953 protein-coding genes, 1 tRNA gene, 2 other RNA genes, 10 pseudogenes, 5 riboswitches and 2 other annotated features (2 of these 973 running past the window's edge) are annotated in these 922,746 nt (G+C 41.1%); of the genes and pseudogenes, 532 read left to right on the top strand and 434 right to left on the bottom strand.

Annotation, left to right across the window (positions count from 1 at the left end; all coding sequences use genetic code 11):
- The 4 genes in view from MKX52_RS11780 to MKX52_RS11765 are tightly spaced (at most 12 nt apart) and all read right to left on the bottom strand, a layout consistent with a single transcriptional unit that may run on beyond the window.
- A protein-coding gene (locus tag MKX52_RS11780) for an amino acid ABC transporter permease (protein WP_342490747.1) crosses the window boundary here: on the bottom strand, nt 1–173 show its 5' end (the start). Its footprint begins 541 nt before the window's first position; only the first 173 of its 714 coding nucleotides appear in the window; it begins with the start codon at nt 171–173; the stop codon falls past the left edge of the window.
- A 12-nt stretch (nt 174–185) separates the two neighbouring features.
- Entirely contained in the window at nt 186–884 is a 699-nt protein-coding gene (locus MKX52_RS11775; protein WP_342490746.1) for an amino acid ABC transporter permease, read from the bottom strand.
- On the bottom strand, nt 881–1,741 hold the full coding sequence (locus tag MKX52_RS11770; RefSeq protein WP_342490745.1) for an amino acid ABC transporter substrate-binding protein: 861 nt from the start codon (nt 1,739–1,741) through the stop codon (nt 881–883). Before MKX52_RS11770 ends, MKX52_RS11775 begins: the two co-directional genes overlap by 4 nt.
- Nucleotides 1,738–2,526, bottom strand: a complete 789-nt coding sequence (locus tag MKX52_RS11765) for an amino acid ABC transporter ATP-binding protein (protein ID WP_342490744.1) — start codon at nt 2,524–2,526, stop codon at nt 1,738–1,740. Before MKX52_RS11765 ends, MKX52_RS11770 begins: the two co-directional genes overlap by 4 nt.
- 120 nt (nt 2,527–2,646) lie before the next feature.
- Between MKX52_RS11765 and MKX52_RS11760 the strand changes: the two genes are divergently transcribed.
- The 10 genes from MKX52_RS11760 to MKX52_RS11715 all read left to right on the top strand — a co-directional run bounded on the left by MKX52_RS11760 (nt 2,647) and on the right by MKX52_RS11715 (nt 16,878).
- Nucleotides 2,647–3,810: an acyl-CoA dehydrogenase family protein gene (locus tag MKX52_RS11760; RefSeq protein WP_342490743.1), complete on the top strand. Its 1,164-nt coding sequence runs from the start codon at nt 2,647–2,649 to the stop codon at nt 3,808–3,810.
- 126 nt (nt 3,811–3,936) lie between these two features.
- A complete protein-coding gene (gene blaBPU / locus MKX52_RS11755; protein ID WP_342490742.1) occupies nt 3,937–4,725 on the top strand; it encodes a BPU family class D beta-lactamase in 789 nt (262 codons plus the stop codon).
- A 168-nt stretch (nt 4,726–4,893) separates the two neighbouring features.
- Nucleotides 4,894–11,892: a DNRLRE domain-containing protein gene (locus MKX52_RS11750; protein ID WP_342490741.1), complete on the top strand. Its 6,999-nt coding sequence runs from the start codon at nt 4,894–4,896 to the stop codon at nt 11,890–11,892.
- Nucleotides 11,893–11,914: 22 nt separating this feature from the next.
- On the top strand, nt 11,915–12,331 hold the full coding sequence (locus tag MKX52_RS11745) for a hypothetical protein (RefSeq protein WP_342490740.1): 417 nt from the start codon (nt 11,915–11,917) through the stop codon (nt 12,329–12,331).
- 511 nt (nt 12,332–12,842) lie between these two features.
- Nucleotides 12,843–13,220 (top strand): hypothetical protein, encoded by a 378-nt coding sequence (locus MKX52_RS11740; RefSeq protein WP_342490739.1) that lies wholly within the window; start codon nt 12,843–12,845, stop codon nt 13,218–13,220.
- Nucleotides 13,221–13,273: 53 nt separating this feature from the next.
- Nucleotides 13,274–14,143: an alpha/beta hydrolase gene (locus MKX52_RS11735; RefSeq protein WP_342490738.1), complete on the top strand. Its 870-nt coding sequence runs from the start codon at nt 13,274–13,276 to the stop codon at nt 14,141–14,143.
- 93 nt (nt 14,144–14,236) lie between these two features.
- Entirely contained in the window at nt 14,237–14,575 is a 339-nt protein-coding gene (locus MKX52_RS11730) for a winged helix-turn-helix transcriptional regulator (RefSeq protein ID WP_034646559.1), read from the top strand.
- A gap of 249 nt (nt 14,576–14,824) precedes the next feature.
- A complete protein-coding gene (hxlA, locus tag MKX52_RS11725; protein ID WP_342490737.1) occupies nt 14,825–15,457 on the top strand; it encodes a 3-hexulose-6-phosphate synthase in 633 nt (210 codons plus the stop codon).
- A complete protein-coding gene (hxlB, locus tag MKX52_RS11720) occupies nt 15,454–16,011 on the top strand; it encodes a 6-phospho-3-hexuloisomerase (protein ID WP_342490736.1) in 558 nt (185 codons plus the stop codon). The genes hxlA and hxlB overlap by 4 nt, the downstream gene beginning before the upstream one ends.
- 141 nt (nt 16,012–16,152) lie before the next feature.
- The gene (locus MKX52_RS11715; RefSeq protein ID WP_342490735.1) at nt 16,153–16,878 is read left to right on the top strand and encodes a DsbA family oxidoreductase; all 726 of its coding nucleotides are present in this window, start codon (nt 16,153–16,155) and stop codon (nt 16,876–16,878) included.
- Nucleotides 16,879–17,125: 247 nt separating this feature from the next.
- Here MKX52_RS11715 and MKX52_RS11710 read toward each other — a convergent pair whose 3' ends face one another.
- Complete coding sequence (locus MKX52_RS11710; protein WP_342490734.1) at nt 17,126–18,226, bottom strand: GntR family transcriptional regulator; 1,101 nt, start codon at nt 18,224–18,226, stop codon at nt 17,126–17,128.
- Nucleotides 18,227–18,499: 273 nt separating this feature from the next.
- On the opposite strand from MKX52_RS11710, the gene MKX52_RS11705 reads away from it, so the two are divergent.
- From MKX52_RS11705 to MKX52_RS11690, 4 genes are all read left to right on the top strand, one after another.
- Nucleotides 18,500–20,125 (top strand): FGGY-family carbohydrate kinase, encoded by a 1,626-nt coding sequence (locus MKX52_RS11705; RefSeq protein ID WP_144504859.1) that lies wholly within the window; start codon nt 18,500–18,502, stop codon nt 20,123–20,125.
- Nucleotides 20,119–20,823, top strand: a complete 705-nt coding sequence (locus tag MKX52_RS11700) for an L-ribulose-5-phosphate 4-epimerase (RefSeq protein WP_342490733.1) — start codon at nt 20,119–20,121, stop codon at nt 20,821–20,823. Before MKX52_RS11705 ends, MKX52_RS11700 begins: the two co-directional genes overlap by 7 nt.
- 17 nt (nt 20,824–20,840) lie before the next feature.
- Nucleotides 20,841–22,262 (top strand): L-arabinose isomerase, encoded by a 1,422-nt coding sequence (araA, locus tag MKX52_RS11695; protein ID WP_217015084.1) that lies wholly within the window; start codon nt 20,841–20,843, stop codon nt 22,260–22,262.
- 81 nt (nt 22,263–22,343) lie between these two features.
- Nucleotides 22,344–23,684: a sugar porter family MFS transporter gene (locus MKX52_RS11690; RefSeq protein ID WP_151019949.1), complete on the top strand. Its 1,341-nt coding sequence runs from the start codon at nt 22,344–22,346 to the stop codon at nt 23,682–23,684.
- A gap of 241 nt (nt 23,685–23,925) precedes the next feature.
- Here MKX52_RS11690 and MKX52_RS11685 read toward each other — a convergent pair whose 3' ends face one another.
- Nucleotides 23,926–24,138, bottom strand: coding sequence for a hypothetical protein (locus tag MKX52_RS11685; RefSeq protein ID WP_342490732.1), 213 nt, complete (start codon nt 24,136–24,138; stop codon nt 23,926–23,928).
- A 223-nt stretch (nt 24,139–24,361) separates the two neighbouring features.
- Here MKX52_RS11685 and MKX52_RS11680 point away from each other — a divergent pair, with 223 nt between their 5' ends.
- The 5 genes from MKX52_RS11680 (at nt 24,362) to MKX52_RS11660 (ending at nt 27,711) form a co-directional block, all read left to right on the top strand.
- Nucleotides 24,362–24,649, top strand: a complete 288-nt coding sequence (locus MKX52_RS11680) for a spore coat protein (RefSeq protein ID WP_088000454.1) — start codon at nt 24,362–24,364, stop codon at nt 24,647–24,649.
- 126 nt (nt 24,650–24,775) lie between these two features.
- Entirely contained in the window at nt 24,776–25,270 is a 495-nt protein-coding gene (locus tag MKX52_RS11675; RefSeq protein WP_217015085.1) for a GNAT family N-acetyltransferase, read from the top strand.
- Nucleotides 25,271–25,286: 16 nt separating this feature from the next.
- Nucleotides 25,287–25,841, top strand: coding sequence for a delta-aminolevulinic acid dehydratase (locus MKX52_RS11670; protein WP_342490731.1), 555 nt, complete (start codon nt 25,287–25,289; stop codon nt 25,839–25,841).
- Nucleotides 25,842–26,009: 168 nt separating this feature from the next.
- Complete coding sequence (locus tag MKX52_RS11665) at nt 26,010–27,413, top strand: polysaccharide deacetylase family protein (protein ID WP_217015087.1); 1,404 nt, start codon at nt 26,010–26,012, stop codon at nt 27,411–27,413.
- 106 nt (nt 27,414–27,519) lie between these two features.
- The gene (locus MKX52_RS11660) at nt 27,520–27,711 is read left to right on the top strand and encodes a hypothetical protein (protein ID WP_217015089.1); all 192 of its coding nucleotides are present in this window, start codon (nt 27,520–27,522) and stop codon (nt 27,709–27,711) included.
- A 44-nt stretch (nt 27,712–27,755) separates the two neighbouring features.
- On the opposite strand, the gene MKX52_RS11655 is transcribed toward MKX52_RS11660, so the two are convergent.
- On the bottom strand, nt 27,756–27,887 hold the full coding sequence (locus MKX52_RS11655; RefSeq protein WP_260851454.1) for a hypothetical protein: 132 nt from the start codon (nt 27,885–27,887) through the stop codon (nt 27,756–27,758).
- Nucleotides 27,888–28,038: 151 nt separating this feature from the next.
- On the opposite strand from MKX52_RS11655, the gene MKX52_RS11650 reads away from it, so the two are divergent.
- The 3 genes from MKX52_RS11650 to MKX52_RS11640 all read left to right on the top strand — a co-directional run bounded on the left by MKX52_RS11650 (nt 28,039) and on the right by MKX52_RS11640 (nt 29,049).
- Nucleotides 28,039–28,242, top strand: a complete 204-nt coding sequence (locus MKX52_RS11650) for an NUDIX domain-containing protein (RefSeq protein WP_342490730.1) — start codon at nt 28,039–28,041, stop codon at nt 28,240–28,242.
- An 84-nt stretch (nt 28,243–28,326) separates the two neighbouring features.
- On the top strand, nt 28,327–28,743 hold the full coding sequence (locus MKX52_RS11645; RefSeq protein ID WP_342491890.1) for a hypothetical protein: 417 nt from the start codon (nt 28,327–28,329) through the stop codon (nt 28,741–28,743).
- A 9-nt stretch (nt 28,744–28,752) separates the two neighbouring features.
- Nucleotides 28,753–29,049, top strand: coding sequence for a DUF3986 family protein (locus MKX52_RS11640; RefSeq protein ID WP_254113683.1), 297 nt, complete (start codon nt 28,753–28,755; stop codon nt 29,047–29,049).
- Between the two features lie 110 nt (nt 29,050–29,159).
- Here the strand turns inward: MKX52_RS11640 and MKX52_RS11635 are convergent.
- Nucleotides 29,160–29,552: pseudogene (locus MKX52_RS11635) on the bottom strand (sigma factor-like helix-turn-helix DNA-binding protein); the annotation flags it as partial.
- 99 nt (nt 29,553–29,651) lie between these two features.
- Nucleotides 29,652–30,278, bottom strand: coding sequence for a DUF4352 domain-containing protein (locus MKX52_RS11630; RefSeq protein WP_144458682.1), 627 nt, complete (start codon nt 30,276–30,278; stop codon nt 29,652–29,654).
- A 760-nt stretch (nt 30,279–31,038) separates the two neighbouring features.
- Here MKX52_RS11630 and MKX52_RS11625 point away from each other — a divergent pair.
- Nucleotides 31,039–31,554: an Imm6 family immunity protein gene (locus tag MKX52_RS11625; protein ID WP_012010655.1), complete on the top strand. Its 516-nt coding sequence runs from the start codon at nt 31,039–31,041 to the stop codon at nt 31,552–31,554.
- A gap of 126 nt (nt 31,555–31,680) precedes the next feature.
- Here the strand turns inward: MKX52_RS11625 and sigK are convergent, their stop codons facing one another.
- Nucleotides 31,681–32,409 carry an RNA polymerase sporulation sigma factor SigK gene (sigK, locus tag MKX52_RS11620; protein ID WP_034738387.1) on the bottom strand — a complete coding sequence of 243 codons (729 nt, stop codon included), beginning with the start codon at nt 32,407–32,409 and terminating at the stop codon, nt 31,681–31,683.
- 231 nt (nt 32,410–32,640) lie between these two features.
- On the opposite strand from sigK, the gene MKX52_RS11615 reads away from it, so the two are divergent.
- From MKX52_RS11615 to MKX52_RS11600, 4 genes are all read left to right on the top strand, one after another.
- Nucleotides 32,641–33,762, top strand: coding sequence for an aspartate phosphatase (locus tag MKX52_RS11615; protein ID WP_216889128.1), 1,122 nt, complete (start codon nt 32,641–32,643; stop codon nt 33,760–33,762).
- Nucleotides 33,763–33,938: 176 nt separating this feature from the next.
- On the top strand, nt 33,939–34,679 hold the full coding sequence (locus MKX52_RS11610) for a polysaccharide deacetylase family protein (protein ID WP_041815757.1): 741 nt from the start codon (nt 33,939–33,941) through the stop codon (nt 34,677–34,679).
- Nucleotides 34,680–34,761: 82 nt separating this feature from the next.
- Nucleotides 34,762–35,490, top strand: coding sequence for a GDSL-type esterase/lipase family protein (locus MKX52_RS11605; RefSeq protein WP_342490729.1), 729 nt, complete (start codon nt 34,762–34,764; stop codon nt 35,488–35,490).
- Nucleotides 35,491–35,568: 78 nt separating this feature from the next.
- Nucleotides 35,569–35,718 (top strand): hypothetical protein, encoded by a 150-nt coding sequence (locus tag MKX52_RS11600; protein ID WP_003217499.1) that lies wholly within the window; start codon nt 35,569–35,571, stop codon nt 35,716–35,718.
- A 135-nt stretch (nt 35,719–35,853) separates the two neighbouring features.
- On the opposite strand, the gene MKX52_RS11595 is transcribed toward MKX52_RS11600, so the two are convergent.
- Complete coding sequence (locus tag MKX52_RS11595; RefSeq protein WP_003217327.1) at nt 35,854–35,994, bottom strand: sporulation histidine kinase inhibitor Sda; 141 nt, start codon at nt 35,992–35,994, stop codon at nt 35,854–35,856.
- Nucleotides 35,995–36,356: 362 nt separating this feature from the next.
- Between MKX52_RS11595 and MKX52_RS11590 the strand changes: the two genes are divergently transcribed.
- The 8 genes from MKX52_RS11590 to MKX52_RS11555 are packed head-to-tail and all read left to right on the top strand — an operon-like array spanning nt 36,357 to nt 41,374.
- Nucleotides 36,357–36,878 carry a YqeG family HAD IIIA-type phosphatase gene (locus MKX52_RS11590; RefSeq protein WP_034662006.1) on the top strand — a complete coding sequence of 174 codons (522 nt, stop codon included), beginning with the start codon at nt 36,357–36,359 and terminating at the stop codon, nt 36,876–36,878.
- Between the two features lie 2 nt (nt 36,879–36,880).
- Nucleotides 36,881–37,981, top strand: a complete 1,101-nt coding sequence (yqeH, locus tag MKX52_RS11585) for a ribosome biogenesis GTPase YqeH (RefSeq protein WP_119125147.1) — start codon at nt 36,881–36,883, stop codon at nt 37,979–37,981.
- A 21-nt stretch (nt 37,982–38,002) separates the two neighbouring features.
- Nucleotides 38,003–38,845: a shikimate dehydrogenase gene (gene aroE, locus MKX52_RS11580; protein ID WP_012010647.1), complete on the top strand. Its 843-nt coding sequence runs from the start codon at nt 38,003–38,005 to the stop codon at nt 38,843–38,845.
- Entirely contained in the window at nt 38,839–39,129 is a 291-nt protein-coding gene (yhbY, locus tag MKX52_RS11575) for a ribosome assembly RNA-binding protein YhbY (protein WP_012010646.1), read from the top strand. The genes aroE and yhbY overlap by 7 nt, the downstream gene beginning before the upstream one ends.
- Before the next feature lie 13 nt (nt 39,130–39,142).
- Nucleotides 39,143–39,712 (top strand): nicotinate-nucleotide adenylyltransferase, encoded by a 570-nt coding sequence (locus tag MKX52_RS11570; protein ID WP_012010645.1) that lies wholly within the window; start codon nt 39,143–39,145, stop codon nt 39,710–39,712.
- Nucleotides 39,702–40,265: a bis(5'-nucleosyl)-tetraphosphatase (symmetrical) YqeK gene (gene yqeK / locus MKX52_RS11565; protein WP_012010644.1), complete on the top strand. Its 564-nt coding sequence runs from the start codon at nt 39,702–39,704 to the stop codon at nt 40,263–40,265. Before MKX52_RS11570 ends, yqeK begins: the two co-directional genes overlap by 11 nt.
- 12 nt (nt 40,266–40,277) lie before the next feature.
- Nucleotides 40,278–40,634, top strand: a complete 357-nt coding sequence (rsfS, locus tag MKX52_RS11560) for a ribosome silencing factor (protein ID WP_003217467.1) — start codon at nt 40,278–40,280, stop codon at nt 40,632–40,634.
- The gene (locus MKX52_RS11555; RefSeq protein WP_144481954.1) at nt 40,631–41,374 is read left to right on the top strand and encodes a class I SAM-dependent methyltransferase; all 744 of its coding nucleotides are present in this window, start codon (nt 40,631–40,633) and stop codon (nt 41,372–41,374) included. Before rsfS ends, MKX52_RS11555 begins: the two co-directional genes overlap by 4 nt.
- 47 nt (nt 41,375–41,421) lie before the next feature.
- Here the strand turns inward: MKX52_RS11555 and comER are convergent, their stop codons facing one another.
- Nucleotides 41,422–42,270 (bottom strand): late competence protein ComER, encoded by an 849-nt coding sequence (gene comER, locus MKX52_RS11550; protein WP_144481953.1) that lies wholly within the window; start codon nt 42,268–42,270, stop codon nt 41,422–41,424.
- A gap of 90 nt (nt 42,271–42,360) precedes the next feature.
- On the opposite strand from comER, the gene MKX52_RS11545 reads away from it, so the two are divergent.
- From MKX52_RS11545 to MKX52_RS11535, 3 genes are all read left to right on the top strand, one after another.
- Nucleotides 42,361–42,990: a helix-hairpin-helix domain-containing protein gene (locus MKX52_RS11545; RefSeq protein WP_119125144.1), complete on the top strand. Its 630-nt coding sequence runs from the start codon at nt 42,361–42,363 to the stop codon at nt 42,988–42,990.
- Between the two features lie 65 nt (nt 42,991–43,055).
- The gene (locus MKX52_RS11540) at nt 43,056–43,625 is read left to right on the top strand and encodes a ComE operon protein 2 (RefSeq protein WP_012010640.1); all 570 of its coding nucleotides are present in this window, start codon (nt 43,056–43,058) and stop codon (nt 43,623–43,625) included.
- Complete coding sequence (locus tag MKX52_RS11535; RefSeq protein WP_342491889.1) at nt 43,618–45,945, top strand: DNA internalization-related competence protein ComEC/Rec2; 2,328 nt, start codon at nt 43,618–43,620, stop codon at nt 45,943–45,945. The genes MKX52_RS11540 and MKX52_RS11535 overlap by 8 nt, the downstream gene beginning before the upstream one ends.
- Nucleotides 45,946–45,983: 38 nt before the next feature.
- Here MKX52_RS11535 and MKX52_RS11530 read toward each other — a convergent pair whose 3' ends face one another.
- Nucleotides 45,984–46,118 (bottom strand): YqzM family protein, encoded by a 135-nt coding sequence (locus tag MKX52_RS11530; protein ID WP_012010638.1) that lies wholly within the window; start codon nt 46,116–46,118, stop codon nt 45,984–45,986.
- 236 nt (nt 46,119–46,354) lie between these two features.
- Here MKX52_RS11530 and holA point away from each other — a divergent pair, with 236 nt between their 5' ends.
- Entirely contained in the window at nt 46,355–47,374 is a 1,020-nt protein-coding gene (gene holA, locus MKX52_RS11525) for a DNA polymerase III subunit delta (protein ID WP_088000428.1), read from the top strand.
- A gap of 135 nt (nt 47,375–47,509) precedes the next feature.
- Here holA and rpsT read toward each other — a convergent pair whose 3' ends face one another.
- Complete coding sequence (rpsT, locus tag MKX52_RS11520; RefSeq protein ID WP_003217506.1) at nt 47,510–47,776, bottom strand: 30S ribosomal protein S20; 267 nt, start codon at nt 47,774–47,776, stop codon at nt 47,510–47,512.
- A gap of 198 nt (nt 47,777–47,974) precedes the next feature.
- On the opposite strand from rpsT, the gene gpr reads away from it, so the two are divergent.
- The 12 genes from gpr (at nt 47,975) to mtaB (ending at nt 61,948) form a co-directional block, all read left to right on the top strand.
- Nucleotides 47,975–49,090 carry a GPR endopeptidase gene (gpr, locus tag MKX52_RS11515; protein WP_342490728.1) on the top strand — a complete coding sequence of 372 codons (1,116 nt, stop codon included), beginning with the start codon at nt 47,975–47,977 and terminating at the stop codon, nt 49,088–49,090.
- A 66-nt stretch (nt 49,091–49,156) separates the two neighbouring features.
- Complete coding sequence (locus MKX52_RS11510) at nt 49,157–50,365, top strand: stage II sporulation protein P (RefSeq protein ID WP_012010635.1); 1,209 nt, start codon at nt 49,157–49,159, stop codon at nt 50,363–50,365.
- Nucleotides 50,366–50,379: 14 nt separating this feature from the next.
- The gene (locus MKX52_RS11505) at nt 50,380–50,712 is read left to right on the top strand and encodes a YqxA family protein (protein ID WP_044139432.1); all 333 of its coding nucleotides are present in this window, start codon (nt 50,380–50,382) and stop codon (nt 50,710–50,712) included.
- A gap of 131 nt (nt 50,713–50,843) precedes the next feature.
- Nucleotides 50,844–52,682: a translation elongation factor 4 gene (gene lepA / locus MKX52_RS11500; RefSeq protein ID WP_342490727.1), complete on the top strand. Its 1,839-nt coding sequence runs from the start codon at nt 50,844–50,846 to the stop codon at nt 52,680–52,682.
- A gap of 117 nt (nt 52,683–52,799) precedes the next feature.
- Nucleotides 52,800–53,939, top strand: a complete 1,140-nt coding sequence (gene hemW / locus MKX52_RS11495) for a radical SAM family heme chaperone HemW (protein ID WP_342490726.1) — start codon at nt 52,800–52,802, stop codon at nt 53,937–53,939.
- An 81-nt stretch (nt 53,940–54,020) separates the two neighbouring features.
- Entirely contained in the window at nt 54,021–55,052 is a 1,032-nt protein-coding gene (gene hrcA, locus MKX52_RS11490) for a heat-inducible transcriptional repressor HrcA (protein WP_003217350.1), read from the top strand.
- A 63-nt stretch (nt 55,053–55,115) separates the two neighbouring features.
- Entirely contained in the window at nt 55,116–55,673 is a 558-nt protein-coding gene (grpE, locus tag MKX52_RS11485; RefSeq protein ID WP_144455845.1) for a nucleotide exchange factor GrpE, read from the top strand.
- A 24-nt stretch (nt 55,674–55,697) separates the two neighbouring features.
- Complete coding sequence (gene dnaK, locus MKX52_RS11480; protein ID WP_012010629.1) at nt 55,698–57,539, top strand: molecular chaperone DnaK; 1,842 nt, start codon at nt 55,698–55,700, stop codon at nt 57,537–57,539.
- A gap of 165 nt (nt 57,540–57,704) precedes the next feature.
- The gene (dnaJ, locus tag MKX52_RS11475) at nt 57,705–58,838 is read left to right on the top strand and encodes a molecular chaperone DnaJ (RefSeq protein WP_119125137.1); all 1,134 of its coding nucleotides are present in this window, start codon (nt 57,705–57,707) and stop codon (nt 58,836–58,838) included.
- 22 nt (nt 58,839–58,860) lie between these two features.
- Nucleotides 58,861–59,796: a 50S ribosomal protein L11 methyltransferase gene (gene prmA, locus MKX52_RS11470; RefSeq protein WP_012010627.1), complete on the top strand. Its 936-nt coding sequence runs from the start codon at nt 58,861–58,863 to the stop codon at nt 59,794–59,796.
- 23 nt (nt 59,797–59,819) lie between these two features.
- Complete coding sequence (locus MKX52_RS11465) at nt 59,820–60,590, top strand: 16S rRNA (uracil(1498)-N(3))-methyltransferase (protein WP_342490725.1); 771 nt, start codon at nt 59,820–59,822, stop codon at nt 60,588–60,590.
- Nucleotides 60,590–61,948 carry a tRNA (N(6)-L-threonylcarbamoyladenosine(37)-C(2))-methylthiotransferase MtaB gene (mtaB, locus tag MKX52_RS11460; RefSeq protein WP_041815749.1) on the top strand — a complete coding sequence of 453 codons (1,359 nt, stop codon included), beginning with the start codon at nt 60,590–60,592 and terminating at the stop codon, nt 61,946–61,948. The genes MKX52_RS11465 and mtaB overlap by 1 nt, the downstream gene beginning before the upstream one ends.
- Before the next feature lie 40 nt (nt 61,949–61,988).
- Here mtaB and MKX52_RS11455 read toward each other — a convergent pair whose 3' ends face one another.
- Complete coding sequence (locus MKX52_RS11455) at nt 61,989–62,918, bottom strand: Na/Pi symporter (RefSeq protein ID WP_144498608.1); 930 nt, start codon at nt 62,916–62,918, stop codon at nt 61,989–61,991.
- A gap of 182 nt (nt 62,919–63,100) precedes the next feature.
- Between MKX52_RS11455 and rpsU the strand changes: the two genes are divergently transcribed.
- The 25 genes from rpsU (at nt 63,101) to MKX52_RS11330 (ending at nt 86,429) form a co-directional block, all read left to right on the top strand.
- Nucleotides 63,101–63,274, top strand: a complete 174-nt coding sequence (gene rpsU, locus MKX52_RS11450; protein ID WP_003152957.1) for a 30S ribosomal protein S21 — start codon at nt 63,101–63,103, stop codon at nt 63,272–63,274.
- Between the two features lie 14 nt (nt 63,275–63,288).
- Complete coding sequence (locus tag MKX52_RS11445) at nt 63,289–63,738, top strand: GatB/YqeY domain-containing protein (RefSeq protein ID WP_041086254.1); 450 nt, start codon at nt 63,289–63,291, stop codon at nt 63,736–63,738.
- A gap of 141 nt (nt 63,739–63,879) precedes the next feature.
- On the top strand, nt 63,880–65,193 hold the full coding sequence (locus MKX52_RS11440) for a nodulation protein NfeD (RefSeq protein ID WP_012010622.1): 1,314 nt from the start codon (nt 63,880–63,882) through the stop codon (nt 65,191–65,193).
- A gap of 27 nt (nt 65,194–65,220) precedes the next feature.
- Nucleotides 65,221–66,213 (top strand): flotillin-like protein FloA, encoded by a 993-nt coding sequence (floA, locus tag MKX52_RS11435; RefSeq protein ID WP_012010621.1) that lies wholly within the window; start codon nt 65,221–65,223, stop codon nt 66,211–66,213.
- A 31-nt stretch (nt 66,214–66,244) separates the two neighbouring features.
- A complete protein-coding gene (locus MKX52_RS11430; protein WP_342490724.1) occupies nt 66,245–66,730 on the top strand; it encodes a hypothetical protein in 486 nt (161 codons plus the stop codon).
- Between the two features lie 208 nt (nt 66,731–66,938).
- Nucleotides 66,939–67,220 (top strand): sporulation protein YqfC, encoded by a 282-nt coding sequence (gene yqfC / locus MKX52_RS11425; RefSeq protein ID WP_012010618.1) that lies wholly within the window; start codon nt 66,939–66,941, stop codon nt 67,218–67,220.
- An 18-nt stretch (nt 67,221–67,238) separates the two neighbouring features.
- Nucleotides 67,239–68,429, top strand: a complete 1,191-nt coding sequence (gene yqfD, locus MKX52_RS11420; protein ID WP_216889363.1) for a sporulation protein YqfD — start codon at nt 67,239–67,241, stop codon at nt 68,427–68,429.
- 3 nt (nt 68,430–68,432) lie between these two features.
- On the top strand, nt 68,433–69,392 hold the full coding sequence (locus MKX52_RS11415) for a PhoH family protein (RefSeq protein ID WP_224925909.1): 960 nt from the start codon (nt 68,433–68,435) through the stop codon (nt 69,390–69,392).
- 138 nt (nt 69,393–69,530) lie between these two features.
- Nucleotides 69,531–71,618 (top strand): HD family phosphohydrolase, encoded by a 2,088-nt coding sequence (locus tag MKX52_RS11410; RefSeq protein ID WP_049754949.1) that lies wholly within the window; start codon nt 69,531–69,533, stop codon nt 71,616–71,618.
- The gene (gene ybeY / locus MKX52_RS11405) at nt 71,619–72,098 is read left to right on the top strand and encodes an rRNA maturation RNase YbeY (protein WP_342490723.1); all 480 of its coding nucleotides are present in this window, start codon (nt 71,619–71,621) and stop codon (nt 72,096–72,098) included. It begins immediately after the preceding gene.
- Complete coding sequence (locus MKX52_RS11400) at nt 72,076–72,462, top strand: diacylglycerol kinase family protein (protein ID WP_041815743.1); 387 nt, start codon at nt 72,076–72,078, stop codon at nt 72,460–72,462. Before ybeY ends, MKX52_RS11400 begins: the two co-directional genes overlap by 23 nt.
- A 113-nt stretch (nt 72,463–72,575) precedes the next feature.
- Nucleotides 72,576–72,974, top strand: coding sequence for a cytidine deaminase (locus tag MKX52_RS11395; RefSeq protein ID WP_342490722.1), 399 nt, complete (start codon nt 72,576–72,578; stop codon nt 72,972–72,974).
- On the top strand, nt 72,967–73,872 hold the full coding sequence (gene era / locus MKX52_RS11390; protein ID WP_012010613.1) for a GTPase Era: 906 nt from the start codon (nt 72,967–72,969) through the stop codon (nt 73,870–73,872). Before MKX52_RS11395 ends, era begins: the two co-directional genes overlap by 8 nt.
- Nucleotides 73,873–74,020: 148 nt before the next feature.
- Nucleotides 74,021–74,164: a YqzL family protein gene (locus MKX52_RS11385; protein ID WP_003217288.1), complete on the top strand. Its 144-nt coding sequence runs from the start codon at nt 74,021–74,023 to the stop codon at nt 74,162–74,164.
- Nucleotides 74,165–74,199: 35 nt separating this feature from the next.
- On the top strand, nt 74,200–74,970 hold the full coding sequence (gene recO / locus MKX52_RS11380) for a DNA repair protein RecO (protein ID WP_012010612.1): 771 nt from the start codon (nt 74,200–74,202) through the stop codon (nt 74,968–74,970).
- 329 nt (nt 74,971–75,299) lie between these two features.
- Nucleotides 75,300–76,187, top strand: a complete 888-nt coding sequence (glyQ, locus tag MKX52_RS11375; protein WP_012010611.1) for a glycine--tRNA ligase subunit alpha — start codon at nt 75,300–75,302, stop codon at nt 76,185–76,187.
- Entirely contained in the window at nt 76,180–78,225 is a 2,046-nt protein-coding gene (glyS, locus tag MKX52_RS11370; RefSeq protein ID WP_342490721.1) for a glycine--tRNA ligase subunit beta, read from the top strand. Before glyQ ends, glyS begins: the two co-directional genes overlap by 8 nt.
- Nucleotides 78,226–78,391: 166 nt before the next feature.
- Nucleotides 78,392–79,030 carry a helix-turn-helix transcriptional regulator gene (locus MKX52_RS11365; protein WP_024423017.1) on the top strand — a complete coding sequence of 213 codons (639 nt, stop codon included), beginning with the start codon at nt 78,392–78,394 and terminating at the stop codon, nt 79,028–79,030.
- A 25-nt stretch (nt 79,031–79,055) separates the two neighbouring features.
- A complete protein-coding gene (locus MKX52_RS11360) occupies nt 79,056–79,877 on the top strand; it encodes a pyruvate, water dikinase regulatory protein (RefSeq protein WP_008342399.1) in 822 nt (273 codons plus the stop codon).
- A gap of 261 nt (nt 79,878–80,138) precedes the next feature.
- Nucleotides 80,139–80,639, top strand: coding sequence for a YaiI/YqxD family protein (locus MKX52_RS11355; protein ID WP_012010608.1), 501 nt, complete (start codon nt 80,139–80,141; stop codon nt 80,637–80,639).
- A 33-nt stretch (nt 80,640–80,672) separates the two neighbouring features.
- Nucleotides 80,673–82,502 carry a DNA primase gene (dnaG, locus tag MKX52_RS11350; RefSeq protein ID WP_144504087.1) on the top strand — a complete coding sequence of 610 codons (1,830 nt, stop codon included), beginning with the start codon at nt 80,673–80,675 and terminating at the stop codon, nt 82,500–82,502.
- Between the two features lie 201 nt (nt 82,503–82,703).
- Nucleotides 82,704–83,825: an RNA polymerase sigma factor RpoD gene (gene rpoD / locus MKX52_RS11345; RefSeq protein ID WP_008342392.1), complete on the top strand. Its 1,122-nt coding sequence runs from the start codon at nt 82,704–82,706 to the stop codon at nt 83,823–83,825.
- Between the two features lie 303 nt (nt 83,826–84,128).
- Nucleotides 84,129–84,488: a cytochrome c550 gene (gene cccA / locus MKX52_RS11340; protein WP_041815739.1), complete on the top strand. Its 360-nt coding sequence runs from the start codon at nt 84,129–84,131 to the stop codon at nt 84,486–84,488.
- Between the two features lie 110 nt (nt 84,489–84,598).
- Nucleotides 84,599–85,315, top strand: coding sequence for a tRNA (adenine(22)-N(1))-methyltransferase TrmK (locus MKX52_RS11335; protein WP_342490720.1), 717 nt, complete (start codon nt 84,599–84,601; stop codon nt 85,313–85,315).
- Nucleotides 85,308–86,429 carry a Nif3-like dinuclear metal center hexameric protein gene (locus MKX52_RS11330; protein ID WP_342490719.1) on the top strand — a complete coding sequence of 374 codons (1,122 nt, stop codon included), beginning with the start codon at nt 85,308–85,310 and terminating at the stop codon, nt 86,427–86,429. The genes MKX52_RS11335 and MKX52_RS11330 overlap by 8 nt, the downstream gene beginning before the upstream one ends.
- 38 nt (nt 86,430–86,467) lie before the next feature.
- On the opposite strand, the gene MKX52_RS11325 is transcribed toward MKX52_RS11330, so the two are convergent.
- Both MKX52_RS11325 and vrrA read right to left on the bottom strand, forming a co-directional pair.
- Complete coding sequence (locus MKX52_RS11325) at nt 86,468–87,412, bottom strand: 4-hydroxy-3-methylbut-2-enyl diphosphate reductase (RefSeq protein WP_012010603.1); 945 nt, start codon at nt 87,410–87,412, stop codon at nt 86,468–86,470.
- Between the two features lie 157 nt (nt 87,413–87,569).
- Complete coding sequence (vrrA, locus tag MKX52_RS11320; protein ID WP_342490718.1) at nt 87,570–88,271, bottom strand: VrrA/YqfQ family protein; 702 nt, start codon at nt 88,269–88,271, stop codon at nt 87,570–87,572.
- A 155-nt stretch (nt 88,272–88,426) separates the two neighbouring features.
- Between vrrA and MKX52_RS11315 the strand changes: the two genes are divergently transcribed.
- Both MKX52_RS11315 and MKX52_RS11310 read left to right on the top strand, forming a co-directional pair.
- Nucleotides 88,427–89,746, top strand: coding sequence for a DEAD/DEAH box helicase (locus MKX52_RS11315; protein ID WP_012010601.1), 1,320 nt, complete (start codon nt 88,427–88,429; stop codon nt 89,744–89,746).
- A gap of 9 nt (nt 89,747–89,755) precedes the next feature.
- The gene (locus MKX52_RS11310; protein WP_044139400.1) at nt 89,756–90,649 is read left to right on the top strand and encodes a deoxyribonuclease IV; all 894 of its coding nucleotides are present in this window, start codon (nt 89,756–89,758) and stop codon (nt 90,647–90,649) included.
- A gap of 48 nt (nt 90,650–90,697) precedes the next feature.
- Here MKX52_RS11310 and MKX52_RS11305 read toward each other — a convergent pair whose 3' ends face one another.
- Nucleotides 90,698–90,952 (bottom strand): DUF2624 domain-containing protein, encoded by a 255-nt coding sequence (locus MKX52_RS11305; protein WP_012010599.1) that lies wholly within the window; start codon nt 90,950–90,952, stop codon nt 90,698–90,700.
- A gap of 139 nt (nt 90,953–91,091) precedes the next feature.
- Here MKX52_RS11305 and MKX52_RS11300 point away from each other — a divergent pair, with 139 nt between their 5' ends.
- From MKX52_RS11300 to MKX52_RS11275, 6 genes and pseudogenes are all read left to right on the top strand, one after another.
- Nucleotides 91,092–91,970 (top strand): YitT family protein, encoded by an 879-nt coding sequence (locus tag MKX52_RS11300; protein ID WP_012010598.1) that lies wholly within the window; start codon nt 91,092–91,094, stop codon nt 91,968–91,970.
- 135 nt (nt 91,971–92,105) lie between these two features.
- Complete coding sequence (locus MKX52_RS11295; protein ID WP_144455868.1) at nt 92,106–92,882, top strand: metal ABC transporter ATP-binding protein; 777 nt, start codon at nt 92,106–92,108, stop codon at nt 92,880–92,882.
- Complete coding sequence (locus MKX52_RS11290) at nt 92,882–93,742, top strand: metal ABC transporter permease (protein WP_012010596.1); 861 nt, start codon at nt 92,882–92,884, stop codon at nt 93,740–93,742. The genes MKX52_RS11295 and MKX52_RS11290 overlap by 1 nt, the downstream gene beginning before the upstream one ends.
- Complete coding sequence (locus MKX52_RS11285; protein ID WP_342490717.1) at nt 93,720–94,148, top strand: Fur family transcriptional regulator; 429 nt, start codon at nt 93,720–93,722, stop codon at nt 94,146–94,148. The genes MKX52_RS11290 and MKX52_RS11285 overlap by 23 nt, the downstream gene beginning before the upstream one ends.
- 238 nt (nt 94,149–94,386) lie before the next feature.
- A pseudogene (locus tag MKX52_RS11280) lies at nt 94,387–95,198 on the top strand (leucine-rich repeat domain-containing protein).
- A gap of 220 nt (nt 95,199–95,418) precedes the next feature.
- Nucleotides 95,419–96,336: an ROK family protein gene (locus MKX52_RS11275; protein WP_342490716.1), complete on the top strand. Its 918-nt coding sequence runs from the start codon at nt 95,419–95,421 to the stop codon at nt 96,334–96,336.
- 18 nt (nt 96,337–96,354) lie between these two features.
- On the opposite strand, the gene MKX52_RS11270 is transcribed toward MKX52_RS11275, so the two are convergent.
- Complete coding sequence (locus tag MKX52_RS11270) at nt 96,355–96,933, bottom strand: hypothetical protein (protein ID WP_342490715.1); 579 nt, start codon at nt 96,931–96,933, stop codon at nt 96,355–96,357.
- Nucleotides 96,934–97,072: 139 nt separating this feature from the next.
- Between MKX52_RS11270 and MKX52_RS11265 the strand changes: the two genes are divergently transcribed.
- Complete coding sequence (locus MKX52_RS11265) at nt 97,073–97,435, top strand: DUF308 domain-containing protein (RefSeq protein WP_003217474.1); 363 nt, start codon at nt 97,073–97,075, stop codon at nt 97,433–97,435.
- 46 nt (nt 97,436–97,481) lie between these two features.
- Here the strand turns inward: MKX52_RS11265 and ispG are convergent, their stop codons facing one another.
- The gene (gene ispG / locus MKX52_RS11260; protein ID WP_003217392.1) at nt 97,482–98,594 is read right to left on the bottom strand and encodes a flavodoxin-dependent (E)-4-hydroxy-3-methylbut-2-enyl-diphosphate synthase; all 1,113 of its coding nucleotides are present in this window, start codon (nt 98,592–98,594) and stop codon (nt 97,482–97,484) included.
- A gap of 105 nt (nt 98,595–98,699) precedes the next feature.
- Nucleotides 98,700–99,002 (bottom strand): hypothetical protein, encoded by a 303-nt coding sequence (locus MKX52_RS11255; RefSeq protein ID WP_012010590.1) that lies wholly within the window; start codon nt 99,000–99,002, stop codon nt 98,700–98,702.
- Nucleotides 99,003–99,190: 188 nt separating this feature from the next.
- Between MKX52_RS11255 and MKX52_RS11250 the strand changes: the two genes are divergently transcribed.
- Nucleotides 99,191–99,736 carry a GNAT family protein gene (locus MKX52_RS11250; protein ID WP_342490714.1) on the top strand — a complete coding sequence of 182 codons (546 nt, stop codon included), beginning with the start codon at nt 99,191–99,193 and terminating at the stop codon, nt 99,734–99,736.
- 55 nt (nt 99,737–99,791) lie between these two features.
- Here MKX52_RS11250 and MKX52_RS11245 read toward each other — a convergent pair whose 3' ends face one another.
- The gene (locus MKX52_RS11245; RefSeq protein ID WP_342490713.1) at nt 99,792–100,562 is read right to left on the bottom strand and encodes a DUF1189 domain-containing protein; all 771 of its coding nucleotides are present in this window, start codon (nt 100,560–100,562) and stop codon (nt 99,792–99,794) included.
- 143 nt (nt 100,563–100,705) lie between these two features.
- On the opposite strand from MKX52_RS11245, the gene MKX52_RS11240 reads away from it, so the two are divergent.
- The 9 genes from MKX52_RS11240 to pstB (MKX52_RS11200) all read left to right on the top strand — a co-directional run bounded on the left by MKX52_RS11240 (nt 100,706) and on the right by pstB (MKX52_RS11200) (nt 110,308).
- Complete coding sequence (locus MKX52_RS11240; RefSeq protein WP_012010587.1) at nt 100,706–101,191, top strand: DUF456 domain-containing protein; 486 nt, start codon at nt 100,706–100,708, stop codon at nt 101,189–101,191.
- Between the two features lie 186 nt (nt 101,192–101,377).
- Nucleotides 101,378–101,986, top strand: a complete 609-nt coding sequence (gene sodA / locus MKX52_RS11235) for a superoxide dismutase SodA (protein WP_007501264.1) — start codon at nt 101,378–101,380, stop codon at nt 101,984–101,986.
- A gap of 122 nt (nt 101,987–102,108) precedes the next feature.
- Nucleotides 102,109–103,395 carry an MFS transporter gene (locus tag MKX52_RS11230; RefSeq protein ID WP_144470783.1) on the top strand — a complete coding sequence of 429 codons (1,287 nt, stop codon included), beginning with the start codon at nt 102,109–102,111 and terminating at the stop codon, nt 103,393–103,395.
- Between the two features lie 122 nt (nt 103,396–103,517).
- Nucleotides 103,518–105,653: a penicillin-binding protein 2 gene (locus MKX52_RS11225; RefSeq protein ID WP_342490712.1), complete on the top strand. Its 2,136-nt coding sequence runs from the start codon at nt 103,518–103,520 to the stop codon at nt 105,651–105,653.
- Nucleotides 105,654–105,867: 214 nt separating this feature from the next.
- Nucleotides 105,868–106,785: a phosphate ABC transporter substrate-binding protein gene (locus MKX52_RS11220; RefSeq protein WP_088000381.1), complete on the top strand. Its 918-nt coding sequence runs from the start codon at nt 105,868–105,870 to the stop codon at nt 106,783–106,785.
- A gap of 79 nt (nt 106,786–106,864) precedes the next feature.
- The gene (pstC, locus tag MKX52_RS11215; RefSeq protein ID WP_012010583.1) at nt 106,865–107,791 is read left to right on the top strand and encodes a phosphate ABC transporter permease subunit PstC; all 927 of its coding nucleotides are present in this window, start codon (nt 106,865–106,867) and stop codon (nt 107,789–107,791) included.
- Nucleotides 107,791–108,675 carry a phosphate ABC transporter permease PstA gene (pstA, locus tag MKX52_RS11210; protein WP_003217489.1) on the top strand — a complete coding sequence of 295 codons (885 nt, stop codon included), beginning with the start codon at nt 107,791–107,793 and terminating at the stop codon, nt 108,673–108,675. Before pstC ends, pstA begins: the two co-directional genes overlap by 1 nt.
- 32 nt (nt 108,676–108,707) lie before the next feature.
- On the top strand, nt 108,708–109,511 hold the full coding sequence (gene pstB / locus MKX52_RS11205) for a phosphate ABC transporter ATP-binding protein PstB (protein WP_176372627.1): 804 nt from the start codon (nt 108,708–108,710) through the stop codon (nt 109,509–109,511).
- A gap of 14 nt (nt 109,512–109,525) precedes the next feature.
- A complete protein-coding gene (gene pstB / locus MKX52_RS11200) occupies nt 109,526–110,308 on the top strand; it encodes a phosphate ABC transporter ATP-binding protein PstB (RefSeq protein WP_034661307.1) in 783 nt (260 codons plus the stop codon).
- Between the two features lie 43 nt (nt 110,309–110,351).
- On the opposite strand, the gene MKX52_RS11195 is transcribed toward pstB (MKX52_RS11200), so the two are convergent.
- Together MKX52_RS11195 and MKX52_RS11190 are read right to left on the bottom strand one after the other, a co-directional pair.
- Entirely contained in the window at nt 110,352–110,852 is a 501-nt protein-coding gene (locus tag MKX52_RS11195) for an endolytic transglycosylase MltG (protein ID WP_342490711.1), read from the bottom strand.
- Nucleotides 110,849–111,196 carry a hypothetical protein gene (locus tag MKX52_RS11190; RefSeq protein WP_058014670.1) on the bottom strand — a complete coding sequence of 116 codons (348 nt, stop codon included), beginning with the start codon at nt 111,194–111,196 and terminating at the stop codon, nt 110,849–110,851. The genes MKX52_RS11195 and MKX52_RS11190 overlap by 4 nt, the downstream gene beginning before the upstream one ends.
- Before the next feature lie 420 nt (nt 111,197–111,616).
- Between MKX52_RS11190 and rpmG the strand changes: the two genes are divergently transcribed.
- The 10 genes from rpmG (at nt 111,617) to MKX52_RS11140 (ending at nt 120,800) form a co-directional block, all read left to right on the top strand.
- Nucleotides 111,617–111,766: a 50S ribosomal protein L33 gene (gene rpmG / locus MKX52_RS11185; protein WP_012010579.1), complete on the top strand. Its 150-nt coding sequence runs from the start codon at nt 111,617–111,619 to the stop codon at nt 111,764–111,766.
- Between the two features lie 48 nt (nt 111,767–111,814).
- Complete coding sequence (locus MKX52_RS11180; RefSeq protein ID WP_342490710.1) at nt 111,815–112,375, top strand: 5-formyltetrahydrofolate cyclo-ligase; 561 nt, start codon at nt 111,815–111,817, stop codon at nt 112,373–112,375.
- A gap of 236 nt (nt 112,376–112,611) precedes the next feature.
- A complete protein-coding gene (locus MKX52_RS11175; RefSeq protein WP_017367602.1) occupies nt 112,612–112,785 on the top strand; it encodes a hypothetical protein in 174 nt (57 codons plus the stop codon).
- Nucleotides 112,786–112,871: 86 nt separating this feature from the next.
- Nucleotides 112,872–114,410, top strand: coding sequence for a rhomboid family intramembrane serine protease (locus tag MKX52_RS11170; protein ID WP_342490709.1), 1,539 nt, complete (start codon nt 112,872–112,874; stop codon nt 114,408–114,410).
- Nucleotides 114,411–114,480: 70 nt separating this feature from the next.
- Nucleotides 114,481–114,684: a YqgQ family protein gene (locus tag MKX52_RS11165; protein ID WP_041815728.1), complete on the top strand. Its 204-nt coding sequence runs from the start codon at nt 114,481–114,483 to the stop codon at nt 114,682–114,684.
- Nucleotides 114,685–114,697: 13 nt separating this feature from the next.
- Nucleotides 114,698–115,651: an ROK family glucokinase gene (locus tag MKX52_RS11160; protein WP_342490708.1), complete on the top strand. Its 954-nt coding sequence runs from the start codon at nt 114,698–114,700 to the stop codon at nt 115,649–115,651.
- 213 nt (nt 115,652–115,864) lie between these two features.
- Nucleotides 115,865–117,784 carry an LTA synthase family protein gene (locus MKX52_RS11155; RefSeq protein ID WP_217015116.1) on the top strand — a complete coding sequence of 640 codons (1,920 nt, stop codon included), beginning with the start codon at nt 115,865–115,867 and terminating at the stop codon, nt 117,782–117,784.
- A gap of 86 nt (nt 117,785–117,870) precedes the next feature.
- On the top strand, nt 117,871–118,995 hold the full coding sequence (locus MKX52_RS11150; RefSeq protein ID WP_151020013.1) for a M14 family metallocarboxypeptidase: 1,125 nt from the start codon (nt 117,871–117,873) through the stop codon (nt 118,993–118,995).
- 158 nt (nt 118,996–119,153) lie between these two features.
- Entirely contained in the window at nt 119,154–120,407 is a 1,254-nt protein-coding gene (locus tag MKX52_RS11145) for an MFS transporter (protein ID WP_342490707.1), read from the top strand.
- A 78-nt stretch (nt 120,408–120,485) separates the two neighbouring features.
- The gene (locus MKX52_RS11140) at nt 120,486–120,800 is read left to right on the top strand and encodes an MTH1187 family thiamine-binding protein (protein WP_088000368.1); all 315 of its coding nucleotides are present in this window, start codon (nt 120,486–120,488) and stop codon (nt 120,798–120,800) included.
- A gap of 224 nt (nt 120,801–121,024) precedes the next feature.
- On the opposite strand, the gene MKX52_RS11135 is transcribed toward MKX52_RS11140, so the two are convergent.
- Nucleotides 121,025–121,198 (bottom strand): DUF2759 domain-containing protein, encoded by a 174-nt coding sequence (locus tag MKX52_RS11135; protein WP_003217333.1) that lies wholly within the window; start codon nt 121,196–121,198, stop codon nt 121,025–121,027.
- Between the two features lie 157 nt (nt 121,199–121,355).
- Here MKX52_RS11135 and MKX52_RS11130 point away from each other — a divergent pair, with 157 nt between their 5' ends.
- Nucleotides 121,356–121,994 carry an MBL fold metallo-hydrolase gene (locus MKX52_RS11130; RefSeq protein WP_251184271.1) on the top strand — a complete coding sequence of 213 codons (639 nt, stop codon included), beginning with the start codon at nt 121,356–121,358 and terminating at the stop codon, nt 121,992–121,994.
- 242 nt (nt 121,995–122,236) lie between these two features.
- Here the strand turns inward: MKX52_RS11130 and MKX52_RS11125 are convergent, their stop codons facing one another.
- Entirely contained in the window at nt 122,237–122,479 is a 243-nt protein-coding gene (locus tag MKX52_RS11125; RefSeq protein ID WP_003217440.1) for a DUF2626 domain-containing protein, read from the bottom strand.
- 213 nt (nt 122,480–122,692) lie between these two features.
- On the opposite strand from MKX52_RS11125, the gene MKX52_RS11120 reads away from it, so the two are divergent.
- Nucleotides 122,693–123,073: a Spx/MgsR family RNA polymerase-binding regulatory protein gene (locus MKX52_RS11120; RefSeq protein WP_003217382.1), complete on the top strand. Its 381-nt coding sequence runs from the start codon at nt 122,693–122,695 to the stop codon at nt 123,071–123,073.
- Nucleotides 123,074–123,126: 53 nt separating this feature from the next.
- Here MKX52_RS11120 and MKX52_RS11115 read toward each other — a convergent pair.
- Nucleotides 123,127–123,197 (bottom strand) — tRNA-Gln (locus MKX52_RS11115).
- Between the two features lie 98 nt (nt 123,198–123,295).
- On the opposite strand from MKX52_RS11115, the gene MKX52_RS11110 reads away from it, so the two are divergent.
- The 9 genes from MKX52_RS11110 (at nt 123,296) to MKX52_RS11070 (ending at nt 128,560) form a co-directional block, all read left to right on the top strand.
- Nucleotides 123,296–124,168, top strand: a complete 873-nt coding sequence (locus tag MKX52_RS11110) for an STAS domain-containing protein (RefSeq protein WP_342490706.1) — start codon at nt 123,296–123,298, stop codon at nt 124,166–124,168.
- Nucleotides 124,169–124,345: 177 nt separating this feature from the next.
- On the top strand, nt 124,346–125,416 hold the full coding sequence (gene comGA, locus MKX52_RS11105) for a competence type IV pilus ATPase ComGA (RefSeq protein WP_088000364.1): 1,071 nt from the start codon (nt 124,346–124,348) through the stop codon (nt 125,414–125,416).
- On the top strand, nt 125,358–126,437 hold the full coding sequence (gene comGB, locus MKX52_RS11100; protein ID WP_342490705.1) for a competence type IV pilus assembly protein ComGB: 1,080 nt from the start codon (nt 125,358–125,360) through the stop codon (nt 126,435–126,437). The genes comGA and comGB overlap by 59 nt, the downstream gene beginning before the upstream one ends.
- Before the next feature lie 16 nt (nt 126,438–126,453).
- The gene (comGC, locus tag MKX52_RS11095; protein ID WP_012010565.1) at nt 126,454–126,747 is read left to right on the top strand and encodes a competence type IV pilus major pilin ComGC; all 294 of its coding nucleotides are present in this window, start codon (nt 126,454–126,456) and stop codon (nt 126,745–126,747) included.
- Nucleotides 126,740–127,186: a competence type IV pilus minor pilin ComGD gene (comGD, locus tag MKX52_RS11090; protein WP_342490704.1), complete on the top strand. Its 447-nt coding sequence runs from the start codon at nt 126,740–126,742 to the stop codon at nt 127,184–127,186. Before comGC ends, comGD begins: the two co-directional genes overlap by 8 nt.
- Nucleotides 127,170–127,487: a competence type IV pilus minor pilin ComGE gene (gene comGE, locus MKX52_RS11085; protein ID WP_012010563.1), complete on the top strand. Its 318-nt coding sequence runs from the start codon at nt 127,170–127,172 to the stop codon at nt 127,485–127,487. The genes comGD and comGE overlap by 17 nt, the downstream gene beginning before the upstream one ends.
- Nucleotides 127,426–127,926, top strand: coding sequence for a competence type IV pilus minor pilin ComGF (gene comGF, locus MKX52_RS11080; RefSeq protein ID WP_342490703.1), 501 nt, complete (start codon nt 127,426–127,428; stop codon nt 127,924–127,926). The genes comGE and comGF overlap by 62 nt, the downstream gene beginning before the upstream one ends.
- The gene (gene comGG, locus MKX52_RS11075) at nt 127,923–128,306 is read left to right on the top strand and encodes a competence type IV pilus minor pilin ComGG (protein ID WP_342490702.1); all 384 of its coding nucleotides are present in this window, start codon (nt 127,923–127,925) and stop codon (nt 128,304–128,306) included. Before comGF ends, comGG begins: the two co-directional genes overlap by 4 nt.
- A 59-nt stretch (nt 128,307–128,365) precedes the next feature.
- Complete coding sequence (locus MKX52_RS11070; protein WP_012010560.1) at nt 128,366–128,560, top strand: YqzE family protein; 195 nt, start codon at nt 128,366–128,368, stop codon at nt 128,558–128,560.
- 33 nt (nt 128,561–128,593) lie between these two features.
- Here MKX52_RS11070 and MKX52_RS11065 read toward each other — a convergent pair whose 3' ends face one another.
- Nucleotides 128,594–128,872, bottom strand: coding sequence for a DUF3889 domain-containing protein (locus MKX52_RS11065; protein ID WP_061827416.1), 279 nt, complete (start codon nt 128,870–128,872; stop codon nt 128,594–128,596).
- Between the two features lie 299 nt (nt 128,873–129,171).
- Between MKX52_RS11065 and tapA the strand changes: the two genes are divergently transcribed.
- Genes tapA through MKX52_RS11050 form a run of 3 tightly spaced genes read left to right on the top strand, consistent with a single transcriptional unit; the run spans nt 129,172 to nt 131,181 of the window.
- Nucleotides 129,172–129,699: an amyloid fiber anchoring/assembly protein TapA gene (tapA, locus tag MKX52_RS11060; RefSeq protein ID WP_342490701.1), complete on the top strand. Its 528-nt coding sequence runs from the start codon at nt 129,172–129,174 to the stop codon at nt 129,697–129,699.
- 51 nt (nt 129,700–129,750) lie between these two features.
- Nucleotides 129,751–130,323 carry a signal peptidase I gene (locus MKX52_RS11055; RefSeq protein WP_342490700.1) on the top strand — a complete coding sequence of 191 codons (573 nt, stop codon included), beginning with the start codon at nt 129,751–129,753 and terminating at the stop codon, nt 130,321–130,323.
- A 57-nt stretch (nt 130,324–130,380) separates the two neighbouring features.
- A complete protein-coding gene (locus tag MKX52_RS11050; protein ID WP_119125106.1) occupies nt 130,381–131,181 on the top strand; it encodes a TasA family protein in 801 nt (266 codons plus the stop codon).
- A gap of 67 nt (nt 131,182–131,248) precedes the next feature.
- On the opposite strand, the gene sinR is transcribed toward MKX52_RS11050, so the two are convergent.
- The 4 genes from sinR to MKX52_RS11030 form a co-directional block, all read right to left on the bottom strand.
- Nucleotides 131,249–131,584, bottom strand: a complete 336-nt coding sequence (gene sinR, locus MKX52_RS11045) for a transcriptional regulator SinR (protein WP_012010555.1) — start codon at nt 131,582–131,584, stop codon at nt 131,249–131,251.
- Nucleotides 131,585–131,617: 33 nt separating this feature from the next.
- Nucleotides 131,618–131,782 carry an anti-repressor SinI family protein gene (locus MKX52_RS11040; protein WP_003217357.1) on the bottom strand — a complete coding sequence of 55 codons (165 nt, stop codon included), beginning with the start codon at nt 131,780–131,782 and terminating at the stop codon, nt 131,618–131,620.
- 181 nt (nt 131,783–131,963) lie between these two features.
- Nucleotides 131,964–132,761, bottom strand: a complete 798-nt coding sequence (locus MKX52_RS11035; protein WP_151020941.1) for a YqhG family protein — start codon at nt 132,759–132,761, stop codon at nt 131,964–131,966.
- A 14-nt stretch (nt 132,762–132,775) separates the two neighbouring features.
- Complete coding sequence (locus MKX52_RS11030) at nt 132,776–134,446, bottom strand: SNF2-related protein (protein ID WP_342490699.1); 1,671 nt, start codon at nt 134,444–134,446, stop codon at nt 132,776–132,778.
- A gap of 250 nt (nt 134,447–134,696) precedes the next feature.
- Nucleotides 134,697–134,804, top strand: a riboswitch (glycine riboswitch).
- Nucleotides 134,805–135,007: 203 nt separating this feature from the next.
- Here MKX52_RS11030 and gcvT point away from each other — a divergent pair.
- From gcvT to gcvPB, 3 genes are read left to right on the top strand one after another with little or no spacing between them, the layout of a single operon-like run.
- Nucleotides 135,008–136,105 (top strand): glycine cleavage system aminomethyltransferase GcvT, encoded by a 1,098-nt coding sequence (gcvT, locus tag MKX52_RS11025; protein ID WP_342490698.1) that lies wholly within the window; start codon nt 135,008–135,010, stop codon nt 136,103–136,105.
- A 16-nt stretch (nt 136,106–136,121) separates the two neighbouring features.
- On the top strand, nt 136,122–137,468 hold the full coding sequence (gene gcvPA, locus MKX52_RS11020; protein WP_144470757.1) for an aminomethyl-transferring glycine dehydrogenase subunit GcvPA: 1,347 nt from the start codon (nt 136,122–136,124) through the stop codon (nt 137,466–137,468).
- A complete protein-coding gene (gcvPB, locus tag MKX52_RS11015) occupies nt 137,461–138,918 on the top strand; it encodes an aminomethyl-transferring glycine dehydrogenase subunit GcvPB (protein WP_342490697.1) in 1,458 nt (485 codons plus the stop codon). The genes gcvPA and gcvPB overlap by 8 nt, the downstream gene beginning before the upstream one ends.
- Nucleotides 138,919–138,961: 43 nt before the next feature.
- On the opposite strand, the gene MKX52_RS11010 is transcribed toward gcvPB, so the two are convergent.
- Nucleotides 138,962–139,342, bottom strand: a complete 381-nt coding sequence (locus MKX52_RS11010) for a rhodanese-like domain-containing protein (RefSeq protein WP_088000528.1) — start codon at nt 139,340–139,342, stop codon at nt 138,962–138,964.
- Between the two features lie 220 nt (nt 139,343–139,562).
- Here MKX52_RS11010 and MKX52_RS11005 point away from each other — a divergent pair, with 220 nt between their 5' ends.
- The 3 genes from MKX52_RS11005 (at nt 139,563) to MKX52_RS10995 (ending at nt 141,898) form a co-directional block, all read left to right on the top strand.
- On the top strand, nt 139,563–140,399 hold the full coding sequence (locus MKX52_RS11005) for a biotin/lipoate A/B protein ligase family protein (protein WP_003216009.1): 837 nt from the start codon (nt 139,563–139,565) through the stop codon (nt 140,397–140,399).
- Nucleotides 140,400–140,485: 86 nt separating this feature from the next.
- Nucleotides 140,486–140,920, top strand: coding sequence for a transcriptional regulator MntR (gene mntR, locus MKX52_RS11000; RefSeq protein WP_012010548.1), 435 nt, complete (start codon nt 140,486–140,488; stop codon nt 140,918–140,920).
- Nucleotides 140,921–141,022: 102 nt separating this feature from the next.
- On the top strand, nt 141,023–141,898 hold the full coding sequence (locus tag MKX52_RS10995; protein WP_342490696.1) for a patatin-like phospholipase family protein: 876 nt from the start codon (nt 141,023–141,025) through the stop codon (nt 141,896–141,898).
- Here the strand turns inward: MKX52_RS10995 and MKX52_RS10990 are convergent.
- Nucleotides 141,895–142,290, bottom strand: coding sequence for an SA1362 family protein (locus MKX52_RS10990; RefSeq protein WP_012010546.1), 396 nt, complete (start codon nt 142,288–142,290; stop codon nt 141,895–141,897). The genes MKX52_RS10995 and MKX52_RS10990 overlap by 4 nt on opposite strands.
- A 38-nt stretch (nt 142,291–142,328) precedes the next feature.
- The gene (locus MKX52_RS10985) at nt 142,329–143,285 is read right to left on the bottom strand and encodes a DUF1385 domain-containing protein (protein WP_342490695.1); all 957 of its coding nucleotides are present in this window, start codon (nt 143,283–143,285) and stop codon (nt 142,329–142,331) included.
- Between the two features lie 222 nt (nt 143,286–143,507).
- On the opposite strand from MKX52_RS10985, the gene MKX52_RS10980 reads away from it, so the two are divergent.
- From MKX52_RS10980 to MKX52_RS10835, 30 genes are all read left to right on the top strand, one after another.
- A complete protein-coding gene (locus MKX52_RS10980; protein WP_088000341.1) occupies nt 143,508–144,035 on the top strand; it encodes a YqhR family membrane protein in 528 nt (175 codons plus the stop codon).
- A gap of 108 nt (nt 144,036–144,143) precedes the next feature.
- On the top strand, nt 144,144–144,587 hold the full coding sequence (gene aroQ / locus MKX52_RS10975) for a type II 3-dehydroquinate dehydratase (protein WP_012010543.1): 444 nt from the start codon (nt 144,144–144,146) through the stop codon (nt 144,585–144,587).
- The gene (locus tag MKX52_RS10970) at nt 144,584–145,645 is read left to right on the top strand and encodes a Xaa-Pro peptidase family protein (protein WP_254113577.1); all 1,062 of its coding nucleotides are present in this window, start codon (nt 144,584–144,586) and stop codon (nt 145,643–145,645) included. The genes aroQ and MKX52_RS10970 overlap by 4 nt, the downstream gene beginning before the upstream one ends.
- Before the next feature lie 25 nt (nt 145,646–145,670).
- Entirely contained in the window at nt 145,671–146,228 is a 558-nt protein-coding gene (efp, locus tag MKX52_RS10965; RefSeq protein WP_012010541.1) for an elongation factor P, read from the top strand.
- A gap of 177 nt (nt 146,229–146,405) precedes the next feature.
- The gene (locus MKX52_RS10960) at nt 146,406–146,687 is read left to right on the top strand and encodes a YqhV family protein (protein ID WP_144504040.1); all 282 of its coding nucleotides are present in this window, start codon (nt 146,406–146,408) and stop codon (nt 146,685–146,687) included.
- A gap of 66 nt (nt 146,688–146,753) precedes the next feature.
- Nucleotides 146,754–147,677 (top strand): stage III sporulation protein AA, encoded by a 924-nt coding sequence (spoIIIAA, locus tag MKX52_RS10955; protein ID WP_217014431.1) that lies wholly within the window; start codon nt 146,754–146,756, stop codon nt 147,675–147,677.
- Nucleotides 147,671–148,186: a stage III sporulation protein SpoIIIAB gene (spoIIIAB, locus tag MKX52_RS10950; protein ID WP_106037976.1), complete on the top strand. Its 516-nt coding sequence runs from the start codon at nt 147,671–147,673 to the stop codon at nt 148,184–148,186. The genes spoIIIAA and spoIIIAB overlap by 7 nt, the downstream gene beginning before the upstream one ends.
- Before the next feature lie 19 nt (nt 148,187–148,205).
- The gene (spoIIIAC, locus tag MKX52_RS10945) at nt 148,206–148,412 is read left to right on the top strand and encodes a stage III sporulation protein AC (RefSeq protein ID WP_003153142.1); all 207 of its coding nucleotides are present in this window, start codon (nt 148,206–148,208) and stop codon (nt 148,410–148,412) included.
- Entirely contained in the window at nt 148,409–148,822 is a 414-nt protein-coding gene (gene spoIIIAD, locus MKX52_RS10940) for a stage III sporulation protein AD (RefSeq protein ID WP_087978339.1), read from the top strand. Before spoIIIAC ends, spoIIIAD begins: the two co-directional genes overlap by 4 nt.
- Nucleotides 148,823–148,841: 19 nt before the next feature.
- Nucleotides 148,842–150,035, top strand: coding sequence for a stage III sporulation protein AE (spoIIIAE, locus tag MKX52_RS10935; protein ID WP_342490694.1), 1,194 nt, complete (start codon nt 148,842–148,844; stop codon nt 150,033–150,035).
- Nucleotides 150,036–150,049: 14 nt separating this feature from the next.
- A complete protein-coding gene (gene spoIIIAF / locus MKX52_RS10930) occupies nt 150,050–150,682 on the top strand; it encodes a stage III sporulation protein AF (protein WP_119125100.1) in 633 nt (210 codons plus the stop codon).
- Nucleotides 150,675–151,346 (top strand): stage III sporulation protein AG, encoded by a 672-nt coding sequence (spoIIIAG, locus tag MKX52_RS10925; RefSeq protein WP_012010535.1) that lies wholly within the window; start codon nt 150,675–150,677, stop codon nt 151,344–151,346. The genes spoIIIAF and spoIIIAG overlap by 8 nt, the downstream gene beginning before the upstream one ends.
- Nucleotides 151,346–151,978, top strand: a complete 633-nt coding sequence (locus MKX52_RS10920; protein WP_216889075.1) for a SpoIIIAH-like family protein — start codon at nt 151,346–151,348, stop codon at nt 151,976–151,978. The genes spoIIIAG and MKX52_RS10920 overlap by 1 nt, the downstream gene beginning before the upstream one ends.
- A gap of 196 nt (nt 151,979–152,174) precedes the next feature.
- Complete coding sequence (gene accB, locus MKX52_RS10915; protein WP_012010533.1) at nt 152,175–152,657, top strand: acetyl-CoA carboxylase biotin carboxyl carrier protein; 483 nt, start codon at nt 152,175–152,177, stop codon at nt 152,655–152,657.
- An 11-nt stretch (nt 152,658–152,668) separates the two neighbouring features.
- Nucleotides 152,669–154,018, top strand: coding sequence for an acetyl-CoA carboxylase biotin carboxylase subunit (accC, locus tag MKX52_RS10910; protein WP_144473698.1), 1,350 nt, complete (start codon nt 152,669–152,671; stop codon nt 154,016–154,018).
- A gap of 25 nt (nt 154,019–154,043) precedes the next feature.
- Nucleotides 154,044–154,451 (top strand): Asp23/Gls24 family envelope stress response protein, encoded by a 408-nt coding sequence (locus MKX52_RS10905; protein ID WP_012010531.1) that lies wholly within the window; start codon nt 154,044–154,046, stop codon nt 154,449–154,451.
- Between the two features lie 210 nt (nt 154,452–154,661).
- Nucleotides 154,662–155,057 carry a transcription antitermination factor NusB gene (gene nusB / locus MKX52_RS10900; protein ID WP_012010530.1) on the top strand — a complete coding sequence of 132 codons (396 nt, stop codon included), beginning with the start codon at nt 154,662–154,664 and terminating at the stop codon, nt 155,055–155,057.
- A gap of 11 nt (nt 155,058–155,068) precedes the next feature.
- Nucleotides 155,069–155,920, top strand: a complete 852-nt coding sequence (folD, locus tag MKX52_RS10895; RefSeq protein ID WP_342490693.1) for a bifunctional methylenetetrahydrofolate dehydrogenase/methenyltetrahydrofolate cyclohydrolase FolD — start codon at nt 155,069–155,071, stop codon at nt 155,918–155,920.
- Nucleotides 155,921–155,990: 70 nt separating this feature from the next.
- Nucleotides 155,991–157,337: an exodeoxyribonuclease VII large subunit gene (gene xseA / locus MKX52_RS10890; protein WP_342490692.1), complete on the top strand. Its 1,347-nt coding sequence runs from the start codon at nt 155,991–155,993 to the stop codon at nt 157,335–157,337.
- Nucleotides 157,334–157,594: an exodeoxyribonuclease VII small subunit gene (locus MKX52_RS10885; RefSeq protein WP_342490691.1), complete on the top strand. Its 261-nt coding sequence runs from the start codon at nt 157,334–157,336 to the stop codon at nt 157,592–157,594. The genes xseA and MKX52_RS10885 overlap by 4 nt, the downstream gene beginning before the upstream one ends.
- Nucleotides 157,584–158,474 carry a polyprenyl synthetase family protein gene (locus tag MKX52_RS10880; protein WP_342490690.1) on the top strand — a complete coding sequence of 297 codons (891 nt, stop codon included), beginning with the start codon at nt 157,584–157,586 and terminating at the stop codon, nt 158,472–158,474. Before MKX52_RS10885 ends, MKX52_RS10880 begins: the two co-directional genes overlap by 11 nt.
- Before the next feature lie 150 nt (nt 158,475–158,624).
- The gene (gene dxs, locus MKX52_RS10875) at nt 158,625–160,526 is read left to right on the top strand and encodes a 1-deoxy-D-xylulose-5-phosphate synthase (protein WP_342490689.1); all 1,902 of its coding nucleotides are present in this window, start codon (nt 158,625–158,627) and stop codon (nt 160,524–160,526) included.
- Entirely contained in the window at nt 160,523–161,377 is an 855-nt protein-coding gene (locus MKX52_RS10870) for a TlyA family RNA methyltransferase (RefSeq protein ID WP_342490688.1), read from the top strand. Before dxs ends, MKX52_RS10870 begins: the two co-directional genes overlap by 4 nt.
- Before the next feature lie 160 nt (nt 161,378–161,537).
- Nucleotides 161,538–161,987, top strand: coding sequence for a transcriptional regulator ArgR (gene argR, locus MKX52_RS10865; protein WP_012010523.1), 450 nt, complete (start codon nt 161,538–161,540; stop codon nt 161,985–161,987).
- Between the two features lie 33 nt (nt 161,988–162,020).
- Nucleotides 162,021–163,757 (top strand): DNA repair protein RecN, encoded by a 1,737-nt coding sequence (recN, locus tag MKX52_RS10860; protein ID WP_144504026.1) that lies wholly within the window; start codon nt 162,021–162,023, stop codon nt 163,755–163,757.
- 198 nt (nt 163,758–163,955) lie between these two features.
- Nucleotides 163,956–165,233: a SpoIVB peptidase gene (gene spoIVB, locus MKX52_RS10855; RefSeq protein WP_342490687.1), complete on the top strand. Its 1,278-nt coding sequence runs from the start codon at nt 163,956–163,958 to the stop codon at nt 165,231–165,233.
- 285 nt (nt 165,234–165,518) lie between these two features.
- Nucleotides 165,519–166,322 carry a sporulation transcription factor Spo0A gene (gene spo0A, locus MKX52_RS10850; protein WP_012010520.1) on the top strand — a complete coding sequence of 268 codons (804 nt, stop codon included), beginning with the start codon at nt 165,519–165,521 and terminating at the stop codon, nt 166,320–166,322.
- Nucleotides 166,323–166,593: 271 nt separating this feature from the next.
- Nucleotides 166,594–166,791, top strand: coding sequence for a hypothetical protein (locus MKX52_RS10845; RefSeq protein WP_041815709.1), 198 nt, complete (start codon nt 166,594–166,596; stop codon nt 166,789–166,791).
- Nucleotides 166,779–167,879: a Rap family tetratricopeptide repeat protein gene (locus MKX52_RS10840; RefSeq protein ID WP_251184289.1), complete on the top strand. Its 1,101-nt coding sequence runs from the start codon at nt 166,779–166,781 to the stop codon at nt 167,877–167,879. The genes MKX52_RS10845 and MKX52_RS10840 overlap by 13 nt, the downstream gene beginning before the upstream one ends.
- A gap of 229 nt (nt 167,880–168,108) precedes the next feature.
- On the top strand, nt 168,109–168,846 hold the full coding sequence (locus MKX52_RS10835; RefSeq protein WP_251184290.1) for a glycerophosphodiester phosphodiesterase: 738 nt from the start codon (nt 168,109–168,111) through the stop codon (nt 168,844–168,846).
- 35 nt (nt 168,847–168,881) lie between these two features.
- Here MKX52_RS10835 and MKX52_RS10830 read toward each other — a convergent pair whose 3' ends face one another.
- On the bottom strand, nt 168,882–169,118 hold the full coding sequence (locus MKX52_RS10830) for a DUF2627 domain-containing protein (RefSeq protein ID WP_012010516.1): 237 nt from the start codon (nt 169,116–169,118) through the stop codon (nt 168,882–168,884).
- Nucleotides 169,119–169,267: 149 nt separating this feature from the next.
- Here MKX52_RS10830 and MKX52_RS10825 point away from each other — a divergent pair, with 149 nt between their 5' ends.
- The 9 genes from MKX52_RS10825 to MKX52_RS10785 all read left to right on the top strand — a co-directional run bounded on the left by MKX52_RS10825 (nt 169,268) and on the right by MKX52_RS10785 (nt 179,689).
- Complete coding sequence (locus MKX52_RS10825; protein WP_342490686.1) at nt 169,268–171,340, top strand: sigma-54-dependent Fis family transcriptional regulator; 2,073 nt, start codon at nt 169,268–169,270, stop codon at nt 171,338–171,340.
- A 42-nt stretch (nt 171,341–171,382) separates the two neighbouring features.
- Nucleotides 171,383–172,360 carry a phosphate butyryltransferase gene (gene yqiS / locus MKX52_RS10820; RefSeq protein WP_225970030.1) on the top strand — a complete coding sequence of 326 codons (978 nt, stop codon included), beginning with the start codon at nt 171,383–171,385 and terminating at the stop codon, nt 172,358–172,360.
- Between the two features lie 25 nt (nt 172,361–172,385).
- The gene (gene bcd / locus MKX52_RS10815) at nt 172,386–173,480 is read left to right on the top strand and encodes a branched-chain amino acid dehydrogenase (RefSeq protein WP_003215658.1); all 1,095 of its coding nucleotides are present in this window, start codon (nt 172,386–172,388) and stop codon (nt 173,478–173,480) included.
- Nucleotides 173,481–173,513: 33 nt separating this feature from the next.
- The gene (gene buk, locus MKX52_RS10810) at nt 173,514–174,635 is read left to right on the top strand and encodes a butyrate kinase (protein ID WP_012010512.1); all 1,122 of its coding nucleotides are present in this window, start codon (nt 173,514–173,516) and stop codon (nt 174,633–174,635) included.
- A complete protein-coding gene (lpdA, locus tag MKX52_RS10805; RefSeq protein ID WP_342490685.1) occupies nt 174,625–176,049 on the top strand; it encodes a dihydrolipoyl dehydrogenase in 1,425 nt (474 codons plus the stop codon). Before buk ends, lpdA begins: the two co-directional genes overlap by 11 nt.
- 17 nt (nt 176,050–176,066) lie before the next feature.
- Nucleotides 176,067–177,059 carry a thiamine pyrophosphate-dependent dehydrogenase E1 component subunit alpha gene (locus MKX52_RS10800; protein ID WP_012010510.1) on the top strand — a complete coding sequence of 331 codons (993 nt, stop codon included), beginning with the start codon at nt 176,067–176,069 and terminating at the stop codon, nt 177,057–177,059.
- Nucleotides 177,060–177,071: 12 nt separating this feature from the next.
- Nucleotides 177,072–178,055, top strand: a complete 984-nt coding sequence (locus tag MKX52_RS10795) for an alpha-ketoacid dehydrogenase subunit beta (protein WP_003215848.1) — start codon at nt 177,072–177,074, stop codon at nt 178,053–178,055.
- 18 nt (nt 178,056–178,073) lie between these two features.
- On the top strand, nt 178,074–179,330 hold the full coding sequence (locus MKX52_RS10790; RefSeq protein ID WP_342490684.1) for a dihydrolipoamide acetyltransferase family protein: 1,257 nt from the start codon (nt 178,074–178,076) through the stop codon (nt 179,328–179,330).
- A gap of 65 nt (nt 179,331–179,395) precedes the next feature.
- The gene (locus MKX52_RS10785) at nt 179,396–179,689 is read left to right on the top strand and encodes a YesK-like family protein (protein WP_088000297.1); all 294 of its coding nucleotides are present in this window, start codon (nt 179,396–179,398) and stop codon (nt 179,687–179,689) included.
- 15 nt (nt 179,690–179,704) lie between these two features.
- Here the strand turns inward: MKX52_RS10785 and MKX52_RS10780 are convergent, their stop codons facing one another.
- Nucleotides 179,705–180,598 carry a YegS/Rv2252/BmrU family lipid kinase gene (locus MKX52_RS10780; protein WP_342490683.1) on the bottom strand — a complete coding sequence of 298 codons (894 nt, stop codon included), beginning with the start codon at nt 180,596–180,598 and terminating at the stop codon, nt 179,705–179,707.
- A gap of 170 nt (nt 180,599–180,768) precedes the next feature.
- Here MKX52_RS10780 and MKX52_RS10775 point away from each other — a divergent pair, with 170 nt between their 5' ends.
- The 6 genes from MKX52_RS10775 (at nt 180,769) to MKX52_RS10750 (ending at nt 185,301) form a co-directional block, all read left to right on the top strand.
- A complete protein-coding gene (locus MKX52_RS10775) occupies nt 180,769–181,206 on the top strand; it encodes a BrxA/BrxB family bacilliredoxin (RefSeq protein WP_012010506.1) in 438 nt (145 codons plus the stop codon).
- A 195-nt stretch (nt 181,207–181,401) separates the two neighbouring features.
- Nucleotides 181,402–182,166 carry a transporter substrate-binding domain-containing protein gene (locus MKX52_RS10770; RefSeq protein WP_012010505.1) on the top strand — a complete coding sequence of 255 codons (765 nt, stop codon included), beginning with the start codon at nt 181,402–181,404 and terminating at the stop codon, nt 182,164–182,166.
- A gap of 126 nt (nt 182,167–182,292) precedes the next feature.
- Nucleotides 182,293–182,949 (top strand): amino acid ABC transporter permease, encoded by a 657-nt coding sequence (locus tag MKX52_RS10765; protein WP_342490682.1) that lies wholly within the window; start codon nt 182,293–182,295, stop codon nt 182,947–182,949.
- Nucleotides 182,942–183,664, top strand: a complete 723-nt coding sequence (locus tag MKX52_RS10760; RefSeq protein WP_003215712.1) for an amino acid ABC transporter ATP-binding protein — start codon at nt 182,942–182,944, stop codon at nt 183,662–183,664. The genes MKX52_RS10765 and MKX52_RS10760 overlap by 8 nt, the downstream gene beginning before the upstream one ends.
- A 121-nt stretch (nt 183,665–183,785) precedes the next feature.
- Nucleotides 183,786–184,739 (top strand): aromatic acid exporter family protein, encoded by a 954-nt coding sequence (locus MKX52_RS10755; protein ID WP_061408485.1) that lies wholly within the window; start codon nt 183,786–183,788, stop codon nt 184,737–184,739.
- Nucleotides 184,740–184,791: 52 nt separating this feature from the next.
- Nucleotides 184,792–185,301, top strand: a complete 510-nt coding sequence (locus MKX52_RS10750; RefSeq protein WP_003215693.1) for a L,D-transpeptidase — start codon at nt 184,792–184,794, stop codon at nt 185,299–185,301.
- A gap of 38 nt (nt 185,302–185,339) precedes the next feature.
- Here MKX52_RS10750 and prli42 read toward each other — a convergent pair whose 3' ends face one another.
- On the bottom strand, nt 185,340–185,432 hold the full coding sequence (prli42, locus tag MKX52_RS10745; protein WP_017357951.1) for a stressosome-associated protein Prli42: 93 nt from the start codon (nt 185,430–185,432) through the stop codon (nt 185,340–185,342).
- Nucleotides 185,433–185,534: 102 nt separating this feature from the next.
- On the opposite strand from prli42, the gene MKX52_RS10740 reads away from it, so the two are divergent.
- From MKX52_RS10740 to MKX52_RS10725, 4 genes are read left to right on the top strand one after another with little or no spacing between them, the layout of a single operon-like run.
- Nucleotides 185,535–185,957: a VOC family protein gene (locus MKX52_RS10740; RefSeq protein ID WP_342490681.1), complete on the top strand. Its 423-nt coding sequence runs from the start codon at nt 185,535–185,537 to the stop codon at nt 185,955–185,957.
- Nucleotides 185,944–187,413, top strand: coding sequence for an acyl-CoA carboxylase subunit beta (locus MKX52_RS10735; protein WP_012010499.1), 1,470 nt, complete (start codon nt 185,944–185,946; stop codon nt 187,411–187,413). The genes MKX52_RS10740 and MKX52_RS10735 overlap by 14 nt, the downstream gene beginning before the upstream one ends.
- Before the next feature lie 16 nt (nt 187,414–187,429).
- Complete coding sequence (locus MKX52_RS10730; protein ID WP_144457742.1) at nt 187,430–188,551, top strand: M20/M25/M40 family metallo-hydrolase; 1,122 nt, start codon at nt 187,430–187,432, stop codon at nt 188,549–188,551.
- 14 nt (nt 188,552–188,565) lie between these two features.
- Nucleotides 188,566–189,030: a chemotaxis protein CheW gene (locus tag MKX52_RS10725; protein WP_088000287.1), complete on the top strand. Its 465-nt coding sequence runs from the start codon at nt 188,566–188,568 to the stop codon at nt 189,028–189,030.
- 240 nt (nt 189,031–189,270) lie between these two features.
- Here MKX52_RS10725 and MKX52_RS10720 read toward each other — a convergent pair whose 3' ends face one another.
- Together MKX52_RS10720 and MKX52_RS10715 are read right to left on the bottom strand one after the other, a co-directional pair.
- Entirely contained in the window at nt 189,271–190,050 is a 780-nt protein-coding gene (locus MKX52_RS10720; RefSeq protein ID WP_251184307.1) for a membrane protein insertase YidC, read from the bottom strand.
- Nucleotides 190,051–190,116: 66 nt separating this feature from the next.
- Nucleotides 190,117–190,398 (bottom strand): hypothetical protein, encoded by a 282-nt coding sequence (locus MKX52_RS10715; RefSeq protein WP_012010495.1) that lies wholly within the window; start codon nt 190,396–190,398, stop codon nt 190,117–190,119.
- Between the two features lie 180 nt (nt 190,399–190,578).
- Here MKX52_RS10715 and MKX52_RS10710 point away from each other — a divergent pair, with 180 nt between their 5' ends.
- From MKX52_RS10710 to MKX52_RS10665, 10 genes are all read left to right on the top strand, one after another.
- Nucleotides 190,579–191,571, top strand: a complete 993-nt coding sequence (locus MKX52_RS10710; RefSeq protein WP_342490680.1) for a carbon-nitrogen hydrolase family protein — start codon at nt 190,579–190,581, stop codon at nt 191,569–191,571.
- 145 nt (nt 191,572–191,716) lie between these two features.
- Nucleotides 191,717–192,961, top strand: coding sequence for a DNA polymerase IV (locus tag MKX52_RS10705; RefSeq protein WP_342490679.1), 1,245 nt, complete (start codon nt 191,717–191,719; stop codon nt 192,959–192,961).
- 98 nt (nt 192,962–193,059) lie between these two features.
- Entirely contained in the window at nt 193,060–194,469 is a 1,410-nt protein-coding gene (gndA, locus tag MKX52_RS10700; RefSeq protein WP_012010492.1) for an NADP-dependent phosphogluconate dehydrogenase, read from the top strand.
- Between the two features lie 117 nt (nt 194,470–194,586).
- Nucleotides 194,587–195,435, top strand: a complete 849-nt coding sequence (locus tag MKX52_RS10695; RefSeq protein ID WP_012010491.1) for a GRP family sugar transporter — start codon at nt 194,587–194,589, stop codon at nt 195,433–195,435.
- A gap of 12 nt (nt 195,436–195,447) precedes the next feature.
- The gene (locus tag MKX52_RS10690) at nt 195,448–196,233 is read left to right on the top strand and encodes an SDR family oxidoreductase (protein ID WP_216885935.1); all 786 of its coding nucleotides are present in this window, start codon (nt 195,448–195,450) and stop codon (nt 196,231–196,233) included.
- A 141-nt stretch (nt 196,234–196,374) separates the two neighbouring features.
- The gene (locus MKX52_RS10685) at nt 196,375–196,686 is read left to right on the top strand and encodes a PTS sugar transporter subunit IIB (RefSeq protein ID WP_012010489.1); all 312 of its coding nucleotides are present in this window, start codon (nt 196,375–196,377) and stop codon (nt 196,684–196,686) included.
- Nucleotides 196,687–196,689: 3 nt separating this feature from the next.
- Nucleotides 196,690–197,022, top strand: coding sequence for a PTS lactose/cellobiose transporter subunit IIA (locus tag MKX52_RS10680; RefSeq protein WP_342490678.1), 333 nt, complete (start codon nt 196,690–196,692; stop codon nt 197,020–197,022).
- 25 nt (nt 197,023–197,047) lie between these two features.
- Nucleotides 197,048–198,394: a PTS cellobiose transporter subunit IIC gene (gene celB / locus MKX52_RS10675; protein WP_342490677.1), complete on the top strand. Its 1,347-nt coding sequence runs from the start codon at nt 197,048–197,050 to the stop codon at nt 198,392–198,394.
- The gene (locus MKX52_RS10670; protein ID WP_342490676.1) at nt 198,378–199,784 is read left to right on the top strand and encodes a glycoside hydrolase family 1 protein; all 1,407 of its coding nucleotides are present in this window, start codon (nt 198,378–198,380) and stop codon (nt 199,782–199,784) included. Before celB ends, MKX52_RS10670 begins: the two co-directional genes overlap by 17 nt.
- 153 nt (nt 199,785–199,937) lie before the next feature.
- Nucleotides 199,938–200,660, top strand: coding sequence for a GntR family transcriptional regulator (locus MKX52_RS10665; RefSeq protein WP_024422902.1), 723 nt, complete (start codon nt 199,938–199,940; stop codon nt 200,658–200,660).
- A gap of 47 nt (nt 200,661–200,707) precedes the next feature.
- Here MKX52_RS10665 and zwf read toward each other — a convergent pair whose 3' ends face one another.
- The gene (zwf, locus tag MKX52_RS10660) at nt 200,708–202,183 is read right to left on the bottom strand and encodes a glucose-6-phosphate dehydrogenase (RefSeq protein WP_342490675.1); all 1,476 of its coding nucleotides are present in this window, start codon (nt 202,181–202,183) and stop codon (nt 200,708–200,710) included.
- Between the two features lie 220 nt (nt 202,184–202,403).
- On the opposite strand from zwf, the gene rnz reads away from it, so the two are divergent.
- Together rnz and MKX52_RS10650 are read left to right on the top strand one after the other, a co-directional pair.
- On the top strand, nt 202,404–203,333 hold the full coding sequence (gene rnz, locus MKX52_RS10655; protein WP_342490674.1) for a ribonuclease Z: 930 nt from the start codon (nt 202,404–202,406) through the stop codon (nt 203,331–203,333).
- Nucleotides 203,334–203,472: 139 nt separating this feature from the next.
- On the top strand, nt 203,473–204,780 hold the full coding sequence (locus MKX52_RS10650) for an aminotransferase class I/II-fold pyridoxal phosphate-dependent enzyme (protein WP_342490673.1): 1,308 nt from the start codon (nt 203,473–203,475) through the stop codon (nt 204,778–204,780).
- Between the two features lie 45 nt (nt 204,781–204,825).
- Here MKX52_RS10650 and MKX52_RS10645 read toward each other — a convergent pair whose 3' ends face one another.
- Together MKX52_RS10645 and namA are read right to left on the bottom strand one after the other, a co-directional pair.
- Nucleotides 204,826–205,590 (bottom strand): alpha/beta hydrolase, encoded by a 765-nt coding sequence (locus MKX52_RS10645; protein ID WP_216889484.1) that lies wholly within the window; start codon nt 205,588–205,590, stop codon nt 204,826–204,828.
- A gap of 120 nt (nt 205,591–205,710) precedes the next feature.
- On the bottom strand, nt 205,711–206,727 hold the full coding sequence (gene namA, locus MKX52_RS10640; RefSeq protein ID WP_342490672.1) for an NADPH dehydrogenase NamA: 1,017 nt from the start codon (nt 206,725–206,727) through the stop codon (nt 205,711–205,713).
- Between the two features lie 139 nt (nt 206,728–206,866).
- Here namA and MKX52_RS10635 point away from each other — a divergent pair, with 139 nt between their 5' ends.
- Nucleotides 206,867–208,480 (top strand): M20/M25/M40 family metallo-hydrolase, encoded by a 1,614-nt coding sequence (locus MKX52_RS10635; protein WP_342490671.1) that lies wholly within the window; start codon nt 206,867–206,869, stop codon nt 208,478–208,480.
- A 146-nt stretch (nt 208,481–208,626) separates the two neighbouring features.
- Here MKX52_RS10635 and MKX52_RS10630 read toward each other — a convergent pair whose 3' ends face one another.
- Together MKX52_RS10630 and proC (MKX52_RS10625) are read right to left on the bottom strand one after the other, a co-directional pair.
- The gene (locus MKX52_RS10630; RefSeq protein ID WP_012010478.1) at nt 208,627–208,899 is read right to left on the bottom strand and encodes an antimicrobial peptide LCI; all 273 of its coding nucleotides are present in this window, start codon (nt 208,897–208,899) and stop codon (nt 208,627–208,629) included.
- Nucleotides 208,900–209,052: 153 nt separating this feature from the next.
- A complete protein-coding gene (gene proC / locus MKX52_RS10625) occupies nt 209,053–209,880 on the bottom strand; it encodes a pyrroline-5-carboxylate reductase (RefSeq protein WP_088000265.1) in 828 nt (275 codons plus the stop codon).
- Nucleotides 209,881–209,921: 41 nt separating this feature from the next.
- Nucleotides 209,922–210,133 (bottom strand) — a binding site (T-box leader).
- A 169-nt stretch (nt 210,134–210,302) separates the two neighbouring features.
- On the opposite strand from proC (MKX52_RS10625), the gene MKX52_RS10620 reads away from it, so the two are divergent.
- On the top strand, nt 210,303–211,253 hold the full coding sequence (locus tag MKX52_RS10620; protein WP_342490670.1) for an MBL fold metallo-hydrolase: 951 nt from the start codon (nt 210,303–210,305) through the stop codon (nt 211,251–211,253).
- 12 nt (nt 211,254–211,265) lie between these two features.
- A complete protein-coding gene (locus MKX52_RS10615; RefSeq protein ID WP_342490669.1) occupies nt 211,266–212,042 on the top strand; it encodes an SDR family oxidoreductase in 777 nt (258 codons plus the stop codon).
- 65 nt (nt 212,043–212,107) lie between these two features.
- On the opposite strand, the gene MKX52_RS10610 is transcribed toward MKX52_RS10615, so the two are convergent.
- The gene (locus tag MKX52_RS10610) at nt 212,108–213,436 is read right to left on the bottom strand and encodes a CoA-disulfide reductase (RefSeq protein ID WP_144470711.1); all 1,329 of its coding nucleotides are present in this window, start codon (nt 213,434–213,436) and stop codon (nt 212,108–212,110) included.
- 186 nt (nt 213,437–213,622) lie between these two features.
- On the opposite strand from MKX52_RS10610, the gene coaA reads away from it, so the two are divergent.
- Complete coding sequence (gene coaA / locus MKX52_RS10605; protein ID WP_041815698.1) at nt 213,623–214,582, top strand: type I pantothenate kinase; 960 nt, start codon at nt 213,623–213,625, stop codon at nt 214,580–214,582.
- A 120-nt stretch (nt 214,583–214,702) separates the two neighbouring features.
- Here the strand turns inward: coaA and MKX52_RS10600 are convergent, their stop codons facing one another.
- The 5 genes from MKX52_RS10600 to MKX52_RS10580 form a co-directional block, all read right to left on the bottom strand.
- Nucleotides 214,703–216,055 carry an IS1182 family transposase gene (locus MKX52_RS10600; protein ID WP_253602410.1) on the bottom strand — a complete coding sequence of 451 codons (1,353 nt, stop codon included), beginning with the start codon at nt 216,053–216,055 and terminating at the stop codon, nt 214,703–214,705.
- A gap of 126 nt (nt 216,056–216,181) precedes the next feature.
- On the bottom strand, nt 216,182–217,417 hold the full coding sequence (locus MKX52_RS10595) for an MFS transporter (protein WP_012010472.1): 1,236 nt from the start codon (nt 217,415–217,417) through the stop codon (nt 216,182–216,184).
- Between the two features lie 187 nt (nt 217,418–217,604).
- The gene (locus tag MKX52_RS10590) at nt 217,605–217,949 is read right to left on the bottom strand and encodes a YolD-like family protein (RefSeq protein WP_342490668.1); all 345 of its coding nucleotides are present in this window, start codon (nt 217,947–217,949) and stop codon (nt 217,605–217,607) included.
- A 15-nt stretch (nt 217,950–217,964) separates the two neighbouring features.
- Complete coding sequence (locus tag MKX52_RS10585) at nt 217,965–219,197, bottom strand: DNA polymerase IV (protein ID WP_088000257.1); 1,233 nt, start codon at nt 219,195–219,197, stop codon at nt 217,965–217,967.
- A gap of 149 nt (nt 219,198–219,346) precedes the next feature.
- Complete coding sequence (locus MKX52_RS10580; protein WP_012010469.1) at nt 219,347–219,796, bottom strand: YfmQ family protein; 450 nt, start codon at nt 219,794–219,796, stop codon at nt 219,347–219,349.
- 274 nt (nt 219,797–220,070) lie between these two features.
- On the opposite strand from MKX52_RS10580, the gene MKX52_RS10575 reads away from it, so the two are divergent.
- The 6 genes from MKX52_RS10575 (at nt 220,071) to MKX52_RS10550 (ending at nt 225,354) form a co-directional block, all read left to right on the top strand.
- Nucleotides 220,071–220,550 carry a GNAT family N-acetyltransferase gene (locus MKX52_RS10575; RefSeq protein ID WP_088000256.1) on the top strand — a complete coding sequence of 160 codons (480 nt, stop codon included), beginning with the start codon at nt 220,071–220,073 and terminating at the stop codon, nt 220,548–220,550.
- A complete protein-coding gene (locus MKX52_RS10570) occupies nt 220,547–221,524 on the top strand; it encodes a GNAT family N-acetyltransferase (RefSeq protein ID WP_342490667.1) in 978 nt (325 codons plus the stop codon). Before MKX52_RS10575 ends, MKX52_RS10570 begins: the two co-directional genes overlap by 4 nt.
- A gap of 114 nt (nt 221,525–221,638) precedes the next feature.
- Nucleotides 221,639–221,965 carry an iron-sulfur cluster biosynthesis family protein gene (locus tag MKX52_RS10565; RefSeq protein ID WP_088000252.1) on the top strand — a complete coding sequence of 109 codons (327 nt, stop codon included), beginning with the start codon at nt 221,639–221,641 and terminating at the stop codon, nt 221,963–221,965.
- Nucleotides 221,966–221,977: 12 nt separating this feature from the next.
- The gene (locus MKX52_RS10560) at nt 221,978–222,217 is read left to right on the top strand and encodes a YqkC family protein (protein ID WP_012010465.1); all 240 of its coding nucleotides are present in this window, start codon (nt 221,978–221,980) and stop codon (nt 222,215–222,217) included.
- Nucleotides 222,218–222,341: 124 nt separating this feature from the next.
- Nucleotides 222,342–223,694, top strand: a complete 1,353-nt coding sequence (locus tag MKX52_RS10555) for an IS1182 family transposase (RefSeq protein WP_253602410.1) — start codon at nt 222,342–222,344, stop codon at nt 223,692–223,694.
- Nucleotides 223,695–224,091: 397 nt separating this feature from the next.
- Nucleotides 224,092–225,354: a tetratricopeptide repeat protein gene (locus MKX52_RS10550; protein ID WP_012010464.1), complete on the top strand. Its 1,263-nt coding sequence runs from the start codon at nt 224,092–224,094 to the stop codon at nt 225,352–225,354.
- A 26-nt stretch (nt 225,355–225,380) separates the two neighbouring features.
- On the opposite strand, the gene MKX52_RS10545 is transcribed toward MKX52_RS10550, so the two are convergent.
- Nucleotides 225,381–226,313 (bottom strand): alpha/beta fold hydrolase, encoded by a 933-nt coding sequence (locus MKX52_RS10545; protein ID WP_251184638.1) that lies wholly within the window; start codon nt 226,311–226,313, stop codon nt 225,381–225,383.
- A gap of 125 nt (nt 226,314–226,438) precedes the next feature.
- Between MKX52_RS10545 and MKX52_RS10540 the strand changes: the two genes are divergently transcribed.
- The gene (locus MKX52_RS10540) at nt 226,439–226,660 is read left to right on the top strand and encodes a YqkE family protein (protein WP_044141056.1); all 222 of its coding nucleotides are present in this window, start codon (nt 226,439–226,441) and stop codon (nt 226,658–226,660) included.
- Between the two features lie 281 nt (nt 226,661–226,941).
- A complete protein-coding gene (locus MKX52_RS10535) occupies nt 226,942–227,223 on the top strand; it encodes an LCI fold-containing protein (protein WP_119125706.1) in 282 nt (93 codons plus the stop codon).
- Between the two features lie 157 nt (nt 227,224–227,380).
- Here the strand turns inward: MKX52_RS10535 and MKX52_RS10530 are convergent, their stop codons facing one another.
- Nucleotides 227,381–228,304 (bottom strand): aldo/keto reductase, encoded by a 924-nt coding sequence (locus tag MKX52_RS10530; protein WP_342491888.1) that lies wholly within the window; start codon nt 228,302–228,304, stop codon nt 227,381–227,383.
- 167 nt (nt 228,305–228,471) lie between these two features.
- Between MKX52_RS10530 and MKX52_RS10525 the strand changes: the two genes are divergently transcribed.
- The 23 genes from MKX52_RS10525 to lysA all read left to right on the top strand — a co-directional run bounded on the left by MKX52_RS10525 (nt 228,472) and on the right by lysA (nt 246,431).
- Nucleotides 228,472–229,029: an NUDIX hydrolase gene (locus MKX52_RS10525; RefSeq protein WP_012010458.1), complete on the top strand. Its 558-nt coding sequence runs from the start codon at nt 228,472–228,474 to the stop codon at nt 229,027–229,029.
- Complete coding sequence (locus MKX52_RS10520; protein ID WP_119125072.1) at nt 229,026–230,207, top strand: TIGR00375 family protein; 1,182 nt, start codon at nt 229,026–229,028, stop codon at nt 230,205–230,207. The genes MKX52_RS10525 and MKX52_RS10520 overlap by 4 nt, the downstream gene beginning before the upstream one ends.
- Nucleotides 230,194–230,646 carry a GNAT family N-acetyltransferase gene (locus tag MKX52_RS10515; protein WP_088000910.1) on the top strand — a complete coding sequence of 151 codons (453 nt, stop codon included), beginning with the start codon at nt 230,194–230,196 and terminating at the stop codon, nt 230,644–230,646. Before MKX52_RS10520 ends, MKX52_RS10515 begins: the two co-directional genes overlap by 14 nt.
- A 68-nt stretch (nt 230,647–230,714) precedes the next feature.
- Complete coding sequence (locus MKX52_RS10510; protein ID WP_012010455.1) at nt 230,715–230,936, top strand: hypothetical protein; 222 nt, start codon at nt 230,715–230,717, stop codon at nt 230,934–230,936.
- Between the two features lie 108 nt (nt 230,937–231,044).
- Nucleotides 231,045–232,175 (top strand): S8 family peptidase, encoded by a 1,131-nt coding sequence (locus MKX52_RS10505; RefSeq protein WP_144457899.1) that lies wholly within the window; start codon nt 231,045–231,047, stop codon nt 232,173–232,175.
- 116 nt (nt 232,176–232,291) lie between these two features.
- Nucleotides 232,292–232,939 carry a stage II sporulation protein M gene (gene spoIIM / locus MKX52_RS10500; protein ID WP_144503984.1) on the top strand — a complete coding sequence of 216 codons (648 nt, stop codon included), beginning with the start codon at nt 232,292–232,294 and terminating at the stop codon, nt 232,937–232,939.
- A gap of 118 nt (nt 232,940–233,057) precedes the next feature.
- Complete coding sequence (gene fur / locus MKX52_RS10495) at nt 233,058–233,510, top strand: ferric iron uptake transcriptional regulator (RefSeq protein WP_003215577.1); 453 nt, start codon at nt 233,058–233,060, stop codon at nt 233,508–233,510.
- 117 nt (nt 233,511–233,627) lie between these two features.
- Entirely contained in the window at nt 233,628–233,855 is a 228-nt protein-coding gene (locus MKX52_RS10490; protein ID WP_041816269.1) for a YqzK family protein, read from the top strand.
- Between the two features lie 6 nt (nt 233,856–233,861).
- Entirely contained in the window at nt 233,862–234,752 is an 891-nt protein-coding gene (gene xerD / locus MKX52_RS10485) for a site-specific tyrosine recombinase XerD (protein WP_088000918.1), read from the top strand.
- A gap of 151 nt (nt 234,753–234,903) precedes the next feature.
- A complete protein-coding gene (gene deoB, locus MKX52_RS10480; RefSeq protein WP_342490666.1) occupies nt 234,904–236,088 on the top strand; it encodes a phosphopentomutase in 1,185 nt (394 codons plus the stop codon).
- Nucleotides 236,089–236,099: 11 nt separating this feature from the next.
- Nucleotides 236,100–236,912: a purine-nucleoside phosphorylase gene (locus MKX52_RS10475; RefSeq protein WP_012010450.1), complete on the top strand. Its 813-nt coding sequence runs from the start codon at nt 236,100–236,102 to the stop codon at nt 236,910–236,912.
- 109 nt (nt 236,913–237,021) lie between these two features.
- Nucleotides 237,022–238,224: a D-alanyl-D-alanine carboxypeptidase family protein gene (locus tag MKX52_RS10470; protein WP_012010449.1), complete on the top strand. Its 1,203-nt coding sequence runs from the start codon at nt 237,022–237,024 to the stop codon at nt 238,222–238,224.
- Between the two features lie 161 nt (nt 238,225–238,385).
- Nucleotides 238,386–238,739 carry an anti-sigma F factor antagonist gene (spoIIAA, locus tag MKX52_RS10465; RefSeq protein ID WP_012010448.1) on the top strand — a complete coding sequence of 118 codons (354 nt, stop codon included), beginning with the start codon at nt 238,386–238,388 and terminating at the stop codon, nt 238,737–238,739.
- Nucleotides 238,736–239,176, top strand: a complete 441-nt coding sequence (gene spoIIAB, locus MKX52_RS10460) for an anti-sigma F factor (RefSeq protein ID WP_012010447.1) — start codon at nt 238,736–238,738, stop codon at nt 239,174–239,176. Before spoIIAA ends, spoIIAB begins: the two co-directional genes overlap by 4 nt.
- A 13-nt stretch (nt 239,177–239,189) precedes the next feature.
- Nucleotides 239,190–239,957, top strand: a complete 768-nt coding sequence (sigF, locus tag MKX52_RS10455) for an RNA polymerase sporulation sigma factor SigF (RefSeq protein WP_342490665.1) — start codon at nt 239,190–239,192, stop codon at nt 239,955–239,957.
- A gap of 114 nt (nt 239,958–240,071) precedes the next feature.
- Nucleotides 240,072–240,692, top strand: coding sequence for a stage V sporulation protein AA (locus MKX52_RS10450; protein ID WP_088000923.1), 621 nt, complete (start codon nt 240,072–240,074; stop codon nt 240,690–240,692).
- Nucleotides 240,682–241,098 carry a stage V sporulation protein AB gene (locus MKX52_RS10445; protein ID WP_342490664.1) on the top strand — a complete coding sequence of 139 codons (417 nt, stop codon included), beginning with the start codon at nt 240,682–240,684 and terminating at the stop codon, nt 241,096–241,098. The genes MKX52_RS10450 and MKX52_RS10445 overlap by 11 nt, the downstream gene beginning before the upstream one ends.
- A 19-nt stretch (nt 241,099–241,117) precedes the next feature.
- On the top strand, nt 241,118–241,570 hold the full coding sequence (gene spoVAC / locus MKX52_RS10440; protein WP_012010444.1) for a stage V sporulation protein AC: 453 nt from the start codon (nt 241,118–241,120) through the stop codon (nt 241,568–241,570).
- A gap of 12 nt (nt 241,571–241,582) precedes the next feature.
- Nucleotides 241,583–242,599 (top strand): stage V sporulation protein AD, encoded by a 1,017-nt coding sequence (gene spoVAD, locus MKX52_RS10435; protein WP_012010443.1) that lies wholly within the window; start codon nt 241,583–241,585, stop codon nt 242,597–242,599.
- On the top strand, nt 242,599–242,949 hold the full coding sequence (gene spoVAE, locus MKX52_RS10430; RefSeq protein WP_007501045.1) for a stage V sporulation protein AE: 351 nt from the start codon (nt 242,599–242,601) through the stop codon (nt 242,947–242,949). Before spoVAD ends, spoVAE begins: the two co-directional genes overlap by 1 nt.
- Nucleotides 242,950–242,955: 6 nt before the next feature.
- Complete coding sequence (locus MKX52_RS10425; RefSeq protein WP_088000926.1) at nt 242,956–243,564, top strand: stage V sporulation protein AE; 609 nt, start codon at nt 242,956–242,958, stop codon at nt 243,562–243,564.
- Nucleotides 243,518–244,990 (top strand): spore germination protein, encoded by a 1,473-nt coding sequence (locus tag MKX52_RS10420; protein WP_003215696.1) that lies wholly within the window; start codon nt 243,518–243,520, stop codon nt 244,988–244,990. The genes MKX52_RS10425 and MKX52_RS10420 overlap by 47 nt, the downstream gene beginning before the upstream one ends.
- A gap of 115 nt (nt 244,991–245,105) precedes the next feature.
- The gene (gene lysA, locus MKX52_RS10415) at nt 245,106–246,431 is read left to right on the top strand and encodes a diaminopimelate decarboxylase (RefSeq protein ID WP_342491887.1); all 1,326 of its coding nucleotides are present in this window, start codon (nt 245,106–245,108) and stop codon (nt 246,429–246,431) included.
- A gap of 39 nt (nt 246,432–246,470) precedes the next feature.
- Here lysA and MKX52_RS10410 read toward each other — a convergent pair whose 3' ends face one another.
- Nucleotides 246,471–247,355 carry a DUF1002 domain-containing protein gene (locus MKX52_RS10410; protein WP_342490663.1) on the bottom strand — a complete coding sequence of 295 codons (885 nt, stop codon included), beginning with the start codon at nt 247,353–247,355 and terminating at the stop codon, nt 246,471–246,473.
- A 320-nt stretch (nt 247,356–247,675) separates the two neighbouring features.
- On the opposite strand from MKX52_RS10410, the gene MKX52_RS10405 reads away from it, so the two are divergent.
- Nucleotides 247,676–248,113, top strand: a complete 438-nt coding sequence (locus tag MKX52_RS10405) for a peptidylprolyl isomerase (RefSeq protein WP_003215505.1) — start codon at nt 247,676–247,678, stop codon at nt 248,111–248,113.
- A gap of 42 nt (nt 248,114–248,155) precedes the next feature.
- Here the strand turns inward: MKX52_RS10405 and MKX52_RS10400 are convergent, their stop codons facing one another.
- Complete coding sequence (locus tag MKX52_RS10400) at nt 248,156–249,412, bottom strand: MFS transporter (RefSeq protein WP_342490662.1); 1,257 nt, start codon at nt 249,410–249,412, stop codon at nt 248,156–248,158.
- Nucleotides 249,413–249,656: 244 nt separating this feature from the next.
- Here MKX52_RS10400 and MKX52_RS10395 point away from each other — a divergent pair, with 244 nt between their 5' ends.
- From MKX52_RS10395 to MKX52_RS10365, 7 genes and pseudogenes are all read left to right on the top strand, one after another.
- Nucleotides 249,657–250,238 carry a TetR/AcrR family transcriptional regulator gene (locus MKX52_RS10395; protein ID WP_342490661.1) on the top strand — a complete coding sequence of 194 codons (582 nt, stop codon included), beginning with the start codon at nt 249,657–249,659 and terminating at the stop codon, nt 250,236–250,238.
- Between the two features lie 212 nt (nt 250,239–250,450).
- Nucleotides 250,451–250,684, top strand: coding sequence for a DUF2164 family protein (locus MKX52_RS10390; protein WP_342490660.1), 234 nt, complete (start codon nt 250,451–250,453; stop codon nt 250,682–250,684).
- Nucleotides 250,685–250,908: 224 nt separating this feature from the next.
- Nucleotides 250,909–251,253 carry a hypothetical protein gene (locus MKX52_RS10385; RefSeq protein WP_151021582.1) on the top strand — a complete coding sequence of 115 codons (345 nt, stop codon included), beginning with the start codon at nt 250,909–250,911 and terminating at the stop codon, nt 251,251–251,253.
- 105 nt (nt 251,254–251,358) lie between these two features.
- Nucleotides 251,359–251,501, top strand: a riboswitch (FMN riboswitch).
- Nucleotides 251,502–251,755: 254 nt separating this feature from the next.
- Nucleotides 251,756–252,406 (top strand): riboflavin synthase, encoded by a 651-nt coding sequence (ribE, locus tag MKX52_RS10380; RefSeq protein ID WP_342490659.1) that lies wholly within the window; start codon nt 251,756–251,758, stop codon nt 252,404–252,406.
- An 11-nt stretch (nt 252,407–252,417) separates the two neighbouring features.
- Nucleotides 252,418–253,014 (top strand): annotated as a pseudogene (gene ribB / locus MKX52_RS10375) (3,4-dihydroxy-2-butanone-4-phosphate synthase); the annotation flags it as partial.
- Nucleotides 253,015–253,070: 56 nt separating this feature from the next.
- Nucleotides 253,071–253,535, top strand: a complete 465-nt coding sequence (gene ribE, locus MKX52_RS10370; RefSeq protein WP_012010433.1) for a 6,7-dimethyl-8-ribityllumazine synthase — start codon at nt 253,071–253,073, stop codon at nt 253,533–253,535.
- 113 nt (nt 253,536–253,648) lie between these two features.
- The gene (locus MKX52_RS10365) at nt 253,649–254,002 is read left to right on the top strand and encodes a GNAT family N-acetyltransferase (protein WP_088000942.1); all 354 of its coding nucleotides are present in this window, start codon (nt 253,649–253,651) and stop codon (nt 254,000–254,002) included.
- 24 nt (nt 254,003–254,026) lie between these two features.
- Here MKX52_RS10365 and MKX52_RS10360 read toward each other — a convergent pair whose 3' ends face one another.
- Nucleotides 254,027–254,551, bottom strand: a complete 525-nt coding sequence (locus MKX52_RS10360) for a DUF309 domain-containing protein (protein WP_342490658.1) — start codon at nt 254,549–254,551, stop codon at nt 254,027–254,029.
- An 87-nt stretch (nt 254,552–254,638) separates the two neighbouring features.
- Nucleotides 254,639–254,731 carry a YjcZ family sporulation protein gene (locus MKX52_RS10355; RefSeq protein WP_012010430.1) on the bottom strand — a complete coding sequence of 31 codons (93 nt, stop codon included), beginning with the start codon at nt 254,729–254,731 and terminating at the stop codon, nt 254,639–254,641.
- Between the two features lie 208 nt (nt 254,732–254,939).
- Here MKX52_RS10355 and MKX52_RS10350 point away from each other — a divergent pair, with 208 nt between their 5' ends.
- The 15 genes from MKX52_RS10350 (at nt 254,940) to MKX52_RS10280 (ending at nt 268,955) form a co-directional block, all read left to right on the top strand.
- Nucleotides 254,940–255,698, top strand: coding sequence for a segregation/condensation protein A (locus MKX52_RS10350; protein ID WP_342490657.1), 759 nt, complete (start codon nt 254,940–254,942; stop codon nt 255,696–255,698).
- Nucleotides 255,688–256,281 (top strand): SMC-Scp complex subunit ScpB, encoded by a 594-nt coding sequence (gene scpB, locus MKX52_RS10345; protein ID WP_012010428.1) that lies wholly within the window; start codon nt 255,688–255,690, stop codon nt 256,279–256,281. Before MKX52_RS10350 ends, scpB begins: the two co-directional genes overlap by 11 nt.
- 113 nt (nt 256,282–256,394) lie before the next feature.
- A complete protein-coding gene (locus MKX52_RS10340; RefSeq protein WP_119125063.1) occupies nt 256,395–256,874 on the top strand; it encodes a YpuI family protein in 480 nt (159 codons plus the stop codon).
- Nucleotides 256,875–257,187: 313 nt separating this feature from the next.
- Complete coding sequence (locus tag MKX52_RS10335; RefSeq protein WP_144500224.1) at nt 257,188–258,339, top strand: D-alanyl-D-alanine carboxypeptidase family protein; 1,152 nt, start codon at nt 257,188–257,190, stop codon at nt 258,337–258,339.
- The gene (locus tag MKX52_RS10330) at nt 258,327–258,914 is read left to right on the top strand and encodes a nucleoside recognition domain-containing protein (RefSeq protein WP_012010425.1); all 588 of its coding nucleotides are present in this window, start codon (nt 258,327–258,329) and stop codon (nt 258,912–258,914) included. Before MKX52_RS10335 ends, MKX52_RS10330 begins: the two co-directional genes overlap by 13 nt.
- Nucleotides 258,915–258,918: 4 nt before the next feature.
- Nucleotides 258,919–259,455 (top strand): spore maturation protein, encoded by a 537-nt coding sequence (locus MKX52_RS10325; RefSeq protein ID WP_003216139.1) that lies wholly within the window; start codon nt 258,919–258,921, stop codon nt 259,453–259,455.
- Nucleotides 259,456–259,592: 137 nt separating this feature from the next.
- Nucleotides 259,593–260,327 carry a 23S rRNA pseudouridine(2605) synthase RluB gene (rluB, locus tag MKX52_RS10320; protein WP_144457884.1) on the top strand — a complete coding sequence of 245 codons (735 nt, stop codon included), beginning with the start codon at nt 259,593–259,595 and terminating at the stop codon, nt 260,325–260,327.
- Between the two features lie 90 nt (nt 260,328–260,417).
- Entirely contained in the window at nt 260,418–260,948 is a 531-nt protein-coding gene (locus tag MKX52_RS10315; RefSeq protein WP_012010423.1) for a thiol-disulfide oxidoreductase ResA, read from the top strand.
- 1 nt (nt 260,949) lies between these two features.
- Nucleotides 260,950–262,629 carry a cytochrome c biogenesis protein ResB gene (locus tag MKX52_RS10310; protein ID WP_342490656.1) on the top strand — a complete coding sequence of 560 codons (1,680 nt, stop codon included), beginning with the start codon at nt 260,950–260,952 and terminating at the stop codon, nt 262,627–262,629.
- A complete protein-coding gene (ccsB, locus tag MKX52_RS10305) occupies nt 262,613–263,791 on the top strand; it encodes a c-type cytochrome biogenesis protein CcsB (protein ID WP_050943828.1) in 1,179 nt (392 codons plus the stop codon). Before MKX52_RS10310 ends, ccsB begins: the two co-directional genes overlap by 17 nt.
- Before the next feature lie 87 nt (nt 263,792–263,878).
- On the top strand, nt 263,879–264,601 hold the full coding sequence (locus MKX52_RS10300; RefSeq protein WP_012010420.1) for a response regulator transcription factor: 723 nt from the start codon (nt 263,879–263,881) through the stop codon (nt 264,599–264,601).
- Entirely contained in the window at nt 264,598–266,379 is a 1,782-nt protein-coding gene (locus MKX52_RS10295) for an ATP-binding protein (protein WP_088000956.1), read from the top strand. Before MKX52_RS10300 ends, MKX52_RS10295 begins: the two co-directional genes overlap by 4 nt.
- Nucleotides 266,380–266,580: 201 nt before the next feature.
- Nucleotides 266,581–267,189 carry an RNA polymerase sigma factor SigX gene (gene sigX, locus MKX52_RS10290; protein WP_003215976.1) on the top strand — a complete coding sequence of 203 codons (609 nt, stop codon included), beginning with the start codon at nt 266,581–266,583 and terminating at the stop codon, nt 267,187–267,189.
- Nucleotides 267,101–268,210: a sigma X negative regulator gene (locus MKX52_RS10285; RefSeq protein WP_151021589.1), complete on the top strand. Its 1,110-nt coding sequence runs from the start codon at nt 267,101–267,103 to the stop codon at nt 268,208–268,210. The genes sigX and MKX52_RS10285 overlap by 89 nt, the downstream gene beginning before the upstream one ends.
- Nucleotides 268,211–268,310: 100 nt before the next feature.
- Entirely contained in the window at nt 268,311–268,955 is a 645-nt protein-coding gene (locus MKX52_RS10280) for a M23 family metallopeptidase (protein ID WP_088000960.1), read from the top strand.
- 35 nt (nt 268,956–268,990) lie between these two features.
- Here MKX52_RS10280 and serA read toward each other — a convergent pair whose 3' ends face one another.
- A complete protein-coding gene (gene serA / locus MKX52_RS10275) occupies nt 268,991–270,565 on the bottom strand; it encodes a phosphoglycerate dehydrogenase (RefSeq protein ID WP_012010415.1) in 1,575 nt (524 codons plus the stop codon).
- A gap of 287 nt (nt 270,566–270,852) precedes the next feature.
- Nucleotides 270,853–270,984: riboswitch (FMN riboswitch) on the top strand.
- Nucleotides 270,985–271,128: 144 nt separating this feature from the next.
- Here serA and MKX52_RS10270 point away from each other — a divergent pair.
- Nucleotides 271,129–271,710 (top strand): ECF transporter S component, encoded by a 582-nt coding sequence (locus tag MKX52_RS10270; protein ID WP_012010414.1) that lies wholly within the window; start codon nt 271,129–271,131, stop codon nt 271,708–271,710.
- Nucleotides 271,711–271,744: 34 nt separating this feature from the next.
- Here the strand turns inward: MKX52_RS10270 and MKX52_RS10265 are convergent, their stop codons facing one another.
- A complete protein-coding gene (locus MKX52_RS10265) occupies nt 271,745–271,993 on the bottom strand; it encodes a ferredoxin (protein WP_003215700.1) in 249 nt (82 codons plus the stop codon).
- A gap of 267 nt (nt 271,994–272,260) precedes the next feature.
- Here MKX52_RS10265 and MKX52_RS10260 point away from each other — a divergent pair, with 267 nt between their 5' ends.
- The 17 genes from MKX52_RS10260 (at nt 272,261) to fni (ending at nt 288,280) form a co-directional block, all read left to right on the top strand.
- Nucleotides 272,261–273,313: a helix-turn-helix domain-containing protein gene (locus MKX52_RS10260; RefSeq protein WP_342490655.1), complete on the top strand. Its 1,053-nt coding sequence runs from the start codon at nt 272,261–272,263 to the stop codon at nt 273,311–273,313.
- On the top strand, nt 273,306–274,814 hold the full coding sequence (locus tag MKX52_RS10255) for an ATP-dependent DNA helicase RecQ (protein ID WP_342490654.1): 1,509 nt from the start codon (nt 273,306–273,308) through the stop codon (nt 274,812–274,814). The genes MKX52_RS10260 and MKX52_RS10255 overlap by 8 nt, the downstream gene beginning before the upstream one ends.
- Nucleotides 274,811–275,452: a CPBP family intramembrane glutamic endopeptidase gene (locus MKX52_RS10250; RefSeq protein ID WP_151021592.1), complete on the top strand. Its 642-nt coding sequence runs from the start codon at nt 274,811–274,813 to the stop codon at nt 275,450–275,452. Before MKX52_RS10255 ends, MKX52_RS10250 begins: the two co-directional genes overlap by 4 nt.
- Nucleotides 275,397–276,158, top strand: a complete 762-nt coding sequence (locus MKX52_RS10245; RefSeq protein WP_342490653.1) for a LysM peptidoglycan-binding domain-containing protein — start codon at nt 275,397–275,399, stop codon at nt 276,156–276,158. Before MKX52_RS10250 ends, MKX52_RS10245 begins: the two co-directional genes overlap by 56 nt.
- 64 nt (nt 276,159–276,222) lie before the next feature.
- Nucleotides 276,223–276,675, top strand: coding sequence for a DUF2663 family protein (locus MKX52_RS10240; protein ID WP_144486415.1), 453 nt, complete (start codon nt 276,223–276,225; stop codon nt 276,673–276,675).
- 87 nt (nt 276,676–276,762) lie between these two features.
- A complete protein-coding gene (locus MKX52_RS10235; RefSeq protein ID WP_342490652.1) occupies nt 276,763–277,551 on the top strand; it encodes a metallophosphoesterase in 789 nt (262 codons plus the stop codon).
- 165 nt (nt 277,552–277,716) lie between these two features.
- The gene (locus tag MKX52_RS10230; protein WP_003215601.1) at nt 277,717–278,298 is read left to right on the top strand and encodes a genetic competence negative regulator; all 582 of its coding nucleotides are present in this window, start codon (nt 277,717–277,719) and stop codon (nt 278,296–278,298) included.
- A gap of 195 nt (nt 278,299–278,493) precedes the next feature.
- On the top strand, nt 278,494–279,768 hold the full coding sequence (locus tag MKX52_RS10225; protein WP_012010406.1) for a Glu/Leu/Phe/Val dehydrogenase: 1,275 nt from the start codon (nt 278,494–278,496) through the stop codon (nt 279,766–279,768).
- A 122-nt stretch (nt 279,769–279,890) separates the two neighbouring features.
- Entirely contained in the window at nt 279,891–280,862 is a 972-nt protein-coding gene (locus tag MKX52_RS10220) for a YpdA family putative bacillithiol disulfide reductase (RefSeq protein ID WP_342490651.1), read from the top strand.
- A 154-nt stretch (nt 280,863–281,016) separates the two neighbouring features.
- Nucleotides 281,017–281,673 carry a glutamic-type intramembrane protease PrsW gene (prsW, locus tag MKX52_RS10215; protein ID WP_151020645.1) on the top strand — a complete coding sequence of 219 codons (657 nt, stop codon included), beginning with the start codon at nt 281,017–281,019 and terminating at the stop codon, nt 281,671–281,673.
- A gap of 128 nt (nt 281,674–281,801) precedes the next feature.
- Nucleotides 281,802–282,713, top strand: coding sequence for a spore cortex-lytic enzyme (gene sleB, locus MKX52_RS10210; protein WP_144471847.1), 912 nt, complete (start codon nt 281,802–281,804; stop codon nt 282,711–282,713).
- 16 nt (nt 282,714–282,729) lie between these two features.
- Complete coding sequence (gene ypeB / locus MKX52_RS10205) at nt 282,730–284,079, top strand: germination protein YpeB (RefSeq protein ID WP_342490650.1); 1,350 nt, start codon at nt 282,730–282,732, stop codon at nt 284,077–284,079.
- A 101-nt stretch (nt 284,080–284,180) separates the two neighbouring features.
- Nucleotides 284,181–284,828: a flagellar brake domain-containing protein gene (locus MKX52_RS10200; RefSeq protein WP_088000975.1), complete on the top strand. Its 648-nt coding sequence runs from the start codon at nt 284,181–284,183 to the stop codon at nt 284,826–284,828.
- A 63-nt stretch (nt 284,829–284,891) separates the two neighbouring features.
- Nucleotides 284,892–285,074, top strand: coding sequence for a DUF5359 family protein (locus tag MKX52_RS10195; RefSeq protein WP_003215744.1), 183 nt, complete (start codon nt 284,892–284,894; stop codon nt 285,072–285,074).
- A gap of 71 nt (nt 285,075–285,145) precedes the next feature.
- Nucleotides 285,146–285,823 (top strand): (d)CMP kinase, encoded by a 678-nt coding sequence (cmk, locus tag MKX52_RS10190; RefSeq protein WP_342490649.1) that lies wholly within the window; start codon nt 285,146–285,148, stop codon nt 285,821–285,823.
- A gap of 223 nt (nt 285,824–286,046) precedes the next feature.
- Nucleotides 286,047–287,198, top strand: coding sequence for a 30S ribosomal protein S1 (gene rpsA, locus MKX52_RS10185; RefSeq protein ID WP_003215529.1), 1,152 nt, complete (start codon nt 286,047–286,049; stop codon nt 287,196–287,198).
- Between the two features lie 14 nt (nt 287,199–287,212).
- A complete protein-coding gene (gene fni / locus MKX52_RS10180; RefSeq protein ID WP_342490648.1) occupies nt 287,213–288,280 on the top strand; it encodes a type 2 isopentenyl-diphosphate Delta-isomerase in 1,068 nt (355 codons plus the stop codon).
- A 51-nt stretch (nt 288,281–288,331) separates the two neighbouring features.
- On the opposite strand, the gene MKX52_RS10175 is transcribed toward fni, so the two are convergent.
- A complete protein-coding gene (locus tag MKX52_RS10175; protein ID WP_081112329.1) occupies nt 288,332–288,463 on the bottom strand; it encodes a YpzI family protein in 132 nt (43 codons plus the stop codon).
- A gap of 120 nt (nt 288,464–288,583) precedes the next feature.
- Between MKX52_RS10175 and MKX52_RS10170 the strand changes: the two genes are divergently transcribed.
- From MKX52_RS10170 to ypjB, 36 genes are all read left to right on the top strand, one after another.
- A complete protein-coding gene (locus MKX52_RS10170; protein ID WP_012010395.1) occupies nt 288,584–289,186 on the top strand; it encodes a hypothetical protein in 603 nt (200 codons plus the stop codon).
- A complete protein-coding gene (locus tag MKX52_RS10165) occupies nt 289,183–290,067 on the top strand; it encodes a YIEGIA family protein (RefSeq protein WP_012010394.1) in 885 nt (294 codons plus the stop codon). The genes MKX52_RS10170 and MKX52_RS10165 overlap by 4 nt, the downstream gene beginning before the upstream one ends.
- A gap of 6 nt (nt 290,068–290,073) precedes the next feature.
- The gene (locus MKX52_RS10160) at nt 290,074–290,268 is read left to right on the top strand and encodes a hypothetical protein (protein ID WP_003215794.1); all 195 of its coding nucleotides are present in this window, start codon (nt 290,074–290,076) and stop codon (nt 290,266–290,268) included.
- Nucleotides 290,269–290,427: 159 nt separating this feature from the next.
- Nucleotides 290,428–291,738 carry a ribosome biogenesis GTPase Der gene (der, locus tag MKX52_RS10155; protein WP_144504663.1) on the top strand — a complete coding sequence of 437 codons (1,311 nt, stop codon included), beginning with the start codon at nt 290,428–290,430 and terminating at the stop codon, nt 291,736–291,738.
- A 14-nt stretch (nt 291,739–291,752) separates the two neighbouring features.
- A complete protein-coding gene (locus MKX52_RS10150) occupies nt 291,753–292,790 on the top strand; it encodes an NAD(P)H-dependent glycerol-3-phosphate dehydrogenase (RefSeq protein WP_342490647.1) in 1,038 nt (345 codons plus the stop codon).
- Nucleotides 292,791–293,055: 265 nt separating this feature from the next.
- Complete coding sequence (locus MKX52_RS10145) at nt 293,056–293,259, top strand: DUF2768 domain-containing protein (RefSeq protein WP_034318888.1); 204 nt, start codon at nt 293,056–293,058, stop codon at nt 293,257–293,259.
- 17 nt (nt 293,260–293,276) lie between these two features.
- Nucleotides 293,277–294,002 carry a hypothetical protein gene (locus MKX52_RS10140; RefSeq protein ID WP_342490646.1) on the top strand — a complete coding sequence of 242 codons (726 nt, stop codon included), beginning with the start codon at nt 293,277–293,279 and terminating at the stop codon, nt 294,000–294,002.
- A 204-nt stretch (nt 294,003–294,206) separates the two neighbouring features.
- Entirely contained in the window at nt 294,207–295,685 is a 1,479-nt protein-coding gene (gene spoIVA / locus MKX52_RS10135; protein WP_008344534.1) for a stage IV sporulation protein A, read from the top strand.
- A gap of 374 nt (nt 295,686–296,059) precedes the next feature.
- Nucleotides 296,060–296,338, top strand: a complete 279-nt coding sequence (gene hbs / locus MKX52_RS10130; RefSeq protein WP_003215863.1) for a non-specific DNA-binding protein Hbs — start codon at nt 296,060–296,062, stop codon at nt 296,336–296,338.
- Nucleotides 296,339–296,528: 190 nt separating this feature from the next.
- The gene (folE, locus tag MKX52_RS10125) at nt 296,529–297,098 is read left to right on the top strand and encodes a GTP cyclohydrolase I FolE (RefSeq protein WP_003215789.1); all 570 of its coding nucleotides are present in this window, start codon (nt 296,529–296,531) and stop codon (nt 297,096–297,098) included.
- Nucleotides 297,099–297,122: 24 nt separating this feature from the next.
- Nucleotides 297,123–297,353 carry a trp RNA-binding attenuation protein MtrB gene (gene mtrB, locus MKX52_RS10120; protein ID WP_003216082.1) on the top strand — a complete coding sequence of 77 codons (231 nt, stop codon included), beginning with the start codon at nt 297,123–297,125 and terminating at the stop codon, nt 297,351–297,353.
- Between the two features lie 114 nt (nt 297,354–297,467).
- A complete protein-coding gene (locus tag MKX52_RS10115) occupies nt 297,468–298,235 on the top strand; it encodes a heptaprenyl diphosphate synthase component 1 (protein ID WP_012010388.1) in 768 nt (255 codons plus the stop codon).
- A 3-nt stretch (nt 298,236–298,238) separates the two neighbouring features.
- Nucleotides 298,239–298,943: a demethylmenaquinone methyltransferase gene (locus MKX52_RS10110; RefSeq protein WP_003215527.1), complete on the top strand. Its 705-nt coding sequence runs from the start codon at nt 298,239–298,241 to the stop codon at nt 298,941–298,943.
- Nucleotides 298,944–298,967: 24 nt separating this feature from the next.
- Complete coding sequence (gene hepT / locus MKX52_RS10105; protein ID WP_012010386.1) at nt 298,968–299,930, top strand: heptaprenyl diphosphate synthase component II; 963 nt, start codon at nt 298,968–298,970, stop codon at nt 299,928–299,930.
- Between the two features lie 130 nt (nt 299,931–300,060).
- Entirely contained in the window at nt 300,061–300,507 is a 447-nt protein-coding gene (gene ndk / locus MKX52_RS10100) for a nucleoside-diphosphate kinase (RefSeq protein ID WP_003216015.1), read from the top strand.
- Between the two features lie 144 nt (nt 300,508–300,651).
- On the top strand, nt 300,652–301,431 hold the full coding sequence (locus MKX52_RS10095; protein ID WP_342490645.1) for a protein-glutamate O-methyltransferase CheR: 780 nt from the start codon (nt 300,652–300,654) through the stop codon (nt 301,429–301,431).
- 73 nt (nt 301,432–301,504) lie between these two features.
- Nucleotides 301,505–302,677 (top strand): chorismate synthase, encoded by a 1,173-nt coding sequence (gene aroC, locus MKX52_RS10090; RefSeq protein ID WP_088000992.1) that lies wholly within the window; start codon nt 301,505–301,507, stop codon nt 302,675–302,677.
- Nucleotides 302,677–303,768: a 3-dehydroquinate synthase gene (gene aroB / locus MKX52_RS10085; protein ID WP_342490644.1), complete on the top strand. Its 1,092-nt coding sequence runs from the start codon at nt 302,677–302,679 to the stop codon at nt 303,766–303,768. The genes aroC and aroB overlap by 1 nt, the downstream gene beginning before the upstream one ends.
- The gene (gene aroH / locus MKX52_RS10080; protein ID WP_012010381.1) at nt 303,765–304,148 is read left to right on the top strand and encodes a chorismate mutase; all 384 of its coding nucleotides are present in this window, start codon (nt 303,765–303,767) and stop codon (nt 304,146–304,148) included. The genes aroB and aroH overlap by 4 nt, the downstream gene beginning before the upstream one ends.
- A 232-nt stretch (nt 304,149–304,380) precedes the next feature.
- On the top strand, nt 304,381–305,928 hold the full coding sequence (gene trpE, locus MKX52_RS10075; protein WP_151020631.1) for an anthranilate synthase component I: 1,548 nt from the start codon (nt 304,381–304,383) through the stop codon (nt 305,926–305,928).
- Complete coding sequence (gene trpD, locus MKX52_RS10070; protein WP_342490643.1) at nt 305,900–306,922, top strand: anthranilate phosphoribosyltransferase; 1,023 nt, start codon at nt 305,900–305,902, stop codon at nt 306,920–306,922. Before trpE ends, trpD begins: the two co-directional genes overlap by 29 nt.
- On the top strand, nt 306,915–307,667 hold the full coding sequence (trpC, locus tag MKX52_RS10065; RefSeq protein WP_012010378.1) for an indole-3-glycerol phosphate synthase TrpC: 753 nt from the start codon (nt 306,915–306,917) through the stop codon (nt 307,665–307,667). Before trpD ends, trpC begins: the two co-directional genes overlap by 8 nt.
- Nucleotides 307,668–307,672: 5 nt before the next feature.
- Nucleotides 307,673–308,332, top strand: a complete 660-nt coding sequence (locus MKX52_RS10060; protein ID WP_012010377.1) for a phosphoribosylanthranilate isomerase — start codon at nt 307,673–307,675, stop codon at nt 308,330–308,332.
- Nucleotides 308,313–309,512 (top strand): tryptophan synthase subunit beta, encoded by a 1,200-nt coding sequence (gene trpB, locus MKX52_RS10055; RefSeq protein WP_144471865.1) that lies wholly within the window; start codon nt 308,313–308,315, stop codon nt 309,510–309,512. The genes MKX52_RS10060 and trpB overlap by 20 nt, the downstream gene beginning before the upstream one ends.
- On the top strand, nt 309,509–310,312 hold the full coding sequence (trpA, locus tag MKX52_RS10050) for a tryptophan synthase subunit alpha (protein WP_012010375.1): 804 nt from the start codon (nt 309,509–309,511) through the stop codon (nt 310,310–310,312). Before trpB ends, trpA begins: the two co-directional genes overlap by 4 nt.
- 10 nt (nt 310,313–310,322) lie before the next feature.
- Nucleotides 310,323–311,420 (top strand): histidinol-phosphate transaminase, encoded by a 1,098-nt coding sequence (hisC, locus tag MKX52_RS10045; protein WP_216887915.1) that lies wholly within the window; start codon nt 310,323–310,325, stop codon nt 311,418–311,420.
- 113 nt (nt 311,421–311,533) lie between these two features.
- Nucleotides 311,534–312,649 (top strand): prephenate dehydrogenase, encoded by a 1,116-nt coding sequence (locus tag MKX52_RS10040; protein ID WP_251184673.1) that lies wholly within the window; start codon nt 311,534–311,536, stop codon nt 312,647–312,649.
- A gap of 10 nt (nt 312,650–312,659) precedes the next feature.
- On the top strand, nt 312,660–313,946 hold the full coding sequence (gene aroA / locus MKX52_RS10035; protein WP_144493428.1) for a 3-phosphoshikimate 1-carboxyvinyltransferase: 1,287 nt from the start codon (nt 312,660–312,662) through the stop codon (nt 313,944–313,946).
- 291 nt (nt 313,947–314,237) lie between these two features.
- Nucleotides 314,238–315,509: a tetratricopeptide repeat protein gene (locus tag MKX52_RS10030; RefSeq protein WP_342490642.1), complete on the top strand. Its 1,272-nt coding sequence runs from the start codon at nt 314,238–314,240 to the stop codon at nt 315,507–315,509.
- A gap of 75 nt (nt 315,510–315,584) precedes the next feature.
- Nucleotides 315,585–316,124 (top strand): ReoY family proteolytic degradation factor, encoded by a 540-nt coding sequence (locus MKX52_RS10025; RefSeq protein WP_003215573.1) that lies wholly within the window; start codon nt 315,585–315,587, stop codon nt 316,122–316,124.
- A 61-nt stretch (nt 316,125–316,185) separates the two neighbouring features.
- A complete protein-coding gene (locus MKX52_RS10020) occupies nt 316,186–316,632 on the top strand; it encodes a YpiF family protein (RefSeq protein WP_342490641.1) in 447 nt (148 codons plus the stop codon).
- Nucleotides 316,633–316,776: 144 nt separating this feature from the next.
- Nucleotides 316,777–317,283 (top strand): ubiquinol-cytochrome c reductase iron-sulfur subunit, encoded by a 507-nt coding sequence (locus MKX52_RS10015; RefSeq protein WP_007500911.1) that lies wholly within the window; start codon nt 316,777–316,779, stop codon nt 317,281–317,283.
- A 2-nt stretch (nt 317,284–317,285) separates the two neighbouring features.
- Nucleotides 317,286–317,960 (top strand): menaquinol-cytochrome c reductase cytochrome b subunit, encoded by a 675-nt coding sequence (qcrB, locus tag MKX52_RS10010; RefSeq protein WP_003215804.1) that lies wholly within the window; start codon nt 317,286–317,288, stop codon nt 317,958–317,960.
- A 42-nt stretch (nt 317,961–318,002) separates the two neighbouring features.
- Nucleotides 318,003–318,770, top strand: a complete 768-nt coding sequence (locus MKX52_RS10005; protein WP_012010369.1) for a menaquinol-cytochrome c reductase cytochrome b/c subunit — start codon at nt 318,003–318,005, stop codon at nt 318,768–318,770.
- 100 nt (nt 318,771–318,870) lie between these two features.
- Nucleotides 318,871–319,464 carry a DUF1405 domain-containing protein gene (locus tag MKX52_RS10000; protein ID WP_342490640.1) on the top strand — a complete coding sequence of 198 codons (594 nt, stop codon included), beginning with the start codon at nt 318,871–318,873 and terminating at the stop codon, nt 319,462–319,464.
- Between the two features lie 65 nt (nt 319,465–319,529).
- Nucleotides 319,530–320,333: a sporulation protein YpjB gene (gene ypjB, locus MKX52_RS09995; protein WP_119125043.1), complete on the top strand. Its 804-nt coding sequence runs from the start codon at nt 319,530–319,532 to the stop codon at nt 320,331–320,333.
- 30 nt (nt 320,334–320,363) lie between these two features.
- On the opposite strand, the gene MKX52_RS09990 is transcribed toward ypjB, so the two are convergent.
- Nucleotides 320,364–321,236, bottom strand: a complete 873-nt coding sequence (locus MKX52_RS09990; RefSeq protein ID WP_012010366.1) for a YitT family protein — start codon at nt 321,234–321,236, stop codon at nt 320,364–320,366.
- A 137-nt stretch (nt 321,237–321,373) separates the two neighbouring features.
- Between MKX52_RS09990 and MKX52_RS09985 the strand changes: the two genes are divergently transcribed.
- The 17 genes from MKX52_RS09985 (at nt 321,374) to MKX52_RS09905 (ending at nt 336,324) form a co-directional block, all read left to right on the top strand.
- Nucleotides 321,374–321,709, top strand: a complete 336-nt coding sequence (locus MKX52_RS09985) for a nucleotide pyrophosphohydrolase (RefSeq protein WP_012010365.1) — start codon at nt 321,374–321,376, stop codon at nt 321,707–321,709.
- A gap of 5 nt (nt 321,710–321,714) precedes the next feature.
- Complete coding sequence (gene dapB, locus MKX52_RS09980) at nt 321,715–322,518, top strand: 4-hydroxy-tetrahydrodipicolinate reductase (protein WP_342490639.1); 804 nt, start codon at nt 321,715–321,717, stop codon at nt 322,516–322,518.
- Between the two features lie 17 nt (nt 322,519–322,535).
- Nucleotides 322,536–322,955, top strand: coding sequence for a methylglyoxal synthase (gene mgsA, locus MKX52_RS09975; protein WP_012010363.1), 420 nt, complete (start codon nt 322,536–322,538; stop codon nt 322,953–322,955).
- Nucleotides 322,942–323,646, top strand: coding sequence for a bacillithiol biosynthesis deacetylase BshB1 (gene bshB1, locus MKX52_RS09970; protein WP_012010362.1), 705 nt, complete (start codon nt 322,942–322,944; stop codon nt 323,644–323,646). The genes mgsA and bshB1 overlap by 14 nt, the downstream gene beginning before the upstream one ends.
- A gap of 2 nt (nt 323,647–323,648) precedes the next feature.
- Nucleotides 323,649–324,794: an N-acetyl-alpha-D-glucosaminyl L-malate synthase BshA gene (bshA, locus tag MKX52_RS09965; protein ID WP_012010361.1), complete on the top strand. Its 1,146-nt coding sequence runs from the start codon at nt 323,649–323,651 to the stop codon at nt 324,792–324,794.
- On the top strand, nt 324,787–325,989 hold the full coding sequence (locus MKX52_RS09960; protein ID WP_342490638.1) for a CCA tRNA nucleotidyltransferase: 1,203 nt from the start codon (nt 324,787–324,789) through the stop codon (nt 325,987–325,989). Before bshA ends, MKX52_RS09960 begins: the two co-directional genes overlap by 8 nt.
- Nucleotides 325,962–326,945, top strand: a complete 984-nt coding sequence (locus MKX52_RS09955) for a biotin--[acetyl-CoA-carboxylase] ligase (protein ID WP_342490637.1) — start codon at nt 325,962–325,964, stop codon at nt 326,943–326,945. Before MKX52_RS09960 ends, MKX52_RS09955 begins: the two co-directional genes overlap by 28 nt.
- A gap of 197 nt (nt 326,946–327,142) precedes the next feature.
- Nucleotides 327,143–327,982, top strand: a complete 840-nt coding sequence (panB, locus tag MKX52_RS09950) for a 3-methyl-2-oxobutanoate hydroxymethyltransferase (protein ID WP_144521266.1) — start codon at nt 327,143–327,145, stop codon at nt 327,980–327,982.
- Entirely contained in the window at nt 327,979–328,845 is an 867-nt protein-coding gene (panC, locus tag MKX52_RS09945) for a pantoate--beta-alanine ligase (protein WP_342490636.1), read from the top strand. Before panB ends, panC begins: the two co-directional genes overlap by 4 nt.
- A complete protein-coding gene (gene panD, locus MKX52_RS09940; RefSeq protein ID WP_034620444.1) occupies nt 328,838–329,221 on the top strand; it encodes an aspartate 1-decarboxylase in 384 nt (127 codons plus the stop codon). The genes panC and panD overlap by 8 nt, the downstream gene beginning before the upstream one ends.
- Nucleotides 329,222–329,334: 113 nt before the next feature.
- Nucleotides 329,335–332,127, top strand: coding sequence for an ATP-dependent DNA helicase DinG (gene dinG / locus MKX52_RS09935; RefSeq protein ID WP_342490635.1), 2,793 nt, complete (start codon nt 329,335–329,337; stop codon nt 332,125–332,127).
- 132 nt (nt 332,128–332,259) lie between these two features.
- Complete coding sequence (locus MKX52_RS09930) at nt 332,260–332,430, top strand: YpmA family protein (RefSeq protein ID WP_003215469.1); 171 nt, start codon at nt 332,260–332,262, stop codon at nt 332,428–332,430.
- A gap of 12 nt (nt 332,431–332,442) precedes the next feature.
- The gene (gene tseB, locus MKX52_RS09925; RefSeq protein ID WP_012010354.1) at nt 332,443–332,928 is read left to right on the top strand and encodes a cell wall elongation/penicillin-binding protein regulator TseB; all 486 of its coding nucleotides are present in this window, start codon (nt 332,443–332,445) and stop codon (nt 332,926–332,928) included.
- A 115-nt stretch (nt 332,929–333,043) separates the two neighbouring features.
- Nucleotides 333,044–334,336, top strand: a complete 1,293-nt coding sequence (gene asnS, locus MKX52_RS09920; protein WP_088001079.1) for an asparagine--tRNA ligase — start codon at nt 333,044–333,046, stop codon at nt 334,334–334,336.
- Nucleotides 334,337–334,433: 97 nt separating this feature from the next.
- Nucleotides 334,434–335,138, top strand: a complete 705-nt coding sequence (locus tag MKX52_RS09915; protein WP_342490634.1) for a DnaD domain-containing protein — start codon at nt 334,434–334,436, stop codon at nt 335,136–335,138.
- 17 nt (nt 335,139–335,155) lie between these two features.
- Entirely contained in the window at nt 335,156–335,818 is a 663-nt protein-coding gene (gene nth, locus MKX52_RS09910) for an endonuclease III (RefSeq protein WP_012010351.1), read from the top strand.
- Nucleotides 335,815–336,324, top strand: a complete 510-nt coding sequence (locus MKX52_RS09905; RefSeq protein ID WP_144504629.1) for a YpoC family protein — start codon at nt 335,815–335,817, stop codon at nt 336,322–336,324. The genes nth and MKX52_RS09905 overlap by 4 nt, the downstream gene beginning before the upstream one ends.
- A 35-nt stretch (nt 336,325–336,359) precedes the next feature.
- On the opposite strand, the gene MKX52_RS09900 is transcribed toward MKX52_RS09905, so the two are convergent.
- On the bottom strand, nt 336,360–339,074 hold the full coding sequence (locus MKX52_RS09900; protein WP_342490633.1) for a PBP1A family penicillin-binding protein: 2,715 nt from the start codon (nt 339,072–339,074) through the stop codon (nt 336,360–336,362).
- Nucleotides 339,075–339,111: 37 nt separating this feature from the next.
- A complete protein-coding gene (gene recU / locus MKX52_RS09895) occupies nt 339,112–339,729 on the bottom strand; it encodes a Holliday junction resolvase RecU (protein ID WP_251184688.1) in 618 nt (205 codons plus the stop codon).
- Between the two features lie 46 nt (nt 339,730–339,775).
- On the opposite strand from recU, the gene MKX52_RS09890 reads away from it, so the two are divergent.
- Nucleotides 339,776–340,732, top strand: a complete 957-nt coding sequence (locus MKX52_RS09890; RefSeq protein WP_342490632.1) for a DUF2515 domain-containing protein — start codon at nt 339,776–339,778, stop codon at nt 340,730–340,732.
- Nucleotides 340,733–340,754: 22 nt separating this feature from the next.
- Here the strand turns inward: MKX52_RS09890 and sspM are convergent, their stop codons facing one another.
- On the bottom strand, nt 340,755–340,859 hold the full coding sequence (gene sspM, locus MKX52_RS09885) for an acid-soluble spore protein SspM (protein WP_012010346.1): 105 nt from the start codon (nt 340,857–340,859) through the stop codon (nt 340,755–340,757).
- A gap of 196 nt (nt 340,860–341,055) precedes the next feature.
- Here sspM and MKX52_RS09880 point away from each other — a divergent pair, with 196 nt between their 5' ends.
- The 3 genes from MKX52_RS09880 (at nt 341,056) to MKX52_RS09870 (ending at nt 342,277) form a co-directional block, all read left to right on the top strand.
- Nucleotides 341,056–341,289, top strand: coding sequence for a DUF5446 family protein (locus tag MKX52_RS09880; protein ID WP_342490631.1), 234 nt, complete (start codon nt 341,056–341,058; stop codon nt 341,287–341,289).
- A gap of 57 nt (nt 341,290–341,346) precedes the next feature.
- Complete coding sequence (locus MKX52_RS09875; RefSeq protein ID WP_216887937.1) at nt 341,347–341,718, top strand: YppE family protein; 372 nt, start codon at nt 341,347–341,349, stop codon at nt 341,716–341,718.
- A 106-nt stretch (nt 341,719–341,824) separates the two neighbouring features.
- On the top strand, nt 341,825–342,277 hold the full coding sequence (locus MKX52_RS09870) for a YppG family protein (RefSeq protein WP_088001033.1): 453 nt from the start codon (nt 341,825–341,827) through the stop codon (nt 342,275–342,277).
- A gap of 20 nt (nt 342,278–342,297) precedes the next feature.
- On the opposite strand, the gene MKX52_RS09865 is transcribed toward MKX52_RS09870, so the two are convergent.
- A complete protein-coding gene (locus MKX52_RS09865; RefSeq protein WP_012010342.1) occupies nt 342,298–342,717 on the bottom strand; it encodes an Hsp20/alpha crystallin family protein in 420 nt (139 codons plus the stop codon).
- A 168-nt stretch (nt 342,718–342,885) separates the two neighbouring features.
- Here MKX52_RS09865 and MKX52_RS09860 point away from each other — a divergent pair, with 168 nt between their 5' ends.
- Nucleotides 342,886–343,392: a PTS glucose transporter subunit IIA gene (locus MKX52_RS09860; RefSeq protein ID WP_012010341.1), complete on the top strand. Its 507-nt coding sequence runs from the start codon at nt 342,886–342,888 to the stop codon at nt 343,390–343,392.
- A gap of 48 nt (nt 343,393–343,440) precedes the next feature.
- On the opposite strand, the gene MKX52_RS09855 is transcribed toward MKX52_RS09860, so the two are convergent.
- Nucleotides 343,441–344,559 carry an NADH-dependent flavin oxidoreductase gene (locus tag MKX52_RS09855; RefSeq protein WP_342491886.1) on the bottom strand — a complete coding sequence of 373 codons (1,119 nt, stop codon included), beginning with the start codon at nt 344,557–344,559 and terminating at the stop codon, nt 343,441–343,443.
- Nucleotides 344,560–344,719: 160 nt separating this feature from the next.
- Here MKX52_RS09855 and MKX52_RS09850 point away from each other — a divergent pair, with 160 nt between their 5' ends.
- The 12 genes from MKX52_RS09850 (at nt 344,720) to pbuX (ending at nt 357,674) form a co-directional block, all read left to right on the top strand.
- Nucleotides 344,720–346,966 carry a DEAD/DEAH box helicase gene (locus tag MKX52_RS09850; protein ID WP_342490630.1) on the top strand — a complete coding sequence of 749 codons (2,247 nt, stop codon included), beginning with the start codon at nt 344,720–344,722 and terminating at the stop codon, nt 346,964–346,966.
- 23 nt (nt 346,967–346,989) lie between these two features.
- Nucleotides 346,990–348,237, top strand: a complete 1,248-nt coding sequence (locus MKX52_RS09845) for a ribonuclease H-like domain-containing protein (RefSeq protein ID WP_342490629.1) — start codon at nt 346,990–346,992, stop codon at nt 348,235–348,237.
- Nucleotides 348,238–348,552: 315 nt separating this feature from the next.
- A complete protein-coding gene (gene cotD / locus MKX52_RS09840; RefSeq protein ID WP_144457580.1) occupies nt 348,553–348,789 on the top strand; it encodes a spore coat protein CotD in 237 nt (78 codons plus the stop codon).
- 49 nt (nt 348,790–348,838) lie between these two features.
- A complete protein-coding gene (locus MKX52_RS09835) occupies nt 348,839–349,399 on the top strand; it encodes a DUF1273 domain-containing protein (RefSeq protein WP_254113781.1) in 561 nt (186 codons plus the stop codon).
- A 57-nt stretch (nt 349,400–349,456) separates the two neighbouring features.
- Complete coding sequence (gpsB, locus tag MKX52_RS09830; protein WP_012010336.1) at nt 349,457–349,762, top strand: cell division regulator GpsB; 306 nt, start codon at nt 349,457–349,459, stop codon at nt 349,760–349,762.
- 60 nt (nt 349,763–349,822) lie between these two features.
- An RNA gene (gene rnpB / locus MKX52_RS09825) (RNase P RNA component class B) lies at nt 349,823–350,206 on the top strand.
- Between the two features lie 110 nt (nt 350,207–350,316).
- Nucleotides 350,317–351,456 (top strand): class I SAM-dependent RNA methyltransferase, encoded by a 1,140-nt coding sequence (locus MKX52_RS09820; protein WP_216887956.1) that lies wholly within the window; start codon nt 350,317–350,319, stop codon nt 351,454–351,456.
- A gap of 121 nt (nt 351,457–351,577) precedes the next feature.
- The gene (locus MKX52_RS09815) at nt 351,578–351,775 is read left to right on the top strand and encodes a hypothetical protein (protein WP_088001047.1); all 198 of its coding nucleotides are present in this window, start codon (nt 351,578–351,580) and stop codon (nt 351,773–351,775) included.
- A gap of 74 nt (nt 351,776–351,849) precedes the next feature.
- On the top strand, nt 351,850–353,787 hold the full coding sequence (locus MKX52_RS09810) for an ATP-dependent DNA helicase (RefSeq protein WP_088001049.1): 1,938 nt from the start codon (nt 351,850–351,852) through the stop codon (nt 353,785–353,787).
- Nucleotides 353,788–353,914: 127 nt separating this feature from the next.
- Complete coding sequence (locus MKX52_RS09805; protein WP_012010331.1) at nt 353,915–355,420, top strand: carboxypeptidase M32; 1,506 nt, start codon at nt 353,915–353,917, stop codon at nt 355,418–355,420.
- A 136-nt stretch (nt 355,421–355,556) separates the two neighbouring features.
- Nucleotides 355,557–355,656: riboswitch (purine riboswitch) on the top strand.
- A gap of 117 nt (nt 355,657–355,773) precedes the next feature.
- A complete protein-coding gene (xpt, locus tag MKX52_RS09800) occupies nt 355,774–356,358 on the top strand; it encodes a xanthine phosphoribosyltransferase (RefSeq protein WP_003215672.1) in 585 nt (194 codons plus the stop codon).
- Nucleotides 356,355–357,674 (top strand): xanthine permease PbuX, encoded by a 1,320-nt coding sequence (pbuX, locus tag MKX52_RS09795; protein ID WP_342490628.1) that lies wholly within the window; start codon nt 356,355–356,357, stop codon nt 357,672–357,674. The genes xpt and pbuX overlap by 4 nt, the downstream gene beginning before the upstream one ends.
- A gap of 184 nt (nt 357,675–357,858) precedes the next feature.
- Here pbuX and MKX52_RS09790 read toward each other — a convergent pair whose 3' ends face one another.
- Nucleotides 357,859–358,662, bottom strand: a complete 804-nt coding sequence (locus MKX52_RS09790; RefSeq protein ID WP_342490627.1) for a polysaccharide deacetylase family protein — start codon at nt 358,660–358,662, stop codon at nt 357,859–357,861.
- A gap of 567 nt (nt 358,663–359,229) precedes the next feature.
- Here MKX52_RS09790 and MKX52_RS09785 point away from each other — a divergent pair.
- The 6 genes from MKX52_RS09785 to MKX52_RS09760 all read left to right on the top strand — a co-directional run bounded on the left by MKX52_RS09785 (nt 359,230) and on the right by MKX52_RS09760 (nt 366,208).
- A complete protein-coding gene (locus MKX52_RS09785) occupies nt 359,230–360,330 on the top strand; it encodes a 3-oxoacyl-[acyl-carrier-protein] synthase III C-terminal domain-containing protein (protein ID WP_342490626.1) in 1,101 nt (366 codons plus the stop codon).
- Nucleotides 360,327–360,836 carry an isoprenylcysteine carboxyl methyltransferase family protein gene (locus MKX52_RS09780; RefSeq protein ID WP_144473310.1) on the top strand — a complete coding sequence of 170 codons (510 nt, stop codon included), beginning with the start codon at nt 360,327–360,329 and terminating at the stop codon, nt 360,834–360,836. Before MKX52_RS09785 ends, MKX52_RS09780 begins: the two co-directional genes overlap by 4 nt.
- A 64-nt stretch (nt 360,837–360,900) precedes the next feature.
- Nucleotides 360,901–361,008: a Fur-regulated basic protein FbpC gene (gene fbpC / locus MKX52_RS09775; protein ID WP_306172627.1), complete on the top strand. Its 108-nt coding sequence runs from the start codon at nt 360,901–360,903 to the stop codon at nt 361,006–361,008.
- A gap of 132 nt (nt 361,009–361,140) precedes the next feature.
- Nucleotides 361,141–364,740: a dynamin family protein gene (locus MKX52_RS09770; protein WP_342490625.1), complete on the top strand. Its 3,600-nt coding sequence runs from the start codon at nt 361,141–361,143 to the stop codon at nt 364,738–364,740.
- Between the two features lie 42 nt (nt 364,741–364,782).
- Entirely contained in the window at nt 364,783–365,046 is a 264-nt protein-coding gene (locus tag MKX52_RS09765) for a YpbS family protein (protein ID WP_012010324.1), read from the top strand.
- Nucleotides 365,047–365,320: 274 nt separating this feature from the next.
- Nucleotides 365,321–366,208: a 5'-3' exonuclease gene (locus MKX52_RS09760; RefSeq protein WP_151020575.1), complete on the top strand. Its 888-nt coding sequence runs from the start codon at nt 365,321–365,323 to the stop codon at nt 366,206–366,208.
- A 16-nt stretch (nt 366,209–366,224) separates the two neighbouring features.
- Here MKX52_RS09760 and MKX52_RS09755 read toward each other — a convergent pair whose 3' ends face one another.
- Genes MKX52_RS09755 through MKX52_RS09745 form a run of 3 tightly spaced genes read right to left on the bottom strand, consistent with a single transcriptional unit; the run spans nt 366,225 to nt 367,481 of the window.
- Nucleotides 366,225–366,350: a hypothetical protein gene (locus MKX52_RS09755; protein WP_012010322.1), complete on the bottom strand. Its 126-nt coding sequence runs from the start codon at nt 366,348–366,350 to the stop codon at nt 366,225–366,227.
- Between the two features lie 44 nt (nt 366,351–366,394).
- Nucleotides 366,395–366,790 (bottom strand): reverse transcriptase-like protein, encoded by a 396-nt coding sequence (locus tag MKX52_RS09750; RefSeq protein ID WP_012010321.1) that lies wholly within the window; start codon nt 366,788–366,790, stop codon nt 366,395–366,397.
- A gap of 1 nt (nt 366,791) precedes the next feature.
- Nucleotides 366,792–367,481, bottom strand: coding sequence for a queuosine precursor transporter (locus tag MKX52_RS09745; protein WP_012010320.1), 690 nt, complete (start codon nt 367,479–367,481; stop codon nt 366,792–366,794).
- Between the two features lie 94 nt (nt 367,482–367,575).
- On the opposite strand from MKX52_RS09745, the gene MKX52_RS09740 reads away from it, so the two are divergent.
- The 3 genes from MKX52_RS09740 (at nt 367,576) to MKX52_RS09730 (ending at nt 368,783) form a co-directional block, all read left to right on the top strand.
- Complete coding sequence (locus MKX52_RS09740; RefSeq protein ID WP_342490624.1) at nt 367,576–368,247, top strand: ribonuclease H family protein; 672 nt, start codon at nt 367,576–367,578, stop codon at nt 368,245–368,247.
- A 1-nt stretch (nt 368,248) separates the two neighbouring features.
- Nucleotides 368,249–368,431 carry a zinc-finger domain-containing protein gene (locus tag MKX52_RS09735; RefSeq protein WP_003215998.1) on the top strand — a complete coding sequence of 61 codons (183 nt, stop codon included), beginning with the start codon at nt 368,249–368,251 and terminating at the stop codon, nt 368,429–368,431.
- A 169-nt stretch (nt 368,432–368,600) separates the two neighbouring features.
- Entirely contained in the window at nt 368,601–368,783 is a 183-nt protein-coding gene (locus MKX52_RS09730) for a hypothetical protein (RefSeq protein ID WP_003215507.1), read from the top strand.
- A gap of 45 nt (nt 368,784–368,828) precedes the next feature.
- On the opposite strand, the gene cspD is transcribed toward MKX52_RS09730, so the two are convergent.
- Nucleotides 368,829–369,029, bottom strand: a complete 201-nt coding sequence (gene cspD, locus MKX52_RS09725) for a cold-shock protein CspD (RefSeq protein WP_003215784.1) — start codon at nt 369,027–369,029, stop codon at nt 368,829–368,831.
- A 258-nt stretch (nt 369,030–369,287) separates the two neighbouring features.
- Here cspD and MKX52_RS09720 point away from each other — a divergent pair, with 258 nt between their 5' ends.
- Entirely contained in the window at nt 369,288–369,989 is a 702-nt protein-coding gene (locus tag MKX52_RS09720) for an AIM24 family protein (RefSeq protein WP_144457554.1), read from the top strand.
- Between the two features lie 33 nt (nt 369,990–370,022).
- On the opposite strand, the gene MKX52_RS09715 is transcribed toward MKX52_RS09720, so the two are convergent.
- Complete coding sequence (locus MKX52_RS09715) at nt 370,023–371,174, bottom strand: diglucosyl diacylglycerol synthase (protein WP_088001069.1); 1,152 nt, start codon at nt 371,172–371,174, stop codon at nt 370,023–370,025.
- A gap of 228 nt (nt 371,175–371,402) precedes the next feature.
- Nucleotides 371,403–372,311, bottom strand: coding sequence for a homoserine O-succinyltransferase (metA, locus tag MKX52_RS09710; RefSeq protein WP_088001070.1), 909 nt, complete (start codon nt 372,309–372,311; stop codon nt 371,403–371,405).
- A gap of 138 nt (nt 372,312–372,449) precedes the next feature.
- Between metA and MKX52_RS09705 the strand changes: the two genes are divergently transcribed.
- From MKX52_RS09705 to MKX52_RS09650, 12 genes are all read left to right on the top strand, one after another.
- Nucleotides 372,450–374,132 (top strand): formate--tetrahydrofolate ligase, encoded by a 1,683-nt coding sequence (locus tag MKX52_RS09705; RefSeq protein ID WP_342490623.1) that lies wholly within the window; start codon nt 372,450–372,452, stop codon nt 374,130–374,132.
- Nucleotides 374,133–374,206: 74 nt separating this feature from the next.
- Nucleotides 374,207–374,689, top strand: a complete 483-nt coding sequence (locus tag MKX52_RS09700; RefSeq protein ID WP_216887969.1) for a glutathione peroxidase — start codon at nt 374,207–374,209, stop codon at nt 374,687–374,689.
- Between the two features lie 13 nt (nt 374,690–374,702).
- The gene (locus tag MKX52_RS09695; protein ID WP_088001073.1) at nt 374,703–375,314 is read left to right on the top strand and encodes an HD domain-containing protein; all 612 of its coding nucleotides are present in this window, start codon (nt 374,703–374,705) and stop codon (nt 375,312–375,314) included.
- A 30-nt stretch (nt 375,315–375,344) separates the two neighbouring features.
- Nucleotides 375,345–376,481: a conserved virulence factor C family protein gene (locus tag MKX52_RS09690; protein ID WP_342490622.1), complete on the top strand. Its 1,137-nt coding sequence runs from the start codon at nt 375,345–375,347 to the stop codon at nt 376,479–376,481.
- A 307-nt stretch (nt 376,482–376,788) separates the two neighbouring features.
- On the top strand, nt 376,789–378,465 hold the full coding sequence (gene ilvD, locus MKX52_RS09685; RefSeq protein WP_342490621.1) for a dihydroxy-acid dehydratase: 1,677 nt from the start codon (nt 376,789–376,791) through the stop codon (nt 378,463–378,465).
- Nucleotides 378,466–378,546: 81 nt separating this feature from the next.
- Nucleotides 378,547–378,981: a BrxA/BrxB family bacilliredoxin gene (locus MKX52_RS09680; RefSeq protein ID WP_003215999.1), complete on the top strand. Its 435-nt coding sequence runs from the start codon at nt 378,547–378,549 to the stop codon at nt 378,979–378,981.
- Between the two features lie 66 nt (nt 378,982–379,047).
- The gene (locus tag MKX52_RS09675; protein WP_342490620.1) at nt 379,048–379,836 is read left to right on the top strand and encodes a class I SAM-dependent methyltransferase; all 789 of its coding nucleotides are present in this window, start codon (nt 379,048–379,050) and stop codon (nt 379,834–379,836) included.
- A 432-nt stretch (nt 379,837–380,268) separates the two neighbouring features.
- Nucleotides 380,269–380,886 carry a YpjP family protein gene (locus MKX52_RS09670; protein WP_012010308.1) on the top strand — a complete coding sequence of 206 codons (618 nt, stop codon included), beginning with the start codon at nt 380,269–380,271 and terminating at the stop codon, nt 380,884–380,886.
- Nucleotides 380,887–380,904: 18 nt separating this feature from the next.
- Nucleotides 380,905–381,432 carry a phosphatidylglycerophosphatase A gene (locus MKX52_RS09665; protein WP_342490619.1) on the top strand — a complete coding sequence of 176 codons (528 nt, stop codon included), beginning with the start codon at nt 380,905–380,907 and terminating at the stop codon, nt 381,430–381,432.
- Between the two features lie 103 nt (nt 381,433–381,535).
- Nucleotides 381,536–382,330, top strand: coding sequence for a thymidylate synthase (locus MKX52_RS09660; protein ID WP_012010306.1), 795 nt, complete (start codon nt 381,536–381,538; stop codon nt 382,328–382,330).
- On the top strand, nt 382,327–382,815 hold the full coding sequence (locus MKX52_RS09655) for a dihydrofolate reductase (protein ID WP_144504669.1): 489 nt from the start codon (nt 382,327–382,329) through the stop codon (nt 382,813–382,815). Before MKX52_RS09660 ends, MKX52_RS09655 begins: the two co-directional genes overlap by 4 nt.
- 15 nt (nt 382,816–382,830) lie before the next feature.
- Complete coding sequence (locus MKX52_RS09650) at nt 382,831–383,454, top strand: 1-acyl-sn-glycerol-3-phosphate acyltransferase (protein WP_342490618.1); 624 nt, start codon at nt 382,831–382,833, stop codon at nt 383,452–383,454.
- 34 nt (nt 383,455–383,488) lie between these two features.
- Here MKX52_RS09650 and MKX52_RS09645 read toward each other — a convergent pair whose 3' ends face one another.
- Both MKX52_RS09645 and MKX52_RS09640 read right to left on the bottom strand, forming a co-directional pair.
- Nucleotides 383,489–384,127, bottom strand: a complete 639-nt coding sequence (locus MKX52_RS09645; protein WP_012010303.1) for a hemolysin III family protein — start codon at nt 384,125–384,127, stop codon at nt 383,489–383,491.
- A 14-nt stretch (nt 384,128–384,141) separates the two neighbouring features.
- Nucleotides 384,142–385,110, bottom strand: coding sequence for a sigma 54-interacting transcriptional regulator (locus tag MKX52_RS09640; protein ID WP_342490617.1), 969 nt, complete (start codon nt 385,108–385,110; stop codon nt 384,142–384,144).
- Nucleotides 385,111–385,291: 181 nt separating this feature from the next.
- Here MKX52_RS09640 and ilvA point away from each other — a divergent pair, with 181 nt between their 5' ends.
- From ilvA to ypmT, 7 genes are all read left to right on the top strand, one after another.
- A complete protein-coding gene (ilvA, locus tag MKX52_RS09635; RefSeq protein ID WP_012010301.1) occupies nt 385,292–386,560 on the top strand; it encodes a threonine ammonia-lyase IlvA in 1,269 nt (422 codons plus the stop codon).
- Nucleotides 386,561–386,596: 36 nt separating this feature from the next.
- Nucleotides 386,597–386,848 carry a YpmP family protein gene (locus MKX52_RS09630; protein ID WP_012010300.1) on the top strand — a complete coding sequence of 84 codons (252 nt, stop codon included), beginning with the start codon at nt 386,597–386,599 and terminating at the stop codon, nt 386,846–386,848.
- A 187-nt stretch (nt 386,849–387,035) separates the two neighbouring features.
- Nucleotides 387,036–387,878 (top strand): DegV family protein, encoded by an 843-nt coding sequence (locus MKX52_RS09625; protein WP_342490616.1) that lies wholly within the window; start codon nt 387,036–387,038, stop codon nt 387,876–387,878.
- Between the two features lie 24 nt (nt 387,879–387,902).
- Nucleotides 387,903–388,493, top strand: coding sequence for an SCO family protein (locus MKX52_RS09620; protein WP_088001637.1), 591 nt, complete (start codon nt 387,903–387,905; stop codon nt 388,491–388,493).
- 69 nt (nt 388,494–388,562) lie between these two features.
- Nucleotides 388,563–389,324 (top strand): SGNH/GDSL hydrolase family protein, encoded by a 762-nt coding sequence (locus MKX52_RS09615; RefSeq protein ID WP_012010297.1) that lies wholly within the window; start codon nt 388,563–388,565, stop codon nt 389,322–389,324.
- 9 nt (nt 389,325–389,333) lie between these two features.
- On the top strand, nt 389,334–389,900 hold the full coding sequence (locus tag MKX52_RS09610) for a YpmS family protein (RefSeq protein ID WP_144472162.1): 567 nt from the start codon (nt 389,334–389,336) through the stop codon (nt 389,898–389,900).
- Between the two features lie 22 nt (nt 389,901–389,922).
- The gene (ypmT, locus tag MKX52_RS09605) at nt 389,923–390,120 is read left to right on the top strand and encodes a protein YpmT (protein ID WP_012010295.1); all 198 of its coding nucleotides are present in this window, start codon (nt 389,923–389,925) and stop codon (nt 390,118–390,120) included.
- Between the two features lie 32 nt (nt 390,121–390,152).
- Here ypmT and MKX52_RS09600 read toward each other — a convergent pair whose 3' ends face one another.
- The 3 genes from MKX52_RS09600 to MKX52_RS09590 all read right to left on the bottom strand — a co-directional run bounded on the left by MKX52_RS09600 (nt 390,153) and on the right by MKX52_RS09590 (nt 391,685).
- Entirely contained in the window at nt 390,153–390,818 is a 666-nt protein-coding gene (locus tag MKX52_RS09600; protein ID WP_342490615.1) for a DUF4397 domain-containing protein, read from the bottom strand.
- A gap of 120 nt (nt 390,819–390,938) precedes the next feature.
- A complete protein-coding gene (locus MKX52_RS09595; RefSeq protein WP_012010293.1) occupies nt 390,939–391,199 on the bottom strand; it encodes a hypothetical protein in 261 nt (86 codons plus the stop codon).
- A 54-nt stretch (nt 391,200–391,253) separates the two neighbouring features.
- Nucleotides 391,254–391,685, bottom strand: a complete 432-nt coding sequence (locus MKX52_RS09590; RefSeq protein ID WP_012010292.1) for a MarR family transcriptional regulator — start codon at nt 391,683–391,685, stop codon at nt 391,254–391,256.
- A 137-nt stretch (nt 391,686–391,822) separates the two neighbouring features.
- Here MKX52_RS09590 and msrA point away from each other — a divergent pair, with 137 nt between their 5' ends.
- A complete protein-coding gene (gene msrA, locus MKX52_RS09585; RefSeq protein WP_050943900.1) occupies nt 391,823–392,359 on the top strand; it encodes a peptide-methionine (S)-S-oxide reductase MsrA in 537 nt (178 codons plus the stop codon).
- Complete coding sequence (gene msrB / locus MKX52_RS09580; RefSeq protein ID WP_012010290.1) at nt 392,356–392,787, top strand: peptide-methionine (R)-S-oxide reductase MsrB; 432 nt, start codon at nt 392,356–392,358, stop codon at nt 392,785–392,787. The genes msrA and msrB overlap by 4 nt, the downstream gene beginning before the upstream one ends.
- A gap of 51 nt (nt 392,788–392,838) precedes the next feature.
- On the opposite strand, the gene MKX52_RS09575 is transcribed toward msrB, so the two are convergent.
- Nucleotides 392,839–393,867: an SDR family NAD(P)-dependent oxidoreductase gene (locus MKX52_RS09575; RefSeq protein WP_342490614.1), complete on the bottom strand. Its 1,029-nt coding sequence runs from the start codon at nt 393,865–393,867 to the stop codon at nt 392,839–392,841.
- A 243-nt stretch (nt 393,868–394,110) separates the two neighbouring features.
- On the opposite strand from MKX52_RS09575, the gene MKX52_RS09570 reads away from it, so the two are divergent.
- The gene (locus tag MKX52_RS09570) at nt 394,111–394,827 is read left to right on the top strand and encodes an acylneuraminate cytidylyltransferase (RefSeq protein WP_342490613.1); all 717 of its coding nucleotides are present in this window, start codon (nt 394,111–394,113) and stop codon (nt 394,825–394,827) included.
- A 34-nt stretch (nt 394,828–394,861) separates the two neighbouring features.
- Here the strand turns inward: MKX52_RS09570 and MKX52_RS09565 are convergent, their stop codons facing one another.
- Nucleotides 394,862–395,824, bottom strand: a complete 963-nt coding sequence (locus MKX52_RS09565) for a DUF3880 domain-containing protein (RefSeq protein ID WP_216887997.1) — start codon at nt 395,822–395,824, stop codon at nt 394,862–394,864.
- A gap of 15 nt (nt 395,825–395,839) precedes the next feature.
- A complete protein-coding gene (locus tag MKX52_RS09560) occupies nt 395,840–396,241 on the bottom strand; it encodes a hypothetical protein (RefSeq protein WP_012010286.1) in 402 nt (133 codons plus the stop codon).
- A 207-nt stretch (nt 396,242–396,448) separates the two neighbouring features.
- Here MKX52_RS09560 and cgeC point away from each other — a divergent pair, with 207 nt between their 5' ends.
- From cgeC to MKX52_RS09500, 12 genes are all read left to right on the top strand, one after another.
- Nucleotides 396,449–396,769, top strand: a complete 321-nt coding sequence (cgeC, locus tag MKX52_RS09555) for a spore maturation protein CgeC (protein WP_144457540.1) — start codon at nt 396,449–396,451, stop codon at nt 396,767–396,769.
- 17 nt (nt 396,770–396,786) lie between these two features.
- Nucleotides 396,787–398,082, top strand: coding sequence for a glycosyltransferase family 2 protein (locus MKX52_RS09550; RefSeq protein ID WP_342490612.1), 1,296 nt, complete (start codon nt 396,787–396,789; stop codon nt 398,080–398,082).
- Between the two features lie 158 nt (nt 398,083–398,240).
- A complete protein-coding gene (locus MKX52_RS09545; RefSeq protein WP_342490611.1) occupies nt 398,241–399,617 on the top strand; it encodes a sigma 54-interacting transcriptional regulator in 1,377 nt (458 codons plus the stop codon).
- Nucleotides 399,618–399,734: 117 nt separating this feature from the next.
- Nucleotides 399,735–401,135: a lysine 2,3-aminomutase gene (gene ablA, locus MKX52_RS09540; protein ID WP_012010282.1), complete on the top strand. Its 1,401-nt coding sequence runs from the start codon at nt 399,735–399,737 to the stop codon at nt 401,133–401,135.
- Between the two features lie 2 nt (nt 401,136–401,137).
- Entirely contained in the window at nt 401,138–401,419 is a 282-nt protein-coding gene (locus tag MKX52_RS09535; RefSeq protein WP_012010281.1) for a YokU family protein, read from the top strand.
- Nucleotides 401,420–401,497: 78 nt separating this feature from the next.
- Nucleotides 401,498–401,722 carry a YozE family protein gene (locus MKX52_RS09530; RefSeq protein ID WP_342490610.1) on the top strand — a complete coding sequence of 75 codons (225 nt, stop codon included), beginning with the start codon at nt 401,498–401,500 and terminating at the stop codon, nt 401,720–401,722.
- Nucleotides 401,723–401,866: 144 nt separating this feature from the next.
- Nucleotides 401,867–402,547: a hypothetical protein gene (locus MKX52_RS09525; RefSeq protein ID WP_012010279.1), complete on the top strand. Its 681-nt coding sequence runs from the start codon at nt 401,867–401,869 to the stop codon at nt 402,545–402,547.
- A 250-nt stretch (nt 402,548–402,797) separates the two neighbouring features.
- A complete protein-coding gene (locus MKX52_RS09520; RefSeq protein WP_012010277.1) occupies nt 402,798–402,968 on the top strand; it encodes a YozD family protein in 171 nt (56 codons plus the stop codon).
- Nucleotides 402,969–403,016: 48 nt separating this feature from the next.
- The gene (locus tag MKX52_RS09515; RefSeq protein ID WP_342490609.1) at nt 403,017–403,625 is read left to right on the top strand and encodes a phosphatase PAP2 family protein; all 609 of its coding nucleotides are present in this window, start codon (nt 403,017–403,019) and stop codon (nt 403,623–403,625) included.
- A 54-nt stretch (nt 403,626–403,679) separates the two neighbouring features.
- Complete coding sequence (locus tag MKX52_RS09510) at nt 403,680–403,997, top strand: YodL domain-containing protein (RefSeq protein WP_144472174.1); 318 nt, start codon at nt 403,680–403,682, stop codon at nt 403,995–403,997.
- Between the two features lie 113 nt (nt 403,998–404,110).
- The gene (deoD, locus tag MKX52_RS09505; protein WP_012010274.1) at nt 404,111–404,806 is read left to right on the top strand and encodes a purine-nucleoside phosphorylase; all 696 of its coding nucleotides are present in this window, start codon (nt 404,111–404,113) and stop codon (nt 404,804–404,806) included.
- Nucleotides 404,807–404,874: 68 nt separating this feature from the next.
- The gene (locus tag MKX52_RS09500; protein WP_342490608.1) at nt 404,875–405,705 is read left to right on the top strand and encodes a M15 family metallopeptidase; all 831 of its coding nucleotides are present in this window, start codon (nt 404,875–404,877) and stop codon (nt 405,703–405,705) included.
- Between the two features lie 50 nt (nt 405,706–405,755).
- Here the strand turns inward: MKX52_RS09500 and MKX52_RS09495 are convergent, their stop codons facing one another.
- On the bottom strand, nt 405,756–406,007 hold the full coding sequence (locus tag MKX52_RS09495; protein ID WP_003216113.1) for a hypothetical protein: 252 nt from the start codon (nt 406,005–406,007) through the stop codon (nt 405,756–405,758).
- Between the two features lie 92 nt (nt 406,008–406,099).
- Nucleotides 406,100–406,798 (bottom strand): methyltransferase domain-containing protein, encoded by a 699-nt coding sequence (locus MKX52_RS09490; protein ID WP_342490607.1) that lies wholly within the window; start codon nt 406,796–406,798, stop codon nt 406,100–406,102.
- Between the two features lie 151 nt (nt 406,799–406,949).
- Between MKX52_RS09490 and MKX52_RS09485 the strand changes: the two genes are divergently transcribed.
- Nucleotides 406,950–408,335, top strand: coding sequence for a S41 family peptidase (locus tag MKX52_RS09485; protein ID WP_088001617.1), 1,386 nt, complete (start codon nt 406,950–406,952; stop codon nt 408,333–408,335).
- A 40-nt stretch (nt 408,336–408,375) separates the two neighbouring features.
- Here the strand turns inward: MKX52_RS09485 and MKX52_RS09480 are convergent, their stop codons facing one another.
- The 3 genes from MKX52_RS09480 to MKX52_RS09470 form a co-directional block, all read right to left on the bottom strand.
- Entirely contained in the window at nt 408,376–409,869 is a 1,494-nt protein-coding gene (locus MKX52_RS09480) for a sodium:solute symporter (RefSeq protein WP_342490606.1), read from the bottom strand.
- Nucleotides 409,869–410,072, bottom strand: coding sequence for a DUF3311 domain-containing protein (locus MKX52_RS09475; protein WP_342490605.1), 204 nt, complete (start codon nt 410,070–410,072; stop codon nt 409,869–409,871). Before MKX52_RS09475 ends, MKX52_RS09480 begins: the two co-directional genes overlap by 1 nt.
- A gap of 236 nt (nt 410,073–410,308) precedes the next feature.
- Nucleotides 410,309–410,926, bottom strand: coding sequence for a nitroreductase family protein (locus tag MKX52_RS09470; protein WP_058014891.1), 618 nt, complete (start codon nt 410,924–410,926; stop codon nt 410,309–410,311).
- Nucleotides 410,927–411,065: 139 nt separating this feature from the next.
- On the opposite strand from MKX52_RS09470, the gene MKX52_RS09465 reads away from it, so the two are divergent.
- Together MKX52_RS09465 and MKX52_RS09460 are read left to right on the top strand one after the other, a co-directional pair.
- Nucleotides 411,066–411,398, top strand: a complete 333-nt coding sequence (locus MKX52_RS09465) for a winged helix-turn-helix transcriptional regulator (protein ID WP_088003465.1) — start codon at nt 411,066–411,068, stop codon at nt 411,396–411,398.
- Between the two features lie 75 nt (nt 411,399–411,473).
- Nucleotides 411,474–411,692, top strand: a complete 219-nt coding sequence (locus MKX52_RS09460) for a hypothetical protein (RefSeq protein WP_003215921.1) — start codon at nt 411,474–411,476, stop codon at nt 411,690–411,692.
- A 40-nt stretch (nt 411,693–411,732) separates the two neighbouring features.
- On the opposite strand, the gene MKX52_RS09455 is transcribed toward MKX52_RS09460, so the two are convergent.
- Nucleotides 411,733–412,206, bottom strand: coding sequence for a hypothetical protein (locus tag MKX52_RS09455; protein WP_060596556.1), 474 nt, complete (start codon nt 412,204–412,206; stop codon nt 411,733–411,735).
- Nucleotides 412,207–412,292: 86 nt separating this feature from the next.
- Between MKX52_RS09455 and rarD the strand changes: the two genes are divergently transcribed.
- The 4 genes from rarD to bshB2 all read left to right on the top strand — a co-directional run bounded on the left by rarD (nt 412,293) and on the right by bshB2 (nt 414,598).
- Nucleotides 412,293–413,207 carry an EamA family transporter RarD gene (rarD, locus tag MKX52_RS09450; protein ID WP_049754910.1) on the top strand — a complete coding sequence of 305 codons (915 nt, stop codon included), beginning with the start codon at nt 412,293–412,295 and terminating at the stop codon, nt 413,205–413,207.
- Between the two features lie 78 nt (nt 413,208–413,285).
- A complete protein-coding gene (locus tag MKX52_RS09445) occupies nt 413,286–413,567 on the top strand; it encodes a hypothetical protein (protein ID WP_012010263.1) in 282 nt (93 codons plus the stop codon).
- Nucleotides 413,564–413,914 (top strand): YojF family protein, encoded by a 351-nt coding sequence (locus MKX52_RS09440; RefSeq protein WP_012010262.1) that lies wholly within the window; start codon nt 413,564–413,566, stop codon nt 413,912–413,914. The genes MKX52_RS09445 and MKX52_RS09440 overlap by 4 nt, the downstream gene beginning before the upstream one ends.
- An 18-nt stretch (nt 413,915–413,932) precedes the next feature.
- A complete protein-coding gene (bshB2, locus tag MKX52_RS09435; protein ID WP_012010261.1) occupies nt 413,933–414,598 on the top strand; it encodes a bacillithiol biosynthesis deacetylase BshB2 in 666 nt (221 codons plus the stop codon).
- Nucleotides 414,599–414,643: 45 nt separating this feature from the next.
- On the opposite strand, the gene MKX52_RS09430 is transcribed toward bshB2, so the two are convergent.
- Together MKX52_RS09430 and MKX52_RS09425 are read right to left on the bottom strand one after the other, a co-directional pair.
- Nucleotides 414,644–416,005, bottom strand: coding sequence for an MATE family efflux transporter (locus tag MKX52_RS09430; protein ID WP_144504695.1), 1,362 nt, complete (start codon nt 416,003–416,005; stop codon nt 414,644–414,646).
- 58 nt (nt 416,006–416,063) lie between these two features.
- Nucleotides 416,064–416,189 (bottom strand): hypothetical protein, encoded by a 126-nt coding sequence (locus MKX52_RS09425; protein WP_342490604.1) that lies wholly within the window; start codon nt 416,187–416,189, stop codon nt 416,064–416,066.
- Between the two features lie 79 nt (nt 416,190–416,268).
- Here MKX52_RS09425 and cdaS point away from each other — a divergent pair, with 79 nt between their 5' ends.
- From cdaS to odhB, 7 genes are all read left to right on the top strand, one after another.
- Nucleotides 416,269–416,895: a sporulation-specific diadenylate cyclase CdaS gene (gene cdaS, locus MKX52_RS09420; protein WP_342490603.1), complete on the top strand. Its 627-nt coding sequence runs from the start codon at nt 416,269–416,271 to the stop codon at nt 416,893–416,895.
- Between the two features lie 405 nt (nt 416,896–417,300).
- The gene (locus MKX52_RS09415) at nt 417,301–418,626 is read left to right on the top strand and encodes a LysM peptidoglycan-binding domain-containing protein (protein WP_342490602.1); all 1,326 of its coding nucleotides are present in this window, start codon (nt 417,301–417,303) and stop codon (nt 418,624–418,626) included.
- A gap of 75 nt (nt 418,627–418,701) precedes the next feature.
- Complete coding sequence (locus tag MKX52_RS09410) at nt 418,702–419,280, top strand: superoxide dismutase family protein (protein ID WP_342490601.1); 579 nt, start codon at nt 418,702–418,704, stop codon at nt 419,278–419,280.
- Nucleotides 419,281–419,369: 89 nt separating this feature from the next.
- Complete coding sequence (locus MKX52_RS09405) at nt 419,370–420,248, top strand: MoxR family ATPase (protein ID WP_003215912.1); 879 nt, start codon at nt 419,370–419,372, stop codon at nt 420,246–420,248.
- Between the two features lie 11 nt (nt 420,249–420,259).
- Entirely contained in the window at nt 420,260–422,176 is a 1,917-nt protein-coding gene (locus MKX52_RS09400; RefSeq protein WP_342490600.1) for a VWA domain-containing protein, read from the top strand.
- Nucleotides 422,177–422,401: 225 nt separating this feature from the next.
- Nucleotides 422,402–425,236, top strand: a complete 2,835-nt coding sequence (sucA, locus tag MKX52_RS09395) for a 2-oxoglutarate dehydrogenase E1 component (protein ID WP_088003481.1) — start codon at nt 422,402–422,404, stop codon at nt 425,234–425,236.
- 14 nt (nt 425,237–425,250) lie between these two features.
- Entirely contained in the window at nt 425,251–426,507 is a 1,257-nt protein-coding gene (gene odhB / locus MKX52_RS09390) for a 2-oxoglutarate dehydrogenase complex dihydrolipoyllysine-residue succinyltransferase (protein ID WP_088003484.1), read from the top strand.
- 34 nt (nt 426,508–426,541) lie between these two features.
- Here odhB and MKX52_RS09385 read toward each other — a convergent pair whose 3' ends face one another.
- The 4 genes and pseudogenes from MKX52_RS09385 to MKX52_RS09370 all read right to left on the bottom strand — a co-directional run bounded on the left by MKX52_RS09385 (nt 426,542) and on the right by MKX52_RS09370 (nt 431,917).
- Nucleotides 426,542–427,492, bottom strand: a complete 951-nt coding sequence (locus MKX52_RS09385) for a bile acid:sodium symporter family protein (RefSeq protein WP_342490599.1) — start codon at nt 427,490–427,492, stop codon at nt 426,542–426,544.
- 150 nt (nt 427,493–427,642) lie between these two features.
- The gene (locus MKX52_RS09380; protein WP_342490598.1) at nt 427,643–428,464 is read right to left on the bottom strand and encodes a superoxide dismutase; all 822 of its coding nucleotides are present in this window, start codon (nt 428,462–428,464) and stop codon (nt 427,643–427,645) included.
- Nucleotides 428,457–430,330: pseudogene (locus MKX52_RS09375) on the bottom strand (prenyltransferase/squalene oxidase repeat-containing protein). The gene MKX52_RS09380 and the pseudogene MKX52_RS09375 overlap by 8 nt, the downstream one beginning before the upstream one ends.
- Before the next feature lie 102 nt (nt 430,331–430,432).
- Nucleotides 430,433–431,917 (bottom strand): aldehyde dehydrogenase family protein, encoded by a 1,485-nt coding sequence (locus MKX52_RS09370; RefSeq protein ID WP_342490597.1) that lies wholly within the window; start codon nt 431,915–431,917, stop codon nt 430,433–430,435.
- A 213-nt stretch (nt 431,918–432,130) separates the two neighbouring features.
- Between MKX52_RS09370 and MKX52_RS09365 the strand changes: the two genes are divergently transcribed.
- The 8 genes from MKX52_RS09365 to MKX52_RS09330 all read left to right on the top strand — a co-directional run bounded on the left by MKX52_RS09365 (nt 432,131) and on the right by MKX52_RS09330 (nt 437,845).
- Nucleotides 432,131–432,343: a DUF6501 family protein gene (locus MKX52_RS09365; RefSeq protein WP_012010250.1), complete on the top strand. Its 213-nt coding sequence runs from the start codon at nt 432,131–432,133 to the stop codon at nt 432,341–432,343.
- A gap of 49 nt (nt 432,344–432,392) precedes the next feature.
- Complete coding sequence (locus MKX52_RS09360; RefSeq protein ID WP_223250615.1) at nt 432,393–432,530, top strand: DUF4025 domain-containing protein; 138 nt, start codon at nt 432,393–432,395, stop codon at nt 432,528–432,530.
- Nucleotides 432,531–432,808: 278 nt separating this feature from the next.
- Nucleotides 432,809–433,147: a PH domain-containing protein gene (locus MKX52_RS09355; protein WP_012010249.1), complete on the top strand. Its 339-nt coding sequence runs from the start codon at nt 432,809–432,811 to the stop codon at nt 433,145–433,147.
- A gap of 177 nt (nt 433,148–433,324) precedes the next feature.
- On the top strand, nt 433,325–433,972 hold the full coding sequence (locus MKX52_RS09350; protein ID WP_342490596.1) for an SDR family oxidoreductase: 648 nt from the start codon (nt 433,325–433,327) through the stop codon (nt 433,970–433,972).
- Nucleotides 433,973–434,063: 91 nt separating this feature from the next.
- Nucleotides 434,064–434,564 carry a TraR/DksA family transcriptional regulator gene (locus tag MKX52_RS09345; RefSeq protein ID WP_342490595.1) on the top strand — a complete coding sequence of 167 codons (501 nt, stop codon included), beginning with the start codon at nt 434,064–434,066 and terminating at the stop codon, nt 434,562–434,564.
- 132 nt (nt 434,565–434,696) lie between these two features.
- A non-coding RNA gene (gene ssrS, locus MKX52_RS09340) (6S RNA) lies at nt 434,697–434,882 on the top strand.
- Nucleotides 434,883–435,015: 133 nt separating this feature from the next.
- Nucleotides 435,016–436,797: a DNA helicase RecQ gene (recQ, locus tag MKX52_RS09335; protein ID WP_342490594.1), complete on the top strand. Its 1,782-nt coding sequence runs from the start codon at nt 435,016–435,018 to the stop codon at nt 436,795–436,797.
- Between the two features lie 256 nt (nt 436,798–437,053).
- A complete protein-coding gene (locus MKX52_RS09330; protein WP_012010245.1) occupies nt 437,054–437,845 on the top strand; it encodes a 3D domain-containing protein in 792 nt (263 codons plus the stop codon).
- Nucleotides 437,846–437,998: 153 nt separating this feature from the next.
- On the opposite strand, the gene MKX52_RS09325 is transcribed toward MKX52_RS09330, so the two are convergent.
- A complete protein-coding gene (locus tag MKX52_RS09325) occupies nt 437,999–438,511 on the bottom strand; it encodes a hypothetical protein (protein WP_342490593.1) in 513 nt (170 codons plus the stop codon).
- A gap of 198 nt (nt 438,512–438,709) precedes the next feature.
- Between MKX52_RS09325 and MKX52_RS09320 the strand changes: the two genes are divergently transcribed.
- From MKX52_RS09320 to prpB, 4 genes are all read left to right on the top strand, one after another.
- Nucleotides 438,710–439,249 (top strand): DUF420 domain-containing protein, encoded by a 540-nt coding sequence (locus MKX52_RS09320; protein WP_012010243.1) that lies wholly within the window; start codon nt 438,710–438,712, stop codon nt 439,247–439,249.
- Nucleotides 439,250–439,417: 168 nt separating this feature from the next.
- On the top strand, nt 439,418–440,560 hold the full coding sequence (gene mmgD, locus MKX52_RS09315) for a citrate synthase (RefSeq protein ID WP_088003502.1): 1,143 nt from the start codon (nt 439,418–439,420) through the stop codon (nt 440,558–440,560).
- 2 nt (nt 440,561–440,562) lie between these two features.
- Nucleotides 440,563–441,999 carry a bifunctional 2-methylcitrate dehydratase/aconitate hydratase gene (locus MKX52_RS09310; protein ID WP_088003504.1) on the top strand — a complete coding sequence of 479 codons (1,437 nt, stop codon included), beginning with the start codon at nt 440,563–440,565 and terminating at the stop codon, nt 441,997–441,999.
- Between the two features lie 12 nt (nt 442,000–442,011).
- The gene (gene prpB / locus MKX52_RS09305) at nt 442,012–442,929 is read left to right on the top strand and encodes a methylisocitrate lyase (protein WP_012010240.1); all 918 of its coding nucleotides are present in this window, start codon (nt 442,012–442,014) and stop codon (nt 442,927–442,929) included.
- Nucleotides 442,930–443,162: 233 nt separating this feature from the next.
- Here the strand turns inward: prpB and MKX52_RS09300 are convergent, their stop codons facing one another.
- A complete protein-coding gene (locus tag MKX52_RS09300; protein ID WP_012010239.1) occupies nt 443,163–443,825 on the bottom strand; it encodes a lysozyme family protein in 663 nt (220 codons plus the stop codon).
- Between the two features lie 97 nt (nt 443,826–443,922).
- Nucleotides 443,923–445,248 carry an APC family permease gene (locus MKX52_RS09295; RefSeq protein ID WP_012010238.1) on the bottom strand — a complete coding sequence of 442 codons (1,326 nt, stop codon included), beginning with the start codon at nt 445,246–445,248 and terminating at the stop codon, nt 443,923–443,925.
- Nucleotides 445,249–445,434: 186 nt separating this feature from the next.
- Between MKX52_RS09295 and czrA the strand changes: the two genes are divergently transcribed.
- A complete protein-coding gene (gene czrA / locus MKX52_RS09290; protein ID WP_007500691.1) occupies nt 445,435–445,764 on the top strand; it encodes a Zn(II)-responsive metalloregulatory transcriptional repressor CzrA in 330 nt (109 codons plus the stop codon).
- A 32-nt stretch (nt 445,765–445,796) separates the two neighbouring features.
- Here the strand turns inward: czrA and MKX52_RS09285 are convergent, their stop codons facing one another.
- The gene (locus MKX52_RS09285) at nt 445,797–446,321 is read right to left on the bottom strand and encodes a mother cell-specific membrane sporulation protein (protein WP_342490592.1); all 525 of its coding nucleotides are present in this window, start codon (nt 446,319–446,321) and stop codon (nt 445,797–445,799) included.
- A gap of 118 nt (nt 446,322–446,439) precedes the next feature.
- On the opposite strand from MKX52_RS09285, the gene MKX52_RS09280 reads away from it, so the two are divergent.
- From MKX52_RS09280 to MKX52_RS09250, 7 genes are all read left to right on the top strand, one after another.
- Nucleotides 446,440–447,372, top strand: coding sequence for a YafY family protein (locus MKX52_RS09280; protein ID WP_012010236.1), 933 nt, complete (start codon nt 446,440–446,442; stop codon nt 447,370–447,372).
- A gap of 54 nt (nt 447,373–447,426) precedes the next feature.
- Nucleotides 447,427–447,900 (top strand): GyrI-like domain-containing protein, encoded by a 474-nt coding sequence (locus MKX52_RS09275; RefSeq protein WP_342490591.1) that lies wholly within the window; start codon nt 447,427–447,429, stop codon nt 447,898–447,900.
- 37 nt (nt 447,901–447,937) lie between these two features.
- Nucleotides 447,938–448,657 carry an MBL fold metallo-hydrolase gene (locus MKX52_RS09270; protein WP_342490590.1) on the top strand — a complete coding sequence of 240 codons (720 nt, stop codon included), beginning with the start codon at nt 447,938–447,940 and terminating at the stop codon, nt 448,655–448,657.
- A 3-nt stretch (nt 448,658–448,660) separates the two neighbouring features.
- Nucleotides 448,661–449,233, top strand: coding sequence for a TetR/AcrR family transcriptional regulator (locus MKX52_RS09265; protein ID WP_216888047.1), 573 nt, complete (start codon nt 448,661–448,663; stop codon nt 449,231–449,233).
- A gap of 148 nt (nt 449,234–449,381) precedes the next feature.
- A complete protein-coding gene (locus MKX52_RS09260) occupies nt 449,382–450,263 on the top strand; it encodes a hypothetical protein (RefSeq protein WP_342490589.1) in 882 nt (293 codons plus the stop codon).
- Complete coding sequence (locus tag MKX52_RS09255) at nt 450,226–450,831, top strand: DUF4166 domain-containing protein (protein ID WP_151020795.1); 606 nt, start codon at nt 450,226–450,228, stop codon at nt 450,829–450,831. Before MKX52_RS09260 ends, MKX52_RS09255 begins: the two co-directional genes overlap by 38 nt.
- Entirely contained in the window at nt 450,824–452,455 is a 1,632-nt protein-coding gene (locus MKX52_RS09250; protein WP_342490588.1) for a YndJ family protein, read from the top strand. Before MKX52_RS09255 ends, MKX52_RS09250 begins: the two co-directional genes overlap by 8 nt.
- Here MKX52_RS09250 and MKX52_RS09245 read toward each other — a convergent pair.
- Nucleotides 452,445–452,924, bottom strand: a complete 480-nt coding sequence (locus tag MKX52_RS09245) for a site-2 protease family protein (protein WP_012010229.1) — start codon at nt 452,922–452,924, stop codon at nt 452,445–452,447. The genes MKX52_RS09250 and MKX52_RS09245 overlap by 11 nt on opposite strands.
- A 230-nt stretch (nt 452,925–453,154) precedes the next feature.
- On the opposite strand from MKX52_RS09245, the gene csaA reads away from it, so the two are divergent.
- From csaA to MKX52_RS09230, 3 genes are all read left to right on the top strand, one after another.
- Nucleotides 453,155–453,487 carry a chaperone CsaA gene (gene csaA, locus MKX52_RS09240; RefSeq protein ID WP_251184591.1) on the top strand — a complete coding sequence of 111 codons (333 nt, stop codon included), beginning with the start codon at nt 453,155–453,157 and terminating at the stop codon, nt 453,485–453,487.
- Nucleotides 453,488–454,217: 730 nt separating this feature from the next.
- Nucleotides 454,218–455,609 carry an MFS transporter gene (locus MKX52_RS09235; RefSeq protein ID WP_012010228.1) on the top strand — a complete coding sequence of 464 codons (1,392 nt, stop codon included), beginning with the start codon at nt 454,218–454,220 and terminating at the stop codon, nt 455,607–455,609.
- 23 nt (nt 455,610–455,632) lie between these two features.
- Entirely contained in the window at nt 455,633–457,237 is a 1,605-nt protein-coding gene (locus MKX52_RS09230; RefSeq protein WP_342490587.1) for a glycoside hydrolase family 43 protein, read from the top strand.
- A gap of 49 nt (nt 457,238–457,286) precedes the next feature.
- Here the strand turns inward: MKX52_RS09230 and MKX52_RS09225 are convergent, their stop codons facing one another.
- Nucleotides 457,287–458,447 carry an ROK family transcriptional regulator gene (locus tag MKX52_RS09225; RefSeq protein WP_342490586.1) on the bottom strand — a complete coding sequence of 387 codons (1,161 nt, stop codon included), beginning with the start codon at nt 458,445–458,447 and terminating at the stop codon, nt 457,287–457,289.
- Nucleotides 458,448–458,660: 213 nt separating this feature from the next.
- On the opposite strand from MKX52_RS09225, the gene xylA reads away from it, so the two are divergent.
- The 3 genes from xylA to MKX52_RS09210 all read left to right on the top strand — a co-directional run bounded on the left by xylA (nt 458,661) and on the right by MKX52_RS09210 (nt 462,310).
- The gene (gene xylA, locus MKX52_RS09220) at nt 458,661–459,998 is read left to right on the top strand and encodes a xylose isomerase (RefSeq protein ID WP_342490585.1); all 1,338 of its coding nucleotides are present in this window, start codon (nt 458,661–458,663) and stop codon (nt 459,996–459,998) included.
- A gap of 35 nt (nt 459,999–460,033) precedes the next feature.
- Nucleotides 460,034–461,533 (top strand): xylulokinase, encoded by a 1,500-nt coding sequence (xylB, locus tag MKX52_RS09215; RefSeq protein WP_342490584.1) that lies wholly within the window; start codon nt 460,034–460,036, stop codon nt 461,531–461,533.
- A 90-nt stretch (nt 461,534–461,623) separates the two neighbouring features.
- Nucleotides 461,624–462,310 carry a glycoside hydrolase family 11 protein gene (locus tag MKX52_RS09210; protein WP_012010223.1) on the top strand — a complete coding sequence of 229 codons (687 nt, stop codon included), beginning with the start codon at nt 461,624–461,626 and terminating at the stop codon, nt 462,308–462,310.
- 245 nt (nt 462,311–462,555) lie between these two features.
- On the opposite strand, the gene MKX52_RS09205 is transcribed toward MKX52_RS09210, so the two are convergent.
- Nucleotides 462,556–464,598, bottom strand: coding sequence for a molybdopterin oxidoreductase family protein (locus MKX52_RS09205; protein WP_342490583.1), 2,043 nt, complete (start codon nt 464,596–464,598; stop codon nt 462,556–462,558).
- A gap of 121 nt (nt 464,599–464,719) precedes the next feature.
- Nucleotides 464,720–465,916, bottom strand: coding sequence for a cytochrome P450 (locus tag MKX52_RS09200; protein WP_342490582.1), 1,197 nt, complete (start codon nt 465,914–465,916; stop codon nt 464,720–464,722).
- A 423-nt stretch (nt 465,917–466,339) separates the two neighbouring features.
- On the opposite strand from MKX52_RS09200, the gene proC (MKX52_RS09195) reads away from it, so the two are divergent.
- From proC (MKX52_RS09195) to MKX52_RS09180, 4 genes are all read left to right on the top strand, one after another.
- Nucleotides 466,340–467,185 (top strand): pyrroline-5-carboxylate reductase, encoded by an 846-nt coding sequence (proC, locus tag MKX52_RS09195; protein ID WP_342491885.1) that lies wholly within the window; start codon nt 466,340–466,342, stop codon nt 467,183–467,185.
- A 27-nt stretch (nt 467,186–467,212) separates the two neighbouring features.
- Complete coding sequence (gene proB / locus MKX52_RS09190) at nt 467,213–468,331, top strand: glutamate 5-kinase (RefSeq protein ID WP_144456443.1); 1,119 nt, start codon at nt 467,213–467,215, stop codon at nt 468,329–468,331.
- Between the two features lie 13 nt (nt 468,332–468,344).
- The gene (locus MKX52_RS09185) at nt 468,345–469,613 is read left to right on the top strand and encodes a glutamate-5-semialdehyde dehydrogenase (RefSeq protein ID WP_144472231.1); all 1,269 of its coding nucleotides are present in this window, start codon (nt 468,345–468,347) and stop codon (nt 469,611–469,613) included.
- Between the two features lie 84 nt (nt 469,614–469,697).
- On the top strand, nt 469,698–470,258 hold the full coding sequence (locus MKX52_RS09180; RefSeq protein ID WP_012010217.1) for a GNAT family protein: 561 nt from the start codon (nt 469,698–469,700) through the stop codon (nt 470,256–470,258).
- A gap of 44 nt (nt 470,259–470,302) precedes the next feature.
- Here the strand turns inward: MKX52_RS09180 and MKX52_RS09175 are convergent, their stop codons facing one another.
- The gene (locus MKX52_RS09175) at nt 470,303–470,872 is read right to left on the bottom strand and encodes a GNAT family N-acetyltransferase (RefSeq protein ID WP_119125699.1); all 570 of its coding nucleotides are present in this window, start codon (nt 470,870–470,872) and stop codon (nt 470,303–470,305) included.
- An 86-nt stretch (nt 470,873–470,958) separates the two neighbouring features.
- Between MKX52_RS09175 and MKX52_RS09170 the strand changes: the two genes are divergently transcribed.
- A complete protein-coding gene (locus MKX52_RS09170) occupies nt 470,959–471,780 on the top strand; it encodes a MerR family transcriptional regulator (protein WP_342490581.1) in 822 nt (273 codons plus the stop codon).
- A gap of 46 nt (nt 471,781–471,826) precedes the next feature.
- Here MKX52_RS09170 and MKX52_RS09165 read toward each other — a convergent pair whose 3' ends face one another.
- From MKX52_RS09165 to MKX52_RS09155, 3 genes are all read right to left on the bottom strand, one after another.
- Nucleotides 471,827–473,656, bottom strand: coding sequence for an ABC transporter ATP-binding protein (locus MKX52_RS09165; RefSeq protein WP_342490580.1), 1,830 nt, complete (start codon nt 473,654–473,656; stop codon nt 471,827–471,829).
- Nucleotides 473,653–475,386 (bottom strand): ABC transporter ATP-binding protein, encoded by a 1,734-nt coding sequence (locus tag MKX52_RS09160; RefSeq protein ID WP_088000654.1) that lies wholly within the window; start codon nt 475,384–475,386, stop codon nt 473,653–473,655. The genes MKX52_RS09165 and MKX52_RS09160 overlap by 4 nt, the downstream gene beginning before the upstream one ends.
- A 94-nt stretch (nt 475,387–475,480) precedes the next feature.
- Entirely contained in the window at nt 475,481–476,383 is a 903-nt protein-coding gene (locus MKX52_RS09155) for a LysR family transcriptional regulator (RefSeq protein ID WP_012010212.1), read from the bottom strand.
- A 153-nt stretch (nt 476,384–476,536) separates the two neighbouring features.
- On the opposite strand from MKX52_RS09155, the gene gltB reads away from it, so the two are divergent.
- From gltB to MKX52_RS09110, 9 genes are all read left to right on the top strand, one after another.
- A complete protein-coding gene (gene gltB / locus MKX52_RS09150) occupies nt 476,537–481,108 on the top strand; it encodes a glutamate synthase large subunit (protein WP_342490579.1) in 4,572 nt (1,523 codons plus the stop codon).
- Between the two features lie 16 nt (nt 481,109–481,124).
- Nucleotides 481,125–482,609, top strand: a complete 1,485-nt coding sequence (gene gltD, locus MKX52_RS09145; protein ID WP_342491861.1) for a glutamate synthase small subunit — start codon at nt 481,125–481,127, stop codon at nt 482,607–482,609.
- Nucleotides 482,610–483,080: 471 nt separating this feature from the next.
- Nucleotides 483,081–485,501 carry a nitrite reductase large subunit NirB gene (nirB, locus tag MKX52_RS09140; RefSeq protein ID WP_342491860.1) on the top strand — a complete coding sequence of 807 codons (2,421 nt, stop codon included), beginning with the start codon at nt 483,081–483,083 and terminating at the stop codon, nt 485,499–485,501.
- Nucleotides 485,502–485,515: 14 nt separating this feature from the next.
- Nucleotides 485,516–485,839 carry a nitrite reductase small subunit NirD gene (gene nirD, locus MKX52_RS09135; RefSeq protein WP_144523273.1) on the top strand — a complete coding sequence of 108 codons (324 nt, stop codon included), beginning with the start codon at nt 485,516–485,518 and terminating at the stop codon, nt 485,837–485,839.
- A 66-nt stretch (nt 485,840–485,905) separates the two neighbouring features.
- A complete protein-coding gene (locus MKX52_RS09130; RefSeq protein ID WP_342491859.1) occupies nt 485,906–486,601 on the top strand; it encodes a DUF421 domain-containing protein in 696 nt (231 codons plus the stop codon).
- 97 nt (nt 486,602–486,698) lie between these two features.
- Nucleotides 486,699–487,679 carry a pectinesterase family protein gene (locus MKX52_RS09125; RefSeq protein ID WP_342491858.1) on the top strand — a complete coding sequence of 327 codons (981 nt, stop codon included), beginning with the start codon at nt 486,699–486,701 and terminating at the stop codon, nt 487,677–487,679.
- A gap of 127 nt (nt 487,680–487,806) precedes the next feature.
- Nucleotides 487,807–489,291, top strand: a complete 1,485-nt coding sequence (gene dacB, locus MKX52_RS09120; RefSeq protein WP_342491857.1) for a D-alanyl-D-alanine carboxypeptidase/D-alanyl-D-alanine-endopeptidase — start codon at nt 487,807–487,809, stop codon at nt 489,289–489,291.
- Nucleotides 489,292–489,310: 19 nt separating this feature from the next.
- Nucleotides 489,311–490,678, top strand: a complete 1,368-nt coding sequence (locus MKX52_RS09115) for an MATE family efflux transporter (protein ID WP_012010204.1) — start codon at nt 489,311–489,313, stop codon at nt 490,676–490,678.
- Nucleotides 490,679–490,742: 64 nt separating this feature from the next.
- Complete coding sequence (locus tag MKX52_RS09110) at nt 490,743–491,303, top strand: CatB-related O-acetyltransferase (RefSeq protein ID WP_012010203.1); 561 nt, start codon at nt 490,743–490,745, stop codon at nt 491,301–491,303.
- Nucleotides 491,304–491,322: 19 nt separating this feature from the next.
- Here MKX52_RS09110 and MKX52_RS09105 read toward each other — a convergent pair.
- A pseudogene (locus tag MKX52_RS09105) lies at nt 491,323–492,831 on the bottom strand (hypothetical protein); the annotation flags it as partial.
- Between the two features lie 96 nt (nt 492,832–492,927).
- Here MKX52_RS09105 and MKX52_RS09100 point away from each other — a divergent pair.
- Nucleotides 492,928–493,296 carry a hypothetical protein gene (locus MKX52_RS09100; RefSeq protein WP_342491884.1) on the top strand — a complete coding sequence of 123 codons (369 nt, stop codon included), beginning with the start codon at nt 492,928–492,930 and terminating at the stop codon, nt 493,294–493,296.
- Between the two features lie 18 nt (nt 493,297–493,314).
- Here the strand turns inward: MKX52_RS09100 and MKX52_RS09095 are convergent, their stop codons facing one another.
- A complete protein-coding gene (locus tag MKX52_RS09095) occupies nt 493,315–493,644 on the bottom strand; it encodes a hypothetical protein (protein ID WP_342491856.1) in 330 nt (109 codons plus the stop codon).
- 23 nt (nt 493,645–493,667) lie between these two features.
- A complete protein-coding gene (locus MKX52_RS09090) occupies nt 493,668–496,736 on the bottom strand; it encodes a hypothetical protein (protein WP_342491855.1) in 3,069 nt (1,022 codons plus the stop codon).
- Between the two features lie 183 nt (nt 496,737–496,919).
- On the opposite strand from MKX52_RS09090, the gene MKX52_RS09085 reads away from it, so the two are divergent.
- A complete protein-coding gene (locus MKX52_RS09085) occupies nt 496,920–497,939 on the top strand; it encodes an LLM class flavin-dependent oxidoreductase (RefSeq protein WP_342491854.1) in 1,020 nt (339 codons plus the stop codon).
- Nucleotides 497,940–497,977: 38 nt separating this feature from the next.
- Here MKX52_RS09085 and MKX52_RS09080 read toward each other — a convergent pair whose 3' ends face one another.
- Nucleotides 497,978–498,598 (bottom strand): GPR1/FUN34/YaaH family transporter, encoded by a 621-nt coding sequence (locus MKX52_RS09080; protein ID WP_012010200.1) that lies wholly within the window; start codon nt 498,596–498,598, stop codon nt 497,978–497,980.
- Between the two features lie 143 nt (nt 498,599–498,741).
- Between MKX52_RS09080 and MKX52_RS09075 the strand changes: the two genes are divergently transcribed.
- Nucleotides 498,742–499,563 carry a uroporphyrinogen-III synthase gene (locus MKX52_RS09075; RefSeq protein WP_342491853.1) on the top strand — a complete coding sequence of 274 codons (822 nt, stop codon included), beginning with the start codon at nt 498,742–498,744 and terminating at the stop codon, nt 499,561–499,563.
- 40 nt (nt 499,564–499,603) lie between these two features.
- Here MKX52_RS09075 and MKX52_RS09070 read toward each other — a convergent pair whose 3' ends face one another.
- On the bottom strand, nt 499,604–500,206 hold the full coding sequence (locus MKX52_RS09070; protein ID WP_012010198.1) for a DedA family protein: 603 nt from the start codon (nt 500,204–500,206) through the stop codon (nt 499,604–499,606).
- A gap of 283 nt (nt 500,207–500,489) precedes the next feature.
- Here MKX52_RS09070 and MKX52_RS09065 point away from each other — a divergent pair, with 283 nt between their 5' ends.
- From MKX52_RS09065 to MKX52_RS09055, 3 genes are read left to right on the top strand one after another with little or no spacing between them, the layout of a single operon-like run.
- A complete protein-coding gene (locus MKX52_RS09065) occupies nt 500,490–500,720 on the top strand; it encodes an excisionase family DNA-binding protein (protein WP_012010197.1) in 231 nt (76 codons plus the stop codon).
- A 15-nt stretch (nt 500,721–500,735) separates the two neighbouring features.
- Nucleotides 500,736–501,089: a hypothetical protein gene (locus tag MKX52_RS09060; protein ID WP_342491852.1), complete on the top strand. Its 354-nt coding sequence runs from the start codon at nt 500,736–500,738 to the stop codon at nt 501,087–501,089.
- Nucleotides 501,067–501,327, top strand: coding sequence for a hypothetical protein (locus MKX52_RS09055; protein ID WP_342491851.1), 261 nt, complete (start codon nt 501,067–501,069; stop codon nt 501,325–501,327). The genes MKX52_RS09060 and MKX52_RS09055 overlap by 23 nt, the downstream gene beginning before the upstream one ends.
- A gap of 12 nt (nt 501,328–501,339) precedes the next feature.
- On the opposite strand, the gene MKX52_RS09050 is transcribed toward MKX52_RS09055, so the two are convergent.
- The 6 genes from MKX52_RS09050 to MKX52_RS09025 all read right to left on the bottom strand — a co-directional run bounded on the left by MKX52_RS09050 (nt 501,340) and on the right by MKX52_RS09025 (nt 509,068).
- Entirely contained in the window at nt 501,340–502,440 is a 1,101-nt protein-coding gene (locus MKX52_RS09050; RefSeq protein WP_151020369.1) for a Ger(x)C family spore germination protein, read from the bottom strand.
- On the bottom strand, nt 502,437–503,537 hold the full coding sequence (locus MKX52_RS09045; RefSeq protein WP_342491850.1) for a GerAB/ArcD/ProY family transporter: 1,101 nt from the start codon (nt 503,535–503,537) through the stop codon (nt 502,437–502,439). The genes MKX52_RS09050 and MKX52_RS09045 overlap by 4 nt, the downstream gene beginning before the upstream one ends.
- A 12-nt stretch (nt 503,538–503,549) precedes the next feature.
- The gene (locus tag MKX52_RS09040) at nt 503,550–505,034 is read right to left on the bottom strand and encodes a spore germination protein (RefSeq protein WP_217014952.1); all 1,485 of its coding nucleotides are present in this window, start codon (nt 505,032–505,034) and stop codon (nt 503,550–503,552) included.
- Nucleotides 505,035–505,107: 73 nt separating this feature from the next.
- Nucleotides 505,108–506,451, bottom strand: a complete 1,344-nt coding sequence (locus MKX52_RS09035; RefSeq protein WP_342491849.1) for a (Fe-S)-binding protein — start codon at nt 506,449–506,451, stop codon at nt 505,108–505,110.
- Entirely contained in the window at nt 506,448–507,857 is a 1,410-nt protein-coding gene (gene glcD, locus MKX52_RS09030) for a glycolate oxidase subunit GlcD (RefSeq protein WP_342491848.1), read from the bottom strand. Before glcD ends, MKX52_RS09035 begins: the two co-directional genes overlap by 4 nt.
- 77 nt (nt 507,858–507,934) lie before the next feature.
- A complete protein-coding gene (locus MKX52_RS09025; RefSeq protein ID WP_342491847.1) occupies nt 507,935–509,068 on the bottom strand; it encodes a sugar diacid recognition domain-containing protein in 1,134 nt (377 codons plus the stop codon).
- 125 nt (nt 509,069–509,193) lie between these two features.
- Here MKX52_RS09025 and MKX52_RS09020 point away from each other — a divergent pair, with 125 nt between their 5' ends.
- A complete protein-coding gene (locus tag MKX52_RS09020; protein ID WP_342491846.1) occupies nt 509,194–509,772 on the top strand; it encodes a branched-chain amino acid aminotransferase in 579 nt (192 codons plus the stop codon).
- Nucleotides 509,773–509,791: 19 nt separating this feature from the next.
- Here the strand turns inward: MKX52_RS09020 and MKX52_RS09015 are convergent, their stop codons facing one another.
- Nucleotides 509,792–510,556 carry a DeoR/GlpR family DNA-binding transcription regulator gene (locus MKX52_RS09015; protein ID WP_342491845.1) on the bottom strand — a complete coding sequence of 255 codons (765 nt, stop codon included), beginning with the start codon at nt 510,554–510,556 and terminating at the stop codon, nt 509,792–509,794.
- A gap of 122 nt (nt 510,557–510,678) precedes the next feature.
- Between MKX52_RS09015 and MKX52_RS09010 the strand changes: the two genes are divergently transcribed.
- From MKX52_RS09010 to MKX52_RS08965, 10 genes are all read left to right on the top strand, one after another.
- Nucleotides 510,679–511,485 (top strand): tyrosine-protein phosphatase, encoded by an 807-nt coding sequence (locus MKX52_RS09010; RefSeq protein ID WP_342491844.1) that lies wholly within the window; start codon nt 510,679–510,681, stop codon nt 511,483–511,485.
- 24 nt (nt 511,486–511,509) lie between these two features.
- Nucleotides 511,510–513,048, top strand: a complete 1,539-nt coding sequence (locus tag MKX52_RS09005; protein WP_342491843.1) for a family 10 glycosylhydrolase — start codon at nt 511,510–511,512, stop codon at nt 513,046–513,048.
- A gap of 142 nt (nt 513,049–513,190) precedes the next feature.
- Nucleotides 513,191–514,333, top strand: coding sequence for an acyl-CoA dehydrogenase family protein (locus MKX52_RS09000; protein ID WP_012010185.1), 1,143 nt, complete (start codon nt 513,191–513,193; stop codon nt 514,331–514,333).
- Between the two features lie 45 nt (nt 514,334–514,378).
- Nucleotides 514,379–516,013 (top strand): AMP-binding protein, encoded by a 1,635-nt coding sequence (locus MKX52_RS08995; RefSeq protein WP_342491842.1) that lies wholly within the window; start codon nt 514,379–514,381, stop codon nt 516,011–516,013.
- A gap of 8 nt (nt 516,014–516,021) precedes the next feature.
- Nucleotides 516,022–517,371: an acetyl-CoA carboxylase biotin carboxylase subunit gene (locus MKX52_RS08990; RefSeq protein WP_342491841.1), complete on the top strand. Its 1,350-nt coding sequence runs from the start codon at nt 516,022–516,024 to the stop codon at nt 517,369–517,371.
- Nucleotides 517,368–517,583: an acetyl-CoA carboxylase biotin carboxyl carrier protein subunit gene (locus MKX52_RS08985; RefSeq protein WP_012010182.1), complete on the top strand. Its 216-nt coding sequence runs from the start codon at nt 517,368–517,370 to the stop codon at nt 517,581–517,583. The genes MKX52_RS08990 and MKX52_RS08985 overlap by 4 nt, the downstream gene beginning before the upstream one ends.
- 11 nt (nt 517,584–517,594) lie before the next feature.
- A complete protein-coding gene (locus MKX52_RS08980; protein ID WP_088002380.1) occupies nt 517,595–518,503 on the top strand; it encodes a hydroxymethylglutaryl-CoA lyase in 909 nt (302 codons plus the stop codon).
- 14 nt (nt 518,504–518,517) lie between these two features.
- On the top strand, nt 518,518–519,300 hold the full coding sequence (locus MKX52_RS08975; RefSeq protein WP_151020351.1) for an enoyl-CoA hydratase: 783 nt from the start codon (nt 518,518–518,520) through the stop codon (nt 519,298–519,300).
- 18 nt (nt 519,301–519,318) lie between these two features.
- Nucleotides 519,319–520,842 (top strand): acyl-CoA carboxylase subunit beta, encoded by a 1,524-nt coding sequence (locus tag MKX52_RS08970; protein WP_144487666.1) that lies wholly within the window; start codon nt 519,319–519,321, stop codon nt 520,840–520,842.
- Nucleotides 520,843–520,856: 14 nt separating this feature from the next.
- Nucleotides 520,857–522,791, top strand: coding sequence for an AMP-binding protein (locus MKX52_RS08965; protein WP_342491840.1), 1,935 nt, complete (start codon nt 520,857–520,859; stop codon nt 522,789–522,791).
- Nucleotides 522,792–522,820: 29 nt separating this feature from the next.
- Here MKX52_RS08965 and cysI read toward each other — a convergent pair whose 3' ends face one another.
- On the bottom strand, nt 522,821–524,539 hold the full coding sequence (cysI, locus tag MKX52_RS08960; protein WP_342491839.1) for an assimilatory sulfite reductase (NADPH) hemoprotein subunit: 1,719 nt from the start codon (nt 524,537–524,539) through the stop codon (nt 522,821–522,823).
- Nucleotides 524,540–524,576: 37 nt separating this feature from the next.
- Complete coding sequence (locus tag MKX52_RS08955) at nt 524,577–526,394, bottom strand: assimilatory sulfite reductase (NADPH) flavoprotein subunit (RefSeq protein ID WP_342491838.1); 1,818 nt, start codon at nt 526,392–526,394, stop codon at nt 524,577–524,579.
- A gap of 304 nt (nt 526,395–526,698) precedes the next feature.
- Here MKX52_RS08955 and MKX52_RS08950 point away from each other — a divergent pair, with 304 nt between their 5' ends.
- Nucleotides 526,699–527,076, top strand: coding sequence for a DUF3221 domain-containing protein (locus tag MKX52_RS08950; protein ID WP_144468539.1), 378 nt, complete (start codon nt 526,699–526,701; stop codon nt 527,074–527,076).
- Nucleotides 527,077–527,138: 62 nt separating this feature from the next.
- Nucleotides 527,139–528,116, top strand: coding sequence for a trypsin-like serine protease (locus MKX52_RS08945; protein ID WP_342491837.1), 978 nt, complete (start codon nt 527,139–527,141; stop codon nt 528,114–528,116).
- A gap of 70 nt (nt 528,117–528,186) precedes the next feature.
- Here the strand turns inward: MKX52_RS08945 and MKX52_RS08940 are convergent, their stop codons facing one another.
- A complete protein-coding gene (locus MKX52_RS08940) occupies nt 528,187–529,614 on the bottom strand; it encodes an aldehyde dehydrogenase family protein (RefSeq protein ID WP_342491836.1) in 1,428 nt (475 codons plus the stop codon).
- A 211-nt stretch (nt 529,615–529,825) separates the two neighbouring features.
- On the opposite strand from MKX52_RS08940, the gene MKX52_RS08935 reads away from it, so the two are divergent.
- Genes MKX52_RS08935 through MKX52_RS08925 form a run of 3 tightly spaced genes read left to right on the top strand, consistent with a single transcriptional unit; the run spans nt 529,826 to nt 531,452 of the window.
- Complete coding sequence (locus MKX52_RS08935; protein WP_342491883.1) at nt 529,826–530,251, top strand: DMT family transporter; 426 nt, start codon at nt 529,826–529,828, stop codon at nt 530,249–530,251.
- Nucleotides 530,252–530,264: 13 nt separating this feature from the next.
- On the top strand, nt 530,265–530,945 hold the full coding sequence (locus MKX52_RS08930; protein WP_342491835.1) for a cyclic nucleotide-binding domain-containing protein: 681 nt from the start codon (nt 530,265–530,267) through the stop codon (nt 530,943–530,945).
- Between the two features lie 21 nt (nt 530,946–530,966).
- Entirely contained in the window at nt 530,967–531,452 is a 486-nt protein-coding gene (locus MKX52_RS08925; protein WP_342491834.1) for a DMT family transporter, read from the top strand.
- Nucleotides 531,453–531,462: 10 nt separating this feature from the next.
- On the opposite strand, the gene MKX52_RS08920 is transcribed toward MKX52_RS08925, so the two are convergent.
- Nucleotides 531,463–532,869, bottom strand: a complete 1,407-nt coding sequence (locus MKX52_RS08920) for a phospholipase D family protein (protein ID WP_041815589.1) — start codon at nt 532,867–532,869, stop codon at nt 531,463–531,465.
- A gap of 159 nt (nt 532,870–533,028) precedes the next feature.
- Between MKX52_RS08920 and MKX52_RS08915 the strand changes: the two genes are divergently transcribed.
- The 5 genes from MKX52_RS08915 to MKX52_RS08895 all read left to right on the top strand — a co-directional run bounded on the left by MKX52_RS08915 (nt 533,029) and on the right by MKX52_RS08895 (nt 537,627).
- Entirely contained in the window at nt 533,029–533,805 is a 777-nt protein-coding gene (locus MKX52_RS08915) for a MurR/RpiR family transcriptional regulator (RefSeq protein ID WP_012010170.1), read from the top strand.
- Nucleotides 533,806–533,935: 130 nt separating this feature from the next.
- Complete coding sequence (gene pfkB, locus MKX52_RS08910; RefSeq protein WP_342491833.1) at nt 533,936–534,853, top strand: 1-phosphofructokinase; 918 nt, start codon at nt 533,936–533,938, stop codon at nt 534,851–534,853.
- 12 nt (nt 534,854–534,865) lie between these two features.
- A complete protein-coding gene (locus MKX52_RS08905) occupies nt 534,866–536,281 on the top strand; it encodes a PTS fructose transporter subunit IIBC (RefSeq protein ID WP_342491832.1) in 1,416 nt (471 codons plus the stop codon).
- A gap of 15 nt (nt 536,282–536,296) precedes the next feature.
- Entirely contained in the window at nt 536,297–536,755 is a 459-nt protein-coding gene (locus MKX52_RS08900) for a fructose PTS transporter subunit IIA (protein ID WP_251183472.1), read from the top strand.
- A 2-nt stretch (nt 536,756–536,757) separates the two neighbouring features.
- Nucleotides 536,758–537,627, top strand: coding sequence for a class II fructose-bisphosphate aldolase (locus MKX52_RS08895; RefSeq protein ID WP_342491831.1), 870 nt, complete (start codon nt 536,758–536,760; stop codon nt 537,625–537,627).
- 39 nt (nt 537,628–537,666) lie between these two features.
- On the opposite strand, the gene MKX52_RS08890 is transcribed toward MKX52_RS08895, so the two are convergent.
- Nucleotides 537,667–539,187, bottom strand: a complete 1,521-nt coding sequence (locus tag MKX52_RS08890; protein WP_342491830.1) for an MDR family MFS transporter — start codon at nt 539,185–539,187, stop codon at nt 537,667–537,669.
- 169 nt (nt 539,188–539,356) lie between these two features.
- Here MKX52_RS08890 and MKX52_RS08885 point away from each other — a divergent pair, with 169 nt between their 5' ends.
- The 21 genes from MKX52_RS08885 to MKX52_RS08785 all read left to right on the top strand — a co-directional run bounded on the left by MKX52_RS08885 (nt 539,357) and on the right by MKX52_RS08785 (nt 561,892).
- Nucleotides 539,357–539,776 carry a MarR family transcriptional regulator gene (locus MKX52_RS08885; RefSeq protein ID WP_342491882.1) on the top strand — a complete coding sequence of 140 codons (420 nt, stop codon included), beginning with the start codon at nt 539,357–539,359 and terminating at the stop codon, nt 539,774–539,776.
- A gap of 166 nt (nt 539,777–539,942) precedes the next feature.
- Entirely contained in the window at nt 539,943–541,610 is a 1,668-nt protein-coding gene (locus MKX52_RS08880) for a T7SS effector LXG polymorphic toxin (RefSeq protein ID WP_342491881.1), read from the top strand.
- Nucleotides 541,611–541,629: 19 nt separating this feature from the next.
- Nucleotides 541,630–541,989 (top strand): ribonuclease toxin immunity protein CdiI, encoded by a 360-nt coding sequence (gene cdiI / locus MKX52_RS08875; protein WP_342491829.1) that lies wholly within the window; start codon nt 541,630–541,632, stop codon nt 541,987–541,989.
- A 150-nt stretch (nt 541,990–542,139) separates the two neighbouring features.
- Nucleotides 542,140–542,502, top strand: coding sequence for a hypothetical protein (locus MKX52_RS08870; protein WP_217014990.1), 363 nt, complete (start codon nt 542,140–542,142; stop codon nt 542,500–542,502).
- A gap of 195 nt (nt 542,503–542,697) precedes the next feature.
- Nucleotides 542,698–543,048 carry a hypothetical protein gene (locus tag MKX52_RS08865; protein WP_342491828.1) on the top strand — a complete coding sequence of 117 codons (351 nt, stop codon included), beginning with the start codon at nt 542,698–542,700 and terminating at the stop codon, nt 543,046–543,048.
- 415 nt (nt 543,049–543,463) lie between these two features.
- A complete protein-coding gene (locus tag MKX52_RS08860) occupies nt 543,464–543,562 on the top strand; it encodes a GNAT family N-acetyltransferase (RefSeq protein WP_342491827.1) in 99 nt (32 codons plus the stop codon).
- Nucleotides 543,563–543,852: 290 nt separating this feature from the next.
- Nucleotides 543,853–544,293 (top strand): rhs-associated protein, encoded by a 441-nt coding sequence (locus MKX52_RS08855; RefSeq protein ID WP_144456515.1) that lies wholly within the window; start codon nt 543,853–543,855, stop codon nt 544,291–544,293.
- A gap of 306 nt (nt 544,294–544,599) precedes the next feature.
- Nucleotides 544,600–546,645, top strand: coding sequence for a BglG family transcription antiterminator (locus MKX52_RS08850; protein ID WP_342491826.1), 2,046 nt, complete (start codon nt 544,600–544,602; stop codon nt 546,643–546,645).
- 15 nt (nt 546,646–546,660) lie between these two features.
- Nucleotides 546,661–546,927, top strand: a complete 267-nt coding sequence (locus MKX52_RS08845; RefSeq protein WP_012010156.1) for a PTS sugar transporter subunit IIB — start codon at nt 546,661–546,663, stop codon at nt 546,925–546,927.
- 25 nt (nt 546,928–546,952) lie between these two features.
- Nucleotides 546,953–548,215 carry a PTS ascorbate transporter subunit IIC gene (locus MKX52_RS08840; RefSeq protein WP_088002724.1) on the top strand — a complete coding sequence of 421 codons (1,263 nt, stop codon included), beginning with the start codon at nt 546,953–546,955 and terminating at the stop codon, nt 548,213–548,215.
- Between the two features lie 17 nt (nt 548,216–548,232).
- Complete coding sequence (gene alsE, locus MKX52_RS08835; RefSeq protein WP_342491825.1) at nt 548,233–548,925, top strand: D-allulose 6-phosphate 3-epimerase; 693 nt, start codon at nt 548,233–548,235, stop codon at nt 548,923–548,925.
- A gap of 183 nt (nt 548,926–549,108) precedes the next feature.
- Complete coding sequence (locus MKX52_RS08830; protein ID WP_342491824.1) at nt 549,109–550,149, top strand: LacI family DNA-binding transcriptional regulator; 1,041 nt, start codon at nt 549,109–549,111, stop codon at nt 550,147–550,149.
- Nucleotides 550,150–550,367: 218 nt separating this feature from the next.
- Nucleotides 550,368–551,624 carry an ABC transporter substrate-binding protein gene (locus MKX52_RS08825; RefSeq protein WP_342491823.1) on the top strand — a complete coding sequence of 419 codons (1,257 nt, stop codon included), beginning with the start codon at nt 550,368–550,370 and terminating at the stop codon, nt 551,622–551,624.
- A 30-nt stretch (nt 551,625–551,654) separates the two neighbouring features.
- Nucleotides 551,655–552,587: a sugar ABC transporter permease gene (locus tag MKX52_RS08820; protein WP_342491822.1), complete on the top strand. Its 933-nt coding sequence runs from the start codon at nt 551,655–551,657 to the stop codon at nt 552,585–552,587.
- Nucleotides 552,587–553,417 (top strand): carbohydrate ABC transporter permease, encoded by an 831-nt coding sequence (locus tag MKX52_RS08815; protein WP_012010150.1) that lies wholly within the window; start codon nt 552,587–552,589, stop codon nt 553,415–553,417. Before MKX52_RS08820 ends, MKX52_RS08815 begins: the two co-directional genes overlap by 1 nt.
- A gap of 33 nt (nt 553,418–553,450) precedes the next feature.
- On the top strand, nt 553,451–554,791 hold the full coding sequence (locus MKX52_RS08810; protein WP_342491821.1) for an alpha-glucosidase/alpha-galactosidase: 1,341 nt from the start codon (nt 553,451–553,453) through the stop codon (nt 554,789–554,791).
- Between the two features lie 338 nt (nt 554,792–555,129).
- Nucleotides 555,130–556,590, top strand: a complete 1,461-nt coding sequence (locus MKX52_RS08805; RefSeq protein WP_342491820.1) for a CoA-acylating methylmalonate-semialdehyde dehydrogenase — start codon at nt 555,130–555,132, stop codon at nt 556,588–556,590.
- Nucleotides 556,591–556,812: 222 nt separating this feature from the next.
- Nucleotides 556,813–558,348 carry a glycoside hydrolase family 43 protein gene (locus MKX52_RS08800; RefSeq protein ID WP_342491819.1) on the top strand — a complete coding sequence of 512 codons (1,536 nt, stop codon included), beginning with the start codon at nt 556,813–556,815 and terminating at the stop codon, nt 558,346–558,348.
- Nucleotides 558,349–558,379: 31 nt separating this feature from the next.
- Nucleotides 558,380–559,648, top strand: a complete 1,269-nt coding sequence (locus MKX52_RS08795) for a glucuronoxylanase (RefSeq protein ID WP_144471091.1) — start codon at nt 558,380–558,382, stop codon at nt 559,646–559,648.
- 130 nt (nt 559,649–559,778) lie between these two features.
- On the top strand, nt 559,779–560,486 hold the full coding sequence (locus MKX52_RS08790) for a response regulator transcription factor (RefSeq protein WP_342491818.1): 708 nt from the start codon (nt 559,779–559,781) through the stop codon (nt 560,484–560,486).
- A gap of 2 nt (nt 560,487–560,488) precedes the next feature.
- The gene (locus MKX52_RS08785) at nt 560,489–561,892 is read left to right on the top strand and encodes a HAMP domain-containing sensor histidine kinase (RefSeq protein WP_342491817.1); all 1,404 of its coding nucleotides are present in this window, start codon (nt 560,489–560,491) and stop codon (nt 561,890–561,892) included.
- A gap of 55 nt (nt 561,893–561,947) precedes the next feature.
- Here MKX52_RS08785 and MKX52_RS08780 read toward each other — a convergent pair whose 3' ends face one another.
- The gene (locus MKX52_RS08780; protein WP_058015632.1) at nt 561,948–562,256 is read right to left on the bottom strand and encodes a DUF4870 domain-containing protein; all 309 of its coding nucleotides are present in this window, start codon (nt 562,254–562,256) and stop codon (nt 561,948–561,950) included.
- A gap of 374 nt (nt 562,257–562,630) precedes the next feature.
- Here MKX52_RS08780 and MKX52_RS08775 point away from each other — a divergent pair, with 374 nt between their 5' ends.
- The 7 genes from MKX52_RS08775 (at nt 562,631) to MKX52_RS08745 (ending at nt 569,570) form a co-directional block, all read left to right on the top strand.
- Entirely contained in the window at nt 562,631–563,473 is an 843-nt protein-coding gene (locus MKX52_RS08775) for a PRD domain-containing protein (protein ID WP_342491816.1), read from the top strand.
- A 119-nt stretch (nt 563,474–563,592) separates the two neighbouring features.
- A complete protein-coding gene (locus tag MKX52_RS08770; RefSeq protein ID WP_342491815.1) occupies nt 563,593–565,485 on the top strand; it encodes a beta-glucoside-specific PTS transporter subunit IIABC in 1,893 nt (630 codons plus the stop codon).
- 14 nt (nt 565,486–565,499) lie between these two features.
- Nucleotides 565,500–566,975: a family 1 glycosylhydrolase gene (locus MKX52_RS08765; protein WP_285855744.1), complete on the top strand. Its 1,476-nt coding sequence runs from the start codon at nt 565,500–565,502 to the stop codon at nt 566,973–566,975.
- A 227-nt stretch (nt 566,976–567,202) separates the two neighbouring features.
- Nucleotides 567,203–567,601 (top strand): MerR family transcriptional regulator, encoded by a 399-nt coding sequence (locus tag MKX52_RS08760; RefSeq protein ID WP_144503201.1) that lies wholly within the window; start codon nt 567,203–567,205, stop codon nt 567,599–567,601.
- Nucleotides 567,602–567,631: 30 nt separating this feature from the next.
- A complete protein-coding gene (locus MKX52_RS08755; RefSeq protein WP_342491814.1) occupies nt 567,632–568,558 on the top strand; it encodes an alpha/beta hydrolase in 927 nt (308 codons plus the stop codon).
- A gap of 198 nt (nt 568,559–568,756) precedes the next feature.
- Nucleotides 568,757–569,029: a DUF2651 family protein gene (locus MKX52_RS08750; RefSeq protein ID WP_012010137.1), complete on the top strand. Its 273-nt coding sequence runs from the start codon at nt 568,757–568,759 to the stop codon at nt 569,027–569,029.
- 118 nt (nt 569,030–569,147) lie between these two features.
- Nucleotides 569,148–569,570, top strand: coding sequence for a cytidine deaminase (locus MKX52_RS08745; RefSeq protein WP_216886852.1), 423 nt, complete (start codon nt 569,148–569,150; stop codon nt 569,568–569,570).
- Between the two features lie 43 nt (nt 569,571–569,613).
- On the opposite strand, the gene MKX52_RS08740 is transcribed toward MKX52_RS08745, so the two are convergent.
- The gene (locus MKX52_RS08740; protein WP_342491813.1) at nt 569,614–570,381 is read right to left on the bottom strand and encodes a pentapeptide repeat-containing protein; all 768 of its coding nucleotides are present in this window, start codon (nt 570,379–570,381) and stop codon (nt 569,614–569,616) included.
- Between the two features lie 205 nt (nt 570,382–570,586).
- Here MKX52_RS08740 and MKX52_RS08735 point away from each other — a divergent pair.
- Nucleotides 570,587–571,057: pseudogene (locus MKX52_RS08735) on the top strand (choline esterase); the annotation flags it as partial.
- Between the two features lie 103 nt (nt 571,058–571,160).
- On the opposite strand, the gene MKX52_RS08730 reads toward MKX52_RS08735, so the two are convergent.
- From MKX52_RS08730 to MKX52_RS08715, 4 genes are read right to left on the bottom strand one after another with little or no spacing between them, the layout of a single operon-like run.
- Nucleotides 571,161–571,478: a monooxygenase gene (locus MKX52_RS08730; protein ID WP_012010133.1), complete on the bottom strand. Its 318-nt coding sequence runs from the start codon at nt 571,476–571,478 to the stop codon at nt 571,161–571,163.
- Between the two features lie 11 nt (nt 571,479–571,489).
- A complete protein-coding gene (locus tag MKX52_RS08725; protein WP_342491812.1) occupies nt 571,490–572,416 on the bottom strand; it encodes a DsbA family protein in 927 nt (308 codons plus the stop codon).
- A 26-nt stretch (nt 572,417–572,442) separates the two neighbouring features.
- On the bottom strand, nt 572,443–573,003 hold the full coding sequence (locus MKX52_RS08720) for an NAD(P)H-dependent oxidoreductase (protein ID WP_342491811.1): 561 nt from the start codon (nt 573,001–573,003) through the stop codon (nt 572,443–572,445).
- Nucleotides 572,996–573,145: a hypothetical protein gene (locus MKX52_RS08715; protein WP_186319919.1), complete on the bottom strand. Its 150-nt coding sequence runs from the start codon at nt 573,143–573,145 to the stop codon at nt 572,996–572,998. Before MKX52_RS08715 ends, MKX52_RS08720 begins: the two co-directional genes overlap by 8 nt.
- 38 nt (nt 573,146–573,183) lie before the next feature.
- On the opposite strand from MKX52_RS08715, the gene MKX52_RS08710 reads away from it, so the two are divergent.
- From MKX52_RS08710 to MKX52_RS08700, 3 genes are all read left to right on the top strand, one after another.
- Nucleotides 573,184–573,753, top strand: a complete 570-nt coding sequence (locus tag MKX52_RS08710) for a TetR/AcrR family transcriptional regulator (protein WP_088002772.1) — start codon at nt 573,184–573,186, stop codon at nt 573,751–573,753.
- 72 nt (nt 573,754–573,825) lie between these two features.
- Nucleotides 573,826–574,251 carry a MarR family transcriptional regulator gene (locus MKX52_RS08705; protein WP_342491810.1) on the top strand — a complete coding sequence of 142 codons (426 nt, stop codon included), beginning with the start codon at nt 573,826–573,828 and terminating at the stop codon, nt 574,249–574,251.
- A 78-nt stretch (nt 574,252–574,329) separates the two neighbouring features.
- Nucleotides 574,330–574,677, top strand: a complete 348-nt coding sequence (locus MKX52_RS08700) for a DoxX family protein (RefSeq protein ID WP_342491809.1) — start codon at nt 574,330–574,332, stop codon at nt 574,675–574,677.
- A gap of 71 nt (nt 574,678–574,748) precedes the next feature.
- On the opposite strand, the gene MKX52_RS08695 is transcribed toward MKX52_RS08700, so the two are convergent.
- Nucleotides 574,749–574,937: a hypothetical protein gene (locus tag MKX52_RS08695; protein WP_012010127.1), complete on the bottom strand. Its 189-nt coding sequence runs from the start codon at nt 574,935–574,937 to the stop codon at nt 574,749–574,751.
- Nucleotides 574,938–575,149: 212 nt separating this feature from the next.
- Between MKX52_RS08695 and MKX52_RS08690 the strand changes: the two genes are divergently transcribed.
- The 5 genes from MKX52_RS08690 to MKX52_RS08670 all read left to right on the top strand — a co-directional run bounded on the left by MKX52_RS08690 (nt 575,150) and on the right by MKX52_RS08670 (nt 579,417).
- The gene (locus MKX52_RS08690) at nt 575,150–576,319 is read left to right on the top strand and encodes an NAD(P)/FAD-dependent oxidoreductase (RefSeq protein WP_342491808.1); all 1,170 of its coding nucleotides are present in this window, start codon (nt 575,150–575,152) and stop codon (nt 576,317–576,319) included.
- A gap of 42 nt (nt 576,320–576,361) precedes the next feature.
- On the top strand, nt 576,362–577,042 hold the full coding sequence (locus tag MKX52_RS08685) for a TetR/AcrR family transcriptional regulator (RefSeq protein WP_342491807.1): 681 nt from the start codon (nt 576,362–576,364) through the stop codon (nt 577,040–577,042).
- Nucleotides 577,043–577,205: 163 nt separating this feature from the next.
- A complete protein-coding gene (locus MKX52_RS08680; RefSeq protein WP_012010126.1) occupies nt 577,206–577,856 on the top strand; it encodes a PAS domain-containing protein in 651 nt (216 codons plus the stop codon).
- 11 nt (nt 577,857–577,867) lie between these two features.
- Nucleotides 577,868–578,242, top strand: coding sequence for a RidA family protein (locus MKX52_RS08675; protein WP_144459820.1), 375 nt, complete (start codon nt 577,868–577,870; stop codon nt 578,240–578,242).
- A gap of 71 nt (nt 578,243–578,313) precedes the next feature.
- Nucleotides 578,314–579,417: a threonine synthase gene (locus MKX52_RS08670; RefSeq protein ID WP_342491806.1), complete on the top strand. Its 1,104-nt coding sequence runs from the start codon at nt 578,314–578,316 to the stop codon at nt 579,415–579,417.
- 152 nt (nt 579,418–579,569) lie between these two features.
- Here MKX52_RS08670 and MKX52_RS08665 read toward each other — a convergent pair whose 3' ends face one another.
- Entirely contained in the window at nt 579,570–579,914 is a 345-nt protein-coding gene (locus MKX52_RS08665) for a helix-turn-helix domain-containing protein (RefSeq protein ID WP_342491805.1), read from the bottom strand.
- 122 nt (nt 579,915–580,036) lie between these two features.
- Between MKX52_RS08665 and MKX52_RS08660 the strand changes: the two genes are divergently transcribed.
- Nucleotides 580,037–580,618, top strand: coding sequence for an NAD(P)H-dependent oxidoreductase (locus tag MKX52_RS08660; protein ID WP_342491804.1), 582 nt, complete (start codon nt 580,037–580,039; stop codon nt 580,616–580,618).
- 127 nt (nt 580,619–580,745) lie between these two features.
- Here MKX52_RS08660 and MKX52_RS08655 read toward each other — a convergent pair.
- Both MKX52_RS08655 and MKX52_RS08650 read right to left on the bottom strand, forming a co-directional pair.
- Nucleotides 580,746–581,064: pseudogene (locus MKX52_RS08655) on the bottom strand (AzlD domain-containing protein).
- 85 nt (nt 581,065–581,149) lie between these two features.
- Nucleotides 581,150–581,767, bottom strand: a pseudogene (locus tag MKX52_RS08650) (AzlC family ABC transporter permease); the annotation flags it as partial.
- Between the two features lie 638 nt (nt 581,768–582,405).
- Here MKX52_RS08650 and MKX52_RS08645 point away from each other — a divergent pair.
- The 3 genes from MKX52_RS08645 to MKX52_RS08635 all read left to right on the top strand — a co-directional run bounded on the left by MKX52_RS08645 (nt 582,406) and on the right by MKX52_RS08635 (nt 584,582).
- Nucleotides 582,406–582,669: a zinc-binding dehydrogenase gene (locus MKX52_RS08645; RefSeq protein WP_342491803.1), complete on the top strand. Its 264-nt coding sequence runs from the start codon at nt 582,406–582,408 to the stop codon at nt 582,667–582,669.
- A 327-nt stretch (nt 582,670–582,996) separates the two neighbouring features.
- On the top strand, nt 582,997–583,428 hold the full coding sequence (locus MKX52_RS08640) for a MarR family transcriptional regulator (protein ID WP_342491802.1): 432 nt from the start codon (nt 582,997–582,999) through the stop codon (nt 583,426–583,428).
- A gap of 119 nt (nt 583,429–583,547) precedes the next feature.
- Entirely contained in the window at nt 583,548–584,582 is a 1,035-nt protein-coding gene (locus MKX52_RS08635) for an NADH:flavin oxidoreductase/NADH oxidase (protein ID WP_342491801.1), read from the top strand.
- Between the two features lie 308 nt (nt 584,583–584,890).
- Here MKX52_RS08635 and MKX52_RS08630 read toward each other — a convergent pair whose 3' ends face one another.
- Nucleotides 584,891–585,403: a sugar O-acetyltransferase gene (locus tag MKX52_RS08630; protein ID WP_342491800.1), complete on the bottom strand. Its 513-nt coding sequence runs from the start codon at nt 585,401–585,403 to the stop codon at nt 584,891–584,893.
- Nucleotides 585,404–585,605: 202 nt separating this feature from the next.
- On the opposite strand from MKX52_RS08630, the gene MKX52_RS08625 reads away from it, so the two are divergent.
- The 3 genes from MKX52_RS08625 (at nt 585,606) to MKX52_RS08615 (ending at nt 587,483) form a co-directional block, all read left to right on the top strand.
- Nucleotides 585,606–586,784 carry an MFS transporter gene (locus MKX52_RS08625; RefSeq protein WP_342491799.1) on the top strand — a complete coding sequence of 393 codons (1,179 nt, stop codon included), beginning with the start codon at nt 585,606–585,608 and terminating at the stop codon, nt 586,782–586,784.
- 194 nt (nt 586,785–586,978) lie between these two features.
- A complete protein-coding gene (locus tag MKX52_RS08620) occupies nt 586,979–587,314 on the top strand; it encodes a hypothetical protein (RefSeq protein ID WP_003210975.1) in 336 nt (111 codons plus the stop codon).
- 43 nt (nt 587,315–587,357) lie between these two features.
- Nucleotides 587,358–587,483, top strand: coding sequence for a hypothetical protein (locus tag MKX52_RS08615; protein WP_342491798.1), 126 nt, complete (start codon nt 587,358–587,360; stop codon nt 587,481–587,483).
- A gap of 51 nt (nt 587,484–587,534) precedes the next feature.
- Here the strand turns inward: MKX52_RS08615 and parC are convergent, their stop codons facing one another.
- From parC to MKX52_RS08600, 3 genes are all read right to left on the bottom strand, one after another.
- Nucleotides 587,535–589,973: a DNA topoisomerase IV subunit A gene (parC, locus tag MKX52_RS08610; RefSeq protein WP_342491797.1), complete on the bottom strand. Its 2,439-nt coding sequence runs from the start codon at nt 589,971–589,973 to the stop codon at nt 587,535–587,537.
- 2 nt (nt 589,974–589,975) lie between these two features.
- Nucleotides 589,976–591,943 carry a DNA topoisomerase IV subunit B gene (gene parE / locus MKX52_RS08605; RefSeq protein ID WP_012010116.1) on the bottom strand — a complete coding sequence of 656 codons (1,968 nt, stop codon included), beginning with the start codon at nt 591,941–591,943 and terminating at the stop codon, nt 589,976–589,978.
- A gap of 413 nt (nt 591,944–592,356) precedes the next feature.
- Nucleotides 592,357–592,770: a CoA-binding protein gene (locus MKX52_RS08600; RefSeq protein ID WP_144471117.1), complete on the bottom strand. Its 414-nt coding sequence runs from the start codon at nt 592,768–592,770 to the stop codon at nt 592,357–592,359.
- A gap of 154 nt (nt 592,771–592,924) precedes the next feature.
- Between MKX52_RS08600 and plsY the strand changes: the two genes are divergently transcribed.
- Nucleotides 592,925–593,506, top strand: coding sequence for a glycerol-3-phosphate 1-O-acyltransferase PlsY (plsY, locus tag MKX52_RS08595; RefSeq protein ID WP_058015656.1), 582 nt, complete (start codon nt 592,925–592,927; stop codon nt 593,504–593,506).
- Nucleotides 593,507–593,607: 101 nt separating this feature from the next.
- Nucleotides 593,608–593,895, top strand: coding sequence for a HesB/YadR/YfhF family protein (locus MKX52_RS08590; RefSeq protein ID WP_012010113.1), 288 nt, complete (start codon nt 593,608–593,610; stop codon nt 593,893–593,895).
- A gap of 39 nt (nt 593,896–593,934) precedes the next feature.
- Here MKX52_RS08590 and MKX52_RS08585 read toward each other — a convergent pair whose 3' ends face one another.
- The 7 genes from MKX52_RS08585 to acnA all read right to left on the bottom strand — a co-directional run bounded on the left by MKX52_RS08585 (nt 593,935) and on the right by acnA (nt 598,729).
- Nucleotides 593,935–594,246 (bottom strand): hypothetical protein, encoded by a 312-nt coding sequence (locus MKX52_RS08585; RefSeq protein ID WP_342491796.1) that lies wholly within the window; start codon nt 594,244–594,246, stop codon nt 593,935–593,937.
- A 3-nt stretch (nt 594,247–594,249) separates the two neighbouring features.
- Nucleotides 594,250–594,672 (bottom strand): thioesterase family protein, encoded by a 423-nt coding sequence (locus tag MKX52_RS08580; protein WP_088002823.1) that lies wholly within the window; start codon nt 594,670–594,672, stop codon nt 594,250–594,252.
- Nucleotides 594,673–594,775: 103 nt separating this feature from the next.
- On the bottom strand, nt 594,776–595,018 hold the full coding sequence (gene tlp, locus MKX52_RS08575) for a small acid-soluble spore protein Tlp (RefSeq protein ID WP_012010110.1): 243 nt from the start codon (nt 595,016–595,018) through the stop codon (nt 594,776–594,778).
- Between the two features lie 13 nt (nt 595,019–595,031).
- Entirely contained in the window at nt 595,032–595,175 is a 144-nt protein-coding gene (locus MKX52_RS08570; protein WP_008357830.1) for an acid-soluble spore protein N, read from the bottom strand.
- A 51-nt stretch (nt 595,176–595,226) separates the two neighbouring features.
- A complete protein-coding gene (locus MKX52_RS08565) occupies nt 595,227–595,352 on the bottom strand; it encodes an FbpB family small basic protein (RefSeq protein WP_003211002.1) in 126 nt (41 codons plus the stop codon).
- 71 nt (nt 595,353–595,423) lie between these two features.
- Nucleotides 595,424–595,927, bottom strand: coding sequence for a TlpA disulfide reductase family protein (locus MKX52_RS08560; RefSeq protein ID WP_144503235.1), 504 nt, complete (start codon nt 595,925–595,927; stop codon nt 595,424–595,426).
- Between the two features lie 72 nt (nt 595,928–595,999).
- On the bottom strand, nt 596,000–598,729 hold the full coding sequence (gene acnA, locus MKX52_RS08555) for an aconitate hydratase AcnA (RefSeq protein WP_012010107.1): 2,730 nt from the start codon (nt 598,727–598,729) through the stop codon (nt 596,000–596,002).
- Between the two features lie 220 nt (nt 598,730–598,949).
- Here acnA and sspO point away from each other — a divergent pair, with 220 nt between their 5' ends.
- From sspO to MKX52_RS08535, 4 genes are all read left to right on the top strand, one after another.
- Nucleotides 598,950–599,096 carry a small acid-soluble spore protein O gene (sspO, locus tag MKX52_RS08550; protein ID WP_058015660.1) on the top strand — a complete coding sequence of 49 codons (147 nt, stop codon included), beginning with the start codon at nt 598,950–598,952 and terminating at the stop codon, nt 599,094–599,096.
- A 16-nt stretch (nt 599,097–599,112) separates the two neighbouring features.
- Complete coding sequence (locus MKX52_RS08545) at nt 599,113–599,259, top strand: small acid-soluble spore protein P (protein ID WP_012010105.1); 147 nt, start codon at nt 599,113–599,115, stop codon at nt 599,257–599,259.
- Nucleotides 599,260–599,361: 102 nt separating this feature from the next.
- Nucleotides 599,362–599,763 (top strand): Hsp20/alpha crystallin family protein, encoded by a 402-nt coding sequence (locus MKX52_RS08540; protein WP_041815561.1) that lies wholly within the window; start codon nt 599,362–599,364, stop codon nt 599,761–599,763.
- 260 nt (nt 599,764–600,023) lie between these two features.
- Complete coding sequence (locus MKX52_RS08535; RefSeq protein ID WP_044141405.1) at nt 600,024–600,452, top strand: DUF2621 domain-containing protein; 429 nt, start codon at nt 600,024–600,026, stop codon at nt 600,450–600,452.
- A gap of 19 nt (nt 600,453–600,471) precedes the next feature.
- On the opposite strand, the gene MKX52_RS08530 is transcribed toward MKX52_RS08535, so the two are convergent.
- Nucleotides 600,472–600,954 carry a CcdC protein domain-containing protein gene (locus MKX52_RS08530; protein WP_012010103.1) on the bottom strand — a complete coding sequence of 161 codons (483 nt, stop codon included), beginning with the start codon at nt 600,952–600,954 and terminating at the stop codon, nt 600,472–600,474.
- A 94-nt stretch (nt 600,955–601,048) separates the two neighbouring features.
- Nucleotides 601,049–601,756, bottom strand: a complete 708-nt coding sequence (locus MKX52_RS08525) for a cytochrome c biogenesis protein CcdA (RefSeq protein WP_217015034.1) — start codon at nt 601,754–601,756, stop codon at nt 601,049–601,051.
- Between the two features lie 214 nt (nt 601,757–601,970).
- On the opposite strand from MKX52_RS08525, the gene MKX52_RS08520 reads away from it, so the two are divergent.
- Nucleotides 601,971–602,138, top strand: a complete 168-nt coding sequence (locus tag MKX52_RS08520) for an aspartyl-phosphate phosphatase Spo0E family protein (protein ID WP_008343814.1) — start codon at nt 601,971–601,973, stop codon at nt 602,136–602,138.
- A gap of 264 nt (nt 602,139–602,402) precedes the next feature.
- Here MKX52_RS08520 and MKX52_RS08515 read toward each other — a convergent pair whose 3' ends face one another.
- The 6 genes from MKX52_RS08515 to yneA form a co-directional block, all read right to left on the bottom strand.
- Entirely contained in the window at nt 602,403–602,621 is a 219-nt protein-coding gene (locus tag MKX52_RS08515) for a YneF family protein (RefSeq protein WP_003212379.1), read from the bottom strand.
- A gap of 84 nt (nt 602,622–602,705) precedes the next feature.
- A complete protein-coding gene (gene sirA / locus MKX52_RS08510) occupies nt 602,706–603,152 on the bottom strand; it encodes a sporulation inhibitor of replication protein SirA (RefSeq protein WP_012010100.1) in 447 nt (148 codons plus the stop codon).
- A gap of 197 nt (nt 603,153–603,349) precedes the next feature.
- Nucleotides 603,350–605,353: a transketolase gene (gene tkt / locus MKX52_RS08505; protein WP_342491795.1), complete on the bottom strand. Its 2,004-nt coding sequence runs from the start codon at nt 605,351–605,353 to the stop codon at nt 603,350–603,352.
- Nucleotides 605,354–605,540: 187 nt separating this feature from the next.
- A complete protein-coding gene (locus MKX52_RS08500; RefSeq protein WP_003211509.1) occupies nt 605,541–605,771 on the bottom strand; it encodes a DUF896 domain-containing protein in 231 nt (76 codons plus the stop codon).
- 69 nt (nt 605,772–605,840) lie between these two features.
- The gene (locus MKX52_RS08495; protein WP_012010098.1) at nt 605,841–606,488 is read right to left on the bottom strand and encodes a recombinase family protein; all 648 of its coding nucleotides are present in this window, start codon (nt 606,486–606,488) and stop codon (nt 605,841–605,843) included.
- Nucleotides 606,489–606,505: 17 nt separating this feature from the next.
- A complete protein-coding gene (gene yneA / locus MKX52_RS08490) occupies nt 606,506–606,817 on the bottom strand; it encodes a cell division suppressor protein YneA (protein WP_003211955.1) in 312 nt (103 codons plus the stop codon).
- A gap of 159 nt (nt 606,818–606,976) precedes the next feature.
- On the opposite strand from yneA, the gene lexA reads away from it, so the two are divergent.
- A complete protein-coding gene (gene lexA, locus MKX52_RS08485; RefSeq protein WP_144503240.1) occupies nt 606,977–607,597 on the top strand; it encodes a transcriptional repressor LexA in 621 nt (206 codons plus the stop codon).
- 45 nt (nt 607,598–607,642) lie between these two features.
- Here the strand turns inward: lexA and MKX52_RS08480 are convergent, their stop codons facing one another.
- Nucleotides 607,643–608,077 carry a hypothetical protein gene (locus MKX52_RS08480; RefSeq protein ID WP_144503242.1) on the bottom strand — a complete coding sequence of 145 codons (435 nt, stop codon included), beginning with the start codon at nt 608,075–608,077 and terminating at the stop codon, nt 607,643–607,645.
- 294 nt (nt 608,078–608,371) lie between these two features.
- Here MKX52_RS08480 and MKX52_RS08475 point away from each other — a divergent pair, with 294 nt between their 5' ends.
- Nucleotides 608,372–608,914: an IseA DL-endopeptidase inhibitor family protein gene (locus MKX52_RS08475; RefSeq protein ID WP_144468527.1), complete on the top strand. Its 543-nt coding sequence runs from the start codon at nt 608,372–608,374 to the stop codon at nt 608,912–608,914.
- A gap of 32 nt (nt 608,915–608,946) precedes the next feature.
- Here MKX52_RS08475 and MKX52_RS08470 read toward each other — a convergent pair whose 3' ends face one another.
- From MKX52_RS08470 to MKX52_RS08440, 7 genes and pseudogenes are all read right to left on the bottom strand, one after another.
- Nucleotides 608,947–609,795 carry an STAS domain-containing protein gene (locus MKX52_RS08470; protein ID WP_012010093.1) on the bottom strand — a complete coding sequence of 283 codons (849 nt, stop codon included), beginning with the start codon at nt 609,793–609,795 and terminating at the stop codon, nt 608,947–608,949.
- 138 nt (nt 609,796–609,933) lie between these two features.
- Nucleotides 609,934–610,314: a NucA/NucB deoxyribonuclease domain-containing protein gene (locus MKX52_RS08465; RefSeq protein ID WP_224925450.1), complete on the bottom strand. Its 381-nt coding sequence runs from the start codon at nt 610,312–610,314 to the stop codon at nt 609,934–609,936.
- 262 nt (nt 610,315–610,576) lie between these two features.
- Nucleotides 610,577–611,485 carry a trypsin-like serine protease gene (locus MKX52_RS08460; RefSeq protein WP_342491794.1) on the bottom strand — a complete coding sequence of 303 codons (909 nt, stop codon included), beginning with the start codon at nt 611,483–611,485 and terminating at the stop codon, nt 610,577–610,579.
- A gap of 194 nt (nt 611,486–611,679) precedes the next feature.
- Nucleotides 611,680–614,823 (bottom strand): bifunctional cytochrome P450/NADPH--P450 reductase, encoded by a 3,144-nt coding sequence (locus MKX52_RS08455; protein WP_342491793.1) that lies wholly within the window; start codon nt 614,821–614,823, stop codon nt 611,680–611,682.
- Nucleotides 614,824–614,844: 21 nt separating this feature from the next.
- The gene (locus MKX52_RS08450; RefSeq protein ID WP_012010089.1) at nt 614,845–615,423 is read right to left on the bottom strand and encodes a TetR/AcrR family transcriptional regulator; all 579 of its coding nucleotides are present in this window, start codon (nt 615,421–615,423) and stop codon (nt 614,845–614,847) included.
- Nucleotides 615,424–615,647: 224 nt separating this feature from the next.
- Nucleotides 615,648–616,136: pseudogene (locus MKX52_RS08445) on the bottom strand (DUF421 domain-containing protein).
- A 65-nt stretch (nt 616,137–616,201) separates the two neighbouring features.
- A complete protein-coding gene (locus tag MKX52_RS08440) occupies nt 616,202–618,418 on the bottom strand; it encodes an RNA ligase (protein WP_342491792.1) in 2,217 nt (738 codons plus the stop codon).
- 110 nt (nt 618,419–618,528) lie between these two features.
- Here MKX52_RS08440 and MKX52_RS08435 point away from each other — a divergent pair, with 110 nt between their 5' ends.
- Complete coding sequence (locus MKX52_RS08435) at nt 618,529–618,720, top strand: hypothetical protein (protein ID WP_088002860.1); 192 nt, start codon at nt 618,529–618,531, stop codon at nt 618,718–618,720.
- Between the two features lie 12 nt (nt 618,721–618,732).
- Here MKX52_RS08435 and MKX52_RS08430 read toward each other — a convergent pair whose 3' ends face one another.
- The 7 genes from MKX52_RS08430 to MKX52_RS08400 all read right to left on the bottom strand — a co-directional run bounded on the left by MKX52_RS08430 (nt 618,733) and on the right by MKX52_RS08400 (nt 624,724).
- Nucleotides 618,733–619,641 carry a DMT family transporter gene (locus tag MKX52_RS08430; protein WP_144471142.1) on the bottom strand — a complete coding sequence of 303 codons (909 nt, stop codon included), beginning with the start codon at nt 619,639–619,641 and terminating at the stop codon, nt 618,733–618,735.
- 146 nt (nt 619,642–619,787) lie between these two features.
- Entirely contained in the window at nt 619,788–620,510 is a 723-nt protein-coding gene (locus MKX52_RS08425; RefSeq protein WP_342491791.1) for a lactate utilization protein C, read from the bottom strand.
- Nucleotides 620,510–621,931, bottom strand: coding sequence for a LutB/LldF family L-lactate oxidation iron-sulfur protein (locus MKX52_RS08420; protein WP_342491790.1), 1,422 nt, complete (start codon nt 621,929–621,931; stop codon nt 620,510–620,512). Before MKX52_RS08420 ends, MKX52_RS08425 begins: the two co-directional genes overlap by 1 nt.
- Nucleotides 621,932–621,952: 21 nt before the next feature.
- Nucleotides 621,953–622,669 carry a (Fe-S)-binding protein gene (locus MKX52_RS08415; RefSeq protein WP_342491880.1) on the bottom strand — a complete coding sequence of 239 codons (717 nt, stop codon included), beginning with the start codon at nt 622,667–622,669 and terminating at the stop codon, nt 621,953–621,955.
- Nucleotides 622,670–622,835: 166 nt separating this feature from the next.
- Entirely contained in the window at nt 622,836–623,687 is an 852-nt protein-coding gene (locus MKX52_RS08410) for an SDR family oxidoreductase (RefSeq protein WP_342491789.1), read from the bottom strand.
- Nucleotides 623,688–623,788: 101 nt separating this feature from the next.
- Entirely contained in the window at nt 623,789–624,202 is a 414-nt protein-coding gene (locus MKX52_RS08405) for an Rrf2 family transcriptional regulator (protein WP_151021193.1), read from the bottom strand.
- Nucleotides 624,203–624,250: 48 nt separating this feature from the next.
- Entirely contained in the window at nt 624,251–624,724 is a 474-nt protein-coding gene (locus MKX52_RS08400) for a VOC family protein (RefSeq protein ID WP_144471152.1), read from the bottom strand.
- Nucleotides 624,725–624,884: 160 nt separating this feature from the next.
- On the opposite strand from MKX52_RS08400, the gene MKX52_RS08395 reads away from it, so the two are divergent.
- Nucleotides 624,885–625,328, top strand: coding sequence for a DUF2188 domain-containing protein (locus tag MKX52_RS08395; RefSeq protein ID WP_342491788.1), 444 nt, complete (start codon nt 624,885–624,887; stop codon nt 625,326–625,328).
- Between the two features lie 23 nt (nt 625,329–625,351).
- Here the strand turns inward: MKX52_RS08395 and MKX52_RS08390 are convergent, their stop codons facing one another.
- Nucleotides 625,352–626,200: a Ku protein gene (locus tag MKX52_RS08390; protein WP_012010078.1), complete on the bottom strand. Its 849-nt coding sequence runs from the start codon at nt 626,198–626,200 to the stop codon at nt 625,352–625,354.
- A 116-nt stretch (nt 626,201–626,316) separates the two neighbouring features.
- On the opposite strand from MKX52_RS08390, the gene MKX52_RS08385 reads away from it, so the two are divergent.
- Complete coding sequence (locus tag MKX52_RS08385) at nt 626,317–628,182, top strand: DNA ligase D (protein WP_342491787.1); 1,866 nt, start codon at nt 626,317–626,319, stop codon at nt 628,180–628,182.
- 34 nt (nt 628,183–628,216) lie between these two features.
- The gene (locus tag MKX52_RS08380; protein ID WP_151021187.1) at nt 628,217–628,912 is read left to right on the top strand and encodes a YoaK family protein; all 696 of its coding nucleotides are present in this window, start codon (nt 628,217–628,219) and stop codon (nt 628,910–628,912) included.
- Nucleotides 628,913–628,958: 46 nt separating this feature from the next.
- Here MKX52_RS08380 and MKX52_RS08375 read toward each other — a convergent pair whose 3' ends face one another.
- The 5 genes from MKX52_RS08375 to MKX52_RS08355 form a co-directional block, all read right to left on the bottom strand.
- Nucleotides 628,959–629,192, bottom strand: a complete 234-nt coding sequence (locus MKX52_RS08375) for a hypothetical protein (RefSeq protein WP_342491786.1) — start codon at nt 629,190–629,192, stop codon at nt 628,959–628,961.
- Between the two features lie 459 nt (nt 629,193–629,651).
- Nucleotides 629,652–630,764, bottom strand: coding sequence for a tetratricopeptide repeat protein (locus MKX52_RS08370; protein ID WP_144456615.1), 1,113 nt, complete (start codon nt 630,762–630,764; stop codon nt 629,652–629,654).
- Nucleotides 630,765–631,020: 256 nt separating this feature from the next.
- Nucleotides 631,021–632,004, bottom strand: a complete 984-nt coding sequence (locus MKX52_RS08365; protein ID WP_342491879.1) for a collagen-like protein — start codon at nt 632,002–632,004, stop codon at nt 631,021–631,023.
- 44 nt (nt 632,005–632,048) lie between these two features.
- On the bottom strand, nt 632,049–632,393 hold the full coding sequence (locus tag MKX52_RS08360; protein WP_012010072.1) for an S-Ena type endospore appendage: 345 nt from the start codon (nt 632,391–632,393) through the stop codon (nt 632,049–632,051).
- A gap of 74 nt (nt 632,394–632,467) precedes the next feature.
- Entirely contained in the window at nt 632,468–633,121 is a 654-nt protein-coding gene (locus MKX52_RS08355; protein WP_342491785.1) for a CotZ-related putative spore coat protein, read from the bottom strand.
- Nucleotides 633,122–633,528: 407 nt separating this feature from the next.
- Between MKX52_RS08355 and MKX52_RS08350 the strand changes: the two genes are divergently transcribed.
- A complete protein-coding gene (locus tag MKX52_RS08350; RefSeq protein WP_012010070.1) occupies nt 633,529–633,900 on the top strand; it encodes an iron chaperone in 372 nt (123 codons plus the stop codon).
- A gap of 52 nt (nt 633,901–633,952) precedes the next feature.
- Here MKX52_RS08350 and MKX52_RS08345 read toward each other — a convergent pair whose 3' ends face one another.
- Together MKX52_RS08345 and MKX52_RS08340 are read right to left on the bottom strand one after the other, a co-directional pair.
- The gene (locus MKX52_RS08345) at nt 633,953–634,534 is read right to left on the bottom strand and encodes an undecaprenyl-diphosphatase (RefSeq protein WP_342491784.1); all 582 of its coding nucleotides are present in this window, start codon (nt 634,532–634,534) and stop codon (nt 633,953–633,955) included.
- Nucleotides 634,535–634,674: 140 nt separating this feature from the next.
- Complete coding sequence (locus MKX52_RS08340) at nt 634,675–635,217, bottom strand: GNAT family N-acetyltransferase (RefSeq protein ID WP_342491783.1); 543 nt, start codon at nt 635,215–635,217, stop codon at nt 634,675–634,677.
- A 200-nt stretch (nt 635,218–635,417) separates the two neighbouring features.
- Between MKX52_RS08340 and MKX52_RS08335 the strand changes: the two genes are divergently transcribed.
- The gene (locus MKX52_RS08335; RefSeq protein WP_342491782.1) at nt 635,418–635,879 is read left to right on the top strand and encodes a macro domain-containing protein; all 462 of its coding nucleotides are present in this window, start codon (nt 635,418–635,420) and stop codon (nt 635,877–635,879) included.
- A 264-nt stretch (nt 635,880–636,143) separates the two neighbouring features.
- Here MKX52_RS08335 and MKX52_RS08330 read toward each other — a convergent pair whose 3' ends face one another.
- From MKX52_RS08330 to spoVK, 16 genes and pseudogenes are all read right to left on the bottom strand, one after another.
- Nucleotides 636,144–636,617 (bottom strand): antitoxin YezG family protein, encoded by a 474-nt coding sequence (locus MKX52_RS08330; protein ID WP_012010066.1) that lies wholly within the window; start codon nt 636,615–636,617, stop codon nt 636,144–636,146.
- A pseudogene (locus tag MKX52_RS08325) lies at nt 636,617–637,342 on the bottom strand (DNA/RNA non-specific endonuclease); the annotation flags it as partial. The gene MKX52_RS08330 and the pseudogene MKX52_RS08325, both read right to left, overlap by 1 nt.
- 191 nt (nt 637,343–637,533) lie before the next feature.
- The gene (locus MKX52_RS08320) at nt 637,534–637,995 is read right to left on the bottom strand and encodes an antitoxin YezG family protein (RefSeq protein WP_342491781.1); all 462 of its coding nucleotides are present in this window, start codon (nt 637,993–637,995) and stop codon (nt 637,534–637,536) included.
- Between the two features lie 5 nt (nt 637,996–638,000).
- Nucleotides 638,001–638,837 (bottom strand): DNA/RNA non-specific endonuclease, encoded by an 837-nt coding sequence (locus tag MKX52_RS08315; RefSeq protein ID WP_342491780.1) that lies wholly within the window; start codon nt 638,835–638,837, stop codon nt 638,001–638,003.
- A 138-nt stretch (nt 638,838–638,975) separates the two neighbouring features.
- Nucleotides 638,976–639,449 (bottom strand): immunity protein YezG family protein, encoded by a 474-nt coding sequence (locus MKX52_RS08310; protein ID WP_236832164.1) that lies wholly within the window; start codon nt 639,447–639,449, stop codon nt 638,976–638,978.
- A 4-nt stretch (nt 639,450–639,453) separates the two neighbouring features.
- Nucleotides 639,454–641,379, bottom strand: a complete 1,926-nt coding sequence (locus tag MKX52_RS08305) for a T7SS effector LXG polymorphic toxin (protein ID WP_342491779.1) — start codon at nt 641,377–641,379, stop codon at nt 639,454–639,456.
- A gap of 168 nt (nt 641,380–641,547) precedes the next feature.
- Nucleotides 641,548–641,715, bottom strand: coding sequence for a hypothetical protein (locus MKX52_RS08300; protein WP_186325066.1), 168 nt, complete (start codon nt 641,713–641,715; stop codon nt 641,548–641,550).
- A gap of 164 nt (nt 641,716–641,879) precedes the next feature.
- Complete coding sequence (locus MKX52_RS08295; RefSeq protein ID WP_342491778.1) at nt 641,880–642,530, bottom strand: response regulator transcription factor; 651 nt, start codon at nt 642,528–642,530, stop codon at nt 641,880–641,882.
- Nucleotides 642,531–642,535: 5 nt separating this feature from the next.
- The gene (locus MKX52_RS08290; RefSeq protein ID WP_216886824.1) at nt 642,536–643,720 is read right to left on the bottom strand and encodes a sensor histidine kinase; all 1,185 of its coding nucleotides are present in this window, start codon (nt 643,718–643,720) and stop codon (nt 642,536–642,538) included.
- Nucleotides 643,721–643,824: 104 nt separating this feature from the next.
- The gene (locus MKX52_RS08285; RefSeq protein ID WP_224925399.1) at nt 643,825–645,981 is read right to left on the bottom strand and encodes an MMPL family transporter; all 2,157 of its coding nucleotides are present in this window, start codon (nt 645,979–645,981) and stop codon (nt 643,825–643,827) included.
- A gap of 146 nt (nt 645,982–646,127) precedes the next feature.
- The gene (locus MKX52_RS08280) at nt 646,128–647,159 is read right to left on the bottom strand and encodes an acyltransferase family protein (RefSeq protein ID WP_224925398.1); all 1,032 of its coding nucleotides are present in this window, start codon (nt 647,157–647,159) and stop codon (nt 646,128–646,130) included.
- Between the two features lie 448 nt (nt 647,160–647,607).
- The gene (glnA, locus tag MKX52_RS08275) at nt 647,608–648,942 is read right to left on the bottom strand and encodes a type I glutamate--ammonia ligase (protein WP_012010051.1); all 1,335 of its coding nucleotides are present in this window, start codon (nt 648,940–648,942) and stop codon (nt 647,608–647,610) included.
- A 59-nt stretch (nt 648,943–649,001) separates the two neighbouring features.
- Nucleotides 649,002–649,412, bottom strand: coding sequence for a MerR family transcriptional regulator (locus tag MKX52_RS08270; protein ID WP_012010050.1), 411 nt, complete (start codon nt 649,410–649,412; stop codon nt 649,002–649,004).
- Nucleotides 649,413–649,502: 90 nt separating this feature from the next.
- Entirely contained in the window at nt 649,503–650,783 is a 1,281-nt protein-coding gene (locus MKX52_RS08265; RefSeq protein ID WP_119124871.1) for an aminotransferase class I/II-fold pyridoxal phosphate-dependent enzyme, read from the bottom strand.
- 18 nt (nt 650,784–650,801) lie between these two features.
- Nucleotides 650,802–652,064, bottom strand: coding sequence for a GTPase HflX (gene hflX / locus MKX52_RS08260; RefSeq protein ID WP_088001351.1), 1,263 nt, complete (start codon nt 652,062–652,064; stop codon nt 650,802–650,804).
- Between the two features lie 121 nt (nt 652,065–652,185).
- The gene (gene spoVK, locus MKX52_RS08255) at nt 652,186–653,145 is read right to left on the bottom strand and encodes a stage V sporulation protein K (protein ID WP_003211912.1); all 960 of its coding nucleotides are present in this window, start codon (nt 653,143–653,145) and stop codon (nt 652,186–652,188) included.
- A 320-nt stretch (nt 653,146–653,465) separates the two neighbouring features.
- Between spoVK and MKX52_RS08250 the strand changes: the two genes are divergently transcribed.
- The gene (locus MKX52_RS08250) at nt 653,466–654,224 is read left to right on the top strand and encodes an N-acetylmuramoyl-L-alanine amidase (RefSeq protein WP_342491777.1); all 759 of its coding nucleotides are present in this window, start codon (nt 653,466–653,468) and stop codon (nt 654,222–654,224) included.
- Between the two features lie 66 nt (nt 654,225–654,290).
- Here MKX52_RS08250 and MKX52_RS08245 read toward each other — a convergent pair whose 3' ends face one another.
- From MKX52_RS08245 to MKX52_RS08205, 9 genes are all read right to left on the bottom strand, one after another.
- Entirely contained in the window at nt 654,291–654,908 is a 618-nt protein-coding gene (locus tag MKX52_RS08245; protein WP_342491776.1) for a hypothetical protein, read from the bottom strand.
- A gap of 84 nt (nt 654,909–654,992) precedes the next feature.
- A complete protein-coding gene (gene nrdF, locus MKX52_RS08240; RefSeq protein WP_003212452.1) occupies nt 654,993–655,973 on the bottom strand; it encodes a class 1b ribonucleoside-diphosphate reductase subunit beta in 981 nt (326 codons plus the stop codon).
- Between the two features lie 23 nt (nt 655,974–655,996).
- Nucleotides 655,997–658,099: a class 1b ribonucleoside-diphosphate reductase subunit alpha gene (gene nrdE, locus MKX52_RS08235; protein WP_342491775.1), complete on the bottom strand. Its 2,103-nt coding sequence runs from the start codon at nt 658,097–658,099 to the stop codon at nt 655,997–655,999.
- Nucleotides 658,059–658,451 (bottom strand): class Ib ribonucleoside-diphosphate reductase assembly flavoprotein NrdI, encoded by a 393-nt coding sequence (gene nrdI, locus MKX52_RS08230; RefSeq protein WP_041816236.1) that lies wholly within the window; start codon nt 658,449–658,451, stop codon nt 658,059–658,061. Before nrdI ends, nrdE begins: the two co-directional genes overlap by 41 nt.
- A gap of 265 nt (nt 658,452–658,716) precedes the next feature.
- Nucleotides 658,717–658,929 (bottom strand): hypothetical protein, encoded by a 213-nt coding sequence (locus tag MKX52_RS08225; protein ID WP_003212415.1) that lies wholly within the window; start codon nt 658,927–658,929, stop codon nt 658,717–658,719.
- A gap of 79 nt (nt 658,930–659,008) precedes the next feature.
- Nucleotides 659,009–659,338 carry a YmzC family protein gene (locus MKX52_RS08220; RefSeq protein WP_012010043.1) on the bottom strand — a complete coding sequence of 110 codons (330 nt, stop codon included), beginning with the start codon at nt 659,336–659,338 and terminating at the stop codon, nt 659,009–659,011.
- Between the two features lie 160 nt (nt 659,339–659,498).
- Nucleotides 659,499–659,720, bottom strand: a complete 222-nt coding sequence (gene hfq / locus MKX52_RS08215) for an RNA chaperone Hfq (protein WP_003211269.1) — start codon at nt 659,718–659,720, stop codon at nt 659,499–659,501.
- Between the two features lie 25 nt (nt 659,721–659,745).
- Entirely contained in the window at nt 659,746–660,702 is a 957-nt protein-coding gene (gene miaA / locus MKX52_RS08210) for a tRNA (adenosine(37)-N6)-dimethylallyltransferase MiaA (RefSeq protein ID WP_342491774.1), read from the bottom strand.
- Nucleotides 660,703–660,771: 69 nt separating this feature from the next.
- Nucleotides 660,772–661,173 carry a YmaF family protein gene (locus MKX52_RS08205; protein WP_012010041.1) on the bottom strand — a complete coding sequence of 134 codons (402 nt, stop codon included), beginning with the start codon at nt 661,171–661,173 and terminating at the stop codon, nt 660,772–660,774.
- Between the two features lie 104 nt (nt 661,174–661,277).
- On the opposite strand from MKX52_RS08205, the gene MKX52_RS08200 reads away from it, so the two are divergent.
- The 4 genes from MKX52_RS08200 (at nt 661,278) to MKX52_RS08185 (ending at nt 662,886) form a co-directional block, all read left to right on the top strand.
- Nucleotides 661,278–661,529: a hypothetical protein gene (locus tag MKX52_RS08200; protein WP_012010040.1), complete on the top strand. Its 252-nt coding sequence runs from the start codon at nt 661,278–661,280 to the stop codon at nt 661,527–661,529.
- Between the two features lie 112 nt (nt 661,530–661,641).
- A complete protein-coding gene (locus MKX52_RS08195; protein ID WP_012010039.1) occupies nt 661,642–662,187 on the top strand; it encodes a TetR/AcrR family transcriptional regulator in 546 nt (181 codons plus the stop codon).
- The gene (locus tag MKX52_RS08190) at nt 662,187–662,504 is read left to right on the top strand and encodes a multidrug efflux SMR transporter (protein WP_012010038.1); all 318 of its coding nucleotides are present in this window, start codon (nt 662,187–662,189) and stop codon (nt 662,502–662,504) included. The genes MKX52_RS08195 and MKX52_RS08190 overlap by 1 nt, the downstream gene beginning before the upstream one ends.
- Nucleotides 662,505–662,517: 13 nt before the next feature.
- On the top strand, nt 662,518–662,886 hold the full coding sequence (locus MKX52_RS08185) for a multidrug efflux SMR transporter (protein ID WP_012010037.1): 369 nt from the start codon (nt 662,518–662,520) through the stop codon (nt 662,884–662,886).
- A gap of 46 nt (nt 662,887–662,932) precedes the next feature.
- On the opposite strand, the gene MKX52_RS08180 is transcribed toward MKX52_RS08185, so the two are convergent.
- Both MKX52_RS08180 and MKX52_RS08175 read right to left on the bottom strand, forming a co-directional pair.
- Nucleotides 662,933–663,382 carry an OsmC family protein gene (locus MKX52_RS08180; protein WP_012010036.1) on the bottom strand — a complete coding sequence of 150 codons (450 nt, stop codon included), beginning with the start codon at nt 663,380–663,382 and terminating at the stop codon, nt 662,933–662,935.
- A 77-nt stretch (nt 663,383–663,459) separates the two neighbouring features.
- Entirely contained in the window at nt 663,460–664,194 is a 735-nt protein-coding gene (locus MKX52_RS08175; RefSeq protein ID WP_012010035.1) for a poly-gamma-glutamate hydrolase family protein, read from the bottom strand.
- Nucleotides 664,195–664,779: 585 nt separating this feature from the next.
- Between MKX52_RS08175 and MKX52_RS08170 the strand changes: the two genes are divergently transcribed.
- Nucleotides 664,780–666,105, top strand: coding sequence for a S8 family peptidase (locus tag MKX52_RS08170; protein ID WP_342491773.1), 1,326 nt, complete (start codon nt 664,780–664,782; stop codon nt 666,103–666,105).
- 92 nt (nt 666,106–666,197) lie between these two features.
- Here MKX52_RS08170 and MKX52_RS08165 read toward each other — a convergent pair whose 3' ends face one another.
- The 3 genes from MKX52_RS08165 to MKX52_RS08155 all read right to left on the bottom strand — a co-directional run bounded on the left by MKX52_RS08165 (nt 666,198) and on the right by MKX52_RS08155 (nt 669,048).
- Nucleotides 666,198–667,346 (bottom strand): Rap family tetratricopeptide repeat protein, encoded by a 1,149-nt coding sequence (locus tag MKX52_RS08165; RefSeq protein WP_119124866.1) that lies wholly within the window; start codon nt 667,344–667,346, stop codon nt 666,198–666,200.
- 165 nt (nt 667,347–667,511) lie between these two features.
- Complete coding sequence (locus tag MKX52_RS08160) at nt 667,512–668,261, bottom strand: poly-gamma-glutamate hydrolase family protein (RefSeq protein WP_342491772.1); 750 nt, start codon at nt 668,259–668,261, stop codon at nt 667,512–667,514.
- 313 nt (nt 668,262–668,574) lie between these two features.
- On the bottom strand, nt 668,575–669,048 hold the full coding sequence (locus MKX52_RS08155) for a CarD family transcriptional regulator (protein ID WP_034662177.1): 474 nt from the start codon (nt 669,046–669,048) through the stop codon (nt 668,575–668,577).
- 568 nt (nt 669,049–669,616) lie between these two features.
- Between MKX52_RS08155 and MKX52_RS08150 the strand changes: the two genes are divergently transcribed.
- Together MKX52_RS08150 and bslA are read left to right on the top strand one after the other, a co-directional pair.
- On the top strand, nt 669,617–670,015 hold the full coding sequence (locus MKX52_RS08150; RefSeq protein ID WP_342491771.1) for a hypothetical protein: 399 nt from the start codon (nt 669,617–669,619) through the stop codon (nt 670,013–670,015).
- 125 nt (nt 670,016–670,140) lie between these two features.
- Entirely contained in the window at nt 670,141–670,674 is a 534-nt protein-coding gene (gene bslA / locus MKX52_RS08145) for a biofilm surface layer hydrophobin BslA (RefSeq protein ID WP_003211006.1), read from the top strand.
- A gap of 75 nt (nt 670,675–670,749) precedes the next feature.
- Here the strand turns inward: bslA and mutL are convergent, their stop codons facing one another.
- The 129 genes from mutL to sdaAB all read right to left on the bottom strand — a co-directional run bounded on the left by mutL (nt 670,750) and on the right by sdaAB (nt 811,347).
- Nucleotides 670,750–672,651 (bottom strand): DNA mismatch repair endonuclease MutL, encoded by a 1,902-nt coding sequence (gene mutL / locus MKX52_RS08140; protein WP_342491770.1) that lies wholly within the window; start codon nt 672,649–672,651, stop codon nt 670,750–670,752.
- A gap of 20 nt (nt 672,652–672,671) precedes the next feature.
- The gene (gene mutS, locus MKX52_RS08135; RefSeq protein WP_342491769.1) at nt 672,672–675,248 is read right to left on the bottom strand and encodes a DNA mismatch repair protein MutS; all 2,577 of its coding nucleotides are present in this window, start codon (nt 675,246–675,248) and stop codon (nt 672,672–672,674) included.
- 124 nt (nt 675,249–675,372) lie between these two features.
- Nucleotides 675,373–675,918 (bottom strand): outer spore coat protein CotE, encoded by a 546-nt coding sequence (gene cotE, locus MKX52_RS08130; protein WP_003212450.1) that lies wholly within the window; start codon nt 675,916–675,918, stop codon nt 675,373–675,375.
- A 451-nt stretch (nt 675,919–676,369) separates the two neighbouring features.
- Nucleotides 676,370–676,804 (bottom strand): RicAFT regulatory complex protein RicA family protein, encoded by a 435-nt coding sequence (locus tag MKX52_RS08125; RefSeq protein WP_003211238.1) that lies wholly within the window; start codon nt 676,802–676,804, stop codon nt 676,370–676,372.
- A 1-nt stretch (nt 676,805) separates the two neighbouring features.
- The gene (gene miaB / locus MKX52_RS08120) at nt 676,806–678,332 is read right to left on the bottom strand and encodes a tRNA (N6-isopentenyl adenosine(37)-C2)-methylthiotransferase MiaB (protein ID WP_012010025.1); all 1,527 of its coding nucleotides are present in this window, start codon (nt 678,330–678,332) and stop codon (nt 676,806–676,808) included.
- 90 nt (nt 678,333–678,422) lie between these two features.
- Nucleotides 678,423–679,529, bottom strand: coding sequence for a DUF3578 domain-containing protein (locus MKX52_RS08115; RefSeq protein WP_342491768.1), 1,107 nt, complete (start codon nt 679,527–679,529; stop codon nt 678,423–678,425).
- A 110-nt stretch (nt 679,530–679,639) separates the two neighbouring features.
- Nucleotides 679,640–680,818, bottom strand: coding sequence for a glycine C-acetyltransferase (locus MKX52_RS08110; protein WP_216886812.1), 1,179 nt, complete (start codon nt 680,816–680,818; stop codon nt 679,640–679,642).
- A complete protein-coding gene (gene tdh, locus MKX52_RS08105; protein ID WP_342491767.1) occupies nt 680,818–681,882 on the bottom strand; it encodes an L-threonine 3-dehydrogenase in 1,065 nt (354 codons plus the stop codon). The genes MKX52_RS08110 and tdh overlap by 1 nt, the downstream gene beginning before the upstream one ends.
- A 199-nt stretch (nt 681,883–682,081) precedes the next feature.
- Entirely contained in the window at nt 682,082–682,951 is an 870-nt protein-coding gene (locus tag MKX52_RS08100; RefSeq protein WP_088001373.1) for an alpha/beta hydrolase, read from the bottom strand.
- A gap of 181 nt (nt 682,952–683,132) precedes the next feature.
- Complete coding sequence (locus MKX52_RS08095; protein WP_342491766.1) at nt 683,133–686,177, bottom strand: efflux RND transporter permease subunit; 3,045 nt, start codon at nt 686,175–686,177, stop codon at nt 683,133–683,135.
- A 202-nt stretch (nt 686,178–686,379) separates the two neighbouring features.
- The gene (spoVS, locus tag MKX52_RS08090; protein ID WP_003211281.1) at nt 686,380–686,640 is read right to left on the bottom strand and encodes a stage V sporulation protein SpoVS; all 261 of its coding nucleotides are present in this window, start codon (nt 686,638–686,640) and stop codon (nt 686,380–686,382) included.
- 201 nt (nt 686,641–686,841) lie between these two features.
- Nucleotides 686,842–687,636 carry a TIGR00282 family metallophosphoesterase gene (locus MKX52_RS08085; protein WP_012010021.1) on the bottom strand — a complete coding sequence of 265 codons (795 nt, stop codon included), beginning with the start codon at nt 687,634–687,636 and terminating at the stop codon, nt 686,842–686,844.
- Nucleotides 687,637–687,724: 88 nt separating this feature from the next.
- Nucleotides 687,725–689,287 (bottom strand): ribonuclease Y, encoded by a 1,563-nt coding sequence (gene rny / locus MKX52_RS08080; protein WP_003211958.1) that lies wholly within the window; start codon nt 689,285–689,287, stop codon nt 687,725–687,727.
- A 499-nt stretch (nt 689,288–689,786) separates the two neighbouring features.
- Nucleotides 689,787–690,827, bottom strand: coding sequence for a recombinase RecA (gene recA, locus MKX52_RS08075; RefSeq protein WP_144503276.1), 1,041 nt, complete (start codon nt 690,825–690,827; stop codon nt 689,787–689,789).
- Nucleotides 690,828–691,003: 176 nt separating this feature from the next.
- Complete coding sequence (locus MKX52_RS08070) at nt 691,004–692,254, bottom strand: competence/damage-inducible protein A (RefSeq protein ID WP_012010019.1); 1,251 nt, start codon at nt 692,252–692,254, stop codon at nt 691,004–691,006.
- Between the two features lie 16 nt (nt 692,255–692,270).
- The gene (gene pgsA, locus MKX52_RS08065) at nt 692,271–692,852 is read right to left on the bottom strand and encodes a CDP-diacylglycerol--glycerol-3-phosphate 3-phosphatidyltransferase (RefSeq protein ID WP_012010018.1); all 582 of its coding nucleotides are present in this window, start codon (nt 692,850–692,852) and stop codon (nt 692,271–692,273) included.
- A 74-nt stretch (nt 692,853–692,926) separates the two neighbouring features.
- A complete protein-coding gene (locus tag MKX52_RS08060) occupies nt 692,927–693,838 on the bottom strand; it encodes a helix-turn-helix domain-containing protein (RefSeq protein ID WP_285855756.1) in 912 nt (303 codons plus the stop codon).
- A gap of 23 nt (nt 693,839–693,861) precedes the next feature.
- The gene (locus tag MKX52_RS08055; RefSeq protein WP_003211480.1) at nt 693,862–694,653 is read right to left on the bottom strand and encodes a DUF3388 domain-containing protein; all 792 of its coding nucleotides are present in this window, start codon (nt 694,651–694,653) and stop codon (nt 693,862–693,864) included.
- A 131-nt stretch (nt 694,654–694,784) separates the two neighbouring features.
- Nucleotides 694,785–695,042, bottom strand: a complete 258-nt coding sequence (locus tag MKX52_RS08050; RefSeq protein ID WP_003211590.1) for a DUF3243 domain-containing protein — start codon at nt 695,040–695,042, stop codon at nt 694,785–694,787.
- A 73-nt stretch (nt 695,043–695,115) separates the two neighbouring features.
- Nucleotides 695,116–695,844 carry an SDR family oxidoreductase gene (locus MKX52_RS08045; RefSeq protein ID WP_342491765.1) on the bottom strand — a complete coding sequence of 243 codons (729 nt, stop codon included), beginning with the start codon at nt 695,842–695,844 and terminating at the stop codon, nt 695,116–695,118.
- A gap of 31 nt (nt 695,845–695,875) precedes the next feature.
- On the bottom strand, nt 695,876–698,995 hold the full coding sequence (locus tag MKX52_RS08040; protein WP_342491764.1) for an MMPL family transporter: 3,120 nt from the start codon (nt 698,993–698,995) through the stop codon (nt 695,876–695,878).
- Nucleotides 698,973–699,449, bottom strand: a complete 477-nt coding sequence (locus MKX52_RS08035; protein ID WP_044330511.1) for a MarR family transcriptional regulator — start codon at nt 699,447–699,449, stop codon at nt 698,973–698,975. The genes MKX52_RS08040 and MKX52_RS08035 overlap by 23 nt, the downstream gene beginning before the upstream one ends.
- A 150-nt stretch (nt 699,450–699,599) precedes the next feature.
- On the bottom strand, nt 699,600–700,892 hold the full coding sequence (locus MKX52_RS08030) for a pitrilysin family protein (RefSeq protein ID WP_119124859.1): 1,293 nt from the start codon (nt 700,890–700,892) through the stop codon (nt 699,600–699,602).
- Nucleotides 700,889–702,169 carry a pitrilysin family protein gene (locus tag MKX52_RS08025; protein ID WP_342491763.1) on the bottom strand — a complete coding sequence of 427 codons (1,281 nt, stop codon included), beginning with the start codon at nt 702,167–702,169 and terminating at the stop codon, nt 700,889–700,891. Before MKX52_RS08025 ends, MKX52_RS08030 begins: the two co-directional genes overlap by 4 nt.
- Before the next feature lie 145 nt (nt 702,170–702,314).
- Nucleotides 702,315–705,431 carry an MMPL family transporter gene (locus MKX52_RS08020; protein WP_342491762.1) on the bottom strand — a complete coding sequence of 1,039 codons (3,117 nt, stop codon included), beginning with the start codon at nt 705,429–705,431 and terminating at the stop codon, nt 702,315–702,317.
- Between the two features lie 317 nt (nt 705,432–705,748).
- Nucleotides 705,749–706,981 carry an MFS transporter gene (locus MKX52_RS08015; RefSeq protein WP_176372651.1) on the bottom strand — a complete coding sequence of 411 codons (1,233 nt, stop codon included), beginning with the start codon at nt 706,979–706,981 and terminating at the stop codon, nt 705,749–705,751.
- A gap of 99 nt (nt 706,982–707,080) precedes the next feature.
- A complete protein-coding gene (locus tag MKX52_RS08010; protein ID WP_342491761.1) occupies nt 707,081–707,806 on the bottom strand; it encodes a GntR family transcriptional regulator in 726 nt (241 codons plus the stop codon).
- Between the two features lie 165 nt (nt 707,807–707,971).
- The gene (locus MKX52_RS08005; protein ID WP_342491760.1) at nt 707,972–710,344 is read right to left on the bottom strand and encodes a DNA translocase FtsK; all 2,373 of its coding nucleotides are present in this window, start codon (nt 710,342–710,344) and stop codon (nt 707,972–707,974) included.
- Nucleotides 710,345–710,454: 110 nt separating this feature from the next.
- Nucleotides 710,455–710,691 carry a YlzJ-like family protein gene (locus MKX52_RS08000; protein WP_003211099.1) on the bottom strand — a complete coding sequence of 79 codons (237 nt, stop codon included), beginning with the start codon at nt 710,689–710,691 and terminating at the stop codon, nt 710,455–710,457.
- Entirely contained in the window at nt 710,688–711,416 is a 729-nt protein-coding gene (locus tag MKX52_RS07995; RefSeq protein WP_003212436.1) for a ClpP family protease, read from the bottom strand. Before MKX52_RS07995 ends, MKX52_RS08000 begins: the two co-directional genes overlap by 4 nt.
- 124 nt (nt 711,417–711,540) lie before the next feature.
- A complete protein-coding gene (gene rnjB / locus MKX52_RS07990) occupies nt 711,541–713,208 on the bottom strand; it encodes a ribonuclease J2 (RefSeq protein ID WP_012010007.1) in 1,668 nt (555 codons plus the stop codon).
- A gap of 171 nt (nt 713,209–713,379) precedes the next feature.
- The gene (gene dapA, locus MKX52_RS07985; protein WP_012010006.1) at nt 713,380–714,246 is read right to left on the bottom strand and encodes a 4-hydroxy-tetrahydrodipicolinate synthase; all 867 of its coding nucleotides are present in this window, start codon (nt 714,244–714,246) and stop codon (nt 713,380–713,382) included.
- Between the two features lie 30 nt (nt 714,247–714,276).
- Complete coding sequence (gene dapG, locus MKX52_RS07980) at nt 714,277–715,491, bottom strand: aspartate kinase (RefSeq protein WP_012010005.1); 1,215 nt, start codon at nt 715,489–715,491, stop codon at nt 714,277–714,279.
- A gap of 92 nt (nt 715,492–715,583) precedes the next feature.
- Nucleotides 715,584–716,603 (bottom strand): aspartate-semialdehyde dehydrogenase, encoded by a 1,020-nt coding sequence (gene asd / locus MKX52_RS07975; protein ID WP_012010004.1) that lies wholly within the window; start codon nt 716,601–716,603, stop codon nt 715,584–715,586.
- A 139-nt stretch (nt 716,604–716,742) separates the two neighbouring features.
- Nucleotides 716,743–717,336, bottom strand: coding sequence for a dipicolinate synthase subunit B (gene dpaB / locus MKX52_RS07970; RefSeq protein WP_012010003.1), 594 nt, complete (start codon nt 717,334–717,336; stop codon nt 716,743–716,745).
- On the bottom strand, nt 717,333–718,235 hold the full coding sequence (gene dpaA / locus MKX52_RS07965) for a dipicolinic acid synthetase subunit A (protein WP_216886800.1): 903 nt from the start codon (nt 718,233–718,235) through the stop codon (nt 717,333–717,335). Before dpaA ends, dpaB begins: the two co-directional genes overlap by 4 nt.
- A 123-nt stretch (nt 718,236–718,358) precedes the next feature.
- Nucleotides 718,359–718,631: a YlmC/YmxH family sporulation protein gene (locus tag MKX52_RS07960; RefSeq protein ID WP_012010001.1), complete on the bottom strand. Its 273-nt coding sequence runs from the start codon at nt 718,629–718,631 to the stop codon at nt 718,359–718,361.
- A gap of 70 nt (nt 718,632–718,701) precedes the next feature.
- On the bottom strand, nt 718,702–719,625 hold the full coding sequence (locus MKX52_RS07955) for an aminoglycoside phosphotransferase family protein (protein WP_342491759.1): 924 nt from the start codon (nt 719,623–719,625) through the stop codon (nt 718,702–718,704).
- 73 nt (nt 719,626–719,698) lie between these two features.
- The gene (locus MKX52_RS07950) at nt 719,699–720,928 is read right to left on the bottom strand and encodes a pitrilysin family protein (protein ID WP_003212188.1); all 1,230 of its coding nucleotides are present in this window, start codon (nt 720,926–720,928) and stop codon (nt 719,699–719,701) included.
- 33 nt (nt 720,929–720,961) lie between these two features.
- On the bottom strand, nt 720,962–721,855 hold the full coding sequence (locus MKX52_RS07945) for a polysaccharide deacetylase family protein (RefSeq protein ID WP_224925448.1): 894 nt from the start codon (nt 721,853–721,855) through the stop codon (nt 720,962–720,964).
- 174 nt (nt 721,856–722,029) lie between these two features.
- Entirely contained in the window at nt 722,030–724,147 is a 2,118-nt protein-coding gene (gene pnp / locus MKX52_RS07940; RefSeq protein WP_012009998.1) for a polyribonucleotide nucleotidyltransferase, read from the bottom strand.
- 181 nt (nt 724,148–724,328) lie between these two features.
- Nucleotides 724,329–724,598, bottom strand: a complete 270-nt coding sequence (gene rpsO, locus MKX52_RS07935; protein WP_012009997.1) for a 30S ribosomal protein S15 — start codon at nt 724,596–724,598, stop codon at nt 724,329–724,331.
- A gap of 140 nt (nt 724,599–724,738) precedes the next feature.
- Nucleotides 724,739–725,704 carry a bifunctional riboflavin kinase/FAD synthetase gene (ribF, locus tag MKX52_RS07930; RefSeq protein WP_216885885.1) on the bottom strand — a complete coding sequence of 322 codons (966 nt, stop codon included), beginning with the start codon at nt 725,702–725,704 and terminating at the stop codon, nt 724,739–724,741.
- A gap of 18 nt (nt 725,705–725,722) precedes the next feature.
- On the bottom strand, nt 725,723–726,652 hold the full coding sequence (truB, locus tag MKX52_RS07925; protein WP_342491758.1) for a tRNA pseudouridine(55) synthase TruB: 930 nt from the start codon (nt 726,650–726,652) through the stop codon (nt 725,723–725,725).
- A 68-nt stretch (nt 726,653–726,720) separates the two neighbouring features.
- On the bottom strand, nt 726,721–727,071 hold the full coding sequence (gene rbfA, locus MKX52_RS07920) for a 30S ribosome-binding factor RbfA (protein WP_007499525.1): 351 nt from the start codon (nt 727,069–727,071) through the stop codon (nt 726,721–726,723).
- A gap of 17 nt (nt 727,072–727,088) precedes the next feature.
- Nucleotides 727,089–727,367: a DUF503 domain-containing protein gene (locus tag MKX52_RS07915; protein ID WP_012009994.1), complete on the bottom strand. Its 279-nt coding sequence runs from the start codon at nt 727,365–727,367 to the stop codon at nt 727,089–727,091.
- Nucleotides 727,364–729,484 carry a translation initiation factor IF-2 gene (gene infB, locus MKX52_RS07910; RefSeq protein WP_216886797.1) on the bottom strand — a complete coding sequence of 707 codons (2,121 nt, stop codon included), beginning with the start codon at nt 729,482–729,484 and terminating at the stop codon, nt 727,364–727,366. The genes MKX52_RS07915 and infB overlap by 4 nt, the downstream gene beginning before the upstream one ends.
- Nucleotides 729,485–729,503: 19 nt before the next feature.
- The gene (locus MKX52_RS07905) at nt 729,504–729,806 is read right to left on the bottom strand and encodes a YlxQ family RNA-binding protein (protein ID WP_012009992.1); all 303 of its coding nucleotides are present in this window, start codon (nt 729,804–729,806) and stop codon (nt 729,504–729,506) included.
- On the bottom strand, nt 729,793–730,083 hold the full coding sequence (locus MKX52_RS07900; protein ID WP_041815520.1) for a YlxR family protein: 291 nt from the start codon (nt 730,081–730,083) through the stop codon (nt 729,793–729,795). The genes MKX52_RS07905 and MKX52_RS07900 overlap by 14 nt, the downstream gene beginning before the upstream one ends.
- A gap of 15 nt (nt 730,084–730,098) precedes the next feature.
- Nucleotides 730,099–731,214, bottom strand: coding sequence for a transcription termination factor NusA (gene nusA, locus MKX52_RS07895; protein WP_007499530.1), 1,116 nt, complete (start codon nt 731,212–731,214; stop codon nt 730,099–730,101).
- A gap of 32 nt (nt 731,215–731,246) precedes the next feature.
- A complete protein-coding gene (rimP, locus tag MKX52_RS07890) occupies nt 731,247–731,720 on the bottom strand; it encodes a ribosome maturation factor RimP (RefSeq protein ID WP_003211398.1) in 474 nt (157 codons plus the stop codon).
- Nucleotides 731,721–731,958: 238 nt separating this feature from the next.
- The gene (locus tag MKX52_RS07885; RefSeq protein ID WP_342491757.1) at nt 731,959–733,092 is read right to left on the bottom strand and encodes a cellulase family glycosylhydrolase; all 1,134 of its coding nucleotides are present in this window, start codon (nt 733,090–733,092) and stop codon (nt 731,959–731,961) included.
- An 18-nt stretch (nt 733,093–733,110) separates the two neighbouring features.
- Nucleotides 733,111–734,340: an endo-1,4-beta-xylanase gene (locus tag MKX52_RS07880; RefSeq protein WP_342491756.1), complete on the bottom strand. Its 1,230-nt coding sequence runs from the start codon at nt 734,338–734,340 to the stop codon at nt 733,111–733,113.
- 84 nt (nt 734,341–734,424) lie between these two features.
- Nucleotides 734,425–736,530 (bottom strand): glycoside hydrolase family 48 protein, encoded by a 2,106-nt coding sequence (locus MKX52_RS07875; RefSeq protein WP_216886795.1) that lies wholly within the window; start codon nt 736,528–736,530, stop codon nt 734,425–734,427.
- A gap of 29 nt (nt 736,531–736,559) precedes the next feature.
- The gene (locus MKX52_RS07870) at nt 736,560–738,410 is read right to left on the bottom strand and encodes a glycoside hydrolase family 9 protein (RefSeq protein WP_342491755.1); all 1,851 of its coding nucleotides are present in this window, start codon (nt 738,408–738,410) and stop codon (nt 736,560–736,562) included.
- Between the two features lie 419 nt (nt 738,411–738,829).
- Nucleotides 738,830–743,083, bottom strand: a complete 4,254-nt coding sequence (locus tag MKX52_RS07865; protein ID WP_251183697.1) for a PolC-type DNA polymerase III — start codon at nt 743,081–743,083, stop codon at nt 738,830–738,832.
- A 135-nt stretch (nt 743,084–743,218) separates the two neighbouring features.
- Nucleotides 743,219–744,916 (bottom strand): proline--tRNA ligase, encoded by a 1,698-nt coding sequence (locus MKX52_RS07860; RefSeq protein ID WP_012009985.1) that lies wholly within the window; start codon nt 744,914–744,916, stop codon nt 743,219–743,221.
- Nucleotides 744,917–744,995: 79 nt separating this feature from the next.
- The gene (gene rseP, locus MKX52_RS07855; protein WP_144469847.1) at nt 744,996–746,261 is read right to left on the bottom strand and encodes an RIP metalloprotease RseP; all 1,266 of its coding nucleotides are present in this window, start codon (nt 746,259–746,261) and stop codon (nt 744,996–744,998) included.
- Nucleotides 746,262–746,267: 6 nt separating this feature from the next.
- Nucleotides 746,268–747,419 carry a 1-deoxy-D-xylulose-5-phosphate reductoisomerase gene (dxr, locus tag MKX52_RS07850; protein ID WP_012009983.1) on the bottom strand — a complete coding sequence of 384 codons (1,152 nt, stop codon included), beginning with the start codon at nt 747,417–747,419 and terminating at the stop codon, nt 746,268–746,270.
- A gap of 38 nt (nt 747,420–747,457) precedes the next feature.
- Nucleotides 747,458–748,252: a phosphatidate cytidylyltransferase gene (locus MKX52_RS07845; protein WP_041815514.1), complete on the bottom strand. Its 795-nt coding sequence runs from the start codon at nt 748,250–748,252 to the stop codon at nt 747,458–747,460.
- A gap of 12 nt (nt 748,253–748,264) precedes the next feature.
- The gene (locus MKX52_RS07840) at nt 748,265–749,047 is read right to left on the bottom strand and encodes an isoprenyl transferase (RefSeq protein ID WP_012009981.1); all 783 of its coding nucleotides are present in this window, start codon (nt 749,045–749,047) and stop codon (nt 748,265–748,267) included.
- 129 nt (nt 749,048–749,176) lie between these two features.
- Nucleotides 749,177–749,734 carry a ribosome recycling factor gene (gene frr, locus MKX52_RS07835; protein WP_012009980.1) on the bottom strand — a complete coding sequence of 186 codons (558 nt, stop codon included), beginning with the start codon at nt 749,732–749,734 and terminating at the stop codon, nt 749,177–749,179.
- A 1-nt stretch (nt 749,735) separates the two neighbouring features.
- A complete protein-coding gene (gene pyrH, locus MKX52_RS07830) occupies nt 749,736–750,458 on the bottom strand; it encodes a UMP kinase (protein WP_003210919.1) in 723 nt (240 codons plus the stop codon).
- A gap of 134 nt (nt 750,459–750,592) precedes the next feature.
- Nucleotides 750,593–751,474: a translation elongation factor Ts gene (tsf, locus tag MKX52_RS07825; protein ID WP_012009978.1), complete on the bottom strand. Its 882-nt coding sequence runs from the start codon at nt 751,472–751,474 to the stop codon at nt 750,593–750,595.
- A gap of 92 nt (nt 751,475–751,566) precedes the next feature.
- The gene (gene rpsB / locus MKX52_RS07820) at nt 751,567–752,301 is read right to left on the bottom strand and encodes a 30S ribosomal protein S2 (RefSeq protein WP_003212093.1); all 735 of its coding nucleotides are present in this window, start codon (nt 752,299–752,301) and stop codon (nt 751,567–751,569) included.
- A gap of 155 nt (nt 752,302–752,456) precedes the next feature.
- The gene (locus tag MKX52_RS07815; protein WP_012009977.1) at nt 752,457–752,996 is read right to left on the bottom strand and encodes a hypothetical protein; all 540 of its coding nucleotides are present in this window, start codon (nt 752,994–752,996) and stop codon (nt 752,457–752,459) included.
- Between the two features lie 21 nt (nt 752,997–753,017).
- Entirely contained in the window at nt 753,018–753,785 is a 768-nt protein-coding gene (locus MKX52_RS07810; protein ID WP_012009976.1) for a FliA/WhiG family RNA polymerase sigma factor, read from the bottom strand.
- Nucleotides 753,786–753,809: 24 nt separating this feature from the next.
- Nucleotides 753,810–754,310, bottom strand: a complete 501-nt coding sequence (locus tag MKX52_RS07805; RefSeq protein ID WP_003212153.1) for a chemotaxis protein CheD — start codon at nt 754,308–754,310, stop codon at nt 753,810–753,812.
- Nucleotides 754,310–754,936: a chemotaxis protein CheC gene (locus MKX52_RS07800; RefSeq protein ID WP_088001443.1), complete on the bottom strand. Its 627-nt coding sequence runs from the start codon at nt 754,934–754,936 to the stop codon at nt 754,310–754,312. Before MKX52_RS07800 ends, MKX52_RS07805 begins: the two co-directional genes overlap by 1 nt.
- Before the next feature lie 12 nt (nt 754,937–754,948).
- Nucleotides 754,949–755,410, bottom strand: coding sequence for a chemotaxis protein CheW (locus tag MKX52_RS07795; RefSeq protein ID WP_144469850.1), 462 nt, complete (start codon nt 755,408–755,410; stop codon nt 754,949–754,951).
- A gap of 24 nt (nt 755,411–755,434) precedes the next feature.
- A complete protein-coding gene (locus MKX52_RS07790; protein ID WP_144469851.1) occupies nt 755,435–757,465 on the bottom strand; it encodes a chemotaxis protein CheA in 2,031 nt (676 codons plus the stop codon).
- A gap of 5 nt (nt 757,466–757,470) precedes the next feature.
- Nucleotides 757,471–758,544 (bottom strand): chemotaxis response regulator protein-glutamate methylesterase, encoded by a 1,074-nt coding sequence (locus MKX52_RS07785; protein WP_342491754.1) that lies wholly within the window; start codon nt 758,542–758,544, stop codon nt 757,471–757,473.
- The gene (locus MKX52_RS07780; RefSeq protein ID WP_342491753.1) at nt 758,541–759,446 is read right to left on the bottom strand and encodes a MinD/ParA family protein; all 906 of its coding nucleotides are present in this window, start codon (nt 759,444–759,446) and stop codon (nt 758,541–758,543) included. The genes MKX52_RS07785 and MKX52_RS07780 overlap by 4 nt, the downstream gene beginning before the upstream one ends.
- A complete protein-coding gene (flhF, locus tag MKX52_RS07775) occupies nt 759,443–760,558 on the bottom strand; it encodes a flagellar biosynthesis protein FlhF (RefSeq protein WP_144503294.1) in 1,116 nt (371 codons plus the stop codon). Before flhF ends, MKX52_RS07780 begins: the two co-directional genes overlap by 4 nt.
- Nucleotides 760,558–762,591, bottom strand: coding sequence for a flagellar biosynthesis protein FlhA (gene flhA, locus MKX52_RS07770; protein ID WP_012009969.1), 2,034 nt, complete (start codon nt 762,589–762,591; stop codon nt 760,558–760,560). The genes flhF and flhA overlap by 1 nt, the downstream gene beginning before the upstream one ends.
- 29 nt (nt 762,592–762,620) lie before the next feature.
- On the bottom strand, nt 762,621–763,709 hold the full coding sequence (gene flhB / locus MKX52_RS07765) for a flagellar biosynthesis protein FlhB (RefSeq protein WP_144469854.1): 1,089 nt from the start codon (nt 763,707–763,709) through the stop codon (nt 762,621–762,623).
- Nucleotides 763,706–764,485 (bottom strand): flagellar biosynthetic protein FliR, encoded by a 780-nt coding sequence (fliR, locus tag MKX52_RS07760; protein WP_012009967.1) that lies wholly within the window; start codon nt 764,483–764,485, stop codon nt 763,706–763,708. Before fliR ends, flhB begins: the two co-directional genes overlap by 4 nt.
- Before the next feature lie 6 nt (nt 764,486–764,491).
- Nucleotides 764,492–764,761: a flagellar biosynthesis protein FliQ gene (fliQ, locus tag MKX52_RS07755; protein WP_003211206.1), complete on the bottom strand. Its 270-nt coding sequence runs from the start codon at nt 764,759–764,761 to the stop codon at nt 764,492–764,494.
- 16 nt (nt 764,762–764,777) lie between these two features.
- Entirely contained in the window at nt 764,778–765,443 is a 666-nt protein-coding gene (fliP, locus tag MKX52_RS07750) for a flagellar type III secretion system pore protein FliP (RefSeq protein WP_007499580.1), read from the bottom strand.
- Nucleotides 765,436–766,095 (bottom strand): flagella biosynthesis regulatory protein FliZ, encoded by a 660-nt coding sequence (gene fliZ / locus MKX52_RS07745; RefSeq protein ID WP_342491752.1) that lies wholly within the window; start codon nt 766,093–766,095, stop codon nt 765,436–765,438. The genes fliP and fliZ overlap by 8 nt, the downstream gene beginning before the upstream one ends.
- Before the next feature lie 18 nt (nt 766,096–766,113).
- Entirely contained in the window at nt 766,114–766,476 is a 363-nt protein-coding gene (locus MKX52_RS07740) for a response regulator (protein ID WP_007499584.1), read from the bottom strand.
- A 27-nt stretch (nt 766,477–766,503) separates the two neighbouring features.
- Nucleotides 766,504–767,628, bottom strand: a complete 1,125-nt coding sequence (gene fliY, locus MKX52_RS07735) for a flagellar motor switch phosphatase FliY (RefSeq protein ID WP_342491751.1) — start codon at nt 767,626–767,628, stop codon at nt 766,504–766,506.
- Nucleotides 767,618–768,616, bottom strand: a complete 999-nt coding sequence (gene fliM / locus MKX52_RS07730) for a flagellar motor switch protein FliM (RefSeq protein WP_003212239.1) — start codon at nt 768,614–768,616, stop codon at nt 767,618–767,620. The genes fliY and fliM overlap by 11 nt, the downstream gene beginning before the upstream one ends.
- 32 nt (nt 768,617–768,648) lie before the next feature.
- Nucleotides 768,649–769,077 (bottom strand): flagellar basal body-associated protein FliL, encoded by a 429-nt coding sequence (gene fliL, locus MKX52_RS07725; protein ID WP_012009964.1) that lies wholly within the window; start codon nt 769,075–769,077, stop codon nt 768,649–768,651.
- The gene (locus tag MKX52_RS07720; protein WP_012009963.1) at nt 769,074–769,289 is read right to left on the bottom strand and encodes a flagellar FlbD family protein; all 216 of its coding nucleotides are present in this window, start codon (nt 769,287–769,289) and stop codon (nt 769,074–769,076) included. Before MKX52_RS07720 ends, fliL begins: the two co-directional genes overlap by 4 nt.
- Before the next feature lie 37 nt (nt 769,290–769,326).
- Nucleotides 769,327–770,118 (bottom strand): flagellar basal body rod protein FlgG, encoded by a 792-nt coding sequence (gene flgG / locus MKX52_RS07715; RefSeq protein ID WP_012009962.1) that lies wholly within the window; start codon nt 770,116–770,118, stop codon nt 769,327–769,329.
- Between the two features lie 17 nt (nt 770,119–770,135).
- Nucleotides 770,136–770,582, bottom strand: a complete 447-nt coding sequence (gene flgD, locus MKX52_RS07710) for a flagellar hook assembly protein FlgD (RefSeq protein WP_003211424.1) — start codon at nt 770,580–770,582, stop codon at nt 770,136–770,138.
- Nucleotides 770,582–771,913: a flagellar hook-length control protein FliK gene (locus tag MKX52_RS07705; protein ID WP_342491750.1), complete on the bottom strand. Its 1,332-nt coding sequence runs from the start codon at nt 771,911–771,913 to the stop codon at nt 770,582–770,584. Before MKX52_RS07705 ends, flgD begins: the two co-directional genes overlap by 1 nt.
- Entirely contained in the window at nt 771,914–772,612 is a 699-nt protein-coding gene (locus MKX52_RS07700; RefSeq protein ID WP_088001455.1) for a MotE family protein, read from the bottom strand.
- Nucleotides 772,613–772,624: 12 nt separating this feature from the next.
- Nucleotides 772,625–773,068: a flagellar export protein FliJ gene (gene fliJ, locus MKX52_RS07695; protein ID WP_342491749.1), complete on the bottom strand. Its 444-nt coding sequence runs from the start codon at nt 773,066–773,068 to the stop codon at nt 772,625–772,627.
- Between the two features lie 8 nt (nt 773,069–773,076).
- On the bottom strand, nt 773,077–774,393 hold the full coding sequence (gene fliI / locus MKX52_RS07690) for a flagellar protein export ATPase FliI (RefSeq protein ID WP_342491748.1): 1,317 nt from the start codon (nt 774,391–774,393) through the stop codon (nt 773,077–773,079).
- Nucleotides 774,390–775,154 (bottom strand): flagellar assembly protein FliH, encoded by a 765-nt coding sequence (fliH, locus tag MKX52_RS07685; protein WP_342491747.1) that lies wholly within the window; start codon nt 775,152–775,154, stop codon nt 774,390–774,392. The genes fliI and fliH overlap by 4 nt, the downstream gene beginning before the upstream one ends.
- Entirely contained in the window at nt 775,147–776,163 is a 1,017-nt protein-coding gene (gene fliG, locus MKX52_RS07680) for a flagellar motor switch protein FliG (RefSeq protein WP_012009955.1), read from the bottom strand. Before fliG ends, fliH begins: the two co-directional genes overlap by 8 nt.
- An 11-nt stretch (nt 776,164–776,174) precedes the next feature.
- Entirely contained in the window at nt 776,175–777,767 is a 1,593-nt protein-coding gene (gene fliF / locus MKX52_RS07675) for a flagellar basal-body MS-ring/collar protein FliF (protein ID WP_342491746.1), read from the bottom strand.
- Nucleotides 777,768–777,816: 49 nt separating this feature from the next.
- Nucleotides 777,817–778,134, bottom strand: coding sequence for a flagellar hook-basal body complex protein FliE (gene fliE / locus MKX52_RS07670; protein WP_003212183.1), 318 nt, complete (start codon nt 778,132–778,134; stop codon nt 777,817–777,819).
- 11 nt (nt 778,135–778,145) lie between these two features.
- Nucleotides 778,146–778,598: a flagellar basal body rod protein FlgC gene (gene flgC, locus MKX52_RS07665; protein WP_012009953.1), complete on the bottom strand. Its 453-nt coding sequence runs from the start codon at nt 778,596–778,598 to the stop codon at nt 778,146–778,148.
- Nucleotides 778,598–778,987 (bottom strand): flagellar basal body rod protein FlgB, encoded by a 390-nt coding sequence (flgB, locus tag MKX52_RS07660; protein WP_012009952.1) that lies wholly within the window; start codon nt 778,985–778,987, stop codon nt 778,598–778,600. Before flgB ends, flgC begins: the two co-directional genes overlap by 1 nt.
- Before the next feature lie 286 nt (nt 778,988–779,273).
- Nucleotides 779,274–780,053 carry a GTP-sensing pleiotropic transcriptional regulator CodY gene (gene codY / locus MKX52_RS07655; RefSeq protein WP_012009951.1) on the bottom strand — a complete coding sequence of 260 codons (780 nt, stop codon included), beginning with the start codon at nt 780,051–780,053 and terminating at the stop codon, nt 779,274–779,276.
- 34 nt (nt 780,054–780,087) lie between these two features.
- Nucleotides 780,088–781,488 carry an HslU--HslV peptidase ATPase subunit gene (gene hslU / locus MKX52_RS07650; protein WP_012009950.1) on the bottom strand — a complete coding sequence of 467 codons (1,401 nt, stop codon included), beginning with the start codon at nt 781,486–781,488 and terminating at the stop codon, nt 780,088–780,090.
- Nucleotides 781,489–781,504: 16 nt separating this feature from the next.
- A complete protein-coding gene (gene hslV / locus MKX52_RS07645) occupies nt 781,505–782,050 on the bottom strand; it encodes an ATP-dependent protease subunit HslV (RefSeq protein ID WP_003211247.1) in 546 nt (181 codons plus the stop codon).
- A gap of 14 nt (nt 782,051–782,064) precedes the next feature.
- Nucleotides 782,065–782,982 (bottom strand): tyrosine recombinase XerC, encoded by a 918-nt coding sequence (gene xerC / locus MKX52_RS07640; RefSeq protein WP_012009949.1) that lies wholly within the window; start codon nt 782,980–782,982, stop codon nt 782,065–782,067.
- Between the two features lie 62 nt (nt 782,983–783,044).
- Nucleotides 783,045–784,349, bottom strand: a complete 1,305-nt coding sequence (gene trmFO, locus MKX52_RS07635) for an FADH(2)-oxidizing methylenetetrahydrofolate--tRNA-(uracil(54)-C(5))-methyltransferase TrmFO (protein WP_034662383.1) — start codon at nt 784,347–784,349, stop codon at nt 783,045–783,047.
- Nucleotides 784,350–784,419: 70 nt separating this feature from the next.
- Nucleotides 784,420–786,495 (bottom strand): type I DNA topoisomerase, encoded by a 2,076-nt coding sequence (gene topA, locus MKX52_RS07630; protein WP_058014000.1) that lies wholly within the window; start codon nt 786,493–786,495, stop codon nt 784,420–784,422.
- 193 nt (nt 786,496–786,688) lie between these two features.
- Nucleotides 786,689–787,591 carry a DNA-processing protein DprA gene (dprA, locus tag MKX52_RS07625; RefSeq protein ID WP_342491745.1) on the bottom strand — a complete coding sequence of 301 codons (903 nt, stop codon included), beginning with the start codon at nt 787,589–787,591 and terminating at the stop codon, nt 786,689–786,691.
- 63 nt (nt 787,592–787,654) lie between these two features.
- Nucleotides 787,655–788,557 carry a succinate--CoA ligase subunit alpha gene (gene sucD / locus MKX52_RS07620; RefSeq protein WP_003212080.1) on the bottom strand — a complete coding sequence of 301 codons (903 nt, stop codon included), beginning with the start codon at nt 788,555–788,557 and terminating at the stop codon, nt 787,655–787,657.
- Nucleotides 788,558–788,579: 22 nt separating this feature from the next.
- Entirely contained in the window at nt 788,580–789,740 is a 1,161-nt protein-coding gene (gene sucC, locus MKX52_RS07615) for an ADP-forming succinate--CoA ligase subunit beta (RefSeq protein ID WP_012009945.1), read from the bottom strand.
- Between the two features lie 176 nt (nt 789,741–789,916).
- Nucleotides 789,917–790,192, bottom strand: coding sequence for a FlhB-like flagellar biosynthesis protein (locus MKX52_RS07610; protein WP_012009944.1), 276 nt, complete (start codon nt 790,190–790,192; stop codon nt 789,917–789,919).
- The gene (locus MKX52_RS07605; RefSeq protein WP_342491744.1) at nt 790,189–791,925 is read right to left on the bottom strand and encodes a glycosyltransferase; all 1,737 of its coding nucleotides are present in this window, start codon (nt 791,923–791,925) and stop codon (nt 790,189–790,191) included. Before MKX52_RS07605 ends, MKX52_RS07610 begins: the two co-directional genes overlap by 4 nt.
- Before the next feature lie 27 nt (nt 791,926–791,952).
- On the bottom strand, nt 791,953–792,717 hold the full coding sequence (locus MKX52_RS07600) for a ribonuclease HII (protein ID WP_088001463.1): 765 nt from the start codon (nt 792,715–792,717) through the stop codon (nt 791,953–791,955).
- A 76-nt stretch (nt 792,718–792,793) separates the two neighbouring features.
- Nucleotides 792,794–793,642 (bottom strand): ribosome biogenesis GTPase YlqF, encoded by an 849-nt coding sequence (gene ylqF, locus MKX52_RS07595; protein ID WP_088001465.1) that lies wholly within the window; start codon nt 793,640–793,642, stop codon nt 792,794–792,796.
- An 88-nt stretch (nt 793,643–793,730) separates the two neighbouring features.
- Nucleotides 793,731–794,078 (bottom strand): 50S ribosomal protein L19, encoded by a 348-nt coding sequence (rplS, locus tag MKX52_RS07590; RefSeq protein WP_012009940.1) that lies wholly within the window; start codon nt 794,076–794,078, stop codon nt 793,731–793,733.
- Nucleotides 794,079–794,215: 137 nt separating this feature from the next.
- Nucleotides 794,216–794,950 carry a tRNA (guanosine(37)-N1)-methyltransferase TrmD gene (trmD, locus tag MKX52_RS07585; RefSeq protein ID WP_012009939.1) on the bottom strand — a complete coding sequence of 245 codons (735 nt, stop codon included), beginning with the start codon at nt 794,948–794,950 and terminating at the stop codon, nt 794,216–794,218.
- Entirely contained in the window at nt 794,947–795,471 is a 525-nt protein-coding gene (gene rimM / locus MKX52_RS07580) for a ribosome maturation factor RimM (RefSeq protein WP_012009938.1), read from the bottom strand. The genes trmD and rimM overlap by 4 nt, the downstream gene beginning before the upstream one ends.
- An 8-nt stretch (nt 795,472–795,479) precedes the next feature.
- Nucleotides 795,480–795,866 carry a YlqD family protein gene (locus MKX52_RS07575; protein WP_003211186.1) on the bottom strand — a complete coding sequence of 129 codons (387 nt, stop codon included), beginning with the start codon at nt 795,864–795,866 and terminating at the stop codon, nt 795,480–795,482.
- 103 nt (nt 795,867–795,969) lie between these two features.
- The gene (locus tag MKX52_RS07570) at nt 795,970–796,215 is read right to left on the bottom strand and encodes a KH domain-containing protein (RefSeq protein ID WP_012009937.1); all 246 of its coding nucleotides are present in this window, start codon (nt 796,213–796,215) and stop codon (nt 795,970–795,972) included.
- Nucleotides 796,215–796,487: a 30S ribosomal protein S16 gene (gene rpsP, locus MKX52_RS07565; RefSeq protein ID WP_003212139.1), complete on the bottom strand. Its 273-nt coding sequence runs from the start codon at nt 796,485–796,487 to the stop codon at nt 796,215–796,217. Before rpsP ends, MKX52_RS07570 begins: the two co-directional genes overlap by 1 nt.
- A 105-nt stretch (nt 796,488–796,592) precedes the next feature.
- Complete coding sequence (ffh, locus tag MKX52_RS07560) at nt 796,593–797,933, bottom strand: signal recognition particle protein (RefSeq protein ID WP_041117374.1); 1,341 nt, start codon at nt 797,931–797,933, stop codon at nt 796,593–796,595.
- Nucleotides 797,934–797,946: 13 nt separating this feature from the next.
- Entirely contained in the window at nt 797,947–798,279 is a 333-nt protein-coding gene (locus MKX52_RS07555; RefSeq protein ID WP_012009935.1) for a putative DNA-binding protein, read from the bottom strand.
- A gap of 142 nt (nt 798,280–798,421) precedes the next feature.
- Nucleotides 798,422–799,408: a signal recognition particle-docking protein FtsY gene (gene ftsY, locus MKX52_RS07550; protein WP_342491743.1), complete on the bottom strand. Its 987-nt coding sequence runs from the start codon at nt 799,406–799,408 to the stop codon at nt 798,422–798,424.
- A 22-nt stretch (nt 799,409–799,430) separates the two neighbouring features.
- The gene (gene smc, locus MKX52_RS07545) at nt 799,431–802,991 is read right to left on the bottom strand and encodes a chromosome segregation protein SMC (protein WP_342491742.1); all 3,561 of its coding nucleotides are present in this window, start codon (nt 802,989–802,991) and stop codon (nt 799,431–799,433) included.
- A 105-nt stretch (nt 802,992–803,096) separates the two neighbouring features.
- Nucleotides 803,097–803,840 carry a ribonuclease III gene (rnc, locus tag MKX52_RS07540; RefSeq protein WP_012009932.1) on the bottom strand — a complete coding sequence of 248 codons (744 nt, stop codon included), beginning with the start codon at nt 803,838–803,840 and terminating at the stop codon, nt 803,097–803,099.
- 184 nt (nt 803,841–804,024) lie between these two features.
- A complete protein-coding gene (gene acpP / locus MKX52_RS07535; RefSeq protein ID WP_012009931.1) occupies nt 804,025–804,258 on the bottom strand; it encodes an acyl carrier protein in 234 nt (77 codons plus the stop codon).
- An 81-nt stretch (nt 804,259–804,339) separates the two neighbouring features.
- Nucleotides 804,340–805,083 carry a 3-oxoacyl-[acyl-carrier-protein] reductase gene (gene fabG, locus MKX52_RS07530; RefSeq protein ID WP_342491741.1) on the bottom strand — a complete coding sequence of 248 codons (744 nt, stop codon included), beginning with the start codon at nt 805,081–805,083 and terminating at the stop codon, nt 804,340–804,342.
- A complete protein-coding gene (gene fabD / locus MKX52_RS07525) occupies nt 805,083–806,027 on the bottom strand; it encodes an ACP S-malonyltransferase (RefSeq protein WP_119124838.1) in 945 nt (314 codons plus the stop codon). The genes fabG and fabD overlap by 1 nt, the downstream gene beginning before the upstream one ends.
- Nucleotides 806,028–806,042: 15 nt before the next feature.
- Nucleotides 806,043–807,041, bottom strand: coding sequence for a phosphate acyltransferase PlsX (gene plsX, locus MKX52_RS07520; RefSeq protein ID WP_058014010.1), 999 nt, complete (start codon nt 807,039–807,041; stop codon nt 806,043–806,045).
- 15 nt (nt 807,042–807,056) lie between these two features.
- Nucleotides 807,057–807,623 (bottom strand): transcription factor FapR, encoded by a 567-nt coding sequence (fapR, locus tag MKX52_RS07515; RefSeq protein WP_012009927.1) that lies wholly within the window; start codon nt 807,621–807,623, stop codon nt 807,057–807,059.
- A gap of 112 nt (nt 807,624–807,735) precedes the next feature.
- On the bottom strand, nt 807,736–809,784 hold the full coding sequence (recG, locus tag MKX52_RS07510; RefSeq protein WP_342491740.1) for an ATP-dependent DNA helicase RecG: 2,049 nt from the start codon (nt 809,782–809,784) through the stop codon (nt 807,736–807,738).
- Entirely contained in the window at nt 809,762–810,664 is a 903-nt protein-coding gene (sdaAA, locus tag MKX52_RS07505) for an L-serine ammonia-lyase, iron-sulfur-dependent, subunit alpha (RefSeq protein WP_012009925.1), read from the bottom strand. Before sdaAA ends, recG begins: the two co-directional genes overlap by 23 nt.
- A gap of 20 nt (nt 810,665–810,684) precedes the next feature.
- A complete protein-coding gene (gene sdaAB / locus MKX52_RS07500; protein WP_342491739.1) occupies nt 810,685–811,347 on the bottom strand; it encodes an L-serine ammonia-lyase, iron-sulfur-dependent subunit beta in 663 nt (220 codons plus the stop codon).
- A gap of 247 nt (nt 811,348–811,594) precedes the next feature.
- On the opposite strand from sdaAB, the gene MKX52_RS07495 reads away from it, so the two are divergent.
- A complete protein-coding gene (locus MKX52_RS07495; protein ID WP_253602410.1) occupies nt 811,595–812,947 on the top strand; it encodes an IS1182 family transposase in 1,353 nt (450 codons plus the stop codon).
- Nucleotides 812,948–813,068: 121 nt separating this feature from the next.
- On the opposite strand, the gene MKX52_RS07490 is transcribed toward MKX52_RS07495, so the two are convergent.
- Both MKX52_RS07490 and MKX52_RS07485 read right to left on the bottom strand, forming a co-directional pair.
- Nucleotides 813,069–814,748: a DAK2 domain-containing protein gene (locus MKX52_RS07490; RefSeq protein ID WP_144456003.1), complete on the bottom strand. Its 1,680-nt coding sequence runs from the start codon at nt 814,746–814,748 to the stop codon at nt 813,069–813,071.
- Nucleotides 814,749–814,763: 15 nt separating this feature from the next.
- A complete protein-coding gene (locus tag MKX52_RS07485; protein ID WP_003211680.1) occupies nt 814,764–815,126 on the bottom strand; it encodes an Asp23/Gls24 family envelope stress response protein in 363 nt (120 codons plus the stop codon).
- 271 nt (nt 815,127–815,397) lie between these two features.
- Here MKX52_RS07485 and rpmB point away from each other — a divergent pair, with 271 nt between their 5' ends.
- Nucleotides 815,398–815,586, top strand: a complete 189-nt coding sequence (gene rpmB, locus MKX52_RS07480) for a 50S ribosomal protein L28 (RefSeq protein WP_003212514.1) — start codon at nt 815,398–815,400, stop codon at nt 815,584–815,586.
- Between the two features lie 69 nt (nt 815,587–815,655).
- On the opposite strand, the gene spoVM is transcribed toward rpmB, so the two are convergent.
- The 17 genes from spoVM to MKX52_RS07395 all read right to left on the bottom strand — a co-directional run bounded on the left by spoVM (nt 815,656) and on the right by MKX52_RS07395 (nt 833,223).
- Nucleotides 815,656–815,736 carry a stage V sporulation protein SpoVM gene (spoVM, locus tag MKX52_RS07475; protein ID WP_008354550.1) on the bottom strand — a complete coding sequence of 27 codons (81 nt, stop codon included), beginning with the start codon at nt 815,734–815,736 and terminating at the stop codon, nt 815,656–815,658.
- A 71-nt stretch (nt 815,737–815,807) separates the two neighbouring features.
- Nucleotides 815,808–816,452: a thiamine diphosphokinase gene (locus MKX52_RS07470; protein WP_012009922.1), complete on the bottom strand. Its 645-nt coding sequence runs from the start codon at nt 816,450–816,452 to the stop codon at nt 815,808–815,810.
- Between the two features lie 60 nt (nt 816,453–816,512).
- Nucleotides 816,513–817,163 carry a ribulose-phosphate 3-epimerase gene (rpe, locus tag MKX52_RS07465; protein ID WP_342491738.1) on the bottom strand — a complete coding sequence of 217 codons (651 nt, stop codon included), beginning with the start codon at nt 817,161–817,163 and terminating at the stop codon, nt 816,513–816,515.
- A 3-nt stretch (nt 817,164–817,166) separates the two neighbouring features.
- Nucleotides 817,167–818,063 (bottom strand): ribosome small subunit-dependent GTPase A, encoded by an 897-nt coding sequence (gene rsgA / locus MKX52_RS07460; RefSeq protein WP_217014223.1) that lies wholly within the window; start codon nt 818,061–818,063, stop codon nt 817,167–817,169.
- Between the two features lie 12 nt (nt 818,064–818,075).
- The gene (pknB, locus tag MKX52_RS07455) at nt 818,076–820,031 is read right to left on the bottom strand and encodes a Stk1 family PASTA domain-containing Ser/Thr kinase (protein WP_088001485.1); all 1,956 of its coding nucleotides are present in this window, start codon (nt 820,029–820,031) and stop codon (nt 818,076–818,078) included.
- Nucleotides 820,025–820,795 carry a Stp1/IreP family PP2C-type Ser/Thr phosphatase gene (locus MKX52_RS07450; RefSeq protein ID WP_012009918.1) on the bottom strand — a complete coding sequence of 257 codons (771 nt, stop codon included), beginning with the start codon at nt 820,793–820,795 and terminating at the stop codon, nt 820,025–820,027. The genes pknB and MKX52_RS07450 overlap by 7 nt, the downstream gene beginning before the upstream one ends.
- 3 nt (nt 820,796–820,798) lie before the next feature.
- Nucleotides 820,799–821,881: a 23S rRNA (adenine(2503)-C(2))-methyltransferase RlmN gene (gene rlmN / locus MKX52_RS07445; protein WP_012009917.1), complete on the bottom strand. Its 1,083-nt coding sequence runs from the start codon at nt 821,879–821,881 to the stop codon at nt 820,799–820,801.
- Nucleotides 821,882–821,884: 3 nt separating this feature from the next.
- On the bottom strand, nt 821,885–823,228 hold the full coding sequence (gene rsmB / locus MKX52_RS07440) for a 16S rRNA (cytosine(967)-C(5))-methyltransferase RsmB (protein ID WP_144469876.1): 1,344 nt from the start codon (nt 823,226–823,228) through the stop codon (nt 821,885–821,887).
- Nucleotides 823,215–824,168: a methionyl-tRNA formyltransferase gene (gene fmt / locus MKX52_RS07435; RefSeq protein WP_217014225.1), complete on the bottom strand. Its 954-nt coding sequence runs from the start codon at nt 824,166–824,168 to the stop codon at nt 823,215–823,217. Before fmt ends, rsmB begins: the two co-directional genes overlap by 14 nt.
- Nucleotides 824,169–824,173: 5 nt before the next feature.
- Entirely contained in the window at nt 824,174–824,656 is a 483-nt protein-coding gene (gene def / locus MKX52_RS07430) for a peptide deformylase (protein ID WP_012009914.1), read from the bottom strand.
- A 15-nt stretch (nt 824,657–824,671) separates the two neighbouring features.
- Nucleotides 824,672–827,080 carry a primosomal protein N' gene (gene priA / locus MKX52_RS07425; RefSeq protein WP_342491737.1) on the bottom strand — a complete coding sequence of 803 codons (2,409 nt, stop codon included), beginning with the start codon at nt 827,078–827,080 and terminating at the stop codon, nt 824,672–824,674.
- Entirely contained in the window at nt 827,077–828,294 is a 1,218-nt protein-coding gene (gene coaBC, locus MKX52_RS07420) for a bifunctional phosphopantothenoylcysteine decarboxylase/phosphopantothenate--cysteine ligase CoaBC (RefSeq protein WP_342491736.1), read from the bottom strand. Before coaBC ends, priA begins: the two co-directional genes overlap by 4 nt.
- A 117-nt stretch (nt 828,295–828,411) precedes the next feature.
- Complete coding sequence (gene rpoZ / locus MKX52_RS07415; RefSeq protein WP_003211647.1) at nt 828,412–828,615, bottom strand: DNA-directed RNA polymerase subunit omega; 204 nt, start codon at nt 828,613–828,615, stop codon at nt 828,412–828,414.
- Nucleotides 828,616–828,618: 3 nt separating this feature from the next.
- Complete coding sequence (gene gmk, locus MKX52_RS07410) at nt 828,619–829,233, bottom strand: guanylate kinase (protein ID WP_003212381.1); 615 nt, start codon at nt 829,231–829,233, stop codon at nt 828,619–828,621.
- A gap of 9 nt (nt 829,234–829,242) precedes the next feature.
- Nucleotides 829,243–829,512: an extracellular matrix/biofilm regulator RemA gene (gene remA / locus MKX52_RS07405; protein ID WP_008344898.1), complete on the bottom strand. Its 270-nt coding sequence runs from the start codon at nt 829,510–829,512 to the stop codon at nt 829,243–829,245.
- Nucleotides 829,513–829,588: 76 nt separating this feature from the next.
- Nucleotides 829,589–830,464: a YicC/YloC family endoribonuclease gene (locus MKX52_RS07400; protein ID WP_342491735.1), complete on the bottom strand. Its 876-nt coding sequence runs from the start codon at nt 830,462–830,464 to the stop codon at nt 829,589–829,591.
- 83 nt (nt 830,465–830,547) lie between these two features.
- The gene (locus tag MKX52_RS07395; RefSeq protein ID WP_119124830.1) at nt 830,548–833,223 is read right to left on the bottom strand and encodes a calcium-translocating P-type ATPase, SERCA-type; all 2,676 of its coding nucleotides are present in this window, start codon (nt 833,221–833,223) and stop codon (nt 830,548–830,550) included.
- A gap of 164 nt (nt 833,224–833,387) precedes the next feature.
- Here MKX52_RS07395 and MKX52_RS07390 point away from each other — a divergent pair, with 164 nt between their 5' ends.
- A complete protein-coding gene (locus tag MKX52_RS07390; protein ID WP_342491734.1) occupies nt 833,388–835,097 on the top strand; it encodes an NFACT RNA binding domain-containing protein in 1,710 nt (569 codons plus the stop codon).
- A gap of 30 nt (nt 835,098–835,127) precedes the next feature.
- On the opposite strand, the gene MKX52_RS07385 is transcribed toward MKX52_RS07390, so the two are convergent.
- The 59 genes from MKX52_RS07385 to MKX52_RS07095 all read right to left on the bottom strand — a co-directional run bounded on the left by MKX52_RS07385 (nt 835,128) and on the right by MKX52_RS07095 (nt 896,633).
- The gene (locus MKX52_RS07385; RefSeq protein WP_012009908.1) at nt 835,128–835,631 is read right to left on the bottom strand and encodes a bifunctional precorrin-2 dehydrogenase/sirohydrochlorin ferrochelatase; all 504 of its coding nucleotides are present in this window, start codon (nt 835,629–835,631) and stop codon (nt 835,128–835,130) included.
- On the bottom strand, nt 835,612–836,397 hold the full coding sequence (locus MKX52_RS07380; protein ID WP_088001503.1) for a sirohydrochlorin chelatase: 786 nt from the start codon (nt 836,395–836,397) through the stop codon (nt 835,612–835,614). The genes MKX52_RS07385 and MKX52_RS07380 overlap by 20 nt, the downstream gene beginning before the upstream one ends.
- Nucleotides 836,398–836,472: 75 nt before the next feature.
- Nucleotides 836,473–837,228 carry a uroporphyrinogen-III C-methyltransferase gene (gene cobA, locus MKX52_RS07375; protein ID WP_119124826.1) on the bottom strand — a complete coding sequence of 252 codons (756 nt, stop codon included), beginning with the start codon at nt 837,226–837,228 and terminating at the stop codon, nt 836,473–836,475.
- Between the two features lie 29 nt (nt 837,229–837,257).
- Nucleotides 837,258–837,851: an adenylyl-sulfate kinase gene (gene cysC / locus MKX52_RS07370; RefSeq protein WP_012009905.1), complete on the bottom strand. Its 594-nt coding sequence runs from the start codon at nt 837,849–837,851 to the stop codon at nt 837,258–837,260.
- 14 nt (nt 837,852–837,865) lie between these two features.
- Nucleotides 837,866–839,002, bottom strand: a complete 1,137-nt coding sequence (gene sat / locus MKX52_RS07365) for a sulfate adenylyltransferase (protein WP_012009904.1) — start codon at nt 839,000–839,002, stop codon at nt 837,866–837,868.
- Between the two features lie 55 nt (nt 839,003–839,057).
- Nucleotides 839,058–840,122 carry an inorganic phosphate transporter gene (locus MKX52_RS07360; RefSeq protein ID WP_144473551.1) on the bottom strand — a complete coding sequence of 355 codons (1,065 nt, stop codon included), beginning with the start codon at nt 840,120–840,122 and terminating at the stop codon, nt 839,058–839,060.
- Between the two features lie 13 nt (nt 840,123–840,135).
- Complete coding sequence (locus MKX52_RS07355; protein WP_144521327.1) at nt 840,136–840,837, bottom strand: phosphoadenylyl-sulfate reductase; 702 nt, start codon at nt 840,835–840,837, stop codon at nt 840,136–840,138.
- A gap of 36 nt (nt 840,838–840,873) precedes the next feature.
- Complete coding sequence (locus MKX52_RS07350; RefSeq protein ID WP_342491878.1) at nt 840,874–840,987, bottom strand: DUF2292 domain-containing protein; 114 nt, start codon at nt 840,985–840,987, stop codon at nt 840,874–840,876.
- A gap of 96 nt (nt 840,988–841,083) precedes the next feature.
- Nucleotides 841,084–841,186: riboswitch (SAM riboswitch) on the bottom strand.
- Nucleotides 841,187–841,325: 139 nt separating this feature from the next.
- Entirely contained in the window at nt 841,326–841,964 is a 639-nt protein-coding gene (gene pyrE, locus MKX52_RS07345) for an orotate phosphoribosyltransferase (RefSeq protein WP_217014239.1), read from the bottom strand.
- A gap of 7 nt (nt 841,965–841,971) precedes the next feature.
- The gene (gene pyrF, locus MKX52_RS07340) at nt 841,972–842,676 is read right to left on the bottom strand and encodes an orotidine-5'-phosphate decarboxylase (RefSeq protein ID WP_216886772.1); all 705 of its coding nucleotides are present in this window, start codon (nt 842,674–842,676) and stop codon (nt 841,972–841,974) included.
- Nucleotides 842,648–843,580, bottom strand: a complete 933-nt coding sequence (locus MKX52_RS07335; RefSeq protein ID WP_342491733.1) for a dihydroorotate dehydrogenase — start codon at nt 843,578–843,580, stop codon at nt 842,648–842,650. The genes pyrF and MKX52_RS07335 overlap by 29 nt, the downstream gene beginning before the upstream one ends.
- Nucleotides 843,574–844,350, bottom strand: coding sequence for a dihydroorotate dehydrogenase electron transfer subunit (locus tag MKX52_RS07330; RefSeq protein WP_119124821.1), 777 nt, complete (start codon nt 844,348–844,350; stop codon nt 843,574–843,576). The genes MKX52_RS07335 and MKX52_RS07330 overlap by 7 nt, the downstream gene beginning before the upstream one ends.
- Nucleotides 844,347–847,562: a carbamoyl-phosphate synthase (glutamine-hydrolyzing) large subunit gene (gene carB, locus MKX52_RS07325; RefSeq protein WP_224925358.1), complete on the bottom strand. Its 3,216-nt coding sequence runs from the start codon at nt 847,560–847,562 to the stop codon at nt 844,347–844,349. Before carB ends, MKX52_RS07330 begins: the two co-directional genes overlap by 4 nt.
- The gene (locus MKX52_RS07320) at nt 847,547–848,641 is read right to left on the bottom strand and encodes a carbamoyl phosphate synthase small subunit (RefSeq protein ID WP_144469887.1); all 1,095 of its coding nucleotides are present in this window, start codon (nt 848,639–848,641) and stop codon (nt 847,547–847,549) included. Before MKX52_RS07320 ends, carB begins: the two co-directional genes overlap by 16 nt.
- Nucleotides 848,638–849,924: a dihydroorotase gene (locus MKX52_RS07315; protein ID WP_342491732.1), complete on the bottom strand. Its 1,287-nt coding sequence runs from the start codon at nt 849,922–849,924 to the stop codon at nt 848,638–848,640. The genes MKX52_RS07320 and MKX52_RS07315 overlap by 4 nt, the downstream gene beginning before the upstream one ends.
- Entirely contained in the window at nt 849,908–850,831 is a 924-nt protein-coding gene (locus MKX52_RS07310; protein ID WP_342491731.1) for an aspartate carbamoyltransferase catalytic subunit, read from the bottom strand. The genes MKX52_RS07315 and MKX52_RS07310 overlap by 17 nt, the downstream gene beginning before the upstream one ends.
- Nucleotides 850,832–850,960: 129 nt before the next feature.
- Nucleotides 850,961–852,289, bottom strand: a complete 1,329-nt coding sequence (locus MKX52_RS07305; protein WP_012009893.1) for a solute carrier family 23 protein — start codon at nt 852,287–852,289, stop codon at nt 850,961–850,963.
- 154 nt (nt 852,290–852,443) lie between these two features.
- Nucleotides 852,444–852,986 (bottom strand): bifunctional pyr operon transcriptional regulator/uracil phosphoribosyltransferase PyrR, encoded by a 543-nt coding sequence (gene pyrR / locus MKX52_RS07300; protein ID WP_012009892.1) that lies wholly within the window; start codon nt 852,984–852,986, stop codon nt 852,444–852,446.
- A gap of 170 nt (nt 852,987–853,156) precedes the next feature.
- Nucleotides 853,157–854,071 (bottom strand): RluA family pseudouridine synthase, encoded by a 915-nt coding sequence (locus tag MKX52_RS07295; RefSeq protein ID WP_119124816.1) that lies wholly within the window; start codon nt 854,069–854,071, stop codon nt 853,157–853,159.
- Nucleotides 854,068–854,535 carry a signal peptidase II gene (gene lspA, locus MKX52_RS07290; RefSeq protein WP_058014041.1) on the bottom strand — a complete coding sequence of 156 codons (468 nt, stop codon included), beginning with the start codon at nt 854,533–854,535 and terminating at the stop codon, nt 854,068–854,070. The genes MKX52_RS07295 and lspA overlap by 4 nt, the downstream gene beginning before the upstream one ends.
- Nucleotides 854,536–854,629: 94 nt before the next feature.
- Entirely contained in the window at nt 854,630–855,004 is a 375-nt protein-coding gene (locus tag MKX52_RS07285; RefSeq protein ID WP_012009889.1) for a hypothetical protein, read from the bottom strand.
- Nucleotides 855,005–855,164: 160 nt separating this feature from the next.
- Complete coding sequence (gene ileS, locus MKX52_RS07280; protein WP_342491730.1) at nt 855,165–857,930, bottom strand: isoleucine--tRNA ligase; 2,766 nt, start codon at nt 857,928–857,930, stop codon at nt 855,165–855,167.
- Nucleotides 857,931–857,989: 59 nt separating this feature from the next.
- Nucleotides 857,990–858,219, bottom strand: a binding site (T-box leader).
- Between the two features lie 61 nt (nt 858,220–858,280).
- Nucleotides 858,281–858,775, bottom strand: coding sequence for a DivIVA domain-containing protein (locus MKX52_RS07275; RefSeq protein ID WP_003211323.1), 495 nt, complete (start codon nt 858,773–858,775; stop codon nt 858,281–858,283).
- A gap of 26 nt (nt 858,776–858,801) precedes the next feature.
- Nucleotides 858,802–859,578: an RNA-binding protein gene (locus MKX52_RS07270; RefSeq protein ID WP_342491729.1), complete on the bottom strand. Its 777-nt coding sequence runs from the start codon at nt 859,576–859,578 to the stop codon at nt 858,802–858,804.
- A 53-nt stretch (nt 859,579–859,631) separates the two neighbouring features.
- Complete coding sequence (locus MKX52_RS07265) at nt 859,632–859,913, bottom strand: YggT family protein (RefSeq protein WP_119124812.1); 282 nt, start codon at nt 859,911–859,913, stop codon at nt 859,632–859,634.
- 6 nt (nt 859,914–859,919) lie between these two features.
- On the bottom strand, nt 859,920–860,378 hold the full coding sequence (gene sepF, locus MKX52_RS07260; protein ID WP_342491728.1) for a cell division protein SepF: 459 nt from the start codon (nt 860,376–860,378) through the stop codon (nt 859,920–859,922).
- A gap of 1 nt (nt 860,379) precedes the next feature.
- The gene (locus MKX52_RS07255; RefSeq protein ID WP_144455967.1) at nt 860,380–861,069 is read right to left on the bottom strand and encodes a YggS family pyridoxal phosphate-dependent enzyme; all 690 of its coding nucleotides are present in this window, start codon (nt 861,067–861,069) and stop codon (nt 860,380–860,382) included.
- 6 nt (nt 861,070–861,075) lie between these two features.
- Nucleotides 861,076–861,939 carry a peptidoglycan editing factor PgeF gene (gene pgeF / locus MKX52_RS07250; RefSeq protein WP_144455965.1) on the bottom strand — a complete coding sequence of 288 codons (864 nt, stop codon included), beginning with the start codon at nt 861,937–861,939 and terminating at the stop codon, nt 861,076–861,078.
- 212 nt (nt 861,940–862,151) lie between these two features.
- Nucleotides 862,152–862,388 carry a YlmC/YmxH family sporulation protein gene (locus MKX52_RS07245; RefSeq protein WP_008344958.1) on the bottom strand — a complete coding sequence of 79 codons (237 nt, stop codon included), beginning with the start codon at nt 862,386–862,388 and terminating at the stop codon, nt 862,152–862,154.
- 79 nt (nt 862,389–862,467) lie between these two features.
- On the bottom strand, nt 862,468–863,244 hold the full coding sequence (locus tag MKX52_RS07240; RefSeq protein ID WP_342491727.1) for an ABC transporter ATP-binding protein: 777 nt from the start codon (nt 863,242–863,244) through the stop codon (nt 862,468–862,470).
- Between the two features lie 129 nt (nt 863,245–863,373).
- A complete protein-coding gene (locus tag MKX52_RS07235) occupies nt 863,374–863,730 on the bottom strand; it encodes a PTS glucitol/sorbitol transporter subunit IIA (protein WP_007499733.1) in 357 nt (118 codons plus the stop codon).
- 26 nt (nt 863,731–863,756) lie between these two features.
- Entirely contained in the window at nt 863,757–864,767 is a 1,011-nt protein-coding gene (locus MKX52_RS07230; RefSeq protein ID WP_012009881.1) for a PTS glucitol/sorbitol transporter subunit IIB, read from the bottom strand.
- 13 nt (nt 864,768–864,780) lie between these two features.
- Nucleotides 864,781–865,311, bottom strand: a complete 531-nt coding sequence (locus MKX52_RS07225; RefSeq protein WP_003210918.1) for a PTS glucitol/sorbitol transporter subunit IIC — start codon at nt 865,309–865,311, stop codon at nt 864,781–864,783.
- A gap of 18 nt (nt 865,312–865,329) precedes the next feature.
- A complete protein-coding gene (locus MKX52_RS07220; RefSeq protein WP_144469894.1) occupies nt 865,330–865,761 on the bottom strand; it encodes a transcriptional regulator GutM in 432 nt (143 codons plus the stop codon).
- 12 nt (nt 865,762–865,773) lie between these two features.
- Nucleotides 865,774–867,018 (bottom strand): SAF domain-containing protein, encoded by a 1,245-nt coding sequence (locus MKX52_RS07215; protein ID WP_012009880.1) that lies wholly within the window; start codon nt 867,016–867,018, stop codon nt 865,774–865,776.
- Between the two features lie 244 nt (nt 867,019–867,262).
- On the bottom strand, nt 867,263–868,201 hold the full coding sequence (locus MKX52_RS07210; RefSeq protein WP_342491726.1) for a sugar-binding transcriptional regulator: 939 nt from the start codon (nt 868,199–868,201) through the stop codon (nt 867,263–867,265).
- 151 nt (nt 868,202–868,352) lie between these two features.
- Nucleotides 868,353–869,132: an RNA polymerase sporulation sigma factor SigG gene (gene sigG / locus MKX52_RS07205; protein WP_003211879.1), complete on the bottom strand. Its 780-nt coding sequence runs from the start codon at nt 869,130–869,132 to the stop codon at nt 868,353–868,355.
- Between the two features lie 143 nt (nt 869,133–869,275).
- Nucleotides 869,276–869,995: an RNA polymerase sporulation sigma factor SigE gene (gene sigE / locus MKX52_RS07200; RefSeq protein WP_012009878.1), complete on the bottom strand. Its 720-nt coding sequence runs from the start codon at nt 869,993–869,995 to the stop codon at nt 869,276–869,278.
- 58 nt (nt 869,996–870,053) lie between these two features.
- Nucleotides 870,054–870,983 (bottom strand): sigma-E processing peptidase SpoIIGA, encoded by a 930-nt coding sequence (gene spoIIGA / locus MKX52_RS07195; protein ID WP_224925357.1) that lies wholly within the window; start codon nt 870,981–870,983, stop codon nt 870,054–870,056.
- 233 nt (nt 870,984–871,216) lie between these two features.
- Nucleotides 871,217–874,693 carry a S8 family serine peptidase gene (locus MKX52_RS07190; RefSeq protein WP_342491725.1) on the bottom strand — a complete coding sequence of 1,159 codons (3,477 nt, stop codon included), beginning with the start codon at nt 874,691–874,693 and terminating at the stop codon, nt 871,217–871,219.
- Between the two features lie 291 nt (nt 874,694–874,984).
- Nucleotides 874,985–876,130: a cell division protein FtsZ gene (gene ftsZ, locus MKX52_RS07185; protein WP_003211613.1), complete on the bottom strand. Its 1,146-nt coding sequence runs from the start codon at nt 876,128–876,130 to the stop codon at nt 874,985–874,987.
- A 33-nt stretch (nt 876,131–876,163) separates the two neighbouring features.
- Complete coding sequence (ftsA, locus tag MKX52_RS07180; RefSeq protein WP_012009874.1) at nt 876,164–877,486, bottom strand: cell division protein FtsA; 1,323 nt, start codon at nt 877,484–877,486, stop codon at nt 876,164–876,166.
- A 159-nt stretch (nt 877,487–877,645) separates the two neighbouring features.
- A complete protein-coding gene (locus MKX52_RS07175; protein WP_003210988.1) occupies nt 877,646–878,014 on the bottom strand; it encodes a small basic family protein in 369 nt (122 codons plus the stop codon).
- Nucleotides 878,014–878,739, bottom strand: a complete 726-nt coding sequence (locus tag MKX52_RS07170) for a DUF881 domain-containing protein (protein ID WP_144455961.1) — start codon at nt 878,737–878,739, stop codon at nt 878,014–878,016. Before MKX52_RS07170 ends, MKX52_RS07175 begins: the two co-directional genes overlap by 1 nt.
- 20 nt (nt 878,740–878,759) lie before the next feature.
- Nucleotides 878,760–879,449 (bottom strand): DUF881 domain-containing protein, encoded by a 690-nt coding sequence (locus MKX52_RS07165; RefSeq protein WP_342491724.1) that lies wholly within the window; start codon nt 879,447–879,449, stop codon nt 878,760–878,762.
- The gene (locus tag MKX52_RS07160; RefSeq protein WP_342491723.1) at nt 879,446–880,225 is read right to left on the bottom strand and encodes a cell division protein FtsQ/DivIB; all 780 of its coding nucleotides are present in this window, start codon (nt 880,223–880,225) and stop codon (nt 879,446–879,448) included. The genes MKX52_RS07165 and MKX52_RS07160 overlap by 4 nt, the downstream gene beginning before the upstream one ends.
- Nucleotides 880,226–880,352: 127 nt before the next feature.
- Nucleotides 880,353–881,264, bottom strand: coding sequence for a UDP-N-acetylmuramate dehydrogenase (gene murB, locus MKX52_RS07155; RefSeq protein WP_151021474.1), 912 nt, complete (start codon nt 881,262–881,264; stop codon nt 880,353–880,355).
- 31 nt (nt 881,265–881,295) lie between these two features.
- Nucleotides 881,296–882,390, bottom strand: coding sequence for an undecaprenyldiphospho-muramoylpentapeptide beta-N-acetylglucosaminyltransferase (gene murG, locus MKX52_RS07150; RefSeq protein WP_119124807.1), 1,095 nt, complete (start codon nt 882,388–882,390; stop codon nt 881,296–881,298).
- Nucleotides 882,391–882,587: 197 nt separating this feature from the next.
- The gene (spoVE, locus tag MKX52_RS07145; protein WP_003212197.1) at nt 882,588–883,688 is read right to left on the bottom strand and encodes a stage V sporulation protein E; all 1,101 of its coding nucleotides are present in this window, start codon (nt 883,686–883,688) and stop codon (nt 882,588–882,590) included.
- A gap of 59 nt (nt 883,689–883,747) precedes the next feature.
- Nucleotides 883,748–885,103 carry a UDP-N-acetylmuramoyl-L-alanine--D-glutamate ligase gene (murD, locus tag MKX52_RS07140; RefSeq protein ID WP_088001559.1) on the bottom strand — a complete coding sequence of 452 codons (1,356 nt, stop codon included), beginning with the start codon at nt 885,101–885,103 and terminating at the stop codon, nt 883,748–883,750.
- Nucleotides 885,104–886,078 carry a phospho-N-acetylmuramoyl-pentapeptide-transferase gene (gene mraY / locus MKX52_RS07135; protein ID WP_003211854.1) on the bottom strand — a complete coding sequence of 325 codons (975 nt, stop codon included), beginning with the start codon at nt 886,076–886,078 and terminating at the stop codon, nt 885,104–885,106.
- A 135-nt stretch (nt 886,079–886,213) separates the two neighbouring features.
- Nucleotides 886,214–887,689, bottom strand: a complete 1,476-nt coding sequence (locus MKX52_RS07130; RefSeq protein ID WP_342491877.1) for a UDP-N-acetylmuramoyl-L-alanyl-D-glutamate--2,6-diaminopimelate ligase — start codon at nt 887,687–887,689, stop codon at nt 886,214–886,216.
- Between the two features lie 212 nt (nt 887,690–887,901).
- Nucleotides 887,902–889,821, bottom strand: coding sequence for a stage V sporulation protein D (locus tag MKX52_RS07125; protein WP_012009866.1), 1,920 nt, complete (start codon nt 889,819–889,821; stop codon nt 887,902–887,904).
- A 126-nt stretch (nt 889,822–889,947) separates the two neighbouring features.
- On the bottom strand, nt 889,948–892,098 hold the full coding sequence (locus MKX52_RS07120) for a penicillin-binding protein (RefSeq protein WP_342491876.1): 2,151 nt from the start codon (nt 892,096–892,098) through the stop codon (nt 889,948–889,950).
- Between the two features lie 7 nt (nt 892,099–892,105).
- On the bottom strand, nt 892,106–892,453 hold the full coding sequence (ftsL, locus tag MKX52_RS07115; RefSeq protein ID WP_012009864.1) for a cell division protein FtsL: 348 nt from the start codon (nt 892,451–892,453) through the stop codon (nt 892,106–892,108).
- Nucleotides 892,454–892,490: 37 nt separating this feature from the next.
- Nucleotides 892,491–893,423, bottom strand: a complete 933-nt coding sequence (rsmH, locus tag MKX52_RS07110) for a 16S rRNA (cytosine(1402)-N(4))-methyltransferase RsmH (RefSeq protein WP_012009863.1) — start codon at nt 893,421–893,423, stop codon at nt 892,491–892,493.
- Between the two features lie 66 nt (nt 893,424–893,489).
- Entirely contained in the window at nt 893,490–893,921 is a 432-nt protein-coding gene (gene mraZ / locus MKX52_RS07105; RefSeq protein ID WP_003211163.1) for a division/cell wall cluster transcriptional repressor MraZ, read from the bottom strand.
- 128 nt (nt 893,922–894,049) lie between these two features.
- Nucleotides 894,050–895,669 carry a bacillithiol biosynthesis cysteine-adding enzyme BshC gene (gene bshC, locus MKX52_RS07100; RefSeq protein WP_342491722.1) on the bottom strand — a complete coding sequence of 540 codons (1,620 nt, stop codon included), beginning with the start codon at nt 895,667–895,669 and terminating at the stop codon, nt 894,050–894,052.
- 64 nt (nt 895,670–895,733) lie between these two features.
- Complete coding sequence (locus MKX52_RS07095) at nt 895,734–896,633, bottom strand: 2-dehydropantoate 2-reductase (RefSeq protein WP_342491721.1); 900 nt, start codon at nt 896,631–896,633, stop codon at nt 895,734–895,736.
- A gap of 209 nt (nt 896,634–896,842) precedes the next feature.
- On the opposite strand from MKX52_RS07095, the gene MKX52_RS07090 reads away from it, so the two are divergent.
- A complete protein-coding gene (locus tag MKX52_RS07090) occupies nt 896,843–897,322 on the top strand; it encodes an N-acetyltransferase (RefSeq protein WP_003211702.1) in 480 nt (159 codons plus the stop codon).
- 46 nt (nt 897,323–897,368) lie between these two features.
- On the opposite strand, the gene gerR is transcribed toward MKX52_RS07090, so the two are convergent.
- From gerR to MKX52_RS07075, 3 genes are all read right to left on the bottom strand, one after another.
- On the bottom strand, nt 897,369–897,908 hold the full coding sequence (gene gerR / locus MKX52_RS07085; RefSeq protein WP_012009858.1) for a sporulation-specific transcriptional regulator GerR: 540 nt from the start codon (nt 897,906–897,908) through the stop codon (nt 897,369–897,371).
- 138 nt (nt 897,909–898,046) lie between these two features.
- Nucleotides 898,047–898,220 (bottom strand): 50S ribosomal protein L32, encoded by a 174-nt coding sequence (gene rpmF / locus MKX52_RS07080; RefSeq protein WP_008354700.1) that lies wholly within the window; start codon nt 898,218–898,220, stop codon nt 898,047–898,049.
- Between the two features lie 21 nt (nt 898,221–898,241).
- The gene (locus MKX52_RS07075) at nt 898,242–898,760 is read right to left on the bottom strand and encodes a DUF177 domain-containing protein (protein WP_342491720.1); all 519 of its coding nucleotides are present in this window, start codon (nt 898,758–898,760) and stop codon (nt 898,242–898,244) included.
- A 206-nt stretch (nt 898,761–898,966) separates the two neighbouring features.
- Here MKX52_RS07075 and MKX52_RS07070 point away from each other — a divergent pair, with 206 nt between their 5' ends.
- Complete coding sequence (locus tag MKX52_RS07070) at nt 898,967–900,211, top strand: nucleotidyltransferase (protein WP_342491719.1); 1,245 nt, start codon at nt 898,967–898,969, stop codon at nt 900,209–900,211.
- Between the two features lie 38 nt (nt 900,212–900,249).
- Here the strand turns inward: MKX52_RS07070 and MKX52_RS07065 are convergent, their stop codons facing one another.
- Nucleotides 900,250–901,278, bottom strand: coding sequence for a SepM family pheromone-processing serine protease (locus MKX52_RS07065; protein WP_088001568.1), 1,029 nt, complete (start codon nt 901,276–901,278; stop codon nt 900,250–900,252).
- Between the two features lie 4 nt (nt 901,279–901,282).
- Nucleotides 901,283–902,062, bottom strand: a complete 780-nt coding sequence (locus tag MKX52_RS07060; RefSeq protein ID WP_012009855.1) for a patatin-like phospholipase family protein — start codon at nt 902,060–902,062, stop codon at nt 901,283–901,285.
- A 158-nt stretch (nt 902,063–902,220) separates the two neighbouring features.
- Between MKX52_RS07060 and ylbJ the strand changes: the two genes are divergently transcribed.
- Complete coding sequence (ylbJ, locus tag MKX52_RS07055) at nt 902,221–903,429, top strand: sporulation integral membrane protein YlbJ (RefSeq protein ID WP_012009854.1); 1,209 nt, start codon at nt 902,221–902,223, stop codon at nt 903,427–903,429.
- A 13-nt stretch (nt 903,430–903,442) separates the two neighbouring features.
- Here ylbJ and coaD read toward each other — a convergent pair whose 3' ends face one another.
- The 9 genes from coaD to MKX52_RS07010 form a co-directional block, all read right to left on the bottom strand.
- Nucleotides 903,443–903,925 carry a pantetheine-phosphate adenylyltransferase gene (coaD, locus tag MKX52_RS07050; protein WP_012009853.1) on the bottom strand — a complete coding sequence of 161 codons (483 nt, stop codon included), beginning with the start codon at nt 903,923–903,925 and terminating at the stop codon, nt 903,443–903,445.
- 3 nt (nt 903,926–903,928) lie between these two features.
- Nucleotides 903,929–904,516 carry a 16S rRNA (guanine(966)-N(2))-methyltransferase RsmD gene (rsmD, locus tag MKX52_RS07045; protein WP_260856438.1) on the bottom strand — a complete coding sequence of 196 codons (588 nt, stop codon included), beginning with the start codon at nt 904,514–904,516 and terminating at the stop codon, nt 903,929–903,931.
- A gap of 281 nt (nt 904,517–904,797) precedes the next feature.
- On the bottom strand, nt 904,798–905,070 hold the full coding sequence (locus tag MKX52_RS07040) for a YlbG family protein (protein WP_003212137.1): 273 nt from the start codon (nt 905,068–905,070) through the stop codon (nt 904,798–904,800).
- 66 nt (nt 905,071–905,136) lie between these two features.
- Complete coding sequence (locus MKX52_RS07035) at nt 905,137–905,586, bottom strand: YlbF family regulator (RefSeq protein WP_309173265.1); 450 nt, start codon at nt 905,584–905,586, stop codon at nt 905,137–905,139.
- Nucleotides 905,587–905,643: 57 nt separating this feature from the next.
- Entirely contained in the window at nt 905,644–906,054 is a 411-nt protein-coding gene (locus MKX52_RS07030; protein WP_225970065.1) for a hypothetical protein, read from the bottom strand.
- A 69-nt stretch (nt 906,055–906,123) separates the two neighbouring features.
- Nucleotides 906,124–906,372 (bottom strand): YlbE-like family protein, encoded by a 249-nt coding sequence (locus MKX52_RS07025; protein WP_012009850.1) that lies wholly within the window; start codon nt 906,370–906,372, stop codon nt 906,124–906,126.
- A gap of 19 nt (nt 906,373–906,391) precedes the next feature.
- Nucleotides 906,392–906,805: a YlbD family protein gene (locus MKX52_RS07020; RefSeq protein WP_012009849.1), complete on the bottom strand. Its 414-nt coding sequence runs from the start codon at nt 906,803–906,805 to the stop codon at nt 906,392–906,394.
- A 108-nt stretch (nt 906,806–906,913) separates the two neighbouring features.
- Nucleotides 906,914–907,957, bottom strand: a complete 1,044-nt coding sequence (locus tag MKX52_RS07015; RefSeq protein ID WP_342491718.1) for a CAP-associated domain-containing protein — start codon at nt 907,955–907,957, stop codon at nt 906,914–906,916.
- Nucleotides 907,958–908,081: 124 nt separating this feature from the next.
- Nucleotides 908,082–908,504: a CBS domain-containing protein gene (locus MKX52_RS07010; RefSeq protein ID WP_342491875.1), complete on the bottom strand. Its 423-nt coding sequence runs from the start codon at nt 908,502–908,504 to the stop codon at nt 908,082–908,084.
- Nucleotides 908,505–908,665: 161 nt separating this feature from the next.
- Between MKX52_RS07010 and MKX52_RS07005 the strand changes: the two genes are divergently transcribed.
- Nucleotides 908,666–909,031 (top strand): YugN family protein, encoded by a 366-nt coding sequence (locus MKX52_RS07005; protein ID WP_012009846.1) that lies wholly within the window; start codon nt 908,666–908,668, stop codon nt 909,029–909,031.
- Between the two features lie 31 nt (nt 909,032–909,062).
- Here the strand turns inward: MKX52_RS07005 and ctaG are convergent, their stop codons facing one another.
- The 6 genes from ctaG to cyoE form a co-directional block, all read right to left on the bottom strand.
- Nucleotides 909,063–909,941 carry a cytochrome c oxidase assembly factor CtaG gene (ctaG, locus tag MKX52_RS07000; protein ID WP_342491717.1) on the bottom strand — a complete coding sequence of 293 codons (879 nt, stop codon included), beginning with the start codon at nt 909,939–909,941 and terminating at the stop codon, nt 909,063–909,065.
- A gap of 30 nt (nt 909,942–909,971) precedes the next feature.
- Nucleotides 909,972–910,301 carry a cytochrome c oxidase subunit IVB gene (gene ctaF / locus MKX52_RS06995; protein WP_003211520.1) on the bottom strand — a complete coding sequence of 110 codons (330 nt, stop codon included), beginning with the start codon at nt 910,299–910,301 and terminating at the stop codon, nt 909,972–909,974.
- Between the two features lie 2 nt (nt 910,302–910,303).
- The gene (gene ctaE / locus MKX52_RS06990; RefSeq protein ID WP_088001578.1) at nt 910,304–910,927 is read right to left on the bottom strand and encodes a cytochrome c oxidase subunit III; all 624 of its coding nucleotides are present in this window, start codon (nt 910,925–910,927) and stop codon (nt 910,304–910,306) included.
- On the bottom strand, nt 910,924–912,795 hold the full coding sequence (ctaD, locus tag MKX52_RS06985; protein ID WP_144503339.1) for a cytochrome c oxidase subunit I: 1,872 nt from the start codon (nt 912,793–912,795) through the stop codon (nt 910,924–910,926). Before ctaD ends, ctaE begins: the two co-directional genes overlap by 4 nt.
- Nucleotides 912,796–912,966: 171 nt before the next feature.
- Entirely contained in the window at nt 912,967–914,034 is a 1,068-nt protein-coding gene (gene coxB, locus MKX52_RS06980) for a cytochrome c oxidase subunit II (RefSeq protein WP_003212202.1), read from the bottom strand.
- A 278-nt stretch (nt 914,035–914,312) separates the two neighbouring features.
- Nucleotides 914,313–915,230 (bottom strand): heme o synthase, encoded by a 918-nt coding sequence (gene cyoE, locus MKX52_RS06975; protein WP_047201764.1) that lies wholly within the window; start codon nt 915,228–915,230, stop codon nt 914,313–914,315.
- Between the two features lie 393 nt (nt 915,231–915,623).
- On the opposite strand from cyoE, the gene MKX52_RS06970 reads away from it, so the two are divergent.
- A complete protein-coding gene (locus MKX52_RS06970; protein ID WP_003210766.1) occupies nt 915,624–916,547 on the top strand; it encodes a heme A synthase in 924 nt (307 codons plus the stop codon).
- A 40-nt stretch (nt 916,548–916,587) separates the two neighbouring features.
- On the opposite strand, the gene MKX52_RS06965 is transcribed toward MKX52_RS06970, so the two are convergent.
- From MKX52_RS06965 to ftsW, 3 genes are all read right to left on the bottom strand, one after another.
- Entirely contained in the window at nt 916,588–918,021 is a 1,434-nt protein-coding gene (locus MKX52_RS06965) for a deoxyribodipyrimidine photo-lyase (RefSeq protein WP_342491716.1), read from the bottom strand.
- Nucleotides 918,022–918,120: 99 nt separating this feature from the next.
- Nucleotides 918,121–921,567 (bottom strand): pyruvate carboxylase, encoded by a 3,447-nt coding sequence (pyc, locus tag MKX52_RS06960; RefSeq protein ID WP_342491715.1) that lies wholly within the window; start codon nt 921,565–921,567, stop codon nt 918,121–918,123.
- Nucleotides 921,568–921,647: 80 nt separating this feature from the next.
- On the bottom strand, nt 921,648–922,746 hold the 3' portion of the coding sequence (gene ftsW / locus MKX52_RS06955) for a putative lipid II flippase FtsW (protein WP_342491714.1). Its footprint extends 113 nt past the window's final position; 1,099 of the gene's 1,212 nt are visible here — the last part of the coding sequence; its start codon lies off the right edge, out of view; its stop codon occupies nt 921,648–921,650.

The following is a 922,746-nucleotide window of genomic DNA, read 5'->3' as shown; positions in this document are numbered from 1 at the left end:
AGCGTCACAAGCTGCCTGAGTACAGGAATGCGAAAGAGACGAATGAAAGCAAAAACAGATCCAATTATCAGGCTCACAGCCATGGAAACGAGTGCAATCAATAAGGTGAAAGGAACGCCTTTTAAAATATGAGGTACTTGGTCAATCGCAAATTGAATATCAATCGTTTGCATCAAATCGCCTCCTTAACGTGACAGGCTGGTGCGGCCTTTTACAAATTTTCTTTCAAGCAGCATGGTGATCAGTTCAATACTCATGCAAATAAGCCAATACACAATCGCAATGATCACATACACCTCAAACATACCGATTCCGTAGTTATTTCCTAAAATGATCTTTACCTGTCCCATCATATCAATGAGTCCGATTGTAAAGGCAATCGCTGTGTCTTTCACGAGATCAATGGTGTAATTTCCGAGGTTCGGCAGTGCAATGAGAAAAGCCTGCGGGATAATGATCCTGATCAATGCCTGAGTATCTGTCATCCCAACAATGTAGGCGGCCTCCAGCTGATCCTTCCCGACAGATGAATATGCACTGCGAAAGACTTCAGATAAATAAGCGCCCGTATGTAAAGAAAATGTCATCATCACAAATAACATACGATCCCAATGATTGATTTGAATCCCTGCTACAAGTAAAAGCTGAGGCAGGCCAAAATAAATCAAGAAAAGCTGAACAATTAAAGGCGTACTCCGTGTAAAAGATAAATAAACAATCGCCAGTTGCTTTAACACTGGGATTTGTTTAATACGGATACATGCAAATAGCAAGCCGATGATGATAGCAAAAAACAATGACACGATCATAATGAAAAAAGTGAGTGGCAGGCGTTCAAGCACCTGTAAAAAGATGCCTAGCCAATCTCCAGCTGTAAACGTCATGACGCTTCCTTCCTTTCTTCATTTTGGTCGTCCTGCTCTGTAATGTCATCAATATCTTGAAAGAAATCAATCCCAAACCACTTTTTCGCTAGCTTCGGCAGTGTTCCATCATCAATCATCTCTTGTGTGATCCGGTCCAAATCTTCTGCAAGTTGCTTCTCGCTTGGCTGTAAGACAAGATAGATAGGCTCCTTTGACACAATGCCGCCAACTTTGACCTTTAAGTTCAAATGCTTTTGAATGGTATCAAAGGTTGAAATGTTCATAAATGCTGCATCGGACCGTCCGCTTTCAACACGCTTTAAGTTGAGTTCATTTGAAGGACTCTCAATAGTCGTCAGCGAAATATCTGGGTCATGTTCTTGATTATATTGATTTAAAATTGAACGCAAGCCCCCGCTAGGGCTGACAGGAGCCAGCTTTTTAGATGTCATATCATCAAGCGATCGAATCTCCTTGTCTGATTCATTCACAATTAAACCTGTCATCGAATAACCGTACGGGACCTTAGGGTAAAGGAAACGCTTTTCACGTTCAGGGTTACTAAAAAACCAATTAGCCGCCATTTCAAACTTCCCTGCGCCTACACCAATTAAATTCGATTCTTCCTCGCCAAAAATGTAATCAAAATGTACGTGAGGGAGCCTCTTTTCCACTTCATTTAAATAATCAATGTTATAGCCAATCGGTTCATTTCGGTCATTTGTGGCTAAAAAGGGTGGATTGACCTCTGCACTCAGTGCGACTTTTACAATTTTTCTACCATCTTCTGTCGTGGTTTTCACACTGCTACAGCCCATCAGAGAAAGAAATAACAGAAGGACACCGGACATCATGAATGCTGTCTTTTGCTTCATTTGTCTTTCTCCGATTCTTGCCACATGCCGCGATGAATTCTTGATAAAAATTGTTTCGTTCGTTCATGCTGTGGCTTCAATAGGACGTCTTCTGGTGAACCTTTTTCAACGATTTCGCCATCTGCCATAAAGATCACCGTATCCGCCACGTCCTTTGCAAAAGAAATTTCATGCGTCACAATGACCATTGTCATCCCTTGGCTCGCAATATCTTTGATCATTTCAAGAATTTCTCCTACCATCTCTGGGTCTAGAGCCGACGTAGGTTCATCAAACAAGAGAACTGAAGGGTTCATCGCAAGTGCGCGGGCTATGCCAATTCGCTGCTGCTGACCGCCAGATAATTCACTCGGAAACGCATCTTTTTTATGAAGCAGGCCAATCCGCGTTAAAAATTGCTCTCCGACCTTTTCAGCTTCTTTTTTAGACATGTTTTGAGACACGATCAATCCTTCTGTAATATTTTCAAGTGCTCGTTTATTCTGAAACAAGTGATAATGCTGAAACACCATGGAAGATTGCTGCCTGAGTTTCAGCAGATCTTTTTTATGATATCGTTCAAAATGAATCGTGGTTTCACCAACTGTCAGCTCTCCTTTGTCTGGAATATCGAGGCTGTTTAAGCTGCGAAGAAGTGTGGTTTTTCCTGATCCGCTCGGTCCAATAATGGCAACCACTTCACCTTCCTGTACGGTGAAATCAATGCCTTTTAACACATGGGTCTGCCCATAAGATTTATGTAGATTAGTAGCTGAAATCATAAAAGCATCACGTTCCTTTGACATATGTACTTAATATTGATAAAATTTAACACATTAAATCCTATAAGTAAAGTGTGTTTTGTTTATTCCTATTGGAAAAATCAGATATGATAGATTGTGAGAAACAGAGGAGTTGGATACGTTTTGTCTAAAGCATTATTTGTCGATACCGATTTTCAAAAAACATGGCTTCATCAACTAGAATCTCTTCGTGAAACGATCGAACAAACAGCAAAAGAACATGATGAAGGCGCTTATTTTCCTGAAAAAAATATTGAATCATTAATAGAGATGGGCTATACAACATTGTCTCTTCCTGCTGAATACGGAGGAGGCGGTCAATCTGTGAAGGATATGGTTCTGTTTCAAGAGACACTCGGCAGTATGGACGGAGCAACTGCCTTATCAATCGGCTGGCACCAAGGGGTTGTAGGCGAGATCTACGAAAAGAAACAATGGAATGAGCAGCAGCTGCAATTCTTTGCGGAAGAAGTGAAGAAGGGCGCCCTTGTCAATCGTGCCGTGAGCGAGGCACAGACAGGTAGTCCAACAAGAGGCGGGAAGCCTGGGACAACAGCTACTAGATCAGGTAATGAGTGGATCATCAATGGACGTAAAATTTTCACAACGATGTCACCAGCGCTTACATACTTTTTAGTCGGCGTATGGATTGAAGAAAAAGAGGCTATGGGCTTCTTCTTAATTCATCGTGAGACAGAAGGTGTTTCAATAGAAGAAACGTGGAACGTTGTGGGCATGAGAGGAACTGAAAGTCATGATTTAATTTTAGATCAGGTGAAGGTTTCAGATGATATGCTTGTTGAGGTGCAAAAAGGGCCACGCGGTGGTACGCTAAATCCTTGGATTGCACATATTCCGTCCTGCTATTTAGGGATTGCACAAGCAGCAAGGGATTATGCTGTTCAATATGCCATCACCCATTCACCGAACAGCATCAACGGCACAATTAGTGACCTGCCAAATGTCCAAACACTGATTGGCGAAATCGACTTACTATTAAAGCAAGCACGCCACGTCATCTACTCAACGACCACATTGTATGAAAAGCCAGAAAAAAGAGAGCTGTTAATCAATGAATTTGGTGCTGTGAAGCATACTGTCGTTAATCATAGTTTGCAAGTTGTCGATAAAGCTATGCGTTTAGTCGGTGCGAAAAGCTTAAGCCTAGACTGTCCACTGCAGCGCTACTATCGAGATATTCGTGCCGGGCTCCATAACCCGCCAATGGACGATATGACGATATCAAAAATGGCGAAACAGGCCATTCAAGAGAAAAAAGAGAGCTAATATACAGCAAAAAGCCGGATATAAACCGGCTTTTTTTATTTGAAAGAAAAGAGGACAAGCGTACCTTATGTCCCATCGCTTCAGCATGCTACAATCATGTAAATCATGAGAAAAGGAGTGATTGTTTTGAAGAAAAAGTATATAAAAAGGCTGTTTTCTTGCATCATGCTGATGGCATTTTGTATCAGCCAGCCATCATCAACTGAAGCAAGATCAATAGCGTGGTCTGTAGATGAATTCTTTAAAAATCGGGAAGGCACGTTTGTGATTCAAGAAGTAAAAGAAAAGACCCCATGGGTGTATAACAAAAAAAGAGCGAAAGAGCGCTTTGCACCTCAATCGACATTTAAGGTAGCAAATGCCTTAATCGGACTCCAAACAGGCGCAGTGAGAGATGAATACGACATCAAATATTGGGATGGCGTAAAAAGAGAGATTGACAATTGGAATAGAGATCATACATTAGGATCTGGCATGAGAGATTCAGTCGTCTGGTACTATCAAGCCATGGCACGTGACATTGGAGAAGAACGCATGAATCATTGGGTGAAAGCCATTCATTATGGGAACATAGACATATCTGGCGGAATCGATCAATTTTGGTTAAGCAGTACCCTGCGAATTTCTCCTATCGAACAAGTTCGTTTCCTCAAACAGCTATATGAAGAGACTCTTCCATTTGACCTAAAGAACATGAGAACAGTCAAACGAATGATGGTACAAGAAGAAGAGAAACACGCCACCCTATACGGAAAAACAGGCTCCGGATCAGACATCGGCTGGTACGTAGGTTTTATCAAACATGAACACAAAACCTACATCTTCGCCACAAATATCAAAGGCACCGGCATAGAAGCAAAAGACATTACCTATCGCATTTTGAAAAAATATCATTTGATGGAAGCATCCGTTTAGGGTGCTTTTTTATATGTGAAAAAGGGGATATATTGATAAGTTGATGATATATGGGTTAGTTTGAAAGGATGATATATTTATAGAAATATATTGAAGTATCATTTCAAATGTATTATTATATATGGCGTAATGTTACAAATGTTACAAATATATGATAAGGAGATTAATATGAACCTAAAAAGAAAAGTAAAATGGAAAAGGAATATCGCGGCACTACTAGCCTTTGTGATGCTTTTATCAATGTTACCTTCTGATATTTTTGCAGAAGAACATGACAAAAATACAAAATCAAGTCATAACAGCTTAGAAGAGTTTGATGATTCAAAAGCCCTGGAATTGGCAGGCGTTGACGAAGATGAAATTGGAAAAGACGGAGAAGTTCTTTCAGAAAGAACAGAAAACAGCAAACTTTTTTATGAAGGAGAGGGTGTATTTACACAAGAGGTTTATCCTGATCCTATTCATATTAAAGAGGCTCCAGATGCTGAATGGGAGGACATCTCTCCAGAATTAAAGACGATCTCGAAAAAAGAAATAGAAACAGAAAATGCGAAATTAGAAACTACTTTTCAAAAGCAAATGAAACAAGGACTTTATGCGACATTTGAACACAAGAAGCATCAAATTGAATTTTCAATTTTAAAAGCTTCAGGGAAAAATAAATCAGAAATCAATTCCAAAGATACCTCTGCACAATTTAAAGAGAACACCAACGAGCTTACATATGAAGAGGTATTTCCAAATATAGATTTACGATCATTCACCTTTAATGAAAACATCAAGGAAGATATTGTACTCAATCAATATGATGGCTACAATTCATTTACATTTAAAATAAAGACAGATCTAACTGGGGAAATTGAGGAAGACGGTTCTATTACATTTTACGATCAGAAAAAACGGACCATTTTTCAAGTCCCAAAACCGTTTATGACGGATTCTAATTTAGATGAAAAGTCAGGTGAAGTGGCTCGCTCAGAAGATGTGAGCTTTAAATTAGAAAAAGAAGACGATGGCTATTTACTTCGTGTGACAGCAGATGAAAAATGGCTTAAAGATCCTGAACGAGTTTATCCTGTGTCTATTGATCCTTCGACTTCTTTATCTGTATCAGCAGACACATTTATCATGAGTAAGTACCCAACAACAAATTATTCATCCTCTACGCAAAAATGGGACGCTAAACTTAAAAGTTATGTACTCAAAACAGGTTATTACGATAAAACGACTGGTACAAACTATGCGTTCATGAAGTTTAACTCATTCAAACCGATTCAAAATATGAATGTAACGAAAGCGACGCTCAAAACATATGTTGCTCATTCATATTACGGGACGAAGGCTACTGGCCTTTGGCTGGATACAGTGAATGCCAACTATGATCATACAAAACTAACGTGGAACAATAAACCAAGCTCTAAAAACATCGGCAAAGCCAATGTATATAAAGGACAATGGGCGAGCTATGATGTGACATCAACCATCAAAGCTTGGAATAGCGGAACAGCTAACTATGGTTTTAAATTACATGCAAATGGAAATGGGCAAGACCATTGGAAAAAAATAATCTCATCAACAAACTCTACCAATAAACCAGTCATTGAAGTAACGTATACCATTCCACAAGCAAATGCACCAACTGTAAAAGGTTTTAGTAATGGAAATGGTACAGGCTACTTCAATTTAAGTTGGAAAAAGGTAGCTGGTGCAAAAGGCTACAAAGTGTGGTTATACAACGGAAAAGAGTATGAAGCCATTTCAGTTGGAAATGTGGCATCATGGAGTACAAAAGGAAAGAATATATGGCCAACAGCAAGCGAGATTGCTGCTAAAAAATATAAACTTCATTTAGACGGAAAAGGTGGAACTGAATTAGCAGTTGATCCTTCCCCAGTTTACAAAAACTCAGGTGGCAATTATGCGACAAGTAAAAATTATTGGGTAGCTGTAAGTGCGATTTTTGACCAAGGTGAAGGCGCAATGTCAGCAAAAGTAAAACCTGTCGTGCCGAATGTGGCTAGAGCGAAGGCACCTAGTACAAAAGGATTCAATAATAATAATGCAACAGGTTACTTTGATCTTTCTTGGAATTCAGTTTCCGGTGCGACCGGTTATAAAATACAAATGTTTAATGGGAAAAGCTATGAGACATTGGATCTCGGGAATCAAACATCATGGTCAACAAAAGGGAAAAAAGTATGGCCGACAGCTGCTGAGATCAAAGCAGGTAAATATGCATTGCACCTCCAAGATGGAAAAGGGGCGGAGCTTCCAATTCATCCTGGTGCGACTTACAAAAATGCTGGAGGAAATGCGGCTCAAAAACATTATTCCTTCAGAGTGATCGCTTATAACAAAGATGGAGAAACCATTGCTTCACCGCCAGCTGGACCAACTTTACCTGATTTATCTAGACCGAAAGCTTTATCTGGATATGCTTATACCAATACAAAAGAGAGCCAAACAGGTTATATCAATTTACATTGGGACAAAGTGAAAAATGCAAAAGGGTATAAAATTAACATCTATAATGGTAAGGCATATCAATCATTTGATGTTGGTGATGTCGATCATTGGACAACACAAAACAAGAATATTTGGCCAACTCCAGCTGAAATTAAAAGTGGGAAATATGTGCTTCATACAGATGGAAAGGGCGGAGAATTAGCGCTAGACCCATCACCAGTATATGAAAATGCAAATGGAAATTATAAAGGACGCAAGAACTACTCCTTTACCCTTTCCGCCTACGATGCAAATGGAGAAACCATTCCGACACCAGCCTTTAACCCGACATTCCATGAAGGGGCCGAATTCCTTGGAACAGAGGATTACTGGTCGATTATTGATATACCAGACGGACAGCTTAATGGTGCAACTGGGAATGTGATTGTCAGTGAAGAAGAAATGTCGATTGATGGAAGAGGACCAGGACTTGGAATGGGTCGAACGTACAATAGTTTAGATGCAGCTGACCATCTGTTTGGTCAAGGATGGTACGCAGATGTAGAAACGAGTATCACGCCAACAAAAGAAGGTGCTATCTATCTTGATGAGGATGCCACAACTCATGTTTTTACAAAAAAAGCAGATGGTACGTATCAACCACCAACAGGTATTTTCCTTGAATTAACGGAATCAAAAGATGAATACATGTTAAAAACGAAGGATCAAACCTTTGCGCACTTTAGTAAAAACGGTGGGAAGATTACCAAGGTTGTAGATGGACATAAAAATACAACGACATACAAATATAATGAAAACAATCAGCTCACTTCAATGGAAGATGCATCTGGCCGAAAAATAATAATGGATTATGATGAAGATGGTCATATCATTTCGGTTCAAGGACCAAAAGGTAAAAAGCTTTCATATGAGTATGATGCAGGTTTACTAACGAAAGTCATAGATTCAGATGGAACAAGTATCTCATATGAATACGATAAAGAAGGCAGATTGATTAAACAATTCTCTCAAAACAGTACAAAAGATCAGCCTGTTTTTACAGAATATCAATATGAAAATCATCGTTTAGTCAAGGCAATCAATGCAAAAAAAGAAACCTTTGAGTATGCATATGATTTATCTAAAAAGACACTCATGCTAACGCAGCCAAACGGGCGAAAAATACAGTATACGTATAACGAAGCAGCCAATCCAATTCAAGTTGTAGATGATGCGGAAGGGCTTAAGATCACCACTAAAACCAAATATGAAGGCAACCAAATCGTAGAAGAAACTGACCCAAATGATGTAGAGAAAGGAAAAGCTACAGAAAGCTATGCGTATGACAAAAATGGCAACGTCATTCAGGCGAAAGATGCTTACGGGACAGAAACCTACGAATATAACAAAAATAATGATGTCACTAAAGTGAAAGATACAGAAGGAGATATTACAGATATCGCCTACGATGGATTAGATGCTGTATCTGAAACGGATCAAAGTGGAAATATGTCTTCAGCAAGTATTTATGATTCGTACGGGAATTTGGTACAAACGAGTAAAGAACTTGCTGCAGGTGCGAGTATATTAAAAAATGGCAGTTTTGAAGATACGCTAACAGGCTGGAAGCTTACAGCATCTAAGGATGACGGGAAATTAGCGCAGACAGCTGGAAAAAGTGGTCCGTTATCTGGCGGCAGAGTATTAGAGGTCAGTTCACAGTCGACAACTGAAGGAACAGAACTTGGCTATTCTTCTGCTACTCAAGAAGTAATACTAGAGCCAAATACGACGTATACACTGAGTGGAAAAATCAAGACAGAGCTAACGAAAGCAAGAGCATTTTTTAACATTGATTTAAGAGATACAAACAATAAACGAATTCAATGGATCAGTAACGGTTACAGTACATTATCAGGCAAAAACGATTGGACAAAACGCCAAGTCACGTTTACGACGCCATCTCATGCAGGCAAAGCTGTGATCTATATGGAAGTGGATCATCGTGATAAGGCTGGAAAAGGAAAAGCCTGGTTCGATGAGATTCAGCTAGAAAAAGGCGAAGTTTCATCAAGTTATAATCCAGTCAAAAATAATTCCTTTACGGATAAAACAACAAGCTGGAGCGGAACAGGTGGTTCATTAGATAATGAAGAAGGCTTTAACGATGACGTTTCGTTAAAAATGACAAGAACCTCTTCAACTCAAGCGAATGTCATCTATAAACAATCTGTACCAATTGAACAAAGTGCAAATGATCAATCTGTGTATGTCACATTGACTGGGATGTCTAAGGCTGGAAATGTCAAAGCCTCAAATGAAAATGACTACTCACTTCAAGCGTCCGTTACGTATACAGATGGCACAACAGGAACGTTTAATGCGAAATTCCCAACCGGTACACAGGAGTGGAACCGAGCGGCGGTTGTCATACCAAAAACAAAACCATTGAAAAAAGTCGACGTACAGATCGTTTTCCAAAAAAGCGCGACTGGAACGGTTTGGTTTGATGATATCCGTCTAGTAGAAGGAAGTCTGTTAACGAAAACCACATACGACGTAAAAGGGAACTATGCAGTTAAAGAAGAGGATGAGCTTGGTTACTCATCTCAATCTGCCTACGACGAAACAGGCAAAAAACTTTCTGAAACAGATGCGAAAGGCGAAAAAACAACATTCGAATATGACCAGGCTGATCAGCTGAAGAAGATCACTTTATCTAACGGAACATCCATTGTGAGAACCTACGATAAAGAGGGCAATGAACAGTCGAAAACCATTCGTGCAGAGTCAGATCAGACGTATCAATTCGAATACGACCTAATGGGCAAATTGACAAAAACCATTGATCCATTAGGGAATGTGTTGAAAAGTGAATATGATGCGAATAGCAACTTAATCAAAACCATTTCTGCAAATGGACATGAAGTGTCTCTCACGTATGATGGAACAGACCGAGTGAAATCCAAGTCATACAATGGAACAGAAAAATATCACTTTAGCTATGATAAAAACGGAAACGAAACAACGGTTGTTAACAAAGAACAAAACACAACCAAAAACAGAACGTTCGACCAACAAAACCGCATCACAAAGTTAACAGAGCGTGGCAGCAGCCAAACTTGGACGTATCCAGCCAATTCAGATAAACTGAAATCCTTTGAGTGGACACACGGAAATCAAAAAGGAACGAACCAATTCAGTTACAATAAGCTTGATCAAATGACGCAGATGAAGGATTCGAGTTCTACGTATTCGTTTGATTATGATGAAAATGGAAATGTTCAGTCCTTTATTACAGGTAACGGCAGTGGTGCTAGCTTTGCTTATGATGAGCGCAACTTAATCAATGATTTGCACATTGGAACAAGCCAAGGGGTAACGATCTTAAACGAAGCTTACGAATATGATCAAAATGGAAACAGAATAACGGTTGATCAAGGAAGCAACGGGAAGATTCGTTATGAATATGGAAAATTAGATCAATTGATCAAAGAAAGTCATCCAGATGGCACGGTCATTGGGTACACATATGATGGGTTTGGAAACAGAAAAACAGTTACGACTGAAAAAAATGGTACTAAAAAAACAATCAACGCATCATTCAACATCATGAACCAACTGACAAAGGTAAATGATGAGACTTTAACTTATGACAAAAATGGCAACCGGACGTCTGACGGACAATTCCTTTATGAATGGGATGCAGAAGATAACATAACGGCCATCACGAAAAAAGGGGAAGACAAGCCATTTGTCACTTACAAATATGATGAGCGTGGATACAGAATTCAAAAAACAATGAATGGAAAAGTCACCAATTACTTTTATGACGGCGACAGCCTGAATGTTTTATACGAAACAGATGGAGACAACGAAGTCACAAAAGCATACACATACGGTGACAGTGGACAACTCCTTGCATTCACGCAAAATGGAAACAAATATTTCTATCACTACAATGCACACGGTGATGTCATAGCCATCACAAATAGTGCAGGAAAAATCGTTGCTGAGTACGAATACGATACATGGGGCGTCCCAACAAAGGTAAAAGAAGATGAAGAAGTAAAAGGAAACCCATATCGCTATGCTGGTTACCGCTTCGATGAAGAAACAGGACTTTACTATTTAATCGCCCGCTACTATGAACCGAGAAACGGCGTATTCCTATCACTTGACCCAGACCCAGGAAGCGATGGAGATTCACTAGATCAAAACGGATATACCTATGGAAACAACAACCCAGTCATGAATGTGGACCCAGACGGCCATTGGGTATGGTTTGTTGTCAATGCAGGATTTGCGGTATATGATGGATACAAAGCTTATAAATCGGGTAAGGGCTGGAAAGGCGCAGCTTTAGCAGCAGCTTCGAACTTTGGACCTGGGAAGATATTTAAGGGTGCGAAAAGAATTTATGGTTTTGCAGCTAAAACGATTAAAATTAAAGGGCATACAAAACATGGTCTTAATCAGTCAGTAGGTAGAAATGGAGGGCGTGGAGTTAGTGCGAAAGCAAAACTAGACGCTATTCGTAACCCTAAGAAAAAAATTGATCAAGGAAATGGAACTATAAAGTATGTTGGTAAAAAAGCTACAGTAGTTTTAAATAAAAAAGGGCAAGTTGTTACTGCTTTTGGTAGTTCACGAGCAAAAGGAGATAAGAATAGATTTCACACGCATGGAAAAGGGAACAAGTCCAAAAAGAGAAGAAGATAAAAACTATTTAAGGGGGGATTAGATGGCGCTAATTACGGATGACTTTATTGAAGTCGAGTTAAAACCTAGGACGTATCAAGAAGATGGAAACGATCCATTTGTTTTATCTATCTTTGAGTTGTCTGAAAGTAAAAAGGTGATAGTTCGAGATTTTTCTGCAGTGTTATTAAAAAGTGAGTATGAAAAGTTAGTCTCAGAAATTGAAGATCTAATGAATAATAAGTTGAAAAATTTTTATTTTGAAACTATTGAGCCACTGTTTATTTTAAGAATGAATAAAGTAATTGAAAAATATGTAATTGAAATCGAAGTGTTTATTAATGATGAAATACAGTCAAAACAATATGAGATAAAACTTGATGAGGAACATGTAAAATGCTTTTTAAAAGATTTGAAATATGATATCGAAAATATAAAAAAACCTCCGAAACTTCCTTAATTATCATTAGTGTCTAACTAAACTAAACTAACCCCTCCTTCTTAGTATTATGAAGGAGGGGTTAGTATGAAACAGAATAAGGTCATAATAAATTTAAAATTATAAGAAAACGAAATGATGAAGTGAATTTATTAAGAAATCTTTCTTTTTAAGAAATAATCCTAGATGTATTGAAAGATATCTAAGCCCACTACCACTGGTAAAAAGGGTTTGAGGTGTTATTTAAATAATAGAACGATTAATAAATAATTTAACGAAAGCTATTGAAGAGCTGTGTATTTGACACGTACATTTGGCGCATCTTTATCAAACTTAGCAGTAAAAGCTGCTTAAATGTAGTCAGTTTACAGTGTGAAGTAAGTTTGAGAAAACCTTATTTAGAGATGGTGTAATTAATGGACGAACCAAAAATGCTAGACTGTTTAAATAAAATACGAAAAGTTTTAAAGAGGACGATCAAACAAGAAAACGAATCATTGCACTTATACTATAACCTCTTGGAGGACACACAATGACATGGTTTTTAAATGAAAAAATCCAGAAACAAATCCCTGATTTCGATATCAGCCATCTAAAGCAAATCAATGAATTTCACTACTTTAAAGAGTATAATGAACATTACGACTTGATCAACTGTATTCATCTACACATCCCATACGAATCTGCAACCCATAAAGCAGACATTCATCTGAAATTTACCAATGTCTCTTCTGTTCAAATCAAAGATTTGGAGTTAACAAACGATGACCATATTATATTGAACATTCAACTTTTGGATAGAGGCTGGGAATATTTGAATTACTTTGTCGAAGATGATGAAGAACAGTATTTTTCTTTTTATTGTGAAACGGTTCAAGTCATACAAGTCGTATCAAAGGAATCAGGCTAGTCTCTCTACATATGTGCGAATGATGCTTCCCCATCCCAACATAGAAAGGTGCAATGACATTGAATCGAATGATGAAATGGCTTTTATTTGCAGCAGTCATCGCTGGCTTATTGGTATGCGCATTCTTTGTGTTCCGCTTCAACCAGCCTAAGCCGACGACAAACATCCATTATGCAGACACACAAAACAAACAGCAAACACTCGATATGTACATGCCAAAGGGCAAAGATGAAGACAAAAAGAAGAAGCATCCAGTCATGATCTATCTCCATGGCGGCGGCTGGACAGGCGGCGATAAGAATAGAGTCGCTTCAAAGGCTGATTATTTTACCGGTCAAGGGTATGTGTTTGTTTCAATGAATTACAGGCTTCATCCTGATGCCAACTACGAGCAGATGGCAGATGATACGGCAAACGCCATTAAATGGGTGAAGGATCATGCGGATGAATATCAAATCGATTCATCAAAAATCAATGTCATGGGTCACTCAGCGGGCGGTCATTTGACGGCGCTGGTTGCCACAGATTCGACCTACTTAAAACGTGTGGGGCTGTCGCCAAAAACAATCAATTCCATTGTTGTTCTAGACGGACCGTTAAACCTCAATCAATTTATTCAAGCCATCCCATCGTACAAAAAAGTCTTTGGCAAACAAGAGGAGAATTGGACAAAGGCATCACCTGTCACTTATATGAATCAAAAGAATGTACCTCCTGTCTATTTGGTGACAGGCTGGGAAAATCCTGAAGTGTACCGTTTTGCAGAAAAACTGAATCATGATAAAGGCTCTCGGTTTGTTTTTCGGGTCCATTCGCTGAGCCACAGTGACTTGAATAAATGGTTTGGATCAGACAGAGCGCCAAAAGAAGCACAAAAAATGACAGAGGCTGTGATGGCTTTTGTTAAAAAACAAAATCAATAACGAAGACCATATGTTCGACAATCCATTTTGTTGCAGTTATGATAAAACCTAAGTGGTTTGTTATTAAAGGAGTGTATGTCGTTGTCATCACGTATGGAAAATAAAGTGTTCAACTGCGAAAAGGAGCTGACGCTGAATATTATCGGCGGTAAGTGGAAAATGCTGATTTTATGGCACCTTGGCAGAGAAGGGACAAAACGGTTTGGTGAGTTAAAGTCGTTAATGCCTGGGATTACGCAAAGAATGCTTGTCAATCAGCTAAGAGAATTAGAGGAAGATCACATTGTGCATCGGGAGGTTTATCCTGTCGTTCCGCCAAAGGTTGAGTATTCCTTGACAGAACTAGGAGAAAGCTTAATGCCGATTTTAGAGGCGATGTATGATTGGGGAAAACAATATCTCGATAGCAATTTTTTAAAGGATGATAAATAGAAAGACGATAGATGTAGACAAAGGGTTAAAATTACTTTATTTTAGCCCTTTGTCTTCTTTTCAATCACGCTGAGATATTGGCCGAAAAGACAGTGTCTTTTTTGTAACCATATGCGAAAAAGTATAGTATGTAAAAAAAAAGTGCGTACTTGGAATGCTTCCATCCTGTTGTTATACTCATTTCATCGTGCAAGAAGCACTATCCACGGAGCTCTTGAAGATGAGATGAAAAAATGGGAGTGAACATTCATGAAATTACAATTAGCATTAGATTTAGTGAATATACCAGAAGCGATTGAGCTGATCAAAGAAGTAGAAGGATCGATCGATGTAGTCGAAATTGGAACACCTGTTGTGATCAACGAAGGCTTGCGTGCCGTCAAAGAAGTCAAACAGGCATTTCCAAACTTACGTGTACTCGCCGATCTGAAAATTATGGATGCGGCCGGTTATGAAGTGCAGCAGGCATCTGAAGCTGGAGCAGATATCGTGACCATTCTTGCAGCGGCAGAAGATATGTCCATTCAAGGAGCGGTGAAAGAAGCGAAAGCAAGAGGGAAACAGATTTTAGTGGATATGATTGGGATCAAAGATATCGCTGACCGAGCAAAAGAGCTGGATGAACTTGGAGTCGATTATATTTGTGTGCACACTGGCTATGATCTGCAAGCGGTTGGTCAAAACTCATTTGCTGACCTTCTGACCATTAAACAAGTCGTCAAACAAGCGAAAACAGCGATTGCAGGCGGAATTAAGCTTGATACGTTACCTCAAGTCGTGAAATTAAATCCTGATTTGATCATTGTCGGCGGTGGTATCGCAAGTCAGGATAATAAAGCAGAAGTAGCCGCACAAATGAAGCAGCTGATCGCACAATCATGAAGACCAGTGACTATGTGAAAGCCATTTTAAATGAGCTTTCTGAGCACTCGCCGGATATTCAAGACGAACAAGCAGAGCGGCTTGTCTCAAGCATTTTCACTGCAAGAAAGGTCTTTGTGTCAGGGGCTGGCAGGTCTGGTTTGATGGGAAAATCATTTGCCATGAGACTCACACATATTGGCGTCAAGGCATTTGTGATCGGTGAAACCAATACACCTTCCTTTACAGAAGAAGATCTCTTGATTGTTGGGAGCGGATCTGGCCAAACAGAGACCTTGCTTGTCCTTGCAAAAAAAGCAAAAGCAATTGGTGGAAAAGTGGCAGCTTTCACGCTTTCTGCTCAGTCACCTTTAGCTGATCTATCGGATGAAGTCATCTTACTGTCAGGTGCGCCGAAGGATCAACAGGGGGGAAGCCATGATACCATTCAGCCAATGGGTTCGCTATTTGAGCAGTCGCTTCTTCTGACATACGATGCGGTCATTTTACGGCTAATGGAAATGAAAGAGCTCGACACACATACAATGTACGGTCACCATGCAAATTTAGAATAGTAAATGTTTAACGCCTTTCCTTTCTTAGAAGGAGGGGCTTTTTCATTTCCATCAAGCTCAGAATCTTGACATAACCGATCTGTTGTAACTATAATTGTTACATCGTTAAAGAAAAAGCGTAAACACGGAAGGAAGATGAACATGAAAGTACAAATCTGGTCAGATATCGCCTGTCCTTTTTGTTATATAGGAAAAAAACAACTAGAAACAGCGCTTGAACAATTCCCTCAAAAAGAACAGGTGGAAATCGAGTTTAAAAGCTTTGAGCTTGATCCACATGCACCTGCTGATGTCGATTTTGATGTCCATGATATGCTCGTCAAAAAATATGGGATGAACCGCAGCCAGGCTATGGCGATGAATGAGCAGGTGAAACAGGCGGGCAAAGAGAAAGGAATCGATTTTCAATTTGATCCACTTGTGTTGACTAACACCTTTGATGCTCATCGATTGGCGCAATATGCTGGTCAAATGGGGAAAGGCGATTTCGTTATGGGAGAGCTGTTTCAAGCATATTTTACAGATGGAAAGCATGTTGGCGATCGTCAAACCCTTTTAGACATTGCAGAAAAAGCAGGTCTTGATTTGCAGGAAGTACAGCAAATGTTAGGCGGCGAAGAGTTTGCTGATCATGTCCGAAAAGACGAACAAGAAGCGAGAGAGCTTGGTATCAATGCTGTTCCGTTTTTCTTGATCAATGACAAGTATTCAGTTGCAGGTGCACAGCCAGCTGATACGTTCCTGCGTGCACTTGAAACGGCTTGGACAGAAGAAGCAGCTCAAGCTGAGAAAGCGGCTGCTAATTCGTTTGAAGCGGCATGTGCAGATGGCGTATGTGCAGTGCCTACTCCTAAAGAAGAAGCGTAATAGGCAAGTTCCCTATCTTTCTAAAAGATGGGGATTTTTTTATTGATTAATTATGGATGAAGGGTGATAACACTTAAATAAGAAGTTCAGTAAATCGTTTATTCTTATACGGAAAAAAGAAACAAACATTGCTTGTGATTGATCTCATTCATCAGGGAAAACATATGTCTTTCATGTCGAGAAACATACCATTCACAAGTAGATGTGGTCGAATTCTAAAATAAAATGAGCCTCTTGCGGCAAGGGCTCATTTTTTTCTTGCATTCATTTGTTTGATCGTTTCACCTGGAACCAATTCAGGTTCATAAAAGGTTTGATGAGGGAGATTCTTTTTCCCTTGCACTTTTTTTATCATCCAGTCTGCTGCATCCCTGCCCATTTGCTCCTGAGGGTGGGTCAAAGTTGTTAGCTTCACATTGGCATTTTTCTGGGCAATATACGAATTGTCCTGTCCAATAATGGAGAGGTCCTCTGGAATGGAGAGTCCGATGTCACTACATACATTGGCAACCTCTAATCCGACCTCATCGTTATAGCAAACAAGGGCAGTCAGCTCATGCTGATGCTTTAATAAGAAAGTTTTAATATCATCCCCCAAATGCTGCTTCGATTCTGTATCGAAAAAGAGGACATGCTCAGGCAGAAAATTAAGCTTCGCTTCACCGAGCGCTTGAATATAGCCTTTCATTCGGTACTTTCCTTGTAAATCATCTGTTTTTGAAATGAGCCCAATTTGCTGATGTCCTGAGGTGATCAGCTCTTTTGTGGCTAAATAGCTGGACTTCACATCATCCAAACAGAGAAAAGGAACCTCTAACTGCTCATAATAGGCATTAATCATAATGAGCGGTACATCCTGTTCTTTAAAAGATAAGTAGTACGAGATGTTTGGGTTATATAAATTGCTTTTCGTCGGCTCGACAATGAGTCCGTCCACACCAAAGGACAGCATCATTTCGAGCGCTTTTTTCTCCTGTTCTACATCATTATTTGTACTCGCCAGTAACAACGAATAGTTCTCTTCGTTTAATCGGCTTTCAATGCCTCGAATGATGGAAGGGAATATGTAATCGGATATGTATGTCGTGATCACCCCAATTGTTCTCATATGCGCATGTCCCGCAGGCTTTGTTTGATATTGATTGGTCACAAATGTGCCTGAACCTTTTTCACTTCGCAAAAAACCTTCGCTCGACAATTCTAAGATGGCCTTTCGTACCGTATGCCTACTCACTTCATACATCTCTTGCAGGCTTGATTCAGTTGGAATACGTTCCCCGATCCGGTAATCTCCTGTAAGTATTTTGCTTTTTATATCATCGATAATGATCTGGTACTTCTTTTTCATCGTTTCACTTCTTTCACAGTTGATCATCTACTCGGATTGAGAAGAAATTGTATGGACATATTTTAACATGGTTGTCGAATCAAAAACAGGCGCCTTCCCATTCTGACATCCCAGCTTTAGAAAAGTGCAGGTTTTTGTCGCATTATGTATGTACAACTATATTTATTATTGACATATGTACGTACAAATATTATATTGTGAATGTGCACAGAGAATCAATGAATCTAGAAAATTAAAATTGAAACCGCTATCAATCATGGAGGTGAACGTAGAATGAATCATGAAGAGACGACCAAAGCTTTAAAAGAAGGACGGACATCTTTAGGGATTGAATTTGGTTCAACACGAATTAAAGCGATCTTAATAGATGAAGCGTTTCAGCCAATTGCCCAAGGTGCATTTGAGTGGGAAAGTTCTCTCCAGAAAGGAATTTGGACGTACAACTTAATTGATATCATTACAGGTCTTCAAGTAGCATACCGAGAGATGAAAGAGCAAGTTGAGCAAAGGTATGACGTAACCATTCAAACCATTGGCTCCATTGGGGTATCAGCGATGATGCATGGCTATGTGGCATGTGATCATACAGGGGAGGTCCTCGTTCCGTTTCGCACATGGCGGAATGCCACAACCATTGAGGCGAGTCAAAAACTGACGGATGTTTTCCAATTTCATATTCCAGAAAGATGGAGCATTGCCCATTTGTATCAAGCCATATTAGAAGAGGAAAAACATCTTTCCCGTTTAGAATATATGACCACCCTATCAGGATACATTCACTGGCTGTTAACAGGAAAGCAGGCCATTGGTATCGGGGATGCGTCAGGTATGTTCCCAATTGATGAACAAACGAAGGATTACAATGAAGAAATGCTCCATCAATTTGAAGACTTGATCGAAGAAAAGGGCTATCCGTGGAAGCTCCGTCACCTTCTGCCGCGTGTTTATTTAGCAGGCGAGGAGGCTGGCGTGTTAACAGCAGCAGGAGCAGCCATTTTAGATCAGGGCAAACATTTGCAGCCAGGGATTCCATTTTGCCCCCCAGAAGGTGACGCGGGAACGGGAATGGTGGCAACAAATAGTGTGGAAAAACGGACAGGGAACATATCAGTTGGGACGTCTGTTTTTGCCATGATTGTGCTAGAACAGGAGCTAAAGGGTGTGTATCCAGAAGTGGATATGGTCACAACGCCGGACGGACTACCAGTCGCAATGGTTCATGCGAACAACTGTACAAGTGACTTAAATGCTTGGATGAATATCTTCAGAGAGGCATTCGACGCACTAGGTGTGCAAGTGTCGTCAGAAAAGGTATATGCAGCCTTATTGCAGCAGGCGTTAGAAGCAGATCGAGATGGCGGAGGACTCTTAAGCTATGGCTATTATTCTGGTGAAAATATTACAAGACTGCCAGAAGGAAGACCTCTTTTTGTCAGATCAGCTGAAAGCCGCTTTAATCTGGCTAACTTCATGCGTACCCATCTTTTTTCTGCTTTTGGCGCAATGAAAATAGGGATGGATCGGTTAAAAGAACAAGAACATGTTGTAATAGATCGTTTGTTAGCACATGGAGGCTTATTTAAAACACCGCTCGTTGGTCAAAAAATGGTGGCGGCAGCGCTTGATACACCTGTATCAGTCGTTTCCACTGCGGGAGAAGGCGGTGCGTTTGGAATGGCTGTCCTCGCTTCCTATATGGCCCATCATCAAAAACAGACATTGGCTGAATTTCTCACGCATCAAGTGTTTGCTCATACATCAGAAGAACTGATAGAACCCGATCCGCTTGATGTCAAAGGCTTTAGTGAATTTTTAAAGCGCTATCAAGACGGCCTTCCGATTGAAGAGGCGGCAGTAGCACATCTGATGCCAAAGAAAGGAGTGACAACTGTATGCTAGAACGCTTAAAAGAAGAAGTATTCGAAGCCAATTTAGATTTACCGAAATACGGACTTGTGAAATTCACTTGGGGCAATGTCAGTGCGTGTGATCGTGACAGCGGTCTATTTGTTATTAAGCCTAGCGGTATAGCGTATGACCAATTATCAGCGAAAGATATGGTTGTAGTCGACTTTGACGGTGAAGTAGTGGAAGGGGAATACAGCCCTTCATCAGATACAGCAACACACGCTGTCCTTTACAAACACTTTGAGGAAATTGGCGGTATTTCACATAGCCATTCCATGTGGGCAACCGTTTGGGCGCAGGCAGGTCTCGATTTACAGGCAATGGGTACAACACATGCTGATACATTTTACGGTGCTGTTCCATGTGCTCGATTTCTGACAGAAGAAGAAGTCAATCGCGGTTATGAGGTAGAAACGGGCCGGCTGATCATCGAAACGTTTGAGAAAAGAAACCTAGATGTGATGGCAGTGCCAGGTGTATTGCTTCAAGGCCACGGTCCATTTACGTGGGGGAAAGATGCAAAAAGTGCGGTCACAAACAGTGTGATTTTAGAAGAAGTCGCCAAAATGAATTTATTCGCAAAGCAATTAAATGAATACGCGGAGCCTCTTCCGCAGCGAATTTTAGATAAACATTACTTAAGAAAACATGGCGAACATGCGTATTACGGACAAAAACCTTCAACATAAAGAAAAGAGGGATACCTATGTTAACAAGTCAACATAAAGAATGCTGGTTTATTGTCGGATCACAGCATTTATACGGAGATGAAGCACTACAGAAAGTAAAAGCAGATGCACAAAAAATGACGGATGCCTTAAATGAGAGCGGTTTACTTCCTTATCCAGTGATCTTGCAGGAGTTAGCTGTCAGCGCAGATCAAATCACAAAGCTGATGAAAGAGGTCAATTATCGCGATGAGGTTGTCGGCGTCATGACGTGGATGCATACATTTTCACCGGCAAAAATGTGGATACGCGGGACCAATCTTTTGCAGAAGCCTCTTTTACATCTTGTCACACAGTATTATGAAAAAATTCCGTGGGACACGATCGACATGGACTATATGAATCTTCATCAATCGGCACATGGAGACAGAGAATATGGCTATATCAATGCACGATTAAATAAACAAAATCAAATTGTTGCAGGGCACTGGTCTAAGCCGGAGGTGCAGCAGCAAATCGCTGATTGGATGGATGTGGCAGCCGCCTATCATGAAAGCTTTCAGATTAAAGTGGCAAGGTTTGGTGACAACATGCGCCATGTGGCTGTCACAGAAGGTGATAAAATCGAAGCCCAGATTCAGTTAGGGTGGACTGTTGATTACTTTGGGATAGGCGATCTCGTTGAATATGTGAATGCAGTAGAAGAAGCAGAGGTAGATGCATTATTTGCGGAGTATTTATTGCAGTATGATGTAGAGTATGGAACGTATTCAGTTGAAGATTGGGAAAAAAGTGTCAAGGAGCAAGCACGGTATGAGATTGCCATCCAACGCTTTTTAGATGAAGGCGGCTACAATGCTTTTACGACGAACTTTGAAGATTTACATGGAATGAAGCAACTGCCAGGACTTGCGGTACAGCGGCTGATGGCAAAGGGATATGGCTTTGCCGGGGAAGGCGATTGGAAAACGGCTGCGCTGGACCGATTATTAAAGGTGATGAGCCATCATCAATCCACTGGTTTTATGGAGGACTATACGTATGAAATGACGTCTGGACAGGAAGCAGTGCTGCAATCTCATATGTTAGAAGTAGATCCGGCGCTTGCCCATACGAAACCTGTCATTGTCGTATCTCCGCTTGGAATCGGAAACAGGGAAGATCCAGCTCGCCTTGTGTTTGATGGAAAAGCTGGGGAAGGTGTTGTCGTTTCTATTGCTGATTTTGGGACTCATTTCAAATGGCTTATACAAGAAGTTGAAGCCTTTGAGCCGGAGGAAGCAGCACCTCATTTACCGGTGGCACGTGTGCTCTGGAAAATCAAGCCGAATTTTCAGGACGGCGTCAAAGCATGGATTAAGCAAGGCGGGGGGCATCATACAGTCGTATCCCTCAATTTATCGGTTGATCAAATTGTTCATTTTGCAAAGCTTGTGAGTGCAGAGTACGTCGTTTTATAGAAGGGTGAAAGGTCTTCTACTGCATGCAGTAGAAGTACGGGATGAAATGAAAGCGGTTAATTAAGTGAGGGGGTCATCCACTTGGAGAAAAAAGTGTCAAGCAAATTTATCTTCTTTTTCGGGTCCTTTGCAGGCATCTTATTCGGATATGATATTGGAATTATTGCAGGGGCAGAAGGACATATTCAGCAAGAATTTCAGCTCAGCCCATTATGGCTTGGAATTGTCGTCTCTTCATTAATGGGCGGGGCGATTATCGGCTCCATTTTAAGCGGTCTGTTAGGGGATAAATTTGGCCGGAGAAAGCTTATTTTGGTCTCATCCGTTATCTTTTTTGTCGGAGCGATCGGATCAGCTATTGCACCAGAAGAGATTTCATTAACCATTGCACGTATCTTTTTAGGAACAGCCGTTGGTACAGCTTCATCTTTGGTGCCGGCATACATGTCTGAAATTGCTCCTGCTAAAATTCGCGGGAAATTGTCTGGGCTCAATCAGCTCATGATCGTGAGCGGATTATTGCTAAGCTATATCGTTGCATTTGTGTTTGAACCTATTCCAGACAGCTGGCGCTGGATGCTCGGTAGCGCTGCTTTATTTGCTATCGTGCTTTATATTGGAATGCTGAAGCTTCCTGAATCTCCGAGATATTTAATTAAACACGGAATGGCGCATAAAGCACGGGAAGTATTAGGATCACTGCGCTCTTCTAATGAGGAAATTGAAGCAGAGATGCAGGAAATTTTAGAAGTCGCAAAAGAAGAACGCTCTGGTATTCGCGAATTGTTCCAAAAGAAATTCAGAATGGCTCTTTTCATAGGGGTTGGGATGGCGACCCTTCAGCAAATTCAAGGGGCGAACTCCATTGTGTACTATGCAACAAGTATTGCTCGAAATGTAGGGCTTGCACCTCAAGTTGCCGCAGGTTTTACAGTGATTGTCGGTGTCATTTTTGTCGTCACCACCGTGATCTTTTTACAATTTGTCGACCGATTCGACCGTCGAACGATTCTCACCGTAGGGGGAACGGGCATGGCCCTTTCTTTCTTTGCACCAGCTGCATTAGGTGCACTTGGCGTTAGTGAAGGTATTTTAAACTGGGTGACCTTAATTTCACTTTGCTGCTTTATCTTGTGCTACGCCTTCTCATGGGCACCGATCACGTGGATCATCATCGGCGAAATTTTTCCGCTTTCTGTCAGAGGTATCGGCGCAGGTATTTCATCTGCCTTTAACTGGACGGGATCGTTAGCTGTTGGACTCGTGTTCCCTATCCTGGCAGACAAATTCAGCTTCGGGGTCATTTTCTCCTCGTTTGGTGTCATCTGCTTAATCGGACTATTATTCACCCGCTTTGTGCTAGTTGAAACAAAAGGAAGAAGCTTAGAACAAATCGAAACCGATATGGCAGCACGAGTATAAAGAAAACCTTCTATCCCATGTGGATAGAGGGTTCAGCGTGTAGACAAACCCTCGCATTCGGTGTCAGTCCTGCGTGCTGGTGCTCACGAATGACAAATTCGCTCCGCTCCAGTACTCGTCCTTCCTAGGGCTGCAAAGATTTTCTATCACGCTGAAAAGAAGACAAAGGGCTAAAATAAAGATCATTTTAGCCCTTTGTCAACAATCTGAAACCCTCTATCCCATAAGGATAGAGGGTCTTTTACTCAAGCATCTGTTTTAGCTCATCCGGCAATAAATCAATCAATTGATCATAAGAAGACAGGTCCAGCACTTCAAGCAGTGCATAATATTTCGCATAAACCTCACTCAGCTGATCAGGATGATTCGTTTCATATCGATTCAAATGTAATTGAGTCAATTCAAGTGCAATGTCTAGCTTGTTTCGTTCGATTGGTTGTGTCGTATTGATCATATCGTTCACCTCGTGTTTGATGATGAGTGGGAGGGTTATGGCGTCCTATTTCTGCTACCATAATATATCATTTGTATAATATGTTAAAGTTGCCCTTTTGTAAAGAAAGAGAAAACGAGATAAAGAGTGGATTTTTTTAAAAATAGACAAGCATCTAATCACAAATGACGTCTCTTACATACGATACAGTGTAAGTGAAAGACAAATTGAAGGGGTGCTTGAGATGAGCCGATTAGATGATTTTTTCTTTGGACCTCGCAGAGGAAACCAAGGAAGAGATGAAACGGTTGTTTTCCCCACACGTCAAATTGTCAACACAAGAACGAATGAACAGACTATCAGAAAAATTCATCCAACGCATATCACAAACGTCAATAAAAACATCAAACGAATTGAAAACTACTATCCTGTCACGGAGTCGACTCATAACGAGTATATTGTGAAAGAATACGATTGTGGCAGTGATATCAATAACCCTTGCTGCCGTCCAGTGAAACGCTGCAAGTGGTAATGAAGGGGGGCATCCTGTTATGGGATGCCTTTTTATTTTCAGGAGAAACATTTTGATCAAAAGCTCCTTTCAAGATAAAATTGGAAGTATCAATCTTCTATTGGAGGCGATGTTCTGAATATTCGATTGTTAACACCAGATGATGCTGAAGAATATGCCGCGTTGAGACTAGAAGCACTACGATTACATCCAGAGGGCTTTGCGATGAGTTATGAAGAAGAGCAGATCGGTACAATAGAAAAATACGCAGCCCGTTTTGCTTCTGTACAATCTATGTGGACTTTTGGCGCTTTTGATCAAGGGAAGCTTGTGGGCATGGTCACGCTCATCCAAGAAAACTTACAGAAATTAAAGCACCGAGCGAATGTAGTAGCGATGTATGTTACAGCGGGTGCCCGCGGGAAAGGTGTAGGCAAGGCCTTGATAACGGAAGTTCTTTCCTTTGCGAGAGATCAACAGGACATCGAGCAAATGTATTTATCAGTCGTGACAACCAATCACTCAGCGAAATGCTTATACCGCTCTGTTGGATTTGAGTCATACGCGCTTGAAGAAAAAGCACTAAAATGGCCAGATCATACATATGCAGATGAGGAAAAAATGGTTTTATTTTTATCATAGTCTGGAGGAGATAAAAGTGAATCAACAGGCCATGCGCATCATGTTAGCAGCAGGACCAAATAGTGAGCTGGAATCTTTTGCGCTGCGTGCAGCACTTGAAAACTTCGGCGTGAAAGTCGATATGCGATGGATCGGAAGACCAAATGACCTGATCAATGTGTTATCTGGAAAAAATAGAGGAGAAATCGATTATATTCTTCTATCATTTCATGGGGAAGAAGGAGCATTTCTCATGCCGGAATTAGGGGAAGATGTATACGAAGATGGGGAGCCTAGAAGCGCTGCTTTTGGAGCGGATGACATCAGGCAGTATGCTTCATTAAAAGGAGTTCACGTCATTTCTACAGGCTGCACACTAGGTGAGAAAAAACTAGCAGATGCCTTTTTAGAAGCAGGTGCCATGTCCTATGTAGCGCCGGATGATTACATTGATGGAAATGCAGCATTTATCTTTGTATTGACCATGCTTTATGAGCGCATGAACAATACAAAGACGGTCAGAGCGGCTTTTGATCGAGCGAGTTCGATTGATGAAGAAACGAGATTATTTCAACTATATATGCAAAAATAATGAGAGGGCTGAGAAATCAAGCCCTTTTTTCTATTCCTCTTTCAAAATGTGTCTAAAATGTGACGATTATGTTTTTTCAAAACTAAATGCGGTTCGCGCAAAGTCTATCCTACAAATACACGTCATTAAGGCATGACGCCATCACGCCATCACGAGAGGGGAATTATTGTGTCAAAGAAATGGAAGATTAGTCTCGTCCTATGCGTACTTGCAATCATCATCGGAATTACTGCGTTTTATCATAATCAGCAGGCAAGCGGGACAGAGAGGAAGAAAGTAGAACAAGATGCGAGCTATAAAGAAGTGGAAATAGTCACCCTCGTGAATGACGGGAGATACATGAGATATGCTGTCAACTATCCGGTGTTTCATCAAGAAAAGCTAGATCAAGAGATGAAAAGATTTGCAGAAACAGCGCTAGACAGATTCAAAACATCATTTAGCCAAGCAAGCGATGTCGATGAAGATCATCGATATGAATTAAACATAGATTATGAGATTACTCATTATGCCAAACAGACTGCTGCGATCAAATTCAATACATATGAATTGAAAGGCGGAGTAAAAGGCGCACATCAAACGAAGTTATTCAATTTTGATTTCAAGAAACAGCATTTTTTATCAATAGATGATTTGTTTTTATCAAAGAAAGAAGATCTACAAAAACTGTCACATATGACATTTGATGAATTAAAAAAAGATCGCTCTCTTGCTGAAAATGAGCATTTGCTCAAGCAAGGAACGTCTCCTGCTGCAGAGCATTATCAGTATTTTGCCATCAAAGATCGTTTTATTGAATTCTACTTCCCAGCAGGACAAATCGCACCAAGCGAACAAGGTCCTCAAGTGCTGGCGATTAAAAAAACACTGCTTAAAGGAATGTTAAAGCCTGAATACATTCATAAAGAAAAGAACAAAAATGAGAAAAAAGAACCAATCTCACAAAGAAAGCTTGTCAAACTGCCAAAACAGGCAACATTCAACCCAAATCAAAAAGCCATTGCCCTGACATTTGACGATGGACCAAATCCATCCACGACCTCAAAAATTTTAAAAGCCTTAAAAGAAAACAAAGGACATGCGACATTTTTTGTATTAGGAAACAGGGTACAATATTACCCTGATATGCTAGGTGAAATCAGAAAGGGTGGGAATGAAATCGGAAATCATTCCTATAGCCATCCTTTACTCACAAGACTGCCATTAAAACAAGCCGTCAAACAAGTGGAAGAAACCCAGCAAATCATTGAAAAAGCGGGCGGGTTCACCCCAACTCACTTTAGACCGCCATATGGAGGAACAAACGGGCAAATCAACGCGGCTGTTAACATGAAAGTCACGCTTTGGGACGTAGATCCTGAAGACTGGAAATATCGAAACAGCGAGTACGTTGCCAACTACATTCTCACACATGCGTCTAGCGGAGAAACCGTCTTAATGCACGACATCTATGACACCTCAGCAAACGCAGCTGTCACGATTATCAAGGAATTAACCAAACAAGGATATCAATTATTAACAGTTTCAGAGCTTGAGCAGTGGAAGGAAGCGCGGGCGAAAAAGGTAAATTGAATACGTAAAAAGAAGCGAGTCTTAATGGATTCGCTTCTTTTTTAAAGCCAATTATGAAAGGGAAGGGAAAATATGTTAAAGTGAGTGTATAAAGGGAGGGCTTCGGATGGTATTGATGAGGTTGATCAGCCTCTATATGCTGACAGCGTTTTGTTTAGGTTTTATCGTGAACTACGCACCGGGTTTGATGCTGCCCATCTATATTCTTGCGATGATCGGGCTTATTTTATGTCTCGCTCATATTGCGCTGCATTATATTCGTCGAATCAGATATATGTTGTTTGATGAAAAACGGTAAGATTTTTCCTGTGGAAAAAACCTCCTGCTAGTAGCGTGAGGTTTTTATTTTTTCGGTTTTTGATGTTCTAATAGTTGGATAATTTTTTCATTTGATGCTTTGATTTGTCTCAAAAGAGAAACGATATTCCCAGTAAACCCAATGAGGACAATCAGTAAAATGATGATAATCCACATGCTGTAGCCTCCAATCTGCTCACGAATGCTGTTTTGCTTCCTTATCCAGTATCTTGTATCAAGGATACCGTATAATGAATGTATTGAAATGAACTGTTCGTGCTATATATTCGACAATTGAAGAGAAAAGAGAATATTGAGGGGGATTTGTTTGAAATCAGTAAACGTAGTATCAGCGATTATGAATGATGAAGCAGAAAATATTTTAATGGTTAAAAACGTAAAGGGATATTGGGAACTTCCAGGTGGTGCTGTAGAAAAAGGCGAAAACCTGCATCAAGCCGTGATCCGCGAGGTGAAAGAAGAGACAGGGTTTGTTTGCAAAGTAAAGGAACTTTCAAAAGCTAAACCCTAAGCTATATCACTTGCTAAAATTAAACGAAGAACCACAAGCTTTTTATCAATTTGAAGGTGATATAGGCATGAAGGAGCGATATTGATGTTTTTATATTACGGCCCCACAGGAGCTCCAGTAGAAAATCCGGGAGAAGAATTCATGAAAAAGATTTTCTTTCAGGAGGGTGAAGAGTATTGGACACAAGGTAATGGGGAATCTTCCATTGAGATAGAGGAAGATTGGGAAAGTGAAAGTCTAGTTTTCTTTTATACGGAACCTTACGGGTTCTTCATCATGAGGTATCCAAATTTTTTGGTCCCTTTTAAAAAGGGAGAAAGGATTGAAACCATCGAGCATTTCGTCGCAGGAGCCCCATTGTATGTGCCGTCTTGCAGCTATGTCGATCGTTATAAAGCGTATCAAATCGTTCACCATTTTTTGACGACAAAAACAGTTCCTGACCTTGTTGAATGGGTTGAGTTGAGGGATATTGATTTTCAGAAGGATATGAAAAGTTAGGAGCGCAAGATGAAGTTGAGTACAGAAGAAAAATTACATAGAATAGACGATACTATGCATTTACATGTAGGGTATTATGAACATGGTTTTGATTATGAAGGCGTGTTTTTTAAGAGTTTAGAGACCGGAAGATGGTTATTGTTTTTTGATCATAAAAGTTATGGGTTAACACTTTTGAAGGAATATGAGGAGTGGGATGATCTCGGGCTATTGATTGGAGATTATCTGATTGAAGATGATTTAATTGAGGAGGAAGGTCATAAGCATTTTAAGCGTTTCTTAAAAGAAAATAACATAGTGAAATAAATGAGGATAAAACATGACATAGTTTTTTGTGTATGTCAGCTCTATTGTGATGTTCAAAAAAACAGACCCAACAAGGTCTGTTTTTTATTAGTAGTTGGAAGGAATTATTTTCACTTCCCCTTCTCCCGCTTCCGTTTCTCCTTCTCCGCCCGGTAAAACTCATGAAACATCTTCATCAGCGCACGCTTCTCAATATGTGATACATAAGTCCGCGATATCCCGAGCTCCTTGGTTATTTCCCGCTGAGTTTTTTCTTTCTTTAAATCAAGTCCGAACCGGCCGACGATCACTTCTTTTTCCCGACCGTTGAGAATGTCAATATACTCCTTTACTTTTTCAAGCTCCATGTTGAGCTGAATCGTATCAATCACATCTTCATTTTCGGATTTTAAGACATCAATTAATGAAATTTCATTGCCTTCTTTATCCTGACCAATGGGGTCATGCAAGGAGACATCCTTTTTTGTCTTTTTGAGCGCGCGTAAATGCATCAGGATTTCATTATTAATGTCAAGAGGGGGGTGCTTTTATATATGTAGTTTTATTGGAAAACATACGTTCTGTTTTGTTTGGAAAAAGAAAAGCCCGAAAAGGGCCTTCAACTATTTTGTTTTAAAGAATAGTTTGCCTGAAGTAGACATGCTTTTATAAGCTATTAAAAAATCATCGTCTTTTTTTACTTGATTCACTATATAACCTTCAAGTGAACCACCTTTATATACTTCCCCTTCAAATTTTTTGGTCACAACAATACCAAGTTCCTGAGAATAAGGAGAACCATCACTACTAAAAAAGTCAAAGTTAAGAATTGGGCTGAATAGTATAGGCTCATCATCTGTTTCAGAATCTGTCATCTTCACGTTAACTTTTACAAGTGCATATTCATACCCTTTATTAGGCTTAGAATTACTGCTATTCGTTTTATATAAGATATCAAATGCTTTATCGCCTCGAATAACTTCTTTTACAATCATCTCTAATGTAGCTGTATATTCTTTATTCTGTGTCATTATATAATCTTCAAACAATAATGGTTCTTTTAGAGGAATAGGTGCTGATCTTGTTCCATCGGCTTTTTTCTTACTTTCCTGTTTTGAAGACGATTCACTTGAAGCGTTGGTATCTTGTTTTCCTTTTTCTTCTTCTTTGGTGTTAGAGCTTTGTGCGTTACAAGCTGATAAAGCTACTGTTAACAAAAGAACTACAAATAAAGTTAATTTTCTTTTCAAGATTTTTTCTCCTTTTATTCTTTTTAGTTGTGGTTATTTATTGAATCTGTTGGAATGGGATTGATACATCATCCTATATACATAATTTAGAAACACAGACAATATTATAAAGGAAAAAATTTTTAATTGTTGATTTTCGACAAAATTAGACAAAATAATTATGACATATGGCATGGTTTTAAAGTCACGAAACGTTCGATAGCGAATTCATATGTAACATTGAAAAGAGATGCTATTTCATTTATGAAATTATTATACGGTTGAATAGCTTTTATTTTTCTAAGCATAAATGTCGGATTACAAAACTTATATGCAAAACGCTTCGCCTGCATTTCCTGTAGCTCTCTAAACAGTGGGGCATGATTAATTGATTTTCTTCATGTCTTAGCGCATGACAAAGTTCATGACCAAAATCTTGCCACTGTTCTTGAGGACTGAGGCGATTATCAATGATAATAGTTCCAGCATAGTAGCGGCTGCTAATGTTTAAGAATTCGACTTTTAAATTGGAGCGGTAGGCGATGTCTAATAGATCAAGTTCGGATGGGTTTGTTATGTTTGATGTTAGAATGCTTCGATCCAGTCATCTAAGTGCGTTGTGTTTTTTGGTAAAATACATTCCAACTAAAGCAACTCCTTTAAAAAAGATTGTAAGTTCTGCTTGTGGGTGAAAAATAAATACTCTTAATGAGCATTTATTTTAAATCAACTGTTAATTTTTTTGTTTCGGCAAATAAAAAAATAGAAAAGAGGCTATAGAATGGATTTTATAAATGACCTTAGTGAAGAAGCCAAAGTTGCACTAGGCTTAGCAATAGCCGAAAAAATGTATGTATTCATAGATAAAGAAGATGATGGTTACCACGTAGGAGAAAAAGCTTTAGAAGATTGCTGGAAATGGCTTTCTGGCAAAGAGTTAAGTGCAGATGATTTATGTAACTACATAGATAGTGAAGATTATATGGATGTAGCCGAGTTCGCTAATAAACAAAAAGATGAACAAAAACAATATGGCTGGTATTCAGTATTAGATGCAGTTTCTTACACAGCGTATCAAGCGTATAGAAGAGAGAATAAAAAATTTGTTCCTCAAGTGCTAGAAGTAATAGACGATGAAACATTAATTGTAATGTGGGAAAATGCAATAGAGTCAAAAATGATTGAAATGGATGAATTAAATACCTTGAGAGAATATTTAATTGACCATTATCCTAAAAAAGATCATGATAATAACCATTTATTTTTCATTAACAAGAAGGATATCGCAATCATTTAAATTGGATTTATAGGCGGTATGAATAAAGGGCAGCTATTATGAAAAGGAATGCAGAGAAACAGTATCTTAGTGCCGAAATAAAAACAGACCCAACAAGGTCTGTTTTTATTAGTATTAGGAAAAAGTTCACTTCCCCTTCTCTCGCTTCCGTTTCTCCTTCTCCGCCCGGTAAAACTCATGAAACATCTTCATCAGCGCTCGCTTCTCAATACGTGACACATAGCTCCGCGATATCCCGAGCTCCTTGGCTATTTCCCGCTGCGTTTTTTCTTTCTTTAAATCAAGACCGAACCGGCCGACGATCACTTCTTTTTCCCGGCCGTCGAGAATGTCGATATACTCCTTTACTTTTTCAAGCTCCATGTTGAGCTGAATCGTATCAATCACATCTTCATTTTCGGATTTTAAGACATCAATTAATGAAATTTCGTTGCCTTCTTTATCCTGACCAATGGGGTCATGCAAGGAGACATCTTTTTTTGTCTTTTTGAGCGCGCGTAAATGCATCAGGATTTCATTTTCAATACACCGCGCAGCATACGTTGCCAGCTTTGTTCCTTTTCCAGAGGAATAGCTTTCGATGGCTTTAATGAGTCCGATCGTCCCGATGGAGATGAGGTCTTCTGCGTCTTCCCCGGTATTTTCAAATTTCTTGACAATATGGGCGACGAGCCGAAGGTTATGTTCAATCAGCATATTTCTCGCGTGTTCATCGCCCTGTGCCATAAGGGCTAAGTATTTTTTTTCATCATCTCCCGAAAGGGGCTGTGGAAAGGCATTGTTTTTGACATAGGACACTAAGAACACCAATTCTTTGACCATCAATCCCATCGCTGTAAATACTCCTGCCACGATTTTCACCTCCACCATGTTTAGGCCACTGCCTATATCCTCAAATGTATGTGAAGGGGGGATTGTCTGTGTCTGTACGATGAAAAAATCATCTTTTTCGAAAAAAACGGGCTTCTGTTCGTCTGTTTTTGCTGCCCTTTTCATATGTTTGCGGTTTCTTTGCGGTGCTTGGCGGTCAAGAAGCGTGCTAAAATATGTAATATTAGACCGAAAAGGAAGGGGTTTTTTCGGAACATGGGGAAGGTTCTTTCTTCACATGTAGGTATGAAAATTAATGAATGGTATCGAATGATACGGCAGTTCAGTGTTCCAGATGCGGAAATCCTGAAAGCAGAAGTAGAAGCGGAAATTGAACGGATGGAAGAGGACCAGCATTTACTGATTTATTATCAGCTCATGTGTTTTCGGCACCAGATCATGCTTGACTATATACACCCTTCAAAATATCAACCTTTCTCAGTATCTAATCTTGTCGATAAAATCGAAAACTCCAATCATGAGTTATCTGATATGCTGCATTATTACCATGCATTTTTTCGTGGCATGCATGAGTTTAGTCAAAAAGAATATTTAGAAGCCGTCAAATATTACCGAGTGGCAGAAAAACAACTGTCCATGGTATTTGATGATATTGAGCAGGCTGAGTTTCATTTTAAAGTAGCAGAAGCCTACTATATTATGAAGCAAACGCATGTCTCGATGCATCATATTTTAAAGGCGCTGGAAATATACGATCAGCATGATGCTTATTCAATTCGCATCATTCAGTGCCTGTTTGTGATCTCAGGAAACTATCAAGATTTAAAACGAAAAGACCGGGCACTGCCTCATTTAAAAAAGGCAAAACAGCTCGCATCACAAATTGACCATCCGCGGATATACAGTTCAGCGCTTTATAATTTAGGGAAATGTTATGGGGAACTGGGCTACCTTGTGGAAGCAGAACGCTATTTAACGGAATCGGCTGATATTGCCTGTAAAGAGCAACTTCCCACGCTTCCACATACGCTCTATACGCTGGCAAAACTGCTTTTTAGACAAAATGAACAAGTAGCAGCATGCCGCATATTAGAAGATGGAAAATTAGCTGCAAAGAAGCATGAAGACCAGCTGTTCTGTCATATGTTTGAGTATCTCGATGCTTTATATGTTCAAGAAATGAATGAAGAACAACTGCAAAAAACCATTGATTATTTGGAAAAACTTAGCCTATACTCTTATATAGAGGATATCTCACTAGAAATTGCGACAGCCTTAGAAGCCTCTCAACAATACCAGAAGTCCAACCAGTATTATCAGAAATTATTATGGGCTCAAAATCAAATCCAAGAAGGAGAGTGTCTGTATGAATTCTAAGCAACGTTCGACAGTTGAAGAGAGAAACCAAACGTGAAACAAAAAGCGGGCCTGATGGCCAGCTTTTTTTTATGTAAAAAAAGAAGTCAGAGATGCGGATCGTGACCACGAATGCTGAATGATTCATCAAAAAGCGGGCAATTTAATCTGTAAGAATGTTCTGTGGAGGCGGTCAAATGAGAGGGTTGCATGTCTTGCTGTGTATATTACTGCTATGCACGTTTGTTCCTAATAAAATAGAAGCTCGAACATTAAAAAGAATCGACCTAGAAAAAACAGGACGAGCTTTTTGGGACATGAGACAGGAACGAAAAAAGATTGCACTGACCTTTGATGATGGACCTCATCCAGTATACACGAATCAAGTATTAGACGTGCTGAAGGAACATCAAGTGAATGCCAGCTTTTTTGCTATAGGCAGCCGGATTCATACATATCCAGAGATTGCGAAACGAATCGTAGGCGAAGGAAATGAACTTGGCAACCACACGATGAATCATACGTATTTTGACCTGTTATCATCAAAGGAGATCAAGCAGGAGCTAAAAGAATCAGCGGCTCATATCGCTTCACTTCAGCCTGGCGGACCCTTGTTATTTCGTCCTCCTGGTGGCCGCTTGACGATGAAATCTTTCCGCATTTTGTCAAAACAAGGATATGATGTGGTCATGTGGTCCTTTACGCAAGATCCGAAGGACTGGTCAAGACCAGGTGCACACAAAATTGCGAGCCGGATTATTGATCATATTCAAGGCGGCGATATTATTCTTTTGCATGATGGCGGGGGGAACCGAAAGCAGACGGTCGAAGCTCTGAAACAAGTGATACCTGAATTAAAGGATCGAGGCTATGAATTTGTCAAAGTGAGCGAACTACTGCATCATGACAATGCCTATGTACCTGTTCAACTGCAATAGGAATTTCGTCAAAAACAGTCATTCATTGAAACCAAAAGTCTTGTCGTTTACTATATGAAGAGGGCTTTTGGAGGTGAATGTTGTGAAGAAATATGTTGTCCTTTTCATCCTGATTTGTGTCGCTGCTGGGTGCTCAAAGCCAGAACAAGAAAGTGTCATTGCATTTGGCGATAGCAATACAAAGGGATCAAACTGGGACTTTCGAGATTATCCAACATCTGAAAAATGGGTGAATCTCATGAAAAACGTCGAGCGCGGTCAAATTCAAGTGAAGAACGCAGGAATTGGCGGGCAGACGACTGAAGATGCGAAGCTGCGCTTTGAGCAGGATATTTTAAAGCAGAAACCAACTTACGTCCTCATCATGTTCGGGACGAATGATGCGGCGATTTTAGACGGGAAACATCCCCGAGTGACGAAAAAAAGATTTAAAGAAAACATAACCTACTTCATTTCTGAGAGTAGAAAAGCAGGCATTACCCCGATTCTCATGACCTGTGTACCTGTTGTAGAAGGCGGAAAAAAGGGCTTGTATTATTACTCTAGGTATAAGTCATCTTATTTTGCTGAGAGAGGCGGGGCAAGAGCTTGGCAAAATTCCTATAATGACATCACGAGAGAAATAGCCAAGGATCAGCAAGTACCGTTTGTCGACAACTGGAAAGCGTTCATCCGAGAAGCTGGTGAAGATAGTGATAATGCGCTGATTCAGTCAGGTTTGATCGACCCTTCTGGCAATCATATGACGCCAAAAGGGGCAAGAATTATTTATAACGAAATCAAAGAACGTGATGTCATTAAACATTTTTAAATGATGGCCATCTGCCTAAACAAGACCATCCATTCAGCATAGTCTAATAGTATATCTTCCTAGAAGGAGGTAACTGATATGTGGGGATGCCCTTATCCTTACCCTGCGTGTTCACCTTATCCAGCTCAAGGAGCAGGAATCGGTTACGCTTTTCTTGTTGTGTTCCTTGTGGTCATTTTGGTCGTAGGCGGAGGGTTATGGTTTTGGAATGAACAGCCTTGCAAATAAGACACCTCTTCTTTGTTGAGAAGGGGTGTTTTTTACGGAAAATAGTAGTAAGCCTATAGCGCAAGTGATATAATATCAGTCACCTGAGTTTAAAAAAGGAGAGTGCTCGGGAGGCATGGTTCTTGTGATATGGAATTAAGAGGAAACAGAGAGCATGTGCCCGAGCGAACGTCTTTTCATTTCTGTCTCAATTAATTCAATGAAGTCGCGATTTAAGTTCATTTCATTTGCTTTATAGTACGATTCTATAAGTAAATCATCTGACAGCTTTTTCATACTAGAAACCCATATGATGGGAAAAACACCTCCCCTGAAAAAGTTGGCATAAAACTTGAGGAAAAGACATATCATCATAGGTTGATCGAATGTCTCTGAAGTACCTTTAATCTACCATGAATGGGAAACAAGAACAATCGTTCTGTTATCCACATGGTGAAGTGGATAACTTGTGGGTAGAGTGTTTATAATTGAATGAAAGCGTGATGAAATATAGGTGGATAATGTGTGTAAAATTATCCACACCTGTTGAAGGTCCTCATCATATGTCGAAAACTTTTTCAATGTATTCGATAGACAGACAAATTGTGATTTGATTCGACACAATCGCTGAAAAACCAATGGAAGAAAGGGTGCAAATTGTGCTAAAGAAGTATTTCTTACCGGATGAATTTGTGAAAAGCATTTTCCACATTTCACCGCAAAAACTAAAAGAACGAAATGTAAAAGGAATTATTACCGATTTAGATAACACACTAGTAGAATGGGATCGTCCAAGTGCGACGCCCCGCTTAATTGAATGGTTTCAAGAAATGAAGGATCACGGGATACAAGTGACGATTGTATCGAACAATAATGAAAAAAGGGTCAAGCTTTTTTCTGAACCAGTTCATATCCCGTTTATTTATAAAGCGAAAAAACCGATGGGAAGAGCTTTTAATAAGGCTGTCTCCGATATGCAATTGAAAAAAGAAGATGTGGTGGTGATTGGGGATCAGCTCATGACCGATGTTCTAGGCGGGAACCGTCACGGCTTCCATACGATTTTGGTTGTCCCTGTTGCTGCTTCAGATGGATTTTTCACTAAGTTTAACAGGCAGATTGAACGCAGAATTTTAGGAGCCTTAAAGCGTAAGGGCCACATTCAGTGGGAGGAAGAGTAATAATGGAAAAGGTTGTTTGTATTGGCTGCGGTGTAGCCATTCAGACGGAAGATAAAGATCAATTAGGATATGCGCCGGCAGCATCTCTATTGAAAGAAGATGTAATCTGTCAGCGCTGTTTTAGGTTAAAGAACTACAATGAAATACAAGATGTTTCTTTAACAGAAGACGACTTTTTAAATATATTGCACAGCATCGGAGAGACAGATTCTCTGATTGTCAAGGTCGTTGATATTTTTGACTTTAACGGAAGCTGGATTAATGGGCTGAGTCGTATTGTCGGTGGTAACCCGATTTTACTTGTCGGCAACAAAGTAGATATTTTACCGAAATCCGTGAAAAAAGATCGTTTGGTTCATTGGATGAAACGGGAAGCGAAAGAAAACGGATTGAACCCGATCGATGTGTTCTTAATCAGTGCAAGCAGAGGTCAAGGCGTACCTGAGGTGATGGAAGCGATCGATCATTACCGCGAAGGAAGAAATGTCTATGTCGTCGGCTGTACGAATGTTGGGAAATCCACATTTATCAATCGAATCATCAAAGAAGTATCTGGCGAAGAGAACGTGATCACCACATCCCAATATCCAGGTACAACACTTGATGCCATTGAGATTCCGCTTGATGATGGATCTGCTCTATTTGATACACCAGGCATTATCAACCGTCATCAGATGGCGCATTATGTCAGCAAAAATGACTTGAAGATCTTAACGCCGAAAAAAGAATTAAAACCGAGAACGTTCCAATTAAACGAAGCACAAACGCTTTATTTTGGCGGGCTTGCTCGATTTGATTATGTAAAAGGCGGCAGAACATCATTTGTCTGCTATATGCCAAATGAGCTGAACATACACAGAACAAAGTTAGAAAACGCAGATGATTTATATGAAAAACATGCAGGGGAATTGCTATCACCGCCATCAAAAGAGGGGATGGAAGATTTTCCACCACTCGTTCCGCATACCTTTACCATAGATCAGCCGAAAATGGATATCGTTTTCTCAGGCTTAGGATGGATCACGGCAAATGATGCAGGTAAGCAAATCAAAGTCTATGCGCCAAAAGGCGTGCATGTGTTTATGAGACGTTCGTTAATTTAATTGTTCAGAGGGGGAGAGACTTTGAAACCATTATACGGAGTAATCGGTAACCCTGTTGGCCATTCAATGTCTCCGGATATTCATAATGCAGCATTAAAGGATGCTGGAATTGATGGACATTATCACGGCTTTCAAGTAGAAAATGATGACCTGAAAGATGCGATTAACGGTATGAAAGCCTTAGGGATCAGCGGCTTTAACGTCACTGTTCCGCACAAGGTAGACATCATGCAGTATCTGGACAAAATTGATGTCACAGCTGAACGCCTGCGTGCCGTCAATACGGTGCGGCTTGAAGAAGGTCAACTCGTTGGGTACAACACAGATGGAGAGGGCTTTCTTCATTCATTGCTCGAAGCCTTGGATCAGCCATTAACAGAGCTTTCATTTCTCTTAATTGGTGCTGGAGGAGCGGCAAGAGCCATCTATACGACAATCGCTGACTATGCACCGAAAAGCTTTGATATTACCAACCGCACCATTGAAAAAGCTGAGGCTTTAATTAAAAGTGCAGATGGGAACATCACTTCTAGTGCCATTACATTAAAGACGGCGGAAGAGCAGCTTGGGGAATATGATGTCATCATCCATACGACCTCAATCGGTATGCACCCGAATGTTGAAGAAACCCCGATTTCTTTAGCAAACGCAAAAAAAACAGCGGTTGTTTGTGATATTGTGTATAATCCAATAGAAACAAAGCTGCTCAGAGAAGCAGCCGGGTTAGGTTTGAAAACAGTAGATGGTGTCGGCATGTTTGTTGGACAAGCAGCTAGAGCCTTTGAACTGTGGACAGGCATCACGCCTGACGTAAGAAAAATGAAGTCAATTGTCATACAGAAATTAGGAGGAACACCATGTTAAAAGGGAAACAAAAACGTTTTTTACGTGCAAAAGCACATCATTTATCACCTATTTTTCAAGTAGGAAAAGGCGGGGTAAATGACAATATGACCAAGCAGATTTCCGAGGCGCTTGAAGTAAGAGAATTATTAAAGGTCAGCATATTACAAAACTGCGACGAGGACAAAACGGAAGTTGCGAAAGCACTTGTCAAAGGTACAAAAGCTGAACTTGTTCAAACGATCGGAAATGTGATTGTCCTTTATAAAGAATCGAAGGAAAACAAACAAATTAAGCTGCCGTAAAGGTGGATATGATATGAAAAAAATAGGATTGTTCGGCGGTACATTTGATCCTCCTCATAATGGGCATTTATTGATGGCAAATGAGGTGCGTTTTCAAGTAGGGCTTGATGAAATTTGGTTTATTCCTAATCACAAGCCCCCTCATAAAACAGACCGGAAGCGAGCAGATAGTCGTCACCGGGTGAAAATGGTGGAAGCGGCGATTGAGTCAAATCCACATTTTCGGCTGGAGCTCATTGAAATGGAGCGGGAGGGTCCATCTTATACAGTAGATACGGTGGAGCTTTTGAAGAAGCGTCATCCTGAAGATGAGTTCTTTTTTATGATTGGAGCGGACATGGTCGAATATTTGCCAAAATGGCATCGGATTGATGATTTGCTTCAGATGATTACTTTTATTGGGATGAAAAGACCGGGTTATACCGGAAGTACGACATATTCTCTTTTGTTTGCAGATGTTCCAGCTTTTGATGTATCATCGACATTGATTAGGCAGCGAATCATGCAGGAAAAGCCTGTCGATTATTTGTTACCGAAAGCTGTTGAGCGTTATATAAAGGAGCATCACTTATATGAATCGTGAAGAAGCATTGAACTGTGTCAAAGAGCAGTTAACAGAGCATAGATATACACATACACTTGGAGTTATGGAGACAGCCATTTCATTAGCGGAACGTTTCGGTGCAGATGTGAAAAAAGCAGAGATCGCCGCTATTTTTCATGATTATGCGAAATTTAGACCAAAGGATGAGATGAAGGGGATTATTCAGCAGGAACAGATGAACCCTCTATTGCTGGAATATTCGCCCGAGCTTTGGCATGCCCCGGTCGGTGCCTATTTGGTTAAAAAGGAAGCAGCTATTAACGACCAAGACATTTTAACGGCTATTGAATTTCATACATCAGGCAGACCAAACATGACATTACTTGAAAAGGTCATTTATGTCGCTGATTATATCGAACCAGGACGTCATTTTCCTGGTGTTGAAGAAGTAAGAGAGTTAGCAGAGCAAGATTTGGATAGCGCATTGATTCAGTCACTGAAAAACACGATCAGCTTTTTGCTGAAAAAGAATCAGCCAGTCTTTCCAGATACGCTCGCAACTTACAACTCACTTGTGCATAAGAACAATTAAGGAGGAATTTGGATGGATTCATCATCAATTTTAAACGTCGCAGCAGGAGCATGCGATGATAAACGGGCTGAGGATATTATTGCCCTTAATATGCAAGGGATCTCACTTGTTGCCGATTATTTTCTCATTTGTCACGGGAACTCTGATAAACAAGTGCAGGCCATAGCAAGAGAAGTAAAACATCTTGCAGAGGAAAGTGGAATTGAAGTGAAGAAGATGGAGGGCTTTGATGAAGCAAGATGGGTATTGATTGATCTTGGTGATGTCATTGCTCACGTGTTCCACAAAGAAGAAAGAGGATACTATAACCTAGAGAAGCTATGGGGAGATGCGCCGAGAGAAACGCTTTCACTTGGCATTAACTCATGATTTATCAAGGGTTTGCAGGTGTGTATGACGAGCTCATGACACATGCACCTTATGATGAATGGGTTCAGTGGATCCAGCAGAATGTCAAACCGAATGCTGCTATTATTGATGTTGGCTGTGGAACTGGAGAGATTTCTCTTCGGTTAGCTGAAAAAGGTCACGCAGTCACAGGAATTGACCTCAGTGAAGAAATGCTGGCTTTCGCGCAGCAAAAAGCACAGGCGAAAAAGCAGTCCATTCAATTTTTACATCAAGATATGAGAGAGCTGACGGGTTTTGAGCAAGTCTTTCAAGCAGCGGTTATATGCTGTGATTCCTTGAATTACTTAAAAAACGAAAATGACGTCAAAAAAACCTTTAAAAACATGTTTCAGCTTTTAGAGGCAGATGGCGTTTTACTCTTTGATGTTCATACTCCTTATAAAATGGAAGAGATATTCCCAGGTTCGACTTATGCCGATCAAGATGAAGAGATCAGCTATATTTGGCAGAGTGATAAAGGGGATGACATGTATTCAGTCATTCACGATTTAAGCTTTTTTGTAAAGGACGGAGATGTGTATCAGCGTTATGATGAGACACATGAACAGCGTACATTTCCATTTGAGACCTATGCGGCGTTCCTTGCGTCCGCTGGCTTTGAACAAATAGCAGTGACCGCTGATTTTACAAATGAAGCGCCCGGGGAATTCGCCGAAAGATATTTCATTTCAGCTAAGAAACCAAAAACCATCGTTTAATGGACGATGGTTTTTTAAAACCCTTTTTTCGCTTGTTGCAGAGTGGATTAATTTCTGCGATCATCAGTAAACACACTTGGCGGGTATTGTTGCGCAACCGCTTCAAGATCTTCATCAAATTTTTCATGGGTGTTTTGAAAGAGGCGATGAAACATATCTTGAACACCTGCTTCAAGTGCTTTAATCCCTTCACCCGTGACGCCGCCTTTTACACAGACTTTGTCTTGCAGTGTCGGAAGAGTATACAGTCTTTTTTCAATTAAACGGCCAAGCCCTACTAGCATATCTTCTGATAAGGTGGTGGCTTCTTCTTTAGAAATATCTGTTTCTTCGACGGCTGCTTCAATCATTTCCTGAACGAGGAAGCTGATAAAGGCAGGACCGCAGCTGACGATATCTGACGCCGCTCTTGTAATCGAATGATGAATTTCAATAGGTGTTGAAATGCAGGAAGCTAATTGTCTTAACGCTGTTTTCGTCGTGACACTGCATGACGATCCGAATGTTAAAAGTGACGCACCTGATAAAGCGCGGTTCGTAATGCTTGGAATCAGCCTGGCTGTTTGACAAGAAACGATCTCCTGAAGCTGTTCAGGATGAACCGGGCTTGTAATGATGACAATGGTTTGTTGCTCTGTTAAAAGAGGGCTCAGCTCTTTTAAAAGGGGATAAATATCAAGCGGCTTGACACAAACAAAAATGAAATCCTTATTCATGACAGCTCCTGTAAGCTGTTTCGTAACTTCAAGCTCTGGGTGGTTCTTTTTTATATTGAACGCTTTTTCTATGGTCCGGTTTGTGATGGTGATGGATGAGGGATTGACTGCCTTTGATTCAATAAATGCCTCAGTAAGTATGGTACCCATGTTTCCTGTACCGATTATCCCGATATTCAAACGTTCTCCCTCCTTAGGCGCATAGGATCTGTTATCTTCTAAACAGTATGTTGTGCAATAGAAAAATATGATTGAAAGAAGCGTGAACACGTGAAGCGACTCATTCCATTGAGAAAATACAGTCTTTATATCGGTGCTGGGCTTATAAGCGCGATCATCATCACTTTCTTCCTTTTGGCAGGAAATAAGGGGAGCACCAGAGAGCCAAGTGTATTGAAGGGCGATCAAGACAAACATGTCACATTAGAAGACAAAACAGAAAAGCCCGATAATGACTCATCCTCCATTTTTGTGGAGGTCAAAGGAGCTGTGAAAAAGCCGGGTGTTTATACGTTTCAATCTGATGCACGTGTAGAAGAAGCGATTCGAAGAGCAGGAGGTTTTACTAGTAAAGCAGACACAATTGAAATTAATCAAGCAGCAAAATTAGAAGATAGTATGATGATTTATGTCCGGAAGCAGGGAGAAGCAGAGAGGCAGACACAAACAGCAGGTGCAGACGCTCCATCAGGTAATGAAAAGAGTCAAAGTGTCAACGTGAATCAGGCTGATGCAGCAGAATTGCAAACCATTAATGGAATAGGGCCAGCTAAAGCAGAAGCCATCATTACGTACAGAGAGGAACACGGAGAATTTCAACAAATTGAAGATTTACGGAACATTTCAGGTTTTGGGGAGAAGACCATTGAACGGCTGAAAAATGAATTGACCGTTAAGTAGAATTGACGGTATAGAAGGAAGGCATGTACACTTAATACCAACCATCATTCTGGAGGGATCAGCTCGTGGAAAGAATTTCATGGAATCAATATTTTATGGCACAAAGCCATTTACTTGCTTTACGAAGCACCTGTGAGCGGTTAGCTGTTGGGGCGACCATCGTCAGAGACAAGCGTATCATTGCAGGGGGATATAATGGCTCAATTGCTGGTGATGTCCATTGTGCAGATGTGGGATGCTATGTCATTGATCATCACTGCGTTCGCACCATCCATGCGGAAATGAACGCTATTTTACAATGTGCCAAATTTGGTGCACCTACAGCCGATGCTGAAATATATGTCACGCATTTTCCTTGTTTGCAGTGCTGTAAAGCTATTATCCAAGCAGGCATTCGAACCGTATACTATGCAAAGGATTATAAAAATCACCCCTACGCCATTGATTTATTTGAGCAGGCAGGTGTTCAAACGGAACAAGTCGAACTCGATGAAATGATCATCGACTTGAAAAATCAAGAAAAATTAGCCTTTGTTGCAGATTTAATTGGTAAGCTAAGTGAATCAGGACTTAATGAAAAAGAAATTCGCGATATGCACGAGAAGGCGAACCAATTATTTACGTCCTATGTTTAATTATTTGCCGTTTGGGGCAATTTCAGCAGCTGTTGGAATTGCTCTAGCTGCATATCATCTTCATATGTATTTCCTTCTCTTTCTTCTCATTATCTTACTTCTCAGCCTACTAAAAAAAATCCCCAAACTCTTTCTCGTGGTCAGCCTATGTGGAGCTGTCTATACCCTTATTTTTATGGTTCATGAGTTTTTTGAAACAGATCAACCTGTTCAAGAAAAATTCTTTTCCGGCTCCGTTGTGATTGAAAGTATTCCGAAAACAGATGGCAATCGATTTTCAGCAACTGTGTCAACAGAAGATGAACGACTAGCGGCTTTCTATACCATTCAAACAGAGCGTGAAAAAAAGGCGCTAAAAGACGTAGAGCCAGGTATGAGCTGTCATATGACAGGTGAAGTTCGGCCGCCTAAACACGCAACCATTCCTAACGGGTTTCATTATGATCAATTTCTAAAATCAAAAGGCATTCACGCTATTTTCTTACCACAGTCAATCAAAGGCTGTACAAAAAATGAACGTCCTTCGTATTATCTTCAAAAGATGAGGCAAAAGGGTTTAAGATTCTTAGAAGATCATGTGCCGAAAAACTCTGTAGGGATTGTACAGGCTCTCATTTTTGGAGAGCGTGACTTAATTGATCCTGACACGCTAAGAGACTATCAAATGCTCGGCATTATTCATCTGTTAGCGATCTCAGGACTGCATGTGCAAACGCTTCTTGCTTGTTTATTTTGGTGTCTCCTTCGTGCCGGTGTGACAAGAGAGACAGCGCGTATTCTTCTAATGTGCTTTCTCCCTGTTTATGCTTGTTTGACAGGTGCTGCACCATCAGTTTTAAGAGCTTGCCTCATGGCAGGAATCTATTTAGTGATGACAAGTCTGCCAAAAGAAATGAAACAGCCTTCTGCTGTCGTATTAAGCGCAACGTTTTTATTCTTATTAGCGATTCATCCTCTATATCTATTCGATATCGGATTTCAGCTTTCATTCGTGGTAACGTTTTTTATTTTGTTATCAACCAGTATCTTATCACAAGCGAAAAGTGCAGTGATGCAGTTATTCCTGATCTCATTTGTTGCGCAGCTTGCTTCGCTCCCTGTTCTTTTATATCATTTTCAGCAATTTTCTTTACTGAGCATCCCATTGAATATGATATTTGTCCCTTTTTATACAACAGTTGTCCTGCCTCTGTCCTTACTCTTTTTTCTTTTGTCTATCATTTATCTTCCGCTTGGACAAATGTTGTTCCAACTGCTTGATTCGGTCATCCAGCTAGGTCATCAGTTGTCAGCACATATGGCAGTTTTTGATGGGTTCAATTTGATTTTTATGAAATCGACTTGGTGGCATATTCTTCTTGAAGTGAGCGCCATTGTTTTTCTGCTATTTATGGTGGAGTGCAATAGTTCCATGAAATCTTATATCGTGCCGATTCTGTTACTTATTGGTGTCTTGAGTGTGCACTATTTCACCCCGAATTTTCTTCAAAAAGGGGAGGTCACGATGCTGGATGTAGGACAAGGGGATAGTTTGTTTATTCAGCTCCCTTACCGAAAGGGACATCTACTTGTGGACACAGGTGGCAAACTTTCTTTTGATGATGAACCATGGAAAAAAAGGCGTAAAGTGTCTACGATCGGTGATCAAACGCTAATTCCGTTTTTGCATTCAAAAGGTATAGCGAAACTTGATGTGCTGATTCTCACGCATGCAGACCAAGACCACATGGGAGAAGCGATTCGTTTAATCAAGCGAAAGAAAGTAAAGCGGCTGGCTATACCAAAAGGTTTTGCCCGAAATCCAGAGGATGAAAAACTGCTAAAAGAAGCAGCTGAAAAAGGGATCATGATTGATGAATTAGAAAGAGGAGACCAGCTCCAAGTTGGAGAGCACATATTTGAGGTTCTTCACCCTTCGCAAGACATGGTGACAAGTAAGAACAATGATTCACTTGTTCTATCATTTACTCTTGGCGGGAAACGGTTCCTATTCACTGGAGATCTTGAACATGAAGGAGAACGAGACATTATAGAAGCTTATCCTCACCTGCGAGCAGATGTCTTAAAGGTTGGGCATCATGGGAGCAAAGGGTCAACAAGTGATGAGTGGCTTCAGCATCTGAAGCCGTCGATCGCGCTCATTTCGGCTGGTGAACGGAATCGTTATCAGCATCCTCATCAGGATGTCTTGAAAAAACTAAAGGATCATCTAACGAAGGTATATCGCACAGACCGAGACGGGAGTGTGACCTTTGAATTTATTGAACAGAAAGGAACGTTTTACACACATCCTCCATATGATATCTTACAAAATCAATAAAAAAACTGCCAAAAAGGCAGTCATGAGCATTCATGAAGTTAAGATCCAACGAGGTGTATAATAGTTGCCAAAATAAACATTGAGGCGAAAAATCCGAATGTGACGATAAAACCAACGGCTGAGTCGGTCACATCATTCCGCTTGCTTTGAACATTTTTTTCAAATTCATTCATTTTCATCCCTCCTGGCTAATTTTAGTATACTTGAACTCATTTGGAATTGCTAGAAGGTAAAGTAACCGTTTTCCATTTTCATGATCATTTTATGAATATCGTCTGAAGTAAGCTGACCCGGGAGCTTGCACCAGACGTTTACTATAAATGAGGAGGCGGTACTTTCAGCTTCCTCTTTACTAATGTCTTCACACACTTTAGGATAGAGGAGGAAGTGAAAGAGAGGGATTCAATTTATGGTCTTTGAGGTTTGGAACAATTTAAAAAGAGGGGATATCCATCCCGTTTATTGCTTATATGGAAAAGAAACGTATTTACTGCAAGAAACAGCAGCTAAATTAAGACAAGCTGTAGTAGATGAGGAGACAAAGGATTTTAATTACTCCGTTTTTGATATGGAGGAGGTACCGCTGGAACAGGCTGTGACAGATGCAGAAACCTTTCCGTTCATGGGAGAAAGGCGTCTCGTTGTGATCAAGAACCCTTATTTTCTTACAGCGGAAAAGAAAAAGGAGAAGATCGAGCATGAGCTTTCTCTGTTAGAAGCATATTTAGAAAAGCCGGCGCCTTATACCATTCTTGTCTTATTAGCACCATATGAAAAGCTGGATGAACGGAAGAAAATCACTAAATTGCTAAAAAAGAAAGCGGCTATGGTTGAGGCAAAAGAGTTAAACCCAAAAGAAACAACGGATTTCACCATTACACTGGTGAAAACAGAAGGAAAGTCGATTTTCTCTGAAGCGGCTGAGCAACTTGTCATGCTGTGTGGCGGAAGTCTATCTTCGTTGTTTCAAGAGGTCAGGAAGCTGAGTACATATATCGGAGAGCGAGAAGAAATTGAATTAGCGGATGTCAATCAGCTCGTTGCAAGAAGTTTAGAGCAGAATATTTTTGAATTAATTAACCAAATTGTCAACAGACGCCGCTCACAGGCCATGCAGATGTTTTATGACTTGCTGAAACAAAATGAGGAACCCATTAAAATATTGGCACTCATATCTACTCAATTTCGTTTGATTTTGCAGACGAAGTATTTCGCTCAGCAAGGATATGGACAAAAACAAATTGCTTCAAATCTAAAAGTCCACCCATTCCGCGTTAAACTTGCTATGGATCAGGCAAGACTGTTTTCAGAAGAAGAGCTCAAGCAGATTGTCAAAGAGCTATCAACGATCGATTATGAAATGAAAACCGGTAAAAAGGACAAGCAGCTATTGCTAGAATTGTTTCTGCTTCGCCTATTAGGCGCTTGAACATAAAAAAACGACCTTCTGAAAAAGAAGGTCGTTTTTGTTTAGATGTATAATTGCCAGTCTGTCCTAATGGCTGGGCCGGTCAGGACGGACGTACAGTTAAACAATTGCCTCATTACTGAGGCGTTGCAAGCATTATGCAGAAAGTCCGTTTACTTGTTTAGCAAGTCTTGACTTGTAACGCGCAGCTGCGTTTTTGTGTACAAGACCAGTTTTAACGGCTTTGTCAATGCGTTTTGCAGCAGAAGAAAGAGCAGCTTTTGCTTGCTCAGCATCGTTGTTAGCTACAGAAACTTCAACTTGTTTAATCGCAGTACGCATCGCAGACTTGATTGTCACGTTGTGTGCACGGCGTTCGTTATTCGTTTTTGTACGTTTGATCGCTGATTTAATATTTGGCATGTGTTTCACCTCCTAAGATACAACCTAAACACAATTGTCTTAAGGTTAAATCTTCACAATAGAACAAGTTGTATTCTATCAAACACACCTTTAGATTGCAATATAAATGTAAAGTATTTTTCATTGATGAAGCGCTCGAATGTTTCTTTCAAGAGATGGAAAGACTACTGTTAATTACTTGGTGGAAGGAGTCTTTTTATGGAGAAACAGAAACTTGATTTAAGTGCTTATCAAATTCGGACAGACTTGGCTGTTGAGACAAAAGAGATACTAGAACAAGAGAACGATCCGAATGTCATTACAAAGGATGGAATTCAAGGGATTGTCGAAAAGGAAAAAGAGGAGCACGGCATTCGTATACGCACGGTGGAGATCACGAAAGAAGGGGAGGCGCTGATCAGCAAAAAGGCGGGAACATACTTAACACTTGAGGCTCAGGGTATTCGGGAGAAAGATTCTGAGATGCAGGAAAAAGTGGTCGAAGTTTTTGCCCATCATTTTGCTCAGTTTTTAAAAGATCGAGGCATTCAGACTGATGCAAGCTGTCTTGTAGTAGGGCTAGGAAACTGGAATGTCACGCCAGATGCGCTAGGTCCGCTCACAGTTGAAAGTCTGCTTGTGACCCGGCATCTTTTTGAATTGCAGCCGGAAAATGTACAGGAAGGCTACCGCCCAGTGTCCTCTTTATCACCGGGAGTGATGGGACTGACCGGCATTGAAACAAGCGACATAATTCAAGGTGTCATCGAGAGGTCCAAACCCGATTTTGTCATTGCAATCGATGCCCTTGCTGCTCGTGCAGTAGAAAGAGTGAATACGACGATTCAAATCTCTGACACAGGGATCCATCCTGGTTCAGGTGTAGGGAATAAGCGAAAAGAATTAAGCAAAGAAACGTTGGGTATTCCAGTGATTGCGATTGGTGTTCCGACAGTCGTAGACGCAGTCACCATTGCAAGTGACACAATTGATTATGTCTTAAAGCATTTTGGTAGAGAACTGAAAGATGACCGGCCATCCCGCTCTCTTGTGCCGGCAGGTTTGACGTTTGGGAAGAAAAAAGTGCTAAACGAAGAAGATTTACCAGATGAGGAAACGCGTCAATCATTCTTAGGTATCGTAGGAACTCTTCCAGAAGAAGAGAAACGACAGCTGATTCATGAAGTGCTTGCGCCACTAGGGCAAAACCTCATGGTCACACCTAAGGAAGTGGATACATTCATTGATGATATGGCAAACGTGCTCGCCAATGGTTTAAACACAGCGCTTCATCAAAAAATCTCTCAAGATAACATGGGTTCTTATAATCATTAATCAGTTCTACTTTCTCTAGCTCGCTCATAGTGTAATTACTAGAAAGCGTGCTGGAGGGAGTAAATCATGAAAAAAAGACCCCGCCGTCCTCGACAGTTGGTCGTTGCGATTAATGGAACAAAAGTAGTCAAAAGTATTTTCTTATTTATAGCTTCGCTTGTTGTAGTGTTTGTGATGTCAGGGGCGTTGACATCTTTAAAGCCGGAGCTAAGACCACAAGCCTCTCTATATGGTGTAGCAGATGAGCTTTCCGGGGCGTTTTTCGCCACATTAATGGGCATGGAAAACCAATATTTTGCCTCAGCCGTCCCGAAAGATCAAAAGGGGTTTCATTTCTCTGGACTGTCACTGAAGCTTGCGACTAGTATCAATTTAGAAGACCCGCGTAGTTTTCTAGGGAGAGAACTCCCAGGCTTTGAACATTTTGATACAAAAATTATCTTAGCGGGTGAAGGAACAGATTATACCAACATGCCAATGGAATCGCCGCCGCCAAGTGAAGTCATCCAAGATGAAAAAGAAGCAAACTTGGCAGAACTGGACAAGCTCGACAAAGATGTGCCGAAAAAGCCTGCGAAAGAGCCGGATCGGTCGACAGGAAAACGAAAAGCTGTGTACATTTACCACACACATAATACGGAATCATATTTACCATTTTTAAAAGGAGAAACGAATCCAAACAATGCACGGCACTCTAAAGTGAATGTCACCCTTGTCGGCGACATGTTCGGAAAGGCGCTTGATCAGCAAGGTATCGGGAATACGGTCGACAAAACAGAAGTTGAAAAACGGCTTCTGCAAAAAGGGTTAAAGTATCCCCAGTCTTATAATGAATCAAGACTGGTCGTAAAAGAAGCCTTAGCGAAAAATGATGACCTCGAATATTTAATCGATATCCACCGTGATTCGAGAAGAAAGAAGGACACTACTGCCGAGATCAAAGGGAAAAAATATGCGAGAATTGCGTTTGTTGTGGGAAAGAAGAATCAAAGCTATGAGAAAAACCTCAAGCTTGCGACGGAGTTTCACCATTTGATGGAGAAAAAATATAAAGGACTCAGTGTCGGTGTGTTTGCCAAAGGCGAAATTGGTGATAATGGAATTTATAATCAAGATTTATCCGACAAAGCCCTTCTTTTAGAATTTGGCGGAGTGGATAATAATATGGAAGAATTGAAAAATGCATCCAATGCAGCAGCTGATGTCTTCAGCGACATTTTCTGGGATGCGGAAAAAGTAAACGGCAAATCAAAGGATGAGAAAAAACGCTCTTAAGGTGGTGACGGTGCATGGGATCATTTATTGGAAAGACCATTATTTTAGGACTAGTCTTGCTATTTGGCGTCTTTTTAGGAATGCAGCAAGCAAATAATGGCATGTTGCAAATGAAGGGTTACCATGACCCGCAATTAAAAGGCGCTTTCTCCATCCAAATGAACGACGAAGAAGAACGAGAAGCCTCTATTTTAGGAACAGCTGTTACAGAAAAGGATCTTGCCGAAAAACAAAAGCAACTTGAGGAAATAGAGAGCTTTAATGCCTTCTCCAAGGCAGGTAAGGCGTTGTCTGATGGCATGACACATGCAGCTCGTTCTCTTTACGATTGGGTAAATGGGAAATAAACAAATCAACACCGTATGACTAAAGCCGCTAATCAATGAGCGGCTTTTCTTGATTTCGATTGAATCTTTACAGCCCTATTGATATAATCTAACCTAGCGCAACCCGCGTTTTATAGTAGGAGTGATAGATTGTGACAGATAAAGAAAAACGATTAGAACGGCAATCAAGAATTCGAAATTTCTCCATTATCGCCCATATTGACCACGGGAAATCAACATTGGCCGACCGTATTTTAGAAAAAACAGCGGCGATTACACAGCGAGAAATGAAGGAACAATTACTTGATTCCATGGACTTAGAGCGTGAACGCGGCATAACGATTAAATTAAACTCTGTCCAGCTGAAATATAAGGCGAAGGATGGAGAAGAATATATTATGCACCTGATTGATACACCAGGGCATGTCGACTTCACCTATGAGGTTTCTCGAAGCCTTGCTGCCTGTGAAGGTGCAATTCTCGTAGTAGATGCAGCACAAGGAATTGAAGCACAGACACTTGCAAACGTTTATTTAGCTCTTGATAATAACTTAGAAATTCTTCCGATTATCAATAAAATCGATCTGCCAAGTGCAGAGCCTGAGCGTGTAAGAGGAGAAATTGAAGATGTCATCGGGTTGGATGCGTCTGAAGCTGTTCTCACCTCGGCTAAGGCGGGTATTGGGATCGAAGATATTTTAGAACAAATCGTCGAAAAGGTACCAGCACCTGCTGGAGACCCAGAAGCACCGCTTCAAGCTCTTATATTTGATTCTCTTTACGATGCGTATCGCGGCGTTATTGCGTACATACGAATTGTGGAAGGAACCGTCAAACCAGGTCAGAAAATCAAAATGATGGCGACGGGGAAAGAATTTGAAGTACTTGAAGTCGGCGTATTCACACCAAAAGCCATGCCGACAGACGAACTCACTGTTGGAGATGTTGGCTACTTAACAGCAGCAATTAAAAATGTCGGCGATACACGTGTGGGGGATACGATCACAAGTGCGGTGAACCCAGCACAAGAAGCACTGCCAGGATACAGAAAGCTGAATCCGATGGTTTACTGCGGTCTTTATCCGATTGACACAGCGAAATATAACGACTTACGTGAAGCGCTAGAAAAGCTTGAATTAAATGATTCTTCACTTCAATATGAGGCAGAGACATCCCAAGCACTTGGCTTCGGTTTCCGCTGCGGCTTTCTTGGAATGCTTCATATGGAAATCATCCAAGAACGGATTGAACGTGAATTTAAAATCGATCTCATTACGACAGCACCAAGTGTTATTTACGATGTGTATATGACAGACGGAGAAAAAATCATCGTCGATAACCCGTCCAATCTGCCTGATCCGCAAAAGATTGAACGAATTGAAGAACCATACGTGAAAGCAACAATGATGGTACCGAATGATTATGTAGGTTCTGTCATGGAGCTTTGCCAAGGAAAGCGCGGACATTTCATTGATATGCAATATCTTGATGCAAACCGAGTGAGCATTGTGTACGAAATTCCTTTGGCGGAGATCGTGTATGAATTCTTTGATATGCTCAAATCCAATACAAAAGGCTATGCGTCCTTTGACTATGAGCTGATTGGCTATCGTCCATCTACTCTAGTGAAAATGGACATCATGCTGAATGGTGAGAAAATCGATGCCCTTTCCTTTATTGTTCACCGCGATTACGCCTATGAACGAGGCAAGATCATCGTAGATAAGCTAAAAGAACTCATTCCACGCCAGCACTTTGAAGTACCAATTCAAGCGGCGATTGGACAAAAAATCGTGGCTCGCTCTACCATTAAAGCGATGCGTAAAAACGTACTTGCTAAATGTTATGGCGGAGACATTTCCCGAAAAAGAAAGCTTCTTGAGAAGCAAAAAGAAGGGAAAAAGCGCATGAAACAAGTGGGCTCTGTTGAAGTCCCGCAAGAAGCATTTATGGCTGTGCTGAAGATGGACGACAGCACACCGAAAAAATAACATCCTCATCAAGGCAACCTGCTTTACAATGTCAGCCTTGGCGTTTATAGTCGAAAACAAACAAAGGTGCCGCAGCGATAAACTGCGGCTCTTTACCTGTAAAGAAGGTGTCATCAAATGAAAGCAGCATACATTCACATTCCATTTTGTGAGCACATTTGCCACTATTGTGATTTCAATAAATTTTTCATTAAAACGCAGCCAGTCGATGAATACTTAGCGGCTCTTGAAAAAGAGATGCAGCACACAATCGATCAAAAGGGTGAGCAGGAACTAAAGACGATCTTTATTGGCGGGGGGACTCCGACATCATTGACCGTCAGCCAACTAGATCAGCTCATGAACAGCATCCACCGTGTGTTAAAACCGTCAAAAAACCTGGTTGAATTTGCAGTGGAAGCAAACCCAGATGAATTATCACTCGAGAAGTTGCATGTGTTAAAAGAAGCCGGTGTCAATCGGTTAAGCTTTGGCGTCCAAACCTTTGAAGATGATTTACTCAAAAAAATCGGACGAGTTCATCAAAAGAAAGATGTTCTCGTTTCTTTTGAGCGAGCAAGAGATGTCGGATTTGACAACATTAGCCTTGACCTCATGTTTGGCTTGCCGCACCAAGAAAAGCATCATGTCATGAATTCACTTGAGACAGCTTTCTCATTAGGAGCAGAGCATTATTCTGTCTACTCACTGATTGTGGAGCCGAAAACGGTGTTTTACAACTTAATGCAAAAAGGAAAACTACATTTACCGCCGCAAGAACGTGAGGCTGAAATGTATGAGCTTGTGATGGATGAAATGGAGCGCCACGGATTACATCAATACGAAATCAGCAACTACGCCAAACCCGGCTTTGAAAGCCAGCATAACCTGACCTATTGGAGCAATGAAGACTACTTCGGTTTTGGTGCAGGGGCACACGGGTATGTAAATGGCATCCGAAATGTGAATGCAGGACCAGTAAAGCATTACTTGGAACTGATTGAGCAAACTGGGTTCCCACATAAAGAAACTCATCAAGTCACAAAAGCAGAACAGATAGAAGAAGAAATGTTTTTAGGCCTTCGAAAAATTGAAGGGGTGAAAAGTGCCGGCTTCCAAGCCAAATATGGTGCTTCACCAGAGGCTCTTTTTCCCTCGGTTCTTGAAGAATTAGAAGAAAAAGGTCTCATTGTAAAAGATGATATTGGCATTCGTTTAACAAGAAAAGGAAAATTGTTAGGAAATGAAGTATTTCAAGCGTTTCTCGGTGAGTTATAATTGACATTTTAATTTGAGTTTGGTAATTTTGTTTATACAATTAGCACTCGTTGAAAGAGAGTGCTAACAGGGGTGATGATGATGTTAACAAATCGTCAGCTTTTGATTCTGCAAGTCATCATTAATGACTTTATTCGTTCGGCGCAGCCAGTTGGGTCAAGGACTCTTTCCAAAAAAGAGGACATCACATTCAGCTCTGCGACGATTAGAAACGAAATGGCTGATTTGGAGGAACTTGGTTTTATCGAAAAGACCCATTCTTCATCAGGAAGAATTCCTTCAGAAAAAGGATATCGTTATTATGTAGATCATTTGCTCTCTCCGCGAAAACTGTCGTCTAAAGAGCTTGTGCTGATTCAGTCGGCTTTTCAGGAGAAAATTTTTGAGCTGGAAAAAACAGTTCAAAAATCGGCGGAAATTTTATCAGATCTCACAAACTATACATCGATCGTGCTTGGTCCAAAGCTGAGTGAAAATCGATTAAAGCAAATTCAGCTTGTCCCCGTTCAGCCAAACAAAGCAGTCGCGATCATGATTACAGACAGCGGACATGTTGAAAACAAAACCATTACCTTCTCTGAGCATCTCGATGTCTCCGATATTGAGAAGCTGATGAATATTTTGAATAGCCGCTTAGCTGGCGTTCCAATGGACCAGTTGAAGGACAGGATGTATAAAGAAGTGGTCATGCTTTTGCGCACACATTTAAAAGATTATGATCACATTTTAGATGCGCTCGGCAACACATTTACATCAACACAAAATGAATCAAAACTTTTCTTTGGCGGGAAGATTAATATGTTGAATCAGCCTGAATTTCATGACATCGACCGTATTCGCTCACTCATGATGCTGATTGAGCAAAAGAATGATGTCATGCAGCTGTTTCATCCAAATCAGCAAGGTATCACCATTAAAATCGGTTCAGAAAACAACTTGGAAGCAATGGAGAACTGCAGTTTGATCACAGCGACTTATTCGATTGATCAAAAATCACTCGGCTCCATTGCCGTCATCGGACCAACCCGCATGGATTACGGGCGAGTCGTTAGTCTTTTGCATCATGTATCAAAAGACTTGTCAAACGCACTTTCCAATTTGTATGATGAGTAGGGTGATAAAAGATTGGGGCTCAGCCCCTTCGTATTCTTGAATCTTTTGAGGGAGGTGAACACAATGTCAGAAGAAAAACAAACACCTGAGCAAGAAGCAGAGGTTGAAGCACAAGAAGAAGCAGTTCAAGCAGAAACTGAGGAAGTAAAGCACGATGAACAGTCTGCCTTCCAAGAGAAGATTGATGAATTGCAGCAGCTTCTAGATGAAAAAGAAAACAAAATTCTGCGTGTTCAAGCAGATTTTGAAAACTATAAACGCCGTGCTCGAACTGAAGTGGAGACCGTGCAAAAATATCGTTCTCAACATGTTGTCAGCGATCTTCTCCCAGCTCTTGACAACTTTGAAAGAGCGCTTGGAATTGATCCAGACAATGAGCAGGCGAAAAGTTTATTAGAAGGAATGCAAATGGTTTACCGCCAGCTGGTAGAAGCGTTGAAAAATGAAGGCGTTGAACCAATTGAAGCTGTCGGCAAAGAGTTCGATCCAAACCTTCATCAAGCCGTCATGCAAGTTGAAGATGAAAACTTCGATTCAAATATCGTCGTAGAAGAATTGCAAAAGGGCTATAAACTCAAAGACCGAGTTATTCGTCCATCAATGGTAAAAGTAAATCAATAACTACATAATGGGAGGTCATCGATTATGAGTAAAATCATTGGGATTGACTTAGGAACAACAAACTCATGTGTTGCAGTACTTGAAGGCGGAGAGCCAAAAGTCATTGCAAACGCTGAAGGAGCACGTACAACACCATCTGTTGTCGCTTTTAAAAATGGAGAGCGCCAAGTTGGTGAAGTAGCGAAACGCCAATCAATTACAAACCCGAACACAATCATGTCTGTTAAAAGACATATGGGTACAGATTATAAAGTAGAAGTTGAAGGCAAGAACTACACGCCGCAGGAAATCTCTGCAATCATTCTTCAACATCTTAAATCATACGCTGAAGGCTACCTTGGCGAAGAAGTAACAAAAGCTGTTATCACAGTTCCAGCTTACTTCAACGATGCAGAACGTCAAGCGACAAAAGATGCTGGTAAAATTGCTGGTCTTGAAGTAGAACGTATCATCAACGAACCAACAGCAGCTGCGCTTGCTTATGGTTTAGATAAAACAGATGAAGATCAAACGATCCTTGTATACGACCTTGGTGGCGGTACATTTGACGTATCAGTCCTTGAGCTTGGAGACGGCGTCTTTGAAGTACGCTCAACTGCTGGGGACAACCGTCTAGGTGGAGACGATTTTGACCAAGTGATCATTGATCACCTAGTGGCTGAATTCAAAAAAGAAAATGGCATTGACCTTTCAAAAGATAAAATGGCGCTTCAGCGTTTAAAAGATGCTGCTGAAAAAGCGAAAAAAGATCTTTCTGGTGTATCTTCTACACAAATCTCATTGCCGTTTATCACAGCTGGAGATGCAGGTCCTCTTCATCTTGAATTAACGCTAACGCGTGCTAAATTCGAAGAGCTTTCTGCAGACCTTGTAGAGCGTACAATGACACCTGTACGTCAATCATTAAAAGATGCTGGTTTATCTGCTAGCGAGATTGATAAAGTCATCCTTGTTGGTGGATCAACTCGTATTCCTGCAGTACAAGAAGCAATCAAAAAAGAAACAGGCAAAGAGCCTCATAAAGGTGTAAACCCTGATGAAGTGGTTGCTCTTGGTGCGGCGATCCAAGGTGGAGTCATCACAGGAGATGTCAAAGACGTTGTTCTACTTGACGTAACACCACTTTCTTTAGGAATTGAAACAATGGGCGGCGTATTCACAAAGCTGATTGAACGTAATACAACAATTCCAACAAGTAAATCTCAAGTATTCTCAACAGCTGCTGACAACCAAACAGCGGTAGACATCCATGTCCTGCAAGGTGAACGCCCAATGGCAGCAGACAACAAAACATTAGGTCGTTTCCAATTGACTGACATTCCGCCAGCACCACGCGGCGTACCACAAATCGAAGTATCTTTTGATATCGATAAAAACGGTATTGTCAACGTACGTGCGAAAGATATGGGTACAGGCAAAGAGCAAAACATCACAATCAAATCTTCTTCAGGTCTTTCTGATGATGAGATCGAAAAAATGGTTAAAGAAGCAGAAGAAAATGCTGAAGCAGATGCGAAGAAAAAAGAAGAAATCGAAGTGCGCAATGAAGCAGATCAATTAGTGTTTACAACTGAAAAAACATTAAAAGATCTAGAAGGCAAAATCGATGAAGAGCAAGTGAAAAAAGCAAACGACGCGAAAGATGCCCTAAAAGCTGCGATCGAAAAAGGCGAGCTTGAAGACATCAAAGCGAAAAAAGATGAGCTGCAAACAATCGTTCAAGAACTAACGACAAAGCTCTATGAAGAAGCTGCAAAACAAGCACAAGCTCAGCAAGAAGGCGGCGCTGAAGGTGCTCAAAAAGCAGATGACAATGTAGTGGATGCAGAATACGAAGAAGTAAACGACGATCAAGAGAAAAAATAATCACCTTTACTTTTGAAAAAGACTGCTGAAACGTACTCGTCAGAAAGTCAAAGTCAGGATCTCTTGGCTTTGACTTTTTTTCTTTCCAACGATGAAAGCAATTGAAAAAGGTCAAATCAAAATGATACAATCGTATTTATGTGAGAAAATCGGGAGTGTGAAGAGATGAGTAAGCGTGATTACTATGAAGTGCTTGGCGTGAGTAAGAGCGCCTCAAAAGACGAGATCAAAAAAGCATACCGCAAGCTTTCAAAAAAGTATCACCCTGATATTAATAAAGAAGCTGGCTCAGATGAGAAATTCAAAGAAGTAAAAGAAGCCTATGAAATCCTTTCTGACGATCAAAAACGTTCGCAGTATGACCAGTTCGGTCATACCGATCCAAACCAAGGCTTTGGTGGCGGCGGTTTTGGCGGAGGTGGAGACTTTGGCGGCTTCGGTGGCTTTGATGACATCTTCTCTAGTATTTTTGGCGGTGGAGCCAGAAGAAGAGATCCAAATGCACCTCGTCAAGGAGCAGACTTGCAATATACAATGACGCTTTCATTTGAAGAAGCAGCATTTGGGAAAGAAGCAACGATTGAAATCCCTCGTGAGGAATCATGTGAAACATGCCATGGATCAGGGGCAAAGCCTGGGACAGATGCGAAGACATGTTCACATTGCGGCGGCTCCGGTCAATTAAATGTTGAGCAATCAACTCCGTTTGGTAAAGTGGTCAATCGCAGAGTATGTAACTACTGTAGCGGAACAGGAAAACAAATCGATCACAAATGTTCTACATGTGGCGGCTCTGGTAAAGTGCGTAAGCGTAAGAAAATCAATGTGACGATCCCAGCTGGTGTTGACGATGGTCAGCAGCTCAGAGTGTCTGGTCAAGGGGAGCCAGGTGTAAATGGAGGGCCTCCAGGCGATTTATTTGTTGTGTTCCATGTGCGCTCGCATGAATTCTTTGAGCGTGACGGAGATGACATTTACTGCGAAATGCCGTTAACCTTTGCACAAGCTGCATTAGGTGACGAAATTGAAGTGCCGACATTACACGGTAAAGTAAAATTGAAAGTCCCTGCTGGTACACAAACTGGCACGAAATTTAGACTTAAAGGAAAAGGTGTGAAAAATGTACGCGGCTATGGTCAAGGCGATCAGCATATCGTTGTACGAGTCGTCACACCAACAAATTTAACGGACAATCAAAAAGATATCATTAGAAAATTTGCTGAAGTGAGCGGAAATAAACCGGACGAACAAGAAATGAGCTTCTTCGATAAGGTAAAACGCGCATTTAAAGGCGAGTAAGACGGATAAGGAGTTGGTAGTATTGAAGTGGTCAGAAATTAGCGTCCATACAACAAATGAAGCGGTGGAACCAATCACCAATATTTTGCATGAAGCAGGTGCGAGTGGTGTCGTGATTGAGGACCCGCTTGATTTAGTCAAGGAACGTGAAAATGTATACGGTGAGATCTACCAGCTCGATCCGAATGACTATCCTGAAGAAGGGGTCATCGTCAAAGCCTATCTTCCAATGAATAGCTTTTTAATGGAAACGGTAGATGAGATCAAAGAAGCCATCAACAATCTTCTTCTATACGATATTGATCTTGGGCGAAATACGCTGTCCATTTGTGAAGTAAATGAAGAAGAATGGGCCACCGCATGGAAGAAATACTATCATCCTGTGAAAATCTCTGAAAAATTCACCATCGTTCCAACGTGGGAAGAATATACGCCGGTTCATTCTGATGAACTGATTATTGAAATGGACCCAGGAATGGCATTTGGAACAGGGACACACCCAACAACGGTTCTTTGTATTCAGGCGCTTGAGCGCTATGTGAAGGAAAACGATACGGTAATTGATGTTGGAACAGGCTCTGGGATTTTAAGTGTGGCAGCAGCGATGGTTGGTGCAAAGGACATTCAAGCCTTTGATCTCGACACCGTTGCGGTTGAAAGTGCGAAGCAAAACATCGAGCTAAATGGTGTAAGTGAACAAGTAACGGTCAAGCAAAATAACTTACTTGATGGGATTTCAGGTGAACATGATGTTATCGTCGCCAACATTCTCGCAGAAGTGATTTTGCGCTTTACAGATCAAGCCTATGACTTATTGAAGAAAGATGGCTATTTCATTACTTCAGGCATCATTGGACAAAAGAAATTACAAGTCAAAACAGCATTAGAAGAAGCAGGTTTTGACATTGTTGAAGTGCTATCAATGGAAGATTGGGTCAGCATTATAGCGAAAAAATAAAGCGAGTAGGTGTCAGGACACGTATGCAACGATATTTTATCGACCTCACGAAAGAAGAAGTGATCGCAAAGGAAGCTATCGTCATCAAAGGTAAAGATGTACATCACCTTTCCAACGTCATGCGCATGAAAGCAGGGCAGGAAATCCTTTGTTTAACGACAGACGGCTTTGAAGCGCTCAGTAAAATTGATACAATAACAAAGGAAGAAGTCCTTTGTCACCTTGAAGGCTGGACAAATCAGGACAGAGAACTTCCTGTAAGGGTCACAATTGCGAGTGGTCTCCCAAAAGGAGATAAGCTTGAGCTAATTATCCAAAAAGGCACAGAGCTTGGCGCGAGTGCATTTATCCCTTTTCAAGCGGCTCGTTCTATTACAAAGCTTGACCAAAAGAAGTCACATAAAAAACGAGATCGCTGGGAGAAAATTGCGAAAGAAGCAGCTGAGCAATCCTACCGGAATATCATTCCTCATGTTTATCCAGTATCAACGTTTAAAGAGCTGACTCAATTAGCTAGTGAATTCGATAAATGTGTCGTTGCATACGAAGAATCATCGAAAGAAGGAGAGCAAAGCCGCTTTCAAACTGTGCTCCAACAAATGAAAGGCGGACAAACCTTGCTAGTTGTTTTTGGTCCTGAAGGCGGTTTGGCAGAAAAGGAGATTGAAGCGCTTGAAACGCTTGGTGCAGTCATTTGCGGGCTCGGACCACGCATTTTAAGAACAGAAACAGCTCCTCTTTACGCGCTTTCTGCTATATCTTATCAAACAGAGTTATTAAGAGGTGAATCATGATGGGAACAGTAGCGTTCCATACACTTGGCTGTAAGGTCAATCACTATGAAACAGAAGCGATCTGGCAGCTGTTTAAAGAAGCAGGCTATGAAAGAAAAGAGTACGAATCAAAAGCAGACGTATATGTCATTAACACATGTACGGTCACGAATACAGGCGATAAAAAAAGCCGTCAAGTCATTAGAAGAGCCATTCGTCATAACCCGGATGGTGTCATTTGTGTAACAGGTTGTTATGCGCAAACATCTCCAGCAGAAATCATGGCGATTCCTGGTGTTGATATTGTCGTGGGAACACAAGACAGACATAAATTACTCGGTTACATTGAAGAATTTCGCAGAGAAAGACAGCCGATTAATGGGGTTGGCAATATCATGAAAGCACGTGTGTTTGAAGAACTCGATGTTCCTGCCTTTACAGACAGAACACGTGCGTCATTAAAAATCCAAGAAGGCTGTAACAACTTCTGTACATTCTGCATTATTCCTTGGGCTCGCGGACTTCTTCGTTCTCGAGATCCAGAAGAGGTCATCAACCAAGCGCAGCAGCTTGTAGATGCCGGCTATAAAGAAATTGTATTAACAGGTATTCACACAGGCGGATACGGTGAAGACTTAAAGGATTATAACTTTGCAAAGCTTCTGAAAGAATTAGATGAACGTGTCAACGGTTTAAAACGAATTCGTATTTCATCTATCGAAGCAAGCCAAATTACAGATGAAGTGATCGAAGTGCTTGATCAGTCAGATAAAATTGTTAGACATCTGCACATCCCGCTTCAATCTGGCTCTAACACAGTGCTGAAAAGAATGCGCCGTAAATATACGATGGAATTCTTTGCAGAGCGTTTAACAAAGCTGAAAAAAGCATTGCCAGGTCTTGCTGTCACTTCTGATGTGATTGTTGGGTTCCCTGGAGAAACAGAAGAAGAATTTTTGGAAACATATAATTTTGTCAAAGACCATCAATTCTCTGAACTGCACGTATTCCCTTACAGTAAACGTACAGGTACGCCAGCTGCAAGAATGGAAGATCAAGTGGATGAAAATGTGAAAAACGAACGTGTCCACCGCTTGATCGCTCTTTCTGACCAGCTTGCGAAAGAATATGCTTCAGCTTATGAAGGGGATGTCCTAGAGATTATTCCAGAAGAATCCTTCAAAGAACAAGAAGGAAAGCACAATCTTTATGTGGGCTATACAGATAACTATATGAAGGTTGTTTTTGAAGGAACAGAGGACATGATCGGTCGTTTGGTCAAAGTGAAAATCACGAAAGCGGGTTATCCTTATAACGAAGGACAATTCGTTCGTATAAGCGATGAAGTACAAACAGACAAAGTGAGAATGACCTCATAATCAATAAAACACCGACTGCCAAAAAGGCAAGCTGGTGTTTTTATTTTGATTGATTCGGTAAAAGACATAAAATCAATGTGTGAAATGGACGGATGAATGGGAAGAAAAGCAAAGAGCTTGCCACATTAAACAGCAGGCTAAAATGTGCAATTTGCTGGGCTGGAGCATTTGCAAGAAGGGCGACGAATTCAGTCATCGTGGCGAGAAACGGGAGACATAAAAGCACTCCGAGCACATTAAACAAAACGTGTGCATAAGCTGTTTGTCGTGCTGCATAGCCGCCAGATATGGCAGCCATTACGGCTGTAATACATGTCCCGATATTGGACCCTAATACAAAGCTGATGCCTTCCTGAAGCCCAACTGTTCCTTCATTCATAAACCCCATTAAAATACCGATACAAACGGAGCTCGAATGAACAATCGCTGTAAAAATAGTGCCAGATAGCAGTGCCGTCCAGTCAGAATGCTGCATCATTTCAAGAAAGCGCAATGTCTCAGGCTGACTTGTCATCATACCTGCAATTTTAGAAAAGCCTTGAATGCAGAAAAAGATCATCCCGAGCCCAAATATACTTTTTCCTGCATGCCTAAAGGATTTCCTGCCTAACATCATGCATATCAGACCAACTAGGATCAAGACCCACATGAAAACATCCATTTTAATGGCGATAAATTCTGTTGTAAACGTAGAGCCAATATTCGTACCAAGAATCATTGGAATGGACTTTTTAAAAGAGAGAATGCCTGTACTGACAAAGCCGATCACGATGACCATAAACGCTGAACTGCTTTGAAGAATTCCTGTAAATATAATACTGACTAAGAATGCCTTTACTGGGTGATCTGTAAAGAGAAGAAGTGATTTCTCAATACGAGACGACGCAAGCGCCATTAATCCTTTTCTCAGCAAACCCATTGACCATAAAAAAATGAAAATAAGTGCACAGAAATAAATGATCGCCATCATAGAAAAGTCCTCCTCTTACCAATGAATATATGGACTTGTCTACCTGCTCATGACGAAAATATATTTCCAAATCACTTAGTTGACCTCACACTAGGCTTATATTATAATGTCTAGGTACATGTTTTGCATGTATATCTTTTTTTAATGCAGTCGATTGGTGTATTCGGAGGGAGGGAAAGAGAATGTCAAAAACGGTCGTTAGAAAAAACGAATCGCTTGAAGATGCTCTTCGTCGCTTTAAACGCAGTGTATCCAAAACTGGAACATTGCAAGAAGCAAGAAAGCGTGAATTTTATGAAAAGCCTAGCGTAAAGCGCAAGAAAAAGTCTGAAGCTGCTAGAAAACGTAAATTCTAAAGAGGGTGGATTTTATGAGTCTTCTTGAGCAATTAAATTCTGATATGAAGCTTATGATGAAAAACCGTGAGAAAGACAAGCTTGTTGTCATTCGGATGGTAAAGGCTTCGCTCCAAAATGAAGCAATTAAGCTTAAGAAAGACAGTTTGACCGGCGATGAGGAACTAACCGTCCTTTCCCGCGAGATTAAGCAACGTAAAGACTCCCTCCATGAATTTTCGAAAGCTAATCGCTTAGATTTAGTAGATAAAGTTCAAAAAGAGATTGACATCTTAGACGTTTATTTACCTGAACAGCTTTCTGAAGAAGAACTGCAAACGATCGTGAAAGAGACGATCGCTGAAACAGGTGCTTCATCGAAAGCTGATATGGGTAAAGTCATGAGCGCTATTATGCCAAAAGTAAAAGGTAAAGCTGATGGAGCTGTCATTAACAGACTTGTCAGCGAGCAGTTGTCTCAATAAAAAAGTATCCTTCTATTGTTAGAAGGGTACTTTTTTTATGCCCTCGTGATTCTGTCATATAAAAATGAAACCTATGATACATTTGTAACGTATGTAAAGGAACAGTAAAATGGAAGATAGAGAGGAGGGATCACCAAATAGATGAAAAAAATAAAAATTTCTATTGCTCTCTTCAGTTGTTTTATAATATGCTTATTATTAGGGGTTCAATTGACCGCGAAATCAGTAGATCAGAAAGTTCATGTTATCCCAATTGAAGATACAGTAGAAAAAGGACTTTCTAAATTTATTGAACGATCATTTGAGCATGCCAAGTCCGAACGAGCGAAACATATCATTCTAGACATCAATACGCCCGGTGGTGCAGTCGATGCCGCGCTTGAGATTGCAGATACTATTCGTGCGTCTGATATTCCTGTGACAGCGTTTGTGAATCATAGAGCGCTTTCAGCCGGGGCATTCCTTGCACTAAATGCCGATCAAATTTATATGACCCCAAATGGAAAGATGGGGGCTGCTGCGATCATTGACGGTGAAGGTAATGCTGCCGATCAAAAATCTGAGTCTCTATGGCTTGCTGAAATGAGCGATGCTGCCGAAAAGCAGGGACGTGATCCGAAATATGCGCTTGCGATGGCTGATCCAGACATAGATGCGAAAGATGCCGGTGCACCAAAAGGAGAACTGCTCACCTTTAATACGGATCGAGCGCTTCAATTCGGTTACGCAGAAGGTGAAGCGAAAAATTTAGATGACTTGCTTCAAAAACTGAAGTTAGCAAATGCTTCAGTTCAATATGATGAAGTAAGCTTTGCTGAAAAGGTTGCGCGCTTTCTTACGCATCCAATCGTCATTCCAATCCTTTTATCCATTGCAAGCTTAGGGTTAATCGTTGAACTCTATTCACCCGGATTCGGTGTTCCAGGCACCATGGGAGTGACAGCGCTTCTTCTATTCTTTTATGGTCATCTCGTGGCAGGCTTTGCAGGATATGAGACGTTGTTCCTGTTTTTAGCAGGGTTATTGCTCTTAATCCTGGAATTGTTTTTGCCGGGGGGAATCGTAGGTGTCATTGGACTGATCTGTGTGGTTGTCAGCTTATTTTTAGCAGCTGGAAGCTTTACAGAAATGGCGATTTCCATCTTGATTGCCACTGCTGTTTCAATCATAGCAGTTATATTATTGACAAAGGTGTTGGGGAAACGTATGAAATTTTTTAAAAAATTCATTTTAACCGATTCAACCAATAAAGAAAGCGGTTATGTCTCAAATGAAACAAGAGAGGATCTTGTTGGACAGATCGCTGTTACATTAACAGCGCTTCGCCCGTCTGGGACGGCTGTACTCGGAGATGAACGCATTGATGTTGTATCAGAAGGTGCGTTTATTGACAAGGATGAACAGGTTAAAATCGTCAAAGCGGAAGGCTCACGCATTGTCGTGAGGAAAGTATAGATATACTGAATTTATAGGAGGAATAAAATGGATCCGTCTACTTTATTATTATTTGTGATTATCGCAGCAGGTTTGATCGTTCTATCGATCTTCTTCACCTTTGTACCGGTGATGCTGTGGATTTCTGCCCTAGCGGCTGGCGTAAGAGTGAGCATTTTTACACTTGTAGGAATGAGACTTCGCCGAGTCATTCCAAACCGAGTGGTCAATCCGCTCATCAAAGCACATAAAGCAGGTCTTGATGTGACGATTAACCAACTAGAAAGTCATTACCTTGCAGGTGGTAACGTTGACCGAGTTGTAAATGCATTAATCGCGGCTCAACGTGCGAATATTGAATTGAACTTTGCACGCTGTGCAGCAATCGACCTAGCAGGCCGTGACGTACTTGAAGCTGTACAAATGAGTGTAAACCCTAAAGTCATTGAAACACCATTTATCTCTGGTGTGGCAATGGACGGGATTGAAGTAAAAGCAAAAGCACGTATCACAGTTCGTGCAAACATCGAACGACTTGTCGGTGGTGCTGGGGAAGAAACAATTATTGCTCGTGTAGGTGAAGGGATTGTCTCTACAATCGGTTCGTCAAATAATCATAAAAGGGTTCTAGAAAACCCAGATATGATTTCTCAAACGGTTCTTGGTAAAGGATTAGATTCAGGTACTGCATTTGAAATTCTCTCGATTGATATCGCAGATGTGGACATCGGTAAGAACATCGGGGCAATTCTGCAAACAGACCAAGCAGAAGCAGATAAAAACATTGCACAGGCAAAAGCTGAAGAACGCCGCGCAATGGCTGTTGCCCAGGAGCAAGAAATGCGTGCGAAAGTTGAAGAAATGCGCGCGAAAGTCGTAGAAGCCGAGGCGGAAGTACCACTTGCCATGGCTGAAGCGTTACGTGAAGGGAATATTGGAGTCATGGACTACATGAATATTAAGAATATCGATGCTGATACGGATATGAGAGATTCATTTGGTAAAATGACAAAAGGTCCATCTGATAATGAAAACAAATAAGCATCCTCTCACGCTTTAAGGAGGGAGCCCAATGGACATTCTATTTGAAAATCCGTTACTAATTGCGATTATCATCGGTATTATCTCTGCTGTATTTGGGAAAATCGGCAAACAAGAGGAGAAGGAACAAGACAACCGGCAACATAAGCCGGCTCCTCAGAATAAGCCTATGCCTCAAAAGAAAGCAGAAAACCCGGTCTCAACAGACCAGTTGGACGATTTTGGCGATGTGCATGATCATGGCGGGATGAAGAAACAAGGTTCACAGTCCTTACAGGATCGTTATACCGCTACACTAGCTGAAATGAAAGAAAGAAAAAGCGAGCTGAATAAAGAGTTCAAATCTCTTGAAAGGCAGCTGACCAAGCCGAAAGCTTCTGCTGCGGAAATGAAGCCGCACGTCATTGACAAGCTTAATCAAAATACTGTTGTTCAAGGCATGCTTCTTGGAGAAGTATTTGGAGAGCCGCGCGCGAAAAAGCCGCACAGAACGATGAACCGGCCATATAAAAGATGAACAAGAAAGTCCCTTTATATAAAGGGGCTTTTTATGTTTGTCCTGATAGAGACCTCTCGCAGTGAATAATGATGAAATGGCTGTTTTGCGGGATTCATTAGCATGATCTGAACCACTAAGGAATAAGATGATATAGAGGCTTTCTCAGCGGTCTCACCATCTTTCAGTTTGATCTCATACACATGAGGTGGGAAGGGGTTCTTATTGAATGGGAAAAAGAAAAAATCGACTTAAAGCATGGCTGACAAGAACACTTGAAATCCCTCCAGACGTCATGATGGATCTTCCCCGTATTACGATGGTTGGCAGACTCCACATTTACATAGAGAACCATAAAGGGCTTTTGCTTTTCAGTGATCAAGAAGTAAGGCTAATGCTCAAGCAAGGACAATGCATTATTTCAGGGAAAGATTTTGTGATTAAAACGATTTTGCCAGAAGAGATCTTATTAGAAGGGAAAATCGATGAGGTCCGTTATATTGATTCTTAACTGACGGAGGGGAGAAGTGTGAAGAATAAATGGTTCGCCTATTTTATTGGCAGAGTGGAAGTGGAGATCAAGGGAAACGGCATTGAGCGGCTTATCAATGAGTGCACGAGACAGGGGATCACAATGTTTCAAGTGATCCGCCGTCAAGACAGCGTGCGCTTATTTATTCGCTTATCAGATGTACATGCTTTCAGAAAAGTACAAAGACATCATGAGGTATCATGTTCATTTCATCAAAAGAAGGGATTTCCGTTCCTTCTCCTATGGTCAAGGAAGAATATTGGGTTTACCCTTGGGATTGTGTTTTTTCTAGCGACGATATTGGCGCTTTCGAACATGGTGTGGAAAATTGATATTAAAGGAGCCAATCCAGAAACTGAACATCAGATGAGAAAGCATTTAGACGAGATTGGGGTACAAAAAGGCCGTTTTCAGTTTCTAATGGGAACACCTGAAAAAATCCAAAAATCACTGACCGCCAATATTCAAAGCATTACATGGGTTGGCGTTGAACTTAACGGTACAACATTTCAAATGAAAGTTGTGGAAAAAAATGAGCCGGAAAAAGAAAAATATACAAGCCCACAGCATATTGTGGCCAAGAAGAAGGCGGTCATCACGAGAATGTATGTGGAAAAAGGAGAGCCGCTTGCCGCAGTTGATGAACATGTGAAGAAAGGACAAATGCTCGTCTCTGGCCTCATCGGCAGCGAAGACCAGCAAAAAACGGTCGGTGCTAAAGCGAAAATTTATGGAGAAACGTGGTACCGTTCTGAAGTTTCTGTCCCTCTTCAAACATCTTTTGATGTCTTTACGGGTAAAATGAAGACAAAGCACAAGCTCTCCGCATTTGGAGGTTCAGTGCCTTTTTGGGGCTTTTCCTTTAAAAAGGATGATTTTAAGCAGCCGAAAACAGAAACAGAAGTTCACCCACTCCATTTCTTAAATTTCCAGCTCCCATTTTCCTATGAAAAAGAAACGACACGCGAAAGTGAAATAATGAACCGAACATACACAAATAAAGAAGCAGTTCAAGCAGGGATTAAAATGGGTAAAAAAGAATTAGAAGAGAAGCTAGGTCAAACAGGAGAGGTGAAAAGTGAAAAAGTTTTGCACGAGACAACAGGGAATGGTAAAGTTAAGTTAATCATCCTTTACCAAGTAATAGAAGATATTGTTCAACCAACACCTATTGTTCAGGGAGACTAGAGAATGACAGAACATTTACTTGAAATTCAACAAAAATTAGATAGCCCAAACGAAGCGATTGCTTTATTTGGTAATCAAGATGCTTATCTGAAACTGATGGAAAACGAGCTGAATGTCTCCATTATTACACGCGGAGAAAAAGTGTATGTTTCTGGTCAGGAAGCATCAAGAGAAACAGTGAGCCGTCTGATGACATCTCTCTTACATCTTATTCGAAAAGGAATTGAGATTTCTGAACGGGATGTCGTATATGCCATTAAAATGGCGCAAAAAGATAAGCTCAATTATTTTGAAAATATGTATGAAGATGAAATTACGAAAAATGCTAAAGGAAAGTCAATCAGGGTAAAAACCATTGGCCAGCGGGAATATGCTGCGGCAATGAAAAAAGATGACCTTGTCTTTGGAATTGGACCAGCTGGAACAGGGAAGACGTATTTGGCAGTCGTCAACGCCGTACATGCACTGAAAAATGGACATGTGAAACGAATTATCCTGACAAGACCAGCTGTAGAAGCAGGAGAGAGTCTTGGCTTTTTACCAGGTGATCTAAAGGAAAAAGTAGATCCTTATTTAAGACCACTATATGATGCCTTGCATGATGTGCTTGGCAGTGATCATACGGAACGTTTAATCGAGCGTGGTGTGATTGAAATAGCGCCTCTTGCCTACATGAGAGGGCGGACACTTGATGACGCATTTGTTATTTTAGATGAAGCGCAAAATACAACGCCTGCCCAAATGAAAATGTTTTTGACGAGACTTGGGTTTGGCTCTAAAATGGTCATTACAGGAGATATTACACAGATTGACTTGCCGAAGGGCATGCAGTCTGGCCTTGCAGCTGCAAAGGACATGCTTGCAGAGATCAAGGGCATCTCATTTATTGAGCTAGACCAAACAGATGTGGTCAGACACCCGCTTGTGGCAAAGATCATCGGAGCATACGAAAAGCAAAAGTGACCTTAATGACCCGATCGTCTTCATCGGGTCATTTTGTTTCGATCGTGGTTTAAAGTAAAAAAGGAGGTACTTTCCTTGAGAAAGAATCAGAAAGACAGTAACCGTAAAAGACTGCTGTCTAAAAAAGAACCTCAGAAAATGGAGCGCTCACGCTATTTAAATGTTTTGCTATACGCTGGTTTAGCAGCCATTCTATTCGTGGTGCTCTTCTTCCATGTAAAGCCTGAATCGCTCGACTTAGATTTATTTTCGGTGAGCGAACAGACCATCTATTCTCCATCAACCGTCGATGATCAAGAAGCGACAGAAGAAAAGAAACAAGAAGCAACAGATCAAGTAGAGGATCAATATACACTCAAAAAAGCGTATTCTGACAATCGAGTTGATCTCATCTCCTCCCTTTTCGAAGCTATAAAAGAAGAGAAAAAAGCAGCTGATGAAAAAGAGAATCCGCCATCGGATAAAGAAATGGTCAAGCGTGTGAAAGAAAAACTGACCTCAGATATGCAGGAGGCTGTTTCAGACCAATCCATCAAAGCGCTGCTTCAAGCAAGTGACGAAAATCTCTCTTTTACCAAGGATTCTATCATCACAGTGGTGAATTCACTGATGAGTAAAGAAATCACAGCAGCGAAATTGCAAGAAGAGAAAAAACAAGTGAAAACAGAGCTTGAAAACAACTCAATTCCATCAAAATACTTAAATGCTGCGAAAGAAATTGGTGAATTTGCGATCATTCCAAACTATGTATTTGATCCAGTGGCAACAGAGAAGAAAAGACAAGAAGCCGCAGATAATATTCAGCCGGTTCAGATTAAGCAAGGGCAAATCTTAGTCGAAGAAGGAGAGCTTATCGACCGAGAAGTGTATCGTAAATTAGAACTGACAGGGCTCTTAAACAGCTCCAATTTGATTAAGCCTGTAAGCGGTCTTATGATCTTAATTGGACTGTTTTTAGCAGCGATTATTCATTCACTTGAATCGAGGAAAAAATCGCTTGTTCATAAGAATAAGTCGTTGCTACTCTATTCGCTCATTTTCACGATTATTTTAGTCATCATGGAAGTATTCAGTCTCTTCCAGGAAACGAAATATACGACAATAGGATATGTGGTGCCAGTGGCACTTGGCACAATGCTGATCAAGCTACTTATCAATGAGCGGCTAGCGATTTTCTCTGGTCTAGTATTTGCTCTTTGCGGCAGTATGATGTTTAATCAAGGTGTAACCGGCGTCTTTAACTATGTGATCTGCGCTTATTACCTTGTGAGCGGGATGGCGGGCATTTTATTTTTGAGAAAGCATAATGCACGTTCAAAAATATTACAGGCAGGGCTTTGGGTCGCTTTGGTGAATGTCCTTGTGGTTCTATCCATTACGCTCATCCAAAACTCCTCACCATCAGGGCTTGAAATCGGTGTAAACCTTATGATGGCAATTGTGTCAGGGTTTGCATCATCTATTTTGGTCATTGGGCTAATGCCTGTGTTTGAGAGTATGTTTGGCATTCTTTCAACAATGAAGCTGATTGAACTATCAAATCCAAATCATCCGCTGCTTAAAAAGATTTTAACAGAGACACCAGGTACATATCATCATAGTGTCATGGTGGCAAATTTAGCGGATGCGGCATGTGAAGCAGTCGGAGCAAACGGTCTTTTAGCAAGGGTTGGCGCTTATTATCATGACATTGGCAAAACGAAAAGACCCCAATACTTTATCGAAAACCAAATGAACATTGATAATCCGCATGACAAGCTTTCTCCTCAGCTAAGTAAAAATATCATTATTGCTCATACGACAGATGGAGCTGATATGCTGAGAGAAAAGAAGTTTCCTGAAGAGCTTGTCGATATTGCCGAACAGCATCACGGGAAGTCACTGTTAAAGTTCTTTTACTATAAGGCAAAAGAGCGTGATGATCAGGTGACAGAAGAAGAATTCCGTTATCCTGGTCCAAAACCGCAATCAAAAGAAGCGGCAATTATTTCTGTAGCGGATAGCGTGGAAGCAGCGGTACGATCGATGCATAATCCAAATCCAGAACGGATCGAAAAGCTCGTCAAAGGCATTATTTCCGATAAAATGCAGGATGGGCAATTCAGTGAATGTGATCTGACATTTAAAGAGTTAAATATTATTAGTCAAACGATTTGTACAACATTAAAGGGGATATTCCATTCTCGGATTGAATATCCGGATGCCCCGAAGCAGAAGGTGAAGTAAATGACATTGTTAATTGATTTAATAGATGAAACAGGACAAGTATCAAAAGAGCAGCTTGAAGAAGTGGAAAAGCTTCTTCTTTTCGCTGCTGATGCCCTTGAGGTTAAAGATCAAGCGGAGGTATCAGTGACGATCGTCTCGAATGAAGAGATTCATCAAATCAATAAAGAATACCGCGGAAAAGACGCACCAACGGATGTGATCTCCTTTGCACTTGAGGAAGAAGGAGAAGGGGAAATTGAAATCATTGGTGCTGATGATATTCCGCCAGTACTTGGCGACATCATCATTAGTGTGGACCGTACGAAAGAGCAGGCAGAGGAATATGGACATTCCTTTATGAGAGAGCTTGGATTCCTCACCATTCATGGATTTCTACATTTGCTCGGGTTTGATCATATGACAGAGGAAGATGAAAAAGAAATGTTCGCCAAACAGACAAAGATCTTGGATGATTATGGCCTTTCAAGATCTTCGTAAGAAAAGAAGGCCGCTTGCCCGTTTTTTTCGGAGTTTTTATTATGCATTTAGAGGAATATGGCGAACTTTCTTGAATGAACGGAATTTTCGATTTCACACAGTCGCAGCCATCATCGTGATGATCTGCGGCTTTTGGTTTCACATTGAACCATTTGAATGGATGATCGTTTTGCTTTTATGCGGGGGGATGTTTGCGCTTGAACTTGTCAATACAGCCATTGAACATACAGTGGACCTGATGACAGAAGAGAGGCACCCGCTTGCTGAGAAAGCGAAAGACGCTGCAGCAGGCGCTGTTTGCGTTTACGCCGCGATTTCGGTTATGATTGGATTGATCATCTTCTTACCGAAGATCATGCAATAGAACAATATTACTATTTATTAACATTTTTAGAAATGGGCGTGAAAATGTCACGTGAATTATGTAAAATATAAATGTGACAGTGGTACCATTTCTTCTGAAAGTGGGAACTAGGAATGAACAAACAAGAGTTGATTTCAGAAGCAATTAAAGCAAGGGACTTTGCATATGTACCCTATTCAAAATTCAAAGTCGGTGCAGCATTACTGTCGAATGATGGAACAGTGTATGGCGGCTGCAACATTGAAAATGCAGCATATGGTATGTGTAATTGTGCAGAAAGAACAGCACTTTTTAAAGCCTATTCAGAAGGCAACACATCGTTTCAAATGCTAGCAGTAGTGGCTGATACAGACCGTCCTGTTTCGCCGTGCGGGGCATGCAGACAGGTCATTTCAGAGCTATGTGCACCTGACATGCCAGTGATTCTAACGAACTTAAAAGGACAAATATACGAAACAACAGTAAATGAACTATTGCCAGGCGCATTTTCACCGGAGGATTTAAATGACTAACGAAAGCTTCAAATCAGGATTTGTATCAATTATTGGAAGACCAAATGTAGGAAAATCAACCTTTCTTAATCGTGTTATTGGACAAAAGATTGCTATCATGAGTGATAAGCCCCAAACGACACGAAATAAAGTGCAAGGTGTCTTAACAACAAACTCGTCACAAACGATCTTTATCGATACACCAGGTATTCATAAACCTAAGCATAAGCTTGGTGATTTTATGATGAAAGTGGCTCAAAATACACTGAAGGAAGTCGACCTGATCTTGTTTATGATCAATGCAAAGGAAGGCTATGGCAAGGGTGATGAATTCATCATTGAACGACTCAAGCAAACATCTACACCAGTATTTCTAGTCGTCAATAAAATCGACCAAATTCACCCAGATGAGCTGTTCCTTTTAATTGATGAATACCGCACACGTTATCCATTTAAGGAAATTGTGCCAATTTCAGCTCTTGAAGGAAACAACATTGATACGCTTCTTCAGCAGGTTGAAGGTTATCTTCCTGAGGGCCCGCAATTTTACCCAGCAGATCAAGTAACAGACCATCCAGAGCGATTTATTATTTCTGAATTAATTCGTGAAAAAGTGCTGCATTTAACGAGAGAAGAGATTCCGCATAGCATTGCAGTTGCGATCGAATCCATTAAGCCAGATGAAAATGGCAAGATCCATGTGGCGGCGACCATTGTCGTAGAACGTGATTCGCAAAAAGGGATTGTGATTGGGAAACGAGGCAGCTTATTAAAAGAAGTGGGACAAAAAGCGCGCAGAGATATCGAAGCACTTCTCGGTTCAAAAGTGTATCTGGAGCTTTGGGTAAAGGTTCAGAAGGACTGGCGTAATAAGTCCACTCACCTTCGTGACTTCGGATTTAGAGAAGACGAATATTAAAAAAACGTTGCTGTTGTCATAAAATCTGACAATGGTGCGGTTCGATTAGTAAAAATTGTTTATCATGAAATGGAGGTAGCCTGGTCAAGATAAAATTAATATGTTGGATGTAGCGTTGCTGCTTCTAATAAAGAAAGGTGGGGTTTTTATGTTGAATTTTACATGGAACGTATTTTCACAAACAGGAAGCGTTGACACGTATCTGCTTTTCAAAGAGTTAGAAAAGGAGAACCTGGAAAGACCCGATGTACTTGAAGAAGAGATAGCACGATTTGATTTTCCAATCTTATAATTCTTGACCCCCTCCAATGCTCGGAGTGTAGACAAATGCTCATTAAAAGTGAAGGAATCGTCCTTAGAACAACAGATTATGGCGAAACAAACAAAATTGTCACGCTGCTCACTAGAGAACATGGGAAAATTGGTGTGATGGCAAGAGGCGCAAAAAAATCAAACAGCCGCCTGTCAGCCATAAGCCAGCCGTTTTTATACGGAACCTTCCTGATCCAATCATCAACAGGACTTGGAACGCTCCAGCAAGGTGAAATGATTGAAAGTATGCGGACCATTCGGGAAGATTTATTTTTGACCGCATATGCCGCATACATGACAGAATTACTCGATAAAGGCACAGAAGAAAAAAAGCCAAACCCTTATTTGTTTGAGCTCTTGCTTCAATCTCTGCGTCATCTGAATGAAGGCACAGATGCTGATATTATCTTATTTATCGTAGAGGTTAAAATGTTATCAGTGATGGGGATGAAGCCCGAACTTGATCAATGTGTTCATTGTGGTCAAAAAGAAGGGCAGTTTCATTTCTCAATTAGAGATAACGGCTTCATTTGCCAAAATTGCTTTTCTAAAGATCCGTATAAACTGCCCTTATCCCCAGCAGCTGCAAGGCTGCTCCGTTTATTTCATTATTTTGATTTATCAAGGCTCGGTCAGGTTGATGTGAAACCGCAAACGAAACAAGAAATTCGTCAAGTGCTCGACCACTACTATGACGAGTATTCAGGCCTTTATTTGAAATCAAAAAAATTCATGAATCAAATGGAATCCATGAAAAAGCTCATGGGCGGGGAAAACAAAAGTTGACATCTTCCATGACTTTTTGTAAGATCATCTAAGATCAAATATGTTGCATTGACAGAAAGAAGTACTTGCGCAGAATCCATAAAAGCGACCTTAGGGCGGTGTGAGCTAAGGATGGAGGCGTAACGAAAGGCATTCTTGAGCAACGTAAAACAAAGCGGCTGGTTGCTACGATACCAGCAAATAGGGTGGAACCGCGGGAAAAACTCTCGTCCCTATGTTTGCAAGGAGCCTTGCGAGCATAGAGACGGGAGTTTTTGTGTTCTTTTGCGGGGTTCTAGACCCACCCGCTGTACATAGTGGATGGTGTAGAAAAGATGGAGGTGCGATCATTGAATATTCAAGACATGATTTTGACGCTGCAAAAGCATTGGTCAAATGAAGGCTGCGTATTAATGCAGGCGTATGACACAGAAAAAGGTGCCGGAACGATGAGTCCATACACGTTCCTCAGAAGCATTGGCCCAGAGCCGTGGAAGGTAGCGTATGTTGAGCCTTCAAGACGCCCAGCTGATGGCAGATATGGAGAAAACCCAAATAGATTGTATCAGCATCATCAATTCCAAGTGATCATTAAGCCGTCACCTGACAATATTCAAGAACTGTATCTTGAATCATTGAAAGCGCTTGGTATTGACCCGCTGAAACATGATATTCGTTTTGTCGAAGACAACTGGGAAAACCCATCTCTTGGCTGTGCAGGACTTGGCTGGGAAGTATGGCTTGATGGAATGGAAATCACCCAATTCACATATTTCCAGCAAGTCGGCGGTTTGGAATGTAAGCCTGTTTCCGTTGAAATCACATACGGTATTGAACGTCTTGCTTCCTACATTCAGGACAAAGAAAATGTCTTCGATCTTGAATGGACTGACGGATTCACGGTCAGAGATTTATTCCTAATGGCTGAATATGAGCACTCTGTTTATACATTTGAAACATCTAATACTGACATGTTGTTTGAGCTATTTACGACCTATGAGAAGGAAGCGCATAGCCAAATGGACAAAGGACTTGTTCACCCAGCATACGATTATGTGCTCAAATGCTCTCATACGTTTAACCTGCTCGATGCAAAGGGCGCAATTTCTGTTACTGAGCGAACTGGATATATCGGAAGAGTGCGCCAGTTAGCAAGAAAAGTAGCCAAAACCTATTATGAAGAACGAGAAAAATTGGGATTCCCTATGCTAAAAGAGGAGGCGGCTTCTCATGAATAAACAAGATGTATTACTCGAAATCGGCTTAGAAGAGATGCCGGCTCGTTTCATGTCAGAAAGCACAAAGCAGCTAGGCGAAAAAGTAAAAGCGTGGTTTGAAACGCAAAACATTTCATTTGAAGATGTTACTCTATTTAACTCACCAAGACGTCTTGCTGTACTTGTGACAGGTGTCGCAGAAAAACAAGAAGACATCAAAGAAGAAGCAAAAGGTCCGGCTAAAAAGATTGCGCAAGATGCGGAAGGCAACTGGACAAAAGCAGCGGAAGGTTTTGCCCGCGGACAAGGTGCTTCAACAGATGATCTCTATTTTAAAGAGATCAAAGGAGTGGATTATGTCCATGTGCAGAAGTTTGAAGAAGGAAAACAAGTTAAAGACCTTCTGCCAGCATTAGGTGAGATCGCCACTTCATTAAGTTTTCCAAAGAACATGAGATGGGGAAGCAAAGATTTACGCTACATCCGTCCGATTAAATGGATTGTTTGTTTATTTGGAGAGGAGATTGTACCTGTTGACATTGCTGGGGTGAAAAGCGGCCGTGAGACAAGAGGCCACCGTTTCCTTGGTAAGGCAGCGATCATCGACTCACCTGCTTCTTATGAGCAAACATTGCGCGACCAATTTGTCATTGCAGATTCAGATAAAAGAAAACAAGCCATTACCGAGCAGCTAAATGCTCTAGCTTCAGAAAAAGGATGGGTGATTCCTGTTGATCCTGAGCTTCTAGAAGAGGTCAACAATCTTGTAGAATACCCAACGGTGCTATCGGGTTCCTTTGAAGAAGAATTCCTTGCATTGCCGGAAGAAGTATTGGTAACGACAATGAAAGAGCATCAGCGTTATTTCCCCGTGAAAAATGAGCAAGGGGAATTATTGCCGCACTTTATTACGGTGAGAAATGGAAACAGTGAAGCGCTTGAAAATGTCGCAAGAGGGAACGAAAAAGTACTTCGTGCACGTTTATCAGATGCTGCCTTCTTCTATAAAGAAGACGAAAAACTAGTCATTGAAGACAATATTAAGAAGCTTGATAAGGTCGTATTCCATGAGAAACTTGGCACAATTGGCGACAAGCTAAAGAGAGTGACTGACATTGCGACGCGTTTAGCAGCACATGTCGGTGCGGATGAGGAAACGACAGAGCGTGTGGCAAGAGCGGCAAGTATTTCGAAATTTGACCTTGTGACTCAAATGGTCTATGAATTCCCAGAATTACAAGGAATCATGGGCGAGAAATATGCAAAAGCACTTGGCGAACATGAAGAAGTGGCTAAAAGCATCAACGAGCACTATATGCCGCGCTTTGCCGGTGATGAGGCGCCTTCCACTTTGATTGGTGCAATTGTGGCAATAGCCGATAAGCTGGATTCGATTTGTTCCTTCTTCTCAATTGATGTCATTCCAACCGGCTCTCAAGATCCTTATGGACTAAGAAGACAAGCGAGCGGTATCGTTCAAATTCTGCTTGATCGTCATTGGAATATTTCATTCAAAGAGCTTTTGGCACTTGCTCAAGTAGAAGCAGCACACGAAACTGCTCTCATTGAATTTTTAACACATCGTTTAAAATATGTCCTCCAAGCAGAGCATATTCGTCATGATGTTGTCGATGCAGTGCTAGATGTTGAAGATATTGAACCTTATGCAGTTGTGAAAAAAGCAGCTGTTCTTGAAGAGAGCGTGAAACAAGAAAGCTTCAAAGAAACAGCAGAAGCATTAGGACGCGTCATTTCAATCAGTAAAAAAGGTGAAGACGCAGAGATTCAGCCTGAGCTGTTTGAAAATGAGCATGAGCAAAAGCTATATGAGGCGTATCAACAAGTAGAGACAGCCGTCAAGGAACATGTAGCAGCAGGGCAATACAGCGCAGCACTTGAGGCACTTGATACGTTAAAAACACCGATTGTTCATTATTTCGATCACACAATGGTTCATGCAGATGATGAAAAGCTGAAGCGAAATCGTTTGGCACAAATGGTCAAACTAGCTAAAGTCATTCAATCATTTGCGAATATGAACAATTTAATTGTAAAATAAATACCTAAGAACGGTTGCCTTTTTTGAAGGGCAATCGTTTTTTACTCATTTAATTCACGGTTTTTGAGTGGATTTTTGTTTCATTCGGACAAAGATGCGCTATAATATGATGAGTTATGAAAATGATATACATAAAGTAAAGATTCGCTCTCTCTATTTAAAGGTGGTGAGTACAATCGAGTTAAATAAACGGCAAGAGCAGATTTTACAGATTGTCAAAGAGAATGGTCCGATCACTGGAGAGCATATCGCCGATCGGCTGAACTTAACGAGGGCGACCCTCAGACCGGATTTAGCCATATTAACGATGTCAGGCTTTTTAGAAGCAAGACCAAGGGTCGGTTACTTTTTCACAGGAAAAACAGGCACGCAGCTTTTAGCAGATAAGCTGAAAAAACTTCAAGTGAAAGATTTTCAATCCATTCCAGTGGTCATACATGAGAATGTTTCGGTTTATGATGCGATTTGTACGATGTTTTTAGAGGATGTGGGCACATTATTCGTTGTGGACGATCACTCTATTTTAACAGGCGTGTTGTCAAGGAAGGACCTTCTTCGCGCAAGTATTGGAAAACAGGAGCTTCCATCAATCCCTGTCCATATTATTATGACAAGAATGCCGAACATCACCGTTTGCCGCAAGGAAGATTTCATTATGGATGTGGCGAAGCACTTGATTGAAAAGCAGATAGATGCACTTCCTGTTATAAAAGATACGGATAAAGGCTTTGAAGTGGTCGGCAGAATTACAAAAACAAACATGACGAAAATACTTGTTAGCTTATCAGAGAACGAAATAATCTAATTACAGAAGACTGCGAGGGGATGTTATGAGTAATCGCGTAATTTTTGTGGTATCAGATTCAGTAGGAGAAACGGCAGAGCTCGTAGTCAAAGCGGCACTTAGCCAATTTGATGGCGGCTCATCAGACCATTCAAATATTAGAAGAATCCCGTATGTAGAGGATGTCGGTACGATTAAAGAAGTCATTTCACTGGCGAAAGCAGATAACGGAATCGTCTGCTTTACTCTTGTTGTGCCAGAAATGCGCCAATTTTTAATTGAAGAGGCAGAAGCAAACGGAGTCGTTTATTATGACATCATCGGACCACTAATCGACAAGATGGAGACTGCTTATGGAAATGAAGCGAAACATGAGCCGGGGCGTGTACGTCAATTAGATGAGGACTATTTTAAAAAGGTTGAAGCCATTGAGTTCGCAGTGAAGTATGATGACGGCAGAGATCCAAGAGGCATTCTAAAGGCTGATATTGTGCTCATCGGTGTATCACGTACATCTAAGACACCACTATCTCAATACTTGGCGCATAAAAGGCTGAAGGTAGCGAACGTTCCAATTGTTCCTGAAGTAGATCCGCCAGAGGAGTTATTTTCAGTTGATCCAAAGAAATGCATCGGTCTGAAAATCAGTCCAGACAAACTCAATCATATTCGTAAAGAGCGTTTGAAATCTCTAGGTTTAAATGATCGCGCAATTTATGCGAACATTGAACGGATTAAAGAAGAGCTAGAGTATTTTGAAAAAGTGGTGGACCGCATTAACTGTCAAGTCGTTGATGTATCGAATAAAGCAGTTGAAGAAACGGCAAATGTCATTCATCAAATGCTGACCAAAAGAGGTTCCGAATAAACTCAGGATGCTCCTCCTGGGTTTTTCCTATGGTGGGAAACGGGTAAACAAAAACAATGGCATATTTGCTGCATTTGTATTATAATAAAAAATTGTGATAAAATGATTGATTTTAGGTTTAAGTTAAGTCAAGAACGAATAAACTAATATTGGCAGAAGTCAAGTGATTCTGAACATAACTTTTCGACAAAATGAGTTTTACTGTTGTTTGCTATATGGGGGAAAAGTATGGTCTTTTTGCTTCTTTAAAGCAGGAATAAGGTGGAGGGATGGAGAATTAGTCACCTGAATGAACATAAACATGAGAGGACGATTTATGTCGATGCAGATGCTTGTCCTGTAAAAGACGAAATCCTTTCTGTCGCATCTCAATTTCAAATACCAGTGACATTCATTGCTTCATATGAACATTTTCAAACCAAAAGATCTCCACTTGAAGATTGGCGGTTTGTAGATACACATAAGGAAGCAGCGGATTTAGTCATTGCGAACTCAGTTGCCGCACATGATATTGTCGTCACCCAAGACATTGGTCTTGCCTCCTTACTACTTCCAAGACAGGTCATTGTCCTGTCTGAAAGAGGACGGATGTACACGAACGAAACAATTGATTTTGATTTGGAACGCAGGCATGTTTCCAGTAAACAGCGAAGAAAAGGTGTATACGGAAAAGGTCCCAAAAAGCTTTTAGAAGAGGATAAAAAGCGATTTATTGCGCAACTACAAAAAATCCTGTCGAATCATGAAGGATTTTTGAATTAAAAGGCGAATAATGTACGACGGAGTGTTATTAGGATGAGCAAACGTATACCAGATGAACTTTTGGAGCAAATCCAAAAAAACGCAGACATTGTCGAAGTGATTGGAGAATACGTACAGCTTAGAAAGCAAGGTCGAAATTACTTCGGTCTTTGTCCATTCCATGGTGAAAATACTCCTTCATTCTCTGTTTCAGCAGATAAGCAAATCTTCCATTGTTTTGGCTGTGGTGCAGGAGGTAATGTATTTTCGTTCCTCAGACAAATGGAAGGCTACTCATTTATTGAAGCCGTTTCACATGTTGCTGATAAGTACCATATTGATTTGCCTGATCATGTAGCAAATGCTCAGATCAGCTCCTCACAACAAGAGGATACAGCAGATCATAAAATGATTGAAGCGCATGAGCTTCTTAAGAAATTTTACCACCATTTGCTGGTAAATACAAAGGAAGGTCAAAACGCACTCGATTATTTACGGGCGAGAGGCTTTACAGATGAAACAATTGCCAAGTTTGAGATCGGATATGCTCTTGACTCTTGGGATTTCGTGACCAAGTTTTTAGAAAAACGAGGGTTTGATCCTGCGATGATGGAAAAGGCCGGTCTTTTGATTCAACGTGAAAACGGAACAGGCTTTTTTGACCGCTTTAGGGATCGTGTGATGTTTCCCATTCATGATCATCATGGGACAGTCGTCGCTTTTTCCGGAAGATCACTTGGTGATCAGCAGCCAAAGTATATGAATAGTCCTGAAACGCCACTTTTTCATAAAAGTAAGCTGCTTTATCACTTTCATGACGCGCGTATGCATATTCGAAAACGCGAACGTGCGGTTCTTTTCGAAGGATTTGCTGACGTCATCTCAGCTGTCACATCAGGTGTCGGCGAAAGTGTTGCAACAATGGGTACGTCTCTAACAGAAGAGCACGTGAAACTTCTCAGACGGAACGTAGAAGAGATTATTCTTTGCTATGACTCTGACACGGCCGGTTATGAAGCCACCATGAAAGCATCAGATTTGCTTGGAAAAAGAGGATGTAAAGTTCGCGTTGCCATGATACCAGATGGACTTGATCCAGATGATTACATTCGTAAATATGGCGGCGAGAAATTTAGGAATGACATCATAGATGCAAGTGTGACATTAATGACTTTTAAGATGAACTTTTTCCGAAGGGGAAAGAATTTATCTGATGAAGGGGACCGGCTTTCTTATATGAAGCAGGTACTCCGAGAAATTAGCCGGTTAAACGGTTCCTTGGAACAAGAGATTTACATGAAACAGCTTGCTGGAGAGTTCTCGATCTCACTTGATTCATTAAAGGAACAACTGGAGCTGTTTGAAAAACAGCAGCGTCAAGAGTCCAAAAGCACGCAGGAAGAAAGCGGGCTTGAAAAACGGCGTGCACATCTGTCAACACAAGTACGAAGAAAACGTCTGCGCCCAGCATATGAAAATGCAGAGCGAATGCTGCTTGCTCATATGTTAAAAAGCGATGACGTGATCCGTAAAGTACTGGACAGAGTAGGGATTGAATTTAATATAGATTCTCACAGGGCGCTTGCCACATACATTTACGCTTTGTATGAAGAAGGCAAAGAACCAACGCCGCAACACCTGATGAACCGTATAGAAGATGATGTCATCAATCAGCTTCTGACAGATATATTCATGATTCAAGTTGGAGACGAACTGAGTGAAGCTGAATTAAGTGATTATGTAAAAAAAGTGTTGAATCATCGGAATTTGTCAATGATAAAGGAAAAAGAACTAGAACGTGCAGAAGCGGAGAGGCAAAAAGATTTCTTCAAAGCGGCAACACTTGCAAAAGAAATTATTCAGTTGAACCGTTCGCTGAAGTAATACGTCTAATATTTATGACAAGACTTACGGCTGGCAATGAATCCTTTATGGGAGGAGCATAAGACCGCAAGCATCTTGCCTTCATCATTATTTATTTTATTCCTATTTGCTCATCTGTTTGATAAAGAGAGAAAAGCAGGGCGGAAGCAAATCGCAAGTTACTTTAGAATTCGTTGCAAGCTTTGGAAGGAGGGATCCATAATGGCTGATAAACAAGCCCACGAAACCGAAACTGAATTGACCTTTGAACAGGTGAGAGATAAGCTCACTGAAACGGGTAAAAAACGGGGCGTTTTAACATACGAAGAAATTGCAGAGCGTATGTCTAGCTTTGAAATTGAATCAGACCAAATGGATGAATACTATGAATACTTAGGCGAACAGGGTGTAGAGCTCATTAGTGAAAACGAAGAGACAGAAGACCCTAATGTTCAGCAGCTGGCTAAAGCGGAAGAAGAATTTGACCTGAATGATTTAAGCGTACCACCAGGTGTCAAAATTAATGATCCTGTTCGTATGTACTTAAAAGAAATCGGACGCGTCAATTTGTTATCTGCTAAAGAAGAAATTACGTATGCACAAAAGATCGAAGAAGGCGATGAGGAATCAAAAAGAAGATTAGCGGAAGCAAACCTTCGTCTCGTTGTCAGCATCGCGAAACGCTACGTCGGTCGTGGTATGCTGTTCCTTGACTTGATTCAAGAAGGAAACATGGGTCTTATGAAGGCAGTTGAGAAGTTTGATTACCGCAAAGGATACAAATTCTCAACATATGCGACTTGGTGGATTAGACAGGCGATCACGCGTGCGATTGCCGATCAGGCAAGAACAATCAGGATCCCGGTTCATATGGTGGAAACCATTAATAAATTGATCCGTGTTCAAAGACAGCTTCTGCAAGACCTAGGCAGAGAACCAACGCCAGAGGAAATTGCTGAAGACATGGATCTAACGCCAGAAAAGGTTAGAGAAATTCTTAAAATTGCACAAGAGCCAGTATCTTTAGAAACACCTATTGGTGAAGAAGATGACTCGCACCTTGGTGATTTTATTGAAGACCAAGAGGCGACATCTCCATCTGACCATGCTGCATACGAATTGTTAAAAGAGCAGCTTGAAGATGTATTAGACACGCTGACGGACCGTGAAGAAAATGTACTGAGACTACGTTTCGGACTAGATGACGGAAGAACACGTACGTTAGAAGAGGTTGGAAAGGTGTTCGGCGTCACAAGAGAGCGTATCCGCCAAATTGAAGCGAAAGCTCTTCGTAAATTAAGACACCCAAGCAGAAGTAAACGATTAAAAGACTTCTTAGAGTAGAAACTGGACGGATCTTGAAAGAGATCCGTTCTTTCTTCATCAAAAATGAAAACGCTTTTTTCAATCTGATTATATTTTACTGAATAAATAATGAATTTGCAACGTTCTTAGAGAAAAGATGTATAAAAAATACATCAAAATGTGCTGAAGGCTTCATTTCTCATCTTTGCATCATTTTTGTCTAATCTGTGAACTTGACCAAAGTTTTGTATCATAATTCGTTTACTTTTTGTAAAATTAAAGTAGAATTAGAATTGTTTGTATAGTCTTAAAGGGGTTTTCACAAAGGGGAGGATGAAAGAAATGAAACGGAATCCACTTATACCATTTTTATTGATTGCCATTTTAGGTATTGGACTCACTTTTTTCTTATCAATGAAGGGGTTGAAAGATGAAGACAAAATCGCCTCTGGAGGCGAGGAGCAAAAGCAAGAAGAAACAGCAAATGCGACGCCGGAAGAATTGTATAAACAGAACTGTCTAAGCTGTCACGGGGAAAACTATGAAGGCGGTGCAGGTCCTGCATTAAAAGGTGTTGGAGACAAGCTTGAAGTAGCAGACATTAAGAAGAAAATTCAAGAAGGCGGCAACGGGATGCCAGCCGGGCTAATCCCGAATGAAAAGCTCGATGAAATGTCAGAATGGGTATCCAAAATTAAATAATGTTACGCAAAAAGCTCTTTTTGATCAGAAGAGCTTTTTTTCATTTGAAAACGACTTTTAATTTATATAAGATAGACAAGAATGAACATTAAAGAAAAGTAGTGATACGTATGAATGAAATGAATTTATCAAAACGATTAAAAAGAGTCGCAGACTTTTTACCACATGAGGCTGTCTTTGCTGATATCGGCTCAGATCATGCCTATTTGCCATGCTATGCGATCCTGCATCATAAAGCAGTAAAAGCGATTGCTGGTGAAATAACAGAAGGACCGCTTCAATCAGCGAAGCAGCAAGTACATAGACTAGAATTAGATGACCAGATCTCGGTCAGAAAAGGAAATGGCCTTCAAGTCATTGAAAAGGGTGAAGTGAATGCAGTCACGATTGCAGGTATGGGCGGAGCACTCATCGCAAGCATTTTAAATGACGGCAAGCATAAGCTCACAGGGCATGAAAGGCTCATTCTTCAGCCGAATATCCATGCTCACCACATTCGTTTATGGCTCTATCAAGAGGGGTATGAATTGATGGGTGAAGTCATTTTAGAAGAGGATGGCAAAATATACGAAATCATCATCGCCGAAAAAGGCGACAAAGATAAAGCCTATGAAGGGATGTCAATTGAAACCGGCATGCTAGTTGGTCCGTTTCTTGCGAAAGAGCAAAATGATGTCTTCCGGCGTAAGTGGATGCAAGAACTTCAGCATATGGAGAAGATAGAAAGTCAAATCCAGCAGGCAGCACGAACAGAAGAGAACAAGGATCGCCTTGAAGAGCTACATGTGAAAATAAAGATTTTAAAGGAGGTTTTGACTGTTGGCTAAAACAGTAAACGGACATGAAATCATCCAATTATTTGAACAGTTTTCACCAAAAGCATATGCCATGGAAGGTGACAAAATCGGTCTCCAAATTGGAACGTTAAATAAAAAGGTAAACAATGTCATGATCACCTTAGATGTATTAGAGAATGTGGTAGATGAGGCAATTGAAAAAAATGTGGATCTCATTATTGCTCACCATCCACCGATCTTCCGTCCGTTAAAACATGTAGCGACAGATCAGCCAGCTGGACGGATCATTGAGAAATGCATCAAACATGATATTGCAGTATATGTGGCACATACGAATTTAGATGTGGCTGATGGAGGAGTCAACGACTTGCTTGCGGAGGCTTTAGAACTTCAAGAAACAAGTGTGTTAGTCCCAACATATGAAGATCAAATCAAACAGCTTGCCCTTTATGTCCCGCAGGAATTTGAAGAAGCCATCCGTACAGCTTTAGGAAATGCGGGTGCCGGCCATATTGGCAACTACAGCCATTGTGCGTTTTCAAATGAAGGGACAGGCAGCTTTTTGCCATCAGAAGATGCAGACCCGTTCATTGGTGAATCCGGTCAATTGGAATTTGTGAAAGAAGTGCGGATTGAAACCATTTTCCCGGCAAGTATTGAAAAACAAGTCATTCGAGAAATGATCAAAGCACATCCTTATGAAGAAGTCGCTTATAGTGTACACACAACAGATCTTCCACCTATTCAAAAAGGGCTTGGCCGTATAGGAGAGCTAAGAGAACCAATGACCCTTGGAGACTTTACACAATTTGTGAAGACAAAGCTGGATGTAAATGGTGCTCGCTTTGTAGGTAATCAGGACGTTGCTGTGAAAAAAGTAGCTGTGCTTGGCGGAGACGGAAATAAATATATTCATCAAGCAAAAAGAATGGGTGCTGATGTGTATGTGACAGGAGATCTTTATTTCCACATCGCCCATGATGCCATGATGCTCGGGCTGAACGTAGTAGACCCAGGGCATTATGCTGAAAAGATTATGAAAGAGGGCGTAAAGGCGAAACTTCAATCGTTATGTTCAGATAAAAAGTATGATGTACAACTGTTTGTTTCTGAATCCAACACAAATCCATTTCAATTTATGTAAACAAAAAAACGTCAGAGCCTCTATGCTCTGACGTTCTTTTATTTCTTTGTTTTCACGCGTGGCAGTATTTTCGAAAGAGGAACCGACCGTTCGATCTTCCAAGTTGATTCATCATCCGGCTCGTAGTTTTCTAAGAAACGGATCACCTCTTTTGTAATAGGTGTTGGTGTAGAAGCGCCAGCAGTAATGGCAACGGTATTTACGCCTTGCAGCCACTCCAGCTTGAGCTCACTTAGGTCACCAATACGGTAAGCCTGCGTTCCCGCAATCTCCATTGACACTTGTGCCAGACGATTGGAGTTATTACTTTTTGGATCGCCAACAACAATGGTAAGATCGGCTTGGCCAGCTTGCTCAGATACAGCTTCCTGACGTACTTGCGTTGCAAGACAAATTTCTTGATGGTATTCAACGTGAGGATATTTCTCTTTTATGAGCTCCATCAGATCGTGGACATCCCACTGAGACATCGTCGTCTGGTTGGTAATGAGCAGTTTATCTGATGTTAAATCGAGCGCCTCAATGTCGGCTTCTGATTCGACAAGATGCACCTTGTCAGGGGCTACTCCGACAGCTCCCTCTGGCTCAGGATGACCTTTTTTCCCGATATAAATAATATCATATCCATCGGCTGTTTTCTCTGAAATGAGTTCATGTGTTTTCGTAACATCGGGACAGGTTGCATCAATGGCGACAAGACCTTTTTCTTCTGCAATTTGACGAACCTCAGGTGAAACGCCATGGGCAGTGAAAATGACTGTTCCGCTTTCAACCTGCTTTAAAATGTCCAAGCGGTTTGGTCCGTCTAGTGTGTAAATCCCATCTTCTTCGAAAGCATCTGTCACGTGTTTGTTGTGCACAATCATACCTAATATATAAATTGGGCGTGGCAAGTTTTTATCAAGTGCGGCATTTTTAGCAATGACCATTGCATCTACAACGCCATAGCAATAGCCACGCGGCGAAATTTTAATTACATTCATTTATTCGTCCTCCTGTAGGGAAGTGCTGCTAGAGAAGAACAATATAAAAAGCCGTGAAAAACGGCTTTTTATCATTCTCTAGCTTCCATTATAGCCAAAGTAAGCGTATATATCAAAGATTGTTATACGCAGGGGACACTTCGCCGTTAAAAGAACACTAGACATATAGTTTTGGAACAGAGCTGCCAGGTCTTTTTTTCGGTTTTGCTTCAGGAGCAGGTGATGTGAGAGGGGCTGCTTTTTTGATAAGAATATCCTCTGGTTCTTCTTCGTTTTCTTCTATTTCATCATCTTGTGCTGCTTCCTCTTTTGGCACTTCAGTTTCCTCGCCGATTTCTTTAGGTTCTTCATCTGTGCTTGTTTCATCATCATCCGCACTGCCAAGCTGGCTGTACAGCTTAATCATCGCAGGCAGGTTTCTGACTAAAGGACCGTATTGCTGAATCATTGGTGTAAATTGCTGCGCCATACCGAGCACTTTTTGAACATTTCCTAACATGCTTGAGAGCGTTGCAGGATTTGCGAAGCTCTGGATTCCTTGTAATCCCGCACCACCTCCAGAGACCCCTGCTCCCCCTGCGCCAGGAAGAAATTTAGCGAGCATGCCTTTCATTCCTGCTCCGCCGCCTAGTGCACGGCTTTCGCCCCCTGGAATTCCGCCCATTCCGCGAACACCGCCTCCCTGTACAGACGGGGAGCGAGGCATCATTTGCTGAAATTGATTGCCTTGCCCTTGAAAAGGCTGTTCGATAGGAGCTTGCTGCCTCCTTTGAAAAATTCCGGGCTGTCCGCCATTTCCAAGATGCCGGCGTGAGGGACGGTGCGGCTGAAAATCGCCCATAGGCCTTTGCCCTAACATACTTGTACCTCCCTTACTGCATTCTCTTTCTCTTCATAGGTTATGCAAGGAAGCATCAATTGGTTTCCTGTAAGAAAAGCGGACATGGTTTTTTTGCTGAAAATCAGCTATAATGAGGAGATGAGCAAAAAGGCATTTCCTTAAGGAGTGAAAACATGAACGAAACAAAATTTACGACATATGAATTAAAGTCTTTTATTATAGATGCTATTCATGAACTGGGCTTTTATGAGCCAACTGATATTCAAAAAAGAATCATCCCTGCTGTGTTAAAAGGAGAAAGCGTGATTGGTCAATCACAAACAGGAACAGGAAAAACCCACGCGTACTTATTGCCGCTGATTCATTCAATTGACCCAAGCAAAGAGCACGTACAAGTCGTGATTACTGCACCTACAAGAGAATTAGCCAATCAAATTTTCAAAGAAGCCCAAACGATTTTAAAAAATGCTTCTCCAGAAGAAGAGATTAAAGCAAAGCTTTACATTGGCGGAACGGACAAGCAGAAATCCATTCAAAAGCTAAAAAACCAGCCGCATTTGGTTGTTGGTACACCTGGACGTATTGCTGACCTCATTCATGAGCAGGCGCTGAACGTTTACAAAGCGACATCTCTTGTCATTGATGAAGCGGATTTAATGCTGGATATGGGATTTTTAGAAGATGTGGACCGTATTGGCTCACAAATGCCAGAACAGCTACAAATGCTTGTGTTCTCAGCAACGATTCCAGAAAAACTAAAACCGTTCCTGAAAAAATATATGGACAATCCCAAATATGCCCATGTTGAACCAAAACGAATTACAGCTGAAAACATTCAGCATATTTTAGTCCCATCTAAACAACGTGACAAGCTAAAATTGCTTCATGAAATGGTGACGAATGTACAGCCTTATTTAGGCATCATTTTTGCCAATACAAAAACAACCGTTGATGAAATCGCATCATTCCTACAAGAAAAAGGAATGAAGGTTGGGGTGCTACATGGCGGATTAACGCCGCGCGAACGTAAAAAAGTGATGAAGCAAATTGATGATTTAGAGTTCACTTATATTGTGGCATCTGATCTTGCAGCCCGCGGAATTGATATTAAAGGCGTCAGCCATGTGATCAACTATGAACTTCCATCTGATCTTGATTTTTATGTTCACCGTGTTGGTCGAACAGCTCGAGCTGGTTCATCTGGAATTGCAATGACCATTTATGAGCTTGCTGATGAGGATGCACTCATTCAAATCGAGAAAATGGGCGTTGTGTTTGAAAATAAAACCATTGTACATGGCGAATGGCGAGATGCAGATGACCGCTTGAAGCGTCAAAGACGTAAAAAAGCACCTAATGAAATTGAAGAAAAAGCAAAGCGTCTTGTGAGAAAACCGAAAGCCGTCAAACCTGGATATAAAAAGAAAATGACACGTGAGATGGACAAAATCAAAAGACAGGAACGTAGAAAGTCAAAGCGTAATGGAAAGTAGGGGGAAACATTGTTGAAGATTGGTTCACATGTATCCATGAGCGGAAAACATATGCTTCTTGCAGCGAGTCAAGAAGCTGCCTCTTATGGTTCGAATACGTTTATGATTTATACAGGTGCACCGCAAAATACGCGCCGCAAGAAAATTGAAGACCTTAATATTGAAGCTGGACAAGCGCATATGAAAGAGCATGGTATGACAGATATCGTCGTCCATGCACCATATATTATTAATATTGGGAACACCGTCAATCCTGCGACTTTTGAGCTTGGCGTGGACTTCCTTCGTTCTGAAATTGAACGTACAGAAGCGCTAGGTGCGAGGCAAATTGTTCTTCATCCGGGTGCACATGTCGGAGCAGGACCAGAAGCGGGAATCCAAAAAATCATTGAGGGCTTAAACGAAGTCATCGTAAAAGGGCAAAAGGTTCAAATTGCACTTGAGACAATGGCTGGCAAAGGATCAGAATGCGGAAGAAGCTTTGAAGAGCTTGCCCAAATTATCGACGGAGTGACACATAACGAAGCACTTTCTGTCTGCTTTGATACGTGTCACACACACGATGCTGGTTATCCGATTGTGACTGACTTTGATGGGGTGTTAGAAGAATTTGATCGAATCGTCGGAATTGATCGAATCAAGGTTCTTCATATTAATGATAGTAAAAACGTACAAGGCGCAAGAAAAGACCGACATGAAAATATCGGCTTTGGTGAAATTGGCTTCGATGCACTGAACAATATTGTGCATCATCCGCAGCTTCAAGATGTGCCAAAAATCTTAGAAACGCCTTATGTAGGTGAAGATAAAAAGAACAAAAAACCACCTTACAAATTCGAAATTGCGATGCTAAAAGAAAAGCAATTTGACGAAGGCTTACTAGATAAAATTAAAGATCAGTAAAAAAGCATACAACAACATGAGGTGCCGCTAAATGCGGCCCTTTTTTGCTTAACTTGTAAACTGGTTAAACAGATCATTGACAGTCTGAGCTGTCTGTTTAGACGTAATGGCTTCCACCTGCTTAAGAAGCCGGTTACGCTCTGCATCATTAAAAATATTGATGTTTTTCCCATTCATCAGTTTGGCCACCTCGGCAGCTTGGTTTGACGTTAAGCTGACACCATACTGCTTCGCATACCTTAACAGATCATTTGCTGTGATCTGATTGAGCCGCTGCAGGACAATTTTTTGGATTAAAATCAATTCCATTCCTCCCCTCTGTAACAATGTATGGGCGAAAACGGAAAATGTGCAAAAAATTTTATTTTACCCTGTGAAATGATAAAATAGTAAAGTGAATAAATGTTCATTGAAAATTTAACAGGTGTAGAGGGGAGAACGTATGGCAAATAAACAGCATAGAAAGGAATCAGTGCCTCATTTTATTTTGAGAATTTTTCTGATTCTAGTAGGAGCTACATGCGCAGCGGTTAGCATTGAATTATTTTTAGTGCCAAACAATATTATTGATGGAGGCATCATCGGCATTTCGCTTATTTTGGATTATCTCTTTACAGATAACCCATTCATCAATTTTGCGACGATTGTTGTCATTTTAAATATTCCATTTATGATATCAGGATACAAACATATTGGGAAAACGTTTCTTATTTCCACTGTGATTGGAATTGTCAGCTTAGCCGTCATAGAATCTTCACTCCATCATGTGGAGGCATTTACCACTCAGCCGATCTTAGCTACTGTATTTGGCGGGCTATTACTTGGTTTTGGTGTTGGACTTGTCATCCGTAATGGAGGCTCAATGGATGGAACGGAGATCTTAGGCATTCTGCTAACGAAAAAAATTCCTTTTTCCGTCGGTGAGTTTGTCATGATCGTCAATGTGTTCATTTTTATTTGGGCAGGCTTTGTCTTCGGACCAGAGCAGGCTATGTATTCTGTCATGACATATTATTTGGCAATGAAAACAATTGATGCTGTCATTCAAGGACTTGATGAAACAAAAGCTGTCATTATCGTATCAGATTATTATGATGAAATTTCAGATGCGATTCTTCATCGACTTGGTAGGGGAACGACAAAGTTGAGAGGGAAAGGCGGTTATACAGATGAAGAAAAGGATGTCATCTACGCCGTTGTCACAAGACTTGAAATCACAAAGCTAAAATCCATTGTATTTGAAATTGATAGTCAAGCATTTATTACAATTATGGATACGCATGAAACAAAAGGCGGTAAGTTCAAAACAGCCATTCATTAGCTTTTATTTTACTTTTTAATCTTTCTTTTATATAATGAAGTGTATGTATGGACAGAGAAAATGGCAAAAGCCATTTTCTTTTTGTTGTATAAATCGTAATCATTCTTTTTATATTGATTGAAGGTGGAAAGATTCATGGCAAAGCCAATTATTGAAATGAAGGACATTTCGTACTCGTATGGACAGAGAAATGTCATAGATCACATTCATTTAACAGTAGAGGAAGGGAACTTTCTAGCACTTGTTGGACCGAATGGATCTGGTAAAACAACCTTATTAAAATGCTTGCTTGGGCTCATTAAACCACAGCAAGGCGAATTAAAACTATTTGGCACGCCTGCTTCTAAATTTAGAGACTGGGACCAAATTGGATTTGTTTCTCAAAAGGCGAATAGTTTTAATACAGGTTTTCCTGCTTCTGTTTACGAAGTCGTCGCAAGTGGATTGACGGCGAAAATAGGATTATTTAAACGAATGAGCAAGCAGGACAAATGGCAAGTTGAGGATGCCATTCGCTCAGTTGGGATACAAGATTTGAAGCATCAAAACATTGGGGAACTTTCAGGCGGTCAACAGCAGCGTACCTTTATTGCCCGTGCGCTTGTCAGTCAGCCCAAGCTGCTTATCTTAGATGAACCAACGGTTGGGGTAGACCAGCGGACAGTAGAAGGCTTTTATCAGCTGCTAGAAACATTAAACAAAGAAAAAGGAATGTCTTTAATTCTCGTCACACACGACGTGGGCACTGTTTCTGATAAAGTCACCCATGTGGCTTGCTTAAATCAGACACTTCATTTCCACGGAGATGCAGAAACGTTTGATTCAATGGATGATCAAGCGCTATCCCAATTTTACGGACATGACATTCAAGTGATTCATCACGATCATCACCATCATGGGGGACATGAATAATGCTATTTCCATTTTTTCATTATGAATTCTTACAAAATGCGTTTATCGCAGGAATGCTGATCGGCTTTATTGCGCCCTTGCTTGGTGTATTTATCGTCGTGAGAAGGCTTTCGCTGATTGCAGACGCCCTCAGTCACGTATCACTTGCCGGTATTGCAGCAAGTTTATTCCTTGATAAAAAGTTCGGCCTCTTGACAGGGGTGAGCCCGTTATACTTAGGGATGGCGTTTTCTGTTGCAGGTTCTTTATTTATTGAACGCCTGCGATCTGTGTATAAGCATTATCAGGAACTGGCAATCCCTATTATTTTATCAGGTGGTATTGGGATTTCCGTCATCTTCATTTCATTAGCGAATGGCTTTAATACAGATTTGTTTAGTTATTTGTTCGGAAGTGTCAGTGCGGTGTCGAGATTAGATCTTTGGATTGTTGTTGGGATCTCACTCATTGTGGTGTTAGTTGTCGTGCTTTTATATAAAGAATTATTTTTACTTTCTTTTGATGAAGAGCATGCAAAGGCTTCTGGTATTTCAGCGAAATGGATTCATTTCATTTTTATCTTAGTTGTCGCACTTGTCATTGCTGCATCGATGCGTATCGTAGGTACACTGCTTGTCTCGGCGCTCATGACACTTCCTGTTGCGGCAAGTATCCGCATTGCCAAAGGCTTCAAACAGGCGATCTTCCTTTCGATCTTGTTCGGTGAATTGTCTGTATTGGCAGGGTTGATCTTAAGCTATTATCTAGATTTAGCGCCAGGCGGAACCATTGTGATGCTGTCCATTTTGATTTTAATCGGATGTATTTTTATTGGAAAATTCAAAAGGGGGAATCATCATGAACGTACAAGAAGCGCTTGATTTATTAAAAGAAAAAGGCTACAAGTATACAAGCAAACGTGAAGACATGCTTCAACTGTTTTCTGATTCTGATAAATATTTGACTGCTAAAAATGTGCTGACGGCACTAAGTGAAGACTACCCAGGTCTTAGCTTTGATACGATTTATCGAAACCTGTCACTATATGAAGACTTAGGTATATTAGAAACAACGGAATTGTCAGGAGAGAAGCTTTTTCGTTTTAAATGCTCCTTTTCTCATCACCATCATCATTTTATATGTCTCGCATGTGGTAAAACAAAGGAGATTGATGCCTGCCCTATGGACAAGTTAGACGCCGATCTAGAGGATTATCACATTAGCGGACATAAATTCGAAATATACGGAACGTGTCCTTCCTGCGAACCGAAGGAAATTCATTCATAAAACAGCCAACCGCAGTGTAACGGGTTCGGATTTAAGGTAGAAAAAAATAGATCAGTCATTTAATGAGGACTCCAATTCATATTTGAATTGGAGTTCTTTTATTTGAGTCATTTTACTAACTCCCCTTGTTTTTTCGGAAGAAATATCGACAGGAGCTAACGATGTTGATGTTTTGACAGCAACATTCTGATAAAATTAATGTAGAAATTCCGTCATTCGTAGATGTGGAGGTAAAAGAATGCTAAAAGAACACTCACAATATATTTTTCATCTGGATGAACGACCAGAAGTTGTTCGTGATTTAGCCGATGTAGATGAAGATTCCACTGAATTGTTAATTACAGGAAAAACAAAAAAATTGACAAGTTGAAATCTTTTTCTAACTTGACGAAATTGTGGATTTACAAAGTGCACCAAAAGGAATTCGATACGATCTTGAGCTTAGTTAATCCCAAAATGCTCTTTGTACATGAAATGAGAGTAGAAGATTTATCAATCATTAGTTCTCTTAAGGATGTTGAAATATTGGCACTTGAATGGAATACAAAGGCACAAAGTTTATGGGATTTATCAAAAAACACTTGTTTAAAATCTTTATCAATAACAGATTTTTCAAAGTTAAATGACATAGCCCCTTTGCAAAAAAACACTGGTTTAGAATTGTTACAATTGTCAGGCGGGGTTTGGAATGCATTAAATTTACATACTCTTCAACCATTAAGATACCTTAAGAATTTAACATATCTGTGCTTATCTAATATAAAAGTGAAGGACGAGTCTTTAGAGCCAATATCGGAATTAGAGGGACTCAAGGAACTTGAAATTTCGAATCAGTTCCCGACAGAAGAATATGCTAGGTTATCTGTAACCCTTCCAAATACGAAGTGTGATCGTTTTGCGCCATACATTTTTTTAGCAAGTCCTATTGTTGATAAAGATGTGATGGTTATTGGAAAGCGAAAACCGAAATTAAATTCAAAAGTTGATGGGAAAAAATTAAAAAAGTACGAAGAACAATTTAAGGCGTACCAAGAAAAGTATATCAATTAACTTGAAAAGCAATGGCAAATCAATTCCATTGCTTTTTCTATTGTTCATCCAATAATGGTGTTCTATTGATATTTTCTACTTCAAAACCAAAACCGTTAGCCGCAGAGCTGCGTTTTCTCTTGTCTTTTTGAAAACGTTTTACAAAGGGCGGCTGTTTCATTAAAATGAGAACAAGGTACTGAAGAAATTTGTGTCTTTTGGAGTAAAGGGAGGGTCAAAAGTGGCGTATTATGTCGTGTTTGATGTAGGCGGAACGAGAACAAAACATGGATTAATGGATCAGGAGGGGGAGCTGGTCACGAGCGGTGACTATGAAACGAACTGTCGTCAGCTTGAACCGTTTTTAGAAACGATGGCGGATGTGGTCAAGCAATATCAGAAAACGTCAGATGTCAGCGGAATCGCGATTAGTCTTCCGGGCTTTGTGGAAAGTGAAACAGGTTATACAGAATTTGCAGGAGCCATCATTGCCTTAAATGGTCAAAATCTAAAAACTCTTTTAGAAGAGAAAACCTCTCTTCGTGTTGAAGTCGAAAATGATGCGAACTGTGCAGCTCTTGCAGAAAGATATAGTGGCCATGCGAAAGAGTGTGACAGTTTTATTTGTATGACGCTTGGCACAGGTGTTGGAGGTGGTATTTTCGCTGGTGGTCAACTTGTGCGCGGAGCTTCCTTCCGCGGCGGTGAATTTGGCATGATGCTGACAGAAACAGACAATGGACAATTTACAACACTCAACAGCAGTGCTTCAACGGCGGGTTTAATTCGCAGCTATAAAGAAAAACAAGGCATTCCCCAAAGTACTCAAATAGATGGTCAAGACATTTTTGAAAAGGCAAAGCATAATCCGTCCATTGAAAAACTAGTGGATCAGTGGTACAAGCGAATCGCCATTGGCATTTACAACGTAGCAACCGTCCTTAATCCAGAGAAAATCCTCATTGGCGGCGGTGTAAGTGCAAGACCAGATTTGCTATCAAACATTGAGAAACATTTACATACTCTGCCTGCGTGGAAAAACATTCAAGTAAAGGTGGAAACATGCTATTACTTGAATCAGGCAGGCATGAAGGGAGCGCTATACCATTTTCTCATGACAGAAGGGCAGCTTGTTTCATCAAAAAAGCCGATACATTAGAGTATCGGCTTTTCTGTATTAATAAGCAGTTTCCAAACGCTGCTCGTATTGTTTGATCCATTGAGATGCTTCCTGCCAGTTGTTGACGCGTATAATCCTGTCATCAATGGGCATTTGATTATATGGGGAGTTAAAAAGAATAACCGGAATGTCAGCCTCTTTTGCAATCATTGTGGCATTCCCATGATGATCCTCGAAAAACACATCAATCTCGTGCTTCTGGACAGCTTCGAGCTTATGATGACCGCCAACCAGCTCAATGTCATCATAGTGCACGTGATGTTTGTGGAACCACTCATAGGTGATATCCGCATGATGCTGCCTTCTTGCTGTAATATAGATCAGCCTATGCTGATGTTTCATTTGATCAAGAATCTCTTTTGCGTCCTTAGCAGGCTTTGCCTGTTTATATATAAGAGGCTCATGCTGATTCATCCAGCCCCAAAACTCTTCTTGTGAAATATCTAAAAGCTTCGTCAAATCATATTCTGTCATATCATCTAGTGTCATGGCACATTGGAACGACTCATTTAAATAGGGAACAAAGGTGTCCTGCGCCGTCACTGTGCCATCAATATCAATTCCTAAACGTAACATGCCCACACTCCTCATTTTTATACTCTTAAAGTGTAACATAATCAATTCACAATTCCAGCAAGTTTTAGCAAACATGAAACAGACATTTTTGCTCATACTAAAAAAGCTCCTTTCTATTAACCAAAAGGGGGAATTGATCATGGAAAGAGACGAAGATTTCAGAAGAAATGATCGTGAAATCGACACACACTTTAGTAATGATGATGGCTATCTAGAGGAAACAGCTGCTGAAATTGCAGAGCCATATCAGGCTTCAAGAGATCGAGTAGATAGACGAGAACGTGACCAAGTAGGTGACGATTCAGGCAGTAAGGGGATAGGCTATACAGCCCTCGCGATTGCGATTATCTCGTTATTTGTCTTGCCGGTGCTATTAGGAGTAGCGGCAATCGTCGTTGGTTATATTGCAAGAAGAAAAGGAGCACATGCGCTTGGCGCATGGTCAATCGGGATCGGAATTGTTTCCGTCATCCTAGGCATATTTATCACCCCGTTCTTTTAACAAGAACAACAGAAAAACGCCTGACAGTGACGTCAGGCGTTTTTTGTTATGCGTTGGCTTTTGCTTTTTCAGCTTCCATTTTTGCATAGTGCTCTTCAGCAATTTTATCGATTTCTTTTTTCAGTTCTTCAACCATCGTTTCTTCTGGTACTTTACGAACAATTTCACCTTTACGGAACAATAGGCCTTCGCCTCTAGCGCCGGCAATTCCGATGTCAGCTTCACGCGCTTCCCCTGGACCATTTACAGCACAGCCAAGAACAGCTACTTTAATCGGTGCTTTAATCGTGGAGATATATTCTTCGACTTCATTTGCAATGCTAATGAGGTCAATTTCGATTCGTCCACAAGTTGGGCAAGAGATCAGTGTTGCTGCATTTGCTGCAAGACCAAATGATTTCAACAGTTCTCGTGCTACTTTTACTTCTTCAACTGGATCAGCACTTAATGAGATGCGGAGTGTGTTCCCAATCCCCATGTTCAAGATAGCGCCGAGACCAGCTGCACTTTTGACTGTACCTGCAAATAATGTACCTGATTCTGTAATCCCAAGGTGAAGAGGGTAGTCAAATGCTTTTGCTGCTTTTTCATACGCCTCAATCGCTAGGTTGACATCAGATGCTTTCATGCTGACGATGATATCATGAAAATCTAGATCTTCAAGAATTTTAATGTGGTGCAGTGCACTTTCGACCATACCATCTGCTGTTGGGTAACCGTATTTATCAAGAATTTTTTTCTCTAATGAACCAGCGTTTACCCCAATACGGATTGGAATGCCTTTTTCTTTTGCTGCTTTCACAACTGCTTCGACTTTTTCTCGTCTTCCGATGTTCCCTGGATTGATTCGAATTTTGTCTGCACCTGCTTCAATCGCTTTCAGTGCAAGCTTGTAGTCAAAATGAATATCGACAACAAGCGGGATGTTGATTTGTTTTTTTATGTCTGCAATCGCATTTGCTGCACGCTCGTCTGGGCATGCGACACGCACGATTTGACAGCCTGCTTCTTCAAGACGCTTAATTTCAGCTACTGTCGCTTCGACATCATGTGTTTTGGTTGTTGCCATACTTTGAATGACAACCTCATTATTTCCACCTATAGTTAAAGGTCCCACTTTGACGGGACGCGTTTTAGTACGATGTGTGACTTCACTCACTTGTCAATCGCTCCTTAGTGTACAAGCAATCATTTGCTATGTACGTCTTGTTTTACAGTTCATATTGTAACAGTCTCTTTGTATGAATGACAAGGAATTAACGTTTTATCTCTTATATACCGGAAACTTATATGTGCTGCCTGCCCGAATTTCGTTTGCTTTGACGCCTTGATTCAGCTCTTCGAAATCCTCAATGACTTCATCAAGTGGCTTACTTGTATGAACGATAGAGACGACGGTTTCACCTTGTTTCACCGTGACCTTCTTATATGCTTTTTTCTCAGCTGTTTGAAAGGCATTTGCAGGGACTGCTGGACCTTCTTCAACGGGGATGGTGCCATTTTTCAAATCAAAAAAGATAATAAAGAGGACAAACAAACTGATTAGCAAAAAAATAATACGCCGCATTTCACTCACCGCTTTTAAGAGTTTACTTCAGTCTATGCATGTGCTGAAATGATAGAACCAACATGAGAAGAAAAGCTGGAAAGGAAGGTTCTAGTTCGTTCTAGTGTGTCTTGTAATGAATTTACGTTCGGCGGTGCTTTATCAAGCATCTATCACGATTATGATAAAATAAGAACAGGGGGAGAGTTATGAAGAAAATCGGTCAGCATATATACGTGAGAGCGCTAACAGAAAAAGATGCACAATCACTACTTACACTTGAGCTTGAGAATCGCTCCTATTTTCAGCAATTTACACCTTTGGTGAAAGACGATTTTTTCACGTTGTCTCGTCAAATTGAACGAATTCAGCGCAGTGTGGAAAGATGCGCGCAGGATGAAGCCTATATGCATGGTATTTTCTTAAATGAAACAGATGGCTTAATTGGGACAATCTCTTTAAGTTCTGTCGTAAGAGGTCCGATAGAGGGAGCTTGGCTAGGGTATGTACTTGATGAAAAGCATGGCGGGAAAGGGTATATGACAGAAGCCATTCGTCTAATCATCGATTATGCTTTTGATGAGCTACACCTGCATCGTATTGAAGCTGGAGTAAAGCCGAGTAATATAGGTTCCATTCGTGTGCTGGAAAAGTCAGGTTTTGAAAATGAGGGACTGAATCGTAAAAAAGTAAAGATTAATGACGTATGGGAAGATCATTATTTGTTTGCGATGATTCATCCGGATGAATCATAGAGCACGCACATACATAAAAAGCTCCTCCGAGTTGGGGGAGCTTTCATATACTTAATTAATTTTTAACAAGTGGTTTATGTTTAGCGGGTATTTCCTTTATAACAAGGTATAAGAAGATAAAGTTAATGACCCAATTTAATAAAAATGAATTCGCAACAGGTGTGTTTAATGCGCTCATGATGGCGAAAAAGACTGTTGTTAATGTGAGTGAGTAAGCAGAGAGTTTCCACAGCATTTGGAAGGAAAGCTCTTTTTGCTGCATGCGTTTAATAAATGTACCAAGCATCGCAAGGAAAGTTGCGCTAATGAACATGAGAGCCGCAGTTGATAGATATAGCAGCACACAGATGACTGGGATAATAATCGCTTGATTCTGATTTGTCACGCGTGCAAGTTCGTCTTTTGTCAGCGTTCCACCAAGCAGCTGATACGGGATATCTGTCATTTGCCCATCGATGGCAATCACTGCTTTTTCTTTTAATAATGCGATGGCCGTTTGCTTTGATTCAAGCTCACTTGCTTTTATTTTTTCAGCAGGATCAAAAAAGATCGCAATGCCGTTTTCTTCTTTTTCTATCGGTTCACTTTGATTCGCTTGAAGCTTTCCTTTTTCGATTGAGAAATCAGGTAAATCTTTTTTGATCACATGCTGAAATCCTGACATCGCATTTGAGATCTCTTGGCTCATATGATAACCCTGAGGAACTGCTGCGATGAGCGAAAGGATAAAAATGAATAAAATCGCTTTTCCAATCCCTGTAAACCGTGCTTTAGCAATATCTTTTGGTGAATAAATGCCTTTTAACAATAATTTAAATACGTTCAATCAATTCACTTCCTACATTCTTTTCTATTTCTCATATTGTATCAATGTCTATCTAACAAGTACAAGTATGGCCTTCATTGCTGGTTAAGATAGAAGGAATGAGGCATAATGAATACAGCAAATAAAAAGGAGGCGGCTGTGACTTGGACGTGCTGTATTGGATTCTCATTATTTGTGCATTTATCATTGCATTTGTTGGACTTGTTTATCCAATTATCCCTAGCGTGGTTTTTATCGTTCTCGGATTTATTCTATATGGTTTCTTTTTCAGCTTCGAGCCGCTGACACTGACGTTTTGGCTCATTCAAGCCGTGTTTACCGCAGTATTATTTGCGGCAGATTATGTCTCAAATCTTATTGGGGTCAAGCGGTTTGGTGGTAGCCGTGCAGCTATTTGGGGAAGCACCATCGGGTTATTAGTCGGTCCCTTTGTCATTCCGATTGCAGGAATTATCATCGGTCCATTTATCGGAAGTGTTATTGCAGAGCTCCTTGTTCATCAAAAAGATGTGAAGACAAGTGTGAAAGTAGGATTAGGCTCATTAATCGGATTTATATCAGGGGTATTTGCCAAAGGATTGATCCAAGCGCTGATGCTGGGCATCTTTTTATTTTATGTCCTTCGATAAATAGAAAAAAGGAGTTTAAAACTTTTTCCAAAGGGCTAAATACAAAATAAACACTGAAATGTTTCAGATCATGAGCAATAACGTTGAAACAAGCCAATTCTTTTGATACTCTTTGAGTAGGGTGAATTGCTTGCTTACACCTAAGGAAGCATTTCAGTACATACATTTCTAAGGAGGAATTTAACCATGGCTTTTAAACTTCCAGAATTACCATATGCTTACGATGCATTAGAACCACATATCGACAAGGAAACAATGACGATTCACCACACAAAACACCACAACACATACGTAACAAACTTAAACAAAGCAATCGAAGGTGTATCAGCTCTTGAAGATCAATCAATCGAAGAGCTAGTGGCTAACCTAAACTCTGTGCCTGAGAACATCCGTACAGCTGTACGTAACAATGGCGGAGGACATGCTAACCACTCATTATTCTGGACGCTTCTTTCACCAAACGGTGGCGGCGCACCAACTGGTGAACTTGCAGATGCAATCGAAAAAGAATTAGGCGGATTTGAAAAATTCAAATCTGATTTCGCTGCAGCAGCTGCAGGACGCTTTGGTTCTGGTTGGGCATGGCTTGTTGTGAACAATGGCAAACTTGAAATCACAAGCACGCCAAACCAAGATTCTCCTTTAACTGAAGGAAAAACACCAATTCTAGGACTTGACGTTTGGGAGCATGCTTACTACCTAAACTACCAAAACCGTCGTCCTGATTACATTTCAGCATTCTGGAATGTTGTGAACTGGGATGAAGTGGCTCGCCTTTACAGTGAAGCTAAATAAATCATTTGATTTGAAAAGACCTGCTCTTTAGAGAAGCAGGTCTTTTTATATTTTCCCTCCTTTTTTTACATATCTGCCTTTTGATGAGACAGACTATTGTGTAGAAAAGGAGAATGAAATATATGAGCAGATTAAAGAAAATGTTCGGGGACATGGATGTGACAAGAGATTTAATGCTCCTCCTCACGATTGGCGGATTATATGCACTTGCCATTGCGCTTTCTAATACGTTTGTAAACGTGTATTTATGGAAACAGTCTGGGAAATTCACCGATCTTGCGATTTACAATCTGGCTATTGTTGTGCTACAGCCCATTACATTTTTATTCGCAGGCAAGCTCGCTAAAAAAATAGACCGGGCGTTTGTCCTTCGTTTCGGCGTTATCTTCTTAGCTGCTTTTTACTTAATTGTCTTAATAGCAGGAGAGCACGCAGCAGCGCGGCTTGTTTTATTAGGGAGTGTCCTTGGGATCGGCTATGGCTTTTACTGGCTTGCTTTTAACGTACTTACCTTTGAGATCACCGAGCCTGAAACAAGAGATTTCTTTAATGGATTTCTCGGCGTGCTGTCATCTACAGCTGGCATGATCGGTCCTCTTATTGCAGGAATTGTCATATCTCAATTAACAGATGATACAGGCTATACGGTCATTTTCACGTTATCGCTTTTTTTGTTTTCACTCGCGGTTGTGATGAGCTTTTTCCTCAAGAGAAGGCAGTCCAAAGGGAAATTTATCATCAAGCAAATATGGAAAGAACGCCATGCCGACGAGAATTGGCGTAGGATTACAACAGCTCACTTTTTTCAAGGGCTTCGTGAAGGGGTCTTTGTCTTCTTAATCAGTGTCTTTGTGTTTATCGCAACAAACAGTGAACTCGCTCTTGGGACATTTGGTTTGGTGAACTCAGGTGTTGCCTTTTTCGCTTATTTCTTCGCTACGCGTTTGATTAAGAAAAAGTGGCGTAAGAAAGCCATCATGCTTGGCGGCCTGATTTTATACGGTGCCTTGTTCTTAATCGTCTTTCACTTGTCCTATGTATCACTTCTCATGTATGCGGTAGCCATTGCGATAGGATATCCGCTTCTACTTGTTCCATATGTATCCTTAACATACGATGTCATCGGTCATGCAAGGTATGCAAGGAAAGCCCGAATTGAATATATTGTGGTCAGAGAGCTGTTTTTAAATGCTGGCCGTATTTGTTCTATTGTGTTGTTTCTTTTGTCTGTCACTTTACTTGGTGATGAGCTCGGGATACCTGCATCTCTCGTTGTGCTTGGAGCGGGACATACCCTCATTTATTTCTTTGTAAAAGATATTCATTTGAAAGAAAAAACTGCTGATATGAAAGAGGCAGACGGTCAAAAGCCAGTTTCTCAGACGAACCTTATTAAGGGAGAAAGGTAAAATTTCTTACCAATGGAACATCAAATTTCTAGATAAATAATAGAAAAACCGCTAAAATGATGATGGCACCTTTTATACACAAAAAGGGGTGCCATTTCTTTCTTGATAGAAAAGGTGATGTGATGAGAAACAAGAAAAACAAAAAAGACGCGAAGGAAGGGCGCAAAACACTTCCACTCCGGCTGAATTTATTATTTTTAGCTGCGTTTATTATTTTTACTGGTGTTGTTGTAAGACTCGGATTTGTACAAATTGTCAATGGAGAAGATTATAAAAAGCAGGCAGAAAAACAAGAGGATGTAAATGTCAGCTCAGCTGCTCCGCGCGGAAAAATTTACGATCGAAATTATAATACGATTGTCAGCAATAAAGCGCTAAATGCCATTACATATACGAGAACCTCGACGACTTCACAAGAAGAGCGGCTCAAAGTGGCTACAAAATTAGCGGATATGATACATGTGAGTACGAAAAAAATCACAGATCGTGACAAAAAAGATTTCTGGATTTTAACGCATCCGAACGAAGCGAAAGAGCTTGTTCAAAAGGAATCAGAATTAAAGGGTGACGATAAGGTCGCTGATGATAAATTATATGAGCTTCAGCTGAAACGCATCACGGACAAGGAATTAAATCAATTGACGAAAAAAGACTTACAAGTGCTTGCGATTAAAAGACAAATGGATGCAGGGTATGCACTTACGCCTCAATTCATTAAAAATGATGATGTAAAGCCAAGCGAAATTGCTTACGTCTCTGAGCATTTGGACGAGTTGCCAGGTGTGGATGTCACAACAGATTGGTCACGCAGCTATCCGTATAAAGGACTGCTCCGCAGTATGCTCGGCAGTGTGTCCTCAAGTGATGAAGGACTTCCGCAGTCACTACTTGAACATTATTTATCGCTCGGCTACAGCCGAAATGATCGTGTAGGAAAAAGCTATTTAGAATATCAATATGAAGATGTCCTGCAAGGACAGAAGGAAAAAGAGCAGAGCACAACTGATAAAGAGGGCAATGTAACAAGCTCTAAAGTGCTAACAGAAGGAAAGAGCGGGAAAGACCTTGTGCTTACCATTGATATTCAACTACAAAAGGCAGTTGAAAAGATCATTGAAAAGAACTTAAAAAGTGCGAAACAAAGAGGCGGGACAGAGCTTCTTGATCGTGCGTTTGTTGTCATGATGGACCCTAGAAATGGAGAAGTTCTCTCCGTTGCTGGGAAACAGATTTCAAACAAAAACGGAAAATACAAATTTGATGACTACGCATTAGGAACAATGACATCATCCTATGCGATGGGCTCAGCCGTAAAAGGAGCCACTGTACTGACTGGCTATAAAACAGGTGTGATTCATATTGGAAGTACCCAGTACGATGAACCTCTGTACATCGCGCAGTCACCACCTAAGAAATCCTATCAAAATATGGGACTCATTAATGATTTAACGGCACTCGAGCGTTCATCTAACGTGTATATGTTTAAAACAGCGATTGCTGTTGGAAAAGGGGAGTATCGTAAGAACCAACCGCTCCCAATCGATCCGAAAGCTTTTGATACATTCCGTTACAATTTCAGTAAATTTGGTCTTGGGGTCAAAACAGGAATTGACCTGCCAAACGAAGCGACAGGCTACCGAGGAATGTCTACACAATCTGGACTCCTGCTTGACTATGCAATTGGACAGTATGATACGTTTACACCGCTGCAAATGGCGCAATACGTTTCAACGGTTGCCAATGGCGGATATCGTTTACGTCCGCAGCTTGTGAAAGAAGTGAGAGAGCCAGATCCGCAGCGCGGCATTGGTGCTGTAACAGAATCCGTCAAACCAGACGTATTGAATAAACTAGACATGACAAGTGATCAGATCAAGCGTGTTCAGCAAGGGTTCAAGCTTGTCATGCAGAACCCAAGAGGGACAGCCTACTCGAACTTTGGCAACAAAAAGTATAACCCAGCTGGCAAGACAGGAACCGCTCAATCATTCTATGACGGCCCAATTAAAAGCAAACGCGGCACACCAACATACAACACGACACTTGTGGCGTATGCGCCTGCTGATAACCCCGAAGTGGCCATTTCCGTCGTTGTACCATGGGTGTATCAGGACTACAATCAGCGCTATCCAATTACAAATGATATCGGTGAACAAGTATTAGACAAATACTTTGAGCTAAAATCAAAACAGGAAAGCAATGATACACAAGCGAAGAACAAAAATAAAATTGAAAATGAAGCAGAAACAAATGACTAGACCTTTTCTAGGTAAAAACGCTCACTTTTTGTGGGCGTTTTTTTACGTTTTCTTCAAAAATTCCGAGATAAATTGACAAAATACATAAAAAACATCGCAAGATCTCTACAAAACTTCGACATTTACAAAACCTTAACATTCCATTTAAACGAAATTAATAAAGAACCTTTAATGTATAACTCGTAGGACAAATTATTCAGGGGGTATTCTTGAAATGAAAAAGAACAAATTATGGCTGCTTACTTTCCTTACAATCGCGTTGTTAGCATTCGTTACAGCATGCGGAAACAGCAGCTCAAGCGGAGATTCAAAAGACAGTAAAGGAAATGCTTCAAACAAAGATGAGGCATCAGGTTCCATTACCATCTCAGGATCATCTGCGATGCAGCCTTTAGTTCTTGCGGCAGCAGAAAAATTCATGGATAAACATCCAAAAGCCGATATTCAAGTACAAGCCGGCGGTTCAGGAACAGGACTTTCTCAAGTGTCAGAAGGATCTGTACAAATTGGTAACTCAGATGTATTCGCAGAAGAGAAAGACGGAATCGACGCAAAAGCTTTAACAGACCACAAAGTAGCAGTTGTTGGAATGGCCGCAGCTGTAAACCCTGAAGTGGGTGTCAAAGACATCACAAAGGACGAATTGAAAAAAATCTTCACTGGTAAAATCAAAAACTGGAAAGAGCTTGGCGGGAAAGACCAAAAAATCACTCTTGTGAACAGACCTGACTCTTCAGGAACTCGTGCAACATTTGTGAAGTATGCACTTGATGGTGCAACACCTGCAGAAGGAATCACAGAAGATTCTTCAAACACAGTGAAAAAATTGATTGCAGAAACACCAGGTGCGATTGGATACCTAGCATTCTCTTATTTAACAGATGACAAAATTACACCGCTTAGCATTGATGGTGTGAAACCGGAAGAAAGCAATGTAGAAAGCGGTAAATATAAAATTTGGGCTTACGAGCATTCTTATACAAAAGGTGAGCCGGATGGTCTAGCAAAACAATTCTTAGATTACCTCATGAGTGATGAAGTACAAAAAGAAATCGTCAAAGATCAAGGCTATATCTCAGTTTCTAATATGAAAGTAGAAAGAGACGCAACAGGCAAACAAACAGATAAGTAAGAGGTCTTGAATTGCTGATGAAGGAAAAGTGGAGCTTTTCACTTTTCCTTTTATGACATTCATAGGAGTGTAGAAAAAGATGAAGCAGATAGAACATACAGAAGCGAGCGATCGACTGATTCGCTCGAAGAAAAATAGGCAAATGGATGAAGTAAGAGGAAGTATTTTGGTGAGATTCTGCGCATTTTTAATGATCGCTGTATCGATCGCCATCACCATCTTCCTTGGCATTAAGGGTTTACAATCTTTCATCGTAAATGGTGTAAGCCCAATTGAGTTCTTAACCAGTATCAATTGGAACCCAACAGCAGAAAACCCGCAGTACGGCGCATTTCCTTTTATTTTCGGATCAATTGCCGTCACGCTCCTATCGGCACTCATTGCAGCGCCACTAGGCATTGCAGGCGCAATCTTTATGACAGAAATTGCACCTGCTTGGGGACGTAAAATCCTCCAGCCAGTCATCGAATTGCTTGTAGGGATTCCATCCGTTGTTTACGGATTCATAGGTCTTACAGTATTAGTGCCGTTTATCGGTCACTTCAAGTCAAGCGGGTCAGGGCATAGCGTGCTAGCAGGAACGATTGTCCTGTCTATTATGATTCTGCCAACCGTTACATCTATTGCGACTGATGCAATGGGTTCACTACCAAAAAGTTTACGTGAGGGATCGTACGCATTAGGTGCAACAAGATGGCAAACGATTAGACGTGTGCTTGTACCAGCAGCTCTGCCAACATTAATGACAGCGGTCGTTCTTGGCATGGCTAGAGCATTCGGCGAAGCCCTTGCTGTACAGATGGTCATTGGAAACACGCGTAATTTACCAGAGAGCATTATGGATACAGCTGGTACATTAACAACCATTATTACTTTAAACATGGGTCACACAACGTATGGAAGTGTTGAGAACAATACACTTTGGTCAATGGGGCTTGTCCTTCTAGTTGTATCATTTATGTTCATACTCATTATCAGATACTTGTCGTCTAGGAGGAAGATTTAATGAATAGCAAAATGACCGATCGTTTTGCCACATTTATATTTGGATTATGTGCTGCCATTATTACGGCGATTCTCGTTGGTTTGTTTTCTTATATCATTTTCAACGGTGCAAAAGAATTAAATTTCGACTTTTTAACAACCCGCTCAAGTGCGATTGGCTCTGGCGGCGGTATCAGGGATCAGCTCTTTAACTCGTTTTATATTTTGTTTATTACGATGCTGATCACAGTACCGCTTGGCGTCGGCGGTGGCGTGTATATGGCAGAGTACGCGCCTCAAAACAAAGTCACAGATTTTATTCGTACATGTATCGAAGTGCTGTCTTCGCTTCCATCTATCGTCATTGGTATGTTTGGTTTACTCATGTTTGTGAATTTAACAGGCTGGGGCTATACGATCATTGGGGGAGCTCTTGCACTCACTGTATTTAACCTGCCGGTGATGGTCAGGGTCACAGAAGATGCGCTGCGCTCTGTACCGAAGGATCAAAAGGAAGCATCACTTGCGCTTGGTGTAACGAAGTGGCACACAGTCAAAACAGTTCTTATTCCAGGTGCGCTTCCATCTATTATCACGGGTGCGATTTTAGCATCAGGAAGAGTCTTTGGTGAGGCGGCAGCCCTTCTTTTTACAGCAGGTCTCTCCACACCGCGCCTCGATTTCACAAACTGGAGTCCTTTTTCTGATACGTCACCGCTGAATGTATTTAGACCGGCAGAAACATTAGCCGTTCATATATGGAACGTCAATACACAAGGAATCATTCCAGATGCAGAGGCCATTGCAAATGGTGCATCAGCTGTACTTGTGCTTTCAGTCTTATTGTTCAACTTAGCAGCTAGATGGCTTGGTTCATTTATTCATAAAAAGCTTACGTCAAAATAATGTGAGAGAGGTGTGAAGGGGATATGGTTCAAATGCTAGCAGAAAAAAAAGAGATTGCAGCGAAAAAGGCTCCACTTCAAGCGGAACAGATTTTACATGTGCAGGATTTAAGTATTTATTATGGTGAGAAAAGAGCGGTCAATCACATTTCATTCGAGATTGAGAAGAATGCGATCACCGCATTAATCGGCCCATCCGGCTGCGGGAAGTCTACCTTTTTACGTAGCATTAACCGCATGAACGATTTAATTCCAGGTGCGAAAAGTGAAGGGGCGATCATGTACGAAGGATTAAATATTTTGGATGACCGTATTAATGTCGTGAATTTAAGAAGAGAAATCGGGATGGTCTTCCAAAAACCAAATCCTTTTCCTAAATCGATCTACAATAACATCACCCATGCGTTAAAGTATGCTGGGGAAAAAAGAAAATCTGTGCTTGATGATGCGGTTGAAGAAAGCTTAACAAAGGCGGCGTTATGGGATGAGGTCAAAGATCGTTTGCACCGATCCGCTTTGTCATTGTCAGGCGGTCAGCAGCAGCGTCTTTGTATTGCCCGTACACTTGCGATGAAACCAAGTGTCTTGCTATTAGATGAACCTGCTTCTGCTCTAGACCCTATCTCAAATGCGAAAATTGAAGAGCTATTAGGTGAATTGAAAAATGATTATTCAATCGTCATTGTGACACACAACATGCAGCAAGCGCTCCGTGTATCTGATCGTACGGCCTTTTTCTTAAACGGAGATCTAGTAGAATATGATGCCACAGAACGTATCTTTACACGTCCTGCGCAGCAAAAAACAGAAGACTATATCAATGGTCGATTTGGATAAGGCGGGTGGATTTGATGAATGCAGTAGCAACTGAAACAGCAAAAAAAGAAGTGTTTCGTGTGAATGATATGAACCTTTGGTATGGACAGCATCATGCATTGAAGCATATTGACTTAGCGATTAGAGAGCATGAAGTCACAGCGATTATCGGCCCGTCTGGCTGCGGAAAGTCAACGTTTATTAAAACGTTAAATCTTATGGTCAAAACAGTGCCAGGTGTGAAAATCACCGGGGATATGATGTATAAAGATGACAACATTTTAAAAGGTCGTGTCGATTTAGTCGAGCTGCGTAAAAATGTCGGTATGGTGTTTCAAAAAGGGAATCCATTCCCTCAGTCAATTTTTGATAATGTCGTATACGGACCAAGAATTCATGGAGTTAAGAGCAAGCAGCAATTGAAAGAAATCGCGGAAAAAGCGCTTCGAGATGTTGCCCTTTGGGATGAAGTGAAAGATCGATTAAGTGCTCCCGCTCTTGGCCTTTCTGGTGGTCAGCAGCAGCGTCTTTGTATCGCAAGAGCCATTGCTACAAGCCCAGACATTTTATTAATGGATGAACCAACATCAGCACTTGATCCTGTTTCAACATTAAAGATTGAAGAATTGATTATGAAATTGAAAGAGAAATATACGATTGCCATTGTGACGCATAACATGCAGCAAGCGGCTCGGGTATCAGACCGAACGGCCTTCTTCTTAATGGGGGAGCTTGTTGAAGTCAATGATACGAATGTGATGTTTTCTGAGCCAAACGATCAAAGAACGAATGATTATATATCTGGTCGATTTGGATAAGAAAAACCCCCTGGAGGCCAGTGCCGCCAGGGGGTTTTTGTTGTTATTTTGTTAAGGCTTTGACAATCTGTTTAAACGTCATTCCTGTTTTTAAATTGAATTTGCCTGCACGAATTTCTTTATGGTAGCCGGCGTCAATCACGTAATCATTGAAATCTTTAGACGAGTTGATGATGCCTTCCTTTTCAAGCATGTCTGAAACATCACTTGTACTCATACCGTTTTTAATCACAAATTTGATTGATTTGCCTTTAGGCTTATCCTCTTTTTGTTGATCCTTCTTAGAATCGCCGTCTTCATTTGCCTTCAGCGCTTTTTCCTTATAGTCAAGAAGCTGCTGGTACGTTTCACGGCTGACAGTGACTTCTTTTTTGGAGTCTAAATAGTTTTTCACGTCAGTGTCAGTTACTTTCTGTGCGAGGGTTTCTTTTGTTGTTGTATCAGCTGCTGCCTCATCTTTTTCAGTGAGGAAAAAAACGATCGCAAGAACCCCAGTTGCAAGAATCATACCTGCTGCAAACGTTTGGATGCTTTTTTTCGTCATACAAGCACCCTCTCGTTGTCTTTAATGATCATATTGACATCTTCTACAGATACATGCTCAGCGCGCGCAATGGCTTCAGGAGACATGCCATTTTGATGCTTTGAAATGATCTGTCTTGCAATGGAAGGATCAATTTCAGAATGTTGGCGAACGACGATGTTTGTTTCAAGTAATTCTTCTTCAAGCACTTTCATTTTCTTTTTCAGTTTATAGATTTCTTGCATTGCAGATAGTTGAAGTGTTTCAAGTTCCTGCTCGACTTCTTTAATCGGCTCTCTTTGAAAATATGAGAATGCGATCAGTACAATACTGACAACAAGCAATCCGATAATTGCAATTTCCATGTTTCATCACCTTTTATTCATATTTTAATGCTGAAAGCCATAAAAGGCTTTCAAGATTGTTTCAGACAGTTTTCGACCCTTCTTTTTTATACCATAAAAAAACTAGTTTCAAAAGGAATTGCTGAAGAAAATCACCTTTTTTTCATCTTTTTTCTTTTTATATGTAAAACGGGTATGAAAACCTTGCTTCGCTGTCAAAATAAATGAAAGCGGCGAGGAGAAGAGGGGTCTCATGTATACAGTACGACAAAGGATCAGGTTTTATAGGGGAGCATATGATTTTTCATGACATAAGCAAGCGATATGTCAGTGAATGCACTCAAAATGAAATTGGTGAAAAAACATTCTAGCATTCCTAAGCTAGAAGTGGTATTATAGTTAGGTCTGAATGTGAATTGATTTTAGTTTGGAGGGAAAAATATGCGCGTAAATATTACTCTAGCTTGCACTGAATGCGGTGAGCGTAACTATATTACTAAAAAGAATAAGCGAAACAATCCAGATCGCGTTGAATTCAAAAAGTATTGCTCACGTGATAAAAAACAAACTGTACATCGTGAAACAAAGTAAGCAGCAGGGAATTTTCCTGCTGTTTTTTTATGATGGGAGATGATCTGTATGAAAAAGGAGCTTCGCCTTCAAACATTAGCCAAGCTTGATCAGATAAGCGCGGAAGAATTTGAGCGCAGTACCGCTTTACTTCATGAGCACTTATTGCAGCTGCCAGCATGGAAACAGGCAAAAACGATTGCTTTGACAATGTCTAGAGGAAAAGAGATTCCGACATTGCCTCTGATTAAAAAAGCGTGGGAAGAAGGAAAAACAGTATGTATCCCTACCTGCTTTCCGAAAACAAAAGAGATGACCTTTTATGAATATACAACCGCAACAAAGATGACATCCAGCTACTTTGGACTATTGGAGCCCGATCCTCTTGAGTCTACAGTTGTACATAAAGAAGCCATCGATTTGATCATTGTCCCTGGGGTGTGCTTCGATCAACGTGGTTACCGGATTGGATTTGGTGGCGGCTATTATGATCGCTACTTAGCGGACTATCACGGAGTAACGATTGCCCTCTGTTTGTCTTTACAGCAAATCAAGCATGTGCCCTCAGAAGCACACGACATACCGGTATCTATGATGGTCAGTGAAAAAGGCACGTTCTATCAAAGGTAAAAGTCCGCTCATTGTCCAAAGAACGGGCTTTTTTGTGTTTCATCGGAATTGTAAGCTGCCTCATACGTTCAAGGATTTAATCCACCATCATCAAAGTGTGAAGAGGTCTATTATATTCAATCAAAAGAACAAGGGATTAGATTGTAAAAGCAGAAAGCATTGTAAGCGATAAAAATAATGGTTCATGCATAAACAAATCCTATTTAAGCCACGATACGAACATAGGAGGGAATATGATGAATAAAATGATTTGGAGCATTGTGTTCACATTGTTTGCATTCGTTCTCGTGCAAAATCGTTATCGGCTCATGAATTTGATTTTAGGTCAAAATCAAGTGCGTCACTTTTTTATTAAGTGGCTGATGAAAATCCCATATTTTCGGACGAAATTTATTCGCCAAGCATTCTAATCCCGCAAACGCCGGGATTTTTTTGTTCAGAAATGCGGATTAGAACGATTCTTGTTATAATAATGTAAAAAATGGAGCGCGAATGAATGAATGTCATAGATAGTTTATTTTGGCGAGTTGTTGATGAATTAAGACAAAAAGGGTACGAGATGGTTCAAAGTCCGTATCCAGAAGATGAAATATTTTTCGAAGCACCACGAAACTCAGGATATGATCTTATCCGTCTATATAGAAAAGATGTGAATTTTAGACAGGAGATCGTTCGAGATATTGAAGAGCAGACGTATCGGATGAATCAACTGAGAGAGGCCATGCGTAAACGGTCTCTTCATCTCTTACAGCTCCAATTTACAGCTGACCACCCTGTAGATGATTGGCAGGACCTAAACGTTCAGCCGCAAAAACATGAAAAGGTGACCGTTACACCTGTATTACTGAATGCAGATACTCTTCAACACGACGTGAACGAGCTGCAAAAATGGCTCAATACATCGCTGAAAGTGGATGTAGAAGAGGCAAAAAGAGACGCAGCCGAAGATGTCATCCAGCTTAAAGTGAACGTACTTCAAGCATTTGATGATCAGGAAAAGCAGCGTGAACGAGAACGGGCCGTTTTTCAAAATGGCAGACCGATTTTTACCTACCTGCTCATCGCTGTTCAAGTGGTGATGTTTCTTTTACTTGAACTATTTGGCGGAAGTACCAATACGGCAACTTTAACAGCGTTTGGTGCTAAAAATAATGGGCTGATCTTAGAGGGAGAATGGTGGCGCCTGATGACACCAATGTTTTTGCACATTGGCTTGACACACTTACTCTTTAATACATTTGCTCTTTGGTCTGTAGGAGCGGCTGTGGAGAGAATTTATGGCTCATGGCGATTTTTGCTTATCTATTTCATTTCCGGCATTTTCGGTTCAATTGCGAGTTTTGTCTTTAATACCGCCATCGCAGCCGGTGCATCAGGTGCGATCTTTGGATGCTTAGGTGCACTATTATATTTGACAATCTCTAACCGCAAGCTCTTCTTTCGGACGATGGGGACAAATATTATTGTGATTATCCTCATCAATTTAGGAATCGGCTTTACCGTATCAGGTATTGATAACGCGGGGCACCTTGGCGGTCTGGTTGGCGGTTTTTTAGCTGCTTTAGCTGTCCGTCTCCCTAAACAGGTGCAGCCTGTCAAGATGTTTCTTGCTAGTATTGTACTACTGCTGATTGGTGGTTTTGGATTGTATACAGGGTTTCATTCAGACGATCAAAAGGAAGCAGCGGCAGTAAATGAGGCAGCAAGTCTATTTGACGATAAGAACTATAGCGAAGCAAGTAAGCGTCTAGAGGAATATGTACATCAAAAAGATGCATCAGCCGAGACTCTCCATATATATGCACTATCGGAAGCGCAGCTCGGACACCTTGACAAAGCGATTGGCTTTTTACAAAGGTCACTTAAAAAAGATCCAGATGATCCAAATAAACTGTATCATTTATCGTTGTTGTACGTAGAAAAAGGGGAGACAGCGAAAGCAGAAGATCTAATAGAAAAAGGATTAGACCAAGATCCAAAAAATGATCAATTGTTAAAGCTGAAACAATATATTGAAAACACGCAAACACATTGAATGACTTGACTGAAAGCGCATTTATGAATACGCTTATCCTATCTGTTGATGAAAAGAAATGGTGGAAACAATGAAAACGTTATATGATGTACAGCAGCTACTCATGAGATTTGGAAATTATGTGTATTTCGGAGATCGTGAACTGGAATTAGAATTTATGGCAGATGAACTAAAGGAAATGTATACATCGGGCATTATTGACCGAACCGAATGGTCAAACGCAATGACGATTCTTCAAATGGAACTAGCCAAATTAAATCGAAAAACAATGTGAAGGTGGAGGGCATATGATAGGGGATTGGTTTGTAGGGGTTGATCTTGGCGGTACGACAATTAAGCTTGCGTTCATTAATCTATATGGTGAAATTCAGCATAAGTGGGAGATTCCTACGGATAAATCAGGGCAGACGATCACAGTCGATATTGCCAAATCAATAGACCACAAATTGGTCGAAATCAGTATGCCCAAATCAGCACTGATTGGGATTGGAATGGGTGCACCTGGGCCTGTAGATAAAGTATCTGGGATTGTCTATAAAACAACGAATCTAGGCTGGACAAACTATCCACTCAAAGATCACCTAGAGGCAGAGACAGGACTTCCATCTGTCATCGAAAATGATGCGAATATTGCTGCGCTCGGCGAAATGTGGAAGGGTGCAGGCGATGGGGCAAAAAATATCCTAATGGTCACACTTGGTACAGGTGTTGGCGGCGGCATTATTGTAAATGGTGAAGTTGTTCAAGGTGAAACAGGGGCTGGCGGAGAAATTGGTCATATTTGTGCCGTTCCATTCCAAGGAGCACCATGTAACTGCGGAAGAACGGGCTGTATTGAAACGATTGCATCTGCGACTGGCATCGTCCGGCTTGCAAAGGATCAATTAGTCACAGAGCAGCATACCTCTTCACTTCGTACAGTCACGTCACTGACTGCAAAGGATGTGTTTCAGGCAGCTGAAAGTGGAGATGACCTTGCCATGCGTGTCGTAGAAGAAGTGACGACTCATCTTGGTCTTGTCTTAGCGAATCTTGCCAGTGCGTTAAACCCAACAAAAATTGTGATTGGCGGCGGTGTTTCAAAAGCAGGTGAGCTTCTTCGTAGTAAAGTAGAGAACGTTGTTAAATATCACGCATTTCCGCCTTGCGCTGATGATGTCGAAGTTGTGATTGCCTCACTTGGTAACGATGCAGGTGTCATCGGCGGTGCATGGATGGCAAAAAACAAATGGTTGTCTTAAACAAAAAAGTCATCATGATGTCATTTTTATTAAAATAAGCGATAGATGGGCATGAAATGAAATGTTTAGCATATTCATAAGTTTGTCATGAGGAAAAAGACATTGATTTTCCAGCACATACAGGATAAGATATAGTTTAGTTATTTTTGAAGAAGCACCAATAATTAGGGTGTATCCCTAGCTTGAGTGCTCGCTTAGCATAAGGAGGTTACAATGCGAAAGAAAAGATTAAAGGCGATTTCATTTTTACTGATTGCGACTTTGCTCATGTGGGTCAAAACCTATGTTATCTATAAATCTAGCTTCAATATTAAAATAGAAAATTTCATGCAGGAGTTTATCCTGTTTATTAACCCGCTTAGCTTTCTCTTGTTTATCTTCGGTATCGGTTTATTTATGAAAGAAAAAAATCGCAATCGATATATCATCGTCATGAGCTTTATTTTGACATTCATTTTGTTAGCTAACATTGTGTTTTATCGATTCTATAGTGATTTTCTAACCATCCCCGTCCTATTTCAAACAAACAATATGGGTGACCTCGGGTCAAGTATTACCTCTTTAATTGAACCAGTCGATTTATTGATGTTCGTGGATATCATCATTTTAATGTGGCTCTATAAAAAACAGCCTTCCTTTAGAACGGATATCACCATTTCACGAAAAGAACGAGCAGCGTATTATTTATTTGTGGCAGCCACTTTCTTCTTTAACCTAGGTTTGGCTGAAACAGAAAGACCGGAACTGCTCACCCGCTCATTTGACCGTGAGATGCTGGTGAAAAATATTAGCTTATATAATTTCCATATTTATGATGGCGTGTTGCAATCAAAGCAATCTGCTCAACGAGCCCTTGCTGACAGCAATAGCTTAACGGAAATAGAAAACTATGTAAGCGCAAATCAAACCGATCGTAATGAAAAGACGTTTGGTCAAGCTAAAGGACGAAATGTCATCCTTGTCTCACTTGAGTCTACTCAGAGCTTTGTGGTCAATGAAAAATTAAATGGGAAAGAAATTACCCCATTTCTAAACAAACTAATCAAGAAAAGTTACAACTTTACTAATTTCTATCATCAAACAGGTCAAGGAAAAACATCAGACTCGGAGTTTATTGTTGATAACTCTCTCTACCCACTTGGAAGAGGGGCTGTGTTCTTCACAAACCCAAGTAATGAATATACAGCGACACCTGAGCTGTTAAAGGATGAAGGGTACCATTCTTCTGTTATTCATGCGAATAACAAAAGTTTCTGGAACCGTGACCTCATCTACGATAGCTTTGGCTACGACAAGTTTTTTGATATTAAATCATTTGATGTGAATGAAGAGAACTCAGTTGGCTGGGGCTTGAAAGATGTTCCATTCTTTGAACAGTCAGCGGAATTGATGAAATCGATCCCGCAGCCGTTCTATACGAGATTGATTACATTAACGAATCACTTTCCATTTGATTTAGATGAAGAAGATAAGCTTATTGATGAATATGATTCTAAGAGCAAAACGTTAAACAAGTTCTTTCCGACAGTGCGATATCAAGATGAGGCGCTGAAGATTTTCTTTGAAAAAATGAAGGAAACAGGTTTGTACGAAAACTCCATCTTTGTTTTATATGGGGATCACTATGGAATTTCAGAAAACCATAACGAAGCAATGGGACAATTTTTAAATAAAGAGATTACGCCATTTGAAGAAGTACAGCTTCAAAAAGTGCCATTTGTTGTACACATTCCAGGGATCACAGATCAACATCCAAAAGAAATTGATACGGTAGGCGGACAAATTGATATTCGTCCAACTATACTCAATCTTTTAGGAGTCGATACAAGTAAACAAATTCAATTTGGCCATGATCTTTTATCAAAAGATAAGAATGATTTAACAGTGCTTCGTGATGGCAGCTTTATTACGAAGGACAGTGTTTTCACAGATGGTGTTTGCTACAATAAAAAAACGGGTGAGCCAAGAGATGATGAGACTGTTTGTCAATCTTATGAAGAGAAGGCAAAGCAAGAGCTCCAATTCTCTGATCAGATTATCTACGGGGATCTCCTTAGATTTTATGACCGGAACAACCCGGACCATTCTCCATCCAAAAAAGAAGATGAAACGAAGCTGAAAAAGGCGTCCTAACATATGAGAAAACCTCTGTTATTTTTACATGCAGAGGTTTTCTTTTTTTGTCTGGCAGTTCATATAGTATGGGAGGAGGGATGTAAATGAAGACAACATCGTTTGGGAAAATTGAATGGCAGCTGGATGAAGAGGAAAAGGATCATGTGGCAAAGCAGCTAGGGATAGGGAATGCGGCTTTCCATTTATCCAATCAAATAAGCACTGAGTATCTCCTTTTACCAGGATATCGACTTCCGGAAGGCATCCATTCATTTTCTTCCATAGGTGAGCTGCAGAAATTTATTGCGCCTTACAGGCTGCAGCAATCGGATGAATGGATCAATGGAACCTTTGAATATGATAGTGCTCAATTAGAAGAAGAGCTAAGCCGGTTGAAAGCCGCATTTCCTTTTCTTCAAATCAGTGTCATAGGTCATTCAGTACTTGATACACCTATTTATGAAATCCGAACAGAGCCTGTTCAGCATTTACATTCTATTCATTTGAATGCCTCTTTTCATGCAAATGAGTGGATCACGACGTCAGTTTTAATAAAATGGATGAAATCGCTTTGTTTAGCTGCATCTGACCCGGTACAAGCAAGACATCATGAAGCGATTCATATTTTGCGAACCACGGCTCTCTCCATCGTACCCATGGTCAATCCAGATGGTGTGGACCTCGTACGGAATGGTCCAGAGTCACTAGGTCTCAGCAGTGAAGAATTTACACCGCTACTTGGAAGATATGCTGATTACCAAGAATGGAAAGCAAATATAAGAGGGGTGGATTTGAACAATCAATTTCCTGCTTATTGGGAGATCGAATACTACCGCCATGAGACGAAGGCTCCGTCTAATCGAGGTTTTCCTGGATATCAGCCGCTAACAGAGCCAGAAGCGAAAGCGATGGCAAATCTAGCGTTACGAAAACGCTTTGACCGGCTTGTTGCTCTCCATACACAAGGAGAAGAGATATACTGGGGCTTTCTTGGTCATGAACCAGCCATCTCAAAAGAAACGGTCAAACGATTCGAGCAAGTAAGCGGCTATAAACCAGTTCAATATCTTGATAGCTATGCAGGCTATCGCGATTGGTTTATTTATCAATGTCACAATGAGGGCTATACAGTCGAGCTTGGCTTAGGAAAAAATCCTCTTTCCATGAATCAATTCGACACCATTTATGAGAAAACAAAGCGGTTGTTATGGGAAGCATGTAAGTGTTAAAAAAGCACCTGTCAGGTGCTTTTTTACATTTGAACATAAAGCAATTTCTTATTGTCAATAAAAATAATGATAGGGTAATTGACGAAGGCCACCTTGTGAGCTATTGTGAAAGGTGTGGATGTAAAAAAAAGGATATGTTTTTAGGGAGATGTCGATTATTGAGTGCTCAAAGCCTGTGGAAAAGGAATTTCACTTACTTATTTATGTCTAAAATGTGCAAAATAACAGCTGATAGTTTATCTTTCAACACCATCTTGTGGCTTTTAGTACTAGGCGGAAAAGGGGCAATTGGAACAGCCTTTTTTATTGCGGTCAGCTTTGTTCCGCAAGCAATTGTTGGGCCGCTAATTACCCCAATGATGAAGCCACATCAACTGAAATTTTGGATGTGTTTTGCTGATTTAACTAGAGGAGCAATCATTCTTGTGATCGTCATCAGTTACTTTTATGGTTTTACGCCATTAGCACTTGTTATTGGCTGTATGCTGCTTCATTCGGCAACTGGTGGCTCCTATGAACCGGCCTCTGTATCCATTATTCCAAAGCTTGTCCATGAGGACCTCATACAAAAAGCGAATGCAACCATCCAATCAGCAAGTCATGTAGTCAGGCTTGTGACGGTTACGGTTTGTGGGGTCATGATTGCGTTTGTAGGAGTAGGATATACAATGCTCGTGATCATTCCTCTTTATCTCTTGTCCGCTTTACTCGTAGTCATCATTACATATGAAACAGAAATCATCATCGATCAAGCCAAAAAAGGGCTATCATACGGAAAAAGATTGATTCGAGGATTTTCACTTGTGAGAAAACATCATATTTTGTTTCCATTGGCGTTTTTTTGTGTTTGTTCGAACTTTGCTGCCGCACCATGGGAAGCATTGTCTGTTATTTATTTAACAGAGGATTTACATAGTGGACCCGTGATCTATTCATTGATTAAAGTCACAACGGCACTAGGTGCATTCTTGATGGGGTTTGTTTTGACAAAGGTAAAAGTGAACCGGTATGGGCTGCTGTTTATAGGTGCCGGGATTGTTGACGGAATTTCGTTCTTTATCACAGGCATGAACGCATTTTTACCACTTGTATTTATATCAGCTTTTGCATTAGGTGCCGCCATCAGTGCAGTCAACGTGCCTGAACATACAATGATTCAATTGTCAGTAAAAGCAGAGGATCAGCCGCAAGTGTATGCAATTATCAATATGATTTCCTTCTTCATGATCCCATTAGGCGCTCTCATTGGCGGCTATATGGCAACACAATTTGGGTCTGGCTATGTTATAGCGGCTGGCGGCATCATTGAAGCTGTGTCAGGGATATGCCTGCTGCTATTCACAAAGATTGGGAAGATAGAGAGGTCGGATTTGACGATAGAACGAGACAAACCTTCTTTAAATGCAACGTGAGCGTGGCATGATGGATTGTGAATAGGTTACAATGAGGACGAGAAAACATGAGGAATTCAATAGAAAGGGGCAATAAACATGGCCATAGCAGATGTCACGATCATTCCAATTGGTACTGAAACACCAAGTGTCAGTGCTTATGTAGCAGATGTACAAAGAATTTTAGAAGGTTTTCAAAAAGAAGGGAAAATCAATTATCAATTAACACCAATGAATACGTTAATTGAAGGTGAGCTACCCGTTTTATTTGAAGTCATTCAGCGCATTCATGAAGCACCTTTTGAAAAGGGATTGCACCGCGTAGCGACCAATATTCGCATAGATGACAGGCGGGATCAAACCACAACGCTTACAAGCAAAATAGAAAGCGTGAATAAGCATTTGAATCAATAAAAAAAGCCTGCTCTATGCAGGCTTTCAGCATGTAGATAAACCCTCGCATTCTTTGTCAGGTCTGCGCTCCGATGCTCACGAATGTCAAATTCGCTCCGCTTTGGTACTCGCCCTTTCTAGACTGCAAAGGTTTTCATATCACGCTGAAAAGAAGACAAAGAGCTAAAATAAAAACCATTTTAGCCCTTTGTCAATCATTTAAAAAGCCTGCAAATAGCAGGCTTTTAATGTGCAGTTGGATAACCGCTATAGATGATGGTCATGACAGTAAACCAGCCAAAAACCAAAAATGTTGCGCCAGCAAAAGCGATGGCAAGTACATTCACTTTTTTTAGTGAACGATAGATCCCGAGTGCAGCTAAAATCGTGACTAGACCAAAAATAATGACGAGCATCATGTGAAAGTCCCCCTTTGTCATCAATCCCCTTGATTTCCTTTCTTTTCATTTTAACCGTTTTCATAAAGCTTGTCGAGTAGATTCCAGTTGACGATTGTTTGAATTTTTATTGTGTAGCCTTCATAATAAAAAAGAATGAATAAAGTAGGTGATGAAAATGAATTGGAGAAGAATGCCACTAGGCTATGTACAAGCGAATGCGTATATTTGGAAAAATGAGCACGGAGAATGCTTAATCTTTGATCCAGGCGGTGAAGCACAAAAGCTGATTTCATATGTAAAACAGAAACAGCTCACACCGCTTGCTGTCTTACTGACACATGCTCATTTTGATCATATCGGTGCAGCGGATGAGGTGCGCGCAGAGTGGGGAGTACCACTTTATGTACACGAGAATGAAAAAGAATGGCTCACGAACGCTGAATTAAACGGTTCAGCTCGATTGATTGGGAATGGAATAACGGTTAAAGAAGCTGAAAAATTAATTACGTCAGAAGGAACTCTTCAAATTGGATCGTTTACATTAGAGATGTTCCACACTCCTGGGCATTCGCCAGGCAGTGTATCTTACTATTCGGCGGAAGAAGGATTTGTGATTTCTGGTGACACGCTATTTGAAGGCGGCATCGGGAGAACAGATTTAGTAGGGGGCAGTCAAGAAGTGCTGCTTCAATCAATTCATAACAAATTATTGTCATTACCAGAATCAACTCTTGTTTTAAGTGGACATGGCGGTGAAACGACTGTACTCACGGAGCAGGAACAAAATCCATTTATCAATGGTTTTTCTCTTTAAATGTATGAAAAAAAGCATCTCTTTTATAGAGATGCTCAGCGTGTAGACAAACCCTCGCATTCTTTGTCAGTCCTGCGCGCTGGTGCTCACGAATGTCAAATTCACTCCGCGCCAGTGCTCGTCCTTCCTAGACTTCAAAGGTTTTCTATCACGCTGAAAAGAAGACAAAGGGCTAAAATAAAGTTCATTTTAGCCCTTTGTCAACAATCTGAGCATCTCTTTTATAGAGATGCTTTTTTCAATTAATGTCCGGTACCGGGAACCATGATGAAAATCGAATAATATGTAAATCCGGCAAAGAAAATCGTCAAGTACGCTCCGAAAATGTAAATATACATTCTTTCGGATAAATTCAAGTAGGATAAAAATACAAAAAGAACGGTTTGACCGAAGAACAGCAACGATGCATCTTTCATATGCCCTAAATAGAACATGACAGCAAAAATACCCGTCCAAAAGCCAAGCACGCGGAACATGCGATTCATTTCTTTCCCTCCCCTTAAAAAAACCCCTTTGATTCATATTATAGCTGATCACCACTTGTTATGTAAACATTTACATTTTTGACAACGTGTGAACATTTATTTTACAAGTAGAAAAAATTTTTTTGAAAAAGTGATCAAAACGTGTTTATGCTGAAATACATGAGGGTACTTACTCCATAAGAGAAAAGGTTAACGACCTAAGGAGGAAGACTAATGAGTGACATTACTTTTTATTCATACCCGAGCTGCACGTCTTGCCGTAAAACAAAACATTGGCTAAAGGCGAATCAAATTGATTTTAAAGAGCGTCACCTTTTCAGAGAAACGCCAACCCTAGAAGAATTAAAAAAGATCCTTTCCTTAACAACAGAAGGAATGGATGAAATTTTAGCCACACGAAGCCAGGCTTTTAAAAGCTTAAATTTAAATATTAATGATTTAAAAGTAAACGAGGTTCTTCAACTTCTCATTGAAAAACCAAAACTGCTTCGAAGACCAATTATCATTGATGGAAATAAATTGGTAGTAGGGTATAATCCCGGAGAACTCATGAAATTATCAAAAAAGAAAGCGATTCATCAATCAGTTTCCTAATAAAAACGAAGATCAGCTGAAACATTGTTCAGCCGTCTTCGTTTTTGTGCTGACTGGGCTAGCTGGGTTCGAACCAACGATCACGGAGTCAAAGTCCATTGCCTTACCACTTGGCTATAGCCCAATATCAAATGTGTAATGATATTGTTCACCATCTACGGTCATTTATACATAAAAGTTGTATGTCACGAGTTTTAAGTGAAAAAGGAGCGGAAGAAGTAAATGAAGAATGAAAAATCTAAGCAATTATATGAATTTATCCTAAAAGAAGCCCCTGTCATGACCGAAGAATGGCTAAAGACAAGAACAGAAGAAGGCTCATTATATTCTAAGCATGCTTCAGAGGAAACGGAAAAGAGGCTGAAGGAACAGAACACAGCATTTATTCAAACCATTGCAGCAACACTTGTGACGCTGTCAGATAAAGTAGAAAACCATTTGAAAAAGTGGTCTGTTGATATCGCCCGTGATCGAGCAGTGCATGAGGTGCCGTTATATGAAATCATTGGACAATTTAAGATCTTCCGCCACATTTTCTGTTCGAGAATCGAGACATTCACCCAAGAAACAGAGCTTGAAGTGACCTTGCAAGACGTGTGTCAGTGGAATCAGCACTTTCACGCCACATTTGATGATATGATTGAGCGTTTATCAGAAGAATATGACCGCGTGACACTCAGTCAGCTGAATGCACAAAGAGAGATGATTCAAGAGCTGAGTGCTCCTGTTATTCCAGTATCAAAGGAAATCGGGATTTTGCCACTGATCGGAGAAATCGATACGTACCGGGCCAAAATCATTCTGGAATCCGTGCTAGAACAGGCTTCAAGACTTCGTCTAACGCATTTATTTATTGACATATCTGGCGTACCGATCGTTGATACGATGGTTGCTTATCAGCTGTTTAAAGTGGTGGATAGCGCGAAGTTACTTGGAATTGAGACGATTATATCAGGGATTCGCCCAGAGATCGCTCAAACTGTAGTGAAACTCGGCATTGATTTCTCAAAAGTAAATACTGAACACAGCCTTGCAAAAGCGTTAGAAAAAAGAGGATTTCGTATCTTTGAAGAGCAGCAACAAGAAGCAACATGATCAAAAAACCTGTACTTGTAAAAGTCAGGTTTTTTTATATGCACTTTTTTTAAAAACCACGTTTTCCATCGCAAGCTGATGATTTTTTCGTTTGATTAGGCGTTAAAAAGTAAAATTGCACTTTTGTCAGACAGATTCCTCCGACTTACAATATGGTCAGAGAAGGGAGTGAACCATTTGTATGGGATTGAATATTTAGGACAAGAGCTGCTAGAAGAAGCATGCCGAATGAGAGCATCTGATGTGCACATTGTTCCAAAGGAAAAGGAAGCGTCGGTATCTTTCCGCGTAGACTCAGACTTAATTCAGCAAAGAACTATTGATAAAAAAAGCGGCGAGCGACTCATTGCTCATTTTAAATTTGTATCTTCTATGGATATTGGGGAAAAAAGGAGACCTCAAAATGGATCACTAGCTGTGATGCTAAGAAGCGGCCAGGTGTTTATTCGAATGTCTACCTTACCAACTGTAAATGATGAGAGTTTAGTGATTAGAATATTGCCACAGGATCATGTTCCGAAAATAAAACATCTGTCACTATTTCCGAAAGCCTCCACCAGATTATTATCGTTTTTGAATCATTCGCATGGGCTGATTTTATTTACCGGTCCAACCAATTCAGGGAAAACAACAACCCTCTATTCATTGATCCAGTTTGCAAAAAAGAATTTCAATCGAAATATTATTACACTTGAAGATCCAGTAGAAACAAGAAATGAAGAAGTGTTACAGGTTCAAGTAAATGAAAAAGCCGGCATCACATATGCCGCAGGATTACGTGCTATTTTAAGGCATGATCCAGATATGATTGTGCTAGGAGAAATAAGAGATGCTGAAACGGCCCGAACGGCAATTAGAGCAGCGCTGACAGGCCATTTAGTGATGAGTACACTCCATGCAAAAAATGCAAAAGGAGCTCTTTATCGTATGCTTGAATTTGGTGTCACAATGAATGAACTTGAACAAACAATGGTGGCGATTGCTGCGCAGCGATTAATTGATCTCACCTGTCCTTTTTGCGGAGAAACATGTCAGCTTTACTGTAAATTAAATCGACCGGTCAGACGAACAAATGTATTTGAACTGCTGTTCGGAAAAGAGCTTGGTGAGTGTATTAAGGAGGCAAAAGGAGAATATGCTCACTCGTCATATGAAACACTGCAAAGATTAATTCGTAAAGGAGTGGCACTTGGCTATTTATCGAAAAACACCTATCATCGCTGGGTTTATGAAGAAGCAAGCCTCTAAAGCGTGGTCTAAAAAGGATCAAGCGGAATGTCTATCAAAACTTTCTCAATTGATTCAGGCTGGATATACATTGATTGAGGCATTAACAATGGTGAATATTCAGTTGTCGAATAAACAGCAGCAACAATTAACACAGGGCATTCAGTGGTTGCTCGAAGGGGAGCCTTTTTATATTGTGCTAGAAAAACTCCAATTTCAGCGGGAAGTCATCGCCATTTTAAGTTTTTCCGAAAAGCATGGCAGTCTAGCAACAGCACTTGAACAAAGCGCACGGTTTTTAGAGAAAAAAATCAAACAGACAGACATGTTTAAACGCATGTTACGTTACCCGATTTTCCTCATCTTTACGGTTTTGATCGTGCTCATTCTTGTTCAGCAAATGATCATTCCTCAATTTTCTCTCTTGTACTCCTCGATGGACACCCGAATGTCATGGTTGATTCAAGGTATGTTTGGACTTTTCCAATTGTTGCATGTATCTCTCCTTCTCATCGGCTGTGCGTGTATTTGTCTGACTGGATACTATACGTTCTTTTTTAGGAAAAAATCCACCCTTGAGAAGCTGAGAGTACTCAGCAGATTTCCTTTTTTATATAAAGGAATGCGGCTCATGCATACGTACCTTTTCTCTCTACAGTTAAGCGGACTGCTTCAGGCTGGATTATCGATGTACGAGAGCTTGCTAGCTTTTAAGCAGCAAAGCTACTTACCCTTTCTTCAAGAAATATCAGTACAGATGATTGAAGAGTTAAGAAAAGGAGAGAGCATGGCATATCAAGTGAGCATTTCTCCATTTTTTGAAAAACATTTTGCAGCTGTCATCGAGCATGGTGAAGCGAGCGGAATGCTTGCAAGAGAAATGTACACGTACAGCCAATTTCTATTAGAGAATGCAGAGCTAAAAATTGAAAAATGGGTGTCGTGGCTACAGCCGGTTATCTATGGACTGACGGCAATTCTAATACTCATTGTGTATTTATCTATTCTTTTACCAATGTATCAACTGATGGAGCAAGTGTAAGAAGGAGGACAAAGACATGAATGATAAAGGATTTACTCTGTTAGAAATGTTAATTGTCATGCTTGTGATTTCAATTCTTTTACTTATTACCATTCCGAATATCACTCGTCATCATCAAACGATTCAAGCAAAGGGCTGTGAAGGGCTTAAATCAATGGTAAGCACACAGGTGATGGCATATGAATTAGAGCACGATGGCAGAACACCATCTTTAGCTGAATTAGAAAAAGAAGGCTATGTCAAAAAGGGATTAACGTGTCCTAATGGAAAAGCGATTGTCATTCAAAACGGCCATGTGAAGCATGAATAAATTAATTTTTCATGAGAAGGGTTTTACCCTCATAGAACAGCTAATGATCGTACTGGTTTTATCGATTCTAATGTTGATCATTGGAGTGAAAATCCCAAATGTAATAGAAGGCGCTGAAGCGAAAAGACAAGTGAACATCATGAAACAGGATTTTCAATTGGCTGCTTATACTGCATTTGTCAAAAAAACACGTGTGTATGTGGAATTCTATCTGCCACATGTATCGTATCAAGTAATCGATCAAAAGGATGGTGAAGTCATTGCTTCTTTTCAGCATCAAAAAGGAAGCATTAAGGCTTCTACATTTCCACAAGGTATCTATTTTAATGTTAACGGACATCCAAGCAGCGGCGGGTCTCTTATCATTCAATTTGGCAGTCAAACGTATAAGCTCACGATCTATTTAGGAAGCGGGCGAATCCATGTTCAAAAGAAATAGAGGGTTTAGTACGATTGAAACGCTGTTTGCTTGTCATATTTTCCTATTTGTAGCCATTGTGCTCATGCCAGCCTATGAAAAAATCATGTTAGGGAAAAAGGAAGTAAGAGCCAAACTTGAAGCTTACCAAATTTTGCATGAACAGATGAATGAATCGTTCATAGATGGTACAAAATCTTCTGTCAAAAAGAAGCGAGGCGACATCACATATGTATTCAATTGGGGTAAAGAGAAGGGATGTGTATCATACAACTTACACAAAAAGCAGACCATATGCTTTCATCAGGCTGATGAACGGTGAACAAGGTTTTACGCTTGTCCAGGCTCTATGGCAATTGCAGCTATTTTTGTTCCTTTCTTTTGGCTGTGTCCTGCTCTTTTCAACAGCTACGAAAGCTCATCCTTTTGAAGAGATGAACCGATTTTCACAAATGGAGTGGAAACAGACTGTCCTGCAATTAGATGAAGAATTAAGCCGAGCAACGGCTATTCGATCGGTGCAAGGAGGTAAAGCGTTAGAATATGTATCTGATCAAGGGCGAGTCGTAACGATTGAGCCATATCAAGAGATGCTTCGAAAGCGAATGGATCAGGCAGGCCATCTTCCTTTATTACAAAAGGTGAAAGAATGTCGCGTGAGGACTAATCAGCATAGGGCTATTCTTAAAGTTACAGATGAATCTGGTAAGGTGTATGAAGCCATTTTTTTCATATATAAAGGAGTGGTTCCTACATTATGAAAAGGGAAGGAGGATTTATTTATCCGCAAGTACTGGCTGCGATTCTATTTTTTCTTTTGATCCTAGGGGCGATGACGATTGGGTTTCAAAAAGAGTTGAGAAGTGCAGAGCTGACGATTTCGTTTTATAAAAAACAGCAGCTTTTCAGGGTGGGGGTGAGTGAAGCTGTCCGTACATTACATCATTTGTGTGAAAAGCAGCATACCCCTATTGACACTGAAGAAGGCCGAGTGACATTAAAGCAGGTGACATGTGATCAAAAGAAAAATCGTATCAGCATGTTAGTTAGTGTGAAAACAAAAGATGGTTTATCAGATGAACGGGAACTCGTGCTGGATGGGCAGACCGGTGAAATCATGAGATGGGCAAACCGTGAATAGTCAGTGTATAAAATGATCCTCTTCCTGGTAACACTTGAAGAAAGAAGAGGTGAATGTGCTTGAAAACCAATGACTATGTAAAATATATGACGCAGGAAATCATTAAATATATGAATACACCGCGAGACGAACGGAAGGAACATAAACAAGAGAAATTGCAAACGAAACCGCCATTTTCACAGCGTTTATTTGGGGTTCTGCCGTTTGGATTTTCAATGATGCTAAAAAAACGTAAACGACATCGTCAAAAGTAAAAAGCCGCCAGCAGGCGGTTTTTTTATGCCTCTTTAGCTATATTCTTCTACAACAATCACTTTATTGACCTTGTTTGAGTAAGGGTTATAAGAAATAGTGACATATACCCCAAATTCTTTGGTGTGGTCTTTTAACGTAATATGATACTGTTTCACAGATTCCTTCTCACGATGACGGTCCCATACTTTTTGTTTGAATAAGACTTGCGTTAGCGGATATCGTTTCTTTGCTTCTTTGACTGCCCGTGTTTCCCATTGATCTGCTGCGGCAAGGAAACCTCTCGCATCCGCAGGATTGGCGTCTAGTATCATAGGACCAAATAGTAAACTGAGCATGATTATCAGCTTTCCATATTTCACTTCACATCACCTCATCTACTATTATTGTGACCAAATGCTGCACTTTTATGTAAATTTTTAAGAAGTACAAATGTCACACAAAAAAATATTGAATACGGCGAAAGAATGAGAAAATGGAAGAAATTTCTCGTAATCATTCTTGTTTAAGAACAAAATGGACTAATTTGACGTTTTGGATTTTATAGGTATTTCCTTATACTGTATGTAATCGTTCTTTTTAAAGAACAATCGTTCAAGGAGTTGGAGAATGAATGAAACAGTCGCTCTTTGTACTCTTTTGTGCCATTTTTTTGATCTTCACGTCTCTCTTGATCTCAACAACGAACGCTTCTTTTAACGATGTTGAGTACTCAAACTTTGTCATGAAAACATGTGAAAATTTTGAACAAACGGATCAGCATTGTCAGCCTATCAAATGGGATAGAAGTGATTTGGAATTCATCGATCAAACAATGATCAAAGGAACAGTCTGCGCACCTCAAAGCTTGAGCATCACATTAAAAAATAGTGGACAACCTATTGCACACTCTGAATGGAATTGGGAATTACATAAAGTGAAAAGTGAGCAGAAGCCGTTACAAGATGGTCATATTCTTGAAAAAGGCTCTATACAGTCCCTTCTTTCACAAGAAACAACCACTGTCACGACAGATAAAGCAAAAACGAATGGAATTTATGCGTTTAAAATCTATTATCCTAAAGGTTTTGAAGGATCTGAAGAGGCATTTATATGGTCTAAAACTATGCAGCTCGCAAAGTGTCCAGAAAAGGTATCTTAAATGGAGCTGTCTTTGAAATGAAATAATGATAGGTAAAGGGGAGAAGAGGTCATGAAAAAATGGATGAAGATGTCAGGAAGTATTCTTTATGTGGTGGTATTCACGGTGATGATTGCATGTATTATTGTCGTATTGTCATCAAGAACGACAGGAGGAGATCCTCAAATTTTCGGTTATCAATTCAAGCAAGTATTATCTGGCTCAATGGAACCGGAATTTTCGACTGGCTCACTCATTGTCGTAAAAGAAGTGACTTCACCGGAGTCGCTTAAAAAAGGAGATATTATCACGTTTCAAACGAAGCAGGACCAGTCATATGTGACCCACCGAATTGTTGGGGTGAAAGGCAAGGGATTAAATAAAGCCTTTGAGACGAAAGGTGATCAGAATATGTATCAGGACGGCACACTAGTAAAAGCGGATCAGGTGAGTGCGCAGTATACGGGTGTGAACATTCCTTATGCAGGAAAGCTTCTTTCGTATGCAGGAACTTCGGCTGGAACCGCGTTGCTGCTCATTATACCAGGTGTGATGCTGCTCGTTTATTCAACTCTTCATTTTGTGGGAGCTGCAAAACATCGAAGACACACGGCTGATTTACAGATGTCAGAGGAACAAGCTTAAATTTTCGTTTGTAACCTAATTAGGTTTCAATAAAACAATTTATTAGGGGGTTCATTCATGGCAAAGAAAAGGTCAATTCGTTTAGGTGTATTATCAGGGGCTTTAGGCCTGGCATTAATCGGTGGGGGGACATGGGCGGCGTTTAATGATATAGAAACGGCAAATGCGGTCTACTCCACAGGAGAGCTAGATTTATCTGCAAAAGAGAACTCCGGCGCCATCAACCTTTCAAACTTAAAACCTGGTGATCGCATCAAGAAGGAATTTAATTTTGAAAATAAAGGATCACTTGCGATCAATCAAGTGCTGATGAGTCTTGATTACAGCCAGTATCAGGATGGAGCTTCCGCGAAAAATGGCGGTAAGAATACAGCTGAAGAATTTCTTAGTCAGTTTCAGGTGAGTGTTCTAACGGTTGGAGCCGAAGGTGGAAATGGTTATCCGAAAAATATTATCTTAGACGCTGCAAACCTGCTTGATTTGCATCAACTAACGGCAAAACAGGATCAGACCGCATTTGAAAAGCTTCGTCATGCCGTTGATGAGAAGTTTTTACATGAAAGTGGGAAGATTAATGTAGCAACTGTTGATGGAACAGTGGCTCCAGAGTATGACGGTATTCCAAAGAACCCGTTTGATTACGATAAAATGGAAATGATCATTGAATTTGTCAATGACCAGACGAAGGATAAAGATGGTCACTATATCCAAAATAAATACCAAGGCGATGCGATTCAAATTGATCTTTCCTTCGAAGCGACTCAGTGGAATGGTTTAACGATCAATCCCAAAAAGCATACGGATGAAAAAGGCTACGTGAAAGAAAACGAAAAAGCACACAGCGAAGATAAAAAATAAAGCCAGTCTTTAGGCTGATATCAAGTTCTGCATAGCAATTGGAGGAGTATGCGCTAAAATGTGCGCTTTACTCCTCTTCTTGCTTTTTTCTCCAGATTTGATAATCTAAAAATTCACGAAATTGCTTTTTCGAAACCCCTGATGTCATTGCATCTCGAACTAGTTTTTCCCATTCACTATCTAATTGACCATCGTATTCGGTTTCATCTTTTTCGTGTAACAGTGTATGAACCGAGACGTCCAGAACAGCGGAGACTTTTTCAAGAAATTGAATGGAGGGGTTTGTTTGCAAGTTTCTTTCTATTGAGCTTAAATAAGACTTCGCTACCCCAGCCTTTTCGGCCAGTTCTGATAGTGAGTAGCCTTTTTCATTGCGGTATTGTTTAATACGCTGGCCAATCAATGTCATCACCTTCCTTTCGATATTATAGCACATTCAGAAAGGTTTGATAGAATGACTTCTTACCAGAGGGTGAGACTCAGAGGACTTTTCACTTGATTTGAGGAATTGACGGACTTCTTCAACTGTTAGCCCTGCTTTACGAGCTTCAAGTAATAATTGAACCCATTCACTGTCTAATATGTTCGTTTTCTTTTCCATACAAATACCCTCCTAAAATACTGAATCATGTATTTCAGGCACTTAACGCATGAAATGGAAAGACACAGGTGGTAAGACCTCATAGTTTGCTTGCGTCATTTTTCCGCCCAATACAAACAGACAAACGTTGCTTTTGGCTGATCGAAAATTGTACGTCACATGAAAGGAGGGGACCTATAGGTCAGCCTCCTCTTTTTTGCTGTAAGTAAAAAAGTCCGCCATTTTCAATCGTAAGACTGATTTTTGGTTCATATAAAGTTTTGAGTGCTTGTCTTTCTATTTCATATTCTACAGACGTGTCTGAAGTCCCTTCATAAAATTGGTTTAAAAGTTCAGTGTCTTCTTTCCATTTTTGAACAGCTCTTACCGCCCAATCATCTGGTTCTTCATGGGCGTAATGCTCCATTAAACTGTAGAGCCGTTTGACTCCGCTTTCTGGCTTAATCATCGTACTCATCGTAAAGCAATAATCGGGAATTTGAGATGACAGCTCACGGGTTTCCAGCTTTTCTTGAAATTGTTCAACAACTTCTCCGCGTATTAGATGAAGTCCTAGTGACAAAAGCTTATCCTTCTTTCGATCTGCGAGATAAGAAATTTTCACATTGAGACCAAGCCAAGGCTCGAGTGCAATCTGGTTCTTCATGAGCGGAGTAACTCGTTCATAGAGACGGATAAATCGGCCTTGCTGTTTGACAGCTTCAAAAATCTGAAATAAACGAGGGGAGCCGAAGTGGATAAATTCACCCTCAATCGTATCGCCCACTTTTTTTTGATCGGTGATGAGGGTCAATTGCCGCGGCTCTGGAACACCACCAGTTTTTTCGAGCCAGTGCCAATAAAAAGGGCGGTTCATAATCAATTTATCCATATCGACGGTCAGCTGTACGGTCATATGTCCTGCACTTTCTTCTAGTATGTCGCACTGATTTGCCTGAAAGAAACGAAGAAGAAAGGTATGTATGTCACGCTGCTCCATTGGTCAACTCTCCTTTATGAGCCTTGCTGTCTTTTTTCTAAAAGGGGTGTTTTGGCTTCTGTTAAATAGGAAGCAAACTGGGTTAATTTCTTTTTCATGTCACCGTCTGATTCGTGCTGAAAAAGAATCTGATGCAGCTTTGTTTCGGCATCTTTGATATCGATTCGCGTTAAAATATCATCTAGATCGCCAATGACGTTTTCGAACAGTTGAATTTTTTCGTATAAAAGTTTTAAGACGTGTTCCTCAACGGTACCGTTTGTTGCCATGTTGTAAATATGGACATCCCGTTCTTGTCCAAGGCGGTGGATACGCCCAATCCGCTGTTCTAGACGCATCGGGTTCCACGGAAGATCGTAGTTGATGATTTGATTACAAAACTGAAGATTGATTCCTTCGCCGCCTGCTTCTGTAGCAATTAACACTTGTGCCCGTTCTCTAAATAAATCTTTCATCCAATCCTTTTTGCCCCGTTTAAAGCCGCCACGAAAAGGAACGGAGCTTATGCCATTTTGCTGAAGAAACCATTGTAAATAAATTTGTGTCGCGCGGTATTCGGTGAAAATAATGACCTTTTCATTTAACTGCTGAATAAGCTTGACGACTTCAAGTGCCTTTGTGTTTTGCTGCACTTCATTGATTTTCTCCATAATTTGCGCTATTGCAGAGGATCCAAGAATATGTGTTTCATCTTCCTGCATTTTTTTAATTGTCATATAGACCGCCTCGCGGCTTGAACAGCATTCTCGTTCCAAAGTCATGATGGAAAACATGTGTTTAGTATAGGACGGGTTCTCTTTCAGCTTACAGATTTCATCATATAATGCTTGTTCCGTTGGAGAGAAATCAATGGAAATCGTTTTGACATGCCGTTTTGTCCACTCGATGCCTGTGTCTTGTCTTCGGTTACGAATCATCACTTTATTCACTAGCTGTTTTAAACGGTCATGGTCTTCTAGCTGTAAATCCTTTTTGGCAAAGACATCTTTAAACTGATGTTCATTCCCTAGGTGACCTGGCTTCAGAAGGGAGACAAGATTAAATATTTCTCCAATACGGTTTTGGATAGGCGTCGCTGTCAGCAACAAACAAAATTTCTTATTTAGATTTCTTACAAATTCATAGTTTTTCGTTTTATTGTTTTTCAGTTTGTGTGCTTCATCAATAATGACCATATCGTAGGCAATGGATAAAATAGTGTCTCGGTGCGGCTGTCTTTTGGCTGTATCAATGGAGGAAACCACGACGTCACACTGCTCCCACACGTAGCTCTTTTTTTGTTCGACAGCATCAATATAAAATTTTGTCCGCAGCTCCTGTACCCATTGAGATACGAGAGAGGCGGGGACGAGTATGAGAATTTTCTTGGCAAGTCCACGAATCATATATTCTTTGATAATCAGTCCTGCTTCTACGGTTTTTCCAAGTCCCACTTCATCTGCTAAAATGGCTTTTCCGTTCATCTCTTCTACGACTCTTCTGGCTACTTCAAGCTGATGTTTTAAAGGCGTGAATGCAGGTAGATGGGCAGGAGCTTGCAGTCCTTCAAATGAATCAATGGCTGTGACTTTTTGGATCTGCGCCGCTAAACGGTACATTTCCCAGTTTGCCCAGGGGCCGTCTGCTGCTAGCCGCTGCTGAAATTCACTTGCCCAATCCTGATCAAAAATCGTTTGAATATTCAATGTGGTCGCCTGCCTTTCTAGTAGGTTGAGGATAAAATTGTTCTGTATTTAAACGCTTCATTTTTTAAGAGGTCTTGAAAAGACTAGATATTTGAATAAAAGCGAACGATAATGAATGGTTTTTTAAGAAATGTTAATGATTTTTTTATTGCTCTTCATCCGTTTCTAATGGTAGGATGTTGGTAAGTGATCTAGAAAATAAGTCACCCATTTTGATAGTATGTCCAATAAATGTGAAGAATATGAGCGGATGATGGTATGGGGAGAGACTTGGCGGTTATTTAGCACTGGCAGGCGCCGAAGGAGCAAGCTGAATCGTTTCAGTGAATCTCTCAGGCAAAAGTACTCTTACCGGACGCAACTCTGGAGAGTGTTTGCTCATCGTTTTTTAGCAAACCACCAAAGGGGAAAACGCACAATGATGTTGTGCTGTAAACTTTCAGGTGCAAGGACAGAGACTTCTTTTTGATAAAAGGGAGCGCTCTGTCCTTTTTTGCTGTAATTTTTTTCTGAAAATTCAGCTTGTGATCTGCACTGAAAGAAAAAAGGGGGAAACGATTGATGTTGAAACGAACACCGCTTTTTCATGCGTATGAAACGTTTGGCGCAAAAACCATTGACTTCGGGGGCTGGGAATTACCTGTCCAATTTTCTTCCATTAAAGAAGAGCACGAAGCTGTTCGAACAAAGGCAGGGCTTTTTGATGTGTCTCACATGGGTGAGGTGGAAATCAAAGGTCGAGACGCCCTTCCTTTTTTACAAAGGTTATTAACCAATGATGTGTCTAAGCTGACAGACGGTAAGGCACTATATACAGCCATGTGCTATGAAGATGGCGGGACAGTGGATGATCTGCTCGTCTACCAAAAAGAAGAGAACGATTATTTGCTTGTTATTAATGCATCTAATATCGAAAAAGATGTGGAATGGCTGCTTCAGCACCAAGGTGAGAACGACGTATTGATTCAGAATGTCTCGGATGAAATCGCCTTGCTTGCCCTTCAAGGACCTATTGCCGCTGACATCATGAAAGATGTAGCGGATGAAGAAGTGACATCGCTCAAGCCATTTACATTTTTCTCAAAAGCTGAAGTTGCTCAAAAAGAGGTGCTTGTTTCAAGAACGGGCTACACTGGAGAAGACGGCTTTGAAATTTACTGTCAGTCAGAAGATGCGGTCCACATTTGGTCGGCTTTATTAAAAGTTGGCGCACCAAAAGGGTTAATACCGTGTGGGCTTGGTGCACGAGACACCTTGAGATTTGAAGCAAGACTTCCGCTTTATGGCCAGGAGCTAACAAAAGATATCTCTCCATTAGAAGGCGGGATTGGCTTTGCGGTCAAAACGGATAAAGAAGCCAATTTTATTGGCAAAGAAGCGCTCAAGAAGCAAAAAGAAGAAGGGCCGAAGCGAAAGCTTGTCGGCATTGAAATGATAGATAAAGGGATTCCGCGCACAGACTATCCGGTCTTTTCAGGAGAAAAGCAGATTGGCGTAGTCACAACGGGCACACAATCCCCAACATTAAAGAAAAATGTCGGGATTGCTATAATCGAATCTTCTCAGGCGCAGCTTGGAACAGTGGTAGAAGTACAAGTTCGCAAAAAACGTCTAAAAGCGAAAATCGTCGCAACACCATTTTATAAAAGAGCCAAATAACGAGGGGGAATAGAGGATGAAGCATAGGTATTTGCCGCAAACCGAGCAAGATCAAAAAGAAATGCTGGATGTCATCGGCGTTCAGTCGATTGATGAGCTTTTTTCAGATATCCCAGAAAAAGTGAGATTTAAAGGAGCATATAACATTAAACCAGCCGCATCTGAAACAGAGCTTGTAAGGGAATTATCCCAACTAGCTGCAAAGAATAAAGATACGGTTTCCTATGCATCGTTTCTTGGTGCCGGTGTATATGATCATTACCAGCCTGTCATTGTGGATCATGTCATCTCACGTTCTGAATTTTATACAGCATACACACCTTATCAGCCGGAGATCTCGCAAGGTGAATTACAAGCCATTTTTGAATTTCAAACAATGATTGCTGAGCTGACGGGTATGGACCTTGCTAACTCCTCGATGTACGATGGCGGGACAGCATTAGCTGAAGCGGCGATGCTAGCTGCTGGACATACAAAAAAGAAAAAAGTCGTTGTTTCTGAAACGGTTCATCCTGAAGCAAGAGCCGTGCTAAAAACATACGCCAAAGGACAGCACATAGAAGTTGTTGAAGTGCCTGCGAAAAAAGGACAGACGGACTTAGCGGCATTAGAAAAAGCTGTCTGCGACGAGACAGCAGCCGTTCTTGTGCAATATCCAAACTTTTTTGGTGTCGTCGAACCGTTAAAAGACATCGAACCTATTGCACATAAAGGAAAAAGTCTGTTCGTTGTCTCTAGTAATCCGCTTGCACTCGGGTTACTGACGCCTCCAGGAAAACTTGGAGCAGACATTGTTGTTGGTGATGCACAGCCATTTGGCATTCCAGCAGCGTTTGGCGGGCCACATTGCGGATATTTTGCTGTGACGAAAAAGTTGATGCGCAAAGTGCCAGGTCGTTTAGTCGGGCAGACAGAAGACGAAAATGGTGTTCGTGGGTTTGTATTAACCCTTCAAGCGCGTGAGCAGCATATTCGAAGAGATAAAGCGACGTCTAATATTTGTTCGAATCAGGCATTAAATGCATTAGCCGCTTCTGTTGCCATGACAGCACTCGGAAAAACAGGCATCAAAGACATTGCCTATCAAAATGTACAAAAAGCCCACTATGCGAAGACGCAGGCAGAAGCATATGGACTGCTTGCTGATGTAGAAGGGGCCCATTTCAATGAATTTGTCATCAAATTACAAGAACCGGTACAAGAAGCCAATAAACGATTACTTGAAAAAGGAATCATCGGCGGCTACGACTTAGGGAGAGACTACCCAGAGCTTCAACATCACATGCTTGTCGCCGTGACAGAGCTAAGAACAAAAGAAGAAATTGATACGTTCATTAAGGAATTGGGGGATCGCCATGAATAAACAAGATCAGCCGCTTATTTTTGAATTATCCAAAGAAGGAAGAATTGGTTATAGCCTGCCTGATTTAGATGTACCTGAACAGGAGATCCCGTCCTTATTTGATGAGACGTACATCCGTCATGAGGATGCTGAGCTTCCTGAAGTATCTGAGCTTGATATTATGCGTCATTATACAGCATTATCAAGACGTAATCATGGGGTCGATTCCGGATTTTATCCTCTTGGCTCTTGTACAATGAAATATAATCCAAAGATTAATGAAAAGGTTGCACGCCTTGCAGGCTTCGCGCAAGTCCATCCACTACAAGAGGCAGACACTGTGCAGGGAGCATTAGAATTGCTATATGACCTAGGTGATCATCTGGAAGAAATCACGGGGATGGATGCTGTGACATTACAGCCAGCGGCAGGAGCACACGGTGAATGGACAGGACTCATGATGATCCGTGCGTACCATGAAGCAAGAGGGGACGATAAGCGAACAAAAGTCATTGTGCCAGATTCTGCCCATGGAACAAACCCAGCATCTGCGACAGTGGCTGGATTTGAAACCATTACCGTTGCATCTGATGAGAATGGGCTTGTGGATTTAGAGGACCTGCGCCGTGTTGTTAACGAAGAAACTGCTGCTTTAATGCTGACGAATCCGAATACACTCGGCCTATTTGAAGAAAATATTTTAGAAATGGCTGAAATCGTTCATGGAGCTGGCGGCAAGCTTTATTATGACGGAGCCAACTTGAATGCTGTTTTGAGCAGAGCAAGACCGGGGGATATGGGCTTTGACGTTGTTCATTTAAATCTTCATAAAACCTTTACAGGTCCGCATGGAGGCGGAGGTCCTGGTTCAGGTCCTGTAGGCGTAAAAAAGGATTTAATTCCGTACTTGCCAAAGCCAGTGCTTGTGAAGAAAGAAGGTCGCTTTTATTTCGATGATGATCGACCAAAATCAATTGGCCGCGTGAAGCCGTTCTATGGTAACTTCGGCATTAACGTCAGAGCATATGCGTATATTCGCTCTATGGGTCCAGATGGCTTAAAGGCTGTAACTGATAATGCTGTGTTAAATGCGAACTATATGATGCGCCGCTTAAGCACTCATTTTGATTTGCCATTTGACCGGCACTGTAAGCATGAATTTGTCCTTTCAGGTAAACGTCAGAAAAAATTAGGTGTGCGCACACTCGATATTGCCAAACGATTGCTTGATTTTGGCTATCATCCACCAACGATCTACTTCCCGCTCAATGTAGAGGAATGCATCATGATTGAACCAACTGAAACAGAATCAAAAGAAACTCTTGATGCCTTCATCGAAGCGATGATTCAGATTGCCAAAGAAGTAGAAGAGAATCCAGAAGTGGTGCAGGAAGCGCCGCATACGACGGTCGTCAAACGAATGGACGAAACAAAGGCCGCGCGAAATCCAGTTCTCGTTTTTGAAAGATAAAGAAAAAAGACTCATGGGGATCATGCTCCCAGAGTCTTTTTTGTTAGTTCTTCGTTTTGATACGGCCGCCCCATTTTTTAAAGCCGCCTTTTAAATTATAAATCTCACGACAGCCGTTTTTACGTAAAGTTTGCGCTGCTTTTCCGCTTCTCAAATTGTTTTGGCAATAGAGATAAACAGGCTTGTCAGGACGAATTTCATTTTTGCGCTGTTTTAGCTGGGAAAGGGGGATGTTTCTTGCCCCTAAAATATGTCCGCCATCAAACTCATTTGGCTCTCTCACATCAATGAGTTGAGCTTTGCGGTAACCTTTAATAAATTCTGCTTCCGTCAGCGTTTTCATAATACGCTGCTGATAAATGTAGCTGCCGACAGAATAAAGAACGAAAAGTCCACAAAGTGCGAGGACGATATAGTTGAACATTGACAATACAACTCGACTCCTTCTTGAGCATCAGCACAGTGGCCTGTCTGATGGTACGTTTTAGACAAATACTATTATAGTAAAGCAAAAGAAACTTGTCATCATAAATGGTAAGAATTATTTTCAATTCGTTCCCTATTTGATAGACTGATGAAGAGAGAAAATCGGTGGCCATCACCATCATCTAACATTGACTACGTAAAAGAGAAGGGATTTTTATATGCAAAAAGAGAAATGGTGTTTCATTGATACAGGAAATCAAGACCCTGCCTTTAACATGGCAATGGATGAAGCCTTGCTTTATTGGCATAGTGAGAAGTTGATCCCGCCTGTTATCCGTTTTTATGGATGGAATCCGGCGACATTGTCTGTTGGGTATTTTCAGCATGTTGAAAAAGAAATCAACATGGAAGCAGTCGAGCGCTATGGTCTTGGATTTGTCCGCAGACCGACTGGAGGGCGGGGGGTTCTTCATGATCAGGAGCTGACCTATAGCGTGATTGTATCAGAGGAACATCCAGAAATGCCAGCGACAGTGACAGAGGCATACCGCGTCATTTCAGAAGGCATTTTAGAAGGCTTTAAAGAACTGGGACTCGATGCGTATTTTGCCATTCCTCGTACAGATAAAGAAAAAGAAAGCTTAAAAAATCCAAGATCGTCTGTATGCTTTGATGCCCCTTCATGGTACGAGCTTGTCGTAGAAGGTAGAAAGGTAGCGGGCAGTGCCCAAACAAGACAAAAAGGAGTGATCCTCCAGCACGGCTCCATCTTAATTGACCTTGATGAGGACAAACTGTTCGATTTATTTCTTTATCCAAACGACCGTGTGAGAGAGCGGATGCAGAGAAGCTTTAAAAACAAAGCGGTCGCCATCAATGAAATCTCAGACCGAACTTGTACAATAGACGATGCGCGTGTGGCGTTTAAACGAGGATTTGAAAAAGGATTAAATATTGAGCTTGTGCCTTATGAGCTCACAGATGAAGAATTAGCATTTGTCCATCATCTTGCCAAAACGAAATATGCCTCAGACGAGTGGAATTACAAGCGTTAAAGACAAAGGACACTCCTTGTTTTTTAATGGGCGATGGTGTAGAATTGTTATGATTATTAAGTAAAGGTGCATTATGGAGGGGTTTTATGACTACACCTAGTATGGAAGATTACATTGAACAAATATATATGCTGATAGAAGAAAAAGGATATGCTAGAGTCTCTGATATTGCAGAAGCACTCGCTGTCCATCCCTCCTCTGTAACAAAAATGGTTCAGAAGCTAGATAAAGATGAATACCTCATTTATGAGAAGTATCGTGGTCTAATTTTAACCCCGAAAGGCAAAAAAATTGGAAAACGTCTCGTATACAGACATGAACTGCTAGAGCAATTTTTAAGAATCATTGGTGTAGATGAAGAGAAAATCTATGATGATGTAGAAGGCATTGAACATCATCTTAGCTGGAACAGCATTGACCGCATCGGCGATCTCGTTCAATTCTTTGAAGAAAGTGACGAGCGTTCTGTTCAGCTGAAAGCGATTCAAAAGAAAAACGAACAAACAAATCAAGAATCTTAAAAAAAGGACACCCTCAGCATGGGTGTCCTTTTTGATTAAAGTTCTAATTGAAAGCATATGCTCTTACACTATTAATAGCGTGATATCAAAGGGGGCTCCTTGATGAAGATAGATGGTGTGTTCTCAGGTGGAGGCATTAAAGGGGCAGCACTTGCGGGTGCCTATGAAGCGCTTGAAGCGAGAGGATATCAGTTTGTCCGCCTTGCTGGTACAAGTGCTGGAGCGATCATCGCTTCACTCATCGCAGCAGGCTTTTCAAGTCAGGAGATTCGGGAGCTGTTAGATGAGATGGATGAACATCACTTGCTTGATAGGAGATGTCAATTCATTCCGTTTAAAATGCTCCGGTGGATATCCATTTACTGGCGCCTCGGTCTTTACAAAGGGGACCGGCTGGAAAAATGGCTGACGGATGTGTTGAAACGAAAGGGGGTCACCGTATTTGGGGATCTCAAAAAAGATTCACTGAAAATTGTTGCCTCTGATTTAACAAATGGGAAAATCCTCGTTTTGCCAGACGACCTTCCTTCATACGGCTTAAATCCAGAGCGTTTCTCTGTTGCCAGGTCAATCCGGATGAGTTGCAGTTTGCCGTATTTTTTCGAGCCTGTCAAACTAAAGTCATCAAAAGGCATTTGTACCATTGTGGATGGAGGCGTGCTGAGCAACTTTCCAATTTGGTTGTTTGCCGAAGAGAAAAAAAGACCATTCGTCGGTGTCACATTAACCCCAAACGAAAAAGAACGCCCTCAACACTCCATCCGCAATGCGTTTGAACTGTTTGGCGCTCTTTTTGAAACGATGCGTGGTGCTCATGACGAAAGGCATATTGCCACAAAACACGAACGTCATGTTATTTTTATTCCTGTAGAACACGTCATTGCCACTGATTTTCAGCTAATGGCAGAAAAGAAAAAGGCGCTCGTCGATCTAGGCAGACAGAAGGCCGAGCAATTTTTAAAAAGCTGGACATTTTAAAACAAGGCGCGATTCTTCTTTTTGTTTTTCTTGCCTTCAATCACAGTTAACTGTGTTTGGCTTTTCTTTTTGAGAAGGACGGGCTTAGACTTGTGGTCAGTCGGCACGCTTCGCAAATGAGTGACCCGATTTTTCATCTGGCTTTTCGTTTTTGGTTTAGGCTGCTGGTAGCGACGTTTTGATTGTTTGACTGCTTTACGATAAAGATTGCCCTCTGTTCCAGTTCTTCGATTCATCAGCCATCTAAATAGGAAAAACACAATCGCTCCAATGATCACAACTGATAGCAGCATTGTAAAAAGTCTGCCTGGATTCGTTGTGAGTAAATACACAAATCCCAAAACGCCTAAAGCGAAAATAATGGTAAAAGCAGGATGTACTCGGCGATTCATAACTGTCCACCTCCGAAGGAATTTACCGGATTTATAAGTTAGATCACTTGATGAGCAGAATCTGACGCTTGTTTTAGAGACGCTTCCTCTAAACGAAGAAGTTCATTAAAACTTGCAATGGCTACCTCGACTTGATCGTCAGAAGGTTCTTTTGTTGTGAGCAATTGCAGCCAAAGGCCAGGATAGCCAAGCACTTTCAGCACAGGCACTTTTCGGAGTTTGTTCGTAAGCTGAAGCACTTCAAATGAAATGCCTAGAACAACTGGAATGAGCGCCAAGCGATTCAGAACTCTCACCCATAAAGGATCTGTCGGTACGAGTAAATAGACGAACATTCCGACAATGACAGTGAATAAAATAAAGCTGCTACCGCATCGATAATGAAGGCGTGATTGTTTTTGGACATTTTCCACTGTGATGTCAAGATTCTGTTCATAGCAGTTTATGACTTTATGTTCTGCGCCATGATATTGAAATACCCTTTTAATTAAAGGGGTCATGGAAATAAAGTAAATATAGCCTAATAATAAGACCAGTTTAAAGAATGTTTCCACTGCGATTTGTGCAAAATTCCCTGAAAAGACGGGCCGCACAAGTTCGGCTAAAAAGACAGGTACTAGGGTAAAGACAAATTTACTAAAGAGAAGAGAGAGAACTCCGATCACAGCAATGCCGAAAATCATGGATAATTTCGAGCTTTTTTGTTCTTTTTCAAGAGTATGATCTTCTGAAGGATCTAAGTCATAGCGCTCGCTGGAGAAGTTCAAGTGCTTGCTGCCATTTGCGCTTGCTTCAACAAGTGCAGCAACACCCCTTACAAAAGGGATTTTCTTGAGAAAGGCGGTTCGTTTATTGGAAGTCCGGGGAAGCTTTAAAAACTCAATGGACTGATCCTTACGCCGAATCGCTGTCACATAGTTCTTTTTACCTCCAAACATGACACCTTCGACAACTGCTTGCCCTCCATATGCTGGAGGTTTTGTTTGATTGGACATATTTCATCAACCTGCCTGTTTCCTGTAATTTACATGCATTTCCTTATACCTTTATTGTACAGGAAATGAGGGGAAATCACTAGCTCACAGGTCGATTATCTACTAGAATTCTATCTACCTCTTTTTAGCCAGTATACCCTCTTATAAAAATTTTACACTCACGTATGGAAATCCTTTTTTTTATCACATTTTGGACATACTACTTGCTGGAGGTGTTCACAAATGAAACGTGATGAAAAGAAAAACCAAGAAGAGAAAAATCAGTCTGTACAAACATCATCGCTAGTTGCAAGAGCAGCTGCGACAGGCTTTGTTGGTGGTGTTTTTTGGGGCTTTATCGGGTTTCTGACCCATATGTTTCATTTCTCAGAGGTGAGTCCCAATATGCTTCTTCAGCCTTTTGTGCTCGGAGAGTGGAAAAAGGGCGGACTTGGTACTTTTATCAGCATTGTGCTTTTAGGGGTTTTATCGATTGGAGCTGCCTTTATTTATTATGGGCTTTTGAAACGAATCAAAGGTTATTGGATGGGGCTAATATATGGCGCGATTTTATGGCTGCTCGTTTTTTACGTATTTAATCCGATTTTCCCAGATGTAAAGCAAGTCCAAGACTTACAGCAAAGCACCGTTGTCACGACATTTTGCCTATATATTTTATACGGTATGTTTATCGGGTACAGTATTTCGTTTGAATATAATGAATTAACGAGCCAAAAGCTTGCGAGGGCACTCGGGAAAAAGACCGAATAAAGTGTAAATCACTTATTCATATGATAAAATATTTTTGGAAACGAAAGGTTTCTAAGGAAAAAGAAACAGATCTCGATATAGATTGAATTAGGGTGAAGGAGTGGTTGTATGCCTCATTTTCTTGTACTGAATGGGCCCAATTTAAATAGGCTTGGCAAAAGAGAGCCGGCTGTTTACGGAAGTAAGACGCTGACAGATTTAGAGACAGATTTGTTCCAGTTTGCAGAAAGAGCCAATATCCAGTTAACGTTCTTTCAATCGAATCATGAAGGAGATTTGATTGATGCACTCCACGAGGCAGAAGAACAGTACGATGGAGTCGTGTTTAACCCGGGGGCTTTTACACACTACAGCTATGCCCTAAGGGATGCTATTGCAAGTATTTCTTTATCCGTCGTTGAAGTACATATCTCAAACGTTCATAAGAGAGAGGAATTCCGCCATCATTCTGTACTTGCTCCAGTATGCCAAGGGCAAATCGTTGGTCTTGGTTTAGAAGGGTATAAATTGGCGATTCGTTATTTAGTGAGTGAAGGGGGAGCAGTATCATGAAACTTGAAAAATTAAGAACGCTTTTATCTGATTTAGACATCGATGGTCTAGTCATTACGAGTAGCTTTAATTTACAGTACATGACCAGCTTTACTGGTTCAGCCGGTCTCGCCGTTGTTTCAAAGGACCGGGCAGCTTTTGTCACGGACTTCCGTTATACAGAGCAAGCGAAGGACCAAGTAAAAGGCTTCGACATTATTGAACATAAAGGAAACATCGCAGAAACCGCAGCTCAAACAGCAAAGGAATTTGGGATCAAACGTCTTGGGTTTGAACAAAACCATATGACATTTGCCACGTACCAGCAGTATGCAGCTAAAGCAGGCGATATAGAGCTTGTTCCGGTCTCAGAATCAGTTGAAAAGTTGCGCTTGATTAAGTCTAGTGAAGAGATTAAGATATTAGAGGAAGCTGCGAAGATTGCAGATCACGCCTTTGATCATATTCTCACTTACATCAAGCCGGGCCTGACGGAAATTGCTGTCATGAACGAGCTTGAATTTTTCATGAGAAAAGAAGGCGCTGAAGGATCTTCATTCGATATGATTGTCGCCTCAGGTGTTCGCTCAAGCTTGCCGCACGGAAGAGCGAGTGAAAAGGTGATTGAATCTGGTGATTTAGTCACACTCGATTTCGGTGCTTACTATAAAGGGTATTGTTCTGATATGACAAGAACGATTGCTGTTGGCACACCGAGCGATAAGCTAAAGGAAATTTATCATATCGTATTAGAAGCAGAAAACGCTGGTGTGGATAGAATCAAGCCAGGCTTAACAGGAAAAGAAGCTGATCGCATCACGCGTGACATCATTGAAAAGTATGGCTATGGTCAATACTTCGGGCACTCAACTGGCCACGGGCTAGGGATGGAAGTACATGAAGCGCCAGGTCTTTCCTCACGATCAGAGGTCGTTTTAGAAGAGGGAATGGTCGTCACAGTTGAGCCGGGAATTTACTTGCCGGATGTCGGCGGCGTGAGAATTGAGGATGATATAGTCCTGACAGCTGACGGCAATAAACGATTGACCCACTCACCGAAAGAACTTATCATATTATGATGGTGAAATGTAGGAGGATGACAAAATGATTTCAGTAAACGATTTTCGTACAGGCCTGACAATTGAAGTGGACGGCGGTATTTGGCGTGTAGTGGATTTCCAACACGTAAAGCCAGGGAAAGGCGCAGCGTTTGTTCGTTCGAAACTGCGTAACCTACGTACTGGTGCTATTCAAGAAAAAACATTCCGTGCAGGCGAAAAAGTAGCGAAAGCTCAAATCGAAACAAAAACAATGCAATACTTGTATGCAAATGGCGACCAGCATGTCTTCATGGATACAAGTTCTTATGAGCAGCTTGAACTAAGTGAAACACAAATTAAAGATGAGCTGAAATATTTACTAGAAAATATGTCAGTTCAAATTGTAATGTACGGTGCTGAAACACTTGGAGTAGAACTACCAAACACGGTAGAACTAGAAGTAGTAGAAACAGAGCCTGGTATAAAAGGTGACACGACATCAGGCGGATCAAAACCTGCAAAAACAGAAACTGGTTTAATCGTCAACGTTCCTTTCTTTGTGAACCAAGGAGATAAACTAGTCATTAATACATCAGACGGTTCATACGTGTCAAGAGCGTAATGAACGAAGAAAGACTGTAAACCTTGTGTTTACAGTCTTTTTTTATTGTAAAACATATAAGACTCCCCAAAAGATTAACCTTCTCTCAATTCTCTCATTCATCTTTTTTCCTTCCCGAAAAACAAGACTACTTCCAGCTAGACAAGCATATAGTGTAAAAAAAGCTGGAGGTTCTATATGAAACAATTTCTCCCGGGCATCCATCCATCAGTCGCTGCGATGGCAGGCATGAGGTTTTTATCAGCAGCGATTGAACTGACGGCCGCCATTCTCATTTTAGTCACAAATGACGTTCGAAAAGCGGTTGTCATCAATAGTATATTGGCGATCATTGGGCCGCTCATTTTTATTATCACAATGACGATTGGAATCTATCAAATCGCAGGGCAGTTATCCTATGCCAAGCTCCTCTTTATTTTCATTGGTGTCGTCTTTATTCTTGTTGGGATTTATAAGTGAAACGGCTTGGCATAATTAACATCTCACATCATACATTTTAGAGAAGAAAAAAAGGAGGGGAATTCGTTGCGGAGTTTATTGGATATTCTCCCGCACGCGATTGGACAAGAACTTAGACTGCTAAAAGAAGCAGAATGGGATCAAATAGAAGAAATCCGCATTCGCACGGATCGTCCTATTGAATTAATGCAAAGAGGAAAGCCGCGCTTTCTTTCTTATCACACAACAGGAGAAGATGCGTCTCAGCTATTAGGCAGGCTGAGTAATTACAGCATGTACACACTTGAAGAGGAGCTAAAGCAAGGCTACATCACCATTTCAGGCGGACATCGGGTAGGACTTGCAGGCAAGGTGATCGTTGAACACGGCATTGTTAAAGGATTGAGAGATATCTCTTCATTTAATATCCGCATCGCAAAAGAAAAAGTCGGGATTGCGCTCCCCTTTCTTCCCTATTTATATAACGAGCACTGGTGCAATTCACTGATCATCGGTCCACCGCAAACAGGAAAAACGACATTATTGCGGGATATAGCAAGACTTGCTAGTACGGGTACAAAAGCCATTCCTCCTAAAAAAACAGGCATTATAGATGAGCGTTCAGAAATCGCTGGGTGCATAAGAGGCGTGCCGCAGCACCAGTTTGGACACCGGGTGGATGTGCTCGATGCATGTCCAAAAGCTGAGGGCTTGATGATGATGATTCGGTCTATGAGTCCAGAGGTCATGATTGTCGATGAGATCGGAAAAAGCGAGGATGTGCAGGCACTTTTAGAAGCGATTCATGCTGGGGTCAGCATTATCGTTTCCGTTCATGGCTACTCACTAGAAGATGTGTATAAACGTCCATCATTGAAGCCATTATGGGAGCTTCGCGTGTTTGAACGTTATGTTGAATTAAATCGTAAGGACGGTCCCGGCACGATCGGGCGGATATATGATCAAGACGGACAAGAGATGAAATGGAGGCGGGGAGTGGACGTATGTTAAAGCTCATTGGCGCTATCTTGATTGTCGCGGCTACGACTTGGGGAGGGTTCGAGTTTGCCAAACGATATAGTGACCGGCCGAAACAAATTCGGCAGCTCCGGTTTGCGCTTCAATCTCTTGAAGCTGAAATTATGTATGGTCAAACACCTCTAGCGCGTGCTGCAGAGCAAATTGCGTCGCAAGTAGGTCCTCCTGTGAATCGGTTATTCGAACAATTTGCAGAAAAGCTGAAAGTCGGAACTTTTTCTGCACGGCATGCATGGAATGAAAGTCTTGAGGATGTTTGGAAAAAAACCGTTTTAAAAAAAGGCGAATATGAGGCACTGAAGCACTTTGGAGAAACACTTGGCCAGCATGATGTCGCGTCTCAGCAAAAATATATCAAGCTTGCTTTAGGTCATTTGGAATCAGAGGAGAAAGAAGCTGAAATCGCCCAAGCCAAAAATGAAAAAATGGTCAGAAGCCTCGGATTTTTAAGCGGATTACTACTGATTCTTTTATTGATGTGAGAGGAAGGGAGTCGAGAGCATGGGCGTTGATGTAAACGTCATTTTTCAAATTGCGGGAGTAGGCATCGTTGTGGCATTCCTCCATACGATTTTAGATCAAATGGGGAAAAAGGAGTACGCTCAGTGGGTCACGCTGCTTGGGTTTATCTACATTTTGTTTATGGTAGCAACCATTGTAGATGATTTGTTTAAAAAGATTAAAGCCGTATTTCTATTTCAAGGATAGGGGAGGGCTTACAAATCGAAATCATACAAATTGTTGGACTTGGTTTAATTGCTACTTTTTTAGCATTAATCGTCAAAGAACAAAAGCCGACCTTCGCCTTTATGCTTGTTGTATTTACAGGGTGTGTGATCTTTCTCTATTTAATAGATCAAATTTATGCCATTATCTCGATGATAGAAAAAATTGCGGCAAGTGCCGGTGTCAATATGAAGTATGTTGAAACCATTTTAAAAATTATTGGTATTGCCTATATTGCGGAATTCGGCGCCCAGCTGACAAAAGATGCTGGACAAGGCGCCATTGCATCAAAAATAGAGCTTGGCGGCAAAATTCTCATCTTGGTCATGGCAGTCCCCATTTTAACAGTCATCATTGAGACCATCTTAGGTATGATCCCGTCCATGACGTAATTGAAAAGAGGTGATGACAATGAAACGGGTGACAGCTGTTTTGGGACTGATGCTTTTCTTCTGGCTGATCGCTCCTCACGCAGGGGCAGAAGAAAAAGAGCCATTATCCAATGAAGCACCAGCAGCAGAAGAATTGGCGGATGGACAGGCTGATGCACTTGAGCTTCACTCCATTAGTGACTTTTGGGAAACCATATTGGACCAGTATGGCGGCTTTCTGCCAGAAAGCCAAAAAGGAACAGTGAAGGAAATGATTGACGGCGATAAAGAGCTTTCTCCCCAGACATGGCTGAAAGCCTTTGTTCATTATCTGTTTCACGAGGTCATCGCAAACGGAAAGCTCCTTGGTACACTGATTTTACTCACCATCTTCTGTTCGCTTTTGCAGCTATTGCAGAATGCATTTGAACAAAGCACTGTCAGTAAAGTCGCATACGCACTTGTTTATATGGTGCTAATCATTATTGCACTCAACAGCTTTCATGTGGCGATTTCTTATGCAACGGAAGCCATTCAAACGATGACCAGTTTTATTCTTGCTCTTATTCCTCTGTTATTAGCACTGATTGCTTCATCAGGCGGTCTTGTCTCAGCCGGATTCTTTCATCCCGTTATCTTATTTTTGATGAATACGAGCGGCGTTTTTATTCAATATGTCGTTCTTCCGCTTATTTTTTTATCAGCGATATTGAGCATTGTCAGTACGCTGACCGAACAATACAAGGTCACCCAGCTTGCCCAGCTGTTAAGAAATGTGGCGATAGGTGGGTTAGCCGTTTTTTTAACTGTCTTTCTTGGCGTCATTTCTGTGCAAGGTGCATCTGCTGCGGTTACGGATGGTATCGCACTTCGTACAGCCAAATTTATTACCGGAAATTTTATCCCCGTCCTTGGCAGAATGTTTACAGATGCGACGGATACCGTCATCAGTGCCTCTGTCTTACTTAAAAATACGGTCGGACTTGTTGGCGTCGCTATTCTCATATCAATTGCCGCTTTCCCTGCGATCAAAGTGCTCTCTTTAGCCCTTATTTATAAGCTTGCCGCAGCCATTCTTCAGCCATTAGGAGGCGGTCCAATTATCAGCTGCCTAGATGTCATTTCAAAAAGTGTGCTTTATATCTTTGCTGCACTTGCTGTCGTATCGCTCATGTTCTTTTTAAGCATTACCGTCATTATCACTGCTGGCAACCTGACCATGATGATGAAGTAAGGAGGGGACACCATTTGAGTTTTCTCACGGAATGGATCACAAGTATTATTCTCTTTATCTTATTTGCGATTGTCATTGATCTTCTGCTTCCTAATTCAAGCATGCAAAAATATGCCAAAATGGTCGTCAGCCTCCTGTTGATTGTGGTGATGCTCAATCCGATTTTTGCTTTATTTCGGGCAGACCCTGACCAAATTTTCTCAGAATTGATGAAGGGGAAGGAAGAAGCACAGTCAGAAGAAATAAAAAATCAGATGAATTTAGAAAAAAAAGAAATACAAGCCTCTCAGCGTGCATATATTTTAAAGCAAATGGCTGTCCAACTAGAAAAAAGCGCAAAGGAGCCACTGGAGAAGGAGAGCTACGAAATGAAACACGTAGAAGTGTTGGCAGATGAAGAGCACCTGGATCAGAATATGGAGGCGGATCAATTTCGCATCAAAGCAGTTCTTTCCCCGCTCACAGGTGATGCTGTAGAAACGGTGGCAAAGGTGGACATTGATCTCTCCAGGCAAAAGGAGGAAAGCGCTGAATCTTCTAGCAAAGAGATCAAGAGGGTGAAAGAGACGCTTGCGAATGTTTGGAATACGAGTCCTGAGCACATTGCGCTGAACATTGAGGGAGGTGACGCAGCAGATCATGAATAACAAGGACTGGAAACAAAAGCTGAAATCATTCTTGCAACCGCCTGAAAAAGGTGAAGGGAAACCAAAATTAACGAAGCACCATTACTTGCTGCTTGTATTCATCATCGGCGTATCTTTCATGTTAGTCAGTCAGATCTTGTCACCGCCATCAAGCAAAGAACAAGCTGCTGTTCCTGCTTCTAAAAAAACAACCTCACAAGAGCAGGAGGTATTCAAGCCGGCATCGTCAAGTAAATCAAAGAATTCGATTGAAGATGTGGAGCAAGAATACGAAAATCAGCTGAAAGAAATTTTAGAAACCATTATTGGCGTTGAGGATGTATCGATTGTGGTCAATGTAGACGCAACTTCTTTAAAAGTGTTTGAAAAAAACAAATCCAATAAAAGCACAACGACCGAAGAAACAGATAAAGAAGGCGGCGTGCGAAGTGTCACCGATCAAACAAAAGAAGAAGAAATCGTCATCATCAAAAATGGCAATGAAGAAACGCCAGTCGTCGTGCAAACGAAAAAACCAGATATTCGAGGTGTTCTCGTTGTTGCTCAAGGAGTAGACAACGTTCAAATAAAGAAAACCATCATTGAAGCGGTTACACGAGTGCTTGATGTACCGAGCCATAGAGTGGCTGTTGCCCCTAAAAAAATCAAGGAGGATTCGGAATGATGTTAAAAAAACAAACGGTTTGGCTATTAACGATGCTAAGTTTAGTTGTCGTCTTAAGTGTGTACTATATTATGTCTCCACAAGGTGAAAATGCAGTGACAGTAGAAGAGATGAAATCAAAAGGAACGGAAGAGAAAAAGACTGAACCAGAAAAAGGAATGGACAAAGGAACTGAAAAAGGCGCTGATGAGAAGTCCACTGACAAAGAAACAAATGGTAAACAAGAGGATATCGAAACAAGCGGTGAAGAAGGAAAGGCTGTATCAGAGCAAACAGACGATGAGCTTTTTACAACTTACAGATTAGAGCTTGAAGATAAACGAAGCAAGCAGCGTGAAGAGTTCAACGAAATTGTATCTAGTGATGATGCAACAGCACAAGAAAAAAGCGAAGCGTATGACCAAATGACAGCGCTTAGTGAAGCAGAAGGAACGGAGCGTCAACTTGAAACCTTAATTAAAACAAAAGGTTATAAAGATGCGCTAGTGAGTGCAGAGGGAGATAAAGTGAGCATCACAGTTCGTTCTGACAAAAAATCAAAGGCTCAAGCGGCCGACATTATTGATATGGTCACAAAAGAAATGAGAGGTCTTGATAATGTAGCAGTCACTTTTGAGCCCTCTAACGAATAAAAAATGAACAGGCGCCCTTTGCCGAAAAGGGCGTTTTTTCATGCGGTTTGACGCCCTCTACAAGGTGCTCTCGCAAAGTGCTTCGCCACAATAGTAGTTGAATTCAATGAAATCCTCCTGTAAGATGGTTATAGTATGTACTTTTAGTACTAGCCTATAAAGAAAAAGATAAATCCATACATAGGGGTGCAAATCCATGTTAAAAATCGAAGAAATTCATGAACTGATTAAATTAATTGATGAATCAACAATTGATGAATTTACGTACGAAAACGAAGGTGCAAAAATCAAACTGAAGAAAAATAAAGAAGTCGTTCAGCAAGTTGCGGCACAAGCATCTGTGGCTCCTGTCCAAGCAGCTCCAGCTCAACAAGCTCCTAAAGCACAAGCTCCAGCTCAGACCGAAGCCCCTGCACAAGAGGCAGCTGCGTCTGACAATCTGCATAAAATTACATCCCCAATGGTTGGCACATTTTATGCTTCATCTTCACCAGAAGCAGGTCCTTACGTGACAACAGGTTCTAAGGTGAACGAAAACACAGTTGTGTGCATCGTAGAAGCGATGAAACTGTTTAATGAAATCGAAGCAGAAGTAAAAGGTGAAATCGTCGAAGTATTAGCTGAGAACGGTCAGCTTGTAGAATTCGGACAACCCCTCTTTCTAGTGAAAGCAGAGTAAGGAGTACGATCATGATTAAAAAGCTATTAATTGCAAACAGAGGAGAAATCGCAGTTAGAATTATCCGCGCTTGTAAAGAGCTTGGAATTGAAACAGTTGCGGTATTTTCTGAAGCGGATCGCGATGCGCTTCATGTTCAAATGGCTGATGAAGCATATTGCATCGGACCGACTGCTTCAAAAGATAGTTATTTAAATGTCACGAATATTGTCAGTGTAGCAAAATTAACAGGAACAGATGCCATTCATCCAGGATACGGCTTCCTTGCTGAAAATGCAGACTTTGCAGAGCTTTGCGAGGAATGCAACGTTATCTTTGTTGGACCAACTCCGTCAGCGATTTCCAAAATGGGAACAAAAGATGTCGCAAGGGAAACAATGAAGGACGCTGGCGTTCCGATTGTTCCTGGTTCTCAAGGAATTGTAAAAGATCTTGATGATGCTGTTTCAACAGCAGCAAGTATTGGGTATCCTGTGATTATAAAAGCAACTGCCGGCGGCGGTGGTAAAGGAATCCGTGTCGCTCGTAACGAAGAAGAGCTCATTAACGGTGTCACCATCACGCAGCAGGAAGCAGCGCAAAACTTTGGTAACCCTGGCGTCTATTTAGAAAAATTCATTGAAGACTTTAGACACGTGGAAATCCAAGTGCTTGCAGATCAGCATGGTCATACCATTCATTTAGGAGAGCGTGATTGCTCAATCCAAAGAAGAATGCAAAAGCTTCTTGAAGAAACGCCATCACCAGCTCTAAATGCAGACATCCGTGAACAAATGGGTGAAGCGGCTGTAAAAGCTGCAGAAGCTGTTGAATATACTGGTGCTGGAACAGTCGAATTCATTTATGATTATAATGAAGAGAAGTTCTACTTCATGGAAATGAATACCCGTATTCAAGTAGAGCATCCTGTAACAGAAATGGTCACAGGTGTTGATTTGATCAAAGAACAAATTAAAGTGGCATCAGGTGAGGAGCTTTCTCTTACACAAGAGGATGTCGTATATGAAGGATGGGCAATCGAATGCCGTATTAATGCAGAGAACCCAGAGAAAAACTTTATGCCATCAGCTGGTGAAATTAAAATGTATCTTCCGCCAGGCGGCCTAGGAGTTCGTGTTGATTCTGCCGCTTATCCGGGTTATGTGATTCCGCCATATTACGATAGTATGATTGCAAAGGTGATCACATATGGTAAGACGAGAGAAGAAGCGATTGCGAGAATGAAACGCGCGCTTCAAGAATTCGTCATTGAAGGAGTCTACACAACGATCCCATTCCATCTAAGATTGCTTGAGCATGAAACATTTGTGAGCGGTAATTTTAATACGAAGTTTTTAGAAACATACCAAATCATGAAATAATCACAGCTTTCGGAGGTGAATGATCGTGTCAGAAAACAATTTGCTTGAAATGAACCTTGATGAAGATCAATTAGGAAAAGTGCAAATTGCACCAGAAGTGATTGAAGTCATTGCTGGGATCGCCGCTTCAGAAGTCGAAGGCATTGCCGAAATGCGCGGCAATTTCGCTGCTGATGTAGCAGAACGTTTTGGTAAAAAAAATCACCGTAAAGGTGTGAAAGTAGATGTCTCTGATGAAGGCATCACAATCGATGTATATTGTGTGATTGAATTTGGCCTATCCATTCCAAAGGTATCCACTGCTGTACAAGAAAATATTCGTCAAACTCTTTTGAACATGACTGCCTTAACGATTAATGAAATCAATATTCATGTCGTTGGTATTCAATTTGATACAAAGTCAGCTGAGGCTGAAGTAGATCAAGAAATGTAAAAAAGAGTTCAAGTGAAACCAAGGAGGCATCGCCTCTTTGGTTTTTTAAAGCCCATTTTTGGGCCATTTCCGAATCATAATGACCTCATACTTGGATTGATTCGTTTTTCGTGACAGCTCGCATGGATCTTGGTGCGACCACGGTCAAAATATGTTATGATCTCTGTATGGCTTAACGACAAGCGGATAAAGTGGTTAAAGGAGTAAATAATGAAAAGAAGAACTGCAAGAGAAAAGGCGCTACAAACATTATTTCAAATTGATGTGAGTAATATTGATCCGAAAGAGGCCATTACACATGCACTGGATGAACAAGAATCAGATCCTTTTTTCGAGGAGCTGGTTTTCGGTGTGCTTGAACAAAAGGACAAGCTCGATGACATGATTTCACAGCATTTAGTGAATTGGAAACTCGATCGTATTGCAAACGTAGATAGAGCCATTTTAAGGCTGTCTGTTTACGAGATGGTGTATCAAGAAGATATCCCGGTTAGTGTCTCAATGAATGAAGCGATTGAACTGGCCAAATTATTCGGTGATGATAAAGCGCCGAAATTTGTAAATGGAGTACTTTCAAACATTAAAAACGACCTAAAGCAGCAATAGGAGGATTCGACATGACAGCAACAATCATCGATGGGAAAGAAACAGCAAAAGAAAAGCGTGAGCAATTAGCAAAAGAAGTAGAAGAGCTAAAACAAAAAGGTGTCACACCTGGTCTTGCCGTTATTCTAATCGGTGATGATCCGGCTTCACTTTCTTACGTACGCGGAAAGAAAAAAGCAGCAGAAGCAATGGGGATGCATTTCCAGCTAGATCATTTAGATGCTTCTTTAACAGAAGAAGAATTGCTTCAGCTCATTGATCAGTACAATGTGAACGATCAATTCCACGGGATTCTTGTTCAGCTTCCGCTGCCAAAACATATTTCTGAAAAAGCCGTGATTGAACGTATTTCACCTGAAAAAGATGTTGATGGTTTCCATCCTCTGAATATCGGGAAAATGCTTCTTGGGGAAGACACATTCCTTCCATGCACACCAGCAGGGATTGTTGAATTACTCAACAAAACGGGTGTCAATCTTTCTGGAAAAGAAGTCGTTGTTGTCGGACGAAGCAATATTGTCGGTAAACCGGTAGGACAATTGCTGTTAAACGAAAACGCAACGGTTACTTATTGTCATTCAAGAACAGCGAATATTTCAGAACATACGTTGAAAGCGGATATTTTAGTTGTTGCCGTCGGTCGAGCAAACTTTATTAAAGCTGACCAAATTAAAGAAGGCGCTATTGTGATTGATGTAGGAGTCAATCGTCTAGATACCGGGAAGCTTGTTGGAGATGTTGATTTTGAAGAGGCAAAAGAAAAAGCTTCTTATATCACACCAGTCCCTGGCGGAGTCGGTCCAATGACGATTACGATGCTTGCACATAATACGGTTAAATCAGCAAAACGTACATTAGCATAAGCTTTATCCATTCATCCACCTGCATGCTGCTGGTGGATGAATGTGCGTTTTTGAAGAGGAGGAATACGTCATGAGTGAAAAAGCCTTTGTGACGGTCACAGCCCTTACAAAATACATAAAAAGAAAATTTGATGTTGATCCGCATTTGGAAGATATTTGGATCAAAGGTGAGTTATCCAATGTCAAGATTCATTCAAGAGGGCATGTGTACTTTACCTTAAAAGACGAAAACGCACGCATGCAAGCTGTCATGTTCCAGCGCTCTGCGGCGAAGCTGCCTTTTTCACCTAAGAGTGGAATGAAAGTATTTGTACGCGGCGGAATTCAAGTCTATGAACCAAGCGGCAATTATCAGTTATATGCGAAAGAAATGCAGCCTGATGGTGTTGGTGCTCTTCATCTTGCTTATGAAGAGCTAAAGAAAAAGCTAGCAAGTGAAGGCTTATTTGATGCGCGCTATAAAAAGCCAATCCCTGAATATCCAGAGGTTGTTGGTGTCATTACGTCTCCAACAGGAGCGGCTGTTCGAGATGTCATTACGACCATCAATAGGCGCTATCAGCAGGCGAAAATCATTGTGCTTCCGGCGCTCGTCCAAGGTGAGCATGCGACCCGTTCCATCGTAGAGCGGATCAAGGAAGCGAATGAAAAACAACTCTGTGATGTCTTGATTGTCGGAAGAGGAGGCGGTTCGATTGAAGAGCTTTGGGCTTTTAATGAAGAAGCTGTCGCAAGGGCGATCTTCGCATCAGACATTCCAATCATATCTGCAGTTGGGCACGAAACAGACTTTACGATCAGTGATTTTACTGCAGATATGAGAGCACCCACACCAACAGGAGCAGCCGAACTTGCTGTTCCTAGCACGACGGATTTAATAGAGCGAATCAAATCAATTGATATACGGCTAACAAGAGCTGTGAAGAATCAAACCTCACAAGCAAAAGACCGCCTTTTGGCGCTACAGTCCTCTTATGCCTTCCGTTTCCCAAAGCGATTACAGGAGCAAAAAGAGCAGCAATTCGATTTGGTATTTGACGGTTTTCAAAAACAGCTGACAAGACAAATTGAGCAAAAACGCAGTCAGCTAGACCGTCAGACATATAGGCTGAAGCCACTTCATCCTAAAGAGCAGCTGCTTCAAGCGAAAAAACGTCACGCCAATGAAACAGAACAGCTCATTCGTAGTATGAATGTGCGAATGAAAACAATTCATTCGCAGTTCCAATCGGTTCTTGGTAAACTAAATGCATTAAATCCACTTCAAGTGATGGAAAGAGGCTACAGCTTAGCCTATAAAGAAGATGAATTAATAAAAAGTGTGAACCAAGTAGAGACGAAGGATCAGCTGACTATCACGATGAAGGATGGACGTCTCATTTGTGAGGTTATTGAGAAGGAGGGGCAATCATCATGACAGAATCCAATAAACAAAAAGAAGTACAAATGACATTTGAAGAGGCGATGAAAGGTCTTGAGGAGATTGTGGGAAAGCTCGAAGAAGGAGATGTACCACTTGAGCAGGCCATTCATTATTTTCAAGAAGGCATGACCCTTTCGAAGCTTTGTCATGAAAAATTACAACATGTTGAAAAACAAATGGATTTCATTTTAAAAGAGGACGGTGAGCTGGCTCCTTTCTCGGTGAAGGAGGCAGATGCTGGTGACAAGTAATTTAAATGAATTTTTAACAACACGAAAACAGACCATCGAAGATTATTTATTTACATATGTTCAGGAATTGACGATTCCAGAAGACCTGAAATCTTCTATGCTCTATTCACTTAAAGCGGGCGGGAAAAGGCTTCGACCTGTTCTCGTTCTTGCTCTTCTAAATGCCTACGGTAAAAATGAAGAAGACGGTATACCTGTCGGCTGTGCGGTGGAGATGATTCATACGTATTCATTGATACATGACGACCTTCCTTGTATGGACGATGATGACCTTCGTAGAGGAAAACCGACGAATCATAAAGTGTACGGAGAAGCAACAGCGGTTCTCGCAGGTGATGCCCTTTTAACAGAGAGCTTCCGTCTGATTACATCTCAGCTGTCTAACAGCGTTTCTGCTGACAAAAAACTCAGAATTGTAGATGAGCTTGTAAAGTCAGCAGGTGCGCTAGGAATGGTTGGCGGTCAATTTGATGACATGGAAGCAGAGCAAAAACAAGTATCGCTTGCTGAACTAGAATCCATTCACGCCCGTAAAACAGGAAAGCTTCTCACATTCAGCGTCGCAGCTGGTGCAATGCTGGCAGGAGCATCAGATGACGATATCGAAAAGCTAAGGGAATTCAGCTATCATATTGGCATTGCGTTTCAAATCCGTGATGATATTTTAGATCTCGAAGGAAGCGAAGAGAAAATCGGAAAACGGGTCGGCTCTGATACAGCAAATGAAAAGTCGACATATCCTTCTTTATTAACGCTTTCAGGAGCAAAAGAAAAACTGGATGAGCACATCACGCGTGCAAAAGAAATCGTCTCAAATCTCCAATTAGAGCAGCAATTGCTGCATGGTTTATGTGATCTAATTGCCTCAAGAGATCATTAAAAACAGCCTAGATTTGAGGGTCCTCGAGCAATTGTGGTAAACTGTAAACAGTTTATTATGATGAGACAACTCTTATTCCCTACTGGTTTTCAAAGGAATAAGGCATTATAGATGTATATAGAAATTTTGTTGAAAGCGAGTTGATCCTAATTGGATCTTTTATCAATAAAAAATCCAACGTTTCTAAAAGGAATGTCAAATGCAGAATTAGAAGAGCTTAGCGCTGACATTCGCATGTTTTTAATTGAATCCTTAGCTAACTCTGGTGGGCATATCGGTCCGAACCTCGGAGTCGTTGAGCTGACTGTTGCGCTTCATAAAGTATTTGACAGCCCAAAAGACAAATTCCTCTGGGATGTTGGACATCAGTCTTACGTTCATAAGCTGTTAACGGGAAGAGGATCGGAGTTTGATACACTTCGCCAATATAAAGGGCTTTGCGGTTTCCCTAAACGAAATGAAAGCGAACATGACGTTTGGGAGACAGGTCACAGTTCAACCTCGTTATCTGGTGCGATGGGTATGGCAGCAGCGCGTGATATCAAAGGGACAGATGAATATATCCTGCCGATTATCGGAGACGGCGCACTAACCGGAGGTATGGCGCTGGAAGCTTTGAATCATATCGGTGATGAAAAGAAAGATATGATTGTGATCTTAAACGACAATGAAATGAGCATTGCGCCAAACGTCGGTGCGATTCACACAATGCTTGGCAGATTGCGTACAGCTGGCAAATACCAATGGGTAAAGGATGAGCTCGAATATTTATTCAAGCGCATTCCAGCTGTAGGCGGAAAGCTTGCTGCCACAGCAGAACGTATTAAAGACAGCCTTAAATATTTACTTGTATCTGGCATGTTCTTTGAGGAAATGGGGTTTACCTACTTAGGTCCTGTTGACGGACATTCATATGAAGATCTATTTGAGAATCTTGAATATGCAAAGAAAACAAAAGGTCCTGTTCTTCTGCATGTCATCACGAAAAAAGGAAAAGGCTATCAGCCAGCAGAATCCGATAAAATCGGGACTTGGCACGGTACGGGCCCATACAAAATTGATACAGGTGATTTTGTAAAACCGGCAGCAGCAGCTCCGTCTTGGAGTGGTCTTGTCAGTGAAACAGTCAGAAAGCTGGCACGGGAAGATGAGCGGATTGTTGCGATCACGCCTGCGATGCCTGTTGGTTCAAAGCTTGAAGGCTTTGCAAAGGAATTTCCAGAGCGGATGTTTGATGTAGGAATTGCCGAGCAGCATGCAGCCACAATGGCAGCTGGGCTTGCGACGCAGAACATGAAGCCATTTTTAGCGATTTATTCAACGTTCTTGCAAAGAGCCTATGACCAAGTGCTACACGATATTTGCCGCCAGAACCTTAACGTATTTATTGGTATTGATCGAGCTGGACTTGTCGGTGCCGATGGAGAAACCCATCAAGGTGTGTTTGATATTGCCTTTATGCGTCATATGCCGAATATGGTACTAATGATGCCAAAAGATGAAAATGAAGGACAGCACATGGTCAATACAGCTATTCAGTATGATGACGGTCCTATTGCTATGCGCTTCCCGCGCGGTAACGGGCTAGGTGTCAAAATGGATGAACAGCTGAAAACCATTCCAATTGGGTCCTGGGAGGTTCTTCGCCCAGGGAAGGATGCTGTGATTTTAACATTTGGTACGACGATTAAAATGGCGCTTCAAGCAGCAGAAGAACTTCAAAAAGAAGGGAAATCGGTTCGTGTGGTCAACGCTCGTTTTATTAAGCCTCTTGATGAAGCGATGTTAAATGACATTCTTTCTGAAGGTATTCCAATTTTAACGATTGAAGAAGCTGTGCTCCAAGGCGGATTTGGCAGCAGCGTCTTAGAATATATACACGATAAAAAAGCACCTCATATTAAAGTAGAACGTATGGGCATTCCAGATGAATTTATTGAGCATGGGAGTGTTGATGCCCTGCTTGAAGAAATTGGTTTGACGAAGGTACAGGTTGCTGACACTTTACGTGACATGCTTCCCGTAGCACCAAGAAAAGGAATTGGATCATGACATCAAAGAAAGAACGACTTGACGTTTTATTAGTCGAACAAGGACTAATGGAAACGAGAGAGAAAGCAAAGCGTGCCATTATGGCAGGGATCGTTTACTCAAATGAAAACCGTTTGGATAAACCAGGAGAGAAAATCGCTCGTGATACACCGCTTACTGTGAAAGGGAACCCTTTGAAATATGTGAGCCGCGGCGGATTAAAGCTAGAAAAAGCGCTAAAAGAATTCGACTTAACCGTTGAAGGGAAATTACTAATTGATATTGGTTCATCAACAGGTGGATTTACAGATTGTGCTCTTCAAAACGGAGCAGTCAAATCATATGCTGTTGATGTTGGCTACAATCAGCTTGCGTGGAAATTAAGGCAGGATGGCAGGGTCATTGTCATGGAGCGCACCAACTTCCGTCATTCCGTCCCAGCAGATTTTACTGAAGGATTGCCAGAAGTGGCGTCAATTGATGTCTCTTTTATTTCACTTAAACTCATTCTGCCGGCTTTAAAGCACATTCTTGTCCCAGGCGGAGACTGTATTGCACTCGTCAAGCCTCAATTTGAAGCAGGCAGAGAGCTTGTTGGTAAAAAAGGCATCGTACGAGAACCGTCTGTCCACCTTGGTGTACTGGAAGAGATGAATGAATTTGCTGCAAAAGAAGGCTATGATGTGAAGGATGTCTCATTTTCGCCTATTACTGGCGGTGACGGGAATATTGAGTTCCTGCTCCATTTAAAGCTTCATCCCGATCAAGAAGAGAATGCGGCACTTCCGGTTTCAGAACTTGAAAAGATCGTCAAGGAAGCCCATTCTGTATTGAAAGAAAAGAAAAACAGTCCTGAGCCGGCTGACACATGAGGTTGAAACAAAAGGAATAATAGCTCGCTATTATTCCTTTTTACATGGTCAAAAGATGAGAATTGGCCGTTTCTCACGTAACGCTTGTTTTTTGAACTGTGGTTCATATAACATAGAACGTAAAGACAAACTGAGATCAAACGCCTAGGGGGGTCAAAAAATGACTAAAGGTCAAAGGCATATTAAGATTAGAGAAATCATCGCGAGCCAAGAAATTGAAACACAAGATGAACTAGTTGATATTTTAAAAGCCGATGGATATAACATTACACAAGCGACCGTATCAAGAGATATTAAAGAATTGCATTTAGTGAAAGTGCCAACGAACAATGGAACGTATAAATACAGCCTTCCTGCGGATCAGCGGTTTAATCCGCTGTCTAAACTGAAGCGATCCTTAATGGATGCATTTATTAAAATGGATGCTGCCAGTCATTTAATCGTCCTCAAAACCATGCCGGGTAATGCTCAAGCGATTGGGGCTTTAATGGATAATTTAGATTGGGAAGAAATCATGGGAACTATTTGCGGAGATGATACCATTTTGATCATTTGCCGCACACCAGATGATACGGAAACAGTTTCAAGCAAAATTTTAGAGCTTCTATAAAGAATCAGGTTTACAAAAAGAGGTGTCAAATGAGTGTTAGCAGAACTAACCATTAAAAACTTTGCAATCATTGAAGAGTTAACGGTTTCATTTGAAAAAGGACTCACGGTCCTAACGGGGGAAACAGGTGCAGGGAAATCCATCATGATCGATGCTGTCTCACTTCTTGTGGGAGGTAGAGGGTCGTCTGAATTTGTTCGTTATGGTGAGAAAAAAGCTGAGCTGGAGGGACTTTTTCTTGTACCAGCAGCCGATCACCCTGTATTTGCTTTATGCGAGGAGCAAGGAATTGACGCATCGGATGAAATGATGATTCTTCGCCGTGATATTAACAATAACGGGAAAAGCATCTGCCGCATCAATGGCAAGCTCGTCACAATCTCACTTTTACGCGAAGTAGGACGCCTTTTGCTCGATATACATGGACAACATGATAACCAATTATTGATGGAGGATGAAAATCATCTGCATTTGCTCGATCAATTTGGTGCAGAAGAAATTGCACCTGCTTTGTCGCAGTATCAAGAAGCATATGAGCAATATACAAAGACAGCCCAAAAGCTAAAACAGCTCTCTGAAAATGAGCAAGAAATGGTGCACCGGTTAGATTTATTGCAATTTCAGCTAGAAGAGATTGAAGCGGCACAATTAGAGCCGGGAGAAGACGAGAAGCTTCAAGAAGAGCGTCATCAGATCAGCAACTACGAAAAGATCTTTTCCTCACTCCAAAACGCCTATAATGCCTTGCGCAATGAACAGGGGGGACTTGATTGGGTTGGCATGTCATCAAGCGAGCTCGATCAGGTTTCTGAAATCAACGATGATCTGAAAAAACTATCCGAACAAGTGTCGAACTCTTACTATTTATTAGAGGATTCGACGTTCCAAATGCGAAGCATGCTGGATCAATTAGAGTTCGACCCTGCACGTCTTGATTTTATTGAGTCTAGGCTGAATGAAATGAAGCAGTTAAAACGAAAGTACGGGACGACGGTTGAGGAAATTTTGGAGTATGCGGCGAAGATTGAAGAAGAAATCGATCAAATTCAAAATCGAGACACTCATCTGCAGACGCTTAAAAACAAACTGGATGCAATGAGCCGTGACGCACTGCTTGAAGCACTTAACGTTTCAGAGCTTCGTAAAAAATGGGCCAAAAAACTAGCGAAGCAAATTCAAACAGAACTAAAGGATTTGTATATGGAGAAGTCAACGTTTGATACATCCTTTTCTATTCGGTATGCGCCTTTTAGCAGCACAGATAATCCGCTCCTAGATGGAAAGCCCGTCCAGCTCGGAAAAAACGGAATTGACCAAGCTCAATTTGTGATTTCTACTAATCCTGGCGAACCGATGAAATCTTTATCAAAAGTTGCGTCTGGTGGAGAAATTTCACGTGTGATGCTCGCTGTGAAAAGTATCTTCTCAGCCAAACAAGAAGTCACTTCCATTATTTTCGATGAGGTCGATACGGGTGTAAGTGGCAGAGTTGCACAGGCGATTGCCGAAAAAATTTACAAAGTGGCGGCTGGCTCACAAGTGCTCTGCATTACGCACCTCCCGCAAGTAGCAGCAATGGCTGACACGCACCTCTTCATTTCAAAACGCTCTAAAGCTGGTAGAACACTGACAAGTGTCAAACCATTAAGTCATGAAGAAAAAGTGAGTGAAATTGGCAGGATGATTGCGGGTGTGGAAGTCACTGAGCTGACAAAACAGCACGCAAAAGAATTGCTCCACCAAGCAAATGATGTCAAAACAACAGGGTAGCTGAAAAACCAGCTACCTTTTTTATATTGTGTCAAAATCGCTGTATATACCCACGAAATCGCCTTTTTCTTTTATCAATTTATCCAATCATTTTCTAAAGCTGCCGGTTATAAATCAAAGCGAAGAAGGCAAAAGTAAAGATGTAGCCAAAACATGAGTGTTCTGGTGTGGGTAAGGAGCGAGGAGAGTGAAAAATGAATGCCCGAAAAGATGAGAAAAGCCATTGGTGTGATTCTCCTTGTTTCTTTAATAAGTACAGGGTTTATGAGCATAGTGAAGGAATACATCAGCATTCCAACAAATGTTGCTGTATTTGAAAAACAGAAGCACGCAATTGACACATCAATAGAAGCGTCAGCCAATGCTTCTTCACAAGCCTTTAGTCTTTCAGAGAAAAAGAATCAGCTTGAAGTAACAGGACAAAAGGCAGGAAAAGCCGAAATTGTTTATGATTTTAAAGGATTTCCTATTAAGAAAACAAAAGTCGACGTTCTCCCTGAATTAAAAGTCGTTCCTGGAGGACAATCCATTGGCGTCAAGCTCCATTCTGTAGGAGTTCTCGTTGTAGGTTTTCATCAAATCACAACAGCAGACGGCAAAAAATCACCAGGCGAAGCCGCAGGCATTCAATCAGGGGATATGATCATTGAAATTAATGGTCAAAAGATGGAGAAAATGAACGACCTCACCCCATTTATCCAGAAAGCAGGAAAAACAGGTGAAACGCTTCGTTTACTCATAAAAAGAGACCATAAAACCTTTCAAACAACATTAACACCCGCAAAAGATGCAAGTGAAGGCACGTATCGAATTGGTCTTTACATTCGAGATTCCGCAGCAGGAATCGGCACAATGACCTTCTATGAACCATCTTCTAAAAAATATGGTGCCCTTGGGCATGTGATTTCCGACATGGATACGAAAAAACCAATTGTTGTCGACAATGGTGAAATTGTCAGATCAACCGTAACATCGATTGAAAAAGGCACAGGAGGCAATCCTGGAGAAAAATTGGCAAGATTCTCTTCCGAACGAAAAACGATAGGGGATATCTCCCGCAACAGTCCATTCGGTATCTTTGGTACGTTAACCGAAAGTCTTGAAAATCATGTATCAGACAAACCGCTTCCAGTTGCCTTATCAAATGAAGTGAAAGAAGGTCCAGCAGAAATTTTAACTGTTGTCGATCATGATAAAGTGGAGAAGTTTGATATTAAGATCGTCAGCACGACTCCGCAAAAATTTCCGGCAACAAAAGGGATGGTACTAAAGGTAACAGATGAGCGTCTTCTAAGTAAAACGGGCGGTATCATCCAAGGCATGAGCGGAAGCCCGATCATCCAAAACGGAAAAGTCATCGGGGCGGTCACACACGTATTTGTCAATGACCCGACCAGCGGCTACGGCGTACACATTGAATGGATGCTGTCAGAAGCAGGCATCGATCTTTATCAAAAAAACAAAAAAGCAAGCTGATCATCAAACTGCCGCGAATTTTCCGGCAGTTTTTTTCTCCTCTTTCTTTCTCTGCCATCATGTTATAAAATAAGGAAAAAGAGATTTTTCGACAAAATGGAAAAAGATATGTTGTCAAATTGCAATAATCGTCGATTCGTTAAGAAAAACGTAGAAAAAGCTAGATAATGCTCTATTATTCGGAAAATTAAAGTTTTTTAAAGGGGATAGCATGGTTTTGTCGAATTGAACACTCAGAAGAGAAATGCAAAAGACTAAAGGAATCGACATTGGGGAGGAAAGAACGTGGAGAAAATTAAAGTGTGTGTAGCTGATGACAATCGAGAGCTTGTTGGCCTTTTGACAGAGTATATTGAGGGACAGGAAGATATGGAAGTACTTGGCGTGGCGTATAATGGTCAGGAATGTCTGACATTATTTAAAGATAAAGAGCCCGACGTTCTCCTCTTAGATATTATCATGCCTCATTTAGATGGCCTTGCTGTACTGGAACGCCTCCGTGAAAACAATGACATGACCAAACAGCCAAGTGTGATTATGCTAACAGCGTTTGGACAAGAAGATGTGACGAAAAAAGCAGTTGATTTGGGCGCATCTTATTTCATCTTAAAGCCATTTGATATGGAAAACCTAGTCGGTCATATTCGTCAAGTCAGTGGAAACGGCACACAAGTCACCCATCGATCTTCATCTATCCAAAACAGTGTTCTTCGAAATAAACCTGAACCAAAACGTAAAAACTTAGATGCGAGCATTACGACGATTATTCATGAGATTGGCGTACCCGCTCATATTAAAGGTTACTTATACTTAAGAGAAGCCATCTCAATGGTGTACAATGACATCGAGCTTCTCGGAAGCATCACAAAAGTGTTGTATCCAGATATCGCGAAGAAATTTAACACGACCGCTAGCAGAGTAGAACGAGCAATTCGTCATGCGATTGAAGTGGCTTGGAGCAGAGGAAACATCGATTCCATTTCCTCACTCTTTGGTTATACAGTCAGCATGTCTAAAGCAAAACCAACCAATTCTGAATTTATCGCAATGGTGGCTGATCGTCTACGCTTGGAGCATAGAGCTAGCTAGTTCATTTTCATAAAAAAACGTTTCTTCAAAGAGGCGTTTTTTTATTTTGGGAAGTATTGTTAAAAATTGTTTGTGTTGATACACTCATCTTATTGTCTCATTTGGACAATACAGCTTGATTTATTTTCAGAATAAAATGAAAAATAGAGCATGAATGAAATGGGTATGACATAAATTAGTGGTAATCAGCTACGCCAATCAATTGTTTGGTCTTCAAAATAGAAGAAGGAAACGCTCATTCGTAAGGAAAAGGATGAGAGGAAAAGGTCTGATGGATTTGGTAAATAAAGCAAATGAGATCGAAAGTTCTATTGCTATTGACCTGATTGGTTGGCGTTTTAAAGTCACTGGCTTCTTAGAGATTGTGCCATTTGAACTGAATATTCCCATTGTCGAATTTAATAATTTTCACATTCTTTTACTATGCTATAATAATGAAAAGAAGAGGGTGAGGTTATGGGAAAGCTGAAAATCCACTCTGCTGAGGTAGCGAACGAAATTAGCAAGTGGACGAGGGTCATTTCTCAAAATGACCTAGAAAAATCTGCTATCTATAAAGAGAAAATTCAGAATTTGCTAAAAAATACAGATGAAGACCGTGAAGTTCTCCTGTATTATCAGCTTGTTAATGGCAGACATGAAATGTTACTTGGCAATATTGAAAAAGCCAATCATATTATGAAGAGTGTCGGAACACTTGATGAGAAAGCAGATGACATTATTAATTTTTATTTTTACTTTTACAAAGGCCAATATGCAGCATATGTGAAAAAGTATGATGAAGCCATCAGCTTTTACAAAATTGCAGAACAGCGTCTAAAACGTGTGAATGAAGACCTTGAAGTAGGGACTTTTCATCATAAGGTTGCTTCAATCTATTACGAACTGAAACAAAATTTCATATCCATAAATCATATAAAAAAAGCCATCGATACGTTCAAAGCGCATGAAGAGTATACAGCGCAGGCGATTGATAGCTTGATTTTACATGCGAGTAATTGTATCGATTTGATCCAATTTGACGAAGCGGAAGAAAAATACCAAGAAGCACTTGAGAAAAGTAAACGCATTAACAATGAAGTGCTGATTGGGAAATGCTATCACAATTTAGCCGTTCTTTATTATGCGAAGCATGATTACGAAAAAAGCGCACAATATGCCAAAAAAGGGATGGGCATTCAAATGCACCGTGACAATAGCCATTATTACATCCAATCTTTATATGTTCTGGCTAATGCCTTGGTTCATCTAGGAGATCAAGAGGCGAAGGAATATATTAAAGAGGGCATACATTATAGTTGCGATATCCAAAATAATGAATATATAGTAAAATTTGAAATTTTAGATTTGATGTGCGAAAATAGTGGAGCAGCAGACGTATTCTCTGAAAAATTAGACTACATAGAAAAAAATAGATTATATGTGGAGCTTGAGGATTTGTCTGAACAAATATCGAAATACTTCAAGGAACGAAATGATTATCAAAATGCCATTCGTTTTCTTGAAAAGAAATTCGATGCACAAATACTTCAAAAGAAAGTGGAGGTTATCTTATGAAAAAGTTGTTGTTAGGTTTAACCATCGTTACAGCAGTCGCAGTTGTTTCTTCCCTTTTTGCTCTTGACGCCGAGACGACAGAGCAAGCCATCAGAGCGATTACGTGATCGAATTTATACAGAACCTCTTCGTACTCATCAGAAGAGGTTTTTTATGTGCTCAAACTGGAAAAACGAAAAGAGAGACGTCATAATGAAATGAAAGAAAGCATCATAACTAGAGGTGGCATATGACGAAAATTTTTGCACACAGAGGTTTTAAAGGAATCTATCCTGAAAATACGATGATAGCCTTTGAGCACGCACTTCATTCAGGAGCTGACGGGATTGAGCTGGATGTCCAGCTGACGAAAGATGGCAGGCTTGCTGTCATTCACGATGAGAAGCTGAACAGAACAACGAATATGACAGGCTTAGTGAAAGACCATACATATGAAGAGTTAAAAGCAGGAGATGCGAGTCATTCTTTTTATGAAGAAACCGGTGCTGTATCTATTCCTCTTTTGGAGGAAGTATTGGAGCTCGTGACCGAGCAATCATCACTCATTATGAATATTGAACTGAAAAACTCCATTTATCGATATCCAGGTATTGAAGAGAAGGTAAAGGAGCAAATTGAACACTTTCAAATAGAAGATCGTGTACTTGTCTCATCGTTTCATCACGGCAGTTTAGCTCTTTTTCACAAGCTAATGCCGCATGTTGAGCTTGCTGTTCTCACAATGGATGTGATTCATCAGCCAGAAATGTATATAAAAACAGTACCTGCAAGAGGGTATCACCCGAATATAAAGGGTGCAGGGGTAACAAAAGAAGTCGTATCGGCTCTCCATGCTGACCAGCAAGTCATTAGGCCATTTACAGTCAACAGTGAAAAGCAAATGAAAAGCATGTTTTCCTTAGGTGTCGACGGAATCTTCACAGATTTTCCTGATAGAGCCGTCAAAATAAGAGAAGAAATGAAATAAAGACCTGCGATCAATAGCGGGTCTTTTTTTCATGTTTATCTCTGTTTAAAGCGGGTGGTTACTTTATTTCGTTTGCGGTCTCTATATAAAATAAAGCCAGCAACTACGTAAAGACCTCCTCCTAAAAAAACCAATCCTGCAATTCCTTGCAGCCATAAAAATGGAAACGGTGCAATGATGATACCGAAAACAGTGTCGCGTAACAGCTTAATCCCAAGTGCAGCAAACGCGCCAGGTATTAAAATAATCACTAATGCAAGTATTCTCCCCATCAAATGTCCCCTTAAACGTCATTTACTTCCATTGTCTAATTCAAAAAATATTTTGTCAAGAAAGGAAAACGTGGTAATATAAGAGTTGTGCAATTTTTTGCAACGGAAAAATATGGTGTGCAAATTTTTTCATATAAAGGGGTAACGGGATGCAGAGAGTCTTGATTGTCGGTGCAGGACAGGGTGGATCAGCATCACTTGAAACATTGCTTAAAACAAATATGATTCAAATCGTTGCAATCGCCGACCTTGATCTTGGGGCACCGGGGATGGTAGAAGCGAAAAAGAATGGAATTGATACGACAACGGATTGGAAAGAATACATAAAAGATGACATTGATATCATCATCGAAACAACGGGCAGTTCAGCTGTTCTTAAAGAACTGATGGAAGAAAAAACAGAGCAGTCTGTCATTGTTCCAAGTTCGATGGCTTACGTCATATCAGAATTAATGTCAGAAAAGCATCAGCTCATTCAAATATTAAAAGAACAAACCTATAAACATGACCGCATTTTTAATGCAACGAACGATGGCATGATTTTTATCAATATGGATGAAGAAGTCGTTCTGTTTAATCGATCGGCTGCCAAAATGGTTGGACGTTCGCAAAAAGATGCGATTGGCCGGCACATACGTGAAGTGATCCCTAATACAAAACTCCCCGATATTTTAAGGTCGAGGGAGCCAGAATTTCATCAAAAACAATTTCTGAATCAGCAAATACAAATTGTTACAACGCGTTTGCCGATAATTGATGATGCAGGAAGAATGCTAGGCGCTCTATCCATTTTTAAAGATATTACAGATGCAGTGGAACTTGCAGAAGAAGTCACAAACCTCAAAGAAGTGCGCACGATGCTCGAGGCTATCATTCAATCATCAGATGAAGCGATATCCGTCGTAGATGAGCAGGGGAAAGGGATTTTAATCAACCGAGCTTATACGAAAATGACGGGATTAACAGACAAAGAGGTTGTGGGCAAACCTGCGGGTGCGGATATTTCTGAAGGGGAAAGTATGCATTTGAAGGTGCTTGAAACAAGAAGACCAGTTCGAGGCGTCAGAATGAAAGTCGGACCTAATAAGAAGGATGTGATCGTCAACGTAGCACCAGTGATCGTTGATGGCATTTTAAAAGGCAGTGTAGGCGTCATTCATGACGTATCAGAAATTCAATCACTCACCAATGAATTAAATAAAGCAAGGCAGCTCATCCGAACACTTGAGGCTAAGTACACTTTTGAAGACATTATTGGAGAAAGTGAGCAAATGCTTGTTGCGCTTGAGCAGGCAAAACTAGGGGCAAAAACACCAGCCACCATTTTACTCAGAGGAGAATCAGGTACTGGGAAAGAGCTATTTGCGCACGCTATACACAATGAAAGTGACCGAAAATATAATCGTTTTGTGAGAGTCAACTGTGCTGCCTTATCAGAAACACTTTTAGAGTCAGAGCTTTTTGGCTACGAGGAAGGTGCATTTTCTGGTGCGAGGCGAGGCGGGAAGAAAGGGCTGTTTGAAGAAGCGAATCATGGCAGTATCTTTTTAGATGAGATTGGTGAAATGACGCCAAGTACACAAGCGAAATTATTACGCGTCATGCAGGAGAAAGAAATTGTGAGAGTAGGCGGAACAAAAGCGATACCAGTTGATGTGCGTGTGATTACTGCAACAAATGTCAATATTGAAAAAGCGATGGCGGAAGGGAAGTTCAGAGAGGACTTATATTACCGGATGAACAGATATCCGATCTCTATTCCGCCTCTAAGGCAGCGCCTTGAAGACATTGACTCCTTAAGTAAACGTCTCATTCAGAAAATCAATTTAGACTATGGTCGAAATGTGAGCGGCTTAACAGAAGGTGCGCTCGATAGACTTCGATCCTACAGCTGGCCAGGGAACGTAAGAGAACTGGAAAATGTTCTTGGACGAGCCATGATCTTTTTGAATCCGCAAGAAGAATGGATCGACGAAGATCATATTTCCTTTATGGAGTCAGAAGAGCATGAAGAAAAAGAGCAACAGGAACTGGCTGTCAGTCAATTCGAGGGAGAGACTCTTTCGGATGCTGTTGAAGCGTTTGAAGCGCAGTTGATTAAACAAACCCTTGAAAAGCATCAATTCAACCGCACGAAAACAGCGAAAACGTTAGGGATTAGCATTCGAAATCTTTACTATAAAATGGATAAATATCAACTTGCAAAAGATAGCATGCAATAAAATGCATATATTCTGCAAAAAGTTGCGCGTATTTCATGCGAAATGACTAATTTCGCTGCGTTTCAAGCTGGCATAGAACTTGCATATAAAAACCATGAACCCGAGCATAAGGAAAGGTGGGCATATATGAAGCTTGACGATCTGATTATGAAAGCTGCCCAGCTGCAGAATAAAACTGCTGCTGTGGCTCATGCAGAAGACGAAGAAGTGCTTCATGCCATCAAGATGGCAATTGAACGCAAAGTCGCTCGCTTCCTGCTGGTTGGGAACAAACGCAACCTGAAGGAGCTGGTGAAACAGCATGAGATCAATGAAGACTGGATAGATATTATTCATTCGGATTCTCCTGAAGAATCAGCCAAAATTGCCGTGCAGGCAGTGAGTGAGAAGCATGCAGATATATTGATGAAGGGGCATGTCACGACAGCCGTTCTTTTAAAAGCGGTACTGAATAAAGAGTACGGGCTGCGGACAGCGAGTGTTCTATCACATGTCGCGGCATTCGAAGTGCCGGGCTTTGATCGGTTTATTTATGTCACAGATTCTGCGATGAACATCGCGCCTGATCTAAACATGTTCAAAGAGATCACGATCAATGCTGTTCAAGTAGCGCAAGCTGTCGGAAACGACATGCCAAAGGTTGCTGTTTTATCTGCTGTAGAGGTTGTGAACCCGGCAATGGATTCCACATTGACAGCGGCAAGCCTGGCGCAAATGAATAAGCGAGGGCAAATTTCTGGCTGCCTCATTGACGGACCACTTGCTTTAGACAATGCCATTTCTCAAACAGCCGCGTCTCATAAAAATATTACGAGTGATGTCGCCGGTCATGCAGATATTTTGCTTGTGCCAACGATTGAAGCAGGGAACATTCTTTATAAATCTCTCATCTACTTTGCACATGCAAAGGTTGGGGCTGTGGTGGCAGGAGCGAAGGCGCCGATTGCTTTAACAAGCCGGTCGGATACAGCCGAAAGTAAGCTTTATTCAATTGCGCTTGCCATCTGTACATCAAATTAAGCGAAAGTCATAGGAGGAATAAACAATGGAACTTTTTAAATATATGGAACGATACGATTATGAGCAGCTTGTATTTTGTCAGGATGAACAATCTGGCTTAAAAGCGATTATTGCCATTCATGATACAACACTTGGGCCAGCACTAGGCGGGACAAGAATGTGGACGTATGAAAACGAAGAAGCAGCCATCGAAGATGCACTTCGTCTAGCAAGAGGGATGACTTATAAAAACGCAGCAGCAGGCCTGAATCTTGGCGGCGGGAAAACAGTTATCATCGGTGACCCAAGAAAAGATAAAAATGAAGAAATGTTCCGTGCGTTTGGACGCTACATACAAGGATTAAATGGTCGCTATATCACAGCAGAGGATGTCGGCACAACGGTAGAAGATATGGATTTGATTCATGAAGAAACAGACTTTGTGACAGGTATATCTCCTGCATTTGGTTCTTCAGGAAATCCGTCTCCTGTTACGGCTTACGGTGTATATAAAGGGATGAAAGCTGCTGCCAAAGCTGCATTCGGTACCGATTCATTAGAAGGAAAAACGATTGCAGTCCAAGGTGTTGGGAATGTCGCGTACAATTTGTGTAAACATCTGCACGAAGAAGGTGCGCAGCTAATTGTCACAGATATCAACAAAGACTCTGTAAAACGAGCTGTAGAAGACTTTGGCGCAAAAGCAGTAGACCCTGACGACATTTATGATCAAGCATGTGATATCTATGCACCTTGTGCACTTGGTGCAACGATTAATGATGTAACGATTCCCAAGCTGAAAGCAAAGGTTATCGCAGGTGCAGCGAATAACCAGCTGAGAGAAACGCATCATGGCGATCTGATTCATGAAATGGGCATTGTGTATGCACCTGATTATGTAATCAATGCAGGCGGCGTCATTAACGTTGCTGATGAACTGTATGGCTATAATGCAGATCGTGCGATGAAAAAGGTAGAAGGTATTTACCAAAACATTGAACGCGTCATTGAAATTTCAAACCGTGATGCCATTCCAACTTATAAAGCGGCAGACCGATTGGCGGAGGAGCGAATTGAAAGAATGCGCAAATCAAGAAGTCAATTCCTGCAAAATGGCCAACATATTTTAAGTCGTCGCTAATTTGAAGAATGAGTTGAAACGGAGGTTTTCTTTTTGCTGACAAAAGAATGGCGTATTCTCACAATTAATCCTGGCTCTACTTCAACAAAAATCGGTGTGTTTCACAATGAACGATCTATTTTTGAAACGACACTGAGACATACAGATGAGGAATTAAAGCAATTCCCTCATATTATTGATCAGTTTTCATTTCGTAAAGAAACCATCCTGAAGACGCTGCATGAACAAGGGATGAACATCTCAAAGTTTGATGCAGTTTGTGCGCGCGGCGGTCTTCTTCGTCCGATTGAAGGTGGCACATATGAAGTCAATGAGCAAATGGTGCAAGACCTGAAAGAAGGATATGCTGGCCAGCATGCATCTAATCTGGGCGGTATCATCGCACGAGAAATTGCACTTGGCTTGAACATCCCAGCTTTTATTGTCGATCCAGTTGTAGTGGATGAGCTAAAACCAATTGCTCGTATTTCAGGTCTGCCAACGATTGAAAGAAAAAGTATCTTCCATGCATTAAATCAAAAAGCAGTCGCAAGAAAAACAGCTGCATCTTTTGGGAAGCGCTACGAAGATTTGAACATGATTATTACACATATGGGCGGCGGCATCACGATTGGTGTCCATGAAAAAGGGAAAGTCATTGACGTCAATAATGGACTGCATGGCGAAGGCCCTTTCAGCCCGGAGCGAGCGGGGACCTTGCCAACTGGTGACCTTGTCAACCTTTGCTTTTCTGGTGAGTACAGCCAAGAGGAAATGCTGAAGCGCATTATTGGTGAAGGTGGTCTTGCGGGCTACCTTGGTACGACAGATGCTGTGAAAGTAGAGCGGATGATTGAAGCAGGCGATGAACGAGCAGCGCTGATTTATGAGGCGATGTGCTATCAAATTGCCAAGGAAATCGGTGCGGCTAGTGCTGTCTTAAAAGGCGCAGTTGACGTCATTGTTCTAACAGGCGGACTTGCGTATAGCAAACAAATTACATCAAGTATTAGAGGTCACATTGACTGGATTTCAGATGTAGTCGTGTATCCAGGTGAAAATGAACTGCAATCCTTAGCAGAAGGTGCACTTCGTATTTTAAAAGAAGAAGAATCTCCGAAAGAATACCCAAATGATCAACAGATGAAGAAAGGAGTGACAAGTCATGGCAACTGAATATGACCTCGTCATTCTTGGTGGAGGCACAGGCGGCTATGTAGCGGCCATTCGTGCCTCACAGCTTGGATTGAAAACAGCAGTTGTAGAAAAAGAAAAGCTTGGCGGAACATGTCTCCATAAAGGATGCATTCCGTCTAAGGCGCTGCTTAGAAGTGCTGAAGTTTATCAAACCGTCAAACGTGCTGCTGATTTTGGCGTTGAGGCAAATGGCATTGCCTTGCAGTTTGCCAATGTGCAGAAAAGAAAAGCAGAGATTGTAGAGAAACTAGCAGGCGGCGTTAAACATTTAATGAAACAAGGGAAAATTGATGTTTATGAAGGGATCGGCCGCATTCTTGGTCCATCTATCTTTTCACCAATGCCAGGAACCATCTCCGTAGAAATGGCAAATGGAGATGAAAATGAAATGCTCATTCCAAAGCAGGTCATCATTGCGACAGGTTCAAGACCACGTGTTCTGCCTGGGCTTGAAGCAGATGGGACGCACATTCTTACATCAGATGATGCACTAGAACTGTCAGAGCTTCCGAAGTCGATGCTCATTGTCGGCGGCGGGGTGATCGGAATCGAGTGGGCTTCTATGCTCAATGATTTTGGTGTGAAAGTGACGGTCATTGAATTTGCAGATCGCATATTGCCGACAGAGGATCATGACATTTCTAAAGAAATGGAAAAGCTTTTATCTAAAAAAGGCATCACCTTTGTGACAAATGCGAAAGTACTGCCAGATACCGTCAAAAAGCAGGAGAACCTCGTGACGATTCAAGCAGAAAAGGATGGAGACATTCAGACGTTTGAAGCGGAAAAACTTCTTCTATCAGTCGGCAGAGTACCAAATATTGAAGGCATTGGTCTTGAAAACACAGACATCCAAACAGAAAAACAAGGCATTGTCGTGAATGAACATTATCAAACGAAAGAATCACATATTTATGCAATAGGAGATGTCATTGGTGGGCTTCAGCTGGCACATGTGGCTTCACACGAAGGCATGATTGCTGTGGAGCATATGGCTGGTCAAAATCCAAAGCCGCTCGATGAAACGCTCGTTTCTAAATGTGTTTACTCTCACCCGGAAACCGCTAGTGTTGGACTCACTGAACAGGCGGCAAAAGAGCAAGGCTTTGAAGTCAAAATGGGGAAATTCCCATTTATGGCGATCGGAAAAGCACTTGTATACGGGGAGTCAGATGGATTTGTCAAAATCATTGCTGATCAAAAGACAGATGATATTTTAGGGATTCATATGATTGGTCCTCATGTCACAGATATGATATCTGAAGCTGGATTAGCTAAAGTACTTGATGCAACGCCGTGGGAAGTCGGGCTAACAATTCACCCGCACCCAACCTTATCAGAGGCGATTGGCGAGGCAGCCCTTGCTGTTGACGGGAAAGCGATCCATTTTTAATCAAGGAGGGAAATAAGATGAGTAACATGCGTCATCATGAATTAGGATTATCTGATGAACAAGCAATTGATATATATAGAACAATGCTTCTGGCAAGAAAAATTGATGAACGGATGTGGCTTTTAAACCGTTCAGGTAAAATTCCATTCGTTATATCTTGTCAAGGGCAGGAAGCGCAGCAAGTTGGTGCTGCTTTCGCTCTCAATAGAGAAGAGGATTACGTCTTACCTTACTACCGTGATATGGGGGTTGTCCTTGCATTTGGAATGACAGCAAAAGATTTAATGATGTCAGGTTTTGCAAAACAAGACGATCCAAACTCAGGTGGCAGACAGATGCCAGGACATTTTGGACAGAAATCCAATCGAATTGTGACAGGATCTTCACCTGTTACAACGCAGGTTCCTCATGCAGTGGGAATCGCACTTGCTGGACGGCTAGATCAGAAAAACTTTGTCAGCTTTGTCACGTTCGGTGAAGGCTCTTCAAACCAAGGTGATTTCCACGAAGGGGCTAACTTCGCTGCTGTGCATAAGCTGCCTGTTATTTTCATGTGTGAAAACAATAAGTATGCAATTTCCGTGCCGTACGACAAACAAGTAGCTTGTGAACGCATTTCAGATCGTGCGATTGGGTACGGAATGCCTGGCGTAACCGTTGATGGCAATGATCCGCTTGAAGTATATGCCGCTGTCAAAGAAGCGAGAGACCGCGCGGCAAGAGGCGAAGGACCAACGTTGATTGAAACGATCTCTTACCGTTTAACTGCGCATTCAAGTGATGACGATGATTCAAGCTATCGAGAAAAAGAAGAAGTGCTCGAAGCGAGAAAGAAAGATCCGCTCATCAAATATGAAACGTATTTAACCGAAGGAAACGTCATGACTTCAGAAATGAAAGAAGAGATGACAAAAGAAATCATGCAAATCGTAAACGAAGCCACTGATGAAGCGGAAAACGCTGCTTATGCTGATGCTGAAAGCGCACTTCGTTACGTGTATGCGGAGTAAGGGGGAAGAAAAATGCCTGTTATGTCATATATAGACGCCATTACACTGGCAATGAAAGAAGAAATGGAGCGAGATCCGAAAGTGTTTGTGCTCGGAGAGGATGTCGGGAAAAAGGGCGGTGTATTTAAAGCGACAGCGGGTCTCTATGAGCAATTCGGAGAAGCGCGCGTCATGGATACACCTCTTGCAGAATCAGCCATTGCTGGAGTTGGGATTGGGGCAGCGATGTATGGAATGCGCCCAATTGCAGAGATGCAATTTGCGGATTTTATCATGCCAGCCATTAACCAAATCATTTCAGAGGCGGCGAAAATTAGATACCGCTCAAATAACGATTGGAGCTGTCCGATGGTCATCCGCGCACCTTATGGGGGCGGAGTTCACGGGGCGCTTTATCATTCACAATCAGTTGAAGCGATTTTTGCCAACCAGCCTGGTTTGAAGATTGTCATGCCTTCTACGCCTTATGATGTAAAAGGTCTTTTAAAAGCTGCGGTACGAGATCCAGATCCTGTATTGTTCTTTGAACACAAACGTGCCTACCGTCTCATTAAAGGAGAAGTACCTGAAGAGGATTACACACTTCCTATTGGAAAAGCAGATGTGAAACGTGAAGGCGATGATATCACGGTCATTACATATGGCCTCTGCGTCCATTTTGCGCTGCAAGCAGCAGACCGCCTTGCGAAAGATGGCATTTCTGCGCATATTCTCGATTTGAGAACAGTGTACCCGCTTGATCAGGAAGCCATTATTGAAGCGGCATCAAAAACAGGCAAAGTGCTTCTTCTAACGGAAGATACAAAAGAGGGCAGCATCATGAGTGAGGTAGCGGCGATCATATCAGAGCATTGCTTATTTGATTTAGACGCACCAATCAAACGTCTAGCCGGACCAGAAATTCCAGCAATGCCTTATGCACCGACGATGGAAAAATTCTTTATGGTCAACCCAGATAAGGTAGAAGCTGAAATGAGAGAGCTAGCGGCGTTTTAAGAAAGAGGAGGGTTTCAAGTGGCAACTGAACAAATGAAAATGCCTCAGTTAGGTGAAAGTGTAACAGAAGGAACCATCAGCAAATGGCTCGTTTCACCTGGCGATCATGTGAATAAATACGATCCAATTGCAGAAGTCATGACGGATAAAGTGAACGCAGAAGTCCCGTCATCTTTTACAGGAACCATTACAAAGCTATCAGCTGAAGAAGGCGATACACTTCAAGTAGGAGAAGTGTTCTGTGAAATTGAAGTGGAAGGCAGCTCACAGCAAAGTGCAGAAGAAGAAGCGGCACCTGAGCAAAGTGAAGCACCTGAAGCAGATCAAACAAAAGAGGATCAAAGTCAAAAGAAACGCTACTCTCCAGCGGTCCTTCGTTTAGCAGATGAGCACAGCATTGATTTAGCGGCAGTGCAAGGAACGGGAGCAGGTGGAAGAATCACAAGAAAAGATTTACTTCAGCTGATTGAAAGCGGCGGCATGCAAGAGAAGACAGCACCTGTGAATGAACAGGCAATCAAGCCAGAGCCTGTGCAGTCATCAAAACCAAAAGCAGCGCCTTCCATCTCTACAATGCCTGGTGATGTTGAACTGCCAGTCACGCCAATCAGGCAGGCGATTGCGGCAAATATGCTGAGAAGCAAACATGAAATTCCGCATGCATGGACAATGATGGAAGTTGATGTGACAAACCTTGTGACTAGAAGAAATCAGCTCAAGGACCAATTTAAAGCAAAAGAAGGCTTTAATTTGACGTTCTTTGCGTTCTTTGTCAAAGCAGTGGCACAGAGCTTAAAGGAATTCCCAGAAATGAACAGCATGTGGGCTGGAGATAAAATTGTGCAAAAGAAAGCGATCAATGTCTCGATTGCTGTTGCAACTGATGACGCTCTTTTTGTTCCAGTCATTAAGGATGCAGATGAAAAAACGGTTAAAGGCATCGCTAAGGAAATTCATGAGCTTGCTTCCAAGGTGAGACAAGGTACGCTGAAGCAAAGTGACATGGAAGGCGGCACCTTTACTGTAAACAACACGGGATCATTTGGTTCTGTACAATCTATGGGAATCATTAATTATCCGCAAGCGGCGATTTTACAAGTAGAATCGATCGTGAAGCGTCCGGTGATTGTAAATGGTATGATTGCAGCGAGAGACATGGTTAACCTTTGTCTCTCATTAGACCACAGAGTTCTCGATGGTCTTGTATGCGGCAGATTCCTTCAACGGATTAAACAAATTCTTGAAGGCATTGACGAGCAGACATCTGTTTACTAAAACAAGAATGTCCCCCTCCCGCTATGGAGAGGGGGATTTCCCCATGATGAGAAAGGAGCGATGATATGTCTGGACTAGACTTTTTTGCATTTTTAACAATTGGACTCATGTTTATCACAGCAATTGCGTTCGCATTTCTTCGATATATTTCTAAATCACGCAATCATCCTGAAAGATTACTACTGATCATATCAATCGTTTCGATTATTCAAGTTTTGTATTGCTTGCTGCTTGTCGGTGGATTTAAAGGGGCAGCGAATAGCCTTTTAGGAATTTCTCTTCTTATCGGAACGCTGCTCGGATATGCACTTGAATATTTATACAGACGCTATATCAAAAAAACGCCCGAAAAAGAATGATCTCGGGCGTTTTCTTTATTCTGCTGGAACAATAAAGGTCAAATGCTGTTTTAACACTTCTAAAGAAGCAGGTGCTGTCATGTACACTTCGCCATCTGTATCAGCATCCATTTCCTCTTTTGTGTGGATATGAATACTGGATGCTTGAATGAGAGAGAGGTCGCCGGTGAAGTCTTCCAGCTCTTCCCGGTTCATAGAAAAGATCTCTTTTAGAGCAGAGAAGCTCGTATTTCTGCAAATTAAGATTTCTGCTTTCCCATCATCAATTGCTGCACTCGGCAAATCAATTTTATTTGTCCCGATAAAATGTCCATTCATGACAAGAACGATGACAGCTTCTTCTTCCCAGCTTTCCTCCTCTGTTTCGACTCGTACGTGAAAGGGCTCTGTTTGCTGCAAGGTGCGCAGGGCACTTGTGAAATAGCTGATTTTGCCGAGTACCGCTTTTTCCTTGTCATTAATATTGTTGGACGTGTCTGCAATGAGCCCAATTCCCCAAAAGTTTAACAAGTATCGATCTTCTGCCTTGATTAAGTCGACCTTTTTTTCTACGCCATCTATTATCATTTGAGCGGCTTTTTGCATTTGTTGCGGGATACCAAGGGTTCTAGAAAAGTCATTGCATGTCCCGCCTGGTAAAAGCGCTACAGCCGGCCTTTTTTCTAACCCGCCGATGCCATTCATACATTCATGCACGGTTCCATCTCCGCCTAATATGATCAGCAATTCTATTGTCTCATCAATTGTACGACAGAATTGATAAGCATCATTTGGCTGCTTTGTTGGTTTAAGAATGAGTTCATCAATATGTAGAGAAAGAAGAGGTACTGTTTGACCGAGAACTTTTTCCATGTTTTTTTGTCCAGCATTTCCATTATAAATGAGCATCGCTTTTTTGAATTGTGCCATCACGCAGTTCTCCCTTACATCTCTTTATCATCACTTTTCCCCAATTTCGCGGCGTATAAACGATGTTCAGAAAAAGTGGGGAATGAAAAGACAACACATTTGCTCGCAGGCGTTTTCCTTGATATGATGTTGTTAAAATGGTTTTGGCATGCTAAAGGAGTGGACGGACAATGAATATTGATTTTAATTTATTTATGAATGATATTGTGAAACAAGCGAGAGAAGAGATCAAACAGGCTGGCTATACTGAGCTTACATCATCTGAAGAAGTAGATGAAGCACTGTCTAAAAAAGGCACGGCACTTGTGATGGTGAATTCGGTATGCGGATGTGCTGGAGGTATTGCAAGACCAGCTGCAGGCTATTCTGTTCATTACGATAAGCGACCAGATCAATTGCTGACAGTGTTTGCTGGACAAGACAAAGAGGCAACAGCAAGAGCCCGTGAATACTTTGAAGGCTTCCCACCATCTTCACCATCCTTTGCATTGTTAAAAGATGGAAAGATCATAAAAATGGTCGAACGCCATGAAATTGAAGGACACGAGCCAATGGAAGTCGTGTCAAAGCTCCAAGCTGCGTTCGATGAGCATTGCGAAGAAATGTAACGTGTGACGTTTGAATGATGACATATAAAGCAGTCCGGTCTTTAGATCGGTCTGCTTTTTGTTTTATAAGACCATTGAATCAAAATAATTTTAGCAAAATACTATTGCATCTTAAAAAGAAAGTGTTTAAAATACATTATAGTGAATAAATATTCAAAACAATACATGATTTTAAATACTAGGAGGCATTATCTTATGAAAAAGTGGTTATTATTACTTATGACAGCTGGTCTTGCAGCTGCACTCGCAGCTTGTGGAACTTCTTCTAATAATTCAAACGCATCAGGAGATGACAAAACACTCGTTATGGCGACATCAGCAGATTATCCGCCATTTGAATCAAAAGACGGAGATAAAATTGTCGGTTTTGATGTTGATCTTGCAACAGCACTAGCGAAAAAGAACGGCTACAAGCTAGAAATTCAAGATATGGATTTTGCAAGTCTTGTATCAGCGCTTAAAACAAATAAAGCTGATATTGTCCTTGCAGGCATGACTCCTACAGAAAAACGTAAAAAACAATTAGATTTCTCTGATGTTTATTACAATGCTAAAAACTTAGTTGTCTCAAAGAAATCTAGCGGAATGAAAACAGAGAAAGACTTAAAAGATAAAACAGTCGGCGTTCAATTAGGTTCAATCCAGCAGGATGAAGCAAACGGTTTGCAAAAGAAATATAACTTAAAAGTGGAAGACCGCAATAAAATCTCTGATATCATTCAAGAAATCAAAGCAGGTCGTTTTGATGCAGCCATTATTGAAGATAAAGTAGCTGCTGGTTATTTGAAAAAAGAAAAAGACTTCCAAGCCTTTGGATTGAATAGTTCAAACGAAGGTTCAGCTATTGCATTCAAGAAAAATAGCGACTTAACAGCTAAATTTAATAAATCATTAAAAGAAATGCAAGACAATGGTGAACTTGATAAATTGATTAAAAAATGGTTTGCTGATGAAAAATAAGTCAGGAAAAGGATCAGCGTCATTTGCGAAAATTCAGTAGAAAGCGCTGAAAAGTTCAACTCATGTTGAACTTTTTTCCTGTTTTATTTTTTGATTTTGTATGAAGGCATAAAAAAGGAGACTGTCATGTTAGATTTTAAAGATGTAATACCTCAGATGCCCTTTATTTTAGAAGGGCTTAAGGTCACACTTTCTATTGTAGTGGTATCACTTTTTCTTGGATTTATCTTAGGAATTTTATTAACGCTTTGCAAAATTAGCGTATTTAAGCCGCTCATTTGGCTTGCAGATTTTTATACGTCCATCTTCCGAGGCACACCGCTTGTGCTTCAATTGCTCATTATTTATTTTGGCATGCCTCAGCTTCTCGGGTTTCAAATCGATCAATACTGGGCTGCTGTAGCCGCATTTACACTAAACTCTGCGGCATACGTATCTGAAATTATTCGTGCTGGTATTAATGCCATTGATAAAGGTCAAAAAGAAGCAGCCGTTGCTTTAGGTATTCCTTATGCTAAAATGATGAAGGACTTATTGCTTCCGCAAGCATTTAAAAATATTTCACCTGCACTTGTGAACGAAACGATTACACTGACAAAAGAATCAGCTATTGTGACAGTCATTGGATTAGGCGATGTCATGAGACGAGCCTATCAAGCAGGTGCCGTCACGTATAATTATCTTGAACCGCTTATTTTTGCCGGTCTCATTTATTATGTCATCGTGCTTGTTCTCACCTTTGTCGGCAAATCGGTGGAAAGGAAGTTAAAATCAAATGATTAACATAGAGAAACTCACAAAATCTTTTGGTAAAAATGAAGTATTAAAAGGGATCGACACCACTATTAAAGAAGGGGAAGTTGTCGCAGTCATTGGACCATCTGGTTCAGGGAAATCGACGTTTCTTCGCTGCATCAACTTGCTTGAAAAGCCGACTTCTGGTGTTATTACGATTCAGGATACTGAAATCACAAACCCAAAAACCAATGCACTCAAAGTGCGTGAGAACATCGGAATGGTATTTCAACATTTTCACCTATTCCCGCATAAAACAGTGCTGGAGAATATCACATATGCGCCAATGAATGTGAAGAATCAATCGAAGGAAGACAGCATCAAACAAGCTGAAGATCTACTGAAAAAAGTAGGCCTTTTAGAGAAAAAAGATGATTTTCCGAACCGCTTGTCAGGGGGTCAAAAGCAGCGTGTTGCAATTGCACGTGCGCTTGCAATGACACCAGACATCATGCTGTTTGACGAACCAACTTCTGCCTTAGATCCAGAAATGGTCAAGGAAGTACTAGAGGTCATGAAAGAGCTGGCTCAATCTGGAATGACACTTGTGATCGTCACTCATGAAATGGGCTTTGCAAAAGAAGTGGCTGACCGCGTGATCTTTATGGATGATGGGAAAATTGTAGAGGATGCAAACCCTGTGCAATTTTTTGAATCACCGTCGTCACAGCGCGCGAAAGACTTCTTACAAAAAATATTATAAAGAAAAAAGAGAAGGAGACTTAACATCTCCTTCTTTTTTTGATTATAATGGGGAAAGTAAAAAAAGTTCATCATTTCACAATGAGTGAATAGAAACAAGACAGAAAAGAGTGACTCACATCATGTTTAAAATCGGCTACCGAACGCTGAAAACAGCATTAGGAACAGCGATCGCCATTTATATTGCGCAACTACTTGGCCTTCAAAATTATTCCGCTGCCGGAATTATTACGATCCTGTGTATTCAGGTGACAAAGAAACGGTCGCTTCTCGCATCAGGCGCCCGTTTTGCCGCATGCAGTCTTGCCATTTTATTTTCTTATTTATTTTTCGATCTGATTGGGTATCATCCTTTTGTGATTGGTCTGATGCTGCTTGTCTTTATTCCGACAACCGTATTGCTCCGCATTAAAGAAGGGATTGTCACAAGTTCAGTCATCATCCTCCATTTATACATGTCCGGCGGGATTACCCTTCACCTTATCTGGAATGAGCTATTGCTCATTACGATTGGTGTTGGTGTGGCGCTAATCATGAACCTGTATATGCCAAGTGTCGATAAAAAGCTCAAACGCTACAGCGAACAGATTGAAGCCAATTTTGCAAAAATCTTTGAGGAAATCGAACAATATTTAATGACAGGGAAACAAGACTGGACAGGCAAAGAAATACCAGAGACACATCAATTGATCAAAGAAGCGAAAGCTCTTGCATATCGTGATGTTGAGAACCATGTCTTAAGACATGAAAACCTGTATTATCATTATTTCAATATGAGGCAAAAGCAATTCGAAATCATCGAGCGTGTACTTCCGAAGATTACGTCCATTTCCATTACAACAGAACATGGACAAATCATTGCAGAATACATTAGAGACTTACGCGAACATATTCACCCAGGGAACACGGCGCATAAGTTCTTAAGACGCCTCATTGATATGAAAGAAGAGTTTGATAAGCTACCGCTGCCGCAAACAAGAGAAGAGTTTGAGGCAAGAGCTGCACTGTTTCATTTCCTCGGAGAAATGGAACAATATTTAGTACTGAAAAGCTATTTTAAAGGGATGAAAGAATAGAGACGCATGAGTTTCTCCTTCATTGGTCAATCTAATGAAAAAGGAGGAGCCTATGCGTCTTTTATTTTATACCGTATTGACTATGTCCCTTTCACCTATCTGGCCGCTCGGACAAAACCCGCTTCCAGGAGACCCATATGTCATTATTAATAAACAAACAAATGAACTTGCCTATATTGATCAAGGTCAAATTCAAAAAATATATCCTGCTTCTACAGGGAAAACGTCAGATTTAACGCCAGAAGGGGAATTCACCATTATGATCAAAGCGAAAGATCCGTATTACAGAAAAAAGAATATCGAAGGCGGTGCGAAGAATAACCCTCTTGGCAGAAGATGGATTGGATTTGATGCGCGAGGAACAGATGGCAGAACATATGGAATTCATGGGACGAGTGATGAAACATCGATAGGGAAATTTATTACGGCAGGCTGTGTGAGACTTCATAATCAAGATGTAGAGCTTCTATTTGACCAGCTTCCGGTTGGAACAAAAGTATGGATTACAACATCGACCGATTCATTTGAAAAGCTTGCCAAAGACAAACAGGCCATTCGTTGATTGAACGAATCACCTGCTTGTCTGCTTTTATTAAAACCTTATAAAAAGGCTGCGGCTCCTGCTAAAAGTGAAGAAATGAGCAGCAGGCTAATCATGAGCAATACCATGAACTTCATGAATTTCTGAGACATATTGCACCCCTGTAATCGAAGATTTTTTGCGACGAACGCACCTTTCTTTATTCTAGCTCGTTTTTTCAAATGCGACAAGTGATCAACAAAGGAAGTGAACGGATGAATCAAATCGATCATATTGCCATTGCGGTCTTTTCTATAAAAAACACATCTCGCATTCTCCAACGGCTGTTTAACTGGTATTTTTCAGACATACAAGAGATTCCTGAGCAGGAGATTAAAGCGTCCCTCGCGTCACTTGATCATGTGCACATTGAATTAATTGAACCGATGTCCGTTAGCAGCAAACTACATACTTTTTTAACAAAAAGAGGAGAGGGCCTCCATCATATTGCGTTAAAGTCAGGTGACATACAGGCGGACCTAAATCATCTTGATCATCTTGGCGTGGAGCTTCTTCAACAATCAGCACAGATAGGCGCATGCGGGAAGCAAATTGCATTTATTTCACCAAAAGAAACGTCCGGTGTGTTATTCGAATTGTGCGAGCACTTAAAAGGAGAGGAACATGGCAATGAATGAATCGTTCAATGACTTGGCGAAATGGCGTGAAAAAGCATTCATGGGCGGTGGCGAGAAACGTGCAGCTGCGCACCGGAACAAAGGTAAACTATCGGTTCGTGAGCGGCTGCATGAACTTCTTGACGGAGGCAGTTTCATGGAAATTCAAGCATTTGCAACAGGCTGCATGTCAGAACATGTCGGTGATGGTGTCGTCACTGGAACTGGACTCATTCATGGAAGGCCGGTATGTGTTTATGCACAAGATGCAACCGTGCATGGGGGTTCTTTAGGCGAAATACATGCCAAAAAAATTGTTTCTTTAATGGATCTAGCAGCTAAAAATCAGATACCGATCATCGGTCTGAAAGACTCAGGTGGTGCGAGAATTCAAGAGGGTGTGGTATCATTAGAAGGATACGGACAGATTTTTAAACGAAATGTGCTGTATTCTGGTCAAATCCCGCAAATATCCGTTATTTTAGGATCTTGTGCTGGAGGAGCAGTCTATTCTCCTGCCTTGACTGATTTTGTGTTCATGACAGAGCAGACAGCTCACATGTTTTTAACAGGTCCGAAAGTCATAGAAAAGGCAACAGGAGAAACAGTCTGTCCTGACCGTCTTGGCGGTGCAAGTGTTCAGCACCAGACAAGCGGGAATGTGCACTATACGGGGAAAGATGAGAAAGACGTGTTAAAAGCAGTTCGAACACTTTTAACGTACATACCAACGAAACAACAGACTGTCACGGATGCCGAAACGAGTAAGCGAGACGCAGATGATCCAGGCAACATCCTGCCGAAGAATCCATCACGCACCTATGATGTCAAACAAGTGGTGACAGCCATCATCGATTCAGACTCATTCTTTGAAACGCAGCCTTGTTTCTCAAAAAATATCGTTACAGGATTTGCCAGATTACAAGGGGCTTCAATTGGTGTAGTAGCCAATCAGCCTAAGGTGCTGGCAGGAAGCCTTGATCTTGATGCTGCTGATAAAGCGGCTAGGTTTATTCGATTTTGCGATGCGTTTCACATTCCGATCTTAACGCTTGTAGACGTCCCTGGTTTTTTACCAGGTGAGAAAGCCGAACATGCGGGAATTATCCGTCACGGTGCAAAGCTTTTATATGCGTACGCTGAAGCGACCGTTCCAAAAATCACCGTGATTTTAAGAAAGGCGTTTGGCGGTGCGTATGTCGCAATGAATAGTAAAGGTTTAGGCGCTGATTTTGTCTATGCATGGCCAGCGGCAGAAATTGATGTCATGGGGAAAACTTTTGCAGACGAAATCGTTCATCCTGCTTCGCGTGAGGTTGAGACGGAGCCAAGTGTATTAAAAGCGGCTCAGGCAGGGCTGATAGACGATATTTTCATGCCGTCTGAAACGAGAGAGCGATTAATTCGCTCATTTGATTTGCTTCGCAGGAAGGAAGAAGATAGACCGTTAAAAAAGCATGGCAACATGCCGCTATAAGAGGAGGAGCATCATCATGATCAATGAAAAACGTTTACTAGACGAATTTTTAGAACTAGTTCAGATTGATTCGGAAACAAAACACGAAGAGAAAATTGTGGAAGTCTTAAAAGAAAAATTCTCGCAGCTTGGACTAAAAGTGGTGGAAGACGACTCAAAAGCAAAAACAGGCCACGGTGCAGGCAACCTGATCTGTACACTGGAAGGCACTCAAGAGGCTGATACCATCTATTTCACTTCTCATATGGACACAGTGGTTCCAGGTAATGGCGTAAAGCCAGTCATTGAAGACGGCTATGTGAAAACAGATGGAACAACCATTCTTGGTGCTGACGATAAAACAGGACTTGCCGCAATGTTTGAAGCAATCCGTGTACTGAAAGAGAAGAATGTACCACATGGAACGATTGAATTTGTCATCACAGCTGGTGAGGAATCAGGACTTGTCGGAGCAAAAGCGTTAGATCCGAAGTTGATGACAGCCGCATATGGCTATGCTCTTGATTCAGATGGCAAGGTGGGAACCATTATCGTTGCAGCGCCAACACAGGCGAAAGTACGCGCAACGATTTACGGGAAAACAGCTCACGCAGGTGTCGCGCCTGAAAAAGGTGTGTCTGCAATTACCATTGCATCAAAAGCCATTGCTAGTATGCCGCTTGGCCGAATTGATGAAGAAACAACGGCGAATATCGGTCGTTTTGAAGGCGGAACGCAAACGAATATTGTGTGTGATCAAGTCGATATCCTTGCTGAAGCACGCTCTTTAGAACCTGCAAAAATGGAAGCGCAAGTAGCGAAGATGAAAGAAGCCTTTGAAAAAACCGCTAAAGAAATGGGCGGAAGTGCCGATGTACACATTGACATCATGTATCCAGGCTTCAAATTCTCTCACGGCGATCAAGTCGTAGAAGTGGCAAAAAAAGCGGCTGCGAAAATTGGCCGTCCATCAGAACTACAGACGAGTGGCGGAGGCAGTGATGCAAACGTCATTGCAGGAAACGGCGTCCCAACTGTCAACCTAGCTGTTGGATATGAAGATATTCATACGAAAAATGAGAAAATGCCGATTGAAGAATTAGTCAAAACAGCTGAAATGGTTCTCGCCATTATAGAAGAAACGACAAATCCATCGTAAAGGCAGGAGACTCTGTGAGCACGCAAAAGATCATTATTTTCCAAGTAGGGCAAGAGGATTTTGGCATCAGTGTAGAACATATTCGTTCGATTGAGAAGGTCCCTTATTTACAAGAAGTATCGAACCTTCCAAAAGAAATAAAAGGACTCATGTCTTTAAGAGGAGAGGTCATACCTGTCAGTGACACAGGCGTGATGCTTCACGGAAAGCCTCTTGATGTGAACGAACAGTCCAAGGTATTGCTATTTGAATTAAACGAACAAATGGTAGGCTGTCTTGTCTCAGATGCAAAAGATATTATTGATATCGAGCTAAGTGAGATCAAGCCATTTCATATGAACACAAAAGCCTCTGAATATTTCTTCGGCGTTGTAGAGAGAGAAAACAAGATGATTTTACAAGTGGACCCGAATAAGTTCCTTGGGAGAATTGAGGATCTCGATCAATTGCCAGCTCGGTTAAAAGAAGAATTGGCATAAAGAAAATCCCCTTATCAAATGATAAGGGGATTCAGCGTGTAGACAAACCCTCGCATTCGGTGTCAGGTCTGCGCTTCGGTGCTCACGAATGTTAAATTCGCTCCGCTCCGATGCTCGTCCTTCCTAGACTTCAAAGGTTTTCTATCACGCTGAAAAGAAGACAAAGTGCTAAAATAAAGATCATTTTAGCACTTTGTCCACAATCTATAACCCCCTTATCAAATGATAAGGGGGTTATTTTTATTCAGCAGCTGGGCTCGCTTGGTCGTTTGCCTCAGCTTTTGATTTTGATTTTTGGTACATGACATTCAAAATAATTGTTTGGACTGTGAGTAATAATCCGCTTGTCATCCAGTATAAAGGAAGGGCAGCGGGTGCATTGATTGAAATAAACAGCATCATGATTGGAAAAATCATACCCATTACTTTTGCTTGCTTTAGCGCAGCATCTGTCTGGGTGCCTGATTGCTTTGCAAATCTTTGCGTAACATAAAATTGCAAGAAATACATAGCACCTGCAAAGATCGCGACCAATAGATCGGTTTGTCCTAAGTTAAACCATAGGAACGAATGTGTTGCAATCTCAGGTGTAGAGCGGATCGCTGAGTAAAAGCCAAGAACAATTGGAATTTGAATTAGCATAGGCAGACAGCCCATTGCTAGTGGGTTCACATTGTTCTCTTTGTATACTTTCATCATTTCCATTTGTAGTTCTTTTTGTTTTTCAGGTTCTTTCGTTTTCTTCAATTTGCTTTGAATGTCGTCAATTTGAGGTTTCACCAGTGCCATCTTCTCCTGCATCACTCTTTGCTTTTTAAATTGGTTCGCAAAAAGAGGGAAGATCAGCAGACGGACGATCAAAGTCACGAACATAATCGATAAACCATAATCATCATGGAAGAAGTTCGCAAGCCAAATAATTAGCTCCGAAAAAGGCTGGACAAAATAATGATGGAAAAACCCATCAGAGCTCGCATTCGTTTGCCCACTTGCTGCAAAAGCAGGTGAGGCAATCATCATTAAACATAAAGTCGTACAAATCGTTAATAAACGTTTCAATTCGTTTCCTCCTCATTTTTAAAAAAATTAATTAGAGAGAGGAAGCAAATGGTCTTCATCATCGTTTGATGATCGTTTCATTCGAATGACTTTACTAATCCAAGTTGTAATGCGATCATATATGATAAACAGAAAGTCTGTTCGATTCAATAAAGATGCGTCCAACTCTTCCAAACGATGTCCACCGAGGTGTTCGTTCATACGACAGTCTTTTAATAAAAAAGCAATGCCGATGGCCGTCAGCGCTGGAAGAATAATCGTAAAGAATTCAACAAGGAAAAAGACTTCATTGAATGTATCAATAATCATGATTATCACATCCATTTCATTACTCACAGTGTACTATACACATTGTGAAATGTCTAACAGGACCACGTGTTTTCTCTACTGAGTGAAGATCCTTATTTTGTATAAAAAGGTATTTGTCATCCAAACTTCACCATTCCTATTTTATAATGAGGGGGAATAGAAGAAATGGAGGTTTTGAATATGACAAGTATTTACCCGAAGTTTCGAGCAGCTGCGGTACAAGCAGCACCTATCTACTTAAATTTGGAGGCAACGGTTCAGAAATCATGTGAACTGATCGACGAGGCGGCTTCAAATGGTGCAAAACTTGTGGCATTCCCAGAAGCATTTTTACCTGGTTATCCTTGGTTTGCTTTTATTGGTCATCCAGAATATACAAGAAAGTTCTATCACGAATTATATAAAAATGCAGTCGAAATCCCTAGCTTAGCTATCCAAAAAATAAGTGAGGCAGCAAAAAGGAATGAAACGTACGTTTGTATATCATGCAGTGAAAAAGATGGCGGCTCTCTCTATTTAGCTCAACTTTGGTTTTCTCCAAAGGGGGATTTAATAGGAAAGCATCGGAAAATGAGAGCTTCTGTAGCAGAAAGACTGATTTGGGGAGATGGAAGTGGAAGCATGATGCCAGTTTTTCAAACTGAAATTGGTAACCTTGGTGGATTGATGTGCTGGGAGCATCAAGTGCCACTAGATTTGATGGCGATGAATGCTCAAAATGAACAGGTGCATGTAGCATCTTGGCCTGGTTATTTTGATGATGAAATTTCAAGCAGATATTATGCCATCGCGACACAAACTTTTGTGCTGATGACTTCTTCTATCTATACAGAAGAAATGAAAGAGATGATTTGTTTAACGCAGGAGCAAAGAGATTACTTTGACACATTTAAGAGTGGGCATACGTGCATTTACGGACCAGATGGAGAACCGATCAGTGATATGGTTCCAGCTGAAACAGAGGGAATTGCTTACGCAGACATTGATGTGGAAAGAGTCATTGATTACAAGTATTATATTGATCCAGCTGGCCACTACTCCAATCAAAGCTTGAGTATGAATTTTAATCAGCAGCCTACTCCGGTTGTAAAACATTTGAATGACAATAAAAATGAAGTGTTAACATACGAGGCAATACAATATCAAAATGGGTTGCTTGAAGAAAAAGTGTAATTTGTGAAACCTTCTCTTTTTTAGAGAAGGTTTTTTTGAGGAAAGATGATATAAATCAATGTATAATTGACCATAAAAGAGATTCATCATGTTTGGTTGATTCGAAACTTTTGATCAACATATAGGGATTGAAGAAAATGGGGTTATGCCAATGTCAAATATTATTTTTCATATAGACATGAATGCGTTTTATGCCAATGTAGAAATGGCGTATGATCCTTCTTTGAGAGGGAAACCTTTAGCCATTAGCGGAAATGCGAAAGAGCGTAAAGGAATTGTGGTGACGTGCAGCTATGAGGCAAGAGCGCTAGGTGTAAAGCCTCCGATGCCTTTATGGGAAGCGAAGCGGCTTTGTCCGGGACTGATTGTCCGTACACCAAATTTTGACCGGTACCGAAGCTCCTCACAAGAAATGTTTACGATACTAAGAGAATACAGCGATTTAGTCGAACCCGTATCTATAGACGAGGGCTATATTGACTTAACGCATACGCCATATGCCGAGCACGCGGTGAAAACGGCTCATGATATTCAAACGAGGCTTGTAGAGGAGCTTATGCTTCCTTCAAGTATTGGCATTGCACCGAATAAATTTTTAGCGAAAATGGCGTCTAATTGGAAAAAACCAATGGGCATCACCATTTTGCGTAAACGAGATGTCCCCCAAATGCTATGGCCGCTGCCAGCGGGTGACATGCACGGAGTGGGACAAAAAACGGCAGAAAAAATGAAAACGATTGGCATTCATACCATTGAAGACTTAGCGAAAGCAAATGAGTATACACTAAAGGAATTACTGGGCATCAATGGACCGAGATTAAAGCAAAAGGCCAATGGTGAACATGACGGCATTGTGGACCCAGAAAGAATATACGAATTTAAATCTGTCGGGAATTCGTCAACTCTCCCTCATGATTCTGACGATCCAGATGAACTTGTCGCGTTAATTGACAAGCTGTCACAATCTGTGAGTGCAAGGTTAAGGAGAAAAGAAGTCATGGCAAATCGGCTCCTTATTATGATTCGGTACGCAAGCTGGAAAAATATCACGCGAAGTGTCACCCTCACGAATCCGACGGATCGGAAGGAAGACTTATATGAGGCAGCAAGGCAGTTATTCCTTAAACATTGGAATGACCAGCCTGTGAGGCTCTTAGGTGTGACGGGCACAGATCTTGTAGAACGAAAAGCAGCCGTTAAACAGCTTGATTTATTCTCCTATACAGAAGATGCAAAAGAAGAGCCTCTCCAAACCATTTTAGAAGGATTGAAAGAAAAGTATGGGAAATCACTCGTCCAAAGAGGGATGACCATCAAGGAAAAAGAGAGCAAAACAAGTGGAACAAGTTTTAATAAAGATTTTTTTCAGGACGAAAGAAGAAATGACTAGCCTGAAAACTTGATAAAAGAGGTGATGTTGTGGTAATTTCAAAGGGTACATCATTTCAGCAGTAATCAATATAGTGTGTTAGAAGGGACGTCAGAATTATGTCAAAACAACAAATCGGTGTGGTTGGACTAGCCGTTATGGGTAAAAACCTTGCCCTTAATATTGAAAGCCGCGGGTTCTCCGTGTCCGTTTATAACAGATCTAGCAGCAAAACAGAAGAGTTTCTCGAAGAATCAAATGGGAAAAATGTTGTAGGCACATATAGCATCGAAGAATTTGTTCAGTCGCTTGAAACACCGCGTAAAATTCTTTTAATGGTAAAAGCTGGTGCAGCAACGGATGCAACCATTCAATCATTACTTCCTCACCTAGAGAAAGGTGACATCTTAATTGATGGTGGAAATACATATTACAAGGATACGCAAAGACGTAATCAAGAGCTTGCGGAAAGTGGTATTCACTTCATTGGTACAGGTGTTTCCGGCGGTGAAGAAGGTGCACTAAAAGGTCCATCGATCATGCCAGGCGGTCAAAAAGAAGCGCATGAGCTAGTGAAACCAATTCTAGAAGCGATTTCTGCGAAAGTAGATGGCGAGCCATGTACAACGTATATCGGCCCAGATGGAGCAGGACATTATGTCAAAATGGTCCATAACGGCATCGAGTACGGAGACATGCAATTGATTTCTGAATCATACTTTATCTTGAAGCATGTGGCAGGATTGTCAGCAGAGGAGCTTCATGAAGTATTCTCAGAATGGAATAAAGGCGAGCTTGACAGCTATTTAATTGAAATTACAGCTGATATTTTCACAAAAGTGGATGAAGAAACAAATCAGCCGCTTGTGGATGTGATCTTAGATAAAGCTGGACAAAAAGGAACTGGAAAATGGACGAGCCAAAGTTCTCTTGATCTAGGTGTTCCGCTTCCAATCATTACTGAATCTGTTTTCGCGCGCTACATTTCAGCAATGAAAGATGAGCGTGTTGAAGCAAGTCAATTAATCGAAGGTCCTAAGCCAGCGCAATCAGCAGAGAATAAACAAGAGCTGATCGAAGCGGTTAGAAAAGCTCTATTCATGAGTAAAATCTGCTCATATGCACAAGGTTTTGCGCAAATGAAAGCAGCATCTGACGAGTATAACTGGGATTTAAAATACGGTGAAATTGCAATGATCTTCCGTGGTGGATGTATCATTCGTGCAGCCTTCTTACAACAAATTAAAGAAGCATATGACCGTAACCCAGAACTAAAAAACTTATTGCTTGATCCTTACTTTAAGGATATTGCTCAAAGCTATCAATCATCTCTTCGTAAAGTCATTTCACTTGCAGTGGAGCAAGGAGTTCCTGTTCCTTCATTCTCAAGTGCACTTGCTTACTTTGATAGCTATCGCACAGCTGTCTTGCCAGCGAACTTAATTCAAGCACAGCGTGACTATTTCGGTGCACATACGTATGAGCGCACAGATAAAGAAGGCATCTTCCATACAGAATGGATGAAATAAACATAGAACGACTGAAAAACCTTACCCTTCGGTAAGGTTTTTTTGTTTGCATCTTTTCGGCTAAAAATGCGAAAAAGAGGGATGCTATGTAAAAAAGAAAAGAAAGTAGGGATCGAAGTGGGCATTTTATATGCACTTCTCCCAGCGATATTTTGGGGGAGTATTGTTCTCATCAGTGTCAAACTTGGCGGGAATGCATACCAACAAACCCTCGGTATAACGCTTGGCGCATTTATCTTTTCAATTGCAGCCTTCTTTATCAAAATGCCAGAGCTGACACCATTTATTTTTGCGGTTTCTGTCATTTCAGGCATCTTTTGGAGCATTGGACAAATGAATCAGCTTTCAAGCGTTGCGTTTCTCGGAGTCTCGAAGGCGGTTCCTTTGTCAACAGGTATGCAGCTTGTGAGCACGACTTTATTTGGCGTCATGGTCTTCAAAGAATGGCAAACGATGACGGTCATACTTATTGGTTCTTGTGCCATTTTACTGATTATTGCAGGTGTTGTGCTGACATCGCTCGGTCAAAAAAAGAATGGCGGTGGGAACGATGGAGGCAATTTTAAAAAAGGGATCGTCATTCTTCTTATTTCAACGGTTGGCTACGTTGGATATGTCGTCATTTTAAGGTGGTTTCATATTGATGGTTGGTCTGCTCTCGTTCCGCAATCAGTCGGCATGCTGCTTTCATCCTTGGCGATTAGTCTCAAGCAGAATCCGTTTAGTAAATATACGTTTAAAAATATCATTGCCGGTCTTGTTTGGTCGACAGGAAATCTCGGACTTCTTTTGGCCATCCCGCTCATTGGTGTCGCCGTAAGTTTTTCGATGTCACAGACAGGGATTGTTATCTCAACATTAGGCGGGATTTATTTATTAAAAGAGAAAGCATCCAGAACAAGCTTTGTCATTGCAGGCTGTTTGATGATCATTGCAGGCGGCGTGCTGCTAGGCTTTACAAAATAGGAGGTTAAACGAATGTATCCAGATTTAGAAGGAAAAACAGTCCTGATTACAGGAGCTGGTACAGGAATAGGTCAAGCGATGGCGCGTCGGTTTGGACAAGAAAAAGCCAATGTGGTGATCAATTATTTCTCAGATCAAGAAAATCCAGATGACACCATTGCAGATATTCAAAAAAATGGCGGACAGGCTGTGAAAATCAAGGCAGATGTCTCGAAGGAAGAGGATATGAGGGCAATGATTGATAAAGCTGTTGATACATTTGGCAGTCTTGATGTCATGATCAATAACGCAGGTATTGAAAACGAAGTGCCTTCTACCGAAATGACGCTGGATAATTGGAACAAAGTCATGTCGACGAATTTGACAGGTATGTTTCTCGGCTGCCGTGATGCACTCAAGTATATGACAGATCACGGAATAGAAGGGGCAATCATCAATATGTCGTCGGTTCACCAGCAAATCCCTTGGCCACATTTCGTGCATTATGCAGCAAGTAAAGGGGGCGCCAAGCTGCTGACAGAAACGCTAGCACTAGAATATGCCCCTAAAAAAATCCGTGTTAACAGTATTGCACCGGGCGCTATCGATACCCCGATTAATGCGGAAAAATTCGATGATCCCGCATTGAAAAAAGGTGTGATTGAACTGATCCCCATTGGTTATATTGGAAAACCTGAAGAAGTGGCAGCATGTGCTGTGTGGCTGGCGTCAAAAGAGGCAAGCTACGTGACAGGCTTGACGCTCTATGTGGACGGCGGCATGACAAAGTATCCTGGCTTTCAAGCAGGAAAAGGATAAGAAGAAAAAAAAGAGCGTACACACATACGCTCTTTTTTTATATAAAATACAGACAAATGATTCTAAATGTCTAGACATTTAGAAATAAAAATATATAATATTAACTGGAAGCGCTTTTATTACAACAATGGGGTGAGAGAAATGAAACGTATTTTATTAGCATGCAGTTCAGGAATGTCTACAAGTTTACTAGTTACAAAGATGAAGGCTCATGCCGACTCTATAGGGGACGAGGCAGACATTTGGGCAGTCGGGCAAGATCAAGCAAGAAAAGAAATGGCGAATGCGGATGTTGTGTTAATTGGACCGCAAATGAGCTTTTTAAAAGGGGATCTTCAAAAAGAAGCAACAAAATACGGAATTGCAGTGGAGGTCATCGATATGCAGGCGTACGGGCTTGCCGATGGGCAAAAAGCGTATGAACAAGCTGTTTCATTGATGGAGGAATCGTAAAGAATGGAAAAGAAAACACTCGAAGGGCTCACGGAGGAACAAGTCAGTTTTCAATTGATCTTACACAGCGGAAATGCCCGCAGCAAATTGCTTCAATCTCTTAAACAATTTCGAGAAGGTCAAGAAGATGAGGCATTTGGTCTAATGAAAGAAGCAGAAGAAGATTTACGTCGTGCACATGGCATCCATTTTCAACTCGTACAGCAAGAGGCAGGCGGGGAGAAAACGCCTTTCTCCTTATTGCTCATGCATGCAGAAGATCACTTAATGTCGACTATGACGATCAAGGAGCTTGTGGGAGAGCTTCTACCGATTTTCCAATCGCTTAAACAATAAAGGGTGTAAACAAGGGGGGAAACCAATGTTTGATAAAATAAGTGCTATTTTGGTTCCGATTGCTGGGAGACTGAACAACAACCGCTATTTAGGTGTATTACGGGATGCCTTTATGCTTGCGTTCCCGCTTACTATTTTTGGTTCCATTATGGTTGTGCTAATGAATTTGCCATTTTTAGATAAAATCATGAGTCAAACCGCACTGGAAGGCGTCCAGTCTGCACTGAATATCGCGCCAAGTGCGACCATCAGCATTATGAGTGTGTTTGTTGTATTTGGGATTGGCTACTATTTATCGAAAAGCTATGATGTGGAAGCTGTATTTGGCGGCGTGATTGCATTAGCCTCTTTCCTACTTCTGACACCATTTTTACTAGAACAAGAAGGTGGTGCATCTATTGCAGGCGTAATTCCAGTCGATCGTTTAGGAGCAAAGGGGATGTTCCTTGGAATGATCACAGGCTTTTTGTCTGCTGAAATTTATCGTTATTTTGTCCATAAGAAATTTGTCATCAATATGCCGCAAGGAGTTCCGCCAGCTGTTTCAAAGTCTTTTGCTGCACTCATCCCGGCTACTTTGACACTCACAACCTTTTTACTGATCAATATCATCATTACACAAGGCTTCAAAACAAATATGCATGACCTGATTTATCATGCGATTCAGGCACCGCTTGTCGGTCTTGGAAGCGGTATCATTCCGACCTTAATCGCTGTTTTCTTTATACAAATTCTTTGGTTCTTTGGGCTTCACGGACAAATTATTATCAACTCTGTCATGGACCCCATTTGGAATACGTTGTCCATTCAAAACCTTGAAAGCTATACAAAAACGGGTGAGGTTCCGAATATCATCAGTAAGCAGTTTATCGAAATTTATACGGTTGGTATGGGCGGAACCGGTATGACGCTAGCCGTTGTGTTTACGATTTTAATTTTCCTGAAAAGTAAGCAATTAAAACAAGTAGCAAAGCTTGGCTTAGGACCAGGATTATTTAACGTCAATGAACCGATTATTTTCGGTTTACCGATTGTCATGAACCCGCTTATTCTCATTCCATGGATTTTGGCACCAATGGTTATTACATGTATTTCTTATTTTGCGATGGCATCAGGCATTGTACCGCCGCCGACGGGCGTAAATATTCCTTGGACAGTGCCGATCTTTATAAGTGGAATAATGGCAACCAATTCACTAGCGGGTGGTCTGCTTCAGCTGTTTAACCTGATGATCGTGTTTGTTATTTGGTTCCCATTCCTGAAGTTTATTGACCGTATGAATGTGAAAAATGAAAAAATAACCACAACGGAAAAAACAAAGACAACCAACATCAAAGGTGAAGGAGACTCAATACATGTTGATGGAAAATAACAAACAATCATATACATTTCCAGAAGGTTTCTGGTGGGGATCTTCTGCCTCTGCTACGCAAACAGAAGGTAGCGTCCCTGGTGATGGAAAAGGGCCGAATATTTGGGATCATTGGTTTGAGCAAGAGCCGACTCGTTTTTTTGATGGTGTAGGACCGAACGTGACATCCCAATTTTACAGAAAATATAAAGAGGATATTCGTTTGATGAAAGAAATTGGGCACAATTCATTCCGATTGTCCATTTCATGGTCACGTCTCTTACCTGAAGGGACAGGTGCGGTAAATGAAGAAGCAGTATCTTTTTACAATGATGTGATCAATGAACTGATTGCACATGATATTGAACCGTTTGTGAACCTGTACCATTTCGATATGCCGATGGCGCTGCAGGAAAAAGGCGGCTGGGTCAATAGACAAGTGGTAGATGATTATGTGAGCTATGCGGAATTGTGCTTTCAATTATTTGGCGACCGGGTGAAAAAATGGTTTACTCATAATGAACCGATCGTTCCTGTAGAGGGCGGATATATGTATAGCTTTCATTATCCGAACGAAGTCGATTTCCAAAAAGCTGTACAGGTCGGTTATCATGAACTTTTATCAAATGCGAAGGCGATAGCGGCTTATAAAAAGCTGAAGCAAGACGGTAAGATTGGCATCATCCTCAATCTTACCCCATCTTATCCGAGGAGCCAGAATCCGCGCGACGTAGAAGCAGCTGAGATGGCGGATGCTTTCTTTAACCGGTCCTTCCTAGATCCTGCGGTGAAGGGACATTTCCCAGAAAAACTAGTAGAGGTCTTAAAGAAGGAAGGCTTTATGCCAAGTATGCAAGAAGGAGATCTTGAGCTCATTCAAGAGAATACCGTCGACCTCCTTGGGATCAACTATTATCAACCAAGAAGAGTGAAAGCGAAAGAGCATATGCCGCATCCAAATGCACCATTTATGCCAAATCATTATTTTGATGCGTTTGACATGCCGGGAAGAAAAATGAATGTGTACCGTGGCTGGGAAATCTATGAAAAAGGCATTTATGATATATTGAAAAAAGTCCAAACAGACTATGATAATATTGAATGCTTTATTTCTGAAAATGGAATGGGTGTCGAAGGAGAAGAGCGGTTTAAGGATGAAGAAGGAATGATTCATGACGATTACCGTATTGATTTTATTGCTGAGCATCTTAAATGGGTTCATCAAGCCATTCAAGAAGGAAGTAATATAAAAGGTTATCATCTGTGGACGTTTATGGATAACTGGTCATGGTCGAATGCCTATAAGAATCGCTATGGGTTTGTCTCAGTTGATCTTCAAGAAGACGGAAAACGTACCATTAAGAAAAGCGGATACTGGTTTCAATCGGTATCAAAAAATAACGGTTTTTAATCAAAATACTTGCTCTTTCCTTGAAAAGGGCAAGTATTTTTCTTATGTGACGGTAAGTGGATGAAACAAAAGTGGCTGGTACCTTTTAAGCTCACTAGGCTTAGTGTAGAATGAGAGGAAGCTATGAAAAAACAAGTCAGTTGGTGGTGTGAGATGAAAAAGTATGAACTCATTTCAGAAGAAATCAGAAAACGAATAGGAACAGCATATTATCCAGAAGATCAACCCATTCCAGATGAAAACTCGCTTGCCGCTGAATTTCAATGCAGCCGAATGACGATGAAGCGTGCGCTCGATCTTCTCGTAGCAGAAGGTCTGCTCTTTAGAAAAAGAGGACACGGTACATTTATTGTGAAGGCAGCGCTCAATCAAGGGGCTATTAATGTGTCAGGACATGAAAATAAAGGATTTACAAAAGTCATGGCGGATAAAAACGTCACGACTCAAATCATTCATTTTGATGTCCATTTTCCAAGCGAAGAGGTGGCAGCCCATCTATCTATTGACTCAACCACACCTGTTTATGATATCATCCGGCTCCGTCTTGTGGATGAAGAGCCTTATGTATTAGAAAAAACGTTTATGCCTGTCAATCTCATTAAGGGCATAGATGAAGAAGTTCTGCTGGGTTCTATCTATGGCTACATTTCAAATCAGCTTCATTTAAAAATAGCAGGAGCGCACAAGAAAATTAGAGCGGCTAAATCAGATCAGCTGGATCAGCAGTATTTAGGGTGTGACCCAACAGATCCTGTGCTTGAAGTCGAGCAGGTTGCTTATTTAAACGCAGGGCAGCCTTTTGAATATTCATTTAGCCATCATCGCTATGATAAATTTGACTTTTCAACGGTTGAAATCACGAAAACAGGACGTTAAAAAAAGAGCAGAACCCCCAAGGGAGACTGCTCTTTTTTCATTTGATTTTATATGTTCCACCAATGGTATCCATCTTTTTCTAGAAGCTCATCAGCTTCTTTCGGTCCCATGGAACCAGCAGGATAGTTTGGTTTTAATGTTTTGCTTTCTGCCCATTTCTCAGAAATCGGATCAACGAAGTTCCAAGAAAGTGCCACTTCGTCCCAGTGAGCAAAGTTTGTCGCATCGCCTAGCAAGCAGTCATGAATCAGCTTTTCATAGGCTTCTGGTGTATTCATGATGTCGTTATAGTTTGTTTGGTAGTCGAGCTTAATCGGCTTTGCAAATGTACCGCCATCAAGCTTACGCGCGTTCAGGTGAAGGGTAATACCTTCATCTGGCTGAATATGAATGACGAGTAAGTTCGGATGCATGGAATTTCCGTTCCCATAGTACAAGTTCATTGGAATGTCTTTAAATTGAACAACAATCTGAGTAGATTTATTTTCTAAACGTTTTCCAGTACGAATGTAAAATGGCACGCCTGCCCATCTAAAGTTATCAATGAGCAGCTTCCCGGCAACGAATGTTTCCGTATTTGAGTTCGGGTCAACATTTTGCTCTTCAAGATAGGAAGGAACCATACCACCATCAACTGTACCAGCATCATACTGTCCGCGGACAAAGAATTGATCAACCTCATCTTTTGAGAAAGGACGAAGAGCGCGTAATGCTTTCCGTTTTTCACTGCGGATTTCCTCGGTATTCAGCTTAATTGGCGGCTCCATTGCTAAAAGTGCAACCATTTGAAGCATATGGTTTTGAACCATATCTCTTAGTGCACCTGAACTTTCGTAATAGCGGGCCCGGTCTTCAACCCCTAATGATTCACTAGATGTAATTTGAATGTTTGAGATATATCGGTTTGTCCAAAGTGGTTCAAAGATGGCATTTGCAAAACGGATGACCTCAATGTTTTGCACCATTTGTTTACCAAGGTAGTGGTCAATACGATAAATTTGATCTTCAGAGAATGCATCCCGAATTTCTTCATTTAACTTTTTCGCACTTGGCAAGTCATGGCCAAATGGTTTTTCAATGACAAGTCTTGACCAGCCAGTTGTTTTTGATACGCCTTCACTTTTTAGGAACTTTGCAATCGTTCCGAAGAATTCCGGTGCCATCGCTAAATAGAACATCCGGTTGTTTGGGATACTGTACGTATCTTCAAGGCCTGCTAGAAGTGTGTTAAGCGATTGATAGGAAGCAGGGTTAGATACGTCAAAATCGTGATAATAAAAATGTGAACTGAATTCCTCTATTTTCGCTTCTGCATCATCAGAAGAAACAGATTCTTTCACCACAGCTCGTAGGTCCTCATGAGACCACGGACGGCGTCCAACACCGACCACGGCGAATTGATCGCCAAGTTTTCCGCTATGATAAAGTCTATGTATAGAAGGGTAGAGCTTGCGTTTGGCAAGGTCTCCTGTTGCGCCAAAAATGACAATGACTGCTTTTGGATTGTTAGTTTCTGTATTCACGAAAAGTACCTCACTTTATTCGTAGCATTGTTGTAAAAACCGAGAATGTATGTACATTTTCTTTATTTTAAAGGTTCATTGTTCGTAAAGCAAACATTTGATTCGAATTTTATGCTCCCGTTTCACTTTTTTCAAAAATTCCGCTGAATTCACATTTACCCTGTCTTCATGTATTCTATATGAATGAAGATATTGTATACCGGCTTTAGGAGGAAAAGTAATGGAACTGCTCTTTTTAGGAACTGGTGCAGGCATTCCTGCGAAAACTAGAAACGTCACTTGCACTGCGCTAAAGCTTTTAGAAGAAAGAAAAGCAGTCTGGCTTTTTGATTGCGGAGAAGCGACGCAGCATCAAATATTACATACAACGATTAAACCGAGAAAGATTGAGAAAATATTTATCACTCATATGCATGGTGATCATGTATACGGTCTCCCAGGACTGCTTGGCAGCAGATCCTTTCAAGGCGGAGAGGATGAACTAACAATCTATGGACCTAAGGGCATCAAAGCGTTTGTGAACGCAACACTTTCAGCTACACAAACGCATTTGACATATCCGCTGCATATCATAGAGATAGATGAAGGGGTCGTATTTGAAGATGATACCTTTCAAGTAGAAGCAAGACGAGTATCTCACGGTATTCCAGCTTACGGCTATCGGGTAGTCGAAAAAGATGTACCTGGTGCATTAAAAGCCGAAGACCTAAAAGAAATCGGTGTAAAACCTGGACCTTTGTATCAGAAGTTAAAAAATGGGGATACCGTGACGCTCGAAGATGGAAGAATCATTGATGGAATCGATTATTTGGAACCCCCTAAAAAAGGGAGAATCGTTGCATTTTCAGGAGATACCCGTTTATGCGAGAATATAACAAGGCTTGCCAAGGATGCGGATGTGTTAGTCCATGAAGCAACATTCGGTAAAGAAGATGCTGATCTAGCCTACAATTATTATCACAGCACGACAGAACAAGCAGCGAAAACAGCGCAGGAAGCAGGCGCAAAAAGATTAATTTTGACCCATATTAGTGCACGTTATCAAGGAGAAGAGGCACTAAACCAATTATTGAAAGAAGCCCGCGATATATTCCCGCTGACAGAAGCTGCGCAGGATTTCTCTTCTTTTTCAATTGACCGCACCCTGTAAAAATTGGATGAATCGTCAAAAAAAGTTGTGCGATTTTTTTGATATTTATAATGACTCTCTTTTTCAGGTAGTGGTAAAATGGTGAAGAAAAAACAAATGACGAATGAAACTATGAAGAATACGGGAGGCACAATCAAAGATGAGCGGTTTTACAGCGTTAAGTGAAGCAGAATTAAATGACCTATATGCAGCACTACAAGATGAGTACGAAACGTATAAAAGTAAAAACTTACACTTAGACATGTCTAGAGGAAAACCTTCACCAAAACAGCTCGATTTGTCTATGGGCATGCTCGATGTTGTCACATCAAAGGATGCGATGACGGCTGAAGATGGCACAGATGTGCGTAACTATGGCGGTTTGACAGGGCTTTCTGAAACGAAGACATTTTTTGCAGATGTGCTCAATCTAAAGCCAGAACAAATCATCATCGGCGGTAATTCCAGCCTGAATATGATGCACGATACCATTGCCCGTGCCATGACCCACGGCGTATATGATAGCAAAACACCTTGGGGGAAGCTGCCAAAGGTAAAATTCCTTGCACCAAGCCCAGGATATGACCGTCACTTTTCCATTTGTGAGCTATTTAACATAGAGATGATCACGGTAGATATGAAAGCTGATGGACCTGATATGGATCAGGTCGAAAAATTGGTTGCAGAGGATGAAGCGATTAAAGGTATTTGGTGTGTACCAAAATATAGCAACCCAGATGGCATTACGTATTCAGATGAGGTGGTTGATCGCCTTGCTTCAATGAAAACAAAAGCAGACGACTTCCGCATTTTTTGGGATGATGCATACGCAGTCCATCACTTAACGGATACGCCTGATACGTTAAAAGATATTTTTCAAGCAGTAGAGGAAGCAGGGCACCCTCATCGTGTGTTTATGTTTGCGTCTACTTCTAAAATTACATTCCCAGGCTCTGGTATTGCACTCATGGCATCTAGCCCGGATAATGTAAGCTTCACTCAAAAACAATTATCGATTCAAACGATCGGACCAGACAAAATCAATCAATTAAGACACCTTCGTTTCTTTAAGAATCCAGAAGGCTTGAAGGAACATATGAGAAAACATGCAGCGATCATTAAGCCAAAGTTTGACCTAGTTCTTTCCATTCTTGATGAAACACTTGGCGGAAAAGACATTGCAGAATGGCACAAGCCAAATGGCGGATATTTTATTAGTTTAAATACGCTCGATCATTGTGCAAAAGCTGTTGTGCAAAAGGCAAAAGAAGCAGGTGTGACCATGACAGGTGCAGGCGCGACTTATCCTTATGGAAAAGATCCGCTTGATCGTAACATTCGCATTGCGCCAACGTTCCCATCACTTGAAGAGCTAGAGCAAGCGATTGACATCTTTACTTTATGTGTTCAGCTTGTCAGCATTGAAAAGCTGCTGTCTAAAAAAAGCCAATCAGCTCCAACGGTATAAAGAAAAAAACTCCTTGACGCGTCACTAGTCAAGGAGTTTTTGTTTTTAATTGGCTGTTTGATAATAGGAAACAGGTTGTTTGGCTGCGCACCATACATCATAGATCGCAAGCTGTACAATATGCGGTTCATCATGATGAATATAGTGCGAGCTGTTCTGCGCTTGAATCCATCCACTTTGGGAAGACAAAGACAGCATCCGTTTATGAAGTCTGAGCCAAGCCTCGTGCGCTGGATGAAACAACCGGTTCTTACCTGATGAAATGACAAGGAGCGGCATCATTCCATAATGGGTTTGTTCCTCTTTCATTGTGCTTAGCATTTGCTGAAAGTCCTCATGCGTACATTCTGCTGTAAATTGCGCCATGTATGAGGTGCGTTCTTCCTTAGATAAAAGCGGGAGGATGACCTGTTCTTGCTCCTCACTTGCTGGGTCTAACAGCACCATTCCAATGACGTCATCTCCTCTGCGGCTTGCCCATAACCGGCTGACAAGTGAGCCAAATGAGTGAGCTACAATGAGAAAGGGCGGCTGAATATTGGCTTCTTCTAGTAGCGCATCTAAATCATCTGCTAGATCATGTAATGTTCTTCCTTCACTGCTGTCACTGCTTTTTCCATTTCCTAACCGATCATATAAGAAAACCCCAAGCTCAGGATCAATATCACGGGCCATATTCGACCACGTATCACCGGAAATGCCGTAGCCTGCTTCAAAGATAATGGTGGCTTGCCTTTTACCTTGACGATGTTTTGTATAAAAATGGTGTCCATCTATATGATACATTCTTTCAATCATTGCCGAGTTCATTATTCCATCTCCTCTAAAGTGGTTCTTTAGCTAAAAGACGGCACACAAGGCAGAGATGTTTCTCTTAAAAATAAAAAAGATGCCTATTTCAAAAAATAGACACCTTTTTCCTATGCATTTTTACCAAGCGCGGTCATATTGACGCGGGCCTTCGATGGATGTACGAAGCTCTTCAGCAGCTGTTTTTGGAAAGTATGGATCCCGTAAAAATTCTCTGCCGATAAAAATTAAGTCTGCACGCTGATTTCGTAAAATCTCCTCTGCCTGTACACCAGATGTGATCAGTCCGACAGCACCTGTTTGAATACCGGCACCTTCTTTGATTTTTTCTGCGAAGGTCACTTGGTAGCCAGGGAATGTGCTGATTCTCGCCTGTACGACAGCGCCTGAGCTGACATCGATTAAGTCGACACCTTGTTCCTTCAGCCATGTCGCAATGCCAATGTAATCGGCAATGTCAAGTCCTTTTGTCGTGTAGTCAGAAGCCGACACACGGACAAATAATGGTCCGTCCCATACTTCATTGACTGCATCGACAACTTCTCTTAAGAAACGGTAACGGTTCTCTGGTGAACCGCCATAATCATCTGTTCGATGATTTGCTAGCGGTGAAAGAAACTCATTAATCAAATATCCATGTGCCCCATGAATTTCAATGATGTCAAAGCCGGCCTTTTTTGCCCGGACAGCTGCATCCTGAAACGCCTGAACGGTATCTTTGATTTGATCGACAGACATTTGGACAGGGATTTTAGACTGTTCATCAAATGGAATGCTGGATGGTGCCAGGATGTCACCATCTAGTTCAGCTTTACGTCCTGCATGAGCCAGCTGGATGGCTGTCTTAGTTCCGTATGCTTTGATTTGTTCGTTTAATGAAGCGAAGCCTTCAATGTGCTCATCACTCCAAATCCCGAGATCTTGATCACTAATTCTTCCCTCGGGTGAAACGGCACTTGCCTCCACCATGATCAGGCCAGCTTGACCTTGGGCACGGGAAATATAATGTGTAAAGTGGAAAGGCTGTAATTTCCCATCACGATCATAGGATGAATACATACACATCGGGGACATCACGATGCGATTTTTCAGCGTCACACCTTTTAATGTCCAAGGTGAAAAGAGTTTTGTTTCCAAATACCTTCGCCTCCTCATAGAATTGTATAGCCGATTATAACAGCCATTCAAACTTTCGTCATAAAAGGTGCTCAAAGAATATAGCTTTTATACACGTTTTTGTATAATGGAGAAAATAGAAAGCAAAGGGGGAGAACGGATGAAATGGCAAACAGAGAGTGAACGAAAGGAACTGCTCACAGCTCTTATGCAGTATGAAAGCATATCGGGTAAAACTGGAGAAGTGGCATTAGCTGAATATTTATATTATTTATTGAGGGAGCGGCCTTATTACAAGCAGAACCCTGATCATTTGGCTTTGCATCCGATGAAAGATGGCCGATATTATTTAACGGCGCTTGTAAAGCGTAGTTCTCTTTCTCGTACCGTTTTGCTGCTTAGTCATTTCGATGTCGTCGATACAGAAGATTACGGTGAATTTCAAAACATGGCATGCAAGCCAGAGGAGTTAATGGCGTCATTTTCTCAAAAAAGTGCGCTTCTCCCAAAAAGAGCAAGGGAAGATCTAGCTTCAGGTGACTGGTTGTTTGGAAGAGGTGCCATGGATATGAAGGCAGGTCTTACTGTGCAGCTGTCTATGCTGGAAAGAGCGATGGCAGAGACATTTGATGGAAATGTCCTACTCGTCACAGTCCCAGATGAAGAAGTGAATTCTCAAGGAATGCTTGAAGCTGTTCCAAAACTAAAGGAGCTTAAAGAAGAGCATAATCTTGATTATACCGCATGCTTAAACAGTGAACCTATGTTTGAAAAATATCCTGGTGATGAACATTATTATATGTATACAGGCAGTATAGGGAAGGTGCTGGCCGGGTTTTTCTGTAAAGGAATTGAAACACATGTAGGAGAGCCGTTCTCAGGCTTAAATGCGAATTTTATGGTCTCTGAATTAAATCGGCTGTTAGAGCTGAATAGTGATTACTGTGAGGAAGTAGACGGTGAAGTCACGCCACCTCCAACCAATTTAATGCAAAAGGATTTAAAAGAAGCCTATTCCGTTCAAACACCTCACACCGCTGTTTCTTTATTTAATGTGCTGATGATGAATCGTTCAAGTGAAGAACTGCACGGGCTTCTTTATGACACAGCGAAACAAGCAGCAGACCAAATCGAAGCTGATCTCAAACAAAAAACAGCAGAATTTCAGCGCTTTAAACCTTTTACACCGATTGATACAAGGATTACCGTTCTCACGTATCAAGAGCTGTATCAAAAAGCTGCTGAACGCTCAGGTAAACAAGAGGTTGAACGCATTGTGAACTATGCGTTTGCCAATCGAGGTGAGCTTGGAGATCGTGATTTTTCAACCAAAATCGTTTCTGAGCTGACGACGCTTTGTAAGGAAGAAGGGCCGCTTATTGTTCTATTTTATAGTCCGCCATTTTATCCAGCGGTTTCCTCAACGGAAGATCCGCATATCCAAGCAACCTTAAAGAGGATTCAAACAGAGGCAAAGAAGAGTTATGGACTTGAAATAGAAGAAGTGAAATATTTTCCAGGATTGTCTGATTTGAGTTATTTACAGCTCGAAAAACAGAACGTAGGGCATTATACGACCAATATGCCGCTTTACCAAAAAGGTTATTCTTTACCGGAAGGAGAAAAGGGAGCACTTTACGTTCCAGTCATCAACGTGGGTCCATTAGGAAAGGACCCGCACAAATGGACGGAGCGCCTGCACATTCCGTTCTCATTCGGCATTTTGCCAGAATTACTAGAATCAGCGATTCATGCTTTGTTAGAGAAAAAGTAAGTCTTGTTTATGTACGAGGTTTCAGAGTCTTTGAAGCTTTTGTGTGGAAGATGTAGAGTAAATGAAGGTTAATGAGAAAAGAAGAAGGGAGGAGAATGTTTTATTACTTTAAAATAGTAAGGGGAGCCGTAGGCTCCCAGTTAGAATTATACTCGTCTACCCTCATAATGAGCTGTCCAAGTTCCATCAGAATTTTTAGTGATGCCCTTTATATACCACTTAATCCCATCTTGTTCAAACGAATTGGCAAAAATACCAGTAGAGTTGGTAATATCCCATGTGTAAAGTTGAGCTTTAAAATCACTTGTAACACGGACATCCTCTGCATTAGAATGTGCACTTGTAGCAAATGCCGGTGCTGCGGAAAAAAGTAAAGCGAGTGACAATGCGGATCCAGTAAGAACCTTAACTAATTTCATTTAAAACACTCCTCTTCCTCATTTTTATGGTACATATAAGTAATTCGATAAAAGGTAATATATCCCTTGTTAATATTTGTTAATTATTTGTGACAAATCACTTATTAGATAAAAATAAAAAGCACCTGTCATCAAAACAGGTGCTTTTCTCTATCATTTATACGTGTTTGCTGAAAACATTTCGTTTAATTCTGCTGCGCGTTTTGTTGCGGTTTTGACACAATCGACAACGGCTTCTTCAAATTGATAGGAAGCAAGTGTGTTCAGGCCGGCTTCTGTCGTTCCGCCTTCACTTGTGATTTCTTTGCGCAGTTCAGCAGGTTCTTTACCGCTGCTTTGAAGCATGTTTGCGGCGCCCGCAATCATTTGGCAGATGAGCAGCTTCGCTGTTGCTTGGTCCATCCCAAGTTCCGAAGCGCCACGCTCCATTCCTTCAATCAAATGATAAATAAAGGCTGGGCCGCTTCCTGCAATAGCCGTAACAGCATTTAGCTGTGATTCATCTAATACCGTCACATGACCGATCGTTTCAAACAGCTCGATTGCTTTTTTCTTTTGATCCTCTGTCACTTCTTGACTAACGGCAATGCCTGTTGCTGATTGCTGAATGGCCGCAGATGTATTTGGCATCGCGCGAACCACTGCAGTCTTCTCGCCAGCATAGTGTTGAATCGTTTCGATGGAGATGCCCGCTAAAATCGAAATGATCAGCTGCCCTTGTAAATGAGGCCGCACTTCAGATATCCCGCTTTCCGCATCTTTCGGTTTTAAAGCAAATACGAGAATATCGGCTTCTTCATAAATAAAAGAACGAGAGAAATCCGTTTTCACCCCATAACGCACCTTTAATTCTTCTAGCCGTTTTTCATTTGTTTTGTTTGTGACAATCATATCTTCATTTGACATGATGCCGCTTTTTAATAAACCTTTTATCATAGACTCTGCCATTGAGCCTGCACCAATAAATCCAATTTTACTCATAAGCTGCTCCTCCTTGTAGAAAATAAAAAAACCTCTCGCCTGAAAAGGACGAAAGGTTTTTCGCGGTACCACCCTCAATTAGCATGCAAATATGCATACTCAGCTCTAGTCCCTTAACGCGGGAAACGTTTAGGTTTGCCTAACAGCTCAAAGGGCAGGTTCAGCAAATAAGAGGATGGTGAAGTCTTACAGCCGGTGGACCTCACTCTCTTGCATCATTATTTTGCTTACTAATCCTTGTCATCGCGCATCTTATATTTGTTGTTCATTATGCAACGATGGACAAGTTTGTGTCAATAGGGACAGACAAAAAAATTGACCGCCTAAACCGCATGACAGTCTGCCCTTTGCAGGATACAATGATTAAAGAAGACGAAATGACAATGAACCATGAGTCAAAAATCAGGAGATGACATAAAAAAGTGAAAGAAGACATCATTCAATTATCCATCCCGACACCATTCGCTGTGGGGGATGTACATGCATATATTTTAAAAGGTGAAGCTGTGACCTTAGTGGACTGCGGGCCGATGACAGAAGAGGCGGAGCACGCCTTTGTCACGCAATTACATGAGCATCGTTTATCAATTGACGATATTGATCAAGTGGTGTTGACCCATCATCATGCCGATCATGTCGGTCTTTTAAATCTGATGACACCTCATGTCCGCGTGATCGGACATCAGTTGAATGAGCCGTATATTAGCCAAGACCCTTTGTTTAAAGAGCGCCAAATTGCTTTTACGAAACACCTTTTTCAGCAGTTAGGTGTGCCGCTTCGCCCTGATGAGTGTGAAAGAATCGTGAAGCAATCGTATACATATTCCTGTACTGCACATGTAGATGACGTCATCAAAGAAGGCGATCGGTTGAAAGGGCATGAACAGTTCTTTGTGATGGAAACACCGGGACATGCACAATCTCATCTTTCCTTTCTAGATGAAACAACGGGCCATTTCATTGGTGGAGATCTGCTTTTGACAACCATTTCCTCAAACCCTTTAATGGAAGCGCCGTATGAAGGGGAGGAGCGCCAAAAATCGCTGCTTCAATATAAAGCATCACTCAATCGATTACTACATCTACCAATCAAGACGATTTATCCAGGCCACGGGCAGCTCATCACGTCTCATCATGAATTAATCGAAGAAAGATTTAAGAAACAAGAAAAACGGGCAAATACGATGTATCAGCTACTTAAACGAAAAGAAATGACTGCCTTTCATCTTTGCCGCAAGCTATTTCCAGTGCTTTACGAAGAGGCCTTATTTTTAACGATGTCGGAGACAGTTGGGCAGCTTGATGTCCTCTTAGAAGCTGGACAAATTGAAGAAGTGCAAAAAGATGGAATTCTCTATTACAAGGCAAACTAAGGAGTGAAACGCATGGGACGATTAACAGGAAAGAGAATATGGATTACAGGCGCATCTGGTGGCATTGGTGAAAAAATGGCGTACTTGGCAGCAGAAGAGGGCGCAGAGATTATTATTTCAGCAAGACGAATTGAAAAGTTAACGGGTGTAAAAGAAAAGATTACGAGTGCTGGCGGGGTGTGTCGGATCGTGGAGCTAGATGTCAGTCACCTTGAGGACATTAATCGCGCATATGAAGAAGTAGGGGCAGTTGATATTTTGGTGAACAATGCCGGTTTTGGTGCGTTTGACCTCGTTGAGGATGCATCTATTGAGGAAATGGTGTCGATGTTTGAAGTAAACGTGTTTGGTTTAATCGCCTGCACGAAAAAGGTCATCCCAGAGATGAAACAAAGAGGACATGGACATATTATCAATATTGCCTCCCAGGCAGGAAAGATTGCCACCCCGAAATCAGCCATTTATTCTGCATCCAAGCATGCCGTCCTTGGTTTTTCAAACAGTCTCAGAATGGAGCTGTCAGATATCGGCATTCACGTCACCACAGTGAATCCAGGCCCGATTGCCACTGACTTCTTTACCATCGCCGATCGCAGCGGTGAATATGTGAAGAATGTTGAATTCATGATGCTTAGTGCGGACAAAGTGGCTGGGAAGGTCGTATCCGCTATGATGACGAAAAAAAGAGAAATTAATCTGCCAGGTTGGATGAATGCTGGCAGTAAATTATATCAATTATTTCCATTTTTATTTGAAAAAGCAGCACGCAAAGCGATGATGAAAAAATAACAAAAAAGAAACCGGTTATGAACTGGTTTCTTTTTTTGAAATGAGACGCCATTTTGACCGTTATTTCATCTCCGTCTTGCTGCTTGTTGAAGCGGGTCCCACACACTGTTAAAAGGCGGTGCATAGCTAATATCTAAATCTTCAAGATCTGTTATGGTTAGCTGTTGGTAAAGAGCAGTTGCCATCACATCGATCCGTTTATCTACACCGCTTTTTCCGATGATTTGGGCACCGAGCAAGGTGTAGTCATCACTTCTGTAAATCAGTTTGATTTTCATTTTCTGCGCATCTGGGTAATATCCAGCGTGATCCGTACTGTCAATGGTGATGGTGGAAAAAGGAATATCAGCAGCTTGTGCTTCCTTTTCAGATAAACCCGTTCGTCCTGCTGTCATGCTCATAAATTTCATGACGGCCGTTCCAGTCACCCCTTGAAACGCCCGATTTGTTCCCGTCATATGAAAACCTGCGATTCTCCCTTGTTTATTCGCTGTTGTGCCGAGCGGAATATAATCGAGTGATTGTTTGATGCGATGATAAGTGGCTGCGCAATCTCCTGCAGCGTAGATGTCTTTTACATTGGTTTGCATATATTCATTTACAACAATGGCGCCATTTGAAAGCCGTTTGATTCCTGTTTTGTCTAAAAAGGATGTTTGCGGGGTGACGCCGATGGCCATGATGACCATATCTGTTTTTATGGTTTGTTTGTCTGTTTGAACAGCTGTGACATGTGACTTGCCCTCTAATGTCTGCACGGTTTCCCCGAGTGTCACGTGAATGCCCTCGGCATCCGCCTCTTCTTTGAGATGCTTTGCCATATCGGGGTCAAAGCCCGGGCCAAGTGTTGAACCCCGCTGAATGATATGTACTTTTTTCCCCAGCGCTTTTAAATTTTCAGCCATCTCTAAGCCTATATATCCACCGCCTATAATGGTGACATGTGCGATATCTTGTTTTAAATGGTCTAGAATGGACAGCGCATGCGGAATGGTTTTTAATACGTGTACGCCTTCTAGCGGCTGATTATTTAAATTCAGTGTGACCGGGCTTGCTCCTGTGGCAATTAAGAGGCGGTCATAGCTTTCGGTAAAGGGTTCTTTTGTTTTTGTATGAGACCCTGACACCGTTTTTTGCTTTGGGTCAATGGAGGTCACTTCATGTAAGCATCTAGCATCAATCCCGTATTTGCCGCGAAACGTTTCAGCGCTGCGTGCAATCAGCTTGCTGTGATGATCAATGAGACCGCCAATCAAGTAGGGAAGGCCGCACTGTCCATATGAGAAAATCTCTCCTTTTTCAAAAGCGACAATATGTGCATCTGGGTCCTCTCGATATATTTGCATCGCACAGCTCATTCCTGCTGCATCTCCGCCAATGATCACATATTTCATTTGGTTGCTCCCTTCTATCTATCGAACTGAATACTCTTATTTACCCTCATTTCCCTTTTTTTAATGCTTTTTTTCGCAAAAGAAGTAAACTTTAGTGGAAAAATAAAGACAGCGCCTTCATTTTAAGCTACAATCGGATTATCGTCTTTTTAGTTACGAGTTTAGTGAAGATTGGTGGGAAAGACTTTGAGTGATGCGCGACTAGATTTTAATACTTTATATACACGTCATACAAGAGAGGCTTGGTCTGCTCTTGGAGAATATATGCCGGTATCTGTTTCAGAAGAGGAAGCAAGAGCACTTCAAGGATTAAATGACTATTTATCGCTTGAAGAAGTTCAAGATATTTACATACCACTTATTCGTTTTCTGACATTGCATGTCTTTGCAGAAAAACAAAAAAATCAGCATGTGAATGCCTTTTTAAACTACCCGCATCATGCGAAAATCCCTTTTCTAATTGGGATTGCTGGAAGTGTGGCTGTCGGGAAAAGCACAACGGCCCGTATCATTGAAACGCTGTTATCGAGGCTTGGGGATGGGCTGAAAGTGAGTCTTGTGACAACGGATGGCTTTTTGTATCCTCAAAAAGAACTAAAGGATCGAGGACTCATGGAAAAGAAGGGCTTCCCAGAAAGCTATGATGTCAAAGCCTTGTTGTCTTTTTTAAACGAATTAAAATCAGGGAAACAGACTGTACATGCCCCGGTCTATTCGCATCTGACCTATGACCGGCTTGAAGGGGTGTATGAAACGGTGGAGGATGCCGATATTGTCATTATTGAAGGCATCAATGTGCTGCAATCCCCAGCACTGGATGATCTGAAGGATGAACCGCGTGTGTTTGTATCAGATTTCTTTGATTTTTCCATTTATGTAGATGCGGCTGAAACGCAAATTCAATCATGGTATAAAGAACGGTTCCGTTTGTTGAGGGAAACAGCTTTCCAAGACCCTGAATCCTTCTTTCATCAATACAAAGATTTGACAGATGAAGAGGCAGATCACATGGCAAGCACCATTTGGAATACGGTCAATCGCCCTAATTTATATCAAAATATTTTACCGACAAAATATCGAGCTGATCTCATTTTGAAAAAAGGTGATCGGCATAAGGTGGAAGAGATTGCTATCCGCCGAGTATAAAGAAAAACCGCTCATACGAGAGCGGTCAGCTTGTAGAGAAACTCATGTTTTTCTACAGGCTTTTTTATTTTCATCGTAATTATGATGGATGAGATTTAATGAAAAAGGCCTCCCACACACCTAGCCTAGCTTCGCTAGGTGTGTGGCAATCTTTTTCATGTTCTGGCACGCAGCTGTGAGGAGAACTTGCTCACTCACATTTTGTTTCCCCCTTAACCGGCAGTAGCGAAGCCCATGCAGTTGTTTTGAATCTGCAAAGCTTCGCTCTATTTTTTCTTTTCTTTTTTTATATAGCTCTTTTCCAGAAACAGTTAGACGATTCTGTCTGATCTTTTCTTTATGTTCTTCCCATATGTGTCTTGAGATGACTCTTTGATGATTTTTCGACCTTGTGCATCTTTCAAGGAAAGGACACGATGCACATTTTTTAGGATCTGATTTGTAGAATCGATAACCTTTTCGATCTGTTGTCGTATATAAAAGCTTCTCACCTTTTGGGCATATGTAATGATCATTTTCAGAATCATACTGAAACTTCCACTTCTCAAATAATCCTCTTGTTGGATGAAAACGTCTATGGGCAATGACACCAAAAATATGTCGATCAGATAAACCTTTACAAATTGGTGTTGTCAAATAACCTGAATCAAGCGCAACAGCTTCTACTTGAAAACCAAATCGTGCGATTTGGTGATCTAACCGATCAAGATATGGAACAGAATCATGGACATTTCCAGGCGTGACATGAGCATCGGTGATGATATTATACTTCATATCTGTTGTCCGGTGGTCTAGGTAGAAAAAGCCTTCAGGCTTGTTTTCGCGATATAGATAGCCGCTTTCAGGATCAGTCATACTTTGACGAATGTCTTTTTCTGTTTTCACCTCCTCTTTTACCTTTAAGAGCTTTTTTCCATGTGCCACCCGATCTTCTTGGACTGCTTCTTCTAAATCATTGATATAGTTCTGGGTATCTTGTTCAATCGTTTTTCTCGTATATTTATGTTTATTAGCATTGGCTTTAAGATGAGTTGAATCAGTAAAAAGAACGCGACCTCCTACCATATCATGATTGATAGCTTGAAGCACAATCTCATCGAAAATGTCTTGAAAAATCGTTGTATTTTTAAATCGAGTACGACGATTCCAACTAATAGTGGAGTGATGGGGAACGGGATCATTGATGTTCAAACCTAAAAACCATCTATACGCCATGTTATAGTAAATTTCTTTTTCGAGTTGTCTTTCAGAACGGATACCGTAAAGGTATCCGATAAACATCATTTTGAACAAAATAAGCGGATCAAGGGAAGGACGACCTTTATTTTCACTATAATAGGGTTTTACTTTATCTACGATAAATGAAAAATCAATGTACTGATCAATTTTACGAAGCAGGTGATCCTCTTCGACCAGTTGATCTAGCAATACAAATTCGGCTTCGTGCTGAGAAGAATTTCTAGTGTGGAACATGAGAAAAACACCTTCCTTTAGAATGCTTTTCTCTATTATAAAATGGAGTGGTGGAAAATTTAAGGGAAAAAATAAAGCTGCCGAGATTTTCTCGACAGCCTGACCGCTCATACGAGAGCGGTTTTTTTAATGACCTCCACTTACTTTCACAGCGACCGTAGCCGCGGATCGCTTTTTCAGGCGGTAGTATCCAATGAGTAGGAACGGAACACCCGCGATCGTGATGATCGACAAGACTGAAAAAATGGAGAAGGGATGGGCTGCGCCAAAATAGTCAATGCACAGTCCGCCGACAAATGGTCCGATGACGCTGCCGAGCTGAGAAAATCCCATCGCGCCAAAGTACGATCCCTTTACTTCGGGCTTTGCCACATTGTCTACAAAAAGGTCCATCATCGCAAACAGCAGAACCTCTCCTATTGTAAACACGACAATGATGAAAGCAAGCATGCCGAGACTCTGTGAAAAAGCAATGGCAAACAAACTGCCGGCCAGAAGAACATTTCCAGTGGTGAGCGACAAAATGGTGGAGTAGCGCTTGGCGATCATGATGAGCGGATATTGTACAACAATGACAACAACTGCATTTAAAGATAAAAGGTATCCAAATAGCTTCGGACCATCCTCAATCATAGGCGAAGCGGATAAATATTGAGGCAGTGTTGAGCTCAAATGCGAATACCCGAACGAACATAAGGTAACGCCGATGAGGATAATGCTAAAGACCGTATCTTTTTGGATAATGGAAAGAGCTTTTTTGACACCAATTTGTTTCGTACTTTCTGGAGCAGCAACTGGATGCTTCTGAAATTGCCAGGCTAGCGTTAATCCGTATAACAAATAAATGAAGGCAGCGACGAGAAATGGAAAGGTTGTTTTCGATGACCCGAGATATAAGCCAAGTAGAGGACCGAAGATGACCCCTATGTTAATGGCTGTATATCGTAAATTAAACACAAACAACCGAATACTTGATGGAGTGACATCAGATAAGAGCGCCTTAGATGTTGGTTCAAACAGTGCTCGGCACAGTCCGTTTAAAGCGTTCATGATAAAGAAGACCCAAATGGCATCTGCAAATGCAAAGCCAACAAAGACAAGTGTCCAGCCAAAGATTGATAGAAGCATGACCTTTTTTCTTCCGATACGATCAGAAATATATCCACCGTAAAAACTTGCAACGATCCCAATCAGAGAGCTAACGGCAATGATTAATCCAGCAGAAGAAGCTGAGGCGCCTTTGACTTGTGTTAAATAAACGGCCAAAAAAGGAATGCTCATGGATGTCGCCATTCGGCCAAATATGGTGCCGATGATGATCGTCCAACTAAGCGGATGTAGCGTACGTAAGTTATTTTTCATGCTGTTTCTCCCCTGAGTTTGTAAGATGTTCCAATCATACATGAAAAATTGTGCAAATTAAATACACAATTTGATGGAGAGGGCATCCGCCATATGGCAGAGAAGCTTGATTGCTCGTATTTGGAGGCACATGCTTTTTTTTGCCGGTGCTTTTATGACACTGATTCGCGTGGTTATTTGCCACAATTTAATTAAGGTCGATCGCGACGATTTGCTGCAAGGACAGGTTGAGAACATCTTCATCATTGACGATTTTTATGCGCTGCGTTTCATAATGAATGACTTTTACCCAGCCCCAAAACTGCTCTTTCCTACCTGCTGCGGCATATGTTACGCAAATCGCTTGATCCTCGGTAATCGACTGTGTGATCAAAAAATTCATTTCCTCCAGTTGATCGGTGCTCAGCGGGGGAGGGGTGTATTCTTTTTTCTTTCGTTTTTGAGCAAGCAGCTGCTCCCGGTGCTCTGGAAGCATCATTCGGCTTGATTCCCACATGAGGTTGTATCCAGGTGTTAATTTATTGGGATTCATGGCTGTTCGCCTCCGTTATTTGTAATGTCCGCCAATTTTTTCGGCGCGATGATATGCCTGGCCTGCGCTTGTCAGTGACGAAGCATGCAGCAAGGCAGCAGGTCCATACTTTATGTGGATCGCATCAAATACTTTGCTGAGTTTGTCTTTTTGAACATGATGATCAAATAAATTTAACTGATACTGGCTGTCAGACTGCAGCTGTGAGAGAGTAATACCGACACTTCGAATGGGCTGACCATCCCAGTGCTGCTGGCATAGCTGAATAGCTGCCTCTGCAATATCTGTCCCGTACTGTGTAGGTGAATGAAGCTTGATTTGTCTATGAAATCCAGTCGGGTGAGAAAAATCAGCGCCTCTCACGCCAACAGACACTGTTTGACCAAGATAATGCTTAAAGCGTGCACGTCTTGCCACTTCTTCGCTCAATTCAAGAAGAGCGACTTTGATGTCCTCAAAAGACGCATAATCATGGGGGAGAGTCATATGATGTCCCACCGCTTTTTGCTCATTATGTGTGTGTACGGTGACCGGAGAGGGATCATGCCCTAATGCTGTTCGCTGCAAAAGTTCTCCGTTGATTCCCCAGCGTTTTTTAAGCCGATCTAACGGATAAGTAGCAAGCGTTCCGATGGTACTAATGCCCATTCGTTTTAAATGGTGCTCCATTCGTTTACCAACGCCAAATAATTTTCCAATCGGAAGCGGCCATAAATCAGCCGAAACACTGTCTGCGCGAAGTTCATAGATGCCAGATGAGTTTTTTTTAGCAAAATGGTCACAAGCCATTTTGGCGAGTACTTTATTAGGACCGATGCCAACACGTGCGTAAATACCGGTCTGGTTCATAATGGTAGTTTGTATATTTTGAGCGATCTCACGGGGAGAACCGAGTAGTGTCAGACTGCCTGTAATATCGAGAAATTGTTCATCAATTGAATATGGTTCGACAAGATCTGTGTATTGTTCAAGCAGTTCTGTGATCATGACAGAAATATCAAGATAACGCTGCATCCGGGGGCGTACGACGACAGCTTCGGGGCATTTCTCCTGTGCTTCCCATAATCTTGATGCATTTTGTACGCCCCGTTTTTTAGCAAGCGGGCAGGCAGCAAGTACGACCCCGCTCCGCCGCTCAGGATCTCCAGAGACGATGAGCGGCACATCCTTCAAGTGGGGAGCCTCCACTTTTTCGACTGACGCATAAAACGATTGCATATCCACAAGCAGAATGGCTCGTTCATTCATTATTTTCACCTCTTAGAACGTATGTTCTGTTCTTATTGTAACCGTCAGGAGGCGAAATTGATACTGGTAAATCATTCAAAGAAAAGAGTGTAAAACCATACAAAAAAGACAAAGTGGAAAACACTTCGTCTCATTTGATACAACATATTTTAAGCATGTGCTAAATTGTAAGATGTTTGGAGCGGCTCAGAACGCAAACGATAGGCCGTCAGTTTTTTCTTAGGCTTATGAGTAAATTGCCGAACCACATCTACGTGGTCATCGTAATGATACAGATAAAGGGTCACATCATGCTTACCAAGCTTTGTTTGCATAGTAAGCGGTGCAGGCCCTTCCTGCGGATGAAGAAAACGCTCTTCATCACCAGGATAAATATAATAGCGTTCAATAAAGATCGCATCATTAAAATGTTGAATAATGTCAGATGCTTGTTGATCATCGAGCGGACGATCTTCAAACATGATCGTTGTTTGATCACTTGTTACTTTTGCATGCACTGCATAACGACTAAAAAGGCGTTCCACAACACCAGAAGGCAGCGAAGTGACAAGAAGCTTTAAAAGACTAAACACAACAAGTGAAGTAACAATCCAAACCAATATCATCATCTCCAATAAACATTTGTTACATTTCCTATATGAACCATCTTAACATACCAAAAGAATGAAACTTTCGCACAAAAAGTGAACTTTTTGAAATAAGTGTGAAGATTTAAAAGGAGATGACGGTGAAAGAACGAAATCAACAAAGCTGAAAGAAAAAAGGCAGGCACGTAATCTTTACAAATAATTCATCGGACAGGTAGACTATTGAAACAACAGGTTTTTATAAAAAAGAGAGTGGTAAGCCAAAATGAAAAGGGGCGAGGTCATCATGATACGTCAAGTGAAGCCGTCAGATTTTTATGCCGTCACATCCGTCATCCAAAGCTGGTGGGGAGGTAGGGATTTGCGCGCAAAATTGCCGAAACTATTTTTTGAACATTTTCAGCAAACAAGTTTTGTCGTCGTCGAAAAAGGTGAACTGATTGGCTTTTTAGTCGGTTTTTTATCGCAATCTCATTCAGATGAAGCGTATATTCACTTTGTTGGGGTACATCCTGATCACCGGAAATTAAAGATCGGCAAAATCCTCTATCAAGCGTTTTATGAAGCGGCTCAAAAGGAAGGGAGAACAACAATTAAAGCTGTCACAGCTCCTGTTAATAGAGTCTCCATTGCTTACCATACAAAACTCGGTTTTCAAATCGAAAAGGGAGATAAAACAGTGGACGGCATTTCAGTTTTTTCAGATTACGACGGCATTCATGAAGACCGTGTGTTATTTGTGAAAAAGCTGGAGGAAAAGGTATGATCATTCGGCTCGATCAACAAAACAAAGAGCAAGCAAAACAAATTTTACATATCCAACTTGCCGCATATCAGCGCGAGGCAGAACAAATTGGCTATCAAGATTTACCACCCTTAAAACAAACGGTCAAAGACATTATGAAAACAGATGAGAAATTCATAGGGTTTGAGACAGAAGGACAGTTGTTAGGAATCGCTTCATATGAAATGCATGAGGACAGAATTGTCCTCAGCCGATTGGCTGTGCACCCTCATCATGTCCATCAAGGAATCGGAACAAAGCTGATGCAATTCATTATCAATCATCAACTACCAATTGAGCTCACTACGGCGGAAGCGAATACCCCAGCGATTCAGCTCTATGAAAAGCTAGGGTTTCAACAGACGGATCGTTTACAAGTAGAAAACAATCTGATCTTAACCAAAATGGAACGGTCGATGCTTCGAAAGGTAGAAGTGATTGAATATCAAACGAGCTGGCCAGACGAATGTCGCCGTGAGCTTGCCAAGCTGAAAGAGGTGGTGGGCAGTAACTGGATAAATGGTCACCACATTGGCAGTACGTCAATCAAAGGCATGGCCGCCAAGCCGATCATTGATATCCTGCTAGAAGTGAAACATATTAGTGATTTAGATGAGTGTAACCATCTGTTTCGTCAGCTTGGATATGAACCACTAGGAGAATATGGACTTCAAGGAAGACGTTTTTTTAGAAAAGGCGGTTTGAATCGATCACATCACGTTCACGCCTATGAAACTGGTCATAATGATGTGAAAAGACATTTGGTGTTTCGTGATTATTTAAAAGCAACACCTGAGCGTGCTAAAGCTTATGCAGATAAAAAGCGCCAATTGGCAAAAGCCCATCCGGAAGATATGGAAAATTATATCAATGGAAAAGATGCCATTATTAAAGAGATTGAACAAGAGGCATTCAAATGGTCAAAGCAGTTGAAAGACAAAGGACGATACAAGTAAACGTTTTTACATAGAACAAGGTATTTTGGCATCGAGACTGGCAAGGGGCTGAACATGTTTAATTGATGGTTGGTATGTTACAATGGAACAATCAACGAAAAAAGGATGTTCGGCATGTATATTCATATAACAGAACCAGCAGCAGCGTTCCTTACAAAACGACAAGCAGAGCATGAAACGAAAGAACTGCTTCTTCGCTATGATTCAGATGGATGCGGCTGTGCGGTGAGCGGTGTCCCCATGATTTGGCTCATAGGTGAAAGAACGGGTGAGTGGGAACAGCTCAAGCATAATCAGCCATTTAAACTGTATATACACACAGCACAAAAGGTCTTTTTTGACGAGGAAATGACCATTGATTTTAATGAAAAAGCCAACACACTCATGCTGAAAAGCCCTCAACAAATACTCAGCCCGAGAATGGGTATACTTGTAAAGTAAGGTGGAAATGTAGTGGATCAAAAGCTAAAAGTGATACAAAACACGGCACAAAATAAGACATGGGTGTCGTTTTTAAATAACAATCATCCCTATACCCTTTTGCACTGGTCAATAGGTGGGATGGATTCGGTGAAAAAGGATGTTTGGCTTCTTCAGGATGAAGTCACATTTGAAACGGAAGAATTTCCAACGCTCGAATTAGCTGTCAATTGGATTAAAGAGAATATGGAACAGGTAACAGATGTATTATAAAAGCCCTTTTTGATAAAAGGGTCAGGCTGTCGAGAAAATCTCGGCAGCTTTATTTTTTCCCTTAAATTTTCCACCACTCCATTTTATAATAGAGAAAAGCATTCTAAAGGAAGGTGTTTTTCTCATGTTCCACACTAGAAATTCTTCTCAGCACGAAGCCGAATTTGTATTGCTAGATCAACTGGTCGAAGAGGATCACCTGCTTCGTAAAATTGATCAGTACATTGATTTTTCATTTATCGTAGATAAAGTAAAACCCTATTATAGTGAAAATAAAGGTCGTCCTTCCCTTGATCCGCTTATTTTGTTCAAAATGATGTTTATCGGATACCTTTACGGTATCCGTTCTGAAAGACAACTCGAAAAAGAAATTTACTATAACATGGCGTATAGATGGTTTTTAGGTTTGAACATCAATGATCCCGTTCCCCATCACTCCACTATTAGTTGGAATCGTCGTACTCGATTTAAAAATACAACGATTTTTCAAGACATTTTCGATGAGATTGTGCTTCAAGCTATCAATCATGATATGGTAGGAGGTCGCGTTCTTTTTACTGATTCAACTCATCTTAAAGCCAATGCTAATAAACATAAATATACGAGAAAAACGATTGAACAAGATACCCAGAACTATATCAATGATTTAGAAGAAGCAGTCCAAGAAGATCGGGTGGCACATGGAAAAAAGCTCTTAAAGGTAAAAGAGGAGGTGAAAACAGAAAAAGACATTCGTCAAAGTATGACTGATCCTGAAAGCGGCTATCTATATCGCGAAAACAAGCCTGAAGGCTTTTTCTACCTAGACCACCGGACAACAGATATGAAGTATAATATCATCACCGATGCTCATGTCACGCCTGGAAATGTCCATGATTCTGTTCCATATCTTGATCGGTTAGATCACCAAATCGCACGATTTGGTTTTCAAGTAGAAGCTGTTGCGCTTGATTCAGGTTATTTGACAACACCAATTTGTAAAGGTTTATCTGATCGACATATTTTTGGTGTCATTGCCCATAGACGTTTTCATCCAACAAGAGGATTATTTGAGAAGTGGAAGTTTCAGTATGATTCTGAAAATGATCATTACATATGCCCAAAAGGTGAGAAGCTTTTATATACGACAACAGATCGAAAAGGTTATCGATTCTACAAATCAGATCCTAAAAAATGTGCATCGTGTCCTTTCCTTGAAAGATGCACAAGATCGAAAAATCATCAAAGAGTCATCTCAAGACACATATGGGAAGAACATAAAGAAAAGATCAGACAGAATCGTCTAACTGTCTCTGGAAAAGAGCTATATAAAAAAAGAAAAGAAAAAATAGAGCGAAGCTTTGCAGATTCAAAACAACTGCATGGGCTTCGCTACTGTCGGTTAAGGGGGAAACAAAATGTGAGTGAGCAAGTTCTCCTCACAGCTGCTTGCCAGAACATGAAAAAGATTGCCACACACCTAGCGAAGCTAGGCTAGGTGTGTGGGAGGCCTTTTTCATTAAATCTCATCCATCATAATTACGATGAAAATAAAAAAGCCTGTAGAAAAACATGAGTTTCTCTACAAGCTGGCCCTTTTTGATAAAAGGGTTTTTTTCGTGCCTTCATCATCTCATCAAGCAACTGGAAATGTCTAATTTGAAAAATGATCTTTTGCAAGGCAAATAACCCGTTTTATAACAACCAAATCGACAAAATGAGAAAAATAGAAATGAAAAAAATGTTGATATAAATGCCGAAAAATAGGCAATGGAAGCGGTTATTGCGGGATACCGCAAACTTTGCGAAAAATGACATTTCATATTTCTTCCATTCGAGGAAATATGATAGAATACAACATGTATCGTATATGAGAAGGGAGGTGCTAAAGTGAATTGAAGCTCAAGCTGTCATCGCCTCAGGTTGGAATTAAAATAAACGAATGGTATAGGCAGATTTGCGGATTTCATGTCATGAAAGCAGAGAAGCTGAAGGCCGAGATCGAGCAGGAAATTCTGGAGATGGAGCAAGATCAAAACTTGCTGCTGTTTTACCAGCTGATGGATTTTCGCCATAAGGTGATGCTTGAATATTTTGAACCAGCAAAGAAAGCCTCAAATGATGAAGAAATTAAAAACCTGCTAGAAACGATCGAACATTCACAAACGAAATTAACGGACATGCTTGAATACTATGTTCATTTTTTCACAGGAATGTTTGAGTTTGAACAGCAAAACTATTTAAGTGCCATTGCCTATTACCGTTCAGCAGAAAAAAAGCTCAATCTCATATCAGATGATATAGAAAGAGCAGAATTTTACTTTAAATTAGCTGAAATATACTACCACATGAAACAAACCCACTTTTCGATGCACTATGCCTTGCAAGCGTTAGATACGTATTCTGCCTACAGAACGTACACGCTGAGAATCATCCACTGTGAATTTGTCATCGGTGCAAACTATGATGATTTGAAATGCTATGAACATGCATTGCCCTACTTTAAAAATGCTCTAAATCGAGCACGCTCAATTGGAAACCCTCGAGTCATAGGTTCGGCCCTTTTCAACTTAGGTAACTGTTATTACCAAATGAACGACCTTGCGGAAGCAAGCCGTTATCTGAAAGACTCTCTTGAAGTGTTTGAAAAGGAGAATTTAACCCATCTTAATCGCTCTCTAGACCCACTATTTATGCTCACCCAAATCCTGTTTAAACAAAAACAAATAGAAGAGTCATTAACCCTCTATCAAAAAGGTATTATGAAAGCCTGTGAATTAGAAGATGAAATTTACATTTGCAAATTTCAATTCTTAAAAGCCTTATACGTTGATGCAGAAATAGCGATCATAGACGATACGTTAGACCTGCTCGAGGACAAGCGCTTATACCCAGACATTGAGGAATTGGCACTTGATGCGGCTCATTATTACAATGAGCTTGGACTGTATGAAGCATCGACACGGTTTTATGAAAGGAAGATTCAAGCCATATCAAAAATTCAAAATGGGGGTCATTTATATGAAAACGAGTTTGATAGTTCTTTTATTGGCAGCAACTGCAGGATTATCGGTCATGAGTCAGCAACAATCGGAAGAGAGCCATATGGAACTGGCGGGCAGACACCATACAACAGTGGTGACTATCGTATAAGTTAACTAAAAAAGAGGAGACGAACCGCTGTTCATTCTCCTCTTTTATCTTCATTCAAATCAAATGGTTGTAGGAATGCTTGAACTTCTTGTTCATAAGCTTCTTTATTTTCGCTAAAAGACATCGCATGAGCCCCGTGCGGCGCTATAAATAGTTGTTTTTCACCTTTTTTTCGAGTATATAGCTGCTGACTCTGCTCGCATGGAATATAGTCATCGTGAAGGCTATGGATAAAAAGTACAGGTTCTCTCACCTGATCGATCACATCAAGCGGTGACACTTGCCGAATGCTGTATCCATCACGCCATTTTAACACGCGATCACTTAGTGGAAGAATCCATCTCCCTGAAAGACGAAAATCTGTTTTTAATCGATAGAGAAGCTGATCCTCAAAAGAAGCAAAAGGACAGTCAGCGATGTAAAAATTGGCGCTTGCTTCCGGCTTTGCAGCATATAACAAAGTCGTGACTGCCCCCATTGATTCTCCGTGTATACCGATAATAGCATTTTCCCCGAGTCTTTGTCTGAGCCACTTCACGACCTGCGCTAAATCTTCTTTTTCGTAGTATCCATAACTCGTGGTTTTTCCGCCGCTCATTCCATGTCTTCTATGATCATAAAGCATCACATTCCACCCGAGCTTTTGGAATAATCTCATATACTTAACGGAATTTATTAAACTGACTGTGACGCCATGACAAAGTACAATGGTGCGTGTCGTATGCGGATGTGAGTGCGGCACAAAATAGCCATGAAGATCATAACCAAATGCTGAAGGAATACACACTTTCTCTTTTTTAAGCTGTTGAAACTCTTCATGATGATAATGCCCTTCATCTGATTCCCGTTTGATGAGCTCTTCATCTGTTAATTTTCGAATATACATCATTTTATTGGTGAAAAAAATGCCGATTGCAATGAGCGGACATAATATGAAGGCAAGTATAGCGATCCATTTTTTCATCTAGCTGCCTCTTCCTTTCCGAGGTTTTTCTTATGACGATCATACCACATGTTGGGAGAATGGCGTGACTCTTGCTCAGGAAATAAAACGGATGATACACTTAGAGGCAAAAGGAGAGAGGCACAATGAAAAAGAACAATGATCAAGCGAAATTAAAGGACGGCATAAACGAGGATCTCAAACAGCAGCTCCTTCAAATGAAGCAGAATCTGGCCGCTGAGACAGAAAAAAGAGAAGAACAAAAACGACAAGACCTCCTTCGGCAGCAGAAAGAAAAAGAAAAAAACAAAAGCTTCTCCGAGTTGCTAGATGAAAGTCATTTGGACTGGAGAAAATATAAAAGCTAAAAAAGGGAGCACTGTTGCTTCTTTTTTTATGTCATCATGGTCATGGAAATTGACCAACACACAAGTGCTTCTGACTCATTCTATTCTTACTTCATTTCGACCCCATGTGACAAGATGAATTATCACTAAATTCCACCACCAGTTTATACAAAAGGAAGGACTGGTAGGATTCAGTATTGTTCCTTTTTATAACAAAAATGGTATTTAAGACCCTTTTTATAGGAGGTCGTAATACTTATAATGAAGATGTATTGCAATATTTGGGATTGGAGATGATTTACATGAAATTGAGAAAAACAATGGCTGGAGTCACTCTATCTTTAGGATTGCTTTTACCTGTTTCTGGACAAGCTCTTGCTACAAATGATTTAACGAATGCGGATTTTCGTACAAATGCTACTTCAATTGTAGATTGTTCTGTCACTCCTTTTAAAGGCGCAAGTAATCGATTATGTATGTATTCGGATAATGGTTCTTTTGCAAATAGTTTCAGTCGTTTTGGTACGACATTTTATCTTAAAGGCAAATCTGGAAATTATGCATATTACGAAAGTGCAAGATAAGACAAAGGGGCTTTTAGCCCCTTCTTGCTTTTCCCTTGTCTGTAGAATTTTTTGAAAAGAGTTCACTCATCATACATACGATAAAATAAAAAATTGTAGAAAAATATGAGTTTCTTTACAATCGCGAGAGATTACATACAGTGATCTCTTTTTTATCTTATTTAACCCGGTGAGCCTCGTACACAGATGGTTTTGTATAGTAAGTCAATGCTTTTACTTCTTGATCACTTAAAGAACGTGCATTGGCCGTTGCCGCATTTTCTTTTAATTGTTCCACCGAGCTTGCGCCAAATACAACAGAACTGACCACAGAATTCTTAAGCAAATATTGAATGGAGAGCTCTGTGAGTGATAGGTCATGAGCGACTTTCTTTAAAGAAGGAATAACCTGCTGTAGCTCGTCAAAAGAATAGTGAAGATAGCCATTTTTTTGAATCGAGTCACTTGCTTCCGAAAGTGGTTTTTCTGTTAAAAGCCCTTTTGCTAAAGGTCCTCTTGCCACGACACTAATGCCTTGTTCTTCAAGAAGAGAGAACCATTCCTCTGGACGGCGGTCGAGTAAACTATATTGCATCATGACACTGACGATATTCGATTTTTTGGCGTATTCTTTAATGACGTTCGGACGAATAGAAGAGATGCCATAATAGCGAATAACGCCTTCTTCCACTAATTCTTCAAAAGCTTCAATCGTCTCATCGATAGGATCATCGATTGTGCCTCCGTGCAATTGGTATAAATCAATATAATCTGTTTGCAGCCGCTTGAGGCTTTGTTTTACGGCTTCTTTTATGTATGCCTTTGAAGGATCCCAGTCCCAGCCAGATTTGCCTTTTTCAAAGCGGTTGCCGCCTTTTGTGGCCAAAATTAAATCTTGTCGTCTGTTTTTAATCGCTTCCCCGACAATTTCCTCATTTGTCCCAAAATCATATAAATCGGCTGTATCCAAATAGTTAATTCCAAGATCAATGGCTTCATCTAATAAGGAGAGCGCTTTTCCTTTTTCTGTTCCTAGGGACATACATCCTAGAGCTGCTTCGCTCACCAAAAGATCTGATGTACCAATTCGTCTTTTTTTCAATTTCATCACACCCCTATCCTTTCACATTAAGTGAAAAAAATCTAAAATTCAAGCCAGTTGACTTCAAGTGGCGCATTGAAGCAAGCGTCCGTATTTCGCTTCTCTTAAATCATCTATGTTAAAATGAATGAAGTAAAAAGTGAAAGTAGAACGAGGAGCTGACAAAATTGAAGGACTTTGAAGAAAAAACATTATCGACTAAAGAATTATACAACGGAAAAATCATTGATTTGGTTCTTGAAGATGTAGAATTACCAAACGGAAAACAAGGAAAACGCGAAATCATCAAACATCCTGGTGCAGTAGCCGTCATTGCTCGGACAGACGAAAATAAAATCATCTTGGTCAAGCAATACCGTAAAGCACTAGAGAGAGCCATCGTTGAAATTCCGGCTGGTAAATTAGAGCCAGGGGAAGAGCCGGCACATACAGCACTGCGAGAACTAGAAGAAGAAACAGGGTACACCACGCAGAAGCTTCAAAAGCTGACGGCTTTTTATACATCACCAGGTTTTGCAGATGAAATTGTCCATATGTATCTTGCAGATCAGCTAATTCCGCTTGAAGAAAAAAGAGAGCTGGATGAAGACGAATTTGTAGAAGTGATGGAAGTTTCATTAGAAGAAGCCTTGCACCTCATTGAAAAGCAGCATATTTATGATGCAAAAACAGCCTATGCCATTCAGTACTTACAACTGCAAGAGGTACTTAAGTCAACAAAATGAGGGAGTTTTTTGCAGACATCCATATTCATATTGGCAGAACAAGAACAGGCAGAGCTGTTAAAATTACAGGTGCAAGGTCACTGACCATTGACCAAATTCTCATTGAAGCAACGCAAAGTAAAGGGATGGGGATGATAGGTGTGATTGATGCACAATCTCCAGAAGTCCTAGAAGAATTAATAGAAGGTGTAGAGGAAGGCAAATATACTGAACTAAGTGATGGTGGTCTATCATTTGAACAGACCGTGCTGCTTTTAGGCAGTGAATTAGAAATTAATGATAATCATTCAAAAGGTCCAATTCATGTGCTTGCATTTATGCCCACGCTGCGCAAAATGACTGAGTTTTCCGCATGGCTCGCGCTTCATATGAAAAATGTGCATTTGAGTTCACAACGCCTCTATGTGGATGGGAAAACACTTCAGCATAAGGTCAAGGAGCTAGGAGGCTTATTTATTCCTGCTCATATTTTCACGCCGCATAAAAGCTTATTTGGCAAAGGAGTTAGCACGTCATTAACGGAAGTGTTCGATCCGGATCTCATTGATGCTGTTGAACTAGGACTTAGCTGCGATACGTCAATGGCGTCTCAGTTAAGCGAACTGAATCGCTATCCCTTTTTAACGAATTCAGACGCCCATTCTTTAGGGAAAATCGCGCGAGAATATACAAAAATCCGCATGGACCATGCCTCTTTTGCCGAATTCAAACTAGCCCTTGAAGGGAAAGACGGGAGAGCCATTACAGGAAATTATGGACTCGCCCCGCGGCTTGGGAAGTACTATCATACAACCTGCGAGAAGTGCGGAGTAAGACCTCGCGCGCTAGATCAAGAAAAGTGCCACGCATGCGGACATACCCGAATGACAAAAGGAGTGAGTGAGCGTTTAAAGGAGCTGGCCGATCAAGAAAGTGACCATGGAACAAGACCTCCTTATGTTCATCAGCTTCCGCTTCAATTTATTCCGGGTGTCGGAGCCAAAACGCTGGAGAAGCTAAAAGCGGTGTTTCACACAGAGATGAATATCCTTCATCAAGCAACAGAACAAGAACTAAAAGCTGTGCTGCCAGAAAAAACAGCCAATTACATCATCAAAGCAAGAAAAGGTGAAGTCGAACTGATCGCTGGCGGGGGCGGCGTGTACGGTAAGGTGGATATCAATCATGAATCAAGTTAACTGGACATGTCAGACGTTTGATCAATTATCAAAAGAGGATCTTTACCTGATCTTAATGGAAAGAGTCAATGTATTTGTTGTTGAACAAACATGCCCTTACCCTGAAATTGATCACCGAGACCAAGAAGCGCTTCATCTGATGGCAAAAGAGGACGGCACGATTGTGGCTTATTGCCGAATTTTCCAAAGCGGAATGATGTACGAAGAGGCATCTATTGGCCGTGTTCTTGTGACGCAGGCAGGCCGAAAAAAAGGCTATGGAAAAATGCTGCTTAGCAAGGCTTTGGAAAAGCTGAGTGAATTAGGTGAAACAAGAGTCAAAATTCAGGCGCAAGCCTACTTGAAGTCGTTTTACGAATCATTTGGTTTTAAGGCTGTTTCAGATTGTTATGATGAAGATGGGATTCCGCATCTTGATATGGTGAAAACAGAAAGATAGGCGTGTAGACGTCTATCTTTTTTATGTCATATCGTGTATCATAACGTCAACGAAAGGGGTTTTACCAAATGGGAAAAAGCAATGCAAAGAAAAAACGAGAACATCTTGAAAGGCAGCACAGCCGAAACCCGGAATTGTCGAGAGGAAACATGCCGCACTTTAGTACACATGAAAGAAAGACAAAAACAAAACAAGAGGCCTTGCAGCACATGATGAGAAAACATAAAAGAAGGAATGCTTATGATCACTATCAAGAGGATCATAAGCATTTTTATTTTGCTTTTTTGTGACAACTAGCTTAAATAAATGGAAAAATTTAAAAAATAGGACAAACGGTCGTTTCTTTTTGTCTAAAAATGTAGTTAAATGACAAAAAGATGAAAGGGAGAGTGGGTATTGTGAACGTCAAGTCAATTGGAGCAGGGCTTTGTATGGCAAGTATGATGCTGGCATCGGTCACGTTCGGCGCCTCACATATTTCTGCAAAGGAGCAAGCGAAAAAAGAGTACATGATCGGCTTTTCTTCTTCCGTTCAAGATCATACACAAAAACAGCTTGTTGAAGAAGCTGGTGGACATGTAAAAGAATCCATAGAGCAGATAGATATGATGAAAGTTTCCTTGAATGAGGCATCGAAAGAGAAACTGAATCAGGCAAAAGAAGTGACCTTCATTGAGGAGGACCAAAAGGCAAAAACAAGTGGTCAAACGATTCCATATGGCATCAAAAGCATTAAAGCACATAAGGTACATACACGGGGATACGCTGGACAAAATGTGAAAGTAGCCGTTCTTGACAGCGGAATTGATGGCAAACATGAAGATCTACATGTCACTGGGGGAGTCAGCTTTGTTCCAACAGAGTCAGATCCGCTTGTTGACCCGCATGAACACGGGACGCATGTCGCGGGCACAATTGCAGCGCTAGATAATAAGGTAGGTGTCGTCGGTGTTGCGCCGAAAGCCTCAATCTATGCGGTTAAGGTGGCAGATGAAAATGGTGACGGCTACTATAGCTGGATCATTAAAGGAATTGAATGGGCCATTGAGAATGACATGGATGTCATCAATATTAGTATGGGAGGAGCAAGTGAATCTGAAGCGCTGAAAGAAGCGGTAGATCGAGCATATGACAAGGGTATTCTCATTGTGGCTTCTGCTGGGAATGCCGGAAGTTATGGCTCACTTAACACGATTGACTATCCAGCTAAATACAGCTCAGTGATAGCAGTTGCCTCTGTTGATCAAAGAAAACAAAGAGCCTTTGATTCATCTGTCGGCGAAGAAGTGGAAGTTTCAGCACCAGGCGTTTCAACGCTCAGTACCATTCCTCATAATGAATATGGCTACAAGAGCGGAACATCCATGGCATCACCGCATGTAGCAGGAGCTGCGGCTGTCATTCTATCAAAACATCCGAATCTGACAAACGATGAAGTGCGCGAGAGACTTACAAAAACGGCTACACCGCTTGGAGAACCTTTTTACTATGGTGCCGGGCTAGTGAACGTACAAAAAGCGGCACGATAAATGAGAAGAGAGGGCGGTGTTTAGGCTGCTTTCTCTTTTTTCTTTCAATAAAACTGTCATTTTTCATAATCTCTCTCATAGAATCTAGTAACCTTTACTATTTGGGAGGAAGACGCATGCGGAAAAAGTCTTGGAAGGAACATCTTCTTCAGCACGTAAAAGACCATCTATCGATTTATTTATTTGTCTCTGTACTTTTTTTAATGGGCGTAATCTTTGGGGCCATTATCGTCAATAGTATGACAATAAGTCAAAAAGAGGATTTATTCTATTATTTAAATCAATTTTTTGGTCAGCTGACAAATGAGAAAGCAGCAGAATCAAAAGAAATGTTTTTGCAAAGCTTTTTGCATCATATGAAATATTTAGGTCTTATGTGGATACTAGGGATATCTATCATTGGCCTGCCGCTCATCTTTCTCATGATCTTTTTAAAAGGAATTGTTGTGGGGTTTACAGTTGGTTTTTTAGTAAATCAAATGGGGCTGAGTGGTTTCTTCCTTTCGTTCGTATCAGTTCTTCCGCAAAACATATTGCTTATTCCAGCCTACTTAGTGATTGGGACATGCGCGATTGCGTTTTCCATCCGGCTCATTGGGCAACTGTTCATGAAAAAAACCATCAGTCAAGCACCTGTTCAGTGGTTCGCCCGTTATGCATCTGTTCTACTGATAATTTTAGCACTTGCTGCACTTTCGTCCTTTTTTGAATCGTACGTCTCCTTCATGCTCATGAAAAAGCTGGCAGGTGTTCTTTTCACATAAATTTATAATCGTTATTAAATAATAATCAATTTATTTATCAATTTAAAATGATTATAGTTGGCTCCTAGCACATCATTTGATATAATGATCAAGTAATGTGGCGTAGGAGGGAAAGTCAATGGAAAATCGGATTGATCGAATTAAGAAACAGCTTCATTCTTCCAGCTATAAGCTCACGCCACAGCGTGAAGCAACAGTAAGGGTACTGCTTGAGAATGAAGAAGACCATTTAAGTGCAGAAGATGTATACCTCCTCGTAAAAGAGAAGTCTCCTGAAATTGGTCTTGCTACTGTTTATCGAACGTTAGAATTGCTAACTGAACTGAAAGTTGTTGATAAAATTAACTTTGGAGACGGCGTTTCGCGATATGATCTTCGCAAAGAAGGAGCCGCTCACTTCCATCATCATCTTGTCTGCATGGAGTGCGGGACAGTCGATGAGATAGAAGATGATTTATTAGAAGACGTTGAAGAGATTATTGAACGTGACTGGAAATTTAAAATTAAGGATCATAGATTGACATTCCATGGCATTTGCCACCGGTGTCATGATGATGAATCCGGCAAATAATCCGAATTGGAACCTTTTCATTTAAGATGAAGAGGTTTTTTGCATTTTCGCTGTATATTCCTTGTCCCACATGGCATATGCTGAAGTAACGAGAAGCTGAGAAAGGACATGAGAATCATGCGAAAATGGATCAAAACAACAGGTGAAGTGATGAAGGTATTTATCTTGTTCACTGGTTTTACCGTCCTGTTCTATTATGCTATGATATGGATAAATTCAGAATATGAAAGCTACCATCGTTATGATAAACCAGAGGGTGCAGCAATTAAAGTGATGGAAATGGATCAGCCGAATCAAGACAACTGGCAAGACCGATTGATTTATTTTTATCAAAACGGGGAGTAGAAATCATTGAACGATCAATTATCCGATTTTATTCATTTTATGACAGTAGAGAGAGGACTCTCTGAAAATACCATTGTTTCTTATAAACGAGATTTACAGAACTACTTGTCTTTTTTAATGACACATGAGCAGTTGTCAGATATAAAAGATGTCACGCGCCTGCATATCATTCATTATTTAAAACAGCTAAAAGAGGAAGGGAAATCAAGTAAAACATCAGTACGGCATCTCTCCTCGATCCGTTCCTTCCACCAATTTCTGCTCAGGGAAAAAGTGACAACAGATGATCCGTCATGGAACATTGAAACGCAAAAAACAGAGCGGAAACTACCGAAAGTTCTATCACTAGGGGAAGTCGAAAAGTTGCTTGATACACCAAATCAGCACACGCCATTTGACTACCGTGACAAAGCGATGCTTGAGCTCTTATACGCAACAGGCATTCGCGTCAGTGAAATGCTGGACCTGACACTTGCCGATGTTCACCTCACAATGGGCTTTATCCGTTGTTTTGGAAAAGGAAGAAAAGAACGAATTGTGCCAATTGGTGAAGCAGCTGCAAGTGCGATTGAAGAATATCTTGAAAAGGGAAGAGGCAAGCTGTTAAAAAAACAGCCGGCAGATGCCTTATTTCTCAATCATCACGGAAAAAAAATGTCGCGGCAAGGTTTCTGGAAGAACCTAAAAAAAAGAGCTCTCGAAGCAGGAATTCAAAAAGAACTCACACCCCATACACTCAGGCATTCATTTGCAACACATCTGCTTGAAAACGGTGCAGACCTAAGAGCTGTGCAGGAGATGCTCGGGCATGCCGATATCTCGACAACACAAATTTATACACACGTGACGAAAACAAGATTGAAAGATGTGTATCACAAATTCCATCCAAGGGCATAAGTAAAGCATGGCACGGTGAACGTGTGTCATGCTTTTTTATGTTTGCACCGTTTATGGTTGTCAACCAGCTTGTAAACGGTTTATACTTGAGATGTCAGACCTCTCTTTTTGAAAGGTTCAAAGAAAAGAATATTGAAGGAGGCGCTTTTTAATGCCTGATTATCAGTATAAACGCATTTTCCTCGTAGTAATGGATTCAGTAGGAATTGGGGAAGCACCTGATGCTGCTGAATTTAATGATGTAGGTGCAGATACACTAGGACATATTGCTGAAAAAATGAATGGGCTTCACATGCCGAATATGGCGAAGCTTGGGCTGAGTCATATTAAAGAAATCAAAGGAATTCCAGCGGATGAGAAACCGCTTGCGTATTATGGAAAAATGCAGGAAGCATCAAATGGTAAAGATACAATGACAGGGCACTGGGAAATCATGGGTCTTTACATAGACACACCGTTCAGAGTTTTCCCAGACGGATTCCCAGATGAACTTTTAAATGAACTAAAAGAAAAAACAGGCAGAGGCATTATAGGAAATAAACCTGCGTCTGGTACTGAAATCTTAGACGAGCTTGGCGAAGAGCATATGAAAACAGGCGATCTAATCGTTTACACATCTGCGGATTCTGTGCTGCAAATTGCTGCGCACGAAGAAGTGGTGCTATTAGATGAACTTTATCGTATTTGTGAAATTGCACGTGAGCTCACATTAGATGAAAAATACATGGTTGGACGCATTATTGCTCGTCCCTTTGTCGGGGAGCCTGGCGCATTTGTCAGAACACCAAACCGTCATGACTATGCTTTAAAACCATTTGATCGTACAGTGATGAATGAGCTGAAAGATAGTGGGCTTGATGTGATTGCGATCGGCAAAATCTCTGATATTTATGATGGCGAAGGAATCACCTCTTCTCTCAGAACAAAATCGAACATGGACGGAATGGACAAGCTGGTCGACACAATTAAAACAGACTTTACAGGAATTAGCTTTTTAAACCTTGTTGATTTTGACGCTCTTTACGGACATAGAAGAGATCCAGAGGGTTACGGAAAAGCATTAGAGGAATTTGACGCCCGTCTTCCTGAAGTGTTTGACCTGTTAAAAGAGGATGATCTTCTTGTGATTACAGCAGATCATGGAAATGACCCTGTTCATCACGGAACAGATCATACAAGAGAATATGTTCCGCTCATTGCTTACAGCAAAAAGCATCAAGGAGCAAATGAACTGCCAACGTCAAAAACCTTTGCTGATCTTGGAGCAACGGTCGCAGACAATTTCAAGACAACGATGCCAAAATACGGCACAAGCTTTTTATCTAAACTCAAATAGGGGGAAATCTCGTGGGAGCACAGTTTTCAGAAGCGGCGGCATATATTAAACAAGCATCAACATACGTACCAACAGTTGGATTGATCTTAGGTTCAGGTCTTGGCATATTAGCAGATGAGATTGAAAATCCAATCAAATTGAAATATGAAGATATTCCTGGATTCCCTGTTTCAACAGTAGAAGGTCATGCAGGGCAGCTCGTCATTGGGACGCTGAAAGGCACTGTCGTATGTGCAATGCAAGGACGTTTTCATTTCTATGAAGGTTATGATATGAAGCAAGTGACGTTTCCAGTCCGTGTGATGAAAGAAATTGGCATTGAGACATGTATTGTGACAAATGCAGCCGGCGGTGTAAATACTTCATTCCATCCAGGTGATCTCATGCTGATTACAGATCATATCAATATGATGGGGACCAATCCATTAATTGGACCAAATGACAGTCAAGGCGTTCGTTTCCCTGATATGTCTGCCCCATATGATAAAGATTTGCTCGCACTTGCAGAAGAAACAGCTCAGCGCTTAGGCATATCTGTACAGCAAGGTGTTTATGCAGGGATGACAGGTCCTTCATATGAAACACCAGCCGAAGTTCGTTTCCTCAGAACACTTGGCGCAGATGCTGTAGGCATGTCGACGGTTCCAGAGGTGATTGTTGCGCGTCATGCAGGAATCAAAGTGCTAGGTATTTCATGCATTTCTAATGCGGCATCAGGTATTTTAGATCAGCCGCTGTCTCATGATGAAGTCATTGAAGTAACGGAAAAAGTGAAAGCGAGTTTCCTTGATTTAGTCAAAGACGTTGTTAAACAACTCTCATAGCATATTTCAAGCAGCCTTCTGTTTATCGACAGAAGGCTTTTTTTACGGCAATCATACGATCTCTGAATAAAACAGCCTGGATGAGGAAAAAATAGAAAGGATTACGATAATGGAGGTCTGCCACTTGAAACGTCATATATGTGCATTGTTTACTTTAATGATCCTTATCTCAATGGTTTCACCATCAGCGATAGCAAAAGAAAAGATTGAAAAACCAGAAGAAAAACAAACATCAGAATTGGCACACGAAGCCAAATCAGCCATCTTAATAGAACGTGACACGGGAAAAGTGCTTTACAACAAAAACAGTGATGAAAAGCTGGCACCCGCAAGTATGACCAAAATCATGACGATGCTTCTCATCATGGAAGCGATTGATCAAGGAAAACTAAAAATGACTGACAAGGTAAGAACAAGTGACCATGCAGCTTCAATGGGAGGGTCACAGATCTTCCTTGAACCTGGAGAAGAAATGACCGTGAAAGAAATGCTGAAAGGCATTGCGATTGCGTCTGGAAATGATGCTTCAGTTGCCATGGCAGAGCATATTGCAGGATCTGAAGAACAGTTTGTAGAGCAAATGAACAAGAAGGCAAAAGAACTTGGCCTCACCTCTACAGTCTTTCAAAACCCAACAGGACTTCCTGAAAAAGACCATTACAGTACAGCTCATGATATGGCTAAAATGGCAAAAGAGTTGTTGAAATATGAACAAATCACCAAATTTACAGGTGTCTACGAAGACTACCTCCGTCAAAACACCGATAAAAAATTCTGGCTTGTGAATACGAACCGATTGATTAAATTTTATCCAGGTGTCGATGGGTTGAAAACAGGTTTTACAGGCGAAGCCAAATACTGTTTGACTGCATCCGCTAAAAAAGGAAACATGCGCGTCATTGCAGTTGTCTTCGGCGCAAGTACACCGAAAGATAGAAACGCCCAAGTGGTCAAAATGTTAGACTACGCATTTAGTCAATACACCACACACCCGCTTTACAAACGAGGACAAGATGTAGCGGAAATCAAGGTAAGCAAAGGGACAAAGAAAAAAATTCAGCTTGTCACCTCTGAACCAATCTCCCTTTTAACGAAAAAAGGCGAAAATGTGGATCAGATTAAAAAAGAAATCAAATTGTCTCAGGATGTTACGGCCCCATTCTCAAAAGGAACGGAACTTGGAACCATTGTCTTGAAAAAAGACGGAAAAGTGCTGCATGAAAGCCCTGTACAGGCCAAAGAAGGAATGGAAAAAGCCGGCGTTTGGACATTCTTTAAACGAGCGATGGCTGAATTTGTGAAATGGAAATAAAATGGGAAAGGCTGCTGAAATTGGCAGTCTTTTTGCTATGAGAAGAAGAAAAGAACATCTAAATGTGACGAATAGTCACTAGTTTTGTCATGGTGAAGGATTTACTTAATAAAAAAGAGAAACAATCTTTATCCGAAATTAGAGCAAGGAGGAATACAAAGATGAGCCTTGATATTGATTTTCAAGTAAAAGAGAGCGTACTTTGCATTCGATTAACAGGAGAGCTCGATCATCACTCCGCAGAAACATTGAGACAAAAGGTGACGAATTATTTGGAAACAGAGGACATTCGCCACATTGTGCTGAATTTGGCTGATTTAACGTTTATGGACAGCTCAGGTCTCGGAGTGATTTTAGGAAGATATAAAGAAATTAAGCAGCTTGGTGGAGAAATGGTCGTCTGTGCTATCTCGCCAGCAGTAAACAGGTTATTTGATATGTCTGGCTTATTTAAAATTATCCGTATGGAGCCTTCAGAGCAAACGGCATTGCAAACATTGGGGGTGGCATCATGAGGAATGAAATGAACCTGACATTCTCTGCTTTAAGTCAAAATGAATCCTTTGCGAGGGTAACAGTCGCAGCGTTTATCGCCCAGCTTGATCCGACATTAGATGAACTAACTGAAATCAAAACGGTTGTGTCAGAGGCGGTGACAAACTCCATTATCCATGGCTACGATGGAAATCCAGATGGCAAGGTGCATATCGAAGTCACACTTGATGACCATGTTGTGTACCTGACCATCCGTGACGAAGGAATGGGCATTACAGATCTTGAAGAAGCAAGACAGCCACTTTTCACGACAAAACCAGACTTAGAACGCTCTGGCATGGGCTTTACCATTATGGAGAATTTTATGGATGATGTCATGATAGACTCATCTCCAGAAATGGGTACAACTATCCGTTTAACAAAGCATCTATCAAAAAGCAAAGCGCTTTGTAATTAAGGGAGCTGCTCATATGGATGTGGAGGTAAAAAAGCAAGCAAAAAAAGCCCAGCTGTCAAATGATGAAGTCAAAGAGCTCATCAAAAAAAGCCAAGACGGTGATCAGCAAGCAAGAGACCTCCTCGTAGAAAAAAACATGCGTCTTGTTTGGTCCGTTGTTCAGCGCTTTTTAAATAGAGGATATGAACCAGATGATTTGTTTCAAATTGGCTGTATTGGACTGCTAAAATCCGTTGATAAATTTGATTTGTCATATGATGTGAAGTTTTCGACTTATGCTGTTCCAATGATTATTGGTGAAATCCAGCGATTCATTCGGGATGATGGAACAGTCAAAGTCAGCCGGTCACTAAAGGAACTCGGAAATAAAATCCGGCGGGCAAGAGATGAATTGTCAAAGTCTCATGGGAAAATGCCGACCGTTCAGGAAATAGCCGAATATCTAGATATCACACTAGAGGATGTCGTCCTCGCCCAAGAAGCGGTCCGAACGCCGTCGTCGATTCATGAAACGGTGTATGAAAATGACGGGGACCCCATTACATTACTCGATCAAATTGCTGATCATTCAGAAGAAAGATGGTTTGATAAAATCGCGCTGAAAGAAGCGATCAAGGAATTAGAAGAACGAGAAAAACTCATTGTGTACTTAAGGTATTATAAAGACCAAACACAATCTGAGGTAGCAGAGAGGCTCGGCATTTCACAAGTACAAGTCTCGCGGCTCGAAAAGAAAATTTTAAAACAAATCCAAATGCAAATGGATCAAAAAGAGAGCTAGCCAATTCGGCTGGCTTTTTTTGTGTGGTAATTACCGGTAAATGAAGTTCTCTCGGTATGAGAACCATTTTTCACCACATACTATTTTTAACCCATCGTATAGGAAGTGACTTGGATGGACGGACAAATCTTTCTTCGGCTACGTCATCGCATTAAGACCGGTAATGATCAGCTCATTTATTTAGAAGATATCGCCCAAATCACTGGTGATGAGTTTGCTGTGCAAAAGCTTAGCAAGATGCCGATATATCATGTCAGTAAAAAGGATCGCCACATTGCTGTTCTTGATATCATGCATGTGGTCAAAACGATCAAAAAAACATGGCCAGCCATCGACATTCAAACCGTCGGTGGCACTGAAGCCATTGTTGAAATTGATACAGGCAAACGCCAGCTTTCTCCTGTTTTATTTGTGTTAGTGTGGCTTTTATTATTTGTCGGAGCGGCGCTTGCCATTATGAATTTCCACGAGGATGTCAGTATGCGGCTCGTTCATATCCGCCTATATGAAATGATCACAGGAAAAACAGTTGAGCATCCTTATTTACTGCAAATTCCATATAGCTTCGGACTAGGATTTGGCATGATTTTATTTTTCAATCATGTATTTAAAAAGCGTTTAAATGAAGAACCAAGTCCACTCGAAGTGGAGATGTTTAAATATCAGCTCGATCTCGATCATTATGTCGCCCTTAAAGAAAATAAAGAGACAATGAAAGATATCCATGATCGGTAAGTGGCTTTTTGTCGTGTTAGTTGGACTTGGCGGTGGTTTAACGGTAGGAGCAGGGTTTGTGGCATTTCTCGCGGTGCTAGGTATCATCCCTCGTTTAATGCAACTAACGAAAACGCAACGCTTCATACAAGGATACGAGGCAGCTGTCATCACCGGCGCGGTCGTTGGTGGCTGGGCAACCTTGAGCGAGGTGCATTTGCATCTATCCAAATGGCTTGTGCTCCCGATCGGTCTTTTAGCTGGCATTTTCGTCGGAATGCTTGCAGCTGCGCTGACTGAAGTATTAAATGTACTTCCTATATTAACGAAAAGAATTGGAATGGACGGGAAAATTGTTTTGCTTCTCATGGCCATTGTCTTAGGCAAAGTATTTGGTTCACTATTCCATTGGCTAATTTATATTTAAAAATTTGGAGGGAACAACCGTGTCGAGTTTAAAAGAGAACTATCCATCTAAGGTGAAAACGTATCAGCCTAAACCTCCTTATGTCCTCAACTGCATCAAGGCTTTTCTTGTTGGTGGATTGATCTGTGCCATAGGCGAGGGACTGCAAAATTTCTATATTCACTTTTTTGATTTTAATGAAAAAACAGCAGGGAACCCAACAGTGGCGACCCTCATTTTAATTTCTTCTATATTAACTGGTATCGGTATTTACGATCGAATCGGTCAGTTTGCTGGAGCGGGATCGGCTGTTCCGGTGACAGGATTTGCTAACAGTATGACAAGCGCTGCCCTTGAGCATAAAAGTGAAGGGCTTGTTTTAGGGGTCGCCACCAATATGTTTAAACTCGCTGGGAACGTCATTGTATTTGGTGTCGTCTCGGCATATGTCGTAGGGATCATTCGATACATCTTTGAAAAGATGTTTTCGTAGGAGGAATGAAACGTGAAACTAACAGGTAAACAATCTTGGGTGTTTGAGCACAAGCTTTACGTCAATGCAGAGGGAACAGCTGCAGGACCGAAAGAAAAAGAAGGACCGATTGGTCATTTAATTGATAAAACGTACGATGAAATGCATTGTGATCAAAAGAACTGGGAAATGGCTGAAAGAAAACTCATGGAAGACGCGATATCCAGTGCTTTATCAAAAGCAAATTTGCAAAAAAGCGATATTGATCTATTACTTGCAGGAGATTTACTCAATCAAAACGTCACAGCAAACTATGTGGCAAGAGAACTGAAAATCCCGTTTCTCTGTTTGTTTGGGGCATGCTCAACTTCAATGGAATCGGTCGCCATTGCGTCAGCACTCATTGATGGCGGTTTTGCCAATAGAGCCATCGCAGCGACAAGCAGTCATAATGCAACGGCAGAACGCCAATTTCGTAATCCAACAGAATACGGCGGACAAAAACCAGATACAGCCACAAGTACTGTCACTGGAAGCGGGGCCGTTATTATTAGCCAGGCACCCTCTCCAATTCAAATTACAAGCGCGACAGTAGGCAGGGTGATGGATCTTGGGATTACAGATCCATTTGACATGGGATCGGCCATGGCACCGGCAGCGGCAGATACCATCAAACAGCATTTAGAAGACCTTGGAAGAACGGTGGACGATTACGATCTGATTTTAACAGGAGATTTATCTGGTATTGGTTCGCCAATTTTAAAGGATCTTCTGAAGGAAGAAGGCATTCAACTTGGGAGAAAGCATGATGATTGCGGGCTAATCATCTATACACCTGATCAAAATGTATTCGCTGGTGGGAGTGGCTGTGCTTGTTCAGCTGTTGTGACATTTAGTCACATTTTTCAAGAAATGAAAGCAGGAAATCTGCAAAGAGTACTCGTTGTGGCAACCGGAGCGCTACTAAGCCCTATGATGGTCCAGCAAAAAGAGACCATTCCAACCATTGCGCACGGTGTCGTATTTGAGCGTGCAGGAGGAGAGAGCTAATGGATTATCTTATCGCTTTTGTTGCAGGTGGGCTTATCTGCGTCATTGGTCAGCTTTTACTAGACGTACTCAAATTGACGCCTGCACATGTCATGACTACCTTTGTTGTGGCGGGTACCATTTTAGACGGATTCGGTATTTATGATAAATTTATTGAATTTGCGGGTGCGGGGGCAACCGTACCAATCGTCAGCTTTGGCCATAGCTTGCTTCATGGAGCGATGCATCAGGCGGATGTACACGGGTTCATCGGAATTGGGATCGGTATTTTTGAATTAACTTCTGCTGGAATTTCAGCTGCGATTTTATTCTCATTTATTATCGCTCTTATCTTTAAACCGAAAGGATAACCTAATATGGGGCAAAGACGGAAAGTCATTTTAGTGACAGATGGAGATATATATGCTGCCAAAACCATTGAGCTTGCGGCTAAAAATGTCGGTGGGCGATGTATTTCCAGCTCAAAAGGAAATCCAAGCAAACGAACAGGACCTGAACTTGTGCAGATGATTTTAAAAACGCCGAATGATCCAGTGTTTGTCATGTTTGATGATTCTGGCCTGACAGGTGAAGGAACAGGGGAGATAGCGATGAAGCACGTGGCGCGTCACCCTGAAATTGAAGTCATCGGGGCGATCGCCGTTGCCTCCAAAACGCATCAAGCTGAATGGACAAAGGTTCATGTTGCCATTGACCGTGAGGGTGAACTGACAGAATACGGCGTCGACAAGCATGGTCTTCCCGAAATGGAGCCCCATAAAATGAGCGGAGATACCGTGTATTGTCTTGACTCGCTCGATCTTCCGCTTGTTGTTGGAATTGGGGATATTGGCAAAATGGGACGGAAAGATGATCTGAGCAAAGGATCTCCGATCACCATGAAAGCCGTTGAATTAATTTTAGAAAGGAGTGGTTTCCATGAAGAAAGACAAAGTAAACGTGTACCGAGATCCGAAGAAAAATGAAGATTACTTTAAAGAAAATGTCGGAATGGGGCTCAGCTTTGACCTTGGCGTGCGGAAAATTTATATACACGATCAGGAAATCCAACTTTACTATGTAAATGGACTGTGTGATACGCAGTATGTCATCTACTTATTAAAAGAACTAGTTGAAATCAATGATAATGAACCTGAATCAGATGACATGGCACGTGTGATTGAGAACCGTCTAGTCAATCAACAGGTCTCAAAGGTTGAAACACTCGATGAAGCCGTAGACCAAGTGCTGTCGGGCCTTGTAGCAGTTGTAGTTGAAGGCGAAAACTACGCATTTATCATTGATGTCAGAAGCTATCCTGGCAGAATGCCAGAGGAACCGGATACAGAAAAAGTTGTCCGAGGCGCAAGAGACGGATTTGTTGAAAATATTATTGTCAATACAGCGCTCATACGAAGACGTGTGCGAGATGAAAAACTGAGATACAAAATGCTTAAAGTGGGCGAACGTTCAAAAGCGGATGTATGTGTTTGCTACATTGAAGATATTGCCGACCCAGATCTTGTCGATATCATAGAGAAAGAAGTGTCAGGAATCAAAGTCGACGGGCTGACGATGTCTGATAAAACGATTGAAGAGTTCATTATAAAACAAGGATACAATCCATTTCCCCTTGTACGATACACCGAACGTCCAGATGTTGCCGCTAACCATATACTAGAAGGGCATGTCATCATTATTACGGATACATCTCCTAGCGTCATCATTACGCCAACCACCATTTTTCACCACGTTCAACATGCAGAAGAATATCGCCAGGCACCTGCAGTTGGGACGTTCCTAAGATGGGTTCGCTTTTTAGGTATTTTATGTTCAACGTTTCTTTTACCGATTTGGTTCCTGTTTATCCTTGAACCAAGTCTTCTGCCAGATCATTTAAGCTATATTGGTTTTAACAAACCGTCTCATATCCCTGTGATTTTACAAGTGTTTCTAGCTGATTTTGGGGTGGAATTTTTAAGGATGGCTGCAATTCATACGCCAACCGCATTGTCGACCGCCATGGGACTGATCGCGGCTGTTTTAATTGGACAAATTGCCATTGATGTCGGTTTATTTACACCAGAGGTCATCTTATACGTCTCACTAGCAGCTATCGGTACATTTACAACCCCAAGCTATGAACTGAGTGTCGCCAATAAGATTGTACGACTCATCATACTAGCGCTTGTGGCGATCTTTAAGCTGAATGGACTCATCATTGGTTTTACGTTGTTACTCATCTACTTAACATCCATTCGTTCATTGCAGACGCCTTATATGTGGCCATTTCTTCCTTTTAACGGGAAGGCTTTGTGGCAAGTGTTAATTCGGACCTCTGTTCCTGGCTCAAAAGTAAGGCCAAGCATTGTCCACCCTCAAAACAGATCAAAAATTCCGCCAAATTCTTAACGCTCATTGAAAGTGGCTGAAGATTGTGATATTGTATTTTTAACTTTGAGACACGGCAAAAGGCAGCTCACGCAGCTGCCTTTTTTCAGCCGAGGCGGAGAAAGAGGGAATGACATTGTATTTACACGGCACTTGCAGACAAAATGAACTCGGTCATTTAGAAATTGGTGGTGTTGATGCCGTTTCTTTAGCTGAAACGTACGGGACACCACTTTATGTATATGATGTGGCTTTAATACGGGAGCGCGCAAAAAGCTTTCAAAAAGCATTTATAGAAGAAGAACTAACGGCGCAGGTAGCATATGCGAGTAAAGCATTTTCCTCCATCGCGATGTTTCAGCTTGCCAAAGAAGAAGGATTATCTCTTGATGTCGTATCAGGCGGGGAGCTTCACACAGCCATTTGCGCCGGTTTTCCGGTAGAAAAAATTCATTTCCATGGCAACAATAAAAGCAGAGATGAATTAAAAATGGCGTTAGAAAACGAGATCGGCTGTATCGTCGTAGATAATTTTTACGAAATGAAGCTCATTGAACAGCTTGGTCAAGAGCTGTCAAAAAAAGTGAAAGTATTGCTCCGCATCACGCCTGGTGTCGAGGCGCATACGCATGATTATATTACAACAGGCCAAGAAGATTCTAAATTCGGTTTTGACCTTCACAATGGACAAGCAGATGAAGCGGTGAAACTAGTGCTTGAATCAGAAATGATTGAACTATTAGGCGTACATTGCCATATCGGTTCACAAATATTTGATACAGCTGGTTTTGTCCTTGCAGCAGACAAAATCTTTTTGAAGCTCGATGAATGGAGAGAATCATTTGGTTTTATTTCTACAGTGTTAAACTTAGGAGGCGGCTTTGGGATTCGTTATACAGAAGAGGATGAACCACTTCCTGCGACAGAATATGTCGAGAAAATTATCCAAGCTGTGAAAGAGAACGTGGCCCGCTATGAGTTTGATATGCCGGAGATTTGGATTGAGCCAGGCCGCTCTCTTGTTGGAGATGCAGGGACAACGCTTTATACGATCGGCTCATCAAAACACGTACCTGGTATTCGCGATTATGTTGCGGTAGATGGGGGAATGAGTGACAACATTCGTCCAGCTTTATATCAAGCGAAATATGAAGCGGCAAGTGCCAATAAAATGAGTCAATCGCACGATCAAACAGTTTCCATTGCAGGGAAATGCTGTGAAAGTGGTGATATGCTTATTTGGGATATCGATTTGCCAGAGTTATCACAAGGTGATTTATTAGCTGTCTTTTGTACCGGAGCTTATGGCTACAGTATGTCTAACAACTATAACCGCATCCCGCGCCCGGCTGTCGTATTTGTAGAAGACGGGGAAGCGCAGCTTGTCGTTGAACGCGAATCATATGCGGATATGGTCAAACTTGATTTGCCGTATCAATCAAAAGTAAAATCATCTACGTAAAAAAAGCTGCCTAGTATACAGGCAGCTTTTTATGTTGATTTATTTTCCTCCAGTAAATACAGAGACGATCGCGTTCCAAATGGAGACAAAGAAATCCCAAATCTTTTGAAGGAGGTTTTTCCCTTCATCTGATTCTATGAATTTCGTAATCTTGTCTTTTGCTTTATCGATTTGAGATCCTACTTGGTTCCAATCGATATTGATGTTCTTCATTTTATCGAACAGAGAAATAAGCTGATCCTTTTGTTCTTGCGTTAGATTTAAGTTTAAATCAGAAGCAGCTTGATCCACTTTTTCTTCCACTTCTTTTGTTGTTTTAGGGACACCGTTTTTCGCAATGTCATCCTTGATTTTTGCGATAAGGGCAGACGCATTGTCTTTCCCGATGGAGTCACCCAATTTAGACGTTGTCACCAGCTCTTCGGTTGCTACCTGCTTCACATCTTCTGGGATAGCTTTGTCGCTAGACACTTCATAGGCTTTTAATAAACCCGTCAGTGCGGCTGTACCAGAAACCTCAAACGGTGCAGTCACAACAACTTTGGCATCCTTGACACCGGCTGTCATTAAAGCATTTAAATACATCTCATCTGTTATGGTCTTGATGTTATGTGTATCCACAGTCAGACCAGTACCTGATTTTTCTATGGTGATAGATGATGATGATAACGCTCTCGTCCCGATAGAAGAACGAGGGATATACTTTCCTAAATATTCATGCTCTTCTTTATTGGTTACTTCAATTTTTGTCGCATTTTCAGGTGGATTCAACTCGTCAAGCACCTTCTGGCGATCAGCCGGAGTTAAGTCTTGCCCAAGTGTGACGATGACATCGCCGACAGCTGCATCCGCTAAGCTGACTTTTGGCGCACCAATAAGGAAAAGGAGCGCTGCCATCATACCAAGCATTGATTTTTTAAACATGTTGACCTCCTTCAAGTCGAAAGGGTTCCTCTTTCAAGAGAAACTCATCTTTTGAGTACACGTAAAGTGATGTACTCCATCATATAGACGTAACAAATCGATTCGACGTTTCAATTTTCTTTTTAAGATGTTTTCCTTTTCCAAAAAATAATGACATGTTGCTTATACTGTCACCAATTTAATAGGAAAAAAGGATTAAGCTCTTCCATTGTATCAATCCTAAGAAAAGAGGTAAATCACAATCAAAGAGCAGGGGATGTTTAACATGACCGAAAATGTGCTATAATGAGCGTTGTTTAACCTGAAAGGAGAATGTGAAAATGGCGAAAAAAGGATACATACAACTAACGAATGGTAAGAAACTTGAGTTTGAACTATACCCAGAGGCTGCTCCAGGTACAGTAGCAAACTTTGAAAAATTAGCGAATGAAGGCTTCTACGATGGATTGAAATTTCACCGCGTAATCCCTGGTTTCGTAAGCCAAGGCGGCGATCCAAACGGTAATGGAACTGGTGGTCCTGGTTACACAATTAAATGTGAAACAGAAGGAAATCCACATCAACACGAAAGAGGTTCATTATCAATGGCGCATGCTGGTAAAGACACGGGCGGTAGCCAATTTTTTATCGTACATGACCCGCAGCCACACTTAAACGGTGTTCACACTGTTTTTGGCAAAGTAACATCTGGAATCGAGGCTGTTCTAGATATGGAACAAGGCCAAGGAATGGAAAAAGTCGAAGTTTTCGATGCTTAATGCTCAATGCAAAACACCGCTTAAACGCGGTGTTTTTTATTATCAATCTGATTTGACGGTTACTTGTTTCGTGAAGCGATAGGTGATGAACCAATATAAAAAGGCAATGGCGCTAACAGAGGCGCCAAATAAACATACTCCGCTCCAACCATTGTTTGCATATATGCTAGTGGAAGCAATGGAACCAGTCGCACTGCCGATGGAGTAAAAAATCATATAAGCAGCAGTCAGCCGGCTTCTCGCCTCAGGCAGCACTGTGAAAATCATACTTTGGTTGGTCACATGAACAGCTTGCACAGATAGATCAAGAATGATAATACCGATGATTAATAAAATAAGTGAATATTCAGTGAAAAAAATAAAAAACCATGAAACGAATAATAGGACAAGGGCGATACAAGTTGTTAATTGGCCTAAGCCACGATCAGCAAGCCTTCCAGCCCGGGCAGCGCCTAATGCTCCTGCAACGCCGGCAAGACCAAAGGCACCAATCGCCGTATGTGAAAGATTGTATGGCGAGCTGCTGAGAGGTAGCACGAGCGAAGTCCACAACGTACCAAACACGATAAAGATCAGAAAACCCAGTACACCTCGGATACGAAGAATTCGTTCTTGTTTGAACAATGTAAACATTGAAGCGAGCAGCCTCATATAGGATATTGACTCTCTCTTGCTGTCAGTGCGCGGGAGATACCGGTATAACACGGCTGTTATGATGAGCATCATAACGGCAGACACGAGATAGACTGACCTCCAGCCGGCGAGATCGGTTAGTACTCCAGCGAACGTTCGTGCGAGAAGAATACCAATCACAATGCCACTTTGAACCAAACCCACGATACGGCCTCGTTCTTCAGGAGCAGCCCATGTCGCGGCGAACGCTACGAGTACCTGAGTGACCACAGCAAGCATACCGACGGCAGCTAGCCCTATGAACAGGACGGTGGCAGTAGGGGCGATGCCGACTAGAATGAGAGATAATATGGAAACAAGCATTTGAGCCATGATGAGCCGCCTTTGGTTGAACAAATCACCAAGTGGTACAATTAGTAGCAGTCCCAGTGCATAACAAAGCTGAGTGATCGTAATGACCATGCCTATAGATGAATAGGTGATACCAAACTCGGATGCGAGGGAGTCTAATAATGGTTGTGCAAAGTATATGTTTGCAACTGCCATTCCGCAGGCTGACGCAAACAGCAGAGCCATATAGCGAGTCATTGCTTGTTTCGGTTTGTTTTGTAAATGAGCCGTTTCCAGCTCAAGATGTTCAATGGAAGTGTTTTTTTCTTTCGCCATGCATTTCATCGTCTCCTTTTGTACTGAAAGGTATAATATACTGGTCAGTATATTATGATTCTTGTTAAGAATAACCATCAAAACATTTTAAAGTCAATACTTTTATCTTGAAAGAGGAAGGCAATTTGACAATAGTAATTCGATAAAATAAAATGATAATGTACCGATTGGTAATCAAAATAAAGATTAATCTATAGATGGCTGACTTTGTGAAAAATTTTATTGTTGAAATGAGGAATTACTGATGGTTCGACAACGGGAATTTGACAAGGAAAAAGCGTTGGATGAGGCAATGATGCTTTTTTGGGAAAAGGGGTATAGGGCTACTACATTAAGCGATTTGACTGAAAAAATGGGAATACAGCGACCAAGTTTATACTCAGCGTTTGGAGATAAAGAGGAATTATTTGAGGCCGCATTACGAAAATATACAAAGCACCATGCTGCCCATATTCGAACAAAACTTCAAAACAATCTTTCTGTCAAAGAAGCATTTCATGCATTATTTGCAGATTTAGTAGAAGAGGAATATAGAGAGGGTCCGAGTAAAGGATGTTTTTGTATCAATACAATAGTGGAACTTGCGCCACACGAAGAGAAATTTGAAATTCTTACAAGAGAGCATCAGATGTATCTTTCCGTCATATTTGAAGAAAGAATTGTTCAAGGTATTCATTTAGGTGAGCTCAAAAGCAGCCTGAATGCGAAAGCTTTAGCACAAACACTGGTCGTTTCTTTTATTGGACTGACCATCCTCATGAAATCTCGTCCAGAGCGTTCATTTGTAGATCATTCTGTAGCGACGATACTTTCCATATTAAAATAAAAAGGCCAACATACTATGGTATCCTCCTTCAATAAGAGCGATAGCGTATTTTGAACTCAATGTCAAAATACGCTTTTTCTTTTAGGACAGTGATGCACAAAACCCGATATTGTGATATGATAAGAGAACAAACATTCGTATTTGTGGATGTCACCACATTGCCAGTACAAATCAAAAAAGCGTGATCATGCTGAAAGAAAGCAGGAGATAATTTGAAACCTTTAACAAAAGAAGAAAAAAATCAAATGATGATTGCCATTCAGCGTTTCTTTGCCGAAGAACGAGAAGAAGAAATTGGTGAATTAGCAACCATCAATATACTAGAATTTATCACAAAAAACCTTGGAAGCTATTATTATAATCAAGGGGTTCGTGACAGCCGGGACATCGCTGTTCAGAGATCGCAATTATTAGAGGAAGATTTATTCGCACTTGAAAAAAGATGATCATCAATGATGAACGTCTTGCTAACTGATAAAGAGGAAAGAGACCCCCTTAACAAAGAACGCATATTCGTATCATATGTAATGATGAAAAGGTGGAACCAAAGGTCCATCTCAATCGTTATATAAGTAACCATTAATGAAAATCAGCTTTTTTGGTTTTATTTCATCAAAAGAAGGAATAAAACATACAAATAGGCGAAGTGCAGATGATGGAGGTTCTAAACATGGGGAAAATTAAATTAAAATTGGCCATCTTATTTGTTTTACTGCTTTGTTTAGGCGCAGGATATTTATACATGAATGGCATGAAAATTGAAGACGTGCCAACAGCCATCGGTGAAAGCTTAACAAATAATGATAAAGATTATACCATCTATGAATATACCATTACGAAAATTGATGGAGATGAATATTACGGTCAAGCAAAAAACGGCACAAAAATCATTTTTAATGGAAAGAAATTTGAAGATGATGTGGCTGACTTGAAGAAAGGTGATCGTATTAAAGCCTACTTTAGTAATGAAAAAAGAATAGATGGTCTTATAAAAGTAGTAAAAGTCGTTAATTAACAAGTCTCCTTTCCTATAAGGAGACTTTTTTTGTGAGAAATCTTGATTGTTGCATTTGACAACGAGGATCGCTATAATAACCCCTAAGGACAGCTAAATATCGATTGTATCCTTCGGGGCAGGGTGAAAATCCCGACCGACGGTAATAAAGCAAATGCTTTACAGCCCGTGACCCGTTAATTTTATTAACGGTTGATTCAGTGAAAAGCTGAAGCCGACAGTGAAAGTCTGGATGGGAGAAGGATAAAGAAAGCTATGAACGAAAAATATTTGTTAATCATAGTTTTATTTCTGATGCAAAAAAGCCACAGCCCCGGAATTTTTTCCGGGGCTTTCTGTATGTACATGTAGTGAATAGACCGGCATGCAGTGTTTATTAGGTGATCCCTCATCTACCTTGTATGGACCATAAAAAGCGACGAAGGTGTTCAATCGATCACATGTCCCTAACATCGCTTTTTTATAAAGTGAGAAATACAAATGAAAAGAAAGGGAGGATCACATGTTTACGGGGATAATTGAAGAAGTAGGCACCGTTCAATCATTAAGTAAAAAGTCAGCAGATGCCATGGAAATTGTCATTCAGTGTAGCCACGTGCTAGAAGATGTTCACCTTGGAGACAGTATTGCGATTAATGGTGTATGTCTTACTGTCACAAGCTTTACAAAAGCACAGTTCGCAGCAGATGTGATGCCAGAGACGGTCAAAGCGACATCACTGGATCAGCTGACATCAGGAAGTGCAGTGAATTTAGAGCGGGCTATGTCCTCGAATGGGCGATTCGGCGGTCATTTTGTCTCAGGCCATGTTGACGGGACGGCAGTCATTACCCGAATAGAAAAGAAAAGTAATGCCATTTACTATGATTTAGAGATGGACAAGACCCTCACAGATATGCTCACACAAAAGGGTTCGATCGCAATAGATGGTGTCAGCTTAACTATTTTCGATTTGCGAGATTCACACGTCACAGTCTCTATTATTCCTCATACGCTTGAAGGAACTATTTTCCCGACTAAATCTATGGGGGAGATTGTGAATATAGAGTGTGACATGATCGGTAAATATATTTATCGCTTCTTAACAAAAGAACAAGGCGAAAAGCAGCCATCCCGATTGACCCCATCATTTTTAAAAGAGCACGGATTCTAGGAGGCGATTGTATGTATCAATCAGTAGAAGAAGCAGTAAAAGCTTTGAAAGAAGGAGAAATCATTATCGTAGTAGATGATGAAGACAGAGAAAACGAAGGAGATTTTGTGGCACTTGCTGAGCATGCCACGCCTGAAGTGATTAACTTTATGGCTTTACATGGAAGAGGCCTCATTTGTACGCCGGTCCATGCGTCGATTGCCAAACACCTAAACCTGCATCCAATGGTAGAACAAAATACAGATGCACACCATACAGCTTTTACAGTGAGCATCGATCATGTGACAACGACGACTGGTATTAGTGCTTTTGAGCGCTCTACGACCATGCTTGCCATGTTAAATAAAGACGCAACACCAGAAGAATTTGCCCGCCCAGGTCATGTATTTCCGCTCATTGCAAAAGAAGGCGGCGTACTAGAAAGACCAGGTCATACAGAGGCGGCGGTAGATCTTGCGAAACTGGCAGGTTCACAGCCGGCGGGTGTCATATGTGAAATTATGAATGTAGATGGCTCAATGGCGCGTGTTCCAGAATTAAAAGATATCCAAAAACAGCACGGACTAAAGATGCTGACAATAGAAGCATTGCAGACCTATTTACATCATAAAGAAACAGCAACGATCGAAACAAAATAAAAATCACAAAAAAGGATGATCAACATATGAATACAATACAAGGGCATGTAGTAGCAGAAGGACTAAAATTTGCAATTGTCGTCGCGAGATTTAATGACTTTATTACAAGTAAATTGCTTGACGGAGCAGAAGATACATTGCTCAGACACGGAGCAAACGGTGACGATATTGATGTCGTGTGGGTACCGGGTGCTTTTGAAATTCCGTATATGGCAAAAAAACTAGCTGAAACAGAGAAATATGATGCTGTCATTACACTTGGAACTGTAATCAGGGGCGCAACAACTCACTACGATTATGTTTGTAATGAAGCTGCTAAAGGAATTGCTCAAAGTGCTATGTCAACAGGGGTACCGATTATCTTCGGTGTACTAACAACAGAATCCATTGAACAAGCTATTGAAAGAGCCGGCACAAAAGCTGGAAATAAAGGCAGCGAATCGGCTGCAGCTGCCATTGAAATGGCGAATCTCAATCGTACCTTTCGTTAATTTAATGAAAAAGAGTTTAAAAACGATATAAAAATGTTTATAATGTGTGATGAGCAAATGATTCGTGAGACATTTGCTGGACATAAGGATAATTTGAATATTGAGGGGTATATATGTTAATTCGTTATAAGAGGTCTTTTGAAAAAATTGCCATGGGGCTACTCTCCTTCATGCCGGGTGAGAAAGACGTCAAACAGCTTCAGCAGACGATGAAGTCTTATGAAATGGATGAAAGTCGGCAGCTGTTCCTTTGGAAAGATGGCGAGGATATCGTAGGTGCCATTGGTGTGTTGAAAACAGACGACCAAGTACAAATCGAGCATATTAGTGTGAATCCATCCCATCGAGATCAAGGAATCGGCAAGGAAATGGTTTTAGCCGTGGAAGAGGTATTCAAAACCAAAACACTCATTCCAAATGAATTAACGCAAGGCTTCTTTCATAAGTGTCACAGCGAAACAAACTAAATATCACACATGTAAAAGCAGAGGCTACAATCCTCTGCTTTTTTTACGTTCGATTTGCTTTTTTCGTTCAAGCAATACATCTGTCCGGTCACGCAGTCTATGTTTTTCGATCAAAAATGTGTGGGATAAGTTACTCTCCTGGCCAAAGGTCAGTCCTTCTTTTTGAGCCATTTCTTGGCAGAGAGACAGGAGTGCTTCATCTTTAATCGGAAGCATCACACTTTCGTATGGCATGTCTTCAGCCATTTTCTTCTTTAGCATTCTCAGAAGTTTGAGAAACGCCTCATCATCCAGACCGAGATTCGATAATACGGACCGGTTTGCTTCTAGTAAGTGAAGGCTATTTGACATGAGCCGTTTTGCACCTTTTCCATTTCCCCGTCTTTGATGATACAAAGCAACGGCAAGCTGAATGAAGCCAACCCAATATTCTTTGCGCTGCTCAGGCAGGTCTTTTTTCCAATATTCCTCAAGAATTTCATGACACTCAAAATAATCTCTTGTCGTATGAAATTCATGTAAAAAAGCCACGTACGCTTCAGGATACACAGTGGTCATCTCCTTTTCCACTCTCAGTCTAACATATTGAAAAGAAAAGAAGAAAGAGCGCCCTTCGTGAAAGGACGCTCTGTTTCTTTAATAAACCCAAGCCGCGCCAACGATGATCAGCAAGATGAAAAGCACGACAATAAGCGCGAAACCTCCGCCAAAGTTATAGCCATCTCCCATAATGATACGGCCTCCTTTTTCATCAGTTCTGTTTACAATGGTATTCTATGTATAAATGCCCTGAGTGGTATGGGCGAAACCACTGTTTTTCTTATTTTGCCTAGGACATCATGGTGGAAATTATATTGGACGAGAGCTTTATCCTGTCTTATACTAAAGGTTAGCCGGTGAAACGGTACTTAGAAGACAGTAGAAATGGTGAGAAAAAATGCTGGAATATCAGGTGAAAATAGATTCGTTTGAAGGTCCTTTGGACTTACTTTTACATTTAATCAACCGGTTGGAAATTGATATTTATGATATTCCCGTTGCTAAAATTACGGAGCAGTATTTATTATATGTCCATACCATGAGGGAGCTTGAACTTGATGTGGCAAGTGAATATTTGGTGATGGCTGCAACCCTCCTGAGTATTAAAAGCAGAATGCTCCTTCCAAAACAAGAGGAAGAGCTATTTGATGATGATCTGCTTGAAGAGGAAGAGGACCCTCGAGAAGAACTGATTGGCAAACTGATTGAATACCGAAAGTATAAAGATGCCGCACAAGAACTAAAGGAACGCGAGGAAGAAAGGCAAAATGCCTTTACAAAACCTCCGAGTGATTTAAGCGAATTTGCAAAAGAATCGGAAGCGAAGGACACAAACTTACATGTCACGGTGTATGATATGTTAGGTGCGTTCCAAAAGGTATTGAACCGAAAAAAAATAACGAAACCAGCACCATCTAGGATTACAAGACAAGAAATCCCGATTGAAGACAAAATGAATGAGATTATGAACCATTTAAGAAAAACGAAAAAGCGGACCAATTTCATGACTCTATTTCAACATGATCAAAAGGAGCACCTTGTCGTGACGTTTCTTGCTGTTCTTGAATTGATGAAAAGTCATCAAATCATGTTAGAGCAGGAAGGAAACTTTGAAGACATTTATATAATAGGGAGTGAAACGATTCATGACGCTTGATATCGTGAATTGGAAAGCCATCATAGAAGCACTGCTTTATGCAGCAGGTGATGAAGGCTTAACAAAAAAACAGCTTATGTCTGTTCTTGAAGTAGAAGAGGTAGCGTTACTTGACATGATGTCTGCCGTCAAGGAAGAATATCAAAAACAAGAACGAGGAATTGAGCTCATTGAATATGCAGATTCTTATATGCTGCTGACGAAAAAGGAATACAGTATTTATTTGAAAAAATTAGTCGAGACCCCATCCAAAGGTTTGTCTCAGGCAGCGCTTGAAGTACTCGCAATTGTTTCTTATAAACAGCCGATCACACGAAGTGAGGTAGAAGAAATTAGAGGAGTCAAATCAGAGCGAGTGCTTCATAGTTTAGTAGCCAAAGCGCTGCTCTGTGAAGTTGGACGTGCCGATGGCCCTGGGCGAGCAATTCTTTATGGGACAACACCTACATTTTTAGAGCAGTTTGGCTTAAAGGCATTGGATGAACTACCGCCGCTTCCAGAGAATGTGGAAGCAGATGGTGTACAAGAAGAGGCTGATCTCTTTTTTGAAAACTTCAATCAAACATTTGAAGAGATAAAATAGTTCAAAAGAATGAAAAATGTATGATAAAATATAAAAAAGATTTTAGGTCTAACATCTATTGATGTCAGATAAAATGGTCATAAAGGCATGAGGGGAAGGTAAACACAAAACAAATGGCACATATGAATGTAAAGGCTCAAGTTGATCAAGCAGGCGTCTTTTTATCAAAGGTTGCAACTGAAATGAATGGTTTTCTGAACGAAGCTACCTTATCAAGTATGAAACGATTAAACCCTGAAGCGGAAGCCTATTATTGTGACATATTGAATACATTACGGAAGCTTGCAGTGTACAGCGAGGATGCAGCGGCAGTTTGCAGGAAAATCAGCCAGCAGCAGACATTCCCGCAGCAAGCCGCACAGCAGACGCTTCACCGTATTTATCATCAGTGTATTGAAGAGTTTTTCACGCCGAAAAAGGATACATGGTATGAGGATAGCCGTTCCGCTTATACAGGAAAGAGCAGCATTGTTTTCCACCATGAAGTATCCGCTGAGATCAAAAGATTATTTTCATCATTGGAAAAAGATTTTTTAGTGATGAGAGAAGAGCTAGAATATACGACATCTCATCAGCAAATGAAAATGGTATAGCAAGAGGAAAAGTGTCTCTACATATAGAGACGCTTCAGCGTGTAGACAAACCCTCGCATTCGTTGTCAGTCCTACGCGCTGGTGCTCACGAATGTCAAATTCGCTCCGCGCCAGTGCTCGTCCTTCCTAGACTTCAAAGGTTTTCTATCACGCTGAAAAGAAGACAAAGTGCTAAAATCAAGATCATTTTAGCACTTTGTCAACAATCTGAAGTGTCTCTACATATAGAGACGCTTTTTTTTTATGGACGAGGCATCATAACTTTTTCAGCCGCGCATACACTTGTACAAAACGGTCAAGGACGTGAATGAACATGCCCTATTTAAAAATTGGAACAGCAGTCCTTCTTCTATTTACACTCTTACTGCCTTTTTCCTCACATGCCAAAGCAGATATGTCATTATCGGTGAGTGCAAGAAGCGCCATTTTAATAGATGGACAGTCAGGCAGAGTCCTATTTGGAAAGGACGAGCATGAAAAAAGAAGAATCGCCAGTATTACGAAAATTATGACGGCGGTATTAGCCATTGAATCAGGGAAAATGAAAGACAACGTCAAAGTATCAAAGCGCGCGATTCAAGCAGAGGGCTCATCGATTTATTTAAAAGAAGGGCAGAAGGTGAGCCTAGAAGACTTGACATACGGGCTTATGCTGCGTTCTGGAAATGATGCAGCTGTTGCCATTGCAGAGCATGTGGGCGGCAGCTTAGAAGGATTTATTTTTATGATGAATCAAAAAGCGTCTGAACTAGGAATGGAGAATACGAATTTTCAAAATCCGCATGGACTCGATGATCATAAGAACCATTATTCATCAGCCTATGACATGGCCATTTTAACAAAGTACGCCATGGAGCATAAACAATATCAAAAAATTGCGGGCACGACTTTCTATAAAGCAAAAACGATGGAAGGCTATTGGAAAAATAAAAACAAGCTCCTCACTGGTTTATATCAATATTCAACTGGAGGGAAAACGGGATATACAAAACTTGCAAAACGTACACTTGTTTCTACAGCTGCAAAAGGGAATGCGGCGCTGATTGCTGTGACCATTAATGCGCCAGATGATTGGAAGGATCATATCTCTATGTTTGAATATGCATTTGATCACTATAAAACGTACGTACTTGCTGAAAAAGGAAGGCTCGCTTCATTAAAAGGAACCTTTTACGAAAAAAAGGCATTTATCAAACGTGATGTGGACTATTTTTTAAATGAAGATGAGAAAAAGTTAGTAGAAATTGAAACCGAAATGCTTACTCCTCAAAAGAAGTGGGCAAAAAACGCCGAAGCCATACCAGATGTTGTAGGAAAAATGACGTTTTTATTAGATGGTCAGGTGATCGAGCAAGTACCGATCTTTTATGAAAATAAACGAAATCGAATGCCACAAAAAAGCTTCCAAGAAATGTTTAAGTCTGTCTTTCAGACATCGATAGGCGGATCTTCATGGTCAATCTAATTTGGGTATTCCTCACTGTCATCGGTCTTGTGTATGCGATGTTTAACGGAACGATGGAGGAAGTAAACGAAGCTGTATTTAAAGGATCAAAGGAAGCGGTGACCATTTCAATTGGTCTGATTAGTGTCCTTGTTTTTTGGCTTGGGCTGATGAAGATTGCAGAAGAGGCAGGTTTGTTAAATTTCTTTAGTAAATTGTGCCGTCCCTTTATTTCAAAGCTATTTCCGGATATTCCGCCTAATCATCCTGCGATGGGATATATTTTGTCCAATCTCATGGCGAATTTCTTTGGTCTCGGGAATGCCGCGACACCCCTTGGGATTAAGGCAATGGAGCAGATGAAAGCATTAAACGGCGGGAAAAATGAAGCAAGCCGGTCCATGATTACATTTTTAGCGGTTAACACATCCTCTATCACACTCGTGCCAACAACTGTCATTGCAATTAGAATGACCTATGGTGCAGATCAGCCAACAGACATTGTGGGCCCAACCATTTTGGCGACACTCATTTCAGGCATTGGTGCCATTCTCATTGATCGCTATTTCCACTATCGCAGAAGCAGGCGGGGGTGATCTCATGTCATTTATTAACTGGCTTTCACTTGCTTTGATCCCACTGATCATCGCAGGCATTTTAATTGCGGGAACCATTAAGAAGGTACCGACCTATGAAACATTTGTCGAGGGCGGGAAAGAGGGTATTCAAATTGCCTTTTCAATCATTCCTTATTTAGTCGGCATGCTCGTGGCCATTACGATATTCCGCGCGTCTGGTGCACTTGACTTTGTTATGGGACTGTTAAAACCCGTGTTTACAGCAATCGGCTTCCCAGCAGAAGTAGTGCCACTTGCGTTTATTCGTCCGATATCTGGCACAGCTGCACTCGGGATGACATCAGACCTCATTGCGACATATGGACCAGATTCTTTTATCGGACAACTCGCAGCTGTCATGCAAGGGTCAACTGACACCACTCTCTACATTTTAACGGTCTATTTTGGGGCAGTTGGTATTAAAAAAATGGGAGATGCGCTGAAAGTAGGTCTGTTAGCAGACCTCATTGGAATCATTGCATCTGTCATCATCGTCAGTTTGTTATTTAGCGGCGCCTAAAGAGGCGCTTTTTTGTCTTTCAATGGATGGGAAATGGCTTTTTGGCTGAAATTAAACAGACGAATCGCTTATTTTTCCACGAATGCTTGTTTGTTTTAAGTCAAGCAAGTAAGATAGTACATGAGGTGAAAGACAAAATGGAACGTTTACAGAAAGTAATTGCACATGCCGGCGTCGCTTCAAGACGAAAGGCAGAAGAATTAATTAAAGAAGGACGAGTTACCGTTAATGGTCAAACAGTGACTGAGCTCGGAGTAAAAGTGGGCTCTTCAGATAAAATTGAAGTCAACGGATTAAAGCTTGAAAGAGAAGAACCGGTTTACTTTATGCTTTATAAACCGCGCGGCGTCATTTCAGCTGCCGAGGATGATAAAGGACGTAAGGTGGTCACAGATTTCTTTGATGATGTTCCGCAGCGTCTTTATCCAATCGGCCGTTTAGATTATGATACGAGCGGTTTGATTTTAATTACAAATGACGGGGAATTTGCCCATAAGCTCATGCATCCAAAATACGAAATTGATAAAACATATGCAGCGAAGCTAAAAGGAATCCCATCAAAGGAATTGCTTAGAAAGCTAGAAAAAGGGATTATGTTAGATCATAAAAAAACGGCACCTGCCCGTGCCAAAATGCTTTCGATTGATAAACGAAAGCAAACATGTATTGTTCAATTAACCATTCATGAAGGCAGAAACAGACAAGTGCGCCGCATGTTTGAAGCGATCGGTCATGATGTGTTAAAGCTAAAAAGAGAGCAATATGCGTTCCTTCATATTGAAGGTATGAGACCAGGAGACCGCAGAGAATTGACTCCACATGAAGTGAAACGTCTGAGAGCGATTGCGGATCACGGAAAAAGCGCTTTTTAATTTTCACATAAACTTCAAAAAATGAAGAAGCATCAAAAGAAGGAGAATGCTATAATTTACCTGAATGTCTATGGGGAAGGGGTACTTCAGATGAAAAAAAGACGGTTTTTCATACGGACGGGCATTCTCCTCGTGATGCTTGCTGCACTATGTTATACCATGTATAACTCTGTATTTGCCAAACAGGAGCGGGTCAAAGAAGGATCTATTGCGCCAAACTTTGTCCTTCAATCTGTAGATGGGGAACGGATTGAACTAAAGGACTTAAAAGGCAAAGGCGTCTTTCTTAATTTTTGGGGGACCTGGTGTGGTCCATGTAAACAAGAATTCCCTTACATGGCAAATCAATATGAAGTGTTCAAGGATCGCGGTGTGGAAATTGTTGCAGTCAATGTTGCAGAGTCCAATATTGCCGTGAAGAATTTTATGGAGTCCTATGGCGTGAATTTTCCTGTTGCCATGGACAAAGATCGTCAAGTGACAGAGGCATATGATATAACGCCGCTGCCAACCACATTTTTAATTAATCCTGAAGGCAAGGTAATCAAAGTCATAAAGGGAACCATGACAGAACGTAATGTCTATGAATATATGAATTTGATTAAACCAAAGGGGTCTTAGAATGAAAGAGGTAAAATGCGAGTGTGGACATATTAATCCAATCGGTACTGTTTTATGTGAATCCTGCGGAAATCCTATTGCAGCTAAAGAGAAAAACTCTTCAAAGCTGCTTGATATGAGATATGACGGCAGTGCGAGACGCTCGCAAACATACAATAAAACGATTGTTGATAAAGTATGGAACTTTTTTTCTTCCGTTAAGGTGGGTGTGTGGCTGATTGTCATTACACTACTTGCTTCCTCATTAGGAACGATTTTTCCGCAGGAGCGATTTATTCCACCAGGTGCATCTGCTTCCACCTATTATGAAGAGCAATATGGATCGTTTGGTAAGCTGTATTACACACTTGGATTCCATGATCTTTATAATTCTTGGTGGTTTTTAGCTTTAGTTGCATCCATCGGAATCTCCCTTGTCATTTGCAGTCTCGACCGGGTTATCCCTCTTTATCGAGCACTTAAAAATCAAGGGATTATCAAAAAAGAAGGCTTTATGAGAAGACAGCGTCTGTTCAGTGAGACAGACAAAACGTTAGATGAGCATACATATGAAGGCATCAAGAAAGCAATGAAGCAAAAGCGTTACCGGGTACGAGAAGAAAACGGACATATTTTAGCGGAAAAAGGCCGCTTCTCACGCTGGGGCCCTTACGTCAATCATATTGGATTAATCATCTTTCTCATTGGATCAATGCTCCGGTTTGTCCCAGGCATGTATGTGGATGAAACGCTGTGGGTGAGAGAGGGTGAAACTGCCCCAATTCCAGGCACAGATGGTCAATATTTTTTGAAAAATAATGCGTTTTCAATTGACCGCTATGAAACTGGAAATGAAAAAGAAGTGTTTGAGAATGCGATTGAAAGAGCTGGGGACGGTCAAGTAGTGAAAAGTTATAAAACCGATGCCACTTTATACAAACGTGAAGGGGAAGTTGTGTTTGGTGAAAAGCCCAAGCTGAAGCAGGTATCAGAACACGATATCAAAGTGAACGAACCGCTCAAGTTTGATCATTTCTCATTATATCAAGTGGATTTTAAACAAAATGAACTCGATCAAATGGTCTTTCAGCTGATTCGTAAAGATACAGAAAAATCTTTCGGAACAGTGAAGATTAATCTGCTGGAGCCTAAGTCAGAATATGATCTTGGTAGCGGTTACAAAGTTAAAGTGATGAGCTATCTCCCTGATTTTTATTTTGACGATGATGGAACGCCGAGTACGAAGACAAGGAATCCGAATAATCCTGCTTTCGTGTTTGAAATGGTTTCTCCTGAAAAGCCTAAAGGTGAAAAAAGCTTTGTGGCGATTCAAGAGACAGTAGAGGGCTCTGATAATAACCTATATAAAATGAAGTTTGATCGAGTGGAAACGAAAAACGTCACGGGATTGACGGTGAGAAAAGATTTAACTCTTGGGGTGCTCATCGTAGGCGGAATCATCTTCATGATTGGTGTCGTGCAGGGGATGTATTGGCAGCATAGAAGAATTTGGCTGTCTGCAAGGGATGGAAAAGTATTCGTGGCAGGACATACAAACAAAAACTGGTTTGGCTTAAAGTCTGATCTTGGCGTGATCCTAAGTGACAGTGGCATCAAACAGCCAGTTGATCAAAAAGAACTGCCTGATACAACAAGTATCAGCAAAAGCAAGGGGGAAGGATTAGATGGCAGCAGTCAGTGAAAACCTGTTATTTGCAGCTTTTCTATTGTATTTAGCGGCAGTTCCTTTTTTTGGCGGTGCCATTAAAGGAAAAAAGAAAGTTGATGGACCGCGTAGGAATAAGGCGGCACTTATCGGCATTACGCTCACCATCATTGGCTTTTTAAGTCAATTTGGCTACTTTATTTCAAGGTGGATGGCGTCTGGTCATGCACCAGTCAGCAATTTGTTTGAATTCACAACGGCTTTTGGCATGATGCTTGTGCTCGCATTCATTATTTTATATTTTGTGTATCAAGTGTCTGTACTTGGTTTATTTACACTTCCAATTGCTTTATTGATTATTGCCTATGCAAGCATGTTCCCATCTGATATATCACCGCTAATTCCTTCATTACAAAGTAATTGGCTTTATATTCACGTGACAACAGCAGCACTAGGGCAAGCTATTTTAGCGATTAGCTTTGTGGCAGGCGTCATCTTTTTATTAAAACATGTCGATCAAACAAAGCCAGGGAAGAAGACATTTGGTTTAGAGCTCGTCATGTTTATGATTGTTGTGACACTGGCATTTATCGCTGTCACGTCTATCTTTAGAATGACAGGATACGAAGCAAAATTTAATTGGGTCGATAAAAATAAAGAGGAAAGTGTGATGGTCTATGAGCTGCCAGCTCTAGTTGGACCTCATAAAGGAGAGCTTGTGACGCAAGATCGTTTGGAACCGTTTGTTGATTTGCCGCCTGTTTTTTCAGGGAGAAAGGTCAATACGGTGTTATGGTCATTTGGCACGGGGCTGATCTTGTATGGGCTGATTCGGTTAATCATTCGCAAACGTCTGAGTGCTTTGCTTCAACCGCTCGTGAAACAGGTGAACCTAGATTTAGTTGATGAGATTGGATACAGAGCCGTTTCCATTGGCTTCCCTGTATTTGCGTTAGGCGGTCTCATTTTTGCAATGATCTGGGCGCAAATTGCATGGACTCGGTTCTGGGGCTGGGACCCGAAGGAAGTATGGGCGTTGATTACGTTTCTCTTTTATGCAGCCTACCTTCATCTTCGCTTATCAAGGGGCTGGCATGGCGAAAAGTCCGCTTGGTTAGCTGTCATCGGATTCGCCATCATTATGTTTAATCTCATCTTTGTCAATCTCGTGATTGCAGGGCTTCATTCATACGCGTAATCACATGAAAAAAGCCAACTTTTTATGAATCAATTTGGCTTTTTGTTAAAATGAATGTAACAACGGAGAAAGCAGGAGGATTGTCTAATGGAACACACAACTCAAACGAAAATATTAGTCGTAGATGATGAGGCAAGAATTCGCCGCCTTTTAAAAATGTATTTAGAACGTGAAAATTATGAAATTGATGAAGCTGAAAATGGAGATGAAGCCATTCAAAAAGGACTCCAATCAGATTATGACCTCATTTTGCTCGATTTAATGATGCCTGGCACAGATGGGATCGAAGTGTGTAATCAAATTCGAGACAAAAAAGCGACTCCAATCATTATGCTGACGGCAAAAGGAGAAGAAGCCAACCGCGTGCAAGGGTTTGAAGCAGGAACGGATGACTACATCGTGAAGCCTTTTAGCCCGCGTGAAGTTGTTTTACGTGTGAAGGCATTGCTCAGAAGATCTTCTCAAACGTCTTATCTCAATACTGGGACAACAACAAAAGATGTACTTGTGTTTTCTCATCTTTCAATTGACCACGATGCGCATAGAGTAACAGCCGATGGCAAAGAGGTCAGTCTCACGCCGAAGGAATATGAACTATTATATTTCCTTGCGAAAACACCTGATAAGGTTTATGACAGAGAGAAGCTGTTAAAAGAAGTATGGCAGTATGAATTCTTTGGAGACTTGAGAACAGTCGATACCCACGTCAAACGACTTCGCGAAAAACTGAATAAAGTGTCACCAGAAGCTGCGAAAAAAATCGTGACAGTATGGGGTGTCGGGTACAAATTTGAGGTCGGCGCTGAATGAAACTGTGGAAAAGTGTCGTTGGAAAGCTATGGTTAACCATTCTCTTCCTTGTCCTAATCGTTTTATCTATTTTAACCGTGCTTCTTTTAGAGTTCATTGAAAATTACCATGTAGAAGAAGCAAAGTCAGATTTAACGCAAATGGCAAATAAAGTGGCAGTCATTTTAGAAAGCCATGACGATCAATCGCTCGCAAGGTCGATTACATCAGAGCTTGCCGACAAATTGACGAGTATTGCGATTATCCAAGAGGACGGACTAGAGTGGTATTCGTCTGAAAAAGACGGGAAGCTACCTGCGATTACAAAGAAACAAATTGAAGCGGACAGTGATCTGAATCAAGCACTAAAAGATCGTAAAAAAATTAGTAAACGTGCAGAACCAAATGCAGGCAATCATAAAGATGAACGAATTGTCGTTGGTGTTCCATTTGAGGCAAACGGAAAAAAAGGCATGGTCTTTCTTTCTCAATCATTACTCGCTGTAGAGCAAACAACAAAGCATACGACCCGTTATATCTTCCTAGCAGCCGGTATTGCCATTGTTTTAACCACTATATTCGCGTTCTTCTTATCAACGCGTGTCACCTATCCTCTTAGAAAGATGAAAGAGGGAGCGCAGGATCTGGCGAAAGGGAAATTTGATACAAAGATTCCGATATTAACGCAAGACGAAATTGGAGAACTTGCCATCGCCTTTAATCAAATGGGCAAGCAGCTTACATTTCATATCACAGCCTTAAATCAAGAAAAAGAACATTTATCCAACATATTAAGCAGTATGGCCGATGGGGTCATCACCATCAATATTGATGGAACGATCCTCATGACGAATCCTCCTGCAGAACGATTCTTGCAGGCATGGTATTACGAGCAAAATATGAAGATCAAAGATGGAGATGAACTGCCTCCAGAAGCACGAGAACTGTTTCATACAGCCGTCAGCACGGAAAAAGAGCAAATGATCGAAGTCACACTGCAAGGGCGTACTTGGGTTCTTCTTATGTCTCCGCTTTATAATCAGCAGGACGTTAGAGGAGCAGTTGCAGTCCTTCGTGATATGACAGAGGAACGAAGACTTGATAAGCTGAGAAAAGACTTTATTGCCAATGTCAGTCATGAACTTCGTACTCCAATTGCTATGCTGCAAGGGTATAGTGAGGCGATTGTAGATGATATCGCAGGCTCAGAAGAGGAAAAGAAAGAGATTGCGCAAATTATTTACGACGAATCGCTTCGAATGGGACGTCTTGTGAATGACCTTCTAGACCTAGCGAGAATGGAAGCTGGTCATATTACACTGAATCTTGAATCAACGGATACAGAAGAGCTGACCGAGAAGATTTACCGCAAGTTTCTTGGTATAGCAAAAGAAAAGCAAGTTGATCTCACATATGATATTCAAGTGGATGAACCGCACTTTGTACTCGATCCGGATAAGATGGAGCAGGTGTTTACGAATCTCATTGATAACGCCATTCGTCATACACCTGAGGGCGGAGAGGTTCACTTCTCGGTTCAATCAGTGGAAAGCGGTTTGAAAATGGATGTGAAAGATTCAGGAAGCGGAATCCCAGAAGAGGATCTGCCATTTATTTTCGAACGTTTCTATAAAGCGGATAAGGCCAGAACAAGAGGGCGTTCTGGAACTGGACTTGGTCTTGCAATTGTGAAGAACATCGTAGAAGCACATCAAGGCTCTATTCATGCACATAGCAAGGCGGGTACTGGTACACATTTTACCTTTTATATTCCGAGAAAAAAGCAGGAACTCGTCTAATCTTGACGAAGAATCTTGTTACATGAGAAACACTTCTTTTCGAAAGAAAAAGAAGTGTTTTTTTATTTTCATATTTTTAAGGAGAAGTTAAACAAAAAGCCCTTCCCAAATTGTCGAACTTGTAATATATTTGTCATAAAGTTGTAATGTAACGTTTTGTAAGAGTCACTCGACAAAAATAAGTGAACGGAGGGGTTTCCTATGCATGAAACCTTTCAAAAAATATATGATTCGTACCATCAAGATTTGTACCAGTTTTTATTTTATATGGTTAAAGATAAAAATCAGGCAGAGGATCTCGTTCAGGAGGTTTACATCCGGGTACTTCACTCATATAAAACTTTTGAAGGAAGAAGCAGCGAGAAAACATGGCTGTTTTCAATTGCGAGGCATGTGGCAATTGATTGGTTTCGCAAACAGCAAACCATTAGACAACGGGTACTCGGCACATTTGATTGGGATAAGCAGGATGTAAAGGACCCAGACTTGCTCCCAGACGAACTGGCTGTGCAGGATGAAAATGTAAAAGAAATCTATGCCGCACTTGATCAGTGCACGATTGATCAACGAGCTGTCATCATTTTAAGATTTATCCAGGGCTACTCAATCATGGAGACGGCAAAGGCGCTAAAGTTCTCGGAAAGCAAAGTCAAAACAACGCAGCACCGAGGCCTGAAAGTGCTCCGAAAACATATGGAGCTTTTGAAGGAGGAGCTAGTGAATGAAAACGAACAGGTCCGATTGGAGCGAAGAACGAATCAAGGTGTTACTAAGTCAGCTTCCAAAGGTGGAGGACAACCGTTCATCTAAGCAAATATACCAGCAGATGCTGATGGCAAGTGGGCAGAAAAAGAAAAGTGCCAAATGGATCGGTCCAGCGGTCGCAACCGTTGTGGTTTTATTTATGGCGTTTTTAATTTCTCCTCATTTATTTCAGCCAGCTGCTCAAGATCACCATCAGCAAATGAAAATGGATTCAAGTGCTGACAAAAGTCAGGTGAACGCCACATTAGAAGCGGTCAAACAGACTGATGGGCCCTCACATGTTGTTTCTCTTAAGCAGCAGCAAAAGTATATGACCATGGCATACATAGATGAATCGACCTCTCAAGTGGTACCAATTAGCATTCAAAAAGAGGGTGAGTATGATCATTTGCAGAATATGGTGAACACATATGAACAGGTGCGGCTGCCTGAAATGACAAAACCTCTTCAGTCTTATATGGATATGGTGGAGCTTCGTGAAAAAGGAGATACACTTATTTTTCAATTAAAAAGTGATTTGTCCCTTGATACGTTAAAAGAAGCCAATCGGTTTAAAGATATGGTAAAAGAAACGCTAAAATGGAGCAAATATAAGCAGGTGCAAGTCAAGACAGCTAAAGGATCTCACCTTCAATTAGGAGCAAATGGAAGCGTTGGAACAATATCAATTGAAAAACAAACAAAGCATGCTTATTATGTTTTAGAGAATAAGAGCGGGACCTTTTTGGTGCCTTCAAAAACGCATTATTCATCGTATGAAGATGCGGTAGAAGCGATGAAGCGTACAAGCGATGCAGGACTTGATCCATTAATTAAAGATGAACCGATTAAAGAAGTGACGTCTAAAGGAAAACATGTGACCATTACGTTTGGAGCATCAGCGAAATTATCGGACTCAAATGATCATATTTTACTCATTGAAGGTCTGCTGCTCTCAGCGAAAGATTTTGGTTTTACAGAGGTCACCATTCAACAGGCGGGAACAGATCAAGTTGGTCCATATGAATTAGAAGAACCGATAGAGGTGCCGGCTTTGCCGAATCCAGTTGTCATAAAAGACCGTTAAAGGACGCGAGAAATTGCGTTCTTTTTTGATGTATAGAAAATAGCTTCCTTGCTGTATACTAAGCTGTCATAAAAAGAATCGCAAAGAAAGGGAGTCACTGATGAAAAGGTATTGCTTCATATGTGCCAGCTGTTTTTTGATGATCTTTTCGCCTGTTGTTCATGCACAGGAAACAAGCGAATGGGTGGAGCCAATAAAAGGAGAAGTCACAGATTTATTTGGGACAAGAGATGGCTCGCACAAGGGATTAGATATAGCTGCACCAGAAGGAGAATCCATCTTTGCTGCAAGTGAAGGGGTGGTCTCGCGTTCGTATGTATCTGCTACATATGGCGAGGTTGTGTTTATCCAGCATCCAAATGGATATGAAACCGTCTATGCACATTTACACGAGCGTTTTGTTAAAGAGGGTGACCATGTAGAAGCAGGACAGCCGATCGGCATTATCGGTAACACAGGAGCGTCTAGAGGCACTCATTTGCATTTTGAGGTGCACAGGGGTCAATGGTCAGTCAGCAAAGAAGATGCGGTAGATCCGCTCACAATCATTGCGATGGATCGTTTCCAAGAGCCGGCTCTACATGTAAACGGACAAGAGAACAATACATACCTCATTAAACAAGGAGATACCCTTTGGTCGATTGCAAGGGCACATGAGATGACTGTGGAGCAATTGAAACAGATCAATGAGCTGACCACTCATCTCATCCGAACGGGAGATCGTTTAATGGTTTCAAAAAAATAAACCTCATGCGTTTGCATGAGGTTTATATTAATTTTTTATAGGTCGATCAGACGGACAGAAAGTATATCGTGTACTTCGGTTAATTCTTTGACTATTTCGTCCTCAAGATGCTTGTCGAAAGAAAGCATCATGATGGCTTCGCCGCCTTTTTCTTTACGTCCTACTTGCATTGTCGCAATGTTGACATCATGGTCGCCTAAAATTTGTCCAACCTTTCCAATTACACCAGGTGCATCAGTATGCTGGATGTAGACAAGGTGTCCATCTGGATAAAAATCAATATTAAATCCATTAATGGAAACAACGCGTTCTCCTAAATGCGGGATGTAGGTTGCTTTAAGAGTAAAGGTTGAAAGATCGCCTTTGACTTCAATAGAAATGCTGTTTTCGTAACCAGATTCGCTGGAAGAAATCTTTTCACTAAAGCTAATGCCGCGTTCTTTTGCCACCATTCCAGCATTGACTTCATTTACAGTCGAATCAACACGCTCTTTTAAAAAGCCTGACAGAAGACTTTTTGTAATAAAGGATGTTTCGAGTTTTGAAATAGAGCCTTCGTAAGAGATGCCTACTTCTTTTACTGGTTCTCTCATTGATTGAGAGACAAGACGTCCGAGTTTTCCTGCAAACTGATGATAAGGCTGAATTTTTTTGAACTCGTCTTTTGTCATCGCTGGTAGGTTAATAGATGACATCACAGGGAGTCCTTTTGCAAATTGAAGTACTTCTTCAGATACTTGTGCCGCTACATTTAATTGTGCTTCCTTCGTCGATGCGCCAAGGTGCGGAGTTGCAATGACAAGCGGATGGTCTACAAGCGGATTATCAGTAGGAGGTTCTACTTCAAATACATCGAGTGCAGCTCCTGCAACATGACCGCTTTCAAGCGCTTCAAGAAGGTCACGCTCATCAATGATACCACCGCGTGCACAGTTCACTAGGCGAACGCCTTTTTTCGTTTTTGCGATTGTTTCTTTATTAAGAAGTCCTCTTGTTTCTTTTGTTAATGGGGTATGTACAGTGATAATATCTGATACTTCGAGCACTTCATCAAGTGATTTGGCATTGACGCCGATTTTTTCTGCACGTTCCTTTGTTAGAAAAGGATCAAATACGTTGACTGTCATGCCAAATGCTCTTGCGCGTTGGGCGATTTCGCTTCCGATTCTACCAAGTCCAACAATCCCAAGAGATTTTCCATAAAGCTCGGCACCAACATATGCACCTCTGTTCCATTCTTTTGATTTTACAGAAATGTTGGCTTGTGGAATATGACGCATAAGCGAAGAGATCATCGCAAATGTATGCTCAGCTGTAGAGATCGTATTACCGTTTGGTGCATTGATCACAATGACACCATGCTTGGTGGCTTCATCGATATCAATATTGTCTACTCCCACACCAGCACGGCCGACAATTTTTAAAGAAGTCATTTTTTCATAAAGCTCTTTGGTCACTTTCGTCGCACTTCTGACAAGTAAGGCATCAAATGTGTGTAATTCATCTTCTGCTTCTGTTACATTTTTTTGGACAATTTCAACAAAATCTGATTCTAAAAGTGGTAAAAGACCGTCATTGCTCATCTTATCTGAGACTAAAACTCGAAACATCGTAAGATTTCCTCCTAAAATAAACGTCATAAATATCTGATAATTTACCATATTCCTTTTCACTGTGTCAATCAAATTAAAGCAGTAAAGCGAAAAAGAAAACACGAACATTTCTTAGTGTCTTTATAAAGAATGGACACCTTTAAACAAAAGATAACCAATTTTTTCGCATTTGTCATTATAATTTTTAAGTTTTTTACGATTTTTTAAAACTGATGAAATTGCTCAGGATTTTTATCTGTACAAATGCTCATATATCATATATAATGATGTCGAATTGAATAATGATCAATCTTCGGGGCAGGGTGCAATTCCCTACCGGCGGTGATGAGCATAGTCTCTAAGCCCGCGAGCCTTTTTTGGCAGGATTCGGTGTGATTCCGAAGCCGACAGTATAGTCTGGATGGGAGAAGATGGAGGTTCGTAAACGTTGAAAACTGAGTTTTTCACACGTTTATTTGTCTAGCCTAAATTCCCCGCTCCTGGTTTCATGAGCGGTTTTTTTGTGGCTGAAATTGAACAATCCTCTTTTCGTTAGATTTGATCGAAAAGGAGAGAGAATATTGAATCAAAGTAAAGTAAAGCGTTTAGTTGTCACCAGTATGCTTAGCAGTATTTCATTTGTGTTAATTTTATTGGATTTCCCTTTCCCAGGGCTTCCAGCGTATTTGAAAATTGATTTCAGCGATATCCCAGCGATTATTGCAATTTTAATTTATGGGCCAGGTGCAGGAATCGCCGTTGAGGCATTAAAAAATGTTCTGCATTATCTCATTCAAGGCAGTATGTCCGGCGTTCCAGTTGGGCAAGTCGCGAACTTCATTGCAGGCACACTATTTATCTTACCAGTCGCCTTTATGTTCAAAAAAATTAAATCAGCAAAAGGAATGGCTTGGTCAATGATCATGGGTACATTACTTATGACTGTGATGATGAGCATTTTAAATTACTTCTTATTCCTGCCAGCTTACACATGGTTTTTAAACGCACCAGAACTATCAGATCATGCGCTCAAGACGACCATTACAGCGGGGATTTTACCTTTTAACTTTATTAAAGGAATCATCATTACCATCGTATTTAGCTTCATTTTTGTGAAAATGCGTCCATGGTTTGAAAATAAACGCCGACTTCAAAATAGTTAATATAAAAAAAGCCCCTGCATAAGGGGCTTTTATACTATTCATGCTTAAGTGGGTCTCCCTCGAAAGATTCGTCCGCAACTTTGATTGAGTCAGTTGGACATCCTTCAAATGCATCAAGCATATCTTCTTCAAGTACTTCTGGAACTTCTACAGTCCCTTGGTTGTCGTCAAGCGTAACAAATGCAATGCCTTCATCATCATAATCATAAATGTCTGGAGCAGCTGCACCGCATGCGCCGCAAGCAATACATGTGTCTTTGTCTACAATTGTATATTTTGCCATGTTAAAAAAATACCTCCCAAATAGTTCGATGGAACACATGGTTTAACCTTTTTAGTTTCACCGATAAAAAACAATTTCCTCAAACCTTATTGTAATGATTTTAAATTCACATTTCAACTGTAAAGTGAATGAGAATGCTTATCACATAAGGGTTTGTTCATAACTTTCCCCCATAAATTGAGTTTAAACATTTCTTCTTGTATGAAATCTGTTAAAATAAAGGGAGAAAATATTCGAATTTTGTCAGGAAGACAGGTGCTTTGATGAATGACTCTTCATTATTTGGATGTCATGTTAATGGACAGCGTATATAAATTGAACGGTGAACGCTCCATTAGTGCTGTCTACCATCTTTTTAAAGGAAAAAAATCATCACAAACCATACAGGATGCCAGCTTGTTTGAGCTTTCCAGGTACTTCGGCTGTTACCCGGAGTTTACGAGAGACCAGCTGAATCGCTCTGCTTTAAAACTTGAAGAAAAGCACTACATTAGAAAAAACGATGAGACACTCAACATCACTGAAGCAGGGCAGCGAACGCTACACCAGCATTTTTCTGAAAAACCGATGCCTACTTATTTTCATGGTGCCAAATATCATGATAAAGCAAAGATGCTATGGATGAGGCTTTCTTTACTTGTACAAGTGCTTTCTCACCATATGGCTGGATCACATCAATATGTTCCGATACAAAGAGATGTCTCAGTTCAAAGCTGGACGAAATCTTTTTTGAAACAGCATCAGCAGAAGAGCAAGCTTTCAAAAGATCTGCATCATGAACTAGAAAAACTTCTGATGAACCTAAGTGAGCAAGAGGCAGTGATTTTTGTTTACTCATTGACCTCAAATGAACGAATCGGGCGTACGTATCAGCAAATGGCGGAGTGGATGAAAGAAGATGTGTGGTATGTGTACCTGCTTTTTTGGAATGTACTCCATTATTTTATTCAATCTGCCCAAAAAGGTGAGGCACCGATTTTGCAGCAACTCATAGGTGACCTTGAATTTAAACGCGTGTTAACAACTTCTACTCACAAAACACTGGAGCTTGTCCAAAAAGGATTTGATATTGAACAAATTGCTCACATTCGTTCATTAAAAAAGGCAACGATTGAAGATCATATTGTGGAGCTGTCGATACATGAGCCAAGCTTTTCAATAGAGCCATATGTGAGTATAGAAGAGCAGCGGGCAATTCTTGCTGTAGCTAAAGAGCTGCAAACAAATAAAATGAAGCTGATTAAAGAAAAACTCGAGCATCCATTTACTTATTTTCAAATAAGATTGGCACTGACAAGGATGGTGAAAGCAAATGGATAAGCTTCATCAGACGCTCATGCGATACTTTGGCCATGGCACATTTAAATCAGGTCAAGAGGACATTATTCGAAGTGTGCTGCATCAAAAAGACACGGTGGCCATGCTGCCTACTGGTGGAGGCAAGTCACTTTGCTATCAAATTCCCGGTTATATGACAGACGGGTTAGTTCTGATCATTTCGCCGCTTTTATCGCTAATGGAGGACCAAGTCGAACGAATGAAAATGCGCGGAGAAAAACGAGTGGCGGCACTTAATAGCACATTGTCTTTTCAGGAAAGGCGACATATCATTCGGCATTTGCCATCATATAAATTTCTATTTGTCGCACCTGAGGCATTGATGTCAGAAGTGCTCTTAGAACAGCTCAAATCGATGCGTATTGGTCTGTTTGTCGTCGATGAAGCGCATTGTATATCAGAATGGGGGCATGATTTCCGTCCTGAATATTCGAAGCTTGGAGAATGGAGAGAAGCGTTAGGTCATCCTGTGGCTTTAGCTCTTACAGCTACAGCAACAAAACAAACGCTAAAAGATACTGTGCAAACGCTAAGATTACAGCAGCCAGACTTTCATATTCATTCCGTCAATCGCCCGAACATTGCCTTAGTCAAAGAAGTACACGAAACGAAAGAAGCAAAAGAGAAACGGGCCATTGAGCTTGTAGATTTCCTGCAAGGACCAGGCATTATTTATTGCCCGACCCGGCAAATGACAGAAGAACTTGCTCTCTATATGAAACAAAAAACCAATCAGCGTGTTGAGTTTTATCATGGCGGAATGGATGCGGGAGACCGTATGCTTATTCAGCAGCAATTTATTAGTGATCAGCTTGCTCTCATTTGCTGTACGAGTGCTTTTGGCATGGGAATTGATAAAGCAAATATCCGATTTGTCATTCATATGAGTCCACCGCAATCGATTGAAGCATTTATGCAAGAGATTGGAAGAGCGGGAAGAGACGGGAAAAACAGTGTGAGTATTCTTTTATATACAGAAGAGGATGCAGAAATTCAGCAACACTTGATCCAAGCAGAAGGATTTGACGATCCAGAAATTGATTTCTACTTAGCACAACTGACACAAATGCAGACAAATGATGAAAAAAAATTACGTGAACGATTGATGGAGACAGGACTTCAAGAGACGCGTGCAAGAATGCTGACGCATTATTACATGATGCATGAGTCCGAGCAGCGCCCGGCAATCCTTATGAATCTAAAAGAAAGATTGCAGGACAGACAAACAGAAAAGCTGAGAAAGGTGTGGCAATTTAAAGAGCGGATCATGGATCATAACTGCTTTAGACAATCTCTGTTATCATACTTTCACGAACAGATTGATCAAACAGAGCGCGCGTCCTCTGACGATTGCTGCTCTTCTTGCGGACTGAACCTGTCTGATTATGAAAAAAAAGAACAATCATTGGAGCTGAATGAAATGAAACACTGGAAGACTGTGCTGGATCGTATGTTTCATCTGACAAAAGAGGCGCAGCATTGATAGAACAACATCGCCGAATCATTGAAAAATTAACCGATCGACAAGTCGTAGAACAGCTGTATTTCACGCAGCTACTTATGCTTATCGTTTCTTTTTTACTAGGCATATTTATGTTCGATCAATGGACAGATTTTACATCCCTTTGGCAGATCCATGATATGCGCATTCTGACATATGGAATTGGCGGTGCTTTGCTCGTCATTATTGTGGATGCGATTGTCATGAAGGTGTTTCCCGCTCATATGTATGATGATGGCGGTTTAAATGAAAAGATGTTCAAAAACCGAAGCATCCCACATATTGTTTGGTTAACACTTCTCATTGCCTTTTCAGAGGAAATACTATTTCGCGGAATTGTTCAACAACAATTTGGGCTAGAAATTGCCAGCATCGTGTTTGCGCTTCTTCACTTTCGCTATTTATCAAAAATACTCTTGTTTATCCTCGTGGTTTCCATTAGTATTTTTTTAGGACTTTTATACGAGTGGACGGGGAATCTATTTGTTCCTGTTATGACACATTTTGTCATTGATTTAGTCTTTGCTTGTCAAATTCGTTTGAAATATAAGGGGAGGGATGAACATGGAAGAAATGTCGAGAATGCAGAGAAAGAAGGAGCAACTCACCAACAACCATGACGACAATGTAGAGGAAATTCTTGAAGACAAAGTACATCCTTCTGATGACTCTCACTTTCCTACACGAGAAGACTTTCATGAATATAAGAAGCAGCGTACGAAAAAAGTGCGCAATCCTTTGTTTACGACATTGGCTATTATCTTTCCTATTATCGTCATCACTGTTTTCTTTCTATTGATCTACTACACATCACAGGAAATAAACCATAATAATCAAGATGTATATAATATCGATTCTACATCAAGTGCCGACACGGACCCAGTTCCGTCAGCACTAGCCGAAACAAAAAAAGACGCAAACGCTGATAAAGCGGATGCGTCTGATGAAGAGAAGAAAAAGAAAGATGAAGAAAAAGAAAAGCAGCGTTCAAAAGAAAAAGCAGAGCAGAAGAAAAAAGAAAAAGCTGCAAAAGAGAAAGAAGAGCGTGAAAAAGCAGCTGCTGCGAAAAAGCGTGAACAGCAGCAGCTAGCCCTCCAAAAACAGCAAGAAGAGAAAAAACGAAAAGAAGCCGAGGATAAAAAGAAGCAGGAAGAAAAGCCAGTTCGTGTCGTGCAGCACACAGTTGGCCCAGAGGAAAACCTGTATCGAATCTCGATGAAATATTACAAAAGCCGATCAGGTGAAGAGAAAATTAAAGCCTACAATCACTTAAATGGGAACAGTGTATACAGTGGTCAAGTACTTAACATACCATTGGAGAACTAATTACCTGACATGAACGAAGGAAAATGCACATACATATGTAGAAAAAAGGGACAGGGTGTATGTGATGACTTTGCACGCAATCAGCCGCTATATGGATCAGCCGACACAGAAAATGATGGAAACGTTGATCAAAAGAAAGCACAAATATGAGGGCTTTGCCAAACAGTGCAAAAGGTGGCAATGGACAGCCCTTTTATCACTGGCGATTCTTTTGTTTTATTTTGTGATAACGGCAAATAAGGGAGGCTCTCTTCAGCCAGAAGCAATGATTGCAACACTGCTCGGTCATGAGGTCTTTCTATTTTGGATCATGGCTGAGGTGTTTGCTTTTTATGCTTCTTATTATTATAAGAAAAAAGAAGAAAAGGCTGAGGATGAATATCATCGCCTCAGATGTGAGATTATACAAAAAAGCACAGACTTATGGCCGCAATCAGACCAGTGGAAAGAGCGTGAAGCGGTTTTTCACTATATGCACCAGCAATATGACATTAATCTCTATTATGAAAGTAAATAAATGCGTAAAAAGACGTTTTAATAGTTGAAACGTCTTTTTTCATTCAAGCGTCTTATGAACGACACATATGCAAGGGAGCCATTTATGATGAAATATGCCATCGGATTTACCGCCGCCATTGCGGCTGTTACAACAGGTGTGTGTGTAACGGCAAAAATGGTGAAAACGGCAAAACAAAACAACATCAAAAAGCATTACTTTACAATAGAAGCACTTCAATCAGATCGACCAGGAGTGATTTTCTTTATTTCTGATACACACCGCCGGCTCATTCATGACTCATTATTAGCCGAGGTCACACAAGAAAAACCGGATGTCATTATGATAGGCGGGGACTTAGCAGAAAAAGGTGTACCCTACGCCAGAATAGAAGAAAATGTGAAACGATTATCAAGAATTGCGCCCGTTTATTTTGTTTGGGGAAATAATGATCACGAGTTGCACCAGCAAAAGTTTAAAGAAATTCTTCATGCTTTCGATGTGACGACTCTGCAAAATGAAACGGCTGTGTGGGATTTCGAAGGCCAGCCAATCAAAATTGGAGGTATTGATGATATTCGGCTTGAAAAGGCGGATTATGAAGCGATACGACCTGAGTTTGTGAAAGGTGACGTAAATATTCTCTTATCACACAACCCAGATGTACATCATTTAATGAGTGAAGATGAGGGAATCAACCTTGTTTTGAGCGGTCATACGCATGGAGGTCAGATCCGAATTGGGAAATTTGGTCCGTATGAAAAAGGAAGAACTGGTCAGGTGAAAGGCGCATTTTTTCTCATTAGTAATGGTTATGGGACAACGAAGATTCCAATGCGTCTCGGGGCTGAGCCAGAAACCCATTTGATCTATTTAATGCCTGTCAAAAAGCGATAACTGGATGCGCCTTCAATATTTTCCATAAAAGTCACCGTAAGCATAGCTTCATGCTTGTCTTCCGACTTGACACAGTGTAAACTGAATACAAAATTAAGAACCTATGACTCATCATCTCATATACTACAGTATGATGTGTGTTTAGAAGAGGCAGGAGGGAACGTTATGCGACTGGAGCGTCTGAATTATAATAAAATCAAAATTTTTCTCACACTAGATGACCTGACAGACCGGGGTCTTACGAAAGAAGACCTTTGGAAAGATTCGTTCAAAGTCCATCAGCTGTTTAAAGACATGATGAACGAAGCGAATCAGGAGCTCGGTTTTGAAGCGAGTGGACCGATTGCTGTTGAAGTATTTTCACTTCAGGCGCAGGGGATGGTTGTCATTGTCACAAAGAGTCAGCAAGATGATGCTGATGATGATGAGTTTGATGAAGATTACATTGAGATGCAAGTCAAACTCGACGAGAGTCATCATGTGCTCTATCAATTTGCCTCATTTGAAGATGTGATTCAACTGTCCCATAGTTTAAGTCGTATTGGACTTTTAGGGGGTACAGTTTACCATTATGAAGGTCAATATTTTCTCAGCCTTGATGATTTTGAAGAACTATCAGCTGATACCGTCATTTCCATTTTAGCGGAGTTCGGTTCTCCTACGACATTAACGATTCATCGGTTAAAAGAATACGGAAAAGTGATCATGCAAGATGATGCAGTGAAAACGATTCAAATGTATTTTTAATCACTTTTTTCTATTATATTTAATACTGTTGTGATGAAACAACAGTATTTTTTTATATCCTTTTTATATTTATAAACGCTGATATTTTATTTTGATAAAAAACGTTTTTTACCTTTGCTTTACCAGTACGAAGGTGTATACTATTGCTTGAAAGGGAGCAGTAGATCATGAAAGATTTCTAGGGGGTTTATTTTAATGGCAGCCGATCAAAACGCCGCTCATAACGCAGAAGATAAGCTAGATGTTTTAAAGTCAACTCAAACCGTCATACATAAAGCGCTAGACAAATTAGGTTATCCGCAAGAAGTGTATGAATTGCTGAAGGAGCCAATTCGTCTTTTAACTGTGAAAATTCCAGTACGGATGGATGATGGATCAGTAAAGATTTTTACTGGTTACCGTGCGCAGCACAATGATGCTGTCGGACCGACAAAAGGCGGTATTCGTTTCCACCCGAACGTTACTGAAAAAGAAGTAAAAGCGCTTTCAATTTGGATGAGTTTAAAATGTGGTATTGTGGATCTTCCTTATGGCGGAGGAAAAGGCGGTATTATCTGTGATCCAAGAGAAATGTCATTTAGAGAGCTTGAAAAACTAAGCCGCGGCTATGTTCGCGCAATCAGTCAAATCGTTGGTCCAACGAAAGATGTACCAGCACCAGACGTGTTTACAAACTCTCAAATTATGGCATGGATGATGGACGAATATTCTAGAATGGATGAATTTAACTCGCCAGGATTTATTACAGGAAAACCAATTGTTCTTGGAGGTTCACACGGACGTGATACTGCAACAGCAAAAGGTGTGACGATCTGCATCAAAGAAGCGGCGAAGAAAAAAGGAATTGACATAAGCGGGGCACGTGTTGTCGTACAGGGATTCGGAAATGCAGGAAGCTACTTAGCTAAATTCATGTATGATGCTGGAGCGAAAATCGTAGGAATTTCAGATGCTTACGGCGGGTTATACGATGAAGATGGTCTTGATATTGACTACTTGCTTGACCGACGTGACAGCTTTGGAACCGTTACTAAATTATTTAACGATACCATCACAAACCAAGAACTGCTTGAGCTCGATTGTGATATCTTAGTACCTGCAGCCATTGAGAACCAAATCACTGAAGATAACGCGGCAAACATTAAAGCTAAAATTGTCGTGGAAGCAGCGAATGGTCCAACGACACTTGAAGGAACAAAAATTCTTTCAGATCGTGGAGTACTGCTTGTCCCAGACGTACTTGCGAGTGCGGGTGGTGTAACGGTTTCTTACTTTGAATGGGTGCAGAATAACCAAGGGTTCTACTGGACTGAAGAGGAAGTCGAAACTCGTTTAGAAGATATGATGGTGAAATCATTTAATAATATTTATGAAATGGCACAAAATCGCCGCATCGATATGCGTCTTGCTGCATACATGGTCGGCGTACGTAAAATGGCTGAAGCTTCTCGTTTCAGAGGCTGGATTTAAGCGGCTCATTTGCATCGCGCCTTAAAATCTCCTATCCTTAAATAGGAGATTTTTTTATTGAATGAACAACTCATGAAACAGCTAGCAATTGTTATTGCATTGAAACGACAGGAGTGGAACAAATGAAACAAGAAAAAGCGATCATAATAGGAGGCGGCCCATGCGGACTATCAGCTGCCATCGCATTCAAGCAAATCGGCATTGATGCACTTGTCATTGAAAAGGGGAATGTCGTCAATAGTATTTATCATTACCCAACACATCAAACCTTTTTTAGTTCAAGTGAAAAGCTTGAGATTGGTGATGTCGCTTTTATTACTGAAAATCGCAAGCCCGTACGTATCCAGGCACTTTCTTATTATCGAGAAGTAGTCAGACGAAAAAGCCTGCGTGTACATGCCTTTGAAAAAGTGAACGCTGTGACGAAAAAAGACGGTCATTTTACCGTGAGCACATCAAAAGACGATTATGTATGTGATTATGTCGTGATTGCGACGGGCTACTATGATCATCCAAACTATATGAATGTCAAAGGGGAAGACCTTCCACATGTTTATCATTATTTTAAAGAAGGACACCCATACTTTGATAAAGATGTAACGGTGATCGGTGGGAAAAACTCAAGTGTCGATGCTGCGCTAGAACTTGTGAAATGCGGAAGTAGAGTCACTGTACTGTATCGAGGCACTGAATATTCATCTAGCATCAAACCTTGGATTTTGCCAGAGTTTGAAGCACTTGTGCGGAATGGAACGATACGAATGGAGTTTGGAGCGCAGGTGCAGGAAATCACAGAAGAAGAAGTGATTTTTACAAATCAGCAAGAGCAAACAGAGCGAGTGAAAAGTGATTATGTTTTTGCCATGACAGGCTATCATCCAGATCATTCTTTCTTAGAAAAAATGGGAGTGACAATTGATCAAGAATCAGGCCGTCCAGCATTTGATGAAGAGACGATGGAGACAAATGTAGAAGGTATTTTCATTGCAGGAGTCATTGCAGCTGGAAATAATGCCAATGAAATTTTCATTGAAAATGGGAGATTTCATGGTGGGCTTATTGCAGAAGAAATCAACAACAGAATGAACGGATAAAAAAAGAACTGGATCCTTTTAAGGGATTCAGTTTTTTTGCTATAAAATGGGATTATATAGAAAGTAATTTTCATAAAAATGGGCTCGATTCATATAAAAAATGGGTAAATCATGGTACGATAATGAAGGATAATGTAGGGAAAGAGGTCTGGTTATGATCGCAATCATCTCAGCAGGTTTAGCTCCCGGCATCGCACTTTTAAGTTATTTTTATTTGAAAGATCAGTACGACAATGAGCCGGTACACATGGTCATCAGATCTTTTATGCTAGGCGTTATACTTGTGTTTCCAACCATGTTTATTCAATATGTCCTACAAGAGGAGCATATCACCACGAACCCTATCTTGATTTCATTTGTGACGTCGGGCTTTTTAGAGGAATCTTTAAAATGGTTTATTTTAATGGTCAGCGTCTATGCACATGCCCAATTTGACGAACACTATGATGGGATTGTATATGGAACAAGTGTCTCACTTGGTTTCGCCACACTTGAAAATATTCTTTATTTAGTCGGTCACGGGGTTGAATATGCGTTTACCCGTGCTTTATTACCCGTCTCAAGTCATGCTTTATTCGGTGTTGTGATGGGGTTTTATATCGGCAAAGCCCGCTTCTCTGAAAAAAAAGAGCAGCATAAATGGCTGATTCTTTCTTTAACGCTTCCTGTGCTTTTTCACGGCCTTTATGATTTCATATTGTTAGGGATGAAAAATTGGGGATATATCATGCTACCATTCATGATTTTTTTATGGTGGTTTGGCCTGCGAAAAGCAAAAAAGGCTCGTTCTGTGAAAATGGTGCAAATTTAAAAAAACGTCTTATCAGTTGATAGGGCGTTTTTTTGTCTTTTCATCCATTTCTCTCCTGTGTTGAATGTATAAAAATAGGGATTGGAAGAAATATATATTCAAACATCAAAAGTACAGGAGGATCAAATATGGACAAAGCTCGTTTCATGAAAAAAATCGTCCTTATCTTCTCAATCGTTCTACTCGCAACCTCACTAATGACAACTGAAAAGAGTGAAGCCTTCACCAGTCAAGTCATTCAGCGTGGTGCAACAGGAGAAGATGTAGTCGAGCTGCAAGCACGGCTCCAATACAATGGCTTTTACAATGGCAAAATTGATGGTGTATATGGCTGGGGGACGTACTGGGCCGTTCGCAACTTTCAAAGCCAATATGGTGTAAAGAAGGTCGACGGACTTGTAGGTAAACAAACAAAAAGCCTCTTAGTTCAAAAGACAAAATACTATAAAGACTTTGTTCAGCAGCAGCTGCAAAAGGGGAATGAGTTTACCCATTATGGCGGGAAACCTCTTGATCAGCAAACGAAAGCTCCAGCGAAAAGAAGTTCACAAAAAAAGACAGCTCAAGGTGCAAAAGAGAATCAAAAAAGTCAAAGTGGAGCATCTGGAAAGTCTGCGAAACAGTCAGGCAATCAGCAAGCAAATCAAACACCGAAACAAACGGCAGCCAACATGCCAGGTGGTTTTTCTAGTAATGATATTCAGCTCTTATCACAAGCGGTATATAGTGAAGCAAGAGGCGAGCCGTATGAAGGACAAGTGGCGATCGCTGCCGTCATCTTAAATCGTTTGAACAACTCGACTTTTCCAAATACAATCGCAGGTGTTATTTTTGAACCGCTTGCATTTACAGCTGTGGCGGATGGTCAATTTTATATGTCACCTAATGAAACTGCAAAAAAAGCTGTATTTGATGCCATTAACGGCTGGGACCCATCTGAGAGTGCCGTCTATTACTTTAATCCTGATACAGCGACTAGCCCATGGATTTGGGGTAGACCACAAATTAAACGCATTGGGAAACATATTTTCTGCGAATAGAAAGAGGTGTAAATAAATGATCAGAGGAATATTGATTGCCATTTTAGGAATTGCTGTTATCTCAACAGGTTATTGGGGCTATAAAGAGCATCAAGAAAAAGACGCAGTGCTTTTGCACGCAGAGAATAACTATCAGAGGGCCTTCCACGATTTAACGTACCAAGTGGATCAGCTACACGACAAACTTGGAGCAACGCTTGCGATGAACAGCCAATTGTCGATTTCACCAGCACTTGCAGATGTATGGAGAATGTCTTCAGAAGCACATAACAATGTGAGTCAGCTTCCGCTTACATTAATGCCTTTTAACAAAACGGAAGAATTTTTGGCGAATGTCGGAGACTTTAGCTACAAATCATCAGTGAAATCCTTATCAGATGAACCATTAAACAAAAATACGCACAAAACCATTACGTCATTATATCAACAAGCATCTGATATTCAAAACGAACTGAGACAAGTGCAACATCTCGTCCTCAACAAAAATTTAAAATGGATGGATGTTGAAATGGCACTTGCTGATGGTGACCGAAAGAATGATAACACCATCATTGACGGGTTGAAAACAGTCGAGAAAAATGCAGATGCATTTGCAGATGTCGATCTCGGACCGACAAATGTGTCGACAGAAGCAGAAACACGTGGCTACAATCATTTAAAAGGAAAAAAGATTTCAAAGAAAGAAGCGATACGCATAGCCCAGCAATTCACACCTGATCATAATCAACATTTTAAGGTGAGAAAAAGCGGAAGTAAAACCAATCGAGATGTGTACAGCTTATCAATGTCAGATCCTGATAGTAAAGCGAATTTCTATTTAGACTTGACTGAAAAAGGAGGGCATCCCGTTTACCTTCTTCAAAATCGAGACGTAAAAAAACAGAAAATCAGTTTAAACCAAGCATCAGAAAAAGCACTCAGCTTTTTAAAGAAGCAAGGATTTGATGCAGAGTCATTCCATTTAGATGAAAGTGCGCAATTTGATAATATCGGTGTATTTACCTATGTGCCACTACAAAAAAATGTACTGCTGTATCCAGATAGTATACGCATGAAGGTTGCATTAGATGATGGAGAAGTGGTTGGATTTTCAGCGAAAGACTATTTAACGAATCATAAAACAAGAGACATCAAAGCACCTAAAATCTCACAAAAAGAAGCGAAGAAAACACTCAATCAGCATGTGAAAATCGAAGATACTCATGTGGCGATTGTTCAAAACGATATGTCAGAAGAAGTTTTATGCTATGAGTTCCTTGGAACGATAAAAAATGATACGTACCGAATGTTCATTAATGCGGATACCGGAAAAGAAGAACGAGTAGATAAACTAAAAAACGCAGAACCTATATATAAAGACCTATAGAAAAGGAAGTGAGGAAAAGGCGAATAAGCCTTTTCCTTTTGTTTTATACATGGTTTAATATAGGAGAGGATATGATTTCACAGATGAAAGAGTGATGAGGAATGTTACAAATAGGGGATGCAATCACAATTGAATATGTCAATGAGAACAAAGAAGTGAAAACTGCAAAATCGAAAGTTTTGGAAAATAATAACGATGATATTTGCATTAATTATCCAGCTGATAAAGAAACGGGACGCACGATCTATTTGAACCAGCAAACAGAAATCACCGTTTTCTTTTTCGATGAAAGTCAAATTCCATACAAATGCACAAGCGAAGTCATCGGCAAGAAGAAAGAAGATATTCCGATGATCGTCATTTCCATTCCGCCAAAAGAAGAAATGATTCGGCTTCAGCGGAGAGAATATCTGAGAGTCGATACTATGGTCAAAGCCGCGATCACGCAAACGGGTGAAGAATCCTTTGACACGTTTATTGTCAATATGAGTGCTGGCGGCTTAGCCATTGCTGTTCCTGAAGGTGTCTCATTGAAAGAAGACGGAGAAGTGATCACAGAGTTTGAACTTCCGCTGAAAGAGCCTGTCAAAATTAAAGCGGTTGCAGAGATGAGCCGAGTCTATCAAGATGAGCAGACTGGTAAAACAAGAGCGATCATGGAGTTTTCTGAGATCTCAAATGATCAGCAGCAGCACATTATGAAGTACTGCTTCCAGCAGCAGCTTTTAACACGTGTGAAAAAAGCATAAGAATAAAGGATGTTAAAAGCTTCCATACTAGAGGTGATAGATTCTAGCGTGGAGGCTTTTTGTATGAAGACAATGGAAAGATGGTTATTTAAAGCGGTGCTCATTCAGCTTGTCTTATTATTAGCCGTTCAGATTACTCTTCATTTGACGAAAGGAGAACTATTTTTGTCAAAAGTCGTGCAATACGAGGGTGTAAATAACATGAGCATTGAAGATTGGATCGAGACGTTTAAGCAGAAGGATTAATAGAAAATTCCCCCGTTTGACCGGTGATCGTGTTACAATTCATAAGGGAGATTCAATCAAGGAGAGGTATTATGAAAAAGAAATTATCTATCGCAATTGACGGTCCTGCTGCAGCAGGAAAAAGCACTGTGGCAAAAATTGTCGCAGCAAAAAAATCATATATTTATATCGATACAGGTGCCATGTACAGAGCGATTACACTTGCGGCACTTCAACAAGGTGTAGATCTTGAAGATGAGCAGGCACTTGATGCACTACTGAAAAAAACTGTGATTGAACTTGTCTCAACAGGCGAGGGTCAAAAAGTTCATCTAGACAATACAGATGTGACAGAGGAGATTCGCACAGACCGCGTGAGCAACCAAGTATCGGTTGTCGCAAAGCACAGAGCTGTTCGGGAAGAAATGGTCCGCAGGCAACAAGAGCTTGGTAAAAAAGGCGGTGTCGTCATGGACGGAAGAGACATAGGTACGCACGTTCTTCCTGATGCCGAAGTGAAAATCTTCTTGCTTGCCTCTGTAGAAGAAAGAGCAAAACGCCGCTTTGAGGAGAATCAGAAAAAAGGCTATGATGTCAATTACGATCAGCTGATCGAAGAGATTGCAAGGCGTGACAAGCTTGACTCTGAGCGCGAAGTTTCACCGCTAAAGAAAGCGGATGATGCCATTGAAATTGACACCACTTCTCTTTCCATTCAAGAGGTAGCAGGTAAAATTTTAGATGCAGCAGACCGCGTAGAGAAACAGTAAGAAATTTTAGAAAACTTTTATAAGTTAGAGGTTTATCTCTTGACAAACAAGGTCTTTTATTAGAAGTTTATACTAATACTATTTTTATTGATCATTCAAGCAATTCTGTTGATTTGAATGTTTCTATAATACATACTCGGCTGGCAATCATCATGCTTAAGACACATATTCACCCAGTCGTTTTAACTAAGCTGTGTAGGTTTGGACCAAGGAGGTTATCGAAATGACAGAGGAAATGAATCAAATCGATGTTCAGGTACCAGAGGTTGGAGATGTAGTGAAAGGGATTGTTTCTAAAGTTGAGGACAAGCATGTCAATGTAGATATCGTCAATGTGAAACAGCCTGGGATCATCCCAATCAGTGAATTATCAAGTCTTCACGTTGAAAAAGCATCAGATGTCGTGAAAGATGGCGACGAATTAGAGCTTAAAGTAACAAAAGTCGAAGACGATGCTTTGATTTTATCGAAACGTGCTGTTGATGCAGACCGCGCTTGGGAAGACCTAGAGAAAAAGTTTGAAACAAAAGAAGTATTTGAAGCTGAAGTAAAAGACGTTGTAAAAGGTGGTCTTGTCGTAGATATTGGTGTGCGTGGATTTATTCCTGCATCTCTTGTAGAAGCGCACTATGTTGAGGACTTTTCAGACTACAAAGGTAAAACACTCTCACTTGTCGTGGTTGAACTTGACCGCGAAAAAAATCGTGTCATTCTCTCGCACCGTGCAGTAGTGGAGCAAGAGCAATTAGACAAAAAGCAAGACTTCTTGCAAAAACTTGAGGTAGGCAGTGTGATTGACGGTAAAGTGCAACGCCTTACTGATTTTGGTGCATTTGTAGACATTGGCGGCATTGATGGATTGGTTCACATTTCTCAACTATCCCATGCGCATGTTGAAAAGCCATCTGACGTAGTGGAAGAAGGCCAGGAAGTCCAGGTCAAAGTACTAGCTGTTGATCGTGATAACGAGCGTATCTCACTATCTATTAAAGAAACATTACCAGGACCTTGGAGCCAGATTGGCGAAAAGGTAAAACAAGGTGATGTGCTTGAAGGAACTGTCCAACGTCTTGTAAGCTTTGGTGCATTTGTTGAAATTCTGCCAGGCGTCGAAGGACTTGTGCATATTTCCCAAATCTCTCATAAACATATCGGTACACCGCATGAAGTCCTTGAAGAAGGGCAAACTGTGAAAGTCAAAGTGCTTGATGTGAATGAAGATGAAGAGCGCATTTCACTAAGCATTCGTGATTTAGAAGAAAATCCTGAAAAACAAATCGAAGAGAATTATCGTCAATATCAGGCGAAAGAAGAAAACACAAGCGGATTCCAGCTTGGTGACCTGATCGGCGATAAGCTCAATAAATTAAAATAATTTGGTGATCAAAGTTGACGCGAGCAGAAAGAAAGAAACAGCATATTGAACATGCCTTGTCCACTGGACAGCATGCAGAAACAGGTTTAAAAGATGTTTCCTTCGTTCACGTCGGTTTACCAGATCTTGCGACATCACAAATTGATACACATACAACAATTGGCGGACTGACTTTCGGTTCGCCAATTTTTATCAATGCAATGACTGGCGGGGGCGGAAAATCGACCTATGAGATAAATCGCTCTTTATCAATCGCAGCGAAGGAAACCAATATTCCGGTGGCAGTTGGATCACAAATGGCTGCGCTGAAAGATAAAGAAGAAAGACGTACGTATGAAGTTGTTCGAAAAGTGAATCCAAATGGAATTGTCTTTGCGAACTTAGGCAGTGAGGCAACGATCAAACAAGCGAAGGAAGCAGTTGAGATGCTGGAGGCCAATATGCTCCAGATTCATTTAAATGTGATTCAAGAGATTGTCATGCCTGAAGGAGACCGTGATTTCAGGGGGGCACTTGAGCGCATTGCAGCTATCGCCGAATCAGTTGGTGTGCCTGTTGTCGTAAAAGAAGTTGGATTTGGCATGAGCAAGGAAACGGCCAAAAAGTTATTTCATGCTGGGATTGCTGCCGTTGATATAGGGGGATTTGGTGGTACGAACTTTTCTAAGATCGAAAATCTTCGCCGCCAAAAAGCTCTTCATTATTTTGATCAATGGGGGATTCCAACTGCAGCGAGTCTTGCTGAAGTACATACAAGTTTTCCAGACCAAACGGTTTTAGCCTCGGGAGGTATACAAGACGCCCTTGATGTCACAAAATCAATTGCTCTTGGCGCATCCGCTGCTGGTCTAGCTGGCTTTTTCTTAAAATCACTGACTGACGGTGGGGAAAAAGGTCTCATCGCAGATATGATAGATCTTCAAGAGGATGTGAAGATGATGATGACAGTTCTTGGCGCGAAGACCATTGAAGAACTGAGACAAACCCAAGTAGTCATTTCAGGTGATACAAGTCATTGGCTCAAAGAAAGAGGCATCGACACAACGTACTATAGTGTAAGAACAAATAAGAAAAAGGGTTAAAGCGAGTTTAGCCCTTTTTCATCTAAGGCATGTGGTGATCACATGCTTTTTTTATTGATTTCTTTTTCGTGCGCTATCTGGACCTTCTAATGCTGTTGCCCCTTTATAATGAATGGATTGATCACGGTCGGATTCCACTCTTTTTGATGCCTTTAAACGTTTTTCTTGTCTATCTCTTCCCATCATACATCCCTCCTCATCCATTAGGGTGTCACCTCTTGTTTTTTTCATACAATGCCCAAAGCGATCCCTTACGTTTAAAAAATGGTGATTTTCCCATAATGTAATTGAGGTGATGAGACGTTGGAAGCTTTGTACTATTATTGGTCCATATGGTTTGTTTGGATTATCGTTACATTTATTATGGAAAAAAGCTTATGGCGCAATGTGTTAGGCATCTGTGTTCTTGTCCATATTATATGTAGTCATTTCATGATATCCATGTTTGATATGAGCCTGAATGCGGGGTACTTGATGACCTTTTTATATGCATGTGCAGGTTTTGTTCTATGCCGGTCTGGTCATCAAATAATGAGAATCATACAATTAGGTTCTATGGTGAGCGCATATGCCTTTTTTATGATTTTTGCATTATATGACCCGGTTTGGTTCACGCTAATAAAAGTGGATTGGGTCGTATTTGCCTTGCTGATCTTAATGTCTTTGACATATGGACATGATTTCAAGGAACGAGTCACCTTATGGATGATGTCTATATGTCTTGGCGAAGCCCTTTATGCGCTCACGATTCACCGCCTGACATCATCGATTGTCATAGGAGATCTCTCTTTTCTGTCCCTTGTTGTTCAAGGGTCCATCTTCCTATTAGGTGTCGATCAGCTTGAAAAGCTCTTGAACGCCCGTTCATCAAGAAAACCAGTAAAAGGGGCTGCAAAATCAACATGACGGATTATACGTTTCCTGTGATTATTGGTGTCATCTTTGGGATGGCGGCAAGGCTTTATATGTTAAGAACAGATTACCGGCAATATCCTACGTATATTCATGGACAAGTAATTCACATAGCGCTTGGTTTTATCGCTTCAGGCCTTGGTGCGATCATTATGCCTGCACTCATTCAGGAGGAATTTACGGCGATTACGTTTCTCACACTGGCGGCCACGCAATTCCGAGATGTCCGCAATATGGAAAGAAATACGTTAACTCAGATGGATTCATATGAGCTAGTATCAAGAGGTAGTACATATATAGAAGGCATTGCCATTGCCTTTGAAAGTCGAAATTATATTGCGATTCTCACGGCGCTGATTACGACCACAGCTTGCATTTTCTTCTCGCTCATTATTGGGACAGTGGTCGGTATTCTTTGTTTTTTCTTGGCAAAGCTATTAATGTCTGGCAGTCAATTAAAGGATATTGTCAACATACAAAAAGGAGAGCTCCGCTTTGATGGGGCAGGGCTTTATGTGAATGATATTTACATCATGAATATCGGACTGCCCGAAAAGCAAAAGCTCATTTTAGAGCATGGGATGGGTTTTGTTTTGACACCGAAAAATTTCAACGCAGCCACAACAATTGCTAACCTTGGGCAGCGGCAAGCCATCTTATTTGATTTATCCAATGTACTTGGTGTGTATCGCGACTCTGGTGAACCTTCGCTCTGTCCGCTCGCAAAGCGTGATCTAAATAACGGCACACTTGGTGTGTTCATTTTACCGCAATGGTATCGTGAAGATCTGGCTGTCCGTGTATTAGAAGAAGTACCCATTTTAGAAAATGCCATCAGAATGCCGACAGAGTTCATAAAAAAGAAAGTGAGGTAATAGGGCATGGCGAACACCATTGAACAATTTATACTCGCTGTGGCTACAACAAATAAAGAGCGAGTCATGGGCGGAACAGCAGTTTTTTTCTGTGAAAATAAAGAAGAACTCGACATGTACGCGATGAATTTAGAGGCCATTTTAGATGGCATTGCACACGGAATTGGAGAAGATCTTTACTTGATTGTCAAACATTTTTAAGTTATTCATTGTGGTCTGATTAAAAATTGATATAATATATAAGTTGAACCCTTCATGTTTGAAGGGTTTATTTCATAAAACTGAATGAAAATTTTAAATCCCGGTTGAAACATGATGATGAACATATTGAATCGCGGCTGGATTGAAAGGAAGGGTACTATGGGTAAACCTGTCGTAGCCATTGTTGGAAGGCCCAACGTTGGAAAATCTACAATTTTTAATCGAATCGCAGGCGAAAGAATATCGATTGTAGAAGACACACCTGGTGTAACAAGAGATCGAATTTATAGCTCTGCTGAATGGTTAAATTATGACTTTAACTTAATAGATACTGGTGGAATTGATATTGGAGATGAGCCATTTTTAGCGCAAATTCGCCATCAAGCAGAAATTGCAATGGATGAAGCGGATGTCATCATCTTTATGGTGAATGGCCGAGATGGTGTGACATCAGCGGATGAAGAAGTCGCAAAAATTTTATATCGCACGAAAAAGCCAGTTGTACTTGCTGTCAATAAACTGGACAACCCTGAAATGAGAAGTGATGTGTATGACTTTTATGCACTAGGGTTTGGTGAGCCATATCCTATTTCTGGAACGCACGGATTAGGTCTTGGTGATCTACTTGATGCAGTTGCAGAACACTTTAAGAACTTACCAGATACGCAGTATGATGAACAAGTTGTCCAGTTCTGCTTAATTGGCCGCCCGAATGTAGGGAAATCTTCTTTAGTGAATGCGATGCTCGGAGAAGAACGCGTCATTGTCAGCAACATCGCTGGTACAACGAGAGATGCTGTCGATACGATGTTTGCGTACAATCAGCGTGACTTTGTCATTGTTGATACAGCAGGTATGAGAAAAAAAGGAAAAGTATACGAAACAACAGAGAAATACAGTGTGCTTCGTGCATTAAAAGCCATTGATCGTTCTGATGTTGTCGCTGTTGTTCTAGACGGTGAAGAAGGCATTATTGAGCAAGATAAACGTATTGCAGGCTATGCACACGAAGCTGGTAAAGCCGTTGTAATCGTTGTGAACAAATGGGACGCTGTTGAAAAAGATGAGCGTACGATGAAGGAATTTGAGCAAAACATTCGTGAGCATTTTCAATTCTTAGATTATGCACCTGTCTTATTTATGTCTGCTCTCACGAAAAAGAGAATTCATACGTTAATGCCGTCCATTATTACAGCTAGTGAAAATCATGCGATGCGCGTTCAAACGAATATTTTGAACGATATCATCATGGATGCAGTCGCAATGAATCCAACACCGACACACAATGGACAGCGCCTGAAAATTTATTATGCGACACAGGTGGCCATTAAGCCTCCGTCCTTTGTTGTGTTTGTAAACGATCCAGAGCTTATGCACTTTTCTTATGAACGTTTCCTAGAAAACCGTATTCGAGATGCGTTTGGTTTTGAAGGAACACCGATTAAAATATTTGCGAGAGCGAGAAAATAAAAAGGGTGAGCAGAATGAAGAAAATTACAGTACTTGGAGCAGGAAGCTGGGGAACAGCGCTTGCTCTTGTATTAGCTGATAATCATCATGATGTACACATGTGGGGACATAGACAAGAGCTCATTGACCAAATCGATGAGAAACATGAAAATCATGATTACTTGCCAAATGTCGCACTGCCAGCGTCTATCAAGGCGACGACAGACATGAAGCAGGCGTTAGAGAGAACAGACGCTATTATTGTTGCTGTGCCAACAAAGGCCATTCGTGAAGTGTTGAAACAGGCAAATGAGCTGATCACGTCGAAAGTACCATTTGTCCATGTAAGTAAAGGGATTGAACCAGATACACTTCTGAGAATATCTCAAATGATTGAACAAGAAGTCCCAGACGAGAAAAGAGAAGCTGTCGTAGTCTTATCAGGACCTAGCCACGCTGAGGAAGTAGGTTTGCGTCATCCGACAACTGTCACTGTTTCATCAGAAAATATTGAAGCAGCTCAATTTGTTCAAGATTTGTTCATGAACAATAACTTTAGAGTCTATACAAACCCTGATGTGATTGGTGTAGAAATTGGCGGCGCACTGAAAAATATCATTGCTCTTGCGGCAGGAATCACAGACGGGCTTGGATATGGTGACAATGCAAAAGCGGCGCTCATCACGAGAGGACTCGCTGAAATCGCACGTCTCGGTACAAAAATGGGAGGGAATCCTCTGACATTTGCTGGCTTAACGGGCGTTGGAGATTTGATTGTGACATGTACAAGTGTTCATTCACGTAACTGGCGCTGCGGAAATCTGCTTGGTAAAGGGTATAAGCTTGAAGAAGTGCTCGAGAAGATGGGGATGGTCGTTGAAGGCGTCCGTACAACAAAAGGCGCTTATCAGCTCTCCAAAGAATACAAAGTCAGCATGCCGATTACAGAGGCGCTTTACCACGTCCTGTTTGAAGGGAAAAAGGTGGACGATGCTGTCGAGTCATTAATGGCACGTGTGAAAACACATGAAATGGAAGACCTTGTGAACATGTTTGAGAACCAAACCAAATAAATGGAAGACTAACTTAGGCGTGTAGAGGATGCAAGAAGGGGAAGACTTGCATAACATAGCAATGAAGTTTGAATAGAGCTTTGCCTCTACAGAATGAGGAAAAATAGTCGACCTAATGACTGAAGCGGAGTCCCCCTCTTTGCTTCAGTTTTTTTATGCGCTTTTTTCTGAATGATTGGAAAAATGATTGATATTTACCTTATTATTGGTTTAGAATGAAATATAAACGCTTACAATTTGTTCGTTTTAAAGGGGGACAGGCACGATGAGTTTTGCTTTAATCAAGATGTGGTTTGCACTTGGTTCAATGGGGCTCATGTTTTTAGCTGTAGTAACCATTTATTTCAGTCGATTTAAGCTGAAGAGCCGGTTTCTTAAAATAACAGCCTCGACCGTCGCATATAGCTTGATGCTGATATCAGGTATCATTGTGTTTTTAGTTGTATTTAGCGGGCCGGTCAATGAATAAAGAAAAGGAAGAATGTGATGATCAAAGCAAAAGTCAGTGTCACGTTGTTAGCACTTATGTTACTAACAGGTTGTCTGTATCCAGAAAATCGCAAAACTCAAAACCGTGTGCCGTACGAAGAGCAGCTACAAAGCGTTCAGACAGCGATTGAGGAATTTCAAAAAGCAACAAATGGTCTTTTGCCGATTGAAACGAAAGAAGGAGACACGCCGGTTTATCAGAAGTACGTCATCGACTTTAAGCGCTTGTCACCAAGATATTTACACGATGTACCGTCTACTTCCTTTGAAGGCGGGGGAGAATATATTTATGTCCTCACAGACGTCGAAAAAAAACCAACTGTAAAACTGCTTGATGTCAAAATGACGCAAACCATCAGTGAATTACGGCTTAGGATCAAATTATATCAAGATGAACATACATATCCGCCATACGGCAAAGTCGTATCAAACAATTTATATACGTTAAATGAAAAAAAGCTAGGCTTAAAATCGCCGCCTACGGTCATGAGCCCTGTGACAGGGAATTCCCTCCCATTACTGATTTCATCAAATGGCGAAATCTATGTGGACTACCGCAGTGATTTTGCTCATATTTTAAAGAATACGAAACAAAAGTTGAAACCAGGTGAAAACATTCAAGATGTCTATTGGCAGGAAACCCCGTTTGTACCCGCGTTTTCTGTCCCATATACCATCAACAAAAAAGGCGAGCCCGACTTTTTAGAAAAAAAGACCTCATAAACAAGAATGAACCTTTTTCCTCTGCATATAAATGAGGAGAAAGGTTTTTTTATGGCTAAACATACTCTCAAAACAAAAAAGGTGTCATATTCAAATAGGACAACGTCATACACATATATTGTCCAGACACCTTTCAAGCAAGTTTGATTGAAGAATAGAGTATTTTATTTGAAAACGAGGATAGCAAGTCCGGGAGGGGATCACTTGGAAAAAGTCGATATTTTCAAGGATATCGCTGAACGAACAGGAGGCGATATATATTTAGGAGTCGTTGGCGCTGTTCGTACAGGGAAATCTACGTTTATTAAAAAGTTTATGGAGCTCGTGGTGCTCCCGAATATCAATAATGAGGCAGATCGTGCAAGAGCACAGGATGAATTGCCGCAAAGCGCAGCAGGAAAAACCATTATGACCACTGAGCCAAAATTTGTACCGAATCAAGCGGCATCGATTCATGTGAGTGACGGTCTTGATGTCAACATCAGGCTTGTCGATTGTGTAGGATACACTGTCCCAGGTGCGCGCGGGTATGAAGATGAAAATGGTCCAAGAATGATTAACACGCCGTGGTATGAAGAGCCAATCCCGTTCCATGAAGCGGCGGAAATTGGCACACGTAAGGTCATTCAAGAGCATTCAACCATCGGTGTTGTGATTACAACGGATGGTTCCATTGGAGAAATCCCAAGACATGATTATATTGAATCTGAAGAACGTGTGATTGATGAACTCAAAGAGGTTGGAAAGCCGTTTATTATGGTGATCAACTCTGTGAGACCCTATCACCCTGAAACAGAAGCACTGCGGCAGGAACTGAGCCAAAAATATGATATTCCAGTACTCGCCATGAGTGTAGAAAGTATGAGAGAGCAAGATGTCCTCAGTGTGCTTCGTGAAGCATTATATGAATTCCCAGTCCTAGAGGTGAATGTGAACCTTCCAAGCTGGGTCATGGTGCTGAAAGAAGATCACTGGCTGAGAGAAAGCTATCAGGACTCAGTGAAAGAAACCGTAAAGGATATTAAAAGATTAAGAGATGTTGACCGTGTCGTTGGTCAATTCAGTGAATTTGACTTTATTGAAAGAGCGGGCTTAGCAGGGATTGAAATGGGGCAAGGGATTGCGGAGATTGACCTGTACGCCCCAGATGATCTATATGACCATATTCTAAAAGAAGTGGTTGGTGTAGAAATTAGAGGGAAAGACCATCTTCTAGAGCTCATGCAAGATTTTGCGCATGCGAAGACAGAATATGATCAAGTATCAGATGCTTTAAAAATGGTGAAGCAGACGGGATACGGAATTGCGGCTCCGGCCTTGTCAGACATGAGTTTAGATGAGCCAGAAATCATAAGACAGGGTTCGAGATTCGGCGTACGACTAAAGGCGGTTGCACCATCTATTCATATGATTAAGGTAGATGTAGAGAGTGAATTTGCACCGATTATCGGAACTGAGAAACAAAGTGAAGAGCTCGTCCGCTACTTAATGCAAGACTTTGAAGATGATCCGCTTTCGATTTGGAATTCTGATATATTTGGGCGCTCACTCAGCTCCCTTGTCAGAGAAGGCATTCAAGCAAAGCTGTCACTGATGCCAGAAAATGCAAGATATAAACTGAAAGAAACACTTGAAAGAATCATCAACGAAGGATCAGGCGGTTTGATCGCGATTATTCTATAGCATGTGAGACCTCTCATTGACAGGGGTCTTTTTTTGCGTATGGAATGAGTCATAAAAAGACAATTGTATAAAGATTAGTCAGATTCAGGTTGAAATTAGGAATATTCGTTCGCAAAAGTGCCCTTAATCCTTGACGAATAAGGATTCTTCCCTTTAAAATGCTTGATATGGTATTTCATATGTGTTAATCTACTTACAGAAAATCTTCACTTTGTTGGACAAACATTCCTTCAAAGAGTTGTTTTCTAATGAAAAGCCATGTATACCGCTTTCTAGACGCGATTTTTTTCGAAAAAAGTGTATAGAAAGAAGATGAATTGTGAAGAAATGATAACAATCTATTGAATGCATATTTTTGGGAGGAGGTGAAAGGCATGAACAAGACAGAACTTATTAACGCGGTTGCTGAAGCAAGCGAGTTATCTAAAAAAGACGCGACAAAAGCAGTTGATTCTGTTTTTGATACAATTTTAGATGCACTTAAAAATGGTGACAAAATCCAACTTATCGGTTTTGGTAACTTTGAAGTACGTGAGCGTTCAGCTCGTAAAGGACGTAACCCACAAACTGGTGCAGAGATCGAAATCCCTGCAAGCAAAGTACCTGCTTTCAAACCAGGTAAAGCACTTAAAGACGCGGTGGCAGGTAAATAATCGTTATGTGTAATGATCCTATTGCAGGAGTTATACATATACAGTTTCGCACTGGTCTAGAAAAGCCCCTTTCATAAGGGGCTTTTCCTTTTGAATCAAAAGGTTTGTTTAGAACGCTCTCCTTTGCTTTTAGGATCTGAAGTGTGCTAGAATCTGATTGAAATGTAATCGCCTTTGGAGGATATAATACATGAGTGAAATAAATAAAGAACTAATCGAACACGCAGTACGCGATATATTAAAAGCCATCGGAGAAGATCCAGATCGTGAAGGACTTCTTGATACCCCTAAACGAGTAGCAAAAATGTATGAAGAAGTGTTCTCGGGATTAAATGAAGATCCAAAAGAACATTTTAAAACCATTTTTGGTGAAGACCACGAAGAACTCGTTCTTGTAAAAGATATTGCTTTCCATTCAATGTGTGAACACCACCTTGTACCTTTTTACGGAAAAGCTCATGTCGCTTATATTCCGCGCGGCGGAAAAGTGACAGGACTTAGCAAACTTGCAAGAGCTGTAGAGGCTGTTGCCAAACGCCCGCAGCTTCAGGAACGCATCACATCGACCATTGCAGATAGTATGGTGGAAACACTCAATCCGCATGGCGTGATGATTGTCGTTGAAGCAGAGCATATGTGTATGACGATGCGCGGAGTGAAAAAACCAGGCGCAAAAACAGTGACTTCAGCAGTGCGCGGTACATTTGCAAATGATGCAGCGGCAAGAGCAGAAGTGCTTTCCTTTATTAAAAACGACTAATTCAATAGATGGAAGGTGAACAGATTGAGTGAAAATAAAGCATCTGATTTTGTAGTGATTAAAGCCAATGAAAATGGTGTAAACGTCATCGGCTTAACTAGAGGCTCTGACACAAGGTTTCACCATTCCGAAAAGCTCGATAAAGGTGAAGTGATCATTGCACAATTTACTGAGCATACGTCAGCGATCAAAGTAAGAGGCGATGCTGTCATTCAAACAAGCTTCGGGGAAATTCAAAGCGAAGCAAAGAAATAAATACTTGAATGCACTTGATAGCATCAAAGTGAGAGCTGATATGGTATAATAAATCTCTATACAACGTGCAGGGCTACATATGAAACTGTAATTTTTGGGACAAGGGTGATATCTTTGCAAGACATCTACGGAATTTTATCTAATCTAAATATAAAATTAAATAAAAAGCTTTCTCATCCTTATTTGGCGAAACATTTACGTGCGCCACTCATCGATGAAGATAAGCTCCTTCTTTTTCATGCAATGTTTGATGAAGCTCAAATTGATGCAGAGAAAAAAGAAAATTATATTTTAACGGCGATGCTTGTGCAAATTGCCCTTGATACCCATGACGAAGTCACAACTGCTGCAGCGATCAAACAAGACGAATTCAAAAATCGTCAGCTGACTATCTTGGCAGGAGACTATTTCAGCGGTCTCTATTATTCTCTTCTCTCCGACATGAAAGACATCTACATGATTCGCACGCTCGCAACGGCGATCAAAGAGATCAATGAACATAAAATTAGACTATATGATCGATCCATTCAAGATGCGGCGCACTTTTATAAAAGTGTAGCAACGGTTGAGTCTGCGTTATTCCAAAGGGTTTCTGAGCATTTTCAATTAACGCATTGGAATGAGATTGCAAGTCGTTTCCTTGTTTATAAGCGTTTCATGAAACAAGCAGAAGATGACAAACATTTAAAACTTTTTTTGAACGATAGCCATACGGACGCCTATACATGTTTTGACAACTTTGAGAATGAAGGCTATGAAAAGGCCAGACGATCAATCAAGGAGCATCTCGTTTCATCTCCGGTCGTTCAAAAAGAGCTATTAAATCGCCTGGATCATATGAAAAATGAACCTGCGTATCATCAGAAAGTGGAAGAAGGGTAAGTCATGCAGCAATCAAAAGAACAGCGAGTACACGGTGTATTTGAAAAAATTTATAAAAACTACGATCAAATGAACTCTGTCATCAGCTTTAAGCAGCATAAAAAATGGCGCGATAAAACAATGAAACTCATGAATGTTCAAAAAGGAGCCAAAGCATTAGACGTATGCTGCGGAACAGCCGATTGGACCATTGCGCTTGCTGATGCTGTTGGAGACAAAGGTGAAGTCAAGGGCCTTGATTTTAGTAAAAATATGTTGAGTGTTGGAGAAACGAAGGTGAAGACTGGGGGCTATAATCAAATTGAATTGCTCCACGGAAATGCGATGGAGCTTCCTTTTGAGGATAACACATTTGATTATGTCACGATCGGTTTTGGCCTACGGAACGTCCCAGATTACTTAACGGTGCTAAAAGAAATGACAAGAGTCGTGAAGCCTGGTGGAATGGTTGTCTGTCTAGAGACATCACAACCTGAAATGATTGGGTTTAAACAAGGCTACTATGTCTATTTCAAATACATCATGCCGCTTTTTGGTAAACTGTTTGCCAAAAGCTATCAGGAGTATTCATGGCTTCAAGAATCAGCCAAAGCGTTCCCTGGCATGAAAGAACTGGCGGCTCTTTTCGAAGAGGCGGGTCTGTCTGATGTCTCGTATCATCCATTTACAGGCGGTGTAGCAGCAACACATATCGGAAAGAAGCTTTGAATAAACGATATTTGGGTGAAAATAATGAAACTAAAAGCAATGATCTCTTTTTTAAATCATGATATCGATATTATCGAAAAAGAGCTTGAACAAACAGTTCGCTCTGATTATGCATTATTAAGTGAAGCAGGTCTTCATTTGCTGCAAGCGGGCGGAAAACGAATCCGCCCCGTTTTTGTTCTCCTTTCAGGCATGTTTGGCGACTACGACATTAATAAAATTAAATATGTTGCCGTTGCGCTTGAGCTCATTCATATGGCATCGCTCGTTCACGATGATGTCATTGATGATGCAGAGCTGAGAAGAGGCAAGCCAACGATTAAGGCAAAATGGGACAATCGAATTGCCATGTACACAGGAGATTATATGTTTGCAAGATCACTTGAGTATATGACAAAGATCAATCACCCGATGGCACATGAAATTTTGTCAAAGATGGTCGTCGAGCTCTGTCTTGGTGAAATCGAGCAAGTGAAAGACAAATACAATATGGATCAAAACCTGCGTACATATTTAAGAAGAATCAAACGAAAAACAGCCTTACTCATTGCAGGTAGCTGTCAGTTAGGTGCAATAGCAGCAGGTACAGATGAGAAAACACATAAAGCCCTTTACTGGTTTGGTTACTATGTCGGGATGTCCTATCAGATCATTGATGATGTGCTTGATTTCACATCAACTGAAGAAGAGCTTGGTAAGCCTGTTGGAGGGGACCTTTTACAAGGAAATGTCACACTCCCAGTCTTATATGCACTGAAGAATCCTACACTCGAAGGTCAATTAAAGCTGATTAATAGTGAAACAACAGAAATGCAGCTAAAGCCTGTGATTGAACATCTCAAACAAACAGATGCGATCGATCGCTCGATTCGAGTGAGTGAAATGTATTTGAAAAAGGCATTCGAACAGCTAGATAAACTTCCTCGAGGGCGAGCAAGAACGTCACTCGCTTCCATTGCCAAATATATTGGAAAACGAAAATTCTAATCAACATATTGTTGATTGGTTTTTTTGTGAAATTTTTTGTCAAAAATTGATTATTGTATAAAAAAATGATACGATCACTTTGTAACAATGTAAGCCTATACATACATAAACGACGGGGTGGAGAACGTATATGGACAAAACATTTCTTATGGTCAAACCTGATGGTGTGGAAAGACAATTAATCGGTGAAATTGTGTCAAGATTCGAAAAAAAGGGGCTTCAGCTTGTTGGTGCAAAACTAATGAGTATTCCAAAAGAAGTAGCAGAAACACATTACGGAGAGCATAAAGAAAAACCATTTTTCGGGGAATTGGTTGACTTTATTACATCAGGGCCAGTGTTTGCAATGGTATGGCAAGGTGAACAGGTAGTCGATGTCACAAGACAGATTATCGGCAAAACAAACCCGAAGGAAGCGCTTCCGGGCACGATAAGAGGAGACTATGGATTGACAGTTGGAAAGAACATTATCCATGGCTCAGACTCTCCAGAAAGTGCTGAAAGAGAAATCAACTTATTCTTCAAACAAGAAGAACTCACAAACTGGGATCAAACCATCTCAAGCTGGATTTATTAAAATTCGAGCCAAGGTGTTCATCAAATGAGCACCTTGGCTTTTTTATATGAATATTTCTATACGAAATTTCGCATGAGAAGATACAAATTTTCGATAAAAACAGCTATACTAGGACAAAGATAGATGAGACAGGAGAGGACTTTGATGGATCAATATCAAGTATTTGTCGGAAAATGGAAAAAATTAACCGGGGTGGATCTTAATTTATATAAAGAAGCACAAATGAAACGAAGATTAACGTCACTTTATGATAAAAAAGGCTATAGAGATTTTGAAGCCTTTGCGGCTGCCCTTGAAAAGGATAGAGCACTATTAGATGAGACGATGGATCGAATGACGATTAATGTGTCAGAATTTTACCGAAACTATCAGCGCTGGGAAGTGCTTGATCAAAAAATTCTCCCACTCCTTTCGAAAAACGGTGGGACCTTGAAAATATGGAGTGCGGCATGTTCGACAGGAGAGGAGCCATATACACTCTCAATGCTGCTATCAAGCCATCCACTTGTGAAGGACTTCCAAATTATTGCAACTGATATTGATGATAAAGTGCTGCAATCAGCTCAAAAAGGGAGATACCATGAACGATCACTACAGGAGGTACCAGATCAAATTAAGCAAAAATATTTCACAAAAGAAGATTCTTCATTTTACACTGTGAAAGATGAAGTGAGAAGGCATATTCAATTTAAAAAGCACAACCTCTTAGCGGATCCTTATGAAAAACAGCTTGATCTTATCGTGTGCAGAAATGTCCTTATCTACTTTACAGAAGAGGCAAAAGAAGAGATTTACATGAAAATGAGCAGTAGTTTAAAACCAAATGGCGTATTATTTGTTGGTTCAACTGAACAAATTTTTCACCCGGAAAAGTTTGGACTGACATCTACTGATACTTTCTTTTATCAAAAGAAGGGTATGTAGCTGACTTTTTAGTCATAAGTGTGTTATCATAGTTTTACTTAAAAGCGTTAATGCGATGAAGGGAGATTAAGTCATGAGATACTTAACAGCAGGTGAATCACATGGTCCACAATTGACCACAATTATTGAAGGCGTTCCAGCGGGACTTTACATAGAGCAGGATGACATTAACTATGAATTGGCTAGAAGACAAAAAGGTCACGGCCGCGGCAGAAGAATGCAGATAGAAAAAGACCAAGCGAAAGTGTTAAGCGGTGTTCGCCACGGGAAAACATTAGGTTCTCCTATTGCACTTGTCGTTGAAAACAACGACTGGAAGCATTGGACAAAAGTGATGGGGGCAGAGCCGATCACAGAAGAAGAAGAGAGTGAAATGAAGCGTCAAATTTCGCGCCCTAGACCAGGACATGCGGATTTAAATGGTGCGATTAAATATGGACACCGTGATATGCGAAACGTATTAGAGCGTTCATCAGCTCGTGAGACAACTGTTCGCGTAGCAGCAGGCGCAGTCGCTAAACAAATCTTAGCTCATTTAGGAATCAAAGTAGCAGGCCACGTTCTTGAAATTGGCGGAGTGAAAGCAGCTCAAACGGCATATGAATCAATCGAAGATTTGCAAAAGGTAACGGAAGAGTCACCTGTTCGCTGCTACGACAGTGAAGCAGGTCAAAAAATGATGGATGCCATTGATGAAGCGAAGAAAAATGGTGATTCAATTGGTGGAATTGTGGAAGTTATCGTTGAAGGAATGCCGGTTGGAGTCGGAAGCTATGTTCACTATGACCGCAAATTAGATAGCAAGCTTGCAGGTGCTGTCCTGAGTATCAACGCTTTTAAAGGGGTTGAATTCGGTATCGGCTTTGAGGCGGCTTCTAAAAATGGCAGTGAGGTCCATGATGAAATCATCTGGGATGAAGAAAAGGGCTATACGAGAAAAACAAATCGCTTAGGTGGTCTTGAAGGCGGAATGTCAACTGGTATGCCAATTGTCGTAAGAGGGGTCATGAAACCAATCCCAACGCTTTACAAACCGCTTCAAAGTGTTGACATTGAAACAAAAGAACCTTTCTCCGCAAGTATTGAACGTTCTGACAGCTGTGCTGTTCCTGCTGCAAGTGTTGTCGCAGAAGCAGTCGTGGCTTGGGAAATCGCCAATGCTGTAGTGGAGCAGTTTGGCCTTGATCAAATTGACCGCATTAAAGAAAATGTTGAAAAAATGCGCCAGCTTCAGAGGGAATTTTAATGAAAACACTGGAAGTTAAGACGTCTTCAGCCACTTATCCTGTATACATCGGTGATGGGATTAAACGCAATATCGTCGACTTGATGACTTCCACGGGGCATTCCTATACGAAGCTCTTAATCGTGACAGATACAGCGGTTGATGCCATTTACGGTGATGAAATGGTTCGATTACTTGAACAGAAATGGTCTGTGCATAAAGTGGTTGTGCCAAGCGGAGAGCAGTCGAAATCTTTTGCTGAGTTTGAGCATATTCATACGAAAGCCATACAATTTCAGCTGGATCGCTCCTCGTGTATCATTGCGCTTGGAGGCGGCGTAATTGGCGATTTGGCTGGCTTTGTTGCTGCTAGTTACATGAGAAGTATTGATTTTATTCAAGTTCCGACGACGCTACTGGCACATGACAGTGCAGTTGGCGGGAAAACGGGGATTAACCATCCTCTCGGTAAAAATTTAATCGGTGCGTTTCATCAGCCGAAAGCCGTCATTTATGATACGAGCATGCTTGAGACACTATCTCAAACTGAAATGAGGTCAGGCTTTGCTGAGGTCATCAAACATGCCCTTATCTCAAGTGAAGACTTTTTAACAGAGCTGATGTCTATTCGTTCTTTGGATGAATGCTCAAAAAGCGAGCTCGCACATATGCTGTATCAAGGCATTGAGGTCAAAGCGTCGATTGTTCAAAAAGATGAAAGAGAACAAGGTGTGCGTGCATTTTTGAATTTAGGTCATACACTTGGGCATGCCATTGAAGCGGAGTATGGATACGGCGTTATTACACACGGAGATGCTATTGCAATCGGCATGCAGTTTGCGCTATATGTGAGCGAAAAGAAGCTGGGGCTCAGCCTTCATCGTAAGGAACTAAAAGAGTGGATGAAAAAACTCGGATTTCCGGTACAAGTCACCCAAGATATTTCGACGAAAACATTTGTTGACCGGATGATTGGTGATAAAAAAGCAAGAGGTGGAACCGTTCAATTTGTTTTATTAAAACAGGTTGGAGATGCTGTCTTGCAGTCTTTCACAAAAGATGATCTGCATCAATGGCTCGATGAATGGAAACGGGAGGAGGGATGTCTATGATGTTTCGCGGGATACGTGGGGCTACAACTGTGACAGAAGATACAGAAACAGAAGTGTTAAACAAAACGAAACAGCTGCTAGAAGCGATTATTTCAAGAAATGAAGTAGATCCAGAACGTGTCGTGCAGATTTTAATTTCAGCTACACAAGATATTCACTCCGTTTTTCCGGCAAAAGCCCTTCGTCAGTTTGAAGGGTGGACGTATGTGCCTGTTACTTGTATGCAGGAGCTGGACATTCATGGCGGTCTAAAGCATTGTATTCGTGTGTTAATGACGGTCCAAACAGACACAAAGCAGGAAGATGTGCAGCATGTGTACTTGGAAGAAGCTGTGACGCTTCGCCCTGATTTACAGTTGACAAAAAACAAGGAATTATAATACGATATGAACAGCCGAAGTTTACACACAGGTGTAAACGGCATTGCAAGTTTAGAGAAGATGAGAATGAGACTAGGGTAGTTGAGATGAGTAGAGTTGAGCCGAGATACGATACTTCTATTTAATCATACTGCCTAAAAGAGCACCCCTCTTTTAGGCTTATTTCGTATACTCATACAAACCCTCTATAGGTCCCCCTCATTCTCCTTAATCCCATTTAAGGAGTGTGCTTATGAATTCCCATTCAAATGTAACCCGATTTTTAAGGGACAGCGAGTCCCACAAAACGATCCCGATTGTTGAAACCATTACAGTTGATACGCTCTCACCGATTCAAATTGTCGAAAAACTCAAGGCAGATATTGTGTATCTATTAGAAAGTAAAGATGAGTCTTCTAGCTGGTCGAGATATTCCTTCATCGGATTACATCCTTTTTTAACCTTACATGATGACCAAAACGAATATATTGCACGTGACGCTGCTGGGCAGGAGGTCATGAAAAAACAAGAACTGAAAGACTTATTAGACTGGATGAAAGAGCAATATCAAATCAAGACACCGGATGTTGACATCCCGTTTACAGGCGGGGCAGTTGGGTATTTAAGTTATGATCTTATTCCAAGCATTGAACCTTCTGTCAGGCCTCACCGAAGCGCATCAACGACAGACAATTGTACTCTATTTGTCTGCCAAACGATGATTGCTTTTGATCACGAAACGAATCACGTTCATTTTATCCAATACACCCAGTTAACCGGAAATGAAACAGAAGACGAAAAAATACAAGCTTACAAAGAGAATCAAAAGCAGCTTGAACAGATGATTCACAAGCTCCATACAAAGATTGATATGAAAGAACTGATTTTATCAGGGAATATGAACGAATCACCGTCGTTTGAACATGTGACATCAACCTATGAAAAAGAGCAATTTCTAAAGGACGTAGAAAAAATCAAAGAATACATTCGAGCGGGTGATATTTTTCAAGGCGTACTCTCACAGCGTTTCGATATCCCAGTGTCAGTGAGTTCATTTGAATTATATCGTGTGCTCCGCATTGTGAATCCATCTCCATACATGTATTTTATGAAATTAAAAGACCGTGATTTAGTCGGAAGCTCACCAGAACGATTAATTCATGCCAAAAATAGGCACTTAGAAATTCATCCTATTGCAGGTACTAGAAAAAGAGGAGCAACAAAAGAAGAGGACGCCGCGCTGGCAAGAGAGCTACTAGAAGATGAGAAAGAAAAAGCAGAACATTACATGTTAGTAGATCTAGCCAGAAATGATGTCGGCCGCGTAGCAGAATACGGCAGCGTATCCGTACCGACCTTTACAAAAGTAGTGAACTTCTCACATGTCATGCACATCATCTCCATTGTGACAGGGAAGCTAAAGCAGGATACACACCCAGTTGATGCACTCATGTCCGCATTTCCAGCAGGCACATTAACAGGGGCACCAAAAATAAGAGCGATGCAATTATTAAATGAAATGGAACCAGAGCCAAGGGAAACGTATGGCGGCTGTATTGCCTATATTGGATTTGACGGTAATATCGACTCTTGTATTACCATTCGCACCATGAGCGTCAAAAATCAGACCGCCTCCATACAAGCAGGCGCTGGCATTGTCGCAGATTCTGTACCAGAAAATGAATGGGAAGAGACATGTAACAAGGCAGGAGCTCTTCTGAGGGCCATTCAGCTTGCTGAACATATTTTCTCAGAAAAGGAGAGTGTGCAGGATGAATCAGCGACTATCAGCACTTGTTAACGGAGGTTTCCTATCAGAAAATGAAGCACATCAACTCATGCATGATATGATGAGTGGTTCTTTAACAGATGCCGAAGTCGCTGCAAGTCTATCGATTTTAGCGCATAGAGGAGAAACCGCTGAAGAAATGACAGGCTTCGTGAGGGCCATGCGGCAAAAAGCAGAACCAGCGGAAAGATCGCTTGATGTCGTTGACACATGCGGTACAGGGGGCGATGGACTTTCCACATTCAATATATCAACTGCAGCTGCAATTGTAGCTTCCGCCGCTGGTGCTAAAATTGCAAAACACGGAAATCGTTCAGTTTCTTCTAAAAGTGGAAGTGCCGACGTGCTAGAGTGCCTTGGAATTCACATTCAATCCACTCCAGAAGAAACAAGGAGACAAATAGAAGAGAAAAACATGGGCTTTTTATTTGCACCAATGTACCATTCATCTATGAAACAAGTAGCAGGGGTCCGTAAGCAGCTTGGCTTCAGGACGGTATTTAATTTATTAGGGCCGCTTTGCCACCCGATGCAAGCCAAAAAGCAAATCATCGGTGTGTATGCAAAGGAAAAGGCAAAATTAATGGCGGAAGCCCTTGCCCCATTAGAGCCAGAGCATGTCCTGTTTGTATGCGGGGAAGACGGGCTGGATGAACTAACGATTACAGCAAATTCATATGTGATTGAACTCAAAAAAGGTGCCATGACAGAATATACGCTAAACCCAGAAGACTTTGGACTGGCGAAAGGATACTTATCAGATATTCAGGTCCAATCACCGGATGAGAGTGCAAAATTGATTCAGAATATATTGAATCATCAAACAGAAGGGGCGCCTCTTCATATTACAGCGCTGAATGCCGGAGCGGCTTTATATGTCGCAGGCAAGTCTGAAAGCCTCATGGCAGGAACATTAAAAGCATTAGAAACGATTAAAAACGGAGCAGCCAAAGAACAATTGGCACGTTTAAAACAAAAAACGAAAGAGGAAGAGATCTATGCTTAATCAAATTATTGCACGCAAAAAAGAACATATCCAAACGTTACAGTTACCTGATGATGGACACTTTGAAAGACGCTCATTTAAAGAAGCCCTTGTGAACACCCACCGCTCGATTGGGCTGATTGCTGAGGTGAAAAAGGCATCTCCTTCCAAAGGAATCATTCAGCCAAATTTTGATCCTCTGCAAACAGCAAAAGCATACGAAAAATCGAATGCTGATTGCTTATCAGTCTTAACAGATGAACCATTTTTTCAAGGAAAGAATGAGTATCTTTCCCTCATTAAAAAACACATTGCACGTCCCATTCTAAGAAAAGATTTCATCATCGATTCCATACAGATAGAAGAGTCAAGACGTATCGGTGCAGATGCCATTTTATTAATTGGAGAAGTGCTTGAACCACAACAGCTGCATGAACTCTATATTGAAGCGAAGGAAAAAGGATTAGATATTCTTGTCGAAGTTCATGCAGCAGAGACGCTGGAACAAATTTTAAACCTATTCACCCCTGAAATCATTGGCGTGAATAACCGAAATCTAAAAACCTTTAACACAACAGTTGAACAAACAAAAGAGATTGCCCCACTTGTTCCAAAGGATTGCTTACTAGTAAGTGAAAGCGGTATTCAAACGTTTGATGATCTGACCTTTGTCAAAAAACATGGAGCGAGTGCTGTTCTTGTAGGTGAATCATTAATGAGAGAACCATCACAAGAAAAAGCCGTTCAGACGTTATTTGGAGAATGAGCACGATGAAACCTTTTTTAAAATATTGCGGAGCGGGCTCACTAGAAGATGTAAAATGCATTGCTCAATCTCAAGCAGATGCGATCGGATTTATTTTTGCGCCAAGTAAAAGACAAGTCGATCCAAATCAAGTGAAACAATGGCTCAGCAAGTCGCAGTGTCGTAAAAAGATTACGGGTGTATTCGTAAATGAAAACACCCAAAAAGTGTGTGACATCACAAAACATATTCCTTTAGATATCGTGCAGCTACATGGAGATGAAACAAAAGAGGATGCGAAACAAATAAAACAACAAACAGGGACGGTAGTGTGGAAAGTCTTTCATCACGATCCCGATATAAAAGGAACACTTGATAAAATGACGGCATTTGCGCCATTTGTTGATGGCTTTCTCATTGATGCGAAAGTAAAAGGGATGAGAGGCGGTTCTGGCACAGCTTTTACATGGGAAGCGGTACCTTTATACAATCAGCATGCAAAACGGCTTGAGAAAACATGCATCATTGCAGGCGGAATTACACCGGAAACGCTGCCAGAGCTTCTTGCCTATGGCCCAAAAGCGATCGATCTTTCAAGCGGCATAGAAGAAGACGGGAAGAAAAGCAGCGCTAAGATCAAAGCGCTCGAAGAAAGGATGTTAAACAATGTACGCATATCCAAATGAGCTTGGCAGGTATGGAGAATTTGGAGGGAAATTTGTTCCTGAGACACTCATGCAGCCACTCAAAGAAATCGAACAAGCATTTAACGAATTAAAAGAAGACCCCGCTTTTGAGCAAGAATATCTTTCTCTATTGCACAACTATTCAGGCAGACCGACTGCACTGACATATGCCGATCAATTATCCGCATACCTCGGCGGCGCAAAAATCTATTTAAAAAGAGAAGATTTAAACCATACAGGTGCTCATAAAATCAACAATGCACTTGGTCAGGCCCTGCTTGCAAAAAAAATGGGCAAATCAAACATCATCGCAGAAACAGGCGCTGGACAGCACGGAGTAGCAGCTGCAACGGTGGCCGCAAAATTTGGATTATCATGCACGGTGTTTATGGGAAAAGAGGATGTGGAGAGACAATCTCTCAATGTATTCCGAATGAAGCTCCTTGGCGCAGAAGTCATACCTGTCACAAGTGGAAACGGCACATTAAAAGATGCAACGAACGAAGCGATTCGTTACTGGGTTCAGCACTGTAGTGATCATTTCTATATGATAGGTTCAGTTGTAGGACCTCACCCGTATCCCCAAATCGTCAGTGAGTTCCAGCGGATGATTGGTGATGAAGCAAAAGAGCAGATGCTTAAAAAAGAAGGCAGGCTCCCACATAAAGTCATTGCTTGTGTCGGCGGCGGAAGTAATGCGATTGGAATGTACCGAGCGTTTTTGGATGATGAGGTTGATTTGATTGGTGTAGAAGCGGCTGGAAAAGGAATTGATACACCGCTTCATGCAGCAACCATTACGAAGGGGACAAAAGGGGTCATTCATGGATCTTTGACCTATTTAATCCAAGACGAATTCGGCCAGATTATTGAGCCCTATTCCATTTCAGCTGGTTTAGATTATCCCGGGATCGGACCAGAGCACGCCTATTTACATGCGAGTGGACACGTTCAATATGTGAGTGCTACAGATCAAGAAGCCCTAGATGCACTAAAGCTGCTGACAGAAAAGGAAGGAATTCTACCAGCGATTGAATCAGCACACGCTCTAGCCAAGGCATTTGAGATGAGCAGGACGATGAGTGAAGATGAAATCATCCTTGTCTGCCTCTCAGGAAGAGGAGATAAGGATGTGCATACATTAATGAATGTGCTTGAAAGTGAGGGCAAAACCAAATGATCACATTTCAATTAGAGCAAGGCGAGAAATTATTCATCCCATTTATGACGGCAGGAGATCCGTCAGAAGAAATCACGATCGATTTAGCTTTGTCCCTTCAAGCAGCCGGTGCACATGCGATTGAGCTAGGCGTTCCTTACTCCGATCCGCTAGCAGACGGTCCTGTCATTCAAAGAGCCTCCAAAAGAGCTCTAAATCATGGCATGAATATCGTAAAAGCGATAGAATTAGCAGGGAAGATGAAAAAAAACGGTGTAAAAATTCCTGTTATTCTATTTACGTATTATAATCCTGTGTTACAATTAGACACAGAATACTTTTTCGCTTTACTGCGCAAAAATCATATTTCGGGACTCTTAACACCCGACTTGCCTTTTGAAGAAAGCAGTGAGCTGCAAAAGAACTGTCAATCATATGACATTTCATATATTTCGCTCGTTGCACCAACCAGTAAGGAACGATTAGTAAATATTGTAGAGCAGGCAGAAGGTTTTGTGTATTGTGTTTCATCTCTTGGTGTAACTGGTGTCAGGCAAACCTTTGACGAATCGATTACTGATTTTATTCAACAAGTGAAACAGCTGAGTCACATACCGGTTGCGGTCGGTTTTGGTATCTCAACAAGAGAGCAGGTAGACTCAATGAATAAACTGAGTGACGGCGTCGTTGTAGGCAGTGCACTTGTGAAAAAAATTGAAGAACTTCACGATCAATTGTTAGCAAGTGATACACGTCAAGACGCTTTAAGAGAATTTGAAACCTATGCAAAAACATTTAGTCCCCTCTATTCATTCAAATGAGGTGAAACTTTTGCAAATCAAAGATCAATTAAAACAACTAAAACCGTATCAACCTGGGAAACCAATTGAAGAGGTCAAAAAAGAATATCAATTAGACAAAATTGTGAAATTGGCTTCAAATGAAAACCCTTTTGGATGTTCCACACATGCAAGAGAGGCGATACAAGCTGAGCTTGAACATTTAGCGATTTATCCAGATGGATACAGCGCAAGTTTAAGAACAGAGCTTGCTGAGTTTCTTCAAGTAAATGAAAAACAATTAATATTCGGGAATGGCTCAGATGAACTTGTGCAAATTATTGCTAGGGCATTCCTTGACCAACATACAAATACCGTCATCCCATCTCCGTCTTTTCCGCAATATCGTCACAATGCGATCATTGAGCAGGCAGAGATTCGAGAGGTGTCGCTTTTAGACGGAGGAGCTCACGATCTAAAGGGCATGCTGGATGCGATTGATGAGAACACGAAGGTCGTTTGGGTATGCAACCCGAATAACCCGACAGGAAATCATTTGTCAGAATCTGAGCTTGTGGCGTTTTTAGATCAAGTACCCGCTCATGTACTTGTGGTACTAGATGAGGCATATGTCGAATATGTTCGTGCGGAAGACTATCCGAACAGCTTATCTTTATTACACAGTTATCAAAATGTTATCGTACTCCGAACGTTTTCAAAAGCGTATGGACTGGCGGCGCTTCGAGTAGGCTATGGCATTGCATCAGAAGAGTTGATTACTGCGATTGAGCCAGCAAGAGAGCCGTTTAATACGAGTCGTATCGCCCAGGCAGCTGCTCGAGCGGCGATAAAAGATCAGGACTTCATTCGATCATGCAGACAGAAAAATGAGGCAGGTCTCAAACAATATCAAGAATTTGCTGACCGTTTTGGACTATTTATTTATCCGTCTCAAACAAACTTCGTGCTGATTGATTTTAAAAGAGATGCAGATGAACTATTTCATGCATTATTAAAAAAAGGCTATATTGTTCGATCTGGTAAAGCACTTGGTTTTCCAACGTCTTTACGTATTACGGTAGGAACAATGGAGCAAAATGCAGAAATTCTAAGTACACTTGCTGATTTATTGCAAGGCATTCGTGCGTAGCATAACTATAAAGTCATATCCTTTTACAGGATATGGCTTTCATTGTAACAACCTCATACATATAAGCTTTTGAAATGGCTTTTTTAATTTTCGCGAAAAAACAGGTGATGAACATGAATGATGCAAATGAAACAATATTAATCGCTGGACTTGGTTTAATTGGAGGTTCCATCGCACTGTCGATTAAAAAAGAGTATCCCTATAAAAAAATTGTTGGATACGATGTGTCCAAAGAACAAATGGTTGCAGCAACAAAGCTAGGTATCATTGATTTAGCAGCTGATTCTTTTGCAGCAGGTTTGGCTGAATCTGCGACTATCATTTTGGCAACACCAGTTCAGCAAACAGTAAAGATGCTTCGTGATATTGCAAACTCTGGAATTGAGAGAGAGCTTACAATTACCGATGTCGGCAGCACAAAGCAAAAGGTCGTCCATTTTGCAGAAAAAACGCTTCCTAATCACTATCAATTTATTGGTGGACATCCAATGGCAGGCTCTCACAAGTCAGGTGTCATTGCAGCGAAAGACTTTTTATTTGAAAATGCGTTCTACATTTTAACGCCAGCAAAGGAAACAAACCGCGATGCTGTTGATCGTTTGAAGGACTTGTTAAAGGGGACAAATGCTCATTTTATTGAAATGACCCCAGAAGAACATGATGGTGTAACAAGTGTGATTAGTCATTTCCCTCATATTGTTGCTGCCAGCCTTGTGCATCAAGCGCATCATTTTGAAGAACAATTCCCACTTGTTAAACGGTTTGCTGCTGGAGGCTTTCGTGACATTACACGTATTGCATCAAGCAATCCTGCAATGTGGCGAGATATCCTTCTGCACAACAAACATAAGATTTTAGACCGGTTCCATGAATGGAAAAAAGAGATCGATCGCATTGAGACCTTTGTACAGCAAGAAGACGCTGAAGGCTTGTTCTCTTATTTTCAAGAGGCAAAGGAATATCGTGATGGACTTCCTTTGAGGAAAAAAGGTGCTATTCCTGCTTTTTATGACCTTTATGTGGATGTTCCAGATCACCCTGGGGTCATTTCGGAAATTACAGGGCATTTAGCAAATGAGAACATCAGTATTACGAATATCCGTATTATTGAAACGCGGGAAGATATAAATGGGATTTTACGCATTAGCTTTCAAACAGAAGACGACCGTAAACGTGCAGAGATCTGTATAAAAAATAGAGCGAATTACGATACATTTTATGCTGACTGAGGTGACAAAGATGAAAATTCATAAACATGCTCCTATGAATGGAGTCATTCATATTCCAGGTGATAAATCCATTTCTCATCGATCAGTGATGTTTGGAGCAATTGCTGATGGGACGACAGTGGTGAAAAACTTTCTCCCAGGAGCTGATTGTTTAAGCACAATTGATTGTTTTAGAAAGATGGGCGTTGACATTGAACAAAAAGGGACAGATGTTGTGATTCATGGGAAGGGACTGAAAGAGCTGAAGGAGCCGTCTGACGTCCTCGATGTCGGAAATTCTGGTACAACCATTCGATTAATGATGGGAATATTAGCTGGTTGTGAGTTTCACAGTACACTGATCGGTGATGAGAGTATTGCTAAAAGACCCATGCAACGAGTAACAGGTCCACTTAAACAACTAGGAGCGAAGATAGATGGTAGAGCAAACGGCGAGTATACGCCACTGTCTATTCGTGGTGGTCATTTAAAAGGAATCTCATATGAGTCTCCAGTCGCAAGTGCGCAAATTAAGTCCGCTGTCCTTTTAGCAGGGCTTCAAGCAGAGGGAACAACGACATTAACTGAACCACATAAATCAAGAGATCATACAGAAAGAATGCTCTCCATGTTTGGTGTGAAACTAGACGAAGATGAACAAAGTGTTTCCATTGAAGGCGGTCAAACATTAAAAGCAACAGATATATTTGTTCCTGGAGACATTTCTTCAGCTGCATTTTTCCTTGTTGCTGGATCGATTGTTCCTAACAGCCGAATTGTGTTAAAAAATGTTGGGCTAAACAAAACAAGAACGGGTATTATTGATGTTTTAAAACAAATGGGTGCGAATCTTGAGATCAATGAAGTAGATGCAAAAGGCGGAGAGCCATATGGCGATTTAACAATCTCGACCTCTTCATTAAAAGGGATCGAAATTTCTGGTGATGTGATTTCAAGACTCATCGATGAGATTCCGATTATAGCGCTTCTAGCAACACAAGCAGAAGGAACAACGATTATTAAAGATGCTGCTGAGTTAAAAGTAAAAGAGACCAATCGAATAGATACAGTCGTGTCAGAACTTAAAAAACTCGGTGCTGATATTGAAGCAACAGATGATGGTATGAAGATTCATGGTAAAACCCCGCTTCAAGGCGGCGCTGTTGTATCAAGCTACGGAGATCACCGAATCGGTATGATGCTTGGGATTGCTGCATGTATCACAAAGCAAGCGGTTGAGATTGAAGATACAGATGCTGTACGCGTCTCATACCCGAATTTCTTTGAACATATTGAATACTTAACCAAAACAGTCTGAGGGTGTCCTCAGGCTTTTTCTTTCTTTAGGCATATTTGTAAGGAATATAGCATAGCTTGTCTCAAGATGAAACCTGGAAAAAAATCATTTTATTTGATCAAAAAATGAATTTCAGGTGTTTTCAGTTTACAAAACCTTCGTTTCGTAAAGGATGAAATGAAAAACAGTCTTTAAAACACAAAATTGAGTTCATTTTAAAAGTGCAACATATTTGCTGGATGAGTACCTGTCGATTATGATATGAAGTAACAATAGTTTAGGTTTTTGGAAAACAGAAAGGAACGGTTTGATTTGAATAGTTCATTACAAGAAGCCATAAAATTAGTTGAGGCGGGTGAGACTGAAAAAGGACTTCAAACACTTGCTCAGGCAGAAAAGCATTTGCATGATGAAGAAAAGGCTCAGGCAGCTCAGTTATATTATGATTGGGGAGATATCGATAAAGCGAGAAATCTCATCAGTGATTTACATGATTTATATCCAGAGGAAACAGGGTTAACATGCTTTTATGCAGAACTTCTGATTGACTCTGATGAAGAAGAAAAGGCAATTTCGGTATTAGAGACAATTCCTGAAGATGATGCTGCATATCCAGAGAGCCTACTGTTAATGGCAGATTTGTATCAAATGCAAGGGCTATTTGAAGTCAGTGAACAAAAACTCTTAAAAGCAAAAGAGTTACTTCCGAATGAAGCCATTATTGATTTTGCATTAGGTGAATTGTATTTTTCGCAAGGTCTTTCAAAGAAAGCGGCTGACTATTTCTACAAGGTCGCAGATCAACAACATGAAGTTGGCGGCGTCAATGTTTATCAGAGGCTCGCTGAATCACTCAGCACAGCTGGAGAATTTGAAGATGCGCTTGAATGGTACGAAAAGGCAGTGAAAGGCCAAACAGACCCGAATACCCTTTTTGGTTACGGATTTACAGCGATGAGGGCTGGCCGAACGAAAACAGCCATTCAGCAGCTTTCCGAACTAAAAGATATTGATCCATCTTATTCGTCCCTTTATATGCCTTTAGCAAAAAGTTATGAGGAAGAAGGACTATATCACGAAGCTTTAGAGGTAGTAAAAGAGGGTATTAAAATTGATGAGTATAACAAAGAATTATATTTATATGGTGCAAAGATTGACTTGAAAAATGGGGATTCAGAAGATGCGAAAAAGTTGCTTCAAGAAGCTCTTGCTCTTGACCCGGGCTATATTGAAGCGATTCAAACATTGCTCGCGATCTACTTAAATGAAGAGCTTTTTGATGAAATTCTGGATGTCATTAAAGAGGTTAAAAGCTTTGGGGAAGAGGATCCAAAATGGAATTGGTATGCTGCATCTGCATCTGTTGGACGAGAGGAATATAAAGGAGCAGCAGAGTACTTCAAGCTGGCTCTGCCTGATTTTGATGAGGAACGTGACTTTTTATATGAATACGCGACGTTCCTTTTAGAAGAAGGCAGACAAAAAGAAGCATTGCCTCTATTACGCAAAGTTCTTCAGAAAGATGGCACAAATGAAGAAATCGAAGAAACGATTTTAAGAATTGAAGACGAAATTTCCTTATAGTTTGCAGGAATGAAGAACTGGTTTGTTGAATAATTCATGTATAGCAATTTAATTTACGATAGAGGAGGGAATAACATGCAGACCCCTGTTTCTGTCAATGAAAAGAAGGAATTCATCCGGTGGTTTTTAAACCATTATCAGTTAAAGCGAAGAGAGTGTGTTTGGATATTAAATTATTTAATGAGTCACGACTCTTTGATGGAAAAGGTTCATTTTGTAGAGCAAGCAGAATTTTGCCCAAGGGGAATCATTATGTCAACACACTGTGTGGATGAAGTTCCCTTTAGATTTTATAAAGAAAACATCATGACGACAGATGCTGAAAAGTCATTTCATGATATTCGCTTGAATAAACAGCAAGATTTGTTTATTCAATTGAATTTCCGTTCTGCTTATCGTTCGCCGGAATATGCAGCTGTGCTTGAAACAAATCCTCATATTCCAAAGGATCTTTATGAGAACGAAAAAGATAAGGATCTTGCAGAGAAAGTACTTGAACACTCAATCGCAACTTTCCAAAAAGAACGACTTATGAAAGAGATAGATGAAGCACTTGACCGTCATGATCAAGAAACATTTAATAAGTTAGCAAGAGAATTAAGCCTTTTGTCATAAACTGAACGCATAAGCCTTGCCATATCCAGGCAGGGCTTATGTCATGAAAGAGGGGAAATTGATGAAGTTTCACGCGGAGGATGCGGATCGCTTTATACAATCTAAAGATTACATTGATACCGCTATCATTCCATTAGTTGGAATAGATGCGAATCAAATCAAGCAAACCGTATCTTTAGGGGAGTTTACTATTCTTGTAGCAGAGGAACTTGAAAGGCAGCTGAAAGGGCGGGTCTTTCTTTTTCCATCACATACATATGTAGAAATCAATGATCGAAAACTAGAAGACATCTTCACGATGAAGAAATCGCTTGAAGATCATTTTCAGCATGTCGTATTGATCTCATCTGATCACGGGTGGAAAGAGCATGCGCCCGTTAGTGATTCACTATTTTTATTAAAGCCGGTTCCGCTCGAGCATTTAAAGGTAGAATTAAAGCAAAAAATCGTTCAAGACAGTGTGGAACAAATTTTGAACTTTTTGTTACAAAAGTGGAACCCTTCATAAAAACCCTTACATTTGCATTGTACATAGCTTTTTAGGCTGTTGACCTTGTGAATAGATTGATATATTATGAGGGTGTCCTAGTTTTATGAAATTTTTTCTAATTCAGTTATAAAGTAGCTGACGACCTGAGGGGGGGAGAAAAAAATGAGCGAGAAGAGACATGGAGTGTCCAGGCGTCAATTTTTGAATTACACGTTGACCGGCGTGGGGGGATTTATGGCCGCTGGAATGCTCATGCCTATGGTTCGCTTTGCGCTTGACCCTGTGCTAAAAGGAACAGAGGATCAGGATATGGTTCAAGTTGTCAGTGTAGATGAACTGACGAAGGAACCGAAGCGCTTTGACTTTAAAATTGATCAAGTAGATGCATGGTATGAGTCAAAGGAATCTAGGTCAGCATGGGTGTACAAAGAAGGGGATGAAATTGTCGCTTTATCGCCAATCTGTAAACATTTAGGATGTACAGTGAACTGGAACAGTGATCCGAAAAATCCAAACAAATTTTTCTGCCCATGCCACTATGGGCTGTACGACAAGGATGGTACAAACGTACCCGGAACTCCGCCACTTGCACCGCTTGATCATTATAAGCAGCAAGTGAAGGACGGATACCTCTATCTTGGAAAAGCTGTGCCGAAAGGGGAAGGGTAACGATGCTTAACAAGATTTATGATTGGGTAGATGAGCGGCTGGACATTACACCAATATGGAGAGATATTGCGGATCATGAGGTGCCTGAGCATGTCAATCCAGCACATCATTTCTCCGCTTTTGTGTACTGTTTTGGCGGTTTAACGTTTTTTGTGACAGTCATACAAGTCCTTTCGGGCATGTTTTTAACGATGTATTACGTGCCGGATATTAAAAACGCATGGGAATCTGTTTATTATTTACAAAATGAAGTGGCATTTGGTCAGATTGTCAGAGGGATGCACCACTGGGGTGCGAGTTTAGTTATTGTCATGATGTTTTTACATACGCTAAGGGTCTTTTTCCAAGGGGCGTATAAAAAGCCTAGAGAGCTCAACTGGATTGTAGGTGTGCTCATTTTCTTTGTCATGCTTGGACTTGGTTTTACAGGTTATCTCTTACCATGGGATATGAAGGCGCTATTTGCGACGAAGGTTGGTCTTCAAATTGCAGAAGCGACACCTTTCATTGGGAAAGAGATCAAAACGCTGCTTGCAGGTCATCCTGACATTGTAGGGGCACAAACGCTGACGAGATTTTTCGCTATCCATGTCTTTTTCTTGCCAGCGGCATTATTTGGGCTGATGGCTGCCCACTTTATTATGATTCGTAAGCAAGGAATTTCTGGACCGCTATAAAAAAGTTGCGTTTGATGAATGTTCAATGAGGAGGGGATGACTTTGCATAGGGGAAAAGGGATGAAGTTTGTCGGAGACTCTAGAATTCCGGCAGAAAGAAAACCTAACATACCTAAAGACTATTCCGAATATCCGGGAAAAACAGAAGCCTTTTGGCCGAACTTTCTTTTAAAGGAATGGCTTGTAGGTGCCGTTTTTTTAATTGGATTTCTTGTCCTAACTGTGGTTCATGCACCTCCGCTTGAGCGGATGGCTGATCCAACAGATACCGGCTATATTCCGCTGCCAGACTGGTATTTCCTATTCTTGTACCAGTTATTAAAATATGAATTTGCTGCAGGTGGCTATACGGTAGTTGGTGCGATGATTATGCCTGGGATTGCGTTTGGTGCACTGTTGCTCGCACCATTTCTTGATTCTGGTCCTGAACGCAGACCGTATAGAAGACCGGTTGCAGTGGGGATGATGATCCTTGCAGTCGGCGCAGCAACATATTTAACATGGGAGTCTGTTGCTACTCATGATTGGGAAGCAGCGGCAAAGCAAGGTGAAATTAAGAAAGAAGCAGAGATTGATACCTCGGCGGCAGAGTATAAAATTTATCAGGAGCAAACATGTATCTCCTGTCATGGAGATAACATGCAGGGCGGAGCAGCCGGACCGTCACTTGTTGACAACGGTCTTGCACCTGAAGAGATTGCTAAGATTGCTGTTGAAGGAAAAGGTAATATGCCTAAGGGTATCTTTAAAGGCAGCGATGAAGAACTTGAAAAGCTGTCTAAATATTTATCTGAGGTCAAATCTAAATAATTCAGTTGTTTAAATGCAAGTACAAGGATATACTCAAAAGAGAAAAAGCTGGCGCTGTCAGCTTTTTTCTGATTTTATTAGATTGTGAGTGAAGAGACGTATGAGATGGATTCAATATCTGCTAGCCACACGCTATATGCTTGTGCTAATCCTGATAATTAATTTCCTTGGCACTGTGTACGGCTACTTTTGGTATATTCCACAGCTTGTTGAAACGCCAGCTATCTTTTTAGCTTTTGTTCCAGACAGTCCAACGGCAAGCTTTTTCTTTTTATTTGTTCTACTTGCGTTTTTGATGAAACGTAACGCTCCTTATTTTGAAGCACTTGCCCTCGTAACCTTAATTAAGTACGGGTTATGGGCTGTAGGGATGAATATCTTTGTCCTTTTATCTGTTGATGACTTTCCGTGGGAAGGATACATGCTGATTGGCTCCCACTTTGCGATGGCGGTTCAAGCCGTATTGTTTGCACCGTATTATCGTTTTAAAATGCGTCATTTGGTCGTAGCTGGCATATGGATCTTACATAACGATGTGATTGATTATGTATTTGGTATGATGCCGCGTTATTCTATGCTGTCTGCCTATACAAACGAGATCGGCTACGTCACGTTTTGGTTAAGCATTGCCGTTCTTCTTGTTTCATATTATCTGGTCCTATCGAAAAAATCGATCAAGCTTGAACTCCCTTAACAATATTGGTCTAACCTTGTCCTTTTCTTCATACGCTGTATGGAGAAGGGCTAGGAGGGACTTGCATGAAACGAAAGCCAATCGCGATAATTCTATTATTTTTTCTCGTATTACAGCCATCTGTTGCCAAAGGCGAGGAAACAGCCGCTAGTGTGCTGCAAGAATTAACGGAACTATCAGATTCAATCTTTCAATTAACGAGACAAGCTAAATATGATGAGGCGTTACAGGTCGCATTGTATGTTGAAAAGACATTTAAAGCTGAGAATTGGCGCGGAACGCTGACAAATACGCAGATTCGACAAATTACAGTTGGCTATCAAGATATCATAAAAGGGCTGCCGCAGGAAGAATTGAATGAGCGCGAAAAGCTTCGCTATGCCTCACAGTTTAGAATGCTACTCGATGCGATCCAGTCAGACTCTGAGCCACTTTGGGGTTCGCTGGAGAAGCCCATTATGGGGTCTTTTCCTACATTGAAAAAAGAAGTGAAGGATCCGGAGTCAACGACGTTTTATGAAACTTGGAATGAGCTAGTTTCTTTATACGATATGATCTATCCGAGTTTAACCATTGATGTTTCGCCTGAAAAGCTGCAAACGATTAAGCAACACATGGAAGTGATTGAGCAAGGTGAATTTTTAAAAGCATCAAGTGGGACAAAGCTTGAGCGCCTCACAAAGCTTGAAGAAGATTTATCGAGTGTGTTTGCTCACGTGGATCAAGATGAGGCTGACCCATCGCTTTTATGGGTCATTTTAACAACAGGAAGTATCATTTTATTAACGTTAACGTATGTAGGATTTCGGAAATACCGTGCTGAGAAAGAGAAGAAACAAAAACGACAAGCTGATTATCCGAAATCATAAAAAAGAAGCACCATTTTTGGGCTTCTTTTTTTAATGCGGATTAAGCGGCTTTTTGTGTTCATCTAATGTGAAGCCTTCCCCAAGTACATCATGGACGTCACTGACGGATACAAACGCATGAGGATCGACTGAGGTCACGACGCTTTTGAGATGGACAAGTTCATTTTTCGGGACGACGCAATAAAGGACGTTGCGCTCCTGTTTTGTATAAGAACCAACCCCTTTTAAAACGGTGACACCTCGCTCCATTTCCTCTGTAATCTTCTTTTGAATGATGTCATCTTTTTCAGATATGATCATGGCGCCTTTGGCTGCGTAAGCGCCTTCTTGCATGAAGTCAATGACCTTCGCAGCAACAAATACTGCGACGAGCGTATACATGGCTTCTTTGTAATTTAAATAAGTAAGAGAAATCGTAATGACGCAAGCGTCGAAGATGAACATTGTTCGCCCCATAGCCACTTGATAATGCTTGTTGATGAGTCTTGCGATGATGTCAACACCACCGGTAGTACCACCGAACTTAAAGATGATTCCAAGGCCTGTTCCGATAAACACACCAGCAAAGAGCGCGGCAAGGGCCAAATCGTGCTGAAGAGGCATATGTATTTGAAAGCGCTGGAAGATGGCGAGAAAGACAGAAAGACTGACGGTGCCTACAATTGTATAAGTAAACATGGTTCTGCCGAGCATTTTCCAGCCGATAAAAAAGATCGGAATGTTTAAGACAAGGTTTGAAATGGATGGGTCAATGTGGAATAGAAAATATAAAAGCAGTGTAATACCTGTAAATCCGCCTTCCGCCAAATTGTTCTGCATATTAAAATGAACAAGACCGAAAGAAAAAATCGCAGATCCTATTAAAATAAATACGATATTCTTAAGACGAATTTCTTTTAGCAAGAGACCACTCCTTTTTTTGCTTAGACAGCGATAATATTATATGGTATGGGAGAGAAACAAGCAAACTGAGTTTTAAACATTTGTCAAATATTTATGATTTCGCTAACATGTAAGAGATGGATAGGAGGATGAGCTTCATGACGAATGAAAAAACGCTGCGTTACGTGCAGCAAGAAGTAGATGATTACATAGGACAATTTAAAGAAGGCTATTTCAGCCCGCTTGCCATGATGGCCCGCCTGACAGAAGAATTAGGCGAGCTAGCAAGAGAGGTCAACCATTACTATGGAGAAAAGCCGAAAAAAACAACGGAAACAGAAAAAAGCATGGAAGAAGAAATTGGCGATGTTTTATTTGTGTTAACATGTCTCGCTAATTCACTAGATATATCATTAGAGGAAGCACATGATCGTGTGATGCATAAATTCAATACTAGAGACAAAGACCGCTGGACGAAAAAAGAAGGGAAGTAGAGACGATGACGAATCAAACCATCAAAGTAGTAATCGCTGGAGCAAGAGGGAGAATGGGGATAGAAGCTGTGAAGCTGGCAGAAGAGACGAGCCATTTTGAGCTAGTGGCAGCCCTTGATCACGCGCACGAAGGAAAAAAATTATCTGATGTGATTCATACAACATCTGAGGCGCCAATCTATACAGATATTGATGTGTGTCTTTCAGAGACAGCACCTGATGTCTTAATTGATTTGACGACACCAGAAATAGGAAAAGTACATACAAAAAAAGCGCTTGAACATGGCGTACGTCCAGTCGTCGGAACCACTGGATTTTCTGAAGCTGATCTGAAAGAGCTTCAGCAATTAACAGAAGAAAAGGGCATAGGCTGTATTATTGCACCAAACTTTGCTGTCGGTGCGGTCTTAATGATGAAGTTTGCCAAAATGGCAGCAAATTACTTTCCTGACGTTGAAATCATTGAGCTTCACCATGATAAAAAACTAGATGCTCCAAGCGGTACTGGTCTTAAAACTGCTGAAATGATTGCAGAAGTTAGAGAAAGCAAAAAGCAAGGACATCCAGAAGAGAAAGAAATAATAGAAGGTGCACGAGGCGCAGATTATGACGGGATCCGCCTGCACAGCGTAAGGCTTCCAGGTATGATTGCACATCAAGAAGTACTATTTGGAATGGACGGACAGACGCTCACCATTCGTCATGATTCTTATAACCGCGCCTCATTTATGTCAGGTGTAAAGCTTTCAGTTGAACAAGTCATGCACATTGATCAACTCGTCTATGGTTTAGAAAATATCATTGACTAATAAGGAGTGGATTCCTGATGAACATTGCTTTAATCGCTCACGATAAGAAAAAAAGTGACATGATCCAATTTGCCATTGCGTACCGTGATATATTGGCAGATCATACACTTTACGCAACAGGGACTACAGGTTTGAGAGTGAAAGAAGCGACGGGGCTTCCCATTCATCGTTTCCAGTCAGGCCCGCTTGGAGGAGATCAGCAGATTGGTGCTTTAATTGCTGATAATGCAATGGATCTTGTGCTCTTTTTTAGAGACCCGCTTACCGCGCAGCCGCATGAACCAGATGTATCTGCACTCATTCGGCTTTGCGATGTGTATACGATCCCACTAGCCACCAATATGGGGACCGCAGAAATTTTAGTCAGGAATTTAAATAAAGGTACGTTTGATTTTCGAGATGTAGCAAAAAACGGAGGAACAAATGAAACGACTTGATATCCTTGCTTTCGGAGCCCATAGTGATGACGTAGAGATCGGTATGGGCGGAACGATTGCAAAATACGTAAAAAAAGGGGCGCGTGTCGGAATTTGCGACTTGACCCAGGCTGAATTATCTTCAAATGGAACGGTAGAGAGCCGTCAAGAGGAAGCAAAAGCGGCTGCCGCCATTTTAGGCGTGTCAACGCGAATCCAGCTCACGCTGCCAGACAGAGGGCTTTATGTAAATGACGAAGCAATGAAGGACGTTGCAAGCGTGATTCGTACATACAAACCGAAACTCATTTTTGCTCCGTATCACCAAGATCGGCATCCAGATCATGGTCATGCGGGTACACTTGTTGAAGAAGCTGCTTTTTCGGCAGGGATACATAAATTTGAAGATTCATACAAGCAGCCTGCGCATAAAGTAAGTCAGATGTATTATTACATGATTAACGGTCACCATCGTCCAGATTTTGTGATTGATATTTCTGAGGAAATGCATCAAAAGATTGATAGCTTGCATGCGTATCAAAGCCAATTTGTGAAATCTGCGAATTCAGTTGAGACACCTCTTGTGAACGGATATATTGATTTTGTCAAAATGAGAGAGTCTATGTATGGAAGGGAAGTCAATAAAGCTTATGCAGAAGGGTTTATCACAAAGAAACCACTTTTGATTGATGACGACTTACTTGGGGGGTAATTATGAAAAAACTAAAGGTCGGAATCACTTGTTATCCAAGTGTCGGCGGATCGGGCATTATTGCGACGGAACTTGGAAAACGTTTAGCTGAAAAAGGGCACGATGTTCATTTCATTACCTCAAGTATTCCGTTTAGGCTCAATAAAGTGTATCCGAATATTTATTTTCATGAGGTGGATGTCAATCAATACGCTGTTTTTCAATATCCGCCTTATGACCTTGCATTAGCAAGTAAACTGGCAGAAGTCGCAAGACGAGAGAAGCTTGATATTATTCACGCGCATTATGCGGTGCCTCACGCCGTCTGTGCGTACTTAGCGAAGCAAATGACTGGACACTCTGTAAAAGTTGTCACGACGCTTCATGGGACGGATATTACGGTTTTAGGCTATGATCCATCATTAAAGGAAGTCATTCGCTTTGCAATTGAATCATCAGACCGGGTAACAGCGGTGTCGCATTCATTAGCTGCGCAGACGTACGACCTCATCAAACCGAATAAAAAGATCGAAACAATCCATAATTTTGTCGATGAGCGTGTATACTTGCGTGATGATCACAATGTGCTGAAGAGACACTATGGTCTTTTAGATCATGAAAAGGTCGTCATCCATGTATCGAATTTCCGCAAGGTGAAGCGGGTGCATGATGTCATTCATGTATTTAAAAAAATCTCTGAACAGGTGAATGCAAAACTGCTGCTCATTGGGGATGGTCCTGAAAAATCGGTTGTTTGCGAACTCGTGAAAAAGCTGGGACTAACAGATCGCGTGTTATTTTTAGGAAAGCAAGAGAAAGTAGAAGAGCTGTATTCCATCAGTGATTTGAAGCTGCTTCTATCTGAGAAAGAGAGCTTCGGACTAGTGCTTCTTGAGGCAATGGCATGTGGTGTCCCATGTATTGGGACTGATGTTGGCGGAATTCCAGAAGTCATTACACATGGGGAAACAGGTTTCCTTGTCCCGCTCGGTGATATAGACGCGGCAGCTAAACACGCAGTCTCTATACTCAAAGACAAAGCGCTTCATGAGCAAGTGTCGGCGGCGGCCCAGTCTAGCGTTCAAGCCCATTTTTCTTCTGAAAAAATTGTAAGTGAATATGAAGAGCTTTACCTAGAATTGATCGAAGGTGATGATGAACATGAATGAACCATTCACACATGCGATCCCTATTTTACATACACTGCACGAACATGGATATCAAGCTTACTTTGTCGGCGGAGCAGTGAGAGATGTCCTTTTAGGCAGGGAAATCGGCGATATCGATATAGCAACGGATGCAACGCCTGATACGGTCGAGTCTTTATTTGAAAAAACAGTTGATGTTGGCAAAGAGCATGGCACGGTCATAGTGTTACATGATGGGATGAGCTATGAGGTGACGACGTTTCGAACTGAATCAGAATATGAAGATTTTCGCAGGCCGAAAGAAGTGGCGTTTATCACATCCTTGAAGGAAGATCTTTTAAGAAGAGATTTAACGATCAATGCGATGGCCATGGATATAAATGGAGAAATCATTGACCATGTTGGGGGCAAACAGGATATTGAGCGGAAACGAATTCAAACCGTAGGAGATCCTGCGTGCCGCTTTCAGGAAGATGCGCTTCGTATGATGAGAGCGGTCCGTTTTTTAAGCCAGCTTGGCTTTGAGCTCGCTGCAGAAACGGCTGAAGCAATGGAAAAAGATAAGCATCTCCTTGCCAACATATCCGTTGAACGCAAAAAGATTGAAATGGAAAAGCTTTTAAAAGGACGTTATTGTGAGCGGGCGATCAAAGTGCTCATTTCTACCAAATTATACGAAGAATTGCCGGGACTCGAAAAGGATCGTCTGCAAGACTCCTTTCAGACATTTCCGTATTATTTACTGGATGGGCTGGAAGAAGTATGGGGGGCTGTCATCCATTTACTTGGCTTAGATGAAGAGAAGGCCGTGCTTTTCTTAAAAGAATGGAAGCTGTCAACAAAGCTATTAAAAGACGCGGTCGCCATTAGCCGATACGTCGATTGTGAATGGAATGCCGAAAAGATGTTTGAAGCTGGTGAACACGTGCTTTTATCTAGCTTGAAAATTACACAGCTAAAACACGAGCGGCGCATTTTCTTTGACGAGCTGGAGGCTGCCAAGAGTTCTTATGATGCACTGCCGATTAAAACGCTTCAAGACCTTGCTGTTTCAGGAAAAGATTTAATGGCCTTTCGGCAAAAGACATCAGGTAAATGGATCGCAGAAGAGCTTGATATGGTGAAAAAAGCCATTCTGCACAATCATTTGGAAAACCGAAAAGAAGCCATAGAGGAGTGGCTTACCACATGCGATCAGCAATTAGAAAACGATTAATTGAACTATTTACAGCATCTAACCAGGACTTTGTCTCGAGTCAGCAAATATGTAATGAGCTTGGTTGTTCTCGAACGGCTGTTTGGAAGCATATGGAGGACTTGAGAAAAGAGGGTTATGAAGTAGAAGCTGTCAGAAGAAAAGGTTATCGTCTGCTTCGTAAACCAGACAAAATTAGTGAGGACGAAATTCTATTTGGTCTAGACACAGAGAGTTTTGGCAGACACATATATTTTCAGAAAGAAGTTGCATCCACCCAGCTGATTGCCCATGATCTTGTAAATGAAGGTGCACCCCACGGCACGCTCGTTGTCAGTGATCACCAGACAAACGGAAAAGGCCGCCTTCAACGGGCGTGGCATTCACCAAATGGGACAGGCATCTGGATGAGTCTCATTCTACGGCCAGAAATTCCGCTGCATAAAGCGCCGCAGATGACGCTTTTGGCATCTGTCGCCATCGCAGAAGCCATTGCAGACCGAACAGGACTCAGACCATCGATTAAATGGCCAAATGATATTTTATTAAATGGCAAAAAAGTCGTTGGCATTTTGACTGAATTAAAAGCAGAGGCGGACCAGGTTCATGCGGTGATTATTGGACCGGGCATTAATGTGAACCAAACGGCTGATGATTTTCCTGATGAACTAAAAAATGTCGCCACGAGCCTGCGAATGGAACTGAATGAAAAAGTGGATCGTGCTGCGCTCATCCAACAGATCATGTCCACCTTTGAAAAAAGATATGCTGATTATATAAAGCATGGATTTGCGCCCATTAAACAATTATGGGAATCGTATGCGATGACAATCGGTCAGCATATTGTGGCCCGCACCGTCAATGGGCAATACACTGGAAAAGCGCTCGGAATCAATGAAGAAGGTGTATTATTGCTTGAAACGGAGGAAGGGATCCAAAAAATCTACTCCGCAGACATCGAGATCAAGTCAACTTAAGTGGAACACCCGGAACAATTTTGATATACTTCGTGTGGGCAGTATCTGAAAAGAGCTGTACCTGTTAGAAACAAAAATTTGATCAATTTCTGCCTTGATCCTAAGGGACTTGGACAGAGGGATGATTCGCCGCGCATGAGAGATCAAATCATGTGATGTGAGGCAAACCATCTCCTCTCCAGAATGAGGAGGAACAGATGAAGACAAAGCTAGATTTTTTCAAAATGAAAGAACAAAACGAACCAATTGTGATGCTGACAGCATACGACTATCCATCTGCAAAACAAGCAGAAAAAGCGGAAGTCGACATGATCTTAGTTGGTGATTCACTTGGGATGGTTGTACTTGGACTCGATTCGACAATACAAGTCACGATCGATGACATGATCCATCACACAAAAGCAGTGAAAAGAGGCGCAAAAGACACATTTATTGTGACGGATATGCCATTTATGTCTTATCATTATTCATTAGCAGAAACATTGAAAAACGCAGCACGCATCATGCAAGAAAGCGGTGCGGATGCCTTAAAACTAGAAGGCGGAGATGGTGTATTTGATTCCATTCAAGCTCTCACAAGAGGCGGGATTCCTGTCGTCAGTCATTTAGGCCTTACACCTCAGTCAGTTGGAGTACTTGGCGGTTATAAAGTGCAAGGAAAAGACCACGAAAGTGCGCAGAAATTGATTGAAGACAGCTTGAAATGTGAGGAAGCTGGTGCGATTGCACTTGTTCTTGAATGCGTACCTGGTGAACTGACAAAACGAATTACCGACATGCTGAAGATTCCTGTGATCGGGATTGGTGCAGGGGCTGAGGCAGACGGACAAGTTCTTGTTTACCATGATGTGGTAGGATACGGGGTGTCTAGAACACCTAAGTTTGTGAAACAATACGCGCAAATTGATACAGTATTAGAAGAAGCGCTTATTCAATATACGAAAGAAGTAAAAGCACACACATTTCCAGAAGACAAGCATACATTTCATATCAAAGAAGAAGTCCTTGATGGTTTATATGGGGGGATCAAAAAATGAACGTTGTCACCCATATTCACGAGTTGAAGGAATTGATTAAGCAACATCAAGAAAAGCAGCATTCCATTGGCTTTGTCCCAACGATGGGCTTTCTTCATGAAGGACATTTGACGCTTGCGAAAGAAGCAAGGGATCAAAATGACCTTGTAGTCATGAGCATCTTTGTCAATCCTCTGCAATTTGGCCCGAACGAAGACTTTGAATCCTATCCACGGGATATGGAAAGAGATCAGCGCCTTGCAAAAAAAGCAGGGGTAGATATTTTATTTACACCTGATGTGAAAGAAATGTATGCAAATGAACCATCAATCACGATGACGGTTCGAAAGCGGACGGATGTCTTATGCGGGAAAAAACGTCCGGGACATTTCGACGGCGTTGTTACTGTGCTTACAAAGCTATTTCATCTTGTAGCACCAACAAATGTATACTTTGGTCTAAAGGATGCACAGCAAGTCGCTGTGATCGACGCGATGATCAAGGATTTCTTCTTTGATCTTCACCTTGTCTCAGTACCGACAGTTAGAGAAGAAGACGGTTTAGCGAAAAGTTCAAGAAATGTGTACTTGTCTGATAAAGAAAGACAAGAAGCACCTGCTTTGTACCGCGCACTGAAAAAAGGACAGTCAGCGATTGAAAATGGTGAACGTGACGTCAGTCGCATTTATCAGTTGGTAGAAGAGGATATTCTTCAAACAAGCGGGGAAATTGATTATATTGAAATTTACTCCTATCCAGAGCTTGAGCCGCTTCAGCAGTTAGCAGGTCAGGTCATCATTGCGATTGCGGTGAAATTCTCACGGGCAAGACTGATTGATAATGTCATATTCCATGTTCCTGAAAGCGGTGAAAAGCATGTATAGAACCTTTATGACTTCTAAACTTCATAAAGCGACGGTAACAGAAGCAAACTTACATTATGTTGGAAGTATTACCATTGACGAAGATTTACTTGATGCGGCAGGTATGATGGCAAATGAGAAAGTACAGATTGTCAACAATCACAATGGCGCGAGACTTGAAACATATATAATTCCGGGTGAAAGAAAGAGCGGGGTCATTTGTCTAAATGGCGCAGCAGCAAGATTGGTTCAGCCGGGTGATGAAGTGATTATTATCGCTTATGGAATGCTCTCAGAAGAAGAAGCAAAGACGCATACACCAAAAGTGGTCGTGTTAAATAAAGAAAATCAAATTGAACAAATGATTGGGCAAGAGCCTGCGAGAACGATTTTATAACGCATGCTCCAATGAAACAGAACAGTTTAAGAAAAGAAGCTGTTCTGTTTCAGCTATTTTTGCCCAGAGCGTGTTTCACTTCGAGTGAAACAAGGAATTGAGGTGTCCATTTTATGGCCGATCAAAGGTTTGTTGTCGTTGATATTGAAACCACCGGAAATTCACCCAAAAAGGGTGATAAAATCATTCAAATTGCTGCGGTGGTCATTGAAAATGGACAAATTGTCGAACGGTATTCAAAATATGTGAACCCGGGAAAACCGATCCCAGGATTTATTGAACAGCTGACAGGCATTCAGCAGCATATGGTTGACGATGCGGTGTTTTTTGAGGATATTGCCCAAGAGGTGTATGATCTCATTCAAGGCGCTTATTTTGTTGCGCACAATGTTCATTTTGACTTGAATTTTTTAAATGATGAACTAAAAGCATGCGGGAAAAATGAGCTGGATGTGCTAGCGATTGATACAGTTGAAATTTCTAGAATTCTTTATCCAGAGCTTGAAGGCTATAAGCTCACTGAATTAAGCGAAGAGCTCATGCTTCCACATGACCACCCGCACAGGGCGGATAGTGATGCGGAAGTTACTGCTATGTTATTTTTAACCTTACTCCATCAATTAACGCATACACCGCAAAATGTGCTAAAGCAGCTGCGTAGATTATCCTCTTATCTTTTAAGTGATATAGGACTTTTAATCCAGCAGCTTGAAACGAGTGATGCTAGCCGCGAAAATTCATTGGTAGAAGTCGGCTCTTTTGCTGTTAAAGATGTCACCAATTCTGAAAAGGATACGACATATTCAGTAGGGGAAGACGATGAACAGCTGTTTGAGAAGATCAAAAAGAAGCTGCCCCAAACAGTGGAAGGCTATGAAGTAAGAGAAGGCCAGCTCAAGATGATGAATAAAGTGAGAGATGTGTTTCATGAAAGAGCTTATGCTTTAATTGAAGCGGCACCAGGTATCGGAAAAACGCTCGCATACCTCATACCAGCTGCATTAGAAGCAAAGAAATCAGGAAAGCCTGTTATTATTAGTACATATTCCATTCTTTTGCAGCAGCAAATGCTTCAGCGCGATGTGCCGATTTTAAATCAATTGCTCCCATTTGAACCAGCAGCCTGTGTATTTAAAGGTCGGGCGCATTATATTTGCTTAGATAAGTTTGAGCATGTACTGCATGAGGAAGATGATAACTATGATGTGGTCTTAACGAAAGCGCAAATATTAATGTGGCTCCTTGTAACAGAAACGGGTGATTTATCTGAGCTAAATTTACCGTCAGGAGCTGCCAATATAAAAGACCGGATATCGTGTGTGCACATGCCGTTTACATCGAAAAAGCGCCGCTTTAAAGAATACTGCTTTTATGAGCGTGCGAAAAGAAGGGCCAAAACAGCTGATTTAATTTTAACAAATCATCGCCTGCTCTTATCACAAACGGAGGCATCATCTATCTTTCAGCATGCAGACGTTTATGTGATTGACGAGGCTCACCAATTTGAGAAAACAGCCAATGAAACGTTAGGGGATAGCACGTCTTATATCCAGCTTCATGCAAAATTAACGCAGCTTGGCTCCTTACAAGGTGGTTTGTTAAAGAAGCTGAAAAAAAGATTTCACGCTGCCGGCTTACAGACGGACACCTTTATCGAAATGGATGAGTATCTTCATCAACTTCAAATGGAAAGTGACGCCTTTTTTAGTACCGTCCATTCTTTTGTCAAAAGGACAAAACCAAAAGCAGACATCAATCGTCTCATTCATAGAGTACGTCATCAGTCGAAGCATGCGCAGTGGAAACGGATTAAAGAGACGGCAAGTAAGCTTTGTTCCTTGTTAATTGCTTGTGAAAAGCTGTATGAACAGCAAAAAAGCGAGCTTCTTCAAAAAAGTGATCAACTGACAGAACACTTTGCGTTTGAAGCAGAGGAATACGATCAAGTGATGTCGTTTATGCAAACATTTTGCAGTACGCTGTACCGGTTCATTTTTGAACCGAAAAACGATGAAACGGTTTGGATTGAGATTGATGCAAAGGGTGCCAAAAATGCTGTCTTTATGCATGCACAGCCGCTAGATACTGGAGAGCTTTTAGCAGATCGCTTTTTTATGAACAAAAAAAGTGTTGTCCTCACATCAGGGACACTTACAATCAATGGTCGCTTTGATTATTGCTTAGAACGATTTGGTCTGCAGGACTTTTATCCGCATCTTGTACAGATTGAATCACCGTTTGAACTTGAAAAACAGCTTAAGGTGATTGTACCAGCTGATATGCCGCCGATTACGAACCGTGATGAGCGCGACTATGTAAAGCAATCAGTACGGTACATTAAGATGATGGAAAAGCAGCACCAGGCGAAGATATTGGTGTTGTTTAATTCACATGAGATGTTAAAAGCAGTATATGATGAACTGAAAACAGAAGGGATGCAAGCTGCCCTTTTTGCTCAAGGTTTGACGGGTGGTAGTCCTGTTAAATTAACGAAGATGTTTAAATTAGCAAAACATGCGATTTTACTTGGTACGGGTAGTTTTTGGGAAGGTGTCGATTTTCCTGGATCAGAGCTGACAACAGTCATTATGGCACGTCTTCCGTTTCGACCGCCTGATTCACCGCTTATTGAAGCAAAATGTGATGCCGCTAAAAAACAGGGCAAAAATCCGTTTAAAGCCGTTGCTCTCCCAGAAGCTGTGTTAACCTTTAAACAAGGTGCAGGACGCTTGCTACGCTCTGAAAAAGACATAGGCACATTGCTCATTTTGGACCGCCGAGTGAAAACCGCGTCATATGGAAAGCTATTTTTAGAATCACTCCCTCACGCGCCGGTTCACGAGATGACAAGAGAATCACTTGAGGCGTATATAGAGGAGCTCAACAACGAAAAGCCGCTGTCATAAGCGGCCTTTAGCTGGTGTGGGTTTGGAGTTAATTTATCGTAACGGCTTTTTGTGTTCCGTTGTAAAAATAGTATCGGTTCCCGCGCCGAAAAGTATGACTAACAATATTTACGTACCGAGGAGGAATTAGAAGTGGAAAGTAAAATAGAGGTACTTTCAACTGTTCACATTAAACATTCAGAGGACCTGTATAAAATTGTTGACTTATTGAACAGAACGCTTAAAAGGGAAGATCTCATGTTTGGACTGGCATTAGATCAAGAAGATCAAAATCAAGCGATATTTACAATATATCGTACATAGGGGAAGCTTGACATGAAAAAAATAGTTTGGATCATCTCATCTGTTGTGGCTTTCGTTTTGCTCATTGGCATCATCAGCTTTACATGGATTTATCAGATTGCCATGGGGCAAAAAGAACAAGGTCATGAAACGGCGATTGAACGAGCAAAAAAACAAGCAGACATCGTACAAGTGGAGCAAGTAGAAACCTTTGTCGGAAAAGAAAAACAATTTATTGTTGAAGGGAAAAACAAACAAAATGAAACAACCTATGTTTGGGTACCTGCCAGCAAAAAAGAAAAAGTGATCGCAAAAAGGGCAAAAGATGGTGTAACCTCAAATCAAGCAGTACAAGCTGTTCAAAAGGAGAACACGGTCTCTAAGCTAAAGGACGTTCAATTAGCAAGAGAAGGTGATGTACTCCTTTGGGAAGTGACGTACTTAAATGAAAACAATCAATACAGCTTTAGCTATGTCGATTTCTCGACAGGACACGTAGAAAAAAATGTAACACCATAGTTTCTCCTGTCTTGCGTTGACCATGCTGATTTAGAACGGTTATAATAAAATGTATGAAAAAAGAATCACACCTATCGAAAAGGTGAGCTTCTTTCTGGCTTTGGAGGGAATTATGTTGAAAACAACGATTAATCAAGTGTTCAAACATGTCGATGAAGATGTAACCATCGGCGCATGGATTGCCAATAAACGTTCAAGCGGTAAAATTGCATTCTTGCAGTTGCGTGACGGGACAGGCTTTATTCAAGGAGTCGTAGTAAAAGCAGAAGTAGAAGAGGAAGTCTTTAAGCTTGCAAAATCAGTCACTCAAGAAACATCTGTCTATGTGACAGGACAAGTAACAAAAGACGAGCGTTCACCTCTTGGTTTTGAATTGCAAGTGAAATCCATTGAAGTGATTCATGAAGCAACTGACTACCCGATTACACCAAAAGAGCATGGAACAGAATTCTTAATGGATCACCGTCATTTATGGCTTCGTTCTAAAAAGCAGCATGCCATTATGAAAATTCGTAACGAAATCATTCGTGCTACATATGAATTCTTCCATCAAGAAGGCTTCGTGAAAGTAGATCCGCCAATTTTAACTGGAAGTGCACCTGAGGGCACAACGGAGCTGTTTGCGACGAAATATTTTGATGAAGACGCGTACCTTTCTCAAAGTGGACAGCTTTACATGGAAGCTGCTGCTATGGCACTTGGGAAAGTATTCTCTTTCGGCCCAACATTTAGAGCTGAAAAATCTAAAACAAAACGCCATTTAATTGAGTTTTGGATGATCGAGCCTGAGATGGCTTTTGTCGAATTTAATGAAAACCTTGAGTATCAAGAAAACTATGTGACTCATGTGGTTCAAAGTGTACTTGAAAACTGTAAAGTGGAACTGCATACACTTGGCCGTGATACAGCAAAACTAGAAAATATCAAAGCACCATTCCCGCGTATCACTTACGATGAAGCCATTAAATTCTTGCAAGAAAAAGGATTTGACGATATTGAATGGGGAGATGACTTCGGCGCGCCTCACGAAACAGCGATCGCTGAAAGCTACGATAAACCAGTGTTTATCACTCACTACCCAACATCATTAAAACCATTTTACATGCAGCCTGCACCAGATCGTGATGATGTCGTTCTTTGTGCAGACTTGATTGCACCAGAAGGCTATGGAGAGATCATTGGCGGTTCTGAGCGTGTTCATGATCTAGAGCTTCTAGAAGCAAGATTGAAAGAACATGGACTAGATCAAGAAACTTACAAATGGTACACAGAATTAAGACAATATGGTTCTGTCCCGCATTCAGGTTTCGGTCTTGGACTTGAACGTACAGTTGCTTGGATTAGTGGAGCGCCGCATGTGCGTGAAACCATTCCTTTCCCAAGATTATTAAACCGTTTATATCCTTAAGACGTGAAAGCCTCCAACATATGGAGGCTTTTTCAAACGTTTTTGAAGGAGCACGTGAAATAAAACGTGATATACTTAAAGTGAAGAGGTGTATCCGATGAATAGGCAGCAATTTATTAATATGCAGCAAATGGGGTCGACCAGTTTGCCTAATTTGCTGATTGCTCATTATGAGCAGTTAGGACTGAATGAATCACAAATGATGGTGATGCTTAAGATTAAAATGAATGAAGAACAAGGTGTGTTCTTTCAAACATTTGAAGAGCTTTCCCATGGGATGACCATTTCAGCTGAAGAGAGTGCGTATATGGTTCAGCATTTAATTCAAAAAGGATTTATTTCGATTCAGCCGTTTGAGGACGGATCTGGTATTCAGCATGACCGTTACTCAGTTGAGCCATTATGGGGCGTGTTGTATGACTTTTTAGAAGCAAAACAAGCGAAGGAAGGTCAAAAACTCCATGTACAGGCTGAAAAGTCTTTATATGCTTTATTTGAAGATGAATTTGGCAGACCGCTTTCTCCTCTTGAAGGAGAAACACTCTCCATCTGGATGGATCAAGACCATCATGATGCTGAAATGATCCGCCTAGCATTAAGAGAAGCGGTGTTATCGGGAAAATTAAATTTCCGTTATATCGACCGAATTCTGTTTGAGTGGAAAAAGAAAGGGCTGAAAACAGCAGAAGAAGCAAAAGAGCATAGCCAACACTTCCGTTCTCAGCAAAAAGTGCCACCTTCAAAAGAAGAGACGTCAACATATAAGCGACAAGTTCCTTTTTATAATTGGCTGGAACAATAACCAATAAAGGAGAAGTCATGTTATCAAAAAAACAAATCAATGAATGTTTAGATATTATAGGAGATATGTTTCCAGAAGCTGAGTGTGAGCTTGTTCATTCCAATCCATTTGAACTTGTGATTGCTGTAGCACTCTCTGCGCAGTGTACAGACGTGCTTGTCAACAAAGTGACCAAAACGTTATTTCAAAAATATAAAACACCAGAAGACTATTTAAGTGTACCGCTTGAAGAATTGCAGCAAGATATTCGTTCGATTGGTCTTTATCGAAATAAAGCCAAAAATATTCAAAAGTTGAGCAAAATGCTAATTGAAGAATATGGCGGGGAAGTGCCTAAGGACCGGGATGAGCTTGTGAAGCTTCCTGGGGTGGGCCGAAAAACAGCAAATGTTGTCGTTTCGGTCGCTTTTGGGGTGCCAGCAATTGCAGTCGATACACATGTAGAACGTGTCAGCAAGCGACTTGGAATCTGCCGCTGGAAGGATTCTGTTCTCGAAGTAGAACAAACCTTAATGAAGAAGGTACCAGAAGAAGATTGGTCTGTGACGCATCACCGCCTCATCTTTTTTGGCAGGTATCACTGCAAGGCCCAGCGTCCGCAGTGCGAATCTTGTCCACTTCTTGATATGTGTAGAGAAGGGCAGAAGAGGCTGAAAAAAGGATTGGTGAAGCTGGCATGAGCGGGGCCGTTGTTTTTTCCTCATATGTCGAAAAACTAAAAGGGAAAAAGATAGAGATGAAAGGTGATCGAATGGACATCCTTAGAGAGCATCCACTCGCATATGATCTATCATCAGAACGTTTAACAGATGAGCTTCCATGGCAGAAAACAGAAGAATTTGTTCCTGTGATGTTCGAACTATGGAATGAATTAAAAGAAAAAATGCTTCCTCGTTTTGAAACAAGAAAGTCTCGGTGTGAAGAAGATGATATGCTGCAAGGGATTGTCAGTATGATTGCGGTGTTTTACTGGATCAAAGGGGAGAGAATACAAACGCTTGAATGGGAACATATTAAGCAAGAGACATTTCCCGTTGCCCCTATTAATTGGACAGAACGTTTAGAGTTCATTTTGCTAAAACCAACTCAATATCACTGCTTTATTCAACTAGACGAGCTATACACAGAACTAAAAAAGCAGTATGGAAAATATGAAGCACTTAAAAAGATTAGACAAAAGCGTTAAAAAAAGCACTTGCCACATAGGCAAGTGCTTTTTCATTATTCATTTTCTTTTCGATTAGGAGAAGTTGATTGCGAACTTGAGCTTTGTGTGTTCGTTTTCGTATCATCTTTCTTTTTATCTTTACTGTCAGTTTGTGAGTTGCTGTTCCCATTTGTACTGTCTGAGCCATCATCGGAAGAACCATTATTTCCATTTTCCGTATTTCCGCCTTGATCCTGATCTTTATCTTTGTCTTGATCTTTTTTATCATCTGGCTTTTGCTCATCAGTGCCTGGGGGTTGATTTTTGTTATCGTCAGTCTTGTCTGTCTGCTCGTCATCAGGCTGCTGCGGTTCTTCTTCTTCTTTGTTCTCATCATCTGCTTTTTCTTCTTCGTCTTCATCATCCTTGATGGTGAGGAAGGTAGAAGCTGCTTTACTTGTAACATCCTCTACAGTGGCTGTTACTTGGAATTTATAAGTAGAGCCAGGCTTCACATCAGAGATGACCGCTTCTTTAGCAGAACTGTTTTGAATGTCTTTATAGCCGCCGTTATCAACCGCTTGTTTTACATTAAATGTAGCATCTGCGTCGTCATCATAGCCCCAAGTCAGTGTGATGGATTTTTTCTCTTCATCATACACTGCTTTTAAGTCAGAAGGCTTATCGGCTTCTTTCTTTTCATATGTGTCAGACACTTTTGTCGGAACCGTTCCTTTTACAAAGTATTCTGTTGTCTTCTTATCGCTCGGTGTATTTGGTCCGGCTAATTTCGCTGGATCCGATCCTTTTTCAACCGTCGCTTCAACGACACTGTCTGGTTTTTCAAATGAGCCGCTTCCATCATCAATTTGAGAAATTAATCGCTGGAAGACGATTTTGGCAACACGCTGCTCATAATCTGTGAGCCACATTTTGCCGTCCGCATCTTTTGAATTACCGATTCCAGTCCAAACGGCTGCTGTATATTGCGGCGTATAACCAACAAACCACGAATCTTTCGCACCGCCAGAAGGAATATTGTATTTATTAATATCATCTTGTGTAAAGTTCGTTGTACCTGTTTTACCAGCAACTTGAACGTTCGGTACTTGTGCAAGTGTACCAGTTCCAGATTGGACAGCAGTTTTTAGCATATCTGTGACCATAAAGGCTGTGTAGTCACTCATAGCCGCTTTAGAATCTGGTGTCAGGTCAAGCTTTGTACCGTCATTAAATTCAACAGACGTGACAGCATGCGGTTCGTTATAATATCCATTATTACCGAATGCACTAAAGGCCCCAGCCATTTTTAGAGAGGACACGCCATCGTCAAATCCACCGATTGAGTAAGACTCAGGAATGTCAGACGGTAAGTCCATACCTAAGTTGTTAGCAAATTGAACGGCATTGTCTGTGCCAGCTTCTTGGAAAGCCTTTAGGGCAGGGATGTTTCGTGATTGTGCCAAAGCACTTCTCATCGACATTTTCCCTAAATGTCTTCTGTCAAAGTTATTAATCGGTGTACCGTTTGAGTACGTATACGGCGCATCATCAATTTGCTGGTACGTTGACCATTTTTTGTTTTCAATGACAGGACCGTAATCTAAAATGGGTTTAATTGTTGAACCTGGCTGACGTTTTGCATCAGTTGCATAGTTAAAGCCGCCGGCTGGTACATCACGTCCACCGCCAATAGCTCGGATTTCACCATTTTTTGTATCAAGCAAGGTGACACCCGCCTGCATACCTTTCGTAAATCCAACAGAATCCCCATTGATAATATCATCTAGATGATCCTGAGCTTTACGATCGAGTGAAGTATAGATTTTTAATCCATCTGTTGATACATCTACTTTGGCTTTTTTCTGTACTTCTTCCATGACTTCTTCAATATAAGCAGAGTACTTACTTGAGTTCTGGCTCTTATATTTATCAGCAGGCACTACGGTCTTTTTGACAGGAGTTGCTTTTGCCACTTCATATTCTTTCTCTGAAATATAGCCTTGTTTTTTCATGAGGCCTAACACGATATTACGACGTTTTTCTGCTGCCTCAGGATTTTTCACTGGGTTATAAGCAGAAGGGCTCTGCGGCATACCTGCAAGTGTGGCAGCCTGTGCAACAGTTAGCTTATTTAAATCTGTCACGCCGAAAAATTGTTCAGCCGCTTTCCCAACACCGTAAGCATAAGGCGAGAAGAAAATGCGGTTTAAATACATTTCTAAAATTTCATCTTTAGAGTACTTTTGCTCAAGCTGAATCGAGAGCCATACTTCCTGTACTTTACGTTTTAACGTTTTTTGATTGGTAAGTAGAGTGTTTTTCACAACTTGCTGTGTAATTGTACTTCCACCTTCAGCTCCAAAGCCGTCCTCAACGTTTGCGACAAGGGCACCGCCAATACGGATTGGATCAATCCCGTGGTGTTTATAAAAACGTGCATCTTCCGTTGCAATAAATGCTTCTTTTACCACATCGGGTATATCTTTAATCGAGACATACGTTCTTTTTTCCGCACCGACTTCTGCAAATACTTTTTTGTCTATGTCATAAAGCTTTGAAGAATAAGGTGTTTTGAGCTTACTATCATCAATTGAAGGAGCGCTTGATGCAAAAACGGCAAAAGTTGTGATTCCGGCCACTAGACATAGAAGACCGACCACGAGTAAAGATAAAAATATTTTTTTAAATAGACCTGCTTTCTTTTTGCCTTTTTTGTTCTTTTGCTTCTTATTGTTTTCTTGACTTGCTTTACGTCGCTGTTCACGACTTGTAAATTGATCAGACATCACATCTCAACCTTTCGTGTTAAACCTTTTTCGAACGTTATTGATACTCACTTTCATCCGAAAAATGAAGTGTCTCCACTACTTTAATATAATCAATTCTTGGCGAATATCCAAGTGTCATTAAGTGACCGGCTTCCTTTAGTTCATCTTTACTAATGGATTTCCGGCCGTTTAGTTTCTGCCGTTCCCAGAAGAAAAAGAGATCTGAAGCGGGCAAATAATAAACGGAGCCAAATGCGGATATAATAACGAAACAAATACCGCCTTGCTTTTCAACCTGTTTCATATGCTCAATTTGATGGTCATGAAAATTTTTGAGCGGAAACGAGGTGGTGCTTTTGGTTTCCTTTGCTTCAAAATCGATATAGCGCCCTCTGTACACTCCATTATAGTCTGTTGTGGATGATTGTTTAAAATAGGCTTCTTTGATCACAGCAGCGCTTCTTTTTGGATAATCCACGTTCACAATTTGAACGGGGGTAGGCTTTTTATGAATGACTGCGATCCCGTTGACCAAATAGTACTGGTTGGTTTCGTTTAAATCAGCCTCAAGCGTCATCCCGCGGTTACTATAAGAGGATTCGCCGCTGATTCGTTTTTTTGTCCCAATTGGTTGAATGGGCTGATACGATTTTCCGTTTGGATACCGAATCATCAAGTTTCAGCCTCCTTTTAATGCATTTTGTATTGGAGAGATACTTATGTTGTCACAAGAAGAGCACATCATCACTCAGCATATATTGCGTGAAACGAAAGTGAAAAATAAAGACAACCTGACGAGGACAAATGCTTACAAGCGCTTTTATGATCGTCATCCAGAGATGAAATGGTCGCTGCTTGCTTCCTTTGTCTCGAGAAATGCTGGATGGTCTATGACGGATCTAAAGGGCGAGCTCTTCCATCCAGGTTTAACAGATCAAGAGGGGCACCTTTTTTTCACAGCATATGAAAGAGCGAATTGGCTGATCTTTTCAGATGCTTATCCCCAGCTCCTTTTGTATGAATGGTCAAAGCGGTGCGGCAAACCTTTGTTCCATCTGCTTCCGTATTTTTCTGTCTCTCGTTTTATGAGCATTGAGTGGGAACGTTTTTGGCTAAAGCTTGACACAGAGCGTCTACTTTATGCACTCATCATAAATGAACAATATACTATACAATCTCCTATTATACAAAATCCTCTTCTGAAAAAGAATGTTTTTCACTCGATTCAATATCTGTTTAGCGAGTGGGGACATTTTCAAACCGTTGTTTTTCCAACGGTTGACGGGCATTTGTACGGGTTAACCATACGGAAGTTTTCCAACGTAAAAGAGCGTATTACATTAGGAAAAAAACTAGCGAAACTATTATTTCGGGCCGATTTATTTTCGGATTTTTATCATTTTTTGCATACTGTTCCGCATACCGGATCACGGTTTGATTTTGAGCCGTTTTTAGGGATCGCTAGAAGGTCAACACCTTTTCTTCGAACTGTTTATCCAGTGATGACACATTCATTAGACGATCAAAGAGAAGATTGGTTTCAAAAGAAATTGAGCCCAACTTTGTTTGATGAAGAGACGTTACCAAAACAAATTGAACTGATCGACTGGTATTTTCATAAAAAAAGACAGCTGCGTTTTCTTTTCTCATTAGAGCACTATTTTTTGCATAAATAAAAAGCAGGGGGTACCTGCTTTTTTACGTAGATGGTCGATTAGGACCGCCAAGCTTTTTATCAAGCTGATCTGTACTGTTTTCTTTCCCTTTTGGCTTTTGCTCTTTTGGTGCTGGCTGCTTTTTCATGAAATCTACCTCCTTTGTCCTTAGAATTTACACAATCGGACGCAATCATACAAAGAAGGACAAGCAGATGTCGAAAAGGAAGAAATAGCGCTCATCTACACATAGATTGGCGATTTGCTTCTAGTTTTGTCATGTGTGAAGGAGGGTGTGAAAGAAAAGAGAATGTAACGAGAGACGATAAAGGAGGAATCTGATGATGAGCGAATTTGTATCAAAAGAATCCATTTTGCAGTTATTAGAGGAAATCGAACGAAAAATTGATGCGGTGGAAGAAGAACTATCTCTTGCTGTGAATGAAACAAAACAAATAGCCATAGAAGAGCAAGAGCAAATGATAGACCGGCTTGAATCGGAAGTAAAGGACTGTGAAGGGAAGATTCACGCAGCTGAGTATCAACTGGCGGCAAGACCGGCATACCACGCAGGGTAGCTTTCTATTTGAGCAATAAGTAAACGTTTGATAGGATGGTTCATAGAGGTGAACACTTTGGATAATCAAACATTACTTGAACATACACAAAACTTGAGAATATGGATCGAAGAGGCGTATGAGCAGTACCAAAAGGGAAAGGCTGAAGAGGAATACCCCGTTTATGATTTTCACACAGACATTCAGCCAGCCGTTGAGACATTTGATCAGAAAATGGAAGAGTGGCTCACTGCTGCGATCTCGTTTATTCATCTGGCGAAACCTAGATATTTACACGAAGAACAGCTTGAAGCCGTCAAAGAAAATGGGAAAGAAGTTATCCTGCAATCTTATTTTGGCAAACAGCATGCACCTCGTGTGAAAAATTTAGTTGAGTCAGTGATTTACACACTGAACCTTTTAATAGAAGAAATTAACAAGCGCAGCTGAAGATATCGCTGCGTTTTTCTTATTGCTGCTTTAGGCACATCTTCTGTTTCTCATCATAATATATGAGTGACAAGACTATGCGCTGAGAGCGAGAGGAGCGAGATATATGATCCCTTATTCAAACCAGCAGCCTTATGAATTCAATCCATTCAATCAAAGGCCTTTTCCGTATCCAGAAATGCAGCAACAGCCTCCGCAGCCTCCAGAATATTTCATGCCGCCACCTCAAGGTGCCATGAACCAGGCATCACCTGCTGTCTATCAGGCGCCTTATGGATACCAAGAAAATGTACCGCCTTTTCAGCCGCCCGAAGCGATCAATCAACCCCAGATGCAGCCACCAGGCATGATGCCCATGCAGCAGCCTATGAACCCTTATCCTTTGCCAAGACCGCAAAAACAGCAATCATCTCAATTTAAAAGTGTACTATCTCAATTCAAAAAAACGAATGGACAATTCGATTTTAACAAAATGTTTGATACAGCTGGGCAAATGATGAGTACGATGAATCAAGTAGGCTCATTAGCGAAAGGATTTACGAGCATTTTTAAAGCATAGTGAAAACCCAATAGAAGGATCTATTGGGCTCTTTGCTTTGGTGCCGTCACACGAAGAGTTTGATCTTTCCACACGCTTTTCATGTTCGTCTCATCTATTTTTGCCGGCATTAAAATGGTTTTTGTAAAGCTTGAATACGAGGAAGCTGTATCCGTTTTGATTGTTTCTTGCACGGATAAGTGTAAATATTGGGCTTTTACTTCTAGCGCGATATCGCCTTCGACAAAATGGTCGGGAAATTGGATTGCGATATACACAAACTGCTCATCCTCTGTCACATCGGTCGTAATCGATGCAAGAGAATGCGATGTGGTCATGAGCGCCTCCGCACTATTTAATATCTCATGAAACGGGGAGGATGCGAAAAATTGTTCAATCGCTTCATAGAGAATATCTTCATTAGCCAGCAATTCATGTTTCTTTTCGCCTTCATGTTTCATTTGGAATCACCTCTCATCTACAGCCTATGCAGAAAGGACTCAGGCGGTTATCAATTGATGAGAGGAAAAAATTATGATTAAATAGTGTTGAATGAAGCAAGGTGTATGAGCGCAGCGTTTCATACACGGAATAGATCTAGAAGCAAAGCTTGAAGGGAGCAATTGACATTGCTGAAAAAATTATTCGGTTTCGGGAAAAACCAAGATGATGTAAAGGAAGAAATCATTTATTCTCCAGCTGATGGAGAGTTAATGGATATGACGGATGTACCAGACCCTGTTTTTTCTCAAAAGATGATGGGAGACGGTGTAGCAGTCAAACCAAATAGTGGTACAATTGTGTCACCAGTAGAGGGTGAAATCATTCAGCTCTTCCATACAAAACATGCAATTGGCATTCGAACACTCTCAGGGCTTGAGCTTCTGATTCATATCGGACTTGAAACAGTGGGATTAAATGGTGAAGGATTTGAAGCGCACATCAAAGAGGGAGATAAAGTGAAGATCGGTGACCCTCTCATTACGTGTGATTTAGAACTGATTGAAGAGAAAGCGGCAAGTACAGTGACACCGATTGTCATTATGAATGGTGACTTGATCGAGCAACTTGATAAAGAACCAAAGGGAACTGTTGAAAAACAGACATCTAAGCTTTTTACCGTTAAGTTAAAATAATAGAAAAAAAAACTACCCAAATGTATGAGGGTAGTTTTTTTGATGACATTAATCTTCCATCGGAACCCAGCCTTTACTCGCTTCCATAACAGACCACAATCCTTCTGGAATCAAATACTGACCTTTTTGGCTTCGTTTAATGACAGTTTCAATCTCGCTTTCTCTGCCTTCTTTAATCTTCTTTGCCCAATCTGGGTCGACGATCAGTTCACGTGCGACAGCGATAAGCGGAATTCCTTGGTTATAGGCACTTAGTGCATCTTCGGCTGTAATGACGCTGCCTACACCGATGAGCGGAAGAGTATCGCCACAGCGATCTTTGAGCAGCTCCATACGCGTCTTATCCGTATCTGCACCGCGTCTTGCTTTAGAGTCAATCTCCATTAAAGAGATATGCAAATAATCAAGGTTTTTCGTTTTAAGAACATCGACTAAGGTGAACGTCTCTGTCATCGTTAAACCAGGCGTTTCTGGTTCTTCAGGGGATAATCGATATCCAAAGATAAACGGTTTTGTCGCATGCTTTTCGATTGCTTCTTTTACTGCATCCACAACAGCGATAGGGAAAGCTAGACGCTTTTCTTCATTTCCTCCCCACTGATCTGTCCGCTGATTGCTATGCGGGGAGTAAAATTGCTGTAATAGATAACCGTTTGCACCGTGGATTTCCACACCGTCAAATCCTGCTTCGACCGCTCGTCTTGTCGCTTCTTTAAAAGAGGCAATAATATGGACAATTTCCTCTTCTTTTAAAGCACGTGCCATCTGTTTTCCATCTTTAAACACGTCACTTGGCGCAACCACATCACCATTTGGAACTAGGTGAGGGAGAGCCTGAGAGCCGCCTTGATGAATTTGAATGATGGCTTTTGTTCCCTTTGCCTGAATCGCAGAAGCTAGTTTTTTCAGGCCAGGTATATCTTCATCTCTTGCGATAGAAGGCTGTCCTTCAAATGCCTTACCATCTGGAGTCACGTTCGCACATGCTGTGATCACCATGCCCATATCACTAGATCTAGCTGTAATGAAATCAATTTCCTCTTTAGAAATAGTGCCATCCTCTTGAGAACCGAAGTGTGTCATTGGCGCAACAACTAACCGGCCATCAATCGACGCACCTCCTGGAAACGTAAATGGTTCAAATAAAGGCTTAAATTCGTTTTTCACTCTCATCATCTTCTTCCTTGATAAAATCATTTCACTATAGAAGTTTAATAGATACTGTTACAACACTTCAAAGTATTTGCTCATAAGCTACGAATCAAAAAATTGCCGCCTAGTCATGCAAACAAATATTCGGTACACTATGTAATAGAGGTGATGCGATATGAAAAAGAAAACAATGAACGAACTCATAGAAGAATTAAAAAAAGACGAACAGGTAGAACATTGGCATGAAATTGAAGCGAAGCCTGCACAAACCTCTCCGTTGCCTAAAAGAGTGAACGAAAAGCTGAAAAAGGCGCTTGAGAAACGAGGCGTGAGTGAACTCTACATTCATCAAAAGGAAGCCTTTGAACGTGTGATGGACGCGGAGCATGTCGTAACTGTCACACCAACAGCTTCAGGTAAAACACTTTGCTACAACCTGCCAGTCCTTCAGTCGATCGTTGAAGATCAGACAAGTCGCTCCCTTTATTTATTCCCAACAAAAGCGCTCGCACAAGACCAAAAGAGTGAACTTAACGAGATCATCCACGAGATGGATGTTCCGATTCATAGTGAAACATATGACGGGGATACCTCTCCTGCCATTCGGCAGCGAGTCAGACAAGCAGGACACATTGTCATCACAAATCCAGATATGCTACATTCAGCCATTTTGCCTCATCATACAAAATGGGTCAGCTTGTTTGAGAATTTGAAGTATATTGTCATAGATGAGCTACATACATATAGAGGCGTATTTGGTAGTCATGTGGCGAATGTGATTCGCAGGTTAAAACGAATTTGTGCATTTTATGGAAGTGATCCAATTTTCATTTGTACGTCCGCAACAATTGCGAATCCAAAAGAGCTTGCGCAGCAGCTAACGGGAAGAAAGATGCATTTGATTGAGCGAAACGGGGCACCTAGCGGTAAAAAGAATTTTGTGTTTTACAATCCGCCAGTTGTGAATAAACCACTAAATATTAGACAAAGTGCCGCCACTGTCGTTAATCAACTCGCTAAAACTTTTTTAAAGGAAAAAATCCAAACGATTGTTTTTGCTAGAAGCAGAGTAAGAGTTGAAGTAATTTTAAGTCATATTCAAGAGCTAGTGAAAAAAGAGATCGGTCCAAAATCAATTCGTGGATATCGCGGAGGCTATTTACCAAAAGAGCGGCGCGTGATTGAAAAAGGATTGAGAGAAGGAGACATTCTAGGTGTCGTCAGTACGAACGCACTTGAATTAGGTGTTGATATAGGTCAGCTCAAGGTTTGTATCATGACCGGGTATCCTGGCAGTGTAGCGAGTACATGGCAGCAGGCAGGCCGTGCTGGAAGACGTCATGAGGAAGCACTCATTATAATGGTGGCAAGTTCCTCACCCCTTGACCAATATATTGTCAGACACCCTGAATATTTCTTTAATAGACCGCCTGAAGCTGCCAGAATTAACCCAGAAAACCTTATTATTTTAGTGGATCATTTAAAATGTGCATCCTACGAGCTTCCGTTTCGGGAGGATGAACAGTTTGGCGACATGGACGTAGAAGAGATTTTGCAATACTTACATGAGAAAGGCGTTCTCCATTTTAGCGGGAATCGGTATTATTGGTCAGATCAGTCATTCCCGGCACATGGCATCAGCCTCCGGTCTGCAAGTCAGGAAAATGTCGTGATTGTGGATCAATCAGATGTGGCGAATGTTCGGATTATTGGCGAGATGGACCGTTTCAGTGCGATGACGCTGCTCCATGATGAGGCCATTTATTTACACGAAGGGGTTCAGTATCAAGTGGAAAAGCTAGATTACGAGCATCTGAAGGCTTATGTGAAACAAGTAGATGTAGAATACTATACAGATGCGAATTTAGCTGTTCAACTTAAGGTACTTGAAATCGATCAGACGACAGAGAAAGAAGCTGTATCTGTTCACTTCGGTGATGTGACCGTCAACGCAATGCCTACGATATTTAAAAAAATCCGTCTGAGTACTGGTGAAAATATCGGGTCTGGACCGATTCACTTACCAGAAGAAGAAATTCATACGAGTGCGGCTTGGTTTGAATTACACGAGGCAGAGCGGAGATTTGAAGAGAAGACACTTGAACAGCTCCTGCTAGGCATCGCAAATGTTCTTCAGCACATTGTACCTGCTTTTGTCATGTGTGACCGTTCTGATATTCATGTGGTTTCACAAATTAAAGCGGCACATACCGGAAAACCGACGGTCTTTTTATATGACCATTACCCTGGCGGAATCGGTTTAAGTAAGGAAGTACAAGCTCGTTTCGATGAAATAGCAGGCGCAGCCATTCAGCTCATTGAGCGGTGCCGCTGTGAAAATGGCTGTCCATCCTGCATTGGCATGGAAATGAAAGAGGTCAACGGAAAAAGCAGCATTGTTGAATTGATGTCCGTATTTTAAGAGAAAGGAGGGGACATCTGCTCATGTCTTTAAAAGGGAAATTAAACAGAATGAAAAAGCATCTATCGCACAATCAGCCACAAGAAAACCGGCAGAAAACATCAGAAGGACAACCTCAGCCTGTGACTTCAGAAAATATCCCATTTTTAAAAGAATGGGAAGGATTAGGTGTGTCGCCTTATCATTTTGAGGATTCCTTTTGTCTGATTCGGGAAGTCACCTATTCATTAGATGATCAGCATGGGCGCTATTCGTTTGCGGAGCTGCCGAAAGTCATTGAGCAATGGAACGAAAGCGGCATCCAGCATTCGCTATCGGCTAAAGGGTACAAGCCGCACGAACTGTTTTTCTTTGATACTGAAACAACAGGATTATCTGGCGGTACGGGAAATATGATCTTCTTGCTTGGACACGCACGTGTCTTTTCGGGCAAAGTGGTGGTGAAACAGCACCTGCTCACCAATCCAGGAAATGAAGTGGCTCTTTACAAAAGCTTTCTAGATGAAGTAAATGTAGAATCGTTAGTTACATATAATGGTAAATCATTTGATTGGCCGCAAGTGAAAACGAGACATACACTTTTAAGAGATCAAATTCCAGCACTTCCTGAATTCGGCCATTTTGATCTTTTGCACGGATCTAGACGATTGTGGAAGCATAAATATGAACGGATGGCGCTATCTGTTGTGGAAAAGGAAGAGCTGCACGTGCAGCGTGAAAACGACACGCCGGGGTTTTTGGCACCGATGATTTATTTTCATTTTTTAAAGGAACAAAACCCGAAGCTGATTAAAGGAATCTTGACTCATAATGAATTAGACGTCTTATCGTTAATCAGTCTCTACATTCATCTATCCAAAAAAATACTATCTGTGGATGCAGTAAAGGAACACAATGAGAAGTATGCGCTCGCTAGGTGGCATCTTGCTCATCGGGATGTACAGGAAGCAACAAAGCATTTGCAGGAATTAACGAATGCTGATTTTGAGCATGCAAATCAGGCGTCTTATGATCTTTCATTGCAATATAAACGACAAAACAAGTGGGATCAAGCGGTTCAAATATGGGGGGAATTATTTGCATCAAGCGATGTCCATTTAGCATTAAAAGCTGGTATAGAGCTTGCGAAGTATAAAGAACATCGTGAAAAAGATGCAAGATCAGCTCTTTCTATCACTGATTCGTTATTATCATTCTCCTCGTTAAGTCAGCGGGAAACTGAAGAACTTGAAAAGCGAAAAAAACGGCTTTTAAGGAAAGCTGGGCAATAAACATTATTGCCCGGGAAAGCGCAAAACATGACAACGTTCGGCTCTCGGCCGAAAATAAAAATTGTTTAGCACTTTTATTGTAGAAAAGTCACGAATCCTGTAAAATAACGTTAGATATTGAATGAGGAGCGTAGAGCATGTATAAGGGTCTTTTCTACTTGTTTTTTCTTGTTGTCATTTTGGTTGCTTTTGTGTTTTCAAACTATAAGGATGTTTTCCTTGCAAACTTTTAAAATAGGTTAATGCATTAGTACATGTACACCTCTTAATTCATACATTGTTAATGTAAGAAAATTAAGGAGAGGGGAATGCTACATGTACCATCATCATCATTGTCACCCGAATGTTACACAGCCAATTGTTCATCCGACGAATCATTGCTGTACACACAGTGATTCCACAACAATTGTGCCGCATATCCATCCGCAACATGTGACAAATGTTCACCATCAAAATTTCAAACATGTTCACTACTTCCCGCATACGTTTTCTCAGGTGGACCCGGCAACACATCAACACTTTAACTGCGGTGGACCTTGCTGTAACAGATAAAGTGGAATGGGACTTTTATAAGTCCCTTTTTTTAAAAGCAGGTGAAAAAATGAAAATTATTGCTGTCACAGGGTACAAGCCATTTGAGCTTGGAATATTCAAACAAGATGAGCCTGCACTTCAATACATAAAAGCGGAGCTTCAAAAAAGGCTGACGGCTTTGATTGAAGATGGCCTGGAGTGGGTTCTCATATCAGGTCAGCTTGGGGCAGAAATATGGACAGCCGAAGTGGTATTTGAGCTTCAAGAGGAGTATCCAGCGCTAAAACTTGCCGTCATTACGCCATTTTATGAACAGGAAGAGCGCTGGAATGAACAAAACAAAGAGTTGTATGAAGGAATTCTTGCACAGGCCGATTTTGTAGAAAGTGTCACGCATAGACCATATGAAAGTCCGGCACAATTTAAACAAAAGAACCGTTTTTTTATTGAAAAAACAGATGGACTCCTCGCTCTGTATGATCCGGAACATGATGGCTCGCCAAAGTACATGATCAAAGAAGCGGAAAACTATACCGATTACCCCATTATGTACATCACAATGGATGATTTGAGAGCGCAAGTTGAGGCGGAAGATCCGTTTTTTGATGAAAAGCAAGAGAAAATTTGACAACGTCACGTATTTCTGAAAAAATATACTATGAATTCACGATATGAGGTGAAAAAGATGCTTGCTGATAAAGTAAAGCTTTCTGCGAAAGAAATTTTAGAAAAAGAATTTAAAACAGGTGTCAGAGGATACAAACAAGAAGAAGTCGATAAATTTTTAGATATGGTCATTAAAGACTATGAGACATTCAACCAAGAAATCGAAAAGCTTCAACAAGAAAACCTCCATTTGTCTAAACAGCTTGAAGAAGCCGTTGAGCAAGGGAAAAGACAGCCTGCACAGTCTAATACAACAAACTTTGATATTTTAAAAAGACTATCTAACCTTGAGAAACACGTTTTCGGAAGCAAACTTTATGATTGAGCCTTGCTGAAAAAGCTTGTGCCTCATGTCATTGTCGTTTATAATAACGCTTGTTGATTAACGTTCGGGTAATCGCTGCAATGCATTTAGACATTGCAGAGGAAAGTCCATGCTCGCACGGTGCTGAGATGCCCGTAGTGTTCGTGCCTGGCGAAAAGATAAGCCAGGGCAGCCTGGGAAAGGCTGACGGCAGGAAAAATGCCTACGTCCTTTTAGGATATGGCAAAGTATCCTTGAAAGTGCCACAGTGACGAAGTCTCACTAGAAATGGTGAGAGTGGAACGCGGTAAACCCCTCGAGCGAGAAACCCAAACTTGGTAGGGGAACTTTCTCAAAGGAACCAAACGGAGAGAAGGACAGAGTATTCTGTAGATAGATGATTACCACCTGAGTACGAGGCATTTGCCGTTTGCAGTACAATGGAACAAAACATGGCTTACAGAACGTTATATCCGTTATTATAAACATGATGAAAACAAAGCTCTCCTATTTCAACATATGGAGAGCTTTTATCTTGGAATACATAAAAGGACGAGAAAACAGGTGATAAATCAATGAAAACCTATACACTTATCGCAACGGCTCCAATGGGGATTGAAGCGATTGTTGCAAAAGAAGTAAGAGACCTTGGCTACGATTGTACAGTAGACAACGGAAAAGTGATTTTCGAAGGGGATGCTCTTGCGATTTGCCGTGCGAACCTTTGGCTGCGTACAGCAGATCGAATAAAGGTACAAGTCGCTGAATTTTCGGCAAAAACATTCGATGAGCTGTTTGAACGCACAAAGGCGATTGACTGGGCTGCATTTTTACCAAAAAACAGCACGTTTCCAGTCATCGGTAAATCTGTGAAATCACAGCTTGCCAGTGTGCCGGATTGTCAGCGTATCGTCAAAAAGGCGATCGCGCAAAAGCTTATATCCTCTTACAACATACAGTCTGAATGGCTTGAAGAAACAGGACCTGAGTATAAAATTGAGGTTGCCCTTTTAAAAGATAAAGCTGTCCTCACGCTTGATACATCTGGTGTAGGTCTTCATAAACGGGGGTACCGCATGGATCAAGGCGGAGCACCTATTAAAGAAACCCTTGCGGCTGCACTCGTGCTATTAACGAACTGGACACCTGACCGTCCGTTTGTTGATCCCTTCTGCGGATCAGGAACAATCGCTATTGAAGCGGCCATGATTGGACAAAACATCGCCCCAGGGTTTAACCGAGATTTTGCTTCAGAATCATGGGAATGGATTGGTGAAGACGTATGGAACAAAGCGCGTCACGAAGTGGAAGAAAAAGCAAACTATGATCAGCCGCTCCACATTATTGCAAGTGATATCGACCACCGGATGATAGACATTGCCAAAATGAATGCGGAAGAAGCAGGACTCAGCGAATTGATTGAGTTTAAACAAATGCAAGTGAAAGACTTTCAAACAAAAGAAGATTACGGTGTGATTGTCGGAAATCCGCCTTATGGAGAACGACTCAGTGACAAACCAGCTGTTGAAAAAATGTATCAAGGAATGGGCGAAGCATTTAAAAGCCTAGACACATGGTCCATTTATATCTTAACGTCACACGAAAAGTTCGAAGAGTGCTTTGGTAGAAAAGCAACGAAAAAGAGAAAACTGTTTAATGGTTTTATTAAAACAGACTATTACCAATACTGGGGAAAACGCCCACCTAGAAAATAGACAACTGAATCATAAAAAATGGCCACACCTACAGAAGGTGTGGCTTTTTTTACCCGAGAAAGGTATAAACCTTCATGGGACGGAATAAACTGAACTTGATTTTAAAAAAAGAGGTGTCTCTATGATTCAATATGATCAATTTCAGTTAATCCAAAAAGCACTCGATTCGACTGCTCAAGAAATGAAAGGGCAAGAAGGTGGACAATCTACTCAGCTAACTGCAGCCATTGAAGATTTAGCGCTTGCTCAGGCATACATAGAGCGATCTGAGCATGCTTTTTTAATGAAAGAAACGTATCAACATCGTTTGCGGTCATAAAAAATATTGTCATTCCCCAGCATAAATGTTACTATAGAATGTCTGAATGATTCAAAAGTTGGGGGTTGAAGCAGGTGACAGCATCTCGTTTGCCTTTTTCATTATCAAAAGAACATAATTTTTACGAAGAACTGGGCAACTGGATTGGTGATGTGTTCTATGACATTTTGCCAGAAAAGGGCTTTGATCTTCGAGATGAACAAATATTTATGGCTTTTCAATTAGAAAGAGCCTTTAAAGAAAAAAGTGTGATGTTTGCCGAAGCTGGGGTAGGTACAGGCAAAACCATCGTTTATCTATTATTTGCGGTCACATATGCAAGGTATACAGGGAAACCAGCGATTATTGCATGTGCAGACGAAACGTTAATTGAACAGCTAGTGAAACAAGAGGGTGATATCTATAAAATTGCCAATCACCTTGATATTCAAATAGATGCGAGATTAAGTAAATCGCATGATCAATATTTATGCTTAAAGAAATTAGAGAAAACCATGCAGCGTGAAGATGATGAGAAGTGGCTCGATATTTATGAATCGCTTCCTTCGTTTGTTCATGAATCACATGGGATGCAGAACTTTTATCCGTATGGTGATCGGAAGGAGTACCCAGAGCTATCCAATGATGAATGGTCACGTATTGGCTATGACTCGTTTCAGGACTGTTTGACGTGTGATATGCGTCATCGCTGTGGTTTGAATTTATCAAGAGATCATTACCGGAAAGCAACAGACCTCATCATCTGTTCTCATGATTTTTATATGGAGCATGTGTGGACAAAGGAATCCCGCAAACGCGAAGGTCAGCTTCCGCTGCTTCCAGAACATAGTTCCGTTGTATTTGATGAAGGCCACCTTCTTGAATTTGCCGCGCAAAAAGCACTGACATACCGAGTGAAGCAATCCATGCTCGAAACCTTTTTAGAGCGCCTGCTTCAAAACGATATACGTGAGGAGTTTGCCGAACTCGTTGAAGATGCACTTGCTACAAACGATGAGTTCTTCTATCTCTTAAAAACACATGCCAAAGAAATCAAGGGCTCACATCGACTTGAAATTGGACGTGTGGATGAGGTGAAGCGTTCTGCAAGTGAATTGTGTGATTTACTTGAAAAAATCGGAGAAGCACTCGTATTTGAATCAGAGATGTATACAATTGATCAATACGAATTGTCTGTTGTAGAAGAGTACATTGAACAAATGGCGTATTCTCTGTCACTTTATCAAAAAAATGCGATTAGCTGGCTTGAAAAACAAGAATTAGATACAACATTTGTTGTGATGCCAAAGACTGTCGCAGAGGTGCTTGGTGAAAAGGTATTCTCGCAAAAAAGACCATACATTTTCTCTTCTGCTACATTGTCTGAAAATCAATCCTTTGATTATTTAGCTGAAAGTCTTGGGATTAAAGATTACTTATCAATGAGTGTCGCTTCGCCGTATGATTACGATGAACAAATGAAGATTTATTTCCACGGGATTCAGCAGCTTCAAGAGCAAGAAGCAAAAGGACAGCAAGTGATCACTCAGCTGAAAGATAATGGGGGACGGTCTCTTATTTTGTTCCCTTCATTTGATGAACTCCATTTCTTTAGAAAGCAGCTTGAGGCATCGAATGAATCACTGCCTTTCGACGTGTACTTTGAGGGAGACGAAGAAATCAGTACAATTGTTCAAAAGTTCCAAGCAGATGAGACATCTGTGTTATGCTCTGTTCACCTTTGGGAAGGGCTGGATATTCCAGGACAATCATTAACAAATGTGGTCATCTGGGGACTTCCATACCCGCCTCATGATCCGGTATTTGAGGCGAAACGGAATGAAGCAAAGGATGCTCGTGCTGAAGTCGACCTTCCGTATATGCTACTGCGCTTGCGACAAGGTATTGGAAGACTGATTCGGACAAGCCAAGATGCAGGAACCATTCATATTTACTTTGACCATAAGGAAAATGCAGAGCTTCAAAGTAAAATTGAATCCGTTCTGCCAGTGAAGCCAATCATTACATCCTAAATCATATATAACGAGAAAAGAGAGGAGGATACCATCTGCGTATCCTCCTTTTTCATTGACAAAAGAACATTCCTTGAAGTAGCCTTGAAACGTACATACATATTTTATCGATTGGGGGAACAAACGTATGAGTCTTGAAGCACAAGAGAAAGCGTTTTATCAATTACTAGGAAAAATCGCGCACTATACGGAGGCGCTCCATTTACTTTACTGGGACTCTAGAACACAGGCGCCTAAAAAAAGCGCCGATTTCAGAGCTGAAACGATCGGACAATTATCAAGTGATATTTTTAATATGAAGACTTCTGATGAAATGAGAGATCTTCTTGATGCATTAAATAAACACCGAGATGAGCTGTCAAAAGATACACAAAAGGCGCTCGAATTATCACAAAAAGAGTATGATGAAAACAGCAAAATTCCGAAAGAAGAATTTAAAGAATACTCGATTTTACAATCAAAAGCAGAGCATGTCTGGGTAGAAGCAAGGGAGAAATCAGACTTTTCCCTCTTTGCACCATACTTAAAACAGCTCATTGATTTTAACAAGCGTTTTATTCAATATTGGGGCGTGAAAAAAACACCATATGATGTGCTGCTCAATAACTATGAGCCAGATATGACGGTTGAACAGCTCGATCAAAAGTTTGGTGCACTTCGTGATGCCATTGTTCCTCTCGTGAAAAAAATCGAAGCCTCTCCTCATAAACCGGATACTTCATTTTTGTCGAAAAGTTTTCCGATCGACAAACAAAAGGAATTGAGTCTTTTCTTCTTAAAAGAATTAGGGTATGACTTTGATGCAGGACGTCTGGATACAACAGTACATCCGTTTGCTGTGACATTGAGCAGAGGGGATGTTCGTGTGACGACTCGTTATGATGAGCATGATTTTCGGATGGCGATTTTTGGCACGATTCATGAGTGTGGTCATGCCATCTATGAGCAAAACATTGATGAGGCGCTGAGTGGAACGTTATTATGTGACGGCACATCAATGGGGATCCATGAATCACAGTCTCTTTTCTTTGAGAATTTTATTGGCAGGCATGAAGACTTCTGGAAAACGTATTATCAAAAGCTTCAAGAAGCGTCTCCTGAGCAGTTCAAAGATGTCTCTTTAGAAGAATTTGTGCATGCAGTGAATGAATCGAAGCCAACTTATATTCGAATTGAAGCAGATGAGCTTACATACCCGCTTCACATTATCATCCGCTATGAAATTGAAAAAGCGATATTCAATGAAGAGGTGGCGGTTGAAGACCTGCCTGCACTGTGGAATGAAAAATATAAAGCATATCTTGGCATTACGCCTCCTAATGATGCACTTGGCATCTTGCAGGATGTTCACTGGTCTGATGGTAGCTTTGGATATTTCCCTTCATATGCCCTTGGTTATATGTATGCGGCGCAACTAAAGAACCAAATGATCAAAGATTTACCGAATTTTGATGAGTTGATTCAAAATGGGTCTTTTGCACCGATAAAAGAATGGCTCACAACTCATGTTCACCAGCATGGAAAACGCAAAAAGCCTTCTGAAATCATTCAAGATGCGACTGGTGAGGAATTAAATGTACAATATTTAATCGATTATTTAACTGATAAATATACGAAACTGTATTTGTCTTAAATAAATGGCACCCTTTCCTCAGAAGGGTGCTTTTTTGATGCTTGAATATTCTAAAAACGAACATTTTGATCTTATCTATTATTTAAGTTCGGTATTTTTCTAGAAAAGTGCTTTCCAAGCGTCTGAAATCTTGTTATAATTTGAACACTATAACACTCATATAATCGCGTGATGATGGCACGCAAGTTTCTACCGGACACCGATACTGTCCGACTATGAGTGAGCAAATGAAACAGCTCTTGTTTGAGTTGAAGATCCGTGGATCGTTTTCGCATTGCTTGCTCCTCATGGACAGCAATGCTTTTTTTATGCGAAAAATGAAAATGTTTGCCAATATGCTGGGAGGAAGAATGATGGAATTGTTACGTCAAAAAATTGAGAACGAAGGAATCGTTCTGTCAAATCAAGTGTTAAAGGTAGATGCCTTTTTAAATCATCAAATTGATCCTGTCTTAATGCATGAAATCGGGCAAGAGTTTGCCAGATTATTCAAGCATGATGGCATTACAAAAATTATCACAATCGAGTCTTCAGGTATTGCACCTGCTGTGATGGCTGGACTAGCTCTTCAAGTACCCGTTGTTTTTGCTCGAAAACGTCAATCACTAACACTAACAGAAAACCTATTAACAGCGAGTGTGTACTCTTTTACAAAAAAAGTAGAAAGTACGATCGCTGTCTCAAATACGCATCTTGGTGAAAAAGATTGTGTATTAATCATCGATGACTTCTTGGCGAACGGTGAAGCCGCTAAAGGACTTGCCGCAATAGCAAAGCAGGCGAAAGCAAAAGTAGCGGGATTTGGTATTGTCATTGAAAAGTCATTCCAGCCAGGAAGAGATGCGCTTGTTCAAATGGGCTACCGCGTCGAATCCCTTGCACGTATTGAATCACTTGAGGAAGGGAAAGTCACGTTTGTACGAGAGGTACAATCATGAGTGCTGCTAAAAAAGCGAAAACACTCTCGCTAGGGATTCAGCATGTGCTGGCGATGTATGCTGGTGCCGTTCTTGTACCACTCATTGTGGGAGATGCACTTGGCCTCACACCTGCACAGCTGACTTACTTAATTTCGGCAGATATTTTTATGTGCGGGGCTGCCACGCTTCTTCAAGTATGGAAAAACCGTTTCTTTGGTATCGGTTTGCCAGTTGTATTAGGATGTACATTTACTGCGGTTTCTCCTATGATTGCGATTGGTTCTAAATACGGGATTTCGTCTATCTATGGAAGTATTATCGCTTCGGGGTGTATCATCATCCTGCTTTCCTTTTTCTTTGGGAAGCTTGTGAAATTTTTCCCACCTGTCGTGACAGGGTCTGTCGTCACCATTATTGGGATAACCCTTATTCCAGTAGCGATGAACAATATGGCAGGAGGAGAAGGAAGTGCTGATTATGGTTCATTTGAAAATCTAGGCCTCGCTTTCCTTGTGCTGTTTATCATTGTGCTGCTCTATCGATTCACAACTGGCTTTATGAAGGCGATCGCCATATTAATCGGTATTCTCCTTGGGACAGCCGTTGCTGCATTTATGGGGAAAGTGGAAACAGCTGAGGTGGCGAATGCGCAAGTTTTTCGCATGATTGAACCATTTTATTTTGGCATGCCTACCTTTGAATTTGCACCGATTATGACGATGACGTTAGTTGCGATTGTGTCATTAGTCGAATCAACAGGTGTTTATTTCGCATTAGGTGATTTAACAAACCGCTCATTAAAAGAGAAAGACTTAGCGAAAGGCTATCGCGCAGAAGGGATTGCTGTGTTATTAGGTGGTATCTTTAATGCTTTTCCTTATACAGCCTACTCGCAAAACGTTGGGTTGATCCAGTTGACAGGGGTCAAGAAAAATCAAGTCATCGTTGTGACAGGCGCATTGCTCATGTTATTTGGACTTTTTCCTAAAATTGCTGCATTTACGACGATTATTCCAAAGTCCGTTCTTGGCGGCGCAATGGTAGCCATGTTTGGGATGGTCATTGCCTACGGTATTAAAATGCTCTCGCGTGTGGATTTTGCCAAACAGGAAAACCTACTCATTGTTGCATGCTCAGTGGGGATCGGCTTAGGTGTCACCGTTGTGCCGCAAATGTTTGACCATCTGCCAGAATCAATCAAATTATTAACAAGTAATGGCATCGTGGCCGGCAGCTTTACCGCTATTTTGCTTCATATTATTTATCACATGATTCCTTTTAAAAAAGAAAGCGGGCATGACCTGGTAGAAGAACCTAAGCAATCTGTTATGTAAATCCCTCTCTTGGAGAAGGGTTCAGATTATGGACAAAGAGCTAAAATGACCTTTTATTTTAGCTCTTTGTCTTCTTTTTAGCTTGATAAAAAACCTTTGAGGTCCTAGGAAAGAGCGTGTGAGGATTTGTCTACAAGCTGAAAGCCCGCATCTTTTGGATACGGGCTTTTTGTGATTAGTACTATTAATGTTGTACCGGCGGCATTGATTCGTTAATGACGGCAAATGTATAGCCCCTTGCTTTTAGCTGGATAATTAGGCTATCTAAATAGTTTGTGGTAGAGGGTTGATCATGCATTAAAATAACTTTTGGTTCCCATGGTTTATTTTTCTCAAACATTTGCAATTGATTCAATACCTCTGGAACATATTGTGAGTTTTTATATCTCCAGTCAAGGCTATCAATCGTCCAGTCCCAGTAAATAAAGCCACTTTGGTTTAAACGTACTTTTTGATGATATGTTAAATTTGGAACACTGCCATAGGGGGTTCTCACAAGACGGCTGTAGACGCCTGTAACAGAGGCAAGAATACGCTGAGCTTCTCTCATTTCATTTGCGGGAGACTCGCTGTTCTGATAAAAGAGGTTTAGATCATGCGTCATGCCATGAAGACCTAATTGATGTCCTTCTTGATAAAGTCTTTTCACAGTTGATTGGTGTGCTTGGATTTGCGGTCCAAGCATAAAGAACGTCGCCTTCACGTGATGTGCTTTTAATACATTTAACAGCTGATTTGATGTAGCAGAAGGACCATCATCAAATGTTAAAAAAACCGTTTTATTCGTTGCCTGTTGGTTTGGATTGGTCTTAAAATGTGTATCCAATGTTCTTGTAGACTGATCTTTTGCTTGCCCATTTGTCGCCTGCAAATGGGGTTTAGACATATCCCAGATAAAAAAGAGAAACAGTGTAAGAAGCACTAAACCAATTACCTTTGAGAGAAGTATCGTGTTGTAGGGTGTCTTTTTTTTGGAAACCTTTTTCATGACAATCACTCCAGTCAATTAAATTTTGAGCCGAACCATGTTGTCGATTCTTTCTTTTTTCACTGTTTTTCTTGGTGATCATATTGATTAAGTATATAGTGGGAAAAATCCTTTTTGTATAGAAAATTCAAATAAATTAGAAATTTATGGTTGTTACTTTGTGTTGATCAGCAAAAAAGGTGAGATCGAAACGTTAATATGTATACGCTAAGATAGCAGCAGATTTGACCATTAATTCGAAGCAAAGGGAGATTCCGTATGAAAGTGTTGTATCATGATGATTTCATTGAAAAAAGGGTGCTCATGAAAGGTGTGGGTGCCTTACGGTCTGAACACTTCTCTTTTAGAGGTGTTTTTTTGCATAAAAAAAGCAGGTTCGCTTGGCTTGGAACGAACCTGTGAAGGAGGAAAACTACATCATGTTTTCACCTATATTATCCAATATTTATCAATTGTCGTCAAGACAAAAAGTTAGACGGAGGAAAATGTTTTGACTGAATTGTGACGCTTTGGCATGTATATCCTTTTTTCAATAGGGGATATTAACCGAAAAAAGAGGTGAAGCCGATGGCGTACATTCTTTCAGTTGGAACGAGTCACCCGAAGCATCACGTGGATCAGAAAACAGCTGCTGATTTTGCTAGGTCTCAATTTAAACGTTCGTTTAAAGATATTGACCGGCTGTTGAGAGCATTTCAAAATGGAGAAATGAAAAGTAGGCAGTTTGTGCAGCCCATTGAATGGTATCAGACGCACCACTCTTTTGAAGAGAAGAATAATATCTATTTGGAAAAAGCCCTGACTCATGCAAAAGAAGCAATCATACATTGTCTTCAAGATAAGACGTTTCTGAAAAAGCCAGTCCCAGTTGAAGAGATTGATGCATTGTTTTTTATTTCAAGTACTGGCTTATCGACCCCAAGTCTAGATGCAAAACTTATGAACGTCCTTCCTTTTTCTCCTTATACGAAACGAGTACCAATTTGGGGCCTAGGGTGCGGAGGCGGTGCAGCAGGGCTGTCGCGGGCTTATGAATACATAAGGGCGTTTCCAGAAGCAAAGGTACTTGTTGTTGCCTGTGAGCTGTGCAGTTTAACGTTTCAGCCGCAAGATCAATCAAAAAGCAATTTAATCGGCACCTCCTTGTTTGGAGACGGGACGGCAGCGGTTCTTTTAACTGGAGGAGAAGCTGCGCTTGAATATGCCTATTTAAAAACGGTCCCTAAAGTACTAAGCACGCAATCCGTCACAATGAAAAATTCCGAGGATGTGATGGGCTGGGACTTTACAAGTGACGGCTTTCGGGTTATTTTCTCACGCGACATTCCATCGATGATTTCAGGCTGGTTAAAAGAGCAGGTGGATCAATTTTTAGAGGAGCAAGGATATTCAACTAAAGACCTGTCCGTTTTTCTAGCCCATCCTGGTGGGAAAAAAGTAATTGATGCGTATGTTGAAAGTCTATCTTTACGAGAGGATCAGCTATTTTCTTCAAAAGAAGTACTCAAACAACACGGAAATATGTCCTCTGCCACAGTTTTGTATGTCATCAAGCATTTCCTTGAACATCAATCTGCTGAAGCGGAGGAGCTAGGACTTTGCGGAGCACTTGGTCCGGGCTTTTCTTCAGAGTTGCTGCTTATGAAGTGGGAGGAGGTCTTGTCATGATTGTTTGGCTTGTCATCGGTTTCTTCGTTTGTCAGCGGCTTATTGAAATGCTTGTCGCCAAAAGAAATGAAAAGAAAGTAAAAGCAATAGGTGCCATTGAATTTGGTGCGAGTCATTATCCTTATATGGTCGCAATGCATACGGCTTTTTTTCTCTCACTTATAGTGGAGATAAAGCTTTTACATAAAGGTCCATCACAGTATTTTCTTGTATTGCTCCTTTTCCTGATGGCTACACAAATCATTCGGTACTGGGCATTGTGCTCCCTAGGGACGTACTGGAATACAAAGATTTTAGTCGTGCCAAATGCAATGATTGTTAAAAAAGGGCCGTATCGTTGGTTGAAACATCCTAACTATGTAGTCGTGGCGATTGAGCTTTTATTGATCCCGTTATTGTTTGATGCGTATGTCACTGCCATTTTGTTTACATGTTTAAATGCATGGATGATGGTTGTACGAATTCAAACAGAGGAGAAAGCATTAAATCAGTATTTGCTAAATTAATATTGAAAATCATTATCAATTGTGCTACACTTTCATTAATGATAAGCATTCTCAATCATGAAGGATGGATGGTGATCACATGACAATGATTTTCTTGCTCGGTACGGTGTGTGTATATAGCCTATTAATTGGCTTCGTATTAAAAGGTGTCTCCAAAAAATCTGCTTCCTGATTCCAGTCAATTGCGACTGATCGGGTAGCAGATTTTTTTATTTCCTCAGATCAGAAGAAAAATCTCTTTATTTTGTGTAAAATGGTATCACATACATAACTGACTTTTCTAAAAACAAAGGGGTTTATCGTCATGAAAGACTTGTCTATTCGAGATTCGCTCGTTCAAACTGCTGGAGCTTTATATCAAAGCTTTCTCAAAAGGAATGATCATGAGCGAGCAGCCAAACTTGCATCGATTATCAAAAAGGAAGCAGAAGAAGAAGTATATATCGCATTTACCGGTCATTATTCTGCTGGAAAGTCATCACTTGTGAATCATCTGCTTCATGATCACATTTTGCCAACGAGTCCAATCCCAACAAGTGCAAACTTGGTCATTGTGAGGAAAGGGGAAAGTGAAGTGCAGCTTCACACCTCTGATGGCCGTTTTGCAAAAATGAGCGGCTCTTATGATAAAGAAGCTGTACAGCGTTTTTGTAAAGATGGAGAACAGATTGAAATGGTGGAAATTAGCGGTGATTATAGAGGCCTTGAAGAAAATGTGGCACTGATTGATACGCCAGGAATTGATTCAACGGATCATGCACACTTTTTATCTGCTGCTTCTATTCTTCATCAAGCAGATGCTCTTTTTTATGTTGTTCACTACAACCATGTTCATTCTGAAGAAAACATTCGTTTCATTCGATCCATCAAAGAAAAAGTGCCAAATCTATATTTCATCGTGAATCAAGTAGACCGGCACGATGAGCATGAGACGGCATTTGAAGATTACAAAAATCAAGTGATTGACATGCTCCTTAAAGAGGGCATTGAAGAAGATCATTTATACTTTACATCTGTAACCGATGAGACCCATCCAAGAAATGAAATGATTCGTTTAATCAAAAAACTGCAAGAATTACAGACATTGCCCAAGGCCTCACTTCGGGCTTATACGGAGCAGAAAATTGAGCATGTCTTAAAAGAACACATTGACTCGTTAAAAGAAGACCTGCAAGGTGAGGAGCTTGAGTCACAGCTCGAAGAAAAAAGAAAAGAAGTAAAAGAATTGGAAGCGAAAATTCACTTCATTGAAAATGGAGCCAAACAGTTAGAAGAAGAAGTATCTAATGAAATCGAGAGCATTTTGAAAAATGCCAACCTAACGCCATTTAAAATGAGAGAACTCGCAAGTGACTATATTGAATCAAAAGCACCTGGTTTTAAAGTGGGGTTGCTTTTTGCTAAAAATAAAACTGAGCAGGAAAAAGAAAAACGGGCCACTGACTTCTTAACAGATGTCAAAGCGAGAATGAAGGCAGAAGTGGACTGGCATATTGCTGAGCTACTAAAAAAAGAAGTCAAAAAACATCAACTTAGTGAAGACTTATTAAATCAAGTGATGGCGTTTGAAACACCTGTGCAAGAATCACTCCTTGCAAGTGTGATTCATCATGGAGCAACATTCTCTAATGAATACGTACTGCAATATGCAAAAGATGCTGGCGAAGCCTTGAGAAGACAGGCTAAGCAGCAAGCGATGACACTGATTGAACAAATGGTGGAATCGCTGAAAGCCAAGCTTATGGAAGATAGGGTAGAACAGCAAGAAAAATGGGCTCAGTCTGCAAAAGAGCTCCAAACACTCGAGCAGTGTACCAAAAAAAATGAACAAATGAAGCGAGATATTCAGCATCTATGGGATATATGGCAAAATGGAACGGATAAAAAAATCGAAGAAGATTGGTTTTACGCGAAAAAGAGTCAAATGCAGCATGACCAGTTAAAGCAGGATCTAGCGACCATTCCACCTGAAGAGAGAGACCAAGAAAAACCGAACAAGCAGATAGAGCAACCTCAAATGCGTCAGTCACAGCATGTCACGACGGCCCAGTCGATTGCCCAGTTTGAGCAGCTTTCTCAGATTTTATTGCCATTAGATGCGCTCCAATCTCAAAGAAAGTCCTTTGAAAAACGAACAAAACGGCTGCAAGCGAAAGAATTCACACTCGCTTTATTTGGGGCTTTTAGTTCGGGGAAATCTTCCTTTGCAAATGCTCTCGTTGGGAGAAAGGTGCTGCCATCCTCTCCCACACCAACAACGGCAACCATTAATAAGCTGACTCGGCCGACGGAAGATCACCCTCATGAAAGTGTCAAAGTGGTGTTCAAAACCGAACAGGATATATTAGAGGAGCTCAATCAGATCCTAGGATTTCCGGTCTCAGACGAAAAGGGAGAGACGTTACCATCAAAGCTCGAACGAACGCTGAAAAAAAGACAGCTTGAACAAGATCACCGCATTATTGTTGAACATTTTTTACACGCACATACCCGTTTCCTTGATCACATTACGAAGCAAACGCCGCTTCATGTTACTCTTCAAGAACTGAGGCCATACGTGGCAGAAGAAGCTGTTTCTTGTGTAGTGAAGGAAGTGACGGTTTATTTGAGTACACCTCTAACAGATAAAGGGCTGACTATTGTTGATACGCCAGGCGCTAGCAGTATGAATAAGCGTCATACAGAGATTGCCTTTCAATATATGAAAGACGCAGATGCGCTTCTTTATTTAACTTACTACCAGCACTCTTTTTCGAAGGCAGATCGGTCATTTTTACGTAAGCTTGGGCTTGTAAAAGATTCATTTAGCATGGATAAAATGTTCTTTATTATCAATGCAGCGGATCTCGCAAAGGATCAAGCAGAGCTTGACACCGTCTTTGACTATGTGAAAAATGAGCTTACAAAAGAGGGCATAAGAAACCCTAACCTTCATCATGTGTCCAGTAAGGAAGAGATCGACGGAAAGGGAGAGACGGCTTATAATCAATACGCAAAGCTTAGAAAGCAGCTCGACTATTTTATTGAGGAAGAATTAACGAAAGATGCGATCGAGCTGTTATATTTTGAAGCTGGTACGTTATGTAGAACAGTCGACAAACTGCATGCGTCGCTGCATCAGTCAGAAGATGAGAAGCAAGCGGAAAAGAAGAAGATAGATGCATCGTATGAAGCGATTCTTGATCAAATGAGTCATGTAAAACAATCTAAGCTAGTGACAGAAAGTGTGAAAAAGGACTTACATGAACAGCTCTATCATATTGTGCAGCGCCTGTCACTATTTGCGAATGATCTGTTAAAGACAGCCTTCTATCCTGGAATATCCCAAGGGAATTTCGGACAGCAATTGAAAAAAGCACTTGAGAAGGCACTAAAGGATTATGAATTTGAATTTGTACAGGAGTTAAAGGCACTTGATATCCGGATGGAATCGTTTATTCTTCAATACTTCCAAGAGGAATGGGAGAAAGGATTACAGGCGGCATGTGCAGATGACCCTTATTTTTCTCTCTCACTGTCGCCGCCAGAAGAGAAAAATGCTGAACTGAAACAAATTGAAGTCAAAGCTGAACTGACGCCATTTGAACCGATCCTAAAGAAACAAAAATCAGCGAAAGTTTTTTTTGAACAGAATGGTAAGGCTGCTTTTATTGAAGGGATTCGAGACATTCTTCATCAGGTAACCACGAAATGGGCAGATAAAGAAAAAGAAGAATTACTAAGCAGGTACGACATGATGGTGAAGACGTTTACGGAAAGATATGAAACAGAAGCACTCGAGCAGCTAAATGAACAAAAACAAACATTTATCACGAGTCTCACGACAGATGCTAAAGAGCAGGCGGTCATTGAACAAGTTTATGAACAAACAAACGAATGGAAGAACCAGTTGAAATCCATTTGATTCATGGTAGACTAAATAAAAAAAGAAAGCAGTTGATACAAAATGACGAGCGTACACGAAGAGATCTCCGCACACTCACAAAAGCAGCATGCTCATATCCAGTCTTTTCTTGAGCTTGAACAGAAAAGAGAACAAGCAATAGAGATGGCTGTATTCAAATGTGAGCAAAACGAGCCATTTACAACAGACGAGATCAACGCCATTACGTCGAAGATGAATGAGCTTGCACGAGGCGGTATTGTTCCATTGCGTAAGCTTGTGACGAATGATATGGTCAGGGAGTATGTCGAGCGGAAACAGAAGTAGAGAGTAACATTCGCTTTTTTGGTCATCTTAATGAATGTACCGAGAAAGGGGAATGATCATGAAAAAAAAGCAACAGACAAAGCAGCAGGATGAGCGTGACCCTAAACAAAAAGACATGCCGTCCTATGCAGAAGCAGAATCGAAAAAAATGCAATACGGTCAAAAGTAAACAGGCTGCCTCTTCTTTTCCAAAAGAAGAAGGCGCCTTTTTTATGTCTAGTTTTGCGTTCTGTGATAGAATAGGAGTATTGTTTTGAAAAGGGAGTTTATAAGAATGAGTAAACACGTACTGCTTGTAGATGGAATGGCTCTATTGTTCAGATCGTTTTATGCGACGGCCGTCCATCGCAATTTTATGATAAATGACCACGGTGTGCCGACAAATGGAGTGAATGGCTATTTGAAACACTTATTAACAGCTGTACAAACATTTGAGCCAACTCATATTGTGTGCTGCTGGGATATGGGGAGTCAAACCTATCGAAACGAATTGTTTCAAGATTATAAAGCAAATCGTGGAGAGGCGCCTGTCGAGCTCATTCCGCAATTCGATTTAGCAAAAGAAGCTACAGAAGAACTAGGAATTGTGAACATTGGTTTAAAGGGCTTTGAAGCAGATGATTGCATTGGTACTCTTGCTGCGCTTTACCAAAAAGAAGCACGTGTGACTGTCCTAACTGGTGACAAAGACTTACTGCAAATTTTGAATGAACAAGTGACTGTTGCCTTGATGCAAAAAGGAATTGGCAATTATAAGCATTATACAAAAGCCTTATTTGAAGAGGAAATGGGAATATCACCGAAGGCACTCATTGATATGAAAGCACTCATGGGTGATGCAAGTGATAATTATCCAGGTGTCAAAGGAATCGGAGAAAAAACGGCTTTAAAATTTATTCAAACCTATAAAACGATTGACGGTTTGTTAGAAAATGTCCATAAACTAACGGCTGCACAGCAAAAGAAAATGCAAGCAGGATTAGAAGATTTGCAGCTTTCTCGTTTATTGGCAGAGATCAAATGCGATGTCCCGCTCAGCTGCCCAATTGATGAAGCGAAAATGAACATCAATCAAGAACGTGCTGCTGCTATGCTAAGGCATCATCAAATCAAAGGAATCGAACCGATGATGAACCGCTTAAATATAAGAGAGATCAGCTAAAGCCGATCTCTTAGGTTTATCTTTTTGTATTGCTTTTCTTCGCGCTATTTTCTAGCTGAGATAGTGGCTGTTTATCTTTTGTTTGCGCATCACCTTGTGGAGTTGTCCCATTTGTGACACGACCTTTATTTTCTTTATCCAATCAGTATCACCTCACATACATTAGCATAACCGAAAAAAAGCGATTCATCCTTTAGAAAGGTGAATCGCTTTTCTAGCGAGCTGATCTGCTACTTGATTTTCCTTACTCGGAATCCATTTAATAAAAAATAAATCAAAATTGCTTTGAAGCTCGATCATCTCTTTAATAAAATGCTGAAATGCTGGATTTTTAGCAAATCCTGCATTGGCTGCGCGGTCAACTACTTGTGAATCTGTGCGAAATGAAACGGTACGCAATCCTTTTTCCACGCAGATTTTCATCCCTTCGATCAGAGCAGAGAATTCTGCTTCGTGATTGCTCATGGACCCTAGAGGAATGGAGAAGGATTCAGCCTTTCCATTATATTTGATGAAAATGCCGATGCCAGAAGGACCTGGATTCCCTGCACTTGCACCATCAATGTATATTTCAGCTGGCAAATTACTTCACCCTTTCATCAAGTGGAACCATTTTTTTCGCTGCATAAGCGTATGGTGTGGAAATCGCAGCGACGATAAATTTAATGACATATGTCGTGATAAAGATTTCAATCCATACTTGAGTCGGATACGTGCCAAGAAAGGCAATGGTCGTGAAAATCAGTGTATCAAGAAGCTGGCTAATCATCGTACTTCCAGCATTGCGCATCCAGAGTGCACCATCAGAGGGAAATATCCGGCGAATAAACGAATATACATAAACATCTAGCATTTGACTGATGATATAAGCAGCGAGACTGCCAAGTGCCACCCTTGGCATAAAGCCAAATATGGTTTCCAGCGATGATTGTGAGATATCAGATGGAGCAGGATCAAAAAGCAATGCCTCCTGCATGACAATAGTTAGTGTTAAAAGGGTCGTAAAACCAATCCAAACCGCTTTTTTCGCTTCATGTTGTCCATATTTCTCATTCAACACATCCGTTGCAAAAAAGACACTGCCGTACAAAATATTTCCAAGTGTCGCTGTTAAGCCAAACAATTCAACGGTTTTCACCACTTGTAAGTTAGCGGCTGCCGTCGCAAAGCCAATCCAGACGAAAAGGCCCATCTTGCCAAATCCTTTATAAAATAGAAGAACAATGATAAAATTAATGATCGCAAATAAGATCCAAATACCTTCATTAAACAAGTGACATGAACTTCCTTTCTGATTGTAAAATGTAACTTTTTGATTATAGCATAACGTATGTTTACCTTAAAAGCACGGGAAGGCGATGTGATCAATGAAATTAAGAGCACACTACACAATGAAAGTGAAATCGATTGGGGCCATTGCTTTTTATCAAGAAGATTGGTTGGAGCTAAAAGAGGCCCTAAGGTTAGCAAAACATATCGACAAAAAAGAACCCCAGTCACTTCTATCATTTGAAGATGAAAAAGGGGCCATGTGGTCTATAAAAGAGCTTGAAAAGCTAAATGAAGAATTAAAGCTTGAACCGGATGAGCTTCAAGTCTATTTTGATGCAAGTTTTCATAAAGAAACAGGCGACTCTGGTCTTGGTGTTGTCGTCTACTATAAGCTAGGAAAAGACGCTTATCGATTGAGGAAAAATCAGCCTTTCCAAGGGAGCACTAATAATGAAGCAGAGTATGCGGCTTTATTTGAGGCGGTAAAAACTTTAAAAGACCTAGGAGCAAGCAGAAATTCTGTCACGATTAGAGGAGATTCACTTGTTGTCATGAATCAGTTAAAAGGAGAATGGCCTTGTTATGATGATGTACATAACAAATGGCTTGACCGAATTGAAGCGACTTTAAAAGAGCTGAAGCTGACGCCAACCTATGAAGCCATCGATCGGAAACAAAATGCAGAAGCGGATCAGCTTGCAAGACAGGTTCTTGCAGACGTCCCAATCGAAAGTACATTGAAATTAGAAGCAGACGGAGCTGAATAATGTGGATAAAAAAACAGCAGTACAAGAATTGACCGATCTTCAAGACACGTATTGTTCAGATTGTTTGATTAAGAAGCATTTTCGAAAAGAATTTGGCAAAAAATATGCCCATTCCTTTTGTATACAGCAATGCACCGTTGGAGAGAAAATAAAAGAATATGGCCAAACGCTACTCAAAAAATAAACGGATGCACCGGTTTTCCCTTCTCAAACATCCGTTCTTGAAAAAAAACGGATAGAATGTGTAAAAAAAGAACATATTCCGAAAAATGAGCCGATATAACTATAGAAAGTTTTGGTTGAGTTACTTTTTGACTAAGTGACGGATATTAGAGGAAAAGGGGAAGGCCGGTATGAATAATAAGGAGTTCGAAACGGTATTACATCGAACATTTCAAGAGGTGTACAGCGATCTAGAGCAACTTGTAGATGTAGCAAAGAAGGGAAGACCTTTTCTCGAAAAAGATATTTCTGAAATTGAACAACGACTAAAGCAAAATATTTTAGCAATTGAAATTCAGCTGAAAATCAAATAAGAGAGGCATAAGCCTCTCTTTATTTTGCATCATTGATTTAGTTGATTAGATTTTTGTTACGTTTGCAGCTTGAGGTCCACGATTACCTTCAACGATTTCAAAAGAAACTTCTTGTCCTTCTTCTAAAGACTTGTAGCCGTCACCTTCGATAGCTGTGAAGTGAACGAATACATCGTCTCCGCCTTCAACTTCAATGAAGCCGAAACCTTTTTCATTATTGAACCATTTTACTTTACCGTTTTGCATATTGCTTTTTCCTCCTAGTACTGTAGCATACCTTTTGGCATACTAAAAAAAATTTTCATCACCTAACGACTTTGCAGTTGCTAAATGATGGTTCCACTATACACCATTAAAAGTAAAGCGTCAAGCAGGAGAGCCAAATTTTGAGCAGAATGTTTGATTTTTTGGATAAATAACAATAATAGATAAACCGTCCCCATTTTCTGAAACTTTATGCACAGTTTGTCCGTATATAAAAAAAATACAGAAAGAGGTGCTATCATGAATCGTTATACACTCGAAGAATTTGTTCAGAATACGCAGCAGGAAGATAAGGGAGAAGGGGTTTTTGAACTTGAAACACCAAGACTTTTAGAAATTAATTTGACGGATACCATTTGGGCCAAAACAGGGGCCATGGTTTCGTACCGAGGCAAAATCAAATTTGAACGTGAGGGCGTGTTTGAACATGGTGTTTCAAAGATGTTCAAAAAAATGCTGTCAGGAGAAGGCACTTCACTCATGAAGGCAACAGGTGATGGGAAATTATATGTAGCAGATCAAGGCAAAAAAATCTCAATTCTGCGTTTGGCTCAAGGGGAATCTATTTTTGTGAATGGGAATGATTTGCTCGCATTTGAACCTTCAGTTCGCTGGGATATTAAATTGATGAAAAAAGTGTCGGGGATGCTTGCAGGTGGATTATTTAACGTCAAATTAGAAGGACCAGGTCTTGCTGCGATTACGAGTCATTATGAGCCACTCACATTGATTGTTCAGCCTGGGGACTCTGTCTATACAGATCCTAATGCGACAGTTGCGTGGTCAGGGGATTTAAAAACGGAATTTGTGACAGATGTTTCATTCAAAACCTTTATTGGTAGAGGAAGCGGCGAGTCTATTCAAATGAAATTTAGCGGAAGTGGATTTGTTGTCGTGCAACCGTTTGAAGAAGTGTACACAGCAAATGGAAATCAAGGATAAAGAAAAAGGTGTCCGTCATTGACGGACACCTTTTTATGATAATGCACGAGCATATGTTTTGTTATTCGTGATGAGATCTGATTGCTCAACGATATCTTCCAAAATGGTTTGAGAAGAATGCTTTAAGTGAAGACTTTTCATGTTTTGTTTCATGGTTTCTAACTTTTCTTCATCTTGAAGCAAGTTGGTCACAGATTCTAAAATGTCTTCATGTCTGTTGATGACGATGGCTGCACCATAATCCTCAAAGAAATGAGCATTTTCCTTTTCTTGTCCAGGGACAGGCTTGTAAAGAATGACTGGGACACCGAGTGCTGTTGCTTCTGTTAAAGTAATGCCACCTGGTTTTGTGATCATACAATCTGTTACTCTGAACAATTCATCAATTTGTTCCACATATCCAAGCGCCTTCAATTGATCTGGATGTGTTTGTTCAAGATCGCTTAGTGATTGTTTCAGCGCTGCGTTCTTTCCACATACAACAACAATTTGTACTTCACTGTCTAGAAGCAATGCTTCACATAATTCCTTGACATTTTTCAGTACACCATGAGCACCGGCCATAATCAGAAGAACTTTTTTGTTTGATGATAATCCATATTTTTTATAAATCTTCGATTTTGGCACGTCTGCTTCAAATTGTGGTCTAATAGGAATGCCTGTCACTTTGACATCGCTTGGATGTGTGCCGATTTCCACTAATTTTTGTTTCACATAATCGGTTGCAACATAGTACCGGTCGATGTTTTCATGTACCCAAATCTTATGAAGACAAAAATCTGTCATCACATTAAACGTCGGAATGATTTTTCCTGTTTTGTTTCGGTATTCAGGAACAACAATCATCGGGAATGTAATAATAATGATATCTGGATTGTGTAATTGAATAAGTTCATCAAGACGCTTATTTCCCATCTTTAAATAAATGTTAAATTTGCGTTTATTGTAAATTTTATCTACACCGTAATAAAACAAGCGATAAAATTGTTTCCCAATGGAAAAGCTCTTCAAGTATAAATATTGAGTCACTTCCGACACAATGGGATTTGATTCTTGATACAAATTAGAAACTACAACATGCTCAAACCCTTGGGATTTGCACTCATCATACAGTGTTTTAGCCACCTGCATATGTCCATTTCCATAATTTGCGGTCAAGATTAATATTTTTTTATTGGTATTCAAGAATATTCACCTCAAATGTAATCAACAACAACAAAACTTCGTACGAAAACTATTAATCTCATAGGTCTACATATACATAAAGATAACATATAAACAGTCAGAGCATATCGTTCGTTACGAAAGAATTAAACTAATTTTAAAAAACAACAAGACTAAATTGATAATGGAAGACAGAGCCATTTGTATTTTAACACATTTTGGCCATTTATCATCAGACTACAGTCTATTTTATTCCCAAACGTATGGTGTTTCTTGATAAACATAATAATTGAGCCAATTCATAAACAGTAAAGTGGCATGGGCTTTCCATCGATTCACTGGGACTAATGCGTCACCATCTTCTATAAAATAGTGAACAGGTTTTTTGACTGTATCATCCTTCAACAAATCTCTTTCATATTCCTGCTTCAATGTGTCTGTATCATATTCAGGATGTCCAGTTAAAAATACTTGTTTATCATCATCTGAAACAATTAAACAAACTCCCGCTTCTTCAGAGACACTTAATACTTTCAAATTCGGCGTGTTTTTTAATTGTTCTGTATTAATATCTGTATGCCTCGAATGTGGGACATAGTATACTTCATCGAAACCTCTGACTAATCTTTCTTTTTTCTCTTTCACAAGATGCTCAAATACACCAAATTTCTTCTCGGCAAGTTTGATTTTCTCAATACCATAATGGTGATACAGGCCTGCCTGTGCACCCCAGCAAATGTGAAGAGTAGACGTCACATTCGTTTTACTCCAGTCCAAAATCTCCTGCAACTCTTTCCAATAGGATACTTCTTCAAAAGCTAAATGCTCAATTGGTGCGCCTGTGATGATCATTCCATCAAATTTTTTATGGCGAATCGATTCAAAGGTCGTATAAAATTCATCTAGATGCTCTCTCGACGTATTCTTCGGTGTATGCGTACTTGGAATTAAAAACGTAAAGTACACTTGTAAAGGAGAATTTCCGAGCATTCTGAGTAGCTGCGTTTCAGTTTGTATTTTTTTTGGCATTAAATTTAAGATCACGATATTCAAAGGACGGATATCTTGCTTGAATGCCCTTGTCTCATCCATGACGAAAATGTTTTCGCTCTCTAGTATTTGTTTTGCCGGCAGATGAACTGGTATGTTTATAGGCAACTCGCCACCCCCTGAACCAAAGCTAATTTCACTTCATTATAGGAACTTTCTGGCGATATTTCAATGTTTCAATTATGTTACAATGAAAAACAGAGCAAAAACAAAGCTGTTTCTCGAAAAAAAGGAGGCCGTTTATTTATGATCACAAAGCATTTATCAGATATTGACATTGCCCAACAGGCAAAACTGAGACCTATTCAAGACATCGCAGCTAAGCTGCAATTACATGACGAAGAATTAGAATGCTATGGTTTCACAAAAGCGAAAATATCTTTGACTATTTTTGACCGTTTAAAAGAACAAAAAGAAGGACATGTGATTCTTGTCACATCCATCAACCCAACACCAGCAGGTGAAGGGAAGTCCACAGTCACAGTCGGACTCGGTCAAGCCTTCGAAAAAATTGGGAAAAAAGCAATCATTGCAATGCGAGAGCCTTCATTAGGTCCTACAATGGGCATAAAAGGCGGTGCAGCAGGTGGAGGATATTCACAGGTGCTGCCAATGGAAGAAATCAATCTTCATTTTACAGGAGATTTTCATGCCATTACTTCAGCACATAATGCGTTATCTGCGTTCATTGATAACCATATCCATCACGGAAATGAACTTGGCATCGACGCGCGCCGCATTGTATGGAAGCGAGTGCTTGATTTAAACGATCGTGCATTAAGACAGGTCGTTGTCGGACTTGGTGGACAGGTAAATGGGTATCCTAGAGAAGACGGGTTTGACATCACAGTTGCCTCCGAAATGATGGCCATCCTTTGTTTAGCAGAAGACTTAACTGATTTAAAAAAACGTCTTTCTTCTATTGTTGTTGCCTATAATCAAGACGGGGAGCCAGTCACAGTTGGTGCACTTGGATATGAAGGTGTTCTGACGTTACTTTTAAAAGACGCACTCAAACCGAATCTTGTACAAACGATAGAAGGAACTCCGGCCCTTGTTCATGGCGGTCCTTTTGCCAATATTGCGCATGGATGTAATAGTTTAATTGCAACCAAAATGGCGGCGAAATTAGCCGATTATGTCGTAACAGAAGCTGGATTTGGAGCAGATCTTGGAGCAGAAAAGTTCCTGAACATTAAAACAAGAGCTGGTGATTTCAAGCCTGGTGCAGTGGTTATTGTGGCGACTGTCAGAGCATTAAAGATGCATGGCGGAATGAAGAAAACAGAACTCAAAGAAGAGAATACACAAGCTGTATTAAAAGGTATACATAATTTAGAAAAGCATATTGAAACAGTGCAAGCCTTCGGTCTTCCATATATCGTCGCAGTTAACAGGTTTATCACGGATACAAAAGAAGAGATTCAAGCGATAGAAGATTGGTGCCTTGCACATGACCATCCAGTCAAAGCTGTGAATGTATGGGAAGAAGGAGGCGAAGGCGGGACAGCACTTGCCGAAGAACTCACGACACTTATTGAAAAGAAGAAGAACAGCTTTTCCTATTTGTATGAAGAGGATGATTCCATCGAAGAAAAATTATCTAAAGTTGCCAAAGTGGTTTACGGGGCAGACGGGGTCACACTCACTTCAAAAGCAAGAAAGCAGCTGGCAGCCATCGAAGAAAACAGCTGGGGACATTTACCGGTTTGTATGGCAAAAACGCAATATTCACTTTCTGATGATCCAGCTCTCATTGGGAGACCTAAAGGCTTCACCATTACGATTCGTGAGTTAAAGCCATCTGTAGGAGCAGGATTTATTGTTGCCTTAACTGGAAGCATTCTGACAATGCCTGGATTACCTAAAAAACCTGCGGCGCTCGAGATGGATTTATTAGAAGACGGCAGTGTGACAGGACTCTTTTAACCGGAAGCATAAAAAGCGATTTTATAAAAGAAGCATGTTACGATAGGAAAAAGTGAATCCTAGGAGGCTATGAGATGTCAATTTATGATATTCAGGTCAAGACCATTAACGGTCAAGAAAAATCAATGGCAGATTACAAAGGAAAAGTCCTCATTATTGTTAACACAGCAAGCAAATGTGGACTAACTCCTCAATTTAAACAACTGCAAGAACTATATGATCAATATCATGAAAAGGGCCTTGAAATTTTAGGGTTTCCATGTAACCAATTTATGAACCAAGAGCCAGAAGGAGAAGAAGCCATTCAAGAATTCTGTTCTTTGAATTATGGGGTGACCTTCCCTATGTTTGCGAAAGTAGATGTCAATGGTGACAATGCACACCCGCTTTTCAAACATTTAACAAGTCATGCTAAAGGTGTACTTGGGACGAAAACAGTGAAATGGAATTTCACAAAATTTATCGTGGATCAAAACGGAGAAGTCACTGAGCGTTTCTCTCCGAAAACATCACCAAAAGAATTAGAAAGCACCATCATCGCTCTTATGGACAAATAAGGTGTTGACCGTCATGCAGAAAAAACAATTGGAGGCAGCTGCCTCCTTTGTTTCGGATCGGCTGAAATATGAACCGACTGGACACGATGCGGCTCATATTGATCGCGTGCGGCAGCTTGCCTGCCACATGGCTAATCAGGAAGGCGGTTCCCAGTTTGTGATTGAAATGGCAGCGATTGTTCATGATGTTATTGATGAAAAGCTGTCGAGTGAATGGAAACTTTCACCAAAGCAGCTTGAGCTTCAGCTCCTTTCTTGGGAAGTTCATACGCGGGATATTCGTTATATCATGGACATCATTACAACGATGTCTTTTCGTCATCGACATAAGCAGAATAGACCAATATCGTTAGAAGGGGCCATTGTTCAAGACGCAGATCGGCTTGATGCGATAGGAGCAACCGGTATTGCGAGGGTGTTTACTTATGCAGGCGCAAAAGGGGAAGCTCACTATACAAAGGACACGCAGCAGGGCTCCGTACTAAAGCATATGGAAGAAAAACTGCTCAAATTAAAAGACTTAATGAATACTCGTTCTGGAAAGCAGCTTGCTGAGGAGCGGCATGATTTGATGAGCCTGTTTATCAAGACATGGAAAGAAGAATGCGGCCTTACAGATGAGTAGGGTCTTTATGTGTGTAAGGAGGATGTATAGATGAAAATAACAGCGATAGAACCGACGCCAAGTCCAAATACGATGAAGGTCATTTTGACAGAAGCGCTTGCCGGCGGTAAAAGCAACAACTACAAAAAGGATCAAAAAGAAGAAGCGCCAGAGATGATTAAACGTATTTTAAACATTGAAGGTGTAAAAGGTGTTTATCATGTCGCAGATTTCTTAGCGGTTGAGCGTAATGCAAAGTTTGACTGGCAGGGCATTTTGCAGCAGGTCAGAGAAGCCTTTGGTCAACAAACAGAAGGCCTTCAGGAAGGATCGCAGTCTGGTGGTGACACATTTGGCGAAGTCAAAGTGTTTGTCCAAATGTTTAATGGAATTCCGATGCAAGTTAAATTAACCGACGGTGAAAGAGAAGAGCGATTCGGCATGCCTGAACGCTTCCAAGCAGCTATTTTAAAGCTCAGAAGCAGTTCAGACAATGTCGTATTTGAACGTGTGTGGAAAGAACATGGCGTTCGTTTTGGTGACTTTGCAGACATTGGCCAAGAAGTCACAGAAGAGCTGCAGGCAGCCTATGACGACGAGCGTTTAGCCCGCTTAACAGAAGCGGTCAAAGAAGGACAAGAAGCTGTAGATCGACAGGTGAACAGAAAGGCATATGATGTAACAGAAGATATGCTGCGCGAGGAAGACTGGAAAAAGCGTTTTGCCCATTTAGAGCAAATGCAGCCAGAACAAAAGGATATCCCTGTTTTAATGAAAGCAATGGAAGATCCTAAAACATCCATTCGCAGGCAAGCTGTTGTGAATGCTGGAATGATTGATGATCCTGCTATTTTGCCTATTCTATATAAAGGGCTTAAAGACAAAACAGTGACAGTCCGCAGAACCGCTGGAGACTGCATTTCAGACCTTGGTGATCCGAGCGCTATAGAAGCAATGATTGAATCATTAAAGGATCCAAGTAAACTTGTTCGCTGGCGTGCAGCGATGTTTCTTTATGAAGAAGGTGACGAAACAGCACTTGACGCATTAAAAGAAGCTGAGCAAGACCCTGAATTTGAAGTCAGCCTTCAAGTGAAAATGGCAATTGAGCGTATTGAGCACGGAGAAGAAGCGAAAGGCTCAGTATGGAAGCAAATGACAGAAAGTAGAAAAAATGCATCAGAATGATGAGACTTATGAACAAGCTGCCTATCATTGGTAGCTTGTTTTTCTTAAAGTCGTAGACAGAAAAATTTTTTTAGAAAAATTATTTTGAATATTGTTGAAATATACGAAAAAACTCTATATAGTAGTACCAATATAGAATATTGGAGGTCAGATTTTATGACACGAACCTTGCTGAGCGCTAGCTTCAGCAAACATGTTGGTCATCATTCATTCATCGGTGGCTGAATAAACAGAAAATTTGTAAAATAAAATCAACTCAAAATCATACAGTCAACAAGACTTGTAGTATAGGAGGCTTTTTAAACAGATGGCAGAACTTCGTAGTAACATGATTAAACAAGGAATTGACAGAGCACCTCACCGAAGCTTACTAAGAGCAGCGGGGGTAAAGGATGAGGACTTCGGCAAACCATTTATTGCTGTATGTAATTCCTATATTGATATTGTCCCAGGACATGTCCATCTTCAGGAATTCGGAAAGATTGTGAAAGAAGCTATTCGTGAGGCTGGCGGGGTCCCATTTGAATTTAATACGATTGGGGTCGATGATGGAATTGCAATGGGTCATATCGGGATGAGATATTCACTACCAAGCCGTGAAATCATTGCTGACTCTGTCGAAACCGTTGTATCTGCTCACTGGTTTGATGGAATGGTTTGTATTCCTAACTGCGATAAAATTACACCAGGGATGATGATGGCAGCGATGCGTGTCAATATTCCGACGGTCTTTGTCAGCGGTGGTCCGATGGAAGCGGGTAGAACAAGTGATGGCAGAAAAATTTCACTTTCTTCTGTATTTGAAGGCGTCGGTGCTTATCAGTCAGGTAAAATTAACGAAGAGGAATTAAATGAATTAGAACAGTTCGGCTGTCCGACCTGCGGATCTTGTTCAGGTATGTTTACAGCAAACTCAATGAACTGTTTAGCAGAGGCACTTGGCATTGCTCTTCCTGGAAATGGAACGATTTTGGCGACATCACCAGAGCGAAGAGAATTTGCGAAAAAGTCAGCAAAACAATTGATGGAGCTCATTAAAAAGGATATTAAACCGCGTGATATTGTGACTGAAAAAGCCATTGATAACGCATTTGCATTAGATATGGCACTTGGTGGGTCAACGAATACTGTTCTTCACACACTGGCGATCGCAAATGAAGCAGGTGTTGAATATTCACTTGAACGCATCAATGAAGTAGCAGAGCGTGTGCCTCATTTATCAAAACTTGCGCCAGCTTCGGATGTTTATATTGAGGATTTACATGAAGCAGGCGGCGTCACAGCTGCGCTAAATGAATTGTCCAAAAAAGAAGGCGCACTTCATTTAGATACAATGACCGTCACAGCGAAAACGCTTGGTGAGAACATTGCCGGTCATGAAGTCAAAGACTATAATGTCATTTATCCAATCGATAAGCCATTTACTGAAAAGGGCGGCTTAGCCGTTCTATTTGGAAACCTTGCGCCAGATGGAGCTATCATTAAAACGGGCGGTGTACAAGATGGGATCACACGCCACGAAGGGCCTGCGATCGTATTTGAATCCCAAGAAGAAGCTCTTGAAGGTATTATTAATAGAAAAGTAGAAGCAGGACATGTTGTCATCATTCGCTATGAAGGACCTAAAGGCGGACCTGGTATGCCAGAAATGCTTGCACCAACTTCACAAATTGTCGGGATGGGACTTGGACCAAAGGTTGCTTTAATTACAGACGGACGTTTTTCCGGCGCTTCTCGCGGCTTGTCTATCGGACACGTCTCTCCTGAAGCAGCTGAAGGCGGTCCGCTCGCTTTTGTTGAAAATGGTGACCATGTCGTCGTCGATATTGAGCAGCGCATTTTAAGTGTCGATGTTCCAGAGGAAGAATGGGAAAAAAGAAAATCAAACTGGAAAGGCTTTGAACCAAAAGTGAAAACTGGCTATCTTGCTAGATATTCAAAACTTGTGACATCAGCCAATACAGGCGGAATCATGAAAATTTAATCTGAAATAGAACATTTGAAAATTGGCTCTCTCTATAGTATCCTTTATTCACAACAAAAGGATTTTAGAGGGGGCTTTTTTATGTCAATGGCATATGAAGAATATATGCGCCAGCTCGTTGTGCCAATGCGCCAAGAGCTGACAAGTGCAGGATTCCAAGAACTGACGACGGAAGAAGAAGTAGAACAAACGATGCAAGAAGCTGAAGGAACAACATTTGTTGTTGTAAATTCTGTATGCGGCTGTGCGGCAGGATTAGCACGCCCTGCAGCGACTCAAGCTGTGATGAAGGCAGAAAAAGCGCCAGACAAAATTGTCACAGTATTCGCTGGGCAGGACCGAGAAGCTACGGCAAAAATGAGAGAATATTTCACTGGTGAAGAGCCATCATCTCCTTCTATGGCCCTTTTAAAAGGAAATGAGCTCGTTCATTTTATCCCGCGTGACGAAATTGAAGGTCATGAAATGGAAGATATCATGAAAAATGTCTTAACTGCATTCGAAAAACATTGCTAATACACGTGTTGAAATGCCCTGCGATCAGATCAGGGCATTTTTTCTTGATCATGATGGAGGAACGATATGCTCATTACTACAAGCTTTAGAGCGAATGAACAAACGATTGAAACAGCGAAGGCACTTGCAGAAGATTTACATGGTGAGTATGTAGAAAGACGCAAACAATCTGTCAAGCAGCTTGCGCTGAAACGAGGAGATGTCCTTGTTGTCGGGAAAGAAAGGTTTGAATGGTATCAGCCAAATGGTGAAAAGTTCTTCTTTCATCCAAGCTCAGCGATGTTCAGGGTGAAGCGGCTCTTGCGCGGAGAAAAGGATCCTCTAATTGAAGCAGCACAGCTAAAGCCGGGCGATTCCTTTTTAGATTGCACACTTGGCTTAGGGTCTGATGTGATAACTGCAAGCTGTGCGTTAGGCAGGAAGGGAAGGGTCGTCGGTATTGAAAAGAACCCTATTACGGCATTACTAGTGCGAGAAGGACTGAATACGTGGGAGACGGGGATAGAGGAAGCTGATGAAGCGATGAAACGGATTTCTGTTATCAGTGGAGACAGTATCGAGCAGCTAAAGAAGTATCCTGACTGTTCATTTGATATCGTCTATTTTGACCCCATGTTTGAGGAAACGATTCAAGAATCTACAAGTATAGCGCCGCTGCGTCATGCGGCAGAGCACGACTTTGATCACGAATCAGCCGTGCAAGAAGCATTAAGGGTGGCGAGAAAAAGAGTGGTGTTAAAAGACCATTGGAAAAGCACACGATTTAAAGCGGACTCTTACCAATTTCGGGTCATCAAACGAAAAACAGCCCAATTTCATTATGGGTATATCGAGAAAGAAAAAAGCCCTTACTAAGGGCTTTACAGCGTGTAGACAAACCCTCGCATTCGGTGTCAGTCCTGCGTGCTGGTGCTCACGAATGTCAAATTCGCTCCGCGCCAGTACTCGTCCTTCCTAGAATTCAAAGGTTTTCTATCACGCTGAAAAGAAGACAAAGTGCTAAAATCAAGATCATTTTAGCACTTTGTCAACAATCTGAAAAGCCCTTACTAAGGGCTTTTAATCCGTAATCTCCATATAGACAAAATAAAACAGTGTTAGCAAGGAAGCTGTGACGAAAAAGCCTTCAAGCATACCCATTCCTCCCAAATTTTAGTTGCCTGCACTGTAATTGTAAACGTTTTATTATGAAAAAGAAAGTCTCAAATCAGTGACCAAATTGAATGACTGAAAATTCATTATATGCTAGAATAGCAGTATGATAACTTATGGAAGGAATTAGATATCATGAAGATGTGGATGAGAAAAACGCTTGTTGCGCTTTTTACAATTGCAACTTTTGGTTTGGTTTCTCCTCCGTCGGCTTTGATGACAGACAAGCCATCTGAACTTTCTTCACCTGATAAAACGCCTTATACAGCGGTTTATGATTCATCAGATGAATTGCGCAGCTGGGAACGATCGCAAGAGGCAAGCGAAGAGCAGGTAGACCCCTTTGAGCAATATAAGGAAGAGGTTCTATCAAGTGCAGAAAATCAATCCTTTCTCAAATTCGGACGTAAAATCACACCTGTCATTGAAGACGAGTACAGAGAAGAGATTCAACCGAAAATTGAACAAGTATTAACCGATGTTTTAACAAATTTCAAAGATGACGAAAAATTTCAAGATGTTGTGTTAACTGATCAGCCTTCAAGCGGAAATGGTGAAAAAATCTTTCACATCTACAACCGGAAGACTGGAGAAGATTTGCTCCGTTTCCATGTGAGAAGAGATCAGCCGCCACACAGCGGATATTGGTTTAACTTTCACTACCATACAGCAGAAGATGGATTCCAGACGCATCATGAACTCGGTAATATTTACTGGGACAAAAACACCCCGCCGAGCTGGATGAGCCACTAGAAGGAGATGTCATGCCAATTGAGAAAGTATACAATGAACGAAATGGTGCAGATTACAAAACAAATGTTAAACGAACGTGGAGTGAAAATTGAAGATATTGCACACATTGTGCTAAAGCTTCAAGAAAAATATCATCCAAACCTTCCACTTAGTGTCTGTATTGAAAATGTTGAGAAAGTGTTGAATAAAAGGGAAATTGTCCATGCGGTTTTAACAGGACTTGCCCTTGATCAGCTGGCTGAAAAAAAGCTATTGCCAGAACCTTTGCAGCACTTAGTTGAAACAGATGAGCCGCTATATGGAATTGATGAGATTATTCCGCTTTCCATTGTCAATGTATATGGATCAATCGGTTTGACCAACTTCGGTTATTTAGATAAAGAGAAATTCGGTATTATCAGAGAATTAGATGAAGGTCGCCCTGGTGAAGTGCATACCTTCCTTGATGACCTTGTCGCTGCGCTTGCCGCAGCAGCAGCTAGTCGGATTGCTCACTCACACCAAGACATTAAGGACGAAGAGCAGGATCGGGTGAATCAAGTATAAAAAGAAAAACATGTCTGCTCCTCATGCAGGCGTGTTTTTTTGGTTTAAACAAAAGCAGAAATAAGGTAAACTACAACAAGAACATAAATAAAGGATGAAAAAAATGAAACAATACAAAGAGTTATGCCGTCATGTATTACAGCACGGGGATGAAAAAGGTGACAGAACGGGAACAGGCACAATCAGCACGTTTGGTTACCAGATGAGATTTGATTTGCAGGAAGGATTTCCACTTTTAACAACAAAGAAATTGCACCTGAAATCAATTATTCATGAGTTGCTTTGGTTTTTAAAAGGTGATACAAATGTCAAATACCTTCAGGAAAATGGTGTCCGTATATGGAATGAATGGGCAGATGAAAATGGCGAACTAGGCCGTGTGTACGGAGCGCAGTGGCGATCTTGGGCTAGTGGAGACGGTGAGACTGTGGATCAGATCACAAAGCTGATCCACGATATCGAGCATAATCCCAATTCAAGAAGACTAATCGTCAGCGCTTGGAACCCGGGTGAAATTGATCAAATGGCGCTGCCACCATGTCATTGTCTGTTTCAATTTTACGTATCAAACGGAAAGCTTTCTTGCCAGCTTTATCAAAGATCAGCAGATATCTTTTTAGGCGTCCCATTTAATATTGCTTCATATGCTCTTCTTACAATGATGATTGCCAAAGTCACAAATCTTGAACCAGGAGAGTTTGTTCATACGCTAGGGGATGCTCATATTTATCAGAATCATCTTCCTCAGGTGAACATGCAACTAGAGCGTGAGGAACGTGCGCTTCCGCAGCTTCGCATCACAAGAGATGTGAAGAGCATTTTTGATTTCACGTTCGATGATTTTGTACTTGAAAACTATGATCCGCATCCGCATATTAAAGGAGAAGTCAGTGTATGATTTCGATGATTGTGGCGACAGGAAAAGACAGAGTCATTGGTCAAGATAATCAAATGCCTTGGCATTTACCAGCTGATTTAGCATATTTTAAGAAGGTCACAGGTGGCCATACGATTGTCATGGGCAGAAAAACGTATGAATCCATTGGACGAGCGTTGCCTAACCGCCGTAATATCGTGCTCACAACAAGTTCTTCTTTTGAAGCAGAAGGATGCGAGGTTGTCCATTCCATTGCTGACATTTTGGCAATTGGAAAAGGTGAGACAGAGTTATTTATCATCGGCGGGTCTAAGCTGTATGAAGAAATGATGCCATATGCGGATCGTCTATATATCACGCATATCCACCATGCGTTTGAAGGAGACCGCTACTTTCCTCATTACGATGAAAACAAATGGACGGTTGTATCACGCGAAAAAGGCCATCGTGACGAAAAGAACCCCTACAATTATGAATTTGTCGTTTATGACAAAAAGGATAAATGAGTAGGAGGAGTACGGTTGTTTCGTTATTGGTTTTTAACGATTTATGTAGTTGTATCCTTTTTTAAAAGTATGAGGCATTTGCATGCCCATGAATTAACTGATCCGCGCATTTCCTATACGAAACGAATGCATCTCATACATGAGCATGCAAAAAGGTTTGCCCGAGGCTGTATTGATCAGTCAGGATCAGTCATGACCATTCACCAGCAAAAGAAGCTGCCGGATGAGCCTGTTATTTATATCACGCAAGAGCTGAATCCAGTTACGATGACATTATTAATTGGCCATCTTGAAAAACCATTTACTTTCATGGCAAAGCCGAATCTTTTTCGATATCCCATTTTAAAACAATGGCTGAAAAAGATGGCGGTTATTCGCCAGAATCAATCTGACGATGCCTTATTAGAAGAAGCGAAGGAAAGAATCTTATCTGGTCAGAGTGTATTGCTTTCAGAAGCACAGCGCCACATGGCAGAGGCACTTGCTGAAGATTGTGATTGTCCGGTTGTACCGATTGAAACAAGTGGAACAGATCGTCTATTAACTGGTAAAGTCGTAAAAAGACTGCATCCTGTGAATGTTGATATTCATATTAAAGCACCTGTCATGATGAGCGATTACGCCCAAAAGCGGGCATAGAAAAACCAGCATCCGAAGTGGATGCTGGTTTTTTTCATGCAGCAGGAATGTTCACACAGTAGAACAGAATGCAGAAGAACATTGATGCACTACCGCCCAGAACAAAGCTGTGCCAAATCGCATGATGATAGGGGATTTTCCGCCAAATATAAAAGATGGTTCCGACCGAATACAATAGACCGCCTAACAGTAAGAGGCCAAACCCTGGACCTGTTAACCCAATGTAAAGTGGTTTGATGGCAATGATAATCATCCAGCCCATTAATAAATAAACGAGGGTAGACACAATGATAAACCGTTTGACGAAAAAGATTTTAAAGACAATTCCGCCAGCAGCAAGAGCCCATACAATCGCAAGAAGCGTATAGCCGAGTGCACCTTTTAATGGTCCGAGTAAAAAGGGCGTATATGTACCAGCGATCAATACATAAATAGCCGAGTGGTCGAGAATTTCAAATACATCTTTTGTTTTTTTATGCCGAATGCTATGAAGCAAGGTCGAGCTTAAATAGAGCAGTAGCATGGATGCACCAAATATTGAAAAGCTCACGATCTCTGTGACAGTGCCGTATTGAACAGCGAATAACACGAGAAAAACAATGGCTGGAATGGATAAAATAACACCAATGCCATGTGTAATGGCGTTTGCAATTTCTTCTTTTACAGTAAACAATGGATGTCCTCCTTTTATTGAACCGGTATATAACCATCAAGTGACTTTAGGAATGACAGACCTTCAAGTGTAATCTTTGTGCCGGCCCTCCCTTTTCCTTTCGTCACGTATGCTTTTTTCTCAAGGTCATCTAATCGGCTCCTCACCTGCTGAGGGGTCAGCGGGATGTCGCCTTGTTTGCTTAACTCAGACAAGATGCGCCTGCTGGCAGCTTCACCTTTCTCATTGAGAGATTTAATAGCTTCTAGCAGGAAAACAAACTCTTGCTTTTCCATTAGTGTGAGCTGGTGTTCTTCCTTTTTTCCTTTTACCTCTGGTGAAAGAGGGGTTAACACAAAGGGCGGCAGGTGGTGTAAAAATACCGTTTGCCCCTCGAGAATGACTGCAGCATATTGAATGATATTTTTGAGTTCCTGGACGTTTCCTTCAAACGGATACTCCTGCAAGGTTTCCCAAACACTTGGATCAATATCAGGCGCCATGCTCAGCTCCTGAAAGAAAGCAGTTGTTAACACAGGAATGTCTGTTTTTCGATCTGCTAATGACGGCAAAGGCAAATGGAAAACATTTAAGCGATAAAACAGTTCAGGTAAAAAGGTAGATGAAACCCTCAATGCCTCTATTGATAAAGACGAAGTGGCAATGATTTTTGTTGCAGGAGAAATTTCTAGAAAACGAATGACCTGATGCTGCATTGGAATACTTAATGAGGCAATTTCGTCTAAATAAAGAATTTGACGGGTTTTTTCCGTGAAGGCTTTCTGCAACGTAGCTTCATCTAGGATGGGACAATATAGATGTGTCAGTGAAGCGTTTGAAGCCGATGCATGAGCAATTTCATAGGCAAATCGCGTTTTGCCTGTGCCAATTTCTCCTGTGATCAAGACTGGCTGTTCGTGTTTTGTGAATTGCTTTGCTAGGTGAATGGCACGCTTTATTTCTTGATGCTCTCCATATATAGACGTAAACGAATGAGTGGTCATCGGGTGATTCCTTTCTTTATGGTTCTAATTGGTTCAATTGTAACACCCAATAAAACCAAATGTACAGAGAAACGAAAAAGTTTATAAAATTTATACTTGATCCATGATCTATTGGTTTATTTTTTGAATATTCATGTTATAATGACAAATTAAATAAGGTTAAAGAGAAAGGATCTTGTACATGAAACCGTTGCTCAAAGAAAACACGCTAATTCAAGTGAAAGATATTTTAAAGGCCCATCAAAATTTGAAGGATGTAGTCATTCATACACCTCTTCAAAAAAATGAGCGACTTTCTGAACGATATGAATGTAATGTCTACTTAAAAAGAGAGGACCTTCAAGTAGTTCGTTCCTTTAAATTAAGAGGCGCTTTTAATAAAATGAGCCAGCTTCCAAAAGATAAACTAAAAAACGGCATTGTCTGCGCAAGTGCAGGAAATCACGCACAAGGGGTTGCCTATTCTTGTAAATATCTAGGTATCCACGGGAAAATCTTTATGCCTGCTACGACACCAAGGCAAAAAGTATCTCAAGTGGAGCTTTTCGGAAAAGAATATGTTGAAATTATCTTAACCGGAGATACGTTCGATGATTCATATCATGAAGCAGTGAAATGCGGAGATGAAGAAAAGCGTGAATTTATCCATCCGTTTGATGATTTGGATGTGATGGCAGGACAAGGAACGACTGCTGTAGAAATATTAAATGATATCGAAGTGGAGCCTCACTTTTTATTTGCAAGTGTTGGAGGTGGAGGTTTGTTATCTGGAGTGGGTACATATATTAAAAATATCGCCCCAGAAACCGAAATCATCGCAGTCGAACCGCTTGGCGCAGCATCACTCCATGCTTCCCATGAAAAGGGCAAGGTTGTGACACTTGATTCCATTGATAAGTTTGTAGACGGAGCAGCGGTTCAGCGGATTGGCGAAAAGACGTTTACATCTCTACAGTCTGTTGTTGATAAAATTAGTCTTGTACCTGAAGGGAAAGTATGTACAACCATTTTAGAGCTTTATAATCAATGTGCGATTGTAGCAGAGCCGGCAGGTGCACTTCCGATCGCAGCGCTTGATGCTCACCGCGAGGAGATTAAAGGGAAAAATGTTGTCTGTATTGTCAGTGGAGGAAATAATGACATTGGCAGAATGCAAGAAATCAAAGAACGGTCGATGATTTATGAAGGGCTTCAACATTATTTCATTGTCAATTTTCCGCAAAGAGCAGGTGCGCTTCGGGAATTTTTAGATGAAGTATTAGGGCCAAATGATGATATTTCCCGCTTTGAATATACGAAAAAGAATAACCGAAGCAAAGGACCTGCGCTTGTTGGCATCGAATTGAAGGAAAGAGATGACTATACGGCGCTCATTGAACGGATGAATAAAAAAGGATTCCATTATGTTGAAGTGAATAAAGATCAAGATTTATTCCACCTATTTATTTAGGCTTAACAGAACATGGGAAAAGAGGATTGATCGTTTGTGCTGCTCAAAACAATATGTTTTAGACGGATGGATGGAGCTCAGATCAAGGTAACAGAAGTTCCTGTACTAAAGGGAGATGAGCCGCATTGTTTCATGCTCACCTTTAGACTTGAAGCTTTCTTGAAAAAAGTCTATGTATCTAAAGGAAAGAGGGCTGTGTACTCTTTCAGAGAGGATGTGAAACGTAACGTCAAGTGGAGCACATATGAGCAGATCTATCAGGAGCCTACACTGAAACACAATGCGTAAAAAGGAATCTTTGTCAAAGGGAGTGAGCGGCTGTTTTGAAATGGCTGCTGCTCAGCTTGGCAAGGATTTTTTTCATGCAACCAAGAAAATGTGACAATTTCAAAAACGTTCTGACAGTTGTTTTCAACTATGCGCGAAATAAGGTAATATCATATGTAAAGACTAAGACAGCAAGGATGAGACGATAGTGAAACAAATTAAAATTGTAACAGATTCTACTGTGGACCTTCCGCAAGAAAAAATCAATGATCTTTCGATTCACGTGATTCCGCTCAATATCTCCATTTCTGGGGTTGATTATATTGACCGAGTGAATATACAGCCAGATGAATTTATTGAAAAAATGGAGGCCGCTGAAGAATTGCCGAAAACGTCTCAACCTGCGATCGGTCAATTCGTCGAATTATATGAAAAGCTAACGGCAGATGGAAGCGAAGTCATTAGTATCCATTTAACGGGCGGAATGAGTGGTACGGTTCAAACTGCTGAAAGCGCTTCGAAAATGGTAGACGGAAATATTACCGTGATTGATTCAAACTTTATTTCCTATGGATTAGGATTTCAAGTCACCAAAGCAGCCGAACTTGCACAAAATGGTGCAAGCCGCGAAGACATTATTAAAGAAATGGATAAAATCCGCCTTGAAACAAAGCTATTTGTCACAATCGATACATTAGAAAATCTCGTGAAAGGTGGAAGAATTGGAAGAGGGAAGGCGCTGATCGGCTCACTTCTTCACATCAAACCAATTGCCAGCTTAACAGAAGGGGTGTATACGCCGGAAGCGAATGTGAGAAGCTATTCTGCTCTTGTCCGCTATTTAACCAAACAGTATGTACAGGCGGTGAAAGGAAAAACAGTTCAAGCCATTGGGATAGCGCATGCAGATGCATTAGAACTCGCTGAAAAGCTCAAATCAGCGCTGCTTGATCATACACCTGAAGCTCTTGTCGACATTGCCTACACTACACCGATTATTTCGTGTCACACTGGAAAGGGCGCAATAGGTTTTACTTTTTATACCGATTGATTTGAAAAAGGGGATGGACGTGTCATGCTTAACAAAAGGGGAGCCTCACTTGGTGCGCTTATGATCATAAGCGTGCTTCTTTTAGTCTCATGTTCAAATGGACAAATCAAAGATGCGTTAAATTATCAAATACAGCCGTTTGAGTATGAAAATCAGGATGGACAAAAGGTGTCGTTAGATGATTTAAAGGGGAAAGTATGGGTGGCAGATTTTATATTCACAAGCTGTGAAACGATCTGTCCGCCGATGACCGCGCATATGACAGAGCTGCAAAAACGGTTAAAAGAAGAAAAATTGGATGCACGTATCATTTCCTTTAGCGTGGACCCGGAGGTAGATTCACCGAAAAAGCTAAAAGAATTTGCAAAAGCATATCCTTTATCCTTTAAAAATTGGGATTTCCTCACTGGCTATTCACAGTCTGCGATCGAAAAATTCGCAATGAAAAGCTTTAAAACCATTGTGAAGAAACCTGAAGATGAAGACCAAGTGATTCATCAGTCATTGTTTTTCCTAGTTGATCAAGAAGGAAAAGTGATGAAAAATTATGATGGTGTACAAAATACGCCATATGATGACATCATCAAGGACATCAAAACGCTGATCCGAAGCTAGCATAAAGATGTTCAAATGAGCAAAAACATGATACACTTTTTTAATCAGAAAAAGGAGGGACATCATCGTTTGAAGGCTCGTTTGATTTTGATTGTGATGTCTCTAGCTTTTGTTCTTTCTGCATGTTCCGCGCAAGAGGCTGGCATAAAGGATAAACTAGAAGACACACAAGACGTAAAAGAACATATTACCATCGCAGCGGTTGGGGATTCCTTAACAGAAGGAATTGGAGATCAACAAAAAAAAGGATATGCAGGCATGACCCGTGATAAGCTAGAAGCGGTGGACGGCGTGCAATCTGTCACATTAAAAAACTATGCCATTAAAGGCAGTAGAACGGTAGATTTATTAAAAAGATTAAAAGAAAAAAAGGTGCAAGACGGTCTCAAAGATGCTGACTATATCTTCTTTACGATCGGCGGCAATGATTTAATGCATGTCGTTCGTCAAAATGTACTCAATTTGACGTTTGCTCCTTTTCAAAAAGAGCAGGGGCCTTTTGAGGAGCGCTTTAAAACCATTCTTGCTCAACTGAGAGAACATAATGACCATGCGAAGATCATGTATGTAAGCATGTATAATCCTTTTAAATTCAGTCTCACTGAGCTGAAAGACATTGATGAAGTCGTCAAAGACTGGAATGCCGTCGCCAAAAAAGAACTAAAAAAAGACGGCAACGCTGAAATGATCAACGTAGCAGATTTATTTGAGGAAGATTCTGATGAAAAATTACTGGCAGATGATGATTTCCACCCAAACCAAAAGGGGTACTCTCTTATGGCAAATCGATTATTCTCCAAAGTGAAAAAAGAAGGACTGCCGAAGGAATAGGGTGAACGTATGAAAAAGTGGAAAAGCTTATTTTTTATTTTACTTGCAATCAATCTATTGATTGTACTTGCCTGCGGTATTTTAATGTTGCTGCCAGGCGGTCAATCCGCTTCAACGAAAGAATTGAAAAGCGAGTATTCTTTTCATATATCTAGCTCAAAAGAATCACTCACTAGCTTTATCAATGATTATTTGAAAAATCAAGGGTCAAGTGATATGCCAGACTTTCATGTGGCGATCGATCAAGATGTGAAAGTAACAGGCGCCATTAAAGCTTTCTCTTCGACGATTGATGCAAACGTCTCATTTACGCCAACTGTTGAAGATAATGGTGATGTGCTTTTGAAAGTGGATGGTCTTTCAATTGGTCAATTAAGCATTCCGGTTAGTTTTGTTCTAAGCTACATGGGCCAGTTCTATGAACTGCCAGAATTCGTTCATGTGAAACCGGATCAAAAAACGGTTGAAGTGCGCCTTTCAGAAATGCCACTGACGAATGATATGTATGTGAAAGCGAACAAAATTGATCTAGAGAACGATGAAATTGAGTTCTCCTATTATCATCCAAAGCAATAGAAAGTGAGTCAGGAGTGAAATCATGAAGCGAGTCTATCAATATTTTAGTTTACTGTCGTTTTTATTTGCTGCATACTTTGGCATTACAGCTGCCACTGATTTACGAGCAGAAAATATCGATCAGTTTTACTTAAATATTGCCTATTGTGCATTATTTCTAGGTATCATGATTCTTGCTTTTGATTTTCAAAAGCAAGAAAAAGCTGAAGATGTCTCGTAAAAGAGCCTTTCCTCTATGGAAAAGGCTCTTTTTTATATTTGCTGAGACAAGACTACCTTCGCCATAAGCTCTGGCTCTCCGTTAGCAAAACCATGAAGCAGAATGAAATATGCACGATTAGCTTGCAGATGAACTTTTGGGATATCAAGCAATATACTTTGAGTGCCGGCGGCTTTTAATTCAAAATGATATTTATTCGGAGAGAAATGATGAATGTGAGTGCTGTTTACATAGTGAAGCTCCTTTGCCAACATCCCTTGATCACGTTCATATAGATCAATGGAAGGAAGGTCTGGAGACAGATGGACAAATGTAAGGGCTGAAAGGTCCTCATGTTGAATCAAAGGGTCTTGCCGCTCTGTGAGTAGCGCAAAACCTGCATGTGCACCTGTGATGCATAAAGTGTAAATCTCGTCACGCTTAATTATCATACGAGAATGAAGAACTCTTTGTTTTGTAGCTAGCTTGAACACTTCTATCTCATACATTCCCTCATCCCACTCCATATAAGCTGTTAATTGGCTGTAAGGTATTTTTTTCAAGACCTCATTTCGGTTCACATGTACAGCGAGCTCATTAAGATCTGGGGCAGCGTGAAAGAGCCGAATAAAGGCTTTGGTTGAAGGGCTGCTTTGAGGGTGCTCGAATCCTGCAGCGAGTGGACGATTTGGATATTCATGATAAAAGAGCTGCTGCATGTTATCAATCCCTCCTTTCTTATACGATGGTGTTTTTTGTAGCGTATGCATGTAAAAGGTGATCTGTATAGGCAAATGGGGCATAGAAAAAAGCCTGACGTTTTCCGTCAGGCCCGCATGTTAAGAAGGAGAAGAATATTGATGATATTCAGCTAGCTTAATGAACGTTTTTTCATCCTCAATGAGGCCACAAACACCGCACTGAACTTTTATTTGTGGACCTTGATAGCTCATGTGAAAAGGAGAAAGCTGCTCTCCTTCGTATCTTTCAACAACTGCTCCGGTCGCAGGGTCAAGCTTCACAGGTTCTGAAAGCTGCTCAATCAAATTAAAGCGCGTTCTGTTCGTTTTACAGTTTGGACAAAGATAAGGGCTCGTCATGGTTCATTCCACCTCTTTTTATCTGTAGCATGTCCAGAGCGCTAAATTCTATGCTTAATCCTTTTGACTTTTATCCAGCTTTTTAAATAATTTGATCATTGTTTTTAGTTCCTCGTCGTCGAATGATTCAAATCGCTCCATAAAGTATTCTGTTTTCTTTTTCTCAAAATGCTCAGTAATTTCCTTACCCTTATCGGTTAAGTGGATTTTGATGATGCGGCGATCCTCTTTAGAACGGATACGGGTGATCCAGCCCTTTTCTACAAGTGTGTCGGTTACAGCTGTGATATGGCTTGCTGACACTCCTAAAATGGACGCAAATTCCGTTACTTTTTTTGCCCCTTGCTCACGAAGCAGATTTAAAATGAGAAATTCATTCCGAGATAATTCGTTTTCGAGCAGGCTGTTAATCTCATAACGGATCTGCTTAAATACGGTTCTCAGTAAGGTATCCATTTCATACATCATTTTTTTTCTTTGTTCCAATCATTAAACCCCCATTATATTTTAAAATACGACAAAATGCTTTTTGATCATTTAGGTATACAAGTCGTATCATTTTCATTATTTTTCATCATGTTATAATATGATGATACCATTTTTTAAATGAAGGGGGCACTAATATGTCTGAAAAACAAGAATTAGCCACATTTGCAGGAGGCTGTTTCTGGTGTATGGTTAAGCCTTTTGATGAACAGCCGGGCATTATCAAAGTTGAATCAGGGTATACTGGCGGACATACAGTGAATCCGACCTATGAAGAAGTATGTACAAATACAACGGGACATAGAGAAGCGGTTCAAATTACGTTTGATCCAGACGTTTTCCCATATGAAAAGCTATTAGAACTGTATTGGCAGCAAATAGACCCAACAGATGATGGCGGGCAATTTGGTGATAGAGGAGAGTCCTACCGCACAGGTATCTATGTTCATCATGACGAGCAGAGAAAGCTTGCAGAGGCATCGAAAGAGAAGCTGAACGAAAGCGGCATTTTCCAAAAGCCAATCGTAACAGAAATTTTAGATGCTGCTCCTTTTTATCCCGCAGAGGAGTATCATCAGCACTATTATAAAAAGAACAAAATGCACTATGAACGATATCATGTCGGTTCTGGCAGAGCGGGTTTTATTGAGTCCCATTGGAGTGATAAATCATGACAAACGATAAAGAAAAACGACTAAAAGAATTAAACCGTATGCAGTACGAAGTCACACAGAATAATGGCACGGAGCCGCCATTTCAAAATGAATTTTGGGATCATAAAGAAGAAGGCATTTATGTCGATATCATCTCAGGTAAGCCGCTTTTTTCTTCTTTAGATAAGTTTGATGCCCATTGCGGCTGGCCGAGTTTCACAAAGCCGCTTGAAGATGAGGAAGTAGCGGAGAAAGTGGATAAAAGCCATGGGATGGTGCGGACAGAGGTGCGCAGCAAGACAGCTGATTCCCATCTAGGCCATGTCTTTCCTGATGGACCTGGACCAAATGGTCTTCGGTATTGTATTAACTCAGCCGCTTTGAAGTTTATCCCAAAAGATGATCTTGAAAAAGAAGGCTATGGGGATTTGAAACATCTATTTGATTGATCTATTGAAAAATCGTCACATGAAAAGCATCTGCTTCCATGTGACGATTTTTTATTTTTTATGATGCGTGTGATGTAATTGTTCAATGATGTGGAACAGCTTTTCTTTTGTAATGAGAGGCGCTTCATTGGATGTGTAATTGGTTAAGTCGACTTTTTGAAAGGCAGGGTGACGTTTGGGTCTTGGCAAAATGGCATAAAATTGTTCATGCTCAAATAGTGCATCTGCTTCGTGCGGAAATGTAAGCTCTTCGTGAAGCTTTTCTCCAGGTCTTTTCCCGACAACGAGAATCTCCGGAGATGCGACATTGATTTGATCAGCATATTCTTGAAACGCTTTTAAGAGATCAGCAAGCTGTAATGACTCCATCTTGAGAATGAATGTTTCTCCGCCTTTCATCATGATGGCTGCTTGAAGTGTGAGGGAGACAGCCTCTTCGATGGACATAAAAAAACGTGTCATATGAGGATCAGTGACGGTCAAAGGTTTTTCATTTAACAACTGCTGGAGCATGATGGGAATGACGGAACCTCTTGATCCAAGCACATTGCCAAAACGCACAGAGCAAAACATCGTTTTTTGGTTCGGAATACTTTCGTTTGCTTGGAAAAATAATTTTTCTGAAATTAATTTTGTTGCACCCATGGCATTTGTCGGAGACACTGCTTTGTCAGTGGAGATGTTGACAACATGACTGACCTCATGTTCAATCGCCGCCTCAATGACGTGCTGCCCGCCGATAATATTTGTTTGTACGGCTTCAAACGGATTGTCTTCACAAGTAGGTACTTGTTTTAAGGCGGCTGCATGAAAGATGATATCAACGCCTTTGACGAGCTGTCTCACTCGGCTTGCATCTCGTACATCCCCTAAAGCGAAGGCCACTTCTGGGTGATCTGCATACTCATTTTTCATCATGTATTGTTTGCTGTCATCTTTGCTGAAGACGATAATCTTCTTTGGAAAGCATGCTGTTAATTTTTTCACAATTTGACGGCCGATTGAACCTGTACCGCCTGTGACTAATATTGTTTTATCACGAAAAAAAGCCCTCAAATTCTTTTCTATCTTTTTGGACATATCTAATCCCCCAACTCTCATTTCTCTACTTTGCATCATATGTGAAAGAGTGGTATCCGTTTGAGGAAAAGAACCACTTTCTATATAAATTAGGTGAACACATTATAACCATCTGCTTGACGTGTTAATAGAATATGGAGAGATAAGAGAATAAGTAGAAAAACGAGAGACCTGAATACTTCAGTACTGCGATCAGCTCAGGAGAAAATGAAGAGAGCTTTGCGCGAGGGGAGAAGGGAATACATGTATAGGGGAAATCGTATATTAGCCTTGATACCAGCTTTTAGAAGCAGGCGCGATCAGCATGATGAACACATTCGCGTATTGGCGGAGCGGCCGCTCATCTATTGGACCATTCAGCCGTTACTGCAAATGATTGAGTTAGATGAAATCATCGTCTCTACAGAGGATGTCAATACGCAAATCATTTCTTCTCACTACGGAGCCCGTGTAATTGAACTGCCAGACAGTCATGTAACAGAACAAACACCGTCACTGATAGCGGTGAAACATGCGCTTGCTTATTTAGAGCGTGAGGGGAAGACATTTGATATTGTTCTATATTTACATCCATCGTCTCCTTTAAGACAGACGGAAGATATAGAGAAGTGCTTGCAGCTTTTAGTAGAAGGAAGTTATGACTGCATGGCATCTTTTACAGAGGCGTTAGAAAACCCAAATGAGACATGGACATTGCATGAGAATAATGAAGCCACTTTATATAAGGACAATCATTACTTTTTCATGCCAAAAAAAGAGCAGCCATATACGTATGGTCGTTTAAATGGAGCAGTGTATGCTTTTCATGTTCCATATGCAAAAGAATGCATTCATTCCTTTTTAGAAGGATCTGTTGGAGCGTATATTATGGATCCCCAAAAATCACTTGTGGTGAAACAGGAAGAAGACCTTGAGAAAGCGGAGAAAGTCTTATTGGCTCGTAGAGATGCGGAGGGTTAGGCATAAGATGAATTTCAACGAGAAAAGCGCCCAGTCATAGGGCGCTTTTTACGATTTCATAAAGTCTGTGTGGAAATGACTCAAATGTATTCCAGGAAACGACTTGTTCGTAATTGTTTTGTGCGATTGCTTTTCTTTTCACGGCATTTGATCCATAATATTCAACCTGTTCTAGCATATCGTCCTTATCTTTATAAAAAGCGAAGCTTGAAAAGGCTGGAGGCGGTTGTAGATCCGTCAATTGAAAGCTTCCCGCTGCAGCGATATCAAACGCTCTGTTGTTCAGGCTTACATTTTGAATCATGGCTTTGTTTTTGTTATAGGCAAATTGAGCTGGTCTGTGCGGATTAAGAACAATCGCTGATTGTTGATAGATGCCCGCCATTTGCTGAGGACTCAGCCAATTGGTCACTAATGTGAGATCTCGATCATGTCTTCGTGACTTATTTAAATGACGATGCCATTCCTTACCTGCAACGAGAATACGCCATTTTTTCTGCTGTAAGAGTGTATCAATGGCTTTCGTGCGATTGGGGTAAGGGTAGCCAATGAGTGCAATGTCGTAGATGCACATTTTTTCAGGCGATTCGTTTTTTTGAAAAATACGTGTATTTGCCGGAATGGGAAAGTAGTAGGCGTCACCTATGCCCAATTGTTTGTAAAATGGCAAAGCTCCTTCATCAATTGTTAATATGAGCCGCGCATCATGTGCACAAGCAGCTGACACATCTGTATAAAAAGGATCTTCTGTCATCCACAAAACGATCGGGATCTTTTCTTGTTTGAATTGATGAAGTACTTCGCTCGGAACATGATCACCGATCATCATCAAAACAAAATCCGGAGAAAATGTCCGGATTTTGTGCATGTGAGTGGGTAGAGATTCTCGGTTAATCTTTACACATGAAAAGGGGGAATCAATGAAGCTCTCTTCTACCCATTGATCAAACATGTGATAGATTCCGCCGTAGCCAGAGCTGATATAAAGAAGCTTCATGATGACCCTCTCACATTAAGACGTGAACGTAACACTTTCAACTTTATCTACATCTAATAAAGTCGTTGCAGAGCCTGTTGGTGTGACTGAGCTTTCTTGTGTAACAAAGACAACACCTGTTGACGCATCGAATGATACGAATTGAACTGGCCCGATTAAGTCTCCTGAATCAGTGACAATGCTAATGACAGTTCCTGGTGAAAGTCTTGCAAAAATCCATCTTGCTGGCTGAGATACATCGAGTGTTGTAGCAGAATCTGAAGGTGATGCCTCAGCTGCCACTTCACTTAATAAATCATTCAATTTCTCTTCCATTTGAACTCCTCCTTCTTCAAGATTAACTGTTAATGCACGAGTAAGTGGTTTGAAAAACACTTTAAATAGTTCTTTTTTTAATTCGGCACGCTTGTCGTTCATTTTTTCCCCATCCTTTCTTCATCAATTCAAACTCACCCCTATGTATATGCCGTTTATTTTTTTTTGTATAAGCAGAACGCTGATTCCTTGTTCTTTTTAAAATTTAATCACTTCACACATTTTTAAAAATGTTTTCAAATGCTGAGGCTAAATGAAGTGAATCTCATACTCTAGTAAAGATTAAATGTGAAGAGAGAGGGATTATGAATGGAATTTGATCAATTATTAAATGGTTGGAACGAAGAATTACTAGAAGCAGAAGGAGTACTTGAAGTCATCTTGATTTTACTTCTTCTTCGTCTATTAGAAGAAAGTGAGGAAGAGAGTGTGTCAGACATTAAAGAATTACTTCGTCCATGGCTTGAACTTGGCATTCCAGTGCCACGCGTTCATTTAGTCAATGGAGATGTCCTTCAAAACGTAGTTGTTGTGCAGCTCTTTGATTCAGTAGCGGTCTTTAAAAACGCGACAAATCAGCTAAGAGTGAATGTTCCTTACGTGAACATCGTCAGCTGGGGGGCTTTTTAATCTAATTAAAAAGGATAATGATCATGAAAGTATCGGTGATTTTAACAAGTTACAATAAACCTGATTTCATTGATCGTGTGCTAAAGAGTATGATGGAACAAACGTATTCAAATTGGGAGCTTCTCATTATGGATGATGGCTCAGAACAAGACACCATCGAAAAGATCCAGACCTATTTAGAAGATGAGCGCATTCATCTATATTCACGCACGGTTCATCCTACAAAACGGCTGTTAACCGTACGATATGCGACGCTCATTAATGAAGCGTTAGCGAGTATAACAGGTGAGCTCATTTGTTATTTAACAGATGATACCGTGTATCATCAAGAACGTTTGCAGAAAATGGTGGATGTTTTTCAGTCGAAGCCTCATATAGATATTGTGTATTCCTCGCAGCGGGTCGTGCATGTTGATAAGCAATTAGTCGAGACGATGAGCTTTGTGCGTGAAGCAGACAAAATATTGGAGCATGCGTCCTTTCAAGTGGATCATTGTTCGGTCATGCACAGAAGGCGTTTGCTTCCGCTCATTCATGAAAAATACGGACAATATTGGGATGATGAGGCGAAACACTGGCATCATGCAGATTCTGTTTTTTGGATGAGGCTGAATCAATTTGCTGCGTTTTATCCATTAAGAGATGTGCTTGATACAACGTATAAAGCGCCCCATTCCTTTCATCATTTGTTTTCGAGTATGCCGTATGATCTCATTGACGGAACGGTGATTGAAAAGGAAGGGGACTACTACCAAATCGCAAGCGGGAATCTTCATAGAATTGAAAGGTGCTGGGTGAACGAAAAAAATAGGCGCGCCATTCGGGTTCCTTCGTTATGTGCGATGAAATATGAAATAAAAGATATGCTGGCAGTACCCAATTATACAGTTGTCACGGCAGATCATGGAAAAACGTTCTATTATATTGAAGATCAGAAAAAAAGGCGATTTACTTCAAAGCGTGACGTGCAATATTTTCAGTTTCACTCTAAGGAGATCTATACGATTTCAAATGAACGCCTTCAGATGTATGAAGATGGAGACATGATTCAAGTGTCTCCAGTATTTCATCCGCCAAACAGGAGGCTCTTTAAATGGAAACAAGAGGTGTATTTACTGATGCATCACACCTTTTGCCGGATTGACCCTGAGGTTGTCAAGCGATTTGCTTTTTATCATCAGCCTATAAATTTATACCCTTCCCAATTTACCTTATTTCAAGAAGGAAAGCCGATCATGCCGCTGTATATGGAATCACTGCAAGAATTCGATATGTCTCTTTATCAAACATCAGGGCGAAAGCACTCCTCATAAGAGGGGTGCTTTTTTGATGCTATTAACAAAAAAAGCAGGAAGTTTCAAGGAAAAAGCGAAACATGAAAGGACAGGAGAACGTGTGATGAAGAGGATCAAGCCGCTGAAAATCCGGCAATGGATGCCGGTTTTTCGGCACTGAAAGTGAGGGGGAAAGAATGGGGAAGGTTGTCGAAAGAGCGGATTGGTTTGAATTAATTTTAGAAGCCATTGATGAAGCGATCCATGTTGTAGATGATCAAGGAATGACGATCTTTTACAATCATAATGCTGCTAAGTTTGACTGTTTACAAAAAGAAGAGGTGATTGGCAAGTACATCCTTGATGTGTATCCCTCTTTAACAGAAAAAACAAGTACGCTGATGCATGTTTTGAGAACAGGGAAGCCCATTTATCATTCGCTGCAAACCTATTTGAATAAAAACGGCGAAAGAATTGAGACCGTCAACACGACATTGCCAATTATTGAAGACAGCCAGTTAATAGGTGCTGTCGAAGTCGCAAAAGATGTATCGAAACTGTCAGCCCTTTCGAATCGTTTAGATCAAAAAAAACGAATACACGATGCGGCTGGAGTAGAACAAATGCACAATTTTTCTTCATTTTTAACAAATGATCCGCTCTTAAATGAAATGCTTGAAAAGGCAAAAAAAGCGGCTGCTTACCCGTCATCAGTTGTTGTCTACGGGGAAACAGGGACAGGGAAAGAAGTGCTCGTTCAAGCCATCGTTCATGAATCTGACCGGAAAAACCAAGTGTTCATTCCGCAAAACTGTGCAGCACTCCCAGAGTCGTTACTTGAGAGCCTATTGTTCGGATCTGTCAAAGGGAGCTATACGGGCGCAATTGATCGCAAGGGTCTCTTTGAACTGGCTGATGGAGGCACGCTTTTTCTTGATGAACTGCAAGCGATGCCGCTCACGCTACAGACAAAATTATTACGCGTGTTAGAGGATGGCGTGGTGCGCCGTATTGGGGATGCAAAAGCGATTCAAGTAGATGTAAGACTCATTACTGCACTCAATATGGACCCATTTGAAGCGGTGAAAAAGCAAATTTTAAGAGAAGACTTATTTTATAGACTGCATGTGTCATCTTTTCATATCCCGCCGCTTCGTGAGAGAAAGCAAGACATCCTGCTACTTTCCCGCCATTTCATTCAAACCTATCATCAGCAGTTTTCAAAAAACGTCAAACGCCTTTCTGAAGAAACAAAGCAAATGTTTATGGCTCACCACTGGCCGGGGAACGTTCGAGAATTAAAACATACCATTGAGCATGCTGTATTGATGATGCCAAAGGAAGCGGAAGACATTACACCTTCGTATCTTCCTGCTCATTTACGTACGCAGAAGCTTGAGGATGAAACACCCGATGCCTCCTTAAAAAGTCAGGTCTCTTCATTTGAACAAACACTTATTCAGGAAGCTTTAAACAAGCATCAAGGCAATATTAAAAAAACTGCCGCAGCTTTAAAAATCCCTCGACAAACGCTGCAATATAAACTGAAGAAATATGCAGATGCCGAAATATAGGCACCACCATCCATTCAATATCAAGGGTAAAGCTCCTTTTATAAAGAAAAGGGGCATTTTCCCATGTTGGCACATAACTTGCATAGTATAAGGTGAATGCTGATAGGGGGAATGGATATGAATCAGAAACTATATGAACCGGCACGTCATTGGAAGGACATTGAGCTTTGGAAAGATGTACCTGAGGAAAAATGGAACGACTGGATTTGGCAGCTGACGCATACCGTGAAAACGCTTGAAGATTTAGAGAAAATCGTAAACTTAACAGAAGAGGAAAGAGAAGGGGTGAAGATTTCCACCAAAACCATTCCACTCAACATTACACCCTACTATGCCTCATTGATGAATCCAGACGATCCAAGATGTCCAGTACGTATGCAATCTGTGCCAATTGCTGAAGAGCTTCATAAAACAAAATATGATCTTGAAGACCCTTTGCACGAAGATGAAGACTCACCTGTCCCGGGGTTAACGCATCGATACCCAGATCGTGTGCTCTTTCTTGTAACCAATCAGTGCTCCATGTATTGCCGTTATTGTACGAGAAGACGTTTTTCTGGACAGATCGGTATGGGCGTGCCAAAAAAGCAGTTAGATGCTGCTATTGGATATATTAGGGAAACGCCTGAGGTGCGGGATGTGTTAATTTCCGGCGGAGATGGTCTTTTGATCAACGATCAAGTGCTTGAATACATTTTGAAAAACTTACGAGACATTCCGCACGTTGAAATCATTCGGATAGGTACACGTGCACCGGTCGTCTTTCCGCAACGCATTACAGATGAGCTGTGCGAGATTTTGAAAAAATATCATCCGGTTTGGCTAAATACTCATTTCAATACAAGCATTGAAATTACGAAAGAAGCGAAAGAAGCGTGCGAACGTCTTGTAAATGCTGGCGTGCCTGTAGGTAATCAGGCCGTCATCCTTGCAGGAATAAACGACAGTGTGCCGATTATGAAAAAGCTGATGCACGATCTCGTGATGATACGGGTCAGACCTTATTATATTTATCAGTGTGATTTATCTGAGGGGATTGGCCACTTTAGAACACCAGTATCAAAAGGTCTTGAAATCATCGAAGGCTTAAGAGGACATACGAGCGGCTACGCCGTGCCAAGCTTTGTTGTGGATGCACCAGGAGGCGGGGGAAAGATCGCCTTGCAGCCAAATTATTTATTATCGCAAAGCCCTGACAAAGTCGTCCTTCGTAACTTTGAAGGTGTCATCACCTCTTACCCTGAACCAGAGCATTACGTTGCAGGCCAGGCAGATGCGTATTTTAATGAAATTTATGAAGAGAAACAAGACCCGGCAATTGGTATTACTGCACTATTTCAGGATGAAGCGAAATCGTTTACGCCAGAGAATTTAAGCCGGATGAAACGAAGAGAAGCATATGAAACAAATCCTGAGCATGACACACTCAAAAACAAACGTGAAAAACGAGATGAATTAAAAGAGAAAAAATATCAAGCGCAGCTCAAAAAAGATCAAACTGTAAAGGAGGAGAAATAGCCTTGCTGACATGTGATTGGTGTGAGGAAAATAAAGCAAACGCAGAGCAGACAACAGTCTATTGGGAACTGATCACTGGCACACAATCCATTGAAATCATCGAAACACCGTCCATTTCCTGCACGCATTGCGGTATGACATATCAAAAGGATGAGACGGTCAAAGAAATAGAAGATCAATTAATTTTAGTGGATCAGACAAAACTTCCAGAAAAAATTTCATATGAAGAATTAATGAGCATGGAGCGGTTATTAAAGCGAAATTACTTTGACTTTTCATCATAAGTTGTACCTCCGCCTATACAAGTCATCAAATTGCTGTATAATATAACAACAAAATAGAGTGTCGCGGAGGGAAAATAGGTGAAGTCGTTTTACCATTATTTAATGAAGTTCAGACATCCAAAACCGAAAGATGAAATCAGCCATTTTGCAAATGCTGCTTATGAGGATCACAGCTTCCCGAAAGCGTCCACTGATTATCATGAGCTGTCTGCCTATTTGGAATTAAATGGCGATTATTTAAGCTCAATGACAACATTTGACGAAGCGTTTGAGCAATATGATGTAGAAGTCAAAAAAAAATAACACACAACCGCTTTTTCCAGATGGGAGAAGCGGTTTTTTGATGAGAAATAAAATGGCGTTTTGCATGGTGTGGTTGCCCATGCAGAATTCCTTGCGCCGGCATACGATACGTTAAGACCAAAAGTCGGGCAAGGGGGAGACAGAATGAAGGCGAAAGCACCAAAATATCAAGTAGGGGATATTGTCGTCGTTGTCATGTACGGCACAGTCGGAACGATTACAAAAGTCCATCAAATTGACCAGCACTATTTGTATGAGGTCAATCATAATGAGGTGCTTTATTTTGAAACATCACTTCAGCTTTACGATGAGTACGACGGGGTGATTGTGGATACAGAAAAGCTGGACATTGAATATGAGTTCCTCATTGGCGATGTTGTATATGTAAAAGACTACGGAAAAGAGCTATTTAAAATTATTGGCCATCGGACTGAAATATGGCGATACCTTGATGATGGCTGGGAAGATGTCATTTACGAACTCACGAGGCTAAAGGACGGAGAGTGGCTGGAAACAGAAGAGGAAGACTTAACGCTTGTCCTGAGGAAATATGAGATGGACCAGTTCGTTCATCAGCTTCTTTTTGTGCATTACGTGGGTGAAACTTCAAAAGAAATGGAAGAAGATATGGTGCAAACGGCTCTATTACAATTAGAAGAGAAACAAGAAAGCGAAGCATCACTAGAATTCCTCGCTGTATCTATAGTGGATGAGCTTCTTGATATTTATAATGACTATAAAATTCTCTACGAATTTTTCGAAGATCCAGAATACAAAGATATGATGGATTTTATATTGGAAAGTTTACACGAGCATTTTGGTTAAAGAAAGACTTGTCCTAACACGAATAAAAAATAAGGCACACAGAAAAAAACAATCACATAAAACCATCCCCTCAAGATACGGCCCATCACCTGATCAAACATTTCTCCATCTAATATGTTGAACCATTTCATTGCCTCAAACCCCTTTTCTTTTTGTTTACTGCATTTATATGTATGGAATGAGCCATTATGACAAACTGTAATAAAAAACAGGCGACGTTCATACATCATAAAAAAGGAGGCGGAATGTAATGAAAGAAGCAGATTTGGTGATTGATACAGAGGAAATTGCGGAATTCTTCTACATGGAGCTGATCAAAAGAGGGTACATACCTGCGGAGCTGGAAACGTTTGAGCTGGCTGACATTACGTTTGAATATATGCTGAAAAAAACAATGATAGTTGAAGAAGAGGCGTGGTAGGCACTATACTTTGAAGAGATTCTGAAGAGAGGGAGGAGAATCTTTCGCGTGTATATCTTATGTCTTTTGATTTTATTTGGCGCCATTGCTGCGCTCATGGTATCTGGTGCGGGTCAAGCATTGGACAACCAGATCATTTTATCGTTTGAGAGCATCAGACTCCCTTTTTTAAATGATGTCATGCTGACTTTGACAGACTTTGGCATTAGTGCGCTGCTCGTGCCCATCATGCTCATTTTCAGTGTCGCTTTATTCGTATATAAGCGCTATTACTCTATCATGATGCTTTTTCTATTATATCTCACAGAAAAAACCATTAATCATGAACTAAAAGGGCTGTTTGCTAGAGAGCGCCCAGCCTTTGATCATCTTGTCAATGAAACGTATTACAGCTTTCCGAGCGGACATTCGATGAATGCAGCCACCATCTATCCTTTTATAGCTTACCTACTCGTTGAAATGATTCCATGGCTGAAAGAAAGGCAAAAAATCGTCTATTTGATCACAGGGATCTGTGTTCTTATCATTGGGGTCAGCAGAATGTATATCGGCGTTCATTTTTTGACAGATGTGGCAGGTGGTTTTGCGATAGGACTTGCTTTATTCCTCATTTGTAAAAAGATTGACGAAAAATTGTCTGTCATTCGACAAAAGTAGAAGAAGGAAATTGACAGATCCCAGCCAATTTTATATAAAAGGGGAGGGATTTGAATGCAATTGACGTTGAGATTTTTTCAAAAGAAACCTTCAGCATATCACTTAACCATTTATCAGACACCTGAATATGGCGCTGCAAGCGGGCATCAGCCTGTGTACCGGACAAAAATTGGCGGCAGAACACACCTGGATGTTCTGGAAAAAGCATTCTCGACATTTAATGTACATGATACAGTCCCTAGTGATTACAATGCACGGTTTATGACAACAGGCGATATTGTTGTGATTGATGATAAGAAAAAAGGAAAGTGCTATTATCAGCTTTTTCCGGCAGGATGGAAACGCAGTGAGCGACTGATGACAATGAGTTAAATAGATGATTGATGATGCCAGCTTGAGCTTCAGCTGGTATTTTCTTTTTTGGGCTTAATCGTTTATACTTAATAGGACAAATCACATAGTAAACGTAAGTGGAGGCTAAAAACATGAGTGTACATATTGGAGCAGAAAAAGGACAAATTGCAGAAACGGTATTGCTGCCAGGCGATCCGCTTCGTGCGAAATATATTGCAGATACATATTTAGAAGATGTCGAATGTTATAACGAAGTGCGCGGCATGTATGGTTATACTGGAACCTACAAAGGAAAGCGCGTTTCTGTACAAGGAACTGGAATGGGCGTACCTTCTATTTCGATTTATGTGAATGAACTCATTCAAAGCTATGATGTTCAAAACTTAATCCGCGTCGGATCTTGCGGGGCGATCAAAAGGGATGTCAACGTACGTGATGTCATTTTAGCTCAAACCTCTTCAACAGATTCACAAATGAATCGTGTGGCGTTTGGACCGATTGATTACGCACCTTGTGCTGATTTTGGACTTCTTAAGAAAGCTTACGACACAGCGGAAGCAAAAAATGTCGCTGTACGTGTCGGCAATGTATTTACAGCAGACCAGTTTTATAATGAAAAACCACTGGAGCTCATGGCTCAATACGGAATTCTAGCAATTGAAATGGAGACAACCGCTCTATATTCGCTTGCAGCAAAATTTGATCGAAAAGCGTTATCTATTCTGACAGTGAGCGATCATGTTCTCACAGGAGAAGAAACAACGGCTGAAGAGCGTCAAACGACATTTGACGAAATGATCTTAATTGCGCTAGACTCCGTTTTATAATACTATAAAGGGTGTGCTACGATGTAGCGCATCTTTATTTTTTTAGAAGAGCAAAAGGAAGGTATGTCATGAAGAAAAGCTATAAAATACTCTCAATCGCATCGATTCTTGGTTTGACAGCCGCATTATCGGGCTGCCAGTTGCTGGATCAAAAAAGCGGTACATCTGAATCGAACAAAACAAACGAACAAAAAAGCGCAGAAAATTCATCTACCCAGCAAAACTCAAACAATACAGCAGATTCATCTGATCAAGAGCTGACGTTAAAGAGTGAATATTTCAATGACATCAAGGTGGTAAGCGGGCTGAAAACCATTCAAAATCCTGCAAACGTGCTAGCACTTGTCAACAAAGAATACGCATTACCAGGAACCTATAAACCTTCTGATCTCGTTGTACCAAAAGTAGAATTCTCTTTTTCAGAGGATATTGAAAAACGATATATTCGTAAAGAAGCAGCAGAAGCACTTGAGACATTATTCAAAGATGCGAAAAAGAAAAACTTCGAGCTGGCTGCCGTATCTGGCTATCGTTCCTATGACCGTCAAAAGGTCATTTTTGATAGTGAAGTCAAGTTAAAAGGCAAAGAAAAGGCGCAAGAAGCAGTAGCATTACCAGGCGAAAGTGAACATCAAACAGGCCTTGCGATGGACATTTCTTCAAAAAGTGCCGGTTTTGACATCTCTGAAAAGTTTGGTGAAACACCTGATGGCAAATGGGTGGCTAAAAACGCCTATAAATATGGTTTTATCATTCGCTATCCAAAAGGAAAAGAAGAAATTACAAAATATGAATATGAGCCGTGGCATCTGCGCTATGTTGGAAAAGAAGCCGCAAAAGCGATGCATGATCACGATTTAACATTTGAAGAGTACATGAACAAAGTGAAGAAAATTTAATCAAATAAAAAGGCCTCCCAGCTATTCGGGGGGCCTTCTTTATTCTTCTTTTAAAAAAAGAACAATCCTGCTAGTGCGAAACCTGTAATGAACCCAAGCCCGATGCCATAAGCGGCACCCCAGCCGTAATACCCTCCGTAATAACCAAAGCCAAAGCCGCCGCGAGAACCGCCGACTGGACGAATATACACTTTACGGTTTGTTACCCGCTCAATGCGTCCAACATGTACTCTGCCATTACGATCTGTGATTCTAGCGACTTTCCCCATATGCTGCTGACAAAGCTTTTGATAGCGCTCCATATTTTTCCTCCTTATGACAAACTCTTTTCACTCTTATCCTATGCGAGAGACCTCATAGAGTTTGGACAAAACATATAGGAGATTCGCTCATTTTATACGGTACATTCAAATAGAACGTGGCTTAGATGTTTTCGGTGCGCCTGAATCAAATCGTAGTGTGTTTGCATCGTTTCGTAAAGAGAAGGCGGGATATACTCAGATAATTCCATTTCTGTCGGCTCTTCTTGTACCATGTGTTCATCAAATGAGAGAATGCGAACGTCTCGAAATCCTGCTGCTTTTAGCTGCTCCTGCCAATCTTCAACTGAAAAGAGTGCGTGAAACCCGTAAAAATCTCGAACGGTCGCAAGCTCCTTCGGCGTAAGAGGTGCTTTTAATACTGCTTCATTTGCAATCATTTGACTTCCAGGAGCAAGAACGCGTTTGATCTCAGCAAGTGCCGCTGGAAGGTTAGTAAAGCTTAAAACAGATTCACTGATTAGAAGATTGAACGCTTCATCTGGAAATGGCAGCTGTTCGATCGATGCTTGCAATGCACGGATCGGCAGTTCTTCTCGTTCAAATCGCAGATTGGCCTTTTCAATCATTAAAGGGTGTGGATCAATCGCCTCCACCTGATAACCAATATTGCCTAAAAATGCCGCCGTTTGACCAGTTCCGCATCCCGCATCCAGTATACGTGCGTCTGGTGTCAATTTTATCTGCTCAAGCATCGTTTTTGTTAGCTCTATTCCACCAGGATGGGCACTAGATACGCCAAAATAGGCAAGCATTTCTACATAATCACTCATAAAATCCCTTCTTTCCTTATCAAGTTCCTCTTTAAAGATTATGCAATGTAAGGTCAAATGGCTTATCTTTTCAAAGAGAACTTCGATCCTTTGGTTGACGGATGGTGCATCGTCCTTGATAATAATGAAAGGAGATAAAGGTGGTGTTTTTTTGAAAAAACAATTTAAGTTCGTCATCGCCATTCTAGTGACAGCGGCACTGTCCTCAGCGATTACATTTGTGATTACAAAACAAGGGGCTGTCAATGTCTCAGGAGATGAGAAGTTTAGTAAACTCATGGCTGCGTATACGAAGGTAAAAGATGAGTATTACGAAAAAACGGATGATCAAAAACTAGTAGATGGTGCGATTCAAGGAATGATTGCATCACTTGATGATCCATACTCTACATATATGGATCAGGAGGAAGCCGAAGGATTTAACAACACCATTTCTTCATCATTTGAAGGAATTGGTGCGCAAGTAGAAGAGAAGGATGGACAAATTTTAATTGTCGCACCGATAAAAGGCTCTCCTGCTGAAAAAGCCGGGTTGAAACCTCATGATCGTATTTTAAAGGTGGATGGAAAAAGCACAAAAGGCATGTCAGTCAATCAAGCAGTCTCTCTAATCAGAGGGAAAAAAGGTACCGATGTGAAGCTGCACCTTAACCGCCAAGGAGTGGGCAATGTTGATGTGACCATCACAAGAGACACCATTCCGGTTGAAACAGTGTATGCAAAACTCACAAAAGACAAAATAGGAGAAATCCAAATTACGTCCTTTGCTGAAACAACATCGAAAGAGTTAGATAAAGCCATTGATGACCTCGAGAAAAAAGGGGCAAAAGGGTTTGTCATTGACCTGAGAGATAATCCAGGCGGCATCATGACAGAAGCGATTGAAATGAGTAATGACTTTATCGATAAAGGGAAAGTCATCATGCAAGTTGAAGAAAAAGGGAAGAAAGAAGAGTACAAGGCTGAAAAAGAACGTAAAGTGCATCAGCCGGCAGTTGTCCTTGTAAATGGCGGCTCAGCCAGCGCTGCAGAAATCATGGCAGCGGCTCTGCACCAATCTTCAGGTATCAAAATTATTGGTGAAAAGACATTTGGTAAAGGAACTGTTCAAAATGCGCAAAGCTATAATGATGGTTCTAGTGTCAAGTTAACCATTGCTAAGTGGCTGACGCCGGATGGTTCATGGATTCACAAAAAAGGAATTGAACCACAGGTCAAAGCATCACTCCCAAGTTATGCAAAGCTGCCATACTTAAGCCCGAAAAAAACGTATCAGCTGAATGACAGTGGAGATGAAGTCAAAGCGGCTCAAAAAATGTTCCAAGCGCTTGACTACAAAGCAAAAGCAAATGGTGAGTACGATCAAGCCTTCCAGACGATCGTCAAAAAATTCCAAACCGATAACGATCTGAAAGCAGACGGAATGCTGACGGGAGATACAACGACAGTACTGATGACAAAAATTCAAGATAAGCTAAAGAACAATGATACGCAAATGAAAAAAGCAATTGAAGTCTTGAAAAAAGATATGAAATAAAGAAAGAGCAGTCCACTTAGGGGGACTGCTCTTTTTATATTTACGCGTTGTTTACAATTGCTTCTGTTTTTTCTTGATCTTTTTCAAATAGATCATTCATGACAGAATTGGCTGTGACCTTCTTTTGAAAGAATGGATTCAAAAGAAGGATGACCACAACGTTTGTTAGTAAACCAAGAAATCCTTCATAAAGACCAAACGTGACTTGTGAGATATTGGCTGTAAAGGTGACGATGATGCCAACAACTAACCCTGCAATCGTTGCTTCTCTCGATTGTTTTTTCCAGAACAAGCTGATCGCAATGGCAGGGAAGATTTGAACCATTCCTGAAACACCAATGAGCTGAAGCGTTACAAGTGCTGTTGGGAAGAGCATTCCGAATAGTAGAGCCAGCCCAATGACGATAAATACCATTGAACGAGTGATCATGGTCAATCTTTTAGGTGATACATTCGGATGAATTAAATCACGATATAAATTATTGGCAAATAAATTCGATGCACCAATGGCCATGATCGAGCATGGAATGAGGGAAGCAAGTGCAATCGTTGAATAAGCAAGACCCTGCATCACGCCGCCATATGACGTTTGAATTAAATGAAGAAGTGCAAATCTTGGATTCGTATCTTCTGGTAAGACTAAGAAGGCAATAAATCCAAGGAAGATGACCAAAATCAATACAATGTTATAAAGAGGCAAAAACATACTGTTTTTACGGATAGCGTCTGCACTTTTGGCTGTGAAAACCCCTGTTGCCGCATGTGCCCACATAAATAAAGCAAGGGCAGAAACGCCTGAAGCGGTAATGAACCATAAAATACCTTTAGGGCCGCCGTCAGGAATTGTCAGAAGCTGTGGCGCTTCCTTCGCTAACGTATTCATCATCGGAGTCCAGCCGTTAAAATGAATGATTGGTAGTGAAACCACCATAAACAGCATGATGACCCAAACGAGAATATCCTTGATAATTGCTGTATATGTAGGACCTTTTATCCCGCTGAAAAATGTATAAAGTGCAACTAAAATAAATGAAATAATAACAACTGCATTCACATTAATATAACTAGTTCCAGCGACAGTTAACGTATCTTGAATTCCGCTTAGTTGAAGACAAATATAAGGAATGAGCATAAGTACTCCAATAATCGCAATGAGACTGGATAACAGCTTGCTGTCAAAGCGCTCACGTGCATAGTCAGCAAGCGTTGTGAGGTTGTGATTTTTCGCAACCGTCCATAGCTTTGGTAAGAAGAAATAAGCAATAAAATACGCAAGAACTGAATAAGGAATAGCGAAAAAAGCGACACTTCCAGCTGTATAGGCTGTACTAGTGAGCCCTAAAAAGGTATAAGCTGTGTATAAATCTGCGCCAACAAGGAACCAGACGAGCAGCCCGCCAAATTTCCTCCCGCCGACAGACCATTCCTCTACTGATTGTCTGGATGATTTATCACGGCCAGCGGCAAATCCAATGACCACGACGATGAAAATGATACTTGCTGTAATCAATAAAGCTGTCAAATTTCCTTGCATTAGTCAGTTCCTCCATTTGAATGTTGCATCTGATAAATGATAAATGTACAGACTGGTGTGAGAACTATCCATAGTAAGAGCCAGAAATGGAAAAAAGGCAGGCCGATCACAAATGGATGAATACGATTCGCAAAGGGCAGCAGTGCGAGCTGTCCGATAAATGGAATCGCTATAAGTAGTGCCAGTATCAATTTTTTACTCATGATTCCCTCCTGAATTTTTTGTAATTTCATAATAATAGCAGTTGTCAGAATAGATCACAAGACCATTTTCAGAAAAAACAATCATTTTGGAGAATATCATACTAATATAACGCTTTCATTCTTAAAAAAAGAAAAAGTGTAGATGAAAAGGGGGAAAGTAAAAAGAAAATATGCAGAAATAATATTTAAAGCAAATAAAAAAAGCCCCAGCACGAAAGCTGGGGCCTTGCCATTTTTTAAAGAAAATCAGATACTTCTTCGATGTCGAAACGGTTGCTTTTATGAGCTTCTTTCGCTGCTTTACCAACTGAAATCAGCATGACTGGCTCGTAACGTCCGCTTACATTGAATTCTTTGATGAAGGCTTCTTTACTGAAACCACCCATTGCACATGTATCATAGCCCATTGCTTTTGCAGCAATCATTAATTGCATAGCAGCTAATGAAGCATTTGAATACGCAGCTTCACGTGCATACTGCTCGCTTTGGTATGCGCCATTGATTTGAGTCATCAATGTTTCTTTGATGTCTTCAGTAATGAACCCTTGTTCTGCCAGCTCACCATAGATTTTTTCGCCATTTTGATTGGCTTCAAGATCACCTAGTACAGCAATAACAGCTGATGCTTGTGAGATTTGTTTTTGGTTATAAGCGATTGGAAGTAACTTCGCTTTGGATTCAGCACTGTGGAACACAGTAAAATGCCAATGCTGAAGGTTCCACGCAGATGGAGCTTTTGTTGTGATATCAAGTAGCTCTGTTAGCTCTTCTTTTGTCATTTCATGAGTTGTATCATACTCTTTTACTGAAGCTCTTTGTTTTAAAATGTCAATCGTTTTTTGATCAGTCGCCATATGGATATTTCCTCCCGTTTTTGCAAATAGTATGGTACAATAACTAAAAAAGTGAGAAACTTACTTATTGTAACTAGAGATATTTTAAATTGTATACCGTTAGTTTGTCAAACAATCATGAAAAGAAAGGCTGAAATTTATGGAATTTCAATTATGTCCACACATTCAGCAAGCTTTTTTACTGCTAGGCAAAAGGTGGAATGGTCTCATTATTCATGTATTGCTTGATGGTCCAAAGCGATTTAAAGACATGACGGACATTATCCCATCTATCAGTCAGAAAATGCTCGCAGAGCGTTTAAAAGAACTTGAGCAAGAAGGGATTATAAAGCGAACTGTACTTCCTGAGACGCCTGTTAAAGTCATTTATTGTTTAACTGAAAAAGGAAATGCGCTACATGATGTGTTTCATGAGGTATCTAGGTGGGCTGGGGAATATACAGCATCTCATGAAAAAAAGGAGCAAGCCTAGTTTCAGGTTTGCCCAAACGTTTTGACTCCTGATGAATATGCTGATCTTAGGCACATGACAAAGGAGGAGAAATGCATGTACCCTCATACTCCGTATTTCCGAGGCGGCGCCCCTGGCATTCCGCCATATGAATCCAGAGTCCCTTTGTTTTTTGGTTTTGGCGCTCCTTTAGTCGGCGGACTGCTTGGCGGATTTTTAGGAAGTGCGATTTTTAATTATCCCCGTCCATATTACCCGCCACCACCACCGCCTGTTCCACCACCTTATGGCGGAGGATATCCACCATACTATTAAGAAAAAAGAGTAAGCCTGCTTCTATATCAAAGCAGGCTTTTTATAATGGAATATCGATTTCAGAAATCCCCGGATCATCATGCTTTAAAAACATAATCTCCAAAATACCGTCCTGATACGAAGCCTTCGTTCCTTTTCTTTTGACAGCAGCAGGGAGGACGACTTTCTTCTGCGTACCTTCCTCAGGAAAATGATCAATAAATAGCAGGTTGGCTGTATGTTTGATTTTTACTTTTTCTGTGTTCGGCCGAGCAAGCTCAATCTTAACGAACACGTGATCAGTGGTCTCAAACACTTCCACTTCGGGTTCTTTTTCTTTTTTGACGTCTGTTTCTTTCGTTTTTTGATGTTGAGAGAGTGGGTCCTGAAAAGGGAACTGAGCAGGATAATTGGAGCCGAATACACTTTCCATCACTTGATTGACGTACTGCTCGACGTCTTTAGGGTCTGAATTTTTTAAGGCTTCTTTTGAAAATTGCTTTTGAAAAGGGAATAATCGGTTCCAGTCAAACATGCAAATCATCCTTTCTAAATGCCCTGAATTAGTATATGCCCATTCACTTGAGTGCGTGCTATAATATACGATAGGTTTAGAAAGGAATGGTTAGATTGAACGAACAACAGCAATCAAAAGGTGTTCTCTATACGGCAGCATCTTTTACATTATGGGGGTTATTCCCGTTATATTGGAAACTGATGGAACATATTTCGTCAGGCGAAATTTTAGCGCACAGAATTTTATGGTCATTTGTTTTTATGTGCGGTATTCTTCTGTATTTAAAACAAGTCCGGCCAGCCATGCAGACAGTGAAGGGTCTCATGCTCGATGGTAAAGCACTTTTTTCATTACTACTATCTGCTATTTTAATATCGGTTAACTGGTATGTGTACATTTGGGCAGTCAACCATCATCTTATGCTAGAAGCTAGTTTAGGGTATTATATTAATCCGCTTGTCTCTGTTTTACTAGGGATCATTTTCTTGAAGGAGCGGCTCAATAAATTACAAACCATTGCGATTTTAATTGCCGCAGCAGGGGTGATTCTTTCTACGATTCAGTACGGTTCATTTCCTGTCGTTGCCATATTACTTGCCTTTAGCTTCGGTTTTTATGGATTGATTAAAAAAAGAATGAGCTTTACGAGTGCCATTGGTTTGACCATTGAAACGCTGCTTCTCGCACCGGCAGCTCTTGTATACTTATTGTTCTTCTTAAAAGAACCTGTCGTGACAATGAATCCTAACAGCTTCGGATCGCTTGGTCTGTTATTCTTCGCAGGGGTCTTTACTGCGGTACCGCTTCTTTTATTCTCTGAAGGGGCAAAACGAATTCCTCTTTATCAAGTGGGTATTTTGCAATACATTGCACCAACGATTACGCTGTTTTTGGGGTTGTTTGTGTATCACGAGCATTTATCTTCAGCTAAAATTGTGACGTTTCTTTGTATCTGGGTGGCGATTTTATTGTTTACGACCTCTCAATTACGCATGAAAAAAACAGCGAATTCTCATTAAGTTCGACGAGCAGTTTGCTTTTTTTTGAAGGCGGATCATGTCATAATAAGTTGTTACCAAAACTGTAGAGGTGATTACATGTCATCAGCCAATGAGCTTACAGCTGCTTATCAATCTTTATGGAAAAATCGTCAGCTTGATGTTGATAATATGACTTCTTTACTCGAGGCAATTTGTGATGATTTAAGTGATGCGCGCACTCATCCGAGGGCGAGAAAATCATTCCATCAAAAATATGTACTTGCTGTAGAGAGAATATTAGAAAGTGGGCTTGGGCATGATCATCAACTGCAGCTGATCAGCTTACATACAAAAAAGCTGCGCGAATTAATTCAAAATGAAGGAAGGAACCACTCATGAAACCAATTCAAACGGAAGATGTCACAGCACATCTCGAATCGTTTTTAAATCGCCCAGTCTTCGTTCATCTTGAAACGACGACTGGTTCTTATTCAGCTCATGTAAATGAACAAAATATGACGGTCGTTGCCTATATCCGCAATGCGAAAGTCGTCTATTCACAGGCAAAAATAAAAGGACAAGGTCCGTACCGTGTTGGAATGAAAACAGAAGATGGCTGGATTTACGCAGAAGGCTTAACCGATTATGAATTTGATGACCAAGGCCGCTTGCTGTTAGCAGGGCACTTGCCAGACGGGAAGCTAGCGATCTCATTACAAATTAGTGAAACACCATTTCAGGTGTAGAAGAGAGGGTGACGAGTCATGAATGAACATGTACTAGTGATGCTGCCTCACCCAGATGATGAATCGTTTGGGGTTGCAGGTCTCATTGCACAAAGCAGAAAACGCGGCATCCCAGTCACGTATGCATGCGGGACACTTGGGGAAATGGGTAGAAATATGGGCAGCCCAACATATGCCAATCGGGAAACACTTCCTGAGTTAAGAAAACAGGAATTAATCAATGCCTGCAAAGAAATGGATATCACAGACTTACGTATGCTTGGTCTTCGCGATAAAACGTTGGAATTTGAGGACGATGAGTATTTAGCTGATGTGATGGAAACCATCATTGATGAAGTCAAACCTACACTGATTGTCACGTTTTATCCTGGACATGGTGTACACCCTGATCATGATGCGACAGGGGAAGCAGTAATCCGCGCTCTTTACCGTAAGAAAAAAGAAGATCGTCCTGTCACATACTGCATGGCGATTACGAAAAATAGAGAAGAAGTGCTCGGAAATGCAGATATTACGATCGACATTACAGATGTAGCAGATATCAAATTAAATGCTTTAAGAGCACATAGAACGCAAACAGAAGGCATGCTGAGAGAGCTTGAACAAAAGCTAAAAAACAAAGAACCTGTTGTCCAAAAATGGTTCGATGAAGAAATCTTCTGGACATACCAATGGAATGACTAAATAAAAAAGCAGCTGACATCGATCAGCTGCTTTTTTGTGTCGTATTTAGTGACTGGGCGCTTGCTGAAGCAAACGTTTTTCCATCAATCTGAGACGGATAAAGAGGACAACAGCACCTGCTGCAAGTCCTGCAATGAGACCAATCCAATACCCGAATGCCCCATACGAGGTATAGGTGCCAATCAGATAGCCGGAAGGAAGGCCGATCACCCAGTATGAAACAAATGCGGCAATGAGCGTATAGTTCACATCTTTATAGCCGCGTAGCGCCCCTTGAATAGGTGCAGCAATGGCATCTGACAGCTGGAAAAAGATCGCATAAATCAAGAAGTGCTGTGTCAGCTGTAAAACAGCCGATTCAGCTGTGTATAAACCAGCAATTTCTGGTCTAAATAATAAAATGAGTGCTGCCGTAAACAAGGAGAATAATACCGCCGTTCCAATTCCGATATAGCTATAGCTTTGCGCATCTTTATAGCGCTTTGCACCGGCTTCAAACCCAACGACAATCGTTAAAGCCATTGAGATACTGAGCGGTAAAATATATAAGATAGAAGCAAAGTTCATCGCGGCCTGGTGACTTGCAATCGTCACAGTATCAAAGTGCCCCATTAATAACGTAACAGCAGCAAAGATACTCGTTTCAAAAAAGATCGCAAACCCAATAGGAAGACCAATTTTCAGTATTTGCCCCATACGGGAGATATTGATTCGAGGCAGTTTTTGAAACAAATGAAATGAGGCAAAGGGTTCTGCTTTCATGACAATACAAATACTCATGATAAAAATTGCCCAATACGTCATCGCAGAAGCAAGGCCAGCTCCCGCACCGCCAAGCTTTGGAAAGCCAAAATTCCCAAAAATAAATACATAGTTTAACACAAAGTTAATCGGAAGTGCTGTTAACGTGATAAACATCGTTACACGTGTTTTTCCTAATGCATCAATAAATGACCTAAGCACCGAATAACCAAACAGCGGGATAATACCAAAAGCAAGAAAACTTAAGAAATGGCGGGCAATATCCTCTACGGATTGTTCCAGTCCAAGTCCCCCTAATACGTAAGGGATGCCAATTGTTCCAATCGCAATCACACAGATACTTAAAAGAAATGATAAATAAATCGCCTGAAAGACAGCCTTTGGAACATCTTTTTTATGTCCCGCGCCCATCAGCTGAGCGACAATTGGCGTAACGGCCATTAATATACCAGCAAGTCCTGTATAAACGGGTGTCCAAATGCTTGAACCGATCGCAACACCCGCAAGGTCTTCTGCACTCACTTTTCCAGACATGACGGTGTCTAAAAACGTAATAAGCGAAAGACCCGCTTGAGTGATTAAAATCGGAATCAACATAGTTAAAAATAGTCTCACCTTAGCTCGAATGCTATTTGTTTCTCTCATCATAAGTTCCTCTCTGAACAGAAATAACGAGAGGATTATATCATGCTATGTAAAAAAATCAATTCTCCGTCGGATTATTTTTCTTTGATGGCTTCGTTTTTTTAAACATTTGGGCATAAATAAAGGAAAGACTGACAACACCTAAAATGCTGCAAGCATATTGAATCATTTTCTGAATGGTCATTATTAAGTCACCTCCATAACAATAGAATGCGCATCATTTGTTATTTTATGACAACGAAAAGGAGGAGGGAAAAGATCAAATGATCAATCGTACAAATGAAGAAGCACAATTTAAAATGGGTATGAGAACACACTTGATGAAAATTATGAAAGATGCAAGTGACATTATCGATTCCCTTGATGAAATTGAGCAATGTCTACTTTGTGATCTTGAGTCATTACATGATGAGTTTAATGAAATGCATGCAGAGGCTTCCTCGTTTTATTTGCAATCGTATATGGAAGAATACACACCCGGATTTGCTCAATTTTCGTTAGCCATTGAGAACTTATCAAAACAAAAACACGGGGCACTGATTGTGATTCAAAGGCGGGATGAGGTTGAGGATTTTATTCAAAGAGGGACAAAGCTTCATGCGAAAATAAGTGCGTCATTAATTGAAAGCATTTTCTACCCAGGAAATCCACTTCATGATGGTGCGCTTTTAGTCAAAGAAAATACGCTCGTATCTGCGGCAAATGTGCTGCCCCTTACTTCAAAAAAAGTCAGTCCTTCTCTCGGGACAAGACACAGAGCTGCAATTGGACTCTCTGGCATGACCGATGCACTTGTTCTCGTCGTTTCAGAGGAAACAGGGAAAATGTCATTTGCGAAAGAAGGCGTCCTTTATCCGCTCACTGTAAAAGAGCCTGAAATCAAAAAATAAAAAATCACTCGCTGCATTCTTCATTCGGAAGGATGCTTTTTTCATTCGAGGAGAAAAAACAGGCAATTAAGTAAAAAGTCATTTGATACAGAAAAATTTGTCATGTAGAATAGAACTATGAAACTAGCAACGTGCTTGTTTTGACAAATTTCTAAACGTCAACTTAAAAATTCCTTAAAAAATGTTTATAAATACAGTAAACTGCCGATACAAACGATATGGCTTTGTTTTAGCATTTTGAGTTGACTGCTTTAGCCTATTTGTTATTGCCCAACGTCTACATGTCGAGTAATATTATAGAAATAAAGATAAAATAGTGCAAGAGAAGCAGAATCATTAAATGCTAAACTTAAAACTAGTACATATGTCTTATTGAATGAAATCATGAAAGGCGGAGATTCATCTATGAAGAAAAAAGTAGTAACCGGCCTCACAGTTTCAGCGATCGCTGGCTCAGCTGTGTTTGCTGCACCGGCAGAAGCACAGACGATCAAGGTGAAAAGCGGTGACTCACTTTGGAAGATTGCCGAACAGTACAATACAAGTATTTCGGAGCTTCAATCTCTTAATCAACTAAAAACGACGATGATTTTTGCAGGACAAAGCTTGAAAATTCCTGGCGCAAAAAGCACAAAATCCAGTTCGTCAACTGGTTCAAAAGCAACGAAATCAAATGCTTCAACGACATCAAGCTACACTGTAAAGCTTGGAGATTCTTTATGGCTCATTGCAAACAATCATAAAATGTCAGTCGCAAGCTTAAAAAGTCTCAACGGCTTAAACAGTGACTTAATTCGTCCTGGACAAAAGCTAAAGGTATCTGGAAGCACAAAGACAAGCGGGAGTCAGTCATCAAACTCCTCTTCAAATTCCAGCTCAAACAATAAGACAACGAACTCAAATAGTTCATCTTCATCAAGTACATACAAGGTCAAATTAGGGGATTCTCTCTGGAAAATTGCGAATTCGCTCAATATGTCGATTGGTGAAATTAAAACATTGAATGGGATCAAATCTGATACGATTTATCCGAATCAAGTCTTAAAAGTAAAAGGGACGGCTACATCAAAACCAAGCCAGCCTAAAGCACCTGCAAAACCAAGCAATCCACCTTCAAACGGTAACCAGTCTTCAAGCGGGAAAGCGACATCTTATACTGTAAAATCAGGTGATTCTTTATGGAAGATTGCGAATCAATTTAAAGTGCAAGTTCAATCCATCCGTACAGCTAACAGCTTAAAAAGCGATGTGCTTAGAATTGGACAAGTTCTCAAAATTAATGGTGCAGCTTCAGGCTCAACTGGATCAAATGGTTCGACGTCTAACGGCTCGACAACTCCAGTCAACAATGACAAAAACAATGTGCCAATGAATGCAAAAATCACGACGATGATTCAAGAAGGGAAAAAGCTGACAGGCATTCCTTACAGATGGGGCGGCAATACACCATCTGGATTTGACTGTAGCGGCTTTGTTTACTATCTCATTAACAAGGTTTCATCTGTCTCGAGATTAAGCACAGCAGGCTACTGGAGTATGATGACACCTGTGAGCACACCTCAAGTTGGCGATTTTGTTTATTTCACAACGTACAAAGCGGGTCCATCTCATATGGGACTATACCTTGGCGGAGGAGATTTCCTTCATGCCAGTGACAGCGGTGTGGGGATCTCGAACTTGAGCAACCCATACTGGAAAAAAGCCTATTTAGGTGCAAAACGTTTCTTCTAAAAAAGCCGATTTTCGGCTTTTTTTGTTTGCCTATTGATCAGGTTGTCCATACTGATATCAAAAGGGGGCAATCATATGAAAAAGTCAGTGTGGTTGATCATGATGTGTCTGGTCTTTGTCACAACAGCATGTCATGCACCGCCGAAAAAAGAAACGACAGAAGAAACCATTGAAGTTGCAGCACCTAAACAAGCACCGGTTACCACGCCACTCATTAATGAAAGCGGGCAAAAAATAGGAAGTATCGAAGTAAGAGACTCCTCAGAAAACGGGCTGGATTTACATGTGAAAGCAAAAAATCTGCCGCCAGGTCCTCATGGCTTCCATATTCACGAAACAGGAAGATGTGAAACGCCAGATTTTGAAACGGCAGGGGCTCACTTTAATCCAACACACCGGGAGCATGGCTTTGATAACCCAAAAGGTCACCATGCTGGAGATATGCCTAATTTAGAGGTTGGGGCAGATGGACAAATTGATGTTGTCGTGAATGCACCAGATGTGACGTTAAAAGGAGGATTGAACCAATTAATCGATCAAAATGGACGCAGCTTTATCATTCATGCAGAAGCAGATGATTATTTAAGCAACCCTTCTGGAAACTCAGGGAAACGCATCGCCTGCGGAGCGATCACAAAAGAAATGGTAAAATAACAGATGTCTAGCCTTTATGTATTGAGTGCATAAAGGTTTTTTTAGTATACTTGGTGAGGAAAATGATCGAAGAGAGGAATTAATCATACATGTTTAACGAACAATCACTCCCAGAAGAAATTCAAGCAATGATTGAAGCAAAAGCAAAAGGACTAGAAGAAGAATTCCGTCCGCTTATTGGAACAGGCGGTTATGAATCACAGGACACATCTATCATACAAGATGCCATGATTGCACTAGCACTCGGCAAAAACGTTCTTTTAAAAGGGCCGACCGGTTCAGGTAAAACAAAATTAGCAGAAACTTTATCTGCTTTCTTTCAGCAACCGATGCACAGTGTGAACTGCTCAGTTGATCTTGATGCAGAAAGCTTGATTGGCTATAAAACCATTCACAATGATGGTCAAGTTGCTTCTATTGAATTTATAGAAGGACCTGTAACAAAAGCAATGAAAAAAGGCCATCTTTTATATATTGATGAAATCAACATGGCGAAGCCAGAAACCTTGCCTATTTTAAACGGTGTACTCGACTACAGAAAAATGATGACAAATCCATTTACAGGCGAGGTCGTTCGAGCAGATGAAGGCTTTGGCGTGATTGCGGCCATCAATGAAGGCTATGTCGGCACAGTCCCACTAAATGAAGCGTTAAAAAACCGTTTTGTTGTCATTGACGTCCCATATATCGGCGGTGGCATCTTAAAGGATGTATTGCAATCTCAATCTGTATTAAAGGATGAACGCTTGATCGATCAATTCGTACAGCTCTCATCAGACCTCATTACACAGGCGCACAACGGGCAGGTAAGTGAAGAAGCAGCATCCATTCGCGCACTCCTAGACACATGTGATCTTGCGCAATACATCCCGCCGCTTCGGGCAGTTGAACGAGGGATTGTTGAAAAGCTAGAAGATGACCGGGAAAAAGCAGCGGTAAGAAATATTGCCCAAACATTATTCGAGTGAGGTTCTGAGCTTTGAAATTCATCAAATTTAATGACAGCAGAATCGATTCATTTTTATTTATGGAATTAACGGATTTAGCCAAAACGTTAGCGAAAAGTGATGATGTCGAGCTTGAATACGGCGTGCAGTCCTACTATGATCCTTTTGAAAAGAAAATTTTCATCAGTCATTTTTGGGATGACCGTAAACAAGAAGATATGACAGCTGGGCTGAAAAGTGATGTATTCCTCCGTGCAGTAGGAACCGTTTATAGTGATCTGGATGTCTTTCAAGAAATCATTCGCTATGCTCACACAATGTCCATTCCAGATTTGTGTAAACAGTTGTTTATGCTCTTTGAAGATATCCGGATTGAAGAGCGGATTAAACGTGAACGTCCTGGAACAAAAAAGGTATTTAAACGAAGAAGAGAACTGTACCGGCGTCATTTTAAGACGCAATTAACGATTAACCAAGAGCGGAGCATTTTAACAGATGCACTTTATTGTGCAATGTATGTGAAGCTGACAGCAGATTCGCCGCTGGAAGAAATTCCGCCTCTTCACGAGCAAATCAACCCAATGATTCCGTTTATTGAATCAAGTCTCGAGCGTGTATATGAAGCGCGTTCAACCGGAGATATCGCAGATATTGTCAAAGAATTAATGGAAGGTTTTGATGAGCTTCTTGATAAAGATATGCTGAATACGTACTTTTTCTTCCCCGAATTGGATTATGAAAAAGCGGCAAAAGAACCGCTATTTCATGACTTGAAAAGGAAACCTAAATTAAGTGAGGACATCAAAGTCGACCGGGAAAAAGAGGGCGATGAAGACATCCACGAAGAGTATATGGAAGTGTGGCACCGAGAAACAGAGGCGCCGTCAAAAAGCTTCCTTCAATTTGATTTAGAGCACGGCGGGAAAAGTGATCTCGGGAAGGATGCAGCAAGAGAAGGCGATGACGGAGATCAAGCACTTGGCACTGTCCAAGGCTCTGCCAAGCAGACTCATCGAAAAGATTATTCAAAGCTTGAGGCGCTGGAAGAGGCTGAAGGCGAAGAAAGCGGGGCGGATGCTCATGAGAATGGAAAAGAGAACAAATATGCATTTCCAGTCATGATTTCACCAGAACCTCCCGCACCAGAGCAAATCGACGTATACAAACAGCATGCCAAGGAGATTGAGCCTTATCAGAAACGGTTAAAACAGATGATTCAAAAAACGCTCGAACATAAAAAAACATGGCCAAAAACGGATCTTCATGCAGGACGACTGAGTAAAAAGCTCATTCGTTATTTTACAGAGTCAAATCCGCGACTCTTCTATAAAAAACAGGCACCTTCTTCGGAGATTGATGCTGTGTTTACTTTATTAGTGGATTGTTCTGCCAGCATGTTTGACAAGATGGACGAGACGAAAAAAGGCATTGTTTTATTTCATGAGGCCTTAAAGTCCGTTCAAGTCCCACATCAAATTGTGGGGTTTTGGGAAGATACAAACGATGCATCAGAAACAAGTCAGCCGAACTATTTTAACACAGTCGTGTCGTTCAAAGATTCTTTATTTGATGCAGGCCCTTCCATTATGTCTCTTGAACCGGAAGAGGATAACCGGGATGGCTATGCGATTCGCCAAATGACAAAAATGATATTAAAAAGAAGAGAAGAGCAAAAGTTTCTCATTGTTTTTTCCGATGGAGAACCGGCTGCATTCAGCTACGAACAAAATGGGATCGTCGATACACATGAAGCAGTTCTTGAGGCGAGAAAAAAAGGCATTGAGGTCATCAATGTGTTTTTATCCAATTCATCGATCGAAGAAGCGCAGATGAAAACGATTCAAGATATGTATGGCAAGTTCAGCATTTTTGTACCAGATGTCGATACATTGCCAGATGTTTTGTATCCGTTACTGAAGAAATTACTGCATAAAAGCATTGGGGCATAAGGTTTTGCCCCTTTCCCTCAAAATATTTTTCGGAATGATTTAAATTTTTTGTTTTTCTGTGAATTTTTTATCTTTAATTGAACAAAGAATGTAGAAAGTAATCCGAAACAGTGGTAGAATATTATTGGAAGCGTTTTATTACATAAATTTGGTCATTGTGTTCTGGAAGTTATATCGAGATAGTGTTCAATCACTTGATGATCAAAGTTGGGGGTAGTGTTCAAAATGTTTCAAAATGATGTGAAACAACCGTTGAGTTGGGAAGAATTTCATGGTCCGAACCTCGGCTATGTGCTCGAGCTCTACGATCAGTATGTCCAGGATCCTACTAGTGTTGATGAAGATCTAAGAGGCATATTTGATGAACTTGGTGCACCACCGAGTGAAATGAAGGAGGAAATTGGGAAAAAAGAAAATAGCGTAGTTACTTCTGAACAAATCCAAAAGATAGCATCAGTCGTTAAACTGGCAGAAGACATCAGAACGTATGGCCATTTAAATGCTTCCGTCAATCCTCTTCGCAAAGAAAAGGAATTACAAGAGCTGTTTCCTTTAAAGGAGTACGGTTTAACAGAAGAAGACGTCAAGAATATTCCAATATCTATTATTAGTCCTGACGCACCAAAACACATTTCAAACGGCATAGAAGCCATTAACCATTTGAGAAATACGTATAAGCGTACGATTTCATTTGAGTTTGATCACGTACATGATTTCGAAGAACGGAACTGGCTCTCAAAATCAATCGAGTCTGGTGAATTATTTAAGAAAAAACCAGCCGATAAACTAGTTTCTGTATTCAAGAGATTAACAGAAGTTGAGCAGTTCGAACAGTTTCTTCATAAAACATTTGTTGGGCAAAAGCGCTTCTCGATAGAAGGTTTAGACGCACTTGTCCCAGTACTTGATGAAATTATTTCAGAGTCTGTTACACAAGGGACTTCAAATATTAACATTGGAATGGCACACAGAGGCCGTTTAAATGTATTAGCACATGTGTTAGGAAAGCCATATGAGATTATTTTCTCGGAATTCCAGCATGCGCCAAATAAAGAGCTCGTTCCATCAGAAGGCTCTATTGGCATCAGCTACGGATGGACTGGTGATGTAAAGTACCATCTAGGAGCGGATCGTCAAATTAAAGACGAAGATACAAAGAGTGCGAGAGTCACGCTTGCTAATAACCCAAGTCACCTAGAATTCATTGATCCAATCATTGAAGGTAGCACACGTGCCGCTCAGGAATTGCGTACTCAAAAGGGATATCCAGCTCAAGACGTTGAAAAGGCATTAGCCATCTTAATTCATGGTGATGCAGCATTTCCTGGAGAAGGAATTGTGGCAGAAACATTAAATTTAAGTCAACTTGTAGGCTATCAAGTGGGTGGAACGATCCATATCATTGCAAACAATATGATCGGATTTACGACGGAAAGCAATGAATCTCGCTCAACGAAATATGCAAGTGACCTTGCAAAAGGGTTTGAGATTCCAATTGTTCACGTCAATGCAGATGATCCAGAAGCATGTTTAGCAGCTGTTCAATTAGCTGTGGAATACCGCAAACGTTTTAAGAAGGATTTCTTAATTGACTTGATCGGTTACCGCAGATATGGTCATAACGAAATGGATGAGCCTTCTACGACTCAGCCGATGCTGTACGATGCTGTCAGAAAACACAAAACGGTCAAGAATATCTTTGCAGATAAACTTGTCTCAGAAGGTCTTCTAACGAAAGAACAGCGTGAAGAAATCGAGCAGGCTGTAGCGACGAGAATAGAAGAAGCCTATCAAAAAGTGCCTTCAAAGAAAGAGCATACGATTCAAGAAATTGAACTGCCAGAACCAGTATCAAATGGATTCCCAGCAGTGGATACATCGGTAGAATTTGATGTATTACGTAAGCTGAATGAAGAATTGATCAGCTGGCCGGACGATTTCCAAGTATTTGGTAAGCTTAAACGGATCCTTGAAAAACGTGCAAAAGTGTTTACAGATGATCGTAAAGTAGAATGGTCACTTGGAGAAGCACTTGCATTTGCATCTATATTAAAAGACGGTACGCCAATTCGAATGACCGGACAGGATTCAGAGCGTGGTACTTTTGCTCAAAGAAACCTTGTTCTTCACGACAGTCAAACTGGAAATGAATTTATTGCTCTTCATGAGCTAAGTGATGCAAACGCATCATTTACTGTTCATAATAGTCCACTGTCAGAGGGCTCAGTCATCGGGTTTGAATATGGTTATAATGTCTATTCTCCTGAAACGTTAGTCATTTGGGAGGCTCAATTTGGAGACTTCGCAAATGCGGCTCAAGTGTATTTCGATCAATTTATTTCGGCTGGACGTGCAAAATGGGGACAAAAATCAGGTCTAGTGATGCTCTTGCCTCATGGATATGAAGGACAAGGTCCTGAGCATTCAAGTGGAAGAACAGAGCGATTCCTGCAATCAGCTGCTGAGAATAACTGGACAGTGGCGAACCTCACAAGTGCAGCGCAATACTTCCATATTCTAAGAAGACAGGCGAAGATGCTGCTTCGCGAAGAGATTCGTCCGCTTGTCATCATGACACCGAAGAGTCTGCTTCGTAACCCGAACACATTGTCTGAAGTCCAGGAATTAACGGATGGACAGTTCCAACCAGTTCTTGAACAACCAGGCCTTGTGCATGATCATGAAAAAGTATCGCGCCTTGTGCTATCTAGCGGGAAGGTATCCATTGATATTAGTGATCGTTTTACTCAAATGGAAGAGCCGAAAGATTGGCTTCACATTGCGAGAGTGGAACAACTATATCCATTCCCAGCCAAAGATATTAAAGCGATTTTATCAAAACTAACAAACTTAGAAGAAATCGTATGGACGCAAGAAGAACCACAAAATATGGGGGCTTGGGGATACATTGAGCCATATTTACGTGAAATTGCGCCTGAAAAAGTAAAAGTACGTTACATCGGCCGAAGAAGACGTTCAAGTACGGCTGAGGGTGATCCAACTGTGCATAAAAAAGAACAAGAACGAATTGTATCTGATAGCTTGACTCGCAAAAACTAAGGGGGAAATGAAAAATGGCGGAAATTAAAGTACCTGAATTAGCGGAATCGATCTCGGAAGGAACGATAGCTCAATGGCTCAAGCAGCCGGGCGATTATGTGGAACAGGGAGAATACCTGTTAGAGCTTGAAACAGATAAAGTCAATGTCGAACTGACAGCCGAAGAATCTGGTGTACTCAAAGAAGTGCTGAAAGATTCTGGTGACACTGTACAAGTTGGAGAAGTCATCGGAACAATTGCAGCGGGTGAAGCTGGCGGAAGCGAGTCCGCAGCTCCAGCACCTGAGCAAGAGTCTGCACCAGCTCCGAAAGATGAACCGGCAGCTGCTCAAAAAGAAGAAGCAGTGAAAGAAGAGCCGAAATCTGGTAATGGCAGAACCATCGCTTCTCCTGCAGCTAGAAAACTAGCGAGAGAGAAGGGGCTAGACTTATCTGAAATTCCAACCGTAGATCCGCTGGGCAGGGTACGAAAGCAGGATGTTGCTTCTTATCAAAAGAATGAAGCACCTGCAAGTGCACCAAAAGCCGCGCCAAAAGCAAATGCTGCGGTGCAAAATGAACAACCAGGAAAGCCAGTTGAACGTGAGAGAATGTCGCGCCGGAGACAAACGATTGCCAAACGTTTAGTTGAGGTTCAGCAAACGGCTGCAATGCTGACGACATTTAATGAAGTAGATATGACAGCTGTGATGGACTTAAGAAAGCGCCGTAAAGATGCCTTCCTTGAACAAAATGATGTAAAGCTTGGTTTCATGTCCTTCTTCACAAAAGCAGTTGTAGCAGCACTGAAGAAATATCCGCTGCTTAACGCAGAAATTCAAGGTGATGAGCTTGTCTTGAAGAAATTCTATGACATCGGCATCGCTGTTGCTGCTAACGAAGGACTTGTCGTACCGGTTGTCCGTGATGCAGACAGATTGTCGTTTGCAGGGATTGAAAAGGAAATTGGTCATCTTGCGAAAAAAGCAAGAGATAACAAATTGTCTCTAAATGAGCTACAAGGTGGATCATTCACGATCACAAACGGCGGAACATTCGGTTCGCTGCTTTCAACACCAATTTTAAACAGCCCTCAAGTTGGAATTTTAGGGATGCACAAAATTCAGCTTCGACCTGTGGCAATTGATGAAGAACGTTTTGAGAACCGTCCGATGATGTATTTAGCTCTTTCTTACGACCACCGGATTGTCGATGGAAAAGAAGCAGTTGGATTCCTTGTCACGATTAAAAACTTGCTTGAAGATCCAGAGCAGCTATTGCTTGAAGGATAATCTTCAATTTGAAAAGCTAGCACCTATTAAAGGGCTAGCTTTTTTTCTTTTCACTTTCAGCATTTCCTCTTTTTGACCAATATGTCGCAAGCCAGGAACCGGATAAATTATGCCACACACTAAAAATGGCACTTGGTACGGCTGCAAGTGGAGAGAAGTGTGCTGTTGCTAGAGCTGCACCAAGTCCAGAGTTTTGCATGCCTACTTCAATCGAGATGGCTCTTCGAGAAGGGATATCCATTTTGCACCACTTTGCAAAAAGATAACCAAATAAAAGACCAAGTCCATTATGTAAGATCACAACGGCCAATATTAGCAGACCAGATTGAAGAATCTGCTCTTTATTTGCACTGACAACCGCTGCAATGATCATAACAATTCCGGCGACAGACACAAGCGGTAGTGCTTGAACCGCATAGGTTACTTGTTTTTTGAAAAATAAATTAACGATGACCCCTAAGACAATAGGAATGAGCACAACTTGTACAATTGATAAAAATAGTGCTTCTGGCGATACAGGTAACCAAGATTTTGCAAAAATTAAAATGAAAACAGGGGTTAAAAACGGCGCAAGTAATGTTGATATGGTAGTGACAGCTACAGATAAAGCCGTATTTCCTTTCGCCAAAAAAGTCATAACGTTCGATGCTGTACCGCCTGGGCAACAGCCTACGAGAACAACTCCTACTGCGATTTCGGACGGGAGTCTTAGTCCGTAAGCTAACAAAAAGGCGAGAAGCGGCATGAGTGTGTACTGCGTCAGTACCCCGATCAGAACATAAAGAGGTTTTCGAAACAGTTCTTTAAAATCTTCAGCAGATAAAGTAAGCCCCATCCCAAACATAATAATACCGAGTAAAAAAGGAATATAAGGCCCAATTTTAGAGAATTCCGCAGGAAAGGCGAATCCAAGAAATGCAAAGACAATGACCCAAATCGCAAACGTCCTACCTGCAAACTGACTAATACTTAAAAGAATCTTCATATATTGCTTCATCTCTCTTTCTATACATATCTTTTCTATTTTAAATGAATTTTCTGAAAAAACAACCCATTCTTTATCATGTTGTTTATAATTACATTATGTAAACCATAAATACTCCATATAAGCGGATGCCTACATGGAGTAGCGTTGTTAAAAAGGGGTCCATTTCACTTGCTGAGCTTGCTTAAGCCGTGCTTCTGGCTCATGCCAGTCAACGACATTCCACCAACGATCTACATATGCCGCTTTTTCATTCAGATATTGCAGATAGTAGGCGTGTTCCCATACGTCAAGAGCGAGAAGAGGGATCACATCCCATTGTGATAAAAATTGGTGGCGTTCTGCTTGTAAAATCTCTAATCGCTGAGATCTGGGCGCCCAAACGAGAATCGCCCAGCCGACACCTTCTACTTGTTTAGCTGCAGCAGAAAATTGGGCTTTGAATGCATCATAGCTTTCAAACGATTGTTCAATCTGGCGAAGCATTTGCCCAGTGGGCTTTCGCCTCCCTGAAGGACTCATGGAAAACCAAAAAATGCAATGTAAATAGTGTCCCGCACCATTGAAGGCAAGCTCCCGTTCCCAATGCTTGATCATTTTAAAATCATTGGTTCTTCTCGCTCTTTTTAAGGCAAGCTCAGCTTGGTTCAGACCATCAACATATGATTGGTGATGCTTCTGGTGATGCAAATACATAATTTCTTTTGAAATAAACGGTTCTAGTGCATCATACCGGTAAGGGAGAGGGGGTAATTGATGACCGCCAACTGCTACATCTCGCATTGCATCTTGTGGAATTATATCCTCTGCAATACTTTCAGCCAATGTGTACCACTCTTCTTCACTGGAATGCTCATCATTCATGATGAACGATAATCGTTCTGCTTTTTGACGGATGTTGTCATCTTGAATTGCAACTTGAATGGAGCTAAGCCAATCTTTAAGCTGCATACGATATTCTTCCTTATTCATTTTTACGCCTCATTTCTTCTAAAAATGTGGAACAAGCCATCATTGGAAAAACAAATGGATAGCTATGATAGGTAATGGAAAATTGCTTTGGAAGACCAATCCCTACTGGATAGTGCAAAGCTTTACTCGAATGCTGATGTTGAATTAAAACGAGATGGCTTTTAAAATCGATTTGTCATCTGGCTGCACGTATTGTAAAAGTGCCTCAGCAGCCCAAGCCGTTTGAACCACTGTTCCAAATGGAAGCGGGACATATCTTTTAACCTCTGAACTTTTACACGATTCTCCGAAGCTGCCATCTTCTAATTGAATGGTTTTTAAAAATCGACATGCTTTTTGAACAGCAGGATGCGATGAGGTGATGCCACTAGCCTTGAGTCCTGTTAACGCAGCCCAAGTACCATAAATATAGCAAACGCCCCATCTGCCGTACCATGATCCGTCCTTCTCTTGATGATCAAGCAGCCATTTCACACAATGATCTTTTTGCCTTTGCATGAGTGGTGACTTGTCGTTCTCTTCAGAAGCGATAAGGTGGAGCACACGACCTGTAATATCAGGAGTAGAAGGATCAATGGCCGCATCCTCAGCAGATTCGAGCGGGAGATGACGAAGCAAGAAGTGATCTTGATTTTTTTCAAAAGCTGAAAAGCCACCATCCCGGTTTTGCATGGAAAGAAGCCAATCAAATCCTCGTTTCCACTGAACAGGAGCATAAGTTTGAGGAATGGCTTTTAACACAATTTGCGTATCATCACAATCTGGGTTATTTGTGTTCAAATCTGAAAAACCAAAGCCTCCCGGAGCCGCATGCCGGTTATGGATTGCCCAATCTGCTTTGTTCATTTGCTGCCGATTCAGTAAGTACGTAAAAGACTTTTTAATAACTGGATCATCTTGTGTTCTGCCCGCTCGCTGAGAAGCATAACTGACAAGCGCTGTATCCCAAACAGTAGATGTAGAATTCTCAGCATATTTTCTGCCCCCGCAGTCAGTGACTAGCTGTTTCATCCCTTTGACTGCTTTTAAAATGAGATGATGTCCCGGAGAGTATCCAAGACTCATGAGAGCATAGACCATAAAAATACTGGCACTTAAATAGCTGTACAGCGTGCCATCTTTTTCAAGACGGTCAAACATATATCGCTTCGCTGCCTCATACCCGAAAAAGTCGAACCTGCTGTCGAGTGCTGTATACGACCGCATGTACGCTAGAAAGTGGTGAGTGGAACGTTCTTCTCTTGCCATAAACCAGTCAAAAGGATTTTTAGACATGTTCGCATCAAGATGTGATAAGCTTGGAAACTGCTCATAGGAAGTATATCGTTTGTTAAGTGCAATCATCATTGGGACAAAATGAATTCTTGCATAGGCACTAAGATGATAGAAGTGAAGCGGGAAGTATGTAGGGATGAGTAAAAATGAAAGTGGGGCATAGAAGTATGGCCAAGGGTGCATCCCATTGACGGCAAGCATCCACTTTGTCATAAAATGAACGTCCTTTAATCCACCTTTTGATCGTATATATTGTGCTGCTTTTTCCATATGCGGCTCATCTTGTTGATACCTGCCTGACACAAGCATTCCGCAGTAGCCTTGCACAGTCGCGGTTACATGTCCCGCCTGATCATGATACAAAGAGAAAGAACCATCCTCATTTTGCTTTTCGCGAATTGCTTCTGCCAATTGATGAACCAAAGCCTGATCCGAATCGCCAACAGCCTTTAATAGCATAATTAAAAAAGCATTTGTCATCATGGGCCCCTCAAAGCAGAAGACAAAAGCGCCATCTTCTCGTTGTCTGTGCTTCATTTGCATGTGCAGTTCATCCATATATTCGTTTACTTTCGTTTTGAAATCTTGCATATTCGGCCATGCTCCTTTCCTTTATTACTATATTCAGGAGCCTGCCTGTCACATGCAATCACAAAAAAGCCGATGACTTGGTCACCGGCTTTATAGGCGTCATTAGTCTTGGAGATTAATCCACACACTTTTGACTTCTGTATAATTGTTAAGGGCGTATGATCCCATTTCTCTGCCAAGACCTGATTGCTTGTATCCTCCAAACGGGGAGGCAGCATCAAAGACGTTGTAGCAGTTGACCCAAATCGTGCCTGCTTCAAGGCGTGCAGCAATGTCATGGGCATTCTTTAAGTTTTCTGTCCAAAGCCCTGCGGCTAATCCATAGTCAGACTGGTTGGCTCTTTCGACCACTTCTTCAATGGAATCGTAAGGAATCGCAGATAGGACAGGTCCAAAGATTTCTTCTTTTGCGATGGTCATATCATCTTCTACATCTCTAAAAACAGTAGGGGAGACAAAATAACCAGCCTCATAAGGGCAATCGCCACCGACTACAGCTGTTGCACCTTCTGATTTACCTTTTTCAATATAGCCTAACACGCGCTCATGCTGTTCTTTACTGACAAGAGGTCCAATTTGTGTATCTTGATGAAGACCGGCTCCTTGTTTGAGGGATGTTGCATATTCAGCCATTTGGTCGACAACCTCATCATATTGACTCCGATGAACAAAGACCCTAGAACCTGCACAGCATACTTGACCTTGGTTAAACATAACCCCATTTAAAGCACCAGGTATAGCTTTCTTTAAATCAGCATCTGGCAAAATAATGTTTGGTGATTTTCCGCCAAGTTCTAATGTGACTCTCTTTATGGATTTGGCAGCTTTCTCCATGATGAGTTTCCCAACACTTGTTGACCCAGTGAAGGCAATCTTGTTTACATCAGGGTGATCGGTTAAAGCGTTCCCAGCTGTTTCACCAAATCCAGGAACGATGTTAATCACACCTTCTGGGAAGCCGGCTTTATCTACTAATTCAGCTAAATAGAGCGCAGAGAGGGGTGTTTGTTCTGCTGGTTTTAACACGATGGTGCAGCCAGTCGCAAGTGCAGCACCCATTTTCCACATGGCCATAAGTAGCGGGAAGTTCCAAGGAATGATTTGTCCTACGACGCCAACAGGTTCATGACGGGTATAGTTAAAGTATCCTTGGCTGACAGGAATGGTTTGTCCGCTTATTTTGGTTGTCCAGCCCGCATAATAGCGCATATGCTCGATCGCGAGAGGGATATCTGCATTGGTTGTTTCATTAATTGGCTTCCCGTTATCTAAAGTTTCAAGCTGCGCGAGTTCTTCTTGGTTTTCTTCCATTAAATCAGCAAGCTTAAACATGAAGCGGGCGCGTTCGGCGGCAGACATGGAGCGCCAAGGACCGTGAAAGGCTTTTTTGGCTGCTTTTACTGCCTCATCAATGTCTTTTGCACCTGCTTCATATACATCAATAAGGGTTTCACCTGTGGCTGGGTTAGGAGTTGAAAAGGTTTTGTTATCGTGACTTGTGACAAACTGGCCATTAATGTAGAGTTTTTTCGTCCCTTGGAGAAAAGATTCGAGTTTTGAACTAATTTGAAGTGTTGTAGAGCTCATAAATAAACAAACCTCCTTAAAGATATGGATTGTTCTGCGAGTTCTAGGTGGAAAAGCGGACTTGAAGCAAATGATCTAGTATACGCACATGAATGTAAACGTATACATTCATCATATTACACGACATCTTTGAAAGCAATCTATAACACTCATTGCATTTCATGAAAAATTGGCTACAATAAATGTATAGATGAAAAAAGGAGTTTTTAAATCATGATCCATCAAAACTGGCAAACGGCTCAAACGTTAAAACAAGTAAAATGTATACATACGAATGCGAAAAAATATATGGTCGACCGTGCACTAACCGTTGGCAGCACATATGAAGTGAAAAATGAAACAGAAGAATTCCTGTTTGTCGTTGATAATACAGGTAAAGTCGGCGGGTATTATAAAGAGTATTTCGAAGACATTTCTGCTGAATGATTTTGGTGATCATCACTCATACTAAGAAAAACAGTAAAGGGTGATGATGATGAAAAAGAAGCAAACAGATGAGCAGAATCAACAAAATGCTTGGCATGATAACGAAGATGCTGATATGGCAATTACACTTGAGCAGATTTCCGATGTGTATGCAGAGGGAACTATTGAAACACCAAAAGACGAATAGTCATTTTTAAACAGTGATTTGAAAAAATCACTGTTTTTTTATTGGTCACAATTTACCCATTTTCTCAAAAAGAACTGAAACTTTTTTCCTGCTTTAACTGTCTAAATAAGTAGAGGAAAGAGCATCGAATCAAAAAGAAAAAGTTAAATGAAATTTAATCTATTCGTAATGGAATAACGACCATTTATAGCGTATTCTATAAGTGAGAACAAAACGTATCCACAGAGCGTGTGGCCGTTTTTTCATAAAGGAATTTGATGGAGGAAGAGGGGGTTTACGTGGGTATTTTTTCTGTCAGTAAACAAAATGATAAGAAATTCGAATCCTTACTAATTGAAGGGGAAAGAATTGAAGCTGTTTACAGACTGCGTCACGACCAAATTTGTTTCACCAATAAACGACTGATCTTTGGCGATAACCGCGTATTTTCTAAAAAGAAAGTCAGGGTCTCCTTGCCGTATCGATCAATTGAAAGTTTTGCCATTCAAGAAGCTGGCGTGTTTGATCAGGACACAGGTATGTTGCTTGTCACAAGCTCAAAAGTATTTGAACTCGATTTTTCGAAAGAGACGGATTTGAATGATGTGCAAGCCATTTTGACAAAACATCTCTGCTGATCAACCTTGCGATTACATAGATCACATGCACTTTTCTCATTCTTCGTATTTATTTTAATAGATCGCACATTGCCTGAGCCCTTGCCCATATTTTCTGGGAAGGGCTTTTTTGTTTACGTGTTTGAATGATAGCAAAAAAGGATAAAGATGAAACAGATACAGAAAGGAGAATGAACAATGAAAGTATTAGTTGCTGGAGCAAATGGACATACAGGTAGACTCGTCATTCGTTATTTAAAAGAAAAAGGACATGAGCCGCTTGCTCTTATTCGAGATGAAAAACAAGCGGATGCGCTAAAAGAACTTGGTGCATTGCCTGTCATCGGTGATCTTGAAAAGGATGTGACAGATGCTGTGAAACAAGCAGATGCTGTCATCTTTGCAGCTGGTTCAGGCTCAAAAACGGGGGCAGATAAGACGATTGCAGTGGATCAAGAAGGTGCGAAACGTCTTGTTGACACAGCGAAAAAAGAAAATATTCAGCATTTTGTGATGCTGAGTTCCTATAATGCCGATGATCCAAACCAAGGAAAAGGACAAGGAAGTATGGAAATTTATTATGAGGCAAAAAGAAAAGCAGATGAACACCTTAAACAGTCTGGGCTTTCCTATACCATTGTCCGACCAGGTGCCTTGCTGCATGAGGAAAAGACAGGAAAGATTGAAGCTGCAGCGCATATTCCAGATGATCAAAACATTGAGATTTCAAGAGAGGACGTTGCTACTGTTCTTGTGGAAAGCTTAACAGAATCCAATGTGAAAAATAAGTCCTTTGATTTGATTAAAGGCGATAAATCAGTAAAAGAAGCACTTCGCACCTTGTAAGAGAAGAAAGCTGCTGCCAATCAGGCGGCGGCTTTTTTGATGTTTTCAATTCCTTTGTAGCGGGAAGGTATTAAGAAAGGAGTGATTGACCGTGGGCTTAACGAAAGAACAAAAAGCTGATTTATACGAGAGATTGAATCAATTAAAGGAAGATGTAAAAGGGTCAAAAAAGAAAGAGGAATCTATGCTAAGTGAATCGAGCGAGATTTCAAATGGTGTAGGGAACCATATCGCTGATCATGGAAGCATCTATTTAGACCGCATGACCGAACAAACGCTGGACCAAGTTGATGACCAGCTTGAAAATGAAATTGATGCAGCACTGAAACGAATGGAAGACGGAACATATGGGGTTTGTGAGAAAACAGGGAAAGAGATTCCCTATGAACGTTTAAAAGCAGTTCCCTATACACGCTATTCAATTGATGCGAAGAAAAACGAAGAAACCACTCAAGATCCAAATGAGTTTGACCGTAATTTCTCAGATCAAATGCGTGATTTAACAAATAGACAAACAATGGATCAGATGCATTCAGATACGTATGAACGATTAGAGGAAGAGCAGGATGTTGACATAGATGATGATAAATAGGATAATAAGTGGAATTTACATTTTTTCAGAATAATTTTTTCTTATGTGTGCAAGGACAAATCTCTTGTATACACGAGTTTTTTATAGAAAAAAGATCTCTTGAAATTTAATAAACTTTCGTGTAATATAGTTTAAAGGCTGCGATGTGCGTAATGTTAATTAAGTTTTAACCTTTAAGCTGTAATAGGGAGTTTTATATTGAAGCCGGAATGTCATGCCTCCTTAGAGAGGAAGACAGGAACGTTTCTGCAAACACCCACTTTGAGGAGTGGTGGTTTAAAACTTTCTTACTTAGATTACGGCATCCGCAGCTTTTCCTAGGATGATTCAAGCCATTTTCCATTTCGGAAAATGGCTTTTTATTTTGCGAAAAGACGAAATTGGACTGATCGCCTGTAGAGGCAAGAATCTATGTTAAAATAGACAAAACAAATGACGGAGAGGGAATTGGATGTTAGAACAAGCAGAAGCACTCCTGAAACAATATTATGGCTTTGATGCCTTTAGAAATGGACAGAAACAAGCCATTGAAGCGATTGTAAATAAACAAAAGGATACCGTCTGCATTATGCCGACAGGCGGAGGGAAGTCAGTTTGCTATCAGATCCCTGCGCTCATGATGGAAGGGACAACGATCGTCGTATCTCCGCTTATATCTTTAATGAAGGATCAGGTGGATGCGTTAAATGAGATGGGCATACGTTCTTCCTTTTTAAACAGCACCCTGTCTGCATCTGAAATGAATGAAAGGCTGAAAAAATGCGAAAAAGGGGAATATGAACTTCTTTATATCACCCCTGAACGCTTACAAAATGAACGTTTTTTTCAGCTGCTAGATCGGTTAACGATTCCTTTAATTGCAATTGATGAGGCGCACTGTATATCCGAGTGGGGACATGATTTTAGGCCAAGTTATCGCTTCATTCAAGAATGCTTGAACAAGCTGTCAAAAAGACCGGTGATTGTCGCATTAACAGCTACAGCGACGAAAAAGGTCCAACAAGATATATGTGACCAGCTTGGTATAAACGGAGAAGAAACCATTTTTACTGGGTTTGCTAGAGAAAATTTGTCCTTTCAAGTGATCAAAGGAGAAAACAGTGAACGTTTTATCACACAATATATGAAGAAAAACAGTCTTGAGTCTGGCATTATTTATACTGCCACTCGTAAAGAAGCGGATCACATTTATCACCGACTAAAAAAACAAAAGATCAAAGCTGGTGTTTATCATGGTGGCTTGGATGATCATACGAGAGAAGAGCAGCAAAACCTCTTTTTAAATGATGATATCCAGGTGATGGTCGCCACATCAGCATTTGGCATGGGGATCAATAAGTCGAATGTGCGTTTTGTGATCCATCATCAAATTCCAAGGGATATAGAAAGCTACTATCAAGAAGCTGGGCGTGCCGGTAGAGATGGGCTTGAAAGTGAATGCATTTTACTGTTTTCACCTCAAGGTGTAAGGGTGCAACGTTTTCTCATTGAACAGTCAATAGAAGATGAGACGCGCTACCAGCATGAGTTGCTTAAATTAAGGCAAATGGTGGATTACTGTCATACTGAGCAATGTTTGCAGCAATTTGTGATGGATTATTTTGATCAAACAGCTAGTTCGCCTTGCGGTAAATGCAGCAATTGCCTTGATGAAAGAGAGCGTGAAGAGGTCACAAGAGAAGCGCAGATGGTGTTATCTTGTACAGTGAGAATGAATGAGCGATTCGGTAAAATGATGATCGCCCAAGTACTGGCAGGCTCTAAAAACAAAAAAGTGCTAGAGCTAGGTTTTGACCGCCTCCCTACATATGCTTTAATGAAACAACATTCGGCTCAACAAATCAGTGACTTCATTGAATTTTTAATTACAGAAGAGTATTTGCACATGTCTGAAGGGGCTTACCCAACACTTAAGGTGACCCATAAAGGGAAGAAAGTGCTAGTTGGACAAGAGGCAGTGTATAAAAAGCAGGCGATCAAAGCAGAAGCTATTCAAGAAAATGATGCACTATTTGAGCAATTGAGATCGCTGAGAATGAAGCTAGCTAGAGAGCAAGGTGTTCCGCCTTTTGTTGTTTTTTCTGATCAAACATTGAAGGAAATGTCAGCGGTAGAGCCTCAAACAGATGAAGAATTACTCCAAATTAAGGGGATTGGCGCTCAAAAAAGAGAGAAATACGGAGATGTTTTTTTAGAAGAAATTCGTTTATTTATAGAAAAAGAGAAAAAATAAAGAGTTTGAAAAAGAAAAATAAATTTTTTTCGCTGCATTTGGACACGTTTTCATCAGGCTGTTTTTGATCCTTTTAAAACCTTGATATGGCAAGGAATCAAGCCGTTTTGTGGTCTGATTTACCAATGGAGAGAGATGTTTCATGTAAAGGAACTGTAATCTAAAACATATCGTTTTGTTATTGAATTGACATTTACATATGTTACGATAGCACTCGTTAGCCGCCATAAAAAGCTAACAAGGGAGGATTTACTTTATGAAGAAGACTATTATGTCCTTGGTTGCTGTTGCAGCAATCTCAACAACAGCATTTGGAGCACAGCAAGCTTCTGCAAAGGAAATCACTGTACAGAAAGGTGATACACTTTGGGGAATCTCACAAAAAAATGATGTGTCTCTAAAGGACCTAAAGGGTTGGAACAATTTATCTACTGATATGATCTATGTGGGTGATAAATTGACAATCTCTTCAAAAGAGAAAACTCAGGAGCAGTATAAAGTCCAGAAGGGGGACAGCCTCTGGAAAATCGCTCAAAAATTCAATGTGTCAATTAGCGATATTAAGTCTTGGAATAACTTAAACTCAGATATAATTATGGTTGGTTCAACACTAAGTGTTGCTGGCCAAAGCTCGGCTCCGGTAAGCTCAGAACCTGTTCAAAAACAGGAACCTGTCCAAAAAGAGCAAACAACGAAAAAAGCTGCTCCTAAAAAGGAAACAGCTAAAGCAGAATCATCTTCTGCTAGTCAGAGTGTACAAAAAGAAATGACTGTTACGGCTACGGCTTATACAGCAAATGATGGTGGCATCTCAGGTATCACTGCAACAGGGGTAAACTTAAACAAAAACCCAAATGCAAAAGTAATTGCAGTAGATCCTAGTGTCATTCCATTAGGAAGTAAGGTTTATGTTGAAGGCTACGGTGAAGCCATCGCAGCAGATACTGGCGGCGCAATTAAAGGTAACAAAATTGATGTACATGTACCAAGCAAATCCCAAGCGAAAAATTGGGGCGTAAAATCAGTCAAAGTAAAAGTACTTAACTAGTAAACAATTGTTTTTTGGAAGAAAGCATCAGGTGGCGGCCTGATGCTTTTATTGTACCCTTTTTTTGGTCAAAAATACACATATTTTTCTGAAAAATTTGCATTTTCGACAAAAATCAACGTATATCATATGATACACGCTGATTTTTTGTCGTTAGCTGTCCACCCAATAAATTTCTCCGCTTTGTTCTTTCCAATTGATCTGGACATCAAATTGATGCTTTTCATAAAAATGAATCAAGCGGTCCACGTGATCCCAGTCTCTTTTGACGAGGTCACCAGTAATCACTGGGATGTTCTGCTCTCTTGCGATTTCTTTTAAATGCTTCATGCAGATGGAGCCGTACCCATTATCTGGCGGGCCTTTAATATCGGCAATATGAATCTTTCCTTCTTCAGGATATTCCGCAATTAAGGAAAAATCAGATTGTCCGCGAAAAGCTTTTTCACAATCGCTGAGCATAATTTTACATGTATCTGTATTTTCAATGGCAGAGACGATCAGCCACTCATCTTCTTTCGCTTGATCGATGCCAATGATTTTTGCTTTTTTCGAAATATCTTTCATGTTTTCTTGCATTCGATACATTTGGAACTGCAATTGCTGTAATTCTTGCTCTAACGACTTCACATCTTTGGCTGTTTCCTGTAAGATTGACAAGTCCATTACTCCTTTCCTATCAGAAATGATAAAAATCACATAAATTCCAATTTTAAAGGAAGTGAATGGATCTTTCAAGCCGTTAGAACGCCTGCAACTTGCAAGTTTGTCTAAAATTCGACGAAGACAGCGAATTCATTGACTTTATAGAGAAATTTAAATAACATACTCTTAGTCGGAACTAATAAAGAGAGGTTTTCAAACATGAAAGAACAGAATCAAAAACCGAAAAATTTTACTGGTATTGTGATCATTTTAACAATTGCCATAAACGGATTAATCGCTTTATTATTTTTAATGCCAAAATCAGATAAATTTAGTCATCTGGATATTACATTTTTGCCGTTACTAAATGCCGTGATGAACAGCTTTACGTTTATCTTTTTACTTTCAGCACTCATCATGATTAAACAAAAAAACATTAAAGCGCATAGACGATTTATCTTTGCTGCATTTTCAACAACACTGGTCTTTTTAATTTCGTATGTGACCTATCATTCAATGGCAGCTGATACCCATTTCGGAGGAGAAGGGATCATCCGTCCAATTTACTTCTTTATTTTAATCACACATATCGTCTTATCAGCAGTCATTGTACCGCTTGCCCTGATTACGCTATTTAGAGGCGCACAGATGCAAGTCGAGCGCCACCGTAAAATTGCTCGCTGGACAATGCCGCTATGGCTTTATGTCAGCCTTACTGGCGTCATTGTATATATGATGATTTCTCCATACTACAGCTAACGTATGTCCAACTGGACATACGTTCTTTTATTTACAAGATGCAGTGCTTTGGATAAAATGGGAATTGGGTATCCGACTTGCACGGTATCTTCCCATCTATAGACTCACATCATTTCTGGCCGTTTGCTCGTTTGGAGAACAACAATTGAACGAAACGGGGGTTATATGATGACTGAACAACTGCAGTATAAACCGGGGCTTGAAGACATTGTGGCAAGCGAAACGTCTATCTCATACTTAGATGTGCAGCAAGAAGAGATTGTAATTCGCGGGTATGACCTCATCGAGTTGGCACAAAAAAAGACCTATTTAGAAACAGCCTATCTGCTTATTTATGGAAGATTACCAGATGCCATGGAATATCATCAATTTCAGCAAGACATTTCCTCACAAACCAACTTACATCCAACCATTCAAACCATTTTAACAAAACTGCCAAAAACCACCCATCCGATGGATGCCATGAGAACGTGCATCTCTGCTCTTAGTGGATACGATGATGCATTACAAGATCGATCAGAAGCGTGCCAGCAAAGACGTGCTGTTCGATTACTCGGCCAGCTGCCGGCGATTGTCGCTGGAAGCTATCATATTCTCACAAAAGACGCCGCTATTTCTCCAGATCAGACCAAATCCTACACTGAAACCTTTTTAACCATGCTAACCGGACGCACGCCAACCCAAGACGAAATCACCGCTTTTGACCAAACACTCACATTATATAGTGAACATGAGCTACCTAATTCAACATTTGCTGCTAGAGTCATTGCTTCCACACATTCTGACATGTATGGTGCTTTTACTGGAGCAATTTCTTCATTAAAAGGTGACTTGCACGGGGGAGCGAATGAAGCCGTCATGCATATGCTTCTCGAAGGAAAAACAACAGAAGGCTTCCTTGCGCTCATTGAGCGAAAATTAGCCGCAAAGGAAAAGATGATGGGCTTTGGCCATAGGGTATACATGAGAAAAATGGACCCAAGAGCCGCTCTTTTAAAACGATCATTGAAAACGCTTACCGAATCAAAGGGCGATACAACGCTGTATGACATGTGTATAGCAGGAGAGGCATACATGAAAGAGAAGAAAAATCTCTATCCAAACCTTGATTATTATGCCGCACCTATTTATTACGTGCTTGGGATTCCAATTTCACTTTATACACCGATTTTCTTTGCTGCAAGGGCAAGTGGATTAGCTGCTCATGTCATTGAACAGCATTTGCATAATCGCATTTTCAGACCGAGAGTCCGGTATTTAGGACCAAGAGGATTAAAAGTTTCAGATGATGATAGAAAAACGGGGGAATGAACATGAATAAAACAGCAGTCGCCAATCAAACGGATCAGCTATTAGAAGAAATCGCAGCCTATGCAGTAGACGGGGAAATTACAAGTAAAGAAGCCATTGAAACGGCACGCTATGTGCTGATAGACACACTTGGTTGCGGAATGCTGGCGCTCAATTTTCCTGAATGTACGAAGCATCTTGGACCGATCGTACCTGGAACCGTTGTACCTAACGGAGCAAGAGTTCCAGGCACTTCCTTTGTGCTAGATCCTGTTCAAGCCGCTTTTGATATAGGCTGTATGATTCGCTGGTTAGATTATAATGACACGTGGCTTGCAGCGGAGTGGGGACATCCGTCAGATAATTTAGGCGGAATATTAGCTGTAAGCGATTATATTAGTAGAACACGGCTTGCAAACGGAGAAGAGCCGCTTTCGATGAATGACGTGCTACATGCGATCGTCAAAGCACATGAAATACAAGGCGTACTGGCATTAGAAAATTGTTTGAATCGCAATGGCTTGGATCATGTGCTATTTGTTAAAGTAGCAACAAGTGCTGTTGTATGTGCATTGCTTGGCGGAACAAAGGAGGACGTGCAGCACGTTTTATCACAAGCGTTTGTTGACAATTCTCCGCTTAGAACATATCGTCATGCCCCGAACACAGGATCAAGGAAATCATGGGCAGCAGGTGATGCAACAAGCCGCGGAGTGAGACTTGCAATGATGACACTTAAAGGGGAAATGGGCTATCAAACGCCGCTTAGTGCAGAGAAGTGGGGCTTTGAAGATGTTCTGATGAAAGGGAAATCTCTCACACTTGCTCAGCCGCTAGGATCATACGTCATCGAAAATGTGCTTTTCAAAATTGCTTATCCTGCTGAGTTTCACGCCCAAACGGCTGCAGAAGCTGCTATGATCCTGCATGACGCTGTAAAAGATCGATTGGATGAAATTGACCGGGTAGAGATTACAACACATGAATCGGCGATTCGAATTATCGATAAGAAGGGACCGCTGTATAATCCAGCAGACCGTGATCATTGCTTGCAATATATTACTGCGATTGGATTGATCTATGGGGAGCTCACGGCTGACCATTATGAAGAAGAAACGGCGCAAAATCCGGCTATTGATCGTCTCCGGGATCAAATGGTCGTCAAAGAAGATACACAATATACAGCGGATTATTTAGACCCGAAAAAGAGATCCATTGCAAACAGTGTGCAGATTTTCTTTAAAGACGGAACGATGACAGACCGAATTGAAATTGAATATCCACTTGGTCATCGCAGAAGAAGGCAGGAAGGTATTCCTCTGCTCGAAAAGAAATGGCTCTATCATTTGAAGACGAGATTTCCGCAAAAACAAGTGGATCACATTGTGTCACTCTGTCAAAACCCAAATCAATTAAAAACAACGACTGTACCAGCATTTATGGATTTATTCGTCATATAAGGGGGAACTAGTGTGTGGATCGTGAATGATGAATCAAGTCAAGCAAATTTAGCCGCAGCCTTTCAAGAACAAATGCACAAATCAGCTTTATTTCAAATTCCAGGCGTTCACGATGGAATGTCTGCGCTTTATGCAAAAAAAATGGGCTTTCAAGGGCTCTATTTATCTGGCGCCGCTTTTTGTGCCAGCAAAGGGTTGCCTGATCTCGGCATGATCCATTCAACGGAAATGGCTGAAAAAGCTAAGGAAATCATTCGAGCTTCTCAGCTGCCGCTTTTGGTCGATATGGATACTGGCTATGGCGGTGTATTGAATGCTGCAAGGGCGGCAAAGGAAATGGTGGAAAGCAAGGTGGCAGCTGTTCAAATTGAAGATCAGCAAATGCCGAAAAAATGCGGGCATTTAAACGGAAAATCACTTGTTCCAGTAGAAGAAATGGTCGCAAAAATCAAAGCCATTAAACAAGCGGCACCAACGCTTTTGGTAATTGCGAGAACTGATGCAAAATCTGTAAGCGGAATGGAAGATGTCATTCGACGGGCCAATCTTTACGTAGAAGCGGGAGCTGACGCTATTTTTCCTGAGGCACTCATCACCGCAGAGGACTTCACGCATGCGTCAAACAATATTAAAGGTCCGCTTCTTGCAAACATGACGGAGTTTGGGAAAACGCCTTATTATCATGCAGACGAGTTTTCAATGTTTGGGTTTCAGATGGTCATATACCCTGTGTCATCACTCAGAGTCGCTGCAAAATCATATGAGCGTTTATTTACAGAAATCATGGAGAAGGGGACGCAGCAAGGAATGCTGAAGGACATGCAAACGAGACAAGAGCTGTATGAAACGATTCATTATGATGAATATGAGGAGATGGATCAGCATTTAGCGAAAACGATCCTGCCGGAAATCGGAAAAGAACATCGATAAAATGAAAAGCACTTCCATTAAGGAAGTGCTCAGTGTGTAGACAAACCCTCGCATTCGTTGTCAGTCCTGCGCGCTGGTGCTCACGAATGTTATATTCGCTCCGCGCCAGTGCTCGTCCTTCCTAGACTGCAAAGGTTTTCTATCACGCTGAAAAGAAGACAAAGGGCTAAAATAAAAATCATTTTAGCCCTTTGTCAACAATCTGAAGCACTTCCATTAAGGGAGTGCTTTTTTTACGATGATGGTGAGGATGACGAAGCCAATTTCATCTTTTCTTCAACTGTTTTCGTTTTTTCTTTTACTTTTTCAGCATAAGTGAAGTCACCGAAGCAATATGGGTAGCGGAAGTTATCTTTGTTGCCTCCGCACGTATAGACTTCTGGGTTTCGTTTCACTTGCTTTTTAGAGTATTGCTTTGCCAATTTCTCGGAATGTTTTCCCCCGTTTTTTGCAACAAAATCAATATAGCCAATTCCCATATTATAGCTTTGAATTATGGTTTCCAAATCAACGCCTTTTTTCTTCCCATGCTTGTACATAGTAGAAAAATGATGGACTCCTTGTTTAATGCTTTTCTGAGGGTCATTGATTTCATTTCGTTTCAAACCAAGAGATTCAGAGGACTGCATTGGATCTCCGCCTCTGCCTTTTGATTCTTGATACATCATACCGAGGATTAACGCGGTATATTGATCTAAATCTTGATCTCTTAACTCTGTTTCTACAAGCGGTTTGAAATCATCCAATCTCGACAAAACAATTGATTCCGTATCAATCGGCAACTTTTTTAACTCCTTTTGATTAAAGGACATGACAATGGCTGCTAATACGAAAACAAACAGAAAAATCGTGAAGCAGCCTGAAATGGCAAAACATCCTGTTTTTTTCTTTTTCAAGGTCAGTTCACCCCTGTTTTGCCCCGCTTTTAAAAGGGAAGTACAGCCTTTTTATTATGCCATATCCTGCACAAGATACCAAGTGAAAACCTGATAATCAATCATATCCAAATGTAAATTCGGGTCTTGTTTTCAGTCTGTAGCAGAAATAAACAAAACCGATAATCAGCCAAAGCATACCAATGATTAATGCATTTGTACTGATGCTCGTTAACAGCCATAGACAAAAGGCCGTCCCGCATAGAGGAATCACTGCGTATCTCAATGTATTGAGTACACCTCTTTGTTTTTGTTTAACGAAATAATACGCAAAAACCGATAAGTTCACAAATGTGAAGCCAATCAACGCTCCGAAGCTAATAAAGGAATAAATGACTTCAAGTTCGCCAACGACTGCGGTTAAGGAGAAAGCACCAATTAATAAAATATTAAAAACAGGCGTTTTTAATCTCGGATGAATATATCCGAAGAAACGCTTCGGTAATGATTCATCTCTCCCCATTGCATATAAAAGCCTTGCTGCACTTGCATGTGATGATAAGGAAGAAGAGATAACAGCAACCATTGTGCCAGCTAAAAAGAACGAGTGGAGAAAGGCGCCGCCCACAAATTCCGCAATTTCAAGTGAGGCAGCATCGGGATGCTTGAACTGCTGAAAATTTGGAAATACTTGCTGCAAAAAATAAGACGTCAAGGTAAACAGTACGCCTCCAATAGCAACAGTTAAGAAGATGGCAAGTGGGATCGTCTTTTTGGGCTTAATGGTTTCCTCAGACATGGTCGAAATCGCATCAAATCCTAGAAATGAAAAACATAAAATCGTTGCTCCTGAAAAAATAAGCGCTGGATCTAAGCTCGCCGAATAAAATGGCCGGGCGGATAGTAATTCTCCGCTACCTGCGTTTTGTGTGAGCCCATAAATAATAAATCCAACAAAAGTGACGGCGACAATGACCTGAAAAGTCACAAATAGAGCCGTAATGTTGGCTGTAAGCCGGATACCGATTACATTGACAGTCGTTATGGCGATAGCAAGTATGATGATCCAAATGTAATGAGGTACATCAGGAAAGGCTGCGGTTAAATAAGCACTCCCAATCGCAAAATTCACCATAGGCAAAAATAAATAATCCAGTAAAAGTGTCCAGCCTACAAGAAAGCCAACATGAGGATGAATACTTTTTTGCGCGTATGTATAAGCAGATCCTGCTTTTGGAAAAGCCTTCACCATATTCCCATAGCTAAGCGCTGTCAATAGTAATGCAAGTAACGTAAATATATAAGCTGCCGCGACGTGTCCTTTCGTCAGCTGAGCTACAATGCCGTATGAATCAAATACGACAAGTGGATCCATATAAGCAAGCCCGATCACCACAAGTGGAAAGACGGTCAGGCTGCGTTTTAGTCTTGGCTCCTCAGTCAATTTGCCTATCAGCTCCTCTAAAAAAATGAATAAATAATGCTCATTTTAAAAAGAATGCTACCAAGTGTCAATGCTATTTGAGTAAATCTTTTTTCTAAAGTGTGCTCTCTTTGCACGCCGGACGTTTTGGTATATGATGATACATAGAATAAGTCGTGATTTGACGGACAAGAAAGGTGAAGCAAAATGAAGGAAGAACTGAATACAAATCAAGAACAGGAACGGATGGAGCTGGATGAAGAAAGTTTATTTCTTGTCTCCCAAACCTTTAAAGCTTTATCTGATCCGACACGTATTCGAATTCTGCACCTGCTATCTCAAGGTGAACACTCGGTTAATGATATAGCAGAAACACTGAATCTCATGCAATCAACCGTTTCTCATCAGCTGCGCTTTTTAAAAAATCTTCGTCTCGTGAAATCTAGACGAGCAGGGACTTCCATTTTTTACAGCCCTGAAGATCAGCATGTGATGGAAGTGCTTGAACAGATGATTCACCATGCACAGCACGATTGATAAAAAACCTTCCTACGTTAATAGGAAGGTTTTTATGCATGATGCACATGTGTCGATCGTTTACTTGCTTTCATCATGTGAAAAGAAAAAACAACATAGTATGCCGCTAAAAGAAAAAAGCTGAGCATGGTCATCGCATCATCGCTTACGATGTGCTGATACAGTTCAACGACACTGATTTTGGTGATCGAATGGTTTGTCAGCTCAACCAGCTTAAAACTAAGCCTAGATAAAAACAAACATAAAATGAAGCTTTCAATCCATTTACTCGTTTTCATATACAACCGGCCATTTTCTTCTTTCATACGAATCGTCTGATAGGCATGAACAGCGAGGCTGCTTCCAAAAAGCACACCAATAGCAGCATAGATGATGATACTATGATTTTGCCATCCTTCTGATAGGAGAATAAGGGCTGAAAGACCAAAGAGATACATTCTCATCAAAAGCCTGATGGGGCGTACAAGCTGATAGCGTCTCATTCGATTCATTCGAATCATGATGCAGATCAATATAATACTCCCAATCATGAACAACTGCCACACGTTATGTGTCATGATGCAACCTCCTCCTGCACGTGCAGGGATGTAAACGAATGCTGGCTGTTACTTATCTTTACCATTCTTTCTTTTTTTATCAAAACAAAACCTACATTTATGAAAAAGAGGAAAAGTCATGAAAATTGACCGTATTTTATCTACTGTGATGTTGCTCATTAGCAAGAAGCAAGTACAGGCAAAAGATCTTGCTGAACTTCACGAAGTGAGCACGAGGACCATTTATCGTGATATTGATACCATCAATCAAGCGGGAATCCCTGTTGTGACAACCCAAGGAGCAGGTGGCGGCATTTCACTTGTTGAGGACTATCGTTTAGAGAAAAAATTATTTACCGATGATGACATTGAAGTCATTTTAACAGCCCTTGAAAGCATGATGAGTGCGTACTCCTTTAAAGAAAGTGAGCATGTTCTGAAAAAAATCAAATCGCTTATTCCCACGCAAACAGGTGAAAACGAAAAGCAGCATCATGTCTTCATTGATTTAAGCTCCTGGGGAAAAGACAGTCAGGCAGAGCAGAAGCTCCAGCTCATTCATACAGCTGCGTCAGCGCACCAATACATTCAGTTTACTTATCGCAATGCGAAAGGTGAAACTCTTCCACGCAACGTGGAACCTTATACACTCGTTTTAAAAGGGAGGCATTGGTATTTGTATGCGTTTTGTTGTGTAAAAAAAGCTTTTCGCCTGTTCAAGCTGACTAGAATGACGGGTCTTGTCGCCATTTCAGGGTATTTTCAACCGAAAAGAGTCAAAAACGAAGAGAAGCCTTGGAATGACTCTTGGCAAGAACAACCATCAGTCAGCCCTGTCACGCTCAGGTTAACAGAAGCATCAGTGGGGAAAGTAAAGGAATGGGTAGATGAGAATGAATTGAACGTCTGTTCAGACGGCACTTATCTTGCCACCATCACTGTACCTCTTCATGATTGGTTAAATAGTTTCCTATTCCACTTAGGTCCAGAAGTCGACATTCTTTCTCCGAAGCATGTCAAAGAAGCATTTGATCTCCAGTTGAAACAATTTCTCAAACGATTAGAAACTTGACACAGTGTTGTCAGGTTTCTTTTTATATGATAGAAAAAAAGGAGATGAGAATGTATGTACGATATCGTGACATTAGAGAAAAAATGGATAAAAGGGTTATCTGTTCGAACAACAAACGAAATGGAGCAAACAAAAGAGCGAAAGATTGCTCCACTCTGGCAGCAATTTTTTGCGCAGCAGCTTCACGGAGGGCAAGCGCCCGTCATAGGATTGTATTCAGATTATGAAAAAGATGAGCATGGCTCTTATTTATTTACGGCTGGACAATTCGTGGATCAGCAGTTAGAACAAGTTATAGAGATTCCTGCGTCCACCTACGCAAAATTCCGAACGAGAAAGGGACCGATTGAAGAGGTCGTATTGGAAACATGGCAGCAAATTTGGACGTGGGATGAGCGCCATTACCGCACATATACAGGCGATTTTGAATGGTATGACGAAAGATCTATAGACCCAAAAGAAGCGCAAATTGATATTTATATTGCGGTTGATGAAAAAATGTTTGCTAAAATTAATAGTATTAGTTAATATAAAACTAACAATATTAGTTTTAGGGGGACACTTGATGAGACTGACAACTTTTGACCGTCTGCACCAGCTCACATTAATGCCAAGATTATTCCCAGTAAACTGTTATGTTTTTGAGGAAGAGAATGGACTGATCTTAATTGATGCTGCGTTAAAAATGGCAGCAAACTCGATCATCGAATTTGCTCGACAAAAGAATAAGCCTATTAACAAAATTATTCTTACTCATAGTCATATGGATCATATCGGCGCATTAGATGAAGTGAAAAAGGTTTTTCCAGAGGCTGTCGTCTATTTATCAAAACGCGATGCCCGCCTATTTGAGGGTGACTTGTCCTTACTTCCTGGCGAACCCCAGCAAAAAATCAAAGGCAGTTTTTCGAAACATATTCGTACAAAACCGGATGTGCTTGTCGAAGAAGGGTATGAGATTGGACCGCTGAAAGTCATTTCGACACCAGGGCACACACCTGGCAGCATTTCTTTATACGATGAAAGGTCAAAAATTGTGATAGCCGGTGATGCCCTTGTAACAAAAGGCGGCTTATCGGTCACGGGTGAACTTCGCTGGACTTTCCCTTTCCCGACTTTTGCTACATGGGATGCAGAAACTGCACTCAAAAGCGCCGAAAAATTACTGGCACTTCGCCTATCCTGTCTTGCTGCAGGACATGGCGATCTCATCATAGAACCTCATGAAAAGCTTCAAGCTGCCGTTCATAAAAGGCAGCAGCAGCTGAAGAAAGGGGAGCAGTAAACCGTGTCTCCAAGAATGGGAATCACGCAAGAAAAAATCATTGATACTGCAGCCGCACTTGTTGATGAAGAGGGTTTTTCTGCTTTGACCATTGCTACATTGTCTAAAAGACTGAACATCAGACCACCTTCCCTTTATAATCATGTATCTGGTCTTCAGGAAATTCAGGCGGCACTCGCAGAAAAAGGACTGACCATGCTACGTGAAAAAGGCATACACGTCACAGAGGGGCTGGATAAAGAAGGAGCTGTGTTAGCCTTTGCCAAACAGTATGTTCAATTTGTCCGCGAACATCCAGGTCTTTATGAAGCAGCCTTTTCACATATGGAGGACAAAAAAGTAAGAAGTGAGGCAGAGCGCCTTGTTGAATTTGTCCAATCGATCATGACCCGTTTTGGTGTCAAAGAAGAAGAGATGACACATGTGGTCAGAGGATTAAGAAGCTTATTGCACGGCTTTGGTGATATTTCAAATAAAAAGGGATTTCAACGAAAAGAACAGCTTGAAGACAGTGTGAGCTATGCGGTCAAGCTTTATATCTCAGGTGTGTTGCAAAAAGAAGATCTGTCTTATTGACAGGTCTTTTTTTGGTAGTGAATCGATATGTTAAAGAGGCGGCCATCTTGAACCAATTTTTTGTCAAAAAAAGAATAAACATTTGACAGTTTTGTGAAACATGTTATGATTATTATGTGAAACAATTCACATAGAGGAGTAGAGGCAGATGAAAAGAAAGCCTGTTTATGTGGAAACAACCATTCATGCACCGATAGAGAAAGTATGGGAACATACGCAAAATCCAAAGCTTCATGAACAATGGGATTTGCGTTTTTCAACCATTTCATTAAATGAACCTCAAAATGAACAACCCCAATCCTTTTTGTATGAAAAGCATCTTGGGTTTGGTTTAAGTGTCACAGGAACAGGAGCTTATCGAACAAGAATGATGGATGAACGGAATGAGCGGGCATCCTCACTAAATTTCAAATCGTCACACCCATTGTCTTTTATCAAAGAAGGCAGCGGTTACTGGAAGTATATAAAAACAAGCGACCACATTGTGTTTCAAACGCAATTTGATTACAAAACGAAAGAAGGAAAAGGATGGACATGGGCAGACAAGATTCTTTTTCGCCCAATGATTGGATTTATGACAGCCTTTAGTTTTGGTGCATTAAAGACGTGGCTTGAAAAGGGAACGCATCCCCGGTTATTACTAGAGAGAACACTTGCTCATTACGGGATTTGTTTGCTGTTTGCCATCGTCTGGCTATGCCAAGCGATCATTCCTTTTTCACATTCGGCTTTTGATCATAGCATGAGTTTTCGATTGTTTTATGCGCTTTTAGGCGTAACATGGCTAATGCCCAAATTATCAAAGAAATATCTCTTCATTTTACAAAGTATGTTTCTTCTCATGATGCTTTGTATAGGAATCCTATCTCCGCAAACGACGCTTCATGAACCGCTTGTGATGAGTGCATTTTTGATTTTGTCGATTGCAGGTATGTTCAATTTAAAAGATTGTGTAGATGTATTTTCCATCAAACGAAAAAGGGGAGGTAGACATGGTCGTTCATCGTCATCAAGTAAAGGATTACGATAAACTGCATCCAAAACTAAAAGAGAGATACAACCGCGCATTTACTGCTGAAGGTACTATGGAAGAAATAGGCGGCGGGTCAAGTCTCATTCGATTGATCTTCAGAATGGGTCCACTATTTCGTTGTTTTTTCCCAGAGAGAGGGGAAAACATTCCTTTCCAAATTGTCAACGAGCCCTTTGTGACAAATAAGGGGGAGGAAGGGATGCACTGGTATCGAACGTTTTATTTCCCAAAGAAGGAGCGGCACTTTGATGCAGATATGATCATTGATCATGAGAGTCATACCGTACTAGACTATTTTGGAAAGCCTAGACTTCTTGTGTCAGAGCTTCATTTTACAGTAACATATCATGGCTTCTTGCACATCCAATCCGGCCGGCAGAAGTTTTTGATGTTCGGAAAAGAATGGCCGCTGCCTTCATGGCTTTATGGTGTGTCAGATGTAACAGAAGGCTACGATGAGTATGCAGGTGAATATACCATTGATGTCCACGTGAAAAATCGCCTGTTTGGTACTCTTTTTACATATAAAGGTCGTTTTACAGAAAGGATGTCTCATGATGAATAAGTGGCATTTGGCATCCAGTCTGACCTTCATGTCTTATTTTATCGCCACTCGTTTCATGACAGGTCTGATAGCAGAATTTTTTGTTCTCTTGGCCATTCTATTTTTTCTTCCCACCGCCTTACACTTTTTTGAGAAAGAAGGGAAGAAACACAAGGAAGAGAGGCTGATCGGGTTTTTAATGAAAGCCTTTCCACTAGCGGCTTTTTGTGCAACTGCTGCTTTTATCTATCATTCTGCTTGGTTCGCATCGGGATGGCTTTTATATACAATCTTATTGGCGTTATTTGGCTTTTCTCGTTTGCTGAAAAGAGGAATCTTCCCGCTCCATGAGCTGATGATTGATGGCGCATGGATGTATCTTGCTTTAGGCGGGCTGTGGTTTTGGCTTTATACAGCAGATATACAGGTGATGACATTTTCGCCGATTATTGTTCTTTTGACCGTTATTCATTTTCATTATTCTGCTTTTTTTATCCCTCTTTTTTATGGATTTTTAGGACGGCAGCAAGCAAAAGAAAGAGCTTTATACAAAGCGGCGGGATGGGTGATTTTGCTGTCGCCTGTAATGATTGCTGTGGGGATTAGCTTTTCCCGTCTATTTGATACGTTCAGCGTCATTCTTTATGTGGTGGCCCTCTACATATATGGCATCCTTTGTATGAAAACAAGATTTCAGTCAACTTTGGCAAAAGGTCTTGTTGTGTTTTCTAGTTTAGTTTTAATGGGGACGATCGTGTTATCACTTCTATATTCCGCTGGGATGCTGATGCGTGTGACCTACATTAGCATTGATCAGATGATTTGGTTTCATGGCAGTATCAATGCTTTTTTTGTGATATTGCCAGGTTTGATTGGCTGTCTGATTGAAGGGCCGAAGGATCAATTAAAGCAGAAGAACTTTCCGATTTCGAAAGTGCATGGCCGGTTTCAAATGATTTCTTTTCAAGAGGAAAGTGTGCATAACCCTGAGAAGCTGGGTTTAGTCGATTCGCTTGATGAATTAAATGGAACGACATTTTCAGCTGATAGGGTGTCACCTGTCATTCGCAGATTTTATGAAGACCCTATGGCTTTTACATTAAAAGCGGCCGTCAGCTTTCATTGGTGGATAAGGCCGTTCGTCTTTTTACTTCAACCACTATTTAAGCAAATAGGGCAGCTTTTTTTGGGGTTATCTCGTCATCCATATGAAATGAAGGGACGTCTGATTAGATTTCAACATCCGAAGGAAGAAAGGAAAAATGTTCGGGCTTGGATACGGCACAATGTAAAAGGAGAGCAAGTCTTTTTTGCACTATATGCTCTTCATCACGATGCAGCTACGGGTTATATGAATATTGCGCTGCCGCTTCCTTATTCTCAGCTGACAGCTATTTTAAGGCCTTTTAATGAGAAAGAAGATTTTATATTAAAAAGTACATGTCCAAAAGGCAGTACCGGTGACGAAGGATTGTATTTGCATACGCCTTTTATCACCATGCAACTGCCAATGGAAGAAAGCTTTCATATGAAACCGGAGACGGATCAAAGTCTCACAGCGGTACATCAAATGAAGCTTTTCGGTATTCCTTTTTTAACGATTCATTATCAAATTGACAGTGAAAGTCATCATGTTAGTCAATGATGTCACATGGTTCACCGTGCCGAATAATGTTCACAATCGCTTGCCCATCACTCGGATGATGATCTGCATACTGGACTGGCAGAAGTGCAAAAAATACATAGTAGACTGAGAAGTAAGCAAATTGATAGAAAAATTGGTGCTCTGGCAGGAAATCATTGGCGATCATTGTGTTCAGTATGAGAACACTGAGCAAGTTGCATAATGATCCGCCTAGGTAGACAAGAATGTGAGACAATCGGTTGTTTTTTCTCATTTCTTCATAGTGGCAAAATGCATCTAAAAAATAGATTCGTCTAATTTCAACGACGCCGACTTTCAACACTTTTTTACCTCTGCCAAGAGCAAAAGAAACCTTTGCTCCAAACATCCACGCAACCAAAATATGGCCAAGTTGATGCAGGATGGCAACAATAGGAAGAATAACAAAAAACGACCAGCAAAACGTCCACATATCTGATAATGTAAACAAGTGTGAACCCTCCCAAAAGTATTCGAGAGGAAGCAGTAGGATTATTTGCCATTCTACCGAAATCATTTTTATGATGCAAATATTTAATACACGACCATAAAATTATTATGTAAACTAAAAAAGTGATTTAACGCTTTGTAGGCTTTTTGAACCTCCTCTATGACAAAATGAATGTGCTACAATGGATAATCAATAGATTACGTTACCTTTTATGAAGGGGAGAGAGGCAGATGGCAGATATTGAACAGTTTTTGGCGTTAGATATTCGCGTTGGGACGATCATAGAAGCAGAATTTTTTGCAGAGGCAAGAGTGCCTGCGTTGAAGCTAAAGATTGATTTTGGTGATGAAATTGGTGTAAAGCAATCTAGTGCTCAGCTCACAAAGCGTTATACAGCAGAGAATCTTACTGGCAAACAAATCGTAGCGGTCGTGAATTTTCCGCCAAGAAGAATTGCTGGGTTCAAATCAGAAGTGCTTGTCTTAGGTGGCTTGCCGTCAAAAGAAGACGTGGTTTTACTAGCGACAGATGAACCAGTTGAGAATGGAACAAAAATAGGGTAAGAAAAAAGACATCTCCCTAAGAAGATGTCTCAGCGTGTAGACAAACCCTCGCATTCGGTGTCAGTCCTGCGTGCTGGTGCTCACGAATGTCAAATTCGCTCGGCGCCAGTACTCGTCCTTCCTATACTGCAAAGGTTTTCTATCACGCTGAAAAGGAGACAAAGGGCTAAAATCAAGATCATTTTAGCCCTTTGTCAACAATCTGAAATAGGGTAAGAAAAAAGACATCTTCCTAAGAAGATGTCTTTTGCGTATTGAGGCGGAATAACCACACGCCACATTCGTGTGTGTCTCAAAGAGACATGTTACCCGACTTACACAATTCAGCTCATCGCTTGATTAATATAGCATGGGCTGAGCTTGAATGCAACCATTAAATCAATTCTTTCAGATTTTCATATTAGTTCACAAAAATAAATGACAGCATAGCAATTATTTGGATTTATTTTTCAAAAAATATTGAAAAGTCAGATCAGATTTTATAAAATGAATTCATCTTAGTTTGTTTGGTCAATAAACTAAGATGAGTTTCAAGTATTGATCCCTCTATTGAAGGAGATGATTCTGTCATTCGACTGTTTTGCTGCGCATTTGGGCTAAGCTGAAAAATTGAGATGTTCAGCTACATTTTTACCACAAATTGAAAGCGCTTTATATTTCCTGTATTGATTGCTGCTGCCCTCCATCATCTGTTCGTTAGAAGAGGCTAAGTGAAGAAGGGAGAAAGCTCATGGTTAGTGAGAATTTAAAGAAGATTCGTATGTCTGAAAAAGTGGGATATGCTTCAGGGGATTTCGCATGTAATTTGATTTACGCAACTGTCTCTACGTATCTATTATTTTTCTATACAGATGTGTACGGTTTATCAGCAGCAGCAGCAGGGACGATGTTTTTGGTTGTTCGCGCTATAGATGCACTTGCAGATCCATTTATTGGTGCATTGGTGGACCGGACGAACAGCCGTTTTGGAAGATTTAGACCTTATTTGTTATTCGGCGCCTTTCCTTTTGTCGTACTTGCTATTCTTTGCTTTACAACACCTGATTTTTCCGAAATGGGTAAACTCATTTATGCCTACATCACGTATGTTGGTTTATCGCTTACATACACATTCATCAACGTTCCTTATGGTGCTTTAACATCCGCAATGACAAGAAATAACCAAGAGGTTGTCAGTATTACGTCCGTTCGTATGGTGTTTGCCAATTTAGGCGGTCTGGTTGTGGCTTTTTTTGTCCCTTTTCTTGCGACCTTTTTAAGTGATACGACAGGAAATACAGCACTCGGCTGGCAGATGACGATGGCTTTTCTCGGCGTTCTTGGCGGCGCATTACTCATTTTCTGTTTTAAAAGCACGAATGAACGTGTCACGCTTCAAAAGCCAGAGGAAAAGATTAAATTCAGTGATATCTTTGTTCAGTTACGAGTGAATCGCCCGCTAGTTGTATTAAGTATTTTCTTTATTATTATTTTTGGTGTGAACTCGATCAGCAACTCTGTTGGGATCTATTATGTGACGTATAACCTTGGCAGAGAAGATTTAGTGAAATGGTACGGACTCATTGGCAGTCTACCAGCTTTAATGGTGCTGCCGTTTATTCCAAAGCTGCACAAGTTTTTAGGTAAGAAGAAACTGCTGAATTATTCTTTATCGCTGAATATTGTGGGTCTTCTTGCTTTACTTGTGATACCACCGAGTCAAATCACATTAATCCTGATTTTCAGGCTCGTTGCTGCTGCGGGGAGTATTACAGCCGGTGCTTACATGTGGGCACTCATTCCTGAGACCGTTGAATATGGCGAATATAAAACTGGAAAAAGGATGGGCGGACTGATCTACGCAGTCATTGGGTTTTTCTTTAAATTTGGAATGGCATTAGGCGGAATTGTTCCGGGGCTTGTACTCGATCGATTTGGCTATGTTGCAAACCAAATACAGACGCCAGAAGCATTGCTTGGCATTTTACTCACTGTAACAGTGATTCCTGTATGCTTGTTGATTTTAGCGATGATTGATATTAATTTTTATAACCTAGATGAAGAAAAGCACCAAGAAGTCGTGAGGGAGCTTGAGAATAGGGATCAAGTATATATTGATCATATGGATGATTTTAAAATGTAGGTCGTGAAAGAGGAGGAAGTTGAATGAAAATTACCAATCCAGTGCTAAGAGGATTTAACCCGGATCCAAGTATTTGCCGTGTAGGAGAAGATTATTACATGGCGGTCTCTACATTTGAATGGTTTCCAGGGGTGCAAATTTATCATTCGAAGGATCTCGTCCATTGGCGGCTTGCTGCGCGTCCTTTGCAAAAAACGTCTCAGCTGGACATGAAAGGGAATCCTGATTCTGGCGGAGTATGGGCACCGTGCCTGAGCTATGCAGATGGTCAGTTTTGGCTGATTTATTCAGATATTAAAGTAGTGGATGGTCCATTTAAAGATGGTCATAATTATTTGGTGACAGCAAATGAAGTTGACGGTGATTGGAGTGAGCCGGTGAAGCTTAATAGCTCTGGCTTTGATCCCTCTTTATTTCATGACCAAAGCGGCAAGAAATACGTCTTAAATATGCTGTGGGACCATAGGGAAAAACACCATTCCTTTGCGGGTATTGCCCTGCAGGAATATAGCGTGACAGAAAAGAAACTCATTGGTGAGCGTAAGGTTATTTTTAAAGGCACACCGATTAAATTGACAGAAGCACCGCATCTTTATCACATTGGCGATTACTATTATTTATTAACAGCAGAAGGAGGCACCCGCTACGAGCATGTGGCAACAATTGCCCGTTCCCCGCAGATTGAAGGGCCTTATGAGGTTCATCCTGATAACCCAATTTTAAGTGCTTTTCACACACCTGAACATCCGCTTCAAAAATGCGGGCATGCTTCCATTGTTCAAACGCACACAAATGAATGGTATCTCGCCCATTTGACTGGTCGCCCTATTCAATCAAGCAAGGAATCTATTTTTCAACAGAGAGGGTGGTGTCCTTTAGGAAGAGAAACAGCGATTCAAAAGCTTGAATGGAAGGATGGCTGGCCGTATGTTGTGGGCGGAAAAGAAGGAGCACTGGAGGTTGAAGCACCAGCGATCAACGAAAAGGTTTTTGCTCCAACCTACCATACAGTCGATGAATTTAAAGAATCAACGTTAAATAGACACTTCCAAACATTAAGAATTCCTTTTACTGAACAGATCGGTTCATTAACGGAAAAACCTCAACATTTAAGGTTATACGGTCAGGAATCTCTCACATCTAAGTTTACCCAAGCCTTTGTTGCAAGGCGCTGGCAAAGCTTTTATTTTGAAGCTGAGACAGCAGTATCGTTCTTTCCAGAGAATTTTCAGCAAGCTGCTGGTCTTGTGAATTATTATAATACGGAAAATTGGACGGCGCTTCAGGTGACATATGACGAGGAATTTGGCCGCATTCTTGAATTATCTGCCTGCCAAAACCTTTCCTTTTCTCAGCCATTGACACAAAAAATCGTCATTCCAGAGGGAGTCACCTATGTGTATTTAAAAGTGATCGTTCAGAAAGAAACATATACCTATTCTTATTCTTTTGATCAAAAAGACTGGAAGGACATTGATGTGATATTTGAATCTAGCCATCTATCTGATGACTTTATTCGAGGAGGAGGATTTTTTACAGGGGCATTTGTCGGCATGCAGTGCCAAGATACAAGTGGCGAGCGTCTGCCTGCTGATTTTAACTATTTCCGTTATGAGGAAACAGAATAAATAAAAAAAGACAACACGGTAAGAGCTGTCTTTTTTATCTAAGAATCTGTCATGGTGAGAGGGTGGCATCTTGCAGAAAGGCTTCAATGACGAGAGATGTCATCCCTAATACCGGTGCGTTATGTCCTAATGATGAAGGAAGCAGCTCAACATGTGAGCTGAATTTAGTATCTATCCTTGAGGATACTTCCTCTTGAATCACACGTAAAACTGTTGGCTGCGATTCAATCACTTTGTTTCGTAAAATAATTGCTTGGGGGTTAAAGGTATGCAGGACGTTTGTGAGACCGACCCCAAGGTAAAAACCAAAGTTGCGCAAGGCATTGAGCGTTTTCATATCATTTAACGTTGCCAGCTGTTCCACATCTTGGTGGGAGATGGGCTTTTCATTTGTTTGAAGAGACTGAAACAAAGCTTTCTCAGATGCATACAGCTCCCAGCAACCACGATTTCCGCAGCTGCATGTTGGTCCATTAAAGTCGATGGTCATATGTCCCATTTCACCAGAAAAGCCGTATGCACCTCTGTATAAATGATGATTAATAATAATCCCGATCCCAATACCAGTGCCGATGCTTGCATAAATCAAATGATCATAATGTTTAGCGGCCCCAAAGATTTTTTCACCATATGCACCGGCATTTGCTTCATTTTCAATGAAGACTGGTACTTGGAATGCGTCTTGGAGCGCCTTTTTCAGGTCAACATTTTTCCATTTAGAATGCGGCGTAAACACGATTTGCTGATCGGCATCCACTAGTCCCGGTATACATAGGCCAATACCTATGAGTCCGTATGGGGAAGAGGGGATTTGTGCCATCAACTGCTGTATTAATTCAGTTAATATGCGTATGGTCACATCAGGAGCGCTTGATGGGAGGTTGATCTGCTCTTCGTGAAGGATGGACCCTTCAAGGTCGGTTAAAATGCCGTTGACATAATCAACGCCGACATCAATCCCGATGGAGCAGCCAGCACGTTTATTAAACATGAGTAAAACCGGTCTTCTCCCGCCGCTAGACTCACCTTGACCGATCTCATAGACGAGTTGCTCTTTCATTAATGTACTTACTTGAGAGGAAACAGTCGATTTATTTAACCCAGTGCGTTCAGATAATTTGGCTCTAGAAATTGGCGCATGCTGGAGAATTTCTTTTAATAATAGCTTTTGATTTATTTTTTTCACAAAGTTCTGATCAGCGATATCCATGTTATCCACTCCATTTGTTTCGTCTTTAGATTAAGTGAAGAAAAAACTGATTTTCTTCGTCTGTTATCTGTAAGAAGGATGATTTTAACTTTATTATAACGAAAATATTTCTAAAAAACTAAAAAATATGGAAAATTCAAAGTGAATGGATCATCAATTGAATATTAGTTTGTTGAATCAACTTACAAAGTGTAATCATAGGAGGAATAAAAGATGGCTAACTCAAATATGAAAACGTTACACAGTTTAGAAGGAATCGGAAAAATACAATTTGAAGGAAAACAATCAAAAAATCCACTCGCTTTTAAATCCTATAATCCAAGTGAAGTAATTGACGGAAAAACAATGAAAGATCACCTGCGCTTCTCAGTCGCTTATTGGCATACATTGACTGCTGATGGAACAGACATGTTTGGAACTGGCACGATGCAGAGAGCATGGGATTCCTACAGCGGGATGGATTTAGCAAAAGCTAGGTTGGAAGTTGCCTTTCAACTGTTTGATCTATTAGATGTCCCGTATTTTTCCTTCCATGACCGTGACATTGCACCGGAGGGAGATACGCTTCAAGAGACGAATCAACAATTAGACATCATTTTAGAAAGAATGAAAGAATACATGCGAGATAGCGGAGTCAAGCTACTGTGGAACACGGCCAACATGTTCAAGCATCCTAGATTTGTTCACGGCGCAGCGACATCTTGTCATGCAGATGTCTTTGCCTATGCAGCCGCACAGGTGAAAAAAGGCATCGAAACAGCTAAAGACCTTGGCGCAGAAAATTACGTTTTCTGGGGAGGACGAGAAGGATACGATACTCTGCTGAATACGGATATGAAAAGAGAGCTAGACCACATGGCGTCATTCTTGCATATGGCTGTTGATTATGCAAAGGAAATTGGATACACTGGCCAATTTTTAATTGAGCCTAAGCCGAAGGAGCCGACTACTCATCAATACGATGCAGATGCAGCGACATCTATCGCCTTTTTAAAGCAATACGGATTAGATACACATTTTAAATTGAACATTGAGGCGAATCATGCGACGCTTGCTGGCCATACGTTTGAGCATGAATTACGTGTCGCGAGAATACATGGATTGCTCGGTTCTGTGGATGCGAACCAAGGGAATACGCTGCTTGGCTGGGACACTGATGAATTTCCAACCGATTTATATGCCACAACGCTTGCCATGTATGAAATTCTGCAAAATGGTGGACTAGGTACTGGTGGTCTCAACTTTGATGCAAAAGTTAGAAGAGCTTCTTTTGAGCTTGAAGATATTTTGTATGCCCATATTGCGGGGATGGATGCATTCGCAAAAGGATTGAGGGTCGCTCATAGACTCATAGAAGATCGTGTGTTTGAAGATGTCATTAAGCACCGGTATCGCAGTTTTTCTGAAGGGATTGGCCGTGACATTTCAGAAGGAAAGGCAAACTTTCATACATTAGAAGAGTATGCATTGAAACATCCTTTAATCAGAAACGAATCGGGAAGAGAGGAACAGTTGAAAGCCCGGTTAAATCAATACTTGTTAGAAGATTGATAGAAGAAGCGGACCTGTTTTGAAGGAGTGAAGACATGAAGTATGTGATGGGAATTGACCTTGGAACGAGCGGAGTCAAAGCCATATTAGTCGATGAGGACGGAAAGGTATGCGGCGAGGCCACTAAGCCTTACCGCCTCATTCAAGATAAACCTGGATATTGTGAGCAGAACCCAGAGGAATGGGTTGAGCAAACAGTGGCTGCGATGAAAGAACTGATGGCAAGGCAGCCTGTCCTTTCAAAAAAAGTAGAGGGCATCAGCTTTTCTGGACAGATGCATGGGCTGGTTCTTTTAAATGAATCCCGCGAGGTGCTCCGCCCTGCGATTTTATGGAATGATACACGAACAACAGCGCAATGTACACACATCACAAACAAGCTGGGGGAACGGCTCCACCAAATAACGAAAAATCAAGCGCTAGAAGGATTCACACTGCCAAAATTATTATGGGTAAAGGAACATGAACCAGAAATTGATCAACAAATCAACATGTTTTTACTTCCGAAAGATTATGTCAGATTTCGTTTAACAGGTTCTGTCCATATCGATTATTCTGATGCGGCTGGCACCTTGCTGTTAAATATTGGGGAGCGAGCATGGAGTGAAGAGATTTGTCAGGTATTTGATATTCCTTTTCATATTTGCCCGCCGCTTGTCTCGTCAGAGGATGAGGTTGGAACTCTATTGCCGCAAATTGCACGTGAAGCCGGGATTGAAGAGGGGGCCAAAGTCTTTGCTGGCGGGGCAGACAATGCTTGCGGAGCAATTGGAGCTGGCATTTTATCTTCTGGCCGCACGTTATGCAGCATTGGCACATCTGGCGTCATTCTTTCTTACGAAGAGGATCATGAAAGAGCGCTGCAAGGAAACTTGCATTTGTTTCATCATGCAAAAAAAGATGCTTTATATACAATGGGTGTGACGCTTTCAGCAGGATATAGCCTGAACTGGGTAAAGCATTTACTATCCCCAGAGGAATCGTTCCAATCACTACTAGAAGGTGCGGTTGATGTTGCGCCTGGAGCGAATGGATTGCTCTTCACACCCTATTTAGTAGGAGAAAGAACACCTCATGCGGATTCTATCATTCGTGGAAGCCTGATTGGATTAGACAGCAGGCATGAAAGGGCACATGTCGTCAGGGCTGTGCTAGAAGGGATTACCTTCTCGTTAAATGAATCGATCGCCTTATTTCGGCAAGCAGGGAAACACATAGATTCTATTGTCTCCATTGGAGGCGGCGCGAGAAGCCGGACATGGCTTCAAATGCAAGCAGACATTTTTCAGGCTGAGGTCATCCAGTTAGACAATGAACAAGGGCCTGCTTTAGGTGCAGCGATGCTTGCAGCCGTTGGCTGCGGCTGGTATCCGTCGCTTGAGGCATGTGCAGATCAGTTTGTTCATCAAGCTGCTGTCTATGAGCCAGAGCAGAAACATGCAAATATATATGCTGATCTTTTTCATCTGTATCAACAGATTTATACACAAACAAGAGATATCCATGCCGGATTAGCGCAATATCGATCCATCTAGCAGAAAAGGGTGATATGAAAGGAGGTGATGGGTTCGCTTCATCTTAGAGAAGTCAGAACAATTTAATTGGAAAAAGGAGAGGGATGGAAAATGAATTTGAAAAGATTGAGGCTGTTGTTTGTATTGTGTATTGGATTTGTGCTGACACTGACGGCTGTGCCAGCTCATGCGGAAACGATTTATGATAATAGAATCGGCACACACGGCGGTTACGATTTTGAGTTATGGAAGGATTACGGTAATACCTCTATGACACTTAACAATGGCGGCGCATTTAGCGCGCAATGGAACAATATCGGAAATGCTCTGTTTCGAAAAGGGAAGAAGTTTGATTCCACTAAAACTCATCATCAACTTGGTAACATCTCCATCAATTACAACGCAGCCTTTAACCCAGGCGGGAATTCCTACTTATGTGTCTACGGCTGGACACAATCTCCATTAGCTGAATACTACATTGTTGAGTCATGGGGCACATATCGCCCAACAGGAACGTATAAAGGATCATTTTATGCCGATGGTGGCACATATGACATTTATGAAACGCTACGTGTCAACCAACCTTCTATTATTGGAGACGCAACCTTTAAGCAATATTGGAGTGTACGTCAAACAAAACGTACGAGCGGAACTGTATCCGTGAGTCAGCATTTCAGAAAATGGGAAAGCCTAGGTATGCCAATGGGGAAAATGTATGAAACAGCATTAACTGTAGAAGGCTACCGAAGCAACGGAAGTGCAAATGTGTTTACCAACCAGCTGATGATTGGACGATAATAGAATACAAAAAAAGCCAGCAGTTTTTTGCTGGCTCCAGCGTGTAGACAAACCCTCGCATTCGTTGTCAGTCCTGCGTGCTGGTGCTCACGAATGTCAAATTCGCTCCGCGCCAGTACTCGTCCTTCCTAGACTTCAAAGGTTTTCTATCACGCTGAAAAGAAGACAAAGTGCTAAAATCAAGATCATTTTAGCACTTTGTCAACAATTTGAAGCCAGCAGTTTTTTGCTGGCTTTTCTTCTGTCTATGATAACTTTTCAACTTCAACTCTGCCAGAAAAGAACGTCGCACCGCCGCCCATATCTGCTAGCCGATCAGGTGTTAGTCCATTGACTAGCTGTTTTTTGCCTTTTTGATCTGCCCATAATCCTTGGCTCACCACAACACCGGATAAGACATTTTGACCAACTGACACGACAAGCTCGCATTCACCCCGGTCATTCAGCACACGCACCATATCACCATCTTCAATCTCTCTTGCCTTTGCATCCTCTTCATTCATATGAAGCTTAGGAAACTTCTCGAGTTTTTGATGCTTTTCATGAAGAGAGAAGGTCGAGTTAAGGAAATTATGATTCGGACCCGGTATAAAGGTAAGTGGATATTCGCTTTCCTGATAGAGGGGCACATAGGTTGGAAGCGCTGGATACCCGTCTTTTTTCATCTGTTCAGAATAAAGCTCAATTTTACCGCTCGGAGTAGAGAGCTTTAAGTCCTGGAAAGGTCCTCTTTTTGCTTTGATCCATTTCTTTTCTTTTAATGCCTCGTATGAAATGTCCTCATAATGCGGATTTTCTGGATGATGAAGGGCTTGTTCCATAAGTTCCGCATCTGTCTCGCGGAAGGCTTCATCTTCAAAGCCCATCGCATGAGCTAACAAGCGAAATACTTCTGTATTGGATTTGCTTTCTCCATAGCGTGCAATCACTGGCTCTTGAATTTGAATATAGTGGTGCCAGTATGATGTATAGAAATCCTCATTTTCAAAGGCGGATGTGGCAGGCAGGACAATGTCTGCATATTTAGCTGTCTCTGTCAGAAATAGATCATGAACGACTGTAAATAAGTCCTCTCTCAGCAAACCTTCTCTTACTTTATTTGCTTCAGGCGTGACAACGGCTGGGTTTGACGAGTAGACAAAGAGTGCATCTATGGAAGGCGCTGCATTCGTCAGCACACTGCCAAGCTGATTCATATTAAATGACCTAGGCGTGTGGTCCTTTAATAGATCTGGCCGCTGAAGAGCTGTTTCATTATAGCTCAGAAAAGAAGAGTTTGATTTCATCGCTCCGCCGCCCTTATGGAGCCACTGACCAGTCAGAGCAGGGAGGCAAGAAATAGTTCGAATGCTCATCCCGCCATTATCATGGTGCTGCAACCCATTGCCAATACGAATAAGAGATGGTGATGTCTCTGCATACATTCTTGCAAGTGTCACGATGTCCTCTTTTGAAACCCCAGTGATGCCCTCAACAGTGTCTGGATCATACTGCTTCACATGCTCACGCAGCTCCTGATGACCGGTTGTATACGTTTCTAAAAAGGCTTCATCTGTCAGTCCTTCTTTAAAAAGGACATGCATGATGCCAAGTGCAAGGGCACTGTCAGTACCTGGTCGAAGCGGAATGAACCAATCTGCCATCCGGCCAGTTTGGTTTTTGTGAACATCAATCACAACAATCTTTGCTCCTTGCTTTCGGGCTTTTTGCGCGAGGGTGATTTGGTGCATATTGGTCGACACAGCATTGATTCCCCAAAAGATGAATAGTTTCGTATGAATGGTGTCTTCTGGGTCAGTCCCGATGCTTGCACCCATTGTATATTTATAGCCGGTCGTTCCTGCTGACTGACAGATGGTTCGGTCTAACTGACTTGAACCAAGACGATAGAAAAAGCGGCGGTCCATGCCTTCAGCATTCAGATTGCCCATATTCCCATAGAAGCTGTATGGCAGAATACTTTCTGGACCTTTTTCGTCAATGAGCTTTGTCCATTTTTGCCGAATGGTTTCAATGGCTTCTTCCCACGTAATCGGCGCAAATTGCCCATCGCCTTTTCGACCGACACGCTTCAAAGGAGTCGTCAATCGTTTTTCATCATATAAACGAGCTGTGACATTCCGCACTTTGTTACATATGTTGCCTTGGGTGACGGGGTGGTCTGGATCTCCCTGCACTTTTACGATCTTTCCATTTTCTTTATGTATCAAAAGACCGCACTGATCTGGGCAATCTAACGAACAAACTGATTTGAATATTCCGTCTTTCATTGCTGTATAATCGGTCATGAATTTTTGGCTCCTTTTCTGAAATCCGTTATCTCTTTGTATGGACTTTATTTTAGCATGTTCGGAGATGGAAGGTAAGAAAGAGATGATGAATTGAAAAAAAGCCCCTTAAGAGGGACTTTTAAAAACGGGTGACTTGTACAGGAAATTCTTTTACTCCAAAAACAAATGTGCTTTGGATAGGTTTTAGCTGATCTGCAACGCAGGTGATGTCTTGAAACGTCTGGAGTAAAACTTCAAGTGCAATGTTGCTCTCAAGACGGGCAAGCGGTGCGCCGAGACAAAAATGAATACCGAAGCCAAAGCTCATATGCGGATTTGATTTCCGGTCAAGACGGAACGTATCTGGATCGTCAAATTTCTGTTCATCGCGATTTGCTGAAGCGACCCAGCTAATGAGATAGTCTCCTTTTTTAATTTTTGAGCCTGCAATCTCAACATCCTCGGCCGCGATTCTCCCAATGGCTTGAACAGGTGGGTAATAGCGTAACGTTTCCTCGGTCAATTGAGGATTAAGAGAAGGGTCTTGCCGTACGGCTTCGGCGATATGCGGCTGCTCTGTTAGCAGTCTTACTGCATTTGTAATCAAATTGGTCGTTGTCTCATTACCGGCAACAAGTAATAGAATACAAAAACCAAGCAGTTCATTCTCGGTTAAACGCTCACCGTCGATTTCTGCTTGAATGAGAAGTGAGATCAGATCATCAGTAGGTGATTCTTTTCGTTTTTGGATCAAGTGAGTAAAATAAGCGGACAGCTCTTCCTCTGCGCGTTTCTGCATATCGACTACTGCTTGAATGGCTTCTTTTGATTCATCCTTTGCACCTGCTACTAGGGCATCAGAATGTTTCTTAATGAACGATCTATCCTTTACCTCTGCGCCGAGAAGCTCAGCAATGATCATGACAGGTAGGGGAGCTGCTAGATCTTGGACGATATCAAACGTACGCTGATCTTTGACTTGTTGCAGCAGGTCATGTGTCAGGTCTCTAATGTTATCTTCTAATTGTTTGATCGCTTTTGGTGTGAATGCTTTATTCACGAGTGCTCTCATTTTTGTATGTTTTGGCGGGTCCATCGTTAAAATACTCGTTTTCGTTGTGCTTCTTCCTCGCTGTGATGAGAACACTTTTGGCTGCTTCAGAACAGACTGGATATCCGCATATCGAAAGAGATCCCAGCACTTTCTTGTTTCATCATATCTAATATCACTCTGCGCACGTAGCTCATTGTAAATAGGGAATGGGAAAAGAAGGTCATCGGTCGAACGGATTTCTTTCATTGGAATGACATTGATATAGTTTTCTTTCACTTTCATTATGAACGCTCCTTTTTCACTTGGTTTCCCTTTCACGGTATCACCCGTAAAATATCATTTCAACGGACATGTTTTCTAAAATATGTCAATAGTCTAATCGGAAGATTCAAGCACATTCGTCGTATAGGAAAATAGAAATCCATTAAAAATGATAGCGCTTTCTATAAAATAGAATTGAAGTCACCGAAACCAAAAATAAAATGGGGAATTCAGTCGAACGAAAGGGTACTATGATGCAAATATGAATGGTTCTTTAGATCTAAATTGTTGTTTTACAAAAGCGCAGTCAGTATACATACAGCAAGCGGTTGAATGCCTATTCGGGACTTTTGAAAAGCGCTGGCTCTTTCTTGACACGATTTCTCATCATGTTACGATAACTAACGTGCGAAAAACACGAACAAAAAGCGAACAAGGGAGAGGATCAATATCATTGATCAAAAGAAAGTTGCTTTCATTGGAGCAGGTTCTATGGCGGAAGGAATGATTGCAGGGATTGTGCGATCAGGCCAAATGCCGCCGGGCCAAATATACGCAACAAACAGACAAAATCAACTTCGATTGAATGAACTAACGACACGTTACGGAATACAAACAGCCACAATGGATTCTTTTCCTTTTGAAGAAATGGATATGTTGATCCTAGCCATGAAGCCAAAGGATGCTGAAACAGCACTTGAATCGTTAAAACCTCATATTCAGAGAGACCAGCTGATCTTGTCTGTCCTTGCAGGCCTGAAGCAATCCTATATTGAAGATATGCTGCATGAAGGGCAGCCCGTGATGAGGGTCATGCCGAATACGTCAAGTACGATCGGGGCTTCAGCGACCGCTTTATGTGCTGGGCGTTATGTGAAAGACGACCATATCAGCATGAGTCAGGCTCTTTTATCTGAAATGGGAGAAGTGTATACCATTCAGGAAGAACAAATGGATATTTTTACCGGAATTGCTGGAAGCGGACCAGCCTATTTTTATTTCTTAATGGAAAGAATCGAAGAAGCAGGGGAAGAAGCAGGTTTATCTAAGGAATTGTCTCGCCAAATTGGCGCGCAGACACTTCTCGGTGCTGCGAAAATGCTGCAAGAAACAGAGGAAGACCCTTCTGCACTAAGAGAGAAAATTACGTCACCAAATGGAACAACTGCGGCAGGACTGAATGCATTAGATGATTTTGGCGGAGGAGAAGCCATCAAGCAGGCCGTCAAACATGCTGCCAATCGATCAAAAGAAATCAGCAAACAGCAAAAACAAAAAGTATCTATATAAATAGAGCTCAAATACAGGAGTGATAAGGTGTACGCAGATAAAGAGAGAAAACGAATTGTTGTGAAAATCGGAAGCAGCTCTCTTACTAGCTTTCAAGGGGAGATTAGTTTAAAAAAACTAGAAAACCTCGTCAATCAAATTGTGAAACTCAAAGATGAAGGACATGAAGTCATTTTGGTTTCATCTGGTGCGGTTGCAGCTGGTTACCGAAAACTAGGATTTATCGATAGACCCAAAACACTGCCGGAAAAACAGGCATCTGCCTCGATAGGGCAAGGGCTTTTAATGGAATCATATTCTACTTTATTTTTATCACACGGTTATATTGCTTCACAGCTTTTAATCACAAGAAGTGATTTTTCAGATGAAACGCGCTATCAAAATGTGCGGAACACAATGAATGTGTTATTAGATCGAGGCATCATTCCGATTATCAATGAAAATGATACAGTGACGATTAATCGCTTGAAGTTCGGAGATAACGATACATTGTCTGCAAAAGTAGCTGGACTCATTGATGCGGATTTCCTTGCCATTTTATCTGATATTGATGGCCTGTATGAAGAGAACCCGCATACAAATCCGAATGCGAAAAGAATCCTTGAAGTCACAGACATCACAGAAGACATCGAAGCAGCAGCTGGAGATGCAGGTAGCAGTGTGGGCACAGGCGGAATGAAATCAAAGCTCGATGCGTTTAAAATTTCAATGGCTGCTGGTATCAATGGCTTTTTAGGCAAAGCGGATACGCCTCACATTTTAGACAAAGCAATCAACGGAACAGAGGATGGCACTTATTTTACCGCTGATGAAAACTTAGCACCGCTGAATTACAAGAAGCAGTGGATTGCCTTTCATTCTGGACCAAAAGGCGAGATCGTTGTGCAAAAGAAATCACAGGAACATCTTATGCACCGGGAGAAGTGCCTGGATTCTGATGGGATTGTCAATGTAAAAGGTTCGTTTAAAAAAGGCGATGTCGTCCGTATTTTAGATCAAGATGAAAGAGAAATCGGGCTTGGTATTGTGAATTATCCATCTGACGAACTGGCACTAAGCCGTGATTCGTTACAGGATGAAGTGGTTCATGTCGTCGATCTTGAAGCTTTTGTTTGTCATTTAGATTTATCGATACCAGTTTGCTAAAGGGAGGAATTTCATGACACTGACAGCTGAAGTTGTCACATCGGTCAAAGAAAAAGCGAAAAAAGCAAAGCACGTTTCAAAAAAACTAGGTTTACTTCATACAGAGGATAAAAACGAGGCACTGCTTAAACTAGCAGAAGCGTTAGAACAAAATAGCACGTTCATTTTACAAGAGAACCAAAAGGATATAGATGCCGGGAAGGAGAAGGGCTTTTCAGAGGCACTCTTGGATCGTTTAATGTTAAATGAAGAAAGAATACATGATTTTGCCGAAAGCTTGAGGCTTGTGACGAGATTAACAGATCCTGTTGGAGAAATATTGGATGAATGGACTCTTGAAAACGGCTTACATGTGAAAAGCCGAAGAGTACCGCTCGGTGTGATCGGGATGATCTATGAAGCGAGACCGAACGTCACTGTCGATGCAGCAGGACTTGCCCTTAAAGCAGGTAACGCAGTGATTTTAAAAGGCGGTTCCTCCGCTATTTCTTCCAACAAAGCGATCGTGAGTGTGATTCATCAAGCATTGGATCAAACAAAAATTCCGCGTGATGCGGTGCAATTGATAGAACAAACAGATCGTTCATCGGTTCAAGCTATGTTCCATCTAAAAGAATGGATTGATGTCTTGATTCCGCGAGGCGGAGCTTCTTTAATCAAAACAGTGGTTGAACAATCTACCATTCCCGTCCTTGAAACAGGAACAGGAAACTGTCATGTCTTTATTGATCAAACAGCCAATGTGAAAAAAGCGATTGAGATCGTCATCAATGCAAAAACGAATCGTCCAGCAGTATGTAATGCACTTGAAACGCTGATCATCCATCGCGATTGGCTGAAAGAAAATGCGGCATCATTGAATGATGCCCTTCTTGAGCACGATGTCACTGTACATGGCGACGAGGCTGCATTGTCTCATTTTTCAAATGCCATTCTTGCTGAGGAAGTAGACTGGACAGATGAGTATTTAAGTCTTGATCTTGCCATAAAGGTAGTTGATTCAATCGAGGAAGCGATCCAGCATATTGAGAAATACGGTACAAAACATTCAGAAGCCATCGTGACAGAGGATGAAGAGCAGGCACTCATATTTTTAAACGAAGTCGATGCGGCGGCAGTTTATCATAACGCATCTACTCGCTTTACAGACGGCGGTGCACTTGGATATGGAGCTGAAATTGGTATCTCCACACAAAAACTGCACGCCAGAGGTCCCATGGGGCTGCCAGCACTCACAACAACGAAGTTACTTCTGTCTGGTGACGGTCAGATTAGAAGCTAGATGAGATTTAAAAAACACTACCTTTTTTCATGAGGTAGTGTTTTTTAGTGTATGATGAAAGGATAGATGAGAAAGGGGTATGACATGGAGAATATCAACTTATCCATTTATTTGAGAGATTTTATAGAAGACGATGCTGAAGCGCTGACAACACTTGAATATGAAAATCGTGATTTCTTTCAGCCCTTTACTTCATTGAGACAAGAACATTTTTACACCATACCTGAGCAATTGAAGCGAATTCAGATGTATCAGAAAGGTCGGAAAAACGATGAGACATATGCAAAGGGTATTTTTCATCGTGAGACCAATCAACTCATTGGATCGATTACACTGTCTGGTATTGTCAGAGATGTGATTCAAAGTGCTTGGCTTGGCTACGGTCTTGATCAAAATCAAAATGGTAAAGGCTACACAACTCAAGCCATTGCGCTCATGCTTGATGAGGCATTTCAAAAGCTTGACCTGCATAGGATAGAGGCAGGTGTTCAGCCTCATAACCGCGGGTCTATTCGAGTACTTGAAAAAGCAGGCTTTCAAAAAGAAGGTCTATCTAGGCAAAATGTGAAAATTAATGGAGAATGGAAAGATCATTATTTATTTGCCATATTGTCTACAGATGAACGACCTAGTATTCTATCATGATAAAAACTCCCTATACGAGGGAGTTTTTTATCGTTTCCATGCATTCATTTGTTACAGCAGGTTTTCTTCATCACTTTCTCAAACTTAAAAAATTCAAATTCCTCAGGCGCTGTGTGCTCACTTTCTCTCTCATCCTCTTGAGGTGCGTTTGGATCTTGATGTTTCATATGATAAAACTCCACAATTTGAAAGCCACATTTATTGACATAGAAGTGAATGTTGCGTTTTTCAAAATATGGGGTCACAACCTCCCAGACAATCGTTTCTGGATATTGCGCCTCAATGGCTTTCCATGCTGCCTGACCAATGCCTTTTCCGTGTGAGGATGAAGAGATGTATAATAGGTCAACTGAATTGTGGTTGGTCTCTTGGTTGATTTTAATAACCACGCCGCCTGCCTTTTCGCCATTTAGCATAATATGATAAACAATGTGGTCATTCGAATGAAAAGATGCGTCAATCACATCATCTGGAGGAATCGGCCCGTCATGCGCATCGCCAAATGCGTCAATCACGCCAGCTGTAAAAGCTTTCTGTAGCTCATTTTTCATAAAAGGGAAGTCTTCTTTTTTTGCAAGTTCTAATGTCACTTCATGTTGAGTGATGTTGTTCATGTTTTTATCCTTTCCAAGCGTAATAGTGTTCTGCATGTTATCATAAAGGGTGGAGTAACTCCATAGTCAAGAGAGGAGCCTTAATTTTGATGAATGATGTGCAAAAAACATTTTTCACTGGAGAATTTGCCAAGTTATTTGATGTGAAGAAAGATACCTTGTTTTATTACGATAAAATTAATTTATTTAAGCCTGCTGGTGTCCATGAAAATGGGTACCGTTACTATACCCTTGAGCAATTTGACCATTTCATAGCGATCCAATCCCTTCGTGCTGTTCAATTTCCGATAAAAGAGTTAAAACAATATTTCACTGAGCCTTCCCGCGAAAGGCTCCAAAGCCTAGCAGCTGAACAAATAGAAAAGGTCAAACAAGAGATTGAAAAACTTCAAGATATCCAGTCTTTTCTTATGCGGGTGATGGAGACAACGCATGAATTATCAACTGTGAAAATAGGGGAGGTGCTGTTTCAAGAGCTGCCGGAAGAACCAGTTGTACTAAGCGCATCAAACCCGATCGACATGAATACATCCGTAGAAGAAATATCTCGTATTGTAGGACATTTTCTAAAGGAAATTGGCATAAAAGGGGCTGCTGCAAATGGAGCTGTCTTAAAAAAGGAACAGTTCCTTCAGCGTCAATATCATCAGTCAGATCAGTTGTTCTGCCGAATGGAAGCGCCGGAAGCAGTTAAAAAACCTGCTGGCCTTTATGCGGTGATGTATGATCAAGGATCATATGAAGAGATTGAATCTGCTTATTCGCGCTTGTTAGATGAAATTGAAAAAGAGGACATGATACTAGATGGAGATGTATTTGAAGAGTATTTGCTTCATTCACTCATGTCTAAAGATGAAGCAGAGTATATAACGAAACTCAGTGTAAAAGTGAAAAAGCACTCAGATTAACCAAAAAAGGATAGAACGCATGGATGCGCGTCTATCCTTTTTGATATTAACCGACTTGATTCTCCGTAAATTGGCTCATATATAAGTCTGCATAAAAGCCATTTTGTTTTAAGAGTTCGCTGTGTGTTCCTTTTTCAATGATGGTACCATCTTTCATGACTAGAATAAGGTCGGCATCTTTAATCGTCGACAGTCTGTGTGCAATGACAAAGCTCGTTCTGCCGTTCATCAATTCATTCATCGCTTTTTGAATGTGCATCTCTGTCCGTGTATCCACACTGCTCGTCGCTTCATCTAATATTAATATTTTTGGATCAGATAATATCGCACGGGCGATGGTTAACAGCTGGCGCTGACCTTGGGACAAATTACCGGCATCTTCTGTTAAGAGTGTGTTATATCCGTCTGGAAGCGTGCGGATGAAGTCATCAGCATAAGCATGTTTGGCGGCTTTGATGACATCCTCTTTTGAGACATTCTGCCTGCCATAAGCAATATTGTCATGAATCGTCCCTTCAAAAAGCCACGTATCCTGAAGAACCATCGCAAATAAGTCGCGTACTTGCTGACGGCTGAGATCAGTAGTTTTGACGCCGCCGATGCGGATAGAGCCTTGATCTAATTCATAGAAACGCATTAAAAGATTGATGATGGTTGTTTTTCCAGCGCCTGTTGGCCCAACAATCGCAACCGTTTGACCTTCTTTGACATCTAAACTCAAATTTTTAATAATCGGATGGTCTTTTTCATATCCAAATTGAACTTGTTCAAAGTTCACATCCCCTGAAAGTGATTCAAGGTCAATCGCCGCATCTTCCTCAGTGCTTTCTTCTTCCTCATCCAGGATGTCAAACACCCTTTCAGCAGAAGCAATCGCTGATTGAACCAAGTTGGCGACGCTTGATGCTTGCACGAGCGGTTGAGACAATTGCTGCGTATATTGGATAAACGCCTGCACATCCCCGACACGAATATTCCCGTTTATTACAAGAATACCGCCAGCTACACTGACTGCCACATAGCCAAGGTTCCCGATAAACGTCATCAATGGCATCATTAAGCCGGAAATGAACTGCGCTTTTCTCGATGATTCATATAGCTGTTCGTTTAATTGATCAAATGTATCGATCGCTTTCTTTTCATAGCCATATGCACGAACCGTTTGGTGCCCTGTGAACATTTCATTAATATGTCCATTGATCATCCCAAGCTCTTTTTGCTGCGCTTTAAAATGTTTTTGAGAAAATGACGTAATGCCGCGAATCGCAAACAGGCTGAGCGGTAGCGTCAAACAAACGAGCAAGGTCAGAAGCGGACTAATGAATAGCATCATGACAACAATCCCAATGACCGTGATGACAGATGTAATCACTTGGGTGAGTGCCTGCTGAAGCGAAGTATTAATATTATCGATGTCATTCATCACACGGCTCAGTGTGTCCCCATGGGTTGTTTTATCAAAATACCGAAGAGGGAGACGGGTGAGCTTGTCATTTGCTTCCTGCCTCAATTCAGCAATGGTCTGTTGGGAGACACCCGCCATCACATATTGCTGAACAAATGAAAAGAGAGAGGCAACGACATATAATAGGATAAGCAGTAATAAAATCCGCGAAATGACATCAAATTGAACAGCCGTTCCTTGAGTAAAGCTGTCAAATAGGGAAGAGGTGGCATCCCCTAGCAGCTTTGGACTAATGACATTAAAAACGGTTGAACCGACCGCTGCAATGAAAACAAGGATCAGCTGAAATTTTCTCGGTTTCAAATAGCCAATCAAACGAATTAGTGTTTTCTTAAATTCCTTTGGTTTTGCGATAGGCCCTCTAGGGTGGCCGCCTTTATGGCCCATGCCGGAAGACATTTTCTTACTCATCCTCGCTCCACCTCCTGACCTTCCTGTGATGCCACAATCTCTTGATAGACAAGATTGTCCTTCAGTAATTGTTCATGTGTTCCGATACCTGCAATTTTCCCTTCATCTAGTACGATGATTTTATCACTATGCTTCACTGTGCTAATTCTTTGCGCCACAATGATGAGAGCAGCATGTGCTTTTTCGGCTTCTAATGATGCCCGTAGCTTTGCATCTGTTTTATAATCAAGTGCTGAGAAACTATCGTCAAACAGATAGAATGACGGCTTTCTCACCAGCGCTCTTGCAATAGAAAGACGTTGCTTTTGACCGCCAGATAGATTCGATCCACCTTGGTCAATTTCCGCATCGATTCCGCCATCTTTTTGCAAAACAAATTCTTCTGCCTGCGCCGTGCGAAGCGCTTGCCAAACATCTTCATCGCTTGCATCCTGTCTACCAAATCGCACATTATCGGCAATGGTTCCACTAAATAAAACCGCTTTTTGAGAAACATAGCCCATCTGGCTTCTCAGTTTCTCCTGAGGCAAATTTCTAATGTCTACACCATCAAGTGTAATCCGGCCTTCTGTCGCTTCGTAAAATCGCGTCATTAGCTGGAGAAGGGTGGTTTTCCCTGAACCTGTACTGCCGATAATAGCTGTCGTTTCGCCAGTTTTGGCTTCAAATGTAATATCTTGAACCGCCGGTTTTTCCGCATTTGAGTAATAAAATGATACATCCTCAAAGCGAATGGATTGTGCGGGTGCACGCAGGTCAGTAACCGTTCCTTCATTGTCTTGAATTTTCGGTTCCATGTTTAACACTTCGTTCATGCGTTTAGCTGATGCTTGTGCTCTTGGAACCATAATAAAACTCATTGACAGCATAATCAGTGCCATCAAAATCATCATCGCATATTGGATAAAGGCAATCAGATTCCCAACTTCCATCTCTCCGGCATCAATTCGGTTTGCACCAAGCCAGACGATGCCGATATTTGTGAAGTTCATGATGATGAGCATAAATGGAAACAAGTAAGCCATTAAACGGTTAACTCTAAGGCCCGTATCCTTGTAGGATGTGTTGGCTTCTTGAAAACGTTCCTTTTCATCATCTACACGGTTAAAAGCACGAATGACCCGGATGCCTGAAAGAGATTCTCGCATAATTAAATTCAGCCGGTCTGTTTTTTTCTGAAGCTGACCGAAGAGCGGAATGGCCTTTCTCGATACTAAATAGATAAATCCGCCAAGAAGGGGAAGGGCTGCTAAAAAGATGAGAGATAGGACAGCATCTCGGGATACAGCCAAAATAATTCCGCCCACAAGCATGAGCGGGGCTCTCGTCATCATTTGTAAAATCATGATCGTAACATCTTGGACTTGTTTCACATCATTTGTCGATCTTGTAATAAAGGAAGACGTGCCGATTTTTTGAAATTCTTCTAGTGAAAATTGTTCGACATGCACAAAAAGCTGTCTTCTCATATCACGCCCGAAACCAAGTGCAGTCTTTGATGACAAGTAAGATTTCCAGATCGTGAGCAAGATGGCAAGTAGAGAACAAGCCACCATCCAGCCGCCTACCTTCCATATGTAAGCAATATCTCCTTGGACGATCCCGACATCGACGATATCTGCCGTAAGCGTCGGTAAATACAGCTGGAGCATACTGCTTAAAAAGGTGAGGATCACAATGGACACAACGGATAGCCGATAAGGCTTTAAAAACGATAAAATTGATTTCATACAAATACCTTTCTTCCATATAGTCTGTTGTTCTGTAACCCATCATATACAAAGAGGGTTTATTTCTACAAATGAAATGTCTTGTTTGAATGAATTATTTATATTGTTCAATTTTAGAAAAGAAATCCTTCACAAACACATAAAAATCATGAGCGGATGGAGACATTTCTCGTGATTTAGAAGCAATAATGCCAACGGTTCTTCTCACCTGCGGAAAATCGATCGGAATTTTCACTGTAAATCGCGGTGTGGTTTCATAAAAAGCACTTTCGGGTAATAAGGTAACGCCCATACCCGCTGATACGAGACCTTTAATGGCGTCTAAATCTTCTCCCTCTGATGAAATGGTTGGTTCATAGCCTGCCTGCTTACAAGCATCTACCGCAATTTGTCTCAGCACATATCCTTCCGGAAATAATACGAAATGATCTTTTCTTAAATCACTTAAATGAATACTCCTTTGTCCGCTAAAGGGGTGGCTGACAGGCAGCAAGGCATAAATGCTTTCTGAAAACAAAATATTTCCTTCTATTTGAGGGTCGTTTGTCGGTACAGGTCCTAAAAAGGCGAGATCAATATCTCGATTTTTTACAGCTTCAATGAGAAATTTATAGGATCCTTGACGAAGTAAAAAATCGACCTCTGGGTATTCCTGCTTAAAGGCGGAAATGACAGAAGGTAGCACTTGGCTTGCTAGGCTAGTAGGAAAGCCAATATTGACAGTTCCTTTGTGCGGATCTAAATATTCATCAATTTGCTCTTTCGCATAATCAATGGCTTTGAGTGCTGTTCTGACATGATCTAAAAATTGCCTGCCAATCTTCGTTAATTTGATATTTCGTCCTTCTCGTTCGAATAAGGCCACTCCAAGTTCTTCTTCTAAATTCGCAATCTGCCGACTGATCGCAGATTGGGCAACATGTAAGTTTTCAGCCGCTTCTGACACGTGTTCACGGTCTGCGACTTCTACAAAATAACGCAATTGACGAAGCTCCATTTTTACACTTCACACCCATCTATCTCAAAAAGAGATTGTTTTCATCTAAATTATATATTGTTTATATTAATTTGAAAACTTAAAATAAGTTACAGAGTTTGTGAGATTTTATTACTGTGAAAAAACGGATCTTTAAAACGGGGGAGAGAAACGATGACTTATAATCAACTACCACAACCACAAGGTCTCTACCGTCCTGAATTTGAACATGATGCATGTGGGATCGGACTGTACGCTCATTTAAAAGGGGAAGCGACACACAGCATCGTCAAAAAGGGATTACAAATGCTATGCCAGCTTGATCACCGCGGCGGGCAAGGCAGTGATCCGTATACAGGTGATGGTGCCGGTTTAATGGTACAACTGCCAGACGCTTTCTTTAGAAAAAGCTGCAAAGACTTTGCACTTCCTGAAAAGGGCCGTTACGGGGTAGGAATGGTCTTCTTTTCAAAAGAGGATGACGAGAAAACGCGTCAAGCCATCGAACAGAAAATCAACGGGTTCATTAAGCAAGAAGGTCAAACATTGATTGGCTGGAGAACCGTTCCTGTTGATGCTGGGAAAATTGGTACTGTCGCAGCGAAGAGCTGTCCGGTTGTGAGGCAAGTCTTTATCGGGGCAAACGACAAGATCACAGATCGTTTGTCATTTGAAAGAAAATTATATGTCATTCGTAAGCAGGCTGAGAACTGGGGAACAGAAGAGGAAAAGCAATTTTACTTTGTCAGCTTGTCGAGTCAAACCATTGTATACAAGGGGCTTTTAACATCAGATCAAGTCGATGCTTTTTATCTTGATCTTCAGGATGAAACATTTGTTTCTGCATTTTCACTTGTTCATTCACGATTTAGTACAAATACATTTCCTACATGGGAAAGAGCCCATCCAAACCGTTACTTGATTCACAACGGTGAAATTAACACATTAAGAGGAAACATCAATTGGATGAGAGCAAGAGAACAACAATTCGTATCTGAAGCTTTCGGAGACGATTTAGACAAGATTTTGCCAGTGCTGAATGCAGACGGAAGTGATTCATCCATTCTAGACAATGCCTTTGAATTCTTTGTGCTTGCAGGACGTACACCTGCTCATACAGCCATGATGCTCATTCCAGAACCATGGACTGAAAACACGCACATGTCGAAAGAGAAACGGGCATTTTATGAATACCATAGTTCTCTTATGGAGCCATGGGATGGGCCCACAGCCATTTCCTTTACTGATGGTAAACAAATTGGAGCCATCTTAGACCGAAACGGATTAAGACCGGCAAGATACTATGTCACAAATGATGATCATATTATTTTCTCTTCTGAGGTCGGTGTGATTGACACAAATGAAGAGGATGTGAAGTATAAAGATCGTCTTGAGCCAGGTAAAATGCTACTAATTGACTTAGAAGAAGGACGAATTATTTCTGACGAAGAAGTGAAATCGACGATTGCGAATGAACTTCCTTATCAAAAATGGCTTGATGAAGAAATGGTGCACGTCAATCGCTCGGAAGAAAATTCAGAAAATTCTAGTATAATGGATGATTTATTGACGCGCCAGCGTGCGTTCCATTATACGTATGAGGACATTCAAAAGTATTTAATTCCTTTACTAGAAGAAGGCAAGGACCCAATTGGTTCAATGGGAAGCGACACACCACTTGCTGTGTTATCTGATCGTGCGCAGTCTCTGTTTTCTTATTTCAAGCAGTTGTTTGCACAAGTGACGAACCCGCCGATTGATGCCATTCGTGAGCAGCTTGTGACATCTACGATGACGTGGCTAGGTGCTGAAGGAGATATTTTACATCCGAATGAATATTCATGCCGGCGAATTAAATTGTATACACCCGTCTTAACAAGCGGGCAGTTTAACGGTTTGAAAACAATTGTTCATAATGCCTTTAAAAGCAAAACGATTCATACTCTTTTCACCGATGATTTAAAGCGTGGGCTGGATGCGATGTTTGAAGAGGCAGAAAAAGCGATTCGTGAAGGTGTATCTTTATTAATCCTTTCAGATCGTGACATGACAGAACAAAAGGTGCCAATCCCACCGCTACTAGCGCTAAGTGCACTGCATCAGCATCTTGTGCGTCAAGGCTTACGGACAAAGGTGAGTCTGATCGTTGAATCTGGAGAAGTGAGAGAGGTCCATCATTTTGCCGCACTGATTGGCTACGGTGCAGATGCCATTCATCCTTATCTTGTTTATGAAACGTACAAACAGTTGATTGCAGAAGAAGCCATCTCATTCAGCTTTGATGAAGCAGTCACAAAGTTTGGGAAAAGCGTAACCGAAGGTGTCGTCAAAGTCATGTCTAAAGTGGGAATCTCCACTGTGCAAAGCTACAGAGGAGCGCAAATCTTTGAAGCCGTCGGCATTAGTGAAGACGTCATTCAGGCGTATTTCACGGGAACAGCTTCTCAGCTTGGCGGGATTGACCTTGAGACCATTGCACATGAAGCAAAACTCCGTCATGAAGCAGGGTATCAGGCAGCGACTGACCAAACACTCGAATCAGGCAGTGATTTCCAGTGGAGAAAAAATGGTGAGCACCATGCCTTTAATCCAAAAACGATTCATACGCTTCAGTGGGCATGCCGCAATGAAGATTACGATCTATTTAAGCAATATACAAAGGCAGCGGATGAAGAAAGAATCGGCTTCCTTCGAAATTTATTTGCTTTTCAGCCAAAGCAAAAACCAGTTCGTTTGGAAGATGTTGAATCTGCTGAATCCATCGTGCGCCGATTCAAGACAGGTGCCATGTCATTTGGGTCTTTAAGTAAAGAAGCGCACGAAGCGCTTGCCATTGCCATGAACCGAATTGGCGGTAAAAGTAACAGCGGAGAGGGTGGAGAAGATCCTGCTCGCTTTACAGTTGATGAGCACGGCGATGATCGCAGAAGTGCGATTAAACAAATTGCTTCTGGACGCTTTGGCGTGAAGAGTCATTATTTGGTCAATGCAGATGAATTGCAAATTAAAATGGCGCAGGGAGCAAAACCTGGAGAAGGCGGACAGCTGCCAGGAAATAAAGTATACCCTTGGGTTGCCGATGTACGCGGATCTACACCAGGCGTTGGGTTGATTTCACCACCGCCGCATCATGATATTTATTCCATCGAGGATTTGGCGCAGCTGATCCATGATTTGAAAAACGCGAATCGTGATGCACGCATCAGTGTCAAGCTTGTATCTAAAGCCGGCGTTGGCACCATTGCAGCAGGTGTAGCAAAAGGAACTGCGGACGTCATTGTCATCAGCGGGTATGATGGCGGTACAGGAGCTTCACCGAAAACGAGTATTAAACATACAGGGCTTCCTTGGGAGCTTGGATTGGCAGAAGCGCATCAAACCCTTGTGTTAAACGGTCTTCGCGAAAGAGTCGTTCTTGAGACGGACGGAAAGTTAATGACTGGCCGCGACGTTGTCATGGCTGCGATCTTAGGAGCAGAGGAATATGGCTTTGCAACAGCTCCACTTGTCGTATTGGGCTGCGTCATGATGAGAGCATGTCATTTAGATACTTGCCCAGTCGGTGTCGCTACACAGAATCCAGAGCTTCGTAAAAAATTCATGGGAAACCCTGACCACATTGTGAACTTCATGATGTTTATTGCAGAGGAAGTCAGAGAAATCCTAGCAGAGCTTGGCTTTACATCAATGGATGAATTAATTGGACGCACGGATGTTCTAGGAGTTAGCGAACGAGCAAAAGCTCATTGGAAAGCAGGCCAGCTAGACCTTGAAACACTGCTTTATCAGCCAGAAGGAGCTCGTACATTCAGAACACCGCAAAATCATAAAATTGATGAATCACTGGATATGAATGAAATCCTCCCTTATGTACAGGAAGCGCTGAATCATCAAACACCGGTGGATCTATCATTGAATATTCGCAATATCAATCGTGTGGCAGGAACCATTACTGGAAGTGAAGTGTCTAAACGCTACGGGGAAGAAGGCTTGCCAGAGGATACGATCACATTAAGGTTTACTGGTTCCGCAGGACAAAGCTTTGGCGCATTTGTACCAAAGGGCATGTCTCTCTATTTAACGGGTGATTCAAATGACTATATTGGCAAAGGACTCTCTGGAGGCAAAATTGCCGTCAAAACCTCTGATCACTTTGTACAAAATGGACATGAAAACGTCATTGTCGGAAACGTTGCATTCTACGGAGCGACAAGCGGAAAGGCCTTTATTAACGGACGTGCAGGTGAACGCTTTGCCGTTCGTAATTCAGGGGTGCATGTGGTTGTTGAAGGAATCGGTGATCACGGCTGTGAATACATGACAGGCGGACGTGTCGTCATTTTAGGAGACGTCGGGAAAAACTTCGGTGCAGGCATGTCTGGCGGCGTAGCTTACGTCCATACTTCCGATGCGAAACAATTCAAAAGAATGTGCAACATGGAAATGATCATGTTTGAAAAACTCACAGATCACGATGAAGAGCAAGAAGTGAAACAGCTGATTCAAGAGCATCTTCACTATACAAACAGCGCAAAAGCTTCGGCACTTTTAGAAAACTGGGCGCAAGAAAAGGATCAATTCATTAAAGTGATTCCGAGAAATTACAAAATGATGCTTCAAAGTATTGAAGAACAAAAACAAGCGGGCCTTAGTCATGAAGAAGCTGTCATGTTCGCCTTTGAAGCAAACACGAAACCGAAAAATCAAGAAACGGCAAACGGGCAAAAAGCAGCCCTCGCTCATTAAGAAAGGGGAGAGGACAATGGGCAAAGCAACAGGTTTTATGGATTATAAAAGAGAAAAGCCAAATGAACGTGACCCTCTCACTCGTCAAAATGACTGGAAAGAATATTCAGCTCCTTATACAGATGACGTATTGAAGAAGCAGGGCGCCAGATGTATGGATTGCGGCACACCGTTTTGTCAAATTGGGATGGAGATCAGAGGTGGTGTGTCAGGCTGCCCGATCTATAATTTAATTCCTGAATGGAATGACCTTGTGTATCGCGGAAGATGGAAAGAAGCGCTCGAAAGACTGCAAAAAACAAATAATTTCCCTGAATTTACTGGGAGAGTATGTCCAGCTCCTTGCGAAGGATCATGTACAGTCGCTATCAATGATCCAGCTGTTTCGATTAAAAATATCGAACGCACGATCATTGAAAAAGGCTTTGAAAATGGCTGGATCACACCGCGAATTCCTTCAAGCCGTACAGGCAAAAAAATTGCCATTGTCGGCTCAGGACCAGCAGGACTTGCAAGTGCGGATCAATTAAACCAAGCAGGTCATGCCGTTACCGTGTTTGAACGGTCTGACCGCCTTGGCGGACTGCTGACATACGGCATTCCAAACATGAAGCTGGACAAAGAAGTCGTGGAGCGAAGAGTCAAACTGTTGAGACAAGAAGGCATTGACTTTGTGACAAACACAGAAATCGGCGTAGATGTCACTGCCGATGAACTGAAAGAACAGTTTGATGCGGTCATCCTTTGTACAGGTGCACAAAAGCAGCGTGACCTGTTGATTGAAGGCCGTGAAGCTAAAGGGATTCACCTTGCGATGGATTATTTAACCCTCGCAACAAAAAGCATGCTGGATTCAGGATTTAAAGACAAAAACTTTATTGATGCAAAAGGAAAAGACGTTATTGTCATTGGCGGAGGAGATACAGGTGCAGATTGCGTTGCAACTGCCCTTCGCCAAAAAGCAAAAAGTGTTGTTCAGTTCGGGAAGCATCCGAAGCTTCCAGATACACGTGTAGGGGATAACATGTGGCCTGAACAGCCTTACGTCTTCTCACTCGATTATGCTTATGAAGAAGCTCAAGCGAAATTCGGGGAAGATCCGCGTCAATATTCCATTCAAACCACAAAAATAGTGGCAGATAAAAATGGAAAATTAAAAGAGCTTCATACGATCCAAATGGAAAAGGTGAAAAACGAACATGGGAAGTTTGAATTTCATGAGATTCCAGGGACAGAAAAAGTATGGCCAGCTCAGCTAGTCTTTATTGCAATTGGCTTTGAGGGAACTGAACAGCCACTTGTGAAACACTTTGGCGTGGACAGCAAAAACAATCGCATTGAAGCAAAGTATGGGGAGTATACAACAAATGTAGAAGGCGTATTTGCAGCGGGAGATGCAAGACGCGGGCAAAGCTTGATTGTCTGGGCAATAAATGAAGGCAGACAAGTGGCGCACGAGGTAGACCGGTATTTAATGGGGAGTTCGGTTCTGCCAAAATAGGTCAAACAAAGGGTGTTTACACATATAAAGAAAAGCCATGACCAAATAGTGGTCATGGCTTTTTATGATTCAGAAGATGTAATTTTACTTACTTCGTCATATTTAAAGGCTGAAGGTACCGTGACAAACGTAGAAGGGCGCGTTACGCTAAAAAGAGCAACATATCCATTTGTATTTTAGCAACTATATGAAGACAAATGCGGCTGTTTCACTCGGAGAAGAAAAATGGTGAGCCGTAATATGAAGAATCTGATTATTCTGGCATGACCTATGAACAGAACAATGATTTAAAAATGAATGCTCACATGATGATAGTGGAGCAAAACTTGCCGTCGTCACACAGCATGAAAAAAGGAGGCTAGGGAACTATCCTACAGCCACCAGACTATGTGAGAAATTAAAACGTGTATTTTAGATCTATGTTTAAATGATGGTACTTTCTAAAAATGATCACTTGAGGGGTGTTTTATCATGAAAGAAAGACTCGTATTAGTGGGGAACGGTATGGCTGGTATTCGGAGCATCGAAAACATTTTAAAAATGGACAGCGAACGATTTGAGATGACGGTATTTGGAAGCGAACCGCATCCTAACTATAACCGGATTCTTTTATCAAAGGTGCTTCAAGGAGATACGAAGGTTGAAGATATTACACTAAACGATTGGAACTGGTATGAGGCGCATGATATTCAGCTTTTTACAAATGAAACCATTGTGAAGATCGATACAGAAAACCAAACAGTCACCAGTGATCAAGGACGCACCGTGCCTTATGACCGGTTGATTTTAGCTACAGGCTCACTACCGTTTATCCTGCCGATTCCAGGAAGTGATAAAAAAGGTGTGACGGGCTTTCGGACATTGCAAGATACAGAGGAAATGGTGAGTGCCTCTCACAAGTACAAAAAAGCAGCCGTCATTGGTGGTGGGCTCCTTGGACTGGAAGCAGCACGCGGCCTACTTAACTTAGGCATGGAAGTGAATGTCATACACCTCTGTCCCCATTTAATGGAACGCCAGCTAGACCCTACTGCAGGTCAGCTTCTCCAAAAAGCATTAGAGGAACAGGGCATGAACTTCTTACTAGGAAAGAAGACAACTGAGATTTTAGGAGATACAAGAGTTGAAGGATTATCATTTTCAGATGGCTCAACACTTGAGACAGACCTCGTCATCATGGCTGTAGGAATTAAACCAAGTAAAATGCTTGCAGAAATAAGTGGACTTGAAGTGAACAAAGGTATAATCGTGAATGATTTCATGGAAACAAGTGTACCAGGCATTTATGCAGTCGGAGAATGTGTAGAACACAGGGGACAAACGTACGGTCTTGTTGCTCCTTTATATGACCAAGCGAATGTGCTTGCTGGGCATATATGTGACATGAACCCTGCCCCATACAAAGGCTCTGTGATGTCAACACAGCTGAAAGTGTCAGGAGTTGACGTATTTTCCGCCGGTGATTTTATTGAAAACGATGAGAAAAAAGCGATCAAAATTTTTGATGAGCAAAAAGGCATTTACCAAAAACTAGTCTTCCAGCAAAATCGATTAGTAGGTGCCGTCATGTTTGGAGAAACAAGTGATGGGCCCCGCCTATTCTTGTACATTAGAGAAGGGATAGATATGTCGGATAGGGAAAAGGTGTCTGTTCTAACCTCAAATGATCCGGCGCAAGAAAGCACGATTGAAAGTATGTCAAACGACCATATCGTTTGCGGCTGTAACGGGGTCTCAAAGGGTCAGATTGTGGAAGCCATTCAAAAAGAAGGCTTAACAACGCTTCAGGAAGTCAAGCAATGTACAAGTGCCTCACGATCATGCGGAGGCTGTAAACCCGTAGTTGAAGAGATTCTTTGGCACACGCTGGGCGATGGTGCGAACCGAACAGCTCAAAAAGAAACCATTTGCGCTTGCACCACTCTTTCACGAGATGAAGTCATTCACGAAATCAAAGAGAAGGGCTTGCAGCATGTCAAGGAAGTCATGAGCGTACTTGATTGGGAGACAGAAGAAGGCTGTTCAAAATGCCGACCTGCCCTGAACTACTATTTAGGCATGCTTCAACCTCTTGAGTACAAAGATGAAAGGAGCTCAAGATATGTGAATGAACGTTTGCATGCTAATATTCAAAAAGATGGCACTTATTCGGTTGTTCCACGGATGTATGGTGGCGTCACAAATGCAAATGACCTGAGAAAAATAGCTGATGTCGTCGACAAATATGAAATACCGCTTGTGAAAATGACGGGTGGTCAGCGTATTGACCTTCTAGGTGTCAAAAAAGAAGATTTACCTAAAGTATGGGAGGACTTGGATATGCCTTCTGGTTATGCATACGGAAAATCTTTAAGAACGGTCAAAACGTGTGTTGGCGAACAATTTTGCCGGTTCGGCACACAGGACTCAATGGCGCTTGGTATTGCACTTGAAAAGAAATTCGAAGGTCTTGCGACACCGCATAAAGTCAAATTGGCTGTCTCTGCTTGCCCTAGAAACTGTGCAGAATCTGGTATTAAGGACCTCGGCATTGTGGGGATAGATGGAGGATTCGAATTGTACGCTGGCGGTAATGGCGGTACGCATCTGCGGGCTGGAGATTTATTGATGAAGGTCAGTACAGCTGAAGAAGTAGAGCAAGTGGCAGCTGCATATCTTCAATATTACAGAGAAACGGCTAATTATTTAGAAAGAACCTCTGCTTGGGTTGAACGACTTGGATTAGATCATATTCAATCTGTACTTCTAGACGATGAGAAACGAGAAGCCTTGATCCAAAGAATGGACATCGCACTTTCCACGTATGAAGAGCCTTGGCAGGAGCTTCGCGAGAGTCAAAAAGCGACGAAACAATTATTTCAAAAAGCAACGGCTTCTGTATCAATAAATTGAAGGGATGAGATCATATGACAGTTTCAGTTGTAAAAGTTCACATTGGCACCTTATCAGATTTTCCGCTGCAGCTAGGAAAAACAGTTGAAGCAGGTACTCTTGAATTAGCTGTTTTTCAAACCTCTCAACAGCAGTTCAAAGCGATTGAAAACCGCTGTCCTCATAAAGGCGGTGTTCTGGCTGAAGGAATGGTAAGCGGAGAATATGTGTTCTGCCCAATGCATGATTGGAAAATCGATCTTTCGTCAGGGAACGTTCAAGCACCAGATCATGGATGCGTTAAAACATATGAAACATTGGTTGAGGGGAACGAGGTCTTTGTTTTATTCCCTATATAACTAGTTTAGATCCTTCCTTTCATGTAAATGCTGTATGTAAATAGAGCAAGAAAGGAAGGAATCTTCGTGCCGTTTCTTAGTATTTTGCTTGAGCTCTTTATCGGGTTTTTCGCCTTATTTTTTATTACGAAATTATTAGGGAAAACACAATTTGCACAAATCACGCCATTTGATTTTATTTCTGCACTCATTTTAGGCGAAATGGTTGGAAACGCCATTTTTGACCCAGAAGTCAAAATTCAGCACATTTTATTTGCTGTTGCGGTATGGGGCGTCCTCATCTACACAGTTGAATGGTTTTCACAGCGCTTTAAAGGGATCAGGGCCTTTTTAGAAGGAAGACCGACACTAGTCATTGATCAAGGTAAGATTCACTACAATCGCTTGAAGAAAAATATGCTTGATCTTAATCAGCTGCAGACATTAATTCGTGCGAAAGGTCATTTTGCCTTGAATGAAATTGAATATGCTATTTTGGAAACAGATGGATCGGTGAGCGTTCTTCCAAAAATGAAATACGCAACAGCAACCGCAGAAGATGTGAATGTGAAGGGAAAGGAAGTAAAATTGCCTAGAACGTTTATTATTGATGGTGAAATTTTAAAAGATGATCTACAAGAAGCTGGCTTTGACGAAACATGGTTGAGTGAGCAATTAAAAAAGCAGCACATTTCCTCCTATCGAGACGTTCTATTTTGTGAATGGATTGAAAATGAAGGGATTTATGCAATGAAATATGAAAAGTCTAAAAAACACCCCTAACATTAAGAAGAAGTGGGTGTTTTTTTATGCCCGTCATGAATAGGATCAAAAAGAATGTTTGATTCAGAACGTTCACAAAAAGAGGAGGAGATGTACGATGAAGTATGGAAAGGTATGGATTGTGATCGCCTTGTCTTTATTACTATTAAACTCTGCTTCACTTCAAGCAACCGGACATCAGAATCAAACAAATCGCGTCCTTGTGGTCGATCAAAAGGGAAATGGCTCGTTTCGAACCGTTCAGTCTGCCATTGATGCGATTCCAGCAAATAATCAACAGCGCGTCACGATCTATATTAAAAATGGTGTGTATAAAGAGAAAATCCTGCTTCCGCAAAATAAACCTTACGTGTCCATGATCGGGGAAGACCAACATAAGACGATTCTGACCTATAATGATACAAATGCAAGTACTGGTAGCACAACAAATAGTTCAAGCACAATGATTCGTGCGAACGACTTTTATGCGGAAAATATTACCTTTCAAAATACGGCGGGCAGATATGCTGGTCAGGCGGTTGCACTGTACGTTTCTGGTGACCGGGCTATGTTCAAACAAATACGTGTCTTAGGATATCAAGATACACTTTATGCAACGGGTACAGGCCGGCAATATTATGAAAACTGCTATATTGAAGGTACGGTCGATTTTATTTTTGGATCAGCTACAGCCGTGTTTAAAAGAGCTGAAATAAAAAGTCTTGGAAATGGGTATATTACTGCAGCATCCACAACAGAATCTCAAAAATATGGGTATGTATTGATTGATTCTACGCTGCAAAAGGGGACGGCTGCTGCTCAATCGGTTTATTTAGGACGTCCGTGGCGGCCTCATTCTGCTGTGACATTCCTCAATACAAAGATGGATCATCATATAAAGGCAGAGGGCTGGCATAACTGGGATAACCGTGATAACGAAAGAACAGCAAGATATAAAGAATACGGATCGACAGGGGCAGGAAGCAATTTGACAAACCGCGTAAAATGGTCCAGCATTTTAACGAAAAACGAAGCAAGTCAAATCACCGTGCAAGCTGTTCTTGGCGGAGCCGATGGCTGGAATCCAGAAAAAAGGTAAAGGGCTTGTCAGTTTTCGTCAAAGAAAGCTGACTTTTCTGTTTAAAAAACCTTTGAGAACAAACGTTCTTTTGTGTATAATGAACATATTCTTCTAGAATTGGCTGAGACAAAAAAGGAGGGATTCCGTGAAGCGTTTTTCACAGCTCTTGTTTTTACAAATATGCATTCTGTCGATTTTATTTCTCCCATTTTCAGCAAAAGATGAGCAACTGACAGCTCGTAACGGCTCACTGTCGTGGATGACCACTTTAGATGAATTCATTCGAAAAGCACCTGATTTAGAGGGCGCAATCTCAGGCATAAGCGTCCGTGATACTTCTGACTCCTCTCTTCTTTATGAACATCAAGCCGATATTCGCCTTACTCCTGCTTCTAATATGAAACTGCTCACATCAGCCATCGCCCTTGATATACTTGGAGAAACACACACATTCCCTACAGACATCTGGATGGATGGATCTATTCAAAAGAAAACGTTACATGGAAGCCTGTATCTTCGCGGTACCGGAGATCCGACTTTATTAGAAGAGGATTTTGCAGCACTTGCCAAACAAGTGAAAAAGGCCGGAATACATACGATTCGCGGACAGCTTGCGGCAGACGATACATGGTATGATGACACAAGATATTCGATTGATTTACCTTGGAGTGATGAGGATCAATATTACGGTGCACAAATCTCTGCTCTCACAGCTTCACCGAATCAAGATTATGATGCCGGAACAGTGATTCTTGAAGTTAAGCCAGGCAAAAAGGCAGGGCAAAAAGCAACCTATGACATGATTCCGAAGACTTCTGTTCCCCAAGTCATTAATCAAGTAAAAACCGTACCAGAAGGCGGGAAAAAGAAAATTTCTTTTAAGCGCTCTCACGGAACCAACAAGATCACTTTGACTGGAACTATTCCAGTGAAAGCGAGTGTATCTAGGCAATGGGTAGCGTTATGGGAACCAACCTCTTATGCGTTAGATTTAATGAAACGAGCGTTAAAGGCGGAAGGGATTCAAGTAAAGGGACCACTGAAAACAAAACAAGTTCCTAAAAAAGCGAAGAAAATTGCCACCCATTCATCTATGCCTTTATCAGAGCTTCTTGTTCCCATGATGAAACTCAGCAACAATACCCATGCAGAAATTTTGCTAAAGGAGCTAGGTAAGAAAGTGAAGAACAAAGGGAGCTTTGAAGCTGGACTAGATGTCATGAATGAACGGCTTCCTGCCTTTGACATCGATTCTTCTCTTACAGTTTTGCGAGATGGGTCGGGCATATCACCTATTAACCTTGTTTCTGCCAATCAGTTCACATTATTTTTAGCAAATATTCAAAAGGAAAAGTGGTTTAAGACCTTTGAACATGCGCTTCCGTTAGCAGGGGCAAGTGAACGAATGGTCGGAGGGACGTTAAGGAACAGATTAAAAGAACCTGCTACACTAGAAAAAGTACGTGCAAAAACAGGCTCATTAACTACAGTCAGTACACTTTCTGGATACATTGACACAAAGAGCGGAAAGACAGTCGCCTTTTCCATTTTATTAAATCATCTTGTTGATGACGAAAAGGGGAAAGAGATAGAAGACCACATTGTCAGCATTTTAGCTGAGAATCTTTAGATAGAGAAGGAGAACCATCATGACGTTAGATAACAATCAATCTTTAGTAAAAACCATGTCCATTTTTCTCGTCCCGCTTTTGCTTAGCAATATTTTGCAATCAATCGGACAGCTTGTATCCATCGTTCTTGTCGGCAGATGGATCGGAGAGGATGCAGTAGCTGCCATTTCTGCATTCTTTCCGCTTTTCTTTTTACTCGTTTCTTTTTCCATTGGTATTGGATCGGGTAGTTCAATCCTGATCGGACAAGCGTATGGAGCAAAAAATGAACAGAGATTAAAGGAAATTATCGGCACGACGCTTTCATTCACTTTTTTGATCGGTCTTTCTTTAGCAATCATTGGAGGTTTTTTCGCCACGGACATCTTAAACCTCATGGGGACACCTGCGAATATCGTGGAAGAAAGTGCGGCTTATGCCAGAATTCTATTCATCTCAATGCCCATCTTATTTCTTTATTTTGTTTACACAACCTTCCTGCGAGGAACTGGGGATTCGAAAACACCTTTTTATTTCTTAATGATTAGTACAGCAACGAATATTTTAATGCTGCCAATTTTATTATTTGGCTGGCTCGGACTGCCGGCGTTCGGTTTATACGGCGCTGCGTATGCTTCTGTAATTTCAACCATTGTGACGTTTACTATTCTACATATCTACTTATATAAGACAAAGCACCCGCTTCGCATTGATACATCGGTTAGAAAGCATTTATTGATGAAAGGGGATTTACTAAAAACATTATTAAAACTTAGCATTCCATCAAGCATTAATATGATTCTCATTTCCTTATCAGAAATTGCCGTTATTTCTTTCGTCAATGATTATGGGTCACAGGCGACTGCTGCATATGGCGTTGTCAATCAAGTTGTGAGCTATGTGCAGATGCCGGCGGTAAGTCTCGGCATTGCAGTCTCGATCTTTGCAGCTCAATTCATCGGTGCAGGGAATATCAACCGCTTGAAAGATGTAATAAAAATCGGGTTAGGGCTCAATTTCGCCATAGGCGGATTCATTATTATCATCGTTTATCTCTTTGCACCACAGATTTTATCTATCTTTTTAACAGATTCTAAGACGATTGACATTGCCTATAGCTTAGTCGTCATTACATTATGGAGTTATCTTATTTTTGGAACAGCCCAAATTGTTGCTGCCACGATGAGAGCAAGTGGAACAGTTTTATGGCCAACGATCTTTAGTATTTGCTCCATCTGGCTTGTAGAAGTACCAGTTGCTTATGTGTTATCGCACTACACATCCCTTGGTATCAAGGGCATATGGATTGGCTACCCTGCGGCTTTCTTTGTGAACTTACTCCTTCAATATGGCTACTATCAGCTGGTCTGGAAGAAAAAACAGATTGTTGCGCTTGTGCAGTCATAATGTAAACGTGTGAAACAGCATATACATACGAAGATTTATCACTTTTCAGGAGGTGTGATCTTCTATGTTTCTGAATCAAAGAAGTGAACTGAGCTCGTACAATATCGGTGATTTTTCTTATGCTGGACCAGATTTCCAAGTGCTGACATGGGGGGAAGGAACGACACTAACCATTGGAAAGTTTTGTTCCATTGCAAACGAAGTGAAAATTTTTCTTGGTGGTGAACACCGGACAGATTGGGTCACAACGTATCCGTTTAATCAAATTTTCAAAGAAGCTGCCCACATCAAAGGACATCCCAAATCAAAAGGAGATGTGCAAATAGGACACGACGTGTGGATTGGATATGGAGCGACGATTATGTCAGGAGTATGTATAGGAAACGGTGCAGTAATTGGAGCAAATAGTGTGATCACAAAAGATGTGCCGTCATATGCCATAGCTGCAGGTAATCCGCAAAAGCTCATGAAATACCGATTTTCATCTGAAACAATTGAAAAACTTCAGTTATTAGAATGGTGGAATTTAGAGTTTACCATCATCCAATCTATTTTTCACCTCTTACAATCTGATGATATTGAACAATGTATAAAAGTCATAGGAGACATAAAAAAGAAAGGCTGAATAGCCTTTCTTTTTTCGTTTAGCTAAGCCGAATGATGGTCAAGGTAGCACCTGCAGCACCGCCTCCTCCAACTAAAATAGCTGTGACAACTGCCCCAAAAAACTGCAGTGAAATGGTGCTTCCAGCTGTTAAATTAACAATAACAGTGTTGTTGATAAATGAAGTTGAGATAACAGGTGATTGAACAGAACCAGAAATAGTAGTTGCTCCATTTAAAAGCAAACGTGTACTAATCAAAAGAGCTGTAGTGGTGTTGACTTGATACGTAATATAATATTTACCAGTTTGCAGAACGGTAAAAACAGTACTTGTGCCGTTTGCCGTAAAACCAGTAATGTTTTGAAAGTTTGGCAGAGGAATATTCGTTCCACCGGCTACAGTAACAATGGTAGGACCAGAACTATTAGCAGCATAAAGTGCTGTATCCGTAAAACCACCTGTTCCAGTAGCTCCAGTAACACCTGTGACTCCAGTAGGTCCGGTTGGTCCAGTGATTCCCGTAGCTCCAGTAAGTCCGGTTGAACCAGTGATTCCGGTATCTCCTGTAACGCCAGTAGGTCCAGTAGGACCAGTTGAACCAGTAATTCCTGTAGCGCCAGTAGGACCGGTAGCCCCAGTGATTCCCGTGGCGCCAGTAGATCCAGTTGAACCAGTTGCACCAGTAATTCCTGTAGCGCCAGTAGGACCGGTAGCCCCAGTGACTCCCGTGGCGCCAGTAGATCCAGTTGAACCAGTTGAACCAGTGGTTCCTGTGGCACCAGTAGATCCAGTTGAACCAGTGATACCTGTGACGCCCGTAGCTCCTGTTGCACCTGTGATACCTGTGGCACCAGTAGAACCAGTGATCCCAGTCGCTCCAGTAGGTCCGGTTGAACCAGTGATTCCGGTAGCGCCAGTAGCTCCAGTTGAACCAGTGATACCTGTAGCGCCAGTAGGTCCGGTTGATCCAGTGATACCTGTGACGCCCGTAGCTCCAGTTGAACCAGTGATACCTGTAGCGCCAGTAGGTCCGGTTGCACCTGTGATTCCAGTCGCTCCAGTAGATCCAGTTGAACCAGTGATACCTGTAGCGCCAGTAGGTCCGGTAGCCCCAGTGATACCTGTGGCACCAGTAGCTCCAGTTGAACCAGTGATACCTGTAGCGCCAGTAGGTCCGGTTGCACCTGTGATTCCTGTGACGCCCGTAGCTCCGGTTGAACCAGTGATACCTGTAGCGCCAGTAGGTCCGGTTGCACCTGTGATTCCTGTGACGCCCGTAGCTCCGGTTTCCCCAGTGATACCTGTGGCACCACCAGTAGAACGGTTGATCCAGTGATACCTGTAGCGCCAGATCCCAGTGATACCTGTGCGCCAGTAGGTCCGATTGCACCAGTGATACCTGTAGCGCCAGTAGGTCCGGTTGATCCAGTGATTCCTGTGACGCGCCAGTAGGTCCAGTTGATCCAGTGATACCTGTAGCGCCAGTAGGTCCGGTTGTCCTGTGATTCCTGTGACGCCCGTAGCTCCGGTTGAACCAGTGATACCTGTAGGCCAGTAGGTCCGGTTGATCCAGTGATACCTGTGACGCCCGTAGCTCCGGTTGAACCAGTGATACCTGTAGCGCCAGTAGGTCCGGTTGGTCCAGTGATTCCTGTGACGCCCGTAGCTCCGGTTTCCCCAGTGATACCTGTGGCACCAGTAGCTCCAGTTGAACCAGTGATACCTGTAGCGCCAGTAGGTCCAGTTGCACCAGTGATACCTGTAGCGCCAGTAGGTCCAGTTGATCCAGTGATACCTGTAGCCCCAGTAGCTCCAGTTGAACCAGTGATACCTGTGGCCCCAGTAGCTCCAGTTGAACCAGTGATACCTGTGACGCCAGTAGGTCCGGTAGCACCAGTGATACCTGTAGCGCCAGTAGGTCCGGTTGATCCAGTGATACCTGTGACGCCCGTAGCTCCAGTTGAACCAGTGATAGTAGCGCCAGTAGGTCCGGTTGCCAGTGAGGTCCAGTAGATCCAGTTGAACCAGTGATTAGCCTGTAGGTCCGGTTGATCCAGTGATACCTGTGACGCCCGCTCCAGTTGAACCAGTGATACCTGTAGCGCCCGGTTTCCCCAGTGATACCTGTAGCACCAGTGATACCGGACCAGTTCCAGTTGTCCAGTGATACCTGTAGCGCCAGTAGGACCAGTTGCACCAGTAGCTCCGGTTGCCCCAGTGATACCTGTGGCCCCAGTAGCTCCAGTTGAACCAGTGATAGTTGAACCGCCTGTAGCGTAGCACCTGTGAACCAGTTGCCCCAGTGATTCCTGTAGCCCCAGTGACCAGTCGGACCGGTTGGTCCAGTGATTCCTGTAGCACCAGTCGGACCAGTTGATCCAGTGCTACCCGTGCCCCAGTTGAACCAGTGATACCTGTAGCACCAGTAGTCCGTTGACCAGTGATACCTGTGACGGTCCAGTCCGGTTGATCCAGTGATACCTGTGACGCCCGTAGCTCCAGTTGAACCAGTGATACCTGTAGCGCCAGTAGGTCCAGTCCCGTGGCACCAGTCGCTCCAGTTGAACCAGTGTCCGGTTACCAGTGATTCCTGTAGCGGACCAGTTGGTCCAGTAGCTCCAGTTGAACCAGTGATACCCGTACCAGTTGAACCAGTTGCCCCAGTGATTCCTGTAGCACCAGTCGGACCAGTTGGTCCAGTGATACCCGTAGCACCAGTAGATCCGGTTGCCCCAGTGATTCCTGTAGCACCAGTCGGACCAGTTGGTCCAGTGATACCTGTAGCCCCAGTAGCTCCAGTTGAACCAGTGATACCTGTGGCCCCAGTAGCTCCAGTTGAACCAGTGATACCTGTGACGCCAGTAGGTCCGGTAGCCCCAGTGATACCTGTAGCGCCAGTAGGTCCGGTCCAGTGTTGCACCTCCGGTGATGATACCTGTGGCACCAGTAGGTCCGGTAGCCCCAGTGATACCTGTAGCGCCAGTAGGTCCGGTTGCACCTGTGATACCTGTGGCACCAGTCGCTCCAGTTGAACCAGTGATACCCGTGGCACCAGTAGGACCGGTTTCCCCAGTGATACCTGTGGTACCAGTCGCTCCAGTTGAACCAGTGATACCTGTGGCACCAGTCGCTCCAGTTGAACCAGTGATACCTGTGGCACCAGTCGCTCCAGTTGAACCAGTGATACCTGTAGCGCCAGTAGGTCCGGTAGCCCCAGTGATTCCTGTGACGCCCGTAGCTCCGGTTTCCCCAGTGATACCTGTGGCACCAGTAGGTCCGGTAGCCCCAGTGATACCTGTAGCGCCAGTAGGTCCGGTTGCACCAGTGATACCTGTGGCACCAGTAGGACCAGTTGAACCAGTTGCACCAGTGATACCTGTGGCCCCAGTAGGACCGGTTGCACCAGTGATACCTGTGGCCCCAGTAGATCCAGTTGAACCAGTGATACCAGTCGCACCAGTAGGACCAGTTGGTCCAGTGATACCCGTGGCACCAGTAGGACCAATTGAACCAGTTGCACCAGTGATACCTGTGGCCCCAGTAGGACCGGTTGCACCAGTGATACCTGTGGCCCCAGTAGATCCAGTTGAACCAGTGATACCTGTAGCGCCAGTAGGTCCGGTTGCACCTGTGATACCTGTGGCCCCAGTAGATCCAGTAGGACCAGTTGCACCAGTGATTCCAGTTGAACCAGTGATTCCTGTAGAACCAGTGATTCCAGTCGCACCAGTAGGACCGGTTGCCCCAGTGATACCTGTGTCACCAGTAGCTCCGGTAGCCCCAGTGATACCTGTGGCCCCAGTAGATCCAGTAGGACCAGTTGCACCAGTGATTCCAGTCGCACCAGTAGGACCGGTAGCCCCAGTGATACCTGTGACGCCAGTAGGTCCGGTTGATCCAGTGATACCTGTAGCGCCAGTAGGTCCAATTGATCCAGTGATACCTGTGACGCCAGTAGGTCCGGTTGCCCCAGTGATTCCTGTAGCACCAGTCGGACCAGTTGGTCCAGTGCTACCCGTAGCACCAGTAGGTCCGGTAGCCCCAGTGATCCCAGTCGCTCCAGTAGATCCGGTTGCCCCAGTGATTCCCGTGGCACCAGTAGTTCCAGTTGAACCAGTGATACCTGTAGCGCCAGTAGATCCGGTTGAGCCAGTGATACCCGTAGCACCAGTAGATCCGGTAGCCCCAGTGATCCCAGTCGCTCCAGTAGATCCGGTAGCCCCAGTGATTCCCGTGGCACCAGTAGATCCAGTTGAACCAGTGATACCTGTAGCGCCAGTAGGTCCGGTTGCACCTGTGATACCTGTGACGCCCGTAGCTCCGGTTGCACCTGTGATACCTGTGGCCCCAGTAGCTCCAGTTGAACCAGTGATACCTGTAGCGCCAGTAGGTCCGGTTGCACCTGTGATACCTGTGGCCCCAGTAGCTCCAGTTGAACCAGTGATTCCCGTGGCACCAGTAGCTCCAGTTGAACCAGTGATTCCCGTGGCACCAGTAGCTCCAGTTGAACCAGTTGCCCCAGTGATTCCTGTAGCACCAGTCGGACCAGTTGGTCCAGTGATACCCGTAGCACCAGTAGATCCGGTTGCCCCAGTGATTCCCGTTGCCCCAGTAGCTCCAGTTGAACCAGTGATACCCGTAGCACCAGTAGATCCGGTTGCCCCAGTGATTCCTGTAGCACCAGTCGGACCAGTTGGTCCAGTGATTCCCGTGGCACCAGTAGATCCAGTAGTCCCAGTAGCCCCAGTGATACCTGTGTCACCAGTAGGTCCGGTTGAGCCAGTGATACCTGTGACGCCAGTAGGTCCGGTTGCCCCAGTGATTCCTGTAACTCCAGTAGAACCTGAAACACCAGGTGCTGCCAAAAGCGTATAGTCCGGTGACGTATCTGGCGTACCTAAAGGTGGAGCAGAGTCCACAATATACGTACCACCTTCATAAGTGACCACTTGACCGATTGAATATGTTGATGCTCTTGCTGGATCATATTCTTCAATACCACTTAATCCTATCCCTGTAGGACCAGTAGGTCCAGTTTCTCCAGAAGCTGCCAAGAGTTTATAGTCGGGGGAGAGCCCGGGAATCCCTAATGGAGCATCTATCTTGGCAATATAAGTACTGCCATTAAACGTAACGACTTGACCAGCCTCGTAATCTTGTGATTGTGAGGGGTTAAATGAGAGGGCGCCGGTTAATCCGCCAGCAGGTCCGGTTGGTCCGGTAGGCCCTGCGGGACCTGCTGGGCCTCTTCGTCCAACCCTTTGAATTATTTTTGGTTGTTTTTCTCCTTTTGCACAGGAGACATCCCCTTGAGGTCTGTTTTGTTTTGAATGTTCTTGTTTGATATATGGACAGTCTCTTCTTTGAGGACGGTCATGACGTGATCTTTTGTAATGAGGCTCCTCATGATATTTACCGCAAAAGGGACATTTGTGATCGAATTGATTGTACAAATTGCCCATCTCCTAAAATTGATATTTCATTCTATGAGCAAATTTTCAAATTGGAAGTAAAACCTAGAAAATCATCATTTCGAAAATCATCGAATCAAATCATTTAAATGTTTTATGATTTTATGTTATGGTGTTGAAAGTATGAAACTAGTATGATTTTTGACAGAAATGGGGACATCATTTATGAGTCAATCAGTTTTAAAGCGCACAGCTTATTCCGTTTTAAATTTATCCTCTGTGACAGAAGGCGGTACCATTAAGGAATCTTTTGAACATAGTATGGATTTAGCAAAAAAGGCGGAGAAGTGGGGTTATCATAGATACTGGCTCGCAGAACACCATAATATGGAAGGTGTTGCAAGTTCAGCAACGTCCGTTTTAATAGGGTATATTGCTGGCGGAACCGAAAAAATGCGAGTAGGATCTGGCGGAATTATGCTGCCAAACCACTCTTCACTTGTTATTGCTGAACAATTCGGCACACTTGAGACATTATATCCAGGGAGAATTGATTTAGGTCTTGGCAGAGCACCAGGGACAGATCAGTTAACGGCAAGGGCACTTAGACGTAATCTTCATAATGGAGAAGATTTCCCTGAGCAGCTAGAAGAACTTCGGCAATATTTCAAACCAACCGGACAGGTCAAAAAACATGTAAGAGCCGTTCCAGGAGAGGGACTAGACATTCCGATTTGGCTACTTGGTTCAAGTGGATTTAGCGCAAGACTTGCAGGAGAGCTTGGATTGCCATTTGCATTTGCGGCACATTTTTCACCTAAAAATACAATTCCTGCTTTAGAGCTGTATAGACAGTCATTTAGAGCTTCTGATGTGTTAAAAGAGCCTTATGCCATGGTGGGGGTGACAGCTTTTGCTGCAGATCAAACAGAGCGAGCTGAATATTTGGCAACGTCTCATTATCAGCGGTTTTTAAGTCTCATTCGAAATTCCCCAGGAAAACTCAAAGCGCCTGTCGACAGTATGGACGGTCTTTGGAGTCCATATGAAAAAGCGATGGTGGATGAACAATTAAGTTCGACAATGATCGGAGATAAGGAAAAGGTGAAAAGAGAATTGGAAGCCTTTGTTGAAGCCACTCAAGCAGACGAAGTGATGATTAATTCGGATATGTTTGATCATCAAGAAAGAATGCGTTCATATGAAATTATCGGCGAGATTTTCCAAGAGGCGCAAGAAAAATAAACATAAAAAAGAACTGCAAAAAGCAGTTCTTTTTTTACTTATGCTTTTGTAAAAATACGAAATGGTTGTCCAATTGGTAGCACAGTACGACCAAAATGAGTATTGAGCACAACTGCTGCTGAACCATAAAATGAAAGCAGAGAAATGATCAATTCTGCAATACCGGCAATGGTATGAGTTACGTCGTACATCACACCAAACGAGCTTAGGGAAAGACCAAGGAATAAGAAATCAATAAAGACGAAAATCAAAAATAATACTTTATGAGTTTCCATTGCACCAATCGTCATAAACAAGCTGAAAATTAAATACCCGATAAACGCAAAACCTAGTTGTTTTGGATCTGCTGCTTCCGCAAGCGTTTTCCCAAAAACGCCCGCTTGAATGAGCCAAGTCGTTCCAACGCCCATCCAAAAGAGACCGAATGCGCCAAAGGCAGTGGCTCCAAAAATATTATGATGCTTTGAATCTTGTATGGACGCGATCAGTTGCGCAATGCCTCCAAGGAAGATAGCCCAAGGTAAAATAAGGGAAGTGCCATCTGTAATTCCTAGTTTTTGTGAGGACGCAACGAGCGTCACCATTGCTAAACCAAACAAACCAAGTGGTGTTGGGTCTGCAATTGATAATCGATAAGCTTGAACATTCTGTTTTTCCATAATGACCTCCTACAATTTGCACTTACAAAAGATACTCGAATTAGACCGAAACGTCAAGCTCTTTTTTAGTAGACACTTGCAACGTCTTCCAAATAAATCTATATTTAATACATATCAAATGTGATAGAAAAAGAGGGATAAAATTGAGTAAAGGCTTATCTGGAAAAACGATTGCCATTTGTGGAACGAGAAAAACAGAAGAAATGCGTACACTTGTCGAAAAGCAAGGGGGACAAGCTGTTATTCGTTCTCTTCAAGGAACCGTATTTTTAGCCAAAGAGGAGTTAAATCCAGGCATTGAAACTTTTGTGAAAAAAGGTGCCGATTGGGTGGTTTTAACAACAGGTATCGGAACTGATACATTAATTGATAGTGCAGAAGAGCTTGATTTAGGAGAAGAATTTATGCATATTCTATCAAATGCACAAATTGCTTCAAGAGGATACAAAACTTATGCTGCACTCAAAAAACGCGGAATTCAGCCAGACGTGTCTGATGAAGATGGAACAGTACGTGATCTGATCGCAAAGCTTGAAGGCAAAGAGTTTCAAGGCAAACGTGTCATGGTGCAGCTGCACGGGGAAAATGCTCCGGCCCTCATCCAGTTTTTACATGAAAAAGGGGCAGATGTATTGCCACTTTTACCTTATCAGCACACACCACCTGAACCAGAAGCCGCAGAAACATTGCTTCAAGAAATGAAAGACGGAAAAGTCCACGCCGTCTGTTTTACAACCGCTGTTCAGGTGCACGCCTTTTTCACATTAGCAGCAAAATGGGGCAGAAAAGAAGAACTTCAAGCGCTATTTGAGCAGCACGTACTGGCAGTAGCTGTTGGAAAAGTCACAGCTGAAGCTTTAAAAGAAGAGGGAATTGACCGAATTCTTGCCCCGTCACTTGAGAGAATGGGTGCAATGATAATGGAATTATCTCAATACATGAAAAAACAATCCTCACACTCATAGAAAAAACGCCTTTCACTCAATCAGTGGAAGGCGTTTTTCATTAGATTGTCCGTTTTCGGTTCGTCCGAATTTTTTTTATAACGAAATAGAGAACGATCAAGACGATTGCAATGGCCATAATAGGAGTTGTATAAGCGTGAGCAACGCTTTGAATGTGATCCCACTTTGTCCCAAGCTGCATACCGAGATAGATAAATAAGATCGACCAAGGGATGGCTGCTAATCCTGTCAAGAGAACAAATTTCAAAAAAGGCATTTTTGCAATACCAGCTGGAATGGAGATGGCATGGCGGACAACAGGAATAAAACGCGCTGTAAACACCACACCGGTCCCATATCGATCAAACCAACGCTCTGCAGTGGCGATATGATGTTCATGGATGAATAAGTATTTTCCGTACTTTGTTAAAAAAGGTCTTCCGCCATAAAGACCGATCCAGTATATAAAACACTGTGCGAGCGTACCCCCGATGACGCCAGCGATAACAGCTCCAACAAAACCGATTGTTCCTGTTGACACCATATATCCGCCATAAGCTAGTACAATTTCGCTCGGTATAATTTCAATCATCAGACCTAGAGCTACACCTACATAACCAAGGCTTGTCAGCCAGGTTAAAATTTCATTAAAAAAGGTTCCCATTCATTTCACGCTGCCTTTAAATACGAATTTTCTTCAAGCATCCTGATAAAAGCCTATGCTTGTTTTGCTTCTCTCATGAGTCTGCTTTTCTGTTTATCTCTTATGAAGGCTAAACCGAAAAACGCCCATCTAGCAAACTTTATCATACCATATTTGCTCACACCTAGACGATCTACTTGATGAATACTTGTTATGTGAAGAACTATCATGTACAGGCTGTGACCGTTTTTTCAACAAATCATGATATACTTTGTTAGATGAAACGAACGGGTGGTGCACAAACATGTATTTAACAATTGAAGAAACAGCTGAATACTTAGAAGTATCTGAGGCGTATATTGAGAAATTAATTCAGCAAAAAAAGATCCGTTTTGTATTTGACGGAGAATCATATCTCATTTATCAAGGACAGTTTCAAACGCATATAAAGCAGCTTGAACAATATAAAGAGCTCGTCCAAGAGATTTTAAATGAACCGATTCCTGAAGATCCAGATGTAAAGGACGAAGATTAGTTTCAAAGGAAGTGAATGGATTGGAAAATGCCGTCTTGTGTGAAGCCTGTCAAAAGACGCGGTGATGTCATCCTCACAAAAGAAGATAAAGCCCCCACATTACAAGACGTTCGTCAAGATTTGGAGTCTTTATTAGACTTTTCAATCATGAGGTGGTTTCTTGAGGCTGATGTCATCGATGCGCTGAAACAGCATGATCAGCAAAGGATCTTAAACTCTGTTCAAAATCGTTTTAATGAGACTCAGCATATTGAAGTGAAATCACGTATGTTAGAAATCGCAGCTAATGTTTTAGATACATCTGCCACTGGGTGGGTGAGGGAACTTGTGAATCAGGCTGGCGGCCTTGAGCCATCCAACCTGGGATAGAAGGAAAACATGGCTAGACAAAGGAAGACCTTTCAGTTTAATTGCTCTTGAAACAATGGTGCACTGTGCTAAAGGGAATAGACCGGTCCTTGTGGAACAATATTCACCTAAAATCCTTCACACAGATAAAAGTGAAGTAGTGAACACTTTAGATGACTATCTTCAAAAAGATGGCGTTCCAAGAGTCAAAACGACCGTGTCTACCATATTGAACAATAAAGAAGATATTTTTGAATAATGTCCAACTCCTTTATTGACTGACACCAGTTTGCACAATTTTCATATGGCATTTAATTTGTATATCCGCATCAGGGTAGATTTCCTTCCATTTTTCTGGTGTCATGGCTTTGTCTTTTGATCGATACCTTAAGCCGAGCCCCAGCGGATCAATATGTTGCTTTTTAAAGGACTGAACTAGTTCTTGTCCTTGCTGAGCGACACGTTTTTCTACTTCTTTTTCGACTTGGTCCAATATATTCGGTTTATCAATTTTTTTGGACTTCATGAATTCTTTTAATTCGCCTTTCAGTTTAATATCAATCGTGATATGAGGCTTTTTTGTTAAATTATTCGTTGGTTTGATCTGATAGGACACATGTGATTTGATATTTTCAATGACGACATGGGTCTTATCATGATCAGCCATTTGAAACTCATAGATGCCATTTTGATGATTTTCAATCATCGCTTTAAATGTGAACGCATCTTCTCCTGGGATATGCCCCACCATTTTTTCATTATCAAACAGGGCGACTCCTGTGACTTTGATGGTATTGCTTGTTTTCTTGATGTAAGGAAGGTAAGCATCGACACCTTTTGCTAGCATCTGATTCATAAAAATATGTTGATTTGTGACAGGTTGATTGCCATTTCTCATATTTTGAGACAACAGATCAGAGAGATACACACCTATATTTAAGTTCGTTTGATTCATTTTTGTATATAACAAGTCTTCAACTTCTCCGCCTACAATCGCAAACACTTGGCGTGAACCAATGATAGGATCACGATATATGTAATTCATTAAATCAATCATGCCGACTTCCTTTGCTATTTTTTCACTGACTAAAATAACAAGCACCTGACCCATGACCACTGGAAAAGGCGATTTTTCTGATACAAGAAACTGAATATTACTAATCGTGTTTGACCTCGCACTTAATATTTGATAATTTCCTTGTTCTTGACTTTTAAAGACAGGGAAGACAAAAAAGCCCTTCATTTCTCCATCTTCGACCAAATCAAACCCTGCCGCCTGAGAGATATTTAATTCATCTAAAAGGCGTGGCTGTGCACAGCTAGTTAACAAAAGACTAAACAACATGAGACCTATGAGGATATACTGTTTCATGCTCGTTTTTTCACCCACCTTTTTTTCAGCAACAGCCCAATAACTATACAAATAATGAATCCATAGACAAGAAAGAAACCAGTATATTCCACCCATTGGTTAAAAGTTTCAAACGAGGTGGCGCCGGCAAATAACGAAAACATGATCAGAATGAGGATGCTGAGCCCGATGAACGTAATGCGCTGACTCGTATGAAACACCTTTTTCGCCATTCGGCTCGCAGCCCATAGTGGAATTGCCATATTTGGAACGATTAAAAATAGCCAGAGAGACACTTCAATAAATTCAAAGCGCTGGATAAATGGCAGCTTCACAATGCTTGTTAACGTTAGCGTCGGCCATTTTGTTAATTTAAGCTGTGCACTTGAGTAATACGCAATGGAGACAAGAAAAGTGAGTAAGTTTAAGCATGTCGTGAATAATACCCCCATGTGAGCATATTTTTGAGACGTCTGCGCTTGTTTAATAAAGGGATAATAGACAAGCAGCGTGCCAAAACCAAACATGGATAAGGACGCATCTTTCACTCCGACTAGAAGCTGTGAAAATGTATAATCAAACATGGGGAACATGAAGCGAATGTGACTATATTTCATGACATAAAAACAAATAAACGTCATCCAGTACGTGAGTACGATGCTAAAAAATGCCCATCCAGCTATGGTTCTAAAGCCGCCCGTATGGATGTAATACAGAAGCAACAATAGTACAGACGCAAACAATAGACCAGAAATTTCTTTAAACAACCATACATGGATCACGTCCATATAATGGATAAGAACCGTCAAAGTCAAAGAAGCAAAATATAAAATATAAATTATGTTTAATAATTGACCAATCCACTTGCCAAATACGTATTGCGTGATTTCACCAAATTCATCCGAAGGGGCCTTTTTGAACATCAGGTACATAAGAAAGATCATCACATTGACACTGATGCCAGAAATCACAATGGCGATCCATCCATCATTATTTATAGAACGAACAAGGTTTGTTTGAAAGTTTAGAATGCTGACACCTACTTGATTAGCATTAATGAGAAAAAACACGAAAAAAGGGGAAACTTGAAATTTCTCTTTTACAGAAGAAGAACTCATACTTTCACTTCCTTATTCATAAAAATCATTTTTCCCTTTTTTCCCTTGCTTAGGCTTTTGCCGATGAAGGATTTCATTTTCCGGACGTAAATTTTCCGGTCTTTTATTCAAAAAGCGGAGCTGAGGACGAATTAAGCTTCCCCTTAAATCCGTCAGTCGCAGAGGAAAAATTGGCTCTAGATACGGGCGTCCAATAGACGTTAATTTCATTAAATGGGTGAGAAGGAAAGATCCCATTACGGCAATGCCGAGTGCACCCCACACCTGAGCCGCAAGCAGAAATGGAAATCGCAGCAGCCGAATAGCACTGCCCATTTTGTAAATAGGGGTGACAAATGAGGCAAGAGCAGAAAGGGCAACAATAATGAGTAAAATATTACTTGTTAAGCCTGCTGCCACAGCAGCCTGTCCAATCACAATCCCTCCAACAATCCCAAGCGTCTGACCGACTTTAGCTGGAAGCCTTGAACCTGCTTCTCTCAGTAATTCAATCGAAATCTCTAAAAATAGTGCCTCAATGATCGGAGGAAATGGAACAAGATAGCGAGAGGACACGATGGTTTCTAATAAATCCTTTGGAATCAGCTCATAATGAAACGTTAAAACGGCTACATATAAAGGTGTTGCAAAAATGGAAAATATCACAGCAAATATGCGTAACAGCCTAAAGCAAGAAGCTGCAATCCACGACATATTGTAGTCTTCCATAGTGGAAAAATACTCAAGTAAAATCGTCGGCGCAAGCAAGACATGAGGCGAGCCATCCACTAAAATGGCAATTTTCCCTTCTGATAATCCTGAAGATACGCGATCGGGCCTTTCTGTATTTAAAAACAACGGAAAGATCGTATTGGACACATCATAAAGCATTTGTGCAAGGTAATTTGCATCTAAAATTTGATCAAAATCAATATCTTCAATGCGCTGGAGAACGGTCTCAATGTTTTCCGGATTTGCAATCTCTTCAATATATAACACCGCTACTTTTGTTTGAGAAAGCGTGCCAACCGTCTTTTCCGACACTTTCAGATTCGGGGTCGGCAGCCGCCTTCTGACCAAATTTAAATTGGTATCCAAAACTTCCACAAATGCTTCTTGTGCACTGATAATGCCAAATTCAATCTCAGGCGGACCTACTTGTCTGCCTTTCTTTTCTTCAATCGGGATCAGAAGCGCTTTGCCCCAGTCCGTTTCAAGCCGAATGGCTATATTCCCTCGATGAAGGGCTTTTTCCACTTCCTGAAGATCGGTCGTGATAATAGACTGTTCAATGGGGATTCGTTCTTTCAGCTCTTCAAGAGTGGGGGTGAGATGTAATTCTTTCAAGTAGGGCAAAATTTGTTCATGGAGTAGCTGACCATTAATTAAAGAACGAAAAAAAGAAATTCGATAAAGAAATCCTTCACTTCGTGACAACTCGTTTGTAAAATCAGAGGAACGTGACAATGCCTCAAATACTGAATTTGGGTCTTTTTGTTGTTTGTTTTTCTTCAGCACTTGAACCATCTCCTTCCTCGATTTGCCTCTATTATCCAACCAATTGCCTGAAGATATGCATGAAAAAAAGCGTTCAGCTTGATGAGCTGGACGCTTCTTTCCCATAGTGAACGGCTTCTAATAAAAAATCGACGAGATGCACGGCCCGCATGTTAGGCGATTGTCCTGACCGTTTGATACCTGCTGCCATTTGCAGCTGGCAACCTGGATTGGACGTGACAATAGCCGCCGCAGCTGTTTGACTAGCTTCTATCATTTTATGATCTAAAATTTGCATTGACATCGTTGGCTGCAAGATATTATAAATGCCAGCTGATCCGCAGCAGCTGTCGGCATCCTTCATTTCTTTAAATGATACCCCTTGAATCGCCTTCATCAGCACCCTTGGCGCTTGCTGTACCCCCATTCCGTTCCGCAAGTGACAAGAATCTTGATAGGTGATGACTTGCTCTGGCAAAGCAAGCGGTGTGCTGCGGTGAAATGCCAGTTCCACTAAAATGTCTGATATATCCGTGATTTTCTGTGAGAAGGCTTCACCTCGTTTTTGAAAACCTGGCTCATCCTTTAACAAATGATCATAATCACTTAAAAAGGCACCACATCCTCCCGCATTCATGACAATCGCATCAGCCTCTATGTTCTCAAATGCTTCAATATTCCGCCTTGCTAACTGTTTCGCTTGTTCCTTTTCTCCGCTATGACCATGAAGTGCGCCGCAGCACGTCTGAACAGGAGGGACAACAACGTCACAGCCTGCCAATTGCAAAAGCTGGATGGTCGCTTCGTTTGTACTAGAAAAAACAGTGTCCATTAAACAGCCAGTAAAAAAAGCAACACGCTTTCTTGTTGTGCCAATGGCTTTGTATTCTAACGCACGACTTTTTTGTTGACGCGGCACCTTTGGAAGGGCCTGCTCCATCAGCTGTAAATGCGGCGGAAGCACCTTTAGCATGCCAGACTTGCGGGCGGCTGTTTGCAGACCAGAGGTTTGATAAAATCGCAGAAGTCCAGCCGCCTGTCGCATTCGGCTTTGGGAAGGAAAGAGTCCTTTAAATACAACACGTCTCACAAATTTGACAGGAAGAGATTGTTTTTTGTGCTGCTGAATAATGTTTCTTGCATCCTCAAGTAAACGTCCATATTTGACGCCTGAGGGGCAGACTGGTTCACATGCACGGCAGCCAAGACAAAGGTTCAATGAATGTTCGACATCTTCATCCGGCTCAATCACACCGTCTCTTACCGCCTTCATTAAAGCAATTCGGCCACGAGGAGAGTGCGTTTCTTGTTGACCGGATTCAATATAAGTAGGGCAGGAAGGGAGGCAGAAGCCGCAGCGCATGCAATTGAGCAGCTCCTTTTCATCCATTTGCTGTTGAAATGTTTGCTGCATCTCTGTTTGTTTAGAGGAATTCATGAGATCACCACTCGCTTCCTTGTTGCTTTTCCAAACACCTTATCAGGATTCATGATATTTGCTGGATCTAGCGCTTGTTTGATCGCTTTCATTGCAGCAATTCCTTCCTTTTTGACCTTGAGTTCCAAATAAGGGGCTTTCATGAGACCTACGCCATGTTCACCTGTAATGGTGCCGCCGAGGGAGACTGCTTTTTCAAAAATGGCCTGAAAGGCTTCTTCAACCCGCTTCATTTCTTCTTCATTTCTTGCATCAGTTGCACAAGTAGGGTGCAGATTTCCATCGCCTGCATGACCAAATGTACAGATTTTCACGTCGTACTCTCTCGCAATGTCTTCGATTGCCCGTACCATATTCGCAATTTCAGAACGAGGGACTGTGGCATCTTCTAAAATAGTCGTAGGGCTTAAACGGGCGAGAGCAGATAAAGCGGCCCGTCTTGCTGTTAAAAGGGCACTTGCTTCTTCTTCAGAATGTGCAATATTCACTTCTTTTGCACCGTGCTGTTGACAGACCTTTGCGATGTTTTGCATATCACGGGAAACAGCCTCAGGATTGCCGTCCTGTTCGATTAATAGCACCGCTTGAACGTCAGTCGGGAGACCAATTTTGGCAAAGTCTTCAACGACTTCTAGTGTCGGCTGATCCATAAATTCTAATGTGGCGGGGATGATACGTTCTGCAATAATCGCCGAAACTGATGCAGCTGCTTCCTCAAGGCTTTCATATAAGCAAAGCATCGTTTGTTTAGTTTCTGGAAGCGGCAAAAGCTTTAGCGTAGCTTCAGTAACGATTCCGAGCGTTCCTTCTGATCCAACAAATAAACGGGTCATATCATACCCGGCCACGTCTTTTGCGAGCTTACCGCCCGTTTTAATGATGTCGCCGTTTGGCAGAACCACTTCAAGTCCAAGTACATAATCTCTCGTTACGCCATATTTTAAACCTCGAAGCCCACCTGAATTTTCATTAATATTTCCGCCTAACGTCGAAATTTTCATCGAGCTTGGATCTGGTGGATAGAAAAGGCCTCTTGCCTCTACTTCGCGAATGAGTTCCTGTGTGATCAAGCCAGGCTGGACCGTTGCGGTCAAGTTTTCTTCATCTATTTCGATGAATTGGTTCATTCTTGTAAACAACATCACAAGTCCACCTTGTGTAGGACAGGTTCCTGCACAAAGGTTCGTTCCGGATCCTCTTGGCACAATCGGCACCTGATATGAGGCGCAAAGCCGAACAATTTGCTGGATGTCCTCAGCTGTACGCGGGCTTACGATAACATCTGGCATGTGCTGAAAATTAGGCGTTGCATCATAAGAGTAGGCAAGCCGATCAGCTTTGCTGTCTTGTACATGAGATGCACCGGCAATCTTCTTTAATTGATTTAAAAATTCAGAATTTAACATGCGCATTCACTCCTATTGGTTAGACATACCGTTTCTTTCAGTATAAAAAAAGAACCGCCTCATGCCTATGGACGATTCTACAAAATATCAGGCTGCTTGCTCCGATTATTTGGATGATGATCTAATAGCATCAAGGCTAAATAAAAGAGTATCGCATCTTGCATGCGTTTTGGATCAAGTGTCGTTAAATCTTGGATACGTTTTAGCCTGTAATGCAGTGTATTGATATGTACGTGCATCGCTTCCGCGGTATATTTCAATGAGCAATCCGACGTCATGAGTACACGCAATGTTTTTACTAGCTCAGGGTAGGGGAGAAGTGGGACAATTGTTCGATCAAGGAACACTTCTTTAGTTTCCTGACTCACTTCTTCTATAAAAAGCTCAAGTGTTAAATCTTCATCAAATACAATCGGTGTATCCGCATTCGCCATTTTCAAAGCACGAAAGGCTTGATGAAATGACTGCTTCATCATTTGTCCAGCTGCAGGTTTTCCCGCACCTATCAAAACCTTTGACGTGGAACGTGCAGTGAGCGCAGCATGGATATGAAAAAGACACTGCTGCAAAGTATCACGATCATTTGCTGAGGTTTGCAGCATGAGCAAAAAGCGGGCATGCCCCCAGCGGACGATCATTTCCTGATGAGTGAGATGCAGCATTTCCTTCACTTTTTTATATTGATCCTGCTTCATAAACGATTCATCATGACAATCAATAAGGACGACTACACGCTGCATATTAACATCAAGCTGTAGCCGCGCTGCTTTTTCAGTGAGATCGATGGCTGTCTCTGGCAAGTGAAGCCAATCGAACACGAACGCTTCAAGCTGCCGTTCATCGGTTTCCGTTTCAAGAAAAAATTCATGTTCTTGAATGAGCAATTCAGTCATTTTTCGTAATATTTCGCCAAATGGAGAGACATGGATAGGATTTCCTGTCATCCCAATCACACCAATGACCTCTTGCTTAAAATAAATAGGCAGATTGATACCAGCTTTGACCCCTTTCATTCGCTGCTCATCATCCTTTGTGAGGATTCGTTTTTGTCCTTCAAAGGATGTCAAATATGCTCCTTCATGAAATTGACCAATGCGCGCTGGATCTGTTGCCGCTATGATGGTGCCGTTTGTTTGTGCAATGATAATTTCCTCAGTCAGCACCTTTTTGACCTCGTCTACAATTTTTTCTGCCAGTGTCATTGTGAGCAAAACGTACCCCTCCGAGATGTATCTTTTGACACTATCATACCATCATATGCGGAGTGATATCTTTCTTTTCATGAGTTATGCTAAAATAAGACACGCACATGAAGAAGAAGAAAGGAGACATCGCTATGTCGCTACAAAATCGCTTACAAGATTTATTGAAAGAAGGACAAGCGCTGACAGACTTTGAATATGACGAAGCGGAGCGCCGCAATTGGCATTTAGAAGGTGCAAGAATAAAGGAAGAGGCACGCTTTAGCGATGTATATATAGAGCGTGTAGACAAAGAAACTGAGGACATGATTCAATCAGAAGGCACCTCATTTCTCAACACACCACTTACATATGTAAAACAACATCAAAAAGAATTCATTTATATCGAATCAAAGTGGTTTGATGTGGTAAGAGTCGATGGGTTAGCCATTGAATGGGATGAAGTATTCCAAACGTATACGGTGTTATTCGGTTTCAAACGTCCTAAAAAAGACACGGGCATTCTAAAGGACATGCTGGCTCCATTAAATGGTGCACAGCTTCAATTTAATGGACAAGATGGCTTATTTGATGTGAATTTACAGCTTCTTGAGCTTGAGGACATCCATGAAGACATGCCTTTCATTGAAGTCGTCTCAGCCGTGTACCGCTTTTTATTCCGTCTGATCATGCAGCTTGAAATCAATGAATCAAACAACGGCTCAACTACCTGAGCCGTTGTTTTTGTTACGTCTACTCATTTGATAAAGGCGTGGCAAACTGTACATCATGCTCTTTTCCATATTGAAGATAGTCTTCACTTGGCTGCTTATTCGTCACGACGACATCAAGATCTTGCAAATGACAAAATGTGGTCAAAGCGTAATGATTAAATTTACTATCATCCACTAATAAAAACGTTTTCGCACTTTTTTCAACCACTGTCTTTTTAATATCCGTTTCAAGAGGGGATGAATTCGTGACTCCGTGGCCAATCGATAAACCAGTTGATGCGATAAAGGCTTTATTGACATTGTAAGCTTTCAAACGCTCTACACTTTGATAGCCAACGAAAGAATTCGTTTTTCTCTCAAGCATCCCCCCGGTAGAAAAGATAGTCATATTTTCATAAGGCATTGACTGTGTGATGAAATCTACATTATTGGTCACAACTGTCACCTGTTTCTCAGTCAAATAGGGGAGCATCTCAAGTGTTGTCGTACCAGAATCTACAAATATCATATCCCCATTCTCCACAAAAGCAGCTGCTGTTTGACCAATCAATTGCTTTTTACTGAGCTGACGAGTCTTTCGCTCCTGATAGACCACTAACGTTGAATGATTCACAGCTACTCCGCCATATACTTTTTTGAGCACGCCGGACTCCACCAATGCTTGTACATCTCGGCGTATCGTGTTTTTTGAAACGCCGAAATGCGCCACAAGCTCATCTAGTGAGGCAGATTCTCGGTCAAACACATACTCTTTAATTTGCTGAATCCGTTTTGTTTTGATCATGCTACATATCTCCAATCCAACCGAATGTGCTTTTTCCATTATACCAAATGGCTTCTCTTTTCCCCATCTCGATAAAAGCGTATGATAGAGAAAAGGACGTAACGGAAAGGAATTTCACTTCTATGAATCAATCAAACAACCCATTTTCGAAGCTTGCGAATTTTAGAGAAGTAGGCGGACTTCACACAACAGATGAAATGGTGATCAGAGAGGGGATGATTTATCGATCCGCAGACTTATCCCGTCTGACAAAACAAGATATCGAGACGTTTTCAACCCTTGGTGTTCAAACCGTTTGTGATCTCCGTACAGCCTCAGAACGAAAATCACATCCGCCAAAAATCAAAGAACATGACAAAATCGTCCATATTCCCATGCATCCTGACAGTAAGATGCCCAGTAAATGGGTCATGTTCCGTATGCTAGTAGCAGAAGGGAAATCTTTCACTTTCACACCGTTTATGAAAGATTTATATCAAAGCATGCTCACAGAGCGTAAAGAAGAAATTCAGCAGCTGTTTAAACTGCTTTCAGATAAAAGCAATTACCCGCTGATGCTTCACTGCACAAGCGGTAAGGACCGGACAGGATTTTTATCTGCCCTCATTCAATTAGTAGCAGGTGTACCGGTATCTGTCGTTTTAAGTGAATACATGCGCTCTAATGAAGGGGTGAAAATGCTTGTCAGAAGGCAGCAGCGATTTGTCCGCATGATGAGTTTATACCGGGTGTCAAAACAGCAAATTCAGCCGCTTCTCGGCGTGCAGCAGGATTATCTGGAAGATGTGCTAAACGAGATGATGGAGACATATGGGAGTGCAGAAAGGTATTTAATTGAGGCTTGCGACATACCTGAAGCCCAGCTAAAGGAAATGAAAAACATCCTGCTGACACCATCTGCTGGCATTCGATCTCAAAAAGCGGAATAAACTGATGATGAGGTGATGCAAAAAATGGTGAAAAAGATCAGTATGGCGTGTCTAACACTAATTTTGATGTTTGTCTTCTTATTGATTCCATCTAGCAGTCTAGCTCGTCCAATGCCAAAAGGAAAACTTGAAAGCATAAGAGAGATGCGCGCGGTATGGATCGCATCGGTTTATAACTTAGATTGGCCTTCAAAGAAAGGACTGCCTGTCAAAGAGCAGAAAGAAGAGTATATTCATTTGTTAGATGAGATCAAAGCGATGAATATGAATGCCGTGGTTATGCAAATTAAACCGACAGCAGATGCCTTTTATCCTTCTGAATATGGGCCGTGGTCCGAATATTTGACCGGCACGCAAGGGAAAGACCCCGGGTATGATCCGCTTGATTTCATGATTGAAGAAGCTCATAAACGGGGTCTCGAATTTCACGCTTGGTTTAACCCGTATCGCATCACAATGAATCATACAGACCTGAGCCGTTTATCAGCCGATCACCCAGCAAAAAAACATCCTGATTGGACCATAGCGTACGGAAATCAGCTTTATTACAATCCTGGTATTCCTAAGGCACAAGAATTTATTGTCGGCGGTATAGAAGAAGTCGTGAAAAACTACGATGTTGATGCAGTGCATATGGATGATTATTTTTATCCGAATAAAATAGCCGGTGTGCCGTTCCCAGATCAAGAAACGTATGAAACATATGGAAAAAAGGCATTCACGCATATAGAAGATTGGCGAAGAGATAATGTGAACCAATTGGTCAAGCAAATCAACGACACCGTGAAGAAAGTAAAGCCGTATATGAAATTTGGCATTAGCCCATTTGGCGTCTGGCGCAATATAAAGGATGACCCGACTGGTTCAAATACGACAGCAGGGATGACCAATTACGATGATTTGTATGCTGATACAAGAGAGTGGATTCAGCAGCACGATATCGATTATGTCACCCCGCAAATTTACTGGAGCATCGGTTTTCAGGCAGCCGCCTATGACGTGCTCACGAAATGGTGGTCAAATGAAGTGAAGGGAGAGCCTGTTCATCTGTACATTGGTCAGGCGACCTATAAAATCAATCAAAACAGTGATCCTGCTTGGTCTGATCCTGAAGAATACTTTCGGCAGATCCAACTGAACAGGCAGTCACCTCTCGTTCAGGGAAGCATGCACTTTAGCCTAAAAGATATCAATCGCAACCCTTTGAATGTCAAAAATCGATTGATAGAAGACGCCTACCGGAAGCCGGCTCTCATTCCAGAAATGCCTTGGCTTCATCAGAAAGCGCCAAAAAAACCAATCATTCAATCTATTAAAAAAACAGCAGACGGTACGGCTTTACAGATCAAAAATGATCCGAGGTCTACCGCAGCCTATTATGCGGTCTATCGATTGACGACAAAAGGAACATACGAATTGCTTCAAACTGTTAAAAAAGAAACCGGTACGCTAACATCTGTCAAAGATCTTTCAGTTCACCAGAATAAGAGCGATACTTACAAAGTAACGGCTCTCAATCGTCTTCATCACGAAAGCAAGCCTTCTACAAAAAGAGTGAGATAATGAAAAAGCATGAATGAGGATTTCCTTCGTTCATGCTTTTTTCTATTATTTTTGTTTTAATTTTCTGAATTCACCCAAGCTTGGCATGAAGCAGCCACTTGATTAATAAATATGATAGAAAAGAGCCAAAGGGGGAAAAAAGATGGATTTTGAATTAACGAAAGAACAACAAATGATCCGCCAGATGGTCAAAGAATTTGCTAAAGCAGAAATTGCACCACTCGCTCAAACCATTGATGAACAAGCTGTATTCCCAGCCCAAACTTTTCAAAAAATGGGGGAGCTCGGCTTGATGGGTATTCCATTTCCAGAGAAATACGGAGGATCAGGGGGAGATACAATCTCATATGCACTCGCTGTAGAAGAAATCGGAAAACAGTGTGCGAGTACAGGTCTTAGCTATGCCGCAGCCGTTTCCTTAGGTGCAAGCCCCCTTTATTACTTCGGTACAGAGGAACAAAAAATGGACCACCTCGTTCCGCTGGCATCTGGAACAGCACTCGGTTCCTTCGGATTAACGGAGCCAAATGCAGGATCAGATGCGAAAGGAACAAAAACAAAAGCGGTCAAAGACGGACAAGAATATGTGATCAGCGGGGAGAAATGCTGGATCACAAATGCCAATTTTGCCAGAACCATTATCGTTACCGCTGTATCGGATCACGATGAGCACGGCCGCCCGATCATCTCCGCCTTCATTGTAGAAAAAGGGCAAAAAGGGCTAACCATTACAAATCCATACGACAAAATGGGGGTGCGCGGTTCAGATACGGCTGAAATCATTTTAGATAACGTACGTGTACCAGCACATCATATATTAGGAGATCCAAACAAAGGCTTCAAGCAATTTTTATACACGTTAGACGGTGGGCGAATTTCGATTGCTGCCTTATCTGTTGGCATCGCGCAAGCTGCACTAGATGCTTCTCTCTCCTATGCAAAGGAAAGAAAGCAATTTGGGCAGACCCTTTCTTCCTTCCAAGCCATTCAGTTTAAGCTGGCGGATATGGCGATGCAAATAGAACTCGCTAGACAAATGGTGTGGAAAGCGGCCTGGCTGAAAGATCATGGCAAGCCATTTACTAAAGAAGCTGCCTATGCAAAACTTTTCGCTTCAGAAATGGCGACAAAAGCAAGCCTCGATGCTGTCCAAATTCACGGAGGAACAGGCTATATGAAAGAGTGCGGGGTAGAGCGGCTTGTGAGAGATGCCAAGCTCATGGAAATCGGAGAAGGCACCTCTGAAATTCAGCGTTTAGTCATTGCAAGACAATTGTTAGCTTAATTCTATAATGTAAACGCTTACCATAGATGAAGGAGGAAAATCACGATGTCGATTCATCCGCAAACGATCGGCTCCCTACTAAAAGAGAAAAAGGAGCAGCACCCAGCACATGAAGCCATTGTGTATCCAGAACGTTCATTACGTTATTCATACGAAGCGTTTTTTAGAGAGGTCAAGGAAACAGGGAAAGGTCTTATGGCATTAGGTGTTCAAAAAGGCGACCACATTGCCATCATGGCACCTAATGTACCTGAATGGCTCATACTGCAATTCGCCTGCGCTTCTATTGGAGCTGTTCTTGTCACCGTGAATACGAACTTTCAATCACAAGAACTCGCATACTTACTAAAGCACTCTGATAGCAGCATGCTGTTTATCGTTGACGGGTTTAAAGAGACATCATATGTCAGGATGCTTGAAGACCTCATTCCAGAGCTTCAAACAGCTCACCAAGACAAAATCACTTCAACAGCTTTTCCATATTTAAAAAGTGTCGTCTATATTGGTGAGCACACGCCAAAGGGTATGCGGAGCTGGGACAGTATTCAAGCTGCTGCCAAAAGAACGGAGAATGATGAATGGGAGAAACGAATGGAGGAGCTGACGCCTGATGACGTCATTAACATGCAGTATACGTCAGGGACCACCGGCTACCCAAAAGGTGTCATGCTCAGCCATACAAACATCGTCTGCAATGCTAGTCAAATCGGAGATTGCATGAAGCTCACACGTGATGACCGCATGTGTATCCCTGTGCCGTTCTTTCATTGTTTTGGGTCTGTTCTTGGTGTACTGGCTTGTCTCACAAAAGGTGGCACGATCATTCCAATTGAATCTTTCCACCCAGAGCGCGTCCTTCAAACAGTGGAAAAAGAGAAGTGCACAGTTCTTCACGGCGTCCCGACAATGTTCATCGCAGAGCTGGATCACCCGAATTTCCACAAGTACGATCTGTCCACATTACGCACCGGCATTATGGCAGGATCTCTCTGTCCATCCCATGTGATGAAAGCCGTCATTGAACAAATGGGTCTGAAGGAGCTCACGATTGCTTACGGCCAGACAGAAAGCTCTCCTGTCATTACCCAAACAAGAACGGATGATTCATTTGAAAGGCGGGTTCAGACAGTCGGCCGGGCGCTTCCTCACATCGAAGTGAAAATCACCGCGCCAGGTACCCAAGATGAAGTATCAAGAGGAGAACAAGGCGAGCTATGTACGAGAGGCTATCACGTGATGAAGGGCTACTATAAAAATGAAGAAGCCACAAATGAAGTCATTGATGAGGACGGGTGGCTGCATACAGGAGATTTAGCGGAGATGGATGAGGATGGCTATGTGAAAATCACCGGACGGCTGAAAGATATGATTATTAGAGGCGGGGAAAATGTTTACCCAAAAGAGATTGAAGACGTTCTTTACACGCATCCAGCCATTCTTGATGCACAGGTCGTCGGTATTCCTGACGAGACTTACGGAGAAGAAGCCGCCGCATTCATTCGGCTCAAACAAGGTCGTGCTGTGACGATTGAGACATTAACAAGCTACTGTCAATCACAAATGGCACGCTACAAAATTCCGAAATATTTTTTCATCACAGATGAGTATCCAATGACCGCCTCAGGGAAGATTCAAAAATTTCGTCTGAAAAAACAGGCGCTTGATCTAATAAAGGAGTGAGGGCAGCGATGTTCAAAAAAGTACTGATTGCCAATCGAGGCGAAATTGCTCGTCGAATCATTCGGACTTGTAAAAGGCTAGGGATCAACACCGTGGCTGTTTATTCAGAGGCAGATCAGCATGCGCTTCATGTGCAAGAAGCAGACAGCGCCTATCTCATTGGAGGCGCAAAAGTATCTGAAAGCTATTTAAACATGGAAGTGATCATCGAGATTGCCAAGCAGACAAATACAGATGCCATCCATCCTGGCTATGGCCTTTTATCAGAAAATGCAGCCTTTGCTGAACGATGCCGCAGCGAAGGAATCGCTTTTATTGGTCCATCTGCCCAGGTCATTCAGTGCATGGGCAATAAAATTGAAGCAAGAAAAACGATGGATCAAGTGGGAATCCCTATTGTACCTGGCGTTTCAGCACCTCTTTATGACGCAGAAGAAGGAGTCAGTAAAGCGCAGTCACTCGGTTACCCGATCATGCTCAAGGCATCAAGTGGAGGCGGAGGTATCGGCATGCAGCTTGCCCGAAATGATGAGGAGCTGCGTAAAGCTTTTGAAGGAAATCAAAAAAGAGCGCAAAGTTTTTTTAACGACGGGACGCTTTATATGGAAAAGGTCATTGAAGATGCGCGTCACATTGAAATTCAAGTCCTTTTTGATTCATTCGGCCATGGGGTTCACTTATTTGAGCGCGACTGTTCACTCCAAAGAAGACACCAGAAAATCATCGAAGAAGCACCAGCTTCCTGTCTCGATGAATCCGTAAGACAAAAGATGGGACAAATGGCGGTGAAAGCAGCCAAAGCGATCGGCTATGAAAATGCAGGGACAATTGAATGTTTAGTCGATCAAAACCAACACTTTTACTTTCTTGAGATGAACACGAGATTACAAGTAGAACACCCTGTCACAGAAGAAATTACAGGAATTGATCTTGTCGAAGAGCAGCTAAAAATCGCTGCATCAGAGCCGCTTTCCTTCAATCAAGAAGACATTCATCAAATCGGGCATGCCATCGAGGTCAGAATCTATGCGGAGGATCCCGTCACCTTTTATCCGTCGCCAGGAACAATCACTCGTCTATCTATGCCAGAAGCTCCCTATATACGCCATGAATCAAGTGTGACAAGTGGGAGCGTCATTACCCCATATTACGATCCAATGATTGCGAAGATGGTCGTTTATGGTGAAACACGAAAACTTGCAATAGAACGATTAAAAGCAGCGTTACAAGCATATGAAATAGAAGGGATCAAATCCAACTTAGCGCTTTTAAGAGAAATGGCTGGATCATCGGCTTTCTTAAATGGCAGCATCACAACCGATTTTCTTATGAAAAAAAGGGAGGGAAACCGTTCATGAAAACAGTCACGATACAAATGGCGGGAAACTTATGGAAGCTTCTTGTGAAACAAGGCGATGAAGTGCAAAAAGGGCAGGAGGTCGCTATTTTGGAATCAATGAAAATGGAGATTCCTATAGTGGCAGAAGAGACGGGTTTTATTAGCAAAGTGTATAAAGCAGAGGGAGAATTTGTCGATGAAGGGGAGGTTCTTCTAGAGCTGACAGAATAGGGGGGAGAGAGATGGCATTACCAAAGCGTGTACTTATTAGGGAGGTCGGCCCGCGGGACGGGTTGCAAAATGAATCCACGTGGCTAGACACAAGCGAGAAACAAAGGTGGATTGAACTACTCACAGCAGCTCGGCTTCCTTATATTGAAGTCACCTCATTTGTTCATCCTAAATGGGTCCCAGCTTTAAAAGACGCCAAAGAACTAGCCCAATCCTTACACAAAAAAGGAGACATCACCTATGCTGCACTTATACCTAACGAAAAAGGGTTAGCTCACTTTTTTGAAGCAAATCTTGATACAGGCGCTATGTTTATCTCTTCGAGTGAAACGCATAACAAAAAGAACATGAATCAATCCATCCAAGAAACACTTCCTGTCATCAAACAAATGACAGCTGATTTAAAAGCAGCAGGAAAACACACACGCGCATATATTTCCACCGTGTTTGGCTGCCCTTATGAACATCAAGTGCCGATGGATCAAGTGTTGCGGTTAACGGAAATGCTGCTTTCTTATGGCATTGATGAAATATCACTCGGTGACACCATTGGAGAAGCCCACCCCCTTCAAGTAGAAAGGCGCTTAGACATTTTACTTGAACGTTTTCCAGCTGATAAAATCGCTCTTCATTTTCACGATACGAAAGGGATGGGGCTTGCTAATATTTATACAGCATTAAAAGCCGGAATTACCATATTTGACGCCTCTAGCGGTGGGCTAGGTGGCTGTCCATATGCGCCTGGCTCTAGCGGAAATGTCGCAACAGAAGATGTCGTGCATATGCTTCAAAAATTAGGAATCGACACCAATATCAATTTTCCAGCATTGATAAAAGCGGCAGAATGGATCGAAACAAAAGTAGACCGCACCCTGCCTAGTCATTGTTTACGTGCTTTTCACTCTCATACTACTTTATAAAGGATGAATGTGACATGACATCATTGGTCAATTTTACGATACAAGATGAACAGATTGGGATCATAACCTTAAACAGACCAGAACAAGCGAATGCCCTTTCTGCTGCGATGCTTGAGGAGATCAATCAGCTCATTCAAGAAATCAAACATGATGAAAGCATCCGCTGCCTGCTCTTGACAGGAGCTGGTTCTAACGTCTTTTGCGCAGGTGCTGATTTAAAAGAGCGACGATTAATGACAGAGGAAGAAGCAAAAGAGGCAGTTCTGTCAATTCAGCAAACCTTTACGGAGATTGAATCCCTTCCTGTACCTGTCATTGCCGTCATAAATGGACACGCACTCGGCGGAGGACTTGAACTCGCACTGGCTTGTGATATTCGCATTGCACGAGCCGGAGCAAGACTCGCCCTTCCAGAAACTGGACTAGCTATCATACCAGGAGCAGGAGGAACGCAGCGTCTCCCGCGCCTCATCGGACTCGGTAAAGCAAAAGAGATCATTTTCACAGGTACTTCATTACAAGCTGAAGAAGCCATTCAAATTGGACTGATTGAGCACCTTTCATTAGCAGATTCCCTTATGAATGACGCCATTTCTCTCGCAAAACAAATTTCAAAAAACGGTCCAATTGCTTTAAAAGAAGCGAAACGAGCGATTCAAATGAGCCTTGATCACGATCTGCGTACAGGTTTAATGAAGGAATACGAAGCCTATTTACGGCTCATTGATACAGAAGATCGAAGGGAAGGCCTTCAAGCTTTTCAAGAAAAACGAGCGCCTCATTACAGGGGCAACTAGCAAGAAAGGGGAATGGGCATGATCGAAGAATTTGAATTGAAAAAACAGCGAATTGTCAAAGGAGGGGCCGAGCGATACCATCAAAAAAACAAAGAAAAAGGAAAATTGTTCGTCCGCGACCGGCTCCAGTTGCTATTAGATCAGGATTCGTTCATTGAGGATGCAATGTTTGCCGAGTGTAAAGATGAGCATTTACCAGCAGATGGTGTTGTCACAGGGACGGGACGGATGAACGGGCAAACCGTATGCGTAATGGCAAATGATTCTACTGTCAAAGCTGGATCGTGGGGCGTCAAAACGGTCGAAAAAATCATCAGAATTCAAGAAACAGCGGAAAAACTCAACTGCCCGATGCTGTATTTAGTTGACTCTGCGGGTGCAAGAATCACCGATCAAATTGCAATGTTTCCGGGCAGAAGGGGAGCGGGACGCATTTTTTATAACCAGGTAAAGCTTTCTGGACGTATCCCGCAAGTTTGTTTACTATTTGGTCCTTCTGCGGCAGGAGGTGCTTACATTCCTGCTTTTTGTGACATCGTTGTGATGGTCGAAGGGAATGCCTCGATGTATTTAGGCTCTCCGAGAATGGCTGAAATGGTGATTGGAGAAAAAGTAACGCTTGAAGAAATGGGCGGCGCAAACATGCATTGCAGCATATCAGGATGTGGTGATATTTTAGCCAAAACAGAAGAAGAAGCCATTCAAATCGCTCGTGACTATTTAACTTACATGCCTGCCAACTATACAGAAAAACCAAAACCGGCAGCAGCAAAAGCACCTAAAGCATCTGAGATGACCATCCAAGGACTTATTCCTAAAGGGCAAAATACCCCTTTTGATATGTATCAGCTCATTGATTTACTCATTGATGAAGGGTCATTTTTTGAAATCAAAAAACTGTTTGCCGCAGAGCTGATCACAGGCTTTGGCCGAATGAACGGGCAGCCTGTCGGTCTGATTGCCAACCAGCCGAGGGTAAAAGGCGGGGTGCTGTTCCATGACTCAGCTGATAAAGCCGCTAAGTTTATTCAGCTTTGTGACGCCTTTCATATCCCGCTCCTTTTCCTTGCGGATATACCGGGATTTATGATCGGAACAAAAGTGGAACAAGCTGGTATTATTAGACATGGGGCGAAAATGATCTCCGCTATGTCAGAGGCGACGGTTCCGAAAATATCGGTCATTGTGCGAAAAGCTTACGGTGCAGGTTTATATGCAATGGCAGGACCAGCGTTTGAACCAGACTGCTGTCTCGCTCTTCCATCGGCACAAATTGCTGTCATGGGACCCGAAGCGGCTGTAAATGCTGTCTATGCAAATAAGATTGCCGAATTGCCTGCTGAAGAGAGAGCTGCATTTATCCAAGAGAAGCGCAAGGAATATCAAGAAGATATGAATATATATGAGCTTGCCTCTGAAATGATTGTCGACGGCGTCATCCCGTTTGACCATCTGCGAAATGAGCTTTGTCACCGATTCCATGCCTATTCCTCAAAAGAGATGACATTTACAAGACGAAAACATCCGGTCTATCCGGTCTAAAGGGGGACATCCTCATGATGAACCTGAAACCAGTATGGAAACCGGAAGAGCAGATGATCAAACAGACACGTCTTTACAAATGGATGCACTCACTTGGTTTTTCTACTTATGATGCATTCTACAAAGCTAGTATCGAGCGTACCGATTGGTTTTGGAGAGAAGCTGAAAAGGCGGTCGGTATCAAGTGGAAAGTTCCATATGAAGCTGCATTAGGTCAAGATTCATTCATGTGGCCGAAGTGGTATAAAGGCGGCCAACTCAACATAACCGAAACGGCCGTGGACAAATGGGCAGAGAACGAAGAAGCGCAGCATCAGCCAGCCGTGATTTGGAAAAACGAGATGGGGGAAGAGAGGAGATGGACGTTTCTCGATCTTCAGGAAAAAGTAAATCGCCTTGCTGCTGGCTTTTTGAAGAATGGGCTTCAAAAAGGAGATGTGGCCATCATTTATATGCCGATGCTTCCTGAAACGGTTGCTGTCATGCTAGCCTTTGCAAAAATTGGTGTTATCTTTAGTCCTGTCTTCTCCGGTTATGGAAGCGAGCCTCTTGCGGTGCGTATTCGTGCGTCAGGTGCAGCTATTGTCGTCACTGGCTCAGGCATGACGCGCCGCGGAAAGAAGATCAATATGCGAGAATGTGCGGCAGAAGCGATAGAGAAAACCTCAACCGTCAAAATCGTCATCGTACACACCTTCTCTGAAACTGAATATGAAGGGGATATCAGGCTTAATGATTTATTAACAGAAGACCCGATATGTGAAACGACCTATCTCTCAAATGAAGAGCCTCTCATGATCTTATACACTTCTGGAACAACGGGCACGCCAAAAGGAGCTGTCCATACACACGCAGGCTTTCCTGTAAAAGCAGCTTTTGATGCCGGTCTTTGTATGGACGTTGCAAAAGGAGACCGCTTGTTTTGGCTCACAGACATGGGCTGGATGATGGGGCCATTTCTCGTCTTTGGCGGCTTGATCAATGGAGCTTCGATTGTTTTATATGACGGCGCACCCGATTATCCAGATGAACAGTACCTCTGGTCATTTATTCACGAGCAAAAGGTCACCCACTTTGGGCTTTCACCTACGTTTGTTCGATCCGCGATGCAGCAAGATCTTGCAAGTATAAAGCTACCCCATGTCAAAGCCATCATATCTACAGGTGAGCCGTGGAATGAAGCACCATGGCAATGGCTTTTTGACAAAATTGGTGATAAGCATATTCCAATTCTAAACTATTCAGGAGGAACAGAAGTCTCTGGTGGAATTGTAGGAAGTACGTTGCTTCGCCCAATTAAGCCAGTCCTCTTTAATGCGGCAATCTTAGGAATGGCAGCTGATGTATATAATGAAGAAGGTGAGAGCGTCATAAATGAAGTAGGAGAGCTCGTTGTGAAAAAGCCTTGGGTCGGCATGACATGCGGGTTTTGGAAAGATCCTGAACGTTATGAAGATACGTATTTCAAACGATTTGATGGGGTGTGGACGCATGGCGATTGGGTGGTGCAATCAGATGATGGCACGTTTCATATCACTGGCAGATCAGATGATGTCATTAATACAGCAGGAAAACGTGTCGGTCCAGTAGAAATAGAATCCATTCTTGTCGGGCATCCAGCAGTACACGAGGCAGCAGTGATTGGGGTCAAGGATGAGGTGAAAGGGGAGGCACTCGTGTGCTTCATCGTGACCAGCCCGCAGTCTTGTGACGAATCAAAATTGATTCATGAACTCAAAACTCATGTTGGTTCATACGCGGGAAAAGCGCTCACGCCAAAGGACATTCATCTGATTTCAGCTTTACCGAAAACAAGAAACGGAAAAATCGTCCGGCGCTTATTAAAAGGAGCTTATGAACAGCAACTTTCACCAGATCTTTCTTCTTTAGACAATCCTCATGTATACGAAAGTATTTGTGAGTATTTGAACCGGAAACAGAATCAATAGAAAAAGACAGGAGAGTGTCCTGTCTTTTTTTATTGCACATGAAAGTTCGTGCCATCTGTTGTTTCTTTGACAATCCCTGCTCGAACAACAAAATCACCGAAATGTTCTTTTTCTTCTCGCTCTTTTGCATAGCGAGGGAGAAGAGAGCCAAGCTCATTTAAAATCTCTTCCTCACCAACATTTTCACGGTACAGCTTACTTAATCTGCTACCATCAAACGCAGCGCCAAGATACATGTTGTATTTGCCAGGTGATTTCCCGATGAAGCCAATTTCACCTAGCGCATGACGGGCACATCCATTTGGACAACCAGTCATACGAATCGTGATTTCTTTATCACTTAAGCCGTTTTCTTCGACAATCTCTTCAATTTTGTCAATCAAGCGCGGAAGGTAGCGTTCTGCTTCTGCCATTGCTAAGCCGCATGTTGGAAGAGAAACACATGCCATTGAACTACGGCGGAGTGCAGAGTGCTGCTGACCATCTGATAAGCCGAACTCCTGAATGAGCTGCTCGATTTGTTTCTTTTTATGAGAAGTGACATTTCCAATGATCAAATTTTGATTCGCTGTTAAGCGGAAGTCACCTGAATGAATCTTTGCGATTTCACGAATGCCTGTCATTAGAGGATAATCATCATAATCTATGATGCGTCCGCCTTCTACAAACATCGTATAATGCCATCTGCCATTGATGCCTTTTACCCAGCCATAACGGTCACCGTTATGATCAAAGTGATAATCTCTTGCTTCTAAAAGGGCAAACCCGAGGCGGCGCTCCAGCTCTTCTTTTACATTCTCAAGACCAAGGCGGTCCACCGTATATTTAAAGCGGGCATTTTTTCGCACGGAACGATTTCCGTAGTCACGCTGAATGGTAATCACTTGTTTTGCAATCTCTACGACCTGTTCTGGTGTACAAAAGCCAATCACTTTTGCAAGCTGAGGATAGGTCGCTGTATCACCATGAGTCATACCCATGCCGCCGCCAATTGCGACATTAAAGCCGATCAATTGTTCATTTTCGATGATGGCAATGAAGCCTAAATCTTGCGAAAAGACATCAATATCGTTAGCAGGAGGGACCGCCACACCAATTTTGAATTTCCTTGGTAAATAAAGCGGGCCATACATCGGTTCAACTTCCGTATCAGGCGTTGCCGCAACCTTCTCCTCATCAAGCCAAATTTCATGATACGCTCTTGTTTGCGGGAGCAAGTCATCACTTAATTTTTTCGCCAGCTCGTATACATCATGGTGCACTTCTGATTGATAGGGGTTTGATGTACACATGACATTCCGGTTCACGTCGCCGCAAGCAGCAATTGTATCAAGCATAGTAGAATGAATGTCTTGAATGGTTTTTTTCATATTCCATTTTAAAATACCATGAAGCTGAAAGGTTTCACGAGTAGTCAGCTTTAACGTTCCGTTTCCGTATTTGTGAGCAAGCTCATCCATCACAAGCCACTGCTTAGATGTGGCGATTCCACCAGGCAGGCGTACGCGTAGCATAAATTGATAGGCTGGTTCAAGTTTTTGTTTCTGCCGTTCATTTCTGAGGTCCCGATCATCCTGTAAATAGCTGCCGTGATGCTTCATTAGGCGGTTGTCATCATCAGGAATTCCCGCTGAAATCGGATCAAGCATTACTTCTTTTAACGTACCCCGTAAATAATCACTTTTTTCTTTGATTTCTTCTACGTCGCTCGGAGGTCCTTCCGGCGCTGTTAATGCTGTCTTCACCATGTAAGTAAAAGCCCCTTTCTTTCAAGCATCAAGTCCATTAATATACGTCGCGCTGATAGCGTTTTTGCTGCTGCAAATTAGCTAGATAGCTTTCTGCTTTCTCTTTGCTCATCGCACCTTCTTCTTGAATAATCGATAGAAGAGTATGATGAACATCATGCGCCATATGCTTTTCATCTCCGCAAACATATACAGAGGCACCTTGTTCTAGCCATTCGAATAATTCTTTACTTTGCTTCTTCATTTGATGCTGAACATATACTTTTTCCTCTGAATCTCTTGAAAAAGCCACATCCATTTTCGTTAAGACGCCATCTTTTAACCACTTTTGCCATTCGGTTTGATATAAGAAGTCCGTCACAAAGTGCTGATCACCGAAGAATAACCATGACTTTCCGCTTGCACCGATTTCTTCTCGTTCCTGCATAAACGAACGGAAAGGGGCAATGCCTGTGCCTGGTCCCACCATAATGATCGGAGCATCAGGGTTTTCAGGAAGCTTAAAGTTTTGATTGTGCTGAATATAAACAGGCAGTGTATCACCTGGTTCCAAGCGCTCTGCACATAAAATGGAACAGACCCCTTGACGTTCTCTTCCGTGAGCATCATATCTCACAGCACCGATCGTCAAGTGAACTTCTTCTTCATTCGCTTTCAGACTGCTTGCAATCGAATAAAGGCGGGCAGGAATTTTTCTTAAAATCGCAGTGACGTCTGCGGCTGATCCTTCAAAAGGACCAAAGTCGCGCGTAGCATCGACTAAATCTCTTCCTGCTATATACGCTTTTAACTTTTCTTCATTTCCTTCTTTTAAAAGGGCATGGAGGGCTTCATTTTTCGTCAAGTCCGCCAACTTGTGAAGAAGGGGTTTTGTTAACACTGTAATCTCAAAATGTGAGGTGAGTGCTTCTTTTAAAGGAAGAGTCTCACCGTTTTTATGAACAGTTACGGCTTCGTCTGCCTTCCATCCGCATGTCGTGATCAGTTCATCAACAAGCGTAGGATCATTTGTTGGATAAATTCCAAGACTGTCACCCGGTTCATAAACAAGTCCTGATCCTTCAAGTGAAAGCTCCAAATGGCGGGTTTCTTTGTTAGAGCCGCGGCCATTTAGGTTGATATTTTCAAGCACTTCCGCATAAAAAGGATTCGTTCTTGAGTATTCAGAAACTGTTGTTGTGTTTGCTGCCGCTGATTCTTGCGTGAATGCTGCGGCTTCACCTTCGCTAAGTGAAGCTGTCACCCCTTGAAGCCATTCAGAAAACGGCTCATCATAATCAAGGTCACAATCCACTCGATCTGTCAGGCGCGTTCCGCCAAGTTCTTTGAAGCGCTCATCAAATTCTTTTCCAGTCTGACAGAAGAATTCGTAGGAGCTGTCGCCAAGCGATAGAACAGAAAAGCTTAAATGATCGAGCTTTGGCGCACGTCTACCATGGACATATTCATGGAAAGACAGAGCATTGTCAGGCGGATCTCCCTCACCATGTGTGCTGACGATCATCAGTAAATTGTGTATTTTTTTCAGATTATTCGGTTTAAAATCTGACATAGAAGAGAGCGTCACTTGAAAACCTTTCTCCTCAAGATGCTGTGCTGTCCTTTTCGCTAATCCTTCAGAATTACCTGTTTGTGAGCCATAAAGGACGGTCACATCTTTACTGACAGGCTGCGCAGGTGCTGCGGCAGAAGGAGAAGGGGATTGAGTAGCTGTTTCTGATCCGGCTAGAGCTGCTTGTGCTGATAAATAACCGGTAAGCCAAATTTTTTGTTGATCTGTTAAAGTCGGAAGCAGCTGATTGAGCAAGTCTGCCTGCTGCTGACTAAAAGGACTGTTCAATACATGAAGTTGCAACGATATCCACCTCACAAGGAATATAAACATAGATTAATTCGATAGGAATTATATATATAGGTTCAATTTGAACTTTACCGAAAGTTTGCCATTAAGTAAAATATATAATATTGATTGTCATGATTAAGATTTCTAATACCTTAAACATAACTAAAGCTTTTTAATTAAATTTTCGGAAAGCTTGAGCGAAAGAAAGTGATTTTTTAATATTCTTCATTTTAAGTTTTTTAACAAAAAATTGATTTTATAGATTAAAATGTTATTACAGTAGTTTTATTTTAAAACAAAGGAGCTGTAAGTAACATTGAATATTTTTAAAGTTTCAATCTTAGTCTTTACTCTCTTTTTAGTAGGGTGTGTTCACAACAATGAAAAAAAACTTAATACGGAACCTAGTAGTGAAAAAAAAGAAACACTTTTCTCTGCTAAAGGTATACTGTTACACAAAGAAAAAAACACTGGTTTACTTCTTATTAATAATAAAACCCCTAAAAAAAATGATTATCTATTGGAATTGAATACTCTTGTTGATAAGTATAGTTCTGATCTTATCGTGATCGATCTATCAAAAGTAAATAAACAGAAATTGAAACCGGGACAAAAAATAGAAATTTGGTTTGAAGAACTAAAAGAATCTAATCCTCCAAAAACTACAGTGAAGAAATATAAAACTATCACTTGATTTTCAATAAAATTCCAATTAATATCATTTTAAATAGTAAATATTATGTTGGAGGTATTAATATGAAAAAATTTGTTTTGATCTTTGTAAGCCTTTTAAGTTTATTGTTGTTGCCTATTAATGTAAAGTCCTATAGCCCCTATGACATAACAACTAAGGATGGAAGGAAAATTCCATTTTCGGAATATAAGACTAAGGTAGAAAAGAAAGATCTCTCCCATCAAGAAGGAACTCCTCCTATAACAGCAACTACATTGATAGAATCCAACATCACAGATTTTAAACCCAGCAAATTAAAACCAGAAAAAGTTTATGATAAAAATACATTTTTACCATTAAAAATTGATTACAATAATACTATAAAACCATTTGCGGTTATCGGTAAAGACGGCAGGAAAAAAATTAGCAATACACTAGTTTCTCCTTATAACAAAATTGCTTATTTCTATGGTGAAAACAGTAAGTATGGTTATTCATGTACAGCAAACGTCATTGCAAAAAATAAAATCTTAACCAATGCTCATTGTGTTTACGATTTTGATAGAAAAGAATACATTAAATATGGATTCGCTATTCCAGGAATGAAAGATTCTCATTATTCTTTAGGTGCTTATGAGGTAGATGACTATTTAATACCAGGTGGATATATCAAAGAAGGAAAATCAATTTATGACTATGCTGTAGTTAAGTTAAAAGCAACGCCTGGATACAATATTGCAGATAAAACAGGAAGCTTTGGAATATCACAAGTTTCAAAATTAAAAGGAACAACAATTAGTATTACTGGTTATCCAGCAGACTTAAACACAAAAGAAGGAAAAATATCTCAATATGAAATGTCAGGAAAAGTAACATCCGAAAGCTCTGATTTAGCTTTTTATAAAATTGATACAGCAGGAGGACAATCAGGGTCAGCTATGTTAAATACTAAAAATAGAATCGTAGGTGTCCATAATGCAGCTTATACTTCAGGTGAAAATGGGGGACCTAAAATGACTTCCGCGGTTATGACATTTGTATCTTACGGTAAAGGATGGTAGTTATAGATATTTTTATTGAGTAACTTCTTAAAAAAGGAGAACAACCCTAAGGTTTTTCTCCTTTCTCAAATTACGCCGTTGGAAGCCCCATCACAGCTTTCACTTCTAAATATTCCTCGATACCGAAGTCTCCCCATTCTCTTCCGATACCTGATTGCTTAAAGCCGCCAAATGGGGCAAAGTAATCTGTTTCGGCATTGTTAATGGTGATTTGGCCAGCGCGAATATGTTCAGCGACATATTTTAATGTTTTTTCATCTTTTCCCACAACATACCCTGCAAGACCATACACTGTATCATTGGCGATCTCAAGAGCATGATCAAGATTCTGATACGTGATGACACTCATGACTGGGCCAAAAATTTCTTCTTGTGCAATGGTCATGTCATTTTTCACATTGGTGAAAATGGTATGCTTGGCGAAATATCCTTGATCGATTCCGTCTGGCTTTCCAGTTCCCCCAGCAAGAAGGGTAGCACCTTCTTCGATTCCTTTTTCAATATAAGATTGCACGGTATCCCATTGTTTTTTAGATACAAGCGGACCTGTAGCATGATCTTCTCTCGGATCACCAACTGTAAACTTCGGTAGGGCGTTCAGTAGCGCTTTTTCAAACTGATCTTTCATTGATTCTGGAATCAGCACACGTGTAGCTGCAGAACACACTTGACCAGTATTCATCGCAATATGCTGAATGGCAGTTTCAGCTGCCACATCCACATCTGCATCATCTAAGACGATAAGAGGGGATTTCCCGCCAAGCTCAAGAGCGACTTTCTTCACATTGTCCGCTGCGTTTTCCATAATTTTAGAGCCAACAGCACCTGATCCAGTAAATGAAACAAAATCAATATCAGGATGTGAGCTAATGCCGTCACCAATCACGTCACCGGTTCCGTTTACTAAGTTGAAGACGCCTTTCGGTACACCAGCTTCATCAATAATTTCTGCAAGAATCATTGCAGCAAATGGTGTAATTTCCGCTGGCTTTAAGACAACTGTTGTGCCTGCCGCAATGGCTCCTGCGATTTTAAGGGATGTCTGGTTCGTCGGGAAATTCCACGGTGTAATCAACCCACTGACGCCAATCGCTTCTTTTATAATGGTATGTCCGCCGCGATCTTCGGTAAATGTATAAGATTTAAGTGCTTCCGCCGCTTTAGAAAAATGTTCATAGCCCATTTTATAATGAACTTCTTCTGATACTTTTAGCGGTGCACCGAGCTCTTGTGTCATCACTTCTACAAGTTCATCTTTGCGTTTTTCATAGCCGCGCACAATGTTTTCCAGCATTTTTACTCGTTCATTTCGAGATGTTTTTGAGAAAGAAGGGAAGGCGGCACGAGCTGCTTTCACTGCCTTATCTAAATCCTCTTTTGTTCCTAAACTAATCGTGCCAATAACCTCTTCTGTTGCAGGGTTGATGACCTCTGTCGTTTCGTTTCCAGTTGATGCAATCCATTCTCCGTTAATAAAATGTTTCTCTTGATTTCTCATTCTGACATGTCTCCTTTTTGTATGTGATTCATTCAATATTCTGTTTTCAGCTGATATAAAACTGTACCCACTGTGAAAAATCTAAAACAAACAAACTGCAAAAGAAAAAGTTTTTGATATAATACGCAAAGTGGGACATATGTCCTTTTCAACCGGCGGGCATGTATCATTTAATGGTAATAGACTGAAAAAAGAAGGAGCTTTTGAACGAATGAAAGGTGTTATTTTCGCTTTATTAGGAGGCGCTTGTATTACACTACAAGGCGTAGCCAACGCAAGAATTAGCCAGGATATCGGCACATGGCAGGCAGCCACCATCACGCAGCTAACCGGCTTTATCATCTCGCTCGTCATTTTACTCATCGTACGAGATGGACACTTCAGGGAATATCGGAAGGTGCAGCCACTTTATTTAATAGGCGGCGCATTTGCTGCAATTATTATTTTTAATGAAGTCACTGCGATTCAAATCATCGGCGTGACACTCACTATCGCAGCGTTACTGATTGCACAGCTTACTTTTACCTTTGCAATCGATGCAAAAGGGTGGTTTGGTGTACAGAAGAAGAAAATGAAATGGCCTCATTACGCAGGAATTTTATTGATGGTCACAGGGGTGATCATTTTAAAACTATAAAGGAGGGCATCAGATGGAGGAGCTTCATGATGAATCTCTTTTTGCCTCATATATGAAGGCACATCAATTAGAAAGTGTCTTTCATCAAAAGCTCATATCACACGTAAGTTTGTGGCGCTATGAGCAAGGGGAGCTCGTTTGTTCAAAAGGGGATAAGAGGGAGTACCTGTACTTGTTAGTGAAAGGAAAATTAAAAATTTTCACAACAACAAAAGAAGGAAAAACCTTTATTCTTAGCTTTAAACATCCCCTTGAAGCGATTGGAGATATTGAATACGTTCAGCAGACTGACATGGTCAATACAGTCGAAGCGGTCACAGAAGTACATATGTTAAGGGTTTCTCATCAAGCGCTCATGTGCCACGCGAAGGATGACCCGCGCGTGTTAAATTTTCTGCTAAAAGGGATCACAAACAAATTTTATACAAAATCAAACGATTTAAGTTTCCACCTGTTATATCCTGTGGAGGTCAGGCTTGCAAGCTACTTATTATCTGTTGTCACAAGTGATGAAAGCGCAAGCGCCCTTCGTCTCACTGATGCGGCAAGTTTAATCGGTACAAGCTACCGTCATATTAACCGAGTCATTCAGCAATTCTGTGAAAAAGGATTGATAGAAAGGCAGAGAGGAAATATTACGATTTCTGATCGTAAAGGGCTCCTAGAAATAGCAGAGCACAACATTTATGAATAAAGGAAATGAAGGGATTTTTATATGATCATAGGAATAGTATTAGCCATTACGGCTGGGGCACTCGTCAGCTTACAAACCATTTTTAATAGTAAGGTCAATGAGCAGACAGGCTCTTGGTCAACTACAACCCTCGTTCTTGGAATGGGCTTTATTGCTTCACTCGTGATAGGGCTCTTACTAGAGGGAACTGGCATGTTTCGATTAAGACATATGGAAGCGTGGTACTGGATCAGCGGGGCTATTGGGGTAGGTGTGGTCATTTGTCTTGTTCAGGGTATTAAACGTCTTGGACCGACTTATGGCATCTCGATTGTCCTCACGTCACAGCTGGGCTGCGCGCTTTTGTTTGATTCACTTGGCTGGCTTGGATTAGAAAAAGTAGAATTTTCTTTGACAAAACTTTTAGGTGTTATGGTGATTGTTGCTGGTATCTTGGTGTTTAAATTGACCAAATTGGAGTCTGCAGAAACAGATCAATCGCAAGAAAAAGGGCTGCCACAAGAGTAGCTGCCCTACTTTATATCAATCGCCGCCATAAAACCGTTATCGCGGATAATCCATTTAACAGGAGCCTTTTCATCAAAGGCTTTTTTTTCTGTCCATAAGCGTTCGTCTGGTAGACAGTTCGATCTTTAGCAACGAGATAACTATAGGCAATTTTTCGTTCAATTGCTTGTGTAAGTGATAACGCAAACGGGGCACTGTCAATGACCAAAATTGACTCAGTGTTTAAAAAACTAGACCTCGCATCTAAGTTATATGTCCCAATAATACTCAAATAATCATCAATCACCATTGATTTCGCATGAATGGAATATGGACCTTCGTATTCATACAAATGAACGCCTGTTTTCATCAATTCCTTTTTTGTACTTAAATATCCAGCAAAGGCTAATGGATTTGGCGTCGCCGTAAGAGAATTCGTCACCACTGTCGTCTGGATCTCATTAGGTAAGGGAGTGAGTCCGGATTTCATCGGGCGTGTTGGAATGACATAAGGCGTCTGTATGAGCACAGAACGCTTTGCCCGGTGCGCAAGATCGTTCAGTTTTTTCAGCACAAGTGGCCGCTTATTAAACCGTTCCACAGGATTTGTAAAAAAGGCAATCTGTTTCACAGAAGTGGTATCTGCTGCCCAATTAAAAGACGACATCACAAAAGGTTCTTTCGTGCGCACGGCTTCTTGGTATGATCTGAGCAGCTGTTTTCTTAGCTTTAACCCTTTTTTTGCTTTTGCCTTGGAAAACACATCTTTTGTTCTTTTCGTAAAATCATGATTCCATAAATAAACGAAATATTGCTCCATTTCATCTAACACTTTTCCTTTTTTTGCGTTATAGAGCAGCACATCACGGTCAAAAGCAAAGTCTTTCGGCGGCTGATCTGCAAAGTATTTATCACCAATATTTCTTCCGCCCATCACAGCCACTCGGCCATCTGCTAGTATTAGCTTATCGTGTAGCCGATTATGCCACGTCCATGGTTTGAACAAACGAAAGGGCTCATAAAAACGAATCGCCATATTAGGGTGATTTGCTACCGCATAGCGCAAATGCTTCAGCGGCCCGCGCAAACTGTGACAGATGCCATCTAACAACAATTGCACTTTCACACCTCGATCAGCTGCTTCAATTAAAGCACCTAATGTCCACTCGGCTGTTTTTCCCTTTTGAATAGAGTAGTAACTGAGGCGGATGATCTTCTTTGCCTCACGAATCATTTGGACCCTCACCTGACCAGATTCAAACCCGTCGTCAAGAAGCATCACTTGATTTGTCCCCTGATCGTCTCCTGAGATAGAAGAGGCTTTATAAATGCAATGTTCTTTGCATGTTTTTCGAACCGGTAAGTAAAACAAAACAAATGCGGTCAAAAATACATAGACGACATAAAGAAGGATGAGATAAAACAAAAGATGAAGCATCATGATCAGCTCCTTTCACACAGACACAACTTTTCCTTAGTGTATGTCAAAATTCAAATTTCACTCATTTTGGCTATCTAATAAAATATATGACAAAAGAATCAGCTTGTTTTTATTGGGTAATTAATTATAGTATGAAATGAGTAAGGGGGAATCGAATTGAATGAACCACTATTTAACATTCCAAGCGAAGTGTATCAAACATTAAGTGAAACAGAACGTTATTTACTCCATTATATTCACCAGCATTTAGAGGATATCTCCACCTTATCCATCGTCACCTTGAGTGAAAGGGCGAATGTGTCGACAGCCACAATTGTCAGACTGATGAAAAAAATCGGCTACAACGGCTATACATCCTTTAAATATCGTTTGAAACAAGAAAAGAAAATGACGGATGCAAGCGACCAGCTCAAAAATATTGATGAAGACATCAAACTAGCGATTCGGAAAAATGAAGAAGAGGTTTTAAAGACGATCCAGCTGCAAAGTATTGGGCAAATTGAAGATGCCGTTCAAAAAATACATAATGCCGAGAAAATTTATATTTTCGGTAGAGGCTTCTCAGAAATGATTGCCAAAGAAATGACCATTAAATTACAGCTCATCGGAAAAACATGCGAAGTGCACGACGACCCGAATATCATTCGGCTGAAATCAAGAGACATCGATAAAAACGAACTTGCGATCTTTGTTTCATTAAATGGCGAAACAGCAGAGCTCGTTGAAGCGTGTCAAAATCTTAGCATGAAGCAAGTCACGACCATTACCGTCACAACAAGAATAGATTCTACATTAAGCAAAATATCAGATATGACTCTAGTCGGATATAAAGGCGAACAATCTTTCTTTCCAGATTATGAGGTCAGATCGCGCCTGTCTCTTCATGTCATCGCCCGCATTTTACTAGATGCCTACGTGATTCGAATGAAATAACCGATAAAAAAGCCTTCGAGACTTTGATCTGGAAGGCTTTTTATGATGAAAACCTTTACACAATCTGAAAACATTTTCACTCCAGCGTATGAGATACTTTCTTTAGAGAAAAGAAAGAAGGTGAAACCAATTGATATATACCTGCACCTTAAATCCTGCGATTGACCTATATATTGCATTAAAAGAAATGAAGGCAAATGCAGTCAACCGCACAGAAGATGAAGATTATCAGCCAAATGGCAAGGGAGTCAATGTCTCCATTATGCTAAAGAAATATGGATTCACAAGCACTGCATTAGGATTTATTGCTGGGTTTTCAGGCTCTTATATTGAACAATCTTTAAAGGACCTTTCTATTCAAACTGATTTTATCTCAGTTGAAGGAATTACACGCATTAATGTTTTTATTAATACGACAGAAGAATACAAGCTCGTGAACCAAGGACCTGCGATTGAAGAAAAAGCACTTCATGCCTTTCGTGATGAAAAAATAGCGGCCATCCCGCAGGGGGACATCCTGATTATGTCAGGTAGCCTGCCAAGGGGCGTACCAGCCAGCATTTTTTCAGAAGTAGCAGCTATTTGTCATCAGAACAACGTGAAGTTTATTTTAGACACAAGCTCCGCGGCAGTTCTTGAGACACTTCAATACAAGCCTTATTTATTAAAACCGAATGAAGAAGAAATCGCTGCTTTTTTCGGCAAAACACATCCTATGTCAGAAAAAGAACTCATTCAATCAGGAGAAAAACTCATTGAGATGGGTGCAGAGCAAGTGCTGATTTCCCGCGGGGGAGAAGGGGCTTTGTTCATTACGAAAGACGCTGTCTTAAAAGGAAACGCGCCAACAGGCACTGTGGTAAACACAGCTTGCTCTGGAGATGCAATGCTCGCAGCCTTTCTTAGTAAACAGCTTGAAGGTCATTCACTGGAAGAATGCTTACGTTACGGTATTGCAACAGGCGCATCTACTGCATTTTCTAAAGGCTTAAGTGATTTACATGACATTCATTCATTAATTGATCAAGTACACATTGACAAGATATAAGGGGGAATAGACATGAGCCGCAAAAAAATAGTCGCTGCAACTGGCTGTCCAACAGGCATTGCACACACGTTTATGGCAGCTGAGGCATTAAAAATAGCTGCTGAGCAACTAGGGGTTGACATCAAAGTTGAAACGCATGGTCAAGTAGGAATTGAAAACGCTTTAACTGATCAAGACATTCTGGAGGCAGACGGGGTCATTGTCGCAGCTGACAAAGATGTGAATACAGATCGTTTTCACGGAAAACCACTGATTGAAGTGCCTGTAGCGAAGGGAATCCGCACGCCAAATGAATTGATCCAAGGCATTATCAATGGAGAAGCGCCCGTTCATCAAGTGAAAGGAAGAGCTTCTGGAACAGAAAAAACATCTGCGCCTTCACCATCTCAACAAAAGTCGTCGAATAAGTGGATACACACCATCTACAAACATTTAATGAACGGTGTATCACACATGCTTCCATTTGTTGTTGGGGGAGGGGTCTTAATTGCTTTATCTTTTCTATTCGGTATTTACTCAGCTGATCCTCAGCATGAAACGTATCATCCGTTTGCTGCCTACTTGAAAAATATTGGCGGACTCGGCTTTAGCTTAATGGTGCCTATTTTAGCAGCATTTATCGCTGATTCAATCGCCAAACGCCCAGGGATGGTTGTCGGATTTATCGGCGGCTTGCTTGCAAACGATGGAGGCGCTGGATTCTTAGGTGGTATTATCGCAGGTTTTGCAGCAGGGTATATTATCATACTTCTTCAATTCCTGCTTCAAAAATTACCTGCATCACTTGATGGATTAAAATCAATCTTCATCTATCCTGTCATTGGTATTTTCTTAATTGGGGCTGTGATGACACCTCTATTAGTTCCAATCACAGGCTTAAATAATTCATTAATGGATTTTCTTTCAGCAGTTCAATCCACGAATCCGCTGCTCTTAGGTTTAATTGTTGGAGCGATGTGTGGATTTGATATGGGAGGACCTTTTAACAAAGCAGCCTATGTCACAGGAACGGCTTTACTTGCAGAAGGTAACCTTTACTTCATGGCAGGTGTGTCAGCAGCATGTATCACACCGCCGCTTATCATTGCGATTGCCACAACGATTTTCCGAAAACATTTCACACCGCAAGAACGAAATGCAGGGGCGATCAACTATATTCTAGGAGCGACACATATAACAGAAGGGGCCATCCCATTTGCAGCCAAAAACCCAGTCGTTGTCCTGCCAATTATCATGTTTGGTTCTGCCATCTCTGCTATATTGACGTATCTCTTTGGCGTACAGGTTCCAGCTCCGCATGGCGGGTTCCTTGTCCTTCCAGTCGTCACAGGTGCATTCCAGTGGGTCCTATCCATACTGATCGGATCACTTGTAGGTGCCATTCTATACGGACTTTATCGTAAAAAAATAGACAAACCCGCAGTTTAATAGGGAGGAAGAGAAATGATGGAACATATTTATATGAATCTTCATGAAACCGCGTCGTCACAGGCTGGCGTTTTCGCAGCCATTGCTGACATTGCTTACAAAGCAGGTATTTGTACATCACCAGAGGATGTTAAAAAAGGCTTAGCTGAAAGAGAAGCACTAAGCACAACTGGATTTCAAGATGGATTTGCGATTCCGCATACACAAACAGACGCCATCACAAAACCAGCACTTGTGATCGTACGCACGGAAACAGGTATTGAATGGGACGCTTTTGATGGGAAGCCTTGCTTTTTCTTCTTATCCTTACTGATCCCCAAAAGTGAAGCAGGGACCACTCATCTAAAGGCTCTTTCTGCCCTTTCTCGAGGATTAATGGATGAAACAAAACGCCAAAAGCTGCTAGAAACAAGAACAAATGAAGACATGCTGACTGTTTTAGAAACAGATATTTTAACGAGAGAGGATGTTTGATCATGCCTTTACTATCAACAACACCAATGCTTGAGACTGCGAAAAAAGAAAAATACGGAATCGTTGCATTCAACGTACATTCCTTTGACAGTATTTATTGGGTGCTCGAAACGGCCGCAGAATTAAAATCGCCTGTCATATTGCAAACAACGGTTGGAACCGTTCAATCTCTTGGAGCAAAAGCGATTGCAGATACAGTCAAGGCTGCGGCTGATCAATATCAAATCCCAATCGGCCTGCACCTCGATCACTGTACGGATTTTGATGTGATTCTCACCTGTATTCGAGCGGGATATACATCTGTCATGATCGATGCATCGATGCACTCATATGAAGAAAATGTTCGCCGCACAAAAGAAGTGGTAGACCTCGCATTAAAAGTAGGGATGAATGTTGAAGCAGAATTAGGCAAGGTAGGCGGTGTCGAAGATGATATCGTTGTCGATGAAAAGGATGCTGAAAAAGCCGTTCCATCAGAATGCCGTCAATTTGTAGCAGAAACTGGTGTACCAACTTTAGCGCCTGCAATTGGTACGGCACACGGCATTTATAAAGGGGTACCGGATATTGACTTTGACCGTATTGAACAAATTGCATCGCTCGTCGATGTTCCCCTTGTTCTGCACGGCGGTTCCGCTGTTCCGGATGAAGACGTCAGACGATGTGTGGCTCTTGGTATGGCAAAGGTCAATGTCTCAACTGAATTGAAAAATGCGTACTCTGAAGCCATCCGTGACCATTTCTCAAACGAACCCGAAAGCTTAGATCCACGGATGTATTTACAAAAAGCAAAACAAGCAGCAAAAGATATGGTCACATCGAAAATACGTATCGTAGGTAGTGAGGGCAAAGCCCATCCTCTCTATCAGTGAAACAAAAAAGCAGAGCCGCTTAAGCTCTGCTTTTTCACATTATTCGTTTTCTTTCATTTCATTTGAAGTGCGTACCCGTGCATTTCCCATAAACAGGACCGTAATCGCTGCAAGGGCAATAGGGAATAACGCAATCAAAAATACGTACGTAATACTTTGTGACATCGCATCGATGACTTTATTTAAAATATCAGACGGAATTTGTGAACGGGCACCTTCTTGGAAAATGGCTTGTGGATCCCCTATTTGAGAAGAGGCTCCTTTCATTCCGCTAAAGGCATCTGCTAAGCGATTCGATAGGACATTGGTTTGAATCGTCCCAAAAATCGTGACACCAAGTGTCATCCCAAGTGATCTCATAAATGAATTGGTCGAGTTTGCACTGCCTCGGTAACGAGGGGCAAGATCATTCATTGAAGCTGACGGCAGAAGGGAGAAGCTGAAGCCGACACCAAAGCCTGATATCATCATAAAGATTGTGAGCCAAAGTCTAGCTGTATCAGGTGACATATTGGCAAGCAGCAGCATTCCCGCGAAAAATGAGATAACAGAGATCGCCATAAGACGTCTGAAAGGCACTTTCGTCTGCATCGTTCCGCCAATCATACTGCCAATGACAGACCCAATCATCATCGGCGTTAAAATGAATCCTGCACTTGTCGCAGATTCACCGTACACCGCCTGAACGAAAATAGGAATGAAGACGGCAAGAATAATAAATGTTCCGCCATATAAGAACGCCAAAATTTGAGATGTCGCAAATAAACGATTTTTAAACATCCAAAATGAAATAATCGGTTCCTCCGCTTTACGCTCAACAATAAAGAAGATAGTACCGAACACAAGAAATACAGCAAAAAGTGTGAGGATTTGCACTGAATCCCACGCATAAGATTTACCGCCAAGCTCAAGAGCGAACATCAAGCTCACAACCGCCACAACAAGTGTGATAGCACCTGACCAGTCAATTTTCTGCTTCCGATGTTCCAGCGATTCCCGGTAGTATCTGGCAATCAAGAACACACTAACAATACCGATTGGTACGTTAATATAGAAAACCCAGTGCCAACCGATCGAATCTGTGATAATAGCTCCTAAAAGTGGTCCTAGTACACTCGATAAACCAAACACTGCACCAAACATACCGGACATTTTTCCGCGCTTTTCAGGCGGGAAGATATCAAAGATGATTGTAAACGCGATTGGAAGAAGGGCACCGCCTCCAAGCCCTTGAATGGCTCGGTAAATAATGAGTTGATCCATCGTTTGTGCGATACCGCACAGCGCAGATCCAATTAAAAAGAAAATAAGTCCAAACAGAAAAAAACGCTTTCGACCATACATATCAGAAAGCTTTCCGTAAATCGGCATTCCAGCCATTACTGCCACCATATAAGAAGCCGTCACCCAAGCAAATTTATCAAAACTGCCCAAATCTGCTACGATGCTTCCCATCGCTGTTGCAACAATGGTATTGTCCATCGCTGCCATGAAAATTCCTAACAGCAAACCGATGACAACAAAGCGAGTGGATGCCTTACCATTATCCACATGATTCATTTCATTTACCCCCTGCTTACGTTCTCTTCTTATTTTTGCTATGATCAACTTAAATATAAAGGAAGAAAACATTTATCTTGATGATCAAGATAATTTATTTTAAAGGGAGGAGAACAAGTTGTCAATAAAGAACGACGCAGAAGACAAAGCAAACCTGATCATCCATACAATGAGGCGTCTCGCCACACGAACGGTTTTATTCCACCAAGCAGCCGCACAATCCCTTGGCCTTTTTCCAACAGACCTGAAATCAGCCGATTTATTAAACGAACTTGGTCCTCTTACTGCAGGAGAATTAAGTGAAAAAACAGGTCTTAGCTCAGGTGCGGTCACAGCTCTGATTGACCGCCTTGAAAAAGCGGGATACGCCAAAAGAGAAAAGGACCCAAAAGACAAACGAAGAGTCATCATCGTTCCATTAACGGCAGGGAAATCACAAGTAAAAGAACTCTTCCAATCTTTATCGACATCGACTAAACAACTCACAAACGAATACAAACGAGAAGAATTAGACTTAATCATTCAATTTATTACCGAAGCAGCTGAAATAATGGAACAAGAGCTACAATTGCTTAAGTCTAAATCGTAAGAGAGCACGATGTTAAGGATATGCTTTTCTTTGAAATAAAATAGAGAGAATACGATTCTGATCATTTACATATTAATTACTGTTTTTGTATCTATATTCCTATTTAATGACAAACTTTGTATTGGTAAAATTGACCTTGTCAATGAATAGGAAGGAGTGAATTCTTCTGGGGAAGATACTTGATGCAAAAGCACTAACAAATGCCATGGACGCAAGGGCAAAACACTACCAGGAACTCCGCGAACAAATGGTCGATTTAAAAAAAGCATTACAAGGTGTTGCCAACCTCGGTGATGACTTCACTGGGAAAGGTGCCGATAACATTAAAAGTTTCTATAAAGAGCTGGCTGGAAATGTTGACATGTTTATCAGTTTTATCGATAAGCAAAAAGCCTTTCATAAAGGTGTTTCTGGGACACTAGATGATACAAACTTTGGCGGCGATACCTTTGTAGAAGAACACTTTTTAGATAACGCAGTACATATGGGCATCAAAAACGCCAAAAGCATTGTAAAGGATCAAAAAAAGGCGCTTAAAACGATTTTTCAAGACATCGACGACCTCATTTCTCTAGAAGTATTTGATAGTCAAACTTTTGATGAAAAAATTGCAGATGCGGAAGACGAGCGAAAAAAGACAGTAAAAGATCTAAGAGAGCTTGATCAAAATTTAAAAGATGAATATGCTTTGTCAGAAACGGAGCAGCAAGCTACAATGGCATTGTACGCAGAAATGATGAATGCCACAAATGATGGAAAAGCGATTTCTCCAATGAATTTTGACAAGAAAGCGTATCAAAATAGCGAAATCTACAAAGCAAAAAGCGATATTGAAAAGCAAACTTCCGAATATCTCAACATTAAAAAAGAACAACAGGAAGCCCGAGAGATTGCAAAAGAACAAGAAGCACTCGCAAATCGTCCTTGGTATGAAAAAGCCCTCGATTATGGTGGAAATATCGTCAATGAACTGACAGGCGTGAATGATGCAAAACGCGCCGCAACAGGCGTTGACCCGATCACAGGCGAAGAACTTACCGCAGGACAGCGCGTCGCCGCAGGCGGCATGGCAGCAGCAGGCTATATCCCAATCGTCGGCTGGGCAGGACGCATTTTCAAAGGCGGAAAAGCCGTCTATAAAACGACCCAAGCCACCTCAGCCGCAGTCAAAGCAGTCGACATTTACAAGACATCGCAAAAATCCTTTGACGCCTTAAAAACATCGCAAAAAGGCTTATATGGACTCACTGCTACAAACGGCTTCAGCGAAGCAATTACAGGTAGAGACATGTTTGGGAATAAGATCTCGAAAGAGCAACAGGAAGCGAGTATGAATGCGGCGCTAGGAATGCTTTTGCCGTTTGGGGCGAAAGGCTTTCGGGGGAAGATGGGAATTATGGGTAGGGAAAAAGTTAAGTACTCATCTAGCTTAGAAGATCATATAAGAAGAGTTGATACCAATGTTCCAAGGAGAAGAGGAATTGGTGGGGCGCATAACAAAGACGAATTTATGAAAAATGATGTAAATATATTAAATGTTAAGAAGCATGATGCTTTGTCAGGAGTGGAAAAAATAACTTACCAAGTTCCTTCTTTAGATGCTAAAACAGGTCAAAAAATTGGATGGAAAGCAAAGCCATTTGATAAAACTGTTTATGATCCTAAGTTAATTTCTGATGAAGATTTTATTAAACGAGGAAAAGAAGCTGTAAATAATGCTTCTTCAAAAGGTGTTTTAGGGAGAGAATGGGAAGGTTATGATGGAAAAGGTATAAAATGGAGAGGTTATACAGATAAGGATGGGGCAGTGACCTCGTTTTATCCTGAATTATAGGTGGGGGGATTCAGATAGTATGTTAAAAAAAATTTTAGAAACTCAAATGTTAAGAGAAGAACATTTTCCTGTGGTGGCTTTTTTTAATGCCATTACTGATGATAGCTTTGTAAATATTGTTCAGCATTTATCTACGGGAGTCGGTTATGGAATTAACGATGTTGATTGCACATTTCCAAATGATCTGGAACCCGACGAGGAGCCCTTTCATGGAGTACTATTTGCACTTCATGATGATGAGGTTATTGTTGATTATCAAACATTCTACTATTATCTTGAGCAAGCCTGTAACACGTACATTACAGAGTATCCTCAGGATAAGAAACCTATTAGCGAGGTGTTAAGGAAGGTATTTGAAAAATATAGATTGGCCAATTGACAAAAGCAACCTCTGAAAATAGTTGAGCAACTAAGGAATTAATTAGTAGAATGATTAAAGACAATATAATTAATCTAATTGATAATTTATAGTCTAAATAATAAATTGGGACTTAAATTACTATCAAATTTATGAATAAGTTGGAGGGAAATGAGAAGGAATATAAAACTCGAAGTCCCTGTATTCAACATTCATCCTTTAAGAATAACTGAAGGTTGGATTGTACGTTATAATAATTTCAGGGAAATTGACCCTAAAAAGTTAGAAATAGAAGATGATAGATGGTTTATGTTCACTGAAAGTTTATTACAACTTTATCATGAAAAATCATCAATAACGTTGGATTTAGGATGGTATCCCGATTTATCTTCTGATGGTAACTATATTGTTCTAATAGTTAAAAATACAGATTGGGACAATCCTATTCAGGAATTCAGCTCGGATGACTATACCAAAGTGATTGATTTTATAGAATTTCATTTGAAAGAAATTACATCCAACTGGTGGAAATAAAATAGTAGATACTTAATTACTAACAAATTAACATCGCTAGTTTCTTCAGTTTTACTCGTTTATGATCAATTTTTGGGGCTGTAGGTACTCGAATGTGTTCTCAGAGTAATTTCATAATTAGGGGATTCAATATGTTTAGAGAATTAGATAATCTTTTATCTGCCAACAGTAGATTCATGGTATGATGACGGGTGTTTGATTGCTAGTGAGATAATCTCTGATTTTAGCCTAAACGACTGGGAAGAACTATCAAATCAGGTTCTTAATAAATCAATAGAGTGGCAGCGTAAAATCGCTTATTGTCTGGATAATGAGTGCAATGAATATGAGTTAAATATTTTAATAGATTTGTTGAATACTAATGATAACGAATTATTTGAGATTTGTATTGATACTTTGAGAAGTTTCCCAATTGAAGAAGGCAAGAAATTGATATTGAAGCAACCTCAAATTTTAGAACGTGTAAATCATGTAGTGGCTACTACTACGAATTCACCAGTAAAAGTAGTTCTTCAAGACTTTCTTTCAAAAATGAATTCAAATTAGTTCATTTTTAATGAGATTACGCAAAAAAACTTTGATCGGCTTAATGTCTTTCAAGGTTTTTTGTGTTATTGGACTTCAAATTGAGAAAAAACCGACCAAAAGGGGGATGGGGACCCATCGTATGATAAAGACCAGTAAAAGTGGGCGCTCACAGCTTTTATAGTGAGTTTTTTTGAATGAGGGGGATACTTTACATCTTTTTCTTTGATATAGATCAGAAATTCCTTTGCAGAATATAGATGTTAAACAATAAAATAGCAGGACATTTATATAAAAGACTAATCAACAAGCCACTTTAACAGCTTAACTTCTTCATAAGAGAATGAAGTTGGTACAATAAACAGAAAATCATCCTCTAATAATACATAGAGAATGCTGCTCTGTTTAGAAGGGGGATGCGTTCATTTTAAATGATTTGATTGTTATAAACGATTTTCGTCAAAAGGGGATAGGTAAGCAATTGATGAAAAAAGCATTTTCATTTGCAAACGAAAAAGGGGCCTTATCTGTTTAGAAACAGCGACTTCTAATATAAAAGCACAACAATTGTATGAAAAAATGGGGATGACAATAGATTCTTCAACTCAGCACTATATTTATTATTTGGATTGAAAATAGAAGAATGAAGTTTTGCTAATATAACTCGGTGAAAAATATCAATATGCTTTGTCAGAGACGGATCAGCAAGCTACAATGAATTTGTACACTGAAATGATTGCAACAAGATGACGAAACAGCGATTCCAACGGATTTTGACAAGAAAAACATTAAAAAAATATATTTTAGATAAAGGGAGTAATTTTATTGAATTCTTATGATGAAGATCTAATAAAGGATTTGGGATTAAAAGATCTTCTTAAATATGTCAAAGTAAATAAAAAACCAAAAATTTTTTTGGATTTAATAGAACAAAAATTCGATTTTGCTGGTTCAAAAATAGATTGGTTACAAACCAATAAACATCATAGTAAGAGCTCAAATCATGAATCGTTACTTTCTGATGCTCTTCTATTTATAACTGAATTAAAAGAAAGATATTTAGCTAATAACTTACAAGTAATTTACATAGGGGATAACCTTACAGAGTTTGGTTACCAGTTTGAATTAAGACATCTAGAAGAGTTACTAGTCTATTTTTTAGATATCCCGCAGCACCACTACTTTATATCATTAGAAGGCGATTGGTGTATTTGTATTTCATTTGAAGACTATTTGGATTTTGGATTTAGTTTAAACAAAAAATAATTTTGAGCATCACATATAGGAAAAATAAAAGATGATAAGAAGTGAAAAAAACCTTGATTGGCTTTATTCAAGGTTTTTTGTGTTTATTGGTCCTCAAACACGTAAAAGAAGAGAAAGGTCTCTTTGTATAAAAGCATGAAAGCACACTTAAAAGGTGTGTTTATCTTATGAGAAGAGCACACAATCACTGCACAGCATTTGCTGAAAACATTTGGGCTTCTTTCACGCATGTGAGTTGATTAGACTTATAACCAAAGGGGAAGAAAGGAGGAATTCCAACTGTACTTAACCAAAAGGGGCACTACTTTGCTATCTATGCTGCTTCATACGACATCTTATCTATCAATAGAAGATTTACAGAATCGACTGAATGTCTCTACTCGAACCGTCTACTCTGAAATCAAACGCATGAATAGCTGGCTGGAAACTCATCAGCTTAGTAGCGTTCAGCGAAAAGATCAACTTGGCTACTACTTACACCCACATGAAAAAGAAGTCATTATTCAAAAAGCTGACACGATTCTTGTTGGTCACGATTACGAACCATGTGTAAAGGAAAGAAGAGCGATCCTGCTCTTATCGATTGCATGCAATGAGAAATATCTAAAAATAAATGACTTGATGAAGCTCACCAAAGTGAGCAGAAATACACTGCTTGAAGATATGAAACAGCTAAAAGAAGCACTTTCAAAGCAGCAGCTCACGCTTCACTATCAGGCAGCCTGTGGCTATTTGATTTCAGGAGAAGAAAGAGCGATTCGATTGGCTCTGAAACCTTATATTCATTCCATTCGCACCATGATAAAAAACGAAAAAGCATTTTCATCTTTTTGGTTAAAGGGGCCCATTTCATATAACAGGTTAAAACATCTCCTCGAGCAGTCAGAACAAGAGCTTAAGCTAGAGTTTGCTGATGACATGCTGGATCAGCTGTCTTTGGATCTCTTTTTCTACTTTAAGCGGATGAAGCTAGGACGTGATATACACCTTTCAAACGAAGAAAAGCGTACATTACAGGAAACTGATGAATGCTTGGCGGCGATTCGGTTTATGGCACGAATTCAAAAAGAAACGGGTCTTCAAGTTCATGATGATGAAATCTATTTTCTTAGCACGCTATGGCTCAGCGCCAAGAAACAAAAGCTTCCATCAAGTCAAAAATCAGAGGAGCATCTCATTCGCACCATTGCCCGACAAATGATTTTTGATTTTCAGCGGTATGCATGTATCTCCTTTGAAGAGTACGAAGCCTTGGAGCAAAACTTAACCATGCATCTCATCCCTGCCTATTACAGACTCATCTATCACATTGATATCAACAATGAATTAACAGAATCTATTAAAAAAACACAGCCAGAGGTGTTTGACATCACTCAAAAGGTCGTATGCCATTTAGAAAAGGCGACCTGCTCTAAGATAAGTGAGCATGAAATTGCTTACGTAGCGATGCATTTTGGTGGTTGGATGAGAAGAGAAGGGATTTCGCCAATTGTGCGGCGTTCTGCATACATTGTTTGCGGGGAAGGAATTGGCACAAGTCACATGCTGAAAACACAGCTTATCGAATTGATCGGTTATATCGAAGTGCGTGATCTATTATCGAAGCGGTCATATGAAGAAATGTCATCTATTGATGTCGACTTTGTTGTGTCCACAACACCTATATCGTTTAAAGGAAAACCAGTTCATCTCGTTCATCCTATTTTAACTGCCTATGAGAAAAAAACATTACTTCAATACGGGAACGGCTTAGAAACGAAGGTTGACGAGCAGCATGTGAACGCTCTATTCAACATCATTCAACAGCATACCATCGTAAAAAATGAAAAAGCACTGCTTCGAGATCTGAAAGAGCTACTTCATCCCGCATATGTATCCCATCAGAAAGGGTGGAAACCAGTGTTAAACGATTTATTAACAGAAAACACGATTGATCTCCAACAAACAGCAGAAACGTGGCAAGAGGCCATCACAAAAGCAGCGCAGCCTTTACTCGATCAAAACGCCGTTCAGAAAAGTTATGTGGAGGCCATGATTCAATCCGTTGATCAAAATGGACCTTACATTGTCATTGCACCACAGGTAGCCATTCCACATGCCAGACCAGAGGACGGCGTCAACGAATTAAGCATGTCACTCATGACATTCGAACAGCCTGTTTTTTTCTCTAAGGATGAAAAAAAACAGGTTCGTCTCATCATTGTGCTAGCAGCCATTGACAGTATCACTCACCTGAAAGCACTCAAACAACTGACCATGCTGTTAAGTGATGAAAAACGGAGGAAACAACTGATTGAAGCAAAGGATTTAGCATCGGTGCAAAAACTAGTTGATCAATTTTCACAACAATAAAGGAGGAAAAAGAGAATGAAAAAAATTCTTGTTGTGTGCGGAAACGGATTAGGAAGCAGCTTTATCGTAGAAATGAATGTCAAGAAAGCATTAGAAGAGTTAGGGCTTGTAGCTGAAGTGGATCATACCGATCTCAGCACAAGTAAAAATGAACTGGCTGATCTATATATTGGAGCCACTGACATTATCGATCAGCTGGATGACGGCATAAGACAGGTTGCTGGATTACATAACTTATTAGACCAGGAAGCCATTAAAGACGTCCTTCGCAAACACATATAAGCCACGAAAAAGGGGGATTCACATCATGATAGAACTGATCATGAACGATATATTGGGTACACCGGCCATTCTCATTGGTTTGTTTGCGCTGGTCGGTTTACTTTTGCAGAAAAAATCAGCCGCAGATACCGTGTCAGGTACCTTAAAAACAACCATGGGATTTGTCATATTAGGAGCAGGCGCCACAGTCGTGTCTGATTCACTTGGGGTTTTCCGAAAAATGTTTGAAGCAGCATTTCACATTCAAGGGGTTGTGCCAAATACAGATGCCATGGCAGCCATTGCTCAAAAAGAATTCGGGACACAGACAGCTCTCATTATGATTTTTGGCATGCTGGTCAATTTGCTATTGGCAAAATTCACCCCCTTTAAATATGTTTTTTTAACAGGACACCATACCTTGTATATGGCTGCTATGCTCGCAGTCGTTCTATCGACAGCGGGAATGGAGGGATCGTTTCTTGTCACCGCCGGTTCAATCATATTAGGGACAGCTATGGTCATTGCACCCGCTATTCTTCAGCCATTCACAAGGAAAGTCACTGGAAGCGATGATCTAGCGCTTGGACACTTCAGTACCTTCGGTTATTTTACAGCGGGAATGATCGGAAAATGGATCGGTCGTCCAGAAAGATCAACAGAAACCATTCAAGTGCCTAAATCACTCGGTTTTCTACGAGATACATCTGTGGCCATTTCAATCACGATGGCTTTGCTCTTCTTTGCAATTGCACCGTTTGCTGGAATATCTTTTATAGAACAAATGAGTGGCGGGACAAACTTCGCTGTCTTCATTCTCATTCAAGCGATTACCTTTGCTGCTGGTGTTTACATTATTTTAGCCGGGGTGCGGATGGCAATTGGTGAAATCGTGCCTGCTTTCAAAGGAATTGCTGATCGTTTTGTGAAAGGGGCAAAACCGGCACTTGACGCACCAACCGTTTTTCCATTTGCTCCAAATGCAGTCATTATCGGTTTTTTATGCAGCTTTGCAGGAGGCATCGTGTCTATTTTCCTTTTACCATTGTTTGGTTTAACTGTCATTGTTCCTGGTCTTGTCCCGCACTTTTTTTGCGGCGCTACAGCAGGAGTGTATGGTAATGCAACAGGAGGAGTGAGAGGTGCTATCGCTGGGGCATTTGTGAATGGGTTGCTCCTTTCCTTTTTACCTGCTTGTTTATTGCCTGTGTTAGGAACCCTTGGTTTTGAAGGGACAACTTTTGGAGATACAGACTTTGGTATCATCGGAATCTTGATTGGATTGATCAAGTTTGTATTTCAACTGTAAAAAGGAGGATTCTGAGAATGTCAGCCATTTTTTCACCGTCACTGATGTGCATGGATTTAACGCAATTCCGCGAACATATTCATATTCTCAACACAAGAGCAGATCGATATCATGTCGATATCATGGATGGTCATTACGTGAAAAATATCACCTTATCACCTTTTTTCATAGAACAGCTCCGAAAATTGACAGACAAACCAATTGATGTGCATCTTATGGCTGAATCCCCCCAAGAATTTTTAATTGATGCCTGCATTGAGGCAGGCGCAAGCATGGTCTGCTTACACCCAGAGGTCGTGCAAAGAGACGTTTTTAGGATCATTCGGCATATCCATCAAAGAGACTGCGAGGTTGGCTTTGTTTTAAATCCCGCCACACCAATTGCAGTGTTAGATTCCTATCTACATTTAATAGACCGAGTGACGATCATGACGATTGATCCAGGCTTTGCAGGACAGCCTTTTATTAAAGAAATGCTACAGAAAATTAAACAGGTGAAAGAGGTAAAAGAGAAGAAAGGATACTCATTTTCAATTGAAGTAGACGGCTCCTGTAATGAGCACACGTTCCGGCAGCTTGCTGAGGCTGGAAACGAGATCTATATTATCGGCAACTCAGGTTTATTCGGACTTCACCAGCAACTCGATACGGCTTGGGAGACAATGAAGCAATTGTTTTCAAAAGAAACAGCATCAATTGAATCACATTAGTAAAAGAGGATGAAACAATCCTCTTTTTTTACGCAATTTTACTAAAACATCACTTCTAACCAAAACATACTCAAAAAAACAAAGGAAAAAATCATGAATTCACACTTGAAAGCGCTTTACCAACATGATATCCTTCAAATATCTTTAGTAAATATTTAGTCAAAAACCAAGAGGAGTTTGCTTATGACCACACTCAAAGATATTGCTCATGATGCAAAAGTGTCCGTTTCCACTGTATCCCGTGTGTTAAATGGCGATCAAACCCTTGCCGTTTCTCACGCAACAAGACAAAACATCCTCGACATTGCAAAGAAGTTAAACTATACCCCAGTGAGAGCAAGAAAAGCCGATCAAGCAGAGGAAAAAAGCCCATCTGAATCCCCAATCATCGGTATCGTTGTCGCTCAATCCATTGACGAAGAATTAAATGATCCTTTTTTTTCATCGATTCGAAAAGGAATTGAAAAAGAATATGCCAAACAAGGCTTGTCCACTCTCCACACCTTTCGCCTGAGAAGCATGGATCAAGAGGCGATGTTAAAGGATATTGATGGTTTGATCGTCATTGGCCGAATCAGTCCTGATACGGTTGAAAAAATGACAAATCGAATGGAACACATTGTTTTTATCAATCATTATGCGGATGAGGATTTGTATGATTGTGTACATGTTGATTTTGTCAGAGCGGCAGATCGAGCCATTCGCCATTTGCAGTCGCTTGGTTATTCACATCTAGGCTATATTGGTGGAAAGGAGCGAGAGCATTATTTCGAAGGGAATGCTGTGATTGAGGACGAAAGACAAACGACGTTTATGAAAAGAATGCAAGAAGCAGGCGGTCTTCATCTGGATGACATCCATATCGGGGAATACTCCATGCAAGAAGGCTATACGCTCATGCAGCAGGCCATTAAAAAAGGGAACGTGCCACAAGCCTTTTTTATCGGAAGTGATTCAATGGCGATCGGTGCAATGCGCGCGCTCAACGAAGCCGGTCTACGTGTACCTTCAGACGTATCCATCGTTGGGTTTAATGACATTGAAGCGGCTTCATTTTCAAGTCCGCCACTTACAACCGTCAAAGTATATACAGAAGAAATGGGGGAAGTCGGTCTGAAGCTTTTGCTTGAGAGAATAAACGGCAGAAAGCTTCCTCTAAAAGTCGTCGTGCCAACAAAACTTATCGAACGGGGCAGCACATGTCTCGTCCATGAAAGGGGGTGAACCCGCGATTTCAGCAAACAAAAAAGAGACAAAAAAGCAGAAAGCAAGCTGCTTCGCACGATGGCCAGATCATGCGAAGAACAAGGCAGCCTACCGGTATGCTCTCTTATCTCTTTGAAAAGAATAGAATTCCAGTATAATAGACTTCTTTTGTTTCAGCAACTGCATGAATTCTACCGATTATCGTCTGAATTTTCAGTGATCAAAAGGAGGAAACCATGAATAAAAAAATCATGCTACTGACTGCGGTCTTTGTCTTGACCATTCTTTTGTCTGCTTGTGGCAATAACGGTACGTCCGAAGCAAACGGAAAAGTCACCCTGACGCTCTTTTCGACGATGAGCAATAGCGGGGAAAGAAAAGCGTTTGAAGAAGTGATTCGAGCGTTTGAAAAAGAGCATCCACATCTTCGAATCGATGCCAACTTCCCAGGCAACAGCTATGAAGATACGATCCGTGTCAAAATGGGGGCAAATGATATGCCAGATCTGTTTGACACACATGGCTGGGCAAAACTCCGCTATAGCGAGTATGTCGCTGATTTAAAAGAGATGAATTGGGTGAAACAACTTGATCCTTCACTCGATCAAATTTTAAAGGACCAAGATGGCAAAGTATACGCGTATCCGCTGAATCAAGCAAAAGACGGGATTAGCTTTAATGCCAATCTATTAAAGGACTATGACATTGAGGTTCCTAGAACACTCGATGAATTTAAATCGGCTTTGCTGACCGTTAAGGAAAAGAGCAAAGGAGAGGTTGTGCCGCTCTGGATACCAGGAGGAGACAACTCAAATATCGCCCAAGTCTTTGATGAACTCGCCACACCTTTATTGATCACGGGTCCAAACCATCAATACGGAAAAGAACTTGAGAACGGATCATTTGATTGGTCTCTCTATACACCGCTTGCACAGTTCATGAAGGAGCTGAAGGATCAAGATCTTTTAAACAAAGATGTCCTCACAGCAAAACTTTCTCAAGCCCCTGAACTAATGGCACAAAACAAAATAGCCTTCACCTTTGTCGGAGGTTCTTTAGGACCTGAAGCGTCTGAACTCAATCCATCGATCAAAGTAGGCACAATGCCTGTTCCATCTATTCATAAAGGAGATAAGCAAAGCTGGATTGGAGGAGAACGGTTTACAGTCGCTGCCTGGAAAGACTCCAAACATTTAAAAGAAGCAAAACAGTTCATCGATTTTCTCGCAAAGCCTGGAAATGCGAAAAAAATCGCAGAAGGTACCTCATCTGAAGCAGCCTTAAAACAAGTGAAAGCGAAAAACGATTACTCTACCTTTTACGATCAATACGAACAGGTGAAGATTGAACCGTATTTCGATCGAAAATACTTACCAAGCGGAATGTGGGCGGTCATGGCAACAACGGGGCAAGAATTATTAGCAGGCTCCATCACACCAGAACAATTATCGAAGAAGATGGAAGAGGAATATAAGCGTCTGAAAAAACAATAGCAGGCTCATGCTGAAACAGGAGTGAAGCCAATGAATGACATCACAAAAGCAGAGCAGCCAGCCGCATTCTCCCCTTTATCAAAGCAGAAAATGAAAAAAAACCAGAATTCTTCCCTTTGGTGGATGTACTTGCCAGCTGTTCTCGTTGTTAGTACCTTTATCATTTATCCTTTTTTGAACGGCATTCAGCTATCTTTTACGAATTGGAATGGGTTTTCGCAAACTTATGAGTGGATTGGACTTGATCAATATAAGCGTCTGGTTCAGGACCCAACGACATGGCTTGTTGTTAAAAATACGCTTCTATACGGCATCGGGAGCACCATCTTACAAAATATCATCGGACTTGGTTATGCTCTTTTATTAAATCAAAGCTTAAAGATGAGAGCGATCACAAGAACAGTCATCTATTTACCTGTCATGATTAGTCCGATTGCGATGGGCTATATTTGGTATTTCGTGTTTGCTTACCAAGGCGGTGCCTTAAACGATGTAGTGACGCTTTTTGGATTTGATCAAATGAATGCGCTTGGCAATCCGCAATTAAACACATGGATCATTATGCTCGTCAACACCTATCAATTCGTCGGTATTGCGATGATCATTTATTTAGCAGGACTGCAAAGCATTCCTAAGGATTATTATGAAGCCGCACAATTAGACGGCGCATCCAGCCTCCAGCAATTTAGTCGAATTACATTGCCTCTCCTTCTACCGTCTATCACCATTAATGTTGTGCTAAATGTCATTGGCGGGCTCAAGCTCTTTGATGTGATTGTGGCGCTTACTGGCGGCGGACCGGGAGATTCCTCACAATCGATGTCGACCTTTATGTATGATCTGTATTTCAAACGTCAAGATGCAGGATATGCAGCAACACAAGGGGTCTTCATGGCGGTCATCATCCTTGTCATTAGTGTCACAGCGCTGATGTATTTCAAACGAAAGGAGACCGAGATGTGATTGAAAATACCTTTAAACGTAAGAAGAGATGGTACACCGTCCTTGCCCTTTTGGTGACAGTGCTTCATCTCATTCCATTTTATATCTTGCTGACGACATCATTCAAGGGAATAGGAGATTTTAGTTCAAAGTGGCTGTTTCCAAAAGCGCTTCATCTTGAAAACTTTCGCACGGCATGGACAGAGGCACAGCTTGGTCAGTCCTTTTTGAATACTGTGATCATTACATTCAGCTCTGCTGTATGCCTCATCTTTCTTGGTTCCCTTGCAGCCTATCCGCTCGCAAGGAGAAGCACAAAGCTAAATAAAGCAGTGTATGTTTTATTCATTGCTATTATGGTCATTCCACCACTCACAGCCCTTGTCCCGCTCTATAAAATGGTCGTTCAAATCGGGATGATGAACACCTATCAAATCGCTATTTTAAATAATGTCGCTGCTTTTTTGCCGCTAACGATTTTCTTATACGCAGGCTTTATCCGGTCGACCATTCCAAAGGAGCTTGAAGAAGCAGCCCGTATTGATGGAGCGGGGACACTTAGGGTTTTCTTCACCATCGTTTTCCCACTTCTGAAACCTATTACCGCTTCGGTTTTAATCATTGCCTGTGTGTATATTTGGAACGACTATCAATTTGCCATCTTCTTTTTACAAGATAAGGAGATGCATACACTCACAGTCGCCTTATCCCATTTTTTTGGTCAAAATCAGCATCAGTTACAGCTCGTTGGTGCCGCTGCGCTCATTGCGATGCTGCCAATGGTAATGATGTTTTTACTGTTGCAAAAATATTTTATCGCAGGGCTTTCACAAGGCTCTGTCAAAGGGTAGTTCAATATATGGATGCAAAAAGGAGAGTCAGCTATGTCTAAAATTACATTTATCGGTGCAGGGAGTACCGTCTTTGCTAAAAATATATTGGGAGATTGTTTGTTCGTCCCCGCACTAAGAGATTTTGAATTTGCTTTATATGATATCGACCATAAGCGGCTGAAAGAATCAGAAACGATGCTCCGCCATTTAAAAGAGAACTACGGTGCACATGTGACCATTACGTCCTATCACAACCGAAAAGAAGCCTTAAAGGATGCAAAATATGTGATTAATGCCATCCAGGTTGGAGGCTACCGGCCAAGCACAGTGATTGATTTTGAGATTCCGAAAAAATATGGGTTAAGACAAACGATTGCGGATACGGTTGGCATTGGCGGGATCTTCCGCTTCCTTCGAACATTCCCTGTGATGCTTGATTTTGCAAAGGAGATGGAAGAGGTCTGCCCAAATGCTTTATTGTTAAATTACACAAATCCAATGGCCACACTGACAGGTGCAATGCTGCGCTATACACCGGTTCAAACGGTGGGGCTTTGTCATAGCGTACAGGTGTGTACAAAGGATCTATTTGAATCACTTGATATGGATCATGAAGGAATTGAAGAAAAAATTGCAGGCATCAATCATATGGCGTGGTTATTAGAAGTGAAACGAGACGGAAAAGATTTGTACCCAGACATCAAAAGAAGAGCGAAAGAAAAGCAAAAATCACGGCATCATGATATGGTACGTTTTGAGCTGATGGATAAATTCGGCTACTATGTCACAGAGTCCTCAGAGCATAATGCCGAATACCACCCTTATTTTATCAAATCGCGGTACCCAGAATTGGTCGGTCAATTTAACATTCCGCTAGATGAATATCCGAGACGCTGCGAGGAACAAATCAACAACTGGAATTCCATGAAGCATGACCTTGTGGGCAATACACAGATCACACATACTCGCTCAAAAGAATATGGTTCACGTATCATTGAAGCGATTGAAACGAACGTTCCCTTTAAATTTGCCGGGAATGTGCTGAACACAGGTGGCCTCATTCACAACCTGCCTGAAAAAGCGTGTGTCGAAGTGCCGTGTGTTGCAGACCGGAGCGGGATCATGCCATGCCATGTCGGAGAGATTCCTGAACAACTGGCGGGACTGAACCGGACCAATATCAGTTCACAGCTCATGACCATCGAAGCAGCAATCAGCGGGAAAAAAGAACACATTTATCAAGCGGCATTACTAGATCCACACACAAGTGCTGAACTATCGATTGATGACATCATCAAATTATGCGATGAACTCATTGAAGCACATAGTGAGATGCTCCCGCATTTTGCAGATCCGAATCAATATGCCGCATCAACCAACTTACAGAAATAAACTAGCCCCTACCTGATGCAATGCGCATCAGGTTTTTTTATGCTGCAAATAGAGGATTGACTGAAAGCGTTTTTAATATTATGATTTTTCTGAAGTTAACCAAAAGTTGATCAAAAATACACCATGAATAAATCACATTTAGGCATCATTTCTCACAAACCAATGGATGGGCGTCAGCCTTTCACACGTTAGAGCAAGCTTTTATCACAACGTAAACCAAAACGACAATAAGATTTGACAAAGAGTGTATACAGATGGACGCCCGTTAGATGAGACAATGACAACCAAACACATCCTATAAGCATGACACATTTTTTTATAAAAAGGAGAGAGGGAACATGACCAAAACAGATGTACAAATGTTGAAAAATTATATTGGCGGACAATGGATTGAAGCAGAAACTAGTCAAACAGAGGCAGTATATAACCCAGCTACTGGCGAGATCATCGCAGAAGTGCCGCTTTCAACAAAAAAAGATGTCGAACGTGCGGTACAGGCAGCGCAAGAAGCCTTTACCACTTGGTCGAAAACGCCTGTTCCCCGCCGTGCACGCATTTTATTTAAATACCAACAGTTACTCGTTGACAAATGGGATGAGCTGGCTGAACTCGTAACGATGGAAAACGGAAAAAGCATCACAGAAGCAAAAGGAGAAGTGCAGCGCGGGATTGAATGTGTCGAATTTGCCGCTGGTGCACCAACCTTAATGATGGGAAAACAATTACCAGATATCGCATCTGGACTCGAATCTGGCATGTACCGCTATCCAATTGGCGTCATCGGCGGAATTACACCATTTAACTTTCCGATGATGGTTCCTTGCTGGATGTTCCCACTTGCTATTGCCTGCGGAAATACGTTTGTTTTAAAACCTTCAGAGCGCACGCCGATTCTTGCCGCACGATTAGCCGAATTATTTGAAGAAGCAGGTCTTCCAAAAGGGGTTCTCAACATTGTCAATGGAGCTCATGATGTCGTCAATGGTCTGCTTGAACACCCAAAGGTCAAAGCCATTTCATTTGTCGGCTCTCAGCCAGTTGCAGAATACGTCTATAAAAAAGGCACAGAGCATGGCAAACGTGTCCAAGCACTTGCAGGAGCAAAAAATCACTCCATCGTCCTCAAAGATGCAGATTTAGACGCAGCAACGAAACAAATCATTGGTGCTGCCTTTGGATCAGCAGGAGAGCGCTGCATGGCCGCGGCCGTTGTCGCAGTGGAAGAAGAAGTGGCAGATGATCTCATTCAAAAATTAGTGGATGAATCGAACGAGCTTGTCATTGGAAACGGAATAAATGAAGAGGTCTTTCTTGGTCCAGTCATTCGAGAGGAACATAAGGAGCGAACGCTTCAATACATTCAGTCAGGGATTGAAGAAGGCGCAAGTCTCATTCGAGATGGCAGGAAAGATCACGAAACAAATGGAAAAGGGTATTTCGTTGGACCAACGATCTTTGACCATGTGACAAATCAAATGAAAATTTGGCAGGACGAGATTTTCGCCCCAGTCTTATCAATTGTACGTGTCTCTTCACTGACAGAAGCGATCGACCTGTCCAATCAATCAAAATTTGCGAACGGTGCCTGCCTGTACACTGACAGTGCATCAAGCATTAGAGAATTTCGCGAAAACATCGAAGCAGGGATGCTCGGCGTCAATATTGGTGTTCCCGCACCAATGGCATTTTTCCCGTTTTCCGGCTGGAAGGATTCTTTCTACGGGGATTTGCACGCCAATGGAACAGACGGAGTGGAGTTTTACACAAGAAAGAAGATGGTGACCGCTCGTTATATGTGATGAGCATCATAAATAAGCTAAGAAAATGCAGTTCCAAAAGGAGAACTGCATTTTTTTGTTGTCTCCTAGTCTAAAAGTAAGGGTTTACATAGTTGTTTCAGCAACGATTCCCCCTAAGAAATCATCCTTTGTATTCATTCTTCATCAGCGTCTTTCAACATAATTTGAAATTGGGCGTAAACCCCAATATTAGGAAGATGAAAACAGGAGGAAAATGATGCGATGAGAAAGAGGATGAAGTGCGGTTTATGTTTTTTAATTCTTGCTTTGGTACTAAGCTGTATACCCGTATATGATGCGAGTGCAGCAAGTACCCCCATTGCAAAACGAGTAGGAAATGCAAATCCGCTCATAGACCATCACCTGGGAGCAGATCCGTTTGCGCTCACCTATAACGGCAGAGTGTACATTTATATGTCGAGTGATGACTATGAATATCAAAGCAATGGAACGATTAAGGACAATTCTTTTGCGAATTTGAATAGGGTCTTTGTCATCTCTTCGGCAGATATGGTGAACTGGACAGATCACGGAGCGATTCCAGTAGCAGGCGCAAATGGGGCAAATGGCGGGAAAGGGATTGCCAAATGGGCAGGCGCTTCTTGGGCTCCAGCGGCTGCGGTGAAGAAGATCAATGGGAAGGATAAATTTTTCCTTTATTTTGCTAACAGCGGCGGAGGGATCGGCGTCTTGACAGCGGATAGTCCGATTGGTCCTTGGAAAGATCCTATCGGAAAAGCGCTCGTCACACCAAATACACCAGGGATGTCCGGTGTTGTATGGCTGTTTGATCCAGCCGTATTTGTAGATGATGACGGGACCGGTTATCTATATGCCGGCGGAGGCGTTCCAGGCGGTTCAAATCCAACACAGGGGCAATGGGCCAATCCTAAAACAGCAAGAGTTCTGAAACTAGGGCCTGACATGACAAGTGTAGTCGGCAGCGCATCAACCATTGATGCTCCTTTTATGTTTGAAGATTCAGGGATGCATAAGTATAACGGTACCTATTACTATTCGTATTGCATCAATTTTGGCGGCTCCCACCCAGCAGATAAACCGCCAGGCGAGATCGGTTATATGACGAGCTCAAGTCCTATGGGGCCCTTTACGTATAAAGGACACTTCTTGAAAAATCCAGGTTCATTTTTCGGTGGCGGCGGTAACAACCATCATGCGGTGTTCAATTTTAAAAACGAATGGTATGTCGTGTATCACACGCAAACGGTGAGCTCTGCCTTATACGGAGCAGGGAAAGGCTACAGATCTCCCCACATTAATAAGCTTGTCCATAATGCGGACGGCTCCCTTCGAGAGGTCGCAGCCAATTTTGAAGGCGTTAAACAGCTTTCTAACCTCAATCCATATCAGCGGGTAGAAGCTGAAACATTCGCTTGGAATGGACGCATTTTAACAGAGGCTTCCTCAGCACCTGGTGGGCCAGTCAATAACCAGCATGTCACAAACATTCAAAATGGCGATTGGGTGGCTGTCAGTAATGTCGATTTCGGCTCGAGGGGTGCTAGAACCTTTAAAGCCAATGTAGCAGCAGCTTCAGGCGGACAAATTGAAGTACGTCTTGGCAGTCCAGACGGCAGAATTGTAGGAACACTCAATGTCCCTTCCTCAGGTGGAAACTGGCGAGAAATAGAAACAACAGTAAACGGGGCAACGGGAGTACACAACGTATTTTTTGTCTTCAAAGGAAATGGTGCCAACCTATTCCAATTTGATTCCTGGCAGTTTACTCAAAGATAAACAAAACTAGTTGATGGGAGAGTGGGAAAATTTGATGTCCATAATCAAAAAACCAATTTGCACTTTATTGGTCTGCTTCACTATGCTGTCTGTCATGTTCATAGGCCCCGGCGTAACTGAGGTGTCAGCGGCAAGTGATGCGAATATTAATGTCAACGCGGAAAGACAAGTGATCCGCGGCTTTGGCGGAATGAACCATCCAGCTTGGATTGGTGATTTGACCGGACCTCAAAGGGAAACCGCATTTGGCAATGGACAGAATCAGTTAGGATTCTCCATTCTACGCATTTATGTAGACGAGAACAGAAATAATTGGCACAGAGAAGTCGCCACCGCTAAAAGAGCGATAGAGCATGGCGCTTTGGTGATCGCTTCACCTTGGAATCCTCCAAGCCATATGGTGGAGACTTTCAACCGTAATGGTGCGTCTGCAAAGCGGCTAAGATACAATCAATACGCCGCATACGCTCAGCATTTGAATGATTTTGTGACATACATGAAAAATAATGGCGTCAATCTATATGCCATTTCTGTACAAAACGAGCCTGATTATGCACATGAATGGACATGGTGGACACCTCAGGAAATCCTGCGATTCATGAGAGAAAATGCCGGCTCCATTAACGCACGCGTGATTGCACCAGAATCCTTTCAATACCTTAAGAATATCTCAGATCCTATCTTAAACGATTCGCAGGCGCTTAGAAATATGGACATTCTCGGAGCTCATCTGTACGGAACCCAAATTAGCCAGCTTCCGTATCCTCTTTTCAAACAAAAAGGAGGGGGAAAAGAGCTGTGGATGACAGAGGTCTACTACCCGAATAGCGATAACAATTCTGCTGACCGCTGGCCTGAGGCATTAGGGGTATCAGAGCATATTCACCATTCAATGGTGGAAGGGGACTTTCAGGCGTATGTGTGGTGGTACATCCGCAGATCATACGGTCCTATGAAAGAAGATGGAATGATTAGCAAGCGCGGATACAACATGGCGCATTTCTCCAAGTTTGTGCGTCCAGGATTCGTCAGAGTTGATGCAACAAAAAGCCCTGAACCGAATGTTTTCGTGTCAGCCTATAAAGGAAACAATCAGGTCGTCATTGTCGCAATTAACAAAAACAATGCAGGGGTCAATCAACACTTTGTTATGCAAAATGGAACTGCTTCGAAAGCGTCAAGATGGGTCACAAGCAGTAACAGTAACCTTCAGCCTGGAACTGACTTAAACATATCAGGAAATCAATTTTGGGCACATCTCCCTGCTCAAAGTGTGACAACGTTTGTGGTCAAACGCTAAAAACGCCAAAAGCCAATTTTCTCATTAAAAAAGAAAATTGGCTTTTTTTCTGTGTAAATAGAAAGTTGATTTTTCACGACGTCTCCACTTTGGGTATAATAATAACAATGACTTCAGGAGAGTGATCATAATGCCAAAACTTCAAAGCAAAGTCTTGATTATAGATGACGAAAAGGAAATCTTGGAATTAATCCATACCGTATTAACAAGAGAAGGCATTGACCGGGTGATAACAGCTTCAACTGCCCGTGACGGGCTCTCACAATTCCATCAAGAACAACCCGATCTCGTCATACTGGATATTATGCTGCCAGACGGTGAAGGCTACGATATTTGCAAACAAATCAGAGACGTCTCGCATGTTCCCATTATCTTTTTATCAGCAAAGGGAGAAGAATCAGACAAAATTGTAGGACTTGCCATTGGCGGCGATGATTACATTACAAAACCGTTCAGCCCAAAAGAAGTTGCCTACCGGGTAAAAGCTCAGCTAAGACGGTCATCATACTTACAGCCTTCTCAAGAGGAGCCCGTGATTAAAAAAGGACCTTTTGAATTAAACGAACAGCAAGCTGAACTAACGAAAAACGGAGCGGCGATTGAGCTCACTCCGAAAGAACTTATGTTGATGACTTATTTCTTGCAGCATCCGAATCGCGTGATCAGTAAAGAAACGCTATATCAAACGGTTTGGGGAGAGGATTTCTTCGGTTCTGATAATACAGTGATGGTACATATACGAAGACTTCGGGAGAAAATAGAACATTCCCCATCTACACCAGAATTTCTCGTGACGGTTAAAGGGCTTGGCTATAAATTTGTTGTAAAGGATGCGTAAAGATGAAATGGCGATTAACAGGCAGATATATGGTCTCTGTCATTATCGTGACCATTATCACAGTCTTTATTAACTTATTTGGATTCATGATTTGGCTTGTACTACAAGCAAGCAGCCAGCAAAACGAAGAAAATACGCCGGAAACCTTCACAAGAACATTTGAACAATACATCACCTTGTCTGATCAAGATATTACTGTGAGTAAAGAAGGACAACAAGCCTTAAAACAACAAAACGCTTGGATTCAAATATTAGATGAAAATGGACAAGACGTCTATCATGCACAAGCACCTAAAGGTTTAAAGAGCAAATACACACCTATAGAAATCGTGAACTTACATAAATATAAAGATAAGCAATTGATGTCTACTATTTATGCTGGGGGGAAAAACGGAAAGGGCGAGGAATACAGCTACTTTATCGGATTTAAGGACCCTTCCATCGGAAAATATTTATTTTCTTTTGATACGAAAGACTTAATATCCCAATTCAATATCGGGACGATGATTTTATTATCGATTGATGCCATCATTGCCTTATTCATTGGATACTTATTCAGCCGGCAGCTCATCAAACCGCTCGGCCGTGCCATTTACGGCATTCAGCGACTCGCAAACGGAGATTATACGACGAAGCTGCCAACGAAGGGGATCTATAAAGATGTATTCTATAATGTCAATCAATTATCAGAACAGCTCGCTTCAAGTCAAAAAGAAAAAGACAAATTAGAGCAAATGCGAGAAGAGTGGATCAGCCATATTTCTCATGATATTAAAACACCATTATCCTCTATTCAAGGCTATGCAGAAATCATGAAAGATCCAAGTTATCCTCTTTCAGATCAAGATATCAGACATTACGCTGACATCATTGAGAATAAAGCACTGTACATTAAAGATGTCATGGAGGATCTAAATTTAACAACAAGGCTTAAAAATAACGACGTGATGCTGCATAAAGAGCTGGTGAACATTGTGCCGTTGCTGCGTGAAACGTTAATTGATATCCTCAATGATTCGAGATATGCTAATCAGACCATTGAGCTGCAAACGAATGTAGACAAGCTTATGCTGAATATTGATACGATCCTCATACGAAGAGCGGTCACCAATCTCATATTAAATGCCCTGGTCCACAATGATGCTGATGTGAAAATCATTGTACAGCTTGAACAAAAAGACCATACCCACATCACAATTCAAGACAACGGCAAAGGAATTGAAGAAGCAGAGCTAGAAAAAGTGTTTGACCGCTACTATAGAGGGACGAATACAGGAGGGACACATGCTGGCTCTGGTCTTGGAATGGCGATTGCAAAAGATATCATCCAAAAACACGGCGGAGATATGACGATACAGAGTATCATTGGAGAAGGGACTACGATTGATATCCAGTTACCCGCATAAAGAGACATACAAAAAAAACGGTTCTGCTCAATGACAGAACCGTTTTTTCCATCTATTATTCTGAAAACACTTTAATGCCTTTCACAATGTTCCAAATGAAGAAATAGATCGCCACAAGGAATGTCACAGCATATGTTGCAATTAAGAACGGACCAGCATGGCTGATATCGTTCATGCCAAGTAAACCTGATCCGGCAATTCCAATACCGAAAATCAAATAAGGAATAACATGCGTCCATAGTGACTTTTTCGCATGATATTTCACTTCGTCCTTTCCTAAGAAGTAGACGATAATCGGAAACAGAAACGGTGCAAAAAAGATACTGAAGTAACATAATGAAGACAAAATTTTATTTTCTCTCAAAACATTTCACCTCTATGATTGATTTAGAAGAGGGGACCATTTGACTCATCCCTCACTTCCTTACAAACCCATTGTACAACCTCAACCTTAACTTGTATTAATCCGAACCTTACAACAACCTTAAATATGTTAAACTGTAGAATGATCCATGCAAGATAAAATCATTATAGGTATTTACATCTATTTTTTCAGAAAAAATAGTTGACTTTGGTCATTCCTCTGTTTAAAATAAAGTCGTAACCGATGCAGGAGTGTTACTGATATGATCAGGCACCACCAAGTCAGGTAAACAGTTTGTACATTTGTACGTTGTTTGCTGAGATTTTGGTGTTTTTTTATGCTTATTTTAGCATTTTAGGTAAGGTGGGATGAGGATGTTCACCGTCGTTAAAGTTTTAAATAATAATATCGTATTAGCTCTAACAGAGACTCAAAATGAAGTTGTTGTGTTTGGAACAGGAATAGGTTTTAAAAAGAAGAAAGGTGATACACTTGATGAGAGCGCTATCAGTAAGACATTTTATTCTGATCAGACGTCTCCATTAGAATCTCAACTTACCGCTATCCCAACTGATATCCTTTTATTAACTGAAAAAATCATTCGCGTGGGCGAAGAGATGTTGAATAAGAAGTTAGGTTCCAGCGTGCTCTTTTCGCTTTCCGATCATCTTACCTTTGCTATTCAAAGGCACGAAGAAAAAATAGCGTATGAAAACCCCATTGTGTGGGAGATTCCACATCTCTATTTTCAAGAATATCAAATCGGGAAAAAAGCACTGACAATTATTCAAAAGATGATGGGCATTTCTTTTGAAGATACTGAAGCTTCACTCATTGCCCTGCATTTTGTAAACGCTCAAATAGATGGTCAGTCTATGGGAGACACCATTAAGATGACTCACCTCACGAAAGAAATCGTCAAAATCATTCAAAATATTTTTGAGATGATATTAGATAAATCATCCATTAATTATTCGAGGTTTATCACACATTTGAGATATTTTATTGTCAGGCAGGAAACCAATCAACCACCACAGCAGATGGATGACTCGTTAAAAGAATTAATACAGGATCGTTATATGAAGAGTTATGCGTGCGGGTTGATTATCAAAGAAATGTTAAAACGAGAATTCAATTGGAATGTGACAGAAGACGAGCTTGTTTTTTTAGTCATCCATATTGAAAGAATTACAAAGGAACACCAAAAAAATAAATGATTTCTTTTAGGCGTGTTATGAAAAAGCATTAACCTAAACAAATCTCCATGAAGAAGAATGATCTTTTCTAATGGTGGATTTTGTTTAGGTTTTTTTTGTGAAAATGAAGGGGTGAAGGCATGGAAAACAAAGAATTGGCTCAAGAAATTGTGAAATTAATCGGTGGAACCGAGAATATATCTCAAAGTTGGCATTGTATCACAAGGCTAAGATTTAATCTCAACAATGAAAGCAAGGTTAAAGTGGATGAGCTGAAAACATTAGATGGTGTTTTAGGTGCACAATTCCAAAGTGGACAATTTCAAGTCATTATTGGAGCAAAGGTAGCAGAGATTTATGAGGAAATCGATCATCTGGTCGGTCATAGTAGCAATGATTCCACTCCTGTTAAAAACTCGTCAAAGATGAATCCAATCGAAGTCGTATTCGATGTAATCAGCGGAATTTTCACACCTATTTTACCAGCGATTGTTGGTAGTGGATTGATCAAAGGGATCATGGCACTGTTTGTTAGCTTAGGTTGGCTAACGGAGACAAGCTCTACCTATCAGGTACTTCAAATCTTTTCAAATGCTGTGTTTTACTTTTTACCTTTCCTCATTGCTTATTCGGCAGCGAAAAAGTTTAAAACGCGAGAATCTCTTGCGCTCGCATTAGCAGGGATTTTACTATATCCAGCGATGATCGAAGGTGCAGCAAAGGGAGCAGATCCGTTAAGTTTTTTAGGATTGAGTATTCCATTAAATAATTACACATCTTCTGTATTACCAATTATTTTAGGTGTGCTATTACTAAGTTTTGTCGATAAGTGGATAACAAAAGCGATCCCAAAATCCTTAAGTATCGTATTTACACCAGTACTGAGCCTAATGATCACGGCTCCTCTTACACTGGCTTTTATCGCTCCTATTGGAAACGTTTCCGGGCAGTATTTAGAAATCTTTTTCACTTCCTTGTTCAATTTCGCTGGTCCGATTGCCGGTTTATTAATGGGAGGCATGATGCCACTCATTGTGTTAACTGGGATGCATTACGCATTTTTCCCAAGCACGTTAGCCAGCTTTGAAAAAATGGGTTACGATATCATGCTGCTTCCGATGAATTTCATCGCGAATATGGCGCAAGCAGGCGCTGTGTTAGGTGTCATCATCCGTACCAAACGGGTAGAAACAAGGTCTTTAGCGCTTTCAACATTGCTTCCTAGTTTCTTCGGTATCACAGAACCAGCCATTTATGGAGTCACGCTTAGACTAAAAAAACCATTTTATGCTTCATTAATTGGCGGCGCAGTCGGTGGATGTTTTTACGGTTTATTTTCAGTTAAAACAACTGCCTTTTCGATTCCAGGCATCACCTCACTGCCCACTTACATGATGAAAGGGACGAATAATTTCCAGCTGGCTCTGATTGGAATCGCCTTGAGCTTTATCGTGTCACTTCTCGTCACCATTTTCCTTGGATTTAAGGAGTCTGTTACAGCCGTTAACGAGCAAGCAGCAGAAAAGCCAAATCACGCTGTGGGTACAGAGAATCAACAATTATCTAAGCAAACAAGCCCATTCGAAGTTCAAGCACCTATGAGCGGAAAGGTCATTCCTTTATCTGAAGTGAATGATTCCGTGTTCTCAAGTGAAATGATGGGAAAAGGAGTCGCAATTTTGCCTGATAAGGGGGTGGTACAAGCACCGTTCTCAGGAAAAGTAGTGACTGTTACGCCTACTAAACATGCCATCGGAATCGTTTCAGATGATGGGATTGAATTATTGATTCACGTGGGGATTGATACCGTCAGCCTAAACGGCCAATTCTTTGATGTACTCGTAAAAGAGGGCGATGAGATCAAAACCGGGGATCATTTATTATCGTTTGATATAGAAGGAATTCAATCAAACCATTTAGATGTAGTGACACCTATTATCGTCACAAATTCTACGCAATACCTTGATGTGATTCATACAGGTGACGCTCATGTCACCGCAGGTCAAAATAAGCTCTTAATGCTTATTCACTAATATAAAGAGAAGGGATGATTGAAATGAAAGAATTAAAAAAAGGATTTTCAGATAATTTCTTATGGGGTGGCGCAACTGCTGCCAATCAAATAGAGGGCGCATACTTAGAAGGTGGCAAGGGCCTGTCGACATCAGACTTTGCTGCATATAAAGATCCTTATGAAAAAGGAAAAGTGAACAATTTTACTTTCGATGTTAGTTCAACTGAATTAAAAAGATACAAGGAACAACCTGATGAATTTGATTTCCCAAAAAGACGCGGAATCGATTTTTACCATCGATATGAAGAGGATATTGCACTATTTGCAGAGATGGGCTTTAAAGTGTTTCGCTTGTCTATTTCATGGGCAAGAATCTTTCCAACTGGTTTAGAAGACAAGCCAAACGAAGAAGGATTGGCTTTTTACGATCAAGTATTTGATGAATGTGCGAAATATGGAATTGAACCGTTAGTCACGATGTCTCACTATGAAATGCCGATTACTTTAACAGAGAAATATAATGGCTGGATGAGTAGAGAGCTTGTCCCGTTGTTTGAAAAATATGCCCGCGCTATTTTAGAAAGATATAAAGATAAAGTGAAGTATTGGATTACATTCAATGAAATGAATATGAACCTCAACAGCCTTTACACCGGTGCTGGAATTTTAGAGGACCTAGTAGACCATAAATTACAGGCTGCGTATCAAGCATCACATCACCAATTTATCGCCAGTGCTCTCACAGTGAAGGCTGCAAAAGAAATCATTCCAAATGTCCAAATTGGCTGTATGATTAACCAAATTGAAGCCTATGCAAAAACAACGAAGCCAGAGGACCAGCTGCAAGCGGTAAAATCGAACCAATTGAATATGTTCTATCCGGATGTTCAAGCTAGAGGTGAATATCCAACATACATGGTGAAATATTTTGCTGACAACGACATAAAGCTCGATATCGAAGAGCAAGATGAGCAAATTTTGAAAGAGGGCATCGTTGATTTTGTGGCAATCAGCTACTATATGTCCCACGTAGCAGAAGCGCGAGAAGATGCAGCCGAGCTAGCGGGTACATTTGATAGCCCAATCAAAAATGAGCATTTGGAGTTATCACAATGGGATTGGCCAATTGATCCGATGGGTCTGCGCATTTCATTAATTAAGCTGTATGACAGATACCAAAAACCTTTATTTGTTTGTGAAAACGGACTTGGTGCAAGAGATACACTGACATCAGACGGAGAAATACACGACGATTATCGAATTGATTATTTAAAACAACATATTGAACAGATGAAAGAAGCAGTCAAAGAAGGTGTCGACTTAATGGGGTATACGCCTTGGGGTTGCATTGACTTAATTAGCTGCGGAACATCTCAAATGAGTAAACGCTATGGTTTGATCTATGTAGATCAAGACGACAGAGGGAATGGTACATTGAATCGTTACAGAAAGGATTCCTTCTACTGGTACAAAAATGTGATTGCAACAAATGGAGAAGATTTATCATAATCTAGAATGAATGATGAAAACATCATTGCGCCCGCCTTTATTTGACGGGCGCGATGGTGTTTTATTTGTTAACTGAAAAGTAACCCAAATCATGTCATAAAAGCACTAGATATCTCCTCGCTACAATAAACAAAAACTGGTCAAAAAATGTTTCACCTTGACCTTGAAGTATAGTTCAACCTTTATAATGTACATATAGTAAGAAAAATAATGAAAAAGGAGTAACGATGGAGTTGATGACTAGAGGAGAACTTGCCAAAAAAACAGGAGTAAGTCCTGCCACAATTCGTTACTATGAAGACCACAACATATTGCCTGCTCCAAGACGACGTTCAAACGGTTACAGATTCTATACAGAAGACTATGTTGTGAAGATTCAATTGATCAAAGATGCAAAAACGCTGGGTTATTCATTAAAGGAAATAGCTGAAATTATGAACATGCTAAGTCAAGACATAGACCTTGATACCCTAAGGGAAATTGTCCATCTTAAACATGAAGAAATTGAAAAGAAAATTAAAAGCCTTCGTCTCATTCAAGACCTTTTATCTAACTTATTAAAAACCCCTGAAACAAAAGTACACGTCTACCTGGAAACATTTCGTGTACCAAATCAGGATGATTAATCATCATATTGAGTGTTAGGAGAGAAAAAAATGAGTGTAGAAATTTATCATGGTGAACGTTCTAAAGAAAGTATTCAATTTGAAACATTATTCGCTTCGCAAAGTAATAAAGAGAGTTTTTCTAGTATCGAACATACAAAAAAATTTCTTGAGCAAAAAGGAATTGAAAATACGCAGCCTTATGCCATTGGGGATGATGTGAAATTAATTAGTGAGGTACAAGAGGAGATATTCGAAGGCATGCAAGTGTTCACATTGAATGAACAAGCATCACAAAATCAAAAAGTCATTCTCTATCTTCATGGTGGCGCATGGACAAATCAGCCTTTGAATGTCCATTGGTGGTTCATGGATAAAATGGCGCAATCACTCGATGCGAAAGTGGTCGCTCCTATCTACCCAAAAGTGCCTCATTATAGCTACAAGGATACGTATCCGAAAATTCTTAACCTATATAAAGACCTTCTGAAAACCGCCGGAAGTGCCAATCAATTGACGATCATGGGGGATTCAGCTGGCGGAAATATCTCACTTGGTCTGGCGCACCTTTTAAAGAAGGAAGGTCTGCCACAGCCGAAGGATATTATTTTATTATCTGCATGTGTTGACATGAGCTTAAGCAATCCTCTCATGTTTGAATATGCAAAGAAGGACCCGATTCTAGGTCATGAAGGAATGGAAGTCATTGCAAAGATTTGGACAGCTGATCAACATGTCACTGATCCATTGATCAGTCCCATATACGGTGACTTCAAAGGACTTGCGAAGATTACTCATTTCATTGGAACACATGATATGTTATATCCAGATGCCATAAAGCTCGATGAAAAACTAACAGAACAAGGAATGGACATCAAAACCTTTGTTTATCCTGAAATGCTGCATGTGTTTGTTGTCATGCCTATTCCTGAGGCACAAGATGCCGCGGAGAAAATCATTCAAGTGATCAATCGTTAGAAATTCAGTTCACACCAAAAAGACTGCTTACTTGAAAGCAGTCTTTTTAAATACAATCACAATATCAATCCATAACAGATTAAACTTTCCTTAAATTGCAATATATGTTTACAAGGAGCATCTTTCCCATTAACATGAAGATTGTTCGCTTTATCATTGGAATGAAACAAATGGGTAGTTAGTAAAGGAGAGTGGATAATGATGATGTCTTTTCTTCAACCTATGGCTCTGATCTTATTTACATTGCCTTTGTTAATTTTAATATGGGGGATTGTAGGCTATATCCTCTTTAAGCGGGTCTACATCGTTCTAATGATCACCTTTGCAGCTTCAACCATTTTTATCTTTGCCTATACGGGGTTTGATATGTCGAATATGTATTGGGTCATTACGATGACCTTTTTATGCATGTGTACCTCTGTCATCACAAAAATCATCCACTATATGATTCGTCGCTATAAAAAAGGATAAGAAGATGATATATGCAAACATAAGCTGTTTTTGTTCCCATTCATTTCATCTCACGCCACAGTTCATCACCTCATGTTTGGTATAATTCATACGAGTAGTGAGGTGAAAGGGGAACGCGATGAAAACTTTTGATCTATCACAAAAAGATGTAGAATTAGTTGACGAAGCAAAAAAGAAGATGATCAGTCTTTATGAAGATGATAAACACCATGTAGGGGCAGCGATCCGTATGAAAACAGGAGAAATCATATCAGCTGTCCATATAGAAGCCTATATCGGACGGGTAACTGTTTGCGCAGAAGCCATTGCGATTGGTAGCGCTTTATCAAATGGATATAAGGATTTTGATACCATTGTTGCAGTGAGACACCCTTATTCAGATGAAGAAGATAGAAGCATTAGGGTAGTAAGCCCTTGCGGCATCTGCCGAGAGCTCATTTCAGACTTTGGACCAGCATGTTTTGTCATCCTTGAGATCGATGGGGAGCTGGTCAAGGTGAAAATCGAAGAACTCATTCCGCTCAAATATACTCGAAGCTGATGTACCACATAAAGATAAAGTAGAAAAAGAGATGTAGCAAACGCTAAATGTGACCCTTGCTACATCCAAGATGACTGAAAAATCGCTCCGCAAAAGCAGCCCCATATATTTTCTCCATATGTTTCGTGTTAAAAATATACTGTTCCATTTGTTCAAGCTTGCGCATACTGCGCACTAGTATTTTCCGATCATCGTCAGACAGAGTAGGGTCATCATCTATTTTCTCTAAGGCCTTTTTCACACGTTCAGATACATTTTCAACATATAAATGGTTTTTGAATGCTGGCGGATTACATGCCGACAGGTCACAGCCTATAAAACGAACACCGTCAAGGGTACAGTATTCAAAATCGGCGATCAGCTTTTGTTTGCCATTTCCCTCAAACGTAATATCTATTAGCTTACCAGCAAAAGTACAATTGACGATGTTCGCAACCTGTAAAACGCAGTCATTGAATCTACATTTAGAGAAAGTACAATCGATAAACGTAGCATTCTCCAATGTCATTCCTCTCATATCGCAGGAAGAAAATACGCAATTGGTGAAGACGGCTTCGTTTTTGCCAATGCCCACAGAGCGCAAGTCGGAACGAATAAAAGTACAATGATCAACCGTACTACCGGCAAAAAATCTTGCATTCGTGAGATCACACGTATCAAATACAAGATGATCCAAGTGACAACTCCAAAAAATAGGAGAACGAACATTTGAGTTGATGATTGTCGTTCTGCTGATTGTTTCGTTTTCATACCTGGTAACATCAGAAAATGTTTCGTTGTCTATTGATATACCTGACTCTACTCTTCTCATCGCTATCACCCTATCATTTCTTCGGAATTCTTCACAATCATGATGTCCATTTAGCAAGTTCATTTCATTTTTCTTAGCGCTTGTCTTTGACTCAAAATTATATCACAAAACGATACGCACCCAGCAAAGAACAGGTATCCATTTTCATGATGAAAGGGGCATAAAAGAATAAAAGGTATGACACATTTCCAGAACCAAATGGAAGTCTATTTTTCACAACAGACTACTGCTCGGCATCGACATCGGCATGGGCATCGCCGGACATTCTTATGGCGGGCCTACAGCGGCTATTGTTTGCCGGGATGACGACCGGTTTGTCTGCGGGGTTGGCTTAGATAGTGGTGCCTTCGGCCTTCTCGACAGCGATCTCAATAAACCCTTTTTGCTCCTGTTTTCTGAACCGAATTATGATATGAATGCGATCGTTGGTGCTAACAATAGCATGGAAACCTATTATTTCACTGTTGATGGTGCTGCACATTTAGATTACTGTGACATCGTGTTTACAGGTGTAGAGGAGGAACTGAGAGGCACAAGGGATGCATTAGAGATGCGTCATCTTGTGACAGACTATACGAAGACGTTTTTTGATCATTACATCCTGCAAAAGACTGCACATGTGGAAAACCTATCATATGATGGTGTAAACTTAATCAAAAAAACAAACAGCAAATGAGATAGAGGAAACTGTTAATCATAACCTTTTAAAGAGTCGGTTTAAAGTTGAATATTAATTCATAAGCAAAAAGAGCAGCCAGCGACTGCTCTTTTTTCGTGTCTCAATCTTTATGCGTTTTGAATGGACCTTTTGTAATATGAGTCAGCTCAGAGTTTATATCAAAGATTTTCGCATTGATGTCTGTTATGCCAAAGCTCGTGATTCTTTTAGAATGCATATCGAGATATGTTTCGGCTGCTTCTTTTGTTTCAAATAAATAAATCCCGCCAGCCTCATTTTTCTCAGGATTCTCCGTCCATATCTTCCATATGAACCCGTCCTCTTCATTAATACTTCTCGCTAAATCAGAAAACTCTTTTGCCAATTCATCTCCGAAAGGACCATTCATCTTAAAATCCACTTGTAATACGTAAGCCATCATCATTCTCCTTATGTTGAAGTTGTGAAATACTGTTCTCCTAGAACTTCTTTCAATTGGAACGATTCTTGTGAAAGTTCTTTCTCCATAAAAGAAAGCACATCCGATTGTTCAACATCGTACATCACTTCAATCTCTTTAGAGAAGAGACATTTTTCTTTTTCGAGTAAGGCAGAAACCACGGGGAGCTTCTTCGGTTGAAGCTCTTCTGTGTTTAAAGCTTGCTTTAATCCATCAATATAGACGTCTAATGGTCGACCACCTGTGATTTTAACTCCTTTATTTTCTTCGTTGACGAAGATGATGGTCGGAAAACCTCTTGCACCGAAGTCTCGAACAAGAGCAAAATCTTGATTTAATAAGTCTTGTCCGCTTGGGAGCTCCGCTTCATGTAAAATCACATCTCCATTCAGTCCAAGGTTATTAACGATATCAATCAAAACCGCGATATCCGATATATTTTGATTGAATGCAAATAGCGCTTCTCTTGCACGGCGTAAAAACGTATAGGCTTGTTCATCACCGTGATGTTTTTGAATCACTTTGAACACACGAGAGGATGGGTATGAGGATTGAACAGGATTGTCAATCATTAAGGACCCATCTATTGGCATGCGAGAATGTTCTCCGACTTCTCTCCAGTGACCCGCAACATCAGCCGGCTTATAAATTCCGTTTGCAGGATCAATTGGACCATCATGCCATTTCTCTAGCAGTCCACCTAACACAGTCTGAAAATGAAAATAATGTCCATATTCCTCTTTCAAACGACGCAGGACAGGTTCAATTGCCCAGCAATGAGAACAAATTGGATCTGTTACATAGTAGAGTGTAATGGTTTTTTTAGGTTGGTGAAAGTCAATGACTTGGATATCTTCCTCTTCACCTACACCACATACACCAGTTTCTAAATCACAAAACATGTCATTGTTTTTCAAGTTATTTCCTCTTTTCTGTTTAAGTATTAATGTCTGATGGTTTTTAAAGCTGTAGACCAAGATACGACTTCAACCAGCATCGTATCAACCGTTTCTTCATGAAACGCTGCGGGCTTAAAGGTTGTCATATGTTCAAAGTCAGTAAAAAGACTTAGCCCAGGTTGAGTACGAACTGTTGCAACAGCCGGAACAGATAAAATTAACCGTAAGTTATTTGCTGCTGTCACACCTAGAGAAGAACCATAGCTGACAATTCCAGCTGCCTTGTTGTTCCATTCAGTATATAAGTAATCAATCATATCTTTCAGTCCAGCTGTGACCGCTTTGTTGTATTCAGGCGTGACAAAAATAAACCCATCAAGCTCACTCACTTTTTTTGACCATGCATGCGCTTCTGGTGTTTGATAATCCTTTGACATGAGGGCAGGTGCTGGTTCGTTGTAGCGAGGCAGCTCATAATCCTTAATATCAACGATCTCAAAAGTAGCATCCGTTCGTTTATCTGCGATGGATTTTACCCATTCCGCTACTTGAATATTAACTCTTGAATCTCTTGTACTACCAGTGATAATCCCTATTTTAATCATGATATTTCCTCCTTAATTGTTCAGGAATACTCGTTTCCTGATCCGTTGTTTGAATCAAGCCATCATTTGCTTTACAATTGAATCTTAAGACAGAATGAGTGAGATCAACACCAATAATTTCTTCAATTTGTTGTTTATCCAACAGATTGATGCATGTGTTTAAAAAGAAGGGGGAAGAAGATGACGCAGCCAAAGACAGATCCGCGCGTATTAAGAACTCGTAAATTAATAATGGAGTCATTCATCAAGCTTTCATCAAAAAAGGAATTTAAGGATATTACGGTGAAAGATGTGACAGCAGAAGCTATGATTAATCGGGCGACGTTTTATTATCATTTTGAGGATAAATACGATTTATTAGATAAAACACTCTCAGAAGTATTGTCGATTAATTTAGAAAGTATCAATTTTAATAATAGTAAACTAGATGAAGATACAATGATGAATATCTTTAAAGCGCTAGCCAGTTTTCAACAATCTCTGCATAATCGGTGCCAAGTAGAATATGAAACTGAACTTGCTCCAATTGTTCGAGAACAGCTTGAAATTATTTTTTATCAATTGTTAGTGAATCAATATACTAATGTCGAAAAACAAGTGTTGAAGGTCACGGCTGTTTTTTTAAGCTGGGGGATTCACGGAGCTTCTGTTGAATGGAGAAAGAATAGTTCGCACATTTCTTCAGAAAAATTTATCAAATCAGCATTGCCGTATATCATGTCAGGTATTGATTTTAAGCATAACCGGTAGACAATTTGACAATGCGTCACCGCTCCACTAATATAAATGCTATAGCATATAAAATAATTAAAGGGTGTTTACATGAAGTTACACGATTTAATAGGTTATCTCGTTCATCGCACTGATGTGAAAATGACGAATTATTTTACGAATAGGTTAAAGCCGTACGGAGTTACACCAGAACAGTGGGGTATTATTAGTATTCTTAACCATGAAAAAGGGACGACTCAAAAAGAATTGGCAGAAGGCATTGATAAAAATCAAACCACTGTCGTCAGAATGATCCAGTCAATGGAACGAAAAGGGCTTGTCAAAAAAATCTATAATGAACAAGACCGGCGCTCACATCATTTGTTTTTAACAGAAAAAGGAGACGAGATCAAAAAGGCGATTCTTCCTGTCGTCATCGATGCACATCGAACTGTGACAAATCAATTAAGCGATGAAGAGATTCAACAATTAAAATTACTTTTAAACAAATTATTTCATTCAGACTATCCGTCTTGATAAATCTGTAAAGCAGGAACAACCTCTATTTTTGCACGATATATGCTATGACATATAAAATTCACTTTTTAGGAAGATGTGATCACTATTTTCATTCTTATTCTACAAATTGTATTGGCTGTTTTCTTTTTCCTCACAGGAACGAAAATCATATCAGGGAAAATGGCAGAAGAGTTCAAACGATTTGGTTTACCTGCATTTTTCAATGTGTTAACGGGGGCTCTTGAGCTAATAGGCGCCGCTGGAATGCTCGTCGGCATATGGATGTCAACATTAGCATTATTATCAGGCTTATTGTTAGGAGGCACGATGCTGGCAGCTGCATTTACTCTGATCGTATTGGCCAGAGATCCCATTAAAAAAGCAATTCCTGCACTTGTTTTATTCGCTCTTAGTATTGGGGTCAGTCTATACCACTTTCTTTAAATTCATATCAAGGTAAGTCACAAACCTAAACAAATCTCCATTGTTCCAATGATGGATGTTGTTTAGGTTTTTTAGCGATTGAATCGTCTTCGGAGAACTAAGCATGAGACAGCAAATACTACGAAAGCGCCCGCTGATCCAGCAGCAAACATCAGCTCAGTTTGTTCTGGTTTGGCTTTGAATAACAAAGGGATAGAAAGAATAAGCGCGGCACCACTAAAGCCTAATCCTAATATCAGCATGGCCAATAATTTATTCATAGAAACACCTCTTACACTTAGAGTTAGAACCATTGGGACCTACTGATCAAAAGTGTATCATATGATGGTGGGTGATTGGTTTCTTTTCATTAAAACACAATCGTGAAACAAATAATTATAACGAACACTGTTCTTTGCGAACAATGTTCGTTATAATATAAATGAGATGTAATTTAAAACGATTTCCACAAAGGAATGAGGAGATGCATAAGATGACGGCATTATCTAAGGATCAAAAGCAAATCGCTATCATTGGAGGAGGACCTGGGGGACTAACACTCGCCTTAATTCTGCAAAATTACGGTATACAAACAACCATCTATGAACGGGAAATGCATGACAAGAGCCTTGAACGTGGAGGCTCGCTGGATATTCATGAAGAAACAGGTCAAAAAGCCTTAAAAGAAGCAGGAGTTTATGAGAAATTTCAAAAAAATGCCCGTTATGAAGGAGAAGATTTCCGATTACTTGATAACTTAGGAAGAATTTATTTAGATGAAGAAACGGAATCAGATCAAAAAGGCACTCGCCCAGAAATTGATCGTGGTGTGTTATGTGAACTACTGTTAGATCAAATTGATGCTAAAAATATCAAATATGGTTATAAACTAGAAAGATGCGTTTCATTAGAAAACGGCATGACGGAGCTTCATTTTGAAAACGGGGTTGTCGAGACAGTTGACCTTTTGATTGGGGCTGATGGTGCTTTTTCTCGTGTGCGTCCTCTGTTAACAGATATTGATATTGAATACTCAGGTCTCACGATGCTGGAATTGAATGTCTTAAGCGTAGAGGAGAATTACCCTGATTTAGCTGAATTTAATAAACGTGGTAAAATGTTTGCTTTAGCAGACCACAAAGGACTAATTGGTCAGTTAAACGGTGATGGACGGATTAAAGTGTATGTAAGCCTAATGGTAGAACGCAACTGGATCGAAACTTGTGGTATACCGTTTCATCAAGCGAAAGAAGCAAAAGAACAATTATTAACGTTATTTAGTGATTGGGATGATCAGCTCAAAAATTATATTCGGTATGCAGAAGATGCCATCATTCCAAGACGGATTTATACGCTTCCTACTAGTTTTAAATGGAACCGTCATAAAGGAGTAACGCTTATCGGTGATGCAGCTCACGTCATGTCGCCATTCGCAGGCGAGGGTGTAAACATGGCGATGTTTGATGCAAGGGAGCTCGCACTTGCTATTATCCGACATCCTCATGATACTGAAAAGGCTATTGAAGAATACGAAGACAAGATGTACGAATATTCATCGGAGAAAGCTCGTGAATCGGAAAAAAGTTTAAAACTGTGTTTTTCAAAAGATGCTGCGGTCAAACTTGCAAATATGATGAATTCTTTTCAAGAAAACGGTGATTGATGCTCAATTTACTATTTTACTTTGACATGTTATAAAGAGATTATGAACAATTCAAATCGTCGTATTATAAGTCGCCGGTCTCGGCCGGCTAAAGAGCCCTTAAGCCGTGAGCTCATTGTGAAAACGGCCTATGAGCTTCTTAAGGAGCATGGGATAGAGGGCATGAGTATGCGTAAGGTGGCTAAAGCCTTGGATACGGGACCTGCATCCTTGTATGTCTACGTGAACAATTTTCAAGAACTCACTGCTTACGTATTGGATTATGGTCTCGGCCAAATGGTTTATCCAGATTCTGCGGATCGCACATGGAAAGAACAGTTATTTGACATATTGCATACTTATTTCCTACTGCTATTCGAGAAACCTGGTCTTGCTGAAATTTCTCTTTCCACCATCCCGCAAGGAACGAACTTTTTACAGTTGACCGAACATATTCTCGCTGCATTGCATGAAGGCGGGATCAAATCTACATCCGCTGCATGGGGAGTAGACCTATTGCTGTTATACGTATCTTCGGTAGCATACGAAAAGGTCTCTTGGAAAAAACATGAATCTTCGCAGGTTTCAGACACAAAAAAAGCATTTCATGATGCAGACAAGACGCGTTTTCCTTTCATTCATCGTGTAAAAGAAGAAATGTTTGCAGGTGATCCCGTTTCAATGGAACGATTCCGATGGGGAATTGACGTCATTTTGTATGGAATTCAGCAAAAAAACAATTAGAAAGGAGCACAAGTAAAAAGCAGTCAATGGCTGCTTTTTTTTATATGGTGAATTTCATATTTGTGATCTTGAAAGCATCATAATGTATAAATAAATCTATATATTGTTTTTATATATAAAAAATTATATAATCTAGTGGAATAAAAAAATGAGGTGCTTAGGCATGGAACATATTAAAAAGTTATTAGAGAGTTATATTCCTTTAGCAAAATCTACTGCAAAAATGTTTGGACCAAATTGTGAAGTGGTGATTCATGATTTAACGAACCCTCAAGCATCTGTCATGTTTACAGTAAATAACCATGTGACAGGAAGAGAAATCGGCCAATCATTTGATCATCTAGTCAAGACTGTATTACAATCAGAAGATTTTAAAGAAGATTATCTGGCTGGTTATACATTTGTAACAGAAGATAAGCGTACGATTCGTTCTTCGACTTCATTAATACGTGATTCAAAGCAAAAAGTGATTGGCGCTTTCTGTATTAATTTTGATATTGAAGCCCTAAATCAAATGCAGCAATTTATAGATACTTTTCTTACTACACAAGTGGAAGCTCAAGGTGCAGAAACAACATCAAATGATGATCTTGAAAATGTTGAAGAAATAGTGGATCAATTGATTCAACAAATCATTCAAAATAGTGTTCATCCAGTCATGAAACGTCATGAAAAAATTGAACTAATTAAATTCATGGATGAAAAGGGCATTTTTTTAATGAAAGGATCTGTTGAAAAGGTCGCATCTATGCTAGGCATTTCCAAAGTAACCGTCTATAGCTATTTGGATGAAATTAAAAATAAATCGAGGTAAGGAGTGTCAACATGGAAAGCATACTCGAGGTAGGAAATCTAAAATCAAACGGGCACTATGCATTCGCAACCATTCATCAAAACACAGTCTATGTTTCGGGACAATTTGCCATCAATCCCGAAACGACAGAAAAAGAGTTCGGTCCCATTGAAGAAGAGACATTACAAGCGCTTAAGAATGTAGAGATGATTGTAGAGGCTGCGGGAAGTAAAAAAGAGAAGATTTTGCGCATGACATTATACATTTCGGATATTCATTTATGGGACAAAGTCGATGCTGTTTATACGGAATTTTTCGGTGAACATAAACCAGCGCGTACGATTGTTCCAACGAATGAATTACATTTTGGTTTTAAAATTGAAATGGATGCCATTGCATATATTTAAGATATTTTTTCCCTACTATATATAAAAAATTATATTTCATATAAAAAAATATTCAAAGGGGTAGATGATTGATGAATCAATTAATTTGTCACCATTGCGGGAAAAAATATGAGATGACACCAACTCTATGGAAATGTGATTGTGATGGCGTATTAAATCTAGTGAAAGATACCCCGAAAATAGACGTAGCAGCTTGGAATCACTATCCAAACTCCTTATGGCGTTATGTTGAAACCATGCCATTTTCAAAAGGTTCCAACACTTGGGAAACGGTCACAATGGGGGAGGGTCAATCCCCTTTAATCGTACTAGATCCTCATGAGCCAAACACTTATGTAAAAGTTGATTTTATGATGCCGACATTATCCTTTAAAGACCGAGGAGCCTCTGTGTTGATGACACATGCAAAAGAATTAGGGGTATCAAAGGTGATTGCTGATAGTAGTGGGAATGCAGGAACGGCGATTGCAGCTTATGCAGCACGTTGCGGTATCGCCTGTGACATCTATCTAAGCGATGACACTTCACCCAAAAAAGTCGCTCAAATCAAAGCCCATGGCGCAACGATTAAAGAAATTCACGGGACGCGAGAAGACATTGCAGCTGCGGCACAAATGGCAGTAGACAATGAAAAGGTTTTTTATGCAAGTCATGTCTATAACCCTTATTTTTTTGAAGGCACTAAAACATACGCCTATGAAATCTATGAACAACTAAATGGAGCACCTGATGCTTTAATCATTCCGGTTGGAAACGGTACTCTCCTCCTAGGGGCGTATTATGGTTTTAAAGAGTTATTTGAAAATGGTTTGATTCTTAAAATACCGAAAATCATTGCCATACAAGCGAAAAACTGTGCACCTCTTGTGAAAGCTTATCAAAATGAAGAGAAATCAGCATCGCCTGTCACAAATAAAGGGACCTTAGCAGAAGGGATAGCCATTGCTGCCCCGGCGCGCTCTAAACAAATTTTAGAAGCTGTACAAGATACCCATGGTACATTTATAGATATTGAAGAAGATGAGATATTGAATGCTCGCTCTAAATTAAGTGAGAAAGGATTTTATGTCGAAGTGACCTCAGCAGTCAATTTGGCTGGCTACATGAAATATCAAAAGAAACCAGAAGAAACCATTGTCATACCTCTTTGTGGTGCAGGGATAAAATCAAAATAACCTGAGAGAAAAATCACGCAGAACGCTCTCTATCTGGCAGAAGGAACAGAGTTAGCGCATCAACAAAATGAGCCAATGGGATTGATATAAGATGAGAAGAAAGCTACTTTAGTAAGCATGTTTAAATCGTAGTAGCTTTCTTCCCAGTCTACCTAATGATTTTTCATTTGTTCCTCTCCCCAATAACATATCTCATCTAATACAGGCATCAGTGATAAACCCTTTTCAGATAAACGATATTCTACTTTTGGAGGCACTTGAGGATATTCTTTACGATTAATTAATTGATCCGCTTCCAGTTCTTTTAGTGTATTGGTTAATGTTTTAAAAGAGATAACCCCAAGCATTCGTTTCAACTGATTATAGCGAATAGGACCATTGTTTGCATATAAAGCATACGGTACCGTCATCTTATATTTCCCACCAATTAATGATAAAGTGTATCCAAATCCAGTTTCTTTTAGGTCAACATTAGCTGTAAAGGATTCTTTAGTCATTTCACACTCTCCTTTAGGTTAGTATCGCACTTTAATTACCGTACTTGTAGTACGTTATAGCATACAATAAAATGAATGTACATCAAAATATGATGAAAATAACAAAAAAGGGTGAATGAATAATGAAAACGATTGTCTATGCACATCCTTGGGATGGAAGCTATAATCATGCCATTTTGACTTCCATTATAGAAAATCTAGAAACAAAGAGAGAACCATTTCAAGTGATCGATTTATATAAAGATGGGTTTAATCCTGTTTTTTCAGCTGAAGAATTTCAATATTTCAATAAAGGAGAAACACCTTATCAATTAGTTAAGGATTATCAAGAGAAATTAAATCAGTCAACTGAATTGATATTTATATTTCCTGTCTGGTGGTGGGATTTACCTGCTATTTTAAAAGGATTTATTGATAAAGTGATGTTAAGAGGTTTCGCATTCTTGGAAGATAAAAATACTGGTGCTTTGAAGGGCTTATTGACAAATATAAAAAAAACAACCGTGATCTCGACATCTTCAACAGATAAGGATTATATAGAATCTGAAGCTGGGAATGCGATTCAAAGCGTTTTTATTAACAGAACTCTTGCTGACTTGGGAATTAAAAATGAAGACACCAAATGGATTCATTTTTCGAGAGTTAACTTAACAACAGATGAAAAGAGAATGATATTTTTAAAAGAAATCGCCCAAAGTATTTAATTTACTGTTTCAACAATTTTCGGTAACAAATCAAATTATGTATGCAAGCAAAACAACACTCAAGATTTTGGTTCTGAACTATAGAGAGTTGATTTTAATCTAAATGAAAGAAGTGTTTTTTTACAATCTATTTAAAAACTAGTTGAACAAGCAACATATAAGTAATTGTGCCACCAGCTATTGAAAGCAACATACTCCCTTTTCCAGTAATGCAGAGCAACTATTAAGAAAATAGCGATTCATTCAGGAATACCATGTGTTCCTAAATGAAAATTGACATCTCTTACGCAATAGATGACCAATAGTCCAAGAACAGCTGGTGGTAAGAATTTTCCTAAATATTGTTTGAATGTAGGAGTAGGCTTATTTGCAGTAAATATAATAAACGGAAGCATGATGACTAATACGACAACTCCTAAAGTGATAATTTTCTGCGCTAATGTCATTGTTCCATAACCTCTCGTCTTTTTGTACTCGTATTCATAATGTAAGAATGCTTAATATTAATGCCATTGCAGGTAAAATGAATTACGCAGCTTCAAAAACGATGAGACATAGAAGAGAAGTTCCCAATCACACAATAGAACTGTGATGCTTTTTTCCCTTCATCCATTAATCTAGAAAAATAACCACAAACAATGCAGCCATAACAAACTCTAAACCCTTTGTTTGAAAGTGAATAAAGGATCTAAATAAACCTCCAATCGTTGCTCCAAATACCCAATAAAAGTGATTAAGTAAGGTGACAAACAAGAACTAGCTCTTATCTATATTTTCAGATATTTTAGCTGTGCTATTAATCGCAAAAGATTCAACGCACAGACCAAAGATTAAATAGCCCTTTTTTCCCTGTCCCTTTATATTTATCCAACATTGATAAATCATAAAATAAATGGCGGGCATTCAGCCTCATTGTTAAAATGCTGCATTTAATTGATTAAAAGCTGTCAGTAACAGAATGGCTGCAACAAATTCCATAGAAACCGCAAATATTAAGAGACTCATTAATGTAGCATAAACAGAGTGGAATCCAAGTGAATTCATAAATATTCCGTAAGCTGAACCTAAAAATAAAAACCCAGTCAGAAAAGGCAGGGTACTTGGAAAAGCAGCTTTAAACGCTAAAAGAATTTTTTCTCTTTGTTTCATGTTTTCACTCCCATTGAATTCATTTAATATCAGTTATAACACGCTATATACATACAGAAATAACAAAATTGTATCCACTACAATATTAAGTTTCAGAAATTAATTGCATTGAAAAGCAACTAATTCTAAAATAATGTAAAATCCCCTTACAATTAATGAAAATGTATGGGATTTAAAAAGGCGCTAAAAATGCCGATTAATTCAATCCCAAACGAAAGAAACAGAAGTAATAGTAAATTTGATAGCCGCGGGACTGAATCACTGTGATTTATTTATTCTTGATAAACACAAATCTACAGAACCACCAGTAATCATTTGATTAGATGGTGCTGGAGTAATCGGTTCTGTTGGTACTGAGGTGCATCTTGTTCGAGTGGGAAATCAAGTCATCATAAATCCAGGAATTGGGTGGAAGGATAACACAAATGACCTCCTGAAGGTTTTTCAATACTTGGCCATCCTGATCATGGCACTTTTGCAGAAAAAATTGCGATTACTGCTGATAATGTAGCACCTAAGCCTAAACACTTATCTTGGGATGTATTGTCACTTTGTAGCAATCGTTTATGTGACTGCACGATCAGATGAAAAGAGCCCAAAAGCGATTGAGTTTGGCGCAGATATAGCGATTGATAGTAATGAAAATTTGGGATCAGTTGCTTGATGGAGAAAAAGTGGATCTTGTAATTGACTCAGTTGGTGCTGCTACGATTTACAAGTCACTACACCAGGTAATAGAGGGGACGATCGTTACCTTCGGTGCCTCCGCTGGAGATATAGCCCAAATTAATTTGCGTGATTTTTTCAATGGACAGGTGACCCTTTTAGGCTCTACTATGGGAAGCAATGAAGAGTTTCTAGAAATGATTGAATTTATAAAACAACATGGAATTAAGTATTGATCGCGTTTATCCTTTAAATGAATTCAAAAAATCTTTCAGTGGAATTGAATCCTCAAATCAATTGGGTAATATTGGCTTTTTTTATTTAATTAAATCCAAATAAAAAATCACACACAATGGTTATATCTGTTTTTTTATTGTTATTCCCTACCTATAAGTCTATATAGTGTATCAAGCTCTATTTTAGATGTTGAGACAACAAATAAGAAAATCAGTGTTTCTTACGTATTTAAGTGATATGATTTTATCATACATGTGTTTGTAAGATGATAAGCAAATAAGCGCATAGTACAGTAGTAGCTATTTATATGTTAAAAGGGTGATGTTATGAGTAAGGAGTTACAGCTGGAAATTTTAAACAAATGGGTGAATTTCAACGCGATGACAGACAAGATTATAAATGAATTAGAAACTGCTTTAAAAGAACAAAATAATATATCCCTGAAAGAATTCTATGTGATGTATTATTTATCACAAGAAACTGATCGCAAGTTGCGATTACAACAACTCCAAGAATTGATAGGGTTAAGTCAAAGTGCAATGTCACGATTAGTAGGTAGGCTCGAAGCTAAAACGTGTGGTTCACTAGAAAGATCCACTTGCGAGGATGATAAACGTGGTATTTATACTTCTTTAACACAATCTGGGGAAGAAAGGTTTGGACGAGCATTACAAACCTTTAATTTAGCCATGAAAGAAATCGAAGAGAATCAAAATAGTATCATTTTTGATATTTTAAAGAACAAAGTGAACAACTAAGAAGAGGGGGAATCGTTTGATCCCCTCATGTAAACATGGCTATTGACAGGAACAACTAGAGATGTTAGATTAGGAAAGTAAATGCAGACGCATGCAAATATTATGAGGAGTTGACCACAATGAAAGAGCAGAATATATTTGATCCATTTACTTTGAAAGGGTTAGAGGTAAAGAATCGTATTATGATGTCTCCGATGTGCCAATACAGTGTAGATAAGAAAGACGGCATAGCAACTGACTGGCATTATATTCACTATGTAAGTCGTGCTATTGGGGGGGCAGGATTAGTAATGGTGGAAATGACAGATGTTGAACCTGATGGACGTATTTCAAATTATGACTTAGGTTTATGGTCAAAAGAACAAGTCCCGGCATTACAACGAATTGTAGACGGCATTCATCAATACGGAGCTAAAGCAGCAATTCAAATTGCCCATGCTGGTCGAAAAGCTGAAGATGCAGAGGTGCCAGTAGCTCCTTCAGCCATCCCTTTTGACGAGAATTCAAAAACACCAAGAGAATTAACGACAGATGAAGTTTATGAATTGATTGAAAAATTTCGTAGATCTGTAAGGCTTGCTGTCAAAGCAGGGTTCGACGCTATTGAAATTCATGGCGCTCACGGTTATTTAATTCATCAATTTCACTCTCCATTAACAAATAAGAGAACAGATGAATTCGGTCAAGATCTTACAAAATTCGGATCAGAAATCTTGAAAGCTGCAAAAGAGGAAATCCCAGATGATATGCCTCTCATAATGCGTATTTCTGCTAAAGAGTATGTAGATGGAGGTTATAATATTCAAGATGCTATTGAATTAGCCAAAGCATATCATCAAGCAGGTGCTGAGATTTTCGATATTACTTCAGGCGGAGAAGGTCAGATTCCTGCGATGAATAGGCCTGGAACACACGCAGCATACCAAGTTCCATTAGCAAGAGAAATTAAAAAAGCATTAAATGTGCCAGTTATAGCTGTAGGACGTTTAGATGATCCGATTTTAGCAAATGCAGTTGTAGGTATGGAAGATGCAGATCTAGTTGCTGTAGGAAGAGGAATGCTCCGTAATCCATATTGGGCAATGGAAGCAGCAAAACAATTAAAAAAATCAACTGACGAATTGGTTCCAAAACAGTATGAAGCTGGTTTCTAAATAGATTATTATTACAACCTCAAGGGTGCAATGATTTGGCAATTTTCATTGCACCTAAATTATTGTTTTCGTAAGTTACTTTAAAGTACCTAATTTCATAAAAGTTTTATCTTATACAGTTAATAATCCTGAAATAAGAGAGGCTGAACAAATTGTCGAATAAAGAGGAATTTAATTACATAGATGTAGATATTTTAGTTTACATAATATATATTCTAGGAAGTTAAACAATGAAAAGCATTTCTTTTGTCTCAATTCTAAGTATACTTATCTTATTGAGACAAAAAAGAAAAATCAAAATCCTACGTTTATTCGCCAGATTTTGATTCATCCAGATACTTTATGATTTTCGCTGGATTTCCGCCAACCACGACATTTGCTGGGACACTTTTTGTCACAACGGCACCAGATGCTATGACAGCATTGTCACCAATGGTGACACCAGGATTAATAATAGCGCCGCCGCCAATCCATACGTGGTTTCCAATGGTGACTGGTTTACCAAATTCAATGCCTTTTGCACGTTCTAGATGTCCAATGGCAATTTTGCATACGTCTAATAACACCGCATCAAAATTCGCAAAAAAATGCTCGCCAACTTCGATATTGTATCCGTAATCACACTGCAGTCTTCCTTCAAAAACGACATCATCGCCGCAAGCACCTAATAATTCCTTTAAAATGGATGTTCTTTTTTCAGGCTGATTGGTTTGCTGATATGAAAATGTCAATTGTCTCGCTCTTTCTCGATCTGCGATCAAGGTTTCGTCACTAGATACATAATGTTCTCCTTGAATCATTTTTTCTTTCTCACTTTTCATATTGATCCTCTCCTCCCCTTCTATTTATCATATCACCTATATGTTTATTTTATCTTCTTATCAGAAGAATTGGGATGGTATGAATTTTTTGCCTAAGATTGCCCCTGTTCCTGCCCCAAGTTATTTACGAATCGCCCTGTCTCATTTATAATCGAGTAGATTTGTTCAGGAACAGATACATCTTTAAATGTGAGGGATTTACATGGAATTAAAGTGGTATAAAGCCATCATCATCATTTTCACGATGTCTGGTATCTCCATTTCCACATGGTTTTCACGGACACCAGAAGTGAGAGATTTGTTACAAGCCAATACAGGAACGATGGGTCTCATCCTACTCGGCTTATCCGTTGGTTCAATTGTTGGACTTGTTCTTTCAAATGTATTTGTTCGAAAAAAAGGCGGACGAGTGGCGATTGTCATTAGTGCTTTTTTGATGTTTCTGGGGTTCATCACTCTTGCTGTTGGTTCGACCCTCTCTTCTATCTTTGTCGTCACAGCCGGGCTATTTCTTTTTGGAGCAGGTTCAGGTATGTGCAATGTGGCGATGAACCTAGAAGGGACAGAAATTGAATATAGGATTAAGAAAACCATTTTGCCTATATTGCATGCTTCATTTAGCATTGGTACTTTAATTGGAGCAGGAGCTGGCATTCTTTTTATCCATCTAGGGATCTCTGTGTTGAATCACTTACTTGTCATTGCCCTTCTTTTCTTTCTCAGCATCTTCATTTGTACCAAGTTTATTCCGCACGGGACTGGAATGGATCAGCATGAGAACCACCCGCAGCCAGATACAATAGATAATCATCAAACGCCGTGGCTGAATAAACGAACGATCTCTCTTGCCTTGATCGCCTTATGTCTTGCGTTTGTCGAAGGATCTGCTAATGACTGGATTCCACTTGCAATGGTGGATGGATACCAGGTTTCACATTCCATGAGTACAGTCATCTATGCGTTATTTTTATGCGGGATGATTAGCGGTAGATTAATTAGCGGACGTTTGATCGACCGTTTTGGCAGGGTGTTATTGCTAAGAGTTGCGATTGTATCAGCTGCTGCTGGACTATTCTTGGTCATTTTAAAGATCTCTCTTGTGGTATGCATGATATCGATCTTTTTATGGGGACTTGGCGCTTCTTTAGGCTTCCCACTAACCATTTCTGCTGCTGGTGATGATAGCCGGTATGCCGTGAAACGAGTCAGCATTGTGACCTTATCAGGTTACACCGCCTCTCTTTCTGGTCCGCCTATATTAGGGCTGCTTGCAAATCAAGTTGGACTGCTTCACGCCTTTATTTTTGTTTTATTCGCCATATGTATAGCGGGAATCTTTACAAAAGCTGTCGCAAAACCGCATGCATCACAAGTTCACTAAAAGTGTCTGATCCTCGATCATGGCACTTTTTTTAAATTTAAAAAATAAAATTGAAACCTTTCATGAAGTGAAACAGTCCTATAAATGTCCTGATGTTTATCGCTTTTTTAAAGAGGGAAAGTAAAAAAATAAGACTTTTCAAATAACAGAAAACGTGGTAAGATCATGAAAATAAACAGGAAGGGGTGAGATAAATGAAAAAAAATATGCTGCTAAAATTAGCTGTCTTATTCATAGCACTCGCAAGTTTTCATTTGTTCTCAATGCCTCATTCCGTTCAGGTATACCATCATGCAAAGGTGGTTGCCGATCAAGAATCACATGAGATGAAAATCGCTCAAACAATGGGCGATGAAAAGAAACAAAAACATGTGAGCGCAGTATTTGCCGCATTTACAGTACTGCTGATGATTGGCAGTATGACAGCTGGATTTGCACGCATCACTCATACTGATCAATATGACCGGAAAAAGAAGCATTTACTTGCAGTGTTCTATCAATCTTCTTATTTCCGACTATCTCGTGTTTAACCCAACCATTTAAATCAAAACAAAAATTGGGAGGTTTTACACGATGTTATTTTTCTTAAGAGTATTCATTCTAGGTCTATTCTCTGTCACTTCACTTTCTCTTTTCATTTACCAAGGAATTGAAGTAGTGCACGCCATTACAAGCATGTTTGGCAATCACGAGAGCTAAGGCCTGTATATAAAAGAAACCCCCTGCTGATCGCAGGGGGTTTTCGTTTGTTTATTTATTGTCATCTGGTGCAGGTTGAGGTGCGACAAGAACATGTGTTACTTCTCCCTGCTCTTCCTCATCTACAATAAATGATCCATTGCTATAGCGGTCATTCGCTCTTAGAGTAGAGATATCAAGTGGAATTGTTGCACCCTTCTCTGTATCAATCTCAAGTGTATCGTGCAGTGATGCAGCGATGACAGACACAATACGATGCGGGTTTTTCTTTAATTCTCTAAGCATCAGAACTCCGCGTTTGGCTCTAGATGTTTTATCAAATTCAGAGAGGTTCATTCGCTTCACAGCCCCTCTTTGCGTCGTCAGCACGAGGACATCGTTCTTTGGATCAATGATCTGGCCAGAGACTACTTCGTCCCCATCCTTCAAGTTGATGCCTTTGACACCAGCCGCTCTCGGACCAACAACACTTACTTCTTCTTCATCAAACCACAAGCCATAACCATTTTTCGTCGCAATAAACAATTCCTGCTGTCCTGTTGTCACATGGACATCCACGAGCTCATCGTCCCCTTTTAGATTCAAGGCGACAAGCGGTTTTGAATAGCGCTGCGCTTTATATTGAAGAAGCTCTGTTTTCTTCACCATTCCGCCTTTTGTAAAGAACAGAAGATAAGATGTTTCATCAAATTCTTTAATTGGAATGGCTTTTTGGATAGATTCATCACGGTCAATCGAAATGATATTCGTAATATGCTGTCCCATGTCTTTCCAGCGTATGTCTGGCAGCTGATGCACAGGACAATAAATGTAGCTCCCTTTATTCGTGAATAGTAGGAGGACATCCGTTGTATTCATTTCAAACTGATGAATCAGGCGGTCTGTATCCTTCATACCAAAGTCCTTACCGTTAGAAGCAGCATAGGAGCGCTGACTTGTCCGTTTGATGTATCCGTCCTTCGTCACCGTGACGTAAACATCTTCTGAGGCAATCATCACTTCTAGGTTAATCTTAATTTCTTCAATTTTTTCCTCAATGACAGAGCGTCTGTCATCAGCATATGTCTTTTTGAGCTTTTTCAAACTGTTTGTAATGACCTTTAACAGCTTTTTCTCGTTACCTAAAATGTCTTCAAGTTCTGCTATACGCACATCAAGCTCATTCGCTTCGTCTCTCAATTGCGTAATATCTGTATTCGTTAAACGATATAACTGGAGGGAAACAATCGCTTCTGATTGTGCTTCTGTAAAGTCATATTTCACCATCAAGTTGTTTTTCGCATCTCGTTTATCATTGGAGGAGCGGATTGTGGCAATGACTTCATCTAAAATGGATAGCGCCTTAATTAATCCATCTACAATATGGTGGCGTTCCTTCGCTTTTCGAAGCTCATATGCTGAACGGTTCGTCACCACTTCTTTTTGATGGGCAATATATGCATCAAGTATAGTTGTCAGCGTCATTAAGGTTGGTCTACGATTATGTATCGCTACCATATTAAAGTTATATGGAATTTGCAGATCAGAGTTTTTATATAAGAAATTCAAAACACCATTTGCATCTGCTTCTTTTTTCAGCTCTACTACGATTCGAAGGCCAGTCCTGTCAGTCTCGTCTCGAACCTCTGAAATTCCTTCCACTTTTCTTTCAATTCGGAACTCGTCCATCTTTTTGACAAGGTTGGCTTTATTCACTTCATATGGAATCTCTGTGATCACAATTTGCTGGCGTCCGCCGCGGATGGTTTCAATCTCCGCTTTTCCGCGAATCATGATCTTTCCTTTGCCTGTTTCATAAGCCTTTTTAATGCCGTCTACCCCTTGAATAATACCGCCTGTTGGGAAATCTGGACCTTTGATGACTGTCATTAAATCCTCAACCGTACAGTGCGGCTGTTCGATTCGTTTAATGACACCATCAATCACTTCTCCTAGATGATGCGGCGGGATATCAGTGGCATAACCAGCGGAAATCCCTGTTGATCCATTCACGAGAAGGTTTGGGAACATCGCTGGTAAAACAACAGGCTCCTTGCTTGTATCATCAAAGTTTGCGACAAACTCGACCGTTTCCTTGTCTAAGTCCTTTAAGAGCTCTGAAGCAATCGCAGATAGCCTTGCTTCTGTATAACGCATGGCAGCAGGCGGATCACCATCGATACTCCCGTTATTTCCATGCATCTCAATGAGCACATTCCGCACTTTCCAATCCTGACTCATTCTCACCATTGCTTCATAAACAGATGAGTCACCGTGCGGATGATAGTTACCAATCACGTTACCGACTGTTTTCGCGGCTTTACGGAAGTTTTTATCTTGCGTGTTTCCTTCTGCGTACATCGCATATAAGATTCTTCGTTGTACAGGCTTTAATCCATCTCGCGCATCTGGCAGCGCACGGTCTTGGATAATATATTTACTATAGCGACCAAATCGGTCTCCGATGACTTCTTCTAACGGTAAATCATGAAATCGTTCTTGTTGTGCCATGTTTAAACCTCCTCAGCTAGCGACAAGTTTTCATTTTCAAGAATGTTACTTTCCTCATCAAGTCCAAAGGCGACATTCTTTTCAATCCATTTACGACGTGGTTCTACTTTGTCACCCATTAATGTCGTGACGCGGCGTTCCACTCGTGCAGCATCGTCGATTTTGACTCTGACAAGTGTTCTCGATTCTGGATTCATTGTCGTTTCCCATAGCTGGTCGGCGTTCATTTCACCTAAACCTTTATAGCGCTGAATCGTGTACCCTTTTCCAACTTTCTTCAGTACGTCATCCATTTCTTCATCAGACCATGCGTACTCAATGACTTCTTTTTTCCCTGAGCCTTTGCTGACTTTATATAAAGGCGGTAGTGCAATAAACACCTTGCCATGCTCAATCAGCGGCTTCATATAGCGGTAGAAGAACGTGAGCAAAAGCACTTGAATATGCGCTCCATCTGTATCAGCATCTGTCATGATCACGATTTTGTCATAATTGATGTCTTCTACATTAAAATCGACACCGACGCCTCCACCGATCGCATGAATAATGGTGTTGATTTCTTCATTTTTGAAAATATCAGCAAGTTTCGCTTTTTCTGTGTTAATGACCTTTCCACGAAGCGGCAGCACCGCTTGGAATTTACGGTCACGTCCTTGTTTTGCTGACCCGCCTGCTGAGTCTCCCTCTACTAGGTACAACTCGTTTCTTGCCGGGTTTCTAGATTGAGCAGGTGTTAATTTTCCGCTCAGGGTTGCTTCGGACTTCTTCCGTTTCTTCCCGCTCCTTGCTTCTTCACGTGCTCTTCTAGCAGCTTCTCTCGCCTGCTGCGCTTTAATCGCTTTTCTCACAAGAAGAGTTGCTGTTTCTCGGTTTTCTTCAAGGAAATAAGCTAGCTTTTCAGAAATAACAGCATCAACAGCTGAGCGAGCCTCACTTGTCCCAAGCTTTCCTTTTGTCTGACCTTCAAATTGAAGCAGTTCTTCAGGAATTCTGACAGAAATAATAGCAGACAGCCCTTCTCGAATATCAGTGCCCTCTAAATTTTTATCTTTTTCTTTTAAAAGGGCGACTTTGCGCGCATATTCATTAAAGGCTCTCGTCATTGCCGTTTTAGCACCAGACTCATGTGTACCGCCATCTTTTGTTCTCACGTTATTGACGAAAGAAAGAATATTTTCCGAGTAGCCATCATTGAATTGAAATGCAAAATCTACTTCAATGGATTGATGCTCTCCTTCAAATGAGACCACTTCACTCAGAACATCTTTTTCTTCATTTAAATAAGCAACGAAGGCTTCAATGCCTGTTTCATAATAAAAGGTTTCTTGTACATCATGTCGTTCATCAATCAGCTCTATTTTTAATCCTTTTAATAAAAAGGCAGATTCTCTTAAACGTTCTGATAACGTATCGAAATTATAGGTTGTGACACTGAACATGGATCGATCTGGTTTAAAATGAATCAGTGTTCCGGTTTTTTTTGTTTTTCCGACTTTTTCAAGTGACGTCACAGGTTTTCCGCCGTTTTCAAACCGCTGATGATAGATATAGCCATCACGTTCAATTGTGACAGTAAGCCACTCTGACAGCGCGTTTACAACAGACGCCCCAACTCCGTGAAGCCCACCACTTGTTTTATATCCGCCTTGACCAAATTTTCCGCCTGCGTGAAGGACCGTTAAAATGATCTCAGGTGTCGGTTTTCCAAGCTTATGCATACCAGTAGGCATTCCACGTCCTTTATCCTGGACGGAAATGCTGTTATCTTTATGTATTTTGACAACGATATGATCTCCATGGCCAGCGAGTACTTCATCGACAGAGTTGTCTACAATCTCATAGACAAGGTGATGAAGACCGCGTGAATCCGTTGACCCAATATACATTCCCGGACGTTTACGGACCGCTTCAAGTCCCTCTAGCACCTGAATAGAATCATCGTTATAATCTACTTGCTGCTTTTTAACCAAATGCTTAATCCCCTTTCACTAACAAACATAACCGGCAAATCATCAAATGATCTCTCTAGATTTTAATGATGATCATGCTGCTCATTACTGTCCACTTTAATAAGCTGCATCATCACCATGCATGTGTTTCAACAAAACATGCTCCTTTGCACGGCTATGAGAATGTTCTACATTCTGCAATGAGAACTAGAAGTCCATTATAAACAAGACTGTTTGATAAGCCAAATGCAATCATATGATGATTTTTACAAAACAGAACAAATGTTCCATCTTTATCTTATCGCTCTTTTTGTTGATATGCAAGATCACCGATATGTCCCTGTCGCCTTATTTTATCGCTTTCTTCTAGAATCGCAAATATATTTCTGCAACAAAAAAGCAAAAATCCTTGAAAACCAAGGATTTTTGACGATTTAATGAGTTTTTGTCATTGCATGAGCCACCTTGATACATAAATCCATGATGGCAACCTTGCCATTTTCCTCAATTAGCCTTTTCGCTTCTTCGTGATAGATGCCTTGTTGCGCCCAAAAAACAGGTGCGTCGATTTCAAGAAATTCTTCTGCCATTTCGGGCAAAAACTCTGAACGTCTGAAAACATTCACGATATCAACAGGCTCTTTGATCTCTTTTAGTGAAGCGACTGCTTTCACACCAAGTGCTTCATCGATCGTTGGATTCACCGGAATGATCTCATAACCGGCATCCTGCATCGCTTTAGATACCATATATGACGTTCGGTGCGGCTGATCTGATAATCCAACAACAGCAATTCGTTTACTGCTCTTTAAAATACGACCAATTTCTTGTTTCGAAGGATGATTCATCCAAACACCCCTTTTCTTCTATTTTAGCGAACTTCTGCTTAAAAACAAAGCTGAATCCATCTGCATTTGATTTTTTCAAAAAAAGATCCCCATGTTTTTCATAAGATCATGTTAAAATGTAAGACAAGAGGGAGAATATAAAGGAGTTATGCAGATGTTAATTGCTTTGATGTTTATTTTGGCTTATCTTCTCGGCAGTATTCCATCCGGTCTCATTGTCGGGAAAGCTGCAAAGGGTATTGATATCCGTGAACATGGCAGCGGCAACCTAGGTGCGACGAATGCATTTCGTACGCTTGGCGTAAAAGCAGGGTCTATTGTTATTTCTGCTGATATTTTAAAAGGGACTCTCGCTTCTGCTTTACCGTTTTTCATGCAACTGGACATTCATCCCTTATTAGCGGGGGTTGCTGCTGTTATCGGTCACAGCTTTCCTATCTTTGCAAAATTTAAAGGGGGAAAAGCAGTCGCTACATCTGGCGGCGTGTTATTATTTTATGCCCCATTCTTATTTATCACGATGATCGCTGCTTTTTTCTTATTTTTATACATTAGTAAATATGTTTCATTATCATCTATGCTGACCGGCATCTATACATTCATTTACAGCATATTCACCAAAGACGTATTTTTAATCATTGTTGTTGCCGTTCTTGCTGGTTTTGTGATCTACAGACACATCGCCAACCTCAAACGAATCCTCAACAAAACTGAACCGAAAATCAAATGGCTCTAGCCGTTTCATAAGTTTCATTCTGTGGTAAAAGGAAAGAAAAGCTGTTTTTTGCATCCTGCATTTTAAAAAAACAGCATGACTTCAAAAAAGGGGCGATCACATTGAAATTAACGATTAAAGAAGATGCACTCAATTGGTACAAGGATGAATTAGATTTAGAAAAAGGTGATCAAGTTCGCTTTTTTGTGAGATATGGCGGGTGCAGTAATGTACAAAAAGGCTTTTCTCTCGGCGTCGCAAAAGATGAACCTCAAAATGCCGGCGCAACCGCTGAAATAGAAGGTATTACTTTCTTTGTGGAAGAAAGTGATATGTGGTATTTTGACAACCATGATCTGCATATTGATTATAACGAGTCTGTAAAAGAACCAGAATTTCATTATGAATAAACAAAAAAGATACCTCATCCCTCGGGTATCTTTTTTGTTTTATCCTTCAATATATAGCCCATATTCCTGAATGTTTCCTAAAGACCGCTCCTTTTGCAGGATTCTTTTTTGCGTTTCACCGATTAAGTCAAAGTGAGGAAACCCTGCGCGGTCGTGAATCCATTCTTTTTTGAGTCCATGTTTTTCTCCCCACTCAATTAAGTGCTTCATATCCTGACAGGCTGCTTTAGTAACGGTATTGGCATGCGGGAAACGGTCATCAAGCCAATAATGGGTTAAAAATGCCATTTCTCCATGCTGAACAGCTGATTTCCACGCATTTAAATCGCTTCTTTTAATACCAAACGCCATGAATTAAACCTGCTTCTTCGACTGTTCATATACTTTGTGCCAGGCAGGAAATGCTTTTCTAAATTGAATCGGTCTAAAGGTGTCTTTGTCTACACAAATATGCGAGGTTGTCCCAGTAATCGCTGTTTGTCCATCAGGCTTTTGAATTTCGTAGCCATATACTGTTTTGAGTCCATTGTATTCTTCAATCCAAGTATGAACTGTTGCTGTTTCACCGTACAGGAGTGGTTTTTTATATTTCACCTGCAAATCTATAACGGGTGCAAGAGCGCCTTCTGCTTCTAGCTGTGCATAGGAAAATCCTAATTCTTTAATCAGGGCTGTTCTGCCGACTTCCATCCAGATCAAATAATTGGCATGATACACAATGCCCATTTGGTCTGTTTCCGCATAACGGACTTCTATTTCTTTTTTAGATACATACACGTTTTCATCGCTCTCCTATCAAAACCTAAGGTCTCTGCCATTTTACCACAATCGAAATGGTTCTTCTAAAAGGAGGCAATAAAATAAACCAGGAATCCCTGGTTTATTCAGTATAGCCATTTTTTCTTGCTGCTTCTTCGTCCTTAATCTCCGAACGCATAGCATCAATGCTCATTTTTCGATTTTCATTTTTTTGCTTGATCATCTGTTTTTCTTGATCTGTCGAAAGGGCCATCGCTGCTTCAGATTCATCGATATTGTCAAGGGTGTTTTCGATCATATCTTGCAGCTTTTCAACATTATCAGAACGATCATCTGGATTGGATTGATATGACTTTTCATTCATCTTAATACCCTCCTTATTCGCCCTTCGTCTGGATCACATCAGGCTGTTCATTTGATTTATTATGCATCTTTTTACCTTTATTGCGTTTGTATGCGACAGGTTTTGTCCCTAAATGGTCTGGTGTAAACTGCGCTTGTTTATCATGCTCTCTACCCATCATTCATCCCTCCCTCCTCTTTAGGATGAACGAAAAAGGAGAATTCATAACTTATTTCTGTCTAAAACGCTCTTCCAACTTTTCTTCAAGCTGGTTTAAAAATTCCTCATTGCTTAATAATTCTTTTTTATTTTCAAGTACAAGCTCTTCAAATGTACGTCGTTTTCTTCTTCTCATTGTACTCACCTCCAGTAGTTGTATTTCATTTTCGCCAAAACATTTAGAAAATAAGCAAAAAAGCTGAATCATTATAGATCCAGCTCTTGCTCAATTTCTTTTTTTGTCAGCATTTGATGCTTCACAGACATGATACGTCCTTTTTCATCTAATATGTATGTCGTGGGGTAAGAAAGCACTTGATATCGTGCTTGAATGCCTTTTTGATCCAATAAAATAGGAAAACTCAGCTTTAATTCATCTGCAAATGCTGCAACATGATCTACACTTTTTTCAGTGGTCGTCAAGTTCACTGCAAGTACTTCGACCTGATCATATTCGCTTCTAATTGCGTCTAGATCCGGCATTTCTGTCCTGCATGGCTTACACCATGTCGCCCAAAAATTGACGAGCACCTTTTTCCCTTGATAATCAGATAACGAGGCCGTTTGACCATCTAGGGTTTTCAGTTCAAAATCAGGAGCTTGATCCCCTTTTTCAAGACCGATTGCGGGTTCTTTTGGTTCAAGTAAATTCCACACAAGTAAACCAATCAACAAAAGTAAAACAGCGCTTGCTATTCCTTTTTTCCACATGATGGATCCTCCACTATTTTAAAAAAGAAGAGAAAGCTGTCTAGGCGCCTTCTCTTCTTTGCTGTATGAGTATTAGTTGCTTGCCAATTTTTCACGAAGTACCATTTGAAGGATACCGCCATGACGATAGTAGTCAATTTCGACTTCACTATCAAAACGAACAACCACTTCAAATGTTTTCTCATTGCCATCTGTATCAATTGCTTTGACAGTGACAAGATCACGTGGACGAACAGTTTCATCAACATGAACTTCAAATGTTTCTGTTCCTGTTAGACCATAAGTTTCTGCACTTTCTCCGTCTTTAAACTGTAAAGGAAGTACACCCATGAAGACAAGGTTACTTCTGTGGATACGCTCAAAGCTTTCAGCTAGAACAAATTTAATTCCAAGAAGGTTTGTTCCTTTTGCAGCCCAGTCACGTGAAGAACCCATTCCGTAGTCTTTACCGGCTAAGATCGCAAGACCCGTACCATCTTCTTTATAACGCATGCATGCATCATAAATGGATGTTACTTCACCAGTTGGCCAATAAGTTGTATATCCGCCTTCTGTGCCTGGTGCGATTTGGTTCTTAATACGGATGTTTGCAAAAGTACCTCTCATCATGACATGGTGGTTACCACGGCGAGATCCGTATGAGTTAAAGTCTCTAGGCGATACGCCTCTTTCTTGCAAGTATTTACCCGCAGGTGTGTCTTTACCAATTGCTCCAGCTGGAGAAATATGGTCAGTCGTCACAGAGTCACCGAACTTGGCAACGACGCGCAAGCCTTTAAGCGGTTCAACCTTACCAGGTTCAACTGATAGGTTTTCAAAGAATGGCGGGTTATCAATGTATGTGGAATTTTCATCCCATTTGTACAATGCATCATCCGTCGTTTTAATTTCATTCCAGCGCTCATTGTTGTCAAAAACAGTTTCATACTCTGAACGGAAGAGTTCAGGTGTAACTGTGCTTTTCACGACACTGTTGATTTCGTCCATTGATGGCCAAATGTCATTGAAATAAACGTTCTCACCATTTTTGTCCACACCGATAGGATCTTTTGTTAAATCGATATTGACCGTACCAGCAAGTGCATACGCCACAACTAATGGTGGAGATGCAAGGTAGTTTCCTTTCACAAGCGGATGGATACGTCCTTCAAAGTTACGGTTACCTGATAAAACAGAAGTGATCAGCAGATCATTTTCAGAGACAGCATCCTCAATTTCTTGTGCAAGCGGTCCTGAGTTTCCGATACATGTTGTACAGCCATACCCAACGATATTAAACCCGAGGTCTCTTAAGTATGGAAGAAGTCCTGAGTTCACGAGGTACCCTGTCACAACCTTAGAACCTGGTGCTAGTGACGTTTTCACGTAGTTTGGCACCTTCATACCAAGCTCACTTGCTTTTTTCGCAACAAGACCTGCTCCGATTAAGACGTATGGGTTCGATGTATTCGTACAGCTCGTAATCGCTGCAATCGCAATCGCACCTGTCTTCATCACAGCTTTTTCACCATTTGCTAGATCAAATTCAATTTGTTTATCTAGCTCTGATTTTTCTAAGCCAAACCCTTGGTTACCAGCTGGGCTTTCAATGTGCTCATGGAAAGTCTCTTTCATTTTAGAAAGTGGAATCAAATCTTGTGGACGCTTTGGACCAGATAAGTTTGATTCAATTTGAGAAAGATCAATTTCCACAACATCCGTAAAAATTGGCTCTTCTGCATCTGGCGTATAGAATAAGCCATTTGCGCGAGAATATTCTTCAACGATATTAATTTGCTCTTCATCGCGTCCAGTCAGGCGAAGGTAAGCAAGAGCTTCCTCATCTACTGGGAAGAATCCGCAAGTAGCCCCGTATTCAGGCGCCATGTTCGCAATCGTTGCACGATCCGCTAACGGCAGCTGTGCAACGCCTGGTCCGAAGAATTCAACAAATTTGTTCACTACGCCTTTTTCACGAAGAACTTGTGTCACTTTTAGTGCAAGGTCAGTTGCAGTCGTTCCGTTTGGAAGCTCTCCAACTAATTTAGCACCAATGACTTCTGGTACTGGGAAGTATGAAGGCTGACCTAGCATACCAGCTTCCGCTTCAATCCCACCAACGCCCCATCCAAGTACGCCGATCCCGTTGATCATGGTTGTATGAGAGTCAGTACCAACCAATGTATCTGGATAAGTGATGATCTCGCCATCTTCTTCAATCGCATGAACAACACTTGCAAGGTACTCTAAGTTTACTTGGTGAACAATCCCTGTTGCAGGCGGAACAGCTTGATAATTATTAAACGCTTTCTTTGCCCAGCTAAGGAAGTTATAACGCTCTGCGTTACGTTCGAATTCTAAATCCATGTTAATGTTTAATGCATCTTCAGTTCCAGCTTTATCAACTTGTACTGAGTGGTCAATGACAAGGTCAACTGGAATTTCAGGGTTGATTTTATCCGGATCCCCACCTACATCTGCCATTGCTTTTCTTAAAGAAGCAAGGTCAACGACGGCTGGTACACCCGTGAAGTCTTGTAAAATAACACGAGAAGGTTTGAATGGAACATCGATTTCTTTGACCTCGGCAGTTCCCCATTTTGCCAAGTTTTCAACGTGTTCCTTTTTGATCACTCTACCGTCTACTTGGCGAAGCACTGATTCTAAAAGTACCTTAATGGAATAAGGCAGCTTAGAAACATTTCCAATTCCTTGTTTCTCTAGTGCTTCTAACGAATAATAGTGATACGTTTTCCCATTTGTCGAAAACGTTTTTCTAGATTGAAAAGCGTCTTGTTTAGCAACTTGCTGCTGTTTCGACATATCCAAAATCCCCCTTTTGATGATCAAGATCAATTTCAATTCTCAGAAAAATCGTCGTATTTCACCACAATTTTCTCACAATTTCATCTTAAAACAAATTCATACATAAGTAAATAACAATGCTTTTATTAAATTCAATAAGTTTATCTTATCATTAGGAAATGATTACTCTTCATAATCGAGGCAGAGCAGGTTCATACTACAATTGAGGTGATAGAACATGACAAAACGTAAAGCCAATCATGTGATTAACGGCATGAACGCAGCCAAAAGCCAAGGAAATGGTGCAGGCTATATTGAAGATGATCAGCTCGTTTTAACAGAAGAACAAAGACAAAACAATAAAAAACGTAAAAAAAATCAATAAGAAAGGAGCCAGTATCATGACGAATAAAAACACAGGAAAAGACATCCGTCAAAACTCGCCTAAGGAACATCAAAGCGGACAGCCTGAGCCCTTATCAGGCAGTAAAAAAGTGAAGAACCGTAACCATACAAGACAAAAGCACAATTCTCATCACGATATGTAAGCATTCTCCTCTCATCCCGTTGCAAAGCGGGATGTTTTAGGTCTTTCACACATTTCAGTTCTCAACATATTATTTATTATGAGATGTGATGGAGGAGTGTTTATGGAGAATGAAAAGCAATCGAATTCCTCTGATTTTCTTGAAATAGACGATTGGCTCAATGTTTTAATGGACGATCCATTTGCCTGGTATGATGAACACCTCCCAATTGACCTTTATGAAACAAGCCGTGATTATATTGTTGAGATTGATGTCTCTACTCTGTCGATCACTGATGTAAAGCTGACCTTCGCTGGACATGAGCTCACTCTCACTTACACTGTACAAAAGCCAAATGATCAAGGCGAACAGCCAATTGAAAAAAGTGTCATGCTCCCTTTTTGCTTGAACGACAAAGAGATTGAAACAGAATACGAAAACCGAATCATTTCGATAAGAATTAAAAAAAGTTCTGACCATTCAAGCGGTGCATTTTCTTTTCAAATCCCGCATTTCAAACATTAAGAGCCCACCTTCATTTGGTGGGCTCTCTTCCGTTCGTGTCAAGTCAATACCTTTTGCGAACCACCATGGCCAAATAGTAGAATCGCTATATGATAAGGTATTCTTTTTCTACTAGATGGTTTGGGTCTTTCTAGTAAATGGGCACTTATGACTGAAAAAAGGCGTTCATAGAGATAAGAGACATACATTTTTGTTATTTTCTTCTATCATCTCTTCATGTAAAATAAGATAGAGATACTAGGGGTATAAGGAGTGAGAACATGTTAAGCGGCTGGTTTTTGTGGTTCATTTTATTTTGGGGTACGGTGATGATCGGATTACTCGCAATCGGTGGCTTTTTTATGTTTCGCAAATTTTTAAAACGATTGCCGAAGGAAGATGGGAAATCAGAGCTTGATTGGCAGGATGAATATATTCAAAAGAGCCTCCACCTATGGCGGGAAGAAGACAAACAGCTTTTAAATGAACTTGTCTTACCTGTTCCAGAGCTGTTTAGAGATGTCGCCAAAGAAAAAATTGCAGGAAAAATTGGCGAGTTGGCATTAAAAGAACAAGCTGCCAGCATTAATTTAGACTTAATCATTCGCGGCTATATTATCGCTACACCAAAGCGTGATCATAAGTTTTTATTGAAGCGCCTTCAAGAAAAAAACATCGATCATACGCCATATGAAGCATTATTAAAATAACCTCCTTATAAAAGGAGGTTTAATTCATTTGAACCTGTTGTGGATCTAACTGCTTAGACATCTTTCTAAACGACAAATACATGGCAACGCGCCAAGGCACAATCATGCCAAAGGCAAGTATCCAAAACATTCCGCTTAGAGAGCCATAATCAATAGAAGAACTCAGGATCGTCTTCATTCCGATACGAAGAACAAGAAGTCCAATGAGAATAAACACAAATGCTTTTGACCGCTTTAAGTAAATCTCATTCCCTCTAATTTCAAATTTCGATGTTTTGATTAAAAAGATGGAGAAAAACATCCCCACTGTGATTGCCTCGAGAAATTCAGCCCCAGTTACCTGAAACATTGGAACAAAAAACATCAAAGCTCCAGTGCTCATGAAAATAGGAGGTAATATAATTTTTTTCGCAGTTGCCGGTTTTGCAGATGACTTAATGCGAATAAACATGACAGCTACCGCCATACATACCGCAATTATAGAAGAGATTAAGACCATCATATCAAATCATTCCTTTATTCTTTAAGGTCAGCCTATGTATAATATACTCCAATTGACGAAAAAAAACCATTCGCCGCGACTGTAGAAAACGATTTCAAAAGCCAGTAAATCCGCCAAATAAGGAAGAGAACATGATGATAATCCATGTGAGAAGATCAAAGAACAGCAATAACCCTACCATAATCATAATGATCCCACCAATTTTCATGATAAGCTGCTGACGCTTTCTGATCCATGCCATTTTCGTGATGAAGAAAGATAGAATAAAAAACGGGACGGCAAAGCCAAGGACATATGCAATCATATAAGGCACAGCCGACTCTGGATTGTTACTAGCAAGCGCGATAACGGCAGATAAAATTGGTCCTGTACAAGGTGTCCATCCAGCGGCAAAGCCCATTCCGATGAGAATCGACCCAAAAAAACCCGCAGGTCGGTTTTTGAACTGCATTCTCTTTTCTCCCATGAGGAATGAAGGCTGAAATACCCCGAGCGTCATAAAGCCAAAGAAAATAATAAGAATGGCTCCAACCTGACGAATGGCTTGATGGTAATCATCAAAAAACTTCCCAACAAACGATGTCCCAAAGCCAATCGCAATAAAGATAATAGAGAACCCAACTAAAAAGAATAAAGTATGAAGTAGACTTCTTCTTCTCAGCATCACCTTCTCAGATTTCACTTCATCCATACTAACGCCCGTAATATACGATAAAAAGGCTGGATAAAGCGGCAGACAGCATGGTGAGATAAAAGAAAGGAACCCTGCTCCAAAGGCTAAAAAGAAATTCAAATCTGTCAAAAGAACACCCCCTTCTTACAATATACAATAAGAGATGACAAAATCATTTCATTTTTTTTACATCCTCTCAATAAAGATGGTCTATTCTCTTAAAACCTTATATAATTTAATTTGACATCAAGATAACGAATCCTTTAAATTTGAAAATAAACCTTAAAATGGATATAATAGAATCGATTCTTTTTATCAAGATTTGCATGAAAGGAACATGACTTTGGTAAAAACATCATTATTAACTCAAATCGAAGAAAAAAGAGAAGAGCTGATGAAAGTTGTCTTGCACAATGGGATGACATCAACAGTGACCATCGAACATAGCCAGCAGCTAGATCATCTCCTCTTACAATATCAACGACACTTACACTCAAACTCAGCCAACTAATCATATCTCATGGAATTTGTCATGCCGCACGATTTTTAGATCAGTTGATATGTGTGAACATAAACGAAACAAAAACCTCTGATCACAGGGGTTTTTGTTTTTTTAGAAGGAAGTTGAAGCCAAAATAAAAACCACCTTCCCTGCTTCATTTAGGCAAGTACAGTGGTTTTAAAGCGTATGATGAAGGTGAATTCAATAAAGAAAGGACAACGCTTGTCCATTCTTTATAACCATGTTCCATCTATGATCATAATATCGTACGTATTATTTCGCTTGGTTGTTCATGGCTTTCATCATTTGATTGATTTTCTTCTGGGACGGTTTCATGCCCATTTGCATCATCATCATTCGAAGCATTTGTTCATTAATTGGTGGATTCTTTTTCAAGTAGCTCATCATATACTTACGAGCAATAAAGAATCCGAGTGCAACTCCTGCAAGCAGTGCAACAACGCCTACAAGGATGACAACCCATAAATCCATAATTCTTCCTCCTTCATGTTGTCTCGTATAAAGTGTACTAAACAAAAGGCTATTATACAACATTTCGCGTTCAATTTTATTTTTTTAAACAAAATTCCTCACTTTTACCGGATTGAGCCACCCGTGCTTCTTTGAACCGAAGTCCATCGCAAGGAAGCAAGGACTAATTTTTCTCAGCACTTCAAAAAACACTGCTTCTGCTTCATAACTGCCGGTGGCAGACATTTGGATATAGCGATCTTTTATGATAAATGCAGCCGTTCCTTTTCCATCAGGTAAGGAAGCGCTGTATATCGAGCCAATTTGTGTATAGTGAATATTCGTTAAGTTGTTCATTAATCGCTGGTGCATATGAAAAGCAGGGATTCGTTTCGTCACGTAATCCACTTGTTTCACAAGCATCACCAATTCATCTTCCGTGCGATTCGTCCAGTGTAACGACTCAAACAAATGAAACAAAATTGATTCTCTACCAAAATAATGATGCGCAAATTCATCCTCAATCCAATAAATATAATAATGGCGTTCCATGTCTATCCCTTCCTTTCACATTTCGTCAATCTCGTATATTGCTTGTATTATACAAAAATGTGAAAGAAAGAATTGTCTATATATGAAGCAAGAAGAAACTAGTTTTGTCAAAAAAACAAGAAAAAAGAAAAAAGTTTGCAGAGCGGATGAAAATGCTCTGCAAACAGTTGAAAAAAAGCATGATGCTTGGAGACTGATTATTTGTTCAGCTTCGCTTTCACACGGCTGACGACATTGCTGACCGTAAAGCCGTATTTCTCAATAATGGTTTCACCAGGTGCAGACGCACCAAATTTATCAATGGCAATTACGTCACCATCGAGACCAGTGTAACGCTCCCAGCCAAGTGAAGCTCCCATTTCAATCGCAACACGAGCCCGCACTGCTGTAGGAAGGACTGACTCTTTGTATTCGTCAGACTGCTGATCGAATCGATCCCATGCAGGAAGACTGACAACAGATGCGCGAATTCCTTCTTTTTCAAGCGCTTTTTGCGCTTCAATCGCTAAACCGACTTCAGATCCAGAAGCGAGTAGAAGTGCTTCAGGCTGTGCATCAGCAGCTTCAACGACAACGTATCCACCCTTTTCTACTCCTTCATATGCCTTCTCAGGTGCTTGATCAATCGTTGGAAGGTTTTGACGAGTCAGAACTAGTGCTGTCGGTTTATCCGTTGAAGATACAGCAAGTTTCCATGCTGCAGCTGTCTCGTTCCCATCCGCAGGGCGAATGACAGAAAGGTTTGGCATCGCACGTAATGAAGCAAGCTGTTCAACCGGCTCATGCGTCGGGCCATCTTCACCAACAGCGATACTGTCATGAGTAAAGACATAAGTAACTGGAAGTCCCATTAAGGCAGCAAGACGAATCGCTGGTCTTAAGTAATCTGAGAAAACAAAGAACGTTCCGCCGAATACACGAAGGCCGCCGTGAAGCGCCATACCGTTTAATGCGGCACCCATTGCAAATTCTCTGACACCGAACCAAATGTTCTTGCCGGCATAATGACCTTTACCAAAATCGTCTGTGTTTTTAATCGTTGTTTTGTTTGAACCTGCAAGGTCAGCAGAACCACCAATGAAGAAAGGTACTTGCTTCGCAATGCCATTTAAGACTTCGCCTGAAGAAGCGCGAGAGGCAAGACTTGAGCCTGCTTCATAAACAGGAATCTCTTGATCCCAATTCTCAGGAAGCTTTCCTTCAATCGCAAGCTTCAATTGAGCTGCTAGCTCAGGGTATTCTTTTTCATATTGCGCAAATTGTTCATTCCAAGCTGCTTCTTTTTTCTGACCAGCGTCTTTTACAGCTTCTTTGAAATGATCGTACACTTCAGAAGGTACATGGAAATCTTCTTCAAACGTCCAAGAGTATGCTTCCTTCGTCAGCTTTGCTTCGTCGCTGCCAAGTGGTGCACCATGCACACCAGACGTTCCTGCACGGTTTGGCGATCCGAAACCGATGGTTGTTTTCACTTCGATCAGTGTAGGTCTGTCTGTGCTTTGTTTTGCCTTTTCAATAGCAGCTGTCACTTCTTCAATGTTGTTGCCGTCTTTTACGTAAAGAACTTCCCAGTTCATCGCTTCAAAACGATTCTTCACATTTTCAGAGAATGAACGATCTAGGTCGCCATCTAAAGAAATATCATTTGAATCATAAAGAACAATTAAACGTCCTAAGCCTAAATGACCAGCAAGGGAAGCAGCTTCAGAGGAAATCCCCTCCATTAAGTCTCCATCTCCGCAAATGCTGTATGTATAGTGATCTACAACATTAAAGTTGTCTTTGTTATACGTTTCCGCAAGATGTCTTTCTGCAAGTGCCATACCAACTGCCATGGCAATCCCTTGTCCTAAAGGACCTGTTGTGGCATCTACGCCCTCTGTATGTCCAAACTCAGGATGTCCAGGGGTTTTGCTACCCCATTGGCGGAATTGTTTTAGATCATCGATGCTCAGGTTGTATCCGCTTAAATGAAGCATGCTATATAGAAGCATAGAACCATGTCCCGCAGATAATACAAAACGGTCTCTGTTAAACCAATTTGGGTTTTGCGGACTTACGTTTAAGTGATTCGTCCATAAAGCGTATGCCATTGGTGCAGCACCCATCGGCATTCCAGGGTGACCGGAATTCGCTTTTTCAATTGCGTCTATGGAGAGAGTACGTATTGTTGCAATAGATTTCAATTCAATCGTTTCCATATAAATCCCCTTCCGTATCTTGTGTACACCATTATCATAAATCTACTGTCCTTTTTTCACAACTATTTCACGCTGAAAAAGAGTGATTTTGTCACATTTAGTTTATCGATCACCTAAAAAGTTATGCAAAAATGAAAAAAGATGAGAATGTTTTTCCCATCTTTTCAAAATTCAAGAAATCATAAGCTTAATGAAGGTTTTGATCTCTTTCTCTTTTTAATTTTTCTGGTGTGACATCGTTTCCTTCAGGGTCAACGATTTTCACGGTTTTAAGTGTATTTTTCATAGAAGAACGAAAAGCTTTTAAATACTCTTCTCTTAATTGCTTTTGTTCTGTTTTTTCAGCGTCTGACAATCCGGTCTCTTTTGACTTTTTTGAAAGCTCATTGATTCTTGCAAGCTGATTTTTAGAAATCATGACTAACTCCTTTAAAACATTTTCTCTACATACTACTAAATATCGATCACTTTGACAACAAATCAAGCTTTAGGTGATCAAACCTTTTTCATATTCTTGATACCTTCTATGGACCGTTGCTTTTGAAATGTCAAAACCTAGTGCCTGAAGAGTTGCTGCGATTTCGGCAAAGGTCATGTTGTTCTTTCTTAATCGAACAATTTCTGAAATCGGCACTTCAATACGCTCACGGCCAGGCGCATGATCCTGCTGTTTTAAATTCAGTTCGGGCTGATACCCGCCTTCTACGGCTCTTCTCATTCCCCGCTTGATTTTCAGGTTATGAATTTTTCGTTGATATTCTTCAACGACTCCGACGATCTCAATCACCATTTCATCAGCTTCTGAAAGCTCAAGCTCGCCTCTATGAAACGTACTGTACACCTTCACATTCTCTTTAAAAAGACAATGAAGAAGCGCAATTTTTGCTTGTCCTCTTCCGAGACGTGTTTCATCCTGGATAAGAACAGCATCAATTGACTTTTCTCTTAGTGTAGCTAGCATATCAAACACACCATCGCGATCTAGATCATACCCGCTTGCTTTTTCTTTAATAACTTTAACCACATTCATCTTGTGCATAGCAGCTAAAGCCAGCAATTCTTCTTCTTGTCTCTTCAGCGAGGTTTCCTGCTCTTCTTTGACAGTGCTTACTCTCGCATAGATGATTGCATTCATGTCTTCAATCGACCTTTCTACTGTACTGTTGCAAGTTGATATACGACTGGATGCTCTTTTTTGACTGGTATGACAAGGATGTCACCAGGCTGGATTTCTGTTGAAGCAAGATCATTGTGCTGAGTGACCCAGTCAATAAACGCATTTTTATCAATAGATTTGCTGTCGTTTACTTGATCAGCTAACCCCCAAAGAGTATCACCTGATTGAACTTCTATTTTAACATATTGATTTGGATCATTATGGCTTGTGACTGCAATAAGTGAGAGAAATATGCCAACGATGAATGAGAATACCCCAATAAAAATAATAGATTCTTTTAACCTCATAATGTCATCTCTCCTAATAGAATGTGTGTTCGTTCTTTCTGTCACTTATTATAAATACGAACAAACGTTTCTGTCAAACGTTTTTTTCGAACCTATGTTTGTACTGTTAGGAAAAACATGCTATAATTTCTTTAAAATTGACGTTTTGAGGTGCAAAAGATGACGAAGCTATCAAAAAGACAACTCGATATCCTGACATTCATCAAAGAAGAAGTAAAAAGTAAGGGCTATCCCCCATCCGTTCGTGAAATTGGAGAAGCTGTCGGTCTAGCATCCAGTTCAACGGTTCATGGACATTTAGCTAGACTAGAAACGAAGGGCTTAATAAGAAGAGACCCGACAAAACCTAGAGCGATCGAAGTACTAGATGAAGAGGAATTGAATATTCCAAAGAGTGCTGTAATGAACGTACCAGTCATCGGAAAAGTAACAGCAGGCTTGCCTATTACAGCTGTTGAGAATGTAGAAGAATACTTCCCTCTTCCAGAAACTTTTGCAGCACCAGATGAACAAGTATTTATGCTTGAAATTATGGGAGAAAGTATGATTGACGCAGGTATTTTGGACAAGGACTATGTCATTGTTCGTCAGCAGAGCACTGCTAACAATGGAGATATTGTCGTCGCCATGACAGAGGAAGATGAAGCGACAGTCAAGCGTTTCTATAAAGAAAATACTCACTTTAGATTACAGCCAGAAAATCCATCTATGGAACCGATTATTTTACAGAATGTAAGTATACTAGGTAAAGTGATTGGCGTATTTAGAAATATTCACTAAAAAAAGCCGGTATTTCATCAGCTAATGATGAGAACCGGCTTTTTTTTATGAACAAGAATAGGCAAGAATACTCGAGCTTGGGAAGGAACCAAATGTAAAGTTCGGCCAAATAAAGCCCGTTGTTCTCCCGAATGGCTGTGAGGACAGGACATACATTAAAAATACTTGACCGTTTCTCATAAAGACAATCGTCCATCTTCTATTACATCCCGCAGCGAATTGAACCGATTGCTGCCCTCCACCTGTTTGCCCTGAAATTAGTGACTGCATGCTTTGAGGCTGTGATAATGCTTGCTGATATTGCGAAATAATATGCTGTGGTGGAGCTGGCGGGGCTGAGCCACTAGATCCGTGCCCAGTGCCTCCTCCTCCGAATGGGAATCCTGGAAATCCTCCAACTTGTGAAGGAAACGACGGAAAACCTTGCATCTGCCTATCATATGAGTACCCATTCCACATACCTTCATACGGATAATACATATTCAACACCACTTTCTTAGACATTCATCACGATAGTATATGACATAAATGAAAAAGCGTGTTGAACGTCCAAAAAGAAACTTTTCCAAAAAACGTTTTGTTCTTCTTTAGAACGGTTAAATACTAGATATAAAGAAAAAATAAAAAAATGAAAACTTTTTGCCACCTTTAAACGTTATATATATAGAAAGAAAAGAAATAAAAAACATTTTAATTTAATACTTGTAATATCACTGTAATTATTGTAACATTTGTAACATAAGAAGTTTTCATTGAGAAAAGGAGGCAATTGCCTTGAAAAAATTATTCGTTTTATTAACTGCTATTATGCTTATGATCTCATTACAATCTACAACATTGGCCGCTTCTAAAAAACCAGCCACTTTGACAAATAAAGAAGCGTTACATATTGCCCTTGATGCACGAGAACACTTTTGGAGTGCGATGTCAGGCTACAAAATTAAGGAACATTCTGATTACAAATTAAAATCATTTAGCTATAAAGACATGACTTACAACTATCTTTCTAAAACATTTGATACAAAGAAAAAACTAAACAGCTACCTATCTCAAGTTTTCACAAAAGAAGCCATCAATCAAGGTTTAAAAGACTACCAGTTCATTGTTCATAAAGGTAAAATGGCTGTTCCAGTTGGCGACGGAGACAATATGCTTAATTGGGATAAAGCAACACCTAAACTTGTCTCTAAAAAACAAACAGTCCGCACATATGAATTCACTGTCCCAACACTTGACGGTCGCAAAGTAAAAAGAACAGTTACGTTCGAAAAAGGACAAAAAGATTGGAAAGTCACAAAAATTGACGCTGTTATCTAAATAAAAAACCAGGCCATTAATCGGCCTGGTTTTTATATTGGAGAAAATTCAGTCATGCGTTCTAATGCGTGAGCAAGTGATGCTGCCGTGCGAAATTCATTAAAAGGAAGCCCGAGCTGTACAGCGGTTTGGGCAATTTCTGGTCTGATTCCTGAAATGGTTGTCTCTACTCCAATTAACCGAAGTGATGTGACAAGATCAAAAATTTGCTGAGCCACCATTGTATCAATAATGACAACGCCCGATAAATCAATACATAAATGCTGCACACCTTTTTGTGAGCACTGTTTCAGCGTATTTTCTAAAATAATCTTTGCTCTCGCTGTATCAATATCACCTACTAACGGCAATAACGCAATATGGCTTTTTAAAACAATGACAGGTGAACTTAGCTCGTAAATCATGTCTCTTTGTGCCACGAGCTTCTTCGTTGTATTTTTCACGTATTGCTGAATGAACACATGAATTGAAATATTAAATGCCTCTGAAATTAAATCATACCAATAAAAGATGCGGTCAATATCAATATCATCTTGACGCTGCTTAATAAATTCTTTTAAGTAATGAAGGACCACTCTTTGATTAGACATGTATTCTCTCACAACATAATCTAATGGTGTGTTTAAATGCTTCGGATCACTGGCTAAGTCTTCAGACCACTTCTTAAACTCAGTATGTAAATACGTCTTGTCTTCAATAAGCGCACGTATAAAATGCTGGTAATAATCTTGATTTTGCCGTTTCAGCTCTGATATGATGCTGGAATCTGTTGAACGATAGATTGATTCTGGATCATCATCCTCAATTGAATCATACCAAGTTTCAGTCAGTTTCTCTGCATGTTGCATGAAATAGTCGTATAATGCACGGTTCTTATCCATAAGCATATATCCCTTCACATTCTGTCATTGAATTGTATCTTATAGGTCAATTGTACACTGAATCTTTTGTCCCTGCGAACTCCAATACGCTCTAGCGAACAAAAAAGACACCTACTCATAGGCGCCTCTCTTTTAGTTTTATTTCACAATAAATAATATTCTTTTCCCATCAGGATACCCACTCATCTGGTGTCCGACCCAGGAGCCTGCTCCCCTATTGTCAGACGGGCTGACATATTGAACACTCGCCCCTTTTCCTCCTTCAAGACAAACGGCCATTGGCCACTCATCTCGGTCGAATCCTGGTTTAGTCGGAATGCCTTTTAAAGATTCTTGCCTGCGGGCATCTGCTCCATTTCGGTCTATCGTACACACATCTGAATGCCCTTTTCGAATGGCTTCTTGAATATGACTGCCTGTTTCAGGATACCGTTCCTTTGGAAATTGAATGACATGATCATATCGTTCCGCGCCTTTTGCTGCATGTTCCTCCCCAAAACCACCTAACAGCGTGCCCATCCATATCACAAAGCACAAAGCAACAGCAGCCATCCAGCCTCTTCTCATCTTCAAAAGTATGAGACCTCCTCATTTTTCTAGAGCAGAATCTTGACTTAAAGGGAATGTGTCATTTTAATGTATGAGTCGTTCACGAATGACATGTGAAAAAAATGAAGAGGCTGAGAGGTCAATGGATCTTTCAAGCACATAAAGATAGACACTTATTTCCACATAAAAAAGCTTGTCCCCTATGAAGGAAACAAGCTTTAGCCCCTAGCTATTATTGTGCTTTTGCATAGTTGATAAATTCAACAAAGGCTGCTGTCGCTTTTGGACCGCCATTAATCGTTCCGTTTGAATAACCTGCGTTATGAACCCCAACGATTTGCTGATTTTGATCTAGCATCGCTGAGCCTGAATTTCCGCTAAATGTATCAATCGTATAGTATGCGAGATTCGTATCTTCTCTTGTCACAGGACCTGACATCTCCCATTGCGAGATCTTGCCAGTCGATCTCATTTTATCACCTGGATATCCAGAAATTTTAATCGTTGTCCCAGTTAAGTTTGTCACCTGACGGATGGAACGGTAACCGACTGTATTGCCAATGTTCGTATCTGTTTTGATTACAGCAAAATCATATTGGCTCGCACCTGTATTGATATATCCGCTTGGCACATAGAATTCCGTCATTTTTGCTGAGCCATTCACTGCTGTGCTATCGTTCATGCCTGGATACACCGATCCTTTTGCACTATAACTTCTTGATGCTGTATTGTACACACAGTGTCCGTTTGTCAAAATTTTGTTAGGGGCAATAAGTGTCCCCGTGCAGCTTGAGCCGCCAAATGTAATATAAGCAATTGAATTGTATGGTGCCACTCTTGTGTTTGCTACTTTTGTTCTACCATCATCTCCAATGACGACTTTCGTTTGAAAGTCTTTTAAATATTTTGATAGTGGTTTTACTTTTTCGCCAACAGTAGAAGATAGATCATCCACTTTGTCAAAGGATGAGGGGGATTTCGAATCATTGTGGAAATCACTTGAAGAGATCACCTTTCCATCAGAAGTCACCATGTCATAATCAGACGTTAGTACTGAATCCGATGCTGCATGGGCAAAACCAGGCACACTTAAAGCACCAAAAATGAGTAGAGAAGGGAGTAACATTTTCACCTTTTTCATCATATTCCTCCTTTATGTCCTATATCAAAAATCATACGATTGTTTCATATTGGAGTAAATGAGAGAATATTCTTATTTTTTCAAAATATTTCATTATTAAATTAGGTGTTTTGAATCTTTCCAACTTTCATTCTATCGATCTCACCTTTCTTGATGAAAAGGAAAAACCGCCTAATTGGCGGCCTTTCCTCTTGTTAGCTCCATACATCTTTTACATATCTATTATTATTCGCAAGGGTTGTTAGCCAATTTTCAGCGTCTTCCTTCGAGCATTGTTTCTCGTGTTGATAGAGGTCGATCAATGTAGCCTCTACATCTGGTGCCATGACTTTTCCGTCCCCGCACACGTAAAGATACGCACCTTCATCGAGTAATTTGATGAGCATATCGCCGTCTTCTTTTAACAAGTGCTGGACATATACTTTTTGGTCTTTGTGACGAGAATAAGCCCGGCGGATGTGAACAACTTCTTTTTGCGCTGCAAGCTGCATTTCCTCAAAATACAGATCATCTTCATGAGGGTGACGGCAGCCAAAATACAGGTGAGCTTCGCCTAGTCGCTTGCCTTCCTTCTGCCGCACTTCTCTTGCCTGAACAAATCCTCTAAATGGAGCGATTCCTGTACCCGGTCCGATCATGATCATCGGTGTTTCGGATGAAGGCGGCAGCTGGAATCCTGCCTGCGCTTCGTGAAGGAAGCAAGCGACTTCTTCTCCTTTTTGTAGATCACATAAATAGTTCGATGCGACTCCTGCATATTCACCGCGGCCGCTCCACGCTTTCCCTTTCACAACCGCCACTGTGATACTGACTCTTTTCTCATCGACCTTTGGTGAGCTAGAAATAGAATAATAGCGCGGCTTCAAACCTGGTAAAAGTGCTAAAAAGTGCGCAAATGGCATTTCACACGCTTCATATTGATCTAGTAAGTCAAGCATGGTGACTCGTTTCTTTAAAATAGCTTCTTGATATGCTCCACCAGCCATTTGCTCAAGCTCCACGCGGTGAGGAGGACAAACTGTATACGCGGCGAGCTCTCTTAGCTGCGTACGTGTTGCCGGTTCTTGAAGCTCAACATGTGACGCAAGTAATTCTCTTATTTGAATGGGCTGACCTAAAGGTAAGTGATTTGCTTCTTTCTCAGAAGAAAGCTTGATGTGCTGCTTAGGATCTAGATTGAAGCGATCAATCACCCGCTGAACGAGTACATCACGATTTTTCGGAACAATTCCGATATGATCCCCTTCTTTGTATTTTTTCCCTTCAGGTAGTCGCAACTCTATATGTCTTGTTTTCCGCTCACTTTTTTCAGATTGTAATTCTTCATTTTTCAGTACAACAGCTGAAAAGGCATCATATGTTTTCGCTACAGGACGTTCTACTAGCTCATTTGTATAAGCTACTGATAGTTTTGGGTTTTCCTTACCTTTCTCTTGGAAGATGAGCTTAAATTCTTTTGCTAACTGCTCGAAGACTGTTTTCTGAAATGTTTCTTTATCCTCATCCATATCTCCGCCTGCGTCACCTTCTCCTAAATCAGCTACACGCTTTGCCCCTTTACTTTCAAGTGCTTCATCAATGAGACGAGGAATACGCTGGTACGTACTTGCCCAATTTCGATCCCCGCATCCAAACACAGCAAATGTCACGTTTGTTAAATCCTTCTCTTTATCCTGCGTGACCCAATCCACAAATGTTTTCGCATGGTCAGGCGGATGTCCATTGTATGAAGCGGTCACGATAAGAACTGCACCTTTTTCTGGTAATTTGCGTGCATAGTCATCAAGCGGAGCCGTGGTCACATCAAACCCTTTTGCTTTTCCGTCTTCAGCCAATTCGTTTGCGATTTGCTGCGCTGTACCAAGATTTGATCCATATAAAACAAGTAGTGGTGTACCATGACTCTTCACTTTAGACCCTTCATTGGTGGTGCTTTTTTTTGTTTCTTCTTTCGGTGGTGCCATAAAGAGTTGCTGCTTCCTTGGCCGCACTTTGATTTTAAAATCGTTTGGCTTAATCGTTAAAGATTCTTTTAAATTAAGTTCGTATGATGTGTGATCAATCAATTCCATGTTGTGCAAGACCATTGCCAGTACCATAGTGGCTTCATGAAGAGCAAATTGCATACCAATACATGCACGCTGTCCATTCCCAAAAGGCTTGTAGGCATGCTGCGGGATTTTTTCAGGGTGCAGAAAACGCTCTGGTTTAAATTCTTCCGCATCCTCTCCCCATACCGCTTGATCACGGTGTAATTTAGGGAGCAGAACGGAAACACTTTGGTTCTTTTTAACCGAGTATTTCCCTCCGATAATTGTGTCCTCTTTCGCATAAAGAGAGAACGTAGGCGCTGTTGGCCAGAGGCGAAGGGCTTCATTTAAAACCATACGAGTGTAAGTTAGTTTCTGTACCTGCTTAAATGTTGGCAGTTCGCCTTGCAGCACATCATCTGCTTCTTGGACGGCTTTCTTTAATTTTTCTGGATTCTTTAATAAGAAATAAATCGCAAAGGATAGCAGCCCGCTTGTTGTTTCGTGCCCAGCTATTAAGAAGGTAATGATTTGATAGCGAATATTTTCATCTGACAGGCGCTCACCTGTTTCAGGGTCCTTTGCATGAAGCATGAGAGACAGTAAATCATTGCCCGTTTTATCTTGTTTTCTCCGTTCTTGAATAATGTCGTCTACTAATGTCTTCATAAAATCTACATTTTCTTCAAATTTTTTTCTTCTTTTGATCATTAATTTTTCTGCAACCGGCAACCTACTTGCTTGTTCCATCGCTTCGTTTAACCCGTTCAGCATGCTTTCGATGAAAGGATGCTGATTTTCTTTATAAAAGCTGTTAAACCTGAAGTCAAAACCACAAAGTCCAATCGTATCTAAAGTGAGCTTTGTCATATCCTCTGCTACTTCAATTTCTTCATCACGGCCTGTTCTTTGCCATTTTTGTACAAGCTGTGTGGCAATATCGAGCATCATCTCATGGTACCCCTTCATAGCCTGCTGACTAAACGCCGGCATCAAGATGTGATGAGCCTTTCTCCAGTTCGGTTCTTCTGTCCAGCTTGTAAATAACCCATCCCCTGAAAATGTTCTTACTTTATTCAGACTGCTCCCGATGAATTTATCAAAACGGCTCTCATCAAATACTTCTTTGGCAAGTTCATGGCTGGAAACAAAAATACTTGTTGCTTTTGAAAATTCAAATTGAAAGATCGGTCCTAATTCGTCTGCCAGCCGCCAAAAGGTTTGAGAAAGCTCTCCCTTTTTGATATGAGGAATATTTTTAAAAGGTCCGTATGTTTTTGGTTTTGGAATGATTGATGTTTGTTGCATGGTCCCGCTCCCTTTCATTCATTAAGATGCAACGCTGATAGCGCGCCATAAACTTTGCTCAATGTCCTCTAGAAATTCAATCGTTGGCTCTATTCCGTCTGCAAGAATTTGTTTATGCAGCTGTACAAAGGCACCAAATACAATCGATAAAATGGTTCTACCTGAGAGATTTGGATGAATCCCATCCCTTTTTCCTTCTTCAAAGATCAGGAATAGCTCATGTAACAAATGCTGCATTTTCTCTTTGCTCGTCTCGTCTAAGTAATGGGATCGTCTATCAATTTCTAAGAAATATAGCCCGCTTGGATTCTCCTTTGTAAATAAAACGAGGCAATAGAATACATGCTTAAAGTACGCACGAATACTTGCCTTTGGATCTGGACTGTTTGTGTTCATTTTTTCGATAAAAGCAGAAAGGCTACGCTGATACAAAATATTGACGAGTGCCTCTTTACTGTCGAAATAACGGTAAATGGTTCCTGCTCCGACGTTTGCTCTTTTTGATATCATCGGCATCGTGGTGCCATCAAATCCCCGTTCAATAAATAAGTCTAGTGAAGCCTTCATGATCTGTTCTTGTTTATCAGTCACTGCTGGCACTACATCCCCTCCTCATTGATAGGAATGAACATTCATTCCGCTTGCTGTATATTATATTAATATTTTAATTTCTTCTATATATACTTAAACATACTTATTTTTCTTCGTCATCACATTTTCTGAAAATAATAATAATTAAGAAATGATGCCTAGTCTGTCAGCACCCAAAGGACTTAGAAATATTGACAGATATGTGTCATGCAGGTGACTTCAGCACTATACCATCATTCTTGATCAATCGGAGAGTGAATGTGGTCGTCATATGTATCAATATATAAACTGCCATTACTTGAGCGGACTGCGTATACAATGTCCTTTAAGGAGAGCTGCCTTTTCTTAAGCTCTTCATCTATCCATTCCACAGTTAATTGATTTTCTTGAACGTTTTTCAAAATGAGCTTTCCGTCCATGATCACTTCGATCGGCATGTAGCCCTCTGCCTTCAAATACAATTAAAGATCCTTTCGAGTGACATTTTGAAATGAAGGATATTTTTTCACTGACATATGTACATATGTCCATCTGTTTCAATCATAGCAAATTCAACTTCGCTAATATCAAAAATGTCTTTTTCTCTCAGCTGCTGATTTAAATAATCAAGGGTATACCTCATTCCCTTGAGCAATGGTTTGCTTTCCAAGAAGACGTGCTCCGCCAAATAAAATCGCAAAAGCAAACATCGTCCGTAAAATGACTTCAATATGGTCAGGCATGTCAGGGCCACCCCTTTCATTTGCAACAAAAAAAGCCTTTTCCTTAGAAAAGACTCCTTTTTAGACTATGCATTTATTCCATCTTTATTCAACTGGGCAGCATCGCTTTGCTCAAATTGTGAGCGCAACTCGATAATGGAGCTATTTCTCACAGCATGGGCATCTTGCTCAAGAAGCCACGTATAAAATCTAGCTTGCTCTGCTGTTTGCAATGCTTGGATATATTTTTGCGTGGAACGCTTCTCTGCAACGCGCTGCTTGATCGCGCGCATCTGCTTCCAGAATTGATAATAAGGAAGTTTGAGCTTGGTCATAAAGCCGCGATGATCCTCAATGACATATCCCTCTTCTTTAATCGAATCGTCATGAGAAACGGCCTGATACCATTTATAAAAAGACGTCCAATCTTGGAACACAGCCACTTCCTGCTTGCTGGATATTCCAAGCTGTTCGCTTACTCTTTGCACTTCAGTAAATGGTGCCTTTTCATAGCTTAGCTGACGCTTCACAATATCAAGTAAAATGAGTTGATCACGATCATATGTGATAATATGTGGGTCTTTCTTTGGCAAAATGACTTCAAACACAAGAGATACATTGTGTTCACGTACGTATGATTTGATGTAGTCGACCTGCACGTCTCCGAATGTCTGATAGAATAACTCTTCCACCCAAGAAGCATGCTGATTTTGCTTCACATGAGATGTATACGATTTAGACGTAAACACCAATTCATCTTCCATTTCGTTATACCCAACCGTCCCTAAATATCCATTTGCTTTATCATAGACGGTAACAGGAAATTGAAGGTGGTTCACTAAATGATGCATTTTTGTCTCAGGACGCTCATCAATGTTAAAAAATTTGTTGTAGCTTCTTGAAACAATCTGTTTTGACACCATATTGACAAACAAGCCTCTTGCCTTTACATTCACATCATCCCACTTCCGCTCACTAAACGCTTTTTTCGTAAAATTAAAAGATGAAATATGATGCGGAAGCTTTAATTCCTGTACATATTCATGCTGATCTAAGTGAGCTAAAAAGTCGTCCAGTGAAATATCTGGTTGAATGGCAGCCGATGTCTTTTTCTCAGAAGCTCTATAGACTGGGTTGTCAATTTCATGAGTCTCAATCCCGTCAGCTGTGATTTTCAACACCCTAAGATGTCCCCCAAATTCAATCTGACCTTCTAGATTATAAGACCTTTCCGCTGCTTGAATAGGTAGCCTATATAAATTGCGATGCCCGTGAATTTGAATAACATCTAATCCAGCGGTATTTTGAACAAACAAGTGATCAATGTCATCTGAATATTCACCTACACCGTGGATGAGCTGCTGTGTTGAGACATGTAAAAGCTCTTCTGGCAAATGAGCAAGACCTCCGTGGGTAACAAGAAATGTCTTGCCATGGTACGTAAAATAAGTAAGCTGATGAAATGTTCTGACAAACTTCCGTACTTCTTTTAAATCAAACTCTGCTGCTTCAATTTCAGGTGCAGTATGCCTGTTGAACATATTGCTTCTTACTTTTTCACCATGTGCAAACCGGTATAAATGCTGATCATGATTACCCTCAATCACAATGACATTCCGGCATTCTCTATGTGCGAGCATCCATTCTAATACTTCCTTGTTTTCTATTCCTCTATCAAGCAAATCACCTGCAAAGATATAAAGTTCATTTTCTTTAATGTCTCCTTGCAAATAGGTGGTCAGAGCGGTATGACAGCCGTGAATATCTCCAAAGACATGAATGGCCTCATATTGATCGAAGGATCGAGGCTGATAGGTCATCACTTGCGAATATTCCTCAGGCTGCAAGACCGTCACCCATGATGGGACCTTTTCTGTTTTTAACCGCTCGTTCATTTGATATAAAACAGACTCCCGTACAACTTTGTGAGCTTCACGTGAGCGATTTTGCAGGAGAGCTGTTTCAAGCGGCACCTGCGTGAAGTCGATGACGTACACCCTGTAACGATACGATGTGGCCAGCGATTTATATTGAGATATCGATTTGCTTGAAATATGCGTGGCATCGACCACAGTAAAGTCTCCGCGTTCCATACGTGCTGTAAGAAATTCAAATAATAAAGACCAGACTTTGTGGTCATGTTTGCTTGAAATTTCTGGTTTCCCATTGACAGATAACTGAGGCGGCTGGGTCAAAAGACGGATTTGATCCGCTGATAACGTGTAAGGCTCTAAGCCTTGGGCTTTGATCCAAGTTGATTTCCCTACGCCTGGGAGACCTCGTAAAAGGACTAAAGTTCTCATATTGGTTCTCCTTTAATAAGTGATATTTTACCTATTATAGATAAATAATGGATAAATCTCAATCTTTTATTGATTATGGTAATATATAGATATAAAGGGAGGTTTTACGTATGTCTAACGGAGAGAATATGGCATTTAACATAGGTGATCTTCTATTTCAAGTGTTCTCTCTTCTATTCATTGCTACGATCGTGACGATCATTGTCATCGCTTTTCGAATGATCAGAAGAAAACGAATGGAATTGAAGAAGGTTGAGGAAAGATTGAACAAAGTGATTGAAAAAAACGATTTAAAAGAGTAAAAAATCCGGGATTTAACCGGATTTTTTTTGTTTCATCACAAATCCATGCCGCTGCTGCATCAAAAAGAAAAAAACGCCTAAAAGGACAAGAAAACCGCCACACATTTGGAGCAGTGTGACTTTTTCTCCAAGTAGCCATACAGCAAGAATCGTGGCTCCAACAGGCTCGCCAAGGATACTCATTGAAATGGTTGTGGCATTGACATAGGTTAAAAGCCAATTATTAATGACATGAGACATAGTAGGAATGATCGCAAGTAATAAAAAGATCCCCCACTCTTTACCGGGATAACCTGTAAAAGGAGTTTGCTGAATCAAATTGAATAAAATTAAAAAAAGACCGGCAAATCCAAACACACAAAAACTATAAATCCAATGAGATATCTTTCTGACAGCCTGTTGACCTATTAATAAATAACAAACAACTGCGATCACACTTAAAAAGGATAAAATGTCTCCTAGGATGGCTTCCTGGCTATGACCTATGTCTCCCCACCCAATCATAAGTGCACCAACTATCGCGGCACACATCGTCAAAAGTGCGGGCAGCGTCGTTCGTTCACGGAAAATGAGAAAGCCGCCTAATAAAGAGACCATCGGCTGAAGAGCGATGATAATAGTAGAGCTTGCCACAGTCGTCAGCTTTAGTGAGCCAAACCACAACACAAAATGGAGTCCTAAAAAGAAGCCTGACATACATAAGAAAAACCAGTCTCTTCGCTGAATCGAGAGAAATTCTTTTTTTCTTAGCAGAATAAACGGCAACATAAAAACCGCGGCAAAGATCATTCGATACATGCTTAAAATAGCAGCAGGTGCATTTGACCATTTCACAATAATCGCGGAAAACGAAATGGCAATAATTGAAATCACAAGCGGTAGAGCAATTGATTTCTTTTGAGCAGTAGACTTCATGTCCATAAGCAGCAGCTTCCTTTACATCAGCAGTAGATGAGAAGTTCATCTTGTATGTCGTCATCTTACTATGTCAAATCCGCTAGAGGCAAGATGATTTTTAAACTTATGTAAGCTTTTTTGCATGAAAAAAGGCTTTCATCTCGAAAGCCCTATTCATCATCTATCAATAGATAAACCGCCCGAACGGGACCATGAACCCCTACTACCAAATTCATCTCAATATCCGCAGAGTTACTCGGACCTGATATGAAATGAATCGCACCTTTCGCCTGCTCTCCTTCTTCTACCAAGCGATTGAGAGTCGAAACAGCTTGAATCATCCGCGGAACCACCGTGCTTTTTTCAATACACACGATATACATCATCGGTAAAAAATGCAGTGCTCTTCCTTGGCCCTGATGGGATGAAAGGACGATCGTCCCTGATTCTGCTAAAGTGTAATCACTAAATACAACCGAATACGCCGCTTGTTCTGCTAGCCTGATATTTTCTTCCCTTGATGCCTCAGCATTCCAGCTTGTGACTGCGAATCCTTCGTGCTGCAAGCTGTCAAACATCGGATAAAATCCATACTGTTCAAAACGATGATCGCTCGATGTCATCACAGAACCCTCTCCATACTCTGTCATCAATGATCGTAGTGCAGAGGGCGCTTCCTCTGGGGTTGTTTCGATCACTCTTGTGTGAATTCGTTGACATTGCATCTTCAATTGCTCGACTAGCTCTTCTTTAGACAAAAGTCCGTTTGTTTCCCACTGAACTTGATGCTTCCAAGCCGGACGCTGAATAGAGGCAGACGAGGATGAATCTTTCCCTAATTGCTGACGGATATGAGTTAAAAACGATTCTCGGTGAGAAATGGTTCCCTTCATCACTGCTCCTCCTTCTGTCTCTTTTTAAACCAATCCCTGAATCTTTCTTTACTTGGAGCTGGCAGGTCACGAATATCTGTCCAATCCTTTAAAGGACCTATACCTTTTGAAATCTGTCCGTTTGAAGCCATACGATTCATCAATAGAGGGGCTGCTTTTGTTCCAAATTGATACATTCCGGGAGTCGATGCGCCCATTCCGAACATTTTCATCGCCATCATTTCAGCTTTAGGCGCTCTCCCCTCTTTTTCAACGATGACTTGTCGATGTTTTATTAATAACTCGTGAAGCGGGATCTTTACTGGGCAAGCATCTGTACAGGCTGCGCAAAGGCTTGATGCAAAGGGAAGCTCTTGATAGTCATCATAGCCGCCAAGAAGCGGTGATAAAACAGCACCAATTGGTCCCGGGTAAATCGATCCGTATGAATGTCCGCCCACATGCCGGTAAACTGGGCACACATTGATGCAGGCTGCGCACCGGATACATTGGAGAACAGGCTGAAAGGCAGTACCTAATATATTGGACCGCCCATTGTCCACAATGACCAAGTGAAATTCTTCTGGTCCATCGACTTCTTCTTCTCCTTTTGGTCCGACGACAGAAATGTAACTCGTTAATTTCTGACCGACTGCACTTCTGCACAAAAGACCAACGAGGACATCTAGTTCCTCCATCGTTGGAACCATCCGTTCCATGCCCATAACGGCGATATGTGTCTTCGGGATAGCTGTGACAAGATCCGCATTCCCTTCATTTGTCACAAGGCAAATGGAACCTGTATTGGCGACAGCAAAATTACAGCCGGTGACACCCATATCTGCTTCGAGGAACTTTTCACGTAATACAGCTCTCACAAAACTCGTCATATCTTCAGGTGTCTCTGACATCTCATATCCGAGCTTTTCGTGAAAGACTTCTCGTATTTGTTCTTTTGTCATGTGAAGAGCAGGTGCCACAATATGTGAAGGGGGTTCATGATCATCTACTTGCAAAATATACTCGCCAAGGTCACTTTCCACCACCTCACAGCCGATCTCTTCAAGGGCTTGATTCATTTCAATTTCTTCTGTGACCATTGATTTTGATTTAACGATCTTTTTGGCCTCTTTTTTCTGTGCCACATGTTGAATATACGCTGATGCCTCTTCTTTTGTTTTTGCAAAAAAGACATGTCCTCCGCGTGCACTAACGCTTTCACTTAATTGGTATAAGTAGTCGTCGAGATGCGCCAGCGTATGTTGCCTGATTTCCTCGCCAAGTTCTCGCCACTTTTCCCAGTTACCAAGCTCTTCGCTCGCAGATAGCCGCCTTTCATACAGGCGTTCCTGCGCTGAGGAGACTGCTCCTCTCATAACTGTATCTTCTAATCCTTCCCCGATTCGTTCTTTAAAGGCCTTCGCTCCAATTTTCATACTCATGTGCCGTTCCCCCTCTTAAACTCAGCGGCTATTTAACACCTCTGCGATATGCATCACTTGAATGGGTTTATCAAGACGATTCAGTCTCCCGCCAATATTGAGAAGGCAGCCGCAGTCGGCACCAATGATGTATTGAGCGCCTGTCTCCTCTATGCTTTGGACTTTTTCATCGACCATTTGCTCAGAAATAGGTGTCATTTTTACTGAAAAGGTCCCTCCAAATCCGCAGCAATTTTCTGCGCGCGGCAATGATGTCATCGACAAATCTTTGACATTTGACAACAGTGTGAAAGGGGCTTCCTTAATTCGCAGCAGCCTCGTCATATGACAGGATGTGTGATAGGTTGCGTTGCCTTTCAGGCTCGCGCCTACATCTGTGACGTGTAATATATCAACAATAAACTCGGTTAATTCATATGTTTTTTCAGCAAGTGCTTCAGCTTGTGTTGACCACACTGGGTCTTCTTTTAAAAGTTGAGGATATTCTAAAAACATCGCCTTACAAGAACCTGACGGCGTCACGACATATTCAGCTGTTTCAAAGGCTTTGATCATGTTTTTTGCTGCTTTAATGGTTTCTTTTGTATAGCCGCTGTTAAAGGCTGGCTGTCCGCAGCACACTTGTGATTCTGGAAATTCCACTTCAACACCGAGTCTTTCCAACACTTCCACTGTCGCCTTTCCTACATTTGGCTGCATCGTGTCAATTAAACAAGTAACGAATAAATGGACTTTCATCGGCGAACTTCCCTTCTTTGCTGCAATTTGATTCATCAATTTGGTCCTCTGATGACGAAATAACAAGTCTTATTTTCATTTTAATCCCAAATTTCTGAAATTTCAACGAAGTGATTTGTCTAATTTTGGACAAAAAAACGCCCTTTTAATTGGGCGTTTTTGATGTTTATTTTGAAATCATTTCACCAATTTTTTCTTTAATAGGTGTTAAGGGTCTGGCTAATAAGGTTTCGAAATCATGGCTTTCAACGGCTAATGCACCATCGCGAATCCCGCTTTGAATGGCTTTGACAAATGGCACCGCTTCTTTTGGTACACCATTAGAAGCTAAAAATTCTCCAAATGTGTCGACATCAATTTGCTCCACCTTGATCTCTTTTCCGCTCACTTCACTAACAATGTGAGCAAGTTCAGTATGCGTCCGAAGAGGTCCTGACAGTTCATATGTCTCCTTGTCATGTTCAGAAAGTGTTAACGCATTTGCGGCCGCTTCTGCGTAGTCATTTCTTGTTGCCCAACCAACCTTGCCATCACCAATCGGACTTAAAAATGGTGCGCCACTCACGGCTGCTAGTATCGTATCTTTTTCATTTTCTACATACCAGTTGTTTCTTAGAAACACATGAGGAATGCCGGAGGCCACAATAGCTTCTTCAGTTTTTGCGTGGTCATGTGCAAGGACAAGCTGACTCTCTCTTGCATTCACAACGCTTGTATATGCAATAAAGGATACACCAGCTGCTTTCGCCGCTTGGATGGCAGCCGTATGCTGCTCGACGCGGTCTCCATCCGCTGTTGAAATGATCAGAAGGCGGTCAATGCCTTGAAAGGCTGCCTTAAGGGTGTCTGGCTGAGTAAAGTCTCCTTGGCGTACATCTACCCCAGTTTCCTTTAAATGTGCTGCTTTTTGCGGATCTCGAACACTCACCGCAATTTGTTCAGCTGGTACCTTTTTAAGTAAATGCTGGACAACGAGCGATCCGAGCTGCCCTGTTGCGCCTGTTACTAATAACTTCATAATGTTTGACCTCCTCATTTTTTGTTCAACGGTGATGTGTATTCGTTATAATCAAAATGATTACAACAAAGGTGTAAAAAAAGCTCTAATGTACGAGCTTTTTATTCCGTCTCTGTCAACAATTGCTGGATTGTCACTTGTTTGAGGTGATTTTCAAGCGCTGCTTGAGCTTCTTTTAGTTCACTTCTCAGTCTTGTATCCATCGCTTGACCAATTGGACATGCGATGACTGGCTGATGAAAGTTAAACAATTCTTCATCCTCGCTTACATCGACAGCACGGTACACATCTAATAGCGTGATTTCCTCTGCCGGCCTTTTTAAGTAAGCACCGCCTACTCCGCGTCGTATCTCAATAAGACCCGCCCGTTTGAGCATTGCCATCATTTTTCGAACAATGGCTGGATTTGAATTCACACTTTCTGCAATAAAATCTCCTGTACACTCTTTTGGTACACCTGCAATAAATGACATAATATGAACAGCAATCGGATACCTACTGCTAATTTGTTTCACAATCTTTCACCACCGTTGTAATCAATATAGTTACAATAAGTGATTTTGTCAATCAATATACGGATTTTTCTTTCGATCCCAGTCTTCATATGTCATGATATCGTAGTCTTCTTCTGTATCAAGCTCAAGCGGCGCAATGCATTCAAGCAGATTTCCATCTGGGTCAAGAAAATAGATCGCTGCATGAAATTGCGGCGGATTATCAAGTACTAAAGGCTGTTCCTCTTCTGAAAAGCCAAACATTGGGTGAACACCGATGCCTTTTCCAACTAGCCAAGCCTTGATTTGTTCGATACTAGACGTTGTAATTTGAAAAGCAACGTGCCGGGTCGAAGGATGGTATGGGAAGTCATTGATATCTACTTTCCACAAGCCAAGCCAGCTCTTTCCTTTTTCAATCCATAAAAAAGCAACTCGTTCATTTTCGTGAGCAAGTGTCAATTCCAATTTTTCATAAAACGCAATCGACGCCTTCAAGTCACTCACAGGTAAATGGGCTTCATACAAACCTTTTATCATCATCAAAACCACTCCTTTTCTACCTTCTATTCTGCGGGGTTTGAAAAAATTCCACCTCAGTAAAACGATGTATTTTATCCCCTTCATTGGTTTGAGAAAAATGATATGTTTGATCCATTACAGATGGGGGAAGGTGTTCAAATAAAAGAAAGGAGCGTTTTATGTGCCTTGGACGATGAATGATTATCCGGCTTCATTTCAATCGTTAGACCGCATTATTCGAAAAAAAGCACTTGAGATTGCTAATAAAATGATACAGGAAGGCTATGACGAAAGTAGAGCCATTCCAATTGCAATCAGTCAAGCGAAAGAATGGAAAAAGAACGCAACGGAGAAAGAGATCGAGGATTTCACAGCTCATGGTTCTGTGACGCCATCTAAAGACAGCAGCTCCGCAAGACCAGAACTTATGGATCATGCGCAGCATGTCGTCAAACACGAAGAAGGCTGGGCGGTTCAAACAGAGAAAGCAAAACGAGCAAGTGAGATCAAAGAAACGAAACAAGAAGCAATCAACCGGGCAAAGGAGATTGCCTCTAATAAAGGGACTTCCGTTGTTATCCATAGCAAAGATGGGAACATTCAAGACGTGTTAAAACCGCAATAAGACCGCCCATGAGCGGTCTTTTCTTATGCATTCTTTTCTTTTTTGGCTGGTGTTTTTCTTTTTTTAGGCGCTGCCTTTTTCGCTTTGGCTGGTTTTGATCGATCGATTGAAGCCTGAAGAGCTGCCATTAAATCCGTCACATTGGATGCCGGATCTTTTTTGCCTGTCGTTTCTGGCTGAACGGTATGTTCTCCAGATATTTTATCTCCGATTAAATTCATCAGCTGTTCTCTGTATTCATCCTGATAGGCTGCTGGATCAAAAGTTGTGGTTAATTGTTCGATTAAAAGAAGAGCTGTATCTAACTCCTTTTTCACAATGTTTTCTTCTTGGGGGATATTCGGTACATCTGATACTTGTCTAATTTCATCTGGAAAATGAATGGTTTCCATCAGCAAAATATGTTCATAGCACCTAACGATCGCTAATTGCTCCTTTGAGCGGATCATAATCTTTGCCACACCAATTTTCCCCGATTCCTCTAAAGCTTTTCTTAATAATGAATATGCTTTCGCACCGCCGGTATCTGGTGATAAAAAATAACTTCTTTCATAATAGATTGGATCAATCTCCTCTATCTTCACAAAATCAATGATTTCAACGGCTTTTTCTTCATTTTCTTTTCGCAGTTTTTCAAGCTCTTCCTCGTCTAATTCAATGAATTTGTTTTTTGCATACTCGTACGCTTTTACAATTTGTTCTGGTGCCACCTCTTCCCCGCAGTTGGCACAAACCTTTTTATAATTAATGGGCGTGTGACACTCTTTATGCAGCTGTCTTAATTTAATATCTTTGTTCTCTGTAGCGGTAAACAGCTTCACTGGAATATTGACTAGCCCAAAGCTAATGCCGCCTTTCCAAACCGTATGCATCGCGTCGCCTCCGTTCTTTTCTCCTTACTATGCAATGTTTTCGTCAGACTTATGTATGCGAATGAAAATTTCATCCCACTCTAAGAACACATCATATGAGGAAGTGACATGCACAAATGAAACCTATGCGATTAACGGCTGCACATGATGTTCCTACCGGTGCAGACTGGGTGTATGAATTAAAATATGACGGCTTTCGAGTCATTCTGACGTGGGATCAAAACGAAATTCATTTAGAAAGCAGAGCCGGAAAACGATTAAACGAACAGTTTCCCGAGGTGATTGAACAGTGCGAACAATTAAGGGATCATTTTGCTCCTTTATTACCATTGACGTTTGATGGAGAATTGGTCTTTTTGCTGGATGAACAACAAAGCGACTTTGCGAGGGTTCAGCAAAGGGGCAGGCTGAAAAACAAAGAGGCGATTAAGCTGCAGGCTGAGCGGTTTCCATGTCATTTGATCGCATTTGATTTATTAAGATGCAAAGGGAAATCTCTCATTGATTTGCCGTTGATGGAAAGGAAAACACAATTACAGCAAGTTTTCAAAGCAGCTAAACTCCCGCCATCTGTTCAGCTTGAGCACCCTTCCCTTCTTCAACTCATTCATACAGACACAAATTCTGAACATATAACAAAACTGATGACGACCTATCTTGCAGAAGGACTTGTTGCGAAAAAGAGGACGAGTAAATGGCACGACAATACCCGGTCAAAAGAATGGCTCAAAGTCAAAAACTGGCGATATGTTTCTGTCATTGTGACTCGTTTTGATAAAGAAAATGGCTACTTTCAGGGCTGTATTTATCAAGATCATCATCTCACTGAGGTTGTCCAATTCAAGCATGGATTTTCTAAAGAAGAAGAACAAACGCTACGTACGCTCTTTCAGACAAAAGGCAAGCAAATAGGAGCATCAGCATATGAAATCCCACCTTCTATCGTCGCGAGTATTGCTTGTATCTCCTTTGATGGGTCCGCTTTAAGAGAGCCGCGTTTTTCTTCCTTTTTACTGGATACTGATCCAGCGACGTGTACGTTTCAGCAAATGTTCAAACAGCTATATCCGCTCCCTGCTGTGATTGACATCACTCATCCTGAAAAACCAATTGTGCCGGCTCTTCATCTGAATAAGGCAGATTACTTACTTTATTTGAGACAAGCTGCTCCTTATCTCTTGCCCTTTTTACGTGAAAGACGGCTGACTTTAATTCGGTTTCCTCATGGCACCGGAGATGAATTTTTTTATCAAAAGTCGACACCTGATTATGCGCCAGATTATGTGTTGACCGATCAAGCTGATGATATTGCTTACACAGTTTGTAATGATCCTCAGACGCTTCTTTGGCTCGGCAATCAGTTGGCAATGGAATTTCACATTCCTTTTGAAACAAGGGATACGAACCGGCCGGCCGAAATCGTCTTTGATTTAGACCCACCGTCTGTTAACGAGTTCCATCTAGCCATAGAAGCTGCCAAGCGAATCAAAACGCTTTTAGACGGTCTTTTTCTCACAGCCTTTATTAAAACAAGCGGTGGTAAAGGACTGCAAGTTTATATTCCATTAAAGAAAAATGCCTTCACATACGAAGAAACGAGAACATTTACCGGGTTTATATGTCAATTTTTATGTGAACAAGCACCTGAGTTATTTACTTTGGAACGTCTTAAGAAAAAACGTGGCAATCGCTTGTATTTAGACTATATTCAGCACGATGCTGGAAAAACAATCATTGCGCCCTATTCACCGAGAGGAAATGAGCTTGGACTTGTAGCGACACCGCTTGAATGGGACGAACTCCATCAAGATGGACTTCACCCTTCTTTGTTTACCATGCCATCTGTGATAGAGCGTCTAAAGGAAAAAGGCGATCCATTCCGCCGCATGAGGCACCTTGTAAATGATGACACGTTCAGACAAGTTTTGCATCGGCTTGAGGACATGATCCCAGCACATAAGATGGACATACGCGGTCATTAAGCGTTACACTTATTCATTAGAGAGTAAGAAAGGGATGACCATTTTGACCGCACATTCATTTCGAAATATCGCACTTATTTTCTTGTGCCTATCAGCAGGTATTGTGGATGTGATTGGCTATTTGAGCTTAGGGCATGTGTTTACAGCCAATATGACAGGTAATATCGTGCTGCTTGGCATTGCAGCAGGAAGCTCCTTGCAGCTTACGGCCCTTCATTCCATCACCGCACTAAGTGGATTTGTTTTAGGGGTTTTACTAGCTGTTGTGATAGGCGGAAAGCATGAGAAAACGTTTTGGCCAAAAGCCGTTACACGTATCTTTATCATAGAGGTCATGATACTACTTCTATTTGCTCTCATGACCATTTTCCCTTATACACAAGGTGCTTATTTTATGCTGATTATCCTTTTAAGTATGGCCATGGGCCTGCAGACAGCGGCCGCCCGCAAATTAAATGTGGCTGGCATTTCCACAACGGTTCTAACAAGTACACTCGCTAACCTATTTGAGGATTTGGCTCAGCGCATTTCACATCGGGAAAAAAGAAAAGCTCCCATTGAGCTTGTCAGTTTCATGCGAATAGGCTCTATTGTCTTTTACTGCTTAGGTGCTGCTTTAGCGGCATACACAGATGCATTCGACCCGTTTATCATCATTTGGCTGCCAATCTCTATCCTTGGCATCATTGTGATAACTGCTTCAATTAAGCACTTTCATCAATTGAAATAGCCAATCATTAGATGGCTATTTCAATCACTATCACTGTAATGAAACACTAATGACTTCTTACATAAAAACCAGGAGGACGCCCCATAATGAACGTGGAGCCGTACGGATATCCAGAAAATGTCCCGAATCCACCGTATCCAGGGAAACCGCCTAAACCTGAGAACACACCAGGGCTCACATAATACCCGCTAAAGCCGATATGAGAACCAACCGGCCCAATATGTGCTCCTCCGCCGCTAAAACCGCCTCCATGAAAGCCTCCGTATACTCGTGGATACATACCATCACCTGCCTTCGGCTAACACCTATCACATCATATGCATGACAAATGGAGCGGTGTTCCGGCTTTTTCTATTACTTCTATGTACAATAGACCAATTCGAGAAAATTTGAATGAAAAGTCCTGCAAAAAATTAAATTAAGCAAAGAAAGGTGACCTTTTTAACTTGTTGCCTTGCCCTATATTTATTTAGAATAATGGGGCAGGTAACAAATTTGCACACCCCCTTTGTTGCGAATTCTTCTTATTAAACGTTCTTGTAGCGTTTAATAAGAAGAGCCTATTAACCACATAAAAAAACCCTTGCTGACGATCATCAACAAGGGCAAGAGATACATAGTGGATTAGCCACCAATGATTTTTTCTGCTACTTCGAAAGAACCCGCAACGTTTTGAGTCAGAACTGACGCAGCGATCGCTAAACCTACAACGAATAATACTTTTAGACCTGTTTTCATCTTAAATCAACCCCATTCTTTTCATATGTAAATCCGCTTCTAAACTTTTGTTCAAGTAAAAAACAGACTGCTCATAAAGTGCTTGCTTTTCACAATACTTAGCCGCAAAATGTGAAAGCTCTTTTACTTCATGATATTCATTCTTCTCTTCTAACTTTCTTAATTTCTCATCAATTTGCTGAAATCTTTGTGGTGCATTCGTTAAGTAAAGGTCATGGACGATGCCTATTTTCAGCTGAAACACTTCATGAGAAGCATCTTTTATTCTCGCATACGCAGCCTCTATATATTGGCTTGCACGCTGCTTTTCACCAATCACACAGAGTTCTCGGCTAATCAGATACGTAGAATGGAAAAAGAAATCCGACTCGTAATATTCTTGATGGGACAATGCTTTTTCAAGGTGACGTACTGACTCTTTCGGTTTGTTCCAAAATGAATACAAAATGGCCACATTGTGATGAAGCTGAGCCAGCATAAAATCATCCTGCTCGCTTGTCAAAACCTCTTCCGCCAGACGATAATTTTCAAGTGCCTCTTCATACCGGCCGATCTCTGTCTGATTCGCCGCTATGAGAGAATACGAAAGGGCCGTTCTTCTTTCATAATGCTTATGCCGTTTATAAACGTGAAGAGCTCTGCGAATATAGCTTAATGAGAGCATGATATGACTAAGCCGGTAGTAAAGCCAGGCCACCTTAAAATCAAAATCAGCACGTTCGATCTCACTTGGAATTTTATCTAAGAGCTTTTCAGCACTTTGATACATTTGCAATGCAACCTCATAGTTCCCTTGATGTTGCTCATACACACCCTCATAAAAATCAAAATAGTAGGCAAGTCGGTTAGATAAGTCCTCCTCTTTTTTTCCGTGAAGACTTTCTATACTTTTGGTTGAAACACTGCCCTTTTGACCTCTTAAATTGTACATGAGAATGTGATGCCTCTTCTCAAGAAGAGAATAATACATCAGGATGTCCGCATCATCAATTTCCTCTACTGCTTGTTTCGCTTTAGCAAATAGCCGTTCTGCCTCATCTGCATGATCTTTTTTAATTTCCATGTTCCAGTCATTTAATAATGATGCCAATTCCGCAACAGGAATCTTGCTCATTCTACACCCCCAATCACCTACAGCTGCAACACATGATTTCACTAAATATGGAACTTCTATTAGCAATTGCTAATTAGTCCATTTGAGATCATTTTAATATGAATCACTTGAATCTTCAATAACCGTTTCCTTTGAAGATGCGTTTCTTTCTTCTAGTCAATGAAGTTTGCGTACAAATTCCGCCTTTTTTCAATTTTAAAGTAACCTATCATCTCGTGATGAAATGAAAAAAGCCCTTTTTCGGGGCTTTTTGTCTTTATTCCAATCGTATGATGGTAAGTGCAGCTCCAACAGACCCTCCCCCAAGTAACACCACTGCTGCGACTAAACCGAAAATTTGGAGAGAAATTTGGTTACCTGCTGCAAGTGTTGTAATGAGTGATACGTTGTAGGTAGATGCTGATAAAGCGGGTGTTAATATTGAACCAGCAATGGCAGATCCGCTGTTAATCAGCCTTGTTCCAGCAAGCAGCGCTGCATTTGTGTTCACTTGATATGTGATGAAATAGCGACCTGAGACTGGCACTGTAAAAATCGTATTTCCACCACTTGCTGTAAAACCATCTAAGCTCTGATTATTAGGCAGAGAAACCGCTGTCCCGCCTAAGACAACAAGCACTGTACTTCCCGACGTATTGGATGCGTACATTGAGTTAGCGGTTACAATTGTGCCGGTCGCGCCGGTTACTCCAGTTACACCTGTTGGGCCTGTTGGACCCGTTGCGCCTGTTACTCCGGTTGAGCCGGTTGCACCCGTTATTCCGGTTGACCCCGTTGCACCTGTTACTCCGGTTGAGCCGGTTGAACCTGTTGCACCCGTTATTCCGGTTGCCCCCGTTGCTCCGGTTGAGCCGGTTGCTCCCGTTGCTCCGGTTACTCCTGTTGCTCCCGTTGCGCCTGTTGCACCCGTTGCACCTGTTGCTCCCGTTGCACCTGTTGCTCCCGTTGCACCTGTTGCTCCCGTTGCACCTGTTGCTCCTGTTGCACCTGTTATTCCAGTTGCGCCTGTTGCTCCGGTTACTCCTGTTGCTCCCGTTGCGCCTGTTGCACCCGTTGCACCTGTTGCTCCTGTTATTCCAGTTGCGCCTGTTGCACCCGTTGCTCCGGTTACTCCTGTTGCTCCCGTCGAACCTGTTATTCCGGTTGAGCCTGTTGCTCCGGTTATTCCTGTTGCACCTGTTGCTCCCGTCGGGCCTGTTGGACCCGTTATTCCTCCACACATATTAAGCTGGGCGCACATGCCTCTCACTTCTTTCAAGCTGTGGAATCTTCAAGACATACACACTAATACTGATAATTGAGAGAAAAAGAAACGACAATACTCCCAGTCGAGGTCCCACCAGTAGCTACAATCCCAATGGAGTTCAGATCACTAAGTGTAATGGATTGGCTCTCTCCTGGAGCTACAGTGAAGTCTGGAACAGCCGCACCGTTGACCTCTAATGTCACAGTTGGAGCTACAGCCACGATTCCGTTGTTTTCCACCATAATGGTCCCGTTTATGACAAATGGTGTTCCATCCGTCCAAACGACTACTGGATCCGCTGCTGCTGCTAAATCGACTGTGAAACATACCGCATCATTCACAAATCCTGTTTGCTCATTACTACACCCGCCTAATATAGCCATTTTAACCCTCCTTCAACCTATTCTTGATAGACTATGATCTAGTGATCTACGAAGATTGTGCGATTATCCCAGACTCACAGCCTTATTTTTTTCCTTTGCACCATGTTCAATTGAATATCTAAGCATGCTTGCACCTTTTCAACGGTTTGCTGATTGAAAATCAACATCATATCTTTGACAGTAATCGAGCGACTTTCTCCCTTTTGAACACATATATCATGACATGCTCTTCTCGTTTGAATCGTGATAGTAACTGGCACATCTTGATCATCATGATGATGCAAAACCACTGTTGCTGTATTGAGTAATTTTGTTCCATTCCGCCAGATTTCAACCGAACTGGGCGATGTTGAAAAACCAAGAAGGATGTGGTGAGGTTCTATGTTCTTTAAAATGAGTGCATCATAGACGGGCAGATCTGCTTCAATCATTCCGCATAAAAAAGAAAGATCAACAAGGATCTTTGAACTGGATCGATATAAAACTTTCTGACAACATGTCGATCGCATGCAGCATGGGACAAGAAGCTCTAGCACCACACAATTCTGTTCTTCATTGATGGAAAGCAGAGAAAAATAGCAAGTCTTAAACACACTTTTTTCAAAGAACACCCATGAGTAGAAAGGTTCTCCATCTTCCATGAGTAGCAAAAAAGGAGGACTCATTGAACGCTTGTGAGTAAAGCTTTCATTTTTTGTTTGATTGTTTATCTCTTTCAGTTTACTCATCAACAGGTTTGTCACTTTCCATCAGCCCAATTCAATGCTGTATACAAATCCATATGGTCTTTTATCATATGTGCCTTTGACTATTTTGTGCGATTCGCCTAAAGATCAGTAAACTAATTATCAGCGCAGCTTTTCATTTATCCAGTTTCTTTATATAATATGAACAATAACTTCCGCGCCTCAGTAGCTCTAGAAGGGAAGAGCGCCGTAAAACAAATTGTAGCTAACGGGTCGCAAGGCAAGGGTTTCAGAAGCACCGAAAAGCACACGAGCTGAGACAGGTGAAATTCCTGTCGGTGAAATTCCGTAGGGAAGCGTGTTGCCCCTAGCCTATGCTTACGAAAGGAGTGCGGGTTCGAATCCCGTCTGAGGCTTATGAGGTAGATGGAATGGGAGGATAAAATATCATGCATGTGTTTGAAGAGTATGTAAGCAACATTGGTAATCCAGAGCTGAAGCAGCGCACGCAAGACATTTTACAATGGATATTAGACACATTCCCTCAACTAGAGCCAAGAATTGCTTGGAATCAGCCCATGTTCACAGACCATGGCACATTTATTATTGGGTTTAGCGTGGCAAAACATCACATTTCTGTCGCACCAGAAGGTAAAGGAATTGAACACTTTTCAGCTGACATTGTACAAGCGGGTTACGATCATGGAAAAAAGATGTTTCGCATGAAGGAAAGCTTGCCAGTTGACTATCCTCTCCTAAAGAAAATCATCGAATTTAATATCGAAGACAAAGCGGATTGTACAACGTTTTGGCGAAAATAAAAAGAACCCCGATCTGATCCATAAACAGATCGGGGCATTTTACTACAACATGTTATTTTGTTCTTTTCCTTACAACTTTCTGCTCAAGCCACTCATAACATGACAAGATGGCATTCACGTTCTTTTGGCATATCGGCAAATAAACAACAGTGACCGCTGTTAAACTCGCTATGATAGCACCTGCTAAGACATCAAATGGATAATGGACACCGACCCAAATCCTTGAAAAACCAACGGCGCACGCTACAAACAGCCAGTAAACATGGCGTTTGTGAAAGAGCCAAAAGATTAGACAAACAGAAAAAATAAAGATGGTATGATCACTCGGGAAAGAGTTATTCACTTCCTTATGAATCAAAAGATTGACGTGGCTCATTTCTGCAAAGGGCTGCTGATTGAAATAAAAGATCCCTGCGATTTTCCCAAGTAACTCTGCTAATATGAAGGTCAGTCCGGCAGATACGACCATCGCCCTATTGTACCTGCTGCGATTTTGAAACCATACAAACAGACACATGAGCGCTGCTAACAGCACTGTATATTCAGCTAGTCCAATAAATATTGGATTCAAGTAACTATGATCAATACTGAGCTGATTCACCCACCTAAATAAATCTTCATTGAATCCCCGCATCTCATTTCATTCCTTTTTCCTCGATTTATGACAAGGATAAATGAAATAAGATAACTCCTCCATCGAATGAACGAACAAACTATGGAATCATATGACATGTTTGTCACTTTGCTATCACTAAACATTATTCACTTTCTGGTCTAAAGAGAGTGATGTTGCTCCCATTCCTTTTTAAGTAAAGCATATTGGTACGTGTTTTCATATTTAGGGGTGCCGTCCTCATATGTAGTAAAAGAAATAAACTCAAGAAAAAGGCCTTCTTTTCGCATGCATAGTCGCTCACATAATGCCTGGGAACGGACATTATCATCTTCTACATAGGCATAAAGCCGCCTTGCTGCCTTTTCTACAAACAAATAGAACAAAAATGCTTCAGCACTCTCTCGTGCATATCCCTTTCCTTCATAAGCTTCATTGAAATTCCAGCCGATTGAATACGTATCAGGCTCCTCTTTTAAATGAAACAACTCACCGATCGTCTGCCCACTTTCTTTTAAACAAACCGCTATATATGAATGATGTTCTTTTCTCTTTTGCACGATAGCCAAAGCTTCTTCTAATGTAGAAATTCGATCAGCGAGAAAACAATTTACTCTTGGATTAGACAAGTACTCAAGCATCCCTGCCGCATCTTCATCGCAAAACGGTCTAAGAATTAAACGATTCGTTTCTATTTGATTCATACATAACTCCTCTTTGCATCATTTCGTATTTTCTAGCCTCTCCATATTTTAGATGAGATGGACAGACTTTGACAATCAAGTTATCGTAAACTGTCTTCAATAAATGAAACTCATTAAAAATATTTTGCTATTAAATAATTTGATCAAAACTGATAAAATAGAACCTATGTTTCTATTTTATGAAAAAGGGGTTACACGATATGATCAAAACAGTGGATGGCAACATTTTAGAGGCAAGTGAAGACATCATCTGTCACCAGGTGAATTGTAAAGGCGTCATGGGCGCTGGATTAGCCAAACAAATCAAAAGCAAATACCCCAATGTATACAAAGAGTATAAACAATTATGTACAGAACAAGGAGATGACTTGCTAAGTTCCGTTCAACTCATCTCAACAAATGACGGAAAAACAATTGCCAACCTATTCGCTCAAACCGGATACGGAAGAAAAAGAATGCAAACGGATTACGATGCCTTACGCAGCTGCTTACAAAGCTTAAAAGACACAGTAACCCATTTTAATGAAAAGAAAAACCAAACGTCCATCGCCATTCCTTACGGGATTGGCTGTGGACTGGCGGGCGGCGATTGGACAATTGTTGAAGGCATGATTGAAGAGATATTAGGCGGGTGTGAAGTGATGGTTTATCGGTTTAGATAAAGTGAAAAGAAAGATTTGATTAGAAAAGAATATTGTGTTTTTCGATATTTTTGTTTTCGTGAATTGGTTTCTTTGACATGATAATCAATACACAGTTGATTCCATATGTATTGATTTTTATTTTTTTGCTAAGTATGTCTGTTTTGTAATTGATTACTAGGGGGGCATTATTGAATAAGAGCACCATTTCTGCTTGGAATGATGCTCTCAATATGTTCTCTAGTCTTTAATCTATCAAAACGAATTTTATAACATCTCTAAAAGTTACTCCAATGTAGAGAGGTATTTTTCTAAATATTTTTTACCAGAATTACTTTTAGGTATAATACCTAGATGATTATATTTCCAAATAGTTTTTCTTTCATGAGGGTTTGTATTCAAAAGGTCATCATAATTAAATTCTATATTAAAATGCCCCGTATCATCAAATATCATTGTGAAGTTTGTCCAAGGTTCTTGACCATTTTGTTCAAACTCTCTCTTAAGTTCTTGGATACAGTCAACTAATTGATGCCATCTTTCTTTGTATTCATGTTCACTCACTTCAAACAGTTCAGTGATCTCATGACTATATACCAGTTTCCCCTCATTTTCTTTAGATGAAAAATAAAAGTAAACAGTTTGAGAACCTTCAACTACCTCACCATATAAATAGACCTTTCCCCATTCAATTGGTATTGTTCCCACTACAACATCAACTATCTCTTTATATAAATGTTCTATTTTTTCTTCTTTCATTACTTTTTACCTCCATACACATTGTCGAACCTTTTGATTTCCCATTCATCATCACCGATTTTATATTTAATATCAAAAGTTTCTGGGCGTAGAGAATCCCCTTTATAGTTAGGTGTAATCTTCACTTTAACTTTATCACCATTTTGAAGTGCATCAGCCCAAGTGTTTTCAAGCTTTTTCCACTCACCTTTGTTTAAATTCCCATTCATCGGCACAAGATTATCAATATCTCCAGATCCTTTAAAAATTGAAGCAATTAAATGCCCACCATCGTCATCTAGTAATCTGTCAGGCTTTCCTGAATTGGATTGGGCGTATTGGTTTCTTTTGATCTCTCCGTATTTTAAATCACTTGCTTCGACTTTGACAATACGTCCGTAGTGATCGGTTGTGTAGGTGTACCCTTGCTTTGTTGAATAAACGACATTCGGTTTTAATACTTTCTTACGTTTCCATCTCACATAGTGGTCTCCATAACTAACGACGATTGGCGGTGATTTTGGTGCTAGTAAGCGTCTGCCTGTCTTAGAGATGCCATATCCTGAATTGTTGTCTAGACGCTTTGCCATGGAGAGGAGTTTATTTTTGAGATTTTCTCCGTCAAACACGTTATACGGCAGCTTCGGGCCGCCAGCCAGTTGAAACTTTGGTGAGTATGGCAATAGATTCGGAAGAGAGACTCTGTCTACTGATTTTGCTACTTGTTCAAGGCCTTTCTTCATCGTACAGAAAATAGCCAATAAAAATAAGACACCCCAATAGAGGGTGTTTTTTAACCTCTCTCCTTTAACACTTTCAAGAAAACGTCACTAAGTAAGATTCCAAAAGCTTCTGTATCACTTTCATCATCTTCTTCAACAATAAATAACCCTCCTTAAATTTGGAGGGCAATGTGTTAGTTGTTTTCTTCTTTATTTTATATATATTCTTCTAGAAATTCCCTAACCGATTTTCTTTTTGGGTATATTCCTAAATTCTCATATGCCCATATGGCTTTTCTTTGTGATCCATTTAAACCTGAATTTAAGACATCATCATAACCAAATTCAATTGATAGCTTTCCTGTGTGTTCTAGTTCAAGGGTAGCTGTTGTCCATACCTGTTCATTATGTTTTATACATTCTTCTCTCAATTGTATGAATAACTCTTGCATTCTAATTAAAATATTAACGTATACTCGTTCACTAACTTGAAAGTCGTCAGGAATATTATGACCATAGAAATATTTCTCTTCATCAGTGCAAAAATAAAAAGCAACCTCTGATGAATCATTTAACACTTCGGAGTAAAGCCAAACTTTATGCCATTCAATTGGTATGATTTCGTGTATATTCTCGGCAATTTCTTTATAGAGTTCTGACATTTTATTTGTTTCCACTAAGGTTAACCTCCATACTCATTTTTTATATAAATATAATCTGTGCTTTCCCCTATTTTATATTTCACTTCGAAAGCTGAAGGCCTTAAGGAGTCTGAATGGTAGACTGCCTCAATATAGACAGAGACTTTTTCAGGCGGAACCTCTTTGAGTGCAGACAACCATTCCTGCTCCATCTGATACCATTTCCCACCACTACGATTAATTTGTGAATTCATCGGAAGTAGGTTATCAATATCCCCAGACCCTTTAAAAATAGTTGCGATTAAATGACCTCCATCATCATCCAGTAATCGGTCCGGCTTGCCTGAATTGGATTGGGCATATTGGTTTCTTGTAACTTCTCCGTATTTTAAATCACTTGCTTCGACTTTGACAATACGTCCGTAGTGATCGGTTGTGTAGGTGTACCCTTGCTTTGTTGAATAAACGACATTCGGTTTTAATACTTTCTTACGTTTCCATCTCACATAGTGGTCTCCATAACTAACGACGGTTGGCGGTGATTTTGGTGCTGGTAAGCGTCTACCTGTCTGAGAGATGCCGTAGCCTGAATTGTTGTCTAGACGCTTTGCCATGGAGAGGAGTTTATTTTTGAGATTTTCTCCGTCAAACACGTTATACGGTAACTTCGGTCCACCTGCCATTTGAAACTTTGGTGAGTACGGCAAGAGATTCGGAAGAGAGACTCTGTCTAATGATCTTGCTCCTTGTTCAAGCCCTTTCTTCACTGTAGTTTTCGCTGCGGTTGTCCCCGTTTTTGTGATCGCTCCCGCCCCTTTAGAACCAAAGACAATTTCTGAGAGTGAACCAGTCGCATAGGCGAGAACCAGTGTGACCATGAATACGCATCACCATCTATGACTTTTTCGAATGAGTCTGAAATCGCTTTTCCAATCGCTTTTGATGTTTCAGTTATAAATATTGGCATATAAAAACCCTCCTTTAATTGGAGGGGAATTGTATTAGTAATTGTTTTCTCATTTATTTTTTATAAAATTTAGCACAGCTTCTTTATCTTCCTCATCATCGGGTAAAAATCCAAACGTTTCATATTCCCAAACTGCTATTCTCTGTATATTGTCAATACCTAAAGAAAATACATCATCGTAACCAAAATCTGTTGACATTTTTCCTGAATAAGTAAATTTCATTTTTACAGTTGTCCATTTATCTGATTGTTCTTTAGTATACTCTTCCCTCAACTGTCTTAGCTTTCTTTGTAAGTTAATCAACATGCTATCATATGTGTCTTCACTAACCTGATATTGATCTGGGATGTTGTGTGAATAAAAATATTCCTCTTTATTAGGAATCGTAAAATAAAAGAGAGCAGATGCAGAGTCATCTAACATTTCTGCATACATCCAAATTGTATCCCATTCCACTGGAATCATTTCATTTAAATTTTCAGCTATTTCTCTATATAAGCTTTCCATCTCTTTTGTTTCCATTTGTTCATCCTCCTGGTCTGTTATATATTGTGTCTGTATAAACTCTTCCGTCTATCTTGTATTTGACTAGGAATTCAGATGGTCTTAACGAATCGGATTCATAAAATGCTTTTATTGAAACAGTCACAGCTTTAGGTGGATCAGTTTTCAAAGCTTTCAACCACCGTTGTTCCATCTCATACCATTTCCCGCCACTTCTATTAATCTGTGAACTCATCGGAACAAGGTTATCAATATCCCCAGACCCTTTAAAAATAGAAGCAATCAAGTGACCTCCGTCATCTTTTGATAATCGATCCGGCTTTCCTGAATTGGATTGGGCGTATTGGTTTCTTTTGATCTCTCCGTATTTTAAATCACTTGCTTCGACTTTGACAATACGTCCGTAGTGATCGGTTGTGTAGGTGTACCCTTGCTTTGTTGAATAAACGACATTCGGTTTTAATACTTTCTTACGTTTCCATCTCACATAGTGGTCTCCATAACTAACGACGGTTGGCGGTGATTTTGGTGCTGGTAAGCGTCTACCTGTCTGAGAAATGCCGTAGCCTGAATTGTTGTCTAGACGCTTTGCCATGGAGAGGAGTTTATTTTTGAGATTTTCTCCGTCAAACACGTTATACGGTAGCTTCGGTCCACCAGCCATTTGAAACTTTGGTGAGTACGGCAATAGATTCGGAAGAGAGACTCTGTCTAATGATTTTGCTCCTTGTTCGAGCCCTTTCTTCACTGTAGTTTTCGCTGCGGTTGTCCCCGTTTTTGTGATGGCTCCCGCCCCTTTAGAACCAAAGACAATTTCTGCGAGTGAACCAGTCGCATAGGCGAACCAGTGTGACCGTGAATACGCATCACCATCTATGACTTCTTTTTCGAATGAGTCTGCAATCGCTTTTCCAATCGCTTTTGATGTTTCGATGGGATGAGAAACAGCCGTGACGACTGATTCTACGGCACCTCCAGGATCTGTTACAAGATCGTAGATGCCAACTACTGTATCTTTGGCCACATCATATAGACCCACTGCAGCACCTTTTACACTATCAACAAATACATCTGATGCTTCTTCCTGCGCTTTGATTTGGAGCAGCTGGCTATAATACAATTTTTGATCGTAAGAAAGATTTTCATATCCAATTTCGTCTACAATCTCAAAGTATTTCTCTACTGATATACACGAAGGATCATTGAGTTTTTCCTTCAATTCTTTGATTCTTCGTTTCTCTTTTTCTTCTTTTTTCACTTTTAAGTAAGCTTTCACCTGTGCATCAATTTTATCATGATTCTTGTACACATCTGTCTCGTGAAATGCTTTTGCATCATAATACATCGGCTGAGCGTTCTTACCTTTTCCTGTAGCAGCCATCATTTTTGTATAAAAAGTTGCAAGATGTTTCTCAATCGCTTCTGATTTTTCGTACTCTGTTTTTAGCACATGATCTAATGTATGTATAGCCTCAATTGCATCTTTTCTTTTTTTGTTCGCATCATCTAAATGCTCATCTACCTCTTTGCTGGAAAATGTCTGTAATTCAATCAAATCACTAATATCGTCAAAAATCGTTGATAGAGCTTCTTTTTGTTCGTTGACCATATCTTTATTGTTCTGAATGCCTTGCTTCAATTGAGCATCTAGGAAGTGTTCATCAATAAATGTACTCCCGCCTAATGATTCATCATCCAGCTTTCCTTTCACTCCATCTAAAAAAGCCTTTTGCATATCGATAAAATCAAGATAAGTGTCTGTGTATAGTGCAAGATCATTATAAAAAGCTTTGATATTATCAGCACCTTTTCCAGTAAACTCATCACCTAATCCCGATACACCTTTCAGTGCTTTTTTCACAAGTTTCATCTCTTCTTGGAGCTCATGATAGGCCTTTGATCTCTGTTCAACAGCCGATAGTAAAGATGGAGCATCTAATATTTTCATATAAAAAAGACTCCTTTTATGGAATATTCTTTTACTAGAATACCATAAGGAGCCTGACACTTTAATCCATTTTATTGTTTATTAACCAATTATCCATACAGAGCTGCCTCTTGATGCGACTGTTTTGAAAAACACGCCTGTGTCATGCCATGCATAAAAGTAGGTCTTTTATTGATCTTTTAGTTTTTTGAAAACCACAAATTGATATAATCCAAATAGTACGGTTAAGATGATAATTGCAGTAAATATCTGATCGGCTGGAAGCAAGAAATATACGACAATAAAAGATAAAAGCAAAACAAAATAACCTATGCTGAACGCTTTTTTGAATGTCATTTATTCGACCTCCTTTTTCAATCCTATCACGTTTCTCCTCACTATATAACCAATTTTTCCCTAACGAACAAAAAAAGACCCTACCCATTTAAGGACAGGCGTTTTATTTTAATGCTTTTTTGAGTATCGTCTTTGTGGATAATTAGAAGTTCTTAATGATTCATTTAAAAATGAATGATGCCCAATTCTACTGCCGTTTTAATTGCTTCAGCTCTTGATGTCACTTCTAGTTTTTGATAAATATTTGTTAAATGCGCTTTTACCGTTCTTTCTGAAATCCCCATATCAAATGCGATTTCTTTACTTCTAAAACCTCTTGCCACCGCTTGCAAAACAAGCAGCTCTTTTCCAGTCAGCAAGCTGTTCTCTCTTTCTGTTTTTTCTTGAGTTTCCTGATGTTCTGTTGACTCAAAAATTTTTGTAGCTACATTTGATTGAAGTAAAATGTCTCCTCTTATAGCAGCTTCAATCGTGTTAAATAAATTTTCTCTACTGGCATCTTTTAATAGGTAGCCTTTTGCACCCAATTTCAGCCCTTGAACCATCAATTTATCTTCATTATATGTAGTCAGTATGAGCACTGGAATATTTAATTGAAGAGATTGTATTTCTCTCAGCATATCAAGCCCATTCATTCTAGGCATGTTCAGATCGAGTAACACAAGGTCCGGCGCTTCCTTCTTCATCACATCCAGTCCAATATCTCCATCTTCCGCTTCTCCAACTACTTCAAACCGGTGATCTGTTTCAAGAATTAATTTTAATCCTTCTCTAACTACATAATGGTCATCAACAATCACAATTCGATAAGACAATGTATTTACTCCTTTTTCAAAGGTATGGTAACCGTTACTTGTGTACCTTCATTTTTTGTACTTTTCAAGCAGATTTGTCCGTTTACGAGTCGTACACGTTCTGTCATACCAATTATGCCATAATGTCCAAAAGTGGATTCATTTTTTTTCTCATCAAATCCCACTCCATTATCTTTAACTTCTAAATAAATGTGGTCGTCTTGTTGTTCCAAGACCACCCAAACGAGACTGGCTTTGGCATGTTTTGCGATATTTGTTAAGCATTCACTGACAATATAAATAGTATGTTCTATAAGAAAAGGCGACACTTGATAAGAGTCAGATATTTTCTTATGAACTGGAATATTCGTCGCCTCCATAAAACGATTAACTTCACTCTTAACCGAATCAGCTAAATCATGTTGATCTTTCCCTTGCATTCTAAGATCGTCAATAACCATTCGTGCCTCAGCCAATGTTTTTCGCGCTTGGCTCATTGAACCTTTAATAATATTTTGAGCACGCGTCACATTCTGCTTGTCTAAGTGTGCTTGAACTGCTTCAAGCTGCATAATAATACCTGCAAGTCCTTGGGCTAGAGTATCGTGTAGGTCTCGCGCCATTCTTTGACGTTCATTTGCAAGTGTCAGCTCCTCAACTTGTCGGTGTGCGAGCTCTAGCTCTTTTAGAAAGGTTTGTGTTCTAATTCTAGCTTTCACTTGTCTAAAAAATAAGATAGAATACGCGATGACCACAATTAAAATTAAAAATAAAATAGGAATGTATACCGTCAGATCATCTGTATCATTAACTAAAATAAGTGCAAGAAAGAAAAGCACATAAAAGCTAAGCCCTGTCAATATCACCTTCAAGGTATGATAGTACACACCAATACTTTGTGCAATGAGAACCGGTAAGAGACCTATTAGGATGACAGGGGAGGCTGCTTGCATGACTGAGACACAAAGTAAAACGATAATCCCTTGAATCAAAAAATATACCCATGGATTATTTTGGAACCAATAGAATGACCACCAATGTAATATAAGATGTATGATAATGAGTGCAGAAAAAAACAAACCCGACATCGACCATTGTGTAGTGATAAATTGAAAAATCATTGCCGCCACATAAACCAATGTGACCCACAACAACGTAGGGATACGCGAATATATCATTTCATTAAATGGGTCTACCCTTCTCTTCACCATAAAATGCTCACCTTCCTACCCCCATATTAACACAAAAATACCGCCCGCCTTTTATTGAGGCAACGGCGGTATTAGTTACATTCTTACAGTTCATATCTAATATATTAGATCACCTTTTTTTCTTTTTGTGAAATTGACTCTCCTTCAATATCTATATGTGGAAGCCAACGTGCTAGCCATTTAGGCAAGTACCAACTTGCACGTCCTAATAGCATCATACAAGCCGGAATAAACGTCATCCGTATAACAAATGCGTCAAATAAAACACCAAATGCCAACGTTAATCCCATTGTTTTAATAATCAAATCTTCCGCAAAAATAAAACTTGCAAAGACGAAAATCATAATCAAACCGGCTGCAGTTACGACCCTACCACTGTGTTTCAATCCTGAAACAACAGATTTCTTTGCATCGCCTGTTAAAATGAATTCTTCCCTCATTCTACTTACTAGGAATACTTCATAATCCATTGCAAGACCGAATAAGATTCCGGTTACTAGTACAGGCATAAAATTAAGTAATGGCCCAGCAGCAGGTATTCCAAACCATTGCGCTAGGTGACCATCCTGTAATACAAAAACAGCAAATCCTAATGTAGCACTCAGTGTCATTAAGAAACCTAGTACTGCTTTGAATGGAACAAGTAATGATCTAAATACAAGAATCATTAAAATAAAAGCAAAACCAATGATAACTCCTGCAAATTTAGGCAATGCTTTACTAAGCCTATCTGAAATATCGATATTAATTGCAGTGGAACCAGTGACAAGGAATTTAGTACCTTTTACACTAGACTCATTTCGAATATCTTTCACTAATTGCTTCGTTTCTTTCTCTTCTGGACCACTCTTAGGTAGAATGGTTAATATTGCGTACTGACCAGATGAATCAGGGATCGCCGGGGTTAACTGTTTGATGCCATCCATTTTCTCTAACAATTTTGATGATTTTTCAATAGCTTTCATTTCCTTACTCGATTTAGAGGCATCCATGATGACAACAAGTGGTCCATTAAACCCCTTACCAAAACCTTCTGCTAAAAGATCATAGCCTTTTCGCTCGGTGGTTTCTTTACCTTTCATACCGTTATCAGGAAGACCAAGCTCCATATGAAGTGCAGGCCAGCTGATCAAGCCTGTCAATAAAATAACACCTATCATAATTCTTCCTGGATATTTCTGAATAAACCTACCCCAGCGTGTGGTTTCTTTCTCTTTTTTTGTTTGTATGCTGGCAAACAATTTATTCTTCCGTGAAGGACTCACCTTGTCTTTAAGTATCCCCAATATGGATGGTACAATTGTCAGAGAAACAAGCATAACAGATAGCACCATAAATGCTGCTACAACTCCCATGACCCCCAAAAATGGAATATCAACTAATACAAGTCCACATAGTGCAATAATGACAGTTACCCCAGCGAACAATACAGCACTTCCAGCTGTACCTACAGCTCTTCCCGCTGCCTCTTCTAAATCATAACCTTCCGCTAACAGCTGTCGATATCTTGAAATAATAAACAGTGCATAATCAATTCCCACTGCAAGTCCAATCATTACAGCTAATGTAAGGCTAAACGCAGACATATCCACAAAATTTGACGTGATCAAAATGGCCATAACGCCAATGATTAAACCAATGACAGCCGTTAATATTGGTAATCCTGCAACTAAAAGTGAAGCAAATGTAAAAGCTAAAATCAAGAACGCTAGGACAATACCTAAAACTTCCGAAATGCCTCCAACTTCAATTTCTGAAAACGTGACTGAGCCACCTAATTCCGTTTGAATGCCAGCATTTCTTGAAATTTCAATACTATCCAATACCTTTGTTTTAGAGGATTCCTTGACTTTATCTGCTTTTACTCGATAGGTAATATCTGCATACCCTATTTTCTTATCTTTGCTTATGGCAAATGTCTGATACAAATCCGTCACTTGCTTTACTGCTTTATCTTTCTTAATTTCTTTAATCGTCTCATTTATTTTAAGCTTAACTTTCTTTGTCTCTAAAGTTTCGTCTTTAGGCGCTTTAAAGATTAGACGGATCGTTCCTCCATCTTCACCTGCAGGAAACTTTTTTTTCAATAGGTCCATGGCTTTCTCAGATTTTGTTCCTGGAATCGACATATCCCCATTAAATGAAACGCCTGTCCCTATTGTTGCGGCAACGATCGCAACTAAAACTAGTAACCAACCAATAAACATTCTTTTAGGCTTAGAGAAAGAAAACTTCCCTAAGTTATATAAAAATTTTGCCATTCACTTACTCCCTTTTCTTTAAATTCATTCTATTTATCACTTATATTCTACGCAATAGACTAGTTAAATAAAATTGTACTTTTGGGCAAAAGGAATTGTACATTTAGGAAAAAAAAAAGGACGCCTATTGAGGCTCCTTTGAGAGATTATGAAACAGCTGATTTTTGTCGTGGTCTGTTGATTTTTCCAACAAACATATATCCATGTTTATGATGATTCGCCGCCCATGATATGAAAATTGGTCCGACAACAGCAAGCACTGTTATTAAAATAGTACTTATGGAAAAAGGATACTCCTTTAATTGTGTCCAAAGTAAAACGGCTATCCCAAGAAAATAGCCATGAAGTAAATAGATTGTAAATGAATACTGGCTAATCATCTGTACAAAGGCAGGGACTTTTTTCACTTTTGAAAACATAAGAAAACATAAGAAAATAAAGCTTACTGTATAGAGTACAACATCTGGTCTTTTAGAAGAAATTGTGAAAAAACCTAAATATGAATTAGATAAAACATTCATTGCTGAAATGATGATCAACCCGTAAACAGCAAACTGAAAACGATACAGTAATGCTATAAATTGGTGATAATGTTTCCCGCAATAATAAGCTAAGCAAAAATAGAATAACCATCCTGGGAATGGAATCCACTCTAATCCGAACATTGGATTTGGTAATTGAGGCTGCGGTATTTTAACAAAATTCCACAAACTTAAATAACCGATCGTTATCATAAATGAAATGGATAATACCCACTTTGGGGAAATAAGATGATTAAATTTATGAAACACCATATGCAATAGATAAAATTGAAAAATAATTAAAACAAAATAACCAATATAATTTCCCAAAAACACATTTGCAGAGGCTCTTTTGAAGAAATCAATTAATCCCCAATTGATTGATGCCGAATACATGAGTGCATCTATTATTCCGATAAATACAAAGGGGAAAAAAATAGCTTTGATCCTCTTCCACATAAAACCTTTTGGTGTGCCGTCTGGATAAGCATGTGCCAATAAAAACTCTGAAATGAAAATAAAGCTTGGTGTACTGAACATAAGTAAAGCTGTAAAAATGGATGATTGTTGTGGACTTGATAGGATGGCAATTGCATGGATAAGAACTACACTCAAGCATGATATACACCTAATAAAAAAAACTTCTTTTATTTGCATCAATAATTCCCCCTTTTTCTATAAAACATGTATCATTTTAACAATTTTCTTCTCCTCTAAATAGAGCCACTATGACTATATTAAATACAGTCAGCATTTTGTTCCTCTTATTTTAGATCCATAAATACCGTCAATTCCAAACAAATCAACCAGTTAGAAGCGTTTAACATATTTGTTGTCTTTGGTCCATAGTAGCCATCTACCCCATTGTTTTTTGATCCATTAGCCGGATAGAAGTATACAACAGTAAATGCCTTCTTTCATTTTTTCACTTTTTACTCCTGTAAGATGCATAGAAAAAAGCCGCCCAGAATGGACGACCTACTCACTCACTTTTATTTGTTCATTATTTCTTTAAACCTTCCATGTCATCACTTTGATGGATCTATTTTCGTTCTTGAGTACAATAAAACCCCTTGAAGCCAATGACTCCAAGGGGTTTTATTTATTAATACTGAGACATATACTGATCGCGTTCCCATGGGTGTACTTGGGTGCGGAACATATCCCATTCGATTTCTTTTGATTCGATGAAATGCTCGAATAAGTGATCACCTAGTGCGTTGACCATTACTTCGTTTGACTTGAGAAGCTCAAGTGCTTCTGCAAGTGTTGCAGGCAGATCAGAGATGCCGTTTTCAAGGCGCTCTTCTTTGTCCATGACATAGATGTTTCTGTCGATTGGAGCTGGTGCGTCTAGTTTGTTTTTGATGCCGTCAAGACCTGCTGCAAGTAATACGCTTAGTGCAAGGTATGGGTTTGCAGATGGGTCTACGCTGCGCACTTCTACACGTGTGCTGATACCGCGTGATGCTGGGATACGGATCAATGGGCTACGGTTTTGTGCACTCCATGCCACATAGCAAGGTGCTTCATAACCAGGTACAAGACGCTTGTAAGAGTTCACCGTTGGGTTTGTGACCGCTGTGAAGCTTGTTGCGTGCTTCACGATACCTGCGATAAAGTGTCTAGCTGTCTCGCTTAATTGTAAATCTGCTTTTTCATCAAAGAATGCGTTTTTGCCATTTTTGAATAATGATAGGTTACAGTGCATACCAGATCCGTTTACACCGAACAATGGTTTTGGCATGAATGTCGCATGAAGTCCGTGCTTTCTCGCAATTGTTTTAACAACGAGTTTGAACGTTTGAATGTCATCACAAGAGCGGATAGCGCCTGCATATTTAAAGTCAATTTCATGCTGTCCAGGTGCTACTTCGTGGTGAGACGCTTCAATTTCAAAGCCCATTTCTTCAAGCTCAAGCACGATATCACGGCGGCAGTTTTCGCCTAGATCTGTTGGTGCAAGGTCAAAGTATCCACCTTTATCGTTTAGTTCAAGCGTTGGTTCGCCTTTTTCATCTAATTTAAATAAGAAGAATTCTGGCTCAGGTCCAAGGTTGAAATCACTAAATCCTAGGTCTTCCATTTCCTTTAAAATACGCTTTAAGTTGTTACGTGGGTCTCCATCAAATGGCGTCCCGTCTGGTTTGTAAATGTCACAAATAAAGCGTGCAACTTTACCTTTTTCTGCTGTCCAAGGGAAAATAACAAATGTGTTGAGGTCTGGGTATAGATACATATCTGATTCCTCAATACGTACGAAACCTTCAATAGATGAACCGTCAAACATACATTTGTTATCGAGAGCTTTTTCTAACTGGCTCACAGGAATCTCAACATTTTTAATCGTTCCGAGAATGTCTGTAAATTGCAGACGGATGTACTTTACGTTTTCCTCATTTACTAATTTTACGATATCTTCTCTTGTGTATTTTGCCATTTCGTAAAACTCCTCCCCTACAAAAGGTAAAATTGTATAGCAATGCTTTTGCTAATTGGTTAACGGAAGAACCTTGACATATCCCCCTGCCTAAAGGTCGTTCCTTGTTGGAAACGTCCAGCCTGAATGAGTTCCTTCTTCAGTAGCTTCCTGAGTTCATCATCTGTCAAGTTGTGCTTCGCTGTGGTTTTCTCCTCGGTCTTTGCATCAGACACTGGATGTTCTGCCTCAGCTTTGGCAAAAAGTTTTTTGATTCCTGCCATGTTTACACCTTGTTCGATGAGGTTTTTAATTTCTAGTAATTTATCAACATCATGGAAAGAAAATAATCGGCGATTCCCATCACTTCTTGCTGGAAATACTAATCCATTTTCCTCATAATAGCGAATTTGCCTTGCAGATAATTCTGTTAGCTGCATGACAATCCCAATTGGGAATAAAGGCATTGAGCGGCGAATGTTATCACTCATCTCAACTGTCTCCTCCTCTTTGCTTAAATTTATTATATGTCATGTTATATTATGTGTCAACACTATGTTAGGAATATTAACATGGTTTTTTTATTGAGCAGGTATGTCGATAAAACCTTGTTCCAATAAGGCATCTACAGCACTGCAAATTGCATTTTTTACATGTGCATACGTGAGTCCACCTTGAACATAGGCTGTATAAGGTGGTCTGATCGGTCCATCGGCTGACAATTCGATACTAGCCCCTTGGACGAAAGTGCCCGCTGCCATAATGACATCATCCTCGTATCCCGGCATATAGCTTGCATGCGGTGTGACGTGACTGTTGATCGGAGATGCATATTGAATCGCCTGGCAGAATGCAATCATCTTTTTAGGATCTCCAAATTCGACGGATTGAATTAAATCTGTTCTTTTCGCATTCCATGCTGGGTTCGTTTGGAATCCAAGCTTCTCAAGAAAACGAGCCGTGAACACTGCACCTTTTAAGCTTTGCGCCACAACATGCGGTGCTAAGAAAAATCCTTGATACATCTCCTGGAGCGCATACAACGAGGCACCCGCTTCACTGCCGATGCCTGGAGATGTCATTCGATAAGAGCAAGCTTCTACCCATTTTTCTTTTCCAACGATGTAGCCGCCAGTTTTGGCAAGCCCGCCGCCTGGGTTTTTAATAAGCGAACCGGCCATAAGATCCGCTCCCACATGACATGGCTCTTGTAATTCAGTAAATTCACCATAACAGTTGTCCACAAACACAATGATTTCTTCATTAATCTCTTTCACAAATGAAATCATTTGCTCGATTTCTTCAATTGTAAAGGAAGGTCTTGACGCATAACCTTTTGAACGCTGAATGCCGATCACTTTTGTTTTAGAGGAGATCGACTTTTTTACTTTGTCATAATCAACGGATCCATCTTGGCGCAAATCAATGGCCTTGTAATCAATCTGGAAGTCTTTTAATGAGCCTGTCCCTTCTTTGCCGCGAATTCCTACAATTTCTTCTAACGTATCGTATGGTTTTCCCGTCATATAAATCAATTCATCGCCAGGTCTTAGCACACCGAATAACGCAATGGAAATCGCATGTGTACCGGAAATGATCTGCGGACGGACAAGGCCGCTTTCTCCTCCGAAGACATCCGCATAAATTTTTTCTAACGTGTCTCTTCCCATATCGTCGTAGCCATAACCGGTTGTTGGATTAAAGTGAGAGTCACTGACTCTATGCTTTCGGTAGCTTTCAAGCACCCGCCACTCATTTTGTTCACTCTTTTGATCAATTTGCTGATGCACGTGTAAAATGTCTTGCTCTGTTTCTGCTGCTACTTTTTCTAAAATACTACCGTGTTTTAATGTATGAAACATCTTAATTTAATTCCTTTCTTACAACATATACTTCTTGATTTGACCTAATATGGTCTGCTCCTCACCACTAAATCCGGTGATGTCATAAAGTTCTGCTTCTTTTTGAAATTCCAGTGATTCTACAAGCGTTTCTGATTTTAATGCAGAGATGAGCTTTCCTTCATACGCTGGGATTTTCACATGATATGGCTTTAAAAAGGCTTTTTTCAGCTCAGCCATGATATCTTCTTTTAACCGCTTCACATCTTCTTCGCGTCTCGCACTGATTAATAGATGACGGTGCTTTGAAGATGGGATGAAATCCGGTCTGATTTGATCTTCTTTGTTATAAACCGTCAGCATTGGAATACGATCTGCTTCTAATTCCTCTAACAACTCATGAACCGTTCGTTCGTGCCCTTCGTAATCCTCATTAGAAGAATCGATGACATGAAGTAAATAATCGGCTTCTTTCACTTCTTCAAGAGTGGAACGAAATGCCGCAATGAGTGTTGTTGGGAGGTCTTGGATAAAACCAACGGTGTCTGAAATGAGCACACTGTAGCCAGATGCTAATGTCATCTTACGTGTCATTGGATCAAGTGTCGCAAACAGCAAATCCTCTTCATGACTATCTGCATCTGTTAACTGGTTAAACAAAGTGGATTTTCCGGCATTCGTATACCCAACAATGGCGATTTGGAACACACCATTTTTCTTCCGGCGTTCCCGGTATCTTGTACGGTGTTCTTTGACGGTAGATAATTGCCCGTTAATTTCATGAATACGGTTTCGAATATGGCGTCTATCTGTTTCAAGTTTTGTTTCACCTGGACCTCTTGCGCCAATTCCGCCTCCTTGTCTTGAGAGGCTGATCCCTTGTCCGCTTAGTCTCGGCAAGGCATACTGAAGCTGAGCAAGCTCTATTTGTAGCTTCCCCTCTCTTGTCCGCGCTCTTTTTGCAAAGATGTCCAAAATCAATTGTGTCCGATCGATAATTTTCACATCTAAGGCAGTTGCCAAAGATTTTAGCTGACTCGGAGACAGTTCGTCGTTAAAAATAATGACATCACATTCGAATTCCTCGCAAAGCACTTCAAGCTCTTCTACTTTCCCTTTACCGATATATGTTGCGCTGTCTTGTCTATTTCTCTTCTGCGTCATTACGCTGACAGCTTCACCGCCAGCCGTTTTGGTTAAGGAAGCTAATTCTTCCATTGAGTATTGAAAGCGTTCATCCGTGACATGCGGCAATTGACAGCCGACAAGAATCGCTTTTTCTGTCATTTCATGTTCATTCAACGTCAGTTGTTTCCTTTCTGTACTTAAGTTTTCAGTAGTACCATCATACCAAACACATCACACGTATACCACTATTCGGATGGTTTATTTTAGTATCTCTTTACAAAAAGGATACGCCATTTTAAGTAGGCGTATCCTCTTTCATTTGGAGATCGTGACTTTTAATCGTAAGTAAATCTTTTTTATCATAATGATCTACTAGCAGGAGTCTCATCGCTTGGGTTCGAATAGCCTTTTCAATCGTGTTTCTCACAAAGCGGCCGTTGCTGAATTTTGCTGGACTCGTGGTGCTTTTAATATGCATTAAATAATCACGCAGCTTCCATTCAGCTTCTTGGGTAAATATATATTCTCTGTCAGCCATCATCCGTTTGGCAATGTCCATGAGCTGATCGACGGTATAATCAGGAAAGCTGATATTGATCGGAAATCTGGATTGCAGTCCGGGGTTTAAAGATAGAAAATGATCCATTTCCTTGGAGTAGCCAGCAAGAATGAGAATGAATTCGTGCTGTTTGTCCTCCATATGTTTGACTAAGGTATCAATCGCTTCTTTCCCGAAATCCTTTTCGCCTCCGCGGGCAAGAGAATAGGCTTCGTCGATGAACAAAATGCCGCCTAGTGATTTTTTAATTAAGTCTCTTGTTTTTTGAGCCGTATGACCGATGTACTCCCCGACAAGATCTCCGCGTTCCGCTTCAATTAAATGACCCTTTGAAAGGACATTCATTTCAAAGAAAAGCTTCCCGACAAGCCTTGCCACCGTTGTTTTCCCTGTGCCTGGATTTCCTTTGAACATCATATGAAGCGCTTGTTTACCTACCTTTAACCCTTGTTCCTGCCTTTTTTGATTGACAAAGATCCAAGCATAAATTTCTTTTATGTTTCGTTTCATTTCATCCATACCGACAAGGCTATTCATTTCACGTTCTATTTCCCGTAAGATGCTGTGTTTTGCCTCATTTTTCTGCAATGCTTCTAGGTATTCTGCCTCTGAATCTGCATCAACCAATACTTGCTTTTGTCCATTAAGTATAATATTGATTTGACCGTTGTTTTTATATGTGACAGCTCGCTCCAACGTATTCACCTCTCGCTCTTCTCTCTTTATTCTATTCGGGTGGAGCTGTAATCGTGACAATCGCCCGCTTAAGCCCAAGTTTGCTGTCAAAATGACCCGAGATACCGAATATTGTAGGGATTTCTGCGGTTTCCCAGGAAATGATGTGCTATTTCCATTGTATTCATCCCATTTAGGCGGACAAACCAACAATTTGTTTTTTCTTAGAAAAATGTAGCTTTCTCATCACAAAATGTGCAGAAAAGAGTCTCGATGATTTCCGCATTTTGTACAGGCAATTTTTCTATTTACTCATAAAATAAAGACGAGGTGATGAATAGATGGTGAAAATTTTTATTGATCCTGGCCATGGAGGAACAGATTCTGGAGCTGCTGCTAATGGACTTTTGGAGAAAAATATCACACTGCAAATTGCGATTTTATTGAGAGATATGTTGATTAGTGATTATGATGACGTTTCCGTCCGCTTAAGTCGTTCGATTGACCAATCCGTCACTTTGGCCCAGCGTACAAATGCAGCAAACAGCTGGGGAGCTGACTATTTCGTGTCTATTCATATTAATGCAGGCGGAGGCACAGGTTTTGAAAGCTATGTGTATCCTGGCGTTTCAGCACCGACTACCACGTATCGCAATTCCCTTCATGATGAAATTGTTCGCTCGGTGGATTTTGCCAACCGCGGCAAGAAAACAGCGAACTTCCACGTTCTTCGAGAAACTTCTATGCCCGCTATTTTAACAGAGAATGGTTTCATCGATACGACAGCTGATGCAAATAAGCTTCGCAACGCGACCTTCCTTCAAGGCATCGCTCGCGCTCATGCCACTGGATTAGAGAAAGCTTTTCAGCTGAAAAAAAAAGCAAGTAATCTTTATAAAGTACAGGCTGGAGCTTTCAAGGTGAAAGCCAATGCAGATGAATTAGCAGCCACGCTGAAATCCAAAGGCTTTGACGCCTTCGTTGTATTAGAGGGCGGCATGTTCCGAGTGCAAGCCGGGGCTTTTCGTACAAAGCAAAATGCGGATGACCTCGTCGCAAGATTGAAACAGGCCGGTCATGACGCATTCGTTTTCCAATAACTGAAGCTGTAATAACGAAATAAACCGGCTCAAGTTTGATGATGAGCCGGTTTATAATTGATTCGTTTATGCTAAAATGTTCACGACAAATTGAGACCACGTTTCAAGTCGATCGAAGTATTCAGGCTTTTTCAAATCGGTTGCTTTCATCCATTTTCCTGAGATTTGATCTGTTTCTTTCACTTCTACATGAGCACCTGGAGATAATTCAAGTGCTGATAACAGTCCAATGTGCACACGGCCAACACTGTTGTCATCATCATTAATTAATCCAAGGGTTTTCATCTCAAGCTTGTCTGCTTCTTGAATAGAAAGTTCCTCGTCTAGCTCACGATCCGTATTTTCTTTTAGAATTTCAGCAAAGTTTTTGCCTTCGATGAAATTCATGTGACCACCAAAGCCAAGAGATAACTTATGATGCAATCGAGTCTCTCCCCCGCCTTGAAGCCTTTCATATACATACACTTCGTCCTCACGCTTAATCACGACATAAGGAATTGGCTGCTTGAAGTCAGGATTTTCTTCCGCATCGCCTCTACGCATCTGCTCGAAGTGCTCTTCGATTTCTTTCATAATTGTGTTGATTGTTTCCTCTTCACTATTCACACCATTAAACGCAAGTGTTTCATTTTGGAACACGCGAGTGCGCGGTGCAACTAGTATGATTTCATCCATTTTTCCCATGTTCGGTAACCTCCAGTATGTAACGCATTGTATGAAATGGCAAAAAGCCAAAACGAGTGATGCGTTTTGACTTTTACGCCTTACTTATGATTCATCTCCAAAGAAGAAGTCGTCATCTTTTAACGGCTCAACCGTCGCCTTTTTGTAGCCGTTCCCTTTCATTGAGAAGAAGTCATGCGATTTTGTTTTTGTATTGAGTCCGTTCAATACAATTGGATTGATCTCTTCTTCTTCAAAGTAAGGGGCAAATCCAAGGTTCATTAACGCTTTATTGGCATTGTAACGAATGAACTTTTTCACATCATGCGATAAATTGACTTGGTCATATATATCTTCCGTGTAATGAAGTTCATTTTCATAAAGCTCGTTCAAGAGGTCAATCGAGAAATCGTACAGCTCTTTTTGCACGTCAGGCGTTTGTTTGTTGTAAATTTCTTGTGCTAATAATCCAACGTATACACCATGAATCGCTTCATCACGCAAAATCAAGTTGATGATTTCACCACTTTGCATGAGCTTTCCTTGACCATAGAAATAAAGTGGGTAGTAAAAACCACTGTAAAACAGGAAGCTTTCTAAATAAACAGAAGCAACCATTGCTTTAAAGAGGGAAATCGGATCGTCCTTCTGAATCGAACGGTATAAGCTAACAATCATATCTGCTTTCTTTTGCAAGAATTTATTCTTTTTGACCCATTCAAACACTTCACTGATCGTTTCAGTTGGTGCAAGTGTCATGAAGATATTTGAGTATGATTTCGCATGTACCGCATTTTCCATCATCGCCATAAAGTTTAATACCGCTTTACGCTGATGACCTTCTACATGTTCAGCCACAATCGGCATCCCTGTATTTCCTTGCTCTGTATCAAGTAAAGTCAGTCCAGCAAGTACCTTCATGTACGTATCTCGCTCTTTTTCACCTAAATATTTCCATGTTAAGAGATCACCGTTTAAGGAAATCTCTTCAGGAAGCCAGAACTGCTTCACATTTTGGTTGTAAAACATTTGTGTAAAATCGTCTTCGTGTTTTGACCAGTTGGCTGCATCATAAATTTTTGTCACGTTAAACTCTCCTTTAACTTTAATCAAACAACACAAGAAAGACAGCCTTCCTGCCCTGTATCCTTCGTTCTCGCATAATAAAGTGTCTTAATGCCTTTATGGTGTGCATACAGATCGATGCGGTTTAGGTCACGCGTTGTCATCGTATCTTTCAGGAATAGTGTAAAGCTGATTCCTTGATCGACGTGCTGCTGAATCGTTGCGATCATATCGACCACTTTAAACATATCCATATCGTACGCTTCTTTATAGAAGAACCAGTTTTGCGCTGAAAGACCTGGCATTGGGTAATACGTTTTGCTGTTGCCGTATGTTCTTTCTTCGATACGTTCCATAATTGGCATAACAGAGGCTGTTGCCGATTGCACATAAGAAATGGAACCAGTTGGTGCAATACATAAGCGGTAGCTATGGTACATGCCATTTTCAGCTACAAAGTCTTTGAGTGCTGCCCAGTCTTCTTTTGTTGGAATATGCATGCCTTCAAATAATGCGGCTGCTTTTTCCGTTTTTGGTGTGAAATCATTCTCCACGTATTTATTGAAGTACTCGCCCGTTGCGTAGCCAGATCCTTCATAACGATGGAATGTTTCTCCTTTTTCTTTTGCAAGCTCACTTGAGCGTTTAATTGAATAGTAGTTCACCATCATAAAGAACGTATTCGCAAAGTCTCTTGCTTCTTCACTTTCATAGGCCATTTGGTTTTGAGCCAAATACCCGTGAAGGTTCATCGCGCCAAGCCCGATTGATTTCATCGCCTTGTTCGCTTTTCGAACAGCCGGTGCATTGCGAATATCTGTTGTTTCAGATACAAGCGTTAGTGAGTCTGTTGCCAGTTTGACCGTTTTTTCGATCGATTTATTTTTCATGACATTCATAATATTTAATGAACCAAGGTTACAAGAAATATCAAGACCAATTTCATCTTCTTGGTCATAGTCCGCGTAAGAAGAGACCTCTGAAGCTTGAAGCACTTCTGAGCAAAGGTTTGAGAATTTCACTCGTGAGATATGGTTTAATGCATGCTCTCTATTCACATTATCTTGGAACATGATATATGGATAGCCTGATTCTGAGCGAAGAACAGCCAATTTTTCAAGAAGCTTTCTCGGATTGACTTTTTCTTTTTTGACTTTCGGGTTTTCTACAAGCTCATCATACATTTCTTCCATGTCCATCTCATCAAGATGCTGTCCATATTCTTTATAGACTGTGTGCGGATAGAAAGTGTAAGCTGTTTTATCTTCTCTTGCAAGCTCAATAAATTTATCCGGGATGACGACACCGATGGACAATGTTTTCACACGCACATCTTCATCTGCAGAGATTTTTTTTGTATCTAAGAAATCATTAATATCTCTGTGGAAAATATTAAGGTAGGCACTGCCTGATCCTTGTCTTTGTCCCATTTGATCTGCATATCTGAATGCATTATCAAGAAGCTTCATCACGCCGACGACACCTTTTGTCGCGTTTTCAACATCTTTGATTGCTTCGCCTTTGGCACGAAGTTTTGACAAGTTCAAGCTGACGCCGCCGCCTAATTTTGAAAGCTGCATTGAAATATCAATCGCTCTTGAAATATCGTTTAATGAGTCATTCACTTCAAGCAAGAAGCAGCTCACAAGCTCACCGCGTCTTTTACGTCCAGCATTTAAGAATGTTGGTGTACTTGGCTGATATTCCTGATTGATCATCAGTTCTACAAACTCAAGGGCTTTTGCTTTATCTCCACCCGCAAAGAAAAGCGCTACAACTGAAATGCGGTCTTCATAGCGTTCAAGGATTTTCTTTTTATCATTTGTTTTCAGTGCATAGTCGTTGTAAAACTTAAACGCACTCATGAATGATGGGAATCTAAATTTCTTCGCATATGCAGCTTCGAATACCTCTTTAATATCCGCCATGCTGTACCGTCTTAAAAATTCTTCCTCATAGTAGTCGTTTTCTATTAAGTAATCAATCTTCTCTTCTAAGTTGTGAAAGAAGACTGTGTTTTGATTAATATAATCTACGAAATAACTATGTACAGCTTCTTTGTCCTTATCGAACTGAAACTTTCCTTCTTTTTGAATCATAATCTCGTTATTTAATTGTATCCACTTTGGAACCTGATTTTGTGACAATTCTTTCTACCTCCTGTGTAAACAATTCAACATCCCTTTTTGTTCCGCTTAGTTCAAAGGTGTGCAAAATAGGAACTTGATATTGTTTAGAAATCGTATCGGCGCTTTTGGCAAAATTATCTCCCCACACTTTGTTTCCACTCACTGCTACACCAAGTAAAAGGTGAGCATTTTTCTCTAAAAAGGATTGAGTGGTACTAGGGACTTGTCCAAATCCTGTCGTAAAGGTGACGAGAATAAACGGCGTATCCAAAAACTCTTCTCCAGTCAATTTTTGTTTGTCTGTAAAAGGGGTCTTGTCCAAAAAGCGTTGAACATTTCCTGTTTTTGAATCAAATACGATTTGAATCAATTCCATCACGACCTAGTTTTTAGTATTGTTGATCATTTCGTTATTCACTATATATAGTATACTATGTTTTTTCAAAACACAACATATAGATGTTCGAAACGAAAAAAATCAACCAACCCGGCCGAACATTCATAGCCGAACTCGTACGTTCAAATAAATAGAGCAGAACAGGATCTAAAAATAGACTGCTCTACTCTCTATTCAACTGAAACCGAAATCTATCATAACACGAAAAAAAATCGCTTAGTAGACTAGACTTTTTGTTTTATTTTTTGTAGGCATCGCACTGTAAATCTTCTGACACTTCTGTAATTTCCACTTCAACACCTAATTCTTTTAGCACCGCTTCAAGCGCAGAGACGATTGAAGCTTCTCTGACTAATTCTTTCCCATTTACAGAAACGCTTGTTCCATATTCGAAACAGGAGTCGTCTTCACAAGTTTGTTCCCAATGATTAATTTTAATTTTGTGTGTCATGAACTCATCCTTTTCTGTCTAGATGTCTGATGCATGATTATAGTGTAGCGACTTCACATTCATTTGTAAATTTACGTGCTTACTCTTCCACAGAATCGTCATCATCATAATCTTCGTCCCACTCATCTATGTATTTTGTTTTAATCAGGGTCAGTTCTCCCTCTTTTTCATCAAACCGGTACACCTGTACTTCATCATCTTTCACAACAGCGAAGTGATTATTTTTTAGTGCAACAGCTGATTGTAACAGACCTTCTATATCTCCGTGATCATCTTGATTAGAATAGTTATGCCAGCTTTCCTGTCTGGATTCAATGTTTGAAATGGCGCACGATCCAAATAAGACAACAATCCCAATTAGTAGAAGGATCACTCTAATTCTTCTTAATTCAAGCTCTGCGTTTTCCATATCGTTCCCCTCACCTTCCTTCATAATCCAATAAGGGATTATACGCAGAATAGGCAGAAAAGTTTCATGGCATGCAAAATAGCCCCTCTGCACTGACAAAAACGTAGCGGGTTCCGGCCGGTTTATTCGCAGATGCATGGGGCTATTAGTCGAACATTTCCTATTCTAATTCTAAATTTACATTCTTTTGAGGTGCAAATGTAGAAATGGCGTGTTTATAAATAAGCTGCTGCTTCCCTTCTGTTTCAAGCAGCACCGTGAAATTGTCAAATCCTTTCACTTGACCGCGAAGCTGAAAGCCATTCAGTAAGAATACTGTGACAAATGTATTGTCTTTGCGGATTTGATTCAAAAATTGGTCCTGAATATTAATCGGTTTCATGTTTCGTCCTCCTTGATTCTGATACCTACAGTTTCGCTTTAAGTCCAAGCTTTCCTGCTATATATGCGAAAATTTCCTCTTTTTTGTCTGAAAAGTGGCAAGGCGGTGTCATGTCGAACCAAGTGACATCCATTTTATTACGGAACCACGTGAACTGACGCTTCGCATATCTACGGGAATTTTGCTTTAATTGCTGAATGGCTTCATCCAGTGAGCACTCACCTTGGAAATACGTATACAACTCTTTATAACCAATCGCTTGAACCGATTGACAATCCTTCAAGCCAGATTGATAAAGTGCGCTCACTTCCTCAATTAAGCCTTCATCTATCATCATATCAATTCTTTGGTGAATGCGCTCGTACAAAAGCTCTCGGTCCATTTTCAGCCCAATGAAGGCTGTATCATAAAGAGGAACTTCTTGATGACCATTTTGCATTTCCGACATTTTCTGACCTGTTGCATGGATCACTTCCAGCGCCCGGATCACGCGGCGGACATTATTCGGATGAATGGCTTTTGCAGCATCAGGGTCTACCGCCTTTAGCTTTTCGTGTAGCTGAAGGGGGCCATGCTGCTGTTCAAAAAGCGCCATTTCTTCTCTAAAAGCAGGGTCACTTTTTTCATCGGTAAATGTGTAATCATATAAAACAGATTGAATATACAAACCTGTTCCGCCGACAATCATGGGTGTTTTCCCTCTAGCGGCAATCTCTTTGATTTTCATGCGGACTAGCTGCTGAAATTCAGCTGTAGAAAAAGATTCGTCCGGCTCTTTAATATCAATTAAGTGGTGCGGGACACCATCCATTTCTTCAGAGGTGATTTTAGCTGTTCCAATGTCCATTCCTTTGTAAATCTGCATAGAATCACCGCTGATAATTTCTCCATTAAATGCTTTTGCTATATGAATGCTCAGTTTTGTTTTGCCGACAGCGGTCGGTCCTACTAATACAATCACTGGTTGTTTCGTTTTTTTCATAACATCACTCTCTTTTACAAACTGCCTACAGTATAGCATAACTTCTCTTTCTCTCCTATAGAACGACTATCACCAGCCGAGTGGTTCATTTCCGACCACTTCATATGTTTTTCCTTTCAAACGGTGCGTATGCGTTGGCCGCTCCTCGTCGGGGCTAAAGACGACTCCTCCATATGGAATAGGGACAGAATCGTTATAGGCAGAATACGTGACTTCCTCAATCTCGTGATAATGCGTACCGTCCACTCTCGGTATCGCAGGCCCTGTGATACCATAATATCTGTGGAAATGCCCCCTCTCAAAAGAAGTGATTCCGCGATAGTAATGAGTATGCTGATCGGTACTGCTTCCATTGACAGGCTGGGAAATACCTTCTATTAAATGATAATGCTCTTCTGTTACATCCGTTCTTGCTTTATAAGCATGAGCATGAGGCGGACATTTTGCCCAATCAGATGGATACAGGCCCATTTTTAACATTCCTCCTTATTATAGGCGTTCACCCAAACACATATAGGCCAATCGAATACACTGTTGTCAGTTACAGTGATTTTATGTGAGAGGAGCCTTTTTTTATGAATTATTTTGATGCACCGCCATTTATGCAAGAAGACATGCGAAGACCTTTTGGTTTTGGCTTTGGACGCCCGGGTTTTGGGTTTGGGAGACCTGGATTTGGTTATGGCAGACCTGGATTCTTTGGACCTCCATTTTTAGGTGGTTTTGCTGGAGGGCTGCTTGCAGGATCTTTACTCGCGCCAGGATATGGCTATGGGTACCCTTATCCGCCGCCATACCCGCCATACGGACCATACCCTTATTATTAAATATGACGTTTTAGTGAAAACATCCGCTCATAAAATGAATCGATTGACACACTAGTTTTTCATAGGTTAACATTTACTTTACCGACCGTTCAGTAAAGTAGGTGTTTTTTTTATGTCTAAAACCAAAAAAGAGCAAATCTTTGATGCAGCTGCCCGCACGATTTTAGAAGAAGGATTAAGTCAGCTTACCCTTCAGCAAGTGGCAGAGCATGCACATATGACCAAAGCCGGCCTGCTTTATCATTTTGCAAGCAAGGAAGAGCTCATCCAAAAAATGAATGAGCACGCAATTCTTTGCTTTCGTCAGCAGCTCAAAACGTATCAAGAAACTTACAAATATGAAAAAGCACCTTACGTCCATGCATATATATCGGCCACATTACATGACCTTGATCATCAAAACACGACTCAGCTATGTACAAGTATGCTTGCTACTATGTCATTTGATGAAACGTTATTGAACCCTTGGCGTGATTTTTATGCAGAGTTCAAAGCGAAAGCAGCTGAGGAAATCAATGACCCTGCATTGAGCCACCTAATCCGTCTTGCATGTGATGGAATATGGTTTTCAGAAATGTTTCAGCTTGAACCGCTGAACCGAGAGGAAAAAACCCTTTTACTTCATCGGATTTTACACCTATTAGAGGAGGGGGCATAATGATCCTTGGATATCTTTTTCTAGCTGTGGCCATTTTTTCAGAAGCCATTGGCGCCGTGATGTTAAAATTCTCGAATGGCTTTACTCGCTTTAAGCCGAGCGCTGTCGTTGTGGCTGGCTATACACTTGCCTTTTATATGTTGTCATTGACACTGAATATCATTCCGCTTAGCATGTCTTATGCAACATGGTCTGGGGTTGGTACAGTCCTCACGGCTATTTTTGGCGTGCTTTTTTTCAAAGAAACCTTGAACCAAAAAGCAGTCATTGGGATGGCGATGCTTGTCTCAGGGGTCGTACTTTTAAATATGTCATAAAGGATGTGAGATCATGAAAGGAATGCTCTATTTAACAGGGGCTATTTTGACAGAGGTTTTTGGCAGTACGATGCTAAAGCTTTCACAAGGTTTTTCGCAAATGCTGCCGAGTATTGGGGTCCTGATCGGATTTGGGTTTGCCTTTACATTCCTCAGTCTGGCACTTAAAACGATTGACCTTTCGTCTGCTTATGCGACATGGTCTGGCGTTGGAACAGCACTCACTGCTCTTATCGGACTTGTGATATTTGACGAAACCATTCACATAAAAGGATTCATTGGTCTTGCACTAGTGATATGCGGCGTGATTGTCTTGAATTTGTCAAAAAAACAAAAAGAAGAAACGAAAGAACAAATCGATCAAACCGAATGGACGTTATAAAAAAAGTCATTTTCTCCATTTATTAAGAGAAAATGACTTTTTGTTTTTATCCGCCTAGTTGAATGGTTTCTTCTAAGGAAATGTCCACATTACCTTGAACAGCTCTTGAGATCATACATGAGCTTTCGGCTTTGTGCGCGAGCTTGCGTGCAAGTTCAATATCTTGCGGAGAAGCAGATGCTTTGAGGATGATGACAGGCCTGTGAATGATTTTTTCATATGTAAACACACCATTCGTTACATCGACGACCGCCTCAGAACTCATCGTGAGATCCTCTTTTTCTAATTGACTCCGCTCCATCATAGCGGCAAGTGTAATAATATAACACGTAGCCGCGGCACCTAAGAGCATCTCATCTGGATTTGTTCCAATGCCAGGACCGTCCATTTCTTTTGGAATTGAAATCTTTGTTTTTAACTGTTCACATGAGATTGTACCCACATCGTTACGCAGGCCAGGCCAGCTCGCCTGAAGATGAAAATGATGTTGCGCCATATTCGTCTCTCCTTTTGTTATCACTTTTTATAGTGTAACAAGAATTCACACTGCTTGTCTTAACATGTGCACCATCTTTATGTATATTCCTCATCCAGCACTGTCCGAATCGCCCTGACATACCGGTAGAACGTCTCGTTTTTTGTACTCGACCGCCGACGAAAGTCAAAACTGTCAAATAAAGCTTCACGCTGACTTCTACTAATCTCTAACTGTACACTTTGCCCTGTTTTTGTAAGATTATTAATATTATGATTGCTTGTTCCGCTCAGGGTTGCGTGTGCGACAGCCAGTTCAGCTGAAAATCCATTCCGCTCTAATGAGTTCACTATTTTTTCTGCGCGGTCGTAATCTGTTCCACCAACGAGCGTATGGTCAATGCCTTCCTCACCTTTGTACCCATGCACTGCTAATATATAGTCGTGTGCTTTTGCCTGTGCGACACCGACTGGCTCATCAAAGTTTGTACTTGTCACATGAAGTTCTGATGCATTCTCTCTTAAACCTTCAAACAAATACGTAGAGAAATCATTATCAAAAAAATGGACGATCTCGCTCACGCCGCCTTCAATTCTCCCGCCATGGGGTGACATCACAAGAAGGCGGCTTCCAGGCACTGGGTTGGCTGTAATTTGATAGCTGCTTGTTGATTCGTTTTCTTCCAGTTCTTTAAAATTGCGATAAATATCAGTTGAACCGCTTTCGTCTTCCCCACCTGATGACACTGGCTCATCATGTTCCTGTGCTTGCATTGTATAATAAACGCCCCATCCGATCGCAAGCAGGAGAAGCAAAGCAAAAAACTTCTTCATTCCCGTTCTCCTTTAACAGATTTCTAAGCCGTTTCTATGATTTATATTGAATCATCATTTCTTTTCATTTTTTCCACTTTTTCTCTCCAAATTTGATCATAACACTCTAGATCATGAGATTCCTCAAAAATAAGATAATTGCATTTATATACACAGAAACGCCTCTCGTCTTTGAAAACAGAGTTAGAATAGTATGACAGACAAATGAAGTTATGTTTAAAATGACCTAGTTCTATCCAGTCTGTTTTCTTTAATTCGGCTACTTTTTATATGGATTTGATTTTTCCCCTCTTTGACAAGTCACATTTGTATGAGCATTGGCCCTGTCTAACCCCTCCTTTTTTTCTGCAAAATTGTTTGTTTCACCGGTTCTCTAAGGAGAACTCTCCCACCTATCATCGGCTGATTCTACATGTTTTCCACCTTTTTCTATTATTTTACAAAATGTAAGCGCTTTTCTTTTTCATTAGAAGTGAGCAAGCCGCCAATATAAAGAAAAGAAGGGACAAGAATCCGAACCAAGCAGCTCTCATTCTCATAACGTAAGAGTGTACAAGAATGGATTGCTAGAATGGAGGGCATCACATGTTTGGATTTTCTATGGTGCAAATGGTCAGAACACATGCTAGTAAACTGGATCAACCTTTAAGAGAGACCGTCCTTCACCTTTATAAGCCTTTTAAATGGACACCATGCTTTCTTCATCGTTTCTTTGAAGGAAGATTAAAGAAGAGGAAGAAGCTTCGTGTGATTATTGAATTTAAGGAAGACGCGGTCGAAGCAGGAATTCAAAGCACAAAACAGCTCATGAAAAAAAGCAGAAAAACAAATATCAAAAAACACTTTTCACATATCGACTGCTGTGCTGCAGACCTAACACCAGCCGCTTTAGAGGAGCTGTTGGCAAATGGTGAGCATATTCGTAAAATTTATTTAGACCGGGAAGTTCATGCGCTTCTGGATGTAGCCACACAAGCAAGTCACGCGGATGAAGTCATCCGAAACGGCACAGCCTTAACAGGGGAAGGTATTACGGTCGCTGTCATTGATACAGGAATTTATCCGCATGAAGATGTAGATGGAAGAATTCGCGATTTTGTGGACTTAGTCAAGCAGAAAAAAAAGCCATATGATGATAACGGACATGGCACTCACTGCGCTGGAGATGTAGCTGGAGACGGAGCGGCCTCAGATGGCTTGTACAAAGGACCTGCTCCAAAAGCTCATTTAATTGGCGTGAAAGTGTTAAATAAACAAGGGGCTGGATCACTTTCTACTATTATAGAAGGGGTTGAATGGTGCATTCAGTTCAATGAAGATCACCCTGATGATCCGATTCATATTATGAGTATGTCACTAGGTGGAGATGCTCAGCGTTATGATGACGAACAAGACGATCCGATGGTGCGTGCTGTCAATGCTGCTTGGGATCAAGGCATTGTCGTATGCGTCGCTGCCGGAAACTCAGGTCCTAACAGCCAAACGATTGCGAGCCCTGCCGTCAGTCAAAAAGTGATTACGGTTGGCGCTTTTGATGACCGGAATACACCAGAATCAAACGATGATATTTTGGCACCATTTTCAAGCAGAGGTCCTACTGTTTATGGAGAGACAAAACCTGATATTCTTGCACCAGGAGTAAACATCGTCTCTCTGCGATCACCAAGATCCTTTCTAGATAAACTCGACAAATCAAGCAGAGTCGATGATGATTACACGACATTATCTGGTACATCTATGGCAACACCAATTTGCGCAGGTATTTGTGCTCTAATATTAGAGCATTCACCTGATTTAACGCCTGATGAGGTCAAAACCATGTTAAAAGAAAATACGAGCAAGTGGTCTGGGGATGATCCGACGATATACGGAGCAGGTGCCATTGACGCAGAAAAAGCCATCAAAGAATAAATAAAAAAAGCCCTTTACGGCGATTCGTAAAGGGTGTTGTTTTTGTCTGTTATTACGTGTGAAGTCTTTCATCTACTTGATCAGCTGACATGTTATGCTTCGTTCTCATACATCTCATCTCCTTTTTGAATGTGCGTACGCGCTTCGATCACAATCTCAAAAAAAGTGGAAGATTCCTTGTACATGTCGCGTTCTTTATAATAATTAGCCGCATCAAGTGCTAATTCCTCTAAATCAGCAAACATTTTTTTGCTCCGCAGTCCAAATAATGCTGATCTTAATTGCTCACAGCTGTCTTTTTCTATATAAAGCGCCTGTAAAAATTGGAATTTCAACTGATAAATTTCATCATCCAATAAACAAGCCTCGTTCATTCCTTTACGTATAGCCTCGCCTGCCCGCTGGATATCTCCGAGTTTAAACCAAGTAAGAGCAAGTGAAAATAATGATTTGATCATCGTGGATGCTTGATCTTTTTGATAAAGGGAAATGGCTTGTTCAAAAAAGACTGTCGCCGTATGGTACGTTCCCATACTATAATGACAAGCTCCTAAGTTATTAAGAGCCATCGCTTTAAAATAAGATGTGCACTCTTTCCGCTCCATCGCTTCACAGACCTTTAACGCTTTTTCTAAGTAAGGAAGCGCTTTTTGGTGCTGACTCACATCAATCCAATTACCTGCCATGACAAAATCACATTGAATGCTTCTTTTTCCATAAAGCTGATGTTTCTTATAAATGTCTCTCGCCTTTTTAGCATAATGCATGGAGAAATAAGTTTGTTTCATATGATAGTATACTTCAGCGATTTTATAGTAAAATTCCGCTTTTTCAATCTCATCTGTCACTAAGATCAGTTGATGTTCCGCATGCTTGTAATAGGAAATGGCCTCGATGTACCGGCGCTGAATAAACGCATACATTCCATGAAAAAAATGAAAGTAATAGCCAAGTAAGCCTGTCATCTCATCTTCTCCATCTTCCATTTCTTTTGGGAAAGACACCGCTTGAAGTGTTTCACTCCCTGCATGGACGGGCGTTAAATGCTGAAGCATCAGTTGATGGCGAAAATCCATTAGAGAATAATATAGAAGCAAATCTTGATCCTCTTCCATCTCATGAATTTCTTCTTCAACAAGGCGCTTCATATCGTTTGCTTGTTCGACTTCAAATTTGCAAATATGCGTGTACCATTGATTGATCTTTACACCTACTTCGGAAGATGGTATTTTATGTGCCATCCACTTCAGCCCCATTCTATCATATCAAACTGATAACTATTATTTTACATAATTTATGTTTTTAAGGCAAATTGTAAGTTATTACATAATTTATGTTCATTTTGCATATTTCTATCTTTTTTACCAAGTTTAAATAGAGTACTTTTGCCCATCAAAACGATTTTTCTACGAAGTTGGGTCAAATTCTCTTAATACTTTTTTTAAAGCACGGATATAACGTCTGAATGCTTTTTTCTTTCCTTTTCTCGTATCAAAATTGTCGAAAAAGGCCTCTCTTTGTGCCGTACTAATTTCTAGCTGAACGCTTTCACCACTTGCATTTCGATTATTAATATTTTTAGGATCTGTTCCTGAAAGCCGCTCGCCTTCTTGTACCATTTCTGCTGAAAACCCTCGATCCTTTAATTCTCGTACAACGGCTCTTTGCATTTTTTCGTTTGTCCCGCCGACTAGCGTGTGCCTTTTATCACTTTTATAGCCGTGGATGGAAATGGAGAATGGATACGTTTTAATCATTTGGACCAATATCGGTTCATCAAACTTCGTGCTTGTAATATGCAAATCACGATTATTCTCTTGTTTCGTTCCTTCAAACAAATACGTCGAGTATCTTTGTTGAAATGCTTCTACAATTTCACTAGTTCCTGGTTCAATTTCCCCTCCATGAGGAGAAAAGACGAGTAAATCACTTCCACCCTTTTCATGAAATTCTATTTCATAGCCCTCTTTTTCATGCCGTATAAGCTGTTTAAAACTTTCATATTGATCCCCTTTTTTTCGCTCCTTTTGATACTTTTCTACCTCTTCTTGATGTTGCTTTTGCTCTTTTTTTTCTTGAACAGAATGGCTGCATTTCACCATTAAAAGAGCACACAGGACCAGAAAGATGAATCCACATATCAGTAGCCTTTTCATTTCACCGCTCCTTTTCATTCTCTTAGGTGTCATCTTATCGCATTATTTTACTATCAATGGCTAACAGAATTCAAAGGTTGTCCGGTTCATTTAAACGAATCAGGAATACTTTCCTGTTTTTTATGCTGTTCTAGGTATTTCTGACTTCTTTGCATCATTCGCTGCTTGAACAAAAACTGCATCGTATGACCTCATTTTTGCTTTAGTTAAAATCACCTACAAAAATGGACAGATTTTTTTGATTTCAAACAAAAAAAAGCTGTAAACAAAAGGGATGCCCTTATGCTTACAGCTAATTATTGTATATCCATCATTAAACTCTTAGTTCATTCTCTAAAGCTGAAAGGACTTCATCTTGTGACAGCCCTTGTGCAAGAGAAATTTCACTCACTAACATGCCTCGCGCATCTTCAAGCATTTTCTTTTCACTTGAATTTAATGCTTTCTTCTGATTTCGTCTCATCAGATCTTTGACAACGTCTGCACCATCTTCGATCGCACCTGTTTTTAGCTTTTTCAGATTTTCATCATATCTTTGCTTCCAAGTAAGCGTGTCGTCGTTTGTTTCTTCTGCAAAATTGTTCATCACAACTTTCAGCGTTGCTTGATCTGCTACCGGACGTATACCTAGTTGATTGATTCTGCCTCTTGGGATCATCATCTGCATATTCGGCATTTGAATCAGAAAATATTCCTCCGTCTTACCTAAAATCTCTTTTTCTTCCATTCCTTCAATCACACCGGCACCATGCATAGGATAAACAATTTTATCACCTATTTGAAACAAATCCGCCACCTCCGAAAGTATTCACAATATGATTATAACACATTTCATCGTTGGATAAAAATTTATATTTTATCATGTTATTTTAGCACTAGTCAATTCTTTTTATTTGTGATTTTCAGAAAAAGCCTTTTTTTACAGAAGTTGCGCCACCATCCAGTCCCCTTGTCTCATTCTTGCATATACTAGCATTGAGTCACATTTAGGAGGGATGACAATGTGCAAATGCAAGTGCAAACATTCCCACTCAAACTGTTATAAAAAGCATGACGATCATCACCATGTGGATTCATGTAAAGAAAAGAAATATTGTCATAAAAAAGATGATTGGTTTGAGAGCGATTTCTGGGATACTTCTAGAAGCTACGATCCCTATTATTATCCTAAAAGTGTCTGCAGCAGCTGTAAGAAGCGTCGCAGAAGAAGACACAGCATCTCATTTTAGCATCTGACGCTTTCACCTGCTTTTTGTTTTCCCGGCTGAAAAGCCGGTTTTTTTCATATGGATAGGCTCATGAAATGGATCATGCTCATAGGATATGGCAACCTGACATAAAGGATGAGATATCAAATGAACAATATGAATAGTCCAATGAATTATCATCACGAAGGAAATCCGTACCATACGTTTGAGAATGTGTATACAGCCAATCATGAGCATGTCGTCGCGCCAAACATGCATGATCATATGAATATGCCAAACCATTATCATACTGGTAAAAAAGATAAGTACAGTGGCCACTATCCGCATCATCATTCAGCCTATATGCCTTTTCCAAATCAGCAGGATCCCTTTTCACATGTTCCAATGAAGGATCACCATCATCATGGTCACTATGGGGGATATGGAATGATGCCATACCATCCTTATGGATATCAAGATATGCATATGATGATGCCGAATCAGCAAATGCCAGGCTTTGGTTATGGAATGAACCAACCAAATGCACACTTCCCCCGTTATCATTAAACAAATTGACAAAATAAGGGTATAATATCCCATTTAATACCATGTAGGGATATGGTAACATTATAGGTAAATAATGGATTTAATCATCTATTATTTACCTATAATCAACAAGGGGGAATGAGGAAATGAAAAAAACATGGACAATGATCATGATGGGGATGCTCACACTGGTTATGGCACTATCGGTACCGATTGCCGCATCTGCTGAAGGAGCCACACAGGAGGGCAAGGCATCAACAAATGCCAGACCAGCTGAACTTTATGCGAAAATTACAGGTACAAGTAAGCAGGAATGGTCTTTTTCTGACATTGAGCTGACATACCGCCCAAATTCTGTATTAAGTCTCGGTGCCATTGAGTTCACATTACCTGCAGGCTTTCAAGCGACAACAAAAGACATCTTCAATGGAAAAGCACTAAAAGACAGCTACATTTTGAACAGTGGAAAAACGGTCCGCATTCCAGCTAGACTCGATTTATTAGGAATTTCACAATTTAAATTACAACTTTCACACAAAGTACTTCCTGCTGCTGGTACATATACGTTCCGTGCAGAAAACCGTGCGCTTAGCATTGGTTCTAAATTTTATGCAGAGGACACCCTCGATATTCAAACACGACCAGTTGTGGTCACACCACCAGATCCATGTGGATGCTAAATAAAAAAGCACTCAAATATGAGCGCTTCAGACTGTAACAAAGGGCTTTTTTAGCCCTTTGTCTTTTTTATTTGATCACATCACCCGTTTAAACATTTTCTCCATTTCATATGTTGAGTGATGAATGATGATCGGCCGGCCGTGCGGACAAGTAAAGGGGTCCTTTGTCTGCCTGAGTTCATCTAATAGGGCTTTGATTTCATCATTTCGCAAATGACGATTTGCTTTGATAGAGCCTTTGCAGCTCATCATAATCGCCGCTTCTTCTCTTAATTTTTTGATATCTACACGCTTCTCAACCAGCACTTGCTCTATAATTTCTTCGATCAGTTCAGCCTCTTCCCCTTTTGGAAACCACTGTGGATGCGACCGAACAATGTAGCTTCCTGAACCAAAAGGCTCTAAGAAGACACCCACTTTCGTTAGTATTTCTTTATGCTCTTCAATAATCAGCATATCGTTTTTGGAGTAGTGAAATGTTAATGGGACGAGCATTTCTTGCACTTCCTGTTCGATCTCTCCTACTTTCTCGCGATAATACTCATACTTGATTCGCTCCTGAGCCGCATGCTGATCAATAATATAAAGCCCTCGTTCATTTTGAGCCAAAATATATGTGCCATGCATTTGTCCGATGGGATACATGACGGGAACACGTTCGTTTTCTGAAATGGCTTCTGCATCATCTTCTCTCAGTACTGACTCTTCATATTCGAGAGAAGCGGCGGATTCCTCTTTATGAACACGCTCAGATGGCGCATCTTCCCTAAATACGGGTGATGACGCTCCTGTCATTTCCTGCACAGACGTCTCGTATGTGCTCATTTGATTCGTCTCGTATACAACCGATTCGAGAGGCTCCGGCTCATAGGATAGCGGTGTTTCCATCTCCTTTGTGTTTCCTTTTTTCGCATCAAAGGTTAAGGATTGCTGCTCATTTTTGATCGCTGGCATTGGTGCTTTTTTTGGTACAGAAGCACTTGGAATGAGTTGCTGTTTTTGAAATACGTCTTTTATTCCTTGTTTGATTAGCTCATGAAGTTCCTGCTCTTTACTAAGTCTCACTTCAAGCTTAGAAGGATGAACGTTCACATCCACTAAAATGGGGTCCATCTTCATTTCAATAAATGTAATCGGATGGCGACCAATCGGCAGAAGCGTGTGATACCCTTCATGGACCGCTTTTACGAGCGGGAAATGCTTCACATATCTGCCATTTACTACAGAAGACATATAATTCCGTGATGCCCTTGTCACTTCTGGCAGGGAGATATATCCTTTCACTTCAAAATCAAGTGATTGCACATGAAGTGGCACCATTTTTTTCGCAACTGCTGTCCCATAAATAGCCGCAAGCACATGCCGCACATCCCCGTTTCCATTCGTCTGTAGCAGGACTTTTCCTTGGTGACGTAAGCGAATCGATACTTCTGGGTGAGCCAGTGCAATTCGATTGACGACATCTGATATATTGCCAAGTTCCGTATGAACAGTTTTCATGTATTTTAGTCTGGCAGGCGTATTGTAAAATAAGTTGGTAACGACAATTTCGGTACCGCGGCGGCCAGAGGTTTTTTTCTCTGAAATGATCTTTCCACCTTGTAGCACAAGGTGCGTTCCAGCTCCTTCACCAGTACTTGTTTTCATTTCCAAATGAGAGACAGATGCGATACTTGGCAGCGCCTCTCCCCTGAATCCAAGCGTTCTGACACGGAACAGATCATTTTCATCTTTGATTTTACTCGTTGCATGGCGCTGAAAGGCGAGCTTACAATCTTCGGCATCGATTCCAACACCATTATCAATCATTCTAATAGAGGAAAGACCTGCTTCTTCTACATCGATTTCAACCACTGTACTACTTGCATCAATTGCATTTTCCATAAGCTCTTTTACAACGGAAGCGGGACGCTCGACTACTTCACCCGCAGCAATTTTATTGGATAGGTCATCGGATAACTGAATAATCTTTGCCATGTTGCTCACCTCACCTTACATTATAATTTCTTTTGCAATTCATATAGCTTAGTCATCGCTTCGAGCGGGGTCATATCCATTAAATTGAATGACTTTAACTCCTCGATCACCGCTTGATCTTTCTGTTTTAGAACTGGTTTGGTTTGCGGTTTTTCTTCTACTTCAAAGAAAGAAAGTTGCTGTTTTTCCTCGGCCTTTTCTGTTTTTGGAGCTGCTGATACGTGCGGGGTCACTTCATGTGATCCGCTCTCAAGCTCCGTCAAAATGGTCTGGGCCCTATCGATGATCGCATCAGGCAATTCAGCAAGCTGTGCTACATGAATACCATAGCTTTTATCAGCTGCCCCCTCTTTGATTTGATGTAAGAAAACGACCGTGCCTTCATGCTCTTCAGCTCGTACATGAACATTTTTCAGCTCGCTTAATTGAGACTCAAGAACGGTGAGCTCATGGTAATGTGTAGAAAATAGCGTTTTGGCGCCAATATGATCGTGTACAAATTCAATGATCGCCTGCGCAAGAGCCATGCCATCATAGGTGCTTGTCCCGCGTCCAATTTCATCAAATAAGATCAAGCTGTTTTTCGTTGCATGCACCATCGCATTTTTTGCTTCAAGCATCTCTACCATAAAAGTACTTTGACCAGAAATCAAATCATCTGCCGCACCTATACGTGTAAAGATTTGATCAAAGATCGGAAGAGTTGCTTTAGATGCCGGCACAAAGCAACCAATTTGTGCAAGAATAGAGATAAGTGCCATTTGTCTCATATACGTACTTTTCCCTGACATATTCGGTCCAGTAATGAGCAAGGTTTGCCGGCCATTTCCCATATGACAGTCATTCGGTACATACTCCTGGTGATCCATCACTTTTTCAACGACTGGATGACGACCATCTATGACATCTACCTCATCCTCTGAGAATTCTGGACGAATATAACGGCGTTTTTCACTGACAGTCGCAAAGCATTGGAGAGCGTCCAGCTCACTCATTTGTTTTGCGAGCAGCTGTAATCTCGGAATATACACTTTCACTTGTTCTCTGAGAGCTGCAAATAGTTCATATTCCAGTTCGCTAATATTTGATTCTGCCTCAAGAATCAGCGCTTCTTTTTCTTTCAATTCAGGTGTAATATACCGCTCTGCATTGGCGAGCGTTTGTTTTCTTTCATAACGCCCTTCCTCCAGCAAATGCGTATTCGCTCGTGTCACTTCAATATAATAACCAAATACTTTATTAAACCCGACTTTTAAAGAGCGAATGCCTGTATATTCTCTTTCCTGCTGTTCAAGACGTGCAATCCAGTCCTTCCCATTTCGGCTAGCATCACGGTATTCATCTAATTTTGCATTGTAGCCGTCTTTAATTAAATTGCCTTCTTTTAACGTCATTGGTGGATTTTCATATAGCGCATCTTCTAATAAATTCAGTAAATCATCACAAAGATCAATTTCATTCGCTCTTGATTTCGCCATTTCCTCTGGCAGTGAGTGCACAAGCTCTTTGATGGCTGGCACTTGCTTTAAGGATTCCTTTAACTGAATAAGATCACGGGCATTTACGTTGCCAAAAGCTACGCGTCCTGCTAAACGTTCGAGATCATATACTTGCTTCAACCGTTCCCGCAAATCCTCTCGTTCAAAGAAATGATCCATTAAAATTTGCACCATTTCCTGACGTTCTTTAATGTGCGAAAGACGAATTAACGGCCGATCGATCCATTGTTTGAGCAGCCTTCCGCCCATCGCTGTTTTTGTTTCATCTAACAGCCATAACAAAGAGCCTTTCTTACTTTTTGAGCGGATTGTCTCTGTTAATTCAAGATTTCGTTTTGAGTAAAGATCAATTTTCATTGTTTGTTCGAGCTCAAACACTTGCACTTGCTGAAGGTGATCAAGACTTCTTTTTTGCGTTCTTCTTAAATAAGCATATAATGTCAAAAAGGTCGATCTTAGTTGCTCGCTCAGGCGGGACACGAGTCGCTCAGCTTCATCGATTAATTCATCACTATCTTCGTATGAAATGGTCGCTTGGCACCGTTCCTTTAAGGTCTTGACTGTTTCCTCATCCAGCTGCTTTGACACCACAATTTCTTTTGCACCGACAGAATAAATTTCAGACACGACTTCATCTAATCGATCGATGAAAGCCGCCATGTTTTCACCAGTCGATAAATCGGAAAGTGCAAGTCCATATCCATTTTCAAACTTTGTCACAGAGGCAATGAAGTTGTTTTCATTTTCACTTAAGCCTTTACCATCCATTACCGTACCTGGTGTAATGAGTTGAACGACTTCTCTTTTGACTACACCTTTTGCCGTTTTAGGATCTTCCACCTGCTCACAAATCGCGACCTTATAGCCTTTTGAAATCAATTGTTCTATGTATGCAGAAGCAGAATGATAAGGAACACCACACATTGGTATGGTCCCCCCATCTCTACTTGTTAGCGTAATTTCTAATTCTTGTGACGCTTCTTTTGCGTCATCAAAAAACATTTCATAAAAATCGCCTAAGCGAAAAAATAAAAAGGCATCTTGATACTCTGCCTTGATGTTTAAATATTGCTGTATCATGGGCGTATAACTTGCCATATTTCTAATCCCTCACTATATTACATTCGAATTCATACCATCTTTTATTATAGCATAAAAAATCCCCTTTTTTCTCCTAGATCGAACACAAAAAAACTAGGGGGATATGCGCCCTAGTCATGAATTACTCTTCTGGATCACCCGCTAGGAATTCTGGATGAATATCCTCTAACTCCTCATCCACCTCTTCTTCCCACTCGTGATCATCTTTTTCTTTCCAACTTGAATTGACCTCTACAACAATTTTTGTTTCTCCTACCACTTCAGCAATGAATTCCCGCTCTGCTTGAACGATAATTTTATTGCCGTTTGGAGAAATGGTCACTTCTAAGCAATTCGGCTGCTGGAGCACTTTTGCAATCACTTCATGCTCATCATCAAGGAAATTTTTGTCTTTATATCTCAGTTTGATGATGTCTACATATTTCACCCGTTCAGTCACAACTTCTGTTTTTGTGTTATCGGCGTAAGAATACCATACGTTAATATCGAAGGTTCCTTCAATCTCAACAGTTTTACCGACCTTTTCAGCATCATACTTATGATTAATGATCCAACCACCTAGGATGCTGGTTGGTTTTTGCGATGGAGAAATGGTGTGTGTGCTTTGGGTGAATTTCCTCCCTTTTGCAACCACCGCTTTTGTAATAATCTCTCTGTATTCAGACATTCCGGCATGCCTCCTTGTTCTTGATCGTTTTATCTTATGCTGGGCATTCGTCTAGTGTGTCACGATTTTGAACTTCATGATCAAATTAAATTCATTTCTGTTTCAGTGTATGCATGGTCGCCCATAAACTTGCCTTGAAAATTGGAAAAGTTGGAGAGTGAGAGATTTTGGGGTTGACTGTAATGGTGTCATTTGATGTAATAAAGATAGTAGCCCTTCTTTATATAAGGAGGAGATCTTATGAAACAATTTAATATTATAATAAACATTTTTGGATTAAGCATTGAGCTTCAATTCAAATCTTTTAATCTGTAAAATCAATTAATTTTTAGTTAATAACGTATCTACGAAATACAGGGCTACTGCATCAACATTTTGTTGTTGATGCAGTAGCAAAATACAAATTACATATATTCTATATAACAAAAAACCCCGCATCTGCGGGGTTTTCTCATTTAATGGAGCAACTTGGTGATGAATTTTTCACTTTTGAACCGGTTTCTCCTAATAAGAGGTCACCGCCGGTTGAAAGAATGATTTCATCTGTTACTTGATTAGAAATCGTATGCGCTACGAGCTGTAATAGGGAATTGACTTCCACTTGTGATTCTTTGAATTCTTGAATCACTGGGATTTCATCCAGTTCTTCTTGCAGGGCATCGATTTTTTCTTCCACTTGCTTTAAGGCTTCATGTTTGCCGTAATGCTTTAAATTTACCGCTTGTTTTTGAAGCGCCTTAATTTGGTTAATAATCGTTGAAATTTTTGTATTTTCATTGATTTGCGCTTCTGCTTTTTTGAAGAAATCAACTTCTTCTGTTTCAGAAATCATTTTAGCGAGCTCTCTTGCGCGCTCGACAATCTCTTTTTTTGAATAAAGCGTCATTTTAATTCACCTCGATAGCTTCTCCAACCATTTCTCCGTCAAGAGACCAAGTTTTGGCTTGTGTGATTTTCACTTTGACGATGTTGCCAATCGCTTCTTTTGGTGCTTTAAAATTCACAAGCTTGCTTTTACTTGTATATCCGGCTAGGATTTCAGGGTTATTTTTACTTTCACCCTCTACTAATACTTCGACAGTCTGCCCTTCATATTCCTTCATTTTTTTCGCAGAAATTTCATTCACGAGGGCATTCAGGCGCTGTAGACGTTCTTTTTTCACATGCATCGGTACGTTGTCTTGCATTTTCGCTGCCGGTGTTCCTTCTCTTGGAGAGTAAATGAACGTATAAGCAGCATCAAACTCAACCTCGCGATAGAGGGAAAGTGTTTCCTCAAACTGCTCATCTGTCTCATTTGGGAACCCAACAATAATATCCGTTGTTAATGAAGCATTTGGCATGGCTTCTTTGATTTTGCGCACAAGATCAAGGTAACGCTCACGGTCATATTTTCTCGCCATAAGTTTCAAGACGGAAGAACTGCCGGATTGAACTGGCAAATGAATATGATCGAGAAGGTTCCCACCCTTAGCTAGCACTTCAATTAAGTGATCATCAAAGTCACGCGGGTGGCTTGTTGTAAAACGGATACGCGGAATATCGATTTTACGCAGCTCATCCATCAAGTGTCCAAGACCATATTCCATGTCTTCAAAATCTTTTCCATACGCATTCACGTTTTGACCAAGAAGGGTTATTTCCTTATATCCTTCTGCCGCTAAACGTCTGACCTCTTGAATAATTTCGTCAGGGCGGCGGCTTCTTTCTTTACCGCGCGTGTAAGGGACGATACAGTATGTACAGAATTTATCACAGCCGTACATAATATTCACCCAGCCCTTAATTTTTCCTTGGCGGGCTCTCGGAAGGTTTTCAATGACATCGCCTTCTTTTGACCAAACCTCAATGACCATTTCTTTTGAAAGATAGCATTCAGATAACAACTCTGGTAAGCGGTGAATGTTATGTGTACCGAAAATCAAATCAACAAATGGATGTTTCTTCAAAATACGGTTGACGACAGATTCCTCTTGCGACATACATCCGCAGACACCTAAAATTAAATCTGGCTTTTCACGCTTTAATGCTTTTAAATGACCAAGCTCTCCGAACACTTTGTTTTCCGCATTCTCACGAATTGCACAAGTGTTTAATAGGATAACATTTGCATCTTCCGTTGAGTTTGTCGGTTCATAACCAAGCGCCATAAAAATACCAGCCATCACTTCTGTGTCATGCTCATTCATTTGACAGCCATATGTGCGAATATAAAACTTGCGCCCGTTTCCTAATCCTTGAAAACGCTCGTCAATTTGAAATTGATTGTATTCGACTTCTTCTTTACCCCGTTTTTTTGCATCTTTTAAGGAAGGCGGAATGTACACAGCTTCAAAATACTGGCTGTAGTCCTTCTCGGATTTTTTGTCCGATGAACTTACTTGTCCGCTCGCTTTTCTCTGCTCTTCATTCATGAATTTGTACTCCTTTCAAACCAAGCTCCACCCTACAGTATAGACTATTTTGTCGTGAATTGAAAATAAATTCACACGTACTCGGACTTTTCAATCCACACGAATTTTGCATGAATATTGAGTGGGTTTCAAATGGAGATCGTCTTTTCCTAAAGGGTTTTGTATTTCTTTGACTATCTTCATCTGCTCTGTACCAACACTCTCAACTAAAGTAATCACATATGATTCTTTTTCCTCTTCTGCTACCATTCTTTCTTGTTCAGATAAGAAGAATGGAAAGTCTTGGTGAGTCAGTTTAGATCCTTTTACTTCTATGAGCTTCTCTTTTCCATCGGGGTAATAAGATTTGATATCAAATCCATAACCATCTTCCGTCTCAGCCACCCAATCGACAGCTTCCGCTAATTGTTCCCGACCCACTGCTTTTAATTGCTCAACTTCCTTATGATAAACAAATTGCTCTGCTATTCTACCTGTCTCTTCGTTTTGCTTTGCTCTTTCTTCTCTTAATTGTTTATAAACATCTCGATGAATGATTCTTTTTCTTTTTTTACTTTTTGTAACTTTTGTGTCCATCACAATATAAGGATTCGAGTATACTTCGAAAATAAAATCATAAAAAAAGTCATTCAAGGTGTATATATCTTTTAAGAGTTCTTTGTGATTGAAAGTATCAATTTTATATCTTTTAAATAACAATGAACCTGCTGCATACTTTTTTGGTCTATCAGATTCTCCTAGATAAAAGTCACCTGTTTCAAACCCATTTAAATTAGGACTATGCTTCAGTTGAGGTTTTAGTCGCTCACGCCACATATCTGCTTCAACTTTAATCTTTTCAACTGATAAATTTTCAGTACCTAATCCAATTGTTAAATAAAAGTCCTTTCCGTTATTAGCAAATAAAATGACCATATATAAACCTTTTTGTGTTGTTGTTCTATTTGTTTTATGATTCATAGTTAAAAGTTTGTCTAGAAATGCGATCCAAATAGACTCTGCAACTTTCCCATTTCCTGTAGATGCTTTAATATCGATCCTATCCAAATTCCTCATTTGACGTTTTTCTAATTCATATCGAATGTTGTTCGGGATTTCTTTATTAAACATGTTGTGAAAAGGGTGATTCTTATCTGTTATGCCTTTATTCTTATAATCTATAAAATGCTCATAAAAATCTTCTTTATTAAATAACATTTGTCTCACCACTTACCTCAATAGATCTTTTTACATACATTATACATAACAAACGGTAGATTTGATGAAATATGGAAAGAATAGTGTAAAAAAAGAGAGCCTGCGCTCTCTCAATCAAGTATGTTTAGTTTTTTCGCTTCTTCTTCGATGATCGTCAGTGCACGGTTAAGCTCTTCTTTTGTGTGCTCTGCTGTGATGATGGCTCTAATTCTCGCTTTTCCTTTTGCTACAGTTGGGAAAGCGATGCCTTGAGCGAAAACGCCGCGCTCGATTAACGATTTTGAAAAACGGAAAGTAAGTGCCTCGTCTCCAATCATCATTGGAATAATAGGTGTTTCTGTTGGTGCCACCTCAAATCCAAGGCCGATGACTTTTTCTTTAAAATAGGCCGCGTTCTCCCAAAGAGTTTCAATGCGCTCTGGTTCATCTAAAAGCACTTCAATCGCTTCTTCACACGCTCTAGTCACAGCTGGCGGATGTGAGGTACTGAATAAAAACGGTCTTGCTTTATGTTTTAAATAGTCAATTAAAACGGCTGATCCCGCTACATAGCCGCCGAGCACTCCGACAGCCTTACTAAGTGTTCCAACCTGAATATGCACTCTGCCGTCGAGTTTAAAATGGTTGACTGTCCCGCGGCCATTTTCACCAAGCACACCCGAGGCATGTGCATCGTCTACCATCACAAATGCATCATATGCTTCTGCAAGCCTGACAATCTCAGGAAGTGGCGCAATATCTCCATCCATTGAGAACACACCGTCTGTGACGATGAGACGAACGCGGTAATTCATAGATTTCTTTAAAATTTTCTCAAGCTCTTCCATATTGGCATGACCATATACTTTTTTATCTGCTTTTGTTAACCGAATGCCGTCGATGATTGAGGCATGATTCAGTTCATCTGAAATCACAATATCATCTTTTGTCAGAATACTAGATAAAACCCCTTGATTGGTCGTAAAGCCTGATTGAAACACAAGGGCTGCCTCAGTCTTTTTAAATGCAGCGAGCTTTTTTTCAAGGCGTTCGTGCATCGTCATTGTGCCAGCGATCGTTCGTACAGATCCTGTACCAGCACCGAATTCATCAATTGCCTCTTTTGCCGCTTTCATCAGCCTTGGATGCGAGGTGAGGCCTAAGTAGTTATTTGAGGAGAGCTGTATGACAGATTGTTCATTTAATGTCACTGTGGATGATTGTTTTGAGTCAATCTCTTTCAATGTTTGGTGGGTGCCTTGCTGCTTCATTGTTTCCAGTTCATCTTGTAAATACGTGAATTCTTTCATCATTTCTTCCCCCTTTGATTTGATGGCATCATCAGTACAACTTTTCCGCACGTACCATTTCTCATGAGTTCAAATCCCTTTTCGAACTGTTCAAATGGCAGTGTATGGGTGACAACTGGCTGAACATCGATGGTATTCGTTCTTAATAACTCAGATACTTGACGCCACGTCTCAAACATTTTTCTCCCCGTGATCCCTTGCACGGTTAATCCCCTAAAAACAATTTGATTCGTAATGTCAATTGTCACTGGTCGTTCCGGCAAACTGAGGATATTCACTTTCCCTCCATTTGCACATGACTCGAGAGCTTGATTAATGGCAACTGGATGTCCTGACATTTCGCATATCACATCTGCGCCTTCCATCCGCGTGAACTGCTTAATCACCTCAACAGGATTACCTTTTCCAATATCCACGATATGGTCTGCTCCCATTTTCCTGGCAAGATCCAGCCTGTATTCGTTTTGATCGACAGCAAACACTTGGACAGCACCGGAAGCTTTCGCGACGGCGATCGCCATTAAACCGATTGGTCCGCAGCCAAAAATCGCCACTGACTTACCTGAAACAGGTGTGTGAAGCACTGTATGAACCGCATTTCCGAGCGGCTCTTGAATAGACGCAAGCTCTACTGGCATTTGAGCTGGATTGTGCCACACATTTTGTTCAGGTACTTTGACATATTCAGCAAAACACCCGTCAATGTCTACCCCTAAAATTTTCGTTTCATTGCACAAGTGCTGTTGCCCAGTTAAACACATAGAGCACTGATTACATACAACATGAGTCTCTGCCGATACAAAATCCCCTACTTTTGCACGTGAGACTTGCTTCCCCGTCTTGACAACTTCCCCTGTAAATTCATGTCCAAAAATGTAGGGCGCTTTCACTCTCCCCTTTGCCCAATCATCCCAATGATAAATATGCACGTCTGTTCCGCATATCGATGTGGCTTTTACCTGTATCAATACTTCATGATCATTGATTTCTGGAATCGGCATCTCCATCAGCACCGCTCCGTAAGCGCTTTCTTTTTTAACAATTGCTTTCATCGTTCCACACATGACGTACAACCCCTTTGTTAAAAAACTTCTCCCAATGAGATTTTACCACGTCTTATTTTAACCGTAAATAGCACTGTCTATTGAGGGAAGACAAATGATCACTGCACAAGTTTTTTTGAATATTTTCTAAAAAAATAAAAGGGAACCTCATATTGATTTGAAGTTCCCAAGTGACATGAAAGGTCAATAAATATAAGATTTAGTAGTACTTCTTTAAAAACTCTACAATATCATTGTTCATGTGTAATAGATGTTCTTTAGATGGGAAATGGCCCATATCGTACGCCTTAAATGCAATCAAATTCGGAATGATGTCACTAGCTACTTTCATTAATGTACTTTCGGGAAAAAAGATATCCTTTTTTCCTGCTATGATGAAAGTGGGAGAACGGTAGGATGTTAATTCTTCTTTCGTTGTTAACTTGGGCATTTCTTGTTCAAGTCTAATATATTTAAAAATATCACCAATCAATTTTTTATCCATTTCCCTCATGCTATTATCTGACATTGTATCAGTAATTTTATTGAGATATTTTTGTGAAGAAGTGGCTTTAAACAAGACTAAAGGAAGTAAAATATGTTGAATCATTTTAAACTTAGATCCTAAACTTATGCCTGCAGGTGAGACCAAAACAGAACAGTCAATTTTGTCCGGCATAAAGGCAGCTAACCTCAAAATAATACCTGCCCCGTAAGACGGTCCAACAAATGCACTTCGATCGATACTAAAGTAATCCATTAGTTCTTTGATCCACTCAGCAAAACTATTGTCCTTCGCTGACATTCTATTTTCACTGCTATATCCTGGATGGCCAATTGTATCTGGAGCATATATTCTGTATTTTTCTACAAGTGGTAAAAACCATGATAAAGTCATCGGGTTTATACAATTACCACCCTGAAATATAAAAATAGGTTTCCCTTCCGGTGGTCCTGCTATAAGCACATGCGTTTTTCCATAACTTGTATCCACATAAATCTGCTCAACATCAAAATCAAAAGACTTTAGATAATCATTGTAATGTTGAGTAATCAGTTTTTTCCCTTCACTTTTATAAATGCTCCGCATTTCCCAAAAAGCCCCTTCCCTATAGAAGTAAAGTGTTATCAGTTAAATGATCAATCGTTTAAACGTCGTTCTAGGCTTAATGATTGAAACGAGCTCAAATTTAGGCTTTTATTCCTATCATAACAAAGTTACTTCACATAAAAAAGCAAATCCCCGTAGAAAAGAAGATTTGCTTTTTGATTTACCGTCTTTTTGAAACGGCAATATATAAGGCTGGCACGATTAATAGTGTCAAAATGGTTGAGAAAAAGACACCCGATACAATGCAGATAGCCAGCGGCTTAAACAGCGGATCATTGCTTAATGCTACAGGCATAAGGGCGACGAGGGCCGTAAATGCTGTAAGTAAAATTGGCCTGATCCTTGCTCTTCCCGCTTCAATGACAGCAGTCTGTTGATCGAATCCTTGCTTACGCCGCTGCTCAATAAATTCGAACAAGACAACTGCGTTTCGAACAACGATACCAGCTAATGAGACAATTCCCATTGTTGCCATAAAGCTGAACGGCGTTTGTGTAACAAATAGTCCTATCACAGCTCCAGATATCGCTAAGTAAACCGTCCCTAGAACTAATAGTGGGAGCATCAATGAATTGAACTGGAAAGCGATGGTCACATAAATGAGCAGCAAGACAACCCCAAATAAGAGACTAATTTCAATAAAGAACTGGGATTGATCTTCATTTTCTCCGCCTTGAGAAATGGCTAAATCCTTCGCTGCATTCGTTTGTCCTACTTGATCGACAACTTCTTTCATGTCGTCTTTAAACGAGTCTGACGTTCCAGGATACGCCTTCAACGTAATAGTCGGAATTCCATTTTCATGAGGAATGCTTTCGTACTGCTCTGTTTCTCTTTCTTTTACATATCGGCTAAGCGGCTCGAGTGAAGGCATACCGCCTTCAGTTGAATTCACAGGCACTTTTATTTTGTCTAGCTTTAATCCATTTTGATGTGTACCTACATCCTGTTTGACAACTAAGTCGTTATCATTTGTTCCTTGTTTAAAGCTGCCTAATGGCATGCCTTCTGTCACAAGACCGAGCTGTCTGCTAACAAACTGAGCGCTGAGGCCATCCTCAGCCATTCGGTCACGGTTTAGTTCAAAGGAGATCGTTTTTACCGGCTGATTGACATCGTCAGTGATCAAGCTCGCTCCTTTTTCTTTCATTTCACTTGTGAGTGTTTCTTTGGCATCAATGAGCTTTGCGAAAGAGTCACCAGCAATGGTTACTGTTACAGGCGCACCAGTTGGTGGACCTTGAACAATGGTTTTCATAAAGATATCAGCATCTTTAAATTTCTTACGCAATGGCTCTGTCATACGATCGATTAATTGTTTACTCGTCATCTGATCATTGTCTACTCTCACGACAACCTGACCAGTATGATCACTTGCATTTGAGATACTTTCATTGAACAGGTTCGGTACACCACCCCCTGCAAAGATCGCCGTCTCTTCAATACCTTTCTGCTTTTTCACTTCTTGTTCTATTTTCTCTAATGTTTCATTTGTTTTGTCTAATGTTGTTTCACTCGGAAGTGTGACAGTGACTACCACTTCTTTCTTATTCGCTGCAGGGAAAAATTCAAATGGTGTGACGAAAATTAGTAAAAAGGCTAGCGTTGAAACAAGCAAACCACTTAAGCCAATAAGCAGCGGACGCTTCACAATGTTCGTCAGCACGCGGTCTGCATAAAAATCAGCTAATTTTTTTAATGGTTTGCCTAGGAATCCTGGCTCCTTTTGAATTTTCTTATTCTGTCTTTTTCGGTTCACGGTATATTGATAGACTGGCACTAGTGTCAGAGAAATGACCATAGACGCAAGTACAGTTGTTACGAGAACAGACGGTAATGCTCGTATAAATGAACCGTTTGCACCTGAAAGGAAAACAAGTGGCAAGAAAGCAAACACAACCGCAAGTGTTGAGGTCAAAATTGACCCTGCCACTTCTTTGACCCCTGCAATCGTTCCCTTCAGCGGGCTTTCATATTTTTTCATCTGCCTTAAAATATTATCGTTGACGACAATGGCATCATCGACAAGTATTCCTAGGGCAATGATAAAGCCGATAATTGAAATCTGATTGAGGTCCACTTGTAAAAATGGTAGCGGAATCGTTCCGATGGTGATTGATAATGGGATGGCAAGTGAAACGATAAACGCACCGCCAATAGTAAGACCAAGTGTGGTGACAACAATAACTGCGATGACCGCAATAATGGCTTCTTTTATCAAATCATTAAAAATGGCATCAACGTCACTTTTTTGTGAATAGTAGTTTACCCACTCGACACCTTTTGGAAGCTTTTTCTCATTTTCAATAACATCACTGACTTTGTCATACATTTTCGGGATATCAAGTCCTGGTTTGATATTGACTGTAAATGAATAGGCAGGCTTTCCGTTATACGACACAATGTCACTTTTCTCTTTTTCTACTTCTTTTAAGCTGCCAAGCTGACTAATTGTGACCGGTTCACGGTTCGTTTTGGAAAAAAGCTCAAGCTTTTTCACTTGATCCAAACGGTCGTAGGTATCGATGGACAGCTTGACCTTCTCGCCGCCTGTCCGAATGTCACCTAGTGGAGATGTGTCAAACTCCTGATTGATGGCATTTGTGACATCCGTAACATTTAACCCTTCATCCTCCAGTTTGCTTGAATCTAAGTTTAATACCGCTTGTTTGTCATTGAACCCTTTGATGACGACACTGTCTACTCCTTTGATGTCCTCCACCTTTTCCTTCAACGCACGAAGCGATTCCTGACTTTTTGCTAAGTCTGCTGATTGACTTGCCACAACCATATAAGAACCAACCGGTACGTTGCCAAACTCATCCTTTACATCTGGCTCCATCACTCCGTCAGGAAAGGACGATGCAGTACTTGTGGTTTCGTTCTTAATTTGACTTGCCACCTTTTGAAAGTCGGCTTGATCATCAATTTCAAGCACAATATTCGAAAAACCAATGGCAGAAACAGAGCTCGTTTTCTCTACACCATTGATATCAGATATGGCTGATTCGAGCTTATTGGTTACTTCACTTTCCACCTGTTTTGCATCCGCACCAGGAAACACGGTGGAAATCGTAACGATATTCGCTTGGAATTCTGGTAGTTCTCGCTTAGGAAGCTGCGTAAATAAATAGCCGCCAGCAATGAGAACAATAAAAAATAAAATAAAAACGAGCTTTCCTCTTTTTAAAAAAGCTTCAATCATTATTTCACCTACTTAAATATTTATTTTTGATGAAGTATTTTCAACTTAATCTTAATTTATCATCATGGTGAAAAAATGCAAGCTCTAATATGTAATTTTTATCTATTTCATGAACTGAATATGTTATATAAGAAATGTATAGTGGTAAACAAAAACAACCTGCTTACATGATGTAAGCAGGTTGAAAATAATAAAATTAGAATTATCGTGGCTCAACAATCAATTTGATGGCTGTTCTTTCTTCTCCATCGATAAGAATGTCAGTAAAGGCTGGAATGCATATCAAATCCACTCCGCTTGGTGCAACAAATCCCCTTGCTATGGCTACAGCCTTGACCGCCTGATTCAGCGCTCCAGCGCCGATTGCTTGTATTTCCGCTGCACCGCGTTCACGTAAAACGCCTGCTAATGCTCCTGCTACTGAATTCGGATTTGACTTTGCTGAAACTTTTAAAATTTCCATTTCTGCTCCCCCTTAAATTTACAATGGATAAGTGAGTGTTCATTAGAACAATCTTTGTTAGATGATGCTATTTTTTGAAAATCCATCCCCAAAATGTTTTTCAAAAATAGCAGGCTACCTACCATTTTTACTATATTCACGATAGAGGGCGCATATTCCTTCTTTCTGATTAATATTTTTCTGAAATAAATTTGTGAACATTTATTCAAAGAAAATATGGTCATCATTTATCAAAATTCGATCAATTTTGACAGCTTTTTTCGACTGTTCGTCAATTTCTACGATGACTGCACTTAATGTCGTAGGTCCTTCTGCAATCTCAAAACGGACGGGAAGACTTGTTTTGAATCGTTTAATAATTGTCTCCCGATCAACACCTAAAATGCCATCATAAGGTCCTGTCATTCCCACATCTGAAATATACGCAGTTCCTTTTGGCAAAACGCGGTTATCTGCTGTTTGAACATGTGTATGCGTTCCAACCACACATGATGCACGGCCGTCTGTATACCAGCCCATCGCTAGCTTTTCACTTGTGGCTTCACCATGAAAATCAATAAAAATGAACGGTGTACGTTTGGATGCTTCCGCAATTAACTCGTCTACTTTTTGAAATGGGCAGTCAAGTGGGGGTAAAAAAGTACGTCCTTGCAGGTTGATGACGGCTAATTCTTTCCCTTGTTTTTTGATAAACGTCAGACCTTTACCAGGTGTGCCTTCTGGGAAGTTCGCCGGACGAACCATGTGGGCTGCATCATCGATAAAATCAAAAATGTCTCTTTTATCCCATGTATGGTTGCCCATTGTGAGCACGTCAGCTCCTGCTTGCAGCAGCTCATGATAGATTTTTTCAGTTATTCCTTTTCCATGAGCAGCATTTTCTCCATTCACAATGGTAAAGTGAGGCTGATATTTCTTCTTTAATTTTGGCAAGTATTCTTTCAGTGTGTCTCGTCCAGGTGAACCGACAATATCTCCAACAAATAATATTTTCATGCGCTTTGAACCCTTCCTCTTATAAATTGACTTCTTATCAGTGTTGCATATTTACACAAAAAAATAAAGCGGCGCTAAGCGCACCGCTCTATTTTGCATACTCTACTGCGCGAGTTTCTCGAATGACCGTCACTTTAATGTGACCAGGGTAATCGAGCTCGTCCTCAATCCGCTTACGAATATCCCTTGCTAGACGGTGAGCTTCAAGATCATTAATTGAATCCGGCTTCACCATAATACGTACTTCACGTCCAGCTTGTATCGCAAACGATTTTTCAACACCTTCATAAGATTCAGAGATATCTTCTAATTTCTCAAGTCTCCGAATGTAATTTTCAAGCGTCTCACTTCTTGCACCAGGGCGTGCTGCAGATAATGCATCTGCTGCCGCAACAAGAACAGCAATAATAGATGTCGGTTCTTGGTCACCATGGTGAGAGGCAATACTGTTGATGACAACAGGATGCTCTTTATATTTCGTCGCAAGCTCAACGCCAATTTCTACGTGGCTTCCTTCTACTTCATGATCAATGGCTTTTCCAATGTCATGCAGAAGACCTGCTCGTTTTGCAAGCTTTGCATCTTCTCCAAGTTCTGAAGCCATGAGACCTGCAAGATGTGCAACCTCAATTGAATGCTTCAGGACATTTTGTCCATAACTTGTACGGAATTTTAAGCGACCGAGAATTTTGATAAGATCCGGATGCAGACCATGAACTCCGACTTCAAATGTCGTTTGCTCACCCATCTCACGGATATAATCATCGACTTCACGGCGTGATTTTTCCACCATTTCTTCAATTCGTGCAGGATGAATGCGGCCATCCTGGACTAGCTTGTCCAGAGCTATCCTCGCTGTTTCACGTCTAATCGGATCAAAGCCCGATAGGATAACAGCTTCAGGTGTATCATCTATGATCAAGTCAATACCTGTTAACGTTTCTAACGTACGGATATTTCGTCCTTCACGTCCGATAATACGACCTTTCATCTCATCATTTGGAAGATTGACTACAGATACCGTCGTTTCAGCTACATGATCAGCTGCACAACGCTGTAACGCAAGTGAAAGAATGTTTTTCGCCTTTTTATCAGCCTCTTCTTTCGCTCGGTTTTCAGATTCTTTCGTCATGACTGCAATGTCGTGGGAAAGCTCATTTTCAACTTGATCCAGAATGATTTGTTTCGCTTCATCTCGAGTTAAACTTGAAATACGTTCCAACTCGGCTTTCTGCAAACGAATCATATCATCCACTTTGCTTTCCATCTCTTCAATATGTTGTTGTCGTTCATTCAGAGAATGATCTCTCTTCTCCAACAGGGACTCCCGTTTATCTAAAGATTCATCTTTGCGATCAAGATTTTCCTCTTTTTGAAGTAAACGGTTTTCTTGTCTTTGAAGCTCATTACGTCTTTCACGAACTTCTTGCTCCGCCTCTACACGAAAGGAATGAATTTCATCTTTCGCTTCCAAGAGCGCTTCTTTCTTCAATGCTTCCGCATCACGCTTTGCATCCTCAACAATTTGTTCGGCCATGTTTCTTGCGCCGGATATTTTTGCTTCTGCAATGGTTTTACGAACAAAGTAGCCAACAACTAAACAGATTAGGCTCAGCAAAATGGAGATGATCGTAAACATCGTAGGCGACATATTTTCACCTCCTCTTGCTATGAACTTGGTTTTACAAATAAAGTGTCGGCATGTACATTGTTTTGTGTCTCAACATACAGGGCCTTCACAGGGAATGAGATCCTCACTGCCCTTGTCAAGTTTAAATTAGTTATCAATCATGTTAAGAAAAACAAGTGATACATTCCCATTGTAATTGTGTCGGAAATACTTGTCAAGCTAGTCAGACTGAGGCGTAAGTCGTTATTTCAAGCTAAGACAGAACTTTTGACCTGCTAGCTGTCATGTAAATGTAAAAAAAAGACGCTTTTCAGCGTCTTTAGCGTGTAGTCAAACCCTCGCATTCGGTGTCAGGTCTGTGCTCCGGTGCTCACGAATGGCAAATTCGCTCCGCTCCGATGACATCCTTCCTAGACTGCAAAGGTTTTCTATCACACTGAAAAGAAGACAAAGGGCTAAAATCAAGATCATTTTAGCCCTTTGTCAACTATCTAAGACGCTTTTCAGCGTCTTTTAGTCTTTAAATTTCCAATTCCTCTTGACCTTCTTCATCTTCAGGTGCTTTCACTCCGTTTGTATCCAAACCGTAGTGCTCTCTAATTTGTTCTTGAATCATGAGAAGAATATCTTTGTTTTCTTTAAGGAACTGTTTCGCATTTTCGCGGCCTTGTCCAAGACGTTCCTCTTGGTAAGAATACCAAGCACCGCTCTTTTGTACGATATCTAGTTCGCTTCCAAGGTCAATGATTTCGCCCTCTTTTGAGATTCCTTCACCGTACATAATATCTACTTCTGCAATACGGAATGGCGGTGCTACTTTGTTTTTCACCACTTTAATTCTCGTTTTATTCCCCATAATGTCATTTCCCTGCTTCAGCTGTTCAGCACGGCGCACTTCTAAACGAACAGATGAATAGAACTTCAGCGCACGTCCACCAGGCGTTGTTTCAGGGTTACCGAACATGACCCCAACTTTTTCACGAATTTGGTTAATAAAGATGGCAATGGTTTTTGATTTATTAATGGCACCAGATAGTTTACGAAGTGCTTGGGACATCAAACGTGCTTGTAGACCAACGTGTGAATCACCCATGTCTCCTTCAATCTCTGCTTTTGGTACAAGAGCAGCTACTGAGTCAATAACAACAATATCAACTGCACCACTGCGGACAAGCGCTTCTGCAATTTCAAGTGCTTGTTCCCCTGTGTCAGGCTGAGAAAGTAACAGCTCATCAATATTGACACCTAGTTTTTGAGCGTAAACCGGATCGAGCGCATGCTCTGCATCGATAAATGCAGCTTGTCCTCCCTGCTGCTGAACCTCAGCAATGGCATGAAGTGCTACTGTCGTTTTACCAGAACTCTCTGGACCATATACTTCAATGATACGGCCGCGAGGATATCCGCCTATTCCCAGTGCAGTATCAAGTGCTAACGAACCACTCGGTACTGTTGAAATACGTGTATCTGTTTGCTCTCCTAGTTTCATAATAGAGCCTTTACCAAACTGTTTTTCTATTTGTTTAAGAGCCATATCTAAGGCTGCTTGACGATCACTCATTCTATTGTTTCCTCCTTTATCAATTCCACTATCTATACTATACCTTGTTTTACGTCATTTGCCAAGAAAAAATCGAACACATATTCGATTTTTTCTTGGTGGATTTTTAGGAAAAGAGTGATTTCTAGTAGAAAAAACACTCTTTTCTAAAGGAGCAAACCTAACAAAAAACAAAATTAACTTTCTTTTAATAAATTGAGCAAGTGATGCAAACCATATTTCACAGCGCGTTTGCGAATGCCCGACCGGCTTCCAGTAAACATCCATTCAAACACGTCTGTATGGTCTTTCGTAGATAGCCCGATGAACACTTTTCCGACCGGCTGTCCCTCGTGGGTATCAGGGCCCGCTACACCCGTAAAGCTAATGCCAATATCACTTCCCGTGAGCTTTCTAACACCTTCAGCAAGCTCTAAAGCACACTCTTTGCTGACAGCACCATGAGAGGACAATGTTTCCTCCCGGCAGCCAAGCACCTGCTGTTTGACTTGGTTTGTATAACAAACGATACTGCCGCTTAAAATCGACGACGCACCTTCAAGATCTGTCAGCCATTCAGAAAACATTCCGCCTGTTAGGCTCTCAGCCGCTGCCACTGTTTTCCCGTGATCGCGCAAGGCCTTGGAAGCTTCGCGTACAAGTGATGTCTCACCATACCCGTAGAAGTACTCTCCTACTCGCGCTAAAATTTTCGCTTCCGTCTCTTTTAACAGACGCTCCGTTTCTTTTTCATCCTCATGCTTAGCCGTGAGCCTAAGTGTCACTTCACCGTCAGATGCAAGAGGTGCAATCGTTGGATTGGTTTGAGCATCAATTAAATCTTCTAGGTCTGTTTCAAGCTGTGATTCACCAATTCCAAAGAAGCGGAGAACAACAGACACGATTTTTTCCTTTAAACCCAGTTTCTCAGATATGAGCGGTTTTGCCTCGTTCTCAAACATCGGATGCAGTTCACTTGGCGGGCCTGGAAGAAGCATATAAAACGTATCGTTTTCTTGAATGAACATACCCGGAGCCATCCCAAACCGGTTCACGAGCACATCAGATCCTTCTAGAACGAGTGCCTGTTTCCGGTTATTCGGTGACATGTCTCGTCCAGTCTTTCGAAAGTATTCTTGAATGGATTCAAATGCTTCTTCATTTAGCACAAGCTCTTTTCCGAGCGTGCTCGCAATGGTTTCTTTTGTTAAATCATCTTTTGTTGGTCCAAGACCACCTGAGAAGATAATAAAATTCGATCTTTCCTGCGCCACTTGAATGGCTCTTTTTAAACGCTCTGGATTGTCACCAACTGCTGTATGGTAATAAACATTCACACCAATTTCAGCTAGCTGTTTGCTGATGAATTGTGCATTCGTATTCGTAATTTGCCCTAGCAAAAGTTCGGAACCGACTGCAATAATTTCTGCTTTTCTCTCTGACTTCAAAGCGTACACGTCCTTTTTAGTTAGAATTCTTTAAAGCTTCCCAGTTTTTCACAAAGTAATCCCAGCCTGACACAACAGTGAAGAACACTGCTACCCACATCGCAAGGTCACCAAACGGGAATGATACAAGTTCAAACGGCAGGTTATGCAAGAGAAGGGCTGAAATCGCAATGATTTGCGCCCATGTTTTCACTTTTCCAAGCATATTAGCTGCTACCACTTCACCGCCTCCGGCTAGTACAAGCCTTAGACCAGTTACAGCAAATTCACGGCTAATGATCACAATCGCCATCCATGCCGGCGTGAGGTTGTACTGAACAAGTATAATTAAAGCAGCTGAAACAAGCAATTTATCTGCAAGCGGATCTAAAAATTTACCAAAATTCGTCACTAAGTTCAGTTTACGCGCATAGTACCCATCAATCCAGTCCGTTGTCGAAGCAACAATAAACAGGATTGCGCCAACAAGATGCGTCACTTCGATGCTGACGTGACCAAAACGAGCAACTCCCCAATCTAAGGGTGCAAGCATAATAATCATAAAAACAGGGATCAAGGCGATCCTAGAAAGAGTTATTTTATTCGGTAAGTTAAACATGAATTTCAATCCTCCAATAAGCCATTTTTTATGTATATATAATAGTAGGAACAAAAGAAAAGTCATCTACTTGCTTAAGATGACTTTTCCTTTCCTTTATTCACAATCACAATGTTTTGTGTCATGGTGTTCTTAGGGTCTAATTCGTACTTAAGCGTCTCGTCATTCACCTTGATTTCAATTCCAGTCGCATTGCCTAGACGGATATCGACCTGAGAGAGCTCAGACAAGTCTGTTTTAAACGATTCGCCATCTTTTAGTTCACCCATTTTTAGCACTTTTCCAGACTCGTCTCTGACGCGCAGCCATGAAGCTTTTGTAGCAGAAATGGTTAACTCCATCTCTTCTGTGCCTGACGCTTCATACGTTGTCGTTGAGCCTTCTGTATTTGCTGCCTTCAAAGAGATCGTTTCATCGTCTTTAGATGAATCCTTTGATGAGTCATCTTTTTTAGATGATTTTTCTTGATCATCTGACGAAGCTTTTTCTTTTTTCTTTTGATCCTTTGCAAGAGATGAATCCTCAGATACTTCATACTTAGATTCTGACTGCTGAGGAGCCGTCTGGTTGTTCTTCTGTCCGCTATCATGATTAACTGCCTGCACGATGACATAAATGATCGCGATGACCACAAGGACGCCTCCAATAATCAAGATGGTAGGCAGCAGCTCAAGCACCTTCGAGGCAGGCTTTGGCAGCTCTCTTTGCGGCTTAATATTTGATAATTTATCAGATACTTCATCGTTATACGTGCTCGGTACATCTTTACGAAATTCTTCGAACAATTGTTCAGGATTTAGTCCAACGGCTTCGGCATATTGTTTAATAAACGCTCTGACGTAAAATTTACCTGGAATAATATCATAGTTTCCTTGTTCGATTGCTAGCAAGTAGCGCTTTTGGATTTTGGTCACCGTCTGAAGATCCTCCAGCGACATCCCTTTTTCCTCTCTGGCCTCAATGAGCCGTTTTCCCAATTCAGTCAAAACAAACACCTACCATTACCATATTAAAAATCGAAGCCAGAAAAACCAGAATGATCAAACACTTGTGGTTCTTCAGCGTGCTCATATGTAATCTCTTCATCTGCACTATTACGCAATTCAATAATATAGTCGAAATCATCCATTGTATATTCTGAATTTTGAATAAAGATGTCTGGATGCTCTACTACTTTCGTTGCCGGCAGTCTCATAATTTCTCTTAAAAGCTGCAAGTGCTTCTCAGAACCTCTTCGCGTCGACACAATCCCATCAATAATAAAAACGTTATCTGGGCTATATTCATCCGCAATCAGTTGACTTCGGATCGTCTGTTTCAAAAGAGTGGATGATACAAAAAGCCATCTTTTGCTGGCACATACACTTGAGGCCACAATTGATTCTGTTTTTCCGACACGCGGCATCCCGCGAATCCCAATCAATTTATGTCCTTCTTTTTTAAATAGCTCAGCCATAAAATCAACAAGAAGACCAAGCTCGTCCCTTTCAAATCGGAACGTCTTTTTGTCATCTGCATCACGCTGAATATATCTGCCGTGACGAACCGCTAAGCGGTCACGAAGTTTTGGCTGTCTTAATTTCGTTACTTTTATCGTTTCCATTGTATTTAAAATTGATTCAAGGCGCTTAATTTGGTCTGTGTGGTCACAGCGCAGAAGCATTCCGCGTCTTGATACATCAACACCATTAATTGTCACAATATTAATTGAAAGCATCCCCATCAGAGATGAAATGTCTCCTAATAGTCCGGGACGGTTTACCTGTATCTCATATTCAAAATACCATTCGAGCTTTGCCAAATGATATTACCCCCTTCATTGTGGCAAATTTTTACCTTCCTATATCATAAAGCATTTTCACATTTTTAGAAAGCACAATGTTGTGAAACAGTTAAAATAAAAAGAGAGGCACAAACGACCCCTCTTTTTCTTTAGTGCGAGCTATTATTTTCAACCAGTTTGACCATCATATTGGCAATTGCGCGCTGCTCATCTTCTGATGCGACGCTCCAAAGGTCAGCAAGTACTCTTTCTTGCTCGTTTTTTGCTTCAACTTCGTTAGCTAAATATCCGCCAATTTCATACGCAAGGTTATTGATGGTATCATCTTTTAAACCTTTATCCTGCGCATGATTTAAACGGTCACCTAAAAAGTTTTTCCAATGGTCCCAGTTCTCAAGTACTGACATGTCGATTCCTCCATTCGAAAAGATGAATTACAGCCATAGCTTTTGTCATGGAGTGACGAATTATACACGTTTTTTAACAGTACCAGCCACCATTAACGGATAAAATTTGACCTGTCATATAACTTGACTGCTTTGAGGCGAGAAACCAAATGACATCGGCAATCTCCTCAGGTGATGCAAGCCGGCCAAGCGGGATTTCTTCCTCCAGCATGTCAATATCTTCTTGTGTGAAGCTTTTCATCATATCTGTATGGACAGCACCTGGTGAAACAGCATTTGCTCTAATTCCACTTGGGGCAAGCTCTTTTGCCAGACCTTTAATAAACGCATTTTGCGCACCCTTCACCATGCTATATAGCACTTCACATGATGCCCCTGTTTCTCCCCATATCGAGCTTACCGCAACAATATGACCTGCTTTTTTTTGAATCATGGCTGGCAATAGCTGTTGGGTAAGTTCATATGGACTTGTGACATGAAGCTGAACCATACTGGCTAATACGTCTTTTTCTGTATCTGTTACTAATCCGACATGACTCTTACCGCTATTTAATACAAGAATATCTGGAGATATAGATAGACGGCTGACGAGCTTATCAGCTCCGCCTATTTTTGCTAAATCTGCTTGAACGACATGCGTCTGAATATGATACGTTTCTTCCAGCTCAGCGGCAAGCTTGACGGCTGCCTGTTCATTTTTGTGATAATGGAGTATCATGTGGCAGCCTTCCTGGGCAAGCCTTTTGGCTGCAGCCTGCCCGATCCCGCCACTGGCACCTGTTATCAGCGCCCAACGACTCATCACATGGATTCCTACTTTCTATTTAAAATATCTATTCTTTCCGTTTAAATGGGAACCAGTTCGCTGATCCGAACAATTTCACCATGACAGGTACGAACAATGGTAGCACAACGAGTGCGTATAGCAAAAGTCCTGTGAGAACGAGTGTTGCAATCTGTAAGAGAGACAGCACTCCTGAAGGAAGCATGGCTGCAAATGTTCCTGCCAAAATAACAGCAGCAGACATAATGACAGAGCCCATATTCTTCATTGATTCGGTCATCGCAAACTGAATGTCTTTTGTTTTGTATTCATTGAACCTCTCCATTAAGAAAATCGAATAGTCGACTCCGAGCGCCATTAATATGACAAAGCCAAAGAATGGAACCGCCCAGTTAATGCCCGGATAACCGAAGAAATGAGTGAAGATAAATTCTGTCATTCCGATAGCTGTAAAGTAGGTCAAAATAAGTGAACCTACCAAGTACAGTGGCATCACAAGCGAACGGAACAGGATCACAAGAATGAGAAAAATACCGATCATCATGTAAAGAACCGTCTTATTGAAATCTTGGTCTGAAAGCTGTTTTAAATCAGCATTCATACTTGATACACCTGAAACACCAAATGATGCATCTTTTAAATTTGTTTCAGGAAGTGCCCGCTCGACAGATGCTTCTACTTGTTTGATCGTCGACAAGGCTTCATTACCATATGGATTTTTTTCTAAAATGACATCAATCTTTGTCATCTTGCGGTCATCCGACATGTATGAATCAAATACTTGCTTGAATGCTTTATTTTTCAGTACATCTTTTGGGATAAACCAGCCGGCCATGTCTTGATCTGGAGCATTTTTCAGTTCGTCTAAGTAGTCACCTGCACCCATTAATCCGCTTGAAATTTTCTCCAAGCCATCGACGCTCTTGTTCAGCCCATCAGTTAGTTTGGTCAGATTATCACCAAAGCCGCCAATCTTTTCTTTCATTTGTTTTTGACCATCAATGACTTGCCCTGCACCATTTGCAAGCTTTGGCATATTATCAGCTATTTGCCCCTGGCCTTTCGACGTTTTATTCAATCCAGTTTCAATTGCATCTAAGCCAGCAATGAGCTCATCGATTTGATTCGTTAAGACTTTTTGCTGCTCTTTCGCTTTTGCGATAAAGGCATCCGCTGCTTCAAGCTGTTTTCTAGCTTCTTTCGCTTGTTTGGCATAGCTGTCTGCCTGTTTTGCACCTTCTTGCAAGGTCGTAGAAAGTTCATTATAGGAAGCTTTGATGGCTTGATACGATTGATTTTCTTTCACCTGCGGAATTTGTTTTTCAAGTGTACTAAATTGTTGATTTGCTTGTGTGATTAATGCTTTTACATCCGCTGCAGCAGAAGATGACGTATTCACCTTCGCTAATGCTGCCTTTAATTCTTTGGAAATGCTTTTATATAGCGACACTTGTTGATTCACTTGTGCGACTTGAGCTGTTAATTCCTTTTTCGCACCTTTAATTTTCTCTTTAATCTGTGCAACACCGTTTTTGTTTTGATCGATTCCGCTTTGCAGTTCTCTTAACGATTTTTCGATGTTTTGAATGCCTGTTTTCACTGATTCTGTCCCAGAAATCAATTTGTTAATGCCTTTTCCAGATGATTTGATTTGCGGCGTTTGATCCTCAATGGATTGACTCATTGTCGTCAGTGCATCTTGGATTTTTTTCACGCCTTCATTACTTTTATCAAGTCCGGTATTCAGTTCTTTTGCTTGAGATTTCACGTATAGATCACTCAGCCCTTTACCGACAGGACGTGTCGCACTTCTTACTTTACTTACGCCATCTGTTTGTTCAATTGCACGGCTGAGTTTTTCAACAGCAATCAGTCCTTTATTGTTGTCTAACAGATCAGCTGATTTCACAACAATCGTTGCAGGTAGAGCTTCTCCTGGTCCAAATTTGTCGGAAATTGTATTGAATGCATTGACTGATTCATATTTATTACCAATTTCATCCAAACTGTTATAAGAAAGCGTTCCTTTATACATAAGAATGGGCGGAAGCGTAATGATTCCTACGATTAATAAACTAAAAAGTGGTTTTTTAAATGAAAAGCGACCTGCTGTTTCCCACATTTTTGACTGCGGGTGAGCAATATCACCTTTAATCGGCCAAAATAACACTTTTCCTAAAACCGCCATAAAGAAAGGAACAATTGTGAGAAGCGCCACAATCAGCACAGCAACACCAACTGCTACTGCAACAGCTGATTTATAGAGCTGGAATTGCGCCAAGCCAATACATGTAAAACCGATGAGCACAGCGATCCCGCTGAATAAAACAGTCTTTCCTGCTGTTTTATACGTAATGAGAATCGCCTCAATTTTATCTTTACCGTGTGCGATCTCTTCTTTAAAGCGGCTGAGAAGCAGAATGCAGTAGTCCGTTCCTATACCAAACATGATCGCGACCATGAAGATTTGGGTAAAGGTTGAGAGCGGGAAATCGAGATATTTAACTAAATAAGCCACGATGGATTGACTCACCAAGTAAGATAGAGCTACTGCGACTAACGGAACGAAAGGTGCCACAGCTGATCTAAAGACAAGGACTAGGACGATGAGAATAAACCCAATCGTAATGAACTCTGTTTTCTTTAGACCCTCTTGTGAGCTTGTGATCACATCATCATCAATTAACGGCTGCCCTGTCATTTCATATGTCAGATTTAAACTCTTCAGTTTTTCATTGACTTTTTCTTTAAAAACGGAAGCTTTGATTTTGTTTGAGTCATATGTAACTGGAACAAGAAGCGTCGTTCGATCTTTAGAGAGCATCTGTTTTTTAATATCTTTATTGGCGTCAAAATACGAAGTGATGTCCTCGACATGTAGATCTTGATCCTTTTCTAAAATCTCCATTGCTTTTTTTAAAGATGTTTCTCTTTCTTTGACGATGTTCTTTTCTTGAAAGACAATGACAATTGATTTTTCTGTATCACCGTTTTCAGACATTTTCTTTAATAACTGATTTGCATATGAGGACGGATAGCCGTCTGGTACTGAAATTTGTCCTTTTTCTTTTGTTAATTGCGCCATATTAGGAGCGGTGATGAGTAACACTGCCGCTAATACGACCCATAAAATCGTGATCAGCCATCTACCCTTTATGATTGCTCTCATTAGTACTTTGTGCCTCCTCTTCGATGATTACTTGATAAATCTTTTCATATGTTTGAATAAATGATTCCATTTCTTTTTCTTCCAGCTTTTCAAAATAAGATCGAACTAAATCCTGAAGCTGCTTTTCCATTCGGCTGACCACATCTTTGCCCTCTGGCGTAACGTACAGGTGAACATTTCTTCGATCGGCTTGATCATGCTCGCGGAAAATATAGTTTTTTGTAAAAAGACGATTGGTCATGGAAGTTACCGCACTTTTGTTCACATTGCATACATTTGCAAGGTCAGTTGACGTACATCCAGGATGTAAATTGATGTATCGAAGTGAGTAATACTGATCAAGTGTCAGCTCTTTATCAAGCTTTTCCGTGATCATACTCGATACCTTTTTTTCCATCATGAGATAGACGTCTGCATATCTCTGAATGAGCTGTGCAATTTTATTTTGTTCCATATGTTGCTCCTTTTAGTTTAAGTGTTTAACTATTAAAGAGTTTAACTAATGAACAAAATGATTGTCAATGAAAATCCTCACAAATCACAGGCTTTTATCCATTAGACATAAAAAAGACAAACTCATTAAATCTGAGTTTGCCTTTTTTCATTATTTTGTTTTCGGAACGACTTTGAAAACAGACATCCGTTCTTCGTCAATTTCTTCCTCTAAAATGTGCTGAATGTCAGTTAATTGGATCTGTTCCAGCATGGTCACGACATCAAATAAGCTCATGTCTAAAAATGCATATCGAGTGAATTGGTTCGCAATGTATTCAGGAGAATTCATGGCTTTTAAAAAGCTGCCGATTTTCTTCTTGCGCGCGAGCTCGATTTTCTCTTCTGAGATCAAGTTCTTTGCTTGAAGAAGGGTTTCTTTTAATACTTTCGCCAATTGATCAGGATCATTTGTGTCTCCACCAACTGACGTGAAGCCGAAGCCGCCTTCTTCTGTATAATCGTAGCTGAAGGTCTCATCAATTAAACCTTTTTCATACATTTGTTCATATTGTAAGGAGCTTTTACCAAACAACGTCTCTAAAATGAGATTCATACCGAGTTCATGTTTTAGCAGATCATTTCCTTTTTTATGAGGATTCTTTGTTTTTAATCCAAACATACATTTCGAGCCTTGTACGTTCATTGGAAGTTCGTACTCTTTTCGGTACACACCTTCAGGCTCATTGATGTCTTTTCGTTTAATCTCTGGCTGATCTGTAAATGGCTTTTTCGCCTGATTTGCTCGAACTTGATCTAATATTTGCTGCGGATCAACGGGACCGACAACAAATAAAAGCATATTGCTTGGATGATAGAACGTTTCATAGCATTCGTACAAATGATCTTTTGTAATCGGAGCAATGCTTTCTACAGTTCCAGCTATATCAATTCTTACAGGGTGCTCTTGATATAGATTTTCTATCAGACCGAAAAATAAACGCCAGTCCGGATTGTCATCATACATGTTAATCTCTTGACCAATGATGCCCTTTTCTTTTTCGACCGTTTTTTCAGTAAAATAAGGCTCTTGAACAAAATCAATGAGTGTCTCAAGGTTTTGTTCGACATTTGAGGTGCTTGAGAATAAGTAAGCTGTTCTCGTAAATGTCGTAAAAGCATTTGCGGATGCCCCTTGTTTACTAAATGTATGGAATACGTCTCCATCTTCTTTTTCAAACAGTTTATGCTCTAAGAAATGGGCAATTCCGTCAGGCACTCGAATCATGTCTTCTTTACCAAGCGGCACAAATTCGTTATCGACAGAGCCATATTTGGTTGTAAAAGTTGCATAGGTTTTGTTAAACCCTTGCTTTGGGAGCACATAGACGTCAAGTCCGCTCTCCATTTTTTCGTGATAGACCGTTTCTTGCAGCTGATCGAATTGAATTGTTTTCACTGTCATGAAGCACCCTCCGTTCCTTTAAGAAAATAGGTCGTATCCCATTCGATTTTCTGACCCACTTTGATGATGTCCTCTTTTGTCACTCGATCAAGTGCTTGTAAAAAGGAATCAAGCGTTTCTCCTGTTGGCACAACGGCATGCTGATACAGGTATTCTGCTGTCCCATAAGATGTATCGATCGTTTCAAGAAGCTGATTTTTGACGACAGCTTTTGTTTGGTCAATCGCTTCATCTGAAAAATCACCTTTTTGCATCGCTTCAAATTGTTCTTTAATGATGTCTACTGCCTGCTGATAGTTGCCGACTTCAATCCCTGACATGACCATCATCAAGCCTTTAAAGCTCTCAAGTCTAGACACAGCATAATACGCAAGACTTGCTTTTTCCCGAACATTGATGAATAGCTTCGAGTGCGAGAACCCGCCGAATATGCCATTAAACAAATGCAAAGCCGGATAATCGTCATCTGCAATCGTCGTATGCGTGCGAAAGCCGATATTCAGCTTCCCTTGCTTCACGTCTTCTTCATCGATGACTTCTTTTGCTTCTCTTTGCGTTCTTGCTGATTCAGCGTGTTGTTTGACCGGTTCTCTATCACTTGTTTTGAAGTATTGAGAGACCATCCGGCTGATGTCTTGTTCGTCTACATCTCCCACAACATAAAGATCAAGCTGATTTGTTTGAAGCGCATGCTGATATGCTTCAAACAGCGAATGAGCGGTGATCGTTTCGATATCTGACATTTCTCCATTGACGTGCAGTGCATACGGTTCACCTTTGCACATTTCCTGCACAAGCCTTAAGTTTGAGTAACGCATTTTATCATCATACACTGCTTGAATCCGCTGTTTTAAAGTGCGTTTTTCTTGATCTACATATAATTGACTGAACGCTCCATCTTCAACATACGGATGGAATAGTAGATCAGATAGTAAGGCAATTCCTTTTTCTAGTAAAGGGGTTTGATCCTTTAAATATTTTTCATTTGCCATTTCCAGGCGGAAGGTAATGATGTGATTCTCCCCTTTTTTCGCCATGTCTGCTGAAACAGTCGCACCATAAAGCTCATCAAAATAAGCACGCAATTCTCCTGTTTTCGGCATTTTCTCTGTTCCTCTTAACAGCACATGCGGGAAAAGTGAACGCATGGTGACATCATCTTTCGATAGAGGCGCGAGCATTTTAAAAAGGATTGTGACCGTTTTAAATTTTTCTGTTTTGACAATATGAGTATGAAGACCAGGTGTGTCTAGTGTCTTCTCTTGTAAGTACGTCATGAGAAACCTCCTTTGTTCATCCTATTTATTATGTATTAGAACATAGCTGATATATACGTAAAACAGCCATTTAATAGACATTATATCAATCAGAGGAAAGGATAGGAAATAAAAACGCCTCTGCTATAAGCAGAGACGCTGGTCGTTATTTCATTCTAAAAGGCCACCAATTCCATTTTCCGAAAATGCGAACCATGACTGGAATAAAAAGTGGTAATACAACAAACGCATATAATAAAAGTCCAATGAGTATGACCGTTGCAATTTCAACAAGTGACAAGACACCGGACGGTAGCATAGCGGCGAAGGTCCCCGCTAATATCGCGACTGCTGAAATAATGACAGAACCCATATTTCTCATCGCTGATATCATTGATGCTTGCACATGCTCTCCCTTCCATTCATTAAAGCGATCCATTAGGAAGATCGAATAATCAATGCCTAAGGTGACAAGAATGACAAAGCTGAAAAATGGGACAGCCCAGCTGAGACCGTCGTAGCCAAAAAATGTCTTGAAGATCCATTCTGTTAATCCGACGGATGTAAAATACGTTAAAATGAGTGAAAGTGTTAAGTATATCGGCATGACGATCGACCGTAATAATATAATTAAAATAATAAAGATGCCAGCTAGCATAAAAATGACTGTTCGAATAAAGTCACCGTCAGATGTTTCTTTTAAATCTACATTTAAACTTGAAATACCAGACACGCCGTAATTTGCATTCTTTAACCCGCTGACAGGTAAATATTGATCAAGGGTTTCTTCAATTTTTGCAACGCCTTTCATCGCTTCATTGCTGTATGGATTCACATTTAAAATAACTTCTAAGGTTGTCAGTTTACGATCTGGAGACATATACGTTTGAAAGATTTGCTTAAATTCATGGCGTTTCAGCACTTCTTCTGGAATAAACCAGCCCGTTATTTCTTCATCTGGCGCTTGCTGAAGCTGGTTTAAATAGCCGTCCGCCTCTGTGAAGCCGCTTTTGACCTGCTCGAGCCCTTCAATACTTTCACCTAATCCATCTGTTAATAATGTGAGTTTTGATGAAAGCTGATTAAATCCTTTTTTGATGGCTTTTTGTCCACCTGTCAGTTGATCGGCGCCATCTTCAATTTTAGGCATTTCTTTGATCAATTGTTTTTGTCCTTCATTTGTTTGATCAAGACCGGCATAAATTTGATCCAGTCCTTCCATGAGGGCTCGCACTTGATGTTTTACTTCTTTTTGCTTGCTTGAAAAGCTTTGAATCACTGAATCTGCTTTCTTGATCTTTTCTTTAAACAGAGAAGCTTCCTCTTCATACAGATTCATTTGGTTCCCTGCTTGATCAAGCATTCCTTTTGTATCTTTGAATACTTTCTTGATTTCTTTATATTCATCCATATCTTTTATTTCTGGAAGCCGTTTTTCAAGTGCTTCAAACGATAAATTCTCATACGAACTTTTTACTTTTTTAATGGTAGTTATCAGCTGCTGATTTGATTTCGCATGACGTTCTAGCGTACTCACCATTTGTTTAAGCTCTTGAATCATCGCTTCACTTCTGCGATATTCTTGCTCTAATTCCTTTTTTGCTTCTTTGATTTTACTTCGGATGGTCCCGACACCATCTTTGCTGCGCCTCACCCCATCTTCTAAAGAGATCAGGGACTCCCTTACTTCTCCAATGCCGCTTTTGATCGCTTTGGTTCCATCAATCAGCTGGTCAATGCCTTTAGCGGATTCTTGAATTTTTGGTTTTTGTTTAAGAAGGGCAAGATTTGTTTCGGTCAAACCATCTGAAATTTTCCCGATTCCTTCATGACCTTTTCCTAGTTCTCCTCCCAGCTCTTTTGCTTGAGAGGTAACGTAAAGCTGACTTAACCCATCTCCAACAGGACGAGTGACACTGCGGACTGTTTTGACTTCGTCAATGTCATTTAATTTACGGGTTAGTTTTTCAATCATGACAATCTTTTCTTGGTTATCTAACTTATTGTCACTTTCAACAAGTACATTCAGGGGCAACGCTTCCCCAAAGCCAAATTGCTCTGATATCGTATTAAATGCAGACACTGATTCATACTTTGTCCCAATCTCATTTAAGCTGTTATAAGAAAGAGTCCCGTCGTACATCAGAATAGGAGGAACCGTAATGAGTGCAACTAAACCTAGGCTGATTAGCGGCCTTTTAAATGAAAAACGCCCAGCCCATTCCCACATTTTACTTTGCGGGTGGCGAATGTTTTCTCTTTTAGATGGCCAGAAAAGAGATTTTCCAAAAACAGACATAAAAAAGGGAACGATGGTGACAAGTGCGATCAGTAGGATACCAACTCCAACCGCAACACTAACGGCTGATTGATACAATTGAAATTTGGCAAACCCAATGCTTGAGAAGCCAACTAACACGGCTAAGCCACTGAAAAAGACCGTTTTCCCTGCACATTTGTATGTGATGATAATCGACTCTTTGACATCACGACCTTGACCGATTTCTTCTTTAAAACGACTTAACAGCAAAATACAATAATCTGTTCCTATACCGAACATAATCGCTACCATAAAAATCTGAGTAAAATTAGATAGAGGAAATTGCATATATTCTACTAAAAAAGCCACAATACAACGGCTGACGGCATAAGAGATGCCGATTGTAATGAGCGGAACAACAGGTGCCAAAATTGATCTGAAAACAATAATTAAAATAAAGAAAATAAAAATGATCGTGATAAGTTCAGTTTTCTTCAGACCTTGTTGAGAACTATTAATGACATCTGAATCCACAAATTTTTGTCCCGTCATTTCAAATGAGATATGATAGGGCTTTAAAACTTCCTCAATTTGTTCTTTAATCTTCACAGCTTTTGTTTCGTAGTGGTCGAATTTGAATGGAACAAGAAGTGTACTTTTATCCTTTGATAAAAGTTGTTTTTGAATGTCCGGATCTACATGAAAATACGAAGTAATTCCGTCAATGTGGAGGTCTGGAGCATGTGTCATGAGTGCAGATAAAGCCTTTTTTAATTCCTGCTCTTTCTTAGGGAACAGATGTTGTTCGGAAAATACAATAACACCCGTATCTTTTTTCCCATTTTGATCTGTGAGCTTATCCAATAAGTGAAGTGCCTCAGCTGTTGGTGTCCCCTCCGGAACCTTTAATTGCCCTTTTTCTCTCGTTAATTCCTCTAAATTTGGCGCAGTAATAAACAGAATTACAGCTGTTATCATCCACACCACTAATACAATCCATCTTGCTTTAATTATTTGCAACATAGCTGCTTCAAGCTCCTTCTAGTTCATCAATCAATTTGCTGTATTTGAGCGTGTCTGAAGTGCTGACTGCGTATCCTTCAACGTGCTAATGGCAGGATGACCTATTCAATTGTCTTTTCGTGTTGAAGAAACACACATTCATCATCACCACGCGAACTCAATCTCTGCCTAAAGAAAGACAGAAAATGAATGTTTTTGAACACCTCCCGTTTGGAATAATTTAAAAGATATTACTATACATTAGTTTAACTATCAAAATTTTACATGTCAATTTATAAAAAAGAAAAAAGATGGCAAAATACCGTCTTTTTTCTAGATTAAACCGTTTTTAATTGCTCACTTTCATCCTCTTCATCTGGCTGGATAAAGAAGAGAACCAAAAATAGAGAAATAAGACTGCAAATGGTCGAGAGAATAAAAACGATGGAGTCTCCTTTATCCATGAGGTAAGCGTAAATCGGAGGTCCTAAAGCGACACCGATAAAACGCATACTGCTGTAAAACGACGTAATGGTTCCGCACTGCTCTTTTTCAATTCCTTCTGTGATCAGGGCATCCAGTGCAGGCAGGACAATCCCGATGCCAACACCGCCAATGCTTAAGCAGATAAACAATACGTAAAAGCTGTGATTCCACCATAAAAACATATAGGAAAGTGATAATAAGGCCATGCCTACGATTAAAAAGATTCTCATTTTCCCTTTTTCTTTTCCAATCGTTTTCCCAGCAACGTATGAGCTAATGGATAGAAAAAGGAGTGGAATGCTAAGCAGGAGCCCTTTTTTGACACCCTTAATTTGATAAGCTGCCTCTAGGTTATCAGATAAGTAAAAAAGCACACCAAAAAGAAGAAACATAATAAAACCGCCAATGGCAAAAATGGCATACAGCCAGCGTCCCTCATGCTTAAATATGGTCTTTGTTGATTTTAAAAATTCTTTGAATGAAGGCGGGTCCTCCTCTTTTTTCGCCGACTCTACCATGAATAGTACCATGAGAAAGCTGATGATGGAGAAGAACGGAATAAACCAAAACGGCACAAACCAAAACCATGAAGCCAAAAGCGCGCCAATAATCGGGCTCAATACCTTCCCAGCTGTGTTAGAGGTTTCGATGGCGCCTAGACCCGCACTGACTTCTTCATCATCATGAAACAAATCTCCAATAAACGGCATCACGACAGGTGCTGCCCCTGCTGAGCCAACACCTTGAAGGACCCTGCCAAATAGAATCCACATGTACGGTTCTTTCATGATCGTTGAGGCAACTGCTGCCACAGCCCCTCCAAGTCCTGCGATTAACAGACACGGTAGGAGTACCTTTTTTCGCCCGATTCGATCTGATAAATAGCCAGCGATCGGAATACATAAGATCGCGACAACGGAGTATACCGTAATAATGAGGGAGACTTGAAAGGAAGTAATGGAAAGTGTCTTTTCTATCTGTGGCAATACGGGAATTAGCATCGAGTTCCCGAGTGTCATGATCAAAGGCACTGATGATAATGCAATAATATTCTTTTTACTGACTGTTTTCTCGCCCAACATCATTCACCCAATTCTATATACTGTTACGTAATAGTGTGGCAAGTTTTACGGGTATTATGTATGGGCAAACAAAAAGCAACCGCTTATGAAAGCGACTGCTCGTTAAAATCGTTTACGTATCACATGAAAGCTGAATTTATCCGCTCGAAAATAATTAAGCGAGTATAAGACCGGCTGATCATCCTGATCATAGTGCATTTGTTTTAGTAATAATAATGCTGTTTCAGGGTCACATTCTAGTATCGGTGAAACCTGATCGTGGTAGCCGATTGGTTCAATGTCAGCAACTGCATATTTAATCCCGCTGTGTGGTTCTCTTCCAAACAGCTCAAAAAGCGACTCTTCTTCATGTGTAAAAGAAGCGGGAAGATGCTTGACCGGAATTTTATCTAAACAATAAACCACGGGCTGTCCATCTGCCGTTCGAACGCGCTCCATTGAAAAAATCTCATCAGATTCATCACACTGAAAACGAATCACATCATTCTCTGTTGGCACCCCTTCTTGCGAGGATAAAAAGATGGTACCAGGCGTCATATTGACCTGCTCTATCATTTTTGTCACACTTGCCAGCTGTTCTATGCCTGTTGAAAAGAGTGGTCTTGCGTTGACAAATGTCCCCACACCATGCCTTCTAATTAAATATTTCTCTTCTTCTAATATACGAAGGGCTTCACGCAGTGTCGCTCTACTCACGCCTAAAAGCTTTGAGAGCTCAAATTCAGAAGGCAGCTTTTCTTTTTCAGCGTATACGCCTGATTGTATATCTTCTTTAATACGGTCAATCACTTTCAAATATAAATGGCGATTGTCTGTTTTGGTCGACATGTTTTCCCTCCGTCTAATCAATGCAAATGATAAGATGAGAAATCTCTATTCCGAGATAAGTTGAACATAACTATATCATGTTTTTGCAAATAAATAAATAGTCTGACTTCCAGTTAACATAATCACATTATCGTTTACTACTCTTTTTAGAAAGCTCTCTTCAATTTATGAAGAGAGCTCGTCATATTGTTCTTTTGAAAGCAGGACTTCTCTCGGTTTACTGCCTTCATAAGGACCGACAACGCCTCGCTCTTCCATTGCATCAATGAGGCGGGCAGCTCGTGTATAGCCGATACGGAATCTCCTTTGAAGCATAGAGACAGAAGCCGTCTGCATGCCGATGATGAGTTCCACTGCTTCATCATATAAATCATCATCCACAGCTGCAAGCTGATCCTGCGTTTCTTCAGTTGGAATCATTTCTTCTTGATATTGCGCTTTTTGCTGAGTGATCACATGGTCAACGACATGTTCTACTTCTTCATCAGATAAAAAGGCGCCCTGCACACGAACCGGTTTGTTTGCCCCGACTGGTAGAAACAGCATATCCCCTCTGCCAAGTAGTTTTTCTGCGCCCCCCATATCAAGGATCGTCCTTGAATCGGTTTGCGAAGACACACTAAAGGCAATTCGAGATGGGATGTTGGCTTTAATGACTCCTGTAATGACATCGACAGAAGGTCTTTGTGTGGCAATAATTAAATGAATTCCGGCTGCACGAGCCATTTGCGAAAGTCTTGTAATGGAATCTTCTACATCAGAGGAAGCGACCATCATTAAATCTGCAAGCTCGTCTACAATGACGACAATATAAGGAAGTTCTGGCTGTTTCGCCTCTTCTGATTGATTCATTCGTTTAATGTAATCATTGTACCCTTCAATATTTCTTGTCCCTGTATGAGAAAACAATTCATAGCGGCGTTCCATTTCACTGACGACTTTTTTCAGTGCCTGTGACGCTTTCTTAGGGTCCGTTACAACGGGAGCGAGCAGATGCGGGATGCCATTATACACATTTAGTTCAACCATTTTCGGATCAATCATCATCATTTTTACTTCATGAGGTTTCGCTCTCATGAGAATACTTGTGATAATGCCATTGATGCACACACTTTTTCCGCTTCCTGTCGATCCTGCTACAAGTAAATGCGGCATTTTGTTCATTTCAGCGAGCACGGCTTCACCCGAAATATTGCGGCCGAGTCCAATCAGCAGCTTCGCATTTGGACGGTCATTTTGCTTCGATTCTAATACCTCTTTTAAAGAAACCATCGCAATTTCTGCATTAGGAACCTCAATACCGATGGCTGATTTCCCAGGAATCGGCGCCTCAATCCGAATATCTTTTGCTGCGAGAGCTAGGGCTAAGTCATCACTTAGATTGACAATCTTACTAACCTTCACGCCGACATCTGGATAGACTTCATATTTGGTGACGGCTGGTCCTAAGTGAACCTGTGTAACTTTTGCTTTTACGCCGAAGCTTTGAAACGTTTTTTCAAGCTTTCTTGCATTTTCATATATATTCTTCTTGTCTGTTTGCTGTCCTGAGTGCTGCGGCTCTGCCAAAATATCCAGTGATGGCAATTCGTAATCTTTGTTTTCAAGTTCCGTAAACGTCATCGGCGGCGCCTCTTTTGGTTCATCAGCTGAATCTGATGGAGACGGCGTACTTTGCATAGATTCTTGAAGAGGCGTTGTCTCTTTTGCCACCTGCTCTTTTTGAACGAGCGGGGTGAGAATGTCATCTCTGTCAGCAAAGCTTGAAATAATCGGCTGACTATTGTCAGGCATCGGCGCTTCCTCTTCAACTAAGATTTGATCATCTTCGTCCTCTTCCTGAATACGAGACCGTTTTTTCTTTTCAGCCGTTTTCTGAGGGGGGGCGCTCTTTTTCGCCTGCCTGATTCCTTTCATATCTTCAACAAACGCTTTCCACTGCTTCACCATAAATTGTGAGACAGGCAGTGTCACTTTCTTCACCATTTCTTGAAGAGATCGATTTGTAATGAGCACAATTCCAATCAGCATCAGAACGATTGCCATGATTTGAGAGCCTGCTTGTGCAAATAAGAAATAAGAAGCAGCAAATAATACGGCACCGATCATGCCGCCTCCTAAATCAGGAGATCCTGTCTCACCTTTCATGTCCATAAGGAAAAGCTCAAATGTATTTCTGATCACACTTTGAGAGCCTATCACACCCGCAGATGAAAGGTGCTGAAAGAGCTTCACATGAGACAAAAGCAAGATACTCGCAATGATGCAGTATAACCCTGCCTTTCTCCTTGTCAACAAATCTGGGATTTGTTTTTTCCAGAAGATGGTGACGCCAAAAAGAAATAATCCGATAAGGCAGAGAATGAACCATTCACCTGCAAAAAATCGGAATAAATATACGAAGGTTTGTCCAACGACGCCTAGCTGTAAAATGGCAATGATCGCTATGGCAATACAGACTAACCCATTTAATTCATATTTCAGTTTTAGCTGTTTATTTTGTTTTTTTCTCGTTTTCCGTTTTCTCTTTTTCGCCATACTCATCACCTTACTACGAAAGAAAATATAACCTACCGAAAGATCAGAAAGAATGCAGCCTGGTTTTGGCTGCATCTTGTTGTAAGTTTTCCCTTTATTATAGCATAGAATCATTCATATGAGTCGGTTTGATTGGAGCCTAATTGTAACTTCAATCGCTTGCCTGGTGCAAGCTCTTGATTCAGAAAGTCCATTGGATTTGTGCTCATGACTTGAACGATTTCTGCTTCATCCTCTTTCATTTCAACCATAACTGGAACGCCTTGGATATTCACCTGTTGAAGTTTGCGATCTCCTTGTTCCTCCGCGTAAATGGCTTCATATGGCATAGGTGTGTATAAAATCATTGGATCAGCCCCTCGTTTTGAGATGCCCTTTCTCCAATCAGCTCATTCAACTTTTTAATCGCTTGTCCTACACCGCCTACTTCATTCATGAGTCCGTATTCTGCTGCCTCATGACCAACAACATTTGTACCTATGTCCCTTGTCAAATTGCCTTTTGAGAACATGAGTTCTTTAAACTTCTCTTCTGTAATATTGGAGTGGCTTGTCACAAAGTTAATGACTCTTTCCTGCATTTTATCTAAGTATTCAAAGGTTTGGGGGACACCAATGACAAGACCAGTTAAACGCACAGGATGAATGGTCATTGTGGCTGTTTCCGCAATATAGGAATAATCACACGATACAGCAATCGGAACACCAATGGAGTGGCCGCCGCCAAGTACAATCGATACAGTCGGTTTTGATAAAGACGCAAGCATTTCTGCGATCGCTAGTCCCGCTTCGACATCGCCGCCTACTGTATTTAAGATGATCAAAAGCCCTTCGATTTTTGGGTTTTGTTCTACTGCTACGATTTGCGGAATGACATGCTCGTATTTGGTTGTTTTATTTTGTGGTGGAAGCTGCATGTGGCCTTCAATTTGTCCAATAATGGTAAGGCAATGGATGTTTGTATCTTGCGGCAGCTGTGGTATCGCTGTTTCACCAAGCTGCTGTATTTTGCTCATAATGCTGTCTTTTTCTTCTGGCTTTCGCTCAGGCTGTTGTTCATTTTTTTCGTCCATTTGTCTCCATCCTTTCCTCAAACTCTCCTCCTATTATGAACAAGAAGACCGTATTCAATCCGCATTGCTCACACCACATCAAAAAAGCCCAAAGAGCTTATGCTCCTTGGGCTTTTTCATCACATCATACTTCCATAATAATTGGAATGATCATTGGCTTACGTTTTGTTTTTTCATATAGAAATTGATTGAGTACGTCGCGCATGGATTGTTTCAATGTTGACCATTCAACAATTGAGTTTTCCGTTTGCTCTTTGACAATCCCTTTGACCATTTCTGTCGCTTTCACAATCAGTTCTTCAGATTCTCTGACATACACAAATCCTCTTGTGATGATTTCAGGTCCAGAAATTAATTGTTTCTTTTGTTTGTCGAGCGTAATGACGACAATTAAGATACCGTCTTGAGACAGTAGGCGTCTATCGCGTAACACAATGTTCCCGATATCACCAACACCAAGACCATCGATCAAAATATTGCCTTGGTGAACTTTTTCACCAATCTTGACGTTCTGTCCTCTAAACTCGACAACATCTCCTTTATCAATCAAGAAAATGTCACTGCGTTTCATTCCTACTTCTTCCGCAATACGAGAATGTGCTTTTTGCATACGATATTCGCCATTCACCGGAATTAAATATTTCGGCTTTAGTAAGTTCAGCATAAGCTTTAACTCTTCTTGACACCCGTGTCCAGAAACATGCACACGTTTTTGTGCAAAAATGACTTGTGCGCCGCTTCTAGTAAGGAAATCCACTGTTTTTGAATAGGTGAGTTCTTGACCAGGAAGAGGTGTAGATGCAATCACAACCGTGTCATCTTTTTCAATATGAAGCTGTTTGTGATTTTGTTTTGCCATTTTGGTTAACGCAGCAAGAGGCTCTCCGTGGCTTCCAGCTGTCAGGATAACCACATCGTTTTTCGCCATTTTCTTCACTTCTTGAACTGGTACAAATAATTCTTCGTCTGCTGTGACATAACCAAGTTTGATCGCCAGCTGAAGAGTGGTCATCATATTCTTACCTGCTACAGCAAGCTTACGGCCATTTTGATTTGTTGCATTAATGATCTGTTGCACTCGGTTAATGTTAGATGAAGATACAGCCACAATGACACGATTTTCAGCATTGTACATCGCATTTGAGATTTCGTCTTGGACGAGCGCCTCAGAAGGTGTATAACCTGGTTTTTCAGCATTGGCACTGTCTGAAAGAAGTGCTAACACGCCATTGTTTCCAATTTTCGCAATCTCTCCGATGTCACAGGCTTGGTTAAGCGCTGGGGTTTGATCAAATTTAAAATCACCTGTGCATACGATTGAACCAAGAGAGGTTTTGAAGCTGATCCCAACTGAATCAGGGATGCTGTGATTCGTTCTAAAGAATGATACCTTTGTTGTTTCAAACGTAATGACTGATTTTGCATGAACCTCACGCAAGTCAGCTTTTTGATTGAAGCCATATTGTTTTAATTTTTCTCGAAGTAACGCAAGGGTCAGCTTCGTTCCGTAAACTGGTACAGACAATTTGCTTAAGCAATGGAATACGCCTCCGATTGCTTCATCATGTCCGTGGGTAAGAAAAATTGCTTTCACCCGATCAGCACGTTCTGTTAAATAAGAGATATCAGGAATAACGACGTCAATGCCTAGCATTTCGTTTTCTGGATGCATCAAGCCTGCATCCACCACATATATGTCGGAATCAATTTCAATGACATATAAGTTTTTCCCGATTTCTCCAACGCCTCCCAGTGCAATAATTCTTACGTTCTCTGTATTTTTCTTTTTCAAAATTCTTATCCTCCTAGTCTCAAGCCCGTCCATCATCGCTTAATGCTATTATAACTGAATCTAATTTTAGAAAACAAGATGAAGTCACATTTTAAGAAAGTGTTTATGTATAAAAAACGGTCATACTCAGGGACATCTGAGAATGACCGCTTACGAAATCTTTTGTTTTGATTAGCTGTTTAAGACGCTGCTTAAATCCAGTCTCTCTTCTTCTGACAAAGGTAGAAGCGGAAGACGAACCGATCCGACATCTAGTCCTTTTAGCTGAAGAGCTGTTTTAACAGGCGTTGGATTTGGCGCTGAGAATAGCTGTTTCATGATTGGGAGTAGCTTTTGATGGATCAATGCGGCATTGGCCGTTTGACCTGAAGCATAGCTTTTCAGCATTTGCTGCATATCAAGCCCTACGATATGAGACGCTACAGAGACCACTCCTTTTGCACCAACAGATACAGCTGGAAGTGTTAAGCTGTCGTCACCTGAATAAACATCGAAATCTTCTGGTGTCTCTGCAATGATTTTTGTCATAGCATCAAGATCACCACTTGCTTCTTTGATTGCGACAATGTTAGGTATTTGCGCAAGCTTAATAGTTGTTTCTGGAGCTAATGACGCAACCGTTCTCCCCGGTACATTGTAAAGCATGACAGGAAGAGATGTAGACTCGGCAATGGCTTTAAAGTGTGCATACATGCCTTCCTGTGATGGCTTGTTGTAGTAAGGTACGACAAGCATCACTGCATCAACGCCCGCTTCTTCTGCTTTTTTCGTTAGTTTGATAGACGCATTTGTGTTATTACTGCCTGTTCCTGCAATGATTTTACAACGACCATTTGCTAATTTTACCGATTGCTGAAAAAGAGCGACTTTTTCTTCAGTCGATAAAGTTGGCGATTCGCCTGTTGTCCCTGCAACGACTAACGAGTCACTGCCGTTTTTTAGCAAGTAATCAATGAGTATTGATAGCTTTTGGAAATCAATGTTGCCCTTTTTATCAAAAGGTGTAATCATAGCTGTTGCGATATTTCCGAAATTCATTTTTTTCACCTCATCATGATTCAATCACATTTATCTTGAAAGTTCAAACACTTCGTGCAGGGCATTGACAGCTGCTCTCATGTTTTCTTCGTTCACTAGCACCCAAATGGTCGTATGGCTGTCAGCCGATTGTAAAATCGGAATGTTTTGCTCGGATAGAGCTGATACAATTTTAGATGTGACACCTGGTACACCCATGATACCTGCGCCAACAGCTGATACTTTCGCACAATTTGTTGTGACAATTGGCGTATAGCCAAGATCTTTTAGAATCGAGGTGGCCTTTTCAGTCATTGCACCTGTCACGGTATAGACAATCTCACTCGGCGTAATGTTGAAGAAATCGACACTGATTTGTGCATTAGCCATCGCTTTAAAGACCTCTGTTTGGACGCTATACTGCCCTTCTTTTGCTGGGACTTTGATTTGCGTCACATCATTGACATGTGCAATACCCGTAATGAGGCGGTCGTACACATCATGGCTCATTTTATCCGAGTAGTGTGACGTGACGAGTGTGCCCTCTTCATCAGAGTATGTTGAACGGACCCTCATTGGTACTTTTGCTTGCATTGCAATTTCGACAGCTCTCGGGTGAATGACTTTTGCTCCTTGATATGCAAGGTTGCAAATTTCTGTATATGTCACGACTCTGAGCGGCTTTGCATTTTCAACAATGCGAGGATCTGCCGTCATGACGCCTTCTACATCTGTAAAAATATCAATGAAGTCTGCCTGCAATGCAGCACCTAAAGCAGCTGCAGACGTATCACTGCCACCTCGTCCGATTGTGGTCACGTCTCCATTTTTCGCGGCTCCTTGGAACCCAGCAACAACGACAACATCATGTTCAGATAGTGCCGCTTCGAGACGCTCACACTTCATATCAATAATTTTCGCACTCGTATGCTCCTTATCTGTCACAAAGCCCGCCTGAGCGCCTGTCATCGCTACAGCTTTTAGTCCGTTTTCATTTAGCATACTTGAAAACACAACAGCTGAAATATTCTCTCCGCAGGAAACGAGCAAGTCTTTTTCTCGATTTGTCATATGCTGTGCGCTACCGTAAAGCAGACCAAGCAACGTATCGGTCGCATAAGGATCGCCTTTTCGTCCCATTGCGGATACGACGACTACCGACTTATAGCCTTTCTCTTTTGCCGATAAGATATGTGCAAGTGCCCTTTTTCTACCTTGATCATCTTTGACAGATGTACCGCCAAATTTTTGGACAATTATTTTCACTGTTTTCACTCCAAGTTCATTCTGACGTAACAGAAGAGAGCAGGCGAAAGATGCCTAACTCTCTTCTGTTCGTCCTCATCATCCATTGAATGTTAAACTAATTTTAATGCTTTTAAGCTTTCTGCAATTTGAACGGAATTCCATGCAGCGCCTTTTAGCAGGTTATCAGATACAATCCACATATGGAACCCGTTTGGACGGTCCAAATCTTTCCGAATGCGGCCGACAAATACGTCATTTTTCCCGACAGCATCTGCAGGCATTGGATAAATTTGCTGAGACGGATCATCTTGCAGTGTAATGCCTGGAGCATCTTTTAGAATGGACTTGACGTCTTCAACTGTTGCGTCAGTTGATTCTAGTTCGACGTAAACAGATTCTGAATGTCCTGTCTCAATTGGAAGTCTCACACATGTTGCCGCTACTTCCAGCTCTGGCATATGCATGATTTTTTTCGTTTCATTGATCATTTTCATTTCTTCAAATGTATAGCCATTGTCTTGGAATTTATCAATTTGCGGAATCGCATTAAATGCAATTTGATAAGGCATGACTTCCGGCTTCACATCTTCTTTATTTAAAATGGCTTGTGATTGGCTATATAGCTCGTCAATGGCTTCATGTCCTGCACCTGATACGGCTTGGTAAGTGGACACGATGACTTTTTTCATGCCATACGCCTGACGAAGCGGTTCTAATGCCGCTACCATTTGAATCGTTGAACAGTTAGGGTTTGCAATGATTCCTTTATGGTCATGCAAGTCTTTTTCGTTTACCTCTGGTACGACAAGAGGGATGTTTTCGTCCATACGGAAAGCACTTGTGTTGTCTACAACAATCGCACCTCGTTTGACGGCTTCAGGAGCGAGCGCCTTGGAAACATTTCCTCCAGCACTGAATAATGCAATGTTTACTCCTTCAAAGCTTTCAGGTGTTGCTTCCTGTACAGTATACTCTTGACCTCTGAATGTCACTTTTGTTCCAGCAGAACGTTTTGAGGATAGTAGAGTCAGTGTATCCATTTCAAAATCTCTGTCAGCTAGTGTTTTTAACATTTGTTGACCGACAGCTCCAGTCGCTCCAACTACAGCTACATGCAATCCTCTTCCCATCAGTAAAACTCCTTCCGACCCATCCATGATTCTTTTCTTTCGGATGGCCATCCTATGACTTTTTACATTTTATTTTACCATAGAAAAGCAAGGCTTGAAGCATCTTTTTTGAATCTTTCATGATTTTCTAGTGAATCTATTATTCGCTTGGTCCGATTAAAATTGGTTGAATTTGTCTATGTTCTAGTGCCTCTTCTACCGTTTGAGAAAGCAGATCCATGTTTGCGACCATGGAGGTCGGTTTTTTAAACGGATCATCTTGACCAAATGGAATAAAGAAAATATTTTTTGTCGACATCAGCCTCATCAGATTTGTACCATTTAAGCCTAGCGCATCATTTGTTGAAATGCCTAAAACAACAGGACGATGATTTCGAATGGTTGCTTTTGCAGCCATTAAAACAGGGCTATCTGTCATGGCATTTGCGAATTTCGCCATTGAATTCCCTGTTAATGGAGCAATGACCATACAATCAAGTGGTAGCTTAGGTCCAAGCGGCTCTGCTTTCACGATGGAGTCAATCGCCTTAAATCCAGTCAACTTCTCGATCCGCTCAATCCAGTCCGCCCCATCTCCGAATCTTGTATTCGTGTTCTGGACCGTATATGACACCACTGGACGCACTTCCGCTCCTTCTTTTACAAGTGCTTCGATTTGCGGATAAACCGCTTCGTACGTACAGTGGGAACCAGTTAAGCCAAAGCCGATTCTTTTCCCTTTTAATGTTGTCATGATTCCATCCCCCTTTTTTCCTCTGCAAGTTCACATAAGAGCCCAGAAAGCACTTTTGCAATGATTTGCCCTGCTGTCTTTGGTGCAACAATTCCAGGGAGTCCAGGTGCAAGAAGCGCCTTCACTCCGTGTTTTTGTGCAAAGTCAAAGTCTGTTCCTCCTGGGCGGGAGGCGATATCCAAAATGAGTGTCTTTGGTGTCATGCTGACGATGACAGATGAATCTAATACAAGGCTTGGAATGGTATTGATGATGATATCTACATCCTTTACTTCTTCTTTTAACTGGTCCATTGAAAATGGATTGAGTCCCATTTCAAAGGCCCGTGCTAAATGCGCTGTATCTGCTGCCCCTACTTTTACATCCGCACCGAGTGCCCGAAATGTGCGGGCAATGGTGAGTCCCGTTCTTCCGAGTCCGAGAACAGCAACTCGTGATCCATGAATCGTATAATCCGTTTGCTGAATGGCCATCATGATAATCCCTTCAACTGTTGGAATAGAGTTATATATGGCAATATCATCTCGCTCAAACAGCTTCACAAGTTTTCGATTCACCTGCTTTGCCAGATTGTCTAAGTACGTATTAGAAATACCTGAGTACAAGGTACAATGGGCAGGGGTTCTTTCTAAATATGTTGCTTCTAGTAACACCTGCTCATTTGAGAAAACTGTCGCGACAACACCTTCATCCGTTGCCCCTGATACTGGCAGGATCATACTGTCTACCTGTTCGAATGGAAGTTCTGACATTTTTAGCTTTTCAGCCCCAATAAATCCGTGATCCAGCTGATCAAATCCAACCAAAAACACTTTGGCATGCTGCTGTGACAGCTTGCGAATAATTTCAAGCTGCCTTGCATCTCCCCCGATCACCGCAACCGTTAAACCGCTCAACATACTGACCGTTCACCTTCTTTATTTAAAAAAGTCTGTAATATTTTCTGAATCTCCCTTTCAGCATATGAGGAGAGGATTCAGGCTGTGAACGAATCGGAGAGAGAAAACAAAAAGAGCACCCATTTATGATGGATGCTCTTTTTCCCCGGGCGGCTGAAGTGCTTCAGGCACATCGAGAATGATCATATCTGATCCTATTTTTTGAATGTGATTCCACGGGACGCGGATGTCATTTCCTTGCTTTCGAAAGCCAAACCACTTCACCGAAGGTATAATGAGTGCTGTGATTTGACCGTCCTGTTCATTGATTTCAAGGTCGGTTTGTCCAAGCACGCCAAGCCGTTCCGCTCTTTTGATATCGACGATCTCTTTTCCTGACAGCTCACTTAGCCTCAAAATCGCATCACTTCCCTTCCGTATCATATATGCAGCCATAAGATGAAATAGACCGTCCCGCTTTTACAAGTTATGAATGATGCCAATTTGAATACCAAGCGGGTTTCAGTTGATGAAAGTAATCATGGTCTGCCAGCATTCTTTCCACTCGGTTCACCATATCTTTTACATGTTCACTGTCATAAGAAAGCGTCCAGACAATGGAAGAAAAGCAGCTCATTGCTGTATAAATAGAAAAAAGAAGCCAAAAATCGTCTGTCGTCTGTGTACTTACATAGTGATCCAGTTGCCCTGCTGAAAATGGAATACTATTTTCTCGGCTAAATAAGGACAATTTATACAAGTCATGAACGGGGTCACCCCAGTCAGATTGATCAAAATCAATGACACCTGCATACTCACCTTCTTGTATGATGATATTCCCCAAATGAAAATCATCATGCTGGAATTGATTAGGTCTTGCCTTTACCGCATCAGCATGTGATTTGATAAAATCTAATACGAATTGATCCTGGGCAAAGGTCACTCCACTTGATCGATAGGCATGTACATACCGTTCATGTTTCGCCATGACTCTCTCATACCATGAAGTAACATGAGAAGGAGCGGGGCATGTATGCATGAAACTCAGTGCTTCGCCCGCCCGTCTCCCGATTTCATACTGCTCTTTATTTGTAAGGAGATGAATGGCTGCTCTTGCGTTCTCTCCTTCAATAAAAGTGAAAATACGATAGGTACAGTTGAGTTCCGTATTCATTCCAATCTCCATCACTTCAGAACATAGTAGCCCTCGATCTTTTAACTTTTGCTGAATTGACGCTTTTCTTTTAAAATTTAAATACGTTTTGAGGTTTGATAGCTTGAGCACTAGCTTTTCACTTGAGGATGTTGTGACGAGATAAGTACGGTTGCCAGAAAAGCCAGATGTCATCAGCTGAAAGGAGATGGCTTGTGTCAGAAGCGGAGAGAGACGTTTCAGTTTTTCATGTTCCATGTAAGCAGTACTCCTTTCCACTTGATATACAATAAACGGCAGACCTCTTAAGAAGCCTGCCGTGTTGTTTACATTATGATGGCTGATCACCCGTAGGACTAATAAGCGAGAGCGCATAATCCTCTGTAAAGATTCGTTTTGATAAGTTATTCACACCGTCTAATGTGACTTTGTTAATTTCGTCAATAATTTCATCAAGCGTACGATGTTTGCCAAGGAGCAGTTCATTTTTACCGTTTCGGCTCATCTTGCTGTTTGTGCTTTCAAGACTGAGCATTAGGTTCCCTTTCATTTGCTCCTTAGAGTTTTCAAGCTCTTTTTGTGTGATTCCCTCACGCTTTAAGACGTCTAGCGTTTGTAAAATGGTTTCAGAGAGCAAGTTTAACTGCTTCGCTCCAGTCCCGCCATAAATCGTCAGCATGCCGTTATCTGCAAATGAACTGTGATAGCTAAAAACAGAATATGCGAGGCCTTTGTCTTCTCTTACATCCTGGAACAAGCGGCTGCTCATGCTTCCGCCAAGAACATTATTTAAGACGATTAAGTCATAGATGCCTTTATCTCCAGCTGGAAGGCCATTAAAGCCCATGCATAGGTGCGCTTGCTCTGTTTCCTTTTTGCGTGTGAGCTTGTCATAGTGAAACTGCGGCGCTTCTACAGGCTGTTTTTTCCCTTTCGTTTCATACGAACCGAACAACTTTTCAACTTCACTAATGAATGTGTCATCTACATTCCCTGCAACAGAGATGACGACGCGGTCCGGCGTGTAGAATTCATCCATATAAGCTCTAAGAGAGTCACCGTTAAAGGTAGAAAGTGTTTCTTCTGTTCCTAAAATCGGGAACCCTAAAGAATGATCACCATAGATCGCTTTGCTCAACAGATCATGAACGATATCATCAGGCGTATCTTCATACATTTTGATTTCTTCATATACTACATTTTTTTCTTTTTTCAGCTCTTCTTCATCAAAAGCGGAATGGAAAAACATATCGCTCAATACATCGAGGGCGTAGCCGGCATGTGAATCAAGCACCTTTGCATAGTAGCAAGTGTATTCTTTTGACGTAAAGGCATTCACTTGACCACCGATGCGGTCAAAGGATTCTGCGATATCACGTGCAGATCTCGTCTTTGTCCCTTTAAAGAACATATGCTCTAGAAAGTGTGAGATTCCGTTAATTTCAGGTGTCTCGTGTCTAGAACCCGTTCCAATCCAGACGCCAATTGCGACAGATCTTACAGTGGGATTGTTTTCAAGTACAATTCTTACTCCGTTTTGGCATGTATACGTTTTGACCAAGTTTTGCTCCTCCTATTCAACAAACAGATCGGATCACGGATGTCTTTTTTCACTTAGGAGGTCTGAAACCGTTCCTAATTCATATCCTCTTTCCTTGATTTGAGTGATAAGTGCGTCAAGACTTTTCGCCGTCGAATCTGTTGGATGCATTAATATCATCGCCCCATTGTGAATTTTCCCTAGTACCCGTTTTTGTAATATGTTAGGTGACGGCTTTTGCCAGTCAATGGTGTCTACCGTCCACATAATGGTTTCCATTCCTTCTTTTGCGGCTAGCTTCACTGTTTCTTCTTTAAAACTACCGCTTGGAGGGGCGAACCACTTCGGTTTTTTTCCAAGGGATTCTTCAATTTGACGATTCGTTTTGGTAATCTGCTCTAATGCTCGTTCTCTTGTCAGTGTGCGCATATCCGGGTGATTGTATGAATGGTTTCCAATTTCATGACCATCTGCCACGATCTTTTTAGCAAGATCCGTGCTTTTTTTCACCCATTTGCCCTCTAAGAAAAAGGTCGCCTTCACTTGATGCTTTTCCAGTGTCTTTAACATCTTGATTAAATGCTCGTCACCCCAAGCCACGTTAATGAGGAAAGCATTCATTTTTTTGTCTGGATGTCCCTTGTAAATAGGCTCAGCACCAAGTTCATGTAAATGAATAGAAGGTTTTGTTTCATTGAAAACAAGCAGCTTTTCATCAAATGACCCATGCTTTTTCATTTTTTCATAAGAGGCATCGATATTGACCGTCTGTCCATTTAGACCAGGCATCTTTTTCCACACTTTATCAATCTTAGCATTTTGCGCCTTCACTTCATAGTCAGAAGACTTCGATTCAATCTCTTGATATAAAATATCTTTTGAAACAGATGCAACCTCAGCATGCTCTTTCATTGATTCAATATATGTAACAGCAGCCGGCTGCTTCATTGTTTGATATGACACGAGCAGTAAAAATACAAACACAATGAATGGTAACGTTTTTTTCAATGGTTGTCCCTCCCCTTTACCACAAATTATGATGGGGAGAAACAAGCTAGAACTATAGTTAGCGCAAGAAAAGAAAGAAGCCTGGTACGGATACCTGGCTTCTCATATATTTCATTAAGACTGTTTTTCTTCTTTTTCCTTTTCTTCACGTAAAACAGCTTTGCGAGAAAGGTTCACACGGCCTTGTTTATCGATTTCAGTGACTTTGACAAGTAATTCATCGCCAATTTTCACAACATCTTCTACTTTGCCTACACGATCAAGCGCAAGTTCAGAAATATGAACAAGTCCATCTTTGCCGCTGAAGATTTCAAGAAAAGCACCGAATTTTTCAATGCGTTTTACTTTACCTAAGTAAAGTTGCCCTACTTCAACTTCTCTCACAAGATCTTCAATGATTTTCTTCGCTTTTTGGTTCATGTCTTCTTCTGTAGAAGAGATAAAGATTGTACCATCTTGTTCAATATCAATTTTCACACCGGTATCTTCGATGATTTTATTGATTTGTTTACCGCTTGGTCCGATGACATCGCGAATTTTATCAGGATTGATTTTCATCGTTAAGATTTTTGGTGCATAACGAGACAATTCTCCTCTAGAAGTAGGAATCGTTGATAGCATGCTATCTAAGATTTCCATTCTTCCTTTTTTCGCTTGTTGGAGAGCTTCTTCCAAGATGTCTTTTGATAGACCATCGATTTTGATATCCATTTGAAGTGCAGTTACACCTTTTGATGTACCTGCTACTTTAAAGTCCATATCGCCAAGTGCATCTTCCATTCCTTGAATGTCTGTCAGCACTGTGTAGTATTCACCAGATTTCACAAGTCCCATTGCAATCCCTGCAACTGGTGCTTTAATTGGAACACCCGCATCCATCATCGCAAGTGTGCTTGCGCAAATACTTGCTTGTGAAGTAGATCCGTTTGATTCTAATACCTCAGACACAAGGCGAACCGTATAAGGGAAATCTTTTTCAGATGGAATCACTGGTTCTAATGCTCGTTCACCTAGCGCTCCATGTCCGATTTCACGTCGGCCTGGGCCACGCATTGGACCTGTCTCACCAACACTGAATTGCGGGAAGTTGTAATGGTGCATGAAGCGTTTTGATTCTTCAACGCCTAAACCGTCAAGAATTTGCACATCGCCAAGTGCACCTAATGTACAAATACTAAGCGCCTGTGTTTGTCCTCTTGTAAATAGACCTGAACCGTGCGTTCTTGGCAGAAGTCCTACTTCTGAAGAAAGTGGACGGATTTGATCTACACCGCGTCCATCTGGACGTACTTTCTCTTCAGTGATCAGACGACGAACTTCATTTTTGACAAGCTTGTTTAATACATCTTTCGCTTGTTTAATCGTCGCTTCGTCGCGATCTTCTTCTTCAAATTTTTCAACCACAGCTTTTTTCACAGCACTGATTGCATCTTCACGTGCATGCTTCTCATGTACTTGAATCGCTTTCAGCAGGTCTGTTTCAGCAAGTGCCTTGACTTCGTCTGCTAACGTTTGATCTACTTCATATAAAGGAATATCGATCTTTGCTTTACCGACCGCTTTGACAATTTCCTCTTGGAATTCGATTAAACGTTTGATCTCTTGGTGACCATACATGATCGCTTCAAGCATTGTTTCTTCTGGTACTTCATCAGCACCAGCTTCGACCATGTTGATCGCATCTTTTGTTCCAGCGACTACAAGGTTGATGTCACTTTGTTCAAGCTGTTCTACATTTGGATTGATGATAAACTTTCCATCAACTCGTCCTACTGTAACGCCGGCGATTGGTCCCTCAAATGGAATGTCAGACACACATAATGCTAATGATGAGCCAAACATTGCTGCCATTTCAGATGAACAATCTTGATCCACACTCATAACGATACTAATCACTTGTACTTCGTTTCTAAATCCATCTGCAAATAATGGACGGATTGGTCTATCAATTAAGCGGCTCGCAAGGATCGCTTTTTCACTTGGACGGCCTTCTCTTTTAATGAAGCCACCAGGAATTTTACCTACTGCGTATAATCTTTCTTCGTAGTTCACAGTGAGCGGGAAGAAATCAAGTGGTTTTGGTTCTTTAGAAGCTGTTGCTGAGCTAAGTACAGCTGTATCTCCGTAGCGTACGAGGACCGCTCCGTTTGCTTGCTTTGCAAGCTGGCCAGTTTCAACTGTCAGTTGACGTCCAGCCCAGTCTATGGTGAAGACATGTTTCTCTTGTCCCATTCTGAGAAAAACTCCTCTCTTATCTTGAAATTTTAGTTAATTCTTATTATGAACAAAATGATTTTCACATATCAATGTGAAAGGTGTATGTAGAAGGGTTTTTGCCATTCTTTCAACATTTTAACCATAAAATATTAGTGATTATACGATAAAAAAGCGGGAATCCTCCCGCTTTTTACGATTATCGACGTAAGCCTAGTTTGTTAATTAACTCACGGTAACGAGTTACGTCTTTATTACGTAGATACGTAAGAAGATTACGACGTCTACCTACCATTTTCAAAAGACCGCGACGTGAGTGGTGATCTTTCTTATGAGTACGTAAATGCTCGTTCAAGTTGTTAATTGATTCTGTTAGGACAGCGATCTGAACTTCTGGAGATCCAGTATCAGATTCGTGTGTTTTGAACTCACTAATTAGTTGAGTTTTACGCTCTTGAGTAATAGCCATCCTGTTTCACCTCCAAATCATGTTAGCCCCATCTACCTCGCAACCGTCGGTGAAGTCGGCCTGCCAAGTAAGTGGTTTTAAAGCTACAGGAATTATCATACTAAAAATATACTGAATTTGCAAATGGTAGAGCTGTTTTTCTATGAATTTTTTGTTTGCTTTCGCTGATGTTGAAAAAACTGAATCGCTTCTTCTTTATCTAGACTGATTTGAGCCGTTAACTCCTGGATTCCGTTAAATTTTTGCTCACTGCGAATGCGCTTGAACCACTGTAATTTAATCGGTTCCCCATAGATTTCTTCGTTAAAACCAAAGAGATTTACTTCAATGGCAGGCTGATCAGGGCGTTTTTCATAAAAGGTTGGTTTATAGCCAACATTACAAACACCGTCATACATTTTGCCTTTCACTTCTGCTCTTACCGCATAAACCCCTGTTGGCGGAATGATATACTCAGCAGATAAACCGACATTGGCAGTCGGAAAGCCGATCGTCCGTCCTCGTTTATCACCATGAATGACAATACCGCGTAGCTGATAAGGTTTTCCTAAAAGCTCACTCACATATTCAACATCCCCATTTTTCAATGCAGATCGTATGAGTGTTGAGCTGACTTTTCGGTCTTGATTGGACAACTTAGGAACGATGGTGGCCGTCATACGTCCTTTTCCGTACTCATCGAAGGTTTCCATTGTGCCTGCACCAAAACGGCCAAACGTAAAATCAAAACCGGCTACTGCGTGCTTTACATTCAGCTCATCCAGATATTGATCGACAAACTCTTGAGGAGATAGTGCTGCAAAGCTTTCACTGAACTGCACAATGTATAAATAGTCAGCGCCCAGCTGTTCGATGAAATCGATTTTATCCTCAAGCGGTGTAATTAAGTCCTTGGGTTCACGTGCTTTTTGCAAAACGTGTGATGGGTGCGGATGAAAGGTCATGACCGCTAAAGCCAGCCCTTCTTTTCTTGCAATGCTTTTTGCTGCGTCAATTACTTTTTGATGTCCGAGGTGAACACCGTCAAAATACCCTAAAGCCATAACAGACGGGTCTTGATCCTTTTGATTCAATGTATGTGGGTGTGAAATATGTATAGTCTTCACGAGATGGTCACCTTTTCTTTAAGATTGCTTGTCCTGAGATAAGATCTTCGCCGGCTTCATCAAATTCTGTTTGGTCGGGTGCTTCATATATATCGCCATACACCGGCCTGAAGGAGCAAAGACAGCGACACGATCTTCCTCTGCGAAATGAGCGAATTCATCAGGCATTGGCAGGACTGCACCGTTTTCCACTTTACTTGCTAATGTATCATTTATCTCCCATTTCGGCAAATGATTGAGCGCACGCTCGATCGGGACAAGGTGCTCATCTACTGTGCCTTCTTCGCTTATATCTCGCAGCTCATCAAGGGTGATGCACTCATCTAGTGTAAAATCACCTGAACCAGTGCGAATGAGGTGTGACATATGAGCTGGAAAACCTAGTTTCTTTCCAATATCAACCGCTAAGGTTCTGACATACGTTCCTTTTGAACATAAAACGGTAAATCTAAATGATACTGTTCCATTTTCAAATAAAGCAGGTGTTGTCCGCTCGATACGGTGAATCGAAATTTCACGGCTCGGTCGCTCAATTTCAATGCCTTCTCTTGCATATTCATAGAGTTTTTTTCCGCCAATTTTCACTGCCGAAAACATAGGTGGAATTTGTTCAATGGTTCCTTGAAACTGTTTCAACGCAGCATCAATTTCTTCTTCTGAGATGGGGTTTTGCACCTTTTTTTCTTCTACGATTTCACCTGTTTGGTCTTCTGTTGTTGTAGAAAAACCAATCGTGATTTTTGCATCATACGTTTTCGATTTATCTGTTAAATATTCGACAATCTTCGTTGCTCTCCCGATACAAATGGGCAGAACACCTGATACCTCGGGATCGAGTGTACCTGTATGTCCCACTTTTTTTGTATGCAAAATCTTTCTCACTTTGAACACACAGTCGTGAGAGGTCATCCCTCTTTCTTTATGTAATAAAAGAACACCATTTATCATCTGCGCGCTCTCCTTTCGTAAACGATGAAAAAGGACAGACGATCATCGCCTATCCTTATTTCAACGTCTTATTCGTGATCTTTTGTGTTTAGTTCCGCAATTAGGCTTTCAATTCGGTTTCCGTAATCCACGGATTCATCGAATTCAAAGTGCAGTTCTGGTGTTTTGCGAAGTCTAATTCGATTGCCAATTTCAGAACGGATATACCCTTTAGCCTTTGCAAGACCTTTTAAGGTTTCCTCTCTTTTCTTCTCGTCACCGAGAACAGAAATGTACACTTTCGCAATTTGCAAATCACCGGATACTTCGACATCGGTTACAGTCAAAAAGCCGATTCTTGGATCTTTTAGCTTTCTGCCTAGGATGTCGCCTAATTCTTTTTTCATCTGCTCACCCACGCGGGTTGCTCTCATACTCATGATCATATCACCTCTAATTAAAACCACTCAGTTTTCGTGATCGTTCGTTCAATTTCAGGAAAAGAATCAATAAAGCTTAAAACACGCTGCAATTCCTTTTCCACTTGAACCCGAGATGAGGAAATCACGGCGATTCCAATTGATGTACGCTGCCATGTGTCCTGGTAATCCATTTCAGCCATGGTTACATTGAATTTATGGCGCGTTCTTGTCAATATACGCTGAAGAACCGCACGTTTTTCCTTCAGTGAGGAGGCATCATAAATGATGCACTCACATTCGGTATAACCGATCATTTTCTTTCGATTTCTTGCATAACGAATGATTCCATGACATCACCTTCACGGATATCGTTGTACTTCTTAATGGTAATACCACATTCATAGCCTTGTGAAACTTCTTTCACGTCATCTTTGAATCGTTTTAATACGTCGACTTCGCCTTCAAAAATAACGACGCCGTCACGGATTAAGCGGATACCACTATCTCTTGTGATGGTTCCTTCAGTGACATAACCACCAGCAATTGTACCAATTTTAGATACTTTGAACGTTTGACGAACTTCAACTTGACCGATGACTTTTTCTTCATATTCAGGGTCAAGCATTCCTTTCATCGCTGCTTCAATTTCATCGATGACTTTATAAATAATGCGGTGTAAGCGGATATCTACGTTTTCTGTTTCAGCTGTGCTCTTCGCATTTCCATCAGGACGTACGTTAAATCCGATCACGATCGCATTAGAAGCACTTGCTAAAATAATATCAGATTCTGTAATCGCTCCAACACCCGTATGGATGATTTTCACTTTTACGCCTTCTACTTCAATTTTTTGAAGAGCGGCCGTCAGTGCTTCAGCAGAACCTTGTACGTCTGCTTTCACGATCAAGTTGATATCCTTCACTTCACCTTGTTTGATTTGCTCAAATAGGTCATCTAGAGATAATTTTGCTTTGTCTGAACGCTGTTCATCAAGCTGTTTCGAAGCACGCGCCTCACCTACTTGACGAGCTGTTTTTTCATCTTTGAATACGAGGAACTGATCCCCTGCATTCGGTACATCATTTAAACCAGTGATTTCAACAGGTGTAGATGGTCCTGCTGTTTTCACGCGGCGTCCGATGTCATTGACCATTGCACGTACACGGCCAAATGTATTTCCGACAACGATTGGGTCACCTACTTGAAGTGTACCAGTTTGAACAAGAAGGGTTGCAACAGATCCTCTTCCTTTATCAAGCTCAGCCTCGATAACAGTTCCTTTTGCCGCACGATTTGGGTTGGCTTTCAGTTCTCCTACTTCGCTGACAAGAAGGATCATTTCGATCAATTCGTCAATGCCTTCACCTGTTTTTGCAGATAGAGGAACGAAGATCGTTTCGCCGCCCCAAGCTTCTGGTACTAGACCATGCTCAGTTAATTCCTGCATCACACGATCAGGGTTCGCTGTTGGTTTGTCAATTTTGTTGACAGCGACAATGATTGGCACTTCTGCTGCTTTTGCATGGTTAATGGCTTCAACCGTTTGCGGCATAACGCCATCATCTGCTGCAACGACTAGAATGGTCGTATCCGTCACCTCGGCACCACGTGCACGCATCGTTGTAAATGCTGCGTGTCCAGGTGTATCAAGGAACGTGATTTTCTTGCCATTATCTTCAATTTGGTATGCACCGATATGCTGCGTGATTCCACCAGCTTCACCTTCAACAACTTTCGTCTTACGAATGCTGTCAAGAAGCGTTGTTTTCCCGTGGTCAACGTGTCCCATGATCGTCACAACTGGAGGGCGTACTTGCATATCTTCTTCTTTATCTTCAACTTCATACTTTTCAAGTTCAGTTTCTTCTAAAATAATGACTTCCTCTACTGGAACGCCATATTCAGAAGCGATTAATTCAACTGTATCTTTATCCAGCTCTTGGTTAATGGTTGCCATAACACCAAGCATCATCAGCTTTTTGATAATTTCAGCTGTTTCTTTTCCAAGCTCTTCAGCCAGCTGTCCGACTGTCATTGAATTAGTAAATTCAATTTTTTCAGGAAGCTCTTTTTTAGGTTTTACAGGTCTAGCTTGTTGATGCTGCGATTTGTTATTCCCACCGCGTTTATTTTTGTTTTTGTTTTGGTTGTTGTTTTTTTTGTTTTTATTAAATTGATTATTCTGCACGTCATTCTTCTTTCTATCATTGATTTTGTTAGATGATTGTTTTTTTTGTTCTGCGGGTTTCTCGTTAGTTGTCTCTTTTGCTTTGGCTTTTTTATAGATAGCGTCTAGCTTTTTCACAGTGTCGTCTTCAAGCGTCGCCATGTGGTTGTTCACTTCCACGTTCATATCCTTAAGCGCTGCTATAATATCTTTACTTGAAACATCTATGGCTTTTGCGTATTCATATACTCTCACTTTAGCCATTCGTTCACCCCCAAATAAATTAATCGAGCAAGCTTATAAGCTTCTTAGCGAAGCCTTGGTCAGTGACAGCGACAACTACGCGAGCTTCTTTCCCAATAGAACGTCCGAGAACGGAACGGTCTTCAACTTTTCTAACCGGAACATTATAAAATTTGCATTTGTCAGATACCTTTTTCTCTGTATTCGATGAGGCATCTGCTGCAAGAAGAACCAGCTTAGCACGCGCATGTCTAATTTCTTTGATCACAAGATCTTCTCCTGACACGACTTTACGAGCTCGATTTGCTAGACCAAGCAAAGGATACCATTCAGATTGATTCATTTGGTTTTTTCACCTTTTCAGCTAGTTCTAGTAATTCTTCAAATATGTGTTCGTCAATCTGTGTCTGAAATTGCTGCTGTAAACTGCGTTTGTTCTTTGCCGCAAGAATGGTTTCTTTATCGAGAGAAAGGTAAGCTCCGCGTCCGTTCTTTTTTCCGGTTGCGTCAACAGACACTTCACCTTCTTTAGAACGAACAACACGGATCAGTTCTTTCTTTGGTTTCATTTCTCCCGTCACGACACATTTTCTAAGCGGGATTTTTTTTCGGCTATTCACCTTTTACATCACCTCTTATTCGTCAGATTCCTCAGCTACTGGTTCAGCCTCTAAGAAAAGAGATTCAGAGTCTTCAGTTCTTGGGAAAATACCGAGTTCCCTTGCATCTGTTTCGCTTTTAATGTCAATTTTCCAGCTAGTCAGCTTTGCTGCAAGACGAGCATTTTGACCTCTTTTACCAATGGCTAATGACAGCTGATAATCAGGGACAATCACTGTTGTCGCCTTATCTTCTTCATTGACAATCACATCAAGTACTTTTGATGGACTTAATGCATTGGCAACAAATTCAACCGGGTCATTAGACCAATGGACAATGTCAATTTTTTCGCCTTTTAGCTCGTTGACAATTGCTTGTACACGCTGACCTTTTGGTCCAACACAAGAACCTACTGGATCAACATCAGGATCATCCGTGCGAACAGAGATTTTAGAACGGTCCCCAGCTTCTCTAGCAACCGATTTAAGCTCTACAGTACCATCATAAATTTCTGGCACTTCAATTTCAAATAAACGCTTTAAAAGTCCTGGATGTGTTCTAGACACATAAATTTGTGGTCCTTTTGTTGTTTTTTCGACTTTTGTAATAAACACCTTAATGCGGTCATGTGGTTTGTAGTCCTCATTTGGCATTTGTTCGTTGACCGGAAGAAGGGCTTCGATTTTGCCAAGTGACACGTAAATGAATTTACTGTCAATTCGCTGAACGATTCCCGTCATAATGTCTTCCTCGCGATCGATAAACTCAGTGTAGATCACACCTCGCTCTGCTTCTCTCACTCGCTGCGTCACGACTTGTTTCGCCGTCTGAGCTGCAATACGTCCGAAATCTTTTGGCGTGACTTCAATTTCAACGACGTCACCTACCATGTAATTCGGGTTTATATTGGCTGCATCATCTACAGAGATTTCAAGGCGAGAATCATACACTTCATCTACAACATCTTTTCTTGCGAATACGCGAATTGTTCCCGTTTCGCGGTTTAAATCAACACGAACATTTTGCGCTTGATTAAAGTTACGCTTATATGCAGAAATGAGTGCAGCTTCTATCGCTTCAATAATAATTTCTTTACTAATACCCTTCTCTTTCTCGAGAACAGTCAGGGCATCTAACAACTCACTACTCATTTTTATGGTTCCCCCTTATATCAATGAAAAGGTTAATTGAACGAAACTGCTAATCTTGCGTTAGCTATTTTTTCGTATGGAATATTGATCTCTTTCTTTCTTGTCTTGATCTTCACTGTCACTGTTGCAATCTCACCATCAAAGCTTGTAAGCTCACCTTCAAATGCTTTTTCACCATCAATTGGTTCATATGTTTTCATGAAAACATTTTTTCCAAGTGCTTTTTCAAAATCAGCTTTTTTCTTTAATGGGCGCTCCGCTCCAGGAGAGGACACTTCAAGAAAGTAGTTTTGGCTAATCGGATCTGCCTCATCAAGCTTTTCGCTCAAGGCTTCGCTCACTTTGGCACATTCTTCGATATCGACGCCTTTATCAGAGTCAATAAACACGCGAAGGAACCAGTTTTGACCCTCTTTGACAAATTCAACATCAACGAGTTCAAGCTGTAAGCCATCTAAAATTGGCTGCACCATTTCGCTTACGACATCCACTACTTTTTTGCTCATTCTCTTCCTCCTTGTGCTTTCGATAAACGCTCTTATCAATCATTCTGCATAAAAACCCTGCTTTATGTGAGCAGGGGGAGCAGAAAACGGATGAATAATGTCGAGACAAAAATTGCCTGTTCAATACAAAAGAGCGGGTTTCCCCACTCTTGTCTCGGTAATCGTTAGCATTTCCATAAAAACTATACCATATCCAATTTTTTTATGCAAATGAACTTCCTTATTCAGCAGGCATTCGTCATCGATTCTTTTCGTTCATTCTTTTCGCATGTTCACTAATAAGTACCGCCTCTCTACTCCCTTTTATGATGCGAAAACCGTCATAATCGGGATAGAGCGAATCATCGTCCTGAATGCTTGTTAAAATCCAAAATTGACTACCAGCCCCTCCAAGCCGCTCAACCGCTGACAGCCAGCTTTGGTACACGTCAGGACGTGCTGATTGATGTTGATAGCCAAACTCTTCTAACACAACTGGTTTTCCGATTGTCTTCCCGCGGGTAATATGGTCTTCGATCCATTTCACTCCCCAAGCAGCAGACTTGTTCCAGTGATCTGGGTATAGGTGATAGGTTCCATAGTCGATATGAGAGAGAGCCGTCAAACGGTCCCAATCAACGCCCTCCCCTCCTCTGTAAAACCAATCTTCATGTCCTGGTATGCGAAAAAAACCTTCATCTCCTACTGCAACAAGGTGGTGACGATCCAGCGATTTGATCCATGTACTCATTTCATCTGCCCAATTGACTAGTATATGACCCGTTGGATCTGACTGCACACGCGGCTCATTGGCTAATTCCCAAGTCATAATAGCTGGATCATCCTTATATTGAACACCAGTGTACGTATTCGTTCTTTCTAAAACATAGCGCACATAGTTTTTGTAAGCTTGTTGAATACGAGGGTCTGTATAAAAGGCATCATGTGATCCTGCTTTGAACCACTTTACGTATTGATTCATTCCGCCAAAGTCATCCCAATTGTTCACTAGTGGGATGACAAGCTTTATTCCTTCCTGTCCCGCTTTATAAATCGCATAATCTAGCTTTTGAAAACCTGATTCTTCATAGACCCCTGGACTAGATTGTAAGACGGAGTTTTCTTGAGGGGCTCCGTCGTGAAATCCCCAAATACGTATGACCTTTAAATTCATGGCTTTCATATCATCGAACACCGCATCTACCATCTTTTTAGATTTGTAATGGAAATAGTAATTATTTGTACCAGCAAAGTAAAATGGTTGATTGTTCAGCGTAAATTGTGTACCAGATGTCTGCACAAAAGCGGCGGCTTTAATCGCAAGTGAAAACCAACCTGCCCATACAGCGACCACAAGTATGAAGCAGGACACTCTTTGAGTCCACTTTTTCATTTACATTCTCCTCACAATCTATCCTTCCTCAGGTACAATCACATCGAGCCGAAGCGGTGTTTGTTCTTTTGAATCAAGTTCAATTGTCTGTTGTTTCAACAGTTTATTTTCTTTACCGATTCGAATCTCATATGTCCCGTGAAATGCTCGACATGTCACATGGCCATTAGCATCTGTTTTTTCAACTCTTTGTGTCGTCCACTCATTTAGAAGCTTTTCGTAACGTCTTCCTGCTTCATTTAAAGACCAATCGTAATTTACGATGGCCGCATGCTCCCCTCTCCAATGGGCACCTGCCCAAAATCCCCACATTAGCACTCCTTTTACGGCTGGATGACTAAATGCGACGCGATATAGAGCCTCTAGGTTATCCGCTCTTCTATGAGCGTCAGGATGAACAGAGTCGTACTCAGTGACCCATATAGGAAGCCCAAGCTCAGCAAGTACATCGAGCCTTTCTTTTACAACGGCTGGATCGACCCTTTCTTCAAAATGGCCTTGAACACCAATGGCCTCGATAGGTGCACCTAACTGACGAAGTTCATTAATATGCGCTTTATAAGCATGGTGCTCACCATATGAAATCACATTATAATCATTTACAAACAATTGTGCTTGAGGGTCAATTTTTTTCGTTTCTTCATACATCCATTTCCAAATACTTTTCCCAAATCGATCTTTAAAAAATGAACCATGCATCATTTCATTGTTTACATCCCAATGACGGAATCTTCCTTTAAAATGATTGCCCGCATGCTCAAGCCGTTTTTTCATGGCTTCATACACTTCGTGATTCGGTAGCGACCTCAGCCAGCTTGGATTCGCATCCTCCACCTCCCAAAATAAAGCGTGCCCCCTTACTGGAAGTTGGTGTTTATCTGCAAAATTCAGCATCGCATCTGCTTTTTCGTAGGTGATTCTCCCTCTTTCCGGCTCATTCGCATACCATTTTGCCTCATTTTCAAAAACAGCCCAGTTAAAATGCTTCACAAAAAAATCAGCATATTGTTGATTAAATAACACTTGGTCATTCATCGCTGAACCAAATGCAAATTCATGCCTGATTTGCTTCAACTCAACCTCTATTCCTGCTATTGGCTTTTTATCGTGATTTGTGACGTTTATTTCAAGATCTCTTTGTCTATGCTCTAAGATTCGTTCATCCGCCTCTTTTTTCCACTTCAGATTGATCTGCGCATTTTTGTCCTTCTTTGATGATTGATGAAGAAAGCTTCTTTCTTTGACCATGTAAACAAGCCCTTCTCTTCACTGGATTTATATTTCTTAAACAAACTGCCGGCTCAAAGTAACCGGCAGCTTAAATTTGATCTGTTAGTTGATCAGACGATGATATTCTGCGTAGGCAGTGGCCATATCCACTTGAGACCAGAAACGGTGATAGGTGAAAACCGGTGCCCCGTTCTCCCATTTGCCTGTTGCTTCATTAAATGAAGACTGATATTTACTCTCGAGTGAAGACCATGCTGGATCTTGTTTAATGTTCGGACGAAGATCAGCAAAACTCGTATAGACCCCATTTCCTCCTCGCTGCGGATCAGAAGGAATAGTGCTTGAGCCAGGAATCTGATTCCCTTGACCAAATGTCCCGTTCCAACCATTTGGGAAATACACTTCTTTTTTAAAGAAACGGTCATAGTCCTCTCTTTCTTCTTCTGTTACAATGCCCACGCCATCATTGTAATTCCACGCAACCTCAAGGAGCTGTGCGGCAGCATCTTTCGCTCTGACACCAAGCGCTGTATAATTCCCTGTTTCTAGCTTAGTGGCGGCAGCAAAGAAAGTGAGAGCCTTGACTAAACTCCCTAGTACGCCTGTATCCTGAGTTGGATCTTTTGTAACAGCTGTTAAGTTTGGATTTCCTGTTGCAGACTGGAAGCCATTCCAGGAGTCAGGCTGTCCGCTCCAAGCAATATTTCCTGGAAGCCAAAACTCGCCTGGTGCACTCGTTGTAGCCACAGCAGCATTTGTTCCCCCTAGAATTCTTCGTCCTTGGTCATCTAGGAAATAACCCTCTTCATCTGACACAGGACGGCTGCCGATAAAAATGTAATCGAGTGCATAGTTCACCCATTTTGTGATGCAAGATTTAGCCATTTGGACATTTTCAGAAGTTTTGTCTCCATCTTTCACAAAAATATAATAAAGCTCTGCTACACGTTCCATCGGCCATGCCTGCATCCCAAACCAGTTATTAGAAGGCGGATCATGGTAAACAGGTGCATCCTCGTATGCCATATCGTAAAAAGTACTTCTTCCTGCCGGATAAGCACTATAGTCTCCATTCCAGCTATTGGTTGCGCCACCTGCTATCGCGCCCTCTTTTGATTGAAGCCATACATAAAATTCAAGCTGCCTTTTTAATGTTTTTTCCCAATCGCTTGCACCGGTAGCGGAAGATGGCTTTAAACCACCTTTGTCTGAAGACAAAGCATAAGCGGCGACAGGATTTTGATACCCTTGGTGACAATGGCTCGCTCCGATACGCCATGACCAGTTTGCATAATCGCCAAGTCCTCCGCCCCAAGAGGTATACCATGCCATTAAGTAATGACAGGCACCCTTTCCGTTTCCAGGGTACGGATTCCCTTGCTTACCGCTTCCAATCGTTTGAAAATACTTATCGTACATACCGTAACGGAGAAAATCACCCATTTTTTTCGCTTTATCAAGATAGGTTGAATTATTGTAGCCGAGTTCCTTTGCCCAATAGATCGCTTGTATTGCACGCGCATCAGCATCCGTTGCATTCGTATAGCGCCACTGAGCAGCTGGTACTTGGTTTTCTTTTGTGAACAAGCTCATAAAGCCTTCATTTGGCTTCCCAAACGATTTATCATCTTGGGATGGATGCGGGATCGCCTCCCATACAGATTCCTGCGGCCCGCGCTGGAACGTGTTCACATATGCGGCTTTATGTGATGGATTGAGCAAGTTCCCATATTTATACCAGTTATCGACATCAAGCAGCCAGTGCATTAAATACGTTTCATTTGTTCCATAGGTTGATTTCAATTCACCATCAATCGGATCTTGACCAGCAGGACGAGCTCCGCTCAGCTGACTAGGATATTGATCCGGATATGGTTTTTCTGCTGCGTAGGTGGCTGGACTAGAAGGGTTGTAGGCGCTCATATGTGGCTGTTCATCATTCCCATCTTCATTTACCGGGATGATGTATTTCTCCATATTGTCCCAGGCTGCCTCTAATTTGCTCCAATCTCCTGTGTAATGTCCGTACAACACCTCTAGCCACAGCCAATAACTATATGCTTCTGACGTTGTCATATGCCCATAATCAGGCGCTTCGCAAATAAGTGTCTCAATTGAATGATACGGAATTCCTTCTGGTGAAAAATATCCATTCGCATCACTTTTAATTTGATGATAAAGCGTTAAAAACCGTTCTTTGTTTGACAAACCCTTCACCCTTTCAATAAATCTTGATTTTATTTGTCTGGAAGTGTACCAAATACTAAAGAACCATCATCAAAAACAGGTATTCTCGGTGTTTTTTGCATATTGGATGTTAAGCCTTGAAAGGAATAATCATTTGAGGCATCCCATATATTCGATCCATTTGGTGCAGATAATCGAAATTGTATTTCCTTCTTATGCTCTGATTCTCCTCCAGGAAAAATCACTACGCCCGTAAAATCAATTTCTGCATAATACACGTGGGCTGAAGCGTCATATACCTTGAGCGAAGATAAGGAAGCGCCTTCATTGTAGGCGGCTGTCACTTGAATATCTTTTTCAGTGAATCCCTTTGCAAAGACCTCACTCAGATTGACGTAATATCTAAAGGAGAGCGTTTGACTACGTCTAGCCGGCCATCCGGACCGGTTGTATAAAACCGCCTTTACTTGAGTAGATGTAGCATCGTTATTCATCACGGCTGCCTCTACAAAAAACTCATCTTCTGGTTGTTCTTTAGGCGGAAAATCGGGCAGCTTTGATTGCCCTTTTCCAAACAGCTGCACCATTTTAGCTATATTTCCAGTAAAAGCAGCATTATAATCCGTCGCCACCTCGTTTGAAACATAATTAGAGATGTCATCGTCATATTGATCCTGTGCATTAGGTCCGCCAACGAGCGCACCATAAAGAGTGTGACGATGATTCGAAGGATTTGTCAGCTGGTTAGACCATGAGCCGTGTGCCGTTCGGTGGTGTGGGTGCTTTGGCGGGTTCTGGCCAAACCCAACGACATAGCTTCTCTTTAGTGGATTATCGCCAAGCATATAGTGAGTTTGGTTGATCGCAAACGTTTGGTAACGATTCTTTTTTTCTTCATCTGACACCCAGTCAGCGTAAACAAAGGCTAAAAATGCTGCATTTGCTGTATAACGAAGTGAGCCCCATTGATCTAGCCATGCCAAACCGCCAGGCGTATACGTGATTCTTTCAACTTTTCCATTTTGTACAAAACCCGTCGTCCAGTAATCGAGATTGCGTTCTGTCGATTCTATAAATCGATTCTCTTTCGTGATCCTGGCGAGTAAGATTTGCGAAGCAAAAAAAGTATTGTCCCACGACATGGTAAACGTATAATCCCAATCCTTTGGCCATTCCTCTACTGCTTTTAGTGCTTGATTTAAATAGGTTTCTTCATTTGTTGCCAAATGCAGCCAGATTCCGCCCCAAATGAGTTCATCAATATAGCCGCTCCATGAGTTGTAAAACGGCTGAGCGTTTGTGACACAATCTGTATACTCACCGCGATACCTGTCAGCAAATGCATAAAGCTGTTTCGCGTGCGTCAGAAGCTTTGCTGCATAAGGGGCATCTGTCTCTTTAAAAATGATAGAACCCGCTGCTAAAGCTGCCGCAGTTTGTGCAGCCACTTCTGTTCCAGGGCAATTTTCATCAATTTTAAAAGCTGGCCGGCTCATCGGCATCACTTCTGCCGGTCCCCACCAAGCATGATCAGCATTCCCATCACCTACCTGCGCCCAAAACTCGTTCGGACCTGTATGAGCTTTCAAAAAATAATCTGTTGCCCACTTGATCTGATCTAAGATGTCATCAAGCAGTCCTGCCTCTTCATAGGCTTCTCGGTATTCATATACTGTCCAAGCAAGCACAGCCGCTGAGTACGCCATTGGAAGACCAAACTTCACATGATCACCTGCGTCATACCAGCCGCCAGTTAAGTCATGCCCTACATCCTTCCCATCCTCTAGTCCAGAATCTCCCCGCCAGTTGAGACGGTTGCTTTGAGGTAGCTTTCCAGACCGCTGTGCTTCATAAAACAGCAAAGATTTCTGAAGAACCTCTACATAGTTATAAGATGCCATTTCCGTATAACTCACCCCTTCTTTTTAGTCAAACATGAATAGACAAGCCACCTCCTTTTATTCAGAACGTGATTTGAACAGCTTTGAAAAGAATCAAATATGTTTCAAAAATAAGCATAGTAAACAGCAATCAGCTTTGCGCTCATCGAAGTTTTTTTCTCTTGATTCTTTCTGTGACTGTACCCAGAATGATCATATGTCGCATGAGAACATTTCAGACGGCGAAATTCTCTTTTTTGCTCTATTTGGGTAGAAAGAATGACATACAATCTCTTCTCTTAAAACATCACGCTAAATCAAGATATATGAGTGAATTAGAAAATGATTCCAATTGGTGGAAAATCTTTATTAGTTAACATAATAATATTATTGTATATATAAAAAGAACGCCCCATTAAGGGCGCTCTTCATTGATCGTATTAAAACAAAGAAAGCTGGTTTTGATCAGGAAGTGCTTCTAAGCAGCCTTGACGATCTAAATATTCTAGGATCGTTTTCGACACTTTTCCGCGTTTTTGTAAATCTTCTTTTGAAAGGAATTCCCCATCTTGACGTGCGCGTACAATATTTAACGCAACGTTCGTTCCGAGTCCAGGGATTGAGTTGAACGGCGGAATCAATCCGTCACCATCAATGATAAACTCTGTTGCACTTGATCGGTAGAGATCCACTTTTTTGAAATGGTAGCCTCTTTCACACATTTCAAGAGCAAGCTCTAGTACAGTTAATAGGTTTTTTTCTTTCGGTGATGCATCTAAACCTTTTGAGTTAATATCGTCCATCACTGCTCGAATCGCATTCGATCCTTTTGTCATTGTTTCAATATCAAAGTCATCTGCACGAACGGTAAAGTAAGCCGCGTAGTATAAAAGTGCATGATGCACCTTAAAGTAAGCAATACGTACAGCCATTAATACGTAAGCCGCTGCGTGGGCCTTAGGGAACATGTATTTGATCTTTTTACAAGAATCAATATACCAGTTCGGTACATTATTATTCTTCATTTCTTCTTCCCATTCAGGAGGAAGTCCTTTTCCTTTACGAACAGACTCCATGATTTTAAAGGCAAGTGACGGCTCTAAACCCTGATAGATGAGATAGACCATAATATCGTCACGGCACCCAATCACTTCACTTAGTTCACACGTTTTATTGTGGATGAGCTCTTGCGCGTTGCCGAGCCATACATCCGTCCCGTGTGATAATCCAGAGATCTGAACGAGCTCTGAGAAGGTTGTTGGTTTTGTATCCTCAAGCATTTGCCGAACAAACCTTGTCCCAAACTCCGGAATACCGAGTGTACCTGTTTTACAGCCAATTTGCTCTTCTGTTACACCAAGAGGCTCTGTTCCTTGGAAAATCTTCATCACTTCAGGATCATCTGTTGGAATCGTTTTTGGATCTATTCCGCTTAAATCCTGAAGCATACGAATAACCGTAGGATCATCGTGCCCTAGTATATCAAGTTTGAGCAAGTTGTCATGGATGGAGTGGAAATCAAAATGCGTCGTTTTCCAATCAGAACCTGTCGCATCTGCTGGAAATTGAATAGGTGAAAAATCGTAAATGTCCATATAATCCGGCACTACAATAATACCGCCTGGATGCTGACCCGTTGTCCGTTTTACCCCTGTACAGCCTTGTACAAGCCGGTCGATTTCTGCGCCCCTCATATGAAGATTATGATCTCCAGCATAGCCTTTCACGTAACCATATGCTGTTTTTTCTGCAACAGTACCAATCGTACCTGCTCGGTATACGTACTCTTCACCAAACAGCTCTTTTGTATAATTATGAGCTATCGGCTGATATTCACCTGAAAAGTTCAAGTCGATATCAGGGACTTTGTCTCCTTTAAAACCTAAGAACGTTTCAAACGGAATATCATGTCCGTCTTTTTTGTACGGCGTGCCACATTCCGAGCAGTCTTTGTCAGGAAGGTCAAAGCCTGAACCAACAGATCCGTCGTTAAAGAATTCGGAATGCTTACAGCTTGGACATACATAATGCGGCGCAAGCGGGTTCACTTCGGTAATCTCTGTTAAAGTGGCAACAAGTGATGAGCCGACAGATCCCCTTGAACCAACAAGATATCCGTCATCAAGTGATTTCTTTACAAGCTTATGAGAAATTAAGTAAATAACGGCGAATCCATGACCGATAATACTTTTTAATTCTTTCTCAATACGGTCTTCTACGATTTTCGGCAAGTCATCTCCGTAGATGCTGCGCGCCATTTGATAACTCATTTCCCGTATTTCTTCATCTGCACCTTCAATTTTTGGTGTGTACAGATCATCTTTGATTGGTTTAATGCTTTCGACCATCTCAGAAACTTTTTTCGTATTCGTCACGACGATCTCTTTAGCTTTTTCCTCTCCTAGAAAGGAGAATGCTTCAAGCATTTCATCTGTCGTTCTAAAATGAACTTTTGGCAGTTCATGACGATTCAGCGGATTCGCTCCACCTTGCGATGAAATTAAGATTTTACGATAAATTTTGTCTTCTGGATGCAGATAATGCACATTTCCTGTTGCCACGACTGGTTTATTCAGCTTTTCACCAAGCTTCACAATGTTTGTGATGATTTCTTTTAACGCACGTTCATCTCGAACAAGCTCCAGCTGCAGCAGATGCTGATACACTTCTGGCGGATGAACTTCTAAATAGTCGTAAAATGCGGCAATGTCTTCTACCTCATCAGGTGATTTTTGCATCATTCCTTCAAACACTTCACCCTTATCACAGGCAGACCCGATAATTAAACCTTCTCGATATTTCTCAAGCTGGGAGCGCGGAATGCGCGGCACTCGGTAGAAATAATGAATATGAGATAGAGAAACAAGCTTGAATAAATTTTTCAGCCCCGTCTCATTTTGTGCGATCAGAATGGCATGGTAAGGACGTGAGCGCTGGTACGCGTTTGACTGACCCATGTTTTCATTTAATTGATCGTGATAAGCAATATCTTTTTCAGCCGCATCTTTTAGCATTTTTAGCATGAGGTAGCCTGTCGCCTCTGCATCGTAAATGGCGCGGTGATGCTGCGTCAGTTCTATATCGAACTTTTTACAAAGTGTGTTCAGCCGGTGATTCTTAAATTCTGGGTATAGGAATCGGCCAAGTTCAAGTGTATCAATCACCGGGTTTGACGCTTTATCTGTTTTTAACAGGCGTTTGTACGCTGTATTTAAAAAGCCCATATCAAAGCTTGCATTGTGCGCAACAAGGATATCTTGTCCAATCCATTCTTTGAAATCCCGTACGACATCGACGACATCTGGCGCATCTCTGACCATATCATCCGTGATACCTGTTAATTCGATCGTTGTCGCTGATAATGGGTGATGAGGATTTGCAAAAGCCTCGAAACGGTCAATGATTTCTCCGCCTTTTATTTTCACTGCTGCCAGCTCAATGATCGTGTCATAAACAGCTGAAAGTCCAGTTGTCTCGACGTCAAATACGACATACGTTGCATCCTCTAACAAACGGTGCTCTGGATTATAGGCAATAGGAACTCCGTCGTCAACCAAGTTGATTTCCACACCATACATCATTTTGATGTCATGCTTTCTACTTGCTGCATACGCATCTGGGAAGGATTGTACAACCGCATGATCCGTTAGGGCAATTGCTTCATGTCCCCATTTTTTTGCTTGTTCCACCAGCCTGCCAATGCCAGTAACAGCATCCATTTGGCTCATTGGGGAATGCAAATGAAGCTCGACACGCTTTTCACCCTCAGGTGCCGTATCCTCTTTCAACTGAGGTTTCATTTCATTGACGTCATTGGCAATCATGACAAGGTCTCTAACAAACGTATCGTTTTGAATGCTTCCTCTTGCTTTGACCCACATGCCTTTTTTCAATGATTTCATCAGCTGGGCATCTTCTTTTTCTCTTGCAAACATTTTGATTAAAATACTGTTTGTATAATCAGTAATTTTAAAGATACAAAGCGTTCTGCCGCTTTTCAGCTCACGTGTTTCTGCATCGAATACGTAGCCCTGGACGGTAATTCTTCTTTCCTCGTCCATAATACTATCAAGCGTACGAATTTCTTCATTGTCTTTAATTTGATAGCCAATCATGAGAGGGCCAGACGGACCTTCCTCCTGCTCCTCACTTTCCTTCTTCTCCATCTCAGTGAGGGCTTGCATTGCTCTTTCTTGATCTTCAGCAAGCTTTTGTTCTCTAAACTTCTGAATCTCTTGATCTGATACAAAAATTTCTGTATCAAATTGCAATTCTGGAAAGCCTACTTGTTTAAAAGCAGCCTGTAGCATTGGACTGTACTTCTTCTTGATGGCCAAAGCTTCTGTTTCGCTTTTCGTTTTGATGATGATTTTATGTCCAGACAGCGATGGTTTTTGCTGCTGAAGCAAGCTGATAATTGGAGGAGAAATTCCTTGAAGCTCTTCCACACAATGTGACCAATACGATTGAACGAGCTCTTCCGAGATGCTCGGATCATTGACTTCAATCGTACAAGTAACTTGTGCAATATGAGAAAATGCATTTGTCAGCCTGCTGAGAAACATTGCATATACTTTGTAAGGCAGAAGCGCCTTAAATTTAAAAAGGAAATGCCACGTTTTCGCCAACTTATGCACCGTCAATTTGACGATTTCTCCTTCTTCAAAGTAACGACTGAGGTCATCATCTGTCATTTGAATCTGATTGAGTAATATATGAAATTGCCGCCGTGTGATCGGTAATTGTTCATCCAAGACAGGACCCTCCTTTTGTCAATCAGAAAGGTACCTCTTTTCTATAGGAGGTACCTTCATTTTTTTGTTCGTTTTTTACGCTTGGCGTATAAATGAAATCAGCTCATCAACAGATACTTCATGTGATTCACCTGATTTTCTAAACTTCACTTCAACGATGCCTTCTTCTGAACGTTTTCCACAGCTAATGCGAATTGGCAGCCCAATTAAATCACTGTCTGCAAATTTCACGCCTGCACGCTCCTGTCGGTCATCGAATAGTACGTCAAAACCCTCATTTTCTAAACGCTCGTACAACGTTTCAGCGAGCTCTTTTTGAGCATCGTTTTTCATATTTAATGCAAGGAGGTGAAGGTCATATGGCGCAACAGCTTCTGGCCAAATAATTCCTTTCTCATCGTGATGCTGCTCTACAATCGCTGAAAGCGTTCTAGAGATACCGATACCATAGCAGCCCATAATCATTGGCTGCGCCCGGCCATTCTCATCCAGGTACGTCGCATCCATTGATTCAGAATAACGAGTGCCTAGTTTAAAGACTTGTCCTACTTCAATCCCCTTGGCAAACTGGATTGTGCCTTCTCCATCTGGAGAAACGTCTCCTTCTTGAATGAAACGAAGGTCTGTGAATTCTTTCACTGACACATCACGCGCAGGATTAACATTGACATAGTGATAATCCGCTTCGTTTGCACCTGCGACAGCATTTGTCATGCCTTTAACTGTAAGGTCTGCATAAATATCGACTTCTGCTTCCAGCTTTACTGGGCCAACAAATCCAGGCTCTGTTCCAATGACTTCTAGTACTTCTTCGCGAGTAGCCAGCTCTACAAGCTGTGCTCCTACTAAGTTTTTCACTTTCACATCATTTACTTCATGGTCGCCTCTCGTCAGGATGAGGACATACGCATCGTCTGCTTTAAACAAAACAGACTTGATACAAAGAGAAGGATCAACATCTAAAAATCCAGCGATGTCTTGAATCGTTTTTACTTGCGGTGTATGAACTTTTTCAAGTTCTTTGAAGTCCGCAGGATTTGCTTCTTCTCCTTGATAGACAGCTTCAGCCATTTCAATGTTCGCAGCATAGGAAGATGTATCAGAGTATGCGATTGTATCTTCTCCTACTTCTGACAGTGCCATAAATTCATGTGTATCTTTTCCTCCCATTGCACCAGAATCTGCAATGACTGGTCTAAAATTAAGACCTACTTTTGAGAAAACATTGGAGTAAGCTGTAAACATCTTGTTGTATGTGTCATCAAGGCTTTCTGGTGAAGAATGGAATGAGTACGCATCCTTCATAATAAATTCACGTCCACGCAGCAACCCAAAACGCGGTCTCTGTTCGTCACGGAATTTTGATTGAATTTGATAAAGAGTTAAAGGAAGCTTCTTATACGATTTCACTTCGCTACGTACAAGTGATGTAATCACTTCTTCGTGCGTTGGGCCAAGTGCGAACTCGCGGCCATGACGATCTTTCATACGCATCAATTCTGGGCCGTATGTATACCATCTTCCTGACTCTTGCCACATTTCTGCCTGTTGCAGCACTGGCATTAACAGCTCAGCTGCTCCTGCCTTTTCCATCTCCTTGCGAACGATGGATTGAATATGCTGAATGACTTTATGAGCAAGCGGCAGATAATGATAGATTCCGCTTGTATTTTGTCTTATGAACCCAGCTCTTACTAAGAGCTGGTGACTTTTTGCCTCAGCATCTGCTGGCACCTCTCGAAGAGTTGGTATGAAAGTCAGGGATTGTCTCATGTCGTTACACCTCATTTATGAAATAGGACTTCTCACAAAAACTCTTGTTTCCCGTAATGAGAAACAAGAGACATTGGTTTTATAAAAATAATCGCTGGATGTCATTCCACGTAACCACTAGCATTAACAGCATGAGGAATGCAACACCGATAAAGACAACAAGTGCTTCTTTCTCACGATTAATTGGTTTACCGCGAATGGCTTCAACAAACAAGAAGAGTAAACGTCCTCCGTCTAGTGCAGGAATCGGCAATAAATTCACGATACCTAAGTTGATACTAAGGAACGCCGCAAACTGCATTAATGTTAACACACCTTGCTTAGCTACTTCTCCTGTCATGTCATAGATCCCAACAGGACCTGCTAACATATCTAGTGAAAATTGTCCTGTGACAATTTTTTGCAAGTTCGTTAAAATCAGACCTGCTGTTGAAACCACAGTCGTTCCTGAAGATGAAATAACCTTCAAAAATCCATTTTCCGTTGGCGGATAAGATCCGAAACGGCCAATGTTTTTCCCGTCTGCTTTCACAGCTTCTGGTACAACCTGTACAGTGCTTTCTTTGCCGTCTCGGTCAATGACGACATTCATTTTTTTCTCAGGGTTCTTTTGAACGGTTTGAACGACATCTGTCCAAGAATCCATTTTATCCCCGTTAATGGACACGATGTGGTCTCCCTGCATGAGTCCAGCTTCTGCCGCTCGGCCGTCTTTCGTCAGCTTACCGAGTACAGGATCATCAACGGTGACCCCTTGAATAAATCCTAAAGCAACTAAAATCACATACGCCAAGATAAAGTTCATAATCGGTCCAGCTGCGATCGCTTTAATACGCTGCCATACCGTTTTTGATCCAAATTGACGATTGTATGGTGCGATTTGAATTTCTTCACCATCTGCAATATAAAAACTTGTTTGACTGACATTGTAACCAGTCAAAATATCTTCATTTCCAGCTTCATATCCTGAGATTCTCATGGCGTGATCTAAATCAATCTGCTCCACTTCGATGACAAGTGCATCAGGATATTTTTCTTTATCATTTAAAATGATTTTTTCTACTTCATTTTGCTCATTGAATAAGAGCCCCACTGTATGACCTGGTTTAATTTCAATGACTTCAGGGTCCTCTCCCGCCATTTTAACAAATCCGCCAATAGGGAGCAGTCTAATGGTATAAACGGTTTCCTTTCGTTTAAAGGAGAAAATCTTCGGCCCAAAACCAATTGCGAACTCACGGCATAAAATCCCCGCTCGCTGCGCCATAATTAAATGGCCAAGCTCGTGGAAAAAAACGAGCGTTCCAAAAATAATAATAAACGCAATCACTGTATTCACGAACATACCACCTTATGTGAGGATTGATTGAACAAAGTCTCGTGTCTCTTTGTCCACTTCATGGATATCTTGCAAACTAGGCGTTGAAATCACATGATGTCTGTTCAGTGCCTTTTCAATCAATTCTTCAATTTGCAGGAACGTTACTTTGCCTTTCAGAAAGGCATCGACTGCCATTTCATTTGCTGCATTGAGCACAGCAGGCATTGTCCCTCCTATTTTACCTGATTCATAAGCAAAATGTAAGCAACGATACCTGTCAAAATCCGCTTTTTGGAAATTCAATTGTCCAATCTCCCAAAGGTTCAATGATTTCGCTTCTGGTAATGGCGCCCTGTCAGGGTATGTGAGTGCATATTGAATGGGCACTCTCATGTCAGGTGTCCCTAACTGAGCCATGACGCTTTTGTCGTGAAATTCCACCATCGAATGGATAATGCTCTCTTTATGTAACAGCACATCAATTTGTTCATATGGTATATCAAACAACCAATGCGCCTCAATGACCTCGAGCCCTTTATTCATCATCGTCGCTGAATCAATGGTAATTTTCGCTCCCATTGACCAGTTTGGGTGGTTCAGTGCTTCTTCAACCGTAACACCTTCAAGTTCAGTTCGTTTTTTATCTCGGAAACTACCACCTGAAGCTGTCACGATTAAGCGTTCAATGTTTTTAGCTTGTTCACCTTGCAGGCATTGAAAAATAGCGGAATGCTCACTATCGACAGGAAGTAAAGGTACATCATATGTTTTCGCGTACTCTTTTACTATATGACCAGCTGTCACAAGTGTTTCCTTATTTGCAAGTGCAATTGTCTTTTTTTGTTCAATGGCCTTTAATGTTGGAACAAGCCCGACACTTCCGACAAGGGCATTGACCACAACGTCCACTGCATCATAAATTGCTGCTTCGATGTTGGCTTCATCACCAGCAGCCATTTTGACATCGTATTCAAATGAATGACCTTTTAGCGTGTGATAGGCCTCTTCACTTAAGCATCCGACAAATTCAGGCTGAAACTGTTCAATAATTGGTATGGCCTTGTCTACATTCCGGCCAAACGTCATGGCTTTCAGCTTAAATTTGTCTGGGTGCTGCCTAATCACATCTAATGTTTGTTCTCCAATTGATCCTGTTGCGCCTAATAGCGAAATATATCTCAAATTGCCACTCCTTCTCTCGTTCAATAGTTTCTATGAGGTTAGCTGGCAAACGTTGCGAGCAGTAAATATAAAAACGGCAGAACGAATAAAAAGCTATCAAACCTGTCCAAAATACCGCCATGTCCAGGGAGGATTGTCCCTGAATCTTTCACGTCGTAATGACGTTTTAAAGCAGATTCCACAAGGTCGCCAAGCTGCCCAAAGATACTGAGCAAAAGCGTAATAAACATAACAAGCAGATATGATGGCAAAAATCCTGTAACCGCCTGAAACACAAATGACAACACAACCGCTGTGACGATTCCACCGATAAATCCTTCTACTGTTTTGTTTGGGCTAATCTCTGGCCAGAGCTTTCGTTTCCCCATCGATTTCCCAATGAAATAGGCACCTGAGTCAGTGGACCAAATAATCACTGCTGCGAAGAAGATCGCACTCATGCCATATAAGCCTCTAATTTGGATAAAATAATAGAAACTGACGCCAATATATAATGTCGCTAAGATCACAAAAGCAACCTCATCGAATGTGAAAGAGTTTTTGCTCAACACTGTATAAGTTAAAAGAATTAAGACTGCAAATAAAGCAATCTGCATTTTTGATGCGTCTACGTTCGGGAAGAAGCTGTTCTCTCCGCCCATTAAAAGCCAAAGCAATATTAAGCTGACAATACCGGGAATACTGAAAATCGATATCTTTTTCATTCTTAGAAGCTCAAAGAGAGCGACGCTTCCCATTAAGTAAATCAGCAGGGTAAATGGCATCTGTCCATATATAACTGCAAGTAAAAAGACTGCAGCTGCCAACACACCCGTCAAAATTCTTTGTTTCATCTGCACCACCCTCTAAATTCCACCGAACCTCCGGCCGCGGCGCTGGTATTCTCCGATAGCGCCTATAAGATGCTCATCAGAAAAGTCAGGCCATAGCACATCCGTAAAGACAAATTCGCTGTACGCAATTTGCCAAAGCATAAAGTTGCTTAATCTAATTTCTCCACTTGTGCGAATAAGCAAATCCGGATCTTGAAGAGATTCTGTCATTAAATAAGCTGAAAACATCTCTTCTGTGATGTCTTCTGCTTGAAGCTTACCTTCTTTGACTTTTTCAGAAATTTGCCTGCATGCGGAGACGATTTCTGTGCGTCCTCCATAGTTGAGCGCAAAATTCAAAACGAGTCCGTCGTTATTCGTCGTACTCTTTACTGCGTTCTCTACCGCTCTTTTCGTGTGCTGCGGGAGGCCGTCTGGATCACCTGTTAAGCGCACACGAACATTTTCCTCGATGAGCTCGGGCAGGTAGATGTTCAAAAATTCTTCAGGAAGTTTCATTAAAAAGTCTACTTCTAGTTTTGGACGTTTCCAATTTTCCGTAGAAAAAGCATACAAAGTCAGCACTTTGACATTCAGCTCATTTGCAAGCTTTGTCATGCGCTTGACGACTTTCATTCCTTCATGATGTCCTGCTACCCGTGGAAGAGCACGTTTTTTCGCCCATCTTCCGTTCCCATCCATGATAATGGCGATATGTTCAGGAATTTCTCCATTTAATATATCTTCTTTTGTCAGACTTTCTAAGTTGGAAGCTGCAGTTTGCTGATTCTTCCAATTTTTGAGTATATTGAGCATGAGATTCCTCCATCACCCAAAAAGGTTGCGTTTCCGCTAATAATATAGTCACCAACAGTATTAACAAAAAAACCCCCTGTAAACATGAAGAGGGTCTTTTCACTATTATCTATTGTACATAGTTTTTTCTTAAACTTCCATGATTTCTTTTTCTTTATCTTTCATCACGTCATCAATTTTAGCGACATATTCATCTGTCAATTTTTGAACATCCTCTGTTGATGATCTTAATTCATCTTCAGTGATCTCACCATTTTTCTCTAGCTTTTTCAACTCATCGTTTGCATCACGACGAACATTACGAACAGCTACTTTTGCTTCTTCTGAATATTTTCTTACAACCTTCACAAGCTCTTTACGTCTTTCTTCTGTTAGTGCAGGAATTGCAATACGGATCACATTTCCGTCACTTGTTGGCGTGATGCCAAGATCAGATTTTTGGATTGATTTTTCGATATCACCGATAGCTGTTTTATCATAAGGTGTGATAATTAGCATACGTGCTTCTGGCACTGTGATTGATGCGATTTGGTTTAGTGGTGTTTGTGCACCGTAATAATCAACCGTCACTTTATCAAGCAATGAAGCATTTGCTCTGCCCGCACGAACAGTTGCAAGTTCCCGTCCGTATGCTTGAACGGCTTTTTCCATTTTTTCTTTCGTTTGGTTCAATACTTCTTTTGACACGTTATTTCCCCCTCACAATCGTTCCAATTGATTCGCCATTTACGGCACGTTTAATATTTCCTTCTTCCATAATAGAGAATACGATTAATGGAATGTCATTGTCCATACATAATGAGGACGCAGTAGAATCCATTACTGCAAGCCCTTCTTTTAGCACATCAAGATATGAAAGCTTGTCATATTTTACTGCATCCGCATCTGTACGAGGATCAGCACTGTAGACACCGTCTACATTATTTTTCGCCATTAAAATGACATCTGCTTCAATTTCTGCTGCACGAAGTGCTGCCGTTGTATCTGTAGAGAAATAAGGGTTACCAGTACCTGCAGCAAAAATCACGACACGTTTCTTCTCAAGATGACGGATCGCTTTTCTTCTTATGTATGGTTCTGCAACCTGTCTCATTTCGATAGAGGTTTGTACCCTAGACTGAATGCCAAGCGTTTCTAGGCTGTCCTGTAGCGCGAGCGAATTCATCACTGTTGCTAGCATGCCCATGTAGTCTGCTGTCGCACGGTCCATTCCTAAGTCACTGCCTGTCTTACCGCGCCAAAGGTTTCCTCCGCCTACAACAACTGCAACCTCAACATCAAGCTCTGCAATTTCTTTTACTTGCTTTGCAATTGAATGAATGACAGTTGGGTTAATTCCATTTCCAGCATCACCTGCTAGTGCTTCGCCACTTAGCTTCAGTACAATGCGATTATATTTCGGTTTGCTCATGATAACCTCCAAGTGTAAACTATACCGTCTCTTATTATGCGTAAGAAACTGCCTTTTGTAAATCAATATCCTCTAAAAAATAGGGAACACAGTGCTTGTGCTCCCTAAAAAAGCCCCAGAGAGCTTTTCAAACATTATTTTTTCACTTGGCTCATAACTTCTTCAGCAAAGTTGTCTTGACGCTTCTCGATACCTTCGCCCACTTCATAGCGAACATAAGTTTGAATGCTTGCGTTTTTCGCAGCTACTACTTGTTTCACTTTTTCATCTGGGTTTTTAACGAAAGCTTGGTCAAGTAAGCAAATTTCTTCGAAGAATTTGTTTAGACGGCCTTCTACCATTTTAGCTACGATGTTTTCAGGCTTTCCTTCTTGTAGCGCTTGCTGTGTTAATACTTCGCGCTCACGGTTTGCTTCTTCTTCTGACACTTGGTCACGAGAAATGTATTTAGGGTTTACAGCAGCAACGTGCATTGCGATGTCTCTTGCAAGCTCTTCGTCAGTTGTTCCGTTAAGAACAGCTAACACACCGATGCGTCCGCCCATGTGTAAGTAAGAACCGAATGCTGCGTTATCTTCTTTTGTGATAACAGAGAAACGACGTAGAGTGATTTTCTCTCCGATTTTCGCAATTGCAGATGTAATATGCTCTTCAACTGTTGAACCGTTTTCCATTTTAGAAGCATGAGCTTCTTCAATTGTTGCAGGTTTAGCAGCAAGCAAATGATCAGCAAGTTCGTTAAGAAGTGATTGGAATCCTTCGTTTTTCGCAACGAAATCAGTCTCAGAGTTCACTTCTAGGATCACGCCTGTGTTGCCATCAGTTTTGATAAGAGTTAATCCTTCTGCAGCAATACGGTCTGCTTTTTTCGCAGCTTTTGCAATTCCTTTTTCTCTTAGAAGATCGATTGCTTTGTCGATGTCACCATCAGTTTCTGTTAACGCTTTTTTACAGTCCATCATACCTGCACCAGTTTTTTGACGCAGTTCTTTAACTAATTGAGCAGTAATAGCCATTTTACATTTCCTCCTTCTTATGTTAAAACACGGATTACTAGGTGAAAAAAAGGTGATAAAAGGCATTTCCCTCTTATCACCTTTTGAATAGGTTACGCAGTTGTTGTTTCAGTTTCTGTCGTTTCTTCTACAACAGCTTCTTCTTCGCCTTGTTTAGACTCAAGAATCGCATCTGCCATTTTAGCAGTTAGAAGTTTTACAGCACGGATTGCATCATCGTTTGCAGGGATCACAACATCAATTTCGTCTGGATCACAGTTTGTGTCAACGATACCGATGATTGGGATATTCAATTTACGAGCTTCTGCAACTGCAATACGCTCTTTACGAGGGTCGATAATGAAAAGTGCATCCGGAAGACCTTTCATGTCTTTGATTCCGCCTAGGAATTTTTCAAGACGTTCTAATTCTTTTTTCAGTTGAACGACTTCTTTCTTAGGAAGAACATCGAATGTACCGTTTTCTTGCATTTTTTCAATATCTTTTAAACGTTTGATACGTTTTTGAATTGTTTCAAAGTTTGTTAACGTTCCACCAAGCCAGCGTTGGTTCACATAGAACATACCAGAACGGATTGCTTCTTCTTTCACTGAATCTTGTGCTTGCTTTTTCGTACCAACGAAAAGGATTTTTCCTCCGTCAGCAGCAAGGTTTTTCGTGAAGTTGTAAGCTTCCTCTACTTTTTTCACCGTTTTTTGAAGATCGATGATGTAGATACCGTTACGCTCTGTAAAGATGTAACGCTTCATTTTTGGGTTCCAACGGCGTGTTTGGTGACCGAAGTGAACACCAGCTTCTAGCAATTGTTTCATAGAAATAACTGACATGTTGTTGCCTCCTAATATAATGGTTTTTTTTCCTCCGCTCAAGTCATGTTCACATAAAACTGCGCCACGGCAGCACCTTCATACGAATCATTAAGCGTGTGTATTTAACACCAAGAAATAATATAACACATGATGGACTGACAATCAAGAATCCTTTACAGCTTTCCGCTAAATTTTAATAAAAGCTCGATTTCTGTCTTGCCCGTTTTCAGTTCTTTCGCTATTTCTTCTAGCGAATGTCCTTTGTCATATAAGGTCTTCACCTGATCCTCGAATGTTTCTTCTATTTCACTTTCAGAAGGCACAGAAGCTTCTGATTCAAGATGTGGAACGGGTTCGTTTACCTTCTCTTCCTGCACTTCAACTTCGCTAAGGAGAGCTGACAAGTGCTCTGGTACTGGATCTTCACTTTCTACCGATTGCTGGGATTCAATTGGTGTTTGTGGCTGCTTTGGTGTCTGAAAATCCGATTTCAGCTCTTCAGCAGAAAAATCAGGGGAAGCGGCTGCCACTTTTGATAGTTTGTCATTCTCTTCTTTGACTTCCATCAAAAATGCAGCCAGGGTATTTTCCGTTTCTTCTAGAAGTTCTCGCTGCTTTTGTTCAGTTGCCTTCAGCGAATTCATTCTCGTATATAAAATGATCACAAAATAAATAAGTGCAGCATGAAGCATGAAGCTAATCAGCCATAACATATTTTTTCACTCACTAACTCTTTAAGATTGAATGGCTTTATCAAGCAGATGCTTAAGCTTGAACAATGCCTTAGAATGAATTTGCGAAATGCGTGAGGTCGATAAATTGAGCACGTGACCGATTTCCGTTAACGTCAGTTCCTCTTTATAGAATAGACTGATCACGAGCTTTTCTTTTTCCGATAGCTCGGTCATTTTTTCAGCAAGCTGTTCTATTAATTCATCTTTTAGCATCTTCTCTTCAGGTGTCACAGTTTTCTCGTCACGAATCATGACTTGGACGTTTTCACCGTCTTCTTGATCATGAAGCTTCTCGTCGATTGAAAGCAGATTTGCAAAGAAACCTTCATTCATTGTTGTGACAACATCCTGTTCACTCATGCCAAGTTCCTCTGCCACTTCTGTCGGCGTCACATTTCGTAAATAGCGTTGTTCAAGCTTTTCAATCGCCGCTTCTACTTTTTTTGTCTTTTCTCTTGATGTACGAGGCAGCCAGTCCTCTTTACGAAGACCGTCGATGATGGCCCCGCGGATTCTGAAGGATGCATATGTATCAAACTTCAGATCTCTTCCGGGGTCAAATTTTTCAAGGGCATCATATAAACCGAGCATCCCTAGACTGATCAAGTCTTCTTTATGCACTGACTTCGGGAGACCGATGGAAATTCTTCCAACATGATATGTGACGAGCGGCATATAGCGGCGCATAAGATCATCTCCAGCAGCTGGGTCCTTCCACTCTTTCCATCTAGCCCATAGCGCCTGATCTTCGTAATTTAAGGATTGCATCTTTCTCCCCCTATACTTCCTTAGTTATATCTTCATAATGCCTTGCTTCACAGTGCGGATCTCAAGCTCTGTCGTAAGCGGATCAAATTCAATCGTACGACCATTGTTCCCGCCCGTATCCTCACTAATGATCGGGATGCGATAAAGAGACAAATGTTCTTTAACAGCTGATACATTTCTAGGTCCAATTCTCATGAGATCATTGGTTGACTTAAATTTAAACATTTCTGCGCCACCAGCAAGTTTTGCCTTTAGCGCATGTTTGCGCGCTCCTTCTTTAAGGAGCAGATCAATTGTATGCTTGACACCTGTATCTGCATATTTAGCCAAGTTCTCCACTGCCCCTTTTGCAAGGGATGAGTCTGGAAGCATGACATGGACAAGACCTGCCAGTTTTTTTTCTTGATCAAACAGAACAAGTCCTACACAAGAACCAAGTCCGGATGTCCGAATGCGGTCCGGTGTTTTCACAAGCTGAACATCCGCTATACCAACCTTTACAACTGCCGGAATCTGAACGTTCATTACAGGTTACCTAATGCTTTGAATAGTTTTTCAAACGATTCAAAGTCTGGTAATAGAAACATATTTCCTTTCAGCTCTTGCTTATTTTGATCATCAAAAATCGATGTATCAATCACAATTGCCTGATCACCTAAAGGACTAAATTGCATTAATCCTTCGCTAATGACAGCTCCGAACATATCGAGCGTAACATCTGGAACACTTGGGTGAAGCTGCAATTTTGTTAAATCGGCAAGGGCTGATAAATAAGAGCCCGCTAAAATATTTCCCAGCTCGTGAAGTGCTGAAGTTCCCATCACATGCTCGTGAATAGTATCAATATCAAATGCCGGATCTCGTACAAGCTCTCTTACAAATTGCTCTGCTTGCTCAAAGGGCATAATGAAAAAGATTGAGCCAGATAAATCTCCTTCCATTCGCAGGAAAATGCTTGCAACTGGGAGGTCTGCACCGCCAAAGAATTCCATTAACTCTTCAAACGAGAGAACCTTGACAAATGGAACAGCCATATCTATTTTGCGATCCAATAGGCTGGCAAGAGCAGACGCGGCGTGGCCTGCTCCAATATTCCCAACCTCTCTTAATACATCCAGCTGTTCATCTTTTATTTCATTGAAAATGCTCATTTCACATCCTCCTTAATGAACAGGTGCATCTTGAACACTCTTGTCGAGGACAGCACCAGGATGAATGATATTAAATAGACGCTGATCATGCTTAATGATACCTGTCACCCATGATTGCCCTTCTTTTTCTGCTGATTCAGGAGAAGATTCTACTTCTTCTTGATGGACTGTAATGACATCATTCGCTTCATCAACAATCCAGCCGACTTCAATGTCACCAACTTGTACAATAATCATTCTTGTTTCATCTGTAATTTCGTTGTCACTTGATCCAAGTCTCACTCTAAGATCGATGACAGGCGTCACGACACCACGCAAATTAATAACACCGCATATATAAGGGACAACGCCAGGGACTCTTGTCGGCTGCTGCCATTTTTCAATGGACTTTACTTCTGATACTGAAATGGCGTATTCTTTTTTGTTTACGATAAACACAATCATCTTTTCGCCAGTTTGGATATCTGTACTCATTTCAGACCGCTCCTCTATTGTTTTTTACTTGATCAGTGCATTACAGTCAACGATGAGTGCCACTTGACCATCGCCTAGGATTGTTGCGCCTGAGATCGCAAACACGTTTGGCAAGTAATCTCCTAGTGATTTCAATACAACCTCTTGCTGACCAATAAATGAATCGACCACAAATGCTGTCAGCTTATCTCCTTTACGGACAACGATGATGTGCAGTTCTTCCTCTAATTCATTCGCATTTGGTACGTTGAATTGTTTCTTCAAGTACACGACCGGTACGATAAATCCGCGGAAATCAATCACTTCACGATCATGCGTTTGAAGGATGTCGCTTTTCTTAATGACAGCCGTTTCAATAATAGAAGAAATCGGAATCGCAAATGTTTCCTCTTCCAGTTTCACAAGAAGGACGGAAATAATCGATAATGTAAGCGGAAGCTGGATCGAGAATAGTGAGCCCTGTCCTTCTGTTGAGTTGATACTCACAGATCCGCCTAGTGATTCCAGCTTGTTTTTCACAACGTCAAGACCTACACCGCGGCCTGAGATGTCAGAAATCGTATCAGCTGTAGAGAATCCTGCTGCAAGGATCAATGAATCAATTTGATGATCTTCAAGCGTTTCTGCTTCTCTTTCTGTAATAACCCCGCGCTCTAATGCTTTTTCAAGCACTTTCTTACGGTTAATTCCGCCGCCATCATCTTCTACTTCAATGAAGACGTGGTTTCCGCTATGATACGCCTTTAATAGAACGGTACCTTTTTCTGGCTTGCCTTTTTTCACACGTTCTTCTGGCGACTCGATTCCGTGATCTAAACTGTTTCTAAGTAAGTGTAAGAGCGGATCTCCAATCTCGTCGATAACTGTTCGATCAAGCTCTGTTTCAGCACCTTCAATAATCAGTTCAATTTTCTTATTCAGCTCTTTTGTCAATTGACGAATCATACGAGGGAATCGGTTAAACACCGTTTCCACAGGAACCATTCTCATGTTCAAGATGATCGATTGCAGATCCCCAGAAATACGTGTCATTCTTTCAACCGTGTCTGTCAGTTCATTATTTTCTAATTCTTTGGCAATCTGTTCTAAACGTCCTCTGTCAATCACCAGTTCTTCAAACAGATTCATGAGAGAATCGAGACGGTCAATGTTGACCCGAATCGTTTTTGTTCCGCCGGCAGCTGCACCGTTATTGCCATTTGCTTTTGGCGCATCGTTTGCTGGGGCTTTCGCAGCAGGCACAGATACTTCTTCTTTTTCCTGTTCAGGTTTTGCCTCTTGTTTTTCAACTGGAGATGCTTCTTCAAATGCAGAGACTTCTGAGATCTCAACTTGTTCAACTTCTGAGATCGTCATCACAATTTTCTTCACTTCGTCCATTGGTTGTTTAGATAAATAAGAAATACTGAATTCAGATTCGAAATCTTCTGATTCTAAAAGTTCTGCATTTGGAACTGTTTTAACGACCTCGCCTGCTTCGTTCAGTCTTTCAAAAATCATATAGACACGAACCGCTTTTAATAAGCATGCGTCACTTAATGTGACATTGAGTTCATAACATTTAAAGCCTTGTTCCCTCGCTTCATCAAGCACTGTTCGTTCAAATTCGTTATAGTCTAAGTCGTTAGCAGAAGTCGGTGATACATCCGCAGTTTCAACACTAGGAGCTGCCTCAGCATGGCTTCCTGTCACATCTAGTTTTTTACTAATCTCTGTGACATCGCGTTTCCCATCTCCGCCTTCTGCAATTGATTGAACCATTGCTTCAAGGTGATCAAGCGCTTCAAACATCGTGTCCATCGACTCAGGTGTGACAATCATTTGTTCATTTCGAATGGCATCAAACATGTTTTCTAAATGATGTGTTAGCTGAGCCATATCAGCGTAGCCCATCGTTGCACTCATGCCTTTCAATGTGTGAGCGGCTCTGAATATATCATTCACTAGCTGCAAGTCGGTTGGGTTCTTTTCTAAATCAAGAAGTTTTTCATTACAAGTTTGTAAGTGTTCTCTGCTTTCATCTAAAAAGATATCTAAGTATTGGTTTACATCCAACGTGTTCACGCCCTCTCTTTTTTCATGGAGCTTATAATTGCATGTGCGATGTCATCCACATGCCTTGTTTCATGTGCAAGGCCTGCTTTAATGACTGATTTAGGCATTCCGAAAACAACACATGATTCTTCTTTTTCTGCAATGACTTTTGTATGACCGCTTGCGACCATTTTTTTGACACCTTCTGTGCCGTCACTACCCATGCCTGTCATAATGACAGCAATTTTCTCGTAACCCTTTATATGACTGATCGAGTCAAATAAATAGTTAACAGAAGGTTTGTGACGGCTTTCCGTGTCTTCTGGAGACAGTCTGATGACTAAGGATGCCCCTTGTTCATGAAGTGACATATTCATTCCACCAGGCGCTATGTAAGCTACTCCATTTTTAGCGATGTCTCCATCTTGCGCTTCTTTAATCGAAATTTGAGATAAATGGTCTAACCTAGTAGCAAGTGATGCCGTAAATCCTGCCGGCATATGCTGCACTATCAAAATGGGGGCTTCTATGTCCTTGGGCAGCTTCGTAACGACTCGTTGAAGTGCCCTTGGCCCTCCCGTTGATGTTCCGATTGAAATAATCTTTCGGAGTGAGCCGCTTTTTACTGCTTGCGGGCGAGGTGTAGCCAATGGGATTGACGGCTTCATCACCGGCTTAGAAGAAACCGGCACTTCAGTGCGTTTCCTTGACAGCCCTGCCGCAAGCACCCGCTCTACAATTTGGCCCCTTACTTTGTGTAAATCAAGTGAAATACTTCCTGATGGCTTTGTGACAAAGTCAAAAGCACCAAGTTCTAAGCAATGGATGGTTAAATCTTTCCCTTGCTTTGTCTGGCTTGACACCATAATTACGGCAAGGTCGTGTTCAGCCAGAATTTGTTTTAATGCTTCTGTTCCATTTAAAACAGGCATTTCCACATCTAATGTGACGACATCTGGATTCAGTTCCTTGATCCGTTTTAAGGCATCTTCCCCATTTCGCGCCGTTCCGACGACTTCTATTTCTTGCTCGGCACTTAGGAAGTCACTAATGAGTTTTCGCATAAAGGCCGAGTCATCTACTACAAGCACTCTAATCATGAGTCCACCTTCCTCCTTTTAAAAAAAGAGGACAACTTATCTATAAACGTATGCTGCTCTCTCTGTGCCTCTCTTATCTGCTGTTGATAAAGTGTTTCCGCCAGCATCTTAATCGTTTTACTCAGCCTTGAATGAGGCTGCTTCATATAAAATGGAATTTGTTCAGCCACTGCTTTTGGAACCGCAGGATCATCCGGGACAGCACCAGCAAATACTAGTTTTCTGTGAAGAAATGATGTGACTACTCCTGCTAATTTCCGATAGGTTTCAGACCCTTCTGACGGGGTTTTACACCGGTTGACAATGATTTGCACAGATTGTTCAAACTGATGAATTGCTAAATGTTTAATGGCGCTGTAGGCATCCATGATTGATGTTGGTTCCGGCGTTGTCACAACCACAACTTCTCCTGCTGATAAAACAAAAGGTAGTTGGTCTTTTGACAAACCAGCTCCCATATCAAAGAAGATACAATCAAAGTTGTGCATCATTCTTTCCATTTCCTCTAGAAAGAACGACCATTGATCTTTATCTAAAGAAAACAGCTGTTCAAGTCCGCTTCCGCCAGAAATGTAATAAAGGTTGTTCGTTCCTTGAGTCATAGCCGCTTGGAAGGATTTCTTCCTGACAAGAACATCTAAAATAGAGCTAGTTGATGTTTTCCCTAGTAAAATATCAATATTCCCCATACCAAAATCAAGGTCGATGACTAACACTCGTTTACCTGCATTTGCGATAGACAGTGCCATATTCAGCGTCAAATTCGATTTTCCAACCCCGCCTTTACCGCTCATGACAGCAATGGTTTTTGCCTGTCCGCTTATACCAAGAGGAGCTGGTGTGATCGTTTGATTTTGTTGAACGAGCTTTCTTAAACCTTCTGCTTGGTCGGGCTTCATCATTGTAAGACCATCCTTGTTAATTCAAGAGGAGAGCCCTCAAGAATATCCTCAGGAACATTTTGACCATTTGTTAAAAAGCCAAGTCCAATTTGAGAGTCTGCAATGATTTGAAAAATGGTGCCCATCGTGTCTGTTTCATCTACTTTTGTAAAAATAAATTGATCGATTGAAACGTGTTCAAAACGTTTCACCATGGCTTTCATGTCCTGATACTTTGAGGTCGCACTCATCACTAGGAAACTTTGAATGCTTTCATCAAATGGAATGATGTCTGTCAGCTCTTTGATATACGCTTCTTCTTTAAAGTTACGACCCGCTGTGTCTACGAAAATATGATCATACTCTTTAAAGGTCTCTTGAGCTTTTACAAAATCCTCTCTCGAATAACAAACCTCAAGCGGTGCATTGAGCAGTTCCGCATATGTTTTCAGTTGTTCGATTGCTGCTATTCGGTACGTATCTGTTGTAATAAAAGCGATTTTCTTTTGCTTCTGAATGGCCGTTTTGGCAGCGAGCTTTGCAATCGTTGTTGTTTTACCAGCCCCAGTCGAACCAAACAGCACAATGTATTTAGAACGAATCATCGGATCATCAGAAGTGTGAGACGGTAGCATATCTGTCAGCAGTTGTTCAAGTTCTTTTTGAATTTGCTCTTCCTTGACAGCGCCCTTCGTTAAAAGACCTTTGAGGCATTCGTCTCGAATGGCATCATCAAGACCTTGATCCTTCAGCTTTTGATCGATTGCCATGAGAGGATCAGGCAATATACCAGCATGCCGCTCATTCCTCGCATATTCTAACGGCTGAGCTTGAAGAGGTACTGGTTTCACTGCCTCAGGAGCAAGAGACGGCTCTTTAGGTCGGTGTTGAACTTGCTCCTTTTTCGGAAATACTGGAAGAGGGGGCGCAGTCTGTCCACCTTTACCCGCTCTTTCTTCAAAATCTTGATCCAGCACTGCAATCACTTCAACCATTTGCTGTTTCTTTAAACCGAATAGCTTTCGTTTCACAACGGTTTTGGAATTTAAGATGACGGCATCCTTCCCAAGCTGCTGCCTAATTTGAATCGTTGCTTCCTGCATTGAATTCGCTGTGATTTTTTTCATTTTCATTAGATATCCACCACTCCGATGCTCTGTACTTCCACATTTGCTTCTAGTTCGTTATAAGATAGTACCGGTAATTCCGGGAAATATCTTTCTAACAGCTGTTTGACGTACATTCTTATAGGAGGTGAGCACAATAGAACCGGCGTTTCCTGACGAAGCGAAAGCTGTTCAATTTCTCTCGCCACTGATTGAATCACACTTTCAGAGGATTCTGGATCTAACGATAAGTAGTTCCCATGCTCTGTTTGCTGTACGCTGTCAGCAATCACCTTTTCCACTCGGCCCGAGCATGTCACGACTTTGAGTGATTCATTCTCTCTCGCATATTGTGCGGTAATCTGTCTTGCCAGCGCCTGTCTGACATACTCTGTTAACAAATCTGTATCCGTCGTTAACTTTCCGTAGTCTGCAAGCGTCTCAAAAATGGTGACAAGATTTCGAATAGAAACCTTTTCTTTCAGCAGTTTTGCAAGCACTTTTTGAATATCACCAACTGCTAGTGGATTTGGCGTTACCTCATCCACTAAGACAGGATAACTTTCTTTCAGATGATCGATTAATTGCTTCGTTTCTTGGCGTCCGAGCAATTCGTGTGTGTTTTGTCTAATTTTCTCTGTGATGTGAGTAGACACAACCGATGCAGGATCTACTACCGTATAGCCAAGCATCTCAGCCTGATCTTTTTCTGCTTCTGAGATCCATTTAGCCGGAAGACCAAAGGATGGCTCGATTGTTTCAATCCCTTCAATCGGATCATCATCAGGCGTAGGCGACATCGCTAAGTAGTGATCAAGCAGTAGCTCGCCTTTTGCCACTTCGTTCCCTTTTATTTTGAGTCGATACTCATTTGGGTTAAGTGCAATGTTGTCCCGGATCCGGACAACTGGAATCACAAGACCAAGTTCAAGGGCAAGCTGCCTTCGAATCATCACAATCCGGTCTAACAAGTCACCGCCTTGATTTGCATCGGCTAGCGGAATCAGGCCATAGCCAAACTCAAATTCAATGGCATCCATTTGGAGAAGGTGAATAACACTTTCTGGACTTTTCATCTCTTCTACCTCTGCCTGCTCCTCTAGTACCTCTTCTATTTCTTCTTGATCCTGTTTGTTTTTTGACATCAAGTATGCGCCGAGGGCAAGTAAACCTGCGATCGGACCTGTCAAAAGTACGCCGATTGGTGTAAACAACCCAAGAAGGAAGATCGTACCTGCCGTGACGTAAAGCATAGCTGGGAATGCAAACAGCTGTTCAGTGATATCTGACCCAAGGTTCCCATTAGAAGCAGCCCTTGTGACGACAATCCCTGTCGCTGTTGAAATGAGAAGTGCAGGGATTTGTGAAACAATCCCGTCTCCTACCGTTAATAATGTAAAGTGGGAAGCTGATTCTTGAATTGACATTCCTTGCTGAAGCATCCCAATGATAATCCCAAAAATAATATTAATAATGACGATGATAATACCTGCGATGGCATCCCCTTTGACGAACTTACTTGCTCCATCCATCGCACCATAAAAGTCTGCTTCTCTCGCTACTTTTTCACGGCGATTTCTTGCTTCACTTTCTGTCAGCATCCCTGCATTTAAATCTGCATCAATACTCATTTGTTTCCCTGGCATCGCATCGAGGGTAAATCTTGCCGCAACCTCTGAAACACGCTCAGCCCCTTTGGTAATGACAACAAATTGAATGATGATCAGAATGAGGAAGACCACAAGACCAACGAGTACATTTCCTCCAACAACAAATGAACCAAACGTTTCTACAACCTTTCCAGCGTCTCCAGTTGAAAGAATAGATCGTGTTGTAGAGATGTTAAGCCCTAAGCGAAAGAGCGTTAAGAGCAAAAGCAATGATGGAAATATTGAAAATTGCAGTGGTTCTTGCATGTTCATTGTGGTGAGAAGCACGATAAGCGCAAGAGAAATATTAATAATGATTAAAATACTTAATAGCATTGGCGGAAATGGTATGACCAGCATCGCCACAATTAAAATAACACTGAATAAAACAGATAAATCTCTTGCTGACATGCCTGTTCTCTCCTTTTAAAACCAAAAATTCATAAAATCTTTTGTTTCGTTTTATAAACATAAGCTAAAATTTCTGCGATTGCCTTAAAGTATTCCTCTGGCACCGCTTGGTCAATGTCGACCTGATCATAGAGTGCACGAGCGAGCGGCCGGTTTTCTACGGTCATAATATCGTGCTCTTTCGCAATCGTTCTAATTTTCAAAGCCAAAATATCTATTCCCTTTGCCACAACAAAGGGTGCGTCCATCTTTTCTTCGTCATATTTCAAAGCAATGGCATAATGGGTTGGGTTTGTAATGATGACGTCCGCTTTTGGGACTTCCTGCATCATCCGTCTCATGGCCATTTCCCGCTGACGCTGTTTAATCTTTGATTTTATGAGCGGGTCACCCTCTGATTTTTTATACTCATCTTTGATGTCTTGTTTGGACATCCGTAAGTTTTTTTCATAATCAAATTTCTGATACATATAATCAAGCCCCGCTAAGACCATGAGGGCACCTGCTGCATATAGCCCCATAATCAAGGTCATACTTGCCACGAAATGAAGAGTTTCCTCTGCTGTTAGTAAAGGAAGCCTTAGGATTTCGTCAAAGTGCATCCAAAGTGCAATAAATGTCGCAAAACCAATTAAACCAATTTTCAAAATGGATTTTAATAGTTCTACGAGGGCTCGAATACTGTATATTCGTTTAAACCCTTTGATTGGATCGAGTTTTTCTAATTTCGGTTTGATTACTTCTGTCGAAAAGAGAAAGCCAACTTGCAAATAGTTACTGATAATCCCTGCCAGCATACCAACACCAAGTATTGGCATGAGGAGGAGCCCTGTTTCCTGAAGCAATTCCACAAATAGTTGATGAATATTAGATGTGCTAACTTTCATTAGCATCGTTGTTGAATAAAAACGTTCAATGAGCGCAATAATACGCTCTTTCATAAAAGGCCCAATAAAAAAGAATGATAAAAAGATTAATAGAAATGAGATGGCTGTATTGACGTCGGTACTTTTGGCAACCTGACCTTTTTTACGTGAATCTTGTCTCTTTTTCGGCGTTGCTTTTTCTGTTTTTTCACCTGCGAAAAATTGCAAGTCTAGTCTAAGCCTTGTCATCATGACGAACCACCGACCAATGCTAAGAAATTCCTCATGGTGAGTACAATCGTATCAAATGTATTTTGGACAACTCCGAAGATGACGCCCATACAGATGATGATCATAATAAAACTCACACCCATTTTAATAGGAAGTCCGACAACAAAAACGTTCATCTGCGGGACTGTTCGTGCCACAATACCCAGTGCCAAATCGACCAAAAACAAGCTAGCGACAACTGGTGCTGAGATTTGAAAGGCAATGATGAACATTTGGTTGAAGCTCTTTGCAATAAAATAAGCAAAAGATTCACTGCCGAAATTCAGTGCGTACTGATCAACTGCAATATATTGAAAACTGTAATAGATTCCATCAAGCAGCAAGTGATGTGCATTGGTTGCCAGCATCAATAGCAATGTGACTGTATAAAAAAATTGCCCCATCAGCGGCGTTTGTGCCCCTGTTTGCGGATCAATTACATTGGCGATCGCAAAACCCATTTGAAAATCAATAAATGAGCCGGCAATTTGAACAGCGGACACCATGATATATGCAATCAAACCAAGTAGAAGTCCGACCATTGCTTCTTTCACCGCAAGCATCATATAAAGACCGTCTATGTCGAGTGCTGGCGGTTCCTTAATTGTGCTAAAACTAATCACGGCTAAAAACAGTGAGAATCCAACTCTGTGTACAGCTGGGATCGTTCTATGCGCTAAAAGCGGTACTGTCACAAAAAAAGCGGTGATCCGAATAAAAACTAATAGAAAAGCAGGGAATAATTCTATGATTGACATCGCTCGTTAACCTGCAAATCGATCTAAATTCGAGAACAGCTCTGTCGTAAAGGACACAATAGTTGACAGCATCCATGGACCAAACACAACAAGCCCAATAAGAACTGCAACAATTTTAGGAATGAACGCAAGCGTCTGTTCTTGAATCTGGGTTGTTGCCTGAAACACACTGACAATCAGTCCCACAATAAGAGCGAGCGCTAGAAGCGGCCCACTGACAAGCAATACCACATACACTGATCTTTCAGCCATCGTAATGACAAATTCTGAACTCATGTTTTAAGCACCTACTCTAAAAGCTTTGCAGCAAAGATTTGACAATCAAATACCATCCATCGACTAAAACAAATAACAATATTTTGAAAGGGAGCGATATCATAACCGGAGGAAGCATCATCATCCCCATTGACATCAGGACACTTGCGACGACCATATCAATAATTAAAAATGGAATAAAGATCATGAAACCAATTTGAAATGCCGTCTTTAATTCTGAAATTGCAAATGCGGGTACCATCGCCGTTAACGGAATATCTTTTATCGATTCAGGTGTATCCATTTTTGCGTAACTAAGAAATAAAGCCAAATCCTTCTGTCTCGTATGTTTACTCATAAACTCTTTAATTGGCACTTCAGCTTTTTCATAAGCTTGATTGAGCGTAATGTCATCATTTAACAGCGGCGTAAGTGCCTCTTTATTAATCTCTGAGAACGTGGGTGCCATGATAAAGAATGTGAGAAACAAAGCAAGCCCTACAAGTACTTGGTTTGGCGGCATTGAGTTGGTTGCAAGTGATGTTCTAACGAATGAAAGCACAATCACAATTCGTGTAAAACATGTCATTAAAATGAGAATGCCTGGTGCAACAGAAAATACGGTTAAAAGTAAAAGAAGACGGACAGACGTACTAATATTCCCTGCTCCGCTGGAATTAAATAAATCGATAAACTCATTCATTTTGTTTCGGGCCTTTCTTTCTGACTTCTGATTGGGTCTTTTTCAATTCGGCTAGCTGTGCCTTCAAATTGGCTGAAAAAGAAGAAGTGGTTGGCTGATCCTTTTTCTTTATCTGAGATGTGAATTTTTGAACGATTTTTGGTAAATCCGTTTTACTTTCCATCGCTTCTTCGTATTGTTGGACGATCGCATCACATTCTTGTTCATCATCAATTTCTTTTAGCAGCTGGATCGAGTCCGCTACTCCGACAACTAATACTCGTTTGCCCACTTTGATAAGCTGGACTGAACGATTTTGGCCCACCGTCGTTCCGCCAATATTTTCAACATAGCGAAATGGTTTAAGTAAGCGGTTTTGCTTACCAACAAATCTCACCAATCCATATATAAGCAGGATGACAAAAAGTAAAGCACCAATCATTTTGACAAAATCCATAATGGAGACAGAAGAAGAGGGAACTTCTTCTGTCGGATTCGTTTGATTGTCAGTGGTTGTCTTTTCTGTATCCTTTTTGCTGCTTTTCTCTTCTTTGATCCAGTCATTCACTGTGCCATTTTCAGGATCTTTCGTTTCAGCAAACAGTGAGGCAGGCTGCATCGTCAAGAAAAGCATAAAACTGATCATTGCTATACATATCAAACGTTTTTTCAACAAGTCTTACACCCTTTTTTAGCCTAACGTTTTATTAATTGCTTCAAGTACGCGGTCTGCTTGGAACGGCTTCACGATAAAGTCTTTTGCACCTGCTTGGATTGCGTCAATAACCATTGACTGCTGCCCCATTGCAGAACACATGATGATTTTTGCAGAAGCGTCAATTTGTTTAATTTCTTTTAGTGCTGTGATCCCGTCCATTTCTGGCATTGTGATATCCATTGTGACAAGATCTGGAGACGTTTCTTTGTATTTTTCAACTGCTTGAGCACCGTTTTCTGCTTCTCCTACTACATCAAATCCGTTTTTTACAAGAATATCCTTTATCATCATTCTCATGAATGCTGCATCATCTACGATTAATACCTTAGTAGCCATTTACTTATTCTCTCCCTGTATGTTTGTTTATTTTAAATTAGAAAGTCTTTCTGACTGACTTAAAATATCAGTCACACGAACACCAAAGTTCTCATCAATGACAACGACTTCCCCTTTGGCGACGATTCGCTTGTTAACTAGAATGTCTACTGGCTCACCAGCAAGTTTGTCCAGTTCAATGATACTTCCTGCTGAAAGCTCAAGGACTTCTTTGACACTTCGCTGAGTTCTTCCAAGTTCCACTGTAATGGAAAGCGGAATATCCATCAGCATATCAAGATTTCCAAGCTGGCTTGTTGAATGCTGAGGCTCACTGAATGCTTCAAATTCAACTGGTGCCACATGTACAGGTGCTGCCGGTTTTGGCTTCGCCTGTCTTTTTGGCGGAGCTGCTTGCTGCGCTGGTGCAGATTGCGTTTGCGGAGCTGCTTGTTGAGGTTCAGGTGTACTCACTTGAGCTTCTTGAACCGGCTCTTCCTCTTGCGCAGGGTCTGTTAATTCTGCAATTAAATCTTTCGCAAATGTAATAGGATAAAGCTGCATGATATTTGAATCAATGAGTTCACCTATTTTTAATCTGAAGGATACTTTGACAAGCATTTCTGCAGCCGGGATCCGGTCTGTTCCTTCTCCTTCTTTCACATCAAGTAATTCGACGCGAGGCGGAGAAATATCAATCTTTTTATTAAAGACCGTCGACATGGATGTCGCAGCAGATCCCATCATTTGGTTCATCGCTTCTTGTACTGCACTTAAGTGAATTTCGCTTAAAGAAGGGTCAGCATTTGTCCCGTCTCCGCCCATCATTAAGTCCGCAATGACTGCTGCATCTGTTTGCTGGACGACAAGCAGGTTACTTGCGCTGAAGCCTTCCGTATAATTCACTTCAATCGCGACATACGGATGAGGAAATTCCTCATTTAGCATACTTTTTTGAATCACTGTAACAGTTGGAGTGGTAATCTCCACTTTTTGATTTAATAGGGTTGAAAGTGCTGTAGCAGAGCTGCCGAATGAAATATTCCCGATTTCTCCAATGGCATCTTGTTCCATTGCAGAAAGTACTGTATCAGGCTCTATATCGTCATTGCTACCTCCTTTAAGGAGCGCATCGATTTCGTCTTGTGATAATTTACTTCCGTTATTCTCCATCTTCTTCACCTCTTATGTCGTGATCTAGAATTTGAATCGCCTGTTTCCGATTCACGCGGCCGGCCTGTCCCAAGAATTTCGGTTTATTTCCGACCATAACAGTAAGAGGCGCATTTACTGGTTTGTCCAAGGCAATACAGTCACCAATTTCCAAATTCAAAAACTCTTCCACCGTCATTTCCGATTCCCCTAGCTCTGCGACTACCGGTATTTTTGCCGTCATTATCCGTTTTTCAATGGCCTTTGTTTCTTGTTGTTTTGGTTCATTTCGTTCAGACTGCATCCAGTAATGTACAGACAGTTTCGGAATAATAGGCTCTAATACAACATGAGGAATACATAGGTTAATAACCCCGCTTACCTCACCAATTTGTGTATTAAGAGAAATGACGACAACTGTTTCGTTTGGTGACACCATTTGTACAAACTGGGGATTTACCTCGAAATCTGCCATTTCAGGCTCGATATCAGTTATGGACTGCCACGCTTCTCTATAATTTTCCAAAGCTCCCTCAAACATGTTTGAGATAATCTTTGTTTCGATCTCTGTAAGTGATTCTGTCTTATTATGACTAATGCCAATCCCGCCCATCAGCCTGTCCATCATGGCATAGCCGATTGTTGGGTTCACTTCAAGCATGATTCTTCCTTCAAGCGGACTGACATAAAATAAGTTTAATAATGTCATATTAGGAATCGAACGAATAAATTCTTCGTATGGTACTTGGTCAACCGAGCTGACAGTAATTTGAATATATGATCTTAGCTGAGCTGAAAAGTGTGTGGTGAGCAGTCTAGCGAAGTTATCGTGAATCCTTGTTAAACTTCGAATCTGGTCTTTCGAAAAGCGCAGTGCACGTTTAAAATCATACACCTTTACTTTTTTCGTCGTTTCTTCTTTTTTCAGTTCTTCAGCATCCATTTCGCCTGTAGATATGGCGGATAATAATGCATCGATCTCATTCTGGGAAAGCACTTCTCCTGACATTTCTTCACCTCCATCGTGTCAATTAATCGCCTCTATTGCAGATTAAAGGAGGTTATATATACTTCTTTCACCTTGCCATCTTGCAAATAGTTATTCACTTTGTTTTTGACTAGTGTTTTAAAATGTTCTCTGCCTTTTTTGCCATCAAGTTCATCTGCATTCGTGTCTGATAAAATGTCAATTACGGCGTCTTTCACTTGAAAACTTCTTTTCTCAAGCTCTTCTTTTGCTTTTTCAGAGTCTGTTTCAATATTCAATACAAGTTTGACCGCATTTCCTTCAGACTTTAAATTGGTGATAATCTCAGGAATTTCAACAGAAGCCTTTACGACTTCATCTGCTGTTGGCTCTTTTTCAGCTTTTGCTTCGTCTGAACCATTCAGCAGAAATATGATGCCTGCTCCTATTCCGCCGATGGCAATAATCATGATTAGCATTACTACGACTAATTTCTTCTTCATTCAAATTCCTCTATTCCTTGATTCAATGAAATGACTTGGATTTTTCTGTAGAAAGAAATGATTTTCTCTTGAAGCTGATCTTCATTTTCTTTCACTACGAATTTCTTTCCATTGGCTAATGTAATGGTCGTGTCTGGAAAGCTTTCGATTTGCTCGATATGGAGAGCGTTCAGCATAAATCCTTTGCCGTTCAATCTTGTTACTTCAATCATATTAAGCAGAGAAGCGATCTTCCGCTCCCCCTACCTCCTATCGTTTCAGATTCACAAGCTCTTGCAGGATTTCATCAGATGTTGTGATCGTCTTTGCATTCGATTGGAATCCACGCTGCGCGATAATCATTTCGGTAAATTCGTCTGTTAAATCAACGTTTGACATTTCAAGTTTCCCGGTTTGGATGACGCCCGTTCCTTGTTCACCTGGTACGATTGGGTTACTTGGAGCACCTGAGCTTAACGTTTGGCGATAAAGGTTGTCACCAACTTTGTCTAGCCCTCCTGCGTTACGGAAAGATACTAGTGATATTTGACCAACGGTTCTTGAAACATTGTTTTCAACAACCGAAATCGTTCCATCTGGACCAACACTTACACTTGAAACACCGTCTGGAATCGTTATCTTTTGTCCATTCATTCCAAGTAGATAATTTCCATCAGGGGTGACTAAGCTTCCCTCTGAATCAGTGTCGAAATTTCCTGTTCTTGTATAAAGAACTTCTCCTTGACTTTCAATACGGAAAAACCCATCTCCATTGATATAGAAGTCGTAAGGTTCATTTGTATTTTGAGAAGATCCCGCTGACATGATTTTATCGATTGAAGATAAAGATGATCCTAAACCAATTTGCTTTGAGTTGATTGAACCAGAGTTGTTCGTTGGCCCACCAGAACTTCCAATGGTTTGACTGACCATATCTTTAAAAGTGATACGGCTTTTTTTGTATCCATGTGTATTGACGTTGGCTACGTTGTTGGCTACAACATCTAATTTTGATTGGAAGTTTTTCATTCCACTAATTCCTGAGTAAAGTGAGCGTAACATTTATTTTCCTCCTCGAATTACTTCGTTTTTTCTCCAACTGCTGTAACATCCCAAGGGCTGATTTTCGTTCCATCTTCTAAATACAGGAAGTATTCATTGTTTATGTTTTTAACAGATTTCACAGTGCCTGATATATCTTTATCATCCAATTTGCCCGATACTTCTTTACCGATCCACCCAACATACGTCGTAAACGGATCTTGGTGAGCAACAAATGTAGACATGAGCTGATTCAGCTTGGTGATAGAATCGTTCATATTGGTTTGCTGTTCTAAGGATGAAAATGTTGCGAGCTGTGTGACAAACTCACGGTCATCTAGTGGGTTTGTTGGATCTTGGTTTTGAAGCTGCGTGAGCAATATTTTCAAGAATTGATCTTTGCCTAGCGTATCTGTTTTCTTTTCTGCTTTTGAAGAAGTGTCTGTTTGTGCGACTGTTCTATTCGTAGCATCAACTGTTGCCATTAGATTTCCTCCTCTTCTTCATCTGACCCAACAAGAGCATCCAATACATCTTGGAATTCTGCTTCCTGTTCATCAGGGTTCTGGAAATGATGCCCTTTTGACTGTTGCTGCTTGTTTTCTTCGTTAAATTGGCCAAATAACGACTGTTCATTTGATTGAAGTGGTATATGGAAACGGTCCACTTGAACCGACATATTCGGAAGCGCCTGTTTGAGCTGCGGCAGGTGATGCTCAAGCAGCTCTTTTGCTGCTTGTGTCGAAGCAGTAATCTTACTCGCATACATACCATTTTGCTTCGTCAGCTGAATCGTGATAAATCCGAGATTTTCTGGATTTAATCGAACTGTAAAGCGTCCGCTTGAGTTGCCAAATGGCGTGAATTTCATTTGCTTCCACGTATTTAGAATTTGCTGATCAACCGTTCCCGGCTTTTCATCAGTGGTTTGTGTCTGCTGAACAGGAGCTGCTGATTGCAGTTGAAAAAACTGCTTATGACCTGGCAAGAGCGTATGAGTGATCGTTTTTTCAGAAGCAGGTGCAGCAGTGCTTTGTCCTTTGACAACTTCCTTTTTGATGAGCCATTCAAGAGAGGCAGTCCCTTTAGCAGGAGTAGTAAGAGTAGATTCTTGTCTTGGAGAGACCAATTCTTTTAACTCTCCTAAAGCAATCTTTAACTCTTTGTCTGACCCTTTTGCATTTGCCATCATATGATCGATTAACTGATTAAAGTGTTTCAGCTCACTTTGAGACATTGAATTCAGCTTTGGTGCTGAACCCTGCTGCGAGAAAAATTGCTCTTTTACTTGCTGAATCAGTTTCTCATCTACCCCATTTTTCGAAAGAAAGTGAATGAAATCTTGACCCTTTGCTTCAATATCTTGCACTATCTTTGCATCAAAGCTGAGCGGCTGTTGATTGAGCAGTTGGTATAAGAAAAAGTGGACTTGTATGAGCTGCTCACTATGTTCAGAAGCTGGCTTATCAGCTTGTTCACCGTAAATGGAGGATTCCATTTTTTGAAACAACTCTTCTAGTGACTCGAGATCAGATGAATCAAGCGTTTGACCTTGAAGTGTTTGAAGGGCGCTAAGAAGGTTTTCGTCGATTCCTTCTTCAGGTGATTGCATCCATTTTTCAATGATTTGCATTGCATCATTAATGGAAAGAGTAGCACCCGCTGTCTCGGCATTCACAAGACTGCTTTCACTTTGCGCGCCTGCCCCGCTAAGTAATTGTTTAAACAACCCGCTTGCAGAGTTCACGCCGCTCCCCTTTGGTCCCGAGAGACCTTGAGACGATTGCTGTAAGGCTCCAATATCCAATAGCTTCACTTATTGTCCACCCCCATTTTCACTTTCTTTTTTAGCAAGCTCTTTCGTAAACGTAGCTGCCTTCTGAGGTGTTAGTTTTGCTAATATGTCTGTTAGTTTATTTTTGCTTAGCTCTTCAAGAATCTTCAATGCCTCTTTATCACTTAATTCTGATAAAATTTTGGCGGATTTCCCTGCATCCATACTTTCATAGATACTAGCAATCTTCCCTTTAGGTTTCTGGTTAGAGGCTGCTGCCCCATCAGAAGTTGTCCCTGACGCATTATTACTTGATGTATCGCTTGATGAGCTGTTGTTTGATGAACTGTCATTCGAAGACTTATTATTTGCATCATTTTCAGATGTTTTTTCAAGTGAACTGATTTTTTGATTCAGTCTTTTAATCTCTTCATCACTTGTTTTTAAGTCTTTTTGTGCAATTTCAAGTTCATTTTTTTGCTCTTTAATGGTCTTTTTCAGTTCGTTCACTTCTGCATCGCTTTGATTATTATGTGAAGATGACGTTTTTGACGTGTCATCTGAACCAACCAAACTGCTGACGCCCGGAATGTTTTGGAGCGGCTTCTTTAGATCAAAACCTGCCATATAAAGGATTGTGCCAGTCACTAACACAAGCACAATCAATGGGATGATGACAATAAACAAGATCCATTGAAATTTTCCGCCGCTTGATTCTTTCGTTTTTTCCTTCTTAGGCATTCATCTCGACTCCTAATGTCCTTGAAACATGAATTGGCTGATAGAGATATCATCCATTTCTTTCATTTCAATGGCCTTATGTTCAAGGGAAAACTTTTCATATTGCTTTTCTTTCATTTTTTCAAACTTTTTAAATTCAATGTTTTTTTCAGTTAAATCAGATTGTTTTTCATTCATTTGATGGCGCTTCATGATCACAAGCTGCTGATAATGCTGAATGGTGTTATCTAAATTGGTCACAAATTGCTGATAATGACGCATTTCTTGAACACTCATACCACTTCTCAGCTTTTCTTCTTTGCTTTTTTCCATTAATTCTTTTTTACTCATATTTTCATAGAGCTTTTCAGCGACTTGCTCAAATGCCGAAACGGATTGTTGGTACGCTGCGAGTGACCTGTCTTTTTCACTTTCTTTCAGTTCTAAGAGCTTTTGAAATTTGTATTGATATCTCACTGTTTTCGTCAATCCTCTCTATTCATCAAACCGAGCAATACATTCACACTGTCTTCAATAGATACAGCCTCTTCTACATCCTGCTTCAAAAATGAAATCAGATGAGGATAAGCCTGCATGGCATCATCAATGTCTTTCGAGGAGCCTTTTTTATATGCTCCAATGTTAATGAGGTCTTCAGCGTTTTGATAAGTGGATAAAAGCTGGCGGAACCGGTTGGCCGCCTCCTTGTGATCATGACTTGCGATATTGCTCATCACGCGGCTGATACTTTTCAGAATATTGACAGCGGGAAATTGTCCTTTGTTGGCTAAAGCACGATCAAGTACAATGTGACCATCTAAGATTCCTCTAACTGTATCAGCGATTGGCTCATTCATATCGTCACCATCAACAAGCACTGTGTAAAACGCTGTGATGGAACCAAGCTGATTCGTTCCAGTTCGTTCAAGTAATTTTGGCAGTATAGCGAACACTGAAGGTGTATATCCTTTTGTCGTTGGCGGTTCACCAGTTGCAAGACCGATTTCCCTTTGTGCCATAGCGACCCGTGTAACAGAGTCCATCATGAACATGACATTTTTTCCTCTGTCTCTAAAATATTCTGCAATAGCTGTTGCTGTATAAGCAGCCTTCATTCTCGTTAGTGCAGGCTGGTCAGAAGTTGCAACGACAACAATCGATCGCTTTAGTCCCTCGGCACCTAAATCCTTTTCAATAAACTCACGAACTTCCCGGCCACGCTCTCCAACAAGGGCAATCACATTCAGATCTGCTTCTGTCTGCTTCGCAATCATCCCCATTAAGGTACTTTTACCAACACCACTTCCAGCAAAAATCCCAATCCTCTGACCAGTGCCGACTGTTAGCAGGCTGTCGATCACTCTGACACCAACGCCCATTTTTTCGCGAATAGGTGGCCTGTCCATCGGGTTTGGAGGTGACTGATCTGTCGAAACAGGTGCAAGTCCCTTTGGAAGCATACTGCCGTCCAGTGGTTCACCGAAGGCATCAACCACTTCGCCAATTAACCCAGTCCCAACTTTGACCTTTAGCGACTCACCTGTCGCTTCAACTAGACTTCCTGGTGAAATGTTGGATGCTTCTACATAAGGCATGAGCAGAATATGTTCATCTCTAAAACCTACAACCTCTGCTTTTATCGGATCGTGCTTACGCCCCTTTTTATGAATGAGACATACGTCTCCGATAGAACTTTCCGGCCCCTTAGATTCAATCATCAGTCCAACAACTCGATTGACTTTACCAAATCGTTTATAAGGATCAGCGGTTTCAATCGTTTCTTTTAATACATCGATGTTCATTTGTGATCACCTGAATCAATGACTTCTAGTAGCTTTTCTTTCAACTGATTCATTTGGGTATCAACACTCGCTTCCACTTTTCCAAAGCTTGTTTCTACGTAACAAGTCCCTTTTGGCGCTTTTTCATCTGAGTAAATGGCAAGGTGTGTATCCTTTTGAAGGATTCTGATTAATTCGTCTTTATACTCCATCACATGATCGTAATGTTCTGGGTCCACATAGATGGAAATATCGTCATATTCTTTTACTTCAGAAATGACCTGCTTCACGAGAGCCAAAAATTGATCTTTCGTGTCATCAGCCGAGTACCAAACGCGTTTGGCGAGTTCAAAAGCCAGTTCCACAATTTTTTCTGCGGAGCTTTCAATTTTCTCTTCGTAATCCTGCTTGGCAAGACTGACAATGTCATTTGCTTGATCAAGAATTGATTGATACTGACTCATCGCATCTGCTTCACCCTTTTGGAAGCCATCTTGGTACCCAGCTTGTTTCGCTTCTTCAATGAGCTGCATTCTTTCTTCTTCAAAATCAGCGCGGCGCTGATTGATTTCAGCCATTGTTTTTTCAAGCTCATTATTTGCTTGTTCTACTATACGACTTGCTTGATCTTCAGCATCACTTAGTACAAGCTGTGATGCTTCTTTTTCATTGACAAGCTCTTCTTCATGATGTTCTTTTTTGAACTCCACTTGCTGCAAAGGAATCGTTTGCCGGCGTTGCTCAGGAATAACAGATGTTTCATGTTTGATAATCCTAGACAATGATATCGTCTCCTCCGCCTCGAGCTATGACAATTTCTCCAGCTTCCTCGAGTCGTCTTACGATGCTGACAATACGGGTTTGTGCTTCCTCGACATCTCTAAGCCGGACAGGTCCCATAAACTCCATTTCTTCTTTGAAAGTTTCGACCATTCTCTGTGACATGTTGCGGAAGACAATTTCTTTGACCTCTTCGCTTGCCACTTTAAGTGCGAGCAATAAGTCATCATTTTCAACATCTCTGATCACGCGCTGAATCGCTCTGCTGTCAAGTGTGACAATATCTTCAAAGACAAACATACGTTTCTTAATTTCATCAGCAAGTTCAGGATCTTGAATTTCAAGAGTGTCTAAAATGGTCTTCTCGGTCGCACGGTCTACACCATTTAGTACTTCTACAACCGCTTCGACTCCGCCCGTTTGCGTATAGTCTTGCGTAAAGGTTGAAGAAAGCTTTTGCTCAAGAATGCGTTCCACTTCATTGATGATCTCTGGAGATGTGCGGTCCATTAAAGCAATACGTCTCGCAACCTCTGTTTGTACATCCTCGCCTAATTCAGATAATATCTGTCCTGCTTGGACTGGATCTAAGTAGGAAAGGATGAGCGCAATGGTTTGTGGATGCTCATGCTGGATAAAGTTTAAGATTTGTTCTGGGTCAGCCTTTCGAGCAAAATCAAACGGCTTCACTTGAAGCGAGGATGTTAATCGGTTTAAGATGCTGTCCGCTTTGTCCTCACCAAGTGCTTTTTCAAGTACTTGTCTTGCGTACATAAGACCGCCTTGTGATATGTAGTCCTGCGCAATGGCAATGCTGTGAAACTCTTCGATGATTTCATCTTTTTTAGCAGTATCTACACTTCGTACATTGGAAATTTCAAGTGTTAATTTTTCTATTTCGTCTTCAGACAGATGTTTGTATACAGATGCTGACACGTCTAGCCCTAAGGAAATCATTAGGATTGCTGCTTTTTGTCTGCCTGTTAGTCGATTTGGATCTTTTCTCGACATGTGTATTCCTCCTAATCCTCGGACAGCCAGCTGCGTAGCAATTTAGCAAAGTCTTCTGGTTTATCTTTTGCCATTTTCTCAAGCTGATTTTTCCTCACCATTTCCTCTGTTTCTGGTTCAGTGTCGATATCAGGAACATGGAGTGGTGTACGTTCATCAAACTCAAACTCTTCTTCCTCTTCTTTTCTGCGTCTACGCACAAGAAGAATAATAAGAGCGATAATTGCAAGTAGTAGCACACCGCCTACAATATAAACCCAGATTGGAATATTGTTTGATGGGTTTTCTGCTGCTGTTTGCTGTTTACCGTCTAATTTTGATACAGATAAAACAATTTTGTTATCTAAGTCTGCTTGAGTGAGCGCTTGACCATTTGTGTATTCTTTATCAATTGACGTGCTAATGATCGTTGAAAGAATCTTTTTAATATCATCTTGCCGTTCAGCTGTTAAAGAGTTCACATCGTTTGCCGTTGGTGGTTCGACCAATGCTTGAATGCCAACATCTCTAATTTTATAAGGGCTCTCTTTGATATCTTTATGAATGCGGTTGACTTCATAGTTGATACGATCTTCGCTCTTTTCGTAATTTCCGCTACCATTCGCTCCATCGGCGCCTTGATAGTTTGTGACATCATCATCGCCAGTTCCAGCGGTTCCACCAGCTGCTGCACCGTTTCCTGAATAAGTTTCAGCAATCTTTTCAGCACTGACAGCGATGCCTTGCATGTTTTCTTTATCAACTGGTTCTACAAGGTCTTCTTTTCTTTTCTCTTCAGTAAAATCAATGTCTGTTGTGACCGATACAGCGACTTTTTCTTGACCCATCATTGTTCCGAGCAGCTGTTGAATTTTTCTTTGAAGGTTCTTTTCAATTTCTTCTTTTTTCTGCTGCTGCGCATCCATTCCACTTGCATAGGAATCGGAACTGCTGTTTAAGTCGTAGTAGTTTGAATCTTGGTCCATAATGACAATGTTTTCTGTCTTTAAATTCGGTACACTTTTTGAAATAAGATGATAAAGGCCTTTTACTTGCTGCGGCGAGAGCGTGTAGCCACGTTCCACTTGCAGCACAATGGATGCTGATGCATTACTTTGCTCTTCTCCAACAAAAACGGAATCTTTTGGCAGGTTAATCATAACTTTTGAATCTTTGATCCCATCAATCGTGTTGATTAGATTGGATAGTTCTGTCTGAGTTGCGTCTACTTTCAGAACATCAAATTCATTATCTGTTAAACCGAAGCCGGAATTATTCGCAAAGAAGGAGTAATCAATATTCCCTGTCTTAGGGAGACCCTCAGATGCGAGTGTTACTTTTAAAGAGTCGGCCTGCTTTTCTGGAACGAGAATCGTTGTTCCATTATTCGCAAGTTCCGATTTAACGTTTTTGCCATCTAGTTCCTGTTTGATTTGTCCAGCTTCTGCCTCCGACAAATCTCTAAACAATGGAACCATTTTTTCAGAAGAAGCAAAGATGCTAACAACCGTAATAATGATTGCTAGGGCAGCAACGCCGCCAATCATAAGTATTTTTTGTAATTTTGATCGATTTCGCCAAAACTCAACTGTTTTTGTTCTTAATTGCATTAAAGTACGATTCATCTTAACCCCCGGTCATTCCATTCAGTCTTTTTTTGTCCGTCAGCACCTCCTACATCTGCATTCTCATAATCTCTTGGTACGCTTCGACCGCTTTATTTCGAAACTCCGTTGCAGCTGTGAGTGTCACACTCGCTTTTTGCGAGGCAATCATGACTTCATCGAGATTGACATCTTTTCCTTGTGCAAGTGCATTTGTATACTGGTCTGATTTTAGCTGTGATTGATTTAATGCCTCAATGGAATTCTTCAGCACATCAGAGAAATTCGTTTGACTTTTAGGTGCAGCCGCATGAACAGACGATGCATTAGTCAATTCACTTGCTTGCTGAGCAGCTTGAAGCTGGAAAGGAGATATTGCGTTAACCAATTCTTTTCACCTTACTTTCCTATTTCTAAAGCTTTCATCAACATGCTTTTATTCGCATTTAGTGCGGTCACGTTTGCTTCATATGACCTTGAGCTGCTGATGAGGTCAACCATTTCCTTTAATGGATCAACATTAGGTGTTTGAACATATCCATTTTCATTGGCATCGGGATTTGTAGGATCATATTGAAGGTTGAATGGAGTTTCGTCTTCTGTAATCTTCGTTGCTTTCACGCCGTTTCCTAATTTACCGCTCGAATTCATGCTTGAGTTTAATATAGATGAAAATGATTCACCTGACGGCTGTAATGTGACGAGCTTACGTCTATAAGGCTCCCAGTTGCCATCAACCTGTTTCGCTCTTGTTGTATCCATATTTGCAAGGTTAGAGGATACAACGTCCATTCTGAGCCTCTGTGCTGTTAGTGCAGAGGCTGAAGCGTTAACGCCTGAAAAAATTGACATCACTTACCTCCTGTCAAAACTGTTTTAAGAGAATTGAATTTTCCACTCATTCTTTCAACCAATGCATTATACTGAATTTGGTTTTTAGCGAGTTCACTCATCTCTTGATCAATATCGACATTATTTCCGTTTTCTTGATATGAAGTACGGTTGCTCGAAACAACTGAATAATTAGACCCTGTTTTAGAAAAATCAATGTGACCTTGGTATGTTTTTTTAGCATCTAACTTGATCGACGCATCGTTTAGCATATCATGAAATGCGACGTTTTTCGACTTGTAGTTCGGTGTGTCTATATTCGCGATATTATTGCTTATGACTTTTTGCTTAACATTCGCTCTGCCCAAGGCATTCTCAAGGTTGCTTATCGTTCCAGAAAATATATCCAAAACCATATACCTCCAATCATATGTATTTCATTCCATTTAATCATGTCGAGATTTGTAAAACCATATGTTCATTGTAAGAAATAATAGGATTAAAGTCTATGATGTATATGTAAAAAAAACTCGTAATATATATCTATTTTACGAATAGGTATAAAGACCTAGATTCAAAGAACTAAGAATTGTAAGGGTTTTCTTGGAAAAAAGAGTGTCATTTTTCGGACAAATCCTCTTTTTTTATAAAAAAAACCCCTTTTCAGCTTGTATTTCTGCTGAAAAGAGGTTTTGTTTAATGAGATTTTAAATTTTCAAGTTCGATTAAAAATTTGTTGTTTAACACTTTGATATATGTTCCCTTCATTCCAAGAGAGCGTGATTCGATGACGCCAGCACTTTCTAACTTACGTAAGGCGTTCACGATCACTGAACGAGTGATTCCTACACGGTCAGCAATTTTACTTGCCACTAGAAGCCCTTCGTTGCCATCAAGTTCTTCAAAGATGTGTTCAATGGCTTCAAGCTCACTATATGATAGAGAACTAATTGCCATTTGGACAACAGCTTTACTTCTTGCTTCTTCTTCAATTTCCTCTGCTTTCTCACGAAGGATCTCCATTCCAACAACTGTTGCTCCGTATTCAGCAAGAATTAAATCATCGTCTTTAAATGTATCTTGCAAACGAGACAGAATTAACGTTCCTAAACGATCTCCTCCTCCGATAATTGGCACAATCGTTGTCAAACCTGATTCAAATAAATCACGGTTCTCAATCGGGAAAGCTGTATACTCACTGTTAATGTCAAGGTTTGAAGATGTTTCAGGGATGTTGAATAGACTCTTTGTATATTCTTCAGGGAACTGACGGTCTTCAAGCATTTTCTTCATACGCGGATTTTCAATCTGCTGGTTGATCGAGTAGCCTAGAAGCTTCCCTCTTCTGCTTAATACGAAAATGTTTGAATCAATGACATCTCTCAACGTTTCTGCCATTTCCTTAAAATTAACTGGTTTCCCCGCTGCATCTTGCAGCATTGAGTTAATAATCCTTGTTTTTTGTAGTAACGCCATTTTAATGATCCTCCTAGATTACTTTATTCATTTGTTAAAGTATAAATTGACTTAAGTCTTTGTTATTTGCAATCTTTCCTAGCTTCTCTTCTACATACTGAGGGGTAATGGTCACTGTCCCTAGTGTAATATCAGGCGCCTCAAATGAAAGCTCTTCAAGCAGCTTTTCAAGTATGGTATGAAGCCTTCTTGCACCGATGTTATCTGTCTCCTGATTGACATGATAAGCCACTTCGGCAATCTTATGAATAGCATCGTCAGAAAATTCAAGAGATATACCTTCCGTTTCAAGTAAAGCTTTATATTGCTTTAATAATGCATTATCTGGTTCCGTTAAGATTTTCACAAAGTCTTCGATACTTAATTTATCTAATTCTACACGAATTGGGAAGCGTCCTTGAAGCTCTGGAATCAAATCTGATGGTTTTGCCATATGAAATGCCCCTGCTGCTACAAAAAGCACATGGTCTGTTTTCACTGCCCCATATTTCGTCATCACAGTTGAACCTTCTACAATCGGTAAAATATCACGTTGAACCCCTTCACGAGAAACATCTGCAGATGATGCACCACCGCTTTTGGCGATTTTGTCGATTTCGTCGATAAAAATAATCCCTTGCTGCTCTGCTTTATAGACAGCTTCTTGACTAACTTCATCCATGTCAATCAGTTTGGAAGCTTCCTCAGCTGTTAACGCCTTTCTCGCTTCTCTAACGGTCAGCTTTCTGCGTTTTTTCTTTTTAGGCATGAGATTGCCGAGCGCATCCTGCATGTTCATGCCCATTTGCTCCATACCCGAGCCCTGAAGCATATCAAACATGGATGGCTGCTGCTCTTCGACTTCAATTGTGACATAATGATCTTCAAGTTCGCCCATAGCCAGTTGATGAGCGATTCGTTTTCTTGTCGATTCAAGTTCAACTTCTTCACTTGATTGATCTCGATCACGGTCATCTTCATCAGATCCACCAAACAGCATCTCAAAAGGATTTTTCACAGACTGGCTTTTTTTCTTGCCAGGAACAAGTAAATGAACAAGACGTTTATTTGCTTGTTTTTCTGCTTCTTCTTGCACATCTTTCATCTTGTCTTCTTTGACAATTCTGATCGCTGTCTCAACTAGATCTCTGACCATTGATTCTACATCACGGCCAACGTAACCAACTTCAGTAAACTTCGTCGCTTCCACTTTAATGAAAGGCGCACCAGAAATTTTTGCAATTCTGCGGGCAATCTCTGTTTTTCCCACACCTGTTGGGCCGATCATTAAAATGTTTTTCGGAACGACTTCATCCTTTAGCTTATCATGTAAAAGGCTTCTTCTGTAACGGTTTCTTAAAGCCACCGCCACTGCTTTTTTCGCATCAAGCTGACCAATAATGTATTGATCAAGCTTTTCAACTATCTCTCTTGGGGTGAACGGCTTTTTCTCCATACGTCTCATGTCCTTTCTATTCAAGCTCTTCTAAAGTGATTTGATCATTCGTGTAGACACAGATTTCTCCAGCGGTTTCAAGAGCAGCCTTTGCAATATCTCTTGCTGTGAGGTGATCACCTGCATGTGTTTTGAGTGCTCTCCCAGCACTAAGCGCATAATTGCCGCCTGAGCCGATGGCCAAAATACCGTCATCTGGTTCGATGACCTCTCCTGTCCCAGAGACAAGCAGGATACTGTCTTTGTTCATAACGATCAGCATGGCCTCAAGCTGCCTCAGCATCTTGTCACTACGCCATTCTTTTGCTAGTTCTACGGCTGCCCGCTTTAAGTTACCACCATATTCTTCAAGTTTCGTTTCAAACTTTTCAAAAAGTGTAAATGCATCTGCTACTGAACCTGCAAAACCGGCAAGCACCTTGCCTCCGAAAAGACGGCGCACTTTTTTTGCCGTGTGTTTCATCACGACAGCCTGCCCGAAAGTGACTTGACCGTCTCCAGCCATCGCACTTTTCCCTTTATGTTGAACGGCAAAGATGGTTGTTGCATGAAATGATGACATGAAAAAACCTCCTTTTAGGATCGTTTAAAAGCCCTTGGGTGATGAGACATGTACGTCTTCCTTAAAGAATCCTTTGATACATGCGTATACACCTGAGTTGATGATAAATTCGAATGACCAAGAAGTTCTTGAACACTTCTCAAATCCGCTCCCTCATTTAAGAGGTGTGTGGCAAAGGTGTGCCTTAACATGTGAGGATGGATATGTAATGTGCCTGACGCCTTTTTCATTAGTTCAGTGAGAATGAATCGAACGCCTCTATCTGTAAGAGGCGCCCCGCGCTGATTCAAAAATACATACGCATCAGCACGATCTTTCCCCTTCGCTTTCAGCTTGAGCCTGCCATCCTCTAAATAAGTGATGAGCGCTTCATGTGCATAGGAACCAAAAGGTACATACCGCTGCTTGCTGCCTTTCCCATGAACAAGCACTGTATCCATCGATAAATCAAGATCAGATTCTTTTAATGAACATAACTCACTGACCCTCATACCTGTTGCATAAAGAAGTTCTAAAATCGCTTGGTTTCTTTGCCCAAGTGGTGTGCTGACATCAGAAACTGTAAAAAGCTCTTTCAGTTCCTCTTCATACAAAAATGAAGGAATTCGCTTATCCTGCTTTGGTAAGCTCACGAGTAAAAAAGGATTTTCTTTCACAAGCTGTTCTCTTAATAGAAATTTATAAAAGCTGCGAAGCGCAGAGACTTTCTTACTAATCGTTCTTCTTGTCAGGCCTTTTTCATAAGCTTCTGTTAAATAAATTCTCGTATCTTGATAGGATACCTCTTCAAAACCGTCTATTCCTTGAACGTTCATAAATCTGACAAACTCTTCAATCGCTTCTGTATATCCTGAGATGGTTAAAGCAGAATAGTTTTTTTCAATTTGCAGATATTCAATGAATAAGTGGACAAGACGCTGTTTATTCGTCATTTTTACACCTCTTTAAGGCTTTTAAATGGTATCACATATCTTGCTTTCCGTGCAATGTTTTACTACAGAGATTTCGAAATAGTTTGAATAGTTTCGATTGCGCGCTTAGCGTACTCTGCATATCGCTCTTGTTTGTTTTTAATACGAACACCAAGATCTTTCAACAAACCAAAATTCGCATTCATTGGCTGGAAGCTTTTCTTATTTGTTGATGTGATGTAATAAGCCATGCTGCCGATCGCTGTTTCCTCAGGAAGTGTCACAAGCTCTTCTCCTTTGACAAAACGAGCGGCGTTAATTCCAGCCACTAGTCCGGACGCTGCGGACTCGACATAGCCTTCAACGCCTGTCATTTGTCCAGCAAAGAATAGATCTTCTCTATTTTTAAACTGGTACGTTGGTTTTAAAAGACTTGGTGAGTTAATGAAAGTATTGCGATGCATCACACCATAACGAACAATTTCTGCTTCTTCAAGACCGGGAATCAAGCGGAATACTTCCTTTTGGTCGCCCCACTTCAGATGTGTCTGGAAGCCAACGATGTTATATAAAGTACCTGCTGCATCATCTTGTCTTAATTGAACAACAGCGTAAGGTCTTTTTCCTGTTTTCGGATCTTCAAGTCCTACTGGCTTCATCGGACCAAACAACATCGTTTTCTTTCCTCTTTTCGCCATGACTTCAATTGGCATACAACCTTCAAAGAAGATTTCTTTTTCAAACTCTTTTAATGGAACTGTTTCAGCAGAAATAAGCGCCTCATAAAAACGGTCGAATTCTTCTTCTGTCATTGGACAGTTTAAATAAGCGGCTTCTCCTTTATCATAACGAGATTTCAAGTACACCTTATCCATATCAATGCTATCTTTCTCTAGGATAGGTGCCGCTGCATCGTAAAAGTACAGATACTCTTCTCCAGTTAACGATTTTAATTCTTTTGAAAGTGCTTCAGATGTAAGCGGGCCTGTTGCAATAATTGTTGGGCCTTCTGGAATGCTTTGTACTTCTTCTTGAAAAACTGTCACATTCGGGTGATTTTTGACTCGATCAGTAACGTTTGCTGCAAATTCATGACGATCTACTGCAAGCGCTCCGCCAGCAGGCACTGAGCTTTCATCTGCTGCTGCGATAATCGCTGAATCTAAATGACGCATTTCTTCCTTTAATACACCGACCGCATTTGTCAAAGCGTTAGCACGCAGTGAATTACTGCATACAAGCTCGGCAAATTTATCTGTGTGGTGAGCTGGTGTTTGTTTGACAGGTCTCATTTCATATAAGTTGACTTTAATTCCGCGTTTAGCAATTTGCCATGCCGCTTCACTTCCAGCTAAACCTGCTCCGATCACGTTTACAAATTGACTCATTGTACAACTCTCCTATTTCGTAAGTTCTGTTTGATGACATAAAAAAGCAGGTGAACAAGGTTGCCCACCGCTATTTTTGTTGTTCCTCTTTATAATCACAGTTCACACATTGAACTTGCATGCCTTTTTTCAGCTTTTTCTCTACAAGCATATTTTCGCATTTTGGACACTTTCTTTCAATCGGTTTGTCCCAAGAGACGAATTCGCACTCCGGGAAACGATCACAGCCATAAAAAATGCGGCGCTTCTTAGATTTACGTTCAACAATGTTTCCTTCATGACATGTTGGGCATTTCACACCGATGTCTTTCACAATTGGTTTTGTGTTACGGCAATCAGGAAAATTAGAGCAAGCCATAAACTTACCGTATCGACCCATTTTGTACACCATCGGATGTCCACACTCTTCACAGTCAACTCCGGCGTATTCAGGCTCAATTTCAACTTCTTGCATTTCTGCTTCTGCTTTTTCGACCCGTTTTGCAAAGTCTTGATAGAAGCTGTCGATAATCCGAACCCATTCAATCGTACCTTCTTCAACGCTATCAAGTTCTTTTTCCATTTTCGCCGTGAATTCCACGTTAATGATTTCAGGGAAGAATTCAATGATTAAGTTGAGAACAATTTCCCCAAGCTCTGTTGGGATAAACCGTTTATTATCAAGTGCGACATAGCCACGCTTTTGAATCGTATCTAATGTTGGTGCATAAGTAGATGGACGGCCTATACCTAGCTCTTCAAGTGTTTTGACAAGTCTTGCCTCAGTGTAGCGCGGAGGCGGCTGCGTGAAGTGCTGTTCAGGTTCAATATCTTTAGAAAGAACCGTATCACCTTCTTTAAGATCAGGCAACATTTTGTCCTTTTCTTCTAGCTGGTCGTCTTTCCCTTCTACATATACCTTCATGAATCCAGGGAATTTCACTTTGCTTCCGTTAGCACGGAATGTAAGTCCGTTATTATCAAGATCCACACTCATTGTATCAAGAACAGCCGGCGCCATTTGGCTTGCCACGAATCGTTCCCAAATCAATTTATACAAACGAAGCTGATCTCGGCTTAAGACATGTTTGACATCTGCTGGTTTTCTTAGCGTAGATGTCGGTCTGATGGCTTCGTGAGCATCTTGTGCATTTTCATTCTTTTTAGCGGTTCGTTTTGTTGTATTTAAGAAATTCTTACCGTACGTCTGATCAATGAAAGCAGATACTTCTTCAATTGCCGTATTGGAAATACGAGTTGAGTCTGTTCTCATGTATGTAATGAGTCCGACTGTACCTTCTTTACCAAGATCAATTCCTTCATATAATTGCTGCGCAATCATCATCGTCTTTTTCGCACGGAAGTTTAATTTTCTTGCAGCCTCTTGCTGTAAAGTAGATGTTGTAAACGGAACAGCTGGGTTGCGTTTACGCTCTTTTTTCGTCACTTTCTCTACGGAAAATTTGCTCCCTTTTAGTTTCGAAAGGATTTCTTTTACATCTTCTTTTGTTTTCAGTGGATGCTTTTTGCCATTAACGCCAAAGAAGCTCGCTTCGAAGCTTTCTTTTCCTTTTAGGAATGTACCGTCAATTGTCCAGTATTCTTCTGGTTTAAATTCATTGATTTCATTCTCGCGATCAATGATCAGGCGGAGTGCAACTGATTGAACACGACCGGCACTTAAGCCCTTTTTCACTTTCTTCCATAAAATCGGACTAATTTTATACCCAACGAGACGATCTAAGATCCGTCTTGCCTGCTGTGCATCAACTAAATCCATATTGATCATACGTGGATGCTTAAAGGAATCTTTAATAGCATCTTTTGTAATCTCATTAAAGACAACGCGGCAGTCAGAAGAGAGGTCAAGGTCAAGGCTATGCGCTAAATGCCAAGCAATCGCTTCTCCCTCTCTATCGGGGTCAGCTGCGAGATAGACTTTCTTTGCTTTTTTCGCAGCTGTTTTTAATTCTTTTAACACGGGGCCTTTCCCGCGAATCGTAATATACCTCGGTTCGAAGTCATGCTCAGTGTCAACACCAAGCTGACTTTTCGGTAAATCTCTTATGTGTCCCATTGAAGCCTTTACTTTATACTTTTTACCTAAATAACGCTCAATCGTTTTCGCCTTGGCTGGCGACTCAACGATGACTAAATAATCAGCCATACTCAAAATCCCCCTTAAGAGGTGTTCTCTCTTTATACATTTCACAATTCATATTTATGTTAATTGCACCTATCTAACAGGCAATCATTAAAAATTCTTTATGATGAACATCATTATAAACACGAAAAACAAAGTGTAAACTTAAATCCTCACTATTATTAAATATTCCTATGTCTTTTGTCAAACGATATTTTTATGAGAGTTCAGTATATTGAACACTGCGGAAGGAGAATTCCTCTAAAATATCCTTCGTTGAATGAACAAGCTTAGCTCCCTGCTGTATAAGTCTGGCTGGACCTGTAGAATTAGGATCAAAGATTGATCCTGCAACGGCAAATACCTCTTTGCCTTGCTCAAGTGCTTGATAGGCAGTAATGAGTGAACCGCTCTTTTCTTTGCACTGAATCACGATGGTTCCACTTGTGAGCGCACTAATTAAACGATTCCTCAAAGGAAAATGCCACTTTTCTGGCTTGACATAAGGTGGATGCTCAGACAAAAGCAAATGATGCTCGCCCATGTATTCAGCCATTTGCACATGTTCCTTTGGGTATAAATGCTGAAATCCGCCTGCTATAATACCAATCGTTTTCCCTTTATTTCTTATGCACTCTTTATGTGCAAGTCCATCAATGCCTTTTGCTAAGCCACTGACAATCATCCAATTTTCCTTTACAAGTTCACCAACAATTTTCTTCACACATGCTTCTCCATAAGACGATGGAACTCGTGTGCCTACTACACCTAAACTTTTTTCTTCATTTAAATACGATATGTTTCCTTTTAGGAATAACACAGGGGGAGGATCATAAATATGTTTTAGTGTGTTGGGATATATGGGTGATGTGATGGGAATCATGTGAATGTTTTGCTTTAAATAGGCTTGAACGATGTGTTGAAAAATGGGGAATTCTTTTTCTTCGGCTTGTTTTAAGCGGGTGAAGTCGATTGTTTGTAATGATCGATCCTGTTTGAAATGATGTGTTTCTTCATTTATATATAGCTCGGGATCGACTTTCCACCATTTTATTAACAAAGAGGGTGAGATGAGGCCTTTTAAGCGGTGAAAAATCATTCTTTCGGACACGTTGTACATACCATTCCTCCTGTTTAAGATAGAAAGAAGAAGACTTGTCAAAGAACAAGTCTTCTTGTGTCATTAATGCGTTTTACAAGCTTCAAAGAGATTCTTCTCTTTTAGTACTTTAATCAATGTTTCTCCCATGACAGATGGTGTCTCTGCCACTTCAATTCCACATTCACGCATTGTTTTTACTTTTTCATCAGCTGTTCCTTTACCACCAGAAATAATGGCACCAGCATGTCCCATGCGTTTTCCTGGAGGCGCCGTTTTACCACCAATAAAACCAACAACAGGTTTTGTCATATTCGCTTTTACCCATTCAGCTGCTTCTTCTTCAGCCGTACCGCCGATTTCACCGATCATAATGACAGCATGTGTATCAGGGTCTTCATTGAATGCTTTTAATACATCAATAAAGTTTGTCCCATTGACAGGGTCTCCGCCGATTCCTACAGCTGTTGATTGACCAACGCCAGCTTCTGAAAGCTGATGTACCGCTTCATATGTAAGCGTTCCAGAACGAGAAACAACACCCACATGACCTTTTTTATGAATGTAGCCTGGCATGATCCCAATCTTACATTCTTCAGGTGTAATGACGCCTGGGCAGTTAGGGCCAACAAGTCTTGTCTTTTTCCCTTCCATATACCGTTTCACTTTGACCATGTCAAGTACTGGAATATGTTCTGTAATACAAATGACTAGATCGACTTCTGCATCAACAGCCTCTAAAATGGCATCTGCTGCAAATGGTGCTGGTACATAGATAACAGAAGCATTTGCTCCAGTTGTTTGAACAGCTTCAGATACTGTATTAAATACAGGAACTCCTTCTACTTCAGTTCCACCTTTTCCAGGAGTGACACCGCCAACAATATTTGTTCCGTACTCAATCATTTGTTTTGTATGGAACAATGCGGTTGAACCGGTAATCCCCTGAACAATTACTCTCGTATTTTTATTAATAAATACACTCATTTAGGTTCCCTGCCTTTCTGCTCTACTTGACTAAAGATACAATCTTTTCTGCCCCGTCAGCCATAGACTCAGCAGAAGTGATATTTAAGCCTGAATCGCTCAGGATTTTCTTCCCTAATTCAACGTTTGTTCCTTCAAGACGTACAACGAGTGGTAATGTTAAGCCGACTTGTTTCGTCGCTTCAACGACACCTTCTGCAATGACATCACATTTCATGATGCCGCCAAAAATGTTCACGAAAATCCCTTTTACATTTTGATCAGATAAGATGATTTTAAATGCTTCCGTTACTTTTTCAGCTGTTGCACCGCCGCCAACATCCAGGAAGTTTGCAGGGTCCCCGCCGTAATGCTTGATGATATCCATTGTAGACATCGCAAGACCTGCACCATTGACCATACAGCCGATATTTCCATCTAGAGAAATGTAGCTCAGATCATATTTAGATGCTTCAATTTCTTTTGGATCCTCTTCATCAAGGTCACGGTATTCTAATATATCTTTTTGTCTATATAAGGCATTGCTATCAAAGTTTAATTTCGCATCAAGTGCCATGACTTTTCCATCGCCTGTTACAACAAGTGGATTAATCTCAGCAATTGAACAATCTTTTTCAATGAACGCATTGTAAAGACTTGTCATAAACTTAACAGCTTGGCCAACTAATTTTGTTGGAATATTAATTTTAAACGCTACTTCTCTCGCCTGATAGCCTTGCAATCCAATCGCTGGGTCGATGACCACTTTGACGATTTTTTCTGGCGTTTTTTCTGCTACTTCTTCAATTTCAGTACCGCCTTCTTCAGAAGCCATCAATACAATTCTTGATGTCGCTCTGTCCAAAACAAGTCCTACGTAGTACTCCTTTTGGATATCGCAGCCTTCTTCAATAAGTAAGCGTTTTATTTCGCGTCCCTCAGGACCAGTTTGATGTGTGACAAGTGTTTTGCCGAGCAATTCCTCTGCAAACCCTTTCACTTCATCTTTTGTTTTTGCAATTTTTACCCCGCCTGCTTTGCCACGGCCGCCTGCATGAATCTGTGCTTTTACGACATATACAGAGCTTTCTAGCTCTTCTGATGCTTTCACTGCTTCATCAGGTGTAAATGCTACTTTACCATTTGGAACTGAAACCCCATATTTTCTTAGGATTTCTTTTCCTTGGTACTCATGGATATTCATTTCCCATCCTCCCAACATATGTAGAAACAAAAAATATAAAATAGACTGCGCTTTCATTTTAAAGAATAAAAAAGAGAATGTCTAGGGTTCTATGTAAAATCGTAAAATCCTTCTAAACATTCAAACTTTTATTTTATTAAAAATATAAATTTTTCATCCAAATCACTTATTTTACCTTATTTTTTCATTTTTTGATCTAACCTATAGATAAACGAAAATATTTCTGCTACAGTATCGTATAACGCTTCAGGGATCTCTTCATCCAGTGTTAAGTGGCGCATGAGTTCGACTAAATTACGGTCTTCTTGGATAGGAACTCCCGACTTTTTGGCTTCTTCAATAATATTGTCTGCCACATAGCCGCTCCCTGTGGCGACGACTTTTGGCGCCTTTTGTTTTTCTTCATCATAATGTAGAGCGACCGCCCTTCTAAGCGGTTTTGAATCCTTCATACTCGTAAGTCCAGCCCTTTCTCGCTGATTTTATGAAAGTGTTCATCTAGAAAGTGAGACGGATCTACTGGCTCTTGTCTCTTCTTTGCTGTAATCCCTGTAAGGCTATATCCTAAGGCATTTAAATTCTCCCGAACAGCTGGAATCATCGGATTAATGATTCCTTGAAGTTCATGACCAGTTTCAACTGTAATTGACATAACCTTTTGCTGAATCGTACAGTCGATTAATGTTTCTTCGAGGTTTTCCATGTTTAAGTAAAACATGAGCCGACACTGAGAAATATCTATAGACCCATCTTTTTTCTTATGTCCTTTTAGAATAAAGGTTAAATCTTGAACACTATGTTTTGAAAAGAGCGGATAAGAGACCATCATTTGGCTGATGGTTTGATTCTCCTGCTGCACAAATAACTGCCCGTTCAATCTATGAAACAATTGATCGACTTCTTTTTTTACGGGCTCTGGTAAATCAGACTGCCTCACATCATTTAAAACGAGCTTTAATTGGTGAAGCTCCTGACTTTTTACATCCTGACTGCCTTTTTCGAGTAGTTTCAGCATACCGATTTCATCACGTACACCTATTGCCTTTTTCATCGTCATGAGTAAATCGAGCACATCGGTTTTATTGCTTAATGTGGGTTCCGTCTGCTGTACCACCTGAGCCAATACTTTCGCCTCTGTTTTTGACAGGAACGGAAATTCTTTTTGGAGCACAGTTGCTTTTGCATCCGGCTGATATCCTGCCTGCTGAAGTCCTTGCAACAATGACGTGAGCTGTTTTAAGTTAGGCTCTTGCTGCCCATCTGCACCTTGTTTCATCAAACTTGTAAGTATCCGCTCAATTTGCTGAGGCGGGATTTGCAGCTCTTTTGGACTTGTTGATTGCTGCACGTTAGATTGAATAACTTGGGTCGTCTGACGCTCTTGTGCTACTGGGTTCTGACTAGTTTCTTTTGGTTGAGACAGATTAGACTGAGGCACTACAGGTAGATTTCCTCCTTGCTTCGCCGCCCCTTCTTTCGCTGCTAGAAGGAGCGATAAGAGCTTTTCTGCATGGACAGTTGTCTCAGCACCTATAACTGATCGAACGGCTTGTGTAAGGGCCTGTGTGGCGTCTGAGTGCTTCGGGAGCTGTGTTAAGCGTTCTAGCAGCGCTGTCATATCCTGATGGAGAGCAGAGGATGATTTCACGGCTAAAATGGATTGAAGTACTCCTTCCTGAATCGGCAAGTCTTTTTTTAAAGCAAATAGGAGTGACTGGAGACCTTTTTTCACATCAGTTCCTTGAAGCTGTTCGATCCATTTCACTGCCGTTTTTAATTCTGCCTCATTGATGACGGACTTTTCTTTTAAAAAAGCTGTAGCTGTTAAGATGTTTTCAAGTCCGTTTTTCAGAGAGAGACCTTCTAATAATTTGGCAGCTGCATCCTTTAATGTCTTAGGATCTTGGTCAAATTGCTGGACTGGCCTTAGTTTATTGAGGCTGCCTCCACCCTCTTGTTCAAATTGGAACCAATAAAATGCGTCTGCTTTGAGCTGAGCCGCTAGCTGCGCTTTTATTTTTGTTGAGCCTATTTGAACAAGGGCCGTATCATCTCCGAGCATTTTCAGTACTTTACCGAGAATCAACCGATGCACATTTTCCTTTCCTTCGGTGTTTAATGGCACAGCTTCTGCCGTATTCAGCCGGCTATTCAGTGCTGTATGTATATCCTCAACTCTTGTCATCACAGGCAGCCTCCTTAGGTCAAAAATTTATGATATAACGGATTTCACCGGCGCAAATGATAATCGATGGATTGGGGCAGCTCCATGTGTTTGAATGGCAGCCAGATGCTCTTTTGTTCCGTACCCTTTATGTTTTTCAAATTGATACTCAGGGTACTGACGCCCGTATTCTTCCATCATCTGATCTCTTGTCACCTTTGCAATACATGCACCTGCTGCGATAGATGCACTTTTTGCGTCTCCTTTGATGATATTCTCCTGGTGAATAGGAAGCGGGAGCGTCATGGCATCTATGAGTAGATAATCAGGTGTATGAGTTAATTGCTCCACTGCTCTCACCATCGCCAGTCTTGATGCCTCGTAAATATTGATTTCATCAATCGTAGCCGCATCAACAATGCCGATTCCGATATCAAGTGCTTCTTTCTGAATCAAGTCATAATATGCCAATCTTTTTTTCTCAGATAATTGTTTTGAGTCGTTTAAACCGAGCAGGACTGTATCGTCCTTTAATATGACAGCTGCTGCGACAACGGGGCCTGCCAGGGGTCCCCTTCCTGCTTCATCTATTCCAGCAATACATGTGTATCCCTGCGCCTTCGCATTGTTTTCAAATTGCAGCATCTCATGCCATGCTGCATGAAGTTGCTGCTGCTTTTCTCTCTCTTTGTGCCACTTCTCTATCAGTTTTTGGACACTTTTTCTCTTGTCATCTTTTACAAGCTCATGAATGTATGACTCGTCTTGCGAATGCTTTTCTATCAATTCTTTTATTTGTTTCACTGTGTACATAGGCTTTTTGTCAGCCTCCTTCTTTATATCGGCAGTTTTCCGCAAAAAATAAAGACCCGCATGAGCTGCGTGTCTTTTAGCTTTCAGGCTTCTCAAAAGTGAGGGGACCAAATTTTTCTGTTCGAATATCCCGAATAATGATTTCGGTGGTTTTGTCGTAATTAATAAATCCACCGCTCATAAGACAGCCGCGCTTTGTACCTATTGCATCAAACAGCTCAGCCGTATCTTCAGGGATGTCTGTTAGGTCATAGCGCTTTTTTAATCTCTCTGGATAGTTTTCTTCTAGAAAGCGAAGTCCATACACAGCAACATCCTGTAAGTTAATGATAGAATCTTTGATCGCTCCAGTTACTGCTAGCCTGAGCCCTACTTTCTCATCTTCAAACTTCGGCCAGAGGATTCCAGGTGTATCGAGCAGTTCCAATTCTTTCCCTACCTTCACCCATTGCTGTGAGGTGGTAATACCAGGACGGTCTCCTGTTTTGGCAATGTTCTTTTTCGCTAAACGATTGATTAAGGTCGATTTCCCGACGTTGGGAATTCCGATAATCAGCGCCCGAATTGCACGTGGTTTGACACCTTTGGCTTTCATGCGGTCGAATTTTTCTTTTAAGATTTCTTTTGAAGTTGTGATGATCTGGTTTAACCCTTGTCCATCGACAGAGTTAATAGCAAGTGACCGAACGCCTTGCTGCTCAAAGTGCGCCTGCCACTCCTTTGTCACACGAGGATCCGCTTTATCCGCTTTGTTTAATAGCATGATTTTGGGTTTGTTCTGAAGGATTTCTTCGATCATTGGGTTTCTAGAGGACATCGGAATTCTAGCATCGGTTAATTCAAATACGATGTCGATGAGCTTTAATTTTTCTGTGACTTCACGTCTTGCTTTTGCCATATGGCCTGGAAACCATTGAATCGTCATATGTGCACCTTCTCTTCTATCGATTATCTCTATACATTGTACAAAAAAAGAGCCTGTTACAGGTAACAAGCTCTTTCTTTTGATATCATTATCGTCTGATTTCTTTGATACGAGCCGCTTTACCGCGAAGTTCACGTAGGTAGTAAAGTTTCGCACGACGTACCTTACCGTGACGTACAACTTCGATGTTAGCGATTTTTGGTGTGTGTACAGGGAATGTACGCTCAACGCCTACACCGTAAGAAATCTTACGAACTGTGAAAGTTTCGCTGATTCCACCACCACGACGCTTAATTACAACACCTTCAAAGATCTGGATACGCTCACGAGTACCCTCGACAACTTTAACGTGTACACGTAAAGTGTCACCAGGACGGAACGCAGGAAGATCAGTGCGTAATTGTTCTTTTGTGATTTCTTCAATCAATTGTTGCATCGTTTTCAACTCCTTCCAACAGATGCTCATGTCCTCTTTCTTCATTGCAGCGGAACATCGTTTTCAAACTTGAATCGGCAAGCCGTCCAAGTCACAAGTAGTATCATACCATACCTATATGCAGTGTGCAATACAATCTAGTCATTATGAAGCTGCCAAAGCCATCTTTTTTCTTCTTCTGTTAACGTTTTGCAAGAATCGATCAAATCTGGCCGTCTTGTATAAGTTCGCTTCAAAGATTCTTTGCGCCGCCACTCTTCTATTTTGGCATGATTTCCAGAAAGGAGCACATCCGGCACTTTTAGTCCTTTATAATCGGCTGGCCTTGTATAGTGAGGATGCTCTAGCAAACCTGTACTAAATGAATCTTCAATGTGAGACGCTTCTTTTCCAAGCACATGAGGCAAAAGCCTGACCACACTGTCTGCAATCATCATCGCTGGCAGCTCTCCGCCTGTGAGAACGAAATCTCCGATTGAGATTTCATCTGTGACAAGATGCTCCCTGATGCGCTCATCGTAGCCTTCATAATGGCCGCAAATGAACATAAGGTGTTCTTCTTTTGCAAGTTCCTCTGCCTTCTTTTGTGTATATCTTTCTCCTTGAGGACAGACAAGAATAATTCGGGGCTTCTTGCTTGCTTTGTTCGTCAAATCTTCTACCGCATCGAATACGGGCTGAGCTTTCAGTACCATACCAGCACCGCCGCCATACGGATAGTCATCTACTGTTTTATGCTTATGATCCGAATACTCTCTAAAATTGACAACATTGAATGAGACAGCTTCTTTCTCCTGTGCCTTTTTCAAGATCGATGAGTGGAGCACACCTTCGAACATTTCAGGAAAAAGTGTTAAGAAGTCGATTTTCATTCGTCAATGAGTCCTTCCATCACTTCAATGTGTATGGTTTTGGATGAGATATCGATCTTTTTGACGACAGATGGGATATAAGGAATCAAGGCATCTTTTTTACCTTTTCTTCCGACGACCCAGACATCATTTGCCCCTGGTGTTAAAATCTCTTTGATTTGACCGACAAGCTGATTCTCTTCATCGTATACTTCACAGCCAATGATTTGGTGGAAATAAAACTCTCCTTCATCTAAAGAGCCGAGATGTTCTTTTTCTACTTTTAAGATTGATTCTTTCAATAGCTCTGCTTCATTTAATGAGCTAATTTCTTCAAATGTGAGCAAATCAAACTGTTTATGCTGCCTATGTGATGCGACAGTGACTTTCAGCGGCTCCCCTTGACCTTGTTTAAAGATATAGAGGACGCTTCCTTTTTTGTAACGCTCTTCTGGGAAATCTGTCTTTGACACGACGCGTACTTCTCCGCGTACTCCGTGTGTATTGACAATCTTTCCAACATTCAACCATTCTTGTTCCATGTTCTCAATCACCCCTGACGTATTTCCACAATGGTGCCGTCTTTCACAACGATGACATTATCTTGCATTTTGTCATCCCATTTATCACCTATGTTCACTTCAACCAGCGCATCCACTTCTGTCTCTTTCATTTCACTTCCAAGCGGCAAAATATGCAGCTGCTCTACTTGAAAGTCAATTTGCTGGATTTTCTCCTGCCGTTTATCGATGGCTTTTTGAAATTGAGGGATGGCTTCTTGCTGATGTGGTTCTTTTTCATGTTTTTTCAGTTGAAAATATAGTTGATTGCATTCACGCTCTAGTCTTTCTTTTTTCTCCAAAAAAGTCGTTAACAGTTTGTCCTTACTGCTTTCAGTTAATACTTGCATGACGGTGACATGTTGAATGATCTGCATCTTCCTTTTTGTCCCCCTATCCGAAGGCATTTGTCCTCTACAGTATAACGAAAAATAGATTTAAACGTGTAAAAAAAGGGGAGGTCCTAAGCCCTCTCCCTTTTTAGTCAGCAATCTCAAGTTGAACTTTCTTAGAAGACTCTGCACTTGCTGCAAACATGACTGTTCGTATCGCTTTTGCTGTACGTCCCTGCTTTCCGATCACCTTTCCGGTATCTTCAGCATTGACAGACAGTGTGTAAATCACTTGCTCATCTTTTTCTAATGAAGATACGTGAATATCTTCAGGGAAATCAACAAGTGGCTCGACGATGGACACAATCAATTCTTCCAAGGACAGCTCATTCATTATTTGCTGTTTTTCGCATTATGAAATTTTTCAAGAATTCCTTGGCTTGAGAAAAGGTTGCGAACTGTATCAGATGGTTTCGCACCATTTTGAAGCCATTTAAGAGCTAATTCTTCGTTGATTTTCACCTCAGCTGGTGATAACACTGGATTGTATGTTCCAACTGTTTCGATGAAACGACCGTCACGTGGTGAACGAGAATCTGCTACTACAATACGATAGAAAGGAGATCTTTTTGATCCCATACGTTTTAAACGAATTTTTACTGCCATTTTACTAGCACCTCCGAAAATATTTCAACAAGATAGTATATTAACAATGATAAAAGGGTTTGTAAAGTGTTTTTTCTTAACAACGGTTTTATCATGTATAACCAATTACATAAATGGTAATTTAAAGCCTTTTTTCTTTCCTTTGGACATGTTGGTCATTTGCTTCATCATCTTTTTCATTTCGTCAAATTGCTTTAAAAGGCGATTGACTTCCTGTACAGATGTTCCGCTTCCTTTTGCAATCCGTTTTCTTCGGCTTGCATTGATGACCTCTGGCTGTTCTTTTTCCTCGGTCGTCATTGATTTAATGATCGCTTCGATGTGATTGAGCTGCTTTTCGTCTACTTGGACGTTTTTGAGCCCCTTCATTTTACCGGCTCCCGGCATCATTTGGATCAATTCATCAAGTGGACCCATGTTACGAACTTGGCCAAGCTGCTCGAGGAAATCATCGAGTGTAAAGCTCATGGTCCGCATTTTTTGTTCAAGCTCTTTCGCTTTATCTTGGTCCACGTTTGCCTGTGCTTTTTCAATCAGTGTAAGCACATCTCCCATGCCAAGAATTCTTGACGCCATCCGTTCTGGGTGGAATGGTTCAATCGCGTCAAGCTTTTCACCTAGCGCGGCGAATTTAATCGGCGTATTGGTGACAGCTCGAATAGAAAGTGCTGCACCGCCTCGTGTATCCCCGTCTAGTTTCGTTAGAACAACACCTGTTAAACCAAGCTGTTCATTAAAGCTTTTCGCTACATTGACAGCATCTTGACCTGTCATAGAGTCAACAACAAGGAAAATTTCTTCTGGATTCGCTACTTCTTTTACTTTCTGAAGTTCATCCATCAATTCTTCATCAATATGAAGACGTCCTGCTGTATCTAAAATGACATAATCATGGTGTTCTTCTTTCGCTTTTTCGATTGCCTGTTTGGCAATCTCGACAGGACTGACTTGATCACCTAATGAAAACACAGGCATATCAAGCTGTTTCCCTAGCGTTTGAAGCTGCTGGATCGCTGCTGGTCTGTAAATATCTGCAGCCACCATCATCGGCTTGCGATTATGTTTTTTGCGAAGTAAATTAGCAAGCTTCCCAGTTGTGGTGGTTTTACCTGCCCCTTGAAGACCAACCATCATAATGACCGTCGGAGATTTTTTCGCTACAGCGATTTTACTCTCTTCTCCGCCCATTAATTCAGTGAGCTCTTCTTTTACAACTTTAATGACCTGTTGTCCAGGGGTAAGGCTTTTCATGACCTCTTGTCCAACTGCCCGCTCACTTACTTTTTTCACAAAGTCTTTGACTACTTTAAAATTGACGTCAGCTTCAAGAAGGGCAAGGCGAACCTCGCGCATCATTTCTTTTACATCTTGTTCTGACACTTTTCCTTTGCCGCGGATTTTTGAAATCGTCTGCTGCAGTCGGTCGGCTAATCCTTCAAATGCCATACTGTGCCGCCTCCTAATCTAATTTCTCAAGCGATTCAATTAAAGCTTCTGCTTCTTCCGTCTGAGCGGAATCTGCTACGAGCTCTCTCATTTTTTTGAGAAGTTCTTTACGCTCTTTAAATTTCTTAAACAAGAGCAGCTTTTCTTCATATTGTTCAAGCATCGCTTCAGTCCGTTTAATATTATCATAAACAGCCTGTCTTGATACTTCATATTCATCCGCAATTTCACCGAGGGAAAAATCGTCTAGGTAGTAAAGCGACATGTAGCTCTTTTGCTTTGCGGTTAACAACGATTGATAGAAGTCAAACAAGTAGTTCATTCTCGTTGTTTTTTCAAGCGTCATGGGCTCTCTCCCCTTTGTTAAGTTCATTCCCTTTACATCAACTAAGTTTACACGGTTCTCTACTGTGTGTCAAGTTTTTATCTTGTCACTTCATAAAGCGGCGTATAAATAAAAATGCCAGCAGAATTTGCCGGCATTTTTGTTAGTCTTCTTGATCAATGACGTCTGAGAATAATCCATACACATACGATTCTGCATCGAATTCTTGCAGATCGTCTACTTTTTCACCTAAACCGACAAGCTTCACAGGGATGTTTAGCTCATTTCGAATGGCAAGGACAATTCCGCCTTTTGCAGTCCCGTCAAGCTTTGTTAAAGCAATTCCTGTCACATTCGTCGCTTTAGAAAATTCCTTCGCTTGTGCCATCGCATTTTGACCCGTTGTTGCATCGAGAGCGAGTAGCACTTCATGCGGTGCATCTGGAACCTCGCGTTCAATGACTCTCTTGACCTTCTCCAGCTCTTTCATCAAGTTGACTTTGTTTTGCAGTCTTCCTGCTGTATCACAAATAAGGACATCCGCATTTTTCGCTTTTGCTGATTGAACAGCATCATAGATGACCGCTGCTGGGTCAGAGCCAGCCGTCTGTTTGACAACAGGCACGCCTGAACGCTCTCCCCATACTTCAAGCTGCTCAATGGCACCGGCACGGAATGTATCACCTGCTGCCAAAATGACGGTTTTTCCTTCATTTTTCAATTTATTTGCAAGTTTGCCGATCGTTGTTGTTTTCCCAACACCATTGACACCTACAAATAAAATGATATTTAATCGCCCGTCTTCGATATTCAGCGCAGAGATTTGTTCCTCTCCGCTATTATAGATTTCAACCAGTTTTTCAGAGATGACCGATTGAACTTCACTTGGGTCTTGAATGTTTCTTAGTTTTACTTCTTTCTTCAGCTCATCAATCAGTTCCATCACCGTTGTGAAACCAACATCTGCTCCGATCAGAACTTCTTCTAATTCTTCAAAAAAGTCTTCATCCACTTTACGGTAGCGTGAAATGAGTTCGTTTACTCTTCCTTGAAAGGAGTTTCTCGTTTTTTCAAGTCCATCTTTAAACTTTTCTGATACTGAATCGGTTTGCTGTGTAAATTTTTCTTTTAATTTCTTAAAAAAGCTCATTTGGTTCCAAAACCTCCTTTAATTACTGGACAAGCTCTTTCGTTTCTTCTAGTTTGACTGATACAAGCTTAGAAACACCTGACTCCTGCATCGTCACACCGTAGAGCACATCCGCTTCTTCCATTGTTCCTTTGCGGTGCGTAATGACTATGAATTGTGTTTCTTGACTGTATTTTTTTAAATATTGAGCAAAGCGGAAAACATTGGCTTCATCAAGTGCCGCTTCTACCTCATCTAATACGCAAAATGGTACTGGTCTGACTTTTAAAATAGAGAACAGTAAGGCGATCGCTGTTAATGCTCTCTCTCCGCCTGAAAGCAGGCTTAAGTTTTGCAGCTTTTTCCCTGGCGGCTGCGCGACAATATCAACACCAGAGTTTAGTAAATCGTTTGGATCTGTTAGTTTAAGATCTGCTCTTCCGCCGCCAAATAACGCTTGGAAAACTGATTCAAAATGTCCGCGAATTTGCGAGAATGTTTCAGAGAAACGCTTTGTCATCTCTTGATCCATTTCTTCGATCACTTGGAATAATGTATTTTTCGCTTCTGTCAGATCATTTCGCTGTTCTGTTAAGAAGAGGTAGCGTTCATTCACTCGTTCATACTCATCAATGCTGCCTAAGTTCACTGTTCCTAGCTCTTCAATGGCTAATTTGATCAGCTTCACTCGTTTTCTTGCTTCATCTGGCGATAGCGTCAGATGATACATCTCTTTTGCCCCTTCAAACGAAAGTGCATACTCTTCGTTCAAATAAGCGATGAGGTTGTCGAGTTCAACTTCCATACGCCCAAGCTTAATCTCTTCATCTTTTAAGCTTGTGGTGAGCTGCTTGTAAAGGCGTTTTTGTTCTTTCAGTTCACGTTCAGCAAATTCTAACGTTTCAGAAAGAGCAAGACGCTGTTTACGCCGCTCTGAAATGAGTGAGGTTGTTTTGTTTTTGTTTTCCAGTTTCTCTTTCGCTGCTTCTTCCAGCTGTTCTGCCCCGCTTGAGCTAGACGTCATTTCACTTGTTAAGAGTGACAGATCTTCTTTTGTTTCCGTCAGCGTTTGTTCAGCCTCTTCTAATTCGGCCATTAAGCTCGAAAGCTTTTCTTGTTCATTCGCTAAGGACTGCTCTTTTTTAGCAAGTGAGATTTTCAGCTCTGTTAATTCGGCAGAAATGGTTTCTTTCGTTGAGCTTTGGGTTTGCTTACGCTTTGTTAATGTATTGATCTCTTGATCTAGGGTGGTCAATTTCTCCCCTATAGAAACTTCAAGAGCTGCCTGCTCTTTGTCCTTATCTATAAGTTCAGTAGAACGCAGCTGTAATTCTTCTTTTTCTTGGTCATAGAGTTCAAGGTGAGCATTAATATTTTTTTCTGCTACTTGCAGTTCGTATAGCTTCCCTTTGAGCTCTTGCTGCTGTTCACGAAGCGTTTCGCCGCGCTGACGCAGTTCGTTTAATTGGCTTTCATTTGCAGCAATTAATTGCTTCGTTTCTTTTGTTTCCTTTTCAAGGATCGTTGTTTTTTCTTCCATTTCAACGAGCTGCTTTGTTAATGTTTCGATCTCCCTGTTTCTTGAAAGAAGGGAGTTGTTCTTTTTCTTTACACCGCCACCGGTCATTGAACCGCCTGGGTTTACGACATCGCCATCAAGGGTCACGATGCGATAACGATGACCAAGCATTTTTGCGAGTTCGTTGGCGCCTTTTAAGTCTCTAACGATCAGAACCGTTCCAAGCAAGTTCTGTATGACCTTTTGATATTTTTCATCAAAGGAAACAAGTTGACTTGCTACACCGATAAATGCAGCATGCTGCTCGGCTGTTTGGACGTCTCTATGCTGAATGGTTCTTTCTTTGATCACATTCATCGGCAGGAAAGTTGCTCGTCCAAAGGAGTGCTGCTTTAAGTATGCAATTGCTTGTCGCGCGGCGGCTTCATTCTCTGTGACGACGTGCTGTGTTGCTGCGCCTAACGCGATTTCAATCGCTGTCTCATGCTGCTGATCTGTTTGAATCAGCTCTGCAATGGCACCGTGAATACCACCTAACCGTTCTTTTGCCTTTAAAACCTCTTTTACTCCTTGGAAAAAGCCTGAGAAATCTTCCTGCATGGATTCTAGCATCTCTTTTTTTGACTTTGCCTGCTGCACATATTGATAGGCTTGATAAAGAGCCGTTTCTTTTTTCTCGTATTGACGTTTTATTTGCTCAAGCTTTTGTTCCGCTTCTCTAAACCGCTTGACCTGAGCCAAAATGTCTTCTTCTAGAGCTGAAAGCTGCTTCTGAGCCTCTGTTTTCTTCTCTTTGACAGATACACGCTCTTCAATATGTTTTTGGTTATTTTGTGTGAGCCGATCCAGCTGCATAGCCGCTTGTCGCTGCTGTTCTTCTAACAATTTGCGTTCGTTGCGGATGGAAGCCTGTTCATTGAGCAGATCAAAATAATCGCTTTTTAGCTGTTCAATTTGACCTTCCACATCTTCACTATGAAGCGACAGTTGATGCTGCTTCGTTTTCACTTCATCTTTTAGCTGCTGCACTTCTTTTTGAAGGCTATCGCGCGTGATTTTCTGCTGCTGAATTTTTCCGGTTAGCTGCGCCTGCTTTTCAGTTAAGCGAATGAGTGTTTCTTCTAGCTGTCCCTGGTTTGCGGCAGCATTTTTCTTCCGTTCTTTTAGTACTTCTTTTTTACCTTCAAGCTTTTCTAATTCCTCACTTGTGAAAAGAAGAACTTCTTGCAAGTCATTAATTGATTCGTCAAGCGCTTGAATGCGGTCTCTTGATTCTTCAATTTTTGCTTCTTTTGCTTGAATCTCTGTGGATTGCTTCATTTCATCTTGTTTGAAGCGCTCGACAGCTTCACCAAGTGTTGTCCATTTTTCATGAAGTGCTTCGATGTCATGGACAGTTAAGGCGATTTCGACATTTTCAAGCTCTTCTTTTTTTTGCAAATAGTCCTTTGCAATAGATGCCTGCATTCTTAAAGGTTCTACTTGATCTTCTAGTTCATGCAGAATATCTTCTACTCGGTTTAAGTTGTCCTGCGTTTCAAACAGTTTATTCTCGGCTTTTTTCTTTCTTGTTTTATATTTCAAAACACCAGCCGCTTCTTCAAAGATACTTCTTCTCTCTTCTGCCTTACTTGATAGAATTTCTTCTACCTTCCCTTGGCTGATGATCGAGAAGGCTTCCTTTCCAAGTCCTGAATCCATGAAAAGATCAATAATATCCTTTAAGCGGACAGATTGATTGTTTATGAGAAATTCACTTTCTCCTGATCGATAGACTCTTCTTGTCACACTGACTTCGTGAAAATCGATCGGTAAAAAGTGGTCTTCGTTATCTAATGTTAAAGTCACTTCTGCTAGATTGACTCTTTTCCTTGAGTCGCTTCCTGCAAAAATGATGTCTTCCATTTTTCCTCCGCGGAGGCTTTTCGCTGATTGTTCTCCAAGTACCCAGCGGATGGCATCGGTAATATTACTTTTGCCGCTTCCGTTTGGTCCGACAACAGCTGTAACCCCTTTGACAAAGTCCACGGTCACTCGCTGCGCAAAAGATTTGAATCCTATCACGTCTAAACGTTTGAGGAACATGAGAGTGATCCTCCTTATGTATTTAAAGTACTATCATCTTACCATATGAAGTGAAAAAAGATGATGGAAAACAGAGTGAAATCCCCCTGAATCACGAGGGGGATTTTATTGGTTCATATGATGTTTCTGCAATTTAGCAAGTGCTTCCTGTGCAGCATGCTGTTCTGCTTCTTTTTTACTGCGACCATTTCCAATTCCAAGCACTTCCCCGCGAAGGGAGACATTTGCTTCAAATTCACGGTTGTGTGCTGGTCCTTTTTCATGCAAAATGCGGTATTCGAGTACACCTTTTCCATCGCGCTGAACGAATTCTTGCAGCTGGCTTTTAAAGTCCATGACATGCGAGAACGCTCCATCATTAATTTTCGGATAAACATAGGCTTCTAGGAATCGTTCTACTGGCTCCAGCCCTTGATCTAAATAAAGTGCTCCGATAAATGCCTCGAATACGTCTGCTAAAAGTGCTGGACGTTTTCTACCGCCGGTCATTTCTTCGCCTTTTCCTAAAAGAACAAGGTCTCCGAAGGACAGCTCATGTGCCAGAGACACAAGTGATGGTTCACATACGATCGCTGCTCTTAGTTTTGTTAAATCTCCCTCGCTCATCGCAGGATATTTCGCAAATAAGAATTGGGAGATGGTCAATTCCAAAACAGCATCTCCTAAAAACTCAAGTCTTTCATTATCCTCGTATGGTTTTTTCCGGTGTTCATTCACATAAGAGGAATGCGTAAACGCTTGATATAGAAGTTTTTCATTTTGAAAGTGTACAGAAATACGCTGCTGGAATTCTCTAAATTGCTCTAGTTTTTTGCTCTGTTTCTGTTTGTCTTTATATTGTTTTGGCATAGCAACCTCCAGGTAGGCTTAATCGCCTTTAAGGATACTGATTATATGGAGTCTCTCTTTCTACATGCAAGGAAACAATGCTCCTTAGCATCTGAAAAAGGCTGACAATTGATCAGCTGAATATGTTGAAACTAACATAAATTTTGAAAGTCCCGTCATGAAAATAGACGGGACTTTGTTACGCTTATTGCTGGCTATTTATGTAGTTCACAGCGTCACCGACTGTTGCAATTTTTTCAGCATCTTCGTCAGAAATTTCCATATCGAACTCATCTTCAAGTTCCATAACTAGCTCAACTACATCAAGGGAATCAGCGCCTAAATCTTCTTTAAATGAAGCTTCCATTTTCACGTCAGCCTCATCAACGCCAAGGCGGTCTACAATAATTTTTGTTACACGCTCTAATACGTCTGCCATTGCCTTTCACCTCCCCTCAAAGTATTATAGTTGATTCGTTTTTAAAAAACTAGAGAAAACCTAATGAAATTTTGATATTTCTTAGGACATGACCATTCCGCCATCTACTTGGATGGTTTGGCCTGTAATATAACCTGCTCCTTCTGAAGCTAAAAACACAACAACGTTGCTAATATCTTCAGGTGCACCAAAGCGTGCAAGCGGGATCTGCTTAAGCATTTCACTCTGTACATTCTCATCAAGCTTGTCTGTCATATCTGTTGAAATAAAGCCTGGTGCTACTGCATTAACTGTAATGTGACGGGTTGCCAGCTCTTTTGCTGTTGTTTTTGTTAATCCGATGACACCAGCTTTTGCTGCAACATAGTTTGCTTGTCCAGGGTTTCCACATACGCCAACCACTGAAGCCAAGTTGATGATTCTTCCACTGCGCTGTTTCATCATTTGACGAGTCACGGCTTTTGTACAGTTAAAGACACCTTTTAAGTTTATGTTAATGACGTCATCCCATTCATTTTCTTTCATTCTCATAAGCAGGTTGTCTTTTGTAATCCCTGCATTATTGACAAGGATGTCAATTGAGCCAAATGTGTCAACCGCTTGTTTCATGAGCGCTTGTACTTCTTCAGCATTTGAAACATCAGCTTTAACGGCAAAAGCCTGCTGGCCAAGTGCTTTGATTTCATCTACGACTTCATTTGCTTTTGCTTCGTTTCCAGAATAGTTGACGACAACATTTGCACCATTTTTTGCTAAATCGATCGCAATAGAACGGCCAATCCCGCGTGATGCACCTGTTACAACGGCTGTTTTATTTGTAAGCATCAAGAATCCCCCTTCAATGTTTCAATGGCTGCTTCAATTGTTTCCTGATCTGAAACTGAAATGGTTGTCAGGCGGCGATTGACCTTTTTCACAAGACCTGAAAGCACTTTGCCCGGACCAATTTCAATAAACGTTGTCACGCCTAAATCAATCAGACGTTCTACGCTTTCTTCAAATCGAACAGGAGAATACAATTGTTCAATGAGCTTTGTTTCAATAGCATCACGAGATGTGACGATGTCTGCTGTGACATTTGAGATCACTGGTGTTTTGGCATCTGAAATATCTAGCTTTGACAAAACATCTGTGAATTTTTCAGCGGCTGGTTTCATTAAGGCAGAATGGAAAGGTCCGCTCACTTCAAGGGCAATCGCACGTTTTGCGCCCTTTTCTTTCGCTTTTTCTGAAGCGAGTTCGACACCTTTTGCTGTACCAGAGATTACAATTTGACCAGGACAGTTTAAGTTAGCGAGTTCTACAAGATGGCCACTCTCTGTCACTTCTTTTGTCACTTCTAAAAGCGCTGTTTGATCTAAGCCAAGGATCGCTGCCATAGCGCCCTCTCCTGCTGGAACAGCTTCGTTCATTAATTCGCCGCGCTTTCTCACTGCATAAACAGCATCTTGAAACGATAGTGCGCCTGCAGCAACAAGGGCCGTATATTCCCCAAGGCTATGTCCTGCTGCGTAATCTGCTTTGATTCCGCTCTCTTCAAATTTCTTTAAGATGGCGATACTTGTTGTTAAAAGAGCTGGCTGCGCGTTATAAGTGAGCGTCAGTTCTTCTGCATCTCCTTCAAAAATCATTGAAGATAAGTCAAAACCGAGGGTCTTGTCTGCTTCTTCAAATACAGCTTTAGATACTGCTTCTTGGTCAAATAAATCTTTCCCCATGCCAATTTTTTGAGAGCCTTGGCCAGGGAATAAAAATGCAATTTTAGTCATGCTGCTATACCTCCATTAAGACTCGTTCGTGGTTTCTTTTTGGACTTCTTGATGAATGATGGCTGAAACGTCTTTTTCTACGATATCACGTGCCTGACGAATGGCATGAAAAATGGCGTTTTCATCAGAGGAACCGTGCGCTTTAATGACAGGTGCTTTTAAACCAAATAAAGCGGCACCACCATATTCGGAGTAATCCATTTTGGATTTCATCTGCATCAATTTCGGCTTCATCATACCAGCCGCTATTTTTGCTGTGAAGCTGGATGTTAAGGTTTCTTTCAGCATTTTAAATACAGAAAGAGCTGTGCCTTCAATCGTTTTCAGAGCAATATTTCCTGTGAAACCATCTGTGACAACGACGTCAGCTACACCTTCTAATAAGTCACGAGACTCCACATTTCCTACGAAATTCAAGTCTGATGCTTTTAACAATTCAAAGGTTTTTTTCGTGAGATCGTTGCCTTTTTTATCTTCTGTTCCTACATTTAACAATCCTACACGCGGATTACTCTTTGGAAAAACACGCTCTGCGTAAATTGAACCCATCATCGCATATTGCACAAGGTGTTCTGGTTTGGCATCAACGTTAGCGCCGACATCTAGTAATAAAAACCCGCTGCCATCAAGTGTTGGCAGTGTCGGAGCAAGCGCTGGTCTATCGATGCCATCAATTCTTCCTACGATAAACAGCCCTGCTGTCATAAGTGCGCCAGTGTTTCCTGCTGAAATACAGGCATCTGCTCGTCCTTCGGATACTTCTTGCGCCATTTTCACCATAGATGAATCTTTTTTACGCCGAACTGCACGCACTGGTTCATCTGTCGGTTCAATGACTTCTTTTGCATCTAAAATCGTGATGCGCTCGTTGTTTGTTATGTATGGTTTGATTTTATTTTCATCGCCGACAAGTGTAATCTCGATATCTGAAAATGCCGTTAAGCTTTTTTGCACACCGTCAATAATGGCTTTAGGGGCATGGTCTCCCCCCATTGCATCGACTGCAATTCTCATATTACGTGCCACCTTTTACTTTTGTTTTGAGCGATACATGACAAAGTCTCCTGAGAAGACAACTTCTTCACCGACATAGCTGTTCACTTCAACTACAGTTCTGCCTTTTTCTTTATCATGCGAGGCTACTTTGGCTTTTGAGACGACTCGTTCGCCTTGTTTAACCTGCCTTGTAAATTTAATATTTGCTTTTGCTGTTAAAGCCAGTTCATCGTCAATGACCGCTACTGCAAGCGAATTTGCCTGGGCGAAGAGATGATGTCCCCTGGCAATTTGGTTTCGGCTAAATACATGCTCTTTTCTCACTTCTAAAATAGAAATGGCTTGGTCATCAAGCTCTACATCAATCATTTCTCCAATCACTTCATCCAGTGGAAGTGATTTCACTTCATCCTCTAATGTCTTTTCGGCCACATGCTTAATTCTTTCGCGTAATTCAGGGATTGACAGTTCCAAACGATCTAGACGAACCGTTTGAATGCTTACACCGAATTTAGTTGCCAATTCTTCATCAGTAATGAACGGAGTCGAGCTGATCGTTTGCTGGAGAAGTTTTTGACGTTCTTTTTTATTTAGTTTCATATGCAGACACCATCCGTACATTTATGACTAGGTACTAATAGTAGTATATAATCTCATAGATGATAAATCAATCCTTGTTTCAAAAAGACAAGAAAATTCCTCCAGCGCCTGATCAGCTTAATTTATCTCCGCCCAGCACCCCGCTGTCTACCAGCGTTTGCCGAAGTTCTTTATATTCCGGATCTGTCCAAAATGCATCTGACTGCACAAGTTCTGCCGCATCTTTTCTAGCAGTTTCCAGTGCTCTGTAGTCATGAACCATATCGGCTACTTTAAATTCAGGCATTCCGCTTTGTTTTTTACCGAAGAAATCGCCGGGTCCTCTTAGCTCTAAGTCCTTTTCAGACAACTCAAAGCCGTCGGTCGTTTCAGACATAATCCTCATCCGCTCTTTTCCGGTTTCTGATTTTGGATCCGCCATTAAAATACAAAATGATTGATGCTCTCCCCGTCCAACTCGGCCTCTGAGCTGATGAAGCTGAGACAGCCCGAAGCGGTCTGCATCGTAAATGACCATGATGGTCGCATTGGGTACGTTGACACCCACTTCAACGACTGTTGTTGAAACAAGAATTTGTACTTCATTTGCTGTAAAGTCTCTCATCACCTGATCTTTTTCATCACTCGCGAGTTTCCCGTGCATTAAGCCGATCGACCACTTACCGCGGTATGCCTCTGTCAGCATGCTGTGGACATCAATCGCATTTTGCACATCGAGTTTGTCTGATTCTTCTATGAGCGGACAAATAATGTATGCCTGTCTTCCTTTTTTCAGCTCTTTATCTACAAATGCAAGAATCCTCTCAAGCATGTCATGCTTGACCCAATACGTTTCGATCTGTTTTCTGCCGGCTGGTAATTCATCAATGACGGATACGTCCATTTCTCCAAAAACAGTGATCGCAAGTGTGCGCGGAATAGGTGTAGCCGTCATGAACAAGACATCTGGGTCCTGCCCTTTACTTCTTAGTTTTTTCCGTTGTTCTACGCCAAACCGGTGCTGCTCATCTGTAATCACGAGACCAAGCTGCTGAAATTCGACTTCGTCTTGAATAAGCGCATGCGTTCCGACTAAAATATCAATCTCGCCCTCTTTTAGACGTTCCAGCAATTCTCTGCGGCGCTTTCCCTTTACAGAGCTTGTTAGTAGAGCGATATTGAGTCCCCATTTTTCAAACAACTGATAAAGGGAATCAGCATGCTGTTCTGCCAAAATCTCTGTTGGAACCATTAATGCACCTTGATAGCCGGATAAATGAGCGGCATATAGTGCAATTGCTGCAACAGCTGTTTTCCCTGAGCCTACATCCCCTTGAAGCAGACGGTTCATCCGGTATGGGGACGCCATATCAGACATAATTTCATCAAGCACTCTTGATTGTGCCTTTGTCAGCGGAAATGGCAGGCTGTGAACAAACTCAAAAACAGCCTCTTTAGAAAACGGATGCTGGATGCCCGATGTTTTTTCTCGTTCTTTCTTTCTGATGGCCTGCATCTTCAGCTGGAAAATAAGAAATTCCTCGTACACAAAGCGTCGTCTTGCTTGTTTGAGCGAGTCTCTTGTTTCTGGCAGGTGAATGGTTTTTAATGCTTCTTGATAGGACATGAGTTTATAGGTAGAGACAAGCTGCTTTGGCAGTGGATCTTCAGCTTTATCTACATAAAGTGACAAGGCTTGTTTGACAAAACGCCTCATCATCTTGACGGTTACATTTTCTTTGACTGAATAAACAGGCTCTATACTGCCATCTTGCTCGTGCGTCCCTTTTTTAAATTCCTGCACCATGATCGATTGACGGTTTTTATCCCATTTCCCAGTGACGGATACCATATCACCTAACACAAGGCTTCTTTTTAAATAAGGGCGATTGAAACAAATTGCTGTGATGAGAAAACGCCCGACAAGCAGCCTGAATGTCAGCCTGCTTCGTTTTTTTCCATAATAGGTGAGGACGGGCTCACTGTGCACTTTTCCTTCAACTGTGACACGTTCGTCATGCTTTACTTCTTCTAAGTTACGAAGCTCATAGTCGTCATATCGATAAGGAAAGTAGCCAAGTAAATCGGCTACTGTGTGGATCCCAAGTTCATTGAGTGTTTTTTCGGTTTCTTCTCCAATCCCCTTGAGGACTGAGATGTTATCTTGCAGTTTCTGTATCACGAGATGAGGTCACACCTCCGAAAATCTTCTTTTCAAGCTCTCTTGCTGTCGGTGTCGCAGCAAGTCCGCCTTGTGCTGTTTCACGAAGTGCCGTTGGCATGGTTTGACCGATTTTATACATCGCATCAATGACTTCATCACACGGAATTCGACTGGTGATGCCGGCAAGTGCCATATCTGCTGCGATCATCGCATTTGATGCACCCATCGCGTTTCGTTTTACGCAAGGTACCTCGACAAGTCCGGCGACTGGGTCACAAACAAGTCCCAGCATATTTTTTAGTGTAATCGCCATTGCTTCAGCAGATTGCTGAGGCGTACCGCCTGCCATTTCAACAATGGCTGCTGCCGCCATCCCTGAGGCTGAACCTACCTCAGCCTGACAGCCGCCTGCTGCACCCGAGATGCTCGCATTATTGGCCACAACAAAACCAAATGCGCCAGAAGTGAATAGGAATCTGACCATTTGTTCCTTTGTTGGCTTTAATGTTTGTTTTACTGCAAATAATGTCCCTGGCACGACACCTGCTGAACCTGCTGTAGGCGTTGCACAGATCGTCCCCATTGCGGCATTGACTTCATTTGTTGCCACTGCCTTACTGACAGCATCTAATATCGTATGACCAGACAGTGTTTTGCCTGATGCAATATACGCTTGAAGTTTGACCGCATCTCCGCCCGTTAAACCCGATAATGATTTCACACCTTTTAGCCCGTTTTCTACGGCCTGTTCCATCACTTCTAGGTTGCGGTACATTTGGGAGAATATATCTTCACGTGACTTCCCTGTCACTTCCATTTCTTGCGTAATCATGATTTCTGAAATGGAGGTATTCCGTTCTTCTGTTAGCTGTACGAGTTCTTTGACGTTTTTAAACATCATTCATAACCTCCTTGTTGTTACTCTGCAATTTGTGTGACTTGAATAATGTTTGGCAGTGTTTCAAGCTCCAATAAGACAGCTGGGTCAATATTTTGATCCACTTCAATGGTCATCAGAGCCTCTTGCCCGACATCTTTACGCGCCACTTCCATATGACCGATGTTGATGGCAAATTTCGCCAACACATTAGCGACTGCTGCAATCGTGCCATAGCGATCGTTATGAACCACAAGAATGGCAGGATGATTTCCTGAAAGTCTGAGCTCAAAGCCATTCAGTTCAGTGATTTCAATTTTACCACCGCCGATGGAAATCCCGATTAATTCAAGGGTTCCAATTGCATCTGATATCTCTACTTTTGCTGTATTCGGATGCGCTGGCACTGCATCTTCTTCTTTAAATTCAATGTCGATCCCTTTGCTTTTTGCAATATCGATCGCTGTTTTGATGCGTTCATCAAATGTATCAAAGTCAAGAACGCCGCCGATAATGGCGACATCTGTACCGTGTCCTTTATACGTATCTTTAAAAGAGCCATAAAATGAAACGACAATTCGTTTCGGCTCTCTTCCGAATAAACTGCGAGCCACTCTTCCTATTCGAGCTGCACCCGCTGTGTGCGAACTTGATGGACCAATCATGACGGGTCCAATAATATCAAACACACTTCTAAATTTCATAGGTCTTCCCCTCTCATAACCACTCACATATTGGTTTGGTTCTTTCTTTAGACTAATGGATTCAATCGTTTCCCGCAACTCATTTCACCGTTGAATCGGTAGTAAAAAATTGCAAAAGAAGAAGAAGGGCTTTATTTGCCCTTCTCAGGCTGTCGAGAAAATCTCGGCAGCTTTATTTTTTCCCTTAAATTTTCCACCACTCCATTTTATAATAGAGAAAAGCATTCTAAAGGAAGGTGTTTTTCTCATGTTCCACACTAGAAATTCTTCTCAGCACGAAGCCGAATTTGTATTGCTAGATCAACTGGTCGAAGAGGATCACCTGCTTCGTAAAATTGATCAGTACATTGATTTTTCATTTATCGTAGATAAAGTAAAACCCTATTATAGTGAAAATAAAGGTCGTCCTTCCCTTGATCCGCTTATTTTGTTCAAAATGATGTTTATCGGATACCTTTACGGTATCCGTTCTGAAAGACAACTCGAAAAAGAAATTTACTATAACATGGCGTATAGATGGTTTTTAGGTTTGAACATCAATGATCCCGTTCCCCATCACTCCACTATTAGTTGGAATCGTCGTACTCGATTTAAAAATACAACGATTTTTCAAGACATTTTCGATGAGATTGTGCTTCAAGCTATCAATCATGATATGGTAGGAGGTCGCGTTCTTTTTACTGATTCAACTCATCTTAAAGCCAATGCTAATAAACATAAATATACGAGAAAAACGATTGAACAAGATACCCAGAACTATATCAATGATTTAGAAGAAGCAGTCCAAGAAGATCGGGTGGCACATGGAAAAAAGCTCTTAAAGGTAAAAGAGGAGGTGAAAACAGAAAAAGACATTCGTCAAAGTATGACTGATCCTGAAAGCGGCTATCTATATCGCGAAAACAAGCCTGAAGGCTTTTTCTACCTAGACCACCGGACAACAGATATGAAGTATAATATCATCACCGATGCTCATGTCACGCCTGGAAATGTCCATGATTCTGTTCCATATCTTGATCGGTTAGATCACCAAATCGCACGATTTGGTTTTCAAGTAGAAGCTGTTGCGCTTGATTCAGGTTATTTGACAACACCAATTTGTAAAGGTTTATCTGATCGACATATTTTTGGTGTCATTGCCCATAGACGTTTTCATCCAACAAGAGGATTATTTGAGAAGTGGAAGTTTCAGTATGATTCTGAAAATGATCATTACATATGCCCAAAAGGTGAGAAGCTTTTATATACGACAACAGATCGAAAAGGTTATCGATTCTACAAATCAGATCCTAAAAAATGTGCATCGTGTCCTTTCCTTGAAAGATGCACAAGGTCGAAAAATCATCAAAGAGTCATCTCAAGACACATATGGGAAGAACATAAAGAAAAGATCAGACAGAATCGTCTAACTGTTTCTGGAAAAGAGCTATATAAAAAAAGAAAAGAAAAAATAGAGCGAAGCTTTGCAGATTCAAAACAACTGCATGGGCTTCGCTACTGCCGGTTAAGGGGGAAACAAAATGTGAGTGAGCAAGTTCTCCTCACAGCTGCGTGCCAGAACATGAAAAAGATTGCCACACACCTAGCGAAGCTAGGCTAGGTGTGTGGGAGGCCTTTTTCATTAAATCTCATCCATCATAATTACGATGAAAATAAAAAAGCCTGTAGAAAAACATGAGTTTCTCTACAAGCTGAGAAGGGCTTTATTTGCCCTTCTTTCGTTATTCCACAGCCAAAATATATGAATAAAGCGGCTGTTTTCCATCGTGGACTTCAACTTCTATATCTTCAAATGTTTCTTCAATAAAAGCTTCTAACTCGTCCATCTCTTCAGACGATGCATCTTCCCCTTTAATGATCGTAACGATCTCATCATCTTCTGTCACCATTTTGGTCAAAAGTTCTTTAGCTGCATCTAATTGATTTTTCGCAGTTAAGGTGATTTTTCCGTTATAGAGACCCATATAATCTCCTTTAGCAATATCGATTCCATCGATTTGGGTATCTCTCACTGCAAAGGTGATTTGGCCGCTTTTCACGTTGTCAATGGCATCTAGCATCGCCGCTTCGTTGTCTTCGTTTGAAGCTACTTCATTGAGAGAAAGAAGTGCCGACATTCCTTGAGGAACGGTCTTCGTTGGAATGACCACAACCTCACGATTTGAGACAGTTGCCGCCTGTTTCGCTGCCATGACAATATTAGAATTATTAGGTAAGATAAAGACGGTTTCGGCATGTACGCTTTCAATTGCTGTGACAATATCTTCTGTGCTCGGGTTCATTGTCTGTCCGCCTTCAATGACAACGGAAGCTCCGATACTTTTAAACAAGTCAGCAATTCCTTCTCCCATTGCGACACTGACGACGCCAAAGCGCTGTTTTTCAGCAGCAGCAGATGCCTTTGGTGTAGCAGCAGGTGCATGTTCTTTTTCTTCGTTCACAATTGAGCTATGCTGCTCTCTCATGTTTTCAATTTTCATATTGATTAGGCTGCCGTAGCGCTGTGCATAGGATAAGACATCCCCAGGCTGCTCTGCATGAATATGAACTTTTGCCAGCGTTTCATCTGATACCACAAGAAGTGAATCTCCGAATTCGCTTAAGTCTTCTCTGAAAGCATTCTCATCAAAGGACTGTTTGTCTTCTTCAAATTTCACCATAAATTCAGTACAATAACCAAATTCGATATCTTCAGTGTTCATATGGCTTTGTGCACTTTTATGATGCTCTGCACTGACAAGCTCTTTTAACGTTGGCAAAGAGGCCATCTTCGAGGGAAGTTCCTCTCCTCTTAATGAAGCAAGGAAACCTTCATATACGCAGAGAAGTCCTTTACCTCCACTATCGACAACGCCTACTTCTTTTAAAACAGGAAGCAGATCTGGCGTTCGATCAAGTGATGCTCTCGCTTCCTCAATCGTTAACTCAAGAACGCGGTCAATGTCATTTTCGGTTGCTGAAACAGCAACCGCTTTCTTTGCTGCATCCTTTGCGACCGTTAAGATGGTTCCTTCAATCGGCTTCATCACGGCTTTATATGCTGTATCGACACCTGCCTGTAAGGCAAGGGCAAATTCTTTTGCATCAATCATTTCTTTTTGTTCGATTTGTTTACTGAAACCTCTAAAGAGCTGTGATAGGATAACGCCTGAGTTCCCTCTTGCGCCCATTAATAGCCCTTTTGACAAGGCCACGCCGACCTTCCCAATATGATCGGTATTTGTTTCTTCAACTGCTTTTGCCCCTGAAGTCATTGACAAATTCATATTTGTCCCCGTGTCTCCGTCTGGCACTGGAAAAACATTTAACGCATCCACAATTTGTGCGTTTTGAGAAAGATGGTGAGCACCTGCAAGAATCATTTTTGCAAATGAGCGGCCATCAAGATTTCTAATAGACAATATATTTCCTCCTTACTACGGGTTCGTAACTCTTACTCCTTGTACATAAATGTTGACCGAATCAACAGAAAGCCCAACTGTGTGAGAAATTGTATATTTGACTTTCGTTTGAACATTATGTGCGACTTCTGATATTTTTGTACCGTAGCTGACGATGATGTACATATCAATATGAATGCGGTCTTCTTTTTGACGCACAAGAACACCCCGGCTGAAGTTCTCTTTGCGGAGAATATCCGTCAAGCCGTCCTTGATTTGATTTTTGGACGCCATCCCAACAATACCATAGCAATCGATCGCAGCGCCTCCTGCCACCATTGCAATGACTTCATTTGATATATCAATTTGTCCGTATTTCGTTCTAAGTTCAATGGACACATTGGTTCCCCCTTTTTGAGAAATTGCCCTGAGTTATCACTATTTTACTATAAGACCCTTCTTTTTAAAAGAAATCATTCAATCCGACCCAATCTTACTTATACTATAGCCTTGATTTTTTATCAAGATGTCAAGGTATTTTTCTTGAAAGAGGAGTAAACAATCCTTGCAAACCCCTTGAAGCTGTGGTAAATTATTAAAGTATCTTGAGGCATCTCTAAGTACGTATATGAAGAATATGATGATGTTTTCGCAGTTAGGAGGGAAACAAATGGCACGTAAATGCGTTATTACAGGCAGAAAAACAAAAGCTGGGAACAATCGTTCTCACGCAATGAACTCTACAAAACGTACATGGGGCGCGAACCTTCAAAAAGTTCGTATTCTAGTGGACGGTAAGCCTAAAAGAGTATATGTATCAGCTCGAGCTTTGAAATCTGGTAAAGTTGAGCGTGTATAAGCAAGAGTAAACGCCTGCTACAATAACTTGTAGCAGGCGTTTTTATGTGGAAATAAAGGAGATTACTCATTAATCTTTCTTAAATGAACCAAGCATCGCACGGACAATGCCGCCAAGAAATCTAGGCAGTTTGATTGTATAAAATTTCATTTTGTCCCCCTCCTAAAAGTACCGCTTGCAGCACAATTGAGCTTAATCAGCCATCCACGTTGATAGGTTGGTCAATCTTTGCTTCTTACCATTATTAATATGCCTTCATGAAAAGAAAAAGTACCATTTGAGTGGATGAGTTCGTTACTAATACATAGTGTGGAACCAGGCTCAATATGACAATTTTTCAGAGGATATTTGAAACCTTTTAATGTCAGCTTTTCAACAGGTGTCCCAAAGGGTAGAAACGATACATACTTTTTATCTTGATCTTCTTTTATTTCGTATGTACCAGGTTCAAACATTTGAATGATATTTTGTTTGTCTACAAGGGTGATATTCTGCTTGTGCTGAATCCCTTTATATAGAAGATGGATATTTCCTAGAAAATGATCCGCCCTTCCTCCTGTAATACCGTAAATGTCAATATGTGCTGGGTGCTGACTCAGTGCCCAGTTCAGCGCAAGCTCTAAATCGGTTTCATCCTTTTCAGCTTGAAAGACATTCAGGGCAGGCAATTTTTCTTTTAGCTCCCGAAGCTCTTCTTCTGTCACACTGTCAAAATCACCAAAGGCTTTGGCAGGGGTAATCCCGTGTTCTAGTAAGAAGAGAGTTCCACGGTCTACGCCAATCCAGAGTACATCCTCTTGTGATGCTTCACGTTCAAGTGGCGGGATGTATTCAAAAGGACCGCCGGCTACGATATGTATGTGCATGATATACGCTCCTCTCCATGTAAAAAGAACCAAAGATCACAATGACTTTGGTTCCTTCCTTTATGCTTCTCGAATTGCTTGGATCGCTGCTGCGCGGTTGTCTTTACCGTATACCGCAGAGCCCGCGACGAGTAAATTAGCGCCAGCTTCCTTGCAGCTCTTTGCAGTCTCGACATTGACACCGCCGTCTATTTCTATCAGTAAATCGGTTAAGCCCTTTTGTTCACTTAGTTCTTTTACTTCTTTTACCTTCTTCAGAACAGATGGGATAAATGCCTGTCCACCAAAACCAGGGTTCACAGTCATGAATAACACTAGGTCCACATCATCTATTACATGCTCAATGTGAGACACAGGTGTGTGAGGATTCAAGACGACCCCTGCTTTTACACCTTGTTCTTTTATATGTTGTATTGTTCGATGTAAGTGCGGACAAGCTTCCACATGAACAGAAATAATATCAGCGCCAGCTTTTGCGAATGCAGGAATATACCGATCTGGCTGCTCAATCATGAGGTGAACATCAAGCGGAAGACGCGTATGCGGTCTGATCGCTTCGACGACATTTGGTCCGAATGTCATATTCGCAACAAAATGACCGTCCATGACATCAATATGAATGTAATCTGCACCGCCTTGTTCCACATCACGGATATCTTTCTCCAAATTGGCAAAATCTGCTGATAAAATGGAAGGGGCAATATAAACCATGATTTAGTACCTCGGCTTTCTGTCTTTGATTTCAGTTAAAAACTCTAAATAATGCTGATATCGATACTCTTTGATTTGATCTTGCTCAACCGCATCTTTTATCGCACAGCCAGGCTCTTTCACGTGCAGACAGCCTCTAAATTTACAATCTGCACTTCGGTCTCTAATATCTAAAAAGTATAGACCTAGATCTTCTGCTTCGATGCCAGTAAATTCGAGCGAGCTAAAGCCCGGAGTATCTGCAATGAGCCCGTTTGCTGTTTGAATGAGCTCGACATGTCTTGTCGTATGCTTTCCTCGTCCGAGATGGGATGAGATATCATCTGTTTTCAGCGCCAATTCAGGACTCATCGCATTTAAAAGGGACGACTTGCCTACACCAGACTGACCGGCAAATACCGTGATTTTATTGTGAAAGTGCGGAGTCAGCTTCTCAATGCCGTCTCCTTCAATCGTAGAAGTTAAATGTACATCATAGCCAATTTGCCGATAGTCGTCTGCATATGCCATGATCGTTTCACGCTCTTCGTCTGTTTTCAATAAGTCCATTTTAGTAATGCAGATAATTGGCTCAATATGATTGGCTTCAACAAGCACTAAAAATCTGTCTAAGAGCGATGTGCTAAAGGTTGGTTCTGCCGCTGAGAAAACAAGTACCGCTTGATCAACGTTACTGATAGGTGGACGAACAAGTTCGTTTGTCCGCTCTTTTACTTCTAATAAGTAGCCTTCTTTATCGTTGTCTGCTTGATACACGACGTAATCGCCAACAAGAGGTGTAATTTTGTTTTTTCGAAAGATGCCTCTCGCTCTGCACTGAACCACTTTTCCACTTTCTTGTGACTCGTCTAGCACATAGTAGAATCCGCTTAATGCTTTAATAATTTTGCCCTCAGGCATAAAGTCCCTCCTTTATTCATCATCAGGGTATTCGATCGTTTTCGAGCTGACGACTTTATCATCAACCGTCACTTGATAATATCCTTTTTGACCTGGTTCAATCTTAAATTTAATGGTCCGTTCAGTCGGCGCAGTGATTTTAAAGCTTTCGTACGAATCAGAGATGCTATGCTCGGCATCATCAATGGAAATTTGGACATTCATCTCCTGTCCTTCCGCTTCTGGTTCATAAGGGATCGAAATCTTTTCAGTCACCGTTTTGGCTGGTTTTTCCTTCGGTCCAAGAGAGAATGTAATCTTGACCGTGTCACCTGGTTTAACAGCCGTTCCTGCTCCTGGTTCCTGCTTCATGACCTCGCCTTTTGGCACATCATCAGAATATGCTTCTTTTTCATCAAGCTTTAAGCCGTTATCCTCTAAATAATTCGATGCGGCTTGTTTACTATAAGTCGTTAAATCACGCAAAGTAATATCGGCAGGACCTATGCTGACAGTCAACGTGACCTCTTCATCTGCTGCTACAAGTTCCGTATTCGCTGAAGGACTCTGTTCCATGACAATTCCAGATTCGGTGTCATTATCATTCACTTCCTCCACAACGACCTGTTTAAACCCTTTTTTCTCTAATATTTCTTTTGCTTTATCGACCTTTTCACCTGTCACATCAGGTAATTCGGTCTTTTCCTTGCCAGTACTTTCGTAAAGCTGAATCTCTGTTCCTTCTTTGACCTTTGTACCGATTTTCGGATCTGTTTTGACAACAAGACCTTTTTCAATTTTCTCATCAGCGATCTCTATTGACTCCGATGCGACAGTAAACCCAGCTTTCTTTAAGGCATCTTCTGCTTTTTCAACCGTCATGCCAGATACGTCTGTGACTTCCACATCTTTTGGAAAAAGCATCCCTGGAAACACAGTGATGGCTAAAATTGTGGCAGCAATCAACATAAATAAGATGGATGCCACAATCCATGGCCATTTTTTTCGTTTCTTTTTCGGTTTTTGTTTCTCTTTTTTCTTCGGTTTTTGAGCCGGGTGGACGGCTGTTTTTTCATTGTCTTGATCGATCTGATGATCTTGAATGATTGGGATCGCTTTCGTTGCTTCATGGTCTTCTTCAATAACAAAGCGTTTTTCTCTTAATCTGGCTGGATCGAAAGCGGTTTTTAAGTCCTTTTGCATTTCAGATGCATCTTCATATCGATAAAATGGATCTTTGGCCATCGCTTTTAAAATGATGTTTTCCACACTTTGTGGAACAGAAGGATTCCACCTTCTTACAGATGGCGGCTCTGATTGTAAATGCTTCAGTGCAACACTGACAGCCGATTCCCCTTCAAATGGCATGCGTCCTGAGATGAGTTCATAGAGCACAATCCCAAGCGAATAGATGTCTGACTTTTTTGTTGCCAGTCCTCCCCGTGCTTGTTCTGGAGACAAATAGTGGACGGAGCCTAGGACAGAATTTGTATGGGTAATGGTTGCTGAGCTGAGTGCCATGGCAATCCCAAAATCAGTGACTTTGATGTTCCCCATATTGTCTATTAATATATTGTGAGGCTTAATGTCACGGTGGACGAGCTGTTTCGCATGGGCTTCTTCCATTGCCGCAACGACTTGCTCCATGATACGAACGGCTTCTTTCGGATGAAGCGGGCCATTGGCGTGTATGTATTCTTTCAGCGTCATCCCCTCGACATATTCCATGACAATATAATAAATGTCATCTTCTTCCCCGACATCGTAGATGCTGACAATATTCGAATGATCTAAGCTTGCAGCTGACTGCGCTTCCCTTCGGAAACGTCTAATAAAATCATCATCGCTTGCAAAGTCAAACCGCAAAATTTTAATCGCTACTTCGCGATCTAAAATCATATCCTCCGCCAAATAGACGTTTGCCATCCCGCCCCCGCCTATGACGCGAAGAATCTGATAACGGCCGCTGATCCTTTTTCCGATCAACACTTGCTGTCACCCTCCTCTGGCTGGGAGGAGATTTCTAACAGTACTGCTGTAATGTTATCTTCACCGCCGTTGTCATTCGCTGTTTGTATTAACTCTGTTACTTTTTCCTCTGGTGCGGTTGTTTGCGTTAAAATATGAATCAGATTCTCTTCTTCTACTTTATTCGATAGACCATCTGAGCAAAGCAGGATTTGATCTCCTGGGTCCACCTCAAAAGTGCGTGCATCAATTTGAACACGTTTATCTGTTCCTAATGCTTTCGTGAGCACATTTTTTCTTGGATGATATTCTGCATCCGCTTTTGAAATTTCACCTGTTTTCACAAGCTCGTTCACGAGTGAATGATCATCTGTTAATTGAGTCAGCGCTCCTTCTCTTAGCAAGTAGCAGCGGCTGTCTCCAATATGCGCAATTGTGACCGTTTGCAAATGAACGAGTGCGCATACAATGGTCGTCCCCATTCCTTGGCACTCCTCATTGTTTTGCGCATGTTCATAAACTTGATCATTAATGTCACTGATTTTTGAGATTAACCAGCTTTCTTGATCGGCTGGCTTTTCTGGAATTGAAGATGTTTCTTCCCAGTATTCTTTTAAAGAAGAGACTGCCATCTTGCTGGCGACATCACCAGCAAGATGACCTCCCATGCCGTCTGCTACAACAGCGAGAAGTGAATCTTCTTTTGCTTCAAAAATACCTGCATCATCTTCATTATGCTGACGGACTTTTCCTGTATCGGTAAGAAAGGCTGCCCTTATCAACATTCGTCACCTCGTCTCTTCCTGACGCTCCTTCGCTCTTAGCTGACCGCAAGCAGCATCAATGTCATGGCCTTGCTCTCGTCTAATCGTTACGTTTACGCCGCGTTCTTTCAGCGTTTTTTCAAATAGGAAGATTTGCTCTCTAGGTGTTCTCACATAATCTCTTTCTGGTACATAGTTCACCGGAATGAGGTTCACGTGGCACTTGATTCCTTTTAATAGGTCTGCTAGTTCTTCTGCATGGTGAACCTGATCATTTACTCCGCCAAATAGGCCGTATTCAAAGCTGACACGTCTACCCGTCTTTTGAATGTAGTATTCGATGGCTTCCATTAATTTTGGCAGCTTATATGCCTTATTGATCGGCATTAAGCGGCTTCTGATCTCTGTGTTCGGTGCGTGCAATGACACAGCAAAGTTGATTTGCATTTGCTCATCAGCGAATTGGTAGATCTTTGGAATGATTCCACTTGTCGAAACCGTAATATGACGTGCACCAATATTTAAGCCGTTATCATGGTTGATGATTTTAAGGAAGGCGAGCATTTCTTCAAAGTTATCAAACGGTTCGCCAATACCCATGATGACAACAGAGCTGACTCTCTCATCTGTTTCGTCAAGTGCCTGCTGCACTTTTAGTACTTGTGCAACGATTTCTCCGGCTTCAAGGTTTCGTTTTAAACCACCAAGTGTAGATGCACAGAATGTACAGCCGATTCTACAACCAACCTGTGTTGTCACGCAGACAGAGTTTCCATATTCATGACGCATAAGCACTGTTTCAATTGTATAACCATCGTGTAGTTCAAATAAAAACTTGATCGTTCCGTCTTGAGACGTTTGTTTGATCACGGTTTTTAAAGTTGTGATCGCAAATTGAGCTTTTAATTTTTCTCTTAATTCTTTAGAGAGGTTAGACATTGCATCAAAGGATGTCACACGTTTCTCATAAAGCCACTCAAAAATTTGAGCTGCGCGGAAAGGCTTTTCGTCTTGTTCTTTTAACCATTCTTTCATTTCGTGAAGCTCAAATGAATAAATCGATGGCATATCTGTTTTCAGTTCTTTTCTTACTTTTTGTTCTGTCATTTTTTATCCCTTCTTTCTCATGCTGCAAATAAAGAAACCATCTGTTCCGAAATAATGAGGAAGAATTTGCACACTTCCGTTTTGAACAAACGGAGCAACCTGCTCAGGCAGCCGTTCATTAAGAGATAGATCGGGTTCGAAGTCTTGGTGTTCTTGTAAAAACGCATGAATCACTTGTTGATTTTCTGTTGGGTCCATTGTACATGTACTATACACAAGGGTTCCGCCAGGTTTTAAAAGTGGAGCTGTTTCTTTTAAGATTGCCTGCTGAATTATAGCAAGCCTTGCTGAGTCTTCTGGAGACTTTGTATATTTCATATCTGGTTTTCGTCTAATGACGCCAAAACCAGAACACGGTGCATCAATCAGAATCCGGTCAAAGGAAGCTTCGCTGTAATCGTCCTTTGCTTTCCTTGCATCGAGCGCTTTTGCTTCAATCTGAGTAAGGTTTAGACGTTTTGCTGCTTGTTTGATGAGTTTCACTTTATGTTCGTGCAAATCAAGTGAAACAATTTGTCCTTCGTCGTTCATACGCTCAGCGATATGTGTTGATTTTCCGCCCGGAGCCGCACAGGCATCAAGTACAGTTTCTCCCGGCTGAGGGTCTAGTGCTCTTGCAACAAGCATTGAGCTTTCATCTTGAATGGTCACATAGCCTTCTTGAAAAGAAGGCGTTGAAACGATGGACCCTTTCATTAGCTTGAGTGCATCTTCAGATAAGTCGCCAAGCTCCGTTTCGATTCCGGCATCCAGCAGTTTTTGCTTCAATGCTGCGCGGTCCGTTTTTATTCGGTTGACACGAAGGGTTTGCTTTGGCGGTACTAAGTGAATGCGGCACATGCTTTCTGTCGCTTCAAATCCGTACGACTGAACCCATTCCTGCACGAGCCATAATGGGTGGCTTGTCTCAATCGATAGCCGCTTAACTGGATCTTTGATGTCATCAAAAGCCGGAACGCCTTCTCTTTGCACGGAACGAAGAACCCCGTTCACAAGTGAAGAAATGCCCTTGTGCCCTCTCTTTTTCGTTAGCTCTACAGCTTCATGGATGGCTGCACGATCTGGAATCTTTTCAAGGTAGACCATTTGATAAAGAGACATCCGCAAAAGCTGCATGACCCACGGAGCCACCTTTTGCGGTTTTTTCACAAATGGTGCCAGCATATAATCTAATGCCAGCTTGTTTTGCAGTGTACCGTACACAAGCTCTGTTAAGAGCGGCTTGTCTTGATCTGCCAAGTCTTTGTCTTTCATGACTGACTGCAACAGTAAATTACTATAAGCTTGGTTTTGTTCGAGTTTGATTAAAGCGTCCAGCGCTACTTCTCTCACATTACTTTTCTTCATTCATTAACCCTAATTTCTGTCCAATTTCGATATTTGCGCCTCTTAGGAAGTCTTCGCCGCTCATCTTTTTCTTACCAGCTGGCTGTACACCTGTTAATAAAAGGCCCTGTTTATTCCCAGTTCCAATGACTGGACCTTCTTTTTGAAACTCAACCACTTTCCCAGCTTCTTCTTGCACTTCGAGTGGAACTTTTTTTGCTTCCCATACTTTTAGATGAGCCCCGTTCCATTCAGTATAGGCAACTGGCCATGGATTTAAGCCGCGAACTTGGTTGTAAAGCTCTTCACCGGTCTTTGTCCAGTCTAACCTTTCCTGCTCTCGCTTTATATTAGGTGCGTACGTTGCGGCATCTTCATTTTGCGGAATTGGCGAAATAGATCCGCTCAGAACATTCGGCACAGTATCTTTCAATAGGGCAGCACCTGCTACACTTAATTTGTCATGCAATGTACCGACATTGTCTAATTCATCGATTTCCACTTCTACTTTACTAATCATATCCCCTGCATCAAGTCGCTCCACCATGTACATGATCGTGACGCCTGTTTTCTTTTTACCTTGAAGGATCGCATAATGGATCGGCGCGCCCCCTCTTAGTTCTGGGAGCAGTGAGGCATGTACATTGATACAGCCAAACTGAGGTTCATCCAGCAGTCGTTTTGGTAGAATTTGTCCAAATGCCGCCGTGACAATTAAATCCGGCTTTAATGCAAGCACTTTATCAATTTCTTCATCAAGACGTACCTTTTCAGGCTGCAAGACCGGAATGCCATGCTTTAAGGCTTCCACTTTCACAGGAGGCGGCGTGAGAACTCGTTTTCTGCCTTTCGGGCGATCTGGCTGCGTGACGACCCCGACGACTTCGTATCCTTCTGTTATGAGTGTTTGCAGCACAGGTACTGAGAAATCAGGGGTTCCCATAAATACAATACGTGCCATTTTCTTCACCCTTCCATTTCCGCTAGTTCTTTTTCTGTATAAGTTTGAATAATTTTCGACGTAAATAATATGCCGTCTAAATGATCAATTTCGTGCAATAAAGCTCTTGCTAAAAATCCTTCTGCTTCTATTGTAAATGGTTTGCCTTTCTTATCAAAGGCTTTTACCTTCACATAGCTTGGTCTTTCTACTGTACCGTATAAAGATGGAAAGCTCAGGCAGCCTTCAATATCTGTTTGACTTCCTTTTACTTCAAGAACCTCGGGATTCACTAAATCAATTCTGCCAGATTCTTCACCGATATCAACAACAGCAATTCTTTGTGAAATGCCAATTTGTGGTGCTGCTAGTCCGACTCCGTCTAGCTCAAGCATTGTATCATACATATCATCAAGTAGCTTTTTAAGCTTTTTATCGAACGTATCGACAGACTCTGCCTTTTGTTCGAGTACTTCTGCCGGATGTATGACTATTGGTTTTACTGCCACTTAAAGCCCTCCGTTTTACATCATCATATATGGATTCATATCTATTGAAATCATCAATTGTTTTTGTTCCATTTCCTTTTGATAATGATCTTGTATTTTCCGTAGTAAACTTGCCAGTTCATTTTCCCTTTTGTATTTTATCACGCATTGATATCGATATCTATCTTTGATCTTAGCGATTGGTGATGCAGCCGGACCAAGGATTCTTGTATTCGGTGCACAGTTCATTTTTAGAAACTGAACAATTTGATCCGTGACATGCGCTGCCTTTGTCACTTCCTCATGTGATACAGTCACCATCGCCAAAAAGTAATACGGCGGATAAGACTGGTGGCGGCGATGCAGCATCTCCTGTTCATAAAAGGCTTCGTAGTCATGCTGCTTCGTTAATTCAATACTATAGTGAGAAGGCGTATACGATTGAATGATGACAGAGCCCGCTTTTTCATGTCGTCCTGCCCTGCCGCTGACCTGCGTGAGCAACTGAAATGTTTTTTCACTTGAACGGAAATCAGGAATATGAAGAGACGTATCCGCACTTAGAACTCCAACAAGTGTGACATCTGGGAAATCTAACCCTTTTGCAATCATCTGCGTCCCGAGCAAGATGTCCGCTTCTTTATTTCCAAAAGATGTAAGGAGTTTTTCGTGAGCACCTTTACGAGACGTTGTATCCACATCCATTCGAATGACTCTTGCCTCTGGCAGTACTTTTGTCAGCTCTTCTTCTACACGCTGCGTACCCGTACCAAAATAGCGAATATGCTCACTATGGCATTCTGGACATTCTTCTGGCACTGGTGCTTCGTGACCGCAATAATGGCATTTCAGACGTTTTTGATAGCGGTGATAGGTAAGAGAAATTTCGCAATGAGGACATTGCTCCACATATCCGCAATCACGGCACATCACAAAGGATGAATAGCCCCTTTTATTCAGAAATAAGACAGCTTGTTCTTTTCTTTCAAGCACTTCCTTTAATCTGAGCATTAATTCTTCTGAAAACATAGATCTGTTACCATTTCTCAATTCTTCTCTCATATCAATTAACGAAACGTGCGGCAGCTTCTGCTGGTTGACTCGGTGCTTAAGCGTGAGCAGTGTAAACACACCTTTTTTGGCACGCGCGTACGTTTCAAGTGAAGGGGTTGCACTGCCTAAAACGACTGGACATTGATGCCTTTTGGCTCGTTCAATGGCGACGTCCTTGGCATGATAACGGGGCATTTCCTCTTGTTTATAAGAAGATTCATGCTCTTCATCTATGATAATCATGCCTAGATTTTCAAATGGTGCGAAAACTGCCGATCTCGCGCCCACAACAAGCTTGACTTCTTTGCGGTGGATTTTCCGCCATTCATCATATTTTTCCCCTGTCGATAAGCCGCTATGAAGGACAGCCACATTTGAACCAAATCGTTCTTTAAACCGTTGAACCATTTGAGGGGTTAACGAGATTTCTGGAACAAGAACGATCGCTTCTTTTCCTTTTTGAAGAGCATGATCAATCGTCTGCAAGTATATTTCCGTTTTACCGCTTCCTGTTACCCCGTGCAGCAGAAAGGTCTCGTGCCGGTCATCACTGACTGCTTGATGAATATGTTTTGCCGCTTCTGCTTGTTCAGGCATGAGGTCAAGTGAGGCAGAAGGTGTAAACGCCCGGTCCCGATAAGGATCGCGGTAGACCTCTTCATAGCTTTCTATTAACAGTCCTTCTTGAATCAAGGTTTTAAGCGTTTGAGAACTCGCGCCTGTTTGTTGCTGCAAGTATTTCGCTAAAAAGGTCGTCTCACTCGCTTGAAGCAAGAAGGAGAGCAGTGCCTTTTGTTTGACCGCATTTTTCTTCAGCTGCTGCTGCTTTTCTTCAAGCTTATCTTTCGAAGCTGCTAGTTGGAGCATGCGCACTTTTTTCTTTCCAGATTTTTGCGAGACGTGATACCTTACCTCTAGATGCCCTTTTTGGACATGCTTTTGAATCTGTTTTAGTTGTTCAGCTGGAATGTCAGCGTAAAGAATGCTATCTCGCTGACCGAAAAGCTCTTTCAATGACTGCGGAAGTTCTTCATCTGACAGCACTTGAATTTCTTTTTCATACTTCGCCTTCATGGCTGCAGGCAACATCGATTGAAGTGCCGTAATGTGATAGGACAATGTTTTTTCCGTCAGCCAGTGGGAAAGCTCCAATAGCTCATCTGTCAGAACAGGTGATAAATCAAATAAATCGACAATGTCCTTTATGCTTCCTGTTTTTACGTCTGTTTCTTCTTTGACTTTTGTCACAAACCCTTGAATCTTCCTCGGGCCAAAGGGAACGACCACCCTCATTCCCGTTTTGACGAGATCTTTGAATCGATCTGGTACACGGTAATCGAATGGCCGATCAATGGCTTTGGTCGTGACATCTACGATGACTTCAGCAATCATGCTCGATCACGCTCTTTTGGCAACAGCTGTTTTGCCTCCTTTAAGATTTCAAAAGCGAGGTCTTTTTTGCTCATCATCGGCAGTTCTTTTGTTGTACCATCTGCTTTGATGATGGCTGCTACATTTGTGTCTGTCGCAAATCCTGCACCTTCTTTTGTGACGTTGTTGGCCACAATCATATCTAAATGCTTAGATTCGATTTTCTTTTTCGCATAATATTCTACATCCTGCGTTTCAGCTGCAAAACCGACAAGCACTTGATGCTCTTTTCTTTTCCCCAGCTCTTTTAAAATATCTTTAGTCCGAGTGAATTCTATCTCTAAGGCGCCGTCCTGTTTTTTCATTTTATGTGGATATGAGGTCACGGGGGTATAGTCGGCGACGGCTGCTGATTTAATGACAAGGTCCGCTTCCTCATACTCAGCTAATGCGGCTTGATACATGTCCTCTGCCGATTCAACGTGCACCACATGGACATGATCAGGTTCAGTTAAAGAAACAGGTCCTGAAATGAGCGTGACATCTGCCCCCATCTGCTGCGCAGCCTCTGCAATCGCATAGCCCATTTTTCCTGACGATCGATTTGTAAAGAAACGCACAGGATCGATGACTTCTCTAGTAGGACCTGCTGTCACCACGACTTTTTTACCTGAGAGCGGTAAGCTTTTTGGCTCTTCAAAAAATGCACGGATGTGCTCTACGATTTTTTCAGGCTCCTCTAATCGCCCTTTTCCAATGTAGCCACACGCTAAATATCCTTCACTCGGTTCAATAAAACGGTAGCCGTCCTCATATAATGTGCGAATGTTCCGCTTCACAGCTGGGTGATCATACATATGCACATTCATCGCTGGTGCAATCCATACAGGAGCGGTTGAAGCAAGTAAGGTCGTCGTGAGCATATCATCTGCAAGCCCTGCCGCCATTTTACCAATCGTATGTGCTGTTGCAGGGGCAACTAGAATGAGATCGGCCCAGTCAGCTACATCAATATGCGCTATGACTTTTGGATTGTTTTCTTTAAATGTATCCACATACACCTCGTGTCGAGACAGAGCTTGGAAGGTAAGCGGAGACACAAACTCACGAGCAGACTCCGTCATAATGACTCTTACATTTGTGCCCGCCTGTACGAGTTTACTAGTAAGTGCAGCTGCTTTATATACGGCGATTCCTCCGCTGACGCCGAGCAAAATATTTTTTGACTGTAACATTAGTTTGTCCCCCTTAACGGCCTTTTTCACAAATTCGTCTACAATTCAAAAAAGTCAAAACCAATCATAGTTTTGACTTTTTTGAACGTATCGTATCTGCATAGCAGAAGCGATGTGTTATTCTTGATCCTCTTTTTCAAATGTCAAAAGACCGGCATCGATTTCTTCAAGTGCTTTGCCTACAAATTTGTAAGACTTCGTATTTTCGATTTGCTGATCTTGGTGGATCTGCATTTCACGTGCACGGCGTGCAGATACTGTTACAAGTGTATATTTTGAATCAAGTTTGTTCATCAATGAGTCAATTGAAGGATCTAACATGGTTTATTCTACCCCCAGCATTTTTTTATATCTTGGTGCGACTCTGTCTCTGCGCAAGTGTTCTGCAAGGACGATCGCTTTGATTCTTTCACAAGCAAGCTCGACATCATCGTTTTCGACGACATAGTCGTAAGCATCCATCATTTCAATCTCTTCTTTAGCAGCAGCCATTCGATTTCGAATGAGCTCCTCAGACTCTGTACCACGCGTAATGATGCGGTTCTGAAGTTCTGAAAGACTAGGCGGTGCAAGGAAAATAAAAAGACCTTCTGGAAATGCTTCTCTTACTTGAAGTGCACCTTGCACTTCGATTTCAAGGAAAACATCTTTTCCTTCGCTTAATGTCTGTTCTACATAGTCAACAGGCGTGCCGTAGTAATTCCCGACATACTCTGCCCATTCTAACAGTTTTTTGTTTTCAATCATATGTTCAAATTCTTCCCTGGATTTAAAGAAATAATCGACACCATTTCTTTCACCTTCACGCGGTTTACGTGTTGTCACAGAAATAGAGTATTCAAATTTCGTATCTTCCTGGGAGAAAATGGCCTGTCTGACCGTTCCTTTTCCAACTCCCGAAGGTCCAGAGAGAACGATTAAAAGTCCTCTTTCTTTCATAATGGCGTATTACCCCTGCCCTTCATCTATGATTTCTTCTTTTACAGAAAGTCTTTGCGCGACAGTCTCAGGCTGAACGGCAGATAAGATGACATGGTCACTGTCCATAATGACAACAGCACGGGTTCTTCTTCCGTATGTAGCATCTATGAGCATGCCTCGATCTCTTGCGTCTTGTATCATTCGTTTAATCGGTGCTGATTCCGGACTGACGATCGAAATCATCCGATTCGCTGAAATGATGTTTCCAAATCCGATATTGATCAACTTTATGGTCATCTTCTAACGTCCCCCTGTATTATAAACGTCTCTAGTATCGCCGAAAGAGACGTACTGTAAACAGCATACACAATGACTATTCTATATTTTGCACTTGTTCTTTTATTTTTTCAATAGCACTTTTCATTTCAACCACGAGCTTAGTTAAATGATGATGGTTCGCTTTTGAGCCAATGGTGTTCACTTCACGGTTGAGCTCCTGTACAAGAAAATCAAGTTTTCTTCCGGCAGCACCGCCTTGCATCAAGATTTGCTGGAATTGTTGAAAGTGACTTTTCAATCTCGTAATCTCTTCTGTAATGTCACACCGGTCAGCAAAGATCGCAGCTTCTGTTGTCAATCTACTTTCGTCAAGCGCCTCTCCAACCCACTCTTGCAAACGCTGATTGAGCCTGTCTTTATACTGACTCACAACCTCTGGTGCAAAGACTTTGATTTCTTCTGTATAGGCTTCTAATTCAGAAAGCCTCAGCTCACAGTCTTTTTGAAGTGATGTCCCCTCCTGCTCTCTCATGAAACAAAGCTCCTTGACAGCCGTTTCACAAGCTTCCATCAGCAATTGCTCTAATTGCTCATTTCGGCTGGCGGATTCTTCTACTTGAACGGCATGCTCTAGCCCAAGTAAGTCATGTGCATTCTGAATGCCTGAAATGTGATAGCGCTTCTCGAGATCTTTTGCGGCTTTCATGTATTCATCAAGCAGCGACCAGTCGATCTGCAAGGACCGGCTTGCTAGTTTACCGCCTTCAATCGTAACAAACAGCTCAATTCTACCACGCTGCACGTGACGAAGAATGATTTTTTTTAATGTGTCTTCGAAATATAAAAGCGGCCTCGGCAAACGGGCATGAACCTCTTTAAAACGGTGATTGACCGATTTTAGCTCAACTGACACTGTCAGTTCTCCATCCGTTTTACTCGCTTGACCGAATCCCGTCATACTGCGTATCATGTCAAAACACCCAATTCTTTCATATTAATAAAATGAAAAAGGTAATAGCAGACACTATTACCTCAAAATTATACCATAACGAATTATTTTTTTCTTGTCAAAAGTGATCCTGCCAGTAAAAAAGTTGGCAGTGCAGACATACCGATGATCAATAGCCAATCAATTGGTGCAATCGCCACCGTTTTGAAAATCGGCTGTAGCGGCGGATAATAAATGACCACAAACATCAATAAAAGTGATGACAAAACCGCACCGATTAAGTAAAGATTCCCGAATGGATTCCGCTCAAAGATGGATCGTTCACTGCGGCAGTCAAATACATGAATGAGCTGCGCCAACACAAGCGTACTAAATGCAACAGTCTGCGCATATGGCAGATTGTTTGGATCACGGTGATACACAAACATAAATGCTAAAAGGGTCGCAAGTCCAATGAGGAACCCTCTAGATACAACCTTCCAGCCGAGTCCTCTAGCAAAAATCCCCTCTTTCATATTCCTCGGCTTCCTTTTCATGACATCGCCTTCTGGCTTATCCATGCCAAGCGCCATCGCCGGGAGACCATCTGTGACGAGGTTGACCCATAAAATTTGAATAGGAACGAGAGGAAGCGGAAGCGCTAGAAGCATCGCAAACAGCATAACCAAAATTTCCCCCACATTTGATGCGAGCAAATAACGGACAAACTTACGGATGTTTTCATAAATATTTCGGCCTTCTTTAATAGCCGATTTAATGGTCGCAAAGTTGTCATCAAGTAAAATAAGAGAGGACGCTTCCTTGGCTACGTCTGTTCCAGTGATGCCCATAGAGATACCGATATCTGCTTGTTTAATTGCAGGCGCATCATTGACCCCGTCACCTGTCATCGCTACAATATGTCCATTTTTTTGATAGGCCTTCACAATTCTCAGCTTATGCTCCGGTGATACCCGTGCAAAGACGTATACATTTTCAGCCGTTTGCTCAAGCTCTTTGTCACTCATCTGATCCAGCGCTTTTCCGTCGAGCACCTTTCCTTGCTTTGGTAAAAGGCTCAAGTCTTTCGCAATCGCTTTGGCTGTTTCCACGTGATCTCCTGTAATCATGACTGTTTTTATACCCGCATCCCTGCACTCTTTAATCGCTCGTCTCACTTCAGGACGAGGGGGATCGATCATGCCTTCTAGCCCGATAAATGTTAAATCAGTTTCAGCCTGCTGGACAGAGGTGATGGTTTCGGTCAGACCAACTTTTTTATACGCAATGGCGATCGTTCTGAGCGCTTGTCTTGCTAAACTTTGAATCGCAGCCTCTGTTTCTTGCCTATGAGTGGTTGAAAATGACGCTGTACGGCCGCCGTGCATGATATGGCTGGAACGGTTCATTAGGACATCAGGTGCACCTTTTGCAATGACGTACCGCTCTTTTTGATTCGTTTCGACGACGACTGACATCATCTTTCTTTCTGAATCAAAAGGAAACTCTTCTACCACGTGAAATCCTGCTTCGATGAATTGCTCTGTAAAACCCGCTTTACGTGCTGCGGTGAGAAGTGCCCCCTCTGTCGGATCACCATCAAGCCTCATTTCGCCATCTTTTTCAACGATGGTCGATGTATTACAAAGCGCCCCATATAATAACACCTTTTGCAGGCTTGGATGTTTGTCGACATGGACAAGTTCTCCGTTCAAGGTGAAATCACCAGATGGCTCATAGCCCGTACCAGAAATATTCCACGTTTTGCCCTCTGCCCATACATGGGTCACAGTCATTTTATTTTGCGTCATGGTTCCTGTTTTATCTGAACAAATGATCGACGCACAGCCAAGAGTCTCCACCGCCGGGAGTTTTCTGACAATCGATTTTTGTTTGATCATCCGCTGCACGCCTAGTGAAAGTGCGACGGTGACAATCGCAGGTAGGCCTTCAGGAATGGCAGCAACTGCAAGTGATACTCCCGCCAGGAACATATGATACAAATCATGTCCTTGAACAACGCCAAGAACAACAACGAGCACCGTTAAAAATAAAGCAACGACAATGAGGATTTTCCCAAGCTGTTCGAGACGTCTTTGCAGCGGTGTTTCCATATTCCCTGCTGCATCCAGCATGCCAGCAATTTGTCCCATCGCTGTATTCATCCCTGTCCCAATGACAACGCCCACGCCGCTTCCTCTAGTGACAAGCGTCCCCATAAAGGCCATGTTCGTCAAATCACCAAGCGAGACATGGTTGCTAGAAAGCGGACTTGCGTGTTTGACTGCTGGGATGGATTCGCCAGTGAGAGCAGACTCCTCGATTTCCAGGCTCTTTGTTTCTAGTAATCTAATATCCGCCCCAATTCGGTCTCCACTTGAAAATTTCACAATATCCCCTGGCACAAGATGTTTAGACGGGATCTTGATCCATTCATTATTTCTCCTTGCATACACATGCGGGGTTGATAATTCCTTTAGCGCTTGAAGGGATTTTTCCGCCCGGCGCTCTTGATAAAAGCCGAGCACTCCATTAATGAGAACAATCGCTACAATGGCTACTGCATCAATGTATTCACCTAGAAAAGCAGAAATGATCGTTGCTGCAAGCAAGATTAACACCATAAAATCTTTAAATTGCGCTAAAAAAATGATCAGAGCCGAAGCCTTTTTCCCTTCTTGCAATTCATTTGGCCCGTGTTTTTCAAGCCGTTTTTGTACATCTTTTTCTGACAGTCCGTCACCTATCGATGTATTCATTGTTTTTAATAAATCGGTTTGGTTCAGTTCATGCCAATTCATTTGACCTCGTCCACTCCTCTTTTGTTCTCTCTCATATGCAGTGTTCTATAAGCCAGTTTATTCAGACTCGTCCTAAATCATGCTATAATAATGAGACTGCCTAAAGAACGAGAAATGGAAGGTTCTTTCAGTAGATTTGTGTGAAAGAAGAGGGTGTATCCAACATGTCATTTGACGGCATTTTTACATATGGTATGACAAATGAATTGCAAGAGACATTAACTGGCGGTAGAATTTCAAAAATCCATCAGCCATATAAGCACGAGTTGATTTTTCATATCCGAGCAAACGGAAAGAATCATAAGCTCCTTTTATCCGCTCACCCGAGCTACGCTAGAGTGCAGCTCACAGAGCAGCAATATGACAATCCTAGCGAACCCCCAATGTTTTGTATGCTCCTTAGAAAACATCTTGAGGGCGGATTCATTGAACGTTTCGAACAAATTGGATTTGACCGAGTGATCGTACTTCATGTACGAAGCCGCAATGAAATTGGCGACGAACAGACCCGAAAGCTCTACATTGAAATCATGGGAAGACATAGTAATTTGATTCTTGTCGAAGATAATACGCAGCAGATCATCGATGGCCTGAAGCATCTTTCTCCATCTGTGAACAGCTACCGGACAGTGCTTCCTGGTCACGAATACCTTCTGCCGCCTGCTCAGCAAAAATTAAATCCGTTTGCAGTAACGAAGGACGATATTTTAAAACATTTACGCTTCCAAGAAGGAATGATCGCAAAACAAATTGTCGATACATTCTCTGGGGTTTCTCCGCTGTTTGCAAAGGAAGCTGTACACAGGGCAGGTCTTGCCAATCAGGAAACCATTCCAAATACATTGCTCGACATGTTCCAGCTTATTCGCATGCATTCCTTTACTCCGCAGCTCACAAGAAAAGATGGGAAAGAATATTTCTATTTATTAGAACTACAGCATATCGATGGTGAAATGAAAACATTCGACTCTCTCAGTCAGCTGCTTGACCGCTTTTATTTCGGCAAAGCTGAAAGAGACAGAGTGAAACAACAAGCGTCTGACCTTGAACGGTTTGTCGTAAATGAAAAAAAGAAAAATGAAAACAAGCTCAAAAAACTGAACAGAACCCTTGAGGAATCTCAAAATGCCCATAAATATCAGCTCTATGGCGAATTGCTAACAGCCAATTTATATGCCATCAAAAAAGGGGATAAAGAGGCGACTGTCATCAATTATTACGATGAAGATGGCGGAGAAATCACGATACCGCTCAAAACAAACAAAACCCCTTCTGAAAATGCGCAAGCATATTTCACAAAATATCAAAAGGCAAAAAATGCAGTAGAAGCGGTCAATGAACAAATTGAGCGGACGCATGAAGAGATTGCTTATTTTGATGAGTTGATTCAGCAGCTGTCCTCTGCCTCACCGAAAGATTTAGAGGAAATGAGAGAAGAGCTTGTTGAGGGGAAATATTTACGCGCCAAACAAAAGCGTAACGCCAAAAAGAAAAAAACGGCGGCGATTCAGCTCGAATCGTATGAATCGTCTCAAGGGATTCCGATCTTGGTCGGAAAAAACAACAAACAAAACGAATATTTAACCACAAAAGCGGCTGCCCGTGACGATATTTGGCTGCACACGAAAGATATTCCTGGATCACACGTCGTCATCCGTCATCAAACGCCTGATGAACAGACGCTGCTTGAAGCGGCTCAAATCGCTGCCTACTTCTCGAAGGCAAAAGAGTCGAGCTCCGTACCTGTCGATTACACGAAAATCCGGCATGTGAAAAAACCAAATGGAGCCAAGCCCGGTTTTGTGACATATGATCAACAGCAAACATTGTTTGTCACCCCTGACGAAGATGTGGTTCTAAAGCTCCGAAAATAATAATAGCCGATAAAATCTTTTAAGGAGATTTTATCGGCTTTTTCTTTGTTGTTTTTTTCTTTCGATATAGAGAGCGTCAAGTGCATCTACATCCTCTTGTTCAAGCAATGTCTCAATTTCCGCAGCCAGCTGTTTTGTCCGAGCTGGGCTCGCACCGCTTGTAGAGACTGAAATCGTCACTCTCCCTGCTTTGACCACCTTTGGCACGATCACATTGCCAAGTTCTGATTGGCTCACACAATTCACAAGCTGATGGGGCCTTGCTGTTTGGGCAATCCATTCATTTACCGCCGGATCATTTGTAGCAGCGACAATGAAAAAAGCATCCTTTAAATCTTCAGCATCCACTTTCTTTTCTTTCCAATTCAGGTTGTATGTATCAATGAGACGTGCCATCTCTTTAGAAATGTCAGGACTCACGATGGTGATATGGCAAGGCTCTATACATAGCGCCTCTGCCCTTCTTGCCGCTATTTTTCCACCGCCGGCAATGAGCACTTGTTGATTGGTTAAATCAAGATGGACTGGAAGCATGGCTTTCTCCTTGGAATTGAAACTCATCGTCTTTGTTTAAAATGGTTTCTTGCACACGTTCAATATAAGCTGCTTTCACATGCGGATGAAAACCAATATACCGGCATACCCGGACATCTTTCAGTCTCTCTCTCGCCTGAGCCGCTTCATTTTCAATCTCTTTCATTAAAATACCCGTAAACAACAGGTAAGGAACAAGATAAACAGGCGCATCATCATCTACTGTTAATTGCGCCAGAACATCGCGGTAATTTGGTTCACATGCTGTAATAAAACATGGCAGGACTTCTGCAAGAGGCAGCAGGCGCCTGACATCGTCCGCAATGCCAAACACATCCCGCTTCACATCTGGATCAGAGCTTCCACGGCCAATTAAAAGAATCCGTGCTTTCTCGCCTTGATATCCTGCTTCTTCAATTCTTGCAGCAACTGCTTTTGTCACTTCTTGGTTGACCCCGATTGGTTTTCCGTATGTGACCTTCACTAGCGGGTGTCGTTTTTGTACTTTCTCAATCTCAACTGGAATATCTGATTTAGCATGCATAGCAGTTAAAAGGAGGAGCGGGACGATCGCAATGTGTGTCGCTCCTTTTTTCACACAAGCTTCAAAACCTTCTTCTATAGAAGGGGCTGTCAGTTCTAAAAAACAAATCTCTTGTATATCGGCTTCTACTAATGGCATACAGCTTTTCATAAAAGAAATGGCTTTATCTTGTGCTTCTTTTACCCTGCTTCCATGCCCAACATAAAGGACAGCTTGTTTCATGTGACTCCTCCCTCTCACTTTGTTTTGTTCAGACGAAAAGACACGATCAATGTACGTGTCTCTTCTTTATTATTCTCATTTCTCAATGAGAGCAGGTTCAAACCAGTTCAGCTTTTGGTGAAAATGAACGACATCCCCAACCACGATTAAACTTGGATGCTCGATGCCTTCTTTTTCAACAGTTTCAGACAGTGTCGCTACAGTGCAACAAGTCGTCTTTTGCCTCGTCGTGGTTCCCCAGTGTATAAACGCTGCTGGCGTTGCAGGATCGCGTCCATTTTTTATCAGAAGCTGCTGCACTCTTTCTACGTTTTTGACGCCCATGTAAATCACAAGGGTATCAATCCCCGTAGCCAGCGCTTCCCACTTTTCTTCAAAATGCTCATCTTTTTGATAGTGACCCGTGACAAACGCAACATTCGAGCTGAATTCACGGTGGGTTACGGGAATGCCTGCATAAGCTGCTGCTGCAATGCCAGAAGTAATTCCTGGGACAACTTCATATGGAATTCCATGCTCAGCTAAGCATTCAATTTCTTCACCGCCGCGTCCAAATACAAAGGGATCGCCGCCTTTCAGCCGGACGACAACATTCCCTTCTTTTGCATGGGTGACAAGGGCTTCATTAATGGCTTCCTGTCTCATCGTATGATGATTCGGCAGCTTTCCGCAATAAATTAATTCCGCCTCGGGTTTGGCGTGGGCGAGTATTTCTTGATTGACAAGACGATCATATAAAATGACATCTGCCTGCTGTATTGCCTTATGGGCTTTTAATGTAATTAAGTCTGGATCCCCAGGTCCAGCCCCCACAATGTATACTTTCCCCATCGTGCTTTTCTCCCCCTGCCATCAGGCGATTATTTCGCTTTTTCTTTTACATAATCAACAAGACGTTGTTTGGACTCTTCACGCGATAATTCACCTGTATCTAGAACGAGCTCAGGTGCTGCTGGCTCTTCATATGGTGAATCAATTCCGGTGAAAAATGGAATTTCGCCATTTCTAGCTTTTTTATATAACCCCTTTGGATCACGTTCTTCGCATACGTTCAAATCACATTTCACAAACACTTCGTGAAATTCCCCTGCTTCCACTAACTGTCTGACAATGCGGCGGTCTTCTTGAAATGGAGAAATAAAAGCCGTGATAACTATCGTTCCTTGCTCAACAAACAATTTCGCCACTTCTCCGATGCGGCGGATGTTCTCTTTTCTGTCATCATCTGAAAACCCTAAATCTTTATTCAATCCATGCCGCACATTATCACCATCAAGAACGGTCACTTGATAACCTTGTTCAAACAGCTCTCTAGCCGCTGCATTTGCAATTGTTGATTTACCTGATCCACTTAGACCTGTGAGCCAAATAATGCCGCTTTTATGATTGTTTTTCTGTTGATATTCATTTTTTGTAATAGATGAATCATGCCACACGATATGTTCGTTGCTCATGCCATACCCTCCCATTAAGATACCGTCGTTTTTAATCCTTCGATTAATGTTTCAATGACTTCTTTTCGGCTGAACGTGCTTGGCGGTAATTCTCCGTTTCTTAGCATCGTTCGAACCTTTGTACCTGAAAGAATGACATGCTCGCTTTTATCGTGAGGACATGTTTTTGGTGTTGCCATTGCTTCACATGTATTACAGTAGAAGCTATGTTCAAATTTTAACGGGGTAATGCCAATTTCTTCGCTTGTAAATTGTTCAAATAACTCCTGCGCCTCGTATGTGCCGTAATAATCACCAACACCTGCATGATCTCTTCCCACAATAAAGTGAGTACAGCCATAATTTTTACGAACAAGTGCGTGAAAGATTGCTTCCTTTGGTCCAGCATAACGCATTGCCGCAGGAAAAACACCTAAAAAGACGCGATCTTTTGGGTAATAACCGTTCAATAACACTTGATAACTTTTCATTCTCACATCTGCCGGAATATCGTCTGATTTTGTTTCGCCGACAAGTGGATTTAAAAACAAACCATCGACGGTTTCAAGTGCTGTCTTTTGAATATATTCATGGGCACGGTGAACAGGGTTTCTCGTTTGGAAACCAACAATGGTTTTCCAGCCGTTCTCTTTAAAATGACGTCTTGTTTCTTCCGGCTCATACGTAAATTGAGGGAATGGTTTTTCGCTGCGTTTCGTCAGTGTAATTTTACCACCAATGTAAGTGTCACCGCGTTCAAATAATTTTTTCACACCTGGATGATTGCGGTCATCAGTTTTGTACACATTCACCGCTTCTTTTTCTTTATCTGGTGTGTACTGATCCTCTACTTCAATTACGCCATATACAGTTCCATTATACGATAGACGCACAATATCGCCTTGATGGATTTCCGCTGCCTTTTCCTTTGTCACTGGCAGTGTAATAGGAAGAGACCAAACGACACCACTTGCTAGCCGCATACTGCTGACAACCGCTTCATAATCAGCTTTTGTTAAAAACCCTTCAATTGGGCTATACCCACCAATTGCTATGAGTTCAAGGTCTGCAAAAGAGATAGCATCTAGTTCAATTTCCTTCGCAACCGTGCTGAGATCATATTCTTCATTTACTCGATTAATTAATACGCCACCATGTGGTGTTAAACTCATTTGTATCTTCCTCTCAATGTTCATATTTAGTAGATGTTAATAGTCGGATTTAACATTAAATCCCGCCGCCCTGTTCATGAATCGAGCTGCTCTCATTTTTGACTGCCTTCATCAGACTTAGCGCACCAAGTGAGGCAAGCAGTACACTCATCATGATAAAGATAGAGTAATAGTCACCTTTTAAGAAAAGGCTCACTAGCAAATACGATAGACTAAGTGATAAAAAGGGTGATACTACCCACACTTTCAGCATTTTTTTCACCACATGTTTATGAAAAATATTAGGTCCACCTTTTGCCATGCCAAGTCCGATGATAGACGAGGAGGTGATTTGGGTAAGTGGAACAGGTAGCCCAAAAATAGAGCTGATTATGACAAGTCCAGCACCGGTACCTGAAAGCAATATCCCTTCGCCCGTTTGATAGCGGGTGATTTTCTTTCCATTTGTTTCTAGTACCCTTCTTCCTAATAAAAGAGCACCAAGTGCAACGAAAAGCCCACCGTAAAGCGTTCCTTGCCCAACAGATAAAATGCCTGAAGCAACAAGGGGACCTACAGCATTGGCGACATTGTTCATCCCAGCAGAAAATGCTTCTAGAAATCCACTAATGATCAAAATAATCGATAAAATCAAAGTGCCTTTTTTTGAAAAGGTTCGTTTCGGGAACATTCTGATGATTTTGACTACAATGAATGTAAAAAGAAAAGCAACAATAGGAATGATGACCCAAAAGGACACGATGACTAAAATGGATTTCACATACAATACTTTATACGCTACCGCAACTCCAACGACAGCACCTACTGTCACCTCACTCGTTGATAAAGGGATCGCCATCAAATTCGCTATAAAGAGTGATAATGCAGCAGAACCAATAATAATACAAACAATTTCAAGTGTAATGACGGATTCAGGCATAATGCCAGAACTGATGGTTTTGACGACCTCACCGCCGCCAATGACTGAACCTGCTAAAATCCCAACCGCACATACACTGAGTGCATAGATCGGCTTTCGAATCGCGCCTGATCCGTATGCGATGCCCATTGAAGCAGCTGCACCACTCGCGCCAATGTTTAGCGCGAAAAATAAACTAAATAAAATTGCGGCAATTTCCATACACTATGCTCCCTTACTCATGTAATCCGCACTCAGTCTTAGCTGTGCCTGACCATCTGCCAGACCGCAGATCCTCGGCAGTAAATGCTGGCTGTGTACACGGCGCACAGCCGATACTTGGATATCCCTGATCATGCAGCGGATTATAAGTAAGTTCTTCTCTAGATGCATATCTCCATATGTCCTTCCACGTCCAGTGGATAAGCGGACATACTTTCACTGATTTGAATTTTTCATCCTTATTTAAAAAATTCGTCCCTGCTCGCTTAGGTGACTGCTCTCTTCTTAAGCCAGAAAGCCATGCAGGATAGCCCGATAACGCTTCTTGCAAAGGAATGACCTTCCGCATATGGCAGCAGCTTTGAGGATCCGTTTTCCATAGTTGATCACCATGTTGATCGTTTTGCTCCTCGACCGTCAGCTCAGGGGTTTTCAGCACAATATCTAAACCCGGGTATCTTTCCTTTACCGCATCAATTGTGTCGTACGTTTCCTTAAAATGCAGACCTGTATCTAAAAAGACAATTCTTGCATCCTTTTTTACTTTCGCAATCAAATCAATAAGGACGATGCCTTCAATACCAAAGCTACATGCATAAACGAGCTGATCACCATAATGACCGTATGCCCATTTCAGCACAGATAAGGCCCCTTTATACAAATCATCTTCTTGAAATGTAATGGACGGCTCTTGCCAATTTTCATAAGTTAACATTGTTTCTCCCCTTCCGGAGTATCACTACTCTTCGCACTACGTCAACTGAATTTTTCTGTTTTCTTCCACTTGAATCACTTGACCGTCCTGAACAATCAGTGCAACTAAACTGAATTCATATCCCCAATCAGTTTCTGCATAGGCTTCAATTAAGTATTCATCCTGCTTTTGCTCTCACTTCCCCCTCACCATTAAAATAAAAAAACTTCCTTTCAGTCCGAAAGAAAGATGAGGAAGCTCACGATTTCCTTATCTTTCAAAATAGAATCATTTTGCAGGAAGTAGCACCTTGCATATCGCAGGTTGCCGGGCTTCATCGGGCCAGTCCCTCCACCTCTCTGGATAAGTGTTTTAATTTGTCTTAAATATTAACACAATTCAAACAAAAGTCAACCCGACTTTATTGATAGGATTAGTTTTTATTTAAATTTGAGTCTATTTTACTATTTTTAACCAAATAAAAAAGCTGTGCGATTGTGCACAGCTTTTTAGACGGTTTCTTCCATCCAAGATTCAGAGGAAGGATCTTGTCTCCAGCATTTCAATTTATTCATAGCAGAAGGCTCGATTGCTTTCAGTTCAAGAGCCACGTCTGTCAGTGTGTCATAGTCTGTTAGAGTAACATATGGAATGTTTTTCTCTTGGAATGCTGCCGTAGCTTTTGGCAAACCGTATGTGAAGATCGCGGCAACGCCTAGTACGTCACAGCCCGCTTCTTGAAGAGCAGCGACCACTTCAAGTACACTGCCTCCTGTTGAAATTAGATCTTCTACGACGACTACCTTTTGGCCTTTTGATACGGCACCTTCAATTTGATTCCCTTTTCCATGTGCTTTTGGCTTACTTCTGACATAACACATCGGAGCATTCAGACGGTCTGCCGCTAATGCCGCATGCGGGATGCCTGCTGTTGCAGTACCAGCAATCACCTCTGCTCCCTCAAAATGAGTGAGAATCAACTCTTTCAGACCTTCGGCAATGTCGTGTCTGACTTCTGGATAGGACAAGGTAAGACGATTGTCACAATAGATCGGTGATTTGATACCGCTTGCCCATGTAAACGGTTCGTCTGGCTTCAATGAGACCGCTTTGATTTGTAATAGGTGTTTAGCGATTTTCGTTTTCATCTGGCAGTCACTCCCACTCTTTCAAAATTTGATGATAGGCTTCCAATGGTTTATCAGCTTTTGTGATTGACCTTCCGACAACAATTTGTGAAACTCCTTGCTTTTTTGCATAAGCAGGGGTCGCCACGCGCTTTTGATCATCGGTCTGATCATTTAGTAAACGAATCCCTGGCGTAACAGTGAGGAAGTCAGGTGAGATATGCTCATGAAGGGCTTTGGATTCATGAACAGAGCAAACAACACCGTCTAGTCCACTGTCATATGCCAAGTGCCCGTACCGGATGACAGTCTCTTGCAGCGAACGGTCTATAAGTAATTCGCTTCTCATCATGTCTTCTGACGTACTCGTCAGCTGAGTCACTGCAATAATGTCTGGACGTTTTTGTCCAGCAGGCGTTCCGCTTTCAAGCCCTTCTAACGCAGCTTGCATCATCTGTTTCCCGCCAGCAGCATGTACATTGACTAGATCAACGCCAAGTGCGGCAAGCCGGTTCATTGCTTTTTTCACCGTTGTTGGAATGTCATGTAATTTGAGATCGAGGAAAATGTGGCAATTTTTTTCTTTAAGCGCCTCAAGGATGACTGGCCCTTCTTGGTAAAACAGCTCCATGCCGACCTTCACAAATAATGGGGTCCCTTCAAAGGGTTCTAAAAAGGCGAGCGCCTCCTGTCCTGATGGAAAATCAAGCGCGATGATGGGCAAGTGCTTCATGTTTCCAGCTCCTTCCGATACATTCCTCTACAGATGAATACCCATAGGCTGCTAATACGTTTGGCAGTTCTTCAATGATTTCTGGGCAAATAAATGGGTTCACAAAATTGGCTGTGCCAACAGCTACTGCACTCGCACCTGCTAGTAAAAATTCAAGTACGTCTTCAGCATTTTGCACCCCGCCCATTCCGATAATCGGGATAGAAACCGCTTGACTGACCTCATGCACCATGCGTACAGCGACAGGTTTGATCGCAGGACCTGATAATCCGCCTGTTTTATTGGCAAGAATCGGTTTCCCTGTTTTTAGATCTAAACGCATACCGATTAACGTATTAATCATCGTGAGTCCATCTGCTCCAGCAGATTCAATCGCTTTCGCAATCTCCACAATATTAGCTACGTTAGGAGACAATTTGACATAGACAGGAACGGAGGAAACGTCCTTCACCGCTTTTGTCAATGCTGCTGCCATTTGAGGATCTGTCCCAAAGGCTATTCCGCCTGTTTTAACATTCGGACACGAGATATTCAGTTCAAGGGCATGGACATTTTTTGCTTGGCTGATCTGCTTCGCTACTTCTACATAATCATCGACCTGTGAGCCAGCCACGTTTGCAATAATAGGCGTATCAAACTGCTCAAGCCAAGGCAATTCATTTTCCAGCACACCTTTTAGGCCAGGATTTTGAAGACCGATGGCGTTGAGCATCCCGGCACCTGTCTCCGCTACCCTTGGTGTTGGGTTACCAAATCTTAGTTCTAGGGTTGTGGCTTTGATCATGATACTGCCAAGCACAGATAAGTCATATAATGAAGCAAATTCTCTCCCGAATCCAAAGCAACCTGATGCAGGGATAATCGGATTCTTTAAAGATAAGCCGGGTAACTCAACGTTTAGCATGACAATGCCACCTCCTCTGCTTTAAATACAGGTCCGTCCAGACAGACTTTGACGTACGCTTTTTCGTGCTGGTCTGTATGACAGACACAGGCAAAGCAAGCACCGATTCCGCAGCCCATTCGTTCTTCCATTGAAATGTAGACAGGCTTATCGGGATATGAGTCTTTTAGCGCTTTTAACATAGGAGTCGGCCCGCAAGAAAGCATGACATCAAAACTCAAATCATTCTCTTCAATGACATTTGTCACGAATCCCTTCGCGCCATATGTCCCGTCAACTGTTGCAATGAATGTATCTCCGAGTGCTTGGAATTTCTCCTCGTAAAATACATCCTTTTTCGATTGAAAGCCAAGGACATGCTTGACGATGACGCCTTTTTTCGTTAATCGCTTGGACAGCTCATATAAAGGCGGTACTCCAATTCCACCACCGACTAGTAACGCCGTCTGACCTGGCTGAACAACTGAAGGATCATATCCGTTGCCAAGCGGCCCTAATACATCGATGGATTCCCCATCTCGCTTTTGGGAAAGGAGCTTTGTGCCCTCTCCCTCTGCGCGATAAATGATGGTTGCTTCTTGTTTCTCGGCATGAATATTGGCAATACTGATCGGTCTTCTCAGCAGCGGTGTCATGGACTCGCTGACCTTGATATGAAGAAATTGTCCAGCCGTTTGAAAGGAGTCCACAAGGTCACCTTTTAATGTCATTTCGTAAATATGATCAGCGATCTCTCGATTTGAGACGACCGTCAAGTATGCTTTTTTCATATCGTTACTGTCACCTCAGCATTCGTTTTCACTTCTGGCATTTCGTCTGCTCTAAATGTCATACTTTCTAGTACTCTTAAAATGGCTTCTGCTGTATCTAGCGATGTTAAGCATGCTACGCCATTTTCAACAGCTTCACGTCTAATTCTAAAGCCGTCTCTTGCTGGCTGTTTTCCTTTTGTCAGAGTGTTGATGACAAATTGGGCTTCCCCGTTTCGAATGACATCGAGAAGGTTTTTGCCTTCTTCTCCTATTTTGCCGACAACACTTGATGGGATGGAAGCTTGTTTTAAGTAATTCGCCGTTCCCTCTGTCGCTAAAATATGGTAGCCGATTGAATGGAATCTTCTCGCAATCTCAAGTCCTTCTTCTTTATCCTTATTAGCAACTGTCAGAAGAACTGTCCCGTCTTTAGGAATTTGAATGCCTGATGCAATTAATCCTTTGTAAAGAGCTTTTTCGATTGTGACATCTTTCCCCATGACTTCACCTGTTGATTTCATTTCAGGTCCGAGTGTAATATCGACTCTTCTTAGTTTTGCAAAAGAGAAGACTGGAACTTTGACGTACACGCCTTCTTGCTCTGTGTGAAGTCCTTCTTCGTAGCCATAGTTTTTAAGTTTTTCTCCTAAAATCACTTTTGTCGCCAGGTTTGCCATCGGGATGCCCGTGATTTTACTTAAGAAAGGAACTGTCCGGCTTGAACGCGGGTTCACTTCAAGTACGAACACTTCACCTTTTGAGAGAACAAATTGAATGTTTAGTAGCCCAATGATGTTGAGTCCTTTTGCAAGCTTGATCGTGTATTCTGCGATCTTCGCTTTGATCTCTTCAGACAATGTTTGCGGCGGGTAAACCGCAATCGAGTCACCAGAGTGAACCCCAGCTCTTTCAATGTGTTCCATAATGCCTGGGATCACGACAGTTTCGCCATCAGACACGGCGTCTACTTCGATTTCTTTTCCTGTCAAATACTTGTCAATTAAGACTGGGTGCTGCGGATTGACTTTCACCGCATTCTCCATGTAGTGAAGAAGCTCGGCTTCTTGATAAACGATTTCCATTGCGCGACCGCCTAATACATAGGAAGGGCGGACAAGGACTGGGTAGCCGATCTGATTGGCAATCGCTACAGCTTCTGGCACTGACGTAGCTGTTTTCCCTTTAGGCTGCGGCACGCCAAGTGTTTCTAATGTTTGTTCAAACTTGTCTCGGTTTTCAGCTCGATCTAGGTCTTCAAGAGAAGTGCCGAGAATCTTCACTCCTCTATTTGATAGTTCGTCTGCTAGGTTGATGGCTGTTTGTCCGCCGAACTGGACAACGACTCCTTCAGGCTGCTCTAGATCAATAATGTGCATCACATCTTCTACAGTAAGTGGTTCAAAGTAGAGCTTGTCCGAAATACTAAAGTCTGTTGAGACCGTTTCAGGGTTGTTGTTAATAATGATTGCTTCATAACCTGCTTGTTTAATTGCCCACACAGAATGAACAGTCGCATAATCAAATTCTACTCCTTGCCCGATTCTGATAGGACCTGAGCCTAATACGATGACACTTTTCTTGTCTGTACGTTCTGATTCATTTTCATCTTCATATGTGCTGTAGAAATATGGCGTCTCTGATTCAAATTCAGCCGCACACGTATCTACCATTTTGTAAACAGGTACGATGCCCGTTTCTTGTCTTAGCGTGTAGACATCCGCTTCATTCATATTCCACTCGCGGCTAATATAGATGTCTGAGAAGCCTTTTTCTTTCGCTTCTTTTAATACGTCTGGATTGCCTTTGTTTTCTTTTAATGTCTTTTCAAAAGCGATGATGCCTTCCAGCTTATGAAGGAAGAAGTAATCAATTTTTGAGAATTCATGTATTTGTTCAACCGTATACCCTCTTCTAAGCGCCTCGGCGATATAGAATAATCGTTCGTCTCCCGCCTTGATAATCCGCTTTTCAAGCACTTCGTTTGTGATATCTGCTTCATCTTTTAATTCAATGTGATGCACATCAGCTTCAAGTGAACGGACAGCCTTTAGAAGCGACTCTTCTAACGTACGGCCGATCGCCATTACTTCACCCGTTGCTTTCATTTGTGTGCCAAGACGTCTGTTGGCAGATTCGAATTTATCAAACGGCCAGCGCGGAATTTTAGACACAATATAGTCAAGTGCCGGTTCGAAGGCGGCATAGGTTTTACCTGTGACTGGGTTCATCATTTCATCAAGCGTTAAGCCGACAGCAATTTTCGCTGCAAGTTTCGCAATTGGATAACCCGTTGCTTTCGACGCAAGTGCTGAAGAACGACTCACGCGCGGATTCACTTCAATGATATAGTATTGAAAGCTGTCTGGATCAATCGCCAGCTGTACGTTACATCCGCCTTCAATCCCAAGTGCACGGATCAGCTTGAGCGACACATTGCGAAGCAGCTGATATTCACGATCACTTAACGTTTGGCTTGGCGCCACAACGATACTGTCACCTGTGTGGATACCGACTGGATCAAAGTTTTCCATGTTACAAACAACGATTGCATGATCACCGCTATCACGCATGACTTCATATTCAATTTCTTTAAAGCCTGCAATACTTTTTTCAAGTAAGCATTGTGTGACTGGACTTAGCTTCAACCCGTTTTCGACGATTTCCTTTAGTTCTTGCTCGTTTGTACAAATTCCGCCGCCTGTTCCGCCTAATGTATAAGCTGGTCTCACAATGACTGGGAAACCGATTTGGTTCGTAAACGCCATCGCTTCTTCTAGGTTATGGATGATTTCACTTTCTGGTACAGGCTCATTTAGTTCATTCATCAAATTTCGGAATAGATCTCTGTCTTCTGCTTTTTGAATAGCTGACAGCTTTGTCCCTAATACTTCAACACCGCATTCAGCGAGTACGCCAAGATCTGATAATTCAACAGCTAGGTTCAATCCAGTTTGTCCGCCAAGTGTTGGCAAGATCGCATCAGGACGTTCTTTTCGAATGATGCGTGTTAAGAATTCTGGTGTCAGTGGTTCGATGTATACCTTATCGGCCATTTCTGTATCTGTCATGATCGTCGCAGGGTTCGAGTTCACAAGAACGACTTCATAGCCCTCTTCTTTTAGCGCTAAGCAAGCCTGTGTGCCTGCATAGTCAAACTCCGCTGCCTGACCAATGATGATTGGACCTGATCCGATCACTAAAATCTTTTTGATATCTACGCGTTTTGGCATACTTCTTCCCCTTCTTTCTCAGTTGTATGAATCATATCCATGAACTGGTCGAATAAGTAGTTCGCATCTTCTGGACCTGGTGATGCTTCTGGATGGTACTGGACAGTGAATGCTGGTGCTTCTTTATGTTTTAAACCTTCAATTGTATTGTCGTTTAGTGCGATATGTGTGACTTCGAGCACGTCCTCGTTAATGGCACTAACTGTGTAGCCATGGTTTTGAGATGTCAATGTCACCTTGCCGGTTGCTAGTTCTTTCACTGGATGATTTGAGCCTCTGTGACCGAATTTCATTTTTTCAGTACTTGCGCCGCATGCAAGCGCGAATAATTGATGTCCTAGGCAAATGCCAAAGAGTGGAACCTTTCCAATCAATTGCTGAATCATCTCAACTGCTTCTGGTACATCCACAGGATCCCCAGGGCCGTTTGAAAGCATGATTCCATCTGGCTTAAGCTGCAGTACTTCATCTGCCGTGATATTGTACGGCACCACAATGACATCACAGTCCCGTTTATTGAGTTCTCGCAAAATACCGTGCTTCATGCCGAAATCGACAAGGACAATTCTTTTTCCTCTTCCCGGGCTTGGATACGCATTTTTCACAGATACTTGGCTTACTTGATCTGTTGGCAGCTGCATCGTTTGAAGGCGGCTCACAACGTCTTCTACTTGTTCATCCGGTCCTGCAAAAGCTCCTCTTAATGTGCCTGCACTTCGAATCATGCGTGTCAGCTTGCGTGTATCTATTCCGCTAAGACCCGGGATGTTTTTCATTTTTAAATACTCATCAAGCGAGTATGCAGAGCGCCAGTTTGAGGGCTTTTCACAAAGTTCCTTCACAATCAACCCTTTTACAAACGGTGTGATCGATTCAAAATCATCACGATTAATGCCGTAGTTGCCGATAAGCGGGTAAGTGAGTGTGACAATTTGTCCGCAGTATGATGGATCAGACAAAATTTCTTGATAACCTGTCATCCCTGTATTAAAGACGACTTCACCGACTGATGATTCTAAGCTGCCAAAGCCTGTTCCTTCGAATACTGTTCCGTTTTCTAGCACTAAGCGTCTCTTCATTTTACTAGTCTCCCCTCTTCATACACGACTTTCCCAGATGCAAGTGTCATGACCGGCCATCCTGATACAGTCAATTTGTCAAACGGTGTATTTTGTCCTTTTGATAAGAAGCTTTTTTTATCGATAGCCATTTCTTTGTTTAAATCAATGAGTGTGATATCAGCGATTTGCCCTTTTTCCAGCTTTCCATAAGGAAGGGAGAAGGCCTCTGCTGGCTTGGTCGTCATATAATCAACGAGTTCTTTTAATGTCCATTCACCCGTTTTGACAAATCGTGTGTACAGAAGTGGGAACGCTGTTTCAAGCCCGACTATTCCAAAAGGTGCGCGCTGCATCGTTTCGTTCTTTTCTTCTTCTGTATGCGGTGCATGGTCTGTTGCGATGAAATCAATCGTTCCATCTAACAGCCCCTCAATTAGTGCCTCGCGATCCTCTTTTCCTCTGAGCGGTGGATTCATTTTATAGTTTGTGTCAAGACCTGGGATGTCGGCATCACATAAGAGCAGGTGATGCGGTGACACCTCTGCTGTCACGCGGATGCCTGCTTTTTTTGCATCGCGAACGACTCGCACAGATTCTTTCGTACTGATATGACATACATGATAATGACAGTTCGCTGCTTCTGCTAAAAGAACATCTCTTGCAATATGCACCGATTCACAAATGGACGGTATTCCGTTTAATTCATTTGCTTTTGAAAATTCTCCTTCATGGACGCATCCTCCGTAAATGAGCGAGTTATCTTCACAGTGTGCCACAATCGCTTGATCAAGACTTGCTGCCTTTTTCATCGCTTCGTACATCATGCCTGCTGTTTGGATGCCAACCCCGTCATCTGTGAAAGCGAAGGCGCCTGCTTCTTTCAGTGCTGCAAAGTCTGTCATCTCTTCCCCAATTTGTCTTGTTGTGATGGAGGCGTATGGCAGCACTCTGACAGAAGAGGTCTCTTCGATTCGATTCATGAGCCATTCCATTTGCTCTTTTGTATCTGGAACTGGGCGCGTATTCGGCATCGCTGCAATTGTTGTATAGCCGCCTCTTGCTGCCGCTTTAGAGCCTGTTTCAATCGTTTCCTTTTTCTCTCCGCCTGGCTCTCTTAAATGCACATGCAGATCAATTAATCCTGGTGAAACAAATAGCCCTTTAGCATCAATGACCTCTTCTCCGTCTTCTCTTTCTAAGTGACCAATCGCTTGAATCACTTCTCCTTCTACCCTAATATCCTGTTGCACTTTTTCACCTGTGCTTGTTAAGATAAAACCATTTTTAATGAGATACGACATAGACAGACTCTCTCCCTTTTTGATGTAGTTTGCTATTTTGAAAAGCTCTTTTTAATACTGCCATTCGGACATAAACACCATTTTCCATTTGCTTGAAAATTCGTGACTGTTTTGATTCTACGAGAGAATCATCTATCTCCACACCTCTGTTTACTGGTGCTGGATGCATAATAATGGCTCGTTCTTTCATGTTGTTTGCCCTGCTTACTGTTAATCCATAAGTCGATAAGTAATCTTCATTGCCCATTTTTTCCGTGTGTCGTTCATGCTGGATTCTAAGTAGCATCACCACATCAGATTGTTTAATGGCTTCGTCTACTTGGACATATATTCCGTGAGGATTTTGCTCATCTTGAAAGGAAGCAGGCCCTGAGAAAAGGACGGTCGCCCCCAGCCTTGAGAGCACTTCAGCATTCGACCTTGCCACCCTGCTGTGCTTGATGTCTCCATGAATTGAAATCGTTAAGCCCTCAAAGCCGCCAAACTCTTCATAGATGGTCATTAGGTCAAGTAGTGATTGGGTCGGGTGCTGCCCGCAGCCATCTCCAGCATTGATGATGGGAATCCCAACCTTCCCAATCAGCTCGTTGTAGTATTCATCTGTACTGTCTCTGATCACACAAGCTTTCACGCCGATGGATTCGAGCGTTTTTACCGTATCGTATAGTGTTTCGCCTTTTTGAACGGAGGTGCTTGCCGCATCTAAGCTCAGTACATTCATCCCCAGTTTCTTTTCAGCGACTTCGAAGCTAAATCGTGTTCTTGTACTTGGTTCAAAGAAGAGGTTTGCTACAAATTCTCCTGCTAAACCAAGTTCTTGCTTACCCTTTTTGAGAGCTGTTGCTTCTTCAATCAGCTGTAAAATCTCTTCTTTAGTTAAGCTACTCATTGTCGATAGATCATTCATTTTTCTTCCCCCTCTAGTTTTTCATCACTTTCAGGTTCAAAAAAACCCTAAGCCTCGGCAGCTTAGGGTTCTCCAAAAGAAGCAGCGGCACGTTCGTGCATTCTGCTCATTTTAGAACCCTTGTCAGCCTCACTGGACTTCTTTTAAAAGGTTTTCTGTATTCGATTCATTTGACTCGTCATCATCCGCTTTTGGCTGAGGCAGGATCAGGTTTAACAAGACACCTGTGATGGCAGCAAGTGCCATTCCAGATAGCGTGAGGTTGATTTGTTTCACCTCAATGAATGCCCCGCCAATTCCGATGACTAAGATGACTGATGCGATAATGAGATTACGTTTTTCTTCAAAATTCACTTTATGATCAATCAGAATTCTCAGACCGCTTGAGGCAATGATCCCAAAGAGCAGGAACGAAACGCCTCCCATGACCGCGGACGGCACTGTACTGATTAATGCTGAGATTTTTCCGACAAAGCCGAAGCAGATGGCAAAGACTGCTGCTCCTCCGATGACGAAGATACTGAACACTCTTGTAATGGCAAGGACGCCGATGTTCTCTCCATACGTTGTTGTCGGTGGTCCGCCAATGAGTGAAGCGAAGATTGTCGCCGCACTGTCTCCTAAAATGGAGCGATGAAGACCAGGTTTTTTAATGAAATCTTGCCCTACAACTTTACTTAACACCACTTGGTGGCCAATATGCTCAGACATTGTCACAAAGGCAACCGGCACCATCACAGTGAGAATGCTTAATGTCACAGCAGGTGTGTAATCGACAAATGGTACGACGAAGTCTGGTACAGCAAACCATTTTGCATCAATGACCGGCTGAAAATTCACAATGCCTTGTGTTAAGGCAAAGAGATAGCCGCTGATTATGCCAATTAATACTGGAATCAAGCTTAGGAAGCCTCTTAGGAAAATCATGCTGATAATCGTGACAGCCAGTGTGAAGCCGGCGACCGTTAAGTGTTTCAGGCTGTAAACAAGCTCAGTGGCATTTGGATCAACATACATCGCCATGTTAACAGCTGTTCCAGCGAGTCCAAGTCCGATGACCATAATGACCGGCCCTACGACGACCGGCGGCAGAAGTTTCATCAGCCAGCCTGTGCCGAGCCATTTTATAAATAATGCAATGAGTGCATAAGCGACACCCGCCATGAAGGCACCAACCATTGCGGCTCCAGGGCCGCCTGTTGCTTTGACATTCAGTATGGGGGCGATAAAAGCAAAGGACGATCCAAGATACGCCGGAATTTGACCTCTTGTGATGATTAAGTAAACAATCGTTCCAACACCGCTTGAAATGAGCGCGACGGCTGGACTCATATCGATGATTTTTGGTACTAGAATGGTCGCACCAAACATGGCAAACAAATGCTGAAGGCTAAGCGACAGCCATGTGAACGGTTTTGGGATATCTCGAATGCCTAAATTGGCTTTTTGCTGACTCATGATTTTTCCTCCTAGATGTGTCCTTTTTCATTAAAAAAGCCTCTTTGCAAGTATGCGCAAAGAGGCCTAGAAAAACCGTACACGTCTTGTTAACCGTGCTCAGTGTCTCTGTTATTGCCCTCTTTGCAAACTCTCTGGAATGCATTTAAAAAGGTTATTTTTCATATATAGCGACAAGGTCGTTTTGATCTACTTCATTCAGTTGAACCATCACTGTCTCTGCTTTTGATGTCGGAATGTTCTTCCCGATATAATCCGCTCGAATCGGCAGCTCACGGTGTCCCCGGTCGACGAGAACAGCAAGCTGAATGGAAGATGGTCTTCCTACATCCACTAGGGCATCCATGGCAGCTCTGACGGTTCTGCCTGTAAATAGGACATCATCCACGACAATTAGTGTTTTGTCATTAATGTCAGCTGGAATGTCTGCACCCTTCACAAGCGGGTCTTGGTTGTCTGTCTTTTTTGTCAGGTCATCACGGTATAGCGTAATATCAAGTTCACCCACTATGACTGGATTTCCTTCAATTTGCTCAATGCGCTCTGCAAGGCGCTTTGCAAGATGAATGCCTCTTGTCTTGATCCCCGCAAGGATGACATCTTTCATCCCTTTGTTGCGCTCAATCATTTCATGTGCAATTCGGGTCAGCGCTCGTCTGATTGCTTGTTCATCAAGAATGACTGCTTTTTGTTCCATCTTTTACACCTCTTTTTGACAAATAAAAAGCCCCTTCTGCAAAGGGCAGAGAGGGGCGTTCATTTGTGCATACACGTGCACAAATTGATCCGTTATCCTTCTCAGCCTCTCTGGACTGTTTTAAAGAATCTTGATTTCTTCGTTCATTATTTCAAAAAAAGAACGGCCTGTCAATCGTTATTTCTTAATGAATCGATAAAGCCCCGCATATCAGCAGGAACTGGTGCTGTGAACTCGATATATTCACCTGTTCTTGGATGATCAAATCCTAAAACACCTGCATGCAGCAGCTGACCATTGAAATCGACTGTCTTTCTCGGTCCATATTTCGGATCTCCTGCAAGCGGATAGCCGATATATTTCATATGAACACGAATCTGATGTGTTCTTCCTGTTTCAAGTCGGCACTCCACCAACGTGAAATCCTCAAAGCGTTCAATCACATCAAAGTGAGTGACGGCTTGTTTTGAACTTTCTTTTGTCACTGTCATGCTTTGGCGGTCTTTTTTGTCTCTGCCAATTGGGGCATCAATTGTACCTGTATCATGCTGGATAATGCCATGAACAACGGCTGTATATTTTCTTGTGACAGTCTTAGCCACAAGTTGATTGACGAGTGATTCATGCGCCATATCGTTTTTTGCGACCATTAACAGCCCAGACGTGTCTTTATCAATGCGGTGGACTATACCAGGACGCATCACTCCATTAATCCCTGATAAATCTGTGCAATGGGCCATTAGACCATTTACTAGTGTTCCTGACACATGACCTGGCGCTGGATGAACGACCATTCCTCGTGGTTTATTCACTACGAGCACATCTGCATCTTCATAATAAATATCAAGATCCATTGCTTCTGCTTCTACATCTAGTGCTTCTGGTTCTGGAATCTCGACTTTAATTTGATCTCCAGCTTGTACTTTGTAATTGGCTTTCACTTGCTTCCCATTTACCTCGATCAGCCCATCTTTTACCCACTGCTGGACCTGGGTTCTTGACCATTCTGGTTCTGTCGTGCTTAGAAATTTATCAAGCCGTTCACTTGTTTGTTCTTCTGAAACGGCAATATTTACTTGATTCATGTAGTTGACTCCTTCGTTTTCTTTCCATCTAACAGCATTTGAATGAAGAGCAGAATAACTCCTACACATAGAGAAGAATCTGCAATATTAAAGATTGGATAGTGATAATTCCCAAAGACGAAATGAGCAAAATCTACCACTTCCTGACGGAAAATGCGGTCGATAAAGTTCCCAATCGCTCCGCCAAGCATTAAGGCAAGTGCAACTCCAAGCAGCTTGTCCTTTTGTCCATGCTTTTGCAAATAATAAACAATTCCCGCAATAACAACGAGTGTGATCACATAGAAAAACCACATTTGTCCTTGGAGAATTCCCCATGCGGCGCCTGAATTTCGGTGAGACGTGATATAAAAGAAGCCATCAATCACTGGATAAGAATCTCCGAGCATCATATTTTTGACAATGAGCCATTTTGTTAATTGATCTAAACAAATCATCACGAATGCGATTATGTAATAGAACACACACGTTCCTCCACTTTCATACTTTGATCTTTAAGCATTTTATCAAGAAAACAGGGAGGAGTAAAGAAACTTTAGTTGACAGACAAAAACCTCCCTACATGTGGAAGGCTTCAAAATGAGAATCATCTGATTCATGAGGATAAGGAGTGAATGCTTTTTTCTCGTATTGCTTATGATATAAAAAGTCGTCAACTGTCCGGGCGGTAGGAAGAATACTCATTTGTTCAAGCGGAATGACATCACCTGTTGCCTCACAAATACCATAGGTTCCTTGCTCAATTTTTGCAATAGCGAGAGACACATCTTGAAGTTCTTCTTTGATGTGGTAAAGAAGCGTGGCCGTTTGAACCTCGTTCATTGAGACATGCTCAGCGGGTGAACGAAATGATGTGTATTCAAACAGTTTAGCTTGCAGCTCTTCTTTCATTTGAAGGAGTTCCGTGTAAATCGTCTCTAGGTCGCCAATCATGTCGCTATTTCAACTCCTGCCCTGTCGTGATAATCATATTGTTGCCCTGGGTGTCCACTTTAAAGCCATAAGATTTTTCCTTTCGTTCTAAACGCTGTCATTTTCACAAAAAAGAAAACGCCCCGCATATGGCGGGGCGCTAGTTGGTCTTATCACACTGTTAATTCTGGTAATATTTTTCCACGATTTCAGCATTTTTCAGTGACAATGTTGGGTATTTCGGATTTGCACCAACATCTTTAGAAATAATACGAGAACGTTCGCATAGTTCTCCTTCTGCTTTTTGAACCACAATTCTTCCTGAAGTGTATTCAGGTGCGGATGTGTCAGCATTTTGCGCATCTTCTACCGTTAATTCAGAGATGATAAAGAGCTGTTTCACATCTTCTTTAATGGATGCAAGAAGGTTTTTCACTTCTTCTGTCGCATAAAGGGTCACACTTGCTTCAAGAGAACGTCCGATCACTTTCTCATTACGCGCAATTTCGAGCGCTTTTAGCACATCGTCACGCACTTCCATAAAGCGGTCAAACTTCGCTTCTGTTGCTTCCGCTTGAGAAACCGCCACACCTTCTGGCATATCTGTTAATTGAACACTTGGCTCTTCAACAAAGCTTAAGTGGCTCCATAATTCATCTGCTGTATGCGGAAGAATTGGTGCAGTCAGCTTCACTAACGCCATCAATGTTTCGTAGAAGACCGTCTGCATGCTGCGGCGGTCTGGATGATCCGCATGCTCAATGTACACGACATCCTTTGCAAAGTCGAGATAGAAAGAGCTTAGCTCAATTGTACAGAAATTGTGAATCGCATGATACACGACTGCAAATTCGTAATCATCATAAGCCTTTTTCACTTTCTCAATCAATTTGTTTAATTTGATCAAGATATATTGATCCACTTCGCGAAGCTCTTCTACAGGTACTGCATTGACCGCTGGATCGAAGTCAAATAGGTTACCATGCAGGAAGCGGAACGTGTTACGGATTTTACGATAAACTTCTGCTACTTGTTTTAAGATATCATCAGACACCGGGTGATCGGCTTGATAGTTGACAGAAGATACCCAAAGTCTCAGAATCTCCGCCCCAAGCTGCTTCGCTACCTTTGTTGGGTCAATTGTATTGCCTAATGATTTACTCATCTTGCGTCCTTCTTTATCAAGCGTAAAGCCGTGGCTCAGAACACCTTTATACGGTGCTTTTCCAGTGACCGCAACTGCTGTTGATAAGGAAGAGTTAAACCAGCCGCGATATTGGTCAGATCCTTCAAGGTAAAGGTCTGCCGGACGAACAAGGTCATCTCTTTCTTCTAAAACGGCTTGGTGAGAAGAACCGGAATCAAACCATACATCCATGATGTCCTGCTCTTTTGTGAATTCACCGTTTGGACTGCCTGGATGTGTAAAGCCTTCTGGCAATAGTTCTTTCGCTTCTTTTTCAAACCAAATATTAGAGCCATGTTCTCTAAATAATTGAGAGACATGCTGAATGGTTTCGTCCGTGATGATTGGCTCACCATTTTCAGCATAAAAGACCGGAATTGGAACGCCCCAGACACGCTGTCTTGAAATACACCAGTCGCCTCTGTCACGCACCATATTGAAAAGGCGTGTCTCGCCCCATGCTGGCACCCATTTCGTTTCTTTAATATTTTCTAGAAGCGCTTCTCTGAAGTCTTTAATCGAAGCAAACCACTGAGCGGTTGCACGATAAATCGTTGGCTTTTTCGTTCTCCAATCATGCGGGTAAGAGTGCGTGATAAAGTCGAGCTTTTTCAGCGCGCCTTTTGCTTCAAGCTGTTCTGTGATAGCTTTATTCGCATCTTCGTAGAATAGTCCTTCAAAACCAGGCGCTTCTTCTGTCATGACACCTTTTTCGTCTACTGGACATAGTACGTCTAGACCGTACTTCATGCTGACAATAAAGTCATCTTCCCCGTGACCTGGCGCTGTATGAACACAGCCTGTACCTGCATCTGTTGTCACGTGATCACCAAGCATCACAAGTGAATCTCTACCATAAATCGGATGCTCTGCAACGACGTTGTCTAATTCTTTTCCTTTTAATGTTTTCACAACTTCATACTCTTCAAAACCAAGCGTTTTTGCCACTTGTTCAACGAGTTCAGATGCAACAACATATCGCTCAGCACCCACTTGAAGAACGCTGTACTCTAGGTTTGGATGAACACAAATACCAAGGTTTGCAGGAAGTGTCCAAGGTGTTGTTGTCCAGATGATGAATTGTTCGTCGTTTTCAAGTACGCCTTTTCCACCTTTCACTTTAAATGAAACGTAAATGGATGGTGAACGTTTGTCTTTATATTCAATTTCCGCTTCAGCAAGAGCTGACTCACTTGAAGGAGACCAGTTAACTGGTTTTAACCCTTTGTAAATATAGCCTCTCTTCGCCATTTCACCGAAGACAAGAATTTGCTGCGCTTCGTATTCAGGCTTTAATGTGACATATGGATTGTCCCAGTCTGCTCTGACGCCTAATCGCTTAAACTGATTGCGCTGTCCTTCGATTTGCTTCCAAGCATACTCCTCGCATAATTTACGGAATTCAGCTGTAGACATTTCTTTGCGTTTGACTTTTTTATTTTTTGTGAGTGCTGTTTCAATTGGTAAGCCATGTGTATCCCAGCCCGGTACGTACGGTGCGTGGAACCCATTCATTGATTTAAAACGGACAATAAAATCTTTTAGAATTTTATTGAGGGCGTGCCCCATATGAATATCACCATTCGCATATGGAGGTCCATCATGCAAAATAAAGGTCGGGCGTCCTTTTGTCCGCTCTAAAACCATTTGATAGATGTCTTTTTCTGCCCACTCCTCTTGGATTTCAGGCTCTTTGTTCGGCAAGTTCCCTCTCATAGGGAATTCTGTTTTCGGCATTAATAAGGTGTCTTTGTAGTTCATACCCATTCCTCCATATGCAAATTCTGATTAAAAAACAATAAAAAAAGCCCTCTCATCCCATAAGGGACGAGAAGGCTTGTCTCGCGGTACCACCCTTTTAGACAAGCGTTAATGCCGCTTATCCACTCTAAAATCGTAACGTGATCAGACGCCTTTTCTTACTGGTCATTTCAGAAAAGGAACTAAAGGGGTGATCTCATTGCAGCGTCTCGTAATGTCAGGCTTCCACCATCCCTGATTCGCTTAATTACGTATATGACAACTGCGAGTGTCCCTTTCAAACGTTTATCTCTTGTTAATTTATGATGGTATTATATGCAACATGAGCGTGTCATGTCAAGATGATGCGCTTATTCTTTTTCGTCAAAGACAGCGTCAACTTCATATTCCAGTAAATGATCCCAATCGTCATTTTTTAGAAGATCAAGCTGAGCTTCGATGAGCATTTGGAAGCGAGTTCTAAAGACTTTTGACTGCTTCTTCAGCTCTTCGATTTCCATCGCAATCTTTCTTGATTTAGATAGCGCTTCGTTGATAATACGATCTGCATTTTTCTCTGCTTCACGAATGATCAATTTCGCTTCTTTATCAGAATGACGTTTGACGTCTTCTGCTGCTTCCTGCGCCACAAGAATTGATTTGTTTAACGTTTCTTCAATTGTTGCAAAATGACCTAGTCTTTCGTCAAGCTCGTTTACTTTTTCTTCGAGTTCATTCTTTTTGCGAAGCACGATTTCGTAATCTTTACGTACTTGGCTTAAAAACTCATTTACTTCATCTTCGTCATAGCCACGAAAGCTTTTTGTGAACGTTTTATTATGAATATCATTAGGTGTTAATGGCAACCTCGCCACCTCCAGATTCAAGTTCGTTATGTCAGAAGCTCAAATGTTACTTTAAATTTATCTTTTTTGGTCTTCCCATCAATCGTTTTGAGGCTAAAGCGGCCAAATCCCCTGACAGAGAGCTGATCGCCTTCGCCAATTGTAAAGGAAGGGTCCTCAGTGACTTTCCAGTTAACTTTAACAAGCCCACTTTTGACCAAAAGTTGTGCCTTTTGCCGAGATTGACGGCTGATTGCAGCACATACCGCATCAAGCCGCAGTGAAGAAATCGTATCTTCTTTGATGTCAGTCTTACTGATAACCGACTTTAAATCTGCCTGCGTGATTTCCTCTAATGATACGGAGGCTCTGCCGACATGCGTCAGCTGCGCCCGTACAAAATCAGCAACATCACTCGTACAAATAAACTGCACATCTTCCTCTGAAAATAACAGATCTCCAAATTTTTGACGCTTCAAGCCTGTCCCAATCAGTGAACCAAGGAGCTTCGGATGTTCTAGCGAAATAAACTTTTTCGCATAGTTCACTTGAAAATAAGACAGCTCAGCATCCTGAGTAGCCGGTTCTAAATATTCAGGATAAATGAGCGCTCTTTTCCGCTCCGCGCCTTCATACCCGCCAAAAAACATGATTCCAAGCTCATCAGCATGCTGGATGACGGACTGGGTAATAAACTGCTCCCGCGGATCAAGAAAGTCTGTTAATTTCATTCGATATTGGTCAAGTGCGATTTTTTTCCAGCCTAACACTTGGTCAACAAATGGCTGTTCGTCTTTTCTAAAATGTTGATAAATATCGCTCATTTTGTTCCCCTCTTATGTAAAAGAGCCTGGCAGTGCCAAGCCCGGCAGCCTGTCTACATGAAGCGTGCAATCATATTGTAAAGACCAGTTAGTCCGTATAATGATGCAAAACGAATCACAAGCAATGCCACAATTGGCGAAATGTCAATCATGCCAATTGGCGGAATAATTTTACGAAATGGTTCTAAATACGGTTCACAAATATTTGTCAGAAAGCGCCCAATTGCTGTTTCTCTTGCAGATGGCACCCATGACATGAAGATGTAAATAATAATCGCGAACGAGTAAATCGTTAATACAGTTTGCAAAAACTGGAAAATGTAATATAGAATCACTATGATTTACCACCTCTGAGGTTCTCCCTCTGTCAGAAGTTCTGATATTGTGCCAGATACATCCACATTATCAGGTGTGCAGAGGAATATATTCGAGCCAATGCGCTGGATGTCTCCACCGATTGCATAAACAGTTCCGCTTAAGAAGTCGATGATTCGCTTTGCTTGATCGTGCTGAATGCGCTGCAAATTGACGACGACTGCACGTCTGTTTTTAATATGGTCTGCAATCTCCTGCGCTTCTGCATAAACACGCGGCTCACTTAACACCACTTTAGAGGATTTCTGCACGCTTTGCAAGCTGACGACATTTTGTTTCCCAGTCTGCGGACGCTCTTGAAATGCCGCTTTGTCTTTCGTTCCTTTTTCTTCTTGGACTGGTTCTCTTTCTTCATCAATATATTCGTACTCATACTCTTCATCGTCGAGAGTGAAAAAGCTTTTAAACTTATTTTTTATGCTCATGTCACGCACCTCCTGTTTCATTTCCAACAAGTGAAGAGCCAATCCGAACGAATGTCGCACCTTCTTCAATTGCGATTTCAAAATCATTTGACATGCCCATCGATAAATGCTGACAAGGTGCATTTACTTGGTTAAGATGTTTTACTTCTTCTTGAAGGTTTTTTAATGTTTTAAAGCAGTTTCGTATCACAGTATGATCATCTGTAAATGGAGCCATCGTCATCAGTCCAGCAATTTCAATCTTTTTGAAATCAGCGAGCTGCTTCACAAATGGAATCACGTCTTCACTTTGCAGGCCGTGCTTTGACTCCTCCAGCGATGTATTCACTTGTACAAAACAGCGAACCGTGTGATCCGCTCTTTTTTCAATTTCATTCGCAAGTGAGATCCTATCGAGCGAATGTAAGTAGTCAATGGTCTGAATGACAGATTTTACTTTTCGTGTTTGTAGACTACCGATGAAGTGCCAGCTAATGCTTTCATCGGTTATAGATGCTTGTTTTTCAAGTAACCCTTGGTCACGATTTTCACCAAAATGCAAAATTCCTGCTTCTTTGGCTTCTTGTGCTCGTTCAATTGAGACATATTTTGTGACAGCGACGACGGATACATCGTCTGGGTTTCGACCGGCTCTTTTACATGCTTCGTTTATTTGTTCATTTATTTGTCTGAGATTCTCTCGTACATTCAATTGCTCTTATGCCTCCTTAAACCCGACAAAAGACATCATACGTCCTGTTTTTCCTTGATCACGCCGGTGTGAGAAGAATAGCTGATCATTGCAGCTTGTGCACATCGAACTGACATGTATGTTTTCTTCTTTCATCCCTGCATGAAGCAATACGTTTTTGTTTAATGTTTTTAAGTCTAATTTATATTGTCCTTGTGATATCTCGGAATACACATCCTCTGTAGAAAAGGGAAGCTGTTTCACTTGATTTAAGACTACATCATCCACTATGTAGCAGCAATTGCCAATGGATGGTCCAATGACGACTTGTATTTGATCGATCTTAGCACCTTCTTGGTTGACCCATAGATCTACCATCTTTGCACCAATTTGCTTGACGGTTCCTTTCCATCCGGCATGGGCTGTTCCGATGAGGCCATGTTGCGGAGCTAGAAAATAAAGCGGAACACAATCGGCGAAACAAAGAGCGAGCATGATGTTCGGTTCAGACGTGTATAATCCGTCAGTTCTAGGCAGTGCCTCATGATAATGAAGACTTCCTCTTCCTCTTTGCTCCTTGGTGACTTTCTTGATGCGGTCCTCGTGTGTTTGGTCTGCAAACACCCAATCAGAGAGCGGCACAGCAGTAGCATCTGCTATGACTTGACGATTCATTTGGACACTAGAAGCATCATCTCCTACATGGAGTCCAGTGTTCAATGATTGATATGGAGAAAGGCTGAAGCCGCCATTTTTTGTCGTAAATCCGGCCAATACCTCTTTACCAGAACATGTCATGTTCGTCCAATCATGAATCATCATTGCATCAGGTGATTTCTGCTGAAAGGGGTCATAATTGTGTGTCAAAGCTGCCTCCCACCTTTCATTCATCTCTCTTTATATCGCTCCTATTTTACCACAAGACATGCGTAGACAGTTAGTGGGATTCATTAAATATTACACTCAAATGTGCCCTTTCTACAGGTTTTTTTGCAAATTGATATGAAAACGTAATCTTTTTACCCGAAAAAGACATTGTTTGCTGAGAATGGAGAGCTTTTGTTAAGGATTATTAAATGATTCATTGAGGAGTTATACGAATTTTAGGAAGATAATCGGACAAGTATCACATCTTCGCCAATTTTTACTATATTTCGCCACGGCACAATCATTTCCTCTTCTTTTCCGAAAAATCCCATCATTTTACCTGTTCCGCCGATAATGATTGCTTGTATTTTACCGCTCGTCACATTGATATCAATGTCCCCAATGGTGCCTAGTTTTTTTCCGCTTGACACATCGACAACATCCTTGATTTGGAATTCAGAAATACTGATCATCTGTCCTTCCCCGCCTTTCGTTTTCTACTATAATATGTATGATGGAAAAGCAGGGACGCAGACCAATAGTTTCTTTTATCTACAATTTACTTAAGTGAGGACGGCCATTTCTCCACATCACATCTACCGCACATTCAAAGAAGGAAGAAAGCAAATCGCTTGTCATCATCTCTTTTGTTTTCCCTTGATCAAAAACAGATCCATTTTTTAATAATAAAGTGTGCTGAAAAACGGGCAAAATCTCTTCTGCATGATGGGTCGTGTAAAGCATCGTAGGCGCATCAGGCTTTGATGCAATGAATGAGATGGTCTCTAGCACCTGTTCTCTTGCTAAAAAATCAAGACCCGTCACAGGCTCATCTAAAATCAGGAGCTTAGGATCATTCATTAAAGCTCTCGCAATCAGGACTTTCTGCTTTTCTCCTTGTGAGAGTGTTTCATATGTCCGGTTCGCATATTTGAACGAACCAAATGCTTTTAATAGATCAATGGCTTTTTCTCTTATCTCATCTGTCGGGGTTTCGTAGAGTCCAATGGAGGCAAATGCCCCGCTGAGCACAATTTCAAATGCATTATCGTCTCTGTGCAGTTTCTTTTCAAGTCCTGCAGAAATGAGGCCAATTTTCTTCCTGAGCTTTTCGCCAAGAGCCTCCTTGCCAAAGACATGCCCCAGCACGGTCATCTCACCTGATGTAGGGAAATAATATGAGCAGAGCATATTTAATAAAGCGGTTTTCCCCGCACCATTTAAACCGTAAAGCACCCAGTTCTCCTCTTTGTTCACCTGCCAGTCAACAGACTGAAGCAACCATTTTCCATTTCGTTTTAAAGAAACATTCTTTAATTCAAGTGACACCATCATTTCCTCCTGATTAAAAATTCTGAATAAACAAATAATGAATGTTTACAGCATACCGCAATTGATCTTTCTGGTAAACCTCATATAAAAAAGCTGCTCCTTTTGAGGAACAGCTTTTCTTTATCGTTACGAAATTTCAATTCGTACGCCTTCTTTTATATCAGGAAACGTGTGCGGAGATGCAAAGACAGCTCCCGGTAAAACATCATCAAACGGCTCTTGGAAGTAGATCGAAATATGGCCGAGTTCTTTAAAATTGTCATTTGCTTTATTGCCGAGAGCTGTAATCGTGTACGTTTGATCTCCCACTTGAATGGTACCGCCCAGTTTCAAAGGCTCTTCTTCTAAGTGTTCGAACTCGTGAATGACGGACATATCTCTTAATTCCTGCGGCGCTGCGGGTCCAAATAAAACAATCAGCTTATCTTCTTTAAATTGCGGGACTAAGATCCCGATTTCTTTTACGACAGATTGTGTAACCATGTATCTCGATTCCTCCTTTAATACGTTTAATACATACCGAAGCTGGCAGCGTATGCGATCACAACAGATAGAACCCCTGTAATGAGACGGCTATACAAAACAGCTGGTACTCCATATTGTACCGTTTCCGGCTTCGCTTCACCAAGTGATAGCCCAACTGGAATGAAATCACACCCTACTTGACCGTTGATGGCAAATAGTGCAGGAAGTGCAAATTGAGGCGGGATATTCCCTAGTGCAATTTGACTACCAATGAGAACACCGATGACTTGTGCAATGACTGCACCAGGTCCTAAGACAGGTGATAGGAATGGCAATGTACAGACCACAACGAGTAGTAAGAGTCCCCATATAGATCCTGCCAGTGGTGATAGAAAATGGGCAATCAAGTCACCAATTTTTGTATAATTGATAATTCCAATTAACATACTGACAAATGCCATGAATGGAATAATGTTTTTCAAAAGCATATCAACGGAATCACGACCAGCCTGATAGAACGTACCGGTAACTTTCCCAATTCCTCTTGAGAACCTCATCAGGAAATTCCCTTTTTCCTGACGCTCGAGATTTTCCTCTTTCAGTTTTGAATAGGTTTCTTTGAAATTCTCTTTGTCAATCGGCTCACTGTTATCCTGACCTTCTACTTTTGCCTCACCACTTGATGCATCCGCAAAGGAAATATCTTTTTCTGTGACGCCTGATACGAAGATATCCTCTGTAATATGTTTTGCAAGCGGTCCAGAAGGAGAGGATGCCAAAACATCTACAGTTGGAATGCGCTTCATTGGATAAAGTCCGATTCGCGCGGTTCCTCCGCAGTCAATGACAACACACATCATTTCATCTTCTGGTATCGAGTTTTTAAAGCCATCACATGCTTCTGTCCCTGTCATTTCTGCAATTTTACGTGCAACTGGGTGAATGCCTCCCCCTGTAATGGAAACAACCTTTCTTCTTTTACCGGTTGGTTCAAGCTCCAAGCCTTGGCCCCATCCGCCAGCACCTTTTGCTACAAATACTTTGTGGTTTGTCATGTCTAACCCTCCCCTATTGTGAATTCGCTTTCATTTTTCCTGCTAAGTACTTTGTAATCCATTCAGTAATAATACCGCGAAGTAAAATGACGACGATCCCGACTAAGAAGTACCGAACAGCAAGCTCTGACATTGAGTATCCTGCTTCTTTAATCCCGTTCGCAATCCCTAAGTAGACAAACAGTTCTCCTGCGTTGGCATATGGGAACAGTGATGTCACCGGATGAACAAATGAAACAGCTGAATCATAGAATGCTGGTTTTTGTTTTTCCGGTAAGAATCGGCCAAACGTATAAGCCATTGGGTTTGTCAAAATAAGTACGGATAAGATCGGCATTAACGTGTAGCGCAAAATGGTATATTTCGCAGCAAACTGAATTGCTCTATTCACTCGCTCTTCTCCAATAAACTTCATGACAGCATAAGTGAAAGTAAGTAACACAACAAGCGTTGGAACGATACCTGTAACAAGACCCATGAATTGCTTTCCGCCGGCTTCAAACATTCCGATAAAGTGCTCTCCAAACCATTGAATCCATTCCATGTTTCATCTCCCCTTTCTTTAGTTCACATTTGTTATATTTTTTTTCGAAATCGAGACAAGTGCCTGTTCAGCTGCCATGGAAAGTGCGTGCATGACAGCTGGCCCCTTTTTGCGTTTTTTCAACTTCTGCTTCATCATATGGTGCTCGTCTAACACAGCCCCTACATGCTTCCCTTCATATGAAGGGACTTCTTTAAATTTAGACAAGATCGACACACCGCCAAGCACATGGCATTTTTGAATGATATACGATTCATCCACAATGATGAGCGCAATGGCACCAGGGCCAACTTTGCGCCGCTCCATTCCTGAAAATAAGTGGTAGCCTTGTTTCCCTCTGTAATCATCAATAAGTGAATCCATGCTCTTGCGGTAGTACTTGATTTGAATAAAAGATAACCCGTACTGCACAATGAGAATGATACAAAGTACGATCGCTAATTTTTCCACAGCTTCACGCCCTTATGATTGAAATAAGTGATCTTGTAATGAACGCAGCTTCCAGACCGTTGTGTTTGAATCAAGCTCTACATCATCGTGAGTTAGGAATTGTCCTAATTTGATGTCTTTTTTCGCTACGACTTTTCCGCTAATTAAGCCAATTGGAATGTGGCCGTTCGTTTTCATGTCTTGATGTGTTTCAAGAACACCTCTTACGGAGTATCCGCCAATTCCGTCAAGTGATTCTCCAGCTTTGATATCTCTTTTCGCCACAGCGACTGTTTCTGATACTGGTACACCAATTGGGTGAATAGATGAATCATGCTGTAAGACCGCTTTTGCGATGGTAACAGGTGTTTCAAGACTCGCTAAGTGGAAAGGACGGTAAAGTGTGTAGTGTGGGCCTTTTCCAACTTTTAAGTAACGAAGCTCTTCATCTACTGGCTCAAGATCACTCTTCACGATGACAAATACACCTGGTGCAAGTCCATTGACATATTCAACGACTCCGAAGTTATCGAGCACGCCGCCTTGCTGTTTTTGATTCAATTTATCTGCTACATTTTCTAAATTCGCTTCGACTCCATGCATACCGACTTTATCAGGCAGAAGCCCTGTCGCGTTACTTAATAAGTTCATTTCCGCCATTGTTTTTGTTCCGTCTTGGAATGCAGCTAGCATATGTGCACTCATATGTTTACTATCTGCTTCTGCTTTACACGTATCTGGATTTGCTTCTGGGAAGAATGGGTTGTTCTTTCCTTTACCAGCAACGAGTACCTCAAGCCCCATTGTTTTCGCAAATTCATATAATTCTAGAGTTGCTGCTGGTTCGTCTCCAGCTGATCCTGAGTAAACAAGTCCTGCATTTGTGAACAACTTATGCATGACCAAACCGATGGTAATATCAACTTCTACATTTAAAAGAACGAGATGTTTTTTTGAATTAAGCGCTTCCAAAGAAATGTTTGCTCCGACCTCTGGGACACCTGTTGCGTCTACGACAACTTCCACGGAATCTGATTGAATCACTTCTCTGTAATCATTTGTGACAACCATTTGATGCGGCTTTGCATGCTGCTTGTAAAAATTCGCTGCCTTCTCTGCTGCACTAAGATGAATATCACAAACACCAGCAACAATCATACCTGGAATTTTAGAAATTTGTGAAATGAGTCCAAAGCCCATTTGGCCTGCCCCAATAATCCCTACTTTGATTGGATCTCCACTACGTTCTCGAGCTAACAATTGTTGATAGATTGACATCTAAATCATCCTTTCAGGTTTTCTTGCTTCTCGGGTAGATTGCTAGAAATATAATCTGAAACTTTTAACAAATGTTATAAAAATTAACAAAAATCTATTTCTTGTAACATTTGTTATTTTATTTATCATTTGTTATGAACTTAGTTTATATGATGTGTCAACTTTGTGTCAAGCTAAAATCGATAAAATTTTCAATCTTTTTGAGTCTAAAGACTCAAAAAAACTACCTAATATCATTAGGTAGTTACTTTAATAAGGCATCTCCAGTTCGTTCATCGGTAATTAATACATGAATTAATCCACCTGCTAATGCCGCCCGAATGGCTTCAATTTTCTCTTCACCGCCAGCGACACCTATGACAAGCGGAATTTCTTTTAGCTTTTGCGGGCTTATGCCCATCACCCGGTCGTTCCATGGGTGGGGATATACTTCCCCTTGATGATCAATAAAGTTATAGCAAATGTCACCTGCTACATCTTTTGCTTGAAGGATGTCCTCTTCGCCGCTTGTCATATACGATTTCACCATCGTTGAATGCTGCGGGACACCACCAATTCCGACAACCGCGATATTTGATGATTCTCCTAGTTCAATGATTTTTTTAATTGACGGCTGCCGGATCAGGACATCTTTCGCTTCTTTCGTATCAAGCATGACGGGTACATGTAAAAACTCACATTTAGATTTGAGTGCTTCTGTGCATCTCGCAATAATATAGTTGGCGTGGATATCAACGTCTTCATTTCCCACACCTCCGACAAGCGGAACAAATGTCACGGATGGATAGTGCTGAACAGACGAAAGCGCTTTCGCCATTTCATGCAGCGTGGTCCCTGAGGAAAATCCAATGACTTGACCATCTTTCATCACTTTTAATAAAAAGTTTGCTGCCGCGGCACCGATTCGGCTTTTGGTTGTGTCTTTGCTGAGTGTTTCCACACAGACAACTTCTCTCAGTCCATATTTGCGTTCTATTTTTCTTTCTAACGATCCATACTGTTGGTTGACTTCATCATGAATAATGATTTCCACGATTCCTGCTTCACGTGCTTTTGCCAAATATTTCGATATGAGCGAACGGCTAACCCCAACCGCTTCTGCGATGTTAGATTGAGTGGCGCCTTCTTCATAATACATATGCGCAACCTTAATGAGCAGCCTTCTTTCATCATGGAATGTCATAATAACCCTTCTTTCCGCTTAAGTGTTCCTTAACAAATGCTATGTAAAATAACATTTGTTAAAAACAGATTAAATGAAAAAAATAACAGAGTCAATACTAGAGGCGTGTTCTCTCATAAGAATGAAAAAAGCCGCACATGAAGCGGCGGCTTTAAAAGATGTTTTTATTCATTTGTTTAATGGCTGCTTTTTCAAGCCTCGAGACTTGTGCTTGAGAAATTCCGATTTCCTCAGCGACTTCCATTTGCGTTTTGCCTTGGAAGAAGCGTTTGCGAAGAATCATTTTTTCCCTGTCGTTCAATCTGCGCATGCCCTCTTTTAAGGCCAATTCTTCCACCCATTGTGTATCTTTGTTCCGTTCATCACTAATTTGATCCATCACATAAATCGGATCTCCTCCGTCATTATAGATCGGTTCAAACAAAGAGACAGGATCTTGAATCGCATCTAGGGCAAAGACAATTTCCTCATGAGGCACTTCCAGCACTTTGGCAATGTCTTCTGCAGTTGGCTCCTTGCTTGTCTCACTAATCAGCCTCTCACGGACCTGAAGTGCCTTATAGGCAATATCTCTTAGTGAGCGAGACACCCGAATCGGGTTATTATCACGCAAGTATCGACGGATTTCTCCTATGATCATAGGAACCGCATAAGTTGAAAATCTGACATTGTGGCTTAAATCAAAATTATCAATTGATTTCATTAATCCGATACAGCCTACTTGGAAGAGATCGTCGACATATTCGCCTCTGTTGTTGAAACGCTGAATCACACTTAAAACCAACCGTAAATTGCCATTGACTAGCTTTTCTCTTGCTGTATCGTCACCCTCATCTTGCAACTGTCTGAACAATTTTCTCATCTCGTCATTTTTCAGAACAGGCAGCTTGGAGGTGTCGACTCCGCAGATTTCCACTTTATTTCTGGACACTTTTTTCCCTCCCTACAGGAGCTGTTGTACAAAGTTCAGTATCTCCTTGGGATGGAAAAATATGCACGAGCGATGACGAGAATCATGAGAAAAAAGGTAGTTTCCTTTGACAGTGCAGGGACAGAGCTTTCCAAAAAAATTTTTTAGACCATTTTATTAAATTCTTTTTGTAATCGTTTAATGATTCTTTTTTCAAGCCTCGAAATATAAGACTGTGAAATCCCAAGCATGTCAGCAACATCTTTTTGGGTTTTTTCCTCACCGCCAACTAAGCCAAATCTAAGTTCCATGATCTGCTTTTCGCGGTCATTTAATTGCTCTAGCGCTTTTTTTAGCAATTTTTTATCTACATTTGCTTCAATATCGCGTGTGATAATATCATCATCTGTTCCAAGTACGTCTGATAAAAGCAGTTCATTTCCGTCCCAATCAATGTTGAGCGGCTCATCAAACGAAACTTCTGACCGGATTTTGTTATTTCGACGCAAGTACATCAAAATCTCATTTTCAATACATCTCGATGCATATGTTGCAAGTTTGATCTTTTTTTCTGGGTTAAATGTATTGACTGCTTTGATTAGACCAATGGTTCCGATACTAATTAAATCCTCAATATTAATACCCGTGTTCTCAAACTTTCTTGCGATGTAAACGACTAAACGTAAATTTCTTTCAATTAAAATCGCTCTTGCGGTTTGATCACCTTTTGGTAATTTGACAAGCAGCTCCTGCTCTTCATCCTTTGATAATGGAGGCGGGAGCGCTTCACTTCCACCAATATAATATATTTCATCACTCTTTAGACCTAGCTTCATGAGGAGTTTATACCAGTAGTAAGTGAGTTTAAATTTTATTTTTTTCATCTTCTTCTCCCTTCTAAATGTCAAGTTGACCTCGTAAGATAAAAGACATCACCAAAAACTACGACACCCCCTGGATGATTTTCCCGTCTAACATATCTGGATGAATGATGGATTGAAATTCCTGATCTGCCGATAAGCCGCTCAGACTCAACCCTACAAAACACTTAGCTGGCTGAATCATATGCGTCTTTGAATAAATGACAACTGTATCTGGTTTTAGGCATAGTAGAAAGCCGTGATCATGACCGACTGCTCGATATGGAACAAGTCTTAATCGATCAAGAAGAGGAAATTGATCATCGATCTTTTGCATGACTTCAACAGGATGAGACTGTTTCATGAGGTCTATAAACGATTCTCCGCAAATGGCCGTTAGATGGTCGGCCTGGACGATCATAACCGGTGTTTTGGTCATAGGATCATACAGCTGGTTGCCAGAATCAACGAGTCCCTTTAAACGAATGGTCTCTCCGTGAATGTGTAGTTCCACAAGCACTTGTTCATCATATTGTCTTTTTTTCGTACCAACCTCTCCTAATCTTTTCTTTGAAAACAGCCAAATTGCAGGAAACCCAGTTAAAACAAAAAGCCAGCTAATTGGATCACCAAAGCCATCATTTTGTGAAATCAGCAGACCATTTTGAATCACTGTATTGGTTTGCAAAAATGAATGAACCCCGATCATGCCTCCTCCCATCAAAAATGTTACAAAGTAAAAAGCAAACAGATTTTGAAAAAAGGAACGAAATCTTTGAAAACCAAAGGTTGCAAGAACGATCAAAACAGAAAAAAGTAGTTTGCCTAAAGGGTGTGACACAACCATTGCAAATGGTGTAAAGAGCAAGAGAACAATGCTCGATCCAATGAGAGCTCCTAACATATATCGCCTTTTTTTTACTTGTCGTTTGAGAATAAATGCAGTGAGTAAGAGAAGCAATAGATCAAAACAAAAGTTTAACAGCCAAATGACATCTAAATAAATGACCACCTTCTGCTCCTTTCATCTGAAACAAAGAATCAAAAGCAGTACTTGCACTTGTTTGTACCAGTATAAAACAGTCATGAGATGGAAGTCTGTCAATTCTTGTTGGGGATGATAGAGAACTTTTGGTGGATTGTTATTGTTTTTGTCGAGGATTGAGAGAGATTTTTTTGGACGAGCCTTCAAACCTTTTTGAAAGAAAAAAGACACGCTCCTAGAAGTCGTGTCTTTTGTTTAAATTACTTTTCATTGATATTTAATGTGCCTAGAGCTTTTTGTCTTGTGACATTTCCATAATCATCTCGCACAATCACCTCAATGACCGCACCTTTTGCTTTAGCGGTAGAAGTAGCAGTCCAGTACCCTTCATACGTACCGCTCGATACTTCGCGAAGCGGCAGCTCTGTAGTATTTTGAAGCTTTGATCTCGCGTTTGTCAGCGGCATGTGAATGACAAACGTTGCGTCTAGCTTTTCTCTGCTGTGGAATGAAATTTTAACAGACTCCCCTGATGCAAGATGGACATTCTCTGCTGGAGTCAGCTCAGAAATCTCAGATGCCTCATATTGGACATCGATATTGATTTTTTTAGTCGTTTTGTTTCCTGCTGCATCTTTCGCTATGACTTTGATCGTATTTTTCCCATTCTCAAGTAGTATTCTTGCGGAATATGTCCCATCTTTTATGGTTGCCTTTTTTCCATTTACGGTGACTTGATCAAGATGATCGTCTGTGGCCTTTCCTTCTACAGTGAGCGATTCTTTATTTGTCTTTTCCCCTTTTTTCGGTGTATCGATGGTAAGCGCTGGAGCTGTTTGATCAATGATCACCTTTACTGGTGTTGATCGTTTTGTTGCGCCTTTATCCGTAACAGTTGCAGCCGTGAATACATGCTCTCCGCTTGAAACTGTGACCTTTTCTTTGAAAGCGCCTGACTGATCTGCTTTCACTTTGGCAATCTCTTCATCGTTTTGATAGATCGCCACATCAAGCCCAGGAGAGGCTTTGCCTTCAATCTCCAGTTCACCTTTGTTCGTAATGATTCCTGCCTTTGGTGATGTAATCTCTGGCACATCTGCTTCATAGTCAACAAGCGCACGAATCATATAATTCCCCTCTTCTTTTGGAGAAGGAGAAAAAGCACCGCTTGTGAGCTGCCAGCTTCTTTCAGCATTTGGTCCATCCTCATCAGTTGCAAGGCCTGGAGATTCTGTATTCTTTTTCGTTTGAATATAGACAAGATAGAAATCTCCATCCACCGTAATGGCTTGGTCTTCTAAGTCTACTTTTGTCCATTCACCATTACGCAGTGCATTTGCTTTGAGAGGTCCTGCTATTTTCTCTCCTGGAGCACCGTTCTTCCCAGAAGCGTCATACACTTCCACCGCAAATTCATTCCCTCCAGGAGCTGGCCACTCTGATGACCAGAACCGGAAAAGCCCTCCTGTCAGTTGCGCTTGTTTCTTCCCCTTTTCTAGTGAAAACTTCACAGCCCAGCCATTGCCTGGATCATAGAAGGCTCTCGCATTTTCAGCTGTACCGTCATCATATCCAATTTCACCAGCAAATCCGATGAATGGCTCTAGCTGAATGGCTTTTTTAACCGGCTTTTCTGTCACATCTGCTGTAAAAGAATATCCTTTAAACCCTTTGGCAAATACTTTGACGGTATAGACACCGCTCAATGCCTCTAGAGAAAATTCGCCAGATTCATTTGTTTTCACCGGCTTAATTTTCGCATCCTCTACAAGATAAACCGTTGCATCCTTTACTTTTTCACCCGTTGTTTCGTTGGCAATTGTGCCAGATATCGTTCGTTTCTTTAGTGGCTGTAAGGCGAAATTCGCCTCAGCCGTTTCATTTGAAGAAATATGGACGGTTTGTGTGCGTGATTCAAATCCGTAAGCTTCCGCTTTCACTGTGAATTCTCCTGCACTATGAGGAAGCTGATATCTCCCTGTCGCTTCATCTGTGTACGTTGACTTGCCGCTTTCAAGAACACTGATTTCCGCTTTCATAGGAAGAGCTTTGATGAACGGAGTAGTTAGATTTTTTTCTTTTTTATGTGGATGTACAGCCTTATTTTTTTTAGGCATGGTTTGATCTGGAATTTTCATCTCATCTAAATGAACATCTTCGTTTGTCACCTGTCCTTCAACCATCCCAATTCCATCTGTTAATGCTGTAATTGCCTCTCTTGCATCAACTAAACCTGCCCCATAGCCATTGTTAGGTGATTCTGGGAATTGCTGATCAGTTAACGGCTTCGCAGTATCAATCAGTATTTGTTCAATCTGTTCAACTGAAAGGTCTGACTGTGCTTGGCGAAGAAGAGCCACAACAGCTGACACATGCGGACCAGCCATCGACGTCCCGTTCCAGCCATCTTCATATCCTTTTCCAGGAATGGATGAACGAATGTTTACCCCTGGCGCCGCAATGTCTGGTTTCATGACGCCATATGGAGACGGACCTTGCAGAGAGAAAGACCCCAATTGATTATTTTGATCCGTAGCACCCGTTGCAAAGGCCTCTTGATAGTTCGCAGGATTCGCAATGGAGCCTTCACCACCAGGGTTGAATAAATCGGTATTGCCAGCTGAAAACTCTGGGAAAATGTCTGCGGCTCTCCAAGCATTGACGACATCCTTATACCAATCATCAAGACCAGGTCCACCGCCCCAAGAATTATTGACGACATCTGGTGCCTTTTCTGGATGTGGGTTTCCTGCGTCATCTTTTGGTGCTAAAATCCACTCACCTGCGTCAAGCAGATCAGCATCTGTACCACCATCTTCTGAGAAAGCTTTCACCGCGATCCATTTTGCACCCGGTGCGACTCCGATTTGATTCTTTCCATCTGGCTCAGAGCCAACCATCGTTCCCGTTACATGGGTACCATGCTCTAAATCATCATATGGTGCTTCAGATCCTGTCGTAGCATCGTACCAATTGAATTCATGCGTTGGTTCATTCGGATGTGCTGGATCAAATCCGCGGTATTTTTCCTTTAAAGCAGGATGATCCCATTCCACTCCTGTATCAATACTTGCCACAACTGTACCAGTACCGTCATAACCTAAAGCCCATGCGTCTGGAGCATGAATTTGAGAAATGTTCCACTCGACTCCATCTACTGCTTTCATTTGTTTTTTTTGCTTCGTCTTCAAATCAACGGGGCGGTGAATTTGACGAGTTTCATTTGGCAGCACTTGATCTACTTCCGGGAAGGCAGCCACCCTTTCCATGACTTCTTTCGTTCCCGTCACCGCTAGACCATTCACAATATAGTACGAATGAATCTCCTTCACTTGCTTTTTCTTTTTCTCTTTTTGTAAATACGTAAGCAGCGCTTGCTGCGTCTCCTCAGATGTTGCTCTTAATTCGGATACGACAGCTGATCTTTTTGTGTATTGTGTTTTAGCCGCTGTTAATTTCTGTTTTTTGGCTTTGGACACCGCTTCCTTCGCCACTTTTTTCGTATTTGTTTGCTCTTTCATTTTGATTAAAAAAGTCACCTGATCATCCTGCTGAAACTGTTTCATTAATCTAGATGAGATCTTTGCTTTTGTTGTCTTAGAGGAGACAGCTTCCTCCTGATATGAGGTAGAAGTCGATTTTGCTTGAACCATCCCAAAGCTTGTCATCGTTAAAGTACCAATCACCAAAAGACTCATCAAACGATAGCCGGCGGTCTTGCGAAACTTCAATTTCAATCAAATCCCTCCTCCTCAAATGGCCAAACAGAGTATAGGTCTCACTCCTTTCCTTCTATTGTTCATGACAAGATTCATGTTGTTCTATTTAATGTAGTCAAATAAAGTTCATCATTTTGTCGTTTTTTGTAAGAGGGAGTAAAAATGATTCTTTTTTCTTAAACACCATAAGTCAAATTACACATGGAAGTTGAAATGACTTTCTCGCACTTAAGACTTTTTGATTAGATTCTCTTATACGTTGAGACATGAAAAAACCCCTTCCAATGGAAGGGGTTAAGCTATACTTGATTAGCGTTTATTGCGGTTGCGTAAGAACGTTGGAATGTCTAGCGTATCATCACTTGATTGTGTATTTTGTCTAGGCTGAGATGATGGCTGTTGATGTTCCTCGCGTTTTACTTCACGTTTTTGAGGAATGGATTGATTTTGCTTTAATCCTTGTCCTAATGGGTTTCTTTGTGATTTTGTCACTTCTGGTTCTTGCTCGATGAATCCAGTAGCGATCACAGTCACCACAATTTCATCCTTCAAGTTATCATTGATGACAGACCCGAAAATCATGTTTACATCTTCGTCAGAAGCAGAAGCCACAATATCTGCTGCTTCTTGCACTTCATAAAGACTTAGGTTCGTACCACCCGTAATGTTCATGATGACGCCTTGAGCACCATCAATCGCTGTTTCTAGAAGTGGTGAAGAAATGGCTTTCTTCGCAGCTTCAGCAGCACGATTTTCGCCTGTAGCGACGCCAATTCCCATTAGAGCCGATCCTTTATTGGACATGATTGTTTTCACGTCAGCAAAGTCAAGGTTAATCAGACCTGGTGTTGCAATCAAATCGGAAATCCCTTGAACACCTTGTCTTAGCACGTTATCTGCTGCGCGGAACGCTTCCAGCATTGGCGTGTTTTTATCAACAATTTCAAGCAAGCGATCGTTTGGAATCACAATTAATGTGTCAACTGCTTCTTTCATAGAAGCAATTCCTTCTACTGCTTGAAGCTGACGTTTTCTTCCTTCAAATGTGAAAGGACGAGTCACAACTCCAACTGTCAATGCACCAGAATCTTTTGCGATTTTTGCAATGACAGGTGCAGCACCCGTACCAGTTCCACCGCCCATACCAGCTGTAACGAAGACCATATCTGCGCCTTTTAATACTTCTTCAATCTGCTCTTTGCTTTCCTCAGCAGCTTTTTTACCGACCTCAGGATTCGCACCTGCTCCAAGCCCTCTTGTCAGCTTAGCACCGATTTGCATTTTAGTTTCTGCTTTTGATAGGTTTAATGCCTGTGCATCAGTATTGACTGCAATAAAATCGACACCTTGTACGTCATTTTCGATCATTCGGTTGACAGCGTTATTCCCGCCGCCACCTACTCCGATTACTTTAATTGATGCTAGGCCGTCTATATTTGTTTCAAACTCCAACATGCTGAATCCTCCTAATCCGTCGAAAATCTAATTCTATTCCCAGAACATATTAAATAGTTTTTTCATTTTGCCCGGTTTTTTATTTGTCTCTTGTTGTGCTTTTTGTTTTACTTTCGGTCTTGGCTGCGCTTCTTTCACTTGTGGTGCAGAAGAAACCGGCTCCATGGATGCGCCTACTTCATGAAACGCCTCATCTGGCATTTGGAATCCAACCTGTCTGCCCTGAATCTTTGCATTGCGATAAGCAAAGTGGATCAGACCCACTCCTGTCATATATTGAGGCTCTCTCACCCCGATATAATTCGGACTTGCAATCCTAACATTGTTTTGCAAAACCGTTTGTGCAAGAGAAAGGATACCTGGTATGGCTGCTTGTCCACCTGTGAGAACGAATCCACCAGGCAAATCATGAACACCCATATTTCTTAATTCCTCTGCAACAAAGAGCAAGATTTCCTCCAGCCGCGCTTCAATAATGTTAGCTGCATCAAGCTGTGTATACGTTTGTTTTTGATCAGTACCGATCACAGAAACTTCAAATGTCTCTTCCGTCGATGCCTCATCATAAAACGCATGCCCAAATTGTTTTTTGATTCGTTCAGCTTCTTCAGTGGAAGTTCTAAGTCCTATAGACAAATCTTTTGTTATGTTCTCTCCGCCCAAAGGGATACTGTGAGTAGAATAGAGATGCCCGTTTTCAAATACGGAAATCGTTGTAGATCCGCCGCCGATATCGACAAGAGCTACCCCGAGATTTTTTTCATCTTTCGATAATGCTGCTGAGCCCGATGCGAGTGGCTGCAAGCATATATCCATAATTTCAATTCCAGCTCTTTCTACACATCGGAGCCAGTTATGTAGAATCGTTTTAGAACCTGTAATTAACGATCCTTCCACCTCTAGCCGAACACCAAGCATTTTTTTCGGATCTGTGATCTCATCTCTTCCGTCCACGATAAATTGTCTCGGAATCACGTCTACGACGAGATGTTCTTGAGGAATAGATACTACTTGTGCAGCATCTAAGACACGTCTCACATCTTCAGCATGTATTTCTTTGTTTTCACTAGATACTGCGACTACGCCGCTCGTATTCTGAATATGAATGTGGTTTCCGTTAATTCCGACAATTGCCTTTTGTAAAGGAAAACCTACCATTCTCTCAGCCTGTTCAAATGCTTGTCTAATAGAATGAACTGTCTCATCTATATCAACAATCGATCCTTTTTTTAACCCCTCTGAAGGGACATTTCCAACACCTATAATGTTAAGCGAATCATCCGCCATTTCTCCGACGATGACTTTTATATTGGATGTACCGATGTCAAGGCTGACGTAAATTTCATTGTTGTTCATTCTATGGCACCTCCTCACATATCAATACTTTCTATTCTATTATTTGCTGAACAACAATACAATGAATGTGTTTTTACAAGTGTGTAACAAAACTTAAAAAATCAACATTTTTTATTAGGATTACTGAAAATATTCGTTACATCATATGTATATCCTTTTTTATGACTCACTTTTTTTCTTTTTTTCTCTAGAAATTGTCCATTTTGTTAGTAGAATTCTTCTGATTACTGCTATATTTTGAAACAATCTAACGCCGAATGCAAACATTCCAACTAAGTACAAGTCTACACCAAGATGGACGCCCAGAAAAGCTAAACTTATTGCCAGTATAATATTAAAGAAGAAGCCTGATACAAACACTAGTTCATCGTATGCCCCTTGCAGATGTGCCCGGATACCACCAATCAATGTATCAAGCGCAGCAAGTACAGCGAGGGAAAGATAATTGGAATACTCATTCGGTATCGTAAAATTAGTTAAGAAACCGATCGCAACTCCTATGATTAAGCCAAGTACAGGAAGCCACATTAAGATTTTCCCTCCTTTACATCGTCAAGAGGCTTCAATTCGTTTACTTGAATTGCACCGTCATATGCTTTTAAATGAATTTTTTTCTTCGGCTGGCTTATACTCAAGCTGAAGTTTTCCTGAGCAAACAAGTCACCAATATCTGATACATTTAAACGGCTGTATAATTTGTCGGCCTGCTCACCAATCATTTTAATGGTGACTTCATCACTATCTAAGCTGTAGCCATCCATTTTTGTCGTGCCATTAATATCTCGAATCACACTTGTATTAATCACACGGCGATCATTAATAGAAATATGTTTTGCCCCAAACATATTGGCTTCGTTAATTAACTTTTTCAGAAGATCAGGTGGGATATTTTTCACTTCTTCTCCGGTAAGGTCCTTGGAAAAAAGCTGAGAAATGTCAATTTCAATCCCCTCCCCTTCCACTTCTGTAAAACCAGCCTTTTCTTTTAAATCTTTTAACGTTTTTGTTAATTGTGCTTCTTTTGATCGATCTCCTTGATGACCATATTTTTTAAGCATCTCGTCGTATTTATCAATTTCTTTCAATAAATCCAATTCCTTACTTTTAGATGCAGATAAATCCTCTCTCAGTTCCCACACATCACGAGTATCTCGAACTTCGGGCTTCTGTAAGGAATTGAATTGGATGGAGACCATGATGCCAAATATGATCATTAAAACTGTTAAACTAAGTAAAGGCTTCTTTTTCCTCAACACCACTCACCTTTTCACTTTTAATCTTTGTTTCTTAAAAGAGGGTTCATACGAATATCCGTTTTCTCAATCGTCATTGAAATGTGATCACTTGTCAGCTGATCGACCACTCCCCCTGCAATATTTAAAGCAGGTATTAACACAGCTGGATCACCAATAGCAGATATGACAAATGGTGCTGGATGCTGAACACCATCTACTGTGACAACTGGTCCGTTACAATGTAAGTATGATTGGTGTGTGATTCTTTGTCCATTAATAGATACAGCAGAAGCACCTGATATAAATAGTTCGTTTATCACATGAAAAATATGGCTCTCATGCACAATGTAATTATTGACATTTTGTCCACTCGGGATATAAGATGCATCTTCAAGAGACACTTTTACCCCTTTTCCTTTTACACCGATCTCTCCTGTAAACATTCTGTATTTCTCAACATCTTCCAATACATTAAAATACTGCTCTTTTTCATTTTTCAAATTAGACTCTGTTGCTTGTACCTTTGATTGAAGACTATATAATTCTTTTTCGAGTTTCTGATTCGCCTTTTCTTGCGTTGTGAGCTGACTTTTCAGAGAGTATTCTTTTTTCCATTGCTCTGTCCGAATGACATCTGCCTGATGCTGCTTTGTATATTGGTATGAAAAAGATATCAGAAAGCCAAGAACAAGCATGACAATTGAGAATATAACTGTTTTGCCCCTCAACGCTCATCATCCTTTTTCTTAGATTTAAACGCTTCGAAATACGTAGCGACTTCCATATGAATTGTGCCTTTTTCAGATGACGAAAGCTCTTTAACAATGGCTGGATAGGTTTTCATTTTATCACCGAATGTTTTAATTGAAGCAATCACAGTGTTTCCGTCATTCATATAAAATTTAACTAGCCACTTGTTTGAATTTGTCGGCACATAATAAACTTCTGAGATGAGTTCCTGAATAGAGGCTGGCAGTTGATTTAAAGATTTAACCGTTTGCTTCAGCTTCTCCTTATTGTCCCAATCGACAAAAATAGGTCCTGCATGACTCGGTGTCATTTCTTCTGGTAAGGCGGTCCCATTTTCAAGAAGCTCATAATATAGATTTCCCTTTTGAAGATACGCAATATTTGCATATTCTTTGACAGCAATACTCACTTTATTTGGGAAATGTTTTTTGATACTGACACTTTTAATCAGTTTATTTTGTTTAATATGATCTGCTGTTGTATCTTTATTTAAATTCCAAAACTCTGTTTCGCCTTCTTTAATTTGTGAAAGTTTAACAAGCTGTTTTGTAGAGACATGTTCGTTACCTGTGATGGTTAATGAAGATATCTTGCTGATAGGTGTCTGCAAATAAATAATGATTAAAACCATGATAAAAAACAGTAGTATAAAAGAGATCAGTCTCCGATTCGCTTTTTGCTTCCTTTGTTCTTTAATTTTAGGAATTCGCTCTTCTATATTGACGATCTTTTCATTTTCATGATCAGGCCGCATATATACTCCTCACCTCGTTCAAAGCTGCTTGTCCACACCTTTGGGTCATCATTTTGATGAGAAAACAAACGGCATTCTTTCATGCCGTTTGTTTTCTTCTGATGTGATCATTCATAAAAACTACCTGTTAATTTTCTTCACCGATAATTTCTACTTCTGTATGCATCTCTACGTTGTAGTCTTCTTTAATTTTATTTTGGATGAACTGAATTAAGTCCAGTACGTCTTGAGCAGTGGCTCCACCAGCGTTGACAATAAAGTTGCCGTGCATATCAGAAATTCTAGCTCCGCCGAGTTGGTATCCTTTTAAATTCGCTTTTTCTACAAGCTGTCCTGCATATTCAGGCAGCGGATTTCGAAAAATACTGCCAGCACATGGCCGATTATAAGGCTGGGTTTCTTTACGATAATCTTTATTTTGTTGCATCTTCTTTGTGATTTTCTCGCGGTCATCCTGCTTGAGCTTAAACACAGCTTCGAGAACAATGCCAGGTCGTTCCTTTTGAAGGACTGACGTTCGATAGCTAAAATTCATTTGTTCATTTGTAAGCCACTCGATACTTCCGTCTTCAAATAAGATTCTAGCTTTCACAAGAATTTTACTGATATCAGATCCATGTGCACCTGCGTTCATATAAACAGCGCCGCCAATAGATCCCGGAATACCAGCTGCGAATTCCAGTCCTGAAAGACCCTGTTTACTAAGTGATGTTGCGAGCCTTACGACAGAGTAACCACCACCGACTGTAATTTCTTCATCATTTACAGTTAGGTGATCCAGTCCAGCACCCAGCTTTAGGACAACTCCTCGAATTCCTTTATCGAGTACAAGTAAATTCGAACCTCTTCCAATAACCGTCCAATTCGTCTGGTGTTTTTTCACATGATCCATGATCGTTTTCACTGCATCGATATCTTTTGGGATGATCAAAAGATCTGCTGGTCCGCCTATTTTCATTGTTGTATGATTCGCAAGCGGCTCGTTTTCAAGTACTTTACCAACTTGCGCTTCTAATAATTCATTCTTCAAGTTCTCCATATTACCCTCCGCCTTACCTAATATCATTCCATCATGTAGTCGTAATTTCTTTTAACACATTATATAAACGTGTAGCCGCATCTGGTACTCCGAGTTCTTTCGTTAAACGGCTCATTTGGTTGAGCTTTTCTTCATTACCAGCAATTTCATCAATAGCATGCAGCAGACGATCCCCTGTAAGCTCTGATTCTCTTAAAACAATCGCAGCATCATGTTTTTCAAGTGATCTTGCATTGATTTCCTGATGATTTGCCGTCACGTATGGGCTCGGAATAAAAATGGTTGGGATTCCAAGAGCCGTTACTTCAGCAATAGTTGTAGCTCCTGCTCTTGCAACAATCACATCGATCGACTTCAGGTACTCCGGCATCTGATGCAAGAAAGGTTTTGTGATCATGTTAGGTGCTAAACCTTTTTCCTTTAGTTCATTCAACACCTTTTCATAATGAACCTCGCCTGTGATATATAAAAGCTGGTAGTTTTTTGCCTTTAAACCCTCTTGCATTTCAATCACTGCTCTATTGATTGGAGCAGCGCCTCGGCTCCCGCCGAAAATAAGAACCGTTTTTTTGTTTTCATCAAGCCCAAATTCTTTAAGAGATTTCCCCTCTTTTATAGAGACGACTTCAGAGGCTCTAGGGTTTCCCGTAAATACAACCTTTTCAGAAGGAAAATGTGCCTTTGCTTCATCAAAGCATATGGCTACCTTATTAACATATCTCGCTAGGAACTTATTTGTAATACCAGGCAGGCTGTTTTGTTCGTGTATAATAGTCGGGATCTTCAGCTTAGAAGCTGCATAAACCACAGGACCACACACATAACCGCCTGTTCCAATAACCGCATCAGGCTTGAATTCTTTTAAGTAAGATTTGCTTTTTTGAACGCCTTTTAAAAATCTCATCACCGTTTTGACGTTATCAAAGGAAAGTTTTCGTTTAAAACCTGAAATTTCTATCGCCTTGAAAGGGATATTTTCTCTTTCTACAATTTTCTTTTCAAGTCCATTTTCAGTACCAATATATAAAAATTCCACATCAGGATGCAGCCTTTTCACTTCTTTAATAAAGGCTAAGGCCGGATAAATATGTCCGCCTGTTCCGCCTCCACTGATTACTATACGCATTATACCATTTCCCCTCGATTTTTTTCTGCTCTGAACAAAGTATAAACCCTGTTTTAAACAACAGGGCTCCATTAAAACCTGTAAAGAAGAGTCAAAATACACGTTTTCGAAACAAAAACTGTCATTTTCACTCTTCAAATCATTTTTTTATACTTTTGCAAAATAAACGTCAACATGTTTTCATTAGCTACATCAAGCTAATATCTTGCGTACCTGCTGACATTCAGAAGTACGCCAATCGCCATCAGCATTAATGTCAATGATGAGCCGCCATAACTAAGGAATGGGAGCGTAATACCTGTCACAGGAATCAGTCCAGTGACAACTGCTATGTTAATCATTACTTGAATGGCAACCATTGAAATAATACCAACTGCTAGGAAACTCCCATATAAGTCTGGCGCTCCAAGTGCTATTCGTATGCCTCTCCATAATAGAACACTAAAGAGGAGTAAAATAAGTGATCCTCCTATAAAGCCAAGCTCTTCAGACAATATCGCAAAGATGAAGTCCGTTTGGGGCTCAGGTAAATAGAAGAATTTTTGCCTACTTTGACCAAGTCCCATTCCGAACAGACCACCTGGACCAACAGCGTATAAGGACTGAATAATTTGAAACCCACTGCCCAGCGGATCTTCCCAAGGATTTAAGTATGATGTAATTCGTTTTATTCGGTAGGGTGCTGATAAGACAAGCGCGGCAAACCCGCTGAGCCCTATAAGACCGAGAAATATAAAGTGAGCAATTCTCGCACCTGAAACAAATATCATGATAATACAGGTTCCAACCATTACCGTTCCTGTTCCCAGATCTGGTTGAAGCATAATGATGGCAAATGCAGAAAATACAATGCCTAAAGCTGGGGCAAAACCTTTGCGAAAGGATGTGATATTTTTTTGTTTTTCAGATAAGAATTTTGCAAGAAACGCAATCATCGCAAGCTTCATAAATTCAGAGGGCTGAATACTAAACGCACCGACACCGATCCAGCTTCTTGATCCATTTCTCTCCATACCGATGCCAGGAATAAGTACAAGCAGCAAAAGGAGAAAACAAACAGCAATCAATATCTTTGACCAAGTCCGCCACGTCCAATAATCGACTCGCATAATGAAAAACATTGCGATAACTCCGATTCCGGCAAACAACAGCTGTCTTTTTGCAAAATAAAACGAATCATCAAATTTATACGATGCCCACACTGCACTAGCGCTGTACACCATAATTAAACCAATCGTCAATAAAAGTAACGTAATGACAACAAGCAAAAAATCCGGAGAAGTTTTCTTATTCGTCAAGAGACCGACACCCCAAGCATAATTTCATTTGGGCTGTCAGTCGTATGAGAGACAAGCCCTTATTTAAGCATATGCACGGCGTTTACAAACATGTCTCCACGTTCTTCAAATGTTTTATGTTGATCCCAGCTTGCACAAGCCGGAGATAATAAAATCACGTCTTCTTCTTCAGATATGTTAAACGCCGCAGGTACTGCTTGTTCAACATTATCGACATGTTTTACATGATGTATTCCAAGCTCTTCACCAAGCTTCACAAACTTAGGTGCAGTCTCACCAAATGTGATCATTCCTTTTACATGTTTCATAAAAGGTTTCAATTCATCAAATTCATTGCCTCGATCAAGTCCACCTGCTAACAAAATAGTCGGTTGTTCGAAAGCTGACAATGCTTTACTTGTTGCCAAAATATTGGTTGCTTTACTATCGTTATAAAATTTCCGACTCTGAATTGTATCTACAAATTGCAGACGATGCTTCACTCCACCAAATGTCGTGAGAACGTGAACGATTGCATCATTTGAGCAACCTGCATTTTTCACAACACAAATAGCTGCCAAAATGTTTTCTTGGTTATGTTCACCAGGAAGGACAACATCCTTTACATCAATGATATGTTCATTCATGTAGTAAATTGCACCATGTTGAATAAACGCACCATGTTCTACTGGCTCTTTCACTGAGAAAAACACTTTTTTTGCTTTTGAACCTTCTGCTAGTTTTACAACTGAAGGATCATCTAAGTTAATGACAGCAATGTCATCTTCATGTTGATGTGCGAATACTTTCTGCTTTGCTTTTTCATATTCTTCACGAGTGTGGTGATAGTCTAAATGTGCATCAAAAATATTTAATATTAAGCTGATTTTCGGTCTAAATTCAACTGTCCCCATTAACTGAAAAGAAGAGAGTTCCGTTACGATCCACTCATCGCCATCTGCATTTGCAGCGACTTCACTGGCAACTGTTCCAATATTACCAGCCACTAATGTTTTTTGGCTGTCTTTTTTCAGCATTTCATAAATTAATGTCGTGGTAGTGGTTTTTCCATTCGATCCAGTAATCCCAATAAAAGGAGATGAGGTTAAATGATACGCTAATTCTATTTCAGTCCAAACTGGAATTTGACGGCGAAGCGCTTCTTGAACCATCACATTTTCATAAGGAATACCTGGATTTTTAATTAAAATTGTAATGTCTTTATCTTCGAATATACGAAGAGGATGGCTGCCACAAACGACATCAATCCCCTTTTCAGAAAGTAGCTGAGCAGGTTCGTTCTCTTCAAATGGTTTTTGATCATTTACCGTCACATTTACTCCATGTTCATGAAGAATTGAAGCTGCCGCATATCCGCTTTTAGCAAGACCTAATACTAGTACATGTTCATTTTTTAACATTTGCATCTTATTCAATTATAACCACACCTCGATGTAAATTCCTAAAACAGCCAGTAATAAACCAGCTGTCCAGAAGGTGACAACTACTCTCCACTCTGACCAGCCAACTAATTCATAGTGGTGGTGAAGTGGACTCATCTTAAAGATTCTTTTGCCGGTTGTTTTAAAGGAAATGACTTGAAGAATAACGGATAACGTCTCTACAACAAATACCCCACCAATAATGACAAGTAAAATTTCAAGCTTCGTTAAAATCGCAATTGCTACAATAGCTCCGCCTAATGCTAGAGAACCTGTATCACCCATAAATACTTTTGCAGGATGTGCGTTAAACACAAGGAAGCCAAGGACAGCGCCTGCAACAGCTACTGAAAAGATTGCTACATCATACTGCGATTGATTCCAAGCCAGTATAGCAAATGCTCCGAAAGCAATAGCAGCTGTTCCAGATAAGAGACCATCCAGTCCATCTGTTAAGTTTACGGCATTAGAACCTCCGACAAGCATGAAGACAACAAGGATAAAGTAAGCCCATCCTAAATCAAAGCTGACGTCTGTTCCTGGAATGCGAATTGTCGTTGCAAACTGATAATAATGGAAAACTGCATAAAAGATCACAGCGATCACAATTTGACCGATTAATTTCTGTTTCGATGTTAATCCAAGATTTCGTTTCATCGCTACTTTAATATAATCATCTAAAAATCCTAATAGGCCGTAACCAAGTGTGACAAATAACAGTAAAAACATTTCTGGACTAATCTCAGAAAATTTGTTGATCATCACAATTGTTGTAATAGTGATAGAAAAGATAATCATGATGCCGCCCATTGTCGGCGTTCCAGATTTCTTTTGGTGCGACTGTGGGCCTTCTTCTCTAATACTTTGACCAAATTTTAGTCTTCTTAAAAACGGTATAAAAATCGGGGATAAAAGAACACTGATTAAAAATCCCATTATGATTGTAAACAATATCACCTGTTCAAGCATCGTTCTTTACTCCTTCCGAATTTCCAAAGCCGTTTTCCATCAGAAAATTGCATTCATTATTATGGTATTCATTCTTGTTCTTCGTATGTTGTTTTTGTACAAAATGCTTCATTTCATTACACTCTTTTCATCATTTTAAGATTTGTTTAGGTCTAAAATAGCGTCAACAGCAATTTTTGCATCATCAAAGGCATAGACTTGATCGCCAATAATTTGATAGGTCTCATGGCCTTTACCCGCTATTAGGACTGTATCGCCTTTTTTTGCATTGGCAATGGCAAAGAAAATCGCTTGTTTCCGATTCACAAAGCTATGATAATATGCGTCTGGTACCCCATTTTCCATATCTTTTAAAATGGCTGAAGGATCTTCGCTTCTTGGGTTGTCTGACGTAAATACAGGTTCATCTGCATATTTCACAGCGATTTGAGCCATTTGAGGACGCTTTGTTTTATCACGATCACCACCGCAGCCAATCACACAGAAAATTTTGCCCTCTGTTAATTCTCTACACGTTGTGAGGACATTTTCTAAACTGTCAGGTGTATGCGCGTAATCGACGATGACCGGGAAATCTTGATCGCAGTTTACAAGTTCAAATCTGCCTTTGACTCCTTCAAGCTCTTCAATCGCACTCACGATCGTCTCAAATGTTAAGCCAGATACGATCCCAACTGATACAGCTGCAAGGATATTATACACATTGAACTTCCCGACGAGGGCAACCGTCACTTTCTTGGTGCCGATTGGAGTGACCAAATCAAATTGAGTTCCCTTCGGCATGATTTGAATATTTTTTGCCATGACATCTGCTTTTTGCTCTAGGGCATACGTCATGACTTCAGCAGCTGTGACTTTTTCAAAATAACTCGAAGCCTCATCATCTGCATTTAAAATCGCATACTTCGGTTTATTGTGATGAAAGGCACTTCCAAGCTGAGAAAACAGCAAGCTTTTCGCATGTTTATATTCTTCCATTGTGTTGTGGTAGTCAAGATGGTCTTGTGTAAGGTTTGTGAAAACCGCAATATCATAATCACATCCATGTACTCTGCCAAGGTGGAGGGCATGTGATGATACTTCCATGATGGCTGTGTCTACATCTTGATCAAGCATCTGTTTAAACGTTTTCTGAAGTGTGACACTTTCAGGTGTGGTGTTTTTCACGTCGAGAATGTCATCATTCACTTTCATATACATCGTACCGATTAAGCCTGTTTTCTTTTCGGCTTTTCTCATCACTTGTTCGATCATGTGTGTTGTTGAGGTTTTTCCATTTGTACCAGTGATCCCAATGAGATTCAGCTTATGAGTGGGCTGTTCATAAAACGCATCAGCTATTCTTGCAAGTGCTCTTTGAGAGTGTTTCACAATAATGACTGGTACATCTGTTATGTTAAGTGGGTGTTCTGCTACAATGGCTGCAGCCCCGCTTTTCACCGCTTTTTCAGCGTAATCGTGTCCATCTACTGTATAGCCTTTTATACAGACAAAAAGGCTTCCCTCTTTCACCTCTCTTGAATCCATTTCAATGGAAGTGATATCAGGATTTTCGTTTATCAATTCGTTGTTTTCACTTTTAAAGTATGTAAGCAGTTCTTGTAATTTCATTTTCATATCAAACCTCTCAAATTCGTTCACGTGCATGTCTTGTGAAAAAAACACACAGTCTATATTTTATCGTAAAAAAAAGGATACATCCAGCGTATTCCTTAAGTTTCTGTTGGAAAAAACACACTTTGGACTCTTTTTTTCAAACTGTCCTTCTCTTTCAACAAAAAGAGGTAGCCAAATGAGTGCGGCTACCCTCTGTTTATTCTTTATTATTCATCGTTTAAGTATAATCTGATCGTCGAGCCTTCTTTGACCTTTGTCCCCGCAGCAGGTGATTGCTTCACTACCTTACTGCCAGTTCCTGAGGCATCGATCTTTAGGTTAATCAAGAGGGATTCAAGATCTGAAACAGATCCTCCTACAAGATTCGGTACTTCAATGGTTTTTGTGTCCAGCCACTGATACTTCTTTTCAATTTGGCCTTTTCTTTTTTTCACACCCATCTCAGGCAGGCTATCCCGCATAATATGACCAACAATTGGCGCGGCAACGGTACCACCAAATTGAATGGTGCCTTTTGGGTTATCCACAGCCACATAGACTACGATACTTGGGTCATCGGCAGGCGCAAAACCGATAAACGACACAATATGGTTATTCTCCATATACTTTCCGTCCTTTACCTTCTGGGCTGTTCCTGTTTTTCCGCCGACCCGATACCCTTCAACAAATGCATTTCGGCCAGTTCCTTGGGCGACTACACTTTCAAGTGCATACCTGATTTCTTTAGATGTTTCTGCTGAAATCACTTTCTTTTTGGCAATAGGCGATTGCTTTTTCACGACCTCTTTTGTGATTGGATCTATCCACTCTTTTGCAATATATGGCGTGTAAAGTGTCCCACCATTTACTGCAGCTGCTACTGCAGCCACTTGTTGAATCGGTGTAACAGAAACACCTTGACCAAAGGCCGTGGTCGCCTGCTCTACAGGACCTACACGATCAAGCGGGAACAAAATCCCACGTCCTTCTCCTTGAAGGTCAATTCCGGTTTTTTGGCCAAATCCGAAATTTTTGATATAAGAAAATAATTTTTCTTTACCCAGACGGTCTCCCAGCTCTACAAAGCCGGGGTTACAGGAATTTTGAACGACTTCCAAGAATGACTGCGATCCGTGTCCGCCTTTTTTCCAGCACCTAAGCCTTGCACCATCAACTGTCACAGATCCGCTGTCAAAAAATGAATCACGTTTTAAATTAACTTTCTTCTCTTCTAATGCTGCTGCAAGTGTAATAATCTTAAATGTTGAACCCGGCTCATATGTGCTCCACACCGGTAGATTTCGGTTGAACACTTTTGAATCAACTGATTGATAATCAGCTGGATCAAAATCTGGTCTGCTCGACATTCCGAGCACTTCACCATTTTTAGGATTCATCGCAATCGCAATCATACCATCAGGATTATACTTTGCCTGCGCGTTGTCTAATTCCCGTTCTATAATAGTTTGTACTTTTGCATCGACTGTCAATTTCATATCAAGACCATCTTTAGGAGGTGTATAATCATCTGCTTCATCTGGCATTTTTTGCCCTTTTGCATCAGAATAAAATTTCACAGAGCCTTTTTCGCCTTTTAGGTCGTCATCATAGTAGGCTTCAAGTCCAAGTAAGCCTTGATTATCGATTCCAGCAAAACCAAGTACATGTGAAAGAAAGCTGCCAAACGGATAATGTCTGATGCTGTCTTCTGCTACATACACACCTTCTAAATCAAGCTCTCTCACTTCTTTTGCTTTTTCATGTGATACCTTTCTGCCCTCAGGTGAAATTCGTTCTATTGATGTTTTCTTCGTGACGTGTTTGTACGCTTTCTCTTCAGACATATTCAGCACTGCTGCTAATTTCTTACTTGTTTCTGCAGGATCTTTAATTTGCCGAGGGACAACTAAAATAGATGGAGCACTTTTGTTCGTCGCAAGCTCTACTCCATTCCGGTCCAAGATATCTCCTCGTTCCGGTTCGAATGGAAGGTTTCTACTCCATGAATCTTTTGCTAAGCTTGTCAGCTTCTCACCCATAATAAACTGCACATATCCTAATCTAGTATCTATGATGAAAAAAATGATCACCCCAAACAGCAGCACGAAAAGCAATCGTTTTCTCACTGTTACACTCGACACTCGCACGCCCGGTTCACTCCTTACATATGGCTTATTTTCATCATATGCAGGCCCGTCCTTTTGTAGAACGCACCGTGATATTCTGCTGGAGCAACAGAAAAAAACCTAGCAAGTGATTTGCTAGGTTTCAAGTTAATTTGGACTTTTAAATGTCACAGTGACGACTTTGTCTGAAATCTCTCCTCCACTTTTGACACTTTGTTTCACAGCATATCCTTGTCCATTTGTTTCTATATGCACACCGGCAATCGAAGCATATTGAAGGACTTCCCTTCTGGACCATCCTGTCATATCAGGCATCTTAATGGTTTTACCTGCTGTTTTCAAGAACACTTTCTGGCTTTCAGAGAATTCAGAGCCGGCACTCGGCCACTGGCGTTTAATGGAGAGCCCGTCGCCGATGACAACAGGCGTTAAGTTTTTCTTTTTGGCTTCTGTTTCTGCCTGCTTCACTTCTAAATCCAGGTATGAAGGCATCGTTTCCTGTTTCACTTTTTCTTCGCCTGATTTTTTATCGTCTGTTTTTGTTGGTGCAATATTTAAATATAGCAAACTATTTTTCATGACAGGGTTAAAGATTTGAGAAACCGGAGCCGACCCCGTTTCTGTTTCTGACAGCTGCGGCTGCTGAACAGCCACATACACAAGTAGCTTCGGATCATCTTTTGGCGCCATTCCCATAAATGAAAAGACATAATCGTTTCGTCCTTGGAGGTAACCGCCGGCACCGCCAATTTGCCCCGTTCCTGTTTTCCCAGCAACGTCGAAGCCTTTGATTTGGTAAGGCTGACCTGTTCCAATTTTTGAAGAAACAACCTCACCTAAAATGTCCCGGACTTGCTTCGCTGTATCAGATGAAATTGGTTTTCCTGCTGCTGTTGGTTCGTGCTGCAAAATCGTTTTGTTTGTGTTCGGGTCTGTAATATGGTCAATGACATATGGCTTCATCATTGTTCCGCCATTTGCTATCGCTGTGGCTGCTTCAATTTGTTGAATCGGTGTGATAGCTGATGCTTGACCATAAGCAGTCGATGCTTTGTCATATTCATATCTATAATTGATTTTGCTAGACGCCTCGTTCGGCAAATCAATCCCCGTTTTGTCATAGAAATGGAACTTCTGCAAATATTGTTCGTAGCGTGTGAAGCCTAGTTTTTCTTTTGCGAGCTTTGCAAAGGCCACGTTTGATGAGCGAAGAACCCCTTGATGAAAATCAATTTTGCCCCAGCCATTTCCATTGTTGTGGTCTCTTACAAGTCCGCCGCCTACTTTATAAGTACCAGATTGATATTTATCATTGCCTTGGTAGACCCCTTCTTGGATCGCCGCTGCTAAGGTAAAGATCTTCATCGTTGAACCTGGTTCAAACGCATATGAAATCACATCATTGTTATAATTCGTAATGTCTAGTTCATTTAAATTAAAGCTTGGTCGCTGTCCCATTGCGAGAACTTTTCCAGTTTTCGGATCAACGACTGTAGCAATGATTTTCTTCGGCTTATACTTTTTGGCAACCTGCGTCATACTTTCTTCAAGAAACGCTTGAATTTTCTGATCAATGGTCAGCGTGACATTTTTCCCATCTTTCGGTGCGACAATGTCTTCTTTACTATTCGGCAAGGCCCATCCGCTTCTGTCACTGTTATATGTCACATAGCCGTCTCTTTCTTTTAAATATTTGTTCAGTGTCTTCTCAAGTCCCATTGCTCCTGACATGTCCTTTGTCGCCTCATTTAATCTGGCGTAACCGATGAGGTTAGAAGCAAACATGCCGTTTGGATAATAGCGCTTCGTGTCCTTTTCAAAAGCAATACCTGGAAGTTTTAGCTTTTCAATTTTTTCCTTCGTTGAAAAACTAATATCCTTCCCCGCTTTACCAAACTCCACTTGGAATGCATCTTTTGTATTGAGACGCTTTAAAATTTCGCTTTCGCTCATATCGATGACTTTTGAGAGCTCTTTTGCCGTCTTTTCTTTATCGACGACATGCATTGGATGCTTAAGATCCACTGTCATTTTCTTGCTCATGACCGCAATGAGTTTATACACAGATGTATCCTCAGCGATCACATTTCCATTCCGGTCTAAAATAGATCCCCTTTTGGCTTCAAGTGTTTTCTTCGATTGATATTGTTCATTTGCCTTAGCGGCTAATACTTGTCCATCAACCGTTCCTGTAATTTGAATATAGATAAAACGCGCTAGGATGATAAAGAAAAACAGGGCGAAGCAAATACTTGCAATTGCCGCGCCTCTGTTCATCATTTTATTCTTTTTAGGCATCGCCATGTTAATCGACCTTCTTAACATCTTTCGATATGCTTAAGCCTGCTTTTTTTGCAGCTTCGATGATTCTTTCTGGTTCACTCAGCAAGTCTTTCTCTTTTTGTAACTCAGTGATTTTCTTCGATTCTAAAGATACTTGCTGTTCTAGCTTCTGCACTTCGATATTGGCATGATAGACAGCAAAAGCTTTAGAAATGATGAGAATCGAGCTGCACATAAGAGCCATGACAAACATGACAAGTAAGATTTTTTCACCAAGTGTGATAGAACCTCTTCTTTTAATGACAACTGATTGGCCTTGCTGCTCTGTTTGATGTTGCTTCACTTCTCTTTGATAAGCCAAATTACTCATAAGAAACCTCCTTTTTATCATCATCTATGGTGTCGTTTTACTTTTTTTCTGCAATTCGGAGCTTCGCTGAACGGGCACGGTTGTTATGTTCCAGCTCTTGTTCTGATGCAACGATCGGTTTTCTCGTGATCAGCTTCAGCTTTGGTTCAAGTCCTTCTGGAATCACTGGTAGTCCGTGCGGAAGTTCTGGAAGAGAAGACATTTCTCTAAATGTACTTTTACAAATCCGGTCTTCAAGTGAATGGAATGTAATGACAGAAATTCTCCCCTTCGGATTGAGTAACTCTATTGCTTGTTCTAGTGCTTCTTCAAATACTTTCAATTCATCATTTACGGCAATTCGGATCGCTTGAAACACTCTTTTCGCTGGATGTCCGCCAGTTCGTCTTGCAGGTGCCGGAATTCCTTCTTTGATGATGTCGACAAGCTCACCCGTTGTTTCAATTGGCGCTTTTTTTCTTGCTTCTTCAATTTTGCGTGCGATTTGCTTGCTGAACTTTTCTTCCCCATATTTGTAGAAAATCCGAACTAGATCTTCAAATGGCCATTCATTGACCACTTTTTTTGCCGACAATGCGGCTGATTGATCCATTCGCATGTCAAGAGGTGCATCATGATGATAACTAAAGCCTCTCTCTGGTGTGTCGAGCTGAGGAGATGATACCCCAAGGTCAAAAATCACACCATCTACGCTTGTAATACCTTGTTCATTCAGACGTTCTTTTAAATATCGGAAGTTGCTTTTTATGAAAAGAATGTTCGCTTTAGAACCCGCGAGCTTCTCTCGTGCATGATCCAGTGCAGCATCGTCTTGGTCAAAACCAATCAATGTACCTTTTTCTGATAATTGAGATAGTAAATATGAGCTATGACCTGCTCCGCCTAGCGTGCAGTCCACATATGTACCGTCTTCTTTTACGTTTAAACCGTCAACTGTTTCTTTTAATAATACTGTCTCATGTTGAAACATGATGTTATGGTCCCACCTTTTTCAAATAGAAATGAATGTGTAGAAAGCTTGCTGCACAAGGGATTATTATATATCAAATCCAATCATGTTTTCAGCAATTTCAGCAAAAGAATCTTCTTGCTCTTCTGTATATTGTTCCCAGATCGACTTACTCCACAACTCAATTCGATTTGAAACGCCGATGACCACACATTCTTTTTCGAGTTTTGCATATTGGAGTAGGTTTGATGCGATGTTAATACGCCCCTGCTTGTCCAGATCGCATTCGACTGCGCCAGAGAAGAAGAACCGGGTAAACGCACGTGCATCTTTTTTCGTTAGCGGTAGTGCTTTGAGTTTCTCTTCAATTAGTTTCCACTCACTCATAGGGTAGCCAAATAAACATTGATCAAGCCCTCTCGTCAGCACAAACTGTTCTCCGAGACCGTCTCTAAATTTAGCAGGGATGATCATGCGCCCTTTTGTATCAATCGTATGTTGGTATTCACCCATGAACATGATAATCAGAGCCCCACTTTCTCACCCTTACTCTCCACTATCCACCACTTCTCTCCACAAAACTTATTCTACACTGTTTCTCCATAAAAAAAAACCCTGAACTAGTCAGGGTTCATTAAAACTTTATTTCAAAGTTTGACAATTTGTTGCTTATTTTGAAATGAAAATGGCAGATTTTTGAACGTTTTGAAGAATTCTGGACCATATTTGTTTAAAAAGTACATGATATTCCAAATTCTTTCTTGTGGGGCATCTAGTGGTTTTAAACTATTTTCAATCCGTTCAAAGTCCCGAAGGATATATCCTTCCTTCTCTTCCACACGCTGCGCAACCTTTTGATACACAAATTGAAGCTGGTCTTCAATAAATTTGGCATTTTTATCTAGCAGCTGCTCGAAGTTTGGTTCAATCTCCAGTGCTTCTTGTCTCATCACGCCATGAGCATTAGCCAATTCACGTTTGGCATGTTCAACCGCTTGAACAAAGCTGTCTGGAAGGCTTTGCTGAAAGTGAGCGTCTTTCTTTTCTTTTACTCCATTTGTGAGCACTTCTTCTACCGACAGTTCTCTAACTGGCAGTTTCTTGTCGATGTGTCTTTCAAGAATGGTCACATGCAGTCTCGGAAGAACAGGCGCCATCTTTAATTGAAAATGCTCAAAGATTCCTTTCAGCTCTCCCCAATAGTTAACCTCACCGTGTCCTGCCATAAAAGCAAGTGTCGGGAGAAGGGTTTCCTGCATCAAGGGACGCGTCACCACATTGTTGCTAAATCGTTCTGGGTGCTCCTCAACTTCCTTCAAAAGCTCTTCCTTTGTCCATGTAAGCCCCACTTCTGATATCAAAAACCGGCCGTTCTCTTTTTCAATTAGGAAACGTTCCTCATCATATTCGTAAAACAGATTCGCCTGATTGTCACCGGCTTCAATAATCGGCTGATATCCTGCTCGTTTCATAGCAGCCTGCGATTCATTTAAACGATTAGTAACCTCATCATTTGTCTCGACAATGTGCTTGAATAACGTACGCTCGAGTGGTTTGACACCTAAGTCACCTGAATTAAATAAAAGCAGTCCATCTTCTTCAAAGAGGTCACATACAATCCATTCAAAGAAATCAGTAAACGTTTGTGATTTGCGTAAACATCGAAGAAGCTGTTCAAGCAAATCATTGGTGTATGCAGATTCTTCATACGTTGAAAATACATCACGGAGCCATATCTCAGTTTTTTCTTGATCAAGCGGGATTCTTTTCGCAGCCGCTTTTTTGACGTTATGTAATGACAGTTTTTGTTTCACTGGCCCTTTTTCGCCAGATGTGTACACAAAATTAATTTCATCTACGTCATGATCCTCACCGGCTACCCAAAAGACCGGAATCACTGGGACGCCAAGTTCTGTTTCTTTTTCTTTTGCAAACTGAATGATGGATATGATTTTATGTATGGTATAAAGCGGTCCTGTTAATAGACCAGCCTGCTGCCCTCCGACCACCATGACACTTCGCTTGTCACGGATCTTTTCAATGTTCTGACGCATCGCTGCCGATTCAAACTTTGCGTGATATGCACTCATATAATCCGCTAAAGCCTCGCGCGGGAAGCTCATTTTCATGAGATCGTCGTATCTCTTTTTCCATGTGTACTCAGAATGTATATCATAATCAAAAAAAGTCGTCATCTCTTTTTTTTCTTCTATATAATCACGTATGAATAAATTCTGACTTCGGATGGAAAGTTCAGTCAATTGCATGTTTAGAACTTCCTTTCTTCAATAAATAGTTAGTTTCCCGAAAAAGTATAGCATGTAAATGAGCTCACTCAAAAGATTTTGTTTGCTTTTTTTCCAATACTTCCAAGCTTCGATCAAAGAAAGTGAGATGTGGCACCGCAACACCTTGTGCTTGAGCCTTTTTTAAAAGATAGCCAAGGATAGCTTTTCTTTCGGTTTGGCGGCCTTTTACTATATCTTGAAGCATAGATGATTGATTCTCAGCCGTATTCTCGCAAACAGTGATGACATAAGCCCAGAGTCGCTCTTTTTCAGGTAAGCTCAAGATAGAAACTGCTTCTTCAAATGCACATTTCATCATGTATTCATATGAAGGATTTTGAATTAATGCCCCGTTTCTCACATGCAGTAAAGTCGTAAGCGGATTAATACAGACATTGACAAGCAGTTTTTCCTCCAGCACCTTTTTCCAATCATCCGTATAGACCATCTGAAAATGGGATGATGTCTCATTCAATGCTTTTTTTATATCAGCTGCTGCTTCATGCTGAAATGCCCCCCACTTGATGACACCGATACCTGTATGGTTCACTTCATGATCTGACATCTTCATTGCTCCGTGCTCTACCACACCTATGTATAATGAATGTCCCGTTTTCCAATTCTCCAAATCTAATAAGTGAGCCATTCCGTTCTGTAAGAATAAGATACGATGAGGAGATAATGTTGATAGTTCACTAAGCACATCTTGCAAATGATGATATTTCACTGTCACGATGAGCAAATCAAATTCTCCTGTTATTCCTGTTTGTGCATGAACAGACGCCTGGCATGTTTCTCCTTTTACTGTTCGCTCAATACCGAATGCTCGAATCTCTTCTGCCTGTTCGTTTCTTCTTGTAAAGACTGTGACGTCATGATGCTGCGTTAAATAACTAGCACAGAGCAGACCAATCGCACCGCCGCCAATGATTCCAATGTTCAACTGCCGCACATCCCTTTTTCGTTTACTTCCTGATATCAACTATTTTAACAGGTTCATGTCATGATGCAAAAAGCAGATGACGCGCTACGATTGAATTTTTTTAATTTAAAAACTATAATAATAAGTGTAAAAACTTTTTGAGGCGGATGGGATGAAAACGCCTTCAATGACATCACTGTCGACATTATGTGTGTAAGGGGGAAGATCATATGGCACAAGTAAAACGACTTCTAATTAATTACAAAACTTTAGAGGAATTTAAACAATTTAAGGAATACGGCATACAAGAGCTATCCATGCTTGAAGACCTTGAAAGCAATATGATTGAAAACGACAGCAACTCTCCATTTTATGGGATTTATTTCGGAGATAAGCTAGTGGCACGTATGAGCCTTTATCAAGTGGACGGCTCAACGACAACGTATTTTAACCACAACCATGATTATTTAGAGCTGTGGAAGCTGGAAGTGCTTCCTGGGTATCAGCGCAAAGGGTACGGCGAAGCACTTGTTGAATTCGCTAAATCGTTCGGATTGCCAATTCGGACCAATCCGCGTGTCAAATCTGCCGGTTTTTGGGATAAAATGGGCTTTGAAGCAGTCAAATATGATATGGAGCGCGATAAGGGTGAAAATCCACTCATCTGGGAGCCCGCACATATTCAAAAAAATACAGGTGAATCCGCTTAAAGGCTGATCACAAAACGCCCCTCCTTTCTCTGTGAGGGGCGTCTCTTTATTTAGCATATTCTTTTAAGCTTATATTCTGTTTGACTCTTTCAACGATACTTATGAGTGCCCGGTAATCTTCTTCTGTCATTTTTAATTGCCGCTTTAAGTGTTCATTTTCTTCCGTAAGTGACTTTAATTGATGCTGTGCATCTGCCAGTTCTTCGCGTAAATGAGCAGGTCCATCAGGTTCTTTTTCAAGCTGCTCTAAAAACTGAATCACTTCTCGAAGGGTCAATTCTGCCTCGTTTGAAGATGTCTTCTCTTCTATGGTTAACGCATGTTGTGGTAAACCAGAGGAATGAATCCCTATTTTTTTACGCAATTCTTTCCGCTGTTTTTTTGCCAGTTCTATGCCTGCCTGATATTGCTTTCTCACGTATGAATTCCACCTGAAACCGCATGCTGCCGCAGTTCTTGACAATGCCTTACCAACTTCCTCAAATGCGGAAAGCTGCGTTCCTCCATCTCGAATGTGCCTTAAGACGACTTCTGCTAAAAGTAAATCTTCATCCTGTGTCCATGCGTCCTGCCTTGTAATCGTCAATTGATCATCCCCCCTGAATCTGAATACCACATCATATGCGCCTACTAGAGTAGATAGACTATTTGCAGGAGAGAATCGTAAAAAATAGACAAATAAAAAAACGCAAGGGAAGATTCCCTCACGTTTTTTTATCAAGCATTAGTTGCTTTTTACGTCTTTGCCTTTGTATGTTCCGCAAGATTTGCAGACACGATGAGAAATTTTCATTTCACCGCATTCTGGGCAAGCTACCATACCAGGTACTTGTAGTTTGAAATGCGTACGACGCAATCTTTTTTTCATTTTAGAAGTTCTTCTAAAAGGTACAGCCATTATTCCCACCTCCTTAAAGAGTTAAGATTCATTATTTTCTTCTAAGAGCTTCTTCAAGCCTTCCAAACGAGGATCAATTCGGTTTTGATGTGCATCTTCCGAAATGACCGCCCAGTCATTCCCTTCTTGTGGTGCAGCACCTTTTACGTCAGTTTGATCGCAAAAGATTTGCATCGGCACTTCAAGAAGAATTTCTTCCTTGACTAAAGGCGTTAAGTCGATGATGTCGTCTTCTACAATAGAAACGTCTTCATCTTCTATGTCGTCTGTCTTATGAAGTACAAATAGTTCTTTCGTTGAAATCGCAAATGGATAATTTACATCAACAAGCGTTCTTGAAGAAGGCAATGTCATTTCACCTGTGATGGTTAAATCAAATGCGACTTGCTTTGATTCGATCACTCCAGTCCCTTTCACCTCTACTGGTGAAATGCGACGTATATCTGAATGAAGGCTAGTAAGTTCATTTAAGTCAACCGTCTCATGAAAATCGAAGCTGTTTTTAGCTTTTTGATGTAACTGATAAACTGTCCATTTCAATTGTATCACCTCTAAGAGCAACAAACATGATTATAGCTTTCATCATGTTATTTGTCAATATTTTTTCTTTACAGTCCTTTGTGATGTCAGAGCGTTGTTTGACATCAGTTCTCGGAATGCCTACACTGAAAAAAATGGGCTTCATTTTTCCCTTATGCTACTGTAGCATAGACCATTTAACCATAGCAAGAAAGGCGGGACATCTATTGAAAGCAACAGGAGTCGTTGTCGAGTATAATCCATTTCATTATGGACATGCCTACCATGTTCGTCAGGCGAAAATACATACCTCCTCAGATGTAGCCATTGCCGTCATGAGCGGTTCCTTCCTCCAGCGTGGTGAGCCTGCCATCGTCTCAAAGTGGGCGCGAACAAAAATGGCACTACAAAACGGTGTAGACATTGTGTGTGAGCTTCCATACATATACGCAGTGCAAAAGGCAGAAACCTTCGCAAACGGTGCTGTGGCGATTCTAGATGCTTTAAAATGCCACTCCCTTTTTTTCGGCAGCGAGGATGGTGACATCAAAGCATTTGAGCGAACGGCTCATGCTTGGCATGAGAAAAAAGAAGAAATAGACCTTTTCACAAAAGAAAAAGTAAGAGAAGGCTTAAGTTATCCAGCAGCATCTGCTGCTGCGTTTCAAGAGGTAATTGACCCTAAGCACTTACTGGATTTGTCTCTGCCCAATAATATTTTAGGTTTCCATTATGTCAAAGCCATCATGGAGAGATCTCCTCACATGCAACCCTTTACCTCTCTAAGGATTTCATCTGGTTATCATGATGAAGAACTACCTGAAAATCAAAAAATCGCAAGCGCAACAAGTATACGAAAAGCGTTAAAAGATCATGGTACATTTGAAACAGTTGCCGCTTATCTTCCAGAAGCTACGCTCAAGCAATTACATGACTATCATTCTTCATATGGTCTTCTACATACACAAGAAGCCTACTTTAGCTTCTTAAAACATGTTTTTCACACAATGGATACGGCAGAACTAGAAGGCATCTATGAAATCGAAGAAGGCATCGAACACCGCATGCAAAAAGCGATTACACATGCATCCTCCTACGAGGAATATCTATCACTTGTGAAAACAAAACGCTATACGTGGACAAGACTGCAGCGAATGAACACACACCTCTTAATGAGGGTGAAGAAGAGTGCCATGCATGAGCTGCTGAAAGAGAAAAAAGCACCTTACATTCGGTTACTTGGTATGTCAAAGAAAGGGCAGCAATACTTATCTCGTGTGAAAAAAGATTTGGACGTGCCGCTCGTCAGTAAACTGTCTGCCTTTTCACATCCCGCACTTGATCTTGATATACGTGCATCCCGCGTCTTCAGCCTACCCGTTAGTGAGCCAGTGCAAACGAACTTAACGGAAGCGGAATTTAAAACATCACCGATCCGATATGATGAAGAAACTGGTCTCTTCCAGTCTTAGCAAAAAAGAGCAGCCTTTATAAAGGTTGCTCTTTTTGATTAAGATGCTTTCTCTTTTAATTTATTTAAATAGTTCAGAGCATCTTGCATTGTATCTACAGGTACAATTTTCATATCACTTTTAATATCTTTCGCTGTTTTGACAGCATTTCGGTAGTCTGAATTTGGATCACCTTTATCGTTCGGTGCAAAGAATATATCTTTGCCGGCTTTATCTGCCGCCACGACCTTTTGATCGATTCCGCCAATTGGGCCGACCGTTCCATCGGCGTCAATCGTTCCCGTTCCTGCAATCGCATAGCCATGTGTTTCGTCTTCTTTTGTCAGCTGGTTATAAATTTCAAGTGACATCATAAGACCTGCTGATGGGCCGCCGATATTTTCAATATCCACCTTAATAGAAGGTGAAACTTTCACATTTCGGTCTGTAAATAATGATACACCAATTCCAACTCGATTCGGCTCTTCTTTAAATGGTTTTAATGTCACTTTCTCCGTGATATCTTTGCCATTTCGTTCAAGGACAAAACGGACAGGTGTACCTGCTTTTTTGCTGCTAATATACGAAACCATTTTATCAGCAGAATCATACGTCTTGCCATCTACGCTTTTGATTCGGTCGCCCACTTCAATTTTACCGTAAGCAGGCATTCCTTTCATCACATAGCTTGCATATACGCCGTTAAACGTATAATCTACTTTTTTTCCTGCTTTTGTATATGCTGCAATCATCGCATTTTCTTGAGAACTTTTCATCAGCTGAAGCTGCCTTTTCATATAATCTTGATCCGACTCCCCGTCCGCTTTAATATTTTCTTCTGGGACGATTTCGTCATATTTATTCATTTTCGCAAGCAAATACGTATACGGATTAGCTGGACCTACTTTAATTGTCATGAGAGAGAAGCTGCCCTTCTCGCCATATCCGCCGTCTACTTGAATGTGGGGAGCAATCTCGGTTGCATCACCCGGCTTTGTCACGTAATATGGCAGTTTGACAAAGGTTAAGCCACATAATACAAGGATCACGACAAAAAAGCTAAGCCAGCGAATATTTAATTTTTTCATTCGATTAACACTCCCATTTATCAATAACATCTTTTAGCTTACCTGTTAGTTGATCTGCGGCAAGCTCACCTGCTTCAATCATCTCCTGCACCTGTGTAAACGCACTCGAGCTAAATGTTTCAAGCCTCGGCCGGATCATGACATCAGCATGAATGGTTTGATGACGGACCAATTCATTTTGAAGGATGTCCAAACTTTGCATAATTACATCCGATAATCTCGTCGCCTTTTCTGTTTTTTTCACCCTTGATACATCAGAGGCGATAATGAGGTCTGCACCCATATCTTTTAAAACAGATACAGGAATGCGGTCTACAACCGCTCCATCCACTAGCTGTCTGCCGCCCATTTCATGAGGAACAAACACGCCCGGAATACTGATGCTCGCTCTGACTGCTTGTGAGACAGATCCTTTTTTAAACACGACCTTCTCCCCTGTCTCGAGGTCACAGGCAACCACAGCAAGGGGCATTCTTAATTCTTCGAATTTTTTCCCATATGTAAACGTGTGGATCAACTGCAAAATTCGATTTCCTTTTAGAAGACCGATTTTTGGCAGTGTATAGTCAGCATAATACTTTCTTCTGAAGACAAGTGCAAGTTTTTTCATTTTTTCTACGTCTTGTCCTGCCGCATAAAAACTCCCAACAAGTGCGCCAATACTGCTGCCAGCGATCATATCTACCTGAATACCTTGTTTCTCAAGACTAGATAAAACTCCGATATGTGCCATTCCCCTCGCACCTCCAGAGCCTAACGCAAGCCCGATGACTGGTCGCCTCATGAAAATCCACCCTCCTCTTTTCTATGCATATATACGAATCTATTGGTCTAAACATGCCCCTTCTGATCGTATAGTAATAGAAGACAGGCTCGGCTAGTTTCTTTCTTTTTTGATCACGAGCTCGCCAATAGATCATAACGGCAAGGGGCGAAATCTCCATGAAAAAATGGAACACTCTGTTCATCGCTGCTTTTTTTATCTTTTTAACAGCCACTGTGATTACACATCCACAAGCCTCTTTGCAAGCGTCTAAAAATGGACTTGCAATGTGGTGGGAGGTTGTATTTCCATCATTGCTTCCTTTTTTTATTTTGTCCGAGCTATTAATTAGTTTCGGGATTGTCAGATTTGTGGGTGTATTATTAGAACCATTTATGCGCCCTATCTTTCGAGTGCCTGGTGTAGGCGGATTTGTCCTAGCGATGGGAATGGCATCTGGCTTTCCTTCTGGTGCGAAATTAACCACACGACTCAGGCAGGAAGGACAACTGACACAAATCGAAGCAGAACGCCTCGTTTCTTTTACAAATTCATCGAATCCATTGTTCATTTTCGGTGCGGTGGCTGTTGGTTTTTTTCATCATCCAGCTTTAGGAATTGTTTTGGCGTGCGCACATTATTTAGGGAATCTCGCTGTTGGGGTCACGATGCGGGGATATAAAGCAAGGCATGATGCACATTTGAGAAGCCGTAAGCGATTATTATTCCCACCGTTTCAAGAGGCATTCAGCGCTCTTCATACAGCAAGACTCGCAGAGAAAAGACCGCTCGGCCAAATTTTAAGTGATGCGGTCATGTCATCAGTCCAGACACTCTTTATGATTGGCGGCTTTATTATCTTATTTTCTGTGTTTAGCAAAATGCTATCAGTTGTTCATGTGACGGACCTCTTATCCGTCGGGATCGGATATATGCTGCAAACGATGCACCTTCCGCCAGAATTAGATCTTGCGATGATTGCTGGTTTATTTGAAATCACGTTAGGAAGTCAGCTGACAGGGTCACAGGAAGTTACCCTTCTTGCTAAAACGGTTGTCGTCAGCTTTATATTAGGATTCAGCGGGTTTTCTGTTCAAGCCCAGGTCGCCGGCATTCTAGCGGCAACAGATATACGCTTTAAACCATTCTTCTTCGCTCGTTTGCTTCACGGCATTTATGCAGCTATTTTTGCCTTTTTATTGTTCAAGCCTCTTTATGTCTCTCGATCTGATATGGCTCTCCCAGCGGGTGCCTTTGAAGCAAGCCAGCAGGTCGTCATGTACAGCAGTGTGCTTTGGAATCAGCTTGTGACGACTGGCCCTTTGATCACGCTATGCAGCTTGATCTTGTATATGGTGCTATACTATCAAAAAGTAAAAAAAGGATGAGTGCACGTTGCACTCATCCTTTAAATTTTTCTATCAACGCTTCTTCTACCTCTTTTGGCACAAGACCTTTAACTGAACCATCATATTTCGCTACTTCTTTGACAATGCTGGAGCTTAAGAAAGAATATTGATTGTTGGTCATCATGAAAAATGTTTCAATGTCATCGTTTAACACTTTATTCATTGATGTCCCTTGCATTTCATATTCAAAGTCTGTCACAGCTCTTAATCCGCGTAAAATGACTTTGGCTTCTTTTTGTTTCGCATAATCAACAAGCAGACCGTGAAAGGATTCAACTTTGATATTTGGCAGATCCTTCGTCGCTTGGCGAATGAGCTCACACCGTTCTTCAACGGTAAATAACGGTTTCTTGGATGAGTTATTTAGTACACATACATACACTTCATCAAAGATCTTTGCACCTCTTTTGATGATATCCAAATGGCCCAATGTGACTGGATCGAAGCTACCCGGACAAACGGCTATGTTCCCCATGCTTTAATTTCCCCGCTTTCTATAGATCGTAATACCAGTCAACCCGTACAATTCCTGTCTTGATATGTAAAGCTGTCCAGCTTCCTCTGGTAGTGTGACGTCCTTATCATGCTCACACACGATCACGCCGTCATCTGTTAATAAGGCATGCTCATCAATCATGTCAAGAAGTGCTTTTAGCTGTTGATCTTTATAAGGCGGATCAAGAAAAATTGCTTGAAAGGATTCCTCTCGTTTCACAACGGCTGCGAGTGCACGCTTTGCCTCGTTTCGAAACACTTCACTTTGATCACTCAGCTCTAATTGATTGAGGTTTCCTTTTATCGTTTGAATCGCCTTCATATCTCGATCAACGAATATGCAATGATCGAATCCTCTAGAAAGCGCTTCAATCCCTAAACCGCCGCTTCCCGCAAATAAATCAAGCGCCCATCCGCCATCAAAATACGGGCCAATCATATTAAATATCGATTCTTTTACTTTATCTGTCGTCGGTCTTGTTGATTGACCTGGTACCGCTTTAAGTGTGCGGCCTTTTCTCGTTCCAGAGATGACTCTCATTTTTCCACCACTTTTTCTGCTTGCTTCTATTGGTTATTGTGTATGACAAAAAATCCAACATTATCTTACCACAACACACCGCAAGGGACAATGCGCGGACTTTCATTCATTTTCTATGTATAGATCAAGGAAAGCGGGGTCATACTACTTATAACAGCATCTGATGTGGTGCTGTTGCCAACCGCGGAGAAGACTTACGTTTCCCCATAAGTTCTTCCTCCGGTTTCTCCTCTCCCTTTGCCTTCTCCTTAATGAATCATTAAGAATAGAAGGACCCCGCGGGTGATGCCGCGGGGGTTTTTTTTGTGTCTTTAAAAGCCCACTTTATAATCATACTCTTTTGCTTTGTCCAATTTGGATTCGTACTCTAATTTAATAAAAGGCTTATATGAAGGCTCAACACGCTTCACAAATGGCAATGAGCTGAGCTTAGCCATATGGCGCTCGAGATCATTCATATCGCAATAGATCACTGCATATTTCATTTTCCTTGAAATATAGTGAACATTTCCAAATTTTCTTAGCGCCTTTGACTGCTTTAACGAATGCAGCCAAACGACCATCCCTTGACGTTTGGTTTCCATCTTTTCACCTGCCGCTTTTTCAATTCTTTTCAGTTATTATGTAAAAGACGAGACATTCAAGTCTCGTCAAGATACTTTACAGCCACAGCTGCCACCAGATCCACAGCCACCGCCGCATGATGATAGACCATCAAAATATGGGTTCCCTGTTGGAACTTTGATATATGCTGATACAGCTTGACCGATTTCAATACTAATCTCATCTAAGATGGATTGAATCGCTGTTTCTGCTTTTTTGAAATCAACTACTGTATCGTGAAGATCTAACTTTCTTTTGACCTCACGCATTTCCTTTGAGATCGTTCTATAGTCCGGATGGTATTTGCCGAACCGCTGCACATCCTCATATTGCTCTTTTACTTTTGTAAAATGGGCAATAATTTGTTGGGCTTCTTCGTCTTGCTGGAGACGCTTAAAGCAGTTGCGGTAATGTTCAGCCTCCTCCGACTGAAGAATCATGGCAGCCAATTGATTTGCTTTCTCTTGGAGCTCCACGGATTCGATTGTCGCATACATAAATGATGCACCTCCAATTCATAGTTTACCACGAAACCTATGGATCAGAAAATGCTTTTACGTCACAAATACATCCCACGTCTCTCTTTTCTCCCTATATTCTGGATGACGAGAATTGATCACAACGGTCATTTTATGCTTTCCTTTTGAAAGATGCTTGACCACAAATGCAGCAGTATACTCATTGCCCGCACGTTTTCCGTCTACATACACTGTAAAATATCCCGCCTTCTCATCCTTTTTTAGTTGCGTCGACTCAAGATGAAAATCTTGAAGTGTACTTTCTATATAAACAGAAGATCCCTGCACTTTGTATTTTAAAAAACCTTGCTGCTTCATTTCACTTTGGACTTGCTGCATTACTGGTACAGCTGGATCTTGCTTCGTGATTTGCTTCTCTTCATGTTGACTTTGACACCCGGTGACAAGAAAAAGCAATGCGCATATTGACAGCATCCATTTCATCATCTGATTCTCCTTTCATCTACTTTTATAGGATGCTCAGGAAATAGACATCTTAATCAACTCAAAAAAGCCTCACCCGGCTCCATTTTGATTGCGCATTGCTTGGAACATTTGAATCATCATTTCAGCCATTTGGACACTGTTACTCAACTGACTCACACGATGAGGAATGGTTTTTTCGTAAAAATTCATTTTATCTAATTCAAAGGACGATAGCTTATCAGGATGTCGAGTCAACTGTCTATACCAGAGAGGACGCTGTCTGATGAATTTGATTCGTTCCTCTTCGGCCATGACAAACTCCTGTACGTCTTTCCGCACCAAAAGCATCCCCTTTCAATTAATCTTTCCTAAAGGAGAATGGGTGCTGACTGCCTCCAGATGAACCTTTCTTTGAGCCATTTGATGAAAATTGTCCGAGTAAGCTTTGTAAAGAGGAAATAGACTGGCTCATTTTGTTGATTTGTTCATTCATTTGATCAGCGTCCATTTTTTTCACAGCAGAAACCATTTTAGACATAAAATCTGCTTTTCCCGATTCACTTGGCTTTGAGGCTTTTTCTTCTTTCACATCCTCAGATTGCGTTTGCCGGTAAGGAGACCACATCTCATCTTCCTCACCAAACATGACCCAATTTTCGTATACACTTTGCCAACTTTTTTCTTGCGTTTGCACTTCTTGAATTAACTTCGGATGGCGTCTGACGAATTGTTTAAATTCATCAATGGATGTTTGTTTTTGCTTGTTTGTCATATCCTCACCCCCCATACAAATGCCTACTATACTATATACATCAGCAGTTATTTTGGTGAGCCTCTTTTTTGAAACAAAAAACAGCTGCGATGGTGCAGCTGTTTTCGTTTAAGATGCTTTTTTAATGAAGTTTTGGGTGTAGTATTTTTCTTTCACACCGACGCCAAGATGTGTGTAATCTTTATTTAATAACGCCTTCCTATGACCTTCACTATTGAGCCAGCCTTCTACCGCTGCAGGTCCATCTACATAATTATAGGCAATGTTTTCACCTGCGAGCTGAAATGCCACCTCGCCTCTTTCTAATCGGTCTTTCAGCGTACCGTATTTTTTCGATTCATGGGAGAAATAATGATTCTCTTTCATGTCCTCACTATGCATGAATGCCACTTCAGAGGTTTCATCATCCCAGTTTAAGGTCGGCAGTTTATATTTATGACGAATAATATTGGTCATATCAAAAATTTGTTTTTGACTGGACGCTTCGATCTCTTTCCATTTTTCACCCGATATTGTCTCTGGTTCTATCAATTGACCTCGATAGACGACTTCGTATGGCTTTTGTTTCACAAATGTATCTGCGTTAAACGCCCTGATACTAGAAAGGGTGCTTTCAAACTTATCCATGTAAAGCTGAACATATACATCATCGTCCACTTTCACGGTGGGCCTTGTATTCATATCATCTTCTGAGAATTCAAAACGGTATGAATTTTGTTCATCCTCTACATGAATGTAAGGTGCAATTTGTGTTTTTTTAAATACCTCACTTGTGGCTTGACCGATTTTAAACGGTTCAACATTGAGCCCGTCTCCTGTTGCAAACAATGTCACCACTTTACTATCCTTTACCCCTACTTGAATATAGTGCTTCTTCGATTGATTGTAGATCCACCAGTCATAATCATATGCGGAAGGATCAATGCGATCTGGTTCTCCCAGCTGTTTAAGCACTTCGTTTGAAGATTTCCCCATAAAGGACATGAGCCCCTTTTTTGGGATGTTGATCGGCTTATCGCTAGATGTTTCTTCATTAGACACCTTCGGTTCATTGCTGTTTTCTTTTTCTGGTGAAGATCCATATTGAATAAACAGAACGTACGTTCCAGATATAATCAGGAGGATGAGGAGTGTTTTGAGCACAGTTTTCAAATAAACACCTCCGTTAAATTGGCAAGGTACAAAAAAAGTACCTTCTACTGTCATTTAAACAAAACTCGCTTCATTTATCAACGACAATACAGCCTATTTAACACGAATTTAAAATATGCCCCTCTTAATGGAGAAATCCTTGTCCATGATCTTGATCCTGTTGAGAGATTTCTGTCAGTGCATCTCCTGCGCGATCATTCGATAAATCTTCAACGGATAAATCTCCAAGAGCGACAATCCCTGTTAATGCACCGTTTTTCACAACAGGAATGCGGCGAAGCTGGTGCTCTGACATCAGCCGAACAATTTCTTCAAGCGTTGCATCTTCTTCTGCTGTCAGTACTTCCTTCGTCATTATCGAGCCTACTTCCTGTGAGTTTGGCTTTTTTTCTGCAATGCCTCTGAGTACAAGGTCACGGTCTGTGACAATGCCAATGAGCTGATCTCCGTTAACCACAGGAATGGCACCAATGTCTGCATCTCTCATTTTGACTGCGGCTTCATACGAATTGTCATCTTGCTGACATGTCACTACTTTTTTTGTCATAATATCTTTGATTTTTTTTGTTTTCACGTTGATTCCTCCATCTGTTATTTTCTTTATTACTGTAACCAGGTTATAAAAGAACATACCTTTCACAGTTGAAAGTTTAACGCTTTCATACTATGATTGTCAGTAAAGGGAATTTTTATAAGGAGGGGTTTTGGGTGAAGTTTGAAGGTACGGGGATTGAAAAGGTAGCAGCTGACTTAAATAAATTAGATTTCATCATGGAAAGTGAAGGATTTGTACGAGCCGATCAATGGGATTATGAGCGTGTGACGTACGACAGAAAGTATAACATGGTAGAGGGAACCTTTTATTTACGGATTTCCGGCTACGCCACCGAAGGAGATGTTGGTTCAAAAAGAGCACACATACAGCTTCTCACACCTTTACTCGGAAAACATTATTATCCGCATGGTGTTGAATACGGCGAAGGCGAAGATTTCCCTAAGTCTCTCATTCAATCAAGCAAAAAAACGCTTGATCAGCTGAAAGAAAAACTAGAAGCAATGACTGCAGAAGCATAAACGAAAGCACAGCCATATGGCTGTGCTTTTTTCATTCATATTTCGGAATCAGCGCATCTGGTACGGCATCTTTCGCTCTTTCTTTTCTTGCCCAGTCAAAGAAGACAACAGCAAGGATCGAGCCGTACACAATCTCCTGAATAATTTTCATCAAAATCGCGCCTAGCTGCTGGTCTTCTAGCAGCGGCAAGGTATGGAACATTTCAGGACCTGTGAGTGCAAGACCTGCCAGCGTATCATTTGGAACGCATAGATGCAGCGCCTGTATCCATGCACCAGCGTCAGAATAGGTGGCATAGATTGGTGCCTCACTAAACATGATGAGTGCACACGCAGGAGTCATTAATATCCCGTCTGCCATGATATAACCAAGCTTTAAAATGCCTGTAATCTGCGGCTGACTTTGGACTTTATGAACGAGCGGCCACCACATGAAAAAGGCAGCGATAAAAATGACTACTGTCATCAGCGCATGATAAAACGGATCTGTTTTCACAAAGTCAAACACAAGCGGAATATGATACATCGAAAACAAGCCATTAAACCCGAGCAATGCAATTAAAGGCTTGGAAAACAAACGAAACATCTGCTGAATGCCTGGTGTTTGTATGATCCGCTCCCATATGGCCGCAGGCAATCCTGTAATAAGGAGGGGCGGAATGACTAAATAGAGCACCGCCATTTGTGCCATATGTGCACTAAACATAATATGTCCCATTAAATCAATTGGGCTTCCTTTCACGGCGTATAACAGAACAAGCCCCGTCAGAAACAACGTTTTCTCTTTTACCGTCGCACGATGCTTCCCCTTTGTCACAAGAAGCAGATAAAGAGCAGCTGCTATGACAATGCTAGTCAAATAGTAAGGGCTCCATAATGCCCGAAATCCGAATATCTCTAAGTTCTCCATTGCTGCGCCTCCTTCAAGGGCAAAGCGGACTTACCACCAAATAATGGTCAAAAAGGCTAAGACGGTAATAAACGCGACAAACACACCTGAATAAAGAAACAATGCGGGTGTTTCATGCCCTTTTTGGTTCATGTGCATAAAATAATAAAGCTGAAAAGCCACCTGAATCACGGCAAGCAGTAAAATAAATGGTACTGCGAACCAGTTTCCTACGTCTTCAGAAGCGATTGTTAAAAAGGCAACAAAGGTTAATCCAATCATCAAGCCGAAAGAAATGAGCTGATGCTTCATTTCTTCGGCATTTTTCTTTTTACGGTATACAAGATCGACTTTAGACTGATTTGTGTTTTTATTTCCCATTCTTATCCCACCATTCCCATTAAATATACAACGGTAAAGATGAAGACCCACACAACATCAATGAAGTGCCAATACAGACTTGCTACATAATATTTTGGCGCATTGTATAAATCGAGTCCGCGTCTCATATTTCGAATCATAAGAGCGGTAATCCAGCAAAGTCCGAAGGCAACGTGAGCTCCGTGAGTTCCTACAAGTGTATAGAAGGAGGAACCAAGAGCTGAGCTGGTAATGGTAAAATCATACGCATGCACATAATGGTAGAACTCATAAATCTCCACCCCTAAAAATGAAGCACCTAATAGCACAGTCACGCCAAGCCAAAGCTGCATCTTTTTAAAGGCAAAGTTTTTCATATGATACATTGCATACACACTCGTTAAACTACTCGTCAGTAGAAGCATTGTGGCAATAAAGACAAGTGTGAGATCAAACATATCAGTTGTTTTTGCTCCGCCTGCATTAGAGTTTTTCAGCGCCAAATACGTGGCAAAGAGCGATGCAAACAGAACAGTTTCTCCCCCAAGAAACAACCAGAACCCGACGAACTTATTCTTTCCTTCTAACGTGGCTTTCTCAGGAGAAGCCGGAAAAGTTTCTGCTGTCATTTTTTGTGGTTCCATTATGCTTTCACCCCTTTATCATCGTCATCGGTCAGATCTTCTTTGTGAATATGGTACCCATGATCGTCTTTAAGAGAGCGAACCAGCATGGTCGCAAATGTAATACCAAGACCAATGAGAATCACTGGAAGTCCCCAGCTGTGCTCTTGGCGATACATGAAACCAAACGCTGACACAAATAGACCGAATGAGATAATGACAGGTAAAATGGAATTATTCGGCATGTGAATATCATCGAGCGGTTCAGATGCTGTCATTCCTTTTTTACCATCCATTTTTTCAATCCATAATGGATCTAGTCCTCTGACAAGTGGAAGCTGTTTAAAGTTATATTCTGGCGGAGGTGAAGACACTGCCCATTCAAGCGTTCTTCCGTCTCCCCAAGGATCACCCGACACGTGCTCTCCTTTCGCTGTCGTCCAGATGACGTTAATCAGCAGGATGACAACAGCTACAAACATAAACAGCGCCCCAATTGTACTAACCAAGTTCCCAAGGTCTAACCCCTGATTTGGCAGGAAGGTAAAGACTCGGCGCGGCATGCCCCAAAGACCGAGAAAATGCTGAATAAAGAAAGTTAAATGAAAACCGACGAAAAACAGCACAAAGCTTATTTTCCCAAGCTTCTCATTCAGTATTTTTCCAAACATCTTCGGCCACCAGTAATGCACACCAGCTAAAATACCGAATACAACCCCGCCGATAATGACGTAGTGGAAATGCGCCACGACAAAGTACGTATCATGGAACTGATAATCTGCTGCAGCGGCTGCAAGCATGACTCCAGTTACCCCGCCAAGTAAAAATGACGGTATAAAAGCAACGGAATACAGCATCGGTGTTGTAAACTTCACATTACCGCCCCATATGGTGAGCAGCCAGTTAAATACTTTAATTCCTGTCGGCACCGCAATTGCCATTGTGGCGACAGCAAAGATCGCATTGGCAATCGGACCAAGTCCTGTTGTAAACATGTGATGCGCCCACACCATGAATCCAAGGAAACCAATCAATACAGTCGCAAACACCATGGACGAATAGCCAAATAGCCTTTTTCTTGCAAACACTGGAATGATTTCAGAAAATATCCCGAATGCTGGCAAAATTAAGATATAAACTTCTGGGTGTCCGAAAATCCAGAACAAATGCTCCCAGATGATTGTGTTACCGCCAAGCTCTGGATTGAAAAAGCTCGTATCAAACATTCTATCAAGCATCAGCATTGCAAGCCCTGCTGTAAGTGGCGGGAATGCGAATAAAATCAGTGCTGAGGCGACAAATGTCGTCCAAGTAAAGAGCGGCATTCTCATATACGTCATACCAGGTGTTCTCATATTAATAATCGTTGCAAGAAAGTTGATCCCGGCAATTAGCGTACCAATACCCGCTATCTGCAACCCTAAAATATAGAAATCCATGCCGTGTCCTTCTGAATTCAGCGTGAGTGAAGCGTATGCAGTCCAACCTGCATCAGGTGCCCCGCCCATAAACCATCCAAGGTTTAAGAAAATTCCCCCGAAAAAGAATAGCCAAAAACCAAGTGAATTCACAAACGGAAATGCTACGTCACGTGCACCAATTTGAATTGGTACAACCGCATTCATTAATGCAAATAAAAGCGGCATCGCTGCAAGGAAAATCATCGTTGTTCCGTGCATCGTCATGACTTCATTGTAAAACCCAGCACTTACAAAATCATTTTCAGGGATGGCTAGCTGAATACGGATTATCATCGCTTCCAGGCCGCCAATTAAAAAGAAAAATCCCCCTGCCACTAAATATAGTACGGCTATTTTTTTGTGGTCAACCGTTGTCAAGTAATCCCATAAGACAGCGCCAAACCCCCGCTTTTTAGCTATTGTACTCACCATGAAATCCCCCTCTTATCTCCCATTTGCCCCTTTTTCATATCAATGTCTATTTTAACTTTACACAGACTGTGTCTGACAGATGGCTATTTCTTGGTTGTAGAGACATATTCGGGAGCTCTTAACAAAAACTTCACATCGATTACATACCCTCTTGCACATTCCTTTTAGAAATTACTCGATTTTAAGTCCTTTTAAATACTCATAAAGTGCATCTGCTTCTGAGTCATTTAATTTAGGGTACGTTCCTGTCATTTTATTTCCTGGTTTAAAGCTCTCTGGATCTTTCAGCCATGCTTTCACGTTTTCTTTGTTCATGTCTTTAATTCCAGCTACTTTCGTTCGTTCGCCGAAGGTTGCAAGGTTTGGTGCTGTCCTTGCCGCTTCCGGCCGTTCGTCCCCAGGCTCCACTGCGTGACAGCTCAAGCAGTTTTTCTCTTTAAATAATTTTTCACCTTCAAGAGCAAGATCTTTTGTGGATGTAGGCTTCTTGTAATCAGCCATTTTTTTCGTCCATCCTAAAAACTCATCTTGAGAAAGCGTTTTAACTTTAAAGTCCATTAAAGCATGCGATGGACCGCAAAGCTCCGCACATTTCCCGTAGAAATATTCTCCTGCATCTTTCGTTCGTTTTGAATCAAAGGTTAAATAAAACTTGTTTTCATTGTCTGTGTTTGTATCAATTTTACCGCCAGCTGATGGAACCCAGAAAGAGTGTTTCACATCAGATGCTTTCAGCTTAAAGTACACCTTTTGATCTGTCGGTACAATTAATTCTTGACTTGTAACAATCCCATAATCAGGGTATTCGAATTCCCACCAATATAAACTGGCTCTTACATTGACAACAAGTGTCTTTTCAGGATCTCGTTTTTTCTTATCCATAGCGCTTGTATCCCCAAGCTCAAGCGTGTATGCCACAACTGGCACAACGAGAATAATGAGGAGAAGAATCGGAATCGCTGTCCACGTAATTTCTAGGTTACGGTTCCCTTCCACCTGCTTTGGAATCGTATCTTCTCCCACTTTAGAACGTTTGAATTTAATGATGACGTAAAAGAAAATGATCGATACAACAATGACGACAAGAACCATAATAAGTGTACTCAGTACCGTTAGGAAGAATTGTTTATCTGCTACTTCCCCAACTGGTTTGAGTGTTGATAAGTATGGTTCACCACAGCCCGCCAAAACGAGCGTCAATAAGAGAAACAGTGAATAAACACGCCATTTTCTTATCATAATTTGTCCCAACCCCTTTTGCTTGATCTCCTTTGCCTTTCGCTTTTTACCTCTTATTTATAAAATCACTTTTCACCCATCCATAACCCCCGCCTCTTATAAAAGCACTTACATTTCCTCTTTTCATAAAAAAATGATGTTTTTACTCAAAATACCATCTATGTATAAACAGAAAGCCGCCTAAATAGAACTGAATATCAGGCGGCTTTCATAGTTGTTAGAAAATGTTGTGTTATAAGATATAGCCTTGTTTTGATGTGATCAAAGTGTATTTTACTCTAGAATAGTGTAATAATAATCATCGCAACGAAAAAGATGGTTAAGTAATTTAATGAATAAACGAACATAAGCGTTGACCACTTCATGACGTCTTTCATTTTAAAGCCCATAAGGCCAATGACAAGCCATCCAATATTTAGCAATGTGCCAAGTGCGACAATCGGCCATCCTAATCCACCTAAGAAAAATGGAAGTGGGAGAAGACATGCTGTCCAAATGATGATTTGGCGTTTCGTGACTTCAAAGCCATAAACGACTGGCAGCATTGGAATACCTGCCTTACGGTAATCTTCCGTTTTCTTAATCGCAAGTGACAGGAAGTGCGGGATTTGCCAAATGAACATAATCATAAACAAAACCCAAGCCGTTGTGTCGATTGTACCTGTGACAGCTGTCCAGCCGATTAATGGCGGCACTGCACCAGATACACTTCCAATAACGGTATTGATGGTGTAATGACGTTTAGACCACATGGTGTAAAGAACCGCATAAGTAAAGACGCCAATAAATCCAATCACTGCTGATGTTACGGTTGTCATCAGAAGCATGATGAGTCCAAGTACAACAAGCAAAATACCAAATGCATACGCTTGCCCCGGCTGAATCTTACCTGTAACCGTCGGTCTTGTTTTTGTTCTTTCCATTAATATATCAATATCACGGTCAAACGCATTATTAATGGCGCATGAACCGGCAATAATAAGAGAAGAACCAATCATTGTTAACAACACAATATCTAGATTTCCTAGGAAACTCATCCCTGTAAAATAAAACGCAAGCCACATTCCAGTAAATGTCGTAATGAAGTTGGAATTGACGATGCCCATTTTAATCAGAGCAAGAAAATCTTTCCAAGCTGTTGTTTCTTCTATTTGTCCATGAATAGCTGCTTCCGCGGCTGTTTTGGAATTTGCCAATGTGTATAACCTCCCTTGCCCAAACCTTCAAACGAACGATGAAACGTAAATTCGTTACAACTCTATCATACAAGATAAACAGCTGTAAAAAAACATCCTATTAAATAATAAACGACAATCTCGAAGTTATTTGTGAACTTTTCGTGAATTTATTAGGATTTATCTGTGTTTCAGAAGGCGGTGCAAAATGAAATATTCTCTCCTCTATTTCTATCAGACTGTGAAAGAAAGATCAAGCACTCTAAATCTGTAAACTTTGTGAACTAACATATCATTTTTTTGTGAACTTTGGTCATTATGAATTGCAACAGAACACGCATTTGGCTTAAACTTGAGAGCATGTGAGGTTTTTCATTTAGATCAGAAGTTTTTTAGAGAAGGTGAAATAATTTGATGAAATTTGCTTTAAGGTTATTGAGCGTGATCACAACGTTTGTGATGCTGATCGTTTTGATTGGTGGTGCGCTTGTGACAAAAACCGGCTCGGGTCTTGGTTGCGGCAGACAGTGGCCCCTTTGCCACGGTCGTTTCTTCCCTGAAATGAACCCTGCTTCCATCATTGAATGGAGTCACCGCATGTCAACAGGGGTTTCAACCATTCTTGTCTTGGCACTGGCGGTCTTATGCTGGAAAAAGATTAGTCCAGTATTCCGTGAAACCAAATTTTTGGTCATCATGTCGATTATATTCTTACTGCTACAGGCACTGTTAGGGGCTCTTGCCGTCGTGTTTGGTTCCAACGCACTTGTCATGGCACTGCACTTCGGTATTTCACTCATTTCTTTTGCTTCAGTGCTATTGCTTGCGCTTCTTGTATTCGAGGCAACGCGATCTGAAACAAAGCTAGTGAAGCCGCTTCATATCGGCAAAAAAATGCAGTTTCATATTTATGGTTTGATCACTTATACGTATATCGTGGTGTACACGGGTGCTTATGTAAGGCATACAAAATCAAGCCTTGCTTGCTCTGTTTTCCCGTTTTGTTCAAAAGACGGTGCACTTCCAGCGTACTTCAATCAGTGGGTGCAAATGTCTCACAGAGCAGCAGCACTTCTTTTATTCGTCTGGATATTTGTTGCGATGTTCCATGCCATGAAACATTATAAAGAACAGAAGCAGCTGTATTATGGATGGATCATTTCAGCCATTCTCATTACACTTCAAGCGATTTCAGGTGTGATGTCTGTGTATTCCCAGCTCGCACTAGGCTATGCGCTGGCTCATTCATTCTTTATTTCCTGTTTGTTTGGAGTACTCTGTTACTTCTGCCTACTCATTGCCCGGTTTAAATATGAAAGCAAAGAGCCATTCAAATAAGAATTTGTATCCCCCTTCCATATGGACTGGGGGATTTGTTTTATTGTTGTTTTGCTTCTTCAAATAGCGAAATGGCTTTTTTGCGTCTTTCCTGGTGGTCTACCGTCGGAAGCGGATATGTATCACCTAGCACACATCCCGATTTCAATTGCTCATCAATCGGCATTTTACTTGGTTCATGAATCCATTTTTCATCGACATGTTCTAGCTCTGGTACATATTTTCTAATAAATTCCCCGCTTGGGTCAAATCGCTTTGACTGAGTGATCGGGTTGAAAATACGGAAGTACGGCACCGCATCTGTTCCGACGGAGGCTGCCCATTGAAATCCTCCGATATTTGACGCCTCATCATAATCCACAAGTTTTTTTGCAAAATACGCTTCGCCTTTTCTCCAATCAATCAAATAATCCTTTGTTAAAAATGAAGCTGTAACCATTCGCAAGCGGTTATGCATCCACCCCTCCTCATTTAACTGTCTCATCCCTGCATCAACGAGCGGAAAGCCTGTCTCTCCTTTACACCAAGCTTCAAACAGCGTCTCATCATCATTCCATCTCATCCCTTGAAACGCTGAATTGATTTCTTTTTCTTTCATCTCAGGATAATGCGCATAAATCATATGGTAAAAATCACGCCAAGCCAGCTCTTTGATAAAGGTCTCTCTGCCCTCGTCTTCATAGAGTGCTTCTTCATATATCGCATGAAAGATCGTTCGAGTCGAAATAGTGCCTGTTTTTAAGAACCGCGACAGCTTGCTCGTTCCAAAAACAGACGGAATATCTCGTTTCTCCTGATAACGCGTTAATCTTTTTTGAATAAATTGCTGCAGCGTGTTCATCGCTTTCTCTGTGCCAATTTGATCAAACTTCCTTGAGCAGCCCTTTATCAAGTCTCGTAGTTTCTCATTTCCTTTTTGTGAAAGTGACTCATCACAAATCATATGCCCACTGCTGAAAAATGATTTGTCAACTTTTATCACAGGCTGCTTCTCTTGCTTACGCCATGATTGATAGTATGGGGTAAACACTTGATAATGTGATCCATCTGCTTTTAAAATATCTCGCGCCCCGTGAAGGTGTGTATCTTGCCACGTTGATACATGAATGCCCTTCTTTTCTAAAAAATCGGTTACTTGCTTGTCACGCCTTTGGCCAATACCCACTTCATCTTCATTAAAAAAGACGGCGTTGATGTTATACACATCCATGACCTGCTGAAAGGCGCGCAGGACATCATCATGGAGAAGGTGAACATACACTTGAGATTCTCTTGCTTCCTTGACGAAATACGCCAAGTTTTGAAAGAAATGTTCGTTATTTAAATCCATTTTCATTTCAGTAAAAAATGGATCTAAATGATAAAGAGCCAATAATTTGTACTCATGTTTTTTTGCATATGTGATCGCTTTAGATAAAGCGATATGATCATCCAATCGCATATCTCGGCGAAACCAAATCACGACAATTTCCAACTTTCTTCACCTCACTCTATAGTGTAATCACTCTTGCAGACTGCTGCACATTTTAATGCGTTCAAAAAAAGACACATCACGTTGGATGTGTCTCACTTATTATTCGGGCTTTAACACAATGAGCAGATCTCCGGTTTGAATCGGTTCTCCATTTGTCACATGTATTTCATCTACAACCGCAGTGAATGGGGCTTGTACAGTCGTCTCCATTTTCATGGCTTCATTGATCATCAAATGCTCACCTTGCGAGATTTTCTGTCCTTTTTCCACGAGCACTTTGATGACAGTGCCTGGCATTGAAGCGGCAATGTGATTTGGATTTGAGCGGTCCGCCTTCATTTTTTCTTGAACGGATGATTTGATGCTTTCATCCTTAATCACGACTTCACGCGGCTGTCCATTTAGCTCAAAATAAAGAACTCTTGTCGCGTCTGGATTCGGTTCTCCAATTGACACGAGTTTCACAATGAGTGTTTTTCCTTTTTCGATTTCTACCTCGATCTCTTCACCAAGCCTCATCCCATAGAAAAATGTTGGTGTGTCAAGAACCGAGATGTCCCCGTAGCTTTCAGCTGTTTGGACAAATTCTGAAAAGACTTTCGGGTATAAGGCATACGCAATCGCATCTTGCTCTGTCAGCGTCAGGTCATGAGATTCTTTGAACTGCTGCTGAATAGCTTCAAAGTCAACTGGCTTCAGCTTCTCACCAGGTCTGACAGTAAGCGGTTCTTCTCCTTTTAAAATGAGCTTTTGCAATTTTTCAGGGAATCCGCCATGCGGCTGACCTAAATATCCTTTAAATAGTTCCACAACAGAATCCGGGAAGTCTAAAGTTGCTCCTTTTTCATAGACATCTTCCTCTGTTAAATCATTTTGCACCATATAAAGTGCCATATCTCCGACTACTTTAGAAGAAGGTGTCACCTTCACAATATCACCAAACATGTCATTTACACGTCTGTACATTTCTTTTACTTCGTTCCAGCGGTCACCAAGTCCGACACCTTTCGCCTGCTGCTGCAAGTTACTATACTGTCCGCCAGGCATTTCATGCTCATAAATTTCTGTATGAGGTGAATTCATGCCACTTTCGAATTCACGATAGTATTTTCTGACAGAATCCCAGTATTGAGAAAGATGTTCGACAGATTGGACATTCATATCTGGCTTTCTTTCATGCCCATCTAAAGCATAGTACAGTGAGCTTGCGCTTGGCTGTGATGTGAGTCCTGCCATAGAGCTAACGGCCACATCGACAATATCAACACCTGCATCAATTGCCCTTGCATAGGTGAACAGTCCGTTTCCACTCGTATCATGTGTATGAAGATGAATAGGGATCGTGAGCTCGTCTTTTAAAGCAGAGACTAACTCATAAGCTGCCTGCGGCTTTAATAATCCCGCCATATCTTTAATACCTAAAATATGCGCTCCGGCAGATTCAAGCTGTTTCGCAAGAGATACATAGTACTTAAGATCATATTTCGGACGAGATGGATCGAGAATGTCCCCTGTATAACAAATAGCTGCCTCCGCCACTTTGCCTGATTCACGAACAGAATCAATGGCAAGAGTCATGCCTTTCACCCAGTTTAAGCTATCGAAAATACGGAACACGTCAATGCCTGCCTCGGCAGATTCTTTTACAAATGCTTTAATCACATTATCCGCATAGTTTGTATATCCAACCGCGTTTGATGATCTTAAAAGCATTTGGAACAACGTGTTTGGTACTTCTTGGCGAAGCTCTTTTAATCGCTGCCAAGGATCTTCTTTCAAGAAACGATACGCAACATCAAATGTAGCACCGCCCCACATTTCCATACTAAACAGCTCTGGCCATAAACCTGCTGTAGGCTGGGCCACTTTCTTTAAATCATGCGTTCTGAAGCGAGTCGCAAGCAATGACTGATGCGCATCCCTAAAGGTTGTATCTGTTAAAAGAACGTTCTTTTGTTCTTTTACCCAATTGGCTAGGCCCTCAGGTCCATGGGCATCTAACAATTGTTTAGTCCCAGATGGAATTTCTCGCTTGAGAGGAAGCTTCGGTACAACAGGCTTGTCAAAATGAGGCTTCTTTTTCTCTGCAATGCCAGGGAATCCATTAATGGTCACGTTACCAATATAAGTCAGCATTTTCGTTCCACGGTCTTTTTGCTTAGGGAAATTAAATAGCTCTGGCGTTGAATCGATAAACGACGTATCGTATTCCCCTTTTAGAAACTTCTCATGCTTTGCCACGTTTTCAAGAAACGGAATGTTTGTTTTAATCCCGCGAATTCTAAATTCCTGTAAGTTTCGAACCATTTTGGCAGCAGCTTGGTCAAATGTGAGCGCCCATGTGGACAGCTTGACCAATAGTGAATCGTAATAAGGTGTAATGACTGCACCTTGAAAGCTGTTCCCTGTATCAAGTCGTACTCCAAATCCTCCACCTGAACGGTAGGCCATAATTTTTCCTGTGTCTGGCATAAAATCATTTAAAGGATCTTCTGTTGTAACCCTTGATTGAATAGCAAAACCATGTGTGAAAATATCTTCTTGCTTTGGTATACCAACTTCCTTACTGTGAAGGTCATGACCTTTCGCGACAAGAATTTGGGTTTGGACAATATCGACACCAGTGATCATTTCAGTGATCGTGTGTTCTACCTGTACCCTTGGATTGACTTCAATAAAATAAAACTCTCCATTTGCAACAAGGAATTCTACAGTTCCTGCATTGATATAAGAGACATTCCGAGCCAGCTGAACTGCCGCTTCGCAAATGTCTTCACGCAATTGATCTGTAAGAGACACACTTGGCGCCACTTCAATGACTTTTTGATGTCGCCTTTGAACAGAGCAGTCACGCTCATATAAATGAATGATATTGCCGTGATTGTCACCAATCACCTGCACCTCAATGTGTTTCGGATTTTCAATCAGTTTTTCAACGTATACTTCGTCATTTCCAAAAGCCGCTTTTGCCTCTGACTTCGCACGATCATAGGCTTCCTTCAGCTCCTCTTTCGTTCTGACAATCCGCATACCCCGGCCGCCGCCGCCTAGTGAAGCTTTAATAATAAACGGATAACCGTATTCTTCACCGAATTTTTCGACTTCTTTGACCGAATCAACTGGTCCGTCACTTCCTGGAATGACTGGAATTCCAGCTTTTTTCGCTTCTTCTCTTGCCTTTACTTTATCTCCAAACATATCTAAATGCTGAGAAGTTGGACCGATAAATTGAATGCCTTCCTCTTCGCATCGTCTTGCAAAATGAATATTTTCAGATAAAAATCCGTAACCTGGATGGATTGCATCCACGTCATTTCGTTTTGCAATTTCGATGATCCCCTCGATATCAAGGTAGGCATCAATCGGTTTTTTTCCTTCTCCAACTAGATATGCTTCATCTGCTTTATAGCGATGATAAGAGCCCGAGTCTTCTTTGGAATAAATGGCTACTGTACGTAAATTGAGCTCCGTACAGGCCCTGAAGACTCTGATAGCAATTTCCCCTCTGTTTGCAACTAGAACCTTTTGAATTGTTCTCTGTGACATTTCTCACTCCTCCATATCCCTTAAAATTTTATATGTACTCTATAATAAAGGAAGAAATGAAAACTGTACACTTTTGTTTTCTAAAGATTCAAAGTTTTCTGCATTCCATTTTTTTGAACTGATAGCTTGCTCATTGATTTTTTCTTTTTGTAACGCTCTTTATATTCAGTAAACATGCTGATATTCAGCAATATTCCCATACAACCACTCAGTAAAATAATAGACGATCCCCCGTAGCTAATAAACGGAAGCGTGACCCCAGTAATCGGAATCAGACCTGAAACACCGCCTAAATTAATGCATGTTTGGATGGCAATCATGGATGAAATTCCTATTGCAAGCAAACTTCCAAATGGATCTTCACACTTTCTTGCAATATAAAAACCTTTCACGACGATGAAGCCAAGGAGAGCGAGTACAAAAAATACACCGAAAAAGCCAAGCTCTTCTGAAATGATTGCCATGATAAAATCTGTGTGTGGCTCTGGAAGATATCCGTACTTTTGAACGCTTTCTCCTAATCCAAGTCCAAAAAAACCACCTGATCCAATGGCGTAATAGGAATTAATCAATTGGTGTCCCGTAGCCCCTGCATCTTTAAAGGGATCTTGGAAACTCTCAAAACGCCCAAGACGATTTTGCGTGAAAATTTTGTCCCAAAAAAGAATAATAAATGGGGTCACGACGACCATCACGGCACTAAATAGCGCCAGCAGCTTCGCAAGTGTTTTCCCGCTAAACCCTGAACATAAAATCATCGCAAGCGCAATCATGCCAATGATAAAGGCTGTCCCATAGTCTGGCTGCAAAATGATAAATCCGCATAAGATCGAGACAATCACGATTGGAGGTGTAACTCCTCGTAAAATATGATCAATATAATGCTGCTTTTTTGCATACACAGCAGCAAGATAAATAATGACGACAATCTTCACAAATTCCGCTGGCTGAAGACTGAATGGACCTACTTTAATCCAGCTTCTTGCGTTCCCTGCAATATGACCGCCAAAGTACACATAGATGAGGGAAAAAACGGATAGCAGCAGCATACCGATTTGAAATTTCTTATTTGAAAACAACTGATATGGAACGAGTGCCGTAAAGAGCAAAATGACCGCTCCAACAATCATAAATAAAAGCTGTTTCTTAAAAAAATTATCTGGTGCAGCATCGTATCTG

The organism is Bacillus sp. FSL R5-0422, assembly GCF_038610765.1.
In the GTDB taxonomy this organism is placed as follows: Bacteria; Bacillota; Bacilli; order Bacillales; family Bacillaceae; genus Bacillus; species Bacillus pumilus_O.
This window is presented reverse-complemented; position numbering and strand designations above follow the sequence as displayed.

Coding starts and splice junctions, on each gene's coding strand:
- MKX52_RS11775 (WP_342490746.1), bottom strand. CDS start 884: ATGACGTTTACAGCTGGAGATTGGCTAGGCATCTTTTTACAGGTGCTT.
- MKX52_RS11770 (WP_342490745.1), bottom strand. CDS start 1,741: ATGAAGCAAAAGACAGCATTCATGATGTCCGGTGTCCTTCTGTTATTT.
- MKX52_RS11765 (WP_342490744.1), bottom strand. CDS start 2,526: ATGTCAAAGGAACGTGATGCTTTTATGATTTCAGCTACTAATCTACAT.
- MKX52_RS11750 (WP_342490741.1), top strand. CDS start 4,894: ATGAACCTAAAAAGAAAAGTAAAATGGAAAAGGAATATCGCGGCACTA.
- MKX52_RS11745 (WP_342490740.1), top strand. CDS start 11,915: ATGGCGCTAATTACGGATGACTTTATTGAAGTCGAGTTAAAACCTAGG.
- MKX52_RS11740 (WP_342490739.1), top strand. CDS start 12,843: ATGACATGGTTTTTAAATGAAAAAATCCAGAAACAAATCCCTGATTTC.
- MKX52_RS11735 (WP_342490738.1), top strand. CDS start 13,274: ATGACATTGAATCGAATGATGAAATGGCTTTTATTTGCAGCAGTCATC.
- MKX52_RS11730 (WP_034646559.1), top strand. CDS start 14,237: ATGGAAAATAAAGTGTTCAACTGCGAAAAGGAGCTGACGCTGAATATT.
- hxlA (WP_342490737.1), top strand. CDS start 14,825: ATGAAATTACAATTAGCATTAGATTTAGTGAATATACCAGAAGCGATT.
- hxlB (WP_342490736.1), top strand. CDS start 15,454: ATGAAGACCAGTGACTATGTGAAAGCCATTTTAAATGAGCTTTCTGAG.
- MKX52_RS11715 (WP_342490735.1), top strand. CDS start 16,153: ATGAAAGTACAAATCTGGTCAGATATCGCCTGTCCTTTTTGTTATATA.
- MKX52_RS11710 (WP_342490734.1), bottom strand. CDS start 18,226: ATGAAAAAGAAGTACCAGATCATTATCGATGATATAAAAAGCAAAATA.
- MKX52_RS11705 (WP_144504859.1), top strand. CDS start 18,500: ATGAATCATGAAGAGACGACCAAAGCTTTAAAAGAAGGACGGACATCT.
- MKX52_RS11700 (WP_342490733.1), top strand. CDS start 20,119: ATGCTAGAACGCTTAAAAGAAGAAGTATTCGAAGCCAATTTAGATTTA.
- araA (WP_217015084.1), top strand. CDS start 20,841: ATGTTAACAAGTCAACATAAAGAATGCTGGTTTATTGTCGGATCACAG.
- MKX52_RS11685 (WP_342490732.1), bottom strand. CDS start 24,138: ATGATCAATACGACACAACCAATCGAACGAAACAAGCTAGACATTGCA.
- MKX52_RS11680 (WP_088000454.1), top strand. CDS start 24,362: ATGAGCCGATTAGATGATTTTTTCTTTGGACCTCGCAGAGGAAACCAA.
- MKX52_RS11660 (WP_217015089.1), top strand. CDS start 27,520: ATGGTATTGATGAGGTTGATCAGCCTCTATATGCTGACAGCGTTTTGT.
- MKX52_RS11655 (WP_260851454.1), bottom strand. CDS start 27,887: ATGTGGATTATCATCATTTTACTGATTGTCCTCATTGGGTTTACTGGG.
- MKX52_RS11645 (WP_342491890.1), top strand. CDS start 28,327: ATGTTTTTATATTACGGCCCCACAGGAGCTCCAGTAGAAAATCCGGGA.
- MKX52_RS11640 (WP_254113683.1), top strand. CDS start 28,753: ATGAAGTTGAGTACAGAAGAAAAATTACATAGAATAGACGATACTATG.
- MKX52_RS11625 (WP_012010655.1), top strand. CDS start 31,039: ATGGATTTTATAAATGACCTTAGTGAAGAAGCCAAAGTTGCACTAGGC.
- MKX52_RS11615 (WP_216889128.1), top strand. CDS start 32,641: ATGGGGAAGGTTCTTTCTTCACATGTAGGTATGAAAATTAATGAATGG.
- MKX52_RS11610 (WP_041815757.1), top strand. CDS start 33,939: ATGAGAGGGTTGCATGTCTTGCTGTGTATATTACTGCTATGCACGTTT.
- MKX52_RS11600 (WP_003217499.1), top strand. CDS start 35,569: ATGTGGGGATGCCCTTATCCTTACCCTGCGTGTTCACCTTATCCAGCT.
- MKX52_RS11595 (WP_003217327.1), bottom strand. CDS start 35,994: ATGAAAAAGCTGTCAGATGATTTACTTATAGAATCGTACTATAAAGCA.
- yqeH (WP_119125147.1), top strand. CDS start 36,881: ATGGAAAAGGTTGTTTGTATTGGCTGCGGTGTAGCCATTCAGACGGAA.
- yhbY (WP_012010646.1), top strand. CDS start 38,839: ATGTTAAAAGGGAAACAAAAACGTTTTTTACGTGCAAAAGCACATCAT.
- MKX52_RS11570 (WP_012010645.1), top strand. CDS start 39,143: ATGAAAAAAATAGGATTGTTCGGCGGTACATTTGATCCTCCTCATAAT.
- yqeK (WP_012010644.1), top strand. CDS start 39,702: ATGAATCGTGAAGAAGCATTGAACTGTGTCAAAGAGCAGTTAACAGAG.
- rsfS (WP_003217467.1), top strand. CDS start 40,278: ATGGATTCATCATCAATTTTAAACGTCGCAGCAGGAGCATGCGATGAT.
- MKX52_RS11555 (WP_144481954.1), top strand. CDS start 40,631: ATGATTTATCAAGGGTTTGCAGGTGTGTATGACGAGCTCATGACACAT.
- MKX52_RS11535 (WP_342491889.1), top strand. CDS start 43,618: ATGTTTAATTATTTGCCGTTTGGGGCAATTTCAGCAGCTGTTGGAATT.
- MKX52_RS11530 (WP_012010638.1), bottom strand. CDS start 46,118: ATGAATGAATTTGAAAAAAATGTTCAAAGCAAGCGGAATGATGTGACC.
- holA (WP_088000428.1), top strand. CDS start 46,355: ATGGTCTTTGAGGTTTGGAACAATTTAAAAAGAGGGGATATCCATCCC.
- rpsT (WP_003217506.1), bottom strand. CDS start 47,776: ATGCCAAATATTAAATCAGCGATCAAACGTACAAAAACGAATAACGAA.
- gpr (WP_342490728.1), top strand. CDS start 47,975: ATGGAGAAACAGAAACTTGATTTAAGTGCTTATCAAATTCGGACAGAC.
- MKX52_RS11510 (WP_012010635.1), top strand. CDS start 49,157: ATGAAAAAAAGACCCCGCCGTCCTCGACAGTTGGTCGTTGCGATTAAT.
- MKX52_RS11505 (WP_044139432.1), top strand. CDS start 50,380: ATGGGATCATTTATTGGAAAGACCATTATTTTAGGACTAGTCTTGCTA.
- hemW (WP_342490726.1), top strand. CDS start 52,800: ATGAAAGCAGCATACATTCACATTCCATTTTGTGAGCACATTTGCCAC.
- hrcA (WP_003217350.1), top strand. CDS start 54,021: ATGTTAACAAATCGTCAGCTTTTGATTCTGCAAGTCATCATTAATGAC.
- grpE (WP_144455845.1), top strand. CDS start 55,116: ATGTCAGAAGAAAAACAAACACCTGAGCAAGAAGCAGAGGTTGAAGCA.
- dnaK (WP_012010629.1), top strand. CDS start 55,698: ATGAGTAAAATCATTGGGATTGACTTAGGAACAACAAACTCATGTGTT.
- dnaJ (WP_119125137.1), top strand. CDS start 57,705: ATGAGTAAGCGTGATTACTATGAAGTGCTTGGCGTGAGTAAGAGCGCC.
- MKX52_RS11465 (WP_342490725.1), top strand. CDS start 59,820: ATGCAACGATATTTTATCGACCTCACGAAAGAAGAAGTGATCGCAAAG.
- mtaB (WP_041815749.1), top strand. CDS start 60,590: ATGGGAACAGTAGCGTTCCATACACTTGGCTGTAAGGTCAATCACTAT.
- MKX52_RS11455 (WP_144498608.1), bottom strand. CDS start 62,918: ATGATGGCGATCATTTATTTCTGTGCACTTATTTTCATTTTTTTATGG.
- rpsU (WP_003152957.1), top strand. CDS start 63,101: ATGTCAAAAACGGTCGTTAGAAAAAACGAATCGCTTGAAGATGCTCTT.
- MKX52_RS11445 (WP_041086254.1), top strand. CDS start 63,289: ATGAGTCTTCTTGAGCAATTAAATTCTGATATGAAGCTTATGATGAAA.
- MKX52_RS11440 (WP_012010622.1), top strand. CDS start 63,880: ATGAAAAAAATAAAAATTTCTATTGCTCTCTTCAGTTGTTTTATAATA.
- floA (WP_012010621.1), top strand. CDS start 65,221: ATGGATCCGTCTACTTTATTATTATTTGTGATTATCGCAGCAGGTTTG.
- MKX52_RS11430 (WP_342490724.1), top strand. CDS start 66,245: ATGGACATTCTATTTGAAAATCCGTTACTAATTGCGATTATCATCGGT.
- yqfC (WP_012010618.1), top strand. CDS start 66,939: ATGGGAAAAAGAAAAAATCGACTTAAAGCATGGCTGACAAGAACACTT.
- MKX52_RS11415 (WP_224925909.1), top strand. CDS start 68,433: ATGACAGAACATTTACTTGAAATTCAACAAAAATTAGATAGCCCAAAC.
- MKX52_RS11410 (WP_049754949.1), top strand. CDS start 69,531: ATGGAGCGCTCACGCTATTTAAATGTTTTGCTATACGCTGGTTTAGCA.
- ybeY (WP_342490723.1), top strand. CDS start 71,619: ATGACATTGTTAATTGATTTAATAGATGAAACAGGACAAGTATCAAAA.
- MKX52_RS11400 (WP_041815743.1), top strand. CDS start 72,076: ATGGCCTTTCAAGATCTTCGTAAGAAAAGAAGGCCGCTTGCCCGTTTT.
- MKX52_RS11395 (WP_342490722.1), top strand. CDS start 72,576: ATGAACAAACAAGAGTTGATTTCAGAAGCAATTAAAGCAAGGGACTTT.
- era (WP_012010613.1), top strand. CDS start 72,967: ATGACTAACGAAAGCTTCAAATCAGGATTTGTATCAATTATTGGAAGA.
- MKX52_RS11385 (WP_003217288.1), top strand. CDS start 74,021: ATGTTGAATTTTACATGGAACGTATTTTCACAAACAGGAAGCGTTGAC.
- recO (WP_012010612.1), top strand. CDS start 74,200: ATGCTCATTAAAAGTGAAGGAATCGTCCTTAGAACAACAGATTATGGC.
- glyS (WP_342490721.1), top strand. CDS start 76,180: ATGAATAAACAAGATGTATTACTCGAAATCGGCTTAGAAGAGATGCCG.
- MKX52_RS11360 (WP_008342399.1), top strand. CDS start 79,056: ATGAGTAATCGCGTAATTTTTGTGGTATCAGATTCAGTAGGAGAAACG.
- dnaG (WP_144504087.1), top strand. CDS start 80,673: ATGAGCAAACGTATACCAGATGAACTTTTGGAGCAAATCCAAAAAAAC.
- rpoD (WP_008342392.1), top strand. CDS start 82,704: ATGGCTGATAAACAAGCCCACGAAACCGAAACTGAATTGACCTTTGAA.
- cccA (WP_041815739.1), top strand. CDS start 84,129: ATGAAACGGAATCCACTTATACCATTTTTATTGATTGCCATTTTAGGT.
- MKX52_RS11335 (WP_342490720.1), top strand. CDS start 84,599: ATGAATGAAATGAATTTATCAAAACGATTAAAAAGAGTCGCAGACTTT.
- MKX52_RS11325 (WP_012010603.1), bottom strand. CDS start 87,412: ATGAATGTAATTAAAATTTCGCCGCGTGGCTATTGCTATGGCGTTGTA.
- vrrA (WP_342490718.1), bottom strand. CDS start 88,271: ATGTTAGGGCAAAGGCCTATGGGCGATTTTCAGCCGCACCGTCCCTCA.
- MKX52_RS11315 (WP_012010601.1), top strand. CDS start 88,427: ATGAACGAAACAAAATTTACGACATATGAATTAAAGTCTTTTATTATA.
- MKX52_RS11300 (WP_012010598.1), top strand. CDS start 91,092: ATGGCAAATAAACAGCATAGAAAGGAATCAGTGCCTCATTTTATTTTG.
- MKX52_RS11295 (WP_144455868.1), top strand. CDS start 92,106: ATGGCAAAGCCAATTATTGAAATGAAGGACATTTCGTACTCGTATGGA.
- MKX52_RS11290 (WP_012010596.1), top strand. CDS start 92,882: ATGCTATTTCCATTTTTTCATTATGAATTCTTACAAAATGCGTTTATC.
- MKX52_RS11285 (WP_342490717.1), top strand. CDS start 93,720: ATGAACGTACAAGAAGCGCTTGATTTATTAAAAGAAAAAGGCTACAAG.
- MKX52_RS11270 (WP_342490715.1), bottom strand. CDS start 96,933: ATGTTACGTTTAGGAATTGATATTGATGGCACAGTGACGGCGCAGGAC.
- MKX52_RS11265 (WP_003217474.1), top strand. CDS start 97,073: ATGGAAAGAGACGAAGATTTCAGAAGAAATGATCGTGAAATCGACACA.
- MKX52_RS11255 (WP_012010590.1), bottom strand. CDS start 99,002: ATGCGGCGTATTATTTTTTTGCTAATCAGTTTGTTTGTCCTCTTTATT.
- MKX52_RS11250 (WP_342490714.1), top strand. CDS start 99,191: ATGAAGAAAATCGGTCAGCATATATACGTGAGAGCGCTAACAGAAAAA.
- sodA (WP_007501264.1), top strand. CDS start 101,378: ATGGCTTTTAAACTTCCAGAATTACCATATGCTTACGATGCATTAGAA.
- MKX52_RS11230 (WP_144470783.1), top strand. CDS start 102,109: ATGAGCAGATTAAAGAAAATGTTCGGGGACATGGATGTGACAAGAGAT.
- MKX52_RS11225 (WP_342490712.1), top strand. CDS start 103,518: ATGAGAAACAAGAAAAACAAAAAAGACGCGAAGGAAGGGCGCAAAACA.
- MKX52_RS11220 (WP_088000381.1), top strand. CDS start 105,868: ATGAAAAAGAACAAATTATGGCTGCTTACTTTCCTTACAATCGCGTTG.
- pstC (WP_012010583.1), top strand. CDS start 106,865: ATGAAGCAGATAGAACATACAGAAGCGAGCGATCGACTGATTCGCTCG.
- pstA (WP_003217489.1), top strand. CDS start 107,791: ATGAATAGCAAAATGACCGATCGTTTTGCCACATTTATATTTGGATTA.
- pstB (WP_176372627.1), top strand. CDS start 108,708: ATGCTAGCAGAAAAAAAAGAGATTGCAGCGAAAAAGGCTCCACTTCAA.
- pstB (WP_034661307.1), top strand. CDS start 109,526: ATGAATGCAGTAGCAACTGAAACAGCAAAAAAAGAAGTGTTTCGTGTG.
- MKX52_RS11195 (WP_342490711.1), bottom strand. CDS start 110,852: ATGACGAAAAAAAGCATCCAAACGTTTGCAGCAGGTATGATTCTTGCA.
- MKX52_RS11190 (WP_058014670.1), bottom strand. CDS start 111,196: ATGGAAATTGCAATTATCGGATTGCTTGTTGTCAGTATTGTACTGATC.
- rpmG (WP_012010579.1), top strand. CDS start 111,617: ATGCGCGTAAATATTACTCTAGCTTGCACTGAATGCGGTGAGCGTAAC.
- MKX52_RS11180 (WP_342490710.1), top strand. CDS start 111,815: ATGAAAAAGGAGCTTCGCCTTCAAACATTAGCCAAGCTTGATCAGATA.
- MKX52_RS11175 (WP_017367602.1), top strand. CDS start 112,612: ATGAATAAAATGATTTGGAGCATTGTGTTCACATTGTTTGCATTCGTT.
- MKX52_RS11170 (WP_342490709.1), top strand. CDS start 112,872: ATGAATGTCATAGATAGTTTATTTTGGCGAGTTGTTGATGAATTAAGA.
- MKX52_RS11165 (WP_041815728.1), top strand. CDS start 114,481: ATGAAAACGTTATATGATGTACAGCAGCTACTCATGAGATTTGGAAAT.
- MKX52_RS11160 (WP_342490708.1), top strand. CDS start 114,698: ATGATAGGGGATTGGTTTGTAGGGGTTGATCTTGGCGGTACGACAATT.
- MKX52_RS11155 (WP_217015116.1), top strand. CDS start 115,865: ATGCGAAAGAAAAGATTAAAGGCGATTTCATTTTTACTGATTGCGACT.
- MKX52_RS11150 (WP_151020013.1), top strand. CDS start 117,871: ATGAAGACAACATCGTTTGGGAAAATTGAATGGCAGCTGGATGAAGAG.
- MKX52_RS11140 (WP_088000368.1), top strand. CDS start 120,486: ATGGCCATAGCAGATGTCACGATCATTCCAATTGGTACTGAAACACCA.
- MKX52_RS11135 (WP_003217333.1), bottom strand. CDS start 121,198: ATGATGCTCGTCATTATTTTTGGTCTAGTCACGATTTTAGCTGCACTC.
- MKX52_RS11130 (WP_251184271.1), top strand. CDS start 121,356: ATGAATTGGAGAAGAATGCCACTAGGCTATGTACAAGCGAATGCGTAT.
- MKX52_RS11125 (WP_003217440.1), bottom strand. CDS start 122,479: ATGAATCGCATGTTCCGCGTGCTTGGCTTTTGGACGGGTATTTTTGCT.
- MKX52_RS11120 (WP_003217382.1), top strand. CDS start 122,693: ATGAGTGACATTACTTTTTATTCATACCCGAGCTGCACGTCTTGCCGT.
- MKX52_RS11110 (WP_342490706.1), top strand. CDS start 123,296: ATGAAGAATGAAAAATCTAAGCAATTATATGAATTTATCCTAAAAGAA.
- comGC (WP_012010565.1), top strand. CDS start 126,454: ATGAATGATAAAGGATTTACTCTGTTAGAAATGTTAATTGTCATGCTT.
- comGD (WP_342490704.1), top strand. CDS start 126,740: ATGAATAAATTAATTTTTCATGAGAAGGGTTTTACCCTCATAGAACAG.
- comGE (WP_012010563.1), top strand. CDS start 127,170: ATGTTCAAAAGAAATAGAGGGTTTAGTACGATTGAAACGCTGTTTGCT.
- comGG (WP_342490702.1), top strand. CDS start 127,923: ATGAAAAGGGAAGGAGGATTTATTTATCCGCAAGTACTGGCTGCGATT.
- MKX52_RS11065 (WP_061827416.1), bottom strand. CDS start 128,872: ATGATACTAGACGCCAATCCTGCGGATGCGAGAGGTTTCCTTGCCGCA.
- tapA (WP_342490701.1), top strand. CDS start 129,172: ATGAAACAGTCGCTCTTTGTACTCTTTTGTGCCATTTTTTTGATCTTC.
- MKX52_RS11055 (WP_342490700.1), top strand. CDS start 129,751: ATGAAAAAATGGATGAAGATGTCAGGAAGTATTCTTTATGTGGTGGTA.
- MKX52_RS11050 (WP_119125106.1), top strand. CDS start 130,381: ATGGCAAAGAAAAGGTCAATTCGTTTAGGTGTATTATCAGGGGCTTTA.
- MKX52_RS11040 (WP_003217357.1), bottom strand. CDS start 131,782: ATGGAAAAGAAAACGAACATATTAGACAGTGAATGGGTTCAATTATTA.
- MKX52_RS11035 (WP_151020941.1), bottom strand. CDS start 132,761: ATGGAGCAGCGTGACATACATACCTTTCTTCTTCGTTTCTTTCAGGCA.
- gcvT (WP_342490698.1), top strand. CDS start 135,008: ATGTTGAAACGAACACCGCTTTTTCATGCGTATGAAACGTTTGGCGCA.
- gcvPA (WP_144470757.1), top strand. CDS start 136,122: ATGAAGCATAGGTATTTGCCGCAAACCGAGCAAGATCAAAAAGAAATG.
- gcvPB (WP_342490697.1), top strand. CDS start 137,461: ATGAATAAACAAGATCAGCCGCTTATTTTTGAATTATCCAAAGAAGGA.
- MKX52_RS11010 (WP_088000528.1), bottom strand. CDS start 139,342: ATGTTCAACTATATCGTCCTCGCACTTTGTGGACTTTTCGTTCTTTAT.
- MKX52_RS11005 (WP_003216009.1), top strand. CDS start 139,563: ATGCAAAAAGAGAAATGGTGTTTCATTGATACAGGAAATCAAGACCCT.
- mntR (WP_012010548.1), top strand. CDS start 140,486: ATGACTACACCTAGTATGGAAGATTACATTGAACAAATATATATGCTG.
- MKX52_RS10995 (WP_342490696.1), top strand. CDS start 141,023: ATGAAGATAGATGGTGTGTTCTCAGGTGGAGGCATTAAAGGGGCAGCA.
- MKX52_RS10990 (WP_012010546.1), bottom strand. CDS start 142,290: ATGAATCGCCGAGTACATCCTGCTTTTACCATTATTTTCGCTTTAGGC.
- MKX52_RS10985 (WP_342490695.1), bottom strand. CDS start 143,285: ATGTCCAATCAAACAAAACCTCCAGCATATGGAGGGCAAGCAGTTGTC.
- MKX52_RS10980 (WP_088000341.1), top strand. CDS start 143,508: ATGAAACGTGATGAAAAGAAAAACCAAGAAGAGAAAAATCAGTCTGTA.
- aroQ (WP_012010543.1), top strand. CDS start 144,144: ATGCCTCATTTTCTTGTACTGAATGGGCCCAATTTAAATAGGCTTGGC.
- MKX52_RS10970 (WP_254113577.1), top strand. CDS start 144,584: ATGAAACTTGAAAAATTAAGAACGCTTTTATCTGATTTAGACATCGAT.
- efp (WP_012010541.1), top strand. CDS start 145,671: ATGATTTCAGTAAACGATTTTCGTACAGGCCTGACAATTGAAGTGGAC.
- MKX52_RS10960 (WP_144504040.1), top strand. CDS start 146,406: ATGAAACAATTTCTCCCGGGCATCCATCCATCAGTCGCTGCGATGGCA.
- spoIIIAB (WP_106037976.1), top strand. CDS start 147,671: ATGTTAAAGCTCATTGGCGCTATCTTGATTGTCGCGGCTACGACTTGG.
- spoIIIAC (WP_003153142.1), top strand. CDS start 148,206: ATGGGCGTTGATGTAAACGTCATTTTTCAAATTGCGGGAGTAGGCATC.
- spoIIIAE (WP_342490694.1), top strand. CDS start 148,842: ATGAAACGGGTGACAGCTGTTTTGGGACTGATGCTTTTCTTCTGGCTG.
- spoIIIAG (WP_012010535.1), top strand. CDS start 150,675: ATGAATAACAAGGACTGGAAACAAAAGCTGAAATCATTCTTGCAACCG.
- MKX52_RS10920 (WP_216889075.1), top strand. CDS start 151,346: ATGTTAAAAAAACAAACGGTTTGGCTATTAACGATGCTAAGTTTAGTT.
- accB (WP_012010533.1), top strand. CDS start 152,175: ATGTTAAAAATCGAAGAAATTCATGAACTGATTAAATTAATTGATGAA.
- accC (WP_144473698.1), top strand. CDS start 152,669: ATGATTAAAAAGCTATTAATTGCAAACAGAGGAGAAATCGCAGTTAGA.
- nusB (WP_012010530.1), top strand. CDS start 154,662: ATGAAAAGAAGAACTGCAAGAGAAAAGGCGCTACAAACATTATTTCAA.
- folD (WP_342490693.1), top strand. CDS start 155,069: ATGACAGCAACAATCATCGATGGGAAAGAAACAGCAAAAGAAAAGCGT.
- xseA (WP_342490692.1), top strand. CDS start 155,991: ATGAGTGAAAAAGCCTTTGTGACGGTCACAGCCCTTACAAAATACATA.
- MKX52_RS10885 (WP_342490691.1), top strand. CDS start 157,334: ATGACAGAATCCAATAAACAAAAAGAAGTACAAATGACATTTGAAGAG.
- MKX52_RS10870 (WP_342490688.1), top strand. CDS start 160,523: ATGACATCAAAGAAAGAACGACTTGACGTTTTATTAGTCGAACAAGGA.
- argR (WP_012010523.1), top strand. CDS start 161,538: ATGACTAAAGGTCAAAGGCATATTAAGATTAGAGAAATCATCGCGAGC.
- spoIVB (WP_342490687.1), top strand. CDS start 163,956: ATGCCCGAAAAGATGAGAAAAGCCATTGGTGTGATTCTCCTTGTTTCT.
- MKX52_RS10845 (WP_041815709.1), top strand. CDS start 166,594: ATGGATTTGGTAAATAAAGCAAATGAGATCGAAAGTTCTATTGCTATT.
- MKX52_RS10840 (WP_251184289.1), top strand. CDS start 166,779: ATGGGAAAGCTGAAAATCCACTCTGCTGAGGTAGCGAACGAAATTAGC.
- MKX52_RS10835 (WP_251184290.1), top strand. CDS start 168,109: ATGACGAAAATTTTTGCACACAGAGGTTTTAAAGGAATCTATCCTGAA.
- MKX52_RS10830 (WP_012010516.1), bottom strand. CDS start 169,118: ATGGGGAGAATACTTGCATTAGTGATTATTTTAATACCTGGCGCGTTT.
- MKX52_RS10825 (WP_342490686.1), top strand. CDS start 169,268: ATGCAGAGAGTCTTGATTGTCGGTGCAGGACAGGGTGGATCAGCATCA.
- yqiS (WP_225970030.1), top strand. CDS start 171,383: ATGACTAATTTCGCTGCGTTTCAAGCTGGCATAGAACTTGCATATAAA.
- bcd (WP_003215658.1), top strand. CDS start 172,386: ATGGAACTTTTTAAATATATGGAACGATACGATTATGAGCAGCTTGTA.
- lpdA (WP_342490685.1), top strand. CDS start 174,625: ATGGCAACTGAATATGACCTCGTCATTCTTGGTGGAGGCACAGGCGGC.
- MKX52_RS10800 (WP_012010510.1), top strand. CDS start 176,067: ATGAGTAACATGCGTCATCATGAATTAGGATTATCTGATGAACAAGCA.
- MKX52_RS10795 (WP_003215848.1), top strand. CDS start 177,072: ATGCCTGTTATGTCATATATAGACGCCATTACACTGGCAATGAAAGAA.
- MKX52_RS10785 (WP_088000297.1), top strand. CDS start 179,396: ATGTCTGGACTAGACTTTTTTGCATTTTTAACAATTGGACTCATGTTT.
- MKX52_RS10780 (WP_342490683.1), bottom strand. CDS start 180,598: ATGGCACAATTCAAAAAAGCGATGCTCATTTATAATGGAAATGCTGGA.
- MKX52_RS10775 (WP_012010506.1), top strand. CDS start 180,769: ATGAATATTGATTTTAATTTATTTATGAATGATATTGTGAAACAAGCG.
- MKX52_RS10770 (WP_012010505.1), top strand. CDS start 181,402: ATGAAAAAGTGGTTATTATTACTTATGACAGCTGGTCTTGCAGCTGCA.
- MKX52_RS10765 (WP_342490682.1), top strand. CDS start 182,293: ATGTTAGATTTTAAAGATGTAATACCTCAGATGCCCTTTATTTTAGAA.
- MKX52_RS10760 (WP_003215712.1), top strand. CDS start 182,942: ATGATTAACATAGAGAAACTCACAAAATCTTTTGGTAAAAATGAAGTA.
- MKX52_RS10755 (WP_061408485.1), top strand. CDS start 183,786: ATGTTTAAAATCGGCTACCGAACGCTGAAAACAGCATTAGGAACAGCG.
- MKX52_RS10750 (WP_003215693.1), top strand. CDS start 184,792: ATGCGTCTTTTATTTTATACCGTATTGACTATGTCCCTTTCACCTATC.
- prli42 (WP_017357951.1), bottom strand. CDS start 185,432: ATGTCTCAGAAATTCATGAAGTTCATGGTATTGCTCATGATTAGCCTG.
- MKX52_RS10740 (WP_342490681.1), top strand. CDS start 185,535: ATGAATCAAATCGATCATATTGCCATTGCGGTCTTTTCTATAAAAAAC.
- MKX52_RS10735 (WP_012010499.1), top strand. CDS start 185,944: ATGGCAATGAATGAATCGTTCAATGACTTGGCGAAATGGCGTGAAAAA.
- MKX52_RS10730 (WP_144457742.1), top strand. CDS start 187,430: ATGATCAATGAAAAACGTTTACTAGACGAATTTTTAGAACTAGTTCAG.
- MKX52_RS10720 (WP_251184307.1), bottom strand. CDS start 190,050: ATGATGATTGCCTCACCTGCTTTTGCAGCAAGTGGGCAAACGAATGCG.
- MKX52_RS10715 (WP_012010495.1), bottom strand. CDS start 190,398: ATGATTATTGATACATTCAATGAAGTCTTTTTCCTTGTTGAATTCTTT.
- MKX52_RS10710 (WP_342490680.1), top strand. CDS start 190,579: ATGACAAGTATTTACCCGAAGTTTCGAGCAGCTGCGGTACAAGCAGCA.
- MKX52_RS10705 (WP_342490679.1), top strand. CDS start 191,717: ATGCCAATGTCAAATATTATTTTTCATATAGACATGAATGCGTTTTAT.
- gndA (WP_012010492.1), top strand. CDS start 193,060: ATGTCAAAACAACAAATCGGTGTGGTTGGACTAGCCGTTATGGGTAAA.
- MKX52_RS10690 (WP_216885935.1), top strand. CDS start 195,448: ATGTATCCAGATTTAGAAGGAAAAACAGTCCTGATTACAGGAGCTGGT.
- MKX52_RS10685 (WP_012010489.1), top strand. CDS start 196,375: ATGAAACGTATTTTATTAGCATGCAGTTCAGGAATGTCTACAAGTTTA.
- MKX52_RS10680 (WP_342490678.1), top strand. CDS start 196,690: ATGGAAAAGAAAACACTCGAAGGGCTCACGGAGGAACAAGTCAGTTTT.
- celB (WP_342490677.1), top strand. CDS start 197,048: ATGTTTGATAAAATAAGTGCTATTTTGGTTCCGATTGCTGGGAGACTG.
- MKX52_RS10670 (WP_342490676.1), top strand. CDS start 198,378: ATGTTGATGGAAAATAACAAACAATCATATACATTTCCAGAAGGTTTC.
- MKX52_RS10665 (WP_024422902.1), top strand. CDS start 199,938: ATGAAAAAGTATGAACTCATTTCAGAAGAAATCAGAAAACGAATAGGA.
- rnz (WP_342490674.1), top strand. CDS start 202,404: ATGGAACTGCTCTTTTTAGGAACTGGTGCAGGCATTCCTGCGAAAACT.
- MKX52_RS10650 (WP_342490673.1), top strand. CDS start 203,473: ATGAGCGGTTTTACAGCGTTAAGTGAAGCAGAATTAAATGACCTATAT.
- MKX52_RS10645 (WP_216889484.1), bottom strand. CDS start 205,590: ATGAACTCGGCAATGATTGAAAGAATGTATCATATAGATGGACACCAT.
- MKX52_RS10635 (WP_342490671.1), top strand. CDS start 206,867: ATGAAATGGCAAACAGAGAGTGAACGAAAGGAACTGCTCACAGCTCTT.
- MKX52_RS10630 (WP_012010478.1), bottom strand. CDS start 208,899: ATGAAATTAGTTAAGGTTCTTACTGGATCCGCATTGTCACTCGCTTTA.
- proC (WP_088000265.1), bottom strand. CDS start 209,880: ATGAGTAAAATTGGATTTATTGGTGCAGGCTCAATGGCAGAGTCTATG.
- MKX52_RS10615 (WP_342490669.1), top strand. CDS start 211,266: ATGGGACGATTAACAGGAAAGAGAATATGGATTACAGGCGCATCTGGT.
- MKX52_RS10610 (WP_144470711.1), bottom strand. CDS start 213,436: ATGAAATATGTGATCATTGGCGGAGATGCAGCAGGAATGAGCTGTGCG.
- MKX52_RS10600 (WP_253602410.1), bottom strand. CDS start 216,055: ATGTTCCACACTAGAAATTCTTCTCAGCACGAAGCCGAATTTGTATTG.
- MKX52_RS10595 (WP_012010472.1), bottom strand. CDS start 217,417: ATGAAAAATAACTTACGTACGCTACATCCGCTTAGTTGGACGATCATC.
- MKX52_RS10590 (WP_342490668.1), bottom strand. CDS start 217,949: ATGAATCCCAATAAATTAACACCTGGATACAACCTCATGTGGGAATCA.
- MKX52_RS10585 (WP_088000257.1), bottom strand. CDS start 219,197: ATGAATGAACGAGCCATTCTGCTTGTGGATATGCAATCGTTTTATGCG.
- MKX52_RS10575 (WP_088000256.1), top strand. CDS start 220,071: ATGATACGTCAAGTGAAGCCGTCAGATTTTTATGCCGTCACATCCGTC.
- MKX52_RS10570 (WP_342490667.1), top strand. CDS start 220,547: ATGATCATTCGGCTCGATCAACAAAACAAAGAGCAAGCAAAACAAATT.
- MKX52_RS10565 (WP_088000252.1), top strand. CDS start 221,639: ATGTATATTCATATAACAGAACCAGCAGCAGCGTTCCTTACAAAACGA.
- MKX52_RS10555 (WP_253602410.1), top strand. CDS start 222,342: ATGTTCCACACTAGAAATTCTTCTCAGCACGAAGCCGAATTTGTATTG.
- MKX52_RS10545 (WP_251184638.1), bottom strand. CDS start 226,313: ATGAAAAAATGGATCGCTATACTTGCCTTCATATTATGTCCGCTCATT.
- MKX52_RS10540 (WP_044141056.1), top strand. CDS start 226,439: ATGAAAAAGAACAATGATCAAGCGAAATTAAAGGACGGCATAAACGAG.
- MKX52_RS10535 (WP_119125706.1), top strand. CDS start 226,942: ATGAAATTGAGAAAAACAATGGCTGGAGTCACTCTATCTTTAGGATTG.
- MKX52_RS10520 (WP_119125072.1), top strand. CDS start 229,026: ATGAGGGAGTTTTTTGCAGACATCCATATTCATATTGGCAGAACAAGA.
- MKX52_RS10515 (WP_088000910.1), top strand. CDS start 230,194: ATGAATCAAGTTAACTGGACATGTCAGACGTTTGATCAATTATCAAAA.
- MKX52_RS10510 (WP_012010455.1), top strand. CDS start 230,715: ATGGGAAAAAGCAATGCAAAGAAAAAACGAGAACATCTTGAAAGGCAG.
- spoIIM (WP_144503984.1), top strand. CDS start 232,292: ATGCGGAAAAAGTCTTGGAAGGAACATCTTCTTCAGCACGTAAAAGAC.
- fur (WP_003215577.1), top strand. CDS start 233,058: ATGGAAAATCGGATTGATCGAATTAAGAAACAGCTTCATTCTTCCAGC.
- MKX52_RS10490 (WP_041816269.1), top strand. CDS start 233,628: ATGCGAAAATGGATCAAAACAACAGGTGAAGTGATGAAGGTATTTATC.
- deoB (WP_342490666.1), top strand. CDS start 234,904: ATGCCTGATTATCAGTATAAACGCATTTTCCTCGTAGTAATGGATTCA.
- MKX52_RS10470 (WP_012010449.1), top strand. CDS start 237,022: ATGGAGGTCTGCCACTTGAAACGTCATATATGTGCATTGTTTACTTTA.
- spoIIAA (WP_012010448.1), top strand. CDS start 238,386: ATGAGCCTTGATATTGATTTTCAAGTAAAAGAGAGCGTACTTTGCATT.
- spoIIAB (WP_012010447.1), top strand. CDS start 238,736: ATGAGGAATGAAATGAACCTGACATTCTCTGCTTTAAGTCAAAATGAA.
- sigF (WP_342490665.1), top strand. CDS start 239,190: ATGGATGTGGAGGTAAAAAAGCAAGCAAAAAAAGCCCAGCTGTCAAAT.
- MKX52_RS10450 (WP_088000923.1), top strand. CDS start 240,072: ATGGACGGACAAATCTTTCTTCGGCTACGTCATCGCATTAAGACCGGT.
- MKX52_RS10445 (WP_342490664.1), top strand. CDS start 240,682: ATGATCGGTAAGTGGCTTTTTGTCGTGTTAGTTGGACTTGGCGGTGGT.
- spoVAE (WP_007501045.1), top strand. CDS start 242,599: ATGGATTATCTTATCGCTTTTGTTGCAGGTGGGCTTATCTGCGTCATT.
- MKX52_RS10425 (WP_088000926.1), top strand. CDS start 242,956: ATGGGGCAAAGACGGAAAGTCATTTTAGTGACAGATGGAGATATATAT.
- MKX52_RS10420 (WP_003215696.1), top strand. CDS start 243,518: ATGAAGAAAGACAAAGTAAACGTGTACCGAGATCCGAAGAAAAATGAA.
- MKX52_RS10410 (WP_342490663.1), bottom strand. CDS start 247,355: ATGTTTAAAAAATCAATGCTTGGTATGATGGCAGCGCTCCTTTTCCTT.
- MKX52_RS10405 (WP_003215505.1), top strand. CDS start 247,676: ATGGCGAAAAAAGGATACATACAACTAACGAATGGTAAGAAACTTGAG.
- MKX52_RS10400 (WP_342490662.1), bottom strand. CDS start 249,412: ATGGCGAAAGAAAAAAACACTTCCATTGAACATCTTGAGCTGGAAACG.
- MKX52_RS10395 (WP_342490661.1), top strand. CDS start 249,657: ATGGTTCGACAACGGGAATTTGACAAGGAAAAAGCGTTGGATGAGGCA.
- MKX52_RS10385 (WP_151021582.1), top strand. CDS start 250,909: ATGGGGAAAATTAAATTAAAATTGGCCATCTTATTTGTTTTACTGCTT.
- ribE (WP_342490659.1), top strand. CDS start 251,756: ATGTTTACGGGGATAATTGAAGAAGTAGGCACCGTTCAATCATTAAGT.
- ribE (WP_012010433.1), top strand. CDS start 253,071: ATGAATACAATACAAGGGCATGTAGTAGCAGAAGGACTAAAATTTGCA.
- MKX52_RS10365 (WP_088000942.1), top strand. CDS start 253,649: ATGTTAATTCGTTATAAGAGGTCTTTTGAAAAAATTGCCATGGGGCTA.
- MKX52_RS10355 (WP_012010430.1), bottom strand. CDS start 254,731: ATGGGAGATGGCTATAACTTTGGCGGAGGTTTCGCGCTTATTGTCGTG.
- MKX52_RS10350 (WP_342490657.1), top strand. CDS start 254,940: ATGCTGGAATATCAGGTGAAAATAGATTCGTTTGAAGGTCCTTTGGAC.
- scpB (WP_012010428.1), top strand. CDS start 255,688: ATGACGCTTGATATCGTGAATTGGAAAGCCATCATAGAAGCACTGCTT.
- MKX52_RS10340 (WP_119125063.1), top strand. CDS start 256,395: ATGGCACATATGAATGTAAAGGCTCAAGTTGATCAAGCAGGCGTCTTT.
- MKX52_RS10335 (WP_144500224.1), top strand. CDS start 257,188: ATGCCCTATTTAAAAATTGGAACAGCAGTCCTTCTTCTATTTACACTC.
- MKX52_RS10330 (WP_012010425.1), top strand. CDS start 258,327: ATGGTCAATCTAATTTGGGTATTCCTCACTGTCATCGGTCTTGTGTAT.
- MKX52_RS10325 (WP_003216139.1), top strand. CDS start 258,919: ATGTCATTTATTAACTGGCTTTCACTTGCTTTGATCCCACTGATCATC.
- rluB (WP_144457884.1), top strand. CDS start 259,593: ATGGAACGTTTACAGAAAGTAATTGCACATGCCGGCGTCGCTTCAAGA.
- MKX52_RS10315 (WP_012010423.1), top strand. CDS start 260,418: ATGAAAAAAAGACGGTTTTTCATACGGACGGGCATTCTCCTCGTGATG.
- MKX52_RS10310 (WP_342490656.1), top strand. CDS start 260,950: ATGAAAGAGGTAAAATGCGAGTGTGGACATATTAATCCAATCGGTACT.
- ccsB (WP_050943828.1), top strand. CDS start 262,613: ATGGCAGCAGTCAGTGAAAACCTGTTATTTGCAGCTTTTCTATTGTAT.
- MKX52_RS10300 (WP_012010420.1), top strand. CDS start 263,879: ATGGAACACACAACTCAAACGAAAATATTAGTCGTAGATGATGAGGCA.
- MKX52_RS10295 (WP_088000956.1), top strand. CDS start 264,598: ATGAAACTGTGGAAAAGTGTCGTTGGAAAGCTATGGTTAACCATTCTC.
- sigX (WP_003215976.1), top strand. CDS start 266,581: ATGCATGAAACCTTTCAAAAAATATATGATTCGTACCATCAAGATTTG.
- MKX52_RS10285 (WP_151021589.1), top strand. CDS start 267,101: ATGAAAACGAACAGGTCCGATTGGAGCGAAGAACGAATCAAGGTGTTA.
- MKX52_RS10280 (WP_088000960.1), top strand. CDS start 268,311: ATGAAAAGGTATTGCTTCATATGTGCCAGCTGTTTTTTGATGATCTTT.
- serA (WP_012010415.1), bottom strand. CDS start 270,565: ATGTTTCGAGTTTTAGTCTCAGATAAGATGAGCAATGACGGTCTTTTA.
- MKX52_RS10265 (WP_003215700.1), bottom strand. CDS start 271,993: ATGGCAAAATATACAATTGTAGACAAAGACACATGTATTGCTTGCGGC.
- MKX52_RS10260 (WP_342490655.1), top strand. CDS start 272,261: ATGACTCTTCATTATTTGGATGTCATGTTAATGGACAGCGTATATAAA.
- MKX52_RS10255 (WP_342490654.1), top strand. CDS start 273,306: ATGGATAAGCTTCATCAGACGCTCATGCGATACTTTGGCCATGGCACA.
- MKX52_RS10245 (WP_342490653.1), top strand. CDS start 275,397: ATGGAAGAAATGTCGAGAATGCAGAGAAAGAAGGAGCAACTCACCAAC.
- MKX52_RS10240 (WP_144486415.1), top strand. CDS start 276,223: ATGACTTTGCACGCAATCAGCCGCTATATGGATCAGCCGACACAGAAA.
- MKX52_RS10235 (WP_342490652.1), top strand. CDS start 276,763: ATGAAATATGCCATCGGATTTACCGCCGCCATTGCGGCTGTTACAACA.
- MKX52_RS10230 (WP_003215601.1), top strand. CDS start 277,717: ATGCGACTGGAGCGTCTGAATTATAATAAAATCAAAATTTTTCTCACA.
- MKX52_RS10225 (WP_012010406.1), top strand. CDS start 278,494: ATGGCAGCCGATCAAAACGCCGCTCATAACGCAGAAGATAAGCTAGAT.
- MKX52_RS10220 (WP_342490651.1), top strand. CDS start 279,891: ATGAAACAAGAAAAAGCGATCATAATAGGAGGCGGCCCATGCGGACTA.
- prsW (WP_151020645.1), top strand. CDS start 281,017: ATGATCGCAATCATCTCAGCAGGTTTAGCTCCCGGCATCGCACTTTTA.
- sleB (WP_144471847.1), top strand. CDS start 281,802: ATGGACAAAGCTCGTTTCATGAAAAAAATCGTCCTTATCTTCTCAATC.
- ypeB (WP_342490650.1), top strand. CDS start 282,730: ATGATCAGAGGAATATTGATTGCCATTTTAGGAATTGCTGTTATCTCA.
- MKX52_RS10200 (WP_088000975.1), top strand. CDS start 284,181: ATGTTACAAATAGGGGATGCAATCACAATTGAATATGTCAATGAGAAC.
- MKX52_RS10195 (WP_003215744.1), top strand. CDS start 284,892: ATGAAGACAATGGAAAGATGGTTATTTAAAGCGGTGCTCATTCAGCTT.
- cmk (WP_342490649.1), top strand. CDS start 285,146: ATGAAAAAGAAATTATCTATCGCAATTGACGGTCCTGCTGCAGCAGGA.
- rpsA (WP_003215529.1), top strand. CDS start 286,047: ATGACAGAGGAAATGAATCAAATCGATGTTCAGGTACCAGAGGTTGGA.
- MKX52_RS10175 (WP_081112329.1), bottom strand. CDS start 288,463: ATGGGAAGAGATAGACAAGAAAAACGTTTAAAGGCATCAAAAAGAGTG.
- MKX52_RS10165 (WP_012010394.1), top strand. CDS start 289,183: ATGACGGATTATACGTTTCCTGTGATTATTGGTGTCATCTTTGGGATG.
- MKX52_RS10160 (WP_003215794.1), top strand. CDS start 290,074: ATGGCGAACACCATTGAACAATTTATACTCGCTGTGGCTACAACAAAT.
- der (WP_144504663.1), top strand. CDS start 290,428: ATGGGTAAACCTGTCGTAGCCATTGTTGGAAGGCCCAACGTTGGAAAA.
- MKX52_RS10150 (WP_342490647.1), top strand. CDS start 291,753: ATGAAGAAAATTACAGTACTTGGAGCAGGAAGCTGGGGAACAGCGCTT.
- MKX52_RS10145 (WP_034318888.1), top strand. CDS start 293,056: ATGAGTTTTGCTTTAATCAAGATGTGGTTTGCACTTGGTTCAATGGGG.
- MKX52_RS10140 (WP_342490646.1), top strand. CDS start 293,277: ATGATCAAAGCAAAAGTCAGTGTCACGTTGTTAGCACTTATGTTACTA.
- hbs (WP_003215863.1), top strand. CDS start 296,060: ATGAACAAGACAGAACTTATTAACGCGGTTGCTGAAGCAAGCGAGTTA.
- folE (WP_003215789.1), top strand. CDS start 296,529: ATGAGTGAAATAAATAAAGAACTAATCGAACACGCAGTACGCGATATA.
- MKX52_RS10110 (WP_003215527.1), top strand. CDS start 298,239: ATGCAGCAATCAAAAGAACAGCGAGTACACGGTGTATTTGAAAAAATT.
- hepT (WP_012010386.1), top strand. CDS start 298,968: ATGAAACTAAAAGCAATGATCTCTTTTTTAAATCATGATATCGATATT.
- ndk (WP_003216015.1), top strand. CDS start 300,061: ATGGACAAAACATTTCTTATGGTCAAACCTGATGGTGTGGAAAGACAA.
- MKX52_RS10095 (WP_342490645.1), top strand. CDS start 300,652: ATGGATCAATATCAAGTATTTGTCGGAAAATGGAAAAAATTAACCGGG.
- aroC (WP_088000992.1), top strand. CDS start 301,505: ATGAGATACTTAACAGCAGGTGAATCACATGGTCCACAATTGACCACA.
- aroB (WP_342490644.1), top strand. CDS start 302,677: ATGAAAACACTGGAAGTTAAGACGTCTTCAGCCACTTATCCTGTATAC.
- aroH (WP_012010381.1), top strand. CDS start 303,765: ATGATGTTTCGCGGGATACGTGGGGCTACAACTGTGACAGAAGATACA.
- trpE (WP_151020631.1), top strand. CDS start 304,381: ATGAATTCCCATTCAAATGTAACCCGATTTTTAAGGGACAGCGAGTCC.
- trpD (WP_342490643.1), top strand. CDS start 305,900: ATGAATCAGCGACTATCAGCACTTGTTAACGGAGGTTTCCTATCAGAA.
- trpC (WP_012010378.1), top strand. CDS start 306,915: ATGCTTAATCAAATTATTGCACGCAAAAAAGAACATATCCAAACGTTA.
- MKX52_RS10060 (WP_012010377.1), top strand. CDS start 307,673: ATGAAACCTTTTTTAAAATATTGCGGAGCGGGCTCACTAGAAGATGTA.
- trpB (WP_144471865.1), top strand. CDS start 308,313: ATGTACGCATATCCAAATGAGCTTGGCAGGTATGGAGAATTTGGAGGG.
- trpA (WP_012010375.1), top strand. CDS start 309,509: ATGATCACATTTCAATTAGAGCAAGGCGAGAAATTATTCATCCCATTT.
- MKX52_RS10040 (WP_251184673.1), top strand. CDS start 311,534: ATGAATGATGCAAATGAAACAATATTAATCGCTGGACTTGGTTTAATT.
- aroA (WP_144493428.1), top strand. CDS start 312,660: ATGAAAATTCATAAACATGCTCCTATGAATGGAGTCATTCATATTCCA.
- MKX52_RS10025 (WP_003215573.1), top strand. CDS start 315,585: ATGCAGACCCCTGTTTCTGTCAATGAAAAGAAGGAATTCATCCGGTGG.
- MKX52_RS10020 (WP_342490641.1), top strand. CDS start 316,186: ATGAAGTTTCACGCGGAGGATGCGGATCGCTTTATACAATCTAAAGAT.
- MKX52_RS10015 (WP_007500911.1), top strand. CDS start 316,777: ATGAGCGAGAAGAGACATGGAGTGTCCAGGCGTCAATTTTTGAATTAC.
- qcrB (WP_003215804.1), top strand. CDS start 317,286: ATGCTTAACAAGATTTATGATTGGGTAGATGAGCGGCTGGACATTACA.
- MKX52_RS10000 (WP_342490640.1), top strand. CDS start 318,871: ATGAGATGGATTCAATATCTGCTAGCCACACGCTATATGCTTGTGCTA.
- ypjB (WP_119125043.1), top strand. CDS start 319,530: ATGAAACGAAAGCCAATCGCGATAATTCTATTATTTTTTCTCGTATTA.
- MKX52_RS09985 (WP_012010365.1), top strand. CDS start 321,374: ATGACGAATGAAAAAACGCTGCGTTACGTGCAGCAAGAAGTAGATGAT.
- dapB (WP_342490639.1), top strand. CDS start 321,715: ATGACGAATCAAACCATCAAAGTAGTAATCGCTGGAGCAAGAGGGAGA.
- mgsA (WP_012010363.1), top strand. CDS start 322,536: ATGAACATTGCTTTAATCGCTCACGATAAGAAAAAAAGTGACATGATC.
- bshB1 (WP_012010362.1), top strand. CDS start 322,942: ATGAAACGACTTGATATCCTTGCTTTCGGAGCCCATAGTGATGACGTA.
- bshA (WP_012010361.1), top strand. CDS start 323,649: ATGAAAAAACTAAAGGTCGGAATCACTTGTTATCCAAGTGTCGGCGGA.
- MKX52_RS09960 (WP_342490638.1), top strand. CDS start 324,787: ATGAATGAACCATTCACACATGCGATCCCTATTTTACATACACTGCAC.
- MKX52_RS09955 (WP_342490637.1), top strand. CDS start 325,962: ATGCGATCAGCAATTAGAAAACGATTAATTGAACTATTTACAGCATCT.
- panB (WP_144521266.1), top strand. CDS start 327,143: ATGAAGACAAAGCTAGATTTTTTCAAAATGAAAGAACAAAACGAACCA.
- panC (WP_342490636.1), top strand. CDS start 327,979: ATGAACGTTGTCACCCATATTCACGAGTTGAAGGAATTGATTAAGCAA.
- panD (WP_034620444.1), top strand. CDS start 328,838: ATGTATAGAACCTTTATGACTTCTAAACTTCATAAAGCGACGGTAACA.
- dinG (WP_342490635.1), top strand. CDS start 329,335: ATGGCCGATCAAAGGTTTGTTGTCGTTGATATTGAAACCACCGGAAAT.
- tseB (WP_012010354.1), top strand. CDS start 332,443: ATGAAAAAAATAGTTTGGATCATCTCATCTGTTGTGGCTTTCGTTTTG.
- MKX52_RS09915 (WP_342490634.1), top strand. CDS start 334,434: ATGAATAGGCAGCAATTTATTAATATGCAGCAAATGGGGTCGACCAGT.
- nth (WP_012010351.1), top strand. CDS start 335,156: ATGTTATCAAAAAAACAAATCAATGAATGTTTAGATATTATAGGAGAT.
- MKX52_RS09905 (WP_144504629.1), top strand. CDS start 335,815: ATGAGCGGGGCCGTTGTTTTTTCCTCATATGTCGAAAAACTAAAAGGG.
- MKX52_RS09900 (WP_342490633.1), bottom strand. CDS start 339,074: ATGTCTGATCAATTTACAAGTCGTGAACAGCGACGTAAAGCAAGTCAA.
- recU (WP_251184688.1), bottom strand. CDS start 339,729: ATGATTCGGTATCCAAACGGAAAATCGTATCAGCCCATTCAACCAATT.
- MKX52_RS09890 (WP_342490632.1), top strand. CDS start 339,776: ATGTTGTCACAAGAAGAGCACATCATCACTCAGCATATATTGCGTGAA.
- sspM (WP_012010346.1), bottom strand. CDS start 340,859: ATGAAAAAGCAGCCAGCACCAAAAGAGCAAAAGCCAAAAGGGAAAGAA.
- MKX52_RS09880 (WP_342490631.1), top strand. CDS start 341,056: ATGAGCGAATTTGTATCAAAAGAATCCATTTTGCAGTTATTAGAGGAA.
- MKX52_RS09870 (WP_088001033.1), top strand. CDS start 341,825: ATGATCCCTTATTCAAACCAGCAGCCTTATGAATTCAATCCATTCAAT.
- MKX52_RS09865 (WP_012010342.1), bottom strand. CDS start 342,717: ATGAAACATGAAGGCGAAAAGAAACATGAATTGCTGGCTAATGAAGAT.
- MKX52_RS09850 (WP_342490630.1), top strand. CDS start 344,720: ATGAAAAAGAAAACAATGAACGAACTCATAGAAGAATTAAAAAAAGAC.
- MKX52_RS09845 (WP_342490629.1), top strand. CDS start 346,990: ATGTCTTTAAAAGGGAAATTAAACAGAATGAAAAAGCATCTATCGCAC.
- cotD (WP_144457580.1), top strand. CDS start 348,553: ATGTACCATCATCATCATTGTCACCCGAATGTTACACAGCCAATTGTT.
- MKX52_RS09835 (WP_254113781.1), top strand. CDS start 348,839: ATGAAAATTATTGCTGTCACAGGGTACAAGCCATTTGAGCTTGGAATA.
- gpsB (WP_012010336.1), top strand. CDS start 349,457: ATGCTTGCTGATAAAGTAAAGCTTTCTGCGAAAGAAATTTTAGAAAAA.
- MKX52_RS09820 (WP_216887956.1), top strand. CDS start 350,317: ATGAAAACCTATACACTTATCGCAACGGCTCCAATGGGGATTGAAGCG.
- MKX52_RS09815 (WP_088001047.1), top strand. CDS start 351,578: ATGATTCAATATGATCAATTTCAGTTAATCCAAAAAGCACTCGATTCG.
- MKX52_RS09805 (WP_012010331.1), top strand. CDS start 353,915: ATGAGTCTTGAAGCACAAGAGAAAGCGTTTTATCAATTACTAGGAAAA.
- xpt (WP_003215672.1), top strand. CDS start 355,774: ATGGAATTGTTACGTCAAAAAATTGAGAACGAAGGAATCGTTCTGTCA.
- pbuX (WP_342490628.1), top strand. CDS start 356,355: ATGAGTGCTGCTAAAAAAGCGAAAACACTCTCGCTAGGGATTCAGCAT.
- MKX52_RS09790 (WP_342490627.1), bottom strand. CDS start 358,662: ATGAAAAAGGTTTCCAAAAAAAAGACACCCTACAACACGATACTTCTC.
- MKX52_RS09785 (WP_342490626.1), top strand. CDS start 359,230: ATGGCGTACATTCTTTCAGTTGGAACGAGTCACCCGAAGCATCACGTG.
- MKX52_RS09780 (WP_144473310.1), top strand. CDS start 360,327: ATGATTGTTTGGCTTGTCATCGGTTTCTTCGTTTGTCAGCGGCTTATT.
- fbpC (WP_306172627.1), top strand. CDS start 360,901: ATGGATGGTGATCACATGACAATGATTTTCTTGCTCGGTACGGTGTGT.
- MKX52_RS09770 (WP_342490625.1), top strand. CDS start 361,141: ATGAAAGACTTGTCTATTCGAGATTCGCTCGTTCAAACTGCTGGAGCT.
- MKX52_RS09765 (WP_012010324.1), top strand. CDS start 364,783: ATGACGAGCGTACACGAAGAGATCTCCGCACACTCACAAAAGCAGCAT.
- MKX52_RS09760 (WP_151020575.1), top strand. CDS start 365,321: ATGAGTAAACACGTACTGCTTGTAGATGGAATGGCTCTATTGTTCAGA.
- MKX52_RS09740 (WP_342490624.1), top strand. CDS start 367,576: ATGAAATTAAGAGCACACTACACAATGAAAGTGAAATCGATTGGGGCC.
- MKX52_RS09730 (WP_003215507.1), top strand. CDS start 368,601: ATGAATAATAAGGAGTTCGAAACGGTATTACATCGAACATTTCAAGAG.
- cspD (WP_003215784.1), bottom strand. CDS start 369,029: ATGCAAAACGGTAAAGTAAAATGGTTCAATAATGAAAAAGGTTTCGGC.
- MKX52_RS09720 (WP_144457554.1), top strand. CDS start 369,288: ATGAATCGTTATACACTCGAAGAATTTGTTCAGAATACGCAGCAGGAA.
- MKX52_RS09705 (WP_342490623.1), top strand. CDS start 372,450: ATGATCACAAAGCATTTATCAGATATTGACATTGCCCAACAGGCAAAA.
- MKX52_RS09700 (WP_216887969.1), top strand. CDS start 374,207: ATGTCAATTTATGATATTCAGGTCAAGACCATTAACGGTCAAGAAAAA.
- MKX52_RS09695 (WP_088001073.1), top strand. CDS start 374,703: ATGCAGAAAAAACAATTGGAGGCAGCTGCCTCCTTTGTTTCGGATCGG.
- MKX52_RS09690 (WP_342490622.1), top strand. CDS start 375,345: ATGAAAATAACAGCGATAGAACCGACGCCAAGTCCAAATACGATGAAG.
- ilvD (WP_342490621.1), top strand. CDS start 376,789: ATGGCAGAACTTCGTAGTAACATGATTAAACAAGGAATTGACAGAGCA.
- MKX52_RS09680 (WP_003215999.1), top strand. CDS start 378,547: ATGTCAATGGCATATGAAGAATATATGCGCCAGCTCGTTGTGCCAATG.
- MKX52_RS09675 (WP_342490620.1), top strand. CDS start 379,048: ATGCTCATTACTACAAGCTTTAGAGCGAATGAACAAACGATTGAAACA.
- MKX52_RS09670 (WP_012010308.1), top strand. CDS start 380,269: ATGAAGATGTGGATGAGAAAAACGCTTGTTGCGCTTTTTACAATTGCA.
- MKX52_RS09660 (WP_012010306.1), top strand. CDS start 381,536: ATGAAACAATACAAAGAGTTATGCCGTCATGTATTACAGCACGGGGAT.
- MKX52_RS09655 (WP_144504669.1), top strand. CDS start 382,327: ATGATTTCGATGATTGTGGCGACAGGAAAAGACAGAGTCATTGGTCAA.
- MKX52_RS09640 (WP_342490617.1), bottom strand. CDS start 385,110: ATGACCACTCATTCGTTTACGTCTATATATGGAGAGCATCAAGAAATA.
- ilvA (WP_012010301.1), top strand. CDS start 385,292: ATGAAACCGTTGCTCAAAGAAAACACGCTAATTCAAGTGAAAGATATT.
- MKX52_RS09620 (WP_088001637.1), top strand. CDS start 387,903: ATGCTTAACAAAAGGGGAGCCTCACTTGGTGCGCTTATGATCATAAGC.
- MKX52_RS09610 (WP_144472162.1), top strand. CDS start 389,334: ATGAAAAAGTGGAAAAGCTTATTTTTTATTTTACTTGCAATCAATCTA.
- ypmT (WP_012010295.1), top strand. CDS start 389,923: ATGAAGCGAGTCTATCAATATTTTAGTTTACTGTCGTTTTTATTTGCT.
- MKX52_RS09600 (WP_342490615.1), bottom strand. CDS start 390,818: ATGCAGCAGCTCTTTTATCATGAATATCCAAATCGTCCACTCGCTGCA.
- MKX52_RS09595 (WP_012010293.1), bottom strand. CDS start 391,199: ATGACGAGCCCTTATCTTTGTCCAAACTGTAAAACGAACAGAACGCGC.
- msrA (WP_050943900.1), top strand. CDS start 391,823: ATGTCTGAAAAACAAGAATTAGCCACATTTGCAGGAGGCTGTTTCTGG.
- msrB (WP_012010290.1), top strand. CDS start 392,356: ATGACAAACGATAAAGAAAAACGACTAAAAGAATTAAACCGTATGCAG.
- MKX52_RS09575 (WP_342490614.1), bottom strand. CDS start 393,867: ATGTCCAAAAAGATAGAAAAGAATTTGAGGGCTTTTTTTCGTGATAAA.
- MKX52_RS09570 (WP_342490613.1), top strand. CDS start 394,111: ATGTATAGGGGAAATCGTATATTAGCCTTGATACCAGCTTTTAGAAGC.
- MKX52_RS09565 (WP_216887997.1), bottom strand. CDS start 395,824: ATGAAGCTTCTTTATATCAGCTCTGGCTACGGCGGAATCTATCACATG.
- MKX52_RS09560 (WP_012010286.1), bottom strand. CDS start 396,241: ATGAACGACAAGCGTGCCGAATTAAAAAAAGAACTATTTAAAGTGTTT.
- cgeC (WP_144457540.1), top strand. CDS start 396,449: ATGGAATTTGATCAATTATTAAATGGTTGGAACGAAGAATTACTAGAA.
- MKX52_RS09550 (WP_342490612.1), top strand. CDS start 396,787: ATGATCATGAAAGTATCGGTGATTTTAACAAGTTACAATAAACCTGAT.
- MKX52_RS09545 (WP_342490611.1), top strand. CDS start 398,241: ATGGGGAAGGTTGTCGAAAGAGCGGATTGGTTTGAATTAATTTTAGAA.
- ablA (WP_012010282.1), top strand. CDS start 399,735: ATGAATCAGAAACTATATGAACCGGCACGTCATTGGAAGGACATTGAG.
- MKX52_RS09525 (WP_012010279.1), top strand. CDS start 401,867: ATGAAGGCGAAAGCACCAAAATATCAAGTAGGGGATATTGTCGTCGTT.
- MKX52_RS09520 (WP_012010277.1), top strand. CDS start 402,798: ATGAAAGAAGCAGATTTGGTGATTGATACAGAGGAAATTGCGGAATTC.
- MKX52_RS09510 (WP_144472174.1), top strand. CDS start 403,680: ATGCAATTGACGTTGAGATTTTTTCAAAAGAAACCTTCAGCATATCAC.
- deoD (WP_012010274.1), top strand. CDS start 404,111: ATGAGTGTACATATTGGAGCAGAAAAAGGACAAATTGCAGAAACGGTA.
- MKX52_RS09500 (WP_342490608.1), top strand. CDS start 404,875: ATGAAGAAAAGCTATAAAATACTCTCAATCGCATCGATTCTTGGTTTG.
- MKX52_RS09495 (WP_003216113.1), bottom strand. CDS start 406,007: ATGGAGCGCTATCAAAAGCTTTGTCAGCAGCATATGGGGAAAGTCGCT.
- MKX52_RS09490 (WP_342490607.1), bottom strand. CDS start 406,798: ATGAGTGATTATGTAGAAATGCTTGCCTATTTTGGCGTATCTAGTGCC.
- MKX52_RS09480 (WP_342490606.1), bottom strand. CDS start 409,869: ATGCAAGGAAATTTGACAGCTTTATTGATTACAGCAAGTATCATTTTC.
- MKX52_RS09475 (WP_342490605.1), bottom strand. CDS start 410,072: ATGAGTAAAAAATTGATACTGGCACTACTTATAGCGATTCCATTTATC.
- MKX52_RS09470 (WP_058014891.1), bottom strand. CDS start 410,926: ATGGCGACTGATCAAAAAACGATTGACATTTTAAAACAAAGAGCTTCA.
- MKX52_RS09465 (WP_088003465.1), top strand. CDS start 411,066: ATGGAATTTCAATTATGTCCACACATTCAGCAAGCTTTTTTACTGCTA.
- MKX52_RS09460 (WP_003215921.1), top strand. CDS start 411,474: ATGTACCCTCATACTCCGTATTTCCGAGGCGGCGCCCCTGGCATTCCG.
- MKX52_RS09455 (WP_060596556.1), bottom strand. CDS start 412,206: ATGTTTGACTGGAACCGATTATTCCCTTTTCAAAAGCAATTTTCAAAA.
- rarD (WP_049754910.1), top strand. CDS start 412,293: ATGGTTAGATTGAACGAACAACAGCAATCAAAAGGTGTTCTCTATACG.
- MKX52_RS09445 (WP_012010263.1), top strand. CDS start 413,286: ATGTCATCAGCCAATGAGCTTACAGCTGCTTATCAATCTTTATGGAAA.
- MKX52_RS09440 (WP_012010262.1), top strand. CDS start 413,564: ATGAAACCAATTCAAACGGAAGATGTCACAGCACATCTCGAATCGTTT.
- bshB2 (WP_012010261.1), top strand. CDS start 413,933: ATGAATGAACATGTACTAGTGATGCTGCCTCACCCAGATGATGAATCG.
- MKX52_RS09430 (WP_144504695.1), bottom strand. CDS start 416,005: ATGAGAGAAACAAATAGCATTCGAGCTAAGGTGAGACTATTTTTAACT.
- MKX52_RS09425 (WP_342490604.1), bottom strand. CDS start 416,189: ATGACCATTCAGAAAATGATTCAATATGCTTGCAGCATTTTAGGTGTT.
- cdaS (WP_342490603.1), top strand. CDS start 416,269: ATGATCAATCGTACAAATGAAGAAGCACAATTTAAAATGGGTATGAGA.
- MKX52_RS09415 (WP_342490602.1), top strand. CDS start 417,301: ATGAAGAAAAAAGTAGTAACCGGCCTCACAGTTTCAGCGATCGCTGGC.
- MKX52_RS09410 (WP_342490601.1), top strand. CDS start 418,702: ATGAAAAAGTCAGTGTGGTTGATCATGATGTGTCTGGTCTTTGTCACA.
- MKX52_RS09405 (WP_003215912.1), top strand. CDS start 419,370: ATGTTTAACGAACAATCACTCCCAGAAGAAATTCAAGCAATGATTGAA.
- sucA (WP_088003481.1), top strand. CDS start 422,402: ATGTTTCAAAATGATGTGAAACAACCGTTGAGTTGGGAAGAATTTCAT.
- odhB (WP_088003484.1), top strand. CDS start 425,251: ATGGCGGAAATTAAAGTACCTGAATTAGCGGAATCGATCTCGGAAGGA.
- MKX52_RS09385 (WP_342490599.1), bottom strand. CDS start 427,492: ATGAAGATTCTTTTAAGTATTAGTCAGTTTGCAGGTAGGACGTTTGCG.
- MKX52_RS09380 (WP_342490598.1), bottom strand. CDS start 428,464: ATGAATAAGGAAGAATATCGTATGCAGCTTAAAGATTGGCTTAGCTCC.
- MKX52_RS09370 (WP_342490597.1), bottom strand. CDS start 431,917: ATGAGCTCTACAACACTTCAAATTAGTTCAAAACTCGAATCTTTTCTC.
- MKX52_RS09365 (WP_012010250.1), top strand. CDS start 432,131: ATGATCCATCAAAACTGGCAAACGGCTCAAACGTTAAAACAAGTAAAA.
- MKX52_RS09360 (WP_223250615.1), top strand. CDS start 432,393: ATGAAAAAGAAGCAAACAGATGAGCAGAATCAACAAAATGCTTGGCAT.
- MKX52_RS09350 (WP_342490596.1), top strand. CDS start 433,325: ATGAAAGTATTAGTTGCTGGAGCAAATGGACATACAGGTAGACTCGTC.
- recQ (WP_342490594.1), top strand. CDS start 435,016: ATGTTAGAACAAGCAGAAGCACTCCTGAAACAATATTATGGCTTTGAT.
- MKX52_RS09330 (WP_012010245.1), top strand. CDS start 437,054: ATGAAGAAGACTATTATGTCCTTGGTTGCTGTTGCAGCAATCTCAACA.
- MKX52_RS09325 (WP_342490593.1), bottom strand. CDS start 438,511: ATGGACTTGTCAATCTTACAGGAAACAGCCAAAGATGTGAAGTCGTTA.
- MKX52_RS09320 (WP_012010243.1), top strand. CDS start 438,710: ATGAAAGAACAGAATCAAAAACCGAAAAATTTTACTGGTATTGTGATC.
- mmgD (WP_088003502.1), top strand. CDS start 439,418: ATGACTGAACAACTGCAGTATAAACCGGGGCTTGAAGACATTGTGGCA.
- MKX52_RS09310 (WP_088003504.1), top strand. CDS start 440,563: ATGAATAAAACAGCAGTCGCCAATCAAACGGATCAGCTATTAGAAGAA.
- czrA (WP_007500691.1), top strand. CDS start 445,435: ATGAAGGAAGAACTGAATACAAATCAAGAACAGGAACGGATGGAGCTG.
- MKX52_RS09285 (WP_342490592.1), bottom strand. CDS start 446,321: ATGACACATAACGTGTGGCAGTTGTTCATGATTGGGAGTATTATATTG.
- MKX52_RS09280 (WP_012010236.1), top strand. CDS start 446,440: ATGAAAATTGACCGTATTTTATCTACTGTGATGTTGCTCATTAGCAAG.
- MKX52_RS09275 (WP_342490591.1), top strand. CDS start 447,427: ATGTACGATATCGTGACATTAGAGAAAAAATGGATAAAAGGGTTATCT.
- MKX52_RS09270 (WP_342490590.1), top strand. CDS start 447,938: ATGAGACTGACAACTTTTGACCGTCTGCACCAGCTCACATTAATGCCA.
- MKX52_RS09260 (WP_342490589.1), top strand. CDS start 449,382: ATGAAAAGAAAGCCTGTTTATGTGGAAACAACCATTCATGCACCGATA.
- MKX52_RS09255 (WP_151020795.1), top strand. CDS start 450,226: ATGGTCGTTCATCGTCATCAAGTAAAGGATTACGATAAACTGCATCCA.
- MKX52_RS09250 (WP_342490588.1), top strand. CDS start 450,824: ATGAATAAGTGGCATTTGGCATCCAGTCTGACCTTCATGTCTTATTTT.
- csaA (WP_251184591.1), top strand. CDS start 453,155: ATGGCAGATATTGAACAGTTTTTGGCGTTAGATATTCGCGTTGGGACG.
- MKX52_RS09235 (WP_012010228.1), top strand. CDS start 454,218: ATGGTTAGTGAGAATTTAAAGAAGATTCGTATGTCTGAAAAAGTGGGA.
- MKX52_RS09230 (WP_342490587.1), top strand. CDS start 455,633: ATGAAAATTACCAATCCAGTGCTAAGAGGATTTAACCCGGATCCAAGT.
- MKX52_RS09225 (WP_342490586.1), bottom strand. CDS start 458,447: ATGGATATCGCTGATCAGAACTTTGTGAAAAAAATAAATCAAAAGCTA.
- xylA (WP_342490585.1), top strand. CDS start 458,661: ATGGCTAACTCAAATATGAAAACGTTACACAGTTTAGAAGGAATCGGA.
- xylB (WP_342490584.1), top strand. CDS start 460,034: ATGAAGTATGTGATGGGAATTGACCTTGGAACGAGCGGAGTCAAAGCC.
- MKX52_RS09210 (WP_012010223.1), top strand. CDS start 461,624: ATGAATTTGAAAAGATTGAGGCTGTTGTTTGTATTGTGTATTGGATTT.
- MKX52_RS09205 (WP_342490583.1), bottom strand. CDS start 464,598: ATGACCGATTATACAGCAATGAAAGACGGAATATTCAAATCAGTTTGT.
- MKX52_RS09200 (WP_342490582.1), bottom strand. CDS start 465,916: ATGAAAGTGAAAGAAAACTATATCAATGTCATTCCAATGAAAGAAATC.
- MKX52_RS09185 (WP_144472231.1), top strand. CDS start 468,345: ATGACACTGACAGCTGAAGTTGTCACATCGGTCAAAGAAAAAGCGAAA.
- MKX52_RS09180 (WP_012010217.1), top strand. CDS start 469,698: ATGGAGAATATCAACTTATCCATTTATTTGAGAGATTTTATAGAAGAC.
- MKX52_RS09175 (WP_119125699.1), bottom strand. CDS start 470,872: ATGAACAACATCACTCAACATGAAGTGACATTAGAACTTGCAAAAAAA.
- MKX52_RS09165 (WP_342490580.1), bottom strand. CDS start 473,656: ATGAGTAAGAAAATGTCTTCCGGCATGGGCCATAAAGGCGGCCACCCT.
- MKX52_RS09160 (WP_088000654.1), bottom strand. CDS start 475,386: ATGAAATCAATTTTATCGTTTTTAAAGCCTTATCGGCTATCCGTTGTG.
- MKX52_RS09155 (WP_012010212.1), bottom strand. CDS start 476,383: ATGGAGCTTCGTCAATTGCGTTATTTTGTAGAAGTCGCAGACCGTGAA.
- gltB (WP_342490579.1), top strand. CDS start 476,537: ATGACTTATAATCAACTACCACAACCACAAGGTCTCTACCGTCCTGAA.
- gltD (WP_342491861.1), top strand. CDS start 481,125: ATGGGCAAAGCAACAGGTTTTATGGATTATAAAAGAGAAAAGCCAAAT.
- nirB (WP_342491860.1), top strand. CDS start 483,081: ATGAAAGAAAGACTCGTATTAGTGGGGAACGGTATGGCTGGTATTCGG.
- nirD (WP_144523273.1), top strand. CDS start 485,516: ATGACAGTTTCAGTTGTAAAAGTTCACATTGGCACCTTATCAGATTTT.
- MKX52_RS09125 (WP_342491858.1), top strand. CDS start 486,699: ATGAAGTATGGAAAGGTATGGATTGTGATCGCCTTGTCTTTATTACTA.
- MKX52_RS09115 (WP_012010204.1), top strand. CDS start 489,311: ATGACGTTAGATAACAATCAATCTTTAGTAAAAACCATGTCCATTTTT.
- MKX52_RS09110 (WP_012010203.1), top strand. CDS start 490,743: ATGTTTCTGAATCAAAGAAGTGAACTGAGCTCGTACAATATCGGTGAT.
- MKX52_RS09085 (WP_342491854.1), top strand. CDS start 496,920: ATGAGTCAATCAGTTTTAAAGCGCACAGCTTATTCCGTTTTAAATTTA.
- MKX52_RS09080 (WP_012010200.1), bottom strand. CDS start 498,598: ATGGAAAAACAGAATGTTCAAGCTTATCGATTATCAATTGCAGACCCA.
- MKX52_RS09070 (WP_012010198.1), bottom strand. CDS start 500,206: ATGGGAACCTTTTTTAATGAAATTTTAACCTGGCTGACAAGCCTTGGT.
- MKX52_RS09065 (WP_012010197.1), top strand. CDS start 500,490: ATGTATTTAACAATTGAAGAAACAGCTGAATACTTAGAAGTATCTGAG.
- MKX52_RS09060 (WP_342491852.1), top strand. CDS start 500,736: ATGGATTGGAAAATGCCGTCTTGTGTGAAGCCTGTCAAAAGACGCGGT.
- MKX52_RS09050 (WP_151020369.1), bottom strand. CDS start 502,440: ATGAAACAGTATATCCTCATAGGTCTCATGTTGTTTAGTCTTTTGTTA.
- MKX52_RS09045 (WP_342491850.1), bottom strand. CDS start 503,537: ATGAGTTCTTCTTCTGTAAAAGAGAAATTTCAAGTTTCCCCTTTTTTC.
- MKX52_RS09035 (WP_342491849.1), bottom strand. CDS start 506,451: ATGAATTCCTCTAAACAAACAGAGATGCAGCAAACATTTCAACAGCAA.
- glcD (WP_342491848.1), bottom strand. CDS start 507,857: ATGTTAAATTCTGAATTTTTAAATCAATTAAAGAAGATTGCCGGTGCA.
- MKX52_RS09020 (WP_342491846.1), top strand. CDS start 509,194: ATGTCGCTACAAAATCGCTTACAAGATTTATTGAAAGAAGGACAAGCG.
- MKX52_RS09015 (WP_342491845.1), bottom strand. CDS start 510,556: ATGATCAAAACAAAACGGATTCAGCAAATTAAAGAGTATGTGTTTGAC.
- MKX52_RS09010 (WP_342491844.1), top strand. CDS start 510,679: ATGAATCAATCAAACAACCCATTTTCGAAGCTTGCGAATTTTAGAGAA.
- MKX52_RS09005 (WP_342491843.1), top strand. CDS start 511,510: ATGGTGAAAAAGATCAGTATGGCGTGTCTAACACTAATTTTGATGTTT.
- MKX52_RS09000 (WP_012010185.1), top strand. CDS start 513,191: ATGGATTTTGAATTAACGAAAGAACAACAAATGATCCGCCAGATGGTC.
- MKX52_RS08995 (WP_342491842.1), top strand. CDS start 514,379: ATGTCGATTCATCCGCAAACGATCGGCTCCCTACTAAAAGAGAAAAAG.
- MKX52_RS08990 (WP_342491841.1), top strand. CDS start 516,022: ATGTTCAAAAAAGTACTGATTGCCAATCGAGGCGAAATTGCTCGTCGA.
- MKX52_RS08985 (WP_012010182.1), top strand. CDS start 517,368: ATGAAAACAGTCACGATACAAATGGCGGGAAACTTATGGAAGCTTCTT.
- MKX52_RS08980 (WP_088002380.1), top strand. CDS start 517,595: ATGGCATTACCAAAGCGTGTACTTATTAGGGAGGTCGGCCCGCGGGAC.
- MKX52_RS08975 (WP_151020351.1), top strand. CDS start 518,518: ATGACATCATTGGTCAATTTTACGATACAAGATGAACAGATTGGGATC.
- MKX52_RS08970 (WP_144487666.1), top strand. CDS start 519,319: ATGATCGAAGAATTTGAATTGAAAAAACAGCGAATTGTCAAAGGAGGG.
- MKX52_RS08965 (WP_342491840.1), top strand. CDS start 520,857: ATGATGAACCTGAAACCAGTATGGAAACCGGAAGAGCAGATGATCAAA.
- cysI (WP_342491839.1), bottom strand. CDS start 524,539: ATGGTGAAGACAGCATTAACAGCGCCGGAAGGACCTCCGAGCGACGTA.
- MKX52_RS08945 (WP_342491837.1), top strand. CDS start 527,139: ATGAAAAAATTTGTTTTGATCTTTGTAAGCCTTTTAAGTTTATTGTTG.
- MKX52_RS08940 (WP_342491836.1), bottom strand. CDS start 529,614: ATGAGAAATCAAGAGAAACATTTTATTAACGGAGAATGGATTGCATCA.
- MKX52_RS08935 (WP_342491883.1), top strand. CDS start 529,826: ATGAAAGGTGTTATTTTCGCTTTATTAGGAGGCGCTTGTATTACACTA.
- MKX52_RS08930 (WP_342491835.1), top strand. CDS start 530,265: ATGGAGGAGCTTCATGATGAATCTCTTTTTGCCTCATATATGAAGGCA.
- MKX52_RS08925 (WP_342491834.1), top strand. CDS start 530,967: ATGATCATAGGAATAGTATTAGCCATTACGGCTGGGGCACTCGTCAGC.
- MKX52_RS08920 (WP_041815589.1), bottom strand. CDS start 532,869: ATGCTTCATCTTTTGTTTTATCTCATCCTTCTTTATGTCGTCTATGTA.
- MKX52_RS08905 (WP_342491832.1), top strand. CDS start 534,866: ATGAGCCGCAAAAAAATAGTCGCTGCAACTGGCTGTCCAACAGGCATT.
- MKX52_RS08900 (WP_251183472.1), top strand. CDS start 536,297: ATGATGGAACATATTTATATGAATCTTCATGAAACCGCGTCGTCACAG.
- MKX52_RS08895 (WP_342491831.1), top strand. CDS start 536,758: ATGCCTTTACTATCAACAACACCAATGCTTGAGACTGCGAAAAAAGAA.
- MKX52_RS08890 (WP_342491830.1), bottom strand. CDS start 539,187: ATGAATCATGTGGATAATGGTAAGGCATCCACTCGCTTTGTTGTCATC.
- MKX52_RS08885 (WP_342491882.1), top strand. CDS start 539,357: ATGAGGCGTCTCGCCACACGAACGGTTTTATTCCACCAAGCAGCCGCA.
- cdiI (WP_342491829.1), top strand. CDS start 541,630: ATGTTAAAAAAAATTTTAGAAACTCAAATGTTAAGAGAAGAACATTTT.
- MKX52_RS08870 (WP_217014990.1), top strand. CDS start 542,140: ATGAGAAGGAATATAAAACTCGAAGTCCCTGTATTCAACATTCATCCT.
- MKX52_RS08845 (WP_012010156.1), top strand. CDS start 546,661: ATGAAAAAAATTCTTGTTGTGTGCGGAAACGGATTAGGAAGCAGCTTT.
- MKX52_RS08840 (WP_088002724.1), top strand. CDS start 546,953: ATGATAGAACTGATCATGAACGATATATTGGGTACACCGGCCATTCTC.
- alsE (WP_342491825.1), top strand. CDS start 548,233: ATGTCAGCCATTTTTTCACCGTCACTGATGTGCATGGATTTAACGCAA.
- MKX52_RS08830 (WP_342491824.1), top strand. CDS start 549,109: ATGACCACACTCAAAGATATTGCTCATGATGCAAAAGTGTCCGTTTCC.
- MKX52_RS08825 (WP_342491823.1), top strand. CDS start 550,368: ATGAATAAAAAAATCATGCTACTGACTGCGGTCTTTGTCTTGACCATT.
- MKX52_RS08820 (WP_342491822.1), top strand. CDS start 551,655: ATGAATGACATCACAAAAGCAGAGCAGCCAGCCGCATTCTCCCCTTTA.
- MKX52_RS08810 (WP_342491821.1), top strand. CDS start 553,451: ATGTCTAAAATTACATTTATCGGTGCAGGGAGTACCGTCTTTGCTAAA.
- MKX52_RS08805 (WP_342491820.1), top strand. CDS start 555,130: ATGACCAAAACAGATGTACAAATGTTGAAAAATTATATTGGCGGACAA.
- MKX52_RS08800 (WP_342491819.1), top strand. CDS start 556,813: ATGAGAAAGAGGATGAAGTGCGGTTTATGTTTTTTAATTCTTGCTTTG.
- MKX52_RS08790 (WP_342491818.1), top strand. CDS start 559,779: ATGCCAAAACTTCAAAGCAAAGTCTTGATTATAGATGACGAAAAGGAA.
- MKX52_RS08785 (WP_342491817.1), top strand. CDS start 560,489: ATGAAATGGCGATTAACAGGCAGATATATGGTCTCTGTCATTATCGTG.
- MKX52_RS08775 (WP_342491816.1), top strand. CDS start 562,631: ATGTTCACCGTCGTTAAAGTTTTAAATAATAATATCGTATTAGCTCTA.
- MKX52_RS08770 (WP_342491815.1), top strand. CDS start 563,593: ATGGAAAACAAAGAATTGGCTCAAGAAATTGTGAAATTAATCGGTGGA.
- MKX52_RS08765 (WP_285855744.1), top strand. CDS start 565,500: ATGATTGAAATGAAAGAATTAAAAAAAGGATTTTCAGATAATTTCTTA.
- MKX52_RS08760 (WP_144503201.1), top strand. CDS start 567,203: ATGGAGTTGATGACTAGAGGAGAACTTGCCAAAAAAACAGGAGTAAGT.
- MKX52_RS08755 (WP_342491814.1), top strand. CDS start 567,632: ATGAGTGTAGAAATTTATCATGGTGAACGTTCTAAAGAAAGTATTCAA.
- MKX52_RS08750 (WP_012010137.1), top strand. CDS start 568,757: ATGATGATGTCTTTTCTTCAACCTATGGCTCTGATCTTATTTACATTG.
- MKX52_RS08745 (WP_216886852.1), top strand. CDS start 569,148: ATGAAAACTTTTGATCTATCACAAAAAGATGTAGAATTAGTTGACGAA.
- MKX52_RS08740 (WP_342491813.1), bottom strand. CDS start 570,381: ATGAGAAGAGTAGAGTCAGGTATATCAATAGACAACGAAACATTTTCT.
- MKX52_RS08730 (WP_012010133.1), bottom strand. CDS start 571,478: ATGGCTTACGTATTACAAGTGGATTTTAAGATGAATGGTCCTTTCGGA.
- MKX52_RS08720 (WP_342491811.1), bottom strand. CDS start 573,003: ATGATTAAAATAGGGATTATCACTGGTAGTACAAGAGATTCAAGAGTT.
- MKX52_RS08710 (WP_088002772.1), top strand. CDS start 573,184: ATGACGCAGCCAAAGACAGATCCGCGCGTATTAAGAACTCGTAAATTA.
- MKX52_RS08705 (WP_342491810.1), top strand. CDS start 573,826: ATGAAGTTACACGATTTAATAGGTTATCTCGTTCATCGCACTGATGTG.
- MKX52_RS08695 (WP_012010127.1), bottom strand. CDS start 574,937: ATGAATAAATTATTGGCCATGCTGATATTAGGATTAGGCTTTAGTGGT.
- MKX52_RS08690 (WP_342491808.1), top strand. CDS start 575,150: ATGACGGCATTATCTAAGGATCAAAAGCAAATCGCTATCATTGGAGGA.
- MKX52_RS08685 (WP_342491807.1), top strand. CDS start 576,362: ATGAACAATTCAAATCGTCGTATTATAAGTCGCCGGTCTCGGCCGGCT.
- MKX52_RS08680 (WP_012010126.1), top strand. CDS start 577,206: ATGGAACATATTAAAAAGTTATTAGAGAGTTATATTCCTTTAGCAAAA.
- MKX52_RS08675 (WP_144459820.1), top strand. CDS start 577,868: ATGGAAAGCATACTCGAGGTAGGAAATCTAAAATCAAACGGGCACTAT.
- MKX52_RS08670 (WP_342491806.1), top strand. CDS start 578,314: ATGAATCAATTAATTTGTCACCATTGCGGGAAAAAATATGAGATGACA.
- MKX52_RS08665 (WP_342491805.1), bottom strand. CDS start 579,914: ATGACTAAAGAATCCTTTACAGCTAATGTTGACCTAAAAGAAACTGGA.
- MKX52_RS08660 (WP_342491804.1), top strand. CDS start 580,037: ATGAAAACGATTGTCTATGCACATCCTTGGGATGGAAGCTATAATCAT.
- MKX52_RS08645 (WP_342491803.1), top strand. CDS start 582,406: ATGAAAATTTGGGATCAGTTGCTTGATGGAGAAAAAGTGGATCTTGTA.
- MKX52_RS08640 (WP_342491802.1), top strand. CDS start 582,997: ATGAGTAAGGAGTTACAGCTGGAAATTTTAAACAAATGGGTGAATTTC.
- MKX52_RS08635 (WP_342491801.1), top strand. CDS start 583,548: ATGAAAGAGCAGAATATATTTGATCCATTTACTTTGAAAGGGTTAGAG.
- MKX52_RS08630 (WP_342491800.1), bottom strand. CDS start 585,403: ATGAAAAGTGAGAAAGAAAAAATGATTCAAGGAGAACATTATGTATCT.
- MKX52_RS08625 (WP_342491799.1), top strand. CDS start 585,606: ATGGAATTAAAGTGGTATAAAGCCATCATCATCATTTTCACGATGTCT.
- MKX52_RS08620 (WP_003210975.1), top strand. CDS start 586,979: ATGAAAAAAAATATGCTGCTAAAATTAGCTGTCTTATTCATAGCACTC.
- MKX52_RS08615 (WP_342491798.1), top strand. CDS start 587,358: ATGTTATTTTTCTTAAGAGTATTCATTCTAGGTCTATTCTCTGTCACT.
- parC (WP_342491797.1), bottom strand. CDS start 589,973: ATGGCACAACAAGAACGATTTCATGATTTACCGTTAGAAGAAGTCATC.
- MKX52_RS08600 (WP_144471117.1), bottom strand. CDS start 592,770: ATGAATCATCCTTCGAAACAAGAAATTGGTCGTATTTTAAAGAGCAGT.
- plsY (WP_058015656.1), top strand. CDS start 592,925: ATGTTAATTGCTTTGATGTTTATTTTGGCTTATCTTCTCGGCAGTATT.
- MKX52_RS08585 (WP_342491796.1), bottom strand. CDS start 594,246: ATGGCGTTTGGTATTAAAAGAAGCGATTTAAATGCGTGGAAATCAGCT.
- tlp (WP_012010110.1), bottom strand. CDS start 595,018: ATGAATGAAAAGTCATATCAATCCAATCCAGATGATCGTTCTGATAAT.
- MKX52_RS08570 (WP_008357830.1), bottom strand. CDS start 595,175: ATGGGTAGAGAGCATGATAAACAAGCGCAGTTTACACCAGACCATTTA.
- MKX52_RS08565 (WP_003211002.1), bottom strand. CDS start 595,352: ATGAGAAGAAGAAAACGACGTACATTTGAAGAGCTTGTACTTGAAAAT.
- MKX52_RS08560 (WP_144503235.1), bottom strand. CDS start 595,927: ATGTGGAAAAAAGGAATAGCAAGCGCTGTTTTACTTTTGTTGATTGGT.
- acnA (WP_012010107.1), bottom strand. CDS start 598,729: ATGTCGAAACAGCAGCAAGTTGCTAAACAAGACGCTTTTCAATCTAGA.
- sspO (WP_058015660.1), top strand. CDS start 598,950: ATGACAAAACGTAAAGCCAATCATGTGATTAACGGCATGAACGCAGCC.
- MKX52_RS08545 (WP_012010105.1), top strand. CDS start 599,113: ATGACGAATAAAAACACAGGAAAAGACATCCGTCAAAACTCGCCTAAG.
- MKX52_RS08540 (WP_041815561.1), top strand. CDS start 599,362: ATGGAGAATGAAAAGCAATCGAATTCCTCTGATTTTCTTGAAATAGAC.
- MKX52_RS08535 (WP_044141405.1), top strand. CDS start 600,024: ATGTTAAGCGGCTGGTTTTTGTGGTTCATTTTATTTTGGGGTACGGTG.
- MKX52_RS08530 (WP_012010103.1), bottom strand. CDS start 600,954: ATGATGGTCTTAATCTCTTCTATAATTGCGGTATGTATGGCGGTAGCT.
- MKX52_RS08515 (WP_003212379.1), bottom strand. CDS start 602,621: ATGGATTTATGGGTTGTCATCCTTGTAGGCGTTGTTGCACTGCTTGCA.
- sirA (WP_012010100.1), bottom strand. CDS start 603,152: ATGGAACGCCATTATTATATTTATTGGATTGAGGATGAATTTGCGCAT.
- tkt (WP_342491795.1), bottom strand. CDS start 605,353: ATGGAAACGATTGAATTGAAATCTATTGCAACAATACGTACTCTCTCC.
- MKX52_RS08500 (WP_003211509.1), bottom strand. CDS start 605,771: ATGATTTCTAAAAATCAGCTTGCAAGAATCAATGAGCTTTCAAAAAAG.
- MKX52_RS08495 (WP_012010098.1), bottom strand. CDS start 606,488: ATGAATGCAATCATCTATGCGAGAGTAAGCACTGTCAAAGAAGAGCAG.
- yneA (WP_003211955.1), bottom strand. CDS start 606,817: ATGAGGTTAAAAGAATCTATTATTTTTATTGGGGTATTCTCATTCATC.
- lexA (WP_144503240.1), top strand. CDS start 606,977: ATGACGAAGCTATCAAAAAGACAACTCGATATCCTGACATTCATCAAA.
- MKX52_RS08480 (WP_144503242.1), bottom strand. CDS start 608,077: ATGTATTATCCGTATGAAGGTATGTGGAATGGGTACTCATATGATAGG.
- MKX52_RS08470 (WP_012010093.1), bottom strand. CDS start 609,795: ATGGATAAGAACCGTGCATTATACGACTATTTCATGCAACATGCAGAG.
- MKX52_RS08465 (WP_224925450.1), bottom strand. CDS start 610,314: ATGGGCACGCTGTTAGGTGGTTTTGGGGAGGAACATGCAGCAAAAGGC.
- MKX52_RS08460 (WP_342491794.1), bottom strand. CDS start 611,485: ATGAAAAAGGTGAAAATGTTACTCCCTTCTCTACTCATTTTTGGTGCT.
- MKX52_RS08455 (WP_342491793.1), bottom strand. CDS start 614,823: ATGCAACAAACATCAATCATTCCAAAACCAAAAACATACGGACCTTTT.
- MKX52_RS08440 (WP_342491792.1), bottom strand. CDS start 618,418: ATGAGAACTTTAGTCCTTTTACGAGGTCTCCCAGGCGTAGGGAAATCA.
- MKX52_RS08435 (WP_088002860.1), top strand. CDS start 618,529: ATGTCTAACGGAGAGAATATGGCATTTAACATAGGTGATCTTCTATTT.
- MKX52_RS08430 (WP_144471142.1), bottom strand. CDS start 619,641: ATGGACATGAAGTCTACTGCTCAAAAGAAATCAATTGCTCTACCGCTT.
- MKX52_RS08425 (WP_342491791.1), bottom strand. CDS start 620,510: ATGAAGGGAACCATTTCTCACCGAGAATCGTTTTTAACTCATATCCGT.
- MKX52_RS08420 (WP_342491790.1), bottom strand. CDS start 621,931: ATGAGTATGAAAATTGGAGCGAAGGCCTTTAAAGAACGAATCGGGGAA.
- MKX52_RS08415 (WP_342491880.1), bottom strand. CDS start 622,669: ATGAAAGTCCATTTATTCGTTACTTGTTTAATTGACACGATGCAGCCA.
- MKX52_RS08410 (WP_342491789.1), bottom strand. CDS start 623,687: ATGAAGTTATTAGTAACAGGCGCAACAGGGCAGCTCGGATCGCTCGTT.
- MKX52_RS08400 (WP_144471152.1), bottom strand. CDS start 624,724: ATGATGATAAAAGGTTTGTATGAAGCCCATTTACCTGTGAGTGACTTG.
- MKX52_RS08390 (WP_012010078.1), bottom strand. CDS start 626,200: ATGCATACGGTTTGGAAAGGCGGCATTAGCTTTGGGCTAGTCAATATT.
- MKX52_RS08385 (WP_342491787.1), top strand. CDS start 626,317: ATGAAACCTATGCGATTAACGGCTGCACATGATGTTCCTACCGGTGCA.
- MKX52_RS08380 (WP_151021187.1), top strand. CDS start 628,217: ATGACCATTTTGACCGCACATTCATTTCGAAATATCGCACTTATTTTC.
- MKX52_RS08375 (WP_342491786.1), bottom strand. CDS start 629,192: ATGTATCCACGAGTATACGGAGGCTTTCATGGAGGCGGTTTTAGCGGC.
- MKX52_RS08370 (WP_144456615.1), bottom strand. CDS start 630,764: ATGAGCAAGATTCCTGTTGCGGAATTGGCATCATTATTAAATGACTGG.
- MKX52_RS08365 (WP_342491879.1), bottom strand. CDS start 632,004: ATGTGCGCCCAGCTTAATATGTGTGGAGGAATAACGGGTCCAACAGGC.
- MKX52_RS08360 (WP_012010072.1), bottom strand. CDS start 632,393: ATGGCTATATTAGGCGGGTGTAGTAATGAGCAAACAGGATTTGTGAAT.
- MKX52_RS08355 (WP_342491785.1), bottom strand. CDS start 633,121: ATGAGTAAACTGAAAGAGATAAACAATCAAACAAAAAATGAAAGCTTT.
- MKX52_RS08350 (WP_012010070.1), top strand. CDS start 633,529: ATGCATGTGTTTGAAGAGTATGTAAGCAACATTGGTAATCCAGAGCTG.
- MKX52_RS08345 (WP_342491784.1), bottom strand. CDS start 634,534: ATGCGGGGATTCAATGAAGATTTATTTAGGTGGGTGAATCAGCTCAGT.
- MKX52_RS08340 (WP_342491783.1), bottom strand. CDS start 635,217: ATGAATCAAATAGAAACGAATCGTTTAATTCTTAGACCGTTTTGCGAT.
- MKX52_RS08335 (WP_342491782.1), top strand. CDS start 635,418: ATGATCAAAACAGTGGATGGCAACATTTTAGAGGCAAGTGAAGACATC.
- MKX52_RS08330 (WP_012010066.1), bottom strand. CDS start 636,617: ATGAAAGAAGAAAAAATAGAACATTTATATAAAGAGATAGTTGATGTT.
- MKX52_RS08315 (WP_342491780.1), bottom strand. CDS start 638,837: ATGGTCACACTGGTTCTCGCCTATGCGACTGGTTCACTCTCAGAAATT.
- MKX52_RS08310 (WP_236832164.1), bottom strand. CDS start 639,449: ATGGAAACAAAAGAGATGGAAAGCTTATATAGAGAAATAGCTGAAAAT.
- MKX52_RS08305 (WP_342491779.1), bottom strand. CDS start 641,379: ATGAAAATATTAGATGCTCCATCTTTACTATCGGCTGTTGAACAGAGA.
- MKX52_RS08300 (WP_186325066.1), bottom strand. CDS start 641,715: ATGACATTCAAAAAAGCGTTCAGCATAGGTTATTTTGTTTTGCTTTTA.
- MKX52_RS08290 (WP_216886824.1), bottom strand. CDS start 643,720: ATGGTGAAGAGAAGGGTAGACCCATTTAATGAAATGATATATTCGCGT.
- MKX52_RS08285 (WP_224925399.1), bottom strand. CDS start 645,981: ATGGCAAAATTTTTATATAACTTAGGGAAGTTTTCTTTCTCTAAGCCT.
- MKX52_RS08280 (WP_224925398.1), bottom strand. CDS start 647,159: ATGCAAATAAAAGAAGTTTTTTTTATTAGGTGTATATCATGCTTGAGT.
- glnA (WP_012010051.1), bottom strand. CDS start 648,942: ATGGCAAAATACACAAGAGAAGATATCGTAAAATTAGTAAATGAGGAA.
- MKX52_RS08270 (WP_012010050.1), bottom strand. CDS start 649,412: ATGAGTGATAACATTCGCCGCTCAATGCCTTTATTCCCAATTGGGATT.
- MKX52_RS08265 (WP_119124871.1), bottom strand. CDS start 650,783: ATGTTTCATACATTAAAACACGGTAGTATTTTAGAAAAAGTAGCAGCA.
- MKX52_RS08250 (WP_342491777.1), top strand. CDS start 653,466: ATGGTGAAAATTTTTATTGATCCTGGCCATGGAGGAACAGATTCTGGA.
- MKX52_RS08245 (WP_342491776.1), bottom strand. CDS start 654,908: ATGGGAAAAATGGATGAAATCATACTAGTTGCACCGCGCACTCGCGTG.
- MKX52_RS08225 (WP_003212415.1), bottom strand. CDS start 658,929: ATGACACACAAAATTAAAATTAATCATTGGGAACAAACTTGTGAAGAC.
- MKX52_RS08220 (WP_012010043.1), bottom strand. CDS start 659,338: ATGGAAAACGCAGAGCTTGAATTAAGAAGAATTAGAGTGATCCTTCTA.
- hfq (WP_003211269.1), bottom strand. CDS start 659,720: ATGAAACCGATTAATATTCAGGACCAATTTTTGAATCAAATCCGCAAA.
- miaA (WP_342491774.1), bottom strand. CDS start 660,702: ATGAAAAAAACGAAACAACCAGTGATTGTATTAGTAGGACCGACCGCT.
- MKX52_RS08205 (WP_012010041.1), bottom strand. CDS start 661,173: ATGGGCCTGTATCCATCTGATTGGGCAAAATGTCCGCCTCATGCTCAT.
- MKX52_RS08200 (WP_012010040.1), top strand. CDS start 661,278: ATGAATTATTTTGATGCACCGCCATTTATGCAAGAAGACATGCGAAGA.
- MKX52_RS08195 (WP_012010039.1), top strand. CDS start 661,642: ATGTCTAAAACCAAAAAAGAGCAAATCTTTGATGCAGCTGCCCGCACG.
- MKX52_RS08190 (WP_012010038.1), top strand. CDS start 662,187: ATGATCCTTGGATATCTTTTTCTAGCTGTGGCCATTTTTTCAGAAGCC.
- MKX52_RS08185 (WP_012010037.1), top strand. CDS start 662,518: ATGAAAGGAATGCTCTATTTAACAGGGGCTATTTTGACAGAGGTTTTT.
- MKX52_RS08180 (WP_012010036.1), bottom strand. CDS start 663,382: ATGGCGCAACATCATTTTCATCTTCAGGCGAGCTGGCCTGGCCTGCGT.
- MKX52_RS08175 (WP_012010035.1), bottom strand. CDS start 664,194: ATGAAGAAGTTTTTTGCTTTGCTTCTCCTGCTTGCGATCGGATGGGGC.
- MKX52_RS08170 (WP_342491773.1), top strand. CDS start 664,780: ATGTTTGGATTTTCTATGGTGCAAATGGTCAGAACACATGCTAGTAAA.
- MKX52_RS08165 (WP_119124866.1), bottom strand. CDS start 667,346: ATGGCACATAAAATACCATCTTCCGAAGTAGGTGTAAAGATCAATCAA.
- MKX52_RS08160 (WP_342491772.1), bottom strand. CDS start 668,261: ATGAAAAGGCTACTGATATGTGGATTCATCTTTCTGGTCCTGTGTGCT.
- MKX52_RS08150 (WP_342491771.1), top strand. CDS start 669,617: ATGAACAATATGAATAGTCCAATGAATTATCATCACGAAGGAAATCCG.
- bslA (WP_003211006.1), top strand. CDS start 670,141: ATGAAAAAAACATGGACAATGATCATGATGGGGATGCTCACACTGGTT.
- mutL (WP_342491770.1), bottom strand. CDS start 672,651: ATGGCAAAGATTATTCAGTTATCCGATGACCTATCCAATAAAATTGCT.
- mutS (WP_342491769.1), bottom strand. CDS start 675,248: ATGGCAAGTTATACGCCCATGATACAGCAATATTTAAACATCAAGGCA.
- cotE (WP_003212450.1), bottom strand. CDS start 675,918: ATGTCTGAATACAGAGAGATTATTACAAAAGCGGTGGTTGCAAAAGGG.
- MKX52_RS08125 (WP_003211238.1), bottom strand. CDS start 676,804: ATGACGCTTTATTCAAAAAAAGAGATTGTCGAGCGCGCAAGAGAGCTC.
- miaB (WP_012010025.1), bottom strand. CDS start 678,332: ATGAATGAAGAGCAGAGAAAAGCGAGCGGACAAGTAAGTTCATCGGAC.
- MKX52_RS08115 (WP_342491768.1), bottom strand. CDS start 679,529: ATGTTATTTAATAAAGAAGATTTTTATGAGCATTTTATAGATTATAAG.
- MKX52_RS08110 (WP_216886812.1), bottom strand. CDS start 680,818: ATGAAAGAATTCACGTATTTACAAGATGAACTGGAAACAATGAAGCAG.
- tdh (WP_342491767.1), bottom strand. CDS start 681,882: ATGTGTGGAACGATGAAAGCAATTGTTAAAAAAGAAAGCGCTTACGGA.
- MKX52_RS08100 (WP_088001373.1), bottom strand. CDS start 682,951: ATGCGGAGCATTTATAAAAGTGAAGGGAAAAAACTGATTACTCAACAT.
- MKX52_RS08095 (WP_342491766.1), bottom strand. CDS start 686,177: ATGATTGAAGCTTTTTTAAAAAGAGGAAAGCTCGTTTTTATTTTATTT.
- spoVS (WP_003211281.1), bottom strand. CDS start 686,640: ATGGAAATTTTAAAAGTTTCAGCAAAGTCAAATCCGAATTCAGTAGCA.
- MKX52_RS08085 (WP_012010021.1), bottom strand. CDS start 687,636: ATGAAAATATTATTTGTTGGAGATATTGTCGGTTCACCTGGACGAGAC.
- rny (WP_003211958.1), bottom strand. CDS start 689,287: ATGTCGCCTACGATGTTTACGATCATCTCCATTTTGCTGAGCCTAATC.
- recA (WP_144503276.1), bottom strand. CDS start 690,827: ATGAGTGATCGTCAAGCAGCCTTAGATATGGCTCTTAAACAAATAGAA.
- pgsA (WP_012010018.1), bottom strand. CDS start 692,852: ATGTTTAACTTACCGAATAAAATAACTCTTTCTAGGATCGCCTTGATC.
- MKX52_RS08050 (WP_003211590.1), bottom strand. CDS start 695,042: ATGTCAGTACTTGAGAACTGGGACCATTGGAAAAACTTTTTAGGTGAC.
- MKX52_RS08045 (WP_342491765.1), bottom strand. CDS start 695,844: ATGAGTCGTTGGGCGCTGATAACAGGTGCCAGTGGCGGGATCGGGCAG.
- MKX52_RS08040 (WP_342491764.1), bottom strand. CDS start 698,995: ATGAGAGCAATCATAAAGGGTAGATGGCTGATCACGATTTTATGGGTC.
- MKX52_RS08035 (WP_044330511.1), bottom strand. CDS start 699,449: ATGGAACAAAATAAAATTGCACAGCTCATTCAGAGATATGCAGACGTC.
- MKX52_RS08030 (WP_119124859.1), bottom strand. CDS start 700,892: ATGACAGTGAAAACAATTCAATTCGATCAGCTGCAAGAAACGGTCTAT.
- MKX52_RS08025 (WP_342491763.1), bottom strand. CDS start 702,169: ATGACGTACTTACAAGAGAAGACACTAGACACACCTGGTCTTCATACT.
- MKX52_RS08020 (WP_342491762.1), bottom strand. CDS start 705,431: ATGTTGCAAATAATTAAAGCAAGATGGATTGTATTAGTGGTGTGGATG.
- MKX52_RS08015 (WP_176372651.1), bottom strand. CDS start 706,981: ATGATGTTGGGCGAGAAAACAGTCAGTAAAAAGAATATTATTGCATTA.
- MKX52_RS08010 (WP_342491761.1), bottom strand. CDS start 707,806: ATGTCGACCAAAACAGACAATCGCCATTTATATTTGAAAGTGATTGAC.
- MKX52_RS08005 (WP_342491760.1), bottom strand. CDS start 710,344: ATGGCGAAAAAGAGAAAACGGAAAACGAGAAAAAAACAAAATAAACAG.
- MKX52_RS08000 (WP_003211099.1), bottom strand. CDS start 710,691: ATGATTTTATACACACCTATGCCATATGAAGCCATTTACGCGGAGGAA.
- MKX52_RS07995 (WP_003212436.1), bottom strand. CDS start 711,416: ATGGACGAAAAAAATGAACAACAGCCTGAGCGAAAGCCAGAAGAAAAA.
- dapA (WP_012010006.1), bottom strand. CDS start 714,246: ATGAATTTCGGAAATATCGCAACAGCTATGATTACACCTTTTGATAAA.
- asd (WP_012010004.1), bottom strand. CDS start 716,603: ATGGGAAGAGGATTGCATGTAGCTGTAGTTGGAGCGACTGGAGCTGTC.
- dpaB (WP_012010003.1), bottom strand. CDS start 717,336: ATGACAACATTAAAAGGGAAAAGAATCGGCTTTGGCTTAACTGGTTCC.
- dpaA (WP_216886800.1), bottom strand. CDS start 718,235: ATGTTGAGCGGTTTAACGGTTGCGGTGATCGGGGGAGATGCAAGGCAG.
- MKX52_RS07955 (WP_342491759.1), bottom strand. CDS start 719,625: ATGGAACATGAAAAACTGAAACGTCTCTCTCCGCTTCTGACACAAGCC.
- MKX52_RS07945 (WP_224925448.1), bottom strand. CDS start 721,855: ATGAAGCAGCCGGCTGCTGTTACATATATTGAATCAATGAAAGAGCAT.
- pnp (WP_012009998.1), bottom strand. CDS start 724,147: ATGGGACAAGAGAAACATGTCTTCACCATAGACTGGGCTGGACGTCAA.
- rpsO (WP_012009997.1), bottom strand. CDS start 724,598: ATGGCTATTACTCAAGAGCGTAAAACTCAACTAATTAGTGAGTTCAAA.
- truB (WP_342491758.1), bottom strand. CDS start 726,652: ATGATAAATGGTGTTCTTTTATTACATAAAGAAAGAGGGATGACCTCT.
- rbfA (WP_007499525.1), bottom strand. CDS start 727,071: ATGAGTATGAGAGCAACCCGCGTGGGTGAGCAGATGAAAAAAGAATTA.
- MKX52_RS07915 (WP_012009994.1), bottom strand. CDS start 727,367: ATGATCGGTTATACCGAATGTGAGTGCATCATTTATGATGCCTCCTCA.
- infB (WP_216886797.1), bottom strand. CDS start 729,484: ATGGCTAAAGTGAGAGTATATGAATACGCAAAAGCCATAGATGTTTCA.
- MKX52_RS07905 (WP_012009992.1), bottom strand. CDS start 729,806: ATGAATCAATCTGAATGGTATCCTTTGCTTGGTCTAGCAAATCGAGCT.
- nusA (WP_007499530.1), bottom strand. CDS start 731,214: ATGAGTAGTGAGTTGTTAGATGCCCTGACTGTTCTCGAGAAAGAGAAG.
- rimP (WP_003211398.1), bottom strand. CDS start 731,720: ATGAGCAAAAAAGTAGTGGATGTCGTAAGCGAAATGGTGCAGCCAATT.
- MKX52_RS07885 (WP_342491757.1), bottom strand. CDS start 733,092: ATGAAAAAGTGGACTCAAAGAGTGTCCTGCTTCATACTTGTGGTCGCT.
- MKX52_RS07880 (WP_342491756.1), bottom strand. CDS start 734,340: ATGGTCAAAGAAAGAAGCTTTCTTCATCAATCATCAAAGAAGGACAAA.
- MKX52_RS07870 (WP_342491755.1), bottom strand. CDS start 738,410: ATGGCATCTTATAACTATGTAGAGGTTCTTCAGAAATCTTTGCTGTTT.
- MKX52_RS07865 (WP_251183697.1), bottom strand. CDS start 743,083: ATGACAGATGATGACCTCAGTCGTTACTTTGAAGAAGGAGAAATCGTC.
- MKX52_RS07860 (WP_012009985.1), bottom strand. CDS start 744,916: ATGAGACAATCCCTGACTTTCATACCAACTCTTCGAGAGGTGCCAGCA.
- rseP (WP_144469847.1), bottom strand. CDS start 746,261: ATGTTCGTGAATACAGTGATTGCGTTTATTATTATTTTTGGAACGCTC.
- MKX52_RS07845 (WP_041815514.1), bottom strand. CDS start 748,252: ATGAAACAAAGAATTTTGACGGGTGTGTTGGCAGCTGCAGTCTTTTTA.
- MKX52_RS07840 (WP_012009981.1), bottom strand. CDS start 749,047: ATGCTCAATATACTCAAAAATTGGAAGAATCAGCAAACTGCAGCTTCC.
- pyrH (WP_003210919.1), bottom strand. CDS start 750,458: ATGAGCAAACCGAAATATAATCGCATTGTACTGAAGCTAAGTGGCGAA.
- tsf (WP_012009978.1), bottom strand. CDS start 751,474: ATGGCTATTACTGCTCAATTAGTTAAAGAACTGCGTCAAAAAACTGGT.
- rpsB (WP_003212093.1), bottom strand. CDS start 752,301: ATGTCAGTTATTTCTATGAAACAATTGCTAGAAGCTGGTGTTCACTTC.
- MKX52_RS07815 (WP_012009977.1), bottom strand. CDS start 752,996: ATGTTATGGCTGATTAGCTTCATGCTTCATGCTGCACTTATTTATTTT.
- MKX52_RS07810 (WP_012009976.1), bottom strand. CDS start 753,785: ATGCAATCCTTAAATTACGAAGATCAGGCGCTATGGGCTAGATGGAAA.
- MKX52_RS07805 (WP_003212153.1), bottom strand. CDS start 754,310: ATGAACGTTCAGATTCCGGCAGTTGTAAAGGTTGGTATAGCGGATGTT.
- MKX52_RS07800 (WP_088001443.1), bottom strand. CDS start 754,936: ATGAGCATTTTCAATGAAATAAAAGATGAACAGCTGGATGTATTAAGA.
- MKX52_RS07795 (WP_144469850.1), bottom strand. CDS start 755,410: ATGAGTACAGATATCCAAACTGGCGAAAAGATGATTGTGTTTATCGTA.
- MKX52_RS07785 (WP_342491754.1), bottom strand. CDS start 758,544: ATGATTAGAGTGCTTGTAGTAGATGACTCGGCCTTTATGCGAAAACTC.
- MKX52_RS07780 (WP_342491753.1), bottom strand. CDS start 759,446: ATGATGAAGCCCGACCAAGCAGAAGGTTTAAGAAAGCTCGTTCAACAA.
- flhF (WP_144503294.1), bottom strand. CDS start 760,558: ATGAAAATGAAAAAAATCACAGCGAATTCAATGCAGGAAGCAACGATT.
- flhA (WP_012009969.1), bottom strand. CDS start 762,591: ATGTCAGCAAGAGATTTATCTGTTTTATTCAGTGTTATTTTAATTGTG.
- flhB (WP_144469854.1), bottom strand. CDS start 763,709: ATGATGACAAGGCTTAGACTAGACTTGCAATTTTTCGCAGGTGAAAAA.
- fliR (WP_012009967.1), bottom strand. CDS start 764,485: ATGTCAATCATAGAATTATTCCCTGCTTTTCTATTAGTTTTTATTCGG.
- fliQ (WP_003211206.1), bottom strand. CDS start 764,761: ATGAGTTCAGAATTTGTCATTACGATGGCTGAAAGATCAGTGTATGTG.
- fliP (WP_007499580.1), bottom strand. CDS start 765,443: ATGAATGAGTTTATCGATTTATTTAATTCCAGCGGAGCAGGGAATATT.
- MKX52_RS07740 (WP_007499584.1), bottom strand. CDS start 766,476: ATGGCTACTAAGGTATTAATCGTAGATGATGCAGCATTCATGAGAATG.
- fliY (WP_342491751.1), bottom strand. CDS start 767,628: ATGGAGAATAACGGAAGTAAATTATCACAAGACGAAATCGATGCGCTC.
- fliM (WP_003212239.1), bottom strand. CDS start 768,616: ATGTCAGGAGAAGTGCTTTCCCAGAATGAGATCGATGCATTATTATCC.
- fliL (WP_012009964.1), bottom strand. CDS start 769,077: ATGAAGAAGAAATTAGTCGTAGTAATGCTAATCATGATTATTGCCATC.
- MKX52_RS07720 (WP_012009963.1), bottom strand. CDS start 769,289: ATGATTGAAGTAACAAGATTGAACGGCAAAGGATTTATGCTGAACGCT.
- flgG (WP_012009962.1), bottom strand. CDS start 770,118: ATGTTACGCTCACTTTACTCAGGAATTAGTGGAATGAAAAACTTCCAA.
- flgD (WP_003211424.1), bottom strand. CDS start 770,582: ATGGCAACAGTTGATGCTACGAATAGAACAGTCGCACAAACAGACACT.
- MKX52_RS07700 (WP_088001455.1), bottom strand. CDS start 772,612: ATGCCTAAGAAGGAAAAAACGAAAGAATCAAGCGGCGGAAAATTTCAA.
- fliI (WP_342491748.1), bottom strand. CDS start 774,393: ATGAACATCGATGTATTAAAAGAAACGATTGAAACCGCTGATCCTTAT.
- fliG (WP_012009955.1), bottom strand. CDS start 776,163: ATGTCGAGAAAAGATCCAAATCGACTAACAGGCAGACAAAAAGCAGCA.
- fliF (WP_342491746.1), bottom strand. CDS start 777,767: ATGAATCGTACTTTAATGCAATTAAGAACAAAAACAGTTGAGTTTTGG.
- flgC (WP_012009953.1), bottom strand. CDS start 778,598: ATGTCAATTTTTTCAGGCGTTAACGCTTCAGCCTCTGCACTAACAGCA.
- codY (WP_012009951.1), bottom strand. CDS start 780,053: ATGGCGTTACTACAAAAAACAAGGATTATTAACTCAATGCTGCAAGAT.
- hslU (WP_012009950.1), bottom strand. CDS start 781,488: ATGGAGAAAAAGCCGTTCACCCCAAGAGAGATAGTTGAAAAGCTTGAT.
- hslV (WP_003211247.1), bottom strand. CDS start 782,050: ATGTCATCATTTCATGCAACAACCATCTTTGCCGTTCAACATAAAGGG.
- xerC (WP_012009949.1), bottom strand. CDS start 782,982: ATGACGAATAAACAGCGTCTTGTCCACTTATTCATTGAATATCTGCAA.
- trmFO (WP_034662383.1), bottom strand. CDS start 784,349: ATGAGTCAATTTGTAAACGTGATCGGAGCAGGTTTAGCTGGAAGTGAA.
- topA (WP_058014000.1), bottom strand. CDS start 786,495: ATGGCTGATTATTTAGTCATCGTTGAGTCGCCAGCCAAGGCGAAAACG.
- dprA (WP_342491745.1), bottom strand. CDS start 787,591: ATGTACAACGTGTCCGAAAGAATGATTTTTCACCGCTTAAAAGGCCTC.
- sucD (WP_003212080.1), bottom strand. CDS start 788,557: ATGAGTGTATTTATTAATAAAAATACGAGAGTAATTGTTCAGGGGATT.
- sucC (WP_012009945.1), bottom strand. CDS start 789,740: ATGAATATCCATGAGTACCAAGGAAAAGAAATCCTAAGAAAATATGGG.
- MKX52_RS07610 (WP_012009944.1), bottom strand. CDS start 790,192: ATGAAGGATTCAAAACCGCTTAGAAGGGCGGTCGCTCTACATTATGAT.
- MKX52_RS07605 (WP_342491744.1), bottom strand. CDS start 791,925: ATGACAAGAGTTGAGGATATACATACAGCACTGAATAGCCGGCTGAAT.
- MKX52_RS07600 (WP_088001463.1), bottom strand. CDS start 792,717: ATGTACACAGTGAAACAAATAAAAGAATTGATAGAAAAGCATTCGCAA.
- ylqF (WP_088001465.1), bottom strand. CDS start 793,642: ATGACGATTCAATGGTTTCCAGGCCATATGGCAAAAGCAAGACGTGAA.
- rplS (WP_012009940.1), bottom strand. CDS start 794,078: ATGCAACAATTGATTGAAGAAATCACAAAAGAACAATTACGCACTGAT.
- trmD (WP_012009939.1), bottom strand. CDS start 794,950: ATGAAAATCGACTTCTTAACACTTTTTCCTGAAATGTTCGAAGGTGTG.
- rimM (WP_012009938.1), bottom strand. CDS start 795,471: ATGGAACAAGAATGGTTGAATGTTGGAAAGATTGTCAATACACACGGA.
- MKX52_RS07575 (WP_003211186.1), bottom strand. CDS start 795,866: ATGCAGATCATTCAACATGTCACCGTCATGCAAGTATTAACTGAAAGC.
- MKX52_RS07570 (WP_012009937.1), bottom strand. CDS start 796,215: ATGAATGAGCTGTCCTTGGAAGAATTGATTGTGTCCATCGTCGAGCCA.
- rpsP (WP_003212139.1), bottom strand. CDS start 796,487: ATGGCAGTAAAAATTCGTTTAAAACGTATGGGATCAAAAAGATCTCCT.
- ffh (WP_041117374.1), bottom strand. CDS start 797,933: ATGGCATTTGAAGGATTAGCCGACCGACTGCAGCAGACGATTTCAAAA.
- MKX52_RS07555 (WP_012009935.1), bottom strand. CDS start 798,279: ATGACGCTTGAAAAAACAACGAGAATGAACTACTTGTTTGACTTCTAT.
- ftsY (WP_342491743.1), bottom strand. CDS start 799,408: ATGAGCTTTTTTAAGAAATTAAAAGAAAAATTTACACAGCAAACCGAT.
- smc (WP_342491742.1), bottom strand. CDS start 802,991: ATGTTCCTCAAACGTTTAGACGTGATAGGATTCAAATCTTTTGCGCAG.
- rnc (WP_012009932.1), bottom strand. CDS start 803,840: ATGCCAAAACAATATAAAGACAAACAGAAACAGAGCAAAAAACTAGAG.
- acpP (WP_012009931.1), bottom strand. CDS start 804,258: ATGGCAGACGTATTAGAGCGTGTAACAAAAATTATTGTAGACCGCCTT.
- fabG (WP_342491741.1), bottom strand. CDS start 805,083: ATGCTTACAAATAAAACAGCCGTTGTAACAGGTGCATCACGCGGGATT.
- fabD (WP_119124838.1), bottom strand. CDS start 806,027: ATGACTAAAATTGCATTTTTATTCCCTGGCCAAGGCTCTCAAAAAATT.
- plsX (WP_058014010.1), bottom strand. CDS start 807,041: ATGAGAATTGCAGTCGATGCAATGGGGGGAGACCATGCCCCTAAAGCC.
- fapR (WP_012009927.1), bottom strand. CDS start 807,623: ATGAAACTAAATAAAAAAGAACGTCAAAAACTTCTCCAGCAAACGATC.
- sdaAA (WP_012009925.1), bottom strand. CDS start 810,664: ATGTTTAAAAACGTCAAAGAACTCGTACAGCTAACAGAAGAACGGAAT.
- sdaAB (WP_342491739.1), bottom strand. CDS start 811,347: ATGAAATTTAGAAGTGTGTTTGATATTATTGGACCCGTCATGATTGGT.
- MKX52_RS07495 (WP_253602410.1), top strand. CDS start 811,595: ATGTTCCACACTAGAAATTCTTCTCAGCACGAAGCCGAATTTGTATTG.
- rpmB (WP_003212514.1), top strand. CDS start 815,398: ATGGCACGTAAATGCGTTATTACAGGCAGAAAAACAAAAGCTGGGAAC.
- spoVM (WP_008354550.1), bottom strand. CDS start 815,736: ATGAAATTTTATACAATCAAACTGCCTAGATTTCTTGGCGGCATTGTC.
- MKX52_RS07470 (WP_012009922.1), bottom strand. CDS start 816,452: ATGCACATACATATCGTAGCCGGCGGTCCTTTTGAATACATCCCGCCA.
- rpe (WP_342491738.1), bottom strand. CDS start 817,163: ATGGTTTATATTGCCCCTTCCATTTTATCAGCAGATTTTGCCAATTTG.
- rsgA (WP_217014223.1), bottom strand. CDS start 818,063: ATGCCTGAGGGCAAAATTATTAAAGCATTAAGCGGATTCTACTATGTG.
- MKX52_RS07450 (WP_012009918.1), bottom strand. CDS start 820,795: ATGTTGATAAGGGCAGCCTTTCTTACCGATACAGGAAAAGTCCGTCAG.
- rlmN (WP_012009917.1), bottom strand. CDS start 821,881: ATGACAGAACAAAAAGTAAGAAAAGAACTGAAAACAGATATGCCATCG.
- rsmB (WP_144469876.1), bottom strand. CDS start 823,228: ATGAAGAAAAGTAATGTGAGAGAAGTAGCGCTGGACGCTTTAATCAAA.
- fmt (WP_217014225.1), bottom strand. CDS start 824,168: ATGGCACGTATTGTATTTATGGGAACCCCTGATTTCTCAGTACCTGTG.
- priA (WP_342491737.1), bottom strand. CDS start 827,080: ATGATTGCTGAAGTCATCGTAGATGTCACGACCAAAGCCATTGATCGG.
- coaBC (WP_342491736.1), bottom strand. CDS start 828,294: ATGTTACAGTCAAAAAATATTTTGCTCGGCGTCAGCGGAGGAATCGCC.
- rpoZ (WP_003211647.1), bottom strand. CDS start 828,615: ATGTTAGATCCTTCAATTGACTCATTGATGAACAAACTTGATTCAAAA.
- gmk (WP_003212381.1), bottom strand. CDS start 829,233: ATGAAAGAAAGAGGACTTTTAATCGTTCTCTCTGGACCTTCGGGAGTT.
- remA (WP_008344898.1), bottom strand. CDS start 829,512: ATGACCATAAAGTTGATCAATATCGGATTTGGAAACATCATTTCAGCG.
- MKX52_RS07400 (WP_342491735.1), bottom strand. CDS start 830,464: ATGATACGCAGTATGACGGGATTCGGTCAAGCGAGTAAAACGGATGGA.
- MKX52_RS07395 (WP_119124830.1), bottom strand. CDS start 833,223: ATGAATTGGCATGAACTGAACCAAACCGATTTATTAAAAACAATGAAT.
- MKX52_RS07390 (WP_342491734.1), top strand. CDS start 833,388: ATGTCATTTGACGGCATTTTTACATATGGTATGACAAATGAATTGCAA.
- MKX52_RS07385 (WP_012009908.1), bottom strand. CDS start 835,631: ATGCTTCCAGTCCATCTTGATTTAACCAATCAACAAGTGCTCATTGCC.
- MKX52_RS07380 (WP_088001503.1), bottom strand. CDS start 836,397: ATGAAACAAGCTGTCCTTTATGTTGGGCATGGAAGCAGGGTAAAAGAA.
- cobA (WP_119124826.1), bottom strand. CDS start 837,228: ATGGGGAAAGTATACATTGTGGGGGCTGGACCTGGGGATCCAGACTTA.
- cysC (WP_012009905.1), bottom strand. CDS start 837,851: ATGAGCAACGAACATATCGTGTGGCATGATTCATCTATTACAAAAAAT.
- sat (WP_012009904.1), bottom strand. CDS start 839,002: ATGAGTTTAACACCACATGGTGGCGTATTAATTAATCGAGTAAATGAA.
- MKX52_RS07360 (WP_144473551.1), bottom strand. CDS start 840,122: ATGGAAATTGCCGCAATTTTATTTAGTTTATTTTTCGCGCTAAACATT.
- MKX52_RS07355 (WP_144521327.1), bottom strand. CDS start 840,837: ATGTTAACTTATGAAAATTGGCAAGAGCCGTCCATTACATTTCAAGAA.
- pyrE (WP_217014239.1), bottom strand. CDS start 841,964: ATGAAAACGAAAATCGCTAAACACCTATTACAAATCAAAGCGGTCTCA.
- pyrF (WP_216886772.1), bottom strand. CDS start 842,676: ATGAAGCACTTGCCCATCATCGCGCTTGATTTTCCATCAGGACAGGAG.
- MKX52_RS07335 (WP_342491733.1), bottom strand. CDS start 843,580: ATGCTAAACGTTGAGTTACCCGGCTTATCTTTAAAGAATCCGATTATC.
- MKX52_RS07330 (WP_119124821.1), bottom strand. CDS start 844,350: ATGAAAAAAGCATACTTGACGGTCGTCTCAAATCGAGAGATCGCTGAT.
- carB (WP_224925358.1), bottom strand. CDS start 847,562: ATGCCAAAACGCGTAGATATCAAAAAGATTTTAGTGATCGGATCAGGT.
- MKX52_RS07320 (WP_144469887.1), bottom strand. CDS start 848,641: ATGAAGAGACGCTTAGTGCTAGAAAACGGAACAGTATTCGAAGGAACA.
- MKX52_RS07315 (WP_342491732.1), bottom strand. CDS start 849,924: ATGTCGTATCTCATTAAAAATGGTTTTATCTTAACAAGCACAGGTGAA.
- MKX52_RS07310 (WP_342491731.1), bottom strand. CDS start 850,831: ATGAATGATCTATCGACAATGAGTAGCTTAACTAAAGAAGAGATTTTA.
- MKX52_RS07305 (WP_012009893.1), bottom strand. CDS start 852,289: ATGAGTCAGCAAAAAGCCAATTTAGGCATTCGAGATATCCCAAAACCG.
- pyrR (WP_012009892.1), bottom strand. CDS start 852,986: ATGGAACAAAAAGCAGTCATTCTTGATGAACAAGCAATCAGACGAGCG.
- MKX52_RS07295 (WP_119124816.1), bottom strand. CDS start 854,071: ATGAATCAAGTAAATATTGCCGTTTCAGAAGAACAAACAAGTGAACGG.
- MKX52_RS07285 (WP_012009889.1), bottom strand. CDS start 855,004: ATGATTGGCGACCTAGAGACGATTTACACGGAACTCCTTCAAATGAAA.
- ileS (WP_342491730.1), bottom strand. CDS start 857,930: ATGAACTACAAAGACACCTTATTAATGCCGAAAACAGAATTCCCTATG.
- MKX52_RS07270 (WP_342491729.1), bottom strand. CDS start 859,578: ATGAGCGATATTTATCAACATTTTAGAAAAGACGAACAGCCATTTGTT.
- sepF (WP_342491728.1), bottom strand. CDS start 860,378: ATGAGCATAAAAAATAAGTTTAAAAGCTTTTTCACTCTCGACGATGAA.
- pgeF (WP_144455965.1), bottom strand. CDS start 861,939: ATGAATGAAAGGTGGGAGGCAGCTTTGACACACAATTATGACCCCTTT.
- MKX52_RS07245 (WP_008344958.1), bottom strand. CDS start 862,388: ATGATCAGTATTTCTGAATTCCAAATCAAGGATGTTGTCGATGTGTCA.
- MKX52_RS07235 (WP_007499733.1), bottom strand. CDS start 863,730: ATGGTTACACAATCTGTCGTAAAAGAAATCGGGATCTTAGTCCCGCAA.
- MKX52_RS07230 (WP_012009881.1), bottom strand. CDS start 864,767: ATGACAAACCACAAAGTATTTGTAGCAAAAGGTGCTGGCGGATGGGGC.
- MKX52_RS07225 (WP_003210918.1), bottom strand. CDS start 865,311: ATGGAATGGATTCAATGGTTTGGAGAGCACTTTATCGGAATGTTTGAA.
- MKX52_RS07215 (WP_012009880.1), bottom strand. CDS start 867,018: ATGTCAATCTATCAACAATTGTTAGCTCGAGAACGTAGTGGAGATCCA.
- MKX52_RS07210 (WP_342491726.1), bottom strand. CDS start 868,201: ATGACATTCCATGATGAAAGAAGGCTGCTCATTAAGGTTGCGCATATG.
- sigE (WP_012009878.1), bottom strand. CDS start 869,995: ATGAAAAAAATAAAATTTAAACTCACTTACTACTGGTATAAACTCCTC.
- ftsZ (WP_003211613.1), bottom strand. CDS start 876,130: ATGTTGGAGTTTGAAACAAATATAGACGGCCTAGCATCAATTAAAGTA.
- ftsA (WP_012009874.1), bottom strand. CDS start 877,486: ATGAACAACAATGAAATTTACGTCAGCCTTGACATCGGTACATCCAAT.
- MKX52_RS07175 (WP_003210988.1), bottom strand. CDS start 878,014: ATGTGGCTTCCTGTACTTGGCTTAATCATAGGAGTTGCGATCGGTTTC.
- MKX52_RS07160 (WP_342491723.1), bottom strand. CDS start 880,225: ATGCGGCCTGATCATGAAAATGAAAAGATCGTCAATATAGAAGAGCGA.
- murB (WP_151021474.1), bottom strand. CDS start 881,264: ATGGAGAACTTGAAGAATGAATTATTAGAAGCGCAAGTTGGTAAAGTA.
- murG (WP_119124807.1), bottom strand. CDS start 882,390: ATGCGTATAGTAATCAGTGGAGGCGGAACAGGCGGACATATTTATCCG.
- mraY (WP_003211854.1), bottom strand. CDS start 886,078: ATGCTTGAACAGGTGATATTGTTTACAATCATAATGGGATTTTTAATC.
- MKX52_RS07130 (WP_342491877.1), bottom strand. CDS start 887,689: ATGAAATTACAAGAACTGCTTACATACTTTAAAAGTGAAAACAACGAA.
- MKX52_RS07120 (WP_342491876.1), bottom strand. CDS start 892,098: ATGCCTAAAAAGAATAAAATGATGAACAGAGGCGCGGCAATTGCAAGT.
- ftsL (WP_012009864.1), bottom strand. CDS start 892,453: ATGAGTAATTTGGCTTATCAAAGAGAAGTGAAGCAACATCAAACAGAG.
- rsmH (WP_012009863.1), bottom strand. CDS start 893,423: ATGTTTCAACATGAGACAGTATTATTAAAAGAAACAGTTGACGGTTTA.
- mraZ (WP_003211163.1), bottom strand. CDS start 893,921: ATGTTCATGGGTGAATACCAACATACGATTGATACAAAAGGGCGCATG.
- bshC (WP_342491722.1), bottom strand. CDS start 895,669: ATGCAATTGACTGAACTTTCCATCCGAAGTCAGAATTTATTCATACGT.
- MKX52_RS07090 (WP_003211702.1), top strand. CDS start 896,843: ATGGCACAAGTAAAACGACTTCTAATTAATTACAAAACTTTAGAGGAA.
- rpmF (WP_008354700.1), bottom strand. CDS start 898,220: ATGGCTGTACCTTTTAGAAGAACTTCTAAAATGAAAAAAAGATTGCGT.
- MKX52_RS07065 (WP_088001568.1), bottom strand. CDS start 901,278: ATGAAAAAATTAAATATTCGCTGGCTTAGCTTTTTTGTCGTGATCCTT.
- MKX52_RS07060 (WP_012009855.1), bottom strand. CDS start 902,062: ATGAGGCGACCAGTCATCGGGCTTGCGTTAGGCTCTGGAGGTGCGAGG.
- ylbJ (WP_012009854.1), top strand. CDS start 902,221: ATGAAAAAATGGAACACTCTGTTCATCGCTGCTTTTTTTATCTTTTTA.
- coaD (WP_012009853.1), bottom strand. CDS start 903,925: ATGGGGAACATAGCCGTTTGTCCGGGTAGCTTCGATCCAGTCACATTG.
- MKX52_RS07040 (WP_003212137.1), bottom strand. CDS start 905,070: ATGGAAACCAAACGTCAAGGGATGGTCGTTTGGCTGCATTCGTTAAAG.
- MKX52_RS07035 (WP_309173265.1), bottom strand. CDS start 905,586: ATGTATGCGACAATCGAATCCGTGGAGCTCCAAGAGAAAGCAAATCAA.
- MKX52_RS07030 (WP_225970065.1), bottom strand. CDS start 906,054: ATGATGAAATGGATGCTGTCAATATGCGCATTGCTTTTTCTTGTCACC.
- MKX52_RS07020 (WP_012009849.1), bottom strand. CDS start 906,805: ATGACAAACAAGCAAAAACAAACATCCATTGATGAATTTAAACAATTC.
- MKX52_RS07010 (WP_342491875.1), bottom strand. CDS start 908,504: ATGACAAAAAAAGTAGTGACATGTCAGCAAGATGACAATTCGTATGAA.
- ctaG (WP_342491717.1), bottom strand. CDS start 909,941: ATGGAGAACTTAGAGATATTCGGATTTCGGGCATTATGGAGCCCTTAC.
- ctaF (WP_003211520.1), bottom strand. CDS start 910,301: ATGGGAAATAAAAACACAAATCAGTCTAAAGTCGATCTTGTATACCGT.
- ctaD (WP_144503339.1), bottom strand. CDS start 912,795: ATGGTGAGTACAATAGCTAAAAAGCGGGGGTTTGGCGCTGTCTTATGG.
- coxB (WP_003212202.1), bottom strand. CDS start 914,034: ATGATAAGAAAATGGCGTGTTTATTCACTGTTTCTCTTATTGACGCTC.
- MKX52_RS06970 (WP_003210766.1), top strand. CDS start 915,624: ATGAAATTTGCTTTAAGGTTATTGAGCGTGATCACAACGTTTGTGATG.
- pyc (WP_342491715.1), bottom strand. CDS start 921,567: ATGTCACAGAGAACAATTCAAAAGGTTCTAGTTGCAAACAGAGGGGAA.